This window comes from Rhodoluna lacicola, from assembly GCF_000699505.1.
Lineage (GTDB): Bacteria > Actinomycetota > Actinomycetes > Actinomycetales > Microbacteriaceae > Rhodoluna > Rhodoluna lacicola.
Window position 1 is genome coordinate 689,537 of the sequence record NZ_CP007490.1, and the last position, 740,897, is coordinate 1,430,433.

Annotated in this window: 712 protein-coding genes, 17 tRNA genes, 1 other RNA gene, 6 pseudogenes and 3 riboswitches (1 of these 739 cut by a window edge); of the genes and pseudogenes, 290 read left to right on the top strand and 446 right to left on the bottom strand. The window is 51.6% G+C overall.

The annotated features are described in order from the left end of the window. Nucleotides 1-178: the 5' portion of an SDR family NAD(P)-dependent oxidoreductase gene (locus RHOLA_RS03370; protein ID WP_051636244.1), read on the bottom strand. The gene continues 632 nt to the left of window position 1, outside the view; only the first 178 of its 810 coding nucleotides appear in the window; the start codon lies at nucleotides 176-178; the stop codon falls past the left edge of the window. Between the two features lie 32 nt (nucleotides 179-210). On the opposite strand from RHOLA_RS03370, the gene RHOLA_RS03375 reads away from it, so the two are divergent. From RHOLA_RS03375 to RHOLA_RS03390, 4 genes are all read left to right on the top strand, one after another. After that, a complete protein-coding gene (locus RHOLA_RS03375) occupies nucleotides 211-1,539 on the top strand; it encodes an MFS transporter (RefSeq protein WP_144239021.1) in 1,329 nt (442 codons plus the stop codon). 77 nt (nucleotides 1,540-1,616) lie between these two features. Then, nucleotides 1,617-3,410 (top strand): RNA polymerase sigma factor, encoded by a 1,794-nt coding sequence (locus tag RHOLA_RS03380; RefSeq protein ID WP_227818804.1) that lies wholly within the window; start codon nucleotides 1,617-1,619, stop codon nucleotides 3,408-3,410. A gap of 17 nt (nucleotides 3,411-3,427) precedes the next feature. Next, complete coding sequence (locus RHOLA_RS03385) at nucleotides 3,428-4,696, top strand: MurT ligase domain-containing protein (protein WP_038502344.1); 1,269 nt, start codon at nucleotides 3,428-3,430, stop codon at nucleotides 4,694-4,696. Beyond that, nucleotides 4,693-5,328 (top strand): hypothetical protein, encoded by a 636-nt coding sequence (locus RHOLA_RS03390; protein WP_038502346.1) that lies wholly within the window; start codon nucleotides 4,693-4,695, stop codon nucleotides 5,326-5,328. Before RHOLA_RS03385 ends, RHOLA_RS03390 begins: the two co-directional genes overlap by 4 nt. On the opposite strand, the gene RHOLA_RS03395 is transcribed toward RHOLA_RS03390, so the two are convergent. Continuing rightward, nucleotides 5,314-5,556: a DUF7455 domain-containing protein gene (locus RHOLA_RS03395; protein WP_038502348.1), complete on the bottom strand. Its 243-nt coding sequence runs from the start codon at nucleotides 5,554-5,556 to the stop codon at nucleotides 5,314-5,316. The two genes, RHOLA_RS03390 and RHOLA_RS03395, sit on opposite strands and share 15 nt — an antisense overlap. Before the next feature lie 150 nt (nucleotides 5,557-5,706). Between RHOLA_RS03395 and RHOLA_RS03400 the strand changes: the two genes are divergently transcribed. Beyond that, on the top strand, nucleotides 5,707-7,788 hold the full coding sequence (locus RHOLA_RS03400) for a DNA gyrase/topoisomerase IV subunit B (protein ID WP_038502351.1): 2,082 nt from the start codon (nucleotides 5,707-5,709) through the stop codon (nucleotides 7,786-7,788). A 22-nt stretch (nucleotides 7,789-7,810) separates the two neighbouring features. On the opposite strand, the gene RHOLA_RS03405 is transcribed toward RHOLA_RS03400, so the two are convergent. After that, on the bottom strand, nucleotides 7,811-10,240 hold the full coding sequence (locus tag RHOLA_RS03405; protein ID WP_038502352.1) for a DNA gyrase/topoisomerase IV subunit A: 2,430 nt from the start codon (nucleotides 10,238-10,240) through the stop codon (nucleotides 7,811-7,813). 98 nt (nucleotides 10,241-10,338) lie between these two features. Between RHOLA_RS03405 and RHOLA_RS03410 the strand changes: the two genes are divergently transcribed. Then, nucleotides 10,339-11,421 carry an alkaline phosphatase family protein gene (locus tag RHOLA_RS03410; protein ID WP_051636245.1) on the top strand — a complete coding sequence of 361 codons (1,083 nt, stop codon included), beginning with the start codon at nucleotides 10,339-10,341 and terminating at the stop codon, nucleotides 11,419-11,421. On the opposite strand, the gene sepH is transcribed toward RHOLA_RS03410, so the two are convergent. Beyond that, a complete protein-coding gene (gene sepH / locus RHOLA_RS03415; protein ID WP_038502355.1) occupies nucleotides 11,418-12,509 on the bottom strand; it encodes a septation protein SepH in 1,092 nt (363 codons plus the stop codon). The genes RHOLA_RS03410 and sepH overlap by 4 nt on opposite strands. Nucleotides 12,510-12,727: 218 nt before the next feature. On the opposite strand from sepH, the gene RHOLA_RS03420 reads away from it, so the two are divergent. Further along, nucleotides 12,728-13,015, top strand: a complete 288-nt coding sequence (locus RHOLA_RS03420; protein ID WP_038502357.1) for a DUF4193 domain-containing protein — start codon at nucleotides 12,728-12,730, stop codon at nucleotides 13,013-13,015. On the opposite strand, the gene RHOLA_RS03425 is transcribed toward RHOLA_RS03420, so the two are convergent. Next, a complete protein-coding gene (locus RHOLA_RS03425; RefSeq protein WP_038502360.1) occupies nucleotides 13,012-13,494 on the bottom strand; it encodes a DUF3093 domain-containing protein in 483 nt (160 codons plus the stop codon). The genes RHOLA_RS03420 and RHOLA_RS03425 overlap by 4 nt on opposite strands. A 22-nt stretch (nucleotides 13,495-13,516) precedes the next feature. On the opposite strand from RHOLA_RS03425, the gene dut reads away from it, so the two are divergent. From dut to dxs, 5 genes are read left to right on the top strand one after another with little or no spacing between them, the layout of a single operon-like run. Continuing rightward, a complete protein-coding gene (gene dut / locus RHOLA_RS03430; RefSeq protein ID WP_227818805.1) occupies nucleotides 13,517-13,954 on the top strand; it encodes a dUTP diphosphatase in 438 nt (145 codons plus the stop codon). Further along, nucleotides 13,954-14,556 (top strand): DUF3710 domain-containing protein, encoded by a 603-nt coding sequence (locus RHOLA_RS03435; RefSeq protein WP_038502363.1) that lies wholly within the window; start codon nucleotides 13,954-13,956, stop codon nucleotides 14,554-14,556. The genes dut and RHOLA_RS03435 overlap by 1 nt, the downstream gene beginning before the upstream one ends. Nucleotides 14,557-14,558: 2 nt before the next feature. Further along, nucleotides 14,559-15,224, top strand: a complete 666-nt coding sequence (locus RHOLA_RS03440; RefSeq protein WP_038502364.1) for a DUF3159 domain-containing protein — start codon at nucleotides 14,559-14,561, stop codon at nucleotides 15,222-15,224. Between the two features lie 45 nt (nucleotides 15,225-15,269). Next, a complete protein-coding gene (acnA, locus tag RHOLA_RS03445; protein ID WP_038502367.1) occupies nucleotides 15,270-17,948 on the top strand; it encodes an aconitate hydratase AcnA in 2,679 nt (892 codons plus the stop codon). A 37-nt stretch (nucleotides 17,949-17,985) separates the two neighbouring features. Then, nucleotides 17,986-19,926 carry a 1-deoxy-D-xylulose-5-phosphate synthase gene (dxs, locus tag RHOLA_RS03450; RefSeq protein ID WP_038502369.1) on the top strand — a complete coding sequence of 647 codons (1,941 nt, stop codon included), beginning with the start codon at nucleotides 17,986-17,988 and terminating at the stop codon, nucleotides 19,924-19,926. On the opposite strand, the gene RHOLA_RS03455 is transcribed toward dxs, so the two are convergent. From RHOLA_RS03455 to RHOLA_RS03475, 5 genes are read right to left on the bottom strand one after another with little or no spacing between them, the layout of a single operon-like run. After that, nucleotides 19,898-21,184: an HRDC domain-containing protein gene (locus tag RHOLA_RS03455; protein ID WP_051636246.1), complete on the bottom strand. Its 1,287-nt coding sequence runs from the start codon at nucleotides 21,182-21,184 to the stop codon at nucleotides 19,898-19,900. The two genes, dxs and RHOLA_RS03455, sit on opposite strands and share 29 nt — an antisense overlap. Then, complete coding sequence (locus tag RHOLA_RS03460) at nucleotides 21,181-21,765, bottom strand: DUF3000 family protein (RefSeq protein WP_038502370.1); 585 nt, start codon at nucleotides 21,763-21,765, stop codon at nucleotides 21,181-21,183. The genes RHOLA_RS03455 and RHOLA_RS03460 overlap by 4 nt, the downstream gene beginning before the upstream one ends. 48 nt (nucleotides 21,766-21,813) lie before the next feature. Beyond that, nucleotides 21,814-22,440, bottom strand: a complete 627-nt coding sequence (locus RHOLA_RS03465; RefSeq protein WP_038502372.1) for a dihydrofolate reductase family protein — start codon at nucleotides 22,438-22,440, stop codon at nucleotides 21,814-21,816. Then, on the bottom strand, nucleotides 22,441-22,860 hold the full coding sequence (locus tag RHOLA_RS03470) for a SufE family protein (RefSeq protein ID WP_038502373.1): 420 nt from the start codon (nucleotides 22,858-22,860) through the stop codon (nucleotides 22,441-22,443). It lies immediately after the preceding gene. Nucleotides 22,861-22,862: 2 nt separating this feature from the next. Then, entirely contained in the window at nucleotides 22,863-23,765 is a 903-nt protein-coding gene (locus RHOLA_RS03475) for a sulfurtransferase (protein WP_038502375.1), read from the bottom strand. Nucleotides 23,766-23,900: 135 nt separating this feature from the next. Here RHOLA_RS03475 and zapE point away from each other — a divergent pair, with 135 nt between their 5' ends. The 6 genes from zapE (at nucleotide 23,901) to RHOLA_RS03505 (ending at nucleotide 27,946) form a co-directional block, all read left to right on the top strand. Next, complete coding sequence (gene zapE, locus RHOLA_RS03480) at nucleotides 23,901-24,851, top strand: cell division protein ZapE (protein ID WP_227818806.1); 951 nt, start codon at nucleotides 23,901-23,903, stop codon at nucleotides 24,849-24,851. 121 nt (nucleotides 24,852-24,972) lie between these two features. After that, complete coding sequence (locus RHOLA_RS03485) at nucleotides 24,973-26,241, top strand: ammonium transporter (protein ID WP_038502377.1); 1,269 nt, start codon at nucleotides 24,973-24,975, stop codon at nucleotides 26,239-26,241. Between the two features lie 63 nt (nucleotides 26,242-26,304). After that, complete coding sequence (locus RHOLA_RS03490) at nucleotides 26,305-27,582, top strand: ammonium transporter (protein ID WP_038502379.1); 1,278 nt, start codon at nucleotides 26,305-26,307, stop codon at nucleotides 27,580-27,582. A gap of 70 nt (nucleotides 27,583-27,652) precedes the next feature. Further along, nucleotides 27,653-27,725 (top strand) — tRNA-Gly (locus RHOLA_RS03495). Nucleotides 27,726-27,755: 30 nt separating this feature from the next. Beyond that, nucleotides 27,756-27,833, top strand: a tRNA-Cys gene (locus tag RHOLA_RS03500). Between the two features lie 41 nt (nucleotides 27,834-27,874). Then, nucleotides 27,875-27,946 (top strand) — tRNA-Val (locus tag RHOLA_RS03505). Nucleotides 27,947-27,979: 33 nt separating this feature from the next. On the opposite strand, the gene mqo is transcribed toward RHOLA_RS03505, so the two are convergent. Both mqo and RHOLA_RS03515 read right to left on the bottom strand, forming a co-directional pair. Further along, nucleotides 27,980-29,458 (bottom strand): malate dehydrogenase (quinone), encoded by a 1,479-nt coding sequence (gene mqo / locus RHOLA_RS03510; protein WP_038503906.1) that lies wholly within the window; start codon nucleotides 29,456-29,458, stop codon nucleotides 27,980-27,982. Between the two features lie 25 nt (nucleotides 29,459-29,483). Next, nucleotides 29,484-30,221 carry a VIT1/CCC1 transporter family protein gene (locus RHOLA_RS03515; RefSeq protein ID WP_227818761.1) on the bottom strand — a complete coding sequence of 246 codons (738 nt, stop codon included), beginning with the start codon at nucleotides 30,219-30,221 and terminating at the stop codon, nucleotides 29,484-29,486. Between the two features lie 85 nt (nucleotides 30,222-30,306). On the opposite strand from RHOLA_RS03515, the gene thrS reads away from it, so the two are divergent. Genes thrS through RHOLA_RS03575 form a run of 12 tightly spaced genes read left to right on the top strand, consistent with a single transcriptional unit; the run spans nucleotide 30,307 to nucleotide 42,790 of the window. Further along, nucleotides 30,307-32,316, top strand: a complete 2,010-nt coding sequence (gene thrS / locus RHOLA_RS03520) for a threonine--tRNA ligase (protein ID WP_084321373.1) — start codon at nucleotides 30,307-30,309, stop codon at nucleotides 32,314-32,316. Next, entirely contained in the window at nucleotides 32,317-32,859 is a 543-nt protein-coding gene (locus RHOLA_RS03525; protein ID WP_038502384.1) for an HIT family protein, read from the top strand. A gap of 49 nt (nucleotides 32,860-32,908) precedes the next feature. After that, entirely contained in the window at nucleotides 32,909-33,805 is an 897-nt protein-coding gene (gene pdxS / locus RHOLA_RS03530) for a pyridoxal 5'-phosphate synthase lyase subunit PdxS (RefSeq protein WP_038502386.1), read from the top strand. 5 nt (nucleotides 33,806-33,810) lie between these two features. Continuing rightward, on the top strand, nucleotides 33,811-34,392 hold the full coding sequence (gene pdxT, locus RHOLA_RS03535) for a pyridoxal 5'-phosphate synthase glutaminase subunit PdxT (protein WP_038502387.1): 582 nt from the start codon (nucleotides 33,811-33,813) through the stop codon (nucleotides 34,390-34,392). 41 nt (nucleotides 34,393-34,433) lie between these two features. Further along, complete coding sequence (locus tag RHOLA_RS03540) at nucleotides 34,434-35,192, top strand: YebC/PmpR family DNA-binding transcriptional regulator (protein ID WP_038502388.1); 759 nt, start codon at nucleotides 34,434-34,436, stop codon at nucleotides 35,190-35,192. A 3-nt stretch (nucleotides 35,193-35,195) separates the two neighbouring features. After that, the gene (ruvC, locus tag RHOLA_RS03545) at nucleotides 35,196-35,765 is read left to right on the top strand and encodes a crossover junction endodeoxyribonuclease RuvC (protein WP_038502390.1); all 570 of its coding nucleotides are present in this window, start codon (nucleotides 35,196-35,198) and stop codon (nucleotides 35,763-35,765) included. A 27-nt stretch (nucleotides 35,766-35,792) separates the two neighbouring features. Continuing rightward, nucleotides 35,793-36,401: a Holliday junction branch migration protein RuvA gene (gene ruvA / locus RHOLA_RS03550; protein ID WP_038502392.1), complete on the top strand. Its 609-nt coding sequence runs from the start codon at nucleotides 35,793-35,795 to the stop codon at nucleotides 36,399-36,401. Continuing rightward, complete coding sequence (gene ruvB, locus RHOLA_RS03555) at nucleotides 36,394-37,416, top strand: Holliday junction branch migration DNA helicase RuvB (RefSeq protein ID WP_038502393.1); 1,023 nt, start codon at nucleotides 36,394-36,396, stop codon at nucleotides 37,414-37,416. The genes ruvA and ruvB overlap by 8 nt, the downstream gene beginning before the upstream one ends. A 57-nt stretch (nucleotides 37,417-37,473) precedes the next feature. After that, complete coding sequence (gene yajC / locus RHOLA_RS07065; RefSeq protein ID WP_051636248.1) at nucleotides 37,474-37,830, top strand: preprotein translocase subunit YajC; 357 nt, start codon at nucleotides 37,474-37,476, stop codon at nucleotides 37,828-37,830. A 23-nt stretch (nucleotides 37,831-37,853) separates the two neighbouring features. Beyond that, on the top strand, nucleotides 37,854-39,533 hold the full coding sequence (gene secD, locus RHOLA_RS03565) for a protein translocase subunit SecD (protein WP_038502394.1): 1,680 nt from the start codon (nucleotides 37,854-37,856) through the stop codon (nucleotides 39,531-39,533). Continuing rightward, nucleotides 39,533-40,504, top strand: a complete 972-nt coding sequence (gene secF / locus RHOLA_RS03570) for a protein translocase subunit SecF (protein ID WP_038502395.1) — start codon at nucleotides 39,533-39,535, stop codon at nucleotides 40,502-40,504. Before secD ends, secF begins: the two co-directional genes overlap by 1 nt. Before the next feature lie 39 nt (nucleotides 40,505-40,543). Continuing rightward, complete coding sequence (locus RHOLA_RS03575; protein ID WP_038502397.1) at nucleotides 40,544-42,790, top strand: RelA/SpoT family protein; 2,247 nt, start codon at nucleotides 40,544-40,546, stop codon at nucleotides 42,788-42,790. Between the two features lie 4 nt (nucleotides 42,791-42,794). Here the strand turns inward: RHOLA_RS03575 and RHOLA_RS03580 are convergent, their stop codons facing one another. Further along, nucleotides 42,795-44,024 (bottom strand): DUF349 domain-containing protein, encoded by a 1,230-nt coding sequence (locus RHOLA_RS03580; protein WP_038502398.1) that lies wholly within the window; start codon nucleotides 44,022-44,024, stop codon nucleotides 42,795-42,797. Between the two features lie 54 nt (nucleotides 44,025-44,078). Beyond that, complete coding sequence (locus tag RHOLA_RS03585) at nucleotides 44,079-44,852, bottom strand: peptidylprolyl isomerase (RefSeq protein ID WP_051636249.1); 774 nt, start codon at nucleotides 44,850-44,852, stop codon at nucleotides 44,079-44,081. A gap of 93 nt (nucleotides 44,853-44,945) precedes the next feature. Between RHOLA_RS03585 and RHOLA_RS03590 the strand changes: the two genes are divergently transcribed. The 42 genes from RHOLA_RS03590 to pyk all read left to right on the top strand — a co-directional run bounded on the left by RHOLA_RS03590 (nucleotide 44,946) and on the right by pyk (nucleotide 88,607). Then, the gene (locus RHOLA_RS03590; RefSeq protein ID WP_084321375.1) at nucleotides 44,946-46,298 is read left to right on the top strand and encodes a replication-associated recombination protein A; all 1,353 of its coding nucleotides are present in this window, start codon (nucleotides 44,946-44,948) and stop codon (nucleotides 46,296-46,298) included. Nucleotides 46,299-46,496: 198 nt separating this feature from the next. Beyond that, nucleotides 46,497-47,126 (top strand): 30S ribosomal protein S4, encoded by a 630-nt coding sequence (gene rpsD, locus RHOLA_RS03595; protein WP_038502399.1) that lies wholly within the window; start codon nucleotides 46,497-46,499, stop codon nucleotides 47,124-47,126. Nucleotides 47,127-47,171: 45 nt separating this feature from the next. After that, nucleotides 47,172-47,522: a DUF948 domain-containing protein gene (locus RHOLA_RS03600; protein ID WP_038502401.1), complete on the top strand. Its 351-nt coding sequence runs from the start codon at nucleotides 47,172-47,174 to the stop codon at nucleotides 47,520-47,522. Nucleotides 47,523-47,530: 8 nt separating this feature from the next. Beyond that, a complete protein-coding gene (locus RHOLA_RS07330; RefSeq protein ID WP_038502402.1) occupies nucleotides 47,531-47,833 on the top strand; it encodes a hypothetical protein in 303 nt (100 codons plus the stop codon). Nucleotides 47,834-47,835: 2 nt separating this feature from the next. Continuing rightward, the gene (gene alaS, locus RHOLA_RS03610) at nucleotides 47,836-50,493 is read left to right on the top strand and encodes an alanine--tRNA ligase (RefSeq protein WP_038502403.1); all 2,658 of its coding nucleotides are present in this window, start codon (nucleotides 47,836-47,838) and stop codon (nucleotides 50,491-50,493) included. Next, nucleotides 50,493-50,960, top strand: coding sequence for a Holliday junction resolvase RuvX (gene ruvX, locus RHOLA_RS03615; protein WP_038502405.1), 468 nt, complete (start codon nucleotides 50,493-50,495; stop codon nucleotides 50,958-50,960). The genes alaS and ruvX overlap by 1 nt, the downstream gene beginning before the upstream one ends. After that, on the top strand, nucleotides 50,953-51,996 hold the full coding sequence (mltG, locus tag RHOLA_RS03620; protein WP_051636250.1) for an endolytic transglycosylase MltG: 1,044 nt from the start codon (nucleotides 50,953-50,955) through the stop codon (nucleotides 51,994-51,996). The genes ruvX and mltG overlap by 8 nt, the downstream gene beginning before the upstream one ends. After that, nucleotides 51,989-52,819, top strand: coding sequence for a shikimate dehydrogenase family protein (locus RHOLA_RS03625; RefSeq protein ID WP_038502406.1), 831 nt, complete (start codon nucleotides 51,989-51,991; stop codon nucleotides 52,817-52,819). The genes mltG and RHOLA_RS03625 overlap by 8 nt, the downstream gene beginning before the upstream one ends. Before the next feature lie 45 nt (nucleotides 52,820-52,864). Further along, nucleotides 52,865-54,067 carry a chorismate synthase gene (aroC, locus tag RHOLA_RS03630; RefSeq protein WP_038502407.1) on the top strand — a complete coding sequence of 401 codons (1,203 nt, stop codon included), beginning with the start codon at nucleotides 52,865-52,867 and terminating at the stop codon, nucleotides 54,065-54,067. Beyond that, nucleotides 54,067-54,567: a shikimate kinase gene (locus RHOLA_RS03635; protein ID WP_038502408.1), complete on the top strand. Its 501-nt coding sequence runs from the start codon at nucleotides 54,067-54,069 to the stop codon at nucleotides 54,565-54,567. The genes aroC and RHOLA_RS03635 overlap by 1 nt, the downstream gene beginning before the upstream one ends. Then, nucleotides 54,567-55,646, top strand: coding sequence for a 3-dehydroquinate synthase (gene aroB, locus RHOLA_RS03640; protein ID WP_038502410.1), 1,080 nt, complete (start codon nucleotides 54,567-54,569; stop codon nucleotides 55,644-55,646). Before RHOLA_RS03635 ends, aroB begins: the two co-directional genes overlap by 1 nt. 15 nt (nucleotides 55,647-55,661) lie before the next feature. Continuing rightward, nucleotides 55,662-56,096: a type II 3-dehydroquinate dehydratase gene (locus RHOLA_RS03645; RefSeq protein ID WP_038502411.1), complete on the top strand. Its 435-nt coding sequence runs from the start codon at nucleotides 55,662-55,664 to the stop codon at nucleotides 56,094-56,096. Nucleotides 56,097-56,192: 96 nt separating this feature from the next. After that, complete coding sequence (gene efp / locus RHOLA_RS03650; RefSeq protein ID WP_038502412.1) at nucleotides 56,193-56,756, top strand: elongation factor P; 564 nt, start codon at nucleotides 56,193-56,195, stop codon at nucleotides 56,754-56,756. Between the two features lie 3 nt (nucleotides 56,757-56,759). Further along, nucleotides 56,760-57,179, top strand: a complete 420-nt coding sequence (gene nusB / locus RHOLA_RS03655) for a transcription antitermination factor NusB (RefSeq protein WP_038502413.1) — start codon at nucleotides 56,760-56,762, stop codon at nucleotides 57,177-57,179. An 87-nt stretch (nucleotides 57,180-57,266) separates the two neighbouring features. Beyond that, on the top strand, nucleotides 57,267-57,842 hold the full coding sequence (gene pyrR, locus RHOLA_RS03660) for a bifunctional pyr operon transcriptional regulator/uracil phosphoribosyltransferase PyrR (protein WP_338050477.1): 576 nt from the start codon (nucleotides 57,267-57,269) through the stop codon (nucleotides 57,840-57,842). Continuing rightward, nucleotides 57,839-58,798: an aspartate carbamoyltransferase catalytic subunit gene (locus RHOLA_RS03665; RefSeq protein ID WP_038502417.1), complete on the top strand. Its 960-nt coding sequence runs from the start codon at nucleotides 57,839-57,841 to the stop codon at nucleotides 58,796-58,798. The genes pyrR and RHOLA_RS03665 overlap by 4 nt, the downstream gene beginning before the upstream one ends. Then, a complete protein-coding gene (locus RHOLA_RS03670; RefSeq protein ID WP_038502419.1) occupies nucleotides 58,788-60,083 on the top strand; it encodes a dihydroorotase in 1,296 nt (431 codons plus the stop codon). Before RHOLA_RS03665 ends, RHOLA_RS03670 begins: the two co-directional genes overlap by 11 nt. After that, a complete protein-coding gene (locus RHOLA_RS07070; RefSeq protein WP_051636251.1) occupies nucleotides 60,083-60,598 on the top strand; it encodes a PH-like domain-containing protein in 516 nt (171 codons plus the stop codon). Before RHOLA_RS03670 ends, RHOLA_RS07070 begins: the two co-directional genes overlap by 1 nt. Beyond that, the gene (carA, locus tag RHOLA_RS03680; RefSeq protein WP_038502420.1) at nucleotides 60,595-61,725 is read left to right on the top strand and encodes a glutamine-hydrolyzing carbamoyl-phosphate synthase small subunit; all 1,131 of its coding nucleotides are present in this window, start codon (nucleotides 60,595-60,597) and stop codon (nucleotides 61,723-61,725) included. Before RHOLA_RS07070 ends, carA begins: the two co-directional genes overlap by 4 nt. Continuing rightward, nucleotides 61,725-65,024, top strand: coding sequence for a carbamoyl-phosphate synthase large subunit (carB, locus tag RHOLA_RS03685; protein ID WP_038502422.1), 3,300 nt, complete (start codon nucleotides 61,725-61,727; stop codon nucleotides 65,022-65,024). The genes carA and carB overlap by 1 nt, the downstream gene beginning before the upstream one ends. After that, entirely contained in the window at nucleotides 65,014-65,871 is an 858-nt protein-coding gene (pyrF, locus tag RHOLA_RS03690; RefSeq protein ID WP_051636252.1) for an orotidine-5'-phosphate decarboxylase, read from the top strand. The genes carB and pyrF overlap by 11 nt, the downstream gene beginning before the upstream one ends. Nucleotides 65,872-65,875: 4 nt before the next feature. Next, nucleotides 65,876-66,427, top strand: a complete 552-nt coding sequence (gene gmk / locus RHOLA_RS03695; protein ID WP_038502423.1) for a guanylate kinase — start codon at nucleotides 65,876-65,878, stop codon at nucleotides 66,425-66,427. Nucleotides 66,428-66,471: 44 nt separating this feature from the next. Beyond that, nucleotides 66,472-66,726 carry a DNA-directed RNA polymerase subunit omega gene (rpoZ, locus tag RHOLA_RS03700; protein ID WP_038502426.1) on the top strand — a complete coding sequence of 85 codons (255 nt, stop codon included), beginning with the start codon at nucleotides 66,472-66,474 and terminating at the stop codon, nucleotides 66,724-66,726. A gap of 29 nt (nucleotides 66,727-66,755) precedes the next feature. Then, entirely contained in the window at nucleotides 66,756-67,955 is a 1,200-nt protein-coding gene (gene coaBC / locus RHOLA_RS03705; protein ID WP_038502427.1) for a bifunctional phosphopantothenoylcysteine decarboxylase/phosphopantothenate--cysteine ligase CoaBC, read from the top strand. Beyond that, nucleotides 67,952-69,814, top strand: a complete 1,863-nt coding sequence (locus RHOLA_RS03710) for a primosomal protein N' family DNA-binding protein (protein WP_038502428.1) — start codon at nucleotides 67,952-67,954, stop codon at nucleotides 69,812-69,814. The genes coaBC and RHOLA_RS03710 overlap by 4 nt, the downstream gene beginning before the upstream one ends. Before the next feature lie 6 nt (nucleotides 69,815-69,820). Further along, nucleotides 69,821-70,744, top strand: coding sequence for a methionyl-tRNA formyltransferase (fmt, locus tag RHOLA_RS03715; protein ID WP_038502430.1), 924 nt, complete (start codon nucleotides 69,821-69,823; stop codon nucleotides 70,742-70,744). 4 nt (nucleotides 70,745-70,748) lie between these two features. Then, complete coding sequence (locus tag RHOLA_RS03720) at nucleotides 70,749-72,110, top strand: RsmB/NOP family class I SAM-dependent RNA methyltransferase (protein ID WP_038502432.1); 1,362 nt, start codon at nucleotides 70,749-70,751, stop codon at nucleotides 72,108-72,110. A 9-nt stretch (nucleotides 72,111-72,119) separates the two neighbouring features. Beyond that, a complete protein-coding gene (gene rpe / locus RHOLA_RS03725; RefSeq protein WP_038502433.1) occupies nucleotides 72,120-72,794 on the top strand; it encodes a ribulose-phosphate 3-epimerase in 675 nt (224 codons plus the stop codon). 37 nt (nucleotides 72,795-72,831) lie between these two features. Beyond that, nucleotides 72,832-73,095 carry a phosphoribosyl-ATP diphosphatase gene (locus RHOLA_RS03730; protein WP_038502434.1) on the top strand — a complete coding sequence of 88 codons (264 nt, stop codon included), beginning with the start codon at nucleotides 72,832-72,834 and terminating at the stop codon, nucleotides 73,093-73,095. A gap of 24 nt (nucleotides 73,096-73,119) precedes the next feature. Further along, nucleotides 73,120-73,959, top strand: coding sequence for an ATP phosphoribosyltransferase (hisG, locus tag RHOLA_RS03735; protein WP_038502436.1), 840 nt, complete (start codon nucleotides 73,120-73,122; stop codon nucleotides 73,957-73,959). Continuing rightward, nucleotides 73,959-74,720: an imidazole glycerol phosphate synthase subunit HisF gene (gene hisF / locus RHOLA_RS03740; RefSeq protein ID WP_038502438.1), complete on the top strand. Its 762-nt coding sequence runs from the start codon at nucleotides 73,959-73,961 to the stop codon at nucleotides 74,718-74,720. Before hisG ends, hisF begins: the two co-directional genes overlap by 1 nt. A 2-nt stretch (nucleotides 74,721-74,722) precedes the next feature. Then, a complete protein-coding gene (gene hisI / locus RHOLA_RS03745) occupies nucleotides 74,723-75,079 on the top strand; it encodes a phosphoribosyl-AMP cyclohydrolase (protein ID WP_038502439.1) in 357 nt (118 codons plus the stop codon). Beyond that, on the top strand, nucleotides 75,072-76,598 hold the full coding sequence (locus RHOLA_RS03750; RefSeq protein ID WP_038502440.1) for a chorismate-binding protein: 1,527 nt from the start codon (nucleotides 75,072-75,074) through the stop codon (nucleotides 76,596-76,598). Before hisI ends, RHOLA_RS03750 begins: the two co-directional genes overlap by 8 nt. Before the next feature lie 2 nt (nucleotides 76,599-76,600). Beyond that, nucleotides 76,601-77,161 carry a Trp biosynthesis-associated membrane protein gene (locus RHOLA_RS03755; RefSeq protein ID WP_038502442.1) on the top strand — a complete coding sequence of 187 codons (561 nt, stop codon included), beginning with the start codon at nucleotides 76,601-76,603 and terminating at the stop codon, nucleotides 77,159-77,161. 47 nt (nucleotides 77,162-77,208) lie between these two features. Then, nucleotides 77,209-77,436, top strand: coding sequence for a DUF6704 family protein (locus RHOLA_RS03760; protein WP_038502444.1), 228 nt, complete (start codon nucleotides 77,209-77,211; stop codon nucleotides 77,434-77,436). Then, nucleotides 77,436-78,215: an indole-3-glycerol phosphate synthase TrpC gene (gene trpC, locus RHOLA_RS03765; protein ID WP_038502446.1), complete on the top strand. Its 780-nt coding sequence runs from the start codon at nucleotides 77,436-77,438 to the stop codon at nucleotides 78,213-78,215. The genes RHOLA_RS03760 and trpC overlap by 1 nt, the downstream gene beginning before the upstream one ends. 9 nt (nucleotides 78,216-78,224) lie before the next feature. Further along, nucleotides 78,225-79,436 carry a tryptophan synthase subunit beta gene (gene trpB, locus RHOLA_RS03770; RefSeq protein WP_038502448.1) on the top strand — a complete coding sequence of 404 codons (1,212 nt, stop codon included), beginning with the start codon at nucleotides 78,225-78,227 and terminating at the stop codon, nucleotides 79,434-79,436. Next, a complete protein-coding gene (gene trpA / locus RHOLA_RS03775; protein WP_038502449.1) occupies nucleotides 79,436-80,248 on the top strand; it encodes a tryptophan synthase subunit alpha in 813 nt (270 codons plus the stop codon). Before trpB ends, trpA begins: the two co-directional genes overlap by 1 nt. Before the next feature lie 32 nt (nucleotides 80,249-80,280). Further along, the gene (gene lgt, locus RHOLA_RS03780) at nucleotides 80,281-81,093 is read left to right on the top strand and encodes a prolipoprotein diacylglyceryl transferase (RefSeq protein WP_051636393.1); all 813 of its coding nucleotides are present in this window, start codon (nucleotides 80,281-80,283) and stop codon (nucleotides 81,091-81,093) included. Between the two features lie 73 nt (nucleotides 81,094-81,166). After that, nucleotides 81,167-85,720 carry a glutamate synthase large subunit gene (gene gltB / locus RHOLA_RS03785; protein ID WP_038502451.1) on the top strand — a complete coding sequence of 1,518 codons (4,554 nt, stop codon included), beginning with the start codon at nucleotides 81,167-81,169 and terminating at the stop codon, nucleotides 85,718-85,720. Next, the gene (locus RHOLA_RS03790) at nucleotides 85,713-87,167 is read left to right on the top strand and encodes a glutamate synthase subunit beta (RefSeq protein ID WP_038502453.1); all 1,455 of its coding nucleotides are present in this window, start codon (nucleotides 85,713-85,715) and stop codon (nucleotides 87,165-87,167) included. Before gltB ends, RHOLA_RS03790 begins: the two co-directional genes overlap by 8 nt. 18 nt (nucleotides 87,168-87,185) lie before the next feature. After that, entirely contained in the window at nucleotides 87,186-88,607 is a 1,422-nt protein-coding gene (gene pyk, locus RHOLA_RS03795) for a pyruvate kinase (RefSeq protein ID WP_038502455.1), read from the top strand. A 138-nt stretch (nucleotides 88,608-88,745) separates the two neighbouring features. Here pyk and RHOLA_RS03800 read toward each other — a convergent pair. Continuing rightward, nucleotides 88,746-88,826: transfer RNA gene (locus RHOLA_RS03800), tRNA-Leu, on the bottom strand. Between the two features lie 70 nt (nucleotides 88,827-88,896). On the opposite strand from RHOLA_RS03800, the gene RHOLA_RS03805 reads away from it, so the two are divergent. After that, on the top strand, nucleotides 88,897-89,517 hold the full coding sequence (locus RHOLA_RS03805; protein WP_038502456.1) for an ANTAR domain-containing response regulator: 621 nt from the start codon (nucleotides 88,897-88,899) through the stop codon (nucleotides 89,515-89,517). Here RHOLA_RS03805 and RHOLA_RS03810 read toward each other — a convergent pair whose 3' ends face one another. After that, complete coding sequence (locus RHOLA_RS03810) at nucleotides 89,518-89,943, bottom strand: PaaI family thioesterase (RefSeq protein ID WP_038502458.1); 426 nt, start codon at nucleotides 89,941-89,943, stop codon at nucleotides 89,518-89,520. 43 nt (nucleotides 89,944-89,986) lie between these two features. Between RHOLA_RS03810 and polA the strand changes: the two genes are divergently transcribed. From polA to RHOLA_RS07440, 14 genes and pseudogenes are all read left to right on the top strand, one after another. Next, entirely contained in the window at nucleotides 89,987-92,680 is a 2,694-nt protein-coding gene (gene polA, locus RHOLA_RS03815) for a DNA polymerase I (RefSeq protein WP_038502459.1), read from the top strand. A gap of 131 nt (nucleotides 92,681-92,811) precedes the next feature. Then, nucleotides 92,812-94,278, top strand: a complete 1,467-nt coding sequence (gene rpsA / locus RHOLA_RS03820) for a 30S ribosomal protein S1 (RefSeq protein WP_038502461.1) — start codon at nucleotides 92,812-92,814, stop codon at nucleotides 94,276-94,278. 62 nt (nucleotides 94,279-94,340) lie between these two features. After that, nucleotides 94,341-94,949, top strand: a complete 609-nt coding sequence (coaE, locus tag RHOLA_RS03825; RefSeq protein WP_038502462.1) for a dephospho-CoA kinase — start codon at nucleotides 94,341-94,343, stop codon at nucleotides 94,947-94,949. Beyond that, the gene (gene uvrB, locus RHOLA_RS03830) at nucleotides 94,936-97,014 is read left to right on the top strand and encodes an excinuclease ABC subunit UvrB (RefSeq protein WP_038503925.1); all 2,079 of its coding nucleotides are present in this window, start codon (nucleotides 94,936-94,938) and stop codon (nucleotides 97,012-97,014) included. The genes coaE and uvrB overlap by 14 nt, the downstream gene beginning before the upstream one ends. Nucleotides 97,015-97,023: 9 nt before the next feature. Beyond that, entirely contained in the window at nucleotides 97,024-99,888 is a 2,865-nt protein-coding gene (gene uvrA, locus RHOLA_RS03835; RefSeq protein ID WP_038502463.1) for an excinuclease ABC subunit UvrA, read from the top strand. Next, nucleotides 99,888-101,756, top strand: a complete 1,869-nt coding sequence (gene uvrC / locus RHOLA_RS03840; protein WP_038502465.1) for an excinuclease ABC subunit UvrC — start codon at nucleotides 99,888-99,890, stop codon at nucleotides 101,754-101,756. The genes uvrA and uvrC overlap by 1 nt, the downstream gene beginning before the upstream one ends. 86 nt (nucleotides 101,757-101,842) lie before the next feature. Next, complete coding sequence (gene rapZ / locus RHOLA_RS03845) at nucleotides 101,843-102,730, top strand: RNase adapter RapZ (RefSeq protein ID WP_038502467.1); 888 nt, start codon at nucleotides 101,843-101,845, stop codon at nucleotides 102,728-102,730. Between the two features lie 8 nt (nucleotides 102,731-102,738). Further along, nucleotides 102,739-103,716: a DNA-binding protein WhiA gene (gene whiA / locus RHOLA_RS03850; RefSeq protein ID WP_038502468.1), complete on the top strand. Its 978-nt coding sequence runs from the start codon at nucleotides 102,739-102,741 to the stop codon at nucleotides 103,714-103,716. Nucleotides 103,717-103,785: 69 nt separating this feature from the next. Continuing rightward, entirely contained in the window at nucleotides 103,786-104,409 is a 624-nt protein-coding gene (locus RHOLA_RS03855) for a superoxide dismutase (RefSeq protein WP_038502470.1), read from the top strand. A gap of 96 nt (nucleotides 104,410-104,505) precedes the next feature. After that, nucleotides 104,506-105,516: a type I glyceraldehyde-3-phosphate dehydrogenase gene (gene gap / locus RHOLA_RS03860; protein ID WP_038502472.1), complete on the top strand. Its 1,011-nt coding sequence runs from the start codon at nucleotides 104,506-104,508 to the stop codon at nucleotides 105,514-105,516. A 25-nt stretch (nucleotides 105,517-105,541) separates the two neighbouring features. Beyond that, nucleotides 105,542-106,744 carry a phosphoglycerate kinase gene (locus RHOLA_RS03865; protein ID WP_420834831.1) on the top strand — a complete coding sequence of 401 codons (1,203 nt, stop codon included), beginning with the start codon at nucleotides 105,542-105,544 and terminating at the stop codon, nucleotides 106,742-106,744. 45 nt (nucleotides 106,745-106,789) lie between these two features. Continuing rightward, a complete protein-coding gene (tpiA, locus tag RHOLA_RS03870; protein ID WP_038502474.1) occupies nucleotides 106,790-107,572 on the top strand; it encodes a triose-phosphate isomerase in 783 nt (260 codons plus the stop codon). Nucleotides 107,573-107,606: 34 nt separating this feature from the next. Further along, nucleotides 107,607-107,858, top strand: coding sequence for a preprotein translocase subunit SecG (gene secG / locus RHOLA_RS03875; RefSeq protein ID WP_038502476.1), 252 nt, complete (start codon nucleotides 107,607-107,609; stop codon nucleotides 107,856-107,858). 28 nt (nucleotides 107,859-107,886) lie between these two features. Continuing rightward, nucleotides 107,887-108,231 (top strand): annotated as a pseudogene (locus tag RHOLA_RS07440) (RNA polymerase-binding protein RbpA); the annotation flags it as partial. A gap of 267 nt (nucleotides 108,232-108,498) precedes the next feature. Here the strand turns inward: RHOLA_RS07440 and pgl are convergent. The 6 genes from pgl to tkt are packed head-to-tail and all read right to left on the bottom strand — an operon-like array spanning nucleotide 108,499 to nucleotide 116,529. Beyond that, entirely contained in the window at nucleotides 108,499-109,224 is a 726-nt protein-coding gene (gene pgl / locus RHOLA_RS03885) for a 6-phosphogluconolactonase (RefSeq protein WP_038502477.1), read from the bottom strand. After that, the gene (locus RHOLA_RS03890) at nucleotides 109,225-110,163 is read right to left on the bottom strand and encodes a glucose-6-phosphate dehydrogenase assembly protein OpcA (protein ID WP_038502479.1); all 939 of its coding nucleotides are present in this window, start codon (nucleotides 110,161-110,163) and stop codon (nucleotides 109,225-109,227) included. Next, the gene (gene zwf, locus RHOLA_RS03895) at nucleotides 110,160-111,695 is read right to left on the bottom strand and encodes a glucose-6-phosphate dehydrogenase (RefSeq protein WP_038502480.1); all 1,536 of its coding nucleotides are present in this window, start codon (nucleotides 111,693-111,695) and stop codon (nucleotides 110,160-110,162) included. Before zwf ends, RHOLA_RS03890 begins: the two co-directional genes overlap by 4 nt. Nucleotides 111,696-111,710: 15 nt before the next feature. Further along, nucleotides 111,711-113,306, bottom strand: a complete 1,596-nt coding sequence (locus RHOLA_RS03900; RefSeq protein WP_038502482.1) for a hypothetical protein — start codon at nucleotides 113,304-113,306, stop codon at nucleotides 111,711-111,713. Next, a complete protein-coding gene (gene tal / locus RHOLA_RS03905; protein ID WP_038502483.1) occupies nucleotides 113,306-114,406 on the bottom strand; it encodes a transaldolase in 1,101 nt (366 codons plus the stop codon). The genes RHOLA_RS03900 and tal overlap by 1 nt, the downstream gene beginning before the upstream one ends. Nucleotides 114,407-114,435: 29 nt before the next feature. Continuing rightward, nucleotides 114,436-116,529 (bottom strand): transketolase, encoded by a 2,094-nt coding sequence (tkt, locus tag RHOLA_RS03910; RefSeq protein WP_038502484.1) that lies wholly within the window; start codon nucleotides 116,527-116,529, stop codon nucleotides 114,436-114,438. Between the two features lie 186 nt (nucleotides 116,530-116,715). On the opposite strand from tkt, the gene RHOLA_RS03915 reads away from it, so the two are divergent. Next, entirely contained in the window at nucleotides 116,716-117,654 is a 939-nt protein-coding gene (locus RHOLA_RS03915) for a heme o synthase (RefSeq protein WP_084321379.1), read from the top strand. On the opposite strand, the gene RHOLA_RS03920 is transcribed toward RHOLA_RS03915, so the two are convergent. Beyond that, the gene (locus RHOLA_RS03920; protein ID WP_038502486.1) at nucleotides 117,651-119,033 is read right to left on the bottom strand and encodes a cryptochrome/photolyase family protein; all 1,383 of its coding nucleotides are present in this window, start codon (nucleotides 119,031-119,033) and stop codon (nucleotides 117,651-117,653) included. The genes RHOLA_RS03915 and RHOLA_RS03920 overlap by 4 nt on opposite strands. 3 nt (nucleotides 119,034-119,036) lie before the next feature. Then, nucleotides 119,037-119,942 (bottom strand): COX15/CtaA family protein, encoded by a 906-nt coding sequence (locus RHOLA_RS03925; RefSeq protein ID WP_051636253.1) that lies wholly within the window; start codon nucleotides 119,940-119,942, stop codon nucleotides 119,037-119,039. A 233-nt stretch (nucleotides 119,943-120,175) separates the two neighbouring features. Here RHOLA_RS03925 and sufB point away from each other — a divergent pair, with 233 nt between their 5' ends. The 5 genes from sufB to RHOLA_RS03950 are packed head-to-tail and all read left to right on the top strand — an operon-like array spanning nucleotide 120,176 to nucleotide 124,206. Next, a complete protein-coding gene (gene sufB / locus RHOLA_RS03930; RefSeq protein ID WP_038502487.1) occupies nucleotides 120,176-121,594 on the top strand; it encodes a Fe-S cluster assembly protein SufB in 1,419 nt (472 codons plus the stop codon). Further along, on the top strand, nucleotides 121,594-122,763 hold the full coding sequence (gene sufD / locus RHOLA_RS03935) for a Fe-S cluster assembly protein SufD (protein ID WP_038502488.1): 1,170 nt from the start codon (nucleotides 121,594-121,596) through the stop codon (nucleotides 122,761-122,763). Before sufB ends, sufD begins: the two co-directional genes overlap by 1 nt. Beyond that, complete coding sequence (locus RHOLA_RS03940) at nucleotides 122,763-123,077, top strand: non-heme iron oxygenase ferredoxin subunit (RefSeq protein WP_338050479.1); 315 nt, start codon at nucleotides 122,763-122,765, stop codon at nucleotides 123,075-123,077. The genes sufD and RHOLA_RS03940 overlap by 1 nt, the downstream gene beginning before the upstream one ends. Nucleotides 123,078-123,121: 44 nt before the next feature. Further along, on the top strand, nucleotides 123,122-123,874 hold the full coding sequence (gene sufC, locus RHOLA_RS03945; protein WP_038502491.1) for a Fe-S cluster assembly ATPase SufC: 753 nt from the start codon (nucleotides 123,122-123,124) through the stop codon (nucleotides 123,872-123,874). 2 nt (nucleotides 123,875-123,876) lie between these two features. After that, on the top strand, nucleotides 123,877-124,206 hold the full coding sequence (locus RHOLA_RS03950; RefSeq protein ID WP_038502492.1) for a metal-sulfur cluster assembly factor: 330 nt from the start codon (nucleotides 123,877-123,879) through the stop codon (nucleotides 124,204-124,206). A gap of 51 nt (nucleotides 124,207-124,257) precedes the next feature. Here the strand turns inward: RHOLA_RS03950 and RHOLA_RS03955 are convergent, their stop codons facing one another. Next, nucleotides 124,258-124,857 (bottom strand): biotin transporter BioY, encoded by a 600-nt coding sequence (locus tag RHOLA_RS03955; RefSeq protein ID WP_038502493.1) that lies wholly within the window; start codon nucleotides 124,855-124,857, stop codon nucleotides 124,258-124,260. Between the two features lie 113 nt (nucleotides 124,858-124,970). Between RHOLA_RS03955 and abc-f the strand changes: the two genes are divergently transcribed. Then, nucleotides 124,971-126,569, top strand: a complete 1,599-nt coding sequence (abc-f, locus tag RHOLA_RS03960) for a ribosomal protection-like ABC-F family protein (protein ID WP_038502494.1) — start codon at nucleotides 124,971-124,973, stop codon at nucleotides 126,567-126,569. On the opposite strand, the gene RHOLA_RS03965 is transcribed toward abc-f, so the two are convergent. After that, nucleotides 126,562-127,368, bottom strand: a complete 807-nt coding sequence (locus RHOLA_RS03965; protein WP_051636254.1) for an SURF1 family cytochrome oxidase biogenesis protein — start codon at nucleotides 127,366-127,368, stop codon at nucleotides 126,562-126,564. The two genes, abc-f and RHOLA_RS03965, sit on opposite strands and share 8 nt — an antisense overlap. Before the next feature lie 171 nt (nucleotides 127,369-127,539). Next, nucleotides 127,540-127,857, bottom strand: coding sequence for a DUF3099 domain-containing protein (locus RHOLA_RS03975; RefSeq protein ID WP_038503940.1), 318 nt, complete (start codon nucleotides 127,855-127,857; stop codon nucleotides 127,540-127,542). Nucleotides 127,858-127,964: 107 nt separating this feature from the next. On the opposite strand from RHOLA_RS03975, the gene RHOLA_RS03980 reads away from it, so the two are divergent. Next, the gene (locus RHOLA_RS03980; protein ID WP_038502496.1) at nucleotides 127,965-128,675 is read left to right on the top strand and encodes a beta-ketoacyl-ACP reductase; all 711 of its coding nucleotides are present in this window, start codon (nucleotides 127,965-127,967) and stop codon (nucleotides 128,673-128,675) included. Between the two features lie 33 nt (nucleotides 128,676-128,708). Further along, a complete protein-coding gene (locus RHOLA_RS03985) occupies nucleotides 128,709-129,467 on the top strand; it encodes an SDR family oxidoreductase (RefSeq protein ID WP_038502497.1) in 759 nt (252 codons plus the stop codon). A gap of 55 nt (nucleotides 129,468-129,522) precedes the next feature. On the opposite strand, the gene serB is transcribed toward RHOLA_RS03985, so the two are convergent. Further along, nucleotides 129,523-130,149 (bottom strand): phosphoserine phosphatase SerB, encoded by a 627-nt coding sequence (gene serB / locus RHOLA_RS03990; protein ID WP_038502499.1) that lies wholly within the window; start codon nucleotides 130,147-130,149, stop codon nucleotides 129,523-129,525. Beyond that, nucleotides 130,146-131,387 carry a glucose-1-phosphate adenylyltransferase gene (glgC, locus tag RHOLA_RS03995; RefSeq protein WP_038502500.1) on the bottom strand — a complete coding sequence of 414 codons (1,242 nt, stop codon included), beginning with the start codon at nucleotides 131,385-131,387 and terminating at the stop codon, nucleotides 130,146-130,148. The genes serB and glgC overlap by 4 nt, the downstream gene beginning before the upstream one ends. Before the next feature lie 47 nt (nucleotides 131,388-131,434). Between glgC and glgA the strand changes: the two genes are divergently transcribed. The 3 genes from glgA (at nucleotide 131,435) to RHOLA_RS04010 (ending at nucleotide 133,771) form a co-directional block, all read left to right on the top strand. Then, nucleotides 131,435-132,625, top strand: a complete 1,191-nt coding sequence (glgA, locus tag RHOLA_RS04000; protein WP_038502501.1) for a glycogen synthase — start codon at nucleotides 131,435-131,437, stop codon at nucleotides 132,623-132,625. Nucleotides 132,626-132,634: 9 nt separating this feature from the next. Beyond that, entirely contained in the window at nucleotides 132,635-133,417 is a 783-nt protein-coding gene (locus RHOLA_RS04005; RefSeq protein ID WP_038502503.1) for an ABC transporter ATP-binding protein, read from the top strand. 102 nt (nucleotides 133,418-133,519) lie between these two features. Next, nucleotides 133,520-133,771 (top strand): type B 50S ribosomal protein L31, encoded by a 252-nt coding sequence (locus tag RHOLA_RS04010; protein WP_038502505.1) that lies wholly within the window; start codon nucleotides 133,520-133,522, stop codon nucleotides 133,769-133,771. Between the two features lie 162 nt (nucleotides 133,772-133,933). Here RHOLA_RS04010 and RHOLA_RS04015 read toward each other — a convergent pair whose 3' ends face one another. Beyond that, nucleotides 133,934-134,662: an exonuclease domain-containing protein gene (locus tag RHOLA_RS04015; RefSeq protein WP_227818762.1), complete on the bottom strand. Its 729-nt coding sequence runs from the start codon at nucleotides 134,660-134,662 to the stop codon at nucleotides 133,934-133,936. Between the two features lie 19 nt (nucleotides 134,663-134,681). Next, the gene (locus tag RHOLA_RS04020) at nucleotides 134,682-135,602 is read right to left on the bottom strand and encodes a methylenetetrahydrofolate reductase (RefSeq protein ID WP_084321383.1); all 921 of its coding nucleotides are present in this window, start codon (nucleotides 135,600-135,602) and stop codon (nucleotides 134,682-134,684) included. 75 nt (nucleotides 135,603-135,677) lie between these two features. Here RHOLA_RS04020 and metH point away from each other — a divergent pair, with 75 nt between their 5' ends. From metH to RHOLA_RS04035, 3 genes are read left to right on the top strand one after another with little or no spacing between them, the layout of a single operon-like run. Further along, complete coding sequence (gene metH / locus RHOLA_RS04025; RefSeq protein ID WP_038502506.1) at nucleotides 135,678-139,214, top strand: methionine synthase; 3,537 nt, start codon at nucleotides 135,678-135,680, stop codon at nucleotides 139,212-139,214. A gap of 9 nt (nucleotides 139,215-139,223) precedes the next feature. Next, entirely contained in the window at nucleotides 139,224-140,132 is a 909-nt protein-coding gene (locus RHOLA_RS04030) for an alpha/beta fold hydrolase (RefSeq protein WP_038502507.1), read from the top strand. Continuing rightward, a complete protein-coding gene (locus RHOLA_RS04035; RefSeq protein ID WP_227818763.1) occupies nucleotides 140,132-141,202 on the top strand; it encodes a glycosyltransferase family 4 protein in 1,071 nt (356 codons plus the stop codon). The genes RHOLA_RS04030 and RHOLA_RS04035 overlap by 1 nt, the downstream gene beginning before the upstream one ends. Here the strand turns inward: RHOLA_RS04035 and RHOLA_RS04040 are convergent. From RHOLA_RS04040 to RHOLA_RS04050, 3 genes are all read right to left on the bottom strand, one after another. Then, nucleotides 141,188-141,778, bottom strand: coding sequence for a histidine phosphatase family protein (locus RHOLA_RS04040; protein WP_038502508.1), 591 nt, complete (start codon nucleotides 141,776-141,778; stop codon nucleotides 141,188-141,190). The genes RHOLA_RS04035 and RHOLA_RS04040 overlap by 15 nt on opposite strands. After that, entirely contained in the window at nucleotides 141,771-142,607 is an 837-nt protein-coding gene (locus tag RHOLA_RS04045; protein ID WP_051636255.1) for an NAD-dependent protein deacetylase, read from the bottom strand. The genes RHOLA_RS04040 and RHOLA_RS04045 overlap by 8 nt, the downstream gene beginning before the upstream one ends. Before the next feature lie 91 nt (nucleotides 142,608-142,698). Then, nucleotides 142,699-142,781: transfer RNA gene (locus RHOLA_RS04050), tRNA-Leu, on the bottom strand. An 84-nt stretch (nucleotides 142,782-142,865) separates the two neighbouring features. Between RHOLA_RS04050 and RHOLA_RS04055 the strand changes: the two genes are divergently transcribed. Further along, nucleotides 142,866-143,078, top strand: a complete 213-nt coding sequence (locus RHOLA_RS04055; RefSeq protein WP_038502509.1) for a hypothetical protein — start codon at nucleotides 142,866-142,868, stop codon at nucleotides 143,076-143,078. Then, a complete protein-coding gene (locus tag RHOLA_RS04060; protein WP_038502510.1) occupies nucleotides 143,075-143,917 on the top strand; it encodes an undecaprenyl-diphosphate phosphatase in 843 nt (280 codons plus the stop codon). Before RHOLA_RS04055 ends, RHOLA_RS04060 begins: the two co-directional genes overlap by 4 nt. Here the strand turns inward: RHOLA_RS04060 and RHOLA_RS04065 are convergent. Beyond that, nucleotides 143,914-144,816 carry a proteasome assembly chaperone family protein gene (locus tag RHOLA_RS04065; protein ID WP_038502511.1) on the bottom strand — a complete coding sequence of 301 codons (903 nt, stop codon included), beginning with the start codon at nucleotides 144,814-144,816 and terminating at the stop codon, nucleotides 143,914-143,916. The genes RHOLA_RS04060 and RHOLA_RS04065 overlap by 4 nt on opposite strands. Before the next feature lie 73 nt (nucleotides 144,817-144,889). On the opposite strand from RHOLA_RS04065, the gene RHOLA_RS04070 reads away from it, so the two are divergent. Genes RHOLA_RS04070 through lnt form a run of 10 tightly spaced genes read left to right on the top strand, consistent with a single transcriptional unit; the run spans nucleotide 144,890 to nucleotide 154,592 of the window. Next, a complete protein-coding gene (locus RHOLA_RS04070; protein WP_038502513.1) occupies nucleotides 144,890-145,549 on the top strand; it encodes an HAD family hydrolase in 660 nt (219 codons plus the stop codon). A gap of 6 nt (nucleotides 145,550-145,555) precedes the next feature. Then, the gene (locus RHOLA_RS04075) at nucleotides 145,556-146,545 is read left to right on the top strand and encodes a tRNA (adenine-N1)-methyltransferase (protein ID WP_038502514.1); all 990 of its coding nucleotides are present in this window, start codon (nucleotides 145,556-145,558) and stop codon (nucleotides 146,543-146,545) included. Between the two features lie 25 nt (nucleotides 146,546-146,570). Further along, nucleotides 146,571-147,119: an FKBP-type peptidyl-prolyl cis-trans isomerase gene (locus tag RHOLA_RS04080; RefSeq protein ID WP_051636256.1), complete on the top strand. Its 549-nt coding sequence runs from the start codon at nucleotides 146,571-146,573 to the stop codon at nucleotides 147,117-147,119. A gap of 21 nt (nucleotides 147,120-147,140) precedes the next feature. Continuing rightward, a complete protein-coding gene (locus tag RHOLA_RS04085; protein ID WP_051636257.1) occupies nucleotides 147,141-148,154 on the top strand; it encodes a helix-turn-helix transcriptional regulator in 1,014 nt (337 codons plus the stop codon). After that, the gene (locus RHOLA_RS04090; protein ID WP_038502516.1) at nucleotides 148,147-149,139 is read left to right on the top strand and encodes a helix-turn-helix transcriptional regulator; all 993 of its coding nucleotides are present in this window, start codon (nucleotides 148,147-148,149) and stop codon (nucleotides 149,137-149,139) included. The genes RHOLA_RS04085 and RHOLA_RS04090 overlap by 8 nt, the downstream gene beginning before the upstream one ends. A gap of 2 nt (nucleotides 149,140-149,141) precedes the next feature. Continuing rightward, nucleotides 149,142-149,486, top strand: a complete 345-nt coding sequence (locus RHOLA_RS04095) for a hypothetical protein (protein ID WP_038502518.1) — start codon at nucleotides 149,142-149,144, stop codon at nucleotides 149,484-149,486. Continuing rightward, the gene (gene tatA / locus RHOLA_RS04100; protein WP_038502519.1) at nucleotides 149,486-149,674 is read left to right on the top strand and encodes a twin-arginine translocase TatA/TatE family subunit; all 189 of its coding nucleotides are present in this window, start codon (nucleotides 149,486-149,488) and stop codon (nucleotides 149,672-149,674) included. Before RHOLA_RS04095 ends, tatA begins: the two co-directional genes overlap by 1 nt. A 24-nt stretch (nucleotides 149,675-149,698) precedes the next feature. Beyond that, on the top strand, nucleotides 149,699-150,517 hold the full coding sequence (tatC, locus tag RHOLA_RS04105; RefSeq protein ID WP_038502520.1) for a twin-arginine translocase subunit TatC: 819 nt from the start codon (nucleotides 149,699-149,701) through the stop codon (nucleotides 150,515-150,517). Then, complete coding sequence (locus RHOLA_RS04110; protein WP_038502521.1) at nucleotides 150,510-152,957, top strand: DEAD/DEAH box helicase; 2,448 nt, start codon at nucleotides 150,510-150,512, stop codon at nucleotides 152,955-152,957. The genes tatC and RHOLA_RS04110 overlap by 8 nt, the downstream gene beginning before the upstream one ends. Before the next feature lie 39 nt (nucleotides 152,958-152,996). Next, nucleotides 152,997-154,592, top strand: coding sequence for an apolipoprotein N-acyltransferase (gene lnt, locus RHOLA_RS04115; RefSeq protein WP_158384497.1), 1,596 nt, complete (start codon nucleotides 152,997-152,999; stop codon nucleotides 154,590-154,592). A gap of 7 nt (nucleotides 154,593-154,599) precedes the next feature. Here the strand turns inward: lnt and RHOLA_RS04120 are convergent, their stop codons facing one another. Together RHOLA_RS04120 and RHOLA_RS04125 are read right to left on the bottom strand one after the other, a co-directional pair. After that, nucleotides 154,600-154,962, bottom strand: a complete 363-nt coding sequence (locus RHOLA_RS04120; RefSeq protein WP_038502522.1) for an RNA polymerase-binding protein RbpA — start codon at nucleotides 154,960-154,962, stop codon at nucleotides 154,600-154,602. Nucleotides 154,963-155,086: 124 nt separating this feature from the next. Beyond that, nucleotides 155,087-155,827 (bottom strand): glycerophosphodiester phosphodiesterase family protein, encoded by a 741-nt coding sequence (locus tag RHOLA_RS04125; protein ID WP_051636259.1) that lies wholly within the window; start codon nucleotides 155,825-155,827, stop codon nucleotides 155,087-155,089. Between the two features lie 48 nt (nucleotides 155,828-155,875). On the opposite strand from RHOLA_RS04125, the gene yczE reads away from it, so the two are divergent. Both yczE and RHOLA_RS04135 read left to right on the top strand, forming a co-directional pair. Further along, the gene (gene yczE, locus RHOLA_RS04130; protein ID WP_038502525.1) at nucleotides 155,876-156,484 is read left to right on the top strand and encodes a membrane protein YczE; all 609 of its coding nucleotides are present in this window, start codon (nucleotides 155,876-155,878) and stop codon (nucleotides 156,482-156,484) included. A gap of 1 nt (nucleotide 156,485) precedes the next feature. Beyond that, the gene (locus tag RHOLA_RS04135; RefSeq protein ID WP_038502526.1) at nucleotides 156,486-156,950 is read left to right on the top strand and encodes an NUDIX hydrolase; all 465 of its coding nucleotides are present in this window, start codon (nucleotides 156,486-156,488) and stop codon (nucleotides 156,948-156,950) included. Nucleotides 156,951-157,040: 90 nt separating this feature from the next. On the opposite strand, the gene trpD is transcribed toward RHOLA_RS04135, so the two are convergent. After that, the gene (trpD, locus tag RHOLA_RS04140) at nucleotides 157,041-158,108 is read right to left on the bottom strand and encodes an anthranilate phosphoribosyltransferase (protein ID WP_038502528.1); all 1,068 of its coding nucleotides are present in this window, start codon (nucleotides 158,106-158,108) and stop codon (nucleotides 157,041-157,043) included. Nucleotides 158,109-158,234: 126 nt separating this feature from the next. On the opposite strand from trpD, the gene ctaE reads away from it, so the two are divergent. From ctaE to RHOLA_RS04170, 6 genes are all read left to right on the top strand, one after another. Then, nucleotides 158,235-158,846, top strand: coding sequence for an aa3-type cytochrome oxidase subunit III (gene ctaE, locus RHOLA_RS04145; RefSeq protein ID WP_038502530.1), 612 nt, complete (start codon nucleotides 158,235-158,237; stop codon nucleotides 158,844-158,846). 17 nt (nucleotides 158,847-158,863) lie between these two features. Next, on the top strand, nucleotides 158,864-159,652 hold the full coding sequence (gene qcrC, locus RHOLA_RS04150) for a cytochrome bc1 complex diheme cytochrome c subunit (RefSeq protein WP_038502532.1): 789 nt from the start codon (nucleotides 158,864-158,866) through the stop codon (nucleotides 159,650-159,652). Nucleotides 159,653-159,786: 134 nt separating this feature from the next. Then, on the top strand, nucleotides 159,787-160,755 hold the full coding sequence (qcrA, locus tag RHOLA_RS04155) for a cytochrome bc1 complex Rieske iron-sulfur subunit (RefSeq protein ID WP_420834833.1): 969 nt from the start codon (nucleotides 159,787-159,789) through the stop codon (nucleotides 160,753-160,755). Nucleotides 160,756-160,757: 2 nt separating this feature from the next. Next, the gene (gene qcrB / locus RHOLA_RS04160) at nucleotides 160,758-162,401 is read left to right on the top strand and encodes a cytochrome bc1 complex cytochrome b subunit (protein WP_038502537.1); all 1,644 of its coding nucleotides are present in this window, start codon (nucleotides 160,758-160,760) and stop codon (nucleotides 162,399-162,401) included. An 88-nt stretch (nucleotides 162,402-162,489) separates the two neighbouring features. Beyond that, entirely contained in the window at nucleotides 162,490-162,882 is a 393-nt protein-coding gene (locus RHOLA_RS07075) for a TipAS antibiotic-recognition domain-containing protein (protein WP_051636260.1), read from the top strand. Then, a complete protein-coding gene (locus RHOLA_RS04170; protein WP_038502540.1) occupies nucleotides 162,879-163,196 on the top strand; it encodes a hypothetical protein in 318 nt (105 codons plus the stop codon). Before RHOLA_RS07075 ends, RHOLA_RS04170 begins: the two co-directional genes overlap by 4 nt. 54 nt (nucleotides 163,197-163,250) lie before the next feature. On the opposite strand, the gene RHOLA_RS04175 is transcribed toward RHOLA_RS04170, so the two are convergent. The 5 genes from RHOLA_RS04175 to RHOLA_RS04195 form a co-directional block, all read right to left on the bottom strand. Further along, nucleotides 163,251-163,664 carry a cytochrome c oxidase subunit 4 gene (locus tag RHOLA_RS04175; protein ID WP_038502543.1) on the bottom strand — a complete coding sequence of 138 codons (414 nt, stop codon included), beginning with the start codon at nucleotides 163,662-163,664 and terminating at the stop codon, nucleotides 163,251-163,253. 8 nt (nucleotides 163,665-163,672) lie between these two features. Next, a complete protein-coding gene (gene ctaD / locus RHOLA_RS04180) occupies nucleotides 163,673-165,346 on the bottom strand; it encodes an aa3-type cytochrome oxidase subunit I (protein WP_038502546.1) in 1,674 nt (557 codons plus the stop codon). Between the two features lie 5 nt (nucleotides 165,347-165,351). Next, nucleotides 165,352-166,209 carry an aa3-type cytochrome oxidase subunit II gene (ctaC, locus tag RHOLA_RS04185; protein WP_038502548.1) on the bottom strand — a complete coding sequence of 286 codons (858 nt, stop codon included), beginning with the start codon at nucleotides 166,207-166,209 and terminating at the stop codon, nucleotides 165,352-165,354. A gap of 154 nt (nucleotides 166,210-166,363) precedes the next feature. Beyond that, complete coding sequence (erpA, locus tag RHOLA_RS04190; RefSeq protein ID WP_038502550.1) at nucleotides 166,364-166,720, bottom strand: iron-sulfur cluster insertion protein ErpA; 357 nt, start codon at nucleotides 166,718-166,720, stop codon at nucleotides 166,364-166,366. Nucleotides 166,721-166,762: 42 nt separating this feature from the next. Continuing rightward, the gene (locus tag RHOLA_RS04195) at nucleotides 166,763-168,163 is read right to left on the bottom strand and encodes a dipeptidase (RefSeq protein ID WP_051636262.1); all 1,401 of its coding nucleotides are present in this window, start codon (nucleotides 168,161-168,163) and stop codon (nucleotides 166,763-166,765) included. A gap of 44 nt (nucleotides 168,164-168,207) precedes the next feature. Here RHOLA_RS04195 and RHOLA_RS04200 point away from each other — a divergent pair, with 44 nt between their 5' ends. Next, complete coding sequence (locus tag RHOLA_RS04200; protein WP_038502553.1) at nucleotides 168,208-168,750, top strand: DUF3043 domain-containing protein; 543 nt, start codon at nucleotides 168,208-168,210, stop codon at nucleotides 168,748-168,750. A 48-nt stretch (nucleotides 168,751-168,798) separates the two neighbouring features. On the opposite strand, the gene RHOLA_RS04205 is transcribed toward RHOLA_RS04200, so the two are convergent. The 3 genes from RHOLA_RS04205 to hisD form a co-directional block, all read right to left on the bottom strand. Beyond that, nucleotides 168,799-169,824, bottom strand: coding sequence for a quinone-dependent dihydroorotate dehydrogenase (locus RHOLA_RS04205; protein WP_038502555.1), 1,026 nt, complete (start codon nucleotides 169,822-169,824; stop codon nucleotides 168,799-168,801). A 40-nt stretch (nucleotides 169,825-169,864) separates the two neighbouring features. After that, nucleotides 169,865-170,359 (bottom strand): transcriptional regulator NrdR, encoded by a 495-nt coding sequence (gene nrdR, locus RHOLA_RS04210; RefSeq protein ID WP_038502557.1) that lies wholly within the window; start codon nucleotides 170,357-170,359, stop codon nucleotides 169,865-169,867. A 91-nt stretch (nucleotides 170,360-170,450) separates the two neighbouring features. Next, a complete protein-coding gene (hisD, locus tag RHOLA_RS04215) occupies nucleotides 170,451-171,773 on the bottom strand; it encodes a histidinol dehydrogenase (protein ID WP_096334818.1) in 1,323 nt (440 codons plus the stop codon). Between the two features lie 92 nt (nucleotides 171,774-171,865). Here hisD and RHOLA_RS04220 point away from each other — a divergent pair, with 92 nt between their 5' ends. After that, nucleotides 171,866-172,372, top strand: coding sequence for a flavin reductase family protein (locus RHOLA_RS04220; protein WP_038502560.1), 507 nt, complete (start codon nucleotides 171,866-171,868; stop codon nucleotides 172,370-172,372). 33 nt (nucleotides 172,373-172,405) lie between these two features. On the opposite strand, the gene dnaE is transcribed toward RHOLA_RS04220, so the two are convergent. From dnaE to RHOLA_RS04325, 21 genes are all read right to left on the bottom strand, one after another. Next, entirely contained in the window at nucleotides 172,406-175,939 is a 3,534-nt protein-coding gene (gene dnaE / locus RHOLA_RS04225) for a DNA polymerase III subunit alpha (RefSeq protein ID WP_038502562.1), read from the bottom strand. A 62-nt stretch (nucleotides 175,940-176,001) separates the two neighbouring features. After that, entirely contained in the window at nucleotides 176,002-176,925 is a 924-nt protein-coding gene (locus RHOLA_RS04230) for an RluA family pseudouridine synthase (RefSeq protein ID WP_038502565.1), read from the bottom strand. Beyond that, nucleotides 176,922-177,428: a signal peptidase II gene (locus RHOLA_RS04235; RefSeq protein ID WP_084321387.1), complete on the bottom strand. Its 507-nt coding sequence runs from the start codon at nucleotides 177,426-177,428 to the stop codon at nucleotides 176,922-176,924. The genes RHOLA_RS04230 and RHOLA_RS04235 overlap by 4 nt, the downstream gene beginning before the upstream one ends. Nucleotides 177,429-177,445: 17 nt before the next feature. Continuing rightward, nucleotides 177,446-178,144: a DivIVA domain-containing protein gene (locus tag RHOLA_RS04240; RefSeq protein ID WP_084321390.1), complete on the bottom strand. Its 699-nt coding sequence runs from the start codon at nucleotides 178,142-178,144 to the stop codon at nucleotides 177,446-177,448. Nucleotides 178,145-178,256: 112 nt separating this feature from the next. Next, the gene (locus tag RHOLA_RS04245; RefSeq protein WP_038502567.1) at nucleotides 178,257-178,544 is read right to left on the bottom strand and encodes a YggT family protein; all 288 of its coding nucleotides are present in this window, start codon (nucleotides 178,542-178,544) and stop codon (nucleotides 178,257-178,259) included. Nucleotides 178,545-178,563: 19 nt separating this feature from the next. Continuing rightward, the gene (locus RHOLA_RS04250; RefSeq protein WP_038502569.1) at nucleotides 178,564-178,992 is read right to left on the bottom strand and encodes a cell division protein SepF; all 429 of its coding nucleotides are present in this window, start codon (nucleotides 178,990-178,992) and stop codon (nucleotides 178,564-178,566) included. A gap of 39 nt (nucleotides 178,993-179,031) precedes the next feature. Next, on the bottom strand, nucleotides 179,032-179,727 hold the full coding sequence (locus RHOLA_RS04255) for a YggS family pyridoxal phosphate-dependent enzyme (RefSeq protein ID WP_038502571.1): 696 nt from the start codon (nucleotides 179,725-179,727) through the stop codon (nucleotides 179,032-179,034). Between the two features lie 17 nt (nucleotides 179,728-179,744). Further along, complete coding sequence (gene ftsZ, locus RHOLA_RS04260; RefSeq protein ID WP_227818764.1) at nucleotides 179,745-181,031, bottom strand: cell division protein FtsZ; 1,287 nt, start codon at nucleotides 181,029-181,031, stop codon at nucleotides 179,745-179,747. A 149-nt stretch (nucleotides 181,032-181,180) separates the two neighbouring features. Next, nucleotides 181,181-181,978: an FtsQ-type POTRA domain-containing protein gene (locus tag RHOLA_RS07230; RefSeq protein ID WP_158384499.1), complete on the bottom strand. Its 798-nt coding sequence runs from the start codon at nucleotides 181,976-181,978 to the stop codon at nucleotides 181,181-181,183. A gap of 117 nt (nucleotides 181,979-182,095) precedes the next feature. Further along, the gene (gene murC, locus RHOLA_RS04270; protein WP_038502576.1) at nucleotides 182,096-183,484 is read right to left on the bottom strand and encodes a UDP-N-acetylmuramate--L-alanine ligase; all 1,389 of its coding nucleotides are present in this window, start codon (nucleotides 183,482-183,484) and stop codon (nucleotides 182,096-182,098) included. Between the two features lie 53 nt (nucleotides 183,485-183,537). Further along, entirely contained in the window at nucleotides 183,538-184,605 is a 1,068-nt protein-coding gene (murG, locus tag RHOLA_RS04275) for an undecaprenyldiphospho-muramoylpentapeptide beta-N-acetylglucosaminyltransferase (protein ID WP_038502579.1), read from the bottom strand. Beyond that, nucleotides 184,602-185,867 carry an FtsW/RodA/SpoVE family cell cycle protein gene (locus tag RHOLA_RS04280; protein ID WP_038503972.1) on the bottom strand — a complete coding sequence of 422 codons (1,266 nt, stop codon included), beginning with the start codon at nucleotides 185,865-185,867 and terminating at the stop codon, nucleotides 184,602-184,604. The genes murG and RHOLA_RS04280 overlap by 4 nt, the downstream gene beginning before the upstream one ends. A gap of 101 nt (nucleotides 185,868-185,968) precedes the next feature. Beyond that, nucleotides 185,969-187,429, bottom strand: a complete 1,461-nt coding sequence (murD, locus tag RHOLA_RS04285) for a UDP-N-acetylmuramoyl-L-alanine--D-glutamate ligase (RefSeq protein WP_038502582.1) — start codon at nucleotides 187,427-187,429, stop codon at nucleotides 185,969-185,971. A 5-nt stretch (nucleotides 187,430-187,434) separates the two neighbouring features. After that, the gene (gene mraY, locus RHOLA_RS04290) at nucleotides 187,435-188,535 is read right to left on the bottom strand and encodes a phospho-N-acetylmuramoyl-pentapeptide-transferase (protein ID WP_038502585.1); all 1,101 of its coding nucleotides are present in this window, start codon (nucleotides 188,533-188,535) and stop codon (nucleotides 187,435-187,437) included. Continuing rightward, nucleotides 188,532-189,932 carry a UDP-N-acetylmuramoyl-tripeptide--D-alanyl-D-alanine ligase gene (locus RHOLA_RS04295; RefSeq protein ID WP_038502587.1) on the bottom strand — a complete coding sequence of 467 codons (1,401 nt, stop codon included), beginning with the start codon at nucleotides 189,930-189,932 and terminating at the stop codon, nucleotides 188,532-188,534. Before RHOLA_RS04295 ends, mraY begins: the two co-directional genes overlap by 4 nt. After that, nucleotides 189,929-191,470 carry a Mur ligase family protein gene (locus RHOLA_RS04300; protein WP_038502589.1) on the bottom strand — a complete coding sequence of 514 codons (1,542 nt, stop codon included), beginning with the start codon at nucleotides 191,468-191,470 and terminating at the stop codon, nucleotides 189,929-189,931. The genes RHOLA_RS04295 and RHOLA_RS04300 overlap by 4 nt, the downstream gene beginning before the upstream one ends. Nucleotides 191,471-191,474: 4 nt before the next feature. After that, nucleotides 191,475-193,247 carry a peptidoglycan D,D-transpeptidase FtsI family protein gene (locus RHOLA_RS04305; protein WP_038502591.1) on the bottom strand — a complete coding sequence of 591 codons (1,773 nt, stop codon included), beginning with the start codon at nucleotides 193,245-193,247 and terminating at the stop codon, nucleotides 191,475-191,477. Nucleotides 193,248-193,263: 16 nt separating this feature from the next. Further along, on the bottom strand, nucleotides 193,264-193,845 hold the full coding sequence (locus RHOLA_RS04310) for a hypothetical protein (RefSeq protein ID WP_038502593.1): 582 nt from the start codon (nucleotides 193,843-193,845) through the stop codon (nucleotides 193,264-193,266). Further along, nucleotides 193,842-194,804 carry a 16S rRNA (cytosine(1402)-N(4))-methyltransferase RsmH gene (rsmH, locus tag RHOLA_RS04315; RefSeq protein ID WP_038502596.1) on the bottom strand — a complete coding sequence of 321 codons (963 nt, stop codon included), beginning with the start codon at nucleotides 194,802-194,804 and terminating at the stop codon, nucleotides 193,842-193,844. Before rsmH ends, RHOLA_RS04310 begins: the two co-directional genes overlap by 4 nt. A gap of 98 nt (nucleotides 194,805-194,902) precedes the next feature. Beyond that, a complete protein-coding gene (gene mraZ, locus RHOLA_RS04320; RefSeq protein ID WP_038502599.1) occupies nucleotides 194,903-195,334 on the bottom strand; it encodes a division/cell wall cluster transcriptional repressor MraZ in 432 nt (143 codons plus the stop codon). 225 nt (nucleotides 195,335-195,559) lie between these two features. Beyond that, nucleotides 195,560-195,916, bottom strand: a complete 357-nt coding sequence (locus tag RHOLA_RS04325; protein WP_038502602.1) for a DUF3040 domain-containing protein — start codon at nucleotides 195,914-195,916, stop codon at nucleotides 195,560-195,562. Nucleotides 195,917-195,985: 69 nt separating this feature from the next. Between RHOLA_RS04325 and RHOLA_RS04330 the strand changes: the two genes are divergently transcribed. Further along, nucleotides 195,986-197,101, top strand: coding sequence for a polyprenyl synthetase family protein (locus RHOLA_RS04330; RefSeq protein WP_038502605.1), 1,116 nt, complete (start codon nucleotides 195,986-195,988; stop codon nucleotides 197,099-197,101). A gap of 17 nt (nucleotides 197,102-197,118) precedes the next feature. Here RHOLA_RS04330 and RHOLA_RS04335 read toward each other — a convergent pair whose 3' ends face one another. After that, entirely contained in the window at nucleotides 197,119-197,466 is a 348-nt protein-coding gene (locus RHOLA_RS04335) for an Rv2175c family DNA-binding protein (RefSeq protein ID WP_038502607.1), read from the bottom strand. Nucleotides 197,467-197,475: 9 nt separating this feature from the next. On the opposite strand from RHOLA_RS04335, the gene RHOLA_RS04340 reads away from it, so the two are divergent. Both RHOLA_RS04340 and pknB read left to right on the top strand, forming a co-directional pair. Next, nucleotides 197,476-199,011 (top strand): muramidase family protein, encoded by a 1,536-nt coding sequence (locus RHOLA_RS04340; protein ID WP_144239023.1) that lies wholly within the window; start codon nucleotides 197,476-197,478, stop codon nucleotides 199,009-199,011. Continuing rightward, nucleotides 199,004-200,944, top strand: coding sequence for a Stk1 family PASTA domain-containing Ser/Thr kinase (gene pknB / locus RHOLA_RS04345; protein ID WP_038502609.1), 1,941 nt, complete (start codon nucleotides 199,004-199,006; stop codon nucleotides 200,942-200,944). The genes RHOLA_RS04340 and pknB overlap by 8 nt, the downstream gene beginning before the upstream one ends. Before the next feature lie 73 nt (nucleotides 200,945-201,017). On the opposite strand, the gene RHOLA_RS04350 is transcribed toward pknB, so the two are convergent. From RHOLA_RS04350 to RHOLA_RS04360, 3 genes are all read right to left on the bottom strand, one after another. Further along, the gene (locus RHOLA_RS04350; protein WP_051636268.1) at nucleotides 201,018-202,379 is read right to left on the bottom strand and encodes a class II 3-deoxy-7-phosphoheptulonate synthase; all 1,362 of its coding nucleotides are present in this window, start codon (nucleotides 202,377-202,379) and stop codon (nucleotides 201,018-201,020) included. Between the two features lie 12 nt (nucleotides 202,380-202,391). Beyond that, nucleotides 202,392-203,081, bottom strand: coding sequence for a lysophospholipid acyltransferase family protein (locus RHOLA_RS04355; protein ID WP_038502612.1), 690 nt, complete (start codon nucleotides 203,079-203,081; stop codon nucleotides 202,392-202,394). Between the two features lie 76 nt (nucleotides 203,082-203,157). After that, the gene (locus tag RHOLA_RS04360) at nucleotides 203,158-204,114 is read right to left on the bottom strand and encodes an ROK family glucokinase (protein WP_038502614.1); all 957 of its coding nucleotides are present in this window, start codon (nucleotides 204,112-204,114) and stop codon (nucleotides 203,158-203,160) included. 116 nt (nucleotides 204,115-204,230) lie between these two features. On the opposite strand from RHOLA_RS04360, the gene RHOLA_RS04365 reads away from it, so the two are divergent. Continuing rightward, nucleotides 204,231-206,054: an AMP-dependent synthetase/ligase gene (locus RHOLA_RS04365; RefSeq protein ID WP_038502617.1), complete on the top strand. Its 1,824-nt coding sequence runs from the start codon at nucleotides 204,231-204,233 to the stop codon at nucleotides 206,052-206,054. On the opposite strand, the gene def is transcribed toward RHOLA_RS04365, so the two are convergent. From def to RHOLA_RS04380, 3 genes are all read right to left on the bottom strand, one after another. Beyond that, nucleotides 206,044-206,541 carry a peptide deformylase gene (gene def, locus RHOLA_RS04370; RefSeq protein WP_038502620.1) on the bottom strand — a complete coding sequence of 166 codons (498 nt, stop codon included), beginning with the start codon at nucleotides 206,539-206,541 and terminating at the stop codon, nucleotides 206,044-206,046. The two genes, RHOLA_RS04365 and def, sit on opposite strands and share 11 nt — an antisense overlap. A gap of 30 nt (nucleotides 206,542-206,571) precedes the next feature. Further along, nucleotides 206,572-207,777 (bottom strand): MinD/ParA family ATP-binding protein, encoded by a 1,206-nt coding sequence (locus RHOLA_RS04375; RefSeq protein ID WP_051636269.1) that lies wholly within the window; start codon nucleotides 207,775-207,777, stop codon nucleotides 206,572-206,574. A gap of 85 nt (nucleotides 207,778-207,862) precedes the next feature. Next, nucleotides 207,863-211,270: a pyruvate carboxylase gene (locus tag RHOLA_RS04380; RefSeq protein WP_038503979.1), complete on the bottom strand. Its 3,408-nt coding sequence runs from the start codon at nucleotides 211,268-211,270 to the stop codon at nucleotides 207,863-207,865. Between the two features lie 69 nt (nucleotides 211,271-211,339). On the opposite strand from RHOLA_RS04380, the pseudogene RHOLA_RS04385 reads away from it, so the two are divergent. Beyond that, nucleotides 211,340-212,098: pseudogene (locus tag RHOLA_RS04385) on the top strand (ParA family protein); the annotation flags it as partial. Nucleotides 212,099-212,410: 312 nt separating this feature from the next. Here RHOLA_RS04385 and RHOLA_RS04390 read toward each other — a convergent pair. The 30 genes from RHOLA_RS04390 to RHOLA_RS04535 form a co-directional block, all read right to left on the bottom strand. Beyond that, on the bottom strand, nucleotides 212,411-212,959 hold the full coding sequence (locus RHOLA_RS04390; protein WP_038502622.1) for a MerR family transcriptional regulator: 549 nt from the start codon (nucleotides 212,957-212,959) through the stop codon (nucleotides 212,411-212,413). A 112-nt stretch (nucleotides 212,960-213,071) separates the two neighbouring features. After that, a complete protein-coding gene (ftsR, locus tag RHOLA_RS04395) occupies nucleotides 213,072-213,773 on the bottom strand; it encodes a transcriptional regulator FtsR (RefSeq protein ID WP_038502625.1) in 702 nt (233 codons plus the stop codon). Beyond that, entirely contained in the window at nucleotides 213,773-214,243 is a 471-nt protein-coding gene (locus RHOLA_RS04400) for an FHA domain-containing protein (RefSeq protein WP_051636270.1), read from the bottom strand. Before RHOLA_RS04400 ends, ftsR begins: the two co-directional genes overlap by 1 nt. A 30-nt stretch (nucleotides 214,244-214,273) precedes the next feature. Next, entirely contained in the window at nucleotides 214,274-214,867 is a 594-nt protein-coding gene (locus tag RHOLA_RS04405) for a CDP-alcohol phosphatidyltransferase family protein (protein WP_051636271.1), read from the bottom strand. Nucleotides 214,868-214,919: 52 nt separating this feature from the next. Then, nucleotides 214,920-216,365 carry a ribosome biogenesis GTPase Der gene (gene der, locus RHOLA_RS04410; protein ID WP_227818816.1) on the bottom strand — a complete coding sequence of 482 codons (1,446 nt, stop codon included), beginning with the start codon at nucleotides 216,363-216,365 and terminating at the stop codon, nucleotides 214,920-214,922. Nucleotides 216,366-216,437: 72 nt separating this feature from the next. Then, nucleotides 216,438-217,103: a (d)CMP kinase gene (gene cmk / locus RHOLA_RS04415; RefSeq protein ID WP_038502630.1), complete on the bottom strand. Its 666-nt coding sequence runs from the start codon at nucleotides 217,101-217,103 to the stop codon at nucleotides 216,438-216,440. Further along, on the bottom strand, nucleotides 217,103-218,179 hold the full coding sequence (locus RHOLA_RS04420) for a prephenate dehydrogenase (protein ID WP_038502633.1): 1,077 nt from the start codon (nucleotides 218,177-218,179) through the stop codon (nucleotides 217,103-217,105). Before RHOLA_RS04420 ends, cmk begins: the two co-directional genes overlap by 1 nt. Next, nucleotides 218,176-218,538: a chorismate mutase gene (gene aroH / locus RHOLA_RS04425; protein WP_038502635.1), complete on the bottom strand. Its 363-nt coding sequence runs from the start codon at nucleotides 218,536-218,538 to the stop codon at nucleotides 218,176-218,178. The genes RHOLA_RS04420 and aroH overlap by 4 nt, the downstream gene beginning before the upstream one ends. 1 nt (nucleotide 218,539) lies before the next feature. Continuing rightward, nucleotides 218,540-219,379 (bottom strand): pseudouridine synthase, encoded by an 840-nt coding sequence (locus tag RHOLA_RS04430; protein WP_227818765.1) that lies wholly within the window; start codon nucleotides 219,377-219,379, stop codon nucleotides 218,540-218,542. Next, entirely contained in the window at nucleotides 219,351-220,034 is a 684-nt protein-coding gene (gene scpB, locus RHOLA_RS04435) for an SMC-Scp complex subunit ScpB (protein WP_084321401.1), read from the bottom strand. Before scpB ends, RHOLA_RS04430 begins: the two co-directional genes overlap by 29 nt. Then, nucleotides 220,024-220,851 (bottom strand): segregation and condensation protein A, encoded by an 828-nt coding sequence (locus RHOLA_RS04440; RefSeq protein ID WP_227818766.1) that lies wholly within the window; start codon nucleotides 220,849-220,851, stop codon nucleotides 220,024-220,026. The genes scpB and RHOLA_RS04440 overlap by 11 nt, the downstream gene beginning before the upstream one ends. Then, the gene (locus tag RHOLA_RS04445) at nucleotides 220,835-221,665 is read right to left on the bottom strand and encodes a ParA family protein (protein WP_038502641.1); all 831 of its coding nucleotides are present in this window, start codon (nucleotides 221,663-221,665) and stop codon (nucleotides 220,835-220,837) included. Before RHOLA_RS04445 ends, RHOLA_RS04440 begins: the two co-directional genes overlap by 17 nt. A 102-nt stretch (nucleotides 221,666-221,767) precedes the next feature. After that, nucleotides 221,768-222,706: a site-specific tyrosine recombinase XerD gene (gene xerD, locus RHOLA_RS04450; RefSeq protein WP_038502644.1), complete on the bottom strand. Its 939-nt coding sequence runs from the start codon at nucleotides 222,704-222,706 to the stop codon at nucleotides 221,768-221,770. Then, a complete protein-coding gene (locus RHOLA_RS04455; protein WP_038502647.1) occupies nucleotides 222,699-223,268 on the bottom strand; it encodes an NUDIX domain-containing protein in 570 nt (189 codons plus the stop codon). Before RHOLA_RS04455 ends, xerD begins: the two co-directional genes overlap by 8 nt. 5 nt (nucleotides 223,269-223,273) lie before the next feature. Then, complete coding sequence (locus tag RHOLA_RS04460) at nucleotides 223,274-224,956, bottom strand: CTP synthase (RefSeq protein WP_038502649.1); 1,683 nt, start codon at nucleotides 224,954-224,956, stop codon at nucleotides 223,274-223,276. Between the two features lie 74 nt (nucleotides 224,957-225,030). Beyond that, nucleotides 225,031-226,734 carry a DNA repair protein RecN gene (gene recN / locus RHOLA_RS04465; RefSeq protein ID WP_038502652.1) on the bottom strand — a complete coding sequence of 568 codons (1,704 nt, stop codon included), beginning with the start codon at nucleotides 226,732-226,734 and terminating at the stop codon, nucleotides 225,031-225,033. A gap of 9 nt (nucleotides 226,735-226,743) precedes the next feature. Beyond that, on the bottom strand, nucleotides 226,744-227,697 hold the full coding sequence (locus tag RHOLA_RS04470) for an NAD kinase (RefSeq protein ID WP_038502655.1): 954 nt from the start codon (nucleotides 227,695-227,697) through the stop codon (nucleotides 226,744-226,746). Further along, entirely contained in the window at nucleotides 227,694-228,503 is an 810-nt protein-coding gene (locus tag RHOLA_RS04475) for a TlyA family RNA methyltransferase (protein WP_038502658.1), read from the bottom strand. Before RHOLA_RS04475 ends, RHOLA_RS04470 begins: the two co-directional genes overlap by 4 nt. Before the next feature lie 2 nt (nucleotides 228,504-228,505). Continuing rightward, nucleotides 228,506-229,084: a ribosome maturation factor RimM gene (gene rimM, locus RHOLA_RS04480; protein WP_051636273.1), complete on the bottom strand. Its 579-nt coding sequence runs from the start codon at nucleotides 229,082-229,084 to the stop codon at nucleotides 228,506-228,508. Further along, a complete protein-coding gene (locus RHOLA_RS04485) occupies nucleotides 229,041-229,277 on the bottom strand; it encodes an RNA-binding protein (protein ID WP_038502660.1) in 237 nt (78 codons plus the stop codon). The genes rimM and RHOLA_RS04485 overlap by 44 nt, the downstream gene beginning before the upstream one ends. A 3-nt stretch (nucleotides 229,278-229,280) precedes the next feature. Next, nucleotides 229,281-229,838 (bottom strand): 30S ribosomal protein S16, encoded by a 558-nt coding sequence (gene rpsP / locus RHOLA_RS04490; protein ID WP_084321405.1) that lies wholly within the window; start codon nucleotides 229,836-229,838, stop codon nucleotides 229,281-229,283. 173 nt (nucleotides 229,839-230,011) lie between these two features. Continuing rightward, a complete protein-coding gene (gene ffh, locus RHOLA_RS04495; protein WP_038503992.1) occupies nucleotides 230,012-231,514 on the bottom strand; it encodes a signal recognition particle protein in 1,503 nt (500 codons plus the stop codon). Nucleotides 231,515-231,525: 11 nt separating this feature from the next. Next, the gene (gene ftsY / locus RHOLA_RS04500; RefSeq protein WP_084321407.1) at nucleotides 231,526-232,620 is read right to left on the bottom strand and encodes a signal recognition particle-docking protein FtsY; all 1,095 of its coding nucleotides are present in this window, start codon (nucleotides 232,618-232,620) and stop codon (nucleotides 231,526-231,528) included. Nucleotides 232,621-232,623: 3 nt separating this feature from the next. Continuing rightward, nucleotides 232,624-236,136 (bottom strand): chromosome segregation protein SMC, encoded by a 3,513-nt coding sequence (gene smc / locus RHOLA_RS04505; protein ID WP_038502662.1) that lies wholly within the window; start codon nucleotides 236,134-236,136, stop codon nucleotides 232,624-232,626. Between the two features lie 121 nt (nucleotides 236,137-236,257). After that, nucleotides 236,258-237,187, bottom strand: a complete 930-nt coding sequence (gene mutM / locus RHOLA_RS04510) for a bifunctional DNA-formamidopyrimidine glycosylase/DNA-(apurinic or apyrimidinic site) lyase (RefSeq protein ID WP_038502665.1) — start codon at nucleotides 237,185-237,187, stop codon at nucleotides 236,258-236,260. 5 nt (nucleotides 237,188-237,192) lie between these two features. Further along, nucleotides 237,193-237,870, bottom strand: a complete 678-nt coding sequence (rnc, locus tag RHOLA_RS04515) for a ribonuclease III (protein ID WP_038502667.1) — start codon at nucleotides 237,868-237,870, stop codon at nucleotides 237,193-237,195. 16 nt (nucleotides 237,871-237,886) lie between these two features. Further along, nucleotides 237,887-238,090 (bottom strand): 50S ribosomal protein L32, encoded by a 204-nt coding sequence (rpmF, locus tag RHOLA_RS04520; RefSeq protein ID WP_038502670.1) that lies wholly within the window; start codon nucleotides 238,088-238,090, stop codon nucleotides 237,887-237,889. Between the two features lie 5 nt (nucleotides 238,091-238,095). Continuing rightward, nucleotides 238,096-238,650, bottom strand: coding sequence for a YceD family protein (locus RHOLA_RS04525; protein WP_051636274.1), 555 nt, complete (start codon nucleotides 238,648-238,650; stop codon nucleotides 238,096-238,098). After that, complete coding sequence (coaD, locus tag RHOLA_RS04530) at nucleotides 238,650-239,162, bottom strand: pantetheine-phosphate adenylyltransferase (RefSeq protein WP_038502672.1); 513 nt, start codon at nucleotides 239,160-239,162, stop codon at nucleotides 238,650-238,652. The genes RHOLA_RS04525 and coaD overlap by 1 nt, the downstream gene beginning before the upstream one ends. Nucleotides 239,163-239,184: 22 nt before the next feature. Next, nucleotides 239,185-241,386, bottom strand: a complete 2,202-nt coding sequence (locus tag RHOLA_RS04535; protein ID WP_038503998.1) for an ATP-dependent DNA helicase RecG — start codon at nucleotides 241,384-241,386, stop codon at nucleotides 239,185-239,187. 76 nt (nucleotides 241,387-241,462) lie between these two features. On the opposite strand from RHOLA_RS04535, the gene rsmD reads away from it, so the two are divergent. Beyond that, on the top strand, nucleotides 241,463-242,035 hold the full coding sequence (gene rsmD / locus RHOLA_RS04540) for a 16S rRNA (guanine(966)-N(2))-methyltransferase RsmD (protein WP_038502675.1): 573 nt from the start codon (nucleotides 241,463-241,465) through the stop codon (nucleotides 242,033-242,035). A gap of 42 nt (nucleotides 242,036-242,077) precedes the next feature. On the opposite strand, the gene RHOLA_RS04545 is transcribed toward rsmD, so the two are convergent. From RHOLA_RS04545 to typA, 5 genes are all read right to left on the bottom strand, one after another. Further along, nucleotides 242,078-243,367, bottom strand: coding sequence for a citrate synthase (locus RHOLA_RS04545; RefSeq protein WP_038502678.1), 1,290 nt, complete (start codon nucleotides 243,365-243,367; stop codon nucleotides 242,078-242,080). Nucleotides 243,368-243,407: 40 nt separating this feature from the next. Next, on the bottom strand, nucleotides 243,408-244,517 hold the full coding sequence (gene dapC / locus RHOLA_RS04550) for a succinyldiaminopimelate transaminase (RefSeq protein ID WP_038502681.1): 1,110 nt from the start codon (nucleotides 244,515-244,517) through the stop codon (nucleotides 243,408-243,410). A 20-nt stretch (nucleotides 244,518-244,537) separates the two neighbouring features. Beyond that, complete coding sequence (gene fdxA, locus RHOLA_RS04555; RefSeq protein WP_038502684.1) at nucleotides 244,538-244,858, bottom strand: ferredoxin; 321 nt, start codon at nucleotides 244,856-244,858, stop codon at nucleotides 244,538-244,540. Nucleotides 244,859-244,887: 29 nt separating this feature from the next. Beyond that, nucleotides 244,888-246,018, bottom strand: coding sequence for a PIG-L family deacetylase (locus RHOLA_RS07085; RefSeq protein WP_051636275.1), 1,131 nt, complete (start codon nucleotides 246,016-246,018; stop codon nucleotides 244,888-244,890). 63 nt (nucleotides 246,019-246,081) lie between these two features. After that, nucleotides 246,082-247,995 (bottom strand): translational GTPase TypA, encoded by a 1,914-nt coding sequence (gene typA, locus RHOLA_RS04565; RefSeq protein ID WP_038502687.1) that lies wholly within the window; start codon nucleotides 247,993-247,995, stop codon nucleotides 246,082-246,084. A gap of 185 nt (nucleotides 247,996-248,180) precedes the next feature. Between typA and RHOLA_RS04570 the strand changes: the two genes are divergently transcribed. The 4 genes from RHOLA_RS04570 (at nucleotide 248,181) to RHOLA_RS07090 (ending at nucleotide 251,087) form a co-directional block, all read left to right on the top strand. Continuing rightward, complete coding sequence (locus tag RHOLA_RS04570; protein WP_038502690.1) at nucleotides 248,181-248,552, top strand: thiol-disulfide oxidoreductase DCC family protein; 372 nt, start codon at nucleotides 248,181-248,183, stop codon at nucleotides 248,550-248,552. Beyond that, nucleotides 248,539-249,285 carry a CPBP family intramembrane glutamic endopeptidase gene (locus RHOLA_RS04575; protein ID WP_038502692.1) on the top strand — a complete coding sequence of 249 codons (747 nt, stop codon included), beginning with the start codon at nucleotides 248,539-248,541 and terminating at the stop codon, nucleotides 249,283-249,285. The genes RHOLA_RS04570 and RHOLA_RS04575 overlap by 14 nt, the downstream gene beginning before the upstream one ends. Nucleotides 249,286-249,340: 55 nt before the next feature. Then, a riboswitch (adenosylcobalamin (AdoCbl) riboswitch) is annotated at nucleotides 249,341-249,488 on the top strand. 58 nt (nucleotides 249,489-249,546) lie between these two features. Then, nucleotides 249,547-250,539 carry a prenyltransferase/squalene oxidase repeat-containing protein gene (locus RHOLA_RS07335; protein ID WP_038502694.1) on the top strand — a complete coding sequence of 331 codons (993 nt, stop codon included), beginning with the start codon at nucleotides 249,547-249,549 and terminating at the stop codon, nucleotides 250,537-250,539. After that, on the top strand, nucleotides 250,539-251,087 hold the full coding sequence (locus tag RHOLA_RS07090; RefSeq protein ID WP_051636276.1) for a hypothetical protein: 549 nt from the start codon (nucleotides 250,539-250,541) through the stop codon (nucleotides 251,085-251,087). Before RHOLA_RS07335 ends, RHOLA_RS07090 begins: the two co-directional genes overlap by 1 nt. A 1-nt stretch (nucleotide 251,088) precedes the next feature. Here the strand turns inward: RHOLA_RS07090 and RHOLA_RS07095 are convergent, their stop codons facing one another. After that, nucleotides 251,089-251,268: a hypothetical protein gene (locus tag RHOLA_RS07095; protein ID WP_051636277.1), complete on the bottom strand. Its 180-nt coding sequence runs from the start codon at nucleotides 251,266-251,268 to the stop codon at nucleotides 251,089-251,091. On the opposite strand from RHOLA_RS07095, the gene RHOLA_RS07100 reads away from it, so the two are divergent. Genes RHOLA_RS07100 through RHOLA_RS04600 form a run of 3 tightly spaced genes read left to right on the top strand, consistent with a single transcriptional unit; the run spans nucleotide 251,267 to nucleotide 254,428 of the window. Next, entirely contained in the window at nucleotides 251,267-252,052 is a 786-nt protein-coding gene (locus RHOLA_RS07100) for an energy-coupling factor transporter transmembrane component T family protein (protein WP_144239024.1), read from the top strand. The two genes, RHOLA_RS07095 and RHOLA_RS07100, sit on opposite strands and share 2 nt — an antisense overlap. After that, entirely contained in the window at nucleotides 252,052-253,668 is a 1,617-nt protein-coding gene (locus RHOLA_RS04595; RefSeq protein ID WP_038504005.1) for an ABC transporter ATP-binding protein, read from the top strand. Before RHOLA_RS07100 ends, RHOLA_RS04595 begins: the two co-directional genes overlap by 1 nt. Beyond that, on the top strand, nucleotides 253,661-254,428 hold the full coding sequence (locus tag RHOLA_RS04600) for an ECF transporter S component (RefSeq protein WP_038502696.1): 768 nt from the start codon (nucleotides 253,661-253,663) through the stop codon (nucleotides 254,426-254,428). Before RHOLA_RS04595 ends, RHOLA_RS04600 begins: the two co-directional genes overlap by 8 nt. Nucleotides 254,429-254,437: 9 nt before the next feature. On the opposite strand, the gene RHOLA_RS04605 is transcribed toward RHOLA_RS04600, so the two are convergent. After that, nucleotides 254,438-254,851, bottom strand: coding sequence for a DoxX family protein (locus RHOLA_RS04605; RefSeq protein ID WP_051636279.1), 414 nt, complete (start codon nucleotides 254,849-254,851; stop codon nucleotides 254,438-254,440). 116 nt (nucleotides 254,852-254,967) lie between these two features. Between RHOLA_RS04605 and RHOLA_RS04610 the strand changes: the two genes are divergently transcribed. Then, a complete protein-coding gene (locus RHOLA_RS04610; protein WP_038502699.1) occupies nucleotides 254,968-255,348 on the top strand; it encodes a hypothetical protein in 381 nt (126 codons plus the stop codon). Between the two features lie 6 nt (nucleotides 255,349-255,354). Here RHOLA_RS04610 and RHOLA_RS04615 read toward each other — a convergent pair whose 3' ends face one another. Next, entirely contained in the window at nucleotides 255,355-256,005 is a 651-nt protein-coding gene (locus RHOLA_RS04615) for a trimeric intracellular cation channel family protein (RefSeq protein WP_038502701.1), read from the bottom strand. A gap of 37 nt (nucleotides 256,006-256,042) precedes the next feature. Between RHOLA_RS04615 and RHOLA_RS04620 the strand changes: the two genes are divergently transcribed. Further along, nucleotides 256,043-256,648 carry a LysE family translocator gene (locus RHOLA_RS04620; RefSeq protein ID WP_158384501.1) on the top strand — a complete coding sequence of 202 codons (606 nt, stop codon included), beginning with the start codon at nucleotides 256,043-256,045 and terminating at the stop codon, nucleotides 256,646-256,648. Nucleotides 256,649-256,719: 71 nt separating this feature from the next. Here RHOLA_RS04620 and ssrA read toward each other — a convergent pair. The 5 genes from ssrA to prfB form a co-directional block, all read right to left on the bottom strand. After that, nucleotides 256,720-257,093: a transfer-messenger RNA gene (ssrA, locus tag RHOLA_RS07235) on the bottom strand. 125 nt (nucleotides 257,094-257,218) lie between these two features. Next, nucleotides 257,219-257,692: an SsrA-binding protein SmpB gene (gene smpB / locus RHOLA_RS04625; RefSeq protein ID WP_038502705.1), complete on the bottom strand. Its 474-nt coding sequence runs from the start codon at nucleotides 257,690-257,692 to the stop codon at nucleotides 257,219-257,221. Nucleotides 257,693-257,699: 7 nt separating this feature from the next. Beyond that, nucleotides 257,700-258,608, bottom strand: a complete 909-nt coding sequence (gene ftsX / locus RHOLA_RS04630; protein WP_038502708.1) for a permease-like cell division protein FtsX — start codon at nucleotides 258,606-258,608, stop codon at nucleotides 257,700-257,702. Then, the gene (gene ftsE, locus RHOLA_RS04635) at nucleotides 258,608-259,285 is read right to left on the bottom strand and encodes a cell division ATP-binding protein FtsE (RefSeq protein WP_038504008.1); all 678 of its coding nucleotides are present in this window, start codon (nucleotides 259,283-259,285) and stop codon (nucleotides 258,608-258,610) included. The genes ftsX and ftsE overlap by 1 nt, the downstream gene beginning before the upstream one ends. Before the next feature lie 38 nt (nucleotides 259,286-259,323). Next, complete coding sequence (gene prfB / locus RHOLA_RS04640) at nucleotides 259,324-260,436, bottom strand: peptide chain release factor 2 (RefSeq protein WP_038502711.1); 1,113 nt, start codon at nucleotides 260,434-260,436, stop codon at nucleotides 259,324-259,326. 36 nt (nucleotides 260,437-260,472) lie between these two features. Between prfB and RHOLA_RS04645 the strand changes: the two genes are divergently transcribed. Next, entirely contained in the window at nucleotides 260,473-261,651 is a 1,179-nt protein-coding gene (locus tag RHOLA_RS04645; RefSeq protein WP_038502713.1) for an MFS transporter, read from the top strand. Here the strand turns inward: RHOLA_RS04645 and RHOLA_RS04650 are convergent. From RHOLA_RS04650 to RHOLA_RS04675, 7 genes are read right to left on the bottom strand one after another with little or no spacing between them, the layout of a single operon-like run. Further along, entirely contained in the window at nucleotides 261,648-262,013 is a 366-nt protein-coding gene (locus tag RHOLA_RS04650; protein WP_038502716.1) for a hypothetical protein, read from the bottom strand. The two genes, RHOLA_RS04645 and RHOLA_RS04650, sit on opposite strands and share 4 nt — an antisense overlap. Continuing rightward, nucleotides 262,010-262,357, bottom strand: coding sequence for a hypothetical protein (locus tag RHOLA_RS04655; protein ID WP_038502719.1), 348 nt, complete (start codon nucleotides 262,355-262,357; stop codon nucleotides 262,010-262,012). Before RHOLA_RS04655 ends, RHOLA_RS04650 begins: the two co-directional genes overlap by 4 nt. After that, on the bottom strand, nucleotides 262,347-262,670 hold the full coding sequence (locus RHOLA_RS04660; RefSeq protein ID WP_144239025.1) for a hypothetical protein: 324 nt from the start codon (nucleotides 262,668-262,670) through the stop codon (nucleotides 262,347-262,349). The genes RHOLA_RS04655 and RHOLA_RS04660 overlap by 11 nt, the downstream gene beginning before the upstream one ends. 46 nt (nucleotides 262,671-262,716) lie before the next feature. Further along, complete coding sequence (locus RHOLA_RS07395) at nucleotides 262,717-262,872, bottom strand: hypothetical protein (RefSeq protein ID WP_169735670.1); 156 nt, start codon at nucleotides 262,870-262,872, stop codon at nucleotides 262,717-262,719. Between the two features lie 8 nt (nucleotides 262,873-262,880). After that, complete coding sequence (locus RHOLA_RS04665) at nucleotides 262,881-263,513, bottom strand: type II secretion system F family protein (protein WP_227818817.1); 633 nt, start codon at nucleotides 263,511-263,513, stop codon at nucleotides 262,881-262,883. Nucleotides 263,514-263,515: 2 nt separating this feature from the next. Further along, on the bottom strand, nucleotides 263,516-264,214 hold the full coding sequence (locus RHOLA_RS04670) for a type II secretion system F family protein (RefSeq protein ID WP_051636281.1): 699 nt from the start codon (nucleotides 264,212-264,214) through the stop codon (nucleotides 263,516-263,518). 49 nt (nucleotides 264,215-264,263) lie between these two features. Continuing rightward, nucleotides 264,264-265,361, bottom strand: coding sequence for a TadA family conjugal transfer-associated ATPase (locus RHOLA_RS04675; protein ID WP_051636282.1), 1,098 nt, complete (start codon nucleotides 265,359-265,361; stop codon nucleotides 264,264-264,266). A gap of 94 nt (nucleotides 265,362-265,455) precedes the next feature. On the opposite strand from RHOLA_RS04675, the gene RHOLA_RS04680 reads away from it, so the two are divergent. Then, nucleotides 265,456-265,540 (top strand) — tRNA-Leu (locus RHOLA_RS04680). A gap of 38 nt (nucleotides 265,541-265,578) precedes the next feature. On the opposite strand, the gene RHOLA_RS04685 is transcribed toward RHOLA_RS04680, so the two are convergent. The 4 genes from RHOLA_RS04685 to RHOLA_RS04700 form a co-directional block, all read right to left on the bottom strand. Further along, a complete protein-coding gene (locus RHOLA_RS04685; RefSeq protein ID WP_038502724.1) occupies nucleotides 265,579-266,844 on the bottom strand; it encodes an MFS transporter in 1,266 nt (421 codons plus the stop codon). Between the two features lie 27 nt (nucleotides 266,845-266,871). Then, entirely contained in the window at nucleotides 266,872-268,668 is a 1,797-nt protein-coding gene (locus tag RHOLA_RS07105; protein WP_051636283.1) for a S8 family serine peptidase, read from the bottom strand. An 80-nt stretch (nucleotides 268,669-268,748) separates the two neighbouring features. Continuing rightward, nucleotides 268,749-269,324: a GNAT family N-acetyltransferase gene (locus RHOLA_RS04695; protein WP_227818767.1), complete on the bottom strand. Its 576-nt coding sequence runs from the start codon at nucleotides 269,322-269,324 to the stop codon at nucleotides 268,749-268,751. A 10-nt stretch (nucleotides 269,325-269,334) separates the two neighbouring features. Then, complete coding sequence (locus tag RHOLA_RS04700; protein ID WP_227818768.1) at nucleotides 269,335-269,991, bottom strand: uracil-DNA glycosylase; 657 nt, start codon at nucleotides 269,989-269,991, stop codon at nucleotides 269,335-269,337. Nucleotides 269,992-270,096: 105 nt separating this feature from the next. Between RHOLA_RS04700 and RHOLA_RS04705 the strand changes: the two genes are divergently transcribed. Together RHOLA_RS04705 and metX are read left to right on the top strand one after the other, a co-directional pair. Next, nucleotides 270,097-271,395: a bifunctional o-acetylhomoserine/o-acetylserine sulfhydrylase gene (locus tag RHOLA_RS04705; protein ID WP_038502726.1), complete on the top strand. Its 1,299-nt coding sequence runs from the start codon at nucleotides 270,097-270,099 to the stop codon at nucleotides 271,393-271,395. A gap of 26 nt (nucleotides 271,396-271,421) precedes the next feature. Further along, nucleotides 271,422-272,630: a homoserine O-acetyltransferase MetX gene (gene metX, locus RHOLA_RS04710; protein ID WP_038502729.1), complete on the top strand. Its 1,209-nt coding sequence runs from the start codon at nucleotides 271,422-271,424 to the stop codon at nucleotides 272,628-272,630. Between the two features lie 6 nt (nucleotides 272,631-272,636). Here metX and RHOLA_RS04715 read toward each other — a convergent pair whose 3' ends face one another. Further along, nucleotides 272,637-273,878: a DUF2029 domain-containing protein gene (locus tag RHOLA_RS04715; RefSeq protein WP_051636284.1), complete on the bottom strand. Its 1,242-nt coding sequence runs from the start codon at nucleotides 273,876-273,878 to the stop codon at nucleotides 272,637-272,639. A 33-nt stretch (nucleotides 273,879-273,911) separates the two neighbouring features. Here RHOLA_RS04715 and RHOLA_RS04720 point away from each other — a divergent pair, with 33 nt between their 5' ends. Then, a complete protein-coding gene (locus tag RHOLA_RS04720; protein WP_038502732.1) occupies nucleotides 273,912-275,084 on the top strand; it encodes an MFS transporter in 1,173 nt (390 codons plus the stop codon). Then, nucleotides 275,068-276,150 (top strand): NADH:flavin oxidoreductase/NADH oxidase, encoded by a 1,083-nt coding sequence (locus RHOLA_RS04725; RefSeq protein WP_038502734.1) that lies wholly within the window; start codon nucleotides 275,068-275,070, stop codon nucleotides 276,148-276,150. Before RHOLA_RS04720 ends, RHOLA_RS04725 begins: the two co-directional genes overlap by 17 nt. A 7-nt stretch (nucleotides 276,151-276,157) precedes the next feature. Here RHOLA_RS04725 and RHOLA_RS04730 read toward each other — a convergent pair whose 3' ends face one another. Continuing rightward, nucleotides 276,158-277,195, bottom strand: coding sequence for a hemolysin family protein (locus RHOLA_RS04730; protein ID WP_038502737.1), 1,038 nt, complete (start codon nucleotides 277,193-277,195; stop codon nucleotides 276,158-276,160). Further along, nucleotides 277,188-278,510: a hemolysin family protein gene (locus RHOLA_RS04735; RefSeq protein ID WP_038502740.1), complete on the bottom strand. Its 1,323-nt coding sequence runs from the start codon at nucleotides 278,508-278,510 to the stop codon at nucleotides 277,188-277,190. Before RHOLA_RS04735 ends, RHOLA_RS04730 begins: the two co-directional genes overlap by 8 nt. A gap of 162 nt (nucleotides 278,511-278,672) precedes the next feature. On the opposite strand from RHOLA_RS04735, the gene RHOLA_RS04740 reads away from it, so the two are divergent. Continuing rightward, nucleotides 278,673-282,392 carry a multifunctional oxoglutarate decarboxylase/oxoglutarate dehydrogenase thiamine pyrophosphate-binding subunit/dihydrolipoyllysine-residue succinyltransferase subunit gene (locus RHOLA_RS04740; protein ID WP_227818769.1) on the top strand — a complete coding sequence of 1,240 codons (3,720 nt, stop codon included), beginning with the start codon at nucleotides 278,673-278,675 and terminating at the stop codon, nucleotides 282,390-282,392. Between the two features lie 2 nt (nucleotides 282,393-282,394). Further along, complete coding sequence (locus RHOLA_RS04745) at nucleotides 282,395-283,006, top strand: GDSL-type esterase/lipase family protein (RefSeq protein WP_038502742.1); 612 nt, start codon at nucleotides 282,395-282,397, stop codon at nucleotides 283,004-283,006. Nucleotides 283,007-283,046: 40 nt separating this feature from the next. Here the strand turns inward: RHOLA_RS04745 and RHOLA_RS04750 are convergent, their stop codons facing one another. Together RHOLA_RS04750 and RHOLA_RS04755 are read right to left on the bottom strand one after the other, a co-directional pair. Continuing rightward, complete coding sequence (locus tag RHOLA_RS04750) at nucleotides 283,047-283,295, bottom strand: zf-HC2 domain-containing protein (protein ID WP_038502744.1); 249 nt, start codon at nucleotides 283,293-283,295, stop codon at nucleotides 283,047-283,049. Continuing rightward, nucleotides 283,295-283,915 (bottom strand): sigma-70 family RNA polymerase sigma factor, encoded by a 621-nt coding sequence (locus RHOLA_RS04755; RefSeq protein ID WP_174376651.1) that lies wholly within the window; start codon nucleotides 283,913-283,915, stop codon nucleotides 283,295-283,297. Before RHOLA_RS04755 ends, RHOLA_RS04750 begins: the two co-directional genes overlap by 1 nt. 87 nt (nucleotides 283,916-284,002) lie before the next feature. Here RHOLA_RS04755 and aroA point away from each other — a divergent pair, with 87 nt between their 5' ends. The 4 genes from aroA (at nucleotide 284,003) to RHOLA_RS04775 (ending at nucleotide 287,967) form a co-directional block, all read left to right on the top strand. After that, nucleotides 284,003-285,304 carry a 3-phosphoshikimate 1-carboxyvinyltransferase gene (aroA, locus tag RHOLA_RS04760; protein WP_038502747.1) on the top strand — a complete coding sequence of 434 codons (1,302 nt, stop codon included), beginning with the start codon at nucleotides 284,003-284,005 and terminating at the stop codon, nucleotides 285,302-285,304. Beyond that, on the top strand, nucleotides 285,301-286,341 hold the full coding sequence (gene rsgA / locus RHOLA_RS04765) for a ribosome small subunit-dependent GTPase A (protein ID WP_038502750.1): 1,041 nt from the start codon (nucleotides 285,301-285,303) through the stop codon (nucleotides 286,339-286,341). The genes aroA and rsgA overlap by 4 nt, the downstream gene beginning before the upstream one ends. Nucleotides 286,342-286,350: 9 nt before the next feature. After that, nucleotides 286,351-287,124, top strand: a complete 774-nt coding sequence (locus RHOLA_RS04770) for an inositol monophosphatase family protein (protein WP_038502753.1) — start codon at nucleotides 286,351-286,353, stop codon at nucleotides 287,122-287,124. Between the two features lie 81 nt (nucleotides 287,125-287,205). Further along, nucleotides 287,206-287,967, top strand: coding sequence for a GntR family transcriptional regulator (locus RHOLA_RS04775; RefSeq protein ID WP_038502754.1), 762 nt, complete (start codon nucleotides 287,206-287,208; stop codon nucleotides 287,965-287,967). A 64-nt stretch (nucleotides 287,968-288,031) separates the two neighbouring features. Here the strand turns inward: RHOLA_RS04775 and RHOLA_RS04780 are convergent, their stop codons facing one another. From RHOLA_RS04780 to RHOLA_RS04830, 11 genes are all read right to left on the bottom strand, one after another. Continuing rightward, complete coding sequence (locus RHOLA_RS04780) at nucleotides 288,032-289,042, bottom strand: Gfo/Idh/MocA family protein (RefSeq protein WP_038502757.1); 1,011 nt, start codon at nucleotides 289,040-289,042, stop codon at nucleotides 288,032-288,034. Between the two features lie 15 nt (nucleotides 289,043-289,057). Further along, entirely contained in the window at nucleotides 289,058-289,969 is a 912-nt protein-coding gene (locus RHOLA_RS04785; protein ID WP_038502760.1) for a sugar phosphate isomerase/epimerase family protein, read from the bottom strand. Nucleotides 289,970-290,122: 153 nt separating this feature from the next. Continuing rightward, on the bottom strand, nucleotides 290,123-291,163 hold the full coding sequence (locus tag RHOLA_RS04790) for a LacI family DNA-binding transcriptional regulator (protein WP_051636287.1): 1,041 nt from the start codon (nucleotides 291,161-291,163) through the stop codon (nucleotides 290,123-290,125). A 73-nt stretch (nucleotides 291,164-291,236) separates the two neighbouring features. Continuing rightward, nucleotides 291,237-292,112 (bottom strand): sugar phosphate isomerase/epimerase family protein, encoded by an 876-nt coding sequence (locus RHOLA_RS04795; RefSeq protein WP_038502763.1) that lies wholly within the window; start codon nucleotides 292,110-292,112, stop codon nucleotides 291,237-291,239. A gap of 42 nt (nucleotides 292,113-292,154) precedes the next feature. Beyond that, nucleotides 292,155-294,077, bottom strand: a complete 1,923-nt coding sequence (gene iolD, locus RHOLA_RS04800; RefSeq protein ID WP_038502765.1) for a 3D-(3,5/4)-trihydroxycyclohexane-1,2-dione acylhydrolase (decyclizing) — start codon at nucleotides 294,075-294,077, stop codon at nucleotides 292,155-292,157. Nucleotides 294,078-294,095: 18 nt separating this feature from the next. Further along, entirely contained in the window at nucleotides 294,096-294,989 is an 894-nt protein-coding gene (gene iolB / locus RHOLA_RS04805; RefSeq protein ID WP_038502766.1) for a 5-deoxy-glucuronate isomerase, read from the bottom strand. A 19-nt stretch (nucleotides 294,990-295,008) separates the two neighbouring features. Further along, nucleotides 295,009-296,505 carry a CoA-acylating methylmalonate-semialdehyde dehydrogenase gene (locus RHOLA_RS04810; protein ID WP_038502767.1) on the bottom strand — a complete coding sequence of 499 codons (1,497 nt, stop codon included), beginning with the start codon at nucleotides 296,503-296,505 and terminating at the stop codon, nucleotides 295,009-295,011. 18 nt (nucleotides 296,506-296,523) lie between these two features. Further along, complete coding sequence (locus tag RHOLA_RS04815) at nucleotides 296,524-297,399, bottom strand: class I fructose-bisphosphate aldolase (RefSeq protein ID WP_038502768.1); 876 nt, start codon at nucleotides 297,397-297,399, stop codon at nucleotides 296,524-296,526. Beyond that, complete coding sequence (iolC, locus tag RHOLA_RS04820) at nucleotides 297,399-298,355, bottom strand: 5-dehydro-2-deoxygluconokinase (RefSeq protein ID WP_038502769.1); 957 nt, start codon at nucleotides 298,353-298,355, stop codon at nucleotides 297,399-297,401. Before iolC ends, RHOLA_RS04815 begins: the two co-directional genes overlap by 1 nt. A 98-nt stretch (nucleotides 298,356-298,453) precedes the next feature. Continuing rightward, the gene (locus RHOLA_RS04825; RefSeq protein ID WP_038502770.1) at nucleotides 298,454-298,642 is read right to left on the bottom strand and encodes a DUF6186 family protein; all 189 of its coding nucleotides are present in this window, start codon (nucleotides 298,640-298,642) and stop codon (nucleotides 298,454-298,456) included. Next, nucleotides 298,639-299,229: a hypothetical protein gene (locus RHOLA_RS04830; RefSeq protein WP_158384503.1), complete on the bottom strand. Its 591-nt coding sequence runs from the start codon at nucleotides 299,227-299,229 to the stop codon at nucleotides 298,639-298,641. Before RHOLA_RS04830 ends, RHOLA_RS04825 begins: the two co-directional genes overlap by 4 nt. Before the next feature lie 109 nt (nucleotides 299,230-299,338). Here RHOLA_RS04830 and cysK point away from each other — a divergent pair, with 109 nt between their 5' ends. Together cysK and cysE are read left to right on the top strand one after the other, a co-directional pair. After that, nucleotides 299,339-300,289, top strand: coding sequence for a cysteine synthase A (gene cysK, locus RHOLA_RS04835; protein ID WP_038502774.1), 951 nt, complete (start codon nucleotides 299,339-299,341; stop codon nucleotides 300,287-300,289). Then, on the top strand, nucleotides 300,286-300,792 hold the full coding sequence (gene cysE, locus RHOLA_RS04840; protein WP_038502777.1) for a serine O-acetyltransferase: 507 nt from the start codon (nucleotides 300,286-300,288) through the stop codon (nucleotides 300,790-300,792). Before cysK ends, cysE begins: the two co-directional genes overlap by 4 nt. A 14-nt stretch (nucleotides 300,793-300,806) precedes the next feature. Here the strand turns inward: cysE and RHOLA_RS04845 are convergent, their stop codons facing one another. The 6 genes from RHOLA_RS04845 to ychF form a co-directional block, all read right to left on the bottom strand. Continuing rightward, entirely contained in the window at nucleotides 300,807-301,259 is a 453-nt protein-coding gene (locus RHOLA_RS04845; protein ID WP_038502779.1) for a DUF1761 domain-containing protein, read from the bottom strand. A 244-nt stretch (nucleotides 301,260-301,503) separates the two neighbouring features. Next, the gene (locus RHOLA_RS04850) at nucleotides 301,504-302,592 is read right to left on the bottom strand and encodes a fatty acid desaturase family protein (RefSeq protein WP_038502782.1); all 1,089 of its coding nucleotides are present in this window, start codon (nucleotides 302,590-302,592) and stop codon (nucleotides 301,504-301,506) included. A 9-nt stretch (nucleotides 302,593-302,601) separates the two neighbouring features. Continuing rightward, nucleotides 302,602-303,027, bottom strand: a complete 426-nt coding sequence (locus tag RHOLA_RS04855) for an iron chaperone (protein WP_051636288.1) — start codon at nucleotides 303,025-303,027, stop codon at nucleotides 302,602-302,604. Beyond that, nucleotides 303,018-303,242, bottom strand: coding sequence for a hypothetical protein (locus tag RHOLA_RS04860; protein ID WP_038502783.1), 225 nt, complete (start codon nucleotides 303,240-303,242; stop codon nucleotides 303,018-303,020). Before RHOLA_RS04860 ends, RHOLA_RS04855 begins: the two co-directional genes overlap by 10 nt. Continuing rightward, a complete protein-coding gene (locus RHOLA_RS04865; RefSeq protein ID WP_038502786.1) occupies nucleotides 303,239-303,706 on the bottom strand; it encodes an SRPBCC family protein in 468 nt (155 codons plus the stop codon). The genes RHOLA_RS04860 and RHOLA_RS04865 overlap by 4 nt, the downstream gene beginning before the upstream one ends. A gap of 10 nt (nucleotides 303,707-303,716) precedes the next feature. Next, the gene (ychF, locus tag RHOLA_RS04870) at nucleotides 303,717-304,790 is read right to left on the bottom strand and encodes a redox-regulated ATPase YchF (RefSeq protein WP_038502788.1); all 1,074 of its coding nucleotides are present in this window, start codon (nucleotides 304,788-304,790) and stop codon (nucleotides 303,717-303,719) included. Nucleotides 304,791-304,814: 24 nt separating this feature from the next. Here ychF and RHOLA_RS04875 point away from each other — a divergent pair, with 24 nt between their 5' ends. The 3 genes from RHOLA_RS04875 (at nucleotide 304,815) to RHOLA_RS04885 (ending at nucleotide 307,657) form a co-directional block, all read left to right on the top strand. Next, on the top strand, nucleotides 304,815-305,396 hold the full coding sequence (locus tag RHOLA_RS04875) for a 3'-5' exonuclease (protein ID WP_038502790.1): 582 nt from the start codon (nucleotides 304,815-304,817) through the stop codon (nucleotides 305,394-305,396). A 35-nt stretch (nucleotides 305,397-305,431) separates the two neighbouring features. Then, nucleotides 305,432-306,568 (top strand): DNA recombination protein RmuC, encoded by a 1,137-nt coding sequence (locus RHOLA_RS04880; RefSeq protein WP_038502793.1) that lies wholly within the window; start codon nucleotides 305,432-305,434, stop codon nucleotides 306,566-306,568. Nucleotides 306,569-306,640: 72 nt separating this feature from the next. Further along, nucleotides 306,641-307,657 carry a 1-phosphofructokinase family hexose kinase gene (locus tag RHOLA_RS04885; protein WP_051636289.1) on the top strand — a complete coding sequence of 339 codons (1,017 nt, stop codon included), beginning with the start codon at nucleotides 306,641-306,643 and terminating at the stop codon, nucleotides 307,655-307,657. Nucleotides 307,658-307,688: 31 nt separating this feature from the next. On the opposite strand, the gene RHOLA_RS04890 is transcribed toward RHOLA_RS04885, so the two are convergent. Continuing rightward, the gene (locus RHOLA_RS04890; protein WP_084321415.1) at nucleotides 307,689-308,666 is read right to left on the bottom strand and encodes a fructose-bisphosphatase class II family protein; all 978 of its coding nucleotides are present in this window, start codon (nucleotides 308,664-308,666) and stop codon (nucleotides 307,689-307,691) included. A gap of 56 nt (nucleotides 308,667-308,722) precedes the next feature. Between RHOLA_RS04890 and fbaA the strand changes: the two genes are divergently transcribed. Next, entirely contained in the window at nucleotides 308,723-309,748 is a 1,026-nt protein-coding gene (fbaA, locus tag RHOLA_RS04895; RefSeq protein ID WP_038502795.1) for a class II fructose-bisphosphate aldolase, read from the top strand. 26 nt (nucleotides 309,749-309,774) lie between these two features. Continuing rightward, nucleotides 309,775-309,984, top strand: a complete 210-nt coding sequence (locus RHOLA_RS07240) for a toxin-antitoxin system YwqK family antitoxin (RefSeq protein WP_084321417.1) — start codon at nucleotides 309,775-309,777, stop codon at nucleotides 309,982-309,984. A gap of 40 nt (nucleotides 309,985-310,024) precedes the next feature. On the opposite strand, the gene RHOLA_RS04900 is transcribed toward RHOLA_RS07240, so the two are convergent. Then, complete coding sequence (locus tag RHOLA_RS04900; RefSeq protein ID WP_038502797.1) at nucleotides 310,025-311,026, bottom strand: 4-hydroxy-3-methylbut-2-enyl diphosphate reductase; 1,002 nt, start codon at nucleotides 311,024-311,026, stop codon at nucleotides 310,025-310,027. A 57-nt stretch (nucleotides 311,027-311,083) separates the two neighbouring features. Here RHOLA_RS04900 and xseA point away from each other — a divergent pair, with 57 nt between their 5' ends. Genes xseA through RHOLA_RS04925 form a run of 5 tightly spaced genes read left to right on the top strand, consistent with a single transcriptional unit; the run spans nucleotide 311,084 to nucleotide 315,178 of the window. Next, nucleotides 311,084-312,301 (top strand): exodeoxyribonuclease VII large subunit, encoded by a 1,218-nt coding sequence (xseA, locus tag RHOLA_RS04905; protein WP_051636290.1) that lies wholly within the window; start codon nucleotides 311,084-311,086, stop codon nucleotides 312,299-312,301. 20 nt (nucleotides 312,302-312,321) lie between these two features. Beyond that, on the top strand, nucleotides 312,322-312,546 hold the full coding sequence (locus RHOLA_RS04910; protein ID WP_038502799.1) for an exodeoxyribonuclease VII small subunit: 225 nt from the start codon (nucleotides 312,322-312,324) through the stop codon (nucleotides 312,544-312,546). Next, complete coding sequence (locus RHOLA_RS04915) at nucleotides 312,543-313,139, top strand: DUF4245 family protein (protein WP_051636291.1); 597 nt, start codon at nucleotides 312,543-312,545, stop codon at nucleotides 313,137-313,139. Before RHOLA_RS04910 ends, RHOLA_RS04915 begins: the two co-directional genes overlap by 4 nt. Further along, nucleotides 313,136-313,765 (top strand): carbonic anhydrase, encoded by a 630-nt coding sequence (locus RHOLA_RS04920; protein ID WP_038502802.1) that lies wholly within the window; start codon nucleotides 313,136-313,138, stop codon nucleotides 313,763-313,765. Before RHOLA_RS04915 ends, RHOLA_RS04920 begins: the two co-directional genes overlap by 4 nt. A gap of 24 nt (nucleotides 313,766-313,789) precedes the next feature. Further along, nucleotides 313,790-315,178, top strand: a complete 1,389-nt coding sequence (locus tag RHOLA_RS04925) for a class II fumarate hydratase (RefSeq protein WP_038502805.1) — start codon at nucleotides 313,790-313,792, stop codon at nucleotides 315,176-315,178. A 484-nt stretch (nucleotides 315,179-315,662) separates the two neighbouring features. Here the strand turns inward: RHOLA_RS04925 and RHOLA_RS04930 are convergent, their stop codons facing one another. The 4 genes from RHOLA_RS04930 to RHOLA_RS04945 all read right to left on the bottom strand — a co-directional run bounded on the left by RHOLA_RS04930 (nucleotide 315,663) and on the right by RHOLA_RS04945 (nucleotide 318,927). Continuing rightward, nucleotides 315,663-316,181, bottom strand: coding sequence for a prepilin peptidase (locus RHOLA_RS04930; protein WP_051636292.1), 519 nt, complete (start codon nucleotides 316,179-316,181; stop codon nucleotides 315,663-315,665). A 58-nt stretch (nucleotides 316,182-316,239) separates the two neighbouring features. Then, on the bottom strand, nucleotides 316,240-316,623 hold the full coding sequence (locus RHOLA_RS04935) for a nuclear transport factor 2 family protein (RefSeq protein ID WP_038502808.1): 384 nt from the start codon (nucleotides 316,621-316,623) through the stop codon (nucleotides 316,240-316,242). Between the two features lie 33 nt (nucleotides 316,624-316,656). Continuing rightward, complete coding sequence (locus RHOLA_RS04940) at nucleotides 316,657-318,009, bottom strand: PhoH family protein (protein WP_038502810.1); 1,353 nt, start codon at nucleotides 318,007-318,009, stop codon at nucleotides 316,657-316,659. Nucleotides 318,010-318,165: 156 nt separating this feature from the next. Beyond that, nucleotides 318,166-318,927: an isoprenyl transferase gene (locus RHOLA_RS04945; protein ID WP_038502811.1), complete on the bottom strand. Its 762-nt coding sequence runs from the start codon at nucleotides 318,925-318,927 to the stop codon at nucleotides 318,166-318,168. 45 nt (nucleotides 318,928-318,972) lie between these two features. Here RHOLA_RS04945 and trhA point away from each other — a divergent pair, with 45 nt between their 5' ends. Continuing rightward, nucleotides 318,973-319,659, top strand: a complete 687-nt coding sequence (gene trhA, locus RHOLA_RS04950; protein ID WP_038502814.1) for a PAQR family membrane homeostasis protein TrhA — start codon at nucleotides 318,973-318,975, stop codon at nucleotides 319,657-319,659. Here trhA and RHOLA_RS04955 read toward each other — a convergent pair. Beyond that, the gene (locus RHOLA_RS04955) at nucleotides 319,615-319,857 is read right to left on the bottom strand and encodes a hypothetical protein (protein WP_038502817.1); all 243 of its coding nucleotides are present in this window, start codon (nucleotides 319,855-319,857) and stop codon (nucleotides 319,615-319,617) included. The genes trhA and RHOLA_RS04955 overlap by 45 nt on opposite strands. 26 nt (nucleotides 319,858-319,883) lie before the next feature. On the opposite strand from RHOLA_RS04955, the gene RHOLA_RS04960 reads away from it, so the two are divergent. Together RHOLA_RS04960 and greA are read left to right on the top strand one after the other, a co-directional pair. Next, nucleotides 319,884-320,270, top strand: coding sequence for a DUF4307 domain-containing protein (locus RHOLA_RS04960; RefSeq protein WP_051636293.1), 387 nt, complete (start codon nucleotides 319,884-319,886; stop codon nucleotides 320,268-320,270). Nucleotides 320,271-320,282: 12 nt separating this feature from the next. Beyond that, the gene (greA, locus tag RHOLA_RS04965; RefSeq protein WP_038502818.1) at nucleotides 320,283-320,771 is read left to right on the top strand and encodes a transcription elongation factor GreA; all 489 of its coding nucleotides are present in this window, start codon (nucleotides 320,283-320,285) and stop codon (nucleotides 320,769-320,771) included. A gap of 41 nt (nucleotides 320,772-320,812) precedes the next feature. Here greA and ilvA read toward each other — a convergent pair whose 3' ends face one another. The 25 genes from ilvA to rsmI form a co-directional block, all read right to left on the bottom strand. Beyond that, nucleotides 320,813-322,051, bottom strand: coding sequence for a threonine ammonia-lyase (gene ilvA, locus RHOLA_RS04970; RefSeq protein WP_038502820.1), 1,239 nt, complete (start codon nucleotides 322,049-322,051; stop codon nucleotides 320,813-320,815). A 75-nt stretch (nucleotides 322,052-322,126) separates the two neighbouring features. After that, on the bottom strand, nucleotides 322,127-323,017 hold the full coding sequence (locus tag RHOLA_RS04975; RefSeq protein ID WP_038502823.1) for a M48 family metalloprotease: 891 nt from the start codon (nucleotides 323,015-323,017) through the stop codon (nucleotides 322,127-322,129). 32 nt (nucleotides 323,018-323,049) lie between these two features. Beyond that, a complete protein-coding gene (locus RHOLA_RS04980; protein WP_038502825.1) occupies nucleotides 323,050-323,619 on the bottom strand; it encodes a LemA family protein in 570 nt (189 codons plus the stop codon). A gap of 106 nt (nucleotides 323,620-323,725) precedes the next feature. Continuing rightward, nucleotides 323,726-323,798: transfer RNA gene (locus tag RHOLA_RS04985), tRNA-Leu, on the bottom strand. A 54-nt stretch (nucleotides 323,799-323,852) separates the two neighbouring features. Then, nucleotides 323,853-325,199, bottom strand: coding sequence for an NAD(P)/FAD-dependent oxidoreductase (locus RHOLA_RS04990; protein ID WP_038502827.1), 1,347 nt, complete (start codon nucleotides 325,197-325,199; stop codon nucleotides 323,853-323,855). A gap of 27 nt (nucleotides 325,200-325,226) precedes the next feature. Next, complete coding sequence (locus RHOLA_RS04995; RefSeq protein ID WP_051636294.1) at nucleotides 325,227-326,453, bottom strand: S8 family serine peptidase; 1,227 nt, start codon at nucleotides 326,451-326,453, stop codon at nucleotides 325,227-325,229. Next, nucleotides 326,432-326,944 (bottom strand): DUF501 domain-containing protein, encoded by a 513-nt coding sequence (locus tag RHOLA_RS05000; protein WP_038502829.1) that lies wholly within the window; start codon nucleotides 326,942-326,944, stop codon nucleotides 326,432-326,434. The genes RHOLA_RS04995 and RHOLA_RS05000 overlap by 22 nt, the downstream gene beginning before the upstream one ends. Further along, complete coding sequence (locus RHOLA_RS07110) at nucleotides 326,944-327,468, bottom strand: FtsB family cell division protein (protein ID WP_051636295.1); 525 nt, start codon at nucleotides 327,466-327,468, stop codon at nucleotides 326,944-326,946. Before RHOLA_RS07110 ends, RHOLA_RS05000 begins: the two co-directional genes overlap by 1 nt. A 10-nt stretch (nucleotides 327,469-327,478) precedes the next feature. Then, the gene (eno, locus tag RHOLA_RS05010; protein WP_038502831.1) at nucleotides 327,479-328,765 is read right to left on the bottom strand and encodes a phosphopyruvate hydratase; all 1,287 of its coding nucleotides are present in this window, start codon (nucleotides 328,763-328,765) and stop codon (nucleotides 327,479-327,481) included. Nucleotides 328,766-328,838: 73 nt separating this feature from the next. After that, entirely contained in the window at nucleotides 328,839-330,071 is a 1,233-nt protein-coding gene (gene hisS, locus RHOLA_RS05015; protein WP_038502834.1) for a histidine--tRNA ligase, read from the bottom strand. Nucleotides 330,072-330,095: 24 nt separating this feature from the next. Further along, complete coding sequence (locus RHOLA_RS05020) at nucleotides 330,096-330,794, bottom strand: nucleoside triphosphate pyrophosphohydrolase (RefSeq protein ID WP_051636296.1); 699 nt, start codon at nucleotides 330,792-330,794, stop codon at nucleotides 330,096-330,098. After that, on the bottom strand, nucleotides 330,781-334,200 hold the full coding sequence (gene mfd / locus RHOLA_RS05025) for a transcription-repair coupling factor (RefSeq protein WP_420834834.1): 3,420 nt from the start codon (nucleotides 334,198-334,200) through the stop codon (nucleotides 330,781-330,783). The genes RHOLA_RS05020 and mfd overlap by 14 nt, the downstream gene beginning before the upstream one ends. A 197-nt stretch (nucleotides 334,201-334,397) precedes the next feature. Further along, complete coding sequence (gene pth, locus RHOLA_RS05030) at nucleotides 334,398-334,982, bottom strand: aminoacyl-tRNA hydrolase (RefSeq protein ID WP_084321421.1); 585 nt, start codon at nucleotides 334,980-334,982, stop codon at nucleotides 334,398-334,400. Between the two features lies 1 nt (nucleotide 334,983). Then, on the bottom strand, nucleotides 334,984-335,580 hold the full coding sequence (locus RHOLA_RS05035; protein ID WP_038502839.1) for a 50S ribosomal protein L25/general stress protein Ctc: 597 nt from the start codon (nucleotides 335,578-335,580) through the stop codon (nucleotides 334,984-334,986). A gap of 115 nt (nucleotides 335,581-335,695) precedes the next feature. Then, nucleotides 335,696-336,928: an APC family permease gene (locus RHOLA_RS05040; protein ID WP_051636299.1), complete on the bottom strand. Its 1,233-nt coding sequence runs from the start codon at nucleotides 336,926-336,928 to the stop codon at nucleotides 335,696-335,698. Then, entirely contained in the window at nucleotides 336,891-337,865 is a 975-nt protein-coding gene (locus RHOLA_RS05045) for a ribose-phosphate diphosphokinase (protein WP_051636300.1), read from the bottom strand. The genes RHOLA_RS05040 and RHOLA_RS05045 overlap by 38 nt, the downstream gene beginning before the upstream one ends. 27 nt (nucleotides 337,866-337,892) lie before the next feature. Beyond that, on the bottom strand, nucleotides 337,893-339,308 hold the full coding sequence (gene glmU / locus RHOLA_RS05050; RefSeq protein ID WP_038504048.1) for a bifunctional UDP-N-acetylglucosamine diphosphorylase/glucosamine-1-phosphate N-acetyltransferase GlmU: 1,416 nt from the start codon (nucleotides 339,306-339,308) through the stop codon (nucleotides 337,893-337,895). 36 nt (nucleotides 339,309-339,344) lie between these two features. Beyond that, a tRNA-Gln gene (locus RHOLA_RS05055) sits at nucleotides 339,345-339,415 on the bottom strand. 63 nt (nucleotides 339,416-339,478) lie between these two features. Beyond that, nucleotides 339,479-341,329, bottom strand: a complete 1,851-nt coding sequence (locus RHOLA_RS05060) for an ABC-F family ATP-binding cassette domain-containing protein (RefSeq protein WP_038502844.1) — start codon at nucleotides 341,327-341,329, stop codon at nucleotides 339,479-339,481. Further along, on the bottom strand, nucleotides 341,329-342,261 hold the full coding sequence (locus RHOLA_RS05065) for a 4-(cytidine 5'-diphospho)-2-C-methyl-D-erythritol kinase (RefSeq protein WP_038502846.1): 933 nt from the start codon (nucleotides 342,259-342,261) through the stop codon (nucleotides 341,329-341,331). The genes RHOLA_RS05060 and RHOLA_RS05065 overlap by 1 nt, the downstream gene beginning before the upstream one ends. Further along, on the bottom strand, nucleotides 342,258-342,563 hold the full coding sequence (locus RHOLA_RS05070; protein ID WP_038502847.1) for a hypothetical protein: 306 nt from the start codon (nucleotides 342,561-342,563) through the stop codon (nucleotides 342,258-342,260). Before RHOLA_RS05070 ends, RHOLA_RS05065 begins: the two co-directional genes overlap by 4 nt. Beyond that, nucleotides 342,563-343,396 carry a 16S rRNA (adenine(1518)-N(6)/adenine(1519)-N(6))-dimethyltransferase RsmA gene (gene rsmA / locus RHOLA_RS05075; protein WP_038502849.1) on the bottom strand — a complete coding sequence of 278 codons (834 nt, stop codon included), beginning with the start codon at nucleotides 343,394-343,396 and terminating at the stop codon, nucleotides 342,563-342,565. Before rsmA ends, RHOLA_RS05070 begins: the two co-directional genes overlap by 1 nt. A gap of 12 nt (nucleotides 343,397-343,408) precedes the next feature. Continuing rightward, complete coding sequence (locus RHOLA_RS05080) at nucleotides 343,409-344,284, bottom strand: TatD family hydrolase (protein WP_051636301.1); 876 nt, start codon at nucleotides 344,282-344,284, stop codon at nucleotides 343,409-343,411. 2 nt (nucleotides 344,285-344,286) lie between these two features. Beyond that, nucleotides 344,287-345,894: a methionine--tRNA ligase gene (gene metG, locus RHOLA_RS05085; RefSeq protein ID WP_038502852.1), complete on the bottom strand. Its 1,608-nt coding sequence runs from the start codon at nucleotides 345,892-345,894 to the stop codon at nucleotides 344,287-344,289. 10 nt (nucleotides 345,895-345,904) lie between these two features. Further along, complete coding sequence (gene rsmI, locus RHOLA_RS05090; protein WP_038502855.1) at nucleotides 345,905-346,741, bottom strand: 16S rRNA (cytidine(1402)-2'-O)-methyltransferase; 837 nt, start codon at nucleotides 346,739-346,741, stop codon at nucleotides 345,905-345,907. Between the two features lie 37 nt (nucleotides 346,742-346,778). Between rsmI and RHOLA_RS05095 the strand changes: the two genes are divergently transcribed. The 4 genes from RHOLA_RS05095 to RHOLA_RS05110 are packed head-to-tail and all read left to right on the top strand — an operon-like array spanning nucleotide 346,779 to nucleotide 350,305. Next, the gene (locus tag RHOLA_RS05095; RefSeq protein ID WP_051636302.1) at nucleotides 346,779-348,221 is read left to right on the top strand and encodes a dolichyl-phosphate-mannose--protein mannosyltransferase; all 1,443 of its coding nucleotides are present in this window, start codon (nucleotides 346,779-346,781) and stop codon (nucleotides 348,219-348,221) included. Nucleotides 348,222-348,265: 44 nt separating this feature from the next. After that, the gene (locus tag RHOLA_RS05100; RefSeq protein WP_038502857.1) at nucleotides 348,266-348,544 is read left to right on the top strand and encodes a YciI family protein; all 279 of its coding nucleotides are present in this window, start codon (nucleotides 348,266-348,268) and stop codon (nucleotides 348,542-348,544) included. A 2-nt stretch (nucleotides 348,545-348,546) separates the two neighbouring features. Beyond that, nucleotides 348,547-349,386 (top strand): aldo/keto reductase, encoded by an 840-nt coding sequence (locus RHOLA_RS05105; protein ID WP_038502859.1) that lies wholly within the window; start codon nucleotides 348,547-348,549, stop codon nucleotides 349,384-349,386. 25 nt (nucleotides 349,387-349,411) lie between these two features. Next, nucleotides 349,412-350,305 carry a TIGR01777 family oxidoreductase gene (locus RHOLA_RS05110; protein WP_038502861.1) on the top strand — a complete coding sequence of 298 codons (894 nt, stop codon included), beginning with the start codon at nucleotides 349,412-349,414 and terminating at the stop codon, nucleotides 350,303-350,305. A 60-nt stretch (nucleotides 350,306-350,365) separates the two neighbouring features. Here RHOLA_RS05110 and RHOLA_RS05115 read toward each other — a convergent pair whose 3' ends face one another. From RHOLA_RS05115 to RHOLA_RS05125, 3 genes are all read right to left on the bottom strand, one after another. Further along, the gene (locus RHOLA_RS05115; protein ID WP_084321425.1) at nucleotides 350,366-351,109 is read right to left on the bottom strand and encodes a histone H1-like repetitive region-containing protein; all 744 of its coding nucleotides are present in this window, start codon (nucleotides 351,107-351,109) and stop codon (nucleotides 350,366-350,368) included. A gap of 93 nt (nucleotides 351,110-351,202) precedes the next feature. Beyond that, nucleotides 351,203-351,865: a hypothetical protein gene (locus RHOLA_RS05120; protein ID WP_038502865.1), complete on the bottom strand. Its 663-nt coding sequence runs from the start codon at nucleotides 351,863-351,865 to the stop codon at nucleotides 351,203-351,205. A 67-nt stretch (nucleotides 351,866-351,932) separates the two neighbouring features. Further along, nucleotides 351,933-352,547: a GNAT family N-acetyltransferase gene (locus tag RHOLA_RS05125; RefSeq protein WP_038502867.1), complete on the bottom strand. Its 615-nt coding sequence runs from the start codon at nucleotides 352,545-352,547 to the stop codon at nucleotides 351,933-351,935. An 18-nt stretch (nucleotides 352,548-352,565) separates the two neighbouring features. Between RHOLA_RS05125 and RHOLA_RS05130 the strand changes: the two genes are divergently transcribed. Both RHOLA_RS05130 and RHOLA_RS07245 read left to right on the top strand, forming a co-directional pair. Then, nucleotides 352,566-353,144, top strand: a complete 579-nt coding sequence (locus RHOLA_RS05130) for a 5-formyltetrahydrofolate cyclo-ligase (RefSeq protein ID WP_038504057.1) — start codon at nucleotides 352,566-352,568, stop codon at nucleotides 353,142-353,144. Nucleotides 353,145-353,148: 4 nt separating this feature from the next. Further along, nucleotides 353,149-353,346, top strand: a complete 198-nt coding sequence (locus RHOLA_RS07245) for an FmdB family zinc ribbon protein (RefSeq protein ID WP_084321427.1) — start codon at nucleotides 353,149-353,151, stop codon at nucleotides 353,344-353,346. 12 nt (nucleotides 353,347-353,358) lie between these two features. Here RHOLA_RS07245 and RHOLA_RS05140 read toward each other — a convergent pair whose 3' ends face one another. Further along, complete coding sequence (locus tag RHOLA_RS05140) at nucleotides 353,359-357,003, bottom strand: hypothetical protein (protein ID WP_038502870.1); 3,645 nt, start codon at nucleotides 357,001-357,003, stop codon at nucleotides 353,359-353,361. Nucleotides 357,004-357,089: 86 nt separating this feature from the next. Here RHOLA_RS05140 and RHOLA_RS05145 point away from each other — a divergent pair. Beyond that, nucleotides 357,090-357,161, top strand: a tRNA-Arg gene (locus tag RHOLA_RS05145). Nucleotide 357,162: 1 nt separating this feature from the next. Here RHOLA_RS05145 and RHOLA_RS05150 read toward each other — a convergent pair. Both RHOLA_RS05150 and RHOLA_RS07115 read right to left on the bottom strand, forming a co-directional pair. Then, nucleotides 357,163-357,666, bottom strand: coding sequence for an HNH endonuclease (locus RHOLA_RS05150; RefSeq protein ID WP_038502871.1), 504 nt, complete (start codon nucleotides 357,664-357,666; stop codon nucleotides 357,163-357,165). 340 nt (nucleotides 357,667-358,006) lie between these two features. After that, nucleotides 358,007-358,912, bottom strand: a complete 906-nt coding sequence (locus RHOLA_RS07115; RefSeq protein WP_051636305.1) for a C40 family peptidase — start codon at nucleotides 358,910-358,912, stop codon at nucleotides 358,007-358,009. Nucleotides 358,913-359,085: 173 nt separating this feature from the next. Here RHOLA_RS07115 and serC point away from each other — a divergent pair, with 173 nt between their 5' ends. Beyond that, nucleotides 359,086-360,204 (top strand): phosphoserine transaminase, encoded by a 1,119-nt coding sequence (gene serC, locus RHOLA_RS05160; RefSeq protein WP_038502874.1) that lies wholly within the window; start codon nucleotides 359,086-359,088, stop codon nucleotides 360,202-360,204. 76 nt (nucleotides 360,205-360,280) lie between these two features. Then, nucleotides 360,281-360,442 carry a hypothetical protein gene (locus tag RHOLA_RS07510; RefSeq protein WP_227818820.1) on the top strand — a complete coding sequence of 54 codons (162 nt, stop codon included), beginning with the start codon at nucleotides 360,281-360,283 and terminating at the stop codon, nucleotides 360,440-360,442. 162 nt (nucleotides 360,443-360,604) lie between these two features. Here the strand turns inward: RHOLA_RS07510 and RHOLA_RS07515 are convergent. Next, nucleotides 360,605-360,934: pseudogene (locus RHOLA_RS07515) on the bottom strand (DUF3027 domain-containing protein); the annotation flags it as partial. Then, nucleotides 360,927-361,310 carry a cold-shock protein gene (locus RHOLA_RS05170; protein ID WP_038502876.1) on the bottom strand — a complete coding sequence of 128 codons (384 nt, stop codon included), beginning with the start codon at nucleotides 361,308-361,310 and terminating at the stop codon, nucleotides 360,927-360,929. The gene RHOLA_RS05170 and the pseudogene RHOLA_RS07515, both read right to left, overlap by 8 nt. A 74-nt stretch (nucleotides 361,311-361,384) precedes the next feature. Here RHOLA_RS05170 and RHOLA_RS05175 point away from each other — a divergent pair, with 74 nt between their 5' ends. The 6 genes from RHOLA_RS05175 (at nucleotide 361,385) to RHOLA_RS05200 (ending at nucleotide 367,742) form a co-directional block, all read left to right on the top strand. Continuing rightward, entirely contained in the window at nucleotides 361,385-361,669 is a 285-nt protein-coding gene (locus tag RHOLA_RS05175) for a hypothetical protein (RefSeq protein WP_038502878.1), read from the top strand. 59 nt (nucleotides 361,670-361,728) lie between these two features. Further along, a complete protein-coding gene (locus RHOLA_RS05180; protein ID WP_158384507.1) occupies nucleotides 361,729-363,441 on the top strand; it encodes a helicase-associated domain-containing protein in 1,713 nt (570 codons plus the stop codon). A gap of 42 nt (nucleotides 363,442-363,483) precedes the next feature. Beyond that, a complete protein-coding gene (locus RHOLA_RS05185; protein WP_038502883.1) occupies nucleotides 363,484-365,118 on the top strand; it encodes a DNA repair helicase XPB in 1,635 nt (544 codons plus the stop codon). Between the two features lie 65 nt (nucleotides 365,119-365,183). After that, nucleotides 365,184-365,882: a response regulator transcription factor gene (locus tag RHOLA_RS05190; RefSeq protein WP_038502884.1), complete on the top strand. Its 699-nt coding sequence runs from the start codon at nucleotides 365,184-365,186 to the stop codon at nucleotides 365,880-365,882. A gap of 4 nt (nucleotides 365,883-365,886) precedes the next feature. Beyond that, entirely contained in the window at nucleotides 365,887-367,374 is a 1,488-nt protein-coding gene (locus RHOLA_RS05195; protein ID WP_051636307.1) for a sensor histidine kinase, read from the top strand. A gap of 8 nt (nucleotides 367,375-367,382) precedes the next feature. Then, nucleotides 367,383-367,742, top strand: coding sequence for a WXG100 family type VII secretion target (locus tag RHOLA_RS05200; protein ID WP_051636308.1), 360 nt, complete (start codon nucleotides 367,383-367,385; stop codon nucleotides 367,740-367,742). A 114-nt stretch (nucleotides 367,743-367,856) separates the two neighbouring features. On the opposite strand, the gene groL is transcribed toward RHOLA_RS05200, so the two are convergent. The 3 genes from groL to RHOLA_RS05215 all read right to left on the bottom strand — a co-directional run bounded on the left by groL (nucleotide 367,857) and on the right by RHOLA_RS05215 (nucleotide 370,562). Further along, a complete protein-coding gene (gene groL / locus RHOLA_RS05205; RefSeq protein ID WP_038502887.1) occupies nucleotides 367,857-369,476 on the bottom strand; it encodes a chaperonin GroEL in 1,620 nt (539 codons plus the stop codon). 188 nt (nucleotides 369,477-369,664) lie between these two features. Beyond that, entirely contained in the window at nucleotides 369,665-369,865 is a 201-nt protein-coding gene (locus RHOLA_RS05210; protein ID WP_038502889.1) for a cold-shock protein, read from the bottom strand. A gap of 175 nt (nucleotides 369,866-370,040) precedes the next feature. Further along, nucleotides 370,041-370,562 (bottom strand): LytR C-terminal domain-containing protein, encoded by a 522-nt coding sequence (locus RHOLA_RS05215; protein ID WP_038502892.1) that lies wholly within the window; start codon nucleotides 370,560-370,562, stop codon nucleotides 370,041-370,043. Nucleotides 370,563-370,631: 69 nt separating this feature from the next. Here RHOLA_RS05215 and msrB point away from each other — a divergent pair, with 69 nt between their 5' ends. Both msrB and RHOLA_RS05225 read left to right on the top strand, forming a co-directional pair. Beyond that, entirely contained in the window at nucleotides 370,632-371,033 is a 402-nt protein-coding gene (gene msrB, locus RHOLA_RS05220) for a peptide-methionine (R)-S-oxide reductase MsrB (RefSeq protein WP_038502895.1), read from the top strand. A 9-nt stretch (nucleotides 371,034-371,042) separates the two neighbouring features. Further along, nucleotides 371,043-371,228 (top strand): hypothetical protein, encoded by a 186-nt coding sequence (locus tag RHOLA_RS05225; RefSeq protein WP_038502897.1) that lies wholly within the window; start codon nucleotides 371,043-371,045, stop codon nucleotides 371,226-371,228. 38 nt (nucleotides 371,229-371,266) lie between these two features. On the opposite strand, the gene RHOLA_RS05230 is transcribed toward RHOLA_RS05225, so the two are convergent. Together RHOLA_RS05230 and RHOLA_RS05235 are read right to left on the bottom strand one after the other, a co-directional pair. Continuing rightward, a tRNA-Thr gene (locus RHOLA_RS05230) sits at nucleotides 371,267-371,342 on the bottom strand. Nucleotides 371,343-371,395: 53 nt separating this feature from the next. Then, nucleotides 371,396-372,238, bottom strand: a complete 843-nt coding sequence (locus RHOLA_RS05235) for a DsbA family protein (RefSeq protein ID WP_038502899.1) — start codon at nucleotides 372,236-372,238, stop codon at nucleotides 371,396-371,398. 160 nt (nucleotides 372,239-372,398) lie between these two features. On the opposite strand from RHOLA_RS05235, the gene RHOLA_RS05240 reads away from it, so the two are divergent. Both RHOLA_RS05240 and RHOLA_RS05245 read left to right on the top strand, forming a co-directional pair. Then, complete coding sequence (locus RHOLA_RS05240) at nucleotides 372,399-373,475, top strand: ABC transporter ATP-binding protein (protein WP_038502902.1); 1,077 nt, start codon at nucleotides 372,399-372,401, stop codon at nucleotides 373,473-373,475. Further along, a complete protein-coding gene (locus RHOLA_RS05245; protein ID WP_038502904.1) occupies nucleotides 373,475-374,782 on the top strand; it encodes a DUF4032 domain-containing protein in 1,308 nt (435 codons plus the stop codon). The genes RHOLA_RS05240 and RHOLA_RS05245 overlap by 1 nt, the downstream gene beginning before the upstream one ends. A gap of 43 nt (nucleotides 374,783-374,825) precedes the next feature. Here RHOLA_RS05245 and RHOLA_RS07250 read toward each other — a convergent pair whose 3' ends face one another. Both RHOLA_RS07250 and dapE read right to left on the bottom strand, forming a co-directional pair. Then, nucleotides 374,826-374,999, bottom strand: a complete 174-nt coding sequence (locus RHOLA_RS07250) for a DUF3117 domain-containing protein (protein ID WP_084321429.1) — start codon at nucleotides 374,997-374,999, stop codon at nucleotides 374,826-374,828. Between the two features lie 43 nt (nucleotides 375,000-375,042). After that, complete coding sequence (dapE, locus tag RHOLA_RS05250; protein WP_038502907.1) at nucleotides 375,043-376,125, bottom strand: succinyl-diaminopimelate desuccinylase; 1,083 nt, start codon at nucleotides 376,123-376,125, stop codon at nucleotides 375,043-375,045. Nucleotides 376,126-376,155: 30 nt separating this feature from the next. Here dapE and dapD point away from each other — a divergent pair, with 30 nt between their 5' ends. Then, nucleotides 376,156-377,100 carry a 2,3,4,5-tetrahydropyridine-2,6-dicarboxylate N-succinyltransferase gene (gene dapD / locus RHOLA_RS05255; protein WP_038502909.1) on the top strand — a complete coding sequence of 315 codons (945 nt, stop codon included), beginning with the start codon at nucleotides 376,156-376,158 and terminating at the stop codon, nucleotides 377,098-377,100. On the opposite strand, the gene RHOLA_RS05260 is transcribed toward dapD, so the two are convergent. Further along, nucleotides 377,097-377,312, bottom strand: coding sequence for a hypothetical protein (locus tag RHOLA_RS05260; protein ID WP_051636309.1), 216 nt, complete (start codon nucleotides 377,310-377,312; stop codon nucleotides 377,097-377,099). The two genes, dapD and RHOLA_RS05260, sit on opposite strands and share 4 nt — an antisense overlap. Before the next feature lie 16 nt (nucleotides 377,313-377,328). Next, a complete protein-coding gene (locus RHOLA_RS05265; RefSeq protein ID WP_038502912.1) occupies nucleotides 377,329-378,306 on the bottom strand; it encodes a thiamine-phosphate kinase in 978 nt (325 codons plus the stop codon). A 23-nt stretch (nucleotides 378,307-378,329) separates the two neighbouring features. On the opposite strand from RHOLA_RS05265, the gene RHOLA_RS05270 reads away from it, so the two are divergent. Beyond that, nucleotides 378,330-378,791: a DUF3515 family protein gene (locus RHOLA_RS05270; protein WP_051636310.1), complete on the top strand. Its 462-nt coding sequence runs from the start codon at nucleotides 378,330-378,332 to the stop codon at nucleotides 378,789-378,791. A 21-nt stretch (nucleotides 378,792-378,812) separates the two neighbouring features. Here the strand turns inward: RHOLA_RS05270 and RHOLA_RS05275 are convergent, their stop codons facing one another. From RHOLA_RS05275 to leuC, 6 genes are read right to left on the bottom strand one after another with little or no spacing between them, the layout of a single operon-like run. Then, nucleotides 378,813-379,898: a D-alanine--D-alanine ligase family protein gene (locus RHOLA_RS05275; protein WP_038502915.1), complete on the bottom strand. Its 1,086-nt coding sequence runs from the start codon at nucleotides 379,896-379,898 to the stop codon at nucleotides 378,813-378,815. Between the two features lie 3 nt (nucleotides 379,899-379,901). After that, the gene (locus RHOLA_RS05280; RefSeq protein WP_265101185.1) at nucleotides 379,902-380,906 is read right to left on the bottom strand and encodes an NAD(P)H-dependent glycerol-3-phosphate dehydrogenase; all 1,005 of its coding nucleotides are present in this window, start codon (nucleotides 380,904-380,906) and stop codon (nucleotides 379,902-379,904) included. A gap of 1 nt (nucleotide 380,907) precedes the next feature. Continuing rightward, the gene (locus tag RHOLA_RS05285; RefSeq protein ID WP_084321433.1) at nucleotides 380,908-381,690 is read right to left on the bottom strand and encodes a lysophospholipid acyltransferase family protein; all 783 of its coding nucleotides are present in this window, start codon (nucleotides 381,688-381,690) and stop codon (nucleotides 380,908-380,910) included. Nucleotides 381,691-381,694: 4 nt separating this feature from the next. Continuing rightward, on the bottom strand, nucleotides 381,695-383,008 hold the full coding sequence (gene murA / locus RHOLA_RS05290; protein WP_038502919.1) for a UDP-N-acetylglucosamine 1-carboxyvinyltransferase: 1,314 nt from the start codon (nucleotides 383,006-383,008) through the stop codon (nucleotides 381,695-381,697). Between the two features lie 2 nt (nucleotides 383,009-383,010). Beyond that, nucleotides 383,011-383,610, bottom strand: a complete 600-nt coding sequence (gene leuD, locus RHOLA_RS05295; protein ID WP_038502922.1) for a 3-isopropylmalate dehydratase small subunit — start codon at nucleotides 383,608-383,610, stop codon at nucleotides 383,011-383,013. After that, nucleotides 383,610-385,046, bottom strand: coding sequence for a 3-isopropylmalate dehydratase large subunit (gene leuC / locus RHOLA_RS05300; protein ID WP_038502926.1), 1,437 nt, complete (start codon nucleotides 385,044-385,046; stop codon nucleotides 383,610-383,612). The genes leuD and leuC overlap by 1 nt, the downstream gene beginning before the upstream one ends. A gap of 50 nt (nucleotides 385,047-385,096) precedes the next feature. Here leuC and RHOLA_RS05305 point away from each other — a divergent pair, with 50 nt between their 5' ends. Continuing rightward, nucleotides 385,097-386,344 carry an MFS transporter gene (locus RHOLA_RS05305; RefSeq protein WP_038502929.1) on the top strand — a complete coding sequence of 416 codons (1,248 nt, stop codon included), beginning with the start codon at nucleotides 385,097-385,099 and terminating at the stop codon, nucleotides 386,342-386,344. A gap of 42 nt (nucleotides 386,345-386,386) precedes the next feature. Here RHOLA_RS05305 and RHOLA_RS05310 read toward each other — a convergent pair. The 3 genes from RHOLA_RS05310 to RHOLA_RS05320 all read right to left on the bottom strand — a co-directional run bounded on the left by RHOLA_RS05310 (nucleotide 386,387) and on the right by RHOLA_RS05320 (nucleotide 388,379). Continuing rightward, nucleotides 386,387-386,459: transfer RNA gene (locus tag RHOLA_RS05310), tRNA-Glu, on the bottom strand. Between the two features lie 18 nt (nucleotides 386,460-386,477). Further along, on the bottom strand, nucleotides 386,478-387,392 hold the full coding sequence (locus RHOLA_RS05315) for a diacylglycerol/lipid kinase family protein (protein WP_158384509.1): 915 nt from the start codon (nucleotides 387,390-387,392) through the stop codon (nucleotides 386,478-386,480). 9 nt (nucleotides 387,393-387,401) lie between these two features. Then, on the bottom strand, nucleotides 387,402-388,379 hold the full coding sequence (locus RHOLA_RS05320; RefSeq protein ID WP_051636312.1) for an HAD-IC family P-type ATPase: 978 nt from the start codon (nucleotides 388,377-388,379) through the stop codon (nucleotides 387,402-387,404). 40 nt (nucleotides 388,380-388,419) lie between these two features. On the opposite strand from RHOLA_RS05320, the gene RHOLA_RS05325 reads away from it, so the two are divergent. After that, a complete protein-coding gene (locus RHOLA_RS05325) occupies nucleotides 388,420-389,055 on the top strand; it encodes an MBL fold metallo-hydrolase (RefSeq protein WP_038502934.1) in 636 nt (211 codons plus the stop codon). A gap of 2 nt (nucleotides 389,056-389,057) precedes the next feature. On the opposite strand, the gene RHOLA_RS05330 is transcribed toward RHOLA_RS05325, so the two are convergent. The 13 genes from RHOLA_RS05330 to ilvD all read right to left on the bottom strand — a co-directional run bounded on the left by RHOLA_RS05330 (nucleotide 389,058) and on the right by ilvD (nucleotide 401,935). After that, nucleotides 389,058-389,438: a hypothetical protein gene (locus RHOLA_RS05330; protein ID WP_038502937.1), complete on the bottom strand. Its 381-nt coding sequence runs from the start codon at nucleotides 389,436-389,438 to the stop codon at nucleotides 389,058-389,060. A 61-nt stretch (nucleotides 389,439-389,499) separates the two neighbouring features. Then, nucleotides 389,500-389,571, bottom strand: a tRNA-Gln gene (locus RHOLA_RS05335). Between the two features lie 35 nt (nucleotides 389,572-389,606). Then, on the bottom strand, nucleotides 389,607-391,127 hold the full coding sequence (gene gltX / locus RHOLA_RS05340; protein WP_038502940.1) for a glutamate--tRNA ligase: 1,521 nt from the start codon (nucleotides 391,125-391,127) through the stop codon (nucleotides 389,607-389,609). Nucleotides 391,128-391,152: 25 nt separating this feature from the next. Further along, complete coding sequence (locus RHOLA_RS05345) at nucleotides 391,153-391,908, bottom strand: fumarylacetoacetate hydrolase family protein (protein ID WP_038502942.1); 756 nt, start codon at nucleotides 391,906-391,908, stop codon at nucleotides 391,153-391,155. Nucleotides 391,909-391,934: 26 nt separating this feature from the next. Then, nucleotides 391,935-393,029, bottom strand: a complete 1,095-nt coding sequence (locus tag RHOLA_RS05350; RefSeq protein WP_038502944.1) for a branched-chain amino acid aminotransferase — start codon at nucleotides 393,027-393,029, stop codon at nucleotides 391,935-391,937. Nucleotides 393,030-393,052: 23 nt separating this feature from the next. Beyond that, nucleotides 393,053-394,090, bottom strand: a complete 1,038-nt coding sequence (locus RHOLA_RS05355; RefSeq protein ID WP_038502947.1) for a 3-isopropylmalate dehydrogenase — start codon at nucleotides 394,088-394,090, stop codon at nucleotides 393,053-393,055. Nucleotides 394,091-394,149: 59 nt separating this feature from the next. After that, nucleotides 394,150-394,776 carry a class I SAM-dependent methyltransferase gene (locus RHOLA_RS05360; protein ID WP_051636313.1) on the bottom strand — a complete coding sequence of 209 codons (627 nt, stop codon included), beginning with the start codon at nucleotides 394,774-394,776 and terminating at the stop codon, nucleotides 394,150-394,152. A gap of 35 nt (nucleotides 394,777-394,811) precedes the next feature. After that, nucleotides 394,812-395,117: a rhodanese-like domain-containing protein gene (locus RHOLA_RS05365; protein WP_227818770.1), complete on the bottom strand. Its 306-nt coding sequence runs from the start codon at nucleotides 395,115-395,117 to the stop codon at nucleotides 394,812-394,814. Continuing rightward, the gene (gene serA / locus RHOLA_RS05370; protein ID WP_038502952.1) at nucleotides 395,110-396,699 is read right to left on the bottom strand and encodes a phosphoglycerate dehydrogenase; all 1,590 of its coding nucleotides are present in this window, start codon (nucleotides 396,697-396,699) and stop codon (nucleotides 395,110-395,112) included. The genes RHOLA_RS05365 and serA overlap by 8 nt, the downstream gene beginning before the upstream one ends. A gap of 150 nt (nucleotides 396,700-396,849) precedes the next feature. Next, nucleotides 396,850-397,875 (bottom strand): ketol-acid reductoisomerase, encoded by a 1,026-nt coding sequence (ilvC, locus tag RHOLA_RS05375; protein ID WP_038502955.1) that lies wholly within the window; start codon nucleotides 397,873-397,875, stop codon nucleotides 396,850-396,852. 54 nt (nucleotides 397,876-397,929) lie between these two features. Beyond that, nucleotides 397,930-398,436 carry an acetolactate synthase small subunit gene (gene ilvN, locus RHOLA_RS05380; protein ID WP_038502958.1) on the bottom strand — a complete coding sequence of 169 codons (507 nt, stop codon included), beginning with the start codon at nucleotides 398,434-398,436 and terminating at the stop codon, nucleotides 397,930-397,932. 2 nt (nucleotides 398,437-398,438) lie between these two features. Next, entirely contained in the window at nucleotides 398,439-400,193 is a 1,755-nt protein-coding gene (locus RHOLA_RS05385; protein ID WP_038502961.1) for an acetolactate synthase large subunit, read from the bottom strand. A 50-nt stretch (nucleotides 400,194-400,243) separates the two neighbouring features. After that, nucleotides 400,244-401,935 carry a dihydroxy-acid dehydratase gene (gene ilvD / locus RHOLA_RS05390; RefSeq protein WP_038502963.1) on the bottom strand — a complete coding sequence of 564 codons (1,692 nt, stop codon included), beginning with the start codon at nucleotides 401,933-401,935 and terminating at the stop codon, nucleotides 400,244-400,246. A gap of 280 nt (nucleotides 401,936-402,215) precedes the next feature. Between ilvD and RHOLA_RS07450 the strand changes: the two genes are divergently transcribed. The 5 genes from RHOLA_RS07450 to RHOLA_RS05415 are packed head-to-tail and all read left to right on the top strand — an operon-like array spanning nucleotide 402,216 to nucleotide 406,144. Beyond that, a complete protein-coding gene (locus RHOLA_RS07450; RefSeq protein ID WP_038502965.1) occupies nucleotides 402,216-403,109 on the top strand; it encodes a phytoene/squalene synthase family protein in 894 nt (297 codons plus the stop codon). Continuing rightward, nucleotides 403,106-404,707: a phytoene desaturase family protein gene (gene crtI / locus RHOLA_RS07455; protein ID WP_038502966.1), complete on the top strand. Its 1,602-nt coding sequence runs from the start codon at nucleotides 403,106-403,108 to the stop codon at nucleotides 404,705-404,707. The genes RHOLA_RS07450 and crtI overlap by 4 nt, the downstream gene beginning before the upstream one ends. Then, the gene (locus tag RHOLA_RS05405; protein ID WP_227818771.1) at nucleotides 404,704-405,015 is read left to right on the top strand and encodes a lycopene cyclase domain-containing protein; all 312 of its coding nucleotides are present in this window, start codon (nucleotides 404,704-404,706) and stop codon (nucleotides 405,013-405,015) included. Before crtI ends, RHOLA_RS05405 begins: the two co-directional genes overlap by 4 nt. Next, on the top strand, nucleotides 405,012-405,308 hold the full coding sequence (locus tag RHOLA_RS05410) for a lycopene cyclase domain-containing protein (protein WP_038502971.1): 297 nt from the start codon (nucleotides 405,012-405,014) through the stop codon (nucleotides 405,306-405,308). The genes RHOLA_RS05405 and RHOLA_RS05410 overlap by 4 nt, the downstream gene beginning before the upstream one ends. After that, complete coding sequence (locus RHOLA_RS05415; protein ID WP_038502976.1) at nucleotides 405,296-406,144, top strand: prenyltransferase; 849 nt, start codon at nucleotides 405,296-405,298, stop codon at nucleotides 406,142-406,144. The genes RHOLA_RS05410 and RHOLA_RS05415 overlap by 13 nt, the downstream gene beginning before the upstream one ends. On the opposite strand, the gene RHOLA_RS05420 is transcribed toward RHOLA_RS05415, so the two are convergent. Continuing rightward, a complete protein-coding gene (locus RHOLA_RS05420; protein WP_227818772.1) occupies nucleotides 406,141-406,830 on the bottom strand; it encodes a SprT-like domain-containing protein in 690 nt (229 codons plus the stop codon). The two genes, RHOLA_RS05415 and RHOLA_RS05420, sit on opposite strands and share 4 nt — an antisense overlap. Before the next feature lie 136 nt (nucleotides 406,831-406,966). On the opposite strand from RHOLA_RS05420, the gene RHOLA_RS05425 reads away from it, so the two are divergent. The 7 genes from RHOLA_RS05425 (at nucleotide 406,967) to RHOLA_RS05455 (ending at nucleotide 414,594) form a co-directional block, all read left to right on the top strand. After that, on the top strand, nucleotides 406,967-408,337 hold the full coding sequence (locus tag RHOLA_RS05425) for a purine-cytosine permease family protein (protein ID WP_038502978.1): 1,371 nt from the start codon (nucleotides 406,967-406,969) through the stop codon (nucleotides 408,335-408,337). A 29-nt stretch (nucleotides 408,338-408,366) separates the two neighbouring features. Further along, nucleotides 408,367-408,852 (top strand): nucleoside deaminase, encoded by a 486-nt coding sequence (locus RHOLA_RS05430; protein WP_051636314.1) that lies wholly within the window; start codon nucleotides 408,367-408,369, stop codon nucleotides 408,850-408,852. A gap of 163 nt (nucleotides 408,853-409,015) precedes the next feature. After that, entirely contained in the window at nucleotides 409,016-409,753 is a 738-nt protein-coding gene (locus RHOLA_RS05435; protein WP_038502980.1) for an NUDIX hydrolase, read from the top strand. Then, the gene (nadA, locus tag RHOLA_RS05440; RefSeq protein WP_038502982.1) at nucleotides 409,750-411,030 is read left to right on the top strand and encodes a quinolinate synthase NadA; all 1,281 of its coding nucleotides are present in this window, start codon (nucleotides 409,750-409,752) and stop codon (nucleotides 411,028-411,030) included. Before RHOLA_RS05435 ends, nadA begins: the two co-directional genes overlap by 4 nt. Next, a complete protein-coding gene (gene nadB / locus RHOLA_RS05445) occupies nucleotides 411,030-412,580 on the top strand; it encodes an L-aspartate oxidase (protein WP_051636315.1) in 1,551 nt (516 codons plus the stop codon). Before nadA ends, nadB begins: the two co-directional genes overlap by 1 nt. Next, entirely contained in the window at nucleotides 412,580-413,431 is an 852-nt protein-coding gene (nadC, locus tag RHOLA_RS05450) for a carboxylating nicotinate-nucleotide diphosphorylase (RefSeq protein ID WP_038502985.1), read from the top strand. Before nadB ends, nadC begins: the two co-directional genes overlap by 1 nt. Before the next feature lie 14 nt (nucleotides 413,432-413,445). Next, nucleotides 413,446-414,594 (top strand): cysteine desulfurase family protein, encoded by a 1,149-nt coding sequence (locus tag RHOLA_RS05455; protein ID WP_338050484.1) that lies wholly within the window; start codon nucleotides 413,446-413,448, stop codon nucleotides 414,592-414,594. A gap of 5 nt (nucleotides 414,595-414,599) precedes the next feature. On the opposite strand, the gene RHOLA_RS05460 is transcribed toward RHOLA_RS05455, so the two are convergent. Together RHOLA_RS05460 and RHOLA_RS05465 are read right to left on the bottom strand one after the other, a co-directional pair. Then, a complete protein-coding gene (locus RHOLA_RS05460) occupies nucleotides 414,600-415,442 on the bottom strand; it encodes a VOC family protein (RefSeq protein WP_038502988.1) in 843 nt (280 codons plus the stop codon). Nucleotides 415,443-415,480: 38 nt separating this feature from the next. Next, entirely contained in the window at nucleotides 415,481-416,707 is a 1,227-nt protein-coding gene (locus RHOLA_RS05465) for an FAD-binding domain-containing protein (RefSeq protein WP_227818773.1), read from the bottom strand. Between the two features lie 39 nt (nucleotides 416,708-416,746). Here RHOLA_RS05465 and RHOLA_RS07485 point away from each other — a divergent pair, with 39 nt between their 5' ends. Continuing rightward, on the top strand, nucleotides 416,747-416,878 hold the full coding sequence (locus tag RHOLA_RS07485; protein WP_265101186.1) for a hypothetical protein: 132 nt from the start codon (nucleotides 416,747-416,749) through the stop codon (nucleotides 416,876-416,878). Nucleotides 416,879-417,071: 193 nt separating this feature from the next. Here the strand turns inward: RHOLA_RS07485 and RHOLA_RS05470 are convergent. Next, nucleotides 417,072-417,144, bottom strand: a tRNA-Lys gene (locus RHOLA_RS05470). An 89-nt stretch (nucleotides 417,145-417,233) separates the two neighbouring features. Between RHOLA_RS05470 and bcp the strand changes: the two genes are divergently transcribed. Next, a complete protein-coding gene (bcp, locus tag RHOLA_RS05475; protein ID WP_038502990.1) occupies nucleotides 417,234-417,707 on the top strand; it encodes a thioredoxin-dependent thiol peroxidase in 474 nt (157 codons plus the stop codon). Here bcp and RHOLA_RS05480 read toward each other — a convergent pair. Next, on the bottom strand, nucleotides 417,704-418,123 hold the full coding sequence (locus RHOLA_RS05480; protein WP_051636316.1) for a hypothetical protein: 420 nt from the start codon (nucleotides 418,121-418,123) through the stop codon (nucleotides 417,704-417,706). The genes bcp and RHOLA_RS05480 overlap by 4 nt on opposite strands. A gap of 168 nt (nucleotides 418,124-418,291) precedes the next feature. Here RHOLA_RS05480 and RHOLA_RS05485 point away from each other — a divergent pair, with 168 nt between their 5' ends. Further along, the gene (locus RHOLA_RS05485) at nucleotides 418,292-418,540 is read left to right on the top strand and encodes a WhiB family transcriptional regulator (protein ID WP_038504091.1); all 249 of its coding nucleotides are present in this window, start codon (nucleotides 418,292-418,294) and stop codon (nucleotides 418,538-418,540) included. A gap of 48 nt (nucleotides 418,541-418,588) precedes the next feature. Here RHOLA_RS05485 and RHOLA_RS05490 read toward each other — a convergent pair whose 3' ends face one another. The 4 genes from RHOLA_RS05490 to RHOLA_RS05505 all read right to left on the bottom strand — a co-directional run bounded on the left by RHOLA_RS05490 (nucleotide 418,589) and on the right by RHOLA_RS05505 (nucleotide 422,109). Beyond that, entirely contained in the window at nucleotides 418,589-420,061 is a 1,473-nt protein-coding gene (locus RHOLA_RS05490; protein WP_038502993.1) for a sensor histidine kinase, read from the bottom strand. Then, nucleotides 420,062-420,922, bottom strand: coding sequence for a CpaE/TadZ family protein (locus tag RHOLA_RS05495; RefSeq protein WP_051636317.1), 861 nt, complete (start codon nucleotides 420,920-420,922; stop codon nucleotides 420,062-420,064). It lies immediately after the preceding gene. Then, the gene (locus tag RHOLA_RS05500; RefSeq protein ID WP_144239028.1) at nucleotides 420,915-421,484 is read right to left on the bottom strand and encodes an SAF domain-containing protein; all 570 of its coding nucleotides are present in this window, start codon (nucleotides 421,482-421,484) and stop codon (nucleotides 420,915-420,917) included. The genes RHOLA_RS05495 and RHOLA_RS05500 overlap by 8 nt, the downstream gene beginning before the upstream one ends. 76 nt (nucleotides 421,485-421,560) lie before the next feature. Next, nucleotides 421,561-422,109, bottom strand: a complete 549-nt coding sequence (locus RHOLA_RS05505; protein WP_038502997.1) for a hypothetical protein — start codon at nucleotides 422,107-422,109, stop codon at nucleotides 421,561-421,563. A 102-nt stretch (nucleotides 422,110-422,211) separates the two neighbouring features. On the opposite strand from RHOLA_RS05505, the gene RHOLA_RS05510 reads away from it, so the two are divergent. Then, on the top strand, nucleotides 422,212-422,679 hold the full coding sequence (locus tag RHOLA_RS05510) for an Rv3235 family protein (protein ID WP_051636318.1): 468 nt from the start codon (nucleotides 422,212-422,214) through the stop codon (nucleotides 422,677-422,679). 8 nt (nucleotides 422,680-422,687) lie between these two features. Here RHOLA_RS05510 and secA read toward each other — a convergent pair whose 3' ends face one another. From secA to RHOLA_RS05550, 8 genes are all read right to left on the bottom strand, one after another. Then, nucleotides 422,688-425,354, bottom strand: coding sequence for a preprotein translocase subunit SecA (gene secA, locus RHOLA_RS05515; protein WP_038503000.1), 2,667 nt, complete (start codon nucleotides 425,352-425,354; stop codon nucleotides 422,688-422,690). Between the two features lie 205 nt (nucleotides 425,355-425,559). Further along, the gene (gene hpf, locus RHOLA_RS05520) at nucleotides 425,560-426,195 is read right to left on the bottom strand and encodes a ribosome hibernation-promoting factor, HPF/YfiA family (RefSeq protein WP_051636319.1); all 636 of its coding nucleotides are present in this window, start codon (nucleotides 426,193-426,195) and stop codon (nucleotides 425,560-425,562) included. A 49-nt stretch (nucleotides 426,196-426,244) separates the two neighbouring features. After that, complete coding sequence (locus RHOLA_RS05525; RefSeq protein ID WP_038503003.1) at nucleotides 426,245-426,934, bottom strand: ComF family protein; 690 nt, start codon at nucleotides 426,932-426,934, stop codon at nucleotides 426,245-426,247. Nucleotides 426,935-426,992: 58 nt separating this feature from the next. Further along, nucleotides 426,993-428,675, bottom strand: coding sequence for an LpqB family beta-propeller domain-containing protein (locus RHOLA_RS05530; RefSeq protein WP_038503005.1), 1,683 nt, complete (start codon nucleotides 428,673-428,675; stop codon nucleotides 426,993-426,995). Beyond that, entirely contained in the window at nucleotides 428,668-430,269 is a 1,602-nt protein-coding gene (mtrB, locus tag RHOLA_RS05535) for an MtrAB system histidine kinase MtrB (protein ID WP_051636320.1), read from the bottom strand. The genes RHOLA_RS05530 and mtrB overlap by 8 nt, the downstream gene beginning before the upstream one ends. Then, nucleotides 430,270-430,947, bottom strand: a complete 678-nt coding sequence (gene mtrA / locus RHOLA_RS05540) for an MtrAB system response regulator MtrA (RefSeq protein ID WP_038503006.1) — start codon at nucleotides 430,945-430,947, stop codon at nucleotides 430,270-430,272. A 21-nt stretch (nucleotides 430,948-430,968) separates the two neighbouring features. Further along, complete coding sequence (gene ahcY / locus RHOLA_RS05545; protein ID WP_038503008.1) at nucleotides 430,969-432,444, bottom strand: adenosylhomocysteinase; 1,476 nt, start codon at nucleotides 432,442-432,444, stop codon at nucleotides 430,969-430,971. Nucleotides 432,445-432,448: 4 nt separating this feature from the next. Beyond that, nucleotides 432,449-433,882, bottom strand: a complete 1,434-nt coding sequence (locus RHOLA_RS05550) for a phosphomannomutase/phosphoglucomutase (RefSeq protein WP_038503010.1) — start codon at nucleotides 433,880-433,882, stop codon at nucleotides 432,449-432,451. A gap of 65 nt (nucleotides 433,883-433,947) precedes the next feature. On the opposite strand from RHOLA_RS05550, the gene RHOLA_RS05555 reads away from it, so the two are divergent. Further along, complete coding sequence (locus RHOLA_RS05555; RefSeq protein ID WP_038503015.1) at nucleotides 433,948-434,367, top strand: hypothetical protein; 420 nt, start codon at nucleotides 433,948-433,950, stop codon at nucleotides 434,365-434,367. A gap of 3 nt (nucleotides 434,368-434,370) precedes the next feature. Here RHOLA_RS05555 and RHOLA_RS07120 read toward each other — a convergent pair whose 3' ends face one another. The 4 genes from RHOLA_RS07120 to manA form a co-directional block, all read right to left on the bottom strand. Continuing rightward, nucleotides 434,371-435,711 (bottom strand): DUF5719 family protein, encoded by a 1,341-nt coding sequence (locus tag RHOLA_RS07120; protein WP_051636321.1) that lies wholly within the window; start codon nucleotides 435,709-435,711, stop codon nucleotides 434,371-434,373. Continuing rightward, nucleotides 435,711-438,572 (bottom strand): glycosyltransferase family 2 protein, encoded by a 2,862-nt coding sequence (locus RHOLA_RS05565; RefSeq protein WP_038503017.1) that lies wholly within the window; start codon nucleotides 438,570-438,572, stop codon nucleotides 435,711-435,713. Before RHOLA_RS05565 ends, RHOLA_RS07120 begins: the two co-directional genes overlap by 1 nt. Before the next feature lie 24 nt (nucleotides 438,573-438,596). Continuing rightward, nucleotides 438,597-438,902 (bottom strand): WhiB family transcriptional regulator, encoded by a 306-nt coding sequence (locus tag RHOLA_RS05570; RefSeq protein ID WP_051636322.1) that lies wholly within the window; start codon nucleotides 438,900-438,902, stop codon nucleotides 438,597-438,599. A gap of 149 nt (nucleotides 438,903-439,051) precedes the next feature. Further along, nucleotides 439,052-440,212, bottom strand: a complete 1,161-nt coding sequence (gene manA / locus RHOLA_RS05575; protein WP_038503022.1) for a mannose-6-phosphate isomerase, class I — start codon at nucleotides 440,210-440,212, stop codon at nucleotides 439,052-439,054. A 125-nt stretch (nucleotides 440,213-440,337) separates the two neighbouring features. Between manA and RHOLA_RS05580 the strand changes: the two genes are divergently transcribed. Beyond that, nucleotides 440,338-441,705 carry an O-antigen ligase family protein gene (locus tag RHOLA_RS05580; RefSeq protein ID WP_051636323.1) on the top strand — a complete coding sequence of 456 codons (1,368 nt, stop codon included), beginning with the start codon at nucleotides 440,338-440,340 and terminating at the stop codon, nucleotides 441,703-441,705. Here RHOLA_RS05580 and RHOLA_RS07125 read toward each other — a convergent pair. The 7 genes from RHOLA_RS07125 to RHOLA_RS05615 are packed head-to-tail and all read right to left on the bottom strand — an operon-like array spanning nucleotide 441,702 to nucleotide 449,253. Further along, nucleotides 441,702-444,398, bottom strand: a complete 2,697-nt coding sequence (locus RHOLA_RS07125) for a LysM peptidoglycan-binding domain-containing protein (RefSeq protein ID WP_051636324.1) — start codon at nucleotides 444,396-444,398, stop codon at nucleotides 441,702-441,704. The two genes, RHOLA_RS05580 and RHOLA_RS07125, sit on opposite strands and share 4 nt — an antisense overlap. Then, complete coding sequence (locus RHOLA_RS05590; protein ID WP_038503025.1) at nucleotides 444,395-444,886, bottom strand: hypothetical protein; 492 nt, start codon at nucleotides 444,884-444,886, stop codon at nucleotides 444,395-444,397. The genes RHOLA_RS07125 and RHOLA_RS05590 overlap by 4 nt, the downstream gene beginning before the upstream one ends. Nucleotides 444,887-444,888: 2 nt before the next feature. Further along, a complete protein-coding gene (locus RHOLA_RS05595; protein WP_051636325.1) occupies nucleotides 444,889-446,274 on the bottom strand; it encodes an LCP family glycopolymer transferase in 1,386 nt (461 codons plus the stop codon). Between the two features lie 8 nt (nucleotides 446,275-446,282). Then, nucleotides 446,283-446,786, bottom strand: coding sequence for a 5-(carboxyamino)imidazole ribonucleotide mutase (purE, locus tag RHOLA_RS05600; protein ID WP_038503028.1), 504 nt, complete (start codon nucleotides 446,784-446,786; stop codon nucleotides 446,283-446,285). Between the two features lie 51 nt (nucleotides 446,787-446,837). Then, the gene (locus RHOLA_RS05605) at nucleotides 446,838-447,980 is read right to left on the bottom strand and encodes a 5-(carboxyamino)imidazole ribonucleotide synthase (protein ID WP_038503030.1); all 1,143 of its coding nucleotides are present in this window, start codon (nucleotides 447,978-447,980) and stop codon (nucleotides 446,838-446,840) included. Nucleotides 447,981-448,035: 55 nt separating this feature from the next. Then, nucleotides 448,036-448,464 (bottom strand): PH domain-containing protein, encoded by a 429-nt coding sequence (locus RHOLA_RS05610; RefSeq protein ID WP_038503034.1) that lies wholly within the window; start codon nucleotides 448,462-448,464, stop codon nucleotides 448,036-448,038. Between the two features lie 3 nt (nucleotides 448,465-448,467). Beyond that, on the bottom strand, nucleotides 448,468-449,253 hold the full coding sequence (locus tag RHOLA_RS05615; RefSeq protein ID WP_038503037.1) for a biotin--[acetyl-CoA-carboxylase] ligase: 786 nt from the start codon (nucleotides 449,251-449,253) through the stop codon (nucleotides 448,468-448,470). Nucleotides 449,254-449,354: 101 nt separating this feature from the next. Here RHOLA_RS05615 and RHOLA_RS05620 point away from each other — a divergent pair, with 101 nt between their 5' ends. Next, a complete protein-coding gene (locus RHOLA_RS05620; protein WP_038503039.1) occupies nucleotides 449,355-450,974 on the top strand; it encodes an acyl-CoA carboxylase subunit beta in 1,620 nt (539 codons plus the stop codon). A 29-nt stretch (nucleotides 450,975-451,003) separates the two neighbouring features. Beyond that, entirely contained in the window at nucleotides 451,004-451,234 is a 231-nt protein-coding gene (locus RHOLA_RS05625) for an acyl-CoA carboxylase subunit epsilon (RefSeq protein ID WP_038503041.1), read from the top strand. Between the two features lie 288 nt (nucleotides 451,235-451,522). Here the strand turns inward: RHOLA_RS05625 and RHOLA_RS05630 are convergent, their stop codons facing one another. From RHOLA_RS05630 to RHOLA_RS05645, 4 genes are all read right to left on the bottom strand, one after another. After that, the gene (locus RHOLA_RS05630; protein ID WP_038503043.1) at nucleotides 451,523-452,488 is read right to left on the bottom strand and encodes a hypothetical protein; all 966 of its coding nucleotides are present in this window, start codon (nucleotides 452,486-452,488) and stop codon (nucleotides 451,523-451,525) included. Beyond that, complete coding sequence (locus RHOLA_RS05635) at nucleotides 452,485-453,585, bottom strand: sensor histidine kinase (RefSeq protein ID WP_144239030.1); 1,101 nt, start codon at nucleotides 453,583-453,585, stop codon at nucleotides 452,485-452,487. The genes RHOLA_RS05630 and RHOLA_RS05635 overlap by 4 nt, the downstream gene beginning before the upstream one ends. Before the next feature lie 92 nt (nucleotides 453,586-453,677). Further along, on the bottom strand, nucleotides 453,678-454,340 hold the full coding sequence (locus RHOLA_RS05640; protein WP_038503048.1) for a response regulator transcription factor: 663 nt from the start codon (nucleotides 454,338-454,340) through the stop codon (nucleotides 453,678-453,680). Nucleotides 454,341-454,342: 2 nt separating this feature from the next. Further along, nucleotides 454,343-455,581, bottom strand: coding sequence for a class I SAM-dependent RNA methyltransferase (locus tag RHOLA_RS05645; protein ID WP_038503051.1), 1,239 nt, complete (start codon nucleotides 455,579-455,581; stop codon nucleotides 454,343-454,345). A gap of 25 nt (nucleotides 455,582-455,606) precedes the next feature. Here RHOLA_RS05645 and RHOLA_RS05650 point away from each other — a divergent pair, with 25 nt between their 5' ends. Further along, nucleotides 455,607-456,245 (top strand): Maf family protein, encoded by a 639-nt coding sequence (locus RHOLA_RS05650; protein ID WP_038503053.1) that lies wholly within the window; start codon nucleotides 455,607-455,609, stop codon nucleotides 456,243-456,245. A 127-nt stretch (nucleotides 456,246-456,372) separates the two neighbouring features. Then, the gene (locus RHOLA_RS05655; RefSeq protein WP_038503056.1) at nucleotides 456,373-458,160 is read left to right on the top strand and encodes an acetyl/propionyl/methylcrotonyl-CoA carboxylase subunit alpha; all 1,788 of its coding nucleotides are present in this window, start codon (nucleotides 456,373-456,375) and stop codon (nucleotides 458,158-458,160) included. A gap of 33 nt (nucleotides 458,161-458,193) precedes the next feature. On the opposite strand, the gene RHOLA_RS05660 is transcribed toward RHOLA_RS05655, so the two are convergent. Next, nucleotides 458,194-459,612, bottom strand: coding sequence for an NAD(P)H-quinone dehydrogenase (locus RHOLA_RS05660; RefSeq protein WP_038503058.1), 1,419 nt, complete (start codon nucleotides 459,610-459,612; stop codon nucleotides 458,194-458,196). Between the two features lie 32 nt (nucleotides 459,613-459,644). Between RHOLA_RS05660 and RHOLA_RS05665 the strand changes: the two genes are divergently transcribed. Next, complete coding sequence (locus RHOLA_RS05665) at nucleotides 459,645-460,466, top strand: purine-nucleoside phosphorylase (protein ID WP_038503060.1); 822 nt, start codon at nucleotides 459,645-459,647, stop codon at nucleotides 460,464-460,466. 3 nt (nucleotides 460,467-460,469) lie between these two features. Further along, on the top strand, nucleotides 460,470-462,110 hold the full coding sequence (locus tag RHOLA_RS05670) for a phospho-sugar mutase (RefSeq protein ID WP_038503063.1): 1,641 nt from the start codon (nucleotides 460,470-460,472) through the stop codon (nucleotides 462,108-462,110). 23 nt (nucleotides 462,111-462,133) lie between these two features. Here the strand turns inward: RHOLA_RS05670 and RHOLA_RS05675 are convergent, their stop codons facing one another. The 10 genes from RHOLA_RS05675 to RHOLA_RS05720 form a co-directional block, all read right to left on the bottom strand. Continuing rightward, nucleotides 462,134-462,403, bottom strand: coding sequence for a PTS sugar transporter subunit IIB (locus RHOLA_RS05675; protein ID WP_038503064.1), 270 nt, complete (start codon nucleotides 462,401-462,403; stop codon nucleotides 462,134-462,136). Nucleotides 462,404-462,422: 19 nt separating this feature from the next. Continuing rightward, nucleotides 462,423-462,872, bottom strand: a complete 450-nt coding sequence (locus tag RHOLA_RS05680) for a PTS sugar transporter subunit IIA (protein WP_051636327.1) — start codon at nucleotides 462,870-462,872, stop codon at nucleotides 462,423-462,425. Beyond that, nucleotides 462,872-463,966, bottom strand: a complete 1,095-nt coding sequence (locus tag RHOLA_RS05685; RefSeq protein ID WP_038503066.1) for an adenosine deaminase — start codon at nucleotides 463,964-463,966, stop codon at nucleotides 462,872-462,874. The genes RHOLA_RS05680 and RHOLA_RS05685 overlap by 1 nt, the downstream gene beginning before the upstream one ends. A gap of 17 nt (nucleotides 463,967-463,983) precedes the next feature. Further along, nucleotides 463,984-465,261: a thymidine phosphorylase gene (locus RHOLA_RS05690; protein ID WP_038503068.1), complete on the bottom strand. Its 1,278-nt coding sequence runs from the start codon at nucleotides 465,259-465,261 to the stop codon at nucleotides 463,984-463,986. 22 nt (nucleotides 465,262-465,283) lie between these two features. Continuing rightward, complete coding sequence (locus tag RHOLA_RS05695) at nucleotides 465,284-465,712, bottom strand: cytidine deaminase (RefSeq protein WP_038503070.1); 429 nt, start codon at nucleotides 465,710-465,712, stop codon at nucleotides 465,284-465,286. A 7-nt stretch (nucleotides 465,713-465,719) separates the two neighbouring features. Then, nucleotides 465,720-466,946 (bottom strand): ABC transporter permease, encoded by a 1,227-nt coding sequence (locus tag RHOLA_RS05700; RefSeq protein WP_051636328.1) that lies wholly within the window; start codon nucleotides 466,944-466,946, stop codon nucleotides 465,720-465,722. Then, nucleotides 466,946-468,139 (bottom strand): ABC transporter permease, encoded by a 1,194-nt coding sequence (locus RHOLA_RS05705; RefSeq protein WP_038503076.1) that lies wholly within the window; start codon nucleotides 468,137-468,139, stop codon nucleotides 466,946-466,948. The genes RHOLA_RS05700 and RHOLA_RS05705 overlap by 1 nt, the downstream gene beginning before the upstream one ends. After that, a complete protein-coding gene (locus RHOLA_RS05710) occupies nucleotides 468,136-469,635 on the bottom strand; it encodes an ABC transporter ATP-binding protein (RefSeq protein WP_038503078.1) in 1,500 nt (499 codons plus the stop codon). Before RHOLA_RS05710 ends, RHOLA_RS05705 begins: the two co-directional genes overlap by 4 nt. Nucleotides 469,636-469,773: 138 nt before the next feature. Continuing rightward, a complete protein-coding gene (locus RHOLA_RS05715; protein WP_038503080.1) occupies nucleotides 469,774-470,853 on the bottom strand; it encodes a BMP family lipoprotein in 1,080 nt (359 codons plus the stop codon). Between the two features lie 144 nt (nucleotides 470,854-470,997). Next, the gene (locus RHOLA_RS05720) at nucleotides 470,998-472,116 is read right to left on the bottom strand and encodes a mannose-1-phosphate guanylyltransferase (RefSeq protein WP_038503081.1); all 1,119 of its coding nucleotides are present in this window, start codon (nucleotides 472,114-472,116) and stop codon (nucleotides 470,998-471,000) included. 117 nt (nucleotides 472,117-472,233) lie between these two features. Between RHOLA_RS05720 and sdhC the strand changes: the two genes are divergently transcribed. The 21 genes from sdhC to RHOLA_RS05825 all read left to right on the top strand — a co-directional run bounded on the left by sdhC (nucleotide 472,234) and on the right by RHOLA_RS05825 (nucleotide 491,306). After that, entirely contained in the window at nucleotides 472,234-472,599 is a 366-nt protein-coding gene (sdhC, locus tag RHOLA_RS05725; RefSeq protein WP_038504109.1) for a succinate dehydrogenase, cytochrome b556 subunit, read from the top strand. Nucleotides 472,600-472,610: 11 nt separating this feature from the next. Then, entirely contained in the window at nucleotides 472,611-473,051 is a 441-nt protein-coding gene (locus RHOLA_RS05730) for a succinate dehydrogenase hydrophobic membrane anchor subunit (protein ID WP_038503083.1), read from the top strand. Between the two features lie 33 nt (nucleotides 473,052-473,084). Next, nucleotides 473,085-474,860, top strand: coding sequence for a succinate dehydrogenase flavoprotein subunit (gene sdhA / locus RHOLA_RS05735; RefSeq protein WP_038503084.1), 1,776 nt, complete (start codon nucleotides 473,085-473,087; stop codon nucleotides 474,858-474,860). Beyond that, nucleotides 474,860-475,621 carry a succinate dehydrogenase iron-sulfur subunit gene (locus RHOLA_RS05740; RefSeq protein ID WP_038503086.1) on the top strand — a complete coding sequence of 254 codons (762 nt, stop codon included), beginning with the start codon at nucleotides 474,860-474,862 and terminating at the stop codon, nucleotides 475,619-475,621. Before sdhA ends, RHOLA_RS05740 begins: the two co-directional genes overlap by 1 nt. 2 nt (nucleotides 475,622-475,623) lie before the next feature. Next, nucleotides 475,624-476,028, top strand: a complete 405-nt coding sequence (locus RHOLA_RS05745; RefSeq protein WP_051636329.1) for a Rieske (2Fe-2S) protein — start codon at nucleotides 475,624-475,626, stop codon at nucleotides 476,026-476,028. Nucleotides 476,029-476,079: 51 nt separating this feature from the next. Then, nucleotides 476,080-476,910, top strand: a complete 831-nt coding sequence (locus tag RHOLA_RS05750) for an exodeoxyribonuclease III (RefSeq protein ID WP_038503088.1) — start codon at nucleotides 476,080-476,082, stop codon at nucleotides 476,908-476,910. Nucleotides 476,911-476,979: 69 nt separating this feature from the next. After that, complete coding sequence (gene trpS / locus RHOLA_RS05755) at nucleotides 476,980-477,984, top strand: tryptophan--tRNA ligase (RefSeq protein ID WP_038503090.1); 1,005 nt, start codon at nucleotides 476,980-476,982, stop codon at nucleotides 477,982-477,984. A 15-nt stretch (nucleotides 477,985-477,999) separates the two neighbouring features. Continuing rightward, nucleotides 478,000-478,130: riboswitch (FMN riboswitch) on the top strand. Between the two features lie 84 nt (nucleotides 478,131-478,214). After that, nucleotides 478,215-479,255, top strand: a complete 1,041-nt coding sequence (gene ribD / locus RHOLA_RS05760; protein ID WP_038503092.1) for a bifunctional diaminohydroxyphosphoribosylaminopyrimidine deaminase/5-amino-6-(5-phosphoribosylamino)uracil reductase RibD — start codon at nucleotides 478,215-478,217, stop codon at nucleotides 479,253-479,255. After that, entirely contained in the window at nucleotides 479,255-479,851 is a 597-nt protein-coding gene (locus RHOLA_RS05765; protein WP_038503093.1) for a riboflavin synthase, read from the top strand. Before ribD ends, RHOLA_RS05765 begins: the two co-directional genes overlap by 1 nt. Next, nucleotides 479,851-481,083 carry a GTP cyclohydrolase II gene (gene ribA, locus RHOLA_RS05770; RefSeq protein ID WP_038503094.1) on the top strand — a complete coding sequence of 411 codons (1,233 nt, stop codon included), beginning with the start codon at nucleotides 479,851-479,853 and terminating at the stop codon, nucleotides 481,081-481,083. The genes RHOLA_RS05765 and ribA overlap by 1 nt, the downstream gene beginning before the upstream one ends. Next, nucleotides 481,084-481,539, top strand: a complete 456-nt coding sequence (gene ribH, locus RHOLA_RS05775) for a 6,7-dimethyl-8-ribityllumazine synthase (RefSeq protein ID WP_038503096.1) — start codon at nucleotides 481,084-481,086, stop codon at nucleotides 481,537-481,539. Between the two features lie 2 nt (nucleotides 481,540-481,541). Further along, nucleotides 481,542-481,922 carry a hypothetical protein gene (locus RHOLA_RS05780; RefSeq protein WP_051636330.1) on the top strand — a complete coding sequence of 127 codons (381 nt, stop codon included), beginning with the start codon at nucleotides 481,542-481,544 and terminating at the stop codon, nucleotides 481,920-481,922. Between the two features lie 76 nt (nucleotides 481,923-481,998). Then, on the top strand, nucleotides 481,999-482,877 hold the full coding sequence (locus tag RHOLA_RS07130; protein ID WP_051636331.1) for a hypothetical protein: 879 nt from the start codon (nucleotides 481,999-482,001) through the stop codon (nucleotides 482,875-482,877). Nucleotides 482,878-482,880: 3 nt separating this feature from the next. After that, complete coding sequence (locus RHOLA_RS05790) at nucleotides 482,881-484,695, top strand: ABC transporter ATP-binding protein (protein ID WP_038503097.1); 1,815 nt, start codon at nucleotides 482,881-482,883, stop codon at nucleotides 484,693-484,695. Nucleotides 484,696-484,819: 124 nt separating this feature from the next. Next, the gene (locus RHOLA_RS05795) at nucleotides 484,820-485,335 is read left to right on the top strand and encodes a DUF4242 domain-containing protein (protein ID WP_038503099.1); all 516 of its coding nucleotides are present in this window, start codon (nucleotides 484,820-484,822) and stop codon (nucleotides 485,333-485,335) included. 2 nt (nucleotides 485,336-485,337) lie between these two features. Further along, nucleotides 485,338-486,405: an acyl-CoA dehydrogenase family protein gene (locus RHOLA_RS07345; protein WP_051636332.1), complete on the top strand. Its 1,068-nt coding sequence runs from the start codon at nucleotides 485,338-485,340 to the stop codon at nucleotides 486,403-486,405. Next, nucleotides 486,378-487,130 (top strand): ABC transporter ATP-binding protein, encoded by a 753-nt coding sequence (locus RHOLA_RS05805; RefSeq protein WP_084321442.1) that lies wholly within the window; start codon nucleotides 486,378-486,380, stop codon nucleotides 487,128-487,130. Before RHOLA_RS07345 ends, RHOLA_RS05805 begins: the two co-directional genes overlap by 28 nt. An 11-nt stretch (nucleotides 487,131-487,141) precedes the next feature. Further along, nucleotides 487,142-488,353, top strand: coding sequence for an ABC transporter substrate-binding protein (locus tag RHOLA_RS05810; protein ID WP_051636334.1), 1,212 nt, complete (start codon nucleotides 487,142-487,144; stop codon nucleotides 488,351-488,353). Beyond that, nucleotides 488,353-489,111: an ABC transporter permease gene (locus RHOLA_RS05815; RefSeq protein WP_038503100.1), complete on the top strand. Its 759-nt coding sequence runs from the start codon at nucleotides 488,353-488,355 to the stop codon at nucleotides 489,109-489,111. Before RHOLA_RS05810 ends, RHOLA_RS05815 begins: the two co-directional genes overlap by 1 nt. Before the next feature lie 36 nt (nucleotides 489,112-489,147). Further along, a complete protein-coding gene (locus RHOLA_RS05820) occupies nucleotides 489,148-490,473 on the top strand; it encodes a kynureninase (RefSeq protein ID WP_227818774.1) in 1,326 nt (441 codons plus the stop codon). A 2-nt stretch (nucleotides 490,474-490,475) separates the two neighbouring features. After that, entirely contained in the window at nucleotides 490,476-491,306 is an 831-nt protein-coding gene (locus RHOLA_RS05825) for a tryptophan 2,3-dioxygenase (RefSeq protein WP_038503102.1), read from the top strand. A 36-nt stretch (nucleotides 491,307-491,342) separates the two neighbouring features. On the opposite strand, the gene RHOLA_RS05830 is transcribed toward RHOLA_RS05825, so the two are convergent. Both RHOLA_RS05830 and RHOLA_RS05835 read right to left on the bottom strand, forming a co-directional pair. Then, nucleotides 491,343-492,212 (bottom strand): bifunctional methylenetetrahydrofolate dehydrogenase/methenyltetrahydrofolate cyclohydrolase, encoded by an 870-nt coding sequence (locus RHOLA_RS05830; RefSeq protein WP_038503103.1) that lies wholly within the window; start codon nucleotides 492,210-492,212, stop codon nucleotides 491,343-491,345. A gap of 40 nt (nucleotides 492,213-492,252) precedes the next feature. Next, complete coding sequence (locus tag RHOLA_RS05835; RefSeq protein WP_038503104.1) at nucleotides 492,253-493,533, bottom strand: serine hydroxymethyltransferase; 1,281 nt, start codon at nucleotides 493,531-493,533, stop codon at nucleotides 492,253-492,255. A 24-nt stretch (nucleotides 493,534-493,557) separates the two neighbouring features. Further along, a riboswitch (ZMP/ZTP riboswitch) is annotated at nucleotides 493,558-493,637 on the bottom strand. 137 nt (nucleotides 493,638-493,774) lie between these two features. Here RHOLA_RS05835 and RHOLA_RS07490 point away from each other — a divergent pair. Beyond that, on the top strand, nucleotides 493,775-493,900 hold the full coding sequence (locus RHOLA_RS07490) for a hypothetical protein (protein WP_265101187.1): 126 nt from the start codon (nucleotides 493,775-493,777) through the stop codon (nucleotides 493,898-493,900). Between the two features lie 56 nt (nucleotides 493,901-493,956). Then, nucleotides 493,957-494,814 (top strand): formyltetrahydrofolate deformylase, encoded by an 858-nt coding sequence (gene purU / locus RHOLA_RS05840; RefSeq protein ID WP_038503106.1) that lies wholly within the window; start codon nucleotides 493,957-493,959, stop codon nucleotides 494,812-494,814. A gap of 14 nt (nucleotides 494,815-494,828) precedes the next feature. Here the strand turns inward: purU and RHOLA_RS07135 are convergent, their stop codons facing one another. The 14 genes from RHOLA_RS07135 to guaB form a co-directional block, all read right to left on the bottom strand. Further along, nucleotides 494,829-497,078, bottom strand: a complete 2,250-nt coding sequence (locus RHOLA_RS07135) for a glycine-rich protein (RefSeq protein WP_084321524.1) — start codon at nucleotides 497,076-497,078, stop codon at nucleotides 494,829-494,831. An 83-nt stretch (nucleotides 497,079-497,161) separates the two neighbouring features. After that, nucleotides 497,162-498,379: an NADP-dependent isocitrate dehydrogenase gene (locus RHOLA_RS05860; protein ID WP_038503108.1), complete on the bottom strand. Its 1,218-nt coding sequence runs from the start codon at nucleotides 498,377-498,379 to the stop codon at nucleotides 497,162-497,164. Nucleotides 498,380-498,517: 138 nt separating this feature from the next. Next, a complete protein-coding gene (gene purH / locus RHOLA_RS05865) occupies nucleotides 498,518-500,170 on the bottom strand; it encodes a bifunctional phosphoribosylaminoimidazolecarboxamide formyltransferase/IMP cyclohydrolase (protein ID WP_038503110.1) in 1,653 nt (550 codons plus the stop codon). Between the two features lie 13 nt (nucleotides 500,171-500,183). Beyond that, complete coding sequence (purN, locus tag RHOLA_RS05870) at nucleotides 500,184-500,774, bottom strand: phosphoribosylglycinamide formyltransferase (RefSeq protein WP_038503112.1); 591 nt, start codon at nucleotides 500,772-500,774, stop codon at nucleotides 500,184-500,186. Between the two features lie 24 nt (nucleotides 500,775-500,798). Next, the gene (locus RHOLA_RS05875) at nucleotides 500,799-502,067 is read right to left on the bottom strand and encodes a cell division protein PerM (RefSeq protein ID WP_038503114.1); all 1,269 of its coding nucleotides are present in this window, start codon (nucleotides 502,065-502,067) and stop codon (nucleotides 500,799-500,801) included. Nucleotides 502,068-502,108: 41 nt separating this feature from the next. Then, complete coding sequence (gene sucD, locus RHOLA_RS05880) at nucleotides 502,109-502,996, bottom strand: succinate--CoA ligase subunit alpha (RefSeq protein ID WP_038503115.1); 888 nt, start codon at nucleotides 502,994-502,996, stop codon at nucleotides 502,109-502,111. 21 nt (nucleotides 502,997-503,017) lie between these two features. After that, on the bottom strand, nucleotides 503,018-504,175 hold the full coding sequence (sucC, locus tag RHOLA_RS05885; protein WP_038503117.1) for an ADP-forming succinate--CoA ligase subunit beta: 1,158 nt from the start codon (nucleotides 504,173-504,175) through the stop codon (nucleotides 503,018-503,020). Nucleotides 504,176-504,276: 101 nt separating this feature from the next. Next, entirely contained in the window at nucleotides 504,277-506,577 is a 2,301-nt protein-coding gene (locus tag RHOLA_RS05890) for an ATP-dependent helicase (RefSeq protein WP_051636336.1), read from the bottom strand. A 53-nt stretch (nucleotides 506,578-506,630) separates the two neighbouring features. Then, nucleotides 506,631-507,503 carry a glycerophosphodiester phosphodiesterase family protein gene (locus RHOLA_RS05895; protein ID WP_038503118.1) on the bottom strand — a complete coding sequence of 291 codons (873 nt, stop codon included), beginning with the start codon at nucleotides 507,501-507,503 and terminating at the stop codon, nucleotides 506,631-506,633. Between the two features lie 35 nt (nucleotides 507,504-507,538). Next, entirely contained in the window at nucleotides 507,539-509,101 is a 1,563-nt protein-coding gene (guaA, locus tag RHOLA_RS05900; protein ID WP_038503119.1) for a glutamine-hydrolyzing GMP synthase, read from the bottom strand. Next, nucleotides 509,101-509,535, bottom strand: coding sequence for a DUF3817 domain-containing protein (locus tag RHOLA_RS05905; protein WP_051636337.1), 435 nt, complete (start codon nucleotides 509,533-509,535; stop codon nucleotides 509,101-509,103). Before RHOLA_RS05905 ends, guaA begins: the two co-directional genes overlap by 1 nt. A 4-nt stretch (nucleotides 509,536-509,539) precedes the next feature. After that, nucleotides 509,540-510,271, bottom strand: coding sequence for a hypothetical protein (locus tag RHOLA_RS05910; RefSeq protein ID WP_038503121.1), 732 nt, complete (start codon nucleotides 510,269-510,271; stop codon nucleotides 509,540-509,542). Continuing rightward, on the bottom strand, nucleotides 510,264-511,382 hold the full coding sequence (locus RHOLA_RS05915) for a GuaB3 family IMP dehydrogenase-related protein (RefSeq protein WP_038503122.1): 1,119 nt from the start codon (nucleotides 511,380-511,382) through the stop codon (nucleotides 510,264-510,266). The genes RHOLA_RS05910 and RHOLA_RS05915 overlap by 8 nt, the downstream gene beginning before the upstream one ends. Nucleotides 511,383-511,398: 16 nt before the next feature. Continuing rightward, a complete protein-coding gene (gene guaB, locus RHOLA_RS05920; protein ID WP_038503123.1) occupies nucleotides 511,399-512,904 on the bottom strand; it encodes an IMP dehydrogenase in 1,506 nt (501 codons plus the stop codon). Nucleotides 512,905-513,259: 355 nt separating this feature from the next. Between guaB and RHOLA_RS05925 the strand changes: the two genes are divergently transcribed. Genes RHOLA_RS05925 through RHOLA_RS05940 form a run of 4 tightly spaced genes read left to right on the top strand, consistent with a single transcriptional unit; the run spans nucleotide 513,260 to nucleotide 517,127 of the window. Then, on the top strand, nucleotides 513,260-514,552 hold the full coding sequence (locus RHOLA_RS05925) for a branched-chain amino acid ABC transporter permease (protein WP_158384511.1): 1,293 nt from the start codon (nucleotides 513,260-513,262) through the stop codon (nucleotides 514,550-514,552). Nucleotides 514,553-514,556: 4 nt separating this feature from the next. Continuing rightward, nucleotides 514,557-515,540 (top strand): branched-chain amino acid ABC transporter permease, encoded by a 984-nt coding sequence (locus RHOLA_RS05930; RefSeq protein ID WP_038503125.1) that lies wholly within the window; start codon nucleotides 514,557-514,559, stop codon nucleotides 515,538-515,540. Next, nucleotides 515,533-516,390, top strand: coding sequence for an ABC transporter ATP-binding protein (locus RHOLA_RS05935; RefSeq protein WP_051636339.1), 858 nt, complete (start codon nucleotides 515,533-515,535; stop codon nucleotides 516,388-516,390). Before RHOLA_RS05930 ends, RHOLA_RS05935 begins: the two co-directional genes overlap by 8 nt. 2 nt (nucleotides 516,391-516,392) lie before the next feature. Then, nucleotides 516,393-517,127, top strand: a complete 735-nt coding sequence (locus RHOLA_RS05940; protein WP_038503126.1) for an ABC transporter ATP-binding protein — start codon at nucleotides 516,393-516,395, stop codon at nucleotides 517,125-517,127. Between the two features lie 87 nt (nucleotides 517,128-517,214). Here RHOLA_RS05940 and RHOLA_RS05945 read toward each other — a convergent pair whose 3' ends face one another. The 3 genes from RHOLA_RS05945 to groES form a co-directional block, all read right to left on the bottom strand. Beyond that, nucleotides 517,215-518,471, bottom strand: coding sequence for an ABC transporter substrate-binding protein (locus tag RHOLA_RS05945; protein ID WP_051636340.1), 1,257 nt, complete (start codon nucleotides 518,469-518,471; stop codon nucleotides 517,215-517,217). Nucleotides 518,472-518,600: 129 nt separating this feature from the next. Further along, the gene (gene rarD, locus RHOLA_RS05950) at nucleotides 518,601-519,551 is read right to left on the bottom strand and encodes an EamA family transporter RarD (RefSeq protein WP_038503129.1); all 951 of its coding nucleotides are present in this window, start codon (nucleotides 519,549-519,551) and stop codon (nucleotides 518,601-518,603) included. A 10-nt stretch (nucleotides 519,552-519,561) separates the two neighbouring features. Then, the gene (gene groES, locus RHOLA_RS05955) at nucleotides 519,562-519,858 is read right to left on the bottom strand and encodes a co-chaperone GroES (RefSeq protein ID WP_038503131.1); all 297 of its coding nucleotides are present in this window, start codon (nucleotides 519,856-519,858) and stop codon (nucleotides 519,562-519,564) included. 114 nt (nucleotides 519,859-519,972) lie between these two features. On the opposite strand from groES, the gene RHOLA_RS05960 reads away from it, so the two are divergent. Beyond that, nucleotides 519,973-521,202, top strand: coding sequence for a THUMP-like domain-containing protein (locus tag RHOLA_RS05960; protein WP_038503132.1), 1,230 nt, complete (start codon nucleotides 519,973-519,975; stop codon nucleotides 521,200-521,202). 41 nt (nucleotides 521,203-521,243) lie between these two features. On the opposite strand, the gene RHOLA_RS07140 is transcribed toward RHOLA_RS05960, so the two are convergent. The 7 genes from RHOLA_RS07140 to glmS form a co-directional block, all read right to left on the bottom strand. Next, nucleotides 521,244-521,603, bottom strand: a complete 360-nt coding sequence (locus RHOLA_RS07140; RefSeq protein ID WP_084321526.1) for a DUF4190 domain-containing protein — start codon at nucleotides 521,601-521,603, stop codon at nucleotides 521,244-521,246. A gap of 75 nt (nucleotides 521,604-521,678) precedes the next feature. Further along, entirely contained in the window at nucleotides 521,679-523,220 is a 1,542-nt protein-coding gene (gene tsaD, locus RHOLA_RS05970) for a tRNA (adenosine(37)-N6)-threonylcarbamoyltransferase complex transferase subunit TsaD (RefSeq protein ID WP_144239031.1), read from the bottom strand. Continuing rightward, a complete protein-coding gene (gene tsaB / locus RHOLA_RS05975) occupies nucleotides 523,217-523,921 on the bottom strand; it encodes a tRNA (adenosine(37)-N6)-threonylcarbamoyltransferase complex dimerization subunit type 1 TsaB (protein ID WP_158384513.1) in 705 nt (234 codons plus the stop codon). Before tsaB ends, tsaD begins: the two co-directional genes overlap by 4 nt. Then, nucleotides 523,875-524,354: a tRNA (adenosine(37)-N6)-threonylcarbamoyltransferase complex ATPase subunit type 1 TsaE gene (gene tsaE, locus RHOLA_RS05980; RefSeq protein WP_051636404.1), complete on the bottom strand. Its 480-nt coding sequence runs from the start codon at nucleotides 524,352-524,354 to the stop codon at nucleotides 523,875-523,877. The genes tsaB and tsaE overlap by 47 nt, the downstream gene beginning before the upstream one ends. 6 nt (nucleotides 524,355-524,360) lie before the next feature. Then, nucleotides 524,361-525,473 carry an alanine racemase gene (gene alr, locus RHOLA_RS05985; RefSeq protein ID WP_038503134.1) on the bottom strand — a complete coding sequence of 371 codons (1,113 nt, stop codon included), beginning with the start codon at nucleotides 525,471-525,473 and terminating at the stop codon, nucleotides 524,361-524,363. After that, nucleotides 525,470-525,844, bottom strand: a complete 375-nt coding sequence (locus RHOLA_RS05990) for a holo-ACP synthase (protein WP_038503135.1) — start codon at nucleotides 525,842-525,844, stop codon at nucleotides 525,470-525,472. The genes alr and RHOLA_RS05990 overlap by 4 nt, the downstream gene beginning before the upstream one ends. Nucleotides 525,845-525,857: 13 nt before the next feature. Beyond that, nucleotides 525,858-527,711, bottom strand: coding sequence for a glutamine--fructose-6-phosphate transaminase (isomerizing) (gene glmS / locus RHOLA_RS05995; protein WP_038503138.1), 1,854 nt, complete (start codon nucleotides 527,709-527,711; stop codon nucleotides 525,858-525,860). Nucleotides 527,712-527,741: 30 nt separating this feature from the next. On the opposite strand from glmS, the gene coaA reads away from it, so the two are divergent. Together coaA and RHOLA_RS06005 are read left to right on the top strand one after the other, a co-directional pair. Further along, nucleotides 527,742-528,671, top strand: a complete 930-nt coding sequence (gene coaA, locus RHOLA_RS06000) for a type I pantothenate kinase (RefSeq protein ID WP_038503139.1) — start codon at nucleotides 527,742-527,744, stop codon at nucleotides 528,669-528,671. Between the two features lie 205 nt (nucleotides 528,672-528,876). Further along, nucleotides 528,877-529,671: a bacteriorhodopsin-like gene (locus RHOLA_RS06005; RefSeq protein ID WP_174376652.1), complete on the top strand. Its 795-nt coding sequence runs from the start codon at nucleotides 528,877-528,879 to the stop codon at nucleotides 529,669-529,671. A 59-nt stretch (nucleotides 529,672-529,730) separates the two neighbouring features. Here the strand turns inward: RHOLA_RS06005 and glmM are convergent, their stop codons facing one another. From glmM to RHOLA_RS06225, 44 genes are all read right to left on the bottom strand, one after another. After that, a complete protein-coding gene (gene glmM / locus RHOLA_RS06010) occupies nucleotides 529,731-531,077 on the bottom strand; it encodes a phosphoglucosamine mutase (protein ID WP_038503140.1) in 1,347 nt (448 codons plus the stop codon). Between the two features lie 38 nt (nucleotides 531,078-531,115). Next, entirely contained in the window at nucleotides 531,116-531,598 is a 483-nt protein-coding gene (rpsI, locus tag RHOLA_RS06015; protein ID WP_038503141.1) for a 30S ribosomal protein S9, read from the bottom strand. A gap of 10 nt (nucleotides 531,599-531,608) precedes the next feature. Then, a complete protein-coding gene (rplM, locus tag RHOLA_RS06020; protein WP_038503143.1) occupies nucleotides 531,609-532,052 on the bottom strand; it encodes a 50S ribosomal protein L13 in 444 nt (147 codons plus the stop codon). Between the two features lie 161 nt (nucleotides 532,053-532,213). Next, complete coding sequence (gene truA / locus RHOLA_RS06025) at nucleotides 532,214-533,086, bottom strand: tRNA pseudouridine(38-40) synthase TruA (protein ID WP_038503144.1); 873 nt, start codon at nucleotides 533,084-533,086, stop codon at nucleotides 532,214-532,216. Nucleotides 533,087-533,108: 22 nt separating this feature from the next. Continuing rightward, nucleotides 533,109-533,702 carry a 50S ribosomal protein L17 gene (gene rplQ, locus RHOLA_RS06030; protein WP_038503146.1) on the bottom strand — a complete coding sequence of 198 codons (594 nt, stop codon included), beginning with the start codon at nucleotides 533,700-533,702 and terminating at the stop codon, nucleotides 533,109-533,111. 38 nt (nucleotides 533,703-533,740) lie between these two features. After that, nucleotides 533,741-534,733, bottom strand: coding sequence for a DNA-directed RNA polymerase subunit alpha (locus RHOLA_RS06035; protein ID WP_038503147.1), 993 nt, complete (start codon nucleotides 534,731-534,733; stop codon nucleotides 533,741-533,743). Nucleotides 534,734-534,908: 175 nt separating this feature from the next. Then, nucleotides 534,909-535,313 carry a 30S ribosomal protein S11 gene (gene rpsK, locus RHOLA_RS06040; protein WP_038503148.1) on the bottom strand — a complete coding sequence of 135 codons (405 nt, stop codon included), beginning with the start codon at nucleotides 535,311-535,313 and terminating at the stop codon, nucleotides 534,909-534,911. Nucleotides 535,314-535,356: 43 nt separating this feature from the next. Then, nucleotides 535,357-535,734 (bottom strand): 30S ribosomal protein S13, encoded by a 378-nt coding sequence (gene rpsM, locus RHOLA_RS06045; protein ID WP_038503150.1) that lies wholly within the window; start codon nucleotides 535,732-535,734, stop codon nucleotides 535,357-535,359. Nucleotides 535,735-535,918: 184 nt separating this feature from the next. Then, a complete protein-coding gene (gene rpmJ / locus RHOLA_RS06050) occupies nucleotides 535,919-536,032 on the bottom strand; it encodes a 50S ribosomal protein L36 (RefSeq protein ID WP_038503151.1) in 114 nt (37 codons plus the stop codon). A gap of 13 nt (nucleotides 536,033-536,045) precedes the next feature. Next, nucleotides 536,046-536,267: a translation initiation factor IF-1 gene (infA, locus tag RHOLA_RS06055; protein ID WP_038503152.1), complete on the bottom strand. Its 222-nt coding sequence runs from the start codon at nucleotides 536,265-536,267 to the stop codon at nucleotides 536,046-536,048. A 119-nt stretch (nucleotides 536,268-536,386) separates the two neighbouring features. After that, nucleotides 536,387-537,235, bottom strand: a complete 849-nt coding sequence (map, locus tag RHOLA_RS06060; protein WP_038503153.1) for a type I methionyl aminopeptidase — start codon at nucleotides 537,233-537,235, stop codon at nucleotides 536,387-536,389. 4 nt (nucleotides 537,236-537,239) lie between these two features. Next, complete coding sequence (locus RHOLA_RS06065) at nucleotides 537,240-537,821, bottom strand: adenylate kinase (RefSeq protein WP_038503155.1); 582 nt, start codon at nucleotides 537,819-537,821, stop codon at nucleotides 537,240-537,242. After that, nucleotides 537,818-539,131 carry a preprotein translocase subunit SecY gene (gene secY / locus RHOLA_RS06070; RefSeq protein ID WP_038503156.1) on the bottom strand — a complete coding sequence of 438 codons (1,314 nt, stop codon included), beginning with the start codon at nucleotides 539,129-539,131 and terminating at the stop codon, nucleotides 537,818-537,820. The genes RHOLA_RS06065 and secY overlap by 4 nt, the downstream gene beginning before the upstream one ends. 11 nt (nucleotides 539,132-539,142) lie before the next feature. After that, the gene (rplO, locus tag RHOLA_RS06075; RefSeq protein WP_084321444.1) at nucleotides 539,143-539,745 is read right to left on the bottom strand and encodes a 50S ribosomal protein L15; all 603 of its coding nucleotides are present in this window, start codon (nucleotides 539,743-539,745) and stop codon (nucleotides 539,143-539,145) included. After that, a complete protein-coding gene (rpmD, locus tag RHOLA_RS06080) occupies nucleotides 539,745-539,930 on the bottom strand; it encodes a 50S ribosomal protein L30 (RefSeq protein WP_038503157.1) in 186 nt (61 codons plus the stop codon). Before rpmD ends, rplO begins: the two co-directional genes overlap by 1 nt. Then, complete coding sequence (gene rpsE, locus RHOLA_RS06085; protein WP_038503159.1) at nucleotides 539,930-540,592, bottom strand: 30S ribosomal protein S5; 663 nt, start codon at nucleotides 540,590-540,592, stop codon at nucleotides 539,930-539,932. The genes rpmD and rpsE overlap by 1 nt, the downstream gene beginning before the upstream one ends. Continuing rightward, complete coding sequence (gene rplR, locus RHOLA_RS06090; protein WP_038503160.1) at nucleotides 540,592-540,969, bottom strand: 50S ribosomal protein L18; 378 nt, start codon at nucleotides 540,967-540,969, stop codon at nucleotides 540,592-540,594. Before rplR ends, rpsE begins: the two co-directional genes overlap by 1 nt. A 2-nt stretch (nucleotides 540,970-540,971) precedes the next feature. Next, the gene (gene rplF / locus RHOLA_RS06095) at nucleotides 540,972-541,508 is read right to left on the bottom strand and encodes a 50S ribosomal protein L6 (protein WP_038503161.1); all 537 of its coding nucleotides are present in this window, start codon (nucleotides 541,506-541,508) and stop codon (nucleotides 540,972-540,974) included. 6 nt (nucleotides 541,509-541,514) lie between these two features. Beyond that, complete coding sequence (gene rpsH, locus RHOLA_RS06100; RefSeq protein ID WP_038503163.1) at nucleotides 541,515-541,913, bottom strand: 30S ribosomal protein S8; 399 nt, start codon at nucleotides 541,911-541,913, stop codon at nucleotides 541,515-541,517. Between the two features lie 67 nt (nucleotides 541,914-541,980). Continuing rightward, nucleotides 541,981-542,565, bottom strand: a complete 585-nt coding sequence (rplE, locus tag RHOLA_RS06105) for a 50S ribosomal protein L5 (protein ID WP_038503165.1) — start codon at nucleotides 542,563-542,565, stop codon at nucleotides 541,981-541,983. Further along, nucleotides 542,565-542,924, bottom strand: coding sequence for a 50S ribosomal protein L24 (gene rplX / locus RHOLA_RS06110; RefSeq protein WP_038503167.1), 360 nt, complete (start codon nucleotides 542,922-542,924; stop codon nucleotides 542,565-542,567). The genes rplE and rplX overlap by 1 nt, the downstream gene beginning before the upstream one ends. 2 nt (nucleotides 542,925-542,926) lie before the next feature. Next, a complete protein-coding gene (rplN, locus tag RHOLA_RS06115) occupies nucleotides 542,927-543,295 on the bottom strand; it encodes a 50S ribosomal protein L14 (protein WP_038503168.1) in 369 nt (122 codons plus the stop codon). A 55-nt stretch (nucleotides 543,296-543,350) separates the two neighbouring features. After that, nucleotides 543,351-543,638, bottom strand: a complete 288-nt coding sequence (rpsQ, locus tag RHOLA_RS06120) for a 30S ribosomal protein S17 (protein ID WP_038503170.1) — start codon at nucleotides 543,636-543,638, stop codon at nucleotides 543,351-543,353. 2 nt (nucleotides 543,639-543,640) lie between these two features. Continuing rightward, entirely contained in the window at nucleotides 543,641-543,943 is a 303-nt protein-coding gene (rpmC, locus tag RHOLA_RS06125) for a 50S ribosomal protein L29 (protein WP_038503172.1), read from the bottom strand. Continuing rightward, complete coding sequence (gene rplP, locus RHOLA_RS06130) at nucleotides 543,943-544,362, bottom strand: 50S ribosomal protein L16 (RefSeq protein WP_038503173.1); 420 nt, start codon at nucleotides 544,360-544,362, stop codon at nucleotides 543,943-543,945. Before rplP ends, rpmC begins: the two co-directional genes overlap by 1 nt. Before the next feature lie 2 nt (nucleotides 544,363-544,364). Next, nucleotides 544,365-545,144, bottom strand: coding sequence for a 30S ribosomal protein S3 (gene rpsC, locus RHOLA_RS06135; protein ID WP_038503175.1), 780 nt, complete (start codon nucleotides 545,142-545,144; stop codon nucleotides 544,365-544,367). Continuing rightward, nucleotides 545,144-545,542 (bottom strand): 50S ribosomal protein L22, encoded by a 399-nt coding sequence (gene rplV, locus RHOLA_RS06140; protein ID WP_038503176.1) that lies wholly within the window; start codon nucleotides 545,540-545,542, stop codon nucleotides 545,144-545,146. The genes rpsC and rplV overlap by 1 nt, the downstream gene beginning before the upstream one ends. Then, complete coding sequence (gene rpsS, locus RHOLA_RS06145) at nucleotides 545,542-545,823, bottom strand: 30S ribosomal protein S19 (protein ID WP_038503177.1); 282 nt, start codon at nucleotides 545,821-545,823, stop codon at nucleotides 545,542-545,544. Before rpsS ends, rplV begins: the two co-directional genes overlap by 1 nt. A gap of 18 nt (nucleotides 545,824-545,841) precedes the next feature. Then, nucleotides 545,842-546,678 carry a 50S ribosomal protein L2 gene (gene rplB / locus RHOLA_RS06150; protein WP_038503178.1) on the bottom strand — a complete coding sequence of 279 codons (837 nt, stop codon included), beginning with the start codon at nucleotides 546,676-546,678 and terminating at the stop codon, nucleotides 545,842-545,844. A gap of 21 nt (nucleotides 546,679-546,699) precedes the next feature. Further along, nucleotides 546,700-546,999, bottom strand: a complete 300-nt coding sequence (gene rplW, locus RHOLA_RS06155) for a 50S ribosomal protein L23 (protein ID WP_038503179.1) — start codon at nucleotides 546,997-546,999, stop codon at nucleotides 546,700-546,702. Between the two features lie 2 nt (nucleotides 547,000-547,001). Further along, nucleotides 547,002-547,685, bottom strand: a complete 684-nt coding sequence (rplD, locus tag RHOLA_RS06160) for a 50S ribosomal protein L4 (RefSeq protein WP_038503180.1) — start codon at nucleotides 547,683-547,685, stop codon at nucleotides 547,002-547,004. A gap of 5 nt (nucleotides 547,686-547,690) precedes the next feature. Continuing rightward, a complete protein-coding gene (gene rplC, locus RHOLA_RS06165; protein WP_038503181.1) occupies nucleotides 547,691-548,341 on the bottom strand; it encodes a 50S ribosomal protein L3 in 651 nt (216 codons plus the stop codon). Nucleotides 548,342-548,348: 7 nt separating this feature from the next. After that, the gene (rpsJ, locus tag RHOLA_RS06170; RefSeq protein WP_038503182.1) at nucleotides 548,349-548,657 is read right to left on the bottom strand and encodes a 30S ribosomal protein S10; all 309 of its coding nucleotides are present in this window, start codon (nucleotides 548,655-548,657) and stop codon (nucleotides 548,349-548,351) included. A gap of 275 nt (nucleotides 548,658-548,932) precedes the next feature. Then, entirely contained in the window at nucleotides 548,933-549,814 is an 882-nt protein-coding gene (locus RHOLA_RS06175) for a pirin family protein (protein ID WP_051636343.1), read from the bottom strand. Between the two features lie 87 nt (nucleotides 549,815-549,901). Further along, the gene (locus RHOLA_RS06180; protein WP_051636344.1) at nucleotides 549,902-550,342 is read right to left on the bottom strand and encodes a hypothetical protein; all 441 of its coding nucleotides are present in this window, start codon (nucleotides 550,340-550,342) and stop codon (nucleotides 549,902-549,904) included. Between the two features lie 91 nt (nucleotides 550,343-550,433). After that, nucleotides 550,434-551,390 carry an asparaginase gene (locus RHOLA_RS06185; RefSeq protein WP_038503184.1) on the bottom strand — a complete coding sequence of 319 codons (957 nt, stop codon included), beginning with the start codon at nucleotides 551,388-551,390 and terminating at the stop codon, nucleotides 550,434-550,436. An 80-nt stretch (nucleotides 551,391-551,470) separates the two neighbouring features. Next, on the bottom strand, nucleotides 551,471-552,661 hold the full coding sequence (gene tuf / locus RHOLA_RS06190) for an elongation factor Tu (protein WP_038503185.1): 1,191 nt from the start codon (nucleotides 552,659-552,661) through the stop codon (nucleotides 551,471-551,473). 108 nt (nucleotides 552,662-552,769) lie between these two features. Further along, nucleotides 552,770-554,872 (bottom strand): elongation factor G, encoded by a 2,103-nt coding sequence (fusA, locus tag RHOLA_RS06195; protein ID WP_038503187.1) that lies wholly within the window; start codon nucleotides 554,870-554,872, stop codon nucleotides 552,770-552,772. A gap of 115 nt (nucleotides 554,873-554,987) precedes the next feature. After that, nucleotides 554,988-555,458, bottom strand: a complete 471-nt coding sequence (gene rpsG / locus RHOLA_RS06200; protein ID WP_038503189.1) for a 30S ribosomal protein S7 — start codon at nucleotides 555,456-555,458, stop codon at nucleotides 554,988-554,990. A gap of 5 nt (nucleotides 555,459-555,463) precedes the next feature. After that, nucleotides 555,464-555,835, bottom strand: coding sequence for a 30S ribosomal protein S12 (gene rpsL / locus RHOLA_RS06205; protein WP_038503191.1), 372 nt, complete (start codon nucleotides 555,833-555,835; stop codon nucleotides 555,464-555,466). Nucleotides 555,836-556,044: 209 nt separating this feature from the next. Then, the gene (gene rpoC, locus RHOLA_RS06210) at nucleotides 556,045-560,259 is read right to left on the bottom strand and encodes a DNA-directed RNA polymerase subunit beta' (RefSeq protein WP_038503193.1); all 4,215 of its coding nucleotides are present in this window, start codon (nucleotides 560,257-560,259) and stop codon (nucleotides 556,045-556,047) included. A 28-nt stretch (nucleotides 560,260-560,287) separates the two neighbouring features. After that, nucleotides 560,288-563,902, bottom strand: a complete 3,615-nt coding sequence (gene rpoB / locus RHOLA_RS06215; RefSeq protein WP_038503194.1) for a DNA-directed RNA polymerase subunit beta — start codon at nucleotides 563,900-563,902, stop codon at nucleotides 560,288-560,290. 180 nt (nucleotides 563,903-564,082) lie between these two features. Then, nucleotides 564,083-564,424: a hypothetical protein gene (locus RHOLA_RS06220; protein ID WP_038503196.1), complete on the bottom strand. Its 342-nt coding sequence runs from the start codon at nucleotides 564,422-564,424 to the stop codon at nucleotides 564,083-564,085. A gap of 15 nt (nucleotides 564,425-564,439) precedes the next feature. After that, entirely contained in the window at nucleotides 564,440-564,814 is a 375-nt protein-coding gene (locus tag RHOLA_RS06225) for a hypothetical protein (RefSeq protein WP_038503198.1), read from the bottom strand. 28 nt (nucleotides 564,815-564,842) lie between these two features. Here RHOLA_RS06225 and RHOLA_RS06230 point away from each other — a divergent pair, with 28 nt between their 5' ends. Then, nucleotides 564,843-565,670 carry a hypothetical protein gene (locus tag RHOLA_RS06230; protein WP_038503200.1) on the top strand — a complete coding sequence of 276 codons (828 nt, stop codon included), beginning with the start codon at nucleotides 564,843-564,845 and terminating at the stop codon, nucleotides 565,668-565,670. A 3-nt stretch (nucleotides 565,671-565,673) separates the two neighbouring features. Here the strand turns inward: RHOLA_RS06230 and RHOLA_RS06235 are convergent. Next, nucleotides 565,674-565,763 (bottom strand) — tRNA-Ser (locus tag RHOLA_RS06235). Between the two features lie 57 nt (nucleotides 565,764-565,820). Here RHOLA_RS06235 and RHOLA_RS06240 point away from each other — a divergent pair. Then, entirely contained in the window at nucleotides 565,821-566,738 is a 918-nt protein-coding gene (locus tag RHOLA_RS06240) for a cation diffusion facilitator family transporter (protein WP_038503201.1), read from the top strand. On the opposite strand, the gene RHOLA_RS06245 is transcribed toward RHOLA_RS06240, so the two are convergent. Beyond that, nucleotides 566,698-567,153: a nucleoside deaminase gene (locus RHOLA_RS06245; protein ID WP_038503203.1), complete on the bottom strand. Its 456-nt coding sequence runs from the start codon at nucleotides 567,151-567,153 to the stop codon at nucleotides 566,698-566,700. The genes RHOLA_RS06240 and RHOLA_RS06245 overlap by 41 nt on opposite strands. 43 nt (nucleotides 567,154-567,196) lie before the next feature. Between RHOLA_RS06245 and upp the strand changes: the two genes are divergently transcribed. The 3 genes from upp (at nucleotide 567,197) to RHOLA_RS06260 (ending at nucleotide 569,728) form a co-directional block, all read left to right on the top strand. Beyond that, entirely contained in the window at nucleotides 567,197-567,832 is a 636-nt protein-coding gene (upp, locus tag RHOLA_RS06250; protein ID WP_038503205.1) for a uracil phosphoribosyltransferase, read from the top strand. Nucleotides 567,833-568,445: 613 nt separating this feature from the next. Continuing rightward, entirely contained in the window at nucleotides 568,446-569,126 is a 681-nt protein-coding gene (locus RHOLA_RS06255; protein ID WP_051636345.1) for a winged helix-turn-helix domain-containing protein, read from the top strand. Next, entirely contained in the window at nucleotides 569,126-569,728 is a 603-nt protein-coding gene (locus tag RHOLA_RS06260) for an AAA family ATPase (protein WP_051636346.1), read from the top strand. Before RHOLA_RS06255 ends, RHOLA_RS06260 begins: the two co-directional genes overlap by 1 nt. A gap of 14 nt (nucleotides 569,729-569,742) precedes the next feature. On the opposite strand, the gene RHOLA_RS06265 is transcribed toward RHOLA_RS06260, so the two are convergent. The 12 genes from RHOLA_RS06265 to RHOLA_RS06320 all read right to left on the bottom strand — a co-directional run bounded on the left by RHOLA_RS06265 (nucleotide 569,743) and on the right by RHOLA_RS06320 (nucleotide 582,703). Further along, on the bottom strand, nucleotides 569,743-570,396 hold the full coding sequence (locus RHOLA_RS06265; RefSeq protein WP_096334821.1) for a DedA family protein: 654 nt from the start codon (nucleotides 570,394-570,396) through the stop codon (nucleotides 569,743-569,745). 12 nt (nucleotides 570,397-570,408) lie between these two features. Then, complete coding sequence (locus tag RHOLA_RS06270) at nucleotides 570,409-570,996, bottom strand: nitroreductase family protein (RefSeq protein WP_038503208.1); 588 nt, start codon at nucleotides 570,994-570,996, stop codon at nucleotides 570,409-570,411. 18 nt (nucleotides 570,997-571,014) lie between these two features. Then, complete coding sequence (locus RHOLA_RS06275) at nucleotides 571,015-571,398, bottom strand: hypothetical protein (protein WP_038503209.1); 384 nt, start codon at nucleotides 571,396-571,398, stop codon at nucleotides 571,015-571,017. A 9-nt stretch (nucleotides 571,399-571,407) separates the two neighbouring features. Then, a complete protein-coding gene (locus tag RHOLA_RS06280; RefSeq protein WP_038503211.1) occupies nucleotides 571,408-573,150 on the bottom strand; it encodes a sensor histidine kinase in 1,743 nt (580 codons plus the stop codon). Continuing rightward, nucleotides 573,147-574,910, bottom strand: coding sequence for a sensor histidine kinase (locus RHOLA_RS06285; RefSeq protein WP_038503213.1), 1,764 nt, complete (start codon nucleotides 574,908-574,910; stop codon nucleotides 573,147-573,149). The genes RHOLA_RS06280 and RHOLA_RS06285 overlap by 4 nt, the downstream gene beginning before the upstream one ends. A gap of 12 nt (nucleotides 574,911-574,922) precedes the next feature. Next, complete coding sequence (locus RHOLA_RS06290) at nucleotides 574,923-575,576, bottom strand: response regulator transcription factor (protein WP_038503215.1); 654 nt, start codon at nucleotides 575,574-575,576, stop codon at nucleotides 574,923-574,925. Nucleotides 575,577-575,663: 87 nt separating this feature from the next. After that, nucleotides 575,664-576,893 carry an NRAMP family divalent metal transporter gene (locus RHOLA_RS06295; RefSeq protein ID WP_051636348.1) on the bottom strand — a complete coding sequence of 410 codons (1,230 nt, stop codon included), beginning with the start codon at nucleotides 576,891-576,893 and terminating at the stop codon, nucleotides 575,664-575,666. Next, on the bottom strand, nucleotides 576,871-577,566 hold the full coding sequence (gene nucS, locus RHOLA_RS06300) for an endonuclease NucS (RefSeq protein WP_038503218.1): 696 nt from the start codon (nucleotides 577,564-577,566) through the stop codon (nucleotides 576,871-576,873). Before nucS ends, RHOLA_RS06295 begins: the two co-directional genes overlap by 23 nt. A gap of 115 nt (nucleotides 577,567-577,681) precedes the next feature. Further along, complete coding sequence (locus RHOLA_RS06305) at nucleotides 577,682-578,404, bottom strand: PIN domain-containing protein (RefSeq protein ID WP_038503221.1); 723 nt, start codon at nucleotides 578,402-578,404, stop codon at nucleotides 577,682-577,684. Between the two features lie 50 nt (nucleotides 578,405-578,454). Beyond that, nucleotides 578,455-579,546, bottom strand: coding sequence for a leucine-rich repeat protein (locus RHOLA_RS06310; protein ID WP_038503223.1), 1,092 nt, complete (start codon nucleotides 579,544-579,546; stop codon nucleotides 578,455-578,457). 16 nt (nucleotides 579,547-579,562) lie between these two features. Next, entirely contained in the window at nucleotides 579,563-579,988 is a 426-nt protein-coding gene (locus RHOLA_RS07405; RefSeq protein WP_174376653.1) for a hypothetical protein, read from the bottom strand. A gap of 63 nt (nucleotides 579,989-580,051) precedes the next feature. Beyond that, nucleotides 580,052-582,703 (bottom strand): beta strand repeat-containing protein, encoded by a 2,652-nt coding sequence (locus tag RHOLA_RS06320; protein ID WP_038503226.1) that lies wholly within the window; start codon nucleotides 582,701-582,703, stop codon nucleotides 580,052-580,054. Between the two features lie 254 nt (nucleotides 582,704-582,957). Here RHOLA_RS06320 and RHOLA_RS07145 point away from each other — a divergent pair, with 254 nt between their 5' ends. Continuing rightward, entirely contained in the window at nucleotides 582,958-583,704 is a 747-nt protein-coding gene (locus tag RHOLA_RS07145) for a helix-turn-helix transcriptional regulator (RefSeq protein ID WP_051636349.1), read from the top strand. A 63-nt stretch (nucleotides 583,705-583,767) separates the two neighbouring features. Here the strand turns inward: RHOLA_RS07145 and RHOLA_RS06330 are convergent, their stop codons facing one another. Both RHOLA_RS06330 and RHOLA_RS06335 read right to left on the bottom strand, forming a co-directional pair. Then, on the bottom strand, nucleotides 583,768-586,380 hold the full coding sequence (locus RHOLA_RS06330; RefSeq protein ID WP_038503228.1) for a beta strand repeat-containing protein: 2,613 nt from the start codon (nucleotides 586,378-586,380) through the stop codon (nucleotides 583,768-583,770). Between the two features lie 217 nt (nucleotides 586,381-586,597). Further along, on the bottom strand, nucleotides 586,598-588,049 hold the full coding sequence (locus RHOLA_RS06335) for an RNA polymerase sigma factor (RefSeq protein WP_038503231.1): 1,452 nt from the start codon (nucleotides 588,047-588,049) through the stop codon (nucleotides 586,598-586,600). 240 nt (nucleotides 588,050-588,289) lie between these two features. On the opposite strand from RHOLA_RS06335, the gene RHOLA_RS06340 reads away from it, so the two are divergent. Beyond that, a complete protein-coding gene (locus tag RHOLA_RS06340; protein WP_038503233.1) occupies nucleotides 588,290-588,973 on the top strand; it encodes a hypothetical protein in 684 nt (227 codons plus the stop codon). Nucleotides 588,974-589,265: 292 nt separating this feature from the next. Further along, nucleotides 589,266-590,516, top strand: coding sequence for a hypothetical protein (locus RHOLA_RS06345; RefSeq protein ID WP_038503237.1), 1,251 nt, complete (start codon nucleotides 589,266-589,268; stop codon nucleotides 590,514-590,516). On the opposite strand, the gene RHOLA_RS06350 is transcribed toward RHOLA_RS06345, so the two are convergent. From RHOLA_RS06350 to RHOLA_RS07150, 5 genes are all read right to left on the bottom strand, one after another. After that, on the bottom strand, nucleotides 590,513-614,404 hold the full coding sequence (locus tag RHOLA_RS06350) for a beta strand repeat-containing protein (protein WP_051636350.1): 23,892 nt from the start codon (nucleotides 614,402-614,404) through the stop codon (nucleotides 590,513-590,515). The two genes, RHOLA_RS06345 and RHOLA_RS06350, sit on opposite strands and share 4 nt — an antisense overlap. 150 nt (nucleotides 614,405-614,554) lie before the next feature. Further along, nucleotides 614,555-615,004 carry a hypothetical protein gene (locus tag RHOLA_RS06355; protein ID WP_038503243.1) on the bottom strand — a complete coding sequence of 150 codons (450 nt, stop codon included), beginning with the start codon at nucleotides 615,002-615,004 and terminating at the stop codon, nucleotides 614,555-614,557. Further along, the gene (locus RHOLA_RS06360) at nucleotides 615,005-615,382 is read right to left on the bottom strand and encodes a hypothetical protein (RefSeq protein ID WP_038503246.1); all 378 of its coding nucleotides are present in this window, start codon (nucleotides 615,380-615,382) and stop codon (nucleotides 615,005-615,007) included. It lies immediately after the preceding gene. A 98-nt stretch (nucleotides 615,383-615,480) separates the two neighbouring features. After that, on the bottom strand, nucleotides 615,481-616,572 hold the full coding sequence (locus tag RHOLA_RS06365; protein ID WP_051636351.1) for a DUF3048 domain-containing protein: 1,092 nt from the start codon (nucleotides 616,570-616,572) through the stop codon (nucleotides 615,481-615,483). A gap of 24 nt (nucleotides 616,573-616,596) precedes the next feature. Continuing rightward, entirely contained in the window at nucleotides 616,597-618,378 is a 1,782-nt protein-coding gene (locus RHOLA_RS07150) for a S8 family serine peptidase (RefSeq protein ID WP_051636352.1), read from the bottom strand. A gap of 89 nt (nucleotides 618,379-618,467) precedes the next feature. Between RHOLA_RS07150 and galE the strand changes: the two genes are divergently transcribed. Further along, complete coding sequence (galE, locus tag RHOLA_RS06375; protein WP_038503248.1) at nucleotides 618,468-619,427, top strand: UDP-glucose 4-epimerase GalE; 960 nt, start codon at nucleotides 618,468-618,470, stop codon at nucleotides 619,425-619,427. A gap of 15 nt (nucleotides 619,428-619,442) precedes the next feature. On the opposite strand, the gene RHOLA_RS06380 is transcribed toward galE, so the two are convergent. From RHOLA_RS06380 to RHOLA_RS06410, 8 genes are all read right to left on the bottom strand, one after another. Continuing rightward, nucleotides 619,443-620,135 carry a phosphocholine cytidylyltransferase family protein gene (locus RHOLA_RS06380; protein ID WP_038503251.1) on the bottom strand — a complete coding sequence of 231 codons (693 nt, stop codon included), beginning with the start codon at nucleotides 620,133-620,135 and terminating at the stop codon, nucleotides 619,443-619,445. A 34-nt stretch (nucleotides 620,136-620,169) separates the two neighbouring features. Continuing rightward, nucleotides 620,170-621,357, bottom strand: a complete 1,188-nt coding sequence (locus RHOLA_RS06385; RefSeq protein ID WP_051636353.1) for a CDP-glycerol glycerophosphotransferase family protein — start codon at nucleotides 621,355-621,357, stop codon at nucleotides 620,170-620,172. Beyond that, the gene (locus RHOLA_RS06390) at nucleotides 621,354-622,361 is read right to left on the bottom strand and encodes a glycosyltransferase family 2 protein (protein WP_038503254.1); all 1,008 of its coding nucleotides are present in this window, start codon (nucleotides 622,359-622,361) and stop codon (nucleotides 621,354-621,356) included. Before RHOLA_RS06390 ends, RHOLA_RS06385 begins: the two co-directional genes overlap by 4 nt. A 2-nt stretch (nucleotides 622,362-622,363) precedes the next feature. Next, a complete protein-coding gene (locus tag RHOLA_RS06395) occupies nucleotides 622,364-623,149 on the bottom strand; it encodes an ABC transporter ATP-binding protein (RefSeq protein WP_051636354.1) in 786 nt (261 codons plus the stop codon). A 4-nt stretch (nucleotides 623,150-623,153) separates the two neighbouring features. Then, nucleotides 623,154-624,008 carry an ABC transporter permease gene (locus RHOLA_RS06400; RefSeq protein ID WP_038503256.1) on the bottom strand — a complete coding sequence of 285 codons (855 nt, stop codon included), beginning with the start codon at nucleotides 624,006-624,008 and terminating at the stop codon, nucleotides 623,154-623,156. A gap of 74 nt (nucleotides 624,009-624,082) precedes the next feature. Further along, on the bottom strand, nucleotides 624,083-625,222 hold the full coding sequence (locus tag RHOLA_RS06405; protein ID WP_227818775.1) for a PTS fructose transporter subunit IIC: 1,140 nt from the start codon (nucleotides 625,220-625,222) through the stop codon (nucleotides 624,083-624,085). Between the two features lie 40 nt (nucleotides 625,223-625,262). Then, complete coding sequence (locus tag RHOLA_RS07460; RefSeq protein WP_227818776.1) at nucleotides 625,263-625,697, bottom strand: PTS fructose transporter subunit IIB; 435 nt, start codon at nucleotides 625,695-625,697, stop codon at nucleotides 625,263-625,265. Between the two features lies 1 nt (nucleotide 625,698). Then, entirely contained in the window at nucleotides 625,699-626,151 is a 453-nt protein-coding gene (locus RHOLA_RS06410) for a PTS sugar transporter subunit IIA (RefSeq protein WP_038503258.1), read from the bottom strand. A gap of 325 nt (nucleotides 626,152-626,476) precedes the next feature. On the opposite strand from RHOLA_RS06410, the gene RHOLA_RS06415 reads away from it, so the two are divergent. The 5 genes from RHOLA_RS06415 to galU all read left to right on the top strand — a co-directional run bounded on the left by RHOLA_RS06415 (nucleotide 626,477) and on the right by galU (nucleotide 632,838). Then, entirely contained in the window at nucleotides 626,477-626,746 is a 270-nt protein-coding gene (locus RHOLA_RS06415; RefSeq protein ID WP_038503261.1) for an HPr family phosphocarrier protein, read from the top strand. 4 nt (nucleotides 626,747-626,750) lie between these two features. Further along, complete coding sequence (locus RHOLA_RS06420; RefSeq protein WP_038503265.1) at nucleotides 626,751-628,379, top strand: putative PEP-binding protein; 1,629 nt, start codon at nucleotides 626,751-626,753, stop codon at nucleotides 628,377-628,379. Continuing rightward, on the top strand, nucleotides 628,360-629,310 hold the full coding sequence (locus RHOLA_RS06425) for an L-lactate dehydrogenase (RefSeq protein ID WP_038503267.1): 951 nt from the start codon (nucleotides 628,360-628,362) through the stop codon (nucleotides 629,308-629,310). The genes RHOLA_RS06420 and RHOLA_RS06425 overlap by 20 nt, the downstream gene beginning before the upstream one ends. A gap of 76 nt (nucleotides 629,311-629,386) precedes the next feature. Continuing rightward, nucleotides 629,387-631,951: a glycosyltransferase gene (locus RHOLA_RS06430; RefSeq protein ID WP_038503269.1), complete on the top strand. Its 2,565-nt coding sequence runs from the start codon at nucleotides 629,387-629,389 to the stop codon at nucleotides 631,949-631,951. After that, nucleotides 631,951-632,838 (top strand): UTP--glucose-1-phosphate uridylyltransferase GalU, encoded by an 888-nt coding sequence (gene galU, locus RHOLA_RS06435; protein ID WP_038503273.1) that lies wholly within the window; start codon nucleotides 631,951-631,953, stop codon nucleotides 632,836-632,838. The genes RHOLA_RS06430 and galU overlap by 1 nt, the downstream gene beginning before the upstream one ends. A 48-nt stretch (nucleotides 632,839-632,886) precedes the next feature. On the opposite strand, the gene RHOLA_RS06440 is transcribed toward galU, so the two are convergent. Together RHOLA_RS06440 and RHOLA_RS06445 are read right to left on the bottom strand one after the other, a co-directional pair. Then, entirely contained in the window at nucleotides 632,887-633,912 is a 1,026-nt protein-coding gene (locus RHOLA_RS06440; protein ID WP_038503276.1) for a glycosyltransferase family 2 protein, read from the bottom strand. Next, nucleotides 633,909-634,787, bottom strand: coding sequence for a DMT family transporter (locus RHOLA_RS06445; RefSeq protein WP_038503279.1), 879 nt, complete (start codon nucleotides 634,785-634,787; stop codon nucleotides 633,909-633,911). The genes RHOLA_RS06440 and RHOLA_RS06445 overlap by 4 nt, the downstream gene beginning before the upstream one ends. A gap of 41 nt (nucleotides 634,788-634,828) precedes the next feature. On the opposite strand from RHOLA_RS06445, the gene RHOLA_RS06450 reads away from it, so the two are divergent. Then, entirely contained in the window at nucleotides 634,829-635,485 is a 657-nt protein-coding gene (locus RHOLA_RS06450; protein ID WP_051636356.1) for a Pr6Pr family membrane protein, read from the top strand. A 15-nt stretch (nucleotides 635,486-635,500) separates the two neighbouring features. Here the strand turns inward: RHOLA_RS06450 and RHOLA_RS06455 are convergent, their stop codons facing one another. Beyond that, nucleotides 635,501-636,562 carry an LLM class flavin-dependent oxidoreductase gene (locus tag RHOLA_RS06455; protein ID WP_227818777.1) on the bottom strand — a complete coding sequence of 354 codons (1,062 nt, stop codon included), beginning with the start codon at nucleotides 636,560-636,562 and terminating at the stop codon, nucleotides 635,501-635,503. 110 nt (nucleotides 636,563-636,672) lie between these two features. Further along, on the bottom strand, nucleotides 636,673-637,860 hold the full coding sequence (rlmN, locus tag RHOLA_RS06460; protein WP_038503280.1) for a dual-specificity RNA methyltransferase RlmN: 1,188 nt from the start codon (nucleotides 637,858-637,860) through the stop codon (nucleotides 636,673-636,675). Nucleotides 637,861-637,999: 139 nt separating this feature from the next. Here rlmN and RHOLA_RS06465 point away from each other — a divergent pair, with 139 nt between their 5' ends. After that, nucleotides 638,000-639,466, top strand: coding sequence for an alpha-amylase family glycosyl hydrolase (locus RHOLA_RS06465; RefSeq protein WP_051636357.1), 1,467 nt, complete (start codon nucleotides 638,000-638,002; stop codon nucleotides 639,464-639,466). Between the two features lie 152 nt (nucleotides 639,467-639,618). Here the strand turns inward: RHOLA_RS06465 and RHOLA_RS06470 are convergent, their stop codons facing one another. Further along, complete coding sequence (locus RHOLA_RS06470; protein WP_038503283.1) at nucleotides 639,619-641,097, bottom strand: cryptochrome/photolyase family protein; 1,479 nt, start codon at nucleotides 641,095-641,097, stop codon at nucleotides 639,619-639,621. 12 nt (nucleotides 641,098-641,109) lie between these two features. Then, nucleotides 641,110-641,247: a DUF2256 domain-containing protein gene (locus tag RHOLA_RS07520; protein ID WP_084321450.1), complete on the bottom strand. Its 138-nt coding sequence runs from the start codon at nucleotides 641,245-641,247 to the stop codon at nucleotides 641,110-641,112. 38 nt (nucleotides 641,248-641,285) lie between these two features. On the opposite strand from RHOLA_RS07520, the gene RHOLA_RS06475 reads away from it, so the two are divergent. Continuing rightward, the gene (locus RHOLA_RS06475) at nucleotides 641,286-641,927 is read left to right on the top strand and encodes a class E sortase (RefSeq protein WP_051636358.1); all 642 of its coding nucleotides are present in this window, start codon (nucleotides 641,286-641,288) and stop codon (nucleotides 641,925-641,927) included. Here RHOLA_RS06475 and RHOLA_RS06480 read toward each other — a convergent pair. Further along, on the bottom strand, nucleotides 641,887-644,298 hold the full coding sequence (locus RHOLA_RS06480) for a putative Ig domain-containing protein (RefSeq protein WP_038503285.1): 2,412 nt from the start codon (nucleotides 644,296-644,298) through the stop codon (nucleotides 641,887-641,889). The genes RHOLA_RS06475 and RHOLA_RS06480 overlap by 41 nt on opposite strands. A gap of 243 nt (nucleotides 644,299-644,541) precedes the next feature. Between RHOLA_RS06480 and RHOLA_RS06485 the strand changes: the two genes are divergently transcribed. Next, nucleotides 644,542-644,829, top strand: coding sequence for a DUF6504 family protein (locus RHOLA_RS06485; protein ID WP_038503287.1), 288 nt, complete (start codon nucleotides 644,542-644,544; stop codon nucleotides 644,827-644,829). Next, nucleotides 644,826-648,194 carry a DNA polymerase III subunit alpha gene (locus RHOLA_RS06490; protein WP_084321452.1) on the top strand — a complete coding sequence of 1,123 codons (3,369 nt, stop codon included), beginning with the start codon at nucleotides 644,826-644,828 and terminating at the stop codon, nucleotides 648,192-648,194. The genes RHOLA_RS06485 and RHOLA_RS06490 overlap by 4 nt, the downstream gene beginning before the upstream one ends. Here the strand turns inward: RHOLA_RS06490 and RHOLA_RS06495 are convergent. The 5 genes from RHOLA_RS06495 to RHOLA_RS06515 all read right to left on the bottom strand — a co-directional run bounded on the left by RHOLA_RS06495 (nucleotide 648,105) and on the right by RHOLA_RS06515 (nucleotide 652,601). Beyond that, complete coding sequence (locus RHOLA_RS06495; RefSeq protein ID WP_038503290.1) at nucleotides 648,105-648,701, bottom strand: LysE family translocator; 597 nt, start codon at nucleotides 648,699-648,701, stop codon at nucleotides 648,105-648,107. The two genes, RHOLA_RS06490 and RHOLA_RS06495, sit on opposite strands and share 90 nt — an antisense overlap. Before the next feature lie 18 nt (nucleotides 648,702-648,719). Continuing rightward, nucleotides 648,720-649,373 (bottom strand): pyridoxamine 5'-phosphate oxidase, encoded by a 654-nt coding sequence (gene pdxH, locus RHOLA_RS06500; RefSeq protein ID WP_038503292.1) that lies wholly within the window; start codon nucleotides 649,371-649,373, stop codon nucleotides 648,720-648,722. A 71-nt stretch (nucleotides 649,374-649,444) separates the two neighbouring features. Then, nucleotides 649,445-650,269, bottom strand: a complete 825-nt coding sequence (locus RHOLA_RS06505; RefSeq protein WP_038503294.1) for a carbohydrate ABC transporter permease — start codon at nucleotides 650,267-650,269, stop codon at nucleotides 649,445-649,447. A 14-nt stretch (nucleotides 650,270-650,283) separates the two neighbouring features. After that, nucleotides 650,284-651,153, bottom strand: coding sequence for a carbohydrate ABC transporter permease (locus tag RHOLA_RS06510; protein WP_038503296.1), 870 nt, complete (start codon nucleotides 651,151-651,153; stop codon nucleotides 650,284-650,286). 116 nt (nucleotides 651,154-651,269) lie between these two features. Then, nucleotides 651,270-652,601, bottom strand: a complete 1,332-nt coding sequence (locus tag RHOLA_RS06515) for an ABC transporter substrate-binding protein (RefSeq protein ID WP_144239032.1) — start codon at nucleotides 652,599-652,601, stop codon at nucleotides 651,270-651,272. A gap of 207 nt (nucleotides 652,602-652,808) precedes the next feature. Between RHOLA_RS06515 and RHOLA_RS06520 the strand changes: the two genes are divergently transcribed. Further along, the gene (locus RHOLA_RS06520) at nucleotides 652,809-653,192 is read left to right on the top strand and encodes a hypothetical protein (protein WP_051636360.1); all 384 of its coding nucleotides are present in this window, start codon (nucleotides 652,809-652,811) and stop codon (nucleotides 653,190-653,192) included. Nucleotides 653,193-653,214: 22 nt separating this feature from the next. Here the strand turns inward: RHOLA_RS06520 and RHOLA_RS06525 are convergent. After that, a tRNA-Pro gene (locus RHOLA_RS06525) sits at nucleotides 653,215-653,291 on the bottom strand. Nucleotides 653,292-653,530: 239 nt separating this feature from the next. Here RHOLA_RS06525 and RHOLA_RS07270 point away from each other — a divergent pair. Then, nucleotides 653,531-653,734 (top strand): annotated as a pseudogene (locus RHOLA_RS07270) (DUF2200 family protein); the annotation flags it as partial. 1 nt (nucleotide 653,735) lies between these two features. Here RHOLA_RS07270 and RHOLA_RS06535 read toward each other — a convergent pair. Continuing rightward, complete coding sequence (locus RHOLA_RS06535; protein WP_051636361.1) at nucleotides 653,736-653,996, bottom strand: type 1 glutamine amidotransferase family protein; 261 nt, start codon at nucleotides 653,994-653,996, stop codon at nucleotides 653,736-653,738. A 19-nt stretch (nucleotides 653,997-654,015) separates the two neighbouring features. Then, on the bottom strand, nucleotides 654,016-654,111 hold the full coding sequence (locus RHOLA_RS07465) for a class I SAM-dependent methyltransferase (RefSeq protein ID WP_227818778.1): 96 nt from the start codon (nucleotides 654,109-654,111) through the stop codon (nucleotides 654,016-654,018). 20 nt (nucleotides 654,112-654,131) lie between these two features. On the opposite strand from RHOLA_RS07465, the pseudogene RHOLA_RS07350 reads away from it, so the two are divergent. After that, a pseudogene (locus RHOLA_RS07350) lies at nucleotides 654,132-654,326 on the top strand (arginase family protein); the annotation flags it as partial. Here the strand turns inward: RHOLA_RS07350 and RHOLA_RS06540 are convergent. The 8 genes from RHOLA_RS06540 to RHOLA_RS06575 form a co-directional block, all read right to left on the bottom strand. Beyond that, complete coding sequence (locus tag RHOLA_RS06540; RefSeq protein ID WP_038503299.1) at nucleotides 654,323-656,440, bottom strand: 3-hydroxyacyl-CoA dehydrogenase NAD-binding domain-containing protein; 2,118 nt, start codon at nucleotides 656,438-656,440, stop codon at nucleotides 654,323-654,325. The pseudogene RHOLA_RS07350 and the gene RHOLA_RS06540 overlap by 4 nt on opposite strands. Continuing rightward, nucleotides 656,440-657,630, bottom strand: a complete 1,191-nt coding sequence (locus RHOLA_RS06545; protein ID WP_038503301.1) for a thiolase family protein — start codon at nucleotides 657,628-657,630, stop codon at nucleotides 656,440-656,442. Before RHOLA_RS06545 ends, RHOLA_RS06540 begins: the two co-directional genes overlap by 1 nt. After that, on the bottom strand, nucleotides 657,630-659,600 hold the full coding sequence (locus RHOLA_RS06550; protein WP_038503304.1) for an acyl-CoA dehydrogenase family protein: 1,971 nt from the start codon (nucleotides 659,598-659,600) through the stop codon (nucleotides 657,630-657,632). Before RHOLA_RS06550 ends, RHOLA_RS06545 begins: the two co-directional genes overlap by 1 nt. 152 nt (nucleotides 659,601-659,752) lie before the next feature. Further along, nucleotides 659,753-660,538: a crotonase/enoyl-CoA hydratase family protein gene (locus RHOLA_RS06555; RefSeq protein WP_038503307.1), complete on the bottom strand. Its 786-nt coding sequence runs from the start codon at nucleotides 660,536-660,538 to the stop codon at nucleotides 659,753-659,755. Nucleotides 660,539-660,778: 240 nt separating this feature from the next. Further along, nucleotides 660,779-660,851 (bottom strand) — tRNA-Arg (locus RHOLA_RS06560). Between the two features lie 165 nt (nucleotides 660,852-661,016). After that, a tRNA-Ser gene (locus RHOLA_RS06565) sits at nucleotides 661,017-661,110 on the bottom strand. A 164-nt stretch (nucleotides 661,111-661,274) separates the two neighbouring features. Next, a complete protein-coding gene (locus RHOLA_RS06570; protein WP_038503308.1) occupies nucleotides 661,275-662,384 on the bottom strand; it encodes a hypothetical protein in 1,110 nt (369 codons plus the stop codon). A gap of 4 nt (nucleotides 662,385-662,388) precedes the next feature. Beyond that, on the bottom strand, nucleotides 662,389-663,279 hold the full coding sequence (locus RHOLA_RS06575) for a hypothetical protein (RefSeq protein ID WP_038503311.1): 891 nt from the start codon (nucleotides 663,277-663,279) through the stop codon (nucleotides 662,389-662,391). A 128-nt stretch (nucleotides 663,280-663,407) separates the two neighbouring features. Here RHOLA_RS06575 and RHOLA_RS07155 point away from each other — a divergent pair, with 128 nt between their 5' ends. Together RHOLA_RS07155 and RHOLA_RS06585 are read left to right on the top strand one after the other, a co-directional pair. After that, nucleotides 663,408-664,058, top strand: coding sequence for a response regulator transcription factor (locus tag RHOLA_RS07155; RefSeq protein ID WP_051636362.1), 651 nt, complete (start codon nucleotides 663,408-663,410; stop codon nucleotides 664,056-664,058). Further along, nucleotides 664,045-665,772: a sensor histidine kinase gene (locus RHOLA_RS06585; RefSeq protein WP_038503314.1), complete on the top strand. Its 1,728-nt coding sequence runs from the start codon at nucleotides 664,045-664,047 to the stop codon at nucleotides 665,770-665,772. Before RHOLA_RS07155 ends, RHOLA_RS06585 begins: the two co-directional genes overlap by 14 nt. Here RHOLA_RS06585 and RHOLA_RS06590 read toward each other — a convergent pair. The 7 genes from RHOLA_RS06590 to RHOLA_RS06620 form a co-directional block, all read right to left on the bottom strand. Further along, the gene (locus RHOLA_RS06590; RefSeq protein WP_038503317.1) at nucleotides 665,756-666,346 is read right to left on the bottom strand and encodes a hypothetical protein; all 591 of its coding nucleotides are present in this window, start codon (nucleotides 666,344-666,346) and stop codon (nucleotides 665,756-665,758) included. The genes RHOLA_RS06585 and RHOLA_RS06590 overlap by 17 nt on opposite strands. A gap of 19 nt (nucleotides 666,347-666,365) precedes the next feature. Next, entirely contained in the window at nucleotides 666,366-667,511 is a 1,146-nt protein-coding gene (locus RHOLA_RS06595) for a serine hydrolase domain-containing protein (protein ID WP_038503319.1), read from the bottom strand. Between the two features lie 82 nt (nucleotides 667,512-667,593). Continuing rightward, nucleotides 667,594-668,409 carry an ATP-binding cassette domain-containing protein gene (locus tag RHOLA_RS06600; RefSeq protein ID WP_038503321.1) on the bottom strand — a complete coding sequence of 272 codons (816 nt, stop codon included), beginning with the start codon at nucleotides 668,407-668,409 and terminating at the stop codon, nucleotides 667,594-667,596. Further along, the gene (locus RHOLA_RS06605) at nucleotides 668,402-669,442 is read right to left on the bottom strand and encodes an ABC transporter permease (RefSeq protein ID WP_051636363.1); all 1,041 of its coding nucleotides are present in this window, start codon (nucleotides 669,440-669,442) and stop codon (nucleotides 668,402-668,404) included. Before RHOLA_RS06605 ends, RHOLA_RS06600 begins: the two co-directional genes overlap by 8 nt. An 89-nt stretch (nucleotides 669,443-669,531) precedes the next feature. Next, complete coding sequence (locus tag RHOLA_RS06610) at nucleotides 669,532-670,515, bottom strand: sugar ABC transporter substrate-binding protein (protein WP_038503322.1); 984 nt, start codon at nucleotides 670,513-670,515, stop codon at nucleotides 669,532-669,534. Nucleotides 670,516-670,632: 117 nt separating this feature from the next. After that, nucleotides 670,633-671,631 carry a sugar phosphate isomerase/epimerase family protein gene (locus RHOLA_RS06615; RefSeq protein WP_038503325.1) on the bottom strand — a complete coding sequence of 333 codons (999 nt, stop codon included), beginning with the start codon at nucleotides 671,629-671,631 and terminating at the stop codon, nucleotides 670,633-670,635. Next, nucleotides 671,631-672,842 (bottom strand): Gfo/Idh/MocA family protein, encoded by a 1,212-nt coding sequence (locus RHOLA_RS06620; protein WP_051636364.1) that lies wholly within the window; start codon nucleotides 672,840-672,842, stop codon nucleotides 671,631-671,633. The genes RHOLA_RS06615 and RHOLA_RS06620 overlap by 1 nt, the downstream gene beginning before the upstream one ends. Nucleotides 672,843-673,010: 168 nt before the next feature. Here RHOLA_RS06620 and RHOLA_RS06625 point away from each other — a divergent pair, with 168 nt between their 5' ends. After that, nucleotides 673,011-674,033: a LacI family DNA-binding transcriptional regulator gene (locus RHOLA_RS06625; RefSeq protein WP_038503328.1), complete on the top strand. Its 1,023-nt coding sequence runs from the start codon at nucleotides 673,011-673,013 to the stop codon at nucleotides 674,031-674,033. A 5-nt stretch (nucleotides 674,034-674,038) separates the two neighbouring features. Here RHOLA_RS06625 and glpX read toward each other — a convergent pair whose 3' ends face one another. Then, the gene (glpX, locus tag RHOLA_RS06630; RefSeq protein WP_038503330.1) at nucleotides 674,039-675,001 is read right to left on the bottom strand and encodes a class II fructose-bisphosphatase; all 963 of its coding nucleotides are present in this window, start codon (nucleotides 674,999-675,001) and stop codon (nucleotides 674,039-674,041) included. A 58-nt stretch (nucleotides 675,002-675,059) separates the two neighbouring features. Between glpX and RHOLA_RS06635 the strand changes: the two genes are divergently transcribed. Next, complete coding sequence (locus RHOLA_RS06635) at nucleotides 675,060-675,953, top strand: DMT family transporter (RefSeq protein WP_038503333.1); 894 nt, start codon at nucleotides 675,060-675,062, stop codon at nucleotides 675,951-675,953. A gap of 30 nt (nucleotides 675,954-675,983) precedes the next feature. Beyond that, complete coding sequence (locus tag RHOLA_RS06640; RefSeq protein ID WP_038503336.1) at nucleotides 675,984-676,760, top strand: TIM barrel protein; 777 nt, start codon at nucleotides 675,984-675,986, stop codon at nucleotides 676,758-676,760. A gap of 2 nt (nucleotides 676,761-676,762) precedes the next feature. On the opposite strand, the gene RHOLA_RS06645 is transcribed toward RHOLA_RS06640, so the two are convergent. Continuing rightward, nucleotides 676,763-677,722 carry an SDR family oxidoreductase gene (locus RHOLA_RS06645; RefSeq protein WP_038503338.1) on the bottom strand — a complete coding sequence of 320 codons (960 nt, stop codon included), beginning with the start codon at nucleotides 677,720-677,722 and terminating at the stop codon, nucleotides 676,763-676,765. An 86-nt stretch (nucleotides 677,723-677,808) separates the two neighbouring features. Between RHOLA_RS06645 and iolG the strand changes: the two genes are divergently transcribed. Then, complete coding sequence (gene iolG, locus RHOLA_RS06650) at nucleotides 677,809-678,822, top strand: inositol 2-dehydrogenase (protein ID WP_038503340.1); 1,014 nt, start codon at nucleotides 677,809-677,811, stop codon at nucleotides 678,820-678,822. Nucleotides 678,823-678,909: 87 nt separating this feature from the next. Here iolG and RHOLA_RS06655 read toward each other — a convergent pair whose 3' ends face one another. The 3 genes from RHOLA_RS06655 to RHOLA_RS06665 all read right to left on the bottom strand — a co-directional run bounded on the left by RHOLA_RS06655 (nucleotide 678,910) and on the right by RHOLA_RS06665 (nucleotide 682,139). After that, on the bottom strand, nucleotides 678,910-679,800 hold the full coding sequence (locus RHOLA_RS06655; RefSeq protein ID WP_038503342.1) for a sugar phosphate isomerase/epimerase family protein: 891 nt from the start codon (nucleotides 679,798-679,800) through the stop codon (nucleotides 678,910-678,912). A gap of 7 nt (nucleotides 679,801-679,807) precedes the next feature. Further along, nucleotides 679,808-681,022 (bottom strand): Gfo/Idh/MocA family protein, encoded by a 1,215-nt coding sequence (locus RHOLA_RS06660; protein WP_038503345.1) that lies wholly within the window; start codon nucleotides 681,020-681,022, stop codon nucleotides 679,808-679,810. Nucleotides 681,023-681,116: 94 nt separating this feature from the next. Then, entirely contained in the window at nucleotides 681,117-682,139 is a 1,023-nt protein-coding gene (locus RHOLA_RS06665) for a LacI family DNA-binding transcriptional regulator (RefSeq protein ID WP_038503349.1), read from the bottom strand. A gap of 214 nt (nucleotides 682,140-682,353) precedes the next feature. Here RHOLA_RS06665 and RHOLA_RS06670 point away from each other — a divergent pair, with 214 nt between their 5' ends. The 4 genes from RHOLA_RS06670 to RHOLA_RS06685 all read left to right on the top strand — a co-directional run bounded on the left by RHOLA_RS06670 (nucleotide 682,354) and on the right by RHOLA_RS06685 (nucleotide 685,759). Continuing rightward, nucleotides 682,354-683,319, top strand: a complete 966-nt coding sequence (locus RHOLA_RS06670; protein WP_051636365.1) for a sugar ABC transporter substrate-binding protein — start codon at nucleotides 682,354-682,356, stop codon at nucleotides 683,317-683,319. Nucleotides 683,320-683,424: 105 nt separating this feature from the next. Then, entirely contained in the window at nucleotides 683,425-684,462 is a 1,038-nt protein-coding gene (locus RHOLA_RS06675) for an ABC transporter permease (protein WP_038503353.1), read from the top strand. Beyond that, nucleotides 684,459-685,247 carry an ATP-binding cassette domain-containing protein gene (locus RHOLA_RS06680; RefSeq protein WP_038503356.1) on the top strand — a complete coding sequence of 263 codons (789 nt, stop codon included), beginning with the start codon at nucleotides 684,459-684,461 and terminating at the stop codon, nucleotides 685,245-685,247. The genes RHOLA_RS06675 and RHOLA_RS06680 overlap by 4 nt, the downstream gene beginning before the upstream one ends. 65 nt (nucleotides 685,248-685,312) lie before the next feature. Next, complete coding sequence (locus RHOLA_RS06685; protein WP_038503358.1) at nucleotides 685,313-685,759, top strand: GNAT family N-acetyltransferase; 447 nt, start codon at nucleotides 685,313-685,315, stop codon at nucleotides 685,757-685,759. 56 nt (nucleotides 685,760-685,815) lie between these two features. On the opposite strand, the gene RHOLA_RS06690 is transcribed toward RHOLA_RS06685, so the two are convergent. From RHOLA_RS06690 to nhaA, 3 genes are all read right to left on the bottom strand, one after another. Continuing rightward, nucleotides 685,816-687,117: an adenylosuccinate synthase gene (locus RHOLA_RS06690; protein WP_038503361.1), complete on the bottom strand. Its 1,302-nt coding sequence runs from the start codon at nucleotides 687,115-687,117 to the stop codon at nucleotides 685,816-685,818. A gap of 81 nt (nucleotides 687,118-687,198) precedes the next feature. Beyond that, nucleotides 687,199-687,861, bottom strand: a complete 663-nt coding sequence (locus RHOLA_RS06695) for a TrmH family RNA methyltransferase (protein WP_038503363.1) — start codon at nucleotides 687,859-687,861, stop codon at nucleotides 687,199-687,201. Continuing rightward, entirely contained in the window at nucleotides 687,851-689,032 is a 1,182-nt protein-coding gene (gene nhaA / locus RHOLA_RS06700) for a Na+/H+ antiporter NhaA (protein WP_051636366.1), read from the bottom strand. The genes RHOLA_RS06695 and nhaA overlap by 11 nt, the downstream gene beginning before the upstream one ends. Before the next feature lie 79 nt (nucleotides 689,033-689,111). Between nhaA and RHOLA_RS06705 the strand changes: the two genes are divergently transcribed. Beyond that, complete coding sequence (locus RHOLA_RS06705; RefSeq protein WP_038503365.1) at nucleotides 689,112-689,882, top strand: HAD-IIA family hydrolase; 771 nt, start codon at nucleotides 689,112-689,114, stop codon at nucleotides 689,880-689,882. Nucleotides 689,883-689,912: 30 nt separating this feature from the next. Here RHOLA_RS06705 and RHOLA_RS06710 read toward each other — a convergent pair whose 3' ends face one another. Then, nucleotides 689,913-691,196: an MFS transporter gene (locus tag RHOLA_RS06710; protein WP_158384515.1), complete on the bottom strand. Its 1,284-nt coding sequence runs from the start codon at nucleotides 691,194-691,196 to the stop codon at nucleotides 689,913-689,915. Then, complete coding sequence (gene pyrE, locus RHOLA_RS06715) at nucleotides 691,183-691,746, bottom strand: orotate phosphoribosyltransferase (RefSeq protein ID WP_038503371.1); 564 nt, start codon at nucleotides 691,744-691,746, stop codon at nucleotides 691,183-691,185. The genes RHOLA_RS06710 and pyrE overlap by 14 nt, the downstream gene beginning before the upstream one ends. Nucleotides 691,747-691,793: 47 nt before the next feature. Between pyrE and RHOLA_RS06720 the strand changes: the two genes are divergently transcribed. Further along, nucleotides 691,794-692,585 (top strand): exodeoxyribonuclease III, encoded by a 792-nt coding sequence (locus RHOLA_RS06720; RefSeq protein ID WP_038503372.1) that lies wholly within the window; start codon nucleotides 691,794-691,796, stop codon nucleotides 692,583-692,585. A 12-nt stretch (nucleotides 692,586-692,597) separates the two neighbouring features. Here RHOLA_RS06720 and RHOLA_RS06725 read toward each other — a convergent pair whose 3' ends face one another. Genes RHOLA_RS06725 through dnaK form a run of 7 tightly spaced genes read right to left on the bottom strand, consistent with a single transcriptional unit; the run spans nucleotide 692,598 to nucleotide 701,232 of the window. Further along, nucleotides 692,598-693,326, bottom strand: coding sequence for a DNA alkylation repair protein (locus tag RHOLA_RS06725; protein WP_038503374.1), 729 nt, complete (start codon nucleotides 693,324-693,326; stop codon nucleotides 692,598-692,600). A 9-nt stretch (nucleotides 693,327-693,335) separates the two neighbouring features. Next, nucleotides 693,336-695,294 (bottom strand): CASTOR/POLLUX-related putative ion channel, encoded by a 1,959-nt coding sequence (locus RHOLA_RS06730; protein WP_038503376.1) that lies wholly within the window; start codon nucleotides 695,292-695,294, stop codon nucleotides 693,336-693,338. 14 nt (nucleotides 695,295-695,308) lie between these two features. Further along, the gene (locus RHOLA_RS06735) at nucleotides 695,309-697,453 is read right to left on the bottom strand and encodes an ATP-dependent Clp protease ATP-binding subunit (RefSeq protein ID WP_084321458.1); all 2,145 of its coding nucleotides are present in this window, start codon (nucleotides 697,451-697,453) and stop codon (nucleotides 695,309-695,311) included. 21 nt (nucleotides 697,454-697,474) lie between these two features. Further along, the gene (locus RHOLA_RS06740) at nucleotides 697,475-697,888 is read right to left on the bottom strand and encodes a heat shock protein transcriptional repressor HspR (RefSeq protein WP_038503379.1); all 414 of its coding nucleotides are present in this window, start codon (nucleotides 697,886-697,888) and stop codon (nucleotides 697,475-697,477) included. Between the two features lie 10 nt (nucleotides 697,889-697,898). Continuing rightward, on the bottom strand, nucleotides 697,899-698,819 hold the full coding sequence (locus RHOLA_RS06745; RefSeq protein ID WP_038503380.1) for a DnaJ C-terminal domain-containing protein: 921 nt from the start codon (nucleotides 698,817-698,819) through the stop codon (nucleotides 697,899-697,901). Between the two features lie 14 nt (nucleotides 698,820-698,833). Continuing rightward, nucleotides 698,834-699,391 carry a nucleotide exchange factor GrpE gene (locus RHOLA_RS06750; protein WP_084321460.1) on the bottom strand — a complete coding sequence of 186 codons (558 nt, stop codon included), beginning with the start codon at nucleotides 699,389-699,391 and terminating at the stop codon, nucleotides 698,834-698,836. Then, nucleotides 699,391-701,232 carry a molecular chaperone DnaK gene (gene dnaK, locus RHOLA_RS06755; protein WP_038503384.1) on the bottom strand — a complete coding sequence of 614 codons (1,842 nt, stop codon included), beginning with the start codon at nucleotides 701,230-701,232 and terminating at the stop codon, nucleotides 699,391-699,393. Before dnaK ends, RHOLA_RS06750 begins: the two co-directional genes overlap by 1 nt. 256 nt (nucleotides 701,233-701,488) lie before the next feature. Between dnaK and RHOLA_RS06760 the strand changes: the two genes are divergently transcribed. Then, nucleotides 701,489-702,811, top strand: a complete 1,323-nt coding sequence (locus tag RHOLA_RS06760; RefSeq protein ID WP_038503385.1) for an MFS transporter — start codon at nucleotides 701,489-701,491, stop codon at nucleotides 702,809-702,811. Here RHOLA_RS06760 and RHOLA_RS06765 read toward each other — a convergent pair whose 3' ends face one another. From RHOLA_RS06765 to dcd, 3 genes are read right to left on the bottom strand one after another with little or no spacing between them, the layout of a single operon-like run. Further along, the gene (locus RHOLA_RS06765) at nucleotides 702,812-704,026 is read right to left on the bottom strand and encodes a Dyp-type peroxidase (protein ID WP_038503387.1); all 1,215 of its coding nucleotides are present in this window, start codon (nucleotides 704,024-704,026) and stop codon (nucleotides 702,812-702,814) included. A gap of 6 nt (nucleotides 704,027-704,032) precedes the next feature. Continuing rightward, entirely contained in the window at nucleotides 704,033-704,563 is a 531-nt protein-coding gene (locus RHOLA_RS06770) for a copper chaperone PCu(A)C (RefSeq protein ID WP_051636368.1), read from the bottom strand. 20 nt (nucleotides 704,564-704,583) lie between these two features. Beyond that, nucleotides 704,584-705,180, bottom strand: a complete 597-nt coding sequence (gene dcd / locus RHOLA_RS06775; RefSeq protein WP_038503388.1) for a dCTP deaminase — start codon at nucleotides 705,178-705,180, stop codon at nucleotides 704,584-704,586. Nucleotides 705,181-705,220: 40 nt separating this feature from the next. Here dcd and RHOLA_RS06780 point away from each other — a divergent pair, with 40 nt between their 5' ends. Continuing rightward, nucleotides 705,221-705,550, top strand: a complete 330-nt coding sequence (locus tag RHOLA_RS06780) for a DUF2834 domain-containing protein (RefSeq protein WP_051636369.1) — start codon at nucleotides 705,221-705,223, stop codon at nucleotides 705,548-705,550. Here RHOLA_RS06780 and RHOLA_RS06785 read toward each other — a convergent pair. The 13 genes and pseudogenes from RHOLA_RS06785 to RHOLA_RS06840 form a co-directional block, all read right to left on the bottom strand. Beyond that, nucleotides 705,533-706,645 (bottom strand): cytochrome P450, encoded by a 1,113-nt coding sequence (locus tag RHOLA_RS06785; RefSeq protein ID WP_038503391.1) that lies wholly within the window; start codon nucleotides 706,643-706,645, stop codon nucleotides 705,533-705,535. The two genes, RHOLA_RS06780 and RHOLA_RS06785, sit on opposite strands and share 18 nt — an antisense overlap. A 9-nt stretch (nucleotides 706,646-706,654) precedes the next feature. Next, nucleotides 706,655-708,019: an ATP-dependent DNA helicase gene (locus tag RHOLA_RS06790; protein WP_038503392.1), complete on the bottom strand. Its 1,365-nt coding sequence runs from the start codon at nucleotides 708,017-708,019 to the stop codon at nucleotides 706,655-706,657. Beyond that, entirely contained in the window at nucleotides 708,019-710,007 is a 1,989-nt protein-coding gene (locus RHOLA_RS06795) for a bifunctional copper resistance protein CopD/cytochrome c oxidase assembly protein (protein ID WP_051636370.1), read from the bottom strand. The genes RHOLA_RS06790 and RHOLA_RS06795 overlap by 1 nt, the downstream gene beginning before the upstream one ends. Continuing rightward, nucleotides 710,007-710,456 (bottom strand): methyltransferase family protein, encoded by a 450-nt coding sequence (locus RHOLA_RS06800; RefSeq protein WP_038503395.1) that lies wholly within the window; start codon nucleotides 710,454-710,456, stop codon nucleotides 710,007-710,009. The genes RHOLA_RS06795 and RHOLA_RS06800 overlap by 1 nt, the downstream gene beginning before the upstream one ends. 78 nt (nucleotides 710,457-710,534) lie before the next feature. Continuing rightward, the gene (locus RHOLA_RS06805; RefSeq protein ID WP_038503398.1) at nucleotides 710,535-710,813 is read right to left on the bottom strand and encodes an HU family DNA-binding protein; all 279 of its coding nucleotides are present in this window, start codon (nucleotides 710,811-710,813) and stop codon (nucleotides 710,535-710,537) included. Nucleotides 710,814-711,064: 251 nt separating this feature from the next. After that, a pseudogene (locus RHOLA_RS07355) lies at nucleotides 711,065-711,133 on the bottom strand (30S ribosomal protein S14); the annotation flags it as partial. Nucleotides 711,134-711,281: 148 nt separating this feature from the next. After that, on the bottom strand, nucleotides 711,282-711,587 hold the full coding sequence (gene rpsN, locus RHOLA_RS06810) for a 30S ribosomal protein S14 (protein WP_038503400.1): 306 nt from the start codon (nucleotides 711,585-711,587) through the stop codon (nucleotides 711,282-711,284). A gap of 2 nt (nucleotides 711,588-711,589) precedes the next feature. Continuing rightward, nucleotides 711,590-711,760 carry a 50S ribosomal protein L33 gene (gene rpmG, locus RHOLA_RS06815; protein WP_038503403.1) on the bottom strand — a complete coding sequence of 57 codons (171 nt, stop codon included), beginning with the start codon at nucleotides 711,758-711,760 and terminating at the stop codon, nucleotides 711,590-711,592. Nucleotides 711,761-711,773: 13 nt separating this feature from the next. Further along, nucleotides 711,774-712,010, bottom strand: coding sequence for a 50S ribosomal protein L28 (gene rpmB, locus RHOLA_RS06820; RefSeq protein WP_038503406.1), 237 nt, complete (start codon nucleotides 712,008-712,010; stop codon nucleotides 711,774-711,776). Nucleotides 712,011-712,173: 163 nt separating this feature from the next. Then, nucleotides 712,174-712,590 (bottom strand): Fur family transcriptional regulator, encoded by a 417-nt coding sequence (locus RHOLA_RS06825; protein ID WP_051636371.1) that lies wholly within the window; start codon nucleotides 712,588-712,590, stop codon nucleotides 712,174-712,176. Beyond that, complete coding sequence (locus RHOLA_RS06830; protein ID WP_038504245.1) at nucleotides 712,587-713,405, bottom strand: metal ABC transporter permease; 819 nt, start codon at nucleotides 713,403-713,405, stop codon at nucleotides 712,587-712,589. Before RHOLA_RS06830 ends, RHOLA_RS06825 begins: the two co-directional genes overlap by 4 nt. Next, nucleotides 713,405-714,202 carry a metal ABC transporter ATP-binding protein gene (locus RHOLA_RS06835; protein WP_038503409.1) on the bottom strand — a complete coding sequence of 266 codons (798 nt, stop codon included), beginning with the start codon at nucleotides 714,200-714,202 and terminating at the stop codon, nucleotides 713,405-713,407. Before RHOLA_RS06835 ends, RHOLA_RS06830 begins: the two co-directional genes overlap by 1 nt. A gap of 9 nt (nucleotides 714,203-714,211) precedes the next feature. Next, nucleotides 714,212-715,087 (bottom strand): metal ABC transporter solute-binding protein, Zn/Mn family, encoded by an 876-nt coding sequence (locus RHOLA_RS06840; RefSeq protein ID WP_038503412.1) that lies wholly within the window; start codon nucleotides 715,085-715,087, stop codon nucleotides 714,212-714,214. 98 nt (nucleotides 715,088-715,185) lie between these two features. On the opposite strand from RHOLA_RS06840, the gene RHOLA_RS06845 reads away from it, so the two are divergent. Beyond that, nucleotides 715,186-715,518 carry a helix-turn-helix domain-containing protein gene (locus RHOLA_RS06845; RefSeq protein ID WP_051636372.1) on the top strand — a complete coding sequence of 111 codons (333 nt, stop codon included), beginning with the start codon at nucleotides 715,186-715,188 and terminating at the stop codon, nucleotides 715,516-715,518. On the opposite strand, the gene RHOLA_RS06850 is transcribed toward RHOLA_RS06845, so the two are convergent. The 3 genes from RHOLA_RS06850 to RHOLA_RS06860 are packed head-to-tail and all read right to left on the bottom strand — an operon-like array spanning nucleotide 715,515 to nucleotide 719,016. Next, the gene (locus RHOLA_RS06850; RefSeq protein ID WP_038503414.1) at nucleotides 715,515-716,900 is read right to left on the bottom strand and encodes a dihydrolipoamide acetyltransferase family protein; all 1,386 of its coding nucleotides are present in this window, start codon (nucleotides 716,898-716,900) and stop codon (nucleotides 715,515-715,517) included. The genes RHOLA_RS06845 and RHOLA_RS06850 overlap by 4 nt on opposite strands. 8 nt (nucleotides 716,901-716,908) lie before the next feature. Beyond that, nucleotides 716,909-717,892, bottom strand: a complete 984-nt coding sequence (locus RHOLA_RS06855) for an alpha-ketoacid dehydrogenase subunit beta (RefSeq protein ID WP_038503415.1) — start codon at nucleotides 717,890-717,892, stop codon at nucleotides 716,909-716,911. Continuing rightward, entirely contained in the window at nucleotides 717,892-719,016 is a 1,125-nt protein-coding gene (locus RHOLA_RS06860) for a thiamine pyrophosphate-dependent dehydrogenase E1 component subunit alpha (RefSeq protein ID WP_038503418.1), read from the bottom strand. The genes RHOLA_RS06855 and RHOLA_RS06860 overlap by 1 nt, the downstream gene beginning before the upstream one ends. A gap of 39 nt (nucleotides 719,017-719,055) precedes the next feature. On the opposite strand from RHOLA_RS06860, the gene RHOLA_RS06865 reads away from it, so the two are divergent. Then, nucleotides 719,056-719,481: a phage holin family protein gene (locus tag RHOLA_RS06865; RefSeq protein WP_038503419.1), complete on the top strand. Its 426-nt coding sequence runs from the start codon at nucleotides 719,056-719,058 to the stop codon at nucleotides 719,479-719,481. A gap of 20 nt (nucleotides 719,482-719,501) precedes the next feature. Here RHOLA_RS06865 and RHOLA_RS06870 read toward each other — a convergent pair whose 3' ends face one another. After that, nucleotides 719,502-720,566 (bottom strand): alpha/beta hydrolase family protein, encoded by a 1,065-nt coding sequence (locus RHOLA_RS06870; RefSeq protein ID WP_038503421.1) that lies wholly within the window; start codon nucleotides 720,564-720,566, stop codon nucleotides 719,502-719,504. 262 nt (nucleotides 720,567-720,828) lie between these two features. Between RHOLA_RS06870 and purB the strand changes: the two genes are divergently transcribed. Continuing rightward, nucleotides 720,829-722,229, top strand: coding sequence for an adenylosuccinate lyase (gene purB / locus RHOLA_RS06875; RefSeq protein ID WP_038503423.1), 1,401 nt, complete (start codon nucleotides 720,829-720,831; stop codon nucleotides 722,227-722,229). On the opposite strand, the gene RHOLA_RS07160 is transcribed toward purB, so the two are convergent. The 8 genes from RHOLA_RS07160 to RHOLA_RS06910 all read right to left on the bottom strand — a co-directional run bounded on the left by RHOLA_RS07160 (nucleotide 722,221) and on the right by RHOLA_RS06910 (nucleotide 728,018). Continuing rightward, nucleotides 722,221-722,475 carry a hypothetical protein gene (locus RHOLA_RS07160; protein WP_051636373.1) on the bottom strand — a complete coding sequence of 85 codons (255 nt, stop codon included), beginning with the start codon at nucleotides 722,473-722,475 and terminating at the stop codon, nucleotides 722,221-722,223. The two genes, purB and RHOLA_RS07160, sit on opposite strands and share 9 nt — an antisense overlap. Before the next feature lie 9 nt (nucleotides 722,476-722,484). Beyond that, nucleotides 722,485-722,991, bottom strand: coding sequence for a hypothetical protein (locus RHOLA_RS07165; RefSeq protein ID WP_051636374.1), 507 nt, complete (start codon nucleotides 722,989-722,991; stop codon nucleotides 722,485-722,487). A 4-nt stretch (nucleotides 722,992-722,995) separates the two neighbouring features. Continuing rightward, the gene (gene dnaB, locus RHOLA_RS06885) at nucleotides 722,996-724,351 is read right to left on the bottom strand and encodes a replicative DNA helicase (protein WP_038503425.1); all 1,356 of its coding nucleotides are present in this window, start codon (nucleotides 724,349-724,351) and stop codon (nucleotides 722,996-722,998) included. A 410-nt stretch (nucleotides 724,352-724,761) separates the two neighbouring features. Then, entirely contained in the window at nucleotides 724,762-725,214 is a 453-nt protein-coding gene (rplI, locus tag RHOLA_RS06890; protein ID WP_038503428.1) for a 50S ribosomal protein L9, read from the bottom strand. Nucleotides 725,215-725,225: 11 nt separating this feature from the next. After that, complete coding sequence (rpsR, locus tag RHOLA_RS06895) at nucleotides 725,226-725,501, bottom strand: 30S ribosomal protein S18 (protein ID WP_038503433.1); 276 nt, start codon at nucleotides 725,499-725,501, stop codon at nucleotides 725,226-725,228. Nucleotides 725,502-725,536: 35 nt separating this feature from the next. After that, nucleotides 725,537-726,055: a single-stranded DNA-binding protein gene (gene ssb, locus RHOLA_RS06900; RefSeq protein WP_038503436.1), complete on the bottom strand. Its 519-nt coding sequence runs from the start codon at nucleotides 726,053-726,055 to the stop codon at nucleotides 725,537-725,539. Between the two features lie 6 nt (nucleotides 726,056-726,061). After that, on the bottom strand, nucleotides 726,062-726,448 hold the full coding sequence (gene rpsF, locus RHOLA_RS06905; RefSeq protein WP_038503437.1) for a 30S ribosomal protein S6: 387 nt from the start codon (nucleotides 726,446-726,448) through the stop codon (nucleotides 726,062-726,064). A 115-nt stretch (nucleotides 726,449-726,563) separates the two neighbouring features. Beyond that, nucleotides 726,564-728,018, bottom strand: coding sequence for a CCA tRNA nucleotidyltransferase (locus RHOLA_RS06910; RefSeq protein ID WP_038503438.1), 1,455 nt, complete (start codon nucleotides 728,016-728,018; stop codon nucleotides 726,564-726,566). An 87-nt stretch (nucleotides 728,019-728,105) separates the two neighbouring features. On the opposite strand from RHOLA_RS06910, the gene RHOLA_RS06915 reads away from it, so the two are divergent. From RHOLA_RS06915 to metK, 8 genes are all read left to right on the top strand, one after another. Next, nucleotides 728,106-728,585 carry an NUDIX hydrolase gene (locus RHOLA_RS06915; protein WP_038503441.1) on the top strand — a complete coding sequence of 160 codons (480 nt, stop codon included), beginning with the start codon at nucleotides 728,106-728,108 and terminating at the stop codon, nucleotides 728,583-728,585. Next, the gene (locus tag RHOLA_RS06920) at nucleotides 728,582-729,118 is read left to right on the top strand and encodes a DUF6049 family protein (protein ID WP_038503443.1); all 537 of its coding nucleotides are present in this window, start codon (nucleotides 728,582-728,584) and stop codon (nucleotides 729,116-729,118) included. Before RHOLA_RS06915 ends, RHOLA_RS06920 begins: the two co-directional genes overlap by 4 nt. After that, nucleotides 729,115-730,749, top strand: a complete 1,635-nt coding sequence (gene murJ, locus RHOLA_RS06925; protein ID WP_051636375.1) for a murein biosynthesis integral membrane protein MurJ — start codon at nucleotides 729,115-729,117, stop codon at nucleotides 730,747-730,749. Before RHOLA_RS06920 ends, murJ begins: the two co-directional genes overlap by 4 nt. Before the next feature lie 62 nt (nucleotides 730,750-730,811). Beyond that, nucleotides 730,812-731,732, top strand: a complete 921-nt coding sequence (gene trxB, locus RHOLA_RS06930) for a thioredoxin-disulfide reductase (protein WP_038503445.1) — start codon at nucleotides 730,812-730,814, stop codon at nucleotides 731,730-731,732. A gap of 25 nt (nucleotides 731,733-731,757) precedes the next feature. Then, nucleotides 731,758-732,084, top strand: coding sequence for a thioredoxin (gene trxA, locus RHOLA_RS06935; RefSeq protein WP_096334822.1), 327 nt, complete (start codon nucleotides 731,758-731,760; stop codon nucleotides 732,082-732,084). A 64-nt stretch (nucleotides 732,085-732,148) separates the two neighbouring features. Then, the gene (locus RHOLA_RS06940; protein WP_038503450.1) at nucleotides 732,149-733,399 is read left to right on the top strand and encodes an aminotransferase-like domain-containing protein; all 1,251 of its coding nucleotides are present in this window, start codon (nucleotides 732,149-732,151) and stop codon (nucleotides 733,397-733,399) included. Nucleotides 733,400-733,414: 15 nt separating this feature from the next. Then, nucleotides 733,415-734,383 (top strand): D-alanine--D-alanine ligase family protein, encoded by a 969-nt coding sequence (locus RHOLA_RS06945; protein WP_038503453.1) that lies wholly within the window; start codon nucleotides 733,415-733,417, stop codon nucleotides 734,381-734,383. Between the two features lie 68 nt (nucleotides 734,384-734,451). Next, complete coding sequence (gene metK / locus RHOLA_RS06950; protein WP_038503454.1) at nucleotides 734,452-735,642, top strand: methionine adenosyltransferase; 1,191 nt, start codon at nucleotides 734,452-734,454, stop codon at nucleotides 735,640-735,642. Here the strand turns inward: metK and RHOLA_RS06955 are convergent. The 8 genes from RHOLA_RS06955 to rpmH form a co-directional block, all read right to left on the bottom strand. Next, nucleotides 735,639-736,595 (bottom strand): ParB/RepB/Spo0J family partition protein, encoded by a 957-nt coding sequence (locus RHOLA_RS06955; RefSeq protein WP_038503457.1) that lies wholly within the window; start codon nucleotides 736,593-736,595, stop codon nucleotides 735,639-735,641. The genes metK and RHOLA_RS06955 overlap by 4 nt on opposite strands. Next, complete coding sequence (locus RHOLA_RS06960; RefSeq protein ID WP_038503458.1) at nucleotides 736,585-737,475, bottom strand: ParA family protein; 891 nt, start codon at nucleotides 737,473-737,475, stop codon at nucleotides 736,585-736,587. The genes RHOLA_RS06955 and RHOLA_RS06960 overlap by 11 nt, the downstream gene beginning before the upstream one ends. A 40-nt stretch (nucleotides 737,476-737,515) precedes the next feature. Continuing rightward, nucleotides 737,516-738,151, bottom strand: coding sequence for a 16S rRNA (guanine(527)-N(7))-methyltransferase RsmG (gene rsmG / locus RHOLA_RS06965; RefSeq protein WP_038503459.1), 636 nt, complete (start codon nucleotides 738,149-738,151; stop codon nucleotides 737,516-737,518). 106 nt (nucleotides 738,152-738,257) lie between these two features. Further along, a complete protein-coding gene (locus tag RHOLA_RS06970; RefSeq protein WP_038503461.1) occupies nucleotides 738,258-738,797 on the bottom strand; it encodes a Jag family protein in 540 nt (179 codons plus the stop codon). A gap of 5 nt (nucleotides 738,798-738,802) precedes the next feature. Beyond that, entirely contained in the window at nucleotides 738,803-739,741 is a 939-nt protein-coding gene (gene yidC, locus RHOLA_RS06975; RefSeq protein ID WP_038503463.1) for a membrane protein insertase YidC, read from the bottom strand. Continuing rightward, on the bottom strand, nucleotides 739,742-740,041 hold the full coding sequence (gene yidD / locus RHOLA_RS07305; protein ID WP_038503465.1) for a membrane protein insertion efficiency factor YidD: 300 nt from the start codon (nucleotides 740,039-740,041) through the stop codon (nucleotides 739,742-739,744). Next, the gene (gene rnpA, locus RHOLA_RS07310) at nucleotides 740,042-740,389 is read right to left on the bottom strand and encodes a ribonuclease P protein component (RefSeq protein WP_038503467.1); all 348 of its coding nucleotides are present in this window, start codon (nucleotides 740,387-740,389) and stop codon (nucleotides 740,042-740,044) included. It lies immediately after the preceding gene. Nucleotides 740,390-740,437: 48 nt separating this feature from the next. Next, nucleotides 740,438-740,575 (bottom strand): 50S ribosomal protein L34, encoded by a 138-nt coding sequence (gene rpmH / locus RHOLA_RS06990; RefSeq protein WP_038503470.1) that lies wholly within the window; start codon nucleotides 740,573-740,575, stop codon nucleotides 740,438-740,440. Nucleotides 740,576-740,897 lie beyond the last annotated feature (322 nt).

Sequence of the window (740,897 nt, forward strand, 5' to 3'; positions counted from 1 at the left end):
AAAGTACGACGCTCACTCTTGATTTGGGAAACCTGTCTAACAATCTTGACTTAGCCGCTTCCGCTTTATCGATGTTTCTGCAGGCAAGTGTCACGTCAAACCCGTTGACAATTGCTCGTTCGGCGCAGTGAAAGCCAAGTCCGGCATTCCCGCCGGTAATTATTGCTGCCTTTCGCATAAGAGCAGACTAATCCTTGACAGAATGTATCGGTGAAGAGGTCAAGCGCGTCGTTGGTAATGATTGCCGGTGCAATTGCTTATTTGATGACCGTGACAAATCGAAGCAGCATGGGTGTTGCCTCCCTGCTAGCCGCCGAAAAATTTGAAGCTGCCGCCACATCACTTTCAACTCTTGCAGTCGCCCAACTTGTTGTTTACGCAGCCATGCAAATTCCGGTCGGAATTTTGCTTGATCGTTTCGGCTCAAGAGTGATGCTTGTTTTCGGCACAGCAGTTATGACTGCGGGGCAGTTATTGGTGTCACTTGCGGAAACCCTTGGGCTTGCTGTTGCTGGGCGAATGCTGGTTGGGCTTGGCGATGCCTTTGTATTCATTTCAGTAATTCGATTGGTAAATGGTTGGTACGTCGGCGCTCGCGCAACGAGAGTTCAACAACTCATCACCAACACCGGTCAACTTGGGCAAGCTGTTTCTGCAATCCCGTTCGCGTTTTTTCTAGCGGAATATGGTTGGAACACCTCGTTCATGGCTCTCACCGGATTAAGTTTTGCCGTGATTTTTATTTCGGCATTTTTTATCATTAATGACCGTGATCCGGCTCCGTCAAATCAGCCAACAAATTCAATCAGGTTAGTGACGAGGCAACTCTTCGAAAATATTCGCCATCCTGGAGTTCGAATGGCTTTTTGGACACACTTTGTTCTACAGTCGGCTCCGTCGGTGTTTTCACTTTTGTGGGGTTACCCATTTTTGGTAGGCGGTCAGGGAATTCCACCAGCCATAGCGTCGCTGTTGCTGAGTAGTTTTGTGATCATCGGCTTCGTCGTCGGACCACTAATTAGTGCATTTTGTACCAAATTCCCTAGGCGCCGCTCCTTTCTTGTGCTCAGCACAGTCGCGGCGTTGGCTATGGTTTGGTTGCTGGTGATTCTGGTGCCAGGCAAGGCTCCTACTTGGCTTCTTCTTTTACTTTGTTTGGTGCTGGCAGTTAGCGGTCCAATGTCAATGATTGCCATGGACTACACAAGAAGCTTTATCGACAAGTCACGTTTGGGAACTGCTACCGGCTTTGTAAACATAGGTGGATTTGTTGCAACTTTCAGCATGATGTTTCTGGCTGGAATAATTCTGGATTTGGTGAAGGCGGCTTCGGACGCAGAGGGAACGAACGCAGCGTTGTACAGCATGGATGGATTCAGGGCGGCCATGAGTGTCCAATTCCTGGTGCTTGGCTTAGGTGGTTTGATGTTTTTGCTTGAGCGTCGAAAGGCACGCGCAAAGTTGTTCCTTGATGAAGGAATACTTCTGCGGCCCCTAAGGGTTGCTCTTATTGATCGATTAAGAGACAAAACTCGCTAAATAAGCCCGCAGCCTTGATTTGAGGGCTATAATCGTGATAAGACCCAGTCGGTCCCTAAATTTTTAGGGAACTTGACATGGGTCTTAGTAATGCCCGAAACGGTATGCACCGATTCGGTGGGGGCATCGAGAGGTATCAAGTGGCAAAGAAGGATTCTCAAACCGGTAAGAAGCGTGGCGGCTTGCTTTCCAGTCTTTTGCGTTCTGCCACAGATAAAAGCTCATCGACAAAGAAAACTAAAGCTAAGGAAACCCCCGTCATCAGCGCTTCAACCAGTAAATCAGCGGCAAAGACAACAAAGCCAGCTGCCAAGCCAGCAACAAAGACTGCAGCTAAAGCCCCAGTGAAAGCCGCAGCAAAGCCTGCTGTCAAAGCGGCTTCGAAGACGGTAGCCAAAGCTGCCCCAAAAAAATCCGCCAAGCCGGTTGCGAAGGTAACTGCCAAGGCAAAAACCGCTGCCAAGGCCGCAGCAAAGCCAGCTGCCAAGACCAGTGCTAAGGCTCCTGCCAAAGCATCAGTCAAGGCGTCAGCTAAGCCAGCCGCAAAAGCCGCGCTAAAACCTGCTAAACCAGCAGTAAAAAAAGGTGAAAAGACCACCGGTAAGACTGCCGCCAAGCCTGAGGCCAAGGCGGCGCTAAAAAGTACCACCAAACCGGCCGCTAAAGGTAAGGCTGCAGCCGTTCCGGCCTCAAAGGCTAAGCCGGCAAAGTCCAGTAAATTGCCTAAGGAATTAGCTGAAGACGAAGATGAAATCGACGATGAGGCCGACCTGGAATCGGTTGATGAAATCGTCGCTGAGGCTGCCGCGGTCGTAGACATTTCAGCGGTTGAGGAAGAACTTCCAGAGGAAGAGCCTGAAGAAGACAAAGCCAAGAATGAGATCGCAAAAATCGGTGGAATGGTTCTTTCCAACCGTGAAGAAGACGACATTCCTGCCCAGACCACAACTATTACCGGTGCAACTGCTGACCCGGTTAAGGACTACCTAAAGCAAATTGGTAAAGTCGCTCTGCTCAATGCCGAGCTAGAGGTTGAGTTGGCCAAGCGCATTGAGGCCGGGCTATTTGCAGAAGAAAAACTTGCCACCGATAAAAAGATTTCTCGCGACGTTGAGCGCGATCTCAAGTGGGTAGTTAAGGACGGCCAGCGAGCCAAGAGTCACCTGCTAGAGGCAAACTTGCGTTTGGTTGTAAGCCTTGCGAAGCGCTATACCGGTCGAGGAATGCAGTTCCTGGATCTGATCCAAGAGGGAAATCTGGGTCTTATTCGAGCCGTTGAGAAATTTGACTACACAAAGGGTTACAAGTTCTCTACATATGCAACCTGGTGGATTCGCCAGGCAATCACTCGCGCTATGGCAGATCAGGCTAGAACTATCCGTATTCCGGTTCACATGGTTGAAGTCATCAACAAACTAGCCCGAGTTCAACGTCAATTGCTTCAGGACCTTGGCCGCGAACCAACCCCAGAGGAACTAGCTCGCGAACTGGACATGACCCCTGAAAAGGTTGTTGAAGTACAGAAGTACGGTCGTGAACCAATTTCTCTTTCCACTCCTCTTGGCGAGGATGGCGACAGCGAGTTTGGTGACCTTATCGAAGACACCGAAGCGGTTGTTCCAGCCGACGCTGTTGGTTTCACGATGCTTCAGCGTGAACTTGAAAGAATTCTTGATTCACTGCACCCGCGTGAGGCTGGAGTTATTCGCTCACGCTTTGGCCTTGGTGACGGTGTTCAAAAGACCCTTGATCAAATCGGCGAAGAATTCGGTGTCACCCGCGAGCGTATCCGTCAGATCGAGTCAAAAACCATGTCAAAACTTCGTCACCCGTCTCGTTCACAGATGCTTCGCGATTACCTAGAAAACTAAGACCCGGGTACAAACAAGTGTTCTACGTTCCGGCCATTCTGATCGGACGCCTAGTGCGACTTGCGGTTCGCCTGGTGAGGCCTGGCGGCGGAAGTGCCTTGCCCGGTCTTGTGGTTAGTAAAATTGCGCCGGGTTTACTGGCGCGAACCCTTTCCAAGTTTCCCGAGGGCTTGGTCGTAATCACGGGATCCGCCGGAAAATCTACGACAACCAAAATGGTTGTTGCTATAGCTAGAGCGCACGGTAAAAAGGTTTTTACAAATCCCTCAACTGCAAACATTACTCAGGGCTTCTTCTCTTCGATTATTGAGCGCTCTGACATTGCCGGAAGAATTCAGGGTGACGTGGCAATTCTGGAAATGGACGAGGGGCACGCAGCCGAAATTACCAAACGCATAAAACCGCAGCACGTCACGGTGCTGAACGTTTTAGATGATCAGTTGGATCGTTTCGTTGACCCACTTCTGGTGAGAAATAAACTTGCCGATGTTGCTCAAAGAGCCACAGAAGCACTTATTTTGAATGCGGATGATCAGAACATCCTTCAAATCTTTAATTCAATCAAAAGCCAAAAGGCTTCTTGGTTTGGGCTCAGCTCACAGCTGATCTCAAACTCGGAGCATGGGCTTGGGAATTCACCTACCTACTTAGCCCCACTACCTCGACCTATCCCAGCAACCGAGGTGGTGGAATTCAAAAATTCCCTTGCTAAGGGCTTTGTTGCGGGCGAGCAAATCGAATTTGCGCTGCCTAACCGTGGAATTCATTTTGCTCTCGATGCAGCTGCCGCTTTGGAGACATCGAGACGTTATTTGGCCTCGGAATTTGATACCAAACTTGCAACCAAAACTCTGAGTGAACTGCCACCTGTTTTTGCGAGAGGGGAACTCACCAAAGTCAATGGGGTAGATGTTGAGTTTATATTGGTGCAGAATCCAATGAGCTTTCAGTTGAACCTAGACAATCTTCCAGCCGACCAAGAACAAATTATGGTGGCAATAGGCACAGATGTTCATGACCCGTCGTGGTTATGGACAGTTGATCTCAAGAAGCTCCCCAAGGTGGACATAGTCTCAGGCTTTAACTATGCCGAGATGGCGTTGCGTTTGGCATATGAAGAAATAGAAATAGATCGCATTGAGCCGAATTTAGAAAAAGCTATCGATGACTTTTTTGCTCTACCTAAGCCAACAGCGGGCCGACGAACTGTAATTTTCTCGGCCGATGCGATGAGGAGAACTAGACGATACTTGGGTTTCACAGATCCAGAGGCGGTCGAGAGATGAAATTGATTTTTGCAGCGCTCTATCCAAGTCATCTCAATCTAAACGGTGATCAGGCAAACCTTTTGGTTGCCAAAAAGCGGTTGGGCTGGGCTGGGATTGATTGCGAGATTGCGAGTATCGGCAAGGGTGAAGCAATCCCAAAGAACGCAGACCTGATATTTATTGGACACGGATCCATCGCCGCGTGGGAAGACATAGAAGACGATCTGACAGCAAGAATTCCAGAGATTGGATTTCTAGTAGATAGCGGTGCAGCTCTAATGGCCGTTGCAACCGGACACGAGTGGGCAATTAATTCTGGATTTTTTGAAAATCGGATTTCAAAGATCGATCGGATTTCAAAATTCGAAATCTCAAGGCTGGGTGAACTTGAAGTACTGGGCTATCTCAACACTTCAACGAATGCACCGGTGATTCAGAAAATCAATCTTTTGATTGGAACTCAGTTGCATGGTCCGGTGTTGGCAAAAAATCCTGTCCTAGTTGATCAATTCCTTGAAGAGATCATTGTTTCTAGGTACGGTTCAGTGTCAGCTGAAAAGCTTCGTCATTCAAACAGCAACCAGGCTGAGACAGTCAACAGCATTGTTAGCGAAGTTTGGAAACTTGAGCGAGATTTAGCGAGCGAGTAGCTTTTCAGTCTCGTCCTGCCATGCAATCGCAATAGGTTCAAGCTTTGAACGCTTCTCATTTCCGTGGTGTGAGCAAAACATCAGTTCACCCGTGGAGAGCGAAACCCTTATGTAGGCCTGGGCACCGCACACGTCGCATCTGTCGGTTGCATTTAGTTCGCGAACCTGGGAAACCTCAACGTCACTGGAAGTTGCTGATGTTTCTAATGCGTCATCTACTGGTTGCATGTATTTGGCCTTTCGTCTGAACAATCTCAACACAGGATTCGCCAGAAAAGTCCCATTATCCGAGGTATTTCGCTAACTGCGAAGTTTGCCAATTTTCCGTACTACCGTGTCAGAACCTAGCATTCAGCTAGTCGCGGTTAGCATTTTCAGGTGTCAAACAACGATTATTCAGCCCGCCACCTCTCTGTACTAGAGGGTCTAGAAGCCGTTCGCAAGCGGCCTGGTATGTACATCGGGTCTACAGACAGTCGCGGCCTCATGCATTGTCTTTGGGAAATCATCGATAACTCAGTTGATGAGGCGCTTGCAGGTCACGGTAACCGAATCGAAGTCACCCTGCATAAGGACGGAAGCGTTGAGGTAACCGACAAGGCGCGTGGAATCCCGGTTGACATCGAACCTAAAACAGGGCTCTCTGGTGTGGAAGTTGTTTTCACAAAGTTGCACGCCGGAGGAAAATTTGGCTCTGGTTCATACGCTGCCTCTGGCGGTTTACACGGAGTTGGCGCCTCTGTAGTAAACGCTCTATCACAGCGACTGGATGTAGAAGTGGACCGTGGCGGAAAAACCTACGCAATGTCTTTTCGCCGAGGTGAACCTGGGATTTTTGATGACAAAAAAGGCATTAAACCCGACAACCCATTCAAGCCTTTCGAGGACGGTTCAATTCTTCGTGAGGTAGGCAAGGTCGGCAAGAATGTCACCGGTACCAGGGTTCGATACTGGGTTGACCCACAAATTTTCATCAAAGATGCTGTTTTTGCTTTGGAGGAACTTTCAGCTCGAGCTCGTCAAACTGCCTTCCTGGTTCCTGGGCTTTCGCTTGGTATCAATGACGCCAGAGACGGTAAATCCAGCAAGCAGGAATTCAAGTTCGATGGCGGAATTATCGAGTACGCCGAGTACCTTGCTAAAGATCCAGCGCTAACCTCAACCTGGCGCTTGTCAGGAACTGGTTCATTTACCGAAACTGTGCCAGTCCTGGATGCAAGCGGAAACATGGTTTCAAAAGAGGTTGAAAGAAGTTGCGATGTTGATATTGCGGTTCGTTGGGGCACAGGCTACGACACCGATGTCAAGTCATACGTAAACATAATTGCCACACCTAAGGGCGGAACTCATATTCAAGGATTCGAGCAATCGCTCTTAAAAACTCTGCGCACGCAGATTGAAAGCAATGCAAGAAAACTTAAAGTTGGCAACGACAAAGTTGAAAAAGAAGATGTTTTAGCCGGCCTAACAGCCGTTGTCACGGTTCGGCTCGCAGAACCGCAATTTGAGGGACAGACCAAAGAAATCTTAGGAACTCCAGCGGTTAAGAACATCGTTGCCAATGTCGTTGCAAAGTCTCTCACCGCCAGATTCGCTAGTTCGAAAAGAGACGACAAAGCGCAGTCTGCTCTATTGCTTGAAAAAGTTGTTGCAGAGATGAAATCAAGAATTTCTGCTAGAAGCCACAAAGAGACTCAGCGGCGGAAAAACGCTCTAGAGAGCAGCTCATTACCCACCAAGTTGGTTGACTGTCGTACCCAAGATACTGCGGGATCTGAGCTATTTATTGTTGAGGGCGACTCAGCTTTGGGCACTGCCAAACTTGCGCGCGACAGTGAATTCCAAGCGCTATTGCCCATTAGAGGAAAGATTCTGAACGTCCAAAAAGCATCAATTTCCGATATGCTCTCGAACGCAGAATGCGCTTCTATAATCCAGGTGATTGGGGCTGGTTCAGGGCGTAGCTTTGATTTGGATTCTGCCCGGTACGGAAAAGTTATCTTGATGTCTGATGCTGACGTAGACGGGGCTCACATTCGAACCCTTTTGCTAACCCTCTTTTTCCGTTACATGCGCCCATTGGTGGAGGCTGGCCGGGTATTCGCGGCTGTTCCTCCGCTGCACCGCGTTGAGGTTGTGAATGCCGGCAGCAAGGCGAATGAGGTCATCTACACCTACTCACAGGCAGAGCTCGAGGACTTACTCAAGAAGCTTGAGAAGGCTGGAAAGCGTTACAAGGAACCAATCCAGCGCTACAAGGGTCTTGGTGAAATGGATGCCGATCAACTTGCCGAAACCACCATGGATAAGAATGCACGCAGCTTGCGCAGAGTTCGAGTAGAGGACGCTGCCGCGGCCGAGACCGTTTTTGAATTGCTGATGGGCAACGAGGTTGCTCCACGTCGAGACTTCATCATTGATTCAGCTGACGGTTTCGAGCGCGAAAGAATCGACGCGTAGTTCCTCGATTTTCTGGTTTTTTCTAGCTTAATCGGTGACCAATGGAGCCGATAGTTCCGGCCGACTTCGACCCCGAAGCATCGCGCTTACTTGGCTCTGCAGGTAGTTCCGCCGGTTTGCCATCTGCCGACAGCGCAATTGCTTCGCTAGGTCCGGCCCAACCAAAGTACAACTGATCCTCAGTCCTAATGAACTTGTGCGCCCTCACGCCACCAGTGGCCCTTCCCTTGGCAGGGAACTCGCTAAGCGGAGTCCACTTCACGCTGCCGGCATCGGTGCCCGATAGAGAGCCTGAACTGTTTGCGGCGGTTACCGCAATGTTTTGCATTCCGGCTTTAGCAACGCAGAAGGTTATTGCCTCTGCTCCATCGGAAAGGTTAATTCCGGCAACGCCAGCGGCACCGCGTCCCTGAGGACGAACCGTCTTTGCCGCAAACCTTAGTAGCTGCGCGTCGTTAGTAATAAACACGAATTCGTCATCATCGGTGGCCAAGTCTGCTCCGACAAGCCTGTCGCCAGGCTTTAGCGAAATGATTTCAAACTCGGCCTTTGGTGCAAAGTCGGCGCTCACTCGCTTCACAACTCCCTGCGCCGTGCCCATTGCTATTGAGGTCGAATCATTGAGTTCGAAAACGTTAAGAACCTTTTCCGACTTGGGTAGACCAAGGAAAGAGCTTGCAGAAACCATTGAGCTCAAGTCAAAGACATCACTGAGGGCCGGGACATCACCAACATGGATACGGTGCATCACGCCTGTCGAAGTAACAAACCCAAGATCTGATCGTGTTGTTGTAGCAATCACGTTTTTAATGGCGTCATTCTTTTTACGTTTACTTGGGGGAGCCGCTGTGGTGTCCCAAACATTGGTCTTGCCGACCATTCCAGAGGCCGTAAACACGATTACGCAAGGGGTGTCCGCAAGCTCGGCATTGATGCTGGCAGCCTTCGCGGTCGTGATTGGCCTGACCTCTTCGTAGTTACTTACCAGAGTCGTTCTGCGATCGTCGCCGTACTTATCGGCAACATCCTGCAGTTCTTTCGCAACTAACTCGCGCAAGGCCTCATCAGATCCCAAGATTTTCTTGAGGGCTTTGATTTCTTCTAAAAGGCTCTTTTTCTCAGATTCAAGTTCTATTTTCGAAAATTTAGTTAGTCGACGAAGCCTCAACTCAAGTATGTACTCTGCCTGAATTTCAGAAAGGTCGAACACTTTCATTAGTTTGACTCGGGCCTGGTCGACTTCATCGCTCGCTCGAATGACTTGAATAACTTCATCAATCGAAAGGATTGCAATTAGCAAACCTTCAACCAGGTGTAGCCTTGCCTGCTTTTTGCCAAGCCTGTTCTCACTTCGGCGTCGGGTCACTGTAATCCGGTGGGCAAGGTAGACACCAAGCATGTCTCGCAGACCAAGCGTTTGTGGGCGACCATCAACGAGCGCTACGTTGTTGATTCCGAAGCTGTCTTCCATTGGCGTGAATCTATAAAGAAGGTCAAGAACGGTTTGCGGATCAAAACCTGTCTTCAATTCGATCACAAGACGCAAACCGTTGGTGCGGTCGGTTAGGTCGGTGACGTCTGCAATTCCTTGAAGTTTCTTGGAATTAACACCATCTTTGATCTTTTCAATAACTTTTTCAGGGCCAACTAGGTAAGGCAGTTCGGTGACAACAATCCCAAGTTTGCGTGGTGAGACGCTTTCAACCGATACGCGGGCACGAGTCTTGAAGACTCCACGTCCGGTGTCGTAAGCCTCGATCACCCCGTCCAAACCCATGATGATTCCACCATTTGGAAGATCAGGTCCGGGGACGTGTTTCATTAATTGCTTAGTGGTGGCATCTGGATTGTTCAGCAAAAAGATTGCTCCGTTGATGACCTCACGCAGATTGTGTGGCGGCATGTTCGTTGCCATTCCAACCGCGATTCCCGAGGCGCCGTTTACGAGAAGGTTTGGGAATGCGGCGGGCAACACCTCTGGCTCAGTAAGTTGAGCATCGTAGTTTGGCTTGAAATCAACTACATCCTCGTCAAGCCCTTCGTTCATCAGCATCGACGCCTGAGACAACTTTGCCTCTGTGTAGCGAGCGGCAGCAGGACCGTCGTCCAAACTTCCAAAGTTGCCATGGCCGTCAATCAAGGGGACTCTTAGCGAGAATGGCTGCGCCATGCGCACTAGTGCATCGTAAATTGCGCTATCGCCGTGAGGGTGCAATTTACCCATGACTTCGCCGACCACACGAGCAGACTTAACGTGCCCTTTGTCTGGGCGAAGTCCCATGTCACCCATTTGGTAAACAATTCGGCGATGGACCGGTTTCAAACCATCGCGGGCGTCTGGCAAAGCGCGAGCATAAATTACCGAGTAGGAGTATTCCAGAAAGGAATCCTGCATCTCCTTTGACAAATCAATGTCAACGATGCGCTCTTCGTTTTGAAGTTCCTTGCTCATGTGCTCTCAGTCCTTATAAAACCGCTCAAATCTGGCTGTGGCAGAATGACCTTATGATGCTACCTTCGGTTCCACGTTCCCTCGGGAGGCTATCCGATGTGTTCATCTCTGCATTGGGGAGCATCACGGGCAAACACAACCGCCTTGGTCTGCCTAAAGTTCAGAGTGCGTGCGTGGTGGTTGTTGATGGACTTGGCTCAGCAAATCTTAGGTATCGAGCCGGCCACGCCCCATTTCTGGCAAACCAGCTAAACACCGATGGCTCAATCATGTGCGGCTTTCCCTCGACTACGGTTGCGAGCTTGGCTAGTTTTTCCACAGGCGTTAGTGCTGGCGAACACGGCTTAGTCGGTTATCAGATTTACGACGTAAAAAGTAAGCGCAATCTGAACCTACTCAGCGGGATATCCGGCATTACCGAAGCCATGGTCCTTCAGCCAAAAACCACAGTCTCAGAGCTAGCCGCCGAGGCAGGAGTTGATTGCTACTTCGTTGGCCCTCCGGAGTACGAGGGCTCCGGTTTTACCGGCGCCACCATGCGCCAAACAAAATATATATCGGCACGCACCATTGATGATCGCGTTTCTGCGGCAAAAAAACTAATGGCCCAAAAAGGTAAATCTTTGATATACCTGTACGTTCCCGAGCTTGATCAGCGTGCACATTCATTTGGGTCGAAATCGGGCCAATGGGTTGAAAAACTAGAAGATTTAGACCTAGGGATTCGCCAACTCGTCACGAACCTACCAAGTCAGTGCGGTGTTTTGGTCACTGCTGATCACGGAGTGGTGGACGTAGCCCGGGAAAGACATGTGTACCTTGACGAGTTAGAACTGCCTGGCCTAGCCTCGGTTGGCGGTGATCCGCGAGTACTGTTTCTGTATTTTGATCAAGTTGTTGCAACTTCTACGTTAGATAAACTGCGCAACTATCTTGGAAAGCGAGCAATTGTTGCAGACCGAAATGAGATTGTTGCTGCGGGTTGGTATGGAAAAACAACTTCTGATGCATTAGAACGGATGCCAGAAATATTTTTACTAGCAGTGGGAGAGACCGCTCTTTATCACCGGCACTATGCAAAGCCACAGAGCCTAAATATGGTGGGTCAGCATGGCTCAATTAGTGACGACGAACTGTTTGTTCCGCTACTTCGCCTAGGCGGATATAAGAAAAATCTTTAGTCGTCGGCTTTTGTGCCAAAAACTATTTCGTCCCAACTGGGCATGGTTGCGCGGCCCTTTTTCTGAGGTGGCGGGTTCACAACATTGCCATCTTCTATAACTTCTGATTTATCTTCAGTTGTTATGTCAACGTCATCGATTACTGGTGTTGGTTCAATGTCAATAACCCGAATCTTTTCGGTGTTGGGATGATTTTCAAGGTCCAAATTCCCGCTTTTTGGTTCTTCACGCTCTGTGCGTTTTCTACGAAGCGCCTCTAAAAGATCGGCTGTAGCGCTTAGCGGTTCAGGTGTTGTCGGTGGCGTCATTGAGGTTGGCGGCGATACCTCCGATGGTTCCGCCTGTACCGGCTTGAGAAAAGCGGCCGGAGTTGACGGGGCCGGACGATCCTGCTCAGGCTCTATCGCTGTGGGCGTCTCGAATTCTGAGCCACGCCCGATTGGAATCACATCATCCATAACTACCGTGGCGTTTGACTCACTTGCATAAGATTGCTCCACGGTGCGCAGCTTGGGAATTATCGAATTGTTTATTGTTTCTTGACTGGACAATGTCACCGCGGTTTCACTCTCTGGCGAAAGAGTTAACCGTCTTGGGTCAAAAGTCCAAGTGGCGGAGCCTTCGGCCCCATTCAGTGAGTAATTGGCGATAACATGCCAACTATTCGGCTCAATCTTTTTTGCGACCCAATTGATGGCGGTTGCTCCGCTTGTTATTAGGCGTCCGTTTATGATTTCGCCAAATTCAACCTGTGTCGAGTCGTTGTATCGATCACCGGCAATCGTCAATCGAACGCTCAGTGCTGAGGAGACGATGTGTTCTAGCTCGGCAATGACCGGTGCAGCAAATTTCTCAACGTAATCAAAATCTGCTCCAGATCGTTGCATGAGATCTTCGATTGTGGCGCCATTGCGAATTTCTTCTTGGATCTCTCTTGGGGTAATAGTTATCGAATCCAACTGAGGGAGCTTGTCGCGCTTTATTGAAGAGCGAACGGCATCGTCCACCAGCAATCTAAATTTCTGGCCATCTTGTGCCTCGAGCACGAGAAAATCACCGTCTGTCTCAAACAGTCGAATGTCATCCATTTAGTAATGCCTCCTACGTTTGAAAGTTTGCCATCCAGAGCGAACAAAACGGCTCTATTCCCGTGGTGTGCCGTGTCGGGATTTCTAGCATTTCTGCGTATACTCGGCGTTGCTGGTTTGCTATTGCAGGTTTCTTGTTGCAAACTATGCACATTCGGGCCTGATTAGGTTCGATTCAAAACAAGCAAAGAAGCTAACAGGAAACGAGAGGAAGCCGAGTGGCAACCGACTACGACGCACCGAGAAAGAACGACGACGATACTGAGTCGATCGAGGCTATTAAGGAGCGCATCCCAGACAAACTCTCCGGAGTTGTCGATGTTGATGAGGAACATGGCGAGGGTTTCGCTATTCCTGACGTGGTTTCCGAGGACCTTGATGTTCTTGTTCTACCGCCACAGGACGATGAATTTACCTGTTCTGAGTGCTTCATTGTGAAGCACCACTCACTCCTGGCCGCCAAAAAGGGCAAGTACGGCAAGGTTTGTATTGAGTGTGAGGGCTAGACCCTAGCTTTTGCGACGGCGGACTTGGCCTGCTCAACCGCTCTAATTACTTTGTCCGGGCTCCTACTGGAAAACACCCAGTATGGAGTGGGGTCATTTTTATCGGTAATGTCCATCTTTAGAAGACCCTTGACTGAGTTTTGCAGGGCCAAGTAAGCATTCGCGTCCAAATTAGGAATGCGGGCTGCCAGCCTTGGGCCTTTAGGGGCTATTTCAATTGCTCCAACCAGGCCAACTGGAATCCTTGCCTTTCCGACAGCGATTTCCCCGTTTCCGATACGAATAACTGGAGCATTGAAGAACATAAACAAAACCGCTACCAGGGTAATGATGGAGCCGGATGCAATGCCTGCAAAAGAATTAATTGGCGCGAAGGCTAGCCAAAAAGTGGGGAAAATCAGTAGTAGCGGAAGAAAGGCACTCCAACCTGGCAGTACCCGTTCCCGGTAATTGACATCCCGATTTGACGATTTGTCCATGGTCTTAGATTACGCTCTTACCGTGAATAAGAATCTTCCCGTCCTGATCGTTGCCGAGGATGGCTTCGTACCAACTTACGCCCAACCTGGAGACGCTGGAGCGGACCTTAGGTCTAGAGTCGCCGCCGTGGTGCCGGCTCATGGCCGAGCACTAGTTCCCACTGGAGTTTCGATTGCCTTGCCGAATGGTTATGTTGGTCTGGTGCATCCGCGATCGGGCTTAGCCCACAAGCACGGCATCACTGTTCTGAACACTCCAGGCACGATTGATGCTGGTTATCGCGGGGAAATAGCTGTAAATCTCTTCAATAGCACCGATGTGGATTTTGCTGTTGAAATTGGAGATCGAATTGCTCAACTAGTGATTCAGCAGATCGAGCATGCTCAATTCATCACGGTTGAACGCTTGCCAGAGAGCGATCGCGGCGAAGGTGGCCACGGGTCAACTGGAAAGAAGTAATGACTGACTCATATGCATCAGATAAGTCCGCTCCCGCTGATCGGGCAACCGCGGGGCCGCTGGATCTATCAGAAATCCAAGGTGTCAGGCCCTACGTTGATTTCGGCTCAATGCGGATTCCATCCAGAGACAATGTTCAGATGAGACTAGAGGTTGAGGAAGCCACTCAGCGAATCGTGGCAATCAGCATGGACTACCAAGGTTCATCGCTGCAGCTTCAGGCATTTGCAGCTCCAAAAAATGAGGGTATCTGGCATGAGATTCGATCTCAAATGAAGCAGAGCATCGTAAATCAGGGCGGTGAGACAGAAGAGCGGGTCGGTTCTTTCGGTCCGGAACTTATTGCAAAAATTCCACTGGTTGATGAATCTGGCAACAAAACAGGTCATCGATTGGCCCGGTTCATCGGTGTCGACGGACCTAAATGGTTTTTACGCGGGGTAGTCGGCGGGGCCGCATTGAACGACGCCCGAGCAGCGGCCGACATTGACGACCTGTTCAGATCTGTTGTTGTGGTCAGAGAAGATGTTCCACTTCCTCCGAAAGATTTACTTCCACTCACTATTCCGGGCGGCACCGTCGCTCCACCGCGGTCCATATAACTATGGTCGACAACGGTTCATCGGCCGCAAGGAGACTTGGGCTCAACAATGAAGACGGCCAACTGAGCATCAATCGAAAATCAGTGCTGGCCGCCGTCGGAGGCTGGCTGGGAATCGTTGAGTCGATTCTTCCGGTGATGCTATTTGTAGTGATCTTGGCAATTAGCAAGCAAACTCTGATTGCCGTGATTGCTGCGGCTTCGGTCAGTGCAGTTTTTCTTCTACTTCAAATAATCAGAAGAAAACCGGTGACCCAAGCGATTGCTGGAGCGGTTGGCATAGCAATCTCGGCCTTTTTACCCTTGCGAGATGGCGGGCAGGCGGCGGACTATTTTCTTCAGGGGTTCTTTACTAACGGTATTTACCTATCGGTGCTTCTGATTTCAGTGCTAGTCCGTTGGCCAATTATCGGGGTGCTGGTAGGACTGTTAGTTGGGGATTCCAAGTCCTGGCGAGCCGATAAAACCAAGTTACGCAGATTCCAGGTTGCTACAGGGGTTTGGGTTGCCTTATTTGCCAGTCGTCTCATAGTTCAGGTACCCCTCTATTTTGCCAACCAGACCGAATTGCTAGGAATTTTTAGAATCGTTATGGGAGTGCCACTTTACGCGATCTGCATTTGGTTGACCTGGCTGTTGGTGCGCGGTTCAATAAATCAGCGTGGGTAGTGGTATTTTGGAACAGTTAACACAGAAAGCTAAGGGTCGACAAGGATGTCTAAAGTAAACAGTTTCGGATCTGCAGATCTTCTAAAGGTGGGTTCGAAAGAGTATCGAATTTTTAGATTGAATTCGGTCGACGCAAAAACACTTCCTTACAGTTTGAAGATTCTGCTTGAGAATCTTTTGCGAACTGAAGACGGCGCAAACATTACCGCCGATCACATAAACGCTTTGGTTAATTGGGATCCACAGGCGGAACCAGATGTCGAGATTCAGTTCACGCCGGCTCGAGTAATCATGCAGGACTTCACCGGTGTGCCTTGTGTTGTAGACCTGGCCACCATGCGCGAAGCCGTTGCAGAGTTAGGTGGCGACCCTAAGCGAATTAATCCACTTGCTCCAGCCGAGTTGGTTATCGACCACTCAGTTCAGATTGACGTGGCCGGTTCAGCCGATGCCTTCGAGCGCAACGTTGAGTTTGAATACAAGCGAAACGGTGAGCGATACCAGTTCCTTCGCTGGGGACAGACTGCCTTTGACGACTTCAAGGTTGTCCCACCTGGTACTGGAATTGTGCATCAGGTAAACATCGAGTATCTAGCCAGAACCGTTATGGCTCGTGAAGTGGCCGGCGAACTTCAGGCTTATCCAGACAGTTGCGTCGGCACCGACTCGCACACCACCATGGTTAATGGCTTGGGTGTGCTTGGTTGGGGAGTTGGTGGAATTGAAGCCGAGGCGGCAATGCTTGGCCAGCCTGTTTCAATGCTGATCCCTAAGGTTGTTGGCTTCAAGTTAACCGGTCAGATTTCAACCGGAGTGACTGCCACCGATGTGGTTCTGACCATCACTGAAATGCTGAGAAAGCACGGTGTTGTTGGAAAGTTCGTTGAGTTCTATGGTGCGGGTGTTACGTCTGTTCCGCTAGCTAACCGTGCAACCATCGGAAACATGAGCCCCGAGTTCGGTTCAACCGCTGCCATGTTCCCAATCGACGAAGTCACGCTCGACTACCTGCGAGTAACTGGTCGTGCTCAAGAGCAGATCGATCTAGTTGAAACTTATGCCAAGGAGCAGGGTCTCTGGCATGATCCAAGCATTGAACCTCGTTTCAGCGAGTACCTAGAGCTCGACCTTGCCACAGTGGTACCTTCAATCGCCGGGCCTAAGCGTCCGCAGGACCGCATCGTTTTGAGCAAGGCAAAGGAATCCTTTGAGGCTGTTTTACCAAGCTACTCAGAGCAGCTATCAAAGCCAACGGCAGTCAAGGGAAAAGAGTTCGCGCTCGATAATGGTCACGTGGCTATTGCCTCGATAACATCCTGCACTAACACCTCAAACCCTTCAGTCATGTTGGCCGCCGGTTTGGTAGCGCGCAAGGCAGTCGCCAAGGGCCTCAAGGCCAAACCATGGGTGAAGACTTCGCTTGCACCTGGCTCAAAAGTTGTGACCGAGTACTACAACAAGGCTGGCCTTACCAAGGATCTAGACGCTCTGGGATTCAACCTTGTGGGCTACGGTTGCGCAACCTGCATCGGTAATTCTGGTCCACTCTCTGATGAAATTTCACAGGCCATCAATGACAACGACCTTGCTGTCACCGCCGTGCTTTCGGGCAATCGCAACTTCGAGGGCCGCATTAGCCCAGACGTGAAGATGAACTATCTTGCCTCACCGCCGTTGGTGATCGCCTACGCCCTTGCCGGAACAATGGACTTTGATTTTGACAAGGATTCATTGGGCGAGGGTGTTGACGGAAACCCGGTATATCTAAAAGATATTTGGCCTTCCGCTGAGGAAGTGCAGAAGACTATCGATGAGTCGATAAATTCTGAAATGTTCAAGACTCAGTACGCCGGAGTGTTCGAGGGAGATGACCGTTGGAAGTCACTGCCAACACCAAAGGGCGCTGTCTTTGAATGGGATCCAAAATCCACCTATGTTCGAAAGCCGCCTTACTTTGAGGGAATGAAGAAAACCCCTGATGCCGTGAAAGACATTACTGGTGCGCGAGTACTGGCGAAACTAGGGGATTCCGTAACAACAGACCACATTAGCCCTGCCGGATCTATCAAGGTTGATTCACCAGCGGGTCAATATCTAACCCAGCACGGTATTTCACGAGTTGACTTCAACAGCTACGGTTCGCGCCGTGGCAACCATGAAGTCATGATCCGCGGAACATTTGCCAACATTCGTCTGCGCAATCAGCTACTCAATGGCGTTGAGGGCGGTTACACCAGAGATTTCACGACTCCAGATGGTGCTCAGTCGTTTATCTATGACGCCTCGAGCAATTACCAGGCTCGTAACATCCCATTGGTGATTCTTGGCGGCAAAGAGTACGGATCAGGTTCATCACGTGACTGGGCTGCAAAGGGTACAAGTTTGCTTGGTGTGCGCGCGGTAATCACCGAAAGCTTTGAGCGCATCCACCGCAGCAACCTAATTGGCATGGGTGTTCTTCCACTTCAGTTCCCGTCAGGTGAGACCGCTGATTCGCTTGGTCTTGACGGAACAGAGGAGTTTGAAATTACTGGCATTGAAGAACTTAATAGGGGAGTAACCCCTAAGACGGTTCACGTCGTCGCCAAGCCATCTGCTCATTCTGCAGCAGGCAAGCCTGTGATCGAGTTTGATGCGGTGGTTCGTATCGATACCCCGGGCGAAGCTGATTACTACCGAAACGGGGGCATTCTCCAATACGTACTAAGAAGTCTCGTAGCGTAAAAGGAATAGCCCCGGTGGGCTATTAGTTGAGGAGTTTATGAGCGTACTAGAGAGAATCAACGGTCCACGTGACCTCGATTCGTTGAGCGCAGCGGAGCTTTCTCAACTCTGTCGAGAGATTCGTGCATACCTAATTTCTTCAGTAGCCAAGACTGGAGGGCACCTTGGGCCCAATCTTGGAGTAGTCGAAACTACAGTCGCAATTCATAGGGTCTTTGATTCGCCCAAAGATTCTGTTGTGTTTGACACAGGCCATCAGTCTTACGTTCACAAGATGCTAACTGGCCGCAGAGATTTAAGCTCACTGCGTCAAAAAGATGGGTTGGCTGGATACCCCCAGCGATCGGAATCAGAACACGATATCGTCGAAAGTTCACATGCGTCATCCTCGCTTTCATGGGCGGACGGAATTGCCAAGGCCTACAAACTCACAGGCCAGGACGATCGCTACGTTGTTGCCGTGGTTGGCGACGGTGCGCTGACCGGCGGAATGGCTTGGGAGGCACTCAACAATATTTCAGACGATAACGATAGAAAACTCGTAATCGTTGTAAACGACAACGGACGCAGCTACGCGCCAACGATCGGTGGCTTAGCACGCTATTTGAATGATGTTCGCACCGATAAAAACTATCGCCGCCTCTATAAACTCAGCAAAAAACTTTTTTACAAGTTTGGTCTAGTCGGCAGGCTCGTATACTCCGCAGCTCGAGGAGCCGGCAAGGGCTTGCTTTCGACGTTTGCTCCTCAGGGCATGTTTCCAAATCTTGATATTAAGTACATCGGTCCGGTTGATGGCCATGACCTTGCGGCAATGGAGCAGGCGCTTCGCCAGGCAAAGAAGTACGGTTCGCCGGTAATTGTTCATGCAATAACCCAAAAGGGTAAAGGTTTTGATCCGGCTACTCTTCATGAAGACGACCAATTTCACGCCGTGGGCAAGATTGATCCAAGTACCGGAGAGTCGCTTGAAGATTCAAGCGCAGAAACATGGACCGGCGCATTTGGCGATGAGATTTTGAAAATTGCCGAAAAGCGTAAAGACATTATTGGAATCACAGGTGCCATGCTGATTCCAGTTGGTCTTGATAAGTTCGCCAAGAAATATCCCGAGCGAGTGTTTGACGTCGGAATCGCCGAACAACATGCTGTCACTTCAGCTGCCGGCATGGCATTTGGTGGCCTACACCCCGTAGTTGCAGTTTATGCAACCTTCATGAACCGCGCCTTCGATCAGGTTCTTATGGATGTGGCTTTGCATAAGGCTGGTGTGACCTTTGTGTTGGACAGAGCAGGTGTCACCGGTCCAGATGGGGCGAGTCATCACGGAATGTGGGATCTATCTGTATTGCAAGTGGTGCCCGGAATTAGGATTGCCGCGCCTAGAGATGCCGACACTCTCCGTGAGGAGCTCAATGAGGCGGTGGCGGTATCTGACGCGCCAACGGTGCTGCGATTTTCCAAAGGCACCGTGGGTCAGAGTATTCGTGCAATCAAGCGAACTGACGATGGAGTAGATGTACTTCTTCAGTCCGCAAGTAAAGATGTGCTCCTGGTGTGTGTAGGTGCTATGGCATCGGTAGGTCTTCAAGTTGCGGAATTACTCGCGGCACAGGGTATCGGTGCCACCGTTATTGATCCTCGTTGGGTTGTTCCGGTTGCAAAATCAGTTGTGCAGATGGCATCGGAACATAGGCTTGTGGTCACTATTGAAGATGGCATCAAGGTTGGCGGCATCGGCACGCGCGTGCGTCAAGACATGCGAGCAGCTCAAGTAGATACGGCACTAAATGAGGTTGGTCTTCCCGATGAATTCCTAGAGCACGCATCTAGAGCTCAAATCATGGAGCGTGTTGGTCTGACAGCCCAAGCAATCGCGCGTGATATTGTCGCGCAAGTCGTTGGATCTAGGGTTCCGCATGCGCGCCCCATAGCTGACTCAGCTCAGGTTATTCGTTCGGAGAAGACTCAGAAGTAGCTTGTTGGCCTGACGAGGGCAGATTCGATTCGGCAGGACTAATCGAATTCAGGGCTGTAGCTAACGATTCAGCTGTGCACCCTATTTGCCATTCACGAGCACCCATTGTCTTGAGGGCCTTAGAAACTGTTTCAGGTGTGATGAGTTCCGGCGGCTCCCAGCAGAGCTGGCGCACCAAATCAGGGGTAAGCAAATTCTCAACTGGAAGTAATAACTCCTCACTAATTTTCACCAGGGCTGCCCGTGCATTTTTAAGTCGAGCGTCTGCCTCTGGATACCGATTAGGCCAAATTCGATGGTTTGGAATTCCAACCTGTGGCAACCTAGTCGGCGGCACGTCTCTAGTATTCAGGCCCTCATTCAATGCCGCCCACCAGGTGTCTAGATATGTTCTGCTAGCTCTGCCCGTAAAAGTTTTAGAGGCAGCAAGCTCAGGTTTTGATTTCAATGGATTTGCAGCAAGTCCGACAATTGACGCATCAGGAATCAGTCGACCCGGTGAAACATCTAACCGCTCTGCCAAAGCTTCACGAGCTGACCAGAGTTCTCTTGCTATTGCCAGTGAACGAGCATCCTTAATTTCATGCATGCCACTCATTCCGCGCCATTTATCTGGTTTGGGCTCCTTCGGCTGCATTTTCGCAACGTGGGCAAATTCTTGCTCGGCCCATTCGAGTTTGTTTTGCGAAATAAGTAAATCCGCGACGCCATTTCGCAATTCGATGAGAACGTCAACGTCTAGGGCGGCATAGTTGAGCCATTCCGGATTTAGTGGGCGGGTGCTCCAGTCAACAGCCGAGTGTTCCTTTGCCAATCTAAGTTTTAGAAAGTGCTCTGTCACGGCCCCTAGGCCCACGCGGGCTAATCCTGCAAGCCTAGAGCCCAGTTCGGTATCAAAGATTCTTGTTGGCACGATGCCCAGTTCCCGAAGGCACGGTAAGTCTTGGGATGCAGCGTGCAGAATCCACTCATCTGTTTTGAGCAGTCGAGCAAGTTTTGAAATAGATTCTGTCGATGTCGTCTGAATCTCTATGGGGTCTATGAGAAAAATTGGTGTGCCGGCGCGGTGTACCTGGATCAAATAGGCCCGTTGACTGTATTTGAAGCCCGATGCACGTTCGGCATCCAGCGCGAATGGTCCGGTTGCCGAAGAAAGAATCGAAATAGCCGCCTCTAGATCTTCGGCGGTGTTTACAAGTCGTACGTCTTCAACCCTAGGTTTGGCTAGAAGAGGATGTTCGACAATCTCATCGGTCATCGAGACAGGCCAAGGCTGGTTACGCCGGCAGGTAGATTTGGGAAACCAGACATGATGCAAACCAGGTCTTGCCAAGCTTCAAGGTGCGCCGCGGCATTTGTGTCAATTGGTGACCAAGAGGATCGGATTTCAAGTTCAGCATGGTCGCTTTGGTTGCTCAGCGCACCGTAGCCAGAAGAGATTATGCGGGTTGCGGTTCCCGCTTCGGCGATAAATCGTGCGTTTCGATTTTGCAGCGCCTCCGTTAGCCAAGCCCAGGCCACATCAGAGATCTGCTCATCGGCACCAATATCAGTTTCTAGTGGAGACTTTGCGAAAGTGATCACTCGAAAACGAGATTGCCAAGGCTCAGGTTCATCTTGGTCCCAAAGTAAGACGAATCGACCGGTCCCTAGGTCTGAAGCCACATCAGTTGCCGAGGCGTCAACATTGGCAGAGAAGGCCACTTCGTACTTGGCTAGTTTCCCAGGCGCGGCTATCTGTTCGATAATCAATTCATCTCGAACACTTGCCGAGCGCAACGAATCCACCGCAAGTCTGAACTCGGCGGGGGCATCGCCCGGAATGTCAATCTCAATCATTGCCTATAGGTTATTTGCCTGCCGCGGATGCCGCCTGTAGCCACGCCGCTAGGCCGCTTTGAAGCCCCAGCGAGACACCAGGTTCGGACCGGCTACAAAGGCATCCTGCAGTTCGGCAGTGTCTGTTCTTGGCAAAACTTTAGCCAACATCGGTTTTAAGTCATCTGGACCAATTGATCCAAAATTCGAAATTGTGAGCACTAGTTGTGAGTGGCTTGCGGTGGTGACCATTCGGCCTAGAGAACTCGTGCCACCCTCAAAAAGCATTGTGCTGAATCCTAATTCGTTTAGTTGCTGGCCTAGGTCATCGAAGTCGAGTTCGGCTGAATTGGGTTTTAGAAAGATATTTTTATGACTTCCAGGTTCTCTGATGGCTGGTAGATGCTCCAAAGTTTCAAGCTTCCGGGTGATAAAAGCTATCGGAGCGAACCTAGAGGCTCGGTAGTTTTCTGCTCTTGCGGTTCTTCCTGTGGTCACGATTAGTTCAGATTTTGATCTGAGTGCCAGCAGCAATTGAAGATCGGTGCTGTTGCTGATTGATTTTGACGTACCATCTCGGCCCACGGTGTTGCCGTCGGCATCAATCAACAATGAAGCCAACCAACCCTGCCATTCAGGCAGTCGGGCGTAAAATTCGTTGAATTCTTGCCCTTTTGAAATTTGAAGATGGTCCAACTACTGTTTCTCTCGCACTTGGCGTTTGATTCGAGCTAGCATTCCGCGCATGCCTCGGATTCGTAGCGGTGAAACTGCCTCGGTTAGGCCGATTTTAGAGGGAAAGTCGTCGTCAAAGGCTAGGGTTTCTTCAACTGACAAACCGTCCATCGCCGCTGAAAGAATCCCGGCGAAACCGCGGGTAGTTGGGGCTTCTGCTGGAGCGCTGAAAAACAGATTAACAACGCCAGAGTTCACCTCGACAAAAAGGAAAATAGGAGATTGGCACTCCTCGACTCGCTCGAGTAAGTCCGGGTGATCAGCGTATCTTGAAGGCAGTTCAGGTAGTTGTTCGCTGAATTCGAGCAGCAGGTTAAGCCGATCCTGGAGACTAATCGAATTGAAATCTTCGATCAGAGTTTCGACCGATTCTCTTGGCACAGCTACCTTGCTACCGGGGCTAGGCCAGGCTCTGCTCCCTTGGCGATTGGGACACCAACCAAACTGCCCCATTCAGTCCAAGACCCGTCATAGTTTCGAACATTCTTAAAGCCAAGAAGGTAGTTGAGGGCAAACCAGGTGTGGCTTGATCTCTCGCCAATACGGCAATAGGCAATCACGTCGTCCCCGGCCTTGAGGCCGGCACCATCAAGGTAAACCTTTTCAAGTTCTTCTCGTGATTTGAATGCGCCGTCTTCGCCTACCGCCTTGGCCCAGGGGACTGAAGCAGCAGTTGGAATGTGGCCGCCACGCAGAGCACCTTCTTCAGGGTATGCAGGCATGTGGGTTCTCTCACCTGAATACTCCTCAGGCGATCGAACGTCGATAAGTGGGTTCCCAAAGTGCTTTAGCACGTCGTCTCTGAAGGCCCTAAGGGTTGAGTCGTCGCGCTTAACTACTGGGTAGTTGGCCGTGGTAATCGAGGGCTTCTCTTTGGTTAGCTCGCGTCCTTCGGCAATCCACTTATCGCGCCCACCATCTAGTAGACGCACATCGGGGTGACCATAAAGCTTGAAAACCCATAGTGCGTAGGAAGCCCACCAGTTTGACTTGTCGCCGTAGATTACGACTGTAGTCTCACGAGATATACCTTTGCTAGATAGAAGAGCCGCGAAAGCCTCGTCAGAAACGTAGTCTCGAAGAATCGGATCGTTCAAGTCCGTGTGCCAGTCGATTTTTACAGCACCAGGAATGTGACCGGTTTCGTATAGAAGCACGTCCTCATCGGATTCAACTACCACTAGGCCATCCCTGCCAAGGTTTTTGCTGAGCCATTCAGTAGTCACCAGTACCTGAGGGTTTGCGTAACTCGCAATCTTTGGATCGTTGTCGAAGTCAATGCTCATTGGCTCGGTGATTCCTTCCGCTCATGTGTGTACCATCAAATAGGTTAACTGATGAACTTGAAACATCCAACGACAAGGTAATAATTGGCAACTTTCCCAGGAGATTTTCGTTCGATTGTAACCTTGCAGCCCCAGGTGAGCACCAGCCAGCTGCTAGCAGAGCTTGTCCCACCAAGGGAATTTAGTCAGGCCACCTTTTCCACATACGTGCCCCACACTGAGTTTCCAAGCCAATCCCAAGCACGCGACAAAGCCAAAGCATTTGCTGAAGGCAAGGGAAGTAGAAAGCTTTTTGGGCGTTCCGAGTCAGAGTCCGTTGGAATTTACCTTGATGGTGGCTTTGGTGTAGGGAAGACCCACCTATTGGCCTCAATTTGGCACACGTTTAGAGGTAAAAAGGCATTTGGGAGCTTCATTTCATATACCAGCCTGATTGGCGCTCTGGGTTTTGCCGAGGCAATAGTAGCCCTCTCAAGATTTGAATTAATTTGCATCGATGAATTTGAATTGGATGATCCAGGCGACACCATGATGATGTCCCGACTTATCAATGAGTTGTCTGCAAAAGGAATTAAGTTTGCCGCCACGAGTAATACCCCGCCTAACGCCCTGGGTGAAGGAAGGTTCGCAGCAGCTGATTTTCAACGTGAGATTCATGGCATTGCAGACAAATTTCAGATGTTGCGAATTGACGGTGAAGACCATCGACATCGACCGATTGAACAGGTAGGTAAGGCTTATTCGGCTAGTGAGATGGAGATTTGGTTAGCCGGTTGTCAGAAGGCGGCCACCGCTCTGGACGAATTTGACGCAGTTCTTAAGCACCTTTCCACCATCCACCCCTCACGCTATGGGCGGTTGCTTGAAGGTATTGAAGCTCTGGGCCTAGTGAACTGCCATGTTCTTGATAATCAAGTCGACGCTCTGCGTTTTGTGGCTTTCGTCGACCGTGCTTACGAGGCACAACTCAAGATTCGCGCCACTGGTACGCCACTGACGGAAGTATTTTCGGCAAGCTATCTTTCCGGTGGATATCGAAAAAAGTATCTGCGAGCCGTTTCTCGACTGGGTGCAATGACCGAGTAGAAACATCTTTTACAAACACGAAACATTTGTGGTCTAGAACCGAAACTTTCTTCGTGGAAACTCAAAACAGTAGCCGGACTCCTTCTGGCAACTATTTGTTTTCTTAGAGAGAGGTAAACAAGTGGATCAAGGCAACACTGCATTTGTGCTCATTTCCGCAGCACTGGTTCTACTAATGACGCCCGGCTTGGCGTTTTTCTACGGTGGCATGGTAAAGGCCAAGAGCGTTGTGAGCATGATGATGCTCAGCTTCGGCTCGCTAGGGCTCATTGCCGTGTTATGGGTTCTTTACGGATACGCCATTTCATTTTCAAACGCAGGCACAAGTACATTTTTTGGTATCGACGGCTGGTTTGGAATTGATACCTCATTCCTGGGCCTAACCGCTCAAGTTGCTGACGCGGCTGATCCTGCTGGTGCTTTCCCAAGCATGGCCTTTGTCGCCTTTCAAGCAACCTTCGCAATCATCACAGTTGCCCTGATCTCTGGAGCAATTGCAGACCGCGCCAAATTCGGCGCTTGGATGGTATTTGCAGGCGTATGGGCGACCGTGGTTTACTTCCCAGTTGCAAACTGGGTATTCAACTTCACGCTTGAAGATGGAAAAGTAGTTGATGGCGGTTGGATTGTTTATGGACTCGGTGTTATCGACTTTGCCGGTGGCACCGCAGTGCACATCAACGCCGGTGCAGCCGGTTTGGCCCTAGCAATTGTGTTGGGAAAGCGTTTTGGTTTCAGCAAAGGTATAACTCAGCCCCACAACGTACCGCTGACTTTGCTTGGTGTTGCATTGCTTTGGTTTGGTTGGTTCGGTTTCAATGCAGGCTCTGAACTTGCTGCTGATGGAATTGCGGCAATCGCGTTTATCAACACTCTTGCAGCTCCTGCCGCTGCGATGCTTGGTTGGATCATGGTTGAAAAGTTCAAGCATGGCAAAGCAACTTCTATTGGTGCCGGTTCAGGCGCCATCGCTGGATTAGTTGCAGTGACTCCAGCGTGTGCAGTTCTTGATCCCGTCTATGCGATCTTGCTTGGGCTAGTTGCCGGAGCTCTTTGTGCTCTTGCCGTTGATCTGAAGTTCTCGTTTGGCTTCGACGACTCGCTTGACGTTGTAGGAATTCACTTGGTTGGAGGAATCGTCGGAACTCTATGGATCGGTATTTTTGGAAATGGCGTAGGAGTCGCATTCGGAAACGGATGGCACCAATTCGCTATGCAGGCACTTGGAGCCGGCGCCGTACTTGTTTACAGCTTCGTTCTGGCGTTGATCATTGGTTTCGTGATTGAGAAGACAATCGGATTCCGAGTTAAAGCTCAAGATGAAATTGCAGGTATCGACACTGTGGTTCACGGTGAAGAAGCTTATGCTTTTGGCGCAGACCGCGGCTAGAAAGTAATCGCCAAGGGGAGGAGCTTTCGGGCTCCTCCTTTTGGTGTGTTTGAAGGGAAGACAATGACTCATCAGGATACGACCATGTTCCTAATAATCTGCTCGGCCATGGTTTTGTTCATGACCCCCGGGCTCGCATTTTTTTACGGGGGACTTGTCCGCGCCTCTAGCGTGGTCTCAATGATGATGATGAGTTTTGGGTCATTGGCTCTCATTGCTGTTATGTGGGTTGTCTTTGGTTATGCGGTGTCTTTCGGAGCGGCTGGTTCTGGGAGCTTCGTTGGTCTCGATGGTGTGATCGGTATTGATTTAGACAAGATCTTTTTGGCCGATGCAATTGCGCAAGCCAAGGCTGGGGATGGCTTTAATCTTGCCTTTGCAGGTTTCCAAGGCACGTTTGCGATTATTACCGTCGCACTCATTTCTGGCGCAATCGCAGACCGGGCGAAGTTTGGTTCATGGATGCTTTTCGGTGCGCTATGGGCGTGCGTGGTGTACTTCCCTGTAGCCGGTTGGGTATTTAATTCTTCGGTCACAGACGGCAAGGTCACCGACGGTGGTTGGCTGGTTTACAACATCGGAGTCTTGGACTTCGCCGGTGGAACCGTAGTCGAAATCGCTTCAGGTGCATCAGCACTAGCGTTATCTCTCGTTGTCGGAAAACGTTTTGGTTTCACCAAGGGCATGCATGCGCCACACAATGTGCCGCTGACCTTGATTGGAGCCGCAATTTTGTGGTTCGGCTGGTTTGGCTTCAATGCTGGTTCCGAGCTCGCTGCTGACGGTGTGGCCGCCCTAGCTTTTATGAACACACTCGCGGCGCCTGTTGGGGCAATGCTTAGTTGGATTGCCTACGAACAAATTGCGCACAAGAAACCTACTTCGGTTGGTGCTGCTTCTGGCGCCGTTGCTGGTTTGGTTGCGATCACGCCTTCCTGTGCTTTTCTAACTCCTGTCTTTGCTTTGCTTCTGGGTTTGATTGTTGGCGTGACCTGTGCCTTGGCTATCGAGCTGAAATACCTGCTTGGTTTCGATGACTCTCTTGATGTAGTTGGTATTCACCTAGTTGGTGGGCTTGTCGGCACCCTTTACATTGGACTCTTTGGTAATGGGGTTGGGGCGTTCTTTGGTTTTGGTTTTGAGCAGCTCGGAAAGCAGGCAATTGGTGCAGTCGTTGTCTTGGTATTTTCATTTACCGCTTCGTATCTAATCGGTTGGCTGATTCAGAAAACTATTGGATTCAGAGTGACCAGCACCGATGAAATCGCCGGCGTTGATCGCGTTTTGCACGGAGAAACCGCTTACTCAGAGGCAGATCCAAGATGGTCTTGGCGCGGCTGATTTCGCGCGTTTGAAGTTTGCCAAGGGCAAAAATTTCGGTTAGAGTAGCCAAGTCTTGGAAACAAGACGCGCGGATGTGGCTCAGTTGGTAGAGCACAACCTTGCCAAGGTTGGGGTCGCGAGTTCGAATCTCGTCATCCGCTCGCATTAGGGCGTAAGCCTCGCAAAAGCATGGTGGAGTGGCTGAGCGGCCCAAAGCAACAGCCTGCAAAGCTGTAAACCCACGGGTTCAAATCCCGTCTCCACCTCCAAGGAATTTCTCAATTGCATTGGGAGATTTGCAGCAAAGTACGGTCGATTGGCGCAGCGGTAGCGCACTTCCTTGACATGGAAGGGGTCACTGGTTCGATCCCAGTATCGACCACAAAAATACCCCGGATAATCCGGGGTATTTTTTTTACTTAATTTTCAGAGTCTTCGCTGTCGACTCCAATGATGCTTTTGCCTTTTTCGCATCGGCCGACAGCTTGCTTCCGTAGCTCGGAACTAGTTTCTGAATCCGCTTTTTCAGATCCGGAATTCCAGCACTGAAACTTCTATCTAGAACTTCCAGCATGACGAAGACAGCCGTGGACGCGCCTGGCGAAGCACCTAACAGCCCAGAGATAGATCCGTCGTGGGAGGTAATCACTTCAGTTCCAAACTGGAGAACACCGCCCTTGACTTTGTCTCTCTTGATAACCTGCGCACGTTGACCTGCGTTCAGCAACTCCCAATCTTCGGGGCTTGCGGTTGGCATGAAATCTTTGAGGGCGTCGAACTTCTTTGCCTTGGTCTTTAGTAATTCACCAACCAAATAGCGAATCAGTGAAAAATTTGTAAGTGCTACTGACAAATAAGGAATTAGATTGGACGGTCTTAGCGATGCCGGAAGATCAAAGATGCTTCCGTTTTTAAGGAACTTTGGGTTTGCGGTCGCATAGGGCCCAAACAGCAACGAAGCTTTGCCATCGACCACGCGTTTATCGAGGTGAGGTACAGACATCGGGGGTGCGCCAACCGATGCTTGGCTATAAACCTTTGCAGAATGCTGTTCAACAAGTTTTGGGTTTGAGGTGCGCAACCACTGACCCCCAACTGGGAATGTGCCGTAGCCCCGCGCCTCGGCAATGCCAGATTTCTGTAGCAGCTTTAGGGCCCAGCCACCGGCGCCAACAAAAACAAACTTGGCGTTCACATAGTCAGTCTCTGAGGTCTCAAGGTTTCTTACGGTTAGATTCCACGAACCATCAGAGTTGCGGTTCAGGTCCTTTACCTCGGCATTTGCTTGAAAATTTGCATTATTTCTTTTCAAAAACTCAAACATTTGTCTAGTTACTGACCCAAAGTCAACATCGGTGCCCGATTCAACCCGGGTTGCCGCGATTGGTTGATCGCTCTTGCGACCCTTAATCAGAAGCGGTGCCCAAGATTCGATGACTTTTGGGTCATCCGAAAACTCGATACCTGCAAATAGGGGCTCATCCTTAAGTACCTCAAAGCGACGACGCAAGTAGTCGACATCCTTAGCGCCCCTGACGAAGGAAATGTGTGGAGTGGAATTTATGAACGATGACGGATCGCCCAGAGCACCGATTTCAACAAGATGTGACCAAAATTGTCTACTCAACTGAAATTGCTCGTTGATTGCAATTGCCTTAGCCGGATTAGGTAGTGACCCGTCCTTTGAATCCGGCATGTAGTTCAGTTCGCAGAGCGCAGCATGACCGGTACCCGCGTTATTCCAAGGATTGCTGCTTTCTTGAGCCGGGGCATCAAGGCGTTCGAATACTTGAATAGAAATTTCCGGTTTGACCAGTTTAAGAAGCGTTCCAAGGGTGGCACTCATTATTCCGCCACCGATAAGAGCTACGTCGAAACTTTTTGTTGAATTCACTTGAACAGCATAACTTGACTGGTAATTAGATAGCCGTGCCAACCAAAGAGCCGATTGCAAATGTAATTCCCATGGTCAAAAGGCTCACAACCACGTTTCTAATAATTGCAATACCAGATCGGGCGCCGCCAATTTTTGCCCCAACAAATCCAGTTATTGCTAGTGATGCAACTACGGCAATGACAGTAACTGGAATACGGGCTTCAATCCAGGGGCCCGTCACGGCAAGAAGAGGAAGCAAGGATCCTGCCGCAAAGGCTACAAACGAGGCGAAAGCCGCTTGAGTTGGGCTAGCGTGTTGCTCGGAATCAATTCCCAGCTCTGCCTCTGCATGTGCCTTGATTGCGTCTCTGGCGGTTAGTTCTTTTGCAACCTTCGTGGCAAGCTCAAGGCTGAGACCCTTCTGCTCGTAAAACCAAGCTAATTCACGAAGTTCGCCCTCTGGGTCTTCGGCCAGTTCTCTTCGCTCTCTGCTGAGCGATGCTATTTCACTGTCCTTCTGAGCGCTCACCGAGGTGTACTCACCACCGGCCATTGAAATTGATCCGGCAACAAGACCAGCTACTCCTGCAATCAAAATCGAATTCGAATCAGTTGTTGCGCCGGCAACACCCATTACTAAGCCGGCTGTCGAGACAATGCCATCGTTGGCACCTAAAACACCAGCTCTGAGCCAATTTAGTTTTGCTGCCATCGAATTGCGCTGGAACTCTTGCTTGGCCATGACGGCTTCATCGAGTTTGGTCAACTTGGCTTTGCTCATAATTTTTGAAATTAGCACAGTTGCAGGTCTAGGAAGGCAGGCTCGCAGGTTTACCTTGGCTAGAATTAGAGCAAATTCCAGCCAGATGAGGTTTTGTGTGTCTCCAATAAATTTGAGCGTTGACGGTTTGACCACGGCAGTCGAAGCCGGATCGGATGGCTTCAAGTTATTTGCAGATAGATCCATCGTGGCGATGCGGGTTAACGGAGAGCTTCGTGACCTGGCTCATCTGCTGAATGATGGCGACGAAGTTGAGGGAGTGGCAATAGCGTCCGCCGATGGCCTGAACATTCTCAGACACTCAGCTGCCCACGTGTTGGCTCAGGCAGTTCAAAACATTAATCCTGAGGCGAAGCTTGGAATCGGGCCACCTATTAAGGATGGCTTCTACTATGACTTTGACGTAGAAACCTCATTTACGCCGGAAGACCTCAAGGCACTTGAAAAGTCCATGGAAAAAATCATCAAGTCAGGTCAAAGATTCATTCGCCGCGTAACCACAGACGGTGAGGCAAAGGTTGAGCTCTCTGCTGAACCATACAAGCTTGAACTAATTGGATTAAAGGGTTCTGAGTTGGGTGAGGGCGCAGCCGAAGTTGGTTCCGGAGATCTAACAATTTATGACAACGTTGACCCTCAAACCGGGGCAACAGTTTGGAAAGATCTTTGTCGCGGCCCGCATCTTCCCAACACTCGAATGATCGGCAATGGCTTTGCACTGACACGTGTTGCTTCTGCCTATTGGCGCGGAAATGAAAATAACAAACAGCTCCAACGCATTTATGGGACAGCTTGGCCAACCAAAGACGAACTTCGAGCTCACCAGGAGCGACTTGAGGAAGCTGCTCGTCGAGATCACCGAAGGCTGGGGGTAGACCTAGATCTCTTCTCTTTCCCGGAAGAGATCGGCTCAGGTCTAGCCGTGTTCCACCCCAAGGGCGGCATCATGAGGCGTGTAATGGAGGATTACAGCCGAAAACGTCACGAGGAATCCGGTTACGACTTCGTTTACAGCCCTCACATTTCAAAAAGCAATCTGTTTGAGATCTCGGGTCACTTGCAAACCTATGCAGATGGCATGTTCCCACCAATTCGCATGGATGAAGAGCTTGACGAACAAGGCAACATCAAAAAGGCTGGGCAGGACTATTACCTAAAGCCAATGAATTGCCCTTTCCATATTTTGATTTACCGCAGCCAGCCACGCTCATATCGAGACCTCCCGCTGCGCATGTTCGAATTCGGAACTGTGTATAGAAATGAAAAGAGTGGAGTACTGCATGGTCTTACACGTGTTCGTGGTTTGACCCAAGACGATGCTCACCTTTTTGTTACCAAAGAAAACATGGAGCAGGAACTCACCGATGTTTTGAGCTTTGTTCTTGGCTTGTTGAAAGACTACGGACTCAACGATTTCTATCTAGAACTTTCAACAAAAGAAGAGGGAAATCCAAAATTTGTTGGAAGCGATGACATCTGGAAAACCGCAACCGCAACTTTAGAAAAGGTCGCTGCAGATTCTGGATTAGAGCTGATCCCAGATCCGGGTGGTGCTGCTTTCTACGGTCCTAAGATTTCCGTTCAAGCACGAGATGCCATCGGTCGAACCTGGCAGATGTCCACAATTCAACTTGATTTTAACCTTCCGGAACGTTTTGATTTGGAATACACCAGCGCCGAGGGCACAAAGGAGCGGCCGGTTATGATCCACCGTGCTCTGTTTGGTTCTGTAGAGCGATTCTTTGGAGTGCTAACTGAACACTACGCGGGTCACTTCCCTCCGTGGCTAGCCCCAGTTCAAGTTGTTTGTGTTCCAATCGCAGACGCGTTCTCAGACTATTTACACGGCATTGCTGCAGAACTCAGAAAATCGGGTGTTCGAATCACGGTGGATGACTCTGACGATCGCATGCAGAAGAAGATCCGCAATCACACGATGAATAAGGTTCCCTTCATGCTTATCGCCGGTGAAGAGGATCAAAAAGCTGGCGCCGTCTCGTTCCGATTCCGCGATGGCACTCAAGAAAATGGAATTCTAGTTGCCGAAGCGATTGAGCGAATCCTTGGCGCAATTCGCGACAAGGTCCAGGTCTAAATGAACCCAGAAAACATTCAGTCCTCTGCCGAGATGCCGGGTGTACCAAACGCCTTCCAACATCTATGGACCCCTCATCGCCTGGTTTACATTCAGCATGGTCAGCAACCAGCCGATGAAGATTGTCCTTTTTGTCTGGCGGTTGATAAAACGGATGAGGAAGCTCTCATAGTTTTCCGAGGTAAGCACAGCTACGTGCTGCTAAATCTATTTCCTTACAACTCCGGTCACATGCTGGTTTGCCCATACCGTCACATTGCAACCTACGACCAGGCAAACACCGAAGAGGTTGCAGAAATGGCAGAACTCACCCAACAAGCAATGAGAGTGCTTCGTAAGATATCAGGTGCTCACGGATTCAACATTGGCATGAACCAAGGCGAAGTTGCAGGTGCTGGTATCGCTGGTCATCTTCACCAACACATTGTTCCTCGCTGGCGCAATGATGCTAACTTTTTCCCAATCATCGCCGAGACCAAGGCTTTGCCAAGGCTTCTGGGCGAGGTACGCAGAGACGTAGCTGCAGCATGGAGCGAGGCTTAGCCCGTTGATACGTTATTGGCCAGAGTTTTTTGGGGCGTAGACTTTACCCATGAGCAATTCTCAGACTTTTAAATCAACACCACTAGTAAAACGTGGTCTCGCTGAAATGATGAAGGGTGGCGTCATCATGGACGTCGTCACCCCAGAGCAGGCAAAAATCGCTGAAGATGCCGGTGCTGTTGCGGTAATGGCTTTGGAGCGCGTACCAGCAGACATTCGAGCTCAGGGCGGTGTCTCTAGAATGAGCGACCCAGACATGATCGATGGGATTATCAAGGCTGTATCTATTCCTGTGATGGCAAAGGCTCGCATTGGGCACTTTGTAGAGGCGCAGATTCTGCAGGCTCTGAAGGTTGACTACATCGACGAATCTGAAGTCTTGAGCCCAGCGGATTACGTTAACCACATCGATAAGTGGAAATTTGATGTTCCATTTGTTTGTGGCGCGACCAATTTGGGAGAGGCTCTTCGCCGCATCACCGAGGGTGCAGCGATGATTCGCTCCAAGGGTGAAGCGGGAACCGGAGACGTTTCAGAAGCCATGAAGCACATTCGAACCATCTACGGTGAGATTCGAACATTGGCTGCCAAGTCTGAAGACGAGCTTTACGTTGCTGCAAAAGAACTTCAAGCTCCGTATGAACTTGTGCGTGAAGTTGCGAGCACCGGAAAGCTACCGGTCGTAATGTTTGTTGCTGGTGGAGTTGCTACACCTGCCGATGCGGCACTGATGATGCAGATGGGTGCCGACGGTGTATTCGTGGGCTCGGGCATTTTCAAATCTGGAAATCCAGCCGAACGTGCAAAGGCAATTGTTAAGGCAACCACGTTTTTCAATGACCCCGATGTTTTGGCTCAGGTAAGTCGTGGACTTGGCGAGGCCATGGTGGGTATAAACGTGTCTGACCTTCCGGCACCGCACCGTTTGGCCGAACGCGGCTGGTAAGCATCATGCCAGTTGGCGTGCTTGCTCTGCAGGGTGATTTCCGCGAACACATTGCAACATTCGGCAAAATCGGTGCAGCAGCCGTTCCGATCAGAACGGTCCGCGAGCTTGAACTTTGCGATTCGCTAGTGATACCGGGTGGCGAGTCCACCGTGATTCAAAAACTTGCGGTCGCCTACGGATTGTTTGAACCAATCAGAAAAAAAATACAAGCAGGATTTCCGGTCTTTGGAACTTGTGCCGGGCTGATAATGCTTGCAGATGAAATTCTGGATGGTGTTTCAGGACAAGCGGGTTTCGGTGGTCTTCATGTATCGGTGAGAAGAAATGCATTTGGCAATCAACTTGACTCATTTGAGACCAACCTTGAATTTGTTGGAGTTGCAGGATCTCCCGTACATGCAGCATTTATAAGAGCTCCGATAGTGGAGAGAGTTGGCAATGACGTTGAAGTTCTCGCAAAACTCCCAGACGACAGAATCATTGCCGTTCGCCAAAATAACATCCTTGGCATTTCGTTTCATCCTGAGCTGACTAACGAAACCCGAATTCACGAACTCTTCCTTCGGATGGTAGCCGGGTCATAATCTAGACTTGACCACGTCAAAAAAATATACGTAGGAGCACTATGTCTGGCCACTCCAAATGGGCGACCACCAAGCACAAAAAGGCGGTTATTGATGGCCGCCGAGCAAAACTATTTGCCAAACTAATCAAGAACATCGAGGTAGCTGCCAGACTAGGCGGACCTGATCTAGACGGCAATCCAACACTTTACGATGCTGTGCAAAAGGGTCGTAAAAGCTCTTTGCCAAACGACAACATTGATCGCGCTATCAAGCGCGGGTCCGGTGTTGGTGCCGATGCCGTGGAATATCAGAACATCATGTACGAAGGCTATGGACCTAATGGCGTTGCGATTTTGATTGAGTGTCTTACCGACAATAAAAATAGAGCCGCAGCCGAAGTGCGACTAGCCGTATCGCGCAATGGCGGAACCATGGCAGACCCTGGCAGCGTGTCCTATCAGTTTGCGCGCAAGGGCGTCATCGTAGTTTCAAAAACAGAAGGTACCACTGAGGATTCAATTCTTGAGGCAGTCCTTGAAGTTGGAGTAGATGACGTTGAGGAACGCGCCGAACAGTTCGTAATCACGACCGATCCAAGTGAAATGGTCTCCGTCAGAACAGCACTACAGGCTGCGGGCATTGATTATGAAAGTGCAGACGTGGAGTTTGTTTCGTCAATGCCTATACAGGTTGACGCAGAGACCGCACGAAAGTCGATTGCCCTTATTGATGCGCTTGAGGATTCCGATGATGTTCAAAACGTCTACTCCAACCTAGACATCTCGCCGGAAGTTTTAGCTGAACTCGAAAACGATTAGCTTGTGACCACTCGCGTTTTAGGAGTAGACCCCGGTCTGACTAGATGTGGAGTTGGGGTTATCCTGGCTGGTGCGTCTAGAAGAGTCTCTCTGGTTTCGGTAGACACAATTCGCACCGATGCGAGTTCTGAATTGGTCGATCGAATCGGCCACATCGGTGAAGAAATTGAGAAGTTAATTCTCAACGTCAAGCCAAGCGCAATTGCCATCGAAAGAGTCTTCTCGCAACAGAATCTGCGAAGTGTCATGGGTGTTGCACAGATTAGCGGTGTCGTCTTCATGCTGGCACACAAGCATGCAATACCAGTTTTCCTGCACACGCCCAGTGAGGTGAAAGCTGCAGTTACCGGCTCGGGTCGCGCTAACAAGCAGCAGGTTGGTCAAATGGTCGCGAAGATCTTGGGCCTGGAAGAGGTGCCCAAGCCCGCAGACGCTGCCGACAGTTTGGCAATCGCCATCTGTCACGCATGGAAAAGTGTTGGCGGAACCGTAAGTTCCTCTAGCGAAATGACGTCAGCACAAAAAGCCTGGCAGGCTGCCGAGCAGAATGCCACCGCCTCAAAGCGACGCTAGCGAACAAGCATTGGTTAGTCTTAACCGGTGATTGCATCTTTGGCTGGAAATGTTATCGCGCTAGAAGCTGGTAGCGCGATTATTGACGTTGCCGGAGTTGGATACCTTGTTCAAATAACCAGTAATACAGCACACCAACTCAAAATTGGTCAGTCGGCACTGATTAACACATCCCTCATCGTTCGCGAGGATGGCTTCACACTCTTTGGTTTTACATCAATCACTGAGCAAAAGGTTTTTGACCTTCTCAGATCCGTCTCCGGGGTTGGCCCCAAATCTGCACTGGCGATACTTGGCACACTCACGGTTGAACAAATAATCGATGCGGTTGGTCTAGATAACGATGCGGCTTTCAGATCAGTTTCCGGTATCGGTCCTAAAACAGCCAAGCTGATTATCGTGACTCTGGCTGGAAAACTGGTTCCAAATCAAAAGCAGGTTTCGAGAAAAGATTCCGCTGCCATCGGGCTTGTCGTCACTGCACTGACCGGTCTTGGGTGGACCGAACGAATTGCACTCGAGGCTGCAAACCAGGCTGTCAGGGAGTTGGGCGAGTCTGCGAGTTCAAATAATTTGCTAAAGGCCGCTCTTAGTCAGCTTGGCTCTTCAAAGACTGTAAGTGCAAGCGATGAGTGAACTAACTAAGGCTGAAGGCAGCGACAACGAACTAGCCTTTGAATCAGCGCTAAGACCAAAATCTCTAGGGGAGTTTATTGGTCAATCAAAAGTGCGCAACCAACTCAAGTTAATTCTTGATGCGGCGGCTATTCAAAATAGAACTCCTGATCACATCCTTCTTGCGGGCCCACCGGGTCTTGGTAAAACAACCCTGGCGATGATTGTTGCTCACGAAGGTGGCCAGCCTTTGCGGTTGACCAGTGGTCCAACGATCCAGCATGCGGGTGACCTTGCCGCAGTTCTGAGTTCTCTTGCCCCCGGAGAAGTCCTATTCATCGACGAAATTCATCGCATGGCCAGGTCTGCCGAGGAAATGCTTTATCTAGCGATGGAGGACTATCGCGTTGATGTGATGGTTGGTAAGGGACCCGGCGCCACATCGATTCCGCTCGAGATTGCGCCATTCACCCTGGTTGGAGCAACCACTAGGTCTGGCATGCTGCCGAGTCCGCTACGCGATCGATTTGGCTTCATCGCCCATCTTGAGTTCTACGAAAATCAAGAACTACAGCAGGTGATCAATCGCGCTGCCAAGAAACTTGGACTTGAGATTGATGAAACCGCTCAGCAGGAAATTGCAAGGCGAAGCCGAGGCACTCCCAGAATCGCAAATCGCTTGCTACGGAGGGTAAGAGACTTCGCACTAGTCGGGGGCAAAACCAAAATCGGTGTCGATGAGGCAATGGGAGCTCTGAAGCTTTACGAAGTGGACGATCTGGGACTCGACAGGCTTGACCGCGAGATTATGAAGGTTTTGGTGGAGCGATTCTCTGGAAAGCCCGTTGGCCTTTCTACCCTGGCCGTTGCTGTAGGGGAGGAGCAAGACACAATTGAGGCCGTCGTTGAGCCTTTTCTGGTGCGGATGGGTCTAATTGCTCGCACTGCTCGAGGGCGCCAGGCCACGGCTGCGGGATTTGCTCATCTTGGCCAAACGCCGCCAACTAACCTGCTAGACGGGCTGCTTGACCTATAATCGTCTAGACGCCGAAATGGCGTCTTTACTGTGTTTAATCCCAAACGATAGGCCACCATGTCTCAGGACGTATTCCTCGTAGTCGCACTCGCAATTCTTATCGCGATGATGTTTTTGAGCTCTCGCAAGCGCAAGAAGCAGGCGGCAGAGCTGCTTGCTAGCGTAAAGGTTGGTTCAAAAGTAGTCCTGCACAGCGGGATCACCGGCAAAATTACCTCGATAGATGGCGATCGCGCCATCTTGGAAAGCACCCCAGGAACCAAAATTGCTTTCCTAAAAGGTGCAATTCGCAACGTTGAGGCAGCCCCGGCAAAGGGCACCGTTGAAGAAAAGTCAGAAGTAAAAACAACTGCAAAGCCTGCTGCAAAAAAGCCAGCGGCTAAAAAGCCTGCCTCAAAGCCTGCGGCTAAGTAGCCAATCTAAATAAGGATTTTTCTGTGTCTGATTCTTCTGTAACAAAGAGCGCCCGAAAGCGACTGACCTGGCTCGGCGGCATCATTGTCGTATTGGTTGGTCTCATTGGACTTGGTTCAGTAACCGGTTCTGGTGCTTCATTCGCTCCAAAGCTTGCTCTGGACCTTCAGGGTGGAACGCAGATCATTTTGGCTCCTCAACTAGCTGATGGCGCAACCGTAACTGAAGAGCAGTTGAATCAGGCAGTAGGAATTATTCGTCAACGCGTTGACGCCACGGGCGTTAGCGAAGCATCTGTAAAAACCCAGGGTGCCAGCAACATCATCGTTGAAATTCCTGGAACTCCCGATGAGAACACCCTGAAGCTAATCCGATCAAGTGCAAAGCTTCAGTTTCGCCCGGTAATCCTTGCATCACAATCTGCTACTGCAGCCACATCCACAGATGCATCAAGCGAGGCTGCAAAACCTAGCGCATCACCGACTGACGCAAGTGACAGCGCGTGGGTAACCGCTGAACTCAAGGCTGCTTTCGACGCGTTAGATTGCTCCAAGACTTTCCGCGAGCCAGGGCAAGTGGACGATTCAACCCTTCCACTGATCACCTGTGACTCAAGTGGTTATGAAAAGTTCGTGCTTGGTCCGGTGGAGATCGAGGGTTCTAATATCGCTGACGCGAACGCGGGAACCATCACGACATCTACTGGGGCATCAACCAACACCTGGGCTGTGAATCTTGATTTTGATGCAACTGGCACAAAGCAATTCGCCGATGTGACGGCCCGCCTTTTCCCACAGACCGAGCCAAAAAATCGCTTTGCCGTCACTCTTGATGGCTACGTGATTACGGCCCCAACAACGAATGCCGTAATTAGCGGTGGGTCTGCCCAAATTACCGGAAATTTTGACAAGTTAACTTCCAAGGCTCTTGCCGATTCTCTAAAGTACGGTTCGCTACCTATTGGTTTTGAAGTTCAAAGCCAAGAGAACATTTCTGCAACCCTGGGCTCTGAGCAGCTTGCTGGTGGTTTGTTGGCTGGAGCAATTGGTCTTCTACTCGTAATCATCTACTCGACATTCCAGTACCGTGGCCTCGCCATCGTTACTGTTGGATCTCTTGCCGTAGCTGCGATTCTGGTTTACTTGGTGATCACGATTCTCTCTTGGCGACAGGGCTACCGCCTGTCGCTTGCCGGAGTAGCCGGATTGATTGTTGCAATCGGTATTACAGCTGACTCGTTCATCGTTTACTTTGAGCGTGTGCGAGATGAACTCCGCGATGGTCGTTCAGTCGCCGCTGCAGTTGAGCAAGGCTGGAAACGAGCATTCAGAACAATCATTGTCTCTGGCTCTGTTAGCTTGTTGGCTGCGGTTGTTCTTTACTTGCTAACTGTAGGAAACGTACGTGGCTTCGCATTCACGCTTGGACTCACTACGCTAATCGACTTGGGCGTCGCGATGATCTTCACCCACCCAATCTTGCAGTTGCTAGCCAGGGTTAATTTCTTCAGCTCCGGACACCCGTGGTCTGGTTTTGACGCCAAGGCTCTTGGAGCAACCGGTTATGTTGGGCGTGGTCAATTTAGAACTGCTAAGTCTGTTCCAGCAACAAAGGCAGCTCAGGCTTCAAAGGAAGCGGCAAAGCGTCAAACCATTGCGGAACGTAAGGCCGCACAAAATAATTCAGCTGAGGAGAGCAACTAATGTCTAAGTTCAGCGATTTCGGCAACGATCTCTACACAGGAAAGCGTTCGATTAATTTTGTAGGTCGACGCAAGACTTTCTATGGCATCGCTATTGTGATGATTATTCTTGCCGTGGTTCTTCCTTCACTTCGTGGAGGTTTCAACTTTGGTATTGAATTCCGTGGAGGCTCCGAATTCCGAGTTTCAGGTGTATCCGATTCATCTCAGCAAATAGCAGTAGAAGCTGTCCAAAAAGTTGAGCCAGAATCCCAACCTCTAGTCACCAATGTGGGGACTAATGGCATTCGTGTGCAGACAGAGCAACTCACCGACATCAAATCAGAGGAAGTCCGAGTCTCACTGGCTCAGGCCTACGGGGTTGACAGTAGCTCAGTAGCCAGCTCTTTCATCGGTGCAAACTGGGGAGCCGATGTAACCGGCAAAGCCCTTAATGGACTTGTTGTGTTCATTGCTCTGGCTGCTGTTCTGATGGCTCTTTACTTCCGAACATTGAAGATGTCACTGGCCGCTGTTGCTGCTCTTGTGCATGACCTAATAATTACCGCGGGACTCTATGGTGCACTTGGGTTCGAGGTCACACCGGCTGCGGTGATTGGCTTCTTAACTATTCTTGGATACTCGCTTTACGACACCGTTGTTGTGTTCGACAAGATTCGTGAAAACACATTTGAAGTTGAATTTAGTGAGACTACAACTTTCGCTCAGCAGGTTAACTACGCTATCAACCAAACTCTGGTCCGTTCCATCAATACTTCTATTGTCGCTGTGCTACCGGTTGCATCGATTTTGTTCATTGGTGCTACATTGCTAGGCGCAGGAACCTTGCGAGACATTGCCCTTGCCTTGTTTATCGGAATCATCGTTGGTACCTACTCAACAATCTTCATCGCGGCGCCTCTTTACAGTCACCTTCGTGAAGGTGAAGCTAAGTACAAGAGGGCTTCGGAAAAGATTCTCGCAACCAAGTAATTCGCTCGTTGTAGGCTATTCCTAAAGGAAGGGCCAGGCGTGAGTGATTCAACACCTACAGGTAGCATTTCAGTCCTGCGCAATCGCCTGCCCAAATTATTTTCAAAATCAGGGCCCTACGCAGCAGAGCTGGGCGATATCCTTCGTCTTGCCAAACAAAACCATCCAAAAGCCGATCTCTCCGTAATCGAACGTGCCTTTGTTGTCGCCGAGGAGGCGCATCGTCCTCAGCAGCGCAAATCGGGTGAACCGTACATTACCCACCCGCTGGCGGTCACGAAGATCCTCGCCGAATTGGGAATTGGCCCCATCACTCTTGCTGCTGCTCTTTTGCATGACACGGTTGAGGATACGGATTACACCCTTGAGATGCTTCGGAAAGAGTTTGGCGACGAGATTGCCATGCTCGTTGATGGAGTCACCAAGCTAGACAAGGTCAAATTTGGTGATCATGCCCAAGCCGAAACCGTCCGCAAGATGGTCGTTGCCATGTCAAAAGACATCCGTGTTTTGGTGATCAAGCTTGCCGACAGGCTACACAATGCTCGAACCTGGGGGTTCGTTCCCGAGGAATCAGCGAAGCGCAAAGCCCAGGAAACCCTAGAAATTTACGCACCACTTGCTCATCGGTTGGGAATTAGCACCATCAAATGGGAACTCGAGGATATTTCTTTCTCAGTTCTTTATCCAAAGGTCTACGAAGAGATCGTGAACTTGGTCACTCAGCGAACTCCAAAGCGCGCCGAGTTTATCGATAGCGTTATCGATTCCATCAATCAGGACCTTCAAGAAGCAAAGATTCGAGGGTCGGTAGCCGGCCGGCCTAAGCAGTACTACTCGATTTACCAGAAAATGGTCGTACGAGGTCGGGAATTCGATGATATCTATGACTTAGTTGGCATTCGAGTTCTGGTAGATGAAGTCCGAGATTGTTATGCGGTGTTAGGTTCGATCCACGCTAGATGGAATCCAGTTCCGGGTAGGTTCAAAGACTACATTGCGATGCCAAAGTTCAATCTTTACCAGTCGTTGCACACCACGGTTATCGGACCTCAGGGTAGACCTGTTGAAATTCAAATTCGTACTCACGAGATGCACAACAGAGCGGAATATGGTGTAGCCGCACACTGGAAATATAAGGAACAGGTTGGAAAATCAGGGGAGACCGCCGATGAAGATCTGGTTTGGCTAAAGCACCTAACCGATTGGCAAGCTGAAACTCAGGATCCGTCAGAATTTTTAGATTCTCTCAGATTCGAAATTGGTGCAAAGGAAGTTTACGTATTTACGCCCAAGGGTAAAGTGATCGGTCTTCCAGGCGGTGCAACCCCCGTTGACTTTGCCTACACAATTCACACCGATGTCGGCCACCGCACCATGGGCGCAAAGGTCAATGGCAGACTGGTTCCTCTTGAGACTGCATTGCAGTCGGGTGATGTTGTCGAGATTTTCACATCTAAGTCACCAGATGCAGGACCAAGTAAAGATTGGCTCAACTTCGTAAAGTCTCCAAGGGCAAGAGCGAAAATCAAACAGCATTTCGCAATTGAGCGCAGAGACGATGCAATCGAGCACGGCAAAGAGATGCTAGCCAAAGCGCTCAGAAAGCAAAATCTTCCGCTTCAACGTTTGATGGCCGCCGATGAGTTGGTGAAGCTTGCCGGGGAGCTTCGCTTTCCAAACGTTGAGGGACTCTACGCCGCCATCGGTGTCAATCATGTCTCGGCACAGTCAGTAGTTGAGAAACTGGTCAATGCAATCACGCATGGCGAGAATGAAGAGAACGAATTCCAACTGCCACCTTCACCAAGAAGCGTAAATCGTCAACGATCAAATGACGCTGGAATTTTGGTAAAGGGTGACGCTGACGTCTTAGTTAAATTAGCGCGTTGCTGCACGCCAGTACCCGGTGACAAAATCATTGGCTTCGTGACCAGGGGTAGTGGCGTCTCAGTTCATCGCTCCGATTGTAAAAACGTTGAGCAACTAATGCTTGAACCAGAGCGATTAATGGATGTCAGTTGGGCACCAACATCTAAGAGCCTGTTTTTAGTTCAGATTCAAATAGAGGCCCTGGACCGCGGTGGCCTCTTGTCAGATGTGACCCGAGTGCTCTCGGAACACCACGTGAACATTCTGTCAGCCTCAGTATCAACCAGATCAGATCGAGTGGCACTAAGCCGTTTTGTGTTTGAAATGGGCGACGCGAATCTACTAGAGCATTTACTGAATGCGGTTCGCCGCATTGAAGCCGTCTACGACGTATACAGGGTAAGTAACGCTTAAACTTTTACGCCATTGATGCTTTGACAACCTCTAGCCATGCCTTACGAGCCTCAAGGGCCTCAGTTGCATCCTTAATTTTCTTAGCATCCTTGGATGCGGTGGCCTTTTCTAGGGCAGCTTCTAGTTTCTTGATTGAATCCTCAAGCTGAGTCGTGACGCTGTTCGAACGCTCAATAGCAGCAGGGTCGGTCTTGCGCCACTGTTCTTCCTCAACCTTTCGAACTTTCGCCTCGATAGCACGCAGCTTGTCTTCTGTCTCACGCAATTTATCCTTGGGAACTTTTCCAGCTTTTTCCCAACGCTGCTGAATAACTTGAAGGGCCTTCTTTGCGCCCGCAAGGTCCTTTTCTGGATCAATGCTTGCTGCGTCTTTTATGATTTCAAGCTTGATTGCCAAGTTCTTTTCTTGTTCTGCGTTCTCGACAACCGCGGTCTCTGACTTCTTTGCAAAGATGGTGTCACCGGCAGACTTGAAACGCGCCCACAGAGCATCATCTGATTTACCGGGAGTGCGACCGCTTGCCTTCCATTCGTCAAGCAGCTTGCGATAAGCAGCAATGTCATCTGAGCCCTTTGCAGCCAAAGCCTCAGCCGCTTCTACGATTGAATTCTTTTTTGCCTTGACAATCTTGTTAGTTGCGTCAAGCCCGGCAAAGTAGCCACGCTTTGCGGTTTCAAAACGGGTGCGGGCACTTGAGAATCGCTTCCAAATTGCATCCGCCTCAGACTTAGATACTTTAGGTCCGGATTTCTGAAGTTCTTGCCATTGCTCAAAGAGCTTTGTCATCTCTGCTCCGGAGCTCTTCCACTGTGTTTTTGAAGCGTCTTGATTTGCGATTTGCTCTGCGCGCTCTGCAATCTTGAGACGAGAGGCGAGTGCTTCGGCGGTGGCCTCTTTGGTTGCCTCGTGCTTCTCGGCCACAAGAGCGGTTATTTTCTCATCGAGGTTGTTTACGCGACGGCGAAGATCAGCAAGGTCACCTACCGCCGCTGGTTCCCTAAGATCCTCAACTAATTTTGCGGCAATCTTTTTCATGCCATGCGAGTCAACTTTGTTGGCAACACGTTGTTCGAGAATTCGGACCTGGGCAGCAAGATCCTCAAATTTACGAACAAAGTATGCAAGTGCCTCATCAGGAGTCACGCCGGGGTACTGGCCAACCTTGCGTTCTGATCCGTCAATTACGAATACGTTGTTTTCGGCGTCTACGCGACCGAACTGTGTGGTTGACATTTATGGCTCCTATTTTTTTAGGCGTCTAGAAATCTAGACCGGTGGACTTGCTCTTTATTTTAGGTCGATGGCGCCGAGCTTGGTTTCGATGGCTGGCTTGCCATCCGAAGAACCATCTTGAGTGCCGGCTTTGATTATCTTGTTGAGCCCACTAAGACCCTTAGTGACTTTTCCGAAAACGGTGTAACCACCGACGGCGTCACTTGGAATATTGCTGTCCTTGTAAACGATGAAAAATTGACTGCCCATGCTTGATGCATCCCCGCCAACCCTTGCCATTGCTAAGACTCCCTCTTTGTAAAGATTGTCTGCTGGGGCATTCTCAATAGGCCCCCAGTTGTAGCCGGGGCCACCACTTCCATCTCCGTTTGGGTCACCGCACTGAAGGACGTAGATTCCAGCGGTGGTCAGTCGATGACAAGCTATGCCGTCAAAAAATTTCTTATTTGCCAAGCTCAGAAAGTTGGCCACAGCCTGCGGAGCTTTTGCTCCGTCAAGCGAGACAGCTAAGGTACTGCCACCAACCTCGATCGAACCAGTCCATTCGCGACCCAAAGCCAAATCCGGCGCGGGAACCAAGGATGAGTTTGTCGCCACTGACTCAGAAGCTGCTGGCGTCGACCCGGCCTGACCTGGACCGAATCCAAAGTATGCCAGTTGCAAAACCATGGCTGCAACAACGGCACCGCCCGAAACAATCAGGGCAAAACGATTATCGGAAGCCTGTTGGGCCTTCTTTATCGCGGCAGCAGCCTTGTGAGCCTCAAATTTTTGAGCACTCGCTTGGGCTGAGGCATAGATGTTCTGGGTCTTTTTCTTTGAGGCCAATTTACGTTCCTTTTTATTTTTCTCACTTGATTTTACGCACCTTTAGCAACCAATTCTCACGTCCGGCATCAGACATCGGCTAGCCTGAAGGCTATGTCAGACCAAACCGGGCTATTTTCGGGCGCCATGCCTTTGGCCGCCCGCATGCGCCCAACCAGTCTCGAAGAGTTAGTCGGGCAGGGCCACTTACTTAAGCCGGGTTCTCCGCTTCAGGCACTGGCCACGAAAGCCATCCCCGGTGAGAGATCCTCATCGGTGTCAGTGATTCTCTGGGGTCCGGCGGGTACAGGCAAGACAACCATTGCTCAGCTGGTGGCCCGTCTCAGTGGACGCAGATTCGTTGAACTAAGCGCAATTACTGCCGGAGTCAAGGACGTTCGCGAAGTTATGGAGCGGGCCCGCGCCGATCGGGATGCCTACGGCGTGAACACCGTGCTTTTTCTAGACGAAATTCACCGCTTTTCAAAGGCACAGCAGGACGCATTGCTACCCGGTGTTGAAAACGGCTGGATTGTGCTGATCGCAGCGACCACTGAAAACCCAAGTTTCTCGGTAATCTCGCCACTTTTATCAAGATCGCTGCTGCTAACCCTCACTCTGATATCTGACGCGGATTTGGTGACTGTGCTAAAAAGAGCTGTACTTGCTCCGCAAGGACTCGCTGGTGCGATTTCAGCTGACGAAGACGTACTTGCGCAAATTGCCCTGGTTTCAGGGGGAGATGCCCGCCGGGCGCTAACAATATTGGAGGCAGCGGCCACCGTCGCAATTGGGAATGCCCCCATAAGTGCTTCAAATTCAACCACGGCAGTTCTTGAGGAACACGTTTCGGCCGCCATGGATCGAGCGCTGGTTCGATACGACAAGGACGGCGACCAGCATTACGACGTAATCAGCGCCTTTATCAAGTCGGTTCGTGGTTCGGACGCCGATGCCGCCGTTCACTACTTGGCTCGAATGATTGAGGCTGGTGAAGACCCTAGATTCATCGCCAGACGCCTGATAATCCTGGCCGCAGAGGACATTGGTCTTGCCGATCCTCACGCATTGCCGCTTGCAGTTGCCGCTGCTGAGGCCGTGGCGATGATCGGCATGCCGGAAGGCCGCATTCCGCTTGCCGAGGCCACTATTTACCTGTGCCTGGCACCAAAATCTAACTCGGCATACAACGCAATCAATCAGGCAATTGAAGATGTGCGAGCCGGCCTGTTTGGCGAGGTGCCAAAGCCACTGCGCAGCTCTAATCATGCCGGCGCAAAGGGTGCCGGGGCGGGCGTTGGCTACCTATACCCACATGATGACCCAAAAGCGGTCGTCCCGCAGCGCTACCTTGACGACAAGACTCTGAACCGAAGCTATTTCAAGCCGAAGGATATCGGTGTTGAAAGAGAACTTGTTGAACGCTGGGCCAAGCTGCGCGGAATCATTCGCTCATTCAAAAAATAGCCAACTGCCCTTTATTCACGCGTAAGTCGCTGTTAGGATAGTCAGGTTGCCGACTGGAGCATTCAATCGCGGCTGAACGAATGCTCAACTCACGGTGCGACCTTCTTATAGCCAGAGGGTCCGTGGCAGAGGATCTCCTCGATCCGACTTGTGAACAATTACCGCTATAGGAATCTTCGGATTCAATGAAAGGAACACGTGTCAAAGACAACACGTACCCGCAGCAAGACTCGCTTGTCGCGAGCTTTGGGACTAGCTCTTACTCCAAAGGCTGCAAAGTATCTAGAAAAACGCCCTTACGCTCCTGGTGAGCACGGCCGCACCAAGAAGAAGGCCGACAGCGACTTTGCCGTTCGTCTTCGCGAGAAGCAGCGTCTTCGCGCTCAGTACGGTATTCGCGAGGCACAGCTTCGTAAGACCTTTGCTGAAGCAAAGCGCGCCGAGGGTCTAACTGGTGAAAACCTAGTTGAGCTTCTAGAAATGCGTCTTGACGCGATCGTTTTGCGCGCAGGTTTCGCACGCACAATTGCACAGGCACGTCAGATGGTTGTACACCGTCACATTCTTGTCAACGGAGAGCGCGTTGACCGTCCTTCATTCCGCGTAAAGCCTGGACAGCTAGTTCACGTTCACGCGAAGAGTGAAGTTACCGAGCCATTCCAGGTTGCAGCTGCCGGTGGACACGTTGATGTTCTACCTCCAGTACCTGGCTACCTAGACGTTTCACTAGACAAGTTGCACGCAACTCTAGTTCGCCGTCCAAAGCGCGCTGAAGTTCCAGTTACCTGTGAAGTTCAGCTTGTGGTTGAGTACTACGCTGCTCGCTAATCGCGACACCGATATTCAACAACAATAGAAATTAGGGGAGTTCAGATGAGCGGTGGAGACATTGCAGCATTGATAGCGGCCGGAGGCTTCGTGCTTCTAGTGCTTTTCATTGCAGTGCCGTTGCTAAAGCTTGGGCGCGTACTAGATGAGACTCGCAATTCAATTCGCGATCTTAACGAAAGCGTTGCTCCATTGCTCACTGAACTAACCGATACCGTGACTGCAACCAACAAGCAGTTGGCTCGCGTGGATGTAATCACCGAGAACGTCGCAGAAGTTACTTCAAACATCAGTTCACTTGTTGCTGTATTTTCTTCTGCAGTTGGATCACCTTTGGTAAAAATTGCGGGCCTAACTCAAAGCCTGCGTAGCGCCCTGACCGGTAAAAAGAAGTAGGAATCAAAATGAAGAAGATCTTTTGGCTAGTCGTTGGTATTTTTGCCGGCGTTGAAATCAAGAAGCAACTTGATAAGAACCCAAATGCTCAGGCCCTTCTTGCTGATGCGACTGCGCGCGCTAAAGAACTTGGCGAAACCGCAACTGAGGCATTCCTAGACCGCACCGCAGAACTTACTGGAACTCCTCGTTCTTCAAAAGCAAGTGCTGCGAAGAAGCCTGCAGCCAAGAAGCCTGCCGCTAAAAAGCCGGCAGCTGCTAAGAAGCCAGCGGCAAAGAAGTCTCCAGCAACTAAGCCTGCAACTAAGTAATCGTGCAGACCGCCGAGATACGCCGGCGCTGGCTCGATTTCTTCGAGAGCAAAGGCCACACAGTTGTACCTTCTGCTTCGCTGATTAGCGAAGACCCATCCCTGCTTTTCACCGTTGCCGGAATGGTTCCATTCATTCCTTACATGAGCGGTCTTGTTCCAGCTCCCTACTCACGAGCGACTTCGGTTCAGAAGTGTGTGCGCACGCTAGACATTGAAGAGGTTGGCAAGACTACCCGTCACGGTACCTTCTTCCAGATGAACGGAAACTTCTCGTTCGGCGACTATTTCAAAAAAGAAGCCATTGCTTACGCATGGGAATTTCTCACCGGCTCTAAGGATTCTGGTTGCTTGGGGTTAGACCCGCAACTGCTTTGGGTGACCGTTTTCCAGGACGACGATGAGTCAATAGGAATCTGGCGTGAGGTTGCCGACATTCCGATGGAGCGAATTCAGCGTCGCGGCATGAAAGACAACTACTGGTCAACCGGTCAGCCTGGTCCGGCCGGACCTTGCTCGGAAATTTACTACGATCGCGGTCCAGCTTATGGTCGCGAAGGTGGACCAGAGGCCGACGAAGATCGCTACATCGAAATCTGGAACCTCGTCTTCATGCAGTACGAACGCGGCGAAGGAACCGGAAAAGACAGCTTCGAGATTCTTGGGGAACTGCCAAAGAAGAACATCGATACCGGTATGGGTCTAGAACGTGTTGCATTTTTGATGCAGGGTGTAGAAAACCTTTACGAGATTGATCAGGTCCGTCCGGTACTTGATCTGGCTGCAAAACTTTCTGGCAAGACCTACGGCGCAAGTGTTGAAGACGACGTTCGCATGCGTGTTGTTGCCGACCACGTTCGTTCAGCATTGATGCTGATTGGCGACGGTGTCACTCCAGCAAATGATGGCCGTGGCTACGTGCTTCGTCGTTTGCTTCGCCGCACAGTTCGCTCCATGCGTTTGCTTGGTGTTGAGCGCCCGGTATTTACCGAGCTGTTCACAGTTTCAAAAGACGCCATGAAGGCTGCCTATCCAGAACTCGAGGCCGAGTTTGATCGCATTTTGCGCGCAGCAGTTGGCGAGGAAGAAACTTTCTTACGCACACTTACCGCAGGCACCGTGTTCCTTGATCAGGCGCTTGCCGATGTGAAGGCTGCAAAATCAACTCAACTTACTGGCGACGCTGCATTCCTGCTGCACGACACCTACGGCTTTCCAATCGATCTGACTCTAGAGATAGCCGAAGAAGCGGGTCTAACGGTTGACCGCGATGGTTTCAAGTCGTTGATGGCCGAGCAGCGCGATCGCGCTAAGGCCGATGCCCGCGAAAAGAAATTGGGCGGCACTGATCTTTCGGTTTACTCAGACTTCCGTGCCAAGGGCGTCACCAAGTTCACCGGTTACGAGTCTTTGGAAACCGATGCCAAGGTATTGGGCTTGATTGTTGATGGTAAAGACACCAAGTCTGCAGCCCAAGGACAAATTGCCGAGGTAATTCTTGACGAGACTTCTTTCTACGCTGAATCTGGCGGTCAGGACTCCGACGCTGGTCTAATAATTGGCGACGGCATTGAACTTGAAGTGCTTGACGTGCAGAAACCAGTCAAGGGCTTGATTAGTCACAAGGTGCTGGTTCGCAAGGGATCAATCTCTATTGACCAAAAGGTATCAACCAGGGTTGACGCCGAATGGAGAATCGGTGCACGTCAGGCTCACTCCGGAACTCACATAGTTCACGCGGCCTTGCGTGAGGTACTTGGCCCAACTGCTCTACAGAGCGGTTCCTACAATAAGCCTGGTTACTTGCGTCTTGATTTCGCTTGGGGTCAAGCACTCTCTGCCGAAACTAAATCAGAAATCGAAGAGGTCAGCAACCTTGCCATTCGCAAGGACCTGGCAGTTACTGCACAGTTCATGACTTTGCCGGAGGCAAAAAAGTGGGGGGCGGTAGCCCTCTTTGGTGAAACCTATGACGAAAGCGTTCGCGTCGTAGAAATTGGTGGGCCATGGTCGCGCGAACTCTGCGGGGGTACCCACGTAGATCACAGCTCGCAAATCGGAATGATTTCACTAATCGGCGAATCTTCGGTTGGTTCAGGCTCTCGACGGGTTGAGGCTCTGGTCGGCATTGAAGCATTCCGCGCCTTTGCCGCAGAGCGTGCATTGGTTGCACGCCTAACTGAAGTATTGAAGTCGCCGAAGGAACAACTAGAAGAACGACTAACCTCAACCATCGAAGACTTGAAGTTAGCTCAGCGAAAACTTGCTGCCCTTCAGGCAGGTCAGCTTGCGACTCGCATTCCAGAATTCGTATCTGCTGCGCAGCAAATTGGTTCCACCAAATTCATCGCTGCAGAACTTGGAGAAGTTGGCTCAGTAGACGATCTTCGTACTTTTGCGTCCTCAATACGCGAGAAGGTCTCTTCTGAAAACGCGGTAGCGGCCGTCTTAGGGATCATCGACGCCAAGCCAATGCTGGTAATTGCCACCACTGAATCAGCTCGGGCAACTGGCGCAAAAGCAGGCGCTCTAGTTCACATTGCAAGCGCCATTCTTGGCGGTGGTGGTGGCGGTAAAGATGACATAGCTCAAGGCGGGGGCTCAGATGCTTCAAAAATTGCCGAAGCAATCAGTGCAGTCAAGGAAGCCCTGAGCGCGTAGTGCGGTCTGGTCGTCGACTCTCGGTTGATGTTGGCAAGGTCCGCATTGGCGTTGCTGCAAGTGACTTTCACTCGATTCTTGCCTCTGGATTGGAAACAGTTGCGCGTGGAGCCGAACTTGAGCCAAGCCTTAAGAGAATCGTCGAGTTAGTAGACGAGATAGAACCGATCGAGATCTACGTTGGTCTTCCGATTTCCATGTCTGGAAACAACTCGGCATCTACTCAAGATGCAATCCAATTTGCCAAGCAACTAAGTGTGTTGGTGGCTCCCGAAATTCGATTTATTGACGAGCGTATGACTTCTATCACCGCGGCGAATGCACTCAAAACTTCTGGCCGCGATTCAAAATCGGGTCGCAAGATAATCGACCAGATTGCTGCAACCATTATCTTGGAACAAGCAATTGAACAGGAAAAGAGCACTGGTGAGAAGCCAGGCAAGGCGATAGGAGAAGTAATTGAATAAGTTATCGCGTCGCCGTGTTCTTGCCGGATTTATTGTCTTTCTTTTGCTTCTGGGTGGCGCTGTTGCGTATGCGAACAAGGGCTTGATTCGTGCGGCCTTCGAGCAGATGCAAGGCAACGATTTTCCTGGTCCCGGAACGGGCGAGGTTCAAATCACTGTTAGGGCTGGCGATTCAGGGGAGTCAATCACAAAGCAATTGTTAGCTGCCGGCGTGATTAAGAATTTTCGCACTACGTATCAACTGATTCTGGACACGAATCCCACTTTTTATCCTGGAATATTTACGCTGAAGCTGCAGATGCGATCAGCTGATGCAATCTCAGCGCTCACCGATCAAAATTCGGCATCACTGCGGCGTACAACCATAAAGGAGGGTCTGCGGGCAAGCGTGCTTTTTGGGGTATTGGCCGAATCAACGGGTTTACCCAAGAGCCAATTTGAATCGCTATTTAACAAGCCAGAGGTGTTTGGGCTTAGCGCAGAATTGCCAAACATTGAAGGCTACCTATTCCCAGCAACCTATACCTTTGCACCGGGCTCAACGGCAAAAGAGATACTGCAAACAATGGTTGACCGAATGCAGCAAGAAATTCGTTCCTTCGGAATACCAGCAGCAAAGACACATGAGGTACTTACACTTGCCTCTGTGATTCAGAAAGAAGCCCGGATAAAAGAGGATTTCTACAGGGTTTCGCGAACTTTTCTTAATCGCATCGAAATAGGAATGCATCTACAGTCTGACGCCACGGTTAGCTATGGAGTTGGCGGTAATACCGTCAGCACATCTAGGGCGGATCGAGCGAATAAAAACGGCTACAACACCTACCTATATCCTGGACTTCCAATTGGGCCTATTTCTGCTCCCGGCTCGGTAGCTATTGATGCGGCATTGAACCCGGCACAGGGGAAATGGTTGTATTTCTGCACAGTGAATCTTGAAACTGGTGAAACAGTGTTTAGCGAAACCTACGCCCAACATGAAAAGGCTGTTGCTCAATGGTTGGCCTGGATGAAGGAAAACCCCGGCTATGAATAAAAACTATGCGGTTCTGGGCTCGCCGATCGCGCATTCAAAATCACCCGCCATCCACGCTGCAGCGTATCGGGTACTTGGTGAAGATTGGAACTACTCACGATTTGAGGTCAAAAAGGGAGCACTTAAGCGATTCATTGAAACCCAAGGGTCTGACCTCAACGGATTTAGCCTTACGATGCCGTTAAAAGAAGAAGCGTTTCTTTATGCTCAGGTAATTGATGAATCATCTTCACTAACCAAGACTTCCAACACTTTGGTTCGAATCGATGACCAGTGGCACGGTTTCAACACCGATATATTTGGCATCGTCCAGGCAGTTGGCAATCAACAGGTGACTCAAAGTCTAATAATCGGATCCGGCGCAACCGCAACCTCAGCCATGGTCGCAGTTTCAAGAATCGCTCCTGGTTCTTCCGTTATGGTTTTTGCACGTAATTCCAAGACCAGGAAGATACTCGTTGAGTTCGGCCGTGAGCTTGGCCTTAGCGCAACTGTTGTTCGAAGACTTAGAAAAGCAATAACCAAGTCGGATCTAACAATATCCACCTTGCCTGGTGGAGCCATGGATAGTACAACTAAAAAAATCGTTGACTCCAGATTTTTTAGACCCCGTGGCATGCTTCTTGATGTTGCCTATGACCCTTGGCCAAGCCAGCTTGCAGAGGCTTGGATGAAACAGAACATAAAAGTTGTGAGCGGCTTAGAGATGTTGATATGGCAGGCAGTTGCTCAAATCCGTATTTTCAAGTCGGGAAATCCTGAGGCTGAATTACCGAACGAGATAGCGGTCGTGCAGGCTATGAGGATCGCACTAGAGCAATAGTCGCAATCGGCCTGACTATTGGGCGTACTGTGGCAAAATGGGACTATGTTACGTTGGATCACCGCAGGAGAGTCGCACGGGCCTGAGCTCGTTGCCGTTCTAGAAGGCCTGCCAGCAGGAATTGCCATCACCACGGCGGATGTGCAGACTGCACTTGCTCGTCGTCGTCTGGGATATGGTCGCGGTGCCCGAATGAAATTTGAACAAGATGAGGTTTCGATCTCGGGTGGCGTTCGCCACGGCCTGACTATGGGTGGACCGGTCGCGATTACCGTGGCTAACACCGAATGGCCAAAGTGGAAAGATGTGATGTCAGCCGATCCGGTTGATGAAGCCAAACTCTCCGGCGCCCGCGCGGAGGCGCTAACCAGGCCTAGACCTGGCCACGCCGATTTCACCGGAATGCAAAAGTATGGCTTTCTTGATAGTCGACCAATTTTGGAAAGAGCAAGTGCTCGTGAAACAGCGGCACGCGTGGCCCTTGGCGCGGTAGCTTCAAGCTTTTTGAGCGCACTTGGTATTGAACTTGTAACCCACACCGTTGGTATTGGTCCCGTCATGGCTGCTGCCGACTTAGCGCTGCCAAAGCCGGGTGACGTTGCTGCAATCGATGAGGACCCAATGCGCTGTTTCAATGCGCAACTATCAGCAGCGATGATTGCTGAAGTTGATGAATGTCATAAAGATGGCGACACCCTAGGCGGGGTGGTTGAGACATTGGTTTATGGTTTGCCTCCGGGCCTTGGCAGTTTTGTGCACTGGGATCGCCGACTAGATTCACAACTGGCTGGAGCACTCATGGGAATTCAGGCAATTAAAGGTGTCGAGGTCGGTGATGGTTTTGAAACCGCCCGCCGTCGCGGCTCCGTGGCACATGATGAAATCCAACGTGATGCAAATGGTGTCGTGCATAGACTCACGGATCGTGCCGGTGGAATCGAAGGCGGAATGAGCAACGGCGAGGTACTGCGCGTTCGTGCGGCTATGAAACCAATTTCCACTATTCCAAAAGCTCTTGCGACCATCGATGTTGCAACTGGTGAAGCAGCAAAGGCACACCACCAACGCTCTGACGTTTGTGCAGTTCCTGCAGCAGGAGTTGTCGCTGAAGCAATGGTTGCACTTACTATTGCCAATTCCGTCCTCGAAAAATTCGGTGGAGATTCTGTGGCTGAAACCAAGCGCAATCTTGAGTCGTACCTTGCAAACATTCCCGCTGTGCTAACTTCGGCTGATTCAAGTAACTAATGCCGGCAAAATCCGAGGTCATAGTTCTTATTGGCCCCATGGGCGTTGGGAAAAGTACCGTTGGAAAGAAACTAGCTCGGGCTCTCAAGGTCCCTTTTACTGACACCGATAATCTAATCGTCGAAGAGCACGGCAAGATTGCAGAATATTTCGCCGAACATGGCGAGGAAGCCTTTCGTGAGATCGAACATCAGGCGCTCGCACGAGCACTCAAAAACCCGGGCATTGTTGCCACCGGTGGTGGGGCGGTGCTGCTGGAAAAGTCACGTGAACTCCTTAGAAATGCCACAGTGATTTACCTAGCAACTGACGGAAAGCACATGGCCTCACGTCTTCGAAACGGCTCTAGGCCATTACTTAAGAATGGAATGGAAGATTGGAAGCGGATTTATGATTCTCGTAAACCCATTTACCAAGCTACTGCTGACCTAACAATTGATACTTCAGGACATCCACTTGCCCAGACCATTACCGAAATTCGGGAGAGATTGAGTATCTAATGAGCGCTGCAAAAACGATTCACGTGAGCGGAGTAGATCCGTACGAGATTTTGATTGGCCGTGCACTTCTGGCTGAGGTGCCTGCCAGCCTTGGCCCACAGGTAAGCAAGGTGCTTATTGTGCATCCTGTTGCCCTCACAGCATCTGCCGAACTCCTTAGGGAAACTCTGATAGCTGCAGGAGTTGACGCTATCCTCGCGGGTGTGCCAGACAGCGAAGATGCCAAGCGCGTCGAAGTTGCTGCTTTCTGCTGGGGAATCATGGGTAAGGCTGACTTCACCCGAACCGATGCGGTGATTGGCTTTGGCGGTGGCTCAACCACTGATTTGGCCGGATTTGTTGCTGCAACTTGGTTGCGTGGCGTGAAACTAATTCAAATTCCGACCACCCTGCTTGGAATGGTTGATGCGGCGATTGGTGGCAAGACTGGAATAAACACCAGTGAAGGAAAGAATCTAGTTGGAGTGTTCCACGCACCAGCAAAAGTGATTATTGACCTAGACACCCTGCAGTCGCTTGCGCGAAACGAAATTCTTGCCGGTTTTGGCGAGGTAGTTAAGTACGGTTTCATTGCTGACCCACGAATTCTTGAACTGATAGAGGCGGATGTTCCGACTGCAACAGATCCAAGTTCTGCTGTCTTCCAAGAAATCATCGAGCGATCAGTTGCTATCAAGGCACGGGTGGTTGGAGAGGATTTCAAAGAGGCCGGGCTGCGTGAGATTTTGAATTACGGCCACACTCTAGGGCACGCGATTGAGCATGCCGAGCGTTATAAATGGCGTCACGGTGCTGCCATTTCTATCGGCATGGTTTTTGTGGCCGAGCTTGCCCGCCTTGCTGGGCGCCTAAGTGATGAAGTCGTCGATCGACACCGATCTGTGCTGACTCTGCTTGGATTGCCAATCGCATACTCTGCAGATAAATGGAATCAGTTGCTAGAAACGATGCAACGTGACAAGAAAACCCGATCGGGTACGTTGCGTTTTGTGGTGCTAGACGACTTGGCCAAGCCAACCATCATGAGCGCGCCAACTCCAGAAATGCTGCACGCAGCCTTCCAAGAAATCGTTGCCTAGCGCTAACCTAGAGACATGCAGAAAGTATTGGTCTTAAATGGCCCAAACCTTGGCCGCCTTGGGTCTCGAGAACCAGACATCTACGGTGCCCTTGATTTTTCTGAGCTAACTGCGGCGGTTGAATCGGCTGCCACAAAGTTGGGTCTAAGCGCAGATGTTCGACAGACTGACAGCGAAAGCGAACTCATCGCTTGGATCCATGAGGCTGTTGACGCTCAACAAAACGTGATCTTGAATCCGGCCGCCTTCACTCACTACTCATACTCCCTGCGAGATGCAGCCGTGCAAATTACCAAGGCTGGTTTGAAATTAATCGAGGTTCATCTGAGCAACCCACACACCCGTGAGGAATTCCGCCACACCAGTGTCATTTCTGGTGTTGCCACCGGAGTTATCGCAGGCTTTGGTTCGGATTCTTACCTGTTAGCGCTTGCACAACTAGCCAAATAAGCGCTGGATGGCCTGTCTTGGGCCACTAGAATTGGGTAAGTTATTGCGCTTCGAGCGCATCCGAATTCGCTAAAAATTGAAACGAGTGATTGCGTCATGGCAACTTCAAACGACCTAAAAAACGGAATGGTCCTAAACATCGAAGGTCAGCTTTGGGCTGTGACCGAATTCCAGCACGTCAAGCCGGGTAAGGGAGCAGCCTTTGTTCGCTCAAAGTTGAAGAACGTGCTCACCGGCAAAGTGGTCGAGAAGACCTTTAACGCAGGCGTAAAGGTAGAAGTTGCAACTGTCGATAAACGTGACATGACCTACCTCTACAACGATGGCGAGGGCTACGTTTTCATGGACAAGGACACTTACGATCAAGTCACCTTGCCAGAGGCTGTTGTTGGCGATGCAGTCAATTACATGCTCGAAAATCAAGAAGCAACTGTCGCTATGCACGAGGGCAACCCAATCTACGTTGAACTTCCAGCCTCTGTTGTGCTTGAAGTCACATACACCGAGCCTGGCTTGCAGGGTGACCGCTCAAGCGGAGGTACCAAGCCAGCAACCGTTGAAACAGGTTTGCAGATTCAGGTTCCACTATTTCTTGAGAACAACACCAAGGTCCGTGTGGATACCCGCACCGGTGATTACCTTGGTCGCGTTACCGACTAATCGGTGAGCGCCAGAACTAAGGCTCGCAAACGCGCTGTTGACGCTGTTTTTGCAGCCGATCTTCGAAAGATTTCGCCACTTACCCTCTTAGATGATGTAGCCGAATTGGCTGCAGATCGCCAAAACCAGGACGCTATTTTCGGCTATGCCCGAGACATCGTTCAAGGCGTAGTTGATCACCATGAAGAAATCGATGATCTGTTGGAGACCTTTTCACAGGGCTGGGCGTTGGATCGCATGCCTAATCTAGACCGCGCAATTCTTCGAGTTGCCGTATGGGAGATCCTTCACAATCCAGACGTTCCAGACGCCGTGGCAGTGAATGAGGCCGTCGAGATGGCTAAAGAACTCTCCACCGATGATTCGGGTTCATTTGTGAATGGTCTACTGTCGCGAATAGCCTCTACAAAAACCGCTAACTAACTGCTGTTGCCAGGTGATTTCCATCTAGTGGCCTGCTAGAATTTTACAAACATCCTTTAAAGACCGTCCAGAGAGGCGGAGAAGGAGGTGGGCGTGTCCGCACGCACCGTCTTGAGTAGTGAAGATATAGATCGCGCTGTCACACGCATCGCTCACGAAATTCTTGAAGCCAACACTGCAGTTCAGAAGAGTTCAGCGCAGAAGAATGGCACCAAAGACCTGATTATTCTTGGAATCCCAACCAGGGGGGTTCTACTCGCCGAGCGTATCGCTGCGGTAATCGCCAAGGCAGAGCCGAATGCAGATATTTCAAACATTCTTGGTCGATTAGACATCACCATGTATCGAGATGATCTAGCGGCAAACCCCACTAGGGCTGTAACTGAGACCCAAATTCCGAAGCAGGGAATTGATGACAAGGTCGTGGTCTTGGTGGATGACGTATTGTTCAGCGGTCGAACCATTCGTGCGGCCCTTGATGCGCTTGGTGAGTATGGTCGCCCCCGAGCGGTAAAACTTGCAGTCCTGGTTGACAGAGGCCATCGTGAACTTCCAATCCGCGCTGATTTCGTAGGTAAAAATCTTCCAACCGCTCGTGAAGAGCGAATCAATGTGAATCTCTCGGAGACCGATTCCCAAAATGCGGTGGTGATTGAATCTTGAAAAATCTACTCTCTGCAGCTGATCTAAACCGTGAGGCCGCCATCGAGATTCTAGACATTGCCGAGGAAATGGCTGGAGTTAATCACCGCGACATCAAGAAACTTCCAACTCTTCGCGGAAAAACAGTCGTCAACCTATTCTTTGAAGACTCAACACGCACTCGCATTTCTTTCGAACTGGCCGAGAAGCGACTTTCAGCAGATGTTATTAACTTCACGGCTAAGGGCTCCAGCGTTTCTAAAGGGGAGAGCCTCAAAGACACCGCCCAAACACTAGAGGCCATGGGTGCAGATGCCGTAGTGATTAGACACTCGGCATCGGGTGCCGCTTACAAGCTTGCTCATTCAGGTTGGATCAACGGCAGCATCATCAATGCCGGTGATGGAACACACGAACACCCAACCCAGGCACTTTTGGATGCATTCACGATGCGCAAGCGCATTCACGGGGACTCTTCACTTGGTAAGGATTTGGATGGAGTAAATGTTGCAATAGTTGGCGACATCTTGCACTCAAGAGTTGCCCGGTCAAATCTGATTTTGCTCAATACTTTGGGTGCGCAGGTTCACTTTATTGCTCCACCAACTTTGCTTCCGGCAAACTTAAGCCGCTTAAGTGCAGAACTGCACTACTCACTTGATGACGCGATCGAGTCCGAAAATCTTGACGTTGTGATGATGCTTCGAATCCAGACTGAGCGCATGAACGCTTCTTACTTTCCGTCAGAGCGTGAATACTCACGTATCTGGGGATTCAACGCGCAACGCTTGGCCAAACTAAAAAGCAGTGCAATCGTGATGCACCCAGGACCGATGAACCGTGGACTTGAGATCGACGCGATTTCTGCTGATTCGCCTCAGTCAACAGTTTTAGAGCAGGTTACAAACGGAGTCTCTGTGCGAATGGCTGTACTTTACGCACTCTTGTCAGGTGAAAGGAACACCAATGCCAACTAACTACGTTCTAAAGAATGCTCAACTTGCGGATGGCAGTGTTCAGGACATTCAAATTCAAGACGAAAAGATTGTTGCGGTTGGGAAATCGCTCCGCGCAGACGAAACGATTGACTGCACCGGCCTAGTGGCCTTGCCCGGTTTCGTGGATCTACACACTCACTTGCGCGAGCCAGGTTTCGAACAAAGTGAGACAGTATTAACCGGAACCCAATCTGCTGCTCTTGGTGGTTTCACCGCTGTGCACGCCATGGCAAACACCATGCCAGTTGCTGACACCGCCGGAGTCGTTGAACAGGTTGCATCGCTGGGTAAGGAAGCTGGTTATGCCGATGTTTACCCAATCGGTGCGGTGACTGTTGGGCTAGAGGGAAAGCAGTTGGCCGAACTGGGGGCCATGGCTAATTCAAAAGCAAAAGTAAGAGTCTTCTCGGACGATGGAAAATGTGTTCACGATCCGGTCATCATGCGGCGCGCCTTGGAGTACGTCAAGGCATTTGACGGTGTAATTGCGCAGCATGCCCAAGAACCTCGCTTGACCGAGGGCGCTCAGATGCACGAGGGAGCCGTGAGTGCAGAGCTTGGATTGACTGGTTGGCCCTCGGTTGCCGAGGAATCGATCATTGCGCGAGATGTTCTGTTGGCAGAGCATGTTGATTCTCGAATTCACATTTGCCATCTCTCGACTAAGGGATCTGTTGAAATCGTACGATGGGCAAAGGCGCGCGGAATAAAGGTGACCGCAGAGGTAACCCCTCATCATCTATTGCTGACCGATGACCTCGTCCGCAGCTATGACTCCGTATACAAAGTTAATCCGCCGCTGCGCACTTCAGAAGATGTCACTGCACTCCGAGAAGCACTAATCGATGGAACCATCGACATAATCGCCACGGATCACGCACCACACCCAATTGAATCCAAGGACTGCGAATGGAATGCTGCGGCATTTGGAATGCTTGGTCTTGAAACAGCAGCGTCTATCGCCCAAGAAGTTTTGATCCAAAGTGGCAAGTCCGACTGGAATAGATTCAGTCAGGTATTGTCCAAGAATCCTGCACGGATTGCTGGAGATCAAGAGCAGGGTCAAGAGATTCAGGCCGGCTCGTTTGCAAACATCGTTTTAATTGACCCAAGGGTAAAGCGCAAAGTGGTGTCCGAGTCCGCGTCAAAGTCCATTAATTCACCTTTTGTTGGCTTGGAATTACCTGGAAAAATTACTCACACTATTTACCGCGGGTATTTCACGGTTCGCGATTCAATTTTGGCAGAGCAGGGAAGAAGCTAATGGCTAAACAATCAATGGCTATCATCAGCCTCGTTCTTTTTTTGTTGTTAGCAGGGCTTGCTATTCGTGCTTGGCGGAAACGTGCGGCCGAGCAGGCTGCTGAGTTTTCAGCGCCTCTTGAAGCTCTGGATTTCTTTGGTGAGCTGCTGGCCCAAGCAAATGCCTTTTACGTTGCCACAACCAGAGCGGCGAACCATTTAGAGAGAATTAACGCCTACGGCCTTGGAGCAAGAGGGATTTCGCAGGTTTTTGTCTTCACCGAGGGATTGTTGATTGTTCGTAAAGGAGAACGGCCGTTAGCAATCCAAAGATCCAACCTAGTCAGCGTAGATTTCACTCAGGTTGCTATCGACAAGGCCGTTGAGCGTGACGGCTTGATATCGGTGTCTTGGATACACGAGGGCGTTAACTTGGCAACCCAAGTTCGCATATTAGAGCCGAGCGGTCGCTCAGCAATAGCCAATGCATTAGAAGAAATTATTGGGACTAACACAAAGAAGAGAGCAGCCAGATGAGTCAGGCATTACTTGTACTTGAAGACGGACGCGTATTTAGCGGACAGGCTTACGGGGCGGAAGGCAAGTCTCTTGGCGAGATAGTGTTCGCGACTGGAATGACTGGATATCAGGAAACACTCACAGACCCTTCTTACGCGGGCCAAATTGTGGTTCAAACTGCGCCACACATTGGGAACACCGGAGTAAACGCTCGCGATGAAGAGTCGCAGCGTATTTGGGTTGAAGGGTATGTCGTGCGCGACCCGTCCAGAATCGTTTCAAACTTTCGTTCAGAGAGCTCGCTATCAGAGGAACTCAAGAAGTTTGGCGTAGTTGGCATTTCAGGAATTGACACCCGTGCTTTGACTCGTCACCTCCGCACCGCTGGCTCAATGCGGGGTGGTGTATTTTCTGGAGAGGCCTCCAAGTTTCCCATTGAACAGCTGATCTCTGAAGTTCAGGGCGCAGCAAAAATGAAGGGCCTCTCACTGAGTGACGTAGTCACAACGGCTGAGAGTTACACAATCCCGGCCGACGGTTCCAAAGTTGGACGAGTAGCCATCGTTGACCTTGGCATCAAGCGTTCCACTATTGAGCACATGGCAGCTCGTGGTCTAGAGGTTGTGGTTTTTCCAGCTAAGGTCGACTCCAAAACTTTGCTGGCTGCTAATCCTGATGCCGTTTTTTACTCAAATGGGCCAGGTGATCCGGAAGCAGCTGGGGCACAGGTTGAGGTTTTACGCGAGATTCTTGACAGCAAAGTGCCTTTCTTTGGAATTTGCTTCGGCAATCAGTTGCTAGGTCGAGCGCTGGGCTTTGAGACCTACAAGTTACCTTTTGGACACCGGGGAATTAATCAACCGGTCATGGATCGCAGAACCGGAAAAGTTGAAGTCACCGCCCATAACCACGGTTTTGCCGTCAAGGTAGAAGGTGGACCAGAGGTGCAAAGCCCGGCAGGCTATGGGCGAGTCGCTGTAAGTCACGTTTCGCTCAATGACGATTGCGTAGAGGGTCTTGAGTGTCTAGACATCCCTGCGTTCTCGGTTCAGTATCACCCAGAGGCCGCGGCAGGTCCACACGATTCAAATTATCTATTTGACCGACTGGTCGAACTCATTCAAAAGAACAAGGCGGCTAAGTAATGCCAAAGCGCAGTGACATAAAGAGTGTTTTAGTAATCGGTTCGGGTCCAATCGTTATTGGTCAAGCCTGCGAATTTGACTACTCCGGAACCCAAGCCTGCCGAGTTCTTCGCGCCGAGGGAATTCGAGTGATTTTGGTTAACTCCAACCCGGCTACCATCATGACCGATCCGGACTTTGCCGATGCCACCTACATCGAACCGATAACACCGCAGGTTATCGAATCAATCATCATCAAGGAAAAGCCTGACGCAATTCTGCCCACCCTGGGTGGGCAAACTGCACTAAATGCTGCAATGGCATTGCATGAACTTGGGATTTTGGAAAAATACAACGTTGAACTCATCGGCGCCAAGGTAGATGCGATTAAGAAGGGTGAAGATCGCCAGATATTCAAACAGCTCGTACTTGATGCTGGAGCTGACGTTGCCAAATCTGTGATCTGTGGCACCGTTGACGAATGCGTTTCCGCAGCCGGTGAACTTGGCTACCCACTCATGGTTCAGCCTTCCTTCACCATGGGTGGTCTTGGTTCCGGCTTCGCCTACGACGAAGAAGAGCTTCGCAGGATTTGCGAGTCTGGACTTCAGGCTAGCCCCGTGACCCAGGTAATGCTTTCCGAGTCAATCCTGGGCTGGAAAGAATACGAGCTTGAGTTGATGCGCGACACCAACGACAACTGCGTTGTCGTTTGCTCAATTGAGAACGTAGACCCAGTTGGTGTGCACACCGGCGACTCAATCACGGTTGCTCCGGCGCTTACTTTGACAGACCGCGAGTACCAGAATCTTCGCGACATCAGCATCGACATCATTCGTGCTGTTGGCGTAGACACCGGCGGCTGCAACATCCAGTTCGCAGTTGATCCATCGAACGGGCGTGTTGTGGTTATTGAAATGAATCCACGTGTTAGCCGTTCGAGTGCACTTGCCTCGAAGGCAACCGGTTTTCCAATTGCCAAGATTGCGGCAAAGCTCGCAATCGGCTACACGCTCGATGAGATTCCTAATGACATCACTCGGGTGACTCCGGCCAGCTTTGAACCTACATTGGACTACATCGTTGTGAAGGTTCCACGATTCGCATTCGAAAAGTTCCCGGCCGCCAACAACACGCTGACTACAACCATGAAGTCCGTGGGGGAGGCTATGGCAATTGGGCGTAATTACACCCAGGCCCTGCAGAAGGCGTTGCGCAGCCTTGAAAAACGTGGTTCGTCATTCCACTGGGACGGCGCGCTGGGCAACGTTGCTGAACTGCTGGAGCAAATCAAAACCCCAACCGATGGCCGCATCGTTCAGGTACAACAGGCGCTTCGTGCCGGAGCAACGGCGGCGCAGGTTTTCGATTCAACCAAGATTGATCCTTGGTTTATTGATCAGATAGTTCTAATTAACGAGATAGCCGCCGACATCGCTGCTGCGCCGTCCCTTGATGAGACAGTAATTAGGTTGGCGAAGGATCACGGATTCAGCGATTCACAGATTGCTCAAATTCGTGGTCTCAGTGAACCCGAGGTTCGCGCCATGCGTCATGAGATGAAACTTCGACCGGTTTTCAAAACCGTTGATACCTGTGCCGGAGAATTCCCGGCCGAAACTCCATATCACTACAGCACCTACGAAGAGGAGACTGAGGTTGCGCCTTCTGATCGAAAGAAGGTTGTTATTTTAGGCTCCGGTCCAAATCGAATTGGGCAAGGTGTGGAATTTGATTACAGTTGCGTGCACGCGTCTTTTGCACTCTCGGAAGCCGGCTATGAAACCATCATGATCAACTGCAACCCAGAGACGGTTTCTACCGATTACGACACCTCGGACCGCCTCTACTTTGAGCCTCTGACTCTTGAGGATGTGCTTGAAGTCATTCACGCAGAACAGCAGAGTGGTGAGCTCGTTGGAGTGGTCGTGCAACTTGGTGGACAAACCGCTCTTGGACTTGCAAAAGGCCTTCAGGAGGCCGGTATTCCAATCCTTGGAACATCACCTGATGCTATTGATCTAGCCGAAGAACGCGGTTTGTTCTCGAAAATTCTTGACGACGGGGACCTTCTTGCCCCAGCCAACGGAACCGCACTAAATCTCGCCGAGGCAGAGATCATTGCAGCTCGCATCGGTTATCCGGTGCTGGTGCGTCCGTCATTCGTGCTGGGCGGTCGCGGCATGGAAATTGTTTATGACCAGGCTGGTATTCGCGATTACTTTGATCGAATTGCGGACCAAGGCATTGTTGGACCTAACCATCCTCTATTGGTTGATCGATTCCTAGACGATGCAATTGAGATTGACATCGATGCACTTTTCGATGGGACCGATCTATATGTAGGTGGAGTAATGGAGCACATTGAAGAAGCCGGGATTCACTCCGGTGACTCAAGTTGCACTCTGCCACCGATCACAATGAGCGACTCTCAAATTGCTCGAGTACGTGAAGCAACGCTTAAGATTGCGCAGGGCATAGGTGTTCGTGGATTGCTCAATGTGCAATTCGCACTTGCTGCTGATGTGCTCTACGTCCTTGAGGCAAACCCGCGCGCGTCTAGAACAGTCCCATTCGTATCTAAAGCTCTTGGTATAACCTTGGCCAAGGCCGCCTCTTTGGTCATGGTTGGTAGAACCATCAAGGAGCTCGTCAGTGAAGGCCACCTTCCTGAAAAGGACGGAACGTACATTCCAGCCGGCGCTCCGATTGCAGTGAAAGAAGCGGTGTTGCCCTTCAAGCGCTTCGCAACTAAGGATGGGCGGTTTGTAGATTCCCTGCTGGGTCCTGAAATGCGTTCAACCGGTGAGGTGATGGGAATTGATGTTGATTTCCCAAAGGCGTTTGCAAAGAGCCAATCAGCTGCCGGCAGTGCGCTGCCAGTATCGGGAAGCATATTCATATCCGTTTCGGATCGTGACAAGCCGCAGGTAATTTTGCCTGTTCGCCGTCTTCAACAACTGGGCTACCAAGTCTTGGCCACCAGCGGAACAGCGGCGATTCTGGCGCGACACGGTATAGATGTCCAGGTAGTTCGAAAGCACACCGATGACAGCTCCGTGGCAGAGGGACCAACCATTGTTGAACTTATTTCAGCTGGAAGAGTCGACGTGGTCGTAAACACACCGTCGGGCTCGAGTGCTCGAAAAGACGGTTACGAAATCAGAGCGGCAACCACGGCGGCAGACAAGGCAATTTTTACTACCATTGCCCAGCTGAGTGCGGCAATTGGATCTTTTGAAGAGGTAATTGCCGGGCCTTTCGCAGTGAAGTCCTTGCAGGATCACGCGATCGATAGGGCGGTGGCACTTGCCAATTAGTTTTGGTACAAAACTCGCCGACTCATTTGCTAAGTATGGTCAACTCTGTGTGGGCATAGACCCGCACTCGGCACTGCTTAATCAGTGGGGTTTAGAAGACGATGTAAACGGCCTGGAAAAATTTGCCAACGCTGTGCTTGATTCGGCGGTATCAAGGGTTGGCATCATCAAGCCCCAAGTTTCTTTTTTTGAACGCCATGGCTCAAAGGGATTTGTGGTCCTTGAAAGGCTTGCCGCAAGAGCGGCCGAAACGGATCTGCTCGTAATAATGGATGCCAAACGCGGTGACATTGGAACAACGATGGACGCCTACTTTGATGCCTGGTTGGGAAAAAACGCTCCATTTATCTGCGATGCCCTGACCGTATCTCCGTACCTGGGTTTCGGCTCACTCAAGGACACCTTGAGTGGTTCGGCAGAAAGAGGAAAGGGTGTTTTCGTTCTAGCAGCTACTTCAAACCCAGAGGGGGCTAGCGTTCAACGCGCCACCATTGGAGGAACGACGCTGGCTAAGTCAATCTGGGAATCCCTGGCCGAGATTAACGCTGTCACGGCATCTGGAAATGCAAGGTTCGGTTCCTTTGGTGCGGTTCTTGGGGCGACTCTAAATCTTCAGTCCTTTGGTCTCGGCCAAGTCATGGCTGGTCAGCCCAATGCTGCGACGCCAATTCTCGCGCCGGGATTTGGCGCCCAGGGCGCAGAACTTTCTGCAAGCAAGCAGCTTTTTGGAGAGGCAGCATCACAAGTAATCCATTCGGTATCTAGAAGCGTTCTTCAGGCAGGTGAGTCTGGACTAGCTAAAGCTATCGATAGCGCTAAAGCCGAATTGGCGATTGGCCTAGGCTAATTTCATGTCGAATAAGTTGATCGTCATTGCCGGACCTACCGCGGTTGGCAAAGGTACCGTAGTCGACTACATCGTAAAGAATTTTCCGGGAATCCATCTATCGGTGTCGGCAACGACCAGAAAACCAAGACCCGGCGAAGTTTATGGCAAAAATTATTTCTTTCTCAGCCATGAGGAATTTGATGGCCTGATTGCCGATGGTGAGATGCTGGAATACGCAACGGTACACGGCCTGAATAAATATGGAACGCCTCGCAAACCTGTTTTGGAAGCCCTTGCCCGAGGCGAGCACGTAATTTTAGAAATCGATCTCCAGGGGGCAAGGCAAGTGCGAAAGACCATGCCGGAGGCGAAATTCATCTTTATAACCCCGCCTAGTTGGGACGAACTTGTGCGCAGGCTCACCGCAAGGGGCACCGAATCCGCTGAGGAACAAGAAAAACGGCTTGAGACTGCCCGAGAGGAGCTAGCTGCTCAGGGGGAGTTTGACCACGTAGTTATAAACGATGAGGTAGCCAGATGCGCCGCCGAAGTCGTAGACTTGATACAGAGTTAGCGGCCGGACCGCCAAAACACCCCAATTAACAAGAAGGTTGAACCATGTCTGAAAAGCTTGAAGGAATTGTCTCTCCAGCGATTGACAACCTGCTAAACAAGGTTGACTCAAAGTACGAACTAGTGATCTTTGCTTCAAAGCGTGCTCGCCAGATTAACGACTACTACTCAGCCTTACACGAGGGCAGCCTGTTCAACAATGTTGGACCACTTGTAGACGCAACGGTTGATGAGAAGCCACTAACAATCGCGATGCACGAGATCGACCAGAACAAACTACAGAAGCACGCAACAGAGTAATTACAGCTCAAAACTTTTAGACAAAGTCCATGCACGTAATCGTTGGTATTACCGGTGGCATAGCTGCCTACAAGGCCACGGCCATTATTCGATTACTAACAGAGGCGGGCCACACCGTAAAGGTGATACCAACCCAAAACGCGTTGCGATTTATCGGAGCCACAACGCTGGAGGCACTGTCTCATAACACGGTTGACCCTGATTTGTACACCGATGTTGAATCCGTGAAGCATGTTGCTCTTGGTCAGGAAGCCGATTTAGTAATCGTTGCACCTGCCAGTGCATCGTTCTTAGCCAGATACAGCGCGGGAATCGCAGATGACCTACTCGGCAACACGTTGCTGGTTACTAAGGCTCCGTTAGTAGTTGCACCAGCAATGCACACAGAAATGTGGCTGCATCCGGCCACTCAAGCAAACGTTAAGTTGCTTACCGAACGTGGCGTGCACATTCTTGAACCGGCAGTGGGTCGTCTGACAGGGGAAGATAGCGGCATTGGACGCCTACCGGAACCTGAAGAAATTGTTTCGTTTGCGCTCTCTAAAATTGGCAGGCAAGACCTCGCCGGTAAAAGATTTTTGATCACAGCCGGAGGCACCAGAGAAGAAATTGATCCAGTTCGTTTCATCGGCAACAAGTCTTCTGGCAAACAGGGGATTGCCATTGCACTTGAAGCTGCGCAACGCGGAGCAACTGTGACACTGATTGCAGCCAACATCGCGGCTGTTCCAAGTGAAATTCAGAATGTCATTCCAGTGCAGGACACACAGCAGTTAAGTCAGAAGCTGAACGAGCAACTCGCCGAGCAAGATGTCTTGGTTATGGCGGCGGCAGTTGCCGACTTTAGGGTTGCGAATACAGCCTCAAACAAACTAAAACGTTCTGAGTTGGGCAATCACTTGCAGTTAGAACTAGTCGCCAATGAAGATATACTGGCCAACGCTGTTAAGCGGATTCAGGCCGAACACTTGCAGGTTGTCACCGTTGGCTTCGCAGCGGAGACCGCTGCCGACACGCACCAACTTGAGGAACTAGCTAAATCAAAACTTGCACATAAGGGTTGCGACTTGGTAGTTGCCAACAATGTCGCCAATGGTGCCGTTTTCGACGCCGACACTAACGACGTACTGATTCTCACACGAAGCGGTAGAACCGTGGCGGCTCAAGGGTCAAAGCGTTTAGTAGCTGCAGAACTGCTAGACGTAATAGCTGACCTGCAAGCCAAATGATTGCCAGAGTGGTGATTGATTCACCGCTTCCTCAACTAGACCGACTTTTTGACTATTTGATTCCTGAAGGTCTAGCCGCCCAGGTAATCGCAGGCGTACGTGTTCGAGTGCCATTTGGTAGGTCCAAAAACTTTTTAGATGGCTTCGTTGTTGAAGTTGTTGAGAGCAGTGATTTCACTGGTGACCTGAATCCAATTGCTGAATTAGTTTCTTCGGCTCCGGTGTTAGACAACTGGGTTTATCAATTAGTCAGGGCCGTAGCAGACCGCCAGGCCTCAACAGCTTCAGACGTACTTCGGCTGGCTATTCCAGATCGCTCGGTTGCGGTTGAGAAGAAGTGGTTGGAGTCCACCACGGTTGCTGAGTCAACAAAAGCGATTTCCGAGGGATCTAAACAAACTGCTCTTGTTGCACCAGTCACCGATGCTAATGGGCCAATTTGGGTACAACAGATTTTGAACACCTGCATACGGGCAGTTAGGTCTGGAACATCAGTGATTATTGCCGTGCCAGACTTTCGTGACCAAGTGGCCCTGCTTGAAGCACTCACCGATTCTGAAGTTGCAAGCGCGGTAATCAACTTCACAACCGACACTCAAAAGTCCAAACGATACGCTGCATTTCTTGCCTGCTTGAGTAACGATGTGAGCATCGTTGTTGGAAGCAGATCTGCAATCTACGCTCCGGTTCGAAATCTCGGCCAGATAATCGTCTGGGACGACGGCGACCCAAGTCATCAGGAGCCGATTAGCCCATACAGCCACACTCGTGAGGTTGCCTTGATGCGTCAACGCATTCAGGATTGCAATCTTTTATTCCTAGGTCACAGCAGATCAACAGAAGTGGCTCGTTTGGTTTCGCTGAAATTCCTTGAGGATATCAGCACGCCTTTCAAGCTACCCAAAATCGCCAACACCGATTCTGAACTGCGCGTTGACTCGATGGCGTGGCAAGCGATTCGTGCTGGATTGGCGAACGGACCGGTCTTGGTGCAAGTGGCGGCAAAGGGAACCGCAACATCGGTGTTTTGCTCTTCCTGCGATAAGCGCGCCGAATGCAGAAATTGCAACGGACCGCTTTGGATTGACGAACGCAACTACGTCAAGTGCCGCTGGTGCAATGCCGTAAACATGGATTTTCGGTGCCAAGAATGCGCCGGAACAAAATTAAAACCAGGTTCCGCAGGCTCGACTCGAACACTTGCTGAATTCGGGCGTGCCTTTCCTGGTGTGCAATTGATTGAAGCAACCGCCGAGAGCAAGGCTCAAACGCTGAAGTCAGGCAATTTCTTAGTGGTATCCACGCCAGGTGCAGAGCCAAGAGTGATTGGTGGTTACGCAGCGATCGTTATTTTGGATGCCAATCGCGCGTTGAACCGGGATACGCTGCGGTCTACCGAGGATGCAGTGCGTGCTTGGTCCAATGCCATTGCGCTTGGTAGCGGTGAGGCCAGAAGTGTTTTGGTTGGCGTATCTGGGGCGCTGGCTAAAAAGTTCTCACTTTGGTCACAGGCGGAGATTGCGCAACGAGAGCTCGCCACCCGAGCCGAACTTAGATTTCCGCCGGCAATCAGACTAGCCTCACTTGGTTCCTCAAAGGAACTTATTCAAGAAGTGCTAGGTGAACTTAGTGCCCTATCTGGAATTGAAGTCCTTGGTCCAGTGCCAATTTCGACAAGAGGTGTGACCTCTGAGTGGCGCGTTTTGATTAAGTACGAATACTCCGATGGCGCAAAGCTTGCCGAAACACTCAAAGCATTGTCACTTAAGCTTTCTGCCGGTCAGCAACGAGTAAGCGCTAAATCTGGCCGCGCCATGCGTCCAATCCGCATCAAGATGGATGATGTAGAAGTAATCTAGAGGCCTATGAGAGTAATTTTTGCTGGCACGCCACAAAATGCGGCCACCACGCTGATTGCTCTAACTAAATCCGGCGTCGACGTTGTTGGGGTGCTTACCCGAACTGATGCTCCTATTGGCCGCAAGAAAGTTTTGACTCCGTCGCCGGTAGCGGCAGCAGCCGCGGAATTGAACATTCCTGTGCTCAAAGCCAATCAGGTTGATGAAGCTACGCTCGAAGAGATCTTGGCTCTGAAGCCGGATCTTGGCGTCGTGGTGGCCTACGGTGCGTTCCTGAACGAAGGCACTTTGACGGCTTTGCCGAAGGGTTGGATTAATTTGCACTACAGCCTGTTGCCAGCGCTTCGCGGTGCCGCACCTGTGCAACACGCGCTACTTCAAGGCTTAACTTCCACTGGTGTAACTGCATTTCAACTTGATCGTGGAATGGATACCGGACCGATACTGCTTCAGGCACCAACCACGATTGAACCCAACGAGAGCGCGGGCAGATTACTTAGCCGGCTTACAGACATCGGAATCAGCGTTTTACTTGAAATCATTCCGGCTATCGCAGCTGGTGTTACTACGGCTAAACCTCAAGAGAACTCTGCTGCATCATTTGCACCAAAGATAGATCGCGTAGACGCTCAAATTTCTTGGACTAAAACCGCAGTGGATATTGAACAGTTGATTCGCGCGATGAATCCAGAGCCGATGGCCTGGACCACCCTGCAGGCCGAATCGTTCAGAGTGCTTGAGGCACGCGCGTGGCCGGCTATCGTTTTAGCTGATCCAGTCGCCAGGGTTCAACTTGTTGATGGCAAAGTGTTGGTAAAAGCTTCGTCAGGCAGCGTTGAGTTAATCACGGTGCAGCCGGCGGGAAAAAATGTTATGGCGGCAATTGATTGGTTCCGTGGAACTAAGGGGCATCTTGTCTTCGGCTCCTAAACCAATGCGAACCTCATCAAGAACCGTTGCTCTTGAGCTTCTTTTCGCGGTTGAGTTTGATGACGCTTATGCGAACCTGTTACTACCAAAGCTATTAACGGCTTCAAGACTTGATGAACGCGACTCGGCTCTTGCCCAGGAACTGAGTTTTGGCACACTACGCTGGCAGTTATTTTACGATCGCATTATCGAGGAGTGCGCTAAGCGTTATGCCGATGAGATTGATCTAAAGTCACTAATAGTTCTTCGTTTGGGAGCACACCAATTACTGGGCATGCGCACACCGGCTCACGCGGCTCTTGATGAAACCGTTGAGCTAGCAAAGCAATTTGTCAGCAGGGGAGCGGCCGGTTTTGTAAACGGTGTGCTTCGCCGGGTGAGCGAACGCAAGCGCGATGAATGGCTGGCAATCGTGCTTCAAGGTCTTGAGAATCCGGCAGAGAAACTAGCCGTTGAGTTTTCACATCCAATCTGGGTGGTCAAGGCAATGCAACAGTCGCTGGCACTTGATGGTCGCGAGTCAGAACTGCAAGATCTTCTGCTGGCTGACAACATCGCTCCCCTGGTAAGCCTCGTTGCTCTGCCCGGCCTTGCCAAGAAGTCGGATTTTGAAGACCTACCAATTGGTCCGGCTAGCCCTATCGGTGCACAGTTAGATTCTGGTGATCCAAACAATTTGGTGGCTTTCCGTGAAGGACGAATCAGGGTTCAAGATCAAGGTTCGCAATTGGCAGCGCTTGCTTTGGTCGAAGCAAAACCTATTGCAGAAAACGAAAGGTGGCTTGACCTGTGCGCTGGACCCGGCGGAAAGGCTGCCCTTCTAGCGGCAGAGGCCCAGGTAAATGGCGCACAATTTATTTGCAACGAGATTGCACCGCATCGCGCCAAACTTGTCAGCCAGGCAATTGCAGTCGTGAACAACAAAATTCAAGTCACAGTTGAGGACGGTCGAAACTATTCCGTTCAACACGGCAATCAGTTTGATCGAATTTTGCTTGATGCTCCCTGCACCGGTCTTGGGGCGCTTCGTCGCAGACCGGAGTCGCGCTGGCGTAAAACACAGGCAGATGTCGCTGAACTGAGTCAACTGCAAGAAGAGTTGCTTCTAAGCGCCTGGGATTGCCTATTACCAGGTGGGGTGCTGGCCTACGTCACTTGTTCGCCACATCTTGCTGAGACAAACGCCATTGTTGATTGGGCGAAGAAGAAACTTATTGGTCTAGAACTAATTGACGCTAACGCCGTATTAGCCGAAATCAATCCAAATCTGCACTTGAACCATAACCGCAAGACCGCTCAACTTTGGCCGCACATCCATCAAACTGACGCGATGTTTATTGCCCTGTTCACTAAGACCAGTGGCTAGGCTGATTGCATGAGCCGCGCAAGAATTAATCCAAGTATTCTTTCTGCAGACTTTGCCAATTTTGAGTCTGAATTCGCCACAATTGCCAACAGTGACCTTATCCATGTTGATGTGATGGACAACAATTTCGTTCCAAACCTGACCTTTGGCTTACCTATGGTTCAGCGCATGCAACAAATCACACCAAAACCGCTGGATATTCACCTGATGATTGCCAATGTTGACAAGTGGGCGGCGGGCTATGCCGAGACCGGTGCGTTTTCAGTCACTTTTCACGCTGAGGCATCAGACAACCCGGTGCAGCTAGCCCGCAAAATTAGGGCTATTGGTGCTCGAGCAGGAGTTGCCATTAAGCCAGGCACAAATGTTGAGGGTGTTCTTGATGATCTTTCGGAATTTGATCAATTGCTGGTCATGACGGTTGAGCCTGGTTTTGGTGGGCAGGCACTAATCGAAGACACACTTACCAAGGTCAGTGCTGCCCGCAGGCGAATCGATCAAGACAAGCTTGATGTCTGGTTGCAAGTAGACGGTGGTATAGACGAAACAAACATCCAACGAGTTGCCGAACTCGGCGCAGATACCTTCGTTGCCGGTAGCGCTGTATTCAAGTCGCAAGATCGCGCCAAGCAAATCCAAAACCTACGTGATTTGGCCGAAATCGGTATTTCACACCGTCATTAGCTTTGGTTGCCGCGCTACAAGCCGGTAACCTATTTAAATGAAGTCCTTCGAACAACTTTTTGCTGAAATAAGCGAAAAGGCCGCCAATCGCCCGGCCGGTTCTGAAACCGTGAAGTGGATTGATGCAGGCACCCACACCATCGGCAAGAAGATCGTCGAGGAAGCGGCCGAAGTCTGGATGGCCGCAGAACATGAAGGCAAGGAACGCACCGCCGAGGAAATTTCCCAGCTGATTTACCATTTGCAGGTGCTGATGGTCAATCAAGGTCTCACCCTAGAAGACCTAGAAAAAAACTTTTAGTCACTTCTTTCGAAAGATATAACTTTGCTTAGAGTCGCAGTACCAAATAAAGGAATCCTGTCTGATTCCGCAATCCTCATGCTCAAGGAAGCCGGTTACACAGTTCGTCGCGATCCAAAAGATCTGCACGTTGTAGATCAGGCGCACAACATTGAATTCTTTTACCTTCGCCCTCGAGACATTGCAACCTATGTGGGCTCCGGTTCGCTGGATGTTGGCTTCACCGGCCTTGACCTATTACTGGACAGCCGCTCAAAGGCGGTATCGGTTGCGGATCTAGGTTTTGGTGGTTCAACATTTAGATTCGCTGGCCCAGTAGGGAAGTTCAGCCAACTAAGTGACCTGTCTGGTAAGCGCGTAGCTACCGCTTATCCGCACCTAGTTGAGGATTTCCTGAAAAATCAAGACATCAAAGTTGAGTTGGTTCAGCTTGATGGGGCAGTGGAAGTTGCCGTGCAACTTGGCGTGGCCGACGCAGTGGCCGATGTTGTTTCAACAGGAAACACCCTTCGCCAGGCCGGTCTTGAAATTTTTGGTCCAGTTATTCTGCAAAGCTCGGCGCAGCTAATAGTTGCTCCTGGTAACCAGGATGAACACACGCAGCTTTTGCGTCGCATGCAGGGCGTTCTTGTTGCGCGCGAGTACGTGATTTTTGACTACGACTGTCCGACCGGCCTCGTCGACCAGGCTTCAGCAATCACACCTGGCATTGAGTCACCAACCATTTCACCATTGCGGGATGCCGACTGGGTAGCGGTTCGCGCCCTGGTAAAGACTTCTGAGATCAACGCCAAGATGGATAAGCTCTACGAACTCGGAGCCCGAGCAATTTTGGTGAGCGCAATTCACGCCGCGAGAATCTAGTGTCTCTTTCGGTAAGGGTAATTCCCTGCTTAGATGTTGCCGAGGGACGCGTCGTTAAGGGTGTCAACTTTCTCAACCTACGCGATGCAGGGGACCCAATCGAACTTGCTGCGAAGTACTACACCGATGGCGCCGACGAGCTCACCTTTTTGGATGTAAAAGCCACGGTAGACAATCGTTCGACCATGTATGACCTGGTCACTGCATGCGCCGAAAAGATTTTTATACCACTCACCGTAGGCGGTGGCATCCGCGAGGTGGATGACGTCGCCAAACTACTTGGTGCCGGGGCCGACAAGGTTAGTGTTGGTTCGGCGGGTATCGCCAACCCCCACTTGCTCAGTGAGATCGCTAATAGATTCGGAAACCAGGTGCTAGTTATCTCACTTGATCTAAAGCGCTCTGCAAACACAGATTCTGGTTTCGTTGTCACAAGCCACGGCGGGCGAGAGGAAACCCAGCTTGATGCAATCGACTGGATAAACCGGACCATCGAACTTGGAGCCGGAGAGTTGCTGATCAACAGCATCGACGCTGACGGCACCAGAGCAGGCTTTGACACCCAGATGATTCAGGCCGTTCGCCAAATTGCTCAAATTCCAATCATTGCCTCTGGTGGCGCAGGCAAGGCATCTGATTTTCCAGAAGCAGCAGCCGCTGGAGCAAATGCCATTCTTGCCGCATCTATCTTTCATGAAGGTTCCGTTTCTATCTCCGAGGCCAAGGCCCAACTAAAATTGGCTGGATACGAGACGAGATAGCCATGATTGCCAATCAAAATGAATTAGCCAAGCTGCGCTTCAACGAGGCTGGCTTAATCCCGGCCGTGGTGCAGAGCGCAGATAGCAAAAGGGTTCTGATGGTGGCTTGGATGAATAAGCAATCAATCGACCAAACTTTCGCAATAGGCGAGACGGTGTTTTTCTCACGGTCACGAAACGAACTTTGGCACAAGGGCGAAAGCTCGGGGAACACCCAACGAGTCCTGAAGGTAGAGGTTGATTGCGACAGCGATTGTCTGCTGATTCACGTTGAAGAAAATGGCCCAGCCTGCCACAACGGCACCGAGTCCTGTTTTGATTCAACAGTTCTTGGAGAAGCGGACGGTCTGAATGGCTAAAGTTCAGTTTTCAAAATCAGAGGTTCTAGAACTAGCCACTACACATCGCGTGATACCGCTGATCGAAACACTATTTTCGGGCATCGAAACACCCATGTCTATCTTTGAAAAATTGGCGGCTGACAAACCAGGCAGCTTCTTGCTTGAATCGGCGCAGCATGGTGTTTGGGCGAGGTACAGCTTCATAGGAGTTAATAACCGAGGCCTGCTCACTCAGGATGCGACTGGAAACGTACATTGGACCTCATCCACTCATCAATCTCCGCTAGCCGACGGCTCCACAAATCTTTCTAATTCCGGTCTTGACGCTGTAGCCCAGATACAGAAATCTTGGACCACTGTTTCAGTCGCCGATCTACCCCCTCTAACCAGCGGGTTGGTAGGAGTGATGGGCTGGGACTTGGTTCGTGAAATTGAAAACCTGCCAACGGCAAGAAGCAAAGATTTTGCTTCACCCACCCTTGCTCTGGCCATGTTTCGGGACCTGGTGATTGTGGATCACGAGACAAACTGCGTTTTGCTGGTCTCAAATGTTTTTGTGGCTGATGGTGAAGATGCGGCCCAACTCTACGAAGAAGCTGTGCAACACATCGACGCAATGCGTGCGGATCTTTTGAAGCCAATCAATTCGGTGATTGCTGACGTAGACTTCAACACCGATTTCCAGGCTCAGCACGCGGTATCAAAGGATCAATTCCTGGAAGCAATTGAGCAGGCTAAGGGATTCGTGAGAATTGGTGACGTCTTTCAAGTTGTGCTCTCGCAGCGATTTGATCTTGCCACCAACGCCAGTGCGCTTGATACCTACAGAGTCTTGCGTGCACTAAACCCAAGCCCCTACATGTACTTGCTGAATTTTGAGGACGAGCACGGTCCATACGCGGTTGTGGGTTCCTCACCCGAAGCGTTGGTGACTGTATCAGCCGGCACTGCAATCACGCACCCAATCGCAGGTTCAAGACCAAGAGGCAATAATCACGAAGCTGATCAACTTCTAGAGCAACAACTATTGGCCGACAATAAAGAGAAGTCGGAACACCTAATGCTGGTGGACCTTGCGCGCAATGACTTACTCAAAGTTTGTGATCCCGGTTCAGTAACGGTCACAGAATTCATGCAGGTGCATAAATTTAGCCACATCATGCATTTGGTATCCACGGTTGAAGGCAAAGTTGCCGAAAGTTGCACACCCATAGATGTTTTCAAAGCAACATTCCCAGCCGGCACGCTATCGGGTGCCCCAAAGCCGAGAGCTCTTGAGATCATTGACGAACTTGAATCGGCAAATCGCGGAATTTTTGGGGGAGTCGTGGGCTATTTCGACTTTGCTGGCAACGCTGACCTTGCGATTGCCATCCGAACAGCTTTTATTCGCGACGGTGTTGCACACGTGCAGGCCGGCGCGGGCATTGTGCTGGATTCAGTTCCGGAAGCTGAGTATCAAGAAACAATCGCCAAAGCCAGCGCTCCACTGCGCGCAATAGCGGCCGCCGATGCTTTGGTACGGAGAACAAACTAATAATGAGGCGCTCAATACCGCTTAGCAGAGGCCGTTCGCTTGGGCTGATTTCAATTTTTTTGATTAGCGGCTTTGTTGTAGCCGGACAAGACTGGTTCTTAGTATCAATGACTCCAAACGAGGCAGAGGTAAATCTGAAGAGCTTTGATGGATACACCGCCTACAGCTGGGTTTCTCCACTGCTTTTAGTGTGTTTAGCCGCGCTTGGTACTTCCGCCATCTCGGCTGGCGCCGCTAGGTTTATCAGTCTTTTGGTTGGTTCGATTAGCAGCTTTGCCCTGACAGCGTTGGCCGGCATGGGTGTTTTGAATCTAGATCTGTCTGGTGTGGCCGACGAAATAGCAACTGCCACCGGAATAGCTGCAACCCACGGCATTTCTGCATTAGACGTGACGATTGCGCCTATGGCAGCCGCCGCTATCGCATTTTTTGCAGTTCTTGGCATCGTCTTTTTGGCAGCATCGCTGTCCCAGCGCAATTGGGTTGCGAATTCAAGCACAGCGGTGAAGAAACCTGGAAAAAAAGCAGTAGATTCCATTTCTCTCTGGGATGAGCAGCGATAGTCTCAAGCGCCATTGGTAAGATTTAGATACACCCAGAAAGGCTAGAAATGTCAGAAAACCTCAATGATCCAGGACACGGCGATTCAGTTGCATCTTGGACCGCGGTCAGCATCATCATGGTTGCTTTCACCATCGGTACTTTTGCCTTCTGGTTTAACATCGCTCCAATCGTCTGGGCCTCTGCCGTTCTTGCTATCGCCGGAGTACCAGTGGGAATTCTTCTAAAGCGCGCTGGATATGGCGTGGGCGGCGAAAAGTCTAAGAAAAAGCACTAGTGCTTAGCGATCTTTACGCTGGATCGCTTGCGGACGCGGCTAGAAGATTAGAGAGCACCCCGCTAAAGCTTGTTGAGGCCCAAGCGCTGGCCAGACCGCCAGCATTAGATGCCATGATCGCACTGGCACCCAGTTCTCAAATTAAGGTCTTGGCTGAAGTTAAGCGTGCTTCTCCTTCAAAAGGTCAGATGGCCGCAATTCAAGATCCCGCCGCGCTAGCCAGAATCTACGCCGACAACGGCGCCAGCGCGATCAGCGTGCTCACAGAGGAGCAAAAGTTTAAGGGCTCTCTTCAAGACCTAGAGGCCGTTCGAGAATCCGTTCAAGTCCCACTACTTAGAAAAGATTTCATTGCCACGGAGCATCAGATTCTTGAAGCTAGGGCAGCGGGTGCCGACATTATCTTGCTCATCGTTGCAGGACTACCTGAAGCCGACATCGCTCGACTAATGAAATTTTCATCTGAACTTGGCATGACCCCATTCATCGAGACCCACAGTGAAGAAGAGCTGAAAATCGCACTTGGGCTTGGGGCAGCCCTGATTGGCGTCAATGCTCGTGACCTATCTACTTTTGAAACTAACAGAGACTTATTTGGCGAATTAGTTGACCTAATTCCAAGCGGAGTGATTAAAGTCGCCGAGTCTGCTGTTAGGAATGCTGATGACGTTGCGCACTACCGAAGGGCCGGAGCCGACGTGGTTCTAGTTGGTGAGGCCCTGGTCACTAATGATCCAGCTGCGATGCTGCGTTCATTTCTACAAGCCGGAAAGTATTAGGATTTAAACATGACAAAGCTGCGCGAACAAGTTGGGCCGTATTTCGGCGAGTTCGGCGGTCGTTTTGTCCCCGAATCTTTAATTGCTGCTCTTGATGAGCTTGACGCTACTTACCAAGCGGCAAAAGCGGATCCTACTTTTCAACTGGAACTGGCCGAGTTGCACCGCACTTACACCGGACGTCCCTCAATCATCACTGAGGCCAAAAGATTTGCTGAGCATGCTGGTGATGTAAGAATCTTCCTGAAGCGCGAGGATCTAAACCACACCGGTTCGCACAAAATCAACAACGTTCTTGGTCAAGCGTTGCTAACCAAGCGCATGGGTAAATCCCGAATCATCGCCGAGACCGGGGCTGGTCAGCACGGCGTAGCCAGCGCAACTGCAGCGGCCCTGTTTGGCCTTGAGTGCGTGGTTTACATGGGAGAGGTCGACACCGAACGTCAAGCGCTAAACGTTGCTCGAATGCAACTTCTTGGCGCAACTGTCGTTCCGGTAAAAACCGGAAGCCGCACCCTGAAGGACGCAATCAACGAGGCGCTTCGTGACTGGGTCGCAAATGTCGACGACACTCATTATCTTTTGGGAACCGTCGCCGGTCCGCACCCTTTCCCAACCATGGTGCGTGATTTTCACAGTGTGATTGGAATTGAAGCGCGCCAGCAAATGCTTGACGAGTACGGCTTTCTGCCTACCGCGCTTGCCGCCTGCGTGGGAGGCGGGTCAAACGCAATTGGCCTGTTCCACGCTTTTCTAGATGACGAAGAAGTAGAACTCTACGGTTTTGAAGCAGCCGGTGATGGCATGGGAACCCCTAGGCACGCGGCTACATTAAATTACGGACGGACCGGAGTGCTGCACGGAGCCAAAAGCTACATGCTTCAAGATGAAGACGGTCAAACCCTGGAAAGTCATTCAATCTCTGCGGGCTTAGATTACCCGGGCGTTGGACCGGAACACGCTTGGCTAAAGGATTTAGGAAGAGCAAAGTACTGGGGTATTTCTGACGCCGAGGCTATGGACGCCCTTCGCTTACTTAGCAGAACAGAGGGAATCATCCCGGCAATTGAGACAGCGCACGCCATGGCCGGCGCCCTAAAGTTGGGAAAAACTTTGCCAGCAGGATCATCTATTTTGATCAACCTATCGGGTCGCGGAGATAAAGACATGGAGACCGCAGCAAAATACTTTGGTCTGCTGGACGCTCAAGGAAAGAATTGATGTCAAGCAAGACCGCAGATGTCTTAAAAGCCAGAAAATCAAGTGGCAAGGGTTCGCTGATTGGGTATTTTCCCGTTGGATATCCGACTCTTGAAAAATCCGTTGAAGCTGCAATTGCAATGTGTAAAAACGGGGTAGATGTTCTTGAGCTTGGAGTTCCATATTCTGACCCGGTGATGGATGGTCTGGTCATCCAACAGGCAACAGAGCAGGCTCTCGAGAATGGCTTCAAACTAAAGCAAGTTTTCGATGCCGTTAAGCAAATCACTGCGGCAGTGGACACACCAGTTTTGGTCATGACCTACTGGAATCCAGTTATCAGCTACGGTGTTGAAAAATTTGCCCATGACCTAGCCGAGGCTGGTGGAGCGGGACTAATAACTCCCGATCTAATTCCAGACGAGGCTAAAGAATGGCTTGAAGCATCGGATAAGTACGAACTTGATCGAGTTTTTCTAACAGCACCAACTTCAACTCCGGAGAGAGTGAAAAACGCCTGCGACTTGAGCCGAGGTTTTGTTTACGCGGTTTCAACCATGGGTATCACCGGCACTCGTGAATCGGTAGACGATTTAGCCAAGCAGGTTGTCGAATCAGTTCGAAATGCATCTGCCACCCAAAATACTGCGGTTGGAATTGGTATTTCATCCGCCGGTCAAGTGCGTGAGGTAAACGACTACGCAGACGGAGCAATCGTTGGATCTGCATTCATCAGAGCCTACGCAGATGGTGGGGTTGATGCTCTGGCCACCAAAACCGCCGAACTTGCAAAAGCTTTGAACTTGGTTCGGGAGTCGTTGTGCAATTTTTAGCAAGCATTCCAAGTCCGCCGATCAGTTTCTTTATGGTCGGGCCATTCAAAATTCACTTTTACGCGCTTTGCATTCTCACGGGAATGATTCTGGCCATTTGGTTGGCCGACCGCCGACTGGTTAGCCGTGGCGCAACCTCAGGGCTTGCTCTAGACATTGCCCTTTGGACTATCCCGATTGCGGTAGTCGGAGCAAGAATCTTCCACGTGCTCACCCACAGCGGTGACTATTTCTATCCGGGCGCCGACCTAACCGCAGTATTAAGGATTTGGGAGGGTGGCATTGCCATTTATGGTGGCCTAATCGGGGGAGCCATCGGTGCTTGGATCGGCTCAAATCGCGCTGGCATCAAGTTTTGGTCATTTGCCGACGCAGTGGCCCCGGGCATTCTTCTAGCCCAGGCAATAGGTCGCTGGGGTAATTACTTCAATCAAGAACTTTTTGGCTTCGAAACAACCTTGCCGTGGGGTCTAGAAATTGACCCCGATAACCCGGCCTTCCCACCAGGTCTGCCGGCCGACACCCTTTTTCACCCCACTTTTCTCTACGAATCAATCTGGAGTCTCATCGGTGTGGCTATCTTGCTCAGCCTGGATAAGCGGCTCAATCTGCGCTGGGGAACCATGTTCGGCGCCTACCTGATCTATTACTCACTGGGTCGCTTGATCACCGAAAATCTTCGAATTGACCCAAGTGACATAATTTTGGGGCTGCGCACAAATGTTTGGTCAGCGATTTTGGGTGTGCTGGTCGGTGCTTTGATTATCTACTGGCAAAAACGCCAGCACCCGGGCCCAGAGGCCAGTGTTTACAAAGCAAATGCATTAGACTCAAGGTCTGAATAATCTTCAGCCCCGGCCAGTGGCGGTCGGTGTTTGGGCCGATGTTGTCCCTCCTACTTAATGATTGGAGTGTGGCATGTCCGAAATGTCGCCGTTCGAAAGATTTGGCACCGCCCCGGTAGCCCAGGGTCTGTACAACCCTGCTTTCGATAAAGACGCTTGTGGTTTGGCAATGGTTGCCACACTTCGTGGTACTCCTGGACATGACATTGTAAAAACCGCACTTACCGCACTTACGAACCTTGAGCACCGTGGAGCCGTTGGTTCCGACGCCGGAACCGGTGACGGCGCTGGTATTTTGACTCAAATCCCCGACGCTTTTCTGCGATCGGTAACAAACTTTGAACTTCCTGCAAAAGGCACCTACGCCGCTGGACTGGTGTTTATCGAAGTTGGTGAAGAACAAAAACTTGAAGCGGCCTTTGAAGAACTTGCCAAAGAAGAGCAACTAGCCGTACTTGGTTGGCGCGATGTACCAACCAACCCCGATGTCCTTGGTGACCTAGCACGCGCGGCCATGCCAACCATTCGCCAAGTATTTGTGAATGCTCCAGATGGTGCGACCGGAATGGACCTTGAGCGCCGCACATTCAGACTGCGCAAACGATCAGAACGCAAGCTTGGGGCGTATCACCCTTCGCTTTCCTCGCGCACCATCGTTTACAAGGGAATGGTCACGACTCTTCAGCTTGAGCCGTTCTACCCAGATCTAAGCAACGAGCTTTTTGACTCAACTCTTGCACTGGTTCACTCTCGTTTTTCTACCAACACCTTCCCATCCTGGCCGTTGGCACACCCATTCCGAATGATTGCCCACAATGGTGAGATCAACACCGTAAAGGGAAATCGCAACTGGATGCGCTCTCGTGAAGCACAGCTGGCCGCCGATGTACTCGGTGACATCAAGCAGCTGACCCCAATCATCACACCGGATGGTTCGGACTCAGCGTCCTTCGATGAAGTTGTTGAATTGCTTTACATGTCTGGCAGAAGCTTGCCGCACGCAATGATGATGATGATTCCTGAGGCTTGGGAAAAGCAAAGCGATATCGACGAAAATCGCAAGAATTTCTACGAATACCACTCGATGCTTATGGAGCCGTGGGATGGTCCAGCTGCTGTTATTTTCACCGATGGATCTTTGGTTGGCGCAACACTTGACCGCAACGGTCTTCGTCCGGGGCGATATTTGGTCACGGAAGATGGACTTGTCGTTCTGGCATCAGAAATTGGCGTTGCTGAAATTGACCCAGCAAAGATTGTTCGTAAAGGCAGGCTCCAGCCGGGGCGCATGTTCCTTGCAGATACCGTTAACGGTCGCTTGATTGACGACGATGAAATTAAGGCTGAGATTGCAGCCCTTGAACCATGGGGTGAGTGGCTTGAAGGCAACCGAATTAACCTCAAAGATCTTCCGGAGCGTGAGCACATTGCCCACACTGCCTCTTCAGTAAACCGCCGTCAGCGCACCTTTGGCTACACCGAGGAAGAGCTAAGAATTCTTCTTGCACCAATGGCTAAAAACGGGATCGAGCCACTTGGCGCAATGGGATCCGATACTCCAATCGCGGCTATCTCTGATCGTCCTCGTCTTCTATTTGACTACTTCGTGCAGCAATTCGCACAGGTAACTAACCCACCGCTTGATTCGATTCGTGAAGAGGTAGTTACTTCGCTGAGCACGGGAATTGGTCCGGAAAGAAACCTTCTGGCCGCAACGCCAGAGCACGCGCAGCAGGTAATCCTTAATTTCCCAGTCATCAGCAATGACGAACTTGCAAAAATTCAACACATCGATGAGCGTCCAGGAGTTGGCCAAGCGTTCACCGTTCGAGGAACCTATCGGGTTGAGGGCGGAGCCGAGGCACTTGCCGCACGCATTCGAGAAATGTTTGAAGAGATCGAATCGGCGATTGCAAATGGGTCAACCTACTTGATTCTTTCTGACCGTGATAGCAATCGAGACATGGCTCCGATTCCATCGCTGTTGCTAACTTCGGCCGTTCACCACGCGCTGATTCGTGCAGGACTCAGGACCAAGGTGGGTCTTGTTGTTGAAGCCGGTGACGTGCGTGAGGTTCACCACGTGGCCGCTTTGATTGGATACGGAGCTGCAGCGATAAACCCTTATCTTGCACTCGAATCCGTTGAGCAGATGGTCAAGTCTGGCCAGATTGTTGGAATCGACATCGAGCACGCGCAAAAAAACTTGATCAAGGCACTGGGTAAGGGTGTTCTGAAGATCATGTCGAAGATGGGGATCTCTACCGTCTCGTCATACTCAGGCGCTCAATGTTTTGAGGCGATTGGGCTGAGCCAAGAATTTGTTGACACCTACTTCACCGGAACCACCAGTCAGTTGGGTGGAATTGGCATCGATGTTATTGCTCACGAAATTGCCGACCGTCACTCAAGCGCTTACCCGGTAGATGAAGCGCTAAACCCACACGTTTCTTTAGAGACCGGAGGCGAGTACCAGTGGCGCCGCTCGGGACCAGCTCACTTGTTCAACCCTGAAACTATTTTTAAGCTTCAGCATTCAACCCGCAGCAAGAGCTATGAAATTTTCCGCGAGTACACCAAAACCGTAGATGATCAAGCTGAAAACTTGATGACTTTGCGTGGCTTATTCAAACTGCGTGAGGGTGTTCGACCCGCTGTACCTATCGATGAGGTTGAACCTGTTTCAGCTATTGTCAAGCGATTCTCTACCGGAGCCATGTCTTACGGTTCTATCTCTCCAGAAGCACATGAAACTCTTGCTATCGCAATGAATCGACTTGGCGCAAAATCTAACACGGGTGAAGGTGGCGAAGACGTTGAGCGTCTGCTAGACCCAGAGCGCAGATCGGCGATCAAACAGGTAGCGTCTGGTCGTTTTGGTGTGACCAGTATGTACCTTACCCACGCCGACGACATTCAAATCAAAATGGCACAGGGGGCAAAGCCAGGAGAAGGCGGTCAGCTTCCACCAAATAAGGTCTACCCGTGGATCGCAAAAATCCGTCACTCGACCCCCGGAGTTGGCTTAATTTCGCCACCTCCACACCACGACATCTACTCAATTGAAGACCTAAAACAATTGATCTTTGACGTGAAGCGTGCCAATCGACAAGCACGAGTTCACGTGAAATTGGTTTCCCAGGTTGGCATCGGAACGGTCGCAGCCGGAGTAGCTAAGGCTAAAGCAGATGTGATTTTGGTTTCTGGTCACGATGGTGGAACAGGAGCAAGCCCACTTAATTCTTTGAAGCACGCCGGAACCCCGTGGGAACTTGGCCTAGCTGAAGCACAGCAAACCTTGCTAATAAATGGACTGCGTGATCGCGTTTCAGTTCAGGTCGACGGTCAAATGAAGACCGGCCGAGATGTTGTCATAGCGGCATTACTTGGTGCCGAGGAGTTTGGTTTTGCCACCGCGCCGCTCGTTGTTGAGGGCTGTATCTTGATGCGCGTTTGCCATCTAGACACTTGCCCGGTTGGAGTTGCCACACAAAATCCAACCCTGCGTGCGCGTTTCACTGGTCAGGCAGACCACGTGGTTAACTTCTTTGAATTCTTGGCGCAAGAGGTTCGCGAGTATCTGGCTGCACTTGGTTTCAGGACCTTGGATGAGGCGATTGGACACAGTGAGCTGATCGACGTTAACCGCGCAATTCAGCACTGGAAAGCCGATGGGCTTGATTTGTCACCTATCTTGGCGACACCAAACATCGCGCCTGGGGCTTCGCGCAGAAGGACAACCTTCCAGGACCACGAGCTCGAGAAGCACTTCGACCACAAACTAATTCAGGCCGCCAAACCAGCTCTAGAAGACGCCCAGCCGGTGCAGATAGAGCTGCCGATCACAAACGTTGATCAGGCGGTTGGCACCATGCTTGGTAATGAACTTACCAAGCGGTACGCAGCTGATGGCCTGCCAGATGGAACCATCGACATAAAGTTGACCGGTTCAGCTGGACAGTCATTTGGCGCATTCGTACCAAAGGGCATAAAACTAAATCTTGAAGGTGACTCGAACGACTACGTTGGCAAGGGACTTTCCGGTGGAACGATAGTCATTCGACCAAATCGAGCCAGCGTGTTTCCAGCCGAAAAGAACATCATTGCTGGAAATGTAATCGGCTACGGTGCGACCAGCGGTTCAATGTTCCTTCGCGGAATTGTAGGCGAACGATTCCTGGTAAGAAACTCGGGTGTGACTGCCGTGGCTGAGGGTTGCGGTGACCACGCACTTGAGTACATGACCGGTGGAGTAGCTGTAATTCTTGGCCCAACCGGACGTAATCTTGGCGCTGGTATGTCTGGAGGAGTTGCCTACGTTTACAAACTCCGCGCAGACCACGTAAATCACGAGGCGCTTGCCGCAAGCGAACTGCACATGAATCCGCTGGGTGATGTGGATGCTGCGCAACTCAAGGAACTGCTTCAACGTCACGTTGATGAGACAGACTCTGCACTGGCCAAATCCCTTCTGCAAAACTTTGAGTCTGAGGTTAAGAACTTCACCTGCGTACTTCCGCGCGACTATGCAAGCGTGCTGAAGATTCGCGATAAGGCAAAGCAAGAAGGCGTCGACCCCGATAGCGATATTGTTTGGAAGCAGATCCTGGAGGTGACAAATGGCTGATCCACGTGGATTCCTAAAGACCACCCAGCGTGAAACTGCAAATCGCAGACCTGTTTCAGTTCGAATCATGGACTGGAAGGAAGTTTACGAAAAGCGTGACTCCGCGGTAGTCAAGACCCAGGCTGGTCGCTGCATGGATTGTGGTGTGCCGTTCTGCCACCACGGTTGCCCATTAGGCAACCTAATTCCGGAATGGAATGACCTTACCTGGCGTGGCGAAGGTCAAAACGCTATTGAGCGCCTGCACGCAACCAATAATTTTCCGGAGTTCACCGGCAGGCTTTGCCCCGCGCCATGCGAAAGTTCCTGTGTGCTGGGAATTAACCAGCCCGCTGTCACGATTAAGGAAATAGAAGTTTCAATAATCGACGAGGCATTCGACAAGGATTGGGTAAAGCCCCACGCACCTGAGCGACTCACAGGCAAGACAGTTGCGGTGGTTGGTTCTGGTCCGGCGGGTCTAGCCGCAGCTCAGCAGCTTACGCGGGCCGGGCACACCGTTGCAGTATTTGAGCGTGACGACAAAATTGGTGGTTTACTTCGATACGGTATTCCAGACTTCAAAATGGAAAAACACCACATCGATCGTCGTCTGGCGCAAATGGAAGCAGAGGGTACTCGCTTCCGCGCTGGAGTGAACATCGGTGTTGACATCACCTGGGAAGAACTTCGCTCACGCTACGATGCGGTGCTAATTGCAACTGGTGCGTCAAAGCCTCGTGACATAAACATTCCGGGCAGAGAGCTCGACGGCGTACACTTTGCGATGGAATATCTCGTTCCGGCAAACCGTGTTGTCGCAGGGGAGACAGTAACGAACCAAATTCTCGCGGACGGTAAGAACGTGATTATTTTGGGCGGTGGAGATACCGGAGCAGACTGCCTTGGCACCGCTACTCGACAGGGAGCGATTTCGGTCACCACGCTGGCAATTGGTAAGCAGCCACCAAGCGAAAGAACCGCTGATCAGCCTTGGCCTACTATGCCAAATCTTTTTGAGGTTGCATCGGCTCACGAAGAGTTTGGCGAGCGAAGCTACCTTGCATCAACAGTCGAATTTGTTGGGGAAAACGGTAAGGTCACCGGCGTTAAGGTTGCCGAGACGGAATTCGTCAACGGCAAGCGTCTGCCGAAGCCTGGCACCGAGAGAATCCTTCCGGCAGATTTAGTTCTACTAGCTCTTGGATTTACCGGCGTTGAGGGTGATGAAATAGCTGACCAGTCAAAGATTCAACTCGATGAGCGCGGAAATGTAAAGCGCGAATCCAACTGGGCAACGAATGCCGACGGCGTTTTTGTTGCCGGTGATGCCGGACGTGGGCAAAGCCTGATCGTGTGGGCAATCGCCGAGGGCCGCAGCGCGGCGGCCGCAATCGACGAATACCTTGAAGGCACAAGTGAACTACCAAGACCGGTGAAGACCACCGATCGCCCAATCTCTATCTAAAACAAACAGAGGAAATAAATGAGACGCGCAAAGATTGTTGCCACGCTTGGACCGGCAACCTCTAGCTACGAAAGCATCCGTGCAATTATCGAGGCAGGTGTTGACGTTGCTCGCATGAACCTCAGTCACGGCAGCTACGATGTTCACGAAGAGATCTATCGCACAGTTAGAAAAGCAGCTGCAGATGTAGATAAGCCAGTTGGAATATTCGTCGATCTTCAGGGGCCAAAAATTCGTCTTGCTCGCTTCGTCGAGGGTCCGCACATGCTGAACAAAGGCGACACCTTCAAGATCACAATCAACGAGGTTGAGGGCACTAAAGAAATTTGCGGCACGACCTTCAAGGGCCTATGCGGCGACGTCAAGGTGGGGGATTTACTACTAATTGACGATGGCAAGGTCACCCTTAGGGCAACAGAGGTGACTGACGACACGGTAACAACGATTGTTGAAGTACCTGGTTTTGTCTCAAACAATAAGGGCATCAACTTGCCAGGTGTGGCAGTAAATGTGCCTGCACTGTCAGAAAAGGACGAAGACGACCTGCGCTGGGGTATTCGCCTAGGTGTCGACATGATTGCACTTTCATTTGTTCGAAATGCATCTGACATTGTTCGAGTCCACGAGATTATGAACGAGGAAGGGAAGTTCCTCCCGGTCATCGCCAAGATCGAAAAGCCACAGGCTGTGGATGCGTTAGAAGAAATAATCGATGCGTTCGACGGAATTATGGTGGCTCGTGGTGATCTGGGTGTGGAACTTCCATTTGAGGATGTTCCCCTAGTGCAAAAGCGTGCGGTTGAGCTTGCTCGTCGCTGGGCGAAGCCGGTAATTGTTGCCACACAAATGCTTGAAACCATGATTGAAAACTCTCGCCCAACTCGCGCTGAGGCCTCGGATGTTGCGAATGCAATTCTTGATGGTGCCGATGCGGTAATGCTTTCTGGTGAAACATCGGTGGGTAAGTATCCGGTTGAAACCGTGCAGGCCATGGCCCGAATTATCGAGTCAACCGAGGACCACGGATTAGACCGAATTCCGCCACTGGGCACCCGTCCACACACGCACTCGGGTGCTGTATCACTTGCCGCTGTCGAAATAGCAGAGCTTCTTGGCTCTAAGTTCGTTTGCGTCTTCACCGAGTCGGGGGACTCGCTCAGACGAGTAGCCCGACTGCGCTCCGCTGTTCCTACACTTGCCTTTACCCCTAGCGAGACTGTACGAAACCGCTTGTCACTGGTTTGGGGCGCTCAGACCTACATGGTCGCTCCGGTCAAGCACACGGATCAAATGATGAACCAGGTTGATGAACTCGTGCTCGCCACGGGCAAGGGCAAAATCGGCGAGGAAGTCGTTGTTGTAGCCGGCACTCCACCTGGTGTTCCGGGATCTACCAACACTCTTAGAGTGCACAAACTTGGCTCCTCGATTCCACAGTAATTCGAGATCTGCACTAACTAAAGACGGACCCAACCGGGTCCGTCTTTTTTGTATTCAAATCAGCTAACTGCCATCAGGGTTTTTTAGTGCAATTGTCATTAAACAAAAAATGGTCCCTGGGGACCATTTTTCTTATTGTGCCGAAGGCGGGACTTGAACCCGCACTCCTTTCGGAAAAGCATTTTGAGTGCTCCGCGTCTGCCATTTCGCCACTTCGGCTAACTTGACCAATACTAGCCGATAGCCCCTTTGTTCCTAAAATTGGGAGTCATCTAATACAGTTGAGAGCATGGCAGATGTAGCGAAGAAGCGCACGGTGATTGTCGCCGAAGATGAATCATTGATCCGTATGGACATTGTAGAGACCCTTCGCGAGCACGGCTTTGATGTAATAGCCGAAGCCGGTGATGGTGAGCAAGCCGTGAAGTTGGTCACGGAACATAAGCCAGACCTACTGGTCATGGACATAAAAATGCCGAACATGGATGGGATCACCGCAGCTGAAAAGCTCGCCGACAGCAAGACGCCAATAGTTTTGCTCACCGCATTTAGTCAAAAAGAACTGGTTGATAGAGCCAATGAGGCTGGAGCCATGGCTTACGTCGTCAAGCCATTTACCCCTAACGATCTGTTACCGGCAATTGAAATTGCGCTCAGCCGCCATGCGCAACTAACTGCACTTGAAGCCGAGATATCGGACCTCAACGAACGCTTTGAGACTCGCAAACTCATCGATCGCGCCAAAGGCTTGCTAAATGAAAAGATGAATCTAAGTGAGCCAGAGGCTTTCCGCTGGATTCAAAAGGCCTCAATGGATCGACGCCTAACCATGCAAGAGGTTGCCGTCACAGTCATCGAACAATTGGGTGCTTCAAAACCAGAAGCAAAACCTGAAACAAAGACAGAGTAGTTAGCTTTTCTTCTCTTTGAGGAAGTTGGTTATTCTCACCGTCGATAAACGGCGTCCCGATTCGTCTGAAATCACAATCTCGTGAGTCGCCAAGGTTTTGCCTAGGTTCAAGGCGGTGCAGACTGCTGTCACAGTGCCGGAAGTTACAGATTTGCTGTGGCTGGCATTAACTTCAATCCCTACCGCAAATTTATCGGGGTGAGCCCAGACGTTGGCCGCAAAACTTCCCAGACTCTCGCCTAAAACAACGTGAGCGCCGCCGTGAAGCACACCCAAAGGTTGCGTGTTACCCTCAACCGGCATAGTGGCCACCGCACGTTCAGCGCTGAGCTCTAAAATTTGAATGCCCATCTTTTCGGCAAGCGGTCCGAGTCCGCGAAGTTGCATTAGTTGCTCTGCAGCTTGACTGAATTTTGGTGAAGACATTGAAGCTCCTAAAAACATGTTTGGAGGCGATTAGGCTTGCCTCATGAACGCTAATCCAAAGCCTACCCTTCTGCTGATTGATGGCCATTCACTAGCGTTTCGAGCTTTTTACGCTCTAAACCCAGACAACTTCAAAACTAAAGACGGTCAACACACGAATGCGGTCCACGGCTTTATTTCAATGCTTTTGAACATTCTTCAGGCAGAAAAGCCCACCCACCTAGCAGTGGCTTTTGATCTTTCCAGAGGTTCCTTCAGAACCCAAGAATATCCGGAATATAAAGGAACTCGCGGCGAGACGCCGCCGGAGTTCATCGGACAGACCGAGTTACTGCAAGAGGCACTGGCCGCCATGAACATCAAAACAATAACTCGCGAAAATTTTGAAGCAGATGACATTCTGGCTAGCCTGGCCGACCAAAGCGCCGATAAGGGATTCAGTGTTTTTGTGGTTTCAGGAGACCGCGACACTTTTCAATTAATTTCTGACAACACCACGATTCTTTATCCAATAAAGGGCGTGATGAATCTTGCCCGAATGGATGACGCCGCCGTACTTGAGAAGTACGGAATTCATGCACGTCAATATCCAGATCTAGCTGCATTGGTTGGCGAAACCTCGGACAACTTGCCCGGTATTCCAGGGGTTGGTCCAAAGACTGCGGCCAAGTGGCTACAGCAATTTGGTGACCTCAAGGCGGTCCTTGATGCGGCTGACTCGATTACCGGCAAGGTGGGCGAGAACCTTCGCGAACACAGGGAATTGGCCGTTAGAAATCGAAGGCTAAATCACCTTATTCGCGACCTTGAGTTTGAATTCGACCAAAGTGCCCTAGAACTAGGTGGCGTTGATGAGGATGCAGTACGACAAGTTTTCGCAAAGCTAGAGTTCAAAACGTTGACTGAACGCGTGCTTAGGCTTCGCGGCTCAAAGCCAAAAGACAACACCGACGGAGCTGTAAAAGCCTTTGAGGATGCATTCGAAACGTCAAAGACCGATGCAATTTTTGAAGAACTACAGATACCCAGTGCTGAAAAACTAACATCGGCGAAACTAACCGACTGGCTAAAGTCAGTCAGCGGCACAGTGGGGCTTTCATTTGAGATCTCTGAACAAAACATCACCGCCGTTGGCTTTGCGACTGAGTCAGTTCGAAAATACTGGGAACCCAACTCAAGTCAAGAGTTAAAAAAGATCATCGAACCGTGGTTGAAAGATCCCGCCTGTGTAAAGGCGATCCACGGCGCCAAGGACTTTTCAAAACTTCTTTTTGATTTAGAAATTGAATTTGCCGGTCTTGACTATGACACATTGCTTCTTGCCTACCTGCTGAACCCCGTTCGCAAGGATTTCTCACTAGATGAGCTTGCTCTGGAATATTTAGGCACGGTAGTCAAGCGTGGTGATCCAAATCAGCTGATAGCAGAAGAGGCAACCGACGTATCGCTTGATGCTTGGCTAACGATTTCGCTGGCACCAAAGCTCTATGAGCAGGTAAAAGATCAAGAACAACTTCATGTTTACGCTCAGGTGGAACTACCAACTAATCTTTCGCTCGCGCGGATGGAGCACTTTGGAATTTCCGTGGATGTCAAGAAACTAAACGAGCTCTTCGAGCGGCTGACCGGTGAGGTCGCAACAATCGCAAAGAGTGCCTACGAAATAATTGGTCACGAAATAAACCTGGCCTCACCAAAGCAATTGCAAACTGTACTTTTTGATGAACTCGGTATGACTGGAACCAAGCAGGTCAAGACCGGCTTTTCGACTAATGCGGCGGCTCTCACCGAACTTTACGAACAGACCGAACATCCATTTCTAGCGCGACTGCTAGAACATCGCGAGGTGACCAAGATTCGACAAATCGTGGAAACTATGTTGAAGGCAGTAGCTCAAGACGGCCGAATTCACACCAACTATGTCCAAACTGGCACTTCAACAGGCCGACTCTCTTCCGAGAACCCAAATCTTCAAAACATTCCAATCCGAAGCCAACGCGGTCGCGAAATTCGAGATGCCTTCGTAGCCGGTCAGGGCTTCGAAACTTTGTTGAGCGCTGACTACTCTCAAATCGAAATGCGCATCATGGCTCATTTGTCAGAAGATTCGGGCATCATTGAGGCGTTCAAGACGGGTGAGGACCTACACCGGTTCGTAGGTTCAAGACTCTTTGGTGTCAAACCCCAGGATGTGACTACGTCGATGCGTGGAACCGTAAAAGCCATGAGTTACGGACTGGTATACGGACTCAGTGAATACGGATTGGCAAAGCAGCTTCGTATTTCCAATGCCGAGGCTAAACAACTGATGGCAGATTACTTTGCGCGATTCGGAGGGGTAAAACGCTATTTGGCTTCGGTTGTCGATGAGGCCAAAACCAAGGGCTTCACCGTGACAACTTTTGGTCGCAGGAGACCTTTCGATGACCTGAATAGCAAAATTTTTCAAGTTCGCGAGAACGCCCGCAGAGCAGCACTAAATGCTCCAATTCAGGGAACGGCTGCTGACATCATGAAGCTGGCGATGAATGCCATCGACCAAAAGATGCAGGAATCTGGGCTGAAAAGCCGCATGCTGCTGCAGGTACACGACGAACTGGTCTTTGAGGTGGCAAAGGGGGAGTTGGACACACTAAAGGACCTGGTGACAAAGCAAATGGAGCAGGTCGTTGAGCTATCGGTGCCTCTGGAAGTGCAGATTGGCATAGGCAAAAGCTGGGATCAGGCCGCCCACTAGAGGCCGGAATCAGGTAGGCTTAGGGAGCGTGTTTTTCACGTAAATCCCTATCCATCGTTGCGATGGAATCCACGGAAAATCTGTGTTTTTTGTCGCGACCCGAGTAATGCCCGTTAAGAGTAAAAACCTATATGACCACCAAGACAACCAAGCAGATTGCTGTAAATGACATCGGCTCTGCAGAAGACTTCCTTGCAGCAGTAGAAGCAACCCTGAAGTTCTTCAACGACGGCGACCTAATTGCTGGAACCGTAGTAAAAATTGACCGCGACGAAGTTCTTCTAGACGTTGGTTACAAAACCGAAGGTGTAATCCCTTCTCGTGAACTTTCAATTCGTCACGACGCCGATCCATCAGAGATCGTTTCTGTAGGCGACACAGTAGAAGCCCTTGTTCTTCAGAAGGAAGACAAAGAAGGCCGACTAATCCTTTCAAAGAAGCGCGCTCAGTACGAGCGTGCCTGGGGCGATGTTGAAAAGGTTAAAGAAGCAGATGCCACCGTTACCGGTGTTGTAATCGAAGTTGTCAAGGGTGGTCTGATCGTAGACATTGGTCTTCGTGGATTCCTTCCTGCTTCATTGATTGAACTTCGTCGCGTGCGCGACCTTGGCCCATACCTAGGCCAGAAGGTTGAAGCCAAGATTCTTGAGCTAGACAAAAACCGCAACAACGTTGTGCTTTCACGTCGCGCTCTTCTTGAAGAGTCACAGTCTGCTTCACGCAGCACCTTCCTTGCAGATCTTGCAAAGGGTCAGATCCGCACCGGTGTTGTTTCATCAATCGTCAACTTTGGTGCGTTCATCGATCTTGGTGGCGTGGACGGTCTAGTTCACGTTTCAGAACTTTCATGGAAGCACATCGAGCACGCGTCAGAAGTTGTTGAGATTGGTCAGGAAGTTACCGTTGAGGTTCTTGAAGTTGATCAAGAGCGCGAGCGCGTTTCGCTGTCTCTAAAGGCAACTCAGGAAGACCCATGGCAGGTATTCGCACGTACTCACGCAATTGGTCAGTACGCGCCAGGTAAGGTCACCAAGCTGGTTCCATTCGGTGCATTCGTTCGCGTAGCAGACGGCATCGAAGGACTTGTTCACATCTCGGAACTTTCTTCAAAGCACATTGAGTTGGCTGAGCAGGTTGTATCGGTTAACCAGGACGTATTCGTCAAGGTGATCGATATCGATCTAGACCGTCGCCGCATTTCACTATCGCTAAAGCAGGCTAATGAAGAGGTTGACCCAGAGGGCACCGAATTCAACCCAGCGCTTTACGGTATGGCGGCAGACTACGACGAGACCGGTACCTACAAGTACCCAGAAGGCTTCGACCCTAAGACCAACGAATGGAAGGCAGGCTTCGAAGAAGCTCGCGCCAAGTGGGAAAAGGAATACGCCGAGGCTCACGCTCGTTGGGAAGAGCACAAGAAGCAGGTTAAGGCAGCCAACGAAGCTGCAGCCAAGCTTCCTGATGCTCCTGCAACTCCAGCAGAGGCACCAGCTGCTTCAAGCTCAAGCTACTCAAGCGAGTCGGCAGACGCGGGAACTCTTGCAGCTGACGAGTCACTTGCAGCACTTCGCGACAAGCTAAAGAGCGCAGAGTAATAATCAAGTTCAAAAGGAGGTCAGCCGAAAGGTTGGCCTCCTTTTTTGTTTAGGCTAAAGGTATGTATCTAGTTGGGCTTACTGGTGGAATTGCCTCAGGCAAGTCAACGGTTGCGTCTGCCTGGGTTGAGTTGGGTGGCATCGAGATTGACGCGGATCAGTTAGCTCGCGAGGTTGTGGAGCCGGGAACGCCCGGTCTTGCCGCCGTTAAAGCAGCGTTCGGTGACTCGGTAATTTCCAACGGAGCATTAGATCGCAGTGCTTTGGGTCAGCTTGTCTTTGCAAACACCGATAAGCGCAAGCAATTGGAAGCAATAGTGCACCCGCTAGTTAGAGAACTTGCTGCCAAGAAAATTGCCGAGCTACCAAACGACTCAATCGTGATTTACAACGTCCCGCTATTGGTCGAAGCAGCGGTCGACCTTGACTTCGACAAGGTGGTTACCGTTGAAGCTCCTTCAGAAAAGCAGATTGAGAGGTTGGTTTCAATCCGCAAAATGAATCGTGAGGAGGCCGAAAGGCGGGTAGCAGCCCAGGCCTCGCCGGCACAGCGCGCAAATGCAGCGGACGTAATATTGAACTCCAACCAAGACCTTCACCTGTTGTTGAAGGATGCCCGCAGACTCTGGCAACAGATTGAACATGAGGCAGCGCAGCGTGGAAGCAACTAGATCCTTTGCGCCTTTTAAGGTTGTCTCTGAATTTCAACCCTCGGGTGATCAACCAACCGCAATCGCAGATCTTGCACAAAGAATAAATGCGGGTGAGACTGATGTGGTTTTATTGGGTGCTACCGGTACCGGAAAATCAGCAACTACAGCATGGCTCATCGAGGCGGTGCAGCGGCCAACCCTGGTGTTGGCGCACAATAAGACCTTGGCCGCTCAGTTAGTTAACGAATTCAGAGAGCTTTTGCCGAATAACGCAGTTGAATACTTCGTGAGTTACTACGACTATTACCAACCAGAGGCTTACGTAGCACAAACCGATACCTTCATCGAGAAGGATTCATCTATCAACGAAGAGGTTGAGCGGCTGAGATACTCTGCCACCACTAGCCTTCTTAGCCGACGTGACGTGGTAGTAGTCAGCACCGTCTCGTGCATCTATGGTCTTGGCGCCCCAGAGGAATACCTGAATAGTCGAGTAGCGCTACAGGTGGGCCAGCACCTGGATCGCGATGACTTGATTCGACAATTGGTAGCAATGCAATACAGCCGAAATGATTACGAATTTATCCGTGGAAATTTCCGGGTCAAGGGCGACACCATCGAAATCATTCCAGTAAATGAGGAAATGGCGATTCGAATTGAATTCTTTGGTGACGAAATAGAGGCACTACACACCCTTTTTCCACTAACCGGTGAAATTGCTCAAACAATCAATGCTGTTTCGATTTTTCCAGCCTCGCTTTATATGGCTGGCCCAGAACGAATGGGCAAAGCCATTGAAGGCATTGAAGAGGAGCTAGTCTGGCGCGTCAAGGAACTGGAGCAGCAAGGAAAACTTTTAGAGGCTCAACGACTAAAGATGCGCACCACATTCGACCTGGAAATGATCAAAGAGATTGGTTTCTGCTCTGGAATCGAAAATTATTCACGTCACATTGATGGTCGAGAGCCAGGTTCTGCTCCAAGTTGCTTACTCGATTATTTTCCCGATGACTTTCTTACCGTTATTGATGAGTCACACGTAACCGTCCCACAAATCGGCGCCATGTACGAAGGAGACTCAAGCCGTAAGCGCACTTTGGTAGAGCACGGTTTTCGTCTTCCTTCTGCCCTTGATAACCGCCCCCTAAAGTGGGCTGAGTTCAAAGAACGAGTAGGGCAAACTGTTTATCTCTCGGCAACACCCGGCAAGTATGAAATGGGTCTTGGCGCTGGAATAGTTGAGCAAATTATTAGGCCTACCGGTCTGGTTGATCCTGAGATTGTAATCAAGCCAAGCGCTGGTCAAATTGACGACCTATTAGAAGAAATTAGAGTTAGGGCCGCGAAGGATGAACGCGTCCTGGTCACCACACTGACCAAGAAAATGGCTGAAGAACTAACCGAATTCCTCACTGAAGCAGGCGTGCGAGTGCGTTACCTGCATTCTGACGTTGACACTCTAAGACGGGTTGAGCTACTTCGCGAATTGCGAAGCGGGGTCTATGACGTGCTGGTTGGTATCAATCTGCTTCGTGAGGGGCTAGATCTACCAGAGGTCTCTTTGGTTTCCATTTTGGATGCCGACAAAGAAGGCTTTTTGAGATCCACCACCTCATTGATTCAGACCATTGGTCGCGCAGCTCGAAACATCAACGGCCAGGTCCACATGTACGCCGATAATCTCACTGACTCTATGAAGCGAGCGATCGATGAAACGACCAGACGCCGAGACAAGCAGATTGCCTACAACAAGGAGCGCGGAGTAGATCCGCAACCGTTGCGCAAAAAGATTGCCGACATCACCGATCAAATCCTTCGTGAAGAGGAAGATACTGCCGAACTGCTTGAGAAGGCGGCGAAGAACAAAAAACTTCGCGATGGAAAGTCCGTGATTCCAATGCGAGCCCGAAAAGGGATTGCTGGCATGGCTTACAACGAGATACTTGCCATCATCGTTGACCTGGACCAGCAAATGAAGGCTGCCGCAGAAGAGCTGAAATTCGAGCTGGCTGGGCGTCTGCGTGACGAAATCTCAGAACTAAAGCACGAACTGCGGCAAATGGAGAAGGCCGGCCACGCTTAGACTTTTAGGGTGCCTAAACCTCTAAACCACACCGATGACAAGCTAATTGTTAAGGGTGCTCGCGTCCACAATCTAAAAAATCTCAACCTTGAGATCCCTAGAAACTCAATGGTTGTCTTCACCGGACTCAGTGGTTCAGGTAAATCATCTCTTGCTTTTGACACAATTTTTGCTGAGGGTCAACGCCGATACGTTGAGTCGCTTTCGGCCTACGCTCGTCAATTTTTAGGTCAGGTTGATCGACCGGATGTTGATTTCATTGAGGGTCTCAGCCCAGCGGTTTCAATTGATCAGAAATCGACCAATCGCAATCCTCGTTCTACCGTGGGAACGATTACGGAAATACACGACTACCTGCGTCTGCTTTGGGCTCGAATTGGAGTTCCTTACTGTGCCGAATGTGGTGAAAAAATTGTCAAACAAACTCCGCAGCAGATAGTTGATCAAATTCTTGAGTTCCCAGAGGGAACCAAATTCTTGATTCTTGCCCAGGTGGTCGACCAAAAAAAGGGCGCCTTTGAAGAATTATTCCGTGATCTGAACTCCCAGGGTTTCGCTCGAGCGGTAGTCGATGGTGAATTGATTCAGCTGGCCGAGGCAAAACCATTGAAGAAAACCTTCAAGCACGACATTTCCGTCGTGGTAGATCGACTGGTCAGCAAGCCAGACATCATTGGGCGACTAACCGACTCAGTTGAAACAGCGCTGAAGCTGGCTGGCGGCCGTATTGTGATTGACCTCGTGGATGCTAAGGAGGGGCCGGGTAAGACACGTGTGTTCAGCGAAAAAATGTCATGCCCAAATGAGCACCCATTGAGCCTTACCGAAATTGAACCTCGCACATTTTCTTTCAATGCCCCTTTTGGCGCCTGCCCAACCTGCTCCGGCTTGGGGGTTAAGCAAGCAGTTGACGCTGATTTGGTTATCGGTGATCCTGACGAAAGCATCAACGGTGGTGTAATTTTGCCCTGGTCAACCCAAGGCAAGGGATTGTTCCACTATTTTTCTCGCATGCTTGAGGGGCTTGCCACCGATCTAAAGTTTTCACTGGATAAACCGTGGAACAAGCTCTCACCAGAGGTTCAAGAGGCTGTCCTTTACGGAAATAATTTTGACATTCAGGTGAAATGGAAAAACCGCTACGGGCGCGAAATGAAATACACCACTGGTTTCGAAGGTGTGCTGAACTACATCGAGCGTAAGTACCTAGAGTCAGAAAATGATTACGCAAGAGCCAAATGGTCTGACTTTCTGCGCGAGATTCCTTGCCCGGCTTGCAACGGCCAGCGACTTAAACCCGAGGTACTCGCTGTTAAAGTCGCTGATAAATCTATTGCAGAAGTGGCGGCCATGAGCCTCGGCGAAACCGTTAAATTCTTCAAAGACATCACCCTAGACAAACGAGATGTCAAGATCGCTGCACAGGTGTTGCGCGAAATCAGGGGTCGTCTTGAGTTTCTAATGGCGGTTGGGCTTGATTATCTAAGCCTTGAAAGATCTGCTGGCAGCCTTTCTGGTGGTGAGGCGCAACGAATTCGACTTGCCACTCAAATTGGTAGCGGACTTACCGGGGTACTTTACGTGCTGGATGAACCAAGCATTGGCCTGCACCAACGCGACAATCGAAAGCTGATTGAAACCCTGATTAAGCTTCGCGACTTGGGAAACACTCTGATAGTTGTTGAACACGATGAAGACACGATCAAGGCGTCGGACTGGGTAGTTGACATCGGACCGGGTGCTGGCGTACACGGTGGTGAAGTGGTTCATAGCGGAACTTACAAAGAGCTTCTGAAGAATCAGAAGTCAATCACCGGGGCTTTCATGTCTGGAAGAGAGAAAATTGCGACCCCAACCAAGCGTCGCAAGATAGACCCAACTAGGAAGATAAAGGTTGTCGGTGCTAGAGAGAACAACCTAAAAACCGTTGACGTTGAATTTCCTCTGGGAACATTCACTGCTGTCACCGGAGTCAGCGGTTCTGGCAAGTCTTCACTAGTCAACGATGTGCTCTACGAAGTGTTGGCCAATAAGTTGAATGGCGCCAAAGGTGTGGCCGGTAAGCACACCCGCATTGAAGGCTTGGATTTACTAGACAAAGTCGTGCACGTGGATCAAAATCCAATTGGCCGCACACCACGCTCCAACCCAGCAACCTACACGGGTGTTTTTGATCACATCCGAAAGCTGTTTGCCGAGACACAAGAATCCAAGGCCCGGGGATACCAACAGGGGAGATTCTCGTTCAATGTAAAAGGGGGTCGCTGCGAGGCTTGCTCGGGCGATGGAACTCTAAAGATTGAAATGAACTTTCTGCCAGACGTTTACGTGGCTTGCGAAGTTTGCCATGGAGAGCGCTACAACCGCGAGACTCTGCAGGTCAAATACAAGGGCAAAAACATTGCCGAAGTACTTGAAATGCCGATTGCTGAAGCCGCGGAATTTTTTACAGCAATCACTTCAATTGCACGCTACCTTGAGACCTTGGTAGAAGTAGGCCTTGGTTATGTTCGGCTTGGTCAAAGCGCAACAACCTTGTCTGGTGGTGAGGCTCAGCGTGTGAAGTTAGCAACGGAGCTTCAGCGCCGCTCGAATGGCCGAACCATTTACGTTCTTGACGAACCAACCACCGGCCTGCATTTTGAAGATGTTCGCAAACTTCTGCTTGTCCTAAACAGCCTTGTTGAAAAAGGTAATACTGTTCTGGTGATTGAACACAACCTTGATGTAATCAAGTGTGCCGACTGGATCGTAGACATGGGCCCTGAGGGTGGTTCACGTGGAGGCGAGGTTGTCGCGATTGGAACTCCTGAGCAGGTGGCTAAGAACTCAAAGAGCTTCACCGGCGGGTTCCTAAAGGAAATTCTGGGCTAATGGCCAACGAACTCCCTTTTCGCCCAAAAACGGGGGAGATTCCAACCCAACCCGGGGTCTATCGCTGGCTCGATGCCAACGGACGCGTTCTGTACGTTGGTAAAGCAAAGAACCTGCGCGCAAGGCTAAGCAACTATTTTGGACCACTAGATTCTTTGCACGAGCGAACCAGACGAATGGTCACCTCGGCTGCTGACGTGCAGTGGACGATTGTCAACACCGAATACGAGGCGCTGCAGCTTGAGTTCACCTGGATTAAAGAATTTGATCCGCCGTTTAATGTGCGCTTCAAAGACGACAAGTCGTACCCCTACCTAGCCGTTTCGATTGCCGAAGCGGTTCCAAGGGCATTCATAACCCGAAATCGTGAGCTTAAGGGAGTCAAGTATTTTGGGCCCTACACTCAAGCCTGGGCGGTCCGAGAAACCCTTGACACCCTGCTAAAGGTTTATCCGGTTCGCTCCTGTACCAAGGGTGTTTATCAACGTGCGCAATCAAGTAAGCGTGCTTGTTTGCTCGGTGACATCGGTAAGTGTGCCGCTCCGTGCGTTCAGCGAGTCACGCCAGCCGAGCATAAGCAAATAGCCAAGCAATTTATTGACTTCATGGCCGGCGGAGATTTAAAACACGTTGAATTATTGCGCGCAAAAATGCAAGAGGCATCACAAGACCAGCAATATGAGCTTGCCGCTCAATATCGCGATGACGTTGAAGCACTCGAGACCGTACTAGAGAAAAGTGCCGTAGTCTTCAGCGATCAAACCGATGCCGACCTATTTGGTATTGCCGACGATGAACTGGCGGCCGCTGTTTCTATGTTCGTGGTACGCGGCGGCAGAATTCGTGGTGTTCGGGGTTGGGTAATTGACAAAGAATTAGAACGCGACCCAGCTGAACTTGTTGAGTATGTTTTGCAAAACGTTTACGCACCAATTGACGGAGCAGAGCCGCAAGAGGTACCGCGTGAAGTAATAGTTCCGGTAGATCCGGCTGACAAAACCGAAGTAGCAAAGTGGCTCTCCGAGATCAGAGGCAGCAAGGTTGATCTGCACATCGCCCAGCGCGGTGACAAAGCCGCGCTGGCTGGGACTGCACTGACAAATGCCAAGCATGCTCTGATGCTCTACAAGACAAGACGAAGTGCGGACTTCACCGCCAGGGCGGATGCACTTGCTGGTATTCAGCGCGTGCTTGGTCTTGATTCGGCACCACTTCGAATTGAATGCTTTGACGTTTCACACCTGAGCGGCACAAATGTAGTTGCTTCCATGGTGGTCTTCGAAGATGGCTTGCCAAAGAAAGACCACTATCGTCGATTCTCAATTGATCAAACGCAAGATGATACTGATTCCATTTACCAGGTGCTCAGCCGCAGATTAAAGTATTTGCGCGAACCCATGGAGAACGAAAACGATTCGGCAACCAGCAATCGGTTTGCATATCGACCTTCGTTGCTGATCGTAGACGGTGGTCTGCCACAGGTAAATGCCGCTCAACGCGCGGTGAATGAGAGCGGCGTTGCCGATCTGACGGTAATTGGATTAGCCAAGCGATTAGAAGAGGTATGGCGACCAGGCAGCGATTTTCCGGTAATTTTTCCAAGAGCTACCGATGAACTTTTTCTGCTGCAGAGAATTCGCGATGAGGCGCACCGATTTGCTATTACCTATCAGCGTCAAAAGCGATCCTCAAGCATTGCTAGCGCGCTAAGCGAAATTTCTGGACTAGGCGAGAAGCGCGTATCTGCGCTGCTCAAACACTTTGGTTCAGCCAAAAGACTCAAACTCGCATCTGCGGCAGAAATTTCCGAGGTTGCCGGAATCGGCCCAGTTCTAGCCGAACAGATTGTTCAGGCACTGGATTCCTAAAACCGTCTCTTCGGCGTGTCGCGAGGGGCTAGACTTCTGGTAATCCGCGTCACAGCGGGCAACACGCCGATACGGTTGGGGACCCTATGAGCACAGAACAAAACCTAGACAGGAAGCACGAGTTGCTTATTGTCACGGGTATGTCTGGTGCCGGAAGGTCAACCGTGGGCAATGCACTTGAGGATTTGGGCTGGTATGTGGTGGACAATCTGCCGCCACAAATGCTTGAACCGATCGCGGACCTTTTTAGTTTGGCAAAGACTCCTCTGCCGCGACTGGCCGTCGTTATCGACGTGCGAGGTGGTGAGTTTTTCGGAGAGCTGAATGATCACCTGAACTCACTTAGATCAAGAAACATCAACCTCAGGGTTCTTTTTCTCGAAGCCACTGATAACGCACTCGTAAAGCGATTTGAATCAGTTCGCAGACCGCATCCACTTCAGGGCAATGGAACGATATTGGATGGAATTGCTGCCGAGAGATCCAGGCTTTTGAATTTGCGCGAATCTGCTGATGTCATTATCGATACAAGCGATCTAAACGTTCACCAGTTATCAAACAAAATTGCCGATGGTTTTTCTCTTGACCAGACTCGAAAACTTCAAATTACGGTAATGTCTTTTGGCTTTAAGCACGGGCTGCCTAGTGATGCCGACATGGTGGCCGACATGCGTTTTCTGCCGAATCCTTTTTGGCAAGAATCGCTCAGACCTTTCACCGGGGAAGATCAGCCGGTTAGTGATTTTGTATTGAGCCAAACCGGGGCACAGGAGTTTGTAAGTAACTACCTTGCGGCACTCAAACCGGTTCTAAATGGATATCTAAATGAAAACAAACGCTACGCAACCATCGCTATTGGTTGCACAGGGGGAAAGCATCGATCAGTCGCGGTATCGCGGTTAATCGCAGCGGAACTAGCCAAGTTGGACGATGTGGCAATCAGTATCAAGCACCGCGACTTGGGCAAGGAATAGAGGAATAAATGGCACTCACGGCAGATCTCAAGGATGAGTTAGCGCGCATCGATGTAAGTAAGAACGCGGTTCGCGTCGCGGAACTTTCGACAATCCTGCGCTTTTCGGGCGGCCTGCACCTAATCTCGGGAAAGGTTGCTGTTGAGGTCGAGCTTGATACCGCACAGCTTGCCCGCAGGGTTAGAAAAGATTTGGCAGAGCTATTTGGCATTGACAGCGAGCTGGCCGTGATTTCTGCAAGTGGAATAAGAAAAAGTAGTCGCTACCAAGTAAGAGTGATCAAGCAAGGCGATGTACTTGCCAGACAAACGGGTTTGCTTGACTCACGCGGTCGACCGGTGCGTGGACTGCCGGCGAACTTAGTGTCGGGCTCTATCCCTGAGGCGCAGGCTGTTTGGCGCGGTGCATTTCTAGCGCACGGCTCACTGACCGACCCGGGTCGTTCAGCGGCATTAGAAATAACCGCACCCGGCAATGAAGCGGCGATGGCCTTGGTTGGTGTCGCCCGCAGACTTGGCGTTACCGCGAAGGCTAGGGAAGTGCGCGGGGTATATCGAGTTGTGGTACGCGAGGGCGAAGCCATTGCAACCATGTTGACCCAAATGGGTGCCCACACCCAAGTGCTGCGCTGGGAGGAAATGCGTCTTCGTCGTGAGGTGCGTGCGACTGCCAACCGTCTGGCGAACTTTGACGACGCCAATCTGCGCCGTTCTGCGCAGGCGGCCGTGGCTGCCGGGGCCCGAGTTGAACGCGCCCTTGAGATCCTGGGCCCAGAGATTCCGGAGCACTTGCTTTATGCCGGTCAATTGCGACTCAAACACAAGCAGGCCAGTCTCGACGAACTGGGGCACCTGGCCGAACCAGCCATGACCAAGGACGCAATTGCGGGTCGAATCCGTCGCCTACTGGCTATGGCTGATAAACGAGCAGAGGAGCTGGGCATTCCAGCAACCGACGCCTTCCTGCCCGAAGATTTGGACGAGTAACCCGCAAATTCGGCAATAAATCCTTGTTTTTCAGAGTTAGTCTTTACACACCCCAAAAAGGAGCAAATCATGAGCAAATACACACTTCCTGAGCTTTCATACGACTATGCCGCCCTAGAGCCAAGCATCTCGGCCCGAATCATGGAGCTGCACCACTCAAAGCACCACGCCGCATACGTAGCTGGCGCGAATGCCACTCTGGACTTGCTTGAAGAAGCGCGTGCCAAGAATGACTTCACCTGGGTAAACAAGCTTCAGAAGGACCTTGCCTTCCACCTGGGTGGACACGTAAACCACTCAATTTTCTGGAATAACCTTGCTCCGGCTAACAGCGACCGCCCACAGGGAGAGCTGGCATCGGCAATCAACGAGTACTTTGGCACATTTGAGGCCTTCCAGGCCCACTTCAACGCCGCGGCGATGGGCATCCAGGGCTCTGGCTGGGCATTTTTGGCCTGGGACACCCTGGGAAAGCGCCTGATCATCGAGCAGCTATACGACCAGCAGGGCAATGTGGTTCCTGCCAGCATCCCATTGCTAATGCTGGATATGTGGGAGCACGCCTTCTACCTGGATTACCAGAACGTGAAGGGTGACTACGTCAAGGCCTTCTGGAACATCATTAACTGGGCCGACGTGCAGGCCCGTTTTGAGGCTGCTCAAAGCAAAACAGGTGGGCTACTGCTAGTCTGATACAGGTTTTTCCACCCAACGACGCGTGGCAAATAGCACTAAAAACACCCCAAAAAATGCGTCGATTTGTGGCGCCCTACCTCGTTGGAGAATTAAGTGGCAACTCGTGTTGGAATTAACGGCTTTGGCCGTATCGGTCGTAACTACCTTCGTGCGGCACTTGCAAAAGGCACCGAACTAGAGATTGTTGCAGTAAACGACCTAAGTGACCCAAAGTCACTTGCTCACCTGCTTAAGTACGACTCAGTAACTGGTCGTCTACCTCAGGAAGTGTCAGTTGATGGTCAGAACATCATCGTTGACGGACAGGTAATTAAGGTTCTTGCAGAGCGCGATCCAGCAAACCTAGGCTGGGGTGACCTAGGCGTTGACATCGTTATCGAGTCAACCGGTCGCTTCACAGATGCAGAGGCAGCAAGCGCACACATTAAGGCTGGCGCAAAGAAGGTTCTAATCTCAGCACCTGCAACCGGCGACGCAGAGACATTTGTTATCGGTGTGAACGAGCACCTATACGACAACGAAAAGCACCACATCATCTCGAACGCATCTTGCACCACAAACTGCTTGGCTCCGTTCGCCAAGGTTTTCAACGACAAGTTCGGAATCGAAAACGGGCTTATGACCACGGTTCACGCTTACACCGCTGACCAGAACCTGCAGGATGGCCCACACGGTGACCTTCGTCGTGCACGTGCAGCCGCCATCAACATCGTTCCTTCATCAACTGGTGCAGCAAAGGCAATTGGCCTAGTTCTTCCAGAGCTAAAGGGAAAGCTAGATGGCTACGCACTTCGCGTACCAGTACCAACCGGTTCAATCACAGACCTAACTTTGGTTTCAAAGACCGATGTAACCGTTGAGGAAATCAAGGCAGCTTACAAAGCAGCTTCTGAATCTGGACCAATGGTCGGCATCCTGAAGTACACCGAGGACGAAATCGTCTCAAGCGACATCGTGACCGACCCGCACTCATCAATCGTTGATGCAGGTTTGATCAAGGTAATCGGTCGCACAGTAAAGATCAGCTCTTGGTACGACAACGAGTGGGGTTACTCAAACCGTCTAGTTGAGCTAACCGAGCTTGTAGCAAGCAAGCTTAAGTAATCCACTTTCTAACCGTTAGATAAAAATGCGTAAACTCTCCGACCTGCCGAGTCTTGACGGAAAGCGGGTAGTAATCCGCTGCGACCTCAACGTTCCACTAGATGGAACTCGCATCACCGATGATGGCCGCATCGTTGCATCCGTTCCAACCATCAAGTACCTGGTAGATCAGGGCGCCAAGGTTGTAGTAATTTCACACCTTGGCCGCCCGGAGGGTGCGCCTGACTCAAAGTATTCGCTCGAGCCAGTTGCAATTCGCCTTGGTGAACTTCTTGGCCAGCCGGTCTTCTTTGCCGCCGATACCGTCGGCAGCGAAGCCAAAGGCGCGGTTCGTGCCCTGGACAACGGCGGGGTAGCGGTACTTGAGAACCTACGCTTCAATCCTGGTGAGACCAGCAAGGATGCGGCGGAGCGCGAGGCATTTGCCGCCAAGCTTGCCGAGTTTGGTGACTTCTTCATCAGCGATGGCTTTGGTGTTGTGCACCGTAAGCAGGCATCGGTTTATGAATTGGCACAAGCTTTGCCGTCTGCTTGCGGTTTGTTGATTGAGAAGGAACTTGAAGTTCTTACTCGCTTGACCAGCACACCCGATCGTCCATACGCGGTGGTGCTCGGCGGTTCAAAGGTTTCCGACAAACTTGGCGTGATTAATCACCTGTTACCTACCGTGAATAAACTTTTGGTTGGCGGCGGAATGGTATTCACCTTCCTAGCCGCCCTTGGCCACAAAGTTGGCGCCTCGCTTCTTGAGGTCGACCAGATCGACACCTGCAAGGAATATTTAAAGCGCGCAGCCGAACTGGGCGTTGAGGTTATATTGCCAACTGACATCGTGGTGGCATCAAAATTCGGCGCAGATGCAGAAGTTTCGGTAACCGCCGCTGATTCGATTGAGTCATCGCCATTTGGTGCAACCGGTCTTGGTTTGGACATCGGTCCTGAATCGGCCGCACGCTTCGCGGCGGAGATTGCCTCGGCCAAGACAGTTTTCTGGAATGGCCCAATGGGCGTATTCGAAATTGAAAAGTTTTCAAACGGAACTCGTGCGGTAGCTAAGGCGTTGACCGAGGTCGAGGGACTTAGCGTCGTGGGTGGCGGCGATTCAGCCGCGGCAGTCCGCATTCTGGGCTTCCAAGACAACCAGTTCGGCCACATCTCAACCGGTGGTGGCGCAAGCCTTGAATTCCTAGAAGGCAAGACATTACCTGGCCTTGAAATTCTGGCCTAGAAATTCTGAACTAATTCTTAGCAATTCAAACTAGAGGACAACAAGATGGCACGCATCCCACTAATCGCCGGTAACTGGAAGATGAACCTAGATCACCAGCAGGCAATCGCACTGGTGCAGAAGCTTTCTTGGACTCTCCGAGACGCGGCTCACGACTACAAGTCCTGTGAAGTTGTGGTGTTCCCACCTTTCACCGATATTCGCAGCGTGCAAACCTTGATGGATGCCGACAAGCTGGAACTTGGCCTTGGCGCCCAGGACCTTTCAAAGTTTGATTCTGGGGCGTACACCGGCGAAGTATCGGGTGCGTTTCTAAAGAAGCTTGAGGTCAAGTACGTTCTTATTGGCCACAGCGAACGTCGCCAGTACCACAACGAGGGTGACGAAACTGTCCAGGCCAAGACAGCAGCCGCATTCCGCCATGGAATCGTGCCAGTCATCTGCGTTGGAGAGACACTTGAAGAACTCGAAAATGAAGGTCAAAGCGCGGTCCCGGTTCGTCAGACCCTGGCGGCACTGGCCGGCCATGACAAAATCGGCGACTTTGTAATTGCCTACGAGCCGGTTTGGGCAATTGGCACCGGAAAGGTGGCCACCCCAGAGGAGGCGGCAGCGGTTTGTGGCAAGATTCGTGAGGCTATTTCGGCCGAACACGGGCCAGAAATTGCCGATGCCACCAGAATCCTTTACGGCGGCTCGGTCAAGGCCAACAACGTGGCAGGATTCCTTCGCAGCAGCGAAGTTGATGGTGTTTTGGTCGGTGGAGCCAGCCTGGACGCTGAGGAGTTCAGCGGGATTGCTCGTTTCCAAAAGCACATCGCTCTATAATTTTCTAGAACCCTAATTTAAAGGACCTATTACCATGGCAGCGCTACAGATCGCACTACACGTGCTACTAGCAATCACCAGCCTTTTGCTGACCCTCATGATCTTGCTACACAAGGGGCGCGGCGGCGGTCTTTCTGACATGTTTGGTGGCGGTGTTAGCAGCACCATGGCTTCATCTGGGGTTGCAGAGCGAAACCTAAATCGCATCACAATCATTCTTGGCATCGTCTGGGTGGTAGTAATCATCACCCTGGGACTCTTCAACCGTTTTAACCTCGTAGGTTAAGTAAGAAACTTTAAGAGGCTAATAGATCATGAGCACCGGGGGATCAGCAATTCGCGGTTCGCGCGTTGGCGCTGGACCGATGGGTGAGCAAGACCGCGGTTTCAAAGCTGAACGCATCACGGTAAGTTACTACTGTTCTGCGGGTCACGAATACAGCCCTCAATACGCAGCAAATGTTGAAGCGGCTGAAATTCCCGAACTGCTAGATTGCCCAAGTTGTGGCCTACCGGCTGGGCAAGACAAGGCTAATCCGCCGGTCATTGCCAAACACGAGCCATACAAGACCCACTTGGCTTACGTAAAAGAGCGTCGCACCGCTGCCGAAGCCAAAGAACTCTTGGAAGAAGCGGTAGCGGCAGTACGCGAACGCCGAATCCGCCTAGCCGAAGAAGCTAAGGTTGCCGCAAAAGAAGCAGCAAAAGCCGCAACTAAAAAGGCAAGCGCAGCTGCCAAAGCAGTAGCCAAGCCTGTTGAAAAAGTCGCAGTTGTTAAGGATGTTAAAAACGCACCGGCTAAGCCAGTTGCCAAGAGCAGCAAGAGTGATGTAAAGCCAGTGGCCAAATCAAGCGCTAAACCAGCTACCAAGTCATCGGCTAAGACCACCAGCAAGGTTGCCGCCAAGCCAGCTAAAAAGAAGTAGCTAGCAACCAAATACTTTCGTGCCGGCGGTTGAATCAATAAACCACTGAGTCAAAGTAATTCCGTGAACTCGTCCAACCGGCAATTCAGTTGGATTATCGCCCATGGCAACAGCAACGGCGTCCTGCTTGTCAGCGCCAGACACTACAAACCAAACTTCATCTGCTGAATTGAGCGCCTCATAAGTGAACGAAAGTCTTTGGGCTGGCGGTTTCGGCGAATCTGATTCGGCGATCACCCACACGCCAGCGGTTGGCTCTGGCTTTCCAGGGAACAAGCTTGCGATGTGACCGTCTGGACCCATGCCCAGCAAAATAATGTCAAAATGCGGCTTAACAGAATTCACATGCTCGGCAAACTCGGTAGCGGCCTGCTCTAGCGTCAAACCGGAATCGGTAGAAGGGAATTCGTGCACCTTTGTAGCGTCTAGTTGCAAATTCTTCAGCAGAGCATTTTTAGCCTGCAGGGCGTTGCGATCCGCACTTGACGATTCAACATAGCGCTCATCACCCCACCAAAGATTCACCCTGCCGAAATCAATCCCGGAGCGATCCGAATTTGCGTTTAGCGCAGCCAGTGAGGCAATGCCCACTGTGCCACCGGTGAGCATCAGGTGAATCTCAGGTTTTATCTCCAGGAGATCATGAAGCTTCTTGATAAGTGCCGAAGCAGTGTTTTCTGCAACTGAGGCAGCATCCTTGAAGCGATTGACAACCGTCTTGGACAATTACTTCTTCTTTGCTTTCACACCAAAACTCTTGGTGATAACTTCGCCAAACAAATCATCTGGATCAAGTCGGCGAAGGTCTTCGCTTAGGCAGTCACGCAAACTTCTTCGAGGCAAAGATATTTCGCGAGTCGGCTGTGACGGCTGAACCAAAATGGCCTTATCTAAGACATCGCGATTGATTTCTATCGTCCCCGACTTGCGAATCAATTTGATGCTCTTGATTACGTTTACAGACTTCGCAGGGGTAGTACGTACGATCTTCACCTTAATCTTCAGCTTCAGTTCAAGCCAAGCAGCAAGCAGATCAATACTTGGTGAATTTTGCGCACCAACGATCTCTGCGCCCAGAACCTTGTCGTATGGTGGCTGATCCAGCATGGTAGCCAACTGAGTGCGTAGCACGGTCAATCGAGTCCAGGCAAAATCACTGTCACCCGGAGCATAAGTCCTCGCCAAATTCTTGAAGTGTGCGCGAGCATCCTTCTGACTCAGTGCATCGGTAATGCGGCGTGTAGCGATACGACCGATAGCCGACTCAGCTGCATTTTTAGGAGCCTCACCCGGCCACCAAGCAACCACCGGGGCATCGGGAAGCAGAAGCCCGGTGACCAAGCTCTCCGGATCACTGGCGGCTTCACCATAGGCCCTGAGCACAATTACCTCGGAGGCACCGGCGTCGCCACCAACGCGAATCTGAGCGTCAAGCTTTGCGTTCTTTTTACTTTTGCTGTTGTCGTCAGCCAAAACGATGATGCGGCAAGGGTGTTCTCTGGACGCATCATTAGCGGCCTTGATCGCCGGCTCAATGCCCTTGAAATCCGTTTCAATTACCAAGGTAAGTACGCGACCAAGCGCAACTACGCCGCCTTGTTCACGAATCTGAACAATACGCTTTGAGACTTTGCTGATCGTGGTGTTTTCAAGGTCGATGATCACGGAATTCTCCATTCACGGCCATCGCGGGCCATCATTTCGTCTGCAGAGCTAGGGCCCCAAGTTCCCGGGCGATACTGTTCTGGCTTGCCCTTTTTCTCCCAGAAGCTGACGATTGGGTCAAGAATCTTCCATGAAAGTTCAACTTCTTCATGCCTTGGGAACAGGGGAGGATCACCCAAAAGCACATCAAGAATTAGGCGTTCGTAGGCTTCTGGGCTGGCCTCGGTAAAGGCGTGTCCGTAGCCAAAGTCCATTGTCACGTCGCGTACCTGCATACCCACGCCAGGAACTTTTGAACCAAAACGTATGGTGATGCCTTCGTCAGGCTGCACACGAATCACCAGCGCATTCTGGCCTAGAGCACTGGTTTGACTTTCGGCAAATAGTTGCTGCGGAGCGCGCTTAAAGACCACGGCAATTTCAGTGACTCGACGACCAAGACGCTTTCCGGCGCGAAGGTAGAACGGAACGCCTGCCCAACGACGAGTGTTGATGTCTAGGCGCATAGCTGCGTAAGTCTCGGAAACAGACTTAGGGTTCATTCCGTCTTCATCAAGGAAACCGGTGACCTGTTCGCCACCTTGCCAACCGCCGGCGTACTGCCCGCGAGCGGTGTGCTTAGCGATGTCTTTTGGAACACGAACCGCAGAGAGGACTTTTTCTTTTTCGGCTCGCAAGTCGGCGGCGTCGAACGATACTGGCTCTTCCATGGCTGTTAGCGCCAGCAACTGCAGCAAGTGATTTTGAATTACGTCACGTGCGGCACCAATTCCGTCGTAGTAACCCGCGCGACCACCAACACCAATGTCCTCAGCCATGGTGATCTGCACGTGGTCAATGTAGTTGGAGTTCCAAAGTGGCTCAAAGAGCATATTTGCAAAGCGCAGGGCCAAGATGTTCTGAACAGTTTCCTTGCCCAGATAGTGGTCGATTCGGAACACTGAGTCCGGCGGGAAGACAGATTCAACCACGTCATTTAGGCGGCGAGATGATTCCAGGTCGTGACCGAATGGCTTCTCAATTACAACGCGTCGGAATTCATCGGGACCGGCATCGGCCAGGCCTGAGCGCTTAAGTTGCTGACACACCTGAGCGAAAGCCTTTGGCGGGATTGACAGGTAAAAAGCGTGATTGCCATTTGTCCCTACCTTGGCGTCGAGCTCATCGATAGTAGCTTTCAGACGATCGAATGATGCATCATCATCGAATTCACCGGAGACGAATCGAATGTTCTCAGAGAGTTGCTTCCAGACCGATTCGTTCCAAGGAGTTCGCGCATATTGCTTCACGGCCTCTTTGACGACTTTGCCAAAATCCTGATTCTTCCACTCACGCCTCGCGAAACCAACGAGAGAAAAACCTGCCGGCAACAGTCCACGGTTGGCAAGATCATAGACCGCAGGCATCAGCTTTTTGCGAGACAAGTCTCCGGTTACACCAAAAATTACCAGACTGCTAGGACCCGCAATTCGATTGAGCCGGCGATCGTCTGGGTCGCGAAGCGGATTATTTCCCGCAGAAATTTTGCTCATGAAGATTGCTGCTTTCTAGATAGCGTTCTTTATAGCTTGGATACCGGCCTTGGCATCTGCCAATGTAAGAGTCAGCACAGGTCTTCCCAGCGCTCCCAATACTTTTGCATCACCAGCGGCCTGTGAAGCTATCAATTCGCCAAAACTAAAATCGCGACCCGGCACGGCAATGTCCTGCTTAGCCTGCGAAATTATCTGCAAATAAACTCCCTGGCGCGGTCCACCCTTGTGGTACTGACCGGTTGAGTGCAAAAACCGCGGCGCCCAACCAAAAGTAACCGGACGACGAGTCTTGTTTGCTAACAGGTCACGCAACTCGGCGGCCTCGGGCACGGATGTGCGATCAAGATACGCGTGAATTGAAACATAGCCTTCGTCATCGTCAAGATTTGACAGGAAAGCCTGAACTGCATCAACAACGCTGGTCCCTGAAATCTGCAACTCTGTTGCACGAACCTCAATTTGATTGTCAGTGAACATCGGCGCAATTACCGCGTCACGCTGTTCAAGCATTCCGCGCGCAGCAATCTTTGCTGATTCAACATCCGGCTGGTCGAAAGGGTTAATACCGATCAGTCGACTCGCCACCACTGTTGCGTATTCCCAAAGCATGAACTGTGCGCCTAGCGAACCAGACACCGATACCGCGTCGCCGCTTATCGGTTTTGCATCAGCTTGAACGTGCACGGCCAAAAGGTCGGCAAGACCGGAGTGTAATTCCGCGCTGCTTGGGTCAAGCACGACTGGAAGAACACCCTTAGATAGTTTTCCGGTTGATTCAGCAATCAACTGTTCAGCCCAGTCGCCGAAACCAACGATGTGCGTACCATCGGCCACAATGCCAATCTTGTCTCGGTTTCCCATTTCACCCGGAGTTCGAGCAAGAGCGGCTCCAAGAATTAAACCAGGATTCTCTTCACTGTCACTCGCAAGAACTTCTGCGACTTCCTGAGCTTGCTTAAGAAGTTCCGCGATGTCCGCCCCGGCCAATCCCGAGGGAACAATTCCAAATGCGGTAAGCGCTGAATAACGCCCACCAACAGTTGGATCGGCGTTGAAGACTCTGTAACCATCAGCCTTTGCCGCTGCCTCCATTGGTGAACCAGGATCGGTAACCACCACAATGCGATCTGTCTTATCGATTCCGGCATCGGTGAATGCTTTTTCAAAAATTCTTTTTTGCGAATCGGTCTCAACTGTAGAACCAGACTTAGAGGAAACAATTACCGCGGTCTTTGCTAGATCGCCAGCCAGTGCCGCACCAACTTGGTCGGCATCGGTTGAATCCAGCACGACTAGATCTACACCTGCGGTGCGAGTGATTACCTCTGGCGCCAGTGAAGATCCGCCCATTCCACACAACACAAATCGGTTAACTCCCTTGTCGTTGAATTCCTTTTTCAAAGCAAGGATTGAGTCAACCAGGGGAGCAGAGTCAAATGCTGAACTTACCCAACCCAATCGAATTGAAGACTCGGCTTCGGCTTCTTTACCCCAGAGGGTGAAGTCCTTAGCCGCAATTCTGCTGGCGACCTTGTCGGCGACCAGCTGTCCAATTGTGTTTGAAACGGCAGCTGCCGCGGTACCGGCTACAACTACTTTCAGTGGCATTACTTGGCTGCCTTCAAGGCTGCGTCAACGGTGTCCACAAGTTCGCCCCAAGAAACAATAAACTTCTCAACGCCTTCTTCCTCAAGCAATTGAGTTGCTTCATCGAGTGAAACACCAGCGGCCGCAACGGCGGCAAGAACTTCACGAGCATTTTCATAGTTGTTGGTAATTGATGCTGCGGGAATAACTCCGTGATCGTAAACAGCCTCCATGGTTTTTTCAGGCATGGTGTTTACTAGCTCGGGAGCCACCAACTCAGTCACGTAGAGAGTGTCCAGAAGGTTAGGGTCTTTTACTCCGGTTGAAGCCATCAGTGGGCGTTGCACGTTCGCACCAGCAGTTGCCAATTCAGCCCACTCAGCGGTTGCAAATTCTTGTTCAAACACCTCGTATGCCAAACGTGCATTTGCCAAAGCTGCTTTGCTCTTTAGCTCAGGTTTTCCGGCCGCTTCGAGTCTCTTGTCGATTTCTGTGTCAACGCGTGAAACAAAGAACGACGCAACTGAATGAATCTTTGAAATGTCGTGGCCATTGGCCTTTGCCAACTTCACACCTTCAATGTAGGCAGCAATAACTTCGCGGTAACGAGCAAGCGAGAAAATCAAAGTTACGTTTACGCTGATGCCCTCAGCAATAACTGCGGTGATAGCCGCAAGACCTGGCTTGGTCGCCGGAATCTTGATCATTACGTTTTCGCGGTTTACCGCGGCAAAAAGTTCTTTTGCCTGCTTGATGGTGCCAGCGGCATCGTTGGCAAGTCCCGGCTCAACCTCAATTGAAACGCGACCATCGAAACCATTTGACGAAGCGTAAACACCAGCGAAGATGTCACAAGCATCTGCAACATCCTTGGTGGTGATTGCAAAAATTGCTGATGTTGCATCGGCACCCGCCGCGGCAAGCTCTGCCACCTGAGCTTGGTAGCCTTCGCCCTTGGCCAATGCGCCAGCAAAAATTGTTGGGTTAGTGGTTACTCCACAGACGGAACGGTTAGCAATCAGGTCTTTCAAGTTACCTGAGACAATTCGTGAACGAGACAGATCGTCAAGCCAAATGCTTACGCCGTTGGCGGATAGTTGAGCTAGTGGATTAGTTGACATTTAAATTTCTCTTTTCTTAAGGCTCTGAATTAAAGTGCGGCGATGGTTGATTTTGCGGCTGAAACCACTGCCTCAGCAGTCATACCAAACTCGCGATAAAGGGTCTTAGCATCAGCAGAAGCGCCGAAGTGTTCGATTGAAACGCTTTGACCAAACGGGCCAACGTACTTATTCCAACCCAGAGCCAGGCCAGCTTCTACTGAAACCTTGGCCTTGACAGACGCAGGCAGAACCTGTTCGCGATAGTCAGCAGGCTGCTCATCAAACCATTCAAGGCAAGGTGCCGATACCACGCGAGTTGCAACTCCAGCTGCCTCAAGTTGAAGTCGGGCAGCAACTGCAATCTCAACCTCTGAGCCAGTAGCAATCAAAATGACTTCAGGCTTACCATTTGCCGCCTCAAGAAGTGTGTAAGCGCCCCTGGCGGTGTTTTCAGCGCCAGCGTAAACAACACCGGTTTCATCAGCTTCACCACGTGCAAAGACCGGAAGGTTTTGACGGCTGAGCGCGAGACCCGATGGCCCCTGTCGACGCTCTAGAACTGTCTTCCAGGCGTAGGCGGTTTCGTTACCGTCGGCTGGGCGAACGATGTCAAGATTTGGAATCGCACGCAGGGTCGACAATTGCTCAATCGGCTGGTGGGTTGGGCCGTCTTCACCAAGCGCAACCGAGTCGTGTGTCCAAACAAAAATTGAAGGGATTCCCATCAGCGCTGCTAGGCGCACGGCAGGACGCATGTAGTCGCTGAAAATCAAAAAGGTTCCACCGAATGCGCGAGTGTTTCCGTGCAGAACGATTCCATTCAGAATCGAACCCATTGCGTGTTCACGGATACCAAAGTGCAAAACTCGTCCGAACTTGTCGCCGGTCCACTCGTGAGTTGACCACTCTTTCGGAACGAAGGACTTTGCGCCAGTGATGGTGGTCATATTCGAATCGGCTAGATCCGCTGAACCACCCCAAAGTTCGGGCATTACCTGGGCAATTGCGTTAATAACTTTTCCAGAGGCAACTCGTGTTGAAACCGATGATCCACTTTCAAAAGTTGGCAGCGCAGCCTGCAAGTCCGACGGTGCCGCACCAGAAACGACTCGATCCAGCAATTTCTTTTTGTCAGGGTTTGCTGCAGCCCAAGCATCAAAGGATGCTTCCCAGGCTGAGCGCACCTGATCAGCGTGTGCCTGATAACCGCGAGTGTGGGCCAAAACTTCTGGCGAAACTTCAAAAGTTTTTTCGGCATCAAAACCCAATGCAGTTTTCAAACCCGCGAGTTCTTCGGCACCTAGCGCTGATCCGTGAATTTTTCCGGTGTTCTGCTTCTTAGGTGAAGGCCAACCGATGATGGTGCGCAAGGTAATCAGCGAAGGCTTATCGGTTACTGCCTTTGCCTTTTCGATCGCGGCGTGAAGCTCTGCGATGTCCTCGACGTAGTTTCCAGTCTTCTTCCAGTCAACAACCTGAGTGTGCCAACCGTATGATTCGTAGCGCTTAGAAAGGTCTTCGGTGAATGCGATGTTGGTGTCGTCTTCAATAGAAATCTGGTTTGAGTCGTAAATAACAACCAGGTTTCCCAGTTTTTGATGTCCGGCTAGCGAGGCGGCCTCGGCGGTAACGCCCTCTTGCATATCGCCATCACCAGCAATTACATAAACGAAGTGATCAAAAGGGGATTGGCCCTCTGCTGCTTCCGGGTCATACAAACCGCGCTCAAAACGAGCCGCGTAAGCAAAGCCGGTGGCTGAAGCCAAACCTTGACCCAATGGTCCGGTGGTAATTTCAACACCCTTGGTGTGACCATACTCTGGGTGACCAGGAGTGGCCGAGCCCCAAGTGCGCAGTGCTTTTAGATCGTCGAGTTCCAAACCATAGCCGTGCAAGAACAATTGGTTGTAGATGGTCAACGAGCTGTGACCAACGGAAAGAATAAAACGGTCGCGACCCAACCAACGGTCGTCTTTTGGATCATGACGCATAATTTTGTTAAAAAGCAGGTAGGCGACTGGAGCCAAACTAATTGCAGTGCCTGGGTGACCGTTACCAACCTTTTCTACGGCATCTGCGGCAAGAACGCGCGCGGTGTCTACTGCCTTTGAATCAAGATCGGTCCACTGGAATGCTGACAAGGGATTCTCCTCTTAAATTTTGAGAGTTCTAACAAACGATTTATTTGGCTACGTTGCCGAAAACGGTGAAATTTGAGGCTTAGTCATCCCTGCGGGCCACATTCCGTCTGGATAAGAGTCTACACGGCACTTGTTTTCATAAGGGCAGCGAACCTCATCTTGCCGAAGCATTTAGACTTGTCGGTGATGGCAAATCAAACCAAAACCCCAACCCAGTCAAACCCCATTGGCACTCGGGTTTCATTTGGCGCAAAAGCCAAGGCTTACTTCGCCCTCACCAAACCCCGAGTGATTGAGCTGCTGCTGATCACGACTTTGCCAACCATGATTTTGGCCCAGCGGGGAATCCCAGACCTGTGGCTAGTTCTAGCCACGCTGATTGGTGGCGCCTTCAGTGCCGGATCTGCCAATGCATTTAACTGCTTCATCGACACCGATATCGACAAAATCATGGGTCGAACCAAGAATCGCCCTCTGGTCACCGGCCAACTGTCACCTCGCGAGGCTCTGGTTTTTTCATGGACCTTGGGCGTCGCCTCTGTTATCTGGCTGGGTTTGCTGGTCAACTGGCTGGCTTCACTGATTTCGCTGGCCGCGCTGCTGTTCTACGTTTTGATTTACACCCTGGTGCTAAAGCGTCGCACACCACAGAACATCGTCTGGGGTGGAGCGGCCGGGGCAGCGCCGGTTCTGATTGGCTGGGCAGCGGTTACCGGTGAAGTTTCAGCCGCGGCTTGGGTGCTGTTTTTGGTGATTTTCCTCTGGACGCCGCCACACTACTGGCCACTATCGGTGAAATACAAAAACGACTATGCCATGGCCAAGGTGCCAATGTTGCCGGTGGTGAGGAATACCAAAACCGTGGTTCAACAGATCTTGATCTACGCCTGGGCTGTGGGCTTCAGCACTCTGCTGCTGATTCCGGTGGCACAAATGGGCCTGATTTACTCCGTCACCGCTCTAGCGGGAAGCGTCTGGTTTATTGTTGCCGCCTACCGTCTTTACAAAGAGGGGCAAAACGGCGAACTGGCAAAGCCGATGAACCTATTTCACCTGTCAAACCTGTATTTGACAGCCCTGTTTGTCGCGGTCGCCATCGATGTTTTGGTAAACATCCAGCTCTAGGCCTTGTGAACCTTTATTTCCTCTAGTCTGCGCAGTGACTCTTCACGTTCCTTAGAGTGATCAACTATTGGTGCCGGATAACCCTTGGCCAATCCATCAACCAAAAGCCAAGGCTCGTGCACGGCTTTACCTTCGATGTGGGAAAGCTCTGGAATATAATTGCGGACGTAATTACCGTCGGGGTCAAATTTGTAGCCCTGCATTACTGGATTAAAAACCCGATAGTAGGGGCTGGCATCCGTGCCACAACCGGCAGTCCATTGCCAACCGTGCGCATTGGAAGCCGGATCAAAGTCGCTCAGGTTGGCTTCAAACCAAGCTGCGCCCTGCTGCCACTCCAGGTGCAGGTCCTTCACCAAAAACGACGCCACAATCATACGGACGCGATTGTGCATCCAGCCGGTAGTCAGCAATTGGCGCATGCCAGCGTCAACCATTGGAAACCCGGTCTTCCCCTGTTGCCAGGAGCTTAGTTTGGCTTCCGCTTCGGAGCCGGTGTCGTATCGCATCCTCTTGAATCTAGGCTCGTAGTAATCGTGAGCCGTGTGCTGGTTGTGCCACAAGACATCTGCGTAGAACTCACGCCAGGCTATTTCTTTGCGATAAACGTTGTGACCAGCAGAATCGGCAAGCTCAGCCAGAATCGTCCTGGGGTGAATCTCTCCAAAGGCCAAGGCGTGGCTCAGGTGCGAAGTGCCGCTCAGATCGGCTCGGTTGCGCAGCTCGTCGTAGTTGAACAGCGCCCGATCCTGAAATCTTTTCCAGGTTCTAAGCGCAAAAGCCTCGCCTGCTTTGACCTTAAAGGGTGCGGCTTTGCTTGGATCCGGTTTTCCATGGCATTGAATTGGTTCAAACCACTCAAAGCCTTCGGCGAGCGCAACCGGAGCAGACCAACCAGCTTTGAACCAGTTGTTGAAAAAGGGCGTGTACACCCGGTATGGAGTGCCGTCTGGCTTTTGCACTGTTCCTGGCGCAACCGCGTAATAGCTATCGTCCAACTGCAGGAAAACACCAATTTCCTTGAGCGCCAGGCCAACTGCATTCTGCTCAGCGATACCGGCGGGGTCAAAGGCCCTGGTCGCGTGAACCGTTTTAGCCCCGGCAGCGCTGGCCACTTTGGCAACCGCCTCACCAATACCTAAAGTTTTGCCGTAGTGCTGGATGGTGAGCTTGCGATCCATGCTTGCCCCGAGAGAGTCCAAAGACTCGTATAGCGACCACTGTCGAATCCCGCTCAGGGCGTGAAAGTCATCGGTGTTTACAACGTAAAGCCCGCAAACCTGGGCATCTCCATCTTGCTTGGCTCCATGGATCGCGGTATTCAGGGCGATGTTGTCTTGCAGCCGAAGATCTCGCCTGAACCAAAAGACTCTAGCCATGTTCTATTTGGTCTTACCGCGTATGGCCAACCACTGGAAGGCAAGCAGGGCACAGATAACCGCGGCGCCAAGCATGTGCAGTGCCACCAGAACGGCAGGTACTCCCAATCTGGCCTGAAGCACACCGATAATCGCCTGCGCTATTGTGGTCACCACCAACCAAGCCGCAACTTTTAGCTGGTAGCTTCTCTCAAGACCTTCCTTGTCTCGCCGGGACAGTAGCCCAAGTTGAATCAGGGCCAGAATCAGCAGCAAGTAGCCCGGGTAGCTGTGCAGGTGTTGCAAAAGCTCAAGGTCTAGGCCGTTTCGCTCGCTGTAGGCGTCTCCTGAGTGGGGACCAGCCCCGGTAACCAGAACGCCAACCAACACGGTGATCGCACCGACGATGGCAATTGGGTTGGCTGTGCGCCAAATTGCTGGCGAAACTGGCACATGCTTTGGCGGTAGGGCGCGGAAAACCAGCAGGGCAGCGATAGCAATCATGATGCCGCTGAGCACGAAGTGAGCACCTACAAACCAAGGGTTCAGCTGGGTCAATACGGTAAAGCCACCAAGAACTGCTTGTGCGGGAATGCCCAGGCCCAAAATAAACGCCGGAATGACCAGGCCTTTGCGCAATTTTTTACCTAAGGCCAGAACGGTAAGAAAAGTAAGTAGCGCAATCAGCGCCAACACAAATGTCAAGAGACGGTTTGCAAACTCGATTACCCCGTGGAGACCCATTTCAGGCACGGTAATCAAAGAGTCCTCGGTGCACTTTGGCCAGGTTGGGCAACCTAGTCCAGATCCGGTCAGGCGCACAATTCCGCCGGTGACCACAATCAGAATCTGACTCACCAGCGATGCCCAGACGTAAAGCGGAATTCGGGCGCTAGAGATAATCGGCCAATTTCGGACCTTTGCAAACAATCGAATGGACCTTTCTCATGGCAAGGCTGACAAATTATGCCTCGCAGAAGTAAACTCTAGGAAGTCTCGAGTTATTTCAACTCAATCAGCATCCTCTAGGCAATCTTTACACAGGCTCTGTGGCCTGAGGTCAGGCGTGCGGGAATGCTGAAAGCCCTGAGGCAGTTGCTAATAGAGATCCAGGCAGACCGAGATAACCACTCGCATCTGAAACCGAATACAGGAGGCCGGCTTTGTCCGACATCATCATTGAACGTCCAGAACTAGACAGCCTAGGCGTCTACGAATTTGGTTGGCACGACAAAGACGCCGCTGGCGAAACAGCCAAGCGCGGCATCAACGACGCAGTTGTCCGAAACATTTCGGCCTTGAAGTCTGAGCCAGAATGGATGCTGGAGCGTCGTCTAAAAGGTTTTGATTACTTTGGTAAAAAGCCAATGCCTAGCTGGGGATCGGACCTCTCCGGTATTGATTTCGATAACATCAAGTACTTCGTGCGCTCAACTGAGCGCCAAGCCACCAGCTGGGAAGAACTGCCTGACGAGATCAAGAACACCTACGAAAAGCTAGGCATTCCAGAGGCCGAGCGCAACCGATTGGTTGCCGGCGTGGCAGCCCAGTACGAATCTGAGGTGGTTTACCACCAAATCAATGAAGAGCTCGAGCGCCAGGGTGTCATCTTCCTTGACACGGATACAGCGCTAAAAGAGCACCCTGAAATTTTCCAAGAGTATTTCGGAACTGTTATTCCAGCTGGCGACAACAAGTTCGCCGCACTAAACACCGCGGTTTGGTCTGGCGGATCATTTGTTTACGTGCCAAAGGGAGTGCACGTTGAGATTCCTCTGCAGGCATACTTCCGAATTAACACAGAGAACATGGGGCAGTTCGAACGCACCTTGATCATCGCCGACGAGGGCTCTTACGTTCACTACATTGAGGGTTGCACCGCGCCGATTTACAACTCCGACTCACTGCACTCTGCCGTGGTTGAAATTATCGTTAAGAAAAACGCCCGCGTTAGATACACAACCATTCAGAACTGGTCAAATAACGTTTACAACCTTGTCACCAAGCGCGCGATTGCGCACGAGGGAGCAACCATGGAGTGGATCGATGGCAACATCGGCTCCAAGGTCACAATGAAGTACCCAGCGGTGATTCTGGCTGGCGAGCACGCTCGCGGCGAGACTTTATCGGTGGCCTTCGCCGGTGAAGGTCAGCACCAGGATGCCGGTGCAAAGATGATTCACCTGGCTCCTTACACAAGCTCGTCGATCGTTTCTAAGTCAATCGCTCGAGGCGGCGGCAGAACCTCTTACCGCGGTGAGATTAAGGTCATGCCCGGTGCTCACCACTCTGCCAACACCGTGCGCTGTGACGCGCTTTTGGTTGACACCATTTCACGCTCTGACACCTACCCTGCGGTAGACGTTCGCGAAGACGATGTGTCAATGGGGCATGAGGCAACTGTCTCGCGCGTTAGCGAGGAGCAATTGTTCTACCTTCAGTCTCGTGGCCTTCCAGAGGACGAAGCCATGGCCATGATTGTGCGCGGATTTATCGAGCCAATCGCTAAAGAATTACCAATGGAGTATGCGCTCGAGTTGAACAAACTCATTGAGATGCAGATGGAAGGGGCTGTTGGTTAATGAGCGCAGCAACACAGACAGCCCAACACGGTCTGTCGGAGCACAGCCATGGGGCGGGCGTTCCGATTCAGACTCGATACGAACGGAAGCGTTCAACTAACGTTCAAGATTTTCCTGCAATCTCTGCGCGCGAAGAGCAATGGCGTTATCTGAGCGCTGATCGCCTTGGGGGACTTGACGCCGACACACTTTCCGAATTTACTGGCGATCTTGCCATCACACACTCCGATGGAGTAACCACCGCCTGGGTTGGCGAAGAGAATCCAGCCTTTGGTGGTGCCGGCATTCCAGAGGAGCGCCCAAGCGCTGCCGCCTGGGGGTCTGCAAAGCAGGCATACCTAGTTACAGTTCCGGCAAATCAAAAGTCGGATGTCCAGATTGCTCTTTCATCCGATTCGGCCGAGCCAAGCGCACTGCACTTGATCATCGATGCAAAACCATTTGCTGAAGCTACCGTGATTCTTGATCACAAGGGCCACGCGATTCTCGGCGAGAACGTTGAAATCATCGTGGGTGACGAAGCTCAGCTAACCGTTGTTTCGATTCAAGATTGGGATGACCACAGCATTCACGCATCAACTCAGATGGCGCGACTTGGCAGAAATTCCAGATTGAAGCACGTAGTGGTTAGCCTCGGCGGAAAAACAGTTCGTGTTGCAAGCTCAACAGAATTTACTCAGCCTGGTGGCGACACTGAAATGTTGGGAATGTATTTCGCGGATGCTGGCCAGTACTTAGAAAACCGCCTGTACGTTGATCACGCAGTGCCAAACTGCAAGTCTCGAGTGACCTACAAGGGAGCACTGCAGGGTGAGAAGGCGCACACCGTTTGGGTCGGCGACGTGCTCATTCGCATGGCCGCTGAGGGCACCGATACTTACGAGCTGAACCGAAACCTGCTACTTACCGATGGTGCTCGTGCAGACTCTGTGCCGAACCTGGAAATTGAAACCGGAAAAATTGAGGGAGCAGGGCACGCGTCTGCTTCAGGTCGCTTCGATGACGAGCAACTGTTCTATCTTCAGGCTCGCGGCATAACCGAAATCGAAGCACGACGCCTCGTGGTGCGCGGCTTCCTTAACGAAATCATTCAGCAGATCGACAACGAGCAAATTCGTGAGCGACTCACCAAGTCAATCGAAGCAGAGCTAGAAAGGAGCGGTTCATAATGGCCGTTCGCATTTGTGCCGTTGAAGACATCAAGCCTGGCAAAGCCATTCGCGTGAAAATTGGCGAAACTGCAATTGCAATTGTTAGAACCAAAGCCGGAGACGTCAAGGCGCTTGACGACAAGTGCTCTCACGGAGAAATCTCATTGAGCGAGGGTTTCGTAGACAACGAGACTATCGAATGCTGGGCGCACGGGGCAAAGTTTTCGCTGACCACCGGGGAAGCCCTGACCCTGCCAGCCTTTGAGTCAGTTGCGGTTTACGAGGTGATCATCGACAACGGTGACATTTTCTTGGAAATCGACGCAGAGTAATTCGCCCAAAACTTACAAACAAAGACTTTAGAGAAGAGATCAGAATGGCAAAGCTAGAAATCAAGAACCTGCACGTGACCGTAGACACAGAGCAAGGAACCAAGGAAATTCTCAAGGGAGTTGACCTGGTAATCAACAGCGGTGAGAGCCACGCCATCATGGGCCCAAACGGTTCTGGTAAGTCAACCTTGGCCTACACAATCGCCGGGCACCCAAAATACACCGTCACCCAGGGGGAGATTCTTCTAGACGGCGAGGACGTTCTTGAGATGAGCGTTGATGAGCGAGCTCGCGCAGGTTTGTTCCTGGCCATGCAGTATCCGGTAGAAATTCCTGGCGTTTCGGTTTCAAATTTCCTACGCACCGCCAAGACAGCAATTGATGGCGAAGCCCCTGCACTGCGTACCTGGATCAAGGACGTAAAGGGCGCAATGGATAACCTAAAGATGGACTCCACCTTCACCGAGCGAAACGTAAACGAAGGTTTCTCTGGCGGTGAAAAGAAGCGTCACGAGATTCTGCAGATGGAACTACTTAAGCCGAAATTTGCCGTACTTGATGAGACTGACTCAGGTCTTGACGTTGATGCACTGAAGATTGTTTCCGAAGGTGTTAATCGTGCCAAGGAATCAAACGAATTTGGTTTGCTTCTAATCACCCACTACACCCGAATCTTGAAGTACATCAAGCCAGACTTCGTGCACGTTTTTGTTGCTGGCAAGATTGCAGAGCAGGGTGGCGCAGAGCTTGCCGACCGACTCGAGGCCGAGGGCTACGACCGCTACGTATTGGCATAGTCATGACAGTAACCGAACTTGACCCAGCACTCTACGACAAAGTTATCGAGGCGCTAAAAGACGTAATTGACCCTGAAATCGGAGTCAACATTGTTGACCTTGGCTTAATCTATGGACTTCAAAAGTCAGAGGATGGCAATCTACTAATCAACATGACCCTGACTTCAGCCGGGTGCCCACTTACCGATGTTCTCGAAGAGCAGACCGCTGAATGCCTGGACGGAGTCGTCGACGCCTTCAGAATCAACTGGGTCTGGATGCCACCGTGGGGTCCAGAAAAAATCACTGAGGACGGCCGCGAACAAATGAGAGCAATCGGTTTCTCGATTTAAGGATCAAAAAAATCCCCAGCTCTTGGCTGGGGATTTTTTGTTTCTAAAGTTTTAGCCCTGCAGTTTTTTGATGCCTGCCCACGCTAGTGGCAGCAAGGCGGCGGCGATGATGGCTTTGACCGCATCCCACACCAAGAACGGGGTCATAATGCCAGCGGCAATCGCAATGTCTCCTCCGGTTGCAACAGCTGCAAGCACTGGGATTCCAAAGGCATAAATGACAATTGAACCAACTGCATAGCTCACAAACATCTTCACTGCGTGTGAGCTCCAATTGCGTTCAGCCAATCGGCCAACTACGAACGCAGCCGCGATAAATCCAATTACGAAACCAAAGGTTGCCCCCATCACTGCCTGTAGCCCAACCGCGTGTGAGCCGTCCTTGAGTGGAGCAAAAACTGGCAAACCAACTACGCCTAGAACTGCGTACAGGGCCATTGAAAGGGCGCCTCGGACAGAACCCAGTGAGGCACCAACAAGAAGCACTACCAGGGTCTGCAGGGTAAATGGCACCGGAGATGCGGGAATTGAAATTTGAGCGGCCACCGCGGTGAGCGCTGCACCAGCGGTAATCAGAGCAACATCGGCAGCGGCACTTCTTGGCACAACAAGATCAACAATCGTGTTGCGGTTAATAGTAAGAACAGACATTCAGCATCTCTCGTTAGGAAGCGTCTTATTGACTTGAGTCGATTGTAGACTAGGACTTTTGTTGGTCGCCAATAATCCGCGACAGTTTTCAACCCCTATTTTTGGAGATTCCCATGATTAGCGTGCGCGACCTTGAGATCCGCATAGGTGCTCGCACGCTAATGACTGGCGTTAATTTTCGAGTGGATAAGGGTGACAAGGTTGGTTTGGTTGGCCGAAACGGTGCCGGCAAGACCACGTTGACCAAGATCTTGGCTGGCGATGGTCAGCCCGATCAAGGCACAGTTGAACGAGGCGGTGAAATTGGGTACCTTCCGCAAGACCCAAGAACCGGAGACCCTGAAGAACTCGCTAGAACAAGGATTCTAAACGCGCGCGGACTAGGCGATCTCATGGCGCAGATGTCGCAAGCCACAGAGGATATGGGAAGCATCGATGAAAAAATCTTTGATGCCGCAATGGTCAAATATGGAAAGTTAGAAGAACGGTTTCAAGCCGGTGGGGGCTATGCGGCTGAGGCAGAGGCGGCAGCGATTGCCAGCAACCTTGGCCTTAAAGATCACATTCTTGATCAACCGCTAAAGACCCTCTCCGGTGGCCAGCGTCGTCGTATCGAATTGGCTCGAATTCTTTTTAGCGCGGCAGAAACGATGATTCTTGATGAGCCAACAAACCACCTAGATGCAGATTCCGTAGTCTGGTTGAGGGATTTTCTAAAGTCCTATCAGGGTGGTCTTATTGTGATTAGTCACGACGTTGATCTTGTTGAAGAGACAGTCAATCGAGTTTTTTACCTGGATGGCAATCGAACCGTAATTGACATCTACAACATGGGCTGGAATGCCTACAAAAAAGCGCGCGAGACAGACGAAGAGCGACGCAAGCGTGATCGCGCCATTGCCGAAAAGAAGGCAAGCACACTGCAACTTCAAGCGGCAAAATTTGGGGCCAAGGCCAGCAAGGCAGTTGCTGCAAAGCAGATGGTTCGACGTGCCGAGTCGCTCCTGAATTCACTTGACGATGTTCGTGAAGTTGAGCGCGTGGCAAAAATAAAGTTCCCCGATCCAGCTCCGTGTGGTCGAACACCCTTGATGGGCGAAAACCTGAGCAAGAGTTATGGATCGCTAGAGATTTTTACCGCGGTAGACCTAGCTATCGACAAAGGCTCCAAGGTAGTCATCATCGGATTAAATGGTGCTGGAAAAACAACATTGCTGCGCATGTTGGCCGGTATCGACAAACCAGACACCGGAAGAATCATCGAGGGGCATGGGCTCAAAGTTGGTTATTTCGCCCAGGAGCACGAAACTTTGGATGTTTCAAAATCGGTACTAGAAAACATGCAGCGCTCGGCGCCTCAACTCGCCGACACCGATGCCCGCAAGGTTCTTGGTTCATTTCTCTTCACCGGAGATGATGTGAACAAGCCTGCTGGTGTTTTATCTGGAGGCGAGAAAACTCGTCTTGCCTTGGCATCCCTAGTTGTTTCATCGGCGAACGTACTGCTGCTCGACGAACCAACTAACAACCTGGACCCAGCCAGCCGTGAAGAGATCCTTCGCGCCCTAAGTACTTTCACCGGAGCAGTGGTGCTTGTTTCCCACGACGTGGGTGCGGTGTTGGCCTTAAATCCGGAGCGAGTGTTGATTCTGCCGGATGGCGATGAAGACCACTGGAACGATGGCTACGCCGAATTGATTGAACTTAGCTAACCGCATCTTCAGCAGCCTTGTCAGCATCGCCAAATTTTCGGCGAACCTTTGGCCGATAGTTTGGATCGCTGGCTATTTTTCTGGCTTCAAATTCTTGTCTAATTGCCCACCACAGAGCACCGAAAGCCATCAGCGCAAATAGGATCCACTGCAGCGCGTAGCTCAGATGATTGCCTTCGGTTAATTCGGGTCTTGGCAGAATTTTTGGCAGTGCCTGATCGTTGTAAGAATCGGCAAGACGAATGTAAACCTTGCGATAAATCTCGCCAGATAGGTTTTCCGTTTCGATCAAAGCGTCAACGTTTATTGTTGCAATCTGTCCCGGTGGAGCCTGTCGATTTAGGGTTGGTTCTGCTGGTCGAACTCGTCCAATGATCTCTCTAAAACTCTGATCTGGACGAGGCACAATTTTTGGAGCCTGGTTATCACTTCGGGTTGGCAACCAGCCGGTCTCGATTGCAACTAGTTCACCGCTTTTCAGTTGAAACGGAATGACTTGCAAGAAACCTGGAGAGCCGTTGTAAGGACGGTTCCTTACCAATACAGCCTTATCTGCGAGAAACTGACCTTCAAGTCTGACCGGTCTCCACTCAAACTTTGCATCAAAGGAATTCAAAGCGGATAGGTCGCTCAGCGGCACAGGGGACTGGTCAAAATTTGCTGCTACTGAATTTATCTTGGCTACGGCCTCAGCTCGTCGGCTAAATTGCCATTGCGAAAGAAAAAAGCAGGCAACCGCAAACACCGAAACCAGCAGGAGCCAAACGATCCAACGCTTCCAAGTTTGCAGTGTCTTCATTTCAACTTTTCTTCGCCAAGGAAAAACCCGCGGCTATCCAAATATTCAATCAGATAGCTTTGGTGATCTGGGCAGGCAAGCCAATGCTTGGTTCTTCCATCGGTGTGAATTTTAGGATTACGCCATTCAAGCTTGAAGTAAGCCGGGTTAGAGCATCCGGCTCGAGAGCACTTAATTTGCTCGCGGTCCATCGCTTGGCGAGGTAGAGGAGGTAAATGAGCTGGCATCAATAACCAGAGTAGGCGCCACGGCCTTAGGTGCCGAATCCTTCGATGAACCCGATCCAACGCCATTGGCAATCACCACGGCAAAATAGGGCAAGAAAATAGCCCCGGCAAAGCAAACCCACATAAACCAGCCCTGAACCACCATTGCCAGGACTATGCAAATTACTCGAATCGTCATGGCAATTAGGTACTTGAACATGCGCGATTTGCGCTCATCCTCAGGCGACTGCTCGATCGAGGTGAGGCTTTGGGCTTTTGCCACTGAGGTGTTCTCCCGTCGAATTGAGATAGTCAAAGACTAGACTTCATTTGTTCCAAGCCTAAAAAGATGGTTTCTATTCCAAGAAGCTCCCAGAAAGAGATTGCGACATGAACGCCCCAAGAACTGTTCTGATTACCGGTGGTAACCGCGGCATTGGCCGTTCAATCGCCGAGGAATTCATTGCCCAGGGGCACAGGGTTGCCGTTACCGTTCGAAGCGGCCAAGGGCCGGCTGGGGCGCTTAGCGTTGTGGCCGACGTCACTGACCCAGCTTCGCTGGATAAGGCTTTCGCCGAGGTAGAGGAAAAACTTGGTGCTGTTGAAGTTCTAGTTGCCAACGCCGGGATTACCCGTGACACCCTTCTGATGCGCATGACCGACGAAGAATTCGAAGATGTTATCAACACAAACTTGAACGGTGTTTTCCGAGTTTTGCGTCGCGCCACCAAAGGCATGATCAAGGCCAAATATGGTCGAGTCATTCTCATTGGTTCGGTAGTGGGTCTGCTTGGCTCGGCGGGTCAAGTTAACTACTCGGCGGCAAAGTCTGCTCTGGTGGGCATGGCGCGTTCGATCACCCGGGAGCTTGGCGCTCGTGGCATCACTGCAAACGTTGTTGCACCAGGATTCATTGACACCGATATGACCGCGGCTCTTCCCGAAGCACAACAAGACGAATACAAGAAGAAGATTCCTGCCGGTCGCTTCGCGCAACCTGAAGAGGTAGCCAAGGTTGTTGCCTGGTTGGCAAGCGACGAAGCAAGCTACATATCCGGGGCAGTAATTCCGGTTGACGGTGGCCTTGGTATGGGTCACTAAGAAACTTTTCACCCTTAACTATCTGGAGAAATAATGTCTAACCCACTTGCAGCAGGATCACTTAAAGGGAAAGTTGCTCTAGTCACTGGCTCGTCAAGAGGAATTGGTGCGGACACTCTTGGCTATTTTGCCGAAGCTGGCGCATCGGTGATTGTGAACTACCGCAACAAAGAGGCTCGAGCGCTAAAGATTGTAGATGGCATCAATGCTGCAGGCGGCAACGCTATCGCAGTTGGTGCCGACCTAACCGATGCCGATTCTGTCAAGGCAATGTTTGAAGCGGCAAAAAACGAATTTGGTCAGCTAGACATCTTGGTCATGAACGCCTCGGGAGGAATGGAGGCAGGGCTTGGTGAGGACTACGCCATGCGCCTGAATCGCGATTCGCAGGTAAACCTGCTGAAAACCGCGCTGCCTTATCTAAACGATGGTGCCCGAGTTGTTTTTGTGACCAGCCACCAAGCTCACTTTATTAACACAACACCGACAATGCCGGAATACCTTCCGGTTGCTCTGTCAAAGCGTGCCGGTGAAGATGCTCTTCGCGAAATGATTCCAACCCTCGCAGAACGAAACATAGGCTTCACCGTAGTTTCTGGAGACATGATTGAAGGAACAATTACAGCAACCCTTCTTGAACGTGCCAACCCTGGAGCGATTGAAGCCAGACGTGAGGGAGCCGGAAAACTTTACAATGTTCAAGAATTTGCGGCAGAGGTTGCTCTTGCTGCAGTTGAGCCAGTGCCTGCGGATAACACCCGTTTGGTTGGCGACACATCTGATTTTAAATAGATCGCAAGCGACCTATTGGCGATTTTAAATAGATCGCAAGCAATCGATTTGCGATTTAAAAAGTCAGTAGCTCAAGGAGTTTGCGAAGGTCTTTGCCCTCGATAACAACATCCGCTTTTTCACGCACGATTGGCTTTGCGTTGAAGGCCACTCCAAGGTCGGCCAGAGCCATCATCTCTAAGTCGTTTGCTCCATCGCCAACGGCAACGGTATTGGTTAGACCAGAGGCTATAGACCATTCCCTAAGCGCTTCAGCTTTTGCACTTCGGTCAATAATCATTCCGATCACTTTGCCTGTGAGTTTTCCATCAACCACTTCAAGTTCGTTCGCGCGAGCAAAGTCCAGGTTAAGCTCAGCAGCCAGGGGAGTAAGCAGCTGAATGAAACCACCAGAAACAGCGCCGACTTTTCCGCCGGCGGCTTGAATGGCAGCAATGGTTTCTTCGGCACCGGTGGTGATTCGAATCCGGCTTTGAACGTCGGCAAAAACGGATTCTGGAAGTCCGGCAAGAGTTGCAACGCGCTCAATGAGGCTCTGGGCGAAATCAAGTTCGCCGGCCATGGCGCGTTCAGTGACGGCAGCGACTTCTTCACGCTTACCAGCGACCTCGGCCAAAAGTTCAATTACTTCATCTTCGATGAGGGTTGAATCTACATCGAATACAACTAGATACTTGGTCACGGTGTAACCAGAACGCCCTTTCCAACAACCGTGATACCTGAATCGCTAACAAAGAAGCCGCGATCGAGATCGCGCTGCTTGTCGACACCAATCGATGCGCCGTCGGCAACGACAACGCTCTTGTCGAGAATAGCTCGTCTCACCGTGCAATCGCGGCCGACTTGCACACCATCCAAAAGAACTGAGTCTGTCACCAAGGCCCTTGAGTGAACGCGCACATTTGGCGAAAGCACGCTTCGCTCCACAATGCCACCAGATACCACGGTGCCAAGAGAAACTATTGAGTCTGTTGTTCGACCCTGATTGCCTTCACCATCGTGTACGAACTTAGCCGGCGGCAAGTTTACTTGCTGCGTGTGCACTGGCCACTCGTGGTTGTAAAGATTGAAGACCGGCATCACCGAAATCAGGTCCATGTGTGCCTCGTAATAAGACTCCATGGTTCCTACGTCGCGCCAGTAGGAGTGATCGCGCTCGGTTGAACCGGGGATTTGGTTATAGGTGAAGTCATACACGCCGGCATCATCGCGCCCAACAAAGTAAGGAACGATGTCGCCACCCATGTCGTGGGTGGAGTCCTCAAGAGTTCCATCGTGCTCAATTGCATCAATCAGTGCCTGAGCGCTAAAAACGTAGTTGCCCATTGATGCCAAAACTTCGTTCGGGTTGTCGGCGAGTGGTTTTGGGTCGCTCGGCTTTTCACGGAAAGCTGCGATTTTAGTTGCGTCGTTGTCATCTACTTCGATGACACCAAACTGATTTGCCAAATGAAGCGGCTGACGAATAGCAGCAACGGTAACGCCTCTGCCGGACTCAATGTGAGCCTGAATCATTTGATCAAAATCCATGCGATAGACGTGATCGGCACCCACTACGACAACAATGTCTGGGCGCTCGTCGCTGAGCAGATTCATACTCTGCAAAATCGCGTCTGCGCTTCCAGAAAACCAGCGTTTGCCAAGCCGCTGTTGAGCAGGAACCGAGGCAACGTAAGAGCCAAGCAGCGGTGACATTCGCCAGGTCTGTGAGATGTGACGGTCAAGACTGTGCGACTTGTACTGAGTCAAGACCACGATACGGCGCAACCCAGAGTTGATTAGATTCGACAGAGCAAAATCAATCAAGCGATAACTGCCACCAAAAGGCACCGCGGGCTTAGCTCGGTCGGCCGTCAATGGCATCAGTCGCTTGCCTTCACCACCGGCCAGTACCATTCCGAAAACTCTTGGAGTGCTCATATCGAGAATGTTATTCGCAAAATGTTCCAGCCGGATAACATTGCGTCATGAGAATCGATTTGGTGACCAAGGAATATCCACCGTTCATTTACGGTGGAGCTGGCGTACATGTCGCTGAATTAGTGAAAGTTTTGCGTCAACACATTGAAGTTAGGGTTCGTTGCTTCGGCGAAGACCGTAATGAAACCGATACATACTCTTATGCGCACGGCCCCGAATTCGACCAAGCCAACGGAGCACTTCAAACGATGGCAACTGACCTAAGTATGGTCTCAGACATCGCAGGGGCTGACCTGGTGCACTCTCACACTTGGTATGCGAATTTCACAGGACAAGTTGCAGGTGCTTTGCACGGCATCCCACACCTCATAACCGCGCACAGCCTTGAACCGCTGCGCCCATGGAAAGAACAGCAATTAGGCGGGGGATACCGACTCTCATCAATGATTGAGCGCAACGCCTACGAACAGGCTGCGGGCATTATCGCCGTTTCTGATGGCATGAGGAAAGACATCTTGCGCGCCTACCCGCAAATTGATCCGGCAAAAGTATCGGTGGTACACAACGGAATTGACCTGGACGCTTTTCAAGCGGCAAACAACCCGGACCTAGTGCGCGCCAACGGAGTGGACCCCGAAAAACGATCGGTTGTTTTTGTGGGTCGCATCACAATGCAAAAGGGACTTCCTTACCTCTTGAAGGCAGCAAAGGAGTTGCCAAGCGATGTTCAATTGGTGCTTTGCGCTGGCGCACCCGATACACCTCAGATTTTGCAGGAAGTTACCGACCTAGTGACAGAGCTTCGAAAAACTCGAGACAACGTTGTATGGGTAGAGAAGCACCTGAGCCGGGCAGAACTTATCGCAATGCTTTCCGCGGCTACCGTATTTGCGTGCCCATCCATATACGAACCACTCGGCATCGTAAATCTTGAAGCCATGGCCTGCGGAACCCCGGTAGTCGCCACAGCAACCGGAGGAATTCCAGAGGTTGTTGCCCACAACGAAACCGGCCTGTTGGTTGAAATTGATCAACTGCAAGACGGCAGCGGCAAACCGCTTAACGAGTCCAAATTTGTTGCAGATTTTGCCGCGGCACTGAACCAGATGCTAGAGAGTCCAAAATTGTCAGAATTTGGCAAGGCCGGCAGAGCACGCGTCGAGCAACATTTCAGCTGGGACAGCATCGCGGCCGAAACAATTCGCGTCTATAAGCGCGCCATCGAGGCAACAGCATAGGCTTAAGGAATGTCTCGCGTCATCGATCTGAATAACGTCACAGTAATTCGTGACGGTCGACCAATTTTGAACAATGTGGATTGGCAGGTCGAATCAGATCAGCGCTGGGTGATTGTTGGGCCAAACGGGGCTGGAAAAACAACTCTGCTCAGAGTTGCAGCTGCACAAATTCACCCATCGAGTGGAAGTGCAACAATTCTTGGTCAGCGACTTGGTGAGATTAACGTCTTTGAACTCCGAACTCGAATCGGATTTGCTTCCTCAGCGCTTGCTGCTCACATTCCAAATTCCGAAACAGTATTAAACGCTGTGATGACTGCCAGTTACGCAGTTACCGGAAGATGGAATGAGAAGTACGACGACATCGATGAGCGCCGTGCTCGTCGAGTTTTAGCCGAGTGGCATCTTGAAAACTACGCGGACCGTGCCTTTGGAACCCTCAGCGATGGAGAGAAAAAACGCACCCAAATTGCCAGGGCGGTTATGCCAGATCCTGAGCTGCTGCTGCTTGATGAGCCGGTCGCCAGCCTTGACCTTGCTGCTCGAGAGCAAACTATTTCAATAATCGGTGCCTACGCTTCAGCCCCAGCTGCCCCAGCGATGGTCATGGTGACGCACCACCTTGAAGAAATTCCAGCCGGATTTACCCACGCGCTGCTGATCCGCGATGGCCAAGTTTTTGCGGCGGGGGAAATCCACCACACCCTAACCTCAGACAAGATCTCGGAGTCCTTTGGTTTTGGGCTAAATGTGGACTTTACCGAGGGAAGATTCCGGGTCCGCGCCCGCTAAATCCGGCTAAAAGGGCTATGCCGACCGGAATCCCTCTGTTATGCTTGAACACTGTGCCCTTTAGGCACAAGCCCCAATTTTTGATTATTACGGAGTTTTCCCATGAAGGCAGACATTCACCCAACTTACGAAGCAGTCGTATTCCGCGACTTGGCATCGGGTGTAGCGTTCCTTACTCGTTCTACTGTTTCAAGCAGCAAGACCATCGAGTGGGAAGACGGTAACACCTACCCAGTTTTCGACGTTGAAATCTCGTCAGAGTCACACCCTTTCTACACTGGTAAGCAGCGCATCATGGATGCTGCTGGTCGTGTTGAGCGCTTCAACGCTCGATACAAGGGCTTTGGCGCTTAGTCGTAAACGACTGAACATTGGTTATGGCGATTAGCCATAAACAAACTTCGGAGCGCAAGCTCCGCGAGAACCGCAAGTTGTCCACACGGCTTGTAGGTTGAGACCAAAGAGCTCCGCTTCGGCGGGGCTTTTTGTTTTAAGTTGGAATCAGGTTGCTTACAGTCAGGCGAGCTTGAGTGGCCAGCCTCTGGTGGCTGTGAAATCTGGGTTTACACTTCGACGCATGTATGACTCAAAGTCTGCATCAATTGCTTCACTCCAACGAATCTGCGCATCATGCAATTCACCGGCAGTGGCAGGCAATTCGTCAGCCCAACGTTTAGCAATTGCCTGAGCAACGCGACCAGCGGCAACCGCGTCTGCAGTTGCGTTGTGAGCATCTTCAAGCGGCACCTGATAAAACTCTGCCGCGTTTTCTAGTCTGCGCTTTCCTTTGCGGTACTTGTCTTTGAACTTGTCGATAACAAGTGGATCTATGACTGAGCCAAGTTTTAGGGGCTCTAAACCGTGACGCAAGGCCTCATAATGCAAAATCGTGAAATCATAAGGAGCGTTATAAGCAACGACCGGCAGTCCACGCGCAAAAAAGTCTCTAAGTGTCGCGAGCAATTCCGCGATTACTACGTCGGCCGGGCGACCTTCACGAACCGCAATTTCGGTGGTTACTCCGTGAACATCACTTGCCTGAGTTGGAATCTCAATACCAGGGTTTGCTAGCCACTCTGAATTTGTGCCAACTACATTTCCCGATGCATCCAGTTCAACCGCGCAGGCGGTGACGATTCGAGCATCGGTTAGGTCTAGGCCGGTCGTTTCAAGGTCAAAAACTGCAATTTGCTTTGCCCACTCAGGCATAGTGGTGTTGAAATCAAAACTAAGCTGGTCATTCATAGATTCAGGCTAGGTCTTACTAACGACAAAGACCGGCGCCACGCGCCAATTCAAGAGCAGCGGCGTGATGATTCAAGGTAAAGATATGTATGCCTGGTGCTCCAGCAGCAACTAGATCTTTGGCGAGTTGGGTCGAATACGCCATTCCGATTTCACGAGCCTGATCTTCATCTTCCGCTTGGTCAAATTTGGCAAGCAATTCATCAGGGATTGCGGCACCACTTAGCTCTGCCATTCGCACAATCTGCTTTGCATTGCTAATTGGCATTACACCCGGGACGATTGGCAAACTTGCCCCAGCTGCCTGGGCTGAAGCCACCAAATCGGTGTAAGCCTGCACACTGAAAAATAATTGGGTCACTGCGAATTTGGCACCCGAGGCCTGTTTTAGCGCCAACACTCTGGAGTCGTGCTCCATATTTGGGGACTCGGGGTGCACTTCTGGGAAAGCGGCAACGCCCACTTCCAAGTCGGTCGCTTCACGAACGAGATCTACCAACTCAAGCGCGGTCTTTAATTCACCCTTACTCAGTGCATCCGGGTCATCTTTTGGCGAGTCACCTCGTAAAGCTAAAATCGCGCCAACCCCAACCTGTTCAAAAAATTTCACAATTTCCAAAGTGCTGGATTTGGTTGCGCCGACGCAGGTTAGGTGGCCAATCGTTAGCACCTGTTTTGACATTCGTTCTACAACGGCAAGCGAACGCTCGCGATTTGAACCGCCGGCTCCGTAGGTCACCGACACATAATCGGGGGATACCTCAAGTAGCTTTTCGAAGGCATTCCAAAGATTGGCCTCGCCAACCTCATCCTTGGGTGGAAAGAATTCAAATGAGAGAGTGGGCTCTGCACCATTGCGTCTAGCGGCTGAAATCTCAGAAATGTTGCCGAAGCTCAAGCTGTTCAAATCGGATTTTCGCAGTAGTGAGGTTTCGGCCATTCCCCAAGTATATTCGACCGGCGACGGGGATTTGCCTCGAATTCCGCCACGGGCGCTCGGTTAGACTTGAAGTCTATGTTTACCTCCCGCTCAGAAGCCCTTATCAACGCCGTTCGCTCGCGCGTGGTCGTAGCGGATGGTGCGATGGGCACCATGATTCAAGAGGCAAGCCCAACCCTTGAGGAGTTCCAAGGCCACGAGGGCTGCAACGAAATCCTTAACATCACTCGGCCAGACATTATCGCTGGCATCCACGCCCAGTATCTAAAAAGTGGTGCCGAGGCCATTGAAACAAACACTTTCGGCGCCAACTTCGCAAACCTAGCCGAATATGGAATCGAAGACCGGATTGAGGAACTCGCCTATGCGGGCGCCAAAGTTGCCCGCGATGTTGCTGACGATTTTTACACCGATGAAAAACCGCGCTGGGTGCTTGGCTCAATGGGTCCGGGGACAAAGCTTCCGAGCCTTGGGCACGAAAAATTTTCTGTCCTGCGCGATGCTTACCAACTAAGCGCAAGGGGATTGATTCGCGGCGGTGCCGATGCGATTCTGGTGGAAACCGCTCAGGACCTTTTGCAAGCTAAAGCTGCGGTTATCGGTTCCAAGCGTGCGATGGCCGAACTTGAAACATATGTTCCAATCTTGGTCTCTGTAACCATTGAAACCACCGGAACCATGTTGTTGGGTTCTGAAATTGGCGCGGCACTTACCGCGCTTAGCGCTCTGGGAATTGACGCAATTGGTCTGAACTGTGCAACCGGCCCAATGGAAATGAGCGAGCACCTTCGCTACCTTTCTAAATTTTCAGAATTGCCCTTAGTGGTAATGCCAAACGCCGGACTTCCAATTCTTGGTGCTCACGGTGCGCACTATCCGCTCACCGCCAGTGAACTAGCGACGGCTCAATTGCAGTTTGTAAACGAATACGGCGCCGGCTTAGTTGGAGGTTGCTGTGGAACTACACCCGCCCACATTGCAGAACTAGCCAAAGCTGTTTCAAACTCAATCCCTAAGCGACCCTCCCTAATCGATGAGCCGGGATTAGCAAGTTTGTACCAGCACCAACCATTCGATCAGACCATGACTTATCTATCGATTGGTGAAAGAACTAATGCCAATGGTTCAAAAGCATTCCGCGATGCGATGCTCGCAGAAAATTGGGAAGAGTGCATTGAAATCGCCCGAAGCCAAACTCGCGAGGGAGCACACCTTCTTGATGTCTGTGTTGATTACGTTGGTCGAGATGGAGCCAAAGACGCTCGTGAACTAGTCAGCCGCTTGGCCACGGCAACCACCTTGCCGCTGGTACTGGACTCTACCGAGCCCGCAGTTTTGGAGGCGGGACTTGAGTGCATGGGCGGCCGTGCCATGATCAACTCGGTGAACTACGAAGACGGTGACGGGCCAAAATCCCGCTTCGCCAAGATCATGCCGATTGTCAGAGAACACGGCGCTGCTGTAGTCGCACTAACTATCGACGAAGAGGGTCAAGCCCGAACAGCGGATACGAAATTTGCGATCGCTGAACGTCTAATTAAGGATTTGACTGGAAACTGGGGCATGAGACTCGTTGACATCACAGTTGACACCCTCACTTTCCCGATTGCCACCGGCCAAGACGAAACTCGTCGCGATGGCATAGAAACCATTGAGGCAATTCGCAGGCTCAATGAAGCTTTCCCTGGAGTCCAGACCACTCTGGGAATCTCAAACATTTCATTTGGCTTGAGCCCCGCCGCGCGTCACGTATTGAACTCCGTGTTCCTGCACGAGTGTGTTCAAGTTGGTCTAACTTCGGCAATTGTTCACGCGGCTAGAATCATGCCACTGAATCAAATTCCGGCAGAGCAATTGCAGGCCGCATTGGATCTGATCTACGACCGCAGAACCTATGACACTGACGGAAACATCACATTTGACCCGCTAACCCGATTCCTTGATGTTTTCAGCGGCGTAGACTCGGCCGCCTCGCGTCAGTCTCGCGCCGATGAATTGGCCCTAATGCCAATTGAACAGCGTCTTGAACGCCGCATCATTGACGGTGAAAAGAAAGGCCTCGAGGCCGACCTAGATGAAGCTATGGCCGCAGGCTACAAGGCTCTGGCAATCATCAATGACTTCCTGTTAAAAGGCATGCAGGTTGTTGGGGAACTCTTCGGCAAGGGTGAGATGCAATTACCATTCGTGCTTCAGTCCGCTGAAGTAATGAAAACCGCAGTTGCCCATCTGGAACCTCACATTGAAAAAACCGATGACAGCGGTAAGGGCAGAATCTTGCTGGCGACTGTTCGTGGCGACGTGCACGACATCGGTAAGAACTTGGTCGACATTATCCTCAGCAACAATGGATTCGAAACCGTGAACATTGGCATCAAACAGCCAATTAACGAGATCCTGCGCGCAGCCGAGGAACACGACGTGGACGTAATTGGCATGAGTGGCTTATTGGTTAAGTCCACGCAAATCATGCGTGAAAATCTTGAAGAGATGAACCAGCGCGGTGTGGCTGAAAGGTGGCCGGTAATTCTTGGTGGCGCGGCGCTGACTAGAAGTTTCGTTGAACAGGATCTCGCCGAAATGTTTAACGGCGAGGTTCGCTACGCCAAAGATGCCTTCGAGGGCCTAAAGCTCATGGATGCTCTGGTCAAAATTAAGCGCGGGGACACCACGGTAAAACTTCCGGCGCTAAAGAAACGACTCGTGCCGCAAAAAAATCTTTTGGTACGCACCGAACCGGACCTGATGCCAGATCGCTCCGACGTTAGAAGTGACAACGAAATTCCGAATCCTCCATTCTGGGGAATGCGCGTTGTAAAAGGTATTCCACTTCGCGATTACGCTTCTTACCTTGATGAACGAGCAACTTTTATGGGTCAGTGGGGTCTCAAGCCTTCGCGTGCGGAAGACGGTGCAAGTTACGAAGAGCTCGTAGAGACCGAGGGTAGGCCAAGGCTTCGTGCCTGGCTGGACAAGGTTCAGACGGATGGTTTGCTCGAAGCCGCAGTTGTCTACGGTTATTTCCCAGCGGTGTCAGATGGCGATGACCTTGTCATTCTTCACCACGGTCCAGAAGGGGCCACCGATGGTGGTTCCGGTGGAGTTCCGGGAACCGAACGGATGAGATTTAAGTTCCCTCGCCAAGCTCGTGATCGACACCTCTGCCTAAGCGACTTCGTCGCCGCCAAAGATTCAGGCAAAGTTGACGTGGTGCCGTTCCAACTGGTGACCATGGGCAATAAAGTTTCCGAGGCTGCGAATGAACTCTACGCAGCCAACGAGTACCGTGAGTATTTGGAGTTGCACGGCTTATCTGTTCAATTAACTGAGGCTCTTGCCGAGTTCTGGCACGCGCGCATCCGTGAGGACCTAGGCTTTTCCGCTGAGGATCCTGCAGAGGTCGAGGGCCTATTCAAATTGGATTACCGCGGTGCCCGATACTCATTTGGTTATCCGGCTTGCCCTGAACTTGAAGACCGAGTGAAATTGGTTGACTTACTGAAGCCGGAGCTGATTGGCGTCACGCTGTCAGAAGAGCTTCAACTTCACCCAGAACAATCAACGGATGCCATGGTTCTTCACCATCCAGAAGCCAAATACTTCTCTGTCTAGGTCAGCATCATGACAATCCAGTCTGAACTTCTTGCAAAGCGGGCCTTAGACCGTTCAAAAGCACACAGCATTCAGGTGCTTGATACGGCAACCCGATACTGGTCTTACCCAAGCAGTAATCCAAACGCCAAGGTAATCATTTTCATTCACGGCTATCGTGGCAACCATCACGGGCTAGAAGCAATTGCCGGAGCCCTTGAGGATTTTCACGTAATCATTCCAGACCTGCCAGGATTCGGCGAGTCAACTCCGTTTGCAGAAACCCACACCATCGAACGTTATGCAGCTTGGTTAGCAGAATTCATCGCAAAGCTCGCACCCAAGCAAAAGCCAATTCTGCTGGGACACAGTTTCGGAAGTATCATCTGTGCGGCCTTCGCCAGCCAAACAGACGCAATTGAACTACTAATTCTCGAGAACCCGGTATCGGCTCCGGCGCTAAAGGGACCTAACGCCCCAATTACTAAAATCGCCCAGGCCTTTTTTGCACTTGCCGGAAAACTTCCGCTGAAGCGCGGGGAGTGGCTTCTAAAGTCATGGCCTATGGTGCGTGGCATGAGCATACTTATGACAAAGAGTTGGAATCGTCAATTGCGCAGCTGGGTGCATGCGCAACATGAGGCAAACTTTAACGACTTTGCAAATCGCCGGGTAGCGATAGAGGGTTACACCGCGTCAATCTCGCACAACGTTGGTGACTACGCGGACCAATTCAAGGTGCCAACACTGTTAATCATTGGCAGTCGTGACGATATCACCTCTCCGAAACAACAGTTCGCGATGGCTAGGAACATCAGAGTTCCTCACGCGATTAGTGAACACATGGGAGTTGGGCATTTGACCCACTATGAAATTCCTGCCGAGGTTGCCGAGGACATCCGACAATTCGTTGCGCAGCATGGGATGGATAACGGCTAGTGAAGAACATTTTCTTTGACTGTCGCTACATTCGAATAGACCACCACGACGGCATAAGTCGATTCTCAGCTGGACTATTTGCAGCACTAAGTAAAAAAATCCAAGTAACCGCAATAATCTGCGACGTTAGGCAGCTGCAAAAGCTTCCCCAGGGAACAAAGTTTGTAAAAATTTCTTCACCAACATCTGCTCTTGAGCCCCTGGTGTCACTGCAACTAAACAAAACAGAAGCCGACATCGTCTTCTCACCCATGCAGACAATTGGCTCCTTTGGAAGAAAATTTAAGCTGGTGCTCACCGTTCATGATTTGATTTACTACCGCCATCCCGCGCCGCCACCGAACTTCTCTTGGCCAGTTAGAGCGCTTTGGCGCCTGTATCACCTTGTTTACTGGCCACAAAGAATTCTGCTAAATAGTTCCGATGCAGTCGTGACAGTATCGCAGACAACCAAACAACTCATCCAGCAAAATAAGCTAACTCGACGCCCGGTCAAGGTGGTCTATAACGCAGCTGAAAGTCAACAAACAAGCTCGATTCCCGAACGGCGCCCAACCCAAAATCAAAACCTAATTTACATGGGCAGTTTTATGGACTATAAAAACGTTGAGGTCTTGATCCGGGGAATGCGATACCTACCTAATCACGAACTTCACTTGCTGAGTCGCATTTCAAATGCGCGCAGGCAAGAGCTTGAAGCATTGATTCACTCTGGTGCCAAAGTCGTTTTTCATAATGGGGTGTCAGACGAGCAGTACCACGAGTTACTCAGTTCTGCCGTGGCACTTGTTTCCGGTTCACGAGATGAAGGATTTGGCATACCTTTGGTCGAATCCATGAATCGGGGAGTGCCAATCGTAATTTCAGACATTCCAATCTTTCGTGAGATTGGCGGTTCCGCCGCCATCTACTTTGATCAAGAGGATCCGACTGCCTTTGCCAGAGCCATTGAGTCAATTTCCGATAACGATGAGTGGCTGAAAGCATCCAGAGCAAGTCAGATTCAGGCAAAGAAATTCAGTTGGGATACGTCAGCCACAGCCTTGCTTGAACTTCTAGAGCAAGTCTGAATGTAAGGTTCTAGGCTCATAGCTCCGAATGCGCCAGATCGAACCATCGTGCGCGAAAACACTCATTGAGGCATTACCTAATCGCTCACCTTCACGCGGGAATTCGCCATTGCTTACGATTCTTAGCAGGATGCGAATCAAAGCGCCATGTGAGACTGCCAAAATTCTCCGACCTCTAAATTTCATGGCCAATTGATCAAGCAAAAGGTTGGCTCGCGCCTCTAGATCCCTAAGGCTCTCACCGCCAGGCACACTATTTGTGTCTGCATATTTTGCCAGCCATTCTTGGTGACTCATTCCTTCTGCCTCGCCAAAGGATCTCTCCAAAAGCAGTGGCTCTACCTCAGCATCAGCAAAACCGTTCACTTCTGCAACTATCTCAGCGGTTGCGCGAGCTCTGGAAAGCGGCGAGGTAAGGATTAGATCCCAATCATTAGGATCGATAACAGCTGCGGCATCACGAGCCTGAGCAATTCCGGTCTCATTGAGAGGAATGTCAGTGATTCCCTGCAATCGAAAATCAATGTTCCAATCTGTTTGCCCGTGTCGCAACAGACCCAAAATTGTTTCAGTCAAGGAATAGCCTCTCAAGTACCAAAGATGTATTTGCTTCAATTTTTGCTGTAGCTAGCTCGTCAGCCCTGGTGGCACCAATGTTTACAATCACGATTGGCTTATTGGCGCGGGCGGCGCGGCGCGCAAATCGTAAACCGGAATTCACCGAAAGTGAAGTTCCGGCAACCAGCAGTGCCTCTGCATCGTCAAGATTTTTCATGGCAAGTTCAACAACTTGGGGTGGAACAGATTCACCAAAGAAAACTACGTCGGGCTTGAGAACGCCACCACACTTCAAGCAGACTGGAATCTTGAAGTCCGCAGCAGCTTCTATTTCAGCGTCCCCGTCTGGCGTAAATTCAAAATCAGCCGACCGATCAACACCCGGGTTCAAATCGGAAAGCAGCTCATCCATTATTGTGCGCGAGAAATTGTCGCCGCACTTCATGCAGCGCACTCTGTCCAAGCGGCCGTGCAAGTCAATCACCTGCCTGGAACCTGCCTTTTGATGGAGTTGATCAACATTCTGGGTAATGATTTGGAAGACTTTTTGATTTACCTCTGCCCGTGCGATCGCCAAGTGGCCAGCGTTTGGCAGGGCTTCGGCGATGCGGTTCCAGCCGATGAAACTTCTAGCCCAGTACCTAATTTGCGCTTCTTTAGAGCCCATAAAGGTGTCGTAGGTCATTGGATGGCGGGCGACCCGTCCAGCGCCGCGATAGTCGGGGATACCGGAATCTGTGCTTAGTCCCGCACCGCTTAGCACCAGTACTTTTTTGCCGATGAGTTTTTCGCGCGCGAAATCCACGCCATATTGGGCGGCTGCACTAAGCGTCTCTCTCTCCGACATTGTTATCAGTCTAGTTTTTCGAACCTGAGTGAGACATTGACGTTTACCCTTCTTAAGTGAAAAACCCTGGTCGTGGAGGACCAGGGTTTAGTGTCCGAAAGGGGACTTGAACCCCTACCCTCGTAAGAGGACTAACACCTCAAGCTAGCGCGTCTGCCATTCCGCCACCCGGACAGGTAACGGTTTTGATGTTACCTCAAATCTTCTAAAGCCGCCGAGGTACTAGCCTGACGAGACCTTTCGGGGTAGTTTAGGGCTATGGCTCAAGACGCACGCATAGCATTGCAACAGTTCATCGCCTCGCTGGAGCGACACTTTGAAGCAATCGCATCTAGGCGCGGTGCCGAGGATCCCGCAGTCGAGCAAGCTTATTTTCAATTAGAGGATGCTTTTCTCAACTACGAGGAAGCTCTCAACGAAAAATACGAGGAATACCTGCCGATCTCTTTGGCAGAGGATGAAAACGATTGACCCCATTTGACGCGGTAATTCTGGGAATCGTTCAAGGCCTTACCGAGTTTTTGCCAATTTCCTCAAGCGCACACGTCCAAATCGCGCAGCAACTACTTGGGCTATCTGCCATTCCCAAACCACAGCTGACCGCTTTTATCGCCACGATTCAACTCGGCACCGAGGCGGCCGTTTTGATTTATTTTTGGAGAGACATCGTTCGCATAGTAAAGGCCTTCTTTGGGACACTCTTTGCTAAATCAAAACAAAGCACCGATGCGCTGCGCGACGCAAAACTTGGTTGGCTAATCATCATTGGCTCGATACCGGTAGTGGCCATTGGTTTGATTTTTCAAGACGCAATTGAAAACCAACTTCGAAGCCTTTGGGTGATTGCCTTTACGCTCATTATTTTTGGCGTGATCCTTGGGATTGCAGACCGAATTGGCAAAAGACAGAGGTCAATTGAGCAGCTGACCACCAAGCACGGAATTTTGTTTGGGTTGGGCCAGGCCTTAGCTGTCATTCCGGGGGTTTCTCGATCAGGAGGAACTATTTCTGTTGGCTTGCTGCTTGGCTACAGTCGACAGGCCGCAGCCAGATACAGTTTTTTGTTGGCCATTCCAGCGGTCATTGCCAGCGGGTTTTATGAATTTGCATCAACTTACCAAGACCTAAACAGCAGTGAGTTAGTAGCCACCGCTGTGGCAACCGTGGTCTCGTTTGTGGTTGGCTTCTCTGTGATTGTTGGCTTGCTGCGCTATCTAAGCCGCGGCTCTTTCATGCCATTTGTGTTCTGGCGAGTCTCAGTTGGCGTGATTCTGCTGGTGCTACTTTCAACCAATCAGCTGCAGGCCTAGTCACTTTTTTGATCTGGCTGCTCTCCATTGGCGGGTCTATCATCGGCACCGTCGACTGATTTTTCGTCACTGGCTCGCAAAAACTTCTCGAATTCCATGGCAATAGCGTCTCCACTGGCTGCCGCAGACTCCACTTCATCTCTGTTTTTTTCAAGTTGCTCAATGTAGCCAGCCATGTCGTCATCACCCTCGGCTACCTCGTCTATGCCGCGCTCCCAATTGAAAGCTTCATCAGCCAAAGTGCCGTGATCAAACTGAACCCCAAGGTATCGTTCAACTTCAACCAACAGAGCCAGCGTTGCCTTAGGCGATGGAGTGTTGTGAACGTAGTGGGGAACAGATGCCCACAGTGCAACGCTAGGAATTCCAGCTTTTTCAAGCGCAATCCCTAACACGCTAAGAATGCCAACCGGACCTTCGTAGTGGCTGCGCTCAAGGTTTAATTCCGCCCTAGCGCGTTCGTTTTGGCTGGTTGCCATTACACCGATAGGGCGGGTGTGCGGCACATCGGCCAACATGGCACCAAGGAACAAAACCGCATCAATCTCACGATCCTCGATCATTTCCATAACCTCGGCTGTGAACGATTGCCAGCGGCGAGAAGGCTCTACACCCAGCAGCACATGAATGCGACCGAGCGAAGGATTCTGGGCAACTAGCTCAACGGAGGGGGCACACAGATCGGTGCTTGGCCAATTGATTTGGCGATTTCCATCGGTGTCATAGGAAACAGACGGCCTGGTGAACTGGAAGTCATAGTAATCTTCAGGGTCAACCGTGCCAATCACGTCTACGTTCAGACGCTCACAAATGAATTTGGCCGCCGCGCTAGCCGATTCGGCAGCGTCGTTCCAACCCTCAAAGGCCACAATCAGGGTTCGGCCGGCAAATAAGTTCACGTTTTCCTAGGTTTTAGGCATTCTTGGTACTTAAAACCCTAAGGCAAAGCAGCCAAGGTAAAATCGACTCATTATGTTTGGAAAAAAGCTGCCCGCCGCTGTCTTGTGGGACATGGATGGCACGCTAGTCGACTCAGAACATTACTGGTTAGCCAGCGAAAAGTCCCTGGCCGAACAGCATGATGCCAGCTGGACCGAGCAGGACGGCCACGAATTAATTGGCAATAGCCTGTACGAATCTTCCAGAATCATCAAGGCCAAAATCGGTAGCAGCATGGACACCGAGGCCATCGTTCAACATCTGACCGATTCGGTGGTGGCAAAGTTGGCAGTTGAAATTCCCTGGCGTCCTGGCGCCCAAGAACTCTTGCGTGAACTAAAGCGCAAAAAGATCAAGACTGCCTTGGTCACAATGTCGATGCATCGGATGGCTTTGGAGGTTGTCAACCGCATTCCCTTTCAAGCCTTTGACGTGATCATCGGCGGTGATGATGTCTCAAGGGGTAAACCGTTTCCCGACCCGTATCTAAAGGCTGCCGAAATGCTTGGGGTAAGGCCCCAAGACTGCGTTGCTTTTGAAGACTCTAATACCGGACTCAGATCGGCAGAGGCAGCCGGCACCAAAGCAGTGGGCATTCCAAACTTCATCGAAATTCCAATGATTCCAGGGCGAATTCTCTGGCCAACACTCGATGGCGTTCGCGTCAAAGACCTTCAGAAACTTTTCAGTTAGGAACGAATGAGTCAGCCAATCTCAAAGGCAAAATTGCCTACCGGGCCATTTCGTGAGGGTGACCGAGTTCAACTCACTGGGCCCAAGGGAAGACTAAACACCATCACCCTGCGAGCTGGTGAGAAGTTTGGCACCCACCGTGGCGACCTACTGCACGACGACATCATCGGCAAACCCGAAGGCTCGGTCATTTTGAATCAGACCGGGATTGAGTATCTTGCCTTTCGACCCCTGCTGAGCGACTTCGTTCTGTCCATGCCGCGTGGAGCAGCCATCATTTACCCAAAGGATTCGGCTCAAATAATTGTCATGGGAGATATTTTTCCAGGCGCCCGAGTAGTAGAGGCTGGTGTTGGATCTGGCGGACTGAGCATGTATCTATTGCGTGCAATTGGCGACATGGGCACCTTGGACTCCTTTGAGCGTAGAGAAGAATTCGCAGAGATAGCCAAGGCCAATGTCGCTACAAATCTTGGAATCGTGCCCTCAAGTTGGAACATTCACATCGGTGATTTGCAACAGCAGCTGCCAATTAAGAAGCAGGCGGGCAGCGTTGATCGAATTGTTCTAGACATGCTGGCCCCGTGGGAATGCGTTGAAGAGTGTGCGAACGCATTGGTTCCCGGCGGATTGATTATTGGATACGTTGCGACAGTCACTCAGCTTTCGCGCTTTGCAGAAGCCCTAAAGGAGAGCGGTCACTTCAACGAACCAGAAGCCTTTGAATCCATGACCAGAGGTTGGCATTTACAAGGGCTGGCGGTGAGGCCGGAGCACCGAATGATTGGCCACACCGGATTCCTGATTACCGCCAGGCGCATGGCTCCTGGAAGCACCGCACCAAACTTTAAGACCAAGAACAAACCAGAGTTTTCTGACGAAGATCTATCGGCCTGGAACCCGGATCACCTTGGTGAGCGCAAGGTATCAGACAAGAAACTTCGCAAAACTATTCGAAGCGCAGAAGCCGCGGCGGAAGCGCGCCTTGAGCAGTAATCAACCAGTAAGGAAAGCCAAACAATTGCGTAAATTAGCCACACTCCTAACCGCGGTAACTTTTGTATTTTTAGTTTCAGCTTGTGCACCCAGTTCGCCAACCGGCGAAGAAACCTCTACCGGCAGCGATACGCTTTCTTACATGACTCGCGCAACCGGAGAAGCACTGCCAGCAACCGATGGCTATCCAACCGTCACCCTTGACGATGCTGGAGCACCATCAATTACGCCCCTAACATCGGCAGCGCCAAAAGAATTTGGCGTGGCCACTCTGATCAAGGGTGCAGGTAGCGTTGTTGGCGCAACAGACATCGTGACAGTGCAGTACGCAGGATACCTATGGGATGGCACACCGTTTGATTCATCCTGGAGCCGTGGTGAACCCGCTCAGTTTTCATTGGAACAGGTTGTGCCAGGTTTCACCAAAGCAATTGCAGGACAGACCATTGGCTCACAGGTAATTGCAGTGTTACCACCTGAAGACGGTTACGGTGCTAGCGGTGCGGGCAGCATTCCTCCAAATGCAACGCTCATATTTGTAGTAGACATTCTTGCCGCAGAACCTGCCCAGTAGAACCGGGGCGAAGCTGGGGGAATGGTGAACAAGAAGTCTGCAGACACTTGGCAACCAGCCAAGTCCGACAAGTCAGAACGACTGCTCCAGCTCACCTGCGCCCTTTTGTTCGCAGAACGCGGTTTGACCAAGGCCGAATTATTTAGGTCAATTCCGGCCTATCTTGAAGCAACCGCATCTGGAACCTCCGAGGAATCTCTGAACCGCATGTTTGAGCGCGACAAAGTGGACCTTAAGAACACCGGCATTCAATTGCAAACGGTCAACCCAAATGCAGACCCCGATGAAATCTCCTATGTGATCGCCGGGGACACATTCGTTTGGCCCCAACACGCAAAACTTTCTGCCAAGCAATTGCAGTTGCTTGAATTAGCGGCCCAGGTCTGGTCGCAAGCATCACTAGAAGCTGACGCCAACCAGGCTCTCGTAAGGCTCAAAGCACTTGGTGTTGAACCAGCCGCCACTGACTTGATTGGGTTTGCGCCGCGAATCGAAACCCGTGAACCAAGCTTTACGCCCATTAGCAATGCAATCGACGAGTCAATTGAAATCACTTTTAGCTATCGCAAGGCCAATGGTGAAGTATCTAAGCGACATGTTCAACCTTGGTCACTTCACAACGTTGACGGCCAGTGGCTGCTCCAATCCTTCGACCTCGATCACTCTGAGGTAAGAAACTTTTTGCTAAAGCGAATAGTTTCCAAAGTTCAAAATGTAAAAAACGGAGAAGCAGATAAATTCTTTGAGAAGCCAAATGATACCCAAGTTGCCGCAGCCATTGCAGATCTTCAGGAACACATCAAGAATCAAGTTTGTGAACTAAGAGTTAAGCGTGACTCTCAAGCCTGGTTTCATTTCCACTTAGATGGCTCTGGAAAGCCGAACGACAACACCGTGACGTTCAATTACATGGACTTGCACTTGTTGGCCGAAGAACTTCGAGACTTTGCCTTGGACATAAAAGTTCTGAGACCTAAGGAGCTGGCCGAGCTGATCAAATCTGGTTTTGAGAAAGTTGCCTCGGATCATGCCTAAATTGAATTCATTCAACAGCGAAGATCGCTACAACTTTATGTTGGCCTTGGTTGCCTTTTTGCAAAACCGGGGTTCGGTGACATTAGAAGAAGCCGCACAGCATTTTTCGCTGGAACCTAAATACCTCAGAAAAGCCGTTACATCAATCAATGAAGCAAGGGCCACGGTTAAGGGTTTTGAAGAGTGGTTCTTCTTGATTGATGTTGAAGCACTAGAGGAAGATGGAATCCTCACCTTGCTAGACAACGCTGTCCTTGATCAAGTTCCAAGGCTTTCAAACCGCCAGGCGTCAGCCATTGCAGCAGGACTAAATTACCTTGCAACAATTCCTGGCTTCAAAGATGACCCAGACCTACAAGAACTTCAGAAGATGCTTGCCTCGGGCTCGAGTCGGGGAATTAACCCAATTATCGAGTCTCGCCCAGGTAGTGCTGAAGCCGGGGCCGAAACTCTTCGAAAAGCTATTCTGAGTCGAAAAATTATTACCTGCGAATACATCAATCAAAAGGGTGAGCGATCCAGTCGCAGTATTGAACCGCTGCGCCTAGACCCAAGGGCAGACGGTTGGTATCTTCGCGGTTACTGTCCAATTCACCTAGAGGTGCGTAATTTTAAGCTCGATCGCATGCGGGCAATCGAGATTACCAATAAGGATCTGAGTGAAGAGGCTCAACGGATAGAAACCATCGAAGAAGCGCTTTACGTATCTGAAGCTACCGACACATCGGTCATGGTTGAAGTGCAACCCGAGGGATACCGACTGATTACCGAGGCGAAATCAGTTTCTGAGCCACTGAGTGCCGAAGCGGGAGTTATTCGCGCGGAGATAAAAGTTGGCCACTTGCCCAATCTGGGTAAACTCGTGGCTAGATTTGGCGGGGCGGCCAGGGTTATAGCCCCACCAGAGGCAAAGTTGATTGTCAAAAATTATGCTCTTGCTGCTCTTGGTGAGAGTTCAGCCCCGACCCTTGAGAATGAGGATTAGTTTTGTCTTCGCAAATGGGTTTTTGGGCATGGTTCTGGATTTGGATCGGCTTGATTGTTGGCTCGCTGGTCATATTTGGCTTCATAGGGAAGTCCTTGTACAACAAAGTCGGCGCTGCCGGACATCAGGTTTCGCGCGTTGCCAAGCAGGCTCTTCAGCTGGCTGCCGCCCTTGAACAGAAGGCAACCGTTCAAGACCCTGAAAACTCAGTGTTAGCAGACCCGGTGACCGTGCAAGCCAAGCGTCGCGCGTTACAAAAGGTAAAGATAAAGAAACAGGAGGAGCGCAAGCGTAGACTTATAGCGTCTCTGAAGCGTTTTGACCCTAATGAAAGCAGGTTCCACTAATGCGACTAAACGGTTGGGAATGGATCATCATTCTTGTTATCGTCTTGCTCCTCTGGGGTGGGCCAAAGCTCCCGGGTCTTGCCAAGAGCTTGGCTCAGTCGCTTCGAATCTTTAAGTCTGAAATTAAATCAGACGACAAGTCTGGGAAAGACGAGCCAAAGAAGGACGCAGGCAGCTCAAGCAACTAGTAGTTGCTGCCAGAGCTACATCCCATGGCTAGAAAACGCAACCCCGATGGCAAGATGAGCCTGGGTGGGCATCTCAAAGAATTACGTAATCGTCTCTTTTGGTCTGCAATTTTTGTTTTTGCCGGCACGATTGCCGGTTGGTTTTTATTCCAACCCGTTTTTCAGATACTTCAAAAACCAGTGGTGGATCTTGCCAATACAAAAGGGGTCAACGCCACTCTGAATATAGGTACTGTTGCCGGCGCTTTTGACCTTCAATTGCAGGTGTCAATTTTCTTGGGTGTCATGATGACCAGCCCAATTTGGCTATACAACCTGTGGGCATTCATCACGCCGGGTCTAAAAAAGCGAGAACGCAAGTTCACACTTGGCTTCGTTTTCACCGCCGTGCCGCTCTTCCTTACCGGATGCTGGCTGGCTTGGATATCGCTACCGGGATTTGTGTCAACACTTATTGGATTCACCCCGCAGGGAACGGCGAACGTCATAAATGCCAACGAATACATTCTTTTCACCATTCGAATCTTGCTGGTGTTTGGTCTGGCTTTTGTCTTGCCAGTAGTTTTGGTGATGCTGAATTTTGCAAACTTGATTACAGCCAAGAGCATTCTCAAGTCTTGGCGCATCGCAGTATTTGTGATTGCTGTAATTGCGGCCCTGGCAACTCCCACCGCAGACCCAATGTCAATGTTTCTAGTAATGGTCCCGCTCATCGCGCTGTATTTTATTGCCGCAGCCATTACATATTTCAACGACAAACGCAGAGATCGAAGACTTGCAAAACTTCACGACAGCTTTGAAAACTCAGTAACGGGAACCCCTGAAGCGGCCGAGAATGACTGAGAATCAGCTCAGTCCGGCTGAGCGATTTGCCCAAGCAAAGGCTAATAAACGAAATCCATCGATTGAAAGTTTTGCGAGCCTGCTGAAGTTCCCGATGGACCCTTTTCAGGAGCAATCGTGCCGTGCTTTAGCCGCCGGCAAAGGAGTTTTGGTTGCTGCGCCAACCGGTGCCGGAAAGACCATCGTTGGTGAATTTGCCATTCACCTAGCAATTGAAAAAAATCAAAAGGTTTTTTACACCACACCAATCAAGGCCCTAAGTAATCAGAAATTTGCCGAACTTACTAAACGCTACGGCGCCGAACGTGTTGGTTTGCTTACCGGAGACACAAATCAGAATTCTGACGCCCAAATTGTGGTGATGACCACAGAAGTATTGCGCAACATGATTTATGCGAATTCAAATTCGCTGATTAGTTTGGGCTTCGTAGTGATGGACGAGGTTCATTACCTCGCAGATCGATTTAGGGGAGCGGTTTGGGAAGAAGTAATTCTGCACCTACCAAAAGACGTAAAAATCGTCTCTTTGAGTGCAACCGTTTCCAATGCCGAGGAGTTCGGCGCCTGGCTTGACGAAGTCCGAGGCGACACGGAAATTATCGTTTCCGAAATTCGGCCAGTACCACTGAACCAGCACGTGCTTTTTGGTGATGAGCTGCTTGAACTATTCGATGAAACTTCCAAGGACCCAAGAGTAAATCCGGAATTGGCTCAAATGCACGCCACAAAATTGCGGAGTCCTATTAACAAACCACATCGCGGACGGCGCAGTGATTTCGGCAATCAGCGAATGCAATTAAAACAAATTCAGCGAATTTCAAAACCCGAAATAATCGACATCCTCGAAGACGAAGATTTATTGCCAGCAATATTTTTTATATTTTCAAGGGCTGGCTGCGAAGCGGCCGTCAAAGCCTGTCAGAGTCACAACATTCGTCTCACCACAACTGAAGAGAAGCAAGAAATACGACGCCTAGTCGAAGAAAAATGCTACAACATTGCCGACGAAGACCTTTCCACACTTGGTTACTTTGAGTGGTTATCTGGACTTGAACGAGGTGTTGCCGCGCACCACGCAGGAATGCTTCCAGCTTTCAAAGAAGTTGTTGAAGAACTATTTCTGCGTAAATTAGTGAAGGTTGTTTTTGCAACCGAGACCCTTGCCCTGGGCATTAACATGCCAGCGAGAACCGTAGTGCTTGAAAGACTCGACAAATTTAATGGTGAGGGCAGGGTAAACCTGACCCCAGGCGAGTACACCCAACTCACCGGGCGTGCCGGACGCCGAGGCATCGACACTCAGGGACACTCCGTAATTCAATGGAGCGCAAACATGGACCCAAACAGCGTGGCAGGTCTGGCCAGTAAGCGGACCTATCCGTTGATCAGTCCTTTTAAGCCCACCTACAACATGTCGGTTAATCTGCTAGAGGCCTTTGGTCGAGAGCGCGCCCGTGAAGTACTTGAAACATCCTTCGCGCAATTTCAAGCAGACCGATCAGTGGTAGGTCTAGCGCGTGGTATTCGAGAGAAGCAAGTTTCGCTGGACGGATACGAAAAAGCAATGGAATGTCACCAGGGGGACTTCGTTGAATACGCAAAGATCCGCCGGGAAATGACCGACATCGAGCGGGCTCTTTCTGCGGGCAGGGTTCGCGCCGAGCGCGGCAAGGACCTTCGTCAATCCAAGGGCAGACACCTTCAGGAACAACGCCTGAATCAACTAAAAAGAGACATGCGTTCTCACCCTTGCCACTCGTGTAATGAACGTGAGGCGCACGCCCGGTGGGGAGAGCGCTGGTTCAAGTTGAGCCGAGAGCTTGATGGAATCATCGCCCAAATAGAAGGACGCACAAATCAAGTCGCAAAAACCTTCGACAAGATTTGTGGAATGTTGGTAGATCTAAATTACATCCAAGATGTTGATGGTGATTATGAAGTGCTCGAAGCGGGCAAAACCCTGGCACGAATTTATGGCGAAAGAGACCTGCTGATTTCCGAATGTATTCGTGAGGGCGTTTGGTCAAAACTGGACCCAGCCGGCCTGGCTGCTATGGCGGCGGCTTTGGTTTACGAGGCGCGGCGTGAGGAAGAATGGGAACCGCGCATTCCAAAGGGAAACTTCCAAGAAATTATGCAGACCACCACAGAGATTTGGGAGGATCTAGAAGACCTGGCCCATTCCCACAAACTTGGACAAACCCCGCCACTAGATCTAAGCCTCTCACTTCCGATACACCGGTGGGCTTCAGGCGCAAAGCTTGACAGTGTTTTAGACAGTGCCGATCTGCTTGCCGGAGACTTCATTAGATGGACCAAACAAATAATTGATTTGCTAGATCAAGTTGCCCAAACGGCTGGGCCAGAGCTAGCAGAGACTGCAAAGAACGCGGTAGACAAAGTTAAGCGTGGCATCGTGGCATACTCTTACTACGGATAATTCAGCAACTTAAACGAAATGCTGCCAAACATGACATCGATGAATCAGACCAAGCGTGCCGCAGTAATTCAAATGGCACTACGTCTTTTTCTTGCGGGATTTGGGGGATACCTCTCTAGCTTGGCAATGCCTAGGGAAAACATTTACCCGCTAATTTTTGTTTCGGTGGCGCTGTTGTTGCTTTCAGTTCGAAATCTAAAATTTTTCAAAGCTTTCACGGTCGGCCTAGTTGGTGGCCTTGCCTTCTATCTGTCGCAGATTGAGTGGTTGAGTCTCTACCTTGGCCCCGTGCCATGGCTAGCGCTTTCTAGCCTTGAGGCAATAATTTTTGCCTTCGGCATGGCAGGTACGGCTTTAGTTTGGTCTTGGCTCGATAATTCAATCAACTGGGCGAAAAAGTTCAAGCCACTGCTGATTGCGATTTCCTTGGCTTTGATTTGGACAGCCAGGGAGTGGGTGTCAATCTCGCTGCCCTACGGAGGCTTTCCCTGGTCACGGTTGGCGCAAACTCAATCAGAGAGTTATCTAGCCGACTGGGTATTCCTTGGCGGTCTTGGTCTGCTTACCTTTGCAATCGCCCTAATCGCAAGCATTGCCACAGTGTCACTGACGAGCTGGCAGAGAGATATTCGTGTTCCGCACTGGTCAGCACTTGCAACCCTTGCTTTTCTTTTGCTGGTGCCAGCTGTTTTCACTCCAGCTAGCAATGCCGAGGCAGGCGAAATGACAATTGGAGCGGTGCAGGGAAATGCAAACGCTGGCCTTTTCGCAAACGAGCGACCCGGCACAATCCTGCAGAACCACTTAGACGCAACCGAGTTACTAAAAGAAAAAGCTAATTTCAACAAGCTAGATCTAGTGGTTTGGCCTGAAAACGCATCCGATCTCAGCCCGTTTGCCAGTTCAGTTGCAAACAAAAAGATCAATCAGCTAGTTGACCAAGATTTGAAAGTGCCGCTTATTTTTGGAACTATCACCGAACGCGGTAAAGAAACATTCAATAGTTCCATCTACTGGAAACCAGATATCGGACCAACGGACTGGTACGACAAAAAGCGGCCTGTACCATTTGCCGAATACGTACCAAATCGTGATTTTTGGTACCAACTTGCTCCGGATTTAATTGGCTTGGTTAGCAGGGGTTACAGTTTTGGTGAGCGGGATGGAATTTTTGAATACTCAAAAACTTCGGATAGCAAGATTTCTAAACTTGGCGCGCTGATTTGTTTTGAAATTGCTATCGATGATATTGGGCGAAACCTGGTAGCGGATGGCGCACAAATTATTTTGTCGCAAACCAATAACGCAGACTTTGGCCGCAGCGATGAAACTTTTCAACAAGCTGCCTTTGCAAAATTGCGAGCCATTGAAACCGGTCGAGTCGTCGTAAACGTGTCAACCGTGGGAGTGTCAGCCATTTACACGCCTGATGGTTCGGTGATTGATCAGATACCAACCTTTGAGCCGGGAGTAATGCTTGAAACTCTTCCGCTTAGAACAGCTATTACTCCGGCGATGCTAATCGGCCCACTGTTTGACCTATTGGCGAACTTGATTGCCGCGGCGCTTCTTGCCATGGCTTTGGCAAGAACGAGAAAAGCCGCCAAACCAAACGGTTTGACGGCTGCTCGCTAATAAACCTTTAGAGATCTGCCTGACCACCGGCGCGGCGGGCGCGAATGTAGTCAAGGCGTTCCTGAAGAATCTCTTCCAACTCTTCTCGGCTTCGGCGCTCTAGCAGCATTTCCCAGTGCGAGCGGGGAACTTTATCCTCGGCTGCGTCTAATTTAATTCTTTTTCCGTCTTCAAGCTGAACCGCCTGCAACTGACAGTTCTTGCATTGCCAGGTCTGCGGAATTTCTGCATCTGCAGAAAATACAATTTCGGAGACATGGTCATTGGCACACTGGAAGAGGTGGGTTACACGAGCTGAGTAATTTACCCCGCGTTCGCTCTCAAGACTCTGGGTGCCAAGTCTCATTCCGCGCATAGTTTGCTGTGCCATTTTTCCTCCAGTTTAGGTTCGCCCTTTTGGGGCTCGACGAGGAACAACTCGGCGTGAACGCTCAATCTTCCCTCATATCAAGGCTTTTAAGGAAACTCTCAGGGAGTGTCGCGAAATTTTCGCCTTATTTTTCTTTCCGGAAATTTGATATCACCAGGTCGCAGTTATCGGTGACAATGCCGGTGGCTCCCAAATTAATCAGTCTTTGGATTTCAATTGGATCGTTAATCGTCCAGTAGTGCAGTTCCAGACCGGCATTAAGGGCGAATCTGACGAATCGCTTTGAATCCAACCGAATCGGAAATCGCGAGATTGGAATTTGTAGCGCGGTGATTTGCCTAGAAAAAAATTGGAACAGGGGAGTGGCACCCAAAATCGAACATAGCCAAAGAGCCAGCACGCGTGCGGATCCTGCTGATGTGCCCACCGAACCCGAAATTTTCTTCAGGGTTTTTATTCTTCGCGAATCACTAAAACTTGAAATCAAAATTCGATTTTGAACGCCAAGAGCGTTGATTACGTTGGCTACGGGCTCGATTGCCAAATCCGACTTGATGTCCAAGTTGAAGCGAGCCTCTGGAAAATCTTGAAGCACCTGCTGCAGGGTGGGAACTCGTTTTCCAAATCCTATGTCGATGCCGGAAATTTCTTTCCAAGTGATCTCAGCAACTTTTTTGGGGATCCCGGCAAGGCGAAGTAAATCTTCATCGTGAAAAATCACGGCAATACCATCGGCGGTGGCTCGCACATCGGTTTCGATCACATCGGCGCCCGCAAAGAGAGCATCGGCAAATGCCTTAGTGGTGTTTTCGGGAACAAATTCCGAAACTAACCCGCGGTGAGCCAAAACCTGAAAATATTTCATTCTTCTCTCATGTGCTTCGCGGATGGCTGTCATCACTAGGCTTTAGCAATGCGCTTTGATTTTAGAACCGTTAGAAGGCTAACCCGACTCAACATTGGGTTGATGATTTACGGTTTGGGATTGGCGATGATCGTAGAGGCCGAAATTGGACTGCCTCCGTGGGACGTCTTTGCAAAAGGAATCTCAATTCAACTCGGCATAACCTATGGAATTGCCAGCGTTATTGTCAGCGCACTAGTGCTTTTGGCGTGGATCCCACTAAAGGTGAAGCCAGGCATCGGCAGCATTTTGAACGCCATTTTGATTGGCCTGTGGTCAGATGTTTTCATTCCACAGATACCTAAAATCGACAACTACCTCGGCAATCTAGCGATGTTCTTGATCGGCATGGTGATTGTGGCAACGGCAACGGGAATCTATATCACTTCGTACCTGGGGTCAGGGCCACGGGACGGATTGATGATTGGCACCCAAAAGCTATTGGGCTGGCCACTTTGGCAAATTCGCACCATGTACGAGGTTTTGGTGCTGGTCATCGGTTGGTTGATGGGGGGACAGGTCCGCGAAGGCACCCTGATATTCGCCGTCTGCATCGGTGTTTTGATGCAGGTAAGTCTCAGATTCTTCAAATACGACGAATCCAAGAAGATTATCTGAAATGCAGCCGGGGCAACACCGCGAAACCGCGCGCGTAATATTATGTAAACCTAATCTGGAAATATTCCTGCTGAAAACCCACTTTGACCCTGAGGTTGGCTTGCCACCACGCTGGATCACTCCCGGTGGTGCAATTGACCTGGGCGAGACGGTGCTGGCTGCGGCAATTCGTGAACTAGCCGAGGAAACCGGAATTCAGGCTTCAGCAGCGGATTTGGGTGATTTGGTCTGGAAAACTCAGGGGCGCTGGGATTGGGCCGATGGCGTAAATCACCACACATTCGTAGATCATTTTTACCTGCTGCAAATTGTTGACTTTGAGCTGGATGACTCTGGCTGGACTGATGACGAACGTCGCGATGTTCTGGAACACCGATGGTGGAGCCTCAGCGACCTCAAAGATTCTGGTGAGTCGGTGAGCCCGCCAGGGCTGGTTGATTTTCTCGCCGGCCACCTTCAGGGCTAACTCCCCTTCGCCGATAATGAACATTATGTCAAGTAGTGTTTATTTGGGATCCAGAGTCCTTTTTTCTGTATTTAGGTCCTTACCGCTCGCCTAGACGGCCGCGGTTGCTGAAATCCACTGGGTCAGCTTGGCTTCAGCGGCACCTGATTCAAGTGCCTTGGTGACTTTCTGGAGCGCGTCGGTAAAGCGAAGTTCTAGGTCAAGATCAGCCTTTGAAGAATCCTTGGCCATTTCGTAGCTGACCACTCCTCCCGCTGCATTTAGCAAAACGATGTCTCGGATTGCTCCAAGATTCCCAACGGTCTTGTTGGCAAACAAATCCCTGGCAACCTGAGCGTTGTAGGCTGCATCGCCACCGATCAGCTGGCTGGTTTCAGCTCTGGCAAGGCCCAATTTGGCTGGATTTAGCTGGCTAGGAGAGACCTCTCCCCCGGAAACCTGCCAAATTTCGTTGCTTGAGGTCGTAGAAAGCTCATCGAGCCCGTCATTCCCCCTAAAAACCAGAGCAGAACGGCCTCTGGATGCTAATTCACTGGCCATCAGCGGTGCCACCGCACGATTTGCCACGCCCAGCGAGGTGGCAATCGGTTGGGCTGGATTTGCCAACGGCCCCAAGAAATTGAAAGTCGTAGGCACCGCCAAAAGCTTACGGATTGGGCCAATAAACCTCATCGCCGGATGAAAAACCTGGGCAAAAAAGAAACTTATGCCCGCCAGTCGAAAAACCTCCGAGACCTGTTCTGGACTCAAATCTAGGCGAATGCCCAGCGATTCGAGCATTTCGGAGGAGCCTGTTTTCCCAGAGGCCGAGCGACTGCCGTGCTTCAAAACGGGCACCCCGGCTGCGGCAGTGAGGATCGATGCCATGCTGGAGATATTTACAGTGCCCAGTAGGTCGCCTCCGGTGCCGACGATGTCCACGGCATCCGAGCCGGTGTCAAGCGTCAAAGCATTGGTCAGCATGGCATCTACCAACCCCGATAGCTCGTCCACTCCCTCACCCTTGTGTCTGAGTGATATTAGAAAAGTTTCGATTAGCCCCGGATCGGTTTTGCCAGACATAATTTCACTGAGCGCCCAGGCTGCTTCGGCCCGATTTAGGTCTTGACAGGCAACCAATTTGCCCAGAATCTGCGGCCAAGTAATCGACGAAGTCATAGGGCAAAGTTTAGCCACCTCTGCCCCATTGTCAGAACTCTGAGCCTCGCGAAAAAACCCAAAAAATCATCGCTCAAGGCCCCGAAATGGGCGGATTTACTGGGGCAACGGGGTTAGGATTGAATCATGACTACCATCAGCGCACCTGTCATTAATCGCCCTAGTGCAACCTCGGTTGGCACTATCGTTTGGCTAGGCAGTGAGGTGATGTTCTTTGCCGGCCTTTTCGCCATGTATTTCAGCCTTCGAGCTAATTCTCCTGAGATTTGGGCCAACGACACCGCAATCCTGAACGTGCCTTTCGCACTCGTAAACACCCTGATTCTGGTGGCTTCTTCATTCACCGCTCAGTTCGGTGTTTTTGCGGCTGAACGCCTACAGCCTCGTGCAACCGGGCTTTCTCCTGTCAAATGGGGTGTTGTTGAGTGGTTCTTCCTGAGCTACCTTCTCGGAGCAATCTTCGTGGCCGGCCAGGTTTGGGAGTACGCAGTCCTAATCTCAGAGGGTGTGGCCCTCAGCTCAAACTCTTACGGTTCTGCCTTCTACATCACCACTGGTTTCCACGCCTTGCACGTGACCGGAGGACTAATAGCCTTCCTGATGGTCATCGGCCGCACATTCGCAGCCAAGAAGTATGGCCACTACGAGGCAACCAGCGCAATCGTTGTTTCTTACTACTGGCACTTCGTTGACGTAGTTTGGATCGCCCTATTTCTTATCGTTTACGTCCTCAAATAAAAGCTGAAAGACCAAACATGTCATTCAAGAAGAATCGTCGAAGCCCACTGGCCGCCATCATCGTTATGGCTGCGGGACTTGCTCTTACCGGTGGTGGCTATGTGGCCGCTACCGCGGCAGTTGAGGCCGTGAAACCTGTTTCTGCAGTGGCAACAGCCGAGCAAATCAGCGAGGGTCGCAAACTATTTCTAGCCAACTGTGCCAGCTGTCACGGCATGAATGCTGAAGGCTCAAAGGCTGCCCCATCGCTAATCGGTGTTGGTGCTGCCTCTGTTGAATTCCAGGTAGCCACCGGTCGTATGCCAGGTCAGGCTTCTGGTCCGCAGCTTGAGAAGAAGCCGGTGCAGTTCACCGAAGAGCAAATCAACCAAATGGCAGCCTATGTGGCGACTCTCGGCGATGGACCTGCAATTCCAACCGATGAGATGGTTGCTGCAAATGGCGATTCAACCCGTGGTGGCGAACTATTCCGCATTAACTGCGCGATGTGCCACAACGCGGTTGGAGCCGGTGGAGCACTTACCGAGGGTAAGTACGCCCCAGCGCTGAAGGGAGTCACCGAGCGTCACATTTATGAAGCCATGGTGACTGGTCCGCAGAACATGCCCGTTTTCAACGATGCAAACTTGACCCCGCAGGACAAGAAGGACATCATCACCTACCTAAAGTACGTGGAACAAACACCTTCTGTTGGTGGTTATGAATTAGCGAACCTAGGTCCGGTTGTTGAGGGTCTGTTCACTTGGGTATTCATCATTGGATTCATAGTTGCAATCACCATCTGGCTTGGTGCCAAATCAAACTAGGCATCAAAAAAATAAGTTTTTGAAAAACAATGTTTTCTAAAAGGGAGCACTAAAGAGTGAGCGAAAAGAAACTGGCCAAGACCGGTTCGTCAAGCACAGCGGACGAGTTCGACTACGAGACTGGTCTTGCGGTCATTGCACCAGACGCGGTAAAGGATCCGGGTCTGGAGCCACACCGCACACGCATGACTGATAAAAGCGTCAAGCATGAGAAGGCGGCTACCCGCCAAGTCGCAGCTATGTTCTTTGCCTCTGCAATTGGTAGCGCATTCGCGATTTACGCTTACTTTGCCTTCCCGCTAACCGAGGACCTGAGCACGGTTAGAAACAACACTCTCCTGCTCGGCCTTGGCATAACACTTGGTCTATTCGGAATTGGTATTGGTGCTGTGCACTGGGCAAAGACTCTCATGCCTGACGCTGAAGTTTCTGAAGAGCGTCACCAGACCAGAGGTAAAGAAGCTGACCGTGCTCGCGCGGTTGAGATTATCAAGCTTGCCGATTCAGAGTCTGGCTTCTCACGCCGCAAACTTATTCGGCGCTCACTTTACAGCGCGTTGGCAGTATTTCCTCTGCCTGCAATCATGATCTTTGGTGACCTTGGACCTAATCCAGGTGACACTCTGCGACACACAATGTGGAAGAAGGGCACTCGCCTAGCCACTGACCCAACCGGCACCCCGATCAAAGCTTCGGATGTCACCTTGGGCTCTGTTTTCCACGTTATCCCTGAAGGACTTGCCGAACTTGAGCACCACAAGCTCGAGGAAAAAGCGAAGGCTGCTGTGCTGCTAGTTCGTCTAGACCCAGCGGATCTCAAAGAATCTGAAGAGCGCAAGAACTGGTCTTACGACGGAATTGTTGCGTACTCAAAGATCTGTACCCACGTTGGTTGTCCGGTTGCTCTTTACGAGCAGCAGACACACCACCTCCTTTGCCCTTGCCACCAGTCAACATTCGATGTGACCGATGCATGCAAGGTTGTTTTTGGCCCTGCCTCTCGCGCTCTACCTCAGCTACCAATCACAGTTGACGCCGAGGGCTACCTGATTGCGCAGAGCGATTTCACCGAGCCTGTTGGCCCTAGCTTCTGGGAGCGTTAAAAATGAGTAATGCAGTAGCTACACCAAAAAAGAGCGGCTTCCTAGCAGGTACCGCCAACTATCTTGACGAGCGAGTTGGCGCTGCTGGAATTCTGAAGGAATTTGGCCGCAAGGTCTTTCCTGATCACTGGTCATTCATGCTTGGCGAGGTCGCCCTCTACAGCTTCGTGGTGCTCTTGCTATCCGGAACTTTCTTGACCTTCTTCTTCCAGCCTTCTATGGAATTCGTAATTTACGACGGCGTTTACGGACCGCTCAAGGGTGCGGAGATGTCTATCGCCTACGCATCAACGCTAGATATCTCGTTCGAGGTTCGTGGCGGCCTTTTGATGCGACAGGTTCACCACTGGTCTGCGTTGCTATTTGTAGCGGCTGCGGGTCTGCACATGCTTCGCGTTTTCTTCACCGGAGCATTCCGCAAGCCTCGTGAAATCAACTGGGTTGTTGGCTTCGTGCTTTTCGTATTGGGTATGGCTGGCGGGTTCACCGGTTACTCACTTCCAGATGACTTGCTTTCAGGAAACGGTCTTCGCATCATCGATGGAATGATCAAGGGAATTCCAGTTATCGGTGCGTACACCTCATCACTACTATTTGGTGGCGAGTTCCCTGGCGAGACCATCGTGGCCCGACTCTACGGGTTGCACATTCTTCTTGTGCCTGCATTGATTTTGATTTTCATCGTGATCCACCTGTTCATGGTGGTAATCCACAAGCACACCCACTACTCAGGCCCAGGACGCAAGGACACCAACGTTGTTGGTTACCCACTGATGCCTGTATACGTTGCTAAGGCTGGTGGCTTTTTCTTCATCGTTTTCGGTGTAATCATGCTGATTGCAGCAACCTTCACCATCAACCCGGTCTGGAACTACGGTGGCTACGACCCATCACCAGTTTCTGCTGGTACTCAGCCTGACTGGTACATCGGTTGGCTAGATGGTGCATTGCGCCTGGCGCCAACCGGCCTTGAGTTCGTTGTGGGTGGAAACACCTGGTCATGGAACATCTTGCTGCCAATGATCGTCGGTATCGGTTTCTTGGTTCTTGTGGCTATCTACCCATTCGTAGAAGCTTGGGTCACTGGTGACAAGCGTGAGCACCACGTTCTTGACCGCCCTCGCAACGCTCCTACCCGTACCGGTATCGGTGCAGCGGGTGTTACTTTTTACGCTGTTCTTTGGGCTGGCGCAGCAACGGACTTGATTGCAACCAACTTCAAAATGTCGTTGAACCAGGTTCTTACCTCAATGCAGATTCTGCTAATCGTTGGACCGATTGCTGCGTACATCATCGCCAAGCGCACCTGTCTGTCGCTTCAGCGAAAGGACCGTGAAATTGCTCTGCATGGTCGTGAAACTGGTCGTATCGTGCGCTTGCCACACGGTGAGTACATTGAAGTTCATGAGCCGCTAGACGCTTACGAGCAGTGGAAGCTGGTGGACTTCAAGGACTACCAGCCAACCTTGGCTCGACCAAACGCAGCAGGCAAGATCACGCTTCGTGCTCGTCTACGTGCCGCGCTTTCTCGTTTCTACTTCGAAGACCGCATTGCGCCGGTTACTCAGACAGAGATCGATGCTGCTCACCACCACGGTGATCATGCAGTAGTTGAAGCCGCAGAGACCAAGGCCGTAGAGGCGTAAAACCCCAATGATTAGGGGTCAGGCTTAGGCCTGGCCCCTTTTCCTTTGGTTAGGCCCGGGACCCTGTCCCTGTGGTTAGGATTGCCTGATGGATCCGCTCTCCCGCTTCAACTCGGCACAGCACAGTTCGCTGCACGCCTCGGTCAGCCAGGAAAAATACAACGAGTACGCAGCTGGACACGATCAGATCGCTAAGAACATCGCGGCACTGCTGGTTGGCGGGCACCCAATAGATTCGACCGAGGTTCAACACTGGATTGGAAGGCACTACGAATTTGTCTGCCAGTTCTGGACCCCAAATCGTATCGCCTACAAGTCTCTCGCATTGAATTACACTCTGGACCCAGCGTTCAAGGCCACCTACGAAGCCTATGAAACTGGTTTAGCACTCTTCATTCAGAAAGCAATCAACCTCTGGGCCGATCAAAATCTGCCTGTTGAATCACCTGCAACGAACAGCCAACTGGGAGCCCAAACTTGATTACTGCAACGTTTGTTTTCAAACACAACAACTCAAATGGTGACTTTAAGAAACTTGATGACGAAATTATGAGCCGCGCAGAGGCTAACCCCGGGTTCAAAGGAAAAGAGAAATGGCTTTCTCCAGACGGTTCGCAAATCCGAGTTATCTATTATTTTGACACTCAAGAATCACTGGCACATTTTTCCAGGGATGAAGTGCATCGCGAAGCCAAGTTACGCTACGCCGAATGGTACGACGGATACCGAGTTGAAATTGCCGAACTAACTGGCAGTTGGGGTGACGGAAACCTAGAGTCCCCGATCAATCAATAAAAAAATGCTCACCTCAGGGTGAGCATTTTTCATTTAATTTTTTTGTTCAAAGTGTTAGTGTGCGTTGAGCCCACGGCTTCTTTCGAATACGAAACCAATTAGAGCAACGAGCGCAAGTGGGAAACCAATGAAGAACAACCACCAACCAATCGCAAGCGCTGCAAAGCAGATCGCTGCGAAAGCACCAAGGAATAGTGGCCACCAGCTCCAAGGAGCAAAATAGCCAATCTCCGAATCACCATCTTCAATATTGGCATCGAGGCGATCTTCAGGGACCACACCCTGTCGCTTATCAGTGTTCTTAATGTAGAACGCAAGGAACAATGACATAAACCCGAGCATTGCAATCGCGGCGGTACCAATTGGCTCATAGCCACCGTTGCTGTTGTACCACCAGACGGCGTAGCCAACCGCATCAATAAAGTAAAACGCGGTTAGGAAGTAAAAGAGATTACCGTTGAACTTCATCTTGTTGCTTAGCCCTTCTTAGCTGAAGACTTTACTTCAGGTGCTGCAAGTTCCGGGTGGTTCAAGTCAAATGCAGGCGACTCAGAACGCACACGAGGAATTGAGGTGAAGTTGTGACGAGGGAACGGAGTTCCGGTTGCCCACTCAAGTGAACGTCCATAACCCCATGGGTCATTCAAGGTAGTCTTTTCGCCCTTGCGAGCGGTGATGTAAACGTTCCACAGGAACGGAATGATTGATAGCGCCAGCAATGCCGAACCTACGGTAGAAACTTGGTTCATCCAAGTGAAACCGTCTTCAGGCAGGTAGGTTGCGTAGCGACGCGGCATACCAATTACACCAAGCCAGTGCTGAATCAAGAATGTGACGTGGAAACCTAGGAACAGCAACCAGAACTGAATCTTGCCGAGACGCTCGTTAAGCATCTTTCCGGTCATCTTTGGGTACCAGAAGTAGATTCCCGCAAACATTGCGAACACCACGGTTCCAAACACTACGTAGTGGAAGTGCGCAACCACGAAGTAGCTATCTGATAGGGCGAAGTCAAGGGGAGGTGAAGCCAAGATAACACCGGTCAATCCACCAAAGATAAAGGTGGTCAAGAAACCTAGTGAGTAAAGCATCGGTGTTTCGAAAGTAACCGATCCCTTCCACAACGTTCCAATCCAGTTGAATACCTTCACACCGGTTGGAATCGCAATCAACATCGTGGTGAACGCGAAGAACGGCAATAGCACTGAGCCGGTCACGTACATGTGGTGAGCCCACACGGTCATTGACAGCGCTGCAATTGCGATGGTTGCGTAAACCAAAGTTTTGTAACCAAAGATTGGTTTGCGGCTGAATACCGGGAGAATTTCTGAAACGATGCCAAAGAACGGCAACGCCAAAATGTAAACCTCTGGGTGACCGAAGAACCAGAACAGGTGCTGCCAAAGCATTGGGCCACCGTTCGCTGGATCAAAAATGTGTGCACCAAAGCGACGATCCGCACCCAGAGCGAACAACGCCGCTGCAAAAGGTGGGAAACACATGATTACCAAAATTGAGGTAACCAAAGTGTTCCAGGTAAAAATAGGCAAACGGAACATGGTCATACCAGGGGCACGCATGGTGAGGATCGTGGTGATGAAGTTAACGCCACCCATGATGGTTCCAAAACCGCTCAAGGCCAAACCAAAGACCCAAAGATCTCCACCTAAACCGGGTGAAAACGTGGTGTTCGAGAGCGGTGCGTAGGCAAACCAACCAAAGCTCGCCGCGCCCTGAGGGGTGAAGAAACCGGCAACGGCTACGAATGAGCCGAAGAAGTAGAACCAGTAAGCAATTGCGTTCAAGCGAGGGAAAGCCACATCTGGCGCACCGATTTGCACAGGCATCAAAATGTTGGCGAACGCTGCAAACAGCGGGGTCGCGAACATCAGCAGCATGATTGTGCCGTGCATTGTGAACAGCTGGTTGTACTGCTCTTTGGTCTGAACAATTTCAAGTCCAGGTGCAGTTAACTGCGCGCGAATAACCAGAGCCATCACACCACCGATGAGGAAGTACATGAATGAGGTGATCAGGTACAGGTAGCCGATCTTCTTGTGATCGGTCGTGGTGATCCAGTCAACCAGAATCTGGCCTTTGGTCTTCTTAGAAGTTCCGTAGGTTGACTTGCTTGCGGTAGCGGTAGCCATCGTGATTATCCTCTGATTTCTGGGTTGTCACCCGGAAGGTTTTGGTTTCGGTCGTACTTGTTGTCAAGCTGACCCACGTTGCCCGCCGCAGCGAGAGCTGCTAGATGTGCATCGTATTCAGCCTGCGAAACTACCTTGACGTTGAACAACATCATTGAGTGGAATTCACCACAAAGTTCGGCACACTTACCCTTGTAAGTCCCCTCCACCTGCGGTGTGAAATACATGTGGTTGGTGCGACCCGGAAACATGTCCTTCTTGTAAAGGAAGTCAATTACCCAGAATGAGTGGATAACGTCGCGGGATGAAAGATCCAATTTCACCGACTTGTTTACAGGTAGGTAAAGGGTCGGCAAGGCTGCCTCGGAGCCCAACTCGCCGTCAAACTGTGACTGGATTCCAGAGTCGTATACGTTGCCGTCAACGTAGTTGAAGTCCCAGCTCCACTGCTTGGCGATGACCTGAATGGTCACGTCTGGGTTTGCATTTGGCTCTTGAATAGCGGCCATGTCGCGAGCTGTGAAGGCAAAGAATCCAATGGTGATAATCAGCGGAACGACGGTAAACATCGTTTCAATCGGGTTGTTGTAGCGCAGCTGAGGCGGCAACCCGGTCTCGCCCTTGCGGCGACGGTAGACGATTACCGCGTAAAACATGAGCCCCCAGGCAATCAGGCCAATGCCCCAAAGGACAATCCAGGAGGTGGTCCAGAGTCCAGTGATTCGATCGGTGTGATTGGTCACGCCAGGCACGCCAGGCAAGAAGCCACGGCTAAATTCCTGTTGAGAACAACCACTTAGTAGCAACATCAAAGATGCTGCCACGGGCAAAACTGCCCACTTGAGACCACGCTTTTTTAGCACAATCGACCCTTCAGATATCGAATCGTTACCCCTCTATCCTACGCTTCAAGATTGCTGGAAAGTGCCATAAAACACACTAACTAGGCGGTTTTTAATGCGAAAAAGCCCGGTTCGTGGATCAAAAACCGGGCTTTTTCAAAAATTATTTCTAGTTTTAGCTGAAGGAATCTCCACATGCACAAGAACCGGCAGCATTTGGATTGTCAATGGTGAATCCTTGCTTTTGGATGGTGTCCTCAAAATCGATTGAAGCTCCGTCTAGGTACGGCACGCTCATCTTGTCGACGACCACTTCTACCCCGTCAAATTCCTTGACTACGTCACCCTCGGCTAGTTGTTCGTCGAAGTAAAGCTGGTAGATCAGGCCTGAGCAGCCACCTGGCTGAACAGCCACGCGAAGGCGCAGATCGTCGCGCCCTTCGGCCTCAATCAAGGTGCGGACCTTGAGCTGAGCCTGTTCGGTCAGAGTTACTCCATTGTCAAGAGTCGACTCATTTACAACCTGTGTCATAACTGACCCCTTTCTGGTGGCAATTGTTACTTAAAGCCTAACTTACTGGGCCTCAATGGCATTCCCCGAAACCAGCAATAGCGCCTCCGCGACCATAGCCTTCTTGAGCATGCCTAAGTGAACTGATTCATTTGGACTGTGTGCCCTGGAATCTGGATCCTCAACGCCAGTGACCAGTATTTGAGCTCCCGGAAAGACCTGGGTCAGGTCGGCGATGAACGGAATTGACCCGCCGATGCCGATATTTACCGATTTTGTTCCCCAAGCCGCAGCCAGAGCCTGCTCGGCCAATGATTTGGCCCATCCCCCGGAATCCGCGGAAAAAGGCCGGCCGAGCTCGGCCTCTCCATAGGCAATGGTTGCCCCAAATGGCAAATTGGCCTCCAGATGAGCTTTCAAAAGCGCCAGCGCCTGCTCAGGCTCTTCGCCGGGGGCGATTCTGAGGCTGATTTTGGCCCGAACGCTGGGCAACATGGTATTCGAGGACAAAGCCACGGATTGGGCATCGATCCCGATTACGGTAAGCGCCGGCTGGGTCCAAATTTTGTCAAGAATACTGCCGGTGCCAATCTGGGTCGTTCCACTCAGAAGTCCCGCATCGGTGCGTAATTGGTCTTCGGAATACGGCAGTTCATCGGCTTTGCCGTGCTTCAGGCCCGCAATGGCAACGCTGCCAGCTTCATCGTGCAAACTTGCCAGCAATTTGATTGTTGCCATCATGGCGTCTGGCACCGCACCGCCGTACATCCCAGAGTGCAGGGCATGATCCAGAGTTGAGACCTCAATCACCTGAGAAACCAGACCGCGCAACGTAGTGGTGAGGGCTGGAACGTCAACGGTCCAATTGCCCGAGTCAGCCACGACGATTACGTCGGCGGCTAGGTCTGACTGGTTTTCCTCTAGGAAGTTTCTAAAAGTGGGTGAACCGGCCTCTTCCTCACCCTCGATAAAGAGGGTGAGACCCAAATCAAAGTCATTTCCACAGATGTCTCGCAGCGTTTCAATCGCTGCCAGGTGCGCCACAATTCCGGCTTTATCGTCTGCCGCTCCGCGACCGTAAAGTCTGCCGTTCTTCTCAACCGGCTCAAAGGGGCTGCTATGCCATACCTGTTCGTCACCTGGTGGCTGCACGTCGTGGTGTGCGTAAAGCAAAATATGCGGCTTGCCATTTTTCGCCCCGCGCTTGGCGACAATTGCCGGAGCACCTACTTTGCCGTGCGCCTGGGACCTGCGGATTTCAACAAACTCAAAAATTCCGGTGTCGCTGAAAAGTTTTTCCACAGCCTGAGCACCTCGCTCTAACTCACCAGCATCAAACGCGTCCCAAGCAATTCCTGGTATTTTTGCCAACTCGATCAACGTATCTTTGTATCCGTCAAAGTGAACATCCAACCGGGTCTGTGCTTCGGCTAGGTGCCGCTGAGCGGAATTTTGCGAGGTCATACGAGTAATCTATAGGTCTAGACCAAACTTCCGAGGAAACTTTTATGACTGAACAAGATTCAAAATCAACCGGTAAGGGTCGCGCTACGCCATCGCGCAAGCAGCAGGAGGCGGCAAACATAAGACCGCTGGTTGGCAACAAATCTCCTGAGGCCAAAAAGGCAGATAAGGCTCGAATTCGCGAAGAGCGCCTAAAGGCCAGAAACGGAATGGCCGCCGGAGAAGAGAAATATCTTGGGGCCCGCGACCGTGGACCACAGCGCAAATTTGTGCGCAACTATGTTGACTCAAGATTCTCGCTCGGTGAATTGATGATGCCTGCTTTGTTAGTTGTGATTCTGATTTCAGCAATCGACTCTTACGTTGTTCAATTAGCCACGCTGCTTACTATGTGGACCCTATTCATTGGAGTCGCCGTAAACGGCTGGATTCTTGGACGCGGAGCAGTGAAGGCACTGGAAGCAAAGTATGGCGCCAGTAAAGTTGAATCTGGTCTGAAGTGGTACGCGGGTATGCGTTCGATACAAATGCGTGCAATGAGATTGCCTAAACCCCAGGTAAAGCGCGGCACAAAAGTCGCCCCATAACTGTTGAGCTAAATCAAAAACCCTCCGAAGTATCGGAGGGTTTGTTGTTCACTTTTTCGAAAAATGTTTGTTGATTTTGCGTGCCCAAAGCGGACCCTGATAGATCCAGCCAGTGTAGCCCTGTACCAGAGTCGCTCCGTTGGCAATTCGCTCAGAAGCTTCTGCCGGTGTCTCTATTCCACCAACCGACACGATTGCGGCACGGCCATTCATTCGCGCGTTCAACAAGCGAAGCACTTCTAAGGATCGTTGCTTGAGCGGAGCTCCTGACAATCCGCCGGCACCCGCAGCTTCCACTTTTGAGCGATTGGTCTTTAGGTTCTCTCGGCTAATTGTGGTGTTGGTGGCGATTACGCCGGCGAGGCCCAGGTCCAGAGCCAAATCTGCAACCGCTGCGATGTCTGCATTCGCCAAATCAGGAGCGATTTTCACCAAAACCGGTGTGCCCTTTGCCTCTTCCAACACCGCGGTCAGAATCGGTTCAAGTGCTTTGACCGATTGCAAGGATCTTAATCCCGGTGTGTTTGGTGAGGAAACATTCACAGCTAGATAATCGGCATGTGGAGCAAGCAGTCGAGCGCTTTGACGGTAATCCTCGTGGGCCAATTCAACGTCTACTATTTTCGACTTGCCAATATTTACGCCGATAATCGGCAACTTTGTGCCGTGTTTTTCTCGAAGAAACTCAAGTCGATTTGCAATGACTTCAGCACCCTGATTATTGAAACCCATTCGATTGACCAGTGCTCGATCTGGAATCAGCCGAAACAAACGAGGTTTTTCATTTCCTCCTTGAGCGATAGCGGTGACCGTTCCAATCTCAACGTGAGAAAAACCAAGTTCCCCCAGCGCCTTTATAGCCACCGCGTTTTTGTCAAAACCAGCTGCTAATCCAAACGGAGCATCAAAGTGCAAACCAAAAGCCTGAACCGAGGCATAGGCACTGGGTCTTAATTTGGCAAGCTTCGTCAAACCAATTGCTCCCGCGAATCGAATTGCAAACATAACCAAGTGGTGAGCCTGCTCTGCATCCATTCGCGAAAAGACGAGTTTGAAAATTATTCGATAAAGCAAAGAGTTAATCCCTTGTTAGAAGAGTGGCGCCTGACCAGGTTCAGTTGTTTGAGTCTTGAGCTGGTTGAACTTTATTTGCCTCACGCACATCGCGACCCACTCGCAAAACGTTAATTGCGGCTTCAAAATCTTCTAGGGTTTCCCAACCTTGATAAACACTGGCAAATCGCATAAACGCAACTTCATCAAGTTTGCGCAGTGGCTCCAGAATTGCCAGGCCAATGTCGTTCGACTCAATCTGAGCGGCGCCCGTGGCCCGAACTGCCTCTTCAACAGTTTGAGCAAGCAACGCCAAGTCCGCCTCGGAGACCGGTCTACCCTGACATGCCTTGCGCACACCAGCGACGATGCGATCACGACTGAACGGTTGGGTCACGCCGCTTCGCTTGACGACGGTCAAGCTGGCTGTCTCTGTGGTGCTAAAGCGCATGTTGCACTCTGGGCACTGACGACGACGACGAATCGATGCGCCGTCATCAGAGGTTCTAGAGTCAGTAACTCTTGAATCTGGGTAGCGGCAAAAAGGACAGAACATTCTGGAAAGGCTCCTAGATGTTGATTGTTTTTCAATTCTAGGCCCTACCCCTAGTAGGCCAAGGGAAATTGAAGGCTATTTGAACCGATATCTAGGCTTCAAAACGAGCAGTCACTGCCTCGCCGTGAGCCGGCAAACCCTCTGCCTCAGAAAAGTCTTTGACCAAATTGGCCACAGCCGCAAGCCCCTTTTTGTCATAGTCGATTACCTGCTGTGGCCTGAGGAAACTGTGCACACCCAGCCCCGAGCCAAACTTGGCCTGCTGACCGGTTGGCAATACGTGTGAAGAGCCGGCGAGGTAATCGCCAAGGCTGACCGGTGAGTACTCCCCCATGAATATTGCGCCGGCATTGGTAATTCTTTGCAACACCGCCTGATTGTCTTGGGTGTGTAATTCCAGGTGCTCGGTGGCGTAGAAATTTGTGAAAGCTATGCCAGCATCAAGGTTGTCAACCAAGACAACGGCCGACTGTTGACCCTGTAAAGCGGTCCGCACTCGATCGGAACTTGCGGTTGCCGAAACCAAATCGCCAAGTTCGTTGATAACGGCATTTGCTAATTCAACCGAATCGGTGACCAACACTGCCGCGGCCGCTTCATCATGCTCCGCCTGACTCACTAAGTCGTACGCAATAAATCTGGCATTGGCCGAGGAATCGGCCAACACCAGGATTTCGGTGGTGCCGGCCTCAGAGTCAATGCCAATGGTTCCACGAAGTGCTCGCTTTGCTGCAGCCACATAGATGTTTCCCGGACCGGTGACCAGATTCACCGGCGCAAAATCAATTTGTGGCAGGCCATAGGCGAAGGCCGCTACCGCTGCAGGCCCACCCATGCAGTAAACGTCTTCAACGCCAAGCAATGCAGCGGTTGCCAGCACAGTTGGATGCGGACGGCCTGAGCAAGCCTTTTGAGCTGGCGAAGCAACGGCGAGTCGCTCAACACCTGCCACCTGGGCGGGCACAACATTCATAATCACACTTGATGGATAAACCGCTTTGCCACCGGGAACGTACAAACCTACCGATTCAACCGGCTGCCAGCGCTGATGCACGGTGGCCCCGTCAGACAACCGGACTGAGGATGATTGAGGCATGTTGGCTCGAGAAACCTTGAAAACACGTTCGATCGATTCTTCGATTGCTTTTCGAAGGCTTGGGTCAAGATGTGCCAGGGCTGCGGCAAGCTCCTGAGCGGAAACCTTAAGCGGTCTTGGGTCAACTCCATCACGCTCAGTGGTAACTCTGACGATGGCATCTTGGCCAGTGAGGCGAACGTCCTCAAGTAAGGGAATGATTTCCTCGACAGCTTTGGTTATATCAACGGCGGCACGAGGCACAGCTGAGTTCGCAGAGATGGAGTCAAATTCTTTGGCACGCAGGTCAACGATGCGCAAGTTCACTGCGACACTCATAACTTGCCTCCAAAGTAGTTTTATGTAGCAATTCTAGAGCCGGCGCTACTTACCGGTAGCCTAGACATCAGTTCATTCAAAGAAAAAGAGTCATGGAAAATTTTGCAGTAGAAAAAGAACCTACCCAGGCCCTTAGAGCAACCTTTAGATTGCACGCCTCTGGAGTATCGGTGATCACGCTTTTGGATGCTGAGGGCAAGCCCGCCGGTTTCACCGCTACTTCAATGACATCGCTCGGGGCGAATCCCCCGCTGGCCAGCTTTAACGTTGCACGTGGATCGAGCACCTGGCCAAGCTTGCTGGCCGGAAAGCATGTGGCGATTCACACCCTGGGTGAACGAAACCTTGAGCTTGCTCAGCGCATGGCAGCGGACCACACGCTTAGGTTCTCAAAAAACGACTGGCAAATTGGACCTTTTGGTGTTCCGGTATTCACCGATGCGACCTCGGTGTTGATTGGCAAGATTAGAGAGATTCACGACGTAGAGAACAATGCGGTGATTATCGTAGATGTTATCGAGGGGCTTTTGGGACTAGAGGCACCTGCGTTGCTTTACTACCAGCGCCACTACATGACCCCTGGAAAATCTCTCAACTAATTACTCGCAACCAAAGTGACTTGTTGGCAAAGCCTAAGTCAAGCATTTAGCTCCAAGCAGAACTTTCAACTCTCCATAGAGCTCAGTTGAAATTTTCACCTTGGGCTGCAGCTTAAACAGACGCTCCGTGGAATCACCGACAAGTTTTACGTGCACCTCTTCTGTGCCGGCGTGAACGCGAAGGATGCGATCTAATTCCTCGAGAACCTCGCGAGTTGCCTCAGCCTCTGGGACACGGACGACAATTGGCCCACGAATAAAGTCAGCGCCGCCCTCGATGGTTTCAATTGAATATGCGCGCAGACTGTTTCCGTCATCACGCTGAGAAATGCTTCCGCGGATCATGACCACTTGATCGGCTTCCAAGTTTCTGGCGTACTCCTGATAAGTCTTGCCCATCAGCATGACCTGAATCTCGCCCTCAAAATCCTCAACAGTGACTGCAGCGTATGGATTACCGGATTGACGCGCAACCTTATGAAGCACTTGGGTAACTAGACCAGCAATGATTACCGTCTCGCCATCCTGCAGTGACTCGCTAGATGAAATTTCACCAATAGATATTTGCGCGTATCGGGCCAGTTGTTCCTCGCGGCCGGCCAAGGGGTGATCGCTAACGTACAGACCCAACATGTCACGTTCGTAAGCCAACTTTTCCTTTTTTGGCCACTCTGGGCGGTCTGGAACTGACCCGGCAAATGAGCTGTCTGCCATGGCATCATCAAACAACGAACCGAATAGGTCAACCTGACCCACGGCCTCGTTCTTCTTGAGCGAAGCCTGAGACTCAACAGCTTCTTCCGAAATTTCCGCGAGTGATCTTCGAGTGTGTCCAAGCGAGTCAAAGGCTCCCGCCTTAATAAGCGATTCGATCACGCGCTTCGAGCAAACGATGCCAGGCACTTTTCTCAGGAAATCGTGGAAAGAGGTGAAGTTTCCCTTTTCTTCGCGAGTTCGCTTGATTGCATCAACTACGTTGAGTCCCACGTTGCGAACGGCCCCCAACCCAAAACGAATGTCTTTTCCTACCGCGCTGAATTCAGCAATCGATTCGTTCACATCGGGCGCCAAAACCTTAATTCCCATGCGACGACATTCGCTCAGGTAAATTCCCAACTTGTCTTTTGAATCACCAACTGAGGTGAGCAGGGCTGCCATGTACTCGGCTGGGTAATTTGCTTTCAGGTATGCCGTCCAATAAGACAGAACTCCATAAGCTGCACTGTGGGCTCGGTTGAATGCGTAGTCGGCAAATGGGAGCAGGGTGTCCCAGAGAGCTTTGACGGCTGCATCGGAATACCCGTTGGCCTTCATGCCTTCCGAGAAACCTTGATACTGACGATCGAGTTCGTCTTTATCTTTTTTACCCATCGCCCGACGCAATAGATCTGCCTTGCCAAGAGTGAAGCCGGCCGCTTTTTGAGCAGCGGCCATAACCTGCTCTTGGTAAACAATCAATCCATAGGTTGGATCAAGCACTTCAGATAACGAGTCAGAAAGCTCTGGATGCACCGAGTCAACGGCCTGTAGGCCATTCTTTCTGAGTGCATAGTTGGTGTGAGAATTCATACCCATTGGACCAGGTCGATACAAGGCAATTACCGCAGAGATGTGCTCGAAGAGTGTGGGCTTCAGAAGACGCAACAGAGAGCGCATGGCGTTTCCATCTAGCTGAAAGACGCCAAGGGTGTCGCCACGAGACAACAATTCAAAGGTTGCCTGGTCGGAATCCAAGTCAAGTTCCTCAAGCACAACTGTTTCACCACGGTTGGACTTGATGTTGGCTAGCGTGTCATCAAGTACGGTTAGGTTTCGCAGACCCAAGAAATCCATCTTCAACAGTCCAAGTTTTTCACAGGGCGGCTGATCAAACTGAGTGATGATGGCACCGTCATCTTCGCGCTTCATTATCGGTATTACATCAATCAGCGGCTCAGCAGACATGATCACACCAGCAGCATGCACACCCCACTGACGCTTGAGTGATTCCAGGCCTTGGGCCAATTCAAAAACTTTTGCCGAATCATCGTCGTTTTCAATCAGTTCGCGAAAGTCGGCTGCCTCTTTATAGCGTTCTGATTTTTTGTCTATCAAGTCATTTAGCGCAATGTCACGGCCCAGCACCATGGGCGGCATGGCTTTGGTTAGTTTCTCGCCAACCGCATATGGCATAGCTAAGACTCGACCGGCATCTTTTAACGCCTGCTTGGCCTTGATGGTTCCAAAGGTAACAATCTGAGCAACTCGATCGTCGCCATACTTTTCGGAAACGTATCGAATAACTTCACCGCGGCGACGATCATCGAAATCAACATCGATATCTGGCATCGAGACGCGCTCTGGATTTAGAAAACGTTCAAAAATCAGACCGTGCTTTATCGGATCTAGTTCGGTAATGCCAAGCGCGTAAGCCACGATAGATCCCGCTGCAGATCCACGACCAGGGCCGACGCGAATTCCTTGTGCTCGAGCCCAGGCGATGAAGTCGGCAACTACCAAGAAGTAGCCAGGGAATCCCATTTGCTCGATAACTTCAACTTCGTAGGAAACCTGTTTAGCTTGAGCCTCCGGTATCTGGCCTTTGTAGCGACGCTGCATTCCAGCCGCAACTTCCTGCTCGAACCAGGATGCTTCTGTGTGCCCCTCTGGAACCGGAAAGCGTGGCATGAGTTCCCGCTCTTTGAATTCAACGTTGCAACGTTCTGCAATCAATAGGGTGCTATCGCAGGCTTCAGGATTATCGGGAAACAAGGCCCTCATCTGGGCCGGAGTCTTGAGGTAAAACTCTTGTGAGTCAAATTTGAATCTTGTTGGATCCACCAGTGTTGAACCAGATTGCACACACAGCAATGCTTCGTGTGCGGCGGCATCTCCGGCGTGAGTGTAGTGAAGGTCATTGGTTGCCAACAACGGCATGTTTAGTTCTTTTGCTAACTTCAAGAGGTCAGCCATGGCACGTCGCTCGATGTCGAGCCCATGATCCATGATTTCGGCAAAGAAATTTTCCTTACCAAAAATATCTTGGAATTCTCCGGCAGCCTTTTTTGCTTCCTCGTACTGACCCAGACGAAGACGGGTTTGAATCTCTCCCGAAGCACACCCGGTAGTGGCGATGATTCCCTTGCCATATGTCTGCAATAGCTCACGGTCCATGCGTGGTTTGAAATAAAAACCATCAAGCCAAGCTTTTGATGACATCCGGAAAAGGTTGTACATGCCATCGGTGTTTTCCGCAAACATGGTCATGTGGGTAAAAGCACCGCCGCCGGAAATATCATCTTCACCGCCATTGCCCCATCGAACTCGGCTGCGATCCTGCCTTGGGGTGCCCGGTGACAGGTAGGCCTCGATGCCGATGATTGGTTTGATGCCAGCGGATTTTGCGGTTTTGTAAAAATCGAAAGCGCCAAAATTGTTTCCGTGGTCACTAATGCCGATAGCGGGCATCCCCTGCTCCACAGCGGCTTCAATCAGTGGTTTTACTCGCGCAGCACCATCGAGCATCGAATACTCGGTGTGAACATGAAGGTGGACGAATGAGTCTGACTCAGATGCAGCATCGCTCATCGCGAAGACCTTCCTGTTACTGTGGGACCGAACCTAAAATTCAGATTGGGCGGAAGACCAGACTACCCTCGCAAGACCTCGAGCGCGTGCAGCAACTCAGCTGGGTATTCGCTTGAAAATTCAACTGGCTCACCGGTGGTTGGATGCTCAAAACTTAATCGCATGGCGTGTAGCCACTGCCGATCTAGGCCGACTCTGGCGGCAAGAGTGGGGTCAGCGCCGTACATTGTGTCTCCCACCAATGGGTGACGAAACGCAGAAAAATGAACTCGAATTTGATGAGTGCGCCCGGTCTCTAGAACAATTTCAACCAACGAAGCAGCCTTCATGGCCTCAAGTGTTTTGTAATGGGTCACCGAGTGTTTTCCGTCATTCATCACTGCAAATTTGAATTCCGCCTTTGGATGGCGACCAATCGGTGCATCGAAAGTTCCCGCGAGTGGGTCGGCCAGTCCTTGAATAACTGCGTGATAAACCTTATGTACTTTTCGATCCCGAAACGCTTGCTTCAACCTGGAGTAGGCCAGCTCAGATTTTGCCAGGGTCATAAGCCCGCTGGTACCAACATCCAGTCGTTGCACAATGCCCTGGCGTTCCTGCGCGCCACTGGTTGCGATTTGAACACCAAGAGCCAAAAGGCAACCCGGAACCGTTGGACCATCCCAGCCGACCGAAGGATGCGCTGCGACGCCCGCGGGTTTATCAACCACAATTATGTCTTCGTCTTGATAGACAATCTTGAAGCCCTCAACCAGTGAAGGCACTATCTCAAGATTGTTGACCACTTCTGGGAAGGTGACCTCTAAGACAGCTCCGTCTATCAACCGATCTGACTTTGAAATTACTTTTCCATTTTGTAAAACGTGTCCATCCGTGAGCAGTTCGGCGGCGGCAGACCTTGAAATCCCCATGAGCCTGGCCAAACCTGCGTCTGCGCGGTCCCCGGCTAATCCACTTGGAACTGGAAGTAACTTTTGCTCACTCATTCACTGACTCGTTTGCGGCCAATTTGGTCCCCGCGCAAGACTCTAATTACAGAAATCGAACAGATAAAGAAAATCGCCATATCTGCAACGTTGAAAATTGGAAAATTGAGTGGAATTTGAATGTAGTCAACAACGTGGCCAATAGCGAAACCCGGTTCCCGAAGGTACCGGTCAATCAGGTTTCCGGAAACGCCACCCAGCAATACGCCCGCCATGATTGCCCATCCGGTGGTTTCAATTTTGCGACTAAACCAAAGTAGGACGAGCACAGCCACCGATGAAATTATGGTGAATATCCAGGTTGCCCCGAAGCCGATTGAAAATGCAGCTGAGTCGTTGTAGACAAGATTAAGTCGCACCATACTGCCGATGAAATCTATCGGTGCGCCTTCCTCAAGTTTCAAAATTAGGTAATTCTTCAGGAACTGATCCAGAGCAATCACGGTAAATGCGCAAGCAAAAAACCAGATCAAGCGAACTCCAAGCTGTTTAGAAATTGTCAATTACTTAGTCGATGATGTTAGTTATTGGATGTAAAGCCATTGGGATCGTAACCGCCCTGGGCACCAAAGTTGTAGCCGCTGTCGATGGCGTTACTAGGCCTCTCGGTCGGAGCAGTGGTTGCCTCTTCAAGGTCGGCGAGCTGGTTTTCAATGTAGGCCTTTAGTTTCAAACGATACTCGCGTTCAAAACTTCTCAACTCCTGGATGCGGTGCTCGATCAAAGCCTTTTCTTGCTCTAGGCGACTCATGTCTGCGCGCTGCTGAGCCTCTGCTTCTCGAACTACACGCGCTGCAGTTGCGTGGCCTTCGGCAATAAGCGCGTCGCGCTTGGCTAGGCCTTCGCGAACGTGTTCCTCGTGAAGTTTGCGAGCCAACTGAAGCAAGTTATTGGTGTTGCTGGTGTCAAGGGTTGAAGGGTCCTGGGTTGCCTCAGGGAACGCACTAACGGCCGATGGCGCAATTGAAGGAGCAAGTGCACTCTCGGCAGTTGGGCTGTTTATTTCAGCCACAAGTCCTGCACCGCTGCGCTGTAGTTCTGCGATTCTAGACTCAGAAGCCAACAAGCGCTGACGAAGGTCTTCGTTCTCTTGGGTTAGTCTTCTGAGCTCAACAACGATCTCATCGAGAAAGTCATCGACTTCATCCTGATCGTAGCCTTCGCGAAACTTGGTTGGCTGGAATCTCTTATTGACTACGTCTTCTGGAGTCAATGGCATATTCTTACCTCTTTTATGTCCTTGGCCGGTGGGGATTCGGCTACAGAGGAAAGGTTACCTCTTTTGGGATTATTTATTTTGAGTAAGCAGTAAAATGTGGTCAGAGCCGTCTTTATGCGACCGAAAGCACGATTCGCTGAAGGAAGAAAATAGCAAAAACCAAGGCTGTCCAGCCCAAATCCAATTGAATCGCCCCCAATCGGATCGGAGGAATTACTTTTCGAATCGCCTTCAGGGGCGGGTCTGTAACCGTCATCACAATCTCTACAACTGGCAGCAGTAACCCCGATGGGCGCCAGGATCGGTTGACCGATAAGGCCAAATCAATAAAGAGTCGGGCCACCAGAGCAAAGAAATAGACCTGGAGCACCCACCAAATTGCGATTGCTACCAGGCCCATGACTTAAGTGGTTAAAAAATTACGGACGGACTAGAAGGTCGTCAGTTGGCTCGGTTTCATCATCCTCGTTGTTCACGGCAACGTGGCTTGGCGAAAGCAGGAAAACCTTTGGGGTGACTCGCTTGAGGTGACCCTCAAGGCCTTCCTTGAGGCCGAGCATAAAGTCCAACATCCGGCGTGAATCAAGTTCAGACATTTCGCCCATGTTTACGATTACGGGGATACCCAGACGGTAGTTGGCGGCAACTTCCGGAGCCTCTGAGTAAGAGCGTGGCTCAATCGTGTAAATCTCATTAACTTCTGAGACTCCACGACGTGGGCGCATCGTTGCCACACGCGCAACTGGGCGTGCCTCGCTTGCCGAAGCGGCAACTGGTCGTGGTGGAAGCGCTTCACTTTCATCGGCCAGACCAAGCCAACCTGAAACCTGTGAAATTAGACCTGCCATTTTTATCCTCCTGCGGACTCTTACTAGACCAGAATATGGCTAATTTTGGCGTTTTCCGGTAATTGCACTGCCGACTCGCAAGTGTGTCGCGCCAAAGGATATTGCCGCTTCAAAGTCTTCAGACATGCCAGCCGAGATGAATTTTGCCGTCGGCGCGATTCTAGTCAATGACTCACTTGCCTTAAGAATGGTCTCGAAGTCAACCTCGGGGGCACGTTCCAATGAGGCAACTCCCATGACACCAAGTAAATTCAAGTTCTTGATAGCCAGCACCTGCTCGGCGAATGGCTCAAGGTGCTTAGGCTCAATACCGCCTCGGCCTGGATCATCGGTGAGGTTTAGTTGAATGAATACATCCAGCGGATCTGAGCGCTCTGCGACGGCCTTGATGATTGCGTCAAGCAGGGATTGGCGATCTACAGAGTGGATGACACTTGAATAAGAAAGCGCCGAACGGACTTTATTGCTCTGCAGTTGGCCAATAAAGTGCCACTTGTAGTCAAAGTCCTTCGAGGCAACCAGCTCGGCCACCTGTGCCGCTTTGGGCTTAGCCTCTTGATCACGATTCTCACCAAAAGCTCGGACTCCCAAATTCAAAAGTTCCACCACTAGCTGAGCGGGATGGTTTTTTGAAACTACGATGAGCTCAATCTCTGAACGATCACGGCCGGCACTAGCTGCGGCAATCGAAATTCGCGATTCAACCTCGGCTAAACGTTGCCCTAAAGAACTCACGGATAGCGTTCAGAAATTTATCGAAGAAAGTCTGGGATGTCGAGGTCATCGCCCCAGGTGCCGTCGGCAGACTGAAACTTTGTGCCGTCGGCAGACTGAAACTTTGTGCCGTCGGCAGACTGTAACTTTGCTGGTTCCCCACTTTTGGCGTTATCAGCTTCTTCCTCTGCCTCTGCATGAGTCTCTGGTTCAGATGCCGAGTCAGAGTAGTAGGAGTTGACTGCAGCAACATCAATCGATTCAGTTGCTGGAACCGCTGAATCTCCAAACCATGAGGTGCTCGTTGCCGCTGCTACAGGAGCGGCTGCGGCAACAGGTTCCGCGAACGGCTTGCGCTCAACTTTACGAACCTTGGGCAATCCCCCATCAAAGCCAGCGGCGATGACGGTGATGCGAACCTCGTCGCCAAGAGTGTCGTCAATTGTGGTTCCGTAAATAATGTTTGCTTCCGGGCTGACGGCTTCTTGGACCAATCTGGCGGCCTCATCAATTTCGTGAAGGCCAAGGTCAGAGGCTCCTTGAACCAATAGAAGAACACCGTGCGCTCCGTCAATGCTCGCTTCAAGTAGCGGGCTAGAAACGGCTAGCTCAGCGGCTCGTACAGCTCGGTCTTCACCCTTTGCGGTTCCAATACCCATCAGTGCAGAACCAGCGCCCTTCATTACTGACTTTACGTCAGCGAAGTCCAGGTTGATTAGTCCAGGAGTGGTGATTAGATCGGTGATGCCTTGGACACCAGCGCGCAATACATCATCAGCGGTTGCAAATGCTTCTACAACAGAAACGGACTTGTTTACCAATTCCAAGAGTCTTTGGTTTGGCACCACGATTAAGGTGTCAACTTCACCGCGAAGAATTTCGATTCCAGCTTCAGCTTGTTGTGCGCGACGCTTACCCTCAAATCCAAATGGGCGTGTCACCACACCTACGGTTAGCGCGTCAAGTTGCTTTGCGATTCGGGCCACAACTGGAGCAGCACCAGTGCCAGTTCCGCCGCCCTCACCGGCAGTTACGAAGATCATGTCTGCGCCGCGAAGAGCTGCTTCAATTTCATCCGAGTGATCCTCGGCTGCGCGACGACCAATTTCTGGATCGGCGCCAGCACCCAGACCTCGGGTTAGGTCACGTCCAATGTCTAACTTGACGTGTGCCTCACTCATTAGAAGCGCCTGGGCATCGGTGTTGATTGCAACAAATTCGACACCGCGAAGGCCGGCATCAATCATGCGGTTCAGTGCGTTAACACCGCCGCCGCCAACGCCTACAACCTTTATCACCGCAAGGTAGTTCTGGTTCAGACCCACGATATTCCTCCGCATTCACTTTTGTTGCTTCAATGCACGGTGCTAAAGGTTAAACCTCAGCATGAGGCTTATAGTTCGGCCCGTTTATTACCGTGCGCGAAAAAAATAAGCCGTTACGGCCTTGGATGATTGGATGTTGGCAGGTGTGTCTAAAAGTTTCCGTAGCGCACCACTGGTGCGTTTGGGCTGGACACATCAAAGGTCACGCGATCGGTTTTTTTCTGATTTGCAATTAGAGCATCGAGCACTCTGGATTTGAGAACAGAATCAGAACCATCACCCCAGATAATCCGCTGGCCTGAATATCCGCGAAGCCTGAGCGTGACATCATCTTTGGATTTTGCGTCAATTTCTGCGACCCGCGAAAGTAATTCTGCAGGCAACGCCATAAGCACTTCTATCGCCGCTTTGAACTGCGGAGATTTTTCAGGCACTCCAGTGATTTGAATTGTGGGCAATTTTTCGTAGCCATTTGAAATTCCAATTCGCACGCCCGCCGGATCATAAAGATAATCGGTGCCACTCACGGCGATGATGCCGATTGGTTGACGCTCTGTTATTTGAATTCTCAGGGTATGTGGCGGGAGACTAATTATTGAGAAGCTTTCAATCAGTGGAAACGCCTTTAGCGCACTTGTGATCTCTGCACCGCTAACCGTTGGCAACGGTTTACCTATCTGGCTGGTTAGTGCATTAACGATTGACTTCTCTTTGAGCCTCTTTGCGCCGGTGACCTCTATTTTTTCTACAGCTAATAACGGTGTGAAAATAGTTGACAGAACGAGCAGCAGCAAAGAAGCAATTGAGGCAATAGAGACTCCAAATGCAATCCGTCGCCTTCTGGATGCGGCCGTGAATCTTTTTATTTCCGGCGATAACTTTGAAAGAGCCGGATTGCGCTTTTCCGATTTACGAATATTGAGTAAGCGCTTGCTCTGGGTCTTCAAAGCCTTTTTGGGTGCGGATTTCGCTTGCTGCTTTGGCGCTCTTTTGGATTTTGAAGCGGGTGCACTCGGCAACCCGGATAAACTCCGGGCCACTGGTTTTGATTGCGGCCGCTTCAATTACTGCTCAAGCGCCTCTAGCAATTCAGGAACCATTCGATAGATATCTCCACAACCCATGGTCATGATGAAGTCACCCTCACCTGCTAATTTGGCGCTGACCGCAGGAACATCATTCCAATCAGGAACATAATGCACCTTTGATTTATCCTTGAAAGCATCTGAAACAAGTGCTCCGGTAACTCCTGGCTCTGGGTCTTCTCGCGCAGCATAGATGTCTAGCACCACAACTTGATCGGATGCCGAGAGAGCCTCAGCAAATTCTTTTGCCATTAGTCTCGTGCGGCTGTAAAGGTGCGGTTGAAAAACCGTGATTATCTTTCCCCGACCGACTACCGCCCTTGCAGCTTTGATGGCGGCTGCGACCTCCGTTGGGTGGTGGGCAAAATCGTCATAAACAGCAACACCCCTGCGTTCACCATGAAGTTCGAATCGTCTCTGCGTGCCAGCAAAAGTTGCAATTGCCGCAAGTGACTTCTCAGGCTCAAATCCAAGACCAACCAGAACTGCAAATGCACCGGCCGCATTTACTGCATTGTGCTCGCCTGGAACATTCAAAATTGCCGAGTAGTTCTGGCCCTCAAACGAAATCTGAAAAGATACTTTTGGCCCGGAGGCGTCTATGTGGTGCAGGCGAACCTCAGCGTCATCAGCTTGGCCAAAACGAATTACCATGTGATCTTTGATGAGGCGCGAGACTCGAACCGCACCGGGGTCATCTGAACTAATAGCGATAAATTGCTTCGCCCCCTGGGCAAATCTGGCAAACTCTGCCTCAAAAGCTTCTTCGCTGCCATAGTGATCCAAATGATCTGCGTCAACATTTGTGATTAACGCCACCGAAGTGTCGTAGTGCAAGAAAGATCCATCTGATTCATCCGCTTCAATTACAAACAAATCGCCTGATCCACTTGCCGATGACGCGTTAAGTGAAGCAATCACCCCACCATTTACGAAACTTGGGTCCTCGCCTAATGCAAGCAACCCCGTGATGATCATTCCGGTGCTTGTGGTTTTACCGTGTGCACCAGCAACAGCAATTACCTGACGTTTAGAAGTTAAATAGGCAAGCGCCTGAGAACGATGGATTACTGGAATTCCCTTTTTCTTGGCCAGTAAGTACTCCGGATTAGTTGGCCAAAGCGCCGAGGTTACTACGACGGTGTCTGGGTTACCTAAGTGGGCCTCGTCATGACCAATAAAAATCTCTGCGCCAAGTTCCCTTAGGGTCGCGACGTTATCGGTGTCACGAAGATCACTGCCGGTGACCTGATGTCCCATGCCAATCAAAATTCTTGCGATGCCGCTCATTCCGGAACCACCGATGCCGATGAAATGAACTTTTCCAAGTTCCTTGGGCACCGCTTGCGAGAAATCTGGCTTGATCATTGCTTTCCTAACATTCACCTAGAAGACTAGGGTGAATCACGATTACGAGTTCTTTACAACACACCTTGAACGAGCTTGAAGAGGCGGTCCGTGCCGTCCGCAATTCCGTACTCTTTTGCCGCAGCACTCATCTGTCCTAAAAGCTTTGTATTTGAAATCAAGGGAACAAGCTTTTCAGCAACATACTGAGCAGTGAATTCGTGGTCGGCAACCAGTACTCCCCCGCCAGCCGAAACTAGTTCACTAACATTGAGTTTCTGTTCACCGTTTCCTACTGGATAGGGAACATAGATGGCCGGTAAACCAACGGCTGCAAATTCCGAAACCGTTGATGCTCCCGCTCGAGCCACAGCAAAATCACTAGCTGCAATTGCCAACTCCATCTGATCGCAATATTTAATTCTTTTGTAATCATCATCCGAGATTTCATCGAACTCTGACTTTCCACCAACGATATGCAAAACCTGAATGCCAGCCGCTTTCAGCACATTGCGCGATTCATCAATGGTCTGGTTGATTGTTTTGGCCCCAAGGGAGCCTCCGGTAACCAACAAGGTGATGGTTTTAGGATCCAACCCAAAGTGCTTGCGTGCCATAGACTTGTCTGCGACTCTCGCGACTTCTTCGATTTCTTTGCGGAGCGGCATTCCTACAAACTCTGCATTCTTCAACTTGGTGTTTTTGAAAGCCACCCCAGTTGCCGCGGCAAACTTATTGCCAAGTTTGTTAGCCCAGCCGGGCAAGGCGTTTGCCTCGTGCACTACCACGGGAATTCCCAGTTTCTTGGCCGCAAGATAGGCAGGCGCACTGGCGTAACCACCGAAACCAACGACGACATCAATTTGTTTCTCGCGGAGAATGCGTTCACAGGCTCGGACCGCAGCCAAGAAGGCACCGATAAACCGAAACGCGTATCGATTGATTTTTCTTGGAAAAGGCAGCCTGTCAATGGTTATTAACTCGTAACCGCGCTCAGGGACTAGCTGTTGTTCCAGGCCCTCAACTGTGCCAAGAGCAAAAATGTGGTGCAAAGCGGAATCGGCGCGAATGGCATCGGCCAAGGCCAACAGTGGATTTACATGCCCTGCGGTTCCACCGCCAGCCAATAAATAATTGGTCATCGCTTTGACCTTTGCGTTGGTACAGAGCGAGTTGCAACCGACCTTAAATTGCTGCGCGAACTGGAAGAACCGCGATTTGGGTTGGCGTGGTTTTCACGCTCAATAGCTAAGACAACTCCGATTGCGGTGAGCGCTGAAATGAGCGATGAACCTCCGGCTGAAATTAGCGGCAGCGGAACGCCCAGTACTGGCAAAAGGCGAAGCACAACGGCTATGTTCACCAAGGCCTGGAACACTAACCAGAGCATCACCGAAACCACAACTATGCGACTGAAAAAATCCTGAGTTCGCTGCATGATTCGAAGTAATGAGAAGGCTAATACGACAAACAGCGCAATAACCACGAGTGCACCGATCAACCCCAATTCCTCAGCGATAACCGCAAAGATAAAGTCGTTTTCAACCTCAGGGATCCAACTCCACTTCATCTTGGATTCTCCAAGCCCGGCGCCAAATATGCGACCAGCGGCGATTGCCCACATGCCATGTTCAGCTTGCCAGTTGTAGTCCAACGGATCTGGAGCACTCGGGTTCAACCACGCAGTGATTCGGCCCATGCGAGAGGAACTACCCATTAGTGCCATTGGGATCAGGACCAAAAGAGCGATACCAACATTTCGCATTATCAAAGTTGGCATGCCGGCCAGGGCGAGCATACCCATGAAGGCAATCAGCATGATCACCACGGTGCCAAGGTCTCGACCAATCATGACCAGAACCATTGCCAAACCAACCATGGCTACGGCTTGGTACCAGGTTCTTGGTTCATCGAAATTATTTTGCTGACGCGCCAAATAGGCGGCCACGTGAAGAATTACAGCAATCTTCAAAAACTCGGAAGGCTGAAGCGAGAACAATCCAAAAACATCAATCCAGTTTCGGTTTCCGTTGATGTCCTTTCCGATGAAAAAGACCGCTAGCTGAACCACCATTGTGATGGCAAAAAATGCTTTGGCCTTGGAGCGAATGAAATTTACTGGCAGCAGCGAAACGATGGAAAGAGAAAGCAAACCAATTATTGCGAAGCCAAATTGCTTAAGAAAAACCCAAAGCGAATTGCTGTTGGCTACCAAGGAGTCAATCGAAGAGGCAGAAAGAACCATGACCACACCAAAAGCCACCAAAAAAAGTGTGACGCCGAGCAGTCGATAAAATTCGACCGATTGAGCGCGGAAAATGCGATCAAACCAAACCTGAATTTGTTGAGCTCCTTGAGAAGACAGCGCTTGAGCATCTACGCTCTTCTTTACGCGTTTAGACATTCGGGGCTCTGATGTTTTTTTTAGCCTAGGACCAAGTGAGCTTGCAGATTTAGCAGATGACTGCGCTTGTCTGGCTCGCTCCGCTGGAGATAACTTTGCCATCAGATCTGCTCCATTTGAATTCTGACCTGATCGGCAAACTGATTGCCGCGGTCCGCGTAGTCCCGAAATTGATCCATGGATGCCGCAGCTGGCGCCAACAAAACTACATCCCCCGGTTTTGCAGAATTCTTTGCCGCTTTGACTGCATCATGCATCACTTGATCGGAATCACTAATTTCGATGATCTGGCATTCTGGGGCATTAGCTGCAAGCGACTCTAAGACTGGCTGCCTATCCTTGCCAATAACAATTGCTGTTGAAAATCTCGAAGAATATTTTTGAATAACTTCAGAAAGGTCCACACCTTTTAATAGGCCACCGACTATCCAGACAACTCTTTCAAAAGAGTTGAGCGATGCCGAGGCTGCGTGTGGATTCGTAGCCTTTGAGTCATCGATCCATCGAACTCCACCGTATTCGCCCACAAGTTCGATTCGATGTGCGTCGAGTCGAAATTCGATTAGTGCCTGTCGTATTTCCGCTGGCTGGATTCCGAATGACCTTGCTAGCGCGGTGGCAGCGGCTGCATTTGCCATTAGATGCGGGGTCAGAACGCCAATATTTGAAAGATCTTCAAGCGTTGCAATTTCCAGCGCGCTGTTTGCCCGATCATCTAAGAACGCTCGATCGCAAAGTAAATCTTCAACAAAGCCAACCTGAGAGCGACCGGGCAAACCGGTGGTAAACCCGATTGCTCTGGCGCCCTCAAGAACATCTGCGTTTTCGACCATTTTTTCAGTGGCCAAGTCGTTAATGTTGTAAACGCAGGCAAATTTGGTGTTCTCGTAGATTTTGGCCTTGGCATCAGCATAGGCCTGAAAACTTCCGTGCCAGTCCAGATGATCATCTGCAAGGTTTAGCACTGCACTAGCAAAAGGCTCAATATGTTTTACATAGTGCAACTGGAAACTAGAAAGCTCCACTACCAAAACATCAAAACCCTCGGGGTCGCGTATCGCGTCCAAAATTGGGGTGCCAATATTGCCACAAGATGCAACTCGAAACCCGCCTTTGCGAATCATCGCCTCCACCATTTGGACCGTCGTGGTTTTACCGTTGGTACCAGTTACCGCAATCCATTCAGCAACTTTTGAAGTTTTATCGCGAAGTCGCCAAGCCAGCTCAATGTCTACCCAAATCGGAATGCTCCCCCGGGCCGCCCAATCAATCAACACGTGATCGGGCTTTAACCCCGGAGACGTGACTACAAGCTCAGGTTTGAACTCAATTAAGCCTTGAGGTACCCCGGAGGCATCTTCACCAACGATGTGTTCAACACCGATAACATCCAGGATGTCAATGAGCTCCTCATCGGCCGTTTCGGCAACAACCATTACTTTGCAGCCCAACTCGGCGAGAGAATCAGCAACCGAAAAGCCAGTAACTCCTAGGCCCAAAACGACAACCCTAAGGTCACGCCAATTTGCGTTCCAGCTGTGCAGGTGCTCTAGGTCTTTCATTTTGGTTAGCCGTAAATCCACTCAAGGTAGAACAGGCCAATGCCACCAACAGTGCATAGGCCAGCGATGATCCAGAATCTGACTACTACGGTTACTTGAGCCCAGCCCTTTAATTCAAAGTGGTGGTGCAGCGGTGACATTAGGAACACCCGCTTACCCGTTCCGGTTTTCCACTTAGTCAACTTAAAGAAAACTCTCTGAATAACAACAGATCCAGTGACAATCACAAAAATTCCACCGATGAGAATTAGGAGTATCTCGGTACGAGAAAGAATTGCAAGTGCCGCCAGCGCCCCACCCAGAGCCAACGAACCGGTGTCGCCCATGAAAATCTGAGCGGGAGAGGTATTCCACCAAAGGAAACCAATTAGAGCGCCAACAATTGCGGCAGAGACCACGGCTAGATCTAATGGATCACGAACGTTGTAGCAACTAGTTATATTCTCAATTACCGTGCCACAGGCCTGATTAAATTGCCAAAAGCCGATGATTGTATAAGCGCCGATTGCCATGATGCTTGAACCGGTGGCTAGGCCATCCAAGCCATCGGCAATATTCACGCCATTTGAAGCACTCGCAACCAGAATGTAAATCCAAATTATGAAAAGCACCACGCCTATTGCGGTGCCAAACATCATTAGGTCAATTCCGGTGTCACGCACCAGAGAAATTTTTGTTGAAGCCGGAGTCAAGTTAGCTTCGTTTGGAAACTGCAGGGCCAGCACAGCAAAGACCGTAGCCACGACTCCCTGCAAAGCGATTTTTGCCCAACCGGTAAGACCCAAGCTGCGCTGCTTGTGTGTCTTGATGAAATCATCAATGAAGCCAACCAGGCCTAGTCCCACCAACATGAGCAACACCAGCAGGGCCGAGATTGTTGGAGTTTCAAAATTCGCCAGTTTTCCAACGAAGTAGCCAAGCACCGCGGCAACAATAATGACCACGCCACCCATGGTTGGAGTGCCGTGTTTGGTGTGGTGCGCTTTTGGTCCATCTTCACGAATGAATTGACCCCATCGAAGTTTTCTGAACAACCAAATAAAACCGGGAGTCACGAGAAGTGTGAATGCCATGGAAACCCCACCGGCAAGCAAAATTGCTCTCAAGAGCCAACCTCCATCAAAGTGTCCCCCAGGTGTCTGAGGTTCGCAGATTTGGAAGACTTCACCAGGACCAAATCGCCAGCCATAAGCATTCCACGAACAAAGGCCAAAGCGTCGTCAATTGACTCAAAGAATTTTGATTCCCCGCCCCACGAGCCCTCTTGCTCTGCGCCCATGTGAATTAGCTTGGCAGCTTGACCAACCACAACAAGCTGATTGATGTCCAGGCGCACAACAACCCTGCCCAGAGCATCGTGCTGCTCGCGTGACATTGACCCCAATTCGGCCATTTCGCCAAGAATTGCGATGGTGCGGCGACCTGATCGGCCCAACTGAGCCAAGGTCTGCAGAGCGGCCTTCATAGAGTCTGGGCTGGCGTTGTAGGCATCATTGATAATTGTCACGCCATCAGCACGATTGTGAACTTGCATTCGCCAGCGTTCAGCCAGCGGCATATTTTCAATTGCTGAAATAGATTTTTCTCGGTCAAGGCCCAGGATGTCGCTGACGGTAAGCGCAGCCAAGGCATTCATCACATGATGTTCGCCCAAGATTTGCAACTTTACGTGGCTAACTTTTTGATCGGGCCATTTTAGATCGAATTCAGTTCCCTCGATGGATAGCTTTTGGTTCGTTGCCTGATAACCCGCATCTCCCGATGTGCCAAACCAAACCTTTTGTGCATCGGTAAGCGATGCCATATCAGAAACATATCCATCATCGGCGTTCAGAACCGCCACAGCGTTCACATCGAGCGCCTTTACCAACTCACTCTTGATTTTTGCTGTTGTCTCGATTCCACCAAACTCGCCAACATGCGCCAAGCCAACTTTTAACACAACACCGATGTCAGGTTTTGCAATCTGGGCTAAGTAATCGATGCTTCCCTCGCCGCCAGCACCCATCTCTACGACAAGAAACCTAGTTTGAAGGTTGGTCTGAAGAATTGAATATGGGGCGCCTACCTCATTGTTGAATGATTCGTTTGGCGCCACTGTTGGTCCAAATTTCGAGAGTATCTCGCGCAGCATATTTTTTGTCGTGGTCTTACCGTTAGAGCCAGTTATGCCGATGACTTTTATGTCGCTGGATTCTTTGACCTGATCCAACACAAACTTTGCCAACATGCCGAGTGCGAGAACAGAGTTGGCGACCTTGATCTGTGGAATTGAAATTCCATCAACGATTCGTTCAACAAGGGCCGCAACCGCTCCGGAGCGCTCAGCATTAGTTAGAAAAAGATGACCGTCTGTTACTTCGCCTGGCTTAGCAACAAAAAGATCGCCTGGTTTCAAGAGTCGTGAATCAGTTTCAACAGATCCTGAAATGAGCACGGTTGCGTCACCAAAAAGTTCACCGGCTACCGCTTGAGTAACTTGCTTTGTGCTTAGTTCAATCATGACCAACCGTTTTCTGCCAAGGCTGCGCGAGCTTCATGACGAGCAGAGTATGGCGTGCGAACACCTCTTATGTCTCGATAATCCTGATGGCCCGGGCCTGCCCACAAAATTGCGTCGCCTGGCTTCGCCATTGAAACCGCTTTTCGGATTGCAGCCTCCGGTGGAGACACTTCGTGGATTTCCAAGTTTGGTTTGGCAGCTCTCGCGCAATCCACCAATGTTTTTCTAATAGCGGCCGGATCTTCAAAGCGAGGGTGATGATCGGTGATGATTAGAACGTCACAACCCTCGGCTGCCACTTGTGCCATGGCTGGGCGTTTAGAGGCATCGCGGTCGCCATCTGCACCAAAGACCATAAACAACTTGCCCTCGGTGACTTTTCTTACCGCTGACAAAGTGTTCAAAAAAGCATCGGGACTATGGCCAAAATCAACATAGACGTCTGGGCCGGTAGCACCAGTGACCCGCTCGGTTCGGCCTGGTAAGTAAGCTTCGATCCCGCCTTCGATTGCCTTGGCGATACGCTCTGGAGCAAAACCAGCTTCTACCAACATAACAATCGCTAGCCCAGCATTTGCAGCCATATGAGCACCCAGCAGAGGAACCCTAGAGCGAATGTAAACGCCATCAGGTCCCGCTAATACAAATGATGTGTATGCAGGTGTTTCGGCGGTAACCGCAACATGCCAATCAGCATCTACGCCAAGCTCGCTTGTGATTGTGACCACCGGAATTTCACTCTGCCTCACAAAATCTTTTCCGTACTTTGTGTCTAGGCATACGACTCCGCGCTTGGCGCGACGCTTGGTGAACAGAGGGAGTTTGGCCTCAAGATATTCCTGCATATCTTTGTAATCATCCAGGTGGTCGTGACTGAGGTTGGTAAAACCAACCACATCAAAATGTAAGCCGTCCACCCGGAGTTGACTTAGTGCTTGAGCGGAAACCTCGATAGCAACCGCAGTGACTCCTTTTTCTCGCATGCGAGCGATGAGAGCCTGCATTTCTGGGGACTCCGGAGTTGTTAGTCGACTGACGATTACTTCCCCTGCGATGTGTCGCTCCGCGGTGGAAGTTAGGCCCGTTGTCTCACCAAGTTGCCGCAAGATTGCTTCAAGCAAATAACTGGTGGAAGTTTTACCGTTGGTGCCCGTGGTGCCAAAAATCTTGGGCATGTTTCCGGCGACATTTCCGTAGACATAGGCAGCCAGCTCTCCAAGTCGAGCCCTAGGGTTCTCAAGTTTCAGAATTGGTATTTCTAAACTACCCAGCAGCTCTATGCCAGCGGAATCGGTTACAACAGCAACTGCCCCTTGGCTAAGCGCCTGAGCAATGAAATTAGCGCCGTGTGTTTTTTTACCCGGCATCGCAACAAAAAGATCCCCCGGCCTGAGGTCTCCGGTGTTCATGCTGATTCCCGTCAGTTCAACAGACTCAGCATCTCCAGTCACCGGAAGGTCAAAGTGTTCGGCAAATTGAGCAAGGTTGACGGGCAAGACCGCATCGGGTCTCAGGATAGGAGGAATTTGCTCTTTCATAGGTTTACCAAGTCAACGGTAAGTCAGAAGTCTCAGTTGTCGAAGGTGGAACACGATAGGTACGCAAAACTTGTTGCATTATTTTTTTGAAAGGAACGGCCACTCCCAGAGAGGATCCGACCGTGCGAGATTTGAATGCAGTTACAGCTACCACATATTGGGGATTTTCAATCGGGGCTACCCCAAAATAAGAAATTGCGTATGGGCCAGCGTATTTTCCGGTATTTTCATCCCGAATCTGGGCGGTGCCAGTTTTTGCTCCAACCCGGTACCCGGGAATGGCCCCGTACTTTCCAATTGCTCCTGACTCCACAACTCGTTCGAGCATGGATAGAGTTTGCGCTGCGGTGCCCTTGGAAATTACTTGGGTGCCTGGCTTAATCTCAGCCTTTTTGAAGTTTTTGACGTCGGCTTCACAACCGTCTACCAAAATTGGATTTAATCTGACCCCACCATTGCCAATGGCCTGATACATCATGGCGGATTGAATCGGAGTAACGGAGACACCCTGACCAAACATCGATACGTATCGCTTGACACCATCATTTGACCAAACCTCGCGTGAGTTCAGCAAACCAGAACCCTCGCCGGGGAAATTAATTGATGTGCGCTTACCAAGACCAAACTTTTCAAAATAGCTATAGCGAGTTTTCCAGTCCACTACCTTGCCGACGTTCATGATGCCGGTGTTGGATGACTCAGCCAGGACTCCGGTCATAGTGAGCTGCTCAAGCGGGTGAAAATGGCTGTCGGTGACTGTGTAGCCATTTGAATTAGGAATCTTCATACCATAGGGAGCCATGACCTTCATGTTTGGCGATCCCATTCCAGTGTCAATCACCGTAGCTGCAGTGATTGTTTTCAAAGTTGAACCTGGCTCAAATGCGGCCTGAAAGATTCGGGCCCTTCGGTCATCAGCCGATAACTTACCAGGATCATTCGGGTCAACGGATGGTGCCTCTGCCGCGGCCAAAATCCTTCCCGTCTTAACCTCTATCACGGTTGCCGTTCCCCAATCTGCGCGGAGATAAGAGACCGTTGAAGCCATGACCTGTTGGGCAAAGTATTGAAGGTCTGCATCGATTGTCAAGCGAACGTTTTTTCCGGGAACTGCTTTTTTGGTTGTGACTACGCTGGATGGAATTTTGATACCGTCTTTACCCTTTTCGAAGGACTCTTCGCCATCGATACCGGCAAGGCACTTGTTGTACTGCTGCTCAATGCCTTCCATCAGCCCGGATCTGGTAATAAAGCCAAGAATGTTTCCGGCTACCGCACCATTTGGATAGACGCGCTCAGCCACCGGGTCGTAATACAACCAAGGAATGTTTAAAGCAAGAATCTTGCGATACTCAGAGGCGTTAGCGCGCTTTTTAATTTGAGAGTACTCACCGGTACCGATTATTTTTGCGGTGACATCTTCAACTGTCATGCCAAGAATTGCTGCAATTTCAGCGGCTACCTGCTCAACCGGAATTGCTACGGTTTGCCCACTAACTTTTCTTGAAACTGGCCCAACTTTGCTAGGGGCGGCATTGATGTCATATCGAAGAATTGTTTTAGCCAAGACATTTCCGTGCACGTCCAGAATTTCTCCGCGCAACGCAGGAATTACCCGAGTTACCGCGCGCTTTTCATAGGACTTGGCGTTAATCGAATCTGCTTGGATGATCTGAAGATCAATCAGTCGAATTGCAAAAACAACTACCAAAATTAGGATGGCCGCAATTACTTTATTGAGGCGCTTAGATGGATCCCCAGGCGTCAGATATGCCATCTGCCGACCTGCCTATCTAGTGAGTTGGTGAAGCTGGAATTGCGCCACCATTAGAAATTACTTGAACTGCAGCTGGTTTTTGGTTAGCGACATTTGCCGCTGGTTTATCGGGGGCTGCGTCAGCTGAGGCCACGGAGGCACTTAGCCCGGTAGATACAGCTGTCATTGCGGAGTTAGCGATTAGATTCTTCGCTACACGACCATCGGTGTTTAGTGCAGCAGTTGGCTTACCGTAAACCTTTTGTTCAGCAATGCTGAGGAAAACTGGATTTGCGTTTGCGATCATGCCAAGTTTTTGGGCCGAGTTTGAGAGGTTTTGCTGAGACGAAAGCGAATCAACTTCATCGGCGATAATTTGCGAAGTGGTGTTCAGTTCACGGGCCTGTTGCTGCAGACTTGCCAGCTCGTATACCGAACTAGAGGTAAGGATGTGAAGCACCAAGTTGGCGAAGGCAATTGAGAGAGCTCCAAATGTCAGCAAACTCACTAGCTTGGTGTTGACCTTGGTAGCTCTGGAGTTTGCCACGGAGACAGCTCGCAATTGCGCTCTTGCGGGAGTGACTTGGCGATTTGGTGTGGCCAGGCGAATGGCACTCATGCTGCTCTCCGGATCTTTACAGCTGCACGCAGACGAACCGAGGCAGCACGTGGGTTTCTTGCAATTTCTTCAGCGGTCGCGGCTTCGGCGCCCTTGACCAGCAGGCGAAGCACGGGTGCGTGCTCCGGAAGTTCAATGGGCAACTCAATTGGTGCCGATGAATTGGCCGCCGCCACCAAAGCCTGCTTGGTGATGCGATCTTCAAGCGAGTGGTAGGACATCACAACGATTCGGCCACCGACAGCTAGAGCGCGAATCGCAGCAGGCATGGTGCGCTCGAGCACCTCCAGCTCGCCATTCACTTCAATGCGCAACGCTTGGAATACTCGTTTTGCCGGATGTCCCGAGCTCTTGCCGGGAATGAATGGGATGATCTTGGCAATAAGTCCAGCCAGCTGCGTGCTCGTGCTGAATGGCACTGACTTTCGAACCGCTACGATTTCCCTGGCTACACCCTTGGCATAGCGCTCTTCGCCATATTCCTTAAAAATTCGAGCCAACTCTGACTCGCTGTAACTGTTAACAACCTCCGCCGCGGTTTTTCCAGTGGTTGAGTCCATACGCATGTCGAGCGGAGCCTCATACGAGTAGGCAAACCCGCGGTCGCGTTCATCCAGCTGCATCGAAGAGACACCTAGATCAAGCAGAATGCCGTGAACTTCAGCGATATTCAGCTCTTCTAGTACGTCTTCAATCTCTTCGTAAACCGCGTGCACTAGATTGACACGATCTCCGAAGCGAGCAAGTCGCTCCCCTGCAAGTGCAAGTGCACTTGGGTCACGGTCAATGCCCACGAGGGTGAGGTTTGGGAAACGATCCAAGAACGCCTCGCTGTGACCGCCAAGACCAAGCGTGCAATCAACAAAGATTGGCGTTTCAATTTCGAAAGCTGGAGCAAGAAGTTCGATGGCGCGTTCTAAAAGAACTGGATCGTGAAGTTCAGAGATGTTTTTGTTCATTTGAAGCCCAATTACTTCTGAGTTCCTAGTGCTAGGGCCCCATCCATTTACTACCTGGCTTGGTTTCAGGTGAAATAGCTGGAGTCCTAGCCTTAGGGCTAGAAGAGTCCCGGAATCACCTCCGCCGCTACATTCGCAAAGGCTGTTTCTTGCTGAGCCAAGTACTCGTTCCAAGACTTGGCGTTCCAAATTTCTGCACGAGCACCAACACCGATAACCACTAGGTCTTTATCAAGACCTGCGTATTGGCGAAGTGCAGCCGGGATGGTGACTCGGCCTTGCTTGTCAGGGAGTTCGTCGGAAGCGCCAGATAGAAAAACGCGAAGGTAGTTGCGGGCCTCGATGCTGGTCACTGGAGCCTGACGAATTTTGTCGTGCACTGCAGCGAACTCAGCCGAACTGAATACGTAAAGACAGTTTTCCTGTCCACGGGTAATTACTAAACCGCCCTGGAGTTCTTCGCGGAACTTTGCCGGAAGGATGACGCGCCCCTTGTCATCAAGCTTTGGTGCGTGAGTGCCAAGCAACATGTGCGTTCCCCCCTTTCTCGACATCGATCTTGCGCTATTCCCCACAATACACCACTTCTCTCCACAAATGAGAAATATTTGGCATATTTTTTGGTTCGGCGTGTATTAATTGTCAATAAATAAGCGGGATATAGCAAGTGGAGGAAAATTTCGTGATTTGGGCAAAAACGAAAAAACCCACCAAAATTTGGTGGGTTTTTGGGGTGCGGCTATAGCTGGCTGGTGCTACTGGCCTTGTCGCCTATCCCAACGATCTTCAAAAAACGACTTTCGATCCGGCCGAGAAGACTGCGGCTTGGGCTGGGATTTGGCTGGGCTCTCTAGGCCCGGGTTTGAGGAAGTCGCCAAAATCAATCCAGCCAACATGACCAAAAATCCAGCCACCCCAAAGAGGGCAAACTGCAAGATAACAGCCACGACCAAAAGCGATAGCCCTATTACAGCCAGCGAACCGCCAGCGATGATGCGCCTAGGAGATTTAGCCCCTGGCTTGCCAAGCTTGTGGGCTAACCCTGAATCTGTGGCGTACAGGCCGCGTTCAAGTTCATCGAGTAACTGCTGTTCTCTCTCGGAGAGTCCCATTTGTAACTCCTTTGCCGATTTGCGTTGCTATCTAGAGTCTAAACACCTGCGTCAAGTTAGGCTATTCCCGTGAGTGAAACTAAAGTGCTTCTTGGCCTGATTCAAGACCATTTGGATGAGTTTTGCGTCGCCCGGAAAAGCGATTTTGAGCAAATATCCCCAGACCTAATCCCGGTCGTTGACTACACCCGGGATCTATTGCAGGGCGGAAAGCGTTTTCGAGCCCTTTTTTGCTATTGGTCTTGGGTGGGTGCCCTTGCCGGAGCCGATGTTCGCCAAACCGAGTCCCAGCGCGAAGCCTCTGCCGAGGCCATGGTTGGCATAACGGCCGCCCTGGAGATGTTCCACGCCGCCGCTTTAGTTCACGATGACTTGCTTGACCAATCAGACACCCGGCGCGGGGCTCCATCCGTGCACAAACGTTTTGAGGCCTTGCACTCGGCCTCTGGCTGGGCTGGCAGCCCCGAGCGATTTGGAGTTGCCGGATCGGTTCTAGTTGGCGATCTGATGCTGGGATGGAGCAGCGAAATTTTTGGGAACGCGCTTTTGCAGGCCCCCGAACCATCGATTGAAACCGCTTGCCGCACGGAATTCAGCAAGATGCGAGTTGAAGTCATGGCGGGTCAGTATCTAGACGTGCTCGAAGAAAACGCTGCAAACACCCGTCCTGTCGACGAAGCTGTGGGCCGGGCTAATCGGGTAATCCTTTATAAAACAGCAAAGTACAGCATTGAAGCGCCAATGTTGATTGGTGCCGCATTTGCCGGTGCTTCGCCTAGCCTCTTGCGTGGTCTTTCAGCCTTTGGAATTCCCCTTGGCATGGCTTTCCAGTTGCGAGATGACATTCTTGGGGTATTCGGTGATCCCGCAATTACCGGGAAACCAGCCGGCGATGACCTTCGCGAGGGCAAGCGAACCGTTTTGGTGGCGCTTACCCGTGAATCGCTGACTTCATCGGTTGGTGCAATTTTTGACGAGATGCTGTCGAGTCGAAACCTAACCGGCGAACAGATTTCTTTTCTGCAGCAGACAATCATTGGTTCCGGAGCGCTAGCAAAGTCTGAACGCATGATCGAAGAGCTGGCAGACGAGAGCTTGAACGCTCTTGAGTCGCTAGAGATTGACGATCGCGCCAAAATCGAATTGCGCGAATTGGCTCTAAAAGTAATTAATCGCCAAGCGTAAAACTCGAACTAAAAACCCTAAAGGGCCAGCAACATTGCAAGGCGTCGGACAGCAGACTTATGACCCTTAAGCAAAAATTCCATTGGGGTTCCAGGCAGGCTTTCGTCGAATGTGTAAAGCCATTTGAAAGCAGACTCGTAACTCAAGCCTGAATCCAAAAGCACAATCATCGTTCCTGGCAGGCTGGGCAGCGGCTCTTTGTCGACAATTATTTCGGCGGGAATCATCAAAACACCATCTCGCTTTATGGCGATTAGATGATGCTCTTCAATCCAACGGCGAATTCTGCCAGCGGGCTCGCCAAGAAGTTCAGCGGCTTCTGGCACAGAAATCCAAGACTTAACTTGGTCTAATACATCGGTCACAAGACAAGATTGCCACACCTGAGCGCTTCACGGGTATCAAACCCGCACCGTGCGATGATATTGGCTGGCTACTCCAGTAGAAATGTAGATATTTTGGACGAAAAACGTGACAAGAGTGCGCTGGGAATTGCGCTCGTCACCGTGCCAATATCAATCGTTGGCGCAATATCAGGAGCAGATGTTGCAGCGGCGGAGCCGACCGGATTGGCCGATGATCAATTAAAGTCAGTGGGCTCAGATTCGCCCAAGCCGGTTGAAAATTCAGCCTCACCTGCAAGCTCAGCCGCAGCGATCCCCCGAGCTGCCGCAACTCAATTTAGTTACACGGTAAAACCCGGCGATACTGTCAGCAGAATTGCAAGAAAGTTTCAACTTTCCACCAATCAGCTACTTGAGATTAATGGCCTGTCGGCCAAGTCGCTAATTGTGCCCGGTCAGAAACTTAAATTAGTTCCAAATGCAGTGGTGCCGTCTAGCCAGCTCAAAGCCGATGCCGCCACAGTTCACGTGGTGAAACGTGGCGAAACCATTCAATCAATAGCCAAGCAGCATGGGATTTCGGTAACAACAGTTTTGTCTATGAACAAACTTTCAGCGGCAGCCATAATTTTTCCCGGGCAGCGCTTGACCATTGGTTCGGTAATTCCTAAAACTAAAAAACCACCGGTGCCAGAATCTCACTCTGTGCAGCCGGGTGAAACCCTTGCCTCAATTGCTAACCATTACGGGCTTGCGCTGAGTAAATTGCTTGCGGTAAATGGTTTCACTGAATCGTCATTGGTTTACGGCGGTCAGGTTATCAAGTTAAGGGAAACCCAGGCCAGCAGCACTGAGGTCAAACCCAAAACTAATTCAAAGCCGTTGGCAACCCCTTTGAGTGGCGGACTTAGTTCAACTGATCCGCATCGTCCCTCTGATGTGTGCTCTGTTCATGGATTTCACACGGTAAAGCCGGGTGAATCGGTGAGCAAAATTGCTGCGGTTTATGGATTGAGCACCCAATCAATCTTGAGCGAAAATAATCTAACCTGGTCATCAATGATTTACATCGGGCAAAAATTAGTTATCCCCGGCGTTCATCAGATCAAGCACTGCCCCGACCTAACGCCGATGACCGCCGAGATGAAATCCAATGCCGAGATTATTTATCAGGTTGGAAAATCACTTGGAGTCAGTGACTACGGCATTGTCATTGCTCTTGCGACCGCAATGCAGGAATCAAGTCTGAAAAACCTAAGCTATGGCGACCGGGACTCGGTTGGCCTATTCCAGCAGAGACCAAGTGCACACTGGGGTTCAGTGAAACAAATCATGAATCCGGAGTACGCGGCAAGAGCGTTTTTTGGTGGAAAAACCAGCCCAACTTATGGCGTTGCCCGGGGCCTTCTTGATGTAAAAAACTGGTCAAGTAAATCGCTAACCGAGGCAGCTCAGGCCGTGCAAATTTCGGCATACCCAAATGCATACGCCAAATGGGAAGCCTCTGCCTGGGTGTGGCTGGATCAATTAATTTCCGACAACACAGAATCAGAACCCAATGCCTGATCTAGCGGGCCGAATAATCGGTGAAAGATACCGAGTAGAGCAGATTGTTGCTCGAGGTGGGATGGCAACCGTCTATCTAGCAGTGGATTTGAGACTGGAACGCAAAGTTGCGTTGAAAATCATTCATCCGCACCTTGCGAACGACATCTCATTCAGAGACAAATTCATCAGAGAAGCGCGCATTGCCGCGAAACTTTCACACCCCAATTTGGTAAATGTTTTCGATCAAGGCGAAGATGGCGACATGGCGTTCATGGCCATGGAATTTGTCTCAGGCATAACACTGCGGGATGCCCTCAAAGATTTTGGCGCTTTAGATTGGAAACGCGCGCTGGATCTTTTTGAACCGATGCTCAGTGGCCTAGCTGCAGCGCATCGCGCTGGCATTTTGCACCGCGATCTAAAACCTGAGAATGTTTTGCTTGCTGATGATGGCCGAATCAAACTTGGCGACTTTGGATTAGCCAGAGACATTGATAACAACACCGCTACCGGTTCGCTGGTAGGCACCGTTGCCTACCTGTCACCAGAACTTGTGATGCGCGGAACCGCCGATGCCAGAAGCGATGTGTATGCGGCCGGCATTATGCTCTTTGAAATGCTTGCCGGGCGACAGCCTTTTGAGGGTGAGCAAGCGGTTCAGATTGCCTACCAGCACGCAAACGACAACGTTCCGGCTCCGTCAAAATACAACCCAAACGTGCCACCGCTGCTGGATGAATTGGTACTGTGGGCCACCGCTCGCGATGCTGCACATCGACCTAACGACGCCGTTGAATTACTGGCAGTTGTTCAACGCGCGAAAGCTGAACTTAAAGCAGGTCGCAAAGACACGGCCATTGGTATTCCCACGGTCAATTCTTCAAACCTCAACAGCACAACCGTCATGCCAACTGTCGCCAATGACGCCACGCAAATTCTGAACCCAGATATTTCAAGACTTGATGCAGATGACACCCGGGTAATTTCAGATCTAGGAAATTTCAATCAAACTGCAGTTCTGGATGACCTTGGCTACACCGATCAACAGCTGAATCCCCTAGAAGAAATCGGGAGAAAGCGTCGTGGATTTGGGATTTTGATTACCACTCTGCTCATCGTTCTACTTGGCGCAGGTTCTGGTTGGTGGTTCAGCAGCGGCCCGGGTGGGTTGAACTTTATTCCTAATCTCACCAGCCGAACAGCCGATGAAGCGCAGGTGACCCTTTCAAATCTCAAAGCGAACATAGCTATAGCCGAAGAAAATTCAGCCACCGTAGCAAAGGGGCTAGTGATTAGAACAGATCCTGCGGCTGGTTCTTTCTTCTTTGGCGGAACAATCACCGTCTATGTTTCGAGTGGCCCCCGTTTGGTCAACGCACCAAACCTGCTTGGCCTAAACCTGGCTGAAGCAACTGCTGAAATTGTCAAGGCAGGATTCAGTCTCGGCGAAGTTACCTCAGCATTTAATGAAGCTCCCCTAGGAAAAGTTTTTGATTACCTTGGGGCGGATGGAAATCAAATTCCAGAGACCAGCAAAATAAATCTTTCGGTTTCACTCGGTGCGATACCAGTTGTTGCTGGATTAGAACAAGAAGCAGCAGTAGCAGCAATCCAGGCAGTGGGCCTGAAGATCAACGAAATCACCGAGGACTACAGCGACACAATCGCCGCCGGTCAGGTGATTAGTCTGATCCCGCAGTCCGAACCGCTAGGTAAAAACGGAACGGTCAATCTTGTAGTTTCAAAAGGCCCTAACATCGTGACGGTGCCTAACATGATTGGGCAAACGGTTCTTGCAGCCAAAGCGGCACTAGAAAGTCTTGGCTTGAGAGTTGTGGTAAATACTGATCAACTAACAACTAGATGGGGCGTAGTTCCAGTCAAACGACAGAGTGCGGCGGCTGGAACGCAAATGCGGGTTGGCGATTCAATAACCATCTCAACAAGGTAATTGCCCTAAATCCTCGAACAAAAATCTCCCCGACGCGAATCGCTATCGGGGAAATTTTATTTTATTAAGTGCTTTATCGTTTAGCCAGTTGCTCAGCGACTAGGAATGCAAGTTCCAGCGATTGCATGTGATTCAAGCGAGGGTCACACAGTGACTCGTACCGCTCCTCGAGGCTAGCCTCATCGATTTGCTCTGATCCACCAAGGCACTCCGCTACGTCATCGCCGGTTAGTTCTACGTGGACGCCACCTGGGAAAGTTCCAGCGGCCTTGTGAACTTCAAAGAATCCGCGAACTTCATCCATGACGTCATCGAATCGTCGAGACTTGTAACCGTTTTTTGTAGTAATGCCGTTGCCGTGCATTGGGTCAGTAATCCAAAGCGGATTGGCATCTGAGTCGCGAACAGCCTCAACTAACTTAGGTAGCTCATCGCGAATCTTGCCAGCGCCCATTCGAGTAATAAAGGTCAAGCGACCAGGCTCTCGATTTGGGTCTAAACGCTCGATTAGCTCGACTATATCTTCAACCTGAGTTGTAGGGCCTAGCTTTACACCGATTGGGTTTCGCACTCTCGACAGGTAGTCCACGTGGGCGTGATCCATTTGACGGGTGCGTTCACCAATCCAAATGAAGTGCCCCGAGGTGATGTAAGGATTGCCAGTGCGGGAATCGATTCGGGTAAGCGGACGCTCGTAGTCCATCAGCAGACCCTCGTGGCTGGTGTAGAACTCGGTGGTTCGCAATTCGTTGAAGTCTGCACCACAGGCTGCCATGAACTTGATAGCCCGATCAATTTCTTGAGCCAAAGAGAGGTAGCGCTCGTTAGCCGGATTGTTTGCGAATCCTCGGTTCCATTCGTGAACTGAGCGAAGATCTGCGAAACCACCTTGGGTGAAGGCACGAATTAGATTCAAAGTCGAGGCCGAAGTGTGGTACGCCTTCAACATTCGCTGCGGATCTGGAACACGTGCTTCCTCTGTGAAGTCATAGCCATTCACGATGTCGCCACGGAATGCGGGCAAAGTTACATCGCCGCGGGTTTCTGTGTCACTTGAACGAGGCTTCGCAAACTGACCCGCCATTCGACCCATTTTTACCACCGGCAATGATGCTCCGTAGGTAAGCACGACAGCCATCTGCAGCAGGGTCTTTACTCGATTCCGAATCCGATCGGCAGTTGCATCTGCAAAAGTTTCGGCGCAGTCTCCACCTTGCAGTAGAAAGGCTTTTCCAGCCGCAGCGGCAGCCAAACGGTCGCGAAGAATGTCAACCTCACCTGCAAAAACCAGCGGAGGCATCTTTGCAAGTTCGGCCCGAACCTCGGCTACCGCGTTGGCATCTGGCCAGTTAGGCTGTTGGGCTGCAGGAAGTTTCAGATAGTTGTCAAGCCCAGCAAGTACCGCTGGATCTGCCGCAACTATTTGATCATTCATCTTTTGACTTCCCTATCTAGCGAGACGAGCTCGTTTTTCTTTTACCGATGATGCGTAAGCATCAACATATTCTTGGCCACTTAGCAGCCGAAGTTCGTACATGATTTCATCGGTCACGGCACGAAGAACAATGCGGTCACCTTCCATGCCATCAAATCTTGAAAAATCAAGCGGTGTGCCAACCACGATTCCGATGCGTCGAATCCGCGGTAGTCGCTTTCCAATTGGTTGAACTTTTTCAGTGTCAATCATGGCTACGGGAATTACCGGCACCTTTGATTCCAAGACCATTCGCGCGATACCGGTGCGACCTCGGTAGAGTCTTCCATCGGGGCTGCGGGTTCCCTCTGGGTAAATACCAAGCACCTGGCCCTGCGAAAGCACCTTTAGTCCGGTGTTCAAGGATGCCTCAGACGCTTTACCGCCGCTGCGATCAATCGGAAGTTGGCCGGTGGATTTGAAAAACCATCGAGTAAGTGCACCCTTAATACCCTTGCCAGTGAAGTACTCGCTCTTGGCCAGAAAAACTACTGGGCGGCGGGATTGCAACGGCAAGAAGATGGAATCGGAGAAAGAAAGATGGTTGCTGGCCAAAATTACCGGGCCGGTGGCCGGGATGTTTTCCATGCCCCGAACCCAAGGCCGAAATAAAACCCTCAGTAATGGGCCAAGCACAAAGGTCTTGAGAATAAAGTAAGCCACTTACTATTCCCTCCTCAGCACCAGTCTTTAGGCCTCAAAATTAGCTAGCCCATCCGAGCCGGCAGACTATAAAGGTTTAGTTTACCTTTGGGGATAGCGATACGCGAGCGAGGTCCGCAGCGCCCACTACCCCGGCGTCATTGACAAATTCAGCCGTGACGATGGCTAGTTCGGGCCTAAACCCGCCGGCTGGGGCGTATTTTCTGAACGCCTCACGAACCGGAGTCAGCAGGATTTCCCCGGCCTGACTTACCCCGCCACCGATAACAACGATTTCGGGATCCAGAATCGCGCTTAACGATGCAATTGCCTGACCAAGCCAGCTGGCTAGGTCTACCAAAAGCTTCAGGGCGCCTGGGTCTCCCTCGGTTAGGGCTTGATAAACCTCGGCGCCAGTCAATTTGCCATTCGCAGCCTTAAGTTCGGCCAATCGTTTGCCTGCCGGATCGCCAGATTCCACCAATTCAGTTGCGGTTCGGAGCAGAGCCGTACCTGAGGCGTACGACTCGATACAGCCGCACTGTCCACAGCCGCAAGGAATTCCATCTGGTACTACCCGCATGTGCCCAAGTTCCCCGGCGACGCCAAAGCCACCGCGAAGCATTTTGCCGTCAACGATAATTGCGCCACCCACGCCGGTGCCAAGGGTCAACATGACCATGTGTTGGTGCCCCTGTCCGGCACCAAATCGGTATTCGGCCCAACCAGCTGCGTTGGCGTCGTTCTCAATAATTACCGGAATGTCTAGTTTGGACTCAATTTCTGATTTGAGTGGAAAATTCTTCCAGCCGAAATTAGTTCCGTAAATCACATTGGCTTGTTGGTGATCGATAAAGCCCGCCATGGCCACACCCACACCCAAAACCGGGGCATCGGCTCTAAGTTCGTCAACGAGACCTACTACCGCTGCCACAAGTGCATCTGGGTCGGCCACCGGTGTTGCTACGCGAGACTCGCGAATGATCGCGCCATTTTCATCGACCAAGGCACCAGCGATTTTGGTTCCGCCAATGTCGATTCCGATTGCGTGCATTTTTCCTCTTTTAGAACTATTTTCGGGCTAGAAATAAGCCTAGGGCCAAGTCGTCTAAAGTTTACCGGCATCAAAGTAGAGTTATCGCAAGAAACATTTGAGTCATAGGAGACGCTGTGCAGTCATACGATGTGCCCCCAATTGTCGTTAGTGATCCAACCGAGAACATCACAGATCTGCTGGCAAATCGAGTCAAGCTCACACCGAACCTAAATCTTTTCGCCATCGAGTCAAAGCCCGGAGTCTGGCTTGACCTAACGGCAAAACAATTCGAAGACAAAGTTATTGCCGTGGCAAAGGGCTTGGTTGCCGCCGGGATTCAACCTGGCCAATCCGTGGCGATTATGAGTCGTACGCGCTTTGAGTGGGCACTAATTGACTTTGCCCTTTGGTATGCGGGTGCCGTGCCGGTTCCAATCTATGAATCATCTGCTCCATCTCAGATTGAATGGATTCTTTCTGATGCTGACTGTGTAGCGCTGTTCGTGGAAAACGATGAGCACCAGTCAAGATTTGAGGAAATCAAAAATTCTGCTCCCCTGTGTCGCCAAGTTTGGAACATTGAGGGTGGAGCCATTGAGCAACTTGAAAAAATTGGCAAAGAAATCACCGATGAAACAATCGAAATGCGTAGAAAGTCATCGGGGTTGTTTGACTTGGCCACAATTATTTACACCTCCGGCACAACCGGCAAACCCAAGGGTTGTGAACTTTTACACCGCGGATTTGTTGAGCTCAGCAAAAACGCAACGCTTGAAATTTCTGAAGTGGTAAACCCAAGCCACAGCACGCTTCTGTTTTTGCCACTCGCTCACGTATTCGCACGATTTATTTCTGTGCTCTGCGTTCACGGTGGAGTGAAAGTTGGCCACCAACCTGACTCAAAGAACGTTGCACCTGCAATGCAAAGCTTTAAGCCCCACTTCTTGCTTGCGGTGCCGCGCGTTTTTGAAAAGGTTTACAACTCAGCAGAACAAAAGGCAGAAGCCGGTGGCAAGGGAAAAATTTTCCGCAAGGCAGCCTACACAGCAATCGCTTACTCAAAGGCACTGGATACTCCAACTGGCCCATCTCTAGGTCTCAAAATCCAGCACGCGCTTTTTGACAAATTGGTTTACAAAAAACTGCGCGCGGCAATGGGTGGACGAGTGAAGTACGCCGTGTCGGGCGGTGGCCCGCTTGGCGCCCGCCTGGGCCACTTCTACCGCGCGATTGGATTGACTGTGCTTGAAGGTTATGGACTAACCGAGACCACTGCCCCAGTGTCAATCGGCCGCCCAAACAAATTGCGAATTGGCAAAGTTGGCCTAATGCTTCCGGGAACCGGAATCAAGATTGCCGATGACGGCGAAATTCTTTTGCGCGGCAATAATATTTTGCGTGGCTACTGGAGAAATCCAACCGCAACCGCTGCAGCTTTCGATGGTGAATGGTTCAAGTCAGGCGACATCGGTGAAATTGATGACGAAGGCTTCATCAGCATTACCGGTCGCAAGAAAGAGCTGATAGTAACCGCTGGCGGAAAGAATGTGGCACCAGCAACTCTCGAGGATCCACTACGCGCAAACCCACTGGTAGGTCAGGCAATCGTTATTGGTGACCAAAAGCCATTTGTTGCTGCTCTCATTTCTCTTGACCCGGAGATGCTACCGATTTGGCTTGGCAACAACGGATTAGACAAGTCTCTGTCATTGGCCCAGGCCGCCAAGGAACCAAAGGTTCTTGCTGAAATTCAGATTGCCGTTGACAGAGTGAACAAGAATTTCTCAAAGGCCGAATCAATTCGTAAATTTACGATTATCGGTCAGGAACTGTCCGAAGAAACCGGTCACTTGACTCCATCGCTCAAGATTAAGCGTGAAGCGGTTATGCGTGACTTTGGTCCGGCGATCGATGAGATTTACCAGTCTGGTCCGGTTACCGGCGAAATTATTTCATAAACCAATCAGTCGCCCGAAGGTTTTTCATGGCGATTTTTCGCTCTTCGCCTTCGAGTCGATCAAGATAAACCAGGCCATCTAGGTGATCGCATTCGTGCTGAAGCATCTGAGCCATGAGGCCTGAACCGTGCAACTCAATTGGTTCTCCGTCTAAGTCAACTCCCTTTGCTTTGGCATGCTCGTAACGCGGTGTCTTGTGCCAAAGCTCTGGAACTGAGAGGCATCCCTCATCCAGCAGAACTTTATCTCCACTCACCTCAACCAACACGGGATTAATGATGTAGCCCAGTTGACCGTCGACATTGAAGCTAAAGGCACGAAGATTCACACCGATTTGCGGAGCAGCCACACCGGCCCGACCGGGAAGCTTCGTGGTGTCTAAAAGATCTTCAATCAGCGCTTGTGTTTTTTGATCAAAGGTTTTGATTGGTTCAGAGACGGTTTTCAAAACAGGATCACCAAAAAGGCGAATCTCTCTGACAGTCATTTGCTTCTCTACGAAGTGTTGAACTTGACTCTAGACGGGGTTGTTTAGACCGTCGACAACAAGCGCAGCCAATTCACGCGCGGCTTCGCGAGTGCCCTTCTTAAGGTCCTTGAACTTGATTACAGATCCGGCGGCTAGTGCTGGGTCATAAGGTATTCGAACCACGTGACGAACACGAGTCTTGAAGTGCTGTTCGATTTCATCTAGTTTCACTAGCTGAGTTGCTTGAGTTGCGGTGTTCAAGGCAACCACTGAGTTGCGAACCAAATCACCGTAGCCATTAGCTTCCAACCAGGTAAGTGTTTCAGAAGCTAGGCGAGCTTCATCAACGGAACCACCGGAAACAATCACAAGACCGGTCGCGCGCTGCAGGGTTGGGCGCATAACCGAGTGAACAATTCCGGTACCGCAGTCAGTTAGGACGATTGAGTAGTATCGGGCAGCCATGTCGGCAACGACGTTGTAGTCACCCTCGTCAAAGGCTTCGGAAAGCATTGGGTCTGAGTCAGAGGCGAGCACGTCAAGGCGAGTGACATCGCGAGAAACCATGGTTGAGAAATCAGTGAAGCCATCGATGGCAGCCGCACGATTCACTACGTCACGAACGGTGAATCTTGTTGACTTGCTGACGCGCTCGGCCAGGGTTCCACGGTCTGGGTTGGCATCGATTGCAATCACGCGGTCCTCGCGAGACAGGGCCAGGGCCATTCCCAAGAGTGTGCTGACGGTGGTCTTGCCAACACCGCCTTTTCGGGTTAGGACGGGTACGAACTTTGCTCCGCCGGAAAGTGAAGCACCGATGCGTGCGTCAAGCGCCTTACGCTCACGAACCTTGAGTGAATCGCCAAGGTTAACGGTCTTCAGAGTAAGAAAGTAAACGAATCGGCGGAAGCCGGATTCTGGAGCTGGACGATTGCGGGCACTGACATCCAACAGGCGATCTGCGGTTAGCATTGCTGCCGGTTCCGGTTGATCAAAAATTTCGCCGCGAAGGCTATCGCGTCGAGAGTAGTTTGACCGACGAAGCTCAGCCACCTCTGCGTCTTGCACCGGAGCCAGGCGCGGCTCCTCGGCAACAACGTTGATTGAAGCCGTACTTGGAGTTACGTCAATTGATCCTGCATCGACAGCGACTTCGGCAAGAGAGTGCGATTTAGTCTGGGTACCCTCTTCAGCCGGACGGGGTGCGAGGAAATCGCTATTGCCTTCTTCAGGCTTTTTGCCCCAAATTGCCACTGATACTCCTTGGTTTTTAGTCGCGCACAAAGGTACGCGCAAACGAACTTAGTCAGTTTACCGGCTGATTGGCGGCAAAGCCCTTTTATTCGGTTTCGACCACAAGAATCAGGTCTCCGGCGTCAACCGACTGGGTCTTTGAGACCGCTAGGCGCCTCACCACACCCGCCACAGAGGCGGTTATGGTGGCTTCCATCTTCATAGCTTCAATCGTGGCAACCGGCTGACCTACCTCAACGTGGGTTCCCTCGACGGTCTGCAGTGTAACGACACCGGCAAACGGTGCCGCCACGTGTCCCAGGTTGGCAGGATCGGCTTTTTCTGCCTGAACTGTATTGACCGTGATTTTCCGATCGCGCACGTTGATTGGGCGAAGCTGACCGTTCAATGTGGCCATCAGAGTTCGGAATCCCCTGGCGTCTGGAGAACCAATCGCCTCTAGGCCAACGTAAATTTGAACTCCACGCGAAAGCGAAACTACGTGCTCAACGCCCGGCTGCAATCCGTACAGGTAGTCAACCGTGTCAATTTGATCCAAGTTTCCGTAGGTCTCTTGTGACTTCAGGAAATCGGCTGTTGGGCCCGGGAATAGCAATCTATTTAGGGTGGATCGACGGAGAGCGGAGTCGCTTCCCTGAAGTGCTGCGAGGTCATCGGGGCTCACCGGGGTGATGCCAAACTTTGGATTCTTTCCGGCAAGCACCTTGGTGCGGAAAGGCTCTGGCCACCCGCCCGGCAGATCGCCGAGTTCGCCGGCCATGAAACCAACCACCGAATCTGGGATGTCGTAGTTCTGCGGATTTTCAGCAAAGTCTTTTGGATCTGCGTTTACAGCAACCAAGTGCAAAGCGAGGTCGCCTACTACCTTTGAAGAAGGGGTCACCTTGGTCGGACGACCAAGAATTTCATTGGCGGCCGCGTACATGTTTTCAACTTTTTCAAATTGATCACCAAGCCCAAGCGCAATTGCTTGCTGACGAAGATTCGAAAGCTGCCCGCCAGGAATTTCATGCTTGTAAACGCGACCGGTGGGTCCAGGCAGTCCAGACTCAAAAGGCGCGTAAACATTTCGCACTGCCTCCCAGTAAGGCTCAAGCTCTGCCACTGCAGACAGCGGAATTCCGCTGTCTTTATCGGTGTTTGCTAGAGCCGCAACCAGAGCAGAAGCAGAAGGCTGGCTTGTGGTTCCCGCCATTGGCGCAGAAGCAACGTCAACTGCGTCCACACCAGCGTTGATAGCCGCCATCAAGGTGGCAAGTTGCCCGCCGGCGGTGTCGTGGGTGTGCAGATGCACGGGCAAATCAAACTTTTCACGCAGCGCGGACACCAGTTTTTCGGCGGCCGCTGGACGAAGCAAACCAGCCATGTCCTTGATGGCAATGATGTGTGCACCTGCGTCAACAATTTGCTGAGCGAGTCTTAGGTAGTAATCCAGGGTGTAAAGCTTTTCTTCTGGATCCAACAAATCAGCGGTGTAGCAAAGACCAACTTCAGCGATTGCTGTTTTAGTTTTCAAGACGGCATCGATGGCAGGTTTCATTTGCGAAACATCATTGAGGGCATCAAAAATGCGGAAAATGTCTACACCGGTTGCCGCAGCCTCAGCCACAAAGGCATCAGTTACCTCGGTTGGATACGGAGTGTAGCCAACGGTGTTTCGGCCGCGAAGCAGCATTTGAATGCACAGGTTTGGCAAGGCCTCACGCAATTGCGCCAAGCGCTGCCAAGGGTCTTCACCCAAGAAGCGAAGTGCAACGTCATATGTTGCACCTCCCCAAGCCTCCACCGATAACAACTGCGGAGTGAGTCTGGAAACATAAGGAGCAACGGCAACCAAGTCACGACCACGCACACGCGTTGCCAATAGTGACTGGTGGGCATCGCGGAAAGTTGTATCGGTGATGGCAACGTTGCTCTGAGCACGAAGAGCCTTGGCAAAACCTTCTGGACCTAGTTCCAACAAACGTTGACGTGATCCTGCCGGTGCTGGCTTTGTGATGTCAATCTTTGGAAGCTTCAAACCGGGATTGCTGTGGTGACCCCGTGGACCATTTGGTTGATTTACTGTGACGTCGGCTAGCCAAGCAAGAATCTTGGTGCCGCGGTCTTGCGAGGCCTTGGCCGTAAATAGCTCAGGGTGCTCATCGATAAACGATGTGCTTAGGTCACCGGTTTCAAAAATTGGATCGGCAAGAACGGCCTGCAAGAATGCGATGTTGGTCGAGACACCGCGAATGCGGAATTCTGCTAGCGCTCGTTTGGCTCTAGTCACCGCCGACTTAAAGTCGCGACCAGTTGCGATCAACTTCACCAGCATTGAGTCAAAGTGTGGGCTGACTTCGGCTCCGGTTGAAACTGTTCCGCCGTCTAGACGAATACCGGCACCACCTGGAGAACGATAGGTGGTGATTTTTCCGGTGTCAGGACGGAAATTTTGTGCTGGATCTTCTGTGGTGATGCGGCACTGAACTGCAAATCCATGCATTTGAATTTTGTCTTGGGTTAGACCAAGATCATTCAGCGACTCCCCCGATGCAATTCGCATTTGTGATTGCACGAGGTCGACATCGGTGATTTCTTCGGAGACGGTGTGCTCAACCTGAATGCGCGGGTTCATCTCGATGAACACGTGCTTTCCTGCGTTTGCCCCAACGGTATCAATTAGGAATTCAACGGTTCCAGCATTTTGATAACCAATCTGCTGAGCGAATGAAACTGCGTCGCGGTACAGGGTTTGACGCAGCTCCTCGTCAATCAACGGAGCCGGAGCGATTTCAACAACCTTCTGATTACGTCGCTGAATGGAACAGTCGCGTTCAAAAAGGTGCACAACGTTGCCCTGGGTATCGGCAAGGATTTGGACCTCGATGTGTCTTGGGCGAATTACGGCCTGCTCAAGGAATACGCGTGGATCACCAAAAGCACTTTCGGCCTCGCGAGACGCCTCAATTAGTGCTGCACGCAAATCTTCTTTGGCGGCCACGCGACGCATGCCGCGACCGCCACCACCGGCGACCGCCTTGACAAAAATTGGGAAGCCAATTGCGTCAGCCTGATCAACGAGTTGATCAACATCTGCAGATGAAGGAGTTGACTTAAGTACTGGAACGCCAGCGCGAATGGCAGCTTCTTTAGCAGTTACCTTGTTACCCGCCATCTCGAGTACTTGAGATGAAGGACCGATAAACGTGATTCCGTTGGCTTTTGCCGCCTCGGCCAAATCTGGGTTCTCAGACAAGAAACCATAACCTGGGTAAATGGCGTCGGCGCCAGACTCCAGGGCAACTCGAATAATTTCAGAAACGTCAAGGTAAGCGCGAACCGGGTGTCCAACGGTACCAATTTGATAGGACTCGTCGGCTTGAAGGCGGTGGGTGGAATTGCGGTCCTCATAAGGGAAAACGGCGACTGTTTTAGCACCCAGCTCGTAGGCTGCTCGAAAGGCACGGACGGCGATTTCGCCTCGGTTGGCTACCAGAATCTTCTTGAACATTGGTTCCTCAAGCATCGTATTGGCGAACATGGACACGTGGCGCCTCTAATAAAAAGGTAGCCTATTTACGTGCATGTAATGAGCGTTAGCTCCCTAAAGGGAGGCGTAGGCAAGACCACTGTTGCTCTTGGTCTGGCCTCTGCTGCATTTGCTCGCGGCCTACGCACCTTGGTTGTGGATTTAGATCCACAATGTGATGCCTCAACCGGATTAGGCGCCATCGGGGAATTTCGAGAGACCGTCGCCGATGTCCTTCAGAACCCCAAACACAACATCGTGCATAGAGCAATTGTATCGAGCACCTGGGGAAAAGTTCAGTCCGGTCACATTGACGTGATGATTGGTAGCCCAAGAGCGCTGCAGTTTGATACCCCCAACCCAACAATCCGTGATGTTTGGAAACTCGAAGAAGCACTTAGCCGAATCGAAAAGGACTACGACCTGGTCATTATTGATACACCGCCTTCAATCAACGGACTGACTCGGACCGCATGGGTGGCCAGTGATCGAGTTCTGATTGTTTCGGAGCCGTCCATTTTCTCTGTGGTTGCCGCTGACCGTGCGATGAGGGCAATTGAGGAACTGCGCAAGGGGCTAACCCCAAGACTTCAGGCCCTGGGCGTGGTTATAAATCGAATGCGGCCACAGAGTAAAGAGCACACTTATCGCGCACAAGAACTTCAGGATATGTTCCGCGAGAACCTGATGACCGTTCAAATTGAAGAACGGGCAACAATTCAACAGGCCCAGGGAGCGGCTCGGCCGATTCACACCTGGCCGGGTGACCACGCGGCCGAGCTAGCCAAAATTTTTGATGAGATTTTAGAGGCCGCACTTGCATCATTCATGGAGGCTTATGAAAAACACAGAGTCAAGCCAGATAAGAAGATGTCTAGAATCAGCAAAATCATGCGAGGACAAAACCTGGATGCGGTATTGGAACTGGAATCGCTGCAAGAAGATTCAGCCCTTCAGGCTCTGACTCCAAAGATTGACACGACTCTGCCAACCGGACCGGTGCAATTGCCGAAGGATATGAGCAAGATGAGCGCAATCGAGCAACTTGAGGCTCTTACAAGTTTGGATTTATCTCCGGCCGATACCAAATGGCTCGAAGAGAATAAAAAAGAAGACTAAAAGCTAAATAGCTTTTCTAACCTGGCGACGCGCAGCCAGTTCATCAACGTCATCAACATTGTTTTCCTTGATGTTAACCAGTGAGGCTTCGACCTCACGAAGCACACGGCCCACGGCAATTCCAAAGACACCCTGACCACGGCTGAGCAAATCCATGACCTCGTCTTGAGTGGTGCACAGATAAACTCGAGCCCCATCGGACATCAGCGTGATGGCAGCCATGTCGTTGATTCCAGCAGCGCGCAATTGGTCCACGGCAACGCGGATTTGCTGCAGGGAAACACCGGTGTCCAGAAGTCTTTTAACCAACTTCAGAACCAAAATGTCACGGAAAGAATAAAGACGTTGCGAACCAGATCCGGCCGCACCTCGAACCGTTGGCTGAACTAGTCCGGTGCGATCCCAGTAATCGAGCTGACGGTAACTGATTCCGCAGGCTGTAGCCGCAGATGTGCCACGGTAGCCAACTTTCGGATCGTTAGATGGCAGGCCATCAGTAAATAACATTCCCTGCGAGTAGCCCTCGGGAGCATCGATATCGGTGTGCGACATGGAGCTCCCTTCTGGATTATCTAACGTTCAAGTACAGGTTTAATTGTTGCCTGATTCCACCGGATGTGGGGTTAATTTAATTATTCGGCGTGTCGCCCCAATGTAAAGGGTTTTAGCCGTCGATCTTGCCAATTACCGAGCGAATCAACTCTGCGCGGATTGACGAGAATTGATTTTCAATTTCAGCCGCATAGTGAGCCGCTCTTGATCGGCTTGCTGTGTCATTTTTACCCAGTACCGGGGCAACCACACCCTCAATAATTCCAATTTCGCGCTCGGCAGAGGCCTTGATTCCGCGAAGGTGGCGGGGTTGAATACCAAAACGCTGAAGGTGAACGATTGCTCGGGCGATTTCAACGTCTGAGGCCTCAAATGGCTCTTGGCCGATTAGCAGAACGTCCTGTGCCTCCTGAATAAGTGCGTCGGTGATTGCGGTTTCTGCAACAAGTTCAATCCGGGTGAGTTTCTTGCCACGACTTTGACGCAGGTGCTGAGGGTTTACGGTGCCGCCTGGCAGGCTTGGCTGCTTTCCCTCATCAAGGTCGGCTAAGTAGTTTCGAATTACCTTGAGCGGCAAATATTGATCGCGCTGAAGTTCTAGAACGATTTGAATTCGTTCAATATCTAGCTCCGTGAATTTGCGATATCCAGATGGAGTTCGCTGTGGAGTGACAAGACCCTGCTCTTCAAGAAAGCGAAGTTTTGATGGGGTTAAGTCTGGAAAATCCGGGTTCAAAACATTTAGAACCTGTCCGATGTTGAAAAGTTTTACCGGACGAGCGGCGTAGAGTTTGGCCGGAGCTGTCTGCGCCATTACTCTCCCCCTGCGTTTTTGTCTTGGGCAGCAAGATCGGCACGAGAGGCGTAGAAGGTCAAACGGAATTTACCAATTTGAATTTCTGAACCGTCTTCGAGCATCGCTGCATCGATTCGAACACCATCGTAGTAAGTGCCATTGAGCGAAGCCAAATCGCGAACCTGAAAAGTCTTATTGTGACGGTGGAATTCTGCGTGGCGCCTAGATACTGTGACGTCATCAAGGAAGATATCGGCATTTGGATGACGGCCAACTGTGGTGAGGTCCTGATCTAAAAGAAATCTTGAGCCCTCGTTTGGACCACGCTGAACAATTAGAAGAGCGGAACCCGATGGCAATGCCTCAATGGCTTTTTGCTCTTCGCTGTCTAGGAAAGGTCCGGATTCGGCAAGTAGGTCTGAGCTAAAAACAGCGGTGGATTCGACCTCATCGGACGAGCCCCCAAAGCCCAATTCTGCAGATTCCATTTTGCTTGCTACTCCTTATAGAGCACTAGCCTAATGGTTTTTAGAGTTGCCTTTTTTCACGATATCGCCGACCTGGCGCAGGTAAACGGCAGCTCCCCACCAATACAATCCCACGCCCCACAGCGCGAAGGCCCAGGCCAAAGGCTCGACTATAAAAGCGATTGGTTGCCAGATGTACGCCATCAACAGCAGAGGAAAAGCGTAGAGCAAGGCAAAGGTTCCGGTCTTACCCAGGTAGTGAACTGGCAGCGGACCATAGCCGTGGGTAGCCAATATGGGATAGGCCACCGCCAAGACTAGGTCCCGACCGATAATGACAAGAGCTAGCCAGACCGGGATGATTCCGGTGATGCTGAGTCCAACCAGTGTCGAAAAAATGTACAGTCGGTCAGCCGCGGGATCTAGCAGCTGGCCCAAACGGGTTACCTGGTTGTATTTGCGGGCGAAATAGCCATCCAGGTAATCAGTGAGACTGGATAGAGCAAGCACCACGATTGCAGAAAAATACTTTTCGGTAAGCAGCAGGTAAAGAAAAACTGGAACCAAAGCCAGACGCAACATGCTGAGCAAGTTCGGCACAGTCATGAACTGTTCCTTCATGCTGAGAGTTGGTTGATTGCCCATAGGTTGAGTTTACGCCCGGGTGGCCGGTGTTTAGGGACCTAGCGGGGCCGTCTTAGCGCTTACGTTTTTCTCTTACTCTCATGCCGACCTCAATTGGCGAGCCTTCGAATCCGTAGGTCTCACGCAGGCGGCGGGTGATGAAGCGACGGTAGCCAGGATCTAGAAACCCGGTTGTAAACAAAACAAACTTTGGCGGGCGGCTGCTGGCCTGGGTGGCAAACAGAATTCGCGGCTGCTTTCCTCCGCGGACCGGGTGCGGAGTTTCCATGGCAAGCTCTTGCACAAATGCGTTCAGCTTTCCGGTTGCGATTCGCTGATCCCATGAATCCAGCGCCACCTCAAGTGCCGGCACAAGCTTCTCTAAGTGACGACCGGTCTTTGCCGAAATATTTACTCGCGGTGCCCAATCAACGTGAGCCAGGTCTTGCTCGATTTCACGCTCTAGGTACTTGCGGCGCTCTTCATCTAGCTCATCCCATTTATTGAATGCAAGAACCAGGGCGCGTCCGGATTCAAGTGCCATGTCGACAATGCGAATGTCAGCTTCGCTGATTGGTTGAGTGACATCAAAAAGCACTACCGCAACCTCGGCGCGCTCAAGCGCTGCGGCCGTGCGAAGCGAAGCATAAAAGTCTGCGCCCTGGGCAAGGTGAACACGTCGGCGAATACCTGCGGTGTCTACAAAACGCCAGGCCTTGCCACCAAGTTCAACTTGTTCGTCGATTGGGTCGCGAGTGGTCCCGGCTAGATCGTTTACCACGGCACGCTCCGAACCAACTGCCTTGTTTAGCAGTGAAGATTTTCCTACATTCGGGCGACCGATGAGTGCCACGCGACGTGGTCCACCAATTTCCTCTTTAGCAACGTTGGAAATTTTAGGCAAGACCTTCATGGCCGCATCAAGCATGTCGGCAACGCCGCGACCGTGCACGGCTGAAACCGGGAATGGCTCTCCCAGTCCTAAAGACCAAAGATTGGCGGCTTCAGGTTCCTGGCGAGCATCATCAATTTTGTTGGCAACCAAAATTACCGGCTTGCCTGAGGCACGAAGCATTTTTACAACTCGCTCATCGGTGCTAGTTGCACCAACCATGGCATCCACTACAAACAAAACAGCATCCGCTAGTTCAACAGCAATCTCAGCCTGAATCGCGACGGACTTATCAATGCCGCGGGCGTCTGGTTCCCAGCCACCGGTGTCAACCAAAGTGAACTTACGCTCGTTCCATTCAGCCTTGTAGGAGACACGGTCACGGGTTACCCCAGGCTTGTCTTCGACCACCGCTTCGCGACGACCAAGGATTCGGTTAACCAGCGCAGACTTACCAACGTTTGGGCGCCCAACAATTGCCAGAACCGGAAGGGCAGGCAAAAAGTAGTGACCATCGGCAAGTTCTTCACTGCCTTCAAGAACGTCAAAGTCTTCCTCATCTAGGTCGTAGTCCTCAAGACCGGAACGCAGAACACGTGCGCGCGACTCTTCTTCATCGCTGCTCATGCTTTTCAGGCGCTCGATAAACTCCGGTGCTGCCGGTTCCGCTAGGAATTCTTCTTCATTCATTCTTAATCCTTAGGACAAACCCTGCTCAATAAGCGCAATCACGGCCGAAACCGACTGATTGAAATTGAGATCAGATGTATCCACGAGTTGGACACCAGGAGCTGGTGTCATAAAGTCAACGACCTTTGAGTCGCTGGCGTCACGTTCCGAAACCTGACGCATAACGCTTGCCGCGGAGCTTTCAGAAAGTTCCGCTGAGCGTCTCTTCAGTCTAACCTCTTCGCTGGCAGTAAGTAAGAGGCGAATTGGGGCATCCGGGGCAACCACAGTAGTGATGTCTCGACCTTCAACCACAACCGCTGGCTTACCGGACTCGGCAACCAGGCGGTGAGTCAGGGCCTTCATGAATGATCTAACCTCAGGAATGCGGGCCACCTGGCTTACGAACTCGGCCACCTGTGGCTCGCGAATTGCGGCAGTTACATCGTTGTTGCCAACCTTTACCCAGAAATTATCGGGGTCAGTGGAGATTTGGTAGTCAAAGACCTGAGCCAAGTTCAAACTGGAAAGCTGATCCACTGAGAATCCATCATGAGACAAGCAGGCCCAGGCAAGTGCACGATAGGCAGCCCCGGTGTCTAGGTAGCCAAAACCTAGTTCGCGGGCGACCTGCTTACTAACGCTTGATTTTCCAGATCCAGCCGGGCCATCAATCGCGATGATTTTGGTGGCCATTAGGCGATTCGCCAACCACGCTCTTGCAGATCGGCAATTAGCGCTGACTCAGCAGAAGGGACAACGTAAAGTTCGACCAAACCAATTTGTGCGCTTGGTGAGTGCTCAAGTTTTAGTTCTTCAAGGTTGATTCCAATTTCACCGACCTCAGTGAGAAGGCGTGCCAATTCTCCTGGCTGGTCATCAATCATGACGATAATTTGTGCGTAGGTGGAGTGCTTAGTTCCGTGCTTGCCCGGTATCTTTTCGACTCCAGCATTACCATCTCTTAGCGCCTTGCGAAGTTGGGCGATTCCGGCTTCAGAATCAACATTTGCTAAAGCGTCAATAACGTTGCCAAGATCTAATTCTAGAGATTCTAGGACGCGTTTCACCTCTGCCGAATTGGCTTCCAAAATCTGAACCCACAGCTCTGGATCACTGGCTGCAATACGGGTTGTATCGCGCAACCCCTGGCCGGCAAGATTAACATCTGCCTGGTTTGCATCGACCAACCTTGCTGCCAGCAAACTAGACACCAACTGAGGAACGTGCGACACCAAAGCTACTGCCCTGTCGTGATCCTTTGGTGACACTGTGATAACCGATGCTTCTAGCGCTTGAGCAAGCTCAGCGACAACTTTGATTCCGGCTGGTGATGATTTTGAGTTTGGTGTGATCACCCACGGGCGGCCAACAAATAGATCCGCCCGACCAGCGATTGCTCCGCCTCGCTCACGGCCGGCCATTGGGTGAGAGCCAACGTATCGATCGGTTGGAGCAGCTAATCTTTCGAGCTCCTCCAGGATTCCCGCCTTGACGCTGGCGACGTCAGTGACTATCGCATCCGGAAAGGCAATTAATTCTTCGGCGACAATTTGCGCAGTGAGTTGCGGCGGAACACACACCACGATAAGTTTTGGCGAATCATCTTCGCGAACGGCACGTCCAGCACCGTAACTAATCGCAATATCAACGCTTTTGGGTGATTTAGACGCAATCGCAACATCAATACCCTGCTTGGTCAGAGCTAAACCAATGCTTGTTCCGAGCAGACCGGCACCAACGATGCGGACTTCGCCAGTGAAATTTGTCACTGTGCGATGTCCTGACGAAGTGCAGTTGCGCCACGAAGATAAACGTGCTGTATTTCGGCCCGGCTCTTGTCTGTCTCGGCCATGATCATGATGCGAATAGTTCGCGGCAATGCGCCGATAACATCCATTTCCACAAAACACATGAGTGGAACATCTCCAAGAGAAAGTTCGCGTGCGGCAACCGCAGGAAACTCGCTGGTGACATCTGGCGTGGCGGTGAAGAAAATGGAAACTAGTTGTCCGGAATCGATGTTGTTGGCGTGCAGAGTCTTGGTTAGCAATTCGGCAGTGGACTTTAAGAGGTGCTCACGCTCATCAACATCGAGCTGAATAGCACCACGAATTGCGCGGATTGCCATGTTACTTCCTCTTTCCACGAGCCGGCTGAGCAGCAGCTCTCTTGTTTGCCGGCCTTGGCGCACGCTTTACCTCGCCCTCGGCAGCTTTCAAAAGCGCGCCAACCTCTATTTTACTTAGCTCACGAATTCGGCCCTCTTTAAGAGGACCGAGTTGAATTGGTCCAAACTGCCGGCGCACGAGCCCCACAACCGGGTGACCAACGAACTCAAACATGCGTCTAACAATGCGGTTGCGACCAGAGTGAAGCACGACCTCAACGAGGCTTTCCCCTGGCTGAACATCAACCACGTGTGCTTTATCGGCTTTGATCATTCCATCTTCAAGTTCAAAGCCACTGAGTAGTTTGTGAATAATCGCAGGAGTTACCACTCCCTCAACTCGAGCTACGTAAGTTTTGGTGACACCAAATTTTGGATGAGCCAACTTATGAGCCAAGTCGCCATCGTTAGTCATGATTATCAGCCCGGTAGTCTCTGAGTCCAACCGACCCACATTGAATACTCGGTCGTATCCTTCGACAAATTGCGATAGATCTGGTCTGCCATTTTCATCAGCCATTGAACTGACTACTCCGCGAGGCTTGTTGAGAGCAAGGTATACCCGAGAGTTATCTAACTGCACCGGAGTTCCGCCCACGGTTACCTTGTCGACATCTGGATTGATTCGAGTGCCTAGCTCGGTGACAACCTTGCCGTTAACTTTTACGCGACCTTGAGTAATCATGTCTTCACATACGCGACGTGAAGCAACGCCAGCGGCTGCCATTACCTTCTGAAGTCTTACACCCTCAGTTTCTGCACTTCCGCCCATGCTAGACGGCATCGAAGTTGCTGTTCGCATCAGGAAGGTACGGGCTAATTAACGGCAACTCATCGAGGGAGTTAATGCCCAAAACCTCCAGCAACAGCGGTGCGGTTCCGTAGTGGATTGCACCAGATTCTGAATCGGTGTACAGCTCTGTAATTAGTCCGCGGCTGTGCAATGTGCGAACCACAGAGTCAACGTTCACTGCACGAATTGAGGCAATCTGACCGCGAGAAATTGGTTGTTTGTAAGCGATGACCGCAAGCGTCTCAAGTGCGGCTTGACTCAACTTTGTTGGGTTCTCGTTTGCCACAAACATCTTCACCGCCCAGTCAAAGTCGGCACGCACATAGATACGCCAACCGCCTCCTACTTCGCGTAGTTCAAAACCGCGCGGGGTCTGCCCTTCTGCCCCGTCGTAGTCAGCTTTCAATGAGTTAATGGCATCGCGAATCTCAGTGACCGGACGTTCAAGAGCGGTGGCAATTGCAACGACTGAAATCGGCGCGTCGGTAATCATCAAGATTGCCTCGACTGCTGAGCGAAGGTTGTCCGCCGTGACAGGCTCCAGCTGGTCAACAATTTCGCTGGGAGTTAACTGCGCAACTTCTTCGACCACAACTTCTTGCGCTTCGAGCTCATCTTGCACCTCGGCCGCTTCTGCTGCTGGTGTTACTTCATCAAGAGTCATAGTCAGCTCCAAGGTTGGCTAGTTTTTCATCATCAAAGTTTTCGGCACTCCAAGCGAGTTTGATGTCGCCAAGTGGCTCCTCTTGCTCGAATGAGATTGCAGAAAGTCGGTAAAGCTCAAGCACCGATAGGAATCGGGCAACGACGATGGCGCGATCCTTGATTGAGCCAATAAGTTCACGGAAAGTCATCCGTACGGAGCGCTTCAACATCATCACAACTTCACGAGCCTGCTCACGAATGCTAACGCGAGGGGCATGCAGGTGAGTCAGACCAACCGATTGAATCTCGCGCGGAGTTAGGGTGTCTTGCGCCAGAATGCCAAACTCTTCAAGAGTCATTTTCCAAACAAGTTCTGGCTGCTGCTTGCGGAAGCGCTCTTCCAATGGAACGTCTCGAGGAATGCGCATGGCCTCGAGAGCCATTGCAGTGCTGAAGTAGCTGGAGATCTCTTTGAATGCGCGGTACTGCAGCAATCGAGCGAACAGCAGGTCTCGGGCCTCAAGCAAAGCAACATCTTCGGCATCTACAACTTCACCCTTTGGCAGTAGACCGGCGATCTTTAGATCAAGCAGTGTGGCTGCAATCACCAAGAATTCACTGGCCTGATCCATCTCTTCTTCTTCATCAAGAGTCTTAAGGTAAGAAATGAATTCATCGGTGACCTTGCTGAGTGCAATTTCTGTGATGTCCATCTCGTGCTTTGAGATGAGCGAAAGCAGAAGGTCAAACGGTCCGTCAAAGTTGCCTAGCTTTACGGCAAAGCCAGAGCCCTTATCTGATTCGTGAGTTAGGTCAGAGTTAAGCAACACAGCCACGGGCAACCAACTCCTTAGCAACCGATCGGTAAACCTCTGCCGCATCGGAGTTTGGAGCAAAGGCTGTAATTGGCTCCTGGGCAACGGTGGCGTCAGGGAACTTTACGGTTCGGTGCACAACAGACTTGAAAAGTTTTTCACCGAACGCTTCCTTTAGGCGATCAAGCACTTCACGAGAGTGCAAAGTGCGGTTGTCGACCATGGTTGCCAAAATGCCATCCAATTGCAGCGCAGGGTTCAATCCCTCTTTGACTTTTCCGATGATGTCTTCAAGGATTGCTACACCACGAAGTGCAAAAAATTCGGTGGCCAGCGGAATAATCACACCGTGGGCCGCGGTGAGTGCGTTCACGGTTAGCAGGCCAAGGGATGGCTGGCAGTCAATAATGATGGCGTCGTAATCATCTGCAACTTGCTTGAGGATTTTTGCCAGAATCTGTTCGCGAGCAATTTCATTGACCAATTTCATCTCAGCAGCTGAGAGTTCGATGTTTGCCGGAATCACATCAAGGTTTGGATTATCGGTGTGTTGAATCGCGCTGTGTGGATCAATCGTGCGATCGAGCATCAGGTCGTAAATTGTGGTGGCATCGTGGGCGTTGATGCCTAAGCCTGCCGATAGCGCACCCTGGGGATCAAAATCAATCAGCAGAACCTTGCGCCCGTATTCGGCGAGCGCTGCTGACATGTTGATTGACGTGGTGGTCTTACCAACGCCACCCTTTTGATTGCACATTGCGATGATGCGCGCCGGGCCATGGGACTTCAACGGCTTTGGGGTGGCGAAGCGGGTATCCGCGGTTGCCTTAGCCATGATTTCCTCCCGAAATTACGTTTGAATCGGCTTCTAGCCTACCTGCCGGGGCGAGCCCAAAAATCCGGCAGCAGGCCTATCGGGCCGGCTTTTGGTGGTTGTCTAGCGGCGTGCGCGCGGGTGTGCTGTTCCGTAGATTTCCCGCAGTTTATCCACCGTGACCAGGGTGTAGATCTGGGTGGTGGCCACCGATGAGTGCCCAAGCAACTCCTGAACTACGCGGACGTCGGCCCCGCCCTCCAGCAGATGGGTGGCAAATGAGTGCCTAAAGGTGTGTGGTGAGATCTCCCCGGGGATTTCTGCAACTCTGGCAGCCTCGCTGATTATCTGCCAGGCGCTCTGGCGACTTAGTCTGCCACCGCGCTGATTCAAGAACAGTGCTGGAGTGCCCTTGCCCTTACCCACCAGGGTTGGCCTAGTCCTGACCAAATATGCCGCTAGGGCGCGCTGAGCGTAGCCACCAACCGGCACAATCCGCTCCTTGGAGCCCTTACCAAACAGCCGAACCAGGGTTGGGTCTACCAGGTCATCTAAATCTAGGTTGATTAGCTCACTAATGCGAGCACCGGTGGCGTAGAGAAGCTCTAGCATCGCTCTATCGCGGACTCTAATGGGATCGGCTGCCATCGCGCTTTCATCGGCTGGGTCGGGTCCCGCTGCAGCAAGTAGCTTCTCAATCTGCTCAACGGTTATGGCCTTCGGCAGATTTCGTGGACTCTTGGGTGGCTTGACCGCCGCGGCGACATCTCCGGGAGTGATGTTTTCGAGAAGCCAAAATTTATGCAGTCCTCGCACACCGGCTAAGACACGAGCCACGGAACTAGAAATCAACCCCGATGTAACTTTCAGCGACTCGGCAAAATCGGTGATGACAAGTTCTGTGATCTGACCTGGAGAGTTGATGCCTTTGGTCTCTAAAAAGGCAACGTATCTGGCTAGGTCGGCGCGATAAGCGGCAATCGTGTTCTTGGCCATTCCACGTTCGATGGTTAGGTGTCTCAGGTATGCGTCTACCAGTTTTGGTATTTGATTTTCAGTCATTGATGCTCACACCAAGCTGATGAGCAAGTGCCATGATTCCGTATCCTGCGCTTGGGCTGCGCATTTGTGATTGCATGACACTTGAGAGCGCATCGGCTAGTGGTACCCAGCGAACCTCAAGGTCCACCTCTTCACCCTCTAGTTCAAAATCGTGGCCCTGCAACCTGAGATCTTTAGCAAGAAAAATTGAGATGGTTTCATCGTTGCCACCTGGAGTTGTGTGAAATTCAATCAGCTCTTGCCAGTCGTTCGCGATGTATCCGGTTTCTTCCAACAGCTCACGCTTGGCTGCCTCTAGGCGAGATTCACCCGGCATATCCAATAAGCCTGCCGGGACTTCCCAGAGGTACTCACGGACCGGGTGGCGATACTGCTTGATTAGCAAAATTTCTTGTTGCTCGTTAAGTGCGATTACCGCAACCGCTCCCGGGTGGGCCACGAATTCGCGAACCAATTTCTGGCCTTGGTAGTCGAAAGTTTCGCTGACCACGTCCCAAATTTTTCCGTTAAAGACAACGTCTCGCCTAGAAACACTAAGCGAGGCGTTTTGGTCTTTTGGCATAGCTTCTAAGAACCGGATACCTCGAACAATTTGTTCGAAGCTTGGCGCTCAATCGCGGCAACTACCAGACCCTTGAATAGCGGGTGGGCGTTAGTTGGACGAGAACGGAATTCAGGGTGAGCCTGAGTGGCTACGTAGTATGGGTGAACCTCGCGAGGAAGTTCAACAAACTCAACTAGGTGATCGTCTGGTGAAGTTCCAGAGAACACCAAACCCTTGGCCGAGATTTGGTCTCGGTAGGTGTTGTTTACTTCGTAGCGATGACGGTGACGTTCATCAACGGACTCTGAGCCATAAACCTCAGCCACAATCGAGCCTGGCTTTAACTTTGCGGTGTATAAACCAAGTCGCATGGTTCCACCCATGTCGCCACCAGCAATGATGTCCACCTGCTCGGCCATGGTCGCAATTACCGGGTACTTTGCGTCTTCATCAAACTCGGTTGAGGATGCGCCTTCCAGGCCAACTACGTTTCTGGCGTATTCAATAACCATGCACTGCAGACCAAGGCATAGGCCCAAGGCAGGAATCTTGTTTTCGCGAGCAAATTTCAAGGCGCCAAGCTTACCCTCAATGCCACGAACGCCAAATCCACCGGGAATGCAGATTGCGTCGACGTCGGCAAGTGCCTCGCGCGCGCCTTCTTCTGTTTCACAATCGTCGGAGGCGATCCACTTGATGTTGACCTTTGCCATGTTGGCGAAACCACCGGCACGAATTGCCTCGGTAACCGATAGGTAGGCATCAGGAAGGTCAATGTACTTGCCCACCAGGCCAATTCGAACTTCGTGCTTGGGATTGTGAACCGCATCAAGCACACCCTGCCAACGGCTCCAGTCAACTTCACCGGCTTTTTCCTTGAGCCCTAGGCGCTCGATCACGTAAGTGTCTAGCCCCTCCTCGTTAAGTACGGTAGGGACGTCATAGATGCTAGATGCGTCGGCGGCTGTGATAACCGCTTTCTTATCGATGTCACACATCAATGCGATTTTGTTCTTTATTGAATCTGGCAGCGCGCGATCGGTGCGGCAGACCACCGCGTCAGGCTGAATACCAATTGATCGAAGGGTGGCCACCGAGTGCTGAGTTGGCTTGGTCTTGAGCTCACCAGATGCTGCTAGGTAAGGAACCAGTGAAACGTGAATGTAGAAGACGTTGTCGCGACCAACTTCGTGACGAATTTGTCGAGCGGCCTCAATGAAAGGCTGCGATTCAATGTCACCAACGGTTCCACCAATCTCGGTGATGATCACATCTGGTGCCGGCACATCGTGCGACTGTAACCGCATGCGGCGCTTGATCTCGTTGGTGATATGTGGAATCACCTGAACGGTGTCACCCAAATACTCACCGCGGCGCTCACGAGCAATCACTGTTGAGTAAATCTGCCCGGTGGTTACGTTGGCTGACTGACCAAGGTTGATGTCAAGAAAACGCTCGTAGTGGCCGATATCAAGATCTGTTTCGGCACCGTCATCGGTGACAAAAACCTCACCGTGCTGAAAAGGGTTCATTGTGCCAGGATCCACATTTAGATAGGGATCCAGTTTTTGCATTACGACTTTGAGGCCGCGGGCGCGAAGTAGGTTGCCAAGACTGGAGGCGGTTAGGCCCTTACCAAGTGATGATGCAACACCTCCGGTGACGAAAATGTGACGTGTGATACCGGAATCCATTGCTTCTGCCATGGAATTTAACCCTACCAGCGAACCCCAACCCCGATGACCCAGCGACATGCTGACGACCTTTAAATGAGTGGGATTTAGGCGAATTCGGCGTGAGCTTTAGCGAGCAATTCAGCCGCGTGAGTGCGACCGGAGTCAGATTCAGGCATGCCCGAGAGCATGCGAGCCAGTTCGTTTACTCGGTCTTCGTTATTCAGGGCAACGACATCGGTTGCGGTGAATTCATCGGTGCTATTTTTCAGAACTCGGAGGTGCTGATTTGCATAGGCAGCCACCTGGGCCAGGTGAGTCACCACAATTACCTGTGCTTGCTTGGCCAGCATGGCGAGCCTACGCCCCACTTCAATTGCTGCGGCACCGCCGACACCGGCGTCTACTTCGTCGAAGATGAAAGTTGGCGCTTGCTCAGATTGCGCCAAGACAACTTCAATCGCAAGCATGATTCGCGAAAGCTCACCACCGCTGGCGCCTTTACCTAGCGGCCTTGGTTCGGCACCCGGATACGAAGAAAGTTGGATCGAAACCTGATCTTTACCAAATGTCCCGAACTCTGCCGCCTCAACGACGTCAACTACAAGCGTTGAACCGACCATAGCCAATGCGGCGAGTTCAGCGGTTCCTTGCTCAGCAAGTTGCTTCGCTGCCTTGCTGCGAGCAGCAGAAAGCTTTTCGGCGGCCAAGGTCATGGCCTGGTGCTCTTGCTCAACTTGCTGCTGCAGCTTTTCAATCAAATCTGATGAGGAATCAAGTTCCAAAAGGCGATCACTGGCGGTCTCGCGCATCTTGATTACGTCTTCAAGAGTTGGACCATACTTTCTCAGCAAAGCGTTAAGTACGGCACGGCGCTCTTGAATGGTCTCTAGTTCGCGAGCGGAATCGCCGTCTAGTCCATCTAGGTAGCCTGAAATCTCTGCTGAGAGATCGTTTAGTTGGTAACCGAGTTGCTTTAGCGACTCGGCAATTTTTTTTAGTTCCTGGTCGTGCGCGGATACTTGCTCAAGAGCACGACGTGCAATTCCAATCAGACCAATTGCATCGGTTGCTCCGTCAAAGGTTTCGCTAGAGATTGCCTCATGAGCGGCGCTAGCGGCAATTCGAAGCTCTTCAACGTGAGTTAGACGGTTGGCTTTATCGGTGAGTTCTTGATCTTCACCCGGCTTTGGATCCGCAGCCTCAAGTTCGTCAACGGCGGCACGAAGCTGGGCCGCTTCTCTGGCGCGCTCATCAAGCGCCGACTGAATCTCGTTTAGTTTCTGACTAGACAACTTCCAGGCTTGGAAGTGAGATTGATAGTCAGCAAGAAGTTGTGCCACTCCGGCAAATTGATCCAGTGCCTCGCGTTGGGCAATGGCGCTTTTTAGTCGAATCTGATCAGACTGACCGTGAACCACAACCAACTTCTCACCTAGCTCGCTAAGTAGGTTTATTGGCGCGGCCTTACCAGACACCGATGCCCGGCCACGGCCCTCGCTGGACACCGAGCGATTCATGATCAGCTCGCCGTCAGAAATCTCTGCACCAGCTTCAGCAAGACGTTCGGCTACCTGGGTTGCGGCATCGGTGTTGCTTTTGAGAAACCAGCGACCTTCAACGAAAGCCTGTTCTTGACCGCGACGAATCGAGGTGCTGTCAGAACGCTCGCCGAGCAACAAACCCAATGCGGAAAGCACCATGGTTTTTCCGGCACCGGTTTCACCGGTAATGACGGTTAGGCCTGGGCCAAAGGAAAGTCGCGCTTCTTGAATGACACCCAAATCACGGATGTAGATTTCTTCAATCACGAGTAACGCCTATTTCGAGGACTCGTCTGGGCCACGCCAGCCAGCAACCGGCAACGAGAATTTCTTAACCAGGCGATCAGTGAAGGTGCTGGTGCGCAGGCGAGCAAGCTTTACCGGGGTTGCTGATTTGGTTACTTCAACGCGGGCACCAGTTGGCAACTGCCAACTGCGTCGGCCATCACACCAAAGCACGCCATCGCCAGAACTGCGCTGCAGAACCTCAACCGCAATCATTGCGTTTGGCTTAACAACCAAAGGGCGAGCAAAAAGTGCGTGCGCACTAATTGGCACAACCAAGAGCGCATCTACCGAAGGCCAAACTACCGGGCCACCAGCCGAGAACGCATAAGCAGTTGAGCCGGTTGGGGTTGACATGACGATACCGTCGCAACCGAAACTTGATAGCGGGTGACCCTCTACCTCAATTACTACCTCAAGCATTCGCTCACTGGCGCTCTTCTCAACGGTAGCTTCGTTAAGCGCCCAGGTTCGGAAAACTTCTTTGCCGTCAACAATGACCGCAACATCTATGGTCAAGCGTTCCTTGATGACGTAGTCGCGCTCAACAACTCGGTGGACTGCTTCGGCGAATTCTTCGCGCTCTGATTCGGCTAGGAAGCCAACGTGTCCAAGGTTGATACCCATCAAAGGAATTGAGTGTTCCCTGACAATCTCGGCGGCCTTAAGAATTGTTCCGTCGCCACCAAGCACGACTACCAATTCAAGATCGGTCATTTTGCAATCGGATTCTAAAACCTTGACATTCTCAAGTGCCGAAGCCGTAAGTAACTGGTTTGAAACGTGCGCTCTAAGGTCTTCAAGATCCGATGCAGTCAATACCGGAGTAATTCCAGCCGAGTGCAGTTGCTCAATAGCAACCTGAGCTGCCGAGACGGCATCGTTGCGACCAGTGTGCGCAACCACAAGAACGAAGCGAGATTGGCCATCTGGAGCTGGGCTCATTTGGTCTCCTTCGCTACCGATTCAATCCTGTCTGTCCATTTTGACTGATTTACAGGCTCATTGGGACTAATCCACAAAACATACTCAACATTCCCGTGAGTACCAGGCAGTTCACTGCGCTCTAGTCCGCGGATTCCCATGCCAAGCTTGGCCGCCTCGTCGGCAACCTGCTTAATGGCACCGGCGCGAAGGTTGTGGTCGTTGACCAGTCCGTGTGCGCTCAGCGACTGCTTGCCCACCTCAAACTGCGGCTTGACCAAGAGCACAAATTCTGCGCGAGGGGCCACAGATAGCATCTGCGCCAAAACCAAGGTAAGCGAGATAAAGGAAAGGTCGCCAACCACGACATCGATGTTGATGTGCGACTGCGGAATTCCGGTGCGCTGAGAAAGAGTCTCTGGGCTTAATTCGCGGGCGTTGAAACCCTCGACGCAAATGACTTTTGGATGCTCAAAAAGCTGCTCCACCATCTGCTCGTGACCTACGTCAATTGCAAAAACCTTTTCGACTCCCCTGCGCAAAAGCACATCGGTGAAGCCACCGGTAGAAGCGCCGACGTCAAGGGCGGTTTTGCCAACCAAATCAATCTCAGTAAAAACATCTAGTGCCTTGGCTAGTTTGTGTCCAGCGCGCGAAACATAGTCAACTGCATCCAGAACAGAAATTTTGGCATCGTCATCAACATTTTGTGAGGATTTTTTTGCGGCTTTGCCGTTGACTAAAACTCGATTTGATTCCACCAGCGAAGATGCGTGATTCCTTGATCTTGCCAGGCCGCGCTCTACCAGTGCTAGATCGATACGCATGGTTAGTCCTCTGGTAGTTCTTCGAAGAGACCGCCAGGTGGGGTCACTGTGATCTCGCCCTTGGCCACGTCAACCGTAGGGGCAAAAGCCTTGATGAATGGCATCAATACTTCGCCGGTTGCGGTTTCAATTGCTAGACAATCTTGAGCAGGCAGGTGTTCAACGCGCACGACCTTACCGATTTCGATTCCATCGCGAATAATCTTTAGACCGACAAGTTGGTGGTCGTACCAGGCGTCTGGTTCCTCAGGCAAACTTTCAAGGTCGGCATCAACCAAAAGAATTGCCTTGACCAGGGTGTCTGCAGCGTTGCGGTCTTCTACTTCATTAAGAAACAGAACCGGTGCAGCGTTGTAATAGCGAAGTTCTTTCACCGATACGGTTTTTCCAAACCATGGCGAAGATTCTGGAACCTGAAGATTGAGCACCGCTCCGGTCTTGAAACGCGTATCAGGACTATCGGTGTACAGCTCTAGTTTGAACGCTCCCTTTAGGCCGTGAGCCTTGACCAATCGGCCAACACGGAGCGTGGTCTTACTAGAAATCGGTGTCCACCACGTCGACGCGTACCTTCTTGCCATCGGCAAGAGCATTCACGACAGTACGCAGTGCTTTGGCTGTGCGGCCGTTGCGCCCGATCACACGACCCAGATCATCTGGGTGCACGTGCACCTCAAGCAAGTCTCCTCGCGAGGTTGTGCGTGCAGTCACGGTAGCGTCTTCCGGATTGTCGACGATGCCTTTGACTAGGTGCTCGAGCGCAGCGGCTAACACTTATTAAGCCTCTTCTGATGCAGCAGGAGCTTCTTCAACTACAGCGGCTTCTTCAGCGGCTGGAGCTTCTGGAGTCTCATCTGCAACTTCTGCAACTGCATCTTCAACTGATGCAACTGCTTCGTCAGCTGCGTCTGCAGCCTCTGAGATTACGTCTTCTGCAGGAGTTGATGCCTCAGCCTCAGCTGGTGCAGCCTTCTTTGCAGCAACTTGCTCCTTAGGAACAAGTACGGTCTTCTTCTTGGTGTCGATTACGAACTCAGCCTTAGGCTCTGCAAGCTTTACGGTGTTCTTCGCGGTCTTGTCACCCTTTGATGCCTGGTAGTCACCAGTCAGCTTTAGAAGAACTGCAACTTGCTCGGTTGGCTGTGCGCCAACGCCAAGCCAGTACTGAGCACGCTCAGAATTAACTTCAATGATTGATGGGTTGTTGGTCGGTACGTAGCGACCGATTTCTTCGATCACGCGACCATCACGGTGTGTACGTGAGTCAGCCACAACGATGCGGTAGTGCGGGGTACGGATTTTTCCGTGACGTGCTAGGCGGATTTTTACAGCCAACGTATTGCTCCTGATTATTCGTATTGAGGCGAACGATCTACCGTGAGCGTGGGGGCACACTCGGAAGAAAAAGCTCTGTGGGTTGTCGTAATCGTTTGGTTAGAGGGTCAAACGGCGACAACCGCTCTATTCTGCCAGAAAATCGGGCGTGGCGCTAGTTAGTTATTGCTGGCCTAGCCCAAACCAAAGGCCGAACCAGACCCCGATGCACTCTCGCCAGGATTCTGCCCCAGCGCGCGGGCTGCTTCTTCGGCGGCACGTTTTGCCGGATTACCCGACTTTGAGCCTTTTTTCTTGTCCTTGGCCTTGGATTTTCCGCCCCCGAAGCCACCGCCCATACCCGGCATGCCTGGAATTCCAGGCATCTGTGGCACGCCACCCTTGGCCACGGTCTTCATCATCTTGGCCGCCTGCTCAAAACGGTTGACCAGCGAGTTCACATCGGTGACAGTCATGCCGGAACCCTTGGCAATGCGCGAACGACGTGAACCATTCAAAATTTTTGGCTGACGACGCTCGGCCGGGGTCATCGAACGAATGATCGCCTCGGTGCGATCGATTTCTTTCTCGTCAAAGTTTTCGAGTTGCTGACGCATCTGACCGGCACCCGGCATCATCGCCAACATGCTCTTGAGCGAGCCCATTTTCTTGAGCTGCTGCATCTGGTCTAGAAAGTCTTCAAGTGTGAAGGTTTCCTTGGCCAGCTTCTCGGCCATTGCACGAGCTTCTGTTTCATCAAAATTCTTTTGAGTTTGCTCAATAAGAGTTAGCACGTCACCCATGTCAAGGATTCGGCTGGCCATGCGATCCGGGTAGAACGGTTCAAAGGCATCCATGGCCTCGCCATTTGATGCAAACAAGATTGGCTTGCCAGTAACTGATGCCACCGATAGCGCCGCACCACCGCGAGCATCGCCATCGAGCTTGGTAAGTACTACACCTGTGATGCCAACGCCATCATCAAATGCTTTTGCAACGTTGACTGCGTCTTGACCGATCATCGAGTCAATCACAAAAAGAACTTCGTCTGGGTCTACTGCCTTGCGAATATCTTTTGCCTGAGTCATCAACTCTTCGTCGATTCCCAAACGACCAGCGGTGTCAACGATGACCACGCTGAACATCTTTTGCTTTGCGTGTTTGATTGAGTCCTTGGCTACGTTGACCGGGTTACCAACGCCATTACCTGGCTCAGGAGCAAAAACCGGAACATCAATTCTTTCTCCAACGACCTGCAGCTGATTCACCGCATTTGGTCGCTGCAAGTCAGCGGCAACCAAGATTGGTGTTTGACCCTGGTCTTTCAACCACTTGGCAAGTTTTCCGGCAAGAGTTGTTTTACCCGATCCCTGCAGGCCGGCAAGCATGATTACGGTTGGTGCGGTCTTGGCAAAAGAAAGTTTGCGCTGCTGCCCACCAAGAATCTTGACGAGCTCTTCATTAACGATTTGTACTACCTGTTGCGCAGGGTTAAGAGCTTTGGAAACTTCATCGCCGAGTGCGCGTTCGCGAACCGAAGAGGTGAAGTTTTTCACGACATCAAGCGCCACGTCTGCCTCAAGCAGAGCCCGGCGAATTTCGCGAAGGGTTGCATCGATGTCAGCTGGGCTTAGCTTGCCCTTGCTGCGAAGATTTTTGAACGTCTCAATAAGACGATCCGAAAGATTCCCGAACATCACTCCCCTTTCTAATTCACTAGACCGTTGGCAAATTCTTTGGCGTCAAAAAAAGCGAAGTCATCGATGCCTTCACCAACACCTACCAGTTTCACAGGAATTTGAAGCTCTCGTTGAATTGAGTAAACAATTCCACCCTTGGCGGTGCCATCTAGTTTGGTAAGCACCACGCCGGTGACATTGGCTACCTCTGCAAAGGCCTTGGCTTGAGTTAATCCGTTTTGACCGGTGGTTGCATCAAGCACCAGGAGCACCTCGCTGATGGTGGCTTGCTTTTCGATGACTCGTCGAATCTTGTCTAGCTCATTCATTAGGTCCGCCTTGTTTTGCAGGCGACCTGCTGTGTCGATAATCACGATGTCGGCATCCTGCTTGATTGCCTCATCAACAGTTTCAAATGCCACCGATGCCGGGTCCTGACCCTCCTGCTTTGGGCGAATAAGCGATGCCCCAGCACGCTGGGCCCAGGTGGCAACCTGATCAACAGCTGCCGCGCGGAAAGTATCGGCAGCACCAATTACTACCTTGAAGCCGCCCTGAACCAACCAATTCGCGAGCTTGCCAATAGTGGTGGTCTTACCCACGCCATTAACTCCAACAACAAGAATTACGTATGGGGTCTTGCCATCGCTGAGGTTCAGCGCCTTGGCTGAGTGCTCAAGATTTTGTTCTAAAACTGCGGCAAGTATTTCTTTCAAATCTTTATCGGTCTTAGCACCTTGCTTCTTGGCGCGAGCCTTTACCTCGTCAACAATCTTCGCGGCAGAGTCAACCCCAAAGTCAGCCTGAATCAGAGTGTCTTCCAGTTCATCAAGATTCTCAGGGTCAAACTTCACTCGACTGAACAGCGAGCGAATCCCCTTCTTCGCACTGCGTTTAGGAAGTTCAACTGCTTCTAGCTGCGCAGGCGTTTCTTCAGTCGAAGCGGCTGGCTTTTCTGGTTTTGCGGCAGCGCTGGACTCCTCGTTTGGAGTAACTGGAATTGGCTCAGAAAAAATTACGGAAGTTGAGTCTTCAGCAACGGGAGAATTATTTTGAACCGATTCAACTTCCTGAGTCGAAGATTCTTCGGCACCGCGCTTCTTCTTCCAGAAAAGGAAAGCCAACGCTTACTCCTTTTCGGCCAGGCGTTGCCCAACCACTGCAGAAATACCATCTTGGCGCATCGATACACCGTAGAGCGCATCGGCAATCTCCATGGTGCGCTTTTGGTGGGTAATGATGATTAGCTGCGAGTTCGAGCGCAGGTCTTCAAAAATCTGTAGCAGGCGACCAAGGTTTGCATCGTCAAGGGCTGCCTCAACCTCGTCCATTACATAGAACGGTGACGGGCGCGCCTTGAAAATCGCAACCATAAGTGCAACGGCTGCCAACGAACGCTCACCGCCAGACAGCAATGATAGACGTTCAATTCGTTTACCGGCAGGCTTGACGGTTACTTCAAGACCAGTGGTAAGCAGGTTGTCTGGATCGGTCAGGAAGATTGAACCGGTTCCACCTGGGAAGAGGGTTGGGAATACGGTTTCGAATGCCTTGCGGGTGTCTTCGAATGCATCTCCAAAAATGGTTTGCATCTTGACGTCAAGGTCTTCGATGATCTGCAGCAAATCCTTGCGCGTCTGAGTTAGATCGGCGAGCTGCTCTGTCAAGAACTTGTGACGCTGCTCAAGTGCTGCAAATTCCTCTAGAGCAAGTGGGTTTACCTTGCCAAGCTTGTCGAACAGGCGCTCGGCATCCTTTAGGCGCTTCTGCTGTTCTTCGCGAACGAATGGTCTTGACCCACCCTCAGCTTCTTCGTCAGGAATCGGAACCTCTGGACCATACTCTTCGAGTAGGACAGTCTGTTCCAAACCAAGTTCCTCGTTTGCACGAGTGACTAGGTTGGCCAAGGTCAAACGCTTTTCGTGGTTTGAAAGCTCCATGTCGTGAACGCTCTGAGTCAAACTTGAAAGCTTCATCTGAATCTCGGCGGTTTCACCACGAAGCTTAACTAGCTCTGTGTTTTGGTTCTGGCGCTGAGACTCAAGTTCGTGCAACCTAAACTTTGCCTTGGATGCGCTATCGGCAACAGCATCCATCAGAGTAGGTAACACATTTAGCACCCGCTTGGCTGACGCAAGCTGGCGTGCCTGAACCGCGGCAGCAGCTTTTGATCTCGCAATCGCGTCCTTTGCTTCAGAAACTTGGGCACGCAGAGCAGTGGCGCGTTCTTGTTCAACACGTACGCGCTCGATTGCGGCGCCAAGTTCAATGCGAAGCTCCAGTTCACGCTGACGCTCTTGTTCAAGATTGTCAGCAAGTGTCTGGCGGTTGGCAAGATCCAAAGCCGGGCGTTCTTGCGCGGCGAACTCGTCGTGTGCTGCAATTGCAGCGTTTAATGCGGCTTCCGCTGCAGCGATACCCTCGGCGGCAGTCTCGGCCACTAACGAAAGACGTTCCAGCTCTGCCTCAGATGCTTCAACCTGAACGCGCAAACGACCAAGCTTTTCGGCATTTGCCGCAAGCGTTGCGTCTTGCTCGTTTAGTGCAGCAAGCGCTTCCTTTTCAGATGCTTTAGCGGCTTCTTCTGTGGATCGAGCCTGGGCAAGTTCTGAGTTTGATTTCTCAATAAAATTGTTGACTTCGCTGAGTCTCTGCTCGGCAGCGTCGCGCTCGGCAACCAGCTCAAGCTTTGACGGTGCAGAGGAAGATCCTCCACGAATAACCGATTCGGTAAGTACGTCACCATCAAGAGTTATCAGGGTCAACTTCAAAGTTGAAGAGTCGCGTGAGTAGAGCGCGCGAGCGGCAGCAAGATCATCAACAATGACAACGCTTGAAAGTAGAGAAAGAATTCCAGTTGGCGCCTCAACTACGTCAGCGGCAGATCGTGCGCCTGCAACGTTTGGCAAATTTGCCGCGGCGCCCTTGGCATCAACATCGGCAACAATTAGCTCAACGCGACCACCGTCACTCTTTTTTAGGTGCTCGATTGCAGCAAGACCCTCTTCGCGAGAATCTGCAACCAGCGCATCGGCCAACGGTCCAAGGGCGGCCGCGATGGCAGCCTCAAAACCATTTTGAATTTTCATGTGGGTTGCAACAAGACCGCGAATACCGCGCAGGCCAGCAGATGAAATCTCTGAGGCACCATCTTTTTGCTCAAGAGTTAGGTTCAGCGCAGAACGCTTAGCTGCAAGTGAGTCGCGCTCACGCTCTGCCTTGTGCAATTCGTCGCGTAGTAATTCAATGCGAGCCGCGGCCTCTGATACTGCCTTCTGTGCAGCTTCGTATCGATTTTCTAGAGCGCTGTCTGCGGTGCTTTGCTGGTTCTGCGACTGAAGCTCAGCTTCATACTCTGCCTTGCGGGCCGCGTGACGGTCGCGCGCTTCACCAAGTGCGCTCTCGTGGCGAACTACCTCGCCTCGAACGCTAACCAACTTTGATTCCGCAACTGCTGCCTCGTTAGCCAAACGAGCTTTATCAAGATCAAACTTTGAGATCAGTGCGTTTTGTTCAGCAACCTGGTTGTCAAACTTTTCTAATGCATCGCGGGCCTGGCTGCGCGATTCTTCGGCACTTTGCAGGGCTTGCTTCAAAGTCTCAACGGTTGCCTGCAGTTCAGTTGCGGCAGCAATCGCCTGATCGGCCTCGGCATCAAGAGCTGCCGGGTCAATTTGACCTGCTGCAACTTCCGCCTGCTGACTCAAAAGGGCAACTCGCTGGTTAGCAATCGATAGCAGTGAACGCAGGCGCTCGGCTAGAGAGTCAAATTGGTACGAAAGATTTCGTGCCTGATCGAGCTCGGTTGAAACCTGAGCGGCTTCAAGTTGACCGAGTCTTGCGGTGTTCTCGGCGAGCAGGCTCTGCAGAATATTTCGTTCGCCACGACGATCGGCCTCAGACTTTGCGGTCTCTTCTAATCCGCGATGTAGTTCAGAAATGTCGGCGGCAAGCAAGCGAGCCTTTGCATCGCGAACAACCGCGGCAATTCCCTGAGCCTCACGCGCAACCTCTGCCTGCTGACTCAGCGGCTTCAGCTGGCGACGAACTTCACCGGCCAAGTCGTTCAAACGGGTTAGGTTTGCCTGCATCGCGTCTAGTTTGCGCTCGGTCTTTTCTTTGCGTCGACGGTGCTTCAAAATACCGGCTGCTTCTTCGATGAAACCGCGTCGCTCTTCCGGAGTTGCGCGAAGCACTGAGTCAAGCTGGCCCTGACCCACAATTACGTGCATCTCGCGACCAAGACCGGAGTCACTCAAAAGTTCCTGCACATCAAGCAGACGCACTGGCTCGCCGTTAATTGCATACTCACTGCCACCGTTGCGGAACAGAGTACGAGAGATTGTTACCTCGGCGTATTCGATCGGCAAAGCGCCATCGGAGTTATCAATAGTAAGAATTACCTCGGCGCGACCCAAAGGTCCTTTGGTAGAGGTACCGGCGAAAATAACGTCTTCCATTTTTCCACCGCGAAGGCTCTTTGCGCCCTGCTCACCCATTACCCAGGCAAGCGCGTCAACAACGTTGGATTTTCCGGAACCGTTTGGACCAACAACTGCGGTCACGCCCTTTTCGAAGGCAAAGGTGGTTGGTTGAGCAAAGGACTTAAAGCCCTTCAGGGTGAGGCTCTTGAGATACAAGCTAACTCCCCGCCCCTCGCAAATTTAATGACCGCGGACCAACTGCCGCGACTATCCAAAATACCTTATTTCGCGGGGTGATCTTGCCACACCAATAGCCGCTTAGAAGCAGAAAGGGTCGCTAAACCTTGAGTTTCTGGCAATTTGGGCAAAAGTGACTGCCACGGTTCATCCAAGAATCTCGTTTTATTTCGCGTCCACACCGATTACACGGCAGGCCAGTCATTCCGTAGGCATTGAGCGAGACCGCGAAATACCCGCTCTCGCCATTTACGTTTTTGTACTGCTCATCAAAACTAGTGCCGCCCTCTTGCACGGCCTTGGCTAAAATCTGCCGCACGTTTTCAAGCAATTCCCTGGCCTTAGCCGATGAAATGGTGGCGGCTGGCTGGTCATAGTGCAACCTGGTAAGCCAGAGCGCCTCGTCAGCGTAAATGTTGCCAATTCCACTCAGAGTTTGCTGATCAAGCAGGACCCGCTTAATGCCGGAATTTTTCTTTTTGAATTTGGCAAGCACTTCCGCCTCGTCAAAATCCACATCTAGCGGGTCGCGAGTGATGTGGGCGGCCTGAATTGGAATTAAGTTTTGCCATGGCTTGCCCCTGCCAAGCCCGGCGCTATATCCACCGGGCTTGCCATCGGCAGTTGGCTGCAGTTCATCAATGGCCAGCGAGCCAAAAATTCTCTGATCAATAAAACGGAATTCAACCTGTTTGCCGCGCGAAGTCTTGAGGTGAATTACCACCCGAGTTAGCTTGTCTTCTGGGTCTGTTGGTTTTCTCAGCAGCATTTGCCCACTCATGCCAAGGTGACCAACCATAGCGAGCGAGCGCTTTTCACCCTTTACCTCAATTGGTAGCCAAAGAAACTTTCCGCGGCGAACCACGCCAAGTACTTTGGCGCCAACCATAGTTTGCTGAAAATCTACAACCCCGCCGGGGTGACGCTTTAGCGAGCGTGAATCTAGGACATCAACACCAATGACAGTTGCATTGGTAAGCGCTGGAGCCAGTCCAGCTCGAACAGTCTCGACCTCTGGAAGTTCAGGCATGGTGACTATTTGCCGTGCATTTTAGCTAGGGCGTTTATTGCGGCTTCGGTTTCGGCACCCTTGCGTGACTTACCAATGCCCTCGCCGATTACTTCACCATCGACTAAAACCTTCGCGTGAAAGTCACGATCGTGGTCAGGGCCTTCAAAGCTGGTTTCGTATGTCGGAGCGCTCTTGCCCTGCTCCTGGACTTTTTCTTGAAGGGTAGTTTTAGGATCGCTGTTCTCACGAAGTGCATCGGTGTCTTGCAAGAGCGGAAAAACAAAACGCTCAACGAGTCCGCGCGCTTCATCGAGGCCCTTAGAGACATAGACAGCCCCCAAGATTGCTTCAAAAGTATCGGCGAGCAAATTTAGTTTGGTGCGACCACCGGTTTGGTCCTCGCCCTTACCAAGGCGCAAGAATTCGCCGAGGCCAAGATCGCTCGCAACTCCGGCGAGCGCTCGGGCAGAAACCACAGCGTTCTTTACTTTGGTTAGCTCTCCCTCAGGCAGCTCAACCAATAGGTCGTGAATGTGAGCCGTAACGACAAAACCCAACACCGAGTCCCCGAGAAATTCGAGGCGTTCGTTGTTGGGTGCGTTGCCGTGTTCGTAAGAATACGAACGGTGGGTAAGTGCGAGTTCGAGCAACTGTGGCTCGATCTCAACGCCTAAGCGAGTGCATAGAACGTTGAGGTTCATCGCGACTTAGAAAGTTTTACGCGTCAGCGACCTTGCGGCCCTTGTACTCAAGGAACAGCGCGTTGCCGGCTGAGTCTGAAACAAGCTTCGCGCGGTGAGGCATTGAGTAAACGGTCTTACCGTTCTCAACGGTCTTCACCAAGGTAATTTCAGCGGCCTTCCACTGTGAACGACGTGCGTGAGTGCGTGCACGAGATAGGCGTCTCTTTGGTACTGGCATGGTACTTACTCTTCCTTTTTATGAAGCTCTTGATTCTGAAGTTCTTGCAATGCATTCCACCGCGAATCAATCGGAGCTTCGTGCACATGGTGCGGATTGTCAGCCATCTTCACACCGCATTCCGCGCACAAACCTAAACAGTCAGTGCTACAAAGTGGGTGGAACGGAAGATTTAGTACTACCGCGTCACGGATGATTTGTTCCAGATCGATTTGCTCGTCTTCGACAACGTGTTCATCCTCGTTGATTAAAGAATAGGCGAAAAGTTCCTGAAAATCCACCTCAACCGGTACCGTGAGCGGCTCTAAACAGCGGCTGCACTCGGCATCGGCGTCCACGAATACCTCTCCGGTGGCCAGAATTCCCTCATGAACCGACTCCAGACGGACATCTAGATCAAGTTCGGCACCCTTTGGAATCAGGGCAATCCCCTCACCCATTTGGTCTGGAGTCAAAATATCAAGCTTAAGTTCGCGCATTTGACCGGGCTTATGCATCAAGTCATGCACGGCTAGAACGTAATCGGTGTTGCCAGTTCCATTACTGATTTTGGGGGCCATTAGTCCAGGGCCTTTCGATTAGCGGCCGAGGCGGCCAGAGCGCGCGCGGTTGATTGCGAGACGTATTTAGTCACTTCACCGCCCAGATCGGCAACCTGCTTGACCAGTGAACTCGATACGTGACCGTGAATTGGGTCAGCAGGGATAAAAACAGTCTCAACTGCGGCTAGGTCTCGGTTGACCTGGGCCATCGGGAGTTCGTAATCCAGATCCACACTGGTGCGGAATCCCTTCACCAGGGCGGTTGCTCCCACCATTTTGCAGTAATTAACCAAAAGGCCGCCGTCAAGGGTGTCAACGCTGATTTTGGCCGGTCCACTAATTTTCAATTCGGCAAGGCTGGTGCGGATCAATTCCACCCGTTCCTCACTAGAAAATCGGGGCGACTTGCCTGGATTGTGCACCACCAAGATGTGCACCTCGTCAAAAAGATTGGCTGCGCGAGCAGCAATATCCAGGTGCCCCAAGGTGATTGGGTCAAATGAACCTGGGTAAACCGCGATTGTTGGCATTGTTATAGGTTAGCCGAGCCGATTACCCCTTGGCTAGGTATGCTTGGCGGTCTTGATCTTGACGGGCCAGCGCCTCGGCCAAATTCGGATGTTTTTCTAAGGTTGGGTCAGCCGACAATATCGCCTCAACCTGACCGCGAACATCTTGAATCAACTTGGCATCATGAAGGACTCTCAGAAGCTTGAGGCTTGAGCGCCCTCCAGATTGAGATTGACCCAACACGTCACCCTCACGACGAAGCTCAAGGTCTATCTCGCTAAGTTCAAAACCATCCAGTGTCTTGGCGACCGCATTCACTCTCTCCAATGCCAGGGAACCATCTTCAGCTGAGGTTAGTAAGAGGCAGAGTCCCGGGTTACCACCGCGGCCCACTCGGCCTCGCAACTGATGCAATTGGCTCACGCCAAACCGATCTGCATCAAGAATCACCATGACCGTGGCGTTTGGCACATCAACGCCAACTTCGATAACCGTTGTTGAAACCAGGACATCAATTTCCCTTGCTGCAAAACGTGCCATGACATCAGCCTTCTCTTCTGATGTCATTCGTCCATGCAGAGTCTCAATGCTTAGACCGTTGAGGCTTGGAACTTTTCTTAGCGATTCGGTCATGCCAAGTGCCGATGCCAGAAGTTGCTTTGGCTTCTTTGCAAAATCCGCCGCTTGCGCATCGGTGCCGTCCAGAAAAGTCAATTCGTCCTCGGCTGCGCCTCCGGATTCGATTAATTCTTCACCCGGGTCATCTTCATCAATGCGAGGACAAACCACGAAGGCTTGGCGCCCCTTTGCTACCTCTTCCGCGATTCGCTGCCAGGTTCGGGCCACCAGCGCCGGTTGGGAAAGTTGCACTACGTGTGAGCTAATTCCCTGACGCCCAGCGGGAAGTTCTGTGAGAGTTGAAATATCTAGGTCACCAAATACTGTCACTGCCAAGGTGCGTGGAATTGGTGTTGCGGTCATAGTGAGCACGTGCGGCGGTTGTTTCCCCTTGAGCCTCAGTGCCTCACGCTGTTCAACGCCAAATCTATGTTGCTCGTCAATCACGATTAATCCAAGGTCAAGAAATTCAACCTTCTCGGCAATTAGCGCATGGGTGCCCACCACAACCCGAGCTTTTCCACTTACCAACTGCAGCATTGCGCGCTTACGATCAGCGGTATTCATCTGACCGGTTAGCAGAGTAAGGCCAAGCTCTTTGGCCAAATCATGACCAAGGGTTTTCTCGATTGATCGGTAGTGCTGGGCAGCCAAGACCTCTGTAGGCGCAAGTAAAGCAGACTGGCCACCAGAATCCGCCACCGTAAGCATGGCCCGCAGGGCAACCAAGGTTTTTCCTGAGCCAACCTCTCCCTGAAGCAACCGATTCATGGGGTGTGACTTGCCGAGATCAGCTGCAATTTCTTGCCCAACCGAAATCTGCCCGTTGGTTAATTTGAACGGCAAGGAATCATCAAATTGCTCAAGTAGCTTGCCCGCACCAGCAACTCTAGGGGTTGCCTTAATGTGTTGGTTTTCTGCACGACGCAGCAAGAGAGTAGCTTGCAGAGCAAATGCTTCATGGAACTTAAGGGTTTCGCGCGCTGCCTGCCAATCTGCATGCTTTTCTGGTCGATGAATATTCCTGATTGCCTCGTCGAGTGAAAGTAATCTATTGAGCTCAACCACCTCGACGGGAAGCTCATCTTGGATTGGGCCAATTGTGTCGAGAACAACCGCCATTGATCGCTGAATTGCCCAGGTGGTCACGCTTGAGGCGGCAGGATAAATAGGAATCGGCAGATCTGCCCAGCGCTTGGCATCTTCGTCTGAAATCTCTTCAGGAAAAAGCTCGTAATCCGGATGCGCAAGTTGAAGTTTGCCCTGATAGCTGCTGACCTTACCGGCAAACAATCCTCGAGCACCGGTTCGCAATTCTTTCTGACGCCAGGACTGATTAAAAAATGACAGCGTCATGAAGCCGTGGCCATCAGTGATTCGCACTTCAAGAATGCTGCCGCTGCGACCCTTCATGCGGCGTTCACGAACCTCAACGATGTCGGCAACAACAGTTGCCGGTTCGCCCAATGGTATTTCGCTAATTGGCGTTAGCTCTCCCCTGGTTGAGTATCGACGCGGAAAATGCATCAACAAATCTGAAACGGTGCCCAGTCCCAAATTTTTAGCGAACGACCTTGCGGTGCGGTCACCCAGCACACGGTCTAGCGGTTCGATTGGAAGCAGCATGCTTCTATCTTCGCTGGTTGTCATTGGCCAATCCATTAGGCGAGGCTGTAGGTGCGGCACTTATGATTGGAGTCTTATGACAAGAATCATCGGTGGCATTGCCGGTTCAAGACAACTGACCAGCCCAGCCAAAGTAACCAGACCAACCAGCGACCGAATTCGTGAATCAATCTTTAATCGGTTGGCTTCACGCGATCGCCTTGATAACGAGAGGGTCCTAGACCTTTACGCGGGCACTGGGGCACTTGCTCTGGAGGCAATTAGCCGCGGAGCGATTTCCGCGATGTTGGTTGAGCGCGATGGTAAGGCTGCAGCGGTGTGCATAAAAAACTGCCAGCTAGTTCAGAAAGCTTTAGAAAAAGAGGGTTTCTTCGAGGCCGTAACCAAAGTGGCAAACAAGTCTGTGCAAAATTTTCTGAACACCGATACCGCGGAGTATTCGCTAGTTTTTATTGACCCCCCATATGAGGTCTCTAACGATGAGGTCATCGAAAACCTCGAGGCGCTGCTGCCGAGACTAAGTACAGATGCAATCGTGATGGTGGAACGATCAAGTCGTTCGGCTGCCCTGGCCATTCCTACTGGACTAGAACTAGATGAAGAAAAGTCCTATGGTGACACCGCCATATATTGGCTAACGCGTGGCTAAGCAAAAATCCCCCGAAGTTATCGGGGGATTTTTTATTTGGTCTTAACCAAAGAAACCTTTGAGCGAACGCTCTGGTTCACCAACGTAAATCTGCTGTGGGCGACCAATCTTTGTAGCCGGATCCACGTTCATTTCGCGCCAGTGAGCAATCCAGCCTGGTAAACGACCCATAGCAAAAAGTGCGGTGAACATACGCGGCGGGAATCCAAGTGCCTTGTAAATTACACCGGTGTAGAAGTCCACGTTTGGATACAACTTGCGCTCTTGGAAGTACGGATCTGCAAGTGCAGCAGCCTCTAGTTCTTTGGCAATCTGAAGCAATGGGTCTTTCACCCCAAGTTCAGCTAGAACCTGATCTGCGGTGGCCTTCACGATTCGTGCACGCGGGTCAAGGTTTTTGTAAACACGGTGACCGAATCCCATCAAGCGAATTCCGTCTTCCTTGTTCTTAACACGCTGAATAAAGGCTTGCACGCTTTCACCCGAATCTTGGATGTGCTGAAGCATCTCGAGGACAGCTTCATTTGCGCCACCGTGCAGCGGACCAAACAGGGCGTTGATACCTGATGAAACAGATGCAAATAGATTCGCCTGACTTGATCCAACTAGTCGAACTGTAGAAGTTGAGCAGTTTTGCTCGTGGTCGGCGTGCAAAACCAAAAGAGTGTCAAGTGCCTTGGTCACAACCGGGTTCTGCACGTAATCCTCGGCCATGTTTCCAAAGTTCAAGCGCAAGAAGTTCTCTACGTAGTTCAGCGAATTGTCTGGGTAAAGCAACGCCTGGCCCATGCTGTTCTTGTGTGAATAAGCCGCCAAGGTTGGTAGTTTTGCCAGGAGTCGAATGGTTGAAAGCTCAACCTGCTCTGGATCGTGCGGATCTAGTGAATCCTGATAAAAAGTTGACAGCGCAGAAACTCCAGCTGCCAACACAGCCATTGGGTGAGCATTCTGCGGCATTGCGTGAAATAGATTCTTGAGATCCTCGTGCACCAGAGTGTGGCGCTGAATTTTTTCTTCAAATTTCTTTAGCTCGGCTGGAGTTGGCAGCTCACCGTAAATAAGTAGCCAAGCTGTCTCTAGGAAAGATTTTGTGCCAGCGAGTTGTTCAATTGGATAACCACGGTGGCGCAAAATTCCTTTTTCACCGTCGATAAAGGTGATTGCAGACTTGGTTGAAGCGGTGTTTACGAAACCTTGGTCGTATGCGGTAAGCCCAGTCAATGATGTGAGTTTCGAAATATCCACTGCATCGTGTCCGTCTACGGCAGAAATTACGGGTAGCTCTACGGTGATGTCTCCATAGGTGACTGTTACTTTATCGCTCGAGGTCATCGAAGCTCCTAGTGCTTTGTTTATGCCTTGATTAGGCCTTTTATAAGCCTATGGCATCGCGCAACCTGCGCGCTCCCTCGGCAATTTTGTCATCGGTGGCTGTAATTGAGAAGCGAACATAGTCGGTGCTGTGCTCGCCATAGAAAGTTCCAGGCACTACAACAATGCCAAGCTCTGCCATGCGATCTACCGTGCTCCAACAGCTTTCGCCGAGGGTAGCCCAAAGATACAAACCCGCCTGGCTTTCGGCAAGGCGAAATCCGTAAGCCCTTACAGCATCAAGCAGCACCTCGCGACGCTCTCGATAAATTTCTTTTTCAATCTTTACGTGCTCCTCGTCACCAAGGGCCACAATCATGGCTCGCTGCACTGGGCCGGGGGTGTTCAAACCAGAGTGCATACGCAGATTAACCAGGCCCTTAATCAAAGAAGCCTCACCCACAGCAAAAGCGGCGCGGTAACCGGCCATGTTTGACTGCTTACTCAACGAGTAAACCGCCATTACCCCTTCATGGCTATCTCCACAAACTCGAGGATCTAAAACACTTGGAATTAATTTTTCACTCCACTCACCCCAACCAAGCTCGGCGTAACACTCGTCACTGGCGAGCAAGGCACCAAGTTCACGCGCCCGATCAACCGCCGCCTTCATTTCGGCAACGTCCATGACGCGACCATCCGGGTTTCCCGGCGAATTTATCCAAATCAATTTGGCGTTGCTAGGCCACTTAGCAGGGTCATCCTCTGAAATGATTTCGGCTCCGCACAGGGCTGCCCCAACGACGTAGGCAGTGTAGGCAACCTTGGGTTGCACCACCACATCACCCGGCCCCAGCCCCATCAGCAAAGGCAACCAAGAAATTAGTTCTTTTGATCCGATCGTCGGCATGACCTGATCGGGTTTCAAGCCAGTGACTCCGCGTCGGCGAGCAAACCACTCAACAACTGCTGCTTTGAATTCGGGTGAACCGCCGGTAGATGGGTACCCCGGAGCGTTTGAAGAAGCATTAAGAGCTTCTTGAATAATCGTTGGCGTTGGATCTACCGGTGAGCCAACTGATAGATCAACCGCCCCGCCCTCGTGCAGTGCCGCTTTAGCCGCATACGGCTTGAGTTGCTCCCACGGGTACTCGGGCAGTCGATCGAACATTTCTGACTTTCCTAAAGTGCCTATTGGGCCTGATTAGGAAGCGCAGTAATTACTGGGTGGTCAGAATTAATTAGCCCAACCTTGGCCGCACCACCAGGTGAACCTATCTCACTGAAAAATTCGACGTTTGCTTTGTAATACTCAGACCACTGAGAAGGTAGATCATCTTCGTAGTAGATGGCCTCTACAGGACAAACTGGCTCACAAGCTCCACAGTCAACACACTCATCGGGGTGAATGTAAAGCATGCGGTCACCCTCATAGATGCAGTCAACCGGGCACTCCTCAATACAGGCCTTGTCTTTTACATCCACGCAAGGAAGCGCGATTACGTAAGTCAATGGAAATCCTTTCGGGAACTGCTTCTAGTTTAACGATGGCCGCGTGAACTTCGGCGCCACGCCCCAGGTTGAATCTTTGGAAACATGATTACCAGCGCAAAAATTCCGATCGAACCATAAGCCCAGATATTGCCGGCATCGTTGCCAGGAATGAACAACTCCCCGCCCGGTTGGCGCTGAGCCAGCCAAAAAATTGTTCCGGCCAGCGTGGCGGTAACTAGGTAGAGGGCTCCGCGGCTGCGACGAAGAAGGCGCAAGGCCACAGCCAGTGACACCGTCATAACCAAAGCAACAATTAACCCGATAGGGGTCTGAGCATCGGTGTTTGCCTTCACCTGATGCATCATCGTGCCGGCAAGTCCCAGCAGGACACCCAGCGGCATCGCCCATAGAAAAGTTAGAGCAGAGCGAATTCCCACGAGTGCGCTGGGTGAAGATTTGCGAACTCGTTCAGGCCGGTCGTATCTGATTTCCTTGCCCGGCACGACCGAGTAGGTCTCGGCGTGCACAGCAACCTGACTAGCGTGAGCTTCAAGCGCAGCTTTCTTCACGGCTGCTGTTTTGGCGTTTCCAATCTCGGCGTCAAACGGCTCTCTAGGTTCGGCGATCACCCAAAATTGCGGAGCTCGAGAACGACTCTGCTTGGCAAATTTTCGAATCGCCATTGCTGTTGCATCGTGAGCCATTTTGTGATCCGGGTGACCAAATCCGCCGCGGCGGTTGTAAGTCAAAACTGCGTCAGGTTTGAATTCTCTAATTTTTGCGACGATGTCGTCAGCAATGATGGTTGTGGAAGCGGCAGATAATGCAAGTTCATCAAGATCACGAGGCTTGGCTGGCTTTCCCCATGGGTTTATTCGCATTCCAGAATCAAGGTACGCACGGGTTCCCGCGAAAGCGTGTTGCACGTTTCCAAAGGCTTTTAGCGCCTCCATTAATTCGGAGGCTCTAAATGAACCCATAGCGGCTAGGTCACCTTCTAGGGACTTGAGCTCGTCTAGCTTTACCTTGCCACGTTCGCCACGGGTTAGGGTGAAAACCATCACCTCAGCTTTAGCCGAGATGCGATCAGCAATCACATGTCCGGTGAAAAGACTCTCGTCATCTGGGTGCGCGTGCACAATCAGCAGACGCTTTGGAGCGAATTTAGCTTTAGCCATGCTTCAACTTTAGGTTAAAAACAAAACCCTCGGCTTAACGCCGAGGGTTTCGATTTGAATCAATTAGTTCTTGTCGCTAGCGTGCTTGCGCTGTGAATACAGGCGGGCACGAACGTTTGAATCTAGCTCAACCTTGCGAATGCGAGTCGCCTCAGGGGTAACTTCAACACATTCATCTTCGCGAGCAAATTCAAGACACTCTTCAAGAGATAGTGTGCGCGGTGGGGTTAGCGACTGGAATTCGTCAGACGAAGCTGCACGCATGTTGGTGAGCTTCTTTTCTTTTGTAATGTTGACTTCCATATCATCGGCACGTGAGTTTTCACCGACAACCATTCCTGCGTAAACCTCGCTGGTTGGCTGCACAAAGAATGTGCCACGCTCTTGCAGGCCGATCATCGCAAACGGTGTAACAACACCTGCTCGGTCAGCAATTAGCGAGCCGTTATTGCGCGTGGTGATCTCTCCTGCCCAAACGTCGTAGCCGGCTGAAATTGCGTTAGCGATACCGGTTCCCTTGGTCTGGGTTAGGAATTCGGTTCGGAAACCGATTAGGCCTCGGCTAGGAACACGGAACTCCATGCGAGTCCAACCGGTTGAGTTGGCAACCATGTTCTTCATCTGTCCCTTGCGCGCTGCAAGTAGCTGCGTCATTGCGCCCAAGAATTCTTCTGGAACGTCAATGGTTAGGTCTTCGTAAGGCTCGTGCAGTTTGCCATCGATGCGCTTGGTAACCACCTGTGGCTTTCCAACGGTTAGTTCGTAGCCCTCGCGACGCATCTGCTCCACCAGAATCGCTAGAGCAAGCTCACCACGACCCTGAACTTCCCATGCGTCAGGACGCTCGGTAGGAAGTACCTTGATTGACACGTTACCGATTAGCTCTTTGTCGAGACGGTCCTTAACCAAACGCGCAGTTACCTTTGCACCCTTTACGCGACCAGCCATCGGTGAAGTGTTGATACCGATGGTCATCGAGATAGCAGGGTCGTCAACTGTAATCATTGGCAACGGGCGAACGTCATTTGGATCAGCAAGAGTTTCACCGATGGTGATATCTTCGATTCCCGCAACCGCAACAATGTCACCTGGGTTTGCTTCCTCAGTTGGGAAGCGCTCAAGTGCCTTGGTCTTTAGAAGCTCGGTGATCTTTACGTTCTGAGTTGTGCCATCCTGGCGAACCCAAGCAACCTGCTGACCCTTTTTCAAGGTCCCGTTGAAGATGCGTAACAAGGCAAGACGACCCAAGAATGGAGAAGCGTCAAGGTTGGTAACGTGTGCCTGAAGCGGTGCCTCATCGTCGTACTTCGGAGCTGGAATGAACTTCATGATTGCGCCAAATAGCGGCTCAAGGTTTTCACCTTCAGGAAGAGTGCCGTCGGCAGGTTTGGTTAGTGACGCAATTCCGGCGCGACCAGACGCGTAAATAATCGGAAGTTCCAGAATGCCATCGATGTCTAGATCTGGCACGGTGTCGTGAAGGTCAGACGCAAGACCTAGCAATAGGTCGTGTGTTTCTTCAACTACTTCGTCAATGCGTGCATCGGTGCGGTCTGTTTTGTTGACCAGCAGGATAACCGGCAGTTTTGCCTCAAGTGCCTTACGAAGAACGAAGCGAGTCTGCGGCAATGGACCTTCAGATGCATCAACAAGAAGTACAACGCCGTCAACCATCGAGAGACCGCGCTCAACCTCGCCACCAAAGTCCGCGTGACCTGGGGTGTCAATAACGTTGATTGTGATTTCCTTGCCGCCAGAGTGGTCACCCTTGTAAGCAATAGCGGTGTTCTTAGCGAGAATGGTGATTCCCTTTTCGCGCTCAAGGTCGCCTGAGTCCATAACGCGCTCGCCTACTGCGGCGTGGTCGCTGAACGAACCGGTCTGGCGAAGCATGGCGTCAACCAGTGTGGTCTTACCGTGGTCTACGTGGGCAACAATTGCGACGTTGCGCAAGTCATCTCTGGTGGCCTGAGCCATAGGAACATCCTCATTGTGAGCGCGCCAAACATAGTTGACGCATTGTTTGAGATAAATCTTGAAATTTATCGGTGTGAATTAGGGGGTGCAGAACTGCATCTTTAAGCCCCTGCGCTTTCAGTCTACCTGCGAAAGCCCCCAAAAGGCAGGGATAAAAGGGCAGAAACAACAAGTACCCTGAGTATGTGAACACCGATGCCTTGCTTATCTATGACGGAGATTGCGCTTTTTGCAAGCAAAGCCTGAAGTGGGCTCTCGATAAACTACCTGCTTTCTGCCGCTACGTGGCTTTTCAGAAAGTGGATTTCAACGCTTTGGGGCTAAACCTTGCCGATGTGCAGCAACAGGTGTGGCTTATCGACGGCGATCGCAAGCTCGGCGGACATTTGGCGGTCAGCTGGCTTTTTAGGAATCAGCCCGCTTTGGGTTGGAGGGTCCTTGGTTGGCTAATCAAGGCATTTTCACCTATTTCAGCCCGTGTATATAGATGGGTAGCTAAAAATAGACATCGCCTACCGGGCGGAACAGCGGAATGCACGATTGATGACAAACCGTAAGCAAATAACTTTTGAGATCATCATCGTCTTTGCCCTGAGTCTTGGGGCATCGGCGGTTTACTCAATTGTCTCGCTAATCGCGAAACTCACTGCCGAAGCGGGCCTTGCAGGGCAGACCACCTTAATTAATGGGGCGATGGCGCAGCGTGAATGGCTGGATTTCACCTATCAGATTCTTTCAATCGCTTTTGGCCTAGCTCCGGTGGCTCTAGCTCTCTACTTGCTATGGCAAAGCGTGGGCAGACCATTTGAAGCAATCGGTTTGCAGTTGGCGAACCCAGGCTTTTGGATCTGGCGGGGCTTTGCTCTGGCGGCGGTGATTGGAATTCCAGGTCTAGCTCTGTACGTGGGGTCTCGCCTGCTGGGAATTTCTTCAAAAATAGTTCCTGCCGACCTAAACGAATATTGGTGGACTATTCCAATTCTTTTGTTGGCAGCGGTAAAGGCATCCTTACTTGAAGAAGTTTTGGTTATCGGGTACCTGTTTGACCGACTACAAAGACTTGGGATTAAGTCAAACGGGCAAATTCTGATTAGCGCTGCGCTCAGAGGCAGCTACCACTTGTATCAGGGTTTTGGCGGTTTCATCGGAAACTTTGTGATGGGTCTAGTTTTTGGCTGGGCCTACAAAAAATGGGGGCGAGTAATGCCCTTGGTATTGGCGCACTTTATTTTGGATGCAGTTTCTTTCGTTGGCTACTCACTTATCGGCAACTCGCTACCTCTTCCTTGAGAAGCCATCAGATGCGATTTTGCTTCTGGCTGGTATCTTTACCTTGTTGGCTAAAAAGTTAACAGATTTTGCATTTTGCAGGGGAAGTCGGTGAGAATCCGACGCTGACCCGCAACCGTGATCGAGTCTCTCGAAAGTCGGATTGCCTGCAGAGCCGCAAATGACTCCATTTTTACCGTCGAGGTCTGCGGTCGGAGTCGAATTGGCGCACGCGCGCCCTTTCGCCTTCGCACCCTGATCATCATTTGCGAAAGGCTCCGAATGTTTGGACCAAAATCTCCAAGAAAAACGTTGGGCAAACTGGCGATTCTAACTTCGCTGGCGCTGTCGATCAGCACAGCAGCAATAACTCCAGCGACAGCAGCCGAAAATTATTCGAGCACAGTTTCGTTTCTAGCCAAGTCATTTGTAAACGGCAGAGCTCTAGAAGGATTCACCGCCGGAACCATGGAATACGGATTCACCTTGGATGCCATGATGCAACTAAAAGCCGGAGGCAGATCTCTAGTGCAACAACTACCGGCGGTCAATTACATGCTCGGCACAAGATCGCAGCCATTGGGCACCGCATCGAACGGATACCTATTCAACAAAGATGCGGCGCTTTCGCTGAATGTGGGTAGAGCTGGAAAATTCTTGTTCACCAGCGAAGTTATTGATGTACCCAACAACTCAATTCGTTATGAGGTCTTCAAACGACTTGCCGCTCGAATCAACAGCAAGACCGGCGAAATAACTGGAGTGACCTCAGGGGCTATCGATTACGCCTGGGTCGCGCTGGGGCTGAACAGCTACCAAGAGCACACTCTGGCGAATAAAGTCGTCCAGAAAATGTTGACCCTGCAAAACACCGATGGTGGCTTTGGTGAAGTGGATCCCCTGGTATCAACTCCAGATTCAACCGGTTTGGCTCTTCAGGCAATCAACCTTCGACAAGATTTTGGGACAACTGCGCAAGATAAGAAGCGAGCCGATGCAGAAAAGAAGGCAGTTGCCTATCTGATCTCAACAAGCGTGGATAAAAACCACTGGAATGCCTATGGTGAAGCGTCGGTGAATTCCACCGCTTATGCGGCTATGGGTCTCAAAGCCGCCGGAAAAAAGATTTCTGCATATTCACTTTGGCTAAAGAATCAGTTAGCACCAAAGGGCGGATTCATGACCTCATGGTCTGCGGGTGCCGGTGACAAATTCGCCACCGCTCAGGCAATTGCTCCGTTACTTGGCAAGAGTTATCTAGACCTACTCCCCTGATGATTTCAGTTCCGTTTCGCGCTGTTCTAATTTCGCTAATTGCACTCGTTGCAATTGGTGGATTAGTGGCAACCAATGGAGAAAGACCAGTTGGACAAAATTCAGAGCAAGCCGTTTTTGAAGGTGCCTGCACGGACCAGGGAACCACTCTGTTAATCGATTTTGGCCCGCTTAGCGGTCGCGACCCAATAACCCGATGCGTCACTGGATTTACCGGAACGGGCTGGGAGTTGTTTGGCGCCGCCGGAATCAAGGTGACCGGCACGAGCGAATATCCTGAAGCCTTTGTTTGCAGGCTGGAAGACTTTCCAGCTGCCTCTATCGAGGACTGCCTGGGGACACCCGGTATCAAAAATGGCAGTTGGGCATATTTTTACGCAACGAGAAAAACAGATGCCAGTTCCTGGTCGCGCAGCCCAGTTGGTGCTGCAAGTCGAATGCCAGGTTGCGGTGAATCTGAAGGTTGGCTCTTCGTCGAACCGGGAAAAAATCAACAGCCAAACAGCCCATCAATATCCACGAAGCCAACTGTATTTACATGCAACTAGTTCAAGGACGCGCTTCCCAAATATCCAGGGCAAACGCTTTGCATCCAGTCACCTGGTGGATCCTGGGGCTCTGGGTATCAGCAGCGGCAATAATAAGCACCAGCTTCAGCCCGCTTTTAGTTTTGATCTGCTTGAGCTTTTTTCTTGCGGTGGTATTTGAACCAAAGTGGTTTTCAACCATGCGACTATATGCCTTACTCGCATTATTGGTCTTTGTGACTCGAATACTTTTTAGGTTGATTTTTAGTTACTCAGCTGGCGATGGTCCAGTGCTGTTGAGTTTGCCAACTCTAAGCATCAATCTAGGAATTGGCGGTCCGGTAAACCTACTGGGCCAAATAAGCCAATCCGCAATTGAACTTGCAATAGTGGATGGGTTGAGACTGGCAGCCATCGTGCTCAGCATTGGCATGGCAACGACACTCTGCCACCCAAGAAACCTACTGAAGTCAACTCCCGGAGCGCTTTATGAAATTGCCGCAGCTGTTTCAATGGCAATAAATCTTGCGCCACAACTGGTCATCAGCGCACAAAGAGTCCGTCAGGCAAGCCGCTTGCGCGGAAGAAGCCGCAAACTGGGCGCGATGAAAAGTATCGTGATTCCAATTCTCGAAGACACCATTGAAAGCTCCATGGGTCTAGCCGCCAGCATGTCTTCTAGAGGGTTTGGCAGACAAGGCTTCATGACGATAGCCCAACGCAGGACCAGCAGGATACTTTCAATAATTGCTTTGTCGCTGCTTCTGATCGGAATTTACCTCACCCTAACTTCTGGATTCAGTGAATTGGCCACCGTTGTTGCTCTGATTCTTGGCCTGGCGCTATCTGCAATTGTCATTAAGTTTTCATCGAACAAAAAGATCCGAACTTCGTTGGCAAAAAGAAAACTAACCAGCGTTGACTATTTGGCAATCCTGCTTGGCGGAATTCCATTCACACTAATTTCATTTGGCTGGTGGATCTGATGCTAAGAATCTCACAGCTGAGTTTTAGCTATTCGACCACCGAGGAGGCTGTAATAAAGCGAGCCTCGCTGAACTTCAACGAGGGTGAATTTTCTTTGGTTATTGGACCAACTGGCAGCGGCAAAACCACCCTTCTCAAGACCATCTGCAGACTGGCACCGAATTTCACCGGTGGCAAATTTGAAGGTGAGATCTGGCTAGATGACACAGAGGTTTCTCAATCGCAGCCCAACCAAATTGCCGAGTTGATTGGATATGTTGGCCAAAACCCAGAATTAGGTTTTGTGACGCAAACAGTTCGTGAAGAGTTGGCCTATGGAATGGAACAGCTTGGATTTGAAGTTGAGGCCATGCAAGAACGAATTTCTACGTTTGCGTCGCTACTGGAATTAAGTGATTTGCTTGATGCAAACCTCAGCGATATTTCTGGTGGTGAGCAGCAGCGTGTGGCAATTGGTGCCGCGCTTACGGCGGGGCAAAAAATTCTTCTGCTTGACGAGCCCACTTCAGCTCTTGACCCAGAGATTGCAGATAAAACAATCAAACTGCTCCGGAGGCTCGCTTCAGAGACCGCGACCACCGTGATTCTCAGTGAACATCGAATTGAGCGCGTACTGGAATTTGTAGATTCTGTTGTTCAGGTACAAACCGACGGCCGAGTGATCAAAGCGGCAGCTAGCCTGACAAACTTTGACAATCGCACCGAACCACCAATATTTTCGCTCGGCAAAAAGCTTGGCTGGCAGCCGCTGGAGCTGACCCTTGAAAAGGCCAAACAGCGCTGGCAGCAAAATAGCAAAAGCTATTCAACGTCTATTGACAAAGGCACAAAGCAAGACCACGACAGCAATCTTGATGTTGCCACCGTCCATGATCTATCGGTTAGTTATGGCAGTTTGCAGGCCGTGGTCAGCGTCAGCTTTTCTGCACGAGCCGGAACCCTCACAGCGCTGATGGGAAGTAATGGCTCGGGCAAATCCAGCGCCCTCTGGGGGATCCAGGGTACAAAGCCAAGCGCAGACGCAAAGGTCTCTGGACAGGTGCTGATAAAAAATCAAGACCCGGCCATTCAGGGAATCGCCGAGCGACTGGAGCTCGTGGCTATGGTTCCACAGAAAGCCAGCGACCTACTTTTTTTGAATTCTCTTGGCCGCGAGTTAGGTGAATCTGACGCTACGAGCGAGAGTGAACCAGGAACTACCGCGAAAATTTTTGAAAAGCTAGCCGGCCGAATCAACCCAGCAATCCATCCGCGCGATTTGTCTACTGGGCAGCAGATTGCCCTCGTTCTAGCTTCACAACTGGTTAAAGGCGCATCGCTAATTTTGCTTGATGAGCCAACTCGTGGGCTTGACTACATCGCCAAGCGCGAACTTGCCGAAACGATTGGAAAACTAAAGTCCCAGGGTAAGGCCGTGATTATGGCTAGCCACGACGTTGAGTTTGTCGCTGAAATCGGAGATCAGGTTTTAATTTTGGAGAGTGGTCGAGTCGTCAACTCTGGAACACCTACGCAGGTTCTTAGCCCTGGGTCAAAGTACTCACCTCAATTAACCGAGATAACTCAAACCCCCGGAGTGTTTAGGTTAGATCAGATTGCGGTGAAGAATGTTTAGTCAATTGGTTCTTCGTCCTGTGCTGCTTGGACTTGCTGCAATGGCCTGCCTAATGATGTTTACCTGGCCCCTGCTGATTTCAACCACTGCACAGTCCGAATCTCAGCTTGCCCAGCTAACCTTCATAATTTTGCTGCCGACAGTTTTGATTTTGACCCTCCATGAGTTCTCAACGGGTAATTTGGATAGCCGGCAGTTAGCCATGCTTGGTGTGCTTACCGCACTCAATGCTCTGATTCGTATGCTGGGTGCCGGAGTTGCCGGAGTTGAGACTTCGTTTTTCTTGATCATTATTAGCGCCTATGTATTCGGGCCAGGCTTCGGATTTCTTATGGGCGCACTTTCGCTGTTGGTATCGGGTTTAATCACCGGTGGAATTGGCCCGTGGCTGCCGTTTCAGATGATGGCTGCAGCGCTCGTGGGAATCCTTGCGGGCTTGCTTCCCAAACCCAGACTCCTGTGGTTGCAAATGGCACTGCTTTTGGGCTACGCAGTTTTTGCCAGTTTCAGTTACGGTGCGTTAATGACGATGTGGAACTGGCCATTTCTTGCCGGTTTGGGTTCGGATGTTTCCTATCTTCCAGGAGCTGGAATTTTGGAAAACTTGATCCGTTTCGTAAATTACGAAATCCTCACTGGCGGATTTGTTTGGGATGCCGGTCGAGCCATCACTACTGTGATCCTCTTGGCATTAACTGCACCGGCCCTGCTAACCACTCTTAGAAGAGCAGCCAACAGGGCCGGAATCAAGAAATTCTGAGATTTAAAACTAGAAAAGCGGAAGAACGACAAGGGACTGCAGAACTGTCGCCACAGCTGCTGCCGCAAACAAACCAAGGTTCGCCTTCCAGGTGTACTTAGCCTCTCCACGGGCAGCGTGCATCAAAAACGCCACAACCATGGTCAAGGCCAATCCGGCACCGGCAGCAACACCAACCCACTGTGACCAAGCCAAGCCAGTGAGGTACGCACCAATCGGAGCCACGACAACACCGATAGCGCCAAGGATTTCAAGCCAAGCGATAAGACGAACTAGGCCCATCGGTGTCTTCTCAACCCAACCCATGCCTGCGCCCAGCAAGGTTTCTTTGGTTGCCTTGGACTTGAATGATCCAGCCTTGTAGAAGCCGGATGCGGTAAAAACTGAAACCGCAAGTGCGGCGATTGCTAGAAAGATGTTCATGAAATTCCCTTTATGTGTTGAATATCCGAGGTTTCGGACTTACAGTTAGTAAGTAAAGCACGGGTTGACAAGATTTGTCAAGTGGCCCTAGACAAAACTTGAACGGAAGGACAGTCATGGAAATCAAGGCACGCGCCGAGCGCCAAGATGATGGCTGGCTGATTGCTGTCCCCTCGTTGGGCAACTACAAGACCACCTCTAAGCGTCTGGATAAAGCCACGGAGCAAATCAAAGTTCTTGCTGAAAAAACCACTGGTGAATCAAAGTGCGACATCGTGGTCAAGGTTGAGGCGGTAATGCCTGGAATCATTTGCGACATAGAAGCTGCGCAGCACAAAATGCGCGAGGCCGCAAAACTTCAGGAAGAAGCATCGAACGAAATCAGAGACGTAGTCTCTCGCATGCGAGATGAAGGTTTGACTATGCGCGATATCGCAATTCTGCTGGGTGTAACACCGCAGCGAGTGGCCCAACTGGCCCCCTGCACCACCGACTAATATTTTTTATACACGCCAAGTTGGTAGTCGCCAACCAAAAATCATGGCCGCAAACCTTAGTGCTGTGATTACTAAAGCACCAAGACCAACCGCGATGAACGAGCTCGTGCCCACATAGTGCAGGCCAACCACAACCCAACCACCGGCGAAGGCAAGAATTGAATAGGGCTGGTGATCAACAAAGGCTCGGGGAATCTCATTGACTACGACGTCTCGCAAGACTCCTCCAAATACCGCGGTGATAATTCCCATGATTACCGCAACGATCGCCGGGACTCCAGCTTGAAGAGCAATGTAGGTTCCACCTGCGCTGAAAATTCCTAGGCCAATCGCATCTGGCCAGGCGGTTGCTCGCTCGGTTGGTTCAAGATGGCGAGATCGAATGAAGATCAGGGCCAACAAACACATCGCCAGCACTACCCAAATCCAGAATTGATTCTGCACCCAGAAAAAAGGGCGGCGATCTAACAGAATGTCGCGCAGGGTACCGCCGCCAAAGGCTGCAAGAAATGTGACCATGGCCATGCCGACGATGTCCAGCTTTTTACGTGCCGCCTCTAAAAGACCCGATAGCGCGAAGGCCAAGGTGCCGATGATCTCAAACGCGATGTTCCCATTAGTTACAAGCCATTCCGCAATTGAGATTCCCGAAGTCATGTTCCAAGTATGTCAAGATTGCCGGGTGGATGTATTGATGACCGGAGCCTTGGCGGGTCTAGCTTTGGCTATTCCCCTTGGGCCAATGGCAATATTGCTGATCAGCACCACGCTCAAACATGGACGCGGAATTGGAATATTTGGCGCATTAGCCATGGCAAGCGTTGACTTCTCGTATGCCGCTCTTGTGTTTGCTTTTGGCACCGCCATCGTCAATTTGCTGACCGGTTGGGTTATGCCGCTGCGAATTCTAGGCTCGGCTATTTTGATATTTGTGGCGGTGAAGATTTTCATGGACGCCCGCCGGAGCTCAAAAATTGAGAGCCCAGACATGAGCAACTCAACTGCGTCACGGCTCAAAACATATGCAAAATTTTTTGGCCTCACCGTCTTAAACCCAGCCACTGCCTTCTACTTCTTTGGCATCACCCCTAGCGTGGCGACTCTTTCACAGGGAACTGGGCTGTTTGGAATTGCATTATTTGCCGTTGGGGTTTTTATTGGTTCGGTGGTTTGGCAAATGGGCCTTGTTTTTGCCGCTCAGCTCACAAAGTCATTCACCGATGTACGTGTGCAACACCGCATTCAGTACGCAGGCGCGATCTTGATTTTAGGACTGGCCATTGGCCTGCTCTTGAAATAGTAACTTAAGCAAAAACCCACCATCGCTGGTGGGTTTTTTATTATATGGGATGAACTCTTTGGCCGAAGCCTGAGTGGAGATGGGGGGAATTGAACCCCCGTCCAATACAGAGTTTCTGACTCTTCTACGGGTGTAGCTTCAATAAGGTTCTACTCGGCCCCGGTACTAGCTTGAAGCAACATAACCGACGGGCCCAGTCTTAGTTTGAGTCCCTTGTAGCCCTAAGGCATAACTACAAAGCAAGATTTCTAAATGACGCTAGAACCCAGAACGAAATCAAATCTGGTCTAACGGACTTCGAGGCTAGGTGCTATTAAGCAGCTAGGGCAAAGTCAGTGCGTGATGATTTAGCACTTATAGTTTGCAGCGGACATTTACGAGTTGACGCTACATTCTCGACCCGCTTCATCCAGTTACACATGCACTGTCGAAACCGATCATCCCCATATTTAGTTACCAACTCCCAAAAAATCCAACCTAAACGTCTGGGTCTCGATTTTTTGGGGTTGCTTCAATGGTAGGTGATACCGATGACATTGGCTAGGCCTGAGGCTGGCAGAATGCTGTGAATTACCAGTCTTTGCCTTTGGAGGACATGGCACGATCGGCCTCGCGCTTATCGGTTTGCTCTTTCAGAGTTTGACGCTTGTCATACTCCTTCTTGCCTCGAGCCAGTGCTATCTCTACTTTTGCTCGGCCATCTTTGAAGTAAATAGACAGCGGAACCAAGGTAAAACCAGATTCCTTTAACTTTGATTGAAGTTTCAAGATTTCTTCGCGGTGCAAAAGTAACTTGCGTTTACGACGCGAGGGTGAGTTATTCCAGGTTGCCTGGGTGTACTCGGGAATGTGAACATTCTCAAGCCACGCTTCACCACCATCAATAGATGCATAGCCGTCAATTAGTGAGGCGCGTCCTGCTCGAAGCGATTTAACCTCAGGGCCAGAGAGCGCCATTCCCGCCTCATAGGTGTCCAAAATTAGGTAGTCGTGGCGGGCTTTGCGGTTGCTAGCAACAACCTTTTGACCACGTTCTCTAGGCATAAGAATTCTATATTCGCAGGTATCTGCGGATTGCGAGGCCAGAGGCTAGAGCTGCCAATACTATTCCCGCAGCAATTAGAAGCGGCACAACGAGCAAGCCATCGCTAAGACTTACAAAGCTGGTGAAAGGAAGTCTTTCGGCAAGGTATCCCTGAACGAAAAATTGGACAATACCAAGCACCGCGGCTCCTGAAAGTAATGAGCCAATAGTTGCTGCAACTACTCCTTCAAGTATGAAAGGTAATTGAATGTAGAAGTTGCTGGCTCCCACGAGCCTCATGATGCCCAGCTCACGTCGGCGACTAAAGGCAGAGAGACGAATTGTTGTAGAGATCAACAGAGCAGCAGAGAAAAGCATTAGTGAAGCAATTCCAATTGCAGCAAGGGAGGCGGCATTCAAAATACTAAAAATTTGATCTAGGTAGCTTCGTTGGTCTCTAACCTCTTCAACTCCAGCAACTCCGGTAAAACTCTCTGTGATGATTTGACTCTTAGTCGAATCCTTAAGTTTCACCCAGTAGGTTTCATTCAGTTGTTTGGCGGTTACGTACTTTGCAACGGCGTTACCCTTGAACTGCTCCTGGAAAGTAGCGTAAGCCTGCTCGTGATCTTCGAAATAGAACTTGTCTATGTATTGGCTCAAGGCATTTGATTCAAGCTTCACCTTGACAGCAGCCTTTAAGTCTTCTGATGCCTCTCCTTGTGGGCAGACATCGGTCGCGGAAACATCGCTACACATGTAGACGGCTACCTGAGCGCGGTCGTACCAGTAGTTTTTCATTTGACCAATTTGCATCTGCAGAAGCGATGCCGTGCCCACGAATGTCAACGAGATAAATGTGACCAAAATTACTGAAACCACCATCGAAAGGTTTCGTCGGAAACCTTGAGCAACTTCGCTGAAGACAAACTTCATCAGTAAGAACCGCCAACCTGATCGCGAATAATTTCGCCGTCCTTAAGTTCCACAACGCGCTTCTTGAGTCGATCTACAATCCCCCGGTCGTGGGTGGCCATAATGACCGTGGTACCAGCAAGGTTGATTCTCTCGATCAGCGCCATGATGTCCTGAGATGTTGCCGGATCCAGATTTCCGGTTGGCTCATCGGCCAGCAAAAGTGCAGGCTTGTTCACAATTGCTCTCGCCAAGGCAACTCGCTGCTGCTCACCGCCCGATAACTCGCTGGGAAGTCGGTCAGCTTTGCCTTCTAGGCCTACCAGGCGCAATACCTCTGGGACTGCTTCTTGAATGAAACCCTGAGATTTGCCGATCACTTCAAGACTGAAAGCCACATTTTGAGCCACAGTTTTATTGGGCAGTAAACGGAAATCTTGAAACACCACTCCAAGTCGGCGGCGAAAGAATGGAACGCGTCGGCTGGGGATGCCAACCAAGTTTTCACCAAGAACGTGAACCGAGCCTTTGGTAGGCACATCTTCGCGAAGCATCAAGCGCATCAGCGAAGATTTTCCAGATCCAGATGCCCCAACTAGAAAAACAAAATCACCTTTGGCTACTTCTAGCGACACGTTGCTGAGCGCAGGACGCGCAGAACCGCGATATTGCTTACTTACGTTGGAGATGCTGATCATGATGATTCCAGCCTAAGAGCGGACAACGCTGGTTGAGGCTAAGCGCCCTGTTGTGTCTGCTTGCGCCAACGAATTCCGGCCGCGATGAACCCAGCCAGATCGCCATCAAACACGGCCGACGGGTTATTTACTTCGTAGTCCGTGCGCAAATCTTTGACCATTTGATACGGAGCTAAAACATAGGATCGCATTTGCTCACCCCAACTTGCCTTAACATCACCGGCAATCTGCTTTTTCTTGGCTTCTTCCTCGCGACGGCGAATTTCAAGCAGACGTGACTGAAGAACGCGCATGGCAGCTGCCTTGTTCTGAATCTGGCTCTTTTCATTTTGGCAACTAACCACGGTGCCAGTTGGAATGTGAGTGATTCTTACAGCTGAATCGGTGGTGTTTACCGACTGCCCACCTGGACCAGACGACCTAAAAACATCAATTCGTATTTCATTCTCGGGAATCTCAATTGCCTCGGTTTGCTCGACAAGTGGCACCACCTCAACCGCGGCAAATGAAGTCTGGCGCTTCCCTGCTGCGTTAAATGGACTCATGCGAACCAATCGGTGTGTACCTGCTTCAACAGAAAACGAACCAAAAGCATACGGCGCGTCAATCTCAAAGGTTGCAGACTTAATTCCGGCACCTTCGGCGTATGAAGTATCCAGAACCTGAACGGGCATTTTATTTTTCTCGGCATAGCGCAGATACATTCGCATCAGCATCTCGGCGAAGTCAGTGGCGTCATCACCGCCAGCCCCAGATCTAATCGTGACAACGGCTGCGCGCGAATCGTATTCGCCGTTCAGCAGGGTTTGAATTTCTAACTCGGAAATCAGTGCTTGCAGCGAGGTTAGCTCCACCTTGGCCTCAGCCTGAACTGAAGCATCGCCCTCAGTATTCGCCATCTCGACTAGTACCTCTAAATCATCTAAACGAGAATGCACCGATTCAAGTTTCGTCAGCATCCCTTGAGCGTGAGAAAGCTTGCTGGTCACATTTTGCGCGTGTACCGGCTCATCCCAAATATTTGGATCCGCGGCCTGCTGCTTTAACAGGACAATCTCATCGTTGAGCCTTTTGACGTCCACCACGTGTTGAATATCCGCGAATGTTGCACGAAGAGAGCGAATCTCTTGGGTGAGGTCTAGGTCTGCCATGTCTCTAATAGTTTAGGCGAGCGTCATAATTGATTAGTGAGTTCAAATCGGCCGGCATTTCAAGCAAGACAACTTGCCCTACCGGTATACGTTCCCTCACTACTTTTTGCAGCGGGCGAATCAGGACTTATTCCTCTTATTCCTGCCAGCGCTGAGAATCTCGGCGCCGACCTGCCAACTGCAGCCTTCGTCGCGGGCCTAGTGCTGATTGGAACCTTGATTGCCGATCTGCCGGCGGCAACAATCGTAAATCGTTTTGGTGAGCGCGTTTCAATGATCTGGGCTGGATTCATCGCTGCTCTGGGAGCTGGATTGGCCCTAATGGCCTCAAATATTTACCTGCTTGGAGCAGGGGTTTTTTTGCTTGGTATGACTGCCGCCATTTTTGGGTTGGCCAGGCACTCCTACATAGCCGAGACTGCCCCAAAGGAATTTCGCGCCCGGTCGCTTTCGATCTTGGGTGGCATGTTTAGACTCGGCGGATTCATCGGACCGCTGGTGGGCGCCTGGATAATTCAGAATTACGGAATCCAAAATGTTTACTGGATGTCAATTATTTTCTGCGGACTAGCCGGTGCGATTTTGCTAACCACCAAGGCCGAAAAGATGCCAGATACCCCACCAAACCGCGCCGGTGGAATTTGGGTTGTTGCAAAACTTGAAAGTAAAAAGTTACTTTCCCTTGGTGTTGCCTCTGCCATGCTCACTTTTCTAAGAACGGTCCGCCACCTAGCCTTGCCGCTCTGGGCCCTGCACATAAACCTTGACCTCTCGGTAACTGCGTTAATCATTGGCCTGGCGGGAGCAATTGATTTTGCACTCTTTTATAACGGCGGTCAGGTGATTGATAAATATGGTCGCCGGTTTGCAGCCGTGCCAACCATGCTAGCGATTGGTATTGGAGTGGCATGCATTCCCTTTACCTCAGATGCAACAAGTTTTGCGATTGTTGCCGTCGCACTCGCGGTAGCAAACGCGCTGGGCTCCGGATTGGTATTGACAATAGGTGCTGACTTGGCACCCGAAGGTGCTCGAAACGAATTCCTCGCCGCATTCCGCCTACTGCTTGATGGTGGCATCGCAATCGCGGCCCCCGTCATTTCACTTCTTACAATCGCCGTTGGGTTGTCCTCAGGATTGTTTGCAGTGAGTGGGGTTGCACTTGTTGGCGCTTATTTGATGAATCACTATCTTCCAAAGTACGGGATTCGTTAGTCGCTGAGGCGCGCCGAAGCGTGCGAACAGATAACTTTAGGCCCGACCCCAAGTGCAATTCTGAAAACAGGTTTCCAGCTGGCGCAAGCCACGGCCTTTACCGTGCGTGCATCAGGCAGTAATTCATCGCTGAGTTGCAGATCCGAAAACTGATCAGAGTCAATCAGCGCAAGAAATGATTCACTATTTTCTCCGGTACCGGCAACAAACAATGCATCTGCCTCAGCCACCGTTGTGAGTCGTTTTTGAAAAATGAATAACGATGCAGCACCGATAGAAGTGAGCATCATCATTGCTGTAAATGCAAGCAGCCCAATCCCAAGCGGAGCAATTGAGCCACGTTCTGCTCTGATGCCGGTCATCGAACGAACACCGATGACGCCTCGGCGGAACCAACTTTGACCTTTAGGCGAAGCAGGCTTCCTTCCCCGAAACAATTTGGCTCGCAAAGCATTTCAAGCTCTGGGTCAACACCCACCTTGAAGTCTTGGGCTATCTGCCTGGCGGTTTGCTTAGGATCTAAATCCAAAATTACGAATGACCTAAGGGCATGTCTGGCTATGGATTCTGCGACCAACTGACTGGTTTGAAGGCTTGAAATTTGCAAGAACAGTGTCAAAATACCTACCTGCAGTAGCACGCCAAAAACTAAGAATTCAATGATGGCTGATCCAGTTTCATCCGTGTAAACAGCGTTATTTTTCACGAAAGGCTCTTCCGGTGGCAGTCAGATGATGTGCGCCAAGCCAGCCAAGGTTGGAAAAACCCGCTGTAATTTCAACAATCTCCTGATTCTCGTTCTCTGTTCGGCACCTAATTTCAGCAATCAATTTCCCTTGAAAGGTGGCATTTATTTGCTCTCTAGCTCGAAGACAACCCGCGGCGGATTCCTGGTCAGCTAGGGCTGCAAATCTTGCTCCTTCAATTGCAGAATCTCTAAGAATCATCAAGGTGAAAGACGCCAGGGTGACTGAAATTGATGTCACGGCAAGCAACACCAAAGGTGCAGAGATCAACACAAATTCAACGACCGCCGACCCGCGCTGAAGGCCTTGCTTAGTTGGTCTAAAAGGCCGCAACTTTTGCAAGGGCTTGCTCGAATACGCCCCGCAGAGCTGGTCCAGCCACAGACCAAAGCAGGACTACTAAGCCTGCAGTCATCAGCGTAATCAGAACCCAGCCCGGAACATCACCAGACTCATCACTTAGTTTCTTAATCATTTTTCCTCCTATAGAAATGACATGTTGAGCAATTGAAGACTTGGGTAAATAGCAAAAAGAACCGTGACTGGCAAAATCAGAAATACCAGCGGAATCAGCATTCGAGTTTCATTTTTACCGGCTTGCTTTAGTAGGTGATTAGAAACTTCCAACCGTACCGCCTCCGCTTGCTCAGCTACTATTCCAGCCAGCGGAGTTCCTCTATTCATGGCATTAATCAATTTGTTGCAGACTTCGACGAGTTGATGCTGAGGAACCCTCTTGGCAAGTTCAGAGAACTCAGATTCTAAAGAAGCGCCATACTCTATAGACCTAAGAGTCTTCTGCAGTTGCGTAGCAAGTTCACCTGAGAGCCTGGGCACCACCCGGTTTAGTGCTGAATAAATACTTTCGCCCGATGCCAGCGCCACAGAGAGCAGTTCTAGAAAATCCGGCAGTTCTCGCAAAATCTTTTGCAGGTATTTCTTTGGCGTGAAAATGCCGAGTATCGATGTTTTGATAGCCGAGCCAACGAAAGTAGACCAGGGAATTGATTGAAGTTTTGGGGCGAGTCGGGTTGAAAGAGGTACGGGCCGAAGCGACAAAAAGAAAGAGTACGCCAGCCAAATTCCTGCAGCGATCATTAACCCAACAATAAACATTGTCACGAGGCAAAGACCCTGGGTTCCGGAGGCAACGCGCCTAAAACGTGAACCAATCGATAGGCAAAAAAACTCAACACGAACCCTAATGACAGAACTAACGCGCCCGAGCTGGTGTTGTAAGTGGCGGCATTTTCGACACGAGAAGCCAATAGTGCAACCACGACCCACGGTGCCCCAACGGCAATTTTTGCGGTGCCAAGCACCCAACTTTGTTTTGATTCGATTTGAGCAGTCTGTGCGATGTCACGTCTCAAACCAATTGACTGCTTTCGTAGTGTTGATAAAAGTGCCTCGGAGCCAGTGGCGCTAACCAATACGAGCACTTCGCATAACCGATCGGCATGCACCTCGCCAAGTTCCGCTTTCAGCTCCATAAGCGCCTGCTCCATTTCCCAACCCGCATCGAGTCTTCGCGACAAATTCGCAAATCTTGGCCTGAGGCGAACCGGGCCATGTAACGCAAGGTCATCGAATGATTCAATTAGTGACATTCCAGATGCAAGTGCTGAATGGATTGAATCCAATACCTCCGGCCATATTTTTGCTAAATCGCGTCGTCGCTTTTTTGAGAATCCCGAAATCATTTCAATTTGCAAGGCAAACGCGCCAAGCCCCACAAAAAAACCAAGTACCGCCACTTGAAAGCTGAGGCCGACCAACCAGCCGACCAGTAATGCAATTAAGGATACTGCGACCAAGACCTGATGTTGCCCAAACCGATTGAGTCCAGCTCCTTCAACTATCGACCTAAACCAACGCATCAGGAACCTCAGCAAAGGTAATGTTTTTGGAGTTTGGGTCCCAACTAACTTCAACGATCTGCGAGATAGACCGGGAACCATCGGGATTTAATTGACAGTGAACGACCACATCTATGCAGCTACCAACCGTTGGCCTCACAAAATCGGTGGAAATATTATTTCCGGCAAGCAGTGGCAGCGTGCAAAGTTTGGCAATGGCTTCACGTGCGGAATTTGCGTGAATTGTGCAGGCACCAGGCAACCCTGAATTTAGGGCGATCAGCAAATCCAACGCCTCAGCCTCACGAACCTCGCCAACCACCAGTCGATCGGGTCTCATCCGCAGCGCCTCTTTGACGAGTCGCCTAAGTGAAACCTCACCAATTCCCTCTAGATTTGCTTGCCGAGTCTGCAAAGCAACCCAGTCTGGCTTGGAAATTCGCAGCTCAAAAGTTTCTTCAACGCTGACTACCCTTTGGTTGTCTGCTATTTCGTTCAGGAGTGCGCAAAGAACTGTGGTTTTTCCTGACTGCGTTGCGCCAGAAATTAGTATGTTCTTTCTACTTGCCATAGCCGTGGCCAAATAGGAAGCGTGATCAGGGCGCATTGCTCCGGTCAACAGCAGTTCACCAAGCGAGATTATCTGCCGTGGAAATTTTCGAATATTGAGCGACCAATGCTCTCTCGTTATGTCAGGAATCACCACGTGCAATCTAGATCCGTCTGGCAATGAGGCATCTACAAATGGTGAGGATCGATCCAACCGCCGTCCCGTGCTTCGCAGCATGCGCTCCACAATCACCCGAAGTTCAGTGTGGTCAATCGAGATTGGAAGTGATTGAGAAATTCCTCGCCGGGCTATAAATACTTCTGCTGGCCCGTTGACCCAGATCTCTTCTATTGATGGATCATCAATCAGATTTTGCAAGACACCAAACCCAAGCAGGTGATTTCTAAGGCCTTCGCGAACCTTAGCCTCTCTCGATAGATCGAGTGGTTCTTGTTCAAGGGTCTCGTCTAGCGCGGCCTGAATGATGCTTTCAGCATCACGGTCACCAGATGCAGCAAGGCGGCGGGCCAAGCCAACGGTCTCCTGAAAATTCATGGTCTCTCTCGCACTAAAGAGGTCCAGTTTTCGGCATATTTTTCTGGCTAACCGAACTTATCCACAGGTTTGACCAGTTAGACTATTCAGGCATGCGGGAGTGGCGAAATTGGCAGACGCACTGGATTTAGGTTCCAGCGCCGCGAGGCGTGTGGGTTCAAGTCCCACCTTCCGCACCAGTCTTAGTGACTAAGACAAGATCTGAGCCAGACAAGCTTTAAGCGAAGTCTGGCTTGATTCTTTTAAGCAGCAGTACCGAGCCCGCTGCTAGCAGACACAGCACAGCCGCCGTGATCCAGGCGATGAAATATGAGCCTTGGGCGTCCCTGATGGCACCGGCAAAAGCCGCTGCAATCGCTGCACCCACCATGTGCGAGGCAAAAACCCAACCGTAAACAGTTGGCGATTGATTCAAGCCAAAGTACTTTCGGCAGAGTTCGATAGTTGGTGGAACGGTGGCAATCCAGTCAAGGCCGTAAAACACCACGAAGAACATCAGTGGCAGTTCTACGGTGGGGCCAAGCACGAATGGAACCGTAAACAGCGCCAACCCGCGCAGCCCGTAATAAAACATCAGAAGGTAAATCGGATTGACTCGGTCAGTCAACCAACCAGACAAAATCGTGCCAACAAAATCGAAGATACCAACCAAGGCCAGCAACCCGGCCGCAGTTCCCATTGGCATTCCATGATCGTGTGCGGCGGGAATAAAGTGTGCGCCAATCAAACCGTTAGTTGTCCAACCACAAACAAAGAAGGTTCCGGCCAAGATCCAGAAAGCTGGTTTAGAAAGCGATTCAAATAAAACTCCGATGGTGGCGCGTGCGGTGCGCGGTGCAGCCTTGCCAGCAGGTTCTTGACTTAGTCCACCGTACGGAATCGTATTTGCCTCAGCTGGCGAGTTCTTAAACCCTAAGAAAAATAGCGGAATGATTGAGGCAGCAAAAATCGCTATAACAATTGAAGAAACACGCCATCCACTATTCATTACCACGGTGGAAAGCATTGGAAGAAAAATCAGTTGCCCGGTGGCGTAGGCGGCGCTGAATATTCCGGTAACTAGTCCGCGGCGTTTGGTGAACCAGCGATTGGCAACAAGCGAACCAAACACCAGCGCAAGGCAGCCGGTACCAAGACCCACAAAGACTCCCCAGTAAAGAATCAGCTGCCAGCCTTGGGTCATGAAGACAGTTAGACCAGTTCCAAGAGACACCAGCCCAAGTGCACTGACCGCAACCTTTCGAACCGTAAACCGCTCCATCAGGGTTGCCGCAAAAGGCGCGGTAAGACCGTAGACAACAAGATTTACCGCAACGGCGTTAGAAGTTAGTGAGCGGGTCCATCCAAATTCCTGCTCAAGAGGCTGGAACATGATTGACGTAGTTGACCTAAATGCGGCGGCAGCAATCAGTGTCACAAATGTAATTGCAGCAACAATCCAAGCTCGATGAAGTTTGAATTGTTTTGGCTGCGCTGAACTCATAGGCCTAAGCCTATTTGTGAAATTTAATTAGCCAGTGATTGCAATTAAGGCTTCCAAAGCCGTGGCGGCATTTAAGGTTCCAAGACCGCATCGGTTTGGATCTGCGGCACACTTAGAACCGGCCGGGAAAGGACGTACCGAAGCCTTCAATGCCTCCCAAACGATTTTTACGTCAATGTTTGGACGCAGTGAATACATCAATGCAATAATTCCCGCGGCAACCGGAGCCGCCATGCTGGTTCCCTGCTCTAAGCGATAGTTAGGTTCGCTAGCGGCAATCAGACCAGAGTTTGAGGTTGAGTAAATCATTCCGCTTGAGCCGGCAGGGGCTAATCCGGCAGCGCGCTGGTCTCCACCCGGTGCTACCACGTCAACACCAAAGTTGGAATAAAAAGCAACATCGCCGGTGAAACCAACAGAACCCACCGATAACGGTCCAGCGCAGTTAGTTGGGTAAACGCGAGCATTGTCTACTGGATTAAATGCGGTGTCACCATTACCGGCGGCCGCAACCAGAGTTACTCCCCTGCTTTGCGCATAGTCAACAGCAGCCTGCACGAAAAATGGGCAAAGAGCAAAATCAAAAGTTCCGGCGCGAGGTTGGAATGCCATGGACATGTTGATCACCTTGGCAGGAGTCTTGTTTACTGGAATATCTGCAAGTGTCTCGCCATTGATTACAAATCCATTTAGGTCTTGACCAGCTGCCCAACGGATTGCCAGCGCCAAATCAACGGAAGAACCTTCGCCTTGAACTCCCAAGACTCTGATTGGTTGAATCTTTGCGTTCGGAGCAATTCCAGAGATACCAACTGAATCGGATTTTGCACCAATAATTCCAGCTACGTGAGTTCCGTGCCATGAAGATGAATCAGCACCAAGACCATCGCCTGGATCGGTAGGGTCTACGTCGCGACCATCGCCATCACCTGACTTTGCGGCATCGGAAACGAAGTCATAACCGTCAACCAGTTGCCCGCTGAACTCGTCGTGAGCAGTAATTCCACTGTCCAAAACTGCCACCACAACCGAGCTTGATCCTCTAGTTGCCGTCCAGGCGCGGGTAGCCGCAATTCCATGTTCGGTACCCAGATACCACTGCAATGATATGTCAGCGTCTTGGGCTTGGAATTCGTCTACGTTGACCTCTGACCCACGAGAATTCTTAGCAGTCAAAGAAATTGAATAACTTACCCCAGAAGCAAGCCCGCCCAGGGTGCAGTAATTAAGCGCAACCGCAGAACAAGTAGATTCCAGGCCGGTGCTTGTGCGTGCCGTCACCTTATAAGAGGTAGCAACTGAACCGCGCTGATCTGCGGTTTGCGGTACCCAGCGCACCACATGTGAAGATGTCGCAAACGTGCGCTTGGTGAGACCAAGTAGTGCTGGGGCTTGTGGTGCGGTTGTGAGAGTCCTGGAAACTACAGAAGATGGTTTACCAGTTTTTAGTGACGAACCTTTTTTGGTAATTGCGCTGACTCTAAAGAACGTTTGTGAACCCGCGGTCAACCCGCTTGAAACCAAAGCTGTAGTGGCGGTTGATCTAGTGTTCGAAACAATGGTCTTCCAGGTGGTCTTGTTTTTGCTGGCCTCGATTTTGTAACCGGCAACTGTGGCGCCGTAAGTAGACGCAGGCCTTATCCAGCTAATTCTTGCCCTTGGGGTTTTTGGTGAGGCAGAGTTCCAAGCATCGGTAGCCACCACCGAGCGGACTGCGCTGGCTGCAGTGATGGTCGCTGCGTTGGCTACTTGCGCAGGTGAAATCAATGAAACCGCTACGACGGTTGCCAAAATGCTAGAGATTAGGCGACTTGATTTACTCACGACTTCAGCCTATTCATCAAACCTTGGAATTACCTGAACCAAACCTGAAGATTAACTGGTTCGGTAGTAAACGGAAGGATCTATAGAGACTTCTGCATCAGAACTGTGCCGAGCCATCTGCCAAACTTGAAACCAACTTTGCCCAAATGGCCCTGGTGTTTGAATCCAAACCGCTCGTGCAAGGCTATCGATGACTCCGCGCCCTTGTCGCTAATTACGGCGACTATTTCTTTGACTCCGGCTGCCTTGGATTGCTCCAATAAAACGGTCAGCAACTTGGTACCAACTCGCTTGCCGATTGCTGCTGGGCGAAGGTAAATGCTGTCCTCCACGGTCCGCTTGAAGGCAGCTTTTTGACGCCACGGCGCAACATAGGCAAAACCTATTATTTGCCCACTTGCACTTTCGGCAACGATGAATGGCAAACCCAAATCGGTGATCCACTTGTATTTGTCTGTCCAGTCCTGCAATGACATGGGGTCAAGATCAAAAGTGACCACGCTGTTTTGAATGTAGTAGTTGTAAATCTCAACCATTGCGGAAAGGTCAGCTTCAGAAGCCTTTCGGATGACCGGCTCAGCATTTGTTTTTTCCTGCTCACCCTTTGCTTTTTTCATGCGCACCAAGCGCCAGCGTGATTCAGAATCCAAAGCCATGCGAGTTCTCCTAACAAGACCAATCTATCGGCTGCTCGCCAGCTTGAATCAGCGCCTGATTTGTTCTTGAAAATGGTTTTGATCCAAAAAACCCTCGTCTTGCTGAAAGTGGACTTGGGTGGGCGGAACTCAACACGGTGCAGTCGCAAAGTGCCCCAGTAAGCTGCTGCGCCTGAGCTCCCCATAAAATCGCAACGAGTTTGCGGCCAAGTTTGCGATTCAAAACAGTTATGACCTGGTCAGTGAAATCGGCCCAGCCAATTTGAGTATGGGCGCCCGCCTCGGCAAGGTCTGTGGTCAGATGCCGGTTTAGCAGCAGCACGCCTTGACTAGACCACCGAGCAAGATCTCCACCAACAGAAACAGCTTTTCCAAGATCATCGCGCAACTCAATCAAAATGTTTTTCAGGCTTCGTGGCAGAGGCTTTACATCGGGGTTTACTGCAAAAGAAAGTCCGATAGCGTGCCCTGCGGTTGGGTATGGATCTTGACCAACAATAAGAACTCGGACATCATCCAGAGGTTGCTCAAATGCTCGCATGACCTGGTGGATTGGCGGGACAAATTCACCGGGGTGAGCGTTCAACTTAGCCTCGATGTTTTCTAGCAAAGGGCGAGCAGAGGCAAGGGCCGCCTGCCAGCTTGGATGCATTTGCTCGAAGAACACCCCTCTAGCGTAGGGCGAACATTACGTTGTGTTTCACGAGGGGTACCAGAGATCTCTCGTGACTCCTACTGTTAGTCCTAGATCTTAAACAAGTTAGGGACGATTATGAGTGCAGATCCATCAAACTGGGGCTTCGAAACAGTACAAATTCACGCAGGTGCGCAAGCAGATCCAACCACAAACTCGCGTGCGACGCCGATTTACCAAACCACCGCGTACACCTTTAATTCAAGTGAACACGCAGCGAAACTTTTTGGACTCGCAGAATTTGGCAACATCTACACCCGCATTATGAATCCAACTCAGGATGTTGCCGAAAAGCGCATCGCCGCCCTAGAGGGCGGAACAGCCGCATTGCTACTGTCTTCAGGTCAGGCTGCAGAAACCTTTGCAATCCTAAACATTGCGCAGGCTGGCGACCACATCGTTGCTTCATCCACCATCTATGGCGGAACCTACAACCTGTTCAAGTACACGCTGCCAAAACTTGGGATTACCACCACATTTGTAGAGGATCAAGACGACCTAAACGAGTGGCAGGCTGCAGTGCAGCCAAACACAAAGGCGTTCTTCGCTGAGACCATTGGTAACCCAAAGGTTTCGATCCTCGACATTGAGGGGGTTGCCGAAGTCGCTCACTCAAATGGCGTGCCGCTGCTAGTTGATAACACCGTAGCAACTCCGTACCTGATTAGACCGCTTGAATTCGGAGCTGATATTGTTATTCACTCTGCTACTAAGTTTCTGGGAGGCCACGGAACAGTGGTTGCAGGAGCAATCGTGGATGGAGGCAAATTTGCCTGGAGCAAATCCGACAAATTCCCTGGGCTTACCACTCCAGATCCGTCGTACCACGGCGTCAACTACACAGCCGCATTGGGCGATGCGATTGCCTACATAATCAAGGCGCGCGTTCAGTTACTTCGCGACATTGGCGCATCAATAGCCCCGGCTAGCGCATGGCAACTCATTCAAGGCATTGAGACCTTGAGCCTTCGTGTAGAACGCCACGTTTCCAACGCCGAAAAGATTGCCCGCTTCCTTGAATCACACGATCAAGTTGAAAGCGTCAACTACGCAGGCTTAGAGAGCTCCCCGTGGTTCGCGGCTGCTAAAAAATATGCACCCAAGGGTGCAGGTGCAATCGTGTCGTTCGAAATCAAAGGCGGGGTGAAGGCCGGATCTAAGTTCGTAGATTCTCTTGAACTATTTAGTCACGTGGCAAATATCGGTGATGTTCGATCACTCGTCATTCACCCAGCTTCAACCACACACTCGCAACTCACCCCGGAACAGCAACTTACAACAGGAGTTACTCCTGGCCTAGTTCGCCTTTCAGTGGGACTTGAATCTGTGGATGACTTGATTGCCGATCTAGAGAGTGCTTTCGCCGCCGCCAAATAAAGGAAGAGCGATATGCTTATTCCCTAATGGAATTTCAAACATCAGCCGGTGACTTAGTCCCGTCAGAATTCATCACCGAGGAGCAAAGCCGCCAACTTATTGGTCGGCCTCCGGCCAGCGGTGCCTGGCGAGACGGTGATCCGGCTGGTGACCGCCAGTTTGCCCCGCTCTCGAATCTCAAATTAGAGAGCGGCCGCGTACTTGCGAACTATCGAATCGCCTTTGAAACTTGGGGTGAGCTTAATCACGAGCACACCAACGCGGTGCTGGTGCACCACGGGCTTACTGGAGATTCACACGCCACCGGAGATGCCTCAAAAGAGCATCCCACTGACGGCTGGTGGAAGCACATCATCGGCCCGGGCCTTCCAATTGATACAGACAAGTACTTTGTTGTTGCCAGCAATGTTCTGGGAGGTTGCCAAGGGTCAACGGGGCCATCCTCACTGGATACCAACGGCCGCGAATTTGGAACGTCTTTTCCATACATCACCATTCGCGATCAAGTTAATGCCCAACGCGAGTTGGCCCATCTAATTGGCATCAAAAAATGGCACGCGATTTTGGGTGGTTCAGTTGGCGCGATGCATTCACTTGAGTGGGCAATTATGTACCCCGATGAAGTCAAGCGAGTTGGTTTGATCGCAGGTCCCCCAGCCCTGACCGCAGACCAGATTGCCTTAAATTCAATTCAAATACAGGCAATCAAGAGCGACCCCGCTTTCGCCAACGGAAATTACTACGACGCTAAGCCAGGCTTTGGGCCTCACCAAGGTTTGGCGCTAGCCCGTCGCATGGCCATCTTGAACTACCGATCACCGAGCGAGTTAAATAACCGGTTCGAAAGAGCTTGGCAGTCTGGCGTTTCGCCACTTGGCGGTGGTGGTCGCTGGGCCGTTGAGTCTTACCTAGATTTCCATTCAAATAAATTCACGCGTCGCTTTGACGCCAACAGTTACATCACGCTAGTTGAGGCCATGAACTCTCATGATGTTGGTCGCGGTCGCGAATCACTTGAGGCGGCGCTTGGCAGCATCAAGGCTAAGAGCATTGTTGTTGGTATTTCATCTGACCGCCTGTTTCCGATTGAGGATCAACAAATAATTGCTGACAACATCGGCGGAGAAATTATCGGTGGAGGCCTGCAGGTGATTGAATCAGAATTTGGACACGACGGGTTTCTGATTGAAGACATCAAACTGGCTCCAATGATTAAAGCGTTGCTTGATTCCTAAAGTTTTCTAGGCAAGCGCTTTGGGCTGGGATTTCTTTTTTGATAGTTCGCCAAGCCTCAGGTTTGCATGAACGAGCATTGCAATTAGAAGCAAATTTCTAAGTGTCAGCGTGACAACGCTTAAGTCGCCAAGACCCATTAGATCTATGTAAAGAATTGGATAAATTAAATTCGTAGTAAATGCAATTAGCAGAAGTCCCGTTATTGGCAGCCAGAGCTTCTTTGCCTTGAACAAAATCAAGGCCATCATCGGAATTGCCAACCACGTCATGAATTGGGGCGAGCCCACTTTGTTGAAGACAATCAAATCAAGGACCGCGGTAAGCGACATCGCGGCAAATACCTGGTTTCGATCTGCTCCGGCGCGGATAGCTCGGTAGCCAAGAAGAACCGTGATTGCTAAAGCAAAGAACATTGCCGGAGTCATCAGAAACGAAATTAATTCCACCTGGCTGCCATAGACCTGATTAGTAATAATTTCTTTGTCGTAATAGATGCCAGTATCGGCAACTCCAAATTTGGCAGCCCAGATCCAAATCATCGCAATCGGAGATTCAATTTGAATTCCACGACTGCCCTGCTTAAAAATGAATGAAAACAAACTTGAGTTAGCTCCAGCGGCCAGGGCAAAAGTAAGCACCGCGGCGACCGACAACACCGCAGCGTAAAAAACGAGCAATTTTTTCTTGGCTGAGATAAATGCACTCACCGCAAGGGCAACTGGCCAAATTTTGATCCACGCTCCAAACGTGAACAGCGAAATCGCTAAAACAAGTCGATCTTTGCTCAGGGCCACTAATCCGAAAACTGCAACCGCTGCAGATATCGCATCGATTCGTGCTACTCCTGCGGGGCCAAGCAGCAATAAAAAGCTGACCCAGAACAGTGCCGCCAGCTTTGCACTTTTGCCGGCCCTTCCCCATGCCGTGAGGGTTCCTACTGCAAGACTGTTTAGTAACGCCACAAGTGTTGCCCAACCAACAAGAATTCCTGACTGACCGCCAAAAAGTTTGGCTAGCAGCATTGGAGCAAGGGCTGGGTATGGGTAGACGAAATCTTGACTGATGCCAAAAACAGGGTTACCAAATTGGATCTGCTGCAACCAATAACCATAAAGAAGCACATCGTTCATGGGCCTTACCTGCTCAAACAGGTAGCCGTAGGCGAACAACAGGAATGGTGCCAAAAACGCCGCTAAAAACAGTGCGCTGAAATTCAGGCGCTTGACCCAAATTTCACTGATAGACACAAATCAAAGGCTACCCAAACCTATGCTTTAGACATGACATCACTGCAGAAAGCTAGAGCGGCTGTTTTCGTGTACTTTCTGCTCTGCGGATCTGCAGTGACAATCTGGGCAACCCACATACCCCTCGTGCAGAAGACGCTCGCGCTCTCACACACGCAAATCGGTTTCATAATCCTGCTAATGGGTGCCGGTGCTTTGGCTTCAATGCAGGTAGTTGGCGCCATGGTGGATCGTTTTGGCAGTGGCAGAGTGTTGGTCTGGATTTCCGTGGCGCTTGGTCTGGCACTGGGCTTGCCTGGTCTGGCAATTAATTACTTGACTCTTGCTATCGCGATTTTTATTTTGGGTCTAAACATCGGCGGAATCGATATCGCTATGAATGCCCAGGCCCTCGAGTTGGAACGAGCATACGGGCGGCCAATCTTCTCTTCATTTCATGCCATGTGGTCAATCGGTGGTGTCCTTGGTTCGCTTTCTGCCGGTGCGGCACTTTCACTGAAAATAGCCATGCCCGTGACCATGGGCACCTGGGGCCTGCTAACCATCGCTACCGGGTTAGCGTTCTCAAAAAAGCTTCTCAACGTCACGATTGATGCTGGCGCTGAGTCGGTTGCAAAATCCAAGGGTCGCCCGCGTGAGTTCTACTATGTGCTCTTCATTGGATTGGTTTCGGCATCGGCGGCAATAATCGAAGGCATCGGAATCGATTGGTCCGCGCTGTTTACAATCGAAAAGTTCAACAGCTCTGTTGCGGTTGGCGGAATTAGCATTGCAACATTTACGGCTGCCATGGCAATAGTTAGATTCATCGCCGATAAAGTCGTGGCGCGTTATGGGCGAATTTTTGTGATTCGAAACGGGGCGTTGGTTGCAAGCGTTGGAATCGCGCTGTCTATTTTAACTCCGAACTTACCTCTCAGCTGGATTGGCTGGGCAATAGCCGGCATCGGTATTTCAGCTGTAGTACCGCAATGCATGGCTTTTGCCTCTGATATTGGTTCTCTGCAAAACCAAGGTCGCAACCTGGCCAAAGTTGTTGGCTTGACTTACGCAGGCGTTCTTGGTGGACCGGCGGTGATTGGTTTTATCGGCAACGCAATTGGACTGCAAGGCGCTTTGGTTTCTGGCATCCTGCTGGCGCTTTTTATTGCCATCGGCTCGATTCTTATGCAGAAGGGCAAAGCTAAGTATGGTAAAACTATTTGAGCCAATCAAGATTCGGGATCTGGAAATTCGAAATCGAATATTCATTCCCGCGATGTGTCAATATTCCTGCGAAAACCAAGACGGTGTGATTGGCGACTGGCATCTGATGCACCTTGGCGCAAGAGCTGCGGGCGGTGCCGGCATGATTATTGCCGAGGCCAGTGGGGTCACTCCAGAGGGAAGAATTTCTCCTTGGTGTCCAGGAATCTGGAATTTCGAGCAAGTCGCCGCTTGGGCCCGGGTGAATCTATTTATTCATGCACAGGGTGCAAAAAGTGCGATTCAATTGGCGCACGCGGGTAGAAAGGGTTCCACCTACCGCGATTGGTCTGGAAAGGGTTCCGTTCCTCTTGAGTTAGGTGGCTGGCAAACCGTCTCGGCTACCGCTGAAGCTTTTGACGGATACGAAGCGCCTAGAGAGTTAAGCACAGCGGAAGTTCTTGATCTGATTCAAGATTTTGCCAAAGCCGCAAAGAATGCCCTGCTGGCGGGTTTCGATGCTGTAGAAATCCACGCGGCTCATGGTTATTTGATTCATCAGTTTTTGTCACCGATCACAAATCAGCGCACCGATGAATTCGGCGGTCCTCTAGAAAACCGCGCCCGTATCCTTCTGGAGATCATCAAGGCAATTCGCTCTGAGGTCGGCGATGTACTGCCGATTTTCGTGAGATTTTCTGCAACGGACTACCGCGAAGACGGTTGGGATGTAGCTCAAACTACTGAGGTAGCGAAGTGGTGTTCCGAATTAGGTGCGGATCTATTCGACATTTCCTCAGGAGGCCTAATAACCGGCGTCAAGATACCTACGGGACCCGGTTACCAAGTGCCATTTGCAGAAGAGATTGCAAGGAACGTGTCGAATCCAGTTGGTGCGGTTGGTCAAATAACCGATGCCCACCAAGCAGAAAATATTTTGCAAGCCGGAGGTGTGGATGTCATTTTGGTTGGCCGGGCCAGCCTACGAGACCCAAACTGGCCACTGCGAGCGGCTCACGAGCTTAGTGTTGAAATCGACTACTGGCCAAACCAGTACCTTCGTGGAAAATTTCCAAAAGATATCTAGTTACTCGCTACCTTCGGGTTGCGTCTTGCACTTCACCAACAAGTTCTTCAAGAATATCTTCAAGAAAAAGCACGCCTTGAATATTCCCAGAGCGATCTACGGCCTTAGCCATATGAGCGTGAACCCTACGCATGCTTGCTAGAGCATCCTCGAGTTCCATATTTGAAGAGAGCGTGATTAGCGATCTGACTCGCTTGGCAGGAAAAGGATCATCAGCTTCATCGTGATCCAGGTCAATCACATCTTTCAAATGTAGGTAACCAACCAACTCATTATTTTCATCATTGAGCGGGTACCTTGAGAAACCGTGCTTAGCAACGGCTTGCTCAACTTCACGAGGTGTAACTGTTTCAGAAAAAGCAATCAACTTGTCTAAGGGAACGGCAACATCGCGTACTTTTTTCTCGGTGAATTCAAACGTGTTTGAAAGTGCACCACTGACATCTGAAAGCGCTCCCTCGCGAGTTGAATGTTCCACGATGTCTTCGACTTGATCCAGCGTGTATGTGCTGTTGGCCTCGTCTTTTGGTTCAAATTTAAAAAGACGCAAAATGCCATTAGAAACGGCATTTAGTCCGCCAACCAGTGGCTTTAGCGCCATGGCCAGAGCGTACAGCACCGGGGTGAGCACGAGTGCGGCACGTTCGGGAATGGCCAGTGCAAGATTCTTCGGAACCATTTCACCGATAACTACGTGTAGATAAGTAACGATCAACAAGGTGATTGCAAAAGTAACCGAACTCAAGACTGCATCCGGAACGCCAAGAGCATGCAGTGGGTACTCCAAGAGGTGGTGAATACTGGGCTCAGCAATTAGAAGAATTAGCAAAGAAGATATTGTGATGCCGAGCTGTGCGGTGGCCAGCATGAGCGAAACATTTTCCATGGCCGAAAGCGTGATTTTTGCAGGCCTGCTGCCTGCCTCAGCACGCGGCTCAATCTGAGCGCGACGAGCGCTGATCAAAGCAAACTCGGCACCAACGAAAAAAGCGTTCGAAGCCAGCAACACCACTAGCCAAACCAGACCCTGCAAATCGCTACTCATTATTTGCCTCCGAATACTCAAACTCGGAAGCCGGAGTGAACCTAACTCGATCAACTCTTCTGCCGTCCATGCGCTCTACGCGAAGCACACCGTCTTCAATCTGAACCTCATCACCAACAGCAGGGATTCTTCCGAGCACACTCATTAAGAATCCAGCAACGGTTTCATAGGCGCCATCATCTGGAACTTTTATGGCCATCTCCAGCAGTTCATCCGGCCTGGTCATACCTGGGAAGAGTACTGAAGAATTTGCGCCTCGCGTCACCCCAGCCTTAGCCCTGTCATGCTCGTCGGCCAACTCACCAACCAACTCCTCGACAAGGTCTTCAAGAGTGGCTAAGCCCGCGGTGCCGCCGTATTCGTCAACAACAATTGCCAACTGCAATCCCTTGGCGCGCAGCTCCACCATCAAGGTTTCTAGCCGCATAGTTTCAGGAACCCTAGGCGCCTCAACCATGATTGCTGATACTGGAACATCCTCACGTTTTTCACGAGGCACTGCGGCGGCTTGCTTCACGTGGGCAACACCGATGATGTCATCGGTTGATCCATCAGAAATGGGGAAACGTGAATGGCCAGTTTTTATGGATGCCTCAATCAGCGAGGTGAGATTGTCGTCCTTGTCTAGAACGTGCATTCGAGGCCTTGGTGTCATCACATCAGCCGCAACCAATTGGCTCAGTGCCAAAGTCTTGGTCAGCAGAGTTGCAGTTTGCGCATCCAGCGCACCCATGCTCGCCGAGCGGCGCACCAAAGAAGAAAGCTCTTCTGCGGTCCTAGTGGAACTCAGTTCTTCACGTGGCTCGAAGCCAAGCAGCCGGACTATTTTGTTTCCAGTCACGTTGAGGAACCGAATCATGAAATTGAAGGTCCAGGTGAAGGCAACTTGAAAACCAACCACGAATCTCAAAACCTTGAGCGGGCTAGAAAGGGCCATGTTTTTTGGAACCAGCTCACCAATGAGGAAGGAGAAAACGGTGGCAATAATCATGCCAAGAATTACGGAAAAGGTTCGCTTGAGGTCATTACTAATTGAAAGATCTCCAAAGAGCGGTGACAGAAGTTTGGTAAGTGCCGGTTCAGCCACAAATCCCGTTAGCAAAGTGGTTATTGTGATACCCAGTTGGGCTGCCGATAAGTGGGTGCTGGTTTGTCGCAGAGCCCGAATTGGCAAGGTGAGGCCCTTTTCGCCCCTGCTCTGTCGTGATTGCAAATCGTTGCGTTCAACATTCAAGAGCGAAAATTCGCTGGCAACGAAAAACCCGGTTCCAATGGTCAAAATTAGACCAAAACCAAGCATCAGCCATTCACTCATAAGGCGGCACCGCCCGAGGGTCTATGGTCAGAACCTGCTTTATCCATCGTCTGACCAGCATACCGGCAGATTTCTAGTAATTCACTGGCCGAAACAGCCGCTTAGGCCAAATTGGACCGACCCCAGAAGGTAGGCTTAAGGCTCAAAGACTTTCATAAAGAGGTGATTTCTCTGTCAGGCAACACTGAAAACGAGAACGGTTTTGGCGCAAACGACTGGTTAGTCGACGAAATGTATGCGCAGTACAAGGCAAACCCTGATTCCGTGGACAAGGCCTGGTGGCCAATTCTCGAGAACTACAAGCCGACCGAAACTCCTCACGCAACCACAGGTCCGGTGGCTATTCAGCCAGCCGCACCAGCTGCACCCGCCGTGTCGGCCGCACCAGCTGCTCTCCCAAGCGGCTCGGCATCGGCGGTCGTGGCCAAGACAACTCGGGTAGAGGCAAAACCACAGCCAATCCCGGCTCAGGCTCCGGTCACCGGACTAATCAACACCGTAGATTCAGAAGAAGTTGAGGAAGCCGATCAGGTCAACATCCTGAAGGGAATGTCTAAGGCTTTGGCGGCAAACATGGACGCCTCACTTGAAGTTCCTACCGCTACTTCGGTGCGCACCATTCCGGCCAAACTATTGATTGACAACCGAATCGTAATTAACAGCCACCTGTCACGAACTCGCGGTGGCAAGGTTTCTTTCACTCACATCATTGGCTACGCGATTATTCGCGCGCTAAAAGAATTTCCAAGCCAGAACGTTTACTACGACCTAGTTGAGGGGCGCCCGGCTGCCGTTCAACCGGCACACATTAACTTTGGTCTGGCAATCGACATTCCAAAGGAAGATGGCACTCGTGCACTGATGGTGCCAAACATCAAGCGTGCTCAGCGACTTAACTTTGCCGAGTATCTAACTGCTTACGAAGACTTGGTTAAGCGTGCGCGCGAAAACAAGTTGACCGCTGGTGACTTTGCCGGTTCAACAGTTTCACTAACCAACCCAGGTGGAATTGGAACCGTGCACTCGGTACCTCGCCTAATGAAGGGTCAGGGTTGCATCGTTGGTGCAGGTGCACTTGACTACCCCGCAGAATTCTCTGGTCTATCTGATGCGCAGCTTTCAAAGCTTGGCGTGAGTAAGACCATCACACTTACCTCTACCTACGACCACCGCGTTATTCAGGGCGCCGGTTCTGGTGAGTTCCTAAAGAAGGTTCACGAACTGCTACTTGGTGAGCGTGGCTTCTACGACGAGATCTTTGCCGACCTGCGCATTCCATACGAGCCAGTTCGCTGGGTTACCGATTTTGATCGTAACGAGTCAGACGACCGCGCCAAGGAAACTCGCATTCAGGAACTGATTAACGCGTATCGCGTACGCGGTCACCTGATGGCCGATGTTGATCCGCTGGAATACCAGCAGCGATCACACCCAGACCTAGACATCTTGAACCACGGCCTAAGCCTTTGGGATCTTGACCGCACCTACAAGACCGGTGGTTTTGGTGGCAAGCCAAAGGCCGAATTCCGCGAGATCTACAAGATTCTTCGTGACAGCTACTGCCGCACCGTTGGTGTTGAATACATGCACATCCAGGACCCGGCTCAGCGCAAGTGGTTCCAAGACAAACTAGAGCGACCATATGCGAAGCCTTCACGCGAAGAGCAGCTGCGAATTCTTGAGAAGCTAAACGAGGCCGAAGCCTTTGAAACTTTCTTGCAGACCAAGTTCGTTGGTCAGAAGCGTTTCAGTCTTGAAGGCGGCGAATCAACAATCGCCGCGCTTGATGAAATTCTTCAGGAAGCTGCGAATTCCCAACTTGAAGAAGTCGTTATCGGTATGGCTCACCGCGGTCGCCTAAATGTACTAACCAATGTGGCCGGAAAAACTTATGGTCAGGTTTTCAAGGAATTTGAAGGCAACACCGATACCAAGTCTGTTCAGGGTTCAGGTGACGTGAAGTACCACCTTGGCACCGAGGGTACCTTCACCAATATGGAAGGAAAGCAAGTTCGAGTCTCACTTGCAGCAAACCCTTCACACCTTGAAGCCGTGAACCCAGTGGTTGAGGGTATTGTTCGAGCCAAACTTGACCGCACCCATTCGGTTTCGAATGAGGCTTACCCAGTACTGCCGGTAATCATTCACGGTGATGCTGCCTTTGCAGGTCAGGGAGTTGTTCCAGAGGTTCTGAACATGTCCCAACTTCGCGGATACAAGACTGGCGGAACAATCAACATCGTGATTAACAACCAAGTTGGTTTCACCACCCCGCCTTGGGAATCACGTTCAACTGTTTACGCCACCGATGTCGCCAAGGGAATCCAGGCCCCTATCTTCCACGTCAACGGTGATGACCCAGAAGCTGTAGTACGTGTTGCACGACTAGCTTTTGAGTTCCGTCAGGAATTCAAAAAAGACGTGGTTCTTGACATCATCTGTTACCGTCGCCGCGGTCACAATGAAGGTGACGATCCGTCGATGACTCAGCCTCTGATGTACAACCTAATTGAAGCAAAGCGTTCCGTGAGAACTCTTTACCTTGAATCACTTGTTGGTCGAGGCGACATCACGCGTGAAGAATTCGATGCCGCGAATGTTGGATTCCAGAGCCGCCTCGAAAGTGCCTTCACTGAGGTTCACGAGGCAATGATTGCTGCCCCTTCACTCCCAACCCGTCCGGTTGGAATCGGTACCACAGCCAGCGATCACCCAACCATCGAAAAGGCAACTGCCATTTCTCGTGATGTCGTTGAGTTGATTGGTGATGCGCACAATAACCAGCCTGCTGGTTTCCACGTTCACCCTAAGTTGCAGCAGCTACTGACCAAGCGGGTTGAGATGAGCCGCGAAGGTGGCATCGACTGGGGCTTTGGTGAGCTTCTGGCACTGGGTTCTTTGCTCTTGGAAGGCAAGACCGTTCGAATGGCCGGTCAAGACAGTCGTCGCGGAACTTTTGTTCAGCGTCACGCGGTGTTCCACGATCGCGAAAACGGTCAAGAGTGGATGCCGCTTCGAAACCTTTCCGCAGATCAAGCCAAGTTCTACATTTACGACTCATTGCTGAGCGAGTACGCGGCAATGGGTTACGAGTACGGCTACGCAGTCGAAAACCCAAACGCTTTGGTGCTTTGGGAAGCCCAATTTGGTGACTTCGCCAATGGTGCACAGACCATCATCGATGAATTTATATCTTCGTCCGAGCAAAAGTGGAATCAGCATTCTGGTGTGGTTCTGCTCTTGCCACACGGATACGAAGGTCAGGGCCCTGACCACTCTTCAGCCCGCATCGAGCGCTACCTGCAGTTGTGTGCTGAAAACAACATGACTGTGGCTCAGCCTTCGACTCCTGCCTCGCACTTCCACCTTTTGCGTCGCCAGGCTTACTCGAACCCTAAGCGTCCGCTGATTGTCTTTACACCTAAGTCCATGTTGCGCCTCAAGGCAGCTTCATCTTCGGTTGAAGAATTTACCAATGGAACTTTCCAGCCGGTGATAGATGATCAGCAGGGACTAGACAAGAACAACGTAAAGCGCGTGCTGTTCTGCTCGGGCAAGGTTTACTGGGATCTATTGGCAGAAGCGCAAAAACGCAACGATGGCACCACCGCAATCGTTCGAGTTGAGCAGCTTTACCCAACCCCGGTTGATGAAATCAAGGCAACCTATGCTCAGTATCCAAACGCAGAGCTAGTTTGGGTTCAGGATGAGCCGGCCAACCAGGGACCTTGGACCTACATCGGTCTGTTCTTGCCTCGCTACATGAATGGGCAGGTTGCCAAGCTTGTCTCTCGACCTGCCAGCGCCTCTCCGGCGACCGGCTCTGCGAAGCGTCACGCTGTTGAACAAGCGGATCTCATTGAACGCGCCTTTAGCATCTAGTCATGTCAACGGAAACTAGACGCGATGTGCGCATCGTCATTTTGGGCGATGCAATCATTTCAGCGGCTGGAGATCCTAAAGGCATGGGTTGGGTTGGCCGGGTAACCTCAAAGACGCCGTCCAGTTTTCCTCGCATCGACATCTTTGCCCTACCGGCTCCTGATGAGACAACATCCATGTTGGCCGAACGCTGGCAAGCAGAGGTGCAACGTCGATTTAGCGCCGAGACTGAAAATAAACTTGTCATAGCGCTAAGCAACCACGACCCGGCGGCCGGAATTTCAATTTCTAGAAGCAGACTAAACATAGCCACCATCATTGATGAAGCTAAGCGCGCAGGAATCGAATCATTTTTGGTTGGCCCTACTCCTCACCGTAATAAAGAATTAAATGGTGAGGTCGAGCACTTGGCTTCTGGCTTCGAAGATGTAGCGGACCGTCGTGGAGTAACTTTTGTGGACTGCTTCAGACCCCTGGTTGAGCACGAGGGCTGGAACCTAGAAATTGAAACCTCAGAAAACGGGCTACCTGGTCAAGTGGGTCACGGACTAATCGCCTGGCTAGTTCTTAATCGCGGTTGGTATGAATGGTTAGGTATACCAGCGCCAGAATAAAAAATCCGCACTCATTGAGTGCGGATTCTTATTTAAGCCTTTAGTGGGGAACGCCTCTTTGAATGTCTCGAATTCGATTCATGATTGAATCTGCAAGATCTTGAGGAGGCATTTCGGCACAAGCGCGACTAATCGCGTTGTTCAATACATTTTCGACATCGTAGTCACCCTCGCAACTATCGCAGTTTGCTAGGTGTGCCGTGATGTCCTGTAGCTCTTGATCTGAGAGCTCATTGTGCAGATATTCGTGCACGTGGCGTTTGGTTTCTTCGCAATCAAATTCAGCCATTATGCGACTCCTTGGTTCTTTTCATTCGCTTCACTGTCGGAAACGTCGTATCCCTCTTGACGCGCATAATCGGTCAGGAGTTTCTTTAGTAATTTCTTTCCTCGGTGCAGACGGCTCATGACCGTGCCAACCGGGGTTCCCATAATTTCTGCGATTTCAGAATATGGAAGGCCATCTACCACCGCGTAGTAGACAACCATGCGAAACTCTTCTGGAATTTCGTTAAGAGCTGTCTTGATGGTTTCAGATGGAAGATTATCAATTGCTTCAAGCTCGGCGGAACGAGTTGAAAGCGCAGTTACAGATTCAGCGGAACCCAACTGCCAATCCTCTAGATCGTCTAGGCCACCCTTGGCCTGATCTTTGGCACGCTTGTTATACATGTTGATGTGCGTGTTAGTCATGATGCGGTAGAGCCACGCCTTGAGATTTGTGCCCTGCTGGAACTGACCCCAGGCAACAAATGCTTTCGCGAATGCCTCCTGAACCAGGTCTTCGGCATCAGAGGGGTTTCGAGTCCAGCGTAAGGCTGCTCCATACAGTTGCGGCATCAGCGGCAGTGCCTGCTGCTCAAATTCTTGGATTTGGGTCTGCTTGGCTTGTTCTTCAGTGGTCTTCATCTTCTTTGAGTTTAGCCTTACGCCCTTCAACGGGTTGGTAAAGCCAGCACTGGAGGCTACAAAAGGCGACATAGTAACCTTGAACCAATGACTTCCAAGACCTATTCCCAGCCTGAGCGCTGGTTAGCCCCCGTGGCTAGCGGACCGCTCGACGCAAGCGTTGAATTACCTGGGTCTAAGTCGCTAAACAACCGTGAGCTGGTGCTTTCCGCTCTAGCCAAGGAGCCAACGCTGCTGACCGGCACCCTGACCTCACGGGATAGCTCGCTGATGATTGACGCCCTGCGCTCGCTAGGCACTCAAATAGATGTCGACACCGATGGCAGCGTTCTGGTCACCCCCAAGCCATTTGACCGGTCAGCGACTATTGATTGTGGCCTCGCCGGCACCGTAATGCGCTTTGTGCCACCGGTATCGGTGTTGGCAAATGGCGACATCAAGTTTGATGGCGACGAGGGCGCCAGGCGTCGCCCAATGCACACCACCATCAACAGCCTGCGAGCTCTGGGCGTAGCTGTCTCAGACGAGGGCGCCGCCGCCCTGCCTTTCACCGTGCACGGAACAGGCAAAGTGGCCGGCGGTGAAATAACTATCGATGCATCGGCATCCAGCCAATTTGTTTCAGGTTTACTTTTGGCTGCGGCTCGCTATGAGAATGGTTTGACACTGCGCCACGAGGGTGAGCACCTGCCATCGATGCCACACATTGAAATGACATTGGATTGTCTGCAAAAACGCGGTGTAAAGGTTTCATCTCCGGAACCCGCTGTGTGGCGGGTTGAGCCGGGTGAAATTTCTGGTGGAACGGTTGCGATTGAGCCGGATCTTTCAAATGCCGGCCCGTTCTTGGCTGCCGCGATGGTGGCCGGTGGAAAAGTGTTCATTCAGGGATGGCCGGAGTCAACCACCCAGGTTGGCGACGAGTTTGATGGCATTCTGCAGCAAATGGGAGCAAAAATAACTCGTCACGTTGGCGGGCTTGAAATTTCTGGGACCGGCGCGATACACGGACTAGACATCGATCTTTCAATCGGTGGCGAACTTACTCCAGTAATCGCTGCCCTGGCCGCGATCGCAGATAGTCCAACTGTTATACGCGGGGTTGCACACCTACGCGGGCACGAGACAGATCGCCTTGCGGCACTTGCGGCTGAAATCAATCGCCTCGGTGGAATCGCGCGTGAAACTGCTGATGGTTTAGAAATTGATCCAAGTAATAATTTGCACGGAGCGCTTTGGCGAACTTATGAGGACCATCGCATGGCAACCGCGGGTGCCATAATCGGGCTTCGCGTTCCTGGAATTGAAATTGAAGACATCACAACAACTTCAAAAACCATGCCAAATTTTGCTTCGATGTGGATGTCGATGCTAGGAACACAAGCTTGAGTTGGCTCTACGAGCCAGAACCAGGTCAAAACGATCTGGACGAAACCGATGTTCGGGTTCGACCAAACCCAAAGGGAAATAAGCCCCGCACCAAAAAGCGTCCCGAGTACGCAGAAGCTCCACTGGGACTGGTGCTTGGTGTTGATGTTGGGCGCTATCGCGTGTTAATTGATGGAGAAGATCGCGTAGTAAACGCAACCATGGGCAAGGAGCTTCGCAAAACCGGAGCCGTTGTTGGAGACCGCGTTGCACTAGCCGGTGACACATCGGAAAATGAGGGCGCCCTTGCTCGCGTGGTGCGAATTGAGCCGCGTACTTCCTTGCTGCGCCGGAGTGCCGATGACTCTGACCAGGTTGAGCGTGTAATCGTTGCCAACGCAACCCAGATGGTGATTGTGGTGGCGATTGCCAATCCAGAGCCTCGAACACGCTTGATTGACCGGTACCTAGCGGCAGCTTACGATGCCGGGCTCAAGCCAATCCTGGTAATCACCAAGACAGACCTTGCCAACCCCGATGACTTCCTCGCAAACTTTGCCGGCCTGAGTATTCCAGTGGTCTTGAATCGCTCCGACAAACCCGCGCTTCCGCAGCTTCGTGATTTGCTTGCCGGTCAGACATCGGTGTTTGTAGGCCACTCCGGAGTTGGTAAATCAACCTTGGTGAATTCTCTGGCGCCGCACGCAATGCGCGCCACCGGTGGCGTAAACGTGGTCACCGGTCGAGGTCGTCACACCTCCTCATCTGTGCGTGCGATTCGCTTAGACGAGTCGTTCAATGGTGGCTGGATTATTGACACCCCGGGCGTTCGCTCATTTGGGCTAGGTCACGTCAAGCCAGAGAATCTGCTGCGTTCTTTTGAAGATTTATATCAGGTGATTGAGACCTGCCCTCGTGATTGCTCTCATTCCGCGGATGCCCCCGACTGTGCTCTTGACGAAGCAATTGAGGAAGGCACGCTAGGGACAAGCGGCGCTGCACGAGTTGACTCACTGCGAAGACTTATTCAATCAATCGCAAATAACAGCAGCGAATAAACTGAGCAGATGAACTATCAAGCAGATCTAAATCTTGCACTGGAACTTGCTGACATTGCCGATGCAATTTCGCTTCAGCGTTTCAGGGCCCTTGATCTGCACGTTGAAGATAAGCCAGACCGATCGCCGGTTACCGATGCAGACCGTTCGGTAGAACAGGCGCTGAAAAAGGTTTTGGCAGAGAAGGCACCGGCCGATGCCCTGATTGGTGAAGAATTTGGAAGCACCGGTTCAGCGTCAAGAACTTGGATTATTGACCCGATCGATGGCACAGCAAACTACCTTCGTGGTGTGCCGGTGTGGGCAACGTTGATTGCCCTGGCCGTAGACGGAAAGCCGCTGGTCAGTGTGGTGTCAGCACCCGCCATGGGGCGACGCTGGTGGGCCGCTCCCGAGGTGGGCGCTTTCACGAAAGACATCGATGGAGCGGTTCGGGAACTCAAGGTTTCTGCAATTGGCGCTTTGGAAAACTCGTCGCTCAGCTACAACAACTTGCAGCTCTGGGATCAGGCGGGAATGCTGCCGCAGCTCACTGAACTATCGCGCAAAATCTGGCGCACCCGCGCCTATGGCGATTTCTGGAGCTACATGCTGCTGGCCGAGGGGGCGCTGGACATAGTTGCCGAGCACGACCTCAAGATTTACGACATCGCGGCGTTGGTGCCGATCGTTGAGTTGGCCGGCGGACAGTTCACCGCTCTGGATGGGCCACTGACCGCCGAGAGCTCATCGGTGTTGGCTACAAACGGCAAACTACACCAGGCGGTTGCCGGGCACTTTTAGTGGCTTGTAAGCGCTCTTGTGCTAATGTCATTACATGTTGTCAAAGCATGGCGACTGTAAACATTGGTATTTGGAATGGCTATGAATCAGGTTGAACAGATTCTCCCGATTGGAGTATTCATGGACCTGGACCGCTCGGGTCCTATTCCCCTGTACTTTCAAATCGCTCAGCGCATCGAAAAGGCAATTCTCAGTGGCGATTTACCCGCTGGATCAAGACTTGAAAACGAAGTTTCACTTGGTGAGCGCCTTGGGCTAAGCCGGCCCACTGTTCGTCGCGCGATTCAGGACTTGGTTGACAAAGGGCTTTTGGTAAGACGCCGCGGCATTGGCACGCAGGTCGTGCACGGGCAGGTTACCCGAGGTGTTGAGCTGACTTCGCTATATGAGGACCTGTCACGCAGTGGACAAAAGCCATCTACCAAAATTTTGGAATACAAAAAGATAAAAGCAGATAGCAAGATTGCCGAAAAACTTGGTGTTGAGCCAGGCTCTGAAGTGCTTTACATGCGCCGGCTTCGTGCGGCCGACAACGTTGCCGTTTCAATTATGGAAAACTGGCTGCCAGCAGAATTCTCCGACATTTCCGAGTCCGAACTAAATCAACATGGTCTCTACCAAATTCTGAGATCCCGCGGCGTCACCATTCGAGTCGCAAAACAGAAAATTGGTGCTCGCAAAGCCAGTCAGCAGGAATCCGCTGACCTAGCTATTGAAAAGCAAGCATCGCTGCTAACCATGGACCGTACTGCATATGACAACTCAGGTCGAGCAGTAGAGTTTGGTCACCACTGCTACCGCCCTGACCTTTACTCTTTTGAGGTCACTCTGGTTGAAAAATAAATTCGACAAATTAAAAATCTACCCGGCATTACTGCCGGGTAGATTTTTTTCGATGAGAGTAATGCTATTTGTAGAAGTCTGGCTTTGCAGCGTACTCTACGTTTTGTAAGGTGCCCGTATTTAGTGCTTTCACACCTGCCTCTACTGCTGCAGCAGCGAGGTAGCCATCCCAGGCTGATGGCCCATCGATTTTCCCCTGCTTAGTTGCAGTGACCCAGCGTTGAATCTGCGAGTCATAAGCAGCGGCGAATCGAGTCTTGAAAGACATGTGTTCCTGAGTTGAAATCTGACCATTGAACCAAGTGGTCATGCCGCTTGTGCGACCAATCTCTGCAATTCCGTTTTCGAAAACTGCCTCTGTCTTTACCTCATAACCAAACTTCACTGAAACGTTCATTTCAACTGTGGCAAGGACTTCTGACTTAGTCTTTAGTAGCACCAAAATTGGATCGCTAAACCCTGAGTGATTGTTTGAGTTGCGCTTCATGTGCTTAACTTCAACGGTTTCAATCGGAGAGTCAGTCAAGAAGCGAACAACATCAATCTCGTGAACCACTGAGTCAAAAATCAACATGTCGTTGTGGTAACTTTCAGGCACAGAAGGGTTTCTGTGGGCACAGTGCAGACCAAGCAACTCCCCTTGATCCTTGCTTGAGATCAATGACCTTAGGTTTTCGTAGCCAGCATCAAAGCGGCGCATGAAACCAACCTGAATGAACTGCTTGCCAGTTGCAACTTCAGCCTCAACCATACGCAACGACGATGCTGCATCAGGAGTAAGTGGCTTCTCACAAAGGATTGGAAGGCCGGCTGCCAACGCCGGCAACAACACTGGCTCGTGGAACTGACCTGGAGTTGCAATTAGAACGGCGTCCATTGCCTTGTCGGCAATTGCAGCCTCAACATTTGGGTACCACTTGGCAGCTGGAGCGTTTTCCATCGCTGACTTGGCGCGACCTTCATCTGGCTCGACCACTGCAGTCACGATTGCGCCGTTGATGCGATTTTGGATTCTAATAATGTGGTCTGCACCCATAAGGCCCGCGCCGACAACACCGATTCTTAGTTCTGACATTTAACTCTCTCTTGATTAACGAACTCGAGCAGCGTGTGTGCAACTCATGATGTGCTTTAGGGTGCGGTCGGCTATGGGTGCTGGGAAGTCAACGTCACAGCCGTACATGTCTTGCTCGACAATCGCGAACATTTCAGGGTTGATCTGCGCTGCCTTTTCAATGATTGGAGCGAACTCTGGCACGCCCTCGAAGCCAGGCTCAGTCATTACTCCCCTAGCAACTGCGTCAACGAATGGCATGTCGTTCTTTAGTGCCTCGGCAAGAATGTCAGGGTGTACCTGCTTTAGGTGCAGGTAGCCAATGCGCTCTGGGTAAGCGTTCATCAACCTGACGTTGTCGCCTAGGTAGTAGGCAAAGTGACCGGTGTCTAGACAGAGGTTGGTGTATTCCTTGCTTGTCTCCTGCAGGAAACGCTCTACCTCGGCGTAAGTTCCAATGTGGCTGTCTGCGTGCGAGTGGAATTGCTGGTGAATTCCGTATTCCTCAAGCAAGGCCTTGCCAAGCTTGTCGTGCCCCGCGGCCAACTTCTTCCACTGGTCGTTATCAAGCACGCGTGATTCAAGCACCTCTGCAGTGGCATCTGAACGCCAAAGGTCTGGAATTACTACCAAGTGCTCTACGCCCAGCTTTGATACAAGGCCGGCAACATCTAATGCCTGATCCCAAGCGCGCTTCCACTGGTCATCGCCCTTGTGGAATCCGGTGAAAACAGTTCCGGCCGACAGCTTTAGGTCGTGTTCGGCAAGAACATCGGCCAGTTGGTTTGGATCGGTTGGTAGATAGCCGAATGGTCCTAGCTCAATCCAGTGGTAGCCAGCAGCCTGCACTTCATCTAGGAAGCGCTCCCAAGGAACCTGCTTTGGGTCATTTGGGAACCATACGCCCCAAGAGTCTGGCGCTGTGCCAACACGAATTTGCTTTGTCATAGCAACAAATCTAACCCAGACAGCCTGGCCTAGCGCCCCAATTGAGCAATTCTAGATAACACTTTTATAAACGATTGTGCATCGAATTCCTGGGCAAAAAGTGCTACTTCCCAGTCTTTATAAGGCCTATAGCCCCGTTGAGCCCTAGAGTATTTACTTGCTCGTGCTAACTTTTGGCTTGCCCGTGCTAGTTCGAACCACCAATTTGGAGCTGGTCAAGATCTGCTGCGATAAGTACTGCTGCCCTTTGATTCGGGCAACAATGTCATCGACGGCTGCCTTGGCAATTTCATCCGGATCTTGCCGCACCGTAGTCAGGTTCAAGAATGGCAAGCTTGCGACTGTATCGTCATAGCCAACCACTGAGACATCTTCAGGAATTTGAATTCCGCTTTGAATAAGGCGATAAGAGAGACCTAAGGCAGCCTGGTCGTTGTTGCAAACGATGGCAGTGGGTAGGCCACGAGTTATGAACTTATCAGCGGCCTTAGAGCCGCCTTCTTCAGCGAAGTCCCCCTCAATCTCCACAATCTGGGTTGGTAACTTGTGTCGCTTCATGGCTGACAGGTAGCCCTCGAGGCGGAACTCGGAGTCAAGCATGTCTTTTGCGTAAACATAGCCAATCTGCCTATGGCCAAGTCCAATCAAATAGTCGACAGCTTCGGCAACACCAACTTCACCATGAGATGACACCATGCCGCAGCGAACGCCCTCGAGCCGTCGACCAACACTGACCAGCGGAATGTTTCTTGCCAATTTTTGAATTGCAGTTTTGCTTTGCTGTGAAGAGAAAAGCACTAGGCCTTCGCATCGGTGGCCCAAGAGCTCCTGAATTGCACTTTCTTCTTGGTGGTTACTTGAAACGGAACTCAAAAACAAACGGTATCCGGCGGCATGCGCGTACTTGTAAAGTGCGGGAATCAATTCACCCATTGAGGATTCATTGGGTCGAAACATAACCCCGATGTAATTTGAGTTGACACTTCTCAAAGAACGAGCTGCAAGGTTTGGCTGGTAGCCAAGTTTCTTAGCCGCGGCCCGTATTTTGGCCTCGGTGGCTGCTCCAACACCAGGCTCGCCTCGAAAAACTAGACCGACCAGCTGGCGCGAGACCCCGACCTCTGCCGCAATGTCTGCCATGGTGGCATGGCGGATCTCACTGTTACTCTCTTTTTTGTCCACGTTTTTGGCCATGTGGCAATCCTAGTAAAAAGCAATCCCTCGGCCTGCTAGAAGACCGAGGGGCTTTAGTGCTGAAATTGGCAGCTTACTGGTGCTTGGCAATAAGTTTTTCAATTGCCTCACGCTGGTAGATAGACATCTCACGCGCGTTTTCATTCTCGGCAAAAACACTCGAACACATGATGCTGTTTGGATTGTCAAGGAAGCCATTGGCCTTTAGCCCCTGGAACATCTCGTCAAAGTTAACATCTCCGGCACCGATTCTTAGGTGCTGGTGCACGCGTACCGCGTTACCCGGAGGGTTGGTGATGTAACGCAAACCATGTGATGCCGTGTGGTCCATAGTGTCACTCATGTGCACGATACCCACGCGACCCTTGGCGACTTCCAGAATCTTTGCCGGCTGGTTTCCCATGTGGAAAGTATGCGAGGCAACGTAAACCATTCCAAAGTTCTTTGAGTTTATGCCGCGAATCACTCGCCAAGCAGCAAGCCCATTTTCTACAAAGTCATCTGGGTGTGGATCAATGAAAACCTTGATGCCCTCTTTTTCAATAATTGGAACAAGCTCTTCCATTGAACGGTAGAAAGCACGCTCTGATTCCTCGGCGCGCTCGGGGCGCCCGTTGAACTCGGTGCCAATGGTATCTACGCCAAGATCAGCCGTAATTTGAATCACTCGCTTCCAGTAGCGCACCGCTGCTTCACGAACATCTTCATCGGGACCTGACCAGCGAAGCACTGGCAGCGTGGAAGCAATTTGAATGCCTGCATCTTTGACTGCTTTCTTGAGCTGTTTGACAAGGTCATCGTCACCTTTGGGGTGATTGAAGAAAGGAATTAGATCCGGGTGCGGAGTCATTTGCAGGTACTTGTAGCCTAGGTCTGCTGCAAGTGCTGGGAATTCCAACAGCGAGTGAGTGCTGTGGAACGGGGTTGGGTCCAGAGCGATTTTTACCATTTATTTACTCCTTTGTAATTGCGTAACTTTAGCGCGGGATGTTTACTTGCGGTCTGCTGCGCCGTTACCTAGCAACAACTTTTGCTTTTGCTTTGCTTTGTCATAACCCACGTAGGCCCGCTTAGTGCTATCAAGATCAGAAATTGGCATTACTGGCACATCCCACCAACCTTCGCCATCTGGTGCGTAGATGAGCGGGTCGTTATTTATGTGAATCAGAACTGGACCACCGGTGTGCGCCTTAGCCTTCTTAACGGCAGCCTTTAGATCGCTTATTGAGCTAGGTCCGGGCTCAACGCGAATCACTTTGACGCCGTAGCTCTCAGCATTTGCGGCTAGGTCGATTGGCAGCAGGTCACCAGTTTCGTGATTGTTGCCAGCCTCATCGCGGTAGCGGTACTTGGTTCCGTACCTTTGCGAACCAACGTCCTCAGAAAGGTGCCCGATAGACGCGTAACCGTGGTTTTGAATCAGCACGGTGATGAACTTCAAACGTTCTGCAACCGCGGTCACTAGTTCGCTGTGCATCATTAGGTAAGAGCCGTCGCCAACCATCACGATCGCATCGCGAGTCTTGTCGGCACGCGCAACACCTAGTCCTGCTGCAATTTCGTAGCCCATGCAAGAAAACGCATACTCAACGTGGTAACCAAGGTCGTCACGCACCCGCCACAACTTGTGCAAGTCACCCGGTAGCGAACCAGCTGCGCAAATTACGACGTCACGTGGATCAGATGCTGCTTGAACCGCACCGATAATTTCTGGCTGACCAGGTAGGTCACGTTTTTGATCTTCAAATGCAGCATCAACCGCTGCATCCCAGATTGACTTCTGCTTCGTGTACTCAGTCTCGTAATCGGCCGCTACGCGGTAGCCAGCAAGCTCTTCGGCAAGTTCATTGATTGACTCACGTGCATCGGCAACCACTGGAATAGCAGAGCCGTGCTTGAAAGCGTCAAATGAAGCAACGTTGATGTTGATGAACTTTACTTTTGGATTCTGGAACGCGGTACGGCTAGCGGTGGTGAAGTCACTGTAGCGAGTACCAATGCCGATGATCACGTCGGCCTCGGCCGCAATGCGGTTAGCGGCTGTAGTTCCGGTGGCACCAACGGCACCTAGGTTTTGTGCGTGATCCCAAACCAGCGAACCAACACCCGCCTGTGACATTCCAACCGGAATTCCAGTTTGCTCAACAAACTTGCGCAGATCGGTGTTGGCATCTGAATAAATAACTCCACCACCGGCAATGATCATTGGGCTCTTTGCGCCACGGATTGCCTTGGCAACTTCGGCGATGATGCCACGATCCGGGCGTGGGCGGCGAATGTGCCACTCGCGATCGGCTAGGAATTCCTCTGGAACATCAATCTCTTCTGCCTGAACATCTTCAGGTAGTGAAATGGTCACCGCACCGGTCTCTACTGGGTCGGTAAGCACACGCATCGCACCAAGCAAAGCAGAGTAGATCTGCTCGGGGCGAGTTACGCGGTCAAAAAATCGTGACAGTGGCTTGAAGGCATCATTCACAGTCAAGCTTGCATCGTTTGGTTGCTCCAACTGCTGCAACACCGGGTCAGCAACGCGATTTGCGAAAGTATCTGAGGGCAAAAGTAAAACCGGCAGGCGGTTGGTTGTTGCCACTGCCGCAGCGGTGAGCATGTTTGCTGCACCAGGGCCCACCGAAGCCGCACAGGCAAATGTTGAACGACGACGAGTCATTCGTGAGAAAGCGATGGACTCATGCCCCATGGCCTGCTCGTTGCGAGCTTGGTGAAATGGCATCATCTTTGGATTGGTGACAGAAAGTTGTTTTAGCGCCTGACCAATACCAGCAACGTTGCCATGACCAAAGATTCCGTAGACACCCTCGATGGTGCGCACACGGATGTCGCCGTCGACGGTGTACTGGTGGGCTAGGAATTCAACTATTGCCTGACTTACAGACATTCTGCGAGTTGCCATTTACTTACTTTCTTTTGCCTATTTTGTGTAAGGAAGTCTTGGATCTGGATCCTGGTGATGCCAGGTTTCACGAACCCAGGCGTGATTTGGATCATCGGTGATGTTCCAACTTCTATCTGGGTCTGGGCCTGCCATCACATTAAAGAAGTAAAGGTCTGCCCCTGGCGCTGCGGACACAGGTCCGTGCCAACCCCAAGGAACAAGACCCACATCACCTGAGCGAACCTCTGCAAGAACGTCGTACTCGCGTTCGTCAGAAGCATAACCGCGCAGGTATCCAACGGGATCAGAATTTGCGGGTGCGGTGACAGTGCGTGAAACAGCGGTCTCAAAGTAATAAATCTCTTCAAGGTTTGATTCAACGCCTGGCACGTAGGTGTCGTGCTTGTGAGCCGGCACGCCAGACCAGTTTCCGGCCGGAACGATTACCTCAACCACGATGAAGCGGTCGGCATCTAAAGTTTCAGGAACGCCAAAGTTGTGTACCTGGCGACTTTCGCGACCGGCTCCACGAACGAAAACCGGCACTTCCTCTGCCTTGATGTAGCGCACCGGCTTGGTGTTTTTTGCTGGAGCCTCACCAACGGCAACTCGTCCATCACCAGAGATTTTTACCTCGGTGTCCACAGGTACATAAATTAAGTCGGCTGGGCCGTGAAACACCGATACCCGGCCGTTCAAGAATTGAGTCTTAAACGATGATTCGCCCGCTTCGCGATATTCAACCGTCAGACCCTTGCCTTCGAGCGGAAAGATAATGCGTTCGACTCCGTCGGCAGGGATGTGAAATGAATGCCCTTCAAGCAGGGTGCCGACCTTTAGGCCGGTGTGCTGCCAACCCTCTATCGAGGAGTCAACAACTACGTCCCAGCCATCTTGGCTGAGCTCACCCTTCTTGAAGAACCAATTCATTTCTATATCTTCTACGGTTTTAGTTCTGTGGGAAACCCAGGTTGATACCACCGTGGCTTGGGTCAAGCCAGCGTGATGTCATGGTCTTCTCGCGAGTGAAGAACTTAACGCCCTCAACACCGTGAGCCTTAGTGTCACCAAATGCCGAATTCTTCCATCCACCAAATGAGTAGTAAGCAACTGGAACCGGGATTGGAACGTTGATACCAACCATGCCGACTTCGATTTCGTTCTGGAAACGACGCGCCGCTCCACCATCGTTGGTGAAGATTGCAACACCGTTGCCGTACTCACCGTCGTTGATCAGCTTCACACCCTCGTCGTAGCTCTTTACGCGAACAACGTTAAGCACAGGGCCAAAGATTTCGTCTTTGTACGCCTTTGAGGTTAGCGGAACATTGTCGATCAAGGTTGGGCCAAGCCAGAAACCGTTCTCGTCTCCGTCAAAGTTCTGCTTGCGACCATCAACGATGATTCGCCCGCCATCCTTCTCTGCTATCTCGATGTAGCCAGCCACCTTGTCGCGGTGTTCCTTGGTAACCAATGGGCCCATGTCGCAACCACGACGACCGTCACCGGTGCGAAGTTTGCCCATGCGCTCAACAATCTTTGCGATCAAATCGTCTGCAATTGGCTCCACTGCAACAGCAACAGAGATCGCCATGCAACGCTCACCGGCAGAACCAAAGCCTGCGTTGATCATTGAGTCAGCAACTAGGTCTAGGTCAGCATCAGGAAGGATCAGTGCGTGGTTCTTTGCGCCACCAAGAGCCTGAACGCGCTTGCCGTGCTTTGAGCCCTCTTCATAGATGTACTTTGCCACCGGTGTTGAACCAACGAAAGAGATTGCTTTAATTCGCTGGTCTTCAAGCATGGCCTGCACAGTTGAGCGATTGCCGTTTAGAACGTTGAACACACCGTCTGGCAATCCTGCTTCTTTCCAGAGTTTTGCCATCCATAGGGTTGCACTAGGCACCTTCTCTGATGGCTTCACTACAACAGTGTTTCCAGCAGCAATAGCAATTGGGAAGAACCACATTGGCACCATGGCTGGGAAGTTGAATGGAGAAATGATTCCTACAACGCCAAGTGCCTGGCGAATTGAGTAAACATCTACACCCGATGAAGCGTTCTCGGTAAACATGCCTTTCAAAAGATGAGGCATGCCGGTAGCAAACTCAACGACCTCCTGGCCACGAGTAACTTCGCCCAGAGCATCGTCAAGAACCTTGCCGTGCTCCTCTGTGATTAGAGCGGCACACTCGTGCTTGCGCTCGTTTAGAAGTTCGCGGAACTTAAACATGATCGCCTGCTTGCGGGCCTGTGACATGTCGCGCCACTTTGGAAAAGCAGCTTGCGCACTTGCAAAAGCAGCTTCGATCTCAGTTTCTCCGGCTACGTTTACCTGCTTGGTTGCGATACCAAGGGCTGGATCGGTAACTAAAACAACGTGATCAGGCTTTCCTGAAACTTCCTGGCCATTAATCCAGTGTGGGACTACAGGTAGATTGCTCATTTAATTTCCTTTTTGTAATTAGCCGTGAACTAGTTTGACGGCGGTGTCGATGGCGGCTCCAACGTTGCCGTCTTGTGGATAGAGAAGACTGCGGCCAATAACAAGACCACGAACCCCAGGTAGCTCAAGAGCTTTTTCCCAGGCCGCATATGAATCGCTTTGGTCACCAACTGGATCTCCACCCAAAAGCAAGGTAGGTAGAGTGGTCGATTCCATGACTCGGGCCATGTTTTCGACAACAGGTAACTTCATCCAGGTGTAAGCAGATGAATTACCAAGACCATTTGCGATGCTGATTGAGTTGATTACAGCATCGGTGCTTAAGTCGTTGCGGATTTTTCCGTCAACCCACTCACTCATGAACGGCTCAAGCATTATTGGCAGCTTGGCAGCGGCGGCTTCGTTCACCGCTTTGTGAGAAATCTCAAGCATGTTGGAAGTTCCTGCATCGCCAAGATTTACTCGGTTCAACATCTTGGCAAAGTCCAGACGGTCACGAATAATGCCGCTTATGTCATAACCGGTAATCCGGTCGTCCATTTCAAATGAAGCTCCGCGAAGACCACCGCGGTTTAGCGAACCAACGACCAATTTGCCCTCAAGGCAACCAAGCAGTGCAAGGTCATCAATGATGTCAGGTGTTCCCAGAACACCATCTACGCCTGGTCGCGACAGCGCCGTGGCAAGACGCTGCAGCAGGTCGTAGCGATTCTCCATGGCGCGCGGATTGTCTCTAACCGCTAAAGCATTTCGGGCCGGGTGATCCGCGGCAATTATGAATAGTCGGCCATCCCCCTGGATTACGTCACGACGAGTTCGAGAAGCATAAACCTCAGCAATTTTTTCAGGGTTGCTAGCGCGAACCTCACGCAACTTTGCAAAGTCCAAAGTCATTACTTCATTCCCTTCACAATGTCTTCAACCTCTTCGAAACTTGGCATTGCAGTAGAGCATTCCAAGCGACTTGCCACGATTGCGCCAGCCACGTTTGCGAACTTAAGAATTCGCTCAAGCCCCCAACCCTGCAAAACTCCATAGCAAAATGCGCCGCCGAAGCTGTCACCAGCACCAAGGCCATTAACCACGTCAACGAAGTAAGGAGGAACCTCTACGGTTTCATCGCGAGTCTTGGCAAGCACTCCCTTGGGGCCCTGCTTTACGACCGCGATCTCCAGCCCGCGCTCCAGCAAAGCATCAGCCGCACGCATTGGTTCTGTCTCGCCAACCGCAACCTGACATTCCTCTTTATTGCCAATGGCAATCGTTGCGTGAGCTAATGCCTTTTCAACCTGCTCGGTGGCCAACTCAGGTGCAGACCAAAACATTGGTCGATAGTCAAGGTCAAGAATGGTGTGCTGTTTACGAGCCCGAGCATCCCATGCTGCAAAGTGCGCGGCGCGAGAAGGCTCTTGGCTCAGGCCGGTCACAGTTGACCAGTAAATTTTTGCGCTTTTGATGGCTTCAAGATCCAGTTCATCGGTGTTGATAACTAGATCCGGAGCCTTTGGTTCGCGGTAGAAATAAAGTGGAAAGTCGTCTGGTGGAAAAATTTCGCAAAACACGACCGGAGTTGGCAGACCAGCTACCCCAGAGACGAATTCATCACTGACCCCTAGGCGAACCAACTCTTGGTGGATGAACTTACCAAACGGGTCGTTCCCGGTGCGAGTTATCACAGCGGACTTCAAACCGTATTTGGCGGCCGCAACGGCAACATTTGTAGCGCTTCCGCCCAGGAATTTGCCAAACGAGGTGACATGCTCGAGGCCAACACCCACCTGGTGCGGGTAAACGTCAACGCTCACCCGGCCAATGGTGATTACGTCGTATGGCTGGTTGTTCTGAGTCATGCTGTTTTGCAAACCTTCTTTTTAGTTTCACCTAATACTAAGCAGGCTAGCATACTTTGTCATAACATACTGACATACCGTTGCCGAATCGTGACAAATTAGGTGGTGAAGAAGTGCCACCCCAGCCACCACCAGACCACCATTAGGGCGATGCGGGTGTTGCGCTGATGCATCAATCTGGCCACCAAATCCCCAAGCGGTGCCAAAATCTCCGGCCTTAGGCGGCCAAACAGCCACGCGGCAAAGCCAAGCATCAAAACCGAGGCATATTCAATAATCGGGATCACTTGGTGCCCCGTTTTCTGCGAATCTGCAGCAGCCCCACGCCAATCAGCATCCATAGAGTCAGAAAAATAGCCCTTCCCCAAGGTGACTCCAAGGTTGGATTCACCAAAATAGAGATGGTTGGGTAGGTGGAGTCATCCTTGTAAACCGCTGCGAATATGTAGGCAAAAAGCTCTGAAACCGCCATTATCAAAGCCAGCGTGACCCAAACCCACTTGGTCCTCATCATTTGTTTCGTGGCACCGGGTTTTGGTCCATGATCCCGGTAGTACACCATCGAGAGGGCTATCGGTGCCAGGGTTAGCAGCAAAACCCGATTCTGCCAACCATCGCGCTGGGTAAACAACAAGACACTGCAACTGATCAAAATCACCACACCGATAACCCAGCCGCTGATCTTTGGGCGCTCTGGCATGTGCCAGGGAACCCAACGCTTCCAATCCGCAATCAGTAATAGGCAACCGATGCCGAAAATAATTGCATCTCCAAAAGAACCGCGGTTGATGTGGAAGGCCGTTACAAAAACCAGCACTGGTAGCCACGGATTGATGCCGCTAAGCACAACCTTCAACCACTGGGAAAGATACATAAAAATTAGGTTATCGGCAGAAACACATACCGTAACAGAGAGAAACATCGGTGTCGTGCGCCAAATAAATAGGGCAAACTTAAACAAATACCTTAATTAGGAAGAACTCATGGCTCTTTACAACGACATCACCGAAGCATTTGGCAACACCCCTTTGGTACGCCTAAACCGCGTGACCGATGGCGCGGCTGCACACGTTTACGCAAAGCTTGAGTTCTACAACCCTTCGAGTTCAGTCAAGGACCGCCTGGCTATTGCGATGGTAAATGCAGCCGAGGAATCCGGAGAACTGAAGCCTGGCGGAACGCTGATTGAGGCAACTTCAGGAAACACGGGAATTGGTCTGGCAATGGTTGGTGCCGCCCGCGGTTACCGAGTAATTATTGTGATGCCAGATTCTATGAGCCTTGAGCGCAAAGTGCTTACTCGCGCATATGGTGCCGAAGTAATTCTTACTCCGGCAGCCGAGGGTATGACCGGGTCTGTTGCCAAGGCAGAAGCTCTTGGTAAAGAGATCCCGGGTGCAGTTTTGGTTCGCCAGTTCGATAACCCTGCCGGCCCAAAGATTCACCGCGAAACCACAGCTGAAGAAATTTGGAAAGACACCGATGGCAAAGTCGCCGCTTTGGTTGCTGGTTCCGGAACCGGCGGAACCATCACAGGAACTGGCCGTCGCCTGAAAGAACTCAACCCAGAAATCAAGGTTTATGCTGTTCAGCCGGCCGCATCACCTCTACTTACCGGCGGTCAGGCAGCCGGTCACCCAATTGCCGGAATCGGACCAAACTTCATTCCAAGCATCCTTGACACCACCGTTTACGACGAAGTTATTTCGATTGCTAACAGCGATGCATTCGAGTGGTCTCGCCGCGTTGGTGCCGAAGAAGGCATCCTTGCGGGCATTTCCTCTGGTGCAGCTGTAAAGGCTGCAGTTGATGTAGCCCACAAACCTGAATTTGCTGGCAAGATTGTTGTAGTAATCATCCCGTCATTTGGTGAGCGTTATCTATCGACAACTCTTTACCGTGACATTCAAGAGGAATTCAACCCAACTAATTGATACGTATAAGAGAAGACATCCAAGCCGGCTTGGCAAAAGATCCAGCCACAAGATCGGCTCTTGAGCTTTTCTTAACTTCACCGGGCTTGCATGCCCTTTGGTCCCACCAAGTAGCCCACCTACTTTGGAAGTGGGGTTGGCACATTCCAGCCCGGATGCATTCCCAGTGGACTCGGTTTTGGACCGGAATCGAAATTCATCCCGGGGCAACGATCGGCCGTCGCGTAGTGATTGACCACGGCATGGGCGTGGTGATTGGTGAAACTGCAATCGTTGGTGATGACGTTTTGATCTATCACGGCGTAACCCTGGGTGGAAAAATCAATGATCGAGTGAAGCGCCACCCAACAATTGGCAACAACGTGTTACTGGGTGCGGGCGCAAAAATCATCGGTGATATTGAAATTGGTGACGGAGCAATGATTGGCGCTAACGCCGTAGTTACCAAGAACGTGCCCGCAGGCGCTGTGATTGTTGGCCCGCAAATCAAGCCGATTAATTAGAGCGGGATATTTAATTACTGCCAAGCTCCAATAATCAAACCTGCGATGGTCAAGCAAACAACATCTTGACCAACTTCAATTAGCCAAACCTTCAAGGCGCTGTAGGGATTGCCGTTCGCCTGCCCGAAGAATCGGTGCGATAGCGACGCGAATGCTCCCAGGCCCACTCCAAATACAAAACCGAGGAATGCGCCCTCTGCCCCACCAAGTGCCGGGTTGGCAAGTTTTGCAAGCTCAAGAATTACAGCCAGGGTTGCTACCTGGACCAATGCACCCAAATAGGCCCCGCCAAACATCAGGGCCATTTCAGCCCCGGTGGTTTTTCCGTCGTTGGTTGGAACTTCGCGGCCCTGCGCTTTGATCCAAATTGGATAGAAAGTCTTTGGGCCAAACCATATTGCGCCAATGGCGAAAGAGCTGATTGATGCCACAAATACCGCAAGCCAGTTGATTTGTGAGAAGTCCATCGGGTGTGCTTTCTGTGTCTTTACTGACAGGCAGACGCACTGTCTTGACAACAGTATAAGTAGGCGTAATCTGAAAGCGAAGCCAGATAACCACTGGCCCAGAAGGAGATAAACATGACAGAGATTTCAATGACCGATTGCTGCGGCGGCGCTTGCCAGTGCAAGAAGTAGCCAATCGCTAAACAATCACTAAAGCTTTAAGGAAACCCCCAAACATTGGCTTGGGGGTTTTCTCACGTTTGTGTTAGCTACGTGGCCGAAGCGTGGCCACCATTGGGCAGACAAATGGATCTGAGTTTTTACTCAGTCCAACATCGTTTAGATAACGCATGACCACCATGTAACTGGAGAGCAGATTCATCTCAACCAATGGGATTGCATTTTCTTTGCAGTACTCAACAACGATCTTGTGAGCCTTGGCTAGGTTCGGGCGGGCCATTGACGGAAACAGGTGATGCTCTACCTGGTAATTTAAGCCGCCCATAAGGTTGTCGGTCAGCCAGGAACCGCGAATATTTCGGCTGGTTAGCACCTGCCGCTGAAAGAAATCAATTTTTGAATCTTTTGCTACCAGCGGCATTCCCTTGTGATTTGGCGCGAAGGCCGCACCCATAAAGAAGCCAAACATAAGCATCATAAAGAACCACAGGGCAATCGCCCAGGCCCAGCCAAACATTAGAGTCAGCACAATGTATGGACCGGTTTGGCGAACCAACATCAAACCAAACTCAAGCGATCTGGTGCCAATCTTTCGGTCTTTGCGTTTCAAACTGGCAAGGCTGTCCAGCAGTAGATCAAATCCGGTGAACAAAAGAAGCAGCGGAAATAGAAAACCCTGGCGATTTGAGAACCAACGCTCGACACCTTTTTTCTCATCGCGTGATTCAACAGTGAAACTCAAAACGCGAATGGCGATATCTGGGTCCTCGCCAATTTGATTTGGCTTCTGGTGATGTTTGTTGTGCTTACGCAACCAGAAGCCGTAGCTCAAGCCAGCAAATAGATTTGCCAGGATTAATCCAGCCCAATCGTTTGCCTTATTGCTCTTAAAAATTTGACGATGGGCAGCTTCATGAGCGATAAATCCGTACTGTGCTGCCATAACACCAAGCAGGCCAACGATTAGAAATGCGCCAAATATCCAAGCCCAGTGCTGAGCGACCATTTGCCCAAGGAAGCCCCCGGCTACCCAAAGTCCAGATGCGATTACAGAAATGCCGATCAGGCGAATAACGTAAAAACTTGGCTTCTTGTGAAGTAGTCCAGCGTTTCTAACGCGGTTCAAGATTTCAGTGAATTGAGAGACCGTCTGTCGGCCGACTAAAACGGTCATGTCCTAAGACTACGGGCCAAAGAGGTAAATACCCTGTGGATTGGCTGTAAATGACCTATTTGGTCTTTTCTTTCCATAACCCTCGGAAATTTGCTTGAGTCGGTGTGCAACCAAGAGCTTGATGATCTTTTTGGTGAGCGGTTTTTCATTGGTGAAATGGAGCGCACTCAGGGTTTGCGAGTAGTTAGCCAAATCGGACTTCAATGCTCCAAGAGTTGTGCCAGAGAACGGGTAATAACTGCAGAAATTTTTGTTGGCAGCAAAACCGCCAACTACCCCACCGGGCACCTTGAAGCAAGGCAGCCCATAACTGATTGCCTCTTCGGCATCGGGCAGCAGCCTGCGCATTTCTTGGCGGACTTCCTCTAGTAGCTTGCGCTGCTCTGGCGAAACTGTTTTTAGGTAATCGTCAATAACCGTCAAAGCTATTGCCACCTAATCATCCCAATGACACCTGCGGTTGCATAGAAAAACTGCAAAAGTAAAATTCCTTTGTGCTTTCCCAAATAAGCCCAGATGCCAATCAACGCGGATGAGGTAAGTAGTAATCCAAAACCAAGGAACTCAAGACCGGTATTGGATGCCACTAAAAGTGAGTAAATGATGGCCGTTGCTACGCCAAGCCATTCAAAAACCTTTTGAGTTTTCACCGGGCCAGAAAAATTTCCAGATTGTCGAAGTAACTCTGCATGCCTTCGCGAGAGGCATCGGCCTGCTCAGCCGGCATCTCGCCAAATTGGGTGAACTTTACCCAGGACCTGTTGCCGCGTTCTTCAAAATCAACCACGATTAGGTGTGCGGGTGCGTTGTCATCGCGAGCGAGGAACTCCTGTTCGTCTTGACTATAAGAAAGCGTGTGCACCATTTTCTTTTTTGGTTCAAACTCGCTGTAGCGGCCCCAGAAATACGCGTTGAACCCGTTTGCGCTCACGTCAACTGCAACTGCCCAGCGCCCACCAACTTGATTTTCAGTGGTGACAGAGCCAGGAACCACAGTCAGCATGGTTGGGCTGTACCAGCTTTCAAGCGCCTGGGGTGATGTCCAGGCGTTCCAAAGCTCATCGATGCTGGCATCAAACTCTCGCTCGACAAAATAAAGTTCGTTGTGTTCCACTTTTCTTTCCTTAGACGTTGAAACGGAATTCGACTACGTCTCCATCTTTCATCACGTAGTCCTTGCCTTCCATGCGCACCTTTCCGGCTGCCTTAGCATCGGCCATGTTTCCCGCCGCCATCAGGTCGTCAAACGAAACAATCTCGGCCTTGATGAATCCGCGCTGGAAATCGGTGTGAATTACGCCAGCTGCCTGTGGTGCGGTCCAGCCCTTGTGGATGGTCCAAGCCCTAGCCTCTTTGGGACCAACGGTTAGATAGGTTTGCAAACCAAGGGTGTCAAAACCGATTCGAGCCAGTTGGTCCAAACCAGATTCGTCCTGACCAAGAGATGCCAGAAGTTCATTTGCCTCTTCGGCAGAAAGATCAATCAGCTCTGACTCAACTTTGGCATCAAGGAAAACCGCCTCGGCCGGAGCTACCAAGTCAGCCAGGGCTTTCTTCTTTGCGGCATCGGTCAAGATTGATTCGTCAACGTTGAAAACGTAAATGATTGGCTTGGCAGTTAGCAGACCCAGTTCCTTGATTGGGGTTAGGTCAACATCGGATGAAGAGATTGGCTTGCCGCCATTTAATACGGCGAGCGCGGCATCAATAGTTTCTAGCGCAGCCGGTTCCATTTTCTTGCCCTTGACCTCTTTTTCAATGCGCGGGCGCGCCTTTTCAAGGGTTTCCATGTCAGCAAGGATTAGCTCGGTGTTGATGGTCTCTATGTCACTCGCGGCATCTACCTTGCCGTCAACGTGCACTACGTCACTGTCAACAAAACCGCGCACGACCTGAGCGATTGCGTCTGCCTCGCGAATGTTGGCTAGGAACTTGTTGCCAAGGCCTTCACCAACGGATGCACCGCGCACGATTCCGGCAATGTCAACGAATGACACCGGGGCCGGAAGGATGCGCTCAGAACCGTATAGATCAGCAAGTTTTTGCAGACGAGGATCTGGAAGGTTCACCACGCCAACATTTGGTTCGATAGTCGCAAACGGGTAGTTCGCCGCTAGAACGTTGTTTTTGGTGAGTGCATTAAAGAGGGTCGACTTACCTACGTTAGGTAGTCCCACGATTCCGATTGTTAGAGCCACGAGGGTCAAGTCTAGACTGGGCGCGTGCCCATTGACTTCACCGCTATCGACTTTGAGACCGCTAACGGCTCTCCGGCTAGTCCCTGCGCAGTTGGGCTGGTGCGGGTTCGCGATGGCAAGATTGCTGAAAGCTTGGCCTTTCTCATTCAGCCACCGGTTCCTCACGATTGGTTTCACGCCGGCAACATCAAGGTGCATGGCATTCGCCCCAGCGATGTGGATGGTGCTGCAACTGCCGCCGAGGCGCTTGCTTTGATGCTGGGCTTTATTGGCGCCGATACTTTGATTGCGCACAATGCCCCTTTCGACATGGGGGTACTGCGTTCCACCGCGGCGCACATCGGTGTGGACTTGCCAGCGCTGCAATACGCCTGCTCGCTGGCGATTTCGCGTAAAACCTACAACCTAGAGTCGTACCGCTTGAACTCGGTGGCTTACGCGGTTGGTCACGAGGAGTTCAATCACCATGACGCACTTGCCGATAGCGATGCTTGCGCGCGAATCATATTGCATGCCGCCGATCGCCACGGGGCCGATGATTTGGACGAGCTGCTAAAAGCCACCAAGCAAAAGCTCAAGCCACTGATTCAAGTGCAAGTGGCATAACCTAAAAAGTCAGTGGCCAGTGGGATACTCGGCTCATGGAAACTTTTGCTTTGATAGCTGCCGGACTTGGCATTGGCCTACTGCTTGGAGCTGTGCTGGGTTATTTCATCGCCGACTCTCGTGCCAGAGCTCGGGCGGCAATTGAAATGCAGAATTTTGTGCAGCAGCAAACTGCCCAAGCCAGTGACAAAGCTGGTCAAGAGAATAAATTGCTTGAGGCAATCGCCCCGGTGCGTTTCCACCTTGAGCAAATGCAGCAGGTGGTCACTCGCCTAGAGAAAGATCGCACAGAGCAATTTGGCACCATTCAGGAGCAACTCAAGAACGCCATTGATTCTGACGCGGCGCTGCGAAAACAAACCCAAGCGTTATCTCAGGCGCTCTCGTCAAATAACATTCGCGGCGTCTGGGGTGAGACCCAGTTGCGAAAGCTGGTGGAACTTGCCGGACTCATCAAGCACGCCGATTTTAGTGAGCAGGCCAGTTTCAGCACCGATACCGGTTCCGGCCGTGCCGATATGGTGATTAATCTTCCGGGTGGAAAGTCATTGGCAATTGACTCCAAGGTGCCTTTTAACTCCTATCAAGAAGCATCCACAATTTCAGATTTGGCGAGCGGCGAAGAACTAGCCCGCCGCAACCGCCTAATTGAAGAGCACGTCAAGGCGGTCAAGGGTCACGTAGATGCGCTGTCATCAAAGTCCTACTGGACCGGGCTAAATGCTTCGCCAGATTTTGTGATTGCCTTCGTGCCCAGCGAATCGCTTTTGTCAGCAGCTTTAGATGCCGATCCTGCTTTGCTGGAATATGCCTTCAAGAAAAACGTGGCACTGGCCTCGCCGGTAAGCCTTTTCTCAGTGCTGAAGACCATCAACTACATCTGGCGTCAAAACGTCGACGAGACCCAGGTGCGCACCATGATCAAGTTGGGCAAAGAGCTTTACGAACGAGTTGGCAAGGTGGCAGAGCACGCAGACAAGCTTGGCCGCTCAATTACAGCCACCGTAAAGGACTTCAACACCTTTGTTTCCAGCCTTGAGAGCCGGGTCTTGGTCACCGCCCGAAAACTCAATGATTTAGATGAAAATGCCCTTGGAACAGATGAAATTCAGTCCCCTAAAGAGTTGGATTCCGCGCCACAGAGCCTGACCGCTAGCGAGCTTACAAAGTAGCCTTTAGGTATACTCTTTTTCAGCGCGCGACGATGAAGTTGGCCTAAATCCCATTCAATTAGGAGCCCCTTCATGTCAAGCAAGTCACCGGTAGTCACGCTGACTCCTGCACCAACCCTTGACCGTACCTACTATGTTCACGACCTTGTAGAAGGTGGAGTGAACCGTGCAGATGGGGTTGCCGAGGAACTTGCCGGCAAAGGCATCAACGTAACCAAGGGTCTCAACCTGGTGGGCATTTCGGCCCCCGGCGTTGTTCCGATTGGCGATTCAGACCCAAGCGTTTTGAAGCGCACTGGCCACTCAGAATCTTTAGTGCCACTTTGGGTAGATGGCACCCTGCGTGTTTCAACCACAATGGTTATCAAAGACGGTCCAACCACCAAGGTGAACGAAGCCCCTCGCCCACTGAGCGCCGAGGACTGGAAATCAGTTATCGACCTCACGGTCAAAACTGTCAAAGAGAATGACGCCAAGTGGTTAGTCATCGCCGGCGCACTGCCAATTGATAAATCAACTGGAAAATTTGTTGACCTTCAGCCAATTTTTGATGCCACCAAAGCCCTTGGTTGCCGCGTAGCTCTTGACACCTCAGGTGAAGCGCTGAGCTACTGGGCTAAGCAGGGTGCGGCAAGCATTATGAAGCCAAACGCAGAGGAACTTGCCTCGGCAGTTGGTCGCTCGCTTCTTACTAACGGTGATGTTATCGATGCGGCCCGCGAACTTTGCGCAAACGGCGTGGAGTGTGTCTTGGCCAGCCTGGGTGCCGACGGCATGATCGCGGTGACGCACAATCACTCTTGGCATGCCAAGACTTCAAAAATTAAGGTAATCAACACAGTTGGTGCCGGTGATGCAACACTTGCAGGTTTCTTGTCAGCCGTTGCGGGAGACACTCAACCGGAGGCCGAAGAGCAATCAGGTGTTGGCTTTGACGTTGCCAAGGGTGTTTGCGCCGCGGTTCAATGGGGTGCGGTTGCAGTTCAGCAACCAACATCTGGTCTTCAAAACCTAGACGGCATGCCAGAGGTTTTCCTGATTGAAAACCCTGACCGCGCAATTCCGCTGGCCGAACCAGCACGCGTCTAGATTCCTAGATTCTTAGGTCTCAGTTCCTAAGTCAGTGCTTAGGAACGCGAACGTCAACGACTAGACCTTCGCCGATGTTGCTGTCCAAGACTAAGCTTTGAATTTCTAAATCATCTTCATTTTCGCGAACACCATTGGCCAAAATTCCGTCGGTGATTCCTGTGAGAACAAAAATAAATCGCTCACCCGAAACAAGTTCCTCAAGTTCAAACTTGCGCTCGATGTCATAATTTGCCGCCAGAGCACGCTCAATTTGATCCGGGTCTTGCGGAGCAAATCTAGTTTGCATGAAGCCACCAAGAATTTGAATGGCAACCGCTGTGGCCACGCCCTCTGGCGAGCCGCCAAGGCCCAGCAGCAGATCAACTCCGGTGCCGGGTACGGCAGCGGCAACAGCCATGGCAATGTCACCCTCGTCAAAACTCACCCAGGTTGCACCGGTAGCTTCAACCTCTTTGATCAAGTCAAAGTTTCGCTCTTTGTTGATCACGGCAACACGAATATCGGTGACCGGTTTTTCCAGCGCAGTTGCAAGACGGTTGATGTTTTCTGTGGCTGATAAATCAAGATCCAAGACGCCGCGGCCCGCGCTGCCACTTACGATCTTCTGCATGAAGTAAACCTCTTTGGCCTCAAGCATCGCTCCGCGCTCGGCCGCTGCCATTACCGCCACAGCGCCGGGTGTACCAGCTGCTGCCAAAGCTGTGCCGTCCACCGGGTCAACCGCAATATCCCACTCAACGGGTTGGCCACCACCAATTAGCTCCCCGTTGAACAGCATGGGCGCCTCGTCTTTTTCACCCTCACCGATTACGACGATGCCGCCAAAATCTGCTCCCCTGAGTGCCTCGCGCATGGCATCAACTGCAGCCCCATCCACGGCAAGTTTGTCTTCGGCGCCAACCAAGTGCCAACAGCCTGCAGTTGCCGCAACTGTCGCAGAGAGAATATCCATGGTTGGACGATTGGCGTTGTGCAGGGGCATCCAGGCCTTTCCTGAAGCGAACAAACCCGCTTCCTTGCTAACATCATAGGTAATCCACCGACGGCCTTAGGAGATAAGCCATGCCTGTTGCATCACCTGATCAATACCTAGAAATGCTTGACCGCGCGAAGCAGCAGGGGTTTGCATATCCTGCAATCAACGTTTCAAGTTCACAAACGTTGAATGCGGCACTTGCCGGTCTTCAGGCTGCAGGTTCAGACGGAATCATTCAGGTAACCACCGGTGGTGGAGATTACTGGTCGGGTCCAACCGTCAAGAACATGGCAACGGGTGCTGCCGCAATGGCAGCGTTTGCTCGCGAGGTTGCCAAGAACTACGGCATCACAATTGCGCTACACACCGACCACTGCGCCAAAGATCAACTAGACAAGTTAGTTCGCCCGCTAATCGCAATTTCACAAGAGCGCGTCAAGGCAGGTCAGGACCCACTTTTCAACTCTCACATGTGGGATGGTTCAGCAGTACCGATGGCCGAGAACCTACAAATCGCGCAGGAAATGCTAAAGCTAACCAGCGGCATTGGTGCGGTTCTTGAAATTGAGGTTGGCGTAGTTGGCGGTGAAGAAGACGGCGTCGAAGGAGCGATCGACGAACACCTCTACACCACCCCTGCTGACGGTCTAGCTACAGCCGAGGCACTTGGCCTTGGTGAAAACGGCCGCTACATGGTGGCGCTAACTTTTGGAAACGTGCACGGCGTATACAAGCCAGGAAACGTGCACCTGCGTCCAGAGCTGCTAGGTGAAATTCAAGCTGCAGTTGGCGCAAAGTACGGCAAGGACAAGCCTTTCGACTTGGTCTTCCACGGTGGTTCTGGTTCTACTCCGGAAGAAATCTCTGAAGCAGTGCGTCACGGTGTGATCAAGATGAACATTGACACCGATCTTCAGTACGCATTCACTCGCCCGATCGCTGATTGGATGATGAAGAACTACGACGGAGTCCTAAAGGTTGATGGTGAAGTAGGAAACAAAAAGGTTTATGACCCACGCGCCTGGGGCAAGGCGGCTGAAGCTGGCATGTCTGCACGCGTGGTTGAGGCAGCCCAAGAACTTGGCTCAGCCGGAAAGTCAATGAGTCTGTAAAGCAAAACCAAAAATAATTTAGTCTCATGACTGAGAGAAGCCCGTTGTATGACAACGGGCTTCCTCGTTTTAAAGGCGAATACCTAAACGGGGAAATGCACGGCTACTGGGAGTTCTATAGAAAAGACGGCAGCTTGATGCGCTCGGGGAATTTTATTTCAGGAAAACAAACCGGGATTTGGACGACTTACACTCGTGAAGGTCGCCCGCACAAGCAAACCGATTTCGGAAAATAAATTTCAGTCAAGAAATTTAGAAAGTTCTAGAGAGCGCCTATTAATCGCGCTTTGCCTTGTTGCTGGTTTCGTGACCGGCGGCTTTTAATTCTTTGCGCAACTCGGCTGGCAGTGAGAATTGGATGTCCTCTTCGGCAGTTTGAACCGTGCGAACATCTCCGTAGCCGCGATTTGCCAAGTACTCAAGAACCTCATCAACTAGTTCCTCTGGAACAGATGCTCCAGAAGAGACGCCAACGGTCTCAACACCTTCGAACCACTCTTCTTTAATTTCACTGGCGAAATCTACGCGGTGCGACGCCTTTGCCCCAGCATCTAGAGCAACTTCAACCAATCGAACGGTATTAGAAGAGTTCGCCGAACCTACCACGATGACTAGATCAGATTGCGCGCCAACCTTTTTGATGGCGACCTGACGGTTTTGGGTTGCGTAGCAGATGTCATCACTCGGCGGATTTTGCAAAGTTGGGTGCTTCTCGCGAAGTTTGAGGACCGTTTCCATCGTTTCATCAACCGACAGCGTGGTCTGGGAAAGCCAAATCAGCTTCTTTGGATCACGAACCTTGGCGGCGGCGATGCTGTCATCTTTATCAATGATCTGCACAGCGTGCGGTGCCTCTCCGGCTGTGCCCTCAACCTCTTCGTGCCCCTCGTGACCGATTAGCAGGATGTCGTAATCTTCCGCAGCAAAGCGTTGGACCTCGCGGTGTACCTTGGTGACCAGCGGACAGGTGGCATCGATCGTATTGAGACCGCGCTCGGCAGCCGCTGCGACTACTGCCGGAGAAACCCCATGGGCAGAGAAAACCAGCACAGAGCCTGGTGGGACCTCATCAACTTCCTCGACAAAGATCGCCCCGCGGGCTTCAAGCGACGAGACCACGTGCTTGTTGTGCACGATCTGCTTGCGAACATAAACCGGTGAACCGTAGTGATCCAGGGCCTTTTCCACGGCAATTACCGCTCGGTCGACGCCGGCGCAGTACCCTCGCGGGGAGGCCAGCAGCACCTTCTTGCCAGCGGTATTCTTGATGTCAGTCACCCCTCAATGATAAGCGGGTCATTGGTGGATTGTGGTGGCTGACTGCAGGAGGCCCAAATGAGCGAAGAAGAACTCGCTGGCGCCTCCAAAGTAAGTTCAGAGCTCTCCCCTTGGCCAGTATCGCGACTTTCGCTGACCCTGAAGGAATGGATCGAGCGACTAGGCGTCTTGTGGATTGAGGGAGAACTAGCCTCCATCAAAATCGGTGCTTCCAATATGTTTGGCGAGCTGCGTGACCTGCAGATCGAAAACAGCGTTTCCATTCACTCGTGGAATGTTTCCAAGATTCCAAATGATCTAAAACAGGGTGACCGAGTTCTTGCCCTGATCAAGCCAGCCTTTTGGCCAAAAGGCGGAAAACTTACGATGCAGGTCATCGAAATGCGAAAAGTTGGCCTGGGTGAACTGCTTGAGCGAATTGAGCGACTTCGTGCGCAACTGACCAAAGAGGGACTCACCTCTGTGGACCGCAAGCAGCCGCTGCCGTTTTTACCAAACAAAATTGGCCTAATCACGGGTAAAGATTCGGATGCCGAGAAAGACGTATTGCAAAATGCCAAGCTTCGCTGGCCCGATGTGCAATTCAGGATCATGCACACTCTCGTTCAGGGTGACAAAGCTGCTCCTGAAATCATTAATGCAATTAAGACCCTCGATGAAGACCCTGAGGTTGACGTAATTATTATCGCTCGCGGCGGTGGATCATTCTTGGACTTGATGGTGTTTAGCGATGAAGCTTTGGTTCGCGCGGCAGCAAGTGCCAAAACCCCAATCGTTTCTGCGATCGGTCACGAGAATGACCGACCAGTGCTTGATGACGTTGCCGATCTAAGAGCATCCACACCAACAGATGCAGCAAAGCGTGTGGTTCCCGATGTAGCTGAAGAGAAACATAAACTCGAACAACTGCGTCAGCGCCTGTTTATGCGAGTGGACACATTTGTAGCAAATCAGCTGGGCATGATTGAGCAGATTCGAAGTCGCCCAATTTTGGCTAATCCTTACACATTCATCGAGGCTCACGAGGCGGATGTGGAACGAGCGGTTGACCAGATGCGGTCTCGGCTAGATCAAACCCTCAGCAGGGAGGCCATGCAGATAGGACACCTGCGCCAGCAGGTTCGCAGCCTCTCACCGCAATCAACTCTGGACCGCGGATACTCGGTGGTCAGGGACCTTAATGGCCACGTGATTTCTGATCCGAACCAGATTAAGAAGGGCCAGCGGCTTAAGCTTCGCCTAGCCAAGGGTGAGCTGGGCGCGGTAGCCGAATAGCCAAATAGACTGGAGAAATAATGACTGACAAGACCAACTCTGACGTAGCCAAATTGAGCTATGAAGCCGCTCGGGATGAGCTGGTCAAGGTTGTCGCCGAGTTAGAGCAAGGCTCTGTAACTCTTGAGGAATCTTTGGCACTTTGGGAGCGAGGCGAGGCCCTTGCTGCGCAGTGTGAAAACTGGTTGACCGGTGCTCGCAAGCGTCTAGACGAAGCAGTTGCCAAAAAGAAGGCCAAGTCGTGAGCGCCATCAACAGCGGTCAAGATTCGCAACGGCCAGATCCTGAAGACAGTGCCGCAAAACACCGTGCCAATCAAACGGTTGTAAACCTAATCCTCTCTTTGATTGCCTGCCTGGGAATTGTGGTGGTCACAGTTCTAGCTGTGCCTCGCGATGACAGTAACCGGATCAAGCCGGTGGACTATGTTGCCGCCGCGGCTGCAGCCGAAGCCTCCAGCAAACTCGATGTGGCAACCCCGGCACTTCCCGAAGGATGGTGGGCCAACCAAGCCAAGTGGAACGAAACTGCCGCCGATGGGGTCAAGGTCTGGAAGGTTGGTTTCGTAGGTCCTGATAATCAGTACATCGGGGTAACTCAGGGATTTGCCGTTAATCCAACTTGGGTTGCCTTGCAAACTGTGAACTTTGAGACGAACACAGAGTCAACTGCAAAAAACACCACCTGGACCAAGTGGAAACCGGGCCAAAACACCGATGCTGACCCGCATCTTTGGACACTTGAAAAAGATGGCAACTTTATCGCGATGAGATCAACCGCGACCGAAGCTGAATTGGATGAATTCGCAAAACTTCTTGAGCAGGAGATTGATAAATGACAACCTCCATTCGCCATGAAAGCCCACAGGCGGCTTGGGATGCGCTAGTGCGCGGAAACAATCGTTTTGTCACCGGAGCTCCCGCCCACCCTCGCCAAGATATCGAACGCAGAGAAGCTCTTGCTGCCAAGCAAAAACCATTTGCTGCGGTGTTCGGCTGTGCCGATTCTCGTCTTTCGGCTGAAATCATTTTTGACGTGGGACTTGGCGATCTATTTGTGGTTCGTAATGCCGGCCAGGTAATCGCCGAGACGATTATTGGTTCGCTCGAATTATCAGTTGAGGTCTTAGGTGTGCCACTGATTTTGGTGCTTGGCCACGATGAGTGCGGTGCTATTCGTGCAACCATCGATGCAACCGAGGGGACGTTGAGATCCGAGGGTGAATTTATTCACAATCTTGTTGACCGGATTCGTCCAACCGTTACTGCCGCCAATCAGGCTGGCAAGTTCGAGATTGATGACATCACCGAACTCCACGTTCAAGACACAATCAACGAACTTCTAACACGAAGCAAACTTATTTCTGATGCAGTGAAGGCTGGGAAACTTGCCGTTGTGGGCGCAAATTACAAACTTGCACTCGGCGAGATTCACCCAATCGTCATTGTTGGTGACATTAAGTAAATAGAGGCAACGAAAGGCCAATCAGTGGAATACCGCATTGAACACGACACCATGGGTGAAGTAAAGGTTCCAGTTAACGCTCTCTACCGCGCACAGACTCAGCGTGCCGTCGAGAACTTCCCTATATCGGGCACCACTCTTGAGCGTGCCCACATTGCTGCCCTGGCTCAAATCAAAAAAGCCGCAGCCCAGGCGAATGCCAAGCTTGGTGTTCTAGATGGCGAGATTGCCAAGGCGATTGCCGCAGCAGCCGACGAAGTTATCCAGGGAAAGCACGACGCCGAATTCCCAGTGGATATTTTTCAGACCGGGTCGGGAACTTCATCAAACATGAATATGAACGAGGTCCTTGCAACCTTGGCAACCAAAGGCCTTGGAAAAGACGTTCACCCTAATGACCACGTAAACGCATCACAGTCATCAAACGACGTTTTCCCTACCTCCGTTCACGTTGCCGTGACGGCAGCGCTGATTAACGACTTACTGCCATCACTTGACTACCTAGCCAAAGCGCTTGAAGAAAAGCGGGAGCTTTGGAAGAGCGTGGTTAAGGCTGGCCGCACTCACCTGATGGACGCTACTCCGGTAACACTGGGGCAGGAATTCGGCGGCTACGCGGCACAGATTCGCTATGCGATTGAGCGAGTTCAATCAACCATTGGCCGCACAGCTGAGGTTCCGCTTGGTGGCACCGCGGTTGGCACCGGAATCAATACCCCAAAGGGATTCCCGCAAGAAGTAATTCGTCTGCTTGCAGATGAAACCAAGTTGCCGATCACCGAAGCTCGCGACCACTTTGAAGCGCAGGGAGCTCGCGACGGCCTAGTCGAGGCATCGGGAGCTTTACGTGTGCTTGCTGTCTCACTAACCAAGATCAACAATGACCTGCGCTGGATGGGTTCAGGCCCAAACGCTGGACTTGGCGAACTGAGCATTCCTGACCTGCAGCCAGGCTCCTCAATCATGCCGGGCAAGGTAAATCCGGTAATTCCTGAAGCGGTGATGATGGTCTGCGCTCGAGTTATTGGAAATGACGCAACGGTGGCATGGGCCGGGGCAACCGGAAACTTTGAGCTCAACGTAGCAATTCCAGTGATGGGCAACGCTTTACTGGAATCAATCCGTTTGCTCTCAAACTCACTTCGCCTTCTTGCCGACAAGACCATCAAGGGACTAGAGGCAAATGAGGAGCGCGCACGTGCCCTTGCCGAATCAAGTCCGTCAATTGTTACTCCGCTAAATAAGTACATCGGTTATGAAGCCGCGGCCAAGATTGCAAAGCACTCGGTGGCCAAGAGCATCACCGTTAGAGAAGCAACCATTGAGCTTGGCTATGTGGATGGCGAAAAGATAACCATGGAACAACTTGACAAAGCGCTAGACGTGCTTTCGATGACCAGCCCTGGTTTGTAATTCCAATCACACAACCTTGACCCAAGTAATTTGGGATTGAAATGTCAAAACTAATAACTGCAAAGATTGGCGGGCGCTGGCGAGAGGTTCCTCTCTGGGCGACTCGCCTTTCTTTTGAGGTTAGGCCAGTGCCAGGTTTTCAGAACGAGGCTTGGCCGCTCTGGAAGCCCACTTTGTTACTACTTGATCAGGTGTTGGACGATAGAAAGTGGAAATTGAATTGGGTTCGCATTCACTCACACCTGGGCGTAAGCCGCTCCCCAAGGCATTCAATGGCCTGGGTCGATAAAGACACCGACACCATGATGCTTTGCCATTTTGATAAAGACACAATGTTGCATGAGATTGCCCACCTTCCCAAGGATGACGCACATTCCGATGCGTGGGCAAAGCGCCTCTGGGAATTACAAGAAACTTACCTAAATAAAAAAGATGCCCGGGCCGCGCACCTTGAATTAACGCGGTACCTTTCCGGCCGAAGACTCTACATAAAGAAGTTTGGTGAGAAGCCACCAAGATACGTGGACCAAATCAGCATTTGGGTCAGTACAAAACCAACGAGCAAATAGGGGCCGAGGGCAATGCTGCTTTTGAGACTTGACCTGCCTAGCCCAATCAAAACCAAAACCACCAAACTAGCGATGATGAATGCCAAGGCAACCGCCAGTAGTGGCCCCATAAAACTGAACCAGCCCATCGCTAGCGCAATCGCGCTGATTAGTTTTACATCACCCATGCCGAGCGAGGCCCAACGATTTGCAGCCAAACCAATAACGAATGCGGTTGCGCCGGCCACTGCGGCCACGGCCAGGTTCAACCACTGATCGCTAAGTGCAGAGCCGGCAAGTTGCCCAACTATCGAAATCGGAAATGCCGGCAGCACCAAGCGATTGGGTAATCGGTGTTCGGCGATGTCGATCCGCGATAAAGGCCAGGCAACCGACACCAGGTAAATCGCACCGGCCGAAGCTAGCGCAATAGACAGAAGGGATTCAGGATTCATAGCCCAAGGCTATGGAACACGTGAAACCCCTATCGGTGTTATCAACAGGGATTGATTGTTATTCGGCGTCGCCGACCTTTTCCCACATCTTGGCCATGACCCACCACTGGCCATCAAGAAACACGATATTTAGGTAGTCCTGCATGACCCCGCCAAACATCTCTAGCTGCGGCTTTACCAAAGCCAAGGTTGGTGAGATCTGGTCAAACATCAGCACCTTGTCGCGTCGGGTGTTGCCCAACTCGGCAGGTGAGGTTCGATTGGCAACGGCCTCGCGATAGACATCGTATGGTCGAATATTTAGTTCGCCACCCTGCGCCGAGTAAAGGACGCAGTTCTTGTGAAAGACCTTGTCGAAAAGGTCCATATCCTGGAAGTGAAGGACTTCAAAATAGTCCGCGATTAGTTTCTTGATCGCTGGATCTGCCTGTTCAAAATTCATGACAACATGCTATACCCGCGGCCGCAGGAATGACTAGTTGTCGAGCAGATCAGTAACCAGTGCCGCAATTGCCGAGCGTTCTGAGCGCTGCAGGGTTATGTGGGCAAAAAGTTCGTGGTTCTTTAGCGATTCAATTACCGCCGCAACACCGTCGTGACGGCCAACTCTTAGGTTGTCACGCTGGGCTACATCGTGAGTTAGCACCACCTTGGCATTTTGACCAATTCTAGAAAGCACGGTCAACAGGGTGTTGCGCTCAAGCGACTGCGCTTCATCAACGATGACAAAGGCATCGTGCAGCGAACGGCCGCGTATGTGAGTCAGCGGCAAAATCTCTAGCAGGCCGCGGTCAACGATGTGGTCGATAACTTCTTTTGAAACCAAGGGGCCCAGGGTGTCAAAAATTGCCTGGCCCCATGGGTTCATTTTTTCACTCTCGCTTCCGGGTAGGTAGCCGAGCTCTTGCCCACCCACGGCAAAGATTGGGCGGAACACAATAATCTTTTTGTGCTGACGACGCTCTAGCACCGCCTCAAGTGCCGCAAGCAGGGCCATTGCAGACTTACCGGTTCCGGCACGGCCGCCAAGTGAAACGATTCCGATCTCAGGATCTAGCAAAACATCGATAGCCAAGCGCTGTTCGGCTGAGCGCCCGTGCACGCCAAAGACATCGCGATCGCCGCGAACCAACTTGACCTTGCCGCCCTTTTCAACACGGCCAAGTGCGTGACCGCGCTCGGAACTAATCACCAGACCGGTGTTGATTGGCATCGCCGCAACATCTTTGTGCTTGATTAACTCAGTGTCGTATAGATCAGACATCTCATCGGCCGAAAGCGCCAGCTCGGCGATTCCGGTCCAACCTGAATCAACGGCATTGTCGTTGCGATACTCGTCTGCGGCCATACCAAGCGCTGACGCCTTGACGCGCAGCGGAAGGTCCTTGGTTACCAGGGTCACGTCGCGTCCCTCACTAGCCAGGTTGAAGGCAACGGCAAGAATTCGACTGTCGTTGTCGCCCAATTGAAAACCCTTTGGCAGCGTGGTCTGGTCAATGTGGTTTAGCTCGACACGCAGCAGACCGCCATCGCCAACTTCCATTGGAAAATCAAGCCGCTCGTGTTCGATTCTTAGGTCATCCAGGTGACGAAGCGCCTGACGAGCGTAGTAGCCAATCTCTGGGTCGTGGCGCTTTTTTTCGAGCTCATTGATCACGATGATTGGAATAACAACTTCTTGTTCCTTGAACTTGAAGATTGCACGTGGATCTGAAAGCAACACCGATGTGTCGAGGACATACGTCTTGGTACCAATTGAAGCCCTGGGTGGTTTTTTTGCCGAAGTCTTTGCGGTTGAAACTGACGCAGTAGTTGTTGACTTAGGCACCTAGGCTCCTTTGTTTCAGCTTGAGCCAAAACTACGCCTGCTAAATCTCAACTTGAGGGTAAGACACGCCCGAATTCGTGTTCGTTATCTGTTGTTAACTTTTGCACCCCGGGCGCCCGCACAGCTGCGCCCTCAATCCCCAGCAAGTTTGCGAAGCTAGGCGCCAAACCGGCGGTGCCTTGATTCGAAGGCACGGATGGCTCGCAAAAAATCAACCTTGCGAAAGTCCGGCCAGAGTGCTTCCTCAAAGTAGAGCTCGGAGTTTGAGCTTTGCCAAAGCAGAAATCCCGATAGCCGCTGCTCACCCGAGGTTCGAATAATTAGATCTGGATCAGGCTGGCCCCCGGTGTAAAGGTGCTCGGTAATTAGATCAGGGTCCAGCAGCTCGGCAAGCTGTTCGATAGTGGTGCCCTCATCGGAGTGTTTCTTCAAGATGGAGCGCATGGCATCGGCAATTTCTTTGCGACCGCCGTAGCCAACAGCCAAATTGACCTCCGGCTTATTTAATTTTGCAGTGGCGGTCTCGGCGCTTTCTAATTCGGCCAACAATTCACCGGGTAGTGAGGCCCTGTCGCCGACTAGGCGAATCTTCCAACGCTTGCGCTTAGCCATCTCGGTCGCGACGGAGCCAATAATTTTTAGCAAGTCAGCGAGCTCTTTGGACTCTCGCTTAGCGAGGTTGTCGGTGGAGAGCATGTAGAGGGTTACAACCTTGATGCCGATTTCATCGCACCAACCAAGGAAATCAAAAATCTTGTTTGCGCCGGCAGCATGGCCGTGGGCGGCATTTGCGCCCGGGCGACGTTCCGCCCAGCGGCGATTTCCATCCAACATCACCGCAACGTGCTTGGGCAGGTCCGATGGGGCTAGCCCGCGCTCAAGGGAGCGCTCGTAGATTCGGTAAATCAGGTTTCGCACAGGTTAAGGCTACTTCAGGATGGGCAATAGAGTTGCCTTGTGAGCATGCCAATCAGTGAAGGGTTCCGCGAAACCCCACCAGAAGTCAAACCAACCTGGCGCGGCTGGATTCACACCGGTGTACTGCCTCTAGTGATTGCCGGAGGCATAGTTTTGGTGGTCCTGGCTAATGGCATTCCAGCCAAAATTGCAACGGCCGTTTTCTTCGCAAGTTCGCTTTTACTCTTCGGTAATTCGGCTCTGTACCATCGATTCAATTGGAGCCCCAAAGTAAAGGTGACGCTCAAGCGAATCGATCACGCAAATATTTTCTTGCTGATCGCCGGCAGCTACACCCCCATCACCTGGCTTGCTCTGCCTCAAGAAAAAGCAATCCTGCTGATGTCAATCATTTGGGGTTCGGCAATTCTTGGAATATGCTTCAGAGTTTTTTGGCTAGATGCACCACGCTGGCTCTACGTTGCAATCTACATCGCGATGGGTTGGGGAGCCTTCGTCTACGTGGTTGATTTCATGAACGCCAACGCACCAATGATGATTTTGATTTTGGTCGGCGGACTTTGCTACACACTTGGCGCGGTGGTTTACGCACTCAAGAAACCAAATCCCATTCCGGGAGTGTTTGGCTTTCACGAGATTTTCCACTCGTTCACGGTTTTGGCATTCATGTGCCACTGGACCGCTGCGCTACTTATTGCTCTCAGTCCCGCTGCCGGCAGCTTCGGCGTCTAACTTGGCTTGAATCTCTGCCCGATAACGAACTCGGCGAACTCGGCGAACTAGATCAAAGATCAGAAATACGGCGCCCGCAGCCATGCCGAAGGTGGCAATAAAGCCGATGGTGCCCGGGCTGTAAAAGGTGTTTGCCGGGTCTACGGATGGCGATGGAGTTGGAGTGGCGGCCAGCAGTGCTGAAATCAAAGTTTGCATGAGTTAAGTATGTAGCCTTAAAGGTAATGACCTCTGAATCTGAACTTTTGGCCACCCGCTACGGCAAAACCCCAAGCGGTGGCAAAGCTAGCCGTAATCGAATCATCGCGCTTGCGGTGACTTTGATCACACTGTTCCTGGCTTGGGCAATCTGGGTGACCATTGACGGCAGCACGGCCGTGAAGTCTCAGGTGATTGGCTACGAGGTTATCGACGCCGGGCAAACATCGGTGCGCTACAGCGTGGAAAGCCCCTCTGGGCCCGCTATATGCGCTATTCAGGCGCTAAATCAGGGCTATGCCGTTGTGGGCTACAAAGAGGTCGAGGTGACTGCATCGGGTGAATTCGAAACCTTCGTGAATACGACCGAACTGGGCGTTACCGGGCTCGTCGACAAGTGCTGGCTCAAATAAACTAGAGGGATTATGTCTGAAACCCCAGAAGCTACCTGGCTCACCCAAGAGGCCTACGACCGACTCGCAAGCGAGCTGGAGTACCTATTGACTGTTGCCCGCCAAGATATTGCCAAGAAGATTCAAGAGGCTCGCGAAGAGGGCGATCTCAAGGAAAACGGCGGCTACCATGCGGCTAAAGAAGAGCAGGGCAAAATCGAAGCTCGCGCGGCCAGACTCGAAAACATTTTGGCCAACGCGGTGGTTGGCGAAGCCCGCGAGTCAAATGGCGTGGTTGAGCAAGGCACTGTAATCAAACTGACCATGAATGGCAGCGAGATGGAGTTTCTGCTCGGCAGCGCAGAAATCGCCGAAGGTAGCGACATTGAGGTTTACAGCCCGGACTCCCCGATTGGAACCGCAATCATGGGCGCCAAGGTGGGTGACACCGTTTCATTCTTTGCGCCAAACGGTAAAGAGCGCGAAATCAAAATTTTGGAAGTGAAAAACTTCTTAGGTTAAAGAAAATCCCCCGGATTTAATCCGGGGGATTTTAAATTTCTTTATTCTTCGTCAATTCGAGCTTTGAGGCCGGCATCCTGCAGAGCCTTCAGCACTCGCTGGCGGTGGTCGTGACCCGTGGTTTCGACAGACATCTTTAGCTCTACCTCAGAAATTTCAAGTCCCTTGCCGTGACGCGTGTGCAGTACTTCAACCACGTTTCCATGCGCAGAAGCAATCGCCTCGGCAGTCTTCACCAACATACCCGGACGATCCGGAAGCATCACCGAAATAGACGTGTAGCGCTCTGCTGCGGCTAGTCCGTGACCAACCACCTTTTGCAACAGCAACGGGTCGATGTTTCCACCAGAGAGAATCACAACTGTTTTGCCCTTTAGTTTCACAGCGCCTGACATTATTGCGGCGACACCAACTGCTCCGGCTGGTTCAACGACCATCTTTGAACGCTCAAGCAAAACAACTATCGCCTTTGCAATTTCGTCGTCGCTTACGGTGACAACTTTGTCAATGTTTTTCTTGATCAGTTGAAAAGGAATCGCACCCGGCTTGCTGACGGCAATACCGTCGGCAATTGTTCTAGTGATTTGCTGCTCAATTGGGCGACCAAGTTTGAGCGATTGAACGTAGGGCGAAGCATTCTTGGCCTGAACGCCAATGATTTTGATTTTGCGTCCGCGAGCGGCCGCCTTCAGCTTGGCCGAGGTTGCAACACCAGCGGCCAATCCACCACCACCGATAGCCACGATGATGTTATCGACGTCGGCTAGCTCTTCCATGATTTCTAGGCCAACTGTGCCTTGTCCGGCAATCACATCAAGGTGGTCAAACGGCGGAATAAAGATTGCGCCTTTTTTAGCCGAGTACTCCTGCGCCGCCTTGAGCGTCTCGCCGAATACGGCTCCGGTAAGTACCACTTCAGCACCGTAGTTTTCGGTGGCCTGAAGCTTGGGCAGCGATGCTCCGATTGGCATGAAAATTGTTGCCTTGATACCTAGCTTGCGAGCCGCCAGGGCAACGCCCTGAGCGTGATTACCCGCACTGGCAGCAACAACACCTTTTTTTCGCTCGGCAGCGGAGAGTTTGCTCATGCGGTTGTAGGCACCGCGAAGTTTGTAGGCCCCGGTTCGCTGCAGGTTTTCACACTTCAGGAAAACCTCTGTCCCGGTGAACTTGCTTAGAAAATTGCTCTTCAAAATTGGGGTCTTGATGGCAACCTTCATCACGTTCTCGTGAGCGAGCTCAAACTCGGCAAGAGTCGGCTGGGTAACTTTGGTTGACATTGGGACCTCACTAAAAATCTGGGCTTCTAGTAAGTCTAGTTTGCTAAGTGCTGCCCCAATTAGAACCTGAGTTGACTAAAACTTGCTGCCGATTGCACGCAACCTGGCGATTCGCTCTGGAATCGGTGGGTGGGTAGAGAAAAGGCGTTCGGTTAGGCCCGGCTTTACCGGATCGTTGATGTACATGTGGGCCATTGATGAGCTAGCGCGTCGCAACGGACGGCCGTACTGCCCCAACTTCTGCAGTGCACTTGCCAAACCCTCTGGGTACCTGGTTGTGTGCGCACCGGTGGCATCGGCAAGGTATTCGCGCTGACGGGAAACTGCAGCGGCAACAATTGGGCCAATCAGCCAAGCGATGATTGAGGCAACCACGCCAATCAGGATTAGTGCCACGCCTAGGCCATTGTCATTTGAATCGCGACGGCCTCCACCAGAGAAAAACGCCATGCGAATAGCAAAGTCAGCCAAGATTCCAACTGCACTGACTAAACCAAAGACAATCGTGGATACCCGGATGTCGTAATTTTTGACGTGACCTAACTCGTGGGCCATCACGCCCTCGAGCTCTTTGTCATCCATGATTGCCAACAAACCGGTGGTTGCGGCTACCACCGCGTGCTTGGGGTCTCGACCAGTTGCGAATGCATTTGGGGCTTCATCGGTGATGATGTAGACCTTTGGCATTGGCATACCCTCTGTGATTGCAAGGTTTTCGACGATGCGCCACAGACGAGGGTTATCGGCTTTTGTGATTGGCACTGCCCCACTCATAGCGATTGCCAAAGAGCTTGCAACGAAATACTGAAACAAGGCATAGGCAATAACGAAACCAATAATCATGAATGCGCTTGAGCCATCACCACTTGCCTGACCCCACCAGTAGGCAAGGCCGCCAAGCAAGGCAACGAAGCCAAACACGATAAAGAAAGTGTTGCGCTTGTTCGCAGCTATAGCTGAATACATGTGCCCCTAGAAATTTGTGCCGATAGAGGAATTTAGAACTTTACGTTTGGCGCGTCGGCGATTGCAGCCGGGTCGCTTACCTCAAAGAATTCGCGCTCTTTGAAGCCAAGGCTACGAACGAACAAAGTCTGCGGGAACTGTTTGATTTTTGTGTTCAGTTCACGAACGCCACCGTTATAGAAACGACGGGCCGCCATAATCTTGTCCTCTGTATCTGAGAGTTCCTGCTGAAGGCTAAGAAAGTTTTGGTTTGCCTGAAGCTGAGGGTAAGCCTCGGCTACCGCAAAAAGGCTTTTCATCGCAGCGCCAAATGAATCTTCGGCAGCGGCAGCTTGGCCCGGGTGCTCAAGCACCTGCGGCGATACGGTTGCCGCGCGCGCCTTCGTGACGTTGTCAAAGACTTCTTTTTCGTGGCTTGCGTATCCCTTTACGGTCTCGATCAGGTTTGGAATCAGATCCGCACGGCGCTTGAGTTGCACGGTGATGTCACTCCAGGCTTCATCTACACGAACGTTCAATGTGACGAGGCCGTTGTAGGTTGCCCAAAGGAAGATACCGATAAGTACGACTGCGCCGATTACGACGATGAGAGTTATGTCCATGGGTAAATGTTAAGCCCCGATGGCTGGGAGTTTGCTGTGGGACTCAAGTCATTCAACGAACCCCGGCACAAATAAAAAACCTCCCATTCGGGAGGTTTTTTATTTGTGCCCCTGGTGGGACTCGAACCCACACTGTAGCGATTTTAAGTCGCCCTTCTCTGCCATTGGAATACAGGGGCTTGGCACAAAGAAAAGGCGCCCAGTTACCTAGGCGCCTTTTCCAAGTTTTGCGATTAAGCCTTTGGACGTGACGCGAAGGTCGCGAAAGCTAATCGAGGTTCCTTGGTTGCAGAAATAGCAACGATGTCACGACGCAGCAAGAAGTTCCAGACCCAGCCAGAAACCACGCGAATCTTGCGCTCCCACATAGGCATCGCAAGGCCGTGGTAACCACGGTGCATGAACCATGCGATTACACCCTTGATTGCAAGCTTCTTGTACTGGTAAACACCAACACCAATACCAAGACCGGCCACAGCACCAAGGTTCTTGTGTAGGTACTCTTCGATGGTCTGATTGCGAAGTGTGGCGACAATGTTTTTCGCTAGCAACTTAGCCTGGCGAACCGCGTGCTGCGCATTTGGCACACAGAAGCCACCAACGCCACCACCTGAAAGATCAGGCACTGCGGAAACGTCTCCGGCGGTCCAAGCGTCAACGATTACCTTCTCGCCTTCAACAACCTGAAGAGTTGCCTTTGCCGTAATGCGGCCGCGCTCGTCTAGCGGTAGATCGGTGTTGCGCACGAATGGGTGCGCCATAACACCTGCGGTCCAGACGATTACGTCTGACTCGAAGCTCTCTCCGGTAGAAAGTTCAATCTTGCCGTTTTCAGCGGACTGCAACTGAGTGTTTAGGTGAATCTTTGCGCCGCGCTTGTCAAGGTTTGCAATTACCCACTCGCTGGTGTCTTGCGCAACTTCAGGCATGATGCGACCCATGGCTTCAATCAGGTGGAAGTGGGTGTCGGCAAATGAAATGGTTGGGTAGTAACGCAACAGGTAGCTGACCAGCGAACGCATTTCAGCAAAAGTTTCAATTCCGGCAAAACCACCACCAACAACAACAAAGGTCAAAAGACGATCGCGTGCTGCACCAGCAGGCAAGTTTGCCGCCTTGTCTAGGTTGGTCATGATGCGGTTGCGAATTTCAACTGCTTCCTCAATTGTTTTCAAACCAATTGCGTGGTCGGCAACACCTGGAATTGGGAAGGTGCGTGAAACCGCTCCGGCAGTAACCACAATCTGGTCATACTGCATCTTGTAAGGAGCAAGGCCGGCGACCTCAATGGTTGCAGTCTTGGTCTTGTGATCAACGTTGGTGACCTTGCCTGAGACGATGCTTGTTTTACGCAGGTGACGACGGTGAGAGGTAACTACGTGACGTGCCTCGATTGAGCCAGCAACCACCTCAGGTAGGAACGGCTGGTAGGTCAAGTAAGGAAGTGGATCAACGAGGGTGACCTCGGCCTCTCCTTGCTTCAGGTGCTTCTCTAGCTTGAAGGCTGTGTAGAAACCGGCGTAACCGCCACCGACGATAAGAATTTTGGGCGCGTTGGCACCAGAGTTGATTGCAGACATTGTTCCATTTTAGGCCCAAGCACCGCCTTATTTGCGCCTGCGCAGTGCACGGGCTACCGAGCGAACTACCAATATTCCAAAAATCACATAAACACCGATGGGCACGATCTGGGTGGTATCAAAGCCCTCAGAATCCTTTACCTGACTCTGGGTAATCGGAGCAGAAATCTGACCGATTTCTGAGGGATCATCGGTGTTGGTGGCTGAATCGGCACCCGCGTCACTCTTGCGGTAGAGCCTGATCCAGTCCGCCAGCGAACCAAGCGGGTTCTCCTGAACCGGCCGGACTTCAGCGGTCAAGGCCTTCACCGGATCAATCAGCCCAAAGCCATAAACCGGCGAGAAGTCCTCTGCGGTCTGCGGGGTGGCGGTCTGAATTATGCGATTGATGACGTTACTTGCATCGAGGTTTGGAAACTGGGACCTGACCAAAGCAACCAGACCGGAAACAATTGGCGCGGCTCCGCTGGTGCCACTCCAAATTTTGTAGTCGGCCCCGGGGTAGGCACTCACCAAATCGGTTGCCGGTGCCGAAACGGCTATGGTGAGCCCGTTGGTTGAAGCCTGGTTGCTTGCCTTGGCATTTCTATCGACACCGGCCACTACCAAAACTCCGGGGATGGTTGCCGGTGCCCCAACCTGGTCCGTTCCACTTGCCCGGTTGCCGGCGGCCGCGACCACCACCACATCATGTTCAAAGGCATATAGGAAAGCTTCATCCCAAGATTGCGGCCAATCAGAGCTGTTTCTGGTGAGCGAGAGATTAATTACCTGAGCACCGTTATCCACGGCCCAGCGAATTCCCTTGGCGACTTGGTCATCGGTGTTCAAATTTGCTTCACCAAAAGCCATTGAGACACTGAGGAGTTCTGCTTGGGGTGCCGTGCCAATTACCCCGTTACTGAAGTTTGAACTTGACGCTGAGCCGTGTCCCCTACCTGCCAGCAGGCTTGCCACCATGGTTCCGTGGTAGCTGATGTCACCGATGGGTTGAGTGCCGTTTTGATTGCCAAGGCCCGAGACATCTGTTCCGCCCGCGACCGCGCCAACTAGGTCTGGGTGGGTTGCATCGATTCCGGTATCAATCACGGCAACGCGCACGCCCGCCCCCTTGGTGATTTTCCACGCGTTGTTGAATCCGTAGTCCTTGATCCAATATTCACGATCGCGGATCGCGTCAGCCGAGACTGGCTGGGTAAAAACAAAAACACTGACCAAAGTCAGTGAGGCAGCTAGTAACTTTCGCAGGCGCACTTATTTGGACTCCAGCTGCAGGCCTCGAGAGCAATATCACCGATTGGATTAACACCCGGTCCCGCGGCAAGCGCGTGACCGATGAGTGCATGCAGACACTTGACCCTGGTTGGCATTCCACCTGCAGAGATGCCGGCAATCTCTGGAACTTCTAAGCCCAGTTCATGCGCTGTCTTGTCGCGATCAGCTATGAAAGCCTCGTGCGCTGCTTGATAGGCAGCGGCCAATTCTGGTTCATCGGCCAGACGCTGTTGCAATTCGGCCATCATACCGCTGGCTTCGAGTGTTGAGACTGCGCTGGTGGCACCGCGGTGGGTCAGGTAATAGGTGGTTGGAAACGGGGTGCCGTCGGCAAGCCTTGGCGCGGTGTGAACCACGGTTGGTTTTCCACAGATGCAGCGCGCGGCAATCGCCACGATATCGCGCGCCTCGCGGCCAAGCTGCCTAGAAACCTCTGCGATATCTTCATCGGTTGCAGGCGTCAGCGGCATTATTGTGAATCCTTTTTAGTTTGATCGGTTGATTCTGTTTTTGAATCCACCGGCTGCTCAATTCCCGCGCGAATAACAGTTTCGAGCACCGCATCGACCCAGTTGTTTTTGGTCTGGTAAATGTTGCTAGAAATTTTGGCATTGTTTTTTTCGGCCAGCATCTTGGCACCAACAGTTCCTGAAGTGTCAGAAGTATTGACCCCGTTGGCATCCATCACCAAATAGGAAACCTCACCCGGCATAACGTAGTAAAGCCGGTCACGGGCCTGAGCGCGAATGTACGCCGGGTCTTCCCAACGCTTTCGCTCAACTTGCATTTCGGCTACTTCTTTTTTTGCCTCTTCAAGCGCGGCCTGCGCCTCAAATATTGCTTGGCGCTGCATGAACCAAGTTTGAACTCTTGGAGCCAGTGTGACCACGCCAAGCACAATCATGGCAAGCAACGCAAGGCTGGAGAGATTTAAACGAGAAACCCGCAAAGCGGCCTTTGATTGCGAAGGCGCAACTTTGCGGGGTGTTCTCATGCTTTAAGTATTACGCCTTGAAGCGAGGGAACGCTGAACGACCAGCGTAGAACGCTGCATCGCTAAGTTCTTCTTCAATGCGTAGCAATTGGTTGTACTTTGCAACACGCTCGGAACGAGCAGGTGCACCGGTCTTGATCTGGCCCGCGTTGGTAGCAACGGCTAGGTCGGCGATGAAGGTGTCTTCTGTCTCGCCAGAGCGGTGAGAGATGATTGCCTTCATTCCGTGGCGCTGTGCAAGAGAAACTGCGTCTAGGGTCTCAGTCAAGGTTCCGATCTGGTTCACCTTCACAAGAATCGCGTTGCCGGCGGCCTCGTCGATACCCTTCTGCAAACGAGTTGGGTTAGTCACGTAAAGGTCGTCACCAACAAGCTGAACTTTTGAGCCAAGCTCGGCAGTCATCTTGGTCCATGAAGCCCAGTCGTCTTCTGAAAGCGGGTCTTCGATTGAGACAAGTGGGAAGCGAGAAACTAGATCTGCGTAGTACGCAATCATTTCGTCTCCGGTGCGCTCCTGGCCCTCGAAGGTGTACTTCTTGGTTTCTTCTGAGTAGAACTCAGTGGCTGCAACATCAAGTGCCAGTGCGATATCGGTGCCTAGCTTGTAACCAGCCTTGGCAATCGCCTCAGCGATAAGTTCCAGCGCGGCCGCGTTAGTTGGAAGTTCCGGCGCAAAACCACCCTCGTCACCAAGACCGGTTGATAGGCCCTTGCTGTGCAGCAGGCTCTTAAGTGCGTGGTAAACCTCAACGCCCCATCGGATTGCTTCGCTGAATGACTCGGCACCAAGTGGCACGATCATGAATTCCTGGATGTCAACGCCGGTGTCAGCGTGTGCACCACCGTTGATGATGTTCATCAGAGGTACTGGAAGTGTGTAGGCGTTTGGCCCGCCAAGGTATCGGTAAAGCGGCTGGCCGGTAGCTTCTGCAGCGGCACGGGCGTTGGCCAGTGAAACGCCAAGAATTGCGTTGGCGCCCAACTTCTCTTTGGTGGCGGTGCCATCAAGTGAAATAAGTGCTGCATCAACTAGGCGCTGGTCTAGCGCGTCAAAACCAACAAGCGCTTCGTCTACGGTTTCAACAACGGCCTTAACCGCGTTCTGCACACCCTTACCTAGGTAGCGTGACTTGTCGCCATCGCGGCTCTCGTGTGCTTCGAATGCACCGGTTGATGCACCCGATGGAACTGCTGCACGACCAAAGCTGTCGTCTTCTAGCAAGACCTCAACCTCGATGGTTGGGTTTCCGCGTGAGTCAAGAATCTCTCTGGCGCCGATTGCTTCAATGATTGACAAGGTGTCTCCTTATTTGGGCTCTAAAAAACGCGCCAAAACGACGCGAAAAAACGTCGTTGTAATAGGTCCTAGTTTAGGCGATTGGCTTGATGTCGAGGCTCTCGAAGCTGTTCGAGTTGGCGCCAACGGCTGCAAAGTGGGTAAATCCCTGCTCGGCAAGGCTATCCAGCAGCAGGTTCAGCTTCTTTGGGCGCTGCTCTAGGCGCACACTGTAGCCCCGTTCAAACAGGTCTTTTTGCCGAGCCAAAGCAACACCGATAGTCCCGGCGCTGGTGTCATCGAGCACTAGCACTAGGCGCTTCGGCTGAGCATCGGCCAAGGTGTTAGGCACAAGGTCAACTGCCCTCTCAAAGCCAATGGAAATTCCAACCGCAGGAACCTCTTCGCCGGTCCAGCGCCCGATCATTCCGTCGTAGCGACCGCCGCCACCGATTGACGAACCGGACTCAGGGTGTTCGATTTCAAAAATAGTTCCGGTGTAGTAGCCCATGCCGCGGACCAGAGTTGGATCAAAACGCAAACGGCCCTTGCCGAAGCGTGATTCAATCGCGGTGAAAATATCTTGCAACTCGGCCGGAGTTGCAATTACCGACTGCAGCGATGCAAGCCAACCGGTTGCGGTTTCGGCTACTTTGGCTCCAAACTTCTCGCCAAGCTCCTTCACCACTCCCTCGGCAAAAATTTTGTCGAGCTTGTCGATGATGATCATCGCGGCCGGTTTTCCATCCTCCGGAATTCCAAGACCGTCCAGCAGCTTGGCTAGCAACACACGGTGGTTCACGCGAATAGTTGCATCAGTGAGTTGGATGGCTTCCAATGCTTCAAGAGATGAAACCAAAAGATCTATTTCGGCAAGGGGTGAAGCATCACCAATGATGTCAATGTCACACTGAACGAATTGGCGGTAGCGACCCTTCTGCGGACGCTCGGCTCTCCAAACCGGACCGGTTTGAATTGCCTTGAAAACCTTTGGCAACTTTGAGCGGTTGGTTGCGTAGTAGCGAGTCAAAGGAACGGTTAGGTCATAGCGCAAACCTAGGTCGGCCAAGTTGTCGCCATCGGTGTTGGCTGCCAAAGAACGTTCAAGTTCTTCGCCGCGCTTCATAACGCGGAAAGCAAGTTTTTCGTTGTCGCCACCCTGGCCAGAGGTCAAACGCTCAAGATCCTCTAACGCAGGAGTTTCAATTTCTTGAAAGCCATGTGCCACGTAGGTTGACCTAATTTTGCTGAGCACGAAGTCGCGCTTTAGTTTTTCTGCGGGTAGAAAATCGCGCATGCCACGGGGTGGGTGCACGTCTTTAGCCATGGCCCAAGTTTAGCGTCAGGCAGACTATTCGGCCGGAAGCGCGATCACACCTGCGTCGTTGGCATCATCGAGTTCAAATTCACGAATCTCAACTTCAAGTTCGCGAACCGCTCCGCGCAGTGCACCCTCGGCATCGATTCCAGCAGCGCGAGCTGACGAAACCATGGCAAGCAAGATTGCACCAAGTTCTGCCTCACTGGTCACGCTGAACGGGCCCGGGGCGTTGGCATCAAGCAAATTCAGTTTCTCTGCCTTGCCGATTACCTTGTCAGCCAGCGCCAAAGCCGGCAGGTGCTTTGGAATTCCATCCAACACCGATGAACGTTCTGGCTTTTCACGCTTCTTGTGGTCGTCCCAGTTGACCATCACGTCGTCACCGGTCTCAGCCTTGTACTTCTCTAGTTCTTCTTCGTTGCCAAATACGTGCGGGTGACGGCCAACCATTTTCTTGATGGACAGTTCGGCTACATCTTGAATATCAAATTTTTCTCCCAGCGAACCGTGTTCGGCAAGGTCACTGTGGAAGACCACGTGATACAAAACATCACCCAGCTCTTCAAGGACTTCGTCGCGATTACCAGACTCGATGGCATCTACTAATTCGTAAACCTCTTCAATCAGGTACTTGACCAGCGACTGGTGGGTTTGTTCGGCATCCCAAGGGCAGCCACCTGGGCCGCGGAGTTTTGCCGCAACGGCAATTAGTTCATCAAGCTTGGTCATTTGCACTACTTTCGGTGTTTGAAAAAACCTTAGCCAATAAGGCCCAAGCCCATTGGATGATGGCTGTGTCGCGCAGCGGTTCAAAATTTTCGTCACGTGGTGCGTTGATCAGCAGTGTTTGCGCGGTCTGCAAATACTTGGTACCTGGGTAAAGGCTGGCGATGCGCACCTGCTCGGACTCAGTGAGTTCAACCGGTTGAAGCTTTGCCTGCAGGCCAAGCACATTGAAGTCTTTGAGGCCAAGACGATTTGCCTGCTGGCGAAGTTCGGTCACGGCAATCAAATTCTTTACCGGCTCGGGTGCAGCACCGTATCGGTCTTCTAACTCGGCAAGAATTGCATCAAGTTGCGCACGGGTTCCACGCTCTCCACTTGCGGCAGACAACTTGTGATAGGCCTCAAGGCGAAGCCGCTCACTATCAACGTAGGTTGACGGGATGTGCGCATCAACTGGAAGTTCCAGTTTGAGCTCCGCAGGCGACTCCTGTTTTTCGCCCTTGAACTCAGCAACCGCTTCGCCAATCATGCGCAGATACAGATCAAACCCAACGCCGGCTATGTGACCGGACTGTTCGCCGCCGAGCAAATTTCCGGCACCGCGAATTTCTAGATCTTTCAGCGCCACCTGCATGCCGGCACCAAGTTCATTATTTTGTGCGATTGTGGCAAGGCGATCGTGTGCCGTCTCAGTCAGCGGCTTGCTTGGGTCATAGAAGAAGTAGGCGTATGCGCGTTCGCGACTGCGCCCCACTCGCCCACGAATCTGGTGCAACTGGCTCAGGCCAAAATTTTCGGCACGGTCAACAATCAAGGTGTTGGCGTTTGGAATATCGATTCCGGTTTCGATAATTGTGGTTGAGATGAGCACATCAAACTTGCGCTCCCAAAAATCAACCACCACTTGCTCAAGAGCCCCCTCAGACATTTGCCCGTGTGCAACCGCGATGCGTGCCTCCGGCACAAGTTCAGCAAGTTGATTCGCAACTAGGCCAATTGTGCTTACCCGGTTGTGCACGAAAAACACCTGACCCTCGCGAATCAGTTCACGACGAATAGCCGCGGCAACCTGCTTTTCGCTGTAGCCGCCAATGTAGGTGAGTATTGGATGACGCTCCTCTGGTGGCGTGGCCAAGGTTGACATCTCTCGTATTCCGGTGATTGCCATCTCTAGCGTTCTCGGAATTGGTGTTGCCGACATAGACAGAATGTCAACGTTGGTTTTTAGTTCTTTAAGCTTCTCTTTGTGCTCAACACCAAAGCGCTGCTCCTCATCAATAATCACCAAACCAAGCTGGCGGAACTTAACGTTTTTTGAAAGCAAGCGATGTGTTCCAATCACCAAATCAACGCTGCCGTTTTCTAAGCCCTCCAGAGTTTCTTTGACTTCCTTGGCACTCTGGAAACGAGACAGCGAACGAACCACCACAGGGAATCCGGCGTAGCGGGCCTCAAAGGTATCGGTGTGCTGGCGAACCAAAAGCGTGGTTGGCACGAGCATGGCCACCTGCTTGCCGTCTTGAATTGCTTTGAATGCCGCGCGCACGGCTACCTCAGTCTTGCCGTATCCCACATCGCCCGCCAGCAAGCGATCCATTGGAATTTCTTTTTCCATGTCGCGCTTCACTTCGTCGATGGTGGTCAACTGGTCTGGAGTTTCGGCGAAGGCGAATGCTTCTTCAAGTTCATGTTGCCAAGGTGTGTCTGGACCAAAGGCGTGGCCGCGCGATTTCATGCGAGCCGAATACAACTTGACCAGGTCAATTGCGATCTTGCGGATTGCCTTACGAGCATTGCCCTTGACCTTGGCCCAGTCGCTGCCGCCCATCTTTGACAGCACAGGCGCTTCGCCGCCAACGTATCGGGTTAGCAAATCCAGTTGATCCGTGGGAACAAATAGCGTGTCGCCCGGATAGCCGCGTTTTGATGGCGCGTATTCAATCAGCAAATATTCGCGCTGGTGTTGCTGACGACCAACCCCACTGGTGCGCTCAACCAATTCAACAAAACGACCAATGCCGTGGGTCTCGTGTACGACGTAATCACCCTGCTTCAAGCTCAGCGGATCAACGGCCTGCCCACGCTTACTGGCCAGCTTGCGCACCTGAGGGCTTACATACACCGATGACTTGCCGTAAAACTCGGATTCAGTGATGACAATTACTTTGCTATCAGGCGCGGTGAATCCCTTTCTCAAGTTTCCCTGTGCTACCTGAGCATTGATACCAGCCGCGTTCAGCTGCTCGTTTAGGCGCTCGACGGTGCCGTGACCCTCTGCAACAACAATCACCTGCTGCCCTTGCTTAGCCTGATCTTCAAGCCATTCAATTGAAGTGGTGTCGAGGCCCTTGAAATTTGGAATTTCATAAAGTTTTAAATCAACCAAGGAATCATCATCGGCGCCGAATTGCGAAACGGTTATTAGTGCGCGACCGGCGAGGCCGTCTTTGAACTGCGACAGGTCAATAAATCCGCCGTCGCTCAAATCAAGTGGCGCCTGTGCTCCCTCAACTGCAGCATCCCAGGCAGCGTGCAAAAACTCCTCGTTCGTCTCAACCAGGTTGGCCGCACGAGCCGCAGATTTTTCAGGAGAAAGCAATACGGCAACCGCACCCTCAGGAAGGTAATCGGTGAAGGGAACCATGGCATCTACCAAAACGGGAGCCAGAGATTCCATGCCGTCTACCGGAATGCCCTCGGAAATCTTGGCCAACATGGTTGAGATGTTTGGAAATTCGTGCATCATTTCGCGCGCGCGACTGGCTACGTTTGGAGTGATGATAATTTCTCTGGCCGGATAAATTTCGATCGCGTCGATTTTTGAACCAGCCTCTTCGCCAGTTATTGTTCGCTGATCCGCCACGCTGAAGACTCTGATGTCATCTAACTCATCGCCAAAAAACTCAAGTCGCATTGCGTGCTCGGCCGTGGTTGGGAAGATGTCTAGGATCCCTCCACGCACCGCAAACTCGCCACGGCGAGTCACCATGTCGACGCGCTGGTAGGCCAGCTCAACCAACTTGAGCGACATTTCAAAAAGCAGGTAGTCCTTGCCGCGTTCAAGTTTTAGCGGCGGGTGATTAGCCAACCCAGCGACAACCGGCTGCAAAACCGCACGAACAGAGGCCAAGACGAACACCGAGTGATCAAGTTTTTTGTTCTGAACTAGAGTCGAAATTTCGTTTAGTCGGTGCAATACCCTTAGGCGCTTGCCCACAGTTTCAGGACTGGGGCTCAGACGTTCGTGCGGCAGGGTCTCCCACGATGGAAATTCAAGAATCTCTGCTTGAGGAGAAAGTGACCTTAGGGCAGCAGCCACATCTTCTGCTTCGCGCCCGGTGGCAACCACAACCAGTTGGACCTGGGCTAACTTTGCGTCGCCGCGAAATTGGTTAATTACCTCCAACACCGTGGAGTGCGCACCCTGGGGAGCGACCACGTCGACCCGAGGATTTCTTACCCTGGCCTGCAGGGCTGCGAAGGGGTATCCATCTGAAACGAGCGCGGCAAGGCGCGACAGGGCCTTGAGATTTTCTTCGCTCACAGGGGTAAGTCTAAGTTGCCATTACCAATAAGGAAACTCGCGGTCGCAACGAGTGGGTAAAGCTAAACCCTTGGGTTGATTTTGTTCTGAGCCTCTAACACTCCAGAACGCACAATTTCTTCAACCGCATCGGCGGCCAACTCCAGAGTGAGCGGCAAATACTTGCGCTCGGTTGAATTGAAATCTTTCAGAACAAAGTCTGCGGTATCCATGCGACCCGGTGGGCGTCCGATACCAATGCGAACTCTGGTGAAATCATTTGAGCCGCAGGCAGAAATTATGTCGCGCAGCCCGTTGTGGCCAGCGTGACCACCGCCCTGCTTAATTCGAATAGTTTCGGCATCGATATCTAATTCATCATGCAAGACAATCAAGTTTGAAAGTGGAAGATCGTAGAACTTGAGCAAGGACGAAACCGGCCCGCCACTGGTGTTCATATACGAACCAGGCTTAGCCAAGATTAGTTTTGCGCCGCCGTAACCTAGGCGTGCCTCTGCGACTGCCGCGTTTGATTTGTGACTCTTAAAAGTTGCGTTGTGACGGTCGGCTAAAACCGATAAGGCCATCTGGCCAACATTGTGCCGGTTAGCAGAATAGTCGGGCCCGGGGTTACCGAGCCCGACTACTAAGAATGCTGAAGATGACAGATTAGGCCTTTGCAGCCTCTGCTGCAGCCTCGGCAGGGGTTGCGTCAGCGTGACCCGCCTGAGTTAGAACAACCGATGCAATTAGCTCGTTGTCGGCAAATTCAAGCTTTGCACCTGCAGGAAGCTTGATGTCCCCTGCAACGATGTGGTGGCCAGCGCCGTTGTCCTTGGTTACAAAGATTTCAACAAACTCAGGAATGCTAGTTGCCGCTACTTCTAGCTTCACGGTCTTGTGCTCGATGTCCACGATGGTTCCAGACATTGATTCACCAACAAGGTGAACAGGAACTTCAACGTGCACGCGCTCGCCCTTGACAAGCTCAACTAGGTCAATGTGCTCGATGATCTGAGTCACTGCATCCTTGGTTGCGCTCTTGACAAGAACAGACTCTTCTTTGCCGTCGATGGTTAGGTCGATAACTGCATTCTTGTGACGAAGAATAAGTGCCACTTCGTGAGCAGGGACGGTGATGTGGCGAGGCTCTGATCCGTGTCCGTAAATTACGGCTGGGGTCTGACCTGCTGCACGTGCCTGGCGTGATGCACCCTTACCAAACTTGGTGCGTGTGGTGCCAACTAGCTTTGCTGCTGTGTTCATGATTTCTCTTCTCTTTCTGTCAACTCAAGCGTTTTACGCGAGGACAAGTCGGAAGACTTTTTACCCCGTCGATAACGGCCCCATTTGGAGCCCTCGCCGTTGTTCTTCAACAAGCCTACCTAGATAGCCTGCGCGCGGCAACTGCCAAGGCAATCAACCCCAAACTCGCCGGAATCGCCGGTCCTGGCACAGATAAAAGAAGCGCTAGGCAAAGAAGTACACCGATGACGTTCAAGGATCTGGGCATTTTTCTCTCTGAAGCAGGTTGTCGCATAGAACTGATGTGGCCAATTGCGTAGTACAGCAAAACCGAGAAACTTGAAAAACCAATCACCCAAGACAGGCTTTGTAATTGCAAAAGCAAAATCGATCCCGTGGCAATTACACATTCAGCGAGCCATGGAGCGCCCCAACGATTTCGAATACTGAAGACGTTGGGAAGTTCTTGGTCTACTGCCATCTCGGCGGCAGTTCTGGATACGCCAGCCAACAAGGCAAGCATGGAACCAAGTGCGGCCAGAGCGGCAAAAGCAACGACCAAACTGGATGGGAACCAGGGTGCGGTAATTTCAAGCAGCGCAACGAAGGGGGCTTTGGTCTGGATTAGCAACGCACCCAAAACCCGATCAAAGATTATCGAGATTGAAAAGTACAGCATCGTGACGATTCCTAGTGAAATCACGATTGCAAGCGGGATGTTTCTTGTGGGTTTTCTAACCTCGTTACCAAGAGTGGCAACGCGTGCGTACCCTGCGAACGCAAAGAACATGAGTGCGGCTCCCTGCAGAGCATTACCAGCTGGCAAGCTAGCAAGGCTAGAAGTTACCGGTGGGATTTCTGTTGCTGAACTGAAAATCGTCAAAAGTAGAAATAGCGTGGTGACCGTTGCAAGCGCGGCTGCCACCGCTGCTGTTCTGTTTATGCCCAAGATATTTATGGTCGCTAGGAAAAGAATTGCACCAACTGCCGCAAACTTTCCAGCAGCGGGAAAAACGTACTCCTCAAAAACCAAGGCCACTGCCGCAATCGATCCAATTTTTCCGATTACGAACGACAGGCCTGCAACGAATGAGATTGAATCAGATACATAAATCCGCGAATAGGCATAAACCCCACCTGCTCGGGACTGGTTCTTGGCGAGTTGATATATCGAAGCTGAATTAAGAACTGCCACCAAAGCCGCAAGTGAAATGGAAAAAATAAAAAGCGACCCAGACGCAATAGCTACGTCTCTAAAAACGACAAAAACCCCCGCGCCTAACATTGAGGCTAACCCGATTGCTACCGCACCGAGTAAGCCAGTCTGTTGTTTAGGCGTGTCCTGGGAAGAGTTTGTTGACTGAGTCATCGCCGAATACAGCGCTAATAGCTGCGGCGATTAGCGGAGCAATTGAAAGAACGGTTAGGTTATCAAACTGCTTCTCGCGAGTGATCGGAAGTGTGTTGGTGACGATCACTTCATCAACCACGCCACTTGATAAACGCTCAACTGCAGGAGAAGAGAAAACCGCGTGGGTTGCTGCAACGATTACGCGAGATGCTCCGTTGTTCTTCAAAGCTTGTGCGGCAGCCACGATGGTGCCAGCGGTGTCAATCATGTCGTCAACCAACAAACAGGTGCGGCCTTTTACATCACCAACAAGTTCATGAGCCTCAACCTGGTTTGGACGGTCTGGGTCGCGACGCTTGTGAATGATTGCAAGAGGAGCCCCCAGGCGCTCGGCCCAGATGTCGGCAACGCGCACGCGACCAGAGTCTGGTGAAACCACGGTTAGCAGTTCGTCGCCAAAGCGCTCTTTTACGTGGTCGGCCAACATCGGCAGCGCCCAAAGGTGGTCTACCGGACCATCAAAGAAACCCTGAATCTGTGGGGTGTGCAAATCAACCGACATCAATCGGTTTGCACCTGCGGCTTTAAAGAGATCCGTCATTAGTCGGGCTGAGATTGGCTCACGCCCCTTGTGCTTTTTGTCCTGGCGAGCGTAAGGAAAGAACGGTGCTACAACCGTGATTCGCTTGGCGCTGGCACGCTTTAGAGCGTCGACCATTAGCAGCTGCTCCATCACCCAGTTGTTGATTCCTGCAGCGTGAGATTGAATCACAAACGCATCAACACCGCGGACAGACTCTTCGTATCGAACGAAGGTCTCGCCATTGGCAAAGTCGTAGGCGGTAGTTGGAACAACCTTGGTACCCAGAATCTCGGCTACCTCATCGGCGAGCTGCTGGTGAGCACGCCCACTCACGATCACTAGGCGCTTGCTATTGCTCGCTGTGATATCCAATCTGGGCTCCCGCTCTTGTTGATGTTTTTAGTTGTTTGAGGCTTCAGCGGACTTGCTGCCTGGACGATTAGCCACCACCCAGCCGGCGAGATTACGTTGCGGTGCAACCGTCATGGCAAGATCTCCTGACGCTACATCTTTACGAACCACGGTGCCTGCTGCTGTGTAGGCTCCATCGCCAATTGTAATCGGTGCAACGAACACGTTATGCGAGCCTGAACGCACGTGAGAGCCAATCTTGCTTGAGTGCTTTGCGACGCCGTCGTAGTTTGCAAAAATCGTGCCAGCACCGATATTGGATTCCTCACCAATTTCGGCATCGCCAACATAACTCAGGTGCGGGACTTTAGAGCCGCGACCAATCTTGGCGTTCTTAGTTTCAACAAAAGTGCCAATCTTGCCGTCGGTGCCAAGGTCAGTGCCTGGCCGCAGATAAGCAAAAGGTCCAACGGTTGCGCCGTCGCCGATCTTTGATGCGGTCACGTGAGACTTAACCACCGATGCATTCTCGCCGACTTGAGTGTCAACCATGACAACCTCTGGGCCGATAGTTGAACCAGCACCGATTGAGGTGAATCCCTTTAGGTGGGTGCCCGGAAGCAGTGATACATCTTCACCCAGCTGAACTGTGACATCTATCCAGGTAGAACCTGGTTCAAGAATTGTCACGCCGGCACGCTGCCAGGCTTCACAGATTCTGTAATTCAATTCAGCAGCGACTTCTGCAAGCTGAACGCGATCATTGATTCCAGCCACGAGCCAGTTATCGCTGACCGCAAGTGCCTGGACTTTCTTACCCTCGTACAAAAGCTCTGCGGCAACATCGGTAAGGTATTTTTCACCTTGCGCGTTGTGTGACCCAACTTTTGCCAGGGCGCTGCGCAGGTGGGCCGCATCAAATACGTAGATGCCCGCATTTACCTCAGCAATTTCAAGTTGATCGGAATCTGCATCGCGATGCTCAACGATCTGGATGAACTTGCCGTCGTTGCTTCGGATCACGCGGCCGTAGCCAGCGGGGTCTTCAACTATTGCTGTCAAAATCGTGGCGGCAAACTTGCCATCCAGGTGCGCCTCTAGCAGCGATTCCAAAGTTGGCACGTCCAAGAGTGGAACGTCGCCACTGGTTACGATTACCGCACCGTTGAAATCCGATGGCAGCGAATCAAGCGCGCACTCAACAGCGCGGCCTGTTCCAGGAATTTCATCTTGATGAGCGATGGTCACCGTTGGAAAAAAGGCCTCGATGTACTCGGTGAGGGCCTCTTTTTGATGGCGAATTACCGGGATCACGTGAGCTGCGTCAAGGGAATTGGCAGTTGCCAGAACGTGACCAAGCATCGGCAGGCCGGCGAGTTCGTGCATCACCTTGGGCTTTTTGGAGCGCATGCGAGTACCTTCGCCGGCTGCCAGAACCACAACCGCTAGGTGCTTCTCGCTCATGCGACTCCTGTCAATGTTTGCCGATTTCTCAGCTTGCTCCCCCACCAGGACTCGAACCTAGAATGCCGCATCCAAAGAGCGGAGTGTTGCCATTACACCATAGGGGAACGTGAACCAAGGTTCACTAGACCAGTCTGCCAGATATGGCAGCAGTTGAGCGGGTGCTTTGACTATTTACCCTGAAGAAGCTCCGATGTTTCCAGCCATTCCAGCTCCAACTGGTCTCGTTTGGCGTTGTATTCAGCCTGTTTGGCTGCCATCTCAGCAAGTCCCGAGTAATCCGATTGGTCATGCCCGGCCATTTGCTCGTGCAGTTTGGCCTCATCAGTAGCAAGCTTCTCGAGCGCCCGCTCCAGGCGACTCAAATTCTTCTCAGCTTCACGAAGGGCAGCGCCCGAGAGCCGAAGCGAAGGTGACGACTCACCTTCGCCGGCTTGAAGCGTCGTCGATCGATTTGATTTTTCGATAGACCCTGCGGGCAGTGCAGAAGTTGAGGTGCCCGGTTTTACTAATAGGGAGTGCTTACGAAGTTCAAGATATTGATCAACCCCGCCCGGTAGGTGGCGCAGGCTTCCATCACCAAGCAGCGCGAACTGCTGATCGGTAACGCGTTCAAGCAAATAGCGGTCGTGCGACACCACAATGAGCGTGCCAGGCCAGCCATCTAGCAGGTCTTCCATCGCCGCAAGGATATCGGTGTCTAAGTCGTTGGTTGGTTCATCAAGAATCAAAACATTTGGTTCACCAAAGAGCAGGCGCAGAAATTGCAGGCGGCGCTTCTGACCACCGGATAAATCAGAAATTGGAGTTTGCAGTTGCGCCTGAGTGAAACCCAGTTGCTCCACGAGTTGACCAATACCAACTTCTTTTTTATCCACCACAAAAAAAGATTTTTCTCGGGCAATAAGACTGAAAATTCTCTCATCCGCAAATTCATCAAGTTCACGAACTTCTTGACTTAGCGTGGCAATGTTTACGGTTTTACCCCGCTTGATTACTCCACCGGTTGGTTGCAGCCCACCTTGGATTAATTTCAGGAGCGTGGTTTTTCCGGCCCCGTTGACTCCAACTAGACCAACGCGGTCGCCCGGCCCAAGTCGCCATGTGACGTCGTGAAGCAATTCGCGATTGCCAATTGAATAATTGAGGTTTTCAATGTCAAGCACGTCTTTACCAAGGCGTTGAGTTGCCAGTTTGGAAAGTGCAACTCTGTCACGAGGCTCGGGTTCGTTTGCAATCAACTCAGCGGCGGCGTCCATTCGAAACTTTGGCTTAGTGGTTCGCGCCGGTGCACCGCGACGCAACCAGGCCAATTCCTTGCGCATCAAATTCTGACGTCTTGCTTCAGAGGCAGCCGCGCTTCTGTCTCGTTCGTTGCGCTGCAGTATGTAGGCTGCGTAGCCACCCTCAAATGGCTCGATTACTCCATCGTGAACTTCCCAGGTCAAATTGCAAACTTCATCCAGGAACCAGCGATCGTGAGTCACCACGATTAGACCGCCAGCGTTATTTGACCACCGATTTTTTAGGTGTTGCGCAAGCCAGGCAACGCCTTCGATGTCTAGATGGTTGGTGGGCTCATCGAGCATCACAATGTCTAAATCTTGAACCAGTAATTTTGCTAGCGCTACTCTTCTGCGCTGACCTCCGGAGAGCTCCCCCACCTGCTTATTCCAGTCAAGGTCGTTGAGCAGGCCAGAGATCACATCGCGAATCTTTGGATTGCCCGCCCAAATATGTTCAGACACATCGCCAACCACCGATTGCCCAATGGTCAATCCTGGATCAATAACGTCCGACTGATCTAACAGTCCAAAGGTCAGGCTGTTTCGGTGGGTTATTCGGCCCTCATCGGGTTGGATGCGTTTAGCCAGAAGCTTTAGCAGAGTTGACTTGCCATCGCCGTTTCGTCCGACGATTCCAATTCGGTCGCCGTCGTTTACTCCGATGGTGATTCCGTCAAAAACTTTCTTGGTAGGGAACTCTAGCGAGATGTTCTCGGCGCCAAGCAAATGTGCCACTAGTTGTGCTCCATCAGGGTGCCCTTTGCTGGACCATAGGTTGGAATCGCAATGTAGCCCTCAAAGGCCAAGTGGTTGGCGATGGACTCTGCAGCCGCTTGGGATTCGGCCAACATGGCCACGGTGGGACCTGAGCCAGAAACCATTGCGGCAAGCGCTCCGGCGGCAAGACCCGCGTGCATCGTGATCGACAGTTCTGGCATCAAAGCAATCGCAGCTTCTTGCAAGTCGTTGTGAAGATTCTTGGCAACCTCGCGAGCATCTCCGGATTTGAGCGCCGCGATCAGTTGCTCTGGTTGCACTGGAGTTGGGATTTGCCTTGGGTCTTCGCCGCGCGCGGCACGCATTTCATCAAGCTTGGCGTAAACCCTTGGAGTGCTGAGTCCCGCGTCCATTGGAACCAAAACCCAGTGCAGTCTGGCGACATTGTCAATTGACTCAAGGTGGTCCCCTTTGCCAACACCGATGGCCGTTCCGCCAAGCAAGGCGAACGGGATATCTGCGCCTAATTCAGCGGCGGCTTTAATCAATGCTTCACCATCTACACCGGTGCACCAAAGTTCATCAACAGCCAGTAGTGCCGCAGCAGCATCTGCAGATCCGCCGCCCATGCCTCCGGCAACGGGAACATTTTTAGTGATTTCAAAATTCACCGGATGCGGGTTCTCAATTTTGGCCAACTCGGCAATTGATTTAGCAGCACGCACCACCAGGTTGTCTTCGCCCGTGGGTACAGCTTGAATTTGCTCGGCAGAAATGGCGCCAGAAACAGTTACCTGCCAACTTTCTGAGGAAGTCACGGTGACAATCTCACGAAGATCCAGAGCTTGATAGACGCTAAGTACCTCGTGATAACCATCACTCTGCAATGCCCCAACTTTGAAAAGGATGTTGATTTTGCCAGGCGCAGATACCGTTACTGGATTGCTCATTTCTGATCCAATCTACGATGCATTCCGGCTAAAACTTCGTTCCAGTAAAGCTGCCGTGGCTTAATCTCATCTTCATTCTTGAGCAGCTCATGAACGATGTGGGCACGAACGCTGCCCTCAAAAAGTTCAAACGAAATTATTGCGCGCGTGTTGTCATCAAAGGCCAATTTCACCTGGCCATTCTTGGCCGAAATCAATCTAGGTCGATCAAAAACCACCCAAGAACTAACGTCGCTGAGCACTGAGAACAGTTGCGCCAATCCGGTTGCAAAATCATCGTGAACTTTGAAAGAAATAGCCATTAGCGGGCCCTCGCAATGGCAACGAATTGATGAACGTCTAACTCTTCACCACGCGCCTGCGGACTGATTCCTGCGGCTGTCAAAATACGTTCCGCCTCGGCGGCAGATCCAGCCCAGTTGCTTAGTGCCTGGCGCAAGGTCTTGCGTCGCTGACCAAAGGCCGCGTCAGCTACCTCAAAGGTTTTCAAACGCAACTGCTCATCGCCAAGTGGCACGGCGCGCTTCGAGAAATAAACCAAGGCTGAATCAACATTGGGTACCGGCCAGAAGATATTTCTACCAACGTTTCCGGCCAACGCAGATTCTGCATACCAGGCCAACTTGACGCTTGGAATGCCGTAAATTTTTGAACCCGGCTCTGCGGCTAGGCGATGAGCAACCTCGGCTTGAACCAGAACCAGACCGGTTTGAATAGATGGGAACTGTTCCAGAAAGTGCAGCAGCACAGGAACCGAGATGTTGTAGGGCAGATTGGCCACCAGCGCATCGGGGGCAGCCGGAAGGTCAAAAACCTTGAGTGCATCGTCACGAACCAAGGTGAAGTTTTTGCCGGGAGCCCGCTTAGCAATTGTGGACTCTAACTCGGCTGCCATCTTGGGGTCAATTTCTACCGCAATAACTTTTTCTGCTACCTCGAGCAATCCAAGAGTTAGTGAGCCAAGGCCTGGGCCGATTTCTACGACCGTTTCCTGACCGCCAAGTTTTGCTGCAGAAACAATTCGGCGAATGGTATTTGGATCGGTCACAAAGTTCTGACCTAGCTTTTTGGTTGGCGTTACATCAAGTCGCGAGGCCAACTCGCGAACATCAACCGCACCCAATAAATCAACCATGCTGTTCACTCATCAAAAGCCGACTTGCCAAGAGCCGTAAACGCACTCTGTGTTGCGTGCCAACTGAGCGCAAAGTTGGTTCAAGTCCTCACCGCGAACCTCGGCCATAAATCGCGCTGTTACAGGAACCAGGTAAGGAGAGTTTGGTCGACCGCGGAATGGTTCCGGCGCCAAAAACGGCGCATCGGTTTCAATCAGAATTAATTCCTTTGGCGCCATTGCAAGCGAATCGCGCAGGTGCTGATTTCGCTTGATAGTGATGTTGCCAGCGAATGACATGTACCAACCGTTATCGGCGCAAATTTGAGCAAGATCTGTATCGCCGGAGTAGCAGTGAAAAACAACTTTTTCTGGAGCTCCCACTCGCTTAAGGGTTGCCACAACATCGTCGTGAGCATCACGATCGTGAATCATCAGTGCAATGTCGTTTTCTTTGGCGATGCGAATGTGCTCTTCAAAACTGTGCTGCTGCAAAGCGATTGAGTTTTCGCCCTCTGTTCTAAAGAAGTCCAAGCCGGTCTCACCAATTGCACGAACCCTAGGCTGCGTTGCTAAGGCCTCAATCTCCTGAATAGCAGCATTCAAATTCTCAAGGTTTTCATAAAGCGGAGCTTCATTTGGGTGAAGTGCCACCGCCGCCAAAACGCGAACATCCTTAGTTGCCAACTCGGCAGACCACTTTGAGCTCTCTAGAGTGACACCAACCTGGACTACTCCCCTGATGCCAACGCTTTGGGCAATGTCTAGATTTTCATTCCACGGCATTGCACCAAGCTCTTCGTCAAAAACAAAGTCAAGATGCGAGTGGTTGTCGTAAATGGCTACTTCAAGCGGCTCAGGCGCCGCTGGAAAGGCAGAGGCAAACGCAGGAGCTTTGCGTTGACTCATGACTACTTGGCTTCTTCAGTGGTCTCTATGCGAGGGAACAGCGCCTCTAGCTCGCCAATCACGGCACCAGCGGTGAACTGGCCCCACTTGCCCGCATCACTGATGTGCTGATCATCGATGGCACCAAGCGAAACACCGATAGCCGCCCATAGTTTTGCAGTGGCCTTAGGTGTAATTGGATTCAACAACACAGCAAGTACTCGCAGGCCCTCTACTGTGGTGTTCAAAACCGTTGCCAAGCGATCACGAGTCTCATCGTTTTTTGCCAGCACCCAAGGCTCTTGAACCGTGATGTAGTTATTCAATTCGTCAACTAGCGTCCAGATCGCGCCGATGGCATCGTGAATCGCAACCTTTTCGATGGCAGCATCTGAATCTGTTACCGCGGCAGCGGCAATCTTCTGCACTTGCAAATCTGCATCGGTGTATGGCCCCGCAGCTGGCAGGATGCCATCGAAGTATCGGTGCACCATTGCGATTACTCGCGAGGCTAGATTGCCAAATCCGTTGGCGAGCTCAGCCTGGTAGCGAGCGGAAAGGTCTTCCCAAGAGAACGAGCCGTCGCTGCCAAAAGCGATTGCCTTCATGAAGTAATAGCGGAAAGCATCAGAGCCAAAGGTGTCGGTGATTTGCGAAGGTGCAATACCGGTGAGTTTTGACTTAGACATCTTCTCGCCGCCAACCAGCAACCAGCCGTGGCCAAATACCTGATTTGCCGGAGCAAGGCCGGCGGCCATCAACATGGCTGGCCAGATAACCGCGTGGAAACGAAGGATGTCTTTACCAACCACCTGCACGCTTGCCGGCCAAAGGGACTCAAATTTTGCCTTGGCCTCGGCAGAGTCTTCGCCGTAACCAATCGCGGTGATGTAGTTCAACAGTGCATCGAACCAAACGTAGGTAATGTGACCGTTGTCCCACGGAATATCGATTCCCCAGTCAAACTTTTCTTTCGAGCGCGAAATTGAGAGGTCGTCTAATTCGCGGCGCACAAAAGCCACCACCTCGTTACGTGCCGAATCCGGCTGGATGAAGTTTGGATTGGCCGCGTAGAAATCAAGCAGTGGTTGGGTGAACTCGCTTAGCTTAAAAAAGTAGTTAGTCTCTTTCAGCTTTTCGACTGGCTTGGAGTGAATCGCACAAACCTGCTGACCGGCAAAATCGCCCTCGCCATCAATCAGGTCACCCTCGGTCTTGTATTCCTCACAACCCACGCAGTAATTACCCTCGTAAGAGCCCTGATAAATAAATCCGGTGTCGTATAGGTGCTGCAGGAAAACTTGGACGTTTTGCTCGTGACGCGGCTCGGTGGTTCGAATGAAATCCTGATTGTTGATGTCAATGGTTTCAAGCAGAGGCAACCACGAATCTTTAACTAATTTGTCAGCCCACTCCTGAGGGGTGGTCTTGTTGGCCGCAGCGGTACGAAGAATTTTTTCGCCGTGCTCGTCGGTGCCGGTTAGCAGAAAGGAGTTCTCCCCGCGCTGGCGGTGCCAACGAGCCAAGACGTCTGCCGCTACCTCGGTGTAAGCGTGACCGATGTGCGGAGCGTCATTGACGTAGAAGATTGGGGTCGTGACATAGAACGACTTTCCCTTGTTTTCAGGCATGGGTTCAATCTTAACCTAGGTTGTTGTCTGCCTTACGGCGCTCCAGCACCAGCTGATACAGGTCGCTCTTGCTTGCACCGGCGGCTGAAGCAATCTCGGCAACAGCCTCTTTGAGCTTTGCGCCATCAGCCAAGAGAGCCAGAACCTGATCCACGAGATCGGCAACTTGCACTTCGGCAACCTGCGCGCCTGCTATGACCAGCACCATCTCACCCTTGGGCTCGCTTTTGGCCCACTCAACTAAGTCTTTTAGCGTTCCGCGCTCGGTGTGCTCAAACTTTTTGGTCAGTTCTCGAGACACAGTGGCAGCCCGATCGCCACCCAACTGCAGAACAGCGTCCTCAAGAGATTCCAAAATTCGGTGCGGCGATTCAAAAAACACCATGGTGCGAGGCTCTCTAGAAAGGGAGGAAAACATTTTGCGGCGATCTCCCTGCTTGCGCGGCAAAAATCCCTCAAAGGTAAACCTGTCTGTCGGCAATCCGGATACGGCGAGCGCGCTCAGCACCGCCGACGGGCCAGGAATTACCGTGACCTCAATCTTGGCTTCCACTGCTGCGCGTACCAGTAGGAAGCCTGGGTCACTGACCGTTGGCATTCCGGCATCGCTGACCACGAGCACTGGTTCAGTTTGAGCGATTTCCAGTATCTGATTTAGTCGATCGCCCTCGTTGTGTTCGTGCAGGCTAAATAATCTGGCATTGAGCTTAACCCCCAGTGAGTTCGCCAGCTTGAGCAAGCTTCTGGTGTCTTCAGCCGCGATGAACTTGGATTCCACCATGGCCTCAATCAGGCGCGGAGATGCGTCGGCAAGATTGCCGATTGGGGTCGCAGCGAGAATGAGCACGCTCTATTGTCCAGCATTCTTGTCTAGCATTAGGGACGTGATTGCATCTCTGACCAACTACTTAAACGACACCGATGTGCGCAGGTTCATCAATCGTTTTGGCTCTTGGTTCATCATTGCCCTGGCAGCATTCCTGCGCCTCTGGAACCTGGGCTACCCAAGCAAGTTGGTTTTTGATGAGACCTACTACGTCAAAGACGCTTGGACGCTTTGGAACACCGGCTCGGAAAAGGCTTGGCCCAACGAAGCAAACACTGCGTTTGAGTCAGGCTCTGTAAATGTCTTTTTGAATGATCCAAGTTTTGTGGTTCACCCACCTTTGGGTAAGTGGATCATTGGCCTTGGCATGTGGTTATTTGGTGCCGAAAACTCTTATTCGTGGCGCATCACCACGGCGCTGTTAGGTATCGCAGCAGTGGCTCTGCTGATGATTATTGCTAAATTGCTTTTCAAATCAACTGCCTGGGCCCTTGCCGCTGGGTTTCTTTTTGCAATCGACGGTCACGCAATTGTGCTTGCCCGCACAGCTCTGCTTGACAACTCGCTGATGTTTTTTGGGCTGCTAGGTTTTTATTTTCTTCTGCGTGACCAACAGCACCGAGACATTCTTGGGTTGCAAAAATTTAGACCTTGGCTATTTGCTGCGGGCGTTGCGCTAGGTGCCGCCACGGCGGTTAAGTGGTCAGGGCTTTACTTCATAGCGGCATTTGGACTGTACGTCGTAATCAGCGAAACCATCGCTCGTCGCGCTGCGGGCGAGACAAGTTGGATCAAGACAGGACTGCTGAAGCAGGGCTCGCTGACCTTTTTGAATCTGGTTCCAATAAGCGTGTTGATTTATTTGGCGAGTTGGTCGGGCTGGATTTTTAGCTCAGGTGGTTACGATCGGAACTCCACACCAAACTGGTTCACCTCGTTGATCCAGTATCACCAGGCAGCCTACGGATTCCACGTGGGCTTGAGCACACCGCACTCTTACTCAGCCAATGCTCTGAGTTGGTTATTTGCTATTCGGCCAACCAGCTTCTTTTATGAGGGGCTGAGTTTTGGTCAGAACGGTTGCAACACCGATGGTGGTTGCTCGAGCGCAATAACCGCACTTGGTAATCCATTTATCTGGTGGCCTGCGGCGGCATCGGTGTTTTTTGTTGCGGCTTGGTTTGTCAGAACCCGGCAACGCCTGGCGGGATTAATTCTGCTTGGAATGGCCGGTGGTTACTTGCCGTGGCTGGTCTTTTTGAACCGCACCACTTTTCAGTTCTATTCAATTGCGTTCCTGCCATGGATGATTCTGGCCTTGATCTTTGTGGCTCGGCACTACGTTTATCAGGCTCGCCGGCCGATTAGAGCCCAGGGCGCGTTTTTGCTCTTCGCTGGCTTGGCATTTGCCGGCACCCTGTTCTTCTTGCCTATCTGGATAGGTAGCTGGATCCCCTACTGGTACTGGCAAATCCACATGTGGTTGCCTTCCTGGGTCTAGCCAACTCTGATCCTTGTTGCAGCCCACGGCTTTAGGCTGGAAGCATGCCTACATACGCCGTGACCTATCACTACACCGCCACAACTGAACACCTTGCCGAAGTTAGGCCGATCCATCGCGAATGGCTTGCCGCACGTCTAGCCGAAGGCAGTCTGTTGGCTAGTGGACCAATGGTTGATACCCCAACTTCGCTTTTGATTTGGAAGGCAAATTCAGTTCAAGAATTAGCGGCGCTGCTTGATCATGACCCGTTCGACATTGCCGGTTGCATCGGGGAACGCGTGATTCAGGAATGGAATCCAGTATTTGGGCCTTGGAGTTAACCATGGATGCTAAATCGATTGTCGAGCTCAACCCAAAGGTCAAACTAAACAATGGACAGCTGATCCCTCAGGTGGGCCTTGGTGTTTATAAAGTCGCCGGTGAATCTGCTGAGCCGCTAATTTTGAGCGCTTTCGAAGCAGGCTACCGCCGAATCGACACAGCGGCGTTTTACGGAAATGAACCCGAAGTTGGTGCTGCAGTTCGTAACTCGGGACTGCCCCGCGAAGAAATTTTCGTGGCCACAAAGATTTGGAAGGATGACCACGGCTATGAGCGTGCCCTTAATGCGATTGATGAGAGCCTAGCGCGCCTAGACATTGACTACATTGACATGTTGCTAATCCATTGGCCGAGCCCGGCTCTTGGGAAATTTGTGGAGACCTGGGCTGCCCTAGAGAAATCACTTGAATCGGGAGGAGTTCGTGGAATTGGGGTTTCAAATTTTCAGCCAGACCATCTAGCCACTCTTATTTCAGCCGGAGGCACGGTGCCGGCAATCAACCAGGTTGAATTACACCCTGGCTTTCATCAGGCCGAGGTGCGGGCTGCAAATGATGCTCACGGAATATTGACCGAGGCTTGGTCGCCCCTGGCGCGAGGAAGATTCAACGAGGATCCAGTTATTGAATCGATAATGGCCAAACACAACCGCAGCGCCACCCAGGTAATTGTGCGATGGCATGTGCAACTGGGAAACCTAGTGATTCCAAAGACAGCGACCGCCTCAAGGTTGCAGGGAAACATATCGGTGTTTGATTTTGAACTTGATGAAACCGATATGGACGCGATTGCAGGTCTAGACGCTGGCCTACGAACCGGGCCAAATCCAGACGAGTTCTAATCCAAACTATTTTCAAGGAGTCCAAATGAGAGTTTTAATTTCCGGTGCCAGCGGCCTAGTTGGGTCAGAGGTTGCCAGGCAACTGAACGCCTCAGGACACGAGGCCATCAAGCTGGTGCGGCGCAAGGCTGCGGCAGCTGACGAGGTGGAATGGAATCCGGCTCTTGGTCAGATTCCTGGAGATCTGATGGATAGCATCGACGCCGTGGTCAACATGGCTGGAGCTACAACGGGGAAAATTCCATGGACCAAGAAATACAAGCAAGAAATTGTGAATTCCAGAATCGATTCCACTCGCACACTGGTGAAGGCAATGGCGGCCGCAAAGACACCGCCAAAGGTTTTTGTTAGTGGTTCCGCGTCTGGGTTCTATGGTGACTGCGGAAATCAATTACTTTCTGAAACGGCTCCAAAGGGAACAGGATTTCTAAGCGACCTCGCGAACCAATGGGAACAAGAAGCACTTCAGGCACCAAAGGGTGTTCGCGTCGTGCTGGCCCGAACCACAATGGTGATGTCCAAGCAGCTTGGAGCCTTGGGGCGACTTTTGCCACTTATCAAACTCGGAGTCGGTGGACCACTGGGTTCGGGTAAACAGTGGTGGGCCTGGATAAGTCAGGTAGATGAAGCAGCCGCAATAATCCACCTAATCAACACGCCTACGGCATCGGGGCCTTTCAATCTGACTGCGCCTCAGCCGGCAACCTGCAAAGACATCGTGGTCGCACTCGCAAAGCAACTGGGTAGACCAGCAATTGTTCCGGTGCCTGCGTTTGCACTCAAGTTGTTTATTGGCGAGGCTGCCACCGAACTCTTGCTGTGCAGTCAAAATATGTCGGCAGATAAATTGCTGGCGACAGGGTTCAAATTCAGCCACGCAAAACTAGACGAAGCCGCAGCCTGGGTGGTTTCTAAATAATCGGCAAAGAAAAAGAACCCTGCCTTTCGGCAGGGTTCTTTTTATAAAGGTTTAGAAAAATTACTTCTTCTTTGCTACCTTGCGAGCTGCTGGCTTGCGCGCAGGAGCCTTCTTGGCAACAGCCTTCTTTGCAGGAGCCTTCTTGGCAACAGCCTTCTTAGGAGCTGCCTTCTTTGCAACAGTCTTCTTAGCAACAGCCTTCTTTGCAGGAGCCTTCTTTGCAACAGTCTTCTTAGCAACAGCCTTCTTTGCAGGAGCCTTCTTTGCAGGAGCCTTCTTTGCTACAGCCTTCTTAGGAGCTGCCTTCTTTGCAACAGCCTTCTTAGCAACAGCCTTCTTAGCAACAGCCTTCTTTGCAGGAGCCTTCTTTGCTACAGCCTTCTTAGGAGCTGCCTTCTTTGCAACAGTCTTCTTAGCAACAGCCTTCTTTGCAGGAGCCTTCTTTGCTACAGCCTTCTTAGGAGCTGCCTTCTTTGCAACGGTCTTCTTCGCAACGGTCTTCTTCGCAACTGCCTTCTTTGCAGCTGGCTTCTTAGCAGCAGTTGCCTTCTTTGCGGTTGAGGCAGCCTTCTTTACTGCAGTACCTGCAGTCTTGGTTGCCTTTGAAGCTGACTTGCTTGCAGTCTTTACTGCCTTAGTAGCTTTCTTTTCAACTTTTTTCACGGTTTGATCCACTTTCTTTTCTAGGTCGGCTGCGACATTTGCTACCTCGTCAACGACTTCGGCGGCAAGCTTGCCAGCATCCTTTGCGATGCTCTCTGCGTTTTTCTCAAAGAGCTTCTTTGCGTTATTGAAAATCCCCATACTTTTTTCTCCTGAAATTCATGATGCGGAATCGTTTAAAACTTTAGTGCTATCAGTATTGAATTTGGGGATGATAGTTCGACTTTTCTCTTGCTATCCATTGGCGCGTCGTCTCCGCAAAATCTCATCGAGAGCTGTTGAATCTAGAGTCGGTTGCGATTTCTTAATCACACGCTCCTCAATTTCAACTACCTCGGCGAGAGTCGGCATCTCCAACTCACCAATTCTTTGTCGCGGTGCCGGCAGGCGGTTAGCCTCCCAAGCCCGCGTATCTACTGGGTTTCCAGCGATAAAACCTTGTTGATCTTCGTATCGGAGTGAATTCGAAACGGATGCGAAAACATTCGCCCGGCTCTTGGAAGCCAGAGCTAATACTTCTAGCGACTTGCGTTTTGCTGATCGCACAATTGCCAATGAGGCGACAAAAATAGCCGAAAAAGTTAAGGTAACAATCCAATAAAAAATTTGCGACACAGCCAAGAAAATTGACGCAATTGATGTCGCAAATGAAAAAAACGCGATAGCCGAGAATATTCTCTGGGTCATCGCCAAACGATAATTACGTTCAGCCAGATTTGAAATTGCACTTTTTTGAACGCTCGACCTAGACAGTTTTACTTCACGGCGAACCTGCCGTTTGGAAGTCTTGTCGGCCTGGCGCTCATGGCTGCGCTTGAACCATGATGGGATGAAAACCCACAGCCAGAGTCCGGCAATGATGAGAAACATCAAGCCGCCGGAACCGTTGAAATTCATAGTTCAACGCTAGGAGTTTTTCGTGGTGTGTCGGACTATTTAAATCGGTGTGTTTGATCTCGATTTTTTAGGGTATTTTCCACGGATATGGTTGAGTCGGAACCCGATTTTGCTTCCATCGATTCAAAATTCCATCGGGAACCTCTTCTATCGTGACTGCAAATATATAGTGATCGCACCACTCGCCATTGATGTGAATGAAGCGTTCCTTGGTGCCTTCAAATCGGAGTCCAAGCTTTTCTACAATCCTTAGCGAGGCTTTGTTCTCTGGTCTGATATCAATTTCAACTCGATGAAGGCCCACGACAGATAGTAGATAGTCAATCGCTAAGGCAACTGCCGTTGGAGTAATTTGCCTGCCAGCAAATTCCGGAGCTATCCAGTAACCCAAGATTGCACTGCCGACTGAACCAAACAACATATTGGAAACATTCAATTGCCCAACAATACTTCCCTGATACTCAATCACAAATGGCAAACCCTGATGGTCTCGCATCTGGCGAAGCAAGCCGCGCACCTGAGCTCTGATCTGGAAGGAGTTTGGCCCGTTTGGATTTGTAGCCTCCCAGGGGCGCAGCCATTCTCGATTCCCAAGAATTAAGCGCTCCAGTTTTTTAGCGTCTTTCATTCTCACAACGCGAATACTCACATCGCCATGGTTGAGTACAAATGATTGGTTCACGATGGCAAGATTAGTGCCATGGATGAATTAGGAGTTGCAGGTCAAAAGCAGCTGTTGCGTGCCGCACTGAAAGCAAAACGTTTGGCTCGCGAATACAACCCCGAAGAAGCCAGCAACCTAAATATTCACCTCGCCGAGTTATGCCTAGCAAATGGCGTCTCTAGAATTGCCTGCTACTTGGCTTTCGGCACTGAGCCTGACACTGAGCTCTTCATCGATTGGGCTCTAGATAACCACATCGAAGTTCTACTGCCCGTTTCAAGCAGAGACGGAACACTGGATTGGGTTGCATTTGACGGAACAACTCAAGAAGGAATTTTTGGTTTTCCAGAGGCTTCCGGAGTCACCGTGGAGCCAAACAATCTCGACTTGGTTGTGGTGCCAGCTCTAGCCGTAGATCAATTTGGTATGCGATTGGGTAAAGGTAAGGGGTTCTATGACCGCGCCCTGCCAAAGTTCAATCCACTGCCACCCGTGGTAGCGGTAATTTTTGACGAAGAGCTTCTTGACTCGATTCCGAGCGAATCACACGATCACCCGATTGATGCCGCCATCACTCCGTCGGGTATAAAACACTTCACCCAGCGGTTAAAATAGAGCAGTGCCTACCTATTCATACGCTTGCAAAAAATGCCAGCACTCCTTTGACATTCAGCAGACGCTGAGCGATGCTTCGCTTACCGTGTGCCCTGAGTGCGGAGGCGAATTACGTAAGGTCTTTGGTCAAGTTGGAATCACCTTTAAGGGCAGCGGTTTCTATAAGACTGACTCCGCCAGTGGCTCAAAAAAGAGCGACTAATAATTCAGTCGATTAACCCCAGTGCGGCGGCTTGTCTTGCTCAAGCCGCATGTCGTTTGAATCGCCCCGGTCACCCCAAGCAATATCGGTGTCTTCAAAAGCCTGATCATCTGAATCAAACAGCGGTAACGGTTGTTTGGTGACCTGCAGTCCCAATTGCTCGGCAATTCGAATCGCAACGGACTGTGGGTCAGAAAATAGCTCGAAGCTGTAAACGCGAATGTATTTCCAGCCCATCGCAGTCAGCAGACCCGGGCGAATGCGGAACTTCTCTGTTCGACTTTGCCCAGGAATCGACCAGTCAGGCTCAATTACCGCAGAGGTCTTGGCGTACGAAACTACCAGCGGTAAGTCTCTAGAGAAGGTGTCGTCGACCCGGGCACCAAGTTTTTTAAGTCTGATGCTGAGATCGCCAAGCATTGGGTCAAGCACTTTAGCGGCTGGCACAGGCTGAGCTGCGGTGGCGTTAAGCAGGTCCTTCAAGATAAGTGCACCGTTTGCCAGTCGATCACTTGGCATGTCCTCTGCGGCAAAACAAGAAACAACTGTGATTTCTTCTCGCGCACTAACCAAAAGATTTGCTAGGTAACGGCGGCCGTCTGGCTCGCTCAATTGACCAAAGTTTGAAAGCACGGCACCGTGAGAGGTGCGGCCAAAGCCAAGCGAGAAAATCACCCGATCAACCAATCTATGGGTTAGCTCCGCAATCGGTGTCACCTCGAATTTTTCACGACCGTGAAGATCAAAGAATGCCGACAAGCTTGATCGACTCTTTAGCCCCTCAATAACCGCTGCGCGAATTCGGTCGGCATGGACCTTTGAAGCGCTAGCTACCAGCAGCGACTGCTGCGGGTGCCAGAGTGCGTGGTTGAAAATAAGTTCAACCGTGTGTTGCAATTCTGCGTCCAGGCTTTCGGTGGCACCCTCGATGGTGGTTTTGGCACGGTTACCCTCGGTGACCAGTTCCAAAGTGAAGTTGCGCTGCCCTTGGTATTCGGCCGCAGTCGGCAAAAATTGGATTCGGTTTTGATAGAACTCGCGATTAATCAGCTCGCCCAAAGCCTGGCTGGTACTGCGATAACTCTTTCTAAGCACCTCGGCCCCAAATGCCCTGCGCACCTGACTAAATATCGACTCGACGGCAACCTCACGACCGATTTGGGTTGGCCTGCTTTCAATTTCAAATCCCGTTGGCGCAGCAATAGCGTCATCGCCAAATGCAATTACTTGCTTTGCCCTACTAAGCGCCGGCAAGTTTTCGGCGACCGTGGTACCGGCCGCATCAAGAACCAAAACTGCATCAAATTGCTGAGACTTGGTTAATTCGGCGGCAACTTGAAACGGCGAAACCAGAACTGCCGGAGCCAAGGCAGGCCAAAGCGATGGTGCTATTTGGGCTACCTGAGCAAATGATGCCTGGCGAGTTCGCAGCAGTTGCTTTAGGGCTGTGGCCTCATTTGGCGCACTAGCCAATGCGGAGTTCCATCGAATAGAGAGTTCATGAGCAACCGTTTTAGCACCGATAGCGATTTGAGCCAGATAGGCCGCGCGAAACCTGAGCTCGTTGGATTCAATCTGGTGAGCTGAGTAACCCAAAACGGAACCGTCGCGAGCAACCACGCTCTCCAGAGCAGATTGCCACCAAGCCTGATCAAGTTCCAGAGCTATGTGTTCGCGCGTGGTGTGAAGTTTTCCTAGGTCTCGGGCTAGCCCGGCGAGACCAGCCTCACGAATGCGTGACATCACCAAGGCGCGGTCACCCAGATTAGCCAAAGCATCGGTGTCATTTGCCAGCGAGCGCAATTTAAGCTGCAACGAGGGCAACGAGAGTTTTATCAGAGCCGGTTCTTCAGAATCGGGATCCAGATGTTGCTGAATTTTCTCTAGGTCTTCGACGAATTCTTGATATGAAATAAGTGCGTCGTTGATTCCGGTTGGCACCTGTGGCGCACTTGGAATAGAGCAGTAAAGTTGCCACTGCTCTCTTTGCTGCTGGATATCTTTCAAAGCGGTGTGCATGTCTGCAACGTGCATTCCGGCACGAAGGTATTCCTTAGCTAACTTCTTAAGTCTGCGACGATTTCCGCCGGACATTTGATTTCGCTCTGCTCCCTTGCGAGGCGCTGTGGCAGCAATCAACTCGGTGAGTGGGCGGTCAAATACGTCAGCAACAAAGCGATCCAGAGTGTCTCTGATTCCCACGAATAACCGCAGATAGGTTCCCCAGTCCTCGACAGTGGCTGCAGATTTGAAGTTCACCTTTGCAGTGAATTCACTCAATTGACTGGATAACTTGGGAAAAGTTTCCTCGTGAAGTTTCTTAGCGGTCCCAAGGATTTGCTCCACCTGCGTTGGTGATTCAAAAACTGCTTGGTACCAGGCCGAATCCTGAGGGCCGTACTTAAATTCACCTAAGTCGTGAGCCTGGTGCAAAAGCTCAAGTGCGTTGGTTCGATCCAAGTGACTCAAAAGTTTTTCACTAGGAATTCGCGCGCTGGTCAGGGCTGGTCTAGCTAATGCGCTCAAGGCTGAAAGCTCTCGCAAGACCCTAGCGACTGAAACGCCCAGTTCGGGGTCGGTGGCATTAAGGGCGTCAAAATATTTGTCAATTTCGGCTTCAGCGGCAATCCGCTCATTGCGAATGGCTTCTACGTTGTCTGGTTGTGCTTTTTCATTTCTTGAGATTCCGGCAACTAGGTCAACCCAGGTGGAATCTGCGCGCACGGCAATTCCCGGAAGTCCAATCTCCGAGAATCGATCGGCAATTTCATTCAGGGTTTGACGGCGCGGGGCAACCACAAGCACTCGCTTTGAATCGTGCACTAGGCCCGCAATTACGTTCACGACTGTCTGGGTGTAACCACAGCCGGGCAGCGTCTCGACGGCAAAACTTTGCCCAGCCAGTGCACGACTCACAATTCGCATTTGAGTAGCATCGGCATCGACCACCAGGTTGAGCTCTGGAACATCAATGTCGGCCAGACCTTCAGATGGCTCACCCATCAGGGCCTCAAGAAGCGGGTTGCCGCGCTTGTCGATATCAGCCAGTAACTCAGATATGACGGTGGTGAAATTTGAAATCACCAAAATCCGCTTCAGGTCAAGATTCGCGGTATCGCCGGCCAGGTTGGCCAAGAAGTTTAGAACTGTAACTGGAATTAGGTCCGAGCTTTCGTTTTGGCGAGCCAGCAGGTCGGCCTCGTTCAGCTTGATGCCGTAGCAGGTGTCCAACGCCTCAACCAAAGCGGGATTCACTATAGGTTCCCCATCCAATGCAATTTCATAATCATCGGCTTTTCGGACCATTGAAACCGGCCAGAGCAAAATTGGAATGTTTAGGTCAAAGCCATCAGCCTCAAAGTTGGCTAGCCCGCCAATCAGATGAAGGGTTTCAATTCCAAAGTTATTGCTGATTCGATCAGACTTTGCCTTGATTCGACGCGCGGCTGATAAAGCACGCGAAAAGGCCAGTGGGTCGCGCACCAGGTTGGAAAGTAGGGTTTGTCCGCCAGTGACAAATTGTGAAAAACCACCCGGGTGGCTGCGCTCTAGGTCTATTTGACCAAATGAATTGGCTGCAAAGTGGATCAGCGGATTCGTGACACCGATGGCGCAGATTTCTTCTTGCCATTTTGCCCAGTCCTCGATTGCCACCATAAAAAGTAGCCTAACTTTTGTAATTCAGAAGGGCAGTTAGGCAGGGCGGTAGCAGCTAAAACTGTCAGACTATATTTAGTACTTCAGCCCTCGTAGCTCAGTGGATAGAGCAGTGGTTTCCTAAACCATGTGCGGAAGTTCGATTCTTCTCGGGGGCACTTAAGCCGCTCTTGCCAAACCTAAGTAAGGGTCCCACTCGGGTTCAAAGCGTTCGGCCCCGCGCACCATCCAAATTGTTCCAGCCGGCATCCGCGGTGAAAAATTAAGAGTCCAACCAATTTCGCTAAGGGTTTTGTCACCCTTTTTGTTGTTGCACTTCAGGCAACAGGCAACCAGGTTCTCCCACGTATCTTGACCGCCCCGTGATTTTGGCTGCACGTGGTCAATTGTGTTGGCCGCGCGGTTGCAATAAGCACACCGATGTCCGTCTCGGCGAAGAATGCCTCTTCGAGAAACTGGAATAACTCGGCTGCCTGGTATGCGCACGTAGCGAGATAGCAAAATCACCGATGGAAGTTGGTACTCACCATTGGCGCTGTGAACTTTGATTTCATCGGATCCAGCAAGCACGGTTGCCTTTTGATTCAGCACCAAAATCAAGGCTCGCTTAAATGAGACCACTGCAAGTGGTTCGTAACCTGCGTTCAGAACAAGAGTGCGCATTTTTTCCTTTCGAAGACGCCCACACGGATTGCGGGCTTTCGTGCTGGGACTATCACTCCAAAGTCTTAAGAACACCTAGTTCTCAAGCACTGTTCTGGGCAATAAAAAAGCGCCGTCATGAATGACGGCGCGTTATTGTTGCGATTGTTGAGGTTGTTGATCTTGTTGACAGGAAAAACGCACTTGATACGCATGCTTGGTTGGCACGCAAATCAAGGTCATCTCGATCTCCTAAACAATCAGTGGTTAGTACCTGTTGTCAGATTACGCCTCAGCGCACCGGAATGCCAGAATTTATCGGTGTGTTTTTGATGAAGATTTGGTAACCAAAAAGCAGGGCTTAGTTGGTGCCCAATCGCATGAAATAGACTTTGCTCGAGAAAATTGGTGCCAACTTGACTCGGTCGCCAGGTTGCGGAGAATGGTATAAATTACCGTTTCCAGCATAGATTCCGTTGTGGCTACTGTCGTTCCACATAACTAAGTCGCCGGGCATGGCATCTTCAGGCTTGATGATGATTCCCATGCGCTTCTGGGCGTAAACACTGTGTGGCAGCGCAATGCCAAATTGAGAGAACACGAAAGCCACATACCCTGAACAGTCAAAACCAGCTGGTGTTGCTCCGCCGAATACATAAGGTGTGCCCACGTACTTAGCTGCCACCTTCATCACAGTTGCCCCATCGAGCGAGCTGTAAGGCGGATTCAAAATGTAATCGGCTGCAGTAGGGCCTGAGTAGGTGCGGTAATTGTTCAGCGTTTCTTGACGAGCAATTTCTTCAGCATCGGCTGAATCGTATTGTCCACGCGAGAACTTAACGGTGTTTACCGCGGCAACAGTTAGGTTTTGAGTGTCCTCGGCTGAGGCAATTGCCTGAGCATCAGTTGTCGTGAAGCGCGACATTGCTGCCACATCTGGGTTATAGGCGTAGGCGGGAAGTGCAAAAGTGGCAAACAGGCCGGATGCAATTGACATGGTCACTGCATTCCTGAATGGGCGGCGCGCATAGAAAGGAACTTTTCGAGCTGCGCGGACTAGATAAGCTGACCCATTCGAAACTTCTGCAGACTGACCAGCAAAAAACTTAGCATCTGCCTTGGCCAACTTCTTGGCGCGACGACGCTGAGCGCGAGAAAGTCTTGCCTTCTCGGCTTCACGAATTGATCGGCGGCTGCGCAGTTCGAATGATTCGAAAACGTTGATTTCAACGTCTGCGCGGTACCTGCCTTTAGCTTTTTCTGCCAAAACTAGAACCTCCGGTTTTCGGTTAGCAACGACCCAAGTTTACCCCAGGCTTTCAATTCATGGACCATTTATAACGCCCGGATAACGAAAAACTGGCATTTGACCCCAAAACCACCCTGTTAACTGGGCTAGAGGCCAGTATTTGCCTAGGAAGCGCCAAGTAGACTGTGAATATGCCTGAAATCAAGATCCCCACCGAATTCCTGCCTGTCGACGGTCGCTTTGGCTGTGGCCCCTCAAAGGTCCGCCCAGCCCAATTAGCCGCCTTTGCCGCCGAGGGAGCCAAACTTATGGGCACCTCGCACCGCCAGGCACCGGTGAAAAACCTAGTAAAGCGGGTCCAAGAAGGGCTGATGGAACTTTTCCACAACCCAGCCGGCTACGAAATCGTGCTGGGCAACGGCGGATCCACGGCTTTTTGGGATGCCGCCGCTTTCTCAATGGTCGAGAAAAAGGCCCAGAACCTCGTTCACGGCGAGTTTGGCGCCAAATTTGCCAATTCGTTGACCAATCCTTGGCTTGAAAAGCCCACTGTAATAAGTGGTGAGCCTGGCTCTCGTCTTGAGCTCAAAGCTGAGGCCGGAGTTGATTCATACGCCTACGCACAAAATGAAACTTCAACCGGAGTTGTCACCCCGGTCAAGCGCGTTGCCGGAGCCGATGCCGGTGCTCTGATGTTCACCGATGCAACCTCAGCGGCAGGTGGAATTGACTTTGACGCCAAGGAAACCGATGTTTACTACTTCGCTCCGCAAAAAAACTTTGCATCTGACGGTGGCCTTTGGTTCGCACTGATGTCCCCCGCTGCGATTGAGCGCACGGAGCGTATTGCTGCCACCAATCGCTACATTCCAGAATTCCTAAGTGTAAAAACCGCGATTGATAACTCACGACTAAACCAGACCCTGAACACTCCGGCGATTGCCACGCTATTTTTCTTGGCGGAGCAAATTGATTGGATGATTGCTAACGGCGGTTTGGCTTGGGCTGACCAGCAGACTAAAGCTGCTTCAGACTATTTGTACTCATGGGCTGACGCCGCAAGCTTTGCAACTCCTTTTGTGAGCAACCCAGAGCACCGCTCGCAGGTTGTTGTGACTATTGATTTTGACGAAGCTATTCAGGCCACCGAAATCTCTAAAGTACTTCGCGCAAACGGAATCGTTGATGTTGACTCTTATCGAAAGCTTGGACGAAACCAGCTTCGCGTTGCCACTTTTACCGCGACCGATTTAGAAGATGTAAAGAAACTGACCAAAGCAATCGACTTTGTAGTTGGCGAGCTAGCGTAGGCTGAGGCCAATGAGGTTCTACGTAAAAGATTCCGAGCGAAAGCCAGATCCGGCACCGGTCAAAGCCAGTGCTCGCATGGCAATTATCGTGGGATTAATCCTGTGGGTTCTTGCCCTTGCCGCGTGCCTTCTTAATTTTGAAGCCCTTGCGGCGGCGCAAAAATCTTGGTGGCTTGCGACCTGTGTTTTCGGAATCATTCTCGGCGTCTTCGCCTTCTTCAAGGTCCGAAACCGCTGATTCCGATTCAGCAGGTTGCTCTGCTGATTGGATTTCTACCGATTCGGATTCCGAATCATTGGATTCAGATTCATCATCTTCGGCGTCAAGATCATCAGCGTCATCATCTTCAACATCTAGATCCGCGTCGTCATCAGATTCCTCAGCTTCTTCGGCCTCAAGCGCAGCCTGCTTTTCAAGTTCTAACTGCAACGCTTTGTAATCTGCCAGTCGCTCAGACCAGGGAACCCAATCGGGTGCCACCAAAGAATCAGGGCCAGGCATCAGCACTATTTCAGAAACGGTGGCCGGCTCATTTGAGTTGGCTTGAAAAATAGTTACAGACCAGCGCCAACCCACGTAGCCCTTTTGGTTGTTTTCAAAAAGGTAGCTGGCAACATTTTCACCCTCATCGATAACTTCGATGAAGTTACCGACCTTGCTCTTTGAGGTGGCCTCAATTAGAGCGATGCGGGCGAAGTCTTTTTGCTCGAGTGCCGGTGACTTAGGCATCTAGCTCGTCGGCCAATTTACGCAGAAGCGAAGCAATCTTTTTGCCGTTGGATGACTCTGGGTACTTGCCGTGCTTTAGTCCACCGCCTAGGTGGTCGAGCAAACGAATTAGATCTTCAACGATGATTGCCATTTCGTCGGCGGGCTTGCGGCCTCGCGCTGCCAGGCTCACTGGGGCGTCTAGAACACGAAGCGACATTGCCTGAGCGCCACGCTTGCCATCGACAACGCTGAACTCAACGCGGCTTCCTGGCTTGATTGAAGTTGTGCCAGCAGGCAGGGCGCTGATGTGTAGGAATACCTCGGCACCTTCGTCAGATGCGATAAAACCAAAACCCTTGTCTTCGTCGAAGAACTTGACTTTGCCGGTTGGCATGGAGACCTCTTTCGTATATCCAAGTTCTTATTTTACCCGTGAGATGAGCGGATTAGCCAAGGTATCCTATAAGGATGGCTAAACAGACGAAAAAACCGGTAAATAAATCCGCATCACGCCTTGAAAGCATCTTTGCCTACATGGCCGCTGGTCTTATTGGCACCTCAATCATTGCCATGCTTGCGGCGCTGATTATCGCGGCCACCGGCTGGGCAACCCCCGGTCTTGGCCAGCAACTGCTCCCTCCGATTCTGGTCTTCTATCCGCAATTTGGTCTGGTAGCTGGAGCCGCTTCAATCATCGGTTTGCTAATTACTAACATTCGCCGTCGCAACCGCGAGAACCGCGCCACCAACTAAACGAACGGTACTGGGGCATCATGAGCGAGTTGCTGAAAGTAGCCTCAGCCCTGCGACGCATGAGCGACGAATCGCTCGCAAACCTAATTACCGAACGCATGGTGAATTCATCGGGGTTGGTGGATTTTTTTGATCTCGCCGAAGCGTTGACCAAGCCCACTTCAATTTCTGCCGCTATCGCTGGGCTGCCTTTGAGCCAAGCGATTGAATTGCGCTCACTTGCGGCCGGCAATAAACCAAACAACAAGGTTGCGGCCGAACTGGCCAGGCAAATGCTGGTCTCGGGCGAACCAGAGTACAAGCCATTCGAATCCACAGTTGAGGCGCTGGCCGCATTTGCAAAACTAGAAATTATTTGCGCCGTTGCCGATGGTAAAGACCCAGCGCCGGCCCAAGAGCAAATCGATCGAGACTGCGGAATTGAAATTTTCGAAAGCCTGCAGGCAATTACCGAGCTCATCTTTGATCTTGAACATCGATTCGTGCGTGAAGTTGGTAAAAAGAACGTTGGGCTACCTGACATTAAGCGATTTGCAACTCACCTCAGAAAACCAAATGACTACGCTAAGCAGATTTACGAGCTAGCCCACCTGCTAAACCTAATTATGTTGGCCAATGGCCGTTGGCAACTTAGCAGTAAATCTCAAGACTGGCTGGCTTGGAATCAGAGTGAGCGTTTTATGCACTTGGCTAGAACTTGGCGAGAAATACTTGGCGATGGTTCTGCGAGAGAACTGCAGTCAGCCCTTGACAATAGCGGCGAGGTCATTTCACTCGAGGAAAAACTAAGTAGCACCTATCCGTTTGCTGACGGTTCAGTGAGCTCCAAGATCACCAAGCTCGCAAGCATTGCTGGCCTGATTGGCCTGGCTGCAAATGGCTGGATGAGTAGCTGGGCCATCAAAGTTTTGAAGTGCGATTACCAAGGTGCAAGCAAACTGGCCGCAGGCAGCTTGCCTCAACCCCAAGACAAAATAATTTGCCAAGCGGACCTGACCTTAATTGCGCCTGGTCCGTTGCAGACCGAAGTTGAAATTATGCTTCGTAGATTTGCTGATACCGAGCAAATCGGAATGGCTTCGACCTATCGACTTTCGGCACTGAGCATCAGCCACGGGCTTGAAACCGGACTAACCATTGCAGAAATTCGCGAGCTGCTACAAAGGCTCTCGGGAAATGCCATCCCCCAGCCAATCGAGTACTTACTTAACGAGGGCGAGCTCCGCTTTGGGCGGCTGAAGATTATCGGTGGTGAATCAAACGAACGGACCCTGCTGCAATCAAGCGATCCGGTACTGCTGGCCGAAATTTTGAATGACTCCAAACTAAAGCCATTTGCGCTCAGCCAACTTGAAGACGGCCAACTGGCTTCCCGGTTTGAACCCGAGGTGCTCTATTTTGGTCTGCGTGAAGTTGGCTTTGTAGCGATTCGAGTTGATGAATCCGGAAAAGTGATTTCACCTTTGTCGGCTACAAGGCAAGCACTAGCCACTGAGAAAACAAATTCGATTGCGGCGGATATTCTTCGATTGCGCGAGCAAGATGCCAAGCTTGGTGATGCGCCAGATGATGATGACCTGCAGCGTCAAATTCAGTTGGCTATCAAGAACAAGGCGCGAGCAAAATTTACCGTGACCTCAAGCAACGGCGAAATCGAATTTCTGCTTGAGCCAATCGGAATCGCGAACGGTCGTCTTCGCGCCAAAGATCGCAAGGCAGACATCGAGAGAACCCTGCCAATCACCAGCATCATCCGAGTGGTTCTTGACTGACCGGCTGACCGTTGGGCACCGCAGTCGGGATAGGCTTTAAGGATGACTAACGGCCCACTGATTGTGCAGAGTGATAAGACCGCCCTGCTTGAGGTCGATCACCCCGATGCTGGCGAGGCCCGCCACGACCTGGCAATTTTTGCCGAACTAGAGCGAGCTCCGGAACACATTCACACCTACCGAATTACCCGTCTAGGGCTATGGAACGCTCGTGCGGCCGGCCACGATTCTGAATTTGTGCTGGATGTTTTAGATAAGTATGCAAAGTTTGCGGTGCCAAGCGGTGTGCGCGCGGACATAGCCGAGACCATGAACCGCTACGGGCGACTATCGATTCGCAAGAGTCCAACCGGCGAATTAGAGCTCTACTCAACCGAACGCGCAATCTTGCTTGAGGCCAGCAAGCACCGCAAAATTGCCGAGCTGCTAGACGGGCCAATTTCAAACGAGGCTTTCCGGATTCAACCCTGGGCTCGCGGTCAGGTAAAACAGGAACTGCTGAAGCTGGGTTGGCCAGCTGAGGACTTCGCTGGCTACGCTGCCGGAACGCCACACGAAATCGCGCTGGGTCAAGGTGATTGGAAAATTCGTGACTACCAGACCAAGGCTGTTGAGAAATTCTGGGAGGGTGGCTCAGGAGTTGTGGTGCTCCCCTGTGGTGCCGGTAAAACCATCGTTGGTGCCGCCGCAATGGCAACCGCTAAAACCAACACATTAATTTTGGTGACCAACACTGTTTCGGCTCGTCAGTGGAAAGCAGAACTGCTCAAGCGCACAACTCTTACCGAAGATGAAATCGGTGAATACTCGGGTTCAATGAAAGAAGTGAAACCGGTAACCATCGCCACCTATCAAATTTTGACCACCAAGCGAAAAGCTGAATACGCTCACCTTGCGCTTTTGAATGCCAACGACTGGGGCCTCATCGTTTACGACGAGGTACACCTGCTTCCGGCACCTATTTTCAAAATGACTGCCGATTTGCAGGCACGTCGTCGATTGGGACTGACAGCAACACTGGTTCGCGAAGATGGCAAAGAGGGCGATGTCTTTTCATTGATTGGCCCAAAGCGATTTGATGCGCCTTGGAAAGAAATTGAAGCGCAGGGATACATCGCCCCTGCTGCGTGTTTTGAAGTTCGAATTGATTTACCAGATGAAGAACGCATGGAATACGCAATTTCAAGTCAAGAAGACCGATACCGAATCGCAGCAACATCAAAAACTAGAATTCCTGTAATTCAAAAACTTCTCAAAAAGCATGCCGGTGAGCCAACCTTGATCATTGGCCAGTACCTGGATCAAATTCACGAGGTGTCGGCGGCCATCAATGTTCCAGAGATCACCGGAGAAACCCCGGTTGATGAACGCGAGCGCCTATTCGAGCAATTCCGCAGCGGCGAAATTTCTACCCTCGTAGTCTCAAAGGTGGCCAATTTCTCGGTCGACCTGCCGGAGGCATCGGTGGCGATTCAAATCTCTGGCTCCTATGGCTCACGACAAGAAGAAGCGCAGCGCCTGGGCCGATTGCTGCGCCCAAAGGCAGACGGCCGCACCGCCAGCTTTTACACACTTATCTCGCGCGACACCGTGGATCAGGACTTTGCTCAGAACCGTCAGCGCTTCCTAGCCGAGCAGGGCTACAGCTACGAGATTCTGGACGCACACAGCCTGTAAAACCTTTCAGGTGACACACCAGAGCCTTACAGCGTTCTCTCAGCAAACTCTCTGAGACTAAAGCCATGGAAAACGTAAAGGTACTAATCGTCGATGACGAACCAAACATCCGCGATCTCCTATCAACCAGCCTTAGATTCGCTGGTTTCAGCGTTCACGCCGTTGCAAACGGCGCCGATGCAGTCCACGCCGCAGAGAAGGGCGAGCCAGACATCATTTTGCTAGACGTGATGCTGCCAGATATGAATGGTTTCAGCGTCACCAAGAAACTTCGCTCAATGGGCATCAATGCCCCGGTGCTCTTTCTCACCGCTCGCGATGAAACAGAAGACAAGATCACCGGCCTTACCGTTGGTGGCGATGACTACATGACCAAGCCATTTAGCTTGGATGAAATCGTTGCTCGCATCAACGCGATTCTTCGCCGAACCAAAGCGGCCGAGGTCGAGGAATCGGTGTTGGAAGTTGGTGAGATCAAGATCAACCAAGACGCACACGATGTATTCGTTAACGGCACCCTGGTTGACCTAAGCCCAACCGAGTACAAACTGCTTCGCTTCTTGATGTCTAACCCAAACCGCGTGCTGACCAAGGCGCAAATTCTTGATCACGTCTGGGAATATGATTTCAACGGAGAAATGGGAATCGTTGAATCTTACGTTTCCTACCTTCGCAAAAAACTCGACCCACTAACCACCGAACCGCTGATTCAAACCAAGCGCGGAGTTGGCTACATGTATAAGTCAGCCAAAAACGGAAAGTAAAAACTTGAGCTCAAAGTTCGGCCAGGCCTGGGAACGCATTTCACTGCGTACCAAGCTGACCGCGCTTTCAGTTGCGATTATTGGTGTGCTGGTTTTGGTTTCAAGCCTTGGCACCATCGCGCTGCTAAGAACTTATTTGCAGGCGAACGTTGACGGTCAACTAATCTCGACTGCGGCAACGCTTAGCGACGAAGATCCAACACTACTTGAAGATCGACTGGCAACTCACCAGTTGCAGTTGCCAAGCTTGCCGAGCGACTTTTACATTGCCTACCTAGACACCGACGGTTCGCTGTTGATTGGTTTGGTTTCATCCGCCGGTGGCAATTCAAACGACGTGCCAAATACCTCAAACTTTTCCTCAAAGTATGTTCTGGCCACCAAGGGAATTCCGTTTGAAGTAAACGGTAAAGGGCAGATTTCTGACGACGCCGGCACACGCGGTTGGCGCATGGTTGCCGTGCCACTAAACGGCATGCCAGGTTCGCTTGTGGTTGCACTTCCTACCGGAGCCAACAGCGCGCTGCTTGCTCAATACGGATTGATTGGCGGCGGCTTTGGTGCGCTACTGCTGATTCTTTCTGGCCTTAGTATTTGGTTGACCATCAATTCTGCCCTCAAGCCGTTGAACGAAGTTGAGCGCACTGCCGAGGCGGTTACCGAGGGCGATATTTCAAAGCGTTTGATTGAGCAGGATGGCGACACAGAAATTGCCCGCCTGAATCGCTCACTCAACACGATGCTCGACGGCATTCAAACCGCGATGCAAGATCGCTCCAAGACGCTAGATCAGATGCGCCGGTTTGTATCCGATGCCAGCCACGAGCTTCGCACTCCCCTGGTATCGGTGCGTGGTTACGCAGAGCTTTACCGCATGGGGGCGCTCAAGAAGCCGGAGCAAATCGGCGAGGCAATGGAACGAATCGAGAGCGAAGCGGTTCGCATGAGCGGATTGGTCGAGAGCCTACTAACTCTTACTCGCATGGATGAAGCAACCAAGTTGGAACTGAAAAAGACCAACATGGTTTCGCTGGCAATCGACGCCGCAAAAGATGCATCGGTGGCCGATGGCAAGCGAAAGATTGTGGTTACTGACCTTGATGGCAAAGCAATCGCCGATGACGCAGTTGTTGAGGCAAAGGTTGACGCAAATTCAATGCGCCAGGTGCTCACCAACCTGCTGGCCAACGCCTCGCGTTTTTCACCGGCCGGTGCACAAATTGAAATTGCACTCGACAACAGCGCCAAGGCTGATGGTCGCCGTCACCTGGTACTTGAGGTTCGCGATCACGGTGAGGGAATTCCTGAACAACTTCGCGAAAAGATTTTTGAGCGCTTCTACCGCGTTGATAATTCACGCAACAGCGAAACCGGTGGTTCTGGTCTTGGGCTGGCGATTGTTTCAACTATCGTTGCTCGTCACGGAGGAACCATCGTTGCCACCGAGACCCCTGGTGGTGGCGCCACGTTGCGTGTAGCCATTCCTGCCTAACGTACTTCTTGACCGGCTGGCTTTTCCACAGAACCGGGCTGAGCGCCCTACAGCAGCGGTTCAACACCGATGATGTTCGCATGACTAATTTCAGCGTGGACAGCGAACAGGTAATGGCCGCCAATGTTGCCATTCAAAATACAATCAGCAGACTCACTCACGAGTCAGACACCCTGCATGCCCAATTGCAAAACTTGCAAAGCAGTTGGACTGGTGTGGCGGCTAATAGTTTTCAAGAACTGGCACTGCGCTGGCGAGCAACCGCTTCGCAAGTTGATTCGCAGCTTGGCGAACTTGGAAATGCGCTAAGCATTGCCGCTGCTCAATACTCGGAAATCGAATACGCCAACCAAAGGCTTTTTCTTTAGTTGCCATTGAATGTCAGACGCCGAAGTTAAAAGAAAACGGGCGGTTCCCGAAGGAACCACCCGCTCATAGTAGATCAGACTATAAGTTGTTTTCTTTGCTCTAAACCAAAAGGTTTAGAAGTCCATGCCGCCGCCCTGGTTTGCAGGAGCAGGAGCCGCTGGCTCTGGCTTCTCTGCAACTACTGCTTCGGTAGTTAGGAATAGACCTGCGATCGAAGCAGCGTTCTGAAGAGCTGAACGAGTTACCTTTACAGGGTCGTTGATGCCTTCTTTCAGCATGTCTACGTATTCACCGGATGCGGCGTTTAGACCGTGACCTGAAGGTAGACCTGCAACGCGCTCTGCCACTACGCCTGGCTCTAGACCTGCGTTTAGTGCGATCTGCTTTAGCGGAGCTGAGATTGCAACGCGAACGATGTTCGCACCAACAGCCTCGTCACCGGTAAGAGTTAGCTTCTCGAATGCAGCCTTGCCAGCCTGTAGCAATGCAACACCACCACCGGCAACGATGCCTTCCTCAACAGCAGCCTTTGCGTTACGCACTGCGTCTTCAATGCGGTGCTTGCGCTCCTTAAGCTCAACCTCGGTTGCTGCTCCAGCCTTAATAACTGCAACACCACCGGCTAGCTTGGCTAGACGCTCCTGAAGCTTCTCGCGGTCGTAGTCGCTATCGGTGTTGTCAATCTCGCGACGGATCTGCTCAACGCGTCCTGCGATCATGTCGGCATCGCCGGCACCTTCAACGATTGTGGTTTCGTCCTTGGTGATAACAACCTTGCGTGCCCGACCTAGAAGATCAAGAGTGGTTGCATCTAGCTTCAGACCAACTTCTTCAGAAATTACCTGACCACCGGTCAAGATTGCGATGTCCTGAAGCATTGCCTTACGACGGTCACCAAAGCCAGGAGCCTTAACTGCAACTGACTTGAAGATTCCCCGGATCTTGTTGACGATCAAGGTTGCTAGTGCTTCACCATCAATGTCTTCGGCGATGATTAGCAACGGCTTGTTTGCCTGAATCACCTTGTCAACAATTGGCAAGATGTCCTTGATGTTTGAGATCTTTGAGTTTGCGATCAAAACGTATGCGTCTTCAAGAACTGCTTCCTGACGCTCTGGGTCGGTAACCATGTAAGCCGATACGTAACCCTTGTCGAAGCGCATACCCTCGGTTAGTTCAAGTTCAATACCAAAGGTGTTTGATTCTTCAACGGTTACAACACCCTCACGGCCAACCTTGTCGATTGCTTCGGCGATTAGCTCACCGATCTGAGAGTCACCAGCAGAGATAGACGCTGTAGCAGCAATCTGCTCTTTGGTCTCAACTGGCTTTGCGTTTGAGTGAAGCTCCTCGATGACGGCCTTGACCGCCTTCTCGATTCCACGCTTCAAAGTGATTGGGTCTGCACCGGCAGCCACGTTGCGAAGACCTTCGCGAACAAGAGCCTGTGCAAGAACGGTTGCAGTCGTGGTTCCGTCACCGGCAACGTCGTCAGTCTTCTTAGCTACTTCTTTAACTAGCTCGGCACCAATGCGCTCGAACGGGTCATCTAGCTCGATTTCCTTAGCGATCGAAACACCATCGTTTGTGATGGTTGGGGCGCCCCACTTCTTTTCAAGAACTACGTTGCGTCCACGTGGGCCGAGGGTTACCTTTACGGTGTCTGCGAGGATGTTTAGACCGCGCTCTAGACCGCGGCGGGCCTCTTCATCAAAGTGAATGATTTTTGCCATTGGGGTTCAATCTCCTATTTGTTTTGGCACTCAAGCCTGTCGAGTGCTAATAACTCTATTTTGGCACTCTCACCCCTAGAGTGCAAATACGTACCCCGGTTAGGCGAAAACCCTCATCGGTGGGGCCTGAAATCTAAAAATCCCCTCTCCGCTATGCGGGAGGGGATTTTCAGCAAGCTTGTCGTAGCTTAGATTACGTGTACTGCGTCAGCCTGAGGGCCCTTGTCGCCGTTCTTAACTTCGAACTCTACGCGCTGGTTTTCCTTCAGTTCCTTGTAGCCGTCTGACTGGATTGCTGAGAAGTGTACGAATACGTCCGCTCCACCATCCTGGGTAATGAATCCAAAACCCTTTTCAGCGTTGAACCACTTTACGGTTCCTTGTGCCATTGTTTACTCCTGTTGCTATGGGAACAACCCGAAAAATCCCCGGGTTGAGTCGCATAGAAAAGAGCTTGTGCTACGGATACTGCTACGACCAAGTTCAACACTAGCCCCTAAGGGGTACCCCCGCGCAAGCGTTTTCCTGGGATTGGTCAATAGGTTATAGAACGGTTATAACCGGCTATTCCTGAGGAAGCTTGTAATTTGAGCCCAAAACAACGGTGATCGGGCCGGCAAACTCCGGCGAAATAACAACTTCCGGGTTGCCGATCTTGGCGGCAATGGCTTCGGCATCGGCTCGGAATAGCTCATCGGTGATCGTAATCACGGTGGTCTTAATCTTTACCGGCTTTTTATCGGCATCAACCAAGACAGAGGCTCCGGTCACGTTGTAACCGGCATCTTTCAGAATTTGCCCCGCTGCCCCAGACAGATTCTCGTCACCGCCGTCAAGAACCACAACGCCCGGGCGGGTATCGGTGGAGGCTGAAGGAGAAGCGTTGGAACTTGGCAGGTAGCCATCAAACACCGATGAATTTTCGACGTACTTTAGTGTGCCGTAGCCAACTCCGGCGACCACAGCAGCAGCCACGAAAATTCGAACCCATTCGTAGATTCGGTCTTTTGCAGTTCGGCGAGCGCGGTGCCGACCTCCGTGAACGGTTGCCGAATCGAACTCATCGATTGGGAACTTTTTTGCCATGGATCCTGCTTATCTATAAAGACTCATTTGAGTCGATTACCTAATATTAGGTGAGCGAAGGAGCACAACATGAACTATCCGGTAAACAAGACTGACGAGCAGTGGCGCGAGGAACTGAGCGAGTTTGAGTACCACGTGCTTCGAGAAGCTGGCACTGAGCGCGCCTACACCGGCGAATTGCTCGAGGAGCACCGCGAAGGCATTTTCTCTTGCCGCGGTTGTGGCGCTGAGCTCTTCCGCAGCCACGCAAAATTTGAATCGCACTGCGGGTGGCCAAGTTTTTATGAACCAAAAGAAGGCGACGCGGTTGAACTCATTGAGGACCGCTCACACGGAATGGTTCGCGTTGAGGTTCGCTGCAAAGCTTGCGGTTGTCACCTAGGCCACGTGTTTGAAGATGCGCCGCAGACACCTACCGGTGATCGCTACTGCATCAACAGCGTCAGCATCACCTTCACGCCAGACAACTAGGCTCAAGACATGAGTAAGAAAAATAATGTTACCGATGGAGGCGTTGGCGCCTTCATGTTCCTGGCCTTTATTGGTGCCGCCGTCTATTTCATTTCAAGAGCCAACGGTTTTTGGGATGGGGTGCTGGGATTTCTAAAGGCGCTGGTGTGGCCAGCGTTCCTGGTCTACGAAGTCCTCAAGGATTTGCTCGGCTAAAAGAAATGCCTCCCCTTAGGGAGGCGTTTCTATTTAAGTGGAGCCGACCAGGGGACTCGAACCCCTAACCCTCGCATTACAAGTGCGATGCGCTACCAATTGCGCCAGGTCGGCCGATAGCCCTAGGGCTACCTTTTCTGAAGTTCAAAACTTCAGAAGTTTTTATATTAGTTGACTACATAGCTCTGCAAGAACTGCGCAAAGCGTGCCGGGCTAAAGAAGTCAGAATTGACCTCGGTCTTGAATACCTGGTTGTTGATCATTACGAACGGGGTTCCCTCAAGCTTGTACTGGGTGCCCGGTACGTTCTCGTTCAGAGCCTTCGTGGTGATGTCAGAAATCCAAGTGCCGTAGCGCTTTTCATCAATACAGTCCTTGATTTCGGCCTCATTCAAAACCCCAGCCTCTTTGGCGGTCTCAAATAAAGCGTTGTTGTCTGGACCGGCGGTGCCCTCAACCGGCTGCTTCTTGAACAGCAAGCCGCTGAACTTGAAGAACGAGTTTGGAGAGTTTTCGGCCACACAGATAGCGGCGTTAGCGGCACGACTTGAGTACTCATTTGGTGAGCCTCGGCCGTCTAGGAATGAGATTGGGTGGATTTCTACGGTCGCTGTTCCTGACTTAACCCAGCTTTCAATCTGAGAAGCATTCGGCAACTCAAAGGCCTGGCAAACCGGGCACTGGTAGTCAAGATAAATCTGAATGTTTGGCACATTGGCGCCAGCTTTGCCCGGGGCCGGGGTGTAGTCGGCGGTAAAGGCTTCTAGGTTGGTACCAATCTTGATGCCGTCATTGAACATCATGTTCTTTGGAACTACAACTTCTTTGTTTGCTCCAGAAATGAGCGCGAAGGCCACAAGAGCCATAACCGCTACCAGGGCGCCACCGACTCCAAACTGGAGGGCAAGACGCTTACGCTGTTCACCTTTTTTGTGCTGTTCGCGAAGTTCCTTGGCCTTGGCTCGGGCTGCCTCACGCTGTTCTGAACGAGTTTGCTTTTCGCGGGTCAAATCGGGTCCTAACGTTGTTGTCACAATTGGATGACATTGGGGAACTTCTAGTTTATACCAGCCAAAACGGATGCCATAATGGCTGTACCTGGCGGCGCCGCTGCCAGGGTTCTATTCACAACGGATCGTCCGGCACGTACCTGCCGGTGAAGGAAATATCATGGCATCAGTGCAATTTAAAGCAGCCACCCGCCTATACCCAGGTGGAACCAGAGCTGCAGTAGACAAAATCAACCTCGACATCAAAGATGGCGAATTCCTCGTGCTCGTTGGCCCATCGGGCTGCGGTAAGTCAACTACCCTGCGTATGTTGGCCGGCCTCGAAGAGGTAAACGACGGACACATCTTTATCGGTGACCGTGACGTGACCGACGTGCCACCAAAGGACCGCGACATCGCTATGGTTTTCCAGAACTACGCGCTGTACCCACACATGACCGTGGCCGAGAACATGGGATTCGCTCTAAAGATTGCTGGCGTTAGCAAAGAAGAACGTGCAGAGCGCGTTCTTGAGGCAGCCAAGCTGCTTGACCTAGAGCCATACCTTTCACGCAAACCAAAGGCACTTTCCGGTGGTCAGCGTCAGCGCGTGGCCATGGGTCGTGCGATCGTTCGCAAGCCTCAGGTATTCCTAATGGATGAACCGCTATCAAACTTGGATGCCAAGCTTCGCGTGCAGACTCGTACCCAAATTGCATCACTTCAGCGTCGCCTAGGCGTAACCACCGTTTACGTAACTCACGACCAGGTTGAAGCTATGACCATGGGAGACCGCGTAGCGGTGCTAAAGGATGGTCTGCTACAGCAGGTTGCTACACCTCGTGAACTATACGAAAAACCGGCAAACGTTTTCGTTGCGGGCTTCATTGGTTCACCAGCCATGAACTTGCTGCAGCTTGAGATCGTTGACGGTGGAGTTCAGTTTGGCAACACCGTGCTACCAATCGACAAGAAGTTCCTTTCAAAGACCAAGGCCAAGAGCGTTACCGTTGGTATCCGCCCTGAGAACTTGACCGTCACCAAGAAGGAAGGCATCGAAGTTGATGTTGACGTTATCGAAGAGCTAGGTGCAGACGGTTACCTTTACGGAACCAGCCACCTAAACGGCGGAAACCAAGACATCGTTGCTCGCGTTGATGGTCGCAATCACCCACACAAGGGAGACAAGATTTTCCTAAAGGCTGACGGTGGCATCGTTCACCTGTTCGACGTAGAGTCGGGCGAACGCCTCAACTAGTGAGTTCACTAGACATTACGGCTGCCACGGTTGATCCAGCTCTGCTGGATCTTCCGTGGCATTTGCCTTTAGAAGAGTGGCCCGCCGAAAACATCGCGGCCCTACCCAAAGGCCTAAGTCGCCACACGGTTCGCTTTGCACATCTGAGTGATCACGTAATTGCGATCAAAGAAACCTTGCCTGAGCTGGCTAAACGCGAATACGAAATGCTCAAGAATTTGATCAAGCTTGATGTGCCTTGCGTTGAACCTTTTGCAATCATCAACAATCGTCAAAGCACCGATGGCGAGCCACTGCTATCGGTGTTGATCACCAGGCACCTAAAGTTTTCACTTCCCTACCGTGCGATGTGGTCTCAGGGTTTGCGCCCGGAAACCGCAACTCGTCTGGTGGATGCGCTAGCCCTGCTTTTAGTTCGCCTGCACATTGCCGGATTCTTTTGGGGCGATGTTTCACTTTCAAACACCTTGTTTCGCCGCGACGCCGGAGCCTTCGCCGCATACTTAGTCGACGCCGAAACCGGCCATTTGTATGACACTGGTTTATCGAACGGCCAGCGCGAAAATGATCTTGAAATCGCCCGGGTCAATATTGCCGGTGAATTAATGGACCTAATTGCCAGCGGGCATGCAGCACCTGGCGTTGACGCAGTTGCCACCAGCGAGCGAATTGTTGCCAAGTACAGAGAACTCTGGACCGAGCTAACCGGCGCGGAAACTTTTGAAGCCAAGGATCGTTGGAAGATTAGTCGGCGCGTTGCCCGCCTTAACGAATTAGGTTTTGACATCGAAGAGCTTGCCATCAAGGCAGACTCCGATGGCATGACGGTGAAGATTCAACCAAAAGTGGTTGATGCCGGTCACCATGCTCGCCGCTTGATTAGGCTGACTGGTCTAGACGTTGAAGAAAATCAAGCCCGGCGCCTGCTGAATGACCTCGATCAATATCGTCGCGATAATTCTCGCCCAGGTGCCGACGAAGAAGTCTTGGCACACGAATGGTTGAGTCGATCATTTGAACCCGTGGTCACTTCCATACCTCGCGAAATGTCAGGTCGTCTGGAGCCGGCACAGATTTACCACGAGGTGCTTGAGCACCGCTGGTACATGTCGGAGCAGCAGGGGCATGATGTGCCGATGAATGAAGCGGTCACCGATTACATCAACAATGTGCTGGCCAATCGACGAGAAGAAGCTACCTACCTGTCGCCACCAACCGAGCTAATTACTCTGCCGAATGCTATTCCCTCTGGCACGATCGTGGTTGCCGATGACGACGATGAAGTGGACTGGCGCGATCTTGTTTAAATAAAAAATCCCGATCATCGCTGATCGGGATTTTCTATTTGAATTACTTCTTGACTACTCCGGCAAGAACCTGGTGCAGGTTCTTGGCCTCTTCGTCGTTGACTGAAACTACTAGACGACCGCCACCTTCCAGTGGCACTCGAAGAATAATCAGACCGCGTGGCTCGCGCTCGGCTTCCATTGGTCCGTCGCCGGTGCGTGGCTTCATTGCTGCCATTGAGAAACTCCTTGAATTGCTGGCTAATTAGCCGGAAGTTCTATTATCCCACGGATAACCAGGCCCTGAGTGCCTTCTCACAGGCGTAAATCTGGCTAACTGGCACGGCTTCGTCATCTGCGTGGGCCTTGCTGGGGTCACCAGGGCCAAAGTTCACCGCTGGTACGCCCAGGGCGCTAAATCGGGCTACGTCCGTCCAGCCGTATTTGGGCCGGGCTTCCGTTTGGGTGGCGGCCACAAAGGCTTTGGCCTCGGCTCTGTCCAACCCGGGACGAGCTCCCTCGGCAACATCCATGACGGTCATTTCCATGCCCGCAAAAACTTCTCGTAGGTGGCTCTCGGCATCGGCCGCAGACTTGCTTGGTGCAAATCTGTAATTCACCGTGACCACGCATTCGTCAGGAATCACGTTGGTAGCGATTCCACCACCGATAAGCACTGCGTTTAGGCTTTCGCGATAGACCAAGCCATCCACATCGATTTCAGCCGGCTGGTAATCCGCCAAAATTGCTAAAGCGTTGGCTGCGCCGTGAATGGCATTTTTGCCCATCCAAGGCCTAGCCGAGTGGGCCTTGACTCCGCTGAAGGTTAGGTCAACTCGCATGGTTCCATTGCAGCCACCCTCAACCTGAGCCGAGGTTGGTTCACACAAAACTGCAAACGATGCGTCAAGAAGCTCTGGACGATTGCGCGCCAATCTGCCTAGGCCGTTTTTAGCGGCCTCGACTTCCTCGTGATCATAAAAAATCCAGGTGACATCACTAGTTGGCTGTGTGAGCGTGGCGGCCAACTTCAACTGAACCGCTACCCCGGCCTTCATATCAACTGTGCCCCGACCATACAAAACTTGTTCGCGCTCCATTGAAAGCATCTGAACCGGCAGATTATTTGCCACTGGCACGGTATCGATGTGACCGGCAATGACAACCCGGTTTGAACGACCCAGATTGGTGCGGGCCACAATTGCGTCACCGTCGCGAATTACCTCTAGGTGGGAATATTTCTGCAAAGCAGCTTCAATTGCGTCAGCCAACTGCTTCTCGTTGCCTGAAACGGATTCGATATCGCAAATATCTCGGGTAAGTTCGACGACGTCTGCTTCAAGATTCAAAGGTGCTGTGGCCATAAAATGAGCCTAACTTGTAACCTTGTATCCATGACGTTTTTAGAGAGCAATGCCTGGGGCCATGGCCTCGCCACAGTCGCCGCCGACGGCACAATTCTTGATGTTTTATATCCGGATCCAAAACTTGGCGATGCTCCTAAAACCGATGCGCTCTGGGTGGTGCCAAAGGAACTCGACGCCATGGTTGGTACCGATGAGCGCCGCCGGGTTTCAACCCAGGTGGTGCGCACCGAGGTCAACTTGGCAGAACCAGTTACTTCAACCGCCGACGCATATCTTCGTTTGCACCTGCTGTCACTTCTTTTAGTGAAGCCAAACACAATCAACCTTGATGGCTTGATTCCAAATCTTCCGATTGTGGCGTTTACCAACGTTGGACCAGTTGCCATCGATGAACTGGATACTTTGAGGCCTTCGTTGACTCGGGCCGGAATCAGTGTTTATGCGATTGATAAGTTCCCGCGCCTGGTTGACTATGTGACACCTAAAAAGGTTCGCATTGCTGATGCGTCTCGGGTTCGACTTGGCGCGCACCTGTCACCGGGCACCACAATCATGCACGAGGGTTTCGTGAACTTTAATGCCGGAACACTTGGCACCTCAATGGTTGAGGGCCGCATCTCGCAGGGCGTAGTGGTTGGTGACGGCGCTGATATTGGTGGCGGTGCATCGATCATGGGAACCCTGTCGGGCGGCGGAAAAGAGCGCGTTGCAATTGGCGCAAGGGCCCTGCTTGGAGCCAACTCAGGAGTTGGAATTTCGATTGGTGATGACTCTGTGGTGGAAGCCGGGCTTTACGTAACCGCGGGAACCAAAGTCACAATTATTGACGGCGATGGCGAACGCACAGCCAAGGCGGCCGACCTTTCTGGTGTTCCAAATCTGTTGTTCCGCAGAAACTCAGTATCGGGTCGCGTAGAGGTGTTGCCTCGCAAGGGCGATGGCATCGTGCTCAACAGCATTCTTCACGGTTAGTCTAAAAACTTTATTTTCTTAGCTCGCATAATTTGTTTGATTCGGGCCATTGCCGACTTACCCATGCCTTGAAGGTTGGCCAGGTCTTGCTCTGAAATTTTCCTGAGGTCAGAAACCCGATACAACTTAGCATCAACCAAAGCCCTGCGGGCAGCTGCGGCGAGGCCGATTTTGTACCACTCGGAATCGAGTTCTTGAGGTTTGCTGGGCATTATTTTTTACGGCCGACTAGCCGGTCACCGAATCCCAACCTGATTCAGGCAGGGGACTTGCACCCAGCATCACCGGCGCTGGACCTTGAGGCAAAACCAGCCCAATTGCCTTGAATGCGCGCGGCAGGGTTGCCTGGCTTGGGAAGGTCGCCAGCAAAGAGTGATCTTCACCACCACCGATAACCCACTCACCGGGATTTGCATCGATTGCACGCGCGGCTTCTTCAATCACCGCTTCAAAACCCTGCAGCATCAGCGGATCGATTTGCAAAGTTACCGCTGAGGCTTTTGCTATCCGGCTTGCATCTTTAGCCAAACCGTCAGAAACATCCAGCATTGAAGTAGCGCCAGCTAAAGCTGCTTCTACTCCAGCTGCCACCGGGGGTTGTGGCCGACGCTGCAGATTAACCCAATCGTCATAGGCCGCGATTGCATCGGTGTTGCCACTTTGCAACAGCGCAAGGCCAGCGGCTGCGCGACCAAGTGTTCCGGCCACAGCCAAGATGTCGCCAACCTGAGCCCCAGAGCGAAGCACAGGCTCACGACCCTCAAGTGAACCGTGTGCCGCAACAGAAATCATCACCTTTTCGCTGGCGGCTAGGTCGCCGCCCACTACCCCGCAACCGGGAGCAAGTTGGGTGCAGGCATCACTAAGGCCATCGGCAAATGCCTCCAACCAAGAAATTTGAGTGCTGCTTGGAGCAGTTAGCGCAACTACAAGTGCAGTTGGCACTGCCCCCATCGCGGCCACGTCAGCAATATTGCTAGCCACCGCTTTCCAGCCAAGGTCATAGCCGGTTGACCAAGAAAGTTTGAAGTCGTGATCTTCGACCAGAGTGTCAGTCGTCACCACGAATCGGCCATCGGGTGCGTTTATCACCGCTGAGTCATCACCCGGACCAACCAGTGCGTGCTCTGAAAGATTAAGTCGCGCAATGGTGCGCTTGAGGCTTTCGTTCTCGCCCAGCGACCCAATGGTTTCTACATTTGACACATAACAAAGGTAGCCTGTTGGAGATGAAGATTTTGAAGTCCGCTGCAAAAAAGCGGTTTGTTCTTGCCGCAGTAATGCTTGCCGCTTCCCTGACTGGATGTTCGGCGACTGTAAATTTAGAATCGGCCCCATTAGCCAATGAGCCGGCCTGTGCCGAAATCACGGTTCGGCTGCCAGATCAAATTGGTGATCAAGCCAAGCGGGTCACCAATGCCCAGGCAACCGGCGCTTGGGGTGAGCCCGCGTCTGTAATTCTGCGCTGCGGACTGGAACCAGCAGCAATCAGCAGCCTCACCTGCGTAACCGCGAGCGACGTTGATTGGTTGGTAGATGACAGCAAGGCGCCGAGTTATAGATTCATAACCTTTGGCCGCAGCCCAGCTACCGAGGTGATTGTGGATTCCAAATTGGTTGCTGGGGTTACTGCTCTGGACACTCTTGCCGAGGCCGTACAAAACATTCCGGCAACCAAGAGCTGCAAATAGATTGCGAATTTTTGGCTGGATTTACTTCAGCAGCGCCAATTGAATTAGTTCGTCAATCAAGTCTGGATAAGAAATGCCAGATGCCTGCCAGAGCGATGGAAACATTGATAACGGGGTAAAACCAGGCATGGTGTTTATCTCGTTGATTAGGAAACCATTTTTGGTGAGAAAGAAATCGGCTCTGGCTAGACCTTCGCAACCAAGTGCGTCAAATGCTCGCGCCGCCAAACTTTGCATTTCTTGTAATTCGGCTGCGGTGATATCTGCCGGAATCACTAGCTGCACCGAATCTTCATCTTGATACTTGGCATCAAAATCGTAAAAGTCACGACCGGTGACAATAATCTCGCCGGCAACAGAAACCCTGGGTGCGTCGGACCCGCGGCCCTGCAAAACAGCAACCTCAACCTCGCGGCCCTCGATGCCGCGCTCAACCACGAGCTTGTCGTCTTCTTTGAACGCAGTTTCTACAGCGGCAGCAAAGTCGTTCATGCTCCTAACCTTGCTGACCCCTTTGGAAGAACCAGCGCGAGCAGGTTTAACAAAAAGCGGCAGTCCACCAAGCAGTTGCACTTTCTCAAGGGCAGATTCTGGATCGTTCATCCAGTCCTGCAGCCTAATTACTACGTGCGGCGTAGCCGGAACTCCCGCGGCTACAAAGGCATCTTTAGAAAGCTCCTTGTCCATGCCGCGCTCGCTGGCCAGCACCCCGTTGCCAACATAGGCAACACCAACGGCCTCAAGTTCACGCTGAAGAGTTCCGTCTTCACCGTAGGGGCCATGCAAAACCGGAAAGACAACGTCAATCACGCCAAGTGATGTACGCGCTCCCTGATGGTCAATGGCAAAAAGCTCGCGCGAGCCATCGGTGGCAAAAGATACCTTACTGCCATTAGGTTCAACACTCACCAAGTTGCCTTTGCGCAGAGCCCACTTTGCTGCGTCATCTTCACCAATCTGCCAGTCGCCAGATTTGGTAATTGCTACCGGAATCAGATTATATTTTTGACGATCGATTGCACCCATGACGCCAGCAGCGGTGGCACAAGAAATTTCATGCTCCGATGATGGGCCGCCAAATAGCAGCGCAATGTTCAACTTGGTCATTTACTATTCGCCGATTGGGCCGTCTGCACCGTGGGTCAGGTGCGGTGCGATGTCGCGCGGATTCATTTTTCCGTCCAGCACTAACTGAACCTGCTCAACAATAGGCATGGAAATACCTTTTGTTTTGGCCAACTGCAAAATCGGCGCCACCGATGAAAGTCCTTCGGCGGTTTGAGCCATGCGGCGTTGAACCTCGCGCAGGGTGTATCCCTTGCCAAGCATTTCTCCGGCCTTGTGGTTTCGCGAAAGCGATGATTCGGATGTTGCAATCAAGTCGCCCAGACCAGCCAGACCAACCATGGTTTTTTCTTTGGCGCCATAGGCAACGGCAAATCTGGTGACCTCGGCTAGTCCGCGGGTCATGATTGACGCCTTGGTGTTCTGTCCGTAACCCACACCGTTCACGATTCCAATCGCGACCGCAATCAGGTTTTTTAGGATTCCGCCGAACTCGGTTCCAATTACGTCCTTGTTGGTAAAAGTTGTGAAGTACTCGTTGCTTGCGGCTTCGGCAACAGCGGTGCGAGTTTCTTCGCTGACGCTAGAGGCAACCGATGCGGTTGGTTCCTCGGCGGCAATTTCAAGGGAAAGGTTAGGGCCCGAGACCACGCAAATTCGGCTTGGGTCCACTCCGGCTACTTTTTCAATTACTTCGCTCATGCGCAGTCCGGTGTCTTTTTCAACACCCTTCATCAGACTCACCACGATTGCGTCTTTAGGAAGCAGGCTGCCCCATTCCTCAAGGTTGTCGCGTAGTGATTGCGACGGCACCGATAGGTAAACCTGAGTTGCGCCAGACAAAACCTCGGCAACGTCTGTGGATGCCGCCAGAGTTTTGGGTAATGCAATTCCTGGCAGGTAGTCACCGTTGCGGTTATCGGTGTTGATCTCGTCAGCAATATCGTCGCGGCGAGCCCAGAGCATTACCTGGTTGGCCGGATTATCGGCAAGCACCTTGGCAAAGGTTGTGCCCCAACTTCCGGCACCCATCACTGCAATTTTGGCCACGCTATTTTCTCGCCTTCTTGAAGTTGCCGCTGGTTGTTTGACCGGCTTTGGCTGGATCCCACAATTCAAGTGGAGCCTTCTCACCGCGAAGCTCCTCAACGAGCTGGGTAATAGTTTGCATCACAAGTTTGGTGGCATCGTTTAATTGATCCGGGTTGAGCTGTCGCTTTCGATAGTCACTCAGATCGATTTCATCGCCGACCAAAATTCGCACCGGCTTCCAAAAACCTGGGCGAAATTTACTGCCGTACTGGGGCAGCACCTTTTCGCTGCCCCACTGCCCCACTGGATAAACTGGCACACCGGTTTCCAGGGCCAAACGAATCGCTCCGGACTTGCCACGCATTGGCCAGAGGTCTGGGCTGCGGGTCAGAGTGCCCTCTGGAAAAATCGCGATCGAGTGACCTGCTTTTAGATAAGCATGCGCGGCTTTTAGCGGGGTGTCGTTTCGGTGACCTGAACGGTAAACCGGAATTTGCCCGGCCGCACGCAGAATGCCACCGATGCCCGGAATTCGGAACAAGCTTTCCTTGGCCAGAAAGTGTGGTGCTCGTTTAAGTTGAACGTAAACGAAGTAGGCCACGGCTAATGCATCCAGATTGGTGACGTGATTAGAAACCAAAATGTATGAGCCGTGTTTGGGAAGCTTCTCTATGCCCTTTGGTTCAACTTTGAAAAGCAGTCGAACGATTGGAATCAAAATAGAAGCCACAAGCGCAAGTACAAAGTGACGCTCCGAAGAATTTATCTTCGGCATCGGTAATTCTTTTTTTGGCTTGGCCATGAAATTACTCGCTGTAGGTGAAGTCAGCGCCGAGGTCAGTAAGTTTTTGCAAGAAGTGCTCGTAGCCGCGAGAAATAAGCTGCACGTTGGTCACATTTGAAGTGCCCTTGGCGGCTAATGCGGCAACCATGTGGCTGAATCCGCCGCGAAGGTCAGGCACTCGAATGTCGGCCGCGTGCAGCGGGGTGGGGCCAGAGATAACGGCTGAGTGGTTAAAGTTGCGCTGTCCAAAGCGGCACGCGGTGCCACCCAGACATTCACGATAAATCTGAATCTGCGCCCCCATTTGCACCAGCGCATCGGTGAAGCCAAAACGGTTTTCGTAAACCGTCTCGTGAATGATTGATAGCCCCTTGGCTTGAGTCAAGGCCACTACAAGTGGCTGCTGCCAGTCGGTCATGAAGCCAGGGTGCACATCTGTCTCAAGCACCACCGGCTTTAAGTCTCCGCCGGGGTGGAAGAATCGGATGCCATCGTCTTCAATTTCAAAAGCACCGCCGACCTTGCGATAAACGTTTAGGAAAGTTGTCATTTCTTGCTGACGGGCACCGCCAACAAAAATATCTCCGTTGGTAGCCAGCGCAGCGCAGGCCCAAGAAGCTGCCTCGTTGCGATCGAAGAGCGCTCTGTGGTTATAACCAGAAAGCTCCTTGACGCCCTCGATGCGAATCACGCGATCGGTGTCTACAGAAATAATCGCGCCCATCTTTTGCAAGATTGCGATTAGGTCCATGATTTCTGGCTCGATTGCTGCGCCAGAAAGCTCAGTGAGCCCCTCTGCGCGCGTTGCCGTCAGCAAAACCTGCTCAGTGGCACCAACCGATGGATAAGGCAGGGAAATCTTTGCGCCCTTCAAACCCTTTGGTGCAGAAAGTCGGGTTCCGTTTTCGAGTTCTTCGATGACCGCACCAAAGTTTCGCAGAACTTCAAAGTGGTAATCAATCGGACGATCACCAATATGACAACCACCAAGACCTGGAATGAAAGCCTCGCCCAGTCTGTGCAGTAGCGGGCCACAGAAAAGAATTGGAATGCGTGAGGATCCCGCGTGAGCGTCGATATCAATCATTCGAGCCGAAGCAACATTGCTTGGATCAAGTGACATGACGCCGTCTTCGGTGTGCTCAATTTTTACACCGTGAAGCTGAAGTAAACGAGAAACAATTTCTACATCACTGATGAATGGGGTGTCCTTGAGAACACTTGGGCCATCGCCAAGTAGAGCTGCCACCATTGCCTTGGTGACGAGGTTTTTTGCACCCTTTAAATCAACGCGGCCTTTTAACGGCTTACCACCGGTAACTGTTATTTGACTCATGGTTAGCTCCTAGCCGGTAAGGTCTTGGGGCGCCAGGCTTCTCGCTTTGCTTCAAAATCAGTGATGGCCTGCTCGTCGCGCAGGGTTAGACCAATGTCATCAAGACCCTCGAGCAAACGCCACTTGGTGTACTCATCGATGTCAAAATGAACGACTAGTTCGCCGATTGAGGCAGTTTGCTCAATCAGATTGACCGTGATTGACGAGCCTGGGTTTGCTTCGATTGCCTGCCAAAGTTTTTCGGTATCGGCCTCGGTGATTTCGCCGGCGACTAGACCCTGTTTACCCGAGTTACCTCGGAAAATGTCAGCGAATTTGCTTGAGAAAACTGCCTTGAAGCCATAGTCACGCAATGCCCAAACCGCATGCTCGCGAGATGAACCGGTACCAAAATCAGGACCGGCAACCAGCACCTGGCCATTTTTATAGGGCTCTTGATTCAATACAAACTCAGGGTCGCTGCGCCATGCCGAGAACAATGCATCGTCAAAACCAGTCTTGGTAATTCGCTTTAGGTAGACGGCAGGGATGATTTGATCGGTGTCTACGTTTGAACGACGCAGCGGTACTGCCACCCCGGTAAAAACTTCAAACTTTTCCATTAGTTGGCTGCCCCTTCAGAATCTGCTTCCAAATCAGCCGGAGAAGAAAGCGTTCCGCGAATCGCGGTTGCAGCCGCCACCAACGGTGACACCAGGTGCGTGCGAGCGCCTTTACCCTGACGACCTTCAAAGTTTCGGTTAGAAGTTGAAGCAGCACGCTCACCCGGTGCCAATTGGTCTGGGTTCATGCCCAAGCACATTGAGCAACCGGCAAACCGCCACTCTGCACCAAAGTCTTTAAAAATTTTGTCGAGTCCCTCGGCCTCGGCCTGCAGGCGAACGCGAGCGGAGCCCGGAACCACCATAAAGCGAACGCCATCTGCCTTTTTCTTACCTTCGATAATCGCCGCGGCGGCACGCAGGTCTTCAATTCGCGAGTTCGTGCAAGAACCAAGGAATACGGTATTGACGGCAATGTCCTTCATCTTGGTGCCGGGCTTTAAGTCCATGTATTCCAGCGCGCGCAACGCGGCGGCTTTTTCATTTGGATCAGAAATGTCTTCTGGGTTTGGAACCGCATCCAGCAGACTGACACCCTGCCCTGGGTTTGTGCCCCAAGTTACGAACGGATCCAAGGTGTTCGCGTCCAAGAAAACTTCTGCGTCAAACTTTGCATCTTTATCGGTTGGCAAAGTTTTCCAATATGCAACAGCCGCATCCCAGTCGGCACCCTGAGGGGCATGCGGACGACCTTTTAGATACTCAAAGGTTGTTTCATCTGGGGCAACCATGCCCGCACGAGCACCAGCCTCGATGGACATGTTGCAAATTGTCATTCGCGCTTCCATCGACAGCGCGCGAATTGCCGAACCGCGATATTCAAGGACGTATCCCTGACCGCCACCGGTTCCAATTTTGGCAATCACGGCAAGAATGATGTCTTTAGCTGTGACACCCGGACGCAGAGTTCCCTCAACGTTGATGGCCATGGTCTTGAACTTTTTTAGTGGCAGCGTCTGGGTGGCAAGAACGTGCTCAACCTCGCTGGTACCAATACCCATGGCCAGCGCACCAAATGCACCGTGTGTAGAAGTGTGCGAGTCGCCACAAACTACGGTGATGCCCGGCATGGTTAGACCAAGCTGCGGCCCAACAACGTGCACGATTCCCTGATCTACATCGCCCAGAGAGTGAATTCGGATTCCAAATTCCTTGGCGTTGCTGCGGAGCGCCTCAATTTGAGTGCGGCTGGTGGGATCGGCAATTGGCTTATCAATGTCCCAGGTTGGGGTGTTGTGGTCCTCTGTGGCAATAGTTAGATCTGGGCGACGAACCTGTCGTCCGGCCAGGCGAAGTCCGTCGAAAGCCTGTGGGCTGGTTACCTCGTGGACCAGGTGAAGATCAATGTAGAGCAGGTCAGGGGTGCCATTTTCACCCTCGGCGACCAAATGGTCGTTCCATACCTTCTCAGCCAGAGTCAGCGGCTTAGCTGTCATTAACACACCTCAAAATGATCGAAATCCAAGTTTACCTTTAGGCTGGCGAGGTGGACGAAAAAGAAGTCAATATTCTGCAGCGCAGAACGGTAAGAGTGCTTACCGGCGGGCAAATACTGGGTGGATTCGCTCTAGGCTCCACCCTTTCAATTGGATCACTTTTAGCAGCCTCTCTGTCTGGCAGCCCGGCCTGGGCCGGATCTGCAGCAACTTTCAGCACCCTGGGCGCCGCCACCTGGGCCATTCCACTGGCCCGCCTAGCCAACTCTCACGGGCGCAAGGTTTCCTTGGCCGCCGGCGCAGCACTGGCCATTTTCGGTGCAATTTTTGTAATTACCGCAGCTGCCATTGGATTCTTTCCACTCTTACTGCTGGCACTATTTATGCTTGGCGGCGGTTCAGCCGCAGGGTTGCAGGCACGATTCGCCGCCGTGGATCTAGATTCCGCCAGCTCGCGTTCCACCGGTCGCGACCTAGCAACCGTGGTCTGGGCAACAACTATCGGTGCTGTGATTGGACCTAATCTTTTTGGACCCGGAGAGTTTGTTGGCCGATTGCTTGGCCTACCTCAAATGACCGGCCCATTTTTATTCACCATCGTGGCGCAGTTTTCAGCCGCTGCAGTTTTTTGGTTTGGCCTGCGACCGGACCCGCTGCTGGTGGCAAAGGATTTGAACAAAGCCAAGGGAGGGCTAAAGCCAAAGGTTTCGATTCAAACCGCCTTTGCGACCCTGCGCGCTTATCCAACCGCGGCATTTGCGGTGGTTTCAATTGCGCTGAGCCACATGGTGATGGTTGCCGTGATGTCGATGACTCCGCTGCACATGCATCACCTGGGCTACGACCTGGTGGTGGTTGGTTTCACAATTAGTTTGCACATCGCCGGCATGTACGCATTTTCACCGATATTTGGTTGGCTGAGTGACCGGTTCGGAAAAATTCGCATCGTGCTGCTTGGTCAACTCATCTACGTCGCTGCACTGGCAACAGCCGGGTTCGGTCAAGACGATCGAACCTTGGTCACCCTTGGTTTATTTTTGCTTGGATTGGGCTGGTCTGCATCGACGGTGTCGTCTTCGGCGCTGCTTGCAAAAACGCTGCCAGCCGAAGAAAAAACGAATGTGCAGGGGCTGAGCGACACGTCGATGAACCTGGCCGGCGCGCTTGGTGGGGCAGTTTCTGGATCGATTCTGGCGAGCGTTGCGTTTTTGGGGCTGAACGCAGCGGCTTTTATTCCGGTGAGCCTGATTCTGATATTTAGCGGCGTGGTCCGATTGAGGTCCAATCAGCAGAGTTAAATAAAACTCCCTCCCGAGACTTGTCATCGAGAGGGAGATTCGTGATCCCAACGGGATTTGAACCCGTGCTGCCGCCGTGAGAGGGCGGTGTCCTAGGCCGCTAAACGATGGGACCGTTAGAGCAACCTGTCTATTATGCCACCGATGACTGGCGGGCGCTAGTTGCGTAAACCCTAAGCGCGCCCGGTGCAATCTTTGCAGTTATCGGTGCGAAACCTACTGGCTCGCCATCAGAATAGGCAGGCATCTTGATGTTTGAACTTAATTGAACTTCAGTAGCCGAAATGAACTCCACAGCCGGGTGGGTCACGTGATCGCCGGTGTAGACCCTTGGAAATACCTTGAGCAATTCAAATCTGGAAATCTTGTTGACGATAAAGATATCCAGTTTTCCATCATCGATCTTTGAATGGGGAGCAATTTTCATGCCGCCACCAAAAAATGGTGAGTTGCCAACCGAACAAAGCATCGCTTGAAATTCTTTTTCTTCCCCGTCAATGACCGCTTTGTAGTGAATCGGCTTAAATGAGGCCAACTCGGCAATCATGGCCCACCTGTAGCGACTGGGACCCTTTTGCCATTTCCAAATGTTCGCGCGCTGGTTTACCAAAGCCACAAAATCCACCGATAAGCTGCCGAAATACCAGAACTCACCGATTGAGCTAGATGCTCTTACCAGATCTACGTTTCGCGGTTGCCGCAAATTATTTATGATTACCCGAACGCCAGCAACAGCATCGCCAATCGGCAGACCTAGAGCGCGAGCAGCATCATTGCCGGTTCCAGCCGCAACTATTCCAAGTGGAATCTGAGCCTCAGCACATAGGTTCACGCAAAGATGGGCCATGCCATCGCCGCCAACCACCACCAGACCATCGATTAGATTGTCAGCGACTGCATCACGAGCTCTGGCTTCGCTGTCTTGCATAGAGCTGCCGGTAAGGTCAAGCACTTCGCTCTCACGCTGCAATTCGGAAATTACCTTTTCGCCCTCTAATCGACCAGCGCCATTGCCGGCTGCCGGATTGATGATTACGCCAAGTCGCAACAATGGTGACTACTTTGGGCTAAATAGAACTACTAAGGCACCAATAACGGTGACTGCAGCAACAAAGATTGAAATTACCTTTCGAGTGTTTGCGGATTTAGCTTTTTTAGAAAGAAAGATTATGCCAAGCACATCTTCCATACTTGAACCCCTTAGGTGAAGTCCGGCAGCCTTGGAAGATGTGTTGCCATCCGAATCAATTGCTATTCCTATCTGCGCCTCGGCCATTGCCAAAGCGTCTTGATCCACGCGACCAACAAAAGCCACCTTGGAACCATCTGACTTTAGTTTTCGCACCACGTCCGATTTGCGGCTAGGAATAATTTCGGCAAATACCTCGGCGATATTGAGTTGTTCAGCAACGTGCTGCGCGACACCTGTGGCATCACCGGTAACCATGGCCACTCGAATTTTTTGTTCGTGAAACTTATTCACCAGCGCTGCTGCGTCTGGGAACACCGTTTCGCCCAGCTCGATCATGCCGAGTAGTTGAGCATCACGCACGACATAAATCACGGTGTGACCAAGTTGATTAGCAGAGTCTGAACGAACTAGATCATCAACATAAATTGGAATGTTTTTTGCGGTGAGCAAGGCCGGCCCGCCAACAAATACAGCTTCAGCATCGATAATTCCAGCAACACCTTGACCTGGAATTGCGCGAACATCAACCGCGCTTGGCAGCTCCAAGTTTTGCCGTTTGGCCTCATCAACTATCGAGGTAGCGATTGGGTGATCCGCCGATGACTCAATTGCCGCAGCGATTGACAGCAGCTCGTTTTGACTCGACAGTGGCGAGCCATACGCAAGTCGGGACTTTATCACCCGGCGAATTGGGGCGGTTAAGGTTCCAGCTTTATTGAACAAAACAACTTCAACATCAGCTGCCAACTCAAACTGAGCGGGGTCGCTAATCACCAAGCCCATTTCTGCGGCCCGGGCACGGGTTCGTGACCCGATTTTTGGTTGTGTTTGTTCGTTCCCCACATCAAAATCTTAAGGCACAAACCTAGGGCAGAATGAGGTTATGCAAATCACCAAGTACGAGCACGCGTGCCTAGTTTTGGAGAAACAAGGTCAGCGCGTCGTTATTGACCCCGGTTTTTACACCCGGCCCATGTCTGATTTGCAGGGAGTTCAGGCAATCGTGATTACGCACATGCACGATGATCACTGCTACGAAGAGCAATTGGATCGGATTCTTAACAATAACCCAACTGCCAAAATTTACGGCACAGACGAAGTTTGCCAGCGGCTGAGTAGTTACCAGACCATAGCCGTACACCACGGTGATTTTTACACCGATGGAAACTTCACCCTTGAGTTCTTTGGAGACATTCACGCCGAAATTCACCGATCGATTCCACTGATTCAAAACTGCGGTGTGCTGGTTGATTCGGAGCTTTATTACCCCGGGGATAGTTTTACGACACCAGATCAACCAATTAAAGTGCTGGCCTGCCCCACTTCTGCCCCGTGGCTTAAAATCAGTGAAGTTATGGACTTCGTTGCTGCGGTCAAACCAAGACGTTGCTTTGCTACTCACAATGCCCACCTGAGTGATGTGGGTCACGACCTTAATAATGGCCGAGTAAAACAGGTGGTCGAAGCCCACGGCGGCAGTTTTGAATTTCTAAAACCGGGCGACACTGCGACCATTTAGCCTTAGCCAAGCGCCACGATGACAGCGCAAACCAAACTCAAGATGAGCACCGGAACCCAAAGGTTCCGCTCTTTCTTGCTGCGTGAAATTGAGTTCATCAAAAGCCCCAATCCAAAGAAGCCAACCAGCGCCCAATTAACTATTGCATTCAAGTTGCTGGGCAGCAGCGCCTGCAGGGTTCCGGTCTGGGCTAGGTAGTGCCCGGCAATTCCAAGGTTAATCAACAGGCTGATTGTGGTTGCAAATCTGAGTTTCATCGACAATCGGCCGATATTCTGACCGCCCAGGGTGTACTCGCCCATGGGTGCTCCAAGAGCTAGCGCTAACTGGAATAAAACCACACAGATTTGCACTGCGAAGATTATGTAGGCGGCGGCAATCATGGCTGAATTCTCCTGTTAAGCAGAAAAACAGCCGAAGTTGTTTTCATTATTTGTTTCAAAGCTGGGGTACCTGGACTCGAACCAAGAACAAAGGTACCAGAAACCTCCGTGTTGCCAATTACACCATACCCCAAGGTACTGCCGAGCCCGAGGGCTCGATTTACCATCTTAGCCGGGCTGGACGGTGCGAGCAAACGCCTCTAGGCGAGCGATTGTTTCTGACTTACCCAAGATTTCCATCGACTCAAATAGCGGTGGCGAAATGCGACGCCCTGAAATGCCGGTGCGTAACGGACCAAACGCAAACCTAGGCTTTAATCCCATCACTTCAATAAGTGCGTGGTTCAGTGCACTCTGAACTGGATCTGTTTTGAACTCGGCTTCGCCAATTTCATTCAGTGCAGCAATTGCCGCAGCCAAAACTTCTGCCACATTCTCAGGCATGCCATCTAACGCATCAGCCTCAATGGTGATTTGATCGGCTGTCTTGAACAAGAAGCTAAGTAGGTCTGGTGCTTCGCTAAGCACAACCAGACGTTCCTGAATAAGAGGAGCAGCGGCATCAAGAATTTTTTGTTCGTCAGCAGAGAGTGTTGCACCTACTACCCCAGCGCTCTGCAGATAAGGCAACAATCTGGCCTTGAAGTCTTCATCGGTTAGCAGGCGAATGTGCGCCGCATTAATTGCGTCGGCTTTCTTCTGATCAAAGCGAGCTGGGTTTGGGTTTACGTTTTTAACATCAAATGCAGCTGCAAGTTCATCCATGGTGAAGATGTCTTGATCTGCACTCAGACCCCACCCAAGAAGAGCAAGGTAATTCAACAAGCCCTCTGGAATGAATCCGCGATCGCGGTGGTGGAACAGGTTCGCCTGAGGATCGCGCTTAGATAGCTTTTTGTTACCCTCACCCATTACGTAAGGCAGGTGGCCAAACTGCGGAATGAATTTTGTAATTCCGGCTTCAAACATTGCATTGTAAAGAGCAATTTGGCGCGGAGTAGAAGACAGCAAGTCCTCACCACGTAGTACATGGGTGACACCCATCAGTGCGTCATCAACTGGGTTAACCAAGGTGTAGAGCGGCTGGCCATTAGGGCGGACCACGACAAAATCGGGGAATGATCCGGCGGGAAAGGTGATCTCGCCACGAACCAGATCGGTAAAGGTGATGTCTACATCAGGTACACGAAGTCGCAGGGCTGGGCTGCGGCCCTCGGCACGGTATGCAGCGCGCTGCTCTTCGGTCAGGTTGCGCTCAGAATTGTCATATCCCAACTGAACCGCGCGACCGGCAGCCTTATTGCGCTCGTCAATTTCTTCACCGGTTAGATAACTCTCGTAAATATGACCCGATGCCTTAAGCTTTTCAATCACCTCTAGGTAAATGTGCCCACGTTGGCTTTGACGGTAAGGCTCGGCCGGGCCACCAACATTCACTCCCTCATCCCAGTTCAAACCAAGCCAACTAAGCGCATCCAGAATCATTTCAAAGGACTCTTCGCTGTCGCGCTCGGCATCGGTGTCTTCAATTCTGAAAAGAAAAGTGCCTCCGGTGTGACGCGCGTATGCCCAATTAAATAGTGCGGTGCGAATCAATCCAACGTGCGGCGTACCGGTGGGTGAAGGGCAGAAACGAACCTTTACATCGGCTCCGGTGGCTGTGCTGAAAGGTGCAGTAATTGAAGACATAATCACCCCAGTCTAAAGGACCGGCCTAAAGAACAGGATTTAGCAGGGTGCCAATGCCTTCGACTTCACACTCCACAATTTGACCGGAAGAAATTTGCGAAATGCCTGCTGGGGTTCCAGTCAAGATAACGTCACCGGGTAACAGGGTCATGTTCTGACTCACATAAGAAATGATTTTTGGAACGTTGTGCAGCATGAGATCAATTGAAGCCTGCTGCTTGGTTTCACCGTCGATGCGGCTCTCAACAATTTGACCATCCGGCACGAACTCGGTTTCAATCCATGGTCCAAGCGGGCAGAAGGTATCAAAGCCCTTTGCCCTAGCCCACTGATCATCGGTTGCCTGCAGGTCGCGAGCGGTCACATCATTTGCGATTGTGAAACCCCAGACATGCTCCAGCGCATCTTTCTCAGTTACTCCGCGAGTAATTTGACCAATAACGATTGCTAATTCGGCCTCAAGCTCAACGCGTTCGCTTTGCACCGGCAACACGATTGAATCACCTGGCCCAATGATTGCCGAAGACGGCTTTAAAAAAATCGTTGGTTCGGGATTTATTTCGCGACCCATTTCGGCGACGTGATCCGCATAGTTCTTACCGATGCAAACGATTTTTGAAGGAATCGTTGGGGCCAACAGCTTCACATCTTTCAGCGGTACTCGTTCTCCGGTTGTGTCATAGCCCTGAACCAGCGGGTGGCCATTTAGAACCACAAGCTCTGGGCCATCAACGATGCCGAACTTGGGTTCGCCGTTCAAACTAAATCGCGCGATGCGCATCTGCTACCCCTGTCTAGTTCGCTGACTTAGTCGGCAAGCTTGTGCATCCAACCGTGACGGTCGGCTACCGTTCCGTACTGAATGCCAGTTAGTTCGGCGCGCAGGCTTGAAGTAAGTTCACCCGGTTTGGCATCGGCAAATCCAATGGTTCCCTCACGGGATTTGAACTCGCCTATCGGTGTGATTACAGCAGCGGTGCCGCAGGCAAACACCTCTACGATTTCGCCTGCGGTAATTCCAGACTTCACTTCATCGAGTGTGATTTTTCGTTCTTCAATCTTTAAGCCGCGGTCTTTGATCAACTGCACCACCGAGTCACGAGTGATGCCGCGAAGAATTGTTCCGTCAAGAGAAGGTGTGGCAACGTGTCCGTCTTTGTAAACAAAGAACAGATTCATGCCGCCGAGCTCTTCAATGTAGGTTGAGGTTTCGGCATCCAGGAACATTACCTGAGAGCATCCGTTTTCGTAGCCTTCGTTTTGTGCCAAGAGTGAAGCGGCGTAGTTTCCACCGGTCTTGGCCTCACCAGTGCCGTGCTTTCCAGCGCGAGCCGAATCAAGAGCGATCCAAATTGAAACCGGCTTTAGACCACCGGTGAAGTAAGGACCAACGGGAGACGCGATTACGCGGAATTCGGCGCGGTGTGCGGCACGAACACCTAGGAAGTTTTCAGCCGCAATCTCAAAGGGCCTAATGTATAGCGTCTTCTCATCAACCGGCTCGGGAACCCAAGCACCGTCTACTGCAATGAGCTGACGAAGCGATTCGATGAAGATCTCAGTTGGTAGCTCAGGCAGAGCCATTCTATGCGCTGACTTCTGCAGGCGCTTGGCATTAGCTTCTGGCCGGAAGGTCCAAATTGATCCGTCTTGGTGACGGTAAGCCTTGATACCTTCGAAAATTTCTTGGCCGTAGTGCAGTACTGCAGCAGATGGATCCATCAAGATCGGCCCGTAAGGGATTACCTGAGCCGAGTGCCAGCCCTTATCTTTTTCCCACACAACAACGACTTGGTGGTCGGTCAGGTTGGCTCCGAAAACGGGCGCCTTAATAATCTCTTCGCGCTCCGCATCCGGCTTTGGATTTGGGTTGCGAGTTACTTCAAATTTTAGATCGGCCATGATCTGCTACTTTCTTGAATCTTTTAGAGAAGAGCGAAAATGCTTTCGGCAACTTCTTGTGTTGAACGCTTCTTGTTTCCACGAGTGGCTAGATCAGCTGCTACTGCGTTTTCGATACGTGCTGCCGCCACCGGGTTGTTTAGGTGCTGCAACAACAACGCTGCCGAAAGAATCGCCGCAGTTGGGTCTGCGATATTCTTTCCAGCGATATCAGGAGCTGAACCATGTACCGGTTCAAACATGCTTGGGAACGCGCCATCTGGGTTGATGTTTCCCGATGCGCCAAGCCCAATTCCACCACCGATTGCGGCGGCAAGGTCTGTGATGATGTCACCAAACAAATTGTCGGTGACGATTACGTCAAATCTTTCCGGATTGGTAACCATAAAAATAGTTGCCGCATCGATGTGTAGATAGTCGTGCTTGATCGCCGGGAATTCCTCGGCGACTCGATTGACGGTGTTCTGCCATAACCAGCCGGCGTGAACCATTACGTTGTGCTTGTGCACCAGGGTTAGTTTTTTACGCTCACGGTTTGAAGCTAATTCGAATGCGTAGCGAACCAAGCGCTCGACACCAAAGGCCGTGTTAACCGAAACCTCGTTTGCCACCTCGTTTGGGGTACCAACTCGTATCGCACCGCCGTTGCCTACATAAGGACCCTCGGTTCCCTCGCGAACAACGACAAAATCAACTTCGCCTGGATCTGCAAGTGGGCTTACCACTCCCGGGTACAACTTAGTTGGACGCAGATTTACGTAGTGGTCAAAACTGAAACGAAGCTTCAGCAACAATTGACGCTCTAGAACGCCTGATGGAACCTTTGGGTCACCGATAGCACCAAGCAAAATCGCATCGTGTTGTTTGAGCGATTCCAAATCGGTGTCTGTCAGGGTCTCACCCGTGGCAAGGTAGCGGCGAGCACCTAAATCAAACTCTGTGGTTTTGAATTCAACACCCGAACCAGAAGTAACGCGGCGGATTGACTCAAGGGCGATAGCGGTGACTTCTGGCCCAATGCCGTCGCCACCGATAACTGCAATCTTGTATTCACGCGTCAATTTAAGCTCCCTGTGCCCTTATTGCCCCCGAGTTTACCTCGTTTCAATGGGCTTTATTGCTAACGCAGCTTCGCCAAGAGGACCAGTGTGGTCGAAGGCTTCAGGCCATCCTTGGTTTGAACCTGACCATCGCGATTACCTAGAAATTCGATGTCCAGCGGGTACTGCGCTAAAAATTCACGCAGCTCGCTAGCGGTTGGCAAAACCGCAGGATCCTGCGGTCCACCAAAACCAGTCTCTAAATTTTCACGCGCGTGCCAGACACCCATCAGGTATCCCCCACGCCTGATATTTTCGATCAGATTGTCGAGTGCATCAAAGAGATCGGGTTGTGGAATCTGCAGATAGGCACAAACACCGATGTCCACCGGCATCAATACCGATTCGAAACCGGTGGCGTCTGCTCGGTTGGCAAAACAAAGTTCGGCTACTCTGCGCTCCTCGGCAAAAGCCAAGAATTTCGAAAGCGCCTTGCCCGAGAAATCAATGTTTTCAGCCTGCCAACCCTGCTCTGCGAACCAGACAGAATTGCGACCCTCGCCCCCGGCCAGGTCAATTACTTTTCCAGACTTGCCAATTTTTTCAATTATTGGCTGGCAATATTCCTTGACGAAACGATTTGCGTCTTTGGTGTAGATGAAATTATCAACGTCGTACTTGGCGTCCCAGTATGACGAGTCAATCATTTTCTTATCGCCTGGTTAGAAATTAGCGAGATGAGTTACTTAACGATGGCTGCGCCGGTGGTCTCGGCAGCTTCATCAAGAGTTCCACCATTAATTAGTTCACCGGTGAAGCCAAGTTCAGCCATGATTACCACGGCCTGACCCGAACGGTTTCCTGAACGGCAGTGCACAATGTAGTCGGCGGTCTTGTCTAGTTCCACTACCTTGTCGCGAAAGTCATCTGCCATGAAGTCCACGAATAGAGCACCCTCTAGGTGCCCTTCGGCAACTTCAGCTGGTGTGCGTACATCAAGAATGAGAGCCATGATTTTTTCCTTTTTCTGATTTTGGGGGTTAGCCAATGATGTCGATTGCTTTCATGACGTCAGCCTGGATAGCCACGCGCACTTCTTCAAGTACAGCCGCATCAACCGGTGAATCAACGGTGATAACTGAAAGCGCTTTGCCACCCTTTTGCTGGCGGGCAATTTGCATGGCAGCGATGTTGATGTTTGCATCGGCAAATGCCTTGCCGTACACCGCAACAATGCCCGGGCGGTCTGAGTAAACCATGAGCACGAGGTGCTCGGCCAGGCCAAGCTCTACGTCGTAGCCGTTGATGTTGACAATTTTCTGGTGCAGCTTTGGACCAATCACGGTTCCTGAAACGGAGGCGCTGGTTCCGTCGGCAAGAGTTGCCTTGATGGTCGTGACGTTGCGGTACTCATCTGACTTGGCATCAACGGTGAGCTTGACATCAATTCCGCGCTGCTCGGCCATCAGCGGCGCGTTCACATAAGAAACCTGCTCGGTAACTGCGTTCTGGAAGAAGCCTTTTAGTCCGGCAAGCTTCAACACCGATACATCGTGCGCTGCGATCTCGCCGCGAACTTCTACCTCAATTGCAGAAACTGAACCACCGGAGATTCCGAATAGAACTTGACCTAACTTTTCGATTAGCGAAATGCCGGGTTTCACCGAGGCGTCGATGTTTCCGCCGGCAACGTTCACCGCATCAGGAACCAGGTCTCCGGCGAGCGCAAGGCGAACCGACTTGGCAACTGAGATGCCGGCTTTCTCCTGGGCTTCATCGGTTGATGCACCTAGGTGTGGAGTCACAAGAATGTTTGGAAGGCTAAGCAGCGGCGAACCCTTTGGTGGCTCGTTGACGAATACGTCTAGGCCAGCTCCGGCAATCTGGTTGGTGCTAAGTGCTTGGTAAAGAGCATCTTCGTCGATGATGCCACCGCGTGAACAGTTGACGATTCTAAGATTTGGCTTGGCAATTTTAAATTGAGCAGCACCGATAAGTCCGGTGGTCTCAGGAGTCTTAGGAATGTGGATGGTGATGAAGTCCGACTGCTTCATCACTTCTTCAAGGCTGGCAAGCTTTACACCCATCTGCTCTGCGCGCGCAGGGGTGATGTAAGGGTCATAACCAATTAGCTCTACGCCAAAACCGGCAAGGCGTGCGGCAACCAAACCACCGATTCGACCAAGACCTACGATTCCAACGGTCTTTTCATAAAGTTCGGCACCGGTGAACTGAGAACGCTTCCATTCGTCACGCTTCAATGAAGCATTCGCGTCAGGAATGTGACGGGCCAGGCCAAGCATTTGAGCGATGGCCAGCTCGGCAGCAGAAACCACGTTTGAGGTTGGCGCGTTTACGACCATCACACCGGCGGTGGTAGCAGCCTTAATGTCTACGTTGTCTAGGCCAACACCCGCGCGGGCTACGACCTTAAGCTTGGGTGCTGCCGCAATTGCTTCGGCATCTACCTGAGTTGCCGAACGAACCAAGATCGCATCTGCGTTGGCCAGGGCCTTGAGCAGGGCCGGGCGATCGGTGCCGTCTACGTTTACAACGTCAAAGTCAGGACCAAGAGCCTCAACGGTTGCTGGCGATAGCTCTTCGGCAATTAGAACAACAGGCTTAGTCAATGGGAAGTCCTTGATTAGTGGAAATTATGCCCGCGGCAACGGCGACGAGGTACTGGCTCAATTCTAGCCAAAAGAAAAGGCACCCCCGCTCGAGCTTGGCTCGTGGCTGGGGTGCCCTTCCGCAGAATACCTAGGCTGGGTGCCTCTCGTCTAGCGAGCGGCAACACCTTCCTGGTAGTCGTCTGAGTTCTTGATCCATGAGAACAGCTTGCGCAGGGTGCGGCCTACTGCCTCGATTGGGTGAGCCTCGCCCTTGGCGCGAAGCGCTAGGAACTCTGGGGCGCCAGCGTCCTGGTCGGCAACGAAACGCTTTGCAAAGGTTCCGTCTTGGATGTCAGTTAGAACATCGCGCATACGCTCCTTAACCTCTGGACCAATTACGCGTGGACCTGAGATGTAGTCACCGTACTCAGCGGTGTCTGAAACTGACCAGCGCTGCTTTGCGATTCCACCCTCGTACATTAGGTCAACGATTAGCTTCAGCTCGTGCAGAACCTCAAAGTAAGCAACCTCTGGCTGGTAACCAGCCTCGATCAGAGTTTCGAAACCATATTGAACCAACTGTGATGCACCACCACAAAGAACCGCCTGCTCACCAAATAGGTCAGTCTCAGTTTCTTCGGCGAAAGTGGTCTTGATGGTGCCAGCGCGGGTTCCACCAATCGCCTTTGAGTATGAAAGTCCAAGTTCAAAGGCTGAACCGGTTGCGTTCTGGTGAACCGCAATTAGGTTTGGCACTCCGCGACCGTTCTCGTACTCGCGGCGAACCAAGTGGCCTGGGCCCTTTGGTGCAACTAGAAATACGTCAACACCCTCAGGGGCTGTGATGTATCCAAAACGAATTGAAAAACCGTGACCAAAGACAAGTGCCTTACCAGCAGTTAGGTTTGGCTCGATGTCCTGGTTGTAAAGGTCGCGCTGACGTGGGTCCGGTGCTAGCACCACGATCACGTCTGCCCAAGCTGATGCTTCAGCCGGGGTAAGTACCTTTAGGCCAGCAGCTTCTGCCTTTGCCTTTGACTTTGAGGTTGCAGGAAGACCAACAACTACATCTACGCCTGAATCCTTCAGGTTTAGTGAGTGTGCGTGTCCCTGTGAACCATAGCCAAGTACTGCAACTTTGCGACCCTGAATGATCGAAAGGTCTGCATCCTTGTCGTAAAAGATTTCAGCCACTTTGTTTCTCCTTGTTTTCTTTTTGTTGAAGCTTGTTTAGATTTGTGAAGTTTTTTACTTTAGAACTTTTTCGGTGATTGACTTTGAGCCTCTGCCCATTGCAAGAACACCTGATTGAACCAATTCCTTGATGCCGAATGGTTCTAGAACCTTGATGAAGGCCGCGCATTTGGCAGTGTCGCCAGTGACCTCAATGATTAGTGCATCGCTCACAACGTCGATAACGCGTGCACGGAACAAGGTTACTGCCTCGAGCACCGCCGAGCGCGAAGCCGCATCGGTGCGCACCTTTATTAGCATGTGATCGCGCTGAACAGCCTGGTCGGCCTCTAGTTCAACAACCTTGATCACGTTGATTAGCTTGTTTAGCTGCTTGGTTACCTGCTCCAGCGGAGCGCCCTCAACACCAACAACAACGGTGATGCGAGAAAGACCAGAAACCTCTGTGGTACCCACGGCCAAAGATTCAATGTTGAAACCGCGGCGTGCAAATAGCGCGGCCACGCGAGTCAAGATACCTGGCTTGTCTTCAACCAAAAGTGAGAGTACGTGTCGTGACATCTTTACTCCTCCCCATCCCAGATCGGAGCCGCATCGCGTGCGTACTGAACTTCATCGTTTGACAGACCAGCTGCAACCATTGGCCAAACCATTGCATCGCGGCTGACAATAAAGTCAATTACTACCGGACGATCATTAGTCTCAAGTGCCAACTTAATCGCGGCGTCAATTTCTTCTTCTTTTTCAACGCGAATAGCCAAGCAACCGTAGGCATCGGCGAGTTTTACAAAGTCGGGAATCATGACTGTGTCGGTGCCGGTATTAAGGTCAGTGTTTGAATAACGCTCGTTGTAGAACAGGGTCTGCCACTGACGAACCATTCCAAGTGAAGAGTTGTTGATAATTGCAACCTTGATCGGAATATTGTTGATGGCGCAGGTGGCCAGCTCTTGGTTGGTCATCTGGAAACAACCATCGCCGTCAATCGCCCAAACCAAACGATCTGGCTGGGCCACTTTAGCCCCCATTGCGGCAGGAACCGAGTAACCCATCGTTCCGGCACCGCCAGAGTTTAGCCAGGCGTTTGGACGCTCGTACTTAATGAACTGTGCGCTCCACATTTGGTGCTGACCAACGCCTGCAGCATAGATTGCTTCAGGTCCGGAAAGCTCTCCGATTCGCTTAATCACGTACTGCGGTGAAAGTTTGCCATCGTCTGCGTGGGTGTAGCCAAGTGGGTAGCGCTCAACCAAACCATTGATGAAGCTCCACCATTCGGTTAGGTCTGGCTTAGCTGCTTTCAACGCCGATGGAAGTTCGGCATTTAGCTCGGTGATAACTTCTTTAGCGTCGCCCACGATTGGAACATCGGCGAATCGAATCTTTCCAATTTCAGCCGGATCGATATCCACGTGAATAACTTTTGCTCCCGGCGCAAAGCTCTTTACGTCACCGGTTACTCGGTCATCGAAACGCGCGCCAAGGGTAATAAGTAGATCCGCTTTCTGCAGTGCGGTAACCGCAGGAACGGTACCGTGCATGCCCGGCATACCAAGGTTTTGCTTGTGTGAATCTGGGAACGCACCACGGGCCATCAGTGTGGTTACCACTGGAGCGTTAATCAGTTCGGCAAGTTTCAAAAGTTCTTTGTGCGCACCAGCGCGAATAACTCCGCCGCCCACGTAGAGAACTGGCTTTTTAGATTCGGCAATCATTTGCGCCGCAGCTTGAATCTGCTTGCCATGTGGCTTAGTGACCGGCTTGTATCCGGCGAGGTCAACCTTGGGTGGCCAAACAAATTCTGCCTTGCCCTGCTGAGCGTCTTTGGTCACGTCAACTAGAACCGGACCAGGTCGTCCGGTGGTTGCAATCATTACCGCTGCGGCAATAGTTTCTGGAATATCCTCAGCCTTGGTTACCAAGAACGAGTGCTTGGTAATTGGCATGGTGATACCAACGATGTCGGCCTCTTGGAACGCATCGGTTCCGATTAGCTTTGAGCCAACCTGCCCGGTGATGGCAAGCAGAGGCACAGAGTCCATGTAGGCATCCGCGATAGCGGTTACCAAGTTGGTTGCCCCAGGGCCAGATGTTGCAATGCAAACACCAAGACGACCAGATGCGGACGCGTAACCTTCAGCAGCGTGACCGGCACCCTGCTCGTGACGCACCAAAATGTGACGAATCTTTTTTGAATCCATCAAAGGGTCGTAGGTCGGCAAAATTGCACCGCCCGGCAAACCAAAGACGTCCTCAATACCAAGCATCTCAAGGCTGCGAATAATCGCAGCCGCGCCGGTTAGAACTTCGTTAGTCATTTAATTCATTCCTCGTTAGCTTTGCATTTTTGTAGCAAGCGGAATGCGAATTAGCCGCAGTACGCGCCCTCTGCTGCAGAGTGCACAAGCTTTGAATATTTCGCGAGAACGCCTCGGGTATAGCGCGGTGGAAGAGACTGCCAATTTTGCTTGCGGGCAGCCAACTCTTCAGGCTCAACGAGTAGTTCGAGCGATCGAGAAGCGATGTTGACTCGAATCAAGTCGCCATCGCGAACCAGAGCAATTGGTCCACCTTCGGTGGCCTCTGGTGCAATGTGTCCGATGCAAAGGCCGGTTGTGCCGCCTGAGAATCGTCCGTCTGTCAATAGTAGAACATCCTTGCCCAATCCCGCACCCTTGATTGCTGCGGTAATGGCCAACATCTCGCGCATGCCAGGGCCACCCTTTGGTCCCTCGTAGCGAATAACCACGACGTCGCCCGCCTTGATCTTGCCCTCGGTTAGGGCATCCATCGCTGCACGTTCACGCTCAAATACTCGCGCTGGGCCAGTGAAGTCCTCTAGATCGAAACCTGCGGTCTTAACCACGGCACCCTCTGGGGCCATGCTTCCCTTCAGAATCGAGATTCCACCAGTTTTGTGGATTGGGTTGCTTAGGGCACGAATAATCTTGCCGTCTGGGTCTGGCGGGTTAATTCCGGCAAGGTTTTCGGCCATGGTCTTGCCGGTCACGGTCAAAACATCACCGTGCAGCAGGCCAGCATCAAGAAGCGCCTTCATAACCACTGGAACACCACCCACGCGGTCCACATCGTTCATCACGTAGCGACCAAAAGGCTTTAGGTCACCAAGGTGAGGAACCTTGTCGGCAATTTTGTTGAAGTCATCAATGGTGAGGTCAACCTCTGCCTCGCGGGCAATTGCAAGCAGGTGAAGCACGGCATTGGTTGAACCACCAAATGCCATGAGCACGGCAATCGCATTTTCAAAGGCTTTTTTAGTCATGATGTCGCGAGCGGTAATTCCGTGACGAAGCAGGTTTACCACGGCCTCGCCTGATCGGTGTGCCCAGTTATCGCGACGACGGTCCGCTGCCGGTGGGGCTGCAGAGCCTGGCAAGCTCATGCCGAGTGCTTCAGCAATTGAGGCCATGGTGTTTGCTGTGTACATTCCGCCACAGGCGCCTTCGCCAGGGCAGATCGCGCGCTCAATGCGGCCAAGGTCTTCTTCAGACATCTTTCCGGCCTTGCAAGCGCCAACTGCCTCAAAGGCGTCGATGATGGTTACTTCTTTTTCGGTGCCGTCTTCAAGCTTTACCCAACCAGGCATGATTGAACCGGCGTAAAGGAACACCGATGAAAGGTTCAGGCGAGCAGCGGCCATAAGCATGCCAGGCAAAGATTTGTCACAGCCGGCTAGCAAAACCGAACCGTCTAGGCGCTCAGCCTGCATAACCGTTTCAACTGAGTCGGCGATTACCTCGCGAGAGACTAGCGAGAAGTGCATTCCCTCGTGGCCCATAGAAATTCCATCTGAGACAGAGATGGTTCCAAATTCAAGAGGGTATCCGCCAGCAGCGTGCACGCCCTGCTTGGCCGCATCAGCTAGGCGATCCAGCGAAAGGTTGCACGGAGTAACCTCGCTCCAAGAGCTTGCCACACCAATTTGAGGCTTTACCCAGTCCTCGTCACCCATTCCGACCGCACGAAGCATGCCTCGGGCGGCAGTTTTTTCAATTCCATCGGTAACGTCGCGAGAACGTGGCTTGATATCTACAGACATAGGGACAAGTCTATTCAATTACCCTTGCCCGTGAAGCAATCAGAATTTGCCGAAGATGGCTGACAGCCCCAGCCCTACCGCAATAAAAATTGGGATTGCCATTGCCAAAAATGCTGCTCCAACAATGTCCCAGACGGAATTTGCTTCCTTCTTCATGCATGGCTCCTAATTTGCGGTGGTGCAGAGTTAATCAGTAAGAGTAGAAATCAGCGTAGCGGGCAAAAAATTCCGCGACGGTATCGGGATTTTCCCGCAACTTTGGGCGGGTAATCTAGAAACCGTGAGCTCCCCTAACTCAAAGAAGAAATCTGGCCTGGCCCTTTATACCCAGGCGGCTGAAGCCTCATCAGCTGTGGTAATTGATAAATACTCAACCTCTTTTGGCTGGGCTACCAAATTGTTGGGTAAAGAAGACCGGCACCACGTTCGTAATATTTATGCCCTGGTTAGAGTGGCTGACGAAATTGTGGACGGAGCAGCGGCCGAGGCGTTATCAGGGGCAATTGGGGTTGACCCACACTCAATGCTCGACAAGTTTGAGCAGGAAACCTACCGCGCTGTTGAATGCGGATTCAGTACCAATCTTGTAGTGCACGCATTTGCCTACACCGCCCGTGAAGCCGGAATCAAGCGTGACCTGATTCAGCCTTTCTTTCATTCAATGCGCACCGACCTTTTCCAGCGGGTGCACGATAAGCGCAGCTTCGAGGCCTACATCTATGGTTCTGCCGAGGTCGTTGGCCTAATGTGCCTGCAGGTATTCCTGAGCCGCATCTCGGTTCGCGATGAGGAGAAGGCCGAATTTGTGGCTGGCGCAAGGGCACTTGGCGCCGCATTTCAAAAAATCAACTTTCTTCGCGACCTTTCAGCAGACTTCGACAAACTAGGTCGTTCCTACTTTCCTTTGATTAGGGTTGAGAATTTCAATAATTCCGAGCGCGATCGACTGGTAGATGACATCAGGAATGACTTGAACACATCAAAGGTTGCACTTGCAAAGTTGCCATCCAGTTCAAAACGGGCAGTTGGCGCGGCGTTGATGTTCTTTGAGGCGCTAAACAACAAGGTTGCTGGCACCCCGGCAAATGAACTAATTAAGAAGCGCATTCGCGTTTCTGACCCGCAGAAGATTTTTATCCTTCTAAAAGCGATGTTTGGAGTGTCCCCTAAGTGAGCCAGAAAACTGCTGTTGTCATCGGAGGAGGAATCGCGGGCCTCGCGACTGCAGGAATTTTAGCTAAAGCTGGAATGAAGGTCACCGTGCTCGAGGCACGCGAAAAAGTTGGCGGCCGCGCCTACCTTTGGGAAAAAGACGGTTTCAAGTTTGACATGGGTCCGTCTTGGTATTTGATGCCAGATGCCTTTGATCAGTTCTTCAAACTAATGGGCACCACTGCCGCAAAAGAACTCAACCTGGTTCAGTTGGACCCTGCCTACCAAACTCGAAACGAGGGTTATGCCGAAAAACTGGTGATCAGAAAAAATCTTGAAGACAATAAAAAACTATTTGACTCAATCGAACCGGGAGCCGGTGCCCGCCTTCAGGATTACATCGACTCCGCTGAAGACACCTACAAACTCTCTATTAAGCACTTTCTTTACACAAACTTTCAGAATGCAAAGTCATTTATTCAACCAGAGGTGCTGGCTAGGCTCGCTCGATTCCTAAAGCACCTGGTCACCCCGTTAGATACCTTTGCGGGGAAGCACGTAAAAGATGCTCGACTTCGCAAGATTCTAGATTTTCCGGCAGTGTTTTTAGGCGCGTCTCCCTATGACACCCCAAGCATGTACCACTTGATGACTCACGTTGATATGAATGTGGGAGTTTTTTATCCGATGGGTGGTTTCTACACCCTTATTGAAGCGATTGAGCGACTCGCCAAGCAGCACGGTGCAGTAGTACACACCAATTCACGTGTCACAAAAATTGAAACCAAGAATGGCAAGGCCGTTGGCGTTTTTGCGGGCGATGTTTATTACCCAGCCGATGTTGTTGTTGGAAACGCAGACCTGCACCACATAGAAACCCAGTTACTAAACCCCGAGGATCAGACCCTGCCTGAAAAATGGTGGGAGAACAAGGTTCCTGGGCCGTCAGCAATGTTGCTTTACCTAGGTGTAAAGGGGCGCGTGCCGCAGCTGGATCACCACACTCTGCTTTACACAGAGGACTGGGCGAAGAACTTTGAAGAAGTGTTCCGCACTCCTGCACAGAAAAAGAAATCAGGCGTGACCAGCAAGATTCCTAGTCCTGCATCGCTCTACATTTGCACCCCTAGTGTCACCGACCCATCGGTTGCTCCAGAGGGCTATGAAAATATTTTTGTCCTTGTGCCAATTGCCGCGGATCCAGAACTGGGACGTGGCGGAATCAACGGAAGCGGTGACCCAGAATTTGAGGCGGCGGCTGATCGAATCATTGAGCAGATTTCGGAGTGGTGTGAAATTCCAGATCTTGCCGAGCGAATAGTGGTTCGCCGATCGATGGGCCCAAGAGATTTTGCCGAAGATTTGAACGCCTGGTCAGGAACTGCACTGGGTATGGCGCACACTCTGATGCAGAGCGCGTTTTTTAGACCCACCAACAAGAGTAAAAAAGTTAAGGGACTCTACTACGCCGGTCACCACAGCATTCCAGGCATTGGTCTACCAATGTGTTTGATTGGTGCTGAATTGGTTTACAAGCGTCTAGTTAATGACCGCTCCGCTGGGCCATTGAAGAACGAGATTAAGCCGGTTGGCGAGAACGGATGGAAGGGGCTCAAGTGAGCCTGATCTATCTTGCCTCGCTTTTGGTTTCAATCGCCGGGCTTGCCGCTTTGGATTTTCGTCACGGGTTAGCAATTGCAAAGTCTAAAAAATACATCTGGCTGATTTTGATCCCCGTAGTTTTCTTTCTGACCTGGGACCTAGCTGGAATAGCTTCAGGCATCTTCTTTCGCGGCGATGCCACTCACCTAACCGGCATCCTCCTTGCCCACGAATTACCACTTGAAGAATTATTTTTCTTGATTCTGCTCAGCTATTCGTCACTGCTTTTACTCAAGGCATTCACACGAATGGAAAAACGCAAGTGACGTATCTGGCGCTGAATTCAATTTTTCTTGGCGCTGTGATTGTCGTTGGGTTTATTCTTCGCAAGCAACTCCCATGGCGTGCTATCGCCGGTGCCACTGGAGTCCTGCTAGTTCTCACTGCAATTTTCGACAACGTCATTGTGGGCACCGGAATCGTGGCCTATGACGAGAATTTAATCTCTGGAATCAAAATTGGTTTTGCACCGATTGAAGACTTTGCCTACTCCCTGGCAGCCCCGCTGTTGATCTCGATCATCATGGCTTTATCTAAGGGAACCTCGTGGAAGCGCTAAAACAACTTTTCTGGTCCTCGCGTCCAATTTCTTGGATCAACACCGCCTACCCTTTTGGGCTGGCCTATTGGCTTGCCAGCGGAGACACCGGAATAAATCTGTGGATAGGCGTCCTCTTTTTCCTGATCCCCTACAACCTTTTGATGTATGGAATTAATGATGTTTTTGATTACGAAAGCGATCTGCGTAATCCCCGCAAAGGCGGAATCGAAGGGGCACTGTTAGACCCAAAGTGGCACGCCTTAACCATCAGAGCTGCCGTCTTAAGCTGTGTACCTTTTGTGGCCTACCTGACCTTGGTTGGCACGTCCGGCTCAACCAGTTGGCTTTACCTTTGTCTATTCATGGTGATTGCCTACAGCGCCAAGGGATTGCGCTTCAAAGAAAAACCGTTTTTGGATTCAATCACCTCGAGTCTTCATTTTGTAGGGCCCATGATTTTTGGCTTGGCACTTGCAGAGGTTAATTTTGCGCAAAGCCAAATAATCATCGCGATTCTTGCATTTGTGCTTTGGGGCGTTGCCTCTCATGCATTTGGCGCGGTGCAAGATGTTCGCGCCGATCGCGAAGGTGGCATTTCTTCAATCGCAACTGTGATTGGAGCAAGGGCAACAGTACGGGTTTCTATGGCAGCTTACGTAACCGCCGCATTGCTGCTGTTGGGATTGGAATGGCCGTATTCACTCACATCCCTCGCCGCACTTCCCTACTTATTTATCTTGGCGCCTTTTTGGAACATCACCGATGCCACCTGCACGCTGGCAAATTCCGGTTGGAAGAAATTTATTTGGTTGAACTTTTTAGCCGGAACCATCGTCACGCTTTTGGTGATCTAACTTCCATAGACAGGTAGCACTTCATCTCTATGGCGCCAACGAATTAAATTTCTGGCATCAAAGCCTGGGCTGCAGATTGCACAGCTGAGCATTCTGGATGGTTTGCGGTACCTGTAGTGACGATGACCGGTAGGGCAAATTCCAATCCAGGTTGCTGTCTCAACAGCAATCTCAGTGCCAGTGAATTGCTCATTCTTGTATCCAATTGATTTTGCAACTTGCAGCCACTTCTTGGTGTGGCCAGCATTTTTACCAGCGAGCGCGTGGGCAATTTCATGGAGTACAACTTGAAGAGTTTCTTCCATGTTGTGAATGTCAACCATGTATCGCGAGATAGAAATTACCTTGTCGGTGTAATTGCATAAACCCGCTCTACGTTTTGCACTGTCAAAAGCAAAACTCCACTCGTTCATATCCAGGTGCTCAGCCATTTTTGTTTCGGCCATGAGCCGCACGTAGTCATAACGATCACAACTCATGCGCAGATATCGGTGTTTGCCTTTTGAAAATTCACGACCGGTTTGGAAACCCACGTTTTCTAGTCGCGCGATGGTGGGCAGATCAGATATTTCAACCACCGTTTTGATCACTTCGATATTTCTTTGGTCAAAATTTTCGGCCAGCATAGAAATCAGGGATGCCTCATCTTCAATCAGCGGGGCTAGTAATTCGTCCTGAAAGGCCATATGTCTAAAGGTTACATTGAAGGATATTTTCAGACCCTAAAGCGCCGATTTAGAGTTTTGAAAAATATTTATAAAACACGCTACTAAGTTAACGAAACTGCCCGCTTGCCAGTATTCACGCCACTAGATTCGTGCCATGGCACAAAATAACACAGGCTCTGCAAAGGCAACCTCAATTGAAACTAACGACATCGCCCCAATTCCAGCGGGCGAGCGTCACGGCAAGGCGTGGCACCTGTTCACCGTCTGGTCGTCCCCAAACCTAGAATTTGCAACCATCTTTATTGGTGCACTTGCAGTATTCGCAGGTCTAAACGTTTGGCAGGCAATCCTTGCCGTGACCCTAGGAAACGCAATTGCAGCGGTCACCCACGGTTGGTTCAGTAGCTGGGGCCCACGTCACGGTGTGCCGCAGATGGTGATTAGCCGAAGCGCATTTGGTCTTCGCGGAAACATTCTTCCGGCGGCAACGTCAACACTCGTTGCGGGTATTGGTTGGTTTGCGGTTAACACCACCTCTGGTGCTTTCGCATTGACCTCACTAACCAATTTGCCAGTTGCAGCTTCTGTAACCATCATCATCTTGGTTCAGGTAATAGCGGCTTTCATTGGTCACAACTTCATCCAGAAATTTGAGCGCTACGCGTTTTTCTACCTAGTAGTAGTTTTCGCAATCGTTGCAGTGATCATCATCTCTCAGGGTAAGTACGACGTAAACCCAACCGCAGACTTCAAGTGGGGCGCATTCTCAGTTGGTGTTGCTTTGGCTTACGGCTACACCCAGGGCTGGACTGCATTCGCCGCTGACTTCACTCGCTACCTACCAGCAAACACCTCGCCTCGTGCAGTTGGCCTGGCAGCAGGTTTGGGTAACTTCACAGCAACCACATTGCTAATGTCTGTGGGCGCTATCGCCTGGAGCGGTGTTGTGGGCGAAGGTCTACCAACCTCAGTATTTGCCGCGGCACTGCCATCGTGGTTGGCCGTACTAACCCTGTTGGGTATCGCCGTTGGTTCTGTTTCTGCAAACGTTCTAAACATCTACTCAGGAACAATGTCATTCATTGCAGCCGGTGTGAGGCTTGGCTTCAAGACTCGTCGCGCAATCATGGTGGTCATTGCCGGTGTTCTGGGTGGCGGAATCTCTTACTTTGCAGTTGAAGACAACTTCCGCTTTATCTTTGAGCTATTCCTACTAACAGTTGGATACTGGTTGGCTCCTTGGGTTTCGATTCTTGTCGTCGACAGATTGCTTCGCAAGGGTCAAGACATTGACAAGTTAATCACCGAGGGTGCAAAGCACCGAAGCATTGGTGGCCCGATCGCATTTGTGATTGCCACAGTTGTTTCAGTGTCTCTCTTTGCGAAAGCTGAGATGCCTACCGTCCAGTTCTATGGTGCCCTAACCGGACCTGGCCCTGAGAACGGTGACTGGACCGCCGCGGTTGGCTTCGTGCTGGCAGCAGCGATCTACTACGTGATCTACAAAGCAACAAACAAAAAATAGTCATTAAGAAATAACGAGAGGCCTCGGCAATGATTTCAGCAGCAATTAATTTCAAAAAGGGTGATGTGTTCGCCACCGATGAAGAAAAACTGTCTGTAGCCATTGCCGAGGCTCACCTTGGCTTGGCAGAGGGCGGCATTCCTATCGGTGCTGCACTTTTTGATGAAGCTGGCAGACTGCTGGGCAGCGGACACAACTTGCGAGTTCAAGAGGGCGATGCCTCGATGCACGGCGAAACCAGCGCATTTAGAAACGCGGGTCGTCAACGCTCGTACCGCAAGCTCACTTTGGCCACCAGCCTCTCGCCCTGTTGGTACTGCTCTGGCCTGATTCGCCAGTTTGGCATCGGCCGCGTGCTGGTTGGCGACGATAAGAACTTCATGGGTGGCCAAGATTGGGTGGCCGAGCACGGCGCCGAGGTTCACGTGATGAACGACCCCGGACTAATCAAGGTGATGGCAGACTTCATCGCCGCCAATGATGCGCTTTGGAACGAAGACATCGGCGAGGATTGAGCGTGGGGGAAGCTGTGCTGAGACACGCGGCCCGCAACAGCGCAGCGTTCGAGTAACCTGCAAACCAAAATTTGCCCTTAAAGTCAATCTGACACTAAGATGTCAGTAGATAAAGTCATTATGACTTTTACTAGCCGAAAACCACGGCGCAGCTAGGCAAGAGATGGCTCCAAGCAGCAACGGTGCAACTGCACCGGCACTTGCCGTATCCACTGTGATATTTACGCTGCGCACTTGCCCGACCGGCGAAATGAAACTTGCCCTGGCCCTGGTAAAAAGAATTCGTAAACCGTTCGACGGCCTGTGGGCTCTTCCTGGTGGACCCTTAAATATCACTGAAGATCTAAGCGCGGCCGCTGCGCGCAACCTTTTCGAGACCACCGCGCTGCAACCCCGATACCTGGAGCAGCTTTATGCGTTTGGAAATTTGGATCGCTCCCCCGGCAGCAATGTTTTGGATCGCGTTGTCTCGATTGTTTACTGGGCACTGGTTGGTAGCGACGAAGCAGCCGAAGCAATCGAAAGCGAAAACGTTGCCTGGTTCTGGGCCGACGAACTTCCAAAACTGGCTTTCGATCACAACCTGATTGTTGAGTACGCACTTTGGCGACTAAGAAACAAATTGGAGTACAGCCGACTAGCCCATGGTTTTCTTGGTGAAAGATTTACGCTTGCTCAGCTTCGTGAAGTTTATGAGGCTGTGCTTGGTCGTGAACTCGACCCGGCAAACTTCCGCCGAATGGTGGCGGCCAATGGTGCCGTGGTTGCCACCGGTGAACGCCTTGAAGGAACCAAACACCGACCGCCGCAACTCTACCGATACGACGCATCGGTGGAACTTGCCGACCAGGGCCCGCTTGCAACACAAAACCCAGCCATACAAACAGGAGAACAGAAATGACCACAGCATCGGTCAACGAACGCATTCAACTTATTGTCACGGGAAAGTCAAAGGACTCAACTTGCAGCCCTTCGCTTGCCAAGGGCCCGTGGGAATTTGATGGCGGCCCAGTGGCCTATGGTCCAGGCGCATCAAGCGAAGATGTGATTCCAACCAATTCTCCGAAGCAGGGTGCACTGCCCAATGAATATAAGAGCGCAACCGATGAAGAGTTGCACGAGCGGATTCGGGCGGCAAAGGAAACTCTTGGCGACAAAGTCGTAATTCTTGGTCACTTCTATCAGCGCGATGAGATTGTGCAGCACGCTGACTATCTGGGCGACTCTTTCCAATTGGCGAATGCGGCGAAGGCACACCCAGAAGCCGAAGCAATTGTTTTTTGCGGCGTGCACTTCATGGCAGAGACCGCCGATATTCTCTCGGCTGAAAATCAAGCCGTAATTCTTCCTAACCTCGCCGCGGGCTGCTCCATGGCAGACATGGCCGACATTGACTCGGTGACTCAATGCTGGGAGGAACTCACTGAGCTATTTGGCAGCGAACCCGATGCCGAAGGCAAGATGCCAGTTATTCCAGTGACCTACATGAATTCATCGGCCGCCCTTAAGGGATTCTGCGGTGAGAACGGCGGCATCGTTTGCACCTCTTCTAATGCCGAGATTGTTTTGAAGTGGGCGTTCGAGCGTGGCCAGCGCGTGCTGTTCTTCCCTGATCAACACTTGGGACGCAACACTGCAAAAGCAATGGGAGTGTCCCTTGAGGAGATGCCACTGTGGCACGGTCGCAAGGAACTCGGTGGCAACACTGCCGAGCAGCTAATGGATTCAAAGGTCATTCTTTGGAACGGATTCTGCTCTGTGCACAAGCGCTTCAACGTTGGCCAGATTGAAAAAGCACGCGCTGAGTTCCCGGGAGTGCGTGTGATTGTGCACCCGGAATGTCCGATGGATGTTGTGGATGCAGCCGATGAGTACGGTTCAACCGATTTCATTCGCAAAGCGGTTGCCGCTGCGACCGAGCCAACAACCTTTGCAATTGGAACAGAGGTAAACATGGTTCAGCGTCTGGCTGCTCAGTATCCGCAGCACAAAATTTTCTGTCTGGATCCGGTGGTCTGCCCTTGCTCAACCATGTATCGCATTCACCCTGGCTACCTTGCCTGGGTTCTGGAGCGCTTGGTGGCCGGCGAAGTGGTAAATCAAATTCGTGTTGATGAAAAAGTTAGCAGCACGGCGGCAATCGCACTTGAGCGCATGTTGGCGGCAAAGCCTCTCTAATGAAAAAACTTGTAGTTATTGGAAGTGGTGTCGCTGGCCTAATTGCAGCGGTTGAAGCCAGTCGTACCCACGAGGTCGTTCTGGTAACTAAATCAAATCTGGCCGAGAGCAACACCCACTACGCCCAGGGTGGAATCGCGGCAGTAACCACCGATGAGGACTCGGTTGCAGAACACATTGCAGACACACTTTCAGCCGGCGCCGATTATTGCTACGAACCTGCCGTTGAGGTGCTCTGCAAGGAGGGTCCGGATCGAATCAATGATCTAATTCGTTTTGGTGTGGACTTTGATAAGCAGGGCGCTAAGTACGCCTTGGGATTAGAAGCTGCTCATTCGCACCCACGTATTTTGCACGCGGGTGGAGACACCACCGGGGCTGACATCAGTCGCGCCCTGGTCCAAACCCTTCGCGAAACTGCTGCCGAAATTCACGAATACACATTTGTGGTTGATTTTGAAATTAAGGATGGCGCGGTTATCGGTGTTTGGTTGCTGGATTCTTCGGGCAAACATTTCGTTGAAGCAGATGCGGTAATTATCGCTAGCGGTGGCGCCGGTCAGCTTTACCGTCACACCACGAACCCAAGCGTGACCACCGGCGATGGTGTGGCTGCCGCCTTCCGCGCGGGCGCCGAACTTGCCGATGTTGAGTTCTATCAATTCCACCCAACCGCGCTTGCAGTGCCGGGATCATTTTTGATCTCTGAAGCCGTTCGCGGCGATGGTGCGGTTTTGATTAACAACAAGGGTGAACGCTTCATGCAGAAGATTCACCCACTTGCCGAACTTGCCCCCAGAGATGTTGTAGCTCGAGGTATTCAGGCCGAAATGATTTCACAGGGCGGCCAACCGGTGTTGCTAGACGCAACCGCGCTTGGCGCAGACTTTCTAAACCAGCGATTCCCAAGCATTAGCAAAACCACCAGGTCTTACGGTTTGGACTGGGGCAAGAACCCAATTCCGGTAACGCCGGCCGCGCACTACTGGATGGGTGGAATCGCCAGTGACACCTGGGGGCGAACTTCGGTAAAGGGTTTGTTTGCAGTTGGTGAGGCAGGTTGCAACGGTGCACACGGTGCAAATCGTTTGGCCTCAAATTCACTATTGGAATCAATTGTTTTTTCTCGTCGCGCGGTTCAGGTGCTCGAAGAAACTTGGCCAGACCAGGCGGCATCGGTGCGTTGGAAAGAAAGCGGATTGCTGAGCATTGTTGAGCTAGAGGACGAATCGGATCGTGCTCCTCAAAAAGATTTGCGAGTGGTTGACCGTGTTGAATTGCAAACCCTGATGTGGGACAAGGTTGGCTTGGCCCGAACTCGCGAAGAACTTGTTTCCACCCAAGGCGAATTGCAGCAGTGGCGCTCGGCAAATATTGAGAACCGCCTGTTTACCGACTGGGAAGACGCCAACCTGTTGCTGCTATCTAGAGCGGTTACCGCCGCTGCGCTGGCTCGCCAAGAATCACGCGGTGGCCACTATCGTCTCGACTATCCGGTCACCGATCCAAACATGGCAAAGCCAATCACTATTGTTCGAAAGAAAAAATGATGTTGACCACTGAACTAATCAACAAGGTCGTGGGTGCTGCGCTTTTAGAAGATGCCCCCAACGGAGACGTGACTTCTGAACACCTAATTCCGGCTGATGCCACCGCGGTTGCCGAACTGGCAGCGCGCGAGCCGGGCACCTTCAGTGGCGCCCAGGTTTTTATCGCCGCATTTCAATTGACGAATCCAAGCATCAAGGTTGAAATGAAAATCAACGACGGCGAAAAATTTGAAAAGGGTCAGCAACTGGCTGTAATTACCGGACCAGCCAGAGCTGTCTTGACCGCTGAAAGAATTGGTTTGAATTTTGTTCAACGAATGAGCGGAATCGCAACACTAACCGCCCAATACGTTGCAAAGGTTGCCGGCACCAAGGCCGCAATTCTTGACACCCGAAAGACCACACCTAACCTTCGGGCATTCGAGCGACAAGCTGTATTTGACGGCGGCGGGCGCAATCACCGATTCTCACTCAGCGATCAGGTGATGGCCAAAGATAACCACCTGGCGGTTCTTACCAGGGGCGGCAAAGACCTAACCACCGAATTGCGCAGGGTTCGAGGCGAACTACCCGCTGGAATAAAACTTGAAGTTGAAGTCGACAGGCTTGAACAAATTCCTGCGGTGCTGGCAGCTGGTGTTGACATCATCATGCTGGATAACTTCAATGTGGAAGACCTAAAAAAAGGTGTTGAGTTAATCAACGGCAAGTGCGTTGTTGAGGCCTCAGGTGGCGTGAATTTGGATACGGTTGGCGAGATTGCCAAGACCGGTGTTGATGTGATCTCTGTTGGTGCTCTAACCCACAGCGCACGCGCTTTAGATCTTGGCCTAGATATCAAAATCGACTAAGTCACAAACAGATAATGAATTTAGACATGATTTACCTAGACATGATTTACCTAGACCATGCAGCTACTACCCCGGTCAAGCCTGAAGCGCTTCAGGCAGCTTGGCCTTGGCTGACCAGTGATTTTGGTAATCCGTCCAGCAGTCACGAACTTGGACACCGCTCCGCTGTGGCACTGGAACAAGCTCGCGCAACAGTGGCCAAGTTTTTCAATGTGCGGGCAAGTGAAGTCACCTTTACCTCCGGAGGCACCGAGAGCGACAACCTGGCAATTATTGGTTTGGCTCTAGCCAATCCACGTGGAAAACACATCGTAAGCGCACGCACGGAACACGAAGCCGTGCTTTCCGCCCTTGATTTTCTTGAGCGCATGCACGACTTTGAAATTAGCTGGCTTGAGCTTGATGAATTTGGCCAGGTGTTAAATTTTGAAACTGCGTTGCGCCCAGACACCACGCTAGTTTCGCTAATGATTGCAAATAACGAGATTGGCACTGTGCACGACATTGCTCATCTGACCAATGAAGCGCACAAGGTAGGCGCGCTTTTTCACACCGATGCCGTGCAAGCGGTAGGTTGGATCGACCTGGACGTTAAGAAGCTTGGAGTTGATGCCCTAAGCATTTCAGGCCACAAGTTTGGTGCGCCAAAAGGCTCTGGTGTGCTGATTCTGCGTGCTGGCGCTAAGGCCGAGCCCTTGATTCACGGCGGCGGCCAAGAATCTGGGCTTCGCTCAGGAACAGAAAACGTAGCCTGGGCAGTTGCGATTGCAACAGCGTTGGAATTGCTTGCCCCGGTTGATGAAGAGGCACAGCGGGTCGCCAGGCTGCGCGACGAATTTATCCAAAAAGTTCAACAGCTGGTTCCAAGCGCAAAACTAACTGGTCACCCAATAAATCGTTCGCCCAACATTGCATCATTCACACTGCAAGGAGTTAGTGGCGAGGCAGTCCTGCTGGAACTAGAGCGCAAAAATGTAATTGTTTCAAGTGGCTCGGCATGCGCTGCAGGTAGTGACGAACCATCACATGTCTTAGTAGCTATTGGTGTTGAAACGGAGATCGCTCAGACAGCAATTAGATTTAGCCTGGCTCATGAGACAACTGCCGATCAACTAGATGCGGCAGCGCATGCCCTGGCCGAATCGGTCGCAAACTTTATCTAGCCAAATTACTGGACCGCGCTGAGGCTAACTTGGTTTCCCCAAGGGTCATCTAGGTGAATGGTTTGACCGTCGTTTCTAAGGTCAACCTTGTTGTGCGAGAGTCGATCGGCAACCTCGCCGAGCGTATCGGTGTTGGGAAGAATTATTGAGACATCACGAAGCCCAAGAGTTGGCTGGCGCATACCGGCACCGCGACTTCGCCAAATATTCATAGCCATGTGGTGGTGGTATCCCCCGGCGCTAACAAAAAGTGCAGTTCCACCCCAATTCAAAGTGACATCAAAACCAAGTTTGTTCACGTAAAAATCTTGCGCCTGCTCAATTGACCCCACGCTCAAATGCACGTGACCGATATTTGAAGCGCTGTCATCAACGCTGGCTGGCAAATTTTCACGCAGATAGGCGTTGGGATCCAAACCAAAGGTACCCATCTCAATTTGGCCGTGCTTCCAAGACCAGTTGGTGCGATCGCGATCCCAGTAGAGTTCTACGCCGTTGTTTTCAGGGTCGTCAAAATAAAACGCCTCGCTCACCAGGTGATCTGCGCTACCAGTGAATGACCCCGGATATTTTGCAGCCACCGATGCAACCGCGTAGGCCAACTGTGCTTTGGTATCGAACAGGAAGGCCGTGTGAAATAAACCGGCTTGATTGTCGCTGGCGTGCTTCATCTCTGGAGAGTGCTCAAGGATCAGTGCGGGATTGCTGCCGCGGCCAAGAATCGCCGAACCCGCTACCTGGGAAATAAGATCCAGGCCAACGGCGTCGCGGTAATAGGCAATCATGCGATCAAGATTTTCAACTCGCAGCGTTACCGCGCCCATAGATAGATTTGCTGGCAAACTCATGTATTTAGTCTAGGGGGGCTAGACAAAATTTGTCCAGTTTATTTTTGAATTTTTTGCCAGGCAGAGAACGATTGGATGTTGCCATCTTTGGGCTCTCGCAGCCACGGGAACGGGTGCAACTGCGCGAGGCTCTCAAACTTCGCAAAACTAGGCACGGGCGCAAAGGTCACGGCAACCTTATTTTGACTTGCGTATGAGTAAGGGTCGCCAAGATAAACAGTTAGGTTTCGGCGCTCGGATAAATCCTGAAGAGTTTCCAAATAAAAGTGAATTCGCTTCGCCGATAGTTGCAATTTAGCTAGCGCATCCCGATTGAAAACAAAGACAACCGGCAAATCTGGATTGGCAACCAAAGCAGGGTCGGCATCGCCCATGGAATCAATCGTCAATAAAACCTCGTTTGGTTCGTCACGAGTGATTACCGTTGACGGCCCGCTTGTAATAATCAAATTAGGGTCACGCTTGAGCAAATCAATCGGCGGCACACTGCGTGCCTCAACTTCAGCCGGAAAATTTTGGATTGGGCAGTTCTTCTTTAGTGGACACTTGAAACACAAGCCGGGTGCTCTTTTTTCAACTTGCCAGCGTGCAAAACCATAGGGCTTTCCTGCCGAACCAACGGTCCACTGCCAACCAAGTAGGTTTGCCGCACGCGATCCATCCAACAGATGTTGATACATGCGCTCTTGGCCATGCAACCAACCCACACCATTGCGAACAGTCCAGTGCGAAGCCAGCCACATTCTGGTTTGGTTGACCAACCAACCATCCTCTTCGAGTTCCGAGACCACCATCTTGATGCAGGACATGTCTAAGTTCCAGCCGTCACCCTGGCCATCACGATTTTGTTCGAACCTTAGGTTCTCGAAGAATTTGGTGCCAAGTCGCGCGTATAGATGGCGAGCATATTCTTGCCAAAGTAACTCATCGCGGTATTTTTCACGATCCTTTGCCGGTGCCCCTTCGACGGCATCCCAAACCTGCTGAAGAGTCAAGAGATTGTGCCGAATGTAGGGTGACAAAACCGTTGCCCCACGACGATTTTTTGGAAGCACCTCGGATCGATCGTCGGCATAGCGGCGAATGTCTAGGTTCTGAAGCGCAAGATTCGCCGCTGACTGACCGCCCCTGATTGAGCTCTTGGGCCCGCCGGAATGTAGCCCAGCAAAATTCTGTTCAATTATTTTTGAAGAATCTTGATTGATTTCGATACGAGTCAGCACACCTGGCTCAACTAGCCAGCCGAGGTGCTTATTCCTAGCCACCAAAGCAATACGATGGATTTACTAGATGAAAGGGCTCCAATGGAAAGCAACTTTGAACTGCCAATCAACGAAGTTACCGTCTTGCTTGGGCTAGGCGCCGTTGGAATCATCACCGTAATTAGCCTGTTTCTGTACCTGGTCGTCGACGCCGTGTTCGGCAAGGAAAACTAGAGTCCGAATTCCCGCAAAAACTAAAAAAGACGCCTCTCAGCGTCTTTTTCTTTTGCTAATTCGTTGAACTCATTTTCAGCGCACAAGCTAAAAAAGACGCCTCTCAGCGTCTTTTTCTTTTGCTAATTGGTTGAACTCATTTTCAGCGCACAAGCTAAAAAAGACGCTTGTCAGCGTCTTTTTCTTTTGCTTGTGCGCCCCCCGGGACTTGAACCCGGAACCCACTGATTAAGAGTCAGTTGCTCTGCCGATTGAGCTAGAGGCGCGAATCACGCCGAAACAGCGCAACGAGATAAAACTTTAGCACAAACCCAGCCTCTTTCTGGGCCGTAAATTGGCGTCTAGAATTGGACTTATGAGCGCAGAAAACAAGCTAGTAGAGGGCGCCAAGGCGCCTGCTTTCAAGGTTTTGGATCAAGACGGCAAGAAGGTTTCACTGGCCGATTACAAGGGCCACAAAGTCATTCTGTATTTCTACCCTGCAGCCTCTACCCCTGGTTGCACCAAGGAAGCCTGTGACTTCAACGACAACCTAAACCCATTCAAAAAGGCTGGCTACACAGTTCTCGGCATCAGCCCGGATGCGCCAGCGAAGTTGCTCAAATTCAAAGAAAACCAGGACCTGAACTTTTCGCTGCTTAGCGATTCAGACCTTGAGGTACACAAACTCTATGGAGCGTATGGCACCAAGTCCATGTACGGTCGCACCTACGAGGGTGTAATCCGCTCGACGTTTGCGATTGATGATAAGGGCAAGATCACCCTGGCTCTTTACAACGTCAAAGCAACCGGTCACGTGGCCATGTTGAGAAAACTGCTTGGCATTTAGTCTTCGGAAACTGGTTCGTCGTCACTGCCCATTGTGGCCGCAACTACTTTTTTACTGAACAGTAATCCAAGCACCAACACCGATGGCAAGATCAGGCTCCAGCCGATTGCTTGACTGCCGAATTGACCACTGAAACTTCCGGTGGCAACAGCAAGCTGCACCAGTTGCCAAAAAACACCGCCCGATCTGGCCCAACGTTTGCGCTGGAGCAAGGAAAAACCCACAAAAATTACCCATGCTGCCGCGGCGGTAACTAGGGCAAATAAAGCCACGGAGGTCAAGAAGCTCCTGGTTTCCCCAGAGAGCAACGCAAGGCCCAATCGGGCGGCCAGGAAGCCCACAAACGCACCTTCAGCCCAGAGCAGAATGCTGGCAAAAACCAAGCCAGCAGGGGCTTTATCAGGCTTTATAGTCATGTCTTCCTCAATATTGGGTCTTGCCATCCGGGGGTCCGTGTGGCACGATTTTTACAGGAAAGAAAACCGCTTATTTAGCGTAAATCACCTTTTAGTGGTTCGTTTTCACCTCGTTTGACCATTGGTCAAAGCATCACACGACATAAAGGAATAGCGTCATATATGGACATGAATTGGCTAAACGAATCACGTTGCCTAACCGAAGATCCGGAACTATTTTTTCCGGTAGGTAACACAGGTCCAGCAGTTGACCAGATCGAACAGGCCAAGGCCGTTTGCCGCGAGTGCGGTGTATCTACTCAATGTCTTGAGTATGCAATCAAAGAAAACCAGGACACCGGCGTTTGGGGCGGTCTAAGCGAAGACGAGCGGAAGTCTCTGAAGCGCAAGTACGCCCGAGCAAGACGAGCCGGCTAGACCAAAGTATTAGAAAATCCCACCCCAGTTTGCGGGTGGGATTTCTTTTTATAAAGGCACCGATATTGCCACGCGGGCCCCACCCTCAGAAGGCGAAGACCAGTGGATGCTGCCGCGAAGTTCACCCTCAATCAGGGTGCGAATAATCTGGGTACCAAGGCCGGCACCAACCTTGCCGTCGGTCAGTCCCTTGCCATTGTCGGAGACGGTAATCAGCAACTGCTTTTGCTTGCGCTCGGCATTTACGGCAACCACTCCGCTTCTGTCAGCAAGACCATGCTCAACCGCATTGGTCACGATCTCAGTCAAGGCAACCGCAAGCGGGGTGGCAATCTCACTGCGCAGCTGACCAAACTTTCCATCAATCAGAGTCTTGATTGAGGTGTTTAGGCTTGAGGCCACCTCGGTGGCGAGCATCAGGATTCGATCGAAGACTTCATCGAAGTTCACGTCTTGATTTAGACCTTCACTAAGGGTGTCATGCACCAGGGCAATCGCTGAAACGCGGCGCATGGCCTGTTCGAGTGATTCTTTGGCTTCGGCGCTCTGGCTTCGGCGCGATTGAATGCGAAGCAAACTTGCCACGGTTTGCAAATTGTTTTTCACGCGGTGGTGAATCTCGCGGATGGTTGCGTCTTTGGTGATCAGCTCGCGCTCCTGTTTGCGCAATTCGGTTGCATCGCGGCACAGCACGATTGCGCCAACGCGCTTGCCCGCTGCTTTGAGTGGAATTGCACGCACGGTAAGAGCCACGGTGCGCGATTCCATATCGGTGCGCCAAGGAGCACGACCGGTTAGCACCAGCGGCAGCGACTCATCAACATTTTTACCCTTGAGAATTGGGGTAGATGCCTCGGCTAACGACTTACCCTCAAGCTCCCCCACGATTCCCAAACGATTGAAAGCCGATAGCCCGTTTGGGCTGGCAAACAAAACTACGCCATCTTCATCAAGACGAAGCAGACCGTCGTTAGCGCGCGGTGCTCCGCGGCGAGGTCCGGTTGGGTTGCTGAAATCCGGAAAGTTTCCCTCGGCAATCATTACCAGCAGGTCATTACCGCAGCCAAGGTAATTCAGCTGCAGTCGGTTGGGCATGATTACCTCAGTCAGATTTGTGTGACGTGTGACCACTGCGATTGGTTCTGGAGTGACTTCATCTGACTTGGTAGAAAGTTTGCGCCGCACAGGAACTGCACTCAAACGCGTGGTGGTTCCATCTGCTCCGGCCTGAGCCTTGGTGTCCACGGTTTGTCCGGTTTCAAATGCCTGCTTAACCTGAGCTGCCCATTCTTTGCGAATAGGTTCGCCGCTGATGTCGCGATAAAAAATTGTCGCGGCCGATGATGGTCGTGCGTGACCGGCGGCGACAAAACCGCCATCGGGGGTTGGCAACCAAAGAACAAGGTCGGCAAAGACCAAGTCGGCAACTAACTGCCAATCGGCGAGCAATAGGTTAAGCCACTCGATGTCGGCGTGCGAGGCACGACCGTGGGCTTTGTTTAACTCGCTAAGTACTGACACCTAACCGAGTTTAGCGATTGCCCTCCTGGTCAATCTGCCCTGAAGTTTGCTTTGCTCACCAAGCACCTGGGTCCGGCAAAAAAGGGCAAGAGCCAGCCTTGCCTGTGAAGATCGCTTGCCCACGGTAATCGGTAGACATTCACGAATGGCTAGGTCTGCCGCTGCTGGGTCGTCTGGAATGAATCCGCTTACGCTAATCTGCCCCAAACTAGACAGCGTCTCGGCAATTTGCTGTTTGGCTGATCCACCTAAAACTGAGACGCGAAGTCGATTGACCACGGTGAGAACCAAACCTTTGGGTTGGAGTTCGGCGACCTGAGTCATGGCCGCCAAGTATCGAGCGATTGAAACCGGATCTGCCCCGCACACGGCAATTACCTTATCTGCGTACGTTACTGCCCACCTGGCTACAGCGTTCCTATCAACCGAGCTAGCCAGGGCACCCACGCCGCCACTGAGGGGTGAGGCAACATCCAAAACGACGAAGTCAAAAACTTTACTGGCCACCATTATCAAGTCGTCAATTTTTTCGGAACTTACTTCTGCCCAGCGAGATTCGGAGCTCAGCCCTGTCATAACGGTTAGGTCGCCGCTGCCAAGCGTTAACTTGGTACTCAAACGCTCAAGCTGTTCCATGTCAAAACGATCCTGGCCAACTAGCCGACAGGCGGCAGCCAGGCCCGCGGGGTGTTCGCGAAGCCCAAGCAAAACATCCAAACTGGGGGCATAAGTATCGGCATCCAACAGGAAAACCCGCTTACCAGCATCGGTTAATTCGCTGGCGATACTCAAGGCAATCGCACTCTTGCCAGGTGAACCCAGCGGCGACCAGACCGTAATTAACTGAGCGTCACTACTCATCAGCGAGAGTTGGTCGTAGCACTAGTGAAAGCTTTGAACCCGAAGACATTGCTCCCAAAACCGGACCCACAGCTTCAACCGGAACCCACAGCTCTACATCCGGTCCGGAATTGTTAAACATCTCTGTTTTCTCGAGCAGTCGGGCGACTTCAGCGCCGAGCACAAGCGCGTACGGTTCGCCAACCAGATTTTCATCATCGATAGGCGTCACCCAAATATCCACCGACGCCCCTGCGATCAATCCGGACGAGAGACCCATGGCAGAACTCACAACAAGCGGCACTCGCTCATCGATCACGGCGCTGGCCAGCATGCTTTTGGGGATTAGCTGCCCCTTGCGCACCGGACCAAGCAAATAGCCGCCGCTTGGCAAGTCACCCACTGACAGGTAGTTTCCAGCCGTGATGCCAAGGTTTACTTGAGCGGTTGCCGAATCAGCCAGAGCTATGGGGCTCCCGGCTGGCAGGTCGCGGCCGGCAACCAAGTATTCGCTGGTCTGATTGTTGGCGACAATGACTGCGTTCACGCCCAGAACGGACGAAGTAAGCAACAAAATTGCCAAGACAAGATTTCGCAACCTTATCCGGTGTGGTGATTTTAGATTTCTAACTTTGGCCATGGTTCCAGAGAACTAAATGCTAAAAATCGCCGTTGAGATTATCCACAGATTCAATACTCAGTTGTTCGAGCGCAGCTATTGGCACAGCAATCGGCCGCGATGCGCTTACTCCCGGCTGGGTATCGGTGTAAATGAAAAGTAAATTTGCCGTGACACTGTGCAATTGACCGCTGCGCACAAAATCATCGGCCCCGGCAATCCGCCACCTAATTGAACATGGGGTTGGCAACGTTTTGAGTATTCCAGCAAAATCGAGTGCAAAATTTCGCAGCTTGGGCAACTGGGGGTCTCCCTCTGAATGAAAGACCACTCTAAAAATGGTGCGCATCGGAAAGATATGCCAAATCGGGTTTACCGCATCAAGACCGGCCATAAAATCAACACCGATAATTGGTGCAATCAATTCGCGGGGCATCAATGACGCAGTTCTTAATTCGATTGCTCGAGCGTTATCGGTGAAGTTATCGCGAAGTTTCCGAATTGACTCCGCTGCAAATTGAGCTTCAAGATCCTCAAAGATATCTTCTATGTGCATCCAGAAATTATTTGCTGAGATTTTGCGATGCACAAAAGTTATGCACAAGTTTAAGAATTCTCTTGTGTCCGGACATAGACCGGTCTAGCGTAAAAAATCTCAGGAAAGTTTCCTGTGGGAAAGAGTGGGGGAATCATGTCTTCCAAGGAAGAAAACAAGGAATCAGATAACCAAGCAAGACAGCAAAAACCAAAGAAACAGCGCATCAAAAACCTAGTTCAGGCCGAGGACTACTTTGGCCCGCAGTACAACAAAACCTCGGAATTACCCAACCCAGAAGCCAGCCTGCAGCTGCTTGCCACCGGGGTTGTCGAGGTGATTGCCGGCACCAGGCAGATCGATCAACTTGCGCGGCTGCTTTCAGACGAGGTCTATCAAAGACTCTCCCGACGCGCCATCGAGGCCAGGCAGTTGCGGGATGCCACCGGCCAGAAAACGCGCTATCAAAACTTTTCAATCCGGAACATGATGAACACCTCGCCCAGAGATGGCGTTATCGAGTCGGTGGTTTTATTGAACGCACAGCGCAGAACGCGTGCAGTGACAATAAGACTCGAAGGCATCAACAATCGCTGGCGAGCAACAGCCGTTAGCGTGCTCTAGCGAACTACTTACCTAAAGAACGAGCTACCCTGACCATTGGCAGGCTTCTGCTGCTGGTTAGGGTTTGGCTGGCCGCTTTGCTCACGAGGCTCATTTGCCCCGTGTGCCTCAGCCGCGCCGTCTTCGTTCGGAGCAATGTAAGTCAACTTCGATGGGTCCACCGGCGATGCTGACGGAGCAACCTCAACTTCAATGTTGAACAGATAGCCCACAGACTCTTCCTTGATGGCACCCATCATCTGCTGGAACATGCCATAACCCTCACGCTGGTATTCAACTAGCGGGTCACGCTGTGCCATTGCACGAAGACCGATTCCCTCTTTTAGGTAATCCATCTCGTAGAGGTGATCGCGCCACTTGCGGTCAACCACAGAGAGCACCACGCGACGCTCAAGCTCACGAAGAGCTTCGGCACCGATAGTTGCCTCACGCTTTGCGTAAGCAAGCTTGGCATCGCTAATCAGTTCACGGGTCAACCAGGCCCTGGTCAGCTTTGAACGGTTGCCCGCCTCGGCAAGAACCTCGCTGATCTCTAGGCCAACTGGGTAGATTGCCTTGAGGTCTGTCCAGAGGGCGTCAAGATCCCAGTCGTTACCAGCGTTGTCTGAAACATGGCCCTCAACGATTGCGTCAATAGCATCCTCTAGGAAAGACTGAACGCGCATCGCGATGTCATCACCCTGAAGAATGTGACGGCGATCGTTGTAAATCGCTTCACGCTGACGGTTTAGAACATCGTCGTACTTCAAAACGTTTTTACGAATCTCGGCGTTACGACCCTCAACCTGTGACTGTGCGCTTTGGATTGCACGGCTAACGATCTTTGATTCAATCGCGGTGTCATCAGGAACCGATGATCGGTTCATCAACGATGCGGCAGCGCCTGAGTTGAACAGACGCATTAGGTCATCTGTTAGTGAAAGGTAGAACCTAGACTCACCCTTGTCACCCTGGCGACCGGCACGACCGCGAAGCTGGTTGTCAATGCGGCGAGACTCGTGACGCTCTGTTCCCAAGACGTAAAGTCCACCAACCTCAAGTACCTTCTCGGCCTCAATGGCAACGGCTTCTTTAATCTTGGCAAACTCTTCTGACCAAGCTGCCTCGTAGGCCTCTGGGTTTTCGTCTTTGTCTAAACCAAGTTTGCTCAATGCTTCAACGGTTAGGAACTCTGCGTTTCCACCAAGCATTACGTCAGTACCACGGCCAGCCATGTTGGTGGCAACGGTAACCGCACCTAGGCGACCGGCCTGGGCAACGATTGCTGCTTCACGTGCGTGGTTCTTAGCGTTAAGAACCTCGTGACGCACTCCCTCTTTTGCAAGGAGCTTCGAAAGATATTCGCTCTTCTCGACGCTGGTGGTACCAACCAAAACTGGCTGACCCAACTTGTGGCGCTCTGCAATGTCGCGCACCACCATGTTGAATTTGATTTCTTCGTTCTTGTAAATCAAATCAGGCTGGTCGATGCGGATCATCGGTTTGTTGGTTGGAATTGGAACCACACCAAGCTTGTAGGTTGACATGAACTCGGCCGCTTCTGTTTCTGCGGTACCGGTCATACCCGATAGCTTGCTGTAAAGACGGAAGTAGTTCTGGAGAGTTACGGTGGCTAGGGTTTGGTTCTCAGCCTTAACCTCAACGCCTTCTTTTGCCTCGATTGCCTGGTGAATACCCTCGTTGTAACGACGGCCCGCCAAGATGCGGCCGGTGTGTTCGTCAACAATTAGCACCTCGCCGTTCATCACGACGTAATCTTTGTCGCGCTTGAAAAGTGCCTTGGCGCGAATTGAGTTGTTCAAGAACGAAATCAGCGGGGTGTTTGCCGACTCGTAAAGGTTGCCGATACCTAGGTAATCCTCAACCTTGGCAATACCCGGCTCAAGAATTCCAACCGTGCGCTTCTTTTCGTCAACTTCGTAGTCAATAACCGGCTGTAGTTTTTCGGCGATCTTGGCGAACTCGCCAAACCAGCGGTTTGCCTCTCCCGATGAAGGACCAGAGATAATCAGCGGTGTGCGAGCCTCGTCAATCAGAATCGAGTCAACCTCGTCAACGATTGCAAAGTAGTGGCCACGCTGAACCATGTCCTGTTGCTGCCAAGCCATGTTGTCGCGAAGGTAGTCAAAACCAAACTCATTGTTGGTTCCATAAGTAATGTCTGCAAGATACTGCTCGCGACGAACGTTTGGGTCCTGACCAGAAATGATGCAACCGGTAGTCATGCCCAGGGTGCGGAATACGCGACCCATCAAATCTGACTGGTAACTAGCCAAGAAGTCGTTGACCGTAATAACGTGCACACCGCGGCCAGCAATGGCATTTAGGTAGGCAGGCAGAGTTGCTACCAGGGTCTTACCTTCACCGGTGCGCATTTCGGCAATGTTGCCTAGGTGAAGCGCGGCACCACCCATGATCTGAACGTCAAAGTGACGCATACCTAGGGTGCGTTTTGAAGCTTCGCGAACAGCCGCAAAAGCCTCAGGCAGCAGGTCGTCTAGGCTCTCTCCGGCAGCGTAGCGCTCACGCAAGACAGTGGTCTCGTTAGCCAGTTCTTGGTCTGACAGGCTGCTGAAGTCCTCTTCAAGGGCATTTACAGCAGTCGCGTAGTTGCGTAGCTTTGCCAGCAGGCGTCCTTCGCCAGCGCGCAGGACTTTATCGATGATTGATGCCAAGATTTTGCTCCATACCGGTCAGTTGGTTCTGGGTTCAATCTTAGGCGAAAGCCCCCGGCCGGGTTCGGCCGAGGGCTGATGCTCAGAAAGCTCTAAGAAAGCGTGATTACGCCCTAAGAGGCGAACTAGCCTCTGAGCTAGAACGAGCTACCCATTCAAAGTGATTACGCCCGCAGAGGCGACCAAGCGTCTGCGCTTGAGCGAGTTACCCATTCAGGGTAATTACGCCGTAATTCCAACCCTTGCGGCGGTACACCACACTGGGCTTGCCGGTCTCAGAGTCTAGGAATAGGTAGAAATCGTGGCCGATTAGTTCCATGTGATACAGGGCGTCATCAACCGTCATGGGTGTTGCCTCAAACTCCTTGCGGCGAATCACCACCGGACTCTCGCCCATGTCTGGTGCCTCTGGCTCGCTAATTGCCGCAGCTGGGGCACCCTTGCCAAGCAACAGGTCTCCATCGGCTGGTCGAATGTCTAACTCGGCAAAATCGTGCGCGGTAAGTTCACTGGTGCCAATCGAGCCGTGGTGGCCGTGATGAACTTTTCGACGGTCGCTTGCGCGGCGAAGGCGCTCAGAGAGTTTGCCCAGAGCAATATCAAAGGCGGCGAATTTATCGGATGCCTGCGCCTCGGCGCGAATAACATGTCCGGGCTCAAAAACGGTCAGCTCAACCTGGTCTTCTGGTCCGGTATTTCGACTGTGGTCATGTCTGGTCACTTTGATATCTAGTGACTGAACCTTGTGCCCCAATTGCTCAACTTTGTGGGTTCGATCGGATACGTACTCTCGAAAGCGATCCGAGACGGTGAGGTTGCGGGCTGTGATTTTGACTTCCATGATGACCTCATATCTACGGGCAACTTTGCCCGTGAATGAAAGGTATACCTTAAACGGATTTCTCGCTGACGTTTTGGCGATTTCTAGGCAAGGTTTCAGCAAAGGCTACAAAACCTATGACCTCCACCCCCGCGCTGGTCAAACACCGATAGGCCTCGGCCATGGTTGACCCGGTGGTGACGATGTCGTCAACCAAAATCACCCGCGGGCCGTCACCGAAATCCCTGGGCAACTTGGCCACCATTGAACCCACCAAATTGATTCGTCGATCTTGACCGCCGAGCGACGCTTGGTCGGCGACCAAGTGCGAAAAAGAAAGTATCTGTTTCACCGGCAGAAGGAATTTGCAATCCTTGGCAACCTGCCTAGCCAAGGCTTTGCCCAAAACCGTTGCCGGTTCGAATCCTCTAGCCGTAAATGATTTGCGCTTGCTTGGAATGGGAACTAGATAGGTATTTGCCAACTCAAAGTTTTGCAGCGCCTTAGACATCGCAGGGGTCATGACTTTTGCAAGAGCAGTTTGGTGACCCTCTTTGTATTCGTGAATTATCTTGGCGATCTCTGGCGTGTATTCGCAGGTTGCGAAACCGGTCAAATGATTTACCTGGTGGCGAGAAACTTTATTTGGCGCAAACCTAAATTTCTGCAGGCAATCCGAACAGACACTTGAACCGGTCGCTGCACAAATTATGCAGGAGCTTGGCAGGAAAAGATTCAGCAGTTCTTCAAAGATATCCACATCGCATGCTCGCAGAGCAGACTAACTATTTCTGGTTGCTACCTAAAGCTGTGGATTACTAGTTGCCAGGGTACCTAAGGGCGTCCACATTGGTAGCCACAAGAACCCAGTTTGAGCCCCGGAACTGATACATCGCTTGATCCTCGTCAAGGATGAAAACGGATGAGGCCTGACCAGATCCAACCATTGTTTGACCACCTCGAATGGGAGTCAGGGATCGTGTTCCTCCGCCAACCATGGCAACTAACGGCTGAGCGTATCCGTCAACCAGATCACCAAGCACGCCAATCCGAATGTTGTCCAACCAGGTGACTGACTGAGCGCTGATTTGGCCGGCAGGTTTTATTGGTGCACCAAATCCAGTTGGGTTTCCTTGTTTGTCACGAATTACCGGAGCTACATACACAGAACTGTTTTCCTTGGATCCGGTAGCTACCACGATTCGGCTTCCCTCGCCGCTAATTGAGAAGCTCCGTCGATCAAGGTTAGTTAACCAACCAGAAGAGAAAGGAACTCGATTACCGTCTGCGTTGAAAACTAAAATCTGGCGTTCGCCACTCTTTGGAATTATCCAGGAGTAGCCATTGGAATCTAGGACCGGTGATAGGTAGCCTGTGCCAGCGGCAAGGATTCTTGGTTCCTGAACAATTTTGTCCAGCTCAGTTTTGATGATTCCATCTTTTGTTGTCAGTAGCACTGTTTTTTCAAGCGAGTTAGTTGCAAAGTCGACCGCGTTGTATTTGGTTAGTAAATTCTTTGATCCCTTGATTTCAGCCGAACCCAAACTATCCATGTGAACCAAGGCTTGGAAATACATGGCCACCGGGTTTACGATTTGGTTTTGTGGATTCGAGAAATTCCAAGAGTTTGCATCCAGGGCGCTTCGCTGCACAGTGACATTTACCGAGTAAACGCTGTTGAGCTGAATTAGCGTCTCGCGAATCTGGGTCTGCATTAAGCGGCGCTCTGAAGCAGAAGCCTCCAACGCTTTCGACGACAGATCCACGGTCGCGATGCCATCGGCCACCGTCACGGTGCCAAGGCTTAGTTTGGTACCGGATGGAATGGTGGAACGCACCGCAGGGCTCAGCCAATCGCTTGGACCACCAAGCAGCGCAGCTACCAGGCGTGTGCTGGTAGACGCCCTAGATGGGAACCAACGCACATCTGGAACTAGTTGCTTGAGTTGGTTGTCGAAGAAGTACAGGGCGTACGCCTTGAAAACCACGTCAAAAACCGGACGAATCACGCTGATCAAATTAGGCGCAGAGATGATGCGCCACTCCCCAGCCTCTTTGCTCATCTTGATACGAACAAACTCTTTACTTCCGGCCGGCATCGCCTGGTACTGACCACGGTCATTGATCTTCGCCGCGATCGGAACAACCACCGTGGCGGAATCATCGACTGAAAAAGTTATCGATGGGTTGCCATCCTGAATCAAGACCTCGTTGTTTGGATCCCACTTAGCCCTGAAACTTGATGACAAATATGATTTTGCAACTTCATAGTCGTTTTGCGGTCCGGTTCCAGCGTTCAAGAAACCAAGCACGATTTCCTCTTGAGTTGCTCCTTCGACTGGCCCCGACGGCGAGTAGTAGAGGTAGTCGGTCTCAAGTCCTGCCTCTACGTTTGGCCCGGTCTTGATTTCTCCGCTTTTTGGAAGTTGAGCACATGCCGTGGTGCCAATCAGCAGCAGCGATGTGAATCCGGCAAGCATAATTTTCAAGAGCTTATTCATTGTTGGCACCTGCCTGACGCGACTTCTTTAGTTTCTTGGCCGGTGGAAGCGGTAGGGGCGACTGGGTGAAGACCATCCCCTGGCGGCGTGGCAGTGTCAACCTAAATGAAGCGCCCTCGTTTGGCTTAGCCCAGACCTGCAACCAACCGCCGTGCAGGTGAGTATCTTCAAGTGAAATCGCCAAACCCAGTCCGGTTCCACCGGTGGTGCGCTTACGAGCCGGATCGGCGCGCCAGAAACGGTCAAAGACTCGGTCAACCTCGGCGCGACTCATGCCAATACCTGAATCAGTCACGCTGATCGCAACAGCCGAGTCACTCATGCCAACTGCAACACCGATAGGCCTGCTCTCTCCATGCTCGATTGCGTTCGCCAATAGATTTCTAATCAATCGCTCAATGCGACGGCCATCGATTTCAGCATCCACCGGACCACTTGGGATATCTACCTCGATGACGGAACCTCGACTCTGCGCCAGTGGCTCAAGTCCTGCGATTGCGGACCCAACAACTCCGTTGACATCTTGTATTTCAAAATCGGCAGCAACCGCACCCGCGTCATATCTAGAAATTTCAAGTAGGTCGTTTAGCAGAACTTCAAAGCGCTCGATTTGATCGTGCATTAACTCGGCAGATCGTTTTGCCGCGGGTTCAAGTTTTTCACGGCTGGCAAAAATAATGTCGCCAGCTAACTTGATAGTGGTCAGTGGTGTGCGCAGCTCATGAGAAACGTCAGACACGAAGCGCTGTTGCATTTTTGAAACGCTGGCAAGTTTTGTAATTTGCTTTTGCAATGAGTCAGCCATGCGGTTGAAGGATCTCGCAAGAATTGCGATGACGTCCTCGCCTCGCTCGGTAAGGCGGCGATCAAGCGCTCCCTCAGCAATTTCCTCAGAAACTTCAGCAGCCACCTGCACCGGCTTGACCAACCAGTTAGTCACGAAGAAGCTAACGGTACCAATCATGAACAAAAGAATTAGCATGCCCCAGAACAGAATGCTCTGCACAAAATCCAAGGTTTGTTGCTCTCCGTTTAGGTCAAAGACTAGGTAGAGCTCGTACTTTCCGGCCAATGGAATTTCAATTGGCGAGCCCACCACAATTCCGGGATGCACCGATCCATTTGGTTGGGTCAGCCCAACCGACTGATAGGTAAGTTTTCCACTGGAGGCACGCACCTGAGTCTTTAGGTCCGCGGGAATTACCGCTGTGTCTAGATCAGCGGAAATTGGACTCTGCAGAATTTGAGCCCCCACCTGGCCGGGGGTTCTCAGCAGTGCAATTTTGCGAGAGTCAATGGTGCCCGAAGACTCCAACGACGGAACCACGGAGTTCAATAGAGTCTGCAATGCGATTTCATCGGTGACCGTGGATGCCGAGAAAGTGTTCTGAACTTCTACCACGCCGCGCTCGGACTCGGAAAGGATTTGCGTGACTCTAGTTTGATAAAGACCGTTTCCGATTGAGTAAGAGAGAAAGCCTCCTACGATTAGCAGCGCAATGCCTGAAAGCACAACGGTCGTAAAGACAGCTCGAACCTGAAGGAATCGGCGAAAAAGACCGAGCGCCCAATCGATGGCGGCTCGTAATTTCATTTAGCCCTGGCCAGCCTTGTAGCCAATACCGCGAACAGTGGTGACAATTTTTGGATTGTCTGGATCATCTTCAATCTTTGAACGCAAACGCTGAACGTGAACATTAACCAAACGAGTGTCAGCTTTGTAGTGATAACCCCAAACAGTTTCCAGAAGCATTTCGCGAGTGAACACCTGCTTTGGCTTAACCGCGAGGGTAAGCAACAGGTTGAACTCAAGCGGAGTAAGCAGAACCTTTTCTCCTCCGCGGCGAACTTCGTGCCCAACGATGTCTAGAGTGAGTGGCCCAATCTGAATGGTGTCTTCAGACGCGCCTGCAATCGGACGAAGGCGCGCACGGATTCGAGCCAACAGAACAACTGGATCGAAAGGCTTAACCACGTAATCATCAGCGCCCGCCTCTAGACCACGAACCACGTCATCGCTCTCAGTCTTTGCGGTGAGCATGATGATTGGTGTTCCAGAAACTGAACGGATCTCTTCACAGACCTCGATGCCGTCTTTACCCGGAAGCATCACATCTAGCAGCACAAGATCTGGTGACTCAGCCTTGTAAGCATCTAAGGCACCAGATCCGGCATCGTGAAAACAAACGTTGAAGCCCTCTGACTCAAGAACAATGCCCACCATCTCGCGAAGCGCGTTATCGTCATCGACGACCAGGATCTTGTGTGGCATTGTGTTCCTCGTATCTAACTTCTAGTAGCGGTAGTGGTCTACCTTGTATGGTCCCTGAACTGGCACCCCAATGTAGCGGGCCTGATCATTGGTCAACTGGGTTAATTCAACACCAAGTGCGCTCAAGTGCAAACGGGCAACTTTTTCATCCAGGGTCTTGGGCAGAATGTGCACGCCCAATTCGTACTCGTCTGGCTTGGTGAATAGCTCTATCTGGGCTAGCACCTGGTTGGCAAATGAGGTGCTCATCACGAAACTTGGGTGGCCGGTAGCGTTTCCAAGGTTCATCAGGCGGCCCTCACTCAGAATCAAAACAGAGCGGCCGTTCGGCAGACGCCACTCGTGAACCTGAGGCTTGATTTCAATCTTTTCGATGCCCTGAATTCGGTTGATGCCAGCCATGTCCACTTCATCATCAAAATGCCCAACGTTGGCGATGATTGCCTGGTGCTTCATTTGCAGCAGGTGCTCCGGCTTGATGATTGCGGTGTTTCCGGTCGCGGTTACAAAAATGTCAACGGTTTCAATAACCGACTCAAGGGTTGCAACCTGGTACCCGTCCATGACGGCCTGCAGTGCACAAATCGGATCAATCTCGCTCACGATTACTCGAGCGCCCTGACCGCGAAGTGCATCCGCCGAACCCTTACCCACGTCCCCGTATCCGGCAACAAAGCAAGTCTTTCCACCGATAAGAGTGTCGGTTGCGCGGTTTAGGCCATCTGGAAGTGAGTGGCGAATGCCGTACTTGTTGTCAAACTTTGATTTGGTGACCGAGTCATTCACGTTGATAGCTGGGAACAAAAGTTCGCCTCGCTTGTGGAATTCGTAGAGACGGTGAACTCCGGTGGTGGTCTCTTCGGTTACTCCCTTTATCTCCCCGGCAATTCGAGTGAATCGGGTTGGATCATTTTTTAGAGATGCGCGAAGTAGTTCCAGAATGACCGAATACTCTTCGCTGTCGTCAGCACCGGTGGCTGGCACGGAACCAGCGATTTCAAATTCGCGACCCTTGTGCACAAGAAGAGTTGCGTCGCCACCGTCATCAAGAATCATGTTTGGCCCGGTGAAGTCTTCACCGGCAGCTGCAGCTTCTGAGCTCCAGTCAAAGATGCGGTCGGTGCACCACCAGTACTCTTCAAGGGTCTCGCCCTTCCAGGCAAATACCGGAGTGCCCGATGGGTTGTCTACGGTTCCGTTTGGACCAACTACAACGGCCGCCGCCGCTTCATCCTGAGTTGAAAAAATGTTGCATGACGCCCAGCGAACCTGAGCGCCAAGGGCAACCAATGTTTCAATCAGGATTGCAGTCTGCACGGTCATGTGCAGTGACCCGGTAATGCGTGCACCCTTTAGTGGCTGCGCAGCTGAAAATTCTGCACGAAGGGCCATCAGGCCAGGCATCTCATTTTCAGCCAGACGAATCTGGTGGCGGCCGGCTTCGGCAAGAGTGAGGTCGGCAACTTTGTAATCAAAGGCGGTAATGGTTTTTGACATGTACTTACGCTTTCTGCTGGATAAGGTTTAGAACCTCGTCGCGAATCTGGACCATATCGGCCTCGGTTGAGGCTTCGACATTTAAACGAAGCAGCGGCTCTGTGTTCGAGGCACGAACGTTGAACCACCACCAGTTCCCAGCATCAGCAGGCTTGCCTAGCTCTTGTTTATTTGTTGCGGTGATGCCGTCAAACTCATCAAAGTCGGCGCGGTCTGCGAAAGCAGCCTGCACGCGAGCCTTGGCGGCAGCGACATCAGAGACGGTCGAGTTGATTTCGCCGCTCAAGTAATAAGGATTGTACTTTTTAGCAAATTCCGAAAGAGGCTGATCTTGCGACCCATACTCTGCCAACACATGCATGGCCGCCAACATTCCGTTATCTGCACCCCAAAAATCACGGAAGTAATAGTGTGCACTGTGCTCGCCGCCGAAAATAGCGTTGGTAGCGGCCATCTGGTCTTTGATGAGCGAATGTCCCACCTTGGTCTTTACTGCGCGGGCACCATCGGCCTCGATAACTTCTTTCACCACTCGCGAGGTAAGCAAATTGTGCAGCACGGTGACGTCTGCCTTGGGGTTGGCGCGCTTTTCGCGGGCAATCTCACGGTGGGCCACAATAGCCGCAACTGCCGACGGGGTTACCGCCTGCCCATTTTCATCGATTACAAAGCATCGGTCCGCATCGCCATCAAAAGCCAAGCCAATGTCGGCTCCGTGTTCCAGCACCGCCTTCTGCAGGTCAACCAAGTTTTTTGGGTCAAGCGGATTGGCCTCGTGATTTGGGAACGAGCCATCCAGCTCAAAGTACATGGGTATGATTTCAAGCGGCAATTGCGGAAGGTCACTGGCGTGACCAAGAACCGCAGGAACCGTCATGCCACCCATTCCATTGGCGGCGTCAACCACAACTTTGAGTGGGCGGATGTCTGAGAGATCAACCAGCTCACGCAGGTAGGCCGCGTATTGAATCAGGATGTGCATGTCACGGTAGCTGCCCGGAACTTCTACCTCGTCAATTCCAGTTTCCATGTAAATCTTCGCGCGATCACGAATCGCAGCTAGACCGGTGTCCATGCTGATGCCGCGGGCGCCCGCTCGTGAAAACTTGATGCCGTTATATGCGGCCGGGTTGTGACTTGCGGTGAACATTGCAGCTGGTGCGTTTAGAACACCGGAGGCAAAGTAGCTCTCATCGGTTGAGCAAAGTCCAATGGACAAAACATTTGCGCCACGAGCCTGAGCCCCTGCGGCAAAGGCATCTGCAAATTCTGGTGACGAGTCACGCATGTCGTGGCCAACCACAACATCTTTACCCGCGGCGCCCAACTCATCTACGAAACCCGCTGCCAGCGCAGCCACGATTTGGGTGGTGAGAGATTTGCCAACTAAACCACGCACGTCGTAGGTTTTGACGATTGCGTCCCAATCAATATTCATTGCTTCGAGTTTACCAAGTTGAGACTAGGCCCCGGTTTTCGCTGACCGCTGTCTACAATTGGGCCATGGCAGAGAACCCGGGCCCAAGGGGCGTAAATCGAGACCGTCACGGTCGTGGCATTAGACAGCCTCTGCTCAGCAACCTGCGCCAAACTGGCACCCGACAATCAAGCTTTGAGCAGATTGTTTCAGGCACCTGCGAATACCTAAAAAATGCCTGGCCAGAGGAACTGATTGATCTGGAGTGGGAGGTCGCCGATGCGCCGACCATCAAACCTGATTCCAAAGGAGTCCGTCGCTGGGCGGTAAAGCGCGAAGAAATGACCATCGTTATTTATCGTCTGCCGATTGAGCGCCTGGGCCACCACAGTCGCGTTGACGCGCTACACGAGAGAATGCACATTGAAGAAAATGTCTTTGCGGCCGTTGGGCACCTGATTGGTAAAGATCCTTGGGATCTGGTGCCAGATAGATATCGCGACTAGTCGCTAGCGGACATTGACGGAAACTTTTCCGCCGGCATTCTTTTGATCCAACACCGATAAGTTTGCAACCGTGCCATCGACATCGGTGATTAGGTTTGCGTAAATAGGTTGCTCGCTACCGCTGAACGAATAGGTAGAACCCGGGGTTACTTCAATTACCTCAACTGCACCGGTTTTTTCGTTGTAGATGCAAAATTTTGAAATTCCGATATTCGGCACGGTCAACTTGCGTTTACCAGTAAATTTTTGAGCCGCTGGAATCCAGGTGAAGTCGGGGGCAGAGGTTGCCGTCACACGAGACAAACGAAACGCTGATTGCACTGGAACATCACTTGAAACCAGTGCCACGTAATTTCCATCTTTGAGTCCGGTGATTTCGATATCCGAAACCGAACCTGCATTTACGGCTGATCGAACTACGGTGCCAAAAGTCGCCGGCGTCGCGCCTACTACCTGAACCGTCACAGTGGCATTTGCAGTACCTGGCACGTAGACGCGCAGCACTGGAAGAAGGTCTTCAAAATCAGCACTGGCAGCACGGAGTTTGGAAACCTGTGCGGTGCCTCTGATGAAAACTCCCGGAATGACCTGCTGCTTGGCCGCTTCCGGTGATGGTGCAACGTAGTCCACACCACCGGCACTCAGGCCGCGAACGGTGCGCTGTTGAATCCAAGCGGTAACCGCCCCGCCGGTTGCCTTTACGCGAATCCCAAAGCTTTTTGTTTTTGGCACCATGCCCGAAAGTGGAACCACTGTGGACTTTCCGGATACCACCGCAATACCGTTGAGGCCAGGCGCATCAACGGAACCTGCCTCGCTAAAAATCTCGAGGCTGACAGTGGAATCAACCTGAGCGGTGTTTCGCAAAATCAAGAGTGCTTCACGGCCAGTCGCAGTTGCGCCACCCAGAAGAAAAATGTCATTTGATGGCAACTGACAATTTGTGGCTGCCAATCCCCGCAGTGTTGCTCCGGCGGCATTCTGGTACTGGCTGGCGTTAAGTAACTCTGAGCCCTGGTTAGGAACAACGTTTTCTTTTGCAGACTCGGCGGCCGAAACTGTGAATACGCCGTCACCAGAGTTCAACGTCGCGCCATCGGTGGAATTGAACTGACTGGCGTATGACACCAGTCCAACGTGCTCAAAATTTCCAAGCGTCGTTCCCTGAGCACCACCGGCTTTGAAAAGTGCCCCCGGGCAAACCAGCGACAGATCGCGAGCCTTAACTTCTAGCGCCGCAGGAGTGGGAACTGTTCCAATCTGCAGGCTAAGGCTTGGCGCTGCCAAGGTTCCACCAATTAGGGCGGCCAGCACGAATATCAAAATGACGACTTTCTTTATCATCAGTTTTCTTCACCAGCCTCAACGAAAATCTGACTGTCACCGGTCACTCGGCGACGCTGATTGATGGTTGGTATTGCAAGTAACACGAAGCCCAAAATAATCGCCAGCTGCACGCCCTTGGTGATTGACCATGGTGAAATCGGGGTTAAACCGGCGCTGAGCAACTTTTGGTTGGGCTCGCGCACGCGCCATAGTTGACCCGAGTCAGTGGATCCCACGGCCTCGAGCTCCTTGACTGAATCAAGAGCAACGGCTAACTGCCCAGAAATTTGCGACGACGCATCGGGCACAAGCACGTAGCCGATGCCGACCTGGTCAATGGTCTGCTGCAGTTCTGAACCATTCGCCGATGCAAGATCTGCAACCAGCTGAGCAATTCGGTTGTATTCGGCCGCTCGAGACTGCTTAACCTCTTCAAGGGCAAAGCGATAGCTAAGACTCACGTCTTCAAGTTGAACACCGTCTCCAGATACAAGTTCGGCACCAAATTGAATCGTGCCGTCGGAATTAACCTCGGGATTTATCACTAGCATTTTTAGCGCGCTGCCCTGTTCGGCTTCCGCCGCCACGATAGAAGGGACCACGCGTCCATCGGTGTATTCCAAATTGGGTGAAACGCTAGCGGCAAGAAAAACCGCCGGAACCAGAGAAACAAGTGCCAGTCCGGAGCTAATAATTTTCAGCGCAGCCGGCCGCTTTATGTCACTGAGTGCCAGCGCAAACAAAATAGCTACCAACAAGCCAAGAACTCCAAGCAGGGCAGCTGGTGACCCGTTCACAAAATCAGTCGAGCGGACGGTGGAACCAACTCCTACCGCAGCAAATGAGAGGCTGCTCACCAACCAGGCAAACGCAACTGTGAGGATGGCTGCCACCCAAACCACGAAGGCCATGCCCCAGCGTCGGCCTGCAAGTGCCAGTAATGAAATCAGCAACACCGGAACAGTCATCCAGTTAGAAAATTGACCAACAGACGGAAGGCTGGCGCCAAAGCTTGAACCGCCCAAGAGCAACTGCCAAATCGGTGCTTGCTCACTTTGCTGCGGTAAACCGGGATCGGCCAACAAGGCAAGTGGCTTGGCAATTTCAAAAATGTAATACAAGACCGTTGGACCAAAAACTGCGGCCGTTGGCAAAGGGATCCAGATCAGGAAGCCAAACTTGGAAAGTCTGCTGAAAATAACCAAGCCAAGAACAGCCAGCAAAATTAGAGCTGTGTTTGGAGCCGACGCCACGACAACAAAAAGCAAAAGGCCCGACGCCGCAACCCATGACCAAGTCTGAGTTGAGAAATTTGTTCTGCCGATTCCCGCCGCTCTGGCAACACAAAATACCAACCACGGCAACGCTACTTGGGCGATCACCGCAGGAATTCTGGCTTGCTGCTGAGCTAACTGAAGCGCTGGCCAAAGGGCATAAACCAAGGCTGCCGAAATTCTTACGAAAGAAGATTCACTAAATAGCGAAATGACCCGCCAGGCACCAGCGAAAGCAATTGCCTTGGCTAATAAAAGAAGTATCGCTAGGGCCAGTGACGGGGACCAGAAAGTAAATGAACCAAGAACCGTCAAGACCCAGACAAAAGGATCACTGGGCCCAAAGTAGCCAAGGCCAATCGGCTGAAAACTTGCACCGGCTCGGGAAAACAGCGTCAGCCAAGAATCACTGAGAGGCAGTAAGCCTCCTCCGTTGGCGGCATTGGCAGTGGGCCAGAAATTAAAACTCAGCAGCGCTAACGCCACTGCAACCCACAGCGCACCAGAGGCTACAAAACCAGTGGCGCTTGAAGACTGCTCAACCTCGAACTCACCGCGCTCAAAGGCCGCCAAAGTCGCCTGGCTTTGTTCTCTTTCGAGTGCCGCCCGATTAGAGCTGCGCACCTGTTGCCAACTGGCCCGCAAGCCGCGCAGCTTAGAAAACTTGATCACGCTGGTCATTGCGATCGACGAGCGACTGCTGAGTCGGCGACCCACCGTAAAGAAACCCCAAAGCGCTGCGGAAATTTCTGCCCATATGCGATCTGGGCGTTTTGCCGCCAGGCGACCTATGGCGCGACCAACTCCAATAAACGGCAAGAAAAACCAGAACAGCAGCGCAACTGGAAGCGGAGCGAAAGCTAGTCGCAGGTGAATGGCGCTTCGGCGCAGGGCAGCCTTTGGTGAGGTGTCTAACCAGCCACGCGGTCTTTTGCCTTTCATCGCTAGCGAGGCGTGAGCAACTTTTGCCTGCGGAACAACAACTACACGATGACCTGCCATGCGGGCGCGAATAGAAAAATCAAAATCAACTGCTAGCTCAGGAGCCGAGGTATCAAAACCGCCAAGCTGCTTGAACAAATCAAATCTAATTAGCGCGGCTGCTGTTCCGATTGCCATGACATCGTCGGCATCATCATGCTGAGATTGGTCCAGCTCACCACTAACAATTGAAAATAGGTCGCCAAGTGGCGTGAGGGTAAGCCCAAGTTGATTTACAACACGAGGATCATTCCAGTCCACCAACTTTGGCCCGGCAATTGCTACAGACGGTGACAGTTCAACCGCGTGCAAGAGATGTTGGAGTGCGGTTGGTTCTGGGGCACTGTCATCGTGCAGCAACCAAATCCATTGGGGCGTTTCATCAGCGGAAAAATTCTTGACCGCAAACGAGACGGAATTTGCCAAAGTGGTTGAAGCAGGCAACTGGTGAATTTCTGTCACACCTGCTGCACGTGCAACTTCAATGCAGGTTGAATTCGTAGAAGTGTCAACAACTAATGTTCGATCAACCGCGTGCGATTGATTACTAATCGCACTGAGAGTTTTATATAAATAATCTGGCTCGTCGTGTGAAATTACGACGGCTACTACTGAGGGTTTCATAATCAACGGCTTGAAGCCGTGAGGTTAAGCGCGCTTCTTAAGCTTGCGACGTTCGCGCTCTGACAAACCACCCCAGATACCGAAACGCTCATCGTTTTCAAGTGCGTACTCAAGGCATTCTGCCTTTACCTCGCAACCCGAACAAATGCGCTTTGCATCGCGAGTTGATCCGCCCTTCTCTGGAAAGAAAGCCTCTGGGTCAGTCTGTGAGCAAAGTGCATCTGCCTGCCATGAAAGTGGGTCGGTTTCAGAATCTGAGTACGCCCCCGCGACACCAAGTCGAATTGGATCGATAGACCAGTTCTCTGGCACACGATTACGACTGTCCATAACTACATTCCCTATTCCGAAAACCCCAGCTTCAGCGCAAGGGAATTCAATGGATAATTCCTTGGTTGTAATTACACTCTTGTAGTTCGGTCCGTGTCAAGTTGAGATTTCTAAGCCTCAAGGACTAATTCAGGCTTTTTATAGGTTATTTAGGCCTTTCCGGTGGCCAAAAAAGCGGTTCCGCTGCCTGAAATGCTGAAAAACTTCGCATCGGCTGACATGAATGCCGCTTCACCACGACGCAAAAGGACACGCTCCTCGAGGCTATTACTGATCGCAATTTCCCCAGCGGTGCAAAGAATTACCGCCTCACTGGGCAGTGATAAATCGGCCATCAAGCGCTCTCCGCTTGGTTCCAATTTGTATAACAAGAAGTCATCGGTGTTGCACTGATATTGAATCAACCCCGATGAGATCTCACGCGGCACAACCAGTGGGATTCGACCGGGAGTGAAATCAACAACGCGCTCGAGCTCGTCAATATCAACGTGCTTTGGAGTGAGCCCACCGCGCAGCACGTTGTCTGACGCAGCCATTAGCTCAACGCCCAATCCACTTAGATACGCGTGAATGTTTCCCGCCGGTAAAAATAACGCCTCTCCTGGCTCAAGAAATACGTGATTCATTAGCAGCGCCAAGACCACGCCGGGATCACCTGGATATAAAAGGTTGAGTCGCTCGGCAAGAGCGAATCTGGCTTCGAAATCCGCCATTGCGGTTAGCTCGGCCGTGAAACCGTCAAGGTTGCCGCGACGGTGACTGATGTCGCTGAAAACCTTGCGAAGACCGTCTGGCTCGTGAAGCAGTTTGCGCCACTGTGTCGAGATTATTCTGAAGCCCTCTGATACACCGCTGTGAGTTTCCATGTCCTCGAGCAGTTGATCGATTTCATTCAACGGTTTGAATCCGCAGAGTGCCTCAAAATCTGAGAGCGCAACAATAATCTCTGGCTTGTGCTGGTCATCTTTGTAATTTCGATTACTCGCGGTGACGGCGATTCCCTGTGCTTCTTCACGAGCAAATCCAGCCTTGGCCTGTTGGCTGTTTGGATGAGCCTGAATGGAGAGCGGTTGATCTGCGGCCAGAATTTTGAGTAAAAATGAAAGCTGATGGCCGCCTAGATGATCGCGAAGTGTGGTCGCTCTATCGTCGGCAAGTAGCGCCGGCGAGCCTGCGTGGGTGCCAAACCACACCTCGGCTGCTGGTTGGTCTGGGCTGGCCAGGGTCAAGTCAGGACCAAAGTAATCGCGAATAAGGGTGCGTGATCCCCACGCATAGTTGCGCGGTTGATTTGAGATTTTGACTAGCACCGCTCCCCTTTCACCCAGCGGGTCTAGCCTAACTTCGCAGCTCCAGCTTTGAGCGCTCAAAAATGCAGACAGAGCAAAGTCAGCTGACGCGAATTAGACTTACATAACCCCGACCGGAAGCTGCAATGACTGCACTGACTAGACCTATTCGCGTGGTTTTCAACACGCGCGAAAAGGGCTACCGCTCCAAGACCTGGACGGCTTCGGCGGGAATCTTCACTTTGATGGCGGGCGACGCCGTGCGCTACAGCATTGGCTGGCTGGGCTGGGGCGCGGTCCTGCTGGTCCTGCTATCAATCTCGATGGTGCTGTTTTTCAAGAATCAACCAAGCAACACTTTTCGTGAGATTCCTTGGCCACTTTGGGCAGCCTTGGGCTGGATGGCCCTCAGCACAATATGGTCGGCCTATCCTTCGATCACCGCACTGGCAACAGTCTCACAAATTGCCACCACCGCATTCGCCTTGTTCCTAGTGGGGCTGTTCAGCTGGCGGCACCTACTGCGCGTCTTTGCGAATGTGATTCGCTTCATCCTTGGCGCCTCGCTAATTTTTGAGTTTGTTGCGGCGGCAATTGTTCAAGGACCAATCGCACCGATTTTCAAAAATTACTCCGGTGAGAAGCCTCCTGCCGCTGCCTTCTACTGGACTCAGGGAAACCTGTTTGACGGTGAGCGAATTCAGGGAATTGTGGGCAACTCTAATCTGCTGGCATTTGTTGCCATGCTGGGCGTAGTCACCTTTGCGGTTGAGTACGCAATCATCGGCACGAAGCGTTGGGTTAGCGCACTTTGTATTTTGGCTTCTGTGACAACCATGTTGCTGGCCAAGTCTGCTGGAATCGGTTTTGCAATGACAGCGATTGTGATTGCCGCCATCGTTTCAATTGCGGCAGAGGGCAAAGAGCGTGAAGTTCGTCATAAGTACTACCGAGTGGCTTGGGCATTCGCCGGGACTGTTGGTGTGATTGTTCTTTTCTTCCGGGCAACTGTTTTTGAATTCTTCGGCAAAAGCCCAGACATGACCGGGCGAAGTGGCATTTGGAAACTCGTTCTGGGACTAATCGAACAGCGACCAGTTTTTGGCTGGGGTTGGACCAGTCACTGGATGCCCGGGGTTGAGCCATACGAGGGTTTGGTTGTGATTAACAATGTTCCCTACTACCAGGCACACAATGCCTACCTAGACATCACCCTGCAGCTGGGATTTATTGGTGCAGCGATTTTTGGGATTTTATTTTTGACCACTTTCATAAAACTTTGGCGTCTGGCCGTGCGACACACTGTGGCCCTTTACCTCTGGCCAATCTTAATTTTTATGGGCTTGGCAGTCTGGAGTCTGACTGAGTCAAGAATCTTAATTGAAATTGGTTGGGTACTTCTTGCGCTCTTTGTCGTGAAGGTAAACCAACCAGAGGAAATGCTAGAACCTCGCGGTCGATCTCCCAAGCGAGTTCGGTTGCTTAGTTTTCGCCAACGCAAAAACCAAATCTAAGGAATAACCAAAACTTGGCCAACCTTAATCAGGTTGGCATTGGTGATCTTGTTTGCCTGCATCAGTGCCGTAGTACTCACACCAAACCTGGTGGCAATTTTGGAAAGCAAGTCACCGGCGACAACCGTGTAAGTTTTTGGCTTTGCCGTGGTGCTTGGCTTGGGTGATGAAACAGGGGTTGGGCTGGCGCTGGCCAATGGGCTGGCCGAAGGGCTTGGGCTGGCCGAAGGAGTAGCCGATGGGCTTGGTGATGGGCTAGGGCTAACCGATGGCTCAGGGAAAACAATTGGCGGCTCCACGTTGAAACGATCTACTGAAAAGCTCACCCCCGCAGCCTTACCGGTTGGGATTTTTGTCAAAAAGAACGGGCCAACCAGCACAGCTTTTGGTGCGGTTCCGCGAAGTTTTTCGTAAGCAGCAACATTCTTGATTGCGCGTTTGGTTTGACCCTCAATCAAGAAATAAGACTTGGCAGCAGTTCTAACGAATCGACCAAGTGTGGTGCTAGTGGTTGCCAGTGCCGCGCAGGTTGCCTTGTCTAGAGTCTGGCCACGGCCAGGGTAATGACTGGCATCAATTTCCGAAAGCGGGTAAAGCTTTCCGGTAATTGCCACAAAGTAATTTGCGTCACAAACGAATTTGATGCCGCTTAGTTTGCTGGTCTTTGCATAGCCCTTGAATTGAGCAGCAGGGATGGTCCGCAAGTTCTTAAGACCTAACAGGGCCGCCTGATTGGCGTCGTTAACAACTAGTGCCCGCTTGAAACCATCAATTAGGTAGGTCTTGGTGGAATCACTTGAACGCACATAGGTTCCAGGGGCAATAACTGGGTGTCCACTTGGAATCTGCGCTACCGCGGATTTTGATAGCGTCTCTGCCTTGGTGGATTTCAAAACGGGTGCAAATTTAGAAACATCTGCAGCGTTCAGCACCAATCGCTTTTCACCACCGGCGACCAGATAGATCGACTTTGCGGCTGCAGTCTTTACCACCAGGGTTGATTCCACTGCAGTTGGAGCATCAGGAATTTGAGCCAAGAATTCATCAGAAACCACCGGAGCGTTCTTTGAAATCACCTGGGCATCGGCAACCTTGCGCTTTCCCTCTTTGGTGATTAGGTACTGGTTACCGGCGGCGTCATTCATGATGCTCTTAATTGCCACCGGACCGGCCACGCTGGCGATCGCCTCGCCAAGCATGCTGCCGGTTGACTTAGGGAACCACTTGGTGAAGTCGATGTCGGCCGCGGTTGCCTTATCTATGTCGTAGTAAAAGGTTCCGTCATACAAGGCAAGCTGACCGGTGGCAAGGTTCGTGAAAGAAACACCTTTGCGGATAATCGGCTTTCCCCACGGAAGATTCTTGAATGCAGAAACCTTGATGGTGGACAGCGCAGGAACACCGATGCGAGAGTCCGCAAGCGAATCTTCATCAAGAATTTGTCGCTTGGCTCCATCTTGAATCAAGAAGGTTTGACCCGCGTCGCCCGAAAGGTATTCGGTAACTCCGCTTGCTGATGCTAGAGCGTTCATCTGGTTTTGAGTCAGGGTGATTGCGTTGTTGCAATCTAAACCAAACACTGCAACCTGCGTGCAGTTGGTGAACTTGTACTTTTGACCACCGTCGATGAAGTAGTAGTTGCCAAGCGCCGGTGACTTAACCAAACGGCTTGCCTTGCCAGAATCAACGAAGGAATCAAGATATGCCTGTGACACGGTGCCAAGCGGACCAAGCGGTTTCATGGCCGCAATTGTGTCAACATCGTCAATCAAATACTTCTTGCCGTCGACGATTAGGTAAGTGTCAGATTGTGAGCTCTTGAGCAGGAAGCCACCACCAATAGGGTCACCGAACCAATCGGTGTAGAAGCGCCAAAAGTTTCGGTTTCCGTATGCGCTGCACGAGTCACCGGTGCCGTAGAGGTTAGCCAGGGCGGCATCATTAGGTGTGTAAGGCGTGTAGTAGTAAAGGGCAGCAGTTGCTCGGCTCTTTATGGTCACACTCTTTTTTCCACAGCCAGGGTTGTTGGCCTGGTATGAAATTTGCTTGGTCGATCCCACTGCAAGGTAAGTGAAAGATCCTCTTGGGTCGCCGTACCACTTGAATTGTGAGACTCCGCGCAAAACCTGCCAGAACAATCTGCTGGATACCAAAGAGTCCTTGCCACAAATTTCTGGGTGAGCATCGGGGCAACCGTAGCCCATTGCGGCTTTATACATATACTCGGTTGGGTTTCGAGCCTGCACCAAGCCCTGCTCTTTTTGCAGAGTCACCAAAATAACGCGCGGATTAATCCCGCAAGCTTGGGCAACCTTGAAAATAATTTGCGCGGCTGTTTGATTTTGAGCGGGAGCAATATCGGTGCAAACCTTTGGGTTTTCATCCCACCAGTGCAGGGTGTCTGCGATTGCCGCTGAACCTACAATGTCCTCCGTGTAATCTTTCAAACACTTTGGCCCGCCGTCGCCGTCGTTGCAAGAAGGAACCTGGCTGTTTAAGAATCTTTGAATCTCTGTGACAGACATTGCTCCAAAGTCATAAAAAACGCTGTCACTAATAATTAGGCCCGGATCAAATTTTGAGGCATCCGCCGCCTGGGCTTTAGGTGCCGCAGACAGGGCAACAAACCCGGTCGCGACTAGGAGTGCTGAAACAACTATCGCTACCAGTCTTGAAAACTGGTTTGCAATCACGGTATGGTGACTCCCGCGCTGGTGCTGCCTTCATAGGCTGCCGAAACATAAGAGACCGTGACGGTTGCCTTACCTTTTGGTAGGCCAGCGGTTGGCAGCATTGCCGGGTAGCACTGAGTGGTTGAAACATTTGCCTCTGCTTTGACCGAAACGGTTTTGGTCACGCCTCCGCTGGCTAGTGTGAAGGTGCACTTTCCGCCGTCTTCAGCCGCGTTGGTGACTTCAACTACCGCAGAAACGTATCCGGTTGCAGAGTCCACACTCAAATCAATGAAGTTGAATTTTGCAACACCAAGGCTAGGTGCCGCCGAGGCCGATGGAGATTCGCTTGGTGTCGGTGACACCTCTGTGGCCGACGGAGATTGTGAAGTCGAAGGGTTTTGGTCGGTGCCCCAGTTTGGGTACAGAAGTGCACAACCGGTCAGAGAAAATACTGACAAAGTGCCGATTGATAGAGCTGCGATGGAGACTGCAAGAGTCTTCTTCATAATTACTCCTTTACTTCGCCAGCTGCATTAGTTGTTGCGAAGGACCTTTTTACCATTTCATGAATTGCTGAGAAATTTGGGTGAATCACGTCAATTTTTGGTGGAACCAAACTCAGTTCTTGGATACCTATGGCACGAGCCTTGCCAGCTAGTTCCACATACTGAGCGAGCATTGGGCTAGGAATATCGGTGCGCACCAACTTTTGACCCGCCGAAGCTATTTGCTGGAAGCGTGTCAATACGGTTGCTGGCTCAATCTGGCTAAGAACGGCCTGCTCCACCTCGTGCTGCCGACGCATGCGGTCGTAGTCACTGGTGCTGTGGCGGCTGCGGGCATACCAAAGAGCGGTGTAGCCATCCATGTGTTGCTTTCCGGCCTCGATCCAACCCTTCACATCAGAGAGGTCGTCGCGCTGACCACCAATAGGTAGTCGTTCCTTTACATTGATGGTGATGCCACCCAAAGCATCAATTAGCTGTGTGAACGAGGCCATGTCGACCAGCACGTAAGACTGAATCTGTAGCCCGGTGACATACTCAACCGCATCTCTGGTTGCTTCAGTGCCTGGGGTTGAACCTTTTTTCGCGGCATCGGGGTAGGCATCGGCGTGGTTATCTTCTGCATCTTTATAGATCGCATTAATCAAGCAATCAATTCCACAGTTCCAACCGTTTGGGTAAATCTTGTTCATTGGGGACCCCGATGAAAACCCCACGTGCTGCATGTTGCGCGGAATTCCTATGTTCACGGTCTGCCCAGTGGCTGCGTCGATGCTGATTACAGAGATTGAGTCCGGGCGAATTCCAAAACGATCGGCTCCCGCATCGGCACCAAGCAGCATGATGTTGTAACGCCCATCGACCGGCGAGGTAAAGCCACCCTGATTGAAGATGCTGCCGATGAAATTAGCCTGCACCCCGGCAAGATTTCCAGCATAAGAAATAGCTGAGGTACCAAAAATTCCGGCCAGCACAACCGCGCCAAAGGTGATCCAGCGCTCACGGCTGTAAAGACGACCCAAGCGCATCAGTCGAAGAGTGTCCAGGGTGAGGATGGCAAACAGAATTGAGTAGCCGATTAGCGCCGCAGACAAAACCCAAATCAGCACCGGCAGAGTAACTAACCAGATCACCCAACTCCGGTTGATTAATCCAATTACCACAAGCAACAAAAAGAAAATCCAAAAACCAATTGTTGCGCTGATGCCAACGCGGGCTAGTTTTTTATTGCCGGCGACCAATTGCGCCGACCCAGGAACTAGAACGGTGAGTAGCAACAACCACCAAGCGCGGCGATGCATTTGTTGCGGAGTAGCGCGCTCGGTATTTCGGAAAGGGCCGGTTGCACGAACACGAGGTGAATTGCGCTGTGGTGTTCGCTGACTCAACCTTGGGCTTAGATTTGTGATTTCAGTTTCGCATTCTTCTCAGCGACCTGAACTTTTAGGTCTTCACTGTAAGCGGCCATTGCGGCAGAAAGTTTTTGATCAAACGCACCCAAAATGCGCGCCGCTAAAATTCCCGCGTTCTTCGCACCGCCGATAGAAACTGTTGCCACCGGAATCCCCGCGGGCATCTGCACAATCGAGAGCAACGAATCCATGCCATCAAGTTTTGAAAGCGGCACAGGAACACCGATTACCGGAAGAGTTGTAACAGAAGCCAACATGCCCGGCAGGTGGGCGGCTCCGCCGGCACCGGCGATAATCACCTTGATGCCTCGGCCAGCCGCGGCTTTACCCCACTCGATCATCTTTTCAGGAGTGCGGTGGGCCGACAGCACCTCAACCTCGTATTCGATACCAAAATCCTTGAGTGTCTGCGCTGCATCTGACATAACTGACCAGTCAGAGTCTGAGCCCATGACAACGCCAACTACTGGCTTGATTTCGCTTGTCATTGAGGGCTCCTTTTACGCGGCTACCCTCAAATTTTACCCAAGGGGCTTAAGTTATCCCCGTAGCAAAACGGCGGCAGCGCCCCTGGCCTCAGCAAGAGCATGCTCAGCAGAATCGGCGACTACGGTGACGTGGCCCATTTTTCTGCCGGCTCTGGCGCCTTTTCCGTAGGTGTGCACCTTGGCATCCGGATGTGCAGCCAAAGCCTTATCAAGTGCCTGAACAAAATTATTTTGCTCATCAACACCAAGTAAATTGACCATCACTGCGTGGGCAGCGCGAGGCGCAGTTGAACCAAGCGGCAAATCAAGCACCGCTCTTATGTGCTGCTCGAATTGCGAGGTCACGGATCCCTCAATACTGAAGTGTCCGGAGTTGTGCGGGCGCATGGCAAGTTCATTGATCACAATTCGACCATCACGCGCCTCAAACATCTCGACGGCAAGCACTCCGGTAACACCCAGCGCTTCCGCGATTTGCTTTGCGATGGCTGCAGTGGTCTGTAAAGTTGCTGCGGTTGCCTCTGGTGACGGGGCCAGCACGACAGAACATACGCCGTTTTCTTGGATGGTTTCAACCAGCGGCCAAGCTTGAAATTCACCACTTGGAGTGCGGGCACTTAGTTGGGCGAGTTCGCGAACGAAGTCCACTTTCTCTTCGGCCAACAAACTTCCACCAAAAGATGCAAGATTTTCAAGCCAGTCTTTTGCGTCCACAGATGCGCGTACCACGCGAACGCCTTTGCCGTCGTAGCCGCCAATCGGGGTTTTTAAAATCGCTACGCCACCGTTTGCCGCGATGAAATCATCTAGCGAGGCTGCATCGCGGATCTCGGCCCAGGCTGGCATCGGCAAACCAAGTGCGCTGAGCCTTTGGCGCATGTGCAATTTATTTTGCGCAAAGGCAAGGGCTTTGCTTGGTGGCTGAATGTTCACGCCTTCTGCCTCTAGTGCCTGCAGCACAGAGATCGGCACGTGTTCGTGGTCAAATGTGATGACATCAACACCGCGCGCAAATTCGCGCACCACATCAAGTTGGTTGTAGTCACCAACCATACTGGTAGCGAGTTGTGCTGATGAGCCCTCTGCTTCAGCCAAGACCTTGATTTGGATTCCTAGGTTGATTGCCGGCGGGGTCATCATGCGAGCCAGTTGGCCGCCACCAATCACGCCTACGCGCGGAGAGTGCTTGGTCATGCCATTCCTAACTCTTGATACTTCTATTTTGCCGGAATGCGGCCCAATCATTTGCCTACAGGGCGGCAGCTAGCCGATCAATCTCTACCGCCACGGTTTTATGCTTGGCGATGCCTGGAATCACAATTGGCTCCTGGCCATCAATAATGATGCTGATAGTTCGGCCCTTAGTAAGTTGCACATCTTTAATCAGAGTCAGGCTGACCTCGCGACGCTTCTGCCCAAGCAATCCAGATCGATAAAGCACCCTCGTGGTGGTCACATCAAGAAAAGTGCTCATGAAACGAAGCAGTGGAATGAACCAAAAAAAGAAGGCCACTGAGCCAGAACCAACCCATAGCAAGGTGTATTGCCACTGTTCGGTTAGTCTTCCGCCAAAAAAAGCCATCGCAAAGCAGGCGGCAAATAGAAACAGATTAGGTAAGAACAACTTGGAACCACGAGGTCGAATGCGCGCGATGCGCTGCTCGGCTAAAAAACTCATCGCTTAATTGTGGCGCAGATGCACAATATCTCCGGCAGCCACAGCGACAACATCATCGCCAGCATTTGGCTTCACAATTAGACGACCGGTGTCGTCAATTCCAACCGCGGCTCCAAGAAGTTCTTCATCACCGGGCAAAATAACTCGCACACGATTGGTGCCACCATGGTCAAGCGTTGAACATGCGGCAATCACCTGATTTCGAAGCCCGCTAGCAACTGCGTTTCCGGCGGCAGACACCCAAGGATCATAAAGTCCGCGAAGATTTTCTAAATAGATGGAAAGAATGTCATCGAGCTCAAGGGACTGAGCGCCCTCCAACCGCAAAGATGTTGCGTTTTCGATTGGTAATTCGCTTTTATCTTGACGAACGTTTAGGCCGGCGCCGATAACCACTCCACTTAGATCGCCGACCAGCTCACTGAGCACACCAGAGACTTTCTTTTCTCCCACTAAAACATCGTTCGGCCATTTCAAGCCAACTTGCGCATCAGGAATCAGTGCGGCAACGGTCTTGGTCATCGCCAGTCCGGCCATCAGTGGCAGCCACGAAAAATTGGTAGCTGCGACTCCAGTCGGTTTCAACAACACCGATACAAATAGCGAGCTGCCGGCAGGAGCCACCCAGTCACGACCGGCGCGACCCCGTCCGGCAGATTGAAACCCGGCCACCAGCACGCTGAAGTCATCGGTGTTCGCTGAATTGGCAATCAAATCGGCATTGGTAGAGCCGGTTTCGGCAACAAACTCCAACTGGGCCGCAATGTGGCTACTCTTAGGGAAATCCATGGTCTAAGGGTACTGTCTGTAGGTTTCGCACAGCAGATTTTGTAATTAGCAGTAGCAAACTGCCAAAGGAATGCCCCTTTTCACTGGGTAAAGTGAAGTCCATGACCTTTGAAGATACTTTCACCCAGGCAATTCGCTTGAATCCAGACATTGCCACCACCAAGGGCAAAATTGAGGACCTGCGCCAGCGCTATCACGAAGCAGTGACCGCCGCCGGCGAAACTGCGATCGCCAAGCAGCACGCCAAAGGAAAGAACACCGCAAGAGAGCGCATTGAAATGCTGCTGGACCCGGGTTCATTTGTTGAAATCGATGAATACGTTCGCCACCGCTCGACTGCATTTGGCATGGATAAAAACCGCCCTTACGGTGACGCGGTGGTCACCGGAGTTGGCACAATTCACGGCCGACAGGTTGCACTTTTTTCTCAGGACTTCACAATTTTTGGTGGCTCACTTGGTGAAGCTGCCGGCAACAAAATCATCAAGGTAATGGATCTTGCAATAGCCACCGGTGTGCCAATTATTGGAATCCTTGATTCCGGTGGTGCTCGCATTCAAGAGGGCGTGATTGCGCTTGGTAAGTACGGTGAAATTTTCAAGCGCAACACCATGGCATCAGGCGTCATTCCACAGATCTCTTTGATCATGGGTCCTGCGGCCGGCGGTGCCGTTTACTCCCCCGCGCTAACTGACTTCGTGATCATGGTCGACAAAACATCAAACATGTTTGTCACCGGACCAGACGTAATCAAAACTGTCACCGGTGAAGATGTTGGCATGGAAGAACTCGGTGGAGCGCGTGCACACAACGAGCGATCAGGTGTTGCTCACTACCTTGCCGATGACGAAGCAGATGCAATTGACTACGCTCGTGCGCTGCTCAGCTACCTGCCCGAAAATAATCTTTCTGAAACAGTTCAGTACGCGCCAGAGGGTGAACTTGAAATCACCGATGCCGACGAGAAACTCAACTCAATAATTCCCGATTCACCAAACCAGCCTTATGACATGAAGACTGTGATTGAGGGCATCGTTGATGGGCGCGAATTCCTTGAGGTGCAGCCGTTGTTTGCGCCTAATATTTTGATAGGTTTTGCCCGAGTTGATGGTCGCAGTGTTGGCATCGTCGCTAACCAGCCGCAGCAAATGGCGGGAACTTTAAATATTGAAGCCGGTGAAAAGGCTGCCCGCTTCGTGCGCTTCTGTGACGCATTCTCAATTCCGATCCTTACCCTGGTTGACGTACCTGGTTACCTGCCAGGAACCGATCAAGAGTGGGCCGGTGTGATTCGTCGTGGAGCAAAGTTGCTCTACGCATACGCTGAGGCAACCGTGCCATTAGTAACTGTGATTACTCGCAAGGCCTACGGCGGCGCTTACATCGTTATGGGGTCCAAGCAACTTGGTGCAGATATCAACCTGGCTTGGCCAACCGCCGAGATTGCGGTTATGGGTGGTCAGGGTGCGGTTAACATCTTGTTCCGCGATCAGATTAAAAAGGCTGAAGAAGCTGGCATGGATGTCGCTGCCGTTCGCGCCAAACTTGCAGCCGAGTACACCTATAACGTGGCCTCGCCGTTCCTAGCTGCCGAGCGTGGAGAGCTTGACGGAATTATTGAGCCGAAAGCAACGCGCATTTCTGTGATCAAGGCAATGCGTGCGCTGCGTACCAAGCGTTCAAACCTGCCACCTAAGAAGCACGGAAACATTCCACTTTAAATCGCCACAAACAAAATAAACACGTAAAAATGACTGAATTCAGCGAATCGATCCAAGTGGTTTCCGGCGCGCCCACCCCCGAGGAACTCGCCACGGTCATTGCCGTGCTCGAGGCCGCGCACGCCGAGGAAGAGGCAACTGCCACCGGTTACGAGCGCCCGCTCAAATCATCGTGGTCTAGAAACGTGGCGCAGCTGCGTCACCCGATCGTGCCGGGGCCGGGCCAGTGGCGCGGTGCTTACCGCTCGGGACTTAACTAAATCTCAAGTGATTCGCTCAAGCGTGAAGGCTTGCTCGCCTTCACGGGACTTAACTAAATCTCAAGCCATTCGCTCAAGCGTTATCGAATGTCCCCCTAAGAGGGGACTCCATTTTTGACTATCCCAAGACCCCAAGCATTCATACTGGAAATTGAAGGTTTTATCGCTGAAAAAGGGGAATAGCGATTGAATCTGGGGTCAGGCGAAAACCTGATTGGGGACTGAAAAGGCGATTCGAAAGAATCGCTCTTTTCTTTTAAGTGGCAGTCTTACCGATGAGCGACGACGCTAAAACTTCAACCAGATGTCTGGTTTGGCCACCCCGGGCCTTGTGGCCACCAAAGTAATTTTCCAGTCTTCTTGGGATGGCGCTCTCAGGGTAATTCTTCCTTCGTTAACCTGTGCAAACGAGTTGGCAACCTTCTGCAAAATTTCTTTGCGCGAATAATCAGTCATGTTATCCAATCCACCCTCATCAAGAATGATTACTTCAACCCCACGCATTCGAGCTTGTTTTGCCGCCTCACGAATTTCAGCTGACATCAAACCGCGACCACGAATCTCATCTCTTAGAGATGCCTCCAAGAGCCTGGCCTCAAGTTTTTGACTATTTGAGAGTTTGCCTCGCTGTGATTCAATTTCACGCAGCATCGGCAAGGCGCCACGAAGAGCTAGATCCAATCGAGCGCGACGCTCTTCGCTTGCCGCGGCATTAGCCGCAGCCTGCATTTGAGAATTGCGCGCGGCCTCAGTGAATTCCATGGTGCGTCGATAGGCGCTCTTCAAACCAACAGAAATTGTGTGACCGGCGAAGACGAGTAGCAATGCACCAATCAAACCGGCTTGAATCCCGGCAAATAGTCCAGCCCAAGCAACAACCTGAATGACCAGCAGAACTGTACCAACCCAGGCAATTAGTTTTTGCTGGCGCACCGCGGTTGTGGCCATCAGGGTTGCAATGCCCACCACGTACCAAGTTGAGTAAGCATCAGCAGTTTGTGGATCAAGATTGGCATTCACCAGCAGCGGAACTATGGCTGCTACCGCCAAATTAAGAATCGCCTGTGTCAGGGGCAGGTTTGGGCCCCGATAAAAAATCATTGACGCGATTATTGCCGCTAGATAAAGCAGAATGGCTAGCAATGGGTACTCGTATTGCTCAACTCCACTTAGGGATGCAAAACCAAGTCCCGCATGAAATAAACCAAACAGCAGACCCAGAATCGCCACCAACCATCGCGGAATGCGAATCATGCTGCACTCCACTCAATGATTACGTTTGTGCCAACACCGATTTTTGAATCAATAAAAACTTTTCCGCCGGCTGCTTCAACTCGACCAACAATCGATAACCGCAAGCCAAGGCGATTTTTAGGAACCCTAGACGGTCTGAAGCCGCGGCCATTGTCTTTAATGACTATCTTGAAACCCTTGGCGGATCCCTTTAGGAAAACGCTGATTGATGCTCCAGAACCAGCGTGATTCTTGGCATTGGCCAACGCCTGCAGCATTGACTCGGTGACTGCCGCTGATAGCTCCGCGGGAACCGGAAGATCTGAAGCCCCCTCGCTCTCCAAAGCAACGCTGTCTGAGAATCTATGAACCGCCACCTCTAGCGCACTGAACAGCGAACTTACTGAAATGTTTTGATCCATGATTCGATCGTGTTCAAGACTGCTGAGTTTCTGAATCGCAGCCCTAGCTGATTCCTGGGCAGCTAATTCGGAGCGCTGGTCCTCGGCACTCGCAGCCAAAAGCAGTGTGGTAAGCACCGAATCATGAATCAAAGCATCAATCCGATCGCGCTCTCGATGAATCGCATCGGCGCGAGAGAGTTCAATCGCCGCAAGATTTGCCTCGTGATTTGCCTCATCGACCTTGGCAGCCTCATAGCGCAATACCCAAACAAAACCTGCAAGCACAGAACTGAATAAGAACGAAAAACTTGAATCTTGCAATGCAACCCAGGGATCCACCGGAATACCAATGTCGGATACCTGCAGAAAGAACCACATCGTCGGCAAAATCACCAAGAAGAAACTAGCGATGTAGACGCCAAAGCCACCCACGGCACTTATTCCACCAATACCAACCGTCCACCAAATCCAAGGTTGCTCCCCCGGGTCTAATTCCATTCCATCGAGTTGGAACGACCAGGTGACTATCGCAAAAGCACTTGATAGCGTCAACGCAATAAACCCAAAGCGCCCGGACCTGCGAATCCAAACCAAGAAAATTATCAGCAGGTTTGAGCCGGTAATCAGGCCAACATTCAACCAAAACCAAAAGGGATTCAACTCATATTTGCTGTATTCGGCGAATGCGTTGGTCAGTGTTTGCGAGCTGATCAAAATGGAAGCAAAAGAAAATACCCTTTCCAGAAGGGTATTAACCCTGGCCAGCGCCAAAGATTTATTTGGCTCAACCCTCCTGAATTGCATTGCTACAAAGAGCTTTCTTCAAGAATTCCGTCTTCAATTGCGCGAACCAAAAGTTCAGTTTTTGTAGATGCCGCGCGACCCAACACAGAGTACTTTGCGCGCACGCGGTCAATGTGCTCCTTGGCGGTAGAAATCTTTATGTTCAATTCGGCCGCTACCTGCTTTAGGGCAAAGCCAGAGGCGTAAAGGCTCAGCACCTCACGTTCACGGGGTGAAAGATTGGCCGCCTTAAATTCGGAATCAGAGTCAATGGCTGCAGCGGTTTGCAAAGTGTTGACGTAGATTCCTTCGGCCACCAAGCGAATGGCCGAGGCCAGCTCCTCCATCGATTTGGCTTTGGGAACCAGTGTTGCCGCACCAGCCTTGAGTGCCGCCCGCACAAGGTTCTGCTTGTCAGCGATGCTGAAAATAACTACCTGAGCGCCGGTCTTGATTAGCCTGGTCACATTTTCCGCGACGATCGATCCATCGGCCAGCGAAAGGTCCATCACAATCACATCGCACCGAATATCGGGGGTTTTCTCTAGCAGCTCGGTGACTGAGCCAGCCGAAGCACAGAATTGAAAACCAAACTCGGGACAAGCAGCCTTGAATGCAAAACGAATTGCATCGTGATCATCAACTATCGCAACACAAATTGGTTTATCGCGTTCACGCAGTTGCATGGTTAGTTCTTTCGCACCAAACTTGCCACAGCTTCAACGTGGTGAGTGTGCGGGAAAAGGTCAAAGGCGCGAAGAGCCTTGAGCTCGTAACCACCGGCCAGCAAAGGCTTTAGGTCTCGAGCCAACGCAACCGGATCGCAAGCAACATAAACAATGTGCGCTGGTGAAATTGCCAGCAATTGATTAACTACTTTGGCCCCTGCCCCGGCACGAGGCGGGTCAAGCACGATGGTTGAGTTGCGCGGGCTTGCCACTTTGCCACCCTTGTCTAGGTTGCCAACGCGCTCATTAAGGAATCGCTCGGTAGCCGAACAAACAGCTTTCACCCTTGGTAAATCTGCCAGATTTAACGTTGCATCCTCAGTGGCAACTTTGAAAGACTCAACGCTGGTCATGCGCAGTTCTTTGCCAAACTTGGCGGCAATTGTTCCGGTAAACAAGCCAACGCCGCCATAAAGATCAAGGTTGTCAGCTTCTAGGTCAATGCCCACGGCGGCAATCATCTCATTGACCGCACCGGTAAGCACCTCGGCGGCTTTCTTGTGAACCTGCCAAAATCCGCCACCACTAATTCTGAAAGTACGGCCGGACGCGCGCTCAATTAGGCGCTCGTCACCCTTTAGTTTTTTGTCAATCTTCCACTGCACCTGACCGGTGCTAGAAACAGCGACTTCAATTTTCTTTACGTCTTGAAAGTTTTTGTTTTGAAATTCCAACTCGCGAATTTCTTCAACCGCCAACGGCAGGTCGCGCACCTTTACAACGTCGTGACTGCGTTCCCGGTACGGTCCAACGGTGCCAGCTTCATCAACGTGCAATTGAACGCGAGTGCGATAACCCAAACCATTCACTTCGTCGTCACCCGGCGCTGCCTCAACCACTGGACGCAACTTAATACCTGCCATTCGGTCCAAGGCTTCTTCTAATACGTCAGCCTTTAACTCGCGCTGACGAGCAAGAGCAATGTGGCCAAATTCAGCGCCACCTGCTCCGCTAGGTCCAGCCTGCTTCCAGAAGTGCTTTACGCGATCCGGTGAGGCCTCAAGAATTTCGGTTGGTTCCGCACGGCAGAATGAACCACCGCGGTCTTCATAAACCACTGCCTTCACTTTTTCGCCCGGCAAAACGTGCGAGACAAAAACCACGCGTCCATCATGGCGAGCAACAAAAATGCCGCCGTGGGCCACCTTATCGATGGTGAGGGTTAAGTTCTGGCCGACCCAGTTTGTAGTTTTGTTCACCTGACAAGTGTGCCAGAGTATCGGTGTGACTCGTTTAGTACTTGCCTCCACCTCACCCGCCCGCCTGGCTTTGCTTCGTGCAGGCGGAATCGAACCAACCACTATTTCGCCCGGAGTTGACGAAGAGGCGCTAACCGCTCGCTCAATCGAAGCCGGACTGATTGACACCACAGCTCACATGGTGCAGATTTTGGCGAAAGCCAAGGCCGAGGCAGTTTTGAATCACCCCGATGCCGCCGGCGCAATCGTAATTGGCTGCGACTCGTCACTGGATTTTGACGGCAAGGCATTGGGCAAGCCACATGAAGCAGACGTGGCCCGCGACCGCTGGAAGTCAATGCGTGGCAGAGCTGGAACCCTGTTTTCTGGGCACTGGGTTATCGACAACCGCAATCCGGCCCCGGGCCAGTTGCCGCCAGCCGCGGGCCGAGTAAGCAGCACCATCGTTCACTTTGCCGACATCAGCGATGCCGAGATCGAGGCCTACGTGGCCACCGGTGAACCACTCAAGGTAGCCGGAGCCTTCACGATTGACGGGTTAGGCGGTGCTTTTCTGCGTTCCATCGAGGGAGATGCCCATACCGTTATTGGCCTAAGCCTGCCGGTGCTTCGCGAACTGGTCATTAGCCTGGGCGTTGAATACCCAAGCCTTTGGAATAAATAACCCCAATACCAGTCAATAAATGGCCACCCGCTGAGTCTGCTCGCTGGACCTTTTCACAGTAGTTTCGCGATTTTTTTGTGATTTTGGGCCAATAAATGGCCCTTTTTAGCCAATAGGCTTGGGAATTATGACTTCAACCCCAAAAAAGATCACCAAGGTCCTCATTGCTAACCGTGGCGAAATTGCCGTGCGCATCGCCCGCGCCGCAAAGGATGCCGGCATTCAATCGGTTGCGGTCTACGCGGATCAAGATCGGGACGCAATGCACGTAAAGCTTGCCGACGAGGCCTATGCACTGCACGGCACCACTGGTCCTGAGACTTACCTGGTGATTGAGAAGATTTTGGGCGTTGCCAAAAAGTCGGGTGCCGACGCCGTTCACCCGGGCTATGGATTCCTTGCCGAGAACGCCAGCTTTGCGCAGGCGGTTATCGATGCTGGTTTGATTTGGATTGGTCCATCACCAAAAGCGATTGATCAACTTGGTGACAAGGTTTCCGCTCGCCACGTTGCCGAAAAGGCCGGCGCACCACTTGCCCCTGGAACTCTTGACCCAGTTTCCGGCGCAGAGGAAGTTTTGGATTTCGTAAAGCAGCACGGCCTGCCGGTTGCTATCAAGGCAGCATTCGGTGGCGGTGGCCGCGGCATCAAGGTGGCTTACAAAGAAGAAGAAGTTGCCGAACTTTTTGAATCGGCAACTCGTGAAGCAATCGCAGCGTTTGGTCGCGGTGAGTGCTTCGTTGAAAAGTATTTAGAGAAGCCTCGCCACGTTGAGACCCAGTGTCTTGCCGATGCCTACGGAAACGTGGTTGTCGTTTCAACTCGTGACTGTTCACTGCAGCGCCGTCACCAAAAATTGGTTGAAGAGGCTCCCGCCCCATTCTTGACTCAGGATCAAATCGATCGCCTGTACGCATCGTCAAAAGCGATTTTGAAAGAGGTTGGCTACCAGGGCGCAGGAACTTGTGAATTCTTGGTTGCCCAAGACGGAACCATTTCGTTCCTTGAGGTCAACACCCGTTTGCAAGTTGAGCACCCGGTTTCTGAAGAAGTAACCGGTCTTGATCTGGTGCGTGAACAATTCCGCTTAGCTGAGGGCGGCGTGCTGGATTACCCAGACCCAGTCATCAAAGGTCACTCTTTTGAATTCCGCATCAACGGTGAAGATGCTGGCCGCAACTTTATGCCAGCACCTGGCCCGGTTCACGTGTTCAAGGCACCGTCTGGTCCCGGCGTTCGCGTTGATACCGGTGTTGAATCTGGCGATGTAATTTCAGGATCGTTTGACTCAATGGTGGCCAAGCTAATCGTGACCGGCGCAACTCGCGAAGAAGCTCTGGCTCGTTCACGTCGCGCACTTGCCGAGATGGAAGTTGCCGGCCTACCAACCGTGCTGCCGTTCCACCGCAAGATCGTTAATGACCCGGCCTTTATCGGTGACGCTGCGGCAAACAAGTTTGGCATTTACACCCGATGGATTGAGACCGAGTGGGTAAATGACATTCCAGCCTGGAGTGGAGTTGCCGAACCAGCCGAAGAGCCAGCCGAGCGCAACAACGTTGTGGTTGAGGTCAATGGCAAGCGCATTGAGGTTTCAATGCCTAAGCGCCTTCTTGGTGCCGCCGCTGCCGGACCGGTGAATGCAGGCCACGCACCAAAGCGCAAGAGCCACTCGCACGCTACCGCTGGTGGTGGCTCAGGCAACACCGTCAAAGCACCGATGCAGTCAACCGTGGTCAAGATTGCGGTTGCAGTTGGTGACACCGTGCAAGAAGGTGACCTAGTTGTGGTACTTGAAGCCATGAAGATGGAGCAGCCGATGAACGCGCACAAGGCCGGCAAGATCAAGTCAATCAGCGCCGAGGTTGGCACCACCGTTCCTGCGGGAACCGTGCTGCTAGAGCTCGAGGACTAATCACACGTTTGGCAACTGAGCGCTTGCGCGAGGCTAAACATTAGGCTTGTGCAGCGCGCGAGCAGCGTTGCTGATGGTCTCACTCAGCGATGGGTAAACAGTAAAGGTGCGAGCAAGCTCATCTGCAGTCAATCGGTTTTCGATTGCAATCGCGATTGAGTAAATCAAATCCGAGGCCCTAGGCGCAACGACTACTCCACCAATAACCGTTCCGCCGGTTGAACAGATCAACTTAATAAAACCAAAATCTAGCCCCTGCATTTTTGCACGTGGGTTAGTGTTCAAATCAATCTTTTCAACAAAGCCGTTTACTTTGCCGTCTTTTATGTCTTGTTCCATCCAGCCAACTGATGCAATCTCAGGTGCAGTGAAAACATTCGACGCAACATTGCGAACCTCTGTTGGTGAAGCAACATCCCCCATGGTGTGGAATACCGCAGTGCGCCCCTGCATTGCCGAAACCGATGCCAACGGCAAGAAAGTGCTGCAGTCACCAACTGCATAAACATTTGCACGAGAAGTTCTGGCAACTTTATTTACCTGAATGTGGCCTGATTCGGTAAGCACAACTCCGGCTTCTTCAAGCCCAAGACCTGCGGTATTTGGAATTGCACCTACGGCCATCAAACAGTGCGAGCCCTGAATCACTCTTCCATCTGCAAGAGTCACCTCTACACCGTTGCCGGTGTTGACTACTTTTTCGGCTCGAGTCTTGTTCATCACATTGATGCCGTTGTTTCGGAAGACCTGCTCAAGCAATTGAGCCGCATCTGCGTCGTTGCCCGGCAGGACTGTTTCACGGCTAGATACCAAAGTTACTTCGCTTCCTAGCGCTCGGTAGGCAGATGCAAACTCTGCACCGGTAACACCCGAACCAACCACGATGATGTGTTCCGGTAATTCGGTGAGGTTATAAAGCTGGGTCCAAGTGAGAATTCGCTCACCATCTGGCTTTGCCGAAGCTAGTTGACGCGGGTGGGCACCAACGGAAACGATGATGGTTTTTGCCTCAAGGCGCTCAGACTTGCCATCTTCAATTGCGTCGACAATCACGTGGTGATTTCCGTCAAGACGACCATTGCCGGCAATCACGCGCACGCCAGCCTGAATTAGTTGGTCGCGCATATCTTCAGATTGGTTTTGCGCCAGATTTAGCAAACGCTCGTTTACAACACCAAGATCGATTTCCGTTTTTGGTTTGACCTTTTTACCGTCAATAGAGAAGTAAACCCCAAGGGCTTCCGCGTGAGCTACCCGCTGAGCGGCCTCGGCTGTGGCGATCAGAGTCTTGGACGGAACCACATCGGTTAGCACCGCGTTACCACCGATACCCGAGCGCTCGATCAGCGTTACTTGGGCACCAAGCTGCGTGCCGGCAAGTGCCGCTTCGTATCCCCCAGGGCCGCCGCCAATAATGACGATGTGGTGTTTTTTGGTTTCGTTATCGCTCACTTACCCCATTCTGCCAGTCGTAGACTCGAAGCATGAACAACCCACTAGACAATTCAGCGGCCAACCCATTTGAAATCGCAAAGCAGGCGGCGGCCAGCATCGCGGAGCTAACCGGAGTCGCAAATCACGACATTGCTCTGACCCTGGGCTCTGGCTGGGCCAAGGCCGCCGATCTTATCGGTGAGACCGTGGCAACGGTTGACGCTGCTCAAATCGTGGGATTCTCTGCACCGGCTGTTCAGGGTCACGTGGCAACGATTCGATCGATTAAATTGCCAAGTGGAAAACATGCACTGGTGCTTGGTGCCCGCACTCACTACTACGAGGGTCACGGCGTTCGTCGCGTTGCCCACGGCGTGCGCACTGCTGCGGCTACCGGCGCCAAAACCATGATTTTGACCAACGGTGCCGGCGGCATCAAAGAAACCTGGAAACCAGGAACTCCGGTTTTGATTAGCGATCACATCAACCTAACCGCCGACAGCCCACTTGAGGGCGCAAAGTTTGTTGACCTGACTGACCTATACTCAAAGCGCCTGCGCGAGCTAGCCCGCACCGTTGACGCTTCGCTAGATGAGGGCGTTTACTGCCAATTCCGCGGCCCGCACTACGAGACCCCTGCCGAAGTTCAGATGGCAAAACACATCGGCGGCCACATCGTTGGAATGTCAACGTCACTTGAGGCAATTGCAGCCCGTGAAGCAGGCATGGAGATCCTTGGCCTTTCGCTAATCACTAATTTGGCGGCCGGCATTCAAAAAGAACCGCTGAGTCACGCCGAGGTTTTGCAGGCGGGTAAAGATGCCGAATCACGCATCAGCGCCCTGTTAGCTCAGATCGTTGCCAAGATTTAGCAAATGACCACGCAGTTATTTGATGCGGCTAGGGCCTGGGCCGCGCAGGACCCCGATACTGAAACCCGCGAAGAACTTCTGGCGCTTATTGCCGCTGGCGATACCCAGGCTATTGAAGCGCGAATGGGATCGCGACTTGACTTTGGTACCGCTGGGTTGCGCGGTGAACTTGGCGCCGGACCAAATCGCATGAATCGAGTCTTGGTCGCGCAAGCCGCTGCCGGAATCCGCGATTATGTGAATGAAAACTTTAAGAACGATGCATCAGTGGTGATTGGTTTTGATGGTCGCATCAACAGCGCTATCTTTGCCCGTGACTCAGCCGAGATTTTTGCCGCAGCAGGAATCAGCACCATGCTGTTTGACGGTGTCGTGCCGACCCCGGTTTTAGCTTTTGCCGGTAAGCACCTGAACGCATCAGCTGCAATCATGGTCACCGCTTCACACAATCCCCCGCGCGATAACGGGTACAAGGTTTATCTAGGTGGAGCAAATGGTGGTTCACAGATCATTTCACCAACCGATAAGCAAATTGCCGACAAAATTCGTGCGATCGCAGCGAGTCAAACCTTCGATGAAATTCCAAAGTCAACTAACTATGAAGTTATTGGCGATGAAATTCGACAAGCCTACGTAGCCGAGACTGCTTCGTTGACCGGTGAAATCGAAAACGCTGAGTCCCTAAAAATTGTCTACACCGCAATGCACGGTGTCGGCTGGCGCACAACCCAGGAGCTCTTTGAAGCAGTTGGCTTACCAAAACCTTTTACCGTTGACGAACAGCTCTTGCCAGACGGAAACTTTCCAACCGTGGCTTTTCCAAATCCAGAAGAACCGGGAGCGATGGACTTGGCATTTGCAAAAGCACGTGAGGTTGGAGCCGACCTGATTATTGCTAACGACCCTGATGCCGATCGGCTGGCTATCGGTGTTCCTGATTCATCAGTTGCCGAGGGTTGGCGCCGGCTAACCGGCGATGAGATTGGCCTGCTACTTGGCTACCAGGTGGCTCGGCGCGCGGTTGCCGACGGTAAAACTGGAGCCCTGGCCTGTTCCATCGTCTCGAGCTCGGCGCTTGGCAAGGTGGCGAATCACTTTGGGCTGGAGTATCAAGAAACTCTCACCGGATTCAAGTGGATTTCCAAAGTTCCCAACCTGCTGTTCGGCTACGAAGAGGCGCTTGGCTACTGCGTGGACCCGCAACGGACTCCAGACAAGGATGGCATCTCGGCGGCGCTGATCGCAATTGCCATGGCGGCTGAGCTGGCGAGCCAGGGGAAAACGCTGACTGACCAATTAGCCGAGCTCGGCGAACTGTTTGGCCACTATGCGACCGGCCAGATTTCGATGCGGGTTACCGACCTTTCGGTAATTTCCAGCATCATGCAGAACCTACGCGCAAATCCACCGGTGATGATTGATGGTGTCGAGGCAAAATTCACCGATCTTTCAATCGGCACAGACAAGCTAGGGCCCACCGATGGATTGCGATTTGATTTGGCCGACGGCCGGCGAGTGATTGTGCGCCCGTCGGGAACCGAGCCAAAACTTAAGTGCTATTTGCAGGCGGTAGGAGAATCTAAAGAAGCGGCCACTGCCACGTTGGCATCGCTGAACGATGCGATGAAGGAACTTCTAAAGTAAAGAAGCTGAAAGCTTCACAGGACCTATAGCAAAGAAGCTGAAAGCTTCTTTGTAAGCTCCTCGAGATCAAAGAAGTGCTCGATGGTGATTACTTCTGATGGCAACCCGGTAAGCAACTGTGCCAAATCCGGGGTGGTCAGAATTACCTGAGCATCGCGGGATTCGCGAGCAGTTTTCATATCGGTGGCTTCAACAGTTGCTTCAATGCCCAACTGGGTCAGCACCTTTTCTGCATTCATCTTCAGTAGTACTGATGTTCCAATGCCCATGCCACATACTGCGATGATCTTCATAAGACCATTCTGCCCTGTGTTATTCGAAGATCGACCGAATCTGTTCGGTATCCCCCGCATTTAACAGGATGTTTACAGCATCGTTATCCGATAGCAAGGTGGAGAGCTCGGCAAGCATCTCGATGTGTGAATTGTGGTCAATCGCACACAAACCAAAAACTAGTTCAACCGGGTCATTCGCATCGTTGCCGAAAACAATTGGCTCGGCAAGGGTGAGCAGACTTAGCCCAGTTGACAACACAAACTCCGATGGCTTGGCGTGCGCCAGAGCAATTCCTGGCGCTATGACAAAGTACGGCCCGTGCGAGTCCAGAACATCGACCATTGAAGCTGTGTATTCAGGAGTTGTCCTTCCGCTGGCAACAAGTAAGTCGCCGGCAAGTTCGATGGCGTGCTCACGATCCAGCGCGGCGGCCTTGACTCGAATTGAGTTGTCGGCAAACGCCTCAGCAAGCCTGCGCAGTGACACTAACGACCAGCCTCGTTGAAACCTTCGCTAATCATTTCAATGAGCTCTTCACGGTCATCAATCGCCTGGAAGGCACCTTCGGCTGCATTGATTTGGAAAATCTCTAGGTCCTCAAGCCCATATCCAAAGGTGTCAACCAAAAGTTCCATCTCGCGTGTAAGTGAAGTACCACTCATTAGGCGGTTATCGGTGTTTACGGTCACCTTGAAACCCAAGTCGTAAAGAATATCGAATGGGTGGTCGGCCATTGTCTCGCCAAGCAGCGAGATTGCGCCGGTTTGCAGATTAGAAGAAGGTGAGGTCTCAAGAACGATTCCACGATCGTGAACCCACTCGGCAACCGGACCAAGTACAACCAAGTCTGTCTCACCATCAGTGCGACTAAACATGATGTCCTCAACGATGCGTACTCCGTGGCCTAGACGCAAAGCACGACCAGAAACAATTGCATCCTTGATACTTTCAATTCCGTCGGCCTCGCCCGCGTGCACGGTTACCGGGAACAACTCGCTAGCAAGGTAGTCAAAGGCAACCTTGTGGCGACTTGGCAAAAAGCCCTGCTCTGCCCCAGCGATATCGAACCCAACCACGCCATTGTTGCGGTGGCGCACGGCAAGTTCTGCAATTTCAAGACCGCGATCGGCGTGACGCATTGCTGTCACCAGCTGACCGGTACGAATGTATCCGCCCTGTTGCTCAACTAATTCCATGCCCTCTTCCAGACCGTCCTGGACCGCCTCAACGGTTTCATCAAGAGTTAGTCCACGAGTTAGGTGTTGCTCAGGAGCCCAGCGAATTTCACCGTAGATCACACCGTCGTTGGCAAGATCCAAAACGAATTCGCGAGCAACGCGAGTTAGGTGCTCACGCGTTTGCATCACAGCGGTGGTCACATCAAATGTTTTTAGGTATTCAACCAGCGAACCAGAGTCAGCTGATTTCTCAAACCACTTGCGCAAATCTTTGGCGTTGTCGGCAGGAAGCGCTAAACCAATTTCGCTTGCCATCTCAACGATGCTCTGCGGGCGCAGGCCGCCATCTAGGTGATCATGCAGTGAAATTTTTGGCAACGAGCGAATGTCGAAGTTAGCCATGAATGTTGCCTCTATTTCTATTTGATGCGTTCAAGCACAATCTTGCGCTCGGTAGCTGAAGGTTCAATCTTAAACGAACCTTCCAGTGCTTCCAAGGCTCTGTCGAAACGCTCGGGTTCATCAGTGTGCAGGGTCATCAATGGTGCCCCAGCCTCAACCTTCTGGCCCTGTTGCGCGTGCAAAGTGATTCCAGCGCCAAACTGCACATCGTCTTCTTTGCGCGCACGACCGGCGCCCAAACGCCAAGAGGCGGTACCAACCTGCAGCGCGTCCAGCTGTGACAAATAGCCCGATGCCGGAGCGGTCACGACGTGGTGCTCTCTAGCCTCAGGTAGTGCCGCGTCTGGGTCGCCGCCCTGGGCAGAAATCATTTGCCGCCACTTGTCCATGGCTCGGCCATCTTTCAAAGCCGCAGCAACATCAACATCGCCCTTACCGGCCAGGCGCAGCATCTCTTGAGCCAGTTCGATGGTGATTTCAACCACGTCGGCTGGTCCGCCGCCAGCAAGAACTTCTAGTGATTCCTTTACCTCTAGCGCGTTACCGATTTCCAAACCAAGCGGCGTGGACATATCGGTGAGCAAAGCAGATGTGTTCACTCCTGCGTCTTGACCAAGCTGCACCATCACCGTTGCAAGTTCTCGCGCGCGCTCTATGTTTTTCATAAAGGCACCAGAACCCACTTTCACATCCAAAACTAGAGACGATGTGCCCTCGGCAATTTTTTTGGACATGATTGATGACGCGATTAGAGGGATTGCTTCTACCGTTCCGGTAACATCCCGCAGTGAATACAACTTTCGATCCGCGGGTGCCAGACCTGAGCCGGCGGCGCAAATTACCGCACCCACATCGGCTAACTGCTGGTGGAATTCTTGGTTTGAAATTTGTGCGCGCCAACCCTTGATTGATTCAAGCTTGTCTAATGTGCCGCCGGTGTGACCAAGACCACGACCAGACAGTTGCGGCACCGCCACACCAAATACCGCCACCAACGGGGCAAGTGGCAAAGTTATTTTGTCGCCCACACCACCGGTTGAATGTTTGTCGGCAGTTGGTGCGCCCAGGCCTTCGTAGCTCAATCGCTCGCCCGAGGCAATCATCGCCAAAGTCAGATCTTTGATTTCGCGGCGACTCATTCCGTTAAGCAAAATTGCCATGGCCATCGCAGACATCTGTTCGTCGGCTACTAATCCGGCGGTGTAGTTAGCAATCAACCAGTTAATTTGCTCTGTGCTGAGTTCACCCTTGTCGCGCTTGGTAACAATAAGTTCTGGCGCTGAAAAATTAGACATTAAATACTTTCTATATTTGCGACTAGGCGCGTTCTTCTAAATCACGTGGGCCAAATGCATCCGGAATGACCTCGTCGATTGTTTTGAAACCCGATACGGTCTCCAGAATCATGCCTTTGGCAGAGTGCTCAAAAAGCAACTGGCGGCAACGCCCGCACGGCATCAAGATGTTTCCATGCCCATCGACGCAGGTGAAGGCAATTAACTTGGCTGGGCCCTTGCCCACAACGGCGGTCATTGCCAACTCGCTAACCAGTGAGCACTCAGCGCACAGGGTCAATCCGTAAGAGGCGTTCTCAACATTGCAACCGGAGACTATCCTGCCGTCCTCGGTAAGTGCAGCAGCACCAACTGGAAACTTTGAATAAGGCACATAAGCCTTTTTCATTGCAGTGTTAGCTGCCTCGCGAAGCTGGTTCCAATTTGCCTCTGAAATTTTGGCGTCAGACATTTGCGACCTAACTCTTTATGTATGGCTTGCCCGTGGCAGCTGGCCCAGAAACCTTGCCAACCAAACCGGCCACCGCAACAATAGTGAGCGCGTAAGGGAGCATCAAAAGGAATTGGCTTGGTACGTCTGATCCAATAATGCTCAACACCGATTGCAGATTCTGTGCAAAACCAAACATCAGGGCGGCCAGCGTTGCCAGCAGCGGATTCCAGCGCCCAAAGATGAGCGCAGCCAAAGCAATGTAACCGGCCCCAGAGGTCATTTCTTTACTGAACGAGCCAACCGCGCCAAGGGTAAAGAAGGCGCCGCCAAGACCAGCCAGCGCGCCACCCAGCATCACGCTGATGTAGCGGGTGCGGTAAACCTTGATGCCTACTGTGTCGGCGGCCTTAGGGTACTCACCAACCGCACGAAGGCGCAAACCCCATCGGGTTTTGAACAGTGCAATGTAAACCACAGCAACCGCGGCATACATCAAGTACACGATTAGCGTTTGCGAAAACAGCAGCGGACCAATGATTGGAATCTGCGAGAGCAAAGGAATATCAATCTGATCAAAACGTTCTGGCTGATTCAGTGCAATTAGGTCACGGGCCATAACCGTGGAATAGAAGAAGCTGGTCAAACCAATCACCAACACGTTAACCACCACACCAACGATGATCTGATCAACCACGTACTTGATGCTAAAGACGGCAAGTACTCCGGCAACGAGTGCACCGCTGATGGCAGCCGCAAGCAAACCAATCGTCAAACTGTGCGTGATGGATGTAATCAACGCAGAGGCAAATGCTCCGGCTAAAAGTTGACCCTCGATGGCAATGTTTACAACTCCAACGCGCTCAGAGAGCACACCGGCCAAGGCACCAAAAATCAGTGGCACGGCCAGGGCAAGCGACCCCTGCAACGTGGTTGTTAGTGGGAACATCTGACCCACAAACATGACAATCAAAATTTGCTGAACCAATACGAAGGCAAAAATTGCTGTGAGCCAGAGCGGGGTTTTCTTGCGCTGCAGCGAAAGCCACCAGGTTGCCGCGGTGGCTAAAACGGCAATCAGCGAAACAATCCAAGAGGCACCGGCAACTGGAATTGCCGCGTCAGGGATTGCGAATAATTCCTTACCCGCGTTGAAACTAAATAGCGTTGTTCCGGCTGGCGCGGTGATTGAAAGCCATAAGCTGATCAGCGCAAAAAGGGTGAAAGCAATTGGAGTTTTGAAAGAGCGCTTCATTATGCTGCAACTCCCTTTGACTCAGGCTTAACAGCTTTCTTAGCTGACTTCTTTTCTGGATCCCGCAAACCAAACATCAATCGCACCAGTGGAGGCGCGGCGATGAACAGCACCACCAGTGACTGCACGATCAAGACGATGTCGATTGGCACTTTTTGGTTTGCCTGCATAATTACCGCTCCGGCACGAAGTGCACCAAACAATATTCCAGCGGCCAAAACACCAAGTGGTTTTGATCTGCCAAGCAGCGCAACCGTGATGGCATCAAAGCCAAAGCTGGCGGCAACACTTGGAGTCAAAAATTTTTCGGCGCCAAGCACCTGCGAGGTTCCAGCCAGGCCGGCCAGTGCTCCAGAGATTGCCATCACCAAGATGTAGTTGAAGCCAATGTTGATTCCGGCAACTTTTGCTGCATTTGGGTTGTGTCCAAGCGCACGGAACTGGAATCCAACCGATGAACGGTTCAGCAACCACCACACGGTTGCCACCATCGCAAGCATCACAAAGAACGAAGCATTAATGCGGAAGTTATCACCCATGAAGCGCCAGTATTTTGCGCTTTCAACAATCTCTGGTGAGATCGGGTTTGTGGCTCCGGGTGCCTGAAAAAGCGGAGTAGTCAAAACATAGAAGAGCAGCAATCCGGCGATGTAGTTCATCATGATGGTGACGATTACTTCATTGGCCCCGGTGGCAGCCTTCAAAAATCCAACAAATCCACCAAAGAGCGCCGAGGCAACTACGCCGGCGAAAACCGCGAGTGGCAGGTGAATGTATGCCGGCAGGTCAAAGCTGAAGCCAACCCAAGCCGCCCCCATGGCACCAAAAATAATCTGGCCGGTTCCACCGATGTTGAAAAGCCCCGAGCGGAAGGCAACTGCCATGCCCAGACCCGCAAGGGTTATGGGTGTTGCATAAGACAGGGTCTCGGTGAGTGGCTTGATCATGCCGATGGTGTCGAGAGCTTTGTAGTTGAAAATCGAACCGCGGAACAGTGCGTCGTAAGCACCAAACACCGAGTTCCAAACCGCTAAAAAGAAATCCGCCGGTCTTGCGAACAGGTAGCCGGCCGCTGTTTGAACATTTTCATTGGCAAAGGCGATCAACAAACCACCGATGATGAACGAAGCCAATACCGCTAGCACCGTGACCAGCGCGCTGGGATTGAATATCTGCTTGATTAATTTGTTCATGCGCTGATACCTGCCATCATCTGACCCAAAACCGACCGTGAGGTGTTCGATGGCACAACGCCAACTACTTTTCCGCGATACATAACGGCGATGCGGTCCCCCAGTTGGGTGGCCTCATCAAGTTCGGTGGCCACAATCAAGACCGGAATTCCAGCGTCGCGGGTCGCCACAATTTGCTCGTGCACAAATTCGATTGAGCCAACATCAAGACCGCGGGTTGGCTGTGAGGCCACCAACAGACGAAGTTCGCGCGACAGCTCTCTTGCCAAGACAACTTTTTGCTGGTTTCCGCCGGAAAGCTGAGACGCGGTGGAATCAATTCCCTGAGCGCGGATATCAAACTGCTTTAGCTTCTCTTGAGCAAACTTTTTCAAGAAGTCCAACTGCAAGCTGATTCCTTTGGCAAAAGGCTTTCGGTCACTTCTGTCGAGCATCAAGTTTTCAGCAATGGTGAATTCTGCAACCAGGCCATCCTCGGTTCGGTCCTCGGGCACAAAACCTACACCCAAGTCCAAAACCTGTTTCACGTTCTTGCCGATTAGCTCTTTGCCATCCAGCTCAATCGAGCCTGCGGTCTTACCGTGCATTCCAATGATTGCTTCGGTCAGCTCAGTTTGACCATTGCCCTGCACACCGGCGATAACTAGAATCTCGCCCTCGTGAATTTCAAGATTCACATCGTCGAGCACCTTGGTGCCGGCGTGATTCCAGGCTGAAAGATTTGTAATTTTGAATGTTGCCTTACCTGGTTTGGCCACACCCTTTTCAACATCAAGATCAACGGCTCGTCCCACCATCATTGAGGCCAGTTCATTTGCAGATGACTTAGGGCTTGCCTCGCCAACAATCTTGCCAAGGCGAATCACTGTGATCTTGTCGGCAACTTCTTTTACTTCGCGAAGCTTGTGGGTGATGAACACAATTGCTTTGCCCTCGCTGCGCAATTGCTTCATGATTGCCATCAACTCGTCGGTTTCCTGCGGTGTCAGCACCGCAGTTGGCTCATCAAATACCAAAACCTGGGCATCACCCATCAGGGCCTTGATGATTTCTACGCGCTGCTGAACACCAACCGGTAGGTCACCAACGATTGCATCGGGGTCTACTTCAAAACCAAAGCGGTCAGAAATTTCACGAACCTGCTTGCGCGCGGTTTCAAGATCAAGCAGGCCACCAAACTTGGTTGGCTCATGACCAAGAATCACATTTTCGGCAACGGTAAAAACCGGAATAAGCATGAAGTGCTGGTGGACCATGCCAATTCCCGCGGCCATGGCATCACCGGGTCCGGCAAATTTAACGACCTTATCGTCAATCAAAATTTCTCCGCCGTCGGCCTGGTACAAGCCGTAAAGCACGTTCATCAGGGTTGACTTGCCGGCACCGTTTTCGCCAAGCAGGCAGTGGATTTGCCCCGGCTCTGCAACCAGGTTGACATTATCGTTGGCAGTCATCGCACCAAAGCGCTTGGTGATGCCTCGGAGTTCCAGCTTCATCGCTATTTCCCGTTTCGTGTCTGCGTTTTTTCACGCGTGAATTTCAGTCTAACTCGGCAACTTCACCACGAATGCCAGTAAAAAACCAAAAAAGTTGGGGGCCGATTTCTCGACCCCCAACTTTTTATTTAGCGTTTTTTAGTAAGAAGACTTTACGTCGATCTTGCCTGAAACGATGTCAGCCTCTAGAGCAGCAACTTCGTCAGCAAGGCCTGCGCCCCACTTAGCTTCGTGCTCTGGTGAGATTCCAACACCCTTGTTGGCTAGGGTTCCAACGTAAATGTCTTCGCCACCCTTGAAGGTGCCCTCTAGGCCAGCCTTGATGGTTTCGAAGATTGCAACGCTCATGTTCTTCTGAACTGAGGTCAAGATCAGTGACTTGAACTCATCGAACTTAGGAGCCTTGTACCAGTCGGTGTCAACACCGATTACGTACACGCCCTCAGCCTCTAGAGCTGCCTGGCCTGAACCTAGACCAACTGGACCAGCAACAGGCATGATCACGTCAGCGCCCTGCTTGATGAAGTTAGCTGAAACGGTCTTACCCTTTGCAACGTCTGAGAAGTCACCGGTCATGGTCCACTTTGACTGGTCGTCGCCGTCAGTTCCTAGAACCTTAACCTTTGCACCCTTAACTTCGTTGTAGTGAGCAACTCCCTGCTTGAAGCCATCCATGAAGATGGTCACTGATGGGTATGGAGCTCCACCAAATGTGGCAACCTTGCCAGTCTTTGATGTTCCCGCTGCTACGTAACCTGCAAGGAATGCAGCTTCTGCGGTGTCAAACAAAAGTGGCTTTACGTTGTCTACGTACTTAGTGCTGAAATCAGGGTTGCTAAGTGCGGTGTCAACTGGTGCGAAGTTCACTGAAGGGTTTGCTGCTGATGCAACATCGGTTGCTGCTGCAAGTGCGAAACCAACTGGAACGATCATGTTGCAACCTTCGGCAACCATCGCGTCAACGTTTGGCTGGTAGTCGGTGCCTGATTCTGACTGAGCTTCAGCTGACTGAACTCCTAGAACAGCAATCGCTTCCTTAAGACCGTTGTATGCCTCTTCGTTGAATGAGCCGTCATCGAAACCGCCCTCGTCAGAGACCATGCAGGCCTTGTAATCAACTGGAGTAACGGTTGGTTCAGCTGGAGCTGATGCACAACCTGCAAGAGTTAGACCCGCAACAGATGCAAGTGCTAGACCCTTAAGAATGTTCTTATTCAATTAGATTCCTCCTGGAATAACGACGAGTGGCTCTCACTCATCGTTGCCGTTTCAGCCTATCTCGCTGGGCAGGGGCACATTGACGACAAGCGGGGTTAGTACCAAAAGTTAATCGAGTCGCAACAATTTCGTGATTATTGAGAATCAGAGAACGTCGGAATGGCCAGTGGCCTTCAACGCATCAACCAAACTCTTGACTCGCTGAGCGTGCTCTTTGGTGGTCACCAACAGCGCATCCGGGGTGTCCACAACAATGATGTCTTCAACACCGATGAGCGCGATCAGGCGATCGGTATCCGAAACCAGGATGCCGCTTGAACTATCGGCCAATACCTTGGCGTTACCTAAGACGGCAAGGTTGCCGCGACGACCCTGTGACTGCAATTCTGCAATCGCCGCGAAGTCACCTACATCGTGCCAAGAAAAACTGGCCGGAATCACGGCAACTAAGCCGGCTGCTGCCGCTGGCTCGGCCACCGAGTAATCAATAGCCACCTTCTTTAGGGTTGGCCAAATCTTTTCAATTGCAGCCTTGCGGTTATCGGTGTCCCACTCGGCTGCTAATTCCATAATTGATGCGTGTAGCGCTGGCTCTGATTTAGCCAACTGCTCAAGCAGCAGCGCGGCTGGAGCGATGAACATACCGGCGTTCCACAGGTACTGCCCCGAGTCCACGTACTTGCGAGCCTTGGCAATGTTTGGCTTTTCAACGAACTTGATCACGTGGCGGGCCTCTGGCGCACCGGTAACTCCAAGCTCATCGCCGGATTTGATATAACCAAAACCAACAGATGGCTCGGTGGGCTCGATTCCGATGGTCACGATTTTTCCGGTGGCGGCAACGAGAACTGCCTCGCGCACGGTTTTGTGGAACTGCTCGTCTTCTGTGATTACGTGATCTGCGGCAAAGGAACCAACAATCACATCTGGTTCCCGGTTCATCAAAATGGCTGCGGCGAGCGCGATCGCAGCGGTGGAATCCTTTGGTGAAAGTTCCAGCACCAGGTTGTCAGTAGAGAGGTCTTCAATCTGCTCAAGCACGGCCGACTTGTGAACTTTGCCGGTGACCACGAGAATTCGTTCCTTGCCGGCTATCGGGGTTAAGCGATCCCAGGTGTCCTGCAGCAGGGTCTGACCTGAACCAGTTAGGTCGTGTAAAAACTTTGGGGCCGAGGCACGAGAAAGTGGCCAGAGTCGGCTACCGATACCGCCGGCGGGGATGATGCTGAAGAATCGATCCAGTGGATCTCGCTGAGTAGTCATAACTACTAAAAACCTTAGCCCAATGCCTCTATATGGGCGAGGGCAGGCTTTTTGCTGGCTTAGACTAGTAGTGATTTTTGACTCAAAGTTGATCAAGGAGGATGGCCTGTGCCAACCATGCCAGCAGGTACTTTGTACCGCGGAAAAGTAGGAATGTGGTCGTGGGTACTGCACCGTATTACCGGTGTAGCCATCTTCTTCTTTCTACTCGTTCACATTCTAGACACCTCTTTGGTGCGCCTAAGCCCAGAGGCCTATAACGCCGTCATCAACACATACAAAACACCGATAATTGGCCTCGCCGAGCTTGGCCTAGTTGCAGCGATCCTGTATCACGCCCTAAATGGCTTGCGCATTATCCTGATCGACTTCTGGCGCAAGGGCGTGAAGTACCAGAACGTAATGTGGTGGGTCGTCGTGGCGATTGCCCTCGTCATTTTTGTAGCCTTTGCCCCTCGCCACCTAATGCACGTATTCGGTTAAGGAGAAGAGACATGTCAGTAGTTATCGAACAGCCTCGTTCACCTCGCAACCGCAACCAAGCCAACTGGGAAAAGTACGGCTGGTTGTACATGCGCGTTTCTGGCGCACTTTTGGTTTTCCTGATTTTCGGACACCTTTTCGTCAACCTTTACCTAGGTGAAGGCATCAAGGCAATTGATTTTGCCTTTGTGGGTGGCAAGTGGTCTGACCCGTTCTGGCAGGTCTGGGACTTGGCCATGCTTTGGCTGGCCATGATTCACGGCACCAACGGTATGCGCACCCTGGTAAATGACTATGCGTCAAAGGAATCAGTCCGCAAGGCTCTGGTTTGGTCGCTTTGGGGAATTTGTGCCGTGCTAGTTGTGCTTGGAACTCTTGTGGTCTTCACATTTGACCCATGCCCAGCAGGTGCCCTACCTGAGCTTCTACCTTCGTTCTGCCCAACTGCTTAATCTTCTGAACAACCTAAAAGGAATAAACATAAATTGAGTAAGCCAAAGGTTCATCACTACGAGTACGACGTTGTAATCGTGGGTGCGGGTGGTGCAGGAATGCGCGCGGCTATCGAAGCCGGACCACACGCAAAGACCGCAGTAATTTCCAAGCTATTCCCTACTCGCTCACACACCGGTGCGGCGCAGGGCGGTATGGCTGCCGCTCTTGGCAACGTTGAAGAAGACAGCTGGGAATGGCACACCTTTGACACCGTTAAAGGTGGCGACTACCTAGTTGATCAGGATGCAGCCGAGATTCTTGCCAAGGAATCTGTTCAGGCGGTTATTGACCTCGAGAACATGGGTCTTCCGTTCAACCGCACACCAGACGGCAAGATTGACCAGCGTCGTTTTGGTGGCCACACTCGTGACCACGGTAAGGCACCGGTTCGTCGTTCTTGCTATGCAGCAGACCGCACCGGTCACATGATTCTGCAGACCCTTTACCAGAACTGCGTAAAGCTAGGCATTGAGTTCTACAACGAGTTCTACGTTCTTGACTTGGTGATGACCAAGGTTGATGGCGAAGAGCGTCCATCGGCAGTGGTTGCCTACGAACTTGCCACCGGTGAACTGCACGTGTTCCAGGGTAAGAGCATTATTTTTGCCACCGGTGGATTCGGCAAGATTTTCAAGACCACATCAAACGCACACACGCTCACGGGTGACGGCGTTGGCATCATTTGGCGCAAGGGGCTTCCGCTTGAAGACATGGAGTTCTACCAGTTCCACCCAACCGGTCTTGCCGGTCTAGGCATCTTGCTTTCAGAAGCTGCACGTGGTGAGGGTGGAATCCTTCGCAACTCAACCGGTGAACGCTTCATGGAACGCTACGCACCAACAATCAAGGACCTAGCTCCTCGTGACATGGTTGCCCGCGCAATGGCCAACGAGGTTCGCGAGGGTCGCGGTGCAGGTCCTAACAAGGACTACGTTCTGCTAGACCTGACTCACCTACCGCCAGAAGTTATTGACGAGAAGCTGCCAGACATCACCGAGTTTGCCCGCACCTACCTAGGTGTTGAGCCTTACACAGAGCCAGTACCGGTATTCCCCACCGCGCACTACGCAATGGGTGGTATTCCAACCAACGTTCAGGCAGAGGTTCTTCGCGACAACGACACAGTTGTACCAGGCCTTTACGCCGCCGGTGAATGTGCCTGCGTATCGGTTCACGGTGCGAACCGTTTGGGCACCAACTCGCTGCTAGACATCAACGTGTTTGGTAAGCGTGCCGGTGCGGCAGCGGTTGAGTACGCCAAGACCGCAAAGCACGTTCCGGTTCCGGCCAACGCCGCCGACGAAGTCATTTCAATGATTGAGAAGGTTCGCAAGTCAAAGGGCACTGAGAAGGTTGCCGTGCTTCGCAAAGAACTTCAGGACACCATGGACAAAAATGCACAGGTGTACCGCACTGAGGAATCACTCAACGAGGCACTTGACAAAATTGCCGAGCTTCGCGAGCGCTACGAGAACATCAGCGTTCAAGACAAGGGTCAGCGCTTCAACACCGATCTACTTGAGGCCATTGAACTTGGCTTCTTGCTAGACCTTGCTGAGGTACTTGCACTCACTTCACGTGAGCGTCGCGAAAGCCGTGGAGCTCACCTTCGCGAAGACTTCCTTGCTCGCGACGATGAGAAGTTCATGGTCCACTCAATGGCCTACCTAACTGATAAGCCAGCCAAGAAACCTGGCGACAACATTAAGGTTGGCTGGAAGCCAGTCATTGTTACCAACTACCAGCCGATGGAGCGTAAATACTAATGGCAACTGCAGTAGCTACTAAAGGAAACGAATTCGAACAAATGGGTGCCATCCCAACCTTCCAGGTCACCCTCTTTGTGCGTCGCTTCAATCCAGAAGACGGCCAAGAGGCTCGTTGGGAAGACTTTGACGTTCAGGTTCACGGCACCGACCGCGTTCTTGACGCCCTACACAAGATCAAGTGGGAGATGGACGGTTCGCTAACCTTCCGTCGTTCATGTGCTCACGGAGTTTGTGGTTCAGATGCAATGCGTATCAACGGCCGCAACCGCTTGGCATGTAAGACCCTGATCAAGGACCTTGACATCACTCAGCCAATTTACGTGGAGCCAATCAAGGGTCTTGCGGTTGAGAAGGATCTTGTCGTTGACATGAACCCGTTCTACCAGGCCTACAAAGACATCAACCCGTTCCTAATCGCAAGCGACAAGCCAGAGAAGGAACGCCTGCAGTCAGCAGAGCAGCACTCAAAGTTTGAAGACACCACCAAGTGCATTCTTTGTGCTGCGTGTACTACTTCTTGCCCAGTGTTCTGGACAGACGGTCAGTACTTTGGTCCGGCGGCAATTGTGAACGCACACCGCTTCATCTTTGACTCTCGCGATGAGGGCTCCGAGCTTCGCCTAGACATCTTGAATGACAAAGAGGGTGTGTGGCGCTGCCGCACCACCTTCAACTGCACCGATGCCTGCCCTCGTGGAATTGAAGTCACCAAGGCAATCGCCGAAGTGAAGCAGGCCATCCTAAGAGGCAAGGCCTAAGAATGATTAGCCGACGCGGCCTGCTAGTTGCTTTTGCAGCTGGCACGGCCGCGATTGGTTTAACCGGGCTAAGTGAGGTTGCAGCCAACGCGGCAAAGACTTACACCGTTTGCAAGACAAGCGCTGTTCCAGTTAGGGGCGGCAAGACCTTTTCTGTTGGTGGCAAAAAGATTTTGATCACCCAGCCTAAAAAGGGAACCTTCAAGGCGTTCGTGGCAGTTTGTACCCACCAGGGAAGTCCACTGGATGGTAAAGAAAACATCAAAAACAACGAAATCGTTTGCCCCTTGCACTTCGCTCGATTCGACACAACTACTGGCGCTGCGAAACCAGGATCCCAAGCATCAATCCCGTTAGGTAAAGTCTCCGTGACCGTTGCTGCTGGCAACGTGCGCGTAAAGTTCTAGACAATCTAGACAGCGCCGCGTTCCTTTGCGCCGCTCTTATAAACTCGGCTCATGCCTCTAAAAGTAGCCACCATCAATGTCAATGGAATCCGCGCAGCATTCAAAAACGGAATGGCCGATTGGCTAAAACAAAACCCTGAGATTGATGTCTTGGCATTGCAAGAGGTTCGGGCCGAAACCAAAGACTTGGTTGATCTATTTGAGGCCAATCCCCCAATCGATGCCAAGGGCAAACCAGGCAAGTGGTTTTTCTCACACGATGCGGCGAGCGCCAAGGGCCGTGCCGGTGTGGCTATTGTTAGCAAGACTGAGCCGATTGCGGTGCGCACCACACTTGGACCAGACAGTTTTGATTCTGCCGGTCGCTGGCTAGAGGCCGACTTCAAGGTCGGCAGCAAAGTTGTAACCGTGATCAGCACCTATGTGCACTCGGGTGAAGTTGATACCCCTAAGCAAGTTGAGAAGTACAAGTTCCTGAAGGCAATGCAAGAGCGCATGGCCGAGCTAATTGCAGCTGGAGGTTTTGCGGTTGTGGTTGGCGATCTAAACGTTGGTCACACAGAACTGGATATCAAAAACTGGAAGGGCAACCTCAAGAACGCTGGCTTCTTGCCGGAAGAGCGCGCTTACTTTGACACCTTTATGAATGCCCAGGGCTGGGTTGACATCGGCCGTGCCGCTCACCCCGGTGAGCCTGGCCCTTACACCTGGTGGTCATATAGAGGTAAGGCCTTTGACACCGATGCCGGCTGGCGAATTGACTATCACCTTGCCACACCAAAGCTTGCCGCCAAGTCCAGCAACTACAAGGTGCACCGCGCTGCTAGCTACGACACCCGATGGACCGACCACTCCCCCGTGGTGGTTGACTATGCCGTTTAAGGTCGGTGCCGTTTAAGTCTGGCGCCGGAACAACATCGGTGTTGTAGGCCGCTCGTCTAAACTTGCCCTATGACAAAGCCAAACCTGCTCTCTGGAATGCAGCCTTCTGCTGGTTCCCTTCACCTTGGAAACTACCTAGGTGCTTTGGTCAACTGGACCAAGATGCAGGATGACTACAACGCCTTCTACTGCGTGGTTGATCTACACGCCATCACCGTTCCGCAGGATCCAAAAGAACTTCGTCAGAACACTCGAATCACCGCTGCGCAATATTTGGCTGCGGGTATTGACGAGAATAAGTCGGCGCTATTTGTGCAATCACATGTTCCGGCGCACGCGCAACTTGCCTGGGTGCTGATGACCCTTACCGGTTTTGGTGAGGCAGGTCGCATGACTCAGTTCAAAGACAAGTCGCAAAAGGCTGGCGCCGATTCAACATCGGTTGGTCTATTTACTTACCCGGTGTTGCAGGCTGCCGACATTCTTTTGTACCAACCAAAGGCCGTTCCGGTTGGCGAAGACCAGCGTCAGCACATTGAACTAACTCGCGATTTGGCCACTCGTTTCAACTCACGCTTTGGCGAGACTTTTGTAATTCCAGAAGGTGTAATTCTCAAAGAGACCGCCAAGATTTACGACCTGCAAAACCCAGAGGCAAAAATGTCAAAGTCTGGTGACCCTAAGGGCTTGGTCAACATCATGGATGAATCTGCCGTGATCGTAAAGAAAATCAAGAGCGCGGTTACAGACACCGATGCCGCCATTCGTTTTGATCGCGAGGCTAAGCCGGGAGTTTCAAACTTGCTTGGTATTCACTCGGCTATATCGGGTCAGTCAATTGATGCCCTGGTTGCTCACTTTGATGGCAAGGGCTACGGCGATCTAAAGGGTGAGGTGGCCGAGGTGGTTTTGGCCGAGATTGAGCCAATTCGTGACCGAGCCAATGAACTACTGGCCGACCCGGCCGAGCTGGATCGCCTACTGGCAAAGGGCGCAGCCAAGGCAAACGAACAGGCTGAGAAGACTCTGGCAACCGTATACGAGCGGGTTGGCTTCATCCCTGCTGCCCGCTAGTCTTAAGGGGCAACAAACGTTCTTCGGGGTCAGTGTAAATCTGAGCCGGCGGTTACAGCCCGCGACCCGTCCAGGTAGTTTTCTGGCCGGTTGAATCTGTGAAATTCAGATGCCGACGGTTAAAGTCCGGATGGGAGAAGAACCGACTTGAGTCGCGCCTACTTTGGCGATGGCTTAGGTCCACGCTCCCGCGCCCCCATCGAACGTTCTAGTTAGAACGAAGGCAGCGGATGAACACCCAGCACAATGAGCAAGCAACGCTTGGAAAAGCAATGCGTCGCGCTCTTGAGCTTGCTGCGCAATCCCCTTTATATGGTGAAAACCCCCAGGTAGGTGCTGTCCTTATCAACGACGACGGCGAGATTGTCGCCGAGGGTTGGCACAAGGGTGCCGGTACCCCACACGCTGAGATTGATGCCCTAAAGAATCTTGCTGCCAAAGGTTTATCGGCCGCGAACCTAACTGCGGTTGTGACTCTTGAGCCTTGCAACCACACCGGCAAGACCGGTCCTTGCTCGCAAGCTTTGATTGAAGCTGGGGTGAAGAAAGTTGTCTTTGGCACCTACGACCCAGGCAAGACCGAGGGCGGAGGACGCTTCACTCTTGAAGAGGCCGGCATTGAGGTGGTAAGTGATGTACTGCGCGATGAATGCCTGCAGCTAATTGCACCTTGGTTTACCAATAAATTTAAGCACCGCCCGTACGTAGTGATTAAGTGGGCTGCAAGCATCGATGGCAGAACTGCGGCGGTTGATGGCACCAGCAAGTGGATTACCGGAGCAGAGGCCCGTGAAGATGTTCACGCTCGCCGCGCAGCATCACAAGCAATCCTGGTTGGCACCAACACGGTTGAGCTTGATGACCCGGAACTCACCGCGCGAAAATCAGATGGTTCACTTTATGAAACTCAACCGCTAAGGGTAATTGTTGGTGAACGTGATTTGAATGCTGGAGCGCGCGTTTTCAACCGCGACTCAGAAACAATTCACTACAAGACTCACGATTTGAGTGCTGTGCTGACTCAACTTTATGAACGGGGCATTCGTCAAGTATTTGTTGAGGGTGGAGCACAAATTGAGTCGGCTCTAATTAGCCAAGATTTTTCGGATGAATTTTTGATATACCTGGCACCCAAACTTATCGGTGGGCCAGCAACGGCAATTAGAGACATTCAAGTTGCCAGCATCGACCAGGCAATTGACCTGGAATTTATAGAGACCAAAAAGCTTGGTGCGGATATGTTGATTCGCGCCGTAAATAAGGAGAAATGATGTTCACCGGAATTATTGAAGAACTGGGCAAGGTGCAGGCAATCCAAGTTTTGCCTGACGCTATTAGGTTGACCATTGAAGGACCACTTGTGGTCTCAGATGTTAACCGGGGTGACTCGATTTCCGTTAGCGGAGCCTGCCTAACCGCAGTTGAGCACGATGCAACATCGTTTACCGCCGACGTTATGCAAGAGACTCTAAAGCTAACCAGCCTTGACGGCATCCAGGTTGGCGACCCAGTGAATCTAGAGCGTGCCATGACCGCAGCCACCCGCTTTGGTGGCCACGTTGTACTTGGCCACGTTGACGGGGTTGGCGAGGTAATCTCACGCGAGCCAAGTGAGAACTGGGAGTGGGTGCGCGTATCGGTGCCTAAGGAACTGATGAAGTACGTGGTGCTCAAAGGTTCAATCACCCTTGATGGAATTTCACTCACCGTAAATGAGCTGGGCGAAGACTGGGTGGGCCTAAGCCTGATCCCTGAGACGCTGTCGCTGACCACCTTGGGCAGCAAGAAGCCTGGCAGCAAGGTAAACGTTGAAGTTGACGTGATGGCCAAGCATATTGAACGACTAATCGAAGCGAGGAACAACTAATGCCACTTTCGAGTATTGAAGATGCGCTGATTGCGCTTCGCGAGGGCAAGCCGGTGCTAGTTGCCGACGATGAAAGTCGCGAGAATGAAGTCGACGCCATCATGGCGGCGCAGTACGCAAACACCAAGTGGATTGCCTGGATGATTCGCTACACCTCTGGTTACCTGTGTGCGCCAATGACTGAGCAACGCGCAAACCACCTTGACCTGAACCTAATGGCAACCACCAACCAGGACCCATATAAAACTCAGTACACAATCACGGTCGATGCCGCCGAGGGAACCAGCACCGGAATCTCGGCTGCAGATCGCGCGCTTACCTTTCGCGTATTGGCAGATGCCGACAGCACCAAAGATTCGCTGATTCGCCCGGGACACGTGATTCCACTCCGAGCCCACCAGAATGGTGTGCTTGATCGTCGTGGCCACACAGAGGCAACCGTTGACCTGCTAAAGCTTGCCGGTCTTGCACCGGTTGGAGTAATCGGCGAGATGGTCAATGATGACGGCGAGATGACTCGCCTGGATGACGCATTTGCCATCGGTGAGAAGTACGGTTTGCCAGTGATCACTATTGATCAGATTGTGAAGATGCGCCTGGACTCAGTTGAGTTTGCAGCCGAGACTGTGAATGATCGCATTCGCTTTGAGGCCGAGGCCAAGTTGCCGACAACCCACGGTGATTTCAGAGTGCGCGGCTACTACGACATTCGCACCACCGCAGATCACGTTGCAATCATTGCCGGTAACCCAACCGGAGAAGATGTTCTGATTCGCATGCACTCGGAGTGCATCACCGGTGAAGCTTTTGGTTCGCTTAAGTGCGAGTGTGGACCGCAACTTGACTTTGCCCTTGATCAAATTGCCAACGATCCAAAGGGTGGCATTGTGATTTACCTTCGAGGACAAGAGGGTCGTGGCATTGGGCTGCTAAATAAGTTGAAGGCCTACGCCTTGCAAGACAAGGGCTATGACACCGTAGATGCCAACTTAGCGCTTGGTCTACCAAGCGAGGCTCGTGAATATGGCGCTGCCGTTTCAATCTTGCGTGATCTTGGCGTTGAGAGCGTTCGTCTGATGACCAACAATCCAGCCAAGAGCTCGTTCTTGAATGAAGCCGGCATCAAGGTGAATTCTTTCGTGCCAGTAATCGTTGGTGCTGCAACTCAGAATGAGCAGTACCTAGAAACCAAGCGTGCCCGAATGGGTCACATGATTCCGGAGGGAAAATAAATGAGCGGAGCGGGAGCCCCAAAACTAGAGATTGATGCAAGTGGACTTCAGGTTGCAATCGTTGTAACCAGCTGGCACACAGAAATCACCGATGGCCTACTTGCCGGTGCCGAGCGCGCACTGCAAAAAGCTGGCAACGACACCTACGAAGTGTGGCGTGTGCCCGGTGCTTTTGAGTTACCCCTTGGAGCACAAAAAGCAATCGACGCTGGCGCAGAAGTTGTGATTGCCCTTGGTGTTGTAATTCAGGGTGAGACTCCGCACTTTGAATACGTTTGCTCATCAGCTACCGACGGCCTTACGCGCGTGCAGCTAGACAGTGGCGTGCCAGTTGGCTTTGGTCTCCTTACCGTAGATACTGCCGAGCAGGCGCTCGAGCGTGCCGGGCTGGAGAATTCTAAGGAAGACAAGGGTGCCGAAGCCGTAGAGGCCGCAGTGCTAATGGCTAGACTCTAGACATGATTACTACAGCAACTCTTTTACGAGACTCAATGCTTGTTCTGCACTTTGTGGGACTTGCCTCACTGCTAGGTGGATTCCTAGTCCAGATTAAAGCCCTAAAACCAGGTACCGCCAAGATTATCCCAGCGATGATTCACGGTGCTTGGACCATGCTGGTCACCGGTCTGCTACTGGTTGGACTTCGCGAATGGATGTCAGCCCTAGACCCAAACGCAGCGGAACTAGACAACATCAAGATTGCAGTCAAATCAATCGTGGTGACCCTGGTGGTCGTCTTCGTGATGATTAACCGCAAAAAAGAGACCGTAAAGTCAAGCACTCTGGCTCTTATCGGTGGACTGACCCTACTGAACGTAGTACTTGCAGTCTTCTGGTAAAAAGATGTGAATAAAGGCCCTCGAGAAATCGAGGGCCTTTTCGTTTGTCTGGCAACATAATTGATATTCTTGTCACATGCCCTCCGCACTCGACAGCACCGTTGCTGAAAAAAAGAAGCTGGGCAATCGCCGCACCACCGGCAAAGAGCAGTACTACACCCCCACCGATCTCGCCGAGCAACTAATTGCTGAGGTGCAGGCTCTGGTGCCAAATCTTGCAGAACGCACCATCCTTGAGCCGGCTGGCGGCACCGGATCATTCCTAAAGGCGGCAGCCAAAATTGGGGCAACTAAGTTCTTGTCATTCGACATCGAACCAAAGCACGACAACGTGACCAAGGCCAATTTTCTTGATGCCAAGCTGACCGGCAAAGACGCAGTCACTATTTCAAACCCTCCTTTTGGCCGCAACAACGCACTCTCTATTCCCTTCTTTAATAAGGCAGCCGATCACAGCGAATTCATATGCTTTATCGTGCCCCGTTCTTGGCGAAAGTGGTCGGTTATCAACCGACTGGATCGCCGATTCCATTTGATTGCCGACCACGACATCCAAATTGATTACGAGGATGATGCGGGCAAGAAGTTATCGGTGAAAAATGGCTTGGCCACGTGCTTTCAGATTTGGCAGTGCAAAACTCAGCTGCGGCCAAAATACTCAGTAGCCGATCAAGGAATCGTTGAAAAAACTCTTCCCAGCGATGCCGATGTGGCGCTCACCATTTTTGGCTTTGGTTGCGGCAAAGTGTTGACCGAATTTGAGCGCAAGCCAAACACCACCAAAATGTTTCTGAAGCTGCATCACCCCAATGCACTCAAGGCGCTGCAGAGCGTTGATTATTCAAAGTTTTACAAAAACACCGCCTACACACCGGCACTCTCGCTGCAGGAGATCAATTACCTGCTGAACGAGCGCATACTAGGGAATCCACACCTAATAGAAAAGGTTGACTAAAGAATGAGCATGATGGGTGGCCGCGGCCGCGGTCCGATGAGGCCAGCTAGAGACAAGAACGCACCAAAGGCAAAATTCAGCCAACTCTGGCCATACCTAGCCGAACACCGTGGTGCGCTAATTGTTGCCGTGGTGCTGTCGCTGATTGGTGCCGCAGTGAGCTTGGCCCAGCCACTTGTGGTTGGTCAGGTAATTACCGCTGTTCAAGAGGGCAAGGATCTTGGCTACCTGGTCTGGATTTTGATTGCGGTGGTGCTTGGCAGTGCCGTGGCCAGCGGAGCTCTTTACTACGTGCTTGCCAAAGCGGGTGAGGGCGTGGTCTTGTCGGCCCGCGGCCAGCTTGCCACACGCCTACTTCGACTACCGATTCCGGAGTACGACCTTCGTCGCACCGGTGATCTAGTTTCGCGCGTCTCGTCTGACACCACTTTGCTTCGTGCAGTGCTCACCCAGGGGCTCGTTGATGCCGCCGGTGGAGCGCTAATTTTTGTCGGCTCGGTAATTGCCATGGCAATCATTGACCCGGTGCTGCTTGGCTTAACCCTGCTGATGATTTCTATCGCGGTGGCCTCGATTGGTTTTTCGGCCCGCAGAATTCGCTCGGCAACCACCAAGGCACAGGAACGAGTTGGCGATATGTCGGCGAGTGTTGAGCGCGCTCTATCTGCGGTGCGCACCATTCGTGCCGCCGGAGCCGAAACTCGCGAGAGTAGCCAAATTCAAGACGATGCACGCGAGGCTTACCTGCAGGGTGTCAAGATTGCCAAGATAAACGCCGGTGTCACACCGATAGGTGGCCTGGCAGCAAACGGTGCATTCATTGTTGTGCTTGGTGTTGGCGGTTACCGAGTCGCCAGCGGCGAAACTCCAGTGGCCAGCTTGGTCACATTCATTCTTCTAATGTTCCTGATGATTCGCCCGGTGGGTCAGGCCTTTGGTGCTTACAGCTCAGTGCAAACCGGCCTTGGCGCGCTGGCTCGAATCCAAGAAGTTTTGGATTTGCCGCTTGAAGACACCGATGCCGAGCGCAAAGAAACGCCTAAGCGCAAGGCTGTGAACAACACCGCGATTGAGTTCAAGAAGGTTTCCTTTGGCTACGCCGGAACACCAAATCCGGATGGAACAGTTTCGGAATCACGCACCGTGCTTGATAAGGTCTCGTTCAAAATTGAACGCGGATCTAGAGTGGCAATCGTAGGGCCATCGGGTTCTGGTAAGTCCACCACGTTCTCGCTAATCGAGCGTTTCTACGAACCAACCAGCGGAGAAATTTTGCTGGACGGTCAGCCGGTACAATCTATTACTCGCGGTGCGCTGCGTTCGCAGATTGGCTACGTAGAGCAAGATGCCCCGGTGCTTGCCGGCAGCATTCGTGAGAATCTTTTGATTGGTGCGCCGGATGCAACCGATAAGCAGCTCAAGGCGGTGCTGAGCGAGGTGAACCTGACCGATGTTCTAAAGCGTGACAAGCGCGGGCTTGACGCCGAGGTTGGTGAACAGGGCATCATGCTCTCTGGCGGTGAGCGCCAGCGCCTGGCGATTGCCCGCACGTTGCTGGCTGCTCCCCCAATTCTGCTACTCGACGAATCAACCTCCAGCCTTGACGGCATCAACGAGCGATTAATGCGCGAGGCGATTGACTCGGTTGCGAAAAACCGCACCATGATTGTGATTGCCCACCGACTATCCACGGTTATTGATAGCGACCAGATTATTGTTCTTGAAAAGGGCAAGATTCTTGGAGTGGGAACCCACAAGCAACTCGTCAAGACTGTACCTCTTTATAAGGAGTTGGCCCGCTCACAGATGCTGGCCTAGTCAAGAAGAAAAACCAATTATTACGAAGAGTTTCGTAATCTTACGCAGTGCTACGTAGCCCTTGGCGCTCGACATAGGCCTCTAGGTAATCTTGGGGAAATCCCCAAACCTAAGGAATTACAGCATGTCGCTATACGTTGCCGAGATTGACACTACCGCCGACTCAGACATCGATTCTGTGCTTAGCAAGACTGCACAGGCTGCTGCCGTGAACGGTGGCGAGTTCATCGAAAGTCAGGTTACGGCTAACCGCAATCGAATCTTCGCCGTCCTAGAACACACCGATATCAATGCCCTGCGCAATGACCTAACCGCCGCGGGACTAAAGGTTGACGAGTTGGCATCGGTGCGTTTGATTGGTGCCGAGCTAGAGGACATTAAGAAGCTAAAACCGGCTGGTCAGTACCTTGTGGAATGGGATTTCCCAGAGGGCCTGACCATGGACAAATACCTGGCTCGCAAGGCCGAGAAGTCACCGCTTTACAACGACATCGAAGACGTTAAGTTCCTGCGCACCTACGTTCGCGAAGACATGGTCAAGTGCCTGTGCTTCTATGACGGCGAAAGCGAAGACGCAGTTGTTGCCGCACGCCAGGTTGTTGACACCCCCATTTCACGGTTGCACAAGCTAGAGGGCTAATCATGGCAAGCGCTGCGTTTCCAGAACTTCTAACTCGCATTGAAGAGTCAGCAAAGCACACCGATCAACAAATTGCTGCCGAGAACAATCTTCGCGACACCCTGTTAGAGATTGTTGCCGCTGGATTCACCTCTCACGGACTTTCAAACAGTGATCAGCCAATCGCGGCTCAGGCTGAGGTAATTCACTCGCTGGCAACCAAGTGCGTTAGCTCTGCATTTGTGACTTGGTCACACCGCATGACAATTGAATACATTGATCGCTGGGCCTCGGCCGAAGTAAAAGACCTGTACCTTGCAGAACTTCGCGAGGGTAAGCGAGTTGGCTCTACCGCACTGGCAACCGCGTTGGCTGACAAATCAGGCAAAGAACTTTTACCAATCACCTTCGAAGAAGTTGATGGTGAATTTGTAATTCACGGCGTTATTCCATGGGCATCAAATCTTTACGATGACACCTTGATTGTTTTTGCTGCTCGCAACGAAGTGACTGAAGAGCGCGTGGTGTTTACATCGGTGTTATCAGCTGCCGGAACATCGGTAAAGCCTGCGGGGGAATTGCTTGGCCTGAACGCCACTTCATCTGGAACCGTAAAGTTTGATGGCTTGCGTGTGCCAGCAGCCAACGTGCTCACTCGTGATGTAAATCTTTTTCTTGGACAGATGCGCCCGCGCTTTCTTGTGCTGCAGTCGGCGTTTTGCCTAGGGCTCACAAAGGCCTCGCTGGATTCAATTGCCACCGCGCCAAGTGCGGGCCCATTCGCCGAAGACATTGCACGCTTCCAGGCCGAGTACGACCGACTAACCGCCGAGTCGGTAAGGCTCAGCAAGTCACTTGAGGTTTACCCTGCACCCGGCAACGGCCACTCACCACTGGACTTTTTGAAGCTACGGTTGGGCGCCGCCGAACTTGCCCAGGCCACCGCGCGAGTTGAGTTGGCAACCATTGGCGGCCGCGGCTACTTCAGCGCCAGTGACACCTCACGTCGCATTCGCGAATCGCTGTTTCTGTCAGTTCAGGCACCAACCGAAGGGAGCCTGCGATGGGAAATCTCGCAGCTAGCCTCGTAGGAGTCTCCATCAAACGCGGTGTTGGGCTTCGCTCAAACACCGTGGTCAGCGACCTATCGTTTGATATTTCGCGCGGTGAAATTCTTGCGCTGGTGGGTACCTCTGGTCGCGGAAAGACCACTGTGTTGCATGCTCTCGCCGGATTAATCGGCGTATCCAAAGGTCAGATCGTGCACTACCCGCACGACACCGATGCCTCCGGCAAGTCAGGCCGTGCCACCGGAGTGGTGTTTCAAGACGCACTGCTGTTGCCATGGCTGACCGTTAACCAGAACATTCGCCTGGGTTACAAATTCAAAGCAAATCGCTCCGGCAGCAAGAAAGAATTTGATGCACGAGTTACCTCTCTGCTTGAAATTCTTGGCATCAAGGAACTTGCTGACCGCAAAGTTTCAGAGCTATCAGGTGGTCAGGCTCAGCGAGTCGCTATCGCGCGCACCGTTGCCACTCAGCCAAGGGTTTTACTGCTGGACGAGCCGTTCTCTGCACTAGACGCCGCTACCCGCAGCTCACTGCAGAACTGGCTGATTGAACTACGCAACATGCTTCAGCTCACCGTGGTGATTGTGACCCACGACATTGATGAGGCATTGACCTTGGCAGACCGCGTGCTGGTTCTTCCGGCCAGCGGCGAATCACTAAAGATTTTCAGTTCCGCTGAAAAAGGCAATACCAACAAAATCAAACAAGAAATATTGGCATCACTTGCCTCGTATGAAATCTAGGAAACCAACAAATGACTAACGAAAACTTTGAAGCTGCTTGCGCACACGACACCAACACCTGGTTTGACCGCCGCACTATGTTGCGCATCGGTGCCGCCGGTGCAGCTGCTGCTGCAGTTGTTGGTTTTGGTGAGGCAGCCCCAGCCTCGGCTGCAAGTTGGACCGAAAAACTCGGCACTCTCAAAATTGGCTACCTGCCAATCACCGATGCCGCTCCGCTGTTGATTGGAAAATCAAACGGATTGTTCTCTAAAGCCGGCATCAAAACCGCTGACCCAACCCTATTTCGTACTTGGCCCGCGCTGGTAGAAGCCTTTGCCGCCAAGCAAGTAGACATCATCCACGTGCTGATGCCGCTGGCACTGCAGCTAAAGTTTGCGGCCAAGCAAGATGTAAAGGTACTCACCTGGAATCACACCAATGGCTCGGCAATCACCGTTGCCAAGAACATCAATGACATCACCGAGTTGGCTGGCAAGACCGTGGCGATTCCGCATTGGTTCTCACTACACAACGTAATCATCCAGCAGGCCTTCAAGACCGCTGGATTAAAGGCAATCATTAAGGGTGAGGCAAGTGCTGATGCCAAGACCGTAAAGCTGGTGCCTGCCGCCCCTGCTGACATGCCGGTTCAATTGGCTGCCGGCCAGATTGCTGGCTACGTGGTGGCCGAGCCGTTCAACGCTCTGGCTGAGGTAAAGGGCATCGGAAAAATCCTGCGTTTCTCAGGTGACATCTGGAAGGACCACGCTTGCTGCGTAACTTTGGTGCGCGGTGACCTAATCAAAAAGAACCCGCTGGCCGCTCAGGCAATCGCTAATGTAATTGCCGAGTCACAACTCATTATTGAGCGTGACCGCAATCAGGCTGCGACCAATCTTTCGACCGGTGGTTACCTGCCGCAGGATGTAAAGGCAATCAAGAAGGCACTTGCTGACTACACAACCGCAGAGTACCCAAAGGCAATTACGCACCCAGAGTGGAAGTCACAGCGAATAAACTTTCAGCCGTTCCCTTACCCTAGCTACACCGTAGAACTAATCAAGCGCCTGAAGCTAACTGCGGTTGATACAGACAAGACTTTCCTAAACAGCATCAACCTAAAGACTGCTCACGCCGATTTGGTGGCACTTGGTTTTGCCGAGAAAGCAATTGCCAAGAATGGTGGCAATTCAAAGTTTGGCCTGCCTAAGTCACTGACCCGCAAGGAAGTTATTTCCTAATGCAAAAACTATCTAGTGCACTGACCCGCATTGGTGCGGTGATCGCAGCTATTTTGCTGTGGTGGCTAAGCACCGATGTGTGGTCTGCCGATAATCCAATTCTGGGCTCAATGAGTCCGGTTGATGCTATCGATGCACTGGGTAGGCAAATTATTGGCGGAACACTTGTCGATACGGTTGCGGTGAGTCTTGGTCGCCTACTTGGTGGTCTACTCATCGCAACTGTTATCGGTGTTTTGCTTGGACTTGCAATTGGTTCACGCAAACGAATCGATGAAGCTACTTCTGTAATCATTCAGTTTCTAAGAATGGTTTCGCCACTTGCCTGGACACCCATAGCGATTGTGCTTTTTGGAATTGGAAGTCCGCCGGTAGTTTTCTTGATTGCGATTGCTGCCGTGTGGCCGGTAACCATGAACACTGTTGCTGGGGTGCGTTCGCTTGATCCAAATTGGGCGCTGCTGGCCAAATCGCTTGGTGCGACTCCAATTGAAATTTTGAAGACCATTGTGATTCCGGGGATCCGCCCGCACGTGCTCACCGGTATTCGCCTAGCTCTTGGAGTGGCCTGGATTGTTATTGTGCCGGCCGAGATGCTTGGCGTTGATTCGGGGCTGGGCTACCAAATCTTGAATGCCCGCGATCAGTTGGACTACGCACTTTTGGCAGCCATCATGCTGGTTATTGGCATTATTGGCTACAGCCTGGACTGGCTAACCCAATGGGGTTTCAAGCGCTGGGTGGCGGCAACCGCATAGGTTTATCGCCCAAAAACCCGGTGTTAGATTGGGTTTATGAGCCCAATGAAGCCGCTCGCCCAGTATGGCGAACCTACCAACCGTTCAACCGCACTAGCCCTAGACGCCGCAGATCCGCTGGCGAAATACAAGCAGGCTTTTCAGATTTCCGACCCAGACCTTTGCTACCTCGATGGCAATTCGCTTGGTCGCATGCCACTTGCCTCAGTCAAGGCCGTGAATGATTTTCTAACCCAAGAGTGGGGCAAGGAATTAGTTGATGGTTGGGCTCACTGGATTGATGAAGCTCAGGCAGCTGGCAACCTACTGGGCCGCGCAACGCTGGGAGCAGCCGAGGGCCAGACGCTGGTGCAAGACACCACATCGGTGAATTTTTACCAGCTGTGCAACGCAGCGATTAAGGCACGCCCTGGTCGCAAGACCGTCATCATCGACTCATCAAACTTTCCTACCGACCGCTACATTCTTGATGGCATCGCCAAGGACCTTGGTTTAAATCTGATCACGTTGAACAACGATGGAATGGGTGGACCGGGGCAGGTTGACGTTGCCGCTGACTGCGAACTCATCACGCCGGAAATCCTTGAACCATTTCTGAACGACGATGTTGCGCTAGTGACTCTGCAGGTGATTCACTACCGCTCCGGTTCGCGCCCAGATGTAAAAGCCATCACCGATCTCGTGCGCAAGCACGGCGGTCTAGTGGTTTGGGATGCTTCACACGCCGGTGGGGCAATTGATTTGCAGTTTGATGCCTGGGGTGTTGACCTAGCGGTTGGTTGCACTTATAAATATGGCAACTCGGGCCCTGGATCTCCAGCGTGGCTCTACGTGAACAAGTCAATCCAGTCGCAGGTGCTGCCAACCATTCAAGGTTGGTTTGCCAACGACAAGCAGTTTGAGATGGGACCATTCTTTGAACCGGCCGATCACATTCGTCGTTTTCAAATTGCCAGCCCATCAATTATTGGTATTCGTGCAATGCAGGCAAGCTACCAGATAATTGAGCAAGCCGGCATGCAGGCAATCAGCGAGAAGGCAGCCCTTGGCACCGAACTCATTATTGCGCTCTACGATGCTTGGCTGGCACCGCTTGGATTCACGCTGCTTACCCCGCGCGATCAAAACAAGCGCGGTGGTCACATCACCGTTGGTCATCCGGACGCCAAGAAGATTGCTGCGGCAATGCGCTCAATGACCAACACGATTCCCGACTACCGCACACCAGATTCGATTCGCTTGGCAATCGCCCCGCTACCGACCAGTTACACAGAGGTATACGACGGGCTGAAGCGCATGCGCGATTTGGTGCAGAGCAAAAAATACCTAGAAATCCAAGACAGCGGAAGCAGAGTTACCTAAGCATGGGTGAAAAAGATCAAAAAGCCATTACCTACATCAGCTACTTAAAAGTTGATGAACTCTTAGAGTTACAGCAGCCAGAGTCTGATGGTGAACACGATGAAATGCTGTTCATTATCATTCACCAGACTTACGAACTTTGGTTCAAGCAGATGCTGCACGAAATTGCCGAACTACAGCGCACCCTAGAGGCCGGTCAGTCGCACAGATCACTGGCAATCCTGGGTCGCGTGCGCACCATCATGAAAACGTGCGTTGGTCAGCTAGACATTCTTGAGACCATGACCCCGCTGCAGTTCAACACCTTCCGCGGCCGACTGCAGTCATCAAGCGGTTTTCAGTCGGCGCAGTTCCGCGAATTTGAAGCAGTGCTGGGCCGTCGCGACCAGGCCGGAGCCGGCGCAGATAAGCACAGTGGCATGGGCATGGCCGAGCACTTGATTGCTGGCTCACCTGCCCGGGCACGGGTTGAGGCTGCAATGCAGCGCCGTTCACTGTGGGACAGCACCCTGATTTATCTTGAATCGCGTGGTCACAAAATGCCAGCCGATGTGATGAATCGCGATGTGACCGTGGGCTATACCGATCACGAAGGCGTGCAAGAAGTATTGCTTGATGTGCACCGCAACGATGCCGAAGCCGCGATGATTTGCGAAGCTCTGGTTGATCTTGATGAGGGCCTACAAGAGTGGCGCTACCGCCATGTAAAAATGGTTGAACGAACAATTGGCCACAAGATGGGAAGCGGCGGTTCAAGCGGCGTTGGGTATTTGTCGAGCACTTTGTTCCGCCCGGTCTTCGCAGACCTCTGGGCTATTCGTTCTCGCTTTTAGATATCGGCCGACTCTAATAAATCGCCTGTAAGCGATTTATAGACTGGCCGCCTTCACAACGTTGTAAGCCAACATCGCTCGAGTCATTGGGCCAACTCCACCAGGATTTGGTGATAGGTAACCGGCAACATTCGCTACATCTGGGTGAACGTCACCGGCAAGGACAGCCTTGCCATCCGCACCATCAACGCGGGTAATACCAACGTCAAGCACTGCGGCCCCTGGCTTGATCCACTCTGGGCGCACAAAGTGAGCAACTCCAATTGCGGCAACAACAATATCTGCTCGCTTCACCGCGTGCTCAAGATCACGAGACTCAGAGTGCAGCATGGTGACTGTGCTGTCGATTCCCTTGCGAGTCATTAGCAAACCAAGCGGGCGACCAACGGTGATTCCGCGACCAATCACGGCTACCTCAGCTCCAACAGTTGGCACATTGTGACGCTTCAGCAACTCAACGATTCCGGCCGGTGTACAAGGAACCGGTGAATTCAAATCACCCGATACCCCAAGGACCAGCTTTCCAAGATTTACCGGGTGAAGACCATCGGCATCTTTGGCTGGGTCAATCAGCTCAAGCATTTCGTTCGTGTTCAAACCAAACGGCAGCGGTAACTGAACGATGTAACCGGTGACATCCTTAGCGTTGTTGAAATCCCTGATGGCTGCACGCACATCTGCTGCACTGGCATCTGCAGGTAGATCCACACGAATCGAATGCATGCCGATTTCGGCTGAGTCGCGGTGCTTGCTACCAACATAAGAGTGTGAACCGGGGTCGTCACCAACCAGCAAAGTGCCAAGACCAGGCGTGATGCCCTTTTGCTTTAGGTGAACTACGCGTTCGGCTAGTTCAGCCTTGATTGCTTTTGCAGTAGCAAGGCCGTCCAAGCGAATAGCGGTCATCGGTGTTCCTTAATTTACTGCGAGCTGAAAGCGTTCGCGGTTACCAGTTCTCAAGGCCACTGTAGAGCGGGAACGCCTCGGTCAACTTGCGAGTGCGCGCGCGCAGTGCGGCGATGTCTGGGTTTGGAACCAATACACCGGCAATGATTTCGGCGACCTCGGTGAACTGCTCAGCACCAAAACCACGGGTGGCAAGTGCTGGAGTACCAATACGCACACCAGAGGTAACCATTGGCGGACGCGGGTCGTTCGGAACAGAGTTTCGGTTTACGGTAATGCCAACTTCGTGTAGCAAGTCCTCAGTCTCTTGACCGTTGATTGGAGCGTTGCGAAGGTCAACCAGAACCATGTGCACCTCGGTGCCACCGGTTAGCACCTGAACGCCGTTTGAAGTTACATCCGACTGCATCAAACGGTTCGCAATGATTGCAGCTCCCTCAAGAGTGCGCTTCTGACGATCCTTGAATTCATCGGTCATCGCTGCCTTGAATGCAACAGCCTTACCGGCCACGACGTGCATGAGTGGTCCACCCTGCTGACCTGGGAACACAGCTGAGTCAATCTTCTTTGCGTACTCTTCCTTGCAAAGAATTAGACCAGATCGGGGTCCGGCAAGAGTCTTGTGTACGGTGGTTGAAACTACGTCTGCGTAAGGAACCGGATTTGGGTAAAGCCCAGTTGCCACCATTCCGGCAAAGTGAGCCATGTCAACCCAAAGCTTTGCGCCAACTTCATCGGCAATCTTGCGGAACTCGGCAAAGTCAAGCTTGCGAGTGTAAGCCGACCAACCAGCAATAAGAACGGCAGGCTTTACCTCGTGCGCGCGCTTGCGAACGATGTCCATATCGATCAAGAAGGTCTCAGGGTGTAACTCGTAAGCGTGAGCTTCGTACATTTTTCCAGAGAAGTTCAAGCGCATACCGTGAGTTAGGTGACCACCGTGGGCCAACTCAAGACCAAGAATGCGATCACCCGGGTTTGCCAATGCCATGAGCACCGCGGCGTTTGCCGATGCACCCGAGTGTGGCTGAACATTTGCGTGGTCGGCGCCAAAAAGTGCCTTAGCGCGGTCGCGGGCTAGGTTCTCGGCAACGTCAACGGCCTCGCAACCACCGTAGTAACGCTTGCCCGGGTAGCCCTCGGCGTATTTATTGGTAAGAACTGAACCCTGGGTCTGCAGAATGCCACGAGACACGAAGTTCTCAGAGGCAATCATTTCAAGGGTGTGACGCTGGCGATCTAGCTCTGCGGCTAGAACTGCTGCGATTTCTGGGTCTGTCTCGCTCAGTGGCGAGTTGAAGCTAGATGGAAGCTGTGACATAGGAAAACTCCTGTTTAAGGTGTAAGTCTTGGCCCAGGCGCACGACCAAAATGTCTTCGCTCCACGATGGAAACCCATCTTTAGCGCCAGTTGCGATGTGTAAATTCTAACATTCGGAGGTTGAACTGAATTCCCCGACCGGCCGGTCATAATCCCGTCAAATAAGCCAAATCCCACAGAAATGTTTCGTAAACTGAACGAGGCTCAAATTGGGGTCCTCGAATCTAGGAGTTTTACGAACATGTACGGAGTGCCACTGCCGGTGATTATCGGTGCTGCCATGATCGTGCTTGGCGTTGCCCTGGGCATCTACGTGGCGATCAAAGCGGTTTCACGTAATCGTGACGGCAACGACCCCCTGGTCTAAAGCCCCAAACCACGCCCCTGGCCGCCTATTTGCCGCCTTAACCTAAACTTGAGCCTATGACTACAGCCAATACCCACTGGGTACTAACCCTCGTTTGCAAAGATCAGCCTGGAATCGTCCACGCTATTTCGGGGGCAATTGTGGCTGCAAATGGCAACATAACCGAATCCTCCCAGTTCACCTCAGATGACACTGGCCGCTTCTTTATGCGCCTGCAGATTGAGTCGGCTGTGCCTCGTGAACACTTCGTCAACCAGATTTTGCCAGTGGCCGAGCGCTACGGCATGACCTGGGAGCTCGACGAGGTCGGCCGAAGAATGAAGACTCTAGTTTTGGTCTCAAAGAGCGCCCACTGCTTGAACGACATGCTGTTCCGCCAGCGCGCCGGCCAATTGCCGGTTGAACTTCCGGTGGTATTCGGAAACCACCCTGACCTTCAAAGCCTGGCCGAGTTTTATGGCGTTCCATTCGAGGTGCACCCAATCACCGGCGAAGCCGACAAGCTGGCCTTTGAAAACATGCTGCGTGATTACATCAAGACCGCTGGCATTGAATTGATTGTGCTTGCTCGCTACATGCAGATTTTGAGCGAGGAGTTCTGCAAGGAATTCGAAGGCAAGATCATCAACATTCACCACTCATTCTTGCCTGGCTTCAAGGGTGCAAATCCATACGCTCAGGCTCACGCCCGCGGTGTGAAGTTGATTGGTGCCACAGCTCACTTTGTTACCGCAGACCTAGATGAGGGTCCAATCATCGAACAAAACGTGGTTCGCGTTGAACACTCAGACTCAAAGAAACGCTTGGTCTCTATTGGTCAAGATGTTGAGTCAAAGACCCTCACCCAGGCAGTGCGTTGGTTCGCCGAACGTCGCGTGCTGCTAGACGGTGAACGCACAATTATTTTCAGCTAGTTTTTTCTTGCAGTTCAGGCAAACTTTTTCACCAGTCTTCGATTGCGAAATTGCCGTGCGCCCTTTGCGATGCCAATCGTGGCTAGCAATCCAGACAAACCACCAACACCGATAATCGCGTACTGCTGCCAGTTAGTACTTGGCCTAACCGGAGGATCATTGGTTGGATTATCAACTGTGATCTGTGGAGCATCTGGTTCATAAATTGCAATTGGCTCTTCGGTTGGGCTGGTCGGCAATTTGATGGCGCTCGAAAATGCGTAGGTCTTTCGAATTGGTTGAGCGGCCACAATTTCAAGAGTTGCAGCTGGCTCTAGGTTTGCAGTTGGAGAATTCAATTTGGTTTCCACCGGAGTTGAATTGCTTGGTTCTGTTGAGCCACCGGAACCCGTTCCCCCGCCGGAGCCACCGCTGCTTCCCCCACCGCTAGAAATTGGCGCCGGTGCGGGAGTGGCTGTTGGAGTTGGGCTTGGCGCTGCGGTTGGGGTAGGTGTTGGAGTAGGGGCAGGCTGGGCAAGGACCGTGGTTAGGCCGGATGCCGAAACCGACGCGGGGCCAGTGTTGCCAAGGGCATCGGTGTAGGTGCCCTGGGCAATCTCTAGACGCACAGATCCAAGCGAACAACCTGTGGTCGAAATTGAGTATCTGGTCACCGTTGCCGATGAAACAGAGATCAAACAGCCCGTTGCCGTTCCTGTATTGGAAACGTCGCTTGCAGTGAATCCGTTGACAGCTTCGGAGAAGTCCACTTGAAAACTTGGGCTGATGTAACTAGTTGCAACTGCGCTTGCCCAAGTGGGCTCCGAGGCGCTTCTATCCAAAGTTACGGTGGTAAAACTGGGAGCTGTTAGTGGTCCAAGATTCAGTGCCGCGTCTGAAACAGAATTTGGTTGCATCACCAACAAGGCGCTGGCTGCGTCGGCGCAAGATTGCACTCGCACGGTGTATTGATCCGCCGAACCGGAGACCGAGGAAATAACACAGGAGCTACCGCTGATACTGAAATCACTTATTGTAAGCCCGGTTACTGATTCAGAAAATGTCAATGTGTATTCAAAGGTCAAGGCATTATTTGGTGAAGTCGGTGAAGTGACTGTCACAGTTGGTGCAGTTCGCTCAATCACAACATCGGTGCTGGTCGAATCTGCGCTTGGGCCATTGACTGTGCCCGTAATCGTGTTTGCCAGCAGAATTAATTTATACGTTCCCGTGCTGCAACCCGATGCAGTCACGAGATAGCTGGTGCCGCTGCCTGATACTGAAATGGTTGTGCAGGTTGCAGTTGAACCCGTGGTCGCAAAATCGGTGTTGGTAAGACCAGTCACAGATTCGTTGAAGACCAGGTTGTAAGAAATAGATGTGGAGTTTGTCAAGGTTGCGCCCGGTGTGAACGATGACACCGATGGTGGAAGCACATAACTTATGGTGACGATTCCAGCGCCGGATCGGTATCCGGCTGTGTGGGTTACCGATGAGGTCAGTGTTGCGTTATTCCAGGATGAGCCACCGCCACCACCTCCGCCGTTGGTGCAGCAGCCATCGATGTCAGCGCCCCCACCACCGCCACCGTAGTAGCCGCCTCCGCCGCCGCCACCGCCCGAGGTTGAACTTGTGCCTCCGGTGCCGCCGATTCCAAAGCCACCGGCAGTTCCCCAGGTACCTCCATTTGGAGATCCGCCGTTACCTCCGGCGCTTTGCGATGCGCCAGATCCACCCTGACCCTGACCACTGATTCCTGCAGAACCGGATGTGCCGCCTCCGGCTCCACCTGCTCCGCCAAAGAATCCACCGGTACCACCGCCTCCGGCAGCAACCGCAATTCGGTCATTGAGTGATGTGGTTGAGCGAATATCGGTTGCTCCACCACCCGAACCTTCGTCACCGCGCGAACCACCGGCAGCCCCACCACCATTGAAACCGCCGGCCGCACCGGCGCCGGCGGCACCTGCTCCGCCCACGTAAATGTAAAGCGCGGAGGGTGTGCTGGTTAGAGTGCCTTGAACTCGCCCACCGAGGCCGCCGGTTTTGCCGCCCTGAGCGCCCATCAGATCAAAAGTGATGTTTCTAGCACCGGTCGGTGGCGTCCACAAATAGTAGTCGCCGGTGGCATCAAAAGTTAGGGTGCATGTGGTTCCAACGCAAACGGGGGTTGGATTGCTGATGACTGCGCGAACCGATTGTGCAAACAATCCCCCGAACAGCACAGCAAGGATTCCTGCGGTCGAAATTAGCTTTGACCAACGCTGTGTGTTTTTCTTGTGCATGACAAAAAGCAAATAACTCCGACAAACATGTTGTCGGAGTTATGCACAAAGCCCTAGGGCTAAAAGTTATGCACAGATTGTGCTTAGGCCATGCGCGCCTGAAGGTTCTCTGCTAGTGAGGCTAAGAACTCATCTGTGGTCTGGTACGCCTGGTCCTTGCCAACGAGAGCGGCTAAGTCCTTGGTCATCTTTCCTGACTCAACGGTCTTGATGATTACATCTTCAAGAGTCTCGGCAAACTTACGAACCTCAGGAGTGCCATCAATCTCGGCGCGTGCAATAAGAGCACGAGTCCAAGCAAAGATAGATGCGATTGGGTTGGTAGAGGTCTTCTTGCCAGCCTGCCAGTCGCGGTAGTGACGAGTCACAGTACCGTGCGCTGCCTCGGCAAGAGTTGTCTTTCCATCTGGAGTAGTTAGCACTGAGGTCATAAGACCTAGAGAACCAAAACCTTGAGCAACGGTGTCTGACTGAACGTCACCGTCATAGTTCTTACAAGCCCAAACGTAGCCACCCTCCCACTTAAGCGCGGCGGCAACCATGTCGTCAATCAATCGGTGTTCGTAGGTGATGCCTGCAGCCTTGAATTTGTCTGCATACTCAGCATCAAAAACTTCCTGGAAGGCATCCTTGAAAGCACCGTCGTAAGCCTTCAAGATTGTGTTCTTGGTTGAAAGGTAAACCGGGTAGTTGCGCATTAGACCGTAGTTGAATGATGCACGCGCAAAGTCACGAATTGAATCCATGTAGTTGTACATACCCATGGCTACACCGCCGTGCTCTGGGTAGTCAGCGACTACCTGAGTGACCGGTGCTGAACCATCGGCAGGGGTCCAAGTAATGGTTACCTGACCCTTGCCCGGAACCTTGAAGTCAGTTGCCTTGTACTGGTCACCATGTGCGTGACGACCAATGATGATTGGCTTGGTCCAACCAGGCACCAAACGAGGAACGTTTGAGATGATGATTGGCTCACGGAACACAACACCGTCAAGAATGTTTCGTATAGTTCCGTTCGGAGACTTCCACATCTTCTTTAGCTTGAACTCTTCAACGCGAGCTTCGTCAGGAGTGATAGTTGCGCACTTCACACCAACGCCGTGCTTCTTGATTGCGTGAGCTGCATCAATGGTCACCTGGTCATCGGTGGCATCGCGGTTCTCAACTGAAAGGTCGTAGTACTCAAGGTCTAAATCTAGGAAAGGGTTGATCAAATTGTCTTTGATGTTCTGCCAGATGATTCTGGTCATTTCGTCGCCGTCTAGCTCAACGACCTTGCCAACTACCTTGATTTTTGCCATGCGGGGCTCCTGTATTTCTGAGAACTTAGGGCAGACTGCCCAAACACCCTCTAGCCTACCGGCTCGACCAATACACCGATGTGGGCGGAAGCCCAGTCAAAGTCTCGGTTTTTAGTGGGTCCTCGAGCGACTTTTGATCTAGTGGAAGAAGTGGCGCTCACCAGTGAAGTACATGGTGATGCCAGCCGCTTCTGCCGCGGCAATTACCTCTTCATCGCGCACTGATCCACCAGGCTGCACCACTGCACGCACGCCCGCGTCGATCAGAATCTGCAGGCCATCGGCAAACGGGAAGAATGCGTCAGAGGCAGCAACCGCGCCCTTGGATCTGGACTCAGCACGTTCAACCGCAAGCTTGCACGAATCCACTCGGTTTACCTGGCCCATGCCAACACCAACCGATGCCCCCTCGCGAGCCAACAAGATTCCGTTGGACTTCACCGCGCGGCATGCACGCCAGGCAAACTCAAGTTCCTTCATAGTCTCGAGGTCCGCCTTCTTACCGGTAACTAGCTTCCATCCGCTTGAGTTGAACTGCGAGAACTCATCGGTTTCTTGCACCAGCACACCTCCAGAAATCTGTTTGTATTCCAGTGCCTCGCGAGAGTAGTTAGCCGGAAGTTCAAGCACGCGAAGGTTCTTCTTTTCCAGCAAAATCGAAAGCGCCTCAATCTCGTAAGACGGGGCAATGATGACCTCGGTGAAGATGCTGGCAACCTGCTTTGCCATTGTCACGGTTACCGGACGGTTGGTCGCGATCACACCACCAAATGCCGATACCGGATCACACATGTGAGCCTTGGCGTGCGCATCGGCAATTACGTCTGGGCTGGTTGGGTCACCAATTGCAATTCCACATGGGTTTGCGTGTTTGATGATTGCAACCGCTGGCTCATTGAAGTCATACGCTGCGCGAAGGGCTGCATCGGCGTCCACGTAGTTGTTGTAAGACATCTCTTTGCCACCAAATTGGCGGGCCTGAGCAATGCCGGCCACAGAGTTTTCACCGGTAGTGCGGTAGAGCGCTGCAGCTTGGTGTGAGTTCTCGCCGTATCGCAGTACGTTGGCCAGTTGTGAGTCAACTTTGAAATTTGATGGGAAGCCTGGGTTGGCATTTTCAATGTCACCCTTTTGGCCAGCTGCGCGCTTCCAGTCCCCTTCTAATTCTGCGGCAAACCAGTTAGCCACTGCAGAGTCATATCTAGCGGTGTGTGAGAACGCCGAATAGGCAAGTTCGCGGCGCTGCGCCAGAGTTGTGCCGCCGTCTTTGACGGCCTTGATGATTTCTGAATATTTTGCCGGGTCAACCACGATGGCAACGTTGGCGTGGTTCTTGGCCGAGGCGCGCACCATTGCTGGACCACCAATGTCAATCTGCTCAACAACTGCATCGCCCTTGGCACCAGACTGCACGGTCTGCACGAATGGGTAAAGATTTACCACCACCAGCTGGAATGCTTCAATTCCAAGTTCGGCAAGCTGCTCTTCATGCGCAATCAAACGCATGTCGGCAAGCAAGCCGCCGTGCACCTTTGGGTGCAGAGTCTTTACGCGGCCATCCAGCGACTCAGGAAAACCGGTGATTTGCGAAACCTCGGTGACAGGAATTCCAGCGTCCTTCAAAGCTGCAAAGGTTCCACCGGTAGAAACGATATCGATACCTGCGGCTGCAAGTTCCTTGGCTAGCTCTAACAAGCCGGTCTTGTCTGAAACTGAAAGAAGTGCGCGCTTGATTTCAACGCGATCGCGGTGACGGTAGTCGGCTGGCTTGTGGTCGTTGTGTGCGGCCATTATGAAGCCCCTTTTACTTTGCTAGTGACGGAAGGTGGATTTTCTTATTGGCGATATCTTTTACGGTTGCAATCAACAACTCGCGCTCAACAACCTTGATGCGCTCGTGCAGATCGTATTCGCTATCATCAGCCAGAACCGGCACACTCGCCTGAGCTATGTGCGGCCCGGTGTCAACACCTTCGTCGACAACGTGTATGGTCACACCCGATACCTGCGCGCCAGCTGCCAGAGCATCACGCACAGCGTGGGCGCCTGGGAAAGCAGGCAAAAGAGATGGGTGAGTGTTAATTAAATTTGGGCTTAGTGCCGACACAAAATTGCCTGGCAAAATTCTCATAAAACCGGCTAGCACAACAAGATCCGGCTTGAAGTGATTGATGTTCGCGAGCAGGACATTCGCCCAATTCTCGCGAGTGTCAAAAGAACCAGGGGAAACCACAAAGGTAGGAACCCCAAACTGCTCGGCATGTGCAAGCCCATCGGCGGCGTTATCGGAGCCAACCGCAACAATTTTTGCGCCAAAGAGTGGGTTTTCTGTGGCCTCAAGAAGGGCTCTAAGGTTTGAACCCGAACCCGAAATTAGAACGACGACCGACAGCATTGGACCAGTTTACCGGTAGCCCAATCAGCGGGATTTCCGTGGGCTTTGCACAAGCGGATGATCTGGGGCATCTGGTCTTGCACTGAAGAAAGCGGCCAAAATTGAGACAACGGCTACCTCAACAAAAACAACGCCTGCAACCAGCAGCGGATTAACACCGATCTCCTGCAAGCGACCAGGTCCGACCCCGCCGGATGCAAGTAACGCCAACAGACCCATCTCTACCGCCGAAACCACGGCAATCGATAGTCCGAGAATGATTGCCGCACTCCAAGCCGAGGCAAATTCAAAACGAATTGCGTCTGCATGGCGGCGAATCAAAATTGTGGCTAGGAAAGCCCCCACCAACGGAACCAGCAGAGCAATCGTGCCAAAGCTAAGTTCTCCAATCGGCAGTGCTGAAGTTATTGGAAGAGCAGGAAGCGGGCCAACCACGGTGGCGACCGGCGAAATAAGAGAGCCCGTGCCGATCTGAAAACCAACGCCCGTAAACCAGCTGGCACCAAAAACAACGAGATTCGGCAGGATCGCCAACTGGCCAACGGTGATCATTACTCCACCCAGGAAGGTGACCTGCAAACCCTCGTAGAGTCGGATAACTTGAATCCAGTTGATTGCCAACATGACGGCAATAAAAATTGCAGATACACCTAGCAAGATTGCAACCACGCCCGTACCGGCCCTGAGAGCCGGAGCACTTACGGCTCTGATGGCCCAGTGAAGGTTATCGACTCTGCGATTTAGAAACTCAAGTACCCAGATTCTTTCCGCTGGCTCCGGCAAGGAAGCCGCTTCGCCAAATGCTTGCCTCTTTCCCAACAAAGAACCAAGAATCACAAAAAGCAGAAGAAAAGCCGGCGGCAGAAAAGTTCCCTGCCAGGTGACCGGATAAACAAACTCGTTATAGGCAACGGTGCTTAGAAGAAATGAGATGCCACCATAGACAAGTGCGGTAGCCAGCCAAGCTGGCCAAAGTTCAATTGCACTGGTCAGGCGACGGCCCATTCGAAGCGCCATGAAGCCAATCAATAGGCTCAGCCCAAGCGGAATCATGCTGACAACAAATTGCGGAACCTGAGTTGAACCAAACGCACCAGCCGGAACCACCAATCGGGTTCCATGTGCCATCATCCAAACATCTGCAGATGCGCGAAAAGGCACTAGCCAGTCGATGCTCAGATCATTTTCAAAGAGCCACACCGCGGTGAGTGGTAGCAGCACGATGCCAAGTCCAATGCCAGCGACAACCAGTGCCTCAAACGCTGCAACAAGAAAAGTGAGTCGACGGTTCAAGACGAAACACTCCCCCTAGATGCCAAAAATCGCTTTTAGATTTATAGGCTCTTGATAACTTCGCGCATAAGCGCAGCAGTCTCAGAAGGAGTCTTTCCAACCTTCACGCCAACGGCCTCGAATGCTTCCTTCTTAGCCTGAGCGGTACCGGCAGAACCAGAAACAATCGCACCAGCGTGACCCATGGTCTTACCTTCGGGAGCGGTGAAACCTGCAACGTAAGCAACAACTGGCTTAGTCACATTTTCCTTGATGTAGGCGGCGGCCTTCTCTTCAGAGTCGCCACCAATTTCACCAATCAACACGATCGCCTTAGTCTCAGGGTCAGCCTGGAACGCAGCAAGTGCATCGATGTGGGTGGTTCCGATAACTGGGTCTCCACCAATGCCAATCGCGGTTGACATGCCAATGTCACGCAGCTCGAACATCATTTGGTAGGTCAGGGTGCCAGACTTTGAAACCAACCCGATAGGGCCAGGGCCGGTGATGTCTGAAGGAGTAATACCTGCGTTGGATTTTCCCGGAGAGATGATGCCTGGGCAGTTAGGGCCAATCAGGCGAGTCTTCTGACCCTTCTCCACGTTGTAGGCCCAAGCCCACGCTGAGTCGTGCACTGGAATTCCCTCTGTGATGGCAACAGCCAAAGGAATCTCTGCGTCAATCGCCTCGACCATCGCGGCTTTTGCAAATGCTGGTGGAACAAAAATAACGGTCACGTTTGCGCCGGTTGCCTTCATTGCCTCGGCAACGGTGCCGAACACAGGGAGCTGCTTGCCTTCAACATCAACGGTCTCACCGGCTTTGCGTGGGTTCACACCACCAACGATGTTTGATCCACCAAGCAGCATGCGGCGAGTGTGCTTCATGCCCTCAGAGCCGGTCATACCCTGAACAATGATTCGCGAGTCTTCGTTTAGAAAAATAGCCATTTCAATAATTCCTTCTCGCGCTTAGCGGTTTGCCAACTCGGCGGCCTTGTCGGCTGCGTCGTCCATAGTGTCAACAAGAGTTACAAGTGGGTGGGCAAACTCGTTCAAAATGTAGCGGCCCTCAAGAACGTTGTTTCCGTCTAGGCGAACAACAAGCGGCTTAGTTGCCTTGTCACCCAGGGTCTTCAACGCACCAACGATTCCATTTGCAACAGCGTCACAGGCGGTGATGCCTCCAAATACGTTTACGAAAACGCTCTTGACCTGTGGGTCGTTCAAAATAACGTCAAGACCTGCAGCCATAACTTCTGCTGAAGCACCGCCACCAATGTCTAGGAAGTTCGCGGGGCGAACCTTGCCGTGCTTCTCACCTGCGTAAGCAACAACGTCAAGTGTCGACATCACAAGACCTGCACCGTTTCCGATGATTCCTACTTCGCCATCAAGCTTCACGTAGTTCAAGTCCATGGCCTTAGCCTTGGCTTCAAGTGGGTCAAGTGCGTCGCGCTCCATTGATTCGCGCTCGTGACGGAACTCAGCGTTGTCGTCAAGAGAAACCTTGCCATCAAGAGCAATAACTTCGCCATCGGCACTCAAGATGAGTGGGTTTACCTCAACCAGGGTTGCGTCTTCTTTCACGAACACGTCGTAAAGCTTTACAAAAACCGGAGCCACCTTTGCAGCAGTTTCGTCGTCGAAACCACCCTGCTTGGCGATGCTCAGTGCGGTTGCAAGATCAATGCCCTTGGTTGCATCTACTGGAACTTTTGCCAACGCCTCTGGGCGCTCTTCGGCAAGCTGCTCAATTTCCATTCCGCCCTCAACGCTGCAAAGCGAAAGGAAGGTGCGGTTTGATCTGTCTAGCAATACAGAGAAGTAGAACTCTTTTTCAATCGATGCACCCTGAGCGACCATTACGCGCTTGACGATGTGACCCTTGATGTCTAGACCAAAGATGTTCTTTGAAAGTTCTTTTGCCTCTTCTGGAGACTTGGCAACTTTTACACCACCAGCTTTTCCGCGGCCACCGGCTTTAACCTGAGCCTTTACAACTACAACTCCACCGATCTTCGCAGCAGCTGCTTCGACCTCTTCTGGGGTATCTGCGGTGATTCCCTGCAGAACAGGTACGCCGTAGGCCTCGAACATGTCGCGGGCTTGGTATTCAAATAAATCCACGTCTATTTCCATTCAGATATTTGGACAACCCTCTAAGTTTACGCTTCAGAGCAGGGCGCCCAGAACACCGATGCCGACCCCGGAGGGCCCAGTTCTAGGTTTTAGAGCTTGGAAATTGGGGCAACTTTGACCAGCAGTCGTTTGGTGCCAACACTGCCGAAATGGATTTCGGCGGTCTGCCGAGCTCCCTCGCCGGCGGTGGCAATAACCTTGCCCTTACCAAAGTCAGAGTGCTCAATCATGTCGCCAACCTCAAGCTGCAAGCCCTCGTTATTACGAACAGATGATATGGCGCCTGACCAGACCTTCTTCTCTTTGGTGGATGGGGTTCCGCCGTAGCCACCTGAAGAGCCTTCGCTTGAACCGTAGCCCTGGTCGTCAGCGATCGAGGCACGGTATCGGGTTGTAGGCATACCTCGGCCCGATCCTGATTCACGCCAATCGATTAGGTCACTTGGGATTTCTTGCAGGTAGCGCGATGGGGTTGCCGACTCGGATTCACCAAAAGTGGTTCTGGTCATGGCAAGCGAAAGATGCAGTTTCTTACGAGCGCGGGTGATACCCACGTAGAACAAACGACGTTCCTCGGCCATGCCGCCGGGAGTAATGAAGCTCATTCGATGCGGCAGCAGCCCCTCTTCGATTCCGGTTAGGAACACTGCCTCGTACTCAAGGCCCTTGGCCGTGTGCAGAGTCATTAGCGATACGGTTCCAGATTCGTCATCTAGTTCGTCGGCCGCAGCAACCAGGGCAACCTCGTTCAAGAAATCAGGAAGACGTCCCTCTGGATTATTGCGCTGGAATTCACGAGCAACAGAAACAAGTTCCTCTAGGTTTTCAACTCGCGCTTCATCCTGCGGATCCTTACTGTTGCGCAGGGATTCCAGCAAGCCGGTCCGGTCTAGCACCGCACGCAGAATTACGTCAACGTTTTCGTTTGGAATCATGGCCTCAAGGTTGTCCATTAATTCGGCAAACTGATTAATTGCACCGGTGATCTTTGGGCCAAAACCAAGGTCGCTCACATGCGAGAGCACCTGACGCACTGACAAATTGTTTTTTTCGGCGTAGCTGGCAATCTGTGTTTCAGAAGCATCGCCGATGCCGCGCTTTGGCACGTTAAGAATTCGTCTGGTGGCTAGGTCATCTCTGGTATTTGCAATTGCAACCAGGTAGGCCATGGCGTCTTTGATTTCTTGACGCTCATAGAACTTGGTGCCGCCAACTACGCGATAAGGAATGCCCGAGCGAATGAAAATATCTTCCAGCGCACGGGTTTGCGAGTTGGTTCGATAGAAAACAGCGATGTCACGAAAGGCAATTGCGTCATCGCCCTGGCTTTTGCTATGCAGCTTGTTAATTTCATCGGCAATGAACTGGGCTTCATCATGTGACGAGTAGCCGGTGTAGCCAACAATTTTGTCGCCGTCGCCAGCTGCGGTCCAGAGATTTTTTGCTGGTCGATCAAAGTTATTTGAAATAACCGCATTGGCAGCAGAAAGAATATTCTGCGTTGAACGGTAGTTCTGTTCCAGCAGGATTGTCTTGGCACCTGGGAAGTCTTTTTCAAATTCGGTGATGTTACGAATGTCGGCGCCGCGGAAGGCATAGATAGATTGATCCGAGTCACCCACCACAGTCAGCGATGCAGTTTTTGCCAATTCGCGAATTAGTGCGTACTGCGCGTGGTTGGTGTCTTGATACTCGTCAACCAGAATGTGTTTAAACTTCTGCTGGTATTGGGCGAGCACCTCTGGGAAAGCACGGAACAGGTGAACCGTCTCACCGATTAGGTCGTCAAAGTCAAAGGCATTGTTTTTGCGGAGCTCATATTGGTAGCGGCTGAAAATCTCTGAAATCATTCGGGCAACCGGGTCATTCTGATCAACGTTGCGGGCGTACGACTCGGCATCGGCAAGTTCGTTCTTGGCGTTAGAAATCGCGGCACCAACACCGGCTGGGGTTAGCTTGTGAATGTCTGCGCCAAGCTCTTTGATCAGGCGCTTGAGAATCGCGCGGCTGTCGCCCGAGTCATAAATGGTGAAGTTTGAGTCGTGACCCAGGCGGCCGCTTTCGCGACGAAGAATCATCACGCAGGCTGAGTGAAAAGTCTTGAGCCACATGCCGTCGGCGGCCTCGCCAAGTAGGTAACGCACTCGCTCGCGCATTTCTGCGGCGGCCTTATTAGTAAAGGTGATGGCCAAAATCTGTGACGGCCAAGCATCTTTAGTTGCCAGCAGGTGGGCAATGCGGTGGGTAAGCACGCGGGTCTTGCCAGAGCCGGCACCAGCCACAATCAGCAACGCAGGCCCACGGTATTCCACGGCCTCACGCTGTTGCGGGTTGAGCCCCTCGACTAGGCCTGCGGTGGCATCCGCTGCAAAAAAGCTCAACTCATTCATAACTACGCAATCCTAGGCGCAAGCGCCGACTTTGGTTTAGCCGCACGCACTGACTAATGCTCAAGCCCGGCGACAACCTCAACCAGGAGGTCTGGGTTATCGGTGAAAACGCCATCTGCCCCGCACAGGGCAAACTTGGCGAAGTATTCATCGGTGCTGGCTTCTGCGTCTTCAGCACGCGCAGTCCAGACAAACACCTTGAGCCCGCGGGCCTTGGCTTCTTCAATCCAATCCGAGTTAAAAACCAAAACAGAATTGAAGCTGATGCCATCGAAAATTTTTGCCGTCTCGTCGAAACGTGGTTCACCCCAGGTGTCAACCAAAAATACGTACTCACCTACGTCGCCGCAAACCTTCTTCATTTGCTCGAGCACTTTGAAATCAAAACTTTCCAGTGTCAAAGTGATGCCGTGCGAACGCCAATCAATTTCACGAAGTTTTCTAGCCAAGATTGCTGAGATTGGAAAACCCTGCGCCGCAAAATAGGCGCCGTGTTTGACCTCAAGAATCAAATGTTTACCCGCTGTGAAATCGGAGGTCAGCAATTCATCAAGGGTGGCAAGTTCAAACTGACCATCAAATTTTGCACTGCCTGGTCGCTCGTCAGTTAGTCGCTCGGTGGCGCGCAACTGCTTTAACTCGGCAAGCGTGAAATCTTCGCAGAACCAATCCGCACGAGTTTCTTGCCAACCCACAATTCCCTCGCGCTTTAGGTGCTCAAACTCAGGGCGCGAAGCGACATCGGTGGTGGTTGAAAGATAGTTGTCGTGACGAATTATTAACTGGCCATCTTTAGTTGGTACCAGATCGCACTCAATTGCATCGGCACCCATGTCAAAGGCAAGTTTGAAAGCCTCAAGGGTGTTTTCTGGTCGATACGCAGAGGCTCCGCGGTGGCCAAAGACTTTAATTTTTTCTGGTCGCATCGCTACCGCTGGCTCCAATAATTGACTGTTGTCAATTATTCCCACTCAATCGTGCCAGGTGGCTTTGAGGTGACGTCAAGGACTACGCGGTTTACACCTTCCACCTCGTTGGTGATTCGGTTAGAAATCTTGGCGAGTAGGTCGTAAGGCAAGCGGGTCCAGTCGGCGGTCATGGCATCTTCAGAAGATACCGGGCGCAGCACGATTGGGTGGCCATAAGTACGACCATCACCCTGCACACCCACCGATCTGACATCGGCAAGCAAGACAACCGGGCACTGCCAGATTTCGCCATCCAGGCCGGCTGCCGAAAGTTCAGCGCGAACAATTGCATCAGCCTTGCGAAGCAGGTCAAGTCGTTCCTTGGTGATCTCGCCAACGATGCGAATACCAAGACCCGGGCCAGGGAACGGCTGACGCCCAACGATCTCAGCCGGCAAACCCAGTTCAGCACCGATGGCGCGAACCTCGTCTTTAAACAAAGCGCGAAGCGGCTCAACTAGCTCGAACTCAATGTCATCAGGCAGGCCACCAACGTTGTGGTGGCTCTTAATGCCGGCGGTTACGCCGCCACCAGACTCAACCACATCTGGGTAAAGGGTTCCCTGAACCAAGAACTTGATTGGGCGGTTGTCTGCCTTTGACTCTTCGTAAAGTGCTGCCTGCGCCTCTTCAAAGGTGCGAATGAATTCGCGGCCAATAATCTTGCGCTTGGTCTCTGGATCACTAACACCGGCAAGTGCGGTCAAGAATTTTTCTTCCACGTTCACGGTCACCAAGCGAATACCGGTTGCAGCCACGTAGTCACGCTCAACCTGCTCTGCCTCATCTTGACGAAGCAAACCATGGTTTACAAAAACGCAAACCAGTTGATCGCCAACCGCCTTGTGCACCAGCGCCGCAGCCACAGCTGAGTCAACTCCGCCAGAAAGACCACAGATTACTCTGGCATCGCCCACCTGTGCGCGAATTTTTTCAACTTGCTCGGCAATTACGTTGCCTGAGTTCCAGGTTGCTGGGATGCCCGCGGCATTGTGTAGGAAGTTAGTCAAAACGTTTTGACCAAATTCTGAATGCTTTACCTCTGGGTGCCACTGCACTCCGTAAATTTTCTTTTCACTATTTGCGAAGGCTGCCACCGGAGTGATGTCGGTCGAGGCCAAAACTTCAAAGCCCGCTGGCGCTTCCATTACTTGGTCACCGTGACTCATCCAGCACGTTTGCTCCGCTGGTTGACCGGCAAGAATTTCACCGCCGGCTTTTACCTTTAGCTCAGTCGCGCCGTACTCGCGCTTGCCGCTTTTATCAACGCGGCCACCAAGAGCATTAGCCAGAGTTTGAAAACCGTAGCAAATGCCAAGCACGGGGATACCCAGTTCAAGAATTCTTTTGTCGAGCTGAGGTGAGCCCTCTTCATACACCGATGATGGTCCGCCAGACAAAATAATTGCCAGCGGGTTTTTGGCCTGAACTTCTTCGGCGGTGACGTTGTGGTGAACAATCTCAGAATAAACACTTGCCTCGCGAACGCGACGGGCAATTAGTTGCGCGTACTGCGCGCCAAAGTCAACAACTAGTACCGGGCGATTAGCGGTCATTAGGCCACCTTCTTGACGATTGCTGCGATATCTTTTTCAGCAACCTTGCTGAAGTGGCGTTCGGTGAAGAAAGAAAGGAGCGGCACGATACCGCCAAGTGCAATCACGATGAATCGCATGAAGTTCCAGCGGTAGAGCGTCCACATGCGGAAGTCACCGAGTAGGTAGGCCACGTAAAGCCAGCCGTGCACAATTAGCGAAATAACGGTTAGGTCTAGACCGCTATCTGGCAGGCCAACCTTGGTGTCATTTGCATCCACCGAGTAATAGGCCAGGTAGAGGAAGCCGTCCGGTCCGGCTAGCCAAAGATCTGCCTGAATAGTTAGGCGGATGCCCCACAAGATCATGATCAAAACCAAGAAAATTCCGGTGATGTAAGAGGTCACCTTGAAATACTTCAAGGCCCCGCGAAGGGTGGATTCTTGTGGATTCATTGGACTAGTTTACCTTTTCGCCCGAACCGACCGAGGCCCGCAGAATTTGCTCATCTCTTACTAGGCGCCACCATAGGAACACTGCAAAGCCGGCAAACAACACCCATTCCAGGAAGTAAAACGCGCTTAGCCAATTGATTCTTTGGATTGGTTCATAAAACACATTGATTGGCTTTAGTGGCGGCCAAGCAGAAGCCTGGCTGTGTCCATTTAGTGCCAGTATCTGCGGTTCAACAGAAATTGGTTTTTCCGGTGAGTAGAGATTCACCAGCTGTGCAAGAGACAGCGATTCCAAAACAAATTTTTCTTGGTTTACCTGAGGCAGCGGGGCCTCTGTAGGAATGAAGACGCCCTCAAGGCTGGTGTCTACTTTTTCTAACCCCGATTGCATGAGCGCTGTACGCTCACCCTTGACCTCGGCTAAATCGGCCGACCAACCAAGTGCAATGGTTTGGTTTTTGCCCTTGGCATTCAGAGAGTTTGCGATTAGCCAGAAGCCCTGCTCATCGCCGTTCAATCGATTAGCGATTATGAATACATTCTTGGTGTCTAACTTGACCTTGACCGATTCAATATTGATTGCGATTTTTTCTGAACTGTCTTTGGTGAAGGTTCGATCCAACTGCCACTGACCAAGGGCCGCAAATACAGCCGCAACTGCCAAGGATAAAAATAAAGCGCCAATCCACTTTGGCTGTCTTGCGACAGAAAGGAAGCTTGGAGTTTTGTTAAGCATGGTAAGGAGCTACAACAACATCAACGCGCTGGAACTCCTTGACGTCTGAGTAACCAGTGGTTGCCATTGAACGGCGCAGAGCACCCATCAAGTTAGTACCACCAGAAGCAGATGAAGATGGGCCAAGCAAAATCTCTTCTAGGGTTCCCGCGGTGCCAACCTGTACTTTGTTGCCACGTGGAAGATCTTTATTGAATGCCTCTTGACCCCAGTGCCAACCCTGCCCCGGTGCCTCTTCTGCGCGAGCAAGAACTGAACCAAGCATCACGGCGTCGGCGCCAACAGCAATTGCCTTGACGATGTCGCCCGATGTTCCAAGCCCACCATCGGCAATCACCTGAACATATCGGCCACCGGATTCATCCATGTAGTCACGACGAGCACCGGCAACATCGGCAACTGCAGTAGCCATTGGTGCGTGAATGCCAAGTACGCGACGCGTTGTTGAAGCAGCACCGCCACCAAAACCAACCAGTACTCCGGCGGCACCGGTGCGCATTAGGTGCAGCGCAGAGGTGTAGGTTGCAGCGCCACCAACGATTACTGGAACATCCAACTTGTAGATGAATTCCTTGAGGTTCAGTGGTTCAACGTTTTTTGAAACGTGCTCTGCAGAAACTGTAGTTCCGCGAATCACAAAAATATCAACGCCAGCCTTGATAACGGCATCAGAAAATTCTGCCGCGCGCTGCGGTGAAAGCGCACCTGCCACGGTAACTCCAGCGGCACGAATCTGTGCGATTCGATCACGGATTAGCTCTGCCTTGATTGGCTCTGAGTAAATCTCTTGCATGCGCTTGGTTGCCTTATCTGCCGGCAACTTTGCGATCTCGTTCAACTGCTGGGCAGGATCTTCGTATCGGGTCCATAGCCCCTCAAGGTCAAGCACACCAAGGCCACCAAGCTTGCCAATAGTCACTGCGGTCTCAGGTGAAACCACGGAGTCCATCGGTGCGCCAAGCACTGGCAAACCAAATTCGTAGGCGTCAATCTTCCACGATGTGGAGACATCCTGAGGATCGCGGGTGCGGCGGTTTGGCACGATGGCGATGTCATCGAAAGACCAGGCACGTTGGGCGCGCTTGCCGCGGCCGATTTCAATTTCGGTCATTATTTCCTAATCGCTTTTAGCGAGTTCCGTAGTTTGGTGCTTCCACAGTCATCTGAATGTCGTGTGGGTGAGATTCCTTTAGACCAGCAGCAGTGATGCGCACAAACTTTCCGCGCTCTTGAAGTTCTGGAATTGTTTCGCCGCCAACGTAGCCCATTGACGCACGAAGGCCACCAACTAGTTGGTGAACCACCGATGCCACTGAGCCGCGGTAAGGAACTCGGCCTTCGATGCCCTCTGGCACAAGCTTGTCTTCGCGCAGAACATCGTCCTGGAAGTAGCGATCCTTTGAGTAAGACTTTGCTTCGCCGCGTGACTGCATTGCACCAAGTGAACCCATACCGCGGTAAGTCTTGAACTGCTTGCCGCCCACGAAGGTGATGTCACCTGGGGCCTCATCGGTGCCGGCCAACAATGAACCAAGCATCACCGCGTTTGCTCCGGCAACCAAAGCCTTAGGAATGTCACCCGAGTACTGCAATCCACCATCGGCGATTACCGGAACACCCGCTGGCTTACATGCAAGTGATGCCTGATACACCGCGGTGACCTGTGGCACACCAACGCCGGCAACAACGCGAGTGGTGCAAATTGAACCTGGGCCAACGCCAACCTTCACGCCATCGGCACCAGCATCAACTAGCGCCTGCGCACCTTCGCGAGTAGCAACGTTGCCACCGATAACATCAACGTTCTTGGCAAATGGTTCAGACTTTAGTTTTGCAATCATTTCTAGAACAGCACTGTTGTGACCGTGCGCGGTGTCAACCACAAGAATGTCAACGCCGGCATCAATCAACGCCATCGAACGCTCCCAGGCGTCCTGCCCAACACCAACTGCGGCAGCTACCAGCAAGCGACCGTTGGCATCCTTCGAAGCCAGCGGGTACTTTTCTGATTTGTCAAAGTCTTTCACGGTGATTAGGCCGCGCAGCTTTCCGTTTGCATCAATAAGAGGTAACTTTTCGATTCGGTGCTGAGCAAAGATTCCGATTGCGTCATCGGGGTTGATGTCGTGCGGTGCAGTAATAAGAGGCATCGGCGTCATGACGTCCTTAACCAATGTGGTGGTGCGCTGCACATCAAGCACGAAACGCATATCGCGGTTGGTCACGATGCCAACCAGGCGGTCATCTTCGTCAATAACCGGCAGGCCAGATACTCGGTAGCGGCCACAAAGGTCATCAACTTCTTGAATAGTGGCGTAAGGGGTGGTGGTCACCGGGTGGGTGATCATGCCGGCTTCCGAGCGCTTGACTAGGTCAACCTCGCTGGCCTGGCGATCTAGCGAAAGATTACGGTGCAAAACACCGATGCCGCCCTGGCGGGCCATGGCGATGGCCATGCGGGCCTCGGTTACGGTGTCCATTGCTGAAGAAAGCAGTGGAACGTTGATCTCGACGCGCTTGGTAATGCGGGTTTTGGTGTTTACCCCCGATGGAACGACGTTTGATTCGCCCGGCAGGAGCAGAACATCGTCGTAGGTGAGGCCAACAAAGCCAAACGGGTCATTTTGAGTCATCGAGGGTCCTAGCTGAAGGAGGGCACTTTCGCCAATTCTACCCGCTGGCGTTGGGGCCAAACAGAGGGCTCCTGCGACCGCAGAAAAAGGCTCTAAAAACCGCACAATGTTCACGATTTACTGAATTTTTGGTTAAAAATCGAATTTTGTTGAAATATTTCTTTGGATTCAGCAGAATCTACGAACTTTATAGGAATGTTACGTAAAACCTGCAGGATTTACGAGAACTCAGGAACGATTTTGGAGCCGCCAAATCTGCCACTTAGTTCAACCAAGCAGGCATAAAAATCCCTGTAATCTTGAAAATTACTAGCAAAGGCGCGAATCGCGCGCCAAATCACCAATGGAGGTTGGTTTGAACCGACTACTAAAGGGCCCGGCGCGCGCAATAAATGCGCTCATTGCGGGCTTCCTGATATTCGCAGGTCTTATGGCCGCTACCCCAGCTCACGCTGAGGATGCTGATCCAAGTACCTATGCCTACACGATTGCCGGAACCTTCTTGCAGGACGAAACTGCAATTGAAGGCGTGAAAGTCACCGCAACCCTTGGTGACTTCAGTGCATCATCGGTCTCCAACGAGTGGGGCGAATGGTCCATCATGGTTCCCGAGCTCGGCAAGTACAAAGTTGAGATTGACGTCACAACAATTCCCGAAGGTTTTGCACTTTCGGATCCGGAAAATGGTGCGATTGGCGAAGCAGACCTATCTGAGACAGATTTCGCAGCTGTGCTGTTCTCCTTTGGTGCGGACACCTCAACAAAAATTACTTTTGCTGATCAACTATTGATTCGCGTTTACGCCGGATTGAACTTTGGTTTGTTGCTTGCAATTGCGGCCATCGGCATCTCACTAATTTTTGGTACGACCGGTCTTAACAACTTTGCTCACGGTGAAATGGTCACCTTTGGTGCGCTAGTAATGTGGCTAGCGTTCGCGGTGCTAGAACTCAACATCGTCATTGCCGCCGTTGTTTCTATCCTTGCCGTTACGGCATTTGGTTGGGCGCAAGATGCAGGTCTGTGGAAGCCGCTGCGTAAGCGCCGCATGGGCCTTAACCAAATGATGATTGTGTCAATTGGCTTCTCAATCGTTGCCCGCTACCTAATGTTGCTCTTCTTCGATGGTGACACTAAAGATATCGGTGGCAGCGGAAACATCATTCAACTTGGCCCGATCTACACAAGTGACATCACCATCATCGGAATGATCATCAACGTAGTAGCTCTTGCCGGTGTTGCGCTGTTCTTAACCCGCACCCGTGTAGGCAAGGCAACCCGCGCAGTTAGTGACAACGCGTCTCTAGCTGCCTCAACCGGTATTGACGTTGAGCGAATCATTCGCATCGTTTGGTTGTTCGCGGCTGCACTCACCGGTCTTGCCGGAGTGCTTTACGGACTGCAGTTCCAGGCGAACTGGCTAACCGGTTTTGACATTCTGCTATTGCTATTCGCGGCCGTGACCCTTGGTGGTCTTGGTACCGCTCTGGGCGCAACCGTTGGTGCGCTAATCATCGGAATGGTAGTTGAAGTTTCTTCGATGTTTATTCCTAACGAACTTAAGTACGCAGCTGCTCTTGTGATCTTGATTGTGATCTTGATCGTTCGTCCACAGGGTGTACTCGGCAAGAAGCAAAGGATCGGTTAAGTAAATGGATTTCCTAAATATTCTCAACCTCACCGGAGGTGAGTTGATTGGTGCATACACAGCTGCCTACGTGCTCTGTGCTCTAGGTTTGGCCATGCACTTTGGCTTTACCGGTCTGCTCAATTTTGGTCAGGCTGCATTCGCCGCTCTTGGTGCTTATGGCTATGCCATCTCAACCCTTAGCTGGGGTTGGCCCTGGTACAGCGCAGTGCTCTTTGGCTTGGTTTGCTCCGCGGCCTTTGCCGTGATCTTGGGTATTCCAACCCTTCGTCTTCGCGCTGACTACTTGGCGATTGTTACGATTGCCGCTGCCCAAGCCTTGCGCTTTGCCTTTGGTACCGGTGAGTATCGCGAGGTTACCGGTGGCGCCAACGGTCTCAGCCAGTTTGGCGAGAGCTTCTACAGCTTGAACTTCTTCCCGGATGGCCGCTACGAAATTGGTGTGCTGACCTTCTCAGCTGATGAATTGTTCATCCGTGTAGTTGGTTGGGGTCTCGTAATTCTTGCAGCGGTATTGCTCTTGCTTCTGACTCGCAGCCCATGGGGTCGTGTGCTTAAGGGAATTCGCGAAGATGAAGACGCGGTACGTGCACTTGGCAAGAACATCTTTGCCTACAAGTTGCAGTCACTGGCAATTGGTGGCTCGCTAGCCAGCCTTGGTGGCATGGTCTTCGTGATGTCCTCACAGACCAACCAGCCATCAACCTGGGGAACCAACTTCACCTTTATGATTTGGACCATTCTGCTTCTTGGTGGAGCGGCAACCATTCTTGGTCCGATTGTTGGTGGAATGATTTTCTTCGCACTGTTGATGTTCCTGCAGAACGTTCTAGAAGGATTAGTAAACCTTGGTCTGCTACCTTTCCTAGACATCGCTCAGGTGGGACAGATTCGATTCCTACTTGTTGGTTTGATTTTGATGCTTCTAGTGATCTTCAGGCCTCAAGGAATTTTCGGAAACAAAAAGGAGATGCAGTTCAATGGCTAATTCAATTTCAGTTGGTAACCCATCTCCTGGATGCAAGAAGGTCGACCCAATCCTGGTGGCAGACAACGTCACTAGACAGTTTGGTGGTCTTACTGCGGTTAACGTGGAGCACCTAGAAATTCCTCGCGGTTTGATCACCGCCCTTATCGGACCAAACGGTGCCGGTAAGACCACGATGTTCAACCTGTTGACCGGATTTGATAAGCCAAACACCGGTACCTGGAACTTCGACGGGCATGACCTAGCCGGCGTTGCCCCCTACAAGGTCGCGCGCATGGGAATGATCCGCACCTTCCAGCTAACCAAGGCGCTGAGCCTGTTGACAGTTATCGACAACATGCGTCTGGGCGCGCAGAACCAGCCTGGTGAGGGTTTGCTTCAGTCTTTCCTTCGACCAATCTGGAAGAAGCGCGAAGTAGAAATTACCCAGCGCGCCGATGAGCTTCTAGAGCGCTTCAAGCTTGATGCCAAGCGTGAAGACTTTGCGGCTTCTCTTTCTGGTGGTCAGCGCAAGTTGCTAGAGATGGCACGCGCGTTGATGAGCAAGCCAAAGCTTGTGATGCTAGACGAACCAATGGCGGGTGTGAACCCCGCTTTGACTCAGAGCCTGCTTGAGCACATCAAGGGACTAAAGAACGATGGCACCACAGTTCTCTTTGTTGAGCACGACATGCACATGGTGCGCAACATTTCTGACTGGGTAATTGTGATGGCCGAGGGCCGCATTGTTGCCGAGGGCCCACCGACTCAGGTGATGAAAGATCAGGCGGTTATCGATGCCTACCTGGGTGCTCACGCAGACACCGATCTAGGTACCGTTGCAATCAAGACCATTAAGGCAGGTAAGTAAATATGGCTAAGGCAATTCCAGTAGTTGAGGCTAAAGACCTGCACGCAGGTTACCTACCTGGCATCAACATTCTTAACGGATGTTCACTGACCGCCAATAAAGGCGAGTTGATCGGAATCATCGGACCTAACGGTGCCGGCAAGTCAACCTTGCTCAAGGCAATCTTTGGTCAGGTGAATGTGCGTAGCGGAAACATCTTGCTGAATGGTGAAGACATCACCGGACTCAAGGCAAATAAGTTGGTGGAAAAGGGCGTAGCTTTTGTGCCGCAGACAAACAACGTTTTCCCTAGCTTGACCATCGAAGAAAACCTTGAGATGGGTGTGTTCCAGAATCCAAAGGCTTTCAAGGAACGCTTTGAATTCGTGACCAGCATTTTTCCTGACCTAGCTACCCGCCGCGCGCAAAAAGCCGGGTCACTTTCCGGAGGTGAGCGTCAGATGGTTGCCATGGGTCGGGCACTTATGGTTGACCCTTCTGTGCTTCTTCTGGATGAGCCTTCAGCGGGTCTGTCTCCGGTTCGTCAGGACGAGGCTTTCCTGCGGGTTCGTGAAGTAAACAAGGCGGGCGTAACCGTGGTTATGGTAGAGCAGAACGCACGCCGTTGCTTGCAGATCTGTGACCGCGCCTACGTGCTTGACCAGGGTAAGGATGCACACACCGGTACCGGCCGTGAGCTACTAACCGACCCTAAGATGATCAAGCTCTACCTTGGCGACCTAGCCGAACAAAAGTAGGCCAGAACAAAAATCAAGTTCGCCAGACAAACATCGGAACGACGAAACCCCCGAGCAATGCTCGGGGGTTTCGCTTTGAACTAGTTATTACTTAACAGTGTTACCTGCAACAACCTTGATTAGGTTGTCTGAGTACTGTCCCTTTGAGTTGAAGCGGTAGATACCGATGTAAGCACCGGTTGGGTCACCGTTCTTGTCGAATTCAACTGGACCTGAAACACCATCGTAGTTAACCTTCTTGCCAGCCTTCAGTGCTGCTAGAGCAGCCTTGAAGTTTGACACGGTAACCTTGCCAGCACCCTTTAGAGAGATGTTAGTGATCTCCTTCTTGATGCCAGGGCCTGATGCGTCCTTTGCAGCCTGTGCAGCAATTGCTGCTAGCAATACTGCATCGTAAGTCTCAGCACCGTATGAGTACTCGGTTAGAGTCTTGCCGGTCTTAGCCTTGTAAACAGCTGCAAGCTTTGACTTGAAGCCAGCTGATAGTGCCTTACCAGGAAGAGTACCCTTCGCACCGTTTAGGTATGAAGCGAATGATTCCTTTGAGTAGTCAGCTAGGTTTCCATCAACGAAGTAGATGTTTGAACCGTTGTAACCCTTTGACTTCAATGCAGGAATCGCCTTGTAAGCCTCGTTGTATGAGATTAGAAGAACTGCATCTGGGTCATCTGCAAGAGCCTTGTCAACGATTGACGCAAAGTTGGTCTCGTTCTCAGGGAATGCGTATGACTTTACAGTTGCCTTACCCTTGGTCAGAGTTGCTGCAGCAACATCCTTTAGACCGTTACCGTATGAGGTGTCCTGGTAAACGATTGCTACGTTCTTTGCAGCGTCCTGAAGGATCTGGTTTGCAACGATCTTTCCCTGAAGTAGGTCAGATGGAGCAGTACGGAAGTAGTAACCGCCGTCTTTCCAGGTTGAAAGGTCAGGTGCGGTGTTAGACATTGAGATCTGAACAACCTTTGCACCGGTGATCTTGTTGATGATGCTTCGGGTTACACCTGAGGCTGCAGCACCAATAACAACGTCAACCTTGTTAGCCAAGTGCTTGGTTGCTGACTGGTCAGCGATGCTTAGAGTGTCACCGTCACCAGAGTCAAGAATGCTTAGTGAAACCTTCTTGCCAAGTACTCCACCGGCAGCGTTGATCTCGTCAACGGCCATGTGTAGACCTGCAATTTCAGGTGGTGAAAGGAATGAAAGGGCACCAGTTAGTGGGATAACCGCACCAATCTTTAGCTGGCTGTCTGCAGCCTGAGCCGGCAGAGCGGTACCGATTGCAAGGGCGATTGCAGAGAAACCTGCAACTGCTCCAAGCGCGCGGCGCTTTGAAACGTTGTTCATAAGAACTCCTATTTATTACTCCATGGAACGCACCGCGTCTATGCGGAACGTGAGTTTTAGCCTAATCACTTATTGGGGACAATGAAAATTTTTATGTAACAAAAGGGGGGACCCAACGTAAAGATTAGGTTACGAATTTATAACGACCGCTTCGTCAACCGGCCTGGCTGCGGCCCGGTTTCTGCGCAGTGCATCAAAAATAAGCACGGCAAGCCCTATCCAGACCAGCCCAAAACCAACCCATCGTGCTGTGGGCATTGGCTCCCCCAGCACGAATAGGGCAAGGCAGAACTGCAGCACCGGGGTTGTGTATTGAATAAAGCCCAAAAAGCGCAGCGGCAGCAATTGGGCCGCAGTGCCAAACATGATTAGCGGAACAGCGGTAAGTACACCAAAGAAAATCAGGCCCACGGTTCCCCAAAAACCTACGTTGCCAAACTGAATGCCGCCACCAGGGGTTCCTGCGGTCGCGGCGATGATCGCAAATTGCACACCGGCCAGCGGCAGCAGCATTCCGGCTTCCATGGCGAAAGAATTTACTGCGGTGACTCGGCCACCAAGTTTGTTTTTGGCCAGACCATAAATACCAAATGACCCAGCCAAGATCAGTGCAATCCAGGGCGGCTGACCGTAATCAAAAGTCAGCACGATTACCGCCACCGCGCCAAAGGCCGTAGCCACCCACTGAGCCCGGCTGAGTTTTTCGCCAAGAAAAATTACCGCAAGCAAAATGGTGACCAGCGGATTAATAAAGTAGCCCAGAGCGGTCTGAATGGTCTGCTGCGAAGCCACACCAATCACGTAGGCAATCCAATTGGTGGCAATAAACACCGTGGCCAGCGCCATCCACTTCATCAGGTTCTTATCTTTTAGAACACCGATAATCGCCGGCCAGCTGCGAGTCATTGTGGTGAGCAGAGCGGCCACTAGAAAGCCAAAGACAATTCGCCAGGTGACGATTTCAAGCGGCGTAGCAAAAGCCAGCATGGTGATGATTAGTGGAAAGCTGCCCCAGATCAGGTAGGCGCCAAAACCAAAGAAAAGACCCCGGCCGAAGCCGGGGTCTTTTTTGTTGTTCATGAGAACGACTTTAGCGAACTACTACCGCCAAAACGTCGCGTGCTGAAAGTACTAGGTACTCCTCGCCGTTGAACTTAAGCTCGGTGCCACCGTACTTTGAGAAGATGACCTTGTCGCCAACTGCTACGTCAACAGGAATGCGAACACCCTTGTCGTCTACGCGTCCAGGACCAACAGCAATTACTTCTGCTTCCTGTGGCTTTTCCTTGGCGGTGTCTGGAATTACCAGACCCGATGCAGTTACCTGCTCAGCCTCTACTGGGCGAACAACGATGCGATCTTCAAGCGGCTTGATTGAAACCGACATAGTAACCTCTCCTTTTATTGCGGGGTTTGTGTCTCAATGTTAGCACTCGACAGCCAAGAGTGCTAAATTCCATTTTGCCCTATTGGGCGCGCTATAAATAGGTAGCCTGTCCTAATGGAACGCCAAGACTTTATTCGCCTGCTCTCCCCAGAAGGTCAGGAGCTCTTGGCGAAGGTCGGCCCGCTCGAAGCCAAGGCCGATGTGGTCAAACTGGTTTCCAGCCTCAGGGCCCAGGGCAACGATGCCGCTTTGGTGGCGGCCGTACTGACCCAGGCTAAATTACGGCGCCGGGCCGCAGCAAAATTTGGCCCCTTTGCCGAGCGGATGATCTTTACAGAGGCCGGCCTTGAGCAGGCCTCCAGACTCAGCGTGGCTGCCCTGCACGCCAATCGATTCCGACAGGCTGGCCTAAACACTGTCGCCGACCTGGGTTGCGGTATCGGTGCTGAATCAATGGCGCTGGCCAGCCTTGACATCAACGTAAAGGCCTTCGAAATTGACGAGGTCACCGCCGCGGTTGCCACCTACAACCTGGCTCCCTTTGAGAACGCCTTCGTCGAGCAGGCTGATGTCACCACAGTTGACCTGTCAAAATTTGACGGGCTGTTTTTTGATCCGGCTCGGCGTGAGCTTGGCGGTCCAGCTCGCGAGCGCGCAAATCGCAAGTTTGACCCGGCGGCCTTCTCGCCAAGCTTTGACTTTGTCATGCAGGCTGCCGATCAGAAACCCACCGGCGTAAAGTTTGGCCCGGGTCACCCGCACGAGGCAATCCCAGACGATGCCGAGGCGCAGTGGGTATCGGTGGATGGGGACCTGGTGGAACTTGGCCTGTGGTTTGGATCGGTGGCTAGGCCCGGAGTAAAGCGTTCGGCCCTGCTGATCAGCGGCAACAGCAGGTACGAAATCATCAGTCACGCCGCGGAACGTCTGGATGCCCCGATAGCCGAGCTAGGTGATTTTGTTTACGAACCCGATAACGCGGTCGTGCGCTCACATCTGATTGGCCAACTAGCCGAGCAAATTGAGGCGCACCTGTTCGCTCCGGAGATTGCCTACCTCACCAGCGACAAGGAAATAACATCGCCCTGGCTCAAGGGCTACCGGGTCATCGACAACCTGGTCTTTGACCGCAAGAAACTAAAAGCTTATTTACGCGAACGTGGCATCGGAGTTTTGGAGATCAAAAAACGCGGCAGCGATATCGTGCCCGAGCAATTGCGCAGGGAGCTGGCGCTTAAAGGTGAAGGCGCCGCCACCCTGATCGTGACCAGGGTGGGCGACGCCCACAGAGTGTTGGTTGCCGAGGCGATAGGGAAACCTCAGATTCCAAACTCTAAGTTCTAGTGACTTTTACCAATTAGAGAAACTAGAAATAGGTATAACCGTTAGCTGTTGTCCATCATTCCCGGCAGCTTTGGGCCCATGTGGTCCATGTCCCAGCCACCGCGCATTCCGCCCATGTCGCCATAGCCGTTCTTTGCTGCCCAGAACATGAATACTGTCCAGAAGACAGAACCCAGGATCCACAGGGCAATAGACACGTAGCCAAGAATTACGCCTGAGAGAGCAAGCGCGCGACCGTTTTCTCCGGTTCGCTTAATCTGAGCCAGTGAAATGTGCCCGGTGATAATTGCTGCCACAACACCAAAGCCGGTGAGTGCGGAAGCAAGTGACACTACTGAGAGTGTGTTTAGTTTGGTGAAATCGTATTTGTCCTTCTGCGGGACTGCATCTGTTTTAGCCATGCCCATAGTTGAACACCGATGGCTGGGAGTCCCCTGTGAGCAGCCTGTGTGTCACGTGTCAGAAATTGCTGCGACCTAGAGCGTCTGGACCGTGGTGACCGGCAGGGTTGAGTCTGAGCCAAAGTGCAAGCTAGAGGGTGCTCGGCCGGCCATGATCAGTTGGGCGCCAAGGGCGGCAATCATTGCTCCGTTATCGGTGCACAGACTTAGGGCAGGAATTCTGAGTTCAATGCCGTGCGCGTCACAGCGCTCCTGAGCCAGTTCGCGCAAACGCTTATTGGCCACTACCCCGCCGCCTAGAAGCAGGCGCGGCACCTTGTGATCTAGGCAAGCGTTGACGGCCTTGGTAACCAACACATCTGCAACCGCCTCACGGAATGATGCCGCGATGTCAGCCACGTTGATTGGCTCGTCTTTGGTTTCGGCAACTTCTACCCAGCGGGCTACCGCGGTTTTCAAACCGGAGAAAGAAAAGTCGTAACGGTGCTTTTCCATATCTTTTGGCAACGACAGGCCACGCGGGAAACGAATTGCTTTTGGATCGCCACCGATAGCTGCCTTGTCAATTTCTGGTCCGCCCGGATATTTCAAACGTAGAACGCGGGCGACTTTGTCGAAGGCCTCGCCCGCGGCATCGTCAATTGTTTCACCAAGCAGCTCAACATCGTTGATTAAATCGCGTACCAAAAGAAGAGAGGTGTGCCCACCACTCACTAAGAGTGCCACTGTAGGGGTTTGCAATTCACCGCGTTCAAGAACGTCAACGCCAACGTGACCAACCAAGTGATTGACCGCGTAAATAGGTTTTTCGATTGCCACGCTCAAAGCTTTTGCCGCACCAATTCCAACCATGAGGGCACCACCAAGACCAGGGCCGTTGGTCACCGCAATTGCATCGATGTCTTTCAGAGAAAGATTTGCCTTCGCCAGCGCTTGATCAAGAGTTGGCTTTAGTGCCTCAAGGTGCGCGCGGGCGGCGATCTCTGGAACCACTCCACCAAATCGGGCATGCTCGTCCATCGATGAAGAAATGATGTTGGCCAGCAGGGTGTTGCCACGCACAATGCCAACGCCGGTTTCATCGCAAGATGTCTCGATTCCCAAGACAACTGGTTCGCGGCCGATCGATGTCTTGGCAAATTGCAAACGCATTACCCAGGCATCAACATCATCTGGTTGGTAATAGCGCTTGCGGGTATCGATGTGTTCAAAACCAAGTGCTAGGTAAAGTTTTTGCGCTGCCGGATTGTCGGCGCGCACCTCAAGAAAAATTTCTTGAGTGTGTAGTCGACGAGCCTCTTTTAGCAGCTCAAGCATCAGCGCCTTGCCGATTCCTTGACCGCGCGCAGCCTGGCTCACCGCGATGGTCTGAATATCTGCCTGGTCGTTGCCCGGAATCTTGCTTAGCCCGGCGAACCCAATAAGTTTGCCCTGGTCTGTTGGGCCTTCAAAGGCGGCTAGATAGTAGGTGTGGTGGGCAACCACTTCAAAGTGCATGGTATCTGCATCCCAGGCATCATTGCCAAAGCAGGCGTTTTCAAGTTCCATGATTGCGTCAAGGTCTTGATCGTTAGCCTCGCGAATTTTGTAATTTAGATTGCTAATTGAGCTGGTCATCCGGAAACCCGCTTTCCAAACTCACGCAAATCCTTAGGGGCCACCGCGTCTGCCTCACGAAGGTAAAGTGCGCTCACACTTTGCGAGGCTGTGCCATCTAGCAGTTGGGCCTCAAAAACTTTGCCAAGGTCAACCGCATTAATTTTGAGGTCGGTTCGTTGAAATTCTTTTACTGCCAGTAGTTCTTCCAGTGCGGCCGGCTTTGCCACCGCTGGTCCCTCAACCAGGATTGGTGCTCCAGATTTTGACAGACCCGAGTACAGCGCCCAGTAAACTTCGCTGCGGCGAGCATCGGCGGTGACTAACAACGGTTTAGTCGCTGCACCCGGTGCAACGCCAAGTTTGTTGAACGCGGCAAGGGCAATTGCGTCAAGGCTGGTAACTCCCCAGAGTTTTGCACCCACACCCTCGGCAAACATCAGCGCTGCAGCAATTCCAATGCGCAAACCGGTGAACGGGGCAGGGCCGCGGCCAACCACAACATTTGAAATTCTGCTGGGATTAATCTCAGCAGCGGCAATAGCCTGAGCGATTGCATCACCGATGCGCTCAGCATGCTTCATGTTCTCGTCAAAGTGAATTTCGCTACGAGTTTCATCTCCCTGGAGCACGGCAACTGTGGTGCCGGCAGAAGTGTCAATGCAAAGTGTGTAGTTAGGCATTTGCAGCACCGCCAGAATCGGTTGCCGTCTTGTGCTCACTGATAATTACCTCGCGCACTTCGGATTCCCCGGTGTGATCGCGTTCGATGTCTATCTCGATCCAGCGGTCGGTAATTCCATCGGTGTAGCCCTTGCCCCACTCCACAATTGTGATTGAGTTTTCGAAATCAATATCTAGGTCATCCAATTCGGCGGCGCTCGAAAGGCGATAGGCATCTACGTGCACCAGCACGTGTTCTTGGCCTTCAAGTTTGTGGGTGCGGGCGATTACAAAAGTTGGGCTAGAGACGTTGCCGATTGCGCCCAGCGCCTCGCCGATACCGCGAGTCAGAGTTGTTTTGCCGGCACCAAGCGGGCCGGTTAGCAGAACTAAGTCACCGGGTTTGAAAGTTGCGCCCAGCTGGACCCCCAAGTTATGCATGGCCTGGGGTGACTCAATGATGTGCTTGGCCGATGCTTTCTTTGAAGGCATGGCCACCTAGTTACTTTCTCCTAGGTAGCTGCGGTGAAAGCGGCCGCCCATTCGAGTCACAATCTCGTAGTTGATTGTGTCGCAGGCCGCGGCCAAATCATCGGCAGATGGAACTCCGGCCGCCGGATCACCAAAAATCGTGACCAAGTCCCCGGCTACCACGGCGTCGTCTCCGACATCCAGCACGAACTGGTCCATTGCCACCCGGCTGTTTACCGAGTACTGCTTGCCGTGAATAGAAACCTGCGCCTTGCCGGTTGCATTGCGCGGTAGCCCCTCTGCGTAGCCAACCGGAATCAATGCCAGGGTGGTCTCGGCCGCGGTGCGATGCAGGTAGCCGTAACTAACCCCCTGATTGGCACCCACGCGCTTGGTTTGGGTGACTCGCGCGGTTGCGGTCATCGCCGGCACCAAACCAAAATCGGCCGCACTGTTTTCGACAAAAGGTGAAAGCCCATAAAGTGCCACACCGATGCGCACCATCTCATAGTGAGCCTGTGGGTAGCGCAAAAGTCCGTCGCTCGCGACTAGGTGGCGCAGTTCAAAATCAATACCGGCGGCCTTGGCCTCGTCACAGGCTGCCTCAAATCTGGCAATCTGGTTTAGGTCATCGGCTTCGCTGGTGCACGACAGGTGACTGAAAATTGCAACCACCTGAATAAATCCTTCGGCCACTAGTTCGTGTGCCTTCTGCAACACCTCGGGCCACTCGGCTGCGCCGGCACCGTTTCGGCCAAGACCGGTGTCAACCTTTAGGTGCACACGTGCGACTCGTCTTAGTTGCTGCGATGCTTTAGCAATTCGTTCCAAGTGATCGATGTTGGCGATGCCAAGTTCAATGCCCGCGTCAATTGCGGACACAAAGTTTTCGGTTGGTGAGTGCAGCCACGCCAAAATTGGAAGATCAATTCCTTCGGCACGAAGTTTCATTGCCTCTTCGATGTCGGCAACACCAAGATAGTCGGCGCCCGCGGCCTCAAGTTTTTTTGCCACCGGCAACATGCCGTGACCATAAGCGTCTGCTTTGATAACAGCCAAGGCAAGTGCGCCATTTGTCTTTGCGCGCATTGTGTTTAAATTTTTAGCGATGGCGTCGAGGTCAATGATCAGTTCTCTCATTGTGGATCCCCTTCTGCCACTACGAATGCAACGGCAACATCACCGTCGTGCGAAATTGATACATGTAATTTTCTCACTCCGGCACGCAGCGCCAACTTGGCAGTTTCACCGTGCAGCCAAATCACCGGCTTACCGCTTGATTCCTTGCCCACCTCAATGCCGTGCCATTCAATACCCGGCTCTCCACCCAGGGCCTTGATTACGGCTTCTTTAGCGGCGAACCTGCCAGCGAGGGTCTGAATGCTGGCTTCGGCCCCATTGTTCAGGGTCTCGATGTCCAGAAAAAGGCGATCCTTGAGACGCGGGGTCTCGGCCAGTTTGGATTCAAAGCGGCTTAGTGAAACGGTGTCGACACCTGTTCCTAAAATCATTTATTCAACGGCCTTATTCAACTGTGACCGACTTGGCGAGGTTGCGTGGCTGGTCAACGTCAAGGCCCTTGGCGCTGGAAAGCTCAAGAGCAAAAACCTGCAGTGGAATCACGGTCAGGATTGAAGAGAAAATGTTTTCGCAGCTTGGCACATAAATTACGTGCTCCGCAAAGTTAGCGACATCGGTGTCACCGTCTTCGGCAACAGCAATTACCTTTGCACCACGAGCACGAATTTCTTGAATGTTAGAGATCACCTTTGGGTGCAGGCTGTCGCTGTCGCGCGGGCTTGGCACAATCACAATTACCGGCTGGCCCTCTTCAATCAAAGCAATCGGCCCGTGCTTCAATTCTCCGGCGGCAAAACCCTCTGCGTGAATGTAGGCAAGCTCCTTGAGTTTAAGCGCCCCCTCCATGGCAACCGGGAATCCCACATTGCGACCCAAGAACAACACCGATTTTGCATTCGCCATTTCTTTACCAAGCGCGCGCACATCATCAAGACGCTCAAGCACCTGAGTCACACGTGCCGGCATCTTCAAAAGTTCTTGGCCTAGGCTGCGCAAAACTTTTTGCTCGGTGGCGTTGCGACCTGCCGCAAGGAATAACGCCAGCAAATAGCCCGCAGTGATTTGGGCAACCAGTGCCTTGGTTGAAGCCACGGCAACCTCTGGGCCAGCGTGGGTGTAAATGGTGGCGTCAGATTCACGAGCAAGGGTGGCACCCTGGGTGTTGCAAATGGCCAGCACCTTGGCGCCCTGCTCCTTGGCGAAGCGAGTCGCCATGAGGGTGTCCATGGTTTCACCCGATTGTGAAACGGCAACAATCAAAGTGTTGGCGGTGATGATTGGATCGCGGTAGCGGAACTCATGTGAGAGCTCAACCTGCACTGGTATGCGCGCGAACTTTTCGATGGCGTACTTAGCCACATCACACGCGTAACTTGCTGTGCCACAAGCAACCATGATGATGCGATCAATATTTTTGATGTCCTCGGCAGTCAAGCCATCAATCTCGGAAAGTCGCACCGAGCCATCGGAAGCCAAGCGACCCATCAGTGTGTCGGCAACCGCCTGTGGCTGGTCGGCAATTTCTTTAGCCATGAACGATGACCAACCACCCTTTGAAGCGGCCGAGGCATCCCAGCTAACCTCAAACTCAACCGGGGTAACCGGGGCACCGTCGAAAGTGCGAATCTCAATTTCACTGGCACGCAAAATCACAATCTCGTCTTGACCAACTGAAATCGCGCGCTTGGTGTGCTCAACGAAAGCCGCGACGTCTGATCCCAAAAAGTTTTCGCCATCGCCCAGACCAATTACCAGTGGAGAATTACGACGGGCTGCCAAAACAACATCGGGTTGGTCTTCGTGAATTGCCAGCAGGGTGAAGGCACCGTGCAGGCGCTTGACCACGTTGGTGAATGCGGTCGGCAGGTCACCGGTTTTCTCAAACTCGGCGGCGACCAGGTGGGCGGCAACCTCGGAATCGGTCTCCGAGGCAAATTTTGTGCCTGCGGCCACCAGCTCAGCCTTGAGCTCATAGAAGTTTTCGATGATTCCGTTGTGAATCAAAGACAGCTTGGCGGCCGAGCCACCGATGTGCGGGTGAGCATTTCCATCTGTAGGTGCCCCGTGGGTTGCCCAGCGGGTGTGACCAATGCCAATGTGGGCATCTGGCAGCGGGTGGTTGGTGATCTCGTTGATGAGGTTGTCGAGCTTGCCGGCTTTTTTGCGGGTCTCCAGACCGGTGCCAGAAATAACCGATACGCCGGCGGAGTCATAGCCGCGGTATTCAAGGCGACGAAGCCCACCCAGCAGAACCTCGAGTGTTGACTTTGGGCCTACGTAGCCAACGATTCCGCACATAGGTACTAATTTACGGCAGAATAGACCGTTGTGAGCGATGCGCTAAGCCCTTTCAACGAGATAAGTCGTGAAGACTGGGCTGTCCTCGGCAATTCAACCGAGCTTCCACTGACTGAGTCAGAAATTCAGCAAATCCGCGGGCTCGGCGACTTTCTAGATATCAAAGAGGTGCAGGACGTCTACCTGCCGCTGAGTCGCCTGCTAAATCTTTATGTGACCGAGCACCAAAAACTTCACCGCAGCACCAGCGACTTCCTCGGCGAGCGCGCTGGCCGGGTGCCATTTATTATCGGTGTTGCCGGTTCTGTGGCGGTGGGCAAGTCAACCGTTTCGCGTCTGCTCAAAGAGCTGCTCAGTCGCTGGGATGGCACGCCAAGCGTGGAGATGATCACCACCGATGGATTCCTGCACCCAAACGAGGAACTTGAGCGACGCGGGCTGATGTCTCGCAAGGGCTTCCCCGAGTCGTACGACCGCATGGCCTTGCTTGAGTTCATCGCCGATGTGAAGAGCGGTGCCAAAGAGGTTTCGGCGCCGGTCTACTCACACCTGATCTATGACATCGTTGCGGGCCAGCGACAGACAATCAAAAACCCCGATGTCTTGATCGTTGAGGGACTGAACGTTTTGCAATCACCCGGTCCCGGTCAGTATGTTGCGCTGAGCGACTTTTTTGACTTCAAGATTTACGTTGACGCCGACACAAAGAATTTGACCCAGTGGTTCTTGGATCGCTTCGAAAAGCTGCGGGACACCGCCTTTACCAACCCAGCCTCTTATTTTCACCGATACGCCGAGATGCCCCACGAGAAGGCTCTGGCCCGGGCCAACGAAATCTGGTCAACCATCAACTTGCCCAACTTGATTGAGAACATCCTGCCCACACGCTCTAGGGCCACCTTGGTGCTGCAGAAGGGCGCAATGCACGCGGTTGAGCGGGTTTTGCTTCGTAAGCTCTAGGTTTTGCGGCTTAGGCGACCCTGGTTGGTTTACCTTATTAACAGATAACGTGACCCAATCGTAACCGATTAACGGATGAGCGGGCTTGCTGTAGCGGTTGACTCAGAGTGAGCCACCGTATGGGTGTCGCCGAGGGTCTCAGATCTTGGCCCAGACGATGCAAACGATGACTTCTTATATAAGTACATCTATTGAGAGGCTTCAAATGAACACATTGTCTAATGCATTAGACAACGGCCAATTTAACTTGGTCTACAACATTTTGTCGCTGGGAATAGCATCGATGCTATTTACAGCGATTTTCCTATTTGTGGCTCGCGAGCGCGTATTGCCTCGTTACCGCATTGCAGTGATGGTTTCAGCGACAGTAACCGCTATCGCCGCGTACCACTACTTCCGTATGTTCGACAACTTCAGCCACGCATTTGCTGGAGCAGAAAACAATCCAGACGCATACAACGTTGGATACCGCTACGTTGACTGGCTACTAACAGTGCCATTGCTATTGGTTGAATTGGTTGCAGTACTTGCACTTGCTAAGGCAGCCCAGAGCTCAATCTTGAACCGCTTGGTTCCTGCAGCAGCAGCAATGATTGTTCTTGGTTACCCTGGTGACGCAAAGCTAGACATCTGGGGCATCGCGCCATCAGTATGGGGCTTGCTATCAACCATTCCTTTCCTATACATCCTGTACGTACTATTCATTGAGCTTGGCAAGAGCTTGTCTCGCCAGTCAGAGGCAGTACAGAAGAAGGTAAAGATTCTGCGCCTATTGCTAATTGCAACCTGGGGCGTTTACCCAATCACCTTCATCTTGGCAATGGGTACCCCTCCGGGTGCACCGTTCAACGCCAGTGAGTTTGTAGCTCGTGAAGTTGGATACAGCATTGCTGACATCCTGGCCAAGTGTCTATTTGGTCTGATCATCTACAGCATCGCTCGTATCAAGTCAGCTGAAGATGACAAGGAATTCGCAAAGGCAGAGTTCAAAGACGCCTAAGCAAAACCAATAGAAATGGGCTCCCGGAAACGGGGGCCCATTTTTATTTGCGAATATTTTTAGAGCGCGAGTTGTTTCTCAACCACGCGGGCAATTCGATCAGCCCAAGATTGCGCGGTGCCTTCATCGGCTGCCTCAACCATTACGCGCACCAGTGGCTCGGTTCCCGAAGCACGCAAGAGAACTCGGCCGGTGCCGTGTAACTCTGACTCTGCCGCGGCAACCGCCTGTTGAACTTCTGCATCGGTGTTGACACGACTCTTATCTACGCCAGGAACGTTGATTAGCACCTGAGGATAAATCTTCATCACCGATGCCAACTCGGCCAAAGACTTTTTAGTGCGAGCGATCTCGGCACCGATTTTTAGGCCGGTAAGAATTCCATCACCGGTGGTTGCATACTGCGCAAAAATCACGTGACCAGACTGCTCGCCACCAAGTGTGTAACCACCGGCGCGCATCTCTTCAAGAACGTAGCGGTCTCCCACTCCGGTTTCAATCAGGTTGATGTCGTGTTCCTTCATGGCGATACGAAGTCCAAGGTTTGACATCACGGTGGCCACCAAAGTGTTGCGGGCTAGCTGGCCGCGTTCTTTTAGCGATAGCGCCAAAATTGCCATGATCTGATCGCCGTCAATAATTGCACCCGATGCATCTACCGCAAGGCAACGATCGGCATCACCGTCGTGGGCTACACCAAAATCTGCACCGTGCTCGAGCACCGCAGCCTGGAGTGCCGACATGTGGGTTGATCCGTAACCCTCGTTGATGTTGTTGCCGTCTGGGTCTGCGCCAATCACGATTACCTTGGCACCAGCATCGGTGAATACCTGGGGTGAAACTCCGGCAGCCGCTCCGTGGGCACAGTCAACTACCACGGTCAGGCCATCTAGTCGATTAGGCAGCGAACGCAGCAGGTGCACAATGTATCGATCTTCTGCATCGGCAAAGCGCTGCACTCGACCAACCGCTGCGCCTACAGGAGCCAGTGGCTCGGCAGACATTGCGGCCTCAATTTTGTCTTCGATTTCATCAGCAAGTTTGTGACCGCCGCGAGCAAAGAATTTAATTCCGTTGTCAGGAGCTGGGTTGTGTGAAGCAGAAATCATCACACCAAAGTCAGCGTCAAGGTCATCGGTAAGAAATGCGGTTGCCGGTGTGGGTAGTACGCCAGCGTCAAATACATCAACACCAGAGCTGGCCAGACCGGAGGAAATTGCTGCCGCTAAAAATTCGCCAGAGATGCGTGGGTCGCGACCAATAACGGCCTTTGGTTTAATTCCGCGAGCGCGGGCATCTTCACCAAGAATGATGGCGGCGGCTTGCGCGAGTTTGGTGGCAAGTTCTGCCGTTAAATCACGATTGGCGAGACCTCGAACACCATCGGTGCCAAAGAGTCTCGCCATTTCGTAAGCCTATGCTTTTGAAAGCTAGAAAGTGAAGATTAACGCTTCGAGAACTGTGAAGCCTTACGTGCCTTCTTTAGACCAGCCTTCTTGCGCTCGATAACACGAGGGTCGCGCTTTAGGAAGCCTGCCTTCTTTAGTGAAGGGCGGTTGTTGTCGCGGTCGATCTCGTTTAGTGCACGAGCGATACCTAGACGAAGCGCACCTGCCTGACCAGCGATGCCACCACCGTGGATACGAGCAACAACGTCGTACGCGTTCTTTAGATCAAGAACGGTGAATGGATCGGTGATTAGCTGCTGGTGCAACTTGTTTGGGAAGTAATCTGCAAGCTCGCGACCGTTCACCTTGATAACTCCGGTGCCTGGCATGATGCGAACACGTGCAACAGCTTCCTTACGACGACCTAGGCCTGCGCCTGGTGTGGTAAGTGGGCCACGTGACTTAACCGGAGCAGCCTTAGCTGCTGGGGTCTCGGTGGTGTAGCTCTCTGGTGTGGTTTCTACGGTTTCTTTTGACACGTCAAATTCCTTACTGAGCTACCTGGTCGATGATGAAAGGCTTTGGCTGCTGTGCAGCGTGTGGGTGCTCTGCACCTGCGTAAACCTTAAGTTTGTTTAGCTGGGTTGCACCTAGCTTGTTGTGAGGAAGCATTCCCTTGATGGCTTTTTCAACAGCCTTCTCAGGTGACTTCTCTAGAAGTTCTGCATAAGTAGTAGCAGTCAAACCACCTGGGTAACCAGAGTGACGGTAAGCCTTCTTCTGCTTTAGCTTTGAACCGGTTAGAGCAACCTTCTCAGCGTTGATGATCACAACGAAATCACCGTTGTCCATGTGAGGAGCAAAGGTTGGCTTGTGCTTGCCGCGCAACAATGCTGCTGCGTGGGTTGCTAGACGGCCGAGAACTACATCGGTGGCGTCGATGACTAGCCACTCGTTGCTCAGCTCGTGAGCCTTTGGAGAATAAGTACGCACGTTAAATTGCCTTCTACTTCTGTATCGGATTGAGATGAACCCGCGACTGAAGAAGAAACTTCAAGGGATTCAAGCTTTTTACATCGGCACTTACTGCCGATACCAAAGGTCAATACTAACCCGCAGACTGGGGCTAGGTCAAACCCTAGTTTTGAACTGAATCAGTCCTCGGCCTCGTCTAAAGTCCGCAGATTCTTGGCCATCTCGGCCTGTGCCGCGAGCTTGTCGTCGGCCGGATAACCCACCTCAATCAGGGTCAAACCGTGTGGCGGTTGGACCTTGAATGAGCCAATTCTTGAGCGCTTTTCAAGACGCTTGATCACGCCATCAGGAGTAGTTTTACCCTCCCCCGCGGCAATTAGAGCCCCCACGATAGCACGCACCATGTTGTGGCAGAAGGCATCGGCCAAAATCTCGACCTCGATAACGTTCCCGGCATCGGGGTTGCGCTTTACGGTAAGTTCGCGAACCTCACGGATGGTGGTTGCCCCAAGTTTGGGGCGGCAAAATGAGGCGTAGTCGTGCAATCCAATTAGGCCCAGGGCCGAGGCCTGCATCTGGACCAGGTCAAGCTCGTGCTTGATCCACAGGGTTGAACGGGCCAAAAGCGGGTTTTTTGGGGCCAATTTGTCGGCAATTACGTAGCGATACCGGCGGTAGGAGGCCGAGTATCGGGCGTCAAAGCCGGCTGGAGCCTCGGAAACGGAGTAAATGCGGATGTCTTGAGGAAGCAGGTCATTCAGGCTGCCCATCATGCCAACCGTGCGACCCAGGCGCTTTAGCTGCTTTTGGGTGAGGTCAATGTGAATTACCTGGCCGGTGGCGTGGACACCAGCATCGGTGCGGCCGGCAACTCGCATATCGAACGCAGTCTTGGATTTACCAAAAACGGTAGTCAGTGCCTTGAGCAATTCTCCCTGCACTGTGCGGTGCTTCTTCTGCGCTGCGAAGCCCCAGTAATTGGTGCCGTCGTAGGCCAGGTCAATCCGGTAACGAATAAACCCGTCAACCGATGGGTCGACGGGCTTATTCATAATTCAGGAGAGTTGTAGAGGATTAAGCCTCTGGGGTCTCTTCAGCTGGAGTCTCTTCGGTTCCAGCTGCTTCCGCTGCTGCCTCTTCAACTACTGGAGCTTCAACTGCAGCGGCCGGAGCCTCAGCAACTGTCTCAGCAGCTGTCTCGCTAGCGTCCGATAGTTCCTCGACTGGTTCTGAAACCGCTGCCGCGGTTCCAGCAGTTGCCTTCACAGCGTTCTCAAGCTTTGGCTTCTTGTTAATTGCCTTTGGGTTCACTGGCTCAAGAACAAGCTCGATCAGTGCCAAAGGAGCGTTGTCGCCCTTACGGAAACCTAGCTTGGTGATGCGAGTGTAGCCACCCTGACGGTCTGCAACCTGAGGTGCAATGTTGGTGAACAGTTCGTGCACAACAGACTTATCGGTGATCATGGTCATCACACGGCGACGAGCGTGTAGGTCTCCGCGCTTTGCGAAAGTTACTAGACGCTCAGCAAGTGGACGAAGACGCTTGGCCTTGGTCTCAGTTGTGGTGATCTTGCCGTGCTTGATCAACGAAGTTGCCATGTTGCGAAGAAGCAGACGCTCGTGAGCTGGTCCGCCTCCTAGACGTGGGCCTTTAGTTGGGGCTGCCATTTTTTTCTCCTCTTAGAAATTCTCGAGAGACCTGCGGCTTACGCCTGGTCGTCCTCGTCGTATGCCGAGCTGAAGTACGCTGCGTCAAAACCTGGTACAGCATCCTTGAACTTAAGTCCCATAGAAATTAGCTTGTCGCGAACTTCATCAACAGACTTGCTGCCGAAGTTGCGGATGTTCATCAACTGGTCCTCTGAAAGAGCAATTAGCTCTGACACGGTGTTGATGCCTTCACGCTTTAGGCAGTTGTATGAACGGACGGTTAGGTCCAGGTCTTCGATAGGCATTGCAAGCTCAGGTGATAGGCCAGCCTCTACAGGTGCTGGGCCGATCTCGATACCTTCTGCTGCAGTGTTTAGCTCGCGAGCAAGACCGAATAGTTCAACCAAAGTAGAACCTGCAGATGCAACTGCATCGCGAGGAGTGATTGATGGCTTGGTCTCAACATCAACAATTAGCTTGTCGAAGTTTGTGAACTCACCGGCACGAGTTGCCTCGACGCGGTAAGAAACCTTTAGAACTGGTGAGTAGATCGAGTCGATCGGAATCACACCAGCATCTGCATCTGGGTTGCGGTTCTGAGATGCCTGAACGTAGCCACGGCCACGCTCGATGGTTAGCTCAACCTCAAACTTTGCCTTTGCATTGATAGTTGCAATAACTAGCTCTGGGTTGTGAACCTCAACACCTGCAGGGACCTGAATGTCAGCTGCTGTTACAACGCCAGCGGTCTGCTTGCGAAGGTGGGCAACTACAGGTGCATCGTGCTCAGATGAAACAACTAGATCCTTGATGTTCAAGATGATCTCAGTTACGTCTTCTTTTACACCTTCGATGGTGCTGAACTCGTGACGAACACCCTCGATGCGAATGTTGGTAACTGCTGCACCTGGAATAGATGACAACAGGGTACGACGAAGTGAGTTTCCAAGTGTGTAACCAAAACCTGGCTCAAGTGGCTCAAGTGAGAAACGTGAACGGTTTGATGAAAGTACTTCTTCGTGAAGTGATGGACGCTGTGCAATTAGCACTATGGTTCCTTTCAGCTAGATATCCACTATTTGATATCTATTTGTTGGGGCCTAAGCAGTGGCCACTGCTCAGGTTTGAAACGTGAATCTTTTGCCACGAGGTTTTACGTGATGTCGGAGACATCACAATAAATACTGCGAGCGATTTTAAGTTTTTGAATTTAGTTTTTTAGGACTAAACGCGGCGACGCTTTGGAGGGCGGCAACCGTTGTGAGGCTGTGGAGTCACGTCAGAGATTGAACCAACCTCAAGACCTGCGGCCTGTAGTGAACGGATTGCAGTTTCGCGACCAGAGCCTGGGCCCTTTACGAAAACGTCAACCTTCTTTAGGCCGTGCTCCTGCGCCTTGCGAGCCGCTGCTTCTGCTGCTAGCTGCGCTGCGAAAGGAGTTGACTTACGTGAACCCTTGAAGCCAACATCACCTGATGATGACCATGAGATAACTGCACCGGTGGTGTCAGTGATCGAAATGATTGTGTTGTTGAAGGTCGACTTGATGTGAGCCTGACCAACAGCAATATTCTTTTTGTCCTTCTTGCGAGGCTTGCGTGCTCCCGCTGCTGCCTTAGGTGCTGCCATGAGATTTCTCCTAGATTCTTAAAGTTTGTGGGGGCTCTCGTGATTAACGAGCAGCCTTCTTCTTGCCGGCTACGGTACGCTTTGGACCCTTGCGAGTACGTGCGTTTGTTTTGGTGCGCTGGCCACGAACTGGAAGACCCTTGCGGTGGCGAATACCTTCGTATGAACCGATCTCAACCTTGCGGCGAATGTCTGCGTTAACATCACGGCGGAGGTCACCCTCAACCTTGAAGTTTCCTTCGATGTGGTCACGAATAGCAACCAACTGATCGTCGGTAAGGTCCTTTACGCGGATGTTTTTGTCAATTTTGGTCTCAGTCAAAATCTTTGCTGAGCGAGTACGGCCAATTCCGTAAATGTAGGTAAGTGCGATTTCGACGCGCTTTGCGTCTGGAATATCGGCTCCGGCAACACGTGCCATGGGATTTCTCCTTGTTGTTAGAAGGTCTGCAGCATCACATCCGAATCTCACGATTGGGCTCCGGCCTTCTCCGGAGGTGAAGTTCCTAAGAACTTTGTGGTGCCTTATGTTTTGTAGCTATTTAGTTTTAGTTTTGGATCTTTGCTTCACGGTTTATGCGCCGTGTCGTAGATGCGGCAGTGAATTAACCCTGGCGCTGCTTGTGACGTGGGTTGTCGCAGATAACCATGACGCGACCGTGACGACGAATGACTTTGCACTTGTCGCAGATCTTCTTAACGCTTGGGTTAACCTTCATGATTTTTTCCTTTTTATTTGTAGCGATAAATGATGCGACCACGGCTCAGGTCGTATGTGCTTAGCTCCACAATCACGCGGTCCTCTGGGAGGATACGAATGTAGTGCTGGCGCATCTTGCCTGAGATGTGGGCTAGTACCTTGTGACCGTTGTCTAGTTCCACGCGAAAAAACGCGTTTGGTAGAGCTTCGACGACCGAACCTTCGATCTCGATGACACCGTCTTTACTGGCCATAACTCACTTATCTACTTCAAGTTTTTTGGGGAATCCGCACGCAAAAATACCTACCTAAAAGGTGGGATTTGCGGATAGAAACACCGAGTTCCAATCCTACGGAATATGGCCGGAAAATGCTAGTTAAGCGGAACCGGAACTACACCGAATGGGGCAAGTCCTGAGGCTCCCCCATCCTCGGCGGTCAAAACCCATATGCCTCGGTCATGGACCGCCACCGAATGTTCCCAGTGGCTTGCATCGGAGGCATCCTTGGTAGACACAGTCCAGCCATCGCCCAAAACCTTAGTTACCGCAGATCCTGCCGTGACCATGGGTTCAATGGCAACGACTAGGCCAGGTATTACTTTTGGCCCATTTCCGCGAACCCGATAGTTGTAAACCGCCGGATCCTCATGCATTGACCGACCAATGCCGTGGCCCACGTATTCTTCGAGAATTCCGTAGTTGATTCCGTCTTTTTGACCCTGGGCCTCGATGTAGTCCTGAATCGCCTCGCCCACCTGGTTTAGGTGCTTGGCCTTAGCTAAGGCGGCAATTCCGGCCCAAAGTGAGCTCTCGGTTACGTCCGACAGCTTTTGGCGACGAGCAAGGGTATCGGGGTTGGTTTCACCAGGCACGATTACGGTGATGGCGCTGTCGCCGTTCCACTCACCGATTTCGGCGCCGCAGTCGATGGAGACGATGTCGCCGGCCTGCAAAATGCGATTTACGGCAGGGATTCCGTGGACCACCTCGTCGTTGATTGAGGCACAGATGGTGTGGCTGTAGCCAGGCACCAGTTGAAAGTTTGAGTGGCCACCCAGTGCGTTGATGGTGTCGTCGGCGATTTTGTCTAGTTCAAGGGTGGAAATGCCGGGCTTGATGGCTTGACGAACAGCCTTTAGGGCAGCGGCCGTGGCCAAGCCTGCCTCACGCATGAGGATTATTTGTTCGTTGGTTTTTAATTCAAACCCGTGACGTGCCATTTAGTTAGTTGGAAGAAGTGCGGGCGTTTAGCGCCTCAAGAATGCGGCCGGTAACTTCTTCAACTTCGCCAAGTCCGTCAACGGTTACCAAAAGTCCACGACCTGCGTATACAGAAGTAAGTGGAGCGGTCTGCTCTTCGTAAACCTCAAGGCGGCGACGAATCACGTCCTCGGTGTCGTCGGCGCGACCCTGTTCGATTGCGCGGTTCAAAAGACGACGCACAACTTCATCGGTGTCTGCAGTTAGTTGCACAACCACGTCAAGCTTGTTGCCCTGTGCCTCAAGAATTGAATCAAGTTCGGCAACCTGCTCAGCGGTGCGCGGATAGCCGTCAAGCAAAAAACCTGACTTTGCGTCGTCTTGAGAAAGGCGATCGCGAACAAGGTCATTGGTTAGTGAATCTGGAACGTACTCGCCGCGATCCATGAACGCCTTGGCCTGCTTTCCAAGCTCAGTTTCATTCTTTACGTTGTGACGAAAGATGTCTCCGGTTGAAATTGCAGGGATGCTGTAGGCAGCTGAAAGCTTCTCTGCCTGGGTACCCTTGCCGGCACCTGGGGCGCCAATCAAGAGTAGGCGGATCACTTTAGAAGACCTTCGTAGTTTCGCTGTTGCATCTGAGCGTTGATCTGCTTGACAGTGTCAAGACCAACACCAACGATGATGAGGATTGAAGTTCCACCGAATGGGAAGTTCTGGTTTGCACCAATAGCGGTGAAGGCCACCAAAGGAATCAAAGCAATGAGACCTAGGTAGATAGCACCGGCGAAGGTGATGCGTGAAAGCACAAACTCCAGGAATTCCATGGTTGGGCGACCGGCACGAATACCAGGCACGAAACCACCGTACTGCTTCATGTTGTCGGCAACTTCTTCAGGGTTGAAGGTAATTGCTACATAGAAGTAGGTGAATCCAAGAATCAGGAAGAAGTAGATTGCCATGTAAAGCGGGCTGTCACCCTGAGTTAGGTAGGTAGAAACCCAGGTAACCCAACCGGCAACCTGACCGTTGGCGTCTGGCTGGTTGAACTGAGCGATCAGAGCCGGTAGGTAAAGAAGTGACGAAGCAAAGATAACTGGAACAACACCAGCCATGTTTACCTTGATTGGAATGTAGGTGCTCTGCCCACCGTAGGTGCGGCGTCCAACCATGCGCTTTGCGTACTGAACAGGAATGCGGCGCTGTGACTGCTCAACCAAGATAACCAGGCCAACCACAACAACACCGATAGCGATAACGATCAGTAGGGTCTCGATGCTCTTGGTCTCTGCGATGCTCAAAAGAGATGAAGGGAACTGTGCGGCAATCGAGGTGAAGATAAGAAGTGACATACCGTTACCAACACCGCGCTCGGTGACTAGCTCACCCATCCACATGATCAGACCGGTACCCGCAGTCATGGTGATGACCATGAGGGTAACCGCAATCGGTGATGAGTCGGTAAGAATAGGAAGCACACAGTCAGCACCAAACAATGCACCCTGGCGAGCAACAGCAATCAAAGTTGTTGACTGAAGAACACCAAGAGCGATGGTTAGGTAGCGAGTGTACTGAGTAAGAGTTGCCTGGCCTGCGGCACCCTCTTTATAAAGGGTTTCGAAGCGAGGAATAACTACGCGAAGTAGCTGAGTGATGATCGATGCGGTGATGTAAGGCATGATGCCCAACGCAAAGATAGAAAGCTGAAGAAGAGCGCCACCAGAGAATAGGTTTACGAGTTCGTAAAGACCTGAGGTGTTCTGGGTCTGAGCTAGACACTTTTGAACGTTGCCATAGTCAACGAATGGGGCAGGGATAAACGAGCCCAAACGGAAAATGGCAACGATCGCAAGCGTAAACGCAAGCTTGTTACGTAGATCCGGAGTGCGGAATGCACGAACAATAGCGCTAATCAAAATTCAGTCCTTTAGTTAACAGTTCCGCCAGCTGCGACGATCTTGGTCTTTGCAGACTCAGATACCTTGTCGACAGTGATGTTTAGTTTAACCGCGATGTCGCCGTTTCCTAGGACCTTTACAGGCTCGTTCTTGCGAACAAGACCCTTGGCTACTAGATCAGCGACGGTCACGTTTCCGCCTGCTGGGAACATCTCGGCAAGAGTTTCTACGTTAACTACCTGGTACTCAACGCGGAATGGGTTCTTGAAACCGCGAAGCTTTGGAGTACGCATTACTAGACGCACACCACCACCTTCGAAGCCTGGACGAACCTGGTAACGAGCCTTTGTACCCTTGGTACCACGACCTGAAGTCTTACCCTTTGAACCCTCACCACGACCAACACGAGTGCGGTCCTTCTTTGAGCCCGGAGCCGGACGCAAGTGGTGAAGCTTTAGAACGTTTGACTTCTCAGCGGCAGGCTTTGCAGCCTTCTTGGCAGCGGCAGCCTTTGGAGCTGCTGCTTTTGCTTCGGTCTCTTCAGCCTTTGCAGCCTTTGGAGCTGCTGCCTTTGCAGGAGCTGCTTTTGCAGCAGCTGGCTTCTTTGCAGCGGTTGACTTTTCTTCAGCCATTAGTTGATCTCCTCAACCTTTACTAGGTGTGCAACAGTGCTAACCATGCCGCGCACAGACTTTGAATCTTCCTTGACGATGATGTCGCCAATTCGCTTTAGTCCTAGAGTGCGAAGGGTCTCGCGCTGGTTTGGCTTGTTGCCAATCGAGCTCTTGATCTGGGTTACCTTTAGGCGAGTTGCCATTATGCACCAGCCTTCTGCTGACGAAGAAGACCTGCCGGAGCAACTTCTTCTAGCGATAGGCCACGACGTGCTGCAACTGCTGCTGGCTCTTCGAGCTGACGCAGTGCCTCAATGGTGGCGTGAACGATGTTGATGGTGTTTGAAGATCCCAATGACTTTGAAAGCACATCGTGAACTCCGGCACACTCAAGTACCGCACGAACAGGACCACCGGCGATAACACCGGTACCCGCTGCTGCAGGACGAAGAAGTACAACACCAGCAGCTGCCTCGCCCTGAACCGGGTGAGGAATTGTGCTTGCGATGCGAGGAACGCGGAAGAAGTTCTTCTTGGCTTCTTCTACACCCTTAGCAATAGCTGATGGAACTTCTTTTGACTTTCCGTAGCCAACGCCAACTAGACCGTTGCCGTCACCGACAACTACTAGAGCGGTGAAGCTGAAACGACGTCCACCCTTTACAACCTTTGAAACGCGGTTGATTGTAACAACGCGCTCTAGGAATGGGCTCTTCTCGGTTTCGCGCTCACGACGATCGTTGCGTGGTGCACGCTCGCGTGAACCGCGACGTGCGTCGCGCTCGTTGGTTTCTGTAGCCTCAACAACAGTTGATGCTGCTCCAGTTGTCTCAGTTGACACTGTTTGCTCCTTGTTTTCAGACATTAGAGAACCAACCCGCCTTCACGTGCGCCGTCAGCGATAGCTGCTACACGACCGGCGTACTTGTTACCGCCACGGTCGAATACAACTTCTGAGATGCCAGCCTTCTTAGCGCGCTCGGCGATAAGTAGACCAACAGCCTTTGATTTAGCTGACTTGTCGTCAGATGACTTACGCATTTCTGCTTCCATGGTTGACGCAGACACCAGGGTGATGCCCTTGGTGTCGTCAACTACCTGGACGAATACGTGGCGTGCTGAACGAGTTACAACTAGACGAGGACGAAGTGCGTCACCGGCAATCTTCTTGCGAAGACGTAGGTGGCGACGACCACGAGCGGCTGACTTGCTCTTGCCGCGAGTCTTAGGAATGAGACCCATGATTACTTACCTGACTTTCCGGCCTTGCGACGAATAACTTCGCCAGCGTAACGAACACCCTTGCCCTTGTAAGGCTCTGGCTTACGAAGCTTGCGCAAGTTTGCAGCCATTTCACCAACAGCCTGCTTGTTGATACCAGCAACGGTCACCTTGGTGTTACCCTCGACGACAAAGCTGATGCCAGCAGGTGGCTGAATAAGAATTGGGTGTGAGTAACCAAGAGCGAACTCTAGGTCTGAACCCTTTGCGGTTACACGGTAACCGGTACCCACAATTTCAATACCCTTGGTGAAACCGTTGGTTACACCCTCGATGTTGTTTGCGATCAGTGTGCGAGTTAGACCGTGCAGTGAACGTGATACACGCTCATCGTCTGGACGGGTAACAACGATTGAGTTGTCCTCAAGTGCAATTGTGATCGGAGCTGGAACTTCGTGAGACAAGGTTCCCTTAGGACCCTTTACCTCAATTGAAGAACCGTTAATCTTTACCTCGACGCCGGCTGGAACCGGAATCGGCAATCTACCAATACGTGACATGAGTGATTACCAAACGTAGGCGAGAACTTCCCCACCTACTCCTTTCTTGGCAGCCTGACGGTCAGTAAGTAGACCTGATGAAGTTGAAAGAATTGCGATACCCAATCCACCAAGAACACGAGGAAGCTCGGTTGACTTTGCGTAAACGCGAAGACCTGGCTTTGATACGCGCTTGATACCAGCAAGTGAACGCTCGCGGTTTGGGCCGTACTTTAGATCGATAGTAAGTGTCTTACCTACTTCTGCATCTTCAACCTTGATGCCAGCAACGTAACCCTCTGACTTGAGGATCTCTGCAATGTTTGCCTTTAGCTTGCTGTAAGGCAGGCTAACGGTTTCGTGGTACGCAGAGTTTGCGTTGCGCAGCCGGGTCAGAAAATCTGCAACCGGATCTGTCATTGTCATTGTTTTACTGCTTTCTTCGGAGGTATCCGGCTCGTTTACAAGCGGCCGGACCTTCCCGATTTAGGGGTTAGTTTGTAGCGTCGTTGTTCTTGAATGGGAAGCCAAGTGCTCTAAGTAGTGCACGGCCTTCATCGTTGGTGCGAGCTGTAGTCACAACAGTGATGTCCATTCCGCGGGCACGATCAGCTTTGTCCTGGTCGATTTCGTGGAACAGTGTCTGCTCCTGAAGACCAAAGGTGTAGTTTCCGTTGCCATCGAACTGCTTGTCGCTCAAGCCGCGGAAGTCGCGAACACGAGGAAGAGCTAGGTTCAATAGACGGTCAAGGAATTCCCACATGCGGTCACCGCGAAGGGTGACGTGTGCGCCAATTGCCTGACCTTCACGAAGCTTGAACTGCGCAATTGACTTGCGAGCCAAGTTAACCTGAGGCTTCTGACCAGTGATTGCAGTTAGGTCGCGGATTGCGCCGTCGATTAGCTTGCCATCCTTGGCAGCGTCACCAACACCCATGTTTACAACAATCTTGGTTAGGTTTGGGATCTGGTGAGGGTTGGTAAAACCAAATTCCTTAGCCAGTGCAGCTGAGATGTCTGCGCGGTACTTTGCCTTTAGGCGAGGAAGTGCCTTTGCTGGAGTCTTAGTAGTAGCCATTAGATGTCCTTACCTGACTTCTTCGCAACGCGAACACGAACAGTCTTCTTAACGCCATCGACAGTCTTGGTCTCAAGACGAGCACCGATGCGAGTTGCCTTCTTGGTTGACGGGTCAACCAGAGCAACGTTAGAAATGTGAATTGGAGCTTCAGCAACTTCAATGCCACCAGTCTTGCCACCGCGGTCGGTCTGACCTACGCGAGTGTGCTTGGTAACCATGTTGATGCCTTCAACCAGGATGCGGTTCTTTTCGCGGTCAACGTTTAGAACAAGACCAGTCTTGCCCTTGTCGCCACCCTTGTCTTGCTTACGACCGGTAATAACGATTACGGTGTCGCCCTTTTTAATGCTTGCCATGATTAAATTACCTCCGGTGCTAGCGAGATGATCTTCATGAACTTCTTGTCGCGAAGTTCGCGGCCAACTGGGCCGAAGATGCGGGTGCCCTGAGGCTCGCCATCTTTCTTAATGATCACTGCTGCGTTTTCGTCGAACTTGATGTAAGAACCATCTACGCGACGGGTCTCCTTCTTAGTGCGAACTACAACCGCCTTAACGACATCACCCTTCTTGACGTTGCCGCCAGGGATCGCATCTTTGACGGTGCAAACGATTAGGTCTCCTAGACCCGCATAACGACGCTTTGAACCGCCGAGCACACGGATAACCAAAAGCTCTTTGGCGCCGGTGTTATCGGCAACCTTGAGTCTTGACTCCTGTTGAAGCATTTTTACTCCTTGTTAGACGAATACCCATTACCGACGGGCATCCGAGGGGTTTTTGTTACTTGGCCTTTTCGACGATCTCGACTAGGCGCCAGTTCTTGGTAGCAGATAGTGGACGGGTCTCGTTGATGATGACTAGGTCACCGATACCTGCTGAGTTAGTTTCGTCGTGTGCCTTGACCTTGGTTGAGCGACGAATAACCTTCTTGTAAAGCGGGTGCATTACGCGGTCTTCTACCTCTACAACGATGGTCTTGTCCATCTTGTCGCTAACTACGTAGCCACGACGAGTCTTGCGGTAACCGCGAGCTTCTGCAGCTGAAGTTTCTACCTTCTTGTCAGCCATGATTATGCCTCCTGAGTTTCTGCAACTGGGGCAGCGTCAGCTGCCTTCTTTGCTGGAGCCTTCTTGGCAGCAGTTGCAGTTGGAACTGCACGAATACCAAGTTCACGCTCACGGATGATTGTGTAGATACGAGCGATGTCGCGCTTTACTGCACGTAGTCGTCCGTGGCTTTCAAGCTGGCCAGTCGCAGACTGGAAACGCAAGTTGAAAAGTTCTTCACGAGCCTTCTTTAGTTCTTCAACCAAAACTGAATCTTCGATCTTGTCGAGATCAGCCGGCTGCAAGTTCTTTGAACCGATCGCCATTATGCGTCACCTTCTACTCGCTTGATGATGCGTGCCTTTAGAGGCAGCTTGTGGATTGCGCGGGTCATTGCTTCACGAGCAAGCTCTTCAGATACACCGGCAACTTCGAAAAGTACGCGACCTGGCTTGACGTTGGCAACCCACCACTCCGGTGAACCCTTACCTGAACCCATGCGAGTTTCCGCAGGCTTCTTGGTTAGTGGACGGTCTGGATAGATGTTGATCCATACCTTTCCACCACGCTTGATGTGACGAGTCATTGCAATACGCGCTGACTCAATCTGGCGGTTGGTTACGTATGCAGGTGTTAGTGCCTGAATTCCGTACTCACCGAATGCAACGGTGGTTCCACCTGATGCTGCACCCGCACGCTTTGGGTGGTGCTGCTTGCGGTGCTTTACCTTACGAGGAATCAACATAATTAAGCCTCAACCTTTTCTGCTGCTGGAGCTGCTGCAACTGATGCTGCTGCTACTGGAGCTTCAGTACCTGGTGAGCGACGAGGACGGTCTGAGCGCTCTGGGCGCTTAGGTGCGTTCGCCTGCTGCACAGCAAGTTCCTTGTTGGTCATGTCACCCTTGTAGATCCATACCTTCACACCGATACGACCGAAAACGGTCTTAGCTTCGTAGAAGCCGTAGTCGATGTTGGCACGGAGGGTGTGTAGTGGCACTCGGCCTTCACGGTAGAACTCGGTGCGAGACATTTCGGCTCCACCAAGACGACCTGAACACTGAACACGGATACCCTTTGCGCCCTGGCGAAGTGCACCCTGCATACCCTTACGCATTGCGCGGCGGAAAGCCACACGTGCGTTTAGCTGCTCGGCAATACCCTGAGCAACTAGCTGTGCATCCATGTCTGGGCTCTTAACCTCAAGGATGTTCAACTGGATCTGCTTGTTGGTTAGCTTCTCTAGGTCAGCGCGGATAGCCTCAGCTTCTGCACCACGACGACCGATAACTAGACCTGGGCGAGCAGTGTGAATGTCAACGCGTACTCGGTCACGAGTACGTTCGATTTCAACACGTGACACACCAGCGCGGTCTAGGCGCTCGGTTAGTAGTGCGCGAACCTTGATGTCCTCGGTTACGTAGTCCTGGTAACGCTGTCCCTTTTTGGTTGAGTCAGCAAACCAACGCGATACGTGATCGGTGGTGATTCCTAGACGGAAACCGTATGGGTTTACTTTTTGACCCATTAGTTGCCACCTTTCTTCGCGGTCTTCTTGGCTGCCTTGGCAACAAGTTCATCTGGGGTTGCAACCACAATGGTGATGTGGCTGGTGCGCTTCAAAATCTGGAACGCGCGTCCCTGAGCACGAGGCTGGAAACGCTTAAGGGTTGTACCTTCGTCTACGAAAGCTTCAGATACAAATAGGTCATCTTCGTTGAAGAAAGTGTTGCTTGCATCGGCCTTAACCTTTGCGTTTGCAACTGCTGCCTGAACCAACTTGAAGATTGGCTCTGACGCTGCCTGTGGGGCGAACTTCAGAATTGCCATTGCCTCAGCGGCTTGCTTTCCACGAATTAGGTTTACAACTCGACGAGCCTTCATTGGGGTGATGCGAATGTGGCGAACTTTAGCTAGAGCTTGCATTATTTACGCTTTCCCTTTCTATCGTCCTTCACGTGACCACGGAAGGTGCGGGTTGGAGAGAATTCGCCAAGCTTGTGACCAACCATGGTCTCAGTGACGAATACAGGTACGTGCTTGCGACCGTCGTGTACCGCAATGGTGTGGCCCAGCATGGCTGGAACAATCATTGAACGGCGAGACCAGGTCTTGATCACGTTCTTGGTGCCAGCCTCATTCTGCTTAGCGACCTTCTGGAATAGGTGGTCATCTACGAATGGACCTTTTTTCAAACTACGTGGCATTTGTATTCAGACTCCCTATTAACGCTTCTTGTTAGCGGTACGACGGCGGACGATTAGCTTGTCGCTTGGAAGGTTTGGCTTGCGTGTGCGACCCTCAGCCTGACCCCATGGGGTAACTGGGTGACGACCACCAGAAGTCTTACCTTCACCACCACCGTGTGGGTGGTCAACCGGGTTCATAGCAACACCACGAACGGTTGGGCGCTTGCCCTTCCAACGCATACGGCCTGCTTTACCCCAGTTGATGTTTGACTGCTCGGCGTTACCAACTTCACCAATGGTGGCGCGGCAACGTGCGTCTACGTTTCGGATTTCACCTGAAGGTAGACGAAGCTGTGCGTAAGGTCCATCCTTAGCAACTAGACGAACTGATGCACCCGCTGAGCGAGCCATCTTTGCTCCGCCGCCTGGCTTCAATTCAATTGCGTGGATAACGGTACCTACTGGAATGTTCTTCAATGGAAGAGCGTTTCCTGGCTTGATGTCAGCGGTTGCACCCTGCTCAATGCGGTCGCCCTGCTTTAGCTTGTTCGGCGCAATGATGTAACGCTTTTCACCATCTGCGTAGTGAAGCAACGCGATGTTAGCGGTACGGTTTGGGTCGTACTCGATGTGAGCTACAACTGCTGGAACACCATCTTTGTCGTGACGACGGAAGTCGATAACGCGGTACTGACGCTTGTGTCCACCACCGATGTGACGAGTGGTGATGCGACCAGATGCGTTACGTCCACCAGTCTTTGACAATGGGCGAAGTAGTGACTTCTCTGGAGTGGTGCGTGTGATTTCAGCAAAATCTGAAACTGACGAACCACGACGACCAGGAGTCGTTGGTTTGTATTTGCGAATAGCCATTTAATTTATCCTCTACTTCGCTTAACCGGCAGTGGTGAAAATGTCGATTGAGCCGGACTTAAGGGAAACGATTGCACGCTTGGTGTCCTTGCGCTTGCCCAAGCCAAACTTGGTGCGGCGAGTCTTACCAACGCGGTTAAGAGTGTTGACCTTGTCAACCTTTACGTTGAAGATCGCTTCGATAGCCTGCTTGATTTCAGTCTTGTTCGAGCGAGGGTCAACCTCAAAGGTGTACTTGCCGTTGTCGATCAAGTTGTAGCTCTTCTCAGAAACAACAGGCTTGATGATTACTTCGCGTGGGTCCTTCTGAATTTCAGTCATGACTACGCCTCCACTTCAGATGAAGAAGCAACAGCCTTAGCTGATGCACCCTTAGCTGGGCCAGCGATGAATGCGTCAAGTGCTGCCTTGGTGAATACCAAGTCATCGCTCAACAGAATGTCGTAAGCGTTTAGCTGGTCAACAGGCAGAACGTGAACGCCCTGGATGTTGCGCAAGCTCTTGTAGCTCAGGTCATCGGTGCGGTCTAGAACGATCAACACGTTGCGACGCTGAGTTAGCTGAGCAAGGATCGCAGCAGCTGCCTTTGTTGAAGGAGTCTTGCCAATTGCGAATTCGTTGATTACGTGTAGACGACCGTTACGTGCGCGGTCTGATACAGCACCGCGAACCGCAGCAGCCTTCATCTTCTTAGGTGTGCGCTGGTCGTAGTCACGAGGCTTTGGACCGTGAGTGACGTAACCACCGCGCATCTGTGGAGCACGAAGCGAACCCTGACGCGCGCGACCGGTTCCCTTCTGCTTGAAAGGCTTCTTACCGGTTCCAGAAACTTCACCGTGACGCTTGGTTGATGAAGTACCCTGGCGAGCTGCTGCCTGCTGGGCAACAACAACCTGGTGGATTAGTGGAACGTTGGTCTGTGCGTCGAACAGTTCAGCAGGAAGGTCAACTGACCCTGCCTTCTTACCTGCAACGTCTAGAACGTCAAGCTTTGTGGTTTCTGCCATTTGACTTACGCTCCCTTCACTGCGTTGCGAACGAATACCAACTGGCCCTTAGGACCAGGGATTGCGCCCTTGATGATTAGAAGACCCTTCTCAGCATCAACTGCGTGAAGAGTTAGGTTCATGGTGGTCACGCGGTCTGAACCCATGCGGCCAGCCATCTTCTTGCCGCGGAAAACGCGACCCGGTGTAGATGACATACCAATTGATCCAGGCTTACGGTGGTTGCGGTGAGCACCGTGAGATGCAGATACACCAGCAAAGCCGTGACGCTTCATGTGACCGGCGAAGCCCTTACCTTTTGAGGTACCGACTACGTCAATCTTTGAGCCAACTTCTAGAGTCTCAACACCAAGTTCCTGACCAACTGTGTATTCAGCTGCATCAGCAGTGCGGATCTCTGCGATGTGACGACGAGGAGTAACGCCAGCCTTTGCAAAGTGACCAGCTAGAGGCTGGGTGGTCTTGCGTGGGTCGATGGCGCCGTATGCAACCTGGATAGCTTCGTAGCCATCGGTTTCAGCGTTCTTGATCTGGGTGACAACATTCGAGCCAGCCTCAACTACGGTCACAGGAACAAGCTTGTTGTTCTCGTCCCATACCTGAGTCATGCCGAGCTTCTTACCCAGAAGTCCCTTTACGGTTCTATTTACAGACATGATTTCCTTAGAGCTTGATCTCGATGTTGACATCGGCAGGAAGGTCGAGACGCATCAATGAGTCAACTGCCTTAGGAGTTGGGTCAATGATGTCGATGACGCGCTTGTGGGTGCGCATCTCGAAGTGCTCGCGGCTGTCCTTGTACTTGTGAGGAGAGCGGATCACACAGACCACGTTCTTCTCGGTAGGCAAAGGCACTGGGCCCACCACAGTCGCACCGGCACGTGTAACTGTGTCGACGATCTTGCGTGCCGAAGTGTCAATAACCTCGTGGTCATATGACTTAAGTCGAATGCGGATTTTCTGTCCGGCCATCTTGACTCGCTCTCCTATATTTTTGTCAAAGCTCCGACCCACGCTGTCGGGCGTGTCGTTTCTCAAAGAGAAACGAAACCCTAAAACGTAAATCAGATACATTTTTGTTCTTGCTCCAGGGGGCTTACTTCCCTTTATTTACAAGGGTTCTGGGCACATGCCTGGAGTGGTTCACGCCAAGATAGGCGCGACTACTCACGAACTTGTCAATCCTGCCACAGTTAGGCGTGTCAAAGCAAATTAAATTGGCAATTTAGGCGTACTATTTTCCATTTTTATCGGGCTTGAAGTGAGACGCTGGGCAGATCTGGGGCTGGGATGTAGCCGCCGATGCTGTCTTCAAAGGCTGCGAAGCGCTGGCCGGTTTGGGCGTTCCACTCTTCGCGAGCTTTGGCGATATCTTGGTGGCTGCGGCCGATGAAATTCCACCACATCAGGATCTTCTCGCCGAAAGGCTCCCCGCCCAGCATCAGCACGATGGCGTCCGGGCTGGCCTCGAGCAGCACGCTCTCGGCGCCCGCGGCAACAAAATACAACCCCGATACGGGCACTGGCAGCCCATTTACCTTCAAGTCCCCACTGGCCAGCATGAAACCGTACTCAAACTGGCTATTTAATGGGATTCGGGTGCTAATTTGGCGGTCAAATCGCAGTTCTGCCCCTATCATCGGCGAAAAGGTCTTAGTCATTGCCGTTTTACCCATGAATTCGCCGGCAAGCACGGTGGCCTGAAAGTCTTCGTGAATGATTACCGGCAAGTTGTTCTGATGCTCGAACTCTGGGGCGGTGTCAATTGCACCCTTTGGTAGCGCAATCCAAAGTTGAACGGCGTGCAGATTCTCTGGACCTCTAAGCGATAGTTCAGAGTGGGCGATGCCCTGGCCGGCGGTCATCAGATTTAGCTGGCCGGGATTGATAATTTGCACCGAGCCAATTGAATCGCGGTGCTCGATAGCCCCCTCGATCAGCCAGGTCACGGTTTGCAATCCGGTGTGCGGGTGGGCGGCCACGACCATGCCGTCAGTTTGCTCGGTTGGGCCAAAGTGATCCACGAAGCACCAGGCGCCAATCATTTTCAGATCGCGATGCGGCAGCGTGCGACGAACCTCTACCCCGGTTCGGGTTGTTAGTTTTACGGAGCGCGGCTGGATCAGCATTTCTCTAAGTCAAACAGAAAAATGGTAAAGAAAATCCCCCGGACCCAAATGATGGGTTGCCGGGGGATGAATCCGATGGAGTTGGATTTACTTCTTCTTGCCTTTAGCAGACTTCTTAGCAGCAGCCTTCTTAGGAGCGGCCTTCTTCACAACCTTCTTAGCAACCTTGGTTGCTACCTTTGCGGTTGCCTTCGCTGAGGCCTTCTTAGGAGCAACCTTTTTGGCAACCTTCTTGGCTACCTTTGACGCAACCTTGGTTGCGACCTTCTTGGTTGCCTTGGTTGTTGCCTTAGCAACAGCCTTCTTGGTTGCCTTTGCTACAGCCTTCTTAGGAGCGGCCTTCTTAGTAACTTTCTTGGCAACCTTTGCGGCTGCCTTCTTTGCTACTTTCTCAGTTGCCTTCTTTGCAGCCTTCGCTGCAACCTTTGCCGGATCAACCGGCTTCTTCACGGTGGTCTTCTTTGCTGCAGGCTTTGCCGCAGCTTTCTTTGCAGCTGGCTTAGCAGCTGCTGTCTTCAAAATAGTCATAGGCGCAACCTTGGCAGATGAACGTTAACGAATATTCGCAAAAGGGCTGTTAGAAAGTTAAATCTCTATTTACGAAGTTAACTTTTTTCACTTAGATCGAGGCCGCGAAATAACCAACCGGGTTGTCGCCGCCAAGGACCTCTGGGGCAATCTGGGTAGCAAGCTGGTCGTGAACTTCTTGGGTCATTAGTCCGTGATCCAAAAACAGTTTGATGGCCACCAATGGTGCCGGTCGAAGAGCGCCGTCGGCAACCTTTACGGCAGCGGCGAAGCCATCGGTGTTGGCAACAATGAAAACGCCCTCGGCCCCCAACTTTGAAACGATGCCGGTCTTTGAACTAGAACCATGCTGCATGATCAGGGCGTCTGGGCTTTTGGCATCGGCGACGGCCCAGGGGTTTTGCATCATGGCCTGAGCAGTCTCAGAATCTTCAGACGCAAACTTGCCGAGAGCTTTGGCCAGGCCCAGCAGCGAGACAGCGTGCAGCGGTGCGCCGCAACCGTCAACAGTTGAGTGTGAAACCGGCTCGCCCGAATACTCTTCAAAGACTTCAACAATTAATTTTTGCAGCGGGTGAGTTGGGTCCAAGTAGGAATCGGTGCTCCATCCGGCGGCTACACAGGCGGCAAGAAAACCGGCGTGCTTGCCAGAGCAATTGAAGCAGGCTTTGGTTTCTTCAGTTGCCTGTGCACGAGCGGCCGAATTGGTCGGCCAGGCAACCGGGCACTGCAATGCTTCTTCGCCAAGGCCAACGGAATTGAGAATTGAGAGCACCAGATCGGTGTGTGCTTTGGTGCCGTGGTGACTGCCCGCAGATATTGCTAATTCTGCGCCGGCTAATCTGAGTCCCGCGCGTCGGGCGGCAACTGCCTGAAGCGGTTTGACGGCACTGCGCGGGTAGATCAATTTTTTGGAATTACCGTGCTCGGCAAGCAGCTTGCCCGATGGATCAACTAAGCAGGCGATGCCAAAGTGCTGCGACTCAACCAAATCATTGCGTACCAAATTTGCAATTGGAACTAAGTCGCCGGCTTCAAAATCAATCACGTGATGAGCCTAACTAAAAAAGAAACGAAAAATCCCCCAGCCGAAGCCGGGGGATTTTTCTAAAAACTAAGTAATAAAAATTACTTGGTGATCTTGGTTACGGTACCCGCACCAACGGTACGTCCACCTTCACGGATAGCGAAGCGAAGACCCTCTTCCATAGCAATTGGCTGAATTAGCTCAACTGACATTTCGGTGGTGTCGCCAGGCATAACCATTTCAGTACCAGCAGGAAGGGTGATAACACCAGTCACGTCAGTGGTACGGAAGTAGAACTGTGGGCGGTAGTTTGCGTAGAACGGGTTGTGACGGCCACCCTCATCCTTTGAAAGGATGTAGACGTTTGCGTCGAAACCAGTGTGAGGAGTGATTGAGCCTGGCTTACATACAACCTGGCCGCGCTCAACTTCTTCACGCTTGATACCACGGATCAAGATACCTACGTTCTCGCCTGCTTCTGCATAGTCAAGTAGCTTACGGAACATTTCGATACCGGTAACGGTGGTCTTCTGCTTCTCGCGGATACCAACGATTTCAACTTCGTCGTTCACGTTAACCTGACCACGCTCTACCTTGCCAGTAAGAACGGTTCCACGACCAGTGATGGTGAAAACGTCTTCAACAGGCATAAGGAATGGCTTGTCGGTGTCGCGCTGTGGCTCTGGAATGTGAGTGTCACATGCATCCATAAGCTCAAGAACGCGCTTGCCCCACTCTGCGTCACCCTCAAGTGCCTTTAGAGCTGAAACCTTGATAACAGGTGCGTCATCGCCAGGGAACTCGTAGGTGTTTAGAAGTTCACGAACTTCCATCTCTACTAGGTCTAGGATTTCTGCGTCATCAACCATGTCTGACTTGTTTAGCGCTACAACGATGTAAGGAACACCAACCTGGCGAGCAAGAAGCACGTGCTCCTTGGTCTGAGGCATAGGACCGTCAGTTGCTGCTACTACAAGAATCGCACCATCCATCTGAGCTGCACCGGTAATCATGTTCTTGATGTAGTCGGCGTGGCCCGGAGCGTCTACGTGAGCGTAGTGGCGCTTCTCGGTCTGGTACTCAACGTGTGAGATGTTGATGGTAATACCGCGCTGCTTCTCTTCTGGAGAGTTGTCGATCTGGTCGAATGCAGATGCGGTGTTTAGTGTTGGGAACGCGTCGTGTAGAACACGGGTGATCGCAGCAGTCAAAGTGGTCTTACCGTGGTCAACGTGACCGATGGTACCAATGTTGACGTGCGGCTTGGTGCGCTCGAATTTCGCCTTAGCCATTATGGGTCCTCCTCAGGACTCGTTGTTCACTCGGACCTTTTTGGGCCCGACAGAATTGGGATTTACAGAATTACTATCTTACTTGGATTCGCGGTAGCCGAAAAGCTACTACTCGCCCTTGTTCTTTTGAACGATTTCGTCAGCAACAGCCTTTGGAACCTCTTGGTAGGTTTCGAAGGTCATTGAGTAAACCGCGCGACCAGAGGTCTTTGAGCGCAGGTCACCAACGTAACCGAACATTTCAGACAATGGCACGAGGGCGCGAACGACCTTGACGCCTGAAGCGTCGTCCATCGACTGGATCTGACCACGACGCGAGTTTAGGTCGCCGATTACGTCACCCATGTATTCCTCAGGGGTACGTACTTCAACGGCCATCAACGGCTCGAGCAGAGTAGGTGCTGCAAGGCGTGCTGCTTCTTTATAAGCAATCGAGCCCGCAATCTTAAACGCCATTTCAGACGAGTCAACATCGTGGTAGGCACCATCAAGCAAGGTTGCCTTCACGCCAACTACTGGGTAGCCAGCCAAAGTACCCACAAGCATTGCATCCTGGATACCAGCGTCAACTGATGGAATGTATTCGCGAGGAACACGACCACCGGTCACAGCGTTTACGAATTCGTAGGTCTTGTCGCCTTCTACTTCCATAGGCTCCAGAGAAATCTGGATCTTCGCGAACTGACCTGAACCACCGGTCTGCTTCTTGTGGGTGTAGTCGTACTTGTCGACCTTGCGCTTTAGAGTCTCGCGGTAAGCAACCTGTGGCTTACCAACGTTTGCCTCAACCTTGAACTCGCGACGCATACGGTCAACCAAGATGTCAAGGTGAAGCTCACCCATACCTGAGATAACAGTCTGACCAGTTTCGTGGTCGTGCTCAACGCGGAAGGTTGGGTCTTCTTCTGAAAGCTTCTGGATAGCTAGACCTAGCTTCTCCTGGTCGCCCTTGGTCTTTGGCTCAATCGCAACAGAGATAACTGGCTCTGGGAAAGTCATTGACTCAAGAACGATCTGGTTGTCTGGGTCACAAAGGGTGTCACCAGTGGTTACATCCTTTAGACCGATAGCCGCGTAGATGTGGCCGGCGGTTACAGAGTCAACTGGGTTTTCCTTGTTGGCGTGCATCTGGAAAAGCTTTCCGATGCGCTCTTTCTTACCCTTGGTTGAGTTAACAACCTGCGCACCTGAGTCAGCGTGACCTGAGTAAACGCGGATGTAGGTTAGACGACCAAAGAATGGGTGGGTCATAACCTTGAAAGCCAAAGCTGCGAACGGAGCGTCAACCTTAGGCTCGCGAGTCAAACGAATTTCTTCGTTGTTTGGGTCGCCACCCTCAGTTGCAGGAACGTCTAGTGGTGAAGGTAGGTAGTCAACCACTGCGTCAAGCATTGGCTGTACACCCTTGTTCTTGAAAGCTGAACCACAAAGAACTGGGTAGATCTCTGAGTTAACGGTTAGCTTACGAATCGCGCCCTTGATTTCCTTCTCGGTCAACTCTTCGCCGCCGAAGAACTTCTCCATGAGAGCTTCATCGGTTTCAGCAACAGTCTCAAGAAGAATGGTGCGGTAGTGGTTTGCCTTTTCTACAAGGTCAGCAGGAATCTCTTCGACTTCGTACTTTGCACCCATCTCTACGTCACCGCGCCAGGTCAAAGCCTTCATCTGAACGATGTCAACAACACCTTCAAAAGTTGATTCAGCACCGATAGGAATCTGAATAACAAGTGGCTTTGCACCAAGACGGTTGATGATGGTGTCTACGGTGAAGTAGAAGTCAGCACCCAACTTGTCCATCTTGTTTACGAAACAGATGCGAGGTACGTCGTACTTGTCAGCCTGGCGCCAAACAGTCTCAGACTGAGGCTCCACACCTTCTTTACCGTCGAAAACAGCAACGGCACCGTCAAGAACACGAAGTGAACGCTCTACCTCAACGGTAAAGTCCACGTGTCCAGGAGTGTCAATGATGTTGATCTGGTTCTTGTCCCAGAAGCAAGTAGTAGCAGCTGAGGTAATGGTGATACCGCGCTCTTGCTCTTGCTCCATCCAGTCCATGGTGGCAGCACCATCGTGTACTTCACCGATCTTGTGAGTAATACCGGTGTAGAACAAAATGCGCTCAGTGGTAGTTGTCTTACCAGCGTCAATGTGCGCCATGATGCCGATGTTGCGAACCTTATTAAGGTCTGTAAGCACGTCTTGTGCCACGATATCCTCCGGGATTTTTAGATCAGTTTGATGATGTTGCTATTGGTACAAATGAAAACATCCGCCCGATGAACGCCCAGTAAAAACTGAGCGAGGATCGAGCGGATGTTGGCTCCTACCAACGGTAGTGAGCGAATGCCTTGTTTGACTCTGCCATCTTGTGGGTGTCTTCGCGACGCTTAACTGCTGCGCCTAGACCGTTTGATGCGTCAAGAATTTCGTTCATTAGACGCTCGGTCATGGTCTTCTCGCGACGAGCCTTTGCGTAGCTAACCAACCAACGCATAGCCAAAGTGTTGGCACGGTGTGCCTTTACCTCAACTGGAACCTGGTAGGTAGAACCACCAACGCGACGTGAACGAACCTCAACGGTTGGACGTACGTTGTCTAGAGCCTTCTTTAGAAGTACGACTGCCTCTGCACCTGACTTCTGGTGTGCACCATCAAGTGCACCGTAAACGATTGACTCTGCGATTGACTTCTTGCCATCAAGCAGAATCTTGTTTACAAGTTGTGAAACAACTGGTGAGCCGTAAACCGGGTCGGCAACGACTGGACGCTTGGTAACTGGACCTTTACGTGGCATTTAAATTACTTACCCTTCTTTGCACCGTATTGGCTACGAGCCTGCTTACGGTTCTTAACTGCCTGGGTGTCTAGAGCACCACGAACGATCTTGTAGCGAACACCTGGTAGGTCCTTAACACGGCCACCACGAACAAGCACCATTGAGTGCTCCTGAAGGTTGTGACCCTCACCCGGGATGTACGCGGTAACTTCGATACCGTTTGAAAGCTTGACACGAGCAACCTTGCGAAGCGCTGAGTTTGGCTTCTTTGGTGTGGTTGTGTAAACACGAGTACACACTCCGCGGCGCTGCGGGCTCTGCTTTAGAGCCGGGGTCTTTGACTTCGAGACCTTTGGCGAGCGACCCTTGCGGACCAACTGCTGAATTGTTGGCACTACTTCTCCTTGTTTAATCCGCCGCTACTCGCAACGAATGTTCTTTCGTTTTTTGAAAAACACACTTTTGCACCCCGATGGAGCTTCAAAAGTTTGGCCCATATTTGAAAACCTGGCTAAAACCAGCTGTTTTGGGCGGAGCGCGTAATTACCACGCGCTCCCCCAACACTAGCCGAATATAACCGTCTGGGTCAAATGGATTTTAGGCTTAGACCTCGTCCGAGTAAGACTCGATTGAGGTAAAGCTCAAATCCGCTGGGCTGAACTCATCTGAGAAGTCCGAAGACTGCACAGGCTCAGACCAGATACGGTTTGGGTACTTCTCAGCCTTGGCCTCTTCAGTGGCCTCAACTGTGATGTTTCGGTAAACACCCAGACCGGTACCGGCTGGGATCAACTTACCGATGATGACGTTCTCCTTTAGGCCAACTAGAGGGTCTTCGCGACGATCTAGAGCAGCCTGAGTTAGAACACGGGTTGTTTCCTGGAACGATGCAGCCGATAGCCATGACTGAGCTGCCAATGAGGCACGGGTCATACCCATTACTTCCTGACGAGCTGAAGCCGGCTTCTTGCCCTCTGCCACAGCCTTGCGGTTGACAGCGGTAAAGCGGTTGCGGTCGATGATTTCACCAGGAAGCATCTCTGTGTCACCTGAATCAATAACGGTAACCTTGCCCAGCATCTGACGAACAATAACCTCAAGGTGCTTGTCGTGCAGTGGAACACCCTGTGAGCCATAGATGGCCTGAACACCACGGATGATCTCGGCTGCTGCTTCACGAGCACCCTTAACCATTAGAACTTCGTGTGGGATTGGGGTTCCGTCAACTAGGTAGTCTCCGGCCTTAACTTCTTCACCCTTTTCAACCAATAGGTCGTCTGGGTTAGAAACTGAGGTGATCGGTGTGTAAGGGCTCAACTTCTTGAAGGTCTTAGAGGTTGTGCGGCTGAAAGAGTACTGGTTAGCCAGGTCTTCAGCAGCCTTCTCTGCAGCTTCACCGTTCGGACGAACGTAGATGTCGAACTTCTTAGCTCCTCCTGAGGTTGGTACCTCAACGATGTCAACTGTTCCAGGCCAGAATGCCATAACGGCAACCTTGCCCTGCTGACGCCAACCAACACGAGCTTCTAGCAAGTCGGTTACACCGTTTAGACCCTGGGTGATGTCGTAGGAAATCAGACGCTCAACACGAACCTTCTGACCACCGATTGACTTAAGGATTGTCTGCTTCTTCGCAGAAGACGCAGCACCACCGGTGTGGAAAGTACGCATTGTTAGCTGAGTACCTGGCTCACCAATTGACTGAGCAGCGATAATACCGATCGCTTCACCTAGATCAACTGAGTCACCGGTTGCAAGTGAGGTTCCGTAGCAAAGTGCACAAACACCCTGCAGCGACTCACAAGTAAGTACTGAGCGAACGCCAACAGTGTCAACGTTTGCTGCCTTGAATGCATCAACAATCTTCTGGTCAACAGTCTGACCAGCCTTTGCGATTACATCAGAGCCAACCTTTACGTCTGACTGAAGTGCACGGTGTAGAACTGACAGCTCAATAGTCTGCTCATCCCAGTTGCCATCGATGTCCTTTAGAGACTTCTCTAGACCCTTGTTAGTTCCACAGTCTGGTTCGCGAACGATAACGTCCTGAGCCACGTCAACTAGACGACGAGTTAGGTATCCCGCGGCAGCAGTCTTCATCGCGGTATCCGCGTTACCCTTACGAGCACCGGTTGCGTTAATGAAGTACTCGTTAGCGGTTAGACCAACTAGGTAGTTTCCCTTTACAGGCATCGGTGCGAAGTCACCAGATGATGTAGCCACAGGGCCACGCATACCGATGATCGAACGAATCTGTAGCCAGTTACCACGAGCACCAGAAGTTACCATCTTGAAGATGGCGTTGTCTGCTGGGATTGACTCCTGAAGCAAGTTCTGAATCTCGTTGGTGCGCTTGAACCACAAAGCTCCAAGTTCGTCACGACGCTCAAGGTCTGACTTCAGACCGTTGTCGAACGCTTCCTGAATCTTGGTGTGTTCTTTTTCACCATCGATGATCATCTTTGAGCGAGCCTTGTCGAACGCACCTGATGAGTCAAAGTTTGCATCTGCAATTGACATCGATACACCCGAACGAGTTGCCCAGTGGAAACCGGCATCCTTGATGCGGTCAAGTGACTGAGCAACCTCAACACGTGAGAACTTCTCTACTAGCTCGGCAACGATCTTTCCAATTTCCTTCTTGCCAACCTGACCTTCGTAGTAGTCATAGTCATCAGGAAGTGCCTGGTTGAACAAAGCGCGACCAAGAGTGGTCTCGTAAATCTTTGTCTCGCCAGCGTTGGTTAGACGAATGCGTGCCTTGGCCTGTAGGTCAAGTGCCTTTGCGTCGTAAGCCATGATTGCCTCAGAGATTGAACCGTAAAGGTTTCCTTCTCCGACTGCACCCTCAACAAGAGTGGTCATGTGGAACAGACCAATAATCATGTCCTGGGTTGGAACAGCAACTGGACGACCATCAGATGGCTTCAAGATGTTGTTCGAGGCAAGCATCAAGATACGAGCTTCGGCCTGAGCCTCAACTGATAGCGGAAGGTGCACGGCCATCTGGTCACCATCGAAGTCCGCGTTGAACGCAGCACAAACAAGTGGGTGAAGCTGGATTGCCTTACCTTCTACTAGTAGAGGTTCGAAAGCCTGGATACCCAATCGGTGTAGGGTCGGCGCACGGTTCAGAAGAACTGGACGCTCGCGGATTACTTCTTCAAGTACTCCCCAAACCTGTGGACGTGAACGCTCAACCATGCGCTTTGCGCTCTTGATGTTCTGAGCAAGACCCAGATCAACAAGACGCTTCATAACGAACGGCTTGAATAGCTCTAGCGCCATCAACTTTGGCAGACCACACTGGTGCAGCTTTAGCTGAGGACCAACAACGATTACTGAACGACCTGAGTAGTCAACGCGCTTACCTAGAAGGTTCTGACGGAAACGACCCTGCTTACCCTTTAGTAGGTCAGACAGTGACTTCAGCGCACGGTTACCGGTACCGGTAACTGCACGACCGCGACGACCGTTGTCGAACAACGCATCAACAGCTTCCTGAAGCATGCGCTTTTCGTTGTTAAGAATTGTCTTTGGAACTGCGCCTAGATCAATGAATCGCTTTAGACGGTTGTTGCGGTTGATCACACGACGGTAAAGGTCGTTTAGGTCAGAGGTCGCAAAACGTCCACCATCAAGCTGAACCATCGGGCGGATTTCCGGTGGAAGAACTGGAAGCACATCAAGAACCATTGAGGTCGGTGGGGTTGATGAGCCAATGAATGACTGAACAACCTTTAGACGCTTAATCGCCTGAGTCTGCTTGGTTCCCTTGGTAGTTGCAATTGCTTCGCGAAGTTCCGCAGCAGCTGCATCAAGATCGAATTCTGCAAGCACGCGCTGAACTGCTTCTGCACCGATAGCGGTATCGAAGTATTCACCGAATGAGTAGTCGAAGTGATCGAAGATAACGTCGTTCTGGATTAGGTCGCCTGGCTTTAGAGTCAGGAACAAACGCCAAGCCAACTGCTCTTTCTGCAGGTTCGCTGGGCGCTCGATGCGAGCGTATTCCTTAACGATCTTGTCTGTCTTCTTCTTGAACTCAGAAAGAAGAGCCTTGATCTGCTTCTCTTCTGCAGGAGTGCGAACTACTGGTGAGTTTTCTTCATCAGCAGCTTCTTCTGCAGCGGCAGTTGCCTTCTTGCCCCAGAAACCCTCAGGGTTCTTTTCTTCGGCAAGAATTAGCTGCTCGATTGACTTAGCGAATTGCGCGTCAACCCAGATCGGTGCTTCCCATAGTTTGATTGCAGGCTCAAGAGCAAGACCCAAAGCGGTTAGCTGGTCGTACTCGCCCTGTGCAACAGAAAGCATCTCTTCAAGACGTGAGTTCCAAAGAGTCTGCATGCGGTGAATGTAGTCATCCTTGATCAGAGCAGCATCAAGTGTGCGGTCCTCTGAGTGGATGCCCATTACGCGGTAGGCAGCAAAGTAAATGATCTTCTCAAGGTCCTTTGGCGCCATAGCTAGCAAGTAGCCAAGACGTGAAGGAACACCCTTGAAGTACCAGATGTGAGTTACCGGAGCAGCAAGTTCAATGTGACCCATGCGCTCACGACGAACTGAAGACTTGGTTACCTCAACACCACAGCGCTCACAAACAATGCCCTTGAAACGTACGCGCTTGTACTTTCCACATGAACATTCCCAGTCCTTGGTAGGACCAAAGATCTTTTCACAGAAAAGACCGTCCTTCTCAGGCTTTAGGGTGCGGTAGTTGATGGTCTCAGGCTTCTTTACTTCACCGTTTGACCAAGAGCGGATGTCGTCTGAGGTGGCTAGACCAACTCGAAGAGCGTCGAAGTTTTCTACTTCCATTTTTCTTTCCTAAATCTCGTGGTATCGGTTAGAAACCGGTGTACTCGGTGTCGACTGATGAGTTCTCGTTGCGTGAAAGGTTGATGCCGAGTTCTTCCGCTGCGCGGTCTGACTCAAAGTCATCTTCCTTTAGAGATACAACCTGGCCAGCTGCGTTGAGAACCTCAACGTTTAGAGCCAATGACTGCATTTCTTTCGCAAGAACGCGGAACGACTCTGGAATACCAGGAGCCTGAATGTTCTCGCCCTTTACGATTGCCTCGTAAGTCTTCACACGACCAGTGATGTCGTCAGACTTGATGGTTAGAAGCTCCTGCAATGTGTGCGCTGCACCATATGCCTGAAGCGCCCATACTTCCATTTCACCAAAGCGCTGTCCACCGAACTGCGCCTTACCACCTAGTGGCTGCTGAGTGATCATTGAGTAAGGACCAGTTGAACGTGCGTGGATCTTGTCGTCTACCAAGTGGTGCAACTTCAAGATGTACATGTAACCAACTGAGATTGGCGCTGGGAACGGCTCACCTGAGCGACCGTCGAATAGACGAGTCTTACCGGTTCCGTCAATCAGACGCTTGCCATCGCGGTTTGGAAGAGTTGAGTTTAGAAGCCCAACAATTTCATCCTTTGATGCACCGTCGAAGATTGGGGTTGCAACCTTGGTGCCCGGAGCAGCTGAACGCATTTCTGCGACCATTGCGTCGGCCCACTTTGCAACGCCTTCTACGTTCCAACCCTGCTTTGAAATCCAACCTAGGTGGGTCTCAAGAATCTGACCAAAGTTCATACGGCCAGGAATACCAAGTGGGTTTAGAACAACGTCAACCGGAGTTCCGTCTTCCATGAATGGCATGTCTTCAACAGGAAGGATCTTAGAAATAACACCCTTGTTACCGTGACGACCAGCAAGCTTGTCACCCTCGGTAATTTTGCGCTTCTGTGCGATGTGAACGACCACGCGCTGGTTTACACCGGCACCTAGTTCGTCATCGCCAGCTTCAATGTCAAATACGCGAACACCGATAACAGTTCCCTGCTCACCGTGTGGCACCTTCAATGAGGTGTCGCGAACTTCGCGTGACTTCTCGTTGAAGATCGCGCGTAGCAAACGCTCTTCGGCTGAAAGCTCTGTCTCACCCTTAGGTGTTACCTTTCCAACCAAGATGTCGCCAGGGCGAACCTCTGCACCAATGCGAATGATGCCGCGCTCGTCAAGCTGAGCCAATGCCTCTTGCGAAACGTTTGGTAAGTCAGAAGTAATTTCTTCCTTACCTAGCTTGGTGTCGCGAGCATCAACTTCGTACTCTTCGATGTGGATAGAAGAAAGAGTGTCTTCCTTAACCAAGTTCTGGCTCAGGATGATCGCGTCCTCGAAGTTGTGACCTTCCCATGGCATGAACGCAACTAGCAAGTTCTTACCTAGAGCTAGTTCACCCATGTCGGTTGAAGGACCATCGGCAAGAACTTCGCCGGCCTCTACACGCTGACCAGCTTCAACAATGATTCGCTGGTTGATTGCAGTTCCCTGGTTTGAACGGTCGAACTTACGAAGTACGTAAGTCTTGGTTCCACCCTTGTCCTGCTGAACGGTGATTGTGTCTGCATCAACTTCTGCAATGACACCGGCGGTTTCGTTAATCACAACTGCACCAGAGTCGATTGCGGCAACGCGCTCCATACCGGTTCCAACAAATGGTGAGTCAGAACGTAGCAGTGGAACAGCCTGACGCTGCATGTTCGCACCCATCAACGCACGAGACGAGTCGTCGTGCTCAAGGAACGGAATCAATGATGTTGAAACAGATGCAAGCTGACGAGGTGAGATGTCTAGGTAGTCAACGTCTTCTGCGTCTACTTCAACAACGTCACCCTGGAAGCGAGCGAACACCTTCTTGTTTGCAAATGTCTTGTCTGGGTTTAGCGGAGTCTCGGCAGCACCGATAGCCTTGCCCTGCTCTGCAGCTGCATCAAGGTACTCAATGGTCTTTGAAACTTTTCCATTGACGACCTTTGCGTATGGAGTCTCAATGAAACCAAACGCGTTGATGCGTGCGTAAGCAGTGAGCGAACCGATAAGACCAATGTTCGGACCTTCAGGAGTCTCAACTGGACACATACGTCCGTAGTGAGATGGGTGAACGTCACGGACCTCCATTTGGGCACGCTCACGAGCGATACCACCGGGTCCAAGCGCTGATAGACGACGCTTGTGGGCCAGGCCAGCAAGTGGGTTGTTCTGGTCCATGAACTGTGACAACTGAGAAGCACCGAAGAACTCCTTGATTGCTGACACAACTGGACGCAGGTTAATCAGGGTCTGCGGGGTGATCGCCTCAATGTCTTGAGTTGACATACGCTCGCGAACAACGCGCTCCATACGGCTTAGACCAATACGAACCTGGTTCTGGATTAGCTCACCAACTGAACGAATACGACGGTTTGAGAAGTCATCGATGTCGTCAGATGAAACGGCAATCTTTACAGACTTGCCACCCATCTTGATTGGGAACTCTAGACGAGCACCGGTTGAAACGGCTGCTGCGTTAGCGATCTGCTGGTCGAAAAGAAGTAGGTACTTCAAAGTTGCAACTACGTCTTCAACGGTAAGAGTGTTCTGCGCTGCGTCAACCGATAGGCCTAGCTTGCGGTTTAGCTTGTGACGACCAACCTTTGCCAAGTTGTAGCGCTTTGACTCAAAGTAAGTTGACTTCAACCATGCTTCTGAAACTTCAGCACCGGCTGCCTCGCCACGTACCTTGCGGTATAGCTCGCGAAGCGCGTCTTCTTTGGTAAGGATTGGGTTAGCGAAAACCTTTGACTTGTCGTAGGCAAGAGTGTTCTCAATTAGATCAACGTCGTAAGTCCAGTTAGGTGCTCCAGCCTTAACTGCTGACTCAAGATCCTTGAACTCTTCGCGAATCTGCTCTTCTGAAAGACCAAGTGCCTTAAGGAAGATGGTTGCAGAAACCTTAGTCTTGCGATCTACCTGCACCTGAATGATTGGCTGACCAAAACGAGCGATTGGCTTGCGGTCATCGCGCACCCACTCGGTTAGGAACTCTAGGTAAGAACCACGAGACGGAATGATCTGCGCCTTGTTGTTACGAACGTCCAAGTTACCGGTGGTGTTTGTTGAAACAGAGAAGTACACACCAGGTGAACGAACTAGCTGTGAAACAACCACGCGCTCTGTTCCGTTAATAACGAAGGTGCCCTTTTCAGTCATGACTGGGAAGTCACCCATGAAAACTGTCTGTGACTTAATTTCACCGGTTAGGTAGTTGGTGAACTCAGCCTTGATGTAAAGCGGCTGGGTGTACGACTTGCCCTTGGTCTTGCACTCGTCAGGAGTGTATGAAGGGTCGTAAAGTTCTGGGTTTCCAAAAGTAAGACCCATCTTCGCGTCCTGCGAAGAGTTAGAGGCGTCTTCGATCGGAGAGATCTCTTCAAAGATTTCTTCCAGACCGGTCTTAGCCTTTGGTCCTTCTTTTTCACGCCATGCAGGGTTACCAACGAGCCAGTCAAAGCTCTCAGTCTGCAGACTTAGTAGATCGGGTAGTTCGATCGGCTCTGGTGATTTTGCAAAACTAAGACGCTTTGCAAGACGATCGTTCTTCTGGGTTTTTGCGTTCTTCGCAGCCAATGTTCCTCCAAGGAATCTTTTATTAATCAATCGCGAATTGATAAATAGGTTTGGGTGAAAAATCGCAACCTAAAACCGTTGACGCCAAAATATGCGGTCAAGCGCGCAGCCAAAATATGCATGCGGGGTGTTTGGGAGCAAAGAATCAGTCTATAACCGTTATCGAACGGTTGTAAACAATTAAAAGAAAAACATCATTTTTGCTCTAAGGTTTTGGTCAAATTTCTTGACGTTTCCGTCGACCAGCGCCAAATCGCGAGCGTCCAGCAGCATGGCGGTGCTGCCATCATCAAATTTGGCTAAAACACAAGGCTCTTTGCCGGTTGCCGAGGCGCTGAGCTCAAAATCCACCCCATAATCGGCCTTATATGCGGCGGTAAGGGCTCTAAATTGGGCTTTTTTGCGTGAAATTCGCTTCAAATCACAGGCGATTGCTCCACTTAGGCCTTTTTTGGCCAGGTGAACCCCGACAAGGGCCACCGGATTTGGGGACCCCTGATATTGCGGCTGATATGCCTCCATAAAACGACCCCTTACTTAACAGGCCACTAGGGCGTCGTTGATTTCGTCGGCTAGGGCCTGGGCGTTATCGGTGCTGATAACCAGGCGCTTATAGCGCTGAGTGGCCGAGGTTGCCAGGGTGAGGGTGATGGCGGGTTGGTTTGAGCGCCAGAGGGCGAAGGTCCAGCCACCGGTCTTGCCAAAGCGCAGGTACGAGCCGTAGGCCAAAAGGGTTGGAATCGAGGTGCCGGGCAGGCGCAGGCCAAAGGTTTTCCAGACATCTTTATCGGCAACTTCGGCACCTCTAATTAGGGCCGCTGGGATTTTGAAGTCTCCGTGCAGGCCAAAGATTTTCTCGCCACGGGTCAGCTTGATCAGCATGTGGGTCTGGGTGAGTTCGATCTGGGCCATAAATAGAGTTTATGGTTCAGTTGACAGTGTGGAAATTAGAAATCTGCTGAAAGTAGTTGGGGTCGCCGCACTGGCGCTGCCCCTGCTGAGTTCTTGTTCCACGGCGCCCGATCCATTTTTGGAAAAACTAAACGCAACTGTGGCTGACACGGTTTTCAAAGAGCCGATTGCCAGCTCTTGGGGTTGCATCCAGCTGACTGGAATCTTTTGCCCGCAGCCCATGCACGATGTGGTTTTTGCAGCACCGGCGGACCTTGATACCAAGCTGGTTTGCACAGAATTTTTTGATTTAGCTAAGGGATTTGGTGCGGTTGCCTATTCGCTCAATGATGGCACCGGCAACGCCGCAAAATTGCCAGCCAAAAAAGACGAGGTAATTGAACTCTGCGCAGTTGGACTTGCCAAGCCGCTAAAGAATTTCGATGGCAGTGAAATTTATCAGGGGTTGGCGCTTTATGACGATGGAGCTAAAGACCAAATTGGCAAGTATTTCTCGCTGGGGCGCGGAGTTGAGTCTGTTGGAGACAAGAGATTTAATCTGACGATAGCGTTTTCTAAAGATCTGAATCGGGTTGGTCCAATCACCTATGGAATTGAGAAACCAAAACTTAGAACTCAACCAGAGGTGCATGCTGGAAACGAACTAAACGAGCGTGCGGCTGAAACTATGAAGACGGCCAATCCGATTATCGGGATGAAAGAGGCCGATGCGATCGCCAAGATTGAATCTGACGGCTACACCTGGGTAGTGGTTGATCGCGACGGCGAGGAATTTATTACCGATGCCTCTTACAACCCGGAAAGAATTCGCCTGACCATTCGCGATGGTGTGATTTACGACGCAGTCGCTGGGTAAACCTGGCGGTGACGGTGGGATTTGAACCCACGGTGGGCTTTCACCCACACAACTTTTCGAGAGTTGCACCTTCGGCCGCTCGGACACGTCACCGTCAAATAGGCTACTACACGGAGTATCAACCAGATCTGGCGCCAATAAAGGGGAGTTTTGAGTACTGAAGGTTCAATGCGCGCAATCATTGCGGCACTGCTGGCAAATATCGGAATCGCAATCACCAAGTTCATTGCGGCGGCCTTCTCTGGTTCGGCATCGATGTTTGCCGAGGGAATTCACTCGGTGGCCGACTCGGGTAATCAGATCCTGCTAATCATTGGCGGCAAGCGGGCCAAGCGAGCCGCGACCGCTGCTCACCCATTTGGTTATGGACGCTCACGCTATATCTACGCGTTCATGGTCTCGATTGTTTTGTTTAGCGTTGGTGGATTGTTCTCAATTCTTGAGGGCATCGAGAAACTTCAACACCCGCACGAACTTGAAATGGTTTGGTTGCCGCTGGTGGTTTTGGGCGCGGCAATCATCATGGAGTCGTTCTCACTTCGCACCGCGGTTAAGGAATCAAACCACGTGCGCGGCAACAAGAGTTGGATTCAATTTGTGCGCCACGCTAAGAGCCCTGAGCTGCCGGTTATTTTGCTTGAGGACTTGGCCGCTCTAATTGGTTTGGTGTTGGCCTTTGGCGGTGTTGGTCTAACCGTTGTGACCCACAATCCAATCTGGGATGCAATTGGAACTTTGGCAATTGGTGGATTGCTAGTGCTGGTTGCCATCGTGCTTGGTCTTGAAACTTCAAGCCTTTTGGTTGGTGAGGGCGCTACCGCCGAAGACACCGGCAAGATTCGCAAGGCACTTGAGGAAACTCCGGGAGTGCAGTCTGTGATCCACATGAAGACTCTTTACCTTGGCCCTGAGGAACTTATGGTTGGCGCAAAAATCGGTGTGGCTTCAAATGCCACCGGGCAATTTATCGCACAGGTAATTAATGATGCTGAGGGGAACATGCGCAGTGCGGTTCCTGCCGCCAGAGTTATTTATCTTGAGCCCGACGTGCTGCGAAAAAACTCTTAAGCTGCGCAGAAGCTTCAACTTCTTTAACTCCGGCAATAACTTCAACCGGGTTGCCTAGGCGGGCGTCACGCAGCAAATCGTAAAGTGAGCCACTGGCGCCAACTCGCTCGTCCCAGGCTCCAAAAACAACTCGTGGAATTCTTGCGGCCACGATTGCACCAGCACACATCACGCAGGGTTCAAGAGTTACCACGAGCGTGCAGCCATCTAGGCGCCAGTCATCAATTGCGGCGGTTGCCTCGCGAATGGCAATGATCTCAGCGTGGCCGGTTGGATCTTTGGTTTCCTCGCGATTGTTATGTGCGCGACCGATAACCTCGCCAGACGCTGTGACCACGATCGCACCAACTGGAACATCCTCGCCCGATTGCTCGGCTTCGGCGAGCGCTTTCTGCATCAGGGCTTCGTAATCCATAACGCCAATTTACCTCAATGCAACTTGACGGTAGATTTGCGGTATGCGAGTTCACATTGCCGACCACCCGTTGATCACCCACAAACTGACTGTGCTGCGCGATAAGGCAACGCCTTCGCCGGTGTTCCGTCAGCTGGTTGAGGAGCTCGTGACTCTGCTTGCCTATGAGGCAACTCGCGATGTGCGCGTAGACAAGGTAGTTGTTGATACTCCCGTTGCTCCTTATAACGGTGTGAAGCTTGCCCGCCCCCGCCCAATCATCATTCCGGTGCTTCGCGCGGGTTTGGGAATGCTTGAGGGCATGACCAAGTTGCTGCCAACTGCCGAGGTTGGCTTCTTGGGCATCAAGCGCAATGAGGAAACCCTTGAGCCTTACACCTACGCCAACCGACTGCCAGATGATCTGACCGGTCGCCAGGTTTTTATCATTGACCCGATGCTTGCCACCGGTGGAACTCTGATTGACAGCATTGATTACGTTTTTGAACGCGGTGCAACCGATGTCACCTGCGTTTGTCTACTTGGTGCCCCTGAGGGTTTGGCCGCGGTTGAGGCGCACGTTGCAGGTAAAGACGTCAAGGTAGTGCTGGGTGCACTGGATGAGAAGCTCAACGAGAAGGGCTACATCGTTCCCGGTCTTGGTGATGCTGGTGATCGTCTCTACGGTGTAGCTCAGTAATTTCCAGCTGGGCTACTTCTCGTATATGTCTGTCTAAAATTTCGATGATTGGCGAGTAGGCGTATTGGTTCATTCCGTTAAATTCACGGACCTGCAGCTTTCTACCCTGTTCTAGACCATGCAGCCACCGTTTTGCTGTGTGTCGTGAGATGCCTGCCTCCACCGATAGAGCAGTGATGCTAATAACCGGAAACCGACTAAGCGCTCGCATCAATTTAGGGATCTGAGTCAAAGGGACCATTTTGCTGACTAAGAAAAAGTGGAGCATATTTTGAAATTCCTGCAATAGGTCAAGCTCAGAACTTTCGGAATCTGCACCACTTTTTCTTATTGTCCTGGGCACAACCAATTTTGGACGCGTCAGTGTTGATGCTCCAACCCAAAATCTTGGCGGTCTCGTTTTTCGAACCAACTCATTACTCAGTGGGGAGATTATGGATAACCGGCTACGGGATAGCCGGGCTTGGTGGATCTTCGCCAGCGAAAGGCTGTTCTTGATGAGTTCCGCAAAATCAATTTCAATCACGGCTAGATTTTGCTACGCCGGCTCTGGCCTTGACTCAGAGCGTAACAAACTGTGGATAAGCCTCTAAGCCATAGGTAACCTTTACTCATGACCAATCCAAAGCCAACTGGCGAAAACTCGGCCGACCCGGCTGGCTTGGCCAACTCGGCCTCCCCGGCCATTTCGGCTGAAAACGCGCCTGCGCTAGAGACTGAAGCGCGCGGCTTTGCACTTTATGTGGGAGTGGATGAGGCAACTGCCGCTGCAGCCGGGGTATCACTATCGGAGTTGGTCACTGCACTGCGCAAGACCGTTGCCGACTTGGTGCCGAGTGCCGCCGCCGAAACCTACGCGGCCGTTGCGTTGGCACCAAAGGGAATTGGTGGCAAGCCTATCGATGTGGTTCGCACCGCACTGCGAGACCCTAGGGCACTAGACAAGCTGACCCTGGCAAAAGAAAAAATCGATCCAAACGAACCGACCAAGGGCATCGTTATTGACCCAAGTCGCAAGAAGGTTTTTGCCGACGGTGAAAATGCCGACCTTACCTACAAAGAATTTGAACTGCTCCAGTACCTGATCGAGCACGAGGGTTCGACTATTTCTCGGCGCGAAATTATCGATGTGATTTGGAATGAAGGCGAAGGCGAAATTCCTAATGACAGAACCATTGACGTGCACATTCGCCGTTTGCGCGCCAAGATTGCCGGCTACGAAGACATCATTCGCACGGTGCGCGGTGGGGGCTACCGTTTTGATAAGCACCCCGAAGTAATTTACGAAATCTAATGACAGAAAATTCAAACTCTGCGACACAGGGTGAGCCAGGGCTGGCCGAAAAAATTGCAGCCCAAGTGCTGGAACTTATTGATCGCGGCAACTCCATGCCAATCGTGCTGATTGATGGTCGCAGTTGTTCAGGAAAAAGCACGCTGGCCAGCGAGATTCAAAACCTGGTTTTCAAAGATGGCGAATCTGCGCCACGAGTTGTGCACATGGACGACCTTTACCTTGGCTGGAATGGATTGCAAGCCGGGGTGGATTATTTGCAGCGATTCATTTTGAAGCCGTTATCGGATTCCTACATCGCCCAGTGGCGTGAGTTTGATTGGTCTAACCAGGGCGAACCTGGCTACGAATCGCGAAACGGCGAGTGGCGTGAATTCAGTGGTGGCACTCCCCTGATTGTTGAAGGCTGTGGCGCGCTAAATCAACTGAGTGCGCCGCTTGCCGACATTAGGGTTTGGCTAGAGGCTGACCAAGAGACCAGACTGCAGCGCTGGTTAGCCCGCGAGGGTTCAAGCGAGCACTGGGCCGAGTGGGCTGCTCAAGAAGAAGAGTTCTACGCCCGCGAAAAATCTAGCCAGCTAGCGGATTCTAAATTTAACTAATCCAATTTTTCTTTTTAGCGTGCGCGGTTTTTGTACCAAGCACGAAGACCGGCAATTAGAGAAGCCGTGATGAAGAAGATGGCGATTGCGTAAGACGCATTCTTAACCGCGGGGATTGATGCCGCAAAGTATCCGGCAACGGTAAGACCAGTTCCCCAAGCCAATGCACCAACGGCGTTAGCGCTGAAAAATTTGTAGTAGTTCATTCTTGAAATACCCGCGATTGCCGGAATCAAAACACGAGCCCAGGGCATAAAGCGCGCAATCACAACTGCCCACCAACCCCAAGCCGCGTAAAATTTCTCTGATTTTGCGATGGCATTTTGCAACCACTCGCCCTTGCGTTTATCTAGGTAAGGGCGGCCGTAGTGACGACCAAGGGTGTAACCAACCTGATCACCAAGCCAGGCCGCAATACCCACACCAATTGCCATCACCCAAATATTTACCGGTGAATCAGTTGAGTTTGAAACCCCAGCGCCGGCGGCAACCAAGCCGGCGGCAAAAACTAAGGAGTCACCGGTGATGAACGGAATGAAAGCACCGATGAACAATCCGGTGCCAGCAAAAACCAAACCCCAAACCACCGCGTAAAAAAGCCACGGGCCAATGTGGTCGTACCAGTTAATAATCTGGTCAGAGATGGCGAGCTGAATAACCGGGTTCATGAAAAAGAAGAACTACTTTGCGTTCGGCAAACCGTGCAGAACGATTTCGTTTAGCGGCAGACGGGTGCGGGCCGCAACCTCGCGGTCATATGCTCCACCCTCAAGTAATTCGGCCGGAGCGCCCTTACCAATTGCCACAACAACTAACAGTCCAAGATTCTCTGGGTAGCCAAGTTCGGTGTGCAGAGCTACGTGATCAATGCCACCCATTACGTGAGCCTTAAGACCAAGCCCCTCAGCCTGGATCAAAATCTGTGCGGTGGCCAAGCCGGCGTCAAACTGGCTGGTGCTGCCTGGCTGGTCCTTGTCACCATTGGTGAAGGCCGAAACCACCACATAAGCCGAACATCTTGGAGACCAAGCCGAGTTGAAACCGCCAAGGTGAGAAACAATCTTTCCAAATAGCTCGCTGCCGCGCTTAGCGACTGAAAAGCGCCAAGGCTGCACGTTCATGGCCGACGGGGCCCAGCGACCTGCCTCAACCAGGCTCAATAGGTCCTGATCTGAGATTTCGTGGTTTGCGTCCATAGAGCGTGGGCTCCAACGGTCGGCAAGTACGGGCAAAATGGGCGCAGAAGTTTCAGCTGTTCTAGAGGTCATACCTCTATCCAACTACAGTTAGTCGGCTTTTATTTCGCTCATCTGCCGGGCCTCGGCCAACTCAAGGGTGTAGGGGTCAATCACAACGATCCAGGGGTCATCGTTAGGGTCAATATCCACACCCGGCGCGGTCGCAAAGGTTCGAATCATGCTGACCGTGTCAAAGAATCCTGGCACCATGTGGGCCACGGCGCCTAGATCGCTTGCTGCATCAAGCACTGCTTCATTGGACGAGAGCACGATGACCACGTCTACCCCGGCGTCGAACTTTGAATTGACGGCCTTATGGATGGCCCGCTCAAGGTGGGTTTTGCCATCTTGCTTCTGCAAAATTTTGTCCCACTCTTCGGCGCCGGCGGCGTGATCGGCGATTACCGCGTAAACGAATTCGTCATCTCTCATGCTGGAATGCTACGCCTGGGCGGTTGAAAATGGCAGTCGCGCAGACAAAATTGTTTGATCCGTTGCCGAATCGAAATCTAAGGACCAATCCACGGTTAATTCATCCAAAAGAGCCCCACCAAGACCATGACGAACACCGATACGCGGCGCCTGGCCGTCGTTTTTGACGGTTAGGTCTATCAGCCCATCGGCCGCAAGCTTGATCGAGACCTGGGCGGTACGGGCATCGCCGTGACGAACCGCATTTGAAACCGCCTCTTTGACAATTTCATTGACGCACATGCTAAGCCGAGGATCCTTGCTGACCAATTTCTTCACCTCTGGCTGCACATCAAGATCAACATCGCAGACCCCTTGCCAAGTGGCAATAATTTCCTTAATCGCTGAGGCAAATTTGATTTCCGTATTCGGAGGTGTAGAAAGCGCCATGATGGCGCGATCCAAATCTTTTTTAGCCAGGTCAAGAGTTTTCTTGTCGGCATCGGGTGCGTTGAGTCTGGTTAGTGCAGCGGTGAGTGAAGCCTGCACAGTTCCGTGAATTACCAAGGACCAGTTTCTGCGAGCCACCCAAAGTTGCTGTTCAAACAGCGTGACCTCTAGGGCAAGTTCTTCGTTGTGCTCCTGGAGCAGATCTCGATATCTGCGAGCTTCAAAATCAAAAGAATCAAGTAGCGCCAGAATGCCAACCACCATCAGCGAGGTGTAAACCAGGGTTGATCCGTAGATGGCGGCTTGCTGAGTATCGGGGTAAAAAAGCACTGCAACCAGATAGGTGGGAATCACTGCCAGCACAGCCATAATCACCAAGACCGGGACACCGATCCAGGCGCTTTGCTCGGGAGTGTTTTTGAAGAATCGATTGAAGGCAAGGATGATCGCCAGGTAGCTGAGGCTCAGCAGAAGGCTTGGAAGAACCCAAGACATATCTAGCAACCAAAATGGCGACGCCAAAAAACTTAGGCTCATTGCTGCATAGGTTGCGGTTGGGAAAATTGAGTTCACGATACGAAACGATTTTGGAATCGTGATCACATACAAAAAGTGACTTGGGGTTCGCTTGGCTGGTGCGGTTAGGGCGCGGGCAGTTGAACGCAGCGATTCTGAAAGCGGCCGAACCTGGTTGTAGATGATTCCCTTTAGCTCGTGAGCGATGCCCCATCGGGTTGACATTTCTAGGTTGCCGGCGTTGATGGTTTCCTCAATGGTTTGAATTTGCGGCAGCAAAGTGTTGCGGGTTAACTTCAGCAACTTTTCTTGCTCTTCAGCAAGAATGATCTCTGCGTTCTCGCGGTAGCCCATGATGGAATCCTGGGTGGCCCTGAGTTTGCGCACCAATTGGCTGTGATCACGAAAAGCACCATTTAGGTTTGCCCACATTACGGTGATGCTGAGCTCCCACAGGGCCCCCAGCAAGAGCTGATACTGCCAGGCCACACCCGGGTCTGCGCCCACGGCAATCGCCAGCGAGGTGGTGATGAGGGTGCGAATCACTCCAATTAGTAGGACGCCAGCAATCACCAGTGGTGCTGAGTACTTTTTGATGAATTTTTTGGCTAAACCAAAAATGGTAAAAATTACCAGGTGCTCAAGCACAACCATCGCCGTCCAAAAAGGCAAGAACTCAATTATGTTTTCTGAGTTGAGGAAAAATCTCATGCTGACCATGGCGAAGACGTGGTAGCCAAGGTAGCCCCAAGTAAAAAGGTGAGCGCCTGCGATGCGCTGCCAAACCACTGAATTTTTCAGCTTCAAAGTGTTCCTCGCGAAATGGATTCCAATGCCAGTTTCGCCTCAAGAATAGTTTTCGCCTGAGCGCGATTGTATGTGAGCGACCAGCTAAGAGTGAGCTCGTCTAGCATTTGCGATCCTACGCCGTTTCTCAATTCTTGCCGAGGTGCTCGGCCATTGTTGGATACAGTAACTACCAATAGTTCGTCACCGGTGCGATCCAGTTCAATATTTACCTGGTTGGCTTCACCATGGCGAACCGCATTTGAAACCGCCTCCTTAATAATTTCGTTTACGCACATGCGAGCATTGACATCACGTGTTAATAATCGAGTTGCCCGCTCTGTGAAATGCCAGTCCACGGTGCAGATACCCTTCCAGGTAGACACCACTGCCTGCAAAGCTGTGTTGAGGTCGATATCGAGTTCAGGAGTTTTTGAAAGGCCGTCTTTAGCGCGCTGCAAATCTTGAAGCACCAAATCAATCTGATACTGCTCAAGTTCTTCACTGGCGCTCAGCCTGCTGATTGCTGCCGTTAGGGCCGCCTGCACGGTGCCGTGAACCACAAAACTCCAGTTTCTTTTGGCCAACCACATGCGTTGCTCAAATAGCGATGTCTCGCGTTCGAGCCTGCTGTTGTCGCTTACTACCTGGGCTTCTGCTTGCTCACGGGCCAGGTCAAGAATTGCCGAGTTACCCAAGGCAATACCCATCAATATTGGAAAAATAATCACCATTGAAAACATGAGTGCCGTGGCCAAGTCTTGAACCCGTTGCAGATTTGTCAGGAACAGCGGCGCACCAATGGTGCTGAGAATCAAGGAAAGGTAGACCATTCCTGACTTGCGGGTGACAACCTTGTGCTTAGGAATCAAGGCAATCAGCAAAAGCAAGGTTGCCGACCCGATTGCAATTGGTAGCAGATTTGCCTGGGCCACGGCGGTACCAAAAAGCATCTGCATGATTAGGAACTGGGTGGCTCCACCTAAAATGAGCAAGATCACGGGTCTGAATGCTTTGCTCAGGTTGAATCGATCAATAAAGAACTGAGTTTTTACTGTGGTCACCTCTGCTGGTGGCTGAGCCTGACTGAGGCTGAGGCCTCCCCTTCTGAGCTGCTCGCTGAGTGGCCTGACTTGATCTGCAACCAAGGCCCTGAGCTCTTGAATTGATTCAAGACGAGCACGGTTGGTGGTGAGCATGTTGGCGATTTGGTCGATTCTTGGCAGCAGGGTCTGCTGGGTTTGAGCTAAAAGCTTTTGATTTTCAGCCGCCAAGATTGTTGCTGATTCTGCACGCTGGCTAACTAATGCGCGCTGAATGCTTTTTTGTTTTTGCATTGTGGAGTCGTGTTGAATGCGCGAACCAGCGATTGAAACAAAAATCAAAATGAAGACAGCACCGGATGCAAAACCACCGATAGCCCGCTGCACCCAGTCTATTTTTTCTTCGAGCTGAAAATCTAAGGCCATGGCCGCCACCAACAAGTTGCGACAACTATTCACAAAACCAGCGAAAAGCAAACCGTAAATTCCGGCACCGGGTTTTGAAAGTAACCAGGGTAAGAAAGTTTTCTTAGCTGCAACGACAAGCAAAATTTCTAGAACAGTTCCGGCTGTGAACGTGACAATCCAGAGCAAACTCCATTGGCCGGTAATCAGCACATCATATAGAAATGTGAACAGTACATAGAACGGTAGTGAGAACCAAAGCAGCGGCCAATCCCAGTTTTCGATTAGCCCAAGCCGGTAGTAGGTTTTGAAACCTCGCTTAGCCCCCGACATCAAGATCTTTGATTAGCGGCCGTGTGGCATGCCGGCGACTTTAATAAATTCGCGGGCCGCGGTCACGCGCGGGTTATTGCTAGTTTCAAGATCAATGCCGGCCGCTTCAAAAGCGCGCTTGACCAGGTTCTCAACCGCGCGAACCGTGGTGCCGCGCTCGGCTGCAATCTGCTGGTTAGACAAACCAAGGGCCACCATTTGCAGCACGGCTAGTTGACTGCGTGAAACCTCTGACAATTGGTGCTGAACGTTCTTGTCATCACGGAAATCTTTTGAAACTCTGTCGCGCACTGCTGCCTCAATCGCCTGACGCAAAACTCCTGGGTCAGCCATGCGGTCTTTGACCAGGTACGCGGCGTTGCGAGGAATTGCACGGTTATCAATTCCAACCACTCGTGGCTCTGGAATGTGAGTTAGAAATACCAGGGCGATTTCTGGGTGCTTGCGTCGCAAAATCAAAGCAAGATCAATGCCGGTTGGGCCATCGCCTAGCTCAATATCTAGGATGGCGATATCGGGGTCAAAATCTTCGGCCACTTTACGTGCCTCGGCGGTTGAGCCGGCTGCTCGAACCACGAAGCCGTCTGCCTCAAGGTTCGCTGAGATTAGGCCACGGATAAGCGGCTCATCTTCAACGATTAGAACCTTGCGGTCAAAAATTCCCATGTCATAAGTGTGCCAAAGCGATGTTCGGGTAGCCACCGAAACTTCGCAAATGCGCAACTTATTGGCGCAAAAAGCTCAGCGCTAAAACTATTTGGCGAGTAGCCAGAACAAAGGCAGGGAGCCCATGGCCACGGTGGCCATGCCAAGTAGCAGCTTGGACCAGATTGGTGAGGCCCATTTGCCCAACAGGTTTTTATCGCGAGCAAGCCACCAAACGATTGCCATCAAAACCGGGGCGGCCAGGCCGTTCAGCACGGCGGCCAGAATTAGGAACTTTACCGGTTCAATGCCAATTAGGTTAAGCGCCAGGGCCACGAACATTGACACCACGATCACCGCGTAGAACGCTTTGGCCTGACGCGGTTTTAGTTCAAGCGATTCACGCCAACCAAAAGTTTCGGCAACGGCGTATGCGGTTGAGCCAGCCAACACGGGAATCGAAAGCAAACCCACACCAAGAATTCCAAGCAGGAATAGCAATCCGGCAAACTCTCCAGCGATTGGCTTTAGGGCAAGTGCGGCATCTGCTGCGGTGGCAATATCGGTGATGCCCTGGGCATTTAATGTTGCGGCCGAGGTAGCCATGATGGCGAACATGATGAAGACCCCGGTGAACATTCCGGTGAAGACGTCTCCCCGCATTGCCTGAAGGTTGCTGAGCCGCACGCGACGGGTCTGAATGTGTTTGCGCTCTTCAATTTCTTCGGCAGCCTGCCAAAAGAAAAGGTAAGGAGAAATTGTGGTGCCGGCCAGTGCGATCAAAAGCTCAAACGAAACTCTGGTGAAATCAAATTGCGGAAGCAGCGTAGAAGTCGCGACTTGTCCCCAGTCGACCTCTGCAACAAATAACACCGCAACATAGGCAAGCAGTGAAATGGTTAGCCAGCGAAGTACGCGGGCGTATCGGTGATATGGAATTGCAATTTCTGTGGCGGCAAGTAACACGGCAAACATCACCACGCCGGCCCACTGTTCAACCGGTGCGATTAGTCCAAGTGCCGAAGACATGATGGCAAGGTCGGCGGCGATGTTGACGGTGTTGGCCACGGCAACTAGCACCACCGCCACAACCAAAACCCAGCGGGGCATGCGCGACTTGATTAGGGCGGCTAAGCCTTTTCCGGTGACCAGCGCCAAACGCGCGCAGGTCTCTTGAACGGCAAAAGCCAGCGGCAATAACCAAAGCGCCGACCAAAGGAATCCGTATCCAGCGGCGGCACCAGCCTGGGAGTAGGTGCCAATCCCCGATGGATCATCATCGGCCGCACCGGTGACAATGCCCGGGCCAAGGCGCTTAAAAAAGTCGCGGCCTGCCATCGTCGATTCCTCTCATTGCGTCGTAGTCCAAGACTAAGCACTCAATGCCGCGGTCCTCGGCCAGTTTGCGAGCCTGAGGTTTGATCTCTTGGGCGGCAAAGATGCCACGCACGGGAGCCAGCAGCGGGTCACGGTTTAGCAGTTCCAGGTATCGGGTTAGTTGTTCAACGCCATCGATGTCTCCCCTGCGCTTTAGTTCAATAGCCACGGTTGAACCATTTGCATCCCGCAGCAGAATATCCACCGGACCAATTGCGGTGAAATACTCGCGGCGAATGAGGCTTGCGCCTTCTTCAATCAGATGCAGTTGATCGGCCAGCAGCTCTTGCAAATGCTTTTCAACGCCGTCCTTGATCAGCCCCGGGTCATCACCCAGCTCGTGCGAAATATCGCTGAGCACCTCAAAGATTGAAATCATGAGAACGTCATCGGTCTTGGCCTGCTGCACCTGCCAAACCTGTTGCACACCAACGAGCGCCTGCTCAGCCGAAGGCGTCAAAACCGATACCGTGCACGGCGGATTCATCCAGTTGAGCGGCTTGTATGAGCCAGAGTCCGAGTGCACCAGCACCGAACCATCAGCCTTCATCACCAACAGGCGCTTGGCGCGCGGCAGGTGTGCCGACAGACGCCCGGCATAGTCCACCGAGCACTCGGCAATGATTAGACGCATTCTGCAAGACTACAAAATGTATTTGGCAATGTCGGTGGCAACTGATAATTTATTAAGTGACCCGCCCATGGCTTGGACCTTGGGATTAGAACCCGGCTTAGGCCGGGTTCTTGCTTTAAGCCCAAGTGTGGGGCCGAGTGATGTTCCCACCCTTTGAAGTTATATAGCTTCGCGGCAATTGAGAGTCAGCCAACCAGCCAACGTGCAGCTCCTCCAGATGGGTTGCAACCTTCCGGAGGCCATCGGCTTTCGCTGAATCGTGCACCTTAGGCACCACAACTTTTACGTCTGTTCCCACCTGAGTGGCCATTCTAATTGGGGTGACGAAATCTGAGTCTGCCGTAATGACGAGTGCGGCTTTCAAATTTTCTTTGAGGACGTCGAATAAGAGATGAGATGCGAGGTTCACATCAGAACCCTTTTCACCAAACTTCCAGACCTGAGCCCTAGGGAAATCTGGTATCGCTCGCTTTGAAATCCGGTTGAGGGCCATCTGAGTTAGCCCTAAGTGGTTTGGCAACATAGGGCTGAGTACTGAACTTCGAGTCGTGGTTGCAACTCTTAGCCAATCTACGTCCTTTCTGAACTGTCCAGGAATTACGTTCACACCCTGATCCCGAAGGACTCGAATGTATGCATCTTGGCGGTTCATGCCAGTATCACCGGGGAATCTGCTTTTTACAGGGGCAGTGAAGTAGTAAATCTGACCAAGTTCCATATCAGGCCGACGGTCAGTACAGAATTTCAATAGATTCAACCACTTGAAGCTTGGTCGTGACTCAAGTGACCCTTTGTAAAGGCTAAAACCGTCAACGTAGGCGTTGAATGTCAACTTCATGAAAGTAATTTATTGCCAAGCCGTGACAATAATGTCGCCTTTGTGAGTAACTAAGGTACAAGCGTGTAGTTGACCAGACGTGCTTTGGTGCCCGTGGTCTTTGACTGCTTACCTGCATAGGTGATGGTCAAGTACGGGTAGAGCGTCTTGGCATAGGTACACGCAGCCTTGGCGCGACTGGTTGCCAACTTCAATTGCTGAGCACTCTTGGCAAATCCGGTGACATCGCCCACGCAGTGCAAGCGCTGATAACCCGGATTGGTCACCATGATGCCCTTGATGCGCAACTTCATGATTGTTGTTGGTGAAATCGCTGTGGCCGCATAGCCACCAATTTTTGACAGCACCTTGGCGCTAGTTTGAGCAACCAATACCGGGTTTGGGTTGGCCGCGATGTAATTGACGGTCACATTGTTGTAGCTGGCTTTGACCTGCATGGTGATGTACCAACCAACATCGGTGACAGGAAGTACGTATGAATTTGAAACCACCGATGGAATCTCCAGGCAACCAACCGGAACCGTGGTTCGCACTACCCCGCCAGAAGTTGCAGTGATTGGATCGGTGCAGCGGTACCAGCTATAAACCAAAGTTGCCTCTGCGCGATTAACGCTGGCAGTAGCAATTACGGTGTTGCCTTGGCGCCAAGAGTTTCGAGTGACATCAGCAGATACCGCAAACGGTGGCAACGGAGTCAGATCGTTAACCAGCAAGCCATTCCAAAGTGAACCAGCTGCACCAAATCCGGTGGCGGGTGAGTAGAAATTAACCTTGGCCCCGGCCGCAATAGAGGCAAAAGGTGTGGTGCCCAAAGTTGGAGCGTTGCCCCTAAAAGTCACCTCACTCAAGTTCGCACTATTAGCAAAAGCTAGGTCGCCAAGGGTGGTAAACGATGCCGGAAACTTGACCGATGTCACACCGGAGTCCTTGAAAACATTTGCTGCCACCGCAGTGACTCCTGCCGGGATTTCCACCTGACCAACGCACAAGGTGCTGCTGGTAACTACGCTGTCAGTAACCGTGAAGGTGCCGCTGGTTGAACAATTAACTGTGACCACCGCAGCATTTGCTGCCAAGGGTGATGCAAGGGCTGAACTAATGGCAAGAACAAAAGCGAGAGCTGCGGCAGTTAGAGACTTCATGCTTTCAGGCTATCGGCTACTTGCCTAAATCTTTGCCCAAATCTTTCCTGAGCCGCTGTAGCTCGGCATCTTGATGCGACAGGTGCTGCTGCAACTGCTGCACCTCGTGCAGCAAGGCGGTGGCATCTTTATAGGTTGCCTCTGCACGCATTTCAGCACGTGCGGTTTGTTGATTCTGACCAACAATAATCACCGATACCAAAACCAACTGCAAAAAGGTCTGAGCAATCCAGTCCACGATCACGCGAACGTCGCCAGTGGAAATTGCCGAAGGCAAACTGATCAAAGCCAGGGCCGCAAAAGCGTAGGCCGCCCACATGGTGCCCACCTTGGTGGTGATCCAGGCACCCAACCGATTATTGAAACCAGCGATTGCCTTGGAGGCTGGCTGGTGCTCACGGGTTTTGGTGTGTGGATGTTGCTGATATTGGTATTTGGCCATGGCTTAAATGTAGAACACCCGCCGGCCTTTCGACCGACGGGTGTTCGTACTAATTGCGGACTATTACTTTACGGTAATGGTCTTGGTGGTTACTAGCTTGCCACCAACGAATACGGTTACCTTGTGCTTGCCCTTAGGCGCCTTCAAAGCAACAGTCTTCTTAGCAGCAGTTCCAGTGAAGCTGCTGAAGAACTTTCCAGCAACCTTCACAACAACCTTCTTCGCAGCAGCGTTAGTAGCTGATACGTAGAACTTGCCAGTTGAACCTGAAACAGCAGCAGTTGCAGCAGGAGCTGTTACTGGAGCGGCACCGATGATGATTGATGCAGTAGCAACTACGTCATCAACAACTGTGTCTGCAGCGATTAGGTCTGCACCGCCGTATGTGAACTTCACAGTTGCTGTTCCTGAATCAGCAGCGCCGAGAAGAACGCTGAACGAAACAGCACCATCTGCATCAGTTCCCTTAGCAATTGTTGTTGTTACGTAGCCTGGACCGGTGTAGACAACAGAGATTGAATCTGCATCAAGTGTGTTAACCAATGAGCCATATGCATCCTTTAGAACACCAGTAACCTTCAGGGTCTGACCCGGAAGGATAGATGTTGGTGCAGTGATGGTCCATGAGTAACCGCCAGTAGCAACTGCTGCAACTGTGATTGTTGCTGTAGCGCTTCCCGATCCTGAGGTAGCAGTGATTGTTGTCTTACCCACAGTGTTAGTCATAATTCCGATTGCAGGTAGTACACCATTCTCATTTGCAGTTACGGTCAAAGAATCAAGACCTGCGACATTGTTCGAAATAAACAGCACGCCCTTGGCCGAGAAAGTTACCTTTGCACCGGCAACCGCGGCGCCAGTTGGGCCAGTCACGACCGAACCCGAAGCAATAGTTGTGGTACCAACTTGGATAGTCTTGTTTTGAAGAATATCAAAATTGCCAGGCTTCAAAGTCGCGCTAGCCGCAGCCGGAGTAGCTGAGCCAAGTGCACCCAAAGTGATTGTTGATCCAGTTGTTACAGCACCCACTGAAACAGTGTGTGATTCGGTAACGCCAGAGACATCAGTGTAAGTCACACCATTTGTGCCAAGCTTCTGAATCTGAGCAGTCACTGCATAGCCTGCGTTGTTGTCAGCAGTGCTGTTGTCCTTTACAGACACACTCATCTTTCCGTCAACTAAAGCAATTGGCGATGTGATTGACGCGTTTCCTGCGTTGGTTACTGTTGCGCGGTATGTTCCGACCGGAGTCATTCCAAACTGGTCAACGAGCACAAAAGGAAGTGACAAAGTGCCACCCTTTGCAACACGAGAGACAGCAGCCGCGTTTCCAGACTTGTCTTCATTAACAAGTTTTACAGCAAGGCTGTCTTCACCTGTTAGAAGGAAACCGCCCGAGGCAACAGTGCTTGATGCTGGAACGGTTGTAAGCGCGCCACCAGAGGCAATGTAAGAGCCAAATACTCGCAATGTGTTGTTGTTCTTTAGACCAGTGTATGAAATCGGCAATGCAGCGTTTCCATCTTTGTCAGTAGTTACATCGACAGTAATTGACTGTCGAGTTAGAGTGCTCGAATTTGTCAAAGTCTTACCACCAGCGGTTACGCTAGCCCCGGCGTCCAATGAATCAACGCCATCTTCAACAACGGTGAATGACACTTTCTGACCTGACTTTAGCTTTGTTGCTGCAACGGTTGTCACGTCAAATTCTGCAGTGATAGTTCCTGCACCTGCACGAACTACCTGAGTAGTTGTACCTGGGGCCGCTGAGTCAGTTGCACGGTACTGAGCACCTGAAACTGAAAGAGCAGAGGTTGCAGTGATGTTTGTCGCTGAGCTTGATGTACCTGATCCAGCGGATACAGAGTCTGTTCCGTCAACAACGCCGGTAGCACCATAGATCTTTCCAGTTACTGCGTTTTCAGCAGTTGCCTGGAATGCCTTATCAGTAGTGTTCCATCGAACAGCGGTTTCTGCCTGAGCAACACCGTTGTATAGGAACTTCACACCGATTTTTGATGCGTCTACTGGAGCACCATTAGCCTGTAGGCGAAGCTGCTCAACATTGATTCCATTATTCAAAGCAACAACAGCTGTTACAGCAGACCCTGTGGTGATTGAACTAAGGGTTGGAGTGGCAGTAATGGTGCTTGGCTTGTGGAAAGTAATTGAAACTGGGGTTCCAGTCAATTCACCAGCGGTAATTAGGTTGTCTGTTACACCATTGTCGATGAATGGAGTAATTTTTAGTGTTGTGGTGTCAGTCACGGCGGCACCCAATCCGAATGCAACCTGAGTGTACTGGCCAGCTACATAAGCAACCGGAATTACAGCAGCGACCTTTGCATTGTTATCCACTACAGGAATTGTGCTAGCCGCGTAGGTGTCTACCGCTGCAACAGAAGCGGCAGTGTACGAGCCGGCGGCACCAGTTGCGGTAAGGCTAACTGTTGAACGTGAAGTTGCAACTAGGTTGGCAGCTGTGGCGCCTTCAACCTTGAACTTCAGCTTGTCACCACTAGTACCACCAGTTAGAGATGAGGCTAGGGTGAAATACTCCCCTAGAACACCATTCTGAGTTGTACCTGAAGTACCGAACGCTGTGTCCAGTGAGATCGCGGTTGCCGCTGAAGCTGGAGTACCAGCAAACAGGGTTGAACCGAGAGCTACTACTGCACCAAGCGCCAAGCCCTTGCGGGTTAGGTTCTTAGACATGTATGTCTCTTTCTTTCTTGGTTTATTGCCCGATCTCCAGGATGGAGTTCGGATTGGAAATCTCAATACCGGCCAACCAAGCAGGCGGGCATAAAAGACCTCACACTCTAGATAACTAGAGGGATTGCCTTTACTTACGGCCCTGACACCACCTCTGACTGGACTTGTCGTTTTAGTGTCCGGACATTCACATTTGTTTGTCACTGGCCAGACTTACCCTGTAGGGGTAGCACTATGTACTTGGGGGTATAAAAATGACGCTTACCTATGGGGATGGGAAAGTAGCCTTAGGCAGCATTGAAACAATGCTTGATGTGCTGGTAAAAAGCGAAAGCATCGCGGACTTCTGCCGCGCCATCGTGCATTCAGAATTGACCCAAGACTCGGTACAGGGTTGCCACTTTTATTCTCTGGACTCGGAGTCGCACCTAAAACCAGTCTCGGGATACGGTCGAACATATCTAGATAGTGAGGTCGCACTTAGTGCGTGGGATGATGACCCGATTGCAGAGTGTATTAGGAAAAAAGAATTTGAATTCCTAGCACCGACAAAGTCCCCCAATAGAGGTGTTCTGGCAATTCCTTTATTAAAGGACTCGATTCCCGTTGGTGCCCTGGCCTTAGTCCTGGACCCCGGCGTAAAAGGCATGCCAATTCACGAAACCCTGATACCCATTCTTAGCAAGCTTGGAACATACTGTCTCACAGCGTTTGCAGCTTCTACCGGACGCTCTACTGGAAGCTATTCATCGTCTAACCGTGAAGCTAATGGCGAAGATCTAACCTCACGCCAAGTAAAGATTCTTGAGCTTATGTCTGAGGGCATGGTGAACGTAGAAATTGCTCGTGAACTAATGCTTTCTGAAAGCACAATTCGCCAAGAGACTGTGCGAATTTATCGGGCACTTGGAGTTCCAAATCGTGGCGAAGCTGCAAAGAAAGGGCGGGCCCTTGGCCTCATAAAGCGCCCCCCCCCCCCGCTTAGATCAACTCCTGAATGAAATTGTTTAGTGAAAATCCCCCTGGCCGAAGCCAGGGGGATTTTCGTTATAACCGAAGGACTATTACTTTACGGTAATGGTCTTGGTGGTTACTAGCTTGCCACCAACGAATACGGTTACCTTGTGCTTGCCCTTAGGCGCCTTCAAAGCAACAGTCTTCTTAGCAGCAGTTCCAGTGAAGCTGCTGAAGAACTTTCCAGCAACCTTCACAACAACCTTCTTCGCAGCAGCGTTAGTAGCTGATACGTAGAACTTGCCAGTTGAACCTGAAACAGCAGCAGTAGCTGAAGCAACAGCTGCAGCACCGATAACAACGGTTGCAGTTACTGTCTTCTTTTCGATTGTTGCTGTTGTTCCATCAGCATCGTAAGTGAAGGTGATTGTTGCCGAACCTTCATCTGCAGCACCTAGTAGAACGCGGAAAGTCGACTGACCATCTGCATCTAGGGTCTGGGTGATTGCTGATGTTGTAAAGCCTGGGCCTGAGTAGGTCAAGCTTGTTGTTGGGCTTGTTGCACTTGTGTTAGGAACTGCAACTGGGTTGCCGTACTTGTCTACAAGAGTTGCCTTCACGGTCAATGTGCGGCCAGGAACGATAGTTGCCGGAGCATCAATCTTCAGAACGCTACCAGTGTCAGCAGCAGCAGCAGCAAACACTACAGTGATGGTCGCGCTAGCTGACCCTGAGGTTACAGTGATGGTCTGCTTGCCAGCCTTGTTCGAGGTGACGTTTGCGGCCCATGCGCCTGATGCATCAGTTGCAACAGTTAGCGAGTTAGCTGCGTAAACGCTGCCAGAGTAGAACTGAAGTCCAGCACCTGAAAGGGTAACTGGTGCTCCAGCAATTGCTACAGCGGCCTGAGTTGCAGAAGATGCTGTAGTTACAGTTCCAGCAAGTGCCTGGTTGTTTGTAACAGTAGGTGCAGTCTCTACAATCTTGCGAGTGTCAGCGTTCTTCACATCGTTCAAGCTCAGTGCAACAGGGCCTGCAACTTCGTAGACCTTGGTGGTTGAGTTCTGAGTACCAGTTGAAGAAGTTACAACACCAGCCACAAGTGCTGTTGCATCAACGATCTTTACAGTGAAAGGAACAGCAGTAACAACAGTTGTTCCGTACTGTGAACCTGATAGACGCTCTTGTACCTTTAGGTCGTAAACGTTGGTTCCGTTACCGGTTCCATTCTCTACTAGGGAAATTGTTGCTTTGCCGCCAACTAGAGCAACGTTGCTGTTTGATCCAGCAGCAGTTGCAGCAGTAGTTGCCTGGTTTGAGCTGGTTAGAGTTGCTGTCACGTCGTACTTGTCTGCAGGTGCTCCACCGAACTGGTCGTAAACAGCAACCGCTACACTTGCGGTGCCATTATCAGCCACAGATGCAACTGATGCCTGGCTGTTAACCGAAGCAGTGTATGTTGCAGCACGCTGGGTAACAACAACCTGAGAGGCAGTCAAGTTCTCAGTTGTGAATGAGACGGTGACTGTTTCACCGGCGGCATATCCGACAGTGGTGAGGTTTACAACTGCTTCACCGGAAGCGTTAGTAGTCAAAGCAAGCTTTGCTACTGAGCCCTGCCCAGGCAATGCCGAAGCGCTGCTGTAGCTAGTGCCATTTACGGTCAATGTTTTAGCAGGAGCGGTTGTTGTCAATGAAGCGTTAGTAGAGATAACGGCTGTAACTGCCTGGTTTGCAACAACAGCAGGAGTTGTAGCGCCATCCTTAACTACTGCTTTCACTGCAAATGATGAGTTCAAAAGCGAGTCAGCAGTTCCAGCACCTGTGTCTTTTGCTGTTGTGCTAACAGAAGCAGAAGCCACGATGGTCGCAGCCTTACGAGCAACAACTGTGGCGGTCGCTGCAGATGCAATTGTTGATGCTGCATCTGTAGCTGCTAGACCGGTGACCTTGTAAAGAGGCTGAACCTTAACTGCAGAGTCCTTTGCTAGGGCGTTTACTGCCGCAGTAGTGAACTTGAAGTAATCAGTTGCAGACCATGCTGAGTTAAAACGAACAACACTTGAGGTTGTGTTAGCAGCCAAAGCTGTTCCGTCGCCCTTGGTGAAGTATGCACCTACGTTGGCGGCAGGAAGCTGCTCGTTGTTGATGTCGTTGAACTTCACGGTTGCAGAAACAGTTGTGTCACCTTCAACAGGTGCAGTGATTGCTGTGGTTGCAGTGACGTCAGCGGCCTTCACGAAAGTTACAGTGCGTGTCTCTGAAGCGAACTCGCCTGAATCGATTAGGTCATTGCCGTTGTCGTCTAGCCATGACTGCACTGAAAAGTTGCCAGCAGCGGTCGCCGCAACGGAAAGTGTGATTGCTGCAGAAGCTGCGGTAGCACCTGAACCTTCAATAACAACAGATGCAGTTGAAGAAGTCTGGCTACCGGTACCTGCCGAGAAGGTCTGGCCAGTCTGGGTTGCACCAGTGGTGTAAGCGATAGAGCTGTTGTTGGTCACCTTTGTCTTCAAACGAGCATAGCTCGATGAAGGGATAAGTGAACCAGTAGCTGCAGTCAAGGTGAATGTTTCACCTGAGATTAGCGAGTAAGAAGTACCAGCTGATGGGGTAAGAGTCACTTCGTTCGCCGCTAGAGCTGGAGTACCAGCAATTACGGTCGAGCCAAGAGCAATTACTGCACCAAAAACTAGACCCTTGCGGGTTAGGTTCTTAGACATGTATGTCTCTTTCTTTTCTTGGTTAGTAAGCCTTTTGCGGGGCAAAAGACTGAGAATCCTGACGCGCCAAGCAACCAAGCAGGATGGCGTGAGGGGTTCCTCGTTAAAGGTACCGGAGAAATGTCCGGACTATTACGGTATTTGTCCGGATATATTGAAAAAGTCGCAAAATAAAAACCGCCATTTCTGGCGGCTTTTTGAAGGATTTAGGGATCGACTACTTCTTTTCTACCTTGAGGATGTCGAGGGCAGTTTTTTCAAGACCTGAACGGTCCTTGTTGATTACCAATTCAAGACGAACGGTGCTCTTAGCCAGATCTGATTCGTCATAAACCTTGCCACTCTTGTCAGCCAAGTACTTCAAAGAAGCATAGAAAACGACGTGCTCTAGTCCCTGCTTATCGATGGCCGTGACAACCTCAACCTTGGTTGGGTAGGCAAAATAAGGAACACTGTCTACCATCACGGTAATTAGGGTGTTCTGGAACTGCTCTTTAGCATCATAGTCAAAGGTGAAGTCAGCAAAAATACCCTGGCTGGCGTAGACGCGGTAGTCAGCTGGAATGGTGATCTGGTCTACCTGAACCGCGCTGGTCTTCACGAAAACAACGTCACTCTTTGAGCTGTCAAAAATTTTGGTCAAATCAGACTGCCTAAATGGGCTTGGGCTGGCAGATGGAGCCGAAGCGGCCACATTTGACACTGGTAATGAAGGCTTTGCAGGCGCAGGAGCTGGGATTTCCGGAATCTGTACAACTTCGTCACTAGGCTCTGCCGATGCGGTTGGGGCCGGAGAAACCGGCTCTTCAGTAGCTGCAGGGGCCTGAGTTTCAGCACCCTGCTGGGCAACTTCTTGAGTCTGGGTTCCACGACCGGTGAAGTTTACGAAGGCGCCAACTGCCAGCATCAGAAACAGCACAAAGACCATTGCCTGGGCGCCAACCTTTTTGGCCTCCATAGCTGCCTTGCGGGCGGCAACAGAAAGAATTGCGGCGGCTGACATGCCGCTGGTGTTTACGTCGTCGCCAAGCAGGGCCTTCTTGAAGGCTGCGCGGGCACGGAAAATGAGCTGACGGGTGGCGTTCTCTGATAGGCCAACCTGGGCAGCGATCTGCTCTGTTGACTTTTCTTCATAGATAGAGGCCAGAAGAACTTCACGGTGGCGAGGGTTCAGCTTGCTGAGCGCCAGACGCAATACAGCGGCGTCATCTTGCTGCTCAAGGTATGAGCTGACCTCTGGGTCTGAGCTAACTGGCTCGGCAACGTCATCGAGGTTTGAAACATAGGCCTTACCTGAGGCACGAATTACGTCTAGGCAAAGCAGGCGCACCTTCCACTTCAGGAAGCGAAGCACACCAATTTCTGAGTCAAGCTCAGGAAGACTAACCATCAGGTATAGGAAAGCATCTTGTACAACTTCGTCAACCTGGCTTGGATTGTGCAGGAAGCGGCGAGCGTGACGCTCTAGGTGTGGACGGAAGCGGGTGTAGATGCTGGCAAAATCTTGGGCCGACCATTCGGCTAGCTTGACCGGGTGGCCGTCTGGGCCGTTTGCGCGATCGCGAGTTACTACGTAGCCGAAGTCCTCATCGGATTCTTCGTCTAGCAGATTCTCTAGCGGATCTTCAGTAAATTCGCCCTCTGGACGAATTGGGGTGATGTCTGACATCGGTGCCCCTTTCATCCAGACATAACGGCTCTAGGGCAAGTTTATTGCCCTGTCTAGTTAAACGGTAGGGGCAGTGGTTTATTACGGTGTTGCCCCGACTTATTCACAGAATCTGTGGGTGTGGTTTTTTGAGGCTAAAAATGAGGCACATTAAAGCACTAACCCCGGGGATATTCAGCTCTAGGGCTGTAGGGAACACACCGGGGTCAACAAGTCCAAGTTATCGGGGTTCAAAAGGCTATGTCAAGTGCATTCAATAGAGTTGTGCAAAAGTTGGATTGGCCTGCGTCTGTTTTCACCCCTGCGCGCTTGAGCCAGTACCAAGCGGCTATGAATGGTGATCCAGCAGGTGTCTTGAAGCTTTATTCACTGAATTTACAAGCGAGTGCCGAGATGCACCTTTGGCTTGGATTACTAGAAATTACCCTTAGAAATGCGCTTATAGAAACCCTTATGCCGGTTGAACGCCACGAGGGATTTGACCCACTCTTGTCAATCTGGGCCGACTTGAGTCCCGCGGAGAAGGGGGCCTATAAAAAAGCACAAAATCAAGCAGCCACCAAAGCCAAGCCCGGCAATTTCAATGCCTTGATTACTGAGCTCCCTTTTGGGTTTTGGAGAAGTCTGCTTTCTTCAAAACATCAGACGAGTCTGTGGGTCACGAATTTCCGCTGGGCTTTTCCGGGATTACGACAAAAGCGCAGAGCAACGGTTTTTTCTGCCGTGGAATCTGCTGTTGAACTGCGCAATCGGATCGCCCACCACGAGCCAATTTTCAATCGGCATTTGGGCCAAGATTTGGCCCAAGTTCAACAAATTATTGGCTGGATTTCGCCTGAGGCGCTGGCTTGGGCGCGGGCCAATTTGCCCTGCGAGGTTATCGGTGTTCGCTGGGGCGAAGGCGAAAACCCAACGTTTACCTGATTATTTCCCTTGGTTACCGTAATAAAGGGGATGGCCCGGCGTGTACTGGTAACGTAAAGGTTACGACAAACCACTTGAAACCAAGCCTCGTGAGGCGTCGTAAACAATACAGGCCTAGCGGATCGCGATCCAAAAGGCCAACCGGTTCAAAGAGATGCGTCTCGGCGAGCCACCGCTTGAAAGAGCAAAAGCCGTAACAGGCAAAGGGAAGTCTCGGGACTAATGAATTCGTAGCCTCGGGACTTTTCCCATTTAAGGATGTTTTGGCGCAACGCCAGTGTTTACTTTATCTATGAGCACCAGCCGCCCAATCCGGGTCACCTTTCTCACCTTCTATTACGAAGCGTGGGACGCCCTAGCCGGAATCTATCAACTGATGCGGGCCGATTCCCGATTTGATGTGCGGGTGGTGGCAATCAGTCGAAAGCTGACCGGCCAGGCTGGCTTTGATGACGCGGCTGGGGTATCGGCCTTTTTTGATCGGCTGGGAATCCCCCACCAGGTCAATGCCGACCTCACCACGATTTTTGACGGCACCGCGCCCGACTACATTTTTGTGAACTACCCGTGGCAGCGCAATTACGAGAAGCGCTACCGCCCAGATGAGTTGGCCAAGATTGCCCGGATTGCCTACGTGCCGTACTTCAGTTTGCCGCTGGTGCAGGAGCCCGCTGACGGCGTAAACCCCGATAGTGGTTTTGAGCCGATAGCCGCACATCTTTATACGCAGCGAATGCATCAGTTGGCCTCGTTGGTTTTTACTCAAGATGACTTCACCCGCGATGCCTTTGCTTTGACCCAGCGCGGCAACACTCACGTGCACTTTGTTGGGTCAACGAAACTCGATGAGTTGCTGGCGGATTACAAGGTGGCAGTTGATGGAGTTGCCGGAGTTAGCAAGACTTTGCTTTGGGCTCCGCACCACAGTTACTCGCGGCACTGGTTGAACTTTGGAAACTTTCCTCAGGTCAAAGAAGAGATGTTGGAGTGGGCAGGTGCTCACCCTGATTGGAAAATAATTCTTCGGCCGCATCCATTTTTGTTTGGCACGCTGATTGATCGCAAGGTGATTGCAGCAACCGAGTTGGATAGTTGGCTGAACTGGTGGAACGCGCTACCAAATACCTCGATTGATGTTTCAAGTTCATCGGCGCAAGTTTTTGCGAAGGCCTCACATATCCTGACCGATGGCATTTCTTACTTGGCCGAGTGGCCATTGGCCACCGGCAAGCCCGCAATATTTTTGGAACACGACGGACACTGGGAGTTCTCACCGCTTGGTGAGGTTGCTGCCGCCACCGCTCACAAGATTTCGATGATTGGTGAACTAGATGGTGCCATCGCGATGATTGATCATGCACCTAATCGCGTAATTGAAATCGCCGAGCTGCACGCGGCCGCGGTGCCAAATCCGGGACGCACCGCACACCGAATTGTTGAGGTTGTGGCGGCGGATTTTGAAGCCGGAAGTGCCTTAGTTGACGTTGCGGCAATTACTGAAATCGCCTGGGAGCTGCAAAGCAACCGCGAACCAATGGACTAAAAAATTCCCGCTAGCTTCAGCGTGAGGATCATCACGACTATTCCACCGATGCGGTAAATCCACTTATTGCGCTTGCCAGGGCGCTCTTCCTCGTTGCCGTCGGCATCAATTTCACCGTGGCGACCAAACCAACCCAGTGCAGTAATCACCAGCATTGGAAGCGGCAGGATTAGGAATGTCCACTGGCCTAGGGCCGGGTCATTGCCAAGCACCGCTCCAACCACAGCGCTGGTGGCCGAGGCAACCATCAGTGTGAAGGCAAGCCCTGGAACACCGGTTGGCAAGATGCGCCAGATGCGTGGGATGTTTGGGAACCTTTCGCTGAACCAGCCGATCACGGTTGGGAACACGAACAGGGCCGAGCCAACAAATACCTGCCAGCTGTTTCCAATTAGTGCGCCACCAATGAAAACCCAGATCGCATACTTGATCACCAAAACAATTGACTTTTGAATTAGCGATGGGTCGGGGATTTCATCGGGGTTGATCTTGTTTAGACGTGCAGGGAACGCGCGAGCGGCGAACTCTTCAAGCGCAACTCGAATGAATACTGCAAGAGCAATAAAGATTGCAAAGTCGTTGACGTGGTTTGCGGCATCAAGAGTTAGACCGGCAAGTGCAGGCAGACCGGCAACCATGGCGCTGGCAGACCAACCGGCCATGAACGGAGCAATGATGAAGTCGGCGATGCGCTCCCACCACTGGTTCAAATTGAATGCCGCGTGACGACGGATGGAACGGAACGCGGTGGTGAGCATTGCCGGACCAACAGAGATCAACATGATGCCAAACATGGTGCGAATCTCACCGCTGTCTGGAACGTGACCGACTGTAATCAGGCTGCCGATGATGAAGGTCATGGCACCAACGAAACCGGCGGCGGCATCGAATGCACCAAGGGCAGCAATGGCAAGTAGGAACATCCAACCAGGTGTGATGATCTTGCTGTAATCACCGGCGGCAATTTCGGCTGCGTTTTCGGCAACCGCGGCGAGCGCAATAATCATGGCGGCGATTGGACCGGTGAAGCTGATGGTTCCGAGCATCGCACGAAGGTAGGCGCCGTCGTTAATTACCTTGGCAAAGAACGGACTGATGTTTCCGATGCGTTCAGCGGCGTTGTGGCTGCGGCGGTCGAAGAATGTGATGAACGGAATCGCAAACATGGCCAGGCGGTCACCCCAGTTTTCGCGCTCGATGGTGATGTTGTCGTTGGCAACATCAAGCTCGCCAGGTTCTTCTTCGCCCTCTCCCTCGGCGCCTTCCTCTGGCTTGCGACCAGCCTCGCCACCTCCGGCAGCTGCGCTTGAACCACCGGCAGGTGAACCACCAATTCCTCCGGCGGCAGCCGAAGCAGCACCGGCTGCGGCTGCGGCCCCGGCTGCGGCAGCCGCGGCGGCCGCTGCTGCAGCAACTGCAGCTGCCAAAGTAACCGCAGTGGTTGCGGTGTCGATGGCTGCGGCAATCGCCTCAGGGCTGCCGGTTGGGTCAAATGGTGCTGGTGGTGCGTCGTCGTCTCCGGTGGCACCAATAGCTGGGTTTGGCACCGGTGCCCCAGGTTCAACTGGCGCGGTTGGGTCTACCGGGGCCGGTGCAGCGGTTGGTTCGCTGGTAGGTGCAGCCGTTGGCTCAGTGGTTGGCTCAGTGGTTGGTTCAGCAGTAGGCGCAGTACTTGGAGCCTGAGTCGGAGCAGGCGGCGTGGTTGGGCGCACGGTTTGGGTTGGTCTTGGTGTTGGGCGCACGGTTTGGGTCGGCGAAGGAGTAGGCAAAATCGTTGGCGTTGGTGCGGTGCCGCCACCAGACGAAACTGGCAGCGCAGGCATAGCGTGAACCGCTGTAATCGCCGAGCTGGCACCTACTGAGTTCTTGGCTACAACTGAGACTTGATAGTTGCGACCATCGGTTGCGTTAGTAAGTTCGCAGGTCAACGAACTTGTTGCTGCACAAACTGTGACACCGTCAACAATCACGTCGTAGCCAGAGATACCTAGACCACCATCGGAAATCGGTGTTGACCAAGAAATAAACACCGACTTAGAAACTGATCCGGCTACTAGTGCAGTTGTAATTGCACGCGGTGCACTTGGAACTGTTGTACCAATATGCAAACCACGGGTGATGTAATCGTTGGGATCAAGAGCTTCGGCCGATTGAGTAATTGTTACAACCTTCACCTGGTAACCGCTTGACGAAGTTGAACTTGATGCACCTGGCGACGAGGTGGGCACAGATGCAATTCGAATTGATGCCGCACGCATTGAAGCTGTTCGTACAGTAGAGCTATTTGTCGACGAGCTGCTTACAGAAGCCGATGAAATTGAGCTGACTGGAATTGTCGCAGACAGATTCTGGGTCGTGATTGGCGTGCTGCCGAAGGTTCCTCCGACAGGAGCAACGTAAATCTGATATCCCGTTACCACTGAGTCGGTCACAAGTGGGGCATCGTATGAAACAACTAGTGATGAACCAGATGAAACAGCAGCCAAGTTAGTTACACCCTGAGTCTGACGCGCAGGGGTCAGCGGACCTGCTGAGTCTGACATCAAGCCAACACCAGCCTCAGTGATGGCCGCAACGCGAGCTGTGTAGGCCACATTGTTCGGAATTCCCACGATGGTACAGGTGATTTCACCATTCACGGCAGCAGTGCCACAGGCAGCGTTTTCGTAAACATCACCGTTGGTGTTGGTAACTTCAAGAATGTAGTCGCTCACGGTTGAGCCGCCAAGATAGCTTGGCTGAGTAAAGGTGGCGGTAAACCACTGGTTTCCTGCAGACACCGATACCACTCGTGGCTTGCCGGCAAAGTCGGCCGCCACTTGGAACATCCGGGTAACCGGCGGTGCAGCAAGGTAGATGTTATTTCCGGCTTGTTCGGCGACAATCTCACAGAAGCCAGCGCTGGTAAGGGTTACTAGGCCTGCTGTGCTTACCGTACAAGCCTGCGAGCTCACGTTGGTACCTAGGCGGTACGTGACGGTTAGGCCCGAGTTAGAAGTTGCCGCAAGTCGGAAGTTGGGGTGGCCGAAGGTTTTATCGGTGATTGATGAGAACGTGATTGTCTGGTTCAACGAACCAACGGTGATTCGCTGAGTAGCAGTTGCTGAATTGTACAAAGCATTACCAGCTTGAGTTGCCGTTAGATCACAGACACCGGTGCTCAAGAAATTGATCTTTGTGGTGACGGTTGCATCCCAAGCACAAACAGTTCCACTACCAGCGGTGATTGCAATTGTTGTAGCTAGGCCACTACTTGCAGATGCAGTTGGGGTGTACGAAGTCAAAGGCACAGGTGCCATCGGAATTGTTGATGTGAATGCAACAGTCTGGTCTTGCTTACTGAAGGTGAAAGTCTTGGTTGGACTTAGTGCAACCAAGAAGTTTGTTGACGCAGCCTTAGTTGCTGCAACACGACAGCTGCCGTTGGCGGTGGCGTGCAGAACGTTTGCGCCACCAGAACCAGACTCAATTGTGCAGCCTGCGGTGTTGTTAGAACTTGAAACAGAGTAAGTAACAGCACCATCACCAGAACCGCCAGTGGTGAACAAGTCAATGTCGCCAACATTTACAAGGTTTGAGTTTCCAATTGCTAGTGGCTGCTGTCCAATCTTGTTGATGGTGATGCGCATGTCTGTAACCGGGCTAGTTAGGTAATTTGCATTTCCACGCTTGAAGACAAAAAGGTCACAGATGTTTCCCGCGTTTCCTGGCCAAACCTTGCCACCAACAAGTTGACAGTCACCATCAACACTCCAGACGAATCCAGATGTTGCGGCAGCTCCGCCCGTAGCAGCAGGAGTTAGGTACTGCCAGAAGTCCACGTTGTCATCACTTGTGATTACCGGGGCTGTTTGCGCGGCCTTTGAGATTGTGAATGTGTCGGTCGCGGTGTTGGCTCGGTAGTCGGCCGTTGCCGCAATAGAAGCTGTGACCACACAGTTTCCGACACCAGCAATCGTGATTGCACCAGTCGAAGAATTAACGGTACAGATTGTGCTAGCCGAGGTTGTTGAGTAAGTAATAGTGCCCGGAGAATCGGTGGTTCTGCTTACGCTAACTACGTTGCCTGACTGTCCGGAAGGTACATAAGCCTGATCCACGTAGCTAATCGTTAGGTCAGCGACCTTGTCCATAGTGAAGGCATTAGCCGATACGTCGTTGACGCTGAAGGTCCGTGAGTCGTTGGTAACTGCGCTAAAGCCCAGTGTGTAGGCGGTTCCTGGGGTACCAGCGATCTGTAGGCCACTGAACTGGACCTCACCGTTTACAGCCGTTGCTGAGGTGCGGCCAGTAACTGTGCCACTCACACCGCTAGCGATAAACGCAGTTACGACTGTGCTGTTATCGGTGGTGGCCTTGTTTCCATAAGAATCCAGAACGAAAAGCTTTGGTTGTTCCGCAGGGGCGGTGCCAGAGATAAAGTGCGATGAAATTACCGGAAGTTGAATGCTCAGCTGAGCAGGTCGAGCGTGAGTGACTCGCACGTACTGAGAAACAGATGACTGAATCGTTGGACCAGAAACCGTTGAAACGCGCAAGGTGTAATCCACACCCGGGGTTCCCACTAGCTTCAGTCCAGCAAAAGTCACAACACCATTTACTGCTGTGGCTGTTGTTGATCCGGTTACAGATCCGCCAGAACCAGATACTGTCACCCGGACAACTGTTGCCGAATCGGATGTCGTAATGTTGTTTTCGAAGTCCTGCAGCTCAAGCACCGGCTGCGTTGCCAAGTTTTCACCGGTCTGCGCACCAACTGGCTGGGTTCGCCAAACAAGCTTGTTCAAACCGGCGTGCGTCACGGTGAAGTTGGCACTGGTGACTCCAGTTAGTGCACCTGAACTGAAGTTCAAACTGTAATTTACCTGCGGTGTTCCGTTGAAGGTCAGGTCGTCGAATGTCACGATACCGTTTGATGCGGTTCGGTTCACTCCTGAAGAAACAGTTGCGCGGACAACTCCACTGGAAGTGCTTGCGGTAACCACGGTTGAATTATCGGTGGTTGCGGTGTTGCCGTATGCGTCAGCAACACGAAGCACTGGCTGCACCGAAAGCTCACTACCGGTGGCAGAACCCTGCGGTTGGCTAACCATGATCAACTGCGTAGGTGCTGCGTGCGTCACCTGAACGTTGCCACTTGCGATTCCAGTCAGACCGGCTGAGGCGAAGTTCAACTGGTAATTCGCTAGTGGTGTGGCAGTCAAAACCAGGTTGGCAAAAGTTGCGTATCCGTTGACAGCGTTTACAGTAAACGCGGTGCCCGAAGAATCCACGGCGTTGGTCAGTGTGCCGCCAGTTCCGGTCAGCGAAACAGTTACGGCACCTGTTGAGTTAGCAACGAGGTTGCCGAAGCGGTCCTGAACAGCTACCACGGGTTGAGTCACCAAGGTACTGCCAGTTGGTCCGTTGGCACAAATGCCCCCAGAAACCGCGCCAGAACAAGGCTGTTGGGTGATCGCCAATTTCGATGCTGCCGCATAGGTCACTGTAAAGGCTTCGGACTCGGCTGAGGTGAAGGTGACGCCGGTGAAGGTCAGCTTCTGGGCGACACCCGGCGGCGCAACAATCTTTAGGTTATTGAATTGTGCAACACCATTAATAATTTGTGCGGTGTTGTTGTTTCTGACCACACCATCGGTAGTGTCAGCTGATCCGCCGCCGGTAGTTACCGCAGCCGTAATGTACTGGCCACTGGTCATTGATGTCACTACGTTCTCGTAACTATCGCGCACCTCAATTTTTGGCTGAGTTGAAAGCACATCACCGGTGCGAACGCCTGATGTTGCCGCAGGTTGAGTCACGATAGTTAGATGGTGCGCTTCTGCGTGCGTTACAGAAAGCGATGCGCTAGATGTGCGGTTTGTGGTTGGCACACCGTTCCAGTAGAAGGTAATCTCACGTGCTACTCCTGGGGCTGATACCAAGCCCAGTGAAGTGTAGGTAACGACGCCGTTAACTGCCGACTTAATTGGATTAATCAAGTAGTTCTTTGTTAGGTCAGGGCTGCCTTGAATGACTGCATTTACCTGATAGCTAACTGGCACAACGTTGTCGTAGTTGTCTTGGAATTCTAGAATCGGTTGAACCTTAAGAGTCTCACCGGTTTTGTTCTGCACGCTATTGGCTACTGTTGCAGGTTGGCGCGTGATCACAAGTTTGGCAACGTCTCCAGCAGTTACCTGAACTCCAGTTTGAGTAGCGCTTGCAACGCTTGAATCGTTGATGAACGAGTAGGTCAAGCTATAGGTGTTATTGATTGAACCACCAACACCGATATTGAATGTTGCAACACCGCCATTTGCCGAAATCGTAGTTGAACCCACAAGAGAGGCAGAACCAGAACCACTCGCAATTGCGGCATCTACGTGAATCAACTCGGTTGCTTGCGTTCCGGTATTGACTAGGTTTTCGTATCGGTCGCGAATTTCAACCTGAGGCCTGTCTGCTCCGCCAAGAGGCACACCCGCCTGTCCCACACCCGGAGCACGAGTTGCGGTTAGGTGATGTGCGACGTTGTGAGTAACGCTGAGAGCGTTTGACTCACTTGAACTAACGGCACCATAACTGAATCGCAGTTTGTAATTCTCGGCCTGAGCTCCACCGGTTCCAGCTGGACGACCAATCAGCTTGACGCCAGCGAAGGTTGCCACACCGCCGCTGATTGTTGCGCTGGTGCTGCCGTTCAAAGTACCGCCGGACCCAGAAGAAATCGCAACGGTCACAGTGCCTGAATTTAGGTTGCTGACCAGGTAGCCGCCATTGTCGTAAAGCGAGATAACCGGCTGGTTCTTTAGCAATTCACCGGCCATGGTGCGCTCGCTTTGGGCGTTTAGGGTCGACGGCTGGTCGGTAATTCGGGCCTCTGCCACAGCGCCTGGCAGCAGATTAAAGCTGCCGGAATCCGCTGTATAAGAGGTACCAACAATCTTGAATCTCAGCTTCAGACCATCGGTCGGAGCCAAGGTCAGGTTTACACCGCTGAAGCTGACTTCACCGTTCACCGCAGTTCGCGCAACCGAATCACTCACTAACGCGGTACCGCCGGAGTTCAAAACTTGGTAACTCACTTGGGTCAACGAGTCATCAAGCACGTCGTTGCCGTTGGCATCGACGAGCTGCACCTTCACCGCAGGACTCATGTTTGCATTACGGGCAACGTTTGAAACGTTCTGCGTGACCCTCATGTCGACGGCTGCGCCTGCGGTTAGCTCAAAATCAAAGTTGACGCCGATGGTTGATGCAAACACCGATGGTGTTGGCACGCTAAACGCAAAGTTGTAGGTACCAACTGCTTCGTTTAGTGCAAGGTCATTGAATGTTGCACGCCCAGCTACCGCATTAACTGTTGATGTTCCCAAAAGACTGCGCGCTACCGTTTCGGTTGCCTTTACTGCAACCACAGAAATTGGTGCGGTCGCGCCAGCACCGGTAATGACCGGGTTGCCATCTTGGTCACGCAGCTCAATAACGCTGTCAGCAATCGTCTGCCCCGATCTTGCAGTAGTTGGCTTGCTAATGATGGCAAGCTGGGTTGGCGTTCCGTTGACTAGCGAGAATGTCTGCGATGTTCCGGTCAACAGGTTAGAGGCAAAAGAAAGTGTCTTAGTGCCTGAAACTGTTCCGTACTTACTCAAGTTTGCGAAAGTTGCAACACCATTGACCGCATTTACAGAGACGGTTCCGCCAAGAGCAATCGTGCCGCCACTGATTGATGCTGTTACCGATGCACTAGATGAATCAACGACGTTTCCTGAAATGTCTTGGATTTCAATCTCTGGTTGGGTTGTGAATGTCGCACGGTTCACAAAGCCACTTGCCGCGGTCTTTATAGCAAGTTGGGTTGCCACACCGGGAGTGATGGTCACCGAGTTTGAAATAACAATCGTGGTTGGCGCGCTAATCGTTGCCACGATGTGACGTGACCCAACTAGGGCGGTAAGTTTCACACCCTTGCCACTGAAGTTTGCAACACCGGCTACAGCATTCATTGAATAGGTGCCACCAACGGTGGCATCCGAAGATGATAAGGTCACCAACTGAGTGGAACTAGTTCCTGTGGTTACGGTGTTGTTGTCTTGGTCGCGAATTGTGACCACCGGCTGGCTGTCGAAGACGGTGGCATTAGCAACGCTGGCCTGCGTCGACATGGCCAAGTTGGTTGCCGCACCATGGGTCAGCGTGATTGACTGGCTGGCCCCAGTGAGTGAACCAGAGCTAAATGTCAGTGTTTTACTGCCAACCAGGCCGTATGCGCCGAGACCGCTGAAGGTAGCCACACCATTGACTGCGTTGATGGTCTTGCTTACGGTTGCGGAGCCCGAATCGGTTAATGTGGCGTCAGAAATCGTCACGGTGATGGAATCGGTAGCGGTGGTAACCACGTTTCCGTAGTCGTCTTGCACCTCAATGACCGGTTGGGTGCTGAAGTTTGCACGGTTTACGGCACCGGTGGCATAGGTTGAAATGATCAACTTACTCGGAGTGCCAAGAATAAGCTGAAGACTCTGAGAAGTTTGAGTCAATCCGGTTGAGGTAAATGTAAGAGTTTTTGTTCCGGCAGTGCCAGTGAGCTTAAGTCCGGCAAACCTAACCACACCATTGCTTGCTGAAACAGAAGATGTTCCAACCAAAGTTGCGCCTGTCGCTGCCACTGACACAGAAGCGCTAGATGTTGTAACCAAGTTTCCACCTGAGTCACGGACTTCAAGCACTGGCTGGGTTGCAAAATTCGCACCGATAATTGCCCCGTCAGCAGCAGTGGTAATCGCAAGTTGTGTAGCCGCACCAACACCTAACGTGACCGACTGTGTGGCGGTTCCATATGTTGGGTGTGTGTAGGTAATTGTGTAGGTGTCTGCTCCACCAGTAAGGGTAATTCCTGAGAAAGTTGCCTGGCCACTAGTTGCAGAAGCGGTGGTAGTTGCGCCGAGGCTTGCAGTCTTGCTTGTGATTCCCATGCCGATAGAGGCAGTAATTGTTCCTGATGCGCTGGTCACCTTGTTGTTGTCGGCATCGGCAATATTCACAACCGGTTGGGTCGTAAACGCCACACCATTTACAGCACCGGAGCCTTGAGTCTGAACGAGCAACTTAGTTGCGGTGCCTGCAGAAAGGGTAAGGCCTGTTTGACTTACGGAGAGTGAAGGTGACGCAATCGCAAATTGAACGGAGAATGTTCCGGCAGTTCCGCTCAAAGCAAAGCCGCTGAAGGTAGCCACGCCTCCGACCGCATCTGAGGTTGATCCGGAAGAAACACTTCCGGTTCCAGATGTAACGGTTGCGGTTACGGTTGCGGTACTCGTGGTTGCGTTACCTGCGGCATCGGCAATCTTTACAACCGGTTGAGTGGTACATGCAATTCGTGCCGAGCAGTTTGCCGCACTCGTGGTGACAATCAACTGGGTAGGTGTTCCGGCTGTCAAAGCCACTACTTTGGTACCGCTTGCCGAATTAGGCGATGTGATGCTTGCGGTCAATGTGATGTTTCCGGCGGTGGTGTTCAACTGAACACCGGTAAACCGTGCCACACCAGCCGAGGCGGAGGCGGTCTTTGTGGTCATACCGGTTGCACTTAGGCTAACGGTGGTTGTGGCCCCAACCCCTGTAGTTACAAGGTTTCCGCTGGCATCGAAGATGCTCACCTCAGGCTGCTGGGCTAGGTCAACACCAACGCTTGCGCTGCTTGAAGAGGTTACCGTTAGGTAGCTTGGAGCACCGTGTGAAAGCGTGATCGATTGCGATGCATTCGAAACCGATGTTCCCGAGAAACTCAACGTGTAAGTGCCGATAGCACCGGTTAGTTTCAACCCGGCAAACGTGGCAACACCGCTGGATGCATCGGCATACAAGTTACCACTGGATGCCAAGGTCCCCGTGTTCACCGATGCGGTTACGCGCAATGTGCTGTTGGCAACCTTATTGCCAGAGACGTCTCTAACTTCAACAATTGGTTGCGTAGTGAAAGTTACCCCGCTGGCCGAGTTTGACGCATTAGTTGTGATTGCAAGCTGACTTGCAGATCCATAAGTAACGGTCAAACTTTCCGAAGTTGAGATCGTGCTTGGCGAGGCAATTGTGTAGGTGATTGTCTTCGAGCCAATCACACCGGTGTACTTGAGGTCTGTAAATGTTGCAACACCATTTACCGCAGCGATTGATGTAGTTCCGCTAAGACCATCAGGCATCGATGCAACGACATTCTGAGTTGATTGAGAACCAGTGCTTACGGTGTTGCCATCCTGGTCCTTAATTGTGACCTGAGGTTGGGTGCTAAAAGTCTGGTCATTTTGAATCTGACCCTGAATCGACAAAGAACTCATCTGGTAGAAAACGCGCTCGTAAGCAGTGCTGCTGTTAAGACCCGTAGCGGTTCCGATTCGGTATCCACCAACACCCTGTAGATGAATACAAAGTCTCTTATTATTCGAACCCGATGAGTTAGTGTCACAGTTGCTCAAGGTCACCGCATCGCCAGCATTTACAAATCCCATGGCCGAACCAGTGACGTAATACCAACTCGAACCATTCGCAGTCCGCAAACCCTGGCCTACTGTTCCGTAGAGAACATCTGATCGTGGTGCAGCTGCCGCTAGCGTCAAAGTCGACGAACCAGTAGTGCGACCCGCGACCATTAGGTAGGTTCCGGTACATGCTGCCTTCATTGCTGGCTCTAGTGTTGTACCTAATGTTGCCATGGTGTCGCGGTAACACTCTGTCCAGCCTCCATTAGTGACTGTAGAAACAGCCACGTTGACTTGAGGTCCAGATGGATAGTAAGCATCGGAAGTGCCCTGAGCGCTGCGAGTTACTGAAACCTGAGTCGCCACGCCATGAGTCAAGGTAAAAGTTTGGGATGCACTAGTTAGAACTCCAGAAGTAAACGAGAGAACTTTATCGGTGGCTATGGTTCCGTATTTGCCTAGGCCGCTGAATGTGGCAACACCATTCACCGCGGTCGCGGTAGTAGTACCTGACAGGGAAATAGTGCCACCAGATATCGACGCGGTAATCGTGACATTAGAGCTGGTTACTACGTTGTTGTCGGCATCTTGAACTTCAATCTGCGGCTGAGTGGTGAAATCGGCTCGGTTCACAAAGCCACTGGCGGCCACCTTCAGCACTAGCTTCGTGGCGGTTCCCGCGCCCAAAGTCACACTCTGAGTGGTACTGAAAGTTGAAGGCGAAGATATTGAGTAGGCCAGAGTGTTTGAGCCCGCGGTACCAGTGAGGTTAAGTCCTTTACCGCTAAAGTTTGCGACTCCCGATACGGCGGCCATGCTGGTGGTTCCGCCAAGTGTTGCTGATCCACTAGAAGAAACAGTGACGGTGGCATTAGAGCTGGTGACTGTGTTGCCGTCCTGGTCTTGAATCGTAATCACCGGCTGAGTTGCAAACGCAGCGCGGTTTACAAAACCAGAGGCTGGAGTTGTCAGAGAAATTCGTGAAGCCACACCGTGGGTTAGCGTGAAAGCAGTTTGCTGAACCTGAGTAAGACCAGTTGCGGTGAATGTAAGGACTTTATCTGTGCTTACTGATCCGTATTTACCAAGGCCACTGAATGTAGCAATACCGTTCACCGCGGTCACAGTAGTGGTGCCAGTTAGCGAGCCATTGCTCATCGCAACAGTTACTTCATCAGTTGCTGTTGTGACTCGGTTTCCTGACACATCTTGGACATGAATCACCGGCTGAGTGGTGAAGTCCTCGCGGTTGACAAAACCACTTGCCGCAGTTGCTATAGCCAACTTAGTAGCGGCACCAGCACTCAAGACGATGGTCTGATTAACTCCAGATAACCCTGGCGAAGAATAAGCCAACGTATATGTCTGGGCGGTGCCAAGCAATTTCATATTTGGGAACGAGACCGTTCCGTTGCCGCTGTTCAAAGTCCTTGCATTTGTGTTGAACATGGTTGCCCCCGGTGGGCTACCTGCAATGCTTATCGTTGCGGTGCTGTCTAGCACTGGGTTTCCCTGTGCATCAGCAACGGTCACCACCGTGGTGGTCGGGAAGTTCACGTTGTTGACAGCGTTCATTGAAGTGACGTTGAGCATCAACTTTGTTGCGGTACCTGCTGCAAGTGGCAAATTCTGTGCGGCTGAAGTTACGCCGGTTGCGTAGTAGGTAAGGGTGTAGCCGCTGATGCTGGCGGTGCCAGTCATCTTGATGTCGGTAAATGTAGCGCGACCAGTTGAAGAATCTGCGGTCCTACTGGTTCCAGAAATTCCGGTACCGGTTATACCAACCAACAAGCCGCTGTTTGGTACCGGGTTGTTGCTGATGTCTTGAACCTCAACTACCGGCTGGGTGTCAAAGACTTGTCCGCTTCTAGCTCCGGCCGCACTTGTGATCAGGGCAAGGTGATCAGCTGCACCGGCGACCAAGGTGATGCTTTGAGTATCGCTGGCTAGTCCGTTAGACGCATAAGTAAGTGTGTAGGAACCGGTGGCACCAGTTAACTTGATTCCCTTGCCAACAAAATCAGCCACACCCGCAACAGCGTCCATTGAAGTTGATGATGTTCCACTCAAAGTGCCGCCTGATGAGGTGATGGTCACAGTAGCGGTTGAATTTGAAACGGTGTTTCCATCGGTGTCTTGAACAGTAATTATTGGCTGGGTGGTGAAGGCAGCATTATTGGCAAAACCGGCGGCCGGGGTGGTCTTGGCTACCTTGGTGGCAGCGCCGTGAGTCAAGGTGAAAGTCTGCGTTGCAGTCGTCAAGACTCCAGAGCTAAAGGTCAAAGTCTTAGCGGTCGCGACGGTTCCGTATTTGCCAAGCCCGCTGAATGTGGCAATACCATTCACCGCGGTCGCGGTAGTGGTCCCTGACAGGGCGATTGTTCCGCCAGAAATTGCCACACTCACGGTTGCGGTTGAGTTGGTGACTAGGTTTCCGTCGGCATCTTGAACTTCGATTTGCGGCTGAGTGGTGAAGTCAGCTCTGTTTACGAATCCAGTTGCAGCTTCCTTGATTGCCAATCGACTTGCGGCACCCGGAGTGACTGTTATGTCTTGGCCAACGCTTGCGTATGGAGATAACGAGTAGGTCAATGTGTAGGTGTCGGCGCCACCGGTGAGGGTTAGTCCGCTAAACGTTGAAGTTCCCGAGCTTGCCGCAACTGGGCTGGTTCCACTCAGTGTCGCTGACTTTCCTAGTGCTCCGCCTGAGACCGAAACCGCAATTGAGCCGGTCGCGCTGGAAACCTTGTTGCCGTCTGCGTCAGCAATAAACACCGATGGCTGCGTGGTGAAAGCAACTCGGTTTACCGCACCCGCTGCTGCAGTTTGAATCAAAAGCTTGGTGGCTGCACCAGCGGTCAACGTTAGGCCGGTCTGGCTAACCGATAGTGTCGGCGAAGAAATCGCAAACTGAATTGTGAAGGTGCCGGCGGTTCCGCTGAGTGCAAAACCACTAAATGTCGCCACACCGTTCACTGCAGCTTTTGTGGCGCCAGCAAAAACTGTTCCGCTACCCGAAGTGATTGTTGCAGTGACGGTATCGGTGTTGGTGGTGGCATTGCCAGATTCGTCAGCAATTTTGATAACAGGCTGAGTTGTACAAGCGATACGTGCAGAACAGCCCGCGGCGCTGGTTGTGATAATCAACTGAGTAGGAGTGCCAGCAACTAAGGTGATTGCTTGTGTCTGGGTGATGGTGCTAGGTGAAGAAATTGTGTAGGTGAAAGTTGCCGAGCCAGCTGTACCGTTCAAACGCAAACCACTGTATGTAGCAACTCCGTTGATAGCCGCAACTGTCGTGGTTCCGGTCAGAGTTGTACCTGCCGATGTCGACAAAACAACGTTCTGGGTTGACTGAGTTCCGGTGTTAACAGTGTTGCCATCGGCGTCCTGAATCGTGACAACCGGTTGGGTGGTTAGGTTGACTCCAACGGTAGCTCCAGCCGCAGATGTTGTGACACCAATACCCGCTGCAGCACCGTGAGTCAGTGTGAACTGCTGTGAGGTTTGGGCAAGTGCACCAGACGAGAACGCAAGGGTCTTGAGCTCTGCCTTACCTGTCTTGCCCAGGTTGGTAAATGTGGCAACACCATTTGAAACGGCCACGCTGGTGGTTCCGGTAAGTCCGCTTGCCTGAACACCAGAGATGCTGGCCACAACATTGGTTGCCCAGTCGGTCACGGTGTTGTTCCAAGCGTCTTGGACTGTGACCACTGGCTGAGTTGTGAAGTTGGCACGGTTTACGAAACCGCTGGCAGCGGTGGTCAGTGCCAACTTAGTTGCGGTACCAAATGTGATCGAAATCGAGTTTTGCGAGACAGTCATCGCCGGGTTTGTGCTGTAGGTGGCGGTGAAGGTAATTCCGTAAGTATTTTGAGTTGAACCCTCGATAGCAAGATCAGTGAAGGTAGCAACGCCGTTGACCGCCGCGACGGTCTTGGTACCAACCAGAGTTCCAGTGCCGCTGCTCAAGCTGGCCGTCACATTTAGTGTGGTGCCGTTGTTGGTGACTACTGTGTTCGATGCAGTCTGAATTTCAATCTGCGGTTGAGTCGTAAAGGCAATTCCTGCCCTAAAACCTGCTGCAGATCGCTTTACGATTAGGTGATCTGGGTCGCCGGCTTGAATGTTGTAGGTACCAGTTGAAGCCGCGGTAAATAGTGAGGTGTTTCCGGCATCTGTAGCTAGAACCGGGGTGAATGCCAGTGTCACGGTACCGGTACCGCCGCTTACCGTTAGGTCGCTAAAGGTTGCCACGCCTGAAGAGGCTGTGATCTTTGTTGTACCAGCAAGAGTCATGGTTCCGCTGGTGGTGGTTCTTGTTGCAATCGATGCAACCAGCGCATAGGCGCTTCGGTTGACGTTTGCTGTTGCTAGTGAGTTGCCGAACTTGTCTTTCACTGTTGCAACGGGTGGCGGGTTGAAAGCAACAGCCATGAATGCATCTTGAGGAGTTGAAGTTGGTACCTGGCTCATGGTGATTGCACTTGGCACACCAAAGTCGGCAGTAATTCCATCAACCGATGCCGGTGTGTAGGTGCCAGAATTCTGACCAAACGAAACTGTTGCGCCAGCTGCCGCGATCGCAAGATTGCCGGTGACTGAGTTGTTCCCTGGCAGGCTAACAGTGCCACCAACCGATATGCCGAGGTTCGCGGCGGAAATATTTGCCGAGTTTGTTGTTGTCACGTTTCCGGTTCCGCGAATTGCTAGGTTCGAAACTTTTGCTGAGGCGATGCTTACGCTGGCCGACACATTTATGTTTTGAGCATTTACTGCGTCACCGATTCGCAAGGTTCCAGCGGTCACATAATCCAACTCGGCATCGGTTAGTCCAAGCAAGGTCGATGAGTCAGCCGCACCAAGGTCGATGTTTTTTGAAGCGCTAGTTGGCGAAATTGAGACAATGTCACCAGCGGCAGTAATGGCGGCAGTGATTGCGACCTGATCAGCAACAATGTTTATGTTCGAACCCGAACCAGATGCAGTGATGGCAGAAGAGATAGTTGCAGTGGAGTTGGCTTTCACTAATATTTGTGCCGAATTACCGGTGTTACTTAGGTTTGCACCGGTCGTGATTGATCCGGCGTAGAGCCTAATTGGCCCAGAAATTGAAATGGCTGTTGCCGGGGTGGTCAGTGCAAACGTATCGGTGCTCTGGTCCTTACCAAAAGTTACTCCGGTGCAGTCTGACGAGAATGAGTAGCCAGCAGTGTTCAGGCCGCTCGAAAGGAATCCCGCACTTAAAGTTGGCTGGAAAGTGAAGGTGCCGGCTGTATTGAATGCCACCGTTGCTCCAGTTGAGTTATAAGAAGCAGAGCGGTTCGTGTTGATAACGATATTTGCACTCGAAGAGGTTACTTGGCTTAGTGGGCAGGTTGCAGTTGCGCAATACCCAACGACAACGGCACCAACGCTTCCACCGCTGTAAAGGCCACCGTGAAAGAAACCACCTCGGCTTAGGGTCGTGCTACTGGTGTTGATTGTGATTGGGCCAGCGGAAAGTAGGTTTGTGCCGTTCAGACCAACTTCTGGGCGGTTTTGCCCATCGGCGTCTCCGCTGAGGGTAATTCCTCCTGTGCCTGTTGCTTGGAGATAAATTTTGTTAGCGGCGGTTGAGTAATAGCCGGAGTCAAGGCCTACCGCACCACCAGTTGCCAGCGCAGTAATTTCAATTGCTGGCGAGGTGTTGCTGCTGGAGAAAAACTCAGAAGGATTTGTGGATTGCCCACCATCCTGCAGGACCACGGCGTAGCCGCTAGTTGCATTTGAATTCTCACCATTGATTTTGATTTGCCCGCCATTAGCCCAAACCCGATTTTGCCAATCGAAACCGACGCCATCCAAAGTCGATGTAGTTTTTCCACTAATCGATATCTTTCCGCCTCCGGAATAGATTGAGGTCAGTGTTGAAGACGAACCGCCACCACCTATTCCAACACCGTGGAAAGATGAGCTACCACTAAGGGCTGGGCCGGTGGGATTTCCGGCCAAGTCAACTGCAGAGCCACCACCGATGATTATGTCACCACCACCAGTCGAGGTACGAGTCGTCGCACCACCAACAGAATTGATCGTGCTGCCGGCCGCAATTCTCACGTATCCGGTACCTGTGTCATCTGAATTGGCCCAGAGTAAAATCTTGCCGCCAGCGGTTTGATAAGTTGTCGACGCCGCCGCGACTATGTTTCCTGAAGCCTTCACCAAAATGCTTGAATTTGCGCCGGTCGAAGTAAGTCCATTATTAAGTGTTACGTCTCCCGCATAAATGCGTATTGGACCTGCAATGTTTGGAGTCATGGAGAAAGTTATCGCTGATGTGTTGCTGGACTTGCCCCAGGTAAAACCAGTTACGCCGTTGAAGACAGTATTAGTGCCCACATCTGCGTAGCTAGTAGAAAATGAATCGCTGAAAGGCGCGATGGTGACTGTTCCGGTCGTGTTGAAGGTATTGCTGGAAACATCGTCATAGTAGACGTCACCAGTTATAAAGACATCAGCAGTTGAATCGCCGGAAGTCGCTCCGCCAGTAACTTGAGGGCCTTGGTGACCAAAAAGAATTCCGTCATTCCCAGCGTTGTAGTAAATGTCACCTGAAGTGGAAAACACATTGAATGAACTTAGAATCATGTCCCAGTGTGTGCTGCTACCGGTGAGTTGGATTTCGCCTCCACCGTCTGCTTTGATAGTCGACATTACGCCCGCACCGGCATTATCTCCACCAATACCCGGTGACCAGCCCGTACCCGGACCTCCGGTAGATGTGCCGTTGAACGAGATAGCTGTACCCGTTGTCTTCGACGATGTGAAATTGCAGGCACCTTGTGAGCGCACCCAACAAACATATATTCCAAATCCGGAGGTGGCGTTGGTCTGACCTGCGAGTTCAATTGCTCCAACCCCACTGTCTACATCCACACCCGCTGACATGAGGAGACCGTGGCCGCCGCCTGATGAAGTTCCCTTTATTGAGATGTTTCCACCGGCTGAGTATATTTTCTTGACCCCAAGCGATCCGGTACCAATCTGAACTGAGGTAGTTGAGCCACCAATTACAGATCCTGTTGGGTAATCAGTTCCAGCGGAACCACCACCGATGATGATATCGGCTCCACCAGTATTTGCGGCAGAGGAGCAGCTGCCCTGGGTATTGATGCACACTCGATTATTAATATCGACATACCCACCGGCAGTTCCTGTGCTACTGGTCCACAACACAATAGTTGCCGCAGCGCCACCAGCAGTTTGAATCGTTATGTTGTCAGCAAAAATTATTGAGCCCTTGGATTTCATCAAAATGTTCTGACCGGGCTGGGTAGCGATGACGTTTGCATTTGCAGTTACAGTGTTTCCTAATAGCGTTATGGGCCCGGGGGCAGAAAGAGCAGCTCCAATCACAACAGTGCCAGCAGTTGAATTCAGTTTCACGAGACCGGTATTCACGGTGATGGTTGATAGAGATCCGGTTGAGATATTTCCAGATGCTTGCACATCAAGTGCGGCATTCGCAGTCCAAGCTCCAGTAGCAGATAGTGTTGTAGCTCCGGTGATGTAGATACCACCACCCGCATTCAATGCTCCTGAATTCGCAAAAGCTCCGGCCCCGGTAAAAGTGATGTTACCTGAATTGGTTGTAGTTACTGCTGCCGTCTGAGTAATTGCAGTTGCATAGACGTCGTAGTTTCCGGCGATACTAGTTGAACCAGTTAGTGTAAGTGGCGCGTTGTTGGTGCTCTTGCCAATTCTCAAACTTGAGTTGCCAGTGAAGTTGTGCTGGGTAATGGCAGAACCACTTGAGAATGCAGTTCCAGTTGACTCAATTACCACGGCTCCAGAAGTTCTAACATTTACAGTCGTGCTGCCATCCCAGTAATAATTGCCAATCAATGTCACGGAACTAGAAGAAGTTGCTGGTGAAAGCGCTCCAAAATCTGTAATTGCGGTGTATCCGTTAACCAGGCCATAGCTAGATTTGGTATCAACTTTGATTGCGCCGGAATCCGAGAGAATATCAGCCGCAGCTAAGTAGCCTCCCCAAACATTTGACGGCGCGTTTCCATTTATTGTGATTGCACCGCTCGTGCTCTGAATTTTTGAATTGGAGCGAATGTAGAAGCCCCATGAGGAAACAGCATTTGCCGTGATGTTTATTGCGCCTGTTGTGGTGGTCAAATTTGAACCGATGATTTCCAGGCCACCATCTGTACTTGCCAAGGTTCCAGCATTCACCGTCAAACCGCCTGAACCACTCACCGCAGCTGTAATGCCATTGAATGTAACGCGCCCTGAGCCAGAAATGCTCATGTTCCCGACAGAACTCAAGTTTCCAGTGGGAGAAACAGTAGTTCCGCCAGAAATCGTTAAGGTGTTACCAGCGCTCAATGCCCCCGCACCTGAGTAGGTCGTTGCTTGGGAGATTGCCAGAGACGTCGACGAAGTCACGTTGGCGGCAACAGATACAGATCCGGTTGATGCGGTGATGCTGACCGATCCAGCAGATGAGCTTACTGGCTGCGAAATAGTTGCAGATGTTCCAGTCAAGGTCACGTTGCCGGGTGCGGTTAGGTCATCGCCGATTGTGATGGTCCCACCGGATGAAACCAATGACAAATAGCCGGTGTTTACAGTGATTGGCGCAACATTACTGGTTGAGATATTTCCCGACGCGGCCACGTCAAGTGCCGCATTTGTGATCCAGGCCGCGGTTGACGAAAGAGAAGTTGCACCAGTTATGTACAAACCACCACCCGCAGTCAAGGCACCGGTACTTGAAAATGCCCCACCTCCCGTAAAGGTGATGTTTCCAGAAGTAGTAGTCACCGGAGCATTCTGGGTAATCGCTGCGCCATTCACGGTGTAATTGCCCGTGACAGTTGCCGTGCCATTGACCGTCACGGCAGAATTGTTGCCGAGTTTTCCAATGCGCACATTGGCGTTCCCATCGAATGTATGCGCATTGATTGTGGGCGCAGCTAAAAAGTTTGGTCCGGTTGATTCAATCACAACGGCACCAGAGGTGCGATATTTGACAGCGCTGCTGTTGCTATCTGAGTAAACATTGGCTAAGACTTGAACGTTGCTCGTTGAAGTTGCTGGAGAAACGGATCCTATGTTGGTAGTTGCAAAATAACCTGCGTTAATTCCATAACTCGTTTTTCCATCAATAAGTATTGAGCCTGAGTCAGACAGGATGTTAACTGTGTGTAGATAACCTCCCCAAACTCCTGAGGGTGCGTTTCCATTGATGGTTATATCTCCCGAAGTGCTTTGAACTTTTGATGTGTCACCGAGATAGAAACCCCATGCAGCTGATGCGTTGCCCGTGATCAAAATTGCACCTGATGTGGTTATTGCGTTTGCAGCAGAAAATTGCAAGCCGCCGTTTGTGCTGGCAAGAGTTCCACCAGACAAAGTCATGCTTCCGGTGCCACTCACGGCAGCTGTAATTCCGTTAAAGGTCAGGCGCCCAGAACCACTCACAATCATGTTTCCAACCGAACTCAAGTTTCCGGTTGGATCAACAGTGGTTCCACCAGAAATGGTGAGTGTGGTTCCTGCATTCAGTGCACCCGCACCAGAGTAGGCACCGGTTTGAGATATTGTGATTGACGTTGCTGCAGTGACATTTTTGGAAAGCGACATCGTGCTGGCAGACGAGGTAAGTGACACGGACGACCCAGTCGATTGAATTGTGCCGTTTGTGCCGTTTGAAACTGCCCCGGATCCGCTGTAGCTGATTGCCCCAGCCGCTTGAGTTGCTCCGGTAACGCTTACAGTTGTTCCTCCAGTTTGCGTGATCGAACCAGCAGAGGTTAATGCACCCGCCTGCGAAAATGCCCCAGCACCGGAGTAGGTGACATTACCTCCAGAAGTGGTTACAACGGCACCGCTCTGAGTTATTCCAGCTCCATAAACAGTAATGTTTCCAGCGATAGAAGTATTGGCATTCCCTAAAGTCACATTTTGATTTGGGGTGACACCAGCACGACCAACGGTCAAGGTTGTGGACGTTGAAGCAAATGAGATACCAGTGATATCAACCGCAGCACCAAAGTTGGTAGCTGTTGTGGGGTGCTGAATAATCTTTGATCCAGCACCGTTCATGGTCATGCTGGTAAAGGTTGGTTTATTGACATTCAGCGTCAGAACGCCGCCAGCTGATATTGAACTTGTGTTGAACATCGACGCGGCGCCAGATGTGTCACCGGTTATCGTGACAGCCCCACCGGTGCTGATTGAGCTGCCATTTCTTGAATTACCAAAATTGATGTCCCAGGCGTCTGTGCGCGAAGTCCTTCCATCAATGGTGATGGATCCAGAAGTTGAACTAATTGAAGACTTGTTGAAGGTCACACCATCGCGATACTGAACATTAGCTCCATTTCCACTTATCGTGATGTTTCCGGAGCCGGTTGTAATTGCAGCATCGGCATAGGCGGTTTGCTGCACACCATTGAAATACTCCATGCCGATCATGACGCCGGCATGTCTATGCCCAACAGATGTGTTATCGGAATTGGTCAAGCCCGTGAGGCTAATAGCACCGCTGGTCGTAGTCATCGATGAGTCATCGGTAAACATCACTCCAGCACCCCAGGCCCAAGCCAGGTTGGAAGCTGCCTCAGTGGCTGCATCTTCACCGCGCATGGTCACATTTCCAGCACCGGTAGAAATTGACCCTTGGATGTTTATTCCTCTAAAGGCGGTGTTAGCCGTTCCCTTGGCATATCCGGTTGAAGTGTTCGTGCCCCCAGACATGGTGAGTGCGCCACCATTTGTGTTAATTGACGATCCTCGAGCAGTCTGAATTCCACCACCGCTCGTTGCATCGGAGTCAGACCAAATCATCAAGGTGCCACCTTGAGTAGAGATAGTTCCAGAAGTTTGAAGCACATCCGCAGTGGCTTTCAAAGTTATGGAAGTACCAGTTCCTGATGAGGCTAAATCTCCGCCGATAGTGACAGTACCCGATGTGGCAGTAAGTGACACATTACCCGCGGCTGAGATGGCATTGCTTGTAGAAACCGATGGCGCACTCATTGTCAAAGTGGAATTGAAAGTGCTACCTGTAGTGACAATTGGTGAGGTGGTGTCAGAAGTCAAAATCAACGGGGACCTGACGGTGTTTCCAGTGCCCGTGCCTACGGCACTGTTTGTACTTGAAAAAGTAATCGATGAACTACCAGCGTCAAGATCGGCATACATGGACCAAACTCCACGAGCCAGACTTGTTCCTGCAGTGCCAACGCTTCCTGATATTGAAACTGGTTGCGAGGTGACCAACTTGGGAACGTCATTCGATGTGCTTCGATTGACGCCAATTCCCACGCCAAAATTGTCATTTGTTGCGACCGACGGTGAACCAGAAGTTTGGCCATCCAAAGTTAGCGTTCCAGACCCTAAATCAATAATTCCGGATTCCCAGGCGATGCCGTAAAGCAGTGACACTCCTGAGGCTGCTGAAGAAATCGAGAGCGCCTTGAAACTTCCATTTGAGGTCTTTATCAATTTTTGAGCGGCAATGTCGGTGTTGACTCCCAGCTCTAAGCCCCACCAAGGAGGAGTGCCAGAATTACCCGCAATACCACTTGCGTAGCCTGAAGGAACTGTGAGGGAATTCCAGGTTGTGGTTCCTGAGCCACCACCGAAAAACACATGGCCACCGTTGGTTTCAATTGCGTAGGTGCTTGCGTTTCCGTCTATCTTGATTGCACCGCCGTTGGAGTTATCAAAGTTCGCAAACACAACAAAATTGAGTGCCCCTGCGGTAGAAACAATTCGGGCTCCGCTAATCAATTGGAAAGTGTTGTTGAGCTTGAGGGTAAGAGTCCTAGTTGAAGATGAATTCTCGCTGATTAGGGCTGATGAGTCCATCCGGATTCCGCCCACGGTATTGTCCGACACGCTAACTCCGGCAGCTTGAAGTGTAACGTTGCCAGCAGTCAATGCCGTGCTCAGATCTGTGGAATTGATGTTGCAGACACCGTTTATGTTGGCTAAGAACACTCCGGCTACGAAGCCACCGCAAGAGCTGGTTGTAGCTGAGTTACTTATGTAAATCGTGTCTGGGAATTTTTGCGCCGTAAACGTTTGCGTCACATTGAGATATTCAGGGCTCGAGAAAGTCAGCGTGTATGAAGTTCCCAGAGTTAGCCCGGTTAGCTTTAGGTTGGTAAAGGTGGCGATACCAGACGAATCGGTGTTCACGGTTGTGGTTCCCGAGAGTGTTCCACCGCTCGATGCAACAGTCACAGCGATTCCAGAACTTGAAACGTTTGTTCCAGCTGCATTTACTAAACGAACGGCTGGCTGAGTCAGGAAGTTTTCGTTGTTTACCACTCCTGCAACAGAGGTAACATTTGCAAGATACGAAGGCGTGTAGTTGACGTAAACAACACCGGCGGCACCAAAACCACCAGCGGTTCGTTGACCATAGCCATTGGAACCACCAGAGTCACAGGCAGAACCACCACCACCACCACCACCGGAATTGGGGAAACCATTCATTCCGTTTGAGTAGTAAGCTCCGCTAGTTCCAGTGCCGGCAATTGCAACGCTTGGTGAGTATGCTCCGTCGTTGGCGTTGATGTTGTATGACGCTCCTCGACCACCGCTTGCTCTACCCTGCGTTCCACCACCGGCGGCACCCCAGTTTTGCGTACTGCTTGCACCCGCGACTGCAGAACCACCACCACCACCACCACCAAGGTTGACGTTTGTCATTCCGGCAAAGGCCATCTCCATAGACGCGGCACCTACGCCACCGACGCGAACCGTTGCGTCACACGAACCTAATCCAGATCCTCCAGTGCCTCCGTTGAAACCAGTTCCACTAGGGCCTGATGTAGTTCCGCCCGCGCCTCCGGTTATTCCAGTCCAACCAACACCAGCACCACCGCCATTGCCAGTCCAAGTACTTGCGCCAATGGTGACAGCCGACTGTCCACCTGCACTTGCGGCACGTGGCGCGATGCCCTGAGCTCCCTGAGTGTGAATACCGCTGTTTCCACCAGCACCAACAGTGATTGTTGCGGATGAACCTGGAGTTAGCGTTGGATAAAACACTCTGGTTCCACCGCCGCCGCCACCGGAACCGCCATCGGCACCACCACCACCACCACCACCGGTGACAGAAATTTCTGCAGTTGTAACACCGGCAGGCACTGTCCAAGTTGTTGTGCCAACATTCTTGAAAGCAAGCAGACAGTTGCCATTTGACAACTTGGTGATAGTGACAGAAGTGTTGTTGCCAACGTTTGCGTAGCATCCTGTCGCAGCTTCCGAAATTACAGCAGCCCTACCGATACCTGAAAAGCCGATAGCGATCGCAGTTGCAAGAGCGATGATGGTGGCAAAGAATAACTTGCTCCTAGAACTGCGAGGTAGCCCAGCGAGAGCGAGCAGGCGGAGTTCGATACTCTGCAACATACGCACCTCGCGGAATCAAAACTTCTAGGAATACACCCATAAAGGTGTATCTATAGAGTAAAAAACCACTCGAATTACAAGCTTGTAATTATGGGGTATAACCGAACATAAATTGTCCCCCGTGTCGCACTTTTTGAAAGATTTTTGGGACTATTTTTTGCGCCGCTTGGCCAATAACCAAGCGGAAATCGCTGCCGACAAAACAAGAAAAAACAGAATCGGTAGCCAGGTTGATGGCTGCTCGATTATGTCCCCCACTCCAGCTGGACGATCTGGTTTATTGGGTGATTTGGAATCAATGTCGGTTGTGTCAACCGGATCGGCATCTTCAAAGTTTTCTATGCCATCACCATCAATGTCCGGATCCTTGCCATTCACCAGACCATCGCCATCGATGTCTGGGTCCTTGTTGTTTTCAATGCCATCACCGTCCGTATCAACGATTTCGCTGGTCACTTGAAATACCTGTACAAACTTGGCCGAGTCAGCAACCGTGGCCGCTTGGGCGGGTGCAACGCTGAAAGCACCGGCCAAAAGCGAAAGCAGCAGGGCCAGAACAATTACGATCGCGCCAAGGCGAATGACTTTATCTCGGCGCAATTAGAGCTTCCACTTGGCCATGATTTGGTCCAAAAGCTCTTGGGTGGACTGCCCAATGTGCTCTTTTTCCAGTGCGGGCAAATCTTGTACAATTTTCTCAGATTCGGTCATTTCGGCCTTTTTGCGAGAGCGCTTTGCCGGTTCCGGCTGCTTTGGAATGTGTGGCACTCCCTCGGCGACATCCAGCAGCTCGGTGAAGAGATCGTAAGGCAGGATAACTGCCTGTGGTTTGCGGTGACTGCCAAAGACAATTGGTCTGGCCTCGGTACCCAGGGTCTTGTATTCGGCGACTCTTGTGGTGAGTTCGGCTCGGGCAATCGAGGTTGCCTGAACCCCGTCTTCGGCAAGGATTAGGCGCAACTGAGCGATGTTTAACATGCCCTTAGCCTATTATGTACAAATTGCTATTTGCAACGACACGCAGGCTTTTTCTGCGCACAATCTCTCAAAATTGCAGCAATTCTGGAACGCGTCGGCTAGTCCTTCGCCGAAGGAGACGGGCTTGGGCTGGCAACCGGCGCTGCTGTGATCGCCAGCTTGCCCTCTGGGGCCACCGGCATCAGCTCAACCCAGGTGTTTCCAGGTGCCAACAGCACCGGGGCACCGGCGGCATCAACTAGGGCAATCGGCGCTGTTGCCGAGGTTTTAGACCAGGTGGCCTCAACATACTTGCCGCCGGTAAATACCCAGGCCTTGCCGCTGTCTACCATCACGGTCTTGGGAATGTTGCCGTACTTTCGGTCGAGGTAGCTGCGATCGATTCGAACCTGCAAAACAACAACGTTTGTGGTTGCCACCTGTGCACCGTCTAACTTGTCCATCAGCGGTTTGCCGTCCTGAGTGCGCAGCCACTTGCCACCGTCTGAGGATGGAGTCCAAAGCGCCGAAGCCTGCGGGAACTTGACCTCAAACTTGGTCACTGCGGCGCCTGAAGCGCCAGCCGAAGAAGTTTGTACATCTTTTGCAAATTTGAACTGTTCAGCCGGTGGGGCCAACTCCGGGTGGTCGGCAGCCAACTTTTGCACGTTCACAATTACGTTGTGCGGAGCAACTCTCTCTGAGCTGCGGCTAAACGTGCCCTTACCCTGCTCTGTGGTTTCAGAGGCCACAAAGACCGGTGCCTGGTTGATCATGTTCACGAAGACGGCCTGGCCGCCACTAAAACAAACGATTCCGCCAAACGGGCTCAAAATATCGGGGTCCATTGGGCGAATCGAGCGAACCGGGCCAATCGCATCCGGCTGAGTTGAGTGCCAAATTGCCACCAGACGGGTTAGCCCACCCTCAACCATCTCGTCAAAGACGATATCGGTGCTATTTAGGCCCGATTGAGGGCGCGGGGCCTCTGATCCGTTGTCAATTTTGCAAGCCACTGATGGCTTCTTGAGCTGCAGGGCCGCCGGGGTGGTCTCTTCGTATTGCATGCCGGTGAGCGGGGCGGTCACGTAAACCGGTTCTGGCTCGGCCGGGACCAGCGGATTCACCACGGCCCCACCGGCACAGCCGCTCAGCGCAACTGCGCCAATTGATGAAATAAGTAGGGCTCTTGCAGCTGTTCCAAAGTTCATGCCACGAGTTTATGCCCGACGGCGCTACTTATTGGTAGGGACCACCGAATTGCTCAGCGGCGAATCCACACTGGACGAGGTGGCGTTGCTGGCCACCACGGTGAAGGCATAGGTCACGCCGGCTCGCAGCTTGAGCACCGCGGTGGTTGCGTTGGCCGCCACCCTAAGTGTGCCCACCACATTGCCGCCTGCCCAGACGCGCACGGTCTGCGAAACCAAGGGGTTCAAGCTGTTGTCAGCCTGCACCCAGGTCACGGTTGCGGCTCGCTTGCCGGCAACTGCAGACACCGATACCGGCGCCGCCGGCGCCTTGGCCACCGGAATTCCGATTCCGGCAGGGTTTGCGTACAGCAACGCATTTACCGTGCCGGCTGGAAGTGAACTGATTACGTCTTTGGTGGCGGCATCGGTAAGGGCCAAGGCCACAATATTTGGCTGTTGGAATCCGCCAGCCAAGAGCAATGCGGCTACGCCAGCTACGTGTGGGGATGCCATTGAGGTTCCGCTTAGCACCGCTGTTGCAGTGTCGCCGGTGAACCAGGCGGCGTTGATTGCCGATCCCGGTGCAGCCAGATCAACGCAGGATCCAAAGTTGCTGTAGCTGGCGAAAGTATCGGTGTTGGTGGTTGCAGCCACGGTAATCGCCCCAGAGACACGAGCTGGCGAACTTGTACAAGAATCTACTTTTGAGTTTCCAGCGGCGGCAACCACGGTAATTCCCCGGTTAATCAGCGAGTTAACGGCCGCATCAAGGGATGAGTTTGCCCCGCCACCAAGGCTCATGTTCACCACGGCAGGGGTGCCATCAACGTGCTGGCCGGCAATCCAGTCCAGGCCGGCAATCACGCCAGAAATACTGCCGGAGCCATCGCAGCCAAGCACGCGAACGGGAATCAAAGTGGCGGCCTTGGCCACGCCGTAGTTCGTACCCGCGGCAATTGAGGAAACGTGGGTTCCGTGGCCGTTACAGTCCTCAGTGCCGTTGGTGTCAGTGATTGACGAGTAGCCGGCGCTCACTCGACCGGTGAATTCTGCGTGGCTGGAGCGAATTCCGGTGTCAACCACGTAAATCTGCACCCCAGAGCCGTTGCTGCTGTAGCTGTAGGAGCTAGAAAGCGGCAGCGCGGTCTGGTCAATTCGGTCAATTCCCCAGGCAGCCGGGCTGATCTGGGTCTCGGTGGCGGTGACCTCGGCGTCCTCGGTGATTGAGGCCACGGTGCCGCGCTTGGCAAAGGCGGCGCGCTGTTTATCGGTCAATCCGGCCACCACGCCCTTGAAAACCTTGCTGAACTGCTTGCCTACGGTGGCCTTGGCCGAGCGAAGGGCTGAAATCTCGTTGCCAGGGTCAGCCGCCTCATTAAAGCGAATGATGTACTGAACCTTATTGCCGTTGTCCTTGAGTTCGGCCGCCTTGGCCAGGGCAGCGGCCTTCTTCTGGGCGCCGGTTAACTTGACCGGGTTGCCAAAGGTGGCTTTGCCCTCGGCGGTTACCGGCTTTCCGGTGGCATCGTTCTTGGCGTTGACAAAATCTTTGCTGATGTCTGAAGGCTTGCCGGTTTCGGCCGGTTTATTGGTGCCAACCGGGTCTCCAGAGGCAACTGGCTTGCCCGAGTCAACCGGCTTGCCGGTTACTTTATCGGTGTTGGAATCTGTGTTGATTACCAGCGGGGTGCCTGGCTTGCCGTTGCCCAGCATTCCGTTGCCCGGGTTTGTGTCTGGCTTGGCCGCATTGGCAAGGTTGGCGCCGGTCAACACCAGGGTTGCAACAGCACAGGAAGCAAGAAAAACACCGATTTTTGTACGCATATTCGAATTCTACGCTCATGCAAAAGCGGTCAAAAGTAATTCACAGGCAACTTTCACCGGGGGCCAGCCACTTGCCTAGACTTGAGCGCATGAAGGTTCTAGTCACCGGCGGCGCCGGCTACATTGGCAGTCACGTTGTACGCATGTTGCAGGAGCGCGGTGACCAGGTGGTCGTGGTTGACGACATGTCGGAGGGAGTTCGCGCCCGACTCGGCGACACCAAGTTGGTCCAGCTGGATCTGGCCGCCCCAGAGGCCTTTGAGATTTTGAAAAACCTTTTCAACACCGATGCCATCGACGCAGTAGTCCACTTTGCCGCCCGCAAGAAGGTAGGCGAATCAGTTGAGAAGCCCGAGTGGTACTTTTCGCAGAACATTGGCGGCATGGCCAACCTAATGGGCGCGATGCGCGAGGCCGGCTTGAACAAACTGGTTTTCTCTTCATCGGCCGCCACCTACGGCATGCCAGATGTTCCAGCGGTAACTGAAGACACCGTTTGCAAGCCAATCAACCCATACGGCGAAACCAAGTTGGTTGGTGAGTGGATGGTTGATGCCGCTGCCGCTGCCTGGGGTCTTCGCGGTGTGAACCTGCGCTACTTCAACGTGGCTGGAGCCGGTTGGCCAGACCTTGCCGACACCGCAGTGGCAAACCTGGTGCCGATTGTTTTTGCAGCGATTCGTTCCGGAAATACTCCAAAGGTTTACGGCAACGAATACGCCACCGATGACGGCTCTTGCGTGCGCGACTACGTGCACGTGCACGATTTGGCCAGCGCTCACCTTGCGGCAATTGATTACTTAAATACCGATACCCGACCGCACACCACCTTCAACGTTGGCACTGGCAAGGGATCAAGTGTTTTTGAAGTGATCGAAGAAATCAAAAAAGTTTCTGGCATTGATTTCAAAGAAGAGGTTGTTGATCGACGCGCAGGTGATCCACCATACCTATGCGCTGATGTTTCTCGGATCAAAAATGTTTTGGGTTGGTCTGCAAAGCATGATCTGCACGACATCGTTGAGTCGGCATGGGCTGCTGCTCAGTAGTCAAATATTTTTGCGCTAGATAACTTCGTTGGCGCGAGCCAAGTCTTCGGCGAAGTCAACTTCAACCGCGTAGAGATCACTGATGTCTACCGCCTTGAATTTGGCTTCGCGGTTGGCAATCGCCAACTCGAGTCCGCGTTCAAAATAATCCTGATCGGCAACCTCATCTAGGCGCTTGATTACCGCAGCCTTGTCAGTTGACGAAACAAAGTTGATGCCAACCGCCTCTCCGAGCCCGCCAACCACAGTCTTCGAAAGCTCCGCAACAAAACCATCTGCATCAAGCGTGTATTTGACTTCTTCATCGGCAACTGATGAGTGGTTCACCACCACGAAGGATTCATCGGTGTTGATCATTGGCGTCACCCGGCGCAAAACTTCTGGGTCAAAAACCACGTCACCGTTCATCCACAGCACTCCGCCGTCGCCAGAGGCACGAAGCGCACGGAGCAAACTCTTTGAGGTGTTGGTCTGGTCGTAGGCCTCGTTGTAAACGTAGGTTGCCTCAGGGAAGCGCTCGATGATTGCCTCAAGTTTGAATCCCACCACGGTGGTCAGGCGGTAGTCAGCGCCAAAGGCGGTTTTTAGGTTGTCAACCTGCTGCTGCATGATTGAGCGACCATCTTTTAGCTCTGTCAGCGGCTTCGGCAACGGGCGGCTGAGGCGAGTGCCCATGCCCGCGGCAAGAATAACGACCTGAATTGACATACGCCCAGCCTAATCGCCCGCTTCGCGGCGGGCCCTACTTTGCGCCAAAGACAGCAGCAATTACGCGGGCGGTAGCCTTTCCGTCCTCTAGCGAATTGAACTTTTGCTGCCAGGCTTTGTAGGCCTTGCCGTACTGCTTGGCCACTTCATTGATGTTCTCTAGCGCAGCAATAACCTCGGCGGTGGTGTGGCAAATTGGTCCAGGTGCCTCGGCAACGAAATCAAAATAGAAACCACGATCTGCAACATACTTATCGATATCTGGGGTCAAGAAAATCATTGGCTTGCCCGTGATTGCAAAATCAAACATCACCGATGAATAATCCGTGATCAAAACATCAGCGGCCAAATAAAGCTCTGTAATGTCTGGGTAATCGGTGACATCAATTGCGCCGTTCGCGGTTTTTGAATTGTGCGCGTCAAGAGTCATGCTGTGGCCGCGATACATCAACTGAAAACCCTTAGGCATTTTGGTGGCCGCATCAATGTGGTTCACGGTTTGCAAAGTTCCAATTGCATTGCGATTGGTGTCGCGCCAGGTTGGTGCGTACAAAACCAGCTGAGTCTGCGCGCTCTTAACGCCAAGTTGCTTGCGTACCCGATTGCGAACTGCAACGCGCTCATCCGCACTTGCACTGAGTCTGTCATTGCGCGGGTAACCAACCTCAAGAGTGTTGCCTGATCCGTTTTTAATCGGAAAACCAAAGGACGATGCAAAACACTTGGTTGCATAGGCACTTGGTGAAATTAGGTAATCCCAGGCGGCAGCCTCTTTGCGCATTGTGCTGAGGTACTGAGCAGAAACTTTTCCGGCTTCAATGTCTCGCACCAAACGCTTTAGCGGAGTACCGTGCCAAGTCTGCAAATAAATCTGGCCAGAAACTTTTTTAAAATACCAAGGGAAGGCGGAATTGTTCACCAGGAATTTGGCAGTTGCTAAAACTTTTAGCCATTCGCGCGAACCGTACTTCAAACCGGTTGAACCCTGTGGCGCTTGAACCCCCGGCTTCACGGTCCAAAAGAACTCCAAGTCAGGTCGCGAAATTTTCAGTGCATTGAAAATATCCAGCGGGCTATCGCCAATTACTTTTCCGTCGAACGCCTCAAACAAAACCGCGTTACGAAGTTGCACACCATCTACAGGCCGATACAGAGCACTGCGAATCAAATCGTTCTTGCGGCGGCGAAGAGCACCGATGATTCGTGCCGGTGTGTAGGTCACTTGGACACTCGACTCTTATCGACGATTCCAAAGGCGCTAAAGAAGTAGCCGCGCCAAAAGCCAATGCCCCAAGAGAAGTGCATGGTTGGCAGTGCAATCAGTAGCGCGACCCGTGACTTGAGCGACAAGTTCTGGGCGGTGGATGCCAAAAAGGCAACGCCAAGCAGGTAAACCGCGGCTGGCAAAATGCCAAACCACTGCCCCGCGGCCAACCAGTAAAAGCCCATGGCAACCGCGCCAACCAGCACCGGTGGAATCCAGTAGCGCAAGCTGGCACCCGATGCATTTCTGCGAGTCAAATCACCGCGCCAAATTCCAGTTGAAAGGAATTGCTTTGACAGCTTGCTCCAGGTGCCGCGTGGCCAGTAGGTGACCTTGAGCTCTGGGCTAAACCAAACCAAACCGCCGGTCTTCTTGATGCGCTGAGCTAGATCCCAGTCCTCGCCGCGCACGATGGTCTCGTCGTAGCCACCCACTCGCTCCAGTGCGCTCTTCTGAAAAATACCCAGGTAGGCGCTCTCGGCCTCACCCTCGTCGCCGCCAACGTGAAACTTTGCGCCGCCAATGCCAAAGCGTGAGGTGTAGGCCCAGGCCACGGCTTTTTGAAACGCGCTGGTGCCTTTTGCGTCCATGATTCCGCCGAGCAGGTCGGCCTTTTTATCCAGCAAGATTCTTACGCCGTTTTCTAAATACCCGGCCGCCGGTTCACTGTGGGCATCAATTCGCACAATAATGGAGTGCTTGCTTTGACGCACGGCCTCGTTGAGTCCAACCGTGGTCAGGCCACGTGGGTTATCAATTAAACGAATTCGCTTGTCTGCCTTGGCCAGCTCGGCGGCAATCTGATTGGTGTTGTCGCGAGATGGCCCCAGGGCCAACAAGACCTCAATGTCACCAGAATATTTCTGACTGAGCACACTGTTTACGGCGGCGGCCAAATGATTCTGCTCATTCAAAACAGGAATGATGACTGAAATCGCCGGAGCTTTTTTAGCAGCAGGCATAGTTACTCGGAAATCTCGTCCATGTACTGGGTGTATGCGCCAACAACCTTCTTTGGGTCACCATCCATGCGAATCAAACCCTTTTCCAACCAGATAACTCGGTTGCAGGTTTCCAAGATCGACTCCATTGCGTGACTGACCAAAAAGACGGTGCCAGCGTTTTCACGCAACTGACGCATGCGTGCCTCTGAACGGTTCTGGAATTGCTTGTCACCTACCGATAGCGCCTCGTCAACAATCAAGATGTCGTGATCGCGATGCGCTGCAATTGCAAACTTAAGTCTTGCTGCCATGCCCGATGAATAGGTGCGCATCGGCAGATCAATGAATTCCTCTAGGCCGGCGAACTTAGCGATTTCGTCTACTGCGTTCTCCATGTCTTTGCGGCTCTCACCCATGGCCATGCCGCCAAGCAGAATGTTGCGCTCACCAGAAATATTCGGCAGAAGTGCTCCACCAACGCCAAGCAGGGTTGGTCGAGCGATTGCGTAGACGCTACCGCCGTCAATTGGGGTGAGTCCAGAAATCGCGCGAAGCAGAGTTGATTTGCCAGAACCGTTGGAACCAATGATGCCGATTGATTCACCCTCGTAAACCGTGAAGCTAACACCCTTTACCGCGTGGACCTCGCGCAGGTTTGAAGTCTTCGAAAAGATTCCGTTCTTGCCTTGACCGCGGGTTACTCGCTTACCCGATGCGTAAACCTTGTAGATGACGTGCACGTCATCTACGATTACCACCGGTTTGCGTTCAGCCTGCTTGGTGGTTGCCTTCTTAGTCGCGACCATGCTGTTAGTCCCGCCCGTATTCTTCTTCGGCTTTCCAGAAGAAAATGCTGCCGAATATAAAAGTAGCGAAGGCCCAAATAATGCAGGCAATCCAGATGTCAGTTTCCATGGTGTAGCCCTGCACCAAGGCTCCGCGAGCAATCTCGATGTAGTCATAAACCGGATTCAACTTTGCGATTGCCAAAGCCTGCGGGTAGTTGGCTAGCACCGCGTCAACGCTGAAGAAAATTCCAGACGTGTAAAAGAAGATGCGAGTCACAAATGGCAACAGCTTGCTTAGGTCGCGAACCTGCGCGGTGAGGCGGGCGGCAATCATCGCTAGACCGGCAGCAAACATGGTCATAAGAAACAGAATTGGAATTAGCGCCAACCAACTCCAGGTGATTTCACGCTGGATGATCAAGAGCGTGACCAACAAAATGCCCAGCTGTGGCAGCAGGTTAACGAACTGCGTGATCACGGTAGAGATTGGCAACAGGGCACGAGGAAAACTCAAACTTCTAACCAACCCGGAGTTGCTGGTGATTGAAGAAGCTCCGCTGTAAAAACTGCCAGACAGGAAAGAGAACAAAAATACGCCGGTGAATAGAAACGGCAAGAAGTTATCTGGTCGGCTGTCGCCAAGAATTACACCAAAGATCAATCCGTAGGTGGCCGCCTGAATAGTTGGCAACAAAATGTTCCACCACTTGCCCAAACGGTTTCTGGCGTTGGCGGCTTCGTTAGAAAAAGTTGAGAGGGCAACTGCAAAGTCTTTGCGCTGCCAGGTTTCTGCGATGTAGTTGAAAAACGACGGACGCGCACCCATGCGCTTTAGTCCGTGCTCGGCAGCGTAGGCTGCTAGATTTTCCTGACTCACCCGTTCAGTTTATCGGTGTGGTTAAAGAAAAGGTCCCGGCATCGCTGCCGGGACCTTCGCTAACTAATACGTTATTAGTTCTTTGAACCAATACCCTTTGCAACGATTACTGCTAGAGCGGTAACAACGGTACCGATAGCGATTGCAAGGATGTAGGTTAGTGGGCTGCTCACTAGTGGGAACACGAAGATACCACCGTGAGGAGCGCGAAGCTCGTTACCGAAGATAGCTACTAGAGCACCGGTAACACCTGAACCAAGCATGATTGATGGAATCACGCGTGCTGGGTCAGCAGCTGCGAAAGGAATTGCACCTTCAGAGATGAATGATGCACCTAGAAGCCATGCAGCCTTACCGTTTTCGCGCTCTGAGTCAGAGAACTGGTTCTTACGTAGAACGGTTGCAAGTGCAAGACCTAGAGGAGGAGTCATACCGGTTGCCATAACAATCGCCATGATTACGAACTCAGGTGCTGAAGCAACTGCACCAGCTGCTGCAAGACCGGTCACACCAAAGGTGTAAGCAACCTTGTTTACTGGGCCACCCATGTCGAATGCCATCATCAGACCGATAACGATACCTACAACTACAACACCTGCAGTTGATAGGCCAGCTAGCCATGAGGTTAGACCTGAAGCAAGAGCTGAGATTGGGGTCTTTAGAACTAGAACCATTGCGAAACCAGTTACTAGAGATGAAAGAAGTGGGTTAACCACAACTGGCATAACAGGCTTGATCCAGTTAGCTACAGGCCAACGTGAAATCCACAGTGCTACGAAACCAGCGATGAAACCACCAAGGATTGCACCAAGGAATCCAGTACCGGTACCTAGTGGGTTACCGTCTAGACCAGTTGCAAGCGCACCTGCAACGAAACCTGGAGCAAGACCTGGACGGTCAGCGATTGCGTACGCAATGTAGCCAGCAAGTACTGGTACGAAGAATGCGAATGCTGCCTTACCTAGCCAGAAGATGATGAATGCCCAGTTACCAACGTTCAATAGGTTGAAACCGGTGATCTTGCCATCAGCGTCTACTGGAACTGACATCTTTGCTGCGTCATATGCGTGGATACCATCGGTACCCGCTGCTACTGCACCAAACAAGAAGCCAAGAGCGATAAGAATACCGCCGGCTGCTACGAATGGAATCATGTGTGAAACACCGGTCATCAGCCATTGGCGGATGCGTGTTCCTGTACTTACGTTGCTCACTATTCGTCTCCTAATAGTTCTCTAATTGGATTTTTGTTTACTACTTTTTTCCGAAGAGGCCTCCGAGGAAGCCGCCCTTCTTCTCTGAAGCAGGCTTTGGGGCCTTCTCCGTTTTCTCTGCAGCCGGGGCCGCAGAAGAACCTTCGCCAACCTTCTTTGCGGTGCCGTTTTCAATCGACTCCAACAACTGGTTGATCAAAGCTTGTGCGCCGTGCATTGCTTTCGCAACTGGCACCTCAAGGTAAGGCTTGCCGTTGAAACGGTCACGGTCCTTCACCTGTAGATCCACGGCAAAAATTACAGCGTCAGCAGCGTCAATCTCTGCTTGCTTGAATGGGTTTGAACCAGCAGAACCCTGGGTCTCAACTTTTACGTCGTGACCCAACTTCTTACCAGCCTGCTCAAGTGCTTCGGCTGCCATGTAGGTGTGTGCAATTCCGGTGATGCATGAAGTTACGCAAACGATTTTTGCCATTTTATTTTTGTACCTCTCGAGTAACGGTCTCTGCAATTGATGCAGCACTCTTGTCCGCGCGCAATGCGTCACGGAATTCTTCGTGCATCACTTTACGTGCCAGCGCTGCAAGGATTTCTAGGTGCGCGCTCTCGCCAGAGGCTGGAGCGGCAATCAAAAAGATTAGGTGCGATGGGCCGTCGTCGGCACCAAAGTCGATTCCCTTTTCAGTTGTCGCTACGGCAACTGACGGAATGGTTACTAAGTCACTCTGAGCGTGTGGAATGGCAATGCCACCCTCAATTCCGGTTGGAAAGTGTTCTTCACGAGCGGCAACGGCAGCTAGATAGCCCTCGATCTCGGTGATGCGGCCTGCGGCCAATAGGCGCTCAGCCAAGAGGCGGGTGGCCTCTTCTTTGGTCGATGCCTCAATGTCGACAATTACGATGTCGGCGGTGGTTACTGCGTTTGACAAACTGCTCCTTTTTTGAAGCTCTGTTCGAGCTCGTGTCATTTACCGTACACAGGCTTTTCTCAGTCTTTTGGTAAATTTTGGTAAAAGATGCGAGAAAGTTACGTTTTTCCTTTGTAGATACCCTACAAAGTAATCGTTTACATTCCGCCCAGCCCAAAACCGGTTCCCAGACACCGATATCGGTGTTTTGGGTCAAATTGGGCAGCATTTTCCGACCCGGTAGCCATAAATTGCACCGTATATAGAAGTGGTGGCATTATTAGAAGGCTCCCGAGCGATGAGGCTCAGGTCCCCCATAAATCCCTAAATAAATGGAGAACTCCTGATGTCTGTATTTAGCCACGAAGTTGAGGTCCTAGACCCAATCGGCCTGCACGCTCGCCCAGCCAGCCAGATCACCAAGCTGGTCAAAGAATCTGAATTAAATGTTGAAATTGGCCGCCCAGGCGAAGAATTCGTCAAGGCCAAGTCAGCGCTGATGCTGATGAGCCTAAAAATCAAGACCGGCGAAAAGCTGACCTTGACTGTTGAGACCGATGACGAAGCCAAGGCTGCCGACATCGCCGCTCAGATCCAAGAGTTCTTGAAGGGCTAATCAATTGTCTCTAGCAGCAGGCGCCGTCCTTTCAGGTTTGGGCGTTGGCCTGAACTCAGCCGTTGGTGAAGTTTTTGTTGTAAAGCCACAGGCACCACTTCCAGAGTGGAGCAAATCTTCAAAGTCAGCAGCAGAAGAAACCGCTGATCTAAAAACCGCAATTGCAAACGTTTCCGCATCGCTTGCAGCACTTGGCGAACGTGCGGGCGGAACCAGTGCCGAAATTTTCGAAGCGCTTACCTTTCTTCTAGAAGACGAAGAGCTTCTTGAACTAGCAGAATCACACATCGAAGAAGGTTGGACTGCGGCGGCCGCTTACGGAAAAGCCGTAGACACTTTTGCGGAACTACTTGGTGGCGACGCAGATTTTGATGAGCGCGTAAAAGATCTTCAAGATCTTTCAAAGCGTGTGCAGGCAGACATTGCCGGAATTGAAATGGCCCTTGCTCTTCCAGAGATTGGACGTTTGGTTTTGGTTGGTGAAGATTTTTCACCGGCAGACACCGCGCAATTTACTAAAGCTGTTGTTGGCGTGATCACTCTTAAGGGTGGGCCAACTTCACACACCGCAATCATTTGTCGTTCGCGTTCTATTCCGGCGGTTGTTTCTTGTGGTGCTGCAGCATCACTTAACAACGGCGACACAGTTTTGGTTGACCCGGTTGGCGACCGAGTGCTATTTGGTGGCGACGAATCGCTTGCAACAAAAGCAATCACCTACATCGCGATTAACGATGAGCCAATCATTCCGGTTCGTGCCAACATCGGCACACTTGCCGATGCAGAAAACGCAACTTCAAAAACTGAAGCCGTTGGTGTTGGTTTGTTCCGCACTGAGCTGTTGTACCTGAATTCAAAGGTCGTACCAACAGTTGATGAGCAAGCCACCGAGTACGCGAGCATTCTTGCCGCCGCACCGCAGGGACCTATCGTGGTACGCACAATTGACGCGGGTTCTGACAAGCCGGTTCCGTTCTTGCACATGCCACACGAAGACAACCCGGCTCTTGGCGTTCGCGGTTTCCGCTTGATTCAAGACCACCGCGACTTCATTGAGGACCAGCTAAAGTCCCTTGAGATTGCGCGGGTGAAGACCGGCCGCGAGGTCTGGGTAATGGCACCAATGATTGCCACCGTTCAAGAAGCAAAGCAGTTCGCCGATCTTGCTCGCTCACTTGGTGGCTACAAGGTTGGCATCATGGTTGAGACACCATCAATCGCAGCACTGATTGATCAGCTGGCTGGGATTGTTGATTTTGTCTCGGTTGGTACCAACGACTTGTCGCAGTATCTTTTTGCAGCAGACCGAATGAACGCAAACCTTGGCGCACTTGCCAACCACTGGCAGCCAGGATTGATTCGCACACTCGCGCGAATTGCTGATGGCGCAGCCAAGGGCGGATTCAGCGTTGGTGTTTGTGGCGAGAGCGCATCAGACCCTGCGTTCGCAGTTGTGCTTGCCGGACTTGGCATCAACTCGGTTTCGGTTTCTGTTTCGCAAGTTGGTGCGGTGCGTGCATCACTTTCGGCACTTGATATTGCAAAAGCAAAAGAAGTTGCAAACAAGGTTCTGGTTGCAACTTCACCTGAGGCAGCAAAGGCTGCGGCGCTTGATGCACTCGCACAGCTCTAAAGTTTCTGTCATAGGTGCAGGCGCGGTTGGCGCTTCAATGGCCTACGCCATGTTGATTCGTGAATCAGCGCGCGAAGTTGTTCTGTATGACATAAACGAAAGCAAAGTTACCGCCGAGGTTTTAGATCTTGCACACGGCACGCAGTTCACCGGCTCATCATCAATTTCTGGCGGTGCAGATATTTCTGCAACCGCAAATTCTGATGTAGTTGTGATCACCGCGGGTGCAAAACAAAATCCTGGTCAGACTCGATTAGAACTTGCCGGCGTTAACTTTGAAATTCTAAAGTCGCTGCTGCCGGATTTGCTTAGGTATTCTCCGGATGCAATTTTTGTTTTGGTGACTAACCCCTGCGATGTGTTGGCAACAGCTGCGCAAAAATTAACTGGTCTGCCAGCAAATCGAATTTTTAGCTCCGGTACCGTGCTGGATTCCTCCAGGCTGCGTTGGTTGCTTGCCGAAAAATTTGATGTCTCAACCGCAAACATCCACGCCAACATAATTGGCGAGCATGGCGACTCTGAATTTGCCCTTTGGTCTCAAGCCACGGTGGGCAATACCCCGCTGCTGGAATGGAAGTTGGCCGACGGCGGCACGCTGACCCGCGAGGCCCTTGACGAAATTGCCTATTCGGTGAAAACCGCCGCCTACAAGGTGATTGAAGGCAAAGGCGCCACAAATTTTGCCATCGGTTTATCGGGCGCTCGAATTGTTGAGGCAATCCTGAACGATGAGCACGCGATTTTGCCGATTAGTTCAGTTTTGACTGACTATCACGGCATTTCAGGCATTGCGATGTCGGTGCCCACCCTGGTAACCCGGCAGGGAGCCAGCCGAACCATAGATATTGCAATGGAACCGCACGAGCAGGCACTTTTTGAAGCTTCGGCGAGCGCCATTCGCAGCTCACTCGAGTCGCTAGCCCTGTAACGGCTACTTCCCTGTCAATAAAAGGGCGCTCGGGTAGGCTTGTCCCCTAGATACACGCTAATAAATAGGAGCCGTTTTGACCCCCAAAGAATTCACCGAGCGCGCCTGGAAATACGTACTGAAGCGCGGCAAGGTTCGTAGAGTCACCCTTCGCCTGAACAAACTAAGCGAAGACCTACTTCTTATGGGTCCAGACGACCTAAACGCCCAGTTGGTGCGCAAGCTTGAGCTTGGCACGAGCCTGGACGACATCTTGGTGGCCCACGTTCGTGAGGCCTATGCCAAGAAGCAGCGCATTAACACCCGCGCCCTATTGCAGCGGGTTTACGCTTCTGAGGGAACCCGGGTTGCCGGTGCCGTGGCCTTTGGTACTTTTCTATCGCTCGATGGTTTGCAGGCAGCTGCCTACGGTTACTTCAAAGAAGCCGGTGCTGATCTTTCAAAGAAGACCGCTACCTACGAATACTTTGACGCCTACCTAACCGTTAGCCCAAAGAAAGCTATCGCCGAAGTTGATGCGATTCTTGCCGACGCTGATTCCTACAGCAACGCATTCCGCCTGCAGGTTATCCGTGCAGCAATTAAGCACCAGCACACAGCAGACATTCGCAAGTGGGTAAGCGCGCTTGCAGCCGCCGAAAAGAAGAACAAGTCTCTCAATGAGGACCAGGCCTTTGAACTCAACTGGTGGGTAAAGATGCTTGCCGATGACGGCAGCCAGGCCAAGAACCTACCTAAGACCATCAACTTTGCAGTGATGGATTACAACATGCTTGATAACGCACGTTCATCTTCTAACCGCGGTGACTATGTGCAAACTCTTGCAGCGCTGTCAAACCTGCTGCGTTTTCAAAACATTGAATTTGTTGGCGGTTCAAAGCTTGCCAACTACCTAAAAGGGCTGCAGCCACGCATTCACAAGAAGCGTCGCATCAACGGTCTGGCACCGGTCAAGGTTCAACCGGTTGAAATGCACCGCGACTTTTCATCGGGCCGCGTTTACCCAAAGAACACCTGGTTGATTTCAAACGGTTGGTTCATGCACCGTGCCTACAAGGGAGCGGTTGACTTTCCGTACCCAGAGAACGTGAACCCAATCATGATCTCGTTCCACATTCAAGATGCCGGCGTTCTAAACAAAGAAGTTGCCGCACACCTAAAGAAACTAGGACCAATTGGTTGCCGCGACTGGACTACCGTTTACCGCTTGCGCGACTGGGGCGTACCAGCCTTCTTCAGTGGTTGTGTAACCACAACCGTTGGTCAGGTGCTACCTAAGGCTCGCCTTGCTGGAAAGATTCCAAAACTTGCTGTTGTTGAGGCCGGCACCAAGTGGATGCAGCTTAAGTACCTATTCATGTGGAAGTGGTGGTACATCCAGATTGGTGATTACGTTCGTGACTTCACCTTGGTTGAGGGTCTTGAGGATGCGCGCAAGATGCTGGCCAAGTATGCCTCTTACGGCAAGGTAATCACCAAGCGTCTGCACTGCTACCTACCGGCTCGTTCAATGGGCTTGCCAGTTGAGTTCGTTCCTTCAAAGCGCTCAGACGTGCGCTTCGAGGGTCTGCTTGATCTAGACAAGGAAGCATTCAACAAGATTCGCTCGGGACTAGAGCACAAGCTTGAGGTCATTCTTGGCCACATTCTTGATGGCAAGAGCTACGAAGAAGTTATGAAGCTCTGGGCTGAGCTAGTGGCCCCTGACGTTGCCTACGCAGAGGAATACTGCACCAAGCTTGAGCCAATCGGTAAGTCAGCTATTGACCTGCCAGAGACCTACAAGAAGTTCAAGTCACACGTGGTTGAACTTGGCAAGAACAAGTTTGGTAAAGATGCAATCAACATTGCCTTTGCCTGTGACCAGAACCTGCAAGATGAACTTGCTGTTGTGATTGCATCGGTTGAGCGCAACACCAAGCGCCAGATCAACGCTCACATTCTGACCCGTGGTTTGAAAGACGATTACTTCAAGAAGATTCACAAGTTGTTCCCAAAGATCAACTTCTTCTTCCACGACTTCAGTGATATTTCATACGGCTCAAACGTGAACCTAATGAAGCACATCACCGTCTCAACCTTTGACCGTCTGTTCCTACCTCGCGTGCTGGACAAGCTAGACAAGGTGCTTTACCTAGACGTTGACATTTTGGTTCGAGGCGATGTTGGCAAGTTGTACGACACCAAACTTGGCGACAAGGTATTCGCTGGTAAGAAGTCAGAGCTAGATGGCTGGGCAAGCTTGATTGACGTGATTACTCGCGTTAGTTTGTCACTGCCACCCAAGAAGGCTTGGGCGCTTCGCCGTCGTGCACACGCAACCGGCAAGTTGACCGCAGATACCTACAACGCGGGAATCTTGTTGATGAACCTAAAGAAGATGCGTGAAGAAAACTTCATCGAGAACAACCTGTACCTAGTTGAAGAGCTGCGCTTGAACGATCAGGACGTAATGAACTTCTACTCGGCTGGTCGAGCGTTGAACCTTGACGGTGACTGGAACTACGTGCCAACCCAGGACTACTCAAAAGATCCAAAGATTGTGCACTGGGCCGGTCCGGCTAAGCCTTGGAAGCCAGCCTTTGCACTTTACAAAGATGAGTTCCAGGCCATCGCTAAAGAACTGAAGGCAACCAAATAATGTTCAAGGCTCCTACTAAAGCAGTTATCCCGGTTGCCGGTCTTGGCACCCGATTCTTGCCGGCAACTAAGGCAATGCCCAAAGAGATGCTGCCTTTAGTAGATAAGCCTGTGATTCAGTACGTGGTTGAAGAAGCAGTGCGCTACGGACTCAACGACATTTTGTTTGTCACCGGCCGCGACAAGTACGCGCTAGAAAATCACTTTGACACCGCCGAGGCACTTGAAACTCGTCTTGAGGAAAAGGGTGACGAAAAAAAGCTAGCGCTAGTGCAGAAGCCAACCAACTTGGCCAACATTCACTACGTTCGTCAGGGTGGCGCCCAAGGTCTGGGCCACGCGGTTCACTGCGCAAAAACATTCACCGGCAACGAGCCGTTTGCTGTATTACTCGGCGACGACGTAATTGAGGAAACCTCACACCTACTTGAGCGGATGATTGAAGTCTTCGTTGAGACACAGTCATCGGTGGTGGCTTTGATTGAAGTACCCAACAGTGAGATTCACAAGTACGGCAGCGTAAAGCCCGCTGGTCAAAACGGTGATGTGATCACAGTTTCAGACTTTGTTGAAAAGCCAGCGCCAGAGGTTGCACCTTCTAACTACGCGGTGATTGGTCGCTACATTTTGCGCCCGGAGATCCTAGACATTATTGAGACCCTTGAGCCTGGCGCAGGTGGCGAGATTCAACTCACTGACGCTCTGGCAATCGCAGCTCGCGAGCCACAAAAGTACGGTGGCGTAGTTGGTGTTGTGTTTAGCGGTGAGCGCTACGACGCCGGCGACAAGCTTGAGTACCTAAAGGCAACTATTCAGCTAGCCCTGAAGCGCAAGGAACTGGGCACCGATCTGCTCAACTGGATGAAGACCTTCATCCAAGATAAATAAACGCGGCAATTAACACCGATGCCCGTTCCCAGGCTCGTGAATCAGTTATTACTTAAGTAGTCCGTCGAATAGCGCCCGGGCGCCAGGGATGTGCTTGTAAAGCGGAATATCGTGATTCCAAACGCGATCCTTGAACACTTCCATGTTGCGCTGGTTGGTTTTACCCATCACCATGCCAGCTTTGATCAGCCCCTGCATTTGGCGCAGCGCGGTAATTCGGTCGGCAAGTTTTTGGCTGTCATTAGTTTGCTGAGTAATTGACTTGGCGCCCTCGGTGCGCACCCGCCATAAGTAGACAGTCTCTGAAAGCACTGAGAATTTTGCGGCCCGAATATAGGCCTTGGTCATAAGTGCCATATCTTCAAAGTACAAACCCTCGGGGAAACTGAATTTATTTTGGCTGTAAAACTTGAAGTCAAAGAGCCGGTTCCAAGCGGTGACATCCAAAATTGCGTGTGGGTGTTCCAGCAACGTCGTCGATGCCAAGCTTCCAGTTGAGTTAGCAGCAAATCCCCTGCGGTCGAATACCGGACGGGTATCGCGACGCTTCAGACGGGTGACACCCTTCATGCGGGTGGTGTCACCAACAACAAAGTCAGCTCCGGTTTCAATGATTCGGCTCACCAGGTGCTTCAGTGCATCTGGAGCAAGGGCATCATCGCTGTCCAGGAACATTAGGTAATCGGTGTTTTCGATTGCGCGAACGCCTGCATTTCGCGCGGCACTGAGTCCGGCATTTTCTTGCTCAACAATGTGCAGGTTTAGTTTTTCTTGAAACTTACGAGCAACCGCTAGCGAGTTATCGGTGGAGCCGTCATTCACCAAAATCACATCTAAGTTTGGATAGTTCTGCGCGCAAACACTCTGCAGGCAAAGTGCAAGGTAGCGCTCAACGTTGTAGACCGGAATTACGATGGTTACCTTTGGCGTCACCGGCAGATCACTGAAAACCATCTTTGCGGCCGCGCGCTTTGAAACTTTGCGGGCAAACTTTGCCATCAACCAGGCGTCAGAAATCTTGGTCGCTACCGGAAGCGACAAAAAGTCATATCCCGCTTTCAAGATTGCGTTCACTTATATGAATGCTTTCTGGTGGCCAGCACCGATCCAACAACAACTAGCGGCATACCAATCAAAATACCAGTGGTGATTGGCTCACCCAACAGAACAATGCCAAGGAACACCGCAACCGCCATATTCATGTAGGTAACCAGGCTGGCGCGCGCAACATCGATTTCATTTAGAAGTCTGAAGAAAGCTACGAAGGCCAGCGAGGTACAGAATATTCCAAGGCCAAGCAACGAGCCCCAAGCTTCAACCGGTGGATTTGCAGCCAACTCCTTTGGCAGGCTGCCCAACGCAGGAATCGCGTAAACAATTGCCACCATCACCATTGCTAAACCGTTAATCGCAACGCCAGAGACATCGGGCATTTTTATGCGAGCAATTACCGGAGCAACCGAGTACCCGATGGCAGCCAAAATAACCATGCCCACGTGCGGCAGCGAAATGCTGCCATTGAAGGCGTCAATTCCCACCAGCAAAAGCACGCCGGTGAACCCGATGACCAAACCGGCCAAGGTGTTGCGGTGGGCAAGGGACTTATCGCCAAGGTAGAAGTAGCCAATAATCAGGCCAAAGAATGGCACGGTGGCAACAAGAAGTCCGGCAAGACCTGAATTGATGACTCGCTCTGACTCGGTGATTAGGAACCAGGGTCCAATCATTTCAAGTGCCGCGTAGGCAAGCACCCAGGGCCAGGCCCTAAGTGCCGGCAGCAGGGTCTTTCTGTGGATAGCTATTGGAATCAGCACCAGCGCACCAACCACAACGCGACTAAAGACGATTGTCCAGGTTGAGAAATCCTCAACCGCAACCCGAATAAATAGGTAAGGCATACCCCAGGCAACACCAACAACGAGGAAAAGGAATAGCGCCTTACGTGACATCCCTCCAGCCTAACTCACGCTTTACTGGCTAGATTTAGGGCATGAGTTCACCCGTTACCACACTTAGAACCTCGGCAATTATTCGTTTTGCCACTGCTTTCGCCATGCTGGGAAGCGTGATTTGGCAAATTTCTTCACGTGTTGCCAACAACGTGTTTAGACCGTGGGAATACTTCTCTTACTTCACGATTCAAACCAGCTTGATCGCAATCGTCACGCTTAGCGTTGCCGGTTGGTTTGCCTGGAATGGTCGCACAGAAACCCGAGTGTTGAATATTGTGCGTTTGTGCACAGTGACCTTCACGGTTGTGGTGACTTTGGTTTACAACCTGTTGCTTCGCGGTTTGCCAGATGCCGCCGCCGATGGCGACTATGTTTGGCCAGTATTGCCAAATGAAATTCTGCACGTTTGGGCAGCAATTTTTATGTTGATTGATTGGATACTTTCAAGTCGCCGCATCAACTTGCGCGTGCGCGCAATTTTTTGGGTGCTGGTATTCCCGCTGGTCTGGTTGGTCTACTCAATTATTCGCGGACTAATTGTTGACTGGTGGCCGTACTGGTTCATCAATCCAAATGAGCCAGCTGGAATTCCAGGAATGCTCAGCTACATTGTTGGAATTATGTTGTTCCTTTTGACGGTCGCAATTGGTTTAGTTGGATTGCAACGCATCACAGTGCGGGCATTTAGAAACTAAGAACTACAAGAACCCTTAGCTAAAGACCGGCTGCTTTGACATTAGCTCCTGAACCATTGGAATAACTTTTGTTCCATAAAGTTCAATTGAGTGCATCAACTTGCTGTGACTCATTGGGCCGTTGGCATATTTCAAATCAAATCGGTGAGCGCCAACTGATTCCAGCGCGTAAGCAATTTTCTTTGCAACAGTCTCTGCCGAGCCAACGTAAAGCGAACCGTACTGCACCTCGTGCAGGTAGTTTCCTTTTTGCACCGGTGGCCAACCGCGTTCGCGACCAATTCGGCCAAACGCAGCTTCGTATGCCGGCCACATTTCTTCGATAGCTTGTTCATCGGTGTCAGCAATGTGACCCGGTGAGTGAATGGAGATCGGACGGTGCGGTTTGTGCAGTTGATCAAGGGCGTCGTAGTAAAGCTTGGCGTAAGGAGCAAAGCGCGCTGGGTCACCACCGATAATCGCGAGCGCAAGATTTGCATCAAGTCGCGCTGCACGAATAACTGACTCGGGGCTACCGCCAACACCAACACGAAGCGGAATCTGACCGCGCTCCGTTTTTGGATAGACCTGTTGGTTGCGCAAAGTTGGGGTGTGCTTGCCGGTCCAGGTAATCGGACCTTCTTTGAGTAGCTCCACCAGCATCTCTAGTTTTTCTTCGAATAGATCTGCGTAGTCGCTCAGCTCGTAACCAAACAGCGGGAATGACTCGGTGAATGAGCCGCGGCCAGCGGTAATTTCTGCGCGGCCGTTGCTTAGCGCGTCTACGGTGGCGAACTGCTGATACACACGAATCGGGTCTTCGCTTGAAAGCACGACCACTCCGGAACCCAGGGTGATGTTTTTGGTGACCGTGGCCAAACCGGCCAGCACTGTGATTGGGGCGGATACCGCGTAGTCATCGCGGTGGTGCTCGCCAATATTGAAGCCGTTGATGCCGATTTCGTCGGCTAACTTGCCCTGCTCAATGATGTTGCGGATTGACTGGGCAGCGCTCTCGGGCACTCCGTTGTCGTCGTGGGTCACGTCGCCAAATGTGTCTAGGCCAAATTTGATGGTTTTCAGATCGATTGCGTTCACGAGTTAAGTAAACCCCATCTAGACAGTTTTATTCCAGTGTTTTCTGAAATTAGTTTGCTGATTTTTTTGGAGCCCACGCCCCAAGAACCAGGCAATCGGCAATACCCAGGCTATTCGGCCGCGGCCAGCTGCCCGCAAGCCCCGTCAATTTCTTTACCGCGGGTATCGCGCAGGGTGGTTGGTACTCCAGCCTTTTCTAGGCGGCGAACAAACTCGTTCTGAACGGCTGGCTCAGACGCCGTCCAGATAGACCCCGGGGTTGGGTTCAGCGGAATGGGGTTCACGTGCACCCAGCCCTTGCCCCGGGCGTTCAGCTTCTCGGCCAGCAGATCAGCACGCCAACCGTGATCGTTCATGTCTTTGATCAGGGCGTACTCAATTGAAACGCGGCGGCCGGTCTTGTCAAAGTATTCGCGGGCCGCATCCAGGGCCTCATCGACCTTCCACTTTGAGTTGATCGGAATCAGTTCGTCACGAAGTTCGTCATCGGGCGCGTGCAGTGAAAGAGCAAAGGTGACCGGCACGTTTTCATCGGCCAGTTTTTGAATCGCCGGCACTAGGCCAACGGTTGAAACGGTAATTCCGCGAGCGCTCATGCCAAGCCCCTCAGGCTGCGGGGCAACCATGGTTCGCACTGCCTTCATGACTCGGTCATAGTTGGCCAGCGGCTCACCCATTCCCATGAAGACGATGTTGGTTACGCGCTCTGGGGCGTCTTTCATCTTGGCCTTTGAGCCGCCAAGTTCGCCCTTGGCAATCACGGCGTTGGCGCGCACGATCTGGTCAACGATCTCGCCGGCTGACATGTTTCGGGTTAATCCCGCTTGTCCGGTAGCGCAAAACGGGCAGTTCATGCCGCAGCCAGCTTGGCTTGAAATGCATAGGGTGATTCTTCCGGTGTAACGCATCAACACCGATTCCACCAGCGCGCCATCGAATAGGCGCCAGAGGAACTTTATGGTGTCGCCGTTATCGGTTTGCAGCCTTTTGACCTCTGTCAACAGCGGCGGTAGAAGTGAACCAACCAATTCGGCGCGACCGGCAGCCGGCAGGTCAGTCATTTCGCTGGGGTCAGAGGTGTAGTGGGTGAAGTAGTGGGCCGCGATCTGCTTGGCGCGGAATGCCTGCACGCCGGCTTCTTTGAGGCGCTCGGCGCGCTCTTCGGCGGTTAGGTCAACTAGGTGAATTGGGGGCTTGCCGCGCTTTGGTTCGGCGAACATCAGCAGAGGCTTGCCGTCTGGGCCAAGTTTTTGCTTCCAGCCCTCTGTTTTAGGGCGAACTTGGATTAAATCAGACATGTATCAAGTCTAGGGAAAGCCACATATATAACAATTGGCTAAAGACTGTAAACGCTTACATTTTTCGGGTTAGCCTAGGTAAATCGATGAGTTTTGCGCCTGATTTGTGGCGCCCCGGCTATTAACAAAGAGGTTCAAAATGTCAGGTACCAGCATCCTGGTCTACGCCGAGCGCGTGGGCGGCAACCTGGGGGAAATAGAAAAGCTGCTGGCTGGTCCCCTGGCCGATTTTGATGGCATTCACGTGCTGCCGTTCTTTCACCCATATGACGGTGACGACGCCGGCTTTGACCCGATAGACCACACCATCGTCGACCCGCGCCTTGGCGACTGGTCAGACTTCAAGCGCATCTCGCAGACCCACGAGCTAACCGCTGATCTAATCGTGAACCACGCCTCTTATCTGTCACCTGAATTCAAAGACTGGCAAGAAAAGGGTGAGCAGTCAGAGTACGACGGCATGTTCCTAACCTTTGACGTGGTGTTCCCTAATGGTGGCACAGAGGAGGGCATCACTTCTTTCTATCGTCCGCGTCCGGGCATGCCATTTACCGCTTACGAGGTTGGCGGCAAGCGCCGTTTGGTTTGGACCACCTTCATGCCATCGCAGGTTGACATCGATATCAAGCACGATGCCGGCAAGGCCTACCTGGTTCGCATTCTTGAAGCGCTGAAGTCTGGTGGCGTAAAGGTTGTTCGTCTTGATGCAGTTGGTTATGCGGTTAAAACTCCGGGCACTGACTCATTCATGACCAAAGAGACTTTGGATTTCGTAAAAGAAATCTCAGAGTTGATTCACTCTTACGATATGCGAGTTTTGGTTGAGGTTCACGCGCACTACACCCAGCAGCTAGAGATCGCTCCGTTGGTTGATCTAATTTACGACTTCCAAACCGCGCCACTACTTTTGCACTCGCTATTTACCGGAACTGTTGATCGCCTTGGTGACTGGTTCAAGATTCGCCCAAACAACTGCTTGAACGTGCTTGACACTCACGACGGTTACGGCGTCATTGATGGCGGTCCAATTGGTGAGCGCCCAGGTTTGATTACCCAAGATGAAATGGCAAACATTTTCAAGGTGGCCGAAAAAAACACCGATGGTCACTCAGCAATAGCATCGGTGATCCCACAGTGGTTCACACTGCCACACCAGATCAATGCCACTCTGCCAAACATTGTTAAGAACGACACCGGCTATGTAATTATGCGTGCTGTGCAATTCTTCTTGCCGGGTGAGCCACAGGTTTACTACGTTGGTTTGTTCAACGGCATGGATGACCGCGATCTATTCGCTCGTTCAGGCCAGGGTCGCGACACCAACCGTCACAACTACACCCCTGCAGAAATTCAAGAGGCACTTCAGCAGCCGGTCACTCAGGCAATCATTGCGTTGGCACGCGTGCGCAAGCACGGCGCTTTCAACGGTGAATTCAGCTGGGGCATCATCGATGATCAGACCATGCGTCTTGAGTGGAAGAACGGCAACGATGTGTTGTCACTAGAGTTCAAGACCACAGTTGATGCACCAAGCTTTGTGATTGAGGCAACCACTGATGGCGGCGTGCGCCGCTTCAGCAGTGTTGAAGAACTAGCTAAGTACTAGGAACTTAGGGAAAAATCCCCGCCCGGCCAGCATCCCAAGGTGGGTAGCGGCAACGAGAGCTGAGCCAAACACAATCACGCTGGTTGGAATTACTGCCAAAATGCCCCCGATGCCTTTATGGGATTTAGCCTAGGCGATTTACTGGTTTGGAACTAGATTTCACCTTTATCAAGACCGGCCAATACATGCTGGGCACGCACCCTGAGCTCTGGCAAATCAGTCAAGCGCTTCAGTCCATTTACCTGCTGGCTCATTCGGTGATTCCTTACGAAGGTCTCTTTATGACGATCAAGAAAATCCCAGTACAAAGTGGTGAACGGGCAGGCATCCTCACCAACGCGCTTCTTTGGGTCATACTCGCAACCCTTGCAGTGCTGAGTCATGCGATTCAAATAAGCACCACCGGATGCGTAAGGCTTAGTCATCAGCTGGCCACCATCAGCGTGCACAGCCATACCAATAACGTTTGGCACCATTACCCAGTCAGAGGCATCAATAAATTGCTCGCGCATCCAGTTCAAAAATTCTTGCGGATTGGTTCCGGTGGTCAGCGCCAGGTTACTCAACACCATCAGTCGTGGAATGTGATGCGTCCAAGATCTTGCTTCAACATCTTGCACCACAGATTTCACGCAATTCATTTTGGTTTTTGATGAATCGGTAAATAGCGGTAGCAGTTTGCGATTTGCATTCAGTGCATTGCGGTTTCGGTAGTCCTCACCCAAGAACCAATACATGCCATTGATGTATTCACGCCAACCAATAATCTGACGCACAAAAGCTTCAACAGATTCAATTGGCGCTTTCTTCTTTTTATAAGCACCGATAACCGCAGCCACCACCTCATCAGCATGTAGCAAGCCGTTATTTAAATAAGGGCTTAGCAGTGAGTGGTGTAGCGCCCAGTTGTCAGCAGCAATGGCATCTTCATAAGGGCCAAAAGCGTGCAGGTGATGCTGAATAAAATTTTCAAGCTGCTGCAGAGCACCGGCGCGGGTTGTAGCCCAGGTGGTAGTTGGAGTGAAATCTAATTCTTTAGAAACTTGCAAATCAATTTCATCGCGAGCGTGCTCTAGATACGGCGGCCAAGAATAATTCTTTGGTGGCGGCAACCGATTATCGGCGTCGTAATTCCAACGGTCACCTTCAGGTTTTCCATTGGTCACCAAAATATCTAGACGAGTGCGTTGCGCGCGATAGAAGTTCTCCATCACAAATGTCTTTTGCTTTTCTGCCCAAAGCTTGAATAGCTCGCGACTGGTTAGGAAAAAATCATTCTCAACAAACTCCACTCCAAAATCTTTTAGCTGCGCATACTGCTTGAAAGAAGATGGTTCGGCAGAGCTAATTGGTAACTTGCCAAATTCTTGCTTCGCGGCTTTAAGTCCGTCAACCGTTGTAGCCGATTTGATGTAGCGCACGGTGAAACCGGCTTCAGTAAGTTGTGTGGCAAAGTGCCTGGCAGAAGAAATCAAAAAGAACAGTCGCTCTTTGTGCCAAGGTCTACCGGTGGTCATGCGAGCGCTTTCAACCAAAACGATTGCATCGGTGTTGGGGTTGGCGTTTTTTAGCACGCCGCGGGTTTGGTTCAGGTGGTCATGGGCCACATAAAGAATTCGCTCAAAAGCCATGCGCTAAACCGACTAACCCTTGCACTTCTTGGAACAGTATTTGACGTTGGCCCAATCCTTGGCCCATTTTTTGCGCCACTCAAACGGCAGGCCGCAGCGCTCACAGATCTTGGGTTCAAACCCGTTCTTTGTCTTGGCTACCGGTGGCATGCTTCAACCCTAAGTCAGTGGCGGGGTAGCCTAAACAGGTGAATTTCTTCGAAAAGCGCCCGCCAAGCAGGCTACTGGCCCAAGGTTTGCTGGCCTTGGGGGTCTTGCTAGTGGCGACCTCTGCCTACAACCTAACTATTGGGGATCAGGCATCGGAGCAGGCCCAGCAGGCCAGGGCAGAAGCGGTTCCGCTGGAGGTTTCACCCAGTTCCACAGCCAATTCAAGCCCGCTCAAAGAGGGTGAGGTCTTTGCCAAGCTTTCGGCTCCTCGCCTAGGGCAGGACTACCTGCGCGAGATTGCCGAGGGCACGAGCCTTGACCGAGTTTTGAACACCGTAGGTCTTGGTCACTACGTGAACACTCAAATGCCCGGCGAGGTTGGTAATTTTGCGATTGCCGGTCACCGCGCTGGCAACGGTGGGCCAATGCGAAACATAGATAAATTCACCGATGGCGACTTGGTTTATGTGGAAACCGCAGATAAAAAGTTCACCTACAAATACTTGGAAACCAAGATTGTTGCGCCAAGTGATATCGGTGTAATCAATCCGGTGCCCAAAGGCTTAACCAAAAAGTCAGAGCCAGGCAAATACCTGACTCTGACTAGTTGCACACCTATTTATGTGAATAGCGAACGAATTATCGTTTGGTTCGAGCAAGTCGCAGAGCAACCCCGCTGAGCATGAGCAGCACACCAAAGAACAACATCGCTAGGTCGTTGGTTCCGGTGTAAGCAAGCTCACCTGAAGAAACTACTGCTGGCTTTGTAGAAATCACCGGAGGCTTTTTGCCGGCGGCAACCGCGTTTCTAGCTTGCAAGACCTGGGCCTTAAGCGATGGTGGAATCTCAGCAAGCGGAAGCGCATTTGGATTCTCACTAAGAATTTCAGCAATCTTTTCTAGGGTTATCTCTTCATCATCGCCCACAAGTCCAACCCAGGTAAATGCGTGTGACGCAACTGGCACAGTGGTGGTGATAGAACCATCTGAACTCTCGTGGCTGTCGTAAGTCACGTACAGTTCATCTGGAACGGTTGTGGTAACCATCCAGTCACCGGCTCCCAAACTTGGGAACAGGTAGAAACCATTTTCGTCGGTTAGTACTTCGGCAACGGCAGCGGCCTTCACCGGAAGATTTGCACGACGAACGGTTGCATTAACCAAAATGTTTGCCGGGGTAACCGGTGCTGGAATGCTAGAAACCTGAACCACGTATAGCTTGATGTTTTTCATGAATGGTTCATTGGTGTCTTTCAAACCATCCTTGTTGATGTCCAACCAAACAATTCCTGAAAGTGACTGGTCTGGAATTTTTACAGCTGCAGGTGCCACTGGCTCTTTAGGCTCAGTCTTCTCTGTCTTTGGATCGGTTCCGGTGTAGGTAAGTTCATCGATGTCTTTTGGATCTTCATCGGTGTTCTTCATCTTCTCTAGTTCGGCAATGATTTCCTTTTTAGGTTTGCCTTCTTCGCGAAGCTCGTTGTATAGAGTCTGCAATGACTTCTCGGCACAGCCCTCAACGGTTCCGTCGTAAATCTTCTTGCCCAGTGGAGTCATGTTTAGCGCCGCCCAGCGGTTCTTGCCGGTTGGGTCAGCAGGGATGATGTCACCCCAGTCCTTCTTGTTATTTGGGTAATCCACGGCCGAATTGAAGACGTGGTTTCCGTCGTAGATTTCATCGTGACCGTAGTGACCAGCATTCTTATAGATAGAAGATGCTGCCACAGTAATACGAACGTAAGGGTTGGTCACTGAATTGGTGCGGTGACAGATAGTGACTTTATCGTTGTCCGCTTCAGCAACATTTTTATCTGTACCGGTGTACTTGATTTCTTTTACATCGGTCTTCTTGACGGTTGGCTCGGCCTCAGCTTGCTCGGCCTCAATCTCACCAATTTCTTGCTTGATCTTCTTTTCTGGAACTCCTGCTTCACGAAGTGCGTTGTAGTACTTCACCGCATCAAATGCAGGGCAGCCAGCAACTTTGCCGTTGTAGATATCGGCGCCGAGTGCGGTCCAGTTGAGTGGCTTCCAACGGTTCAACCCCGATGGATCCGCAGGGATGATGTCACCCCAGTCTTTGTCCTTAGCGCGCTTATAAATTCCAGCTTTGAAAACGTGCTCGCCGGCAAAAATTTCATCGTGCCCCTGGTGACCACTCTTTTTATTTACTGAGTTGTAGTCAACGGTGATACGCACGTAAGGATTTGTTTCTGAGTGTGTGCGGTGACAAATAGTTACCTTGCGACTTGGTTCTGGTGCTGCGGCTCCGCCACTGCCGCCGCCTTGCTGCTGTTGCTGAACGGCGGCATCAATTGTGATTTTGATAGTTGCAGTAGCTGTTTCGGTTGTATATGTGGCGGTGACTGTATATGTGGTTTCCACCATTGTTCCAACATAGGTACCAGAAACCACACCAGTTGAAGAGTTAAGGGTCAAACCTGTTGGTAGTGCTGGGCTAACTGTAAAAGTTGGAGCTCCAGTAAATCGAGTCACGGTGTATGAAGCGGTGTCTGTGATTGCAACATTGTCTGTTCCAGAAACAATTTGCACGTCTGGTGAAAGAACGGGGCCGCTTGAAGATGTGATGGTAATGCTGAATGAAAATGCGTAATCAGTTGACCCGCATCTCGCCAAAATAATGTAATTAGTTGTTGAAAGTGTGGTTGCGGGTGCTGTTCCACCCAACGTGATAGTTCCAGCATTAATTGCAAAATTCAAACCAGCGGCGCCACTGACGGCGTTTGTGGTTGCAGTCGCAAGAGAGAGCAACTCGTAGCCAGAGCTAGATTTTGGTACAACCTTATTAAGAGACACGTTTGTTGGAGTCGCACAAGTCGCAGTGGTCAACAAATTCGCCGCGTTAGTTTCGGCGTTGATGTTTGAAATTGGTGTTTTTTCAGTTGTGCAGTTGTTCGGCTGAAAACCTGACTGGATGCAGCCATTAGTTACCGCCTGCGCTGGGGCCGAGATTCCGACTACCCCACCAAAGATCAGTGAAAATACAGCGGCTACCGAAATCAGTAGCTTTGATGTTTTGGCCTTGTGCATGCGAACTTCTCCCTATAAATGGTTCACCAAATTAAACTACGGTCTAAATTTGCGTAATTCCGAATATGGGGTCTACCCGAACATTAAAAATGTTGGTGTTTGTTAATGTACGGACCTAAATTTGCCCAAATTTGGCCACACCAAGGTTGAATTTGCTTTGTCGGCGTTACCCCATACACTCTTAACATTCGAACAAGTGTTCGAACTCAAAATCTGTGTAAAACGTCCAAAACGAGGGTAATCATGGAGAAAACCATTGCCGTATCGGTGAACCAGGCTGGTGAACCGGTCAAATTCAGCTGGCAGGGCGCTACCTACGCCGTGCTTTCCAAGCCGGTTCGCTGGTTCGCCCGCAAGCAGTGGTGGTCTGAGGCCAACCACGTACAAAGAGGTATCGGCCCCGGGGTGCTTGAGGTTGAGATGTGGCGGGTCAAAGCCGCCAACGAATCTCAAGAGACCGGCATGTTCGAGATCATGCACCGCAACGATTCAAAGCACGCCTGGCACCTGGTGCGCATCTACCACTCATGAGCTCGTTCACTCACCTGCACGTGGCCTCGGCATTCAGCGGGCACTACGGCGTGACCCGGCCAGAGGCAATGGTTGAGGCCAGCGTTGCCCAGGGTTTCAGCGCACTGGCCATCACCGATCGCGACGGACTTTATGGCGCGGTCAAACATATCGGTGCTTGTTTGCAACTTGGCATCACACCGATAGTTGGCGTTGACCTGACCGTATTAGATGATGATGGTTCTAGCTTGGGGCGCTGCGTAATTTTGGCGCACGGCAACAACAAGGGGGCGGGGTGGTCCACGCTTTGCAAAATTGTTTCTACCGCGCACAACAAACGACTTGCCACTCGCTCTTCAAAAAAAGAAGTTGGTATTGGTCGTCGCACACTTGCCGAGCTACTTGCCAATGGCAACTGCACGCTGCTGATTGGCCCAGACAGTGACGTTGGTCACGCGGTGGTTGCCGGTAATCGCGATCGTGCCGAGGCGCTGCTAGAAAATTGGCAGGGCTTGTTTCAATACCCCGGCACCTTTGCAATTGAAATTGTTAGTCACCTAACCGAACCGGGCACATCTTTTTCAAGTGTGCAAGCTCGTCGCATGGTTGAGCTGGCCGATGCGCACAAAATTCCAGCGGTGCTGACCAATGCTGTGCGTTATTTAGAACCCGATGACGCCCTTACCGCCGACGTTCTTGATGCGGCAAGAAATCTTGAAGCACTTGGTCTTTTTGAGTCGCAACCAAATGCGCAAGCGTGGTTAAAACCGCAAGCAAAGATGCTGGCGCTAGCAATTGAAATCACTGAAGACCGCGCACGTGCGATTGAACTGTTTGATGTCACCGCAAAACTTGCCGAACGCTGCCGACTTGATCCTGTGAATGATTGCGGTTGGGGTAAACCAAAGACTCCAGAGCAATCTGCTCTTGGGATTGATGGCAATCCATTTGAGGTGCTCTGGCAAAAAGCACACGCCGGCATTGAGCGCTACTACCCAAATGCAAAAGGTAAATTGCTGCAACAGGTGCAACACCGATTAGGTCAAGAACTAATCACCATCAACAAACTTGGTTTTGCAACATATTTTTTAACCGTTGCCGATGTGGCGCAAATGATTCGCGATATGAAGATACGCAGTCAAGCGCGTGGTTCCGGTGCCGGTTCGCTGGTGAATTATTTGCTTGGCATCAGCGGGGTTGATCCAATTGAGCACGATTTATTGTTCGAGCGCTTTCTAAGCACAGAGCGCTCCAGCTTGCCCGATATCGACATCGATGTTGAATCAGCCAGACGGCACGATATCTATCGGGCGATTTTCAAACGCTACGGCAGTCAGCGGGTCACCCTGCTTTCGATGCAGAGCACCTATCGGGGTCGCGGGGCAATGCGGGATTCAGGCCTGGCGCTTGGGCTAGATGACAACCAGATCGATGACATCGCCAAGAACATGTGGCGCTTCAGTGCCCGCAGTTTTCGCGGGGCGCTGAGCAGCAAGCCAGAGCTGGCCGAGTTTGCCGCCGCCGTAGAAGAAGATCGGCGCATGAACCTGCTGGTTGATATCACGGAGCGGCTTGACCGGCTACCCCGATACATCTCGATGCATCCGTGCGGGGTGATTCTTGGTGATTCCAGTTTGTTGAACCTGACTCCGGTGGAGCCATCGGGGGCTGGTTTGCCAATGAGTCAGTTTGATAAAGATGACATGGACCCAATGGGCTTCTTGAAACTAGATGTGCTTGGCGTGCGCATGCAAAGCACCATGGCCTATGCCGTTCGCGAGATTGAGCGCGTGCACGGCAAGGCGCTTGATCTTGATGCTGTGCCGCGCGACGATGCCGCAACCTTCAAAGCTATTCGCACCACAAACACACTTGGTATTTTTCAGATTGAAAGCCCGGGTCAACGCGAACTTACCGGCAAGCACCAACCAACTCAATTCAATGACCTAACCATTCAGATTTCACTGTTTCGCCCGGGCCCAATGAAGGGAAACATGATTGCTCCATATCTTGATGGTCGTCACGGTTTTGCCAAACCGGATTACATGCACAAAGATTTAGAACCAATTCTTCGCGAGACTTTTGGAATCGTAGTTTTTCACGAGCAGGTTCTGCGAATTCTAAACACAATGACCGGTTGCGGTTTAGCCAAGGCCGATGAAATGCGTCGCTCGCTAGAGAACCCAAGAAAAAATCACCTGGTGCAAAAGTTTTTTCGCAAAGAAGCGGCCGCCAGAAAATATCCGCAAGATGTGATTGACCGGGTTTGGTCGATTCTTGAGGGCTTCAGCAGTTTTGGTTTTTGCAAAGCGCACGGTGCCGCTTTTGCGGTGCCAACATATCAAAGTGCGTGGCTCAAGACCCACTACCCCACCGAATTTATGGCTGGCCTGTTCACCCACGACCCTGGAATGTATCCGCGCCGATTGCTACTTAGTGAAGCTCGCCGGCTTGGCGTAAAACTTTTACCAATTGATGTAAACAAATCCACCGATGAATACAGAGTTGAAATAAGCCATGTTGAAAGAAACGGTGTAGAAAAATCTGCAGACAGCATCGGTGTTCGCATGTCACTCACCGAGGTGCAGGGAATTAGCGAGGCCGAGATCGCGCGCATCATTGAAGAGCAGCCGTTTGTTGATGTTGCCGATTTTTATATGCGGGCTAAACCAGCCAGGCGAACCATGGAACGGCTGGCGCTGATTGGTGCGCTAGATGGGGTTGCCGGAATCAGTGCCGGTGAAGTTTTTACCCGCGGCGATGTGCTGGCCCGAGTTCGACAACTAAACGCGTTGAAGAAGCGGCCAACCCCGCGCGAAGATCAGCCCATGTTGGATTTCGCCTCGCTTGATTACGCGGGCGTTGAACAACTGCCAACCGGCAATGCCGAAATGAGCGTGACAGAGCAGGTTGCTCACGAGCTTGAGATTTTGCACCTTGATGTCACTCAGCACGTGCTGGATCAATACCGGCCAATGCTCGATGAGATGGGGGTGGTCACCAGCAACGAACTGGTTGGCATGCGCAATAAATCAGAGGTGCTGGTGGCCGGAGTTCGCGTTGCTACCCAAACCCCACCCATGCGGTCGGGTAAACGCGTGGTATTCATCACCCTTGATGACGGCCAGGGCTGTGCCGATGCCACCTTCTTTGATGAGGCTCAGGCCCGCTGCGCGCACATTTTGTTCAACACCAAGCTGGTGATTATCGGTGGCAAAACTCGCAGAACCGGGGTAAATGGGGTCTCCATCATGGCCGAGAATGCCTGGGATCTAAAGGAACTCTGGGATCAGTGGCTACTGAAGAAACAGCACGGGCACCATCGACAGAACCAGCAAGATGGCCGAGGCAATGTTGAAAATGCGGCGACGAACCGGGTTGCTTAGCCAATCCTTCAAAACCTGCCCAGCCACTGCCCAAAGCAGCGCGCCCGGATAGGTAAAAATCAAAAAGACAAAGCAAATAAATGCGGTGACGCCAAGGCCGGAACCAACCGGCACCATCGTTGCCATAAATGACCCGATAACCACCCAGGCCTTAGGGTTCACGAACTGAAAAGTGGTCGCCTTCCAAAAGCCAATGTACTGAGCCTCACCGGTATCGGATTTGCTGGTGCTTTTGACGATTAGAAATGCAAGCCAGACGATGTAGGCAAAACCCACCCACTTGAGTACCTGGTAGACCAGGGGCAAGGTGGTGAAAATTACGCCAAGGCCGGCGGCAAGGGCAGCCATCATGCCGATTAGCCCGGCCATGATTCCGTTTAGATAGGGCACTGATTTTTTGAGCCCAAAGTTGGCCCCTGAGGAAAGTAAAAAGGTGTTGTTTGGGCCTGGGGAGACTGCGGTCACAAAGCTGAAAACAGCCACCGATACCAACAAGCTCCAGGTCATACTGCGAGTTTAGGTGAACTACGGCTGCAGCCGCTGAACCTGCCACTGGCCCAAGCTGCCATCGGCCAATGTTGAACGTGAGAACTCGATTCGGTCGTGCATGCGATTTGATCGGCCCTTCCAAAACTCAATTCGGGTCGGCACAATTCGGTACCCACCCCAGTAATCGGGGCGCGGTACATCGGTGTTTTCAAATTTGGCAAGTGCCTGTTCAAACTGGGTATCCAAGGCAGAGCGGGTGTCAATTGGTTTGGACTGGTGGCTTGACCAAGCGGCCACCTGCGAATCGTGCGGACGCGAGGCGTGATACTCATCGGATTCGGCTGGGTCAACCTTTTCGGCAGTTCCTTGAATTAAGACCTGTCTATACATTGAGTACCAGCCAAAGGTGGCACTGACGTTGTTGTTGACGGCAACTGCCTCGCCCTTGCGCGAGAGGTAATTGGTAGCAAAAAAGAAGCCGCGCTCGTCAACACCTTTAAGTAACACGGTGCGGGTTCGCGGGTGTGAGTGTTCATCAACTGTTCCCAGCACGAATGCATTTGGCTCATATATCTGAGCCGCTTCTGCCTCACGCAACCAAATCTTGAATTGCTCAATTGGGTCACTGAGTAGGTGAGTTTCATCCAGCGACTCTTGGCCGTAATCCTCGTGCCGATTTAGTGATTCCATAGCTTCAGCCTACTTAGCGATTAAAAGAAAAACCGGCCCTTCAAGAAAGGCCGGTTTTTCATAACCAAAAATTACTTCACGGCACCAGATGAAATGCCTGAGATGAACTGCCTCTGCAGAATCAGGTAGAAAACGATGATTGGAACAACTGCAAGTAGCAGACCCGCCATGGCCTGACCATACTCAGTCATGTACTGACCGTAGAACAGGTAGGTAGAAAGCGGCAAGGTCTGGGTCTCTGGAGTCAACACCAACCTTGGAAGCAAGAAGTCGTTCCAAATCCAAAGCGAATTAATGATGGCAACTGTGGCGGTGACCGGCTTCAACATTGGAAAAATGATTCTCCAAAAAATTGTGAAGTCATTCGCTCCGTCAAGTGCCGCAGCTTCGTCTAATTCCATTGGAATGTTTGAGATAAAGCCGTGGTACAAGAATGTTGAAAGTGCAACACCAAAGCCCTGGTAGAAGAAGATCAACGCAGCCTGGTTATTCAATGAAACGAACGGCGCGAAGATTGACATGAATGGAATCATCAGCGCCTGGAACGGCACGATCATTGAGGCAACCAAGATCAAGAAAGTGCTCTTGGTGAACTTGTTCTTTGTGCGCTGTAGGTAGTAGGCCAACATTGACGAGATCAAAATCAATGCTCCAACGCTTAGCACGGTGATGATTACCGAGTTGGTTAGCGACATGAAGAAGTTCATCTTCTCAAGTGCCTGAGTGAAGTTATCCCAGGTGAATTCAACTGGGAAAGCCAGTGGGTTTGAGATGATTTCAGGAATCGGCTTAAATGCGTTCACGAATACCAAGAAGAATGGCATCACAAAGGCAATTGAAAGTACCAAACCAACTGTGAAAATAATTGACTTGGCTACCGAAGCACGCCTGTTCATAGATACATTCTTACTCATCGCTGAACCTCCAGGCGCTTACTGATTGTCACTTGAACTAGCGCCGCGATAGCGACCATCAAGAACATGATTACGGCTTTTGACTGGCCGGTACCAAAGTTTGCGAATGCAAAAGCATCTTGGAAAATGTGCATCGAGATCAACTCAGTAGTGCGGTAAGGGCCACCACCGGTAAGGGCAAGGTTTACGTCGTAAGCCATGAAGCCGTTTCGCAGTGTCAAGAATAGTGAAATGGTGAAAGCCGATGCCATCAACGGGATTTTCACCGCTAATAGAGTTCTAAGAGCTGAGGCTCCGTCAATGCGAGCTGCTTCAAGAACATCTTGCTCGATGCTAATCAAACCGGTGATGTAGATAATCATCATGTAACCCGACTGCTGCCACACGGTCACAATGACCAAAGCCCAGAAGGCAGTATCTGTTTCGTTTAGCCAGGAGGACTCAAGGGCGGTCCAACCGAATCTGGTTGCCAGCGAAGTCAATGCGCTGTTGAAGAGGAACTGCCAAATCACACCCAGGACAACTCCACCAATTAGGTTTGGCACGAAGAAGAAAGTTCTGAAAATGTTAGAGCTACGAAGTTTAGAAGTCACAAGTAGAGCTAGGCCAAAGGCCACAACGTTTACCGCGATAAGAGACACAACCACGAATAGTGCTGTGAAAGAAAGAGTCGCCCAAAAAGTTTCATCTTGGAATGACTTTACGTAGTTGTCTATACCAACGAAGTTGGCAAACTCAAAGCCATCCCAGTCGGTGAAGGTAAGGAATAGACCTTGCGCAAAAGGATAGACAAGCACAAAGGTGAAGATCGAGAGCGGAAGTGCTCCGAAGATTATGAATTTCTTCAAATTTTTAGTAAAGGGCATTTGCCTCTCCCCTTTGTTTGCTTTTGCGAGTTTTGCTTTTAAGTTTATAAATTCCTGGGGTGGGTTGCCCCACCCCAGGAATTTGATTCTAGTTGACTAGAAAGTTGAGGTAAGAATTACTTCTTAACTCCGCGCCAGGTCTTTACAGCGCCCTTCCAAGCCTTCTCTAGTTCAGCGGCGTACTGCTCACCGTCAATCTTGTCGGTGATCAACTTCTGACCTGAGGCACCGTATAGGTCCTGACCGCCACCAGGGTAGTAAGTGTTCATCCACTCGATTGACTTGTTTGCCTTCACGTAGGTCGCAATTTCACGAGCCATGAATGAGGTTGCCTTCAACTTGGTGCCCTTGTAAACAGGGATGAAGTTCATGCCGCCATCCTTAGGGGCGCCAGCTACGAACTTCTCACCAGCTGGTGATAGGTACAACCAAGTCAAGAAGTCAACAGCACCAGCGCGCTGTTCCTTGGTTGACTGCTGGTTGTCGATCATGAAGTATCCAGGAACACCAACTGAGATTGAGGTGTTTCCGTATGCCTTCGCGTTGGTGCTGATTGGCAATGGCATGATTCCGAAGTCTCCACCGTTAGAAGCCTTGATCAAGTCTTCTTCTGCCCAGTTACCCATGAACCAGAAACCAGCCTTACCAGCTGCAAGGTCTGCAATTGCTGCAGCGTACTCGGTGTCAGCAAGGTTTGGCTTTGCCTGGTTGTACTTCTTCATTAGTTCGAAGGTTGCTAGCCAGTTGTTGAATACTGGGTCACCAGTTAGCTTCTTGGTTCCGTTGGCCATAGCGTCTAGAACCTTTAGACGACCTTCGTGAGTTGAAGATGCGTTAGCGAAGTAAAGGTTGGTTACGTGTGCACCAAGTGACCACCAGATAGCTGAGAAGCGGATCGCTCCAGTACCTGATGCTTCAACCTTCTTAAAAGCTTCTTCTAGCTGAGTGCGGGTGGTGATTTTCTTAGGGTCAACGCCAGCCTTGTCTAGAACCTTCTTGTTGTATAGAAGACCGAAAGCCTCAACAGTTGATGGAACACCAACCTGCTTGCCACCGATGTTGGCTGCAGTTAGTAGGTCCTTCGGTGCAGCAGCTGCAAGCTTGGTGCCCTTCCAGTCCATAACACGCTTTGCCATGTCTGGTAGGAACTGTAGGTCGTACATGATGGTCGGAGCCTTCTTGGCAGCGTACATCGGGGTTACGTTCTGTAGGAAAGTCAGCTTGCGGTCGCCCGGGATTGACTTAACTGTGTAGCACTTCTGACTCTTGTTGTATGCAGCAACTGCATTTAGGAACTGGTCCTGGATTTCAGGCTTGATTGTTCCAAGCATTGTTACGGTTGCCTTCTTAGGGCAAGCAGGTGCAGCGTTAGCTGCAGGTGCTGAAATTACAGAAACCGCTAGTGCAGAAGCAAGAGCGATAGCTGCAAATTTTGTAGCTTTCTTCATACGAATTTCCCTTTCCATGGAAACCTCCATCGACGTCGAAAAGAGGTTTGCTATAAAACTAAACCCTCTAGTCCGGACAAAAAACCATTTTTGATAACGATTTGTAAACGCTTACATTCTTGGGGGAATTCGACTAAATTGCCCCGGATGCCAGCCAATTCTTTGGCTAAATGCCATAGTTAAGCCGTAGATAGGGGTTAGTTAGCGATGAATGAAAAACCAATCCAAGAACGGCGCATCAGAGCGGTCCTAAGGGCCGGATCTATAGTTTTTGGCCTGAGCGCCCTGGTGCTAATCGGGTTTCCGGCCTTTTTCAATCAGCTATTGGGTCTACCGGCCTCGGCAGCGCTGGATTGGGCCATGCGCATGATCGGCATCACACTGGTGGCGTTGGCCGGCAACATGTTATCGGTGTCTATAAAAGGGTCAGCCGAATCCGTGCTGTTTTCAGGCAGAGTAATGCTGATTAGCGCCGCAGCCTTGGGTGTTTTGACCCTGTTGATACCCGCGCCGCTTGGCTGGTTTACCTATTTATATGCAGCGGTGGGTTTTGGCTTTTCCGCCGCCTACGCCTGGGCGCTGCGAAAGTAGCTTGGCCCACCCATTAGGTTCGTGGTCGGACTGACAGGATTTGAACCTGCGACCCCTTGTCCCCCAGACAAGTGCGCTACCAAGCTGCGCTACAGCCCGTAATTACTTACCTGAAAAGGATAAGAGAAAACCCGGTTCTCGTGAGAAGAAACCGGGCTTTCGTGCGCTTGGAGGGACTCGAACCCCCAACCTTCTGATCCGTAGTTATGTTGCAATACCTCTATGTGAAGCCTGAGTGGCAATTTACCCCAGTATTTTATTAGTCAAGCCACCTTTTGCAGATATGCCCGTTTCCGTCCGTTTCCGTCCGTTGAACGGAATCTAAACGGAATGACCTTCAAAAACACCTGGCTGCAAGTAGCACCCTCACCGATTTCTTTGCGGCGGCAAAGATTCACGAAAAAGCACCGCTTATTGCCGGAATGATTTGTGGCTTGCGAATTGAACAAATTGAAGACCCGCTGATGCAGAAGATTCGCTACCTAGACAAACTTATTGATGAGCTGGCCAAGGGCAGGCCGATGGAAAAAATCCTTCGCTAGATTAAAACTTTTTCCAGTTTCCTTCGGAGATTACTTCAACCTGGTCAGCAACCACTTTGATAGCGGTGTCTTCGTCAATTGCATAAGAGTCGTTGCCTAGCTTCTTTGCCCATTCAACTGCCGCGGCCATTGTGTTCTCGGTAAGCATTGGGTGATCTAGGTGCGGAAAGATAGAAAAATCAACTAGACCAAGAGTTGTATCCGTTCCGTCTGGTTGTTTCCAATCAATAAACTCCTCGCCGATTCTTGGCGTCATGATCATGCTGCCCCCGGAATTCGTTTTAGTCTGTTAGTTCAACAAATCTAACGTTACCCAGACCAGCTTTTGCATAACGCGCGGTCATAACCTCAATGGACTCTGGGTTCTGGTCAACCATGACAAAGTTCCTGCCCAGCTTGTCCTGCCGCTGCTCCAGGAGGAATCTCCGCAGATGAACTTAGGCAGTTTGCTTTTCAAATAGGAAAAGCAACACAAGTTAAATCTGTCGACATCACCGAGATAGATGCATTGGCAGACAGTGCTGATGGAAGAACTGTTCGCCTAGGTGCGCTAACTATTTTGGAACTAGCTAGCGGATTCTTGTCTCGTTAAACGCCCTTGATCATCGGGTTGTGAAAAGTTGCTCCAAAGACTTTCTTGGAGGCACCAATTCGATCTAGGTAAGGTGTGATTCCACCTAAGTGGAATGGCCAACCAGCACCCATGATCATGCACAAGTCAATATCCTCAGCGCTGGAAACAACCTTCTCATCAAGCATTAGCTTGATTTCAGTCGTCAGTCCAACAATTAGGTCATCGAATACTTGATCCTTAGATCTAGTCCTCGTGCGACCAGAAACAATCTTGATTGCCTCTGGGTCGTAGCCAGTCTTGTTACCCTTGGAATCCTTGGTTCTGATTCGACCAAGCTTTGCAAGCTGGTGCAGAGAATCGGTCTTATAGAAGCGCTCCGGTGCAAATCCATACATTGAATCCAGCACGTGAGCACCAACTTGCAACCCAACGAGCTCCAGAAGATCGAATGGGTTCATTGGCAGACCAAGAGGAGCGATTGCGTCGGCCACTTCTTCGAATGGAATGCCTTCGTCAACGGCCTTCATGGCTTCTCCCAGAAGGTAACCAAGCAACCTGTTCACTACGAATCCGGTGCTGTCAGAAGTAATGACCGCTGTCTTCTTTAGATCATTTGCAACCCGCATCGCGGTGGCAACAGAAACATCGTTGCTCTTAGCAGCTTTGACCACCTCGAGAAGCGGCATAACCGCTACCGGGTTGAAGAAGTGGAAACCGACCAGGCGCTCAGGGTGTTTGAGCACCTTTCCGATTTCATCAACAGACAAAGAAGAGGTGTTAGTAGCCAAGATTGCATCTGGTCTTACTACTGCCTCCACGCGGGTAAACACATCGTGCTTGACCTTGAGTTCCTCGAATACTGCTTCGATAACCCAGTCACAATCAGCGAAGTCATTCATGTCCAGAGTTCCGCTTAGGTTTGCGCTGTAGCGGTTGCGGTCGTCAACTGACAGGCGGCCTTTTTCAACCAGCTTGTCTAGCTCTGCACGGCAGTAAGCAAGACCCTTGTCGACGCGTTCCTGAGAAACGTCAGTGATTACCACTGGAACTTGAAGTCTTCTTAGGAACAAAAGAGCGAATTGGCTAGCCATTAGACCGGCACCAACAACACCAACTTTTTGCACCTTGATTGCAAGCTTTGGATCCGGAGCACCCTGTGGGTTCTTTGCGTGCTTTTGAACAAGGTTGAAAGCGTAGATACTGGCACGGAACTGGTCAGATGCAATCAGTTTTTCTAGTTCTTCGTCCTCGCGCTTGAAGCCTTTTTCTTTAGAGCTGAATCTAGCCTCGCCTAGAAGATCTAGAGCTGCGTAGGGAGCAAGTGGCACAGAGCCAATGTTCTGTTTCACCATTTTTCTAGCGATGGAAACGGCAGGTCCCCAGATAACCAAGCGCTCAAATAGGCCTGGCTTGTTTGGGCGGGATACTTTTTTACCGCCAAGGACTTTGTCCGCCCAAACAACAGAGTCTTCGATGAATCTTTGTGGGTCAAACATGACATCTGCAATTCCAAGCTTGAGAGCATCTTTCGGGCTCAGCATGCGGTTTTGCTTCAGTGGGTTCTCGATTACAACCTTCAGTGCGTTCCTGATTCCAATCAAGTTTGGAAGCAGGTACGCCCCGCCCCAGCCTGGAAGTAGTCCAAGGAAAACTTCTGGAAGAGCGATTGCAGGAGCTGCAGAGTTTACGGTTCGGTAGTTAGCGTTCAGAGCAATCTCTAATCCACCACCAAGAGCAAGGCCGTTGATAAACACAAATGTTGGAACTGGGAAATTTCCAAGCTTGCCTAGGGCGAAGTGCCCAAGCTCAACAACCAGTCTTCCAGCGCGGGTAGATGGAATCGAACCTACTTTAGAAAGGTCTGCACCCGCGGCTAGAAAGTATGGCTTACCTGTTACAGCAAGACCATGAATCTCGCCTTTCTTAGCGCGTTGCTCTTGAACCTCTAGAGTCTCCGCGAATTCTTTCAGAGTAAGTGGGCCAAGTGTTGATGGTCTGGTGTGATCTTTGTGGTTATCAAGCGTGATGAGCGCAAGAACTTTTCCGGAAGGAAGTTTTACATCCTGAACATACGAATGAGTAATTACCTCATCGGTGTTTGACCACAGCTCAGAGAAGTGATCAAGTTTCATTAGTTTTTCTTTCCGTCGTAATTCTCGTTTTCCCAGATAACGGTTCCACCCATACCAAGACCGATACACATTGTTGTGATTCCGTAGCGAACATCTGGTCTCATCTCAAACTGACGAGACAGTTGGTTCATTAGTCGAACACCACTGGAAGCAAGTGGGTGACCAAATGCAATTGCTCCACCCCAAGCGTTCACTCTTGCGTCGTCATCTGCAATCTTGAAGTGCTCCAAGAATGAAAGAACCTGAACTGCAAATGCTTCGTTGATTTCAAATAGTCCGATGTCGGAAATTGAAAGACCGGCTTTTTTCAAAGCTTTTTCGGTTGCCGGAATGGGACCGATTCCCATGATCTCTGGCTCAACACCTGCAAATGCAAATGTCACCATCTTCATGCGTGGCTTCAGTCCATACTGCTTTACTGCTTGGTCGCCAGCTAGCAAAGAAATAGTTGCGCCATCAGTTAGTGGAGAAGCGTTACCTGCGGTTACTTTTCCGTTCGCACGGAAAGGTGTCTTTAGGTCTTTCATGCCTTCAACAGTTGAATCTGGTCGCAATAGTTCGTCTTTGTCTACAACCCTTAGTCCCTCAGGTGTGGTGGCAGAAACAGAAACCAAGTCCTGCTGGATGTAATTCTTTTCGTAAGCAGCGGCCGCGCGCTTCTGACTCTGCACCGCGAAGGCATCCGCGCGCTCTTTGGTTAGCACTGGATAGCGGTCGTGAATCTTCTCTGCAGTGTTACCCATGTTTAGGGCGTCTGGGTTCACTAGCTTTTCAGCGATGAAGCGTGGGTTTGGATCAGCGTCACCGCCCATGGGGTGTCTACCCATGTGCTCGACTCCTCCTGCAAGGACTAGATCGTATGCTCCGATACCAATAGCCGAACCGATCATGGTTACTGCAGTCATGGCTCCAGCACACATACGGTCAATAGCAAAGCCTGGAACTGAGTTTGGAAGCCCAGCCAAGATAGCTGAGGTGCGGCCGATGGTTAGACCCTGGTCACCAGTTTGGGTGGTAGCGGCAATAGCGACATCGTCGATTGCGTCTTTAGGGACCGACTGGTTTCTATCGAGCAAACCAATCATGGCTTTAACAACTAGGTCATCTGCGCGAGTGTTCCAATAGACACCCTTTTCTCCGGCTTTACCGAATGGTGTGCGGACTCCATCAACGAAGTAGGTGTTTTGCATTATTTGCTCGCTTCTTTCTTTAGTGATTCGCGTCTTCTAGATTCTGCTCCAAAGGCCAGGTCGCTTCTGATTAGACCTTCTGTTAGACCAAATGCATCAACAAGGTCCGAAGCGTGAGGCTTTAGCCTTCCAAGCAATCTGCCGTCGATGTAGTCGGTGATTGCCTCGGCACGGTGTGAGGTTAGTCTTCCGTTGATCATGTACCAAGAAAGATTCTCTTCCAACAAAGTGAAACCAAATAGGTCCCTTAGCCAAGTCAAAACCTTCTTAGTCTGAGGGTCTTGAATCTTGTTAAGAGCAGAGGTGAACGCCTCCCACTGGATTAGTTCTCCGTGTGCTTTGGCGGCAATGATCAGATCATTCTGGTGGCGATTGAATAATCTTTCAGCTTCTGCAGGATCTTTCTTTCCAGAGTGACGAAGCTCGTTAGCAAGCTTTGCAATCATGGTGTGAACACGGTCGGTAAGAAGCTGGTGCTGGTGCTCCTCGTCGCGAACAAAACCAATCGATCTTGCAGTTGAACCAAAGTCAGTGAACTTCTGTGCGATTCCGCGAAGTCCTCCTCGGTTGATTGCAACCTCTCCTACTTGCTCAACAACATACTGAGCGAGTGTTCCAAAGTTAGGTGAAGCAAATGCTTTTGAGTAGTCGCTAAGTAGTCTCTTTGCAACAAGCTGTAGAAGCACGTTGTTGTCACCCTCGAAGGTTGCATAAACATCTAGGTCTGCTCGCAAACCAACCATGCGGTGCTGGGCCATAAAGCCTTGACCACCGGTAGCCTCACGGCAAACCTGAATGATGTCTAGTGCGTTCCAAGTTGATAGTGCCTTGGAAGCTGCTGCAACGGTTTCTAGATCTTGTCTAGTAGAGTCTGTGTCGTTACGACCGCTAAATACTTCATCGAACTGTTCTAGTAGCTCTAGGTGTGCGAATGCTTGCGCGTAGGTTCTTGCAAGAGCTGGAAGCAATCTTCTCTGGTGACGTCCGTAGTCCATCAGAACATGTTCTGTTCCATCGTGAGTTGGGAACTGAGTTCTCTCGTGCGCATAACGAATTGCAATTGTTAGTGCAACCTTCTGAGCGTTTGTCACACCACCGGTGATAGATACTCTTCCCTGAACCAAAGTTCCAAGCATGGTGAAGAATCTTCTTCCCTTGGATTCGATTGGAGATGAGTATGTTCCATCTTCTGCAACATTGCCGTAGCGGTTCAGTAACCACTTTCTTGGAATTCGAACATCAGTGAAGTGAAGTCTTCCGTTGTCAACACCGTTTAGACCTCCCTTTACTCCGTCGTCATCGCCGCCAACACCTGGCAAGAAATTTCCGCTGTTGTCGCGAATTGGAACATAGAAAGCGTGAACACCGTGGTTTTCTCCTTTGGAGATTAGCTGCGCAAAAACAACTGCTGCCTTGGCGTGAATTGCAGCGTTACCGATGTAATCCTTCCAAGCGTGACGAGATGGAGTGTGAATTACAAATTCTTTTGTTGTCTCGTCATAGATAGCGGTAGTTCCGATGTTTGCAACATCGGAACCATGACCGGTCTCGGTCATTGCAAAAGAACCTGGGGTTTCCAAAGTAACTACTGAAGGAAGTAGCTCTGCGTGATGTGACTCTGTACCTAAGTACAGAATTGCAGCACCAAAGAGTCCCCACTGAACTCCATATTTAATCTGCAGTGAAGGGTCAGCAAGAATCAGTTCTTCAAATACTGTTAGTGATCCACCTGGATCAGCGTTTCCACCTGCGATAGCAGGGAAGCCGTAGGCGGTGGAGCCGTTCTCCGCCAAGATCTTTAGCTGGCCAAAGACTCGTTCACGATGTTCGTGGTGAGTAAGGCCTGGGATTTGCCACATTTCGGGCTGTTCGCAAATTTTCCGGGTGTGAAGACGAATGTCTTTCCACTTTCCCAGCAACATGTCCCCAACAAGGGTGGTGTCTACCTTTGGCAATATTTCGCTTTGCATTGCACACTCCTTCGTGTTGGTTTGATTGTAAGCACGCAGGAATTCATTGAAATTGCGGGTCTAATAAGTCTGTAATTAGCTACAACCTCAGTAAATCCAAGGTTTGCTTCTTTGTATGAAACATACAAAAAACTGGGTGTTTTTTTGGAAGCCTAATTTCCTTCAAAAGTGACTGGCGACTTAGAAAGATAAGCCTCCATCGCACGCCTGGCGTCGTTCGATGCCGCCAGTCTGGCTAAGCGCTTGCCTATAAAGCCATCTTCGGCTTTCTCATCCAATAGGGCAGCTCTCGCGGAAGCGAGGGTTGCCTGCACTGCAAGAGGAGCCTGGGCGGCAATCTTTTCGGCTAGTTCGAGGGCGCGATCTTTCTCGGTTCCAACAGGAACAACCTCATTCACAATTCCAAGGCGTAACGCAGTTGCCGCGTCAAAAGATTCTCCAGTAAGTAGGTATCTCATCGCGTTGGACCAACCAGCAGATCTTGGCATTCTCTTGGTTGCGCCACCGAAGGGCAAAATTCCTCTGGAAACTTCTAATTGAGCAAACTTTGCGTTCTCGGCCGCAATTACAACTTCGCTATTTAGTGCAAGCTCTACACCGAGTGTGAAACAGGTTCCCTGAATTGCAATAACTACAGGTTTTGATACCGGCGTTGATTGAATCCCCCATGGGTCCAGTCCGCCTTCAGGCACCATTGCTAATCCATCGGCATTTAGTCGTGGTGCAACATCTGCAAGATCTAATCCAGCGGTGAAGTGATCACCGTGGGCAAAAACCAGTCCCACTCGAAGTTCTGGATCGGAATCCAACTTGCCGTAAGCAAGAGCAAGCTCTTGCAACATCTCCATGTCAGCCGCGTTAAGTTTTTCTGGGCGATTCAAACCAATTAGAAGTACGTGACCTTTTTGTTCGATAGTCACTTTTGATGTTGCGTTCATTTATTTACCTGTTTTTTATTCGAATTAGTTGGGTAGGTTGGCTTCGATTAGCGAAACGATTTCTGTTGCATCTGGCTTGACTGTTGGTCTAAAGCGGTGCACCTGACCGTTTGGAAGAACTAGGAACTTCTCAAAGTTCCAAGAAACAAGTGCGCTACCAAGCTGCGCTACAGCCCGCTATTAGATACCAAAAAGGATAAGAGAAAATCCCGGTCCTCGTGAGAAGGAACCGGGATTTCGTGCGCTTGGAGGGACTCGAACCCCCAACCTTCTGATCCGTAGTCAGATGCTCTATCCGTTGAGCTACAAACGCGAGGAGGGTTAGATGAGAGCTAGCTCTCAATCTCACCCGACGAGCGTTTGTCGATTTCGTTAGAAATCGCACAATCGCCGCGTTCTGGGTTGGTACCTTGTCACCTTTTTACAGGCAACTTCCCTATCTTATCCGCTTTGCTAGCTGCGGTCTAGGGGTTGTTCGTGGCGGAGACGAGAGGATTTGAACCTCCGAAGGGCTTTAACACCCTTACCTCATTAGCAGTGAGGCGCACTCGACCGGGCTATGCGACGTCTCCACGAACCTTACCAGTTTAGCCGAATCAAGGCCTCAATTGAAACCGGACGGTGAAGGATCATCAAGCCATAAGAAGGCGCAATCAGGCATCGTGCCAACTACTGATGATGCCTCGCGAAACACTTATTGAATATTCACAATCTTGAGGCTATTAATGTTGTTCAACTAAACTGCCTTATTCGAGGGCTTTGCCAGGCGGCTTTTCAAGTACTTTTTGAACGCCTTCAGGGCCAGCCAGACAAGGCTAGGTTCCCTGCGTTTTTGTCCGCCCTTTGAAGGCCTGCGGCGCGATACGTACCAGATCAAGCATGCAATCAAGGCTGTAAAAAAGAACGGTTCCTTCCACTGAACAACGAATACCGATGACTCCACAGTGACAGGGTCAAACTTTGTGCCACCGAGTTCCGAGTGCAGGGTTGTCTTAATTTTGACAGGCCCAAAATCGGGTAGCACGTTGACTGTTTCTCGAGATCCCTCAATGTTGGATTGGGTTATGACAGATCTGGTGGCGCTTCGCCCACCCAACAAAATGCTTTTGGATGTCCGCTTGGTTGCCAAAACCTTTTCGTTGGCGCTAATTTCCCAGCTCGCGAATGCAAAAACAGGGAGTTCCCCTTTGTTTCTGTATCTGACTTTTGCCTCAATTGGCCCCGAATTAATCAGCCCGGGCAGATCTGGGAGAAATGAGTCTATGATGCTTGTTCGATTTGTTGACGTGAAGTTGATTCGCGAAAGCTCTGCACCAGTTATTTTTCCGTTTTTTATGCTCCCTGCAAACCCATAAGGCGTCACATTCACCTGCGAGGCAATAGCGCCAGTGGAAGCGGCACTTGCAATTCCCGATTGTCTGGTACCGCCCAAAGGGTTCATGGATACCTTAATTCCGCCGTAGTAAATCTGCTCTATCTTTTTAAGCTTGGGCTTGAGAGTGATTAAAAATTCTGAACCAGATTTTGATGGTCGATATAGATTTTGGAATGGAGTGACCGAGAAAATTTTTGCCAGCGAATGTGGTGTTGAGTTTTCTGGAAGTCTCGCCTTATTCCCAGACTCATCAAACACGTAATCCACAAACTGCACATCTATTTCAGCAGCGACTGGGCCAGTAATAATAACAACCAAATTGAGTGTGGGCTCAAGGATTCCAGGCTGGCCGATTATGAACTCTTCCGGCGGGTTACTGACCTTTAAGGTGTTAGAGGCCGCATACGACGGAATCGCGGTAACTCCAAAAGACAGAGTTACCGCGACTACATAAGCGAGTAATTTTTTCAAATTCTTAAGGACAGAATCCTATGAAACACTGCCAAGGTCCGTCGTTGAAACTTCCGGTGTCCAAGGTGAATCCGTGCTTAACCCGATACTTGCCAACTGGGACGTCACCGAATATGGTTATCGACGCCTTGGTGGTGGCTTCTCCACCGGACCCCCAAATTACCGGCATGTTTTGATTTGTATACTCTGTTCCCCACGCCTGTACGTTCCAATCATCTTGAGGCCTCACCTCCCAGTGAACGTCATCGTAAAGTTTTACATCGTTTCTATTCACTCCGAAAAGAGAGTAGTCAACAAAGAGATTGGCGGATGCTCTTAGGGTTGAAGCACCCAAAATTCCATCTGCGTCAGTCATCTCAACCGGACTCCAGTAATCACCATCATCGGTAAAAAAGCGTTCGACCGGTTGGCGCTCGGTCCAAACGTAACCCTGCCGATCAGATACCTCACAGTTGTCGGCGTCAAAACTAACTTGAAAGTCTTGAGATACGAAGTTTGTGCGGGTATTTTCACGCAAGAGATCCAACGGATACCGACTCAGGTCTCTTGGGTCTCGAACAACGCCTGCGGAGGGATCTTGATTCTGATCACTTACGGCAGGGGTTTCTGAGTTGTTGTCATCGTCGTACCCGTCACCTTCCCACGCAGTTTTGAGGATCTTGCGCTCTTTTCTAACGGATATGTTGGTAAGAGGGATACTTAGGGATCCAAAGCCCGTGCAACTATCGGGGCCGCCGTCATCGGGGTTATCTCCTAGATCCACAGACACTGTAACGATTTCATCTGGTCCAGAAGAGTCCTCCCAGGCATTAGCTGAGATAGGCGACAAAACGCCAACGACGGTGACAGCCGTGATGATTGCTATCGACTTCCAATTCCACAAATTTTTACTCATATTAAAAGGCTAGAACTGGCAGTTCACACCGAAAAGGCTTCACGGGTAATTGAGGGGATAACCCCTCAAGATAATCTCAATCGTTATTTTCATGTAGGGAAAGCCCATCACTGCCTGATACTTAAGTCATGCAGATGCGCGTTGCCTTAGTTGAAGATGACGACTTCACGCGCCTAACTGTTGCATCTTCGCTGCGGGCTCAAGGCATTCAAGTAGTTATTGATACAGGCTCGGCCAGCGAGGCTCTACTGGAATTTGATAAAGCAACGCCGCACGTGGCGCTACTAGATCTTCATCTTGGTAAAGGACCAACGGGAATAGACGTCGCAACTGCCTTTAGAAGTAAATCCCCGAACATTGGCATTGTGTTCTTGAGTAGTTTTGAGGATCCAAGGCTATTGAATCCAAGTTTGCCTCCACTGCCCTTCAGATCTATTTATCTGCACAAGAACAAAATAAGTGACATCTGGAACATTCTTGAGGCCCTACGAGCATCTATCGATAAGTCTGAGAGAGTCCCATCTATGGCGCGGGCAAGTTCGTCACCAATTGCCACCTTGACTGACGTGCAACTTGAGACTTTGAGACTTATGGCTCAGGGCCTTTCAAATGCCGAAATTGCCAAGCGCAGAAGCGTTACAGAAAAGTCCGTGGAGCTAGCCATCTCTAGGCTTGCCAAAACACTTGGCGTTGAAAAGGATTCGACAATAAATCAGAGGGTGCACATGGCAAACGTATATTTCCGTGCACTGGGACAAATGAAGAATGTCTCCGACTAAAGAAGAGTCGTTTCTTGCTGCCGCAGGCGGGAAGTTTTTTCTAGACACCCGCTACCTTTTGCTGACTACTCCCTTAGTTATCACCACCTCCTTACTAACCACAAGTGCAGGATACTTCTCGCAAACAGAGCCCCCACTAAACACTCTTGGTCTTTTATCTGCTATTTTTCTCGCCAACATTTTCGCTCTATCTATTTGTGCTATCTGGGTTCTAGTTTTTTCTAAAACAATTTTTAGAAATCGAGCCAGGAATCCTGTTCCTTTATTTTGGGTGATTATATTTAGCGCAAGTGTTGGAGCACTAAAAGGCGCCATGACTGGTTTGGGTTGCTGGTTGCTTCAGATTGAATCCGACCTAGGATCCACCATCGTTGATCGAGTAGGTCAAACATCGCTGCTGGGGACCTGGTTAATCCCAGCCATATCATTGGTAGCGCACCGATTATCCGTCTTACAAGCCCAACGAGACTCCCTGGTGGCTGAACGTGTTTCTAACACCTTGATTGAATCTGGCATCGCGCAAACGCGTGATAATCAGGCCTCGCTTCGAGCCTTTGCGGACATGGCTAAATATGAACTCTCATCTATTGGCAGATCAACTAACGGTGAGGATTCTGCGAATCAGTACGCAAGTGCAATTCGAAGACTGGTGGCTGAGCAGTTGAGGCCGCTGAGTCACAGAATCTGGGAACAAGAAAACAAAAGAATTTCAAGTTTTTCTCTTTCTGAGATTGCAAGGCAAGCCATTTTTAGTTTCACCCAAGCGCGAACTGTTGTCGCCGTGGTTTATGCCATCACAGCCTTTCCTTCAATAATCAAATCAGTAGGGATAAGTGAAGGTATTCTTCGCAGCATACTCGCCGGAGCGGTTATACAGGTTGGTTTCTGGCTCATGTCTGAGTTTAGGCCTAAAAAATATTGGGTTGCCACCTGTTGGTTTTTACTCGCCAATCTTGCGGTGTCATTCTTAACTTTTGTAACCGGAGAGATTGTCTTTGGCTACGTATCTGCGTTTGATGAATTTCAAACGGTTTTGGCAGTTTGGCTGTGGCTGACACAATTGACATTTATAAGTGCCTTCCTCTTTGGGGTTCGTAAAGGTAGCTCAGAAATAAAACAGGAATTTGCCGATTTGTATGGGTCAGAAACTATTGATCGCGCTGTTCGTCTTAGTCAGGCAAGAATTCAAAACCGTGACTTTGCTAACTATCTTCACGGGCAGGTACAAAACAAGCTACTTGCTGTTGCCCTTGGGCTTGAAAAAGGTGAGGCGACTAAAGAGGAACTTGAACAAGCACTAGCACTAGTCGAAAATATTTTGAAAACGTTAGATTCAGGTTTTCAAACCCTGAATTCTGGCGATTTAGAATCTGAACTAGCAAAATTAAGTAATCAGTGGCTTGGTTTCGTGAGAATTACATGGAATCTTGATAGCCATCTCAAGAATCTCGAAACAAGAAAACGAATACTGTTAATTCAACTAATTGACGAAGCTACCTCGAACGCGATTAGGCACGGTCTCGCTAAAAACGTTTTTGTGCTTGCAAAGGTTTTGTCCGATCAAAAAATAAATCTTGAAGTGATTGATGATGGCATCGGCCCACGCGCCGGTAAGGCCGGCTTGGGCTCAACCTTTTTTAACAGCGTCTCTAAAGGAAATTGGGACCTCGTCCAAGAATCAACCGGGGGAACTAAACTCACCTTGCAGTTCTAAAGGCCCTTCTAACCGGATACTCCAAATAGTCAGCGGCAAATTCTAAATTCGGCGAGCGCCAAGCAAAATCGCGAGCCACCTTAGCCAGAGCTGCCCAAAAGAAAACATTCAATAAATCCACACCGATGTGAGTCATGCTGTCACCAGGTAGTGCCTTACCGATCATTCGGCGCAGCAGGGTTGGAACATCGCTTAGGCCAAATCGGTGTAGGGCTGCACGCACCTCAAACTCAAGTTCGCGCGCTCGTCGCGGGTTCCAGAGCGGGTTTCCGCCGGAGCCATCGCCCATCCGGCCGTATTCATCGGTGGGTAAATGAAGCAGAATGTGGGCAACCATTGCGTGGCGGTAATGGGCGCCGTCTAACTGGTCGAAAATCTCGGCAAAGTTCTCAATTTCGTAGCCGCACTTGCGCAGGTCAAGGACATCGGGGTAATAGGGGAACTTATAAAAGGGGATGTGCTTGATTTCTGGCTGGCCCTTGCGAATGCGCACCTTGGTGCTGGAATCGGCCTCGGCAACGCCCCAGTTTAGGGTTGCCTCATCGGGCTCGCCTGCCTGCCAGTCATTGCTCATGCAGTCAATTTTGCCTGAATCAATTCAGAATTTCCTTGAGTTTCCGAATCAGCACCTGCTGGCGCCATTGATCGTCTGCGCCGCTTAATAAGAAGTTGGATGTGTAGGCAAAACCAACCCGGTGCTCAAAGTCGCCAAAGGCATTCTGGCCACCAAGGCCATCGTGGCCAAATGAAGCGGGACCCAGAAGATCCTTCAGACCGGGCACGTCAACCATGAAGCCATTGCCCCAGGCAGGGAACAAGGTGCCATTTGAAGGCTCAAACTTCAGCGGACCCGTTGCCTGCGGTACCACTGCTGCGCGCAATGTTTCATCTTCTAGAAGTCGCACGCCGTTCATCTCTGTTACGGCTGCGGAGTAAATCTTGGCTAATCCAAATGCGTTGGATACTCCTCCGGCTCCGGGTAACTCTGCAGAGACTAACTGCGGGTTATTGAATCCGGTCTCGTAACTTTCTACCAAGTGGTTCAGCGCACCACCAAAGGTCATGGCCTTGGCTTGCCAATACAAATCAGTGTTTGGTTCGGCAACCACAGCTTGGCGATTTCCGTCAGAGATAAGTGGAGCTAAATTTGCAAATTTATCTTTTGGCAAGCCAATCCATGCATCCACACCAAGTGGTTCTGCAATTAATTCAGCAAAATATTTTCCGGCTGTTTTGCCAGTGATATTGTGAACTAGTTTTCCGATTAGGGTTCCAAAAGTTAGCGCGTGATAACCATGCGCGGTGCCAGGCTCCCAAAGCGGTTCCTGTGCGGCCAACTCTTCTTCAAGAGTGTGGCCATCGGTGATTTCATCCATGGTTAGGTCGCGTCGCGTGGCTGATAACCCGGCCTTGTGCTGCAACAACCACTTGACCGGAATGTTTTGTTTTCCAGCCTGAGCAAATTCTGGCCAGTAGTAACTGACCTTTTGTTCAAGATCAAGCTTGCCTTCTTGCACCAGTCGGTGAGCAAGAATTGAAGTCAAACCCTTGGTGCAAGAAAAAACAACCGATGTTGTGTCTTGAGTCCAAGGCTTTCCGGCTTCGGCGTCACCCTGCCAAATATTGACCACCGGTTCTCCGTCTTTAAAGATTGCCAGCGATGAGCCGCCTAATGGATAACGTTCTGCTTGCGCAAAAAACAAGTCAGCAATTTCTTGGTACTTGGATTCAATGATCATGTGTCTATCTTGGCATCAGTTAAATACAAAGTGCCCGGTGATTAGACCGGGCACTTTGCAACCATGGAAGGGTTGAATGGAGTTAGTGAATTTGATTGATGGTTCCGGTTAGTGTGTTCAGCTCTGCCTCAAGTTCAGCCATAGCCTCACCACCAGCCATTAGGTCGGTGATTTGATCGCGGGTGCGTTCACCCTTTGCAAAATCGTCAGCCTTCTGGCCGCGAATTAGAACCGCAAAGTGATCACCAACGGTTAGCGCGTGTGAGACGTTGTGAGTCACAAGAATCACCGCAATTCCTTTTAGTTTTGCCTGCATGATGATGCGCAGCACGTGGGTGGCTTCCTTAACTCCAAGGGCGGCAGTTGGCTCATCAAGAATCAAAACCTTGGCACCAAAGTGCACTGCGCGAGCAATTGCAGATGCCTGGCGCTCACCACCGGAAAGACTTCCAATCAGGCGCTCACCATCGGTGATACGGGTAATGCCCAGCTGCTGCATCTCGCGCACCGCGGTCTCGTTGGCGTACTTGCGGTCAAAGCGCTTGAACGGACCCCACCCTTTGGTTGGCTCAACACCAACAAAGAATGAGCGGCCAATGCTCATCAGTGGGAAGGTTCCGCCAAACTGGTGCACAGTAGCAATTCCGCGCTCGTTGGCATCTTTAGGTGACTTGAACTTGGTCTCAACTCCATCCCACTCAACAGTGCCCGAGGTTGGTTCGTGGAAGCCAGACAGCACCTTGATCAAAGTTGACTTGCCGGCACCGTTGTCACCAAGCAGGCAAAGCACCTGGCCAGGGTATACATCCAGTGACACGTCATTTAGCGCTTGGTATCCCGCGAATACCTTTGAAACATTCTTTAGGCGCAGGATTGGCTTCTTAGTTGACTTAGTCATTCTTCTTCTCCTTCTTGCCACCCGATAGGGCCAAGCGACGGAATGTGTTGTTGGTTAGAACCGCTGCAAGAAGCAGAAGTCCCAAAATTAGAGCAGCCCAGTCGGCATCCCAACCGGTGTAGTAAATACCCTGGTTAACAATTCCAAAGGTGATGGTTCCAAGGATTACACCAAGTGTCGAACCGTAACCTCCGGTTAGCAATACGCCACCAACCACAACAGCGATGATTGAGTTGAAAACAAATGATTGTCCGGCAGCAACCTGAGCTCCGTTGTAGATACAGGTTTGAATCACACCAACTAAGGCAGCACCAAAACCGCTTCCCATGAATAGTGCGATGCGAACCTTGTTGACCGGAATACCTGTGGCGCGAGCGGAAACCATGTCGCCGCCGATTGCGTAAATCCAGTTTCCGTAGATGCTCTTGTAGAGCACCCATGAAACGATGATCGCAATTATTGCCCACCAAACCACTGCAGTTTCAAATAGGCCAAAGATTAGATTTCCAAAGATGATTTGGAAGAATGGGTCCGCGGTCATGGTTACCGATGTTGAACCAACGATTAGACGAGTGGCACCAAGAGTGGCACCCATGACAATAAACATTGAGGCAAGAGTCACCACGAATGACGGAAGATTTGTTTTTGTGACCAGGTAGCCATTCAGCCAACCCACCAGCACACCAAAAAGAAGTGCGGCGATCACACCAACCCAGGTTGGTAGGCCAAAGAAGCCAGAAAGAATTGCCATGGTCATTGAGCTAGCTGCAAGAGTTGAACCAACAGATAGGTCCAAGTCGCCAGCGATCATTACGAGTGCTACCGGCAGAGCAATGATGCCTACCTCGGAGGCAACGTTGAGCCAACTGGCCCAACCACCTGGATCGGTAAATCCACTGCCACCCGCAACAGAGAAAAAGATAAAGACGGCAACGGCACCAATCAATGCGCCGAACTCTGGCCGGCGAGCGATGGCTGTGATGTCGAAGCCTGGCTTACTAGCAACTTTGCTAGCGGTGGCTTTAGCACTCATAATTTGTTTCCTAAATTTTTAGATCGAAGTTTTTTGTTGATACAGGCTGGGCCATACATTAAGCATGGCCCAGCCCAATCAATTATTTTTTAGCGAACGCCAGCCTTAACACCTGCTGAAACCTTAGCCACGTTTGACTTGTCCACGATTGCAGGACCAGTCAAAACTGGGTTAGATGCAGGCAAGATGCCGTACTGAGCGTGCTGCCAAGCCATTGAGGTAGCTAGGTAGCCCTGTAGCCATGGCTGCTGGTCAATTGCGAATGCCTGAGTACCGGCTGCGATGCGAGCTAGAACGTTCTCTGACAAGTCGAAGGTGCCAAGCTTTGCCTTTGAACCAGAAGCCTTGATTGCAGCAGCTGAGCTGTCTGCATCCTGAACACCGATGGTTACAACAGCGTCAATGGTCTTGTCCTTGGTAAGAGCTGCCTTCACAGCGTTTGAAACTGCAGTTGGGTTACCGAAGTTTGAAGAAGGTAGAGGAAGCTGCTTAGCCTTAGCCTTGCCCTTCGCACCGTCTGCTACACCCTTGCAACGTGCTTCCTGGTTTGCTGAACCTGGAACTGTGTTTACACAAAGAATGTTCTTTGCACCCTTAGATGCAAAGTACTTTCCACCAGCAACACCAGCTAGGTAGTCATCTGAACCAACGTATGCAAGTGCACCGGTGTTCTTTGCTTCCTTAACGCCACCTGCGTTGTAGTGAACAACAGAGATGCCCTTCTTTACTGCACGCTTGATTGCAGCGTTCTCAGCAGCAGGTACCCAGTCAGCTACAACGATTGCGGTTGCACCCGCAGCGATTGCGTTGTCAACTAGCTTTCCAGCGTCTGGTCCTAGGTTGTCGTAGTTCTGTGGGCCAAGCCAGGTAACGGTGCCTCCGGCATCCTTAACTGCCTCAGCTGCTGACTCTGCGCCGCGCTTAACTACTGACCAGAATGGGTCAGATGGCATACCGCCAATGACGTAGACCTTCTCACCGGCTGCGGTTGCTGCAGATGCGTTAATGCCAGTCAGCGCCAATGCTGATGCTGCAACTGCTGCAGCAATTTTTACTGAACGTGAAATCTTCATCTCACACTTCCTTTCCATTTTTGTTTGTTTTTATCCATCGAAGGGAACTTCTCAAGATTCTCGGTTCAGATTTTTCTTTTCAGATGCGCATCTGTCCGAAGTTTTTTTATTTAGTTTTTACAGATTTCCAATTTTCGCCGCCTTGAACAAGGTCTCACACGCAAGTGCAAGACCTTCCTCACGACCAAGCGAAGTATCTTCGTGCTCGATGTTGACCCACATGTTTGGATCCACATCGTGACAAGCCTTTAGAAATTCTGCCCAGTACTCTGCAGGGTGGCCCTTGCCTACCGCTACGAAATCCCAGGTGGAATTTTTTGGCCATTCGTTAGCCCACTCGTCGCCGCCCAGGTTGGTACGTGGCTCATCTTCGCGCAACTTGCGGAAGCTGTTGTCCAATACACCGTTGATTGCAACGTAAGGGTTTACACGAATATCTTTTGCTGCCGCGTGGAAAACCAACGGGCCCAAATCTTTAACTACAGCAACTGGATCCATCTGCTGCCAGAACAGGTGCGATGCGTCGAGCTCTACACCCACGTGGGTTGCGCCGGTGCGCTCAATAAGTTCCCGCATGGTTGCCGGATTGAAGACCACGTTCTGCGGGTGCAACTCAAGCGCAACTTTCACATCGTTGTCGCGCGCTAACTGGTCAACTTCTTTCCAGTACTTTGCAGCAATTTCAAACTGGTAGTCAATGACATCAAGAGCCGCTGAGTTCCAGGCATTTACTACCCAGTTGACCTGCTTTGCGCCTGGCTCACCGCCAGGTAGACCAGACATGGTGACCACGCGGTTCTGACCTAGGCGGTTTGCCAAACGGATTGAACGCTTAACATCGTTGCCGTGCTTGTCACCGATAACTGGGTTAGGGTGCAGAGGATTTCCGTTGCAGTTAAGACCTGCGATTTCAACGCCGGTCCCCTCGAAGATTGCAAGGAAATCATCGCGAGCTGCATCGCTTTCCAAAATCTGATCGATGTTTGGAATGTGCTTTGCCGGCAAGAATCCACCAGTGTTCAATTCGATACCAGTAAGACCAAGACCGGCGATGGTCTTAAGTGCTTCTGGAAGTGAGCGATCGTGCAGGATCGCGTTGTATACGCCAAGTCTCATTATTTGACCTTCTTTAGGTAGGTAGGGTTTGCCGCTGGAACAGTTGCACTTGCACCGCTCTTCAGACCTGATTGAATAACTGCTTCGATGATTTCCATGTTGTGAAGACCATCTTCAAAGTTTGCACAGTACGGAAGCTCTGCAGTTTCTGCAAGACCAGCAACTTCTTGTAGGAACGCGCGGTTCTGGAAGAAGAACTGATCGTTCTGACCAACACCAACACCAGGTGCATCAACTGGCAGACCACCAGCAATGTATGGGTGTGATGGTCCAACCTGCACGGTACGGAAACCGCGCTGGCCATAAGGATCATCATTTAGTAGCAGTTCAAATTCACCGTTGCGTGCCTGGGTGAAACGTGCTGAACCCTTTTCGCAGTAAACCTCAAATTCCAAAGAGGTTGGGTGACCAGCGGCAACACGAGAAACCTGAATTGCACCAGCGGTGCCACCAAAGTCGGCAATGAAACCTGCGTAGTCATCATTCTCAACGGAATCCATCTTGTCTGAAACAGTTGCGCCAGAGTGACCCTGCACCGCACCCGAAGGAATCGGACGCTCAGTAATTGAAGTCACAAAGCGTGCGCCTGAAACAGATTTGAAAGTCTGACCGGTGATGAACTCTGCAACGTAAGAAATGTGCGAACCAACGTCGGCAAGTGCGCCGGTTCCCATGCCGCCCTTGTAGCGCCAGCTAATTGGCGACATTGGATCGCATGAGTAGTCGGCCCAGTAGTTTCCGGTGAAGTGAAGCACCTTGCCAAGTTGACCTGAAGAAATGATTTTTTGAATTGCTGCAATCGCCGGATTGCGCAAGAAGGTTAGACCAATACGAGCAACGGTCTTTGAGTTGTTAGCTGCCGCCACCATTGAGCGGGCGTCTTCAAGAGTGTCAGACAGTGGCTTCTCGCAAAGCACGTGCTTGCCGGCAGCCAAAAGGCCTTCAACGATTTCACGGTGCAGGCTGTTTGCCACCACAACGCTCACGGCGTGAATGTTTGGGTCATCGGCAATTGCGCGCCAGTCTGAGTCGTGGCGTTCGAATCCAAAGCGCTTTGCCGCGGCCAGTCCAAATTGGGCGTTTACGTCACCAATTGAAATCAGCTTCACCTCTGGAAGGTCTGAACCGTAAAGAGAGGTTGCCGCACGGTAAGCCGCCGCGTGACCGCGACCTGCCATTCCTGCGCCGATAACTGCTACACCGATGGACATCTACTACTCTCCTTTGAGGCTGTTGCTTTGGTAATTGGAGCGCTCCCAGTTGGAGCGCTCCACATCAAAGTAGCAACAAGGTTGAACAAAAAGTCCCTGCTTTATCGGATTGTTATCATGTCTTTACATTTGATTTGTTGGACAAAATTGGACTAATTTGGACTAACCATGACTGACACCAACAACCCAATCAAGCCGCCAACGATTTACGACGTGGCCAAAGCGGCCGGCGTATCTAAATCACTGGTGTCTTTGGTGTTGCGCGGCGAAGCCCACGTGAGTGAGGCTCGTCGTGAGGCAGTCCAAAAAGCGATCGACGAACTTGGATATCGTCCAAGTAGATTTGCTCAGCAATTGGCGAGCTCGGCTTCAAGATCTATCGGTGTTCTAATTACCGACTACAAGAACCTTTCCTACATTGGTTTTCTAAAAGGCCTTCGTGAAATTTTTGATGACGCTGGCTACCAGGTAATCATCAGCGACATGCACCGCAGCCAAAATTTTGAAGATGACCCAATCGACGCATTTGCTTCAATGAAAGTTGATGGACTGGTGATTGCAACAGAGGTGGGTGGACTTAGAACACACAAGCTTGATATCCCAACCGTGATGATCGGGCAGCGAGAAACAATTTTGCCAAACTCCGACATGGTCTTCAACGATGACTATGAAGGCACACGGTTGGTAATCGAACACCTAATTGGTTTTGGTCACAAAAAAATTGCACACCTAACCGGTGTGGGTGGAATTGCTACAAACCGACGTAAAGCTTTTTCAAAAATTATGAAAGACGCAATTCTTGATGACATGGTTTTTGGCAATGGTCAACCAACCACAGAAATTGGTGGCTACATGGGCACGATGGAATTGTTGAAGTCCGGAAAAAAGTTCACAGCTATTTACGCAGCGAATGACTACATGGCTGCAGGAGCATGGTCTGCTCTTCGCGAAAATGGGTTAAGCGTTCCAGAAGATGTTTCACTGGTTGGTTATGACAACGCACCGGTAGCTTCTGATTTTCTTTTAAAGTTAACGACGGTTGACGAGCAGGGTATTCCGGTTGGTAGACAGACCGCTTCACTCTTGCTTGAAAGAATTGGTAGCAAGGGTAGCTATAAGCCAAAGAGTATTTTGATTAAGCCAACTTTGGTTCCGCGCACAAGTGTGGCAAAACCAAAATCTGGCAAATAACTTTTTTAGATCCAGCGTGAGGCTAAGTAATCAGCCTTGACGCGACGAATGGTGCCAGAGCGCGCGCGCAAAATAATTGAATCTGTGCGCAGATAGTCGCCGCGCTTTTGAACTCCATCAAGGAGCAAACCATCGGTGACACCTGTGGCAACAAAGTAAGTGTTGTCGCTGGCAACTAAATCGTTGATTTCAAAAATTTTCTCAAGGTCGTGACCTGCGGTTATTGCCTTTTTCATTTCCTCAGGTGACTGCGGAGAAATGCGACCCTGCATGTAGCCATCGAGTGCCTGCGTGGCACAAGCTGAAATTGCGCCCTCTGGTGCGCCGCCGATGCCAAGCAACATGTCAATGTTTCCGCCACCGGTTACAGCGTGAATTCCTGCGGCAACATCACCGTCTAGAAACAATCGCGTTCTTGCACCGGCACGGCGTACAGCTTCCATAAGTGGAACGTGGCGCGGGCGGTCAATCATCGCAACGGTGATTTCGCTAATGTCTTTCTTCAAGGCTTTGGCTAGTTCGCGCACGTTGTCTTCTGGAGACTGGTCCAGGCTCACAGCGCCCTTGCCCTCGCGGCGGGTAATTAGCTTGTCCATGTAGAAGACGTCTTTGGGGTTGTACATGGTGCCTTTGTCACTAACGGCAATCACGGAAATTGCGTGGGCTCGACCAGAAGCAGTCACGCTGGTTCCATCAACCGGGTCCACCGCAATGTCACACTCAGGACCGTTGCCGTTTCCAACAACCTCACCATTAGCAAGCATTGGAGCTTCGTCTTTTTCGCCCTCACCGATTACAACAGTGCCACTGAAATCAACGGTGTTTAGAAAATCTCGCATTGCTTCAACGGCTGCGCCGTCAGCTGCATTTTTGTCACCGCGACCAATCCAGGCGCTGGCTTTGATTGCAGCTGCTTCAGTCGCTCGCACAAGTTCTACGCCTAGGTTGCGATCTGGCTTGCTGCTCATGAATGACTCCGTCGTCTTTGGTTCTCTTTTGCTGTCTTTGTTAATACATACTAGTCCTATGTCCAAACTCCAAGGCTATGTCTATGGCGCTATTGCGGTACTTGGCTTTGGAACAACCTTCATTGGTCTTGCACTGGGGCTCACCGAATTTTCTCCGACCATCATGGCGATTGGCAGAATTATTCCGGCCGGAATCGGAGCAATAATTGCACTCAAACTTGGCCGGCAATCTTTGCTTCCGCCTCGAGACTTATGGTCGAGAATTTGGCTTGTATCTGGTGGTTTAGTTTTTGGCTATCCAATTCTCTCGACCATCGCGATGCGAACCGTTCCTGCATCTGATGCCGGAGTTTTGATTGCACTTTCACCTGTGGCCGGAGTTATAACCGCAATCCTGATTTTTAGAAACAAAACCCCCTCGGCGAAATTTTGGATTGGTGCACTTGGTGGAACTTTCTTTGGAATGCTGTTTTCTGTTTCTAGATCAAACGGTTTAGGCGGCGGTGAGTTTTGGGGCTACGTGATTATGGCGATTGCGGTTGTCATTGGTGCCGTGGGTAATTCATCGGCCGGAGCACTAACCGCAAAATACAAGGCGTTTTACGTAATTAGTTGGGCGATTGTTATCTCAATTCCAATCATGCTGCCGCTCACCATAATCGAATTTATTGTGAATCCAATTACGGTTATGCCAAGTGCTGATGCTTGGTTTGGCTTTTTGTTTGTAAGTTTGTACTCCATATTTTTAGGTCACTACTTCTGGGCAAATGCGCTAAACACAATTGGAATTGCTAAGGCCTCGCAACTACAACTTGCCCAGCCAATCGTCACCATGATTCTGGCAATTTTTATTTTGCGAGAAACCGTTTCAGCATTCACCTGGTTTACTGCCATTGCAATTCTTATTTGCGTTGGTTGGACTCAGCGAATCAATCTGTCGCGCGCAAAGTAGGCAATTCTTTCTTTGTAGTAATGTGGCGGCATGCCTAAATACCGCTTGGCTGCATCAGCCGAAATGATGTTTCTTGATTTACCTTTTGTTGAACGAGTAGAAAAGATTCACTCCCGAGGATTTGAAGTCGAGATTTGGAATTGGGCTAATAAAGATCTGCCTGCTCTTGCAGCAACTGGGGCTAGGTTCAATTCCATGACCGGTTACCTAGAGGGTGACCTTCTAGAGGATGACGGCATCGAAAAGCTTTTGGCAACCGCCGAGCTATCAATTGAGGCTTCAAAGATAATTGACTGCCCAAATCTGAATCTGCACGGTACCGGGCTTGATGACCAAGGCCAGGCAATTCGTAAGCGCTATGGCACTACCCGGGCAGAGTGGCAAACCGCCAGGGATACCCTGGCTCGAATTGCTGAATTGGGTGAAAAGCACGACAAAATTTTTATCTTGGAGAACCTGAATTTACTGGTTGATCACCCTGGCACCCCTTTCGGTTTAGCCTCTGAAGTGATCTCTCTGATTGAGTCTGTAAACAGTCCGCACCTGCGAATGAATCTTGATCTGTATCACGCTCAAATTGGTGAAGGTAATTTAGTTGAACTTGTTCGTCGCGCATTTCCCATCATCGGTGAGATTCAAGTTGCCGACGTGCCTGGTCGCTGCGAACCTGGTACCGGTGAAATTAATTACAAACGAATCGCGCAGGAACTCAAAGCACTTGATTACGCAGGGGTTGTTGGTCTAGAGGGTTGGGCGCAAACCGATTCCGATCTTGCCCTGGATAGATTCGCCGAGGCTTTTGCCTAAGACTATTCAGCTCTAGTTAGTGGAGTAACAACACCGGTTTCAAGTTCAGTCTTGAAGGCGTAAAGAATCTCACGAATTGATTGCGGCTGAATGCCCAAAACCTTTTTTGTGAATTCATTTCCAAGCGATGAATCAACTGGCACTGCTGCGGGAAACAGTTGATCTTCCGGGGGTTCGCTTTGGGTGAGCAATTTGGCATCTAAACCAAAAACCTCACAGGTCAGTTGAGCAAGTTCCATTCTTGAAACGGCATCGTCGCCAACCAAGTGGAAAGTACCAACAGCATCACGCAAAATAACTCGCTCAATTTGTGCACCAATTTCAGCCGCCAGAGACGGTGTGGTTACTTTGTTGACTCGATCTCCGTCCCAAACCGCAAATTTTTTGCCAGCTCGCAGAGTTTCAACCAACGAAAAAACAAAATATCCAAAACCAACATCCTGAGACCTGGGGCTTTGGGTGAGTTGATGCTGCCCCATCACCCCGGCAATTCTGCAGATCGCTCCGTTTTGCGGCGCTAGGTCTCGAATAACCTGCTCGCTAAGTATTTTCAGCGCGCCATAGAAATTGATTGGGTTGCCTGGATCGGTTTCCGGTACTCGATGCTGTGTTCCGTCCATCACCCAGTCGGTTGAAATCAAAATTGGTTTCACACCGGCAGCGTTTGCTGCTCTGGTCACCGATTGAGTCAGCCCTACGTAGGAGTCATAGGCGTAGATTCGATCATCGACTAATTTGTTGAAATCATTGGCGATCGCGCAGTGCACCACCGCATCAAAACCCTGCAAAGCTTCGGCGATCGAGTTGGCATCGGTGAAATCAACCACCTTGACTGGCCAGTTTGGCGCCACCACTGGAGTGCGGCGACCCAGACCAAGAACGTCATGGCCACGGGCCAACAACACCGATGAGATGTTGCTACCAACGAACCCGGTGGATCCAGTGATTGCGATTTTCGCCATTTGTTTTCCTTGAGCTGGATATTGTGATTACAATACCATTGGAACGGTCCACGAATTGGACCCCAACTTTAGTACAAGGACGTCTAATGAGCGAGAAGAAAGTTCGCATTGGCCTTTTGGGCACCGGCCGCATTGGTCAGGTACATGCGATTAGCATTGCCGAGAATCCAAACGTTGAACTTACTTACGTAGCAGACGTCTTTATCGAGGGCGCCAAAAAACTAGCTGCCCAGTACGGCGGCAAAGTAACCGCCGACCCAGCAGAAGTTTTTGCCTCTGGTGAAGTTGATGCGGTGGTGGTTGCCTCGCCAACCCCAACTCACGTTGATCTGATCAGTGCAGCAATTGATGCGGGTGTGCACGTACTCTGCGAAAAACCAATTGATCTTGACATCGCCCGAGTTGACTCGTTGCGAGCCAAGGCAAATGCCGCCAAGACCATCGTTGCGCTTGGCTTCAACCGCCGCTTTGACCAGCAGTTCAATGAAATCCACGCTCGTGTTGCTGCCGGTGAGATTGGAAATCTTGAACAACTAACCATCATCAGTCGTGATCCTGGTCCGGCTGGCAAGGACTACCTTGAAGTTTCTGGCGGCATCTTTCGCGACATGACAATTCACGACTTTGACATGGCGCGTTTCTTTGTGCCAGAGATTGTTGAAGTTTACGCAGCTGGAGCAAATACTTTCAGTGAGGACATCAAATCGCTTGGTGACTACGACAGTGCAGTTGTAACCCTGCGAGGAAGCAAAAACGAGCTTGTCTCAATTACTAACTCTCGTCACGCGGCGTACGGATACGACCAGCGCCTGGAGGCTTTTGGTTCCAAGGGTGCGCTGCTAGCAACAAATGTTTCACCGACAACGGTGAAGCTTTACACCAATGAAATTGTTGAAGCACGCAAGCCTTACCTAGAACTTTTCCTTGAGCGCTACGCGTTCTCATATCGTCGTGAACTGGCTTTGTTTATTGAAGGCATCCAAACCGGAAAAAATGTGAACCCAACATTTGAAGATGGTCGAGCCGCCCTAGTCTTGGCTGATGCTGCAACTGAATCTGCAAAGACTGGCAAGGCAGTAAAGGTTGATCTTTCAAAGTAATTACTTTGAACTCTTTGGCGAGCCCCTCCCCAAAGTAAAAAGAGTTCCGGTCTAGTGGTTGAGACCGGAACTCTTTATTTTTTGTAATTACTCGCTAGCTAATTCAGCGGCAACAGCCTTGATGAAATCCACGCTCGCCTTTGCATCAGCAAATGGGCCATCGGTGTCACCTGGTTCGGCTGTGATCACATTGTCTTGCTCAAGCACAAACCATCCTTGATAGCCAGACTGAATCAAGCTGCGCACTATCGAGCGAACATCAACGTCACCGGTGCCAAGCGGAACGTACATTCCCTCAACTACTCCCTGATAGTAAGTAATCTCACCGGATTGAACACGGTCGGCAATTGCAAGGTTTACATCCTTGAGGTGTGAGTGAGCAACGCGATCAGCGTGATCCTGGGCAAACTTCACAGGATCGGTGCCACCAATAATCATGTGACCGGTGTCAAGACAAAACTTGATAGTTGAGCCATCTAGGACTTTCTTTACATCTGCCTCTGTTTCAACCATGGTTCCAACGTGCGGGTGCAACACTGCGGTCACTCCTCTGGCGGCAGCGGCTTCCTTAATGCGTTCTAAGTTTGCAAAGAAGATATTCCAGCCGTGAGCATCAAGTTCTGGGCGCTTGGTGTCGTACCCCTCTAGGCCAGTCTCAGCAGAGAGCACCATGGTTTTGGCACCTGAGGCAGCATAGCTTTCAAGTTCAGTAAGCACATCTGGCAGCGGGTCAAAGTTCTCTTGGTGCATGATGATTGGAAAAAATCCGCCAACGGCTTCCATTCCATGTTCTGCTAAAACTTTTGCGCGATCGGCTGGCTGGACTGGCAAGAACCCAAGCGGGCCAAACTCTGTAGCGCCCAAACCAAGTTCTGCCATCTCCTTGAGCACTCGCACTGGAGTCATCTGGTGACCCCAACCAGGCACCTCACATACACCCCATGAAATTGGAGCACCAGCAATTTTTAATTTAGACATAGTATTTTTACTTTCGAACAGCGGCTGTTGTGTTTGCCGATGGCTTGATTGAAATCCACTGCTTGGTTTTCATTGATTCTTCAACCGCGTCGTTCACCCTTGCGGCTGCAACTGCATCGTGAATGTTTGAGTTCTTAGATTCTTTACCAATGTAAGATAGTAAGAATTTCTTTGCCTCAATGACTTTGAGATCGTCGTAGCCCATACCAGTTCCGGCGCCGGGCTGGAATGCACCAAATTCTCCGAAACCGGGGGCAACCATAACGCGCTGGTATCCCAGGTGTTGACCCTTGCGACCAATTGCAACCTGCAACTCGTTCATGCGTTCAAAGTCCCACATCACAGAACCCTCTGTTCCGTAAATTTCAAAGTTGTAACTTGCACGCGGGCCAACAGCAACGCGAGATGCTTCAAGAGTTCCCACTGCACCGGCAGCAACCGCATTGTCGGCTAGTCGAACAATCATGCCGGCGTAGTCTTCATTTTCTACCGGCTTCTTTTCGCCACCTTCAATCACATCAAAGTGCGTACCCACACCCATTTGCTGAACCGGGCGCTCAGTGTGAATTGTGCTGGTGATTCCGTTCACGTCTGCAATCGGCCCGGCCATGTAATGAATCAAATCAACCAGGTGTCCCATCAAGTCTCCAAGCACACCGCTGCCGGCAAGCTTGCGAATGAAGCGCCACGATAGGGCTCCGTTTGGTTCTGATGAGTAGTCGGCAAAGAAAACGCCGCGAAAGTTTGTGATGCGGCCAAGTTGCCCACTTGCGATTAGCTCTTTGATGTGCTCCACTGCAGGCGCGTGACGATAGTTGAAACCAATGCTGGTAACTACACCCGCTGCATCCGCTGCGACTTCGACGGCCTCTGTGTCTTCCGCTCCACGACCAACTGGCTTTTCAATCCAGAAAGCTTTACCTGCCTTTGCCGCGGCGATGCCGATTTCAGCGTGCAGAAAATTTGGAGCACAGATTGAGACAACATCAACCTCAGGATCGTTGAGCACATCGGTGTAGTCCAACGTTCCGCGCTCGTACCCCAAAACATTAATTGCGTAGTCCACGCGATCTTGCGCGGTGTCGGCAGCGATGACGAGTTTGGGGGTGATTCCCAACTCAGGGAAAACCACTGGAAGCGCTTGATAGGCACGAGAGTGCACTTTACCCATCCAGCCAACGCTGATGAGGCCTACGCCTACAGTCTTAGGTGTGTTCGACATTGAATACCTTCTGTGAAATAGATGCTGGAACGGTCCAATGATACTGAACACCATTGGCTTTTTGGAATGAAAACAGAAATTAGTGAATGCCGATTTACGGCTTTACACCGATGGTGGAGTTGCGAACCTCAAGTCTTGGCAGCAGCAGAACGTGCTTTCCCTCTGATTTTCGCCAAATATCTTCATCGCTCAAAATCTCTGCCGCCTTCATTGCGATTGCCTTTTTTTCCTGCTCAACCGTGGTCAGCGAAATTCGGTTCAAGGCTGAGATGTAAGTGTTGTCGAAACCTGTGAGTGCAACCTGGTGTCCGCCTGAAGCCTGGAATGCCTCGATTGCCTCCTGAGCACCCAGGGCAACGATGTCATTGAAGCAGACCAGGGCTGTGGGTTTTGACTTTCCCTGAAGAGCAAGTTTTGCTGCGGCGTAGCCAGCTTCCTCAGTGCGGTCACCAAATTGTTCAAGCGGCTTTAGTTTCTTGGCGATCATTGCTTTACGGAAGCCTTGGATGCGCGCCGTGGCAACTTCACCGTCATCTGAACCTATGTAGCAGATTCGCTTGTGGCCAAGTGAAACCAGGTGATCAACAATTAGCTTCATGCCCTCGTCTTCATCAATTCTGAGCACGATAGCGCGAGGCAAGCCTTTTGGAATTGTGGTGGCAAAAATAATTGGCACAGTTTCTGGAACAGACTTTAAAAAACCTTTGTCAGGCAAATCGCCAACCACAAGAATTCCTCGCGGCTTCAAATCAATCAAAGTTTGCACTGTTGATTTCTCTAAAACCTTTTTTCCGTTCACTTCGGTGATACTCGCCGCGGTCATGAAAGTTTGATGCCCGCGCTCTAACAGCGCCTTGCGAGCTTCATCTGCAATTTCGGTAAATAGCGGGTTGTGCAGATCAACAACCACAATCGCCATGAAATTGCCAGCACCGATAGCCAGTGACCGAGCCCAAGGGTTAGGCGTAAAACCAAGTTTTTTTGCTGCGGCTAAAACCCGTTCGCGGCGGTCTGGGCTAACCCCTTCTTCACTAGAAAAAACCAGTGAGACCAGCGACTTTGATACTCCAGCGGCGGCGGCTACATCGCGAATTGTGGGGCGCTTGGTTTGAGCCACTTGCCTTGCCTTTCATCGGTGTTGGTCTTTTTCTAGGCCGGTTTTTTGGACCTGTCCAATTGGACCGTCCAAAGATAACACCGCGAGCACGAATTTATCTCAATGTCGTAACAAAGTCTGGAACGGTCCGAAATTTTCGTCTTTTTGCTGACATACTGACCACGTTAGGACTTCTAGTTCTACAACTCGAAAACTCGAAGATGAGAGGCAACAAATGTCAATGAAGAAGTATGTAGCACTTGCCGGAGTGGCAATGCTTACTCTTGCTGGCTGTGCAGCGCCAGCAGCAGACACTGCTGCTCCAGCAACAAGCGACATCAAGATCTGTGTTTACACACACGGTGACGGTGGAACTTTCTGGTCAGTAGCTCAGAAGGGTGCCGAGCAGGCAGCCGCTGACCTAGGCGTAGAACTTGACTACCAGGGTGCAAACAACGATGCTGCTAAGCAGGCATCAACCATCGAAGCCGGTGTTGCAGCCGGTTGTGACGGTATCGCAAGCTCCGTACCAGATGCAGAAGCACTACAGGGTCCAATGGACGCTGCTAAGGCTGCTGGTATCCCAACCGTAACCATGAACTCAGGTTCATCAGTGTTCACCAAGCTTGGTGCTTTCACACACGTTGGTCAGGATGAAGTAATCGCTGGTCAGCAGGCTGGTCTAAAGTTCAACGCAATGGGTGTGAAGCACGTGCTTTGCCCAATCCAGGAAGCTGGAAACGTTGGTCTTGCTGACCGTTGTGCAGGTCTAAAGCAGACATTCAAGGGTAAGGCTGAAGAGTTCAACCTTGATGGTGGTCTTGCTGACCTAACCGCAGCAACCGCAAAGCTACAGGCAGCTCTTGAGGCTGACAAGACTATCGACGCAATCTTCGCGCTAAACGCTGACATCGCTGCAAAGGCTGCAATGCCTGCAGCTGAGGCAGCTGGCGTTTCAGTGAAGATCGGTACCGTTGACATGTCACCTGAGGCACTAGACGCAATCGAAGCTGGCACCATGGAGTTCGCGATTGACCAGCAGCAGTACGCACAGGGCTACATGTCAGTAGTTCTTTTGTACCTAAACCTAACTAACGGACACGAGCTTGGTGGCGGTCAGCCTGTATACACAGGTCCTGGCTTCGTAACCAAGGACAATGTAGCCAAGGTTAAGGAACTAGTAGCAGCTGGCTCACGCTAGTCACTAGCTTCAAAAGCTAAGCAGTATATAGAAGGTGGGCTGGGGAATCCCTGGCCCACCTTTTATCTCAAAATCAAAGCTTCAAATATTCAAGTTAGGTAACAAATGACACAGTCGTCAAAGGTAGATGAGCGAGTTAAACAAGCCTCGCTGATTACCAAAATTCTGCGCCGCCCCGAGTTCGGAGCGTTTCTGGGCGCCATCGCAATCTTCTTCTTATTTGCCACTACCGATACCACCGGCAACTTCGCTCAACTCGGCGGAATCTCCGGTTGGACAGACATTGCAGCTCCAATCGGGATCATCGGTATCTCAGTTGCATTGCTAATGATCGCTGGCGAGTTTGACCTTTCAACCGGTGTGCTCGTTGGAACTACTGGTCTGCTGATTGGTATGTTGGTCACCGAATTCAACATGAACATTTGGCTCGCAATTCTTTGCGCATTTATTTTTGCTGGAACAGTTGGATTCATTAATGGCTACGTGGTTGTAAAAACCAAGTTGCCGTCATTCATCGTGACCCTGGCAACTTTCTTCATTCTTAAGGGCGCAAACTTTGCTTACACCAAGATGGTAACGGGTTCTGTACGTGTAACCGGCACCGATAAAGCCGAGGGGTTTGATTTTGCCGAAGCCATCTTCGCTTCAAAATTTGGTGAGGCAAATTTTCAAATCGCTTTGGTCTGGTGGATTGCAATTACCATCATCGCTACGTTCGTTCTAACCCGCACTCGTTTTGGTAACTGGATTTTCGCAGCCGGTGGCGACGCAAACGCCGCACGCAACGCAGGTGTACCGGTAGACAGAACCAAGATCATGTTGTTCGTTTACACCGCACTCTCTGCAGCACTGGTTGGCACCATGTTTGTTCTTCGCTTGAAGGGCATGCAGGCTGGTCAGGGTGTTGGCCAGGAGTTCTACTACATTATCGCCGCAGCGGTAGGTGGAACCTTGCTTACCGGTGGCGCCGGTTCGGCTATCGGTGCTTCACTTGGTGCCTTGATCATGGGTATGGCTTACATTGGTATCCCTTACTCACGTTGGGATTCAGACTGGACCGCAACTTTCCTTGGTGTGATTTTGTTCACCGCAGTAATGATCAATACATACATAGGTCGCCGAGCTAAGGGAGGCAAAAAATGACAACGGTAAACGCCCTAGAGCTAAAAAATGTTGGCAAGCAATTCGGAAGCGTAATTGCCCTTCAGGGAATTTCGATTCAGGTTGAGCCAGGTTCAGTTACCTGTGTGCTTGGCGACAACGGTGCCGGCAAGTCAACTCTCATCAAGATTCTCTCCGGTGTGCACAAGCAGTCATCTGGTGAGTTCAAGGTAGAGGGTAAAGATGCTGTCTTTGAATCGCCTCGCGACGCACTGGCAAATGGAATCGCAACCGTGTTCCAGGATTTGGCAACAATTCCTTTGATGTCAGTTTGGCGAAACTTCTTCTTGGGTAACGAAATCCGTTCCGGGTTTGGTCCATTCAAGTGGTTGAACGTCAGCAAGATGAAAGAGATTGCCAAGTCTGAGCTACTAGCGATGGGTATCGACCTTCGCGATGTAAACCAGCCAATCGGAACACTTTCAGGTGGTGAGCGTCAGTCGGTAGCGATTGCCCGCTCTGTTTACTTTGGTGCCAAGGTGCTCATTCTTGATGAGCCAACCTCGGCCCTTGGTGTTCGCCAGTCTGGAATCGTATTGAAGTACGTCCTTGCCGCTAAGGATCGCGGTGTATCGGTTGTGTTTATTACTCACAACCCGCACCACGCTTACCTAGTTGGCGACCGCTTCTACCTGCTAAACCGGGGTCAGTTGCTCAACGCTTTTGAGCGCAAGAACGTGAAGCTTGAAGAGCTAACCAAGGCAATGGCTGGTGGTGCAGAGCTTGAGACTCTAACCCACGAGATCAACGTTGTACGCGGTAAGTAATTAGACACCGATGCGAATCCCCCGGCCGAATGGCTGGGGGATTTCTCTTTAACTAGTATCAAAACATGACTATTGAAGTGCGTGAACTGAGCGCCACAGATTATGACGCGTGGCTTGTGCTGTGGAATGGATACCTAGATTTTTACAGTGAAAACCTTCCAGAGGGCCTGACCGATCTTTCTTGGCAGCGGATTATCAACCCTGAGTTCAACCTGCACGGGCTGGGCGCTTTTGAAGATGGCAACTTACTTGGCATCGTGCACTTCAACTTTCAGAACTCCACCATTTCAGTCAATGGCTTTGTGCTGCTAGAGGACCTTTTTGTTAGTTCAGCAGCCAGGGGCAAAGGAGTTGGTCGCAAACTAATTGACGCGGTGAAGGCTCGAGCCCAGGCAGCCGGCTGCTCTCGGCTTTACTGGGACACAGACCGAACCAATGAAACTGCTCGACGCCTGTATGACACTTACGTTCAAGAGGCCGGCAAGGTGCAGTACCGTCTGAAATTGCTCTAGTTTAAGAAACTACTGCGCTCACCGTGTTGCTAAAACTCTGATAACTTCAGAGTTTCTTAACGCCCCACGCTCGGAGCTAGCATATCGTGGCGCACGATGATGGCATCACGACCAGGGCCAACGCCAATAGCGCTGATGCGAGCGCCGCTAATCTTCTCTAGCGCAACGATGTAATCCTGCGCGTTCTTTGGAAGATCTGCGAAGGTGCGGCAGCCAGTGATGTCTTCAGACCAACCTGGGAAGTTTTCATAGATTGGCTTTGCGTGGTGGAAATCAGACTGTGAAACTGGCATCTCATCAAAGCGCTTGCCATTTACTTCGTAAGCCACACAAACTGGAATCTCTTTTAGTCCGGTAAGCACGTCAAGTTTGGTCAACACAAAATCGGTAACACCATTGATGCGGGCTGAGTAACGGGCAATCGGAGCGTCGTACCAACCGCAACGACGTGGTCGCCCGGTAGTGGTTCCAAATTCAAAACCAGTTGCGCGCAAGAATTCGCCGTTCTCGTCAAACAACTCGGTTGGGAACGGGCCGGCGCCAACGCGAGTGGTGTAAGCCTTAACGATTCCAATTACGGTCTTGAACTCACCAGGGCCAATTCCGGAACCGGTTGATGCACCACCAGCGGTTGAGTTAGATGAGGTCACGAACGGGTAGGTGCCGTGGTCAACATCAAGCATGGTTGCCTGACCGCCTTCGAACAAAACAACCTTGTTTTCATCAAGTGCGGTGTGCAATTCCAATGCGGTGTCGGCGACCATTGGGCGCAGGCGCTCTGCGTAACCAAGAAGCTCGGCAACAACTTCGTCAACACGAATCGCTGCGCGGTTGTAGACCTTGGTTAGCAAGTTGTTCTTGGCAACTAGTGCGCCCTCAACCTTTTGACGCAAAATGCTTTCGTCGTAAAGATCCTGCACACGAATACCAACGCGGTTAATCTTGTCAGCGTAGGTTGGGCCAATGCCGCGACCGGTGGTACCAATCGCACGCTTACCAAGGAAGCGCTCTGAAACTTTGTCAACGATGACGTTGTAAGGGGTGATGATGTGCGCGTTGGCAGAAACGCGAAGCTTGCTGGTGTCAATGCCGCGAGCGTTCAGCGCTTCAATTTCTTGGAACAGCACCGATAGGTCAATGACCACGCCGTTTGAAATAACCGGGGTGACGCCAGGGGTAAGAATGCCAGAAGGCAAAAGGTGAAGTGCGTACTTCTCGTTGCCGATGACAACTGTGTGGCCCGCGTTATTTCCGCCATTGAACTTAACTACGTAGTCAATGTGCTCTGCCAGAAGGTCTGTGGCTTTGCCTTTACCTTCGTCACCCCACTGGGCTCCGATAATCACTACTGCGGGCATACTCGCACCTCTTTATATAAAGGGTTCGTACGCGATGGCGTACATCTAAGTTTATCGGCCTAGCCCAGACCTGCCCAGTTGTTACCTTTTATTGAAGACGTGCTGCATAACCCACTGATGCATAGTGATGGCCGCTGCCGCCGAGGCGTTTATTGACCTGGTAGAGCCAAACTGGGTAATTTCAAGCACCACGTGGGCTGCCTCAATGGCGGCCTCGGATAGACCCGGACCCTCCTGGCCAAACAAAAGCACGCACTCTTCTGGAAGTGCGTATTCCTCGATCTTTTGGCAGCCGGGAACGTTGTCGATAGCAATTATTGGCAAATTGCGGTCCTTGGCCCAGGCAACGAACTCTTCAACGGTTGGGTGATGGCTAACGTGCTGGTAGCGATCGGTCACCATTGCGCCACGTCGGTTCCAGCGCCGATTGCCAATAATGTGAACCTCTTCGGCCAGGAATGCGTTTGCGGTTCTAACAATTGACCCGATGTTTAGATCGTGCTGCCAATTCTCGATCGCGACGTGATACTTGTGGCGGCGACGGTCAAGCTCGGCAACGATTGCCTCCATCTTCCAATAGCGAAATTTATCCAGCACATTTCTGGTGTCACCGTTTGTCAGTAACTCTGGGTCAAGAATCGAATCGGGGTTTGGTGCCTCCGGAGTACCGGCATCTTCTGGCCACTCCCCTTGCCAAGGACCAACGCCCCAGGTGGTGAGTTCCGGCGATGAGTTATCTTGCATGTGCTCGTTTTCTAAATTGCAAAGCGATGGCTGCTAACACTGCCGCTACGGTTGATGCAATCAACACGGCTAGTGTTCCCATAGATGCGATGTCTTCATTGCTCTTGAAAGCAAGTTCGTTTATCAAGAGTGAAACGGTGAATCCCACGCCCGCCAATATTCCTATGGTTGCAACATCCCACCACGACAACTCTTTAGCCAGCGATGCCTTGGTAAATCTGGCCATTAGCCAGGCGGTTCCCACTACCCCAAGTGGCTTACCAAGCACCAGACCAAAAATAATTCCAAGTGCAACCGATGAACCTGCGACGTCTTCAATTGAAAGACCCTGCACATAAACCCCGGCACTAAAGAATGCGAAGACTGGCACGGCAAATCCTGCTGAAATTGGGTGCACAGCGTGCATGACTTTATCGGATTGTTTTAGGTTCATCAGCAAACCCATTGCCACGCCGGCGACAGTCGCGTGTATGCCGCTCTCGTGAATCGTGTACCAAATAATTCCAGCCAGCGGCAAATAAAAATACCAGCCAGTTACATTCTTTTTTTGCAGCATGCCAAAGATAAAGAGTGCACCTGCGGCTACAGCCAGGGCAAGCAGGTTGAGTTGCGCGGTGTAGAAAATTGCAATCACAATAATTGCGCCCAGGTCATCAACCACGGCAAGGGTTAGTAGAAATGCTCGAAGTTCAATCGGAAGGGAGCGACCTGCAACCGCCAACACAGCAAGAGCGAAAGCAATGTCGGTGGCCATTGGAATACCCCAACCAGATGCGCTTGGCTGATTGAAATTAAACGCCGTGTAAATCACAGCCGGAAAAATCATGCCGCCAAGGGCAGCGGCGATTGGAACTGCTGCTACAGATTTGTCTCTGAGCGAGCCCACCACCAGTTCGTGCTTAAGTTCCATTCCGGCTACAAAAAAGAAGATAGCTAGCAAGCCATCTGCGGCCCATTTACCCAGGGATAATTCCAGGTGAAGATCAGCAAAACCAATCTTGTAATCCTTCAGGCTGCTGTAGGAACCAAAATCAAGGTTGGCCCAGATAATTGCAACCAATGCGGCGACCAACAACAAGATTCCACCGGTGGTTTCGTTGCGAAGTGCGTTGCCAAGCCAGCGAGTTTGACCCTTTGAGGCGCGTTCAAATAGCTTGGTTTTTCTCGACATGGCTTAAGCCTAGGTGAATTTCTGACTAGCCGGTTTGCTTCGCCGACTGCTGACTAGGGTGCTCTGTTAGCCTTGACGAATGGTAGATCGCAGCAAAATCACATCGTGGCTAACCGATATGGACGGCGTGCTGGTGCACGAAGGCCATGTACTTCCGGGGGCCGCCGAGCTTATTAGTAAGTGGCAGGCAGAAGACACTCCTTTCTTGGTGCTCACCAACAACTCCATCTACACGCCGCGTGATTTATCGGCCAGGCTTACCGCCGGTGGTCTGAATGTTCCTGAGGAGCGCATCTGGACCTCGGCGCTTGCCACCGCCGCGTTCCTCGACAAACAAATGCCAAAGGGCAGCGCGTATGTGATTGGCGAGACCGGTTTGACCCAGGCTCTGCACGACATTGGCTACACCCAAACAGACAACAACCCCGATTACGTGGTGCTTGGCGAGACACGCAACTTCAACTTTGAGAACCTGACCAAGGCCATTCGCCTGATCAATGCCGGTGCAAGATTTATTGCCACCAACCCCGATGCCACTGGCCCATCGGCCGATGGCCCGCTACCAGCTACCGGATCAGTTGCTGCCCTAATAACCAAGGCCACCGGAATGGAACCGTACATTGTTGGCAAACCAAACCCAATGATGTTCCGCAGCGCGATGCGCAAAATTGGTGCTCACTCGGAATCAACCGGCATGATTGGTGACCGCATGGATACTGACGTGGTTGCCGGAATCGAGGCCGGTTTGCACACCGTTCTGGTACTCACCGGAATTGCCGATGACGCCGAAATTAGAAAGTACCCATTCCGCCCAACCGAGATTCTTAACTCGGTCGCGGATCTCGTCTAGGAGTCCTAACCGGCAAACGATAACTGTTTATCAGTTTTCGTAATCAGCGGTGTTGATTTCCTTCATGTACTTACTGAAGGTAATCAACAGGCCTGCGAACGTTACGAAGCACGCCAAAAATAGGTAAACCGGTTGCACACCGAATGCATCAACGGCAACGCCAGCGAAGATCATTGAGATCATTGGGCCACCAGACCAAATCACCATTTCCAAACTGAATACGCGACCGCGCTTTGACGGTGGAATCTTGCGCTGGATCACGGTGTTCAAAAGCGGCATGAGTGGACCCCACACAGCTCCAAGAATTAGTCCAAAGAAAATCATGAATGCGTATGGCAGCAGGAACGACATTGGAATCATGCAACCGGCGATACCAAGAATTGCGATTCTAAAAATGGAGCTGTATTTGAATTTGCGAGCCAGGCGCTCAAAGGCAAGCGCGCCAAACACGGAAGCCCCGGCCATCGCCGAGAGCAACAGCCCAAGTCCCTGTGGATTATTGGTGCTGTTGAAGTAAGCCGGCAGCACAATCATCTCTGTTGGCAGATAGACCATCGCCAAAGTCATCACACCGGCAAGCAAAATAAACACCGATGGGGTCTTGAACAAAATTGTGAATCCTTCAAGCGCGTACTTGAAAAGATTCTTTTCCTCATCGTGATCTTCCTTGTGCTCAAGCGCCTTGATAGGAATCATGAACAAACCAGAAACGATGCAAAGCGCAGAGACAACATAGAAGGTGTTGTAAATACCAATCCAACCAATGCAGAAGGCCGCTATGGCTGGACCAAGTGCAAAGCCAGATGCAAACACTGCTTCTTGAATTGAGTTGGCGCGCTCAAGCGGCATCTTGGCAACGCGAGCGACATCGGGAACAAAAGATTTTCTTGCGCTACCAGAACCAGAACCAACTGTTGAACGAATTGTGCCAAGCACAATTAGCAGCGGCAAGGTCATGACCCAAATATTTGCCACGAACGGAATTAGCAAGGTGACCAGGCCGGTAAGAATTTCAATCCAGATTCCGGTAACTCGACGACCAAGCTTGTCAATGATTGAACCCATTACCGGGGCAAGCAGCAATCCTGGAATCGCAGTGATTGTGACAAGAATTCCAGCGCTGGTGGCCGAACCAGTTAGTTGAATCGCAAGCCATGGAAAAGCCATGAACACCATCGATCCAGCCATCACGCTGAGAATCGAAGAAATTTGCATGTAGACAAATGGTCTACGAGTTTTTAATTCGTGCGCGAAGTCATCGGTGCTATCTAGACCGGTGTTAGAAGTTGCTGCAGATTTTTTAGCGGAGCTCAAGGTCATCAAGACTTACCGCTGACAGATAACGGTAGCCAGCATCCCCGATCACTTTGTCGGCACCGGTGTCGCGATCAACCACGGTGGCGACCGCAACGATAATTGCGCCCGCTTCTTCAAGTGCCTTGGCAGCAGTCAACGGTGACCCGCCAGTTGTTGAGGTGTCCTCAACCACGATTACTTTTTTGCCCTTAACGTCTGGGCCCTCAACCTGGCGACCCATGCCGTGGGCCTTGGCGGCCTTGCGAACCACGAATGCGTCAATCGCACGGCCTCGCGCTGCAGCCTGGTGCATGATTGCGGTGGCAACTGGGTCTGCGCCCATGGTTAATCCGCCAACCGCGGCGAAATCGGTGATTCCGGCGGCGTCTAACATGTCTAGAACAACCTGCCCAATTAGGGGAGCGGCCTCGTGGTGCAGGGTGGCACGGCGAAGATCTACGTAGTAGTCGGCCTCAATACCGCTTGAAAGGGTTACCTTGCCATGCACAACGGCAAGCTCCTTGATTAGTTCAACAAGGCGCGGTTTTGCACTGGAAGTAAAGGTCATGTTGCCAGTTTACTTGGCAGCCTGCACCAGCCATTTAGGCTGTACTCATGCGCATCGCCACCCACAACGTAAATTCCATCCGCACACGCGTTGATCGTGTGGTTTCTTGGCTAGAGCGAACCAACACCGATGTCCTTGCCATGCAAGAGATCAAGTGCAAGCCAGATCAGTTTCCGTATAAGCAATTTGAGGACGCCGGCTACCAAATCACCATGCACGGCCTAAACCAGTGGAACGGCGTGGCCTTCGCCAGCAGAATTCCGGCCGAGGATGTGGAGATTGGCTTTAGCGGAATGCCAGCTTTTGGCAAAGAGGGAAAAGAAGCCGTCGAAGAAGCTCGTGCGATTGGTGCCACATTCAACGGCGTGCGTCTCTGGAGTTTGTATGTGCCGAACGGTCGCGAAATTGGCGACCCGCACTTTCACTACAAGCTTGACTGGCTTGACCGCTTGGCCGGCAACGTTGCCGAATGGGTTGAGCACGAACCTGATCAGCCGCTGGCACTGATGGGTGATTTCAACATTGCGCCCCTGGACACTGACGTCTGGAACATCGACGACTTCGCCGGATTGACTCACGTGACACCAGAAGAGCGCCAAGCCTTTGAAGCCTTTGAGCAAATTGGATTGCAAGATGTTGTTCGAGAAAGAATTCCCGATGGCTACACCTACTGGGATTACCAGCAACTTAGATTCCCCCGCAACGAGGGAATGCGAATTGACTTTATTTTGGGCTCCGAGCCTTTTGCCTCGCGCGTTACCTCTGCGGTGATTGATCGCGATGAGCGCAAAGGTGAAGCACCAAGTGATCACGTGCCCGTGGTCGTTGACATTGACTAGTTGATTTAGCGCTTAGCGCTTCAACCATTCTTTGCGCTCGCGTTCGCTCATCTTTTCAATTGCATAGCGCAACATGGTCCGTGGCATCCTGCCTACGTTTGCAGCTAGAAATTCTCGCAGCGCACCCAAGTCTTGCTTTCCCAATTCACGCAGCATCCAACCGCAGGCCTTGTGCATCAGATCGTGTGGATCATTCAAAAGTTTCTTGCAGAGGCGCAATGTGTCGTCCAGTTCAAATTCGCGAATAAAGGCAAAGGTAAACATCACCGCTGCACGACGTTCCCATAAGGATTCGCTTGCCGCAAGTTGGTCTAGCAACTTGGTGGTTCCTGGCCTGCCTAACAGATAGTAGCCAAGATAAGGCGCGGTTGAATCAATTAGATCCCAATTGTTGACTCGCTGGGAATAAAGATTCTTCATGTAGAAATCAAAGATCTCTTTCTGCACCTGCAAATCTAAAGACTTTGGGTGCTGTGCTTTTTTGAATCGGTAAATCAAAATCGCAAGCCCAACAAAACGCTCCTCGTGAATCTTGGAATCAAGCAACTTTTGAATTTCACTCAGTGGCAAGTCCTTGTGTGCTTTTGCCACCTCGCGCGAATCAGGAACTCGCACGCCAATAAACTCATCACCCTCGCCGTACTCACCTGGGCCGGCCTTGAAAAACCTTAGGTAATCACTGACCCGGTTCAGGCGTGCAAAAGCGGCCAGGTCCTTTTGAACACTGGCCGCCGTTGTCATGAAACTAAATTACTTGAGGTCTCCGATTACAACTAATCCGTCACCTTCAGCAGGCTTGAACTTATCGGTCTTCAACGGGTTCAACTTAACTCCCGAGGCCGGGTCGTGTTTTGAGCCCTTGAGGGTGCGGTAACCGATTACTGATTCACCGTGCGCACGTCCAATTGCAACCAGCTCGGCGAATTCAATTGACTTGCCCAGTGGTACGTAGTGTTCAATTGGGTTCACGTTTAGCGATGCACCCTCGGCGTCGAACAGGTCGTCGAATACTGGAGCCAGAGAAGGATTCTCAGAAACCTGAGCAATCAGCAGTGCCGCTAGGTTGTCACTAACCACCATGTCGTCGGCGGCTGCCACGCGGGCTAGCTCTGCCTTGCGGCTGTCAAGAATCTCGGCAACCAATCGGGTTGGCTCAACGCCGTTGCCTTTGGCCTCGAAAAGCTGGTTCATTTGCAGCATGGTCAACATGGTCTGCGCGTCGGCCTCTGTCTCGCTGATTGCCTCGCGGTAGCCAAGAATAATGACCTCGTTGTACTTCTTTGCGGCAGCCGCGGCAATTAACTCATCAATGTCACCAGACACCGATGCGTGAGTCACCTTGATGTTTGAGCCAAACTTCAAGCTCTTTAGTTCCTCCGGTGCAACGTGCTTCTTTTCGGCAACGATGTGCACGGTTGAACCCTTTGGCAAGAACTGCGCCAACTCAGAAACTACCGAGCGACCCATCGAAGACCAACCAATGAACAGCAGGTGCTCTGGTTTACGAACCGGTGCCTTGTGCGCAGGAATTTTCTTCTTGGCAATGTCGTCACGCACTCCGGTGTAGACAATCTTGTCGTCGTCTTGCGCGATCGCAATAATCTTCGAACCCGCACCGATTTTTGAATTCTGCGCTGGGTTGATGTGTGTCTTCCCCTTGCCATCAACAACACCAATAACGCTTGCGCCGTTGAATGCCAGAAGTGCATCTGCGTAAGTCTTGCCAACTAGAGCCGGAACGTCGGCAAAGTAAATTTCATCGCCGGAAAAATCAAGCAGATCCAAAGTGACCGCTGCAAGACCTGGCTGACGAGAAGCCTGTGCGGTCACGCGTGCGATCACATCGTGTGAACGAACGGCAATTACTTGACCCTTGGTTGCGGTGCTGATTGCCTCAGCGGTGTTCGCATCATCAAGTTCTGCAATGATTCGAGTTGATGCGTTGGCATTAACCGCCTTAACCGCAAGAACGGTTGACACCACGGTTGCATCACCAGATTCGTCGGCATCAAGAATGATGATTGACTTTGCGCTTGAAACATTTGCACGCTTTAAATCTTCTGGGTTTGTCACATCACCGGTTCGAGTGATTACTTTTAACTTTCCAAGGTTTGGAACGCGTGAAGCAATTTCAGCATCCATCACTGCACGTGCGGTGCCAGCAAAAATTACAACGCGTGGCTTGCGAATGTTCTCGTTTGCAATTGCAAGTTCAGAAAGGATCGGGAACACGCGGTTTGACCAACCAAGAATCAAAGTGTGTCCTGATTCGATAACTGCGCTCTTACCTTCTTTTAGGCGGGCAACAGCGCGTGTGATTGCCGCTGAGATAAAACCGATTACAGCACCGGAGATTGCAATTCCGATGGCCCAGTAAATAAAGTTGACAATCTGAGCGCCCCAGGCATCGGTGCTTCCAATTCCAAGAATCTTGGTGAAGGCTGCCCAGTAGCTAAAGAAGTAGCTGGCTGGATCAAGCGGCGTGTTCAGTGGCTGAACTGCAGCGATTGCCGCCTGAACAGCTGTCATGGCAAACGCCAACACCACGATTGCTATAAATACGTATCCAACAAAGGCGCCCGCTCTTGAAAGCGAGTTATCAAAGTTGTAGCGCAACTTGGTGCGCAAACTTACCTTGGTTGCTTTTGGAGCTTCAGGTTCACCCTGAGCGCCTTGGCCATATGAGCGAGTTTCGGTGTTTTCAGACATAACCGAAAGTTTACTTAAATGTCCCCTGGGCTTACCTCTAGCTGAACTCCATCTTCGGAAACGTCCACTTTTACGAACGAACCGTCGTGGATATCACCTGCCAACAGAAGGTTGGCTAGCTTGTCGTCAATCTGCTGTTGCATCAGGCGGCGCAGCGGGCGGGCTCCATAAATTGGGTCATACCCTTTATCTGCCAACCAAGCGCGCGCTGCCGGAGTCACGGCTAACTGCAAGCGGCGCTGCTCCAATCGGTGTGCCAAACGATCAATGTTCAACTCCACAATCTGACCCAGCTCGCTGCGGTCCAGGGCGGTGAAAATCACGATGTCGTCAAGGCGGTTCAAAAACTCCGGCTTGAAGTGTGCCCGAACCATGGTCATCACACCATCGCGTTTTTGCTCTGCGGTTAGCTCCTGATCAATCAAGAACTGCGAGCCAAGATTAGAAGTCATGATCAAGATCACATTTTTGAAATCAACCACGCGGCCCTGGCCATCGGTTAGTCGCCCGTCATCTAGCACTTGAAGCAAGACATCAAATACTTCTGGGTGTGCCTTTTCAACTTCATCAAGCAAAACCACAGAGTAAGGGCGTCGACGAACGGCCTCTGTTAATTGGCCGCCCTCCTCATAACCGATATATCCCGGCGGTGCACCAAGCAAGCGAGATACGGAGTGCTTCTCACCGTATTCACTCATGTCGATGCGAACCATTGCTTTTTCATCGTCAAACAAAAATTCCGCAAGTGACTTGGCAAGTTCCGTTTTACCAACACCGGTTGGACCAAGGAACATAAATGAACCGGTTGGTCTTGATGGGTCGCTAATGCCGGCCTTGGTTCTGCGCACTGCATCAGAAACAGACTTGACTGCAACCTTCTGGCCGATGAGTCGCTTGCCAAGCTCTGCTTCAAGATTTAGAAGTTTCTGTGATTCGCCGGCAAGCAATCTGCCGGTTGGAATTCCAGTCCAGGCACTAACCACCGCGGCGATGTCATCTTCACCAACTTGGTCATTGACCATGCGATCGGTGTTTTCTGATTCAGCCGTCTCGGTTGCTACAAGCTCTTTCTCTAGAGCAGGAATATCACCGTACAAAAGTTTTGAGGCGCGCTCTAAGTTGCCCTCGCGCTGTGCGCGCTCGGCCTCTATACGAAGTCCATCAAGTTTGGTTTTTAGTTCACCAACCTTGTTGAGTTCTGCGCGCTCCTTTGCCCAACGTTCGTTGAGTTCGTCAAGTCGCTTGGATTTATCGGCAAGGTCTTCGCGAAGTTTTTCAAGACGTTCCTTTGAGGCGTCGTCTTTTTCTTTCTTTAGCGCAAGCTCTTCCAACTTCAAGCGATCAACCTGACGGCGCAGTTCATCTATCTCAATCGGCGCCGAGTCAATTTCCATACGCAAACGAGAGGCCGCTTCATCAATCAGGTCAATTGCCTTGTCGGGCAACTGGCGCGAAGGAATGTATCGGTTTGAAAGTGTTGCAGCGGCAACCAGTGCGGCATCTGCAATCGCTACCTTGTGGTGAGCTTCGTATCGTTCTTTCAGACCGCGCAAAATAGCGATGGTGTCAACGACGCTTGGTTCGCCAACGTAAACCTGCTGAAAGCGGCGTTCAAGGGCGGGGTCTTTTTCAATTCGTTCGCGGAACTCATCTAGCGTGGTGGCGCCAATTAAACGCAACTCACCGCGAGCCAACATTGGCTTGAGCATGTTGGATGCGTCTTGGCCATCTGCAGCACCGGCACCAACCAGAGTGTGCAGCTCATCAATAAAAGTGATGATGCCGCCCTCGCTGGCGTTGATCTCGGCAAGCACTGCCTTTAGGCGCTCTTCAAATTCACCCCGATACTTAGCGCCGGCAACCATGGCGGCCAGATCCAAGCTAATCAGTTGCTTGCCCTTTAGGCTCTCTGGCACATCCCCGGCAACGATTCGCTGCGCAAGGCCCTCAACCACGGCTGTTTTACCTACGCCAGGCTCACCGATTAGCACCGGGTTGTTCTTGGTTCGGCGACTTAGCACCTGAGAGACGCGGCGGATCTCGGCGTCACGGCCAATCACTGGGTCTAGTTTTCCTGACTTAGCGATCTCGGTGAGATTCACACCGAACTGCTCCAGCGCAGACTTCTGTTCTTCTTGTTGCATGTTTGGTTGGTTCATTTTGTACCTCCTAGCGCGGGGCTACCGCGCCCGCCAAAGCACTACCGAGGTGTGCTTCGACGGTCTCTTACCGCGAGCGAGAGACTCTACTCCTTGATCACCCGCTGCAAAAACGCGTGCTCCAGGGCGGTTCATTAATTCATTGGCAAGCGCCTGTTCAAGATCTCGAACCCGCGCTGCAAGTTCCGAGTTTTGGTTTTCAAGTTCCAAAATTCTTCGGATGCCTTCAAGGCTTACGCCCTCGGCAGAAAGTCGCGCAATTTCTCTAAGTTGCGCAACGTTTCGCATTGTGTAGCGACGAGACTTTCCTCCGGTGCGACCTGGAGTGACCAAACCAATTCGGTCATAGTCACGCAAAGTCTGCGGATGCATCTGCGCTAATTCAGCGGCAACACCGATGGCAAACAGCGGAGTGTTTTCATCAAGTTGTTCCATGCTGCACCTCCTAGAGGAGTCCGGCCTTGTTTAAAAGTTCTTCGCGCGGATCTTCTTGCGGCAAAAGTTCCTCGAAGGCCTCTAGCGCTTTTTTGGCTTTGTCACTGATGTGACTTGGCACGGCAATCTCAACGGTGGCTAGCAAATCGCCTTCGCTCTTTGCTGTTACAACACCGCGACCCTTCACACGAAGCACACGACCGTTTGGAGTGCCCGGTGCAACTTTAAGTTTCACCGGTTCGCCACCAAGAGTTGGCACCTGAATGGTTGCACCAAGTACAGCTTCAGAAAAAGTTACCGGAACTGTCACGCGCAGATTATTTCCGTCACGTGAAAAAACCGGATGTGGTTTTACCGTCACAGAAATAATTAGGTCACCGGCTGGTCCACCGTTTGGTGATTGCTGACCCTTACCCGCAATCTTGATTTTCTGACCGTCTTGTACTCCGGCAGGAATCTTGATTGTGGTTTCACCAGAGCCAAGTCTGACTTTTAGTTGAGTGCCTTTTACGCCATCTATAAAGTCAAGAGTTGTGCTCATGGTTAGGTCGGCGCCACGTTGTGGTCCGCGGTTGAATCCGCCGCCGCCACCAAACAAGTTGGCAAACACGTCTTCAAAACCGCCGCCGCCAAAGTTGGCTCCACCAGGGTAACCGCCTTGGAATCCACCGGGGCCGCCGGTGAATCTAGCGCCACTTCCCATCGCGCGAACTTGATCGTACTCTTCGCGTTCTTTTTTGTCAGAGAGAACCGAATAGGCCTCGCTGATTTCTTTGAACTTCGCCTCAGCCTTGGCATCACCCGGATTGGTATCGGGGTGATACTGGCGTGAGAGCTTGCGATAGACCTTCTTCAGTTCTGCATCCGACACGTCTTTAGATACGCCAAGGACTTTATAGAAATCCTTGTCGAACCAGTCTTGACTTGCCATTTACATCACCTCTTTTAGGCAGGAATATTTACGGCGACCATTGCTGGTCGAAGAAGTCGTTCGCCAAGCATGTAGCCTGGCTCAACGACATCGGCAACTACGTTTTCAGTGACCTCAGCTGACGGGTTCTGCACCAAAGCGTTATGGATCTCTGGGTCAAACTTGTCGCCCTTTTCACCAAACTGCTTTAGTCCAAACTTGTCACCGGCATTCCGCAACTTGGCAACCACTGCGGCAAACGGTGAGCCCTCTAGGTCTCCGTGTGCCTCGGCGCGAGTTAGGTCATCTAGTGCAGGAAGCATCGCGCGCAGAACCTCGGCAATCGCGGCGCTTCTTGCAACATCTCGGTCACGCTCAACGCGCGCCTTGTAGTTCACAAACTCGGCCTGCAGACGCTGGAGATCAGCAAGAAGCTCGGCCTCTTTGCTGATCGGGCCAGTCTCGTCTACAAGGTCCGCTAATGCCTGATCAATCTCGTCCGCTTCGGCAGCAGGAGAATCTGGTGAAGGAGACTGGGTCTCCTCCGAGCCAGTGTTCTCCTGGGCCGCAGCGTCCTGAAACTCCTCAGGCATTACTTCTTAGCTTCTTCGGTCTCGTCGTCAACAACTTCAGCGTCAACAACATCTTCAGCATTTGCCTCTGTTGCTGCTTCGCCCTCAGCTGGCTGCGCTGCATAAATTGCCTCGCCCAACTTCTGCTGTGACTCGTTTAGCTTTTCAACTGCGGCCTTTACAGCGTCAATGTCTTCTCCGGCGAGCGCAGTCTTCAGAGCGTCAACGTCTGCCTGAACAGTGGTCTTCACATCTTCAGGTAGCTTCTCGTCGTTCTCTTTGATCAGCTTCTCGATCTGGTAAACAAGACTCTCTGCCTGGTTGCGAGTGTCGGCTTCTTCGCGACGCTTCTTGTCTTCAGCAGCGTGCTCTTCACCTTCGCGAACCATGCGCTCGATGTCTTCCTTTGAAAGTGAAGATCCACCGGTGATGGTCACAGATGCTTCCTTACCGGTTCCCTTGTCTTTCGCAGATACGTGCACGATACCGTTGGCGTCGATGTCGAAGGTCACTTCAATCTGTGGCACACCGCGTGGTGCTGGTGCGATGCCGCTTAGGTCAAAGTTTCCAAGTGACTTATTGTCGCGAACGAATTCACGCTCACCCTGGTAAACCTGAATAGACACCGATGGCTGGTTGTCATCAGCAGTTGTGAAAGTTTCAGAACGCTTGGTTGGAATCGCAGTGTTGCGCTCGATCAACTTAGTCATGATGCCACCCTTGGTTTCAATACCAAGTGATAGTGGAGTCACGTCAATAAGTAGAACGTCTTTACGCTCACCCTTTAGAACACCAGCCTGAAGCGATGCACCAACTGCAACAACTTCATCGGGGTTAACGCCCTTGTTTGGTTCCTTACCACCGGTAAGTGACTTTACAAGCTCGGTAACTGCAGGCATGCGAGTTGAACCACCAACAAGAACAACGTGTGCAATGTCGCCAACCTTTACACCGGCTTCCTTGATTACATCGTTGAATGGCTTGCGAGTGCGCTCAAGCAAATCGTTTGTCATCTGCTCAAACTGTGCGCGAGTCAATGTCTCGTCCAAGTTTGCTGGGCCATTCTCAGTCAGCGATAGGTATGGCAACTGAATGTTTGCCGACATGCTCTGTGACAATTCTTTCTTCGCCTGCTCAGCTGCTTCTTTCAAACGCTGAAGTGCAATCTTGTCTTTTGATACGTCAACGCCAGAAGTTTCCTTGAACTTCTTAACTAGGTGATCAACGATGCGCTGGTCCCAGTCGTCTCCACCAAGGCGGTTGTCACCCGATGTTGCGCGAACCTGAATAGTTGAGAAGCCTTCATCTTTTCCAACCTCAAGAAGTGAAACGTCAAATGTTCCACCACCAAGGTCAAATACAAGAATTAGTTCGTCTTCTTTACCCTTGTCCAAACCGTAGGCAAGTGCAGCCGCGGTTGGCTCGTTGATGATACGAAGAACGTTTAGACCTGCGATCTCACCGGCATCCTTAGTTGCCTGACGCTCAGCGTCGTTGAAGTAAGCAGGAACGGTGATAACGGCGTCGGTAACTGCCTCGCCAAGGTAGGTCTCTGCGTCGCGCTTTAGCTTTGCCAAAATGCGGGCGCTGATCTCCTGCGGGGTGTACTTCTTGTCGTCTACGTTGAAGGTCCAGTCGGTTCCCATGTGACGCTTCACCGATGCGATGGTGCGGTCAACGTTGGTCACTGCCTGGCGCTTAGCGGTCTCGCCCACTAGAACTTCGCCATCCTTGGTGAAAGCCACGATTGACGGGGTGGTGCGGAAACCCTCAGCGTTAGCGATAACAGTTGGTTCGCCACCTTCAAGCACCGATACGGCGCTGTTGGTGGTTCCTAGGTCAATACCTACTGCACGAGCCATGGTTTGTCTCCTTTTTTGTCCAAATATGGCCCAACTTGAGCCGATTTGACTCAAGTTTCACACTTTGATCCAAACCTGTCAAGTATTCTCAGGAAAATCTAAGTCTTCTCGACTCAAGTTTCGGGTGGCTGGAAACCCAATTGACGGGTCTCCCGGTGCTTCGCAATGTCGACCCGTCTAATTGCGTCTTCCAGCCGAACAATAAATCAGGCCGATGAACCTACATGTTGTAACCCTGCACAAGTAATCTGTAGCAATGAGCAAAGTGGCTAAAGCAACCAGGGTAAAAATTCGCGGCACATTTTCGTGGGCCCTGTGGGACTGGGCACAGCAGCCTTACCCCACCCTCATGCAGACCTTTATCTTTCCGGTCTACCTGGCCAGCGCCGTGGCAACCATGGATCAAAAGCCCGATGTGCAGCTTGGCCTAGCCACCACAATCGCGGGGTTGGTTCTTGCTCTCACCGCACCGGTTATCGGTCGTCGTTCTGATGAAGCGGGCCGTCGCAAGTTTTGGCTGATGCTCAATACATATGTATTGGTAATCATCACCGCGCTGAGTTTCTTTATTGAACCCAAACCAGAATTCTTCATCTTTGGTTTGATTCTTTACGGTCTGGGTAGTTTCGTTCAAGAAACCGCATTCATTAATTACTACGCAATGCTCTCGAGCGTTTCGACTCCAAAAACCATTGGACGAATTTCTGGTTACGCCTGGGGACTAGGTTACGCCGGCGGAATTATTTTGCTTCTAATTGCACTAATTGGTTTTGTACTTCCAGATGTTGCCTGGTTTGGTATTCCGCAAGAAGATGCACTGCCAGTGCGTTCAGTATTTTTGTTTGCAGCAATTTGGATTGCAGTCTTCTCAATTCCAATGATGCTTCGCGTTCCAGAAACCAAGCGCAAGACCAGCTATGAAAAAATGAGTGTGGTTGCTGCTTACAAACAAACCATTCGTGAAATTGGTACCTTGCGTAAGCAAGCGCCAGAGACTTTCAAGTTCTTAATTTCATCAGCAATTTATCGCGATGGTCTAGCCGGTGTATTTACTTTTGGTGCGGTGCTTGGAACCCTGGCCTTTGGTTTTGATCAGACATCAATTATTTTCTTTGGTATTGCCGGCAATCTTGTAGCCGGTATCGGCGCTGCAGTTGGCGGTCGTCTTGATGACCTTCTTGGTTCGCGCACAATCATCGTTGCTTCACTGATTGGTTTGATCGTTGCCGGAACCGGTGTGTTTGTATTTGCGGGTGCCGGGCCAATCACCTACTGGATTGGCGGATTAATTCTTTGCCTATTCGTTGGTCCTGCGCAGGCATCATCAAGAACTTTTGTTTCTCGCTTTGCACCAGCTGGTCGCGAAGGTGAGGTATTTGGTATGTATCAACTAACCGGTCGTGCAGTCAGCTTCTTGTCTGGCACCATGTGGAGCTTAGCGATTTCATTGTCGTTTGTGTTTGGCGTTGAAAAGAACAACACCGTCTGGGGCATCTGGGGGCTGATGTTGATCCTGCTAGTTGGTTTGATCTTGCTGCTTCGCGTTGATCCAAAACCTAAGGTCGCAGAAACGATCTAATTAGCCAAAGAGTTTTTCGGCAAGCACCTCACCGGGCTTAAATCCCGCGGCAATTGCAAACACCGATGAACCTATCGGGGTGGTCCACTTATTCAGTAGATCAAATTTGGCCAGGCGCTGCTGCACCGGCAAGTACTGCTTAGTTAGGTCTTTGGCGTAGGCGGTCCAAAGCAAACCCGACTCCAGCTCTTTAGCCTGTTCATCAAGCACCTGATAGTTGAATGGGCGCCTAAAGAAAATCTCGTCCGGGTTCTGCGCCGAGGCACGACGAATGTGTGCGAACGGCGGAATTACCTGAAGGCCATCTGCTCGCGTCGCTTCAAAATCGATTGGGTCGCGCTCATTCTTTTTTCCAAGCGGAGCACCCGAATCTAGATGGCGACCAATCACTTCTTCTTTCTCAGTACGGCCAAGCATGTTCCATGTATTCAAGTTCATTTTGATGCGGCGCAGCACAAGTTGTGTTCCACCAATCGCCCACTCAGGTCCATCGCTAATCCAAACGCGATTGGCAAAATCATCGCTACCGATTTCTGGATTGTCTGTGCCGTCAACCTGGCCCATTAGATTTCGTTGAGTGGTTCCCGCTGGCAAAGTACCAACCGCTTGAGTAAAACCACTCTGCAACCAGCGTAGGTTTGCAAAGTATTCACTGTCATTGATTAAGTTGCGAGTGATGTGGCTAAGGAGTTGCAGATCATCGGCACCAACGTGTATCAACACATCGCCATCGCTAATTTTTTTATCAAGTTCGTCAATTGCAAAACTTGGGAGTTGCGCAAAACCGGCAGGAAGCTGATCTTGCAAATTGAATTTTTCAAATACACCGGGGCCAAAGCCAACTGTGATGGTTAGGTTTGCTGCACCAACCACAAGCTCCGGTGCCGGATCAGCAAGGGCTGCAACACCGTTACACATGCGCGAGATGTCATCGGTGAGAATAACCATCCAGCGCAGCATGTCACTTTTTGTAATTCCGGCTTTCAGATCAAGCGCAATAAAATTTGTGTGTGCCTGCGGATGTGATTCCACACCCGCCTGGTGGTCACCGCTCCACGCCGTTTTACTTTTGGCTAGTTTTGTTTCACTGGCAAGTTCTGCGGCCGCATACCCCTTGCGATATTCTTCGGCCGCTGCTGCACCAGAAATAGTTGCCGCGACTCCTGCTCCGGTTGCGGCAACGGAGCCTAGAAGTATTTGTCGACGAGTCAGCAATTACTTTTACTTAGCTGTCATTGGCATTGGTGAATAATTTTCTTCACCAGCTGCCGATTCTTTAGCCAACATTTTTTCAAGTGTGATTGTGGTGGTCTCTTGATCTCCAAAGTCGCCACTGAAAGTAAGTTTCAGATCAACTTCAACACCGGGGGCAATCTTTTTGCTAAGGCCCATGAGCATCACGTGCAATCCACCCGGTTCCAGCGAAACAGTTTCACCTGGGGCAATCTCAATTCCGCCATCGCGCATGCGCATGTTGCCGTCAACCACCTCGTGCACCTCAACCATGCTGGCAAAGCTAGATTCGCCGCCAATTAGCCGAATCGGGGCATCAGTGTTGTTGGTGATGTCGGCAAATACACCGGTCATGCCGCCAACCTGATCTGAAAATTCAGAGGCCTTGACCCATTTGTTGGCCACACCGATAGCCGCAAGTTTTGACTGCTGTGCCGGTTCGGGATTAGATGCGCAAGCACCAAGGGTTAGGGCTAAAGCTGTGAGAACGGAAATTAAGAAAAATCTTCTAATTTGCATACTTCCAGTTTAAGCCAGAATTACTGCTCTAAAGGAGTGTTCCCAACATCAGTGCGGTGGAAGTTCATGAACGAGCGCGAGGCTGTTGGGCCACGCTGACCTTGGTATCGGTTTAGGTATTTCTCTGAACCGTATGGGGTCTCTGACGGCGATGACAACTGGAAGAAACACAGCTGGCCAATCTTCATGCCGGGCCACAATTTGATTGGCAGCGTGGCCATGTTCGAGAGCTCAAGGGTCACGTGACCGTTGAAGCCAGGGTCAACGAAACCCGCGGTTGAGTGGGTCACCAAGCCAAGGCGGCCCAGTGAGCTCTTGCCCTCAAGGCGTGCGGCGATGTTGTCTGGCAACTTCACAAATTCGTAGGTTGAGCCCAGCACGAATTCGCCCGGGTGCAGAATAAACGGCTCGTCAGGAGCGCACTCGACTAGGCGAGTCAGCTCTGACTGGTCTTCGGCTGGGTCAATGTAGGCGTATCGGTGGTTGTCAAAGAGTCTGAAGAAGCGGTCAATTCGCACGTCAAAAGATGACGGCTGAAGCAGATCCATGTCTAGCGGCTCTAGGCCAATCTGGCCGGCCTCGATGGATGCGCGGATATCGCGGTCTGACATAAGCATGGCTCAAGAATACCGCCAACTAAAGGAGCATGATTAGGGCATGGCTAATAAGCGAGCACGGTTCTTTTTCATTCTTTCGGCCGTTGGCCTGATCACCGCCTGGTACTACAACGGCATTGCCGTCATGAAAGCTCAGGATTACCTGGCGGCTTGGTTTGGCAGCGAGGTAGACCTAGTGCTCTCATTGGATCTAACCATTGTTGCCATTGCCGGTTCGGCCTTCATGATTTTTGAGGCGAAGCGTTTGGGCATGAAGAGAGTCTGGCTTTATCTATTGCTCTCTGGGGTCACCGCAATGGCAGCAACCTTTCCATTCTTTTTGGCGATGCGCGAACTAAAAATTGCTAAAAGGTCAGCGAGTAATTCTTAGCGCTTTGAATCGGTCAATGTACTTGTAGTCCGATTCTTCCAACCAGTAAATCTCTGGTTCGCCGGCAAACTTCCAACCCGGCCACTCATCTAGCAATTCATTCAACAGAGTTCTGGTTTCGTGCTCGGTGATTCCCATGCCCATGCAGGTGTGCGGACCAAAACCAAAAGCCATGTGCGGCTGCTTCTTGCGGTGCAAATCAATCTGCTCCGGATTTTCCCAAACTGTTTTGTCGTAGTTTGCCGACACAAAACTCAATAGCACATACTTGCTGGTGTCTCTTTGGTCATCAGGAATTTCTACGTACTCACGCGGCACGCGCTCCATCTTTGACAACGGAGTCAGGAAACGCAGCATCTCGTCAATCGCACCGTTGCGTGCATCCGGGGTGTGAGTAAGAAACTCGCGATCTTGTTCAGAATTAATCAGGTGCCAAATTAAACCGGTGATAAGTTTCACAACGGTGTCGCGACCGCCGGCAAGCATCACATTTGCTGCGCCTTGCATTTCTACTCTTGTAATTGGCACGCCATCAAATTCAAGTTTTGAAATGAATCCCCACAGGTCTTCTTTTGGATTTGCGTCGGCCTCGTCAAATACGCGATCAAGATAGGTCTGCAACTTCACTCCAGATCTTGAGGTGTGCGCATCAAAATTTCTTTCTCGGTGTGCAGCGCGCGCTTCTTCATCGGTGCCATGTGACTCGGCGGTCCAAACGTCTGGGCCCCAGCTCAACCACTCTTCGTAATCCTGTGGGCGGTTGTAAATAATGGTCAGGCAGCGAACCACATAGGGAAGCGCTAGTTCGTCGCCGACCTCAACAATTTCGCCCGCATCTAGTCGAGCGTTTATTTCTTTTATTAGTTGCTTGGCAATCGCCGTGAACTCTGGAACGTGTGCCTCAATTGTCTTTGGCAGAAACAGGGGCTGAATAGCGCGGCGAATAAGTTGGTGTCTTGGCGGGTCAACCTCCAGCGGCAGCTGGCGATAGTTTCGAACATCGCGATCGCCCTGCAAATCACTTGAGTAAGTTTCATAGTCGCGCGCGGCGGCGCGAACCTCGTGATAGCCAGTGATCTCTTTACGAGCGGTCATGGCTTCAGCCTAAAACAGCTTTTCGATTGGTGCTTGGCGGTGGGCGCCCATGAACCGGAGCACATCGGGGTCAACCATCACGTCACTCATGCGAATCGCGCGGGTTAGGTAGAGGCCCTCAAGTGAACGCACCCTTGATAGCGCAACGTAGGTCTGCCCCGGGCTGAAGGCGCCGCGGCCCATGTCGATGACCACCTCGTCGTAGGTCTGCCCCTGCGACTTGTGAATCGTGACGGCCCAGGCCAGGCGCAGCGGAATCTGCTGAAACTCGGCCAGTGGCACGGCAATCAGCACCTCGCGGGTTTTGCCGGTGGCTTCGTCGAACTCTTCTTCAATTTCGTAGCGCACCTTCTCCCAGGTGGAGCGGCCAACGTCAAAAATTTCGCCGTCAACTTCAACCTTGACCCCACCGGACTTTGGCATTTCAACCACGTGACCGATAGTGCCGTTCACCCAACGCCTAACCGACGAACCGTCGCTGGCCTTCTTGCCGGCATCGTCGTTCTTGATGAACATCACTTGAGCGCCAACCTTGAGCTCAAGCACTGGTTCGGCAGGCAGGTTGCGACCAAAGGCCTGCTGGTCTGCGGCACTAAATATTGCGTCAAACTTTTTGGATTCGGTTTTCAACTTCTCCATGCGGGTACGGTTGACCGCGTTCACCGATTCATTGATGGTAGCCAAGCGAATCACTTCTTCGTTTTGTGGAAAGCGATTACCGCACTGATTTAGATAGTCCAGCATCTCTTGGGTGCATGAGCCATCGCGAATGGCGTTAAGAATTTCTTTGAAGTGCTCGTCGTGCTGTCTAAAAATTTCGTTGAGCTCATAGCGCTCCAAGGTATCCTCACGCCAAACGTGCGCATCAAAGAACCACGAGCTCTGATAGTTCTCTGCCATGTAGGCGCGCTCTTCGTTGTTGCCGGGGACCGGTGCAAGTTGATATGGGTCTCCAAACATCACTACCTGTGCACCACCGAATGGAATCTTGCGCTTTCCTCGAGCGATTCCCATGGCACGTGAGATTGCGTCCATCATGTCGGCGTTCACCATTGAGATTTCATCAATCACCAACACGTCTAGTGTCTTTAGCACTTCGCGAGTGCGGCGATGCATGTGCCGACCAAGGTCTTCATTGGCTAGCAAGCCAAAAGGAAAACCAAACAGCGAGTGAATGGTCTGACCACCAACATTTAGCGCGGCAACTCCGGTTGGAGCACAAACCGCAACCCGCTTCTTGGTGTTCTCAATGAAGTAGGTAAGTAGCGTTGACTTGCCAGTGCCGGCTCGTCCGGTCACAAAAATATTGTTCTCAGAGTTTTCGATGTAATCAAAAAGATTCTGTTGCTCGCGAGAGAGTTCCACGATGTCCACTACTTTTTGCCTCGCTCATCACGTGCGGCAAGCTTGGCAAGCATTTGGTTGTAGTCCTCAACATCACGATTTCCGCTTCGGTCACTTTGACGGTCCAAGCGCTTTGCGTCGCGGGCATCGGATTTAAACCACTGCACAGAGACAATGATTGTGAGCATGGCGGTTGGAATTTCACCAATGCCCCAGGCAATCGCACCGCCGGTGTGCTGATCGTCTATCGGTGCTTCACCCCAGGTTCGGCCCATGGCGCCGTACCAATCGGCAAGCAGCAGGCCGCTGCCGCTCATCAGGCTCAAACCAAAGAACGCGTGGAAGGCCATGGTGGCAATCAGCAGTAGCAATCGCGCCGCGTAAGGCAAACGAACCGGACCGGGATCAATACCGATAAGCGCCTGCGCGAACAGGTATCCGGTAATTAGAAAGTGCGCGACCATCCACATGTGGCCGATGTGTTCACTGGTGGCCCACGCAAAAAGCGGTGTGTAGTAAAAGGTCACCAGTGAGCTGGCAAAAAGCACCGCGGCAACTATGGGGTTAGCCACGAATTTTGCGTACTTGGTGTGCACCGCCCAAAGCACCCACTCGCGAACTCCGCGCGAATCATCGTGACGCTTTTCAACCGCGCGCATCAACAGCGTGACCGGGGCGCCGGGAACCAGCAGCACCGGAATTCCCATGGCCAGAATCATGTGGCCAATCATGTGGATGCTAAATAGGTATTCCTGATAGGCGTTCAATGCACCGGATGTCACGTAAAACAGCGCCAGCATTCCAACAATCCAAGACACTGTTCTTGCCACCGGCCAGCTGTCCCCGCGCTTTGCTAGTTTGCGAACACCCAGTAGGTATGCGGCTATGGCACCAAAACTTACGATCGCCCAAACCAAATCAAAGCGCCACTCGGTGAGAAAACGAATTGGCGTTAGCTCTGGGGGCAATGGTTCGCCGGTCAACAGTTGCGCCGGTGTGATGTCATCGATCCATTCGGCGGCACCTGGGGTTGGTGTTTTGCCGAGTGCGGTGGCCAGACCCATGGCGGTTCCCATAATCACGAACTCAACCAGCACCAGGCCAAAGAAGTTTTTGATAGCCGGCGCACTGTCGGCGATTTTTGAAATCAGGCGGGTGCGATACAAAGCACCAAGCACACCAAGCAGCACCAGCGCCGCAACCTTCAGCAGCACCAGTAGGCCGTAGCTGCTGAAGATGTCTTCGAAAGTTTTTATGCGAATAAGCGCCGACGATACGCCAGAGACGCTCACCAAGCCAAAGGCCAGCAGCGCCAGTGAGCTGTAGCGCTTGGTTAGGGTGCTTGATTCTTGCGATGAGTTGCCGCGCAAGGTAAACAGCGCAACCAATCCGCCAACCCAAATCACCACGGCCACCAAGTGCACACCAATTGCATTCACTGCCAGCGAGTGGTTTGCTGTTCCAGCTGCGTGACCAATCAAGGCCAACGGCACCAGCGACGCCAAGCCCAGTGCGGCAAGCAACGCGGTGGCGGTCAGTGATCTAAAAGCAATAGCCAACACCGATACCAACACCGCGGCCGCTGCGTTTTGCGCAAGAGCTGTACCAAGTTCGATTGAGGTTGCGAACATCCAAAGGCTTTCGCCGAAGGTGGCATCGGTGCTTATTGAACTACCAGAAATCACCAAGTAGGTGAGCAGAAAATTTAGTGCGCCGGCTAGCGCCCAAAGCACTGAAGCGCCCGCGGCAAGATCAAGTGCCTTGCCAAGCAGGGGCGAGTTCTGCGGCAGCGCGAAGGCAGCAAAGATCAAAGTTCCAACTGCAACCGCCATTGAAAAATTCAGCACCACTTTTGCAATTGGTTGCATCAGCCGCACAAATTCACCGGCGTCAGCCAGTGCTGTGGCGGCTGCTCCCCCGCCAATTAGCAAGCCCGCAATCAGTGCAATAACTGCAGCACCGATACCTAACCCAAACGCAGCAGATGCGCGCTTAGTTGCAGTTAGGGATTGGGTCATTACTTAAGCCTAGGCACAAACCTTCCGGTTCGTTTCATGTAATCGGTGTAGGTGGAATATTTGGCAGCTAAAAGTTTTTCTTCAAAGCGAGCCTTGTAAATCAAAAGCGCAAGCAGCAGGAACCAGAAGAAGAATTTGACCACTGCCATTGATTGCACGCAACTACCCAAGGTGGCCAGCAATAGCCCGGTATAGATGGGGTGACGAACATATTTATACAGCCCGGTTTCAATCAACCTGCCACTCTCGCGCGGTACCGGGTTAGCAGTTAGTGAGCCGCCGAGTTGTTTGATGCTGAAAAACAAAATAATGATGCCGGGTGCAATAAAGAGCACTCCACCGACATAAATCCAGGGAACGTTGACCTCATCGCTTGCCATCAACAGGATCGCTGCAATGAGAGCGAATTGCAGGACAACCAGTACGTTGCCTTTGGTTTTATCGTTCATTAGTTCAGGCTACTTCGTGAGGACATAAGAAAAGGCGCCCACTTTCGTGGACGCCTTCTCGAATTCTTTTACTAAAACTTACTTAACTGCAGCCTTTAGCTTTGAACCAGCTGAAACCTTAACGGTGTTAGCAGCCTTGATCTGGATTGTTTCACCAGTCTGTGGGTTACGGCCCTGACGTGCAGCACGGTGACCCTTCTCAACTGACAACCAACCTGGGATGGTTACTTTTCCACCCTTGACGATGGTCTTTGAGATTACATCAAAGAAAGAGTCAACAACGCGGTTGACCGCTGCCTGAGACTCGCCGGTGTCTGCAGCGATTGCTGCTACTAGTTCGCTCTTGTTTAGAGACATTTGGTCCTCCTGGACATTTAGACGTGTGACGTACTGTCAGGAATCACGCTATCGCCTAGGAAAAACTTGTCATTCACCCCGCTCGGCGTGTTGCCAAGCGGATTTTTCGGATTTCCCTTGATTTGAAGCGGATTTTAGCCCGATATCCCCCGGTTAAAGCAAAATGACCGCCCATCCGGACGATCATTTTGTCTAAAACTTGTAATTCGTGGGGGCTCAAAACCCTTGGATTTACGCGGTTTTTGCGTGAATTACCAAGAAGACTTGGTGATACCTGGCAACTCACCCTTGTGAGCCATGTCGCGGAAGCGAACACGAGAGGCCCGAGCGCGGGCGAAGCTGTGCTGAGACGCGCTGGCCGAAGCCGCCACTGGTGAAGATGGGCCTGAGCCGAGTAACTTAAAAAATTTACAGAAAGCAAGAACCCCGGTCCAAAGACCGGGGTTCTTGCATTTAAACCTGTTGGGATTACCAGCTTGACTTGGTGATACCTGGCAACTCACCCTTGTGAGCCATGTCGCGGAAGCGAACACGTGACACACCGAACTTAGCCAAAACACCACGTGGGCGGCCGTCGATTGCATCGCGGTTGCGAACGCGAACTGGAGATGCGTTGCGTGGAAGCTTCTGTAGGCCTAGACGTGCCTCTTCGCGCTGGGCGTCAGTTGAGTTTGGGTCAACTAGGGCCTTCTTTAGCGCTAGGCGCTTTTCTGCGTAACGCTCAACGATGACTTTGCGCTGCTCGTTCTTAGCGATCTTGCTCTTCTTAGCCATTCTTAGCGCTCCTCGCGGAATTCAACGTGCTGACGTACAACTGGGTCGTACTTCTTCAGAACGATACGGTCTGGGTCGTTGCGACGGTTCTTCTTGGTCACGTAGGTGTAACCAGTTCCAGCTGTCGAACGAAGCTTGATGATTGGACGGATGTCCTTGTCTTTCTTAGCCATTTAGCGGCGCTCCTTAGATCTTCTCGCCACGGGCAAGGATCGCGGCCACAACAGCCTCGATACCACGTGCGTCAATAACCTTGATGCCGCGCGCGCTTAGCTGCAATGTGACATTGCGCTTTAGTGAAGGCACGAAGTAGGTCTTCTTCTGGATGTTTGGGTTGAAGCGACGCTTGGTCTTGTTCTGAGCGTGCGAGACGTTGTGGCCGAACTGCGGCTTAGTCTCAGTCACCTGGCAATACGCTGCCATTTCTTCTCCTTGATAGGGCAAGCCAGAACATGCTGCAAATGCAGTAAATAGGCTTGTGTGTTAAATCTCGGTCGCCTTATAGGCAACTGCTCAAGTTTAGGCGGTTTGGCGGGGGTTAAGCAAGTCCAAGTTTGAAAAAATCAAGCACCCCGAAGGGGTGTTTTCAACGGCAGTTTGCACAAACCCCAAAAATGTCGATGTTGTGGCTGGGCTGGCTGAATCCGTGCTCGCTGGCCACCTGATCGGCCCATTTTTCAAGGTTTTGGGCCTCAATCTCAAGGGTTAGGCCGCATTTTCGGCAAATCAGGTGGTGGTGATGGCTGGTGGTGCAGGCTCGGTAGAGCACCTCGGCATCTTTGGACTGCAGGCTGTCGGCCTCGCCGGCCTTGGCCAAATCGGCCAGGGTGCGATAGACCGTGGCCAGACCAATGGTTGAGCCGTGAGCTTTCAGGGTCTGGTGCAGCTGCTGCGCCGAGACGAAACCGGTGGCCTCACCCAGGGCGTGCTTCACGGCTTGCTTCTGAGGGGTATTGCGCTTCGCCGGGGCTTGCGATGCCGATTTTTTTGATTCCGGGCTCATTTCTTAACCCGCTCAACGATTCGGCAGATCACATAAATCAAGAACGAGATGGTGGTGACGTAGGGGCTGATTGGCAGACCGGCACCCAGTGCCAAAAGAATTCCACCGATAACCGAGGTCGCCGCAAACGCAACCGAAAGCAACGGAGTCAAGATTGGCGAAGAGCTGACTCTAAGTGCGGCCGCGGCTGGTGTGACTAGCAAGCTCAAAACCAAGAGCGCACCAACCACCTGAACGCTGGCGGCCACGGCTAAACCAAGCAGCAACATAAACACGATTGAGAGTGCTCTGGTTGGCACACCGCGGGCGGCGGCAACCTCTGGATCAAGACTTGCAAAAGTTAGCGGTCGCCAAACTAGCAACAGTGAAACTAAAACAATGGAACAAATCAAAACCAACCAGAGCAATTGCGGATCATCAACCGCAACGATTTGCCCAGTGAGCAAACCAAATTTATTTGCTGCGCGGCCTTCGTAAAGTGCCAGCGCAAGAATTCCCAAACCCAAACCGGCCGGCATCAAAACCGCGACGATTGAATTTCTGTCTTTTGCTTTGGATCCCAAATAGCCAATGATTGCCGCCGCAATGAGTGAACCAATTATTGATCCACCAACCACGTTGTAACCAAGAAGCAGTGCAAATGCGGCACCGGCAAAACTAAGTTCAGAAATTCCGTGCACTGCAAATGACATGTCGCGAGTCATCACAAAAACACCAATGAGTCCGCCAACTAAACCAAGTAGCAAACCGGCGATGAGCGAGTTTTGCACCAGCGGGATTAATTCGGCGTAATCAGAGAAGTCAAAGAGCTTCATTAGCTCCACTCCTCATCATCGTGGTGCCGATGATCTTGGGTGCCAACCACCAAGATTCTTCCTTGATTGCGGACCACATCAACTGCGGTTCCATAGAGTTCAGAAAGAACTTCGCTGCGCAAAACTTCATCGGGGGTTCCGATTTTAAATTTTCCGTTTGCCAAGTAGAGAACCCGATCCACCATGGACAGAATTGGATTCACATCGTGAGTCACAAAGATTACCGCGCTGTTGTGTTCGCGACGCTCTCGATCAAGCAGGTCGGCAATTACTTTTTGCTGGGCCAGATCAAGCGCACTCAGTGGCTCGTCGGCAAGAATCAAATCCGGCTCGTCAATCACCGCCTGGCCAACTCGCAAGCGTTGCAGCTCACCGCCAGAGAGCTCACCGGCCCGCTTGCCCGCTAAATCAAAGGCATCCACGCAACCAAGAATGTGCTCGATTTTTTTGTTCGCTGCGCGAGAGGTGATCGGCAAACCAAATCGGTGACCGTCTAGGCCCAGTCGCAGCATGTCAATTGCGCGCATTGGAGTCGCCGCATCAATTGAACGATGCTGCGGAATGTAGCCGATGCGCCTTGATCCGCGAGCAACGGGTTTACCTAAAAATTCAATTGACCCCGATGACAGTTTCTCTTGCCCAAGAATTGCCTTCAGCAATGTTGTTTTTCCGGATCCGTTTGAACCAATCACCGCAATAAATTCGTGCGGTTGAATTTCTAGATTTAGGTTGCTCCAAAGTGTGCGATCGCCGAACGCGAGCGACGCGTTCTTGATAGACAGCACTGGCTTTGACATCAGCTGTTTCTAGTTAGCTGGGTCCAGTGAAATTAGGTTTTGACCCATCCACTCCACGTAGCCAATTCCCTTGGGTAGCACTTCACTAAGCTTCACGACGCGAACTCCCGCTTTGCTAGCGGCGTCAATGATTTGCTGGACCTGTGCGTTTTCTGTTTGCGCGTTGATGACAAGGTATTTGATGCTGCCGCCATTGATTAGATCCAGTGATTGCTTCATCACGGCTGGGGCAACATCGGTTTCGTTTTCAATTGCCTCTGAGAATTTTTCTGGAGTCTTGTTTACAAAACCAAGATCAGCAAGCAACCAGTCAGCCAGTGGCTCGGTGCCAAAGTAAGTTAGGTCTTGGGTGCGAGTGCGAACCTCACCGTAAACCGCGGCGACCCCGGTGAGCCCCTCAACATAGGTGTCGGCATTCTTGGAATATGTAGATGCGTTTTCAGGGTCAAGTTCGGCAAGTGCGTCAGACAGTGCGTAGGCAACTTCACCAACGGCAGAAATGCTGTACCAGAGGTGTTCGTTTTCTTGCCAGGCAACAGCGGTCACCGCAGAGGCCACTCTAAAAATTCTCTTGTTGCCCGCAGCCTCAACCATCTTTTCGATGAAGTCGTCGTAGCCACCGCCATTTGCGATGACAAGGTTGGATTTTTCAACCGCTAGTTGATCGCGAGCGGTTGCCTCGTAAGAGTGCGGGTCTTTGTTGGCGTCGTCGATGATGCTGGTCACCTCAACGAAATCTCCGCCCACGGATTTCGCAACGTCACCCCAAACGTTGGTCGAGGCAACTATTTTTACCTTGCCGTCGATTGGTTGTTCGGCCGGGGCACAGCCCGCAAGAGCTAGAACAGCGGCTAGGGCAAGGGATACGAATTTCAGGGTTTTCATAACCCCAAGGCTAAACCTTATTGAGAATGCTTGTCAATAAGGGAATTGTCGGTGGGAAACGAATAAATTATGTTAGAACTGACATAGAAGGGAATCAAATGGCTGAAAAACTAGGCTTCGAGGAAATTGGCGTTCGAATTCGAGCTAAGTCAACTCCAGAACAAGTGCGTGCATCACAGGAGTTTATAGACGAGGCACTTAGAGTCATTGACCTTGCCCTGGCGGTGCGCGACGCAAGAATTGCGGCCAATTTGACCCAATCCCAACTCGCTGAAATTACCGGAATCACACAGGCTGAAATAAGTCGAATCGAGGGAGCTAAATACGCACCACGAGTTGGCACACTCTTTAAATTGGCAGCAGCCTTGAACACCAGTTTCTTGATCGGCAACACCGCGGCACCAATTAGAGTGCCTGCTTTAGCCGGCTAGTCCAGCAGCAGGGCAGGTTCCTCAATTACAGAGGCAACATCCTGCACAAAACGAGAGGCCACGTCACCGTCAACCACGCGGTGGTCAAAAGTGGCACCAATCGTGGTGACCTGGCGAATCTGAATCTCGTTGTTCACAACCCAAGGCTTCGGACGAATCGAGCCAAGCGCCACAATGCCCACTTCACCCGGGTTCAAAATCGGTGTTCCAGTGTCCACGCCAAAAACACCGATGTTGGTGATGGTGATGGTTCCGTCTTTCATGTCCGCGGGTGTGGTCTTGCCTTCGCGCGCGGTGGCGGCAAGTTGTTCGATTGCCTGAGCAAGCTCAAGCATTGACATCTTGTCTGCGTTCTTAATGTTCGGCACGATCAATCCGCGCGGAGTTGCCGCCGCGATTCCAAAGTTCACAAAGTTGTGCACGATGATTTCTTCGTCAGTCCAGGTTGAGTTCACCATTGGGTTGCGACGCACAGCCCAAATCATTGCCTTGGCCATGATCAAAAGTGGAGTTACTTTCACACCAGCAAAATCGGTTGACGCTTTCAAGCGCTTCACGTATTCCATTGTGCGAGTTGCATCAACGTCAACAAAGATGCTCACGTGTGGTGCGGTGAATGCAGACGAAACCATTGCGTTGGCAATCGCCTTGCGCACGCCCTTAACCGGAATGCGTTCTTCGCGAGAACTTGGTGCCTCTGGTGTTGACAAGTTTCTAAACACCGATGCCTGTGTCGCACCAGTCACAACATCTTCGCGAAGAATTTCTCCGCCAATTCCAGAGCCAGAAATATTTGCAAGATTTACACCAAGGTCTTTGGCAAGTTTGCGAATTGGTGGTTTGGCAATAACTTTTTCAGCGGCGGCCAATGCAACGGTGTTGTGCAATTCGGTTGCCGGGTTTGCCGGCGGCAAATGTGCCGCGGCAACAGCAACCGCAGGTGCGGTGGCTGCTACCGGTCCGCGACGACGACGTGAACCGCTGTGCGAACCTTCCATCACTCCGTAACCAACTAGGTTTGGAGTTTTCTTTGGCTCGTCAGAAACAGTTGAGGCAACATCTGCAGCTGCGGCCTCTGCTTCGTTTTCTTCAATAATCTTGATTGCGCTGGTGGAAGTGCTCACTGCACCAACTGCTCCGGCAACCTTAACCGCGATGATTGGCTTGCCAACCTCAACGGTGTCACCTTCTTTTGCCAGCAGTTCCGAAACAACTCCGGCAAATGGAACCGGAAGTTCAACAAGTGATTTTGCGGTTTCAATTTCAACAATGATTTGGTTCACGGTCACTGTGTCGCCGACTGCGATCTTCCAAGTGACAATTTCTGCCTCGGTTAGACCTTCGCCAACGTCTGGCAAATTAAAGTATGCGATCTGTGACATGAGGTCTCCTAGTAAGCCAAGCTTCGGTCAACCGCTTCAAGAATGCGGTCGGCGTCTGGCAAGAATTTTTCTTCAAGCTTTGCCGCAGGGTAAGGAACATCAAAACCACCAACGCGTATCACCGGCGCCTCAAGGTGATAGAAAGCAAGCTCGGCAACTCGCGCCGCAATTTCTGAAGACACCGATACGTTGGTGTTGGCTTCAGCAACCACCACAAGGTGACCGGTCTTCTTTACCGATTCGATGATGGTGTTGAAGTCAATCGGTGACATTGAACGGATGTCGATTACCTCAATGCTGGTGCCCTCTTCGGCCGCGATTGCTGCCGCCTCCAGTGAGGTCGTAACCATTGGGCCGTAGGTGGCAATGGTTAGCTGTGATCCCTCGCGCACAACCTTGGCGGTGTGCATGCCGGCCGGTGGGGTGTCTAGATTTACCGGACCTTTTTGCCAATAGCGGCGCTTTGGTTCAAAGAAAAGCACTGGATCTTTTGAAGCAACCGCCTGCTGAATCATCCAGTAGGCATCGTTAGGTGTTGACGGTGAAATCACGCGCAAGCCTGGTGTGTGTGCAAAGTATGCCTCTGGTGATTCCGAGTGGTGCTCAACCGCACCAATACCGCCACCGTAAGGAACGCGAATGACAACCGGCATGCTTAGGAAACCCTCAGAGCGGTTTTGAATTTTTGCCAACTGAGTTGTGATCTGGTTGAACGCCGGAAAAATAAAACCTTCAAACTGAATTTCAGCGACCGATGAATAACCGCGCATCGCAAGCCCAATTGCAGTTCCAACAATTCCTGCCTCGGCGATTGGTGAATTAAAAATTCGGGTTGGGCCAAACTCGTCAAGGATTCCCTCGGTCACGCGGAACACGCCACCAAGTTGGGCAACGTCTTGACCAAAGACCAAAACTTTTTCATTGTCATGCATAGCGCGGCGAAGACCGGCGTTAATCGCTTTAGCAATTGACATCTCAACGGTGTTGCTCATTACGCACCACCATTTTCAAACGATGCTTCGTATCCCTCAAGCCAGGCAAGCTGCTCTTCAACCAGTGGGTGTGCCTCAGAGTAAACATGCTTAAACATGTTTTCTATCGGTGGGTTTTGCAAAGCAAAAGTTTCGCTGCGCACGTAAGCAGAAAGTTCTTCACCCGCGGCATCGCACTCATCAAAGAAGTCCTGACCGATTCCCTGGCGACGCAAGAATTTTTCTAGACGAGCAAGTGGATCGCGCGCCTTCCAATATTCTTCTTCCTCTTTGCTGCGGTACTTGGTTGGGTCATCCGATGAAGTGTGTGCACCCATTCGATAGGTGAGTGCTTCAATCAGGTGCGGTCCGGCACCCTCACGTGCGTCATCCATGTGCTTCTTCGTAACTGCGTAAGAAGCAAGCACGTCGTTACCGTCAATACGAATTCCCGGAACACCAAAACCCGCACCGCGTTGGAAAAGTGGAACAGTGGTTTGCGTAGCAACCGGAGAAGAAATTGCGTACTGATTATTTTGAATGAAGTAAACCAGTGGAGCTTTGTTGGTGGCGGCAAAAAGGAATGACTCCGATGCCTCGCCCTCGGCAGTTGCACCGTCACCGATGTAAGTAATTACCGCCAGATCATTTTCAAGGTCTCCGTTGCCAACCTTGCCGTCAAACTTAACGCCCATCGCGTAACCAACCGCGTGCAGCGTCTGAGTTGCCAGCACAATCGCGTAAAGGTGAAAGCGAGTTTCATCGGGGTTCCAACCACCGTGGTTAACACCGCGAAGCATTTTCAGAATGCTCATCAGGTCAATACCGTGGGTGATGGCTACGCCGTGTTCGCGGTAGCTCGGAAAAATGTGATCGTTGTGGCCAACGGCATAGCCGGAACCAATTTGCGCGGCCTCCTGGCCGATGGCCGGAATCCAAAGACCCAGCTGACCCTGGCGCTGCAGAGCGGTGGCTTCGTAATCAAAGCGGCGCATGCGGGCCATGTCGCGATAGAACTTGAGGAAGTCTTCTTCTTTTAGAGCCTCGATGTACTTGCCGTATTCGGCATATTGGGTTGGCACGCCATAATCACCCTCAGGAGAGAGTAATTGCACCATCGGCACGCGCACATCGTGGGAAGTCATCTAAACCAGATTAGTTGCTTTAAATGGCACAATCTAAATATGGTTCGATTTCTAGTCAGCACCGTAATTAATGCACTTGGCCTATGGGCGGTAACCCTGTGCATCCCGGCGATCAAGCTAACTCCCTACGGTGGCACTGAACTTTGGCAAACCATCGCATCGTTCCTGCTGGTTGGTGCGGTTTTCGGCTTCGTCAATGGCATCATCGCCCCGGTCATCAAAGTCTTGGCACTGCCGCTCTACATTTTGACCTTTGGCCTGATCTCGTTCCTGATTAACGGAGCCCTGCTGCTATTTGTGGCCTGGCTTTCACAGCTCTGGGGCAACGGGGTCTTCACCATTTACGGCTTCAACCAAGAAGGCCTCACCGTTGAGTCGCTGGGTTGGGCAATTTTGGGCTCAATCGTGATGAGCATCACCGCATTCTTCGCCCGCGCGGTCTTCAAAACCCTGCGCCTGATTTAAGCCCTGCTACTCGAGAGGGTCTAGTCCACCCGCTTCAGCTCAAAAACCGTGGTTTCCCCGGTTTCAACACCGATACTTCCGTTCGGCCAAAAATCACCCAGCAGCTGATCGCGCACTCGGCTCAGGCCAAAGTCTTGGGATTTATCGGCCAATTCGGCTGTTTTGGTGTAATTCTCAATTTCATGAGCCTCCAAAACGGCAGCCAGCGGGGTAGAAATTGGCAAAACTCGCTCCACCGTGACCAGGTTTAGGGCCAAAGGGTTAGCTTTTAGCCCCAATTTGGGCACAATGTCGTTTTTGTGCTGAATTGCCACGGTTGGCACCGGAAGCTTCTCGGCTAACTGGCTAATTGGTGCCCCAAAGGTGACCAAACCCTTTACCCGCTTGTCATTCAGGGCAATGTTGGCTCCAATGAGTCCGCCCTGGGAGTGGCCAACCAGCAAAATCCGACTGCCGGCGGTTGCCCCCGCTGCGGCGAGCGCCAGTTGAACCCCGCGTTCGCTGGCCGCCAGGCCCGGACCCTTCATGGCCTGCAAGTTGGAGGTGAAATCTATGGGGTTGCCCAGCCCGATTGGGCTCCAGGTTTGGGTGCCTGGCAGGTAGGCCACGAATCTGGTTCCGTAGCGCTCGACCACAATGTTCCCCTGGCCACTGATCTGTTCCAGCCGCTTGCCCAAGCCCTCTAGGCCAAGGGGAGCGGAACGCCAAAACTTATCCACAGGGGTGGCCGTCACCTTGTGTTCGCGAAACATGCCCACCTCATTGGCCAGGCCAATTAGGCCGCCGGCAATTATCGGTGCTGAAATAAGGCCAAGGTCGGTGAGCTCTCTGGCCAGCAGCCCCTCGCCGTCGAAGTATTCGTTGGCGGCCGCGTCCAGAGCCTGCATCAAAAACCTGATTCGCTCTTGAACCGCGGGCAGTTCCATGGCCAGGCCGATGCGCTTGAGCGGGTTGTTTAGAAAATCGTGCGGCTCAACCTGGTCGCCAAGTAGATTCGCCACCGTGGCCAGCCCGGTTTGAATTCTCTCGATTTCGGCTCGGGTGGCAACAATCGCGGGGTCACCGCCGTAGCTAACAATTGCCAACTCGGCGCTCCAATCAAAGTGCCCACGACGACAATCGCACGGCTAAGTTTTGAAGTTGATGGGCGAGTGCCTCAATTGAATTTGCACAGGCGCTTGCTGCTGTGCCTTGCCACAGAGTTGGGTTCGGCAAACAAAAGCGCAGCGAGACGATTGCTTGATTAATTGCGTGATCGATTGAATCCATATGCAGATGATGGGGTAGGTATCGGTGTTTATGAAGCCAGCGCCGGAATCTGTGGAAAAGTTGGGGCAATATAGATGGGTGAGCAAACTTTCAATCCAGCCAATTTCCCCTCTTGATGGTCGCTATCGCGCGGCAGTATCAGACTTGGGATTCCACCTTTCTGAAGCTGGACTAAACCGCGCACGCATCGCGGTTGAGATTGAATGGCTAATTCAGTTGGCCAACCGCAACCTGCTAGAGACAAACTCGCCAATCAGCGAAGAGAAGCAGGCCGAACTTCGCAACATCATTCGCAACTTCAGCGACGAAGACGTTGCCACCCTGGCTGCAACAGAGGCCACCACCAAGCACGATGTGAAGGCCGTTGAATATTTCATTCGCGGCAAGTTGGATCAGCTTGGTCTTTCAAACTTGGCCGAGCTAACTCACTTTGCTTGCACCTCTGAAGACATTAACAACTTGTCTTACGCAATCACCGTGCGCGATGCAATCAACGAGGTTTGGTTGCCAAAGGTGCAGATTCTGATTGGCAAGTTGCGTGAACTTTCTGCCAAGTACGCAGGCGATGCAATGTTGTCGCACACTCACGGTCAACCGGCAACCCCTTCAACCATGGGTAAAGAGCTGGCGGTTTTCATTCACCGTCTTGAGCGCCAGATTCGCCGCATTGAAGATGCCGATTACCTTGGCAAGTTCAGCGGCGCCACCGGAACTTTTAGCGCGCACGTTGTTGCAGCACCAAATGTTGACTGGCTAAAAGAATCTGAAGATTTTGTTCGTCACCTTGGTCTTACCTGGAACCCACTGACCACTCAGATTGAATCACACGACTGGCAGGCAGAGCTTTACTCAGCGGTGGCGCTGTTCAACCGCATCCTGCACAATCTATGCACCGATATCTGGTCTTACATCTCTATGGGTTACTTCAAGCAGATTCCCGTTGCTGGTGCAACCGGTTCTTCAACCATGCCGCACAAGATCAACCCAATTCGTTTTGAAAACGCAGAATCTAACCTTGAGCTTTCAAACGCAATTTTGGATTCTCTGGCATCGACCTTAGTGACCTCTCGTTTGCAGCGCGACCTGACTGACTCTTCATCGCAGCGCAATATTGGTCTTGGTCTTGGTCACTCGCTACTGGCGATTGATAACGTCACCCGCGGACTGCACGAAATTGATCTTTCAAAGGTTGCGCTTGACTCAGACCTCAGCGATAACTGGGAGATTCTGGGTGAGGCAATTCAGACTGTTATTCGCGCCGAGGTTGCCGCTGGTCGCTCAACTATTTCTGACCCTTACGCTCTGCTAAAAGAACTCACTCGCGGCAAACGTCTAAGCGGCGAAGACATGATCACCTTTGTGAATGGTCTAGAAATTGGTCAAGAAGCTAAGTACAGATTGCTGCAGTTGAAGCCGCACGATTACACCGGTCTTGCCGAAGAACTCGCTAAGCGAATTCAAGCCAAGTCGTTACTTTAGGCGCGGCTGATTTGGATCGGCGTCGTCATCTTTTACGGTCAGCGCCAAGGTTGCAATGCTCACCAGTGAAACGATGAAGGTAATCACAAACCAGATTGAGGTGCGCTGAAAAGCGCCTTCTGCCTCATCAACACCGCCGGTGCCAAAGAAGACAAGAACTGCAACGAAAGACGCTGCCGCAAAAGACAGTGTTAGGTAGGTGCGAATGCTGCGTGCAGCAGAGGATTTCTTTGGCTTGTTTGACATGTGTCTAGCCTAAGCCTTTGGTGACGCTGAAGATATGCCCAGATGCACACCCAGGATGATTGCGTAGGCGCCAAAGAATCCAACAAATGCAACGGGATCAATCCCCGATACAAATCCGCTAATCGAGACAGCAACAATCAAACCAAAATTAATAAATGCGTTTAATGCAGAGTCTTTGCGAGATACCGAGCCTGGCTTTGAAGTGAATAGCTTGCCCACTTCAAAGAATCCGTTTACGAACGGCCAAATGAACATCAAGCCAAAGAACCAAAGTTGATCAAGCTGAACAATCAAGACGATTGCAAAAATCAAAAGAGCAACGTAGAAAACTAACTTGATGATGTTTGATGTTCGCCCTTCATTCTTGGCAACCAGGATTGCGCTTGAGATTGCAAATCCGGTGGCAAGAATTACCAGGCCCATGTTTCCAATCAACGCATCGTGAATCTGCGAGAAGGTGATGAAGATGCCGGTAATGATTGCGGCGGCTGCCTGAACGGCTTGTGTTATTCGCAATTAATTAAGCTTTCATATTCATAAAACGAGAATATTGTCCTTGGAATGCAACCACAACTGTTCCGGTAGGTCCGTTTCGTTGCTTAGCAAGAATAAGATCTGCCTCACCAACGCGCGGGTGATCTTTTTCGTACTGCGCCTCGCGGTGCAAAAGAATTACTACGTCAGCGTCTTGCTCCAGTGATCCCGATTCACGAAGCTGCGAAATTTCTGGCTTCTTGTCTTTGGTCTGCTCAGAGTTTCGGTTCAGCTGTGAGATAGCAATCACCGGAACATTAAGTTCTTTGGCCAAAAGTTTTAGGGCACGTGAGAACTCTGAAACTTCTTGCTGACGTGATTCAACTTTTTTACCCGATGTCATTAGCTGCAGATAGTCGATCACAATCATCTTTAGATCAACGCGTGACATCAGACGACGAGCCTTTGCGCGAATCTCTACCAGAGTCATGTTTGGTGAGTCGTCGATAAACAAAGGTGCATCGTTGATCTGACCACGCACCGCTGCAAGGCGGCTCCAGTCGGCATCGCCGATTGCACCCTTACGCAGGTTCTGCAACGGAATTTGTGATTCCGCAGAAAGCATGCGCATTGCGATTTCTGCGCGACCCATTTCAAGTGAGAAGAAAACAGTTGCCTTGTTGTGTTTGATCGCTGCGTTGCGAGCAAAGTCCAAAGCAAGCGTTGACTTACCAACCGCAGGTCGTGCAGCAAGAATTACAAACTGACCACCGTGCAGGCCGTGAGTCATTTCATCAAGCTCTGCGAAACCGGTTGGCACGCCGGTCATTTCGCCGCCGCGTGATTGCGCGTTCTCAATTTCGGCAATCGCGGCCTCTAGTGAGGTGTTAAGGTCAACGATGTCTTCTTTGGTTGCACCGCGCATCACACCATAAACATCGTTTTGCGCCTGGTTGACTAGATCTTCAACTTCACCCTCGTTGGCATAACCAAGCTGAGCAATTTTGGTACCAACTTCTACCAGGCGACGAAGGGTGGCCTTTTCGGCAACGATCTGCGCGTAGAAAGCTGCGTTGGCAGCGGTAGGAACAATTGAAGTGAGAGTGTGTAGATAGTCGGCGCCACCGGCCTTGACCAGGTTGCCCGCCTTGGTGAGTTCATCGGTGACGGTAATTACGTCTGTTGGTTCACCCTTGGCAAAGAGGGAAAGAATGGCGTCGAAAATGATTTCGTGCTTTGGCGCGTAGAAATCAGCGCCGCGAACTGCCTCTTGAACCTCGGCCACAGCTTCGGCAGAAAGCAACATGCCGCCCAGCGCGCTTTGCTCGGCCAACATATCGTTTGGCAGCATGCGCTCGTTTCCGCGGCTTGGATCAACCGGAGGAACAGCTAAAAGTGACATTTAAACCCAATCTTTAGGCCTTCTTCAGACCGATACTTGTCTAGCATCCACTACTGACACGCATTACTAAAACTAGGCTGTGAACAAGAATGTGGATAACTGTGCAGACACGCCGTTCTATATGTGGATAACCTGTGGATAAACCTGTGGGGAATATGTGGAATCTGCCCCCAATCCCTTGTTTTTACAAGGGTTTTGGGCTGGGGATAAAAGTATTCAGAAAACCCTAAACCTAACCCTCAAGGTTGTGTATAACTCGCCCAAAACCACACTTATCCACAGGGCGACGGCGTGTTATCCACATGTCCTGGCACAATGGCCCGTCATGCAAAAACGGGTCCCCACTGGGGACCCGTTCTCAAGTAATTCGCACAAGTTGCGAACACCGCGTCTAACGCCGCGCTCGGTCCTTACTTGCGACCAGAAACCTGGAGGGTGATGGTTGCAACGGTGTCGCCGTGTAGACGAACGGTTGCTAGGTGCTCACCGGTGGTGCGGATCGGAGCTACGAAAGCAATCTTGCGCTTGTCGATTTCACCAAGACCAGCTGCTGCAACTGCTGCTGCAACATCTGCGGTCTTTACTGAACCGAACAAACGACCACCAACGCCAGCCTTGGCAGTCAAACGAACTGACTTGCCTTCTAGAGCTGCCTTTAGAGTGTTTGCTTCTTCAACAGTTGCAAGTGCACGAGTTGCGCGAGCAGCCTTGATTGACTCAACCTGCTTCTCACCACCCTTGCTCCATAGAACTGCAAAGCCACGAGGTAGTAGGTAGTTACGAGCGAACCCGTTCTTAACCTCAACTACATCGCCAGCTGAACCAAGGCCTGAAACCTCGTTAGTAAGAATGATCTTTGACATGGGGTTTCTCCTTAACGGCCAGCGCCTGCGTATGGCATAAGTGCCATCTCGCGAGCGTTCTTGATAGCACGTGAAATTAGGCGCTGCTCCTGAACAGAAACACCGGTGATGCGACGAGCGCGGATCTTGCCGCGATCAGAAACGAACTTGCGAAGAGTTGCGATGTCCTTGTAGTCGATGATGCCGACCTTCTGGAACTTTGCTGGTGCTTCCTTCGCAAACTTTGATGCGCGCTTTGGCGCATCGCGCTTTGCAGCGTTACGTGGATCACTCTTTGATAGAGCCATTTGTTTTTCTCCTAAAGAAAATTAAATTTGAAAATTTAGAAAGGGGTGTCGTCGCTCATTGATGGAGCGCCTGGGTTTGCCCATGCATCATCAGCCGCTGGCTTTGACGCCATTGACTTTGGTGCATCGCCCCATGGATCGCCAGCAACAGCAGCTGCACCAGCACCGGCGCCTGCGCCAGCTTCGCGAGCACGACGAGTAACCGCAGCAGTTGCATAACGCAATGATGGGCCGATCTCATCGATCTCTAGCTCAAGTGAAGCGCGTGCTTCGCCTTGTGCTGACTGGTAAGCAGATGGTGCCTTTAGGCGACCGGTAACAACAACGCGAGCACCCTTGGTAAGTGACTGAGCAACATTCTCAGCAACTTCGCGCCATGCGGTGCAGCGAACCCAAACGGTTTCGCCGTCATCCCATGTGCTGGTGTTCTTGTTGTAGGTACGAGGTGTTGAACCAACACGAACGCTAACTACGGCAATGCCACCCTGGGTGTAACGCAGTTCAGGATCGTCAGCAAGATTGCCAACGATAGTAACTACTACTTCGCCTGCCATTTGTAATTACTCGCTCTTTCGAGGAGCTGACTTACGTGGGCCCTTGCGAGGTGAGTCTTCAGACTTTGAGAAGTCAGGAACTTCAACAGGAACAATCTTTACGATTGCCTCTTCTGCGCGAAGAACCTTGGTACGCAAAACTGCTTCAGAAATCTTTAGCTGGCGATCCAACTCAAGAACTGCTTCTGATGTGCAGGTCATGTTAACGACTGCGTAGATTCCTTCTTTGTGCTTAGCGATTTCGTAAGCAAGACGACGACGGCCCCATAGATCAACGTTGTCAATAGTGCCCTTGGCATTACGGATTACGTTTAGGAACTTGTCGAGTGATGGTGAGACGGTTTTTTCTTCGATGGTTGGATCGAGAATTACCATGAGCTCATACTTATGCATAACTAACCCACCTCCTTTGGACTAGAACGGCCATGGGATTTCCATGACAGGAGGGTAAATTGCATATTTCTATTGCCACCGATGGAATACAGAGCTTCCGGGCAACCTGGTTAGTCTACCGGTTGGCCCACCAGGCAAGCAAGCGCTTTTCTGCCTCCTCGGCGCCTATCGGGCCCTCTTCTAAACGCAGCTCCATCAAAAACGCGTAGGCCTCGCCCACCTGCTTCGACGGCTTCAGATCCAAAATCCGCATGATGTCCTCGCCGCTCAGATCCGGGCGAAGTGCGTTGAGCTGCTCTTGCTCCATAATCACACCGATACGCTGCTCGAGATCGTCATAGGCGTGAGCCAGGCGATCGGCCTTGCGCTTATTTCTGGTGGTCACATCGGCTCGGGTTAGGGCATGTAGTCTCAGCAACTGGTCATCGGCATCGCGAACGTAGCGGCGAATGGCACTATCGGTCCAGGCCTGATCGGAGTATCCAAAGAATCTCAGGTGCAGCTCAACCAATCGGGCCACGGCCTTGATGGTGTCGTTGTCAAACTTCAGGGCCTTCATGCGCTTAATGGTGAGTTTTGAGCCCACCATATCGTGGTGATAGAAGCTCACCCCGCCGCCCGGCTCTAGTTTGCGAGTCAGTGGCTTGCCGGTGTCGTGCATCAGTGCCGCAAAGCGCAGGATGAAGTCACCCTCTAGGTTGTAGTCCTTTTCATAGTCAATTGCCTGCTCCACCACTGTCAGGGTGTGCTCGTAGACATCTTTATGGTGGTGGTGCTCATCGGTTTCCAGCTTTAGAGCGGGCAATTCCGGCAGAATCTGGGCCGCCAGCCCACTGTCTACCAAGGCTTCCAGCCCGGCGCGGGGGTGCTTACCCAGCATTAACTTGGTTAACTCCACCTGGATTCGTTCGGCCGAGATGATCTCAATCCGCCCAGCCATGGCCTGCATGGCCTCAAAAGTAGCCGGTTCAATCTCAAAACCCAGCTGGCTGGCGAACCGCGCGGCCCGAAGCATGCGCAGTGGGTCGTCAGAGAAGGAATCCTCCGGTTTTCCGGGGGTGCGCAGCACTCCGTCGAGCAGATCTTGCAGACCTTTATATGGGTCTACGAATTGTTTGGCGCCTACTTCGACCGGCGCGGCTCCCCCTCGTTCACTGGTTAACCGAAGCGCCATTGAGTTGACGGTGAAATCACGGCGAAAAAGGTCATCTTCCAGGGATTTGCCGAAGGTAACCTCCGGGTTTCGCGAGTCTTGCTGGTACTGATCGGCCCGGTAGGTGGTGATTTCAATGGTGTCATCGCCGATTCGGGCACCGATAGTGCCAAAGGCGCGGCCGATATCCCAGTGGGCATCCACGTGGGGCTTGAGGATTGCCAGGGTTTCATCGGGGTTGGCCGAGGTGGTGAAGTCCAGATCTGGGGCTTTTCGGCCCAAAAAAGCGTCGCGAACCGGGCCACCAACCAGTGAAAGCTCGTGCCCGGCCGCTTGGAAAATGCGTCCGAGTGTGACAAAAAGCGGACTATCGGTAGTCCGCTCCAGGTTGGCTAGCGCCTCTTTCACGTCGAGCATCCTCTAATCGTGCCACAGCCACGGCGGCGGATGGGGGCCAAAGTTGCATATCGGGTGCCGGCAGAAGCGAAGGTTTAGAGTTGCTTTATGAATCCACCGGCAACTGGCGCTAATCGAGGGCGCCGACTCACCCGAGTGGAAGAAACCTCGGCCGGCGGGTTCGTTTTGGCCCAGGATGGCAGCCTTCGCGTGGCACTAATTGGCCGCGAAACCAGATCCGGGCGCATCGACTGGTGTGTGCCAAAGGGGCACCCAGAGGGCGAAGAAAATCACGAGCAGGCCGCAATTCGCGAGATCGCCGAAGAGACCGGCCTGGAGGTTGAGATCATCGAGCGCCTGGGTGACATCAAATACGAATTCTCGGCCGGCAACAAACTTATTTCAAAGACCGTGCACCACTTTTTAATGCGTCAGGTTGGTGGCTACCTCACGGTAGAAAACGACCCGCAGCAAGAAGCGGTTGACGTGCAGTGGTTTGAGATTGACTCCCTGCACGAAACCCTGGCCCACGAGAACGAGCGCCGCATCGCCCGCGGAGTCCAAGAGTGGATTGCGAGAAACGTTTGAAAAAACTAATTGCAATTTTGCTCGCGGTGGCATCTGTGTTTGTTGGAGTGCCGGCACACGCGGTGGAAACCAAAGACGGCGAAGGCATTTACATCGTCACCGGTTCTGAAATTAATCTGGTTGCCCGCAGCTCAAACATTCCGATTCAAATCAAAAACACTTTTGCCTCAGACGTAGTGGTGCACGTTCACGTGCGACCAACCAACGCCAGGGTTTCTGTTCCAATTGCAGTTGCGGTAAAGGTGCCGGGCGAAACCACCGTGACCGCAAAGATTCCGGTGAACGCTGTGGCCAACGGAAAAGTTTTGTTGCGCGCGTGGATTGAAACTTTCTCCGGTTTGCAAATTGGCAAGGCGGTTGTGTTGAGCATGAACGTAAATGCCGATATCGAACTTGCCATGCTGCTTGGTTTTGGTGGAGCAGTTGTGCTGCTACTTGCAATTGGTATCGTGCGAACTGTTCGCAAGAATCGCAAACTGCATGAACAGCAAATGCGCGAGGATTCAGCAGTTGACTTGGGAATGAAAATTTGAGCGGCAAGTCGGTAGCTCGCTCGTCGATGCTGATGGCGTCGGGCACAATTATTTCTCGCGTTCTGGGTTTTGCGCGCACAGTTTTGTTGGCCGCGGCAATTGGTGTGACCACAGATGCCGCCGACGCATTTGGTGTTGCCAATCAACTGCCAAATAACGTTTACGCAATCATCGTCACCGGTTTGCTAAACGCGGTTTTGATTCCACAGTTGGTGAAGGCTCGTTCCAACACCGATGGCGGCAAGGGCTACGTTGACCGATTGCTAACTTTGATCCTCAGCGTTTTTTTGGTGGTCACACTCGCGGCAACAATTGCATCGCCGTGGTTGGTGAGCCTTTACACCAGCGGCTGGACGCCAGAGCAGTTGGCGCTGGCCACGGCCTTTGCCTACTGGTGTTTGCCGCAGCTTTTCTTTTACGGTTTGTATTCGCTGCTTGGTGAAGTACTAAATTCACGCAGCGTGTTTGGGCCCTACATGTGGGCTCCGGTTTTGAACAACATAGTTTCAATGGTTGGTCTGATTGCGTTCATTATTTTGTTTGGCCTTGACCCAACCGGAACGCTAGACATCACCGCTTGGACGCCGGCACAAATTGCCTGGTTATCTGGTAGCGCAACAGTTGGTGTTGCCGCGCAGGCTTTCATTTTGCTTTGGGCTTGGAAGCGCGCCGAGATTAAATTCAATTTGAATTTCAAGTGGCGCGGTTTTGGTTTGCGCCCGGCGCTCAAGGCGGCCAGCTGGTCACTCGGCATGGTGGTGGTTACACAAATCGGTGGTGTGGTGCAAACCATCGTGGCCTCACAAGCAATTAGCGCGCGTTCAGAAAATGCGGCCGTGGCATCGGTTGCTGTTGCCGGTGTGGCCTGGTTAATTTTTATGGTGCCGCACTCGGTGGTAACCGTTTCAGTTGCAACCGCTTACTTCACCAAGATGGCTCAGCACGCGCACGAAAAGAAAATGGATCTGTTCAAAAAAGATTTCTCTGCGGGTCTTCGCGCCATCAGCGTGTTTGCAGTTTTCTTTAGCGTTGCCATGATCGTGTTGGCCTATCCAATGTCGCGAGTTTTTATTGGTGAGTTTGATGCAACAATTTCGCTTGGCAACGTGTTGATTGCATTCATGATTGGTTTGTTGCCATTCAGTTTTGTTTACATGATGCAGCGCGCGTTCTATGCACTTGAGAACACCCGCACGCCTTTTGTCTTCACCACGATTCAGATTGCAATTTACATCGTGGGCGCAATTGTGATTTCGAATACCGTTGAAGCAAAGTGGTTAGTGGTGGCACTTTCACTTTTGACTTCAACCACCGTGACCCTGCAGGCGATCATCGCCTACACAATGTTGACCAAACGAGTCGGCAGCCTGGGCGATCACAAAATCGCCACCGCGCTTTCGCAATTTATTTTGGCTGGCGTGATTGCTGGCGCAATTGGTTATGGCGCAATCGAAATCATCGGTGGCATTAAACCTGGTTCGTTCGCGGTGGCATCGGTGTTGTCTTCGTCGCTCACGATTGCCGGAGTTGGTTTTGTGATGTTTGGCATTTACGTGGTTGCCTTACGTTTACTAAGAGTTTCCGAGATAGACACGGCACTGGCCGGACTCAAGGGAATACTGCGCCGCTAAAATTGGCTGATAGCCACAAGTAAGAAACAGTGCCTAAGTGACAGGCCCGGAAAGAAATTCAAATGCGCGACGTCATCATTATTGGTTCAGGCCCGGCTGGGTACACCGCGGGTATTTACACCGCACGCGCGGGTTTGAAGCCGCTACTGATTGCTTCATCGGTTGAAGCCGGTGGCGAGCTAATGAAAACCACAGAGGTAGAGAACTACCCTGGTTTTCCAGAGGGTCTAATGGGACCTGAGCTGATGGCTCACTTCCAGGCCCAGGCCGAGCGCTTTGGCACTGAGATCCTGATGGACGACGTGGTTGAGGTTGACCTCAAGGGTGACGTAAAGATTGTTAAAACCGGCGCGGGCGAGACCTTTGAAGCCAAGACCGTGATTTTGGCAACCGGAGCTGCCTATCGCGAGCTTGGTTTGCCACGTGAAAAAGAGCTTTCTGGCCACGGAGTTTCATGGTGTGCCACCTGTGACGGTTTCTTCTTCCGCGAGAAGACCATTGCCGTAGTTGGCGGTGGCGACTCAGCCATGGAAGAAGCCCTATTTTTGACCCGATTTGCCTCAAAGGTTTACCTGATTCACCGCCGCGATACCTTCAAGGCCTCAAAAATCATGCAGGACCGAGCCCTTGCCCACGAAAAGATTGAAGTCATCTGGAACTCAGAAGTGGCCGAGCTAAAGGGTGAAAAGAACCTAGAGGGCGTGACCCTAAAGAGCACCGTGGACGGCTCAACCAGCGAACTAGCTTTGGACGGACTTTTTATTGCCGTTGGAAATGATCCAAGGGTCTGGCTTGTTGAAGATCAGGTCACGCTCACCCCTGAGAAGTTCATTCAGGTTGAGGGTCGCAGTTCAAAGACCAATCTGCCGGGCGTTTTTGCCTGTGGAGATGTGATTGACCCGACTTACCGTCAGGCAATTACCGCCGCCGGCTCTGGTTGTGTGGCTGCGCTAGACGCAGAGCACTTCCTGGCCAACCACTAGCTTCAAATCTGTACAAAATTAGGAGATTCAGATGTCCAAGGACGTAACCACCGCCAGCTTCCAGGCTGATGTACTTTCAAACCCAAAGCCAGTCCTCGTAGACTTTTGGGCCGAGTGGTGTGGTCCTTGCCGCATGGTCTCTCCGATCCTTGATGAGATTGCTGCCGAATACGGCGACAAGCTTGAGGTCGTAAAGGTAAACGTAGACAACGAGCCTCAGCTGGCACAGCAGTATGGCATCACCGGAATTCCTGCGCTGCAGGTTTTCCACGGTGGCGCTGTGGTGAAGTCAATGGTTGGCGCGAAGCCAAAGAACATCTTGCTTCAGGACCTTGCCGACTACATCAAGTAATTTTTCAACACCGAAAGTCGGTCTCCGCTAGGGGACCGACTATTGCTTTAAGTAAACTAATCTAATGACCGAACTCACCCCGCAGGCAAATAATCTCGACCAATGGTTGGATGCTTATGCGGCGCGCGCGGAAACCCTAACGGTTTCAGAAGTTCGAGCCCTGTTTTCTGTGGTGTCCCGCCCAGAGGTGGTTAGCCTTGCCGGCGGAATGCCTTACGTTGCGGCCCTGCCCAAAGATCTTTTGAGCGATGCCTACGAAAGCATGATGCGCACCCGCGGCGACCTGGCGATTCAGTACGCCGGCGGCCAGGGCGACCTAAAACTTCGCGATCAGATTCGCGACCTAATGGCCCTTGAGGGAATCCACTCATCGGTTGAAGACATCGTGATCACCACCGGTTCGCAGCACGGCCTAGATATGATTGCCGGCCTATTCCTTGATGAGGGTGACGTTGTTCTGGCCGAGGGCCCTAGCTACGTTGGCGCTATCGGTATTTTCCGTCACTACGAAGCGCACATTGAGCACGTCTACACCGATAACAACGGCATGAGCCCTGAAGCTCTTGAAGAGTCAATCGACAGAATGAAAAAGCAGGGCAAGAAAATTAAGTTCTTGTACCTGGTGCCAAACTTCGCGAACCCATCGGGTGTGACTCTTTCTGCTGATCGCCGCCCAAAGATTCTTGAAATCTGCAAGCGCGAACACATCTTGATTCTTGAAGACAACCCATACGGTCTGTTGTATTTTGACAAGCCAGTACCCGATGCACTTCGCGCTACCGACGAAGACGGCGTGATCTATCTGGGTTCATTCTCAAAGATTTTGGCACCGGGTTTCCGCGTGGGTTATGTGCTTGCACCACCTGCGATTCGCGACAAGCTAGTGCTGGCGCAGGAATCAGCCCTGCTCTGCCCAAGCTCGTTTACCCAGTTCATGATCAGCGAATACTTGGCACACGCAGATTGGCAAAAGCAGATTGACACCTTCCGCGGTGTTTATCGCGAACGCAAAGATGCAGCGCTGTCGGCAGTGCGCGAATACTTGCCGAATGTTGAAACGACAACACCCGATGGTGGGTTCTATCTGTGGCTGACTTTGCCAGAGGGAATCGACTCAAAGGCGATGTTGCCGCTAGCGGTTAAGGAATTGGTGGCTTACACACCGGGAACCGCATTCTTTGGTGATGGCACCGGTCAGCGCAATTTGCGTATTTGCTACTCGTACCCAACACCAGAAAATATCAAGATTGGTATCAAGCGTTTGTCTAACGTGATCAATCTGCAAACCGAACTGCTTGAAACTTTCGCCAAATAAAAAAGAGGTATCAAAATGATTCCCAAGGGCAAGGCTGGCAACAAACTAAAAATCACCGTGCTCGCCGGTGGCATTTCACACGAGCGCGACATCTCACTTAAATCTGGCCGCAGAGTTGCCGATGCTCTCACCGATTTTGGCGCCGAAGTTGTAATTCGCGAACCAGACAACGAGCTGCTTTCAAATATCAAAAAAGATAAGCCAGATGTTATCTTCCCTTGCCTGCACGGAGCATCCGGTGAAGACGGCGCTCTGCGCGATGTTCTAACCCTTAGCGGTGTGCCGTTTGTTGGCGCGACTGCATCGGGGTCTAGATTGGCGTGGGACAAATCAATTGCCAAGGTCTTGGTTTCACGTGATGGAATCCAAACCCCGGCATCAATCACCTTGCCAAAAGACACCTTCCGCGAGCTGGATGCCGAGGGAGTGCTGAAGGCGGTCACCAGTTCAATCGCTTTGCCGGTTGTGGTTAAGCCGGCGCGATCGGGCTCTGCCCAGGGCGTCAGCATCGTCAAAACTCAGAACGAACTAAACCGCGCCATGATTGACGCCTACGTTTACTGCGATGTCGCCATCATCGAAAAATACATCGAGGGCACTGAGCTTGCGATATCGGTGATTGATTTGGGTGCCGGTCCGATTGCCCTGCCACCGGTTGAGATTGAACCGCGCGATGGAAAGTACGGATACCACGAGCGCTACATTGCCGGCGAGGCCAACTTCTATGTACCAGCCAGGGTCAAGCCGCAGGTCAATGAAGAGGCGGCCAAGATTGCGATTCGCGCTCACGAAATTCTAGGATTACGCCACATTTCTCGCATCGACATGATCGTTGATAAAAAGGGTGTGTGCTGGTTCCTTGAGGCAAACGTTGCCCCGGGGCTAACCGAAACCTCGCTGGTTCCGCAGGCAATTGCTGCCAGTGGCAACACGCTCGGCGAGGTCTACTATTCGTTAGCCGAAGCGGCAAAACGAAACCTGTAACACTGATACGAAACACCGAAACAAAAACTAAATAGTTCCACTCCTCTAACAGAAATGATGCACTCCTAATGAGCACTCTTCGCCTATTTACATCAGAGTCTGTGACTGAGGGTCACCCAGATAAAATTTGTGACCAAATCTCGGACACTATTCTCGACGCCATGCTAGAACAAGACCCGCACTCACGTGTTGCGGTTGAGACCATGGTCACCACCGGACTCGTTCACGTTGCCGGTGAAGTTACCACCGCGGGCTACGTAGAAATTCCAGCGCTGGTTCGCCAAAAGATTCAAGACATCGGTTACACCTCATCTGACATCGGCTTCGATGGCAAGAGCTGTGGTGTATCGGTTTCTATCGGTGCTCAATCACCCGACATCGCGCAAGGTGTTGATGACGGTTTCGAAAACCGCGTGGGCAACTCTGGCGACAAATACGACTCGCAAGGTGCGGGTGACCAGGGAATCATGTTTGGTTATGCCACCAATGAGACCGCAACACTTTCGCCAACCGCAATCACAATTTCACACCGATTGAGCGAGAAGCTTGCCGAAGTTCGCAAGAGTGGCAAGGTTGATTTTCTTCGCCCAGATGGCAAGACTCAGGTCACCATTGGTTATGACGGTGCGACTCCTAAAACCATTGAGGCAGTTGTGTTGTCAACCCAGCACAATCCTGGTGTAACTCACGCGCAAATTGTTGAGGCAATGACCGCAGAGGTTATCAATCCAATTCTTGAGTCCACCGGTTTGGATTTCTCTGGTGTGAACCTATTCATTAACCCAACCGGCAAGTTTGAAATTGGTGGCCCAATGGGTGACGCCGGTTTGACCGGTCGCAAAATTATTGTTGACACCTACGGTGGCGCAAGTCGTCACGGTGGTGGTGCTTTCAGCGGTAAGGACCCATCAAAGGTTGACCGCTCCGCTGCATACGCCATGCGTTGGGTAGCCAAGAACGTTGTGGCTGCTGGGCTTGCTGATCGTGCAGAGGTTCAGGTTGCCTACGCAATTGGTGTTGCACGTCCAGTTGGTTTGTACGTTGAAACTTTTGGAACCGCACACGTTGCCGAAGAAAAAATTGTTGCGGCGATTGAAGATGTTTTTGATCTTCGTCCAAAGGCAATCATCGAGGCGCTTGATTTGCTTCGTCCGATTTACGCGCAGACTGCAACCTATGGTCACTTTGGTCGTGAGCTTCCAAACTTTACCTGGGAACGCACCGATCGTGCGGAGGATTTGAAATCAGCTATTAGCTAATACTTGATTTCCTGACCAAGTTCTTTAAGAATTCGATTAAGGTCAGCTACCGTCGCGAAATCGATGACTAGCTGACCTTTTTTCTTACCCAAGTTAATCGAGACTTTGGTATTCAAGCGATCACCAAGTTGCTCGGCAATCACTTTTAGTGAATCCTTGCGCGCTCCCTGAGTAATGGTTGCTTTGCCCGCGGTTGCAACTGGCTTGTCCATGCCAACGAGTTCTTCAAGTGAGCGAACCGATAGCCCCTCATTGATTACCTTGTTGGCGAAGTACTCCATGCGGGATGCATCTGGTGCAGAAAGAATTGCACGTGCGTGACCCGCAGAAAGAACACCAGCGGCAACCTTTTGCTGAACTGAGATTGGCAGCTTTAACAAACGAATGGTGTTGGTGATCTGTGGTCGTGAGCGACCAATCTTTTCAGCCAGCTGATCCTGGGTAATGCCAAAGTCGCTCAGCAGCTGCTGATAAGCAGAGGCTTCTTCAAGTGGGTTTAGGTTTGCGCGGTGAATGTTTTCCAACAGTGCATCGCGAAGCATGTTGTCATCCGATGTTTCACGAATAACCGCAGGGATCTTTTTGAGTCCGGCTTCTTTAGAGGCACGAAGGCGACGCTCACCCATGATGAGTTCGTACTTGCCCGGTGAAAGTTCACGAACCACGATTGGCTGCAGAACACCAAACTCCTTAACCGAGTGCACGAGTTCGGCAAATGGCTCCGCTTCAAAAACTTTTCGTGGTTGAGCGGCATTTGGTTGGATTGCGGTGACGTCCAATTCACCGAAGCGAAGGCCGTCAACTTGTACAAGTTCTTGTGCAGATTCGGGTTTTTTGCCATTTTCGCCATTTCCAGAGAAGAAAACGTCGATTGGGCGCTCGCTCGGAACGGCTGAGGTTGGAATCAGTGCGCCAATTCCGCGGCCCAGGCCAACCTTCTTTTTATCTGCCATTTTGTGCTCCCTTTTGTGCGATTTCGATTGCGGCTTCAAGATAACTCAAGCTACCGACAGAAGATTTGTCATGGCTGATCACCGTGCGACCAAAACTAGGTGCCTCAGAAACTCGAACATTTCGTGGAATCACCGAATTCAAGGTCTGAGCAGGGAAGTGCTGACGAACATCATCAACCACGGCCGAGGCCAGCTTGGTTCGGCTGTCATACATAGTCAGAAGAATTGTGGACAGCACCAACTGTGGGTTTAGGGCCTGCTGAATTCGCTCAATGTTTCTGAGCAACTGGCTTAGGCCCTCTAGCGCGTAGTACTCACATTGAATCGGAAGCAATACCTCGGTGGCGGCAACAAAGGCATTTACCGTCAAAAGCCCAAGGCTTGGTGGGCAGTCAATAAAGATGTAATCGGGGTGGTTACCTTGAGCCAGATAGGTGTCGATCGCGGTCTTTAGCAGCGCGTGCCAGTTTTCACGCTCAAAGGCTGTGACAATCTCAATCTCGGCGCCGGCCAAATCGATGGTCGCCGGAAGGCAGCTTAGGTTTGGGTTTTCCGGGCTGACCTGAACGGCGTCCTTGATTTCGGCGCCTTCAATCAGGACCTCGTAAATGCCAAGGGTGCCTTCGCCGTGCTCAATGCCCAGTGCTGTTGAGGCGTTTCCCTGAGGGTCCAGGTCAATAACCAGTACCTTTAGGCTCTTTGCGGCGAGGGCTGCGGCCAGGTTCACGGTTGATGTGGTCTTGCCTACGCCACCTTTTTGGTTAGAAACCGATATAACTCTGGTCTTTAGCGGCTTAGGTAGCGGGGTGGCCTCGATCTTCTTGAGACGAGAGGACGACTGAAACAGTTCATCGCCTAGGGGAGAGCCGGTCATGCTCATTCAGATACCCCCTTCGGTTTCACGTGAAACATTCCGGTTATCACAATAACTTAGTTCGCACCACGCGAGTTGGTTCGTCCAGGAACTGTTCGCCAGTGAATACGATTTCAAAGCTTTCTATGCCCAATTTCTTCATTAGGGGCTTGGCCTCTTCGATTTCTTCGCCAGCCTTGGCTCCCTTGAGTGCAATAATTTCGCCGCCATTTTTGGTCATTGGCACGCACATCCGCAGCAACTGCGGCATGGCCTTAACCGCACGGGCAGTCACCACGTCAAAAACCTCACCGACTTCTTCGGCCCGGTTTCGTAGGACTCGAACGTTTTTTAGGCCCAGCTCTTCAACGGTCTGCTTTAGCCATTCAGATCTGCGCTCCATTGGCTCGATCAAAACGAATTCGGCCTCTGGTTGGGCAATCGCCATTGGTATTCCCGGCAGTCCGGCACCTGAGCCAACATCGCCCACGGTTTGCCCAGGGGAGACCAGTTCGGCAACCACGGCAGAGTTCAGTACGTGCCTGGTCCAAATCTTTGGGTATTCGCGAGGTCCCAATAGTCCGTATGTTTCACCGTCACGAACTAGGGCAGCGGTGTATTTACGTGCAGCCTCGATTCGATCCGCGAATATGAGGGCAGCGGCTGAGGGCTCCGCTTCGGGAGTGAAATCAAGATCTGTCATGAATTCCTCAATGTTTCACGTGAAACTGTCAGGCGCGCAGCTGTGTTTTGGTGAAGGGCGTATATAGCCCGAACCGAAATACAGCGACGAGCTGACTGACTAACCCTTATGAAGGTTTAATGACAATGTGACGCTCGCGGCCTTCGCCCTCAGACTCTGACACAAGGCCAGCCTCTGAAATCACGTCGTGAACAATCTTGCGCTCGTAAGAAGACATTGGCTTCATTGGCACAGCCTCGCCGGTGTCTTTTACCTTGGCAATCAGCTTGTTCACGATGCGGGTTAGCTCATCAACGCGAGCCTGGCGTGAACCGCCAACATCAAGAATCAAGCGGCTGAAGTTGGTGGTCTTTACCTGAACTGCCAGGCGAGTTAGCTCCTGCAGAGCCTCAACTGTTTCTGGGTCCGAAATCAGGCGAAGGTTGCTGTCACCATTTGCGGTCACCTCTAGGTAGGCGCGACCTTGGCGAACATCGATGTCAATATCGCCATCAAGGTCAAAGATATCTAGCAGTTCCTCTAGGTAGTCGGCAGCGATGTCGCCTTCTTCTTCAAGGGCCTTGACGCTAGATTCCGCTGATTCAGCGGCTTCCGGGGCCTGTACTTCAGTTTCGTCCACGACGGTTTCGTTCAATTCTTCAGACATAATTCCTACTTCTTACCCTTCTTGGCGCGGGCTTTTCCGGTTGGTTGGGTGCGCTGACGAGGGGTTTCCTCAACGATTTCGGCCTCTGGCTCTTCGGTCTTCTTTGGCAACTTGCCCTTCTTAGCAAGGCGAGCCTCGCGTTCGTGGTGTGCCTTTGAGCCTGGAGTTGGCATGTTACGAATAACGATGTACTGCTGACCCATGGTCCAGAAGTTAGATGCCAACCAGTAGAACATCACGCCCAGTGGGAACGAGATACCTGAGATCGCAAAGATAACTGGAAACAGCACCAGCATGATTTTCTGAGTTTGCATGTACTGGCTGTTCATGGTCTCTGGGTTCTGGTTCTTAGCCATGATCTGCTTCTGGGTGATGAACTGGGTGGTGGTCATCACGATAATCATTACGGCCGCAAGAATCTTGACCTCAAGGGTACTGCTAGTCAAGAAGGTGTCTTTTAGTGGGGCGCCGAATAGCTCCGAGACCGCAAACTGGTTTGACAGCTGCTCGTTCATTAGGCCAACACCGCCGGTGCCACGAGCGATTGAGTTCTGAGCGTCGTTCAAAACGAAGAACAAACCGGAGAAAATCGGCATCTGAATCAGCAGCGGCAAGCATGAGCTCAGTGGGTTTGAGCCGGTGCGCTTGTAGAGCTCCATCTGCTCTTTGGCAAACTTCTCGCGAGATTCGCGGTCGTTCTTGCCCTTGTACTTCTTTTGCAGCTTCATGATTTCTGGCTGGGCCACCATCATGTTTCGCTGGCTCTTAATCTGCTTCACGAACACCGGAATCAGCGCCGCACGCACAATCACGGTCAGACCAACGATTGAAAGCACCCAGGTAATGCCCTGAGTTGGTTCCATACCGATAAAGGTGAACAGGCTGTGGAATGCAACCAGAATGAGCTCAATTACCCATTTGATTGGCCATAAAAGATCTGGCATTTAATTACCCTTCTTTGGAACTACAAAGCCCTTACTGGTTACCCAGAAAAAGCCTGAACCTGGCTTTACCTCGTCGACGCCTCCTTGCGACCACGGGTTGCAGCGAATGATTCTGAATACGGTCAACACCGATCCAAGAATCACGCCGCGTTGCTGGATTTGTTGCAAGCCGTAGGAACTACAACTTGGGTAGTAGCGACAGACATCCCCATAGAGCGGAGAGATGAGCTTTCGATACAGCTTCAAAAATCCAATAACGAAATTTCTTGGTGCCAGCCAGATTATGTAAAGTAACTGCACTTATCCGGCTGTCTTCTTCACCCCAGTCGAGACCGAGGCTATAAGTTCTGTTCTCAGTTGATCCCAGTTGATTTCAGCTGCTCCCGGAAGGGCCCTGACTACGACTGTGAATCCTGAGGAATATTCTTTGAGGAGTTCCCTGGCTATCTCGCGCATTCTGCGCTTGACCAAGTTTCTTTTGACTGCACCACCAACAGTCTTTGCCACCACAAAACCAAAGCGGGTATGAGACTGGGTCTCATCCCGCTGTAGGTAGGTGACTAGGTGGTCTGAACCAACTTTTCGACCGGCACGCATTGTGCTTCGAAAGTCATCGGCCTTGATCAGGCGATTTTCGCGGGCCAACATTGTGATCTAAGCCACAGTCGATTGACTACGAAGGTTCTTGGGACCTATTTAGGCTGAAAGCTCAGCGCGACCCTTGCGACGACGAGCTGAAAGAATAGCGCGACCGGCACGGGTAGACATGCGCAAACGGAAGCCGTGAGTCTTGGCACGACGGCGGTTGTTTGGCTGGAAAGTACGCTTAGACATTTGATCTCCGTAAATTTTGGGGCTACTGCGTCAACAAGTGCAGAGCAACCTGTTAAACCTAGCCGTTACCTATGAACAGGCGCAAGTTTTTAAGCCCCAAAAAGAAAAAGAATTTTGCCGGATTTTTCACTGAAAACAACTTTATAAAACTGTTAGTAACTATTGGTTTTTAAATTTGCTTAATCTACGAGATATCCACCAAAATCAGGTGTTGTTGAAAATCGCTGGGGTTGTGGATAAAGATATCCACAGGTTCAAAACCGTGGGTAAAACCATGTGGATAACAGCGTATAAAGTAGAGAACCACTGGGCAATAGTGCCT

Excerpts from the sequence above, each read along its gene's own strand:
- RHOLA_RS03380 (WP_227818804.1), top strand. The coding sequence starts at position 1,617 with ATGGGTCTTAGTAATGCCCGAAACGGTATGCACCGATTCGGTGGGGGC.
- RHOLA_RS03390 (WP_038502346.1), top strand. The coding sequence starts at position 4,693 with ATGAAATTGATTTTTGCAGCGCTCTATCCAAGTCATCTCAATCTAAAC.
- RHOLA_RS03395 (WP_038502348.1), bottom strand. The coding sequence starts at position 5,556 with ATGCAACCAGTAGATGACGCATTAGAAACATCAGCAACTTCCAGTGAC.
- RHOLA_RS03405 (WP_038502352.1), bottom strand. The coding sequence starts at position 10,240 with ATGAGCAAGGAACTTCAAAACGAAGAGCGCATCGTTGACATTGATTTG.
- sepH (WP_038502355.1), bottom strand. The coding sequence starts at position 12,509 with ATGGATGACATTCGACTGTTTGAGACAGACGGTGATTTTCTCGTGCTC.
- RHOLA_RS03425 (WP_038502360.1), bottom strand. The coding sequence starts at position 13,494 with ATGGACAAATCGTCAAATCGGGATGTCAATTACCGGGAACGGGTACTG.
- RHOLA_RS03435 (WP_038502363.1), top strand. The coding sequence starts at position 13,954 with ATGACTGACTCATATGCATCAGATAAGTCCGCTCCCGCTGATCGGGCA.
- RHOLA_RS03440 (WP_038502364.1), top strand. The coding sequence starts at position 14,559 with ATGGTCGACAACGGTTCATCGGCCGCAAGGAGACTTGGGCTCAACAAT.
- acnA (WP_038502367.1), top strand. The coding sequence starts at position 15,270 with ATGTCTAAAGTAAACAGTTTCGGATCTGCAGATCTTCTAAAGGTGGGT.
- dxs (WP_038502369.1), top strand. The coding sequence starts at position 17,986 with ATGAGCGTACTAGAGAGAATCAACGGTCCACGTGACCTCGATTCGTTG.
- RHOLA_RS03455 (WP_051636246.1), bottom strand. The coding sequence starts at position 21,184 with ATGACCGATGAGATTGTCGAACATCCTCTTCTAGCCAAACCTAGGGTT.
- RHOLA_RS03460 (WP_038502370.1), bottom strand. The coding sequence starts at position 21,765 with ATGATTGAGATTGACATTCCGGGCGATGCCCCCGCCGAGTTCAGACTT.
- RHOLA_RS03475 (WP_038502375.1), bottom strand. The coding sequence starts at position 23,765 with ATGAGCATTGACTTCGACAACGATCCAAAGATTGCGAGTTACGCAAAC.
- RHOLA_RS03490 (WP_038502379.1), top strand. The coding sequence starts at position 26,305 with ATGACTCATCAGGATACGACCATGTTCCTAATAATCTGCTCGGCCATG.
- RHOLA_RS03515 (WP_227818761.1), bottom strand. The coding sequence starts at position 30,221 with ATGAGCAAAGCCAAGTTGACCAAACTCGATGAAGCCGTCATGGCCAAG.
- thrS (WP_084321373.1), top strand. The coding sequence starts at position 30,307 with ATGAGGTTTTGTGTGTCTCCAATAAATTTGAGCGTTGACGGTTTGACC.
- RHOLA_RS03525 (WP_038502384.1), top strand. The coding sequence starts at position 32,317 with ATGAACCCAGAAAACATTCAGTCCTCTGCCGAGATGCCGGGTGTACCA.
- pdxS (WP_038502386.1), top strand. The coding sequence starts at position 32,909 with ATGAGCAATTCTCAGACTTTTAAATCAACACCACTAGTAAAACGTGGT.
- pdxT (WP_038502387.1), top strand. The coding sequence starts at position 33,811 with ATGCCAGTTGGCGTGCTTGCTCTGCAGGGTGATTTCCGCGAACACATT.
- RHOLA_RS03540 (WP_038502388.1), top strand. The coding sequence starts at position 34,434 with ATGTCTGGCCACTCCAAATGGGCGACCACCAAGCACAAAAAGGCGGTT.
- ruvB (WP_038502393.1), top strand. The coding sequence starts at position 36,394 with ATGAGTGAACTAACTAAGGCTGAAGGCAGCGACAACGAACTAGCCTTT.
- yajC (WP_051636248.1), top strand. The coding sequence starts at position 37,474 with ATGTCTCAGGACGTATTCCTCGTAGTCGCACTCGCAATTCTTATCGCG.
- secF (WP_038502395.1), top strand. The coding sequence starts at position 39,533 with ATGTCTAAGTTCAGCGATTTCGGCAACGATCTCTACACAGGAAAGCGT.
- RHOLA_RS03580 (WP_038502398.1), bottom strand. The coding sequence starts at position 44,024 with ATGTCAACCACACAGTTCGGTCGCGTAGACGCCGAAAACAACGTATTC.
- RHOLA_RS03590 (WP_084321375.1), top strand. The coding sequence starts at position 44,946 with ATGTCAGACCAAACCGGGCTATTTTCGGGCGCCATGCCTTTGGCCGCC.
- RHOLA_RS03600 (WP_038502401.1), top strand. The coding sequence starts at position 47,172 with ATGAGCGGTGGAGACATTGCAGCATTGATAGCGGCCGGAGGCTTCGTG.
- RHOLA_RS07330 (WP_038502402.1), top strand. The coding sequence starts at position 47,531 with ATGAAGAAGATCTTTTGGCTAGTCGTTGGTATTTTTGCCGGCGTTGAA.
- RHOLA_RS03625 (WP_038502406.1), top strand. The coding sequence starts at position 51,989 with ATGAATAAAAACTATGCGGTTCTGGGCTCGCCGATCGCGCATTCAAAA.
- aroC (WP_038502407.1), top strand. The coding sequence starts at position 52,865 with ATGTTACGTTGGATCACCGCAGGAGAGTCGCACGGGCCTGAGCTCGTT.
- RHOLA_RS03635 (WP_038502408.1), top strand. The coding sequence starts at position 54,067 with ATGCCGGCAAAATCCGAGGTCATAGTTCTTATTGGCCCCATGGGCGTT.
- aroB (WP_038502410.1), top strand. The coding sequence starts at position 54,567 with ATGAGCGCTGCAAAAACGATTCACGTGAGCGGAGTAGATCCGTACGAG.
- RHOLA_RS03645 (WP_038502411.1), top strand. The coding sequence starts at position 55,662 with ATGCAGAAAGTATTGGTCTTAAATGGCCCAAACCTTGGCCGCCTTGGG.
- efp (WP_038502412.1), top strand. The coding sequence starts at position 56,193 with ATGGCAACTTCAAACGACCTAAAAAACGGAATGGTCCTAAACATCGAA.
- RHOLA_RS03670 (WP_038502419.1), top strand. The coding sequence starts at position 58,788 with ATGCCAACTAACTACGTTCTAAAGAATGCTCAACTTGCGGATGGCAGT.
- RHOLA_RS07070 (WP_051636251.1), top strand. The coding sequence starts at position 60,083 with ATGGCTAAACAATCAATGGCTATCATCAGCCTCGTTCTTTTTTTGTTG.
- carA (WP_038502420.1), top strand. The coding sequence starts at position 60,595 with ATGAGTCAGGCATTACTTGTACTTGAAGACGGACGCGTATTTAGCGGA.
- carB (WP_038502422.1), top strand. The coding sequence starts at position 61,725 with ATGCCAAAGCGCAGTGACATAAAGAGTGTTTTAGTAATCGGTTCGGGT.
- gmk (WP_038502423.1), top strand. The coding sequence starts at position 65,876 with ATGTCGAATAAGTTGATCGTCATTGCCGGACCTACCGCGGTTGGCAAA.
- rpoZ (WP_038502426.1), top strand. The coding sequence starts at position 66,472 with ATGTCTGAAAAGCTTGAAGGAATTGTCTCTCCAGCGATTGACAACCTG.
- coaBC (WP_038502427.1), top strand. The coding sequence starts at position 66,756 with ATGCACGTAATCGTTGGTATTACCGGTGGCATAGCTGCCTACAAGGCC.
- RHOLA_RS03710 (WP_038502428.1), top strand. The coding sequence starts at position 67,952 with ATGATTGCCAGAGTGGTGATTGATTCACCGCTTCCTCAACTAGACCGA.
- fmt (WP_038502430.1), top strand. The coding sequence starts at position 69,821 with ATGAGAGTAATTTTTGCTGGCACGCCACAAAATGCGGCCACCACGCTG.
- RHOLA_RS03720 (WP_038502432.1), top strand. The coding sequence starts at position 70,749 with ATGCGAACCTCATCAAGAACCGTTGCTCTTGAGCTTCTTTTCGCGGTT.
- rpe (WP_038502433.1), top strand. The coding sequence starts at position 72,120 with ATGAGCCGCGCAAGAATTAATCCAAGTATTCTTTCTGCAGACTTTGCC.
- RHOLA_RS03730 (WP_038502434.1), top strand. The coding sequence starts at position 72,832 with ATGAAGTCCTTCGAACAACTTTTTGCTGAAATAAGCGAAAAGGCCGCC.
- hisI (WP_038502439.1), top strand. The coding sequence starts at position 74,723 with ATGATTGCCAATCAAAATGAATTAGCCAAGCTGCGCTTCAACGAGGCT.
- RHOLA_RS03750 (WP_038502440.1), top strand. The coding sequence starts at position 75,072 with ATGGCTAAAGTTCAGTTTTCAAAATCAGAGGTTCTAGAACTAGCCACT.
- RHOLA_RS03755 (WP_038502442.1), top strand. The coding sequence starts at position 76,601 with ATGAGGCGCTCAATACCGCTTAGCAGAGGCCGTTCGCTTGGGCTGATT.
- RHOLA_RS03760 (WP_038502444.1), top strand. The coding sequence starts at position 77,209 with ATGTCAGAAAACCTCAATGATCCAGGACACGGCGATTCAGTTGCATCT.
- trpB (WP_038502448.1), top strand. The coding sequence starts at position 78,225 with ATGACAAAGCTGCGCGAACAAGTTGGGCCGTATTTCGGCGAGTTCGGC.
- trpA (WP_038502449.1), top strand. The coding sequence starts at position 79,436 with ATGTCAAGCAAGACCGCAGATGTCTTAAAAGCCAGAAAATCAAGTGGC.
- lgt (WP_051636393.1), top strand. The coding sequence starts at position 80,281 with ATGGTCGGGCCATTCAAAATTCACTTTTACGCGCTTTGCATTCTCACG.
- gltB (WP_038502451.1), top strand. The coding sequence starts at position 81,167 with ATGTCCGAAATGTCGCCGTTCGAAAGATTTGGCACCGCCCCGGTAGCC.
- RHOLA_RS03790 (WP_038502453.1), top strand. The coding sequence starts at position 85,713 with ATGGCTGATCCACGTGGATTCCTAAAGACCACCCAGCGTGAAACTGCA.
- pyk (WP_038502455.1), top strand. The coding sequence starts at position 87,186 with ATGAGACGCGCAAAGATTGTTGCCACGCTTGGACCGGCAACCTCTAGC.
- RHOLA_RS03805 (WP_038502456.1), top strand. The coding sequence starts at position 88,897 with ATGGCAGATGTAGCGAAGAAGCGCACGGTGATTGTCGCCGAAGATGAA.
- RHOLA_RS03810 (WP_038502458.1), bottom strand. The coding sequence starts at position 89,943 with ATGTCTTCACCAAAATTCAGTCAAGCTGCAGAGCAACTAATGCAACTT.
- polA (WP_038502459.1), top strand. The coding sequence starts at position 89,987 with ATGAACGCTAATCCAAAGCCTACCCTTCTGCTGATTGATGGCCATTCA.
- rpsA (WP_038502461.1), top strand. The coding sequence starts at position 92,812 with ATGACCACCAAGACAACCAAGCAGATTGCTGTAAATGACATCGGCTCT.
- coaE (WP_038502462.1), top strand. The coding sequence starts at position 94,341 with ATGTATCTAGTTGGGCTTACTGGTGGAATTGCCTCAGGCAAGTCAACG.
- uvrC (WP_038502465.1), top strand. The coding sequence starts at position 99,888 with ATGGCCAACGAACTCCCTTTTCGCCCAAAAACGGGGGAGATTCCAACC.
- rapZ (WP_038502467.1), top strand. The coding sequence starts at position 101,843 with ATGAGCACAGAACAAAACCTAGACAGGAAGCACGAGTTGCTTATTGTC.
- whiA (WP_038502468.1), top strand. The coding sequence starts at position 102,739 with ATGGCACTCACGGCAGATCTCAAGGATGAGTTAGCGCGCATCGATGTA.
- RHOLA_RS03855 (WP_038502470.1), top strand. The coding sequence starts at position 103,786 with ATGAGCAAATACACACTTCCTGAGCTTTCATACGACTATGCCGCCCTA.
- RHOLA_RS03865 (WP_420834831.1), top strand. The coding sequence starts at position 105,542 with ATGCGTAAACTCTCCGACCTGCCGAGTCTTGACGGAAAGCGGGTAGTA.
- tpiA (WP_038502474.1), top strand. The coding sequence starts at position 106,790 with ATGGCACGCATCCCACTAATCGCCGGTAACTGGAAGATGAACCTAGAT.
- secG (WP_038502476.1), top strand. The coding sequence starts at position 107,607 with ATGGCAGCGCTACAGATCGCACTACACGTGCTACTAGCAATCACCAGC.
- zwf (WP_038502480.1), bottom strand. The coding sequence starts at position 111,695 with ATGAGCAAAATTTCTGCGGGAAATAATCCGCTTCGCGACCCAGACGAT.
- RHOLA_RS03900 (WP_038502482.1), bottom strand. The coding sequence starts at position 113,306 with ATGCCACTGAAAGTAGTTGTAGCCGGTACCGCGGCAGCTGCCGTTTCA.
- tal (WP_038502483.1), bottom strand. The coding sequence starts at position 114,406 with ATGTCAACTAATCCACTAGCTCAACTATCCGCCAACGGCGTAAGCATT.
- RHOLA_RS03915 (WP_084321379.1), top strand. The coding sequence starts at position 116,716 with ATGGCAAATCAAACCAAAACCCCAACCCAGTCAAACCCCATTGGCACT.
- RHOLA_RS03920 (WP_038502486.1), bottom strand. The coding sequence starts at position 119,033 with ATGGCTAGAGTCTTTTGGTTCAGGCGAGATCTTCGGCTGCAAGACAAC.
- sufD (WP_038502488.1), top strand. The coding sequence starts at position 121,594 with ATGAGCGCAGCAACACAGACAGCCCAACACGGTCTGTCGGAGCACAGC.
- RHOLA_RS03940 (WP_338050479.1), top strand. The coding sequence starts at position 122,763 with ATGGCCGTTCGCATTTGTGCCGTTGAAGACATCAAGCCTGGCAAAGCC.
- sufC (WP_038502491.1), top strand. The coding sequence starts at position 123,122 with ATGGCAAAGCTAGAAATCAAGAACCTGCACGTGACCGTAGACACAGAG.
- RHOLA_RS03950 (WP_038502492.1), top strand. The coding sequence starts at position 123,877 with ATGACAGTAACCGAACTTGACCCAGCACTCTACGACAAAGTTATCGAG.
- RHOLA_RS03955 (WP_038502493.1), bottom strand. The coding sequence starts at position 124,857 with ATGTCTGTTCTTACTATTAACCGCAACACGATTGTTGATCTTGTTGTG.
- abc-f (WP_038502494.1), top strand. The coding sequence starts at position 124,971 with ATGATTAGCGTGCGCGACCTTGAGATCCGCATAGGTGCTCGCACGCTA.
- RHOLA_RS03965 (WP_051636254.1), bottom strand. The coding sequence starts at position 127,368 with ATGAAGACACTGCAAACTTGGAAGCGTTGGATCGTTTGGCTCCTGCTG.
- RHOLA_RS03980 (WP_038502496.1), top strand. The coding sequence starts at position 127,965 with ATGAACGCCCCAAGAACTGTTCTGATTACCGGTGGTAACCGCGGCATT.
- RHOLA_RS03985 (WP_038502497.1), top strand. The coding sequence starts at position 128,709 with ATGTCTAACCCACTTGCAGCAGGATCACTTAAAGGGAAAGTTGCTCTA.
- glgC (WP_038502500.1), bottom strand. The coding sequence starts at position 131,387 with ATGAGCACTCCAAGAGTTTTCGGAATGGTACTGGCCGGTGGTGAAGGC.
- glgA (WP_038502501.1), top strand. The coding sequence starts at position 131,435 with ATGAGAATCGATTTGGTGACCAAGGAATATCCACCGTTCATTTACGGT.
- RHOLA_RS04005 (WP_038502503.1), top strand. The coding sequence starts at position 132,635 with ATGTCTCGCGTCATCGATCTGAATAACGTCACAGTAATTCGTGACGGT.
- RHOLA_RS04010 (WP_038502505.1), top strand. The coding sequence starts at position 133,520 with ATGAAGGCAGACATTCACCCAACTTACGAAGCAGTCGTATTCCGCGAC.
- RHOLA_RS04015 (WP_227818762.1), bottom strand. The coding sequence starts at position 134,662 with ATGAATGACCAGCTTAGTTTTGATTTCAACACCACTATGCCTGAGTGG.
- RHOLA_RS04020 (WP_084321383.1), bottom strand. The coding sequence starts at position 135,602 with ATGGCCGAAACCTCACTACTGCGAAAATCCGATTTGAACAGCTTGAGC.
- metH (WP_038502506.1), top strand. The coding sequence starts at position 135,678 with ATGTTTACCTCCCGCTCAGAAGCCCTTATCAACGCCGTTCGCTCGCGC.
- RHOLA_RS04030 (WP_038502507.1), top strand. The coding sequence starts at position 139,224 with ATGACAATCCAGTCTGAACTTCTTGCAAAGCGGGCCTTAGACCGTTCA.
- RHOLA_RS04045 (WP_051636255.1), bottom strand. The coding sequence starts at position 142,607 with ATGTCGGAGAGAGAGACGCTTAGTGCAGCCGCCCAATATGGCGTGGAT.
- RHOLA_RS04055 (WP_038502509.1), top strand. The coding sequence starts at position 142,866 with ATGGCTCAAGACGCACGCATAGCATTGCAACAGTTCATCGCCTCGCTG.
- RHOLA_RS04070 (WP_038502513.1), top strand. The coding sequence starts at position 144,890 with ATGTTTGGAAAAAAGCTGCCCGCCGCTGTCTTGTGGGACATGGATGGC.
- RHOLA_RS04075 (WP_038502514.1), top strand. The coding sequence starts at position 145,556 with ATGAGTCAGCCAATCTCAAAGGCAAAATTGCCTACCGGGCCATTTCGT.
- RHOLA_RS04085 (WP_051636257.1), top strand. The coding sequence starts at position 147,141 with ATGGTGAACAAGAAGTCTGCAGACACTTGGCAACCAGCCAAGTCCGAC.
- RHOLA_RS04090 (WP_038502516.1), top strand. The coding sequence starts at position 148,147 with ATGCCTAAATTGAATTCATTCAACAGCGAAGATCGCTACAACTTTATG.
- tatA (WP_038502519.1), top strand. The coding sequence starts at position 149,486 with ATGCGACTAAACGGTTGGGAATGGATCATCATTCTTGTTATCGTCTTG.
- tatC (WP_038502520.1), top strand. The coding sequence starts at position 149,699 with ATGGCTAGAAAACGCAACCCCGATGGCAAGATGAGCCTGGGTGGGCAT.
- RHOLA_RS04110 (WP_038502521.1), top strand. The coding sequence starts at position 150,510 with ATGACTGAGAATCAGCTCAGTCCGGCTGAGCGATTTGCCCAAGCAAAG.
- lnt (WP_158384497.1), top strand. The coding sequence starts at position 152,997 with ATGAATCAGACCAAGCGTGCCGCAGTAATTCAAATGGCACTACGTCTT.
- RHOLA_RS04120 (WP_038502522.1), bottom strand. The coding sequence starts at position 154,962 with ATGGCACAGCAAACTATGCGCGGAATGAGACTTGGCACCCAGAGTCTT.
- RHOLA_RS04125 (WP_051636259.1), bottom strand. The coding sequence starts at position 155,827 with ATGAAATATTTTCAGGTTTTGGCTCACCGCGGGTTAGTTTCGGAATTT.
- yczE (WP_038502525.1), top strand. The coding sequence starts at position 155,876 with ATGCGCTTTGATTTTAGAACCGTTAGAAGGCTAACCCGACTCAACATT.
- RHOLA_RS04135 (WP_038502526.1), top strand. The coding sequence starts at position 156,486 with ATGCAGCCGGGGCAACACCGCGAAACCGCGCGCGTAATATTATGTAAA.
- trpD (WP_038502528.1), bottom strand. The coding sequence starts at position 158,108 with ATGACTTCGTCGATTACTTGGCCGCAGATTCTGGGCAAATTGGTTGCC.
- ctaE (WP_038502530.1), top strand. The coding sequence starts at position 158,235 with ATGACTACCATCAGCGCACCTGTCATTAATCGCCCTAGTGCAACCTCG.
- qcrC (WP_038502532.1), top strand. The coding sequence starts at position 158,864 with ATGTCATTCAAGAAGAATCGTCGAAGCCCACTGGCCGCCATCATCGTT.
- qcrB (WP_038502537.1), top strand. The coding sequence starts at position 160,758 with ATGAGTAATGCAGTAGCTACACCAAAAAAGAGCGGCTTCCTAGCAGGT.
- RHOLA_RS07075 (WP_051636260.1), top strand. The coding sequence starts at position 162,490 with ATGGATCCGCTCTCCCGCTTCAACTCGGCACAGCACAGTTCGCTGCAC.
- RHOLA_RS04175 (WP_038502543.1), bottom strand. The coding sequence starts at position 163,664 with ATGAAGTTCAACGGTAATCTCTTTTACTTCCTAACCGCGTTTTACTTT.
- ctaD (WP_038502546.1), bottom strand. The coding sequence starts at position 165,346 with ATGGCTACCGCTACCGCAAGCAAGTCAACCTACGGAACTTCTAAGAAG.
- erpA (WP_038502550.1), bottom strand. The coding sequence starts at position 166,720 with ATGACACAGGTTGTAAATGAGTCGACTCTTGACAATGGAGTAACTCTG.
- RHOLA_RS04195 (WP_051636262.1), bottom strand. The coding sequence starts at position 168,163 with ATGACCTCGCAAAATTCCGCTCAGCGGCACCTAGCCGAAGCACAGACC.
- RHOLA_RS04200 (WP_038502553.1), top strand. The coding sequence starts at position 168,208 with ATGACTGAACAAGATTCAAAATCAACCGGTAAGGGTCGCGCTACGCCA.
- nrdR (WP_038502557.1), bottom strand. The coding sequence starts at position 170,359 with ATGTTCTGTCCTTTTTGCCGCTACCCAGATTCAAGAGTTACTGACTCT.
- hisD (WP_096334818.1), bottom strand. The coding sequence starts at position 171,773 with ATGAGTGTCGCAGTGAACTTGCGCATCGTTGACCTGCGTGCCAAAGAA.
- RHOLA_RS04220 (WP_038502560.1), top strand. The coding sequence starts at position 171,866 with ATGGAAAATTTTGCAGTAGAAAAAGAACCTACCCAGGCCCTTAGAGCA.
- dnaE (WP_038502562.1), bottom strand. The coding sequence starts at position 175,939 with ATGAGCGATGCTGCATCTGAGTCAGACTCATTCGTCCACCTTCATGTT.
- RHOLA_RS04230 (WP_038502565.1), bottom strand. The coding sequence starts at position 176,925 with ATGAGTGAGCAAAAGTTACTTCCAGTTCCAAGTGGATTAGCCGGGGAC.
- RHOLA_RS04240 (WP_084321390.1), bottom strand. The coding sequence starts at position 178,144 with ATGCCATTGACTCCAGAAGACGTAGTCAATAAGAGATTCCAGCCAACC.
- RHOLA_RS04245 (WP_038502567.1), bottom strand. The coding sequence starts at position 178,544 with ATGGGCCTGGTAGCAATCGCAATTTGGTGGGTGCTCCAGGTCTATTTC.
- RHOLA_RS04250 (WP_038502569.1), bottom strand. The coding sequence starts at position 178,992 with ATGGCAGGTCTAATTTCACAGGTTTCAGGTTGGCTTGGTCTGGCCGAT.
- murC (WP_038502576.1), bottom strand. The coding sequence starts at position 183,484 with ATGATCAAGCCAGATTTCTCGCAAGCGGTGCCCAAGGAACTTGGAAAA.
- murG (WP_038502579.1), bottom strand. The coding sequence starts at position 184,605 with ATGACCAATTATTTATTGGCTGGCGGTGGAACCGCAGGGCATGTAAAT.
- RHOLA_RS04280 (WP_038503972.1), bottom strand. The coding sequence starts at position 185,867 with ATGTCTAAACGCGTAAAGAAGAGCGTAGATGCTCAAGCGCTGTCTTCT.
- murD (WP_038502582.1), bottom strand. The coding sequence starts at position 187,429 with ATGAAAGACCTAGAGCACCTGCACAGCTGGAACGCAAATTGGCGTGAC.
- RHOLA_RS04295 (WP_038502587.1), bottom strand. The coding sequence starts at position 189,932 with ATGATTGAACTAAGCACAAAGCAAGTTACTCAAGCGGTAGCCGGTGAA.
- RHOLA_RS04300 (WP_038502589.1), bottom strand. The coding sequence starts at position 191,470 with ATGAAAGAGCAAATTCCTCCTATCCTGAGACCCGATGCGGTCTTGCCC.
- RHOLA_RS04305 (WP_038502591.1), bottom strand. The coding sequence starts at position 193,247 with ATGGCATATCTGACGCCTGGGGATCCATCTAAGCGCCTCAATAAAGTA.
- RHOLA_RS04310 (WP_038502593.1), bottom strand. The coding sequence starts at position 193,845 with ATGAGTGCCATTCGCCTGGCCACACCAAATCGCCAAGTCACTCCCGCA.
- rsmH (WP_038502596.1), bottom strand. The coding sequence starts at position 194,804 with ATGAACAAAAACATCTCTGAACTTCACGATCCAGTTCTTTTAGAACGC.
- mraZ (WP_038502599.1), bottom strand. The coding sequence starts at position 195,334 with ATGTTGCTTGGCACTCACGCACCAAAGCTTGATGACAAGGGGCGCGTC.
- RHOLA_RS04325 (WP_038502602.1), bottom strand. The coding sequence starts at position 195,916 with ATGGGACTCTCCGAGAGAGAACAGCAGTTACTCGATGAACTTGAACGC.
- pknB (WP_038502609.1), top strand. The coding sequence starts at position 199,004 with ATGCCTGATCTAGCGGGCCGAATAATCGGTGAAAGATACCGAGTAGAG.
- RHOLA_RS04350 (WP_051636268.1), bottom strand. The coding sequence starts at position 202,379 with ATGAATGATCAAATAGTTGCGGCAGATCCAGCGGTACTTGCTGGGCTT.
- RHOLA_RS04360 (WP_038502614.1), bottom strand. The coding sequence starts at position 204,114 with ATGCACGCAATCGGAATCGACATTGGCGGAACCAAAATCGCTGGTGCC.
- def (WP_038502620.1), bottom strand. The coding sequence starts at position 206,541 with ATGACTGTCAGAGAGATTCGCCTTTTTGGTGATCCTGTTTTGAAAACC.
- RHOLA_RS04380 (WP_038503979.1), bottom strand. The coding sequence starts at position 211,270 with ATGTTCAAGAAGATTCTGGTAGCCAACCGAGGCGAAATCGCCGTCCGT.
- RHOLA_RS04390 (WP_038502622.1), bottom strand. The coding sequence starts at position 212,959 with ATGTCGCACACCGATATCGATGCTCCCGAGGGCTACTCGCAGGGAATG.
- ftsR (WP_038502625.1), bottom strand. The coding sequence starts at position 213,773 with ATGGCGCAGACAGCTCCGGCCAAACTCTACGCCGCTCGTCCGGTAAAA.
- RHOLA_RS04400 (WP_051636270.1), bottom strand. The coding sequence starts at position 214,243 with ATGGAATCTGCAGAATTGGGCTTTGGGGGCTCGTCCGATGAGGTCGAA.
- RHOLA_RS04405 (WP_051636271.1), bottom strand. The coding sequence starts at position 214,867 with ATGGGCAATCAACCAACTCTCAGCATGAAGGAACAGTTCATGACTGTG.
- der (WP_227818816.1), bottom strand. The coding sequence starts at position 216,365 with ATGAGCAGCGATGAAGAAGAGTCGCGCGCACGTGTTCTGCGTTCCGGT.
- cmk (WP_038502630.1), bottom strand. The coding sequence starts at position 217,103 with ATGGCCACCAAAATCATCGCGATTGATGGCCCGGCTGGATCTGGAAAA.
- aroH (WP_038502635.1), bottom strand. The coding sequence starts at position 218,538 with ATGGCAATCCGCGCAATTCGTGGTGCTATTCAGCTCGATGTTGATGAG.
- RHOLA_RS04430 (WP_227818765.1), bottom strand. The coding sequence starts at position 219,379 with ATGCGAACAGCAACTTCGATGCCGTCTAGCATGGGCGGAAGTGCAGAA.
- scpB (WP_084321401.1), bottom strand. The coding sequence starts at position 220,034 with ATGACTCTTGATGAAGTAACACCAGCAGCAGAAGCGGCCGAGGTGCAA.
- RHOLA_RS04445 (WP_038502641.1), bottom strand. The coding sequence starts at position 221,665 with ATGGCTAAGGCAACCGCGGATACCCGCTTCGCCACCCCAAAGCCGTTG.
- xerD (WP_038502644.1), bottom strand. The coding sequence starts at position 222,706 with ATGACTGAAAATCAAATACCAAAACTGGTAGACGCATACCTGAGACAC.
- RHOLA_RS04455 (WP_038502647.1), bottom strand. The coding sequence starts at position 223,268 with ATGCCAAAAGACCAAAACGCCTCGCTTAGTGTTTCTAGGCGAGACGTT.
- RHOLA_RS04460 (WP_038502649.1), bottom strand. The coding sequence starts at position 224,956 with ATGGCAGAAGCAATGGATTCCGGTATCACACGTCACATTTTCGTCACC.
- RHOLA_RS04470 (WP_038502655.1), bottom strand. The coding sequence starts at position 227,697 with ATGAGCCCAGCTCCAGATGGCCAATCTCGCTTCGTTCTTGTGGTTGCG.
- RHOLA_RS04475 (WP_038502658.1), bottom strand. The coding sequence starts at position 228,503 with ATGCGTATCGATCTAGCACTGGTAGAGCGCGGCCTGGCAAGATCAAGG.
- rimM (WP_051636273.1), bottom strand. The coding sequence starts at position 229,084 with ATGGCAAGAAGGTACGCGTCGACGTGGTGGACACCGATTTCTAGTAAG.
- ffh (WP_038503992.1), bottom strand. The coding sequence starts at position 231,514 with ATGTTCGGGAATCTTTCGGATCGTCTTATTGAGACGTTCAAAAATCTT.
- mutM (WP_038502665.1), bottom strand. The coding sequence starts at position 237,187 with ATGCCTGAACTTCCAGAGGTCGAGACTGTTCGAGCTGGACTGGCTCCA.
- rnc (WP_038502667.1), bottom strand. The coding sequence starts at position 237,870 with ATGAACCTCAACGTTCTATGCACTCGCTTAGGCGTTGAGATCGAGCCA.
- rpmF (WP_038502670.1), bottom strand. The coding sequence starts at position 238,090 with ATGCCAGTACCAAAGAGACGCCTATCTCGTGCACGCACTCACGCACGT.
- RHOLA_RS04525 (WP_051636274.1), bottom strand. The coding sequence starts at position 238,650 with ATGGCCCCCAAAATCAGTAATGGAACTGGCAACACCGATTACGTTCTA.
- coaD (WP_038502672.1), bottom strand. The coding sequence starts at position 239,162 with ATGCCAACAATCGCGGTTTACCCAGGTTCATTTGACCCAATCACCTTG.
- RHOLA_RS04535 (WP_038503998.1), bottom strand. The coding sequence starts at position 241,386 with ATGCTGCTTCCAATCGAACCGCTAGACCGTGTGCTGGGTGACCGCACC.
- rsmD (WP_038502675.1), top strand. The coding sequence starts at position 241,463 with ATGACAAGAATCATCGGTGGCATTGCCGGTTCAAGACAACTGACCAGC.
- RHOLA_RS04545 (WP_038502678.1), bottom strand. The coding sequence starts at position 243,367 with ATGACCTCGAGCGATAAAGTAACAGTCACCTATGGAGACATCACCGTA.
- dapC (WP_038502681.1), bottom strand. The coding sequence starts at position 244,517 with ATGTTCGATCGACTGCCCGAGTACCCGTGGGAGCAACTCAAGCCGTAT.
- RHOLA_RS07085 (WP_051636275.1), bottom strand. The coding sequence starts at position 246,018 with ATGGCTAAAGCTAAATTCGCTCCAAAGCGTCTGCTGATTGTGCACGCG.
- typA (WP_038502687.1), bottom strand. The coding sequence starts at position 247,995 with ATGGCTCAGGCCACCAGAGATGACTTGCGCAACGTCGCAATTGTTGCC.
- RHOLA_RS04575 (WP_038502692.1), top strand. The coding sequence starts at position 248,539 with ATGACAAACCGTAAGCAAATAACTTTTGAGATCATCATCGTCTTTGCC.
- RHOLA_RS07335 (WP_038502694.1), top strand. The coding sequence starts at position 249,547 with ATGTTTGGACCAAAATCTCCAAGAAAAACGTTGGGCAAACTGGCGATT.
- RHOLA_RS07090 (WP_051636276.1), top strand. The coding sequence starts at position 250,539 with ATGATTTCAGTTCCGTTTCGCGCTGTTCTAATTTCGCTAATTGCACTC.
- RHOLA_RS07100 (WP_144239024.1), top strand. The coding sequence starts at position 251,267 with ATGCGACTATATGCCTTACTCGCATTATTGGTCTTTGTGACTCGAATA.
- RHOLA_RS07095 (WP_051636277.1), bottom strand. The coding sequence starts at position 251,268 with ATGGTTGAAAACCACTTTGGTTCAAATACCACCGCAAGAAAAAAGCTC.
- RHOLA_RS04595 (WP_038504005.1), top strand. The coding sequence starts at position 252,052 with ATGCTAAGAATCTCACAGCTGAGTTTTAGCTATTCGACCACCGAGGAG.
- RHOLA_RS04600 (WP_038502696.1), top strand. The coding sequence starts at position 253,661 with ATGTTTAGTCAATTGGTTCTTCGTCCTGTGCTGCTTGGACTTGCTGCA.
- RHOLA_RS04605 (WP_051636279.1), bottom strand. The coding sequence starts at position 254,851 with ATGAACATCTTTCTAGCAATCGCCGCACTTGCGGTTTCAGTTTTTACC.
- RHOLA_RS04610 (WP_038502699.1), top strand. The coding sequence starts at position 254,968 with ATGGAAATCAAGGCACGCGCCGAGCGCCAAGATGATGGCTGGCTGATT.
- RHOLA_RS04615 (WP_038502701.1), bottom strand. The coding sequence starts at position 256,005 with ATGACTTCGGGAATCTCAATTGCGGAATGGCTTGTAACTAATGGGAAC.
- RHOLA_RS04620 (WP_158384501.1), top strand. The coding sequence starts at position 256,043 with ATGACCGGAGCCTTGGCGGGTCTAGCTTTGGCTATTCCCCTTGGGCCA.
- smpB (WP_038502705.1), bottom strand. The coding sequence starts at position 257,692 with ATGCCTAGAGAACGTGGTCAAAAGGTTGTTGCTAGCAACCGCAAAGCC.
- ftsX (WP_038502708.1), bottom strand. The coding sequence starts at position 258,608 with ATGAAGTTTGTCTTCAGCGAAGTTGCTCAAGGTTTCCGACGAAACCTT.
- ftsE (WP_038504008.1), bottom strand. The coding sequence starts at position 259,285 with ATGATCAGCATCTCCAACGTAAGTAAGCAATATCGCGGTTCTGCGCGT.
- prfB (WP_038502711.1), bottom strand. The coding sequence starts at position 260,436 with ATGGCAGACCTAGACCTCACCCAAGAGATTCGCTCTCTTCGTGCAACA.
- RHOLA_RS04650 (WP_038502716.1), bottom strand. The coding sequence starts at position 262,013 with ATGACCGGCATCAGAGCAGAACGTGGCTCAATTGCTCCGCTTGGGATT.
- RHOLA_RS07395 (WP_169735670.1), bottom strand. The coding sequence starts at position 262,872 with ATGATTAAGAAACTAAGTGATGAGTCTGGTGATGTTCCGGGCTGGGTT.
- RHOLA_RS04665 (WP_227818817.1), bottom strand. The coding sequence starts at position 263,513 with ATGTTTATTGTTGGGTTAATGATCGCTGCAGGAATTTGGCTGGCGTAC.
- RHOLA_RS04675 (WP_051636282.1), bottom strand. The coding sequence starts at position 265,361 with ATGAATTTTCAGGAGACCGTTGGCTTGGCCCGCCGCCTTGCTGCATCT.
- RHOLA_RS04685 (WP_038502724.1), bottom strand. The coding sequence starts at position 266,844 with ATGAGTTCAGCGCAGCCAAAACAATTCAAACTTCATCGAGCTTGGATT.
- RHOLA_RS04695 (WP_227818767.1), bottom strand. The coding sequence starts at position 269,324 with ATGGCTTTGGATTCTGAATCACGCTGGCGCTTGGTGCGCATGAAAAAA.
- RHOLA_RS04705 (WP_038502726.1), top strand. The coding sequence starts at position 270,097 with ATGAGTGCAGATCCATCAAACTGGGGCTTCGAAACAGTACAAATTCAC.
- metX (WP_038502729.1), top strand. The coding sequence starts at position 271,422 with ATGGAATTTCAAACATCAGCCGGTGACTTAGTCCCGTCAGAATTCATC.
- RHOLA_RS04720 (WP_038502732.1), top strand. The coding sequence starts at position 273,912 with ATGACATCACTGCAGAAAGCTAGAGCGGCTGTTTTCGTGTACTTTCTG.
- RHOLA_RS04725 (WP_038502734.1), top strand. The coding sequence starts at position 275,068 with ATGGTAAAACTATTTGAGCCAATCAAGATTCGGGATCTGGAAATTCGA.
- RHOLA_RS04730 (WP_038502737.1), bottom strand. The coding sequence starts at position 277,195 with ATGAGTAGCGATTTGCAGGGTCTGGTTTGGCTAGTGGTGTTGCTGGCT.
- RHOLA_RS04735 (WP_038502740.1), bottom strand. The coding sequence starts at position 278,510 with ATGAGTGAATGGCTGATGCTTGGTTTTGGTCTAATTTTGACCATTGGA.
- RHOLA_RS04745 (WP_038502742.1), top strand. The coding sequence starts at position 282,395 with ATGTCAACGGAAACTAGACGCGATGTGCGCATCGTCATTTTGGGCGAT.
- RHOLA_RS04750 (WP_038502744.1), bottom strand. The coding sequence starts at position 283,295 with ATGGCTGAATTTGATTGCGAAGAAACCAAACGCCACGTGCACGAATAT.
- RHOLA_RS04755 (WP_174376651.1), bottom strand. The coding sequence starts at position 283,915 with ATGAAGACCACTGAAGAACAAGCCAAGCAGACCCAAATCCAAGAATTT.
- aroA (WP_038502747.1), top strand. The coding sequence starts at position 284,003 with ATGACTTCCAAGACCTATTCCCAGCCTGAGCGCTGGTTAGCCCCCGTG.
- RHOLA_RS04770 (WP_038502753.1), top strand. The coding sequence starts at position 286,351 with ATGAACTATCAAGCAGATCTAAATCTTGCACTGGAACTTGCTGACATT.
- RHOLA_RS04775 (WP_038502754.1), top strand. The coding sequence starts at position 287,206 with ATGAATCAGGTTGAACAGATTCTCCCGATTGGAGTATTCATGGACCTG.
- RHOLA_RS04780 (WP_038502757.1), bottom strand. The coding sequence starts at position 289,042 with ATGTCAGAACTAAGAATCGGTGTTGTCGGCGCGGGCCTTATGGGTGCA.
- RHOLA_RS04785 (WP_038502760.1), bottom strand. The coding sequence starts at position 289,969 with ATGACAAAGCAAATTCGTGTTGGCACAGCGCCAGACTCTTGGGGCGTA.
- RHOLA_RS04790 (WP_051636287.1), bottom strand. The coding sequence starts at position 291,163 with ATGGCCAAAAACGTGGACAAAAAAGAGAGTAACAGTGAGATCCGCCAT.
- RHOLA_RS04795 (WP_038502763.1), bottom strand. The coding sequence starts at position 292,112 with ATGGTAAAAATCGCTCTGGACCCAACCCCGTTCCACAGCACTCACTCG.
- iolD (WP_038502765.1), bottom strand. The coding sequence starts at position 294,077 with ATGGCAACTCGCAGAATGTCTGTAAGTCAGGCAATAGTTGAATTCCTA.
- iolB (WP_038502766.1), bottom strand. The coding sequence starts at position 294,989 with ATGAATTGGTTCTTCAAGAAGGGTGAGCTCAGCCAAGATGGCTGGGAC.
- RHOLA_RS04810 (WP_038502767.1), bottom strand. The coding sequence starts at position 296,505 with ATGAGCAATCTACCTGTAGTCCCACACTGGATTAATGGCCAGGAAGTT.
- RHOLA_RS04815 (WP_038502768.1), bottom strand. The coding sequence starts at position 297,399 with ATGACTTTGGACTTTGCAAAGTTGCGTGAGGTTCGCGCTAGCAACCCT.
- iolC (WP_038502769.1), bottom strand. The coding sequence starts at position 298,355 with ATGACTCAGAACAACCAGCCATACGACGTAATCACCATTGGCCGGGTG.
- RHOLA_RS04830 (WP_158384503.1), bottom strand. The coding sequence starts at position 299,229 with ATGTATCTTTCCCAGTGGTTGAAGGTTGTGCTTAGCGGCATCAATCCG.
- cysK (WP_038502774.1), top strand. The coding sequence starts at position 299,339 with ATGGCTCTTTACAACGACATCACCGAAGCATTTGGCAACACCCCTTTG.
- RHOLA_RS04845 (WP_038502779.1), bottom strand. The coding sequence starts at position 301,259 with ATGGACTTCTCACAAATCAACTGGCTTGCGGTATTTGTGGCATCAATC.
- RHOLA_RS04850 (WP_038502782.1), bottom strand. The coding sequence starts at position 302,592 with ATGACCGTTTTAGTCGGCCGACAGACGGTCTCTCAATTCACTGAAATC.
- RHOLA_RS04880 (WP_038502793.1), top strand. The coding sequence starts at position 305,432 with ATGGAAACTTTTGCTTTGATAGCTGCCGGACTTGGCATTGGCCTACTG.
- RHOLA_RS04885 (WP_051636289.1), top strand. The coding sequence starts at position 306,641 with ATGTCAAGCAAGTCACCGGTAGTCACGCTGACTCCTGCACCAACCCTT.
- fbaA (WP_038502795.1), top strand. The coding sequence starts at position 308,723 with ATGCCTGTTGCATCACCTGATCAATACCTAGAAATGCTTGACCGCGCG.
- RHOLA_RS07240 (WP_084321417.1), top strand. The coding sequence starts at position 309,775 with ATGACTGAGAGAAGCCCGTTGTATGACAACGGGCTTCCTCGTTTTAAA.
- xseA (WP_051636290.1), top strand. The coding sequence starts at position 311,084 with ATGAGCGAAGAAGAACTCGCTGGCGCCTCCAAAGTAAGTTCAGAGCTC.
- RHOLA_RS04910 (WP_038502799.1), top strand. The coding sequence starts at position 312,322 with ATGACTGACAAGACCAACTCTGACGTAGCCAAATTGAGCTATGAAGCC.
- RHOLA_RS04920 (WP_038502802.1), top strand. The coding sequence starts at position 313,136 with ATGACAACCTCCATTCGCCATGAAAGCCCACAGGCGGCTTGGGATGCG.
- RHOLA_RS04930 (WP_051636292.1), bottom strand. The coding sequence starts at position 316,181 with ATGAATCCTGAATCCCTTCTGTCTATTGCGCTAGCTTCGGCCGGTGCG.
- RHOLA_RS04935 (WP_038502808.1), bottom strand. The coding sequence starts at position 316,623 with ATGAATTTTGAACAGGCAGATCCAGCGATCAAGAAACTAATCGCGGAC.
- trhA (WP_038502814.1), top strand. The coding sequence starts at position 318,973 with ATGCCAATCAGTGAAGGGTTCCGCGAAACCCCACCAGAAGTCAAACCA.
- RHOLA_RS04955 (WP_038502817.1), bottom strand. The coding sequence starts at position 319,857 with ATGCAAACTTTGATTTCAGCACTGCTGGCCGCCACTCCAACTCCATCG.
- RHOLA_RS04960 (WP_051636293.1), top strand. The coding sequence starts at position 319,884 with ATGACCTCTGAATCTGAACTTTTGGCCACCCGCTACGGCAAAACCCCA.
- greA (WP_038502818.1), top strand. The coding sequence starts at position 320,283 with ATGTCTGAAACCCCAGAAGCTACCTGGCTCACCCAAGAGGCCTACGAC.
- ilvA (WP_038502820.1), bottom strand. The coding sequence starts at position 322,051 with ATGTCAACCAAAGTTACCCAGCCGACTCTTGCCGAGTTTGAGCTCGCT.
- RHOLA_RS04975 (WP_038502823.1), bottom strand. The coding sequence starts at position 323,017 with ATGTATTCAGCTATAGCTGCGAACAAGCGCAACACTTTCTTTATCGTG.
- RHOLA_RS04980 (WP_038502825.1), bottom strand. The coding sequence starts at position 323,619 with ATGGACATAACTCTCATCGTCGTAATCGGCGCAGTCGTACTTATCGGT.
- RHOLA_RS04990 (WP_038502827.1), bottom strand. The coding sequence starts at position 325,199 with ATGTCTGCAATCAACTCTGGTGCCAACGCGCCCAAAATTCTTATCGTC.
- RHOLA_RS05000 (WP_038502829.1), bottom strand. The coding sequence starts at position 326,944 with ATGCCGCTGACGCCTGCAACCGATGAAGATATCGCAGAGGTTTCTAGG.
- RHOLA_RS07110 (WP_051636295.1), bottom strand. The coding sequence starts at position 327,468 with ATGAGAACACCCCGCAAAGTTGCGCCTTCGCAATCAAAGGCCGCTTTG.
- hisS (WP_038502834.1), bottom strand. The coding sequence starts at position 330,071 with ATGGCTAAAGACGTGCACCCACCCCGTGGCATGCGCGATTTTCTACCC.
- RHOLA_RS05020 (WP_051636296.1), bottom strand. The coding sequence starts at position 330,794 with ATGACCAAGCTTGATGAACTAATTGCCGTTGCGGCAAAACTCCGCGGC.
- RHOLA_RS05035 (WP_038502839.1), bottom strand. The coding sequence starts at position 335,580 with ATGAACACAGCAGCAAAGCTAGTTGGCACCACACGCACCAAGTTTGGT.
- RHOLA_RS05040 (WP_051636299.1), bottom strand. The coding sequence starts at position 336,928 with ATGACTCAGTCAACAAACTCTTCCCAGGACACGCCTAAACAACAGACT.
- glmU (WP_038504048.1), bottom strand. The coding sequence starts at position 339,308 with ATGAGCGAGAAGCACCTAGCGGTTGTGGTTCTGGCAGCCGGCGAAGGT.
- RHOLA_RS05065 (WP_038502846.1), bottom strand. The coding sequence starts at position 342,261 with ATGAGCAATCCAGTAACGGTATCTGCGCCTGGCAAAATCAACATCCTT.
- RHOLA_RS05070 (WP_038502847.1), bottom strand. The coding sequence starts at position 342,563 with ATGGCTATTTCTTTCAAAGTTCACGATGATTTTGCAACCGGATTGGCG.
- rsmA (WP_038502849.1), bottom strand. The coding sequence starts at position 343,396 with ATGGTTGATTTATTGGGTGCGGTTGATGTTCGCGAGTTGGCCTCGCGA.
- RHOLA_RS05080 (WP_051636301.1), bottom strand. The coding sequence starts at position 344,284 with ATGAGTCAACGCAAAGCTCCTGCGTTTGCCTCTGCCTTTCCAGCGGCG.
- metG (WP_038502852.1), bottom strand. The coding sequence starts at position 345,894 with ATGCCTGAAAACAAGGGAAAGTCGTTCTATGTCACGACCCCAATCTTC.
- RHOLA_RS05100 (WP_038502857.1), top strand. The coding sequence starts at position 348,266 with ATGCCTACATACGCCGTGACCTATCACTACACCGCCACAACTGAACAC.
- RHOLA_RS05105 (WP_038502859.1), top strand. The coding sequence starts at position 348,547 with ATGGATGCTAAATCGATTGTCGAGCTCAACCCAAAGGTCAAACTAAAC.
- RHOLA_RS05110 (WP_038502861.1), top strand. The coding sequence starts at position 349,412 with ATGAGAGTTTTAATTTCCGGTGCCAGCGGCCTAGTTGGGTCAGAGGTT.
- RHOLA_RS05115 (WP_084321425.1), bottom strand. The coding sequence starts at position 351,109 with ATGGGGATTTTCAATAACGCAAAGAAGCTCTTTGAGAAAAACGCAGAG.
- RHOLA_RS05120 (WP_038502865.1), bottom strand. The coding sequence starts at position 351,865 with ATGAATTTCAACGGTTCCGGCGGCTTGATGTTTCTCATCATTGCCGGA.
- RHOLA_RS05130 (WP_038504057.1), top strand. The coding sequence starts at position 352,566 with ATGGATGAATTAGGAGTTGCAGGTCAAAAGCAGCTGTTGCGTGCCGCA.
- RHOLA_RS05140 (WP_038502870.1), bottom strand. The coding sequence starts at position 357,003 with ATGGTGGCAATCGAGGACTGGGCAAAATGGCAAGAAGAAATCTGCGCC.
- RHOLA_RS05150 (WP_038502871.1), bottom strand. The coding sequence starts at position 357,666 with ATGCGCACTCTTGTTCTGAACGCAGGTTACGAACCACTTGCAGTGGTC.
- serC (WP_038502874.1), top strand. The coding sequence starts at position 359,086 with ATGCCTGAAATCAAGATCCCCACCGAATTCCTGCCTGTCGACGGTCGC.
- RHOLA_RS07510 (WP_227818820.1), top strand. The coding sequence starts at position 360,281 with ATGGCAATTATCGTGGGATTAATCCTGTGGGTTCTTGCCCTTGCCGCG.
- RHOLA_RS05170 (WP_038502876.1), bottom strand. The coding sequence starts at position 361,310 with ATGCCAACCGGCAAAGTCAAGTTCTTCGACGAAGACAAGGGTTTTGGT.
- RHOLA_RS05175 (WP_038502878.1), top strand. The coding sequence starts at position 361,385 with ATGGCTAAACAGACGAAAAAACCGGTAAATAAATCCGCATCACGCCTT.
- RHOLA_RS05180 (WP_158384507.1), top strand. The coding sequence starts at position 361,729 with ATGAGCGACGAATCGCTCGCAAACCTAATTACCGAACGCATGGTGAAT.
- RHOLA_RS05185 (WP_038502883.1), top strand. The coding sequence starts at position 363,484 with ATGACTAACGGCCCACTGATTGTGCAGAGTGATAAGACCGCCCTGCTT.
- RHOLA_RS05190 (WP_038502884.1), top strand. The coding sequence starts at position 365,184 with ATGGAAAACGTAAAGGTACTAATCGTCGATGACGAACCAAACATCCGC.
- groL (WP_038502887.1), bottom strand. The coding sequence starts at position 369,476 with ATGGCAAAAATCATTCACTTTGATGAAGAGGCCCGCCGCGGTCTAGAG.
- RHOLA_RS05210 (WP_038502889.1), bottom strand. The coding sequence starts at position 369,865 with ATGGCACAAGGAACCGTAAAGTGGTTCAACGCTGAAAAGGGTTTTGGA.
- RHOLA_RS05215 (WP_038502892.1), bottom strand. The coding sequence starts at position 370,562 with ATGGCAAAAAAGTTCCCAATCGATGAGTTCGATTCGGCAACCGTTCAC.
- msrB (WP_038502895.1), top strand. The coding sequence starts at position 370,632 with ATGAACTATCCGGTAAACAAGACTGACGAGCAGTGGCGCGAGGAACTG.
- RHOLA_RS05225 (WP_038502897.1), top strand. The coding sequence starts at position 371,043 with ATGAGTAAGAAAAATAATGTTACCGATGGAGGCGTTGGCGCCTTCATG.
- RHOLA_RS05240 (WP_038502902.1), top strand. The coding sequence starts at position 372,399 with ATGGCATCAGTGCAATTTAAAGCAGCCACCCGCCTATACCCAGGTGGA.
- RHOLA_RS07250 (WP_084321429.1), bottom strand. The coding sequence starts at position 374,999 with ATGGCAGCAATGAAGCCACGCACCGGCGACGGACCAATGGAAGCCGAG.
- dapE (WP_038502907.1), bottom strand. The coding sequence starts at position 376,125 with ATGGCCACAGCACCTTTGAATCTTGAAGCAGACGTCGTCGAACTTACC.
- dapD (WP_038502909.1), top strand. The coding sequence starts at position 376,156 with ATGACGTTTTTAGAGAGCAATGCCTGGGGCCATGGCCTCGCCACAGTC.
- RHOLA_RS05260 (WP_051636309.1), bottom strand. The coding sequence starts at position 377,312 with ATGCCCAGCAAACCTCAAGAACTCGATTCCGAGTGGTACAAAATCGGC.
- RHOLA_RS05270 (WP_051636310.1), top strand. The coding sequence starts at position 378,330 with ATGAAGATTTTGAAGTCCGCTGCAAAAAAGCGGTTTGTTCTTGCCGCA.
- RHOLA_RS05275 (WP_038502915.1), bottom strand. The coding sequence starts at position 379,898 with ATGACCAAGTTGAACATTGCGCTGCTATTTGGCGGCCCATCATCGGAG.
- RHOLA_RS05285 (WP_084321433.1), bottom strand. The coding sequence starts at position 381,690 with ATGGCCAAGCCAAAAAAAGAATTACCGATGCCGAAGATAAATTCTTCG.
- murA (WP_038502919.1), bottom strand. The coding sequence starts at position 383,008 with ATGAGTCAAATAACAGTTACCGGTGGTAAGCCGTTAAAAGGCCGCGTT.
- leuD (WP_038502922.1), bottom strand. The coding sequence starts at position 383,610 with ATGGAAAAGTTTGAAGTTTTTACCGGGGTGGCAGTACCGCTGCGTCGT.
- leuC (WP_038502926.1), bottom strand. The coding sequence starts at position 385,046 with ATGACAGCTAAGCCGCTGACTCTGGCTGAGAAGGTATGGAACGACCAT.
- RHOLA_RS05325 (WP_038502934.1), top strand. The coding sequence starts at position 388,420 with ATGCAAATCACCAAGTACGAGCACGCGTGCCTAGTTTTGGAGAAACAA.
- RHOLA_RS05330 (WP_038502937.1), bottom strand. The coding sequence starts at position 389,438 with ATGATTGCCGCCGCCTACATAATCTTCGCAGTGCAAATCTGTGTGGTT.
- gltX (WP_038502940.1), bottom strand. The coding sequence starts at position 391,127 with ATGTCTTCAATTACTGCACCTTTCAGCACAGCCACCGGAGCCGATGTA.
- RHOLA_RS05345 (WP_038502942.1), bottom strand. The coding sequence starts at position 391,908 with ATGCGCATCGCGCGATTTAGTTTGAACGGCGAACCCAAGTTCGGCATC.
- RHOLA_RS05350 (WP_038502944.1), bottom strand. The coding sequence starts at position 393,029 with ATGGCCGATCTAAAATTTGAAGTAACTCGCAACCCAAATCCAAAGCCG.
- RHOLA_RS05360 (WP_051636313.1), bottom strand. The coding sequence starts at position 394,776 with ATGATTGACTCGTCATACTGGGACGCCAAGTACGACGTTGATAATTTC.
- ilvN (WP_038502958.1), bottom strand. The coding sequence starts at position 398,436 with ATGTCACGACACGTACTCTCACTTTTGGTTGAAGACAAGCCAGGTATC.
- RHOLA_RS05385 (WP_038502961.1), bottom strand. The coding sequence starts at position 400,193 with ATGACTAACGAAGTTCTAACCGGCGCGGCTGCGATTATTCGCAGCCTT.
- ilvD (WP_038502963.1), bottom strand. The coding sequence starts at position 401,935 with ATGTCTGTAGATATCAAGCCACGTTCTCGCGACGTTACCGATGGAATT.
- RHOLA_RS05420 (WP_227818772.1), bottom strand. The coding sequence starts at position 406,830 with ATGGCCTTTCAGGACGAATTACTAGCCCCGCTGATTGAAGATGAGGCA.
- RHOLA_RS05425 (WP_038502978.1), top strand. The coding sequence starts at position 406,967 with ATGGCACAAAATAACACAGGCTCTGCAAAGGCAACCTCAATTGAAACT.
- RHOLA_RS05430 (WP_051636314.1), top strand. The coding sequence starts at position 408,367 with ATGATTTCAGCAGCAATTAATTTCAAAAAGGGTGATGTGTTCGCCACC.
- RHOLA_RS05435 (WP_038502980.1), top strand. The coding sequence starts at position 409,016 with ATGGCTCCAAGCAGCAACGGTGCAACTGCACCGGCACTTGCCGTATCC.
- nadA (WP_038502982.1), top strand. The coding sequence starts at position 409,750 with ATGACCACAGCATCGGTCAACGAACGCATTCAACTTATTGTCACGGGA.
- nadB (WP_051636315.1), top strand. The coding sequence starts at position 411,030 with ATGAAAAAACTTGTAGTTATTGGAAGTGGTGTCGCTGGCCTAATTGCA.
- nadC (WP_038502985.1), top strand. The coding sequence starts at position 412,580 with ATGTTGACCACTGAACTAATCAACAAGGTCGTGGGTGCTGCGCTTTTA.
- RHOLA_RS05455 (WP_338050484.1), top strand. The coding sequence starts at position 413,446 with ATGAATTTAGACATGATTTACCTAGACATGATTTACCTAGACCATGCA.
- RHOLA_RS05460 (WP_038502988.1), bottom strand. The coding sequence starts at position 415,442 with ATGAGTTTGCCAGCAAATCTATCTATGGGCGCGGTAACGCTGCGAGTT.
- RHOLA_RS07485 (WP_265101186.1), top strand. The coding sequence starts at position 416,747 with ATGGAAAGCAACTTTGAACTGCCAATCAACGAAGTTACCGTCTTGCTT.
- bcp (WP_038502990.1), top strand. The coding sequence starts at position 417,234 with ATGAGCGCAGAAAACAAGCTAGTAGAGGGCGCCAAGGCGCCTGCTTTC.
- RHOLA_RS05480 (WP_051636316.1), bottom strand. The coding sequence starts at position 418,123 with ATGACTATAAAGCCTGATAAAGCCCCTGCTGGCTTGGTTTTTGCCAGC.
- RHOLA_RS05485 (WP_038504091.1), top strand. The coding sequence starts at position 418,292 with ATGAATTGGCTAAACGAATCACGTTGCCTAACCGAAGATCCGGAACTA.
- RHOLA_RS05495 (WP_051636317.1), bottom strand. The coding sequence starts at position 420,922 with ATGAGTAGTGACGCTCAGTTAATTACGGTCTGGTCGCCGCTGGGTTCA.
- RHOLA_RS05510 (WP_051636318.1), top strand. The coding sequence starts at position 422,212 with ATGTCTTCCAAGGAAGAAAACAAGGAATCAGATAACCAAGCAAGACAG.
- hpf (WP_051636319.1), bottom strand. The coding sequence starts at position 426,195 with ATGGAAGTCAAAATCACAGCCCGCAACCTCACCGTCTCGGATCGCTTT.
- RHOLA_RS05530 (WP_038503005.1), bottom strand. The coding sequence starts at position 428,675 with ATGAATAAGCTCTTGAAAATTATGCTTGCCGGATTCACATCGCTGCTG.
- mtrB (WP_051636320.1), bottom strand. The coding sequence starts at position 430,269 with ATGAAATTACGAGCCGCCATCGATTGGGCGCTCGGTCTTTTTCGCCGA.
- mtrA (WP_038503006.1), bottom strand. The coding sequence starts at position 430,947 with ATGCCACACAAGATCCTGGTCGTCGATGACGATAACGCGCTTCGCGAG.
- ahcY (WP_038503008.1), bottom strand. The coding sequence starts at position 432,444 with ATGTCAAAAACCATTACCGCCTTTGATTACAAAGTTGCCGACCTCACT.
- RHOLA_RS05550 (WP_038503010.1), bottom strand. The coding sequence starts at position 433,882 with ATGAATATTGATTGGGACGCAATCGTCAAAACCTACGACGTGCGTGGT.
- RHOLA_RS05555 (WP_038503015.1), top strand. The coding sequence starts at position 433,948 with ATGGCAGAGAACCCGGGCCCAAGGGGCGTAAATCGAGACCGTCACGGT.
- RHOLA_RS07120 (WP_051636321.1), bottom strand. The coding sequence starts at position 435,711 with ATGATAAAGAAAGTCGTCATTTTGATATTCGTGCTGGCCGCCCTAATT.
- RHOLA_RS05565 (WP_038503017.1), bottom strand. The coding sequence starts at position 438,572 with ATGAAACCCTCAGTAGTAGCCGTCGTAATTTCACACGACGAGCCAGAT.
- RHOLA_RS05570 (WP_051636322.1), bottom strand. The coding sequence starts at position 438,902 with ATGGACAGTCGTAATCGTGTGCCAGAGAACTGGTCTATCGATCCAATT.
- RHOLA_RS05580 (WP_051636323.1), top strand. The coding sequence starts at position 440,338 with ATGACTGCACTGACTAGACCTATTCGCGTGGTTTTCAACACGCGCGAA.
- RHOLA_RS05590 (WP_038503025.1), bottom strand. The coding sequence starts at position 444,886 with ATGAAGAAGACTCTTGCAGTCTCCATCGCAGCTCTATCAATCGGCACT.
- purE (WP_038503028.1), bottom strand. The coding sequence starts at position 446,786 with ATGACAAGCGAAATCAAGCCAGTAGTTGGCGTTGTCATGGGCTCAGAC.
- RHOLA_RS05605 (WP_038503030.1), bottom strand. The coding sequence starts at position 447,980 with ATGACCAAGCACTCTCCGCGCGTAGGCGTGATTGGTGGCGGCCAACTG.
- RHOLA_RS05610 (WP_038503034.1), bottom strand. The coding sequence starts at position 448,464 with ATGAGTTTTTTAGCCGAGCAGCGCATCGCGCGCATTCGACCTCGTGGT.
- RHOLA_RS05615 (WP_038503037.1), bottom strand. The coding sequence starts at position 449,253 with ATGGATTTCCCTAAGAGTAGCCACATTGCGGCCCAGTTGGAGTTTGTT.
- RHOLA_RS05620 (WP_038503039.1), top strand. The coding sequence starts at position 449,355 with ATGACCTTTGAAGATACTTTCACCCAGGCAATTCGCTTGAATCCAGAC.
- RHOLA_RS05625 (WP_038503041.1), top strand. The coding sequence starts at position 451,004 with ATGACTGAATTCAGCGAATCGATCCAAGTGGTTTCCGGCGCGCCCACC.
- RHOLA_RS05630 (WP_038503043.1), bottom strand. The coding sequence starts at position 452,488 with ATGATTCGCATTCCGCGATGGTTGGTGGCGATTCTGGGTCTGCTGTTT.
- RHOLA_RS05640 (WP_038503048.1), bottom strand. The coding sequence starts at position 454,340 with ATGCAACTGCGTGAACGCGATAAACCAATTTGTGTTGCGATAGTTGAT.
- RHOLA_RS05655 (WP_038503056.1), top strand. The coding sequence starts at position 456,373 with ATGACTTCAACCCCAAAAAAGATCACCAAGGTCCTCATTGCTAACCGT.
- RHOLA_RS05665 (WP_038503060.1), top strand. The coding sequence starts at position 459,645 with ATGAACAACCCACTAGACAATTCAGCGGCCAACCCATTTGAAATCGCA.
- RHOLA_RS05670 (WP_038503063.1), top strand. The coding sequence starts at position 460,470 with ATGACCACGCAGTTATTTGATGCGGCTAGGGCCTGGGCCGCGCAGGAC.
- RHOLA_RS05675 (WP_038503064.1), bottom strand. The coding sequence starts at position 462,403 with ATGAAGATCATCGCAGTATGTGGCATGGGCATTGGAACATCAGTACTA.
- RHOLA_RS05685 (WP_038503066.1), bottom strand. The coding sequence starts at position 463,966 with ATGGCTAACTTCGACATTCGCTCGTTGCCAAAAATTTCACTGCATGAT.
- RHOLA_RS05690 (WP_038503068.1), bottom strand. The coding sequence starts at position 465,261 with ATGTCTAATTTTTCAGCGCCAGAACTTATTGTTACCAAGCGCGACAAG.
- RHOLA_RS05695 (WP_038503070.1), bottom strand. The coding sequence starts at position 465,712 with ATGTCTGACGCCAAAATTTCAGAGGCAAATTGGAACCAGCTTCGCGAG.
- RHOLA_RS05700 (WP_051636328.1), bottom strand. The coding sequence starts at position 466,946 with ATGAAGCGCTCTTTCAAAACTCCAATTGCTTTCACCCTTTTTGCGCTG.
- RHOLA_RS05705 (WP_038503076.1), bottom strand. The coding sequence starts at position 468,139 with ATGAACAAATTAATCAAGCAGATATTCAATCCCAGCGCGCTGGTCACG.
- RHOLA_RS05710 (WP_038503078.1), bottom strand. The coding sequence starts at position 469,635 with ATGAAGCTGGAACTCCGAGGCATCACCAAGCGCTTTGGTGCGATGACT.
- RHOLA_RS05720 (WP_038503081.1), bottom strand. The coding sequence starts at position 472,116 with ATGACTACTCAGCGAGATCCACTGGATCGATTCTTCAGCATCATCCCC.
- sdhC (WP_038504109.1), top strand. The coding sequence starts at position 472,234 with ATGCCAGCAGGTACTTTGTACCGCGGAAAAGTAGGAATGTGGTCGTGG.
- RHOLA_RS05730 (WP_038503083.1), top strand. The coding sequence starts at position 472,611 with ATGTCAGTAGTTATCGAACAGCCTCGTTCACCTCGCAACCGCAACCAA.
- RHOLA_RS05740 (WP_038503086.1), top strand. The coding sequence starts at position 474,860 with ATGGCAACTGCAGTAGCTACTAAAGGAAACGAATTCGAACAAATGGGT.
- RHOLA_RS05745 (WP_051636329.1), top strand. The coding sequence starts at position 475,624 with ATGATTAGCCGACGCGGCCTGCTAGTTGCTTTTGCAGCTGGCACGGCC.
- RHOLA_RS05750 (WP_038503088.1), top strand. The coding sequence starts at position 476,080 with ATGCCTCTAAAAGTAGCCACCATCAATGTCAATGGAATCCGCGCAGCA.
- trpS (WP_038503090.1), top strand. The coding sequence starts at position 476,980 with ATGACAAAGCCAAACCTGCTCTCTGGAATGCAGCCTTCTGCTGGTTCC.
- ribD (WP_038503092.1), top strand. The coding sequence starts at position 478,215 with ATGAACACCCAGCACAATGAGCAAGCAACGCTTGGAAAAGCAATGCGT.
- RHOLA_RS05765 (WP_038503093.1), top strand. The coding sequence starts at position 479,255 with ATGTTCACCGGAATTATTGAAGAACTGGGCAAGGTGCAGGCAATCCAA.
- ribA (WP_038503094.1), top strand. The coding sequence starts at position 479,851 with ATGCCACTTTCGAGTATTGAAGATGCGCTGATTGCGCTTCGCGAGGGC.
- ribH (WP_038503096.1), top strand. The coding sequence starts at position 481,084 with ATGAGCGGAGCGGGAGCCCCAAAACTAGAGATTGATGCAAGTGGACTT.
- RHOLA_RS05780 (WP_051636330.1), top strand. The coding sequence starts at position 481,542 with ATGATTACTACAGCAACTCTTTTACGAGACTCAATGCTTGTTCTGCAC.
- RHOLA_RS07130 (WP_051636331.1), top strand. The coding sequence starts at position 481,999 with ATGCCCTCCGCACTCGACAGCACCGTTGCTGAAAAAAAGAAGCTGGGC.
- RHOLA_RS05790 (WP_038503097.1), top strand. The coding sequence starts at position 482,881 with ATGAGCATGATGGGTGGCCGCGGCCGCGGTCCGATGAGGCCAGCTAGA.
- RHOLA_RS05795 (WP_038503099.1), top strand. The coding sequence starts at position 484,820 with ATGTCGCTATACGTTGCCGAGATTGACACTACCGCCGACTCAGACATC.
- RHOLA_RS07345 (WP_051636332.1), top strand. The coding sequence starts at position 485,338 with ATGGCAAGCGCTGCGTTTCCAGAACTTCTAACTCGCATTGAAGAGTCA.
- RHOLA_RS05805 (WP_084321442.1), top strand. The coding sequence starts at position 486,378 with ATGGGAAATCTCGCAGCTAGCCTCGTAGGAGTCTCCATCAAACGCGGT.
- RHOLA_RS05810 (WP_051636334.1), top strand. The coding sequence starts at position 487,142 with ATGACTAACGAAAACTTTGAAGCTGCTTGCGCACACGACACCAACACC.
- RHOLA_RS05815 (WP_038503100.1), top strand. The coding sequence starts at position 488,353 with ATGCAAAAACTATCTAGTGCACTGACCCGCATTGGTGCGGTGATCGCA.
- RHOLA_RS05820 (WP_227818774.1), top strand. The coding sequence starts at position 489,148 with ATGAGCCCAATGAAGCCGCTCGCCCAGTATGGCGAACCTACCAACCGT.
- RHOLA_RS05825 (WP_038503102.1), top strand. The coding sequence starts at position 490,476 with ATGGGTGAAAAAGATCAAAAAGCCATTACCTACATCAGCTACTTAAAA.
- RHOLA_RS05830 (WP_038503103.1), bottom strand. The coding sequence starts at position 492,212 with ATGACCGCTATTCGCTTGGACGGCCTTGCTACTGCAAAAGCAATCAAG.
- RHOLA_RS05835 (WP_038503104.1), bottom strand. The coding sequence starts at position 493,533 with ATGTCACAGCTTCCATCTAGCTTCAACTCGCCACTGAGCGAGACAGAC.
- RHOLA_RS07490 (WP_265101187.1), top strand. The coding sequence starts at position 493,775 with ATGTACGGAGTGCCACTGCCGGTGATTATCGGTGCTGCCATGATCGTG.
- purU (WP_038503106.1), top strand. The coding sequence starts at position 493,957 with ATGACTACAGCCAATACCCACTGGGTACTAACCCTCGTTTGCAAAGAT.
- RHOLA_RS07135 (WP_084321524.1), bottom strand. The coding sequence starts at position 497,078 with ATGCACAAGAAAAACACACAGCGTTGGTCAAAGCTAATTTCGACCGCA.
- RHOLA_RS05860 (WP_038503108.1), bottom strand. The coding sequence starts at position 498,379 with ATGGCAAAAATCAAGGTAGTTGGCAAGGTCGTTGAGCTAGACGGCGAC.
- purH (WP_038503110.1), bottom strand. The coding sequence starts at position 500,170 with ATGGCCGCACACAACGACCACAAGCCAGCCGACTACCGTCACCGCGAT.
- purN (WP_038503112.1), bottom strand. The coding sequence starts at position 500,774 with ATGCTGTCGGTCGTCGTTCTAATTTCGGGTTCGGGTTCAAACCTTAGA.
- sucD (WP_038503115.1), bottom strand. The coding sequence starts at position 502,996 with ATGGCTATTTTTCTAAACGAAGACTCGCGAATCATTGTTCAGGGTATG.
- RHOLA_RS05890 (WP_051636336.1), bottom strand. The coding sequence starts at position 506,577 with ATGAATGAGTTGAGCTTTTTTGCAGCGGATGCCACCGCAGGCCTAGTC.
- RHOLA_RS05895 (WP_038503118.1), bottom strand. The coding sequence starts at position 507,503 with ATGCGACCAGAAAAAATTAAAGTCTTTGGCCACCGCGGAGCCTCTGCG.
- guaA (WP_038503119.1), bottom strand. The coding sequence starts at position 509,101 with ATGACCGCTAATCGCCCGGTACTAGTTGTTGACTTTGGCGCGCAGTAC.
- RHOLA_RS05905 (WP_051636337.1), bottom strand. The coding sequence starts at position 509,535 with ATGAATCCACAAGAATCCACCCTTCGCGGGGCCTTGAAGTATTTCAAG.
- RHOLA_RS05910 (WP_038503121.1), bottom strand. The coding sequence starts at position 510,271 with ATGCTTAACAAAACTCCAAGCTTCCTTTCTGTCGCAAGACAGCCAAAG.
- RHOLA_RS05915 (WP_038503122.1), bottom strand. The coding sequence starts at position 511,382 with ATGACCGAAATTGAAATCGGCCGCGGCAAGCGCGCCCAACGTGCCTGG.
- guaB (WP_038503123.1), bottom strand. The coding sequence starts at position 512,904 with ATGACTCAAAATGACCCGTTTGGCTTTGTTGGCCTCACCTACGACGAT.
- RHOLA_RS05930 (WP_038503125.1), top strand. The coding sequence starts at position 514,557 with ATGGATTTCCTAAATATTCTCAACCTCACCGGAGGTGAGTTGATTGGT.
- RHOLA_RS05935 (WP_051636339.1), top strand. The coding sequence starts at position 515,533 with ATGGCTAATTCAATTTCAGTTGGTAACCCATCTCCTGGATGCAAGAAG.
- RHOLA_RS05940 (WP_038503126.1), top strand. The coding sequence starts at position 516,393 with ATGGCTAAGGCAATTCCAGTAGTTGAGGCTAAAGACCTGCACGCAGGT.
- RHOLA_RS05945 (WP_051636340.1), bottom strand. The coding sequence starts at position 518,471 with ATGAACAACGTTTCAAAGCGCCGCGCGCTTGGAGCAGTTGCAGGTTTC.
- rarD (WP_038503129.1), bottom strand. The coding sequence starts at position 519,551 with ATGAACAACAAAAAAGACCCCGGCTTCGGCCGGGGTCTTTTCTTTGGT.
- groES (WP_038503131.1), bottom strand. The coding sequence starts at position 519,858 with ATGTCGGTTTCAATCAAGCCGCTTGAAGATCGCATCGTTGTTCGCCCA.
- RHOLA_RS05960 (WP_038503132.1), top strand. The coding sequence starts at position 519,973 with ATGGAACGCCAAGACTTTATTCGCCTGCTCTCCCCAGAAGGTCAGGAG.
- RHOLA_RS07140 (WP_084321526.1), bottom strand. The coding sequence starts at position 521,603 with ATGGCTAAAACAGATGCAGTCCCGCAGAAGGACAAATACGATTTCACC.
- tsaD (WP_144239031.1), bottom strand. The coding sequence starts at position 523,220 with ATGACCAGCTCAATTAGCAATCTAAATTACAAAATTCGCGAGGCTAAC.
- tsaE (WP_051636404.1), bottom strand. The coding sequence starts at position 524,354 with ATGCCTTCAAAGAAAGCATCGGCCAAGCACATCATTGAGTCACCCCAG.
- alr (WP_038503134.1), bottom strand. The coding sequence starts at position 525,473 with ATGAGAGAACTGATCATTGACCTCGACGCCATCGCTAAAAATTTAAAC.
- RHOLA_RS05990 (WP_038503135.1), bottom strand. The coding sequence starts at position 525,844 with ATGATTTTAGGAACAGGTGTCGACACCGTTTCACTAAGCCGCTTTGAA.
- glmS (WP_038503138.1), bottom strand. The coding sequence starts at position 527,711 with ATGTGCGGAATCGTTGGCTACGTAGGCCCAAAGTCAACACTCGAGGTT.
- RHOLA_RS06005 (WP_174376652.1), top strand. The coding sequence starts at position 528,877 with ATGAACACATTGTCTAATGCATTAGACAACGGCCAATTTAACTTGGTC.
- glmM (WP_038503140.1), bottom strand. The coding sequence starts at position 531,077 with ATGGCGAGACTCTTTGGCACCGATGGTGTTCGAGGTCTCGCCAATCGT.
- truA (WP_038503144.1), bottom strand. The coding sequence starts at position 533,086 with ATGAATAAGCCCGTCGACCCATCGGTTGACGGGTTTATTCGTTACCGG.
- rplQ (WP_038503146.1), bottom strand. The coding sequence starts at position 533,702 with ATGGCAGCCCCAACTAAAGGCCCACGTCTAGGAGGCGGACCAGCTCAC.
- rpsK (WP_038503148.1), bottom strand. The coding sequence starts at position 535,313 with ATGGCAGCACCTAAGGCAGCAGCGGGAGCACGCAAGCCTCGCAAGAAG.
- rpsM (WP_038503150.1), bottom strand. The coding sequence starts at position 535,734 with ATGGCACGTGTTGCCGGAGCCGATATTCCAGACGCAAAGCGCGTCGAA.
- rpmJ (WP_038503151.1), bottom strand. The coding sequence starts at position 536,032 with ATGAAGGTTAACCCAAGCGTTAAGAAGATCTGCGACAAGTGCAAAGTC.
- infA (WP_038503152.1), bottom strand. The coding sequence starts at position 536,267 with ATGGCCAGTAAAGACGGTGTCATCGAGATCGAAGGTTCGGTCGTCGAA.
- map (WP_038503153.1), bottom strand. The coding sequence starts at position 537,235 with ATGGCACGTCACGGGTTTGAATTAAAAACCAACGAACAAATAATCCTC.
- rplO (WP_084321444.1), bottom strand. The coding sequence starts at position 539,745 with ATGGCTGAAGAAAAGTCAACCGCTGCAAAGAAGCCAGCTGCTGCAAAA.
- rpmD (WP_038503157.1), bottom strand. The coding sequence starts at position 539,930 with ATGGCAACTCGCCTAAAGGTAACCCAGATCAAGAGCTCGATTGGCAAC.
- rpsE (WP_038503159.1), bottom strand. The coding sequence starts at position 540,592 with ATGTCTGAAAACAAGGAGCAAACAGTGTCAACTGAGACAACTGGAGCA.
- rplR (WP_038503160.1), bottom strand. The coding sequence starts at position 540,969 with ATGGGTCTCATTCCTAAGACTCGCGGCAAGAGCAAGTCAGCCGCTCGT.
- rplF (WP_038503161.1), bottom strand. The coding sequence starts at position 541,508 with ATGTCACGTATTGGTAGATTGCCGATTCCGGTTCCAGCCGGCGTCGAG.
- rpsH (WP_038503163.1), bottom strand. The coding sequence starts at position 541,913 with ATGACAATGACAGATCCGGTTGCAGATTTTCTGACCCGGCTGCGCAAC.
- rplE (WP_038503165.1), bottom strand. The coding sequence starts at position 542,565 with ATGGCTACTACTAAGACTCCAGCAAAGGCACTTCCTCGCCTAAAGGCA.
- rplX (WP_038503167.1), bottom strand. The coding sequence starts at position 542,924 with ATGGCAAGCATTAAAAAGGGCGACACCGTAATCGTTATTACCGGTCGT.
- rplN (WP_038503168.1), bottom strand. The coding sequence starts at position 543,295 with ATGCTTCAACAGGAGTCAAGACTCAAGGTTGCCGATAACACCGGCGCC.
- rpsQ (WP_038503170.1), bottom strand. The coding sequence starts at position 543,638 with ATGGCTGACAAGAAGGTAGAAACTTCAGCTGCAGAAGCTCGCGGTTAC.
- rpmC (WP_038503172.1), bottom strand. The coding sequence starts at position 543,943 with ATGGCGATCGGTTCAAAGAACTTGCAGCCGGCTGATCTCGACAAGATC.
- rplP (WP_038503173.1), bottom strand. The coding sequence starts at position 544,362 with ATGTTGATTCCTCGTAAGGTAAAGCACCGCAAGCAGCACCACCCAAAG.
- rpsC (WP_038503175.1), bottom strand. The coding sequence starts at position 545,144 with ATGGGTCAAAAAGTAAACCCATACGGTTTCCGTCTAGGAATCACCACC.
- rplV (WP_038503176.1), bottom strand. The coding sequence starts at position 545,542 with ATGCAAGCTCTAGCTAAAGTTCGCCACATTCGCATCACCCCAATGAAG.
- rpsS (WP_038503177.1), bottom strand. The coding sequence starts at position 545,823 with ATGCCACGTAGTTTGAAAAAAGGTCCATTCGTAGATGACCACCTATTC.
- rplB (WP_038503178.1), bottom strand. The coding sequence starts at position 546,678 with ATGGCTATTCGCAAATACAAACCAACGACTCCTGGTCGTCGTGGTTCG.
- rplW (WP_038503179.1), bottom strand. The coding sequence starts at position 546,999 with ATGACTGAAATTCAGAAGGACCCACGCGAAGTAATCATCAAGCCTGTT.
- rplD (WP_038503180.1), bottom strand. The coding sequence starts at position 547,685 with ATGGCAGAAACCACAAAGCTTGACGTTCTAGACGTTGCAGGTAAGAAG.
- rplC (WP_038503181.1), bottom strand. The coding sequence starts at position 548,341 with ATGTCTGTAAATAGAACCGTAAAGGGACTTCTGGGTAAGAAGCTCGGC.
- rpsJ (WP_038503182.1), bottom strand. The coding sequence starts at position 548,657 with ATGGCCGGACAGAAAATCCGCATTCGACTTAAGTCATATGACCACGAG.
- RHOLA_RS06175 (WP_051636343.1), bottom strand. The coding sequence starts at position 549,814 with ATGCTGATCCAGCCGCGCTCCGTAAAACTAACAACCCGAACCGGGGTA.
- RHOLA_RS06180 (WP_051636344.1), bottom strand. The coding sequence starts at position 550,342 with ATGACTATTTTGAAGACAGCAGCTGCTAAGCCAGCTGCAAAGAAAGCT.
- tuf (WP_038503185.1), bottom strand. The coding sequence starts at position 552,661 with ATGGCTAAGGCGAAATTCGAGCGCACCAAGCCGCACGTCAACATTGGT.
- rpsG (WP_038503189.1), bottom strand. The coding sequence starts at position 555,458 with ATGCCACGTAAAGGTCCAGTTACCAAGCGTCCAGTCGTTGCCGACCCG.
- rpoC (WP_038503193.1), bottom strand. The coding sequence starts at position 560,259 with ATGGAAGTAGAAAACTTCGACGCTCTTCGAGTTGGTCTAGCCACCTCA.
- RHOLA_RS06220 (WP_038503196.1), bottom strand. The coding sequence starts at position 564,424 with ATGGAGGCATATCAGCCGCAATATCAGGGGTCCCCAAATCCGGTGGCC.
- RHOLA_RS06225 (WP_038503198.1), bottom strand. The coding sequence starts at position 564,814 with ATGGCCCAGATCGAACTCACCCAGACCCACATGCTGATCAAGCTGACC.
- RHOLA_RS06245 (WP_038503203.1), bottom strand. The coding sequence starts at position 567,153 with ATGGATTACGAAGCCCTGATGCAGAAAGCGCTCGCCGAAGCCGAGCAA.
- upp (WP_038503205.1), top strand. The coding sequence starts at position 567,197 with ATGCGAGTTCACATTGCCGACCACCCGTTGATCACCCACAAACTGACT.
- RHOLA_RS06255 (WP_051636345.1), top strand. The coding sequence starts at position 568,446 with ATGACCAATCCAAAGCCAACTGGCGAAAACTCGGCCGACCCGGCTGGC.
- RHOLA_RS06260 (WP_051636346.1), top strand. The coding sequence starts at position 569,126 with ATGACAGAAAATTCAAACTCTGCGACACAGGGTGAGCCAGGGCTGGCC.
- RHOLA_RS06265 (WP_096334821.1), bottom strand. The coding sequence starts at position 570,396 with ATGAACCCGGTTATTCAGCTCGCCATCTCTGACCAGATTATTAACTGG.
- RHOLA_RS06270 (WP_038503208.1), bottom strand. The coding sequence starts at position 570,996 with ATGACCTCTAGAACAGCTGAAACTTCTGCGCCCATTTTGCCCGTACTT.
- RHOLA_RS06275 (WP_038503209.1), bottom strand. The coding sequence starts at position 571,398 with ATGAGAGATGACGAATTCGTTTACGCGGTAATCGCCGATCACGCCGCC.
- RHOLA_RS06285 (WP_038503213.1), bottom strand. The coding sequence starts at position 574,910 with ATGTCGGGGGCTAAGCGAGGTTTCAAAACCTACTACCGGCTTGGGCTA.
- RHOLA_RS06290 (WP_038503215.1), bottom strand. The coding sequence starts at position 575,576 with ATGGGAATTTTTGACCGCAAGGTTCTAATCGTTGAAGATGAGCCGCTT.
- RHOLA_RS06295 (WP_051636348.1), bottom strand. The coding sequence starts at position 576,893 with ATGGCAGGCCGCGACTTTTTTAAGCGCCTTGGCCCGGGCATTGTCACC.
- nucS (WP_038503218.1), bottom strand. The coding sequence starts at position 577,566 with ATGCGTCTAATCATTGCCGAGTGCTCGGTGGACTATGCCGGGCGTCTG.
- RHOLA_RS06305 (WP_038503221.1), bottom strand. The coding sequence starts at position 578,404 with ATGAAGTTGACATTCAACGCCTACGTTGACGGTTTTAGCCTTTACAAA.
- RHOLA_RS06310 (WP_038503223.1), bottom strand. The coding sequence starts at position 579,546 with ATGAAGTCTCTAACTGCCGCAGCTCTCGCTTTTGTTCTTGCCATTAGT.
- RHOLA_RS07405 (WP_174376653.1), bottom strand. The coding sequence starts at position 579,988 with ATGGCCAAATACCAATATCAGCAACATCCACACACCAAAACCCGTGAG.
- RHOLA_RS06320 (WP_038503226.1), bottom strand. The coding sequence starts at position 582,703 with ATGTCTAAGAACCTAACCCGCAAGGGCTTGGCGCTTGGTGCAGTAGTA.
- RHOLA_RS07145 (WP_051636349.1), top strand. The coding sequence starts at position 582,958 with ATGACGCTTACCTATGGGGATGGGAAAGTAGCCTTAGGCAGCATTGAA.
- RHOLA_RS06330 (WP_038503228.1), bottom strand. The coding sequence starts at position 586,380 with ATGTCTAAGAACCTAACCCGCAAGGGTCTAGTTTTTGGTGCAGTAATT.
- RHOLA_RS06335 (WP_038503231.1), bottom strand. The coding sequence starts at position 588,049 with ATGTCAGACATCACCCCAATTCGTCCAGAGGGCGAATTTACTGAAGAT.
- RHOLA_RS06340 (WP_038503233.1), top strand. The coding sequence starts at position 588,290 with ATGTCAAGTGCATTCAATAGAGTTGTGCAAAAGTTGGATTGGCCTGCG.
- RHOLA_RS06345 (WP_038503237.1), top strand. The coding sequence starts at position 589,266 with ATGAGCACCAGCCGCCCAATCCGGGTCACCTTTCTCACCTTCTATTAC.
- RHOLA_RS06350 (WP_051636350.1), bottom strand. The coding sequence starts at position 614,404 with ATGTTGCAGAGTATCGAACTCCGCCTGCTCGCTCTCGCTGGGCTACCT.
- RHOLA_RS06360 (WP_038503246.1), bottom strand. The coding sequence starts at position 615,382 with ATGTTAAACATCGCTCAGTTGCGCCTAATCCTTGCCGAAGACGGGGTT.
- RHOLA_RS06365 (WP_051636351.1), bottom strand. The coding sequence starts at position 616,572 with ATGAACTTTGGAACAGCTGCAAGAGCCCTACTTATTTCATCAATTGGC.
- RHOLA_RS07150 (WP_051636352.1), bottom strand. The coding sequence starts at position 618,378 with ATGCGTACAAAAATCGGTGTTTTTCTTGCTTCCTGTGCTGTTGCAACC.
- galE (WP_038503248.1), top strand. The coding sequence starts at position 618,468 with ATGAAGGTTCTAGTCACCGGCGGCGCCGGCTACATTGGCAGTCACGTT.
- RHOLA_RS06380 (WP_038503251.1), bottom strand. The coding sequence starts at position 620,135 with ATGTCAATTCAGGTCGTTATTCTTGCCGCGGGCATGGGCACTCGCCTC.
- RHOLA_RS06390 (WP_038503254.1), bottom strand. The coding sequence starts at position 622,361 with ATGCCTGCTGCTAAAAAAGCTCCGGCGATTTCAGTCATCATTCCTGTT.
- RHOLA_RS06395 (WP_051636354.1), bottom strand. The coding sequence starts at position 623,149 with ATGGTCGCGACTAAGAAGGCAACCACCAAGCAGGCTGAACGCAAACCG.
- RHOLA_RS07460 (WP_227818776.1), bottom strand. The coding sequence starts at position 625,697 with ATGGCAAAAATCGTTTGCGTAACTTCATGCATCACCGGAATTGCACAC.
- RHOLA_RS06415 (WP_038503261.1), top strand. The coding sequence starts at position 626,477 with ATGTCTGTATTTAGCCACGAAGTTGAGGTCCTAGACCCAATCGGCCTG.
- RHOLA_RS06425 (WP_038503267.1), top strand. The coding sequence starts at position 628,360 with ATGCACTCGCACAGCTCTAAAGTTTCTGTCATAGGTGCAGGCGCGGTT.
- galU (WP_038503273.1), top strand. The coding sequence starts at position 631,951 with ATGTTCAAGGCTCCTACTAAAGCAGTTATCCCGGTTGCCGGTCTTGGC.
- RHOLA_RS06445 (WP_038503279.1), bottom strand. The coding sequence starts at position 634,787 with ATGTCACGTAAGGCGCTATTCCTTTTCCTCGTTGTTGGTGTTGCCTGG.
- RHOLA_RS06450 (WP_051636356.1), top strand. The coding sequence starts at position 634,829 with ATGAGTTCACCCGTTACCACACTTAGAACCTCGGCAATTATTCGTTTT.
- rlmN (WP_038503280.1), bottom strand. The coding sequence starts at position 637,860 with ATGTCTGATTTAATCCAAGTTCGCCCTAAAACAGAGGGCTGGAAGCAA.
- RHOLA_RS06465 (WP_051636357.1), top strand. The coding sequence starts at position 638,000 with ATGTCAGGTACCAGCATCCTGGTCTACGCCGAGCGCGTGGGCGGCAAC.
- RHOLA_RS06470 (WP_038503283.1), bottom strand. The coding sequence starts at position 641,097 with ATGGCTTTTGAGCGAATTCTTTATGTGGCCCATGACCACCTGAACCAA.
- RHOLA_RS07520 (WP_084321450.1), bottom strand. The coding sequence starts at position 641,247 with ATGCCACCGGTAGCCAAGACAAAGAACGGGTTTGAACCCAAGATCTGT.
- RHOLA_RS06480 (WP_038503285.1), bottom strand. The coding sequence starts at position 644,298 with ATGCACAAGGCCAAAACATCAAAGCTACTGATTTCGGTAGCCGCTGTA.
- RHOLA_RS06485 (WP_038503287.1), top strand. The coding sequence starts at position 644,542 with ATGGAGAAAACCATTGCCGTATCGGTGAACCAGGCTGGTGAACCGGTC.
- RHOLA_RS06490 (WP_084321452.1), top strand. The coding sequence starts at position 644,826 with ATGAGCTCGTTCACTCACCTGCACGTGGCCTCGGCATTCAGCGGGCAC.
- RHOLA_RS06495 (WP_038503290.1), bottom strand. The coding sequence starts at position 648,701 with ATGACCTGGAGCTTGTTGGTATCGGTGGCTGTTTTCAGCTTTGTGACC.
- pdxH (WP_038503292.1), bottom strand. The coding sequence starts at position 649,373 with ATGGAATCACTAAATCGGCACGAGGATTACGGCCAAGAGTCGCTGGAT.
- RHOLA_RS06505 (WP_038503294.1), bottom strand. The coding sequence starts at position 650,269 with ATGAACAGGCGTGCTTCGGTAGCCAAGTCAATTATTTTCACAGTTGGT.
- RHOLA_RS06510 (WP_038503296.1), bottom strand. The coding sequence starts at position 651,153 with ATGCCCTTTACTAAAAATTTGAAGAAATTCATAATCTTCGGAGCACTT.
- RHOLA_RS06515 (WP_144239032.1), bottom strand. The coding sequence starts at position 652,601 with ATGAAGAAAGCTACAAAATTTGCAGCTATCGCTCTTGCTTCTGCACTA.
- RHOLA_RS06520 (WP_051636360.1), top strand. The coding sequence starts at position 652,809 with ATGAATGAAAAACCAATCCAAGAACGGCGCATCAGAGCGGTCCTAAGG.
- RHOLA_RS06535 (WP_051636361.1), bottom strand. The coding sequence starts at position 653,996 with ATGATCATGACGCCAAGAATCGGCGAGGAGTTTATTGATTGGAAACAA.
- RHOLA_RS07465 (WP_227818778.1), bottom strand. The coding sequence starts at position 654,111 with ATGGTTGACCAGAACCCAGAGTCCATTGAGGTTATGACCGCGCGTTAT.
- RHOLA_RS06540 (WP_038503299.1), bottom strand. The coding sequence starts at position 656,440 with ATGAAACTTGATCACTTCTCTGAGCTGTGGTCAAACACCGATGAGGTA.
- RHOLA_RS06545 (WP_038503301.1), bottom strand. The coding sequence starts at position 657,630 with ATGCAAAACACCTACTTCGTTGATGGAGTCCGCACACCATTCGGTAAA.
- RHOLA_RS06550 (WP_038503304.1), bottom strand. The coding sequence starts at position 659,600 with ATGCAAAGCGAAATATTGCCAAAGGTAGACACCACCCTTGTTGGGGAC.
- RHOLA_RS06555 (WP_038503307.1), bottom strand. The coding sequence starts at position 660,538 with ATGAACGCAACATCAAAAGTGACTATCGAACAAAAAGGTCACGTACTT.
- RHOLA_RS06575 (WP_038503311.1), bottom strand. The coding sequence starts at position 663,279 with ATGAGTAAAAATTTGTGGAATTGGAAGTCGATAGCAATCATCACGGCT.
- RHOLA_RS07155 (WP_051636362.1), top strand. The coding sequence starts at position 663,408 with ATGCAGATGCGCGTTGCCTTAGTTGAAGATGACGACTTCACGCGCCTA.
- RHOLA_RS06585 (WP_038503314.1), top strand. The coding sequence starts at position 664,045 with ATGTCTCCGACTAAAGAAGAGTCGTTTCTTGCTGCCGCAGGCGGGAAG.
- RHOLA_RS06590 (WP_038503317.1), bottom strand. The coding sequence starts at position 666,346 with ATGAGCAATGACTGGCAGGCAGGCGAGCCCGATGAGGCAACCCTAAAC.
- RHOLA_RS06595 (WP_038503319.1), bottom strand. The coding sequence starts at position 667,511 with ATGATCATTGAATCCAAGTACCAAGAAATTGCTGACTTGTTTTTTGCG.
- RHOLA_RS06600 (WP_038503321.1), bottom strand. The coding sequence starts at position 668,409 with ATGACTAAGTCAACTAAGAAGCCAATCCTGCGCCTAAAGAATGTTTCA.
- RHOLA_RS06605 (WP_051636363.1), bottom strand. The coding sequence starts at position 669,442 with ATGAGTGCTAAAGCCACCGCTAGCAAAGTTGCTAGTAAGCCAGGCTTC.
- RHOLA_RS06610 (WP_038503322.1), bottom strand. The coding sequence starts at position 670,515 with ATGAAGATTTCACGTTCAGTAAAAATTGCTGCAGCAGTTGCAGCATCA.
- RHOLA_RS06615 (WP_038503325.1), bottom strand. The coding sequence starts at position 671,631 with ATGAGACTTGGCGTATACAACGCGATCCTGCACGATCGCTCACTTCCA.
- RHOLA_RS06620 (WP_051636364.1), bottom strand. The coding sequence starts at position 672,842 with ATGTCCATCGGTGTAGCAGTTATCGGCGCAGGAATGGCAGGTCGCGGT.
- RHOLA_RS06625 (WP_038503328.1), top strand. The coding sequence starts at position 673,011 with ATGACTGACACCAACAACCCAATCAAGCCGCCAACGATTTACGACGTG.
- glpX (WP_038503330.1), bottom strand. The coding sequence starts at position 675,001 with ATGAGCAGCAAGCCAGATCGCAACCTAGGCGTAGAACTTGTGCGAGCG.
- RHOLA_RS06635 (WP_038503333.1), top strand. The coding sequence starts at position 675,060 with ATGTCCAAACTCCAAGGCTATGTCTATGGCGCTATTGCGGTACTTGGC.
- RHOLA_RS06640 (WP_038503336.1), top strand. The coding sequence starts at position 675,984 with ATGCCTAAATACCGCTTGGCTGCATCAGCCGAAATGATGTTTCTTGAT.
- RHOLA_RS06645 (WP_038503338.1), bottom strand. The coding sequence starts at position 677,722 with ATGGCGAAAATCGCAATCACTGGATCCACCGGGTTCGTTGGTAGCAAC.
- iolG (WP_038503340.1), top strand. The coding sequence starts at position 677,809 with ATGAGCGAGAAGAAAGTTCGCATTGGCCTTTTGGGCACCGGCCGCATT.
- RHOLA_RS06655 (WP_038503342.1), bottom strand. The coding sequence starts at position 679,800 with ATGTCTAAATTAAAAATTGCTGGTGCTCCAATTTCATGGGGTGTATGT.
- RHOLA_RS06660 (WP_038503345.1), bottom strand. The coding sequence starts at position 681,022 with ATGTCGAACACACCTAAGACTGTAGGCGTAGGCCTCATCAGCGTTGGC.
- RHOLA_RS06670 (WP_051636365.1), top strand. The coding sequence starts at position 682,354 with ATGTCAATGAAGAAGTATGTAGCACTTGCCGGAGTGGCAATGCTTACT.
- RHOLA_RS06675 (WP_038503353.1), top strand. The coding sequence starts at position 683,425 with ATGACACAGTCGTCAAAGGTAGATGAGCGAGTTAAACAAGCCTCGCTG.
- RHOLA_RS06680 (WP_038503356.1), top strand. The coding sequence starts at position 684,459 with ATGACAACGGTAAACGCCCTAGAGCTAAAAAATGTTGGCAAGCAATTC.
- RHOLA_RS06685 (WP_038503358.1), top strand. The coding sequence starts at position 685,313 with ATGACTATTGAAGTGCGTGAACTGAGCGCCACAGATTATGACGCGTGG.
- RHOLA_RS06690 (WP_038503361.1), bottom strand. The coding sequence starts at position 687,117 with ATGCCCGCAGTAGTGATTATCGGAGCCCAGTGGGGTGACGAAGGTAAA.
- RHOLA_RS06695 (WP_038503363.1), bottom strand. The coding sequence starts at position 687,861 with ATGCAAGATAACTCATCGCCGGAACTCACCACCTGGGGCGTTGGTCCT.
- nhaA (WP_051636366.1), bottom strand. The coding sequence starts at position 689,032 with ATGTCGAGAAAAACCAAGCTATTTGAACGCGCCTCAAAGGGTCAAACT.
- RHOLA_RS06705 (WP_038503365.1), top strand. The coding sequence starts at position 689,112 with ATGGTAGATCGCAGCAAAATCACATCGTGGCTAACCGATATGGACGGC.
- pyrE (WP_038503371.1), bottom strand. The coding sequence starts at position 691,746 with ATGACCTTTACTTCCAGTGCAAAACCGCGCCTTGTTGAACTAATCAAG.
- RHOLA_RS06720 (WP_038503372.1), top strand. The coding sequence starts at position 691,794 with ATGCGCATCGCCACCCACAACGTAAATTCCATCCGCACACGCGTTGAT.
- RHOLA_RS06725 (WP_038503374.1), bottom strand. The coding sequence starts at position 693,326 with ATGACAACGGCGGCCAGTGTTCAAAAGGACCTGGCCGCTTTTGCACGC.
- RHOLA_RS06730 (WP_038503376.1), bottom strand. The coding sequence starts at position 695,294 with ATGTCTGAAAACACCGAAACTCGCTCATATGGCCAAGGCGCTCAGGGT.
- RHOLA_RS06735 (WP_084321458.1), bottom strand. The coding sequence starts at position 697,453 with ATGAACCAACCAAACATGCAACAAGAAGAACAGAAGTCTGCGCTGGAG.
- RHOLA_RS06740 (WP_038503379.1), bottom strand. The coding sequence starts at position 697,888 with ATGGAACAACTTGATGAAAACACTCCGCTGTTTGCCATCGGTGTTGCC.
- RHOLA_RS06745 (WP_038503380.1), bottom strand. The coding sequence starts at position 698,819 with ATGGCAAGTCAAGACTGGTTCGACAAGGATTTCTATAAAGTCCTTGGC.
- RHOLA_RS06750 (WP_084321460.1), bottom strand. The coding sequence starts at position 699,391 with ATGCCTGAGGAGTTTCAGGACGCTGCGGCCCAGGAGAACACTGGCTCG.
- dnaK (WP_038503384.1), bottom strand. The coding sequence starts at position 701,232 with ATGGCTCGTGCAGTAGGTATTGACCTAGGAACCACCAACAGCGCCGTA.
- RHOLA_RS06760 (WP_038503385.1), top strand. The coding sequence starts at position 701,489 with ATGAGCAAAGTGGCTAAAGCAACCAGGGTAAAAATTCGCGGCACATTT.
- RHOLA_RS06770 (WP_051636368.1), bottom strand. The coding sequence starts at position 704,563 with ATGCAAATTAGAAGATTTTTCTTAATTTCCGTTCTCACAGCTTTAGCC.
- dcd (WP_038503388.1), bottom strand. The coding sequence starts at position 705,180 with ATGCTTATGTCAGACCGCGATATCCGCGCATCCATCGAGGCCGGCCAG.
- RHOLA_RS06780 (WP_051636369.1), top strand. The coding sequence starts at position 705,221 with ATGGCTAATAAGCGAGCACGGTTCTTTTTCATTCTTTCGGCCGTTGGC.
- RHOLA_RS06785 (WP_038503391.1), bottom strand. The coding sequence starts at position 706,645 with ATGACCGCTCGTAAAGAGATCACTGGCTATCACGAGGTTCGCGCCGCC.
- RHOLA_RS06795 (WP_051636370.1), bottom strand. The coding sequence starts at position 710,007 with ATGACCCAATCCCTAACTGCAACTAAGCGCGCATCTGCTGCGTTTGGG.
- RHOLA_RS06800 (WP_038503395.1), bottom strand. The coding sequence starts at position 710,456 with ATGAACGATAAAACCAAAGGCAACGTACTGGTTGTCCTGCAATTCGCT.
- RHOLA_RS06805 (WP_038503398.1), bottom strand. The coding sequence starts at position 710,813 with ATGTCTCTAAACAAGAGCGAACTAGTAGCAGCAATCGCTGCAGACACC.
- rpsN (WP_038503400.1), bottom strand. The coding sequence starts at position 711,587 with ATGGCTAAGAAGAGCAAGATCGCTAAGAACGAGCAGCGCAAAGTCATC.
- rpmG (WP_038503403.1), bottom strand. The coding sequence starts at position 711,760 with ATGGCTAAGAAAGACAAGGACATCCGTCCAATCATCAAGCTTCGTTCG.
- rpmB (WP_038503406.1), bottom strand. The coding sequence starts at position 712,010 with ATGGCAGCGTATTGCCAGGTGACTGAGACTAAGCCGCAGTTCGGCCAC.
- RHOLA_RS06825 (WP_051636371.1), bottom strand. The coding sequence starts at position 712,590 with ATGAGCCCGGAATCAAAAAAATCGGCATCGCAAGCCCCGGCGAAGCGC.
- RHOLA_RS06830 (WP_038504245.1), bottom strand. The coding sequence starts at position 713,405 with ATGAAGCTCTTTGACTTCTCTGATTACGCCGAATTAATCCCGCTGGTG.
- RHOLA_RS06835 (WP_038503409.1), bottom strand. The coding sequence starts at position 714,202 with ATGTCAAAGCCAGTGCTGTCTATCAAGAACGCGTCGCTCGCGTTCGGC.
- RHOLA_RS06840 (WP_038503412.1), bottom strand. The coding sequence starts at position 715,087 with ATGAAAACCCTGAAATTCGTATCCCTTGCCCTAGCCGCTGTTCTAGCT.
- RHOLA_RS06845 (WP_051636372.1), top strand. The coding sequence starts at position 715,186 with ATGGCTGAAAAACTAGGCTTCGAGGAAATTGGCGTTCGAATTCGAGCT.
- RHOLA_RS06850 (WP_038503414.1), bottom strand. The coding sequence starts at position 716,900 with ATGTCACAGATCGCATACTTTAATTTGCCAGACGTTGGCGAAGGTCTA.
- RHOLA_RS06855 (WP_038503415.1), bottom strand. The coding sequence starts at position 717,892 with ATGAGCAACACCGTTGAGATGTCAATTGCTAAAGCGATTAACGCCGGT.
- RHOLA_RS06860 (WP_038503418.1), bottom strand. The coding sequence starts at position 719,016 with ATGACTTCCCACGATGTGCGCGTGCCGATGGTGCAATTACTCTCTCCT.
- RHOLA_RS06865 (WP_038503419.1), top strand. The coding sequence starts at position 719,056 with ATGGTTCGATTTCTAGTCAGCACCGTAATTAATGCACTTGGCCTATGG.
- RHOLA_RS07160 (WP_051636373.1), bottom strand. The coding sequence starts at position 722,475 with ATGTCAAACAAGCCAAAGAAATCCTCTGCTGCACGCAGCATTCGCACC.
- dnaB (WP_038503425.1), bottom strand. The coding sequence starts at position 724,351 with ATGTCACTTTTAGCTGTTCCTCCGGTTGATCCAAGCCGCGGAAACGAG.
- rplI (WP_038503428.1), bottom strand. The coding sequence starts at position 725,214 with ATGTCAAAGATCATTCTTACTAACGAGGTTTCAGGCCTTGGTTCAGCT.
- rpsR (WP_038503433.1), bottom strand. The coding sequence starts at position 725,501 with ATGGCTCTATCAAAGAGTGATCCACGTAACGCTGCAAAGCGCGATGCG.
- ssb (WP_038503436.1), bottom strand. The coding sequence starts at position 726,055 with ATGGCAGGCGAAGTAGTAGTTACTATCGTTGGCAATCTTGCTGACGAT.
- rpsF (WP_038503437.1), bottom strand. The coding sequence starts at position 726,448 with ATGCATAAGTATGAGCTCATGGTAATTCTCGATCCAACCATCGAAGAA.
- RHOLA_RS06910 (WP_038503438.1), bottom strand. The coding sequence starts at position 728,018 with ATGCTCGACGTGAAAGAGGCGCTAGCCAACCTGGAGCGGACTACCGAT.
- RHOLA_RS06915 (WP_038503441.1), top strand. The coding sequence starts at position 728,106 with ATGAATCCACCGGCAACTGGCGCTAATCGAGGGCGCCGACTCACCCGA.
- trxB (WP_038503445.1), top strand. The coding sequence starts at position 730,812 with ATGCGCGACGTCATCATTATTGGTTCAGGCCCGGCTGGGTACACCGCG.
- RHOLA_RS06940 (WP_038503450.1), top strand. The coding sequence starts at position 732,149 with ATGACCGAACTCACCCCGCAGGCAAATAATCTCGACCAATGGTTGGAT.
- RHOLA_RS06945 (WP_038503453.1), top strand. The coding sequence starts at position 733,415 with ATGATTCCCAAGGGCAAGGCTGGCAACAAACTAAAAATCACCGTGCTC.
- metK (WP_038503454.1), top strand. The coding sequence starts at position 734,452 with ATGAGCACTCTTCGCCTATTTACATCAGAGTCTGTGACTGAGGGTCAC.
- RHOLA_RS06955 (WP_038503457.1), bottom strand. The coding sequence starts at position 736,595 with ATGGCAGATAAAAAGAAGGTTGGCCTGGGCCGCGGAATTGGCGCACTG.
- RHOLA_RS06960 (WP_038503458.1), bottom strand. The coding sequence starts at position 737,475 with ATGAGCATGACCGGCTCTCCCCTAGGCGATGAACTGTTTCAGTCGTCC.
- rsmG (WP_038503459.1), bottom strand. The coding sequence starts at position 738,151 with ATGACAGATCTTGATTTCACTCCCGAAGCGGAGCCCTCAGCCGCTGCC.
- RHOLA_RS06970 (WP_038503461.1), bottom strand. The coding sequence starts at position 738,797 with ATGTCTGAAGAATTGAACGAAACCGTCGTGGACGAAACTGAAGTACAG.
- yidC (WP_038503463.1), bottom strand. The coding sequence starts at position 739,741 with ATGCCAGATCTTTTATGGCCAATCAAATGGGTAATTGAGCTCATTCTG.
- rnpA (WP_038503467.1), bottom strand. The coding sequence starts at position 740,389 with ATGTTGGCCCGCGAAAATCGCCTGATCAAGGCCGATGACTTTCGAAGC.
- rpmH (WP_038503470.1), bottom strand. The coding sequence starts at position 740,575 with ATGTCTAAGCGTACTTTCCAGCCAAACAACCGCCGTCGTGCCAAGACT.